The organism is Prevotella lacticifex, assembly GCF_019973375.1.
Lineage (GTDB): Bacteria > Bacteroidota > Bacteroidia > Bacteroidales > Bacteroidaceae > Prevotella > Prevotella lacticifex.
In genome coordinates this window covers 692056-1614801 of the sequence record NZ_BPTV01000001.1, presented here as the reverse complement: position 1 = coordinate 1614801, position 922746 = coordinate 692056, and the positions used below count along the sequence as shown (strand labels likewise).

Sequence of the window (922746 nt, the reverse complement as noted above, 5' to 3'; positions counted from 1 at the left end):
GCCAGAATCCGGTCTTGGCATCAAAGCGGAAACTGCGGAATCCGGTAGTGGTGCAAACTTCATCAACAGTGCGGCCACCGATGACAAGCTCTGTCTTGACGGTGTAGACATAAGGATTGGCTATCGACCACAGATGCGGCCGACTGACATGCAGCTTCAGTGTTGCGTTGCTACCCTCTTTCGTTGCCACGACACGCTGCGAGGCATCGAGGACGGTGCTACGCAGGAGAGGGCGCAGCGAAGAGCCACTCTCATCAGTGTATTTGGCATTGACGACAACGTCGCCCTTGGCGTTGGTCACTACCTGTACACCCCAATGATCGAAGTGCAGCGTGGATGTTGTCGTCAGCCATACATGACGGTAGATGCCGCAACCGCTGTACCACCGCGAGTTAGGCTGATCGCTGTTGTCGACTTTCACTGCAATGACATTGTCGCCGACTTTCAGCTCGGGGGTGATATCGTATTGGAATGAACTGTATCCGTATGGCCGGTGCCCTACCTCCTTGCCGTTGACATAGACGGTTGAGTTCATGTAGACGCCATCGAAGGCGAGCCAATACTTTTTGGTTTTCAGCGTAGAAGCCTCTTCCTCGCTGATAGTCAGATGCTTTCTGTACCATCCGATACCTCCGGGCAGTGCACCGCCACCGGCTCCCGAGGGATTGCCATCTCGAAAATCGCCCTCTATGGCCCAGTCGTGGGGAAGATTAAGGTGGCGCCACGATGCGTCATTGTAGTCGGGTGATGCCATCGACGGCTTGTCGCCGAGGATAAATAGCCATCCCGCATCGAACAGCTGGCGCTGGCGCGCTGTGGCTGTCAGCACAGGGATTAGCAGCAGAAGTGTGAATAATATTTTCTTCATGATTGACATTAACTTTAAAATTCCTGTCCATTGCTTAAAGCTAACGGACAGGAATTGTCAGTAATATAAGGTGGATTTTAACTTTATATTTTATTTATGAAAGATTCGGGCTTACAACTTTACAACAAGCTTCTTACCCTTATACGCCACGGTCTTACCCTTTGCTGAATCGGGATTGAGAGTGGCGTCAACGGTCTGCGGTGTGCGGAGAACGATATTGAACTTACGGTTCTTCAGCATTCCGGAGAAATGGCCCTGACGCTGCCCAATGGTGAGACTGTGCGATGCATCGTCGTACTTGAAGGTTATCGTCGAGTAAAGTCCCTTCTCATAGTTGTAGTTGGTATTCTCATCCTCGTAGAGAGTGAAAGAACCGTCTTTTCCTGCGTAGACGTAGACGGTGATGGGATCAGCAGGTTTCTCGTCGCTCCATTCCATCTCTGGTCCGAAGAGGAGAATGCTGCCCTCAGGTACGAACACGGGAATGCGGTCGTAGGGAGCATCGACATCGATTGTCTGTCCGCCGCCATAGTATTTGTTGGTGTAGAGGTCGTACCATCCCTTCTGCTGCGGCAGATAGACGGAACGATGCCGTTCACCGTATTTCATTACAGGACAGGCCATAAGAGCCGGACCGAACATAAACTGGTCCTTGATGTCATATACCTTGCTGTCGCCGTTGAAGTCCATGACAAGTGCGCGCATTGGAGTGTAGTCGTCGAAGTGGACTGCTCCGGCCATGCTGTAGAGATAAGGCATGAGACGGTAGCGCAGCTTATCGTAGTAGACGATGGCTTTGTAAGCCGGATGATCCTCGGGGGCGATATTCCATACCTCACGCAGAGGCCACTGGCCGTGGGTGCGGTACAAGGGGACAAAAGCTCCGAACTCATTCCACCGTGCCTGCAGCTCGCGCCACTCCTTGAGGTCGGCATTCTCCTTGCCGGTGTTGTCGTACTCCTGCTGTCCCTTGACATAGCGGTTCTCGACACAGAATCCACCGATATCCATACCCCAGAAAGGTATTCCCGACATTGAATAGCTGAGACCGGCAGTGAGCTGAGCCCTCATGTCCTCCCATCGAGTGCCGATGTCGCCGCTCCAGCTTGCAGTGCTGTAGCACTGTTCGCCGGCGAATCCGCTGCGGGTGAGCAGGAACACGCGTTGGTTAGGATTCACTGAGCGCTGACCATTATATATGGCGTCGGCATTGACAATGCTGTAAGCGTTGAAATACTCCGTAGCCGAGCCAAGATCCGTAGCGCCACAGAGTGCTTTGCGGTACCACATCGGGGTGCAGTCGCGAACGTTTGGCTCTGAGGCATCCATCCACCATGCGTCGATTCCGTAGTGATATTTCGAGTATAGATTTTCGTCCATCTGCTTCCAGAACATCTTCCGCGCTCCAGCGCTGTAGGCATCGTAGAATGAGCCCATAAAGCCGAGCCAGTCGTAGATAGAGTCTTTCACAGCCTGATGGTAAATCCATCCGTTGGCATCGAGGGCTTTGTAGTTGTCGGTTGAACAGTAGAACTTCGGCCAAACAGAGATCATGAATCTTCCGTGCATACTGTGGACGCTGTCGAGCATAACCTGTGGATTGGGATAACGGCTCTGCTCAAACTGATGGCTGCCCCATGAATCAAGTTTCCAGTAGTTCCAGTCCTGAACTATATTGTCGACGGGTATGTGCTTGTCGCGGAAGTGCTTGAGCGTCGACTCTATCTCCTCCGATGATTTATAACGCTCGCGACTCTGCCAGAAGCCAAGTGTCCACCGAGGCATAACCTGAGCCTTACCAGTGAGAGTGCGGTAACCGGAGATTACCTGGTCGAGATTGTCGCCGGCAATGAAGTAGTAGTCCATATCCTTGGCCATCTCGCTCCAGATGCAAAGGCGGTTCTGCTCAGCCTGTGAGCGCGGTGTAGCCACCCGCAGTCCGCAGTAGCTTACGTCGCCATCGGGATACCAGTCGATGAGAAGATGGTGGCGCATGCCCTTATCAAGAGCATACTCGAATTTGTGGGAGTTTGGATTCCATGCTGTTCGCCAACGCTCGGGCACTACTTCCTCACCGTCGATGAACACGCGGGTGTAGCCGGCATAGTAGAGGAGGAAGTGATAGAGATTCGCTTCTGGTGCCTCGATGAATCCTTCGTATGTGACATGGGCTCCGTTGAGTTTGAATCCTTTTGGCAGATTTGCAACACCCACGTCAGTGAGTCCGCGTGCTGCAATGTCGGGGAGCGCAAACTCATAGTAAATGCTGTCCTCAGCCCGCGTTATCGTGTTGCCGTCGCGGTCGGTGTAAGTGCCCGTGAGAGCCCCGGGATTACCGTCCTTGTCGTAGAGCTTGAAAGCTCTGTTGAGCTGAAGATAATCATTGGGATTACCGAAGCGGCAGTAGCTGTAGCTGTCCCACAGAACACCATAGTTTTTGTTCGACAATACGAACGGCACCGCAATCTTTGTGTTGTACTGGAAGAGGTCCTCGTTGCGACCTTTCATGTTGAGTTCCTCACTCTGATGCTGTCCGAGGCCGAAGAAAGCCTCGTCGTCGGGACTCTCAAATGTTGCCGTCCATGTCCATCCATGTCTCTGTTCGTCGGTGAGGCGGCTGTCGGCTCCTATCTCACGATTCGGCACAGTGTAGGGTTTGAACTCCTTTCCCTTGCCTCCGCCGACTTCATCGAGAAGAGTCTTGCCGTTGCGGTCGAAGAAACAGACATGGCCTGTAGAGGCATCAACCACAGCCTTGACATCGGGTGTGGCTACGGTTACAGATGAGCCATTCTCCGTAACCTTGAAATTATTATAGTCTGGCTGCGGAAGAATGATAAGGCTGTTCTTCTGGGGGAATGACGTGGTTGCTGTGGCCTCTACACGTATTATCTTGCTGTTGACGACTTGGAGCTTTACAAGACGGGCTCCGGTTGCCGTCGGCGATTTTACGGGTATGGTAATAGTGTTGCTTGTAACCGTGTAGTCGGCTGCTTGAGTTGTCAGCGCCAACATCAGGAAGACTCCTGTCAGAAGTTTTCGTATTCTATTCATTATTTGTAAAGTTATTTATTTAGTAAGAATTGATTCTTCATTTTTTGAGCTTGTATTCTCTCTGTCTATACTCTTTGGAACTATCGACTGTGAAAATTGAATAGCTGGTTGAATCGATGCCCGTATATCCTTAAATAAGACTTAGCAAGACTGAATATTCTCGATTTCGTATTGTATCATTTTATTGCAGTGCAAAGTTATAAAAAACAAAAACGATTCTCAAGTTTTTGGTGAAATATTATCGGTGCAATTTGTTTCGGTTATGAGTATCATCGGTTAACGGAATAGCATATTATGGTGTTCAGTCACGATTTGTTTTCAATCTGTTCACGATTTTTTACCCTATGAACATTTTGCTCTGTGCTTTTCTGATATTGGATTGTTCAATTTACATCTTAGCATACGGCCCCATGCGGTGTAGAATTCTTCATTCAATTGAATAAAGTTCAACGACCGCATGGGGCTGTACTGTTATATTGTCAGGAAACTTCATAGCCTTGAAGACTCTGAAGTATCATTATGTGTCATTCCGTTTACTTCTTGTATTGCGACGGCATAACGCCATACATTTCCTTAAAGTACTTCGAGAAATATCGTGGATTGTTGAATCCCACTCGATAAGCCACCTCACTGATTGACAACTGGCTCTCACGGAGGAGTTGCTCTGCACGGCGCAGGCGGATCTCTCTTATGAACTCTGTCGGTGTACTTCCTGTCACCGGCAGCAACCGCTTATAAAGCTGTACACGACTCATTCCCAAGGCTTTGGCCATACTCTCTACGTTGAGAGTAGTGTCGGAAATATTGTCGTCGACATACTTCGTAGCGTCGTTGACGAGTTGCTTGTCGAGCGATGTTATCTCGATGTGTTTCAGCTTTGGCTCGAGCTTATCCTGCTGTTTGTCGGGCACTGCATTGTGCCACTTCAGCAGATTATGAATACTCATATAGAGCATCTCGAGGTTGAACGGCTTCGTGACGTAGTCGTCGGCGCCATTGGCGAGACCCTCTATCTGATGTTCCTGAGCCAGTCGGGCTGTGAGCATGATGAACGGGATGTCGGCCGTACGCTTGTTGCCCTTTACCGCTTTACAGAGCTCATTACCGTCCATCACCGGCATCATAACGTCGCTTATTATAAGGTCGGGCTTATGCTCGGATATTCTGTCGAGAGCCTGACGGCCGTTTTCAGCAGTCAAGACATTGAAATGCTGGCTGAGCTCATTGGAGAAGAAGTCGAGGAAGTCGGTGCTGTCGTCGACGATTAGCACTGTCTGCTTCTTCTTTCCGTCCTTCTCGTTGCTCTCAACACTCTCGTTATCATCGCTTTCCTGCTGCTTGTCATCAACGGTGTCGCTGATTCCGGAGGTTTCTTTTTTGCTTTCGTCTTTCTGCTCTACCCTATCCTTTTGAGCGTCAGATTCATTCTTAGGCTCGTGGGTATCTGCAACAGAAGAATTGTCGACGAACGCATCCTTGATGTCAACCTTGAGTTTGTCGGCAGCATCGGCATCGTTGGCTTGCAGCGACGGGTCGTGGCGCACGGGGATTGTCACGGTGAATACAGCACCTCCACCCTTATTATCGGCAACGGTGATGTCGCCGCCATGAAGAACGGCAAAGTCGTGGGCAATGCTCAGTCCCACACCGGAGCCTCCATAAGGATTCTTATTGCTGCCCATGTAGAAACGCTCAAAGATGTGCTTCTTGTCTTCGTCGCGGATTCCAGTACCATTATCAGCTACGACAATCTCCATCATTGCCTTATCAGAGGCATTAGTATTGTTTCTGAGGTTTACGGCCACAGTTATTCTTCCACCGTCGGGTGTGAACTTCATGGCGTTGGAGAGCAAGTTGTCGACAATCTTCCGAATCTTGTCGGCATCGAAAGCCATTATCAGCGAAGAAATGTTGGAGCGGAACTCGATGCTGGTGTCCTTACCTCCGAGAGCCTTGAAGTTTGCCACAATATGGCTGATGTACACTACGAAGTCACCCGAGACGAGATTCAACTGTTCCTTGTCCTTCTCAATTTTTCTGAAATCGAGAATCTGCCCCACCATCTGGAGCAGCCGTTCGGCGTTTCGTAAGATGAGTTCCAAGGTCTTGTGCTTCTCCGGTTCATTCTCTTTCTTTATCAGAGCCTGAAGCGGCGAGATAATGAGCATTAGCGGGGTTCGCAGTTCGTGGCTGACATTGGTGAAGAAGTTCAGCTTCATCTCCTCCATCTCCTTAATTCTGTCGACTTCCCGTTTCGACTGCTCTAATTTATATCTTGCCAATTGTCGGCGGATGATAATCTTCCGACCCTGATAAATTACGAATGCTAAGATTATCAGATAGATAAGGATAGCCCATGTAGAAAGATATGGTGGCGGCAGAATTGTAATATTTAGCGAACTGATGTCCTTACCCACTGTTCCGTTACGGTCGACGACTCTCACGTTAAGAGTGTAGTGTCCGGCCGGGAGACTTGTGAACGTCAGCGAGCTCTGGTCCTCCTGAGTCAGCAGCCACTTATCAGAGAACCCGTCAAGACGGTACAAGAATCTTGCTTTCTGCGGCAGGCTCACCTCACTCGATGCAAGCAGAATTGTGAAGTCTTTCTCTTTCGACGTAAGCTCCAGTTCGCGGATTTCATTGATATCCTTGTCTATGACCACATGCCCGTCATATTCCTCGCCAACCTGTATCGGATGGTCGAAGAGCACTATTCCGGCGAAGAGAGCTTTGGCAGTGTTAGCCACACGCTGCCGTGGCTGCGGTGGAATGATGTTCAGTCCGTCCTGACCACCGACAACCATATTGCCATCACGGAGGAGTTTTATTGACCGCTGATTGAAAACGCGATCCTGCAGTCCGTCAATACTGCTGTATGACGTAACAAAGTAGCCCCACGTTCCATCTTTTTCCTTACTGACGGTTATTCTCGCCAATGAGCGTTCGTTGGTCACCCATATATTGTGTTCTCTGTTTTCGCCAATGGCACATATAACATTGTCGGTAGAGCCGCCGTTGGTGTTCAATAGCGTCATTTGGTCGGTAGAAGGGTCATAGGCCGCAAGCCCCGACATTGTAGCGCACCAGATGATGCCACGCGAGTCTTGATAAACTTGATTTATCAGCTTGGAAGGGAATGCTATTCCTGCGCGGTTGCCCTTGATATTGTCAAACTTTCCCGTTTTTAAATTGAGCATCGACAGACCTTCGGAGTTGGATACCAACAAACGGCCGTCCTTGCCCATAGCCAGAGAACTGACATAGTCGGATATCAATCCTGAGTTCTTCGAGTCGTAGGTCGTAAATTGTTCTGTTGCAGGATCGAGAATCTGGACTCCCGCCCCCAATGTTCCTACAGCTATTCGTCCGTCGGGAAGTTGGAGCAACGACCATACACTGTTGTTTGCCAATCCGGACCCATCATCAGCTTTATACACTTTCCATGCTCCGCTGACGTAATGAGCCATACCACCGTTCCACGTTCCGAACCACAATGAGCCATCGCGGGCCGTCAAGGAGCTCACCACAGTGTTGGAGCCCAGTCCCGACTCTGCCATATCGATGGTTCTTGAGGCCCCACTATTGATGTCGTAGGTTATTATACCGCTGTCGTTAGTACCACACCACAACAGTCCATTGGCATCTTGTGTGATGGTACAGATATCACCGAGCAGTATTGTTGAGAATTTCTGCTGTCGTGGTGAGTAGTAGGCTAATCCGTTCTTGTAGGTTCCAACCCACAAGCCGTCGAACTCATCGACATACAGGGATTGGATAGTGTTGTCGGGGATAGAGAGGAAATCAGTCGGACTGTACAGGTATTGTTTTGCTATTCTCCTTTGGTGGTTGAACATGAACAAGCCTTTATGGTCGGAACCTAACCACATGTTGCCAAGATTGTCGCTTGCAATCGTCCTGACAACGAAGTCTCCCTCTATCGGCAATTTGTACCCCAACTTCTCAAAGAACTCGCTTGCTGACGTAAACCACTGATTGCCAGCTCCGTAGTAAACGAAAGTCCTATTGTTTTGGATGACCCACAGATTCCCCCTGTCGTCGACCTCAGTCTTATAGTTTTCCTTTGCGGAAGTCCTATGTTTCATAATGAAGTCGGTCTGGCGGGTGATTCTCATTCTGTTGGCATCAATCTCAACCATATATCCGTCGGAGTAGTTGACATAGACATTGTTTCCGGACCGCGTAATGTACGTCGTTTCGCCTCGATGCAGATTCTTTCCGAAAGCGAGGAAATGCTTTGCACCATTCTTAAAATCAATCTTGTACAAGCCTTGGTCGAGGATTGACAACCACAGATTCTTGTCCTTGTCAATAAAAATATAACTAACCTGCCCCTTGATACCAAAATTGTTGATATACTCATTGATGTCAGAGCTGAACGTTTGTGTCATATTGTCGAAGACACAATACCCCTTTGCGGTTTTTACGAGCAGTCGGCCTAAACCATCCTCTTGAATAATCTCCACAGAATTGTCAGGCAGCGATGCGCTGTTCTTGTCGTCGTGGAGGAAAGTTGTGAAGCGATAGCCATCAAAGCGGCTCATTCCACATTGTGTTGCCAGCCAGATGAATCCCCGCGAGTCGCGCATAATACAGTTTGTCTGCGCGCTAATGAGATCCATTTCGGCCGGTACCCGCCGGAATGTGGCCTCCTGAGCATTGCCGACGAGGATAAATAAAAACAGTATTATAGTGCTAAGTATAGTCTTCTTTCTTTCGCTCTCCATAGACAACGGAAAAGATTAGTGTTAGTTATTTTACTTTGCAAAAGTACTAACAACTAATCTATTTTCCAAATTTTAGTCCAAAAAAATGTTATTAACTTGTAAAGATAATAATTCTTTATTTCTTCTCAAGTTTGTTATGCTTTCAGCATCAGGCTGGCCCACTGGCCCTTTGTCCTTCTGCCCACCTCTGTGAGCTTCAGTTCCTGAGCCTTTTCCAGCAACTGGGGGATGTCCTCCTCATAGAATCCGCTAATTATCAGTGTTGTATCGGCACCCATAATATCGCGCATATCCGGCATATCTGCTAAGAGAATGTTGCGGTTGATGTTGGCAAGAACAATATCGAAGACTCCACAGACGTGCGACAGAACCCTCTTGTCGCCCTCAAGGACCTCCATCTCCACGCCGTTGATTTCGGCATTATGCATGGCGTTGCGCACGCTCCAGTCGTCGATATCGTAGCCCACGACATGCGCAGCTCCAAGTTTCTTTGCCGCAATACCCAATATTCCCGTACCGCATCCGCAGTCGAGAACGCTCTTGCCCTTGATTTCGGTGGCCATAAGATTTTCGACCATCATCTGCGTCGTCTCGTGAGTGCCGGTGCCAAAAGCCTGCTTAGCGTCGATGGCTATGCGCAGCGACGGCATGGAGGGGTCGGCATTGATTCTGTCAGCATCCTTGGCATTGTATATGACACATTTGTCAGCTATTATGATTGGCTCGAAACCGTTGTCCTCCCATGTGGCATTCCAATCCTCGTCGCTCGTCTCAGCCAAGCTGTAAGTGACGCTGACGCCTTCGATGGGAAACTCCGACAGCGACTTGTCAAGGGCTGTGCGGTCGAAATCCTCAGTCTTGACATAACCGCAAAGGACTTCACCCGAATCGTCGAACGACTCAAATCCAGCTTCTCCTGCAAGAGCCGCCACAATGTCGCGAGCGACCGGAGTGTCCGGATTTATGTTGAATTTTACCTCGTAATATCTCATAATAAGTTAAAATTTAAGTGCAAAATTATAAAAAATAGGGGAAATCCTACCATACATTAGGGAATTTCCTTAATTTTGTACAGAAAGTGGCAGTATTTTTGCATCGTGGGATTGGGAGAAGGCTTCCATCCACGAAAGAAGAAATTAAAAAACAACATAAAGATACGGAAACAAGTTATGAAAAGGTTGGTTCTTTTAGCAGTCCTCTTCAGCGCCATGCCATTGGCAACGATGGCTCAGGACGATCTCTACTTCACTCCCTCGAAGAGTAAGGCCGAGAAGCAGGCGCAGGCTCAGGAGCGCAAGTGCGACGAACGCCCTACGTACTACTGCGGCAGCAACCGCAACGTCGATGAATACAACCGCCGCGGCAAGTTGAGCAGTTACTATCAGAAGATTGGCTCCGACTCGCTCGGCAACGACATCATCCAGTTTCATGCCGGCAACGGTGAGTATCCCGACTCTGTGGCTCTCGACACTATCTATCCCGGTTCGGAGCGCTACTACTCTTATGGCGGCAGCGACGACGACTTTGCCTACAGCCGCAGAATGAACAGATTCGACAACGACTACGGCTGGTACGACCCGTACTTCTACGACGATCTGGCCTGGGACTATCCTTATTATTACTATGGACGTGGCTACTATCCCTACTGGCGCAGTGGCTGGGGCTATCCCTACTACGGCTGGGGTTGGGGCGGCTACTACGGCTTAGGCTGGGGCGGCTATTACGGATGGGCTGATCCATGGTACTGGGATGGCTGGGGCTATCCTTACTATGGCTGGGGCTGGGGCCCGGGCTATGCATGGCGCGGAGGCCACACCGGCACCTACGGCCACAGCTTTGACCGTGGAAGCAACAATAACGGCGGAGTGGTCAGCGGCAACCGTCAGTTTGGTCACTTTGGCAATGGCTCACGGTCGTGGGGCAACAGCAGAGCCACATCGACGACAAGCGGCTCTTGGGGCAACAGCACCGTACAGCGCGAGAACGGCGGATGGCGCGGCTCACAGCAGTACAACCCATCGAACAGAAGCTACAACGACAACCGTTCCTATACACCATCCTACAAAAACACTACACGCAGCGTAAGCTCCCCGTCCAGTTTCGGCGGCAGCCGCAGTTTCGGCGGTAGCGGTCACAGCTTCGGTGGCGGTGGCGGATTCAGTGGCGGCGGCCGCAGCTTCGGCGGCGGTGGCGGTGGTCACTTCGGTGGCGGACGCCGATAAAACGTCGGTTCTTTCAACGCGATTAACTCATCATATATCTATCAACGCTATTTATCAATACGAATTATGAAAGCAAAATATATAATGTTGGCTGCTGCGATGGTCGCCCTTCCAGCAGCTGCACAGGAGACTTATGAGAATGCCAAGCTCGCTGGCACCGACCTCAACGGTACTGCACGCTACGTTGGAATGGGCGGTGCCATGGAGGCTCTCGGTGCCGATCTTTCGACTATCAGCACGAACCCGGCAGGTATCGGACTCTATCGCCACAGCGCTGCTGCCGTCAGCGGCGGACTGGTGACACAGGGCAGTGTGCCAGGCTATACCAACGGCGACAAGACCCACGCCAGTTTCGACCAGGGCGGATTCGTCTACTCAATGCGCGGACGCAACAACTCGTTCCTCAATCTGGCTTTCAACTACAGCAAGAGCCGGAACTTCGATTTCATCCTTGGTTCTGCCGGACGACTTAACAATGCGTCGAGCAACAAACTGACATATCAGAAGTGGCGTAACGGTGCCTTCGACAACGGCGACGGTGCCTACAGCCAGGTCGACCATCTCAACGCCAACTACTTCAATATGAAGAAGGATTCGGCCAATTATCCCGCTACCGACTATATGCTGTCGCGTGAGCACACAGGATATATCGGCAACTACGATTTCAACATCAGCGGAAACATACAGGACCGCGTCTACCTCGGAGTAACTTTCGGAATTAAGGACGTGCACTATACACATGACGGATGGTACAACGAGACCCTCAACACCTACCCCATCTACTACACTGATCACCGCCATATCTACGGAACGGGATTCGATGTTACCGCCGGTGTCATTGTCCGCCCAATAGAAACCTCGCCATTCCGCTTCGGTATCTATGTGAAAACACCTACGTGGTACGACCTCACAACTGAGAACTACAGTACCATAGGTGACGGAAAGAACCAGTATGCTGTCAACGACAATGACCCTAACGAGTCGTACGACTACAAGATTACCACTCCATGGAAGTTCGGATTTTCGTTAGGTCACACCGTGGGCAACTATCTCGCCCTCGGCGCTACTTACGAGTATGCCGACTACAGCTCAATGAAGACCCGCATCAACGATGGTGTCGATTACTACTGGGACGAGTGGGGCTATTATGACGGCGTGGAGACAAGTCATAAGGACGCCGAGATGAACCGTCACACATCGCAGACCCTCAAGGGTGTAAGCACATTGAAGCTCGGTGCTGAGGTGAAGCCAGTCAAGGACTTTGCCATCCGTTTCGGCTACAACTATGTCAGTCCGATGTACGAGAAGTCGGGTGTAAAGGGATTCCTTCAGAATGGCAACCCAGTCTATTCTAACGGCATCTACTACAGTTCAACAGCCGACTACACCAACTGGAAGGCTACAAACCGCTTTACCTTTGGTTTAGGCTATAACGTACAGAAGTGGAACTTCGACCTCGCTTATCAGTACAGCTGTCAGAAGGGTGACTTCTATCCTTTCGCCAGCTACATTGAGAATACGGCAACAGCAAGTCCGGAGGATAATATCCCCACATCGTGCGAGGTTAAGAACAACCGCTCGCAGCTCTTGCTTACCATCGGTTATAACTTTTAGATTCTCTTCGTAAGCAGGATTGAATCTTTCAGAGCATAATTATAGCCTTGTCTTCACATGCTGAGGACAAGGCTTTTTGTTTGTCCATCATCAGCTACTGGGCAACTGCCAAACAGCATCGATGACTAATTTTTCCTCTTTCTCTCAACTTCTGACGCAGCTTATAAGCCTTTAGCATGAGGCTGAACATCGTATAAAAGTTGTAAGGAAAATTCAGAATATAAGGTCAAATAAATCATCCCGCTTACTCATTGATAATCAACGCGTTGCAAAAACATATCATTTGGCATTCCAAAACAGCCCGTTTCGGCTTGCAAAACGAACCGTTTCAGAGTGCGAAACGGCCCGTTTGGGAAGCCCAAACGATATGTATTGTTTCGGTGTAAAGTATTTTGATTCAATCAGGGTGTATTTTCCTTGTCAGCAATTGACTGCAAGAAGGACCTACATCTTAACCTTTATTTTTCCCTCTTTCTCCGGTATGATGCCATGACGATAAGCATAGAGTAGTTGTTCGAGGTCGGTAATCTGTCGCCGAATCTCTATGCCCTTGTCGGTATCGGCCACTCGCAGCCGCCGCTGATTGAACTCGACAATCTGCGTAGTGCCCTTAATGTCGGTACCATTCCTTATGGCCTCCTCCGCACTTGTGAACGGCTCATGCTGGACAAGCTGGAATCCGCGACTGTGATATATCAGTGTGTAACCGGCGATTCCAGTGTCCTTATGGTACGCCCTTGAAAATCCGCCATCGATGACCATGAGCTTTCCGTTGGCTTTAATGGGGTTCTCGCCCTTCACAGCCCTCACTGGCACGTGTCCGTTGATGATGTGGCGGTTAGAGCCTGTCATGCCGAAAGCATCCATGATGCTGTCGACGATTTTCGGATCGTCTCGCAAGACAAAGTAATTGCCCTTCTTTTCCTCATGAGTAGCCTTATCCTCAATGAAGTAACGCTCGAATGTCGCCATCTTGCTCTTGTCGAACAATGGTGAATCGGGACCGCACCAAAGGTAGAGGAAGTAGTCGCGGGCATATTCCTGCTCCATCTTCTGACTGTCGTTCTGAAACGCAGTCCTTATGATCATTCCGGTATGATGCATCAGCTCCTGACCCTTGTATTTTCTTCCTGGAAAAATCTCGACTTCCTTCAGTGTTCCGTCGGCATTGAGAGGAATTGAGGCATGGAAGAGAAGATTGTTGTTCGTAATCTTGTACATGCATCCATGCGTCAGCAGAGCCCGCACATGCATGTGCAATTTGTCGCTGACGCGGAATGAATGATTAAGCTTGTCCATGACAATCTTTTCCTGCTCAGTGAGTTCAAGAGGACATTCCGGGTTGACAGTAGGAAAATGGCATGACCGCATCTTATATAATTTCCCGTCGATATAGCACGTACCGGCCTTATAGTCAATGGCTTTCAGCAGACATCTGTCGGTCATTTTCCACTGCGGATGTTTCTCGAACAACTGAGCCTCCACCTTAAACTGGATGACGCTGATGGCCTTATGCATCTGTGCGTTAAGCCGGAGCTGCTTTTCGGTGAGACCATTCTCATGGGCATTTTTGGGTATGAACTCAGTGCAAGGATCGCCCTTGTAGGCCTCCATTGCGAAAGTTGCGAGTGGAATAAGGTTGATGCCATATCCATCCTCGAGTGTAGCCATATTGCCATATCGCAGTGCTATCCGGATGACATTGCAAATACAAGCATCGTTTCCGGCGGCAGCGCCCATCCACAGCACATCGTGATTGCCCCACTGAATGTCCCAGCTGTGGTAGCGGCAGAGAGTGTCCATAACGACGTGGGCTCCGGGACCACGGTCGTAAACATCGCCAAGAATATGCAGTTGGTCGATAATCAGTCGCTGAATGACATTGCATATAGCAATAATAAAGTCGTCGGCGCAGCCCGTAGTGATAATGGTCTTGATGATGGCACTGACGTAATCCGACTTATCCTTGTCGTCGGTACGCTCGTGGAGCAGCTCCTGAATGATATATGAGAAGTCGTCGGGAAGATTCTTCCTGACTTTAGAGCGTGTGTACTTGCTCGATACATCGCGGCAGACAAGCACCAGATGGTGAATGGAAATGTTATACCAGTCGTTGATATCGGGCTCATCGGCTTTGACAATCTCGAGTTTCTGCTCGGGATAGTAAATAAGGGTGCACAGCTCCCTCTTCTCGGCCTCACGCAGGGTATTGCCAAAAAGCTCATTAACCTTACGCTTGATGTTTCCCGAAGCGTTCTTCAGCACATGCTGAAAAGCCTCATACTCACCATGGATATCAGCAAGAAAATGCTCCGTTCCCTTTGGCAGATTGAGTATTGCCTGGAGGTTTATAATCTCGGTACTGGCCTCGGCAATTGTAGGGAATGAGGTGGAAAGCAATTGAAGATAGCGAATGTCTTTGTCAAATTTGTTCATAGTGTCTTAGTTTTTAAGCAGTAGTTGTTATCGGTAACGTAGTCAGGTAGAGAAGATTCTACTCTCTATCTTTCGCGTTGTGCGGTCGTTTACGGGTCCATCGGGTTGGAATCCTTCTTCAAGGTACACCTTATCAGCGAGCACCTGCAACATTCTACGCAGGAATTTTCTCATTTTCAATTCTTTTGTTATCGTGACAAGGCGGTCCTCATCGTAATCGAGATACTTTATAACTTCGTATAAATCAGCAAGATGGCGTACGCTCATCTGTCCGTTACGCAGCAGAGTGCGCGCATTGACGAGCATTATCGTTATCTGCCGGAGCTCCTCACTGTCGCCGTCGATGGTGTTATTTATCTTCTTCTCCGAAGGTCGGCTACCGCTGTTGAGCTTTTTGTCGGGAAGAAGTCCTTTAACTTTCGTTTTCTCCACGGGATAACGCCAGATTTTTGAAGTGTCGATAGAAGGAATTTCTATCTGCATTTTCTGTGCACCGGCACTGATGATTCCACGTATGTCCTCATCGTCGCCAAAGAGAAGAATGCGTCGCCACTGTTCGGGTCGCAGATTGCGCAAGGTAAGGATGCGCTCGCTGTCGAGCAGAGGCATCGTCTCGTCGTGGGCCATACCTACATGAATCAATGAGCTGACAGCCTCTTTCTCGCTGTCGCTCATCAACTTACGATAGCGGCTGTCGATAACTTTCGCGTAGATTTTCAGTAGCAGTGAGCATTGCGTATCAAGTGTAACGCTATTGTCGAGAACTGACGACTGAGCTACGTCAATACGCTTCTGCCATCCCAAAGCAAGGAGTTCATTCTTTTCTTCGTCGGAAACGGCTATTAAAGCCTCAGCATGCTGCACCATCCACTTCTGATAATGGATTGTTTCAACCTTCTTGCGCAGTTTCTGCTCGTGGCGCATACTGTAGATGCCAAGTTCGAACTGCGGTGACAGAACAACGGCATAGCCCTGCTTTTGGACTGAAAGCATGAGTTTATAAGCATTATAGTCCCATGCTCCATGAATATGAATGATGTCGGGATGGTGCTCGTCAAGCATCTTCCTGACATCATCCTTACGTGTGGCTACATACACTTCAGCCTTAGTCTGAAGTCCGGCTACGACGGCTCGAAGACAATCGCTCATCAAGTCATTGTCTTTTAATTCATGTATGTAGTTAAGTATTTTCATTTCAATCAAATTTTATGGCTGATAAAATCATTCTTGTCAGCATGCATATATCTCACCTTATACGACAGCCACGAGAGCCCCAGTCCAATCTCATAGGCTACAGTTTTCCAAGCCGGAATATCAGTCATCCACGCCTTCATAGCCCTCGAAGCTACGGCGGTCCTGATAATCAATGTTATCACGAGTGCCAGGGCAGCGGCTGCAACGAGGATTAGCCGGTTCGTCATGAAACCGAATATAGCACAGCCGATGATGGCTATATAGTTGATATACAATGCTATCTGGTCAATGATTATCGGCAGACGGTGGCGGGCAGAGCCAGTCAGATGACGCCGGTTCTCGATATAAAACAGATGTTTGTTTCTCCACTCCTTGTCGGTTGGCTCCTGCTCTGTCATCCAGCCAGTCTCGGGGTCGGCCTCAAGGGCCACAGCCATTGGCTGAGCGTATTTATTGGCCATGAAGTCGTACTCTCCACGTAAGTATTTCAGATTCCCGCGGAATCCCTCTTCCCTTACGAAATCGCTCTTACGGAAAGCCAGACAAGTGCTGTTGCAGCGGTAAGTACGTCCCCTCTGCGTCTCCCTCATAAGGTAGAAATCGGTCACAAGCCGTTCGAATTGGCGAAAGTCGGATGTTTCCTCAGCGTAGCGCGAATATCCGATAACCAGTCTGTTGCCCTCATTGCAGTGAGCGGCCATTGCCTTCAGCCACTGACCGGAGTCGGGACGCGAGGTGATGTCGGTCATGATAACCCACTCTGTCTGAGCCGCTTTGACGCCAATGGTAATAGCTAATTTCTTCCGGCTCATATATCGTGAGCTGTCGGGTATATATGTCGTATATAGATGAGGGTCAGAGCTGTAACGTTTCAGTACGTCCTCATCATCGGAATCGCTTTTCCAAGCCACAACAATAACCTTGAAATTTCCCGGATAGTCCTGGCTTAAAAATGCCGGCAGATTCTCCTCGAGCTCACGTGCATTGTCGTGGGGAGTGATGATTATGCTGATGTCTGGGTATCTGTCATGCTCCGAACCGTTGTCCTGCTCGTCCTCAGATGCATCATCAGAAGCATAGGGAACCGACGGCCGGCGCACGAAGATGTTTATCCACGGCGTTAAAAGCGCCAGAAAGAGCACAACACCTCCAATGATAAGAGATAGATTGTCAAATGTAATCATTACTCGTTCTCAACAAGATCCTCCGTAATATAGCCCTCAGGCAGTTTCCTACAATTATACTGGCTTGCCATAATCTCGCCATAAGCACCGGCAGAGCGTATTGCCAACAGGTCGCCGCGATGGGTTTTGTTGATGTCGATAGCCTTCGCAAAAACATCACTCGACTCACATATTGGTCCTACGACATCATATGTCGACAGCGGCTCGTCACTGGTGATATTTTCTATTTTGTGATAAGCCTGATAGAGTGCCGGCCGGATGAGATCGGACATTCCTGCATCAACAATAGCGAACTGCTTGGCTGTTCCCTGCTTTACGTACAGACACCGGGTAATGAGAGAGCCCATCTGTCCGACAACGGAGCGTCCGAGCTCGAAATGCAGCTTCTGTCCGGGACGTAGTTTCAGATGTCGCGCATAAGTGCTGAAGTAAGCTTCAAAATCCGGTATCGGCATGCGGTTAGGATGCTGATAGTCAATGCCAAGACCACCACCGACATTGATATTCTCCACTTTGATGTGTTTCTTATCCAATTCATCGAGGATATTGTTAATCCGATTGCACAGAGCGGAGAAGTCTCCCATATCAAGGATTTGCGACCCTATATGGAAATGGAGACCAACGAACTTGATATTCTCCATGCGCGCTGCCTCTGCAATAGCCGGTTCCATATCTCGCATGGCAATGCCGAACTTATTTTCGGCAAGTCCCGTGGTTATTTTCGCGTTTGTATGGGCTCCGACATCTGGATTGATTCGGAAGCACACTCGTGCCACTTTTCCCTTCTTTGCCGCAAGCTCGTTGATAACCTCGAGCTCGGCCACACTCTCCACGTTAAAGCAGAAGATGTTCTTATCAAGTCCAAGGTTTATCTCCCAATCAGCTTTTCCGACTCCGGCATAGACGATTTTCTTTGGTGAGAATCCTGTTTCGAGACATCTTTGAATCTCCCCGCCACTAACGCAGTCAGCACCCAAACCGGACTGACTGATTATTTTCAGCACCTTTGGATTGGCATTGGCTTTAATGGCATAATGAACATAGAAGTCATTATACTTGCCAGTCTCTGAGTTAATGGCACTTAACGTCTGCCGCAGCAAGTCGGTGTCATAATAATAAAAAGGTGTCCTGACCTTTTCAAACTTCTCTACCGGGAATTTACCTTTCATTTTTTTGTTATCCTCTTATATCCCAGACGACAGTTTGCCGTCTGGGATTCTTTTGCTTATTTATTATTATTGAAGAGAGTGTCGCTCAAGCTCTGAAGCGTACGCTTCTTGTCGGCCTCACGAATGAGGAATGAGATATTGTAGTTGCTGCCTCCATAAGAAATCATCCGTACGGGAATATCCTTTAAAGCATCGGCTGCAAGAGTCTCAAAGCCGATATTGCTCCAGTCGAGGTCGCCGACAACACAGATTATGCACATGTCGACATCGACGGTAACGGTACCATATTTCTTGAGCTCGTCAACAATGTCGTCAAGGTGGCTGTCGTCGTCGATGGTCATCGAAACACCAACCTCGCTTGTGGCAATCATGTCGATGGATGTCTGATAACTCTCAAAAATTTCAAAAACCTTGCGTAAGAATCCGCTTGCACCGAGCATACGACTTGACTTTATCTTGATAGCCGTGATATTATCCTTGGCAGCGACGGCCTTGATTTTTCCTCTGACGAGCACGTTATCGATGATTGTGCCATCGGCCTCAGGGTCCATAGTATTCTTTAAACGAACGGGAATCCCCGCATATTTAGCTGGTTGCACACAGGTAGGATGTAGAATCTTGGCACCAAAATAGGCCAACTCTGATGCCTCCTCGAAGTTGAGCTGATGAACAGCCTCCGTCTTGTCGACCACACGGGGATCGTTGTTGTGCATACCGTCAATGTCAGTCCATATCTGAATTTCGTCAGCTCCGATGGCTGCACCTACAAGCGATGCCGTATAATCACTTCCACCACGCTGCAGATTGTCGACCTCACCATAAGCGTTGCGGCATACAAAGCCCTGAGTGATATATATTTGATAACCTTTGTTCTCATCAAGAATCTTCTCAAGTTTCTCCTTGATATACTGGGTGTCGGGCTCAGCGTTCTTGTCTGTGCGCATAAAGTCGAGAGCGTTGAGCAGTATAGCCTTTATTCCGTTCTCAAGAAGGTAGTTAGTCACCATATTGGTACTCATAACCTCACCCTGAGCAACGATACTCTTAGCCTCAAACGAAGTAAAGAGATCCTTGGTAAAACTCCTTAGGTAGTCGAATTCCTCAAGCAGAAACTGACGAGTGCGCTCTTTATATTCGTCTGTAGAGAAGAGCTCCTCAACATGTTTCATGTATTTCTTCTCAAGGTTGTTGATAACTTCATTCGCACCTTCAGGATTTTTCTTGTACAGATAATCACTGATTTCAATCAATGAGTTTGTTGTACCGCTCATTGCCGACAGCACCACGAACGTAGGCTCACCCGACTTTGTGATGAGGTCGGCTACATTCTTCATTCTCTGAGGAGTACCAACCGAGGTACCTCCAAACTTCATTACCTTCATAATTATGATGACTTTGTTTTTTATTCTACAATAGTATTTATTTTTCCTCCTCAACGATTTCTCCTACGGCAATGTCGGCATTATCATCGACATCCGTGTCGTTGGAAGAATCTTCATCGACGAAATCAATAGCCTCTGCATTCGTGTCAGCAACGGGATTAGTACCCGCAGGACGAGTTGAGAAATACTCGTCCGTGACATTTGTAAACGTTCCTTTCTGGCATCTGTAAACGATTCCGGGGAACTTACTGAGCAGATGAATGTTATGCGTCGACATGATGACAGCGGCACCCGTCTCACACTGGTTGCGCAACAGCTCCACAATGCGTGTGGCTGTATCGGGATCAAGATTACCGGTAGGCTCATCAGCGATAATGATTTTGGGCTTGTTGAGTATAGCCCTTGCTATCGCAATACGCTGCTGCTCACCACCCGAGAGCTCATGAGGCATCTTATCGCGTTTGTCGGCCATTCCCACCTCATTAAGAACCTGGTCGATTCGGGCATCAATAGCTTCGCGATCAGTCCATCCCGTGGCACGAAGAACAAACCGGAGATTACGGTATACGGTCCTGTCATGCAGGAGTTGGAAGTCCTGAAAGATGATACCCATCTGCCTGCGCAAAGCCGGCACATCCTTACGCTTGATGTCGACGACGCTCTGTCCGAGGACCTCCGCCTTATCAACATCATCCTTGTCAACATCCAGTTCACAGTACATAGTCTTCAACAGGGAGCTTTTTCCGGATCCCACCTTTCCTATGAGGTAAATGAAGTCACCTTTATCAGCTTGTATGTTGACATCCTTGAGGATGAGTTTATCCTCTTGGTAGACATTTACATTTTTATAATCAATAAGCATTTTTCTTACTTTCGTTTATAAGTTCCGTTGTATTTGGCAATTCGTCTGTCCTTATCCCAATCAGGATTATGACGTTTCATGAGTTCCATAGCCACATCATTGATTGACAGTCCCTTATCGGCTAAAAGCACTAAGAGATGATAAATCATGTCGGAAGCCTCATAAACGAGGCTCTCCTCTGAGCCGCTAACGGCCTCAATGACTGTCTCAAGAGCTTCCTCACCAACTTTTTGTGCTATGCGTTTGGTTCCTTTCTTAAACAGAGCCGTTGTATAGCTGCCCTCGGGCATTTCTTCCTTACGCTTATCTATAAACTCCTGAAGTTCAGCGAGAAAGCTTATAGGCTCATAGATATTTTCCTCGCCCCAACATGTATCAGTACCCTTATGACAGACGGGACCAACAGGATTTACACGCAACAGCAGTGTATCGTTGTCGCAGTCTATTTTTGCACTTACGAGATTCAGGAAGTTTCCCGATGTCTCACCTTTCGTCCACAGACATTTGCGAGTGCGACTCCAGAAAGTGACTTTTCCCGTCTCTATTGTTTTATCATAGGCTTCCTTGTTCATAAATCCAAGCATGAGAACATTCTTTGTCCTCGCATCTTGAACTATCGCAGGCACAAGTCCGCCCATTTTTTCGAAGTTAATATCCATTGTCAATTAATTCTGTGTCCCACCACCTGCGGCCTCGACCCTCGTAGGAATCATCATTCCAAGGAAGTGGTTCGGTTAAATATTATATCCTTACGTTGATACCCTCCTCACTGAGATATTTCTTTAAATCAGGGATTGCAATCTCTCCAAAGTGGAATACGCTCGCAGCGAGAGCAGCATCAGCTTTTCCCTTCAAGAACGCATCGCGGAAGTGCTCCTTCTGCCCTGCTCCACCGCTGGCAATTATCGGAATTGCAACTTCGTCGGACAATTTAGCAAGAGCGTCGTTGGCAAATCCATTCTTTACCCCGTCGTGGTCCATTGACGTAAAGAGGATTTCGCCGGCACCGCGGTCGGCAACCTCCTTTGCCCAATCAAAGAGCCCACGTTCGGTGCGTTCCCGTCCGCCTTTAATATAGCAATGCCATCCGTCAGCATCATTGCGGGCATCAATGGCGCAGACGCAGACTTGTGATCCATATTCCGATGCTATCTCATTGATAAGATGAGGATTACGCAGTGCCGCTGAATTAACACTTATCTTGTCAGCTCCTGCATCAAGCAACCGCTTTACATCGTCGAGCTCATTGATTCCGCCACCGACGGTGAAAGGGATATCTATTTCGCGGGCCACTCTCTCCACCATATCTGTGAATGTTTTGCGGCCTTCAAAGCTTGCGGTGATATCAAGGAATACAAGCTCATCGGCTCCGGAATCAGAGTATGCCTTTCCGAGCTCCACGGGATCGCCTGCGCTTCGCAGGTCGACGAAGTTTACGCCTTTCACCGTTTCGCCATTTTTTACGTCAAGACACGGTATGATTCGTTTTGCGAGTCCGCGACTATTATCGAAGCCCATCAAACTCCGGCACTTCTCTGCCGACACTTTACCCTCATACCAGGCCTTACCTACAACTGTCGAGGGAATACCTTCGCGGTCCAACTCAACGATATCTTCAGTCGACGAAACACCACCCGAAGCAATGATATTCAGATGAGGATATTCGTCGACAATACGTTTATAGAGAGCTACGGCTGGTCCCTGCATAGTACCGTCCTTGCTGATATCGGTGCACAAGACGTTCCTAACTCCAGCATCGACATACTTCTTCAAAAACGGCAGCAGTTCCTCGCTCGAATCCTCTTTCCATCCGTTGATGCTTACACGTCCGTCGCGAACGTCAGCACCGAGGATAATCTTCTCTGCACCATAGCGATGGAGCCATTCGATGAAAAGTTCCGGATTTGTTACCGCGATGCTGCCTACAGTAACCATAGCGGCACCAGCGGCAAAAGCCTTTTTGATGTCGTCATCACTTTTTATTCCACCGCCGAAATCGACTTTAAGCCCTGTAGCATCCGTAATACGCTTGAGCACATCGTCGTTGACAATATGCTTCGACTTTGCGCCATCAAGATCGACGACATGCAGACGGCGGAATCCCTGAGCCTCAAACTCCCGCGCCTGAGCCACAGGGTCATCGTTGTACACCGTTTTCTGTCCGTAGTCGCCTTTGGTGAGTCTCACACACTTGCCACCGATAAGATCTATAGCTGGTATAATGTCAATCATAGCTCCAAGAAGTTTTTAAGAATGTGCTCACCCACTTTACCGCTCTTTTCAGGGTGGAATTGCGTAGCCCAAAAATTATTCATGTGCAATGCCGCAGAATAGGGCAAGATATAATCGGCCTGGGCTATTGTCCACTTGCAGAGGGGAACGTAATAGCTATGAACAAAATAGACGTAAGGCCGTGACGATGAAGTCTGATTTTCCCCGTCAAGTCCGTTGAACAGCGGACAGCCTTTGCTGCCATTGATTTCCTGCCATCCCATTGCCGGTACCTTATCCTCGTGGCGTGAGGGTTCAAACTTTCTCACGTCGGCAGGGATAATTCCAAGACAGTCGGTGTCGCCCTCCTCAGAGTGGCGGCAGAGCAGCTGCTGACCGATGCATATACCGAGAACGGGCTGAGTAAGGTTCTTAATGACCTCATCAAGATGATGCTCACGGAGATAGTCCATCGCCGTCCTGGCCTCACCCTGTCCGGGAAAAAGAACTTTATCGGCTCTACGCAGTTCATCGGCATCATCGGTCAATACCGGGTCGACGCCAAGACGGCGAAGAGCATTCACCACCGAGCGGATATTTCCCGCATTATATCGTATTATAGCTACGCTCATTTAATTCAATGGTTTTACGCTTTCCAACAGCGTATATTGCGTTTATGAGAAAATTATTGTCTTGTTATTATAAGTCAAAATCTTCCTCTCGATATGTTTTTTTACGGCCCTTGAGAGGACTATCTTCTCCAAATCCTTGCCCTTGAGCACAAGACTTGTAGGAGTATCCTTATGCGACACCCTCATAACGTCCTGTTCGATGATTGGCCCTGCATCCAACTCCGCTGTAACATAGTGGCTGGTAGCACCTATAATCTTTACTCCACGCTCCCATGCCTGATGATATGGGCGTGCGCCGACGAAAGCCGGCAGGAAAGAGTGATGAATATTAATAATGTGGTGAGGATAAGCCGCAATCATCGCATCGCTGATTATCTGCATGTAACGCGCAAGGACTATGAACGTTATCTTCTTCTCCTTGAGCAGCTTCATCTCGGCCTCCTCAACCTCTGCTTTATTCGAATGATCCTTCTTTATGGACCATACGTAGTATGGAATGCCAAACTGATCGGCAACATAACGCAAGTCCTCATGATTGCTGACGATACACGGAATATCGACATTCCACTCTCCCGCCTTCCATCGTGCGAGGAGATCATAGAGACAATGGCTCATCTTACTGACGAAGATAGCCATACGCGGACGTACATCGCTGAAATAGAGATGGAAAGTCATCTCATAGCGCTGTCCGTAGAGAGTGTGCAGATAGTCCTCAATCTTATCTCGCGGAATCAGGAAGTTCTCCAGTTCCCATTCAATTCGCATAAAGAACATGCCATCCTCACGGTCAACATACTGATCGAGATAGACGATGTTTCCATTATTGTCGGTGATGAACTTTGTCAGCTCCGAGATGATTCCCAACTGGTCTGGACAGTGCAGGAGTAATATCGCTGTTGGTTTCATTTTTTCTATTGCCATAGTTTGGAGTGCAAAATTACGAAATTTCTTCTAATTAGTAATATATTAATGAATGAATCTGATAAATTTATTATCATTATAGCCGTTTCACTTCTTTGACCCCCTTTATCATGCGAAGTTTCTTCATCAACGCGCTCAGTCGTGACGTATCCTCAAGTAGAACGACAAGATTACCCGAGAACAGTCCGTCGTTACTGTCGATGTTTATCGAGCGCATGATGATTTTCTCCTCTTTGGATATCACATTGGTTATATTGCTGACGATTCCTATATCGTCATTACCGATAACGCGGAGCGTAATGGCATACTGGCTCTCGCCCTTTCCGCTCCACCGGGCTTTGACAATACGGTATCCGTAGCGCTTTCTGAGCTCCGGAGCATTGGGGCAGTCAGTGCGATGAATTTTGATACCTCCGCTAACGGTGACGAACCCGAATATCGGGTCGCCATAAATAGGATGACAGCAGTTGGCCAGCGAGTAGTCGATACCCTTGAGATTCTTGTCGATGACCAAAACATCCTCCGAGCGTGCTTTCTCCTCGTCAGGGTTCTCGTATTCAAAGTTTTGCGCGCTCTCTGCCGATTTGTTATCGTTGAGGCTGTGGTCATGGTCGTACTCAGCCTGATACTGCTCAATGATGTTGCCGATGTCGAGTTTCTCCTCACCCACATTCTGATAGAATTCGCTGGCCTCCTTGAATCCAAGGTGCTTGATGAGATGGGCCATTACGCCCTCGTCGAATTCAATCTTGCGGTTCTTCAGCCGACGCTCAATCATTTCGCGGCCATAGTTGCCGTTCTTGACCTGCATCTCCTTCAGCGCGAGTCTTATCTTCGATTTCGCCCTTGAACTCTTGACTATTTTCAGCCATTCAATCTTTGGCTGCTGCCTTGCCGACGTTACGATTTCAACGCTGTCGCCGCTGTTGAGTTGTGTCCGCAGACTGACATTCTTGCCATTAATCTTTCCACCCACACAGCTATTGCCAATCTTGGAGTGTATTTGATAAGCGAAATCGAGCACCGTGGCTCCTTTTGGGAACTTGAGCAGGTCACCTTTAGGAGTGAACACATATATTTCCTTATCGTAGAGGTCACTCTTGAACTGGTCCATAACCTCCAAATCGTTGCCCGCCTCCAATGCCGACCGAATGCTGGCCAACCAGTCGTCGAGACCGCCCTCGGCCTTTATGCCCTTATATCTCCAGTGGGCAGCGAGTCCGTGCTCAGCGATTTCATCCATACGCTCGGTACGGATTTGCACCTCAACCCATTTATTTTCAGGTCCGAGCACGGTTATATGCAGACTCTCATAGCCATTCGATTTAGGCACCGAAAGCCAGTCGCGCAGTCGCTTAGGATTAGGCTGATACATGTCGGTAATAATGGAGTAGACCTGCCAGCATTGCATCTTCTCTTTCTCCTGTGGCGAGTCGAGGATAATTCTGATGGCAAAGAGGTCGTAGATGCCATTGAATCCACAATGCTGTTTCTTCATCTTCTGCCATATAGAGTGTATGCTCTTCGTACGGCCCTTGATGTGGAATTTCAATCCGGCAGCCTCAAGTTTTGCTTTAACCGGACCAATGAATCTGTCGATATAAGCATCACGTGCACGCTTCGTGGCGTTCAAGTCTTCCTTAATCTCATAATAAGCATCATGCTCGAGATACTTCAAGCTAAGGTCCTCGAGCTCACTCTTCAGCTGATAGAGTCCAAGTTTGTGAGCCAAAGGGGCATAGAGATAGCTTGCCTCCTCCGACACCTCATGACGAGCCTCCTCATTCGGGGTGTCCCGAATCTGCCGCATGAGATTGACTCGGTCGGCAATCATTATCAGGATGACGCGCATGTCCTCGGCGAAACTCAGCAACAGATTGCGGAAGTTCTCGCTTTCAATCTTTGGATTCTTCTTATACAGTTCCTGAATCTTCACAAGACCATGAATGATATTGCGCACACCACTGCCAAAGTCGGTCTCCACATCATCCAGTGAGATGCAAGAGCACGATACGGGGTCGTAGAGCATTATGGCCATCACGCCATCGCGCCGCAAACCGATGTCCTCAATGGCTATCTTAGCCGTTTGAAGAGCATTGACAACAGGGTTCAACCCAAACGCGTCACGCATGAGTTTTCCACTGTTGACAGCATCGGTCAGCGAGCGGCGCAGCTTCAAAATATCATCCTCTTGGACAGTGCCCTTGAGCTTCTCACGGAGCTCTGAAGTCAGTGCTTCAGCGGCTTCTTTCTCTTGTTCAGTAAATATCAGCTTCTCCTCCATTGGCAAACGAATAACTTTTATGCTACAAAGTTATAAATTTTTTCTTATTTATGGCATAATTTTTTGGCATTTTGAATATTTTGACGTACTTTTGCTGAATAAATAGTAAAACCTAATACATTTTCTTATGCTATCAGAAAAAGACAGAGAGTTGATTGCCTGGAAAGGCATATCAGAGGAAAAGCTCAATGAAGAATTCGAACAGTTCAAGACCGGATTCCCATTCCTGAAACTTGAGGCAGCAGCCAGTGCCGGTAAAGGAATCTATGTGCCCACCGATGAGGAGCGCGACAGCTACATAAAGACGTGGCAGGAGTATAAAGCCGCAGGCCATCGCATTGTGAAGTTTGTTCCTGCCAGCGGTGCCGCCAGCCGCATGTTCAAGAATATGTTCGCTTTTCTTAACGGCGACCACGACGAGCCACAGACTGACTTCGAGAAGGAATTCTTCGCAGGTATCAAGAAGTTTGCCTTCCACAAGGAGCTCTGCGACAAGTGCAAGCAGAACAACGGCAAGAGCCTTAAAGAGATGCTTGAGGCCGGTCAGTACAAAGCTATCGTGGCAAACATGCTTAACGGCGAGGGACTCAACTACGGTCAGCTGCCGAAGGGACTTCTTCTCTTCCACAGCTACCCCGACGGTCCGCGCACTCCTATGGAGGAGCATCTCGTCGAAGCGGCTCTCTACGCAAGCTCCAACGGTGAGGCTCATGTCCACTTCACCGTCAGCCATGAGCACATGGACCTCTTCAAGAAGAAAGTGGCCGAGAAAGTAGCGAAATACGAGAAGGAGTTCGGGGTTAAATACGATATCACGTTCTCTGAGCAGAAACCGAGTACCGACACCGTAGCTGTCAATCCCGACAATACTCCTTTCCGCAACGCCGACGGCACACTGCTCTTCCGTCCGGGTGGTCACGGCGCACTCATCGAGAACCTCAACGAGATTGATGCCGATGTAGTGTTCATAAAGAATATTGACAATGTCGTCCCCGACCGTCTGAAAGCTGACACCGTCACCTACAAGCAGTTGATTGCCGGAGTCCTCGTAAGCTTACAGACGAAGATTTTCAATTATCTTCGCATTCTCGACAGCGGCGAATATAACCACGAGCGCTTGGAGGAGATTATCCGCTTCGTTCAGCACGACCTCTGCTGCCGCAAGCCTGACATCAAGGATCTTGAGGATGCCGACCTCGTCATTTATCTGAGGAAGAAACTCAACCGCCCAATACGCGTATGCGGAATGGTAAAGAACGTTGGTGAGCCCGGTGGCGGCCCGTTCCTCACTTATAATCAGGATGGTACCATCAGTCTGCAAATTCTCGAGTCGAGTCAGATTGACCAGAATAACGAGGAATACGTGAAGATGTTCAAGCAGGGCACCCACTTCAATCCCGTCGACCTCGTCTGCGCCACAAAGGACTATAAAGGTAAAGCCTTCAACCTCCCCGATTACGTCGACAAGAAGACCGGATTCATCTCGTCGAAGAGTAAGAACGGCCGTGAGCTGAAAGCCCTCGAGTTGCCGGGACTGTGGAATGGAGCGATGAGCGACTGGAACACGGTGTTCGTCGAAGTACCACTGTCGACATTCAACCCCGTGAAGACCGTCAACGACTTGCTCCGCGACCAGCATCAATAAGTCTGGCGCCGACGGCGTAACTATTACAAGCGAATTCTCCCTCGCTAAAGATTGACTTTAGTCCGACTGCAATCAGCAAGATTCTGTCAGCAACGGCAGATGATGAAAGCAACAAGACGAAAGCCATTATCAATCCTTGGCGAGGGATTTTTGTGCCCTTTCGTCAGCATCATTCTTTTTTTCATGACTATAGGGAGGTGGATCACGAAATGACAACAGCAGTCCGGCGACCATCGGAGCGAATGAGCCTGAGCGTTTGAAAGTGAGGAACGAGAATAAGGAGAGAGACTAAAGAAAAGGGAGAATTGAAGAGAGAGGAAAGTAAAAATAATTCAAACAGAAGTCCGATTGAGTGCATCCGTGTTATCAACTGATTGTCAGCGACTTACAGAACCGGCCATTTTGTGTTCTAAAACGGTCCGTTTTGCAACGCGAAACGGTCCATTTCAGACGATGAAACAGCCCGTTTTGCACGCTCAAATGGACGCTATGATAATGCTGTAAAGATTTTTGGCATCAGACTCTGCAATCTTAGCATCAACAACTCTACAATTTTAGCATCTGAAATTGCTATCTTAGCATCACACCCCGCAATCCTTACATCAAAACTCTACAACCGAAAACAGCCGCCCTCCAAAAGGAAGACGGCTGCAAGTTGTATTGTTGTTATCGGCCCGACAGAATGTTGTCAGCACCGATTAACATGCGGTATTACTTCAGCTCAGCGAAGTACTTGATTGTACGAACCATCTGAGAAGTGTAAGAGTTCTCATTGTCGTACCAAGAAACGACCTGAACCTCGTAAGTATCCTCATCGAGCTTCACAACCATTGTCTGTGTAGCGTCGAAGAGTGAGCCGTAACGCATGCCGAGGATATCGCTCGAAACAATCTCCTCATCGTTGTAACCGAAGCTCTCGTTAGCCTCAGCCTTCATAGCAGCGTTGACGCTGTCGACAGTAACGTCCTTACCCTTAACAACAGCGTAGAGCAGAGTTGTAGAGCCATCTGGCACCGGTACGCGCTGAGCAGCACCGATGAGCTTGCCGTTGAGCTCAGGGAGAACGAGGCCGATAGCCTTAGCAGCACCTGAAGAAGCAGGAGTGATGTTGCAAGCACCTGCGCGGCTACGACGGAGGTTACCCTTACGCTGTGGGCCGTCGAGAATCATCTGGTCGCCAGTGTAAGCGTGGATGGTCTGCATGATACCAGCCTGGATTGGGTACTTGTCGTTAAGAGCCTTTGCCATAGGAGCAAGGCAGTTTGTTGTGCAAGAAGCTGCGCTGATGATCTGGTCGTCCTTTGTCAGGGTCTCGTTGTTAACGTTGAAGACGATGGTCTTCAGGTCGTTGCCTGCAGGTGCAGAGATAACAACCTTCTTAGCGCCGGCCTTGATGTGAGCCATGCTCTTCTCCTTAGATGTGTAGAAGCCTGTGCACTCGAGAACGACATCGATGTTGAGAGCGCCCCAAGGCAGGTTAGCTGCGTCCTTCTCCTTGTAGATGGTAATCTTCTTGCCATCAACAGCGACGTAACCAGCAGCCTCTTTACCGTTCTCCTCGAAAGGAGTATCGTCGAATGTAACAGTGTGAACTGGCTTCTCGCCGATAATGCCCTGATAACCACCGTGAGTAGTATCATACTTCAGGAGCTGAGCGAGCATCTTAGGACTTGTCAGGTCGTTGATAGCGACTACCTCATAACCAGGAGCTGCGAACATCTGACGGAATGCGAGACGACCGATACGGCCGAAACCATTAATAGCTACTTTAACATTTGCCATTTTAATTGCTTTTATTTTAAAGTTGTTAGAAAAATATTATTTCCTTCGACTATTTTGGGGCATTAACAAAGATTTTATTCTTTTCGAGCGCAAAGATACAAATTTATTCTTAATTTTGCAACCGATTAGACTATTAAACAATATTAAAAAAGGTATAGCAACACGAAACTAAAATCGAAATGCTATTCCTATATTGCAAAGGATGCACTAAGCGCGACAGACAATGCAACAACATATAAATAATAATAAGTATTATGGGAAAATTCTTAACTGAGTTCAAAGAGTTCGCCGTTAAGGGCAATGCCATCGACATGGCTGTAGGTGTAATCATTGGAGGTGCTTTCGGCAAGATTGTATCATCGCTTGTCGACGATATCATCATGCCGCCAATAGGATGGCTCATTGGAGGCGTGAACTTCTCCGACCTTAAAGTCACCCTCCCGGCCGAAAAGATTGCCGAAGGAATACAGATGAAGTCGGCCACAATCAACTACGGCAACTTCATCCAGACGCTCATCGACTTCCTGGTCATAGCCCTCTGCATCTTCCTGATGATTAAGGCCATCAACAAGATTCTGCGCAAACCGGAGCCGGAGCCCAAGAAGGAGGCACCTGCCGAGCCTACACCGACCGAGAAGCTGCTCACCGAGATTCGCGACGAACTGAAAAAGAAATAACACGACAAAATGGACTTGAACTTCAAGAGCGTGCTGCTCGCTATCTTCACATTTCTCATTATAGGGCTCTGCCATCCGCTGGTCATCAAAACCGAATATTACTTCGGTACACGACCGTGGTGGATATGGCTCATCTGTGGTCTGGCGGCTGTCGTAGGAGCCCTCTTCGTTGCCGACGACTTCATATCCACGCTGTTGGCTGTCTTCGGTGCCTCACTGCTCTGGGGCATCGGAGAGCTCTTCTCACAGAAGAAACGGGTGGAAAGAGGATGGTTTCCCATGAACCCCAAACGAAAGAACGAGTATCGGCCGTCAGCTGAAAGCACCGACAGCCACAGCGATGAAAAGGAGGAACGATGAAGACAACCCTAATCCTTGTGGGCAAGACCAACGGCAAACTCTTCAACGAGGGTATCGACGACTATGCCAAGCGCATTGGCCACTATACTCCCTTCGCCGTCAAAGTGCTTCCAGAGCTCAAGTCGACAAAATCGCTAAGCGAGAGCCAGCAGAAGGACAAGGAAGGGAAGATGATTCTCAAGACCATCTCCCCTTCCGACTTCGTGGTGCTCCTCGACGAACACGGAACTGAATACCGAAGCATGGAGTTTGCAAAATGGGTAGAGAAACGGCGCAATAGTGGCCGCGACCTCGTTTTCGTCATCGGAGGACCCTACGGTTTCTCACCCGATGTCTACAACCGCGCCGACGCACTCATCTCGTTGTCGCGGATGACATTCTCCCATCAGATGGTCCGGCTGATCTTCGTCGAGCAGCTCTACCGCGCCTGCACTATTATAAAAGGTGAACCCTATCACCACGAATAATCTCTTGTAGAACCACGAATAATCTCTTGTAGAAACGAGGAACGTTAATGCACACAGAAGAGGACAACTATAGATTTCTTACCGAGGAGCCCGTCGACAAGGTTGTCGTGGCGATGGCTGTACCCACAATAATATCCATGCTCGTGACAAGCATATATAATATTGTGGACACATTCTTCGTCGGACAAATCGACACCCAGTCGACGGCTGCCGTAGGCATCGTCTTCTCGATAATGTTTATAGCTCAGGCCTTTGGATTCTTCTTCGGCCATGGATCGGGCAACTACATCTCCCGCGAGCTCGGTGCCAAGCGGCATCAGAATGCCGTCGTCATGGCCTCCAACGGTTTCTTTCTTTCGTTCTTCTTCGGATTGATTTTCCTCGTTGTCTGCGAGTTGCTGCTTCGGCGGCTGTCGTTATGGCTGGGTAGCACCCCGACGATACTGCCCTACACCGAGCGCTACATGGGCATAGTGCTCCTCGGATCACCATTTCTCACCTCATCGCTGACCCTCAACAACCAGATGCGTCTACAGGGCAACGCCCGTCTTGCCATGGTCGGCATTGTGTCGGGAGCTGTCCTCAACTGTCTCCTCGACCCACTGCTCATCTTCGGTTTCGATATGGGGGTGGCAGGAGCCGCGTGGGCTACGGTCATCGGTCAGGTGGTATCATTCATCATCCTCATAGCCATGACCCACCGACCGGAAAATATCACCATCAGCTGGAGCAACTTTCACCCGTCGTGGCTGACGATTAAAGAAATATTCTACGGGGGCAGTCCGTCGCTGAGCCGCCAGGGCCTTGGCTGCATAGCCACGATAGCCCTGAACATTGCTGCCGGAGCCTTCGGCGACGCTGCAATAGCTGCAATGTCGATAGTTAACAGAATAACGATGTTCGTCATGTCGGCCGTAGTGGGACTGGGACAAGGGTTCCAGCCCCTCTGCGGCTTCTGTTATGGTGCCCGTCTCTATCCACGAATGAGGACCGCTTATTGGTTCACCGTCAAGACGGGCACCTTTTTTCTGATAATCGTCGGTGCCGTGGGGATAATCTTTTCCGACAGCATCATCCTCATCTTCCGCGACGATCCCGATGTGGTGAGGATTGGATCAGCGGCTCTCGTGTGGCAGCTCTGCACCTATCCGCTCAACGCCTTCAGCATGACGAGCAATATGATGACACAAGTGTGCCGCAAGCCCTGGCGAGCCAATATCCTCGCAGCCTCACGCCGTGGATTGTTCTTCATTCCGCTGATTATCGTTCTCCCGCACTGGTTCGGCCTCACGGGGGTGGAAATGTGCCAGAGCTGCAGTGATGTGCTGTCGTTCTTCCTAACCGTTCCAATCATGGCCTACACCTTCCGGCAGATTAAGGAAGAGGGCAGATAGTTGCCCTCAACAGCGGAACGGGTACCCTCTACTCCACCCCACGCTGAAAACAAAAGGATAATAAATCACATTAAACAACACCTAAAACATCATACAAACCGTTGATACTTAGACGCTTGCAGCACACATCCACCGTAGAGGCGGGGTTTATCCCCACCCTACCGGCTGCGGACGAGATGCAAAACATATATCAAGCAGCTGCGAGGATGAGGATGAACCGTTCAATATGTGTGAAATCCCAAATATACACCCCGCAGTTGCGAGGACGGGGATAGACCCCGCCCCTACGGCGGATAGGTGTAACTCATTAATTATCAATGTATTATAGCGCAGCTGCGAAGAACTCTCAGCCATTCATCAGAACGGCAGACCGACGGCGAAGTGGAACGTGAAGTCGCGGCCGAGGTCAGGATGAATGATGGCATAATGCTCTTTGTTATTCTCGTAAGCCGGGTTGATAGCTTTCATTCCCATATCGAAGCGCAGGATGAAATAATCGAAGTTCAGCCTCAGACCGAGACCATAGGCCAATGCTATCTGCTTATAGAAATTCTTAAACTTAAACTGGCCACCGGGCTGATCAGCGTAAGCGCGCAGGGTCCAGATGTTTCCCGCGTCGATGAATGCAGCTCCGTCGAACTTCCAGAACAGATGCGACCGCATCTCAGCATTGAGGTCGAGTTTCATGTCACCGGTTTGGTTTATGAAGTCGATACGTCCGTCGTGGCCCCGGAAAGTTCCCGGTCCCAACTCTCTTACGCTCCATCCCCTCACCGAGTTAGCTCCACCGGCAAAGTATCGTTTCTCGAAGGGAAGCACCGAGCTGTTGCCGTAAGGCCACGCTATTCCAAAGTCGGTGTGCAACACGAGTTGAGTTTCGGGAGCGAGAGGAATGTGGTGAGTATAGTCGAAATCGAACTTCATATATTCGGCATAAGCGATATTGAAGAGCTGGTAGTGGCCCTGGGCATCGCGGCTGAACGACAATGGTTTCGAGAGCAAGCGCAGTATGTTGCCGGCCGTTTCAACGTTGGCTCTCAGCGCGTTACGCGCATTGCTGTACGACAATCCGAAACCCACCTTCATAATGAAGAGGTCCTCGTAGTTGTAGCGCAGAATGGCATTGCGGTTCGATACGCTGTCGAGATAGTCGTGCTTGAACGTCGGACTTATCCACGGCATATAGACGTAGTTGAGGTCGAGGAGGTCGAGGTTGTAGTTTATGTCATGCTTATGGTCGCTCCACCGGTATTTCCACGCCGACGAGAACACTCGCCGATGGAATTCGGGGCGGTTCTGCAAGTCCCATGACACAGCTATTTCCGATGTTGCCGTACTGCGGTAGCGTAGTCGGTCGGAAAGGAACGGAGCCACAAATCGTGGGAACTGCAGCGACCCTGTGACACTGTACTCCTCATAATCGTGGGCATCGTAGCCGTCGAGTTTCGATATAGCCTCAAAAGCGGCCCGCAGCTGCAAACTGAACAGCTCGGAGCCACGGAAGATGTTCCGGTTCTGATATGTCAGCGACGCTGCCGCACCGAAGTCGCCGGAGGTGTTGGTGCCCTCGGGCTGAAAGGAGATGGTATTGGGTTTCTGGTTGAAAATCTGAATATTACAGTCGAGGAGATTGCTGTCGGGATGCTCGGCAAAGTCGATATTCGTGTACCTCACAGCTCCCAACCGACCAAAGTTGTTGTAAGTGCGCTTGAGGGCGGAGGAGCTGAAATAGCTGCCCTCGCTGATGGCCGAGCTGTTGGCGAGCACCGACCGCCGCAGGTGCAGACCGGTGCTGTCGCCGGCAACGAATCTCACGGCACCTATCCTATAGCGCGGATGGCTGACGGCACTGTCGTCGGATGTCTTACGGTATTTCATCAGATGGAGGGTCACGTCGACATCATGGGAGCCACGGGCACTGTCGGCCGAGAACTGTATGAAGTCCTTATGGAAGTGATAATAGCCCGAATCGTTGAGGATTGCCGTGAGCCGCGTGCGCTCCTTGTCGAGGTCGGCAACGGTAAACTGGCGGGGCGCAAAATTCTTCGTGATGAACGGCCGCAGAACCCGCTCCACACCGCTGTCCTGGATGTCGTAGCTGAAATGGCGGATGAGAAACGGATCACCGGGATGAAGCGTATAGACGGCATCTATACGGCGCTTGCGCTTCTTCTTCACCTCAAAGCCGACACTCGCATTCATATAGCCCATATTCTGCATGGCCGTGCGCAGGTCCTCGCAGGAGAGCCGCGCCTGAGCCGAGTCGAAAAGCACAGGCTGCTCACCGATGCGCTGCAGTGTGCGGTTGATCCACTTCGTAGTGTCCTTGCCCGAAAGCGAATAGGTTCCAAGAGGAATCTTAAAGAGCGAGAACCAGCGCGAATTCGACTTCTGACGGATGTAGGGAGCCAGCTGGGCAGCATCAAAGCCGGGTCTGTCCGATTTCATTACCACCTTGTCGAGCATATATCTGTTGTCGGGGATAAACTTACTTGCCGAACATGCCGTAATCAGCATGACTACGACGACGGCAAAAAGAAAATGAACAACTACTCTTTTATTATCCCTAAACATAAATTTTCGCTAAATTTTCGGCAAAGATACAAAAAACTTATGACCTCATGGCTTTTGTTGATACTTTTTTGTATTTTTGCAATGTGATTTCAAAAAACAGAATAAAACTCATCAAGTCGCTGGCTACAAAGAAAGGCCGGCTGAAGACGGGGCTCTTCGTTGCTGAGGGGCCTAAAGTCGTTGACGATCTGCAAGCGGCGGGGTTCACCGCCGACGAGATTATCGACGATGATGCCGACGTGCGCCAAGTAAGTTTCTTGCAGCATCCACAAGGTGTAGTGGGCATCTTCCGATTTCCTAACTATGTGGCTGAGGAAGATACAGAGTGTGCTCCCGTCGTCGACAGCAGTAAGCTCTCGCTGGCCCTTGACGGCGTTCAGGACCCCGGCAACGTGGGCACCATCATCCGCATTGCCGACTGGTTCGGTATTGAGGACATTTACTGCTCCCACACGACTGCCGACTGCTGGAGCCCTAAGGTTATTCAGGCCACCATGGGCAGCATAGCCCGCGTGAGGGTGCACTACACCGACCTGCCGGAGCTGCTCAGGGCTCTCCCCAAGGGATTCCCCGTCTACGGCACATCGCTCGGCGGCAACGACATTTACTCTACGGATCTCGCTGCCGCCGGACTCATCGTTATGGGCAACGAGGGCAACGGCATATCGGCGGAGGTCATGAGTATCGTCAACAAGCCACTGCTCATACCCAACTATCCGCAGGGACGCACAACAGCCGACTCACTCAACGTGGCAATAGCAACAGCGATAGTATGCGCTGAATTCAGACGAAGAAATTAATATGGATCAGATATATAAATACCGCAGTTTCTCTGCAAGTCTGGCATCGGGATACAAACTCTTCCGGGCCAACATTCGTACAATACTTATCGGATCATGGATAGAGGCACTGGTCTTCGGAGTCATCCTCGGACTGACCCTTGTGGCCTTCTACTTCCATTATCTTCCGGCCGAAATTGCTGCCATCGCGGCTCTCGTGGTAGCCTCGATATTCTGGAACGGCCGACTGTTCCAGCTCATCGACGGCGGAAAACCGAAGGAAAAGCTATGGCGCGCCACCAAGGCCATGATGTGGGCTATACCATTCTTCGTCGTTCCGCTGATATGCATCCCATGTATCAACGTGGCTATGGAGACGATGCTCGAGGAACAGCCGAGACCCGTCAAAGCCCTGCTCACGGGTTTCAAGCACTGGGGCTACCTCTTCTCCACCCTGCTCATGAGCTGCATTATCATGGTGGCTCTATCGCTCGTCCTCTGTATACCTCTTTATATATGCGTCTACGGTATCATCTGCGACCATTTAGGGGTCAGCGGAGGTGACCCCTCAGGACTACCGGCACTGTTCCCGCTCATACTCTTCTTCGTCGGCGCACTGACGGGATTCTTCTTCCTCTTCGCACAGCTGTGGCAGACTTACGCCCTGGCCTATGCCCATGGAGCCATCCTCACACGCGACAACATCCAGCAGCAACGGAAACGGGAAAACACAAACAACGAAATCAAAGCAACAAAAAATGAATAAGATAAAGGTATTGTTCATCGACCGCGACGGAACCATCGTCGAAGAGCCCGACGACGAGCAGGTCGACTCATTCGGAAAGTTGAAATTCGTCGACGGAGTGTTCCGAAACCTCGGATTCATACGTAAGAAACTCGACTTCAAATTCGTCATGGTCAGCAACCAGGACGGGCTCGGTACCGACGCCTTTCCCGAGGAAACCTTCTGGCCGGTCCACAACTTCATCCTTCAGACTCTGCGCGGCGAGGGCATCACCTTCGACGACCAGCTCATCGACAACCATTTCCCCGCCGACAACTCGCCAATGCGCAAGCCCGGCATCGGAATGTTAGAGAAAGAATACATCGGCAACGAGAAGTACGACCTCGCCGACAGCTTTGTCATCGGCGACAGGGAGAGTGACGCACAGCTTGCAAGGAATATCGGGTGCAAGGCCCTCATCCTCGGCAAGGACGGAATGACATGGGACAAGATTGCCGAGATCCTCTTTGCCGGAGAAAGGGTTGCTGAGGTTAAGCGGACAACGAAAGAAACCGACATCTATATCCGGCTGAACCTCGACGGTTCGGGAAAATGCGATATCGACACGGGACTCGGATTCTTCGACCACATGCTCGAGCAGATTGGCAAACATGGTATGATGGACCTCACCATCCACACCAAAGGCGACCTCAACGTCGACGAGCACCACACTATCGAGGATACGGCCATCGCCCTCGGCGAGTGTATTGGCAAGGCCTTAGGCGATAAGCGCGGCATAGAGCGTTACGGGTTCTGTCTGCCCATGGACGACTGTCTATGCCAGGTGGCCCTCGATTTCGGCGGACGCCCATGGCTTGTTTGGGATGCCGATTTCCACCGCGAGAAGATTGGCGACATGCCCACGGAGATGTTCCTACATTTCTTCAAGAGTCTCAGCGATGCCGCACGAATGAACCTGAATATCAAAGCCGAGGGCACCAACGAGCATCATAAGATAGAGGGAATATTCAAGGCTCTCGCACGAGCCCTAAAGATGGCTGTCAGGCGCGATATCTATCACTTCGAGCTGCCCTCCACCAAAGGCCTGCTCTGAGCGAGGCATGGGGGAGCCCCCAAGCCTCCGCGGGTTGCTGTAGGGGCAATAGTTTTCTATAGCTCTTATAGCTCCTATAGCGTCTATAGTTCCTATAGCGTCTATAGTTCCTATAGCGTCTATAGCTCCTATAGCGTCTATAGCTCCAATAGCGTCTATAGCTCCGATAGCGTCTATAGCTCCTATAGCTCCTATAGCGTCTATAGCTCCGATAGCGTCTATAGCTCCGATAGCGTCTATAGCTCCTATAGCTCCTATAGCGTCTATAGCTCCGATAGCGTCTATAGCTCCGATAGCGTCTATAGCTCCTATAGAATAATCTTTGCATTCAGTTTTGGCAGGTGGGGACTGCCGAAATATATGATTGTCGTAGCGGCGGCGACCGCCCGGAGGAAATGGGATATTTGCGAGGATTCTTTCTGTCGGCAAAGGTAGCAAACAAAAACGCCGATTCCAAATTTCCGCCCTTTATTGCCGTTAAAATCTGTTAACAACAAGCCGTAACCCTCATTTTCCTGAATTTATGGTTTGCGAGGGGCGTAATTATTATTCGTTCACTGTATATATATCGTTTGGCAGGAGTGTCTCCTAACTGCTCATTGCTCATTACTCACTGCTCATTGCTCACTGCTCATTACTCACTGCTCATTACTCACTGCTCATTACTCATTGCTCATTACTCATTGCTCACTGCTCATTGCTCATGCGCCACACCGCCACACCGCCACATAAGGCCGGTTCTGACATTCGGCGAGGAAAGGACAGAAAATGAGACTATAGAGTAAAAATATATTATATTATTATATATTATTATATTATTTATATTATTAATAATCAACATTTTATATCTGCTATAACAATGGTATATTATTTTTACTTTTTTACACTTCACCGACATCGGATAGGTATAAACGTGGCGGTGTGGCGGTGTGGCGGTGTGGCGGTGCGACGCAATGAGTAATGAGCAATGAGTAATGAGCAGTGAGGTAGCGGTGTAGCGGATGAGGGGAGGAAAAGGGCGGGGAGTTGGAGGGTTCGGAAAAGGTTGTATATTTGCAAGTCGAAAATAAGAATGCTGATGAAAACAGAAATAGCGAAAACTCCTAACTCCTAAACTCCCCCTTGCTCACTTCTAATTGCTCACTGCTCACTGCTAATTGCTAATTGCTCATTGCTTTGCTCATTGCTCATGCGCTACACCGCTACACCGCTACACCGCTACATAAGGCCGATACAGACATGCGACGAGGAAAACACAGAAAATGAGACTATAGAGTAAAAATATATTATAATACTATATATTATATTATTATTTAATTTATTAAATATTAGCATTTTATGTTATTTGTTTGTTTATCTTCTTTTTTTACAAATACGCTTATTCCGACATGTGATAGCTATAAATGTAGCGGTGTAGCGGTGTAGCGGTGCAACGCAATGAGCAATGAGCAGTGAGCAATGAGCAGTGAGGTAGCGGTGTAGCGGATGAGGGGAGGAAAAGAAAAGGGCGGGGAGTTGGTGAGTTCGAAAAAGGTTGTATATTTGCAAGTCGAAAATAAGAATGCTGATGAAAACAGAAATAGCGAAAACCCCTAACTCCCCCCCCTACTTGCTCATTGCTCACTGCTAATTGCTCATTGCTCATGCGCTACACCGCTACACCGCTACATAAGGCCGGTTCTGACATGCGGCTTGGAAAATGGCAAAAGCCACTAACCATCCCTAATTTCTCTGCAAACCGCTGATAATAAGACATCTGCAGCACACATCCAACGTAGGGGTGGGGTTTATCCCCACCCTCGCTGCTGCGGGGTATTTGCTTTGTATCTTGTCCGCTGTTGGTAGGGCTGGGATAAACCGAAGCTGCTGAAAAAGTCCGGCAACTCTCCCAATTTGTGTGCTCTATGTTATATTTATGCAATTATGGCCTCAAAATAATCCCTGAAAAATTTGGCTATGTGACTGAAAATTAGTATCTTTACAACGTATTAAGATGACTTGAATATGCTGTCACGACAAACCAAACTCCAATTGAGTTCTTATAGCACAATTTACGATGTTGTTGTGCCAAAAACTCATAAGCTCAGAATTCTGAAAGATAAAATTGACTTCAATTTTGTCCGTGAAGAGGTGGAAAAGAAATACAATGTCAAAATGGGGCGGGCTGCTGAAGACCCTGTCAGAATGTTCAAATATTTGTTCCTGAAATGCCTGTACGGCATGTCGGACAGAGGTTTGATAGAACGTTGTATGTCTGACATGGCATTCAAATATTTCCTTGACCTCGCTCCTGAAGATCCTGTAATAGACCCCAGCCTGCTGAGTGTCTTCCGTCGCCAGCGTCTGGCCGACTCGAATCTGCTTGATTTCCTGATTACCAAGAGTGTTGCGCTGGCTGTTGACCTTGGTGTAATAAAATCCCGCACCCTGATTGTGGACGCCACGCACACGTGCTCGACCTACAATCCATTTGCGCCCGTCGAGATTCTCCAGCTTCGAAGCAGGAAGCTCAGAGCAAGCATATATGACAACACTAAAGAGCCTGACACATACCGGAAAATGTTTCCGGAGAAGCCGTCGGGCAAGAATCTTGAGGCTGAAATGGCGTACAGCCGCGAACTTATATCCATTATTCGGGAAAAGAAAATCATGAGCGACATACCCATTGTCGTAGAGAACGTTAATCTTCTTGAGGAGACGATAGAGGACATCGAGGACCACTTTACGACATCGGTAAAGGATAATGATGCCCGTGTCGGTCATAAATCAGAAGATTCTTTCTTCGGCTACAAGACTGAAATTATGACTACCCCGGAGTTGATAATCACGGCGGCCAATATAACTACCGGTGAGAAGGCTGATGGAAAAGAGCTGCGCACCCTTGTGCAAAAGAGCAAGAACAATCTGGGCGCAACCGAAGAAGACAAGAAGGTGGATGACGTGCTCGGCGACGGGGCCTATGGAGGAGACAACAATCTGAAACTTGCCAAGGAAGAGAAATTCACCCTTTATGCAAGGCCGAATCCTATGCTGTACAAAAGCAATGAGAATAAGGATGACGGTTTTGAACTCAACAAGGACGCTGGAATGTACACTTGTCCTGCCGGGCATTTAGCAGTGGGCAAGTCAATAATCAGATATAAGAAAAAAAGTAAGGGCAATGACAGACTACAGTTCAGGTTTGACCCCGATAAGTGCGAATGCTGCAAGCTCAAAGACAAATGCCTCAAGCAAGGCTCAAAGACGCGATACTACTCCATTCCGATAAAGACCCCAGAACAGGAAGAGCAAATGAAGTTCTGCAAGACCCCGGAATTTAGAGAACGAATAAAGGAGCGATTTAAGGTAGAACAAGTAAACGCGATACTAAAGAACGTATACGGCTATCGCAAGACTCTATCATATGGCATCTATAGTATGAAAATACAGGGTGCCATGACCATCTTTGCGTATAATTTAATGCGAATTTTGAAATTAACGCGAAAAAATGGCTAACGGGAGCCATTTTAGTCTTTCTTTCTTATAGACAGCCACAGAGGCTCTATAAGCCCCGTAACACAGTTAATTTTTCATTAGTCGAAAGCCAAAACTTGTACAAAAATGGCATGGCGTCAGGGCTGTATGGGCAGTATGAATATGCAATGCGAATTGAATTTATATAGCACATTTCTGAAAAAGGTACTTTTTCAGCAGCTTCGGATAAACCCAGCCCCTACAGAGTGCAGCAATGCAGCATACATCCAAGTAGGGGTGGGGTTTATCCCCACCCTCGCTGCTGCGGGGCATTTGCTTTGTATCTTATCCGCTGTTGGTAGGACGGGGATAAACCCCACCCTCGCTGCTGCGGGGCATTTGCTATGAATGCTCTGTAAGCACATGTCGATGAAGAAGATAAGATGGGGTTGCAAATCACCACCCAGTTTGGGAAAAAATACCGTCGCGTTTCACGACGGAATTCAAGAAAACCCAAACAAGACCATCATCAACGAGTCGGGTCTCTACTCCCTCGTCCTCTCCTCGAAGCTCCCTTCTGCAAAGCAGTTCAAGCGTTGGGTCACCGCCGAGGTGCTGCTCTCCATCCGCCGCCACGGGGCTTATGCCACGGCACCGACCTTGGAGCGCATCATCGCACAACCGAAGTTTGGCCTCGCACATAATCTATTAACTCAAAAATAAAAAAAATGAACAACGAATTGATAAATTTTCATCACGAGATGTTCGGTGATATCCGGGCAATAGAAAAAGACGGGGAACCGTGGTTCGTGGGAAAAGATGTGGCAGTGGCACTCGGATATGCAAACACAAGAAAGGCTATTGCAGACCATGTAGATGACGAAGACAAGGGGGTAACGAAATGTGACACCCCTGGCGGAGAGCAAAACGCAACCATCATCAACGAGTCGGGCCTTTACTCCCTCGTCATCTCCTCGAAGCTCCCTTCTGCCAAGAAGTTCAAGCACTGGGTCACCGCCGAGGTGCTGCCCTCCATCCGCCGCCACGGCGCCTATGCCACGGCACCGACGATAGAGAAGATCATCGCATCACCGGAGTTCGGCATCGCACTGCTCCTAACGTTCCAAAACGGAACCTTTGGAAGCCAGGACATAAGACAGAAGGGAGAAAATAGCAGGAAATACAAGAAGACTAAAGAGCAACCGTCGCAGTGTCGCACCGTCGCACCGTCGCATTTATAGGTATCGGAACCTTCTCTAACTCCCTTCCCCACTATAGGAATAATAGGAGCCTATAGGAAACAATGCGGTTCTAAATAGGAAATAATAGGGACCTATAGGAAATCAGAGGAGTCGATAGGCAGCCAAAGTACCCAATAGGAAATCATAGGGCTGAGGGTGAGATTCAAGGATTAAATGGCCAAAAGAAGGGTCGAAATAGTCTGTTTGGAGGCCGGGAACAAAGATTTTTTACTCAAAAACGAAAAAAAATCGAAATATTTTTTGCTGGTTACCAAAAAAAGCGTACCTTTGCACCCGCAATCAAGAAATGAGCGCCCTTAGCTCAGCTGGTAGAGCAACTGACTCTTAATCAGTGGGTCTAGGGTTCGAGTCCCTAAGGGCGCACAAATCGAAACAAAAATGATTGCAAGCGCCCTTAGCTCAGCTGGTAGAGCAACTGACTCTTAATCAGTGGGTCTAGGGTTCGAGTCCCTAAGGGCGCACAAAAGAGGAGCAACGATTGTTGTTCCTCTTTTTTGTTATACAATCCACAGTAGGCTTTATTTCAGACTGCGGCATCTCGGGGTGGTTGTTCCTCTTTTTTTGTTATACAAGCCACGATACGCTTTATTCTGAGTAGCATGTCGGGGTGGTTGTTACTCCTTTTTGTTATACAATCCACAAAGAGATTCCGATGATTTTTTGCTTTGTATCGTCAGATTCAGACAATTTTCCCAAATATATTTCGGCATTTTCTTGTTGCTTTTTCCAAAAATTTTTATTACCTTTGCAGTATTGATATAACAAAAAATTTTAATAAAAAAATGAGAAAGATAAAGTTCTTGTTGGCTTTGGTCTTAACCATGACCTTGTTCAGTTGCGGCACCACATCGACAGTACCAATCACCGGCCGTAAGCACAGCCTGTCGGTCAGCGACAGTCAGGTTCTTGCACTCTCCAACCAAGAGTACACTAAATATATGTCGACGGCAAAGCTCTCCACCAATGCCACTCAGACGGCTATGGTCAAGCGCGTGGGTCAGCGGCTGGCTAACGCCGTAGATAACTACCTGAAGAATAACGGCTATGCCAACGAGGTCAACAACTTCCAGTGGGAGTTCAACCTTGTGCAGAACGATGAGGTCAACGCCTTCTGCATGCCCGGCGGAAAGATTGTCGTCTACACCGGCCTCCTTCCTGTGACGAAGAACGAAACAGCCCTGGCTATCGTTCTCGGCCACGAGATTGCCCACGCTGTAGCCAAGCACAGTGCCGAGCAGATGAGCAAGCAGTATCGTCAGCAGGTAGCCACCAGCATCGGCGGTGCAGTGCTCAACCAGGTCAGCGCAGGAGCCGGCGATGTGGCATCGAATATTGCATCTACGGCCTTCTCCTTTGCCAACGCCAAGCACAGCCGCGCCAACGAGAGCGAGGCCGACCACATGGGGCTTATCTTCGCAGCCATGGCAGGTTACGACCCCAATGAGGCAGTGACTTTCTGGACACGCATGGCCAACGCCAACTCCGGCACTCAGCAGGCAGGTCTGCAGTCGTGGCTCAGCGACCACCCGTCGGACGAGAAACGCGTCAGAGACATCAAGGGATGGCTGCCCGAGGCTCTGAAATACTATCATCCATCAACGACGAAAACAACAACAAGAACGACGACCACAAAGACGGGCAAAGGCAAGACTAAGAGACGCCGGTAACCGTCAGGAGGGGCGAAAGTTCTTTACATCACCAAAACTACCAATAAATCCTAATTCCTATGCTATCCTACTTCGCAGACAATATGTGGCAGGCATGGCTCATCGTGAGCATAGTCTGTCTGATCCTTGAGCTCACCAACGGCGATTTCTTTATATTCTGTTTCGCCGTTGGCGGACTTGGAGGAATGATAACATCGTGGATCATCGACAGCACCATGTGGCAGGTAATCATCTTCGCGGCAGTATCAGTGCTGAGCCTCTTCTTCGTCCGTCCGGTCATGCTCAAATACTTCCACAAGAAGGACCACGACCGCAAGAGCAACTATGAGGCCCTCATAGGAAGGGTCGGCACCGTCACCGATGCCATTCCTGCCGACGGCTACGGATACGTCAAGATTGACGGTGACAGCTGGAAAGCCCATACCGACAACGGGCAGCAGGCCGCCGTGGGCGAGAAGGTTGAAGTACTCGAAATGAACAGCATAATATTAACCGTTAAAAAGATTTGATTATGGAACTCAGCATTGGAGCAATCGTACTGATTGTCATCGTCGTCCTTGCCATCGTATTGGTCAAGAAGACACTTGTCATCATCCCTCAGAGCGAGACAAAAATTATAGAGCGTCTCGGCCGTTACTACGCTACCCTGAAGCCTGGTATAAACATTATTATACCGTTCATCGACCGCGCCAAGGACATCGTGGCCCTGAAGAACGGCCGCTACACTTATACAAATACCATTGACCTGCGCGAGCAGGTGTACGACTTCGACCGGCAGAATGTCATCACCAAGGATAATATTCAGATGCAGATCAACGCCCTACTCTACTTCCAGATTGTCGATCCGTTCAAGGCTGTATACGAAATCAACAACCTGCCCAACGCCATCGAGAAACTGACCCAGACAACGTTGCGAAACATCATCGGTGAGATGGAGCTCGACCAGACCCTCACCTCCCGCGACACCATCAACACCAAGCTGCGCGGTGTTCTCGACGATGCCACCAACAAGTGGGGTATCAAGGTGAACCGAGTGGAGCTGCAGGACATCACGCCGCCGGCAAGCGTTCTCCAGGCCATGGAGAAACAGATGCAGGCCGAGCGCGACAAGCGTGCCACAATCCTCACCAGCGAGGGCGAGAAGCAGTCGCAGATACTACAGTCGGAAGGTGAGAAAGCAGCGAAAATCAACCGCGCCGAGGCCGAGAAGCAGCAGGCCATACTCATTGCCGAGGGTGAGGCCACAGCCCGCATCCGCAAGGCCGAGGCCGAGGCTCAGGCCATCGAGAAGATTACGGCTGCCGTAGGCAAGAGCACGAACCCGGCCAACTATCTTCTTGCGCAGAACTACATCAAGATGCTTCAGGAAGTGGCAAGCGGCGACAAGTCGAAGACCGTATTCCTGCCCTACGAGGCCTCAGGACTCATGGGCAGTCTCGGAGGCATCAAAGAACTCTTCAAGGCTCAGTAGCCAACTATAACGATAAACGAAGAATGCTGCCGACGACAAAGGCAGCGCTAACAATTAAGAAATGGAAATAGCAATATTCTGCGGTGCGAGGCCGAACTTCATCAAAGTGGCACCCGTCATCCGACAAATAACCAATTTGCAGAAACGGGGTGAGGCACTCACCTATACGCTCATCTATGCCGGTGCCGAGGACGACCCTACTCTCGAGGGCACCATCTTCGACGACCTCGACATTCAGCGTCCTGCCGTCTATCTGTCAGTGACTTGTCAGAACCTCAATGAACTCACCGGCCAGGTGATGGCAAAGTTTGAGGCCTATCTGCAGAACCACCACACCGATGCCGTCATCGTCGTCGACGACCTTGCCTCGACAATGGCCGCTGCCATCGTCACGAAGAAGCAGGGCATTCTCCTGGCGCATATCGCCGCCGGCACGAGATCGTTCGACATCAAGATGCCAAAGGAGATAAACCGTCTTGTCATTGACGGACTCTCCGATCTGCTCTTCACCGCCGGAATAAGCAACAACTCCATTGCCAACCGCGAGGGGGCAGAACTGTCGAAAGTCTACTGCGTTGGCAATATCCTCACCGACAATCTGCGCCACTGTCATAACGCCATTGAGGCTGCGGGAGCGGTGACAAGCAGGGATGTGCTCGAACCATTGGGACTTACGACCCACGACGGCAACGAAAACTGCACAAAACCACGCTACATCGTCTTCACGCTTAACCGAAAGGCCCTGCTCGCCGACAGAGACAATCTCTTAGCCATGCTAACGGGAATGCTGAAGGCCTGCGGCGACACACCAGTCATAGCACCACTGCGTAATCCGGCCGTAGAGACAATAACGTCGATCGGACTGCACCGCGGTCTTGACCTCCACAACTTCCATATCATCAACCCGTTGGGCTATCTGCCCTTCTCCTATCTCACCAAGCATGCCCTCGGCATTATCACCGACAGCGGTAATGTGGCTGAGGAAGCAACGTTCAACCAGGTGCCTTGCATCACGCTGAACAGCTACACCGAGCACATCGAGACGGTGAAGGTAGGAACCAATGTTCTCGTAGGCGAGGATGCAGACAAACTTGCCGAGGCCACACGGAAGATGGTCAGCGGCCAGTGGAAGCAGAGTGCTATTCCCGAGCGGTGGGACGGTCGCGTGGCTGAACGCATCGTCCAGACTGTCGTTGACACCGCCGAGAAATACTATCACAAGTGATTCCTTAGCTGCAAAACGTAGATTCTATTTATCACTTACTGATTATAATATCGGCAGAACGATGCGGTATCACACTGCCAATAAGTCATTAAAGCCCGACAAAATGTCACGTACGTTTTGCCGGGCATATTTTTTGACTCTTAGAGGGCAGAAATAACAAATTAAAGGAGGAAAAGATTATGACATTTGACAAGTTTACAATTAAAGCCCAGGAAGCAGTACAGAGCGCCATAAACAACGCTCAGCGCAATGGTCAGCAAGCCATTGAGCCAGTACACGTCCTCGCCGGTGTCATGGACAAGGGCAAGGATGTTACCAACTATGTATTCCAAAAGCTTGGCATCAACAGCCAAATTATCGACAGAGCCATCGACAACGAAATAAAGCATCTGCCTAAGGTCAGCGGTGGAGAGCCCTATCTCTCAAGCGATACCAACAAGGTGATGCAGAAGACCCTTGACATCTCACAGCGTTTCGGCGACGAGTTTGTATCCATCGAGCCCATGCTCCTCGCCCTGCTCACTGTCAACAGTCCGGCAGCAAGGATTCTGAAGGATGCCGGATGCACCGAGAAAGAGATGACCATGGCCATTCAGGAGCTGCGTCAGGGGCAGAAAGTTCAGACCCAAAGCGGCGACGAGAATTACAATGCCCTGTCGAAATTCGCTACGAACCTCGTCGAGAGGGCACGCGGCGGTAAGCTCGACCCGGTCATCGGCCGCGATGAGGAGATAAGACGTGTGCTGCAGATTCTGTCGCGGCGCACGAAGAACAACCCTATCCTCATCGGTGAGCCAGGTGTGGGTAAGACAGCTATCGTGGAAGGACTCGCCGAGAGAATCGTCCGCGGCGATGTGCCGGAGAATTTGAAGAACAAGCAACTTTACTCACTCGATATGGGAGCACTGCTCGCAGGAGCCAAATATAAGGGTGAGTTTGAGGAGCGGTTGAAGTCAGTAATAAAAGAGGTGACGAAATCCGATGGCGAGATAATCCTCTTCATCGATGAGATTCACACTCTCGTCGGTGCCGGAGGCGGTCAGGGGGCCATGGACGCTGCCAACATTCTCAAACCGGCACTGGCCCGCGGTGAGCTGCGTGCCATAGGAGCTACAACGCTCGAAGAGTATCAGAAATACTTCGAGAAAGACAAGGCCCTGGAGCGCAGGTTCCAGACGGTGATGGTCGACGAGCCGAGTGAACTCGACGCTATCTCCATCCTCCGTGGACTGAAGGAGCGCTACGAGAACCACCACAAGGTGAGAATACAGGATGATGCGTGCATTGCTGCCGTGAAACTCTCGGAGCGGTATATCTCCGACCGTTATCTCCCCGACAAGGCCATTGACCTCATGGACGAGGCGGCGGCAAAGCTCAGAATGGAGCGCGACTCGGTGCCGGAGGAGCTCGATGAGATTACCCGTCGGCTGAAGCAGCTCGAGATTGAGCGTGAGGCCATCAAACGTGAGAACGACACCGAGAAGATAGCACAGCTCGACAAGGATATTGCCGAACTCAAGGACAAGGAGCACTCCTACAGAGCAAAGTGGGAAAGCGAGAAAGCTCTTGTAAACAAGATTCAGCAGGACAAGCAGCAGATTCAGAACCTGAAGTATGAGGCTGAGCGCGCTGAGCGTGAGGGCAACTACGAGCGGGTTGCTGAGATTCGCTACTCGAAGCTGAAGGAACTCGACGACGATATTAAGAAAATCCAAGAGCAACTGAAGTCGACGCAAGGCGGTGCGGCAATGGTCCGCGAGGAAGTGACTGCCGACGACATCGCTGAGGTTGTCAGCCGCTGGACAGGTATACCGGTGACGAAGATGATGAAGAGCGAGAGGGAGAAACTTCTCCATCTTGAGGATGAGCTCCACAAGCGGGTCATCGGTCAGGACGAGGCCATCAACGCCGTGGCCGACGCTGTGCGCCGCAGCCGTGCCGGACTGCAGGATCCTAACCGCCCGATAGCATCATTCCTCTTCCTCGGCACTACCGGTACCGGTAAGACGGAGCTGGCCAAGACTTTGGCCGACTACCTCTTCAACGACGAGTCGATGATGACGCGTATCGACATGAGCGAGTATCAGGAGAAGTTCAGTGTCTCACGGCTTATTGGAGCGCCTCCAGGGTACGTCGGCTACGATGAGGGCGGACAGCTCACCGAGGCCGTAAGGCGCAAACCATACTCGGTAGTGCTCTTCGATGAGATTGAAAAGGCCCACCCCGACGTGTTCAACATCCTGCTGCAAGTACTCGACGACGGACGGCTGACCGACAACAAGGGTCGGACGGTGAACTTCAAGAATACTATCATCATCATGACGTCGAATCTCGGTAGCCAGTACATACAGCAGCAGTTCGAGAAAATCAACGACAGCAACCGCCAGAAGGTTGTCGACGATACTAAGGCTTACGTCATGGAGATGCTGAAGAAGACTATCCGTCCGGAGTTCCTCAACCGTATCGACGAGACGATAATGTTCCTGCCGCTGACGAAGAAGCAGATTGGAGGAGTCGTGGAGCTGCAGCTTGGCCGCGTCAAGAAGATGCTTGAGCCGCAGGGATTCGAACTGAAGTGGACACCGCAGGCCGTCGACTTCCTCTCCGATGTGGGCTACGATCCCGAGTTCGGTGCACGGCCGGTGAAGAGAGCAATACAGAAATACGTACTCAACGATCTCTCGAAAGCTATCCTCGCCGAGAAAGTCAACCGCGACAAGCCAATCATTGTCGACTGCTTCGGCGACGGACTGGTATTCCGCAACAAGTAAGAGCCAACCATCAGAGTAATGGTTTTATCATAAGTATTAGCCTTCCAAGGATTCCCTCGGAAGGCTTTTTTTATTTAAAATTTCTTGTATAATCAAATTAATTCCCACAATATCGCCATTCATTTTCAAATTCTTATTACCTTTGCCAATAAATTACGATTCACTAATAAAAGATTAACGACGAAAATGAAGAAAATTATTATGCTTTCGCTGGCCATTATGCTGGCACTGACAGTATCGGCACAAAGCGACTATACATATCTTGACGCTGTAAAGGCCCTCACCGAAACCGGTTCGCTGAAGACTCTCGGCGAAAAGGGCTATCAGATGAGGAAAGAGGCTCAGGGCACTACCCACGAGCTCTTCTTCACGAAAGGGAATATGTATCTTGGCGAAGACTTCGAGTGGCACGGAAAGGACAACAACAGCTCGCTGGTGAGAGTTTCCTATCTCGAAAACCAGCTCAAGAGCATCGACATTATCTACACCAACTCACAGAGCATCTCAACATCAGCCGACGAGTTGACTTACACTAAGCCGACACCGGCAGGTGAGGATACTGTGGGCACAAACAAAGTGTTCAAGTTCACCACCGACCAGCTCTATGTCACCCTCGAGATTCCCGAGGACCACTCTACGGCCACCTTTCATATAGAAAAGCGGTAATTAAGACTAACAAAGAAAATCCATCGTACGATGAGCGACAACAATAACGATCCTAAACTAAGCAAAGGACTGAGGATATTCATCGTTGTAGGAACGATAATCATTGTCCTCTTCAGCGCTTTCTACTACACGAGCCACAGCGGAGGCTCCGAGTACACGCGCACAGAAATAGAGCCCGACTCTAATCTTGCTGACAAGGAGCTCGTAGTCAAGCAGGACACCCTGCGCCGTGACACTGCTGCTGCCGACTCGGCCAACAAGGAAGAGGAGGAGCAGGCCAAGAAGCTGTACAACAGCATCAGAGGCAACGTAAGGCACCACAGCCACAACGTGGATAATACTGAGGAAGAGACCGACGATGGCAGTGCCGCCGACGCATCGGCCGACGCAGGCTCGCAGACTGACGCCGACAAGGCCACCGCAGCTCCCGCAAGTCCAAAACAAGAGCCATCGGCAAAATCGCCGAAAGTAGAAAACATTGAATAGCAGACGAAAAACGATGCAAGCTGAAAACCACGATTTCGACAAGATGATAAAGCCTGTGGCGGTATTCAAATCGCCCTACGGCTCCAAATTCGGTATTCCGCGGCAGAGTGGACTGACGGAGGCGGTAACGGGGCGCATCGTATTTCTACCACCATACAACGACCCCAATGCCATCCGCGGCATTGCCGATTTCGATTATTTGTGGCTGATATGGGGATTCTCGGCTAACGAGCCACAGCCATCAGCAACCCGTGAGGCCGACAACAACAATGAAACTGCAAAGGCCTCGACCGACGAAACCGACAGCCGCAATCTGCACCTCACGGTGCGTCCGCCACGTCTCGGCGGCAATGAGCGGGTGGGCGTTTTCGCTTCGCGCTCACCGTTCCGTCCCAATGGCCTCGGACTGTCGTCGGTGAGAATCCTCGGCGAGGACAATGGCGAGATTATCGTTGCCGGAGCCGATCTCATGAATGGCACACCCATCTACGACATCAAGCCCTACCTACCCTATGTCGACGCTCATCCCGATGCCAAAGCCGGATTCACCGATAAGAGAAAATGGGCCACATTAGAAGTGTCAATCCCCGATGATATCAGCGAGAAACTCACTGACAAACAGACTCGTGAGCTCCAGCAGATTCTGTCGCTCGACCCCCGTCCGCACTACCACCACGACAGCAACCGAATTTACGGCATGACCTATGCCGGCCATAACGTGAGATTCAAGGTTGAGGGCAATTTACTTACAATCGTCGAGATTATATAACATTTCTTTCGGTTTTGTTATCTTTTTGTTGTACCTTTGCGAACAAAACAAAGCAAAAAGAAATGGACAATAAAGAACAACAAAACATTGAGCTTCCTGAGAATGCCTTTCGCGAACTAAAGGAAGGTGAGGAGTACACCCCAATCATGAAACCCGACAGAGATTATCCTCAGGTCACGACGTGGTCGGTGACATGGGGACTGCTCATGGCCGTGCTCTTCTCGGCAGCAGCAGCTTATCTCGGTCTGAAAGTGGGACAGGTTTTCGAAGCCGCCATCCCCATAGCCATCATCGCCATCGGTCTCTCGCAGGCCACTAAGCGCAAGAATGCTCTCGGCGAGAATGTTATCATCCAGAGTATCGGTGCATGTTCGGGAGCCGTCGTTGCCGGTGGCATCTTCGTCATGCCGGCAATATATATGCTCGATTTACAGGCCGACTTCTTTAAGATTTTCCTCGCTGCAGCCCTCGGCGGTGTACTCGGAATACTCTTTCTGATTCCCTTCCGGAAGTACTTTGTCAAGGATATGCACGGAAAATATCCTTTCCCTGAGGCCACAGCCACAACGCAAGTGCTGGTATCGGGAGAGAAAGGCGGAAGTCAGGCCAAGCCCCTGCTTATGGCCGGACTTATCGGTGGTCTCTACGATTTCGTAGTCGCTACCTTCGGATGGTGGAATGAGAACGTGACCAGCCGAATGATTGGATTCGGCGAGACTATCGCTGACAAGGCGAAACTCGTTTTCAAAGTCAACACCGGAGCGGCAGTGCTCGGACTCGGATATATCGTCGGACTGAAATATGCCGCAATCATCTGCGCAGGATCCATCTTCGTGTGGTGGATAGTAGTGCCGCTAATGGCCATTATCTTCCCCGATACGGTCATGAATCAATGGGACCCCACCATCACCACCACTGTAGGCTCCATGAGTCCGGAGGACATCTTCTCCAATTATGGCCGCAGCCTCGGCATTGGAGCAATAGCCATGGCCGGAATCATCGGCATCGTCAAGAGCTGGGGAATCATCAAGAGTGCCGTGGGTCTTGCTGCCCGTGAGATGAAAGGCAAGGGAGCCGGCAGCGAGGAGATTATCCGCACACAACGCGACATCTCGTTCAAGGTCATTGCCATAGGCTCCGTCGCTACCCTGCTCATCACCTACGCTTTCTTCTTCTTCGGAGTAATGAACTTCAATCTTCTCCACGCCACGGTAGCCATCATCCTTGTGGCTGTCATCGCCTTTCTCTTCACTACCGTAGCAGCCAACGCCATTGCTATCGTAGGCAGCAACCCGGTGTCGGGAATGACGCTGATGACACTGATTCTTGCGTCGGTAGTGATGGTGGCCGTAGGATTGAAGGGTAACGCCGGCATGTTGGCGGCTTTGCTCATGGGTGGTGTCGTATGCACAGCACTCTCCATGGCAGGCTCGTTCATCACCGACTTGAAGATTGGTTATTGGCTCGGCACTACGCCAAAGAAACAGGAGACCTTCAAATTCGTGGGTACTATCGTCAGCGCAGCTACCGTTGCCGGTGTGATGATGCTGCTCAACGAGACCTATGGTTTTAAGGGTGATGCTCTTGCGGCTCCTCAGGCTCACGCTATGGCAGCTGTCATCTCACCGCTGATGAGCGGTCAGGGTGCACCATGGATATTATATGGTATCGGAGCCCTCATTGCTCTTATCCTCGATCGTTGCAAAGTACCGGCATTGGCGTTTGCATTGGGTATGTTCATTCCAATACAGCTGAACATTCCACTCATTGTCGGTGGAGCTGTCAACTGGTATGTGGGTAGTCGGTCGAAGGATGCAGCAGCTAACAAGGCTCGCGTCGACAAAGGTACTCTCCTTGCAAGCGGATTCATCGCTGGAGGTGCGCTCATGGGCGTTGTCTCAGCTTTGCTGAAGTTCGGAGGCGTCGACTTCGATTACAGTGCTTGGTGGGCTAACCACGCTTCGGAACTCCTATCGCTCGTGGCTTACATCGCTCTGATTCTCTACTTCGTTATCGCTACAAAACCCTCGAAGAAAGATTAAACAAGCAATTTCTATAGTTTCTTCATATCGACAGGAAATCGCGAGATAATCAGAGTAAGAGAACAAACATCGAGACTCTTTCGTTTAGGTTTTCTGTCGATACAGAGATTAATCTATAGCAAGGCTATTTCTCAAGCTTACCTGTAGCTTGGAAAGGAACAACACAACGCCAGACCGATATTGAAATATATTTACACCAATCAATTATATATCATTTTGGCTTCCAAAACGGTCCATTTCAGCTCGCGAAATGGACCGTTTTACGTTCTAAAACGGACCATTTTACAACGCAAAATGGCATATATTAGTAATGCGTTGATATTCAATATTATACGGAGAGAAGGCGATGAATAATAAAATATGAATTATTATTACCCCTATTCTCTTATCGTACCTTGCTTCTATCGAATATTTTAATTAAAGAAACCTCCATTTGAGACACTATACACCAAGCATAGCAACTAGCTCTTCTATATATTAAAGAAACCTCCATTTGAGACACTATACACCAAGCATAGCAACTAGCTCTTCTATATATTTAAGCATGGTTGCCGTACCCCATTTACCACCATCTTTGGTTCTCACCTTCTTGTATTTTGAAAGGTATCTGAATATAGCCTTGTAAGAATATTTCTTGCTTAGCCCCAGCTTGACAAACTCATTTTTAACCCTTGTCGTTATGACGACGGAGAGAAAATTAATCAGTTCGGTGGCATATACGCTGTAGTCGGAATGCACGTTTACCGTGTCACGGTCAACGATATTCTTGTATAGCCAGAACAGAGTCTCCACAGACCATCGCTGGGAATAGGCTAAATAGACGGTTAATGGGTCAAGGTCAGCTTTTGACTTGAAGACAATCAGACCGAATAAACCTTTCCTCTCGACATAGCTTTCTGCCTTGAAGTTATCTTTCTTGTTGGCATTCTGCACATATCCAATCTCCTGTTCGGAGGCTGCCTTCGGGTCGCGGAAAGAGTAGAGGAACTTGCCGTTTGACATTTTTTGCTTTTTGTATAGAATCGTTCCGTCCTTATAGTCTTTCAATGGCATTGTCGGCTCATCCATCTTGTAATTCTTTATGAACGCCGAATTCTGCTTCAACGGTATCAGGTATGCCAGTCCTTCCATCTTGTCGACTTTCTCAAAAAGCTTGTCGTTGTAGAAACCCTTGTCGAATACCATCAGACCATTCTTAATCTCATACTCCGCTACAAAGTCGTCTATCGCCGTCTGATCCAGCATGTTGCCTGCGTAAGGCTTTGCCGCTATGGGCTCACGCGTCAATGGGTTGAAAGCATACAGCAAGCTGATATCTTTGGAGCCTTTCTTCGCTCCCTTGCGCGAGAACTCCGACAGACTCCCCGTCTTGGCATTGTAGTCCTTGAGCATGCCATCGATAACCATGTCACCGCCGGTAAAGGTGTTCACCCTATTGCGCATGAACTCACAGATAAGGGAGTACGCCTTGCCTATCTTCACAAGAAACCCGGACACTGCCGTCTCAGACAAATGCACTCCCGGATACATCTCTGATGCAAATGAGCAGAGGTACTGTATCTGCAAGTCACGGTTCATGATGCCTCCATATGAAGCACGGAGCAAGGCAATGACATAGAGGCGCTTTGCATCGTCGAGATTCCAAACCTTGGCGAGTTCTTGAAGAAGTCCACTGCCGTACTTGTCACAGAGAGCCACCTCTCCATAATCTTTAATATCCACTTGATTTTTCTTGCGCATATATGAGCCCTCGACAAACTTGCCGTTTACAATTTCTCCTACCGTTCCTTGGTCTACGGGGATAGGCTTCCCGTTAATTCTTTTGCTCGTCCTTTTTATGACGACAAAACGACTGCCTCTCTGTCGGACTATCGTACTTTTGGGGCGGGCGACTGACTTTATCTCTTCTGGAATAGCCATAAATATGTATAGTATCTATATAATTAAAAGAACTATACAAAGGTACAAATAAATGGCCATATCTGCAAGAAATTACCAATAATATTGGCAAAAATAATTATGCAGAGACTAAAACAAGGGGAAGTTTAAACGGGCTTTCTACGAAAGAAAGCCCTTGCTAAGCCAGAAACGGCAAAGCAAGGGCCAAATTGTATAGTGTCTCAAATGGAGGTTTCTTTATTTAATGAAAGAACCGTAGAGTAAACATAAAAAAAATGCTCTCATAACTGAATATGAAAGCATTTTTTATGTTCAAATGAAGAAGCGTCAACTCAAATCACTACTCAAGACCGGTGTATCTTTAGAGTTCCCCTATATCAATCGAATACCACTAAAACTTATACTTGAAATCAACTCCAATCTGGAACGGATTACCCCTCTGTGCAAAGGTATACTTATTACCGGTGGCTGAGCTCTGAACGGCAAAAGTATTGAACTTTGTATCAGTAAGATTCTTTATCCACACGTTGATACCCAAGGGACCGAAATCGCCTGCGGCATGTACACCGACGACAGCATAGAAACGCTGCTTGATGTCGTTAGCCTCTGTCCACCAGGTCTGTCCCTGACAAGAGAGATTGGCACCGAAAGTTACGCTCCGCAGTGCCCAACGGCATGAAGGCTGCAAGAGTGCGGCCGGATCCACATCGACTTTATAATCAGCCGCGGCAGCGAGAGTATGCTGAGGAACGAAAGGCACATGCTTATTCTTATAGTCGACGACCTCACCCGTAGATGTCGAGTCGCGATATTTGTCAAATTCAGCACTCGTGAAACTATAAGAGAGTGTATAGTTCAGATGGTCAGAGGCAGCGGCTCCGCGGAGAGTCATCTCCATACCGGTACTATGACTTCTTCCGGCGTTTGTCATGATTCGTCCGAACCCGTAGTTGCCGGCCATCACCGACAATTGCTGATTACGGATCTGCATATAGAAAGTTGCCACATCGAGGTGAATCAGTCCGTTGAATAGATTCAGATGAGTACCAATCTCATAGTTCCAGCTCGTCTCCGGCTTGTATTGAATTGTCTTGGCTATACGGTCGTAGTCGGCAGCGTCATGATCAATAGTGACATTGCCTCGGGCGGTCTTCGCTTGCGAGTTTATCTCACTCTGGAGAATGTCGGAAAACATCTGGAAATTATATCCTCCGGCGCGATAGCCTTTCGACCACACAGCGTAAATATTGCTTCCGTTGTCGAGTTTGTATGTCAGCGCTGCCTTAGGCAGGAACTGACGGTAGCTGTCTTTACGGCTGTTGTTCAGCATGGAGCTGATAACTGACGATGCTTTTATGCCCATGACCTCAGCACTGGTCGACACTGACGAAGACGTAAGATAATCAATCTTCACGTGAGAGAAATCATAGCGGGCACCGAGCGTGAGGGTGAACTTCGGAGTGATATTGATGTTGCTCTCGTGATAAATACCGAGGTCAGCAGTCGGTGTATGGAAGAGTCCCGGCACATAGCCCATATCCATATTTATCACAGCAGGAATAGGAATTGCCGACTGCATTCGGCGCGATACCATTGTGTTCATGTCGGGGTCGAAATATACGTTTGCATCGGTTCTTAGCCATTGATAAGAAGCAAAAGCGCCGAAAGTCCAATGCCAGAAGCTGTTGTTTCGGCTTTTCACCGACAGCTCCTCTGACACAGAGTTTTCAAGCTGACGCTGAGTCATGTGCATGTAGTCGGCTGGCAGATAATCGATATCCATGAGCATGTCATCATGCAGAAACTGCCATGTGGTCATAGAATTGAACACAAATCCACGACCATCATACTTAACACCGAGACCAGTATTGAGCAAGTTTCGGCGGTATGTGCTCTGTCTGTTCTGCGACGGATGCTGAGTGCCGGCTTTGCGACCATAGAGCTCCGATGTTATCGGTGCTGAGGTTACTTCCTCTTTCGTCAGCAGACGACCATAGGGAAATCCATTTTGATTGACGTACTGGTAGTCGGCCATGAGATCGACTGACCACCCTGCTGCCGGGCGCCATGAGCTATGACCGCGGAATCCAAATTCGTTGAATTCGTCAGCCCTGTCACCGTTATAGTCATTGCGGAAGAATCCATTCTGTCCGTCGTAGAATCCAGCTAACGAGAAAGCAAACTTATCACTCAGCCGACGAAAATGGCTTACTTCAGCCTTACGCCAAAAAGCTGAGCCAACTGAGAGATCAACATAGGTGCCCTGATAGTTGAATGGGTTACGTGTAAACATACGCACAAGCCCTCCCTCTGTATTCATGCCATATAGAGAGCCTTGCGGTCCACGCAACACATCTATACGCTCAAGACCGTATGTATGGAAGTTGAGAGCGCTCTTACTCAATAATGGCATTCCATCGACGTAAACTCCCACCGCCGGCGAATTGACGCGCGAACCAATACCACGGATATACATCGACGAAGTATATCGCGAACCGTAATCGGGCATCGTAAAGGCGGGGACATAAGCAGAAAGCTGACGGAGATCCTGGGAGTTATAGTTCTGGATAGACAACGCTGAAATCGACGAGCTGCTCAGTGGTTGCTGACGCAGACGTAAGTTTTCCTTGGGCTGGTCGACGACCACAACCTCGTCAATATCATACACTCTTGAGGAGTCGGCGGGCGACGACAGACTCTCATTATCACCCAACACATCGGCGGGTACTTTTGCTCTTGTGGTGCTGCAACCCGGAAGGGGAGCACCAGCGGCCGTGAGAACGGCTAAGAGCACTAGGGTTCTCTGATTCATGTCTTTTCTGATGTTTTTTATTCCTAATGCGTTGCAAAGGTACAAATATTGTTATGAAATACAATACTAATGATTATCGAATTTTGCAATACGGGATATTATTAGTACCTTTGCGTCTTAAAATGAGAAGAAAATGATATCAATAGACCATTTAACCGTTGAGTTTGGAGCCAAGCCACTTTTCAGCGATGTCTCTTTCGTTGTCAACGACCACGACCGCATTGCTCTCGTAGGTAAAAATGGCGCCGGAAAGTCGACAATGCTCAAACTGCTTTGCGGCATCCAGAAGCCTACAAGCGGCAGCATCTCTGTTCCCACCGACTTCACTATTGGCTATCTGCCGCAGGTGATGAAGATTGCTGACGAGACAACTGTCAGAGAAGAAGCACGCAAGGCTTTCGCAAGCACCATTGCCATGCAGGACCGTCTGAAGAAGATGGAGAAGGAGATGGCCGAGCGCACCGACTACGAGAGTGATGACTACAATGCCCTCGTGGAGCGGTTCACTGAAGAGCACGAGCGGTATATGCTTCTCGGCGGCGACAACTACGAAGCCGAGATGGAGCGAACACTGACAGGACTCGGTTTTGAACGCAGCGACTTCGACCGTCCGACAAAGGAATTCTCCGGCGGATGGAGAATGAGAATTGAATTGGCGAAGATTCTCCTTGGCAACCCAGACGTATTGCTCCTCGACGAGCCCACCAACCACCTCGACATTGAGTCAATACAATGGCTGGAGCAATATCTTCAGAATTTTCAGAAAGCCGTTGTTCTCGTGAGCCACGACAGGGCTTTCATCAATAATGTCACCAACAGAACCCTGGAGATAACTTGCGGCCACATCGAGGACTATAAGGTGAAATATGATCAGTACATCGTCCTGCGCAAGGAGCGTCGTGAACAGCAGCTGAGGGCTTATGCCAACCAACAGAAAGAGATTGCCGACACAAAAGCATTCATTGAGCGTTTCCGCTATCAGGCCACGAAAGCTGTACAAGTGCAGCAAAGGATACGACAACTGGAGAAGATTGTGCCAATAGAAGTCGATGAAGTCGACAACAAGGTGATGCACCTGAAGTTTCCTCCTTGTCTGAGGTCGGGCGACTATCCGGTCATTTGTGAGAACGTACGCAAAGACTACGGACAGCACACGGTGTTCAGCGATGTCACGATGACAATAAAAAGGGGCGAAAAGGTGGCCTTTGTCGGAAAGAACGGCGAGGGTAAATCGACACTCGTGAAATGTATCATGGGTGAGATACCATTCACCGGGAAGTTGAAAGTGGGCCATAATGTTCAGATTGGATATTTCGCTCAAAATCAGGCGCAGCTCCTCGACGAGAATATGACGATATTTGAGACCATCGACAGTGTGGCTACCGGAGAGATGCGACTGAAAATCAATGACTTGCTCGGAGCATTCCTCTTCGGTGGTGAAACATCGGAGAAGAAAGTTAAAGTGCTGTCGGGAGGAGAGCGAAGCCGTCTGGCAATGATTCGGCTGTTGCTTGAGCCTGTCAACTTGCTTATCCTCGATGAGCCCACCAATCATCTCGACATGCAGTCGAAGGATGTTCTCAAGGAAGCCATAAAAGCATTTGACGGTACAGCTATCATCGTCAGCCACGACCGCGATTTCCTCGACGGACTTGTATCGAAAGTCTATGAGTTTGGAGGTGGGCACGTCACCGAGCATATCGGCGGCATCTACGACTATCTGAGAGCCCACAACGCCGAGACTATCGATGAGGCCATCCGACGCCAGACAGAGCAAAAGCCGGTTGAGAAAAGTTCTATCGCAGCATCTGCCGACACCGGTGCTACTGCCAAGCGCAGCAATGGAGCTCAGGACTACGAGGCTCACAAGGCTCAGCAAAAGAAAATCAGAAAAGCTCAAAAGGCTGTCGACGACTGTGAGAAGCGAATAGCAAAGATGGAATCGAGGGTTAAGGAACTCGACATGATGTTCAACGAGCCTGAGAATGCGAGCAACGTAGGACTCATAACTGAGTATACCGAACTCAAAAGGGCTCTCGACAAAGAAAACGACTACTGGCTCCAGCTCTCCGAAGAGCTTGAGAATTTAAAGGCCTCATAACGATTGCCAAGTCATAAAGATAGCAGTCATAAACTGATTATATAACTATATCAAACTTATAACTTATGAACATGAAAAGAATCATTCCCCTACTGATGATTGCAGCTGCACCTGTCATGGGTATGGCGCAGAACGCTTCGGGGCTTTTCGACAAGAACTTTGAGAAGGATGTACGTCCGCAAGACGACTTCTACAAGTTCGCTACCGGAGGATGGCAGAAGCTCAATCCGTTGCCGGCAGCCTACAGTCGATTCGGCAGTTTCGACCAACTGCAAGAGGACAACAACAAACGTATCAACAGCATTCTCGATCAGCTGAAGAAGAAAAATTATCCTAAAGGCTCATTGGAGCAGAAGCTTTCCGACTTTTACAAGCTCGCCCTTGATGTCGAAAGACGCGACAAGGAAGGAATAGCACCGGTAAAGCCGCTCCTCGACAAGATTGAGGCAGCCAAGACCATTGACGACCTGCGCCTCATCCAGCGCCAGACAGCACCTAACAACTACGGAGTACCATATTGGTATGGTTTCGGCGCCGACGAGAAAAACGTCACTATGAATATCGTCAACCTCGGACAAGGTGGACTGAGCCTCGGACAGCGCGACTACTATGTCAACACTGATTCAGCTACAGTGGCCATCCGCGATGCATTCAAGAAGCATATCGTAAGGATGTTCAAGCTCTATGGATTCAACGACGCACAGGCTAACGCCAAGGCCAATGACATTTTCCGCCTCGAAACATCATTGGCACTTATCTCAAAGTCAAACACTGAGCTACGCGATCCACAGGCCAACTATAACAAGATGACGCTGAAAGAGTTTGAGACAAAATATCCTAACCTCAACTTCGAGGCTCTTGCCAACGCCGAGGGCATAGACTCACGCTATATCCAGGACATCGTCGTCGGTCAGCCAAAGTTCTTCGAGGGTCTCAACGCCATTGAAGGATTGCAGACTGCCGATGAGCTGAAAGCTGAAATGGAATGGGATGTCATCATGTCGTCGGCATCTTACCTTACCGATGAAATCCGTGAGGCCAATTTCGACTTCTTCGGCAAGACAATCTCAGGACGCAAAGAGGACTTCCCCCTCTGGAAGAGAGCAACCAACCAGGTTGAGGGTCAGATGGGTGAGGCTTTAGGCCGCATCTACTGCAAGCGCTACTTCCCCGAGAGCTCCAAGAAAATCATGGAGCAACTTGTTAAGAATCTTCAGGTGTCGTTAGGCCAGCGCATTGATGCCCAGGACTGGATGAGCGCAGAGACGAAAGCCAACGCCCATAAGAAACTCGATAAGTTCTACGTCAAAGTCGGTTATCCAAACAAATGGAAAGACTATTCTGCTCTGACCATCGACCCGTCGAAGTCATTCTTCGATAATGTTGAAGCTTGCAGAAAATTCCAGAACGACTATGAGATTGAGCACAAAGCCGGCAAACACGTTGATAAAGACGAGTGGCTCATGACCCCACAGACTGTCAACGCTTACTACAATCCTACAACCAACGAAATCTGTTTCCCAGCAGGAATACTGCAATATCCTTTCTTCGACCCCAAGGCTGACGAGGCATTCAACTATGGAGCCATCGGCGTTGTTATTGGCCACGAGATGACTCATGGATTCGACGACCAGGGAAGGCAGTATGATGCCGATGGCAATCTTAAGGACTGGTGGACAGCCGCTGACGCTAAGGGATTCGAGAAACGCGCTAAACTATATGCCGATTTCTTCGACAGTATCGAGGTGTTGCCGGGCCTTCACGCCAACGGTAAGTTCACCCTCGGTGAGAACCTTGCTGATCACGGAGGACTGCAGGTATCATTCAATGCCTATAAGAACGCTACTAAAGGCAAGAAACTCAAGGATTGGGACGGATTCACTCCCGACCAGCGTTTCTTCCTTGCCTATGCCGGTGTGTGGGCATCAAACATCACCAAGCAGGAGATAAGAAGCCGTGTCAACCGCGATCCGCACTCCCTCGGTGAGTGGCGCGTCAACGGTGCATTGCCTCATATTGACGCATGGTACAAGGCTTTCAATGTTAAGCCCACCGACAAGATGTATATTCCAGAGGACAAGCGCCTGCAACTCTGGTAATAAATAATTTATAAACTAACATCAACCTCCTCCCTCTCACATTAAGCGAGGGGGAGGAGGATTTTAGGAGGAATTAATAATGCCATTACGACTGCCACATCAACTCCCGGCTATAAACATCCTCAAGCGGGAGAACATCTTCGTCATGGATGAGGACCGCGCCCACAAGCAGGACATACGCCCGCTGCGCATTGTCATCCTCAATCTTATGCCACTGAAGATTACAACGGAAACCGACCTCATAAGACTGTTGTCGAACACTCCGCTGCAGATTGACATCATGTTTATGAAGCTCAAGAGCCATACTCCTAAGAACACTCCCATCGAGCATATGATGATGTTCTATAAGGACTTCGACGAGATAGCCCGCGAGAACTACGATGGAATGATAGTTACAGGAGCACCGGTAGAGACAATGGCTTTCGAAGATGTAGAGTACTGGAACGAAATAGTCAAGATTTTCGACTGGGCCAGAACTCACGTTCAGTCGACGCTCTATATCTGTTGGGCCGCTCAAGCTGCGCTGTATCATTTTTACGGCATTCCAAAGTATCTCCTCGACAGAAAGATGTTTGGCATATTCCCCACCCGACCGTTGCGGCCCAAACTCCCCATCTTCCGCGGTTTCGACAATGTTTTCTACATGCCACAGAGCCGTCACAGTGAGGTGAGGTCCCACGACATTAAGAAAGTCAAGGAACTGTCCATCATTGCTGAATCGCCTGAGAGCGGTGTGTCGATGGTTATGGCACGGGGAGGCAGAGAGTTCTTCATCACCGGCCATCTCGAATATGCCCCCGAAACTCTCGACAAGGAGTATAAGCGCGACGCAGGCATACGCGACGATGTCGGAATACCACTGCACTACTATGTTGATGACGACCCAAAGAAGGGATTCCACATCTTTTGGCGCGCCCACGCTAATCTACTTTTCCAAAATTGGATAAACTATTACGTCTATCAGAAGACACCATACGACTTGAGCAAGATAAAGTAATCATATTATGCATACTCTCGAACTATTAGCTCCCGCCAGGGACCTTGAATGTGGCATCGCTGCCGTCGACAGCGGTGCCGATGCCGTTTATATCGGTGCATCGCACTTTGGCGCAAGAGCAGCTGCCGGAAACTCCATCGATGATATAAGGACTCTGTGCGATTACGCCCACAAATTCGGTGTCAAAGTCCACGTTACGGTCAACACAATCATCTATGACAACGAACTCGAAAAGACGATGTCGCTCATAAGAGAATTGGAAAAGGCCGGTGTCGACGCTTTTCTCGTTCAGGATATGGGTCTCCTTAGCCGCATACGGCAGGAAGGCATTGCCGTCAGCTTACATGCCAGCACGCAATGTGACTCACGGACAGCAGAGAAAGTTAAGTGGCTGAGCTCCAAAGGCTTCGACCGCGTAGTGTTGGCACGTGAGCTGTCGGCTGAAGAGATAGCGGCCATCCACAAAGCCGTTCCCGACACCGAGCTTGAAGTTTTCGTCCATGGAGCACTGTGTGTAAGCTATTCGGGAGTATGCTATGCCTCACAGTATTGTTTCGGACGGTCTGCCAACCGTGGCGAGTGCGCACAGTTCTGCCGGTTGAAATTCGACCTCAAAGACTCCGATGGCCGGACTATAGAGCATCAGCGGCATCTTCTGTCGCTCAAGGACATGTGCCAGATCGACAATATCGAGGCTCTCTGTAAGGCCGGTGCCACAGCCTTCAAGATTGAGGGACGACTCAAGGATGCAAGCTACGTAAAGAACGTTGTGGCGGCCTACAGTCAACGGCTCAACGAAATAGTCGAGAACCACCCTTCAGAATATGTGCGTGAGTCATATGGAAGAGTGACTTACAAATTCACCCCCGATCTCAAGAAAACCTTCAACCGCGGATACACCACATATTTCCTCAACGGACGTCAACCCGATATCTTCTCTCCCGATACCCCAAAAGCCTTGGGCGAGTTTGTCGGTCACGTCAAGGAGATTCGGCACGACTCGTTCAACGTAGCCGGTACTGCCACTTTCGCCAATGGCGACGGCCTGTGCTTCATCAACGAAGAGCATGAGCTTGAGGGATTTAGAGTAAACAGAGCTGTGGGAAACAGACTCTATCCTTTCAAGATGCCCCACGGACTGAAAGCTGGAATGGCACTCTACCGCAATAACGATCAAAACTTCGAGCATGCCATCAGCGGAAAGTCATCAGAGAGAAAAATTCCCGTAGAGATGACTTTCAGCACTACCGACAATGGGTTCTCACTGACAATAAGCAGATGTCTGCACAATGTAAAGACTTCTGACAAGCCAAACAGCGTCGAGGCAACGGCAGAAGTGGAGTTCGAGCACCAAGAGGCAAAAAAGCCACAGCACGACAATATCATCCGTCAGCTGTCCAAACTCGGCACAACAGTCTTTCAAGCCAAGGAGATTAAAGTCAGCAATGGTGCTGACACTTTCTTCATTCCGAGCAGCGTTCTCTCCGATCTAAGGAGAATGGCTGTAGAGAAATTCGATGAAGCATTCACCGATGCTGTGAACGAAAAGGACATCGTCATAACCGCCAAGAGCTCTGCCGGACACGAGAAAGTATGGCAACGGGAATACAATGATTTCCCCTACCTATACAATATCTCCAATAAAGCCGCAGTGAAGTTTTATGAGGAGGAAGGTATCGGCACCGTAAGACCCGCCCTTGAGCTCAAATCCGCCACACGCCCCCTTATCATGCAGTGCCGCCACTGTCTTCGCTACAGCCTCGGATTCTGCGTACGTCGTGGCGGGAAGCATCCTTCATGGCATGAGCCACTGTTCCTGCAACTCGCCGACGGACGCAGGTTCCGTCTCGAATTCAAATGCGATGAGTGTCAGATGAATATCTACGCAGAATAGTACAAGGCCCATAGCGTTGACAAAGTTACGAAAATCTGTCAATTAACGACAGAAAAATCACTGCCACTAAAGCATTTGGATATAATCAGAAGCCAACATATATAACCCTTTAAACGATAGCCACATGAGGAAATTAGCAATACTAATGATGATGTCATTCCTTCTGCTGACAATAACCGGCTGCTACAACCGGCGGACACCAAGCCGTTTTCAGCTGAAGGACTCCACCCGCCTCACCGATTCCATGACCCAGGCCAAGTTCGACTCTTTATCGATGGACCAGAAGGATTCGGCCGACTTCGCAATAAAGCACCACTACAGTGTTGGTTTCAACTTCATCATCCGTGGCGATTCTATAGACCTCATCAAGCAACAGCCGGAGGAGGTCGTGAGCAATATGACGGTCGACTCATTCGCTGTAAAGAAGGGGGCGCGAGTAGCTGTCACCGATATTCACATGCTGAAGTCAGATTCTGTCGACTCGGTATGGATTCAACTTGTCACCGACCAATATGAGTTAGGATGGATCCACGAGTCGAAACTGTTGAAGAATGTAGACCCCGACGACCCTATTTCGCAGTTTATTTCGACATTCTCCAACCGCCATTTGATTTTCTTTCTTATTATAATCTCCTTCATTGCCGTGGGTTACATAATCCGAAAGCTCATGCGCAGGAAATCACATATCGTTCATTTCAACGATATCAACTCCTTCTACCCCACCCTTCTCGCACTCATAGTGGCATCGAGTGCAACATTCTACGCCACAATTCAGAACTTTACCCCCGACACATGGAGGGCTTTCTATTTCCATCCCACACTCAATCCCTTCTCTCAGCCGTGGTCGATAGCCATCTTCCTCATCTCAGTATGGGCAATGCTCATAGTGGGCCTCGCCACTATCGACGACACACGCCATCAGCTGAAGTTTGATGATGCGTTCTGGTATCTCTGCGGATTAGGAGCTGTGTGCGCCGTCGACTATATCGTTTTTTCTATTTCTACACTGTATTTCATCGGTTATCCGCTCCTTATAGCATACTTCTGGTTCGCTTTAAGAAGCTATTTCCGCAACAGCCGCAACGTTTATATCTGCGGCAATTGTGGAGCGCGTCTGCACCGTAAGGGCCGGTGCCCACATTGTGGTGCGATGAACGAATAGAAGACAAGGCTGATTCGATACTATGGACTGACTGTATTAACCTCCTCATCCATCTCTAATAAGAATGCGTTTCCATGCCCTCGTACTTACTTATGACCTGATATTATGTCATTATTCCGCCGAAGATACCTTCGTGAGTCGTTGAAGATATGTTCGTGAGCCATTGAAGATATTTTCGTGGGTCGTTAAAGGTATGTTCGTAAGCCATTGAAGATATGTTCTACATGAAGAAGATTTCCAAGGCATAAAATTGTGAATAGCGCATAAAATTCTGAATTTTCAATTAATTTGTAGCGATAATCTTCTAAGACTCGTTTTTCTTTGGCCTTCCTCTTTTTCTACCTACCTTTTTCGACTTGTATCCCGGTTCACACCCGGCTGGGATGTCAAGCCCAAAAGCCTTCGCAATCTCTACCTGCTTCCCGACAAAAGGTGTTATCTTGGTGGTATGCCCCTGTCGCTCGATACATCTTATGTTCCTCATCTCGTCAAGCATGTCCAGTGAAGAGGCGAACATGCTGTGAAGGCCTGTCGTCTTCCAGATGTGTCTAATATATGATCCTATGACTAATCCGACGAACAAGATGAACAGCCTGCCGGTCTTACCGTCCTCGCTCCAATTTCTTTGTCTGTCAGAGCACATCTCCGTCTTCATCTGCTGGAAGTACTTTTCCTGCTCGTCTCTCAATTTGTAGTGAGCCAGAGCTTGCGGTGCCGTCAGATCCAGTCCGAGCGTTACAATGGCGACAAACCCTAACAGTCTGAGTGAGTCGTTGTGCTTCTTCTCGTTCTTCTCAAAAGATATGACGTGTCTTTTCTTGTCCAGTTTTACGTCAAACATGCAGAAGTCTTTCTTCAGGGTCTCGTCGTCTGGTGCTTCTTCCTTGCCTTCAAGCATCTTCTGAAGACAGCTTCTCTGCCCTTCGACTTTCATGTCTATGTTGATTTGCCCCTCACTTCTCCACGAAGGATTGAAGAACAGGTTCAGGCGCATCTTGCTTGCTGCCTTTTCGGACTTGCCATTTCCATGTACCTTGTAGTCAATGTCATACTGCTTGTAATACAGCTTGCTGTCAAGGTCTATCTCCATTCCGTCCGGACGGACATTGAAGTCTCCAAGGCTGTCTATTTTGTCGCTGATAAACTTGTGGCCGGTCTTCATGCACATTATAGCGGGCTGGCCATGAAGGATGTTGTCCTCAAGGATTTGCACTGTCCCATAGCCCCTGTCCGTTATCATTACGTAATTCATAAAACCGGCACAGCGAAGGTCAGACTGGATGACACCCATTGTGCGTGAGTCAGGAATGTTACCGGGAAAAGACATGTAATAGATGGGCATGTGGTTGCTGAGAGTATAGACTACAACTTCATTCGTCTGCGCCAGGGCAATGTTCTCCTTGTTGTGCCCCCAGCGTATGTCGGCCAGGCTGCTTCCGTAAGCAGACCTGCTTGTGGAGTCAACAGCACAGAGTTCCATCTTTCCAATTTTTTCCGAACGAAGACGTAGCAGGGCCTGGCGGTCTTTCTCGGTGATTGACTGCGTAAGACGGGTGATGTCTCCCGGAGACATTTCGCGCGCGGACGGAGTCTTGGTGTATCTCTGCCAGCGAGCGAGCCTGCTGTATAAGAATAGCTGGAAATATAGGGGAACATGACAAGTGTCATGATGTCATCCACTTTCTCCTTGTTTCCCTCTAACACCTTCTCCAGATCCTCGCGTATCTTGGTCTTCTCCGCAACTCTTTCCATAAGCCACACGTCGCCATACAGACGGTTCGGCGCATCTCCATTGTGGGTAGGCCTCCCTGCTTTCCTCGTGCTTGGCAAAGAGTCCAGTTCACTCAAATCCCATCCCTGTGGGAATAACAATTGCTTTCGCTCGGCAGGAGGCATGCAAAGATATGCCTTACCTGGAATGAACTTCAAGCTTTCGGTCACTGTGCCTAAATGAATGCTTTTGTTCATACGCTTACCTGTTGCCTTGTTCGTTACACGTGGGCGTAGTGTTGCATATCTATATCCGTTATTGATGTGAAGCGTCACCTTGTGAGCAGTCTCATCGCTTATAGGTCTTGCCATTATACTATATCATTGATTACCGCTACAAATGTAACAATAATAAGTGAAATGGCAAAACATAACAAACTAAATATTTACTGATTTATAGATAATTAGCTTTAGAGTGGGTATTATCGCTACAAATTAATCGAAAATTCAGACATAAAATAAAGCGGGCGGAATTATTACCACGACGGCGTTATCAGGTCTTTCTAAAAACGCTTGTGAGCAGATTCAGGAGGTGCAGAGTATTTTATGCGCTCTGCGCAATATTACGTGATAGCGATTTTCGTAACGGACAGGCATTGCCCCCCTGTAGAGGGGGGCTGAAGTGATGGGGAGCCAAAGTCTGTACGTGACTATTTTCCAATAAACTTATAATTCATCCTGGGTGACGCATTGACGAAGTCAGGAGAAATATAGAGTCCTATCTTCACTATTTCTGCTACAGTTTATTGTTATTTCGCTGCAAAGTTACAAAATATTTTTCCCGAATCCAAATTTTCACAGGGTAGAAAGGAGGGTAGAAAGGAGGGTAGAAAGGAGGGTAGTAAGACAAGCATATTTTGCCAGATTATCTGTAAAGGTGTCTAAACACCTGTGAATATGGCAGATAGCTTACACTTAATGAAGCGACAGACAAACTTATTGAGTGCATCATAGCGTGTGTTCAATGCAGGGATATATCAAAAGGAGCCATCCGACATTAGCGAATGGCTCCTTTTATATTCTCCCGGTCATGGTGGAATCAAGACACAAGACCGGTGTCGGTTTTCTCTTAGAGCCGCGACGCAGTACGAATCGCTCGTTGCATTACGGCCCAGCGAGAATTATGATTTTTCTTGTATCACGCCCAGAATTAGTCAAGCCACTTGACGTAGCAGAAGTCCTGACGGTGAGGCAGTTCCTTGTTCTGCGGGAACATACGTACAGCATACTTGTACGGACCGGCCTCGACAGCCTCGAAGTCAAGTTTGAAGGTGTAGTTATTGCCCTCTTCCTTAACCATCTTGAACGGATAGACGTGATGAATCTTCTGTTCCTTGTTAGGATCGTTGTCGAGAGTGACCAGTTCAAGGCCTACTGCGTTCTGCAGTCCCTGCTCGTCGATGACGTATGTCAGTTCAGCCTTCTCGCCGGTAGCAAGGTCGTTAAGTGCCGAAACGTCTTCGCTTACCACACGAATATTGTCCCAACGCTCAGCGACAGTCTCCTTCCAGAGAGCAATTTCCTTAGCCAGACGGTTTCCGTTGGCCTGCAGACGCTTAGAGCGCTTAGCCTCCTTATTGTAGAACTTGTCATAATAGTCGTCGAGCTGGCGCTTCATGGTGTAGTGAGGCGCAATCTTTGCTATAGAGTTCTTGATGACGCGAATCCACTCCTCCGAGTAAGTCTTGCCACGTGTAGTGCGGTAGTAGAGAGGAATGATATCGTTCTCGAGCAAGCTATAGATAGTGGCAGCATCGAGCTGGTCCTGATAAGCCTGATTCTGATAGGTACGCTCCTGAGGCAGAGCCCATCCGGCCCCCTCACGGTAACCCTCAACCCACCATCCGTCAAGGACTGAGAGGTTGACAACACCGTTCATCTCGGCCTTCTCACCAGATGTTCCGCTGGCCTCGAGAGGACGTGTCGGGGTGTTCATCCAGATATCAACACCCGAAACGAGGCGACGGGCCAGACGCATATCGTAGTCCTCAAGGAAGATAATCTTACCGAGGAACTGCGGCATACGGCTAATCTCGAAGATTCTCTTGATGAGTCCCTGACCGGCACCGTCGGCAGGATGAGCCTTACCCGAGAAGAAGAACAGTACTGGATGCTCAGGGTCGTTGACAATCTTTTCGAGACGGTCGAGGTCGGTGAACAGCAGATGAGCGCGCTTGTAAGTAGCAAAACGACGGCAGAAACCAATCATCAGCGCGTTAGGATTGATGCGCTCGAGAATGCTCACTACCTTTGCGGGGTCGCCCTGGTTGCGGAGCCACTGCGTCGAGAACTTATCACGGATGTACTTCACGAGCTTCTTCTTCAGGGCCATACGTGTCTCCCAGATTTCCTTATCGGGTACATCGTATATAGCGTGCCAAATCTTCTCGTTGCTCTGATCCGACATGAAAGTCGGGTCGAAGTACTTATCGTAGAGATGACGCCACTCCGTAGCGCACCATGTCGGGAAGTGCACACCATTGGTGACGTAGCCCACATGGTTTTCCTCAGGATAGTAGCCCTTCCACAGAGGAGCGAACATCTTCTGGCTGACCCATCCGTGGAGCTTACTGACACCGTTAACCTCCTGACACGTATTGCATGCGAACGTACTCATGCAGAAACGCTCTCCGTGGTCATCGGGGTTGGTACGGCCCATACCGATGAACTCATCCCAAGTGATGCCGAGCTTTGCCGGATAGCCGCCCATGTACTTGCCGAAGAGCTGCTCGTCGAAATAGTCGTGGCCGGCAGGAACCGGTGTGTGGACAGTATATAGCGAGCTTGCACGTACGAGCTCCATAGCCTGATTGAAAGTAAGACCATCGTCATCGATATAATCGCACAGACGCTGCAGATTGCAGAGTGCTGCATGACCCTCATTGCAGTGATAGAGATCTTTTTTTATACCGAGTTTCTTCAGAGTGAGGATACCGCCGATACCGAGCAGAATCTCCTGCTTCAGACGGTTCTCCCAGTCACCGCCATAGAGTGAGTGGGTGATTGGCTTATCGAACTCTGAGTTCATATCATTGTCAGTATCAAGCAGATACAGTTTAACACGGCCAACGTTAACACGCCAAACAAGAGCGTGAACCTGATAGTTCTGATAAGGCACGTCGACGACAACCTGATTGCCGTCCTTGTCGAGTTCCTTGACGATAGGAAGTGAGTTGAAGTTCTGAGCCTCATACTTCGCTATCTGCTGGCCATCCATCGAGAGACTCTGCTTGAAGTAGCCATAACGATAGAGAAAACCGATGCCGCACATATCGACATTAGAGTCGGAAGCCTCTTTGAGGTAGTCACCGGCAAGCATGCCAAGACCACCGGAGTAAATCTTCAGAACCTGATTGATACCATACTCCATAGAGAAGTAAGCGACTGAAGGACGGGTCTTATCGGCCTCAACGCTCATGTACTCCTTGAAACGGTTGTACACATCGTTGACTTTCTTCATGATGACCTTATCCTTGACAATGGCTTCCTTGCGGTTATAGCTCAGGCGCTCAAGAAGGAGAACCGGATTGTGGCCCACTTCCTCATAGAGTTTCTCATCGAGACTCTTGAACATGTTGCGGGCGTCATAATTCCATGCCCACCACATGTTGTGTGCTAATTCGTCCAGACACTCCAACTGCTTTGGAACGCTCGACTTGACGTTTACCTCTTTCCACTGAGGTTCATTCGAATAATCTGACTTAATCTTCATAACTGTTATCTGTTAGTTATCAATTATCTGAATAATTAGTTTGAAATATTAGTTGTTCGAATTAGTATCATCGTGAGTATCAGGCCTGTTGCGCGGCCTTAGCCTTTACGCTTTCCATACGCTTCATAGCCTTACGGAGAGCAAAGTCGTAAGCCTCTTCATAGTAACGGAAGAACTTCGACCACAGAGCTTTCTTCGCCAGGGTTCCTGCCTTCTTGCGGCACATATCCTCCTGCTTCTTATCGAAGGTGGAATAGCGCAGCACAACATCGCGGATATTGTCGGCCACCTCATTATAATTGCTGTCAGTACGGTGCACAACCTCGGCACCATCCTCTATCTTGCTGTACTCACCGGTGCCTTTCTCCTTGTTGGCCCACAGACCAAAGCCTGCAAGGTCGGTAGTGATGCACGGCACCTTGAAAGCCACAGCCTCTAACGGCGTGTAACCCCATGGCTCATAATAACTTGGGTAGATACAGAGATCGTTGCCGAGGATAATATCGTAGTATGGTTTATCAAAGATACCGTCGTCGCCGATAAGATAGCACGGCACGAAGATGACTTTCACCTTGCTGTCCTTTCCGTTGTCCATACCGAGCCAGCGCATCATGCCGAGCACGCGGTCGTCGCCCTCGTTATACAGTTCGTGGGTGATAACCGGATTAGGCAGGGCTTCAGTATAAGGTGTATCAAAGACGAGACGGTCCTGGAGGTCCTTGCGCGGACCCTTGACCCATCCCGGCACGGCAATGAAAGCCACAACGTTTCTTTTCAGTTTGTCCGACAGTCGCAGACGGTTCATGGCATCGATAAACACATCTATACCCTTATTGCGGAACTCGTAACGGCCACTTGTAGAAATGATTAAAGTATCGTCACCAAACTGGCTGCCTGTCAGAGCATTGGCAACATCAAGCAAAGCCTTTCTCGCAGCCTTTCTCTTAGCGGTGAACGCACGGCCCTTAGGAACGAAATCGTCCTCAAAGCCATTAGGAAGAACAACATCGACGGGTTTGTCGAGCAGCTCCTTGCACTCACGGGCGGTAATATCGCTGACGGTCGTGAAGCAGTCGACATACTTTGCCGTCTGTTTCTCCACGCTGTGCTTGCTTTGCATATTGAGCTCGCAGGCCATCTGGTCGCCATTATATGCACTGAGATAATCGTAGAGTGGTTTGTTGTTGCCGGCTATGCTGCGGCCGATGCCCGTAGCGTGGGTGGTGAAGATAGTCCCAATCTGGGGCAACACTTTCTGGATATACAGTGCGGCAACGGCCGTCTGCCACTCGTTGACGTGGAAGACTACCTTCTTTCCGGCCGGGATATTGGCATTGTAGAAACTCTCCACCACCTTACCGGCTGCGTAGGAGAACATCAGGCTGTCGTCGTAGTCGCCATAGGCATGTAGGCTGTCGACCTGAAAATCTTCCCACAACTGGCCATAGATACGGTCCTTATCAGCAAAGAAAGGATGATAGTCGACAAGGATGGCAATGGGCTCACCGGGAACGGTCCAACGGCCAATCTTCACCTTCAGACCCTCGCCGGCAACCTTCGACCGCCACTGAGGAAAAAGCGAATTGTCCTCCTTAAAGAACGGACACACTTTCTCGCCCCAGCAATCCGGGCCAATAAAAATCACATGATCTTTTATCTTATCCTGAAGTGTCTTCGCTCTCGTGGAGAGGACCGCATAGATTCCTCCTACCTTATTACATACCTCCCAACTTGTTTCAAAAACATAATCGGGAAACAACTTGTTCTTATCCATAAGCACATTATATCGGTGCAAAGTTAACATAAATTTTGTAAAAACCAAACATCAACCCGTTAATTTTGTCTTTATGGCTAAAATAAATTGAGCTAAATTGCTACCTTTGCCCTAAAAAAGACCGATATGAGAACAAAACTATTTCTTATAACCATTCTTGGAATGCTCTGTCTGACTGCCAATGCTGCCGTCAAGGACTCCACAACTTTCAAGGGGAGAATCGACAACGATGAATATCAGGTATACATCGTCATGGATTTCTACAAGAAGAATATCGTCTGCCCGCGCCAGGAGGTCTTCGGTGAGAATCCGGGATACTTCGGAGCTAAGCGCGATACGAGGAAATGGATTATCGAGGATGCTGACGTGAACAAGAATACGGCCAAACTCGTGATTATAAACGACTACGGCAGCGAGGACCTCGATGCAAAGTTAACCTACAACGGCGACGGCACCTACACGCTCGAGAGGCTGTCGGGGAGTGTCATAAAAATCGTCGTCAATCGCGAATGGGTAAAAATTCCTAAGAAGTTGGTATTCAAGCGGAAAGAGTAATAGGCTAAAGTAATCATTCATATACGGCCGACGACTTACTCAGATGACGTTTGTCACGACTTCGAAGAGTTACTACGGAGAACCGTAAACTCAGGAGTAATAATCAGAAAAATATTTACACGAAAACAATATGTATCATTTGGCCTTGCGAAACGGGCCGTTTGGCGTTCTAAAACGGGCCGTTTGAGGCTCCCAAAAGGGCCGTTTTAGAACGCCAAATGATATGTATTTCAAACTCACTGAGTATCAACACTTTGCAAAGACGGCAAAAAGCTATGTAAGATTTGAATAATCTTTACATGCAGAAAGCTCAACCTTTCCGTCCGCACTGGAATATTTTACGGGTGTAGTAGAAGTCGATGATACACACAACGAGTATCGCTGCATAAATAATTGCTATCTTCATGGGAACGTACTGAGCCACAGCCGCATCGACATATAGCAGCACCAGCATCACCAACATATTCGTCCAGGCTATCACAAGGTCGATATACGGACGGGCCTGGAGTTCGTTCTTCACTCTGAAAGGGAGGTTAACGGCATGATGGCGCTCGCTGACAACCATGAGGATATACACCAATAAGCTCAAGCCCGCAAGCACAAGGATGAGCCAAGTCTGGCCGTAGGCGGTCATCTGCCCCACAGAGCTCCAATGAGCCGGGATGGCAATCTTGTCGGTGAAGAAATAAAAGACACACGAGACAACAATATTTGCCAATACAAACAGAAAAGCAAGGATATCAAGTAGTTTTTTCATTACATTTTCATTTTATTTGATGCAAAGATAATCAAAATCCGAAAAAATTAGTATCTTTGCACCAAATAATTTTAGAAAAATATGAAACAAAAACTTAGTCTTGCACTCATTCTGCTCCTTATTTGCCTTCAGGCCACTCCTCAAGAGCTCCTCCGTCATCCTTGGCAGGGCCGCCGCGTAGCCTATTTTGGAGATTCCATCACCGATCCGAGGAATAAAGCATCGAAGAAGAAATACTGGAGTTTCCTGCAGGACTGGCTCGGCATAACACCGTATGTATATGCCATCAGCGGCCGACAGTGGAACGACATTCCCCGGCAGGCCGACAAACTGCAAGCTGAGCATGGCGACGACTTCGACGCGATACTGATTTTCATCGGCACTAACGATTATAACGCAGGGGTGCCAGTAGGACAATGGTACACCGAGAGCGACGAACAGGTGGTCGCGGCTGTACATGGGCCTAAGGCTACCGTGACAAGAAAGAAGCGCACACTGATATACTCCGACAGCACTTACTGCGGGAGGATAAACAAAGCCATGGCTTTGCTGAAGAAACGGTGGCCATCGAAGCAGATTGTTCTGCTCACACCGATACACCGGGGCTACTTCTACGGCAACGAAAAGAACATTCAGCCGTCGGAAGAATATCAGAACTGCATCGGCGAATACTTCCAGACCTATGTCGATAAAGTGAAGGAAGCCGGCAACATCTGGGCCGTTCCGGTACTCGATGTCAACTCGACAAGCGGACTGTATCCACTCTTCGACGAGTCGGCAATAAACTATCACACTCTCGAAACCGACCGCCTGCACCCCAACGACAAGGGTCACGAGCGTCTCGCAAGAACGCTGGAATACCAGCTGCTGACTCTTCCGTGTGCGCTGTAAAATTTGACATTACGACAACAACAGTGTCGTAAACGTCAGATAATAGCCGATAATTAAGAAATATAAAGGATTGCACAACTGCAATATCTTGTACGTTATGCAGAAAAGTTATACCTTTGCAACGATAATAATAGAAACGACAAAACTGATGAGAAGAACATTTGCCCTTGCCGTGGCTTTCATGGCAATCATCCAGGTACAGGCCCAGCGCACTCTTTCGCTCCAGGAATGTCGCAACATGGCATTGGATAACAATAAGCAGATACAGATTTCGAAACTGCAGACCGCCGTTGCGCACAATATTCATCAAGCAGCCAAAACTAAATATCTGCCTCACGTCGACGGTGTGGGCGGCTATCAGCATTTCACAAAGGAAATATCCCTGCTCAACAACAGCCAGAAATCGACCCTTAGCAGTTTGGGAACGGCAGCCACGGGAAGTCTGACAGGACAGATGGCCGACATCATTACCAACCTTGTCGGACAGGGACTGCTGTCGCAGGAGGCTGCCGCGAGACTCGGACAGCAGATAAGCGGTATGGCATCACCGATAGCCACTGCCGGTAATAATATAGGTAAGGACGTCATTGATGCTTTCCACACCAACACACGTAATGTGTACACAGGAAGCATCGTCGTCACCCAACCGATATATATGGGAGGAGCCATCACTGCGGCCAACCGCATGGCACAGATCGGCGAGGACCTCGCTGCCAACGATGTGGAAGCGCGCCGGCAGAACGTTCTGTACACTGTCGACAATGCTTATTGGCTGGTGGTGTCATTGCGCAATAAACAGAAAACGGCAAAAGAGTTTCTCAGCCTTGTCAAGAAACTCGACGACGATGTGGCAAAGATGGTCAAAGCCGGTGTGGCTACAAAAGCCGACAAACTCAGAGTGGATGTCAGCGTCAACACAACGGAAATGACTATCAGCCAGCTAAGTAGCGGAATAAGCGTGGCAAAGATGGCTCTATGCGAGCTCTGTGGACTGCCCCTGAAGAGCGACATTACACTCGTAGACGAGGGCGACCGCGGAATAACGACAAGTTACGACAACATCGAAACCACCGACACAGCCTACTTGGCACGCCCGGAGCTGAGAATGATCCGCAATACCATTGACCTGAGCAAGCAGGCGACGAAGCTTGTGCGTTCAATATATATGCCGCATGTGGCACTGACAGGTGGATTCACCGAGATGAACCCCAACCTCTTCAATGGTTTCCGGAACAGATTCTCGGGTGTTTGGAACGTTGGAGTGGTTCTGCAAGTGCCGATATGGAACTGGGGAGAAGGGAAATACAAGGTCAGAGCATCGAAAGAAGTGACAAAAATCACTGAGCTTCAGCTGGCCGATGCCCGTGATAAGATTCACCTTCAGGTGGAACAGTCGCTGTTTCAGGTTCACGACGCTGAGACAAGACTGGCTACGGCTCGCAAGAATATGGCCAGTGCCGAAGAAAATCTTCGCTGTGCCAACATCGGATTCAAGGAAGGCGTGATGACCGTCACCGACGTTATGAACGCTCAGACGGCATGGCAGACAGCAGAGGGGCAGAAGACCGACGCTGAAATTGCAGTAAAAATTGCGCAAGCCGCTTACCAAAAGGCAATTGGAAGATATTGACATGACGAGGCGACCGGACAAAACATAGGAAAAAAGAATAACTCTCCAATATTATTATCATTATGAGTGCTAAAACTCAACACAACAACATACTCCTGGCAGTAGCAGGTTTCACCATGGTAGTGGCCATTGTGGGCATTATAGGTTATTTCACCCTCGACCGTCCACAGGAGACGATACAAGGAGAAATGGAAGCCGACGAATATCGGGTTTCAAGCAAACTGCCATCTCGTGTCGTCAAAATTTTCGTCAAGGAGGGCGACTACGTCCATGTGGGCGATACACTGGCCATCCTGGAGAGTCCCGAGGTCAGTGCTCAGGAGAAGGTTGCAGAAGCTGCGGCAGGAGCAACCGATGCCATAAGCGACCTTACCGAGGCACCTACACGCAGGGAAGCCGTTGAGTCGGCTTATCAAGTGTATCAGCAGGCCATAGCTGCCGCCGACATAGCCCAGAAAACCTATCTGCGTACAGAACGGCTCTATACCGAGGGAGTGACCACGGCGCAGCGCCGCGACGAGGCAAAAGCTTCGTACGATGCTGCCCAGGCAGCTGTCAAAACGACAAAAGCCCAATGGGAACTGGCAAAGAGTGGAGCTCGAGAGGAGGAAAAAAGAGCAGCGAAAAAGAACGCCGAAGCCGCAAGACAAGCTGTCGACGTGGTCTCGTCGCTGGTGAAAGAGAACGTGCAGATAGCCACACAGGAAGGTGAGGTCAGCGAAATCTATCCGAAAGTGGGAGAACTCGTAGGTATGGGCTCGCCGATAATGACAATATCTATCGTCAATGACATGTGGGGAACGTTCAATATTCGGGAGGACCAACTGAAAGGAAAGAAAATCGGCGACGTATTCACAGCTTTCATCCCTGCACTGAACATGGACGTAAAAGTAAAGATTTATTATATCAAGGACGAGGGAACATACGCCGTATGGAAAGCAACAAAGACCGCAGGGCAGTATGACCTGAAGACGTTTGAGGTGAAAGTGAGACCGTTGGAGCACGTCGACGGACTGCGCCCGGGAATGTCGTTGATTGTAAAATAATCTTTGTGATAAGAAAAATATTCTATATTGCAAGACGGGAATGCGGTATATTGGCACATAACCCAATATACTTATTCTGTATGATAGGCGGTCCTTTAATCGTGATTCTGTTTTTTACGTCGCTGATGGACAATGGACAGCCCACCGATATGCCATGTGGTATCGTCGACCTCGACAACACCTCGACGACAAGGGCAATGACGAGAAAACTCGATGCCTTCGAGATGACGAAGGTAACAGCCTATTACAACAGCGTCGACGAAGCCCGGGAGGCCATCCAGCGGGGCGATATTTATGCGTTTCTATACTTCCCCAAAGGAACGACCGATAAGATTCTCGCTAACCGTCAGCCCACAATATCGTTTTACTATAACGGTGTTGTGATGCTTGCGGGAAATATGATGTATAAGGATCTTACCACTGTGACCACATTGGGATCGGCGGCGGTAGGTGCGGCTAAATTGTCGGCTCTCGGAAAAACACCCGTGGAGATAAAAGCCTTTCTGCAGCCGGTGTCGGTAAACCTGCACATGATTGGCAATCCATGGGCAAACTATAATGTCTATCTGAGCACAATAATGATTCCGGGAATACTGTTTCTATTTTACTTCCTTATTACAGCCTACAGCATTGGAACGGAACTGAAATTCAACCGCGCCCATGAGTGGATGAGAATGGCCGACAACAACATCTTTGTAGCCATTGCCGGCAAGACAATTCCACAGTTTATGGTGTTCTTCACCGTATTTATGTGTTTCTCATGGTACATATATGGCTATCTGGGATTCCCGCATCCAGGTGGCATCGGGAAGATAGTGCTCCTTGCATTGCTCACAGTATTAGCAGCACAGGGATTCGGAATTTTTGCCTTCGGGCTCATGCCGAGTCTGCGAATGTCAATGAGTATATGCTCCTTGTGGGGAGTTGTGGGATTCTCCGCGGCCGGAGCCACCTACCCTGTATTCGCTATGGACTCGATGATTGAAGCCATCGCCCAGCTCATTCCGCTCCGACATTATTATATGATATACCAAATATGCATCTTCAACGGTTATCCGCTGTCGGATGCATGGCCCAACATTGCCGCATTGATAATCTTCGCTGCACTGCCACTGCTAACGCTGTGGAATGTCAAGAAGGCAATGCTTAATTACGTTTATATCCCCTAAGCCATGAGAAACGAAAAAGGATTATTCGCGCAGATAGCACAAGGCATAAGCGATATGTGCTATATATGGTGGTTGGAAATGAAGAACACCATCAAGGATGAGGGTGTGCTGATATTCTTCATCCTCGTTCCCCTCGGCTATCCCCTACTCTATTCTTGGATTTACAACAACGAAGTGGTGAGGGATGTGCCGGTGGCAATAGTGGACATGAGCCACAGTCAGGAAAGCCGGAAATTTATACGCGAGTTTGATGCCTCACCCGACACTCACGCAGCCTACTATTGTAACAACCTGGAGGATGCCAAGAATCTTGTGGGAAAGCAGGCTGTGCATGGCGTTTTGTACTTTCCGTCCGATTTTCAGAAGCAGATTGCACGCGGAGGACAGGCAAAAGTTGATGTCTATTGCGACATGAGCCTGATGCTTACTTACAAGGCTATATTCCAATCTGCACAGGCTATAGCCTTGAATATGAGTTCCGAAATTCAAAAACCGAAGTCGGGAGGATTCACGAATAGAGACGATGAGCTCAACACGGAGCCTATCCATATAGAGAGAATCCAGATGTTCAATTCCACTGGCGGCTACGGCAATGCGCTGTTACCGGGTGTGCTGATTCTCATTCTCCAGCAGACGCTATTATTGGGAATAGGACTCGCGGCTGGAACTGCACGCGAAAACAACAGATACAAGGACCTTGTGCCGATAAGCAAGCACTACAATGGTATCTTCAGAATAGTACTCGGAAAGTCGATGTGCTACTTCATGATTTACTGTGTTATGGCTGCTTATATCACCCTCTGTGTGCCGAGGTTCTTCCATTTCACATCCTTGGTACATGCGTCGAGCCTTGTTTGCCTCATGATACCCTATCTTCTGTCATGCATTTTCTTCGGTATGACGATATCATGTGTCGTCAGATACCGTGAGAATGTACTGCTGTTGGTGGTATTTACGTCGGTTCCATTCCTCTTTATGTCGGGAATCTCATGGCCGGCAAGCAATATCCCTGCTTTCTGGAAGGCCGTTGGGAGCCTCATTCCATCAACATTCGGAATCAAAGGATTCCTGAAAATCAGCAGCATGGGAGCCACAATACAAGACATGGCGGAAGAATACAAGGCACTGTGGATTCAGACCGTATGCTATTTCTTCACTGCTTGCATGGTTTACAGGGCACAAATAATAGCAGCCCGGAAACACGCTATAGAGCGGCTCGAGCTGCTGAAGAAGAAATTCGGCGCGGAATAATCTTGCCGGTTAATGACTGTTGTTCACCTGAACGATTTTCGTCTTGCCGTGTTCTTTATTCCGTCTGTTCACAACGGTAACAACTGATTGAGCAAGACTGATGAAAGCCTGACCCGTTATGGAGTCGGGATTAGTGGCGGCAGGTGCTCCGTTGTCGCCACTCTCGCAGATACTCTGCACAATAGGAATCTGCGCAAGCAATGGAACGCCCATCTTCTTGGCAAGATTCTTACAGCCGTCCTTTCCAAAGATATAATACTTGTTGTTAGGAAGTTCCGCCGGAGTAAAGTAAGCCATATTCTCTATCAAGCCGAGAACCGGCACATTGACCTTGTCGTTGGTATACATATCAATACCTTTCACAGCATCTGCAAGAGCCACTTTCTGCGGAGTGCTCACGATAACAGCCCCAGTGATGGAAATAGTCTGGAGTAGTGTAAGGTGGATATCGCTTGTCCCAGGAGGCGTATCGAGGATAAAATAGTCCAAATCGCCCCAGTCAGCATCGCCGATAAGCTGTTTTAGGGCAGCAGTCGCCATACCACCGCGCCACAGAGTGGCCACATCAGGATTGACGAAGAAACCGATACTCAGGAGTTTAACTCCATATTTCTCGATTGGTTCGATAAGCTGACGGTCTTCTTTCTCCACTGCGCAAGGGCGGGCATCCTCTACTCCGAACATCTTTGGCATCGAAGGACCGAAAATATCGGTATCGAGCAGTCCTACTTTGTATCCAAGTTTTGCAAGGGCAATGGCGAGATTGGCTGATACTGTCGACTTACCGACACCGCCCTTTCCAGAACTTACAGCAATAATATTCTTCACCCCGGGAAGAAGATTGCCCACTTCTGGGCGTGGAGCACTCTTGAATTCAGGGGTGATAGTCACTTCCACGTCCTTCGAAACGGAATAATGAATCTGAGCCTCAGCCGCCTTTAGAGTCGACTTAAGGAACGGATCGGTGTCGCGGGGAAAGATAATAGAGAAACTAACCTTCATTCCGTCAATACGAATATTATCGGCCAGCATTCCGCTTTCAACGATATTCTTCTTCGTACCGGGATAAATCACCTGCCGTAGGGCATCGGTGATAAGTTTTGGATATAATGTCATACTTGATTTCCGCTTTTTAAAGAAATTCATAAATATTATTTTGATTGCTGTGCAAAGATAATATAATCCCGTGGAACGACAAAGAGAAAAACCAATTACTTGACAAATATCAAGCCACTTGACATTAGGCAACAAAAGAATGCTTAAAGACATTAACACGGGGAAAAGCTTGTTAACGCCAAAGAATGGCTGTACTTTTGCAGCGTAAAAACATTAGTACGGAGGTAAAAAGATGGAAATATTTGAGATTGCAGCTATTGCAACGATTGCATTCGGTGTCATAACAACACTGGGTCTATTTATAGGAACAAAGTAGAAAGCAAGAAGTTTGAGAGATTATAGTTAGAGAGAAAGTATAGAAACAGGTTAACTTGAAAGCCCTCCACTCCAGAAGAGTGAGGGGCTTTTTCTTTGTTGCAAGCTGAAACATGCATCCCGCTAAGCTCAATTTATGGAAAGCTATCCTCATAAATGGCTATCAATAAAGGCTCAACTTGCATTTTATATGTTCAGGAAAGATACTATTGATACATAAGCTATGACATACTGATAGTGCAATCCATGGCTTACCGATTCGTTAACCGGCACACCATGGACTATCAGGAAGTGCGTAATAAAGCTATAAACCGTACGCCTCGCCTTTAAAATCAAAGGTTCAGCCAGTTGCGCATAATGGTCTTTCCCTCAGGAGTCAACACGCTCTCAGGATGGAACTGTATTCCCCTGATATCAAAGTCTTTATGCCGCAAGCCCATAATTTCCCCATCATCACTCTCAGCCGTTATCTCAAGACAATCGGGAAAACCATCTTTTGACACCACCCACGAATGATAACGCCCCACGACAATACGTCGTGGAAGTCCATTGAATATCGGATCGTTGCCCAGAAGCTTTATCGGTGTAGCTACACCATGAAAGACTTGTGAGAGATTATCGAGCTTTGCGCCGAAAACTTCGCCTATAGCCTGATGCCCAAGACACACGCCGAGCATTGGCTTTCGTCCGGCATACGTTTTTATGACATCAAGAAGGAGCCCTGCCTCAGAAGGGATTCCTGGACCGGGACTAAGGATTATCTTGTCGTACGGCTCCAGTTCACTCAGTTGAAACTGGTCGTTGCGCTTAACATCGACGTCAGCACCAAGTTCCTTTACAAGGTGAACGAGATTGTACGTAAACGAATCGTAATTGTCGATTACAACTAACTTCATATCTTTTCCGCTATTTTTATTGCCTTAACGAGGGCACCAAGCTTGTTATTGCTCTCCTCCAATTCGTACTCGTCGTTGCTCTTTGCCACGACACCTGAGCCTGCCTGGAACCACAACTCACCGTTTCGGCTGATGAAAGTCCTTATAACAATTGCCTGATTGAGGTCGCCATTAAGTCCGATGAATCCGATGCAGCCACCATAGGCACCGCGATTATGAGGCTCCAACTCTGAAATTATCTGCATGGCACGTACTTTCGGAGCCCCAGAGAGGGTACCGGCAGGGAACGTATCGATAAATTCCTTAATATGGTCAGCGCCTTCGTTGAGCTCACCACTGACCCTACTGACGAGGTGAATGACATGACTGTAGAACTGCATATCCTTGTAGAAGTCGACCTTTACGTTGTGACAATTGCGGCTCAGGTCGTTTCTTGCAAGATCAACGAGCATGACATGCTCTGCATTTTCTTTTGGATCATTACGCAAGAATTCTGCGTTCTTTTTGTCTTGTTCAGGGTTTCCAGTCCGTTTCGTGGTACCAGCAATCGGGTCTATGAACGCTTTGTTGCCCACGATACGATTGTGAGTCTCAGGACTGGAGCCGAAAATGCGGAATCCCCCAAAGTCGAAATAGAACAGATAAGGACTCGGATTAATCGACCTAAGAGCTCTATAAAGCTTGAAATCATCGCCCTCATACTTCTGCACAAATCGCCGCGAGATGACAATCTGAAAGACATCGCCACGCAAACAATGCTTCACGCACCGCCGGATATTGGCTTTATGCTCCTCATCGGTAAGGGTCGATGTAGCCTCACCAACGGGATGGAAGTCATAAGGTTTCACATTAGTGCGCAGAGACGCCTTCTGGAGAGCAGCAAGATCGTCGTCGGAGCCAAGGGTAATATATTCCATCACATTATTAAAATGGTCGAAGACGATGATGTCCTTATACATTATATATAATATATCGGGTGCATCATTTTTCTGCATCGTAGTGTCCTTGACGGGAATATCCTCGAAATAGCGCACTGCATTAAACGAAGTATAGCCATACACACCGTAGAATTCGGAGCCTTGCCCTTCCACCTTGAATTTGCTGAGAAATTCGTTAAGTGCTGCTGCCACAACCTCCTTGGCATTTCCTTTGACCGAAGAATCAATTTTCTTGCTTTCGGTAGAACCATCCGGATAGACCGATTTAACCTCTCCATGCGATACGGCAATATGAGCAATGGGATGTATTCCTATGAAACTTCGGGAGTTGTCAGTGCCATGATAGTCAGAACTTTCCATGAGCATACTCTGAGGATAGAGGTCGCGCAGGGTCATATAGATTCCCACCGGCGTATACAAATCGGCGAGAATCTTTCTCGATTTCGTTGTATAGTTAAAAGTTCCCATATTCCTTAGCCATATTCTTGTTTTTCAGATAAGTCTCAACATCCTTGTCGCCTCGGCCGCTGACCGTCAGCACTACGACGTCCTCAGGCTTGAACGTCAGCTTTTTCAGAGCCGCAACAGCATGCGCACTCTCAATAGCAGGGACGATACCTTCCATTCGTGTCAGCTCATATCCTGCATAGATGGCCTCATCATCGTTGACGGCGAGCACAGTCTCACGGCCTTTTTCATGCAGATCGGCATGCATAGGACCTATGCCCGGATAGTCGAGACCAGCCGAAATGGTGAATGCTTCCTTTATCTGACCGTCGTCTGTCTGCATGACCAGTGACCTTGCACCATGGATAATGCCCTCCGTTCCGCAGTGGATGGTGGCAGCGGTGAAATCGGTGTCGATGCCATGTCCGCCGGCCTCAGCGAGCACAATCTTCACTCTGTCGTCGTCAATATAGTGATATATTGTTCCGGCAGCGTTGGAACCGCCTCCTACACAGGCGATTAGATAATCTGGGTAGTCGCGTCCTATCTTCTCTTTCAGCTGCCATTTAATCTCTTTCGATATGACGCTCTGCATCTTAGCCACGATATCAGGATAAGGATGCGGTCCCATTGTCGAGCCAACCATATAATATGTGTCGCGCGGATGGCAGCACCAGTCGCGTATAGCCTCCGAGCAAGCGTCGCTGAGCGTCATATTTCCCGTTGTCACAGGGTGGACTTTGGCTCCCAACATACGCATACGCTCAACATTGGTATGCTGGCGCTCCACGTCCGTCTTACCCATAAAAATCTCACACTCGATGTTCATCAGTGCACAGACCGTGGCTGTCGCCACACCATGTTGTCCTGCCCCGGTCTCGGCAATGATTCGGGTCTTGCCCATACGCTTGGCTAAGAGCACCTGACCAATGCAGTTATTAATCTTATGAGCACCCGTATGATTGAGGTCCTCCCGTTTCAGATAAAGCTGACAACCATACTTCTCGCTCATGCGCTTAGCATAATAGAGCGGTGACGGACGCCCAACATAATCTTTAAGCAGCGACTCGTACTCATCCTGAAAGTCCTTACTCTCAATGATAGGCTTATAAGCCTCCTGCAAGTCGTGGACCACCTTATATAATATTTCCGGCACATAAGCGCCGCCATAATGTCCGAAGAAACCTTTCTCGTCTACTGTATATTTCATAATCTTTTACTTCTTTAGTGCATCAAAGAGCTCGTCTAAGGCCTTATCGGGGTCCTTAGTCTCGTTGAGCAGTGTAACGAACTTTGAGCCAATGATAGCTCCGGCTGCATTGGCCTGTGCCGACTCAAGAGTCTGTTTGTTGGATATTCCGAAACCAATCATTCGCGGATTGCGCAGATTCATGGCATTAATACGGTTGAAATAAGCCACCTTAGCATCGTCAAAGCTCCGTTGCGCTCCCGTGATGGCTGCCGACGAGACCATGTAGATGAATCCATCGGTGTAGTCGTCGATAAAGCGTATGCGGTCAGCCGACGTCTCGGGAGTTATCATCATGATTACCCTCACATCGTATTTATCTGCTATCGGCTTCACCACCTTGATATAATCCTCGAACGGAAGGTCGGGAATTATCGTCCCGCTGACACCGCTCTCCACACAACTTTTGAAGAAATTTTCCATGCCGTAGTGCATCACCGGATTCAGATAGCCCATGATTATCAACGGAATATGGACCTCATCCTTGATAGCTTTAAGCTGCTCGAACAGCAGTTTCAGCGTCATTCCGTTTTTCAATGCCACCGTTCCGGCACTCTGAATGACCGGACCATCAGCGAGAGGATCGCTGAACGGCATTCCCACCTCGACCATTGCTATACCCCTGCGCTCCATAGCCTTGATAACACTGCCCGTACCCTCAAGCGTAGGACAGCCAGCACAGAAGTAGAGCGACAGCAGTTTAGCGTCGTGGCGGTTCTTAAACAGTTCGTTTATCTTATTCATATAGACAATATTTTATTACAAACAATAAACCGAATCATGCTCTGACCTCATTGATAAAGGCCCGTAGAAGATTCTCGTCCTTCACCGCCGGAGCCGACTCAAACTTCGAATTAAGATCTATCCCGATACACCGTGGATGGCTGAAAGTTTTAACCCGCTGAGCATCAGCTGGTCCGATGCCACCGCTAAGGAGAAAAGGAGTTTCGCCATCATAGGCATCGAGCACCGTCCAATCGAACATTTTGCCGCTGCCGCCTTTCATAGGCGTGGACGTATCGAACAGGAAATAATCGACGCAACCCTCATATTCCTTGTATTTAGCCACATCGTCGCTATCCGAAACGCTTATAGCCTTCATGATTTTTACGCCCGGACGAATGTCGGGGTCGAGCGTCCTGCGCAGATTGTCAATCATCACCGGACTCTCACTGCCATGGAGCTGGACAATGTCAAGATTGTAGTTATAAACCCTTGTGATGATATTCTGCGGCATATCATCGACGAAGACCCCTACCCTTTTTATTCTTCCTTCAGATTTTCCGGCCGATCCGGCCTTGCCGAATGACGGATAATCGGGTATGATTCCCGCTTTTGAGTTCGTCTGACTGACATATCGCGGACTCTTAGGGTAGAAAATAAGTCCCATCCAGTCGATACCGAGGGCGGCAATGCTACGGATATTCTCTGGTTCGCGCATGCCGCACACCTTTATTATCATGTTCTTATCCATAGTCTCTATGCTTTCTCAAGTTCACTGATGAAACCGGCGAGAGCCTCACCGGGGTTACTCTCCTTCATGAAACATTCACCCATGAGAAATCCGTTAAACCCATGCCGGCGCAGTTCCTTTACCGTTGCCGGACTGGATATGCCGCTCTCGCTGACCTTCACCCCCTCCTTCGGCAGCCTTTCGGCAAGTGCGAAAGAGTTGTTGACATCGGTGATGAACGTTCCCAAGTTCCGGTTGTTGATACCATACATGTCGGGCTCGAGCTCAGCATAGTCGAGTTCCTTCTCGGAGTGCATCTCGAGGAGAACCTCCAAGCCAAGCTCATGGGCTGCGGCGAGCAGCCTCCGGCACTCGTCGACCGTCAGTTCGGCGGCGATAAGCAGTACGGCAGAGGCCCCACAATGGCGCGCCTGAAGGAGCTGATACTCATCGATGACGAAGTTCTTATATAATATAGGTATAGTCACCCCCGTCGCCCGAGCATCCTGGACGAACTCATCGTAACCGCCAAAGTACTGACTATCAGTGAGAATACTGAGAGCCGTGGCTCCACTGTCTTGATAGCTCTTGGGTACAATCGAGGCTTTGGCATCCTTATGAATCCACCCTTTCGACGGACTCTTGCGCTTAAACTCACTGATAATGCCGGTGCTACTGTCGGCCAGTGCTGCCTTCATCGACGGCACAGGAGTGTCGAGCAAAGGAGCCGTAAGCTCATAAAGCCGCCGCATACTGAGCATCGATTTCCACTCCTCAAGTTCCCTGCGCTTGTGAGCAACGATTTCTTCAAGTATATCCATATTCCGAGTTAACGTTTCATGAGTTAAAAACTACGAGTTGAGTTCGACGAACTTCTTGAATGTCGCCAGAGCTCTTCCGCTGTCGATGCTCTCGCGTGCAATGTCTATACACTCGCTGACGTCCTTCTGTCCCTTCTCCAGAACCTGAATGCCGAAGGCTGCATTGGCAAGAACGATATTCTTCTGGGCCGGTAAAGCCTTGTTCGCCAGCACATTATCGAATATCTGCTTGGCCTCATCCTCGGTGGCACCACCGACGACTTCCTCCGGTTTGGCGTAATCGAATCCAAGGTCGGACGGTTTGAAAACCTTCTCATAGTTGTTTGTCGTGACCTTGAAGTCGTCGGTGAGCGAAATCTCATCATATCCGTCAACACTGTTCACGATACCGTAGTCGATGCCAAGGCGCTGGTAAACCTGGTTGTAGAGGCGCATCTGGTCGAGGGTGGCCGTACCGAGCAGCTGACACTGCGGCTTCGAAGGGTTGATTATAGGGCCGAGAAGATTGAAGAATGTGGGGAAAGGAAGTGCCTTACGTATCGGACCCACGAACTTCATAGCCTTGGCGAAGAGCTGGGCGTGGAGGTAGACGATGCCGCACTCGTCGAGACAACGGTTCAACTTGTCAATATCGTCGGTGAATTTAACTCCATGATTGGCAATGACATTCGACGCGCCGCTGACCGATGTAGCGGCATAATTGCCATGTTTGGCTACTTTATATCCTGCTCCTGCTATGACGAAACATGACGTTGTAGAGATGTTGAACGTATTTTTGCGGTCACCGCCAGTGCCGACGACATCAATATATCTGTCGGCAGCCAAGGGTACCGACAACCCCGTCTCAAGAATTCCATCGCGGAAACCTAACAGTTCGTCAACCGTTATACCGCGCATCTGGATAGCTGTGAGCAATGCAGAAATCTCCGCATCGTTGAGCTCCGACTTGGTAATGCCAATAAGAATCTCCTTTGTCTGCTCGCGTGTCAGCTCCTCATGATTCAACAACTGATTGAAAATCCCGTTTACATTCATAGCAATAAAGTGTTAGTTTGTATTTCTTAATGAAAAGAGGCTCGCCGTGATCTACGACGAGCCTCTTACTTTTGTTCCTTGTTATCTTCGAAATAACCGCAAGGCTGCGCATCTCACGAATTGTAAATCCTTGAGCGACGCCACCACCATGCTGTGTTATTAGAAATAATCATTGTCTTTACTTGTTTTTGTTTACAAGTGCAAAGATACGACAATTAAATGACTTTCCAAAACTTTTTGGCTAAAATTTCAAACAAATCATTATTTTTCTTCAATTTAAACGTGAATTCTTACATAGTATATAAATAATGTATAGGCACAACGCAGAAACTTCGTATCAACATTGCAACATCAACATCGAAATGCAACATCATTCGAGAGCCAAATGGATAATGCCCCATAATAACTTCATAAAAGGGGTGGAAAGAACGCCAAGGAACTGAATCAGGATGTAAAAATAATTCAGACAGCAGATACTTAAGAGCCATCCGTGCTACTTTCTGATTCTCAACGACTTACAGAAACATATCATTTGGCGTTGCGAAACAGGCCGTTTTAGCTCCTCAAACGGGCCGTTTCAGCGTGCAAAACGGGCCGTTTCGCAACGCCAAACGATACATATTGGAATGCTGTAAAAGTATTTCAAATAATTGATTCTATCCTCGCCAACATTCGGAACATCTCGCGCGGCTGTTTAATGACGCTCATTTCTCGTCCCCAAAAGTCAAGCAAGCGACAACCGAAAGCGAAAAAACTAAGAGACGGAAAGTAAGAGGAAAACAGAAAAAAGAACTTGTGAAAATTATGGTCTCATATATAATATTATCGAGAAGCCTGCGTTTAAATAACAGAAACAATTAAAAAAGACAACAATGTATAATTCAAAAGCTTAACGCCTATGATTCATAATTTTACTAACGAAGACTTTAATCCATCAGAGAGGACACTGAATCTCATCCGCCAGATAGCTTACACCTATCGCACAGTGGAGATAAATGGAAGAAAAGAGGCTTACTGCCTTAACTAACGCTTTATGAAACAGATAATCGTATCGCCATCACTGCTTGGCGGTAATCCGCTGAACATCGAGAAAGAAGTTGAGATGATCAACGACAGCGATGCCGACTGGCTTCACATCGACATCATGGACGGAGTTTTCGTCCCCAACATCACAATAGGATTCCCAGTACTCCAGCGGCTGAAGTCGATATGCAAGAAACCGCTCGACGTGCACCTGATGATCGTGGAACCCGACAAGTGGATCAACCTCTTAGCCGATGCAGGCGCAATGATGATGAATGTGCACTACGAGGCGTGCACCCATCTGCACCGCACCATACAACAAATACATCAGGCTGGGATGAAAGCTGCCGTCACCCTCAATCCGGCCACACCCGTCGGGGTACTTGAAGACATAATCTGCGATGTCGACATGGTGCTCCTCATGAGCGTAAACCCGGGATTCGGCGGACAGAAGTTCATCGAGAACACATACAAGAAAATAGACCGGTTGCGCAAGTTGATTAAGGAGAGCGGCAGCAATGCCCTCATCGAAATCGACGGAGGAGTAAACGGCGAGACTGCACCCAAGCTTGCGGCCCGTGGTGCCGACGTGCTGGTATCGGGGTCCTACGTCTTCAAAGCCGACGACCCGAAGGCCACCATAGCCTGGCTAAAAAGCCAGCTGTAGCTGAACACCATGTTCCTTGGCCATGCGGCGAAGGTTAAGAATGGCATACCGCATGCGCCCAAGGCTCGTATTGATGCTCACACCGGTGGTCTCGGCAATCTCCTTAAAGGACATCTCCTGATAGAACCGCATGAAAACGACTTCGCGCTGAGTGGCGGGAAGACAGTTCATCATGCGCTTAACATCGGCGAGAACCTGCCTGTTGACGTAGTGACTTTCAATGCTGCTGAGCGTAACATCGGCACCACCGATATTCGACAGGTCGTTCTCCTTAGGAGCTTCCACCACCTTGTCGTTGCGCTGGCTGCGGTACCAGTCCATTATCTCGTTGTGGGCAATACGCATAACCCACGCGCTGAACTTTCCGTTAGGCGCGTAGCGGTGCTGCTGCAGTTGCGTAATGACCTTTACGAAAGTGTCCTGAAACACATCGTTGGCCACGTCGCGATTGCGCACAACAAACAGGATGTACATAAAAACCTTACGCTGATTATTGCTTAACAGCATATCGAAAGCCCTGTTGTTACCTTCTATATAAGATACGGCCAACTCTTCGTCGGTCATCTCATTAAGATTCTTCATTCCTTAAAGTTTTAATTTATTTTTAAGTAATGTTGCTCCGATAGGCAGTTCCGTTTTGTTATACTATTTTTTGTTAAGCGACTGCAAATATAAGAACATTTCCACTTTTATGCAAGTTTTTAACAGAAAAAGTAAAGACTCTTACCTTTCAACGCAACTTTTTTTGTACTTTTGCATGTATGAAAGTTTGTATAGCCGAAAAACCAAGCGTAGGAAGAGACATTGCCAGAATATTAGGAGCAACCACCGACCACCGTTCATATATGGAGGGCAACGGTTATCAGGTGACGTGGACGTTCGGTCATCTGTGTGAGCTGAAAGAGCCTGGCGATTATTGTGAGAATTGGAAGCACTGGTCGCTGGCCGCGCTGCCGATGATTCCACCGCGTTTCGGCATTAAGCTTATCGACGACAAGAGGATAAAGGAACAGTTCAACGTCATAAAAAAGCTCTACGACAATGCTGACGAGATAATCAACTGTGGTGATGCCGGCCAGGAGGGTGAGCTCATCCAGCGGTGGGTGATGCAGAAAGCCAACGTCAAGTGTCCCGTCCGCAGGCTCTGGATATCGTCAATGACCGATGAGGCCATTCGCGATGGATTCGCACATCTCAGGGAGCAGTCCGACTATGAGAGTCTCTACCTTGCCGGGGTAAGCCGCGCCATTGGCGACTGGATTCTCGGAATGAACGCCACGAGACTCTACACGCTCAAATACGGCCGCAATCATCAGGTACTGTCCATAGGACGCGTGCAGACTCCGACACTGGCTCTTATCGTGCAGAGACAGAAGGAGATAGACAACTTCAAGCCGGAGCCCTACTGGGTGCTGTCGACAGTATACCGCGACACGCTTTTCACCGCCACATCGGGAAAGTTTACAAACAAGGAGGATGGCGAAAAAGCTTTCGCGCTCATTGACGGAAAGCCGTTCACGATAACGAGTGTTGTCAAAAAAAACAACACTGAGCAACCGCGGCAGCTCTATGACCTCACGTCGCTGCAGGTCGACTGCAACAGGAAATTCGGCTATTCGGCTGAGATGACCCTCAATACGGTTCAAACTCTTTACGAAAGAAAATTCACGACATATCCCCGTGTCGACACACAGTATCTCAGCGACGACATATACCCCAAGTGTCCCGACATTATGAACGGACTGTTTATGACGTCTTTTGCCAACAACAGGCCGTATGCAGAGCTCATTCGGCCCCTCGGAGGTAAGAAACTGAAAAAAACGAAACGGGTGTTCGACACTTCAAAAGTCACCGACCACCACGCCATAATCCCAACCGGTGTGCCGCCACGAGGTCTCACCGACGTTGAGCTTAACGTGTTCAATCTCATTGCGTTACGCTTTATTTCGGTTTTCTATCCCGACTGCAAGTTCGCTACGACAACGGTCATCGGTTCAGTGCAGCCCGACGACAGAAAGCCCATCGACTTTAAGGCTACAGGAAAAGAGATTCTCGACCCGGGATGGCACGTGGTTTACGGCATGTACGATGTCAGCCCAACTGACAACGACACAAAGGCCGACAACGACACGAGGAGCCTACCCCACTTTGAGAAAGGTGAATCGGGTCCGCACAAGCCCACGCTCACCGAGAAGATGACAACACAGCCAAAACATTACACCGAGGCTTCGCTGCTCCGGGCAATGGAGACAGCCGGAAAATTCGTTGAGGATGAGGAGCTTAGGGCTGCTCTGAAGGAGAATGGTATAGGAAGACCGTCGTCGCGGGCCGGTATAATCGAGACTCTGTTCAAACGGCATTATATCAGACGGAAGAGGAAAAGCTTAGAAGCCACCGAGACGGGTATCGCGCTGATAGACACTATAAAGGAGAAACTGCTCACATCGGCCGAGCTCACCGGTATATGGGAGAAGAAATTGCGCGATATTGAGCATCACAAATACGACCCGGCAATGTTCGTCAACGAACTGAAAAAGCAGATTGAGAATATCGTCAAAGATGTGCTCACCGACTCGTCAAACAAATATATAGAATAATGTGGACGAAACAATAACGGAGCGAAATCTGCGTTATGGAAATATGGAACTGAAATCAATAATTCAACATAGACATAGCACTGATGGTGGCAGGCCGAATGTGGGATGGATTCTCGTCGTTATCCTTCTCCTCGGCTTTGTTTCCTGCGGTGCAGACCGAAACATCAAGAAGGGCGACAAATATCTCTCTCTTGGCGAATACCACGATGCAGCCGAACAGTATAAGCAGGCCTACCGGCGCATTCCGCCAAAGGAGCGCAAGGCCCGCGGTCAAGTCAGCAAGAAAATTGCCCTTGCCAACGACTACATCAACTCGTCGGCAAAGGCCATCGCTGCCTACCGCAACGTCATAAGGTATCATCAGGACAGCCCGGAAACGCACTTGAAACTTGCCGAAAACCTCATGAAACAAGGGCAATACGGCGATGCGGCAAAGGAATATCAGATTGTTCTCGACTCCCTTCCCGGCAATAAGGCCGCAAAGGAAGGCCTTTTAGCGGCCAGTGAGGCACCGGCTGAGAAGAAAAATGCGTCGAAATACATCGTCAAGAAGATGGATGTGTTCAATTCAAGGCGCTCCGACTACTCGCCAATGCTTTTCGGCGACCAGTACGATCAGCTCTATTTCACGTCTACACGCAATGAGGCCCAGGGCGATGAACTAAGTGGAATAACGGGTGTGAAACCCGGCGACATATTCTATAGCGAAAAGGATGATAAAGGCCACTGGGGGCGTCCGCAGACTATCGAGTCGGGACTGAACACCGAATTCGACGAGGGCACACCGGCATTCTCACCCGACGGCCGCGAGATGTACATCACTCAGTGCACCACCGACCCCTCCTATCCCCGCTATGCGAAGATAGCTGTCAGCAACAGGGCCGATGCTTCATGGGGAAAAGCCACGCCGCTCGAAATCAGCCGCGACACTTTGTCCAGTTTTGCCCACCCGGCAATAAGCCCCGACGGCAACTGGCTCTACTTCGTAAGCGACATGCCGGGAGGTAAAGGCGGACTCGACATCTGGCGAGTAAGACTGATTGGAGGCACGACAGGAGGAGTTGAGAACCTCGGAGAGCCGATAAACACGCCCGGTGACGAGGAATTTCCAACGTTCCGCCCTAATGGCGACCTATATTTTTCGAGCAACGGACACGGAGGACTCGGCGGTCTCGACATCTTCATCGCTAAGGTCGGGAAAGACCATAAGTTCCATCTTGAGCATCCGGGGTATCCGCTCAACTCGCAAGGCGACGATTTCGGATGTACTTTCGAGGGTCCCCACAATCGTGGATTCTTCTCAAGCAACAGAGGCGACGCACGCGGATGGGACCATATCTACAGTTTCGAACTGCCCGAGATAGTCCAAACCGTGAAAGGATGGGTCTATGAGATGGAGGGATATGAACTGCCTGCTGCTCAGGTATATATGGTCGGTGACGACGGTACGAACCTTAAACTCAGCGTAAAGGGTGACGGAAGCTTTGAACAGGTAATAAAACCAGGTGTCGACTACATCATGCTCGCGTCGTGCAAGGGATATCTAAACCACAAGGAAGAACTGAAAGTCGACTCAGTAAGCGAAAGTAAGGAATACACACTACAGTTCCCGTTGGCAAGCATAAGGGTGCCGGTGATGATCGATAATATATTCTACGATTTTGACAAAGCAACCCTGCGGCCTGAATCGAAGAAGGCTCTCGACGAACTGGTTAAACTGCTCAACGACAATCCGAACGTAACTATTGAGCTCAGCGCGCACTGCGACTACAAGGGTCCGGCCGAATACAACAAGAAACTCTCGCAGGAACGCGCCAACAATGTCGTTGCCTACCTGACGGAACACGGAATAGCCAAGGACAGGCTAACTCCTGTTGGATATGGAAAGGAGAAGCCAAAAACAGTGAGAAAGAAACTCACCGAGAAGTATCCATGGCTTAAAGAAAATGATGTTCTCACTGAGGATTTCATAAAGAAACTGGATAAAGACAAGCAGGAAATATGCAACCAGCTCAACAGACGGACGGAGTTTATCGTTCTGCGAACTACCTACGGAATGTTCGACGAGAAGGGTAATCTGAAGAATCCGCCAAAACCGAAACCCCAAGAGGAGAAAAGCAGCGACGACAACACTTATGACATTGAGATAAACTAATGATAATGATGCAGTTGCCAAAAGAATTTGAAGAAACGACAAAGGCTCTCATGGGTGAGGAGTTGTACGATACCCTGCTCAGAGGGCTTGGCAGCGAGCCACCGGTGAGCATTCGTCTTAACCCGTTTAAGCCGTCGGCCGATTTATTCAAGGGCTACGGCGACGCGGAGAAATGTATCAGCATGAAACCAGTGCCGTGGGCAAAGGACGGATACTACCTTAGCGAACGGCCTTCGTTCACACTCGATCCGCTGTTTCATGCCGGTGCCTACTATGTGCAGGAAGCATCGTCAATGTTCGTCGATTTCATTATCCGACAGCTGATTACGTCGCCCGTAACGATGCTTGACTTATGCGCGGCACCCGGAGGAAAGACGATATGCGCCCGGACAGCTCTGCCCGAAGGCAGCATTCTGTATTCTAATGAGCCCAACAGAACAAGGGCTAATATCCTTGCAGAGAACGTTATTAAATTCGGACATCCCGATATTGTGGTAACAAACAACTACGCAAAGGATTACAGTAAGGCCGGAATCAATTTCGATGTCATTCTCACTGACGTACCATGCTCCGGAGAAGGGATGTTCAGAAAAGACCCAAACGCGATAAACGAATGGTCGCCCGACAATGTTGAGGCGTGCTGGCGTCTGCAGCGATCCATAGTCGAGGACATATGGCCTTGCCTTAAACCTGGCGGAATTCTGATATATTCGACATGCACTTTCAACGCTAAGGAGGATGAGGACAACGTACAATGGATTGTCGATAACTTAGGCGCAGAGCCAATTACAATCAAGAATATTGACGAAAAGTGGAATATCACCAGTGCACTGAAAGGCTCGTTGCCTGTTTATAGGTTCATTCCAGGAAGAACAACAGGTGAAGGACTGTTCATTGCTGTACTAAGAAAAAATGACGACTCTGCGCAGACAGTGCAGCGGAAAAGAAAGCCAGAACAGATATTGCACATACTTTCCCACGGCATCAACAGTCCGACGATAAAAGGCAAAAAGACAATTCCCGACATATCATTGGCCTTATCAGCCGACCAAGAGGCTAACAACTATCCGAGCGTTGAGGTCGATTACAATACGGCAATAAATTACCTGCGCCGGGAAGCTATTGTACTGCCATCCGAAACGCCAAGGGGAATTGTTACAATCAAATATAAAGGACTCGGATTAGGTTTCGCCAACAATCTCGGCAACAGAGCTAACAACCTCTATCCGCAGGAATGGAGGATAAAAACTACACATGTGAAAAAATGAAACAATACTTACAACTTCTCGATCACATTCTTACTGATGGAGTAAAAAAGGACGACAGAACCGGAACGGGAACAATCAGCGTTTTCGGATATCAGATGCGCTTCAACCTTCAGGATGGATTCCCGCTCCTGACAACGAAGAAATTGCATCTAAAATCGATAATCTACGAATTGCTGTGGTTTCTTCGCGGTGACACAAATATCAAGTACCTCAACGACCATGGGGTAAGTATATGGGACGAATGGGCCGATGAAAATGGTGAGCTCGGTCCCATCTACGGACAGCAATGGCGCGCCTGGAAGGATTATAAGGGCGGAACCATTGACCAAATACAGAATGCGGTGGACTTGATAAAGAACCATCCGGAGTCACGCCGAATCGTCGTCAACGCATGGAATGTAGCCGACTTGCCAAACATGGCGTTATCGCCATGCCATTGTCTGTTCCAATTCTATGTGGCAAACGGAAAATTATCCTTACAACTTTATCAGCGTTCGGCCGATTCTTTCCTTGGTGTTCCGTTCAACATTGCTGAGTATGCCCTACTGACAATGATGATGGCGCAGGTGACAGGACTCGAACCTGGAGAGTTCATACATACAACTGGTGACACGCATCTGTATCTCAACCACATAGAGCAGGCCAGGCTGCAACTGAGCAGAAAGCCCCGTAAGTTGCCCAAAATGATAATAAACCACGACGTGAAAAATATCCTTGACTTCAAGTACGAGGACTTCAAGCTTGTCGACTACCACCCCTGGCCGCACATTGCAGGGGCTGTGAGTGTGTAATTTCTATTGGTTAACAGGTAATTACTTATTCTTATGAGATTAAATATAATTGCAGCCGTGGCAAGCAACAATGCCATCGGATATAAGAACAGACTGCTTTATCACATCAAAGCCGACATGGCAAGATTCCGGCAACTGACTCTTAATCATACCGTTATAATGGGACGACGCACGTTTGAGTCTTTACCGGGAGGCCCCTTGGAGGGACGCCGAAACATAGTCCTTAGCAACAGCGTCACTGCATTGCCCGGATGTGAGGTATATTCGTCGCTCGACAAGGCATTAGATAGTTGCAACGGAGAGACAGATGTATTCGTCATTGGCGGTGAAAGCCTCTACAAGGAATCGTTGCCAAAGGCCGACCGACTGTTCATGACTGAGATTGAGTCGGTCCCAGAAGAGGCTGACGCTTTCTTCCCCGACTATTCAAAAGGATGGAAGGTCGTAAATAAGGAAAGCCATGAGACTCAAAAGACTCACCGCAAGTACACTTTCGTCGATTACGAACGTAACGGGGAGTAAGCCAAAAATTGGTTAACCAGCAAGAAGTCAGCCACTTATACACTTCAAAACGTCAAGGCGCATATATAAAACTGACATTCGCTAAAAATAAATAATCCCTTATACATTGCATTGTAGCACAATGAATAAGGGATTATTTGTATTAGGCGGTTAGATAACTATAAGTTTCCTTTATAGAATATTATCACATCGACAAACAACATTGTCTCCATTATTCTTCAGATCAACACTGTTGAGAATCTGGAGACGACGATATTATGTCAATTAATCTTCCTTTTCGTCGAGTGCAGAATCAATAATCGGCAGAGGTCGATCGATGACTGCATTGAACGAAATAATCGTTTCACTACGGCTTAAGCCCAGAGGCTGAAGCTTGTCATGAATGATATTAAGAAGATGATGGTTATTAATGGCGTAAATCTTGATAAACAAGTCATAGCCGCCAGTGGTGTAATGAGCCTCAACGACTTCCGGAATCTTCTTCAATGCCTCTACAACATCGTCGAAATCTTCAGGGTTCTTGAGATAAAGACCCACGTAGGCACATGTTTCATAGCCTATCTTCTCAGGGTCAATAACAAACTGTGACCCCTTCAGTATACCCAGATTTGTGAGCTTCTGAATACGTTGATGAATTGCAGCGCCACTGACGTTGCAAGCTCTTGCTACCTCTAAGAAAGGTATTCTTGCATCCTCTGAAATGAGATGAAGAATCTTCTTGTCTAATTTGTCTAAACTTCTATGTGACATTTGAAATGATTTAGTTTTTGTGCAAAATTACAATAAACATTCCGAATTAACAAGAAAATTCTGAAATTTTATTGTAATCTGAAAGAAAAAGATTATTTTTTAATGTTTTACTTGTGCTCTGAGGTCGCTGAATAATTAATTTTTAGTATATTTGCGTTGCGCAAAGCTTGTTTTATGTCAGTAATTATACCCATTTTTGTTTGCCGATCTGCCTTTATCGAAGCCTCAAGATTATCCTTGTCTTCATCTGATGCACTCTTACGGACATGCTTCATGTAGCCCTCAATATCCTTTACATTCACAAGTTTATCGTTCAACTGCACTACCGATTCACTTCCTTCGCTCGGATCCATCGGCTTACCGACATATATATATGTAGTAGCAGAGCGATGTGTAAGCTTGGTTAACTCAGTGCCAGCCGGCACCTTATACTTTACCAACACATTAGCCTTGCGCATGTGTGTGACTATCATAAAGAAGAAGAGGACTGAAAATATCAAGTCAGGAAGAGAGCTTGTATTCAATCCCGGGACCTTATGACTATGATGACGATACATACTCATTGCTGATTGTCTACTTCTATATATGTTTCCGAAATACGTTGCGGCACTGCCTTTATTATTGTTTCTTTCTGAGCCTCACTCAGTTGCTCATAGGACTCTCCATAAGCCTGCACTGCCTTTTCGTTGCGAATGGAGTTATATGCAGCCACAAGTTCGTTCTGAACGTGGAAATATGAATCGTAGGAAGCATTCCTTTCAGTTTTCAGTTGGATAACATGCTCCTTTCCTCCCCTCTCAATCACATGTTCAGCACTGTCCTTCAACGCCGTTATCTCCATAGGATGACCATTGCAGAATAGTCTGCCGGCATCGTCGATGCGCAGACGGAGAGTCTTATCGTTAGCCACATTAGTCGGCGTATTCTCCGATTTTTTATCTATAGGCGGCAACTCCCGAGTTATGCCCTTGTCTGCATCCATTGATGTTGTAACGAGAAAGAAAATCAGAAGCATAAAAGAAATATCAGCTGTCGAAGTTGTATTGAGCCCCGGCACCTTATATTCGAACTTCCGCCTAAACATTGATCCGAACATCATTATTCCTCCTATATTTTATTTATTATTCCTTCTGATATAACGAGTGTATCCAAAGATGACAGCCGCCACAGCCACTACAATCATGACTATTGAGGTTTGGACGAACATATCAGTTAGTTTCAGCGATACGACATCACTGAACTGGTGCCCGTTTATCGTCATTGAATCAGTGGAACCGAACACGAATGTCAGCAAAAGCATGGCGAACGTGAATCCGAACGTAATCATTGATATCTTCGCCGCAGGCACACCATTGACATTTTTATCGCTTGAATCGCGTTTGCGGAGTCCGGCTATCACTGCTAAAAAACCTATTATAGCCGCAACGACGAGGAGGGCAATCATCAAAATCAATAGTGCGTCGGTAAGCAAAGGAGCATTAAAGCTCGGTTCCTCGACCGAAGGCATATTGTAGCCTACGAGAAAAAACAGTGCGAAAACTACCACTGCTATTCCCACAATGATATACAGCACCGTCTGAGATATTCTCTCCGTCGACCACAAATGAAAGTTTTCATGCATTCTCATCATCAGAATCCTTTACTGTCAACTTATACTTTGCGACAGAATCGAGCAGCGTTATTGCGCTTTCTTCCATCTGGGCCGTGATATGCTCAATCTTCGACAGGATGTAATTATAGAAAATCTGGAGGATAAGGGCTACTATAATACCAAAGATAGTAGTTATAAGAGCCACCTTCATACCAGCAGCCACGATAGTAGGACTGATGTCGCCAGCAGCCTGTATCTGGTCGAAAGCCATAACCATACCAATCACCGTGCCCAAGAAGCCGAGCGAAGGAGCCATAGCTATGAACAGCGTTATCCAGGAACAGCCCTTCTCCAGGTTTGCCGACTGTACCGAGCCATAGCTAACCACCGACCTCTCTATATTGTCGAGAGTCTCGTGTATACGAATCAATCCCTGTAAACAAATCGAAGCAACAGGGCCGCGTGTATTGCGGCACAGTTCCTTTGCCCCCTCAATATCCTTGGATGAAATCTTAGCATCGAGCTTTTCCATGAACTTCTTAGCATTAATTTCCGACAGGCTGAGATATATTATCCGTTCAATACAGAAAGCGAGACCGATGACCAGGGCAAGGGCTACGAGCGACATAAAGCCCGCGTTACCCTCAATAAACTTCGTTTTAATCGATTTGTAAACCCCTACATTCTCCTGTTCTCCAGGATTTGCCACTGGCTTATCCTCATCTGTAGCACCATCCTGAGCTGCATTCTGAAGCATATCTTCCGACATAGTGTCGGTCGCATCGTCATCACTGCCTTGAGCCTCAGCCGCTTTGTCAGCTTTCTCCTCAGCATCCGAAGCCGCTTTGTCAGCCTCTTCCGTCGCCTTGTCCTCAGGTTTGGCTTTAGGCTGCTGCATCTGAACCTCTTGAACATTCGATTGTGATGTTGGTTTTTCGACTGCCGACACCGGCATCAGTACCAACGCCGCCAATGTCAGGGACACAACAAATTTTTTCATAACTGCCTTTTCCATACAGTTTAAATTCATCTTCAAAACAAAAGTGAACTTCCGTCATATTCTGGAAATTCACTTTCAAACATTCTTTAATCAGCGGAAAGAACGGGATTCGAACCCGTGAAACGCTTTAGGCGTTTACACGCTTTCCAGGCGTGCCTCTTCAACCACTCGAGCATCTTTCCATTCGGTGTTCACCGAGCAATTGTCATATCATTGATTTCGGACTGCAAAATTATTGAATTAATCTCACAAAAGTGGATTTTCCGAATTATTTTAAAGTTCTTTAGCATTAAACCTCTCTTAAGGACGGTATTTTCTATATTAATTTCACGTTCAGCCAAGAATTCATACGCCAAAGACGCGTTTTACGTTGAGGTTAGTCTGATGGGCAACATCGTCCACCCCCACCCCATAACTCTCTGCAAGCTGCTTTAGGACCTCAACGACGAAACTGCTCTCGTTGCGCTGTCCGCGATGCGGAACGGGTGCCATATAAGGACAATCGGTCTCGAGCACTATCCGGTCTAATGGCACACACGCCGGTAGATCCTCCCGCAGGTGCGAACTTTTGAACGTAAGGACACCGCCAATGCCGAGAACGAAATTGTCGTATTCGAGATACCGTTCAGCCTCTTTCTGATTTCCGGTGAAACAATGGAACACTCCACCAGGCAGCTCATCCTTATACGGTTTCATCATGCTGAGCAGCTCGTTCTGCGCTTTCCTACAATGAATCATCAGCGGCAGCCGTGTTTCCATCGACCATTCCATCTGCCTCTCGAACGCATCGAGCTGTTGCCTCTCATGTTCTCGAGTCCAATAGAAGTCCAAACCGACCTCACCAACAGCAATATAGCTACTGTCGGACACCAGTTCTGCATGCATCTTAGCAAGAACATCGAGATAATCATCATCGACTTCTTCCGGCTGCAATCCCATCATCGGGTAGAGATAGCCAGGATACCGCCGACACAGAGCCGGCACACTATCGAGGCTTTTGGCGTTGATAGCCGGAATGAAAATCTTTCCAATTCCCTGGCTCTTAGCCCTTTCGATGACTTCATCAATGTCGGAGACGAATTCCTCGCCGTCAAGATGAGCGTGAGTGTCTACGATATTTTCCATCCTACTTTCTCCTGTGCATCATATTCTCGGTGTAAGTCTCCAGTTCATGCTTCTTGTCGGCCCTAACCTTAACAGCCTCAAGGAATTTCCGGCTTTGCTCAAAGTAGAAGTTGATCTTCTTCTCGGCCAGTTTGTCCACCCCGATCTTGGTATATAGCTCTGTGACAGCGGCAATCTTCTCCTCCGGAACGGGATTCTCGGCTGTTATCCAATGCCACAGATCCTTCTTCTGTTCCTCATTGGCGAGGTTGAAAGCGTTGATGAGCATGTACGTCTTCTTGTTCGAGAGGATGTCGCCTCCGATGGCTTTGCCGAAAACCTTCGAGTCGCCATAAACATCGAGATAGTCGTCCTGAAGCTGAAAAGCCAGTCCCACTTGCTCAGCAAACCGGTAAAGATTGTCGGCATCCTCATCAGGAGCATCAGCGAGAATGGCACCTATCTTGGCGGCACAAGCGAGGAGAACGCTTGTCTTCAGCCTTATCATCTCTAAATATTCATCCTCAGTGACATCGGAGCGCGTTTCGAATTCCATGTCATATTGCTGTCCCTCACCAATCTGCAGGGCCGTTTCGGTGAAGAGTTCCAATACTGGTTTCAGTTTGTCGGGACGGCATTGCATCATCCTATCATACGATAATACTAACATTGAATCGCCCGAGAGAATGGCCACATTAGGATTCCACTTCTCATGTACCGTGGCATGTCCCCTTCGCAGAGGGGCGTTATCCATAAGGTCGTCGTGCAGAAGCGTATAGTTATGGTATGTCTCAAGAGCGCACGCCGCCGGCAGAATACTGTCGACATCGTCCTTGAAAAGATTATATGCAAGAAGCATCAGCGTCGGACGGATGCGCTTTCCGCCCAACGACAATACATATTTAATAGGTTCATACAGACTCGCCGGTTTCCTGTCGTAAGGGATATTGGCAAGATAGTCGTTAATCTTTTCAAGAATATCAGAAGCTGTGAACATAATATTATAGTTTGAATAGGAATGGCAATTCTACATACGTCTTACACGGCACATCGTTCTCGATGCCCGGTTTCCACTTTCCCATGGTCTTCATCAGCCGCATGACCTCACCCGATAGTATTCCGTCGGCTTTTCCCACGACATGAATATTGCTCACCGAACCATCGGGATTGACATTGAATCCCACGAGAACATTACCCTCAATGTTACGTTGGCGTGCGGCCTGAGGATATTGCAGGTTCTTGTCCACCCACATTGCGAAGTCAGCCCATCCCCCCGGTGGTACGGGAGTATCCGATACTGTCCGCTCGCCCTGATTGAGTTGCTCAAGCGGAATAGGGTCGACGGGAGGGTCGATTTTCACCTCCGGTTTCTTCTTCTCGTCAATGGGCCTGTCGTCGTTGGGATGCTCAAACTGCTGATTATCACTGACTACGACCTTATCGAGGGTAGGATTAGGGGCCACGGTAGGCGGTGTTTTCTTTGGTACGGCATCGAAATCCACCTTCTTCGGGATTTTCACCGTCCGTTCCTTTTCCACCTTGTCGGCAGCCGGTGCCTGATCAATATTCTTCATCAAATCGTCGAGCAGATGGTCGTCGACATCCTCCTTGTCGGGCATGCCGAAATTCATCTCCACAACGGTAAAGGCCACCGACAGGGCCACGATGAGTCCTAACAGGAAACCCGTCGGTCTCTTGTTGTCAATGTTTGCCTTATTTGATTTCTTTATCTCCACTGTTCACAATAGACACCCGTTTTTTACGTTGTAAGACATGCAACAGGTGACAATATTCAATTTTATTTGCACTCACTTTAAAAATGCAAGGCAAAAGTAATACAGATATTTGGAAAAATAAGTAACTTTGTCGATAAATTAAAATTCATTAAATGAAAAAAGTTGTTTTCACTCTCTTGTTAACCATTTTTGCCCTTTACGGCAGGGGTCAGGAGAGTCAGACAGGATATAATTTTCTCCGTTTGCCGGTAAGCGCCCATGCCGCCGCCCTCGGTGGCGACAACATTACCATCATCGACGACGACCCCTCGTTAGGGTTCTCAAATCCTGCCCTGGCGGCATCGGTCAGCGATATGACCATCGGCGTGAACTATATGAACTACATGAGCGGAGTCAACGTCGGCAGCGCATCGTTCAATAAGGTCGTCAACGACAAGCTGACGTGGGCCGTGGGAGCCGAATATATAAACTACGGATCGATGAAGGAGGTCGACGAGAACGGCGTGCAGACCGGCACTTTCTCGGCTAACGACATTGCCGTGAGCGGCACCCTGACTTATCTGCTGCTCAAAAATGTTGTCGGCGGAATAACTCCCAAATTCATCTATTCGGCACTTGGGTCATACAACTCCATGGCCATTGGTGTCGACCTTGGTCTGAACTGGTATGAGCCCGACCACGACTGGTCAGTGTCATTGGTGGCAAAGAATCTCGGCGGACAGCTGAAGGCCTACGACGACAAATACGAGAAGATGCCCATCGACGTCCAGGCCGGAGTGAGCAAGCGCCTCGGCTCGTCACCGTTGCGCTTGTCGTTGACCCTCGTCGACCTCACCCACTACAACTACCGCTTTGCCAACCACATCGACTTAGGTCTCGACGTGCTTCTGTCCGACAACATCTGGATAGGCGGAGGATACAATTTCCGCCGGGTCGACGAGATGAAGATTGAGGGCGACGACGGCGACGAGAGCTCCCACATGGCTGGCCTCAGTCTGGGATTCGGCATTAATCTCGACCGATTCAAGCTCAGTCTCGCTTACGGCAAATACCACGTGAGCAGCGGTAGCCTGCTACTTAATTTCGCTTATACACTTTAATATTATATATGAAACCAATTATTATCGCCATAGACGGGTATTTTTGAAAGGCTCGATTTTGACGCTATTTGCATCAGCTTCAATTAGTTACGACAGAACACCCGTATAAGCAGTACACATAAAACTATTGTCGGATTGTTGTCCAGTTGCCATTTTTCCATATCACCTATTGTCGAAAAGTTGTCGGAAGATGAACCTGCGAATTGTCATATTGCCAGCCAAGGTTTTGGCTGATGGAACTCACAAGATACGAATTGCTATCTCCCACAAGGGGCAGACTCGCTACTTCGTAACTCGCTTCATTGTTCCCGGTCCCGAATATCTGCATGACGGTCAGGTCGTAGGTCTCAACAACGCTTCGTATATCAACCAGCAGCTGAGAATAAGAATGTCAAAGATCTACGCAATCTGCGACCGAGCTACGGATATAGAGTACTACACCTGCTCGCAACTCGTCCAGTACATCGAGGACGCAGAAAGCAACGCTGGACCGAAGAGCATACATGATATTGGTGAACGCTTCCTTACGACTCGTAAGACCGCCTACAAGGAAGGAACCCTTCGTCTCTACCGTGATGCCATCGCTTATTTTGAAATGTTCTTTGGCTCTGACTACCTCCTTCAGTTGCTCACCTCCGATGGGCTGCATCGCTTTGAACAATACCTCAAGAATAATAGAGGGTTGTCTCAGACTACCATATCTATCAAGATGAGGAACATTCACACGGTCATCAACTATGCCAGGAGACAGAAGTTCGTGGAGTTTGATATTGACCCGTACTCCGACTATGAGGATCCTGCGCCTACAAAAAGGGAATGTGCCATTACTCTTGAAGAGCTTCGGGCCATCCGTGATGTTGATTTGTCAAAGGAAAGGGCTCCCATGTTAAGCGTTTCTCGAGACCTCTTCATGCTCTCTTTTTATCTCTGTGGTATGAACCTTCGTGACCTCGTTGAACAGGATTTCCGCAATAACCATGTTAGCTTCCTGCGAATAAAGACAGAGTCAAGGAGGAAGTTCCCAACCAAGACTGAGTTTACAATCCAGCCGGAGGCAAGGGAACTGCTTGAACGTCTTACTCAGAGTGGAAAGATTTTTATTCATCATAAGCGTTCTTACGGTGCCCTCTCTCGCATACTCCATGACAACCTGCCTCGTTTAGCCAAGAAGTGCGGAATAGATACCTATTTAATATATTATTCTGCACGCAAGACTTTCTCACAACTGGCAAACCAATTGTTCATCAAAGACAGTGTAATCGAGTATTGCATTGGTGATACCGTCACTCAGTCTCGCAAAGTCATCGGTTACTATATTCATGTCACACCGAGGATGGCGGATCTTGCCATCAGGAAAGTCTTTGATGCAGTTGCCAGTGATAAATCCCTTGAATGTCTCCAGGAAGAAGCATTGGGTGGAGTAACAGAGCCGCCAAAGACCGATGAGGAACTGCAATAATGCGTGATTGTTTCGATGGAGTCACTTGTCAGCCCTCAACAGCATAATCCATGTTTTTGATTTCTTCACCCAATCGCCCTGCAGCCTTCAATACATCGTCTGCCGACATCTTACCAGCTTCGCGCAACTGTTCCGCTTTGCACGCAGCACTCGGCTCAAACTCGTCACAGCCACCAACGTCTCTGCTCGCCTTACGGTTTCCGTTGGGTATATCACACCACAGAACCGAACACACGTCACTAACGGCTTTCTCTCGCAAGTGAGAGCAATCACCGCATCGAGGTCTTTGTTCCTTTGCTTCCATTCAATCACGCTTACAGTTAATGTCTCCACTAATAGTGTGAACGTCACCACCCACATTGCCACAAGTAACATCACCGCTTGTAGTGTTGATGTTGTATGCGGACTGGCACTCCACGTCACCGCTTGTAGTGTTGATGTTCTGCACATCGCCCACTACCTTGATGTCACCCATCTGGGTGCGCAGGCTGTTCACGTTGCCGTGTATCTCGATGCTCACCACGTTCTCGGGCTTGTATTCGCCACCGATAGTGTCCCAATCGACAACCTTACCGTCCACATACCACTTGCCGCCCTTCTTTTCTATGCGGTTGCCTCGTAGTGTGTGACGCTCTTCACCTCTGCGTATAGTCACTGTCGCATTGTTAGTGATGAGGAAATTGTCATGATCGCCATACACCTGCGACATCGTAGTGCGACAGCCGTGCATCGTACCACATACATTCTCCAGCACCTCACCATGCTCTGACTGTTCCTTGATGTACTCATCTAAGGTTTTTCCGTTGATAATAATGCTCATAGTCTATTCCTCATTTTTCTTGTTCTAACAAATTCTCAAATGTCGGTTGCTCAATGGGTGCCCAATAAGGGAACCGCTGCTGTGTACTGCACCGTCCGCCTACTCGCATCGAGAGGTAGCGGAAGTCGGTAGTCCACCATCCGCGCTTGGTATAGCTGCCATCGGAGTATTTTACTACCTGTGGCAGACAACCGTTACCCGGAAATGCCAGCACATAGTCGCTCGTTCCGTCACCATTCTTTATATCAGGAAGAGTCTTGTCAGTATAGTTCCATTTCCATTTTGCCATAGGTCAATCCTCATGCTTTGGTACAACCTTAATGATTCCCTGTCGAAAGAGTTTCTTCATAAACGACTTTCGATTGAGTGCCGTACGATACACGCAGCCCTCTTCGACATTTACTTGGCGAGGTCTTCCCATATCGGTTATTTCGCCTGTCTTCATGTTCAAGCAAAAGAGCGATTGCCCCGGCTGTAGCTTGATTCTGCCTAAATGTTTCTGCTCTGCCATAGTTCCTATTATTTTTTGTTGTGATACATATTGATTTTGATGTGATAAAACGGCTTGCCGAATATGAAAAACCGCTTGCTCCAGTCAATACTGCTCACAATATTGTGAGCCTCTATCATATAGCCGTGCTCTATCTTGAAGTAGAGCCAGTTGCGCTCCACGCAGTTAAAAAGCCGTTGCAAACGCTCACGTCCGATGTGCATCCTTTGCATCAGTTCTTTGTATGAAATGCCTGTGAATGCCTTGTGCCTGTCTTCACGCTGATAGGTAATGCACGTCTTGAAGAACTCTAAGCATAATGGCTCCTTGATGCGTTCGTGCTCGATAAAGCGGTATTCCATATCATTCGTTTAATTTATTAAATTCGTGGTCTTATCAGCCCCACTCCGTGCGACCTGGGCGCAAGTGAAGAATTTGCTACCGCCACATGATCGATGCAGCGGTAGCGATGGGCGATTAGCCCTGCGCGGTGTTCTCCAACTTGATGCGCTCGTCGAGCACTTCCACATACTCGGTCATCAGTTTGTACTGACGTTCCATGAGTACTTTCTTGTTGTCGGGCAGACCATTGAAGATAGTCGATGAGAAGAACTTGTTGAGCTTCTCGGCCTTGTCGTTCAACTCCTCGCGCTCGTTCACCATTCGGGCGATGTACGAATCAGCGGTCTGAGTCAGTCGCCAATCGTCAGCCATGATGTCCTCCCATGTCGGGATGTAGTACGTGGCGCGAGCTGGTGTCTTTTCGTCATCCTTGAACTCGATGATGAGCACTTGATGATGGTACTCAATCTCGCCACTGCCTACGGTCGAAATCTTAGGCTTCACGATGTCCTGTACTGAGGTCATCTTCGGCACGATGTCCTTAGCGATACGCTGAGGAATCTGCATCATGATTTCCTTGTTACCTGTCACGTCCCATGCAATGCGCTGGGCTGTGCCTCCGTTCTTCAGGCACTCGATAACTTGTGCAAATTTTGCCATGTTACTTGATGTTTTTTATGAGTTAATAATATGAGGGACTTGCACCCTCGTTGATAAATTCTTGAGAATGAAGAGTGAAGAATTTTGCTACTGCTCGAACCTTAGCGTGATGATACTGTCATTCAATTCGTAGATTTTCATATACAACTTGATGTTCTCGTCTGATAGCGAGTCGGTCTTGTGTCGCCAGTATTCGATGAACCTTTGCGAATCGTCAATGTATCGCTTCATCTTTACGAGTGTGACACCTTGGAAGATGACGAGTACGAACAGCACAACGACTGCGGCAAGTGCCACGGCATTGATTGCGGTGCCTTTGTCCGGCATCATTCTGTACTTCGGTCCCATAGTCAATCCTCCTTAATTAGCGTTTCCAATTCTTCGGCACTCACCATACGGACGTAAATGCCTGCAATCTCGGTGTACCGGTAGCAGTTGCCGTTCTCTTCAACCAGCAGATTCCACTCAGGGCAGCAGCCTGGCTTTAATGGTGGGTGCTTAATGATTTCCTTAATAGTTACAACATTGCTGAAGATGTCAACCACCTTCTGCCCGACCTCGAACAAGAAAGGCTTCTCGTCCATTGCCTTAATGCTGTGATCTTTGTTCCACTTGTCTCTCGCAATAACGGCACTACCGTCTTCGCGTAAGTTGATAGTAAATTCTTGCATATTTTTCTTTTTCTTATAATTATCTGGAGTCATTTACGGCTCATCTTTTATTGTCAGTTCCGATTCGTCAAATAGCCACGAACCTTCCAACTCTTCTATGAACACTTCGACCCTTATCCTACCATCCTTATCCTTTGACGATTTCCACACTTTGCCCTCGTGACCGTCCGTGTTGTCATTGTCGCTGTGGACTATCACCCAGTCGCCAGGCTTGAACTTCCAGTCAGGCTCCGTGTAACCCATTTCACCAGCTTGCTTCACCCATTCCTCGTAAGTGATATTGTCGAAGCGGACATCATCCACCACGCGGTCAAACGGCTTGATGAAGTGCGGGTCTTGCAGATTGCGACGTGCTTCTTCTCTCGCCCTCTCCGCACATAGTTCAATATACTCTTCCTCGCTGTAGTTGTAGTGCGTCACGGCATCCACACTTGACGAGAACCGGCACAGCAGGCCGTTTGGCTGTCTTGCAATATATGCTCCCATCGTCAGTCCTCATTTGGCTTAATGATTCCACAAACCTATAATCAGGCACTTCTTGTTCTTGGTCTTGCCGAGCAACTCCGAAAGGCTATTAGCCCAGCAACTTGTTTCAAACCTAAACCTACGCCAGTTAAAATAAACAAACTGACAATTCCCTTTTTCGTCAAATCTTACAATTTTCATAATCTTAAAGTTTTTATAATTGATGTAATTCAGAAAAACTCTTCCAGCCTGCTTCGGTGAACTCTCGTGTATAGACTTCACCACGGGGCTTCAGTGGTTTCCACGCAGGGTCGCAGAACAGGCGGTAGTGGAACACGCCACACTGTCGGCCAACCTCCGAGTAAGGTCCCTCGCACCATAGCCAACGCCGGTCATCGCCAAAGAGTTGCTTGATTACATACTCCAGGCGTGAGCGTTTCATGCCACCGGGGAAGGATATGGAGAGGTGATAGCACCGTTCGTAGTCTGGGTTCTTCCACCATCCTGACGTGTGGTAGCCGACGTCGCGAGTGAAGATGACGATGCACTCAAATCGTTCGAGCCACCAGCGGCACTGCTCCAAGTAAGGATCGTCGGGGTTGAGCCCGTCGAACGTGCCGTGCTGTGCCGTCTTCCAGATGCGCGGAAACGTCTCGCCGTTGGTGGCGTTCATGGGGATTGTCTTCATATTTGCCATATTTAGTCCTCCTTATCTTTTGTCGGCACATTCATTCCAGCGACGAGCAATCTCTTCGCCCAACTTCCGGGCATCTTCCATTGTTGCCTTGAAGTCCTTATACAATCCGCTGTCGAAAAGTTTAATCTTGGCAAACGGAATGTTCCAGCCACAGTCCTCTTCCTTGAAGCAGAGTTCTACCGTACCATGATTGTCACTGGCAATGACCAGCATCCTGTTTGTCTTGGTATTAAAGCTACCTTCGACAAATTTGAATTTAGGTGTAATATCCATTTCTCGTTACATTTTTCGTTAGTATTTCTTCACTGTTGCCTCAAAATCGCTCAGAGCAATCTCGCCACGATTAAGCTGTGTGAGAAGGTTGCGACCGTAAGCCACCCCCTCGTTATATATGCGGTTTCGCTCTTCGTTGACTTCGGCTTCGAGTTGTTTCTTATATTCTCCTTTTTCCTTGCATAGCTGCCAGCAGAAGTCCATGATTTTCTCCGTCAGTACCTTTGCAGCATCATAAGTAACCTTCGGCAATACAAAGTCGTGATGACCCGTCAGCGGCTCCATCTGCCCGAAATACTCACTATTCCAGTCTGCATAACGGCTGTCGAACTGTGAGAATGTCTCCAGTAGCCCCTTCAAAGCCCACTCAATCTCCTTGATGGGCACCTTGTACCAAGTGATGTGCGCCATAGTCAAGTCGTCCATGCGGTAGAAATTTCTCTCCAGTCCACGTTCCTTGACTATTGTCGCACCGATTTCCAACGCTTTCTTACAGTCTTCGCAAAGATGATTTTTTGAACTGCGTGCCTTTTGCGTCCCAGGTGTTTTACATCCCGGACACGGTTCTGGTCCTTCGTAAAATCTGCTCATATCTTTTTTCCTGTCGTTTATTTCGTTATCATTGGTTGCGAGAGTCTGAATGCTCCCTAATGTACTCCTCAATGTATTCCTTGCACAATTCTGCACGTGGAAAACCTAAATCTCCAAAAACTTGTGCTTCGGAGAACTTATGCGTCTCTCTCTTGTAAGTCAGACAGCATGAGCCTGCATCGTCATGGGCGTAAAAAGTCATACGAGGGCTTCCGAAATGCAGATCGAGTTCTATCTTGGGCACAGGAGACTTTTCATTCCTGTCCTCTTCAAACTGAGGATAAATGTACTTGAAGTACTGGTAACTTAACCGTTTCTGATAACCGTTATCTCTTGCGTACATCAGGGCAGCGGCTACGTTCCCCCAGAAATTGTCCTTATCGGCAAATCTTTTCTCCTGTGCTACTAAGATATACCCATTCTCTCGCGCTATCTTCTCGGCTGCGTAGAGCATCGCCTTGCATAGTAATTCCATTGCTTTTTCCTTTTTATGATTAAACAGTTTCCGTTTCGCACACTTCCTTAATGCGCTTCTTGACCATAGAGCGGATTTCCGTGTACACCTGCAGTTCTCCACAACGTCTTGCCATTGCAATCTCTGCCTGCTTAACTTCTTCATCGTCTTTGGCAAATGCTGAACCGACCTCCAGAGCCTTGATCCTTTTCTTCGTGTCTCTGATGGCCTTATCGAAGCCCTTGACACTTGGCACTCCCTCATAAACAGCCAGGAGCTTGTCAAAAGCCTCTTTCAACTCTCTGTAGCGACCTTCCTTTATCGCATCGTATTCTTTAGTGCTGAGCATGATAATTGAGTGTTTTTTGTAGAGCTTGCAGACGGGCGATACCCATCGCAAACTCCTCATCAGTATCTTTGAATGTAACATACACATCTTCATTGTCAGTCTTGACTTCTGCAATACCCAGCTCGTCGGTTTCCTCTTCGCTAATGGCTTCACAGAAATAATATTCTGCCGTGAACATGATGTCGTTTATCTTGACCTTAACTTCACCGTCGTAGCAAAAACGGCTACTGTTCTTTTCCTCGTTCTGGTGGACCTTTACAATCTCCTCACAGATGACGAGTAACTCACTTGAATTAAGACTTATCTGCATGACTATTTCTCCTTTCCATAAATTAGTTCGTGAAACTGGAGCAATATCTCCGTACTGATTTGGGCTGATGAAACGAAAGCATTGGCTCCTTTGCCTTTGCAGCGTTCATCATGCCAGCCGAATGATACTGATGAGTTGCTGAAGAACTCTATGCTTAACTGGATAATGTCTCTCCAGCCACCATCAAAGTAGAAACGAGGACACTCTGTTTCCGTAAACTTGATCTTCATGTTCTTCCGCTTTTGGACAGCCATGTAAATGTCACTAAGGATTTCCTTGCGGATGGATTTAACCTGCTCTTTAAGTTTTGATGTAGTTGCCATGATGTTCGGAGTTTTAAGTGATAACTTATTTATCTTATTTGCTACCACAAAGGTACGACAATTTTATCAAATATGCAAACTTTTGGGCAATTATTTTTATCAAATATGCAACTTTTTTTAGACTGGTGGATAATGGTTGTGGTACAAAAAGGAGGTGAACTCACATGAATGAGCCACCTCCAAAGATTAGCAAATAAGAACTCCTCTAAACATCGGAGCCTTGGGGTCACTCCCTTTTCGGGAGTTTATCATAGAGCGGAGGGAGAACTGGCTCCCTCCGTCTTGGGTTTATTCTGCTGAGGGAGCTTCATCTGTCTGCTCATCAGACGGGACTTCTTCGGTGGCTTCTTCTGCCTCTGTGGGTTCCTCTGTTGCAGGAGCTTCGCTTACCTCTTCCTCTGCAGGAGCGGCAACCGTGTTCTCGTCTGGTGCATCGGCAGGTTCTTCTTCGGCTGGAGTTTCCTCCTCGACAGGTTCTTCAACCTTGACACCCTTGAGTTCATCGATGCGAGCCTTGCAAGCCTTACGCTGCTTGTCGTACTTCTCAGCCACCGACTTCTCCAGCTCTTCCACATTACCCATCTGGTCATCGCAGAGGGCAATGAGCATGCCGGCAAGGTCGTGTGAATAGCATACCGACTTCTCTGACAGATACTGCTTCATGAACTCGCGCTTGATCGCATTGCGGTGCTCCTCAATCTTCTTGGCGCATTCCTTGTATGCGCTCTCGTTATTCGCCCACTCGATGCCGATGCTCTTCTTGAACTCATACGACAGGCGCTTCATGATGATTGCGTGGAAGAGTTTCTGCTCTTCTGGACCGAGAGGGGTGTTCATCGTGGAGTACGATGACTCAGCGAGCAGCTTGCGCTTTTCCTCGATGAGTTCGTCATGCTCCTGCTCATCACACTTGAGCATCTGGTCTTTCCACTTGGTTATCTGCTCTTTCTTGGAGAGAGACTCGCGTGCATCCTCATTCTCCTTTGGAGCCGAGAATGTCCACTTGAACTCACCACTCAGTTTGCCGTCAAAGCAAACCTCAAAGACTTTCTCGACCAGTCCGTCTTCCACGTTGGAGTCAAAGATAGCCTTGGCATGGCGATAAGCCTGCATACGCTTTTCATAGCATTCCTTGTCAGAGAACTTGCTCTCGTCTGGCTCAATCGGCTCAAAGACATACTTGCGGTCGTCTGCATTGATGAGTTTGAGACCTGCGGCACCTGCTGCGGTTATCCACTTCTCGTTGTTCTTGCCTTGATATACAAGGGTCAGCCCGGACTCCTTGGCGGTACGGAGAATATGCTCCAGAGTCTTTTGTCCGAAACATGCCGAGTCCATACAACGTGGACGGTCAACGTCCTTGAATGAGTCCGGCTTGTTCTTTGTGTTGAGCGGACAACCCTCGCAGCCACGACCACAACTGAATGAGCAATCCTTGATGTCAAACTTGGCTGTATCGAGGAACTGCATGACGTGTTCGTCAATCATGTCGTGGAGGATTTCCATCTTCAGTATCTTCTGAGTCCAGCGTGCAATACAAGCTGGCGAGAAGCACTCTTCGTAGAGTTTCTTCTGCTGCTCTACGGTCAGCTTGCAGATGTCCAGGAGGTGAACGAGATAAAGGGTTCCGTCTCGCATGAGCTGGACAAACTCGTCAATGATATTGTTCAACTGGATGCGACCTGTCACGAATGAGGTGGACTTGCCGAGCATCTTTGCCATGTCAGCGACACTCATCGTTCCGTCGTTGTACAGCTTGGAGAGGGCTGCTGCCTCCTCGATGGGGTCAACGTCCTTGCGCTGGAGATTTTCTATAATCATCGCTGCAAAAGCCTGCTTGTCATCGAGGTCCTTGATGATACACTGGATTTCCGATGCACCATTGAGAAGTGTGGCACGGAAGCGACGCTCGCCACATACAATCTCATACTTGGTGTCGCTTCCTTTCGGACGCTTGCGGATGGTGATGGGCTGGACGAGTCCGTGCTCCTTGATGTTCTGTGCCAACTCTGCCAGAGACTCCTGGTCAAAGGTTTTACGTGGGTTGAGTTCGCTCGGACAAATGTCCGCTACTGGAATGTTCTTAACCGTGATGTTCTTCGGTTCTTTGTTCTTTGTTTGCATAATCTTAACTTTTAGAATGTGAATAATGTTAGGTGGTTAATCGAGCCATGAGAGGGTTTGTGGCTTTTCTTGCTTGCGCCAACTGTTGAACACATAGTCGTTGATGAAGTTCTCGTAGGAATACGTCTGGGTATAGCCCTCACCCTCACGTTCCGTGTCAATGTCACCTTCCTCATACTGCATCGGCATGATGATACATTTGAGCTTTGTTCCGATAAGAACTGAGCAACGGTTTGGCTCACTGTTGTAGAACTTTATCTTGTGAGGATCGCCTGCTACGAGCAATACGTTACACAGACGCATGAGTGTGCGGACGTTATAGCCGACTCCGTTGATGACCACGCGGTCATTCTCATTGGCGTTCTCCTGTCTAATCTGCCACTGGCACGCATCACGCAACTGCTTGATGTCGATGTTCAGCTTCTTGCCGTAATTCTCTTCACTTGGGAAAACAGCATCAACGTTAGGATAGCGACCCTCTATAACGGTACCGTCCTGGTGAACCGTCTTTCCGTCCAGTTCCGGCTTACCCTCGCCATAGATGACGAGCACTTTTCCATCGGTGGCATAACACCTTTCACTCTCGAAGTGAACTCCGTCCGGTAATGAACGGAGTTCGTCCTTGGCACAAATGTTTGTGAACAAGGCTTGGATAACTTTTTTGTCCATTTTTGTTTAGAAATAAAATTGTGAAAAAATAATTTAAGATAAATGGTTGTAAAAATCAGCATAGCCCATAGCTTGCTCTTCTTCCTGTTCCCAGCACCACTTATAGAAATCGTAGTGCTCAATCGTTTCGGTGATGTAACCCAACCTTACCGTCAGTTCCTCAAATTTCCTCTCTGCTGCATCGAGAGCAGAAAGTGTGCGTTTGCAAGGATTGCCGTTGTACTTGTTCTCACATTCAACGATGACATTCTTTGCCTCTACAATTTGCTTCTTTAAGCGTGTAGCAATTCCTTTGAAAGTTCCGAGACTCTTCATAATGTTTGGAGTTTTAAGTGATAACTTATTTATCTTATTTGCTACCACAAAGGTACGACAATTTTATCAAATATGCAAACTTTTAGGCAATTATTTTTATCAAATATGCAACTTTTTTCATTGATAGACAATGAGTTACGGACATAAAGAAGCCCCATGCACGTCTGCTGCGAGCATGGGGCTAAAACCTCAGAAGATTTGTTTATTCAGTTTGCTTACGGACGAGCCGCTCGATATTTCGTAAACACCCAATATGCGAGAATCGCCATCAGGATGACGAGAGCAACACCATACAGAATGTACGCGTAGTATAATGGCTGCTTGGTTTCAGTCTTGGTGATCTCTCGCCTTGTTTTACTTTGGGTTACTTGGTTAGCAGACTCTTCCTTGGTGGCAGAGATATTTTGCTTCGTCGTCGTTTCTTGTGCTTTCTTACTACCCTTGCGCTTGGCTTCTGTGATTTGGGTCTGGCGCAGTACCGGTGACTTGCCTGTGCTGTCAGCCTTCGCTGTGTCGTACTCCGTGATAATAGTCACGGTGAACACCTCCGTGCTGTCGTCCTCATTGGTTTTCGTCTCGGTGGTAGTCTGAATATCGACCTGCACATTACTGGTCTGCACAAGCGAATCCTTTTTCTCCTCCTCAACAACCGTTTTTGAACTCCGGCATGAAGCAAGAAGGAGTGCGACAGTAAAGAACGCGAGACAATAGATAGTCATCTTTTTCATACCAGTTTCTCCTTTCTTGCTCTTTGCAGATAAAGTGTTCGACGCTCCAGTCCGTTATATCCACCATTCACCCTCTTGGTCACTGCACGCACATCATCCTTGTCGGCAAGTGCAAGGCAGCCGCTCTTCCAGAAGAACCAGCAAGCGGTCATTACTGCAAGACGGGGTTCAGCAACCTTTTCCGGGTGAGCCAGGACATCAATATCCTCCTTCAGAGTGGTTCTGATATAATCGTTGAACTTTCGGTAGTTAGCAGTCCCTGTGAGCTGTATCAGCCCACGACCTTTGTATTTCTGCCCATCACCGTCTGCTGCCGGAGTGTTACCAAGTGCAACTGCAAGTCGTCCCGTATCGTAAGCCTTGCCGCTTGCGATCTCCGTGTTATATCTAAGCTCCCCACTCTCAAGAGCCACCTGGGCAATGAAGTGTTGGCACCTCAGCTGGGTGTTAATACCGAAGCGAGGCATAAGTTCGTTCAAGTATGGCAGGTACTTGTCGATATTCGATGATAAGGCATTGGGCATTATCCTTTTTAGTTGCTCTCCAGTCATAGTGATGGAATTTATTTAGTACGTAAGATTATTCAATCGTATTTACCTCTCCTGTCTTCGCGTCAACAGCAACGAAGCCAGTACCCACTTGACCGAAGATGAACTGCGGATTTCTTTGCCATGGTCCCAAAGGATTTCGCAGGGTCACTACTTTAGAGTGGGGTTTGACGATGTTCGCTTCATTGAGTTTCGTAATGGCATCCTTGAGAGTAAGTGCTGTAGGTAATTTAATGGGCACACATTCAAGCCAGTAGTCGTTCAGTTTCTCAACAACGGCATCTTGCCCATCCCTCATTATGGTAATTACTAAGGGTTCTGCGTAGCTTTGGAATACCGTCTTAACCTCTACGACATTCAGCTCTGTGGCTGCATCTACATAGCCATCAAGTAAGACTTGGGCTTCATAGAACACAGGACTCTCGCTGTTGGCGAAAGCGTACTCTGCATCGAGAGTAAGCACCTTCTCGAAGTCGTAGCCTGTTGTGGGAGACCCTACATCGGCAATGCTGGTTTCTGTTTCATTCCCAGGGCTTGCTCCGTTGGTTGTCTTGTTTTTACAAGCAACCATTGTTACGATGGCAATCATCATGATGCACATCATTGATAAGATTTTCTTCATGTCTTTTTTGTTTTTAATTGGTTAATAATTTGATTATTTCAGGTTCAGTGCCTGTTTGATTGTGTCCACCGCATCGAGACGCTCCCATGTGAACTCGTCTTTCTTTGCTTCACGACCGAAATGTCCGTATGCTGCAGTGGGTTCGTACTTCACATGCTTCAAATCGAGATTGCGAATGATAGCATAAGGTCTGAGGTCAAACACCGTTGCCACCATAGAAGCCAGCTCGGCATCAGTGAAAGGAGTGTGGTTGGTTCCGTAGGTCTCTACGTTCACGCTCGTCGGCTCTGCGACACCAATGGCGTACGACAACTGAATGAGCATCTGGTCAGCTACTCCGGCTGCTACCATGTTCTTGGCAATATAGCGAGCCATGTATGCTGCAGAACGGTCAACCTTTGAAGGGTCTTTTCCACTGAAGGCACCTCCACCGTGAGCACCCTTGCCACCATAGGTGTCAACGATAATCTTACGACCAGTCAGACCAGTGTCTCCGTGAGGACCTCCGATAACGAACTTTCCTGTCGGATTGACAAGCAACTTCGTGTTCTCATCGAAGAGAGCCACAAGAGCATCGTCTGCGATGGCTTCCTTGACACGCTGCAGGACGATATACTCCACGTCATACTCAATCTGGTTGTGCATCATTTCGTCAACCTCTTCCTGCGACTCCGCGCCTTCTGACTTATAGAACTCGTCATGCTGCGTGCTGACAACGATTGTATCAATGTGAACAGGCTTGCCGTTCTCATCGTACTCCACTGTCACTTGGCTCTTGGCATCAGGACGGAGGTATTTCATCTGCTTGCCTTCCTTGCGGACTGCTTTCAGCTCCAGGAGTATGAGATTGGCAAGATACAAAGGCAGAGGCATGTAGTTCTCTGTCTCGTTGGTGGCATAGCCAAACATCATGCCTTGGTCTCCGGCACCCTGCTTCTCCTCGTCTGCACGAACGACTCCACGGTTGATGTCTGCGCTCTGCTCATGGAGAAGATTGATAATACCACAGCAAGTGCCGTCAAACATATACTCCGGCTTGTCATAACCGATGCGCTTGATCGTCTTACGTGCAACTTCCGGAACGTCCACGCTTGCGCTGGAACGCACCTCTCCTGCTATTACTACCTGGCCAGTGGTCACAAGCGTCTCACACGCTACCTTTGACTCTGGGTCTTTTGCAAGGTAAGCGTCAAGCACTGCGTCCGAAATCTGGTCGGCAACTTTGTCGGGGTGTCCTTCTGACACAGCTTCCGACGTAAAGTAAATGTGCTTTTTGTTCATTTGAATATTGATTTATTGATTTGATATTTTCCCTTTGAACAATTCCAAGATGGCCTTCCACAAATCGTGAAGGGCATCCGTGAAGTCTGTCTTTGGTCGTCCGTCTATCACTGCGAGATTTTCCAATATGCTGATGAAGTACTCAATCACGAAATAGATGAGTATAAACAGACGCACGATGTCAAAGAACGTTGCTCCGATACTATTGATCCAACCATCACGCGATTCACATTCAAGGGTGAATGAGTTTGCTATATAGACCAAAATCATCCATATCGCCACCTTGATAACGCATCTGCTGAAGCGGAAGCTCTCGAACTTTTTCCCGAGCTTCTTACTGGCTTGGATTCCAGTCACTGTCTCTGTGATTACTGCAACAAACATGGCAAGCACAATTACCGGACCCAAACCGAGATATTTGCTTGTAAATGCGAGAATACTGCTGATTAATATAGATGGCATTTGGAGATTATATTTGAAAGACGGGCATAATGACAGACAGAAGTCCTTTATGCTCGCGTAGTCGTAGCTGTGAAGGAATTTCGTGATAAACTGTATGAGTACGTTCATTGTTCGTATTCTTTTTATTGCAAATGTACTGAGTAAATCTCTTTTTACTAAAAAAAAGAGAGCCGACATAGTGAACGATGAAGTTCAGCAATGCCGCCTCTCAATTTCCTTATTACAGGCTAAGACTGTTACTTCCTATCAGATGTTCCAGAGTGTCCGAAGCCACCTCCCCTGTCCTTGCAAGAAAGCTCATCCACCACTTTGAAGTGAGGACGCAAGACACGATAGAATGTCAGTTGGGCTATGCGCGTTCCTGCTTTGATGACAAACCCCCGATCATCATTCTTCACAATGACACCAATATCACCCTTATAGCCCGGGTCTATCTTTCCGTTGATAACGTCAGCATTATAACGAAGCACACCGCTTTCGGTAATTCTCCAGGGGATGAACCCCCACTTCAAAACCCAGCGATGGCGAGTACCGAGTCCCTCCATTCCCTTTGCCGAGAAACCGCTGCGAGGCTCTACCTTGCCCTCCACACAACGAGGGAGGTTTAGTGAAACGTGTGTTGGTACTATCGTGCGTGAATGTGGCGCTACATACGTGTTCTCAGGAACATACAAATCATAACCGATAGAGGTTTTGTCTGCAGGCTTCGGGTGTGTGCATGAACCTAACTCCTTCAGTTCTATTTCTGGCATCCAGTCGAATGGATTGCGAATCTCCGTCTTGGAGATTATTTTTTCGTTCTTTCTTCCCATTTTGGACCTTCTTGATATTCTTTGATTAGACTTTCTGTTTTTTCTTCCATCAGAGAGCCGATACTCTCTTCAAGCTGCTTGATGTATCGCGACCTGCGACCACAGGAGCATAACGCTCCGTTTTTTCTCGATGTGGCAATCTCTTTACATACCGCCATGCAAAAAGCACACTCTGACTTCTTGATGAAAGACTTTTTGTATTCCTCAAGTGTCTTGACGAGTAACTGCATCCGGAACTCTTCACGTTCCTGGTAATTCCTGTCCAACTCCTGCAGGCGAGACAGGACGTTCTTGTTGTCCTCGATACGCTTTACACGATAAAGCTCTGCCCATCGGTTGGTAAGAGAGGTGATAAGACGAAGCACTTTCTCTTTGCCTATAAACGGCAACCATTTCGTCTTGTTGAGTTCCGCTGTAACGACTTCCGTATCACGGCTGAATAAACTGTAATCTTCCATATGATATAATTTAAGTTCCCTAAATGACTTTAGTCACCGTCCGGCTTGGGGAGCCTTCTGGTGACCTTTTTATCGCCTGTATGGCGACCTGTACTCTGTATGAATGATGCTTACGGATTGTAGTAACGAGACCCTTTCTGAACACCGTAGTAATTCCACCTTCCGTTAATCTTCTTGGCATAGAGAATATTCTTACGCTGTACTCCACTTGTGCCACGCTTCCACCCGATGTGAATCCACGAAGCCACAAAGTTGATCGGCTGCTCAATGATTATCTGATCGAAGTTGTGGGTTTTGCTCCACTCCATGACTATTCGCTGGAGTGCTTTCATGTTACCGTCCACAGGTTTAATGTCGGCAGCGTAGCCATACATGTGTGAAGAGGTCGCTGCACCTCCAACCAACTTGTTTAGCTGCTTGTTCCTGTACGCACTTGATACTTTGATGCCCTTCCCGTATGCGTCACGGATAGGCTGGAGCATGTTCTCTACAAGCTCTTTCAGATGTGCAAGACTTGCGGCATCAGGAGTGTTGTCAATCCCTGCCGCTGTTGCATGTTCACTGCGGATAAGTTCCTCCAGTAAGGGCTCTTTCATTTAAGCCGACATAGAAGACAATATGTCACAATGTAATCCGTTTAAATGAATGTGACGATAGGCACAAACGCCCGAAGGCGGTTTCTCAACCGCCAGGCTCTTAATACCTTTTGTCATATATTTTTATTTTTGAAGAGGGGGTTTATGGTATTTGTGCGATTAGTGCACTTTGTGCCCCCTCTTCTTTTTACACTGCAAAGATACAAAATAATTAGCTAATAACCAAACAATTACGCACTTTTATCATCTCGGATGCAACTTTTTCTTCCCTATAAGGGATTAAGAGTTTGGCGGTTGAAAAACCGCATTTGCTGAGCCGAGATTTGTTAAATTTTATCCACTCAGTACCAGATTATCGTAGGATGAACAAAGGCAACTGTAAACACAAGTTGTCCGACATGCTTCTGCTGGTTATTTTGGCCAGGGCATGCGGCTGCGAGACTCGCAAGGACATTGTGGCCTTTGGAACGATCCATTTGAGCTACTTGCAAGACCACCTCGGCATTCTTGCTAAGGGATGTCCGTCCGAGCCCACACTTTGCAGGATGGAAGGTGGAATCGACGACATTACTTTGGCCTCTTTGGTTTCGACATTATCACGAAAATACGTGTCGGAGCATGATGGAGCAAACAGACGGCACATTGCAATTGACGGCAAGTTCATGCTGGGTACGAAAATTGGCGACGGACGCTCTCCTGATGTTGTGACTGCTTTCAGCGTGACCGACCGGTTGCCGCTTGACACTGAAATGTGTGAGGTGAAAAGCAATGAGATAAAGGCTGTGCCCAAAATCATAGAGCGGGCTGACTACATGAATGGATGCGTTATAACTGCGGATGCCATGTCGTGCCAAAGTTCTATCATCAAAGGCATCGTCGGGAAGGGAGCTGACTATCTTATTGCGCTGAAAGCCAACCAGAAAGCAGCAAGATGGTCGGTAGAGGACGCTGTGCCTACGCTGCATCCTAACGACGAATGGAAGACGGAGTGGGAACTTGCCCACGGGAGGCTGTACCAACGCCGATGCCGTGTATATTCAGACATATCCGGTATCAAGGTGCTTGAAAAATTCCTCAATGTCAAGGCTGTGATTGCCATAGACACGCATACGATTGAAAAGAAAAGCGGAACGGAACAAAAACAGACGAGGTACTATATAACCAGTTTGGAAGAAAGGGCACAGACTTTGGATCGAATCAGCCGCATGCACTGGGGAATCGAGAACAATCTCCATTGGACGCTGGATGCAAGAATGCGCCAGGACCGCACAAAGAGAAAAGAAACAAAGTCGGCCAGAAACTTGGACTCGATCCAGAAGCTTGTTTATATCATCTACACCATAGCCTCCAAAAAGCACCTGCCAGAGACCATCAGAAAGAGGAAAGAACTCTTTAAAGTCAAGTTCTCAGCCATTGCATCTTACGCCAAGAACAGCTTGGCCTATGCTATTTCTCTTCTCAGTCTGTAGAGGTCGTTAATTTTGAGGGATATATAATAAGCCCTAAGCTACATCCAGCTTGGGTAGGGGATACTTTATCCATTGGTCATCAGACCTTTACTACAAATAGCATTTCTGCGGTAAAGCGGAGACTGAGCAACAATCATGCCATGTCAGTCTAAATTTAAATGAAAGAACCGTATTCCTCCAGTGTGAAATTCTTTGAGATTTTAGTTGCCATGTCTCTTTCTTTTGTAATAACGTACTTTCACCCACCACTCAACAATGTCGATGGTGTAAAACCAGCCGACAAAGATGGCGAAGATGAACATCTGCGATACCTTCGGTCTGCAGTCTCTCTTTTTCCAGACCGTACTATACCTCCAAAGCATGATGCCGAATGACACCATGCTTCCGAGTAAATGGATTTTGACTGCAAAGACAATGAGGTCCAGGAGCCAATCGGTTAGTAGATTCATTTGCCCTTCTGGTTCTTTAAGATGTAAGTTTTCTTGTTTTCCTTATAGACCGCCTTTATAAGACACCACGCACAAGCCACAAGGCAGAGTTCCAAGAATAAGCCCATGCCGCGTGTGCCGTTGATGAAGTGAGCCACTGTCATAGAGGAAACGCACCCAAAAATAATTACTGCAATGATTGCACTTGCGATGTCTTCAGTGAAGAAGATTGTGATGTTCTTTTTCATGAGAGGTTGCTTTTTTGATTACTTATTTATCTTATTTGCTACTGCAAAGATACGACAATTTTATCAAATGTGCAAACTTTTGGGCAATTATTTTTATCATTTATGCAAATTTTTCCAGCAGGCTTGATTTGGTGTGCCGAACCTAAAGCAAGCAGAATACCAACAGGTCTATGATACAAGCCATTTCCAGCCAGAACTTATAGTGCCTGCCGGCGCTTTTGACAAGCCAGAACACACAGGGCACCCAGCCAAGCAGCAACAGAGGAGCATTTAAGGCTATCATAATCTGGCTGCAGATACCGAAGAACAAGGCTCCTGCAATATGGACCTTCTCGTTGCAATCCTTACCAAGTGGAGCAGCTCCCACGAACAGTACTCCGGCTATGGAAAGGAAAGCAAGAAACTTCGTGTTCTCGGAGCAGTGGTCTATCATCTGAGCGATATTCAGAAAGCCCACCGAGTACATCACCAACGTAAAACACACTTCGTGTGGCAGCTTGAAAACTGTTTGCGATATGCTTTCCGGTATGCCGTACTTCTTGATATACCAACCGAGATACAGACCCATGATGATCGTGGCTATAAGCGTTGCAATCATTCCTCGTCCTCCTTCATTAAAGCATCATAATCCACTGAGTCTTTCTCAGCCCACCCTTCGTTGAGCGTCTGGTTGACGTAGGCTATTGCCTTCGTGAAGAAATCCGTGAACTCGTCCATGCCTTCAAAGGTATGGTACACCGGCTTGCCTTCTGCATCCTCACCGAGCTTGAACTTGACAGGAAGCGTGGCACCCTGCGTCTGCACTGCAAGGTCATATGCCGCTTTGAAGTTGAACTGGTTTTCCGAAGAAAGATAGACGTTCTTGCCGTTCCAAGAAAAACCCTTCAGGATCCTCTCGTCTGTAAGAGCGTTAACAGTGTCTTCGATGTCCGTTTTCAGTTCCTCGACTGTCGGCAAGTTGCGATACCTTCTGCGCCAGTTGTAGCCATTCTCTCCATCCTCACCATAGCCAAAGATGAGTTCGTACTTGTTGCGCCCTATCTTGTAGAGCCCGTCCTGTCGTGCTGTAGCACCATAGATTTTCTCTAATTTCATATTCGTATTTATTTAAGTGAATATATATCGAACCTTCCCGTTTCCGTAGCTCTCACTCTTGATGACGGTGCCGAACGGAATCTTGTGCATTTCACTCAGTCGTCTTAGGAAATACAACTGCTGCTTGTCTGCAGTGAAATACTTGGCTGGAGTCCCATTGTCATACTTAAATGACACCAGGGTACGCTTGCCGTTAGCAGTATCTACGTTCTCTTCAAAATCCGTGATGCTGATGTGCATGTTTGTCAACTGGTGCAACTTTATCGTCTCACCAGCAAACCGCTTTTTTCCATCATCTGCCACATACTGCAGCCCGAAGTCTTTGAACTCTTCCATGTCTTTTCCTGTTAGCGTTCTATATAAATGTTTACAATCACCCCACTTCGCCATGCCCTTGAATGAACCGATAATTTTCTGCCTGCGCTTACGGCTCTTTATTCGGGCAAGTTTCCGTGCGGCTTTCTGTTTAGTTCTCTTTCTTAATCTCGAATGGTCGCCATAGTCGATATACCCAAGGAAATCATTTCCCTCTGTCGTAGGCTTTACAGCCTCACTGGGCTTTATCTCCAGTCCAAGACTCTCTATCTCTTCATGGATGATGTCTCGGATATGCCAAAGCCACTTCTTCGTTGCACCATACACGCGTATGTCATCACAGTAGATATAAAGGTAGCGAACACCCTCTTTCTCCTTTAGCCTGTGACCCATCTTTGACAGGAGCATATTGCCGAAGCACTGCGATGAGCGCAATCCGATGGAAAGTCCTTTCGGCATGAGCCTTATAAAACTCTCCAGCATCGGCAGCACCACTGGGTCTTTGATATAGCCCTTCAATATTTCAAACGTCAGGTCTTGATCTACGCTCTCATAGAACTTTCTGATGTCGCACATATAGAAGTACTTCGTTCCCTCTCGGTCATGGCGCACGTCCGTCCGCATCTTACGGTATAGTCTGTGCATGCCACGTCCTTTGATGCTTGCAGCAGAAGTCTTGATGATAGTCGGGTAGATATACTTCTCCACCACTCTCATCACGGCATTGCAACCTATTCTGTCTGTCACACTGGGCGACTGTATCAACCTACGCTTAGGTCCGTCTTGTACCCAGAACTGTTCGTAATGAGTGATCCGAAAGGTGCCGGAGCCTATCTTGGCAGTCAGCCGTGATATGATACCCTCTCTTTGTGCCTCATAGTGCTCACGACGCTCTTTCGACTCAAGGCCACCTACAACCTCATCAAAGGCATCGTCCATGTTTCGCCTATCGATGATTTGCGGTAATATATGACCGTATCTTTTACTCATTCTGAATAATCCTTCATTCCGCAACCGTTAAGACTTTCAGCCAATTTCTTGTTTACTCACCTATCATAGGTTGCACCTTTGGTTTTTCCGCTTTCCAATTCTTTCCATTTCTTTGCAGACTGGAGAGAAATTGCTGTTGCCGAGGCTCGGACTTGTCAGCCATTGTCATTGCCTGTCACGCAAGCATACACCATAGAGCTGATTAACTTGTTTGCGAGACGCGCACCGTTGTTCGTATTCGAGTTCGAAGAAGCGTTGTTCGCGTTCGCATAAACGCAACCGCCATTCGCATTCGCATTGTTGTTCGCACGACCAACCACGCGCCATGAGGAAGTCCTCTACCTTTTTTCATCCTCACACTTGGGGACGTTTTTTGGCTCGGGGGCAGGGGGCTTTTTTTCTTTCCCCCTGCCCAACGTGCCACGTTTTGCGCTGCTTACTGCAGCTCCGGGTCTATTTCGCTTTCGTTTGCGAATCTTCCGCTGAAGGCGAGACGCGCACCGTCGCTCGCATACGAGAACGAAGAAGCGCGGAGCGCGCTCGCATAAACGCAACCGCCACTCGCACCCGCATTGCTGACCGCACGACCAACCACGCGCCCACCAGTGGCTGTATAGTAATTACCTGCTGCATAACAGGTATTCCACCTGCTACTGTCAGAGTTACAACTGCTCGCAATGATGTCGCAGTGACGACCATGCTTCAGACGGGCGATACAAACACCCGAATTAGTAATACCCTGCACAGTGCGCTCCGTATTGGTATGTGGGTCATAGATATGCCATACAGCATTGACCGTACCCGACTGCGGACGTTTGTTTCTTCTCCATTCGAGGAAGCTGCTGATGTTCACACCGACGTAGTCCATGAACTCCCAGTTACAAGCCACCCATGCCTCAAGCTTCCAGATCTTGTTCATTCCGGAAGTGGTATCATGGCTACCATAACTGTCAAGTTGGCCAGTGGTATAGCCTGCGGAAACACCCATACCGTGTTTCGCCTGGTCGTCTCGGTCGCCTATCCAGCACTTCGAGAGGATAGCAATGGTCTTGTTCTGGTCGTAGCTGACATCATGATAACCCTCTCCACGCAGATAACAGAGATTATAGAAGTCCTGTCCAGTGTAGTTCAAGGCTCCAACTGGCTGATTGGTCGGCATTCCGTCGGCATCGTAGGTCCATTCCGATGATGTGGTGCTCGTTCCAGTGCCTCGCTTTGTCACCTTGCCGGAAAGCGAACGGATGAAGCCGAGGTCATCTATACTTGCGCCATAGATACCTATCACCTCAGAGTAGTGCTTCTCCCAGCCCGGCTCAATAGCCTCAATATCGCTACTGTCAACGGCAAAGACAGGATGACCCTCATCAGACAGCGCACGGATGCAAGTGAAGTATATCCACTTGGCACCAGTCGGCACGTCTCTGTAGATATAGTCACCATTCTCGTTCTTGAAGTCCAGCGGACATGCCGTTGTTCCTGTTATCGAGAGAGCATCTTTCTGTAGAACCTTTCCATCACTATCAACGAAGATGCTGCCGTAGGTGGCATTATTCAGACCGATGTAACGAACCTGCTTCATTCCCTCGACATCGAGACGATACACGGCACACGATGACAGAATGGCAATATGCGTCTCATCGGAGAAAGTATCGCCCACGTTTATGCTGCCAATGGGTATTCCCGAAGCATCAGCATAAAGGAGCTCAGACAAGACACCCTCCTTCTTCTGCGTCCATGTGGCTTCCGGCTCAGTGACAAAGGCAGACAAAAGTGTGTGCTTCTCCTGTCTCTTGAAGTCGTTGATACCTTTGTAGTAGAAGTTAGGAATGTAGATGAAACAGTCATAGCCTTCACCAAGAGCATCGGTATTGTCAAAAGCGGAACCGTCTGGGAACTGCTTATAGTTTTCCTCTGACAATTTGGTGAGTGTCATGGCTTTTGTCACCTTGTCGAACTGACCTTTCACAGGAACACTCTTGGCGCGTATCTTGAGGATATGGCCGCTTGGCACGTACTCGTTATTATAATCATAACCAGTCTGGTTATCCAAGTTCGTGATGTTCTCTGTGTCGCTTTCGAGGTCATACTCCTTGTAATCGCTATACAATGAGTTGCTGACGGTCAGAAGTGGGAAGTAAGCCCGTATCGTTGCAAGCTCGCTGTCCTCTATCAACGTGTTCAGAATCCACTTTCCGCTAAGACCATCGCAGCCAGTAGTGAGGTCTGAAGAGAATCCTCTTGCTCCGCTGGCAATCAACGCACGCAGAATAGCCACGTCGCCAGTTACCTTCTTCTCCTCCAGCGATATTTCGCTGATGCTGCCGTTTGCAGAGACAATATCAGACAGCAATTGTACGGCATCCAGTTTCGGACAACCTGCCACCTGTACACGTGTCACGTTTGCCAAGCCCTCTATTGTCAATCCACCATTAGGATAGCCGATATTGGGGAGGTTGACAAAGATAAGGTCCGTCATGGTTGCAGGAAGAGAGATTGTCTGCAACGGTGACGATTGTGCAGGAGTGAACGTGCGAAGCTGACTGCCGCTTGCAAGCACTTTCTTCAATCGAGGACAACCGCTTGCGTTCAGCGTCATAATTCGTGTACTTCTTATGTCTATCTCCTCCAGGAATGGCATCTGTCCGAGGCTCAATGCTGACAAAATATCATCAGTATAAGCAGGAGTGTAGCTTGCGCCACCGATGATCAGTTTCCTTAACAGGGTGCAGTCGGCAATCATCCAGTTTGAGTTCTTCGGAGTACAGCCGCTCAAATCAAGTTCGCTCAGCTTGTCTGCACCAAAGATGTAAATCAGCTTACCACCGACACCGGTTGCTGCTTCCGTGAAGGTGTGGCTCTCGCCTGCTTGCAGATAGCACGAATACTTTGCGCTGCTGGTGCTATCAACACCCATACCGAAGTAACCGTCCTGTGCTGCCGTAATCTTAACCGTAATCGGTCCCATCACACGCGCCTGGAAGAAGTGCTTGAACAGGTCACCTGTCTGGAAGTAACCGTCACGATATGCGAAACGCTTGCGTTGGAAAGCTGGCAGACTCTCAAGACGCAATCCGTGCAATGCCGGATAGTGATTGTCTGCCGCAGTAGCCGTTTCGATATACTTACGCTCTCCATCAAAACTGCTCACCACCTTTGGCCACTTCAAGATGCGGTATGTCATCCAGTAGCGATAGCAACCGTCAGCACTGAAAATCTCCAGTCCTGCATTGGTCTTTGTATTTCGCATAGCTGCTGCCGTATCATGGAGAGTGAGCTGCGTGCCGGCATTGTCAATCCAGACACCCTTCCCCTGCTCAAAGAGCGCATAAGTCTGCTGGAACATCACACCGTCCCACCCTTGATATAGATGGCTTGAACGTGCGTCCATGTCCCAAGGAATGGTCAGGTAACAGTCATTGTCTGCTTCGTCAACGCTATCACCGTCATACCAGTGGTTGAAGTAAAAACGCATGCTGCCATCAGTCTCCTTATAGACTGCTTTCATCATATTCTTGGCTCGCTGGTCAACAGTAGCCTTATAGTCGGATCCTACGATGTAGCAGTTTGTGGAATACGGATTGTAATACTTGTGCATTTCGTGCTGCCACTTCAACAGACGGTTAGCCTTAGTTCCTGCTACAGTGTTTCCATCAAGGGTTATCGTAGTGCTGGCACCAGCACCGTTGAAGATTTTCTCGCTGCCATCGGGGTTCAGTGCGGCATTCTCCTCTTGATTGTCGGTGAGGTTCTGATTACACTGCTGACAGAACAACAGCTCACGGAACAACTGGTAAGGTACTTTCTTGCCCTGTGCATACAAGTCGTTCAAGTCATCATCATCCGGATAACGGCTCTCGTAATATGTTGACCAGATAGGCACATCGCCATCGTCGGTATGCAGCGTTTCAAGCATGTCATCAACGCTGTTCACACCCTGCTGCCAACAGAACTCCTGGTACTGTCGGTACTCGTAGCACTCAACTGGGTTAAGCACCCTTCCGACAATCACCCACTTCCCGGTGCTGCTGTCGTATGTCATGCTGCCCGTAGTATCGCGCCATACACCACCTGTGTACTTGTAGTACTTATTATCGGTGCTGCGATAGACTGTTGCCCAGTCGTAACCGTTTACATCGTCTGCAGCAATCTCAGCGCCTGTCTTATCAACCTCCTCGAACTCTGCTACGGCATCGGTCTCTGTCATGGCACCTGTTCCGTCATTCTCTATGAAGCGCGTTTCTGGACCACAGAACTCACTTATCATGTAAAGAGTACCAGGAATAAGTGTTGCGGAACCAGCCAGCACCGTAGCCTTGTAATCATCGATGTTAGTTCCTCGCGGTGTAACAATCTCTTTGAAATCGCCATAGTTCACACAGCCTTTGTTGTAGCCGGGCACATCCTCAAAGCCGAAAAAATGGGGATTGCCCTTGTCGGCATTGAAGTTAGCCTTGCTGTGGAAATAAGCGTTCTCAGGAAGTGTTGCTGCCTCAGAGCCTTTGTCTTGACCGATACGGTAGTCAGTACGGAACAACGCGCAGGTAATACCATCAATTGAGGTGTGCAGCTCCTCGCTACTGTCAGTGTTGAATATCTGTGCAGGTGTCATGTAGTTTCTGCCCAAAGCAATCTGCACATCGTTCATTTGCTCCATCAGCGCACAGTTGTTGGCACCTGCACTGTCAGAATAGTCCACCTTGATAGTAATGGTGTTGATAGGGGTGCTGCCGTCCTTGATGCGGATCTTCTTCTTTGAAGCCAGTCGTACTGCATCGTCATACTTTGCAAGAATGGTCTCATCACCATTGTACATGCGGCTCACCTCCTCGCGTGTATGCAACATGACAATACGCTTGGCTTTCTTCGCCTTGCCTTTCTTGTTCTTGATGGCATAAGCAAGGGTCGAAGTTCCTTGGTTGGTCACAGGAATAGCCTCTATCTTACAGTCTGCCCAAGGACGGTCGGGGAAGTAAAGATACCAGTCCATTATGACGGTAGTCTTTTTATCCTTGATATTCTCGATATAGTCTGGATAATATATCTCGCTATCGCTTACTGCAGAGCCATCTTTGCTCAAGTTAGCGTCTGAAGTTCTTGTCTCGACACAAACCATCACACCACGGTCAATCAGTCGCTGCATATCGGGACGCGGTTTTGTGGTACCCTCAGCCGTTACGTCTATCATAACACGGTTCTGCTCATACTCTTTAAGCATAGCCTGCGTGTCCGTGAGGTTCACGATATAGTTGTTGAACGCTTGAATGAAGTCATAGTAAGTGTTCCAACGGACAATCTCGTACAGATACAGGTCTGCATCAGTACCGTCAAAGTGAATGAAGTCGTCGAAGTTCGGGAAAGCACTGGACGTATCGATAGGAACACAAGCGGCCATGTCACCATTCTGGAACACCTTGCAGAGCATGACACCACTGTATGGTGCTCTTGACTGCGGCTCTATCACGATGTCAAAGCGATATACCACGTCATCGAGATACGATGTGGCAGCGGTAGTGAATACAGAAGCCAATGCCTCGTCAGTATCACCGTTTGTAGTGACGATGAACTTCTCACCAGTAAGCACGAAGCCGAGACGCTCACCCATACAACGGATGATGCGAGCCTTGCGGTCTGCAATATTCTTAACCTTGAAGGTCATAGAGAGAGCCAAACCGTTTGTAGGAATTGACGTACTCTTGAATGGCTGGTCGTTAAATACGGCTTTCACATTCTCTGCCACACGCAACGACATGCGACCACCGCTCTGCTCTGTTCCAAACGTGTCAGGTACAAAGCCGTTGGTTGAATAGTTTGAACCGATTACCTCCAGTTCCAATTCTGTCCCGTCAGTTGCCGTTGTCTTGATCGTCTTATCGGTGTCGGTATTGCTGCGCCCTGCAAGACTGATTTTGTAGAATGCTCCCTCGGTCTCTGCGATGTCGAGCAAGGAACCGTTCACCTGCACTTCTCTCGTCTCTGGCAGCGAAACCAACCCACACACAGCATCGAATACCAGCGTGTCACCGTTGTTGTAGCCAACAATACGCTTCTCGATAGTGTAGTATCTGTTGCGATACATTGCACTTTCGGAAATGGTCTCACTGACTCCTGTTGTCTCGTCAGTTATCTTGACCTGCACGGTAGTCGGGTTGGTGCTGCGCTGATAGCAGGCAAGGTCTATCTGCAGCGTCTCAAACAGCTTCACCTCACCGTCCGTGTCATCACTCCAACGAGCGACAACAATAGGTTTGTCGTAGTCCGCAACGTCCTCACGCTGCTCAATCACCATGACTGCGGTATGCAGGATATTACCCCTTGTGCCACTGGCAACATCGGTACCCTGTATGCGGATAGGATATGCGCCATGCCCCATGCCTGTCGGGTCGATGCTGACATTGTGAGGATAGGTATCTGTAATGACTATCTCCTGCAGTGTTTCCCACGCATTGTTCTTATATATCTCAATCTTGGTGCGTATGCCTCGATCGGAAGCGTTGTTCGGGAAACGGTACATGGGGATGGACGTTCTCGGACCACCAACCTGTAATGATGTCTCTCGCGTGTAGTTGAGCGTCTGAACGCTAACACACGTCACATCGATAGCGACCATGCTAAGATTCTTAGTTGCTGTGTTGCCACCATCATCAGTGATGATTGCCTGCAGAGGTATTTCTCCGGCACTCTGTCCAAGATTGCTCAGGTCAAACTCGAAGGAATAGTCGGACATCGTAGCACTCGAAGCCTTACGAGGATTGAAGCTGGCAACCGTGTTCTTTGTGGTGCGATTGACGAATACGACACTGGTGATAGTGTTAGATGTTTCTTGGCTACCTGCCTTCGTTACAGACATGATAGCTGCTTTCACGAGGAATGAACCTCCAGCCTTTCCGTAGAACGGATTGTCTCTGAAAGCCACGGCAATGGTCGTACCGCTACCGCCACCGCTGCCGGAACCGACGGGGAACTGTATCTCATCACCTACATCTTCGCCTCCTGCATTGACGAGTTTCAGCTTCACGACTCCCTTTGTTTCTGTATCGACGCTGATACCTGCAGGGGTATGAGTGTATGCGCCACCAGTAGAGAGTGCGTCTGTGCCACCCTCTTCTGGCTCATCTGACGTCTCGACCTCTGAGCCACCGCCAAAATCTTTCCAAAGCCCGACTTCTCCAAAGCCGCTTATCTCACCTTGGAACTGTTTGGTCTCCATCACGTTCTCAGCCGTGCGATAACTGATGACAAGTCCTTTCTTGGCATAAGTGACACCAGTTTCCTGCTGATAGGCTACCAGGCGAGCGACTGCAGTCTCTAAGGTATAGAACTCTCCAGCCACTGGCGCACCGATGAGTCCGTCTATCACGATGTACGATTCACTGCCTGCTGCCAACGAACCGAAATCCTTCCACGACTCTGTGTTGAACCAGTTTATTTCATTCACTGTCTTACCAATAAACTGGTATGTTTTCCAGATACCGGCACCTATCTCAAATGAAATGATAAGACCTCCGACGGCTTTCTTTGCGTTCCATGCGGCATGTACTGCACTGATGCCTGTATTCTCAGTATCGCAAAGCACGTAGAAGCCGCTGATGGGGACTTCGTTTGTCGCGTTGAATATGCTGCCGATAGAAGAACCACCGACCTGCTTCAGTCCTTCCGTCGCGTCATACATAAACAGATTGTTATTCAGGATATACTGCTTCTCACTGTATGGACTGTTGGTTTGAGGCTGCATCCACTCGTCCATTGTGTTCCATGAATTATAGTATTTGCCATCACGTTTCACAACGAACTGCTCATGCTGTTCCGAGTAATACACCTCCGAAGGAATCACATTCGTTACGCCCACTTGCTGGAAGGTAATATCACCCTGTACGATACCGCCAAAGCGGATCGAGTGATGCTCCCTATTGCTATCTTCCACCGCCTTACCACGACCACCGTCAAAGGCTGTGCCTGCCACCTCTCCTATTTCCAGAGAAGAGCCTACGGCTGAGAGTTCCTCTCCGTCATATTTGTACACTTTGTTTCCGCAAATGAAGAGCGCTTCATCATAAACTTCGACATCTTTCTTTACCCATCCTACCGCAGCACCCGGACGCGGTCTTTTATACTCCCAATTTTCGAACTGGTTTTCTTCTGTAAAATAATACAGTCCAGGTGTTGGATTTTCTACGTCTACAGGTGATTCATAGATACCTTGTAGGGTGTAAGTATATTTTGTGGCTTCTAATGTCTCTACTCTCCCGGTTAGATTCTGGATGTACTCCGGCTCCAGCTCTTCCGGCAAAGGCTTACAACTTGTTCTTGTGGTCCCGTCAGCCAAAACTTGAAAGACCACGATACTGTCGATAGGCGCATCGTCTGCTCCGTCGCGTCTGCTCCATGCTACATAATTAACCCCTCCACAAGTTATATTCTGAATGATTAAGTATTTGTCGTCGTCCAACTGTCTTTCGGCAAAGGCTTCAGACGTCTCAATAATTGCGTTATTGTTAGCAAACGCAGGGAACGCATATACAACAGCCTTGCCAACTTTGGCTTCCAGGTTATTAAGCCCACCTCCTACATTTTGAGCCGTTGTCATTGCATTTGCGCCTGCCTGCCTTGCTGCTTCAATCAAATTCTTGAGGGAAGTCAGTAGAGCAGGAGTGAAAACACCTGCAGTAGATTCATTTGCTGACGGAATAGCAAATGTGCATTGCACAACGCTCTCGTTCCCTTTCCCAATGCTCAGATTAACATTGACAACGGATGCTGTCGGATTCGTCGATGGTGTGACGCTGACCATCGATACGTTCTGTAATTCTTTTACGGCACTAACAAGCAGGTTCCAGTTTGAATAAGAGAGAATGCCTTGCTCTGTTGCTCCTTCATTTGCCACTTTACCGCCAATGGCATCGATATTTATTAAGCTCATTTTATATATTGTTTTTTCAGTTAAACTCCTATTTTGCGTATTGTGACACCTCCGACTGCAAGTTTGGTCTTACCTACCACCTTGATAAGACCGACTTCCCTGCAAAATGCAACGCACTCCTGCAAATAAGCATTAGCTACTTCCATTGCGTTATTGTAGGCATCGGACCTCTCCCTTGATGATATTCTGCTGGAGTAGTCATCATTCTTTATGACAGAACCAAATCTCGTTGATTCAATGTCGCCAGACATAAGATTTTGGGCAAAAACGAAATAAGAGAGCGCAACGCGAAGCCCCATGAAACCATGTATCTTTTCTCTCTTATCTCTGTAATTACCACCGCTGAGCAACAACGTAATGTTATTGTCTTGCTCTTCGCTGAGTATTCTGTAAAACAATTCATCACCGATGATGGGCTTTATATGTAATTGCTCAGCTTCGGTGATGAACGCAGTCAGTTTCTCATCGGCTACCTTGCCGATAGGACGACCGAGCGTCCTCACTTCTTCTGGTTTCAGTATATGCTCCATTACTTTTCGTTTGATTGATAGACGAGAGGTTGTATCTCATAGTCATCTGATGGGTTAGCTTTCTCTTTCCAATGCTCAAAGATGCGCTTTAAAGCACGGCTGATCGCGCGTCTTGGGCTGCTGGTGTATGAGCTGTAGAACTTGAATGCTTCGGACATGATTTCGGTTGAAAACCCAAGTGAGCCCTCGATGATACGATAGAACACTTCCTGCCCGAAAGCGATATAAATGCTCTTGGTCACACTCTCCTCCGTCATAGAAAACTTCTTGTCGAAGTTCTGTGCCTCAAAGCGTGTGAACTCTGGCTTGTCCTCGTCCTGTTCCACCGTCACGTCCATGATTGCGCAAGCATTCTCATCACCCTGGAAGATGTCGAGACTCTCACTGATACTGGACGCATTACTTTTTTCATCCAACGCATTCCCGTTCTCGTCGATACCGAGCGACGTTCCCTTCTTGTGGACGAGCATACCTGCTACGAGGAAGTTGTTCCTTACGTTACGATACTTCACGTTGTCAAGACCCTCATCGGTAGAGAGATTGGTGACAACCTTATCGTAGATAGGTCTTGGGTACTCCCACTTTCCGTCCATAGAGAACCAAAGGATTTGTCCACGGTAACTCTCGATACCTCCACTCTTGATTATCTGTGCCTGCACAACCTCTCTGCGTGGGTTGAAGGTGTAGATTTTCTTCGTGTTCTCTCGCGTTACCTGTATGTACTTTCCCTTGCGACTCTTATGACCGGTCCAGTCAGGGTGGTAGTTTATGAATACGACACTGCCATCGTCTGTTTCCTCCTCCAAACGGCACGCTTCAAAGGGGATATGGCTAAGCTCGACAATCTCTCCCAAAATATTATAGTTCACATGAAGGGCGAAACCATGATGCATCGCCATGTCATGAGCAATAAGTCGGAAGATGTCGTCAACCGTTTCACCGGCTCGATTGCAGACGTATTCTGAAAACTCGGTATTATTCAACCCGTTGCCCTCAATGAATGTCTGATAACGCTCACAACAAGCACCTCCAGTGTGAGAACTCTGAATGAGGTTACGCATCCTCTGCGGATAAAGATTGTCCTTTCCGTAGAGCTGGATATTCAACGAACTGCTGTACCCAACGTAAACGCGCTTCTGTGACTTCTTTATGTTATTGATATTCATGAGTGCAACGGGTTAATATTGAAGATTACTCTGCTGCTTTAGCGGCAGGCTTTTTCTTAGGAGCAGCAGCTTTCAGCTCCTCCAGTTCTTTCTTCAGAGCCTCTTTCTCTGCGTTAGCAGTCTCGAGGTCTGCCTTCAATGTCTCGATCTCGATAGCAAGTGCGCCATCGTCAGAACCACCGTCACCTTCGGAACCTGCTGCCTCCAGCTTCGTCTGGGCATCAGCGAGTGCAGCCTTGGTTTCCTCCAGTTCTGCCTTCGTAGCGTTCAACTCCTCCGTGAGCTTGTTCACGCTCTCAAAAGCCTGCTTACGGTCTTCGTCAGCCTTCTGGTAGGCTGCGGCAAGTCCCTCGATGTCTTGGGGAGTGGGAGCCTCGCCATTCTTACGTGCTTCCACGCGGAGAGCGTAATCTGCAGGATAGCTCAGGAAGTCGTCAATGGCTTTAGGGAACTCTGCAAGGTGCGCCTCGGCAACCTCGTCTGGAATGTTTGCGTTCGCATAGAACTTGTTCGTACCCTTGGGGTGAATAACAATACCTGCCTTGAGTACATAGTTGGGTTTCTTAGGCATATTTCCTGTTTTTTTAAGATGTGAATAAATTTCCAAATAAGCGTCACGATAGCAATCACTACAACCGCTTCTACGAACCTTCTTACTGAGTAAGTTGGAGTAGAGTCTTTCTATATAAGCCCTGTCGGAAGTTGAGAAGCCGCTGTCAAAACGGCTCCTCATTTCCTTTAGGTTACTCATTATTTCAGCGTAGTCCTGCATCGTTTATTCGCCTGCTTGTACTGAACCTGTTTCAAGAGACTGGATAGCGGCGCGAGTTGCAGCCACAGTCTCACTGAAGAAGAATATTCCACTCTTAGGAGCGTTCTCCTCAATAAGTGTAACTGCCCAGCCGCCATCGGTGTCCTCGCTGTACTTGTCGTTGGTAATCTCGGATGCCGTGAGACCCTGCTCGAGTCCGTAGATCTCGAAGGTGTTCTTGTCATCCGCACCCTTGTACTTGTTCTCGAAGATGAAAACAAATCTGCCGTTGGCAAGCTGGTCGATGACTTTCGATGAAACGTCAGGACCAGAGTCAAGAACTACGATAGACGCTGTCTTGTTGAATTTGTTGCGATATGTGCCAGCAACCATTGCGGTCTGCGTTCCGGTGAACGGAGTCTTACCTGGTACATGTACACGGTAGGCACGTCCACTGCGCAGCGCAAGCTGTGACACAATATTGCCAGTCTGCGTCAAAGAGTCGAAGTCAATCTCATCGTAGTTGATAAGCCAACCTGTATTCTTCAAACCACTCACCTGTGGCTTATCGCACAGACCTGCTATGTCTTTCGCGAGTTTGAAATCACATGTTTCTGCCATATCATTACAATTTTATAAGATGAATAAAATGGGGTAGCCACCCCTTTGATTAGATGGCTACCTGTACGAGTTCGTCTTCACCGATGATGGTACCGAGGTTAGACTCAGCAAAGATGAAGTTGTCACGCTTGCGGTCGTCGAACTTCACGGTAAGAGAGGCAAGGCGCTGCTTGTCTGACGTACCTACGAAGAGGTTGCTCGGAGAGCAGAGCACTGCACGGTGAGGGCAGTTCAGCGTTGTACCGTTGTCCTCGAACTTGCGGATGAGACGGTCCCAGATGTCGAGAACGACAATCTTATGACCATCATACTCAGAAAGACCGAAGCCGGCACTTACGTACTCGAACGGCATTGTGGTCTTACCGTACTTGTCAACCACGTCATTACGCAGAGCCTTGAACAGAGAGCTGGTCATGAGGACTGCGTGATCCTTGTAGTCGAAAATACGAGAGTCAGCATCAGAGAGGAGGTCGTCAACGATACCGATGGCAACACCGCTGGTACGGATTGCAGTCTTCTGCTTTGCCTTGGTGTTCTCGGCATTTGCTGCGATAGCAGTCTGCTGTCCTGCGTTGCCTGCGATGATTGCCTGGAGCTTCTTCCAGAAACCGTCACAAGACTTGAGAAGGTTGGGGTTGATGGTGTCCGTGATTACACCGCCACCAGTGGTATCGACACCTGCATTGGTGCAGTTCTTTGCCGTCTTGTCACCGAACCAAGCGAGGCGCCAGAACATTTCGGTGATAGCCTTCTGGAGCAGGGGCTGGAGAACCTTATCGAAGTAAGGAGTGTTGGTGATGTCTGCAGCCTCGGTGCCTGTGTTCATGCCATACTTGGCAAGGGTGTTCTCCAGGTCCTCATAGCAGATGGTCTTAGGGATGCGCCACTTGCCGAGGTCCCAAGTCTTCTCGATGCCAGTAATCTGGATGCTTGAGTACGTAGGATCGCAGCCACCGCCAGGAATACCGACATCACCCATGCTATCGAGATAGCCGAGCTTCTTGCCGTGCTCCACACCAGTGAGCATTGTAACGACACTTTCAAAGTCGGGGTCGTTGAAGATAGAGGTGAACAAAAGTTCACTAAGGTCGCGAATCGCGCCATTATCGACTGTAAACTGTTCGAAGTTCATAATTATACTTTTTTAATGTTTGTTACTTGTTGATTACTACTGAGCCTTAGCCTTACGCTTAGCCTCATTCTTCTCACGCTGCTCACGGAGAGCCTTCTGGGCACGTGTCTCGCCCTGCTCGCCTTCGCCACCGCCTGCATGTTCTACGAACTTGCGGTTTGATGTCGTGAAGGTGCTTGACATACCCTTGAGGTTTTCGAGCCATGCCTTGCCACCAGCCTTAGCCACGATGTCGAGGATTTCGGTTTCCTCCTCGGTCTTAACCTTTGACTGCAAGTCTGCCTTCTCTGTTTCCAGCGCAGTCTTGTCAGCCTCCAGCTGAGCCTTGTCGTTAGCCAGAGCTTCCTTCTCGGACGTGAGAGTGTTCACCTTTTCGGTGAGGTCTTCTACCTGCTGGGTCAGTTCGTCCACCTTAGCCTTGAGGCCTTCAGCGTCTTCGCCATCGCCATCACCGTTTCCGTCACCATCACCGTCGCCTTCGCCGGCAGGAGTGATAGACTCAATGATTTCGTCAGCGATTACAATGGTGGTACCATCCTCCAGAACGTATGTTCCGTTGGGATAAGCCTTGTCGCCTACCTGGGGGTCACCATCCTCTCGTTCTACGGTAAACTCTGTACCGTCAGCAGCGGTAATCTTCTGATCGAGAACCTTCACGTCCTCAATCTTGGCGATACCAGCCATTGAGAGCAGCTTCTTAAAGAGGCGGTTCTCAATCTTGATCTGTTCTTTTGCCATTTTCTTTGATTTAGATGAATTTGATTTCCTGTCTGTGTTCGGAGCGAGAGTTGATGCGATAAAGCCAAGTTCTGCCGCACGAGACATATCAACATACTTATCCTCGTTCATAAGAGCCTGCAACTCGTTACGGTCGGCTCCAGTACGCTCGACGTAAAGGTTGAGTATCTTATTCTGCTCCTCGATGAGCGATATTTCCTGCGCAGTGAGCTTTGCCTTGAGCTTCTTGATCTCATCTGCCGTGAGTCTGTCTGTTGCCCAAAGGTCAAGCCAAGCAACTGCCGGATTGTGGATGCACATTCTTGCGTTCTCGAAGCCGAATCTCCGTTCCTTCGGAGCGGCAAGAAGTATGATTGTTGCCATTGAAGAGCACTCGCCCTCAATGGTTGCAGAAATCGTCTTGCCGGAATTACGCAGAGCGTCATAGATAGCCCATCCTTCAATGCAGTCTCCGCCAGGACAGTGAATCCGGATGTCTATCTCGTTGTCGCCCTCCTCCATGGAGTCAAGGAACTCTGGAATGTCTTTGTAGCAGACACCGTCCGTGCCATACCAGTCCTGCAGAAAGACCTTATCTTCCTCGTTGACAATTTCGTTGTAGATTCTTAGTTTCGCCATTCTTCTTTTTACGTTTTGGTCAATACCCCACAGCAGAAATGGGGAAAATGTTAATTTCTTGCACAAAGGTACGTTATTTATAATCGCGCAAGAGAGAAACCTCTCAAAACATGGTGAACGTCTCCGTTCAGTCGTGGCTATGAATTTTCCTTGAAAATAAAAGGCATAACCCGAAGATTATGCCTTGATAAATAAGAATCTTATAAAAATACACTAAACACTATGATTTCTACTCTTTCCTGTCTTTTTGCTGCTCCAGGGCTTTGAATATAGCCTTATAAAGCGCATTTTGGCTCACGGTGGGCAAGTCTGCGATGTTAAAGTCGCCTCCTACGTCATAATGGTTGCCTACAACACGGATTTCTCCATAGGATGCGTAAGCATAGTCGAGATTCGCCGTGCGCTCACCATATTTCTCATGACAATCGTCAAAAAGCGGGACAACCACGCTTGTTTCTTCAAAATCAAGACCATCTTCCATTTTTTCAAGAGCCTCCAGCACTTCATCCTCCCTCGATGGCTTATTCTTGTCAATTAGCTCGTCCGGCTTGAAGAAAAATGCGAGTTTAACATCAAAACCTTCGACAGTTATCTCGCAAACAGTAGAGCGGTTGTCATCATCGTCATTTTCCAGCTGCTCCAACTCTTTCTTTATCTCTTCGGCAGTCCTTACGTCCTTCTTGCCGTACACATTGCGGATATGGGCAATATTTGAGCCAAAATCGTAGTCAACAACGAATAATGAGCCATGCTTCCAGAACGTTTTCCTGTTTCCGAAGTCATCACACGTGTAACACACATCGTCAGCGAAATCTTCCAGTATATTCTTGTTGTCTATCGGGGCAATCTGCCAACCTTCATATTTACTTTGTTCCATAGTCCTTTCTTTGTTATGATTTGTTATTCCTCCCTAATACTTGTTCACCACTAAGCCCTTACTGCTCATTGAGAGACTGTAGCCAGCCTTTGACAGTTCGTCTATCACCTTGCCGTTGCTCTCTTGGATGAGTATGTCGTATGTGTTAGAATAGTTGTCCTTTACCGGCACGATAAACTGAGCTTTGCAGTTGTTGCTGGTGGCGATGAGCATTACCGCCTTCACGAAGTCCTCCACGCTCATGTTTAGATGCATGCCGTGACACACACCATTGACATGAGTATTGATAATCTCGCAAACCATTGCGCCAAGTGCGCTGTTGTCTTTCATTTTATCCATAGTTGATGTTGCTATTTATCGTTTCTTGTTTATCCAGGGATTGGTACCATTCTCGATACCCTCCATGATCTTTTTGTCAATATACTGAAGCATGCTGCTTCCCTGCTTCTGCGAGTATTGCTTGTATAGTTCCTCGTCTGAAATCACAAGGATTGACATCTGCTGGTTCCTTTGGATTGCTCCGTTCCAGTCCACACCGCTCATCCATGAGATTACAGGCTGCTTGATGTTAAGGATGTTGTAGTTCAACACAGACTCTGGTCTGTCAAAGCCAAACCATTCATTCACTGTCCTTACGGGCGAGCTTCGGTACATGAACTTCTTTGTCGGTCCCTCGCCTACGCTCTCACCGATGACAAAGTTCACATCTATGTATGATGAAGCATCAATCCCGAGTGCTTGGAAATATTCTCTTACTTTCATATTCAATCCTCCAGTTTGAAAAGATAGATGATACACAATCCGCCATTCTCGTTGTCCGTCTCGTCGGTCGCGATGGAGTAAACCTCTGCTTCTTCACGCTGGATCATGCGCTCCATGTCCTCGCGGTTCACCGTGTCTCCATACAGATAGACGTACTTACCTTCTGGCACCTGCTCGGCAGGCTGATAGCCAAAGAAAGACTCGAAATCAAACTCATTGTCCACCTCTATGATGTCCATGCCCTCAGTATTCTGGTGGTTCTCTACAATCCACTTCAACATTGCGATAGCTTTCATAGTCTGTCCTCCTTGGTTATTTGTTCATCATGTCAGCAGGGAAAGAATTGAAGAAGTCAACCTGTGGCAGACCTGTCTTCTCGTGCTTGTTGTCGAAGTCCACTTTCAGTACGCAGTACTCCTGGTACTCAGGCATCCACTTGCATACGAAAACGGCTTCCGGCATGCGGTCATTTGTCCAGATGTTCATCTTCTTACCCTCGCCATTGTAGCCAGTGCCATCCCATCCGGTCATCGTAATCTCGACTTTCTTTGAAGTCTCTTTGAAGTTCTGAATCTGTCTCATTGTGTTTAGAGTTTTAAGTGATAACTTATTTATCTTATTTGCTACTGCAAAGATACGACAATTTTATCAAATATGCAAACTTTTGAGCAATTATTTTTATCAAATATGCAAACTTTTTTCACTGATAGACAATGAGTTAAACAGTTAAGCCACCTCGATCTTCACAGACAGAGGTGGCAGTGCAAATGATAAATAGTCACTCGGAAACTCCAAGCAACAGGAGGTAGTCAGTCAACAACCTCCATTTCGTGGATGCAGAAAACCTCATCCACTTTTTCATCGGAGAGCATGGTGTCCCAGCCATTGAAGTCGGTACCGAGGTGCCGATTGACATAGTCCATTACCTCCTTCCTACCGTTGATATATTCTGTTTCTTCGTCTGATGTCACTATAATCTCATCAGGGAAGTATGTGTGCGTTGAGTCGTTGGTCTCGTATATATTGAAGCCCAGTTCCTCCGTGACGTAGTACATTTCCAATCCGAACTTTTCTGCAAGTTTCTGGAAAACCTCGTTGCAAGCGTTCCAGGCTGTGTCAGTATAAAAGTGCAGCTCTCCTTCCTTCACGTCCTTACTGCTGAAATCCCATTCACCACGACAATATATATCCCTCCAGTCCTTGCCGAGTACATCTTGTACAATGTACCCAATCCAGCGAGGTTCGAGCGGCACTCTTGTCCTCTTGGTGTCTTTGAGCTTCTGGAGTACGGAACGTAATTCGTTTACCTTATCCTTATCCCCGACAAGGATGTAAGATGTAGAACACAGGTTTGCCATATCACATTATCCTTTCGTACTTGGTTACCGGCTGATGGTTCATGTCGTAAACATAGACATTATCGTAGCCATTCGTCTGCGCCCACCGCAAAGCTGTTTGCGTAAGGCTATCCGCAGGACCGATTTGAATTATCTGGCAGTCTCGATTGAATGCGCCAGGACGTGCAGTGAAGTAGTAACTTGTCTTTGCCATGTCACTATTGGTTTTCGTATTTGTTCAGTCGCTTGATGGAGTCAAGTGTTTCCTTTCCCCAAATGCGGACGATGATACGTGCAGGTTCAAGGTCTCCGTCCCAGCTGATGAAACTCTCATGGTTGTTGTATTCGTAGAGGTACACTTCATAAGGGTCGCATTTCTTGCGCTTCTCCTCTCTGATTGCCTCCATGTCTTCAGTGAACTTCTTCAAGCCCTCCTTCGTGCCACAGAGTCCACCTCCGTAGTGGAACACTTCCTTGTCCTCCAGTCCGAGCTCTTTTCGCTTTTCCTTCACACCCTCGTCATTGAAGGCGAAGAATATCTCCGGGTTATTGTACTCATACTCCTTTTGGCAGAGTTCTTTATATGTGTCTATTGTCTGAGCATCCTTGATGACAAGATAGCCATCACGCTCCCAGTCTCTTGTATATGATACCATAGTAATTGAATTTAGATGTTAGTTGAATGCCTTGGCTTGTTCCGATATTCCCTTGAGCCACTTCTCGTAGCCCTCAAAGTCCTCAACGCTTCTTCGGTGGGTGAACGCACTGCGGTACTTTTCATCCTGCCTGTGTATATCTATCTCTTCGTCCACATCAAAGGCTTCATAGATAGACTCCAGTTCGTCCTTCCACCAGTCGGGATCGTCCATATCCCTGTCACGTCCGTCAATGAGGTGTATCATGTCAACACCCCCGTCAGTCCATTGCTCCATTTCGATGCCGATGCACTTGCCACCTTCCTCGCTACGGCTGTGACCTATATTGTTCTCGTCCAGGAATGCCTCGCATCGCTGGAGAATAATCTCTTGCTTTTCCATGTTATTCGTAGTTTTCGTAATACCAGTCCGTGTCCTCACCATGCTTCTTCATCATGATGTTATGGGTGATGCGCTCCTGCTCGTCCTCGTCAGCATCGGAGAACTTTTCACGCACCCACTCGCGCAGGCTTGCACGCTTCATTTCAAGCGTTATGATAGGTCGGTTGACCTTCTGCACCGGGCAGACCTTGAAGATAGCCACATCGAGAATGTTGTCATATCTTGAGTCCCACACGACTTTCAGCACATCGTAGAGGTCGTTGAAGTTCAGTCCGTCAATGTATGCGTAGATAGCATCGAGGAGCATTGTCTGGTCAATCCTCACGAAACGAGGGTTGGCAAACTCCATCTTCTCGCCAGTCCATATTGACACGCTGTAAGAACGACCATAGGCATTGTTGTGCTCGTATGCCTTGATGACGTGACCAGCACCTTGGTACTTGCGACCACCCTTCACCACACAAGGAATGCCGTACTCCTCAACGTTCAGTTTCACCCACCATGGTTCCGTGAAGCTGGCAGGTGTTGCCTCGCCCTTGAGGTATTCACGGATGGCAGTGGCACAACGTTTCTTGACATCGTCACTTGCACCATGGATGCTTGGGTAGTCATAGTGGAAATCTCCACAGTAGCCTCTGGTAGTCCACTGACCGAAAGCCAGCTTGTTCGTGCTTGGGTTGAAGTAGAGGAAGTTGGTGTCGGAGTCATCGTAGTAGTTATGGTCGCGCTCTATGATAAGGTAGAGTCCGAGTCCTTCCTGTCGGAGGTCAGGACGCTCCAGTTGCACCTTGCTAAAGGTGCGCACCGGAAATAGGTCAAACTGGCTCATGTCACTCTGCTGTTACGATGTACGGTTCAATCTGCTCCTTGAAGAGTTCGTGAGTCCTGCTAACCATGCGGTCAAGACTCTCCTTGTCCAACTCGTCAAGCCATGCCTCACATTCTCTGGTGGTGTAACCCTCGGTGCGCTGGAGACGGAGGAACAAGCGTCCTCGGTGCTCCGGAATGGTTGTGCAATCGGCAAGGGAGTAAATGCCCCATTCCTTGCCATCGTAGTTAACGACTCCAGCGATGCAAAATACAAACTTCTCATTCTTGAGCCTCGCCTTTGCGTAGCGAGTGAGAATTTCTAATGACTGTGCTTTTGTTCTCATATGCAACGATATTATTTTTGATTATCCAACTTGGCTTCAATGCGTTCAAGCAATTCAACTAACTTCTCGACTCCAGTAGAAAGTCTCTTGACGCTTCTTGCGAAGTCCTGCTCTTCTCTTGTGAATGGCGAGTTCATGTCTGTTCAATTAAAGCTGGTTGATAACATCTTCTGTAGTTCCCTGGCTGAGCCACCAGCCTTCTCCGAGGTCATTGTTTGCTCCGTACTCCTCCATGAGGTCGTAGATCTGTTCGTCAAGCTCCTCGTCAACGTCAGCGAGTTCCATGTTCTGTGAACCGAGAATGGCTTCCACCTCTCTTACGCGCTTCATGTCAACATTCCCTCTGACATATTCCACTGCCAGCTCGAAGTCCGTTGCATCGAGGAAGATGTGCTCGTTTTGCCATTCTGCTTCCTCTCGCTCGTCATCAAACTCCTTGTCGATGAGGGTGAGCATCAACTGCGGAATCTCTTCGTCAAGTTGTGATGACTCCATTTTCATGTAGCGGTTGAAGATACTTGCGTAGGTGTCAAGACGTACCTCGCGCTTGATGTTCTTAACTTCCTCTTCTGAGAGGTTGTACTTCTTTGCGATGTTCTTTAAAGTTGTCATAATGTTTGGAGTTTTAAGTGATAACTTATTTATCTTATTTGCTACCACAAAGGTACGACAATTTTATCAAATATGCAAACTTTTGGGCAATTATTTTTATCAAATATGCAACTTTTTTTCGTTGATAGACAAAGAGTTAAGGGTTGCCAATCCTCGTGGAAAGACAACCCTTTCTGTGACATTGAATGCTCGCCTGGACTTACTTGGCGGCTCTGAGTTCTTCGTATGACACATCTACCACCCTCGATGCTGAGTAGTAGGAGTTGATGGTAAGCTGTCGCTGCCATGCCATATTGGAGGGCGACCATCGGAAGCCGTTGCTTTTGAGCTTGCTGATAGTCTCCCTGTCTGGCTTGCCATCAAAGATGATTTGCAGGCGGTCAGCAGCGAAGTTCTTGACGATGGTGTAGCCATCTTTCTTTATCTCCACATTCTCGCGTCCGGCAAGTGCCTCCGTCCTTGCAATCTTCTTTTCGCAGAGTTCCTGTAACTGCCAGAACTTGTGACGTGATGTGAAGAGCGGCTTCTTCAGCTTCTCGTTCCATTCTTTGATGCGCTCAACATACCGATCGAGCAGTGCCTTATCGCCATTCTTGGCAAGAGTCTCTGCTTTGCCGTAAAGAGAATTGACAAACAAGGCACGGTGATAGGGCGCGTTATTCTCATCGATTTCCTTGATGTTCTTCGCTGTCTCGTCTAACCCGGCACACACTGTCGCCCAGCGCTCTTCGATACGCTGTTCCTCCGGCTTCTCCCTCTCGATGGCACGCTCAATAGCCTTGATGCGCTTTTCTCGCCATTCTGCGAAGTCGCTGCAGGCTTTATGATAGGAGTTGTTTGCCTTCTCGTTCCTTCTGACGTTGAAGTTCGCAGGACCTGTTACGAAAGAGCTTGCAATCCGGCTTTCCTTTGACAAGATGTCTGCCACCCATTGCTGGAACTTGGTACAATACTCATCCTGGTATTCGGCTGGTATCTTCTCCATGTCAGAGTTGAGCTCATCCTCATAGCCGTGAATCTCCACTCTGGCGGCACGTTCCGGGTCGTGTGAGGACCACTGGTGGGCATTGATTGCGGCTTTATAGAGGTCTGCGAGGTGACGCTTGCCGTTGAACTCTACGACCTCATACTGTTTCATGATGGCGGTTGCATCCACATTGATCTTCACGACCTCTCCTGTGGACTCGTTGGTGAGGACGTGGTAAACATTGTCATACAAGCCGGCACCACGCTCTTTGTAGCCTCTTGGCTCGAACTTGTAAATGACTTCCGGCACGACTGTCTCTCGTACCTTGACTGCTCTGTTGCAGTTGAAACTTGTTAGAATTTCCATGATTATTACATTTTAGTATTTCAGTGCTTTCTTGTTCTCTATTTCTACCTCATCGCCATCCTCATCGTAGGCGACAATCTCCGTTATCTCAGCATCGTCAAACTCGTAGTATGAGAAATACTCTATGTTTGGCGGTGGCACTTCTGTATGAACCATTCGCTCCTCATGCAACGTAGCCCATAGCGTGAATGTGATGAAAAGCAATATGCTTCCCACTTCAATCTCTATCTCATGACCAGTGGAGTACTCATCGTCGAGGTCGTAGTTCTCAATCGTGTCATTGATTTGCTCGATGGTTTCTTTGGAAAGTATCATATCTTATTTGCTTTTAGAAAGAGGGGGAGACCACTTGCGAAGCCTCCCCCGATGCCGGCTCGCAGTTTTAGTTAAATCATGGCAGCTATTGAGCGAGCGAGCATTTGTTAGTAAATATGAACGAATGCGTGTGGGTAACCTCCCGACTCACGGGCTCCTACCCAGAAGTTAAGGTGACGACCTCTGCAGAAGTCCACTACCTCCTCCATGTGGTAGATAGAACCGCTTGTGTTCATTGCCCCAGGAACTACCTCGATGCCCGAGGCTCCGTTTCCACCGTCCACGACGTTAACTTCACATGAGCATTCCTCAGTGGTGTCACCGATGTAGCTCTTCAAATCTTTGGCGAAAGTGGTCGCCTGTTCCGAATTTAATTTTGCCATAGTTATATTGGTTTGAGTTATAACCTATCAAGGTTAGTTGTCAATACTCAAAGGAGCGATGCTACTGTGAAAGAACGGAATGCCTTACGCTCCAGATCGAAGTAACGGATGCAGCTTGCAGGACTTGCATAGCCAGTTCCCTTGAAATCGTACTGGTACATGTTGTTGGCAAGCGTGCCGACTGCTTGGCGAATCTCTCCGTTGGTCTTTTTGAAAACGAACTTCACGACACCGAGAGCCATCTTTGCTTTCAGCTTGTAAGCCTTCCATGCCTTTGCGAGAGCTTCTGCCAAGTCCTTTGCCTGCTTGCTCTTGAGAACCTGCCAAGCGGCTTTCATTACCATACTCTTGTTAATTCTCACGTTGTTCTTTGATGTTGTAGTTGCCATAATGTTTGGAGTTTTAAGTGATAACTTATTTATCTTATTTGCTACCACAAAGGTACGACAATTTTATCAAATATGCAAACTTTTGGGCAATTATTTTTATCAAATATGCAACTTTTTTCGGCTGATAGACAAGAGGTTACATAAAAAAGGAGTGACTGCCGAACAACCACTCCTCATGCGCGAGAATTAACCTACCAGCTTGAAGTCAACAACCCAGCAAAGCGGGTCTGCTTCCCATTCCTTGTTTCCGTGAATGGCACGATACAAAGCCTCAAACGTCTCTGCGTGCGTCTGACAGGTGTTAAGGCTGAAGCCGTCATGCCACCAACCTGTACACTCCGCTCCCTTGAACACCTCTGCGAGTGGGAGACAACCTTCTGCCTTCGCGTCCTCCTCCGTCACATGGCTGAGGTACTTGACGCGCACGTTTGTAATCTCTACCCTGTATCGCATGAGCTCTGCAGGAGCAAAGACCTTATTCGCCCACCCTTTGCTCTTCTGCAATTCATTTGCCGACTGGATGAGCAACTGCGTTTCCTTTCGGTCACATATCTTATCGTCAATGGCGCTCTCATGCCTCCAGATTACTTCCAAAGGCTGCGCCACGGCATACACCTCACCGACTTGGAACGGAGAGTGCTTCTCTATAAAGAAGTCCGGTACCAGTATTTCACCGCTGTCTGTGTCTAAGCTTAACTTGCGCTTCAACACGTCAAGTGCTTTGACAGCAACGTTGCTGAGGGGTTTCCGTAACTGGGTCTTACGACCGTCTATAACATTGTGAGTCTGTTTGTACTCATCGTTGAAATAAAGCTTCTTAATCTTCATGGGTCTTTTCTTTTGGTTCTTGAAATTTGTAAAGGCATTTAGGGCATAGCACCCATGCGTTCTGTGGATGCACCTCACGGCATCGACTATGACACTCCGGGCACTCCATTGTCTTGTCACACACCAGCATCAGGATAAGCCATACGACACAGCAGGCTATCGCAATCGCTATGAGATACTCTCCGATAAGACGTTTCTTACAACTACTCATGACGACCTCCTTCCTCCCACGGTTGCACAAGACTCCAGTCAGATGGCACGGAGTTACTCCAGGAGTCACAATACTCGTTACCGACTATCTCACGGACGCTCTGTTTCCAGTACACAGCAGTCCCGTCACGGACGAAGATGTGCATGCGATATACGAGATCCATGACCTGCTCCTTGGTGAACTTGACACCCATTTTGCTGACCAGTCCAACCTTGAACATGTCACAGACAGGGTAAGCCTTGCGAGCGGCTAAGATAGCCTTGTCTATGCCGATGACAGGCTCCACGCTGGCAAATGTAGGGAAACCGTATTCCTTCAACTTTCCCATTGCCTTGATGCGCTCTGCCGTGTTGTTTATACAGAAACTCTCCATTGAGTCCATACCGGTTATGGTAAAGCCGATGGCGATATGCCTTGCGTAAGGAATGAGTGGGCGAATCGTTGCTTCATCATACACCCAGTCAGAACACTTTGTGAGAATCTGTACGTTCACTCTGTTCCGCAGGGCTTCCATAACACACCTCATGGTGAGTGCCTTGTTCTGTGGAAGCATAGGGTCACTGACAAATGAGAAGAACAAGGACTCTGTTGGTTTCATCATCGGCTTTATAAGCTTCAGTTCCTTGCAAAATATAGAGAAAGCTGTTTTCTCATCCTTCAGGGCCTTCTTAATAGACACCTCTTCTGCACCGAGGATTCCAGCTGTCATACTGTGGCGGTTGTAACAATAATCGCACCTGTTTGTGCATCCGTTGAACAGGTTGCATGCCCAGTGGCAATATTCGTAGGCTGCTCCAGACGGCTCATAGATAGCCTTGCCCTTCCACTTCTTTTCCGTGTCCTCTGGCTTCATCTTTCACCTCCTTTCACTCCTTTCTGTACAAGCAAATCGTTCAATCTGCGTGACACCCACTCCACGTTGTGAATGAGTTGATCCACGTCAGAAAGGGCATCGTGCGTCTTCCAGCCCTCACGTTTTGGTATCAGCGAATAGGGGTCTTCTGTACCAGGAGCGATAAAGCGCGTGATGGTATCGAGGATGAATGTTCTGGAGTCTCGCACATTGCTGTACTTCCACGGCAGCGTCTTTTCTTCCCTGTCGTTATTGACACAGACGAAAGCGTTACGGAGTATTGGAATGTCAAAGTCCGTCCCCTGGCACCAAATGATAACCTCGTCGGCATCGTTCGCAAGCTTTATATCCTCGATGAAGATGGAAAGTTGCGAGAGTGCACTCTTGATTTTCTCTGTGTTGTCAAACTGCTTCTTGACTTCTTCTGGCTTCTTGCTCCACCATTCCACGGTGCCAGGATCGAAGTCCATGCCGAACATGGCGCATGACGTTGCGTCTATGGCTACATGAAAGCCTTTCTCCTCTCCTTCGACACAACCACCATTGGGGTCGAATGCCCTTGCTGCAATACCGATGATTGCTGCAGTTGAACGCTTTGAGAGTGTCTCGATGTCAACTGCAATATTGATTTGTTTCTTCATAATTTGAATATATTTATAAGTCCCATGATTATCCGTAGATGCTGCAAATGAAGTCCTTGTTGGCTTCATATACTCGACGTATATCTTCCGCAGTGGTTTCGGGATAGGCATCCTGCACGTAGTCCAATATCTTCACCACATCATTCTCCCTCCAAAGATAGTACATTTCCTCTGAAAGAAGAAGATGGTTTATCAACTCGGACTGAGTGAAATGCTGCTTCAACTGCTCGCCATTCCATATGCTCTGTGAGCGGAGGGACACAAAAGTCTTGTGCTTTTTAACAAAATCTTGCCGTTCCCTTTCACTGTCCGATGTGTTAAACCTTCTGAGAACCTCTTCAAGAAGTCTCTTGAAGTTCTCTTCAGTGGCAGAGAAATGCCAATCGAAGTCTATTACCTGCCTTTTCCGGTCCTTACTGAGCTTTACTGTGGGATTGTAACCTCCCCAACACTGTCCGTCCTTATCGGTAACATACGTGTTGAGACCCCAATACTCTGGCATAAACTCCTCAGTCTTTCCGCTCTTATACCAACACCAGGGAAGATCGTATGTTCCTTTTCCGAAGTTGGAGCAGTAGCCCACATCGACAATGAGAGTCTCACCCTTCGCATTTGGCTTGTACTCACCATTTTCTTTGTAATGGTAGAACGCGATAGTCTCCACCGTTCTCTCCACCTCAAATCCAAGCTGCCGTGCTATTTCGTCAACTCTTTTCGCAAGTTCTTCTAATTTGTTCATGATTGCAGAGTCTTTTGGTTAAATACAATTCTGTGACTGGATTTGGTCATGCCATCTTTTTGGCAGCTTCACACCTTTTACCATCAGGAGTATTCCGATGTTGTCAAGAATATAGAGCGAGAAACGTCCGGCACAATGAGTCACGAATAGTTCAGACTCTCCACGATAGTTTTTCAGCCCTATTTCCTTGAGCAAAGGAGCATATGAAGTGTAGCCAGGTCCAGGGCTGTTCTTTTCTTTGAAAGAAACAAGCGAGAACACAGCTTTATCATACTTTGATGCGGAGTCGATGATGATTAACAAGGTCTTCTCTTTTACTGCCTTGAATAACTCTTTGAGTAATTCGTTAAACCTTTCTTTTTCCATGATTTATCGTTTCGTTATTTAATGATTATACCTTCCCGGCAGACCGCTCTCGAAGCTGACATGCTTAGTGCCAGACTTGTTCTCCCTGCCTGCGCTCCAGTGGAATGCTGTGCGGCTGATGCCGGAGAGCCATTCCTTACGACCCAGTATGCGGATGGCTTCGTCTCGGTCAATATTGCCCTGCTTGTCACCCTTGCGGCTGTATAACTCGTAAGTGCAGACGTTGGCTTCAATCTCTATCTGCTCAAGTTCATTGCTGGGATAGCCCCATTCTAACAACTGGCGCTTGTCTCCTGCTGACAGACGGAACTCACGGGGAGCCTTACGTAACTTCTCCCATTCCTCAGCTTCACGCTTCTCGCGGATGATACCTTCAAGTTGCTGCTTATACTTTACCTCCTTGCCATCGTAACGTAGCACAGAACACCAGTTATCGATACTCCAGTCAAACTTGTCACCGTCAAGCCCTTGCTCCACATATCTTTCTTGAATATGCTCAAAGACTTTTCCGATAATAAGATTGCCGAACATCTGATAGTCCTGCTTGTCATGGCAAACGTCAAGTGCATCATACACTTCGCTCTGATCCATGTCGATGTCAAACTCCGTGAAGAGCTTATCGATGTAGTCATCATTAAACACAAGGCAGTTACAAATGAACTCCATTGTCTGATTGTTTCTTGTAGCCATTGTCATTCCTCCTGTTTCGTTAAATTGGAATCCCCGATGTGCCTAAGTAGCAATCACAGGTCACTTTGTTCTCATTCAGCCAGCGAGCAATGTCCTCGCGTGCCTGCTCTTCGGTGTCGCGAGTCATAAAGAAGTGTGGGTAGATACCAATGCTGTACTTACCCCTCATATTGGGAAACTCGAATGTCCCCACCTGCTTGCCTCCATAGTGGACGCTCCCGTACCTGTATGGCGAATTGCCTACTTTCTCACTGTTGGTGAAAATGACAGTGTCGCTTGCTTTCATGACCGCACCCTCCTTTCTTCGTCCTCAGCCTTTTCTCTCTGACGCTCTTGGGACCAGCTCACCGTATCGCCAACATCAATAGCCTTTCCGTTCTCATAGGTGCAGTCTTGACGATGAAGCCACATGGGAATAATGGCAAATGGAGTGAAGAAAAAGAAGTAGCCACCCCACCACCAGCCATAGGCGAAGTTAATGCTGAAAATCTTAATTGGCAAATACTTTTTCATTGTTGTTCCTTTCTTTTTACAGACCAAGACCCATCCTCTTCGATAATGAGAGTGTCGCCCTCATGCAGCTCTGTGTAATCCATTACTTCCATTGTAGGGTACAGAAGATACACATACTCATCATTCTCGCCCTTATGACAAGAGAAGATGCAAGGCAACTTCATTATGTCTGACACATGGCGGTCAATTATTATTTGCTGTTTCATATCTCTTTCTTGGTATTTACGCTTCATTAAAGAACTTCACAACGTCTCTCCAGGTACCACTCACAATAGGTTTTTGGAAGTCATTCTCTCGTCCATAAACCTCTGCTTTTCCAGTGAAACCGGAGCGAGGAATAATAGTATAGACCGTATTACCGCTTTCCAAATCCGCTATGCGAAAGTCGTCGAATAACGGACCTGCGAGAGGACAGTTATTCTTGAACCAGACATACTGTTTCTCGATGTCTATCTTCTTGCTCTTTGCTATCTGCTTGAGTTTGGTACCGAGCTTCTGGGTCTTGCCTGCCAAAGAAGAGTCACGGCAGAACCAGTCGTACCAACCTGCCAAACACTGTATATGACGTGCAGGGCTATTATATTCGCCCTTGTCGAAATTCTCAATCCATGTCTTTATGCTGACTTCCATATTCTTCCGCTTTTAAGGTTGGACTTCGATGTTCATTTCTCTCCGTTCTGGTCCTCAGAAAGTGACTCTGGACACTTTATGTAAAGGATTTCATAGTAGCCCCCCTTGACACTGTGACCGATGAGAGCCTTGATTTCAAAGCTTTCCTCTTTCCAGGCTGAAACCAGCTCGTCAAACTCTGCCGATGTCTCTCTCGTATGAGTGCCCATCTTGCGTACACCCCAGTAGAACCAGTCGTCGCAGTCATTATCCAGTTTGTCCACTCGCTCTAAATCGAGAACGATGTCCTTCTGGAATCCCGTCATTACATTGAGAGCCTGTACGAGCATTTCCTGCTTGAGCTCCGTTGCTTTTGTGAATTGCTTTTTCATTGTTCGGAGTTTTAAGTGATAACTTATTTATCTTATTTGCTACTGCAAAGATACGACAAATTTATCAAATATGCAAACTTTTGAGCAATTATTTTTATCAAATATGCAATTTATTTTCGTTAGTTGCGACAAGAAAGGCGCACCCTCGACCATTAGGTGGGATGCGCCACACATGCAGATTGGCCGGCGCTTGCTGTGACTAATCTTCTGGAGAGTGTGTTTCTCCTTCTGGAATAGAGTCCACTCGTTCCTGTGCCGTAGCAAAGAAGTTGTCGTCACGCTCGATACCGACATACACGCGACCGAGTCTCTTGGCTGCTACTGCCGTTGTTCCGGAGCCGAGAAACGGATCGAGTACTGCATCACCCTTCTTTGTCGTGAGTCTGATAAGACGCTCGAAGATTTCCGTCGGCTTCTGCGTAGGATGCTTCTTCTTCGTTACCACACGGCTATGAAAGACACGGTTATAGAGTTCATTCTCCTCCAGCTTATTGAGAGCCGTACCGTTGTCATATATGCGGATGATGAACTCCACGTTCTGCGAGAAACGGCTCTTGCTGATGATGTTCAACGGCTTCTCCCAGAGAAGAATGGCGAACTTGTAGCCATGACGCTCTGCCCATGCAATATACGCAGTCAACTGCGCTTCGGCACAGAAGATAAAAGCGTTCATCTTCTTCATCAGGCGAGGTATCTGGTCCATGAAGGCATTGATTTCCTTCTCGCCAAACTGTACTGCAATACGGCAGAGGTCTGAGTCATAGTCATAGAGGCCGGACTTTGCTACAAGCCTTTTGGATCCTTCCTTATACATCTTCCTGCAGTTGGACTTGGTGAAGTTATAAGGAGGGTCGGTAATCATCACGGAGAAACTGTAAGCAGGGAGGTTGCAGAGAATGTCCTCGTTCTCCGCATGATAGAGGACACTCTCTGTTATCTTGTTGTAATACTTCATACCTTTATCCTTTCTCCGAAGCGTCTGACAATTTTATATACGCCACGCTCGGTAATGTTGTACTTGCCACTGAGATAGTAAACGATGTAAGCCACCTTGTGTTTCTTCGACTTCATCTTACGGAACTCCTCGACCATAGGGATGTACTGGATATCCTTCGTGTCGATGTTGTTGTCACGGAGCAACTGGAAGAGCTGCTCATTCATTTTTAGGATTTCGTATCTTGTCATATAATTTAAAGTGTATCGAGGTTTTCTATCATTGATATGCGCTCCTGCGTCTCTGTTATCTCTACCACAGACACTACAGGTTTAATTTCTTGTGCCGCCTGGGTGAATGAGTCTGTCAGGGATTCTGCGTTCTCTACACGCTCATACGCACCAGTCGTGTTGATGGGAACACCAGCACCGATTGCGTTCATTACACGGAGCAACGGTTCAAACATGTCGGTAGCTTTGGCGGTCATCACAAATTCCCCATTGGATAGGTTGGCAGGAACGGAGTCGCTTGTTCCTGTTCCGGGACCGTGCACCTTACCACCTTCTGCAAAGTTTGCCGACTTCACCGTACTGATAGCTGTGGCAATATTGGCAAGGACTGTCGCAACTGTCGTTGCAATAGCAGCCATATTTGCAGGGAACGGAAGGGCTGATGCTGATGCGATACCAGCAGACAAAGCCTTACCTGTGTCAACAGTAATCTGGAAGAGCGTTATCATCTTGCTCATTATGGCAAACTCCTTGTTGTCCTCTCCAAGGACATCGAGCAAACCAGAGAGAGACTTGGTAACACCCCCCATAGACTTTGCGTAAGCCTGTTCGTTCTTGAGCGATGCTTGGTTAAAGTTAGCCTTTGCATCTGCAACTGCCTTCTTTCCAGCAATAATACGAGCGTTGTACTGTGCCTCCGTCTCGGTTTCAAGCTGCCCTTGCTCCATGATGAAAGCGAGTCTTTGCTCCGCCATTTCCTGCTGGATTTGCAGCTTCTGCATTTCAAACTCCGTGACTACATCAAGTCCGAGTTCGTTGATGGATTGTTGGTAGGTCTGCTCATAGTCAGAACCCTCCACAATCTTATTCATCTTCTCTGTGTTGGCAATCTCCAACTGAGCAATCTCATTCTGCAGTTGTAACATCTGCTCATCGAGAACGGCTTGATCGTGCGCCCTGCGGAGTTCATCCTCTTTCATGAAGTGTTGCTCCTGCATATTAAGGCGACGCTCAGCATAGTCCTCGTTGATACGTGTTATCTCCGACTGAGCATACTCCACAGCCTCACGAGCCTTTGTCAACTGCTCTTCTGTTGCTGTGCCAGATGCCATCAGTTCATCCAATGCTGCCTGTCGGAACATGAGCGCTGTAGCTGCTCCTCTCTGCGCTGCCTCTTCTTCCTGTTTGAGAGAAATGAGGTCAATCTTCAGTTTCTCATCTGCCTGCTGAAGTTTGATATTTAATTCCTCTTCACTTCCCTTACGGACGAGAGCAAGACGCGAGTCAAGGAGCTTTTGCTGCTCCTCTATTCGTTTCTTCAAGTTCTCATCCTCCAACTTGGAAAGCTCATCCTGGAGCTTCATTTCCTTAGCGGTGATGAGTTGACGGATAGCATCCTTAGAACCCTCTGTGAGCGTCTTGTCGGTCTCCAACTTCGCCTTTAGCTTGTTTATTTCTCCACTATACTGTGCATCAAGCATAGCCCTTCTCTTCTCGATGGATTCGCCAAGGAGATCAAGCATGGCTTTCTCTGCCTCTGCAACCAGTTTCGCCTCCTCTTCTGCAGCTTTGGCACGCTGACGGTCTGCACGGCTTACAGCACTGTTGCCACCTCCATGGGAACCTTTACCACCAGAACCTCCAGAAGTGCCTCCTCCGTCCTCTTGCGCTTGTAAATCCTCAATCGTTGGAGTCGTACCACCTCCTCCCGTATCTGCAGGAGCATTTGCCATCTTTGGAGTAGTTTCCGGCTTTGGTATGGTAATATGAGCTATCTTGGCACCGCTGATGGTGTTGTTTATGCCATCTACGATATTCTGACCTACGGCAGAACCAAAGTTCTTCAAGTCTCCGTAAGCCTCTTTGATAGTTGCACCAAAGTTACTGGTTATCTTTCCAAAACCAGCCTTTATGTCGTCCCATGACAAAGTGACAATACCCTTGATAATATCACCCATGCCGGAAAGAGCACGTCCTACTGATTTTACACCGTCAATGATAAGGTTGAAGATAAGCTTCACACCCTCCCAGAGATTCTTGAACTGGAGAGCAATCATCTGTACCGCCCCTCTTACCACAAGGCTCTCATTGTACAAATCAATGAAGTAGTTGATGGCATTGACAACACCCTTCACGATTGCGTTCCATGCTGATGAGCACCATGAGGCGAAAGTGCCGAAGATTCCCTTTCCTTCCTTCATCTTCGAGAAGAGCTTCATCAGCAACTCAAAGGCAAGTGAGAGAATAGCCGTTACGATAAAGCCCTTGAATGCTGTTTTGGCGGTTGCGACGAAGCCTGTTACACCCATCTTTGCCACTGCGAATGCTTGAGTCCAACCATTGCCAGTCTCCAGTGCTGCTGCACGTTCCCAAAGGGTAATCTCCTGTGTCTTTGCCTTATGTGTCAGCTTCTCCTGGTTGGCAAGTTCACGCTTCTTGGCTACAAGCTGTACTTCTATCCGCTCACGCTCTGCTGCCGATGCAGACTCCAACTGTGTCGTCAACGATGCTATCTGCTTCCGAAGAGCAATCTCGTTATTCAGGCTGACTTGCACTTGTTGAGTAGCTGCTTGCGCGTTGGTTACGGCAGAGTCCTTGATCTGTGTAAAAGCGGACATTGCTCCACTGATGAGCTTCGCGAAAGATATTCCACCAATGACACTCATAATTAAGGTACCTACCTCCGAGAGGTGTTCACGGAGCCAGTTGACAAGGCTGCGGAGTGCTTCAAGCGGTCCGACGAGTGCATCCGAGTTGCTGTCATAAATAGAGAGCAAGAATGCTTCCCACGCGGACTCCAACCCCTTCACGCTCTGTGATACGGTACTCATAGACACCTCGAACATATCCCCTGTCGTTCCCTGTGCCTCACCGAGTCCGGCAAGCTTGGTCTGGAGTGCATCAACATTGTTCAGCAAAGCCATCGCCTGCGGAGATACTCGACGACCGAAGATGTCTGCAAGCTCATTCGCAGAGTTAGCGGACTGCATGATACCAGAGTCACGCAACTTCTCCAGCGTCTTGGTAAGACCGTCTGCCTTCATCGTCTGCTGGTTGATCTCGAGACCATACTTCTCGAATACCGCCTGCTGCTTTGCTGTGGAAGTGGCGAGACCGAGCATCACCATACGGAGGGCGCTACCAGCATCCGCTCCCTTGATACCTACATCTGCAAGCACACCGAGAGAAGCGTTGACTTCTTCGATAGGCTGACCGAGTGCCGCACCAAATGGAGCTGCGTTTTTCAGTGCTTCTGCCAACTGAGTAACGTTGGTAGCGGAGTGGGAGGCTGTCCATGAAAGAGAGTCACTGACCTGTGCCATACCTGCAACACCGAGGTTAAAGCCATTTGAGACATTGGTCATAATGTCTGCCGCCTCTGCCAAACCTATGGTGTTAGCTTGGGCGAACTGGAGTGTCGGAGCCAAAGCATTGGTCGCCTGTGCCGCATTGAGACCGTTACGTGTCAGGTTTTCCAACGCACCTGCCGCCTCTGATGCAGTATAGGCAGTCGTGGCACCGAGCCTCTTTGCCTCCTCTGTCATCATTGCCATATCCTCTGCAGAGCCTTGGGTTACGGCACGGACACGCGCCATTCCGTCATTGAAGTCTCTACCCACCTGGAGTATCTTCTGCCCGAACATAAGAAGCCCTCCACCTGTAATCATACTCGTTATCGTACGACCTATCTCAGCAAAACGGTCACGAATACCTGTGATTGCTGCCGTTACTGAGGTTGGGTAGTTGCCGACATTGCGATAGAAACGAAGCGTCTCCTGTTCAGCGTTCTTGAGTTCCGTGGTAATCTCTACGATGTGATTCTTCAGCTCCTTACCCTTTGCACTCTCACGCTCCGACCTTGACATGGCATCATACTGTGCCGTGGCATTGGAGAGGGCGGCTCGCAGTTGTTTGAGAGAGCCTTCCTCCTCCTTTGTCACCCTAATCTGGTTCTGCACCTGGCGATTGAGGGTGTTGATGGAGTCGGTCTGCTGCTTCATGAACACCTTTGCCGCCTCAGACTGCTTGTTGTACTCCTCTTGGGTAATCTTACCGTCTTTGAGGTCCTGCTTCAAGGCTTTGAGCTGGTTCTTTGCCTCGTCGATAGCGGTACGATATTTTGCCATGGCGTTCACCGCATCCTGGTACTTGACCTGTATATCGACAATCTTTACTTTTGTGTCTTGATTTGCCATAGTTGTATTATCTTATCTGCTTTTGTTAGAACTGATGGAACGGACGGACGTAATGCGAGTCACTCCTATAGCTTTCCCAAATAGGCTTTTGAATTACGCCATCTTGGGTTTTGTATATCGATATGTAATATGCCCGTATTTCGTCGCTAACCGATGATAACCAGTAATTTGACTCCACAAGGCTGTCACCACCTACTGCTGAGAGAAGTGCTTCTATTTCTTCCAGATAGTTCTTAACCATCTGCCACTCTGCTCTTGATCCAAGGAATCCCTTTTCTCCATTGGGGAACGTGTACTCGTTTGCATATCCGGCAGCACTGTACGGCGGATTAGTGAAATATCCATCTGACGTCGTTACTGCAGCCATAATCTTCCGCGTGTTCTCAAGACCTCCGAACCCGTCTGTCAATCCATCGATTGTAACATTTCTGCCACCCCATCTGCATCTTGACGACATGTCATGCAGGGCAATAACCAGACGATGTGTTCCGTCAGAAACAGCAATTCCGTTAGCATCCGTCATAAGTTTCCCGGATTCATACCATTCCTCTTCATCATAGAGGTTGTATTCCTTGTCTATGATAAGAGCATGTGCTTCATCAAGTTTTGTAAAGTCAACAACGGTCTCTCCGATAGCCGTGACATTTCTGGTCACTGTTTCCATAAGCCCGTTGAGCCTTGCTCTCACAGTGATTGTCGCAACCTCATCGATAATTGCATTCTCCACATACACCTCAATTTCTGAATTAGATATGAGACGCACCTTGACGTCCGAGTTGTTTGATGTGACAGACACATCGCTTATCGTCACCCCGGATGGAGAGTAAACAAGACTGTATCTTGCAGAGCCGCTTCCGTTCACCACTTGGAAAGTGTCTGGACCTTGTATGACGAAAGAGCCTCGCACTACAGGGGCTGAAAGTATTGTCAATTCTGCAAACGGACGCACCAGTTTACCATACGTTTTATTATTACTTTCTACAGTATTGTCTGAACCGAAATGGTAATACCATGCTGTTTCTGTGGTACGCTGCGTTGATGTCCAACGGTCTTCCTGCCCCATCGTAAATCGATTTATTACACTACCCTCTATGACTTTCATAAGAGTATCGATTCGTGAACTGAAGCGGTAATAAATATTCCATTCGCCTGCAGCTCCGAGGTAGCCAGCCTTTCCACTTGGGAAATTCTCGGTTTTCCTCGCATACCTTGCTGCTACGGCATTGGAGTCTTGGTTTATAATTGCGTCCGTGTTGGCTTTTCCGTTATAATCGGTGAGAGCATCACTTACAGAAGTCGTTGTCACTATGCCAGTGACTGCCAAAGACGAGCTACCCCATGCGCGTGAACCACAGTCATTCTTTGCTACAACGAAACGATGTGTCCCGTCTGAAACCGCGATACCGTCAGCATCCGCATTCTCGATGCCAGACTTCCTCCACTCTTCTGCAGTGTAGAACATGCCGTTGCGGTCAACGATGAGAACCCCCTGCTGGTCCAGAATGTCAGTTGACCAAACATTCCGGAACTCAGCAGTAACCTCGAATGTCTTGCTTAATTGTATGCCGGCACGTTCACAAACAACCGTTATGGTAGCGGTCTCATTCTGCGTTATACTTGAAGCAGAGAGCGTGAACTGTCTTGATGATGTGTTTACCGACACTGCTATCAAAGGATTTGACGAGGCGACAGAAATAAGCTTGTCTTGTGTTGTTGGATTGGGATATACATATGCACCGAACACTTTTGAACCACTGCCGTTATTTGCAACGAAACTCAAATCTCCAGGAACGTAGATATATGGTTGCATGAGAGCTATAAGTTTCTGCTTTGTGAATGTTGTCCCGTCGGCAAGTGTGACTTCCACTTGAACGGTGACATCTGACTCTTCTTCAGGAAGCCTTGTCGCGCGTATTACAAAGCCTTCAAGACTTTGAGACACTACCTCAATGGCAGCTTCATTGGTGTTTATAGCTGTAACGGTGACACTTGACGCTTTGATGTCTGCATATGACGGAAGATAATTCAATGTGTAGGCATAATCTTTCGTATCTGAGATTGAAGCGTTTCCGATTATATTAACATCGTTAACTTTGATAGTCGCATCTTCGTCATGTGTTTGTCCGTATGGTGAGTCAATGACGCTCTGGTTTATCGCTGTCACAAACCATATTACCCTTCTGTGTACTCTCAGCAAAACTGTTCCATCTTCGTCTGTTAAGACACACTCGTACTTGATAATATGGCTCCCACCAAATTCGCTTCTGTAGAGCGTCTTGGTCGTTGTAGAAGGTACTCTCTCATCATCCCAATACACACGAACTTTCGTGCTAAGTGAAACGTTCGATTGTAGAATACCATTCTTATACTTCAGCACTTTATACGGAATAGAATCATACGCACCCACCCTTAACGTGTAGGAGTCTCCTTTAAGACGCTCTCCTTCATAAGGACGAGCCCAGATGGGCGCCTCGAGACCAATATTGCAGTTTCCGTCATAAGCGCCCATACCTAAGCTTGAGTAGATGGCTGTCTGGTTGGACGTATAATCACGTACAAGGTCAACATGAAGTGAGCCAATGCTACTGCAAGTGATTACGGTCCTGTTTCCTTCCGCATCATATCCTTCCATTGCGCCCCTACTGGCTACGATTATTGGGGAAGTCCACCTGCGAGTTTCCACTACTTCGTCAAACTGATTGCGGATAGGGATGACTATTTCTACCTTGTGCCAGACAATGTCAGCTTTGTCGATCGTCACATAGTCAGTCTTGTTACCATTTATGTCTTTAGACACACAATCGCTCCAGTCCTTTCCATCGAAGTACACGGAAGCTTCTGCTTTGATGAAATCCTTATCTGCGTCTGTGTCAATATCGTAATATGTGAAACGGTATCTTCCGTTAGCAGTACAATACACGTACAACGATTTGTCTCCCTCGCCAGCAATAGCATAGATTCCGTCTTCACCAAAGTCTATGGTACCATTCGTAACCTCCTCCCACGCGCTGTTTTCCGTACGCTTTATATAAACTTTATAGGCAGTACTGTTGAAGTTGTGCCTTACTGTGACAGAACCTGTTGAGAGCATTTCTACACTGTACGACTCGTCTAAACCACCAATACTGCTGTCCACTCTCGGAAGCTTGATTAGTTCTACGGTTGACACTCCTTCTTTGTCTCTTTGAATGGATGAAACGGCAAAATATGCGTTGTACTTACTGAGGTAAACAGGCATCGACTCATCAAAGTCACGAAGGTCAAACTCATTGAGCAGGAACTTTTCTTTCACCAACTGATAGTCGCTGAGCATCGCTTTGAGATAACCGAAGAGGTCTTGCATCAGTTCCTCGTTGTCAAACGGAGAAAAGATGTTCATGCGCTTGTGCATCAACGTAATGTCAGAGTTCTGCGGTCTATGGACTCTTGTGTCCTCGTATTTAGGCTCGTAGGTGCGAAATACCATGTAACCATAAATGGCAGATACACGGCTCTCAAGTGTATTGTCGCCCTCCCATACCTTACAGGTGTTTCCCACCTTGACAAGAGGATAGCGGAGGTTTTGGATAAAGGCTGGAGCAAATGGAGACTTGTAAACAGAAGCCTCTTCTTTTAGCGTGTCGTCGTCTATCTCTATATTGCCATATCCGTCGCTATACTGGTCAAAGTCCTCCAATATCTCCTCCTCGGTCTTGCCTCGGTTGCTTTTGCTCATTTCAAAGTAGTTGTTCTTTGAATACTTGGTGTTATGGAACTTCGCAGACTTTGCAGGATCCATGTCAGCAGACAGCAGCTTGCCCGACCAGTCAAGTACAATGTTGTCGTTCACCCTGTCACGCAACTGATTATAGTACATGGCTGTTATCGTCTCTCCGTCACGTTCCACTCTTGGCATGGCACCGTTCATGTAGAACACGGCTTTCATGAAGTCAAAGCATGAAATCTCAGGAAGGCTTTCTGTTATCTTAATTTTGGTAGGGAAAACACTAACGTCAACATCAGGGGATATGTCTGTTATGACAAGATTATCAATAACGAAGTCTCCTTCATGCAGATTTAGCTTCTCTACAGTGTCGGTGTTCCCGTCCTCATCAGTAACACTTACCTCTATAGTGTGGTCTTCTGGAAAGTATGGCAGGAAAACATAGCCTTTGAAGTCTTCGTCATCATTGGCATCCACCTCTATTTTACGAACATCATACTCACTGCCAAATTCAAAGTGACAGATGTATGAGTCTGTCGCAGCATCGTACCTCGGCACGTCAATAGACTGGAAGCCTGCAGCAGAGCTGATACTCTTCTCAGTAACAGGCTCAATCTCAAATTCCTCATCGAATCTTCCATATTCAGAAATCTCGCCTTCCTCTCTATCCTTGCGCGTTACGTTTACAGCCGCGATACATATCCATTTGTAGCTTCCAATGCTTACACGTCCTGCAGTTACTGCGCTCTTAGCGATACGAAGGTCACATGACCCTTTTATGGAAAATGCCTGTCTCGTATAGATTCCAATCACACCGACATTCTTTCCGGACTCTGGACCTTGATCGTTGCTATAGGCATGCCAACTTGTGTTATTTTCAATACACCGTGCACTATACTGGTCACCCCACTTTGACTGAGGTGTTGTTCCGAGAGAATCAACGATATGCTCTACCATTGTGTAGGTTCGTGTTCCCCAACGCGCTGGTTGAAAATTCATGCCGATTCTTCTATCAACCTCTGCTTTTCCACCTTTCTTTGCGTTGAAGAACCACAATCCCGAATTATGCTGGAAAGCATAGAGCGGTTTAATGTAGTCATTTCCTCTGAACTCGCTGAGAACAGGAATACCCACCGCAAGCAATGTCGGTGCTTGATAAGCAGCAATAAGCTGTGCTGACACGAGTGGTGACAACGAGGTATATGTGCCTTCTATTACCTGGTAGAATATCGCATACAAAGGGCTGCTCGACGAACCATTGCCATACTCTGCCATACTCCATTTCTCCGTGGCAATAAGGTATTTGTAAAGCATGTCATGCGTCCCGGTACTGAAAATGCCACGAACAGAAAACTTTGCGTTATTGGTCTGGCTGTTGACAAGCGGAATAACTCCGTTGGAAACGAAGTCATCATACACTCTCCTGTTGTAGTAATTCGGATTGTTGAGATAACGTCTCGGCTTCATGCCCATGCCGCTCGCTATAAGCTTTCCAATATCAAACTTGACACCGTAAGTGTCGTTAATCATCTGGATTATCTTATAGACTGGCACACAGGGCTTCGGCGGTGTGTTTGTCATGTGTGGTACTCCGGCATCGTAGTCAGGATAAACCACCTTGTCAAGATTCGACGTATTAGAATCGACACCACCGTACTGCTCGTTACCTCCCCATACTATTGAGCCAAGCGATGGCAACTCATGAAGCTTACTTCCCTCACTCTTCAGAGTTTCAAAAGCCTCCAACACCCTCCATGTCATGACACAAGAGAATGAATCGGTCATTTCGCTGATATAGAGTCTTGCGTTAGGGCACAAGTCTATTCCATTAACCAGAAACTCCGCACGGAAGTACTTCTTCATCATCGTGTTCTCGTGACGAATATCATCAGCCAAATCCAATACTCGCCTGTTGTTGGCTGTCATCGGCAGCTTGAACGTGTACGAATACGAACACGTCAGCTTTGAAATATCGTTGAAGAGGTTAGACACCCACTTCAATGTGATGCCGGAAGGAGAAAGCAAGTCGAGCTGCTCTCTGCTCTGGTCTGTTATGATATATAATTCTTCCTTGTTCATCCTACAATGTTTGGCTGATGTTATCTGGCATTTGAATGTTTATCTCATAGTCCGAGAGAAGAGTGTTCGGGTCTGTCTTATACGTTCCGTCCACAATACCGACAGGAAGCCATAATTCGGTGCCGGCCTTATTCTTGCCGAGGTATAAGTCCACCATCGGAGCACTGACAATGGTTTTCACATATTCCAGCACGTCTTTCGGGAGATTTACGGCACAGCACTTACGAGTCTCTGTGTTTGCCCTGTCGATGGAACGCTCCAGTCCTCCGAAGTTAACTCCGCTAAACGAACGCTCCACCTGTACCGCATTACTTGATGCCTTCGTCTTTATCGCAGACTCGCCCTCCACAAAGAGATAGAACTGCATGAGTCCATAGCGGTCAATCCAACGGAGATACAAGCCATCCTTGTCGTCGCTGATGCGAAGATTGACTGTTTCATTCACCACCTTGGTAGTATCTGGAAACGGGAAGTTGAAAGCCATGTTGAAGATTCCGCTTGTCACCTTCTCCAGACAAATATTGTACTTCGCCCAGCGTATTGCGTCAGGGAACGTCACTGCAGGGTTGAGTTCAAAGATACCCTCTGTACCAGCATTGCCCATTGTGGCCTTCTCAAGCTGCTTGGTATTCCTGTTCCAGCGGACTATCTCACCACCATACTCAAACTCGATGTCATCACGGGCGCTGCCTGCCGTGTCATTGTAGTCAGAGCTTGAACCGTAGATGCCATGCGCCTGCCATGAATTGTAAGACTCTCCTGTTGAACTCGTAACTGTTGCAGGTCTTACCAGGAACTCTTCTTCGTTGCCCGGTATTACTACTCGTGCTGCACTCCTGCGACGTCCAGATTCTACGCTTATTTCACCATCCACGGCATAAATCACACCATGAGTGGTGTTGAGAACGATAACAGGATTGGATGCGTCAAAATCCTTGCTCTGTGATTCAAAGGATGGGAGTTCCCCTTCTACTACGTGGTCGATATGGCAGCGATAGAGTCTCTGCTCCCCTGCTTCTGGATCCACATGGTCGCACTCGAATGAAGATAGTTCACCAGGCTCTGCACGGAACATGGAAACATAGAACGGAAAGTTTCGGAACCATACCACGTTGCGGACATGACTATGATCCTTGCCGTTGGAAATGAACGCTCCATATTTTCCGAACTGTTCTCCCATCTGAATGCCACCCCAGACTGCGATGCACGATATTTGAGTCATGAGCATGTCCACCTCTCCATCTGTGAGCCTCACTGTAACAACGGCTGTGCGATGATGCTCAACGTCGTCAATGAGTAGCTGAAGCACTTTGGAGATAAATACCTTCGCCTTTCCCTTGTAGAGATTGACATAGACATCATATGACTTGGACGCGGTTGAAATAGTCACCGTTATTTGTCCGTTAAGAGTCTCGTCATCCATACTGATGATGAGATAGTTCGGATTGAACGTAAAACACCAAAGGTCAGGGTACTCCAATACTCCTGTCCTTGTCGTCTCATTTACCGTGTATGAAATATCTATTGAGCGCATAGTTAATCGTTTTGTTCTTCGTCAAGTTCTATATCCTGGAGTTTATCCACTTCCATCTCAAAGATACCAGCCGTTTCTTTTGAAAGCAGTTCCAGCTCCTTCTCCATGAGTTCAGAATAAATATCATTGTACCCTTTATCTCGGTAGAGTTTCGTTCCCTTTGTCATGATTGAGTGGGCTATCGCACCACTGAGTCTCGCCAACCCCTGTTCGGGTGTTCCGTTCTTGGGAGCCATTTGCTGATAAGAGATACCCTTGGCAATGACCCAACTCCTTATGGTGTCATAGAAGCCCATTGGTATCTTTCCCGGACCGCGACCGTGTTCAAGATAGAGGATAGCGTTGTCGCCTTCCAAAGTTCCACCCATGTCCGTAGCCCTTACCAACAATGACTGGACAGTGTGACCGCTCGCATTGCGACCATACTGAGTCATGCGAGCTGCGATGCCATCCTTGATAGCATTGAGGTGGGCGATTACTATGTTTCGGACTCTGGTTTCCATGCGCTAACCATTTTCTTCCTCGCTTCCCGGCTCTTCCTCACTCGGCACCTCTTCCTCGGGATCTTCATCCTCTGTCCGATACTCTGTTTCGCAGATAAAGACACCTTCCTCCTCCACCAGTGGCGGTGTGATAACAATGCCAGTCACGTTCTGGTCAAAGTAGTCGTAGAGAACACGATACGGCAACCGTCCTTCAATCTGCTCGAACAACTCACTGTCGTTGACCGCCTTGATGAACCGGATGCAGAGACGCTTCATCTGCTCGATGATGTTGTCATTCTCTTCACCCTCAAAGTCGAACTCCGTAGAAGCAACAAAGGCTATCTGGCTCTGCGGATAGTCCTTCACGCTTGAGTTGTGAAAATCCAACTCTCCCGACGGTGGAAGTACATAGATGATAGTTGGACCGTCTATATGGTCAATCTTCTCGTTTGCCTGCGACCAGTTCATAAAAAGGTAATTGACACCTTCCATATTCTGGACGATGTCTCTTATCTTTTTCTCTACTGTTCCGTACTGTGGTGTTATCGGGTTGCTCATCTTTTCTTCGACTTACTGTTGTTCATGTACTGCTTGTGAAGCCTTCTTTCAAACTCAGACTGCATATTGTCGTTCTTCATGCACTGATAGATACGCACCCATGCCACGTCGCGGACATCATTCTGGTTGGGAATCCCCATGCGCCTCGCATACCAGTCGAGGACTCCGAACGAGCCGAAATCCAGTTCACGTATGCCGGCAGCTTCTTCCTCCTTTGAATAAGTCTGCTTGATACTTGTGAAAAGCTTGTTAATCTTCTCCAGTTCCTTCGTGACAAAGGCAAGGAAGCCAAAGACATCATTAACGTCAGCCTTCATCAACTCATGCGGCTCGATACTGAGAAGAATCTTGCAGCAAGCGGAAATTGGCTCGTCTGATGACGCTGCTGTTCTCAAATCATCCAGAGTGCCATACGAAAGAGCGTTGAGATTTTCGGGTGTTTCCCTGCCACATAGCTTCGCTGGACGTGGCTGGCTTTGAAGCCTTTCTACAAGGTTTTTCTGCACCCTTTCCTCACAATAGGGGAAGAGCGTTACGAAGTCTTTATAACTGCAGACCTCGCCTTTCAGGCGCTTTTTCGTTTTGCTTGGCTTCTTCATATGGCAAAGTTACGGCATTTTTCGGTGATGAAATATCTTATTTGCTTGTATGACAGTGAACGCAACCGTTCACTAAAAAGTGCCATTATAGTACTTTGGCACCATGCGACAGGTCGGCAGACGCAGGGATATTAAACCCCACGTCTTGCCGCTATCTTGGCTTCGCGCTCCTCCTCCTGCTTCTCCATGAACTCAGACTGGAAACGGAAGTTTCTCTTGGGCACGAGCGCAAGGTGAAGATACCCTATCAGCTTCTCCAACTGATCGTATTTGAGTCCTCGCTGACCATTGAGATATGATGAGAGACTCGTCGCTACGATGCCGCACTCTGTTGCTACCTTGTTGACACGGAGATTCTGCTCTCCGATTGCCAGTTTAATCTTTTCTCTGAACATATTACTTGCTTTTATATGTGAATGATTAAATGTATCTTATCCAGGACCACATCTTACGTGTACTCAGATACTCCTTGTTCCTCTCGTTGCCGTAAGCCTCTCTCTCGAAAGAGACATTCCTGTATGCCTTTCTGACATTGAAGCGGTAGAACGGTATGCGCACCAGCCACTCCAAGACATACCACAGGTAGAAGAACACCCCGAGCATTTCAAGGCACTGCCTTCCGTGAATAGCCTCGTGGTTATAGTCCTTCTCCTCCAACCCATGCTTGAGGTCATTCCTCACGAAGAGAATGCCGAAGAGGAACATCGCCTTGAAGCCTTTGAATGGTACAAGACTATTCAGTACGACCTTCATGGTTAGCCCTCCTTCTTCTCGAGTGTGAGACCGAGATACATGCAGACCTTTTCCAAGTCCTCATATGGCAGCGTCCTGCGACCGTTGAGGTAGGCAGAGAAGTTCTGCTCCTTGATGTTAATATCAGTGCAGACGGCTCTGCTCTTGATTCCCAACTCCTTCATGCGAAGGAAAATCTTTTCGCGAATTGTGATAATCATATTATTTGTTATTTATTGGTGTTAATCTTCTTCTTTCCTTACTTTGACTGTTGCCTGCGCTCCGGCTGTCGGCTTTGACCTGCGGAAGTACATCGACATCATCAGCGCATCCATGTAGTCAGGCGAGTGTCCGAGGATAGCTTTCATAATCTCTTTCTTTATGATACCCTTCTTGGTTACATCGTTGTCAATCTCTGCCTGCTTGAGCGCTCCCAGCTCGTCTTGTATTCTCTCTCTCTGCTCGTCTGTGCAGACAATGCGTATCTTCCTGTTGTTGATCATTTCTGCCAGCTTGAAGTAGCACTCTGCACGGAGGTTGGTATACCTTGCCTTATCCATCGGTGGTGAGCCTCCATGGAACTCTTTTATGCCGTTGAGGTAAGACTCAAGGAACGAACCTACACCGTCCGCATCGACAATGGTCAGCGACCTCGGTATCTTATCCTCTATCATCAGATTCTTCAAGGTGGTCTCTACCTCCTTGCCTGGCGAGTATTCCTCATCGACCTTGATGTAAGCCACATTGCCAATCCATGAGATACAGACGAAACGGTCATGACCCTTGCCGGCAATATCGGCTGCACACGACCTTCCACCGACTGGCTTGATATGCTCGTTGTGGAACAGGTCACTGATGGCATCGAAGTCACAGAGCGTTGCCGGGTCGTCGTCGTACTCGAAGTTTCCGAAGTATAGACGCTGGACCGTAATACGGTCTGCACGGAGCAAGTTGTCAATGTACGCTTGGTCTATATGCGGATTGTCCACAGGTAACGACTTGATGAACCTGCGATAATTCTTCAGCGTGCCATTCTTGGCTGGTTTGACAAAGTCATTGTATATCCAGTTTCGCTTCGGGTTACAGGTGTACAGGGCTTTAGGAACTGTGTGCCATGTTGAACCGTCAGCACGTTTTCCGTTCAGCACGGAGAAACGACCCTTCAATACCGATATTGCCTTCTCACATACTTGCTGCGCCTCGTCAATGAACAGATCCGTGATACCGAGCGAACCGAGACGGTCAAACTCAGGGTCTTTCGGGAGGAATTTCAGGTCACGGAAGTATATCACGCTTCCATTGCTGAATGTCGCAGTCAGTCGGGTGGCATTGTAGTCAACAGCCGATGTGTAGTGCAACAGAGACAGTACTTCAAAGAACGTTACGATGGTGGTATCTTTCAGTTTTACGGACTCCTCACGGCAGACCAACCCAACCGAGCCTGGCATGTTGATGCGTCTGAGCACCTGCCAGAGACAACCCAAGAAAGTCTTTCCACCACGGGCACCACCACCGTAAAGAACCTCTGATACCTCCTCGTTCTCTTCCGAGAGATATTCAAGGGCCAGTGCCTGTTTGTCAAAGACTTCAACGGTGACTTCCATATTCCTTTCGTTGGGACTGTTAAATTCGTTAAATTATTGTCTGCTTCCTTTCTCATACCGAACACCTTGTGTATTAGACATTTAGGGCGCATTGAGCAGCTCTGCCATCTTGTTTACCATCTGCTCTCTCGTATCGTTCACCGCCCCCGTTATGATGGAGGACTGCGAACGCTCCTTCTGGATTAGGTCATACATTCTTTCATCAAATGTGTCGCGCCCCAGGAGATAAACACAGGTGACAGCGTTCTTTTGTCCATTTCGGTGTGCCCTGCACTCGCACTGGTCGCAATCTGCGGCAGTCCATGGCATTTCCACAAAGAGGACATCGGACGCTGCAGTCAGCGTTATACCTACACCGCCACTTTGTATATTGACGATGATAACCTTGCAAGTCGGATCGTTCTGGAAGCGGTCAACACTCTTCTGCTTTGCCTCTGGAGAGTCTGAGCCTGTGACGGTGACGGAGTCGGGGAAGGCTTCTTTGAGCTTCGCTGCAATGTTCTTGTGCGCAGTGAACACGATTACCTTCTTCTCTGCGGACATGTAGTCGTTGATAATGTTCTTGGCTTCTGATATTTTCCCTTCTGCTGCTATTTGTCTGAGCACTCCGATTTTGACGATGGCTTCATTCATCATCGCATTTTTGAGCTTCTCCTCCGTTGTCTCCTTGTACTTCTTCAAGTATTTGGCGAGGTTGCGCTCTGCAGCGTCATATTCTTTTCGGTTCGTGAGTTCGCAAGAGTAGTATTGACGTACCTTTTCTGGCAGTTCCTTCAGTACGAGTGTCTTTTCCCTGCGGAAATAGCATGTGCGCCAGAGGAGAGAGTTGAGCATACCCAATTCCTCGTTGGTTACGGATGAAGTGCAGAAGCGGTTGGCAAACCTTCCGGCTCCTCCGAAATCATCTATCCGTCCCATTATCTTGAGCTGCTGGACGAGGTCTTTCACTCTGGTCACGACAGGTGTTCCAGTGAGCATAAAGACGTACTCTTTCCCTTTGCATATTGCTTCGAGGTATTTGGCATAATGGCAAGAGGAGTTCTTTACCCTGTGGCTTTCGTCTATGACCACGGCTTTGAACATTGCTGCCCTTCTGTCAACGACAAGGTTCTTTACGGACACCCTGTTTCCTTTGACTTTACGGATAAAGAACTTCTTCACGCTCTCGTAATTAGTGATGAACACGTTGCACGTTCCTGTGACGAACATCTGCTGCCAACTGTCCTTGTTGGAGTTGTCGAGAATGACCGCGTTCTTTCCGATGAACTTCATAAACTCTCTCTTCCACGTCATTTTCATGGCTGCTGGGCAGACAACAAGACAGGGGTAAGCACGGGCGATACTGATGGCTGCGATACTTTGAAGAGTCTTTCCGAGACCCATATCGTCACCATTGAACGTGCGCTTGTGTTCTATCATGTACTGAATGCCTTTCTTCTGGTATTCGTACGGTTCCAGTTTCAGTTTGTAGTCAGCGGTGAGGTCCGGCATGTTGTCAGCCCACACATTCACGTCTTCGAGAGAGTCCTGGTATATCACGTCACGGACCACACCACGCTCTTTCAGATATATGCCAAGGTGACGAACATACATAGCATCAGTAAGGGCTACGTCCCAGCAACGGTCTGTCGCGTTATATGCGGCAGACGGTATCTTGCGGATGAAGCGAAGCACTGCAGGACTGTTGTCGGACATTATCTTGTAGTGCTTTGATGTTTTACTGATGTAGATATTATTCGTCATTCCTCGTTATCGTTCGGTTTCTTTTTCGGTGTGCATATCACATTGATCTGCGTTGGCAGAGGGTTCTCGATATTGATGTCATGCTTCTCGCCAAAGCCCTCGTCTCGACCGAGTGTTGAAAGGAGGTATCTGAGCATGTTCGAGTCCGGTTTTTCTTCCCAGCCGACCATCTGTTGTGTCGCCTTGTCTATCTTTGGCACTCCCATAGCGACCGCATAGGCGACATCGAGACACTTGTCAAAAACACGCTTCCTCTCGTCCTGCAAGGCTTGCGCAAATGCCTCGTCTTGCTTCGTCCAGCCCCATATGGTTTGACGGGTAACCCCAATCAGCTTTGCAGCATTCGTGAGGTTCCCGCCGGATTTTCTAAGAAGTTGTACAAATTCGTCTAATGTTGGTCTCATTCTTTTTTTGTTAGAAAAACGTCAACTGGCGGTAGGCTTGCTGCGCCCCTTGTTTCGCGATGTAATTCGCAAACCACCAGTTTCGGCATGTGTTATATAATTTATTCCTTGCTTGCGGCAGTCCCCAGTCAATGGACGTGTTGTCTATCTGGATTTGCCTGGCATTGACGATGTGGCACTGGATGAACTCGTTATCGATGATGATTTCCGAGCCGACACTGCGAACAAACGCAAGATGAAGATTCTTTTCCCACCTCCAGTATTCGTCAACTCCACAGAGATAATACCATTTCGACTCTTCCAGCGTCAGATTACGCAATTCCCTCATATATCCTCTGACCCTTTTGTCGTTGTGCCCGAGAAGGGATTTCATGCAGTGCTGATTGAGGTCAACACCATACACATATCGGAGCCAGAGGATTTTGTACACTCCCTTTAATCTCGCATACTTAATTTCTACCATTTTGTTTTGCAGCTTTTTACATGATTAAAAATTTATCCTTTTTATGCAAAGATACGACTTTTTTATCAAATATGCAACATTTTGGGCAATTATTTTTTATCTTATTTGCAAGCATATCAAGGAGTTACACAAGGTTATACAGTTCCTTAACTTCGTCCTGTCTGTTGTAGGTTTGATTATGCGGAAGCTTGAGGTTGAACTCATAATCCACCGCTTTGGCATACTCTGCGTTCGAGAACTCTCTTGTCTTGTAAGCACCGATGAAGAAGTAGCCACTGCTCTTCTTGCGGACGAAAACATCAAAGCCCATTCGCTCAATGATACGGTCCACATCTGAGTCAGTCAGGAACTTCTGGAAAAACCACTGCCCCTGCTTCATGATTGCAGTCAGACCATTCTCGTCAAAGAAGTTGATGCTCATCATCGGAGTCGTGTTCCTGTTGGCTTCCGTCTGCTGCTTCATGTAGTCGAGATTGCGACCGCTGATGAATATCTTTCCACCCATCTTCGTGAAGAGATTGAGGCACATTAGAACGGCATCCTCTGCCTCCTGGGTATTCACGGAGTTAATGACTGCATCGCATATAACGTAGTCAAATTTCCCGTTTGCCTTTACGAAGGAAATGAAGTCGTTTATCATTTCGTGTCCTCTCTCTACCGATATTCCCACCGTGTTATGGTTGAAGAACTCAAGACCGAGAGCATTGCGGAAACCCAGTTGCTTGCGCAGCTTGGTGATATACTGCCCCTTTCCGCAACCGAAGTCGAATACCTTCACAACCTTCTTGTCCTCCTCCATGAGGTGCGGCACCACTATTTCATACAGGCAAGACCACGGAAGCACCTTCAGCCTTGGCGGTTGAGCCAGTCCTTGAACGAAGTCGCCACGCTCAATGTGATCGTAGTTGAACACACCGTAGTCCTGTGTGAAGTAATAGTCGAAGATTGGACGCTTGCTCTCCTCCAGGAAGCAACAGTGAATGCTCATGCCAGTGAGCTTTGCCGCCTTCAGGTAGTTATTACCAAACACGCACTCGTTACCGATAACGACGGCACACAGCGCATTTCCGTACTGCACCATCAACTGGCACATGTCTTTCACTACCGTAGCCTTTGAGTCTTTGATGTCGAAGTCATCAGCCGGCACATCGTCATAGAATCCCGGCTCACGCACATTGAGGCACATACTGTGAACCGTAGGCTCAAACTCTATGCCGTTATGCACTTGATTGAAACGTATCTCTGATTCTATATCGATACCCGACACGAAGTAGCATGGAGCCTTCTCAAGTCCGATTGACATAGCAGCTTTCGTTCGCTGGTGCCCTGCCACTATTGTCATATTATCCCTATTGACAATAATAGGCAAAACAAACCCCAGCGCTTTGAGACTGCCCTTCAGCTCGTGAAAGGCAGACTCGCTGATGCGCCTTGGGTTATAGTCGGCAGGCTTGATGTCCTTGAACTTGACGTACTCCATATTCTTACTTTCCTGTTAGTCCGAAGAGTTCTTTTACCTCCTCATGTCTGTTATAAGACTGGTTGTTAGGCAACTTGAGATTGAACTCGTAGTCCACAGCAGCAGCATACTCTTCATCGGAGAGTTCTTTTGTCTTGAAGGCACCGAAGCCCCAGTAACCGCTCTTGTGGTACCGCATGAAGGTCTTGAAACCGTACTTCTCAAGAATCTTGTCCACATTCTCCTGCGTAAGGAATTTCTGGAAGAACCACTGTCCCTCGCGCATGATGGCAGTCAAGCCGTTCTCGTCGAAGAATTTCACCGTGATATAGTCAGAGGAATTGCGCTTCAAGTTAAGCTCTCTCTTGGCAAACTCCATTGAACGACCAGATGCGTAGATACGACCGCCCATCTTGGTAAACAGATTGAGGCAAGCGAATACTGCATCTTCCGCTTCCTGCGTGTTCACGGAGTTGACAACGGCATCACAGATGGTCACGTCAAACTTTCCGTTAGCCTTCACGGTGGCGATGAAGTTGTTGATCATTTCATGCCCCTTCTCAATGGAGATACCTTTGGTGTTGTGATTGAAGAACTCCAGACCAATGGCATTCTTGAAGTTGAGAACCTTACGGAGCTTGGTAATGAACATAGCCTTACCACAACCGAAGTCGAGGATATGAACCTTCTTTCGGTCAACCTCGTCGCTTGTCAGATAAGGTACGATTTCCCGATAGAGCACAGACCAGTCTATTCCTCCGTGACGTGGCGGCTGGGCAAGACCCTGCACGAAGTCCTCGCGCTCGATATGCTCATAGTTGAACACACCATAGTCCTGCTTGAAATAGTAGTCGAACATCTGGCGGTAACTCTCATCGAGGAAGTACGCATGAATGTTGTGACCAGTCGCTTTCGCAGCCTGTAGATAGTTGTTGCCGAAAACGACCTCATTGCCGATACAGATTGCACAGAGAGCGTCACCATAGCGGACCATGAGCTGACACATATCCTTTACTACAGATGCAACAGAGTCACGAATATCGAAGTCTTCAACAGGAATGTCATCATAGAACTTTCCAGTTTCTCTCGGCTTCAAACAGATACTGTGTTCCGCAGGTTCCATTTCCACACCGTTATGGATCTGGTTGAACATGATTTCCGACTCGATGTCTATTCCGGAAACGAAATAGGCAGGAGCCTCTTCCAAACCGACTGCAGTTGCAGCCTTCGTTCTCTGGTGGCCGGCAACGATAGTCATATTGTCCTTGTTGACGATTATGGGCAAGATGAATCCAAGTGTCTTGAGACTGCCCTGGAGTTCCTTGTACGCTGTCTCGGAAATACGACGGGGGTTGTAAGCCGCAGGCTTAATGTCTTTGAATTTTACAATTTCCATATCTCTTTTGTTTATATTGGTAACTCTTCACTCGGGTCTTGTGCTATGGTCACATTCATTACATGAACCCCCTTCTTCTCCAGCAGGGACTTCACGAAGCCGTAGTTGACACCCATCATATCGATGTAGTCATTGTAAGCCTTGACGAGAATGTCATACTCCTCCTTGGTTACCGCGCATCCGTTCTTGCCGAATGTGAGCATGTCAATCTTCTTTGGAGTCGATCCTTTGATTTTGGTCGTTACCGTATCATCATCGTCAGGGTTATAGAACAGCCCCTCATCCATTCCGAAGTTAATGAGGTTCACATCATCGTAGATATGAAGCAGGACATCGTAGTCAAAGTCACCGTACTCCTGGTTGTCCTTAATGATGAGCTCTTTCTCTTCGTCCTCAGTCATTTCGGCAACCGACACTTCAACTTCCGGGTTCTCTGTCCAGTTCTTCCAATACTCCAGAACATTCTCACGCTCCGTTTCTGTCATATTGGTCCACTTCTCGTTCTCCTGCAGCACAACCATCCAATCAAGGGGAGTCGTATTTACAATCTCCTTGAGAATTGCCGTGCGCTGGTTGCCTGCAAGCACCACGTTGTCCTTATTGACGATGATGTCACGTATTGTCAGCATCTTTGGGAAAAGCATCACGCTCTGCTGGAGCCTGCGTTTCTGCTCGATGCGTATCTTTCTTGGGTTAATCGGATTGATTACCAGTTCTTCAACTTTTATTTTCATAGCCTGGTGATATTAAGAAAGTAAATATGAGAGGAAACCATCACCATTGCCATCATGAGCTTCGAGGTATTCTGCAAACACCTTGCAAAGAGCCTCGAACTCTGCGTTGGTCATCTGGCACTCCACATAGCCACACTTGAAATGCTCAGGGAACTTCTTCGTAAGATCGAGTTCCTTGTCATTCATCTTATCGTCATAGTCGTAGAGGTTCCACGCTACCGAGCCGGTAAAGTCGCTTATGGACTCACGGTCAAAGTTATGCTTCAGAACATCTACATCATCTTCGCCATAGTGGAGATTGTCCTTGATTAAAAATTCATGCTCCTCGTCGTCCGTGAAGTCCTCTGCCCTACGAATAGGAACGACTGGTTCCTCCTTGAATTTGCTCCAGTAGTCACGCAGTCGCTCCTTTTCTTCGTTTGGCATGAGTCGATACTTCTTTTGGTTGAACATATAGTCCTCGATTTCGTCATCATCCATGTCCATGATCTTTTGCAGCATGGCAAGGCGCATGTTTCCACCAAGAACCGTGTTCTCCTTGTTGACGACAATCGGACGCACCTCAAGCATCTTGGGAAAAACCAAGATACTCTCTATCAATTTTCCTTCCATGAACTCACTCGCTGTGCGAGGATTCTCAGGGTTGATAGAGAGTGTACGAATGTCTAACTTTTCGCTCATTTTGTCTATTATTTTTATTTTTGTTATGGGATATTCCTTAATATTTACGCACAAAGGTAGTCAATTATCGTGATTTCTACAAGTTTTGATAAGTTTTGCTTAGTATTTTGATAACTTTTTTGCAAATTCGCAGTTTATTTCGCGACAAAAACGTATTTTTGCAGAATGATAATTACAAACTTGGGTAATTAACATTTTTGTTTTTGTTGGGTCGCAAGACCTATCGGGCAAGGTGTTTGGTTGCTTTAGGTGAGTTATTATCTTATTTGCTTTGAACCCTACCACCCGTGAGGGCAGTAGGGTTCTTTGAGTGCAGCCGATGTGTTACTGTGCAGCGTCCTCGGAGCGAGGCTTGAAGTAGAAGTCTGCCCACTCTTCCGCGAACTGACGTCCTGCGTATTCCGCGCTTTTGCGCGTTTTGAAGGCGAGACGCGCACCGTTGTTCGTACTCGAGTACGAAGAAGCGTAGTTCGCGCTCGCACAAACGCAACCGCCATCCGCATACGCATTGTAGTACGCACGACCAACCACGCGCTGTCTGTCTTCTTCTGACATCGCGTCTATTTCTTCCTGGGTGTACAAATAGAACCACGGATAATACCGATACTCATCAGTTGTAAACCTTGGGAACTGGTCAAGTGTGGTTTCTGACAGACCGTTAATAGCTGCTACGATAACACGAAGCTTCATGTAAGCAACAACATCAGCCCCGAGCAACGACATCGTTCTCTCATCGATGGGGAAAGTCATACCTGTTGCCTGGACTGCATCCTCGAAGGTGCGAATGACCTCATAAGGTTCACAAGGCTCAAACTCCTTCTCCTTCTCATTCCAGCGTCTGCCGGACTTAGCCAACTCACGAAGCAGGTTTTGCTTTTCTGTCTCTGTGGCTTGTCTAAGGGTATCAGCGTTCCAACACTCCTCCTCTTCCTCCAGTATTCCGTCATCGTCAATGTGAGCATGACAAACAATCTTGTCACTCTCACTATTGTACCAACCTGCGAAGATACCGATAAATGGCGCACTTGTCGTATCGTCCTCGAAAGCGACAAAATCGCCCTCTTTAGGTTCGTACTTCAACGTGACATCATACTCTTTCATCAGCTCTCCCAATTTCTTGGAGAACTCTTCTGCCCGACTTTCGGGTACGTTAAGCTTAATTTCTTTCATGTTTTTTTCTTTTTTAATTGGTTATTGAATTGCTTAAAAAGTTCTTCGCCTTTGTCGCCATATATAGCAATCATGGCTTGCAGCTTTTCCTTGTCGAGACACTTCCGACAATATGGGTGGCTTGGAATGTCCGGGTCTATGACAGGCCAGAAAGCCACGGCTTGCTTGCCACATTTGCAGCACTTGCACTCAGATGCCTTCATTCTATTTCACTAATTCAAAATCGTACGCTAACACCCACGGGTTTTCATGAGCAAACGCTGTCGGTTGCCTGTGCGCCAGTTTGGCAAACAGTACAATGAGAGCTGTCTTCGGGTCATTGGCAGCAAACTCTCCCGGCTTTTGCTCTGCCCAGGCATTCTGCAGACTTTCCTCGAAGATGGGCAGCGTCCATAAATCATGATCCTTGTACCGCTGTGGACCGAAATCGTCTATGTCCTGCTTGAGGTATTGTCGCCAGTTGACATGTATGATGCCCTCCTTGCGGCAGTCCTCTTCGCTGATGTCCTGCAGACGTTCAACCTTGATGCCAGTGATACGTATTTGATGTGGCATGAGGTCGGCACTTACGAACATTTTGTTGCTATACCCAGGGTGCTCGTCCCAGTGGACAAATCCACTTTTCGACTTCTTGCTCGGGAGCCAGTCCGGAATGAGTTCTGGATTGGTGTTATGGACCTGCAGATAACTTTGCGCTATTGCCACCACTTCGCCAACTTTATACTTAGCGTTCATCTGAATGAGCGCTGGCTCCATCGCCTTGACTTTCTGTTTGAACTTAGGCTTCTGCATTTCCTCCTCGATGGCCTCTGGGGACAAGGAGTCAACTCTGAACCCCTCAGCTAATGCGGCAATATCGTCTTGGAGCGACTTAGACGACCGACGCGTCATCGTCTTTTGCTTCGCCAGCACTGCATCAGTCAGTCCAAAGAAGTCGTTAAACATTATCTTTTCCATCGTTGCCGGATTTAATATTTACCACACACTTTGTCATAGATGGCATGGCAAAGTTCGATGTCGTAACTTGCATCGTGCAGCTTCTCAGAATCGATGGTAACACCGAGGGCTTCTGCTACGGTTGCCTGCTTGAAGTCCTGCATAGATGCCCTCTTCTCTGCGAGAGCAGCAGTCGCCAGCACCATACAGTCGAAGCTGTTGCTCCAGAAGTATGAGCCGAAGTACTTGTTTCCGTTATCCATGAACCACTGGCGCAGGAACTGGTTGTCGAAATGGGCATTGTTGTAGCCCACAAGAAAGAACTTGTCCGTCTTGTTGTATTTGCTCACATACTTGTCAAGCATGGCCACAAACTTGGAGTACACCTCTCTCATCGGTGGATAGGCTTTCAACTGCTCCTCCGTGACCTTTCCTATCTCCAGTGCGGTAGCGTCATACTCCGCACCCTCTTTAGGACAAACCTTGAAATCAAACACTTCCTTGACGTTACCATTAACGATAACCTTACCGCTAATCTGGTGGACACCATTCTTCCTGATGTCGGTACCAGTGGTTTCCAAATCAAATAATACTAACTTCATAATTTCTTGTTTTGTGGATGAATATTGATACTGTTACTTACTTTCTATTGTGGAAGCCTATTCCCCGTCCGAGCTTGCGGAGATATGAAATGCGATGCGCGACGTTAGAATAAGGACGTCCGAGTTCCTTGCCTATCTGAGTGCAAGTCATACCTTCGTTGTACATTTCAATAAGTCTGCTGTCCTCTTCCGGTGACCATCTGTAACGGTAACCAAGCCCAGCCTTGTGAAGATGATATTTAATTGCAGACACAGAACACCCGATGTATTCCGAAATCTCCCTCATAGAGCATCCTTCGGAACGCATACGGAAGAGGTCGGTCTTTTCTTCCTCTGTGAGCTGTATTATAACCATCGGCTTCTCCATGTGTAGTGTCAGTCTATCGTTTCAAAGGTGTAAACATAGACCGGTGGGTTTTTCTGCCACACATTGCGGATATTCTTTTCCGTCTGGCTGATGAAAAAGGCGAAAGCCTCTCTGCCTGTAGGAAATGAGCAACGTGCGCCAGTGCGCTTGTCCTCAACGTAAAACTTATGGCTTGACTGAGACTCATCAAAGCCTATACCCTCTGCAAGACACTCTTCCTCTGTAATGTCTTGGAGCCTCTGGCTCTTGATGGACAGAATGCGTATGTGGTGCGGCATAAGATATGGTTTGACAAGGAACTTGTCTTTGCTGCCTGCCCGATGCAGGTCTATGTCCTTGCCTTCAACCTCCTTAATGAAGGCTTGGTATTCCGTGGAGTCCTTGCCTTTCTTCTCGTAATATTTCTTCACGTCAGCATAGGATTGTCCTATTGCCACGATTTCACCGACACGGTATGTGGACTGTGTCTCGTAGTCAACTACTGTCGTTCCGTCCTCCAGATGGTATCGAGCAGATCCTTTTGTCTTGGGCAGCGGTGTGTAGCGCACGACCCGACTTCCGAAGTCCTTGAAACGGATGATGCGTCTCAGCATGGTTTTCGTTCCTGCGATGGCGGCATCCTCCATTCCGTAATTCTTGTTGAATAATATCTTGTTCATAATTAAAACGGTTTATACTCCTTGATTACTTTCGTAACGTAGCACATAGTGTTACTTGCCATGAAAAGGGGTGCTCTCTCCCAGAAATCAGTATATGGCACCGCATTGGGATTGAGGATGCTGTCACTCAATATCCGGAACGAGATAAACGGCTTGTTGCACTTGTGGCAGACCTGCGCGATAGCACAAGACTCCATATCTACTGCAAGCGTATCGGGGTGGTCGTTCACGATGTAGGTCATGTGTTCTTTTTTGTCAACGAACTGGTCTCCTGTACTGATTGTGCCAAAGACAGCTCCTTTTGACTCCATGTCCTGCGCTATCTTGTAGAGTCCCTCATCTGCAGAGAAGAAAGGCTCTTCTCCTTGAACCTGCCCTTTCTTGACCTCTTGACCACAGTAAACATCATGGTATTGGTAATACTTCCCAACGATTATCGTTCCCGTCACAGCATTTGCGGATGAGCCTCCTGCAACACCACTGCTGATGATGCAATCGACACCCAGTTCAATAAGCGTCATAGCACCAATGGCACCGTTGACTTTCCCTATTCCACACTGCATGAGGATTACTTCGTCTGTTTCTGTCGGCTGCAAGTGCATATAGCGGCACCCGTTCCGCTCCATTAAGTAACGCTGCTCGATATGCTCTGATAGCCAGGATTGGGAAATGATGGAAAATTCCTTATCCATTGCTACGATAACTCCTATCTTCATACTGGACCTCCTTTCTTGAAATTTTGATTATTCATATTATTGATTTATTTTGTTGATTTGACAGGTGCTTTTCGTAATTAGCGCGAGCTAACTCTACGCTCCTCGTTGCATAGCAATAAGCGCAGTTGTGAACGCAAGTGTCATAAATTCCTATATCAACACTCTTTGCACAACCGCACAAGTTCCTTTGCCCACTGTTCCCCATCAGGTAACGTGCTACCTCTTCATCGTTGTCCGTGAGCCTCAATATCAGTTCTGGGTCAACACACCTGTTATGCTCGATACCATACTTTGAGAGGTCTATTCTCTCTGAACATGTTGCCACCCTTACACCAGCTTCCCTTCCAAACTTCCCAAGCAGCTCACCGATAGTCTCCATTTCGTAGTCATGAAACTCTCGTACTTCTATCGCCTTGCGCTCTAAGTTTAGTTTCACCTTTTGATAATCGAGGTCTGCAAAGCTGAATACCATTTTCTCAGTGTAGTTACAAACCTTGTTCGCCACCTCCAGGACTCTGCGCATGAGGTAAGCACAACGCATGCCATTCGCCAAAATCAAGGGGTCATAACGAAAGATGACTTTTTCCTTTCCGATTCTCTCAGAGAGTAACTGGAAGTCACGGATCCTTTCTTCTACGCATTTGAGTTCCGGCTCCAGCCCTGTGTCATCGTAATTGTTGAGCGTGTACTGGAAATAATACTTGATACCCATATCGTCGAGCCTCTTGAGGTGCTTGAGCATCGGTACTGGGTTCTTCGTCCAGAACACTATACACTTTGCTTTTGTCAGATCTACGTGTACCGGCTTCTGACTAAACGGGTTCGGGTATTCACAGAAGCCAGCCTCCATGCGAGACATAAACCAGTCAGCATAGAAAGCCGGAATATCTGTTCTGCGACTTGCCGATATTACAAGTGGAGCTGTCATAATTCAATTTACTGATATTAGTATTTTATTGGCATTCGTCTTTCCTTGCCAGGGGGTGCTCATGCTGCCTCCTTTAGTTTTACCGATGTCATGCCGTTGTTCTTTATCTCGTAACTCTTTTCGAGTGCCGACAAGAGACTCTTGATGGTTCTCGGGTTCGTTGGAATTTTGTGGTCCCACGAATTTCCCACTTCTAAGGTGTACGAAAAATACTTCGTAAGCTCTTCCAGCGTTCCGCTCACTTCTCTTTCGTCGCTTGGACGGTTGTAGAAGAAATGACGTGTAACTACCAGTGTGTACTGCTTCTTTGATGTTGTTGCCATAATGTTCAGAGTTTTAAGTGATAACTTATTTATCTTATTTGCTACTGCAAAGATACGACAATTTTATCAAATATGCAAACTTTCGGGCAATTATTTTTATCAAATATGCAAATTATTTCACTGCTATGATACCACAGAAATTGAGGTAGCGCCAGAAGGTGTCTATCTTACGAAAGCCAGCGACCTCCAATAACGACTCGTTCATCTTGATGGTGAGTGGAACGAGCGTGCCAGCAAGAGCCTTACGCTTGGCTTTTATCTGCTTCTCCGTGTAAGCGTTCTCGCGCTTGATTTCGTAATACTCCTTGACCATCACTTCGTCGATAGTGTGCGAATGCCCGATAACCTTTTCTACGAGGAACAAGGCTCCGCCCTTATTCAGCGAGTTGTAGATGCTGGAGATAATCTTCTGACGGTATTCAATAGGAACGAACTGAAGAGTTAGACAGGATATGATTACCGAGCAACAGCAAATGGGACACCCCTCAGTAATGTCCCAATACCTTACATCTACATTCCTTCTTCCCCTGTAGAACTCCTTGCACTTCGTCAGCATCGGCTCGCTAATGTCGATAAGCGTAAAATCCGTCTTTTGCGCTTCGTCACACTCTATGAGTCTCTTTGATGAAAGACCTGTAGAACAGCCTATGTCGAGGACGTTGGAATATGGAGTAACGAAATTCCTTGCCATGCGAAACATTAAATCTCGCATGTTATCATAGTCAGGGATAGAACGTGAGAGCATGTCAGAAAAGACTTCCGACACTTCCTCATTGAACTCCCACGAATTATGTTGTATCACTTCATCTTTTCCCATATAGATTAGGGTGGGCTACATCTTCAATATTGGGTTAATGGTCACCCACAGAGTTTCGTGTGGCTTGATGTTCGGGAACCATTCTTTGGGTATCTGACACACTTCTTTGCACTGGTCGTTGTCTGCAATCCACAGCGTACCGTCATAGTTGCGACCAATGAGAACCTTACGAGGCTCTCCCTTCTCCGACACTCCAACATGGATAAGGTTCTGCGTGCCAATGAAAGAAGAGAAAGATGATGGCTCTCCCGGCTTCCAGCCTTGACGAATACCCATGTAGTTGTAGAAATCAACGTCAAAGCGGTCAGAGTCGTGCCAAAATTCCTTGCCGCCCCCCTCCATCAACTCCCTCATTACATGGAAGAGCTGGTTCTCCGCTTCGATAATCCTATTTACCTTGTGCTTGATTTCTCCATAAACAAGATTACCTCTATCGAGGAGCAACTCTATTTCTGCCATGATACGGTTACTTTGAGCACGCAAGAGGAATATCATTGAAACAAGGTTGTTGAGTCGCTCCAGGGATCCATCTTGCTGAAAGTCGTCAACAGCCTTCTTCATGCTGCCTCTTTTCTCTTTTTGAGCTTGCACTTTGTGCGCCTGGACTACCTTCCTCGCCACTTGTAAGGCTTGGTCGTGCTTGAGCTTGATGACCTTCTTCTTGCCATCCTTGCCGTTCTTTTTGTCTTTTAGATTGAATGCCATGATGCTAAATCTTTATCGGGTTAGAATTGAGAGTCTTTAAGTTGAGGAAAACTCCATGATTCTCGATGGAACCACTGAATAATTTCCAGAAGATATTACAGCCAAGCTGGGCTATGGTAGAGTTGATGAACAAGTCCTGCTTTCGTAGTGCCTCTGCCAATGAACATGACGGACCGCTATCCTCATCCTTGACTTTGGTGAGGTCAAACATTTCGTCCACGCATTTGAGCTTGTTTGTCGCCTCCTTATTGCTCTTCTTTGGCTGCTCTATCTTGCTGATCGTGCCGAGTACCACTTGACCTGTATCTGTAGTATTTCCGAAGTCGAGCCAGTAATACGGCTTTGTCATGTCGTGGTCGCCACTCGTCTTTGGCTTAATGTTTTTACGGAGAAACTTACCTATCTCAATCCTTGCCTTGACATTATCGACGCAGGTAATGGTTACGTTTGCCGTGGTGCAATCTTTATAAGGGTAGTTCTCTCTTATCGCATCCCAATCAAAGCCGAAGAAACGGTTGATACGGTTGGCGAGCACCATTGCTTTGTTGAGTCCCACTTCTGAAGCTGAAAATAATTGCCTGCCGAGATTTGATTTTGTCACGATGTCTCCGTCAATGACGTTCACATGGAGACCGGGGTGTCCTAACTGCTTCAGCGCACAACTGATACGTGCAAGGGAGGTCAGCACTTGACAACCTGTGCCACCGGCTCCGATTACATTCACCTCTACTGGATGATAAGGATTGAGGAGATATTTCTCCGTGTAGTGTATTTTACTCATTTGAATAAGTCTTGAAGTTTCTTCTTTGCAGGCTTCAGCATATCACTGGGGAATGCTTTGCCATTTAATATACAATCTTTGGTTATTGTGGCGAGATTACCGAGACATGGGTTGTCACCGAGAATGTGCGAAAATTCGGACTGCCAAAACATTTTCTCCCAGTACCCGATAATGTTCTCAAAGGTTCTCTCTTCAGGAAATACCACCTTTGAATTACCGAGGCATACCGACTCTTCGCTCGTGTTCATGAAAGGAGCAAAGAACAACTGGCTCTTTGGCTTGCTCCCCTTATACGCATACACGCTCAACGTCTTGCCCCTTACCACATAAACAAGCCCTGGGACTTTCATCCTTCCGTTTGGAATATCGAGGCTGTCAGTGAAGTAAAGCATTCGCTCTTCCGGCTTCCTGTACCAAACAAGCCTTTCGTTTCCAAGGCGAGTATCACAGTATAACACGTTGTCAGGCACTGCACCATAGAGACTGCTGTCTAACTGTTTGTTCGCCTGTGATATTGCACTGAACAGTTTCACCATTGTCTTTTGCTTCAGTGGCTTGCCTGCTCCTAAGATGCCGTTTTGGTTTATTCTGTGCTGTTCCAGGTAGTATGATGTACTATTTGAATAATGACCATCTGCTCTGTACGCTACTATGGCGCAAAACGGTTCGTACACCTGGTTAAGAATCTCTGTAATTTTACTCATGATAATAATTCGTCTATGAACTTTGAATGAACATTAGCCCATCTTTCAGGGAAAGTCTCGCCCATCCTTTCCTCAATGTTTTCACTGTCAATGAATGAGAATGAATACATATTCCCGACTTCCATATTATTTGCGTCTGCGTTGAACATATCTACCATGTTCTGACAGATTGGATCGTCCGTGTCGTAAACAAAGAAGAATAATCTGCTGAAATCCATAAGCTCTGAACTTGCATCTTCTTCTGAGGCGAAATCGTCACCAAACTCATTCCTTATCATGGCAAGATGGAAGTCACTGAGCCAATTCTCGTCGCATAGTTCCACAAGCTGCTCTATAATATCGAGGAGCCTTGGATTGTGGTATTTCTCTTTCCTGTACTGAGCTATCATGTCGGTCAGCTTGCGAGAAATAGGACCCTCGCCATCCATTTCGCCCTGCTCGATGCACTCTATTTCGTTGAATAACTCGTTGATGTCTCCTGCAATGTAACTTTCAACCCATTTCTTGTATTCTTCGTCCCAGAACTCAGCCTGTTCGTCAAATCTCAGATTGCCCTCCTCGTCTGTCTCGCCCCAGCCATATTCACACACACCGAGAATGTACTGCATGTCGTAGTTATCCTTTGGATATGTGTAAACGTCCTTTCGGTGCAGCATGGCAAACGTGGTCAGAAGCAGTTTCCTCGTCTTTTCATCTACCGATTCAAGTTTTCCGATAGGCAATGACCAAACGGTGTATTCCGGGAAGTCTTTGTGTAACCTGTAAACGACAAATTTGAGGGGAGAGTCATCACCCGACACTCGCACGCACTCAGCGCACCAGCCTTCGGGCAGATGCTCCTTTAGGAATTTGAAGAGGTTGTTAACGTCACATAAGTAGTTTCCTGTTACTTCTGGTAAGGAGTCTTGGACGTTATATTTCTTGCAGAAAACCTCGACTTCTCCTCTAAGCCTTGCGATGTCGTTCTCTGGGCTACCAAAAGCAACGGCAGCTTCATTAGCAGCTATACGATACCCGGGTATGCTCTCAAAATGTGCATTTAGAAAATTATGGCGCACATTTCTTCGGGCTGGATGCGTTTCTCCTCTGAGCTTCGCTCTGATAGAGATTCCGTGAGTATTCGTCCTATTTGCTGATGAAACTGCCATTGCTCTTTCTCTTTTTGCTGTTTCCTGTCCATTAGCCTTTGGTTCCTACTGTGGTCTTGAACGTGTAAACGGCTTCCTCGCCCTCAATGACTGGACCGTGTACGTTACTTGTTGTCAGCTCCGGGTACTGGTTGGAATAAAAACCCATAACCTGCTCTGGAGTCATATCCGGGTTGGGGTCTGCGAGGGTGATGTTGCCGTGCTTGAAAACTCTCTTATAGGTTGATACTTGAAGTGCCATAATGCTTGTTTTTTAGGTTATTCGTTGTCTTCGTCATCACTCTCCTGGGTCTCTGCCTTTGCTGGCTCTGGACTCTTTGCGTCAATCTTGACGTTCTTACCGTCAGACTTGTCGTCCATGTCACCGAACAATCCGCCTGCCCCCTGTTCCGTTGCTTTCTTGATAAGCTCGTCAGCCTTGGCTTTGCCTCCAGCTACCTTGTCTGCATACTGGAGTGCGTTCTTTGCGCAGGTGATAGCATCCTTGAACTTGCTTTCCTTTAAGTTCTGGTCTGCAAGTTCCATCCACTTGGAGAAATTGGTGGAGTTCTTTTTTGCCTCCTCCTTGGTTTTCTTCTCCATTTCAGAAGCCTCCTTGGCGGCTTTTTGTGCTTCCTCAAAGGACTTGATGTCAGCAAACATGCCATTGGTCTTTGCAACCGGCTGGAGAATGGCTTCGATAAAGCCCTCATCGAGTTCCTCTGCGGTTCCGTTGATGTTAAGAGGAACAATCTTGCTCTTGGCTGCGTCCTTAACGAGTTTGTTACCAGGCAGGACTCCTACTGTCATGCCGTTCTCTGTCTTGGCGATGTTGATTGTGAGAGTACAACCCTCGCCCATAATTTCGGAAAGTTTCTTGAAAAGTTCCATTTGCTAAATAAATTAAATAATGAATAACTATGAATGATGTTCTCTTTGGTCAATCCATAATGAGTCCGTATTTCTTGGGTAGATGCTTTATCTCTTTTGGGAGAACCTTTGACTTTTCAAAGCTTGCGCACTGCCTAATGCCGTTAGCCACTTCCCTCGTATGTTTCGCTTCACAGTCTGCTATGATTGGATCCTTTCCCCACTGGAGTAATTGACAATTTGCGCAGAACATACATGAAGCCGGTTCTTCGGGACTCTGAATTATTTTCCTCTTTGCTGGAGCCATGTTATACTTTGTATTCGTTAGGAATATTGCCCTTTGCATAAATCGAATACCCACAGCCTTCATGATAGCTCAACAGAATACTGCAACCGTTTGCTACAAAAGGTGCTATAGCCTCTGCCAACCAGTCTTTTCCTACACACTCCATCTGGAGGTCTTCTGCTGTAAATTCATCGTACTTTACCATGATGTTCAGAGTTTTAAGTGATAACTTATTTATCTTATTTGCTACCACAAAGGTACGACAATTTTATCAAATATGCAAACTTTTGGGCAATTATTTTTATCAAATATGCAACTTTTTTTCGACTGGTGGTGATTGCTTTTCAGCTTGCTCCAGTTTAGAGAGAGTTGGGTACTCTCCACTTTCCTTGCGCCTAAGAAATTCCTCGTAAGTGATAGCGTTCTTACGGCTTTCCTCCCATTCCTTCTCCCTGCGCTGTCGCTCCACTTCCTCCATGTGCCTGGCTATGTCTTGACGTTTGTCCTTTAAGAATAAATCAAGAGACCCAAGAATCTCGGCAGGGTCGATGGAACCGTAGAATTTACCATACTTTGCTGAGCGAAGTCTGGAGCAGAAGAGAATGAACTCCATCAACGTCAGGGTGGGGTGCTCATTGATGATTTGACTACACAGTGACTTCGACTGCCACTCATTCATCTTCTCCCTTGCACCGCAGAACATGCTTACGGCTATCAAATGCCCTTGCATCCAGACAACCGCCATATCCTGTATCTCCTCCCCAGTACGCTGGTCGATATGAGCAGGAAAGGCTTCTGACAGAACACCCAACTGTGGCGAGTCAACTTCGCTGCACCGATCAACTGTCGGGAATGCTGCGATGGCCTTGTCCTGTAGCGAAATATCGTATGCTCCTATTATGACAGAGGGCGCATGCTTACGAAGTTCCGCTGCCTCCTTGCTCACCTCGATAATAGAGTTCGTCCGCTTTTGCAATGTCATTGAGGAGACCTGCTGCTTGATTAGCAAGGATAGCGGTTGAGGTTTGCTGGCTCTTTTTAATTCTTGAGACATGATTATTCTTGTTTTTTATTTCGGAAACTATTTCATTGTACTGCCCATCAATCTTGTTGACGGAAAAATTATTCATCAGCCACGCTTTGTTTATCATCCGGAGGAAAATATCAAGCGCTTTGAGTAGATCATCATCTTCGCACGGTAACGGCTGTGCCCTGTTGGTTCTGCCGAAGGTGATTTTCTGGAGCAGCCTCTTCATTGCTACGGCATCCTTGGCTTGCCAGTAATAGTCGGCATCATACAATTCGTGATAGTATGTTTCAAACACCTCCCTTGCCTTCGTGATTAGAGACTTCTCTTTTGCCTTGCGTTCCTCAGCTTTCTTCCTGCGCTCTTCAGCTTTCCTTTCCTTCTCTGAATCTTTGCCGGGGAGAGGTAAGGCGGTTCCGACAAAGTCGGGAGCGCAACTCCGCGTTAGCGGTTTCTTTTCTTTTATCTTTTCTTTAGTAATAGGGGGTGTGGGGGAAAGAGAAGTTTCTTTTCTGTTTTCTGTTCTTTGCTCTTCCTCAGTTTGCGTGGAGTTTGCGTGTGGATTGCGTGCAAAGTGGTCGTAACATTCTGATTTACCGTCATTTACTTGCGTGTAAGTTGCGTGTAAGTTGCGTGTATTATCATCTGTTTGCGTGCTGTTTGCGTGCTGTTTGCGTGTTACAACATCGTAACCATCTATATGACAGATAGTTATTTGCGTACTTCTTGCGTGCTGTTCAAGTGTAATTAACTCACGTTTAGAAAGTTGCTGAAGGAAGTAGAACGCTGCATCGGGAGTTGCTTTGAACAAGCTACCGAACTTTGCACGACTCATTTCCACTACTCCGGCATCATCGACTGACGCGAGCAGCTGGAGGAACCAGGTGATACGTTTCGGCTCCTCTGCAAACCATGGGTCTGCAATCGTTTCGTATAGTAGTCCAAAGTCTCTCATACTATCGTGTGAGGTATCTTCTTATCTCAATGGCAAATTCATCGACAGACTTACATACGACATACTTACTGCCGTACTTCTCCACGTTAGCCTGCCATGCCTTCTGTTCTGGACGCTGATAGCAATGAGGACGCTTCATTTCTATATACAGAGCACCGAAGCCGTGCATCGGGATTGAAAGGCAAAGGTCCGCAACTCCTTTTACGACACCTTCACGCTTTGTCCTTGCTCCCATACCACCAAGTCGGATGCCTTCGTTGGCGATATGGAACAACATTCCTTCCTCAGCCAGTTGTGGGTAGTTCCTCTTGAACCAACGAATACATGCTTGCTGAATGTCTGACTCGTAAGGCGCTTGTTCAGCAGCCTGTTTGACCACTCTCGCAGGAACGCTCCTCACGTCCTTGCCATTCTTGATGGCTTCGAGCAATCTTCTGTTGAATGTATCTCTTTTATTTGGCATTATGTAAAATACGTATTTGTAAGTTGTTTTTGATATCCACCGACAACTCCGCTGATGAAGTATTCGCCTGGCTTATTCATCTGAAGTTTCAGATCGTCCACCTTTCCGAAGCGCTTGAGATTGTCTCCGAGGTCAACAATCCAGCCATCCTTCCCTTCAAACGGTCGGATAGCACGACCGACAATCTGGTACCACATGGCTAAAGACATCGTGGGACGCGCCATAACAACGGTATCAAGCTCCGGATAATCGAAACCTGTAGTCAGGACACCAACATTGGCGAGAACCTTAATCCTGCCTTCCTTGAAGTCAGTGATTATCTTCTCACGCTCTTTCTTCTTTGTGGCACCTGTGACCACAGCAACACCTTCCACTTCCTTAGCCAGTTGCTCGCTCTCTTCGATGAACTGTGTGAATACAAGTATGCCCTTGCGAGGCTTCCCGTCCTTCGGTCGCAATAAACGCTGGACAATATTTGACAGTTGGTTAGCGAGTCCACAGCGAGCAAACTCTTCTGACAATGACTGCTCGTCGTAGTCCCTGCCTGTGGAGTTTCGCTTTACTCTCCTTGTATCTATCATTGACAGGTCAAAGTACCTAAGCCTGGCAAGGAACCCTTGCTGCAGAAGGCTTTGTATGCTGACCTCGTATAGAACGTCATGGAATATTCTCGGACGTGTGCGAGTGAGAAATTTCAATATACAAGCATTGGTAAGTGTCACACCCGGCATGGGGTGAAACTCATCAATAAAATAGTCTTCGGTCTTAAAGGAGCCGTTAGGCATGAAACCTTTTTCTGCCGTTGTTATGCCCTGCGCATTATACAGACGATATGGGGTTGCGGTAAGCCCCAATACCTTTCGCTTAACCTTCTTGATGAATGTTGCATATTGCCCCTCCACAGGGTTCACACCATGGCACTCATCAATAATTATCGCCTGGAAGTGGTCGAAGTCATCTATATGCGCCATGATGGAGCCTATAGTGGCAAATGTGACCTCGCTGATTTCTTTCTTGTTGAAGGAGGCTGAATAGATAGAACAGTTCTCCATACCATAGCTTCGATACTTTGCATAGTTCTGCTCCAAAATCTCTTTGCTTGGCTGTAGGACGAGGACACTTTGTTTTAGCCTACTGGCGATGTCAGCCACAATAAGTGACTTACCGGCACCAGTAGGTAGAACGAGGATGCCGTTGCGCTCGCTCTTCTTGTTGCAGAAGAATCTTACAGCGGCATCACTCGCTTGGATTTGATATGGTCGTAATTTATATTGCATGAATTACTCTACACCATTCTTCGATAGCGGACCATAGATGATAACGATGTCTGGAACGGCTTTCTGGAGCCTCTCCACCTCTGCTTTGAGAAGATTGTCTGTCGTATTCTCGACAACGTCAAGAGCATCGGGAGAGAACAACTGCAGATAGCAGTCTGCACCTTGAATGTAGTGGTCAACCTCCACCTCGATAAGGCGCTTCTCCTCTCCCTTGAAGATAGGAATATTCACCTTGAAAGATGTGGGCAGGTTGCTTGTCACCTCCTGCTCATAAGCGACTTTCATGCTGCCGTTGCGGTCCTGCTCCTTGGCGAGCTTTGACTGGACATTGGCACTGAACTTCTTCAGCTTGGCGACGAGTTCCGTGGCAACCTTGCTCTCCTCAAAGAAAGCACGATGCAGACGAACGAACTGTCCGAGCTTTGAAGGCTCCCAGCCATCATTGTCGTTGATACGGAAGTCTTTGTAAACCTCTGACATTTCTGCCTTGCCGACAATAGTGCGCTTGTTGCGAGCATCAGTCTCGTTGACAACCAGACCGATTGAAAGTTTCTCACGGTCAACAATCGCATAGATTGCCTTGCTGTCCAGCTCGCTTGCACGTTTCTCAAGCCAGTTGGCAGGCGCATCGATTGTTCCACTGAGGTTGCACTTCAATGGTTCCTTCTCTGGCAGGGGATCGACGGCCTTTGCAGCCTCGCCCTTGCGAACAATTACTTCGATAGGTTTCTCACCTGTGTAGTTCTCAATGTTTACGGTAACTACTTTTTCATCTTCCATAATAGAAAAAATTAAATTGTTAAGTTATGGGTTAATTATTTGTCGTCTGTGCCAGTCTTTCGACTTTCAGCACGTAAACCTCTGAAGATTGTAGGAGCGTTAAGCTCTGAGGGGAGTGCCTTACGCTGGTTGACGCATGTACCATCCTCGTCATAGAATCCGGTCACACGCTCATCCTGGTCTACTATCTTGTATAGTTTGCCACGTACGTTCTCACCACCTTGGCGAATGTTTGACAAGAGCGTGTTCATCTGCTTCGTGATGGGGTCTTTCCTTTCCTTGAACTCGGCTCGAACCTCATCCTCTTCGGCTTTGATGTTTGCCATTTCAATGGAAAGTTTGACATACTCTTCACGCTTCTCGACAAGCTCACTGTTGTCATAAGGGCGAAGATACATTTCTTCGGTCACTTCGTCTGCCTGTGCATCGAGCATTTCAATGCGCTCCGCTGGAGTCAGGTCTTGAAATAGTTGTAAATCCATGATTAAAAATTTTACTTGTTTTGAAACTCTAATACGAAATCGTTATAAATGTCTTTATCTTCTGGGCTCGGCAGAACTATGTTCCATTCTACCAGTGCTTCCGCTTGTATCTGATTAAGGAGGTGTGTCAGGGCTTGCGAACTGAGGTGCCTTATGCTTCTCTGCTCTGGCGGCAAGAATAACTGCAAGAAGTAGTCGTGCCATTTAACCCTTGATTCCCCTGTCTCATACTCCAGCAGAGTCATCCACATCCAAAAGAGTTTGTTTTGCGGTATTGACGCAGTATAGTCCTTCTTTACGATGTAGATATTGTATTTGCCCTCTGGGAGCTTTTCCACGGTTTCTACGAGGGAGCGGCTCAGCACCGTCCCTTCGTAGCCGTTTTTCACAAGCGTCAGTTTTTCCATTAGAATGGTAAGTCATCGTCAGAACTTGTTACTACTTCTGCTGGCGGTGCTTCTACCGTTGCAGCCTGGTTACTACTTGGAATTGCCACTGGGTGGAGATTCCCGAGATAAATCTTGTTGCGCAAATCAAGGTCAGCCTGCGAGTGGGTATTGATATACTCCTTGCTCGTTGATGGCTTCATGTAGTGCGTGTTTCCGTATTGGTCTTTCTCTCGAGACTCATAAATCTCGATACCGAGGCTGAACTTGCGGTCAACATACCTGTTGCCCTGCCGGTCCGTTTTTTCTTCGACCTTTACGTAGATGTCGTTGTCCTCGATGGGGATAACTACACACTTCTTGTTGCACGACTGACCCTTGATAGTCATGATACCCACATTCGTGAGTTTTGCGAGGTTCAGCGAACCTACCAACTTCTCGTCTGTCATTTGTATCTGTCGTTAAATGAATGAAATACTTTTGTGTCTGTAATGACATCACGGTTATGCTCAATGAACTGGATGAAACGCTCACACACGTCTCTAAGTTTCGGAACGTCTCGCTCTTCATCGTACACATAGGTTTCCGTGAAAGTCTCCTTGAAGTTCGTCACATTGTACTCAAAATGGTTTATGTCCATACCCATGCAGTGCAGACAGTAAGGGTACACTATATGCTGCCAGTGTTCTCTGAAGTTTCCTGCATGGTAGTTCTTTGTGGTCTTAATATCGTGACAAGCAAAGGGAAGAAGCTCATCAGCATAGCCGTAGAGGTCAATTTTGCCGAAGTGAGTATCAAGAGTCCCGATTACGAACACCTGTGGCAACGCTCCTTCATAATACTCCACGAACTCATCTGTTATGTCCTTGAAATAGGTAAAAGTCTGCGCTTCCTTGATTTCCGGCTGCTCTTCTCCCTCTTTATGGTTGGCGAGGGCTTCCTCACGCTCCTTTTTCTTCGGGTCAAAGACAACTTCATACGCTTCACGTTCCACAACAGGATCCGTCTTTCTTCTTCCCTTTATCTGGAGGGTAACAACACGGAAAGTGATATTCTCACTCTCCATGTCGTTTTCCTCAAGCCTTTTTGCTAACGGCTTCTTGATTAAGGCATCAACCAGCTCATTGAAAGCGGTACCCATGTCTGCTGCCTCACTGGAGAACGGCACACGGTTTATTTTGTTTATGAGGTCGGTGTACATCTTGTCACACCACTCATCAACCGTCATGCTGGGGTTCTCCGATGTGAAATACTTGTAGTAAGTCTTTTCCGCATCGAGATATGACTGAAATCCGTCAAGAAGCGTAGCGTAAGCAGAATAATGCTTATCCTGCGTTCTCTGCTGGCTGTTCTGCATTGTCAGTTCCTCCATTCTTCGGTTCTTCTTTAGAAGCCTTTGCTTTGGCTGGCTTCGCTTTGCCCTCAGCTTCGGCAGGTGCCTCGGCTGCTTCTTTCTTCTCTTCTGCAGGAACAGAATAGGACTTCGTGGCATTGTCATACTTGTAGCCCAACTCCGTAACGCGAGCGATGAACTTGTTGCGAGCAACTGCCTTGGAATTGCCGATGTGGTTGTAGCTCTCTACCTTTTTTATATATAAAGTAGCATCTTCAGGAGTCTTGATAGCGTTGATGTCATTTTCAATCTCCGCTACAAGCTTCTTGTATGCCTCACCCTCGACAGAACGCTCTTTGAGGCGGTCGATGTAACGCTTGAATACCTCCTTCTCCAGGAAGTTGTTTTCTACAACAATCTCACGTCTCTCGTTCTTCAAGTAAGGAACGTCCATGCTTGCAGGGAGGTTGCAAGTGTTCTTGCCCTCTGACATGGCACAAGGATCGAAAGTGATGGTTCTGCGGTTGCCCTCTGCTACAAGATAACCGACAAGGTCCAGTTCCGTTGCCAGAGCATCGTAGTTGGAACCACCGAACAGAGGAACGTAACGCATATCGTCTCCGTTCTTCTCTGATGTGCGATGAGCAACGAAAATGACGTGCTTCTTCTTGGAGTTGATGAGCTTCAGCAACGAAGTGAACTCCACTTTACGCACTCCGTAGCCCTCCAGTGTGAGAGAGCCGTTTCTCTTGCCCAGACGCGGATTGCTGGCAATGAGATACTCAGACATGCAGTCGAGCATCTTACCTCCAGTGTCGATTACCAGAGTTTCGTAATCTGACAAGTCCTCGTTATTGAGAAGATTGAGAATGTCAGCATAATTCTCTACCTGTACGGTATCTTTGATGAGTTCATAGTCAACTCGGTTGATACCGTTGTCAAAGTCAATAAGAAGTGGCTTCGGGGCACTGAGTGCCAAAGTTGTTTTACCAGAACCCGGCTGGCCGTACACCAGCATCTTGATACGAACATTCACATTCAGTTCGTTTGGCTTTTTAATAAGTCCCATAACTTAATAAAATTAGATGTTAATAAATTGTGAAAATGATTATATATCATCGTATATTTGATGATTTCTGCATTGTTGGAATTTTGATAGTGAGTTGAGCCTCATTTTGCTCGTTTTCTGCTCGTATTTTCCTTGTTTCTCGTGCATCAGTTTGAATTTTTAAGGAAGTTTAACACTACCCACCATGGGCTTTACATTCGCAAGTACTTCAACGGCATTTATCTGCCATTGGGAGTTCGGAGCTCCTGCAGGCTTGAAGCCGTGAACCTTTTCCTCGTCCATGAGACGGACAAGGCGCTTCTCACCACCGACAATCTGCTTTGCCATTGCCCAGGAGAAGAACCTGCCCTCCATACGACTCAGAATAGAGTTGTACTTCTGTACGATGACCATTGTATTTAGCTCGTTAACCATTGTCTGCTCTCCTTGTTACAAATTCAACCCTTGCCCTCCTTGATATGCGGCAGAACTCCACCTTGTCAAATATCATGAGGTGGAAAAGCACCAGAATACACATTACTGCAGCAAGACCTTGCTTGCGAAGTTCCTTGATGTCCCAGTCCTTATCATTCTTCCGTGCAACCATGTAGAGTACAAGCTCATGTGTTGTTGAAATGCCGAGTTTTGCATGAATGTGTTTTTTGTGGGTCCGAATTGTCCATACCGGCTTGCCAAGTTGGTCTGCTACTTCTTTGTCTGTAAGACCGTGACAATATTTTTCCGCTATGACCAGTTCAGTCTCACTCAACCTATCCATTACCTCGTCCTCCGCACGTTAACTTCAAACTTGTCATAGTCAACTGTGATGGTGGCGCACCATCCGATGCGTATCTGCTCCATCTTTAGCCGGCTTACAACAGCCTTGACCGAACCATGACGTTCTATTGGAAAACTTGCTACTTGCCCTACTTCTAATTCGCGAATAGTGTTCGTCAGAGGCGTACCGTTACTCTTCTCCATACGGACCTCCTTTCATCGGGCGATTAGCACTCTCCATGACAGGAGAAGTGCTAATTGGGGTTTTGTGGAAATTTGTCATTCCTACCATAGTTTGTTACTTTTAGGTATATATCTTATTTGCTCAAGTTGGAAAAATTAACTACCTTTGCGGTGTTATTATTATTATTTCCACTGCAAAGATACGATAAATTTATCAAATACACAAATAAATGAGGTAGAAAATTATCAAAGTTGCAATTTTTTCCGTCAGTCGTGGAAACACGATGACTTTTAGTTACTAACATATAAAATAAGGTTAAAATGAAAGAAAGCGAAAAAGCAGAGAAGAACGTGAACGCAAGAGAAATCATTGCGAACGTCCTCAAAGAACTCGGGATGAATGCTCCCTCGTTCTCAATGGCAACTGGTATTGCCTACCAGCGTATTTTTGACCTCCAGAGAGGTAGAACCAAGAAGTTCAACCCTGGAGTGGTGAACATGATCTGCGCTGCGTTCCCCACTATCAACAAGGCTTACCTCTACACTGGGGAAGGACCTGTCTTTACGACGGACAAGCCACATGAGCTCGACAGCACTATCGGGGCTAACACGTCTGCAGATGAGATTGCCAAAATGCTCAACAAGGTACTTGACCTCTCTAAGCAAGTCACAGACAAGGATAAGGCTGTGGAAGAAAAGATGCAGAAGCTACTTGCTAAGGAGCGTGAACTCATGGAAAAGGAACTGGAACTTGCCAAGCGCGAAATTGAGCTTGACAGAAAGATTGCTGCACTTGGTTTCAAAAAAGACTAACTGACACCTTATATAATATAGTATCTAACAAGTTATTTGTGTACACATGAAAGAATTGGTAAGAAAATGCTGTTGCGACTGGAGAGAAGGCAAGTGTCGGCTCTCCAGCGCACTTGAAGGGTGGGGCTGCAAGCTCCTTACCTGTATGCCGGACAAAATGCCTAAGTCTGACCGAGACAAGGCGAGGCTCTTTGCCAGTGTATATCAGTATGCGGAAAAGGTAGGTGTTCTGGAATGCCCATACTATGATGAGCACACTATCGACCGCACCCTTGATGACCCCAAACAGTTGTCGGCAATGATACATTTAGAGTGCCCCACACAAACCGAATTATTGTCGGATTTTATAACAAGAGTTTGAAACTATACTGAAACCCAATAAGTTAGAAAGACATGAAAAAGATTACTATAGCTATTGACGGATTTTCGAGTTGCGGAAAGAGCACTATGGCCAAGGACCTGGCGCGTTCCGTTGGTTACATCTATGTAGACACCGGAGCCATGTACCGTGCCGTAACGCTCTATGCCATGCGCCACAACATGTTCAACACCGACGGCACCGTAAAGGTCGACGACTTAGAGAAGGCTATGGCCGACATACACATCTCCTTCGAGCTCAACGGCAAGACCGGCCGCAACGACACCTTCCTCAACGGAGAGGATGTCGAGGACGACATCCGCAGTATGGCCGTGGCAGGCCATGTGAGCCCCATAGCAGCAGTACCCTTTGTCCGCAAGGCCATGGTGGTCCAGCAACAGGCAATGGGGACGAAGAAAGGAATCGTCATGGACGGCAGGGACATCGGCACAACAGTATTCCCCGAAGCAGAGCTGAAAATCTTCGTAACGGCGTCGCCGATGGTACGAGCTGAGCGCCGTTATGCTGAGCTTAAGGGCAAAGGCTTGAAAGTAAATTTCAACGACATCCTGAAAAACGTGGAGGAGCGCGACTACATCGACACCCACCGCGAGGTATCGCCTCTGCGCAAGGCCGACGACGCGATAGAGCTCGACAACAGCAATATGACCATTGAGGAACAGCGCGAGTGGCTCCTCGAAAAATTCAGATTAGCAACAAACCAACATGAATAGACTATTCCTTATCGTAGCCCTTGCCCTCACGACGCTTGCGGCAAGAGCTCAGGATTTCAACAAGTTCTTTGCCGATTCCACGCTCCGAATCGATTATATCTTCTCTGGCAACAGCACCGAACAGCACATTGCCGTCGACGAATTGTCGCGCATTCCACGATGGTACGGCAAGCGGCAACGGCTCGGTGAGGTGCCCGTGGAGGGCAACGGACAGATAACCGTCCGCGACCATCACAGCCACGAGGTCATCTACCGCAACTCCTTCTCCACCCTCTTTCAGGAATGGCTCACCTATCCGGAGGCTAAGACACAGACAAAATCGTTCGAGAACGTATTCCTCGTACCGTTCCCTAAGGACACTGTCGACATTACCATCGACCTGCGCAACAACCGCCGACAGGTGACAACGAGCCTCACCCACACCGTAGTGCCCGGCGACATACTCATCAGGCGCATCGGTGAGAAGGGCGTAACGCCCTACATCACCCTCCAGCAGGCCCGCGACACCACCCACTGCATACACATTGCCTACATAGCCGAAGGGTATACCGAGCAGGAGATGCCGCAGTTCATTGCCGACTGCGACACGGCCATGAACGCGCTCTTTGCCCACGAACCCTTCAAGAGCCTGCGCGACCGGTTCAACATCATTGCCGTAGAGGCACCGTCGCACGACAGCGGCACGTCGATACCGTCGCAAGGAATATGGAAGAACACAGCACTGCACTCCAATTTCGACACATTCTACTCGGAGCGCTACCTGACGACGCTCCATCTGAAGGATCTTCACAACTGGCTGGCGGGCACACCATACGAGCACATCATCGTCCTTGTCAACACGGACCAGTATGGCGGCGGGGGGATATACAACTCCTACAACCTCTCGATGACTCACCACAGGGCCTTCAAGCCCGTCGTAGTACATGAGTTCGGCCACTCTTTCGCCGGTCTCGGCGACGAATATGCTTACGACGTGGAGCAGATTCCAATGTACCCTCACGACGTTGAACCATGGGAACCTAACCTCACCACGCTTGTCGACTTCCACAACAAATGGGAGAACCTCATCGAGAAAGGCACCAAACTGCCCACACCGGAGCCCAAGGACCTCGACACTCCGAAGGCCAATATGAAGAAGTGGAAGGTGGGAGCCTACGAGCCCGCAGGATATTCCATGCATGGGGTGTACCGCGGATTCCCCGATTGCCGTATGCGCACAAACCAGAATCCGGTGTTCTGTCCAGTCTGTCGGCAGGCCATAACGAGGATGATTGACTTCTATACGGTACCGGCGAAGTAAGCGCAACAGCAAAACAAAGACATTACAACGCAGAAATGACAACAGCGGCTGAAGCCAATGACATGGTTTCAGCCGCTGTTTTTTGCTCCTTCCCGTCTGCGTCAAGCTCCATACAACCGATGATTATTAGTAAAAACTTTTCATACAATATTTCCAATCATACCATCTTTGTAATTAACTGACACTCAACCGCTTCACAATACATTAAAGAAACCTCCATTTGAGACACTATACAATTTGGCCCTTGCTTTGCCGTTTCTGGCTTAGCAAGGGCTTTCTTTCGTAGAAAGCCCGTTTAAACTTCCCCTTGTTTTAGTCTCTGCATAATTATTTTTGCCAATATTATTGGTAATTTCTTGCAGATATGGCCATTTATTTGTACCTTTGTATAGTTCTTTTAATTATATAGATACTATACATATTTATGGCTATTCCAGAAGAGATAAAGTCAGTCGCCCGCCCCAAAAGTACGATAGTCCGACAGAGAGGCAGTCGTTTTGTCGTCATAAAGAGGACGAGCAAAAGAATTAACGGGAAGCCTGTCCCCGTAGACCAAGGAACGGTAGGAGAAATTGTAAACGGCAAGTTTGTCGAGGGCTCATATATGCGCAAGAAAAATCAAGTGGATATTAAAGATTATGGAGAGGTGGCTCTCTGTGACAAGTACGGCAGTGGACTTCTTCAAGAACTCGCCAAGGTTTGGAATCTCGACGATGCAAAGCGCCTCTATGTCATTGCCTTGCTCCGTGCTTCATATGGAGGCATCATGAACCGTGACTTGCAGATACAGTACCTCTGCTCATTTGCATCAGAGATGTATCCGGGAGTGCATTTGTCTGAGACGGCAGTGTCCGGGTTTCTTGTGAAGATAGGCAAGGCGTACTCCCTTATCTGTGAGTTCATGCGCAATAGGGTGAACACCTTTACCGGCGGTGACATGGTTATCGATGGCATGCTCAAGGACTACAATGCCAAGACGGGGAGCCTCTCGGAGTTTTCGCGCAAGGGGGCTAAGAAGGGCTCCAAGGACATCAGCCTGCTGTATGCCTTCAACCCATTGACGCGTGAGCCCATAGCGGCAAAGCCTTACGCAGGCAACATGCTGGATCAGACGGCGATAGACGACTTTGTAGCGGAGTATGAGATTAAGAATGGTCTGATGGTATTCGACAAGGGTTTCTACAACGACAAGCTTTTTGAGAAAGTCGACAAGATGGAAGGACTGGCATACCTGATACCGTTGAAGCAGAATTCGGCGTTCATAAAGAATTACAAGATGGATGAGCCGACAATGCCATTGAAAGACTATAAGGACGGAACGATTCTATACAAAAAGCAAAAAATGTCAAACGGCAAGTTCCGGCCCAAGGGGGATTGTCCGTGGCAGGCGGATGCCGCTGCCTAACCAAAGAACTTGATATGATAGCGTGCTAAAACTATTTTTTTTGCTTACCTTTGCGGTCATGGAACAAGAAAAGATAGACTTCTACAAAGGTTTAGCGATATATATCCTCCCCGAGGGCGTGACTAACTACTTTGACGTGGTGGACTTCAACGAGCAGCCAGCCAAAGATCACGGGAAGCTTTACAAGACCGAGCTTCACATATATCTTGATGAGAAGGACAATCGTCCAGAGGGCTTTGATGGCGTCAAGTCAAACGGCTTCGGTGAAGAGAGGATGATATACGACTTCCCTGTTCGCAACCGTAAGACGATACTTCATGTGCGTCGTCGGCGCTGGCTTACAGCTGATGGTAAGAGTGTCTCATTTCCTCTGGAAGAGGCAGCGAAGATAGTCTGCGAAGGTACGTCATACTCCAAGGAGCTGGCGCTTTTTTTAAAGAGAGCGGATGGACAATGAGCCAGTGACGGCCAAGAGCCTGAGCTGGACTTACATGATCCAGGGCAACACTTTTGCGCGTGCCTACAAGGATACTTTGAGCGATTTTCCCACTTGGGTTAAGAAAGAGAATGTCGATGATGGAATACTTATCGCCAAGAACCTCGGCCCGAGGCTCGGTATTGACGAGTCTGAGTTCGGGCATGAGGTGTACACGATTCTCCACAACAAGGATGCGCATGGCAAGAAGGGCGCCATCGTTGCTATTGTCAAGGGCACCGACCCCGAGACAGTTGCCAAAGCCCTGAGAAAGATGCCGCAAAAGGATCGGGAAGCGGTAGGGCTGGTCTCCATGGACCTGAGCGACAGCATGCGCTCTATCGTGAGAATGGCCTTCCCTAATGCCATGGTGGTACGCGACTGCTTCCATGTCATGAAACGAGGTGGTGAAGGGATCGAGGAACTGCGCATGAAATACAAGCGGGAAGCTGTCAAGGATGTAAACCGCCAGAAGGCAGAGTTCAAGAAACACCTGGAACAACTCGCCAAGCAACGCAAGTACTATCGTAACAGCAGGAAAAAGCAAGGTAAGAAGCGATGCAAGGGTAAGCGCCGAGGCCGCAAGCCAATGCGGCTGAATACAAGGTTTGAGCCCAAGAGGCTGAGCAATGGAGAGACCTTGGTAGAAGCTCTGACCCGGTGCAAGAAGCAACTGGGCAGAAGCTATGGCGACTGGAGCATAAACCAGAAGAAGAGGGCAAGAATTCTGTTCCGGCTCTTCCCGAAACTGAAGGAGGCGTATTGGCTGATAAACGATCTCAGAGCAATCTTCCGTACGAAGTCTAACACCAAGGCAACTGCGAAGAAAGCGCTTGAAGGATGGTACAAGAAGGTCACCAAATCTACCCTTAGAGAGATCAAATCCGTAAAACAGTCTATCCAGCACTACGAGGACGAGATACTCAATTACTTTATCAACAGAGACACTAATGCTTCTGCAGAATCGCTCAACTCCAAGATGAAAGCCTTTAGGTCATGCCTGAAGGGAATAAGGGATATACCCTTCTTTTTCTATAGATGTGTTACTGTCTTTGGTTAGGCAGCGGCATCTGCCCGCCACGGACAATCCCCCTTGGGCCCAAGTTCCTCTACTCTTTCCGCGACCCGAAGGCAGCCTCCGAACAGGAGATTGGATATGTGCAGAATGCCAACAAGAAAGATAACTTCAAGGCAGAAAGCTATGTCGAGAGGAAAGGTTTATTCGGTCTGATTGTCTTCAAGTCAAAAGCTGATCTTGACCCATTGACCGTCTATTTGGCTTACTCACAGCGATGGTCTGTGGAGACTCTGTTCTGGCTATACAAGAATATTGTTGACCGTGACACGGTAAACGTGCATTCCGACTACAGCGTATATGCCACCGAACTGATTAATTTTCTCTCCGTCGTCATAACGACAAGGGTTAAGAATGAGTTTGTCAAGCTGGGACTAAACAAGAAATATTCTTACAAGGCTATATTCAGATACCTTTCAAAATACAAGAAGGTGAGAACCAAAGATGGTGGGAAATGGGGTACGGCAACCATGCTTAAATATATAGAAGAGTTAGTGGCTATGCTTGGTGTATAGTGTCTCAAATGGAGATTTCTTTAATACATATCATTTTGCGTTGCGAAACAGGCCGTTTCGCGTTCCAAAACGGCCCGTTTCGCAAGCCAAAACAGGCCGTTTGAGAAGCCCAAACGATAGGTATTGGAATGATGTAAATATAATTCATAATATTAAGTGATTACAACCTTCATTACAATTGCACCGAAAGCCAACGACAGAATACGCTGAAATGTACAAGCATAGCAATGTTTAACGGTCTCAACATCACTTTACTTACATGTGATTCTTGATAGAAAGTGGAGTCTAATGTTTCCGCCCGAAATTGAATCCGACATAGAAGTTCAGATTTCCGAAGACCGTATTTACCGAGAACCGCGGCTTATTGTAATTGAAAGCGTTGAAGGTTGAGCTGATACCGGCATACCACTTAGTATTATTATAGACCAGCGCGAAGCGGCCAATGCCGTCAAGGCCCATGTTATGGAAGGAGAATCCGCTTCGGGTGGCCACCGACTCGTCCTCGTTACTGTACGAATGCTTGTAGGCAATGGCTACCGACAACGATGCCGAGAGGAGGAAGTTGCGGGCGAAGACCCAGTTGTAGGCATAACCGCCCGACAGCGACACGTCGATATATTTCACCCTGACCCCGTTGTACGCTGAGTCGGTGGGTAGCGTGTACGAACCGGCTGGCATGCGCTCTTCGATGAGACTACGCAGCTGTCGCCAGTCTATCGACACGGTATGGTCGGTATATGCGATGCCGATGAGCGGCGAGCCGACGCTCCGTCGCTGTACGGTGCTCTGGCTGAACGCTGCCGGATAGGAGAACTTATGATGATTGAGGATGTAGTAGAAGTTGACGCCTTTCACGCTGGAGCGGAATCCATTGAACGGTGCGCGGCGCAACGGCTTGGTGTCAACGCCCTTACCGAGCCTGAGATTCCTGATTTTATAGTCGTCGCCCGACTTCCGGTAGTACAGGTCTATGCCGAAAAGATTGGTGTAGAGACTCACGTCGAGTTCCTGCCGTTGGCTGTTTTTATGCGAGAAATCGATGTGGTTGATGTCGAAAGTATAGCCAAGGAATATCCATCTCCACCCGAAATACGGACCGAGCTTATAGTTTGGCTCCGGCGAGAAGATGGCGCTGTAGTCGCGATTATCGGTTATGCGATAGGTTTCAAACGTATTAGTATTCTGCAACATAAAGGCATAGTCGTAGTGTTGCGGCTCAATATAGTTGGTATCAATACGGCAGAAACGTTCCAGAAAGCTCACCACCTCGTGACCTATAGGGATATTGAGTGGTGCCACGCCAGCGTCGTAACACGCTGGCCGGGGGAAGAGGCGGACGTTGTGCATGGCCAGAGAGTCTATTTCCTCATCGGAATAAAATGAAGAATCGACGACCGTTGTGTCGGCATACGCGCTGACCGCCGGCACTGGAGTAAGCTGGCGGCAGGCTGCTGAGATGTCGACAACGACCAACAATAGTATTATGATTAATACGGTTCTCTTCAACTCGGGTTTCTGTAATAGTCTCTCTATTATATAATTAGGTAGGTTTAAATCTTTCCAAGAATACGGTCCATAACCCAGTTAGTGGGTGTGGCGCTGATGCTTGTAGTCGTACAGTTGCCCGTTCCCTGGAGAGTCTCAACGACACTCTTTATCAACGGCAGTTGAACATAGGATGGATTCTCGACGGATATCTCATGAACGCCATCGCTGAGATAAAGATGTATTGGCTGATAGTCGAACACCGAGAAACTCACTTTCCCCTTGTCGCCGACGACCTCTATGCGGTCTTCCTTTGCGCTCTCATGGGCGGTGAAGCACCAGCTGCCGCAACCATTGAGGCCGCTCTCGAACTGGAATACTGCGTTGACGGTGTCCTCAACCTCATAAAGGTGGGCGCGGTTGCCACAATAGCCATGGGCACGGGTAATGACTCCGAAGATGTCCTGGAGTATATCTATCTGGTGAGGAGCAAGATCGTAGAAGTATCCGCCACCCGAAATATTGGCCTGAAGGCGCCATGGTAGCTCCTTACCCTGACTGTAGTCGAGGTCGCGGGGCGGACAGGCGAACCTCAGCTGAACGGTGAGAATCTTTCCTATGACTCCATTGTGGATAATATCCTTAACACGCTTGAAGTAAGGCAGATAACGACGATAGTAGGCTACAAAACAAGGCACACCGGTCTGCTCGCTGACGCGATTGATGCGAACGCAGTCCTCGTAATTGGCAGCAAGGGGTTTCTCCACATACACCGGTTTGCCGGCGCGCATAGCCATAATGGCATAGGTGACATGAGCCACGGGAGGAGTGGCTATATAGACAGCGTTGACATCAGGATCGTCGATGAGAGCCTGACCGTCGGTATACCAGTGTGGAATGTTATGTTTCACCGCATAAGTGCGGGCCTTCAGCTCGTGGCGGCTCATGACGGCAACGACATGTGAGCCCGGTACCACATTGAAAGCCGGACCCGATTTTTTCTCCGTCACCTCACCGCAACCGATGAATCCCCATCCTATCTTCTTTATATATTCTGCCATGATACGATTACATTTTTTCGCAAAGTTACAAAAAAATAAAGGGCGAGCAAACAGACTGGAGTTTTTTTTGTACCTTTGCATAAAATAAATGTAAAGATAAAGCCTCAAGACACATATATGATTATCAATAAATCAGAATTCGTCATATCAGCACCGTCTGTGGAGCGCTGTCCCGACGACAACAAGCCCGAATATGCTTTCATCGGCAGGTCGAACGTCGGCAAGTCGAGTCTCATCAACATGCTGTGCCAGCACAAAGGGCTCGCAAAGACCTCTGCAACACCGGGCAAGACCCTGCTAATCAACCACTTCCTGATAAACGACGAATGGTACATCGTCGACCTCCCAGGCTATGGCTATGCACGGTCTAAGACTACGCAGAGCAAGCTCCAGATCATGAATACCGGATATATTCTGAAGCGGCAGCAACTGTGCTGTCTGTTCGTTCTCATCGACATACGGCACGAGCAGAAGGATATCGACCGCCGGTTTGTCGACTGGCTCGGCGAAAATGGCATTCCGTTTGCCATCGTTTTCACAAAGGCCGACAAGCTGACACAGTCGAGGGCATTCTCGAACGCGACAAAATGGATGAACACTCTCAAGGACACATGGGAGAACCTGCCGCCGTTCTTCATTACAAGTGCTGCCAACAGGAAGGGCCGAGAGGAACTTCTGAACTATATAGAGGAAATAAACAACAACGTGAAAGAACAGGAGCAAGAATAACATGCCGCAACAAATTCCTTACTTAGACGTACAGAACCTCACGAAATCGTTCGGAGCTCAGGTTCTGTTCCGGGACATCTCTTTCTCCATAGCGGAAGGACAGAAAGTGGGGCTTATAGCCAAAAACGGCACTGGAAAGTCGACGCTACTGTCCGTTCTCACCGGAAAGGAGGGCCACGACTCAGGAGAAATCATATACCGCAACGACCTTAAAGTGGGCTATCTGGAGCAGGAGCCGACGTTCGACCCTGCCGAGAGTGTGCTCGACGCATGCTTCAACCACCACGGCGACCCTGAGCGTGTACTGAAAGCCAAACAGATTCTCACGCAACTGCATATCAGCGACTTCGATCAGCCGATGGGGCAGCTCAGCGGTGGACAGCAGAAACGCGTGGCGCTGGCCAACGTGCTGATAACGGAGCCCGACTTTATAATCCTCGACGAGCCAACAAACCATCTCGACCTGAAGATGATTGAATGGCTTGAGAATTTCCTCAACCGAGGCAACAGAACCCTGCTAATGGTCACACACGACAGATATTTTCTTGACAATGTGTGCAATGTTATTGTCGAACTCGACGATAAGACCATATATACTTATCACGGAAACTTCTCCTACTATCTCGAAAAACGACAGGAACGCATCGACAACAAAAGGGCTGAGCTGGCCAGGGTGAACAACCTTTACCGCAAAGAGCTCGAATGGATGCGACGGATGCCGCAGGCAAGGGGCCATAAGGCCAGATTCAGGGAGGACGCTTTCTACGAGCTCGAGGTCAGGGCCAAACAACGAATCGAGGACCGGCAGATGCAGCTGAAGTCGAGCAACGTATATATTGGCTCCAAAATCTTCGAGTGCCAGTATGTCAGCAAGGCATTCGAAACGCGGAGACCGGACGGCAAAGAGGACAAAAAAATCATACTGAAGGACTTCTACTATAATTTTGCCAGATTCGAAAAGATGGGAATCATCGGCAACAATGGAACGGGAAAGTCGACATTCATCAAGATGCTATTGGGCATCGTGCCTCCAGACAGCGGCAAATTTGACATTGGAGAAACAGTCCGATTCGGATATTTCTCACAGGACGGACTCAAATTCAGGCCCGACCAGAAGGTCATTGATGTCATTACCGACATTGCCGACTACATCGATTTGGGCGGAGGAAGACACATGACGGCATCGCAGTTCCTCAACTATTTTCTCTTCAGCAGGGAAGAACAGTACAACTTCGTCAGCAAACTGTCGGGCGGACAAAGGCGGAAATTGTACCTCTGTACGGTACTGATGAAAAATCCAAACTTTCTCGTTCTCGACGAGCCTACCAACGATCTTGACATTCAAACGCTGCAGGTACTCGAGGAATATCTGCAGAATTTCCCGGGATGTGTAATCGTAGTGAGCCACGACCGCTACTTTATGGATAAGGTGGTCGACCATCTGCTCGTATTCAAAGGCGAAGGAGTAGTGAAAGATTTCCCTGGCAATTATACGCAGTACAGGGAATATGAGAAACTGCAGAGTAAGGAAAGTACTCAGAAATCCCAAGGGAAGAAGGCCGAAACCGACAACGAGAAGAAGAAAGACTATCATCACGACACGCGTAAGCGCATGACCTTTAAGGAGAAACGAGAGTTTGAACAGCTCAGCAAGGACATCAAAGTGCTCGAAGAAGAACAGAAAAAACTGGAGGAAGAGCTGTGCTCGGGCAATCTGTCGGTCGACGATTTAACGGAAAAAAGCAAACGTCTGCCAAAAATAAAAGACGAACTCGACGAGAAAGAAATGAGATGGTTGGAGCTCTCCGAACTGGAATAAGTACACGGCAATACTTAAATAACCCAAAAACTGGCAAACTCAATATCAAAAAACTCCATAAATCACAACTTTTTTGTACCTTTGCACAGTTTTATGAAGAATAATACAATATCTTAACAATATGAGCATACAAACAGAAAAGATTAAGGAACTCATCGCGAAGCGGGAGCAAGCACGCCTCGGCGGCGGTGAGAAGGCCATAGACAAGCAGCACAGTCGCGGCAAGTACACGGCGCGAGAGCGTATCGACATGCTTGTCGACAAAGACAGCTTTGAGGAATACGACATGTTCAAACTCCACCGGTGCCACAACTTCGGTATGGAGAAGAAGCAGTTCCTCGGCGACGGTGTCGTTGCAGGATCGGCAACCATCGATGGCCGCTTGGTATATGTTTATGCACAGGACTTTACTGTCAACGGCGGTTCACTGTCAGAAACAATGGCCCAGAAGATTTGTAAAGTCATGGATATGGCAATGCGCAACGGTGCACCGGTAATCTGCATGAACGACTCCGGCGGCGCGCGCATCCAGGAAGGTATATCAGCTCTTGCTGGATACGGCGAGATCTTTGAGCGCAATATTCTCGCTTCGGGCGTGGTGCCGCAGATTTCGGCCATCATGGGTCCGTGCGCAGGAGGTGCCGTTTACTCACCGGCCCTGACCGACTTCATAATCATGACTGAAGGAACAAGCTATATGTTCCTTACAGGACCAAAGGTGGTAAAGACCGTTACTGGTGAGGAAATCGACGCTGAGCACCTCGGTGGTGCTTCTGTTCACGCCTCAAAGAGCGGTGTGACAAGTTTCACGGCGAAGACAGAGGAAGAGTGCATGCAGATGATAAAGACTCTCCTGAGCTACATTCCTTCTAACAATATGGAGGAGGCTCCGCGTGTAGAGTGCACCGATCCTATCAACCGCATGGAGGATTCGCTCAACGAGATTATCCCCGACGACCCCAACCAGGCTTATGATATGTACAAAGTGATTACCGCTATCACCGATAACGGCGATTTCTTCGAGGTTCAGCCTAAGTTCGCAAAGAACATTATCACTGGATTCGCGCACTTCAACGGACAGAGCGTCGGCATCGTCGCCAACCAGCCTTCGGCCTATGCCGGTGTGCTCGACGTCAACGCAAGCCGTAAGGGAGCCCGTTTCGTCCGCTTCTGCGACGCTTTCAACATTCCAATTGTATCACTCGTCGACGTACCAGGATTCCTTCCGGGAACAGGTCAGGAGTACAACGCTGTCATCCTCCACGGTGCGCAGTTGCTCTATGCTTACGGTGAGGCTACCGTTCCAAAGATAACCATCACTCTGAGAAAGAGTTACGGAGGTTCACACATCGTCATGGGATGCAAGCAACTTAGGGCTGACCTCAACTTCGCATGGCCATCATCCGAGATTGCCGTGATGGGCGCATCAGGAGCCGTAGCCATTCTCTGCGGTAAAGAGGCTAAGAAAATCAAGACTGAAGGCGGCGATGTCAAGGAGTTCCTGGCTGAGAAGGAGGACGAATACACAAAGACTTTCGCCAATCCTTATCAGGCAGCGCAGTTCGGATATATCGATGATGTCATCGAGCCACGCAACACGCGTTTCCGTATCTGCCGTGGACTGGCTCAGTTAGCACACAAGAAACAGACGCTTCCTGCAAAGAAACACGGTTGCATGCCAATGTAATAAGGTCTCATGTCCGGCTTTTAAGCGACAGAGATTTAACTGCATAATAAATCAGACAATGGAGAATAAAGATAAAAATATTCTTGCAGCCATCGCAATGGCTCTCTACGAGTACGAGGGAAACAACGTCCACGACCCGGAGCCAGGCGTCATTACAATCAAACCAAAGAGCACGCTGTGGAATGCCAAGTTCCTCATCATGACACCAAAACCATAAAACAAAATGAAAGAATTCAAATATACAATCGACGGTAAAGAATATAAAGTCGAGATCGAAGGCATCAGCGAGGACTATGTTGCTGACGTTAAGGTCAATGGGGAGGAGTTCAAGGTTCAGATGGAAAAGCCTGAAGAGCCGAAGAAGAAGGTCACTCTCAATAAGCCTGTGGCTAAACCCGCTGCCGATGAGGCTGAGGATGCTCCGGCTAACAGCAACGCCAACGCTGCCAATGCCGTTAAGGCACCGCTGCCTGGCACTATCACTTCTATTGAAGTAAGTGTCGGACAGGAGGTTAAAGCCGGCGACACACTCGTCGTGCTCGAGGCAATGAAGATGGCCAACAACATCGAAGCCGACAAAGACGGTAAGGTGACGGCTATCTGCGTTAAAAATGGACAGAGCGTTATGGAGGACGATCCGCTCGTAGTAGTAGAATAAAAAAGGAAAACTACATAATAGAATCAGCCGCTCATTCAGCTTAAAATGAGCGGCTGATTTGTTTTTTCTGCCCGCATTGACAAAATACATGTGCAATACGACTCTTTCATTTTAATTCTTTGACAGACACGGCATAATAATTGCGCCCCTACTCTTCCGACGAGCTCAACCTGTAGTAAAATTCTGATAACTAATAACCCAAGCGCTACCTAACCAAGGAAAATGTAGCCTAAGATTATTTGTACTACCCTAAGATTAAAGCTTTCTCGACGAATTCCTTGGGCGAAGAGGTTAATCAATAGCATAGGGTTTTCACTATCACCTTTGTAATTCGGAAAGGACAACTCAACAACAAACCAATATCGAAATATCTTTACACCATTCCCAAACATTTCATTTCGGCTTCCCAAACGGGCCGTTTCAGCTTGCGAAACGGACCGTTTGGCGTCCTAAAACGGACCGTTTTAGAACGCAAAATGGCATGTATTAGTAACCCATTGAAAATCAATGCCGTACAAAGACAGTTCAACGGATGAAATAATATGAATTATTTTAACAACTCGTTACTGGTATTCGCTTGTTGCTCCATGACCCTACTAAATAATATAGACAAATAAGAAGGACCATAGCATCAACAACCCATTATGCAGTAAGCATCTACCTGAGGCCATCAAAGCAACAATCATGCAATGTCAGTCAGGATTAAATGAAAGGGCCGCAACATGCGCAACAGATAAATTCTACAAGAAATACTGCATAAGAATGGCATCGTGATAATCCTTGCCAATGCGGAGCCACTGTGAGAGAACGGCCGTCTTGCTGAATCCGACGGACGAAAAAAGGCGGTTGGAACCGACATTGTTTGAGTCGACAAACACGTATAACTGATGGAGATTCAAGGTCTTAAGTGCATAACCGAGAAGCTCTTTCACTGCTGCCGTGGCATAACCTCTCCGCCGAAACCTCCGCATAACAACGACTCCGACTTCAGCACGCTGATGACGTGGATCGAAATTCATCATGTCGATGATGCCGACATCCTCGCCTTCCGCATTCTCAATCATCAAGCGCAATTGTTTGTCAGTGTAAATGTCATTAGTACTGTCGGCAATATAATTATGGAGGGTATACCGACTATACGGAACATTAGTGCAACCTGCATCCCACAAAGTTGTATCGTTCTCTATCCGGTAGAGAATATCGAGGTCCTCGGGCTCCAAAGCCCTGAGTTTTACTATCGGAATGATGTTATCAGACATGTCGGTAAATCTCATCTGTGGTTATTATCGTACGCGACTTGCGGTTGTAAGTACCTATAAAAAGATTAGGAAGCGGATGACTCTCAAAAATATGAAGTATCTGTTCGTAGCTGTAGGAGTCGGTATCGTACACTATCTGATATTTCTTTTGAGGGTCAAATGATTCCAATTCTGACAGATGACCGTCGGGATTGGATTCATAATTGCACACTATATATCTTCCTACGAGTCCCTTCTGACGTGCAATACGGCGGCACTGGTCGACAGCTGTGCGGTCACCGAGAAACAAAAACTCAGGAAACATTTTCGAGGCTGAATGAAACAGACCGAATGCCTTACGCAAACCATGATTCAACATTCCCGTCAAGGCGATAAAAGCCTTACCGTAAATGGCAATCTTTATGGGCAGACTCAAGAATAATGACAAATGTCCATAATGCTTGCGGAGGAATATCAGCATTGCATCGTAAAATACATGAACGTACCGGAACGAACTTTTCTGAGTACTCTCCCCCTTATAGTGGAGTATGCTGCAAGGAATATACCAATTCGTAAAGCCACCTTTCAAGATACGATAGCTAAGGTCTATATCCTCACCATACATGAAAAAATCCTCGTCCAAGAGCCCGACTTTGTCAAGAGCGGAGCGACGAAGCATGCAGAAAGCCCCACTAACAATCTCTATTTCAGCCGGTTTGTCCCATGGCAGGCCACCCATATAATAATGACCGAGCCGACGGTGGGTCGGGAAACGCGAACAGAGACCTGTCATCTTGTAGAAAGACGTAAGCGGGTCGGGAACGCCGCGACGGCTCTCCATAGCCTTCTCACCATCTACTTGCAGCATTTTTACACCACAGGCACCGGCATTAGGATGCTCATCCATGAAATCAACGCATTTTCGTATCGTCGACTCAGCAACGAAAGTATCTGGGTTCAAAAGTAGAACATAATCGCTCTCGCTGTCGCGAATACCAATATTATTAGCCCGGGCAAAACCTAAATTGTGGTTGCTTGACACGAAATTTACTTGAGAGAAACGTCTCTCAAGATACGCGACAGAACCATCGCGAGAGTGATTGTCAATGACATACACCTCTGAATCAATGCCTTGCAGGGCCCGGTTGAGACTGTTGAGGCATTGCTCAAGATAGTACTTGACGTTATAGCTGACTATGACAACAGTTAATTTCTTCACTTTTAGATATTTATCGAGTGGTTGTGGAGCCTTCGGAGGCATCATCCGGACGAGTTGAAGGGTCGGTTTCCGTTTCATGAAGGCACCGTCGCATGGTGGGATAGACCATAAACAGACACAACGCACAGATTATCGAGAGGTAGAAAAACCTAACATTCAACCCAAAAACATAATAAAAAAGCATGCACAACGACATAGGAACGCACAACATCAAAATTCTAATCGTACCATAGACCAGCAAGTTTTTAGCTATCGGCTTGTCTTTGTCAGTGATGGAACTGTGCACCCTATTCAACTTAAAGAGATAAAGCGAGAACGGAATGAAAGCCAACACGGCGATAACCATTACCATTCCAGCCATCATCTGGAAGTTCTTGTCGTTGGAGAAGGCCCCGGGACTAAGCAACTCAGTTTCAAACAATATAATCACGAGGACAGTTACGGCAACAAAAAACCACAACTCTCCCATGAGAATGTCACGAACCCTACGTATTGAAAATACCATAACTCCCCAGAATTATTTATCTATTGCAGTACGATTGATTATTGCACGGCCCAAGGTTACCTCGTCGGTATACTCCAATTCGTCGCCGACGCTGATGCCACGGGCTATAACACTTATCCTGACCCCAGTATGTTTAAGTTTCCGCGAGATGTAAAAATTCGTAGTATCGCCCTCCATCGTACTGGCAAGTGCAAGGATAATCTCATCAATACCGCCCTGCTCTACCCGCTGGACCAACGAGTCGATCTCAATGTCAGATGGTCCTATGCCGTCAATTGGAGAGATAATTCCCCCAAGAACGTGATAAAGACCATGATACTGCTGTGTATTCTCAATGGCCATAACATCCTGAACATTCTCTACCACACATACCGTAGAACGATCGCGCGAATGGTCCTGACAGATAGGACAGACGGGAGTGTCACTGATATTGTGGCACACGCTGCAATATTTTACTTCGTGGCGCAGTTTCGAAATGGCATTGGTGAAATCATCAACTTCGGAAACGGGCTGCCGGAGGATATGAAGAGCAAGGCGGAGAGCTGTTTTCTTGCCTACGCCCGGCAGTCCTGCGAGTTCATCGACAGCCTTCCCAAGCAATTCTGACGGATATTCCTGCATGTTAAGATAAGTTGTAAGATATCCTATTTGCCAAACAAATAGAGGCCGATTCCAATCTTCAGACCGACTGTCGAATACTTACTCCGCTTGAACGACTGGTCATAATACACTGCCGGCTCAATGGTTACAGTACGGTTAACGAAGAAGGCATAGCCTATTTCCACACCAGGCATGATATCATTATAGTCGTGGCTGGCATGAACAAACTTGGCGTTGGCACCGAGGTAGAGACCATTCTGAGTAATGTAGTAGCGGCCACCGGCACCTATTTTGTACTCATCGGGAACAACATCATCGCCATTATGCTTGAAACTGGCACTTCCCAACAGCATCAAGTTGTCCATAGGGAGATATCCTACCATACCATCGACACCGAGATTAAGCTTGTCGTTGCCATTATAATGAAGGTCTATGCCAGAGAGCGATGCCCCAACATAAACTTTATCAGCCTCAAACTGCGCATTGGCTGTAACAGTCATAAAGAGCGCAAACATTAAAAACACAATCTTTTTCATCTTAGATATCTTTAGTAAAATTATTATTTGGAGATAATCTTAGTGCCTCGAAGCGGTACGATTCTTACGGAACCAAACTGCAAACCAGACTATTGAGACTATAATACTTGCCAAGCCGAACGCATAACCGTAATGTCGAGGAATCCAACTGCCAAAAGCCTGCTCACTGACAAGCAGGAAGGTAAAGCACACTGTCGTCATAAAGACAGCCGGCAACAGCGAAACCCAGTATGGCTTTCCCTTACGGACAAGGTACACTGTTATCGTCCACAAGGTGAAAACAGCCAACGACTGATTGCTCCATCCGAACCAGTTCCATATCGTATTGAACCCGTTGGGGTCGTCAATCTGCCAGATTAGCATGAGAATAGCCACCAAGAACATCGGGATAGCGATGTACAAGCGTTTGCGTATGCTCTTCTGGCTAAGGCCTAATGCTGCTGCGATAATGAGACGGGCACTGCGGAATGCTGTATCTCCGCTGGTAATAGGTGCTGCCACAACCCCAAAAACAGCAAGGATGCCGCCAAAGATGTCAAGCCAGCCGACGCAAACATATTCCACTACCTTTGGTGCTGAGAAGAACTGTACAAGAGTTTGTCCGTCAGGCTTATCGAATTGACTGAGGAAAGTGTTGACAATATTAGGGTCGACGACACTACGCCACCCGCCATAATAGAAGAAATACATTGATACAGAGGCCCATGTGATGGCCACAATTCCTTCAGTGATCATACTGCCATAGAACACCTGACGTCCTGATTTCTCACTTTTCATACAACGGGCCATAAGAGGACTCTGGGTGCCATGGAAACCACTGATAGCTCCGCAGGCAATGGTGAGGAACAGACACGGGAACAGCGGGTTACGCTTAAAGTAAGCAATAGTACCCAGGAGCTTCTCCGACTCATGCGAGGATGTATAGTTGCTCAAATCGGTCCAGACCTCAGGAAGCTGTGGCATTTTGAAGAAGAGACATGCGAGCAGGGCCACTGCCATGAACAAAAGAGCGAAAGCGAAAACCGGATAAATCTTTCCGATAATCTTATCTATAGGCAACATTGTTGCCAAAACGTAATATACAAAGATAATAATAATCCAGGCTGTCTTCGACAGACAGAAGTCTCCGAGGATTAAAGCTGGCGAAAGGACGAACACTACGCCAACCATCATCAGCAGAATCACTGAGAAGAAAAGCATAACCTTGCGCGTTCCGTCACCAAGATATATGCCAACGAGTTCCGGAAGGTTGGCTCCTCCATGGCGCACAGAGAGCATTCCGGAGAAATAATCGTGCACCGCTCCGGCAAAAATACAACCGAAGATTATCCACAAATAGGCCGCAGGACCATACCAAGCACCCATGATAGCACCAAAAATAGGGCCTGTTCCCGCAATGTTGAGGAACTGAATCATGAACACTTTCCATGTTGGCATAACGATATAGTCAACACCATCAGCCATCGAAACAGCCGGAGTCGGCCTGTCGTCAGGCTGAAAGACATGCTCAACGAACTTACCATAAAGGAAGTAGCCCACTATTAGGGCCAGAAGCGCAATCGTTAATGATAACATCTATTATTGTAGTATGTTTTTAATTACTATAAAAATTTGCACAAAGGTAATTAATATATTTGAAACAACCAAGAAGAATCGTTACCTTTGCAGAAAATTATGAACACTAAAGACATCACAATAAAAGCGATGGCGGTAGCCATTTCACTTTTCTGCAATATCAGTATCAATATTGCGGCAGCACAATCGCTGCCAGGACTTTCATTGCCGCCGACCGACAAACACGAGGTAAGGGCGGTGTGGCTGACGACTCTTAAAAACCTCGACTGGCCAAAAACGCTTGCAAAAGACAACATTTCGATGGCCAAACAGAAAGAAGATCTGCGCCAAATACTCGACAAGTACCGGCAGGCCAATATAAACACAGTGCTTTTTCAGACCGTTGTCAGAGCCACAACCGTCTATCCGTCGTCCATAGAGCCGTGGGACGCATGTATGACTGGGCGCCAAGGAGGGCATCCTGGTTACGATCCCCTTGCTTTCGCAATAGAGGAATGCCACAAACGCGGCATGGAGATACAAGCATGGATAGCAACGCTGCCCGTAGGACCATACGATGGCAATGCCGCCAAGCGCCTGCGCCGACTGGGATATAAGATGTTCAAACTTGAAGGCGATGCCTTTCTCGATCCATCTTCGCCAAAGACGGGTGACTTAGTAGCATCACTTGCAAGAGAGATTACGACCCACTACGACATCGACGGTATACATTTAGACTATATACGCTATCCCGAGATGCTCCCGGTGCCAAAGAACGAAAGCATATCACAATGGCGCCGAAACAACATAACGGAGATAGTCAGAAAAGTGCATGATGCCGTCAAGGACGAAAAGCCATGGGTAAAGATAAGTTGCTCACCTATAGGTAAATACTCCGATCTTTCCCGCTACTCATCAAACAACTGGAATGCCCGCGACAGAGTGTCGCAGGATGCACAGCTGTGGCTTCGGACCGGCATTATGGACCAAATCTATCCGATGATTTATTTCCGCGGCAACAACTTCTATCCTTTCGCTGCCGACTGGGCTGAAAACAGCCACGGCCGGACCGTAGTGGCCGGACTGGGAACATATTTTCTCAATAGCAGGGAAGGCGGAAAATACGGATGGACCATCGACGACATAAGAAGTGAGATGACAGCGGCACGCTGGCTTGGTATAGGAACAGCTCATTTCCGGTCGGCTTTCTTCACTTCCAATGAACAAGGCATTTACAATTTCGCATCGCTCTGTTTTGCTCCCTACCCCGCTCTCGTCCCGCCAATGAAATGGGAGTGCAGCGATAAACCTTCAAAGCCATTAGGGTTAACCATTGTCGGCGACCGATTGACAATTTCCGACGATAGGAATGTCGGCCGAAGCATATCTTACAATCTCTACGCCAGCGACTTATGGCCAGTTGATACTGAATCACCAGAGAATCTATTCCTATGCAATATACGTTCAAAGGAAGTCAAATTGCCAACCAATACACTCTGGCGACCGCGGTTTTTCGCCGTAACCGCTACAGACAGATATGGCAATGAAAGCGCGCCAATACAGAGTTGGACAGCACCCAAGCCCGCAAAAGGTCAGTTGGTCTGCGACAACAGCTATGTAGTACTTAGTAAATCGATGACTGACGACATCAAAAAAGGGGGATACGACCTTGTCATTTCGAATGCCGAAGGACAGAATATCATGAGGAAAAAAATCCTCTACACCGAAAAAGATGGAAAAATTGACGTCAGAAACCTTCCCGACGGCATTTATTTCGTTCGCCTTTCAAGGAACGAGATTAAGCGCAAGACAGAAAACACACATCCCGGATTCTTTATCATAAGACGATAACGAATCCGGGATTCAATATTTATAAATCTTTACTGTTTGAGCTTAAATGAAGTCTCTATAGACGTAATATCTGCCGAGAAAGCCTTGTCAATCTTCAACCGTTGCTCCACCTGTGAACAACTATGTATCACAGTACTGTGGTCACGCCCTCCAACAAGCTTACCGATACGGCTTGCGGGCATCTTAGTATACTTCTGAGCGAGGTACATACTAACCTGACGTGCAACGACATAGTCGCGTTTACGGCTACGGCTGTTGATGTTATCTGTGGTCACATTGAAGTGCTTGCCCACCTTATCAAGAATATCATCAATTGTAAGGGGCTCGTCATCCACCTTCACTGCCCGCTTTATGACCCTCTCAGCAAGACGCATGTCGATATTGCTGTTGTAGACAACACTATACGCGAGAAGCGAATTGACGACGCCCTCCAAATCACGTACGCTGCCATTAGCGGTCTCCGCGATGAACTGGACGACATCATCGGGGATGTGAAGTCCGTCGCGCTTAATCTTACTATGAAGGATATCAACGCACAACTGGACGTTCGGTTTCTCCAAAGGTGCAATAAGTCCACACGAGAAACGTGTAAGTAGCCGTTCGTTCATTCCCTGAAGATCAACTGGCGGACGGTCGGAAACGAGGATAATACGCCGGTTGTTCTTAAAGAGATGGTTGAAGATATGGAAGAAAGTATCCTGAGTCTTCGTGGCGGTCATCCATTCCTGAATATCATCGACAATGAGAACGTCGATGGTCTGGTAGAAATTGATGAAGTCATTAGTCGTATTCTGCAGCACGCTGTTGGTATACTGAACCTGGAACAGCCGCGCCGAGATATATAGAACCCTCTTCTGCGGATACCGTTTCTTTATAGCCACGCCAATGGCATTGACAAGATGGGTCTTTCCGCAGCCCGAAGGCCCATAGATAAACATCGGGTTAAACTGCGTATTATTAGGGTGTTCCGAGATATAAAGTCCTATACTTCTCGGCAGTTTATTGCTTTCGCCCTCAATAAAGTTATTGAAAGTCTGATGGATATTGAGCTGAGGGTCAATATCATTATCAACGGCATCGAGGACCGTAGGACTCTGATTGCCCCTCGACGTAGGCCTTTTGCTCTTCGCCTGATTGCGAATATCATCGGCTGGATCAGCCTCAACGACCTGCGTGAGGTTGTTGGTCTTATCAGTAACGACACGATAAGAGAGTTTAACCCCTTCGCCGTAGATACGGGTAAGGACCTTACAAAGGAGATCAATGAAGTTTTCCTCCAGATACTCATACACAAAAGGTGATGGTACCTGAACTAACACCGCTTTGTTCTTTTCGTCGTACGACTCGAAGACAATGGGCTTAAACCATGTGTTGAACTGCTGCCCTGTAACATTCTCCTTAATCAAAAGGAGGCACTGCTGCCAGAGCTCAGCTGGCTTTACTTTCATTGACACTAATTATTGTGAAGTTTAACTTACCTATGATTTGATTCAGCAGACTATTACATCACTGAAAAGCGAATGCAAAGATAATAAACTTTTTTCACATCTCTATAAATACCTCTTCTATACCGTCCAATCCAGAATACCGCTAATTGCCACATAAATAGGCAATTAAGCTATTGGTACTGGAAATAGTTGCAAAATCGCATTTGCAAATATGCAATACTCTGAATTTCAGAACGTTAGATGCGATTCTTCCCGAATTGCCGCCGATTGGTGAAACATCACGCTTAAGGTTATAAAGTAGCTGAAATACAATTCAGTTACAAAACCTTTTTAAAGCGTGAAACTTCAATATCCAAATTTAGACTATATTTAAATAAGTCGCATTACTTATCTTTTTTCCCGAACAACGAGAAGTGAACGTATCTCTTCGGGTGCGCTTTCAGGTTGGTGACCAGTGAGTCAGCGTCGCTGAGAGTTCGGTTAAGATTATGATAGAGCGACGGATCGTTCATGAGAAGTCCCAGCGAACCCTTGTCGCTGTTGAGCTTGTTAGTGAGCTGCTCCATATTGTCGAGAGTTTTGTCCACCCGCATCATGGTTCCGCTGACATCGATATCGCTGACCTTTCGGTTGACATTGGCTAACAGGCCATTAGCGTTTCCAATCATTCCGTTGACGTTCCCCATCGTTGCCCGTGCGCCCGTCAGCAAGCCATTAGCATTATTTGCAAGCCCCGGTACCTCCTTGTTGAGACTGGCCAGCAACGTGTTCAGCTCGCGGGTCGAAGTTGTCAAATCCGACGAAATCTTATTTGCGTTATGAAGAGTCGACGCCAGTGCAGGATCAGCCAAAAGCGTATTCACACTCGTCAGTATAGAATCAATCTTAGGAACGAGGGCCTTAATCGTGGGAATGGCACCCTTTATGGCATCGGCAGCACCACCACTAAGTTGCCCGTCAATAGTACCTCCGGGCTCAACAAATCCGTTCCGCACATCGCCGAGCTGAAGATCGACCTTCACATTGCCCATGAGGTCGGAACTGATAACGGCAACGGTACCCTTGGGCACCCGCATATCCTTGGCAATATCGGCATTAACGGTGATAGAGCCGGGATGGTCGTAGTCGTAGTCTATCGACTTGATGATACCAACCTTATAGCCATTGGCATAGATAGGATTCGACACCGACAGCCCGCTGACGTTGCTGAACCGGATTTTGTATAGGTGCTCCGAAGAGAAAAGGTCGAGTCCCTTGAGGAACTGCATACCGAAGAACAGCACAACGATGCCGACTATTGCCACGAGAGCTATCTTTACTTCGGGTGTAAATATCTTCTTCATAATTATTTCTTTCTTTGTTTACTTTTGCTTTTCTTAAATTCCTTGATTGCCAATGAGAGGTCGTATGGCTTGCCGTCCTTGAAAGCGACGATATAAGCCTGTGGGAAATCACTCTTCAGACTGTCGCGCAGGGCTATGATGGCATTGAAATCGGTGGCCGAGCCAATAGTATATTTAATAAGGTGACTACCCGCATCCGAGTAGGAGCCTACATCCTTATGGCCTTTGAACATAGGGTCGGTGGACTGCATCTTTCTACCCACTGCGAAAATCTGAACCTTAAAAACCGTGGGCTCCGTTTGCGTCGGCAACCTTTTTATTATCCTCTTTCACGCTGGCAGCTACCAATTTAGCTTGCTTAACGGCTGATAGTTTCACCTCTTTCTTACTGACGGACTCCGGCTTTGCCTTAATTCCACGGGCCGAGGGCTTATCTATCACAGCAACAGATTTCTTATCGGCCACCGCAACCTTCTCCTTAGTCGGTTCGGAATTTCTGCTTTTAGAAGCAATTTGAGCCAGACGGTTGTCACTATTCTTTACCACAGCGACTTTTGCAGTCTTCTTCACCGTCACAGGACTATCGGTTTTAGCTGCCCGCAGCGTATCTTTGGCTGCAACGTTCTTGGCTGCAACCACCGAATCGGCCCCCTTATCGGGAGCGCTGTCGGCTGCGCGCACAACAGCCTTACTGCCAATATTCGGTTTGCCGTGATACTTGTCTTTATATTGCAGGAAAGCCTTGTAGATGCCGTATGCCATCCGGTTCACACCATCATCGGTATTGAGGAACTGTTCTTCATCCTCCGTGGTGATGAACCCGAGCTCAATAAGGCAACTCGGCATACTCGTCTCACGCAGCACAAGGAATCCGGCCTGGTGGACGCCCATATTCACGCGGTCAGCCTCATTGCAGACACTGGTTTCGATGAGCTTCGCAAGTTCGACACTGCGGCGCATAAACGCACTCTGCATGAACTCGAACATGATGTAGCTCTCGCTCGATTTCGGGTCAAAACCCTGATAGGTTTGCTTATAATTGTCCTCCTCCTCAATTACCGAGTTTTCGCGCATTGCGACGTCGAGATTATCCTTAGCGCGGTGCATACCGAGAGTATAGACTTCGAATCCACGCGCTATACGTCCATTGGGCAGTGCGTTTGTATGTACCGAAATGAACAAATCGGCATTGTTGCGGTTTGCTATATTGGCACGTTCCTTGAGCGGAATAAAGACATCGGTCTTACGGGTGTATATCACCTTCACGTCGCTGCAGTTCTGCTCCACATACTGACCGAAAGCGAGAGCCACCTTGAGGTTGATATCTTTCTCGAGCGACACAGCCCCCTTGGCACCCGTATCATGACCTCCGTGACCAGCATCTATGACGAGTGTAAACCCATTGGCACTGAGGCAAATGGATAAGCACAGGACGAGGAACAATGATGTCAGAACGGCTCTATTACGCATACATTATTATTAATTGGTTGCAAAGGTAATGATTAAATGCGAGAAAACCGAAGACTACTCTCCGGTTTTTGGATTTATTAAGTGTATTTCGATTATGGCACCGGCACCGTCAATGCCCATCGGCGGGTTCTCTTTGGTTATTCGCATGTCGATACTCGTTATGAGCGGAAAGTCGGACAGCAGTCGGCCGACAATCTTTCCGGCAAGTCTTTCGAGCAGATTTACCGGCTCAGCCACCTCCTCACGCACCGCCGTGTACACCTCGGCATAGTTGAGGGTGTCGGCTACGTCATCGCTTTTCATCGCCCGGCTGAATGGATAGCCAATCTTTAAGTCGACAAGGATATCATTGCCGACGATCTTTTCCAAATCGAGCACTCCTACCGGAGCATGGAAACGCAGACCCTTGAGACAGACAAACGTCGTACTATTCATACTTCTTCAGCGCGCGCTCTACACCGTTCTTCCACGTATTGATGCTCTCGTCCTTCAGCTGCAGGGAACTTACGAGCTTGATGACATGACTGATTGGCATGCCATAACGCAGAACGCCAGAGATGAGTTTGGCGTAGTTCCAATACTCGGGGTTGAATTTCTCGTTAAGTCCCTCTACCGTAGTCTTATAGCCGCGTTTGTTCTCGAACTGGAAATCGTAGCGGTGGGTACCGTCCTCGTTCGTCTGCTTGATAATCTTTCCCTTGGTGACGCTCTTAGGAAGGAGAATTCCCTCATCGTCGTCCTGCAATCCGGTAAATATCTCATAAGGATAGCCATCGAGGAGACCTACAAACGCCACCCACTTGTCCTTGTTGTTCTGAAACCGTACCACATCGCACTCAAGTTCGCGGGGCCGGTCCTCAACAATCTGCTGACGGATATTTAATGGTGAATAGTCGAGCGACTGAAGAACGCCAAATATCTCATCGGATGTTAGAGGAGCCCCCTTCTCTTCGCCTTTATGCGCAAGGCTGTCGGCAACGCGACGGTTCATGTCTGCTACTGAGGACATATCACAAGTATTGTTTTCCTTCATTTGTCTTTTTTTTGTAATTATTATGCTGCGAAATTACAAATTGTTTTCCAAAACAGAAAACTTTTTCGTAACTTTGTACCACAAAATTGAAAAAAAAGATGAAATCACTTGATGAACGAAAGAGCATAAGGAAATATTCCGGTAAAGCTGTAAGCAATGAAATACTCTACAGTCTGCTGCGGCAGGCTGAGCGCACCCCGACTATGGGCAACCTTCAACTCTATTCTGTTGTGGTCACCCGCAACGCGGAGATGAAAGCCGCTCTGGCCCCTGCACATTTCGGTCAGCCGATGGTAGAGGGTGCTCCGGTAGTGCTGACCTTTTGTGCCGACTTCCGCAGAACTACACTGTGGGCGGAGAACAGAAAGGCTCACCCAGGCTATGACAACTTCCTGAGTTTCATGAATGCAGCTACCGACACACTGCTCTACTGCCAGACATTCACCATTTTAGCTGAAGAAGCCGGATTAGGCACTTGCTTCTTAGGCACAACAGTGTACAACCCGACAAAGGTTATTGACATTCTGAAGTTGCCGAAACTGGTGATGCCCGTAGCTACTATAACCCTCGGCTGGCCCGATGAGGACCCGGCGCAGAGCGACCGCCTGCCTCTCGACAGCATCGTCCATGAGGAAACGTATCATGACTACAGTGCTGCCGACATCGACAAGTATTACAGCGAGAAGGAGACACTGCCCGAAAACAAGCATTTCGTGGAGATAAACCATAAGGAAACCTTAGCGCAAATCTTCACCGACATACGCTACACAAAGAAAGACAACGAGGCAATGTCGGCAGGACTCATTGAGGCACTGAAGCAACAGGGATTTTTATAAAACCTTATACGGCTGCGGGCACCGATTGAGGGTGCCCGTCGGCCTACCCTATTTTTGGCTTGTCATACTCGCGGGAGGAAGCTTTTCACTATCTTGCAACGTAGCATGGCGATGGAATTATGGCTGATCATGCCGCATAATCAAATGGTTGAGGAGAACCAAGCACTCCAGACAATGACATGTATCTCATTTATTGAGGAGACAACGCCAGTCTTATAATATGTCAAATAAATTCAAACTACGTACTTGATTACACCCTCTCGCTAAGTCTTTGATTCTCTACAACTTTGCAATACCTATCGTTTAGCGTTCTAAAACGGGCCGTTTTGCATCGCCAAACGGCCCATTTCGCAAGGCGAAACGGCCCGTTTTAGAAGTTCATTTGATATGTTTTATTTTGGTGTAAGGATTTTTCAGATTTGAGAGAACGTCCGGACAGAAACTAAAACGGGCAGAGAACGAATTGCTCCCTGCCCTTATAAGAGTCGCACTGACGATGTGATGAAAAGTCCGAGTTACAAAAATTGTAGGAGTTCCCAGTCGTTGTAATCCACCGGCCTTGCGGCTTAGTCGCGGAGATGCGATTTATGTGGCCCGCCATTAACATGGAAACCATCCCGGTTTTTCCTAATTATTTGATGACTATCCCGATCGAATCAGTACGACTTGTGGTGTCATCCTTTCATCTGCAAAGGTACGCTATTCTTTTTTATCCGCCAAATAAAAAGCCAATTATTTATAGTCCTTCGGCGTGAAGTTCTCGTCGAGAAGGATTTTTTCGGGATTCGAGGCCGAGCGGTAAGTATAGTGGAATCCGAAACCTGCATCCTTAAACGCCTTCGACTTAGTGTCGCTGCGTAGGTCGTTGAGCAAGGCGGCACGCATTTCCTTACGGTGTTTGGCTATGATAGCAGCGTTGTCAATCTCGCCGTGGAGCTTATAATAATAATGTACGGTCCGGGTCGATGGCTCAAAGGTGGCGCTGTCGACGTTCTCATTATTCACCACAGGTGTCGGACAGTTCTTACGGGTGTACTCGGCCATCTCCTTTGCAGCACGGTCCTCAAGGCTTTGCTGACAGGAAGCAAAGAGGGCAAAAACGCTCAGAATGATTAAAAAATTCTTCATATATCTTTTTTCTTGCAAAGTTAATCATTTTTTGCTGAAAAAACCGTCCGCAACTACCTCCAATCTCAATTCTTTTTATTAAATTTGCAGAAAATTTCCAATTGGTAAACTTTAGCAACAACTAAGTTACAGCAGTAGAGAAAGCAAAACTTAAGAACTCAGAATCGATGGACCATATAAGAAACTTTTGTATCATAGCACATATCGACCATGGCAAGAGCACCCTCGCCGACCGGTTGCTGGAATATACAAAGACCATTCAGATTACCGAAGGACAGATGCTTGACGACATGGACCTGGAGCGTGAGCGAGGTATCACGATTAAAAGCCATGCCATACAGATGGAGTATACGTCGGACAACACCAAGTATATCCTCAATCTCATCGACACACCGGGACATGTCGACTTCTCATACGAGGTGTCCAGGAGTATTGCCGCCTGCGAGGGAGCATTACTCGTAGTCGATGCGACACAAGGTGTTCAGGCTCAGACCATTAGCAATCTGTATATGGCTATCGACCATGATCTGGAGATCATACCGGTAATCAACAAGATTGACATGCCGAACGCAATGCCCGACGAGGTGGAGGACGAGATTGTCGACCTCATAGGCTGCGACAGCTCAGAGATAATCCGCGCCAGCGCAAAGACCGGTGAGGGCATTCCCGAGATTCTCGAGGCCATAGTGAAACGCATTCCGGAACCTAAGGGCGACCCGAAAGCACCGCTCCAGGCTCTCATCTTCGACTCTATATTCAACTCCTTCAGAGGCATCATCACTCTGTGCAAGGTCGTCAATGGCAGCATAAGCAAAGGCGACAAGGTGAAGTTCGTCCAAACGGGACAGGAATATACTGCCGACGAGGTGGGAGTATTGAAGATGGACATGATACCTTGCCCCAAATTAGGAACTGGCGAGGTGGGATATATCATAAGCGGAATAAAGGATGCCACTGAGGTAAAGGTCGGCGACACGATAACTCACGTCGATACGCCATGCAAGGAGGCCATCGAGGGATTCCAGGAAGTGAAGCCAATGGTCTTTGCCGGAGTCTACCCTATCGACCCCAACGACTACGAGAATCTAAGAACAAGTCTCGAAAAGCTGCAGCTCAACGACGCGTCGCTGACCTTCCAGCCCGAGAGCTCGCAGGCTTTGGGATTCGGTTTCCGTTGCGGATTCCTCGGACTGCTGCACATGGAAATCGTTCAGGAGAGGCTCGACAGGGAGTTCAATATGGATGTCATTACAACAGTGCCGAACGTGTCGTACAAAGTCTACGACAAGCATGGCAACTGTAAAGAGGTGCACAACCCTTCAGGACTGCCCGATGTAACGGCCATCGACCACATAGAGGAGCCTTATATCCGCGCAAGTATAATCACGTCGAGCCGATTCATCGGACCGATAATGAAACTGTGTCTCGATAAACGCGGTGAACTCGTAAGCCAAAACTACGTCAGCGGTGACCGTCTGGAACTGATATTCCTGATGCCGTTGGGCGAGATTGTCATCGATTTCTACGACAAACTGAAGAGCATTTCAAAGGGATATGCATCGTTCGATTATCACATCGACAGTTTCCGGCCGTCGAAACTCGCTAAGCTCGACATTCTGCTCAATGGAGAGCCCGTCGATGCCCTGTCGACACTGACTCATGAGAGCAATGCCGTGGCATTAGGAAGGCGGATGTGCGAGAAACTGAAGGAACTTATCCCGCGGCAGCAGTTCGACATAGCCATACAGGCAGCCATAGGAGCCAAGATTGTTGCCAGGGAAACCGTAAAGCAGGTGAGAAAGGATGTGACTGCCAAATGCTACGGCGGCGACATCTCGAGAAAGCGAAAGCTGCTCGAAAAACAGAAACGCGGAAAGAAACGGATGAAGCAGATCGGAAACGTCCAAGTGCCACAGAAGGCTTTCCTCGCGGTGTTGAAACTTGATTAAAAGACCACACACGATACAACGTGACCTAAATTCTTAAACTTCAAGGAGAAATACTGACAAAAATGAAAGAACCCCAAATTGACAAAAGAGACGTGGCCAGGGAACTGGCCAGGAAGTATAGTACAATGACACACGATGAATTGGACATCCTTGAGGGCATTCTCGTCCCTATGAAGTTTGCCAAGGGTGAGATGATTCTCAAGGAGGGCGAAGTGTGCAAGTATATATACTATATAGAGCATGGACTGACAAGACAGTTCTACTTCAAGAACGGCAAGGAGCTGACGGAGCATCTCGGTGTCGACCACACCATCTTCATGTGCATCGAAAGCCTGTTCAAGGAGGAGCCGACTCATCTGCAAGTGCAGGCCATTGAGCCTACTCTCGCCTTTGGACTGCCGAAAATCAAATTGGAAGAGGTGGCATTGCATAATGTGAATATACAGATTCTATACCGTAAAATCCTCGAGGAGAGCCTCATCATCAGCCAGATTCATGCCGACCTCTTGCGCTTCGAGTCGGCTCAGAGCAGATATAAACGGATGTGCAAAATGTCACCGCAGGTGGTTCTTAGAGCACCACTGGTGTACATAGCAAGCTATTTGCAGATGACTCCTGAGACCTTGAGCCGCGTACGAAGCTCCACTTTGCTCGACGACTAACTTCATTCTCACATCAAAAAGCCCCCAACACATCAGGCACTGCTGTCGGCTTTGAAATGCGATAACGGTAATTCTCTACTGCGAAAATATATTTGCTGTTAGCAGAAAACAAAAAATGGACTTGCCCGAATAAGGAAAGTCCATTTTTTGTTTTATCGCTGTGAGTATGCTTAGGCGTATAGATAGCGCTTTATACTGCGCTTAGGTGTCTTGGCAAATTCCTCCTCCTGAATTCTTATCTCCGACACTCTGCTGTACGAAGGAATAAGTCCGTTAAGCTGCTGGAGGTCCTGCTCCATTATCTTCTCAACATCGGAATGATTCAATCCTATCGACTTAGCCTCGTCAAAATCAGGATGCACAAGGGCAACGAGTTTATTTCCCTCCTGGATAACTAAGCACTCGTTGACAAGAGGAAGCGAGTTGAGCTTGTCCTCAATCTCCTCCGGATAGATATTCTGACCATTTGATCCAAGAAGAAGATTCTTTGAACGTCCCTTGATAAACACGTTTCCATCGCTGTCCATAAGTCCAAGGTCGCCGGTATGGAACCATCCGTCCTTGTCGATAGATGCTTCGGTGGCTTCAGGATTCTTGTAGTAGCCAAGGAGTACGTTCGGACCTTTCGTCAATATTTCGCCCGGAATGGTCTCAGGATCCTCACTGTCGATCTTTACTTGCTGGTGATAAGCTGCCCGACCGCATGAGCCCTCAGCAAAATCGTGCCAGTCGCTATAGCAGATAATGGGCGCACACTCCGTAGCACCGTAGCCTACGGTGAACGGGAATCCTATCTGTTTGAGGAAGTGCTCAACCTCACCATTGAGAGCCGCGCCACCAATAATGACTTCATAAAGATTGCCTCCAAAGGCCTGCAGGACCTGCTCGCAAATCTTTTCACGCACTTTCTTGTTGATAACCGGCATATTGAGAAGCACACGCATGCGGTTGTTTTGAATCTTCGGGAACACTTTCTTGCGGATAATCTTCTCTATCACAAGTGGAACCGATATCATTATCACCGGCTTTACGTCGGCAAGAGCCTGAGAAATGATTGCCGGTGACGGCACACGGGTAAGGTAAAATACGTGCATTCCGATGAGGAACTCGAACAAGAATTCGAAAGCCATGCCATACATGTGGGCCATTGGCAGAATGCTGATGACATTATCACCGGCCTTGAGCGTCTTACCGAGAACGTGCATAGCAAAATCAGCGTTGCTCCACATAGCCCGGTAAGGTATCATAACACCCTTAGAGTGACCCGTTGTGCCGCTCGTATAGTTGATAAGTGCCAGCTCATCAGGACTTTCCTCACGATAATAGTGAACATGTTCTTGCCGAAAATACTTAGGATACTTCTGTCCAAACATCTCATTAAGGTGCTCCCGGGCGAAGGTAAGCTTCTCGGTACGCGATACAACGAGCGAATAATCAGGCAGATAGATTATTCCTTCCAGATTAGGCATCTTCGTTGCGTCAATCTGAGTAGACACTACATCACCGACAAAGAGTATCTTTGCATCAGAGTGATTGACAATGTTATGAATCTGCTCAGGCAGAAACTCATGCAAAATAGGTACAGCCACCGCACCATAAGTGAGGGTCGCAAGGAAAGCAGCAGCCCACATTGCTGAATTGCGGCCACAGAGAGCAATCTTATCGCCCTTGCGAACGCCACTGGCCTCGAACATAATGTGTAGCTTCTCTATCTTCCGTGCTACGTCATGATACTGAAGCGTCTTTCCCTTATAGTCGGTCAAAGCGTCACGATCCCAATGATCGATAATGCTTTTCTCGATCAATGAGTTAAAACTCGGAATTGTATTCATTGCACATCTTTTCAAATTTTGTGCAAAGATACAACATTATTGACACAAATCAAAACTTTTTGTGCAAAATATTATATGCCATCACACTGCATCCTGGTATAGATACCGTTTTATACTCTTTTTCGGAGTTTTTGCGAATTCCTCCGGGTGTATTGTGACGGAAGTTATCTTACAGAATGCAGGGAGAGTCTTGTTGAGTTCTATTCTGTTCTGCTCCATAATCTCACGGATGTCATTATCGTTAAGACCGAGGGAGCGTGCGGTGTCCATATCGGGATGAATGAGCCCTATAAGCTTATCGCCACGCTGGATTATAAGGCTCTCGTTGACCATCGTCATGGAGTTCAGCTTATACTCGATCTCCTCCGGATAGACATTCTGACCGTTGGCTCCGAGGAGCATATTCTTTATTCTGCCCTTGATAAACAGATGTCCGTCAGAGCTCATTGTGCCGAGATCACCGGTATGAAACCACCCTTCATCGTCGAGAACGGCCTTTGTAGCCTCCGGGTTCTTAAAGTATCCGGTCATGACATTGCTGCCCCTGGTGATTATTTCACCCGGAATATTCTCGGGATCCGGACTTACCACCTTCACCTCCATATTGACTACTGGCGTTCCGCAAGACCCGTTTACGAAGTCGCGGTAGTCGCTGTACGTAATCATAGGGCCAGTCTCAGTTGTGCCATAGCCCATAGTAATGGGGAACCCGATGCTTGTAAGGAAATGCTCAATGTCTGGATTGAGTCCGGCACCGCCAACAAGAATCTCAAAAAGGTTACCACCGAAGATGTCCATCACATCCTGCCGCACCCTATCCTTAACTTTCCTGTTGACTATTGGCATATTCATCAGCAGATGCATCGGCTGACTTTGAATTTTCGGAAATATATTCTTGCGAATGATTTTCTCTATTACCATCGGCACAGCCACTACTACTGCCGGCTTAATCTGGGCACAAGCCTCAGCAATTATGCTTGGACTCGGCAGTCGGGTAAGGAAGAATATATGGTTGCCGAAGATAAACTCCGACAGGAATTCGCACGTCAGTCCATACATATGTGCCATCGGCAACATGCTCAGAACGTTGCTGCCATTCTTCACATTCGGTTTCAGTGCCTCAAAAGCCCACTGCATGTTGCTTGTCATAACGCGGTAGGACAACATCACTCCCTTCGAGAATCCGGTTGTTCCGCTTGTATAATTGATCATGCAGAGGTCGTCAGGACTGTCCTTAAAGTAAGAGACATGCTCCTGATGGAAATACTTAGGATACTTATGACCATAGAGCGCATTAAGGTTTTCGCGTGCGAAAGTAAGATCTTCCGACCGCGACAGTACCAGCGAGAGGTCAGGAATGTAGATAATTCCCTCAAGATTAGGCATTTCGTCGGCATTAATCTGCGTTGCGACCACGTCACCGACAAACAGCAACTTGGCATCGGAGTGGTTCACAATATTATATATCTGCTCCGGCGCAAACTCATGTTGTATTGGCACTGCTATGGCTCCATAAGTCAGAGTGGCCAGAAAAGCCGCAGCCCACATAGCCGAATTACGTCCGCAAAGGGCTATCTTATCGCCTTTCCGGATGCCGCTGTGCTCGAAGATGATATGAATCTTCTCTATCTTGCGCGCCACGTCGTGGAATTGTAAGGTCGCTCCCTTGTAGTCAGTAAGAGAGTCTTTGTCCCAATTATCCTTTATCGCTTGCTCTATTAATGAGTTGAAACTCGTCGGTAATTCCATATTTATTGCACAAAATGTGATATTTCGTGCAAAGATATGACTTTATTTCCTATTTACCAAAACTTTGAAGAAGTTTTTATTCTCACATCCCCTACTTTTGTGCAAATAGGACAGACGAGTCGAACAAAAGCTACTCATAGTGCATGCTCTTTGCCGGATGAATATGGGAAATGAGATAGCTCGGTATGATAAGAACCGCTACACATATTAATAATGTGGCGACGTTAAGGGCAACGACTATCGGCCAGTTTACTTCAACGGGCACAGTGCTGACGTAGTAGGTCTGGGGATCAAGCTTAACAAGTCCCGTATACCTCTGAAGCGCAATGATTCCGAGTCCTATAAGGTTTCCGATAATCAGTCCGCGGCCTATAATAAATGTGGCAAACCATAGGAACAGATGCCGGATAGTCTTGTTGCGCGCTCCCAAAGCCTTGAGCACGCCAATCATCTGGGTTCTCTCGAGAATGATGATGAGCAGGCCCGATATCATTGTCACGGCCGCTACAGCAACCATAAGTCCGAGGATTATCCACACGTTGAGGTCCATCAAGTCGAGCCAGGAGAATATTTGCGGATTCATATCCTGCACTGTCATCGACGAATAAGTATTGCCATACTTGTCAGTCGTCCTGTTCACACGGCTTTCGACCGTAGCCTCCACCTGGTTTAGTTGTCCGAAATCGTTCACTTCGAGTTCCGCTCCGGTGGCGAGTCCGTCCTGCCATCCGTTGAGTTTCACGCAGGTATGTAAATCGGTGAAGCACATTGTCTCATCAAACCGCTGCAAATTGGTCTCATAGATACCACTGATGGTGAACCTCCTTGTGCGCACTCCTTGTCCATTAATGAAGTAAGCAAAGATCCTATCTCCTGCCTTAACCTTCAGTTTATCAGCCATTTGCCGGGAGATGACGATAAGATTCTGACTCTTCGAGTCGGAAAATTTCGGTAGTTTCCCCTCAACCATATTCTGTTGCAAGAATGATTCGTCATATTCCGGGCCTACACCTTTGAGCATCACCCCAAGGAAGTCGTTGTCGGTTTTCAGTATTCCCTGCTTCATAGCGTACCGGCTGACATGGCGCACTCCCTGCAACTTACTCAGGACATTCATCATCGAGTCGTCCATCTGTATGGAGTATTGGTCATTAGTCTGTAGCGTCAGGAAGTTGGCTACGGTTATATTGCCCCCGAAACCCACTACCTTATCCCTTATGGAGTGCTTGAAACCGAGCACGACACTTACCGACACAATCATCACGGCAAGGCCGATGGCCACGCCTATTGTAGCGATAGTGATAGCCGGTTTCGACACCTTGCGGCGGTTGTCGGTACTGCCATAAATACGCTTAGCTATGAATAAAGGGAAATTCATGTCGATTTTGCTTTGCTGTGAGGATTAAACGGTCATTCGTCGTCAACGCGACCCGGATACTGTTCCAGCGCTTTCTTCAGAACGACTAATGCCCTCTGCAGGTCCTCCTTCTTCAGAACGTAGGCTATGCGCACCTGGTTCTTTCCTGCTCCAGGCGTAGTATAGAATCCGGATGCCGGTGCCATCATGACGGTCTCGCCCTCATAATTGAAGTCGGCGAGGCACCAGCGGCAGAATTTCTCACTGTCGTCGACCGGCAATTTTGCCACAGTATAGAACGCTCCCATCGGTATCGGTGAATAAACACCCGGAATACGGTTCAGTCCGTCGATGAGAGTCTTTCGCCTTTCGACATATTCGTCGTACACGTCACGATAATATTCCTCCGGCGCATCGAGCGAAGCCTCTGCCACAATCTGTCCAAGCAGAGGTGGAGAGAGCCGGGCCTGACAGAATTTCATTACCGCCTGTCTAATCTCCGGATTGCGGGTGATGAGAGCTCCGACGCGGATGCCGCACTCGCTGTATCGTTTTGATACTGAGTCGATAAGCACGGCATTATCCTCCAGACCCTCAAGATTCAAGACACTGATATATGGTGAGCCCGTATAGATGTACTCGCGGTACACCTCATCAGAAAAAAGATACAAGTCGTACTTCCTCACCAGGTCACGAATCTGGTTCATCTCCCTCCGGGTATACAAGTATCCGGTAGGGTTATTCGGGTTGCAGATCATGATGGCGCGGGTTTTCTCGTTGATGAGTTTCTCAAACTGCTCCACCCTCGGAAGCGCAAAACCCTCCTCAATGCTTGTTGCAATGGTCCGGATCTTTGCCCCAGCCGATATTGCAAAAGCCATGTAGTTGGCATAAGCCGGTTCCGGCACGATAATCTCGTCGCCAGGATTGAGACATGCCATGAAAGCAAAGAGCACAGCCTCCGAGCCTCCCGTCGTGATGATAATATCATCGGGAGTTATATTGATGTTGAACTTCTTATAATAAGGTATAAGCTTCTCACGGTAGCTCTGGAAGCCTTGACTCGGCGAATACTCGAGAATGCTCCGGTCGATGTTCTTCAAAGCATCGAGCCCACACTGCGGTGTCGGCAGGTCGGGCTGCCCAATATTCAAATGGTACACCTTGATGCCTCTCTTCTTCGCGTCGTTTGCGAGCGGCGCAAGTTTCCTAATTGGCGACTGAGGCATCTCAAGCCCACGTACTGAAATTTCTGGCATATTACTTAATCTTTTCTTCTGAATTGCAAAGGTACAGAATTTTTTATTATCTTTGCACACTGAAAAGATAAAAAATACTCAAAAGAAAAGAAATATGAGAACAAGAACAGCTCAATGGTACGAGACTCGCGTCCGCTACGACAAGACAATGGAGGACGGACAACAAAAGAAAGTCACAGAACTCTACGTCGTTGACGCACTCAGTTTCGGTGAGGCTGAGGAAAGAATCACGCGCGAAATGAGCCATTATATCAGTGGTGAGTTTGAGGTAAAAGCCATCACCCCAACGCCTTACGGTGAGATTTTCTTCAGCGATTACGACAAAGACGACCGCTGGTATAAGGCCAAGCTGTCGTTCATAACCATCGACGAGAAGACCGAGAAGGAAAAACGCACAGCCGTAAACTACCTCGTCCAGGCCGGAACAGTGCAGTCGGCAGTGAAGAATATTGAGGAGGTGATGAACGGCACCAGCATCGACTATGTCATTGCGGCCATCAACGAGACAAAGGTTATGGATGTCTTTGAGCATTCGGCTCAGACAACAAAGGAGGTCTAATCTACCCTCGTATTACCCCACACAACCGGGAAACTTGTAAAAGAAAGGCAAAAACAAGATGAATAATACATATAATAATCCTGACAGCAATCCCGAATCCCAGCCCTCAGAGGCCTTAGCGAAGGTTGCTGATAATCTGCGTAAAGTTCAAGCCAACATCCCGCAGGGTGTTCAACTTGTTGCCATCAGTAAGTTTCATCCTAACGAATACATTCAGGCAGCCTACGACGCGGGACAGCGTGTCTTCGGCGAGAGCCACGAGCAGGAATTGGCAAAGAAAGTCACATCGCTGCCAAAAGATATCAAATGGCACTTCATCGGACATCTGCAAACCAACAAAGTGAAGTACATCGCCCCATACATATCCATGATTGAGGCCGTCGACAGCTTGAAACTTCTAAAGGAAATCAACAAGCAGGCTGCCAAAAACGACCGCGTCATCAACGTACTTCTCGAACTGCACATTGCCGAGGAGGAGACAAAATACGGTCTGACGCTCGACGCCTGCCGCGAATTGTTGAAGGCCGGCGAGTGGCGCGAGATGAAGAACGTGCAGATATGCGGACTCATGATGATGGCATCGAATGTCGACGACGAGGCTCAGATAAGAAAGGAGATGACCACTGCTGCCGACTTCTTCGATGAGGTTAAGGCGACATATTTCCCCGACGCACCACAGTTCTGCGAGCGTTCGTGGGGAATGTCGCACGATTACAAGATTGCGGTCCAGTGCCGCAGCACAATGGTACGCGTCGGCACAGCCATTTTCGGGCCCCGAGTCTACTGATACTTTCTGCCCGACAACAGTTGGACTGTAGCTATCCCCCACCCTCTTCCGTCGCTTACATAACAACGGAGAAGTGCAAGGAGAATTGGCGAAATATATTTACAGTATTCCAATATATGCCATTTGGCGTTGCAAAACGGTCCATTTCGCACTCCGAAATGGACCGTTTCGCGTTCTAAAATGGACCGTTTCGCAACGCCAAACGATAGATTTCGCTAACCCATTATTATCCAGCAAGTTACAAGTGTGATAACAATCGAATTAAAATCTGAATAATCTTTACATAAAATTCTTTATGAATCCTACCGTTTTCAGTTTCTGACAAAGCTAAGAACAAGACCATAACATTGTCGATGAGCAACGAAGTGATATGTCCTACAAAACGGAAAAGCGAGCCATCAGCATACTTACATTGATACTGGAATCGCTATTTACCGCTCTCGAAGAGTTGAAACAACCAAGAAATCCCATTCAATGTAAATATTCTGATGGCCCGCCTATAATGTAACGGCAAAGACCGTCGACAGTGCTTACAGCACAATCTTCTTGCCGTTGATGATGTATATGCCCTTAGGCAGACGTGTCTTGTCCGTTCCCATCAGCATTCCGTTGAGGCTGAAAATACGGTCTGTAGCCTTATCTTTCACCATAACGGAGTTGATAGCCGAAGGAATCTTCTTGCCGAGATAATCGAACGACACAAGGGTACCGTCCTCTTTGATATTCAGTATCGGCCGGTCGAGAGCATCGCCGCTGTACATCGTGAACGAGGCAATAGAACTGACGTTCGATGTTCCGGGATATGTGTCGCCGGCCATATCGGCATAGTAGTTGTCGGGAGTGCTGTCGTCGGCATAGTCGGCAATGGCTCCAAGCTTTCCATCAGCAGGAATGCAGACGATGCGCGGACGGGAGCCATTATTGGGATTGTCAGCGAAGTTGACGTCGTCGGATGCATAGCTCACTCTGTAGACAAGCAGCCCGTGGCCGGGAAGATAGTAGTTCCAGCCTTTGTTCTGAATATTCTGTAGATAAATAGCCTCGTTCTTGACCGATGGATTGACAATCTTGCACGAGCGGGCTGAGTCACCCTTCGAGTCGATAGTCCTGAGCACGACATGGGCTGTGTCCGTGAGGGTATCGACATTCATCCATCCCATCACCTCGCGCTCCCACGATGTATAGGCCGTAGGGAAGCGGCCGCTGTGCACATACTCGCCGCCGTCCATCAAATCCCAAAACTCCATACCGAAGTTATCCTTATTATATCCCGGTGCTCCACTCGTAGCGTAGATGTCGGGAAGGCCCATGGTGTGGGAGAACTCATGACAGAACAGTCCGATTCCGTTGATAAGCTTGTTCTTACTCGTCTCGCGACCATTGAGTTCGTTATTTACACCGTAGCGATAGACTTTCTTTCCGTCGAAGGTTCCGAAATCGGAATATCCCGATTTAGGCCATATATCATCGGTGCTGTTGCCGGCCTCACTCTCCGAGTGTCCGGCATAGATGACGTAAACGAGGTCGACATAACCGTCGCCGTTGCTGTCGTACTGGCTGAAGTCGACACTGTCGTTGACAGCAGAGCAAGCATCAGGGATGAGACGGGACATATTGTCGTTGCCTGCACCATAATAGCGCAGCGGATGCGACAGTTTCACGGGGCCTACAACATCGAACTGAGGGGTGAACTGGCCGAAACTCATATCCTTGAAGTAGCCCTTAACACCCTTGGCGTTGCGGTTCTCGCCGTGTCCGCGGTCGACGATGTTACCTGTTTCATTATTTAGATAGTCGTTGAAACTGGCCTTCGGGTCAGGAAGAGTGAATGTTGTGTCGGTAAATTCGACAAGGATGACGAGTGCCTTTGGCGAACCCATGTGAGGAAAGAGGGTACTGTCGTCGCGTATTTTCATCTTCCTTGTCACACCGTTAGTCCATTCAGTCACAGGCAGTTCACCGGATTGACCTAACAGTTTGCTTGAATACTTGGCAAACTTAGCCTTGTCCTGGAGGAGCATCATATTTGTCTCCTCCGTACCGCGCATCGCCGGACCATGGGCCAACAAGCTCGAAGCGGCAAGACTGCCGTCGGCCTTGACCTGAGCAACGTAGTATCCGTTGCCACGTTTCACAAGCAGCATACCGTCGGTGGTGGTATACCAACTGATGTTCTCATCGCCTTGGAGCAGTACCGTGAGCATCGTGCCGTCGGGTTGCGGTACGACGGCAGGCAGCGAATTGGCCTTTGAGGCAAATGAGCTCGTAGCCACCAAAGCGAAAATCAATAAAAACAGAATCTTCTTCATATTTTCTTAAAATAGTATTGTCCTTTATGTTGCGTTCTGTGTCCGTAGTCAATGGCTTTCTTCGGACAGTGGTGATAGCATGCAAAACAGGTCAGACATTCTCCATTGTGAATCCAAGTGGGAAACTCGCGGCTGCCGTCGGCGACCATCCTGACATCCCCGACGGGGCACACTTTCTCACACTTTCCACAACTGATGCAACGTTTACGGTCGACATGAAAGGGCCGGTCAGTGATGAGATAGCGAACAAAAAAGGCTCCGACGGGACCCGAGAAAAATCCAGGCATAGGACCTTTGACAATCTCGGAGAGCCCCTTTCTGCGTGCGACTATTGCTTTAATAAATTCTTCTAAGTCGTTGGCTGCCTTAACTTTCTTCTCTTTCTCACGCTCTTTGGTATCAACATCCATGAAAGGAAGGCCGACGTAGCTCTCAGGCATTATGAGCGAGAAACACGAATCGATGCTCAAGCCCTTCGGCAACAGTGCCGCCGACAGATAATCCATGGCTTTGCCAATGCTGTCGCCGGCAGTTACAAGAGCGTAACAATAGTGGCCATCGGCTGTGATGTCGAGTTTTTTGATGAATTTCAATATCAACAGAGGAGGACGCCAACCGTGAATCGGGAAGATGAATCCTATCCGCTCGTCAGACGAAAGGTCGAAATGGCAGTCGCCACCAATAGCGTCGGCAATGCTGATGAGCCGTTCTCCCGTAGCGGCTGCAACTCTCTCGGCGGCCCAACGGGTATTACCAGTGCCTGAAAAATAGAATATCATTGATTCCCGAATATTTATTTAAGTGTCTGATACTTATCTGATTACTTCTCCACGGTGACCTCCACGGGATGCTCTATGTCGCGGCGCCAAGCCTTCAGGAAACTGAACCAGTCCTTCGAATTATGGTAACCGAAGGTCTCATCGTCACTCGAGTAGGTCAACTTATAGCTCAAATCGGTGCCATTGGTGCCAATGACAAATGGATAATTGTCGGCGTCGGCAGGCAGTTCACGCCGGAGGACGCTGTCGGGGATGTAGATTCCCATGCCGACGGCCTCCTGTTTCTTGTCGATAGTGTCCTTAGCTCCGGCGGGCCAGTCCTTGCCCCATAATCCGCGGAGGCCGTGTTTGTCGGTGAATTCCACCGAATTCTTCACGTTGATGAGTCCCGTCGAAAGGCCGACGGCAGCTGCGGGATGAGAGAAGTGGACGTCAACATCCATGTCGCGGTGCCCTGCCCAAAGGGTATAACGGATGCGCATGTTCATCCTTATCTTACTGCCGAGGGGTTTCCAACCGCGGTCTACAACCTCAACAATGGTCCTGGCGGGTCCGTAGCTGATAATACGCTGGTCGCGGTTGAGAACATCCGAAATCATCAAGGGTTTGGAACCGTCCCAGCCACGCAGTGCTCCAAGGCCGAAGGTATTGCCAACCCAAAGGATGTCGTCGCCGTAGCCGGCGGCTTTCTGAGCCTTGTCGGTATAGAACTGAGTTTCCTTCAGTTCCAGCCCTTTGTGGTACTTGCCATAGAGATCGATAGTCTGTCGCTCATCAAAGTATATGCGCATGGCTATCAGCTCGTTCTCGAATGCAACACCGTGGTGGTGAGGCAGATGATAAGGATCGTAGCAGTCCTTGTTCAAACTGAGCTCCTGGAGATAGTAATTATGCTTGTTCTTAGCTTTAACCTTTGGATTGCGGAGAACGATTTCGGCGAATGTACGCGGTGTGTATTGCGTTGTCTGCTCCTCATCAGTAAGGGTTACAGTGAAGCGCTGGGTGGCTTTCTTGTCAATGTCCGTCGTGAATGCCAACTCATCCATCCATCCGTCCTGATCGAGGTCGTCGAGCTGTGAGGGAATCTCCTTTCCATTGAGCATCACGCGGACACTCTGCCATGCCGCATCCTTGGGCACACGGACAGCCACGGGGGCATCCGTTTTCTGCACATTGTATGGATTATGCACCACCACCGTGAACGTGGTCTCCTTAGCCATCATCGACATTGCCATTGCCGACAATGCAAATATCATTATTTTACGTTTAAGCATTTTACCTTGAAATTGTCTAATTATGAGGACAAAGATACAAATATTTTCACTATTTTAAGGTTAATCACGTTTTTTGAACAATTAAATTTAACTTTTTTAGCAAAACATTTGGCTTTTAAAATTAATTTAAGTACTTTTGCAAGCGGAAGACCATATTATGCAGATATACTCGTGAAGAAAATATATTTCTTAATTATCATAGTGCTCGCCCTGTGCTTCAGTTGTCAGATGAAGTTCCAGGCCGATGAGGATGCCGATACGCCGCTCGTCAAAGTTGAGCGCTACGACAGACTCGAATACCGATACCTCACAACGGCGGACTACTCGGCGCTTCAGGAGATGAACACCGAGTATCCCATGGAGACCCGTACGCTTCTTGAGGACGTGCTGCAATTGGGTGAGGCTACCGACCCCGACATAAATAATAAGTTTATCAATTTCTATCAAGACCCACGTTTACAGAGTCTTATGACGGACGCTGAGACTCAGTATGCCAATATGGACTCGCTCAATGCTCAGTTCAATATGGCGTTCGCCTACTTGAAGAAAGTACTTCCAGAGCTCAAGATTCCACGCGTCTATGCACAACTTTCGGCATTGGACCAGAGCGTAATCGTAGGCGATCAGACCATAGGCATCTCGCTCGACAAATATCTCGGAGCCAATTATCCGCTCTATAAGACATACTATTCGGCCGAACAGCGGAAGGTTATGACCCATGAATACATCGTTCCCGACTGTATCGTGTTCTATCTCATGAGTCAATATCCGCTGAAAGGATTCGAGTCGAGATCGCAGACCGACCGCGACATGCATGTGGCTCGTGTACAATGGGTTGCAAACCGTGCCATAGGGCGGAAAGTTTTCTCATCCGACAACATCGATCTCGTTAATCATTACATGAAGAAAAATCCCAAAACGAGTATCGACGACTTACTGCGGATGAACAATTTCTCACCACTCCTCGGCAAATAAGTCACCTTGGCTATATCCATTCTCCCGCATATAATTATTTAGAAGGTCCGTGAATTCATGGTTCTTCAGTCCCCAACGTGGTGCTATAAGCAGTTCCTTAGGACTCTGACTGACAAAGCGTTCGAGCACAAGTGACGGCCGCAGACGACGGATATAGCCACTCACGAGACGGATATACTCCTCAACGGTGTAGAGATGGAATGGATTCTCCGCATACATACGGGCCAGACGAGTACCGCGAATCACCTGTAGCTGATGAATTTTTAGTATATCGAGGGGCATAGAGGAGATAATCTCAGCCTGCCGCAGACTTTCGTCAGCATCCTCACCGGGAAGTCCAAGGATGATATGTCCGCCGGTAATAATCCTCCGCTCATGCGTCCGCTCCACAGCACTACGGCTGCACGCGAAGTCGTGACCACGGTTAATAAGGTGCAGGGTGGTGTCGTTTACGGTCTCAAGGCCATACTCCACAATGACAAATGTATGCCGATTGAGTTCCGCAAGATAGTCAAGCAGATCATCATCGACGCAGTCAGGGCGGGTACCAATAACTATTCCGACGACACCATCAACGCTCAGAGCCTCATCGTAGAGAGCCTTCAAATGGTCAAGAGAGTCATAAGTATTCGTAAAAGCCTGGAAATAAGCTAAGTAACGCATATCTGGATACTTACGGGCAAAGAACGCTTTACCCCTGACTAACTGCTCCGTGACCGACAGACGGCTGTCACAATAAGATGGATTGAAGGTATCGTTATTGCAGTATATGCACCCGCCATGGCCTATTTTTCCATCACGGTTCGGACACGTAAAACCCGCGTCAACCGACAGTTTCTGCACTCGGAAAGGAAACTGTCGGCGTATCCAATGGCCGAAATCGTTGTATAATTGTCTCATTTTCTTTGCAAAGATACTAATTTTTATTACTTTTGCATGCATAAATCAACAAGATAATGAAAAGAATATTACTTATGTGCGCAGCATTACTATCAGCATCGTTGCTTCATGCTGGCGATACCATTACGCTGAAATCGTTCACTGATGGCGATTTCGCTGCCAAACGCATTCAGGGAATGCGCCCTTTGGAGGGGTCAGACGAGTATGCACAAATCTCAGCCGACGGGGGAAAAGTCGTTGCTTTCTCCTTCCGCACCGGCAAACAAGTGCGGACCCTGTTTGATGTCAAGGACACTAAAGGAGAGACTATCAAGAGTTTCGACGATTATGAGATTACTGCTGACGGCAAGCACATGCTCATTCAGACAAACTACAAGCGCATATACCGGCGCTCGTTCACTGCCGATTTCTACATATATAATATAGAAGACAAGTCCTTGCGCAAGCTGTCGGAGGGCGGTTCCGAGCAGATTCCCACTTTCTCGCCGGACGGAAAGAAGATTGCATTCGTCAGAAAGAACAACATCTTCATCACCGACGGAAAGGAGGAGAAGCAGATTACTACCGATGGAAAGTTCAACGAGATCATCAACGGACTGCCAGATTGGGTCAACGAAGAGGAATTTTCCTTCAACAACGCCCTTGCTTGGGGTGCCGACTCGAAGACTCTCAGTTGGATAAAATACGACGAGAACAAGGTTAAGAGCTACTCGCTGCAGATGTTCAAGGGTTCACATCCGTCGTTGGACGACAACGCCGAGTATCCTGGACTATACAGCTACAAGTATCCTAAGGCCGGACAAGAAAACTCGAAGGTATCGGCATGGTGCTACAACCTTACCACAGGACAAACAGCTCGCTACGCTCTCCCACTCGACTCCGACGGCTATATTCCGCGCATCCGCCCCACTAACGACGCCTCGCGCATAGCTATCTACACCATGAACCGCCATCAGAACGACTTGAAGATTTACGCTGCAAGTCCGCTGACGGGCGTCTGCAAGCTCCTTGTAGAGGATACGAATGCTAAATATGTCAAGGAAGAGGCTATGGAAGGAATCATCGTTGGAAAAAAATACATCCTTCTGCCTTCAGATAGAGACGGTATCATGAGCCTCTATCTCCACGATTTCAATGGCAAAATGATAAAGAAGCTGCCTTCAAAGAGGGAGATTACAGATGTCTATGGCTACGATGAGAAGACGGGAGAAGCCTTTGTACAGACCGTCGGCGCTACGCCCATGGACCGTGCCGTAGCCATCATAAGTCCTAAAGGAGAGCGCTATATCACCGGACTTGAGGGATGGAACACAGCCCAGTTCTCCGGCGACCACCGTTACTTCCTGAATTCGTGGAGTGATGCCAACAATCCTTACGTCTACACTGTCAAGGACAACACCGGACGTACCATCCGCGACGTGCTCAACAACGACTCTCTCGTTAACAAGCTGAAGGATTACGACTTACGGCCAAAATCGTTCTTCAAGTTCACAACGTCCGAAGGAGTCGAACTGAACGGATGGATGATAAAGCCCTCCAATTTCGACCCGAAAAAGAAATACCCCGTTGTGATGTTCCAATACAGTGGTCCCGGCAACCAGCAGGTCGTCAACAGCTGGGGCATCGGCTCCATGGGCAACGGCGGAATGTTCGATTACTACTTCGCGCAGCACGGTTACATCGTTGTCTGTGTTGACGGACGAGGAACCGGAGGCCGTGGTGCCGACTTCGAGAAATGCACATATCTGAAGATCGGCGACCTCGAATCGAAAGACCAAGTGGAAGCTGCACTGTGGCTGGGCCGGCAGAGTTACGTCGATTCCACGCGCATTGGCATCTGGGGATGGAGCTTCGGCGGATTCAACACGCTCATGAGTATGAGTGAGGGCCGCCCGGTGTTTAAAGCCGGAGTGGCCGTAGCACCACCGACAAACTGGAAATATTATGACACAATATATACCGAGCGGTACATGAGAACGCCAAACGAGAACCCTGATGGCTACGCCATTAACCCCATCAACCGCGTCGGAGCCCTTCACGGAAAGTTACTTATCTGCCACGGTGTCGCCGACGATAACGTACATCCGCAGAACACTTTCGAATACGCCGAGGCCTTAGTGCAGGCCGACAAGGACTTCAAAGAGAACCTCTACACCAACAGAAACCACAGCATCTACGGCGGGAACACCCGCAATCACCTTCTGAGACAGGTTTCGGAGTGGTTCTTTGAGAATCTGTAGGAACGCTGATTAGAAGAGACTGAGAATCGAAAATTGTTGACAAAGACTCCGACAAGCATCGGTTAAAGCCTCGTTTAAGAAGAAATCTAACTACAGAACATACAGGAAAATCAACGTGCGAAATACCCGTTGCAGTACGTGGGATTCAGCAGTTTGAATTGCTTTAGAGCATAACACAGCTGAACACCACCACTTACTGCAACGGGTATTTTCGTTTCGGGCAGTTTATCGGATGCCGACATCCGCGCACCAAGGCCAAGCTCAGAGCCGCCTCACCATTCCGTTCTCTGCCGTTATCATCCCGGCAGAACGCGCTTTTCCGAAGAGGAAGAACAATTCCTTGCGCGAGCAGTTGACTTTCAGCTGAAGATCGTGGAGGAACTTAGTCTGGCTCATCTCCTCTGACCCAGACTCAGCGAAAACTTTCGATATAGCGTCAGCTACCTGAGTCTCGTGGAAGACATACTTATGTTTGTGGTGCTTGCTGAACGATGCTACTACAATAAGCAAGACCACAATGACTGCGATAATAATAGTCGTGGTGTTCATAGGTTGTAACAAATAAGGGTTTTCAATATATTTTCGGCCACAAATATACAATTAAAAAATCATTTCTACAACTTTTTTCCGTGATTTTTCATAAATTTGTTATTATGATACTTCAAAAGGAAAAACACAATCCAATACAAGCACTCGATTAGTCCGCATAATACAAACGCCAAGCCCCGGACCGACAGCGATACAAGAGTCCGAATCTTGGCGTTTATAAGTCACTATTTTATTATTCGATTACATATAAAAATTACCCTGACAACCGATGTCACGCATTGTTCTTGTTCTTTATATGTTCCTCATACTCAGCCAATTCACGGTCACCGAAGTGAGCCAGTCCATAGTGCTCATCATGCTGACTGAGGTCGAGTCCCACCTTCTCACTCTCGATACTCACTCGCATCGGGATGAACTTATCGATGAGCCAATAGCCGAAGTAGCTCATTCCGAAGGTGTAGACGAATACTATGACGATGGCGAGAAGATGGAAGAGGAATACGACAAAGCCATCCCATGTTCCGGCGATGAGTCCTTCGCGGATGAAGATTCCCGTCATGACGGTACCGACGATACCACCCGTTCCGTGAGTCGGGAACACATCGAGTGCATCGTCAATACGACTGTGCGACCGCCAATAGACTGCTATGTTGCAGATTATGGCTATCACGAAAGCTATAAAAATCGTTTGTCCGACGGTAACGTATCCTGCCGAAGGCGTACAAGCCACAAGACCGACGACACATCCTACGGCAGCGCCCATTGCCGACGGCTTTCGTCCGCGTAGACAGTCGAAGAAAATCCATGTCATCATCGCCGTTGCCGATGCAGTGGTAGTATTGAGAAAGGCTTTAACAGCCTGACCATCAGCGTGCAGAGAACTTCCGGCATTGAATCCGAACCAACCGAGCCAGAGCATGGCAGCACCGAGGAGCACGAACGGAATGTTCGCTGGTTCCTCGTTCTTCGTTGATGTCCGTCTGCGGCCGAGGAATATAGCACCAGCCAAAGCGGCAATACCCGACGATGCATGAACGACGATACCACCGGCAAAATCGACCACTCCCCACTTCAGGAACAGTCCGTCTGGGTGCCAAGTCATGTGGGCTAACGGACAGTAGATGAACACAAAGAAGAAAATCATGAAGAACAAATAAGCTGAGAACCGTACGCGCTCAGCAAACGACCCCGTAATCAGTGAAGGCGTGATGATGGCAAACTTCATCTGGAACAGAGCGAAGAGAGCCAACGGAATCGTCGCTCCACCGAGGATTTTTCCCGTAGGAGTGATGTATGTAGCGGCACCGACATGATTGAACATCAGAAAGCTTGTAGGATCGCCGATGACTCCGCCAATATCGTCACCGAACGCAAGACTGAAGCCGAATGCCACCCACAGCACGGTGATAATGCCCATGGCGATGAAACTCTGGAGCATCGTCGAGATAACATTGCGCGCTCCCACCATTCCCCCGTAGAAGAACGACAATCCCGGAGTCATCATCAAGACAAAGATTGTAGCAGTAATCATCCATGCGACATCGGCCTTGTCGATTTTGGAGAAATCGCATTCGAATGTTGGTTCAGGGGCAAACAATCCGGCAATGGTTATTATGACCATCAAGGACATGAGAATAATCCATTTCTTTTTGATTTTAAGTTTCATTTGTATTCCTTTTTTGGTGTTTATATTTATCTTTTGTTCCCTAATTAGGTGCAAAGGTAGCAATAATTAATTAAGCAACACACATAATTTGATATTTTGTTATTTAAATCACAATAAATTAACATTATGTAAGATAACAAGAGCTTATATATTACTATATGCGATATTTAAAGAATGTTTTATAACGTTTTAAAAGTTCAATTACATTTTTACTATTGTATTATTACCATAAGACGAAAACAAGAAAGCCACAAAAAGAGATTCACGATTCTGTGCCATTGAATCATTGGACGAACCCGACGCGACTGATTATTCGATATTTTAGCTCATGATTCAACTACTTCTGCTACTATGAATCTTGCGAATTCAAAATCGAGTGCTAATAGAAAATCAAGCCATGGAAAGCGAGATGACTGGCGATGCGAGGCAATAATATTTGTAAGAATATTTCGGAATAGACAAAGGAAAGATACGATTGTGCAATCATCTCATAATCAAGTAGATACAAGAACATGCCATTTTGCATTCTGAAACGGACCGTTTCAGCGTGCAAAACGGACCGTTTCAGGACGCAAAACGGTCCATATTAGAATGCAAAACGGCACTAATCAGAATGGTGTTAATATTTTTCGCAATCGGGAAATATTTATGAGGCTAATGGCAAACAATTGCTAAGATTATCAAGAGTGGGCATTACAGCAGAGTTGATACCGCATTATACCACAACTCCCGCGTACATTATATATAATGACAGCGGCCACCCACTCATATCGAGGGATGGCCGCTGTAGATATTAACGGCGGACAGCAGTGCGCAATTTGCTATCGGTGCGCACTACTTCCGATATTGTTTCTTGAGTCGGATCTTTGGAACTTTAAGCGGTTCGCCGGGTTTCATCTCGTCGACTCCATTCAGCACCTGGAAGTAAACAACCATATCCTTACCAAGAGTCTTGTTGCTATACGATTGCATCGTCTGTCCCGGCTTCAACCTGACGACCTTTTCGACACCAATAATCTCATAAGCGCCGAACCTCAGACGTCTGTCAGCATTCATCTTAGCTATCTCCGGCGATACATCATCATCCTTGGCAGACGTTTTCTCGTCGTCGCTCTCCTTCTTCTTATCCTCTACGGGCGCTACCGGAGCTGCCACAGTATCCTTCTTCTCCACTGTATCCTTAGGTGCCGGAGCAGTTGCCGCAGTATCCGGTTGGGCCACAACTTTCTTCACTTGCTTAACTTGCGGCTTACTGCTGACCACTGGTTGCGGCTGCATAAGATAGCGTCCGGCCAAGAAACCGGCAACTAATCCAACGACAAGGAGTACCACTGACAGAATGAGATTGCGGTTGCAACGGCGGCGGCACGCCGACATCTGCTCGTCGAAATACTCCCGCGAGACTATCGGCTGATCATCGCCATCATCCTCTTTTTCAGTGCGGGAATTATCATGCGTCTCGTCCGTGCTCTTCTCTTCCACGCTATCGTTGTTGTGAGCCGTATGTTCAAGAGTATCAGTCGGTTCCGGAGTATCATCCGGAATGTAGGAGTCAAGGACCTGCGTAGTAGCATCATCTTCCTTAACTCTATCCTCCGAATGGTTCAAAGCATTGTCAGCTTCTCTTACGACCTCATTATTCTGATCTACAACGGCTGCCGGCGGAGTGCCAACAGGATTAACTTGTTCGTTATCAGAGGCTGGCTTACTGTCAGCAGCAGTATTATCTTGCTTACTGTCAGCAGCTTGCGGTGCATCGTTAGATGGTTCATCATCAACTGTTTCAGCTGTAACATCGATTATCTCCGACTGTCCCACCTCATTTGTAACCGGCACCTCCTTCTTCTCTTCCGACTCAACATCATCGCCAGAACGCTCATCAACGCTTTCCTCCTCATCGACATCATCGAGAGAATCGGAATCCGCCTCACTGTCATTGTCCACGGCAGCGGTATTGCGTTCCTCCGACGCTGACGCTGCATCGACACTGTCGAAGTTAACACCATCATTGACAACGACGGTCGTAAACTGCGCAAAGGGCTTGTTGACCAAGTCCTTCATCGTCGCATCGGGAGTGAACGACACCTTGTCGTGACCCTCAATCACAACGCGGTTGCCGGTGTTCACATCGACGCTCTCACGTGCTTTGACGGTGGTCACCTTGAACGTGCCGAGACCACGGACCTTCACCTGGCGGTCATCGCGGAGTCCGTCGGTGATAGTGGCGAAGAACGCCGTGACCATGTCGTTGGCTTCCTTCTTCCCTATCTTCTGTTTGCGGGCCAATATTGCAGCCAAGTCGCCAATAGAATTCTTTGCCATCAGTCCTCACCTCCTTTCTTAAAGTGACCACGAACTGCCGACGACGGCTTGAAACCGAGCACGAGCTTTGGAGGAATGAGCATTCGCTTGCCAGTGGTGGGGTTAACCATCACGCGCTCCTTATGCTTCTTAACCTCAAAAACGCCGAAAGCGGGAATCTGAACGGTCTCGCCATCCTCAAACTGACGTCCCATAGCGTTTATTATTGTATCGGCAACATGCTGAGTATCAGTCATCGGGAGGTCCAAGGCTGCCGACAACTTAGTTATAAAGTCCTTGTTGTTCATTTTCGTGTAGTATTTGTCGTTGCAAACAAATCGTAGTCATCACTTCCGGTTATGAGCACATCGTAGAAGTTTCCTACGATCAGCCGGCGCTCATTAGCCGGAATCAGCACTTCGGGGTCGACTTCGGGCGAACAGAATTCGGTACGGGCAACATAGTAATCGCCCTCCCTGCGGTCGACAATCACCTTCATCGTGGTGCCCACTTTGGCTGCCTCCACATCGGCACTTATCTCCTCCTGCAAGGCCATCAGCCGGTCGAGACGCTCCTGCTTGACCTCTGCCGGAACGTCGTCGGCATAATGCTCGGCGCTGTAAGTGCCTTCCTCCTCGGAGTAAGCGAAGGCTCCCATACGCTCGAAGCGCTCCTCACGGACAAAGTCCATGAGCTCCTCGAAGTCCTCATCGGTCTCACCGGGGAATCCCACCATAAGCGTTGTGCGGATGTTGATGCCCGGCACACGCTCGCGGATTGTGTGGATGAGGGCTATGGTCTCCTCCTTCGTCACATGACGGTGCATGAGCTGTAGCATGTGGTCGCTGATGTGCTGGAGCGCAATGTCGAGATACTTACATACATTAGGCTTCTCGCGCATGACATCGAGCAACTCCAACGGGAACTGATTAGGATAGGCATAGTGCAGACGTATCCACTCAACGCCTTCAATATCAGCCATTTGCGATATAAGTTCGGCAATCTTTGTCTTACCGTAAATATCAACACCATAATAAGTCAGCTCCTGCTCTATGACCTGAAACTCCTTTACACCTTGCGCCACGAGGTCGCGCACCTCAGCCAAGACATCCTCCATCGGACGACTATGGTGCTTTCCGGTTATCAAAGGTATGGCACAATAAGCACAATGACGGTCGCAGCCCTCGGCAATCTTTATGTAGGCATAATGCTTAGGGGTCGTCTGCAAGCGGCTGGAACGCTGCGAGGCTATCGAGCTGTCGACGGCAATATTGCTTCTTATGGGGCCAAGATCGCTCAGCAGTTGGTTATAATCGAACTTTCCATAGAACTTGTCGACTTCGGGAATCTCCTTCTCCAACTCATCGCGATAGCGCTGCGACAGACAGCCCATGACGTACAGCTTCTGGAGGCGGCCCCGTTTCTTGCGCTCTACGAATTCCAATATAGTGTTGATGCTCTCCTCTTTAGCGCTCTCGATGAATCCGCAGGTATTGATAACCGCAATCTCGCCCTGAGGCCTTTTAGGGTCATGGACGCAGTCGTAGCCCTCATCGGCAAACTTGCGCATCAATTTCTCGGAGTCGACGAGATTCTTCGAGCATCCCATCGTAATAAAATCAATACGATTCTTCTTCATAAAAAATCATCTCCCACACTTTTCCGTCATAACGACTGCTGTGTGGTCCTTCATTATTGCTGTTTGAATAATGAGTCTACAAACTCGTTTCTATTAAAGAGCTGCAAATCCTCCATACCCTCGCCAAGGCCGATATACTTCACCGGAACCTTCAGCTGGTCGCTGATGCCTATCACCACACCACCCTTGGCTGTGCCGTCGAGCTTGGTGATGGCTAAGGATGAAATTTGAGTCACGGCAGCAAACTGCTTTGCCTGTTCAAAAGCGTTCTGTCCTGTGCTGCCATCGAGAACGAGCAGAACCTCGTCGGGCGCTGTGGGGACGACCTTCTTCATGACATCCTTAATCTTTTTCAGCTCGTTCATAAGCCCCACCTTGTTATGAAGACGTCCGGCGGTATCAATCAGAACAACGTCGGCGTCATTGGCTTTGGCACTCTGGAGGGTGTCGAAGGCCACGCTGGCAGGGTCGGAGCCCATCTGCTGCTTCACCACAGGAACCCCTACGCGGTCGCCCCATATCTGAATCTGCTCCACAGCAGCGGCACGGAAGGTGTCGGCAGCACCGAGATAGACTTTCTTCCCGGCTTTCTTAAACTGATAAGCAAGTTTTCCGATGGTCGTGGTCTTGCCGACGCCGTTGACTCCTACAACGAGGATGACGTATGGCTTATGGTCGGAAGGAAGATCCCAGTTGGATGTGTCGCCGCTGTTGTTCTCCGTCAGCAGGTCGGCAATGGTACTCCGGAGGATACCGTTGAGCTCGGATGTCGATACATACTTGTCGCGGGCTACACGCTCCTGGATGCGGTCGATAATCTTTATCGTTGTGTCGACACCGACATCAGAGGTTATGAGAACCTCCTCAAGATTGTCAAGGACATCGTCGTCGACCTTCGATTTGCCGGCGACGGCGCGGGCAAGCTTCGAAAAAACACTCTGCTTGGTTTTCTCAAGACCCTTATCGAGAGTCTCCTTCTTTTTTTTGTTGAATAGTCCAAATAATCCCATATACGTATATTTTGCTGCAAAGATACTAAATATAAGCGAGAAAAAACCATGAAGTAACAAAAAAAGGTTGCAGTCCACATGGATTGCAACCTTTTATGATATAGTCTGTTATGTCTATTCTTACTTAAAGAAGTCCTTTACAGCCTCGTTAGGAACCATCTGCTCATCGAAGATGTAGGCACCGGTCTTTGGGCTCTTGACCATCTTTATAACCTTTGAATATGCGCGACCATCCGTAGAACCTTCATGGAGGGTAGCGACCGCTTTCTTTGCCATATTACTTTAAGTTTATTGTTCTTGATTACTTAATCTCCTTGTGGAGAGTCATCTTCTTGAGGATAGGATTGTACTTCATGAGCTCAAGACGCTCAGGAGTATTCTTACGATTCTTAGTGGTTACGTAACGGCTTGTGCCAGGCAGACCACTGTTCTTCATCTCGGTGCACTCGAGAATGACCTGAACTCTGTTTCCCTTTGCTTTCTTTGCCATGATTATTAATCTCCTATAACTTTAATATCCTTCCAATCTATATAGCCCTTCTGAACAGCCTGCTTCAGAGCAGCGTCAAGGCCAATCTTGTTGATCAGACGCAGACCTGCTGCGCTAATCTTCAAGCTAATCCAGCAACCTTCCTCTACATAGTAGAATTTCTTGCTGAAGAGGTTAACGTCAAAGCTGCGCTTTGTGTGATGCTTTGAGTGAGACACATTGCAACCTAACTGTGCCTTCTTACCTGTGATTTGACAAATCTTAGACATTTCTATCTTTCGTTTTGTGATTCGTTAATTGATACCTATTCCAAACAGGGTGCAAAGTTACTAAAATTCAACGAATTGGCAAAGAACGACCAAAGCAAATATTGGATTTTAAGTTTTATTAAGAATCACAATCTTCTACTGCGAATCGGCTCCGGTGCTCCTGTAAACGATTACAGTAAAAATCCGATGAAAAATTTTTCCGTTGTAAAATATTGTATTAACTTTGCATTTGCAAACTACAGATAGCAAATCGTTACTGAATATATGAGCGAAAAGATAAAACATAGCGGTGTCGTCGAATCGGTCGACGGCGATTGTATGAAGGTGCGCATCGTGCAGGCATCGGCATGTGCCGACTGTAAGGCTGCATCGTTCTGCACCGCAGCCGAGAAAAAGGAGAAGATTGTCGACATTTTCGACAAGTCGTCCATCGGCAGTCATAAGCCCGGCGACATGGTGACAGTGGCGACGAGCGGTGCCACCGGCCGGAAGGCAGTGATGATAGGATTCGTTTTCCCCCTCGTCATCCTCGTTTTAGTATTGGCCGTAACTTATTCGCTGACTCACTCGGAGCCGAAAGCAGCACTCATCAGCATAGCCTCACTCATCCCCTATTACCTTATTATATATACGCTGAGAAAGCACCTGCGTGACAAGTTCACGTTCTACATTGAGAATTAACTCACAAGCACCTGATAACAAATCAACTTTCCCAAGAATCATTTACCGATATAAACTTAAAACCAAAATATTATGAATTTTATTCTTAGTGCAGTACTCGTTCTCGGAGCCATCGGTCTGATAGCCGCTGTCGTGCTCTACGCATGCTCCAAGAAGTTTGCTGTTTATGAAGATCCGCGCATTGGACAAGTTCAGGAGGTTCTTCCTGGTGCCAACTGTGGCGGATGCGGATTCGCCGGATGTGCCGACATGGCCGGTGCATTGGTCAAGGCCTGCGACGGCGGTTCGCTCGAAGGATTGCTCTGTCCCGTCGGAGGGCAGGCCGTTATGGACCAGGTGGCCGATCTCCTCGGCATGGCCGCGGCCAACAGCGAGCCCCTTGTGGCTGTCGTGAGGTGCTATGGCACATGCGAGCTGCGGCCCCGCGTGGCCGAGTACGACGGTCTCATGACTTGCTCGGCCGTAAACGCCACAGGACGTGGCGAGACCGGCTGCGGCTACGGATGTCTCGGTTGCGGCGACTGCGTAAGTGCCTGCAACTTCGATGCCATCAAGATGAACCCAGAGACTGGGCTGCCCGAGGTCGATGAGGACAAGTGCACATCGTGCGGTGCCTGCGTCAAAGCGTGCCCGCGCCACATCATCGAACTGCGCAAGAAAGGCCCGAAGAACCGCCGCGTATACGTGCGCTGCGTGAACAAGGACAAGGGTGCCGTGGCGCGCAAGAACTGTAAGGTGGCTTGCATAGGCTGCGGCAAGTGCGAAAAAGTCTGCAAGTTCGACGCCATCACCATCGAGAACAATCTTTCTTACATCGATCCTAACAAGTGCCGTCTGTGCACAAAGTGCGTCGACGAGTGCCCGACGGGAGCCATCGTAAAGGTCAACTTCCCCGTCCGCAAGCCGAAACCGGCTCCTGCTGCTGAGGAAGCAAAGCCTGCAACAGCCACAGCCACAGCGCAGACGACTGCCAAGGAAGAGCCAAAGACCGTCAATTCCAACGATAAAGAGGAGGCAAAAGCATGAAACTTCATACATTTAGAATAGGTGGCGTCCATCCCGACGACCACAAGCTGACAGCCGAGATACCGACAAAGAAGGCTGAACTGCCAAAGAAAGCGATATTCCCGCTGAGTCAGCACATCGGAGCGCCAGCGAAACCCGTCGTCAAACGTGGCGACAAGGTAAAGGTAGGAACACTCATTGCCGAGGCCGGCGGATTCGTCAGTGCCCCGATTTTCAGTTCCGTCAGCGGAACAGTAGAGAAAATCGACAATGTCATCGATGCCACGGGCTATCTAAAGCCTGCGATAATCGTTAACGTCGATGGCGACGAATGGGAGGAGAGCATCGACCGCTCCGACAAGCTCGAAACCGTCGAGAGCCACCCCGAGCTGACCCCCGAGGAAATTATCAGCCGCGTGAAGAATGCCGGTGTCACAGGTATGGGCGGTGCTGGATTCCCTACATTCATCAAGCTCACTCCCCCACCGACGACCAAAGCCGAGTGCGTTATCATCAACGGTGTGGAGTGTGAGCCGTATATCACAGCCGATTACCGCCTGATGCTCGAGCATACCGACGAGATTATCCAGGGCCTTTACCTCCTGATGAAAGCCGTAAAGGTGGAGAAAGGATACATCGGAATAGAGGACAACAAGCCGAAGGCAATAGAAATCTTCGAGCAGAAGACTGCCGGCGACCCTCGCATCGAGATTGTTCCCCTGAAGAAGAAATACCCGCAAGGCGGTGAGAAACAGCTCGTCGACGCTGTCATCAACCGTCAGGTGCCGGCACCACCGGCCATCCCGGTCAACGTCGGTGCCATTGTCCAGAACGTCGGAACAGCCTTCGCCGTCTATCAGGCCGTAATGAAGAACAAGCCTCTCTTTGAGCGCTACACCACCGTCACAGGTCTCCAGGTCAAGAACCCCGGCAACTTCCTTGTGCGCATGGGTACCACCTTCGGCCAGCTCATCGACTACTGCGGCGGTCTGCCCGAGGGCGACAACAAGGTGCTTGCGGGCGGTCCGATGATGGGAAAATCAGTGGCGAGCCTCGACGTTCCGGTATGCAAAGGCACAAACTCCATCACCGTCCTTACGGGAGCCGACGCTCACCGCAAGAAAGTGCAGAACTGCATACGCTGCGGCAAGTGCGTATCGGCATGTCCTATGGGACTGGAACCCTATCTGCTGGCTACCCTGTCAGCAGCCCAGGAGTGGGAACGCCTTGAGAGTGAGGACGTAACGAGCTGCATCTCGTGTGGCTCATGCCAGTTCACATGTCCTGCCCACCGTCCGCTGCTCGACAATATCACGTTCGGCAAGGGCCACGTCATGGGCATCATCAAAGCGCGTATAGCTAAAGCCAAGGCCGAGGCCGCCAAAGCTAAGGCATAAACAACAAAGTCAATAATTTATAATACAGAATATTCCAATGGGAAAACTTGTAGTTTCTCTTTCACCACACGCACACGGCACCGACACCGTCGAGCGCAATATGTTCGGTGTAGTCATAGCACTAATCCCCGCTCTTCTCGTGTCGTTCCTTTACTTCGGACTCGGCTCTGTGGTCGTTTGTCTGACAAGTGTGGCAGCCTGCATGTTCTTTGAGTGGGCTATATCAAAATACATGTTGAGTCAGGAGCCGTCGCTCACCGATGGTTCAGCCATCGTCACCGGTTTGCTTCTCGGCATGAACCTTCCGTCTAATCTTCCGCTGTGGATCATCATCATCGGTGCTCTGGTAGCTATCGGTGTGGGCAAGATGTCGTTCGGAGGCCTCGGCCACAACCCGTTCAACCCCGCTCTGGTAGGCCGCTGCTTCCTCTTGGTGTCGTTCCCGGCTCAGATGACCAGCTGGCCTCTCATCGGTCAGCTCGGCAAATACTCAGATGCCGTGACCGGTGCCACTCCGCTGTCGATCATGAAGACAGCCATCAAGACCAACGATCCATCGGTACTCAACAGCGTTCCTGACGCTCTCCATCTGCTCCTCGGCAATAACCCAACGGGTGGCGCCGGCACAATCGGTGAGGTCTGTGCCCTGGCTCTGATTCTCGGCCTCTGCTTCATGCTCTGGCGCAAGATCATCACCTGGCACATCCCCGTAGCCATCATCGCCACAGTGTTCGTATTCTCCGGGCTCCTCCACCTCGCCAATCCCGTCTATGCCAATCCGCTGACGGTCATTCTCTCGGGCGGACTGATGCTTGGAGCAATCTTCATGGCCACCGACTACGTCACCAGCCCGATGACCCACAAGGGACAGATAATCTATGGCGTATGCATAGGTTTCCTCACCGTCGTCATCCGTAACTGGGGCTCCTACCCCGAGGGAATGTCGTTTGCCATTCTCATTATGAACGGATTCACCCCTCTCATCAATTATTATGTCAAGCCAAAGCGCTTCGGTGAAGTACCGGCTAAAAAATAAAGGAGGAAGATAAAAATGGAGAAATTAAAACCAACACTAAAGAATATGACCCTCGTGCTCGTAGGTGTCGCTGTGGTGGTAGGCTTTATCCTGGCTTACGTCAACCACGTCACCGAGGGACCTATAGCCGAAAAGGCAAAAGCCACTCTGGCACAAGGCATCAAGGATGTCATGAAGGTTGACGGCATCCAGGTAACGAAAGAGGACACCGTCAAGACCAATGTCGACGGCAAGGACCTCACATACATTGTCCACGAAACCTCTGACAAGAGCGGCAAACCCGTAGGAGCAGCCGTGGAGAGCACTACCACCGGTTTCGGCGGCGACCTGAAGGTTCTCGTGGGTTTCGACCACGACGGCAAGATCACAGGCTACACAATTCTCGAGTCGTCGGAGACGCCGGGACTCGGTGCCAAAGCCGAGAAATGGTTCCAGAGCACTGCCGACGGCGGCAAGGGCGGCAAGAGCTGCGTCATCGGACTGAGCCCGAAAGACGGTGAGCTGAAAGTCAGCAAGGATGGCGGACAAGTCGATGCCATCACCGCATCAACCATTACAAGCCGCGCCTTCCTCAAAGCTATCAACGAGGCCTATGCCGCTTACTGCAAGCAGAATACCGACGGCACATCAGGAGCCTCAAAACAAGAAAACAAGAAAGGATAAGAACAATGAGCAACTATAAGATTTTCATCAACGGACTCATCAAGGAGAACCCGACGTTCGTTCTCTTCCTCGGTATGTGTCCTACACTGGCAACGACGACGAGTGCCATCAACGGTCTCTCAATGGGTCTTGCAACCATGGCGGTGCTCATATGCACCAACTTCGTTATCTCATGCATCCGCAAACTCGTTCCCGACATGGTGCATATCCCCGTTTACATCGTGGTTATCGCAGGATTCGTCACCGTGCTGCAGATGTTCATGTCGGCTTATGCCCCCGATTCCATCAACAAGGCCTTGGGAATCTACATTCCGCTTATCGTCGTGAACTGTATTATCCTCGGCAGAGCAGAGTCGTTCGCATGTAAGAACACACCCGTTGCCAGTGCCTTCGACGGACTCGGCATCGGACTCGGGTTCGCTCTCGCCCTGACGCTCCTCGGCTGCGTAAGGGAGTTCTTAGGAGCTGGATCGATCTTCGGTATCCACATCCTGCCCGAAGTCACCAACGTTCTGCTCTTCGTCCTGCCGCCGGGAGCATTCCTCACCTTAGGATATCTTGTGGCCATCTTCAACAAGGTGCGCGGCAACGACAAATAATCAAGGGCAAAAAGCCTTTCAATAACGAACATTTTTTAATTAAGACATCATGGAATATTTACTGATATTCATATCCGCGATATTCGTCAACAATATCGTCCTTTCCCAGTTCCTCGGCATCTGTCCGTTCCTGGGAGTGAGCAAGAAAATCAGCACATCGTTGGGTATGGGAGCTGCCGTCACTTTCGTGCTGACGCTGTCGACAATCGTCACCTACCTCGTACAGGTGTTCGTCCTCAATCCCTTCCACCTCGAATATCTGCAAACGTTGGCGTTCATCCTCGTCATCGCGGCCCTCGTTCAGATGGTTGAGATCATTCTCAAGAAAGTATCGCCGGCTCTCTATCAGGCCCTCGGAATCTTCCTTCCCCTCATCACAACCAACTGTGCCGTCCTCGGTGTGGCCATCCTCGTCATCCAGCGCGACTACAACCTCTTGGAGAGTGTCGTCTATGCGTTCTCAACGGCCCTCGGCTTTGCCGTGGCACTGGTCATCTTCGCAGGAATCCGCGAGCAGCTCGCCCTTGTCAACATCCCCAAGGGAATGCGCGGCATGCCGATAGTGCTCATCACCGCCTCGCTGCTCGCCCTCGCATTCATGGGCTTCAGCGGCCTGCAGACCGGTCTCGGAACTCTCTTCGGTGTCAACTGATAAGCTCTGACATCAGACAACCACCGAAAACATAATATTCAAAACACGCAGGGGCGATTCCTTTTTTGGGTCGCCCCTGCAATCGTTTATTGCAGCACCCTTATCGCTCCCTATGGTGCCCCAATGCTCCCCTATCAGCCCCTATCGCCACCTATTTCTTCCTATGAGCTCCCTATCGTGGTCTATCGCCCACTATCGACTCCTATAGCTGCCTACTTTTCCTATGCCCCTATCGTGGCCTATCCTTCCTATCGGCTCCTATGAGCTACCTATCGTAGCCTAACCTTCCTATCAGCACCTATGAACCCCCTTAACGCCGACTCCACAAAGTTAATACATGTTTTTCTCTCCACCATATTTCCACCTTTTATTGCCGTTAAAATCCGTTAACAGCAGCCCGAAATCATCATTTTCCTCTTTATTGCCCTTATAACAGCTGCCAGTCATGCGGTTATCCTATTGCTGCCTATAATTTCCTATGGTTTCCTATCGAGTCCTATGGTTCCCTATCGAGTTCTGTGGTTTCCTATAGCCAGCCTATCGAGTCCTATGGCTCCCTATAGTTTCCTATGGTTTACTATCGAGTCCTATGGCTCCCTATAGCCCGCCTATCGAGCCCTATGGCTCCCTATAGTTTCCTATGGTTTACTATCGAGTCCTATGGTTTCCTATGGCTCCCTATAGCCCGCCTATCGAGCCCTATGGCTCCCTATAGTTTCCTATGATTTCCTATAGGGCGGGGGTTATCCCCGTCCTACCAACAGCGGACAAGATACAAAGCAAATACCCCGCAGCAGCGAGGGTGGGGATAAACCCTACCACTACGGGGATGTATGCTGAAAGAGTCTTATTATCAGTGATTTACATGAGAAATCTGACTCGTTGATCAACGTCGTGTTATTCTTGTAGTTAGAACCACTACCCTGAATCAGGGTGATGGTTTTGTGTTCCGCCAAGTTGTCGCAATTTGCGACTTCCTTATCTTCTCCATCTACATGCTTGTTAAGCGCATCTCTGTAATTGGTATATCCTAATGCTACAGCCACAGTCTACGCGGATGAATGCTGCAAGCATCTAAGCATCAATAGATTACGTGCGATGCCAAACTCCGGATGCGCGATGTGATGTGCTTCATGGTGGCAGTCGTGGCGTAGGCACTGTGGCATCGGATGGTGGGCAACGCCTCGGCGGTTACCCAACGCTTGAACTGCTTTGCCTGCGGCAGCTTAGAGGAGAGGACGAGGGAGTAGAGGCCCGACTCGTTGATGATGGTCACATCCTGCACTCCTCCAAGGGGGTCACGTTTCGTTGCCCCCTTGTCTTCTTCATCTACATGGTCAGCGATAGCCTTTCTTGAATTTGCATATCCTAATGCCGTTGCCACGTCCTTTCCCACGAACCACGGCTCGCCGTCTCTTTCGATAGCCCGGATATCTCCGAACATCTCCCCCAAACGCCACACCGCCACACCGCCACATTTATAGCTATCGCATGTCTGCAAAAATCAGAAATATAAAATAAGAAGAAATAATAGATAATGATATAAACTATTGATTATTAATTATATATACTATATTATAATATATAATAATATAATAGTCTCATTTTGGCCGAATTTCCCGTCGCATGTCAGAATCGGCCTTATGCGACGGTGCGGCGGTGTGGCGGAAGCTGTGAATAATGAGCAGTGAGCAGTGAGCAATGAGCAGTGAGCAATGGGCAATGAGCAATGGGCAATGAGCAGTGAGCAATGAGCAGTGAGCAATGGACACATCCACCCTGCCCAGATAATATGCTAAAGTTTCCCACTTGGAGAACCCCTTTATAAAAAGGCTTTCCCAAAGGGTATGCGCATCTTTAACTTTTCAAAAAACTTTTTATGAGCAGTAGAATATTGCATTATCGGACTTCTCCTTTTAAGGTCATTTGCCCTTTCACATTTATTAAGCACTTGTTAAACTACTTTGTTTATGGGCATCCTGCTATTTGAACTTTTCAGAAACCCCTTGTTTATGGGCATTTTGAACAAGTGGGAAACTTTAGTAATATGTTTGCATCGAGCGAATAACTTTTTCGCCCCGCGCAAACAACAAAGATGGGAAAATGATGTTTATCGGCAGCTGTTAACAGATTTTAACGGCAATAAAGGGCGAAAATTTGGAATCGGAGTTTTTGTTTGCTACCTTTGCCGACAGAATAAGCCCCCTGCTAAAAACTCCCTTCCCCTCCGGGCGGTCCCCCCACCGCTACGACAATCATATACCCCCCGGCAGCAACGCTGACAACCAAGCCCAGCCGCGATGGCCATGGCAACAAGCTATCTATAGATTCTATAGCTCCTATAGCTCTCTATAGCTTTCATAGCTTCTATAGCTCCTATAGCCAATATAGCTCCTATAGCATCTATAGCTTTTAAAGCTCCTATAGCTCCTATAGCTTTATAGCTTCTATGGCACCCTATTGCCAGCCTCGCTCCACAAAAATCTTTGCCCGGCAGCGGTCGCATTTAACAAAGGTTTATAATTTGTGAAACGGACGTTAAAGTCGTAATGATTTTAAACAAAGCGTTTTGGAATTCGGATTTTAATACCTAACTTTGTAACCAAACAATAATTCTGACTAACATGAAACAGACTATTTTGGTAACGGGTGGCACAGGCTTTATCGGCAGCCACACATCAGTGGAACTTATCGAGGCAGGATACAAAGTCGTCATCGTCGACGATCTGAGCAACTCGAAGATTGAAGTGCTCGACGGCATAGAGAAGATTACGGGTGTCCGTCCGGCATTCGAGAAAATCGACCTGCGCGACAAGAACGCCACTGAGCAGCTGTTCAAGAAGTACCCCGATATCGACGGAATCATCCACTTCGCAGCATCAAAGGCCGTGGGCGAGAGCGTCCAGAAGCCTCTGCTCTACTACCGCAACAACATAGTCTCGCTCATCAATCTCCTTGAGCTCATGCCGAAATACGATGTCAAGGGCATCATCTTCTCGTCGTCGTGCACCGTCTACGGCCAGCCGAAACCCGAGAACCTCCCCGTCACCGAGGATGCCCCTCATCAGAAGGCCACATCGCCTTACGGCAACACAAAGGAAATCAACGAGCAGATAATATACGACTACATCCACAGCGGAGCGCCCATCAAGAGCATCATTCTCCGCTACTTCAACCCTATCGGCGCACACTCCTCAGCCCTCATCGGTGAGCTACCAAACGGAGTGCCAAACAACCTCATTCCTTACGTCACGCAGACGGCAATGGGAATCCGCAAGCAGCTGACAATATTCGGCAACGACTACAACACTCCCGACGGCACCTGCATCCGCGACTATATCTACGTCGTCGACCTGGCCAAAGCCCACGTGGCTGCCATGGCCCGCGTTCTCGACAAGGACACAGAGCCAATAGAATACTTCAACATCGGCACCGGCAAGGGCAACTCGACATTAGAGATTGTCGAGACGTTCGAAAAGGCCACCGGAGTGAAACTCAACTGGAAGTACGGCCCACGCCGTGAGGGTGACATCGAGAAGATTTGGGGCGACTGCACCAAGGCCAACAAGGTGCTCGGCTGGAAGGCTGAGACACCACTCGACGACGTGCTCCGCTCTGCATGGAAATGGCAACAGAAGCTCCGCGAAGACGGAGTAATGTAAAGAGAAAATATGACCCACTCACCATGGGTGGGCTTTTTTTGTGTTTGTGTTGTTGTTACCCTTCGATGTGAATCGGAGGGTAATTTTTTAACCAATAGGCATTCGTCATTTATCAACTGGTATTTACCATTTATCAAAAAGGCAAAATATGACTACATTATATATCAAGAACATGGTCTGCAACCGCTGTAAGGCTGCCGTCAGCGACACACTGCAGAAAGCCGGACTCCACGCCGTATCAGTGGAGCTCGGTGAGGTGAAGATAGAGGAGGACAACATCGACGGCACCAAGCGCGACGAGCTGCGGCAGACATTGGAGTCGTTGGGGTTCGAGCTGATTGACGACAAGCGCCACCAGACCATCGACAAGATTAAGAGTACGATTATAAACCTCGTCCACTACAACGACAACCAGTCGCCGCTGAACCTCAGCGAGATTCTCACCGAGGAGCTGCATCAGGACTACAGCGCCCTGAGCAAGCTCTTTCCCGAAGTGGAGGGGAAGACCATCGAGCGCTACTACATTGAGCAGAGGATAGAGCGGGTGAAGGAGCTTATACGCTACGACGAGCTGTCGCTGACGCAGATAGCCATGAAGATGAACTACTCGTCGACAGCTTATCTCTCCAGCCAGTTCAAGAGCGTCACCGGCATGACTCCCACCCAGTTTAAGAATCTGAAGGAGAACACCCGCCGGCCGCTCGACGAAATTTAGTCGCACGGCGCACTACTCCATGAGCCACACGAAGCCCTTGGCCGTGCGCACGCCATTGTCGGTGAAGTGATTGCCGGGATTCCAAACCATTGTCGAGACTACGCCCTGATTGTCGAGAATAGTCTTTTGAACGGCTATGGCATCGGCAACGGTGGCCATGAGCTTGTTCTTGCTGTGCGACTCCTTGTCGCCAAGACTGAGATAGACTTTCGGTGTGTGGCAAGAATGGCTGCGCGAGAAGTCGAGCCAGTCCTTATACCACACTGACGGTGAGGCTGCTACGATGCCATCGAGGTTCTCAGAGTTATAAGCTGCCCACAACGCGAAGAGTCCCGCAAGCGAATATCCGCCCAAGAAGACCGCCGCAGGGCTAAGGTCGGCTACGGGCAGTCCGCAGCTGCCGTTTCGGATGCCGTCAACAATTTTCTCGATGAAGTGCAGGGTTGTCTCCGCACCGCTGCCGAAGGGAATCTTTCCGAACACCGGTGGCGAAGGCCATGGTGTGAGCTCGTCGTTCCACCGCTTAATCTTCACGGCGACAAGAACAAAAGGCTTAGTGGCGTTAGTCTCAATATACTCTACTTCGGAGGGCATCTCCTCAAGGTCGTGCGAATCGACCGGCTGCACGAGCAGGACCTCAGCGCCCGGCTCCACGAAGAAAAGCACCTCGCGGCCGTCGATAGTTGAAGATAATGTTTTATGTCTCATAGAAAATAGTTCTTCTGTTTTATAGGAATCTGATACACAGCGACCATCAGATTCTATTCGTCCTAATAGTCCATCCTCCTTACTCTATCGGGAAGTTATTTGCAAAGTTACAACAAAAACTGCAACGTGCCAAAGACTTCTCAGCGTCTTTTTTTGACACCATCGATTTAGCCAGTCCATAAAGGAATTGGCGCACGAAAAAAGTTATAACTCACATCGAAAATTCCGTAACACAAGAATGAAGAAGAATGACTACCTTTGCAACCGAAAACAAGAACAAACAAAAAACATAAGACAATGGAAAAGACATTTACAGTTACAGGAATGAAATGTGAGCACTGCGAGGCTCGTGTTGAGAACGTTATCAAGGGTGTAGAGGGCGTCAGCAACGCCAAGGCCGACCACACATCTAACAGTGTGACAGTCGATTACGACGACAACAAGGTCAGCCCCTCACAACTCAAGGACGCTGTCGACACTCTCGGCCGCTATAATATGGACATTTAATTCAGCACCCGAAAGGGCATACATTTTCAAGGAGGAATTAACAATGAAGAAAACAATACCCGTCATAGGAATGGCCTGCGCCTCATGCTCAGCCAACGTTGAGCGCAAGCTGAACTCCCTCGACGGCATCAACAACGCAAGCGTCTCGCTGGCCGGCCGCACAGCCCTCGTCGACTACGACCCGCAGCAGATAACTCTCGACACGATGAAGAAAGAGATCAACGACATCGGTTACGACCTCATCATCGACGAGAATGTCTCGGCCAGCGAGGTGCAGAAACGCGAGTACACCCGTTTGAAACGCGCCACACTGCTGAGTTGGGCACTGTCAGTATTTGGCATGGCTGTCAACATGCACTGGATAAACGTCGGCGGCACATCGCTGACCAACCAGGTGGCGCTGCTCATAGCTCTGGCCAACATGTTCTTCTGCGGACAGTCGTTCTACGTCAGCGCCGTAAAGCAGATTACCCATAAAGCCGCCAACATGGACACTCTCGTGGCACTGTCGACGAGTATCGCGTTCATTTTCAGCACTTACAACACGTTCTGGGGCGATCCCACGCTGACGTATTTCGACTCTTGTGGAATGATTATCACCTTCGTTCTTACAGGCCGGCTGCTCGAGGACAAGGCCAAGGACGGAACGGCAACGAGCATAAGGCAACTCATGGGAATGGCCCCTAAGACTGCCCATCTCGTCGATGAGGACGGCAACGTGCAGGAGGTGCCCATCAAGACCATCGAGGTGGGCGACGTACTTGAGGTCCGCCCCGGTGAGAAGGTGCCCGTCGACGGTGAGGTTCTCACTGCCGAGAGCTTCATGACTCCCGATGCAGCCTATGTCGACGAGAGCATGATCACGGGAGAACCGACACCAGCCGAGAAGAAGAAGGGCTCGAAGGTCCTCGCGGGAACCATCCCCAGCCAGGGCAAATTCAGGATGCGTGCCCGTCAGATTGGTGAGAATACGGCACTGGCCCACATCATCAAGATGGTGCAGGAGGCCGAGGGCTCTAAAGCACCGGTGCAGCGCATCGTCGACAAGGCCGCTCTGGTCTTTGTTCCCGCTGTGGGCATCATCGCAGCCATGACGTTTGCGGCATGGATGATTGCCGGTGGACGCGAGATGCTACCTCAGGCCATAATCTCCGCTGTGACGGTATTGGTCATCGCATGTCCGTGCGCCATGGGACTGGCTACGCCAACGGCTCTGATGGTGGGCATCGGCAAGGCTGCCGAGAAGCATGTGCTGATAAAGGACGCCACAGCCCTGGAGCGGCTGAGAAAGGTCGACGTGCTCGTCACCGACAAGACCGGCACCCTCACCATTCCAAACAAGAATGTCGACTTCACGAAGGCTGACAACCTGCCATTGGAGGCCCGCGAGAGCCTCAAGCCCAACTGCCGCGAGGCTATGGACAGTCTGCAGGAGATGGGAATAGACGTATGGATGATGAGCGGCGACAAGGAGAAGGCCGCAAAATACTGGGCAGAGAAGGCCGGAATAAAGCATTACAAGGCAAAGTGCGTCCCTGCCGACAAGGAGGAGATTGTGCGGAAGCTGAAAGCCGAGGGAAAGACCGTAGCCATGATCGGCGACGGCATCAACGACACTCAGGCCCTGGCCCTGGCCGATGTGAGCATAGCCATCGGCACCGGCACCGACGTAGCCATGGACGTGGCTCAGGTGACGCTCATGACCGACAACCTCAACGCACTGCCACAGTCGGTGAGCCTCAGCAAGAAGACAGTGAGGATGATATGGGAGAACCTCTTCTGGGCTTTCATCTACAACATCGTCTGCATCCCGATAGCAGCCGGAGTGCTGTATCTCTTCTTCGAGAATCCGCCGATAGTCCTCACGCCGATGTGGGGCAGCGCCCTCATGGCAATGTCGTCGGTCAGCGTTGTGCTGAATTCTTTGCGTCTGAAACTGATAAAGTAACGCTGAATTCAGATTACGTAAAAAACTGATAATCAGATACTAAAGCGAATATAATCAAGATAACGCTTGAGTATATAGAAAGTAATTTATACGAAAAATCCCTGTCAGCTGATGGCAGGGATTTTTCTGTTTTATGATAAGCATCGAGACGAATCTATGGTTGTGGCACGGGATAGTCGTAGCGTGAGTAGTTGTAGCCCCGGTTGCGGTTGGGCATGTGGTCGTACTCAAACTGGATTGTGATGGAGTTCTGCCCGTGTTTGCCCCACTGATAATTGACTCCGCCACCAACACGATCCATAAAGCGGCTGTTCCACGGTGCCATGGCTGTGCCGGCATAGCCGAAGTCGTCCCATCCGCTGTAGTAGCCGTAGGGATTGTAGAATCCTCCGTAAGGACTATAGTAGCCGCTGTAGGCAGGTCCGAAGTTATTGCTGTTGAAAGCTTTCTGCACAAAGGCATAAGCGCTCCAGTGCTCATCAAACTGATAGCCGAAGAGGGCCGAGAATCCCGCCGTAGTGTAGTTGTCGCCACGGTACTGCATGTTGTTGAAGTATCCGCCGACAGCCAATGTTGCTTTCTTCGACAGATTCGTCACGTACATCAGGCTCACGTCCTGCGTCAGACCACCGTGTGTGCCGTAGCCGTGGCCTCCTGAGGTGACGAAAGCCGACGCGCTGAGATTCACATTCAGTCCCTTATGCAGTGCCCAGCGGTTCCACCCCCATCCTCCCCAGTAGGGATAGTAATAGCTTGTAGTGGGGGTTACGACCTGTCCATTCTCGTCGACAGCAGGAAGACTGTAGTCGATCTGCTGCTGTTGTTGCCGGTCCTCCTCCATCTGCCGCGCATACTCTTTTTCTTCCTCCGATGCCTCACGCGGTCCCTGGAGTCGGGATGGTTCTATAGGTTGTACGCCACGCGACAGTCCTGTGCTGTCCTGAGCATAGGATAAAGCCGGGAGAGCCAGCATCGCAATGGCAAAAATATATAGTTTTCTCATCGTTATCATTATTGTTGCAAAAGTAAAGAGTTGTCACGTTATGACCAAAAGAGAGACCAATGTTTTAGTGTTTTTTAGATTTTATGCTTTGATATTTATCTTTTGTGCGCATGATAAGCGGTGGATCGGTTGAGAAAGCGAACACCGTAGTGGAGCTGAACGTCTGACCGGGACGCAGCAGTGTGGACGGAAAAGATGGCTTATGTGGTGAGTCGGAGAAGTGGAGGGTCTCGAGGCACACTGCAGACCGTCGTTTGTAAACAATGCCATTCTTTCCCACTTGGTTCCCTTTGAGTCCGTTGCCGGTATATATCTGTATGGCTGGTTCGGTGGTATAAACGGTGAGTACCCGTCCGCTCTGGGCATCGTAGAGGATGGCTGCGGGACTGTCGAGGCTCCCCACGTGGCGCAAGGCGAAAGCATGGTCGTAGCCGCCGGTGACAGCCAACTGGGCATCATCGTCATTGATGCGCTCACCGATAGCGTGTGGGTGGCGGAAATCGAAGGGTGTGTGACTGACATCCATAAGCTCTCCGGTGACATTCTTATTCTTGTCGTAAGCAGCAATAGCCTTGCTGTCAACCCACAGCATCTGCTGCTCTATGCTGCGCTGAGGATTGCCGGAGATATTGAAGAATGAATGGTTGGCTAAGTTCAGCACCGTCGGCTTTGTTGTCGTAGCCTTGAAACTCACGCTCAGAGCACCGTCGTCGCGCAGGGCATAGGTGAGAGTGGTGGTGAGCTCACCGGGGAATCCGTTCTCACCGTCGGGTGAGACGTATCGCAGCACAAGACAATGGCGGTTGTAGCTGACGACATCCCATACGCGGTTGGCAAATCCGGGCTTTCCTCCGTGCGAGATAACGCCCTTACCGCTGTCCTGCAGTTTGTATTCCTTACCGTCGATAGTCACCGAGGGCCCCGTAATCCGACCAATATATCGGCCGACGGTGGCACCGAAGTTCTGACCCTTGGTGTGATAGTCCATGACATTGTCATATCCCAAGACGACATCCTCCATGCGCCCGTTCCAGTTGGGTTCCATCAGCGAAACAAGGCGCGCGCCGTAATTGGTTATGCAAGCCTCTACGCCCTTACCATTGGAGAGAACATAAAGAGCCGTCGGTTTCCCGTCAATGACAGCGTCGAACCTTGAAGGGTCAAGGCCCGACAGCGTGCGCTCCTGAGCCGTGGCTACAAGGCTCATCGTTGCCGCCACCATGAAGAAGGCAGCCCGAAGTAGATTGTAGATAAACTTCATCGTAAGTAGTTATTTTTCGCAAAGTTAGCACAATAGTACGAAATTGCAAAATAAAAACAGCATTTATTTTGATGTATCGTTTGTTTACACTATCTTTGCACTACAATCAATCAACGAACCGATGAACATCTTTAAAAAGCTCTTCAGTGGAGCCGCAAATGAAATAGAGGACAAGAAGAACGAACTCGAGGAGAAGAAGTCCGAGAGCAAAGAGAAGGATTTCGACATACTGAAATACGACGGGCTGCGTGCTCTCCGCACCGGCCAGTACGACTATGCCATAAAGTGCTTCCGCCACGCCCTGGACATCAAGGACGATCTTGAGGTTCACGATTATCTGTCGCAGGCGCTTATCCGCAACAACGAGCTTTTGGCAGCATACAAGGAGTTAGAGGTGCTCACTAAGGCCGAACCCGACAATCAGGACATTCTGATTAGAATGGCACAAGTGGCCTTCATGAATGAGGATTATGATGCCATGGGGGAGAACTGCAAGAAGGCACTCGAGATTAACAAGACTAACCCGCTGGTGTATGTCCTCTACGCCCGCGCCTACCGTGGCAGCGGCGACTATGTCAACGCCCTGGCAATGGTCAATGAGGCCATCAAACTCGACGCCGATTATATTGAGGCCCACGAGCTCAGAGGCAGCATCCTGCTCGATATGAACGATACCGACGGCGCTGACAACGATGCCCAGTGGCTCCTTGAGAATACTAACGACGACGAGGATGTTTATCTCTTCAAGGCCAGAGTGGAACGGGCAAAGGAAAACTACAAGGAGGCTATACACTATTATAATAAGGTGACGGAGGTGAATCCTTTCCGTATAGAAGCCTTCAGAGAACGTGGTGCCGTGAAACTCGCTACGGGCGACAAGGAAGGGGCTGACGAAGACGGGCGAAAGCTACTCGAACTCAACCCGAATGAGAAATAACATCGATTCTTTGAAAAAACATTGCGATTCGTTTGTCAGAAAGAAAAAAAAGTTATACTTTTGCAGTCGTAAACAAAGAAAATAATAAATGAATAAGTCTTACGCATCTTTTTACTACTTCTATTTTTACTTTACAAGAAATTGTGAAGCGGGAAGTTGCGTGTAGATTTCAACTTATGAATTAGTAAACAGAAAACATAACGAAACGGTCCCGCCCTAATGATAGAGCTGGACCGTTTTTCATTTCAAGATATGAAGAGAATAGCAATACAAGGAGAGTTGGGGAGTTTCCACGACATAGCCGCACATGAATATTTCAAGGGAGAGCAGTTGCAGATAATCTGCTGCGAGACTTTTGAGGACGTATTCCATAGTGTCGACAACGACCCGACGGTTATAGCCATGATGGCAATAGAAAACACTATTGCGGGCAGTCTGCTCCACAACTACGAGCTGCTGAGGATGTCGGGGACAACAGTCGTCGGTGAGCATAAACTCCACATCCAGCATTGCATCTGCTGTCTGCCCGACGATGACTGGGACACGGTCAATGAGGTCCACTCCCACCCTGTCGCTCTCATGCAGTGCAGAAATTTCCTTACGGCCCACTCTTCGCTGAAAGCTGTCGAAGCCGAAGATACAGCCGGAGCAGCACAGTATATTGCTGAGCATCAGCTGCACGGACAAGCAGCAATATGCAGTTCGGCAGCAGCGAAAATGTATGGGATGAAAATTCTCGAGGACAGTATCGAGGACAACAAGCACAACTTCACGAGGTTTCTCGTGGCCTGCAACCCGCAGAAAGCATCGTTCGTCAGGAGACTCGAGGAGTCGGACAAAGCCAGTCTCGTCTTTTCATTGCCGCATCAGGAGGGAAGTTTGAGCAAGATTCTTACGATTCTCTCGTTCTACGATATCAATCTGACGAAGATTCAGAGTCTGCCGATAATCGGTCACGAATGGGAATACCTCTTTTATGTTGACGTGACATACGACAACCTGACACGATACCGGCAGTCGATAGACGCGATAACCCCACTTGTAAAAGGCATAAAGATTCTTGGAGAATATAAAGAAGCAAAATAATATGAAACCAGCAGAAAGAATTAACGAGATACAGGAATACTACTTCTCACGGAAGTTGAAGGAAGTGGCCAAGTTGAATGCTGAGGGTCAGGACATTATCAGCCTTGCCATTGGAAGTCCTGACATGCCACCATCGGAGCAGACAGTGAACAAACTCTGCGAAGTGGCCCACGACCCTAATGCCCATGGTTATCAGCCCACTGCGGGACTCCCCGAGCTGCGACAGGCCATGGCGGCGTTCTATAAGCGCACTTACGGTGTCGACGTTGACTGGAAGACGGAGCTGCAGCCGATAATCGGTTCCAAGGAGGGAATAATGTACGTCACTCTCGCTTTCTGCAACCCCGGCGACGAAGTTCTCATCCCCGACCCCGGATATCCCACTTACACTGCGATAAACAAGATTTTCGGTACCAAGATTCGCTACTACGACCTCAAGGAGGACAACGGGTGGCAACCCGACTTCGAAACTCTCGAGAAGATGGACCTCAGTCGGGTGAAGGTTATGTGGACCAACTACCCCAATATGCCGACGGGAGGAAACGCGCGGATGGAGACTTTCGAGAGGCTCGTCGACTTCGCCAAACGGCACGACATCGTGGTGGTAAACGACAATCCTTACTCGCTGATTCTCAACGAGCATCCTATGAGCATTCTGCAAGTGCCGGGAGCGAAGGATCACTGCATAGAGTTCAACTCGATGTCGAAGAGCCACAATATGCCCGGATGGCGAGTGGCGATGATGATTAGCAACCCCACATACATCTCCTGGATGTTCAAGGTGCAGAGCAACATCGAGAACGGCACCTTCCGTGGAATACAGTTAGCAGCGGCAGAGGCTTACAACACTAACACTCCGGAATGGTACCACAAGAACAATATTGAGAACTACGGACGGCGGCGCGTCATAGCCGAGAAAATAATGGATGTGCTCGGCTGCCACTACGACCCAAAGCAAGTGGGAATGTTCCTTTGGGGAAGAATCCCCGACAGCTACGATGATGTAGAACAGCTGACAGAAAAAGTCCTGCACGAGGCACGAGTATTCATCACTCCGGGATTTATCTTCGGCAAAAACGGACGGCGCTACATCCGCATCTCACTCTGCGCCAAGGACGAAAAGATGAAGACGGCCCTTGAGCGCATCAAGAAAGTGTTTGGATAAAGGCGGCTGCAAACGTAACTTTTTGTATCAGACGACAACATTTAAAGACTATATAAAAGCTGATTTTAACTCAGACGACAACATTAGGAAGATCACGAAAAGCTGATTTTATCCCAGACAACAACATTAAATTAGACAATATAAAAACTGACAGATATGGAATTAGATCTTGAACCATTGAACCTCCCCAGCGACAACGAACGCCCTTCATGTGTCATAGCCGGACCATGCTCAGCAGAGACCGAAGAGCAAGTGCTCACCACAGCCAAGCAGCTTGCTGCAAAAGGCTGCCACATGTTCCGCGCAGGAATATGGAAGCCACGGACGAAACCAGGAGGCTTCGAGGGCAACGGCGAGAAAGCGCTGCCATGGATGAAGGAAGTTAAAGAGGAGACCGGAATGCTCACTGCAACGGAAGTGGCAACACCGGAGCATGTGGAGTTGGCTCTGAAGTATGGTATCGATATACTGTGGATTGGAGCCCGCACAACGGCAAACCCCTTTGCGATGCAAGCGTTAGCCGACAGTCTCAAGGGTGTCGACGTGCCGGTGCTGATAAAGAACCCCGTCAACCCCGACCTTGAGCTGTGGATTGGCGGTATGGAGAGAATCAACAGGGCCGGAGTGAAGCGATTAGGTGCCATTCACCGCGGATTCTCAAGTGTCGACAAGAAGATTTACCGCAACCTGCCTATGTGGCAGATTCCAATAGAGTTGCACCGGCGAATACCCAACCTGCCAATAATATGCGACCCAAGTCATATCGGCGGACGCCGCGATCTCATTGCGCCACTCTGTCAGCAGGCAATGGACCTTGGTTTCGACGGACTGATCGTCGAGAGCCATTGCGACCCCGACGAGGCCTGGAGCGATGCAAAGCAGCAGGTGACCCCCGACGTACTCGACTACATACTGTCGTTGCTCGTTATCCGCGATGAGCACACGACAACGGAAGGAATCAGGCAACTGAGGAGTCAGATTGATGATGTCGACAACGAGCTCATGAACCTTCTCGCAAAACGAATGAGAATCTGCCGGGAGATAGGAGTCTACAAGAAAGAGCACAATATGACCGTTCTCCAGGCCACACGATACAACGAGATTCTCGAGAAACGTGGAGCCCAGGGCAGTCTCATCGGCATAGCACCGGAATGTATTGCCCACATCTTTGAGCTCATACACGAGGAGTCAGTACGTCAACAGCTTGAAATCGTAAACCAGTAATATGAGAATATTGATTATGGGAGCAGGAAAGATGGGGTCATTCTTCATCGACCTGCTCAGTTTCGACCACGAAGTCGGAGTATACGAGAAAGACCCTAAGCGTCTTCGCTTCACATACAACTGCCAACGTTTCCAGACACTGGACGAGATAAGGGATTTCAAGCCGGAGTTGGTTATCAATGCTGTAACGGTAAAATACACTATCCCGGCTTTTGAGGAGATACTGCCCTGTCTGCCAAAGGATTGCATCATATCAGACATCAGCTCGGTGAAGACCGGACTGAAGTCGTGGTACGACAAGAGTGGATTCAGATATGTGTCGACCCACCCGATGTTCGGACCTACGTTTGCCAATCTGAATCAACTCAATGAGGAGAACGCTATCATCATCACCGAGGGCGATTATATGGGCAGAATCTTCTTCAAGGACCTGTATTCGAAACTCGGACTGAACATATACGAGTACACTTTTGAGGAGCACGACAAGACGGTTGCTTACTCTTTAAGTATTCCTTTCGTATCGACATTCGTCTTTGCAGCCGTGATGAAACATCAGGATGCTCCGGGAACGACTTTCAAGCGCCACATGCAGATAGCCAAGGGTGTGCTAAACGAGGATGATTATCTGCTGCAGGAGATTCTCTTCAACCCCTATACCCACGACCAAGTGGCTCAGATTCGCACCGAACTGAAGGAGCTCCTCGACATCATCGACAACAAGGATGCCGCACGGATGAAAGCTTATCTGACAAAGATAAGAAACAACGTCCGGCAAGATATCGAGATAAAACGGCAGTAGAAAGAATGCTGCCACTACTATAAGCGAATATTGAAATATATTTACACTTCTCCAATACGTCCTTTTTTGGCTTTCAAAACGGTCCGTTTCAGCTTGCGAAACGGACCGTTTTGCGTCCTAAAACGGACCGTTTTACAACGCAAAATGATATATATTAGTAAACGATTGATAATCAATATGGTACAAAGACAACACAAGACGTAAGACAGAATGAATTATTCTTACATCTTGTTGCCGGTATTCCCCTATAGTTCCTTAATTCTCACATAATAATGCTGGCTAATGAAAGAACCGTTGCCACATGCAACTGGGACCTGGAATCTTATGTTTGAACTGACGACTAAAAAGACAGTTGACTGACCGCAGCAGCTATTCTCTATGGAACTGACGACTGAAAACGGCAGTTGACAGACCGCAGACGCTATTTTCTGCGGAACAGACGGCCGAAGAAGGAGCGGTGCTTGACAGTATCCCCTTCTTTCTTTTTATCATCATTGCCATCGCCCATATCAACATGGTTGATGGTAGTGACACTGACCTTAGGAACATCATCACCCTCAATGATACCTATCTGCGCCCATTGGGCTGCAAGAGTCTCACAGTCGGAGATGGCAGTATCCAAATCAACATCATAGACACGAAGGATAAGCTCGGCCATATCCTCCACCGTAAAGCTGTCCATCTGCTGTAGTTTGGTCCACAGATAAGCCGACGACTCGTTCATGCTTATGATATAACTGAAGTCGATATTCTCCTCACCCTCAGCAACAATCAAGTCCTGACCACAAACATTGCGCAAGTTAAATCCTTGTTTAGTCTTCATATTTTATTTTCTCTTATTTCGTAAATCATAAACGCGGCGGTAGATAGCAAGCAGATACCTCCGGACAGGATAAAGCCGCATCCATATCCAGGAGTACACTTTCCACTTCATAGCATCGGTGCGGTCGAGCTTTGACCGTCCCTTACGATAGAAGCCTACCACAGCACCGTAAACGCACTTCATCTTGCAGTGCTCACAACCGAGATTGCCGTCGCCACGAAGAGTGACATTTTCGCCGTCGATAGCTATTATCCTGTGAAGGACAAAGACGCCGGGACCCACTTCGGCAAGAACCGGATCGCCCACCTTTGGGTTTACAGCCTTGGTCAGCAATGCCTTGTCACGTTCATTCTCGAGGAACGGACGCATGGAATATCCCTTGAGGTTTATAGTCACCGTATGGCCATCGTTGAGCATACGCACCACCTCGGGAAGAAACTCTGCATTGCTTAAGACAACTTGATTCTTCACTCTACCATTCATCGTACTATAGCTTTATAGCATGCCTCTGCCGACTCTTTGTCGGGCAGACAGTGCAAAATGTAGATACCTGTCGTTTCAATAATGCGCGTTACTGTATCGCAGATAGAACTGTAAATATCTGAATCCCACTTCATTGACGAGCAACTCGGCAGTACACTGGCAAAGGCCTCTATCGGCGACAGAGCCTCCACAAAGTTCTTATCGGCACGGTCGATGCGGGTAATAGCCCCTAACGGGGCCTCCACATTGCGGTAGCAGGGAGTCTTTCCACTCCATGGGCATCCGAAGATTATGGGCTTTCCGTCGATGATACGCACTATGGGGTTATCGTCGTTCATGATGTCACACCCCGGAATGTACCTCATCCAGTTACTCACCTGCGTGCTCTTTCCGGTCCCGCTCTTGGCAATGAAAGCGTAGCCCTTACCCTTGCATCTCACGAGAGAGGCATGCAGAAGGAGTGTCTGACGCCTCGCGCCGGCAAAAGCCAGGACGAGCATCAGCGCACTGTTAAGGCCGAAACGGCGCATCTCCGGTGTTCCGTTCAGCGCACACCGACAATTCACGAAGTCCTTATCGGTGATGAGCAGACAGCAGTCGGCACCCTCTATATCCTTGATAATATACTGATAGCCGCCATCCTCGAGTTTGTCGACAATGGTATCGCCGTTGCCGGTGTCGAAACGGCGTATGCGATGACGCTGATCCTTGGGTACGGGGCGCACCGCGTCGTCAACATCGAGACTGAACAGCTTGTCATCAGCGGGAACAGAAGTTCTGAACGGCTCGAAAGAACCAATCAGCCGGGAGTCGTTGATGGGAGAATCGGCAAAAGTAATGCTGACCCCGAACCGTGCGATGATATAGTTATTTGCCTGCATCAGTCATGGGTTTATCGGGGCGTCCGTTCATATCGCCATCGGGCTTTGGTCCCTTGGGTCCACGGTGTTTGCGGGGCTTCTTTGCCTCTTCCTCCGCCGTCTGACTGTCGACATATACTGTGCCCTCCTCGGGCGACACCGTCTCAAACTTGAAATCACTTTCTGCAAGTGTGACTACATCAAAGTCTTTCTTCGACTTCACCGTATATTTCTCCTTCAAGTTCTGGAATTTCTTCTCAATCTTTTTTCTGTCGACGTCATAGATGGTCACACAGGTGCGGTGCAACTGTCCGCGGTTTTCGAAATAATTCCGCAGCTGATAGGAATACTGCTCCCTGGCAACGAGGAAATGGGTTCTGTCGTTGGCGATATAAGCCTGCACCTCCTCTATCGGCGTGAAGTAGACGATGGAATCATTGAATGACGCCGAGAAACCGAACATATATACGGTCTGCTTCCTGCTGCCCTTAGCCGAGACCGAGAGTACAGCAAGAAACATTACTGACAATAGTATACCCCTTAAAAATCGCATAATCTTTCTTTTCGTATTGTAATATTGTTATTTATCCTAAAAAGGACTTGAGTAGTTCATTCTTCGTCTTGTGCCTCAGCCTGCGTATGGCCTTTTCCTTTATCTGGCGGACGCGCTCGCGCGTCAATCCGTACTTTTCGGCTATCTCCTCAAGGGTAAGCTCCGGCTGCCCCAGTCCGAAATAAGCCTCTATCACAGCGCGTTCCCTATCGCTTAAATGCATCAGCACCCTCGACACTTCCTCGCGCAGACTCTCCTGAATAAGCGGTCTGTCGGTGTCGGGAATATTACCGTTCGGCAAGACATCGAGCAGCGATCCGCCATCATCGTCGGCAAAGGGCGCGTCGACGGATACATGCCGCGAGTGGGATTTCATCGCCCTTTCGACTTTTTCCTCCGGTAGATTGACATCACTGGCAAGCTCTTCGGCACTGGGTCTGCGCTCATAGACCTGCTCAAACTTGTTAGCAGCACGGTTGACCTTATTAACCGACCCCACTTGGTTGAGCGGGAGCCTGACCAAACGGCTCTGCTCGGCAATGGCCTGAAGGATGCTCTGACGTATCCACCAGACGGCGTAGGATATGAACTTGAATCCCCGCGTCTCGTCGAAGCGCTGAGCAGCCTTTATCAGCCCGAGGTTGCCCTCATTGATAAGGTCGGGCAGACTCAGACCCTGATTCTGATATTGTTTGGCTACAGAGACCACAAAACGAAGATTGGCACGTGTAAGCTCCTCAAGAGCACTGCTGTCACCCTGCTTTATGCGCTGGGCCAAGGCCACTTCCTCGTCAGTGGAGATCATACGCTCATGACCAATCTCCTGTAAGTATTTTTCGAGAGAGGCACTCTCCCGATTCGTTATAGATTTAGTAATTTTAAGTTGTCTCATTGTCAGGTAGGCTTTATTACTGCAAATGTACAAACATTTTCCGATGTGAGCAAAAATATTTCATTAAAATGGCAAATTAAACGTGAAATACGGCTTTCCCCACATAATTATTGTTAAAAGATAAACCCCACGTTCACATTGATAAATAATAATTACTACTTTTGCATACGAAAACCGAAGAGTGTTATTTAGTTTTCACTATTAAGAGATTCTAAGGTAAGAGAATACATGTAACCATATTAGGTAAAGAAGAAAAAATAAACACATTAATAAAAGGTATGAAGAAAAACATTTTCCTAATTATCGCTGTTGCCATTGCAGTGGTTCTTACGAGCTGTGGTGGTGGCAAGCCACAGCTGCCTACGAGTAACGAATATCCTACGATTACAATCGGAGCTTCCAACGCGCAGCTCAACACCACCTACCCTGCCACAATCAAAGGTATTCAGGATGTGCAGGTTCGTCCGAAGGTTTCAGGATTCATCACGAAACTCAATGTTCACGAGGGCCAGTACGTCCGTGCCGGTCAGGTGCTCTTTGTCATCGATAACGAGACTTATCAGGCCGCTGTCCGTCAGGCTCAGGCCGGTGTCAACTCAGCCATGGCTCAGGTTCAGACTGCTGAGGCCGGTGTACGGTCGGCATCTGCTCAGTGCAGCACAGCCCGTCTGACTTACACCAACAGCAAGCAGCTGTATAATAATAAAGTCATCGGAAGCTATGAGCTTCAGACAGCCCGCAACTCCTATGAGACCGCCGAAGCCTCACTCAACTCAGCCCGCACTCAGGTGGAGGCTGCGCGTGCCGCAGTGAAACAGGCTCAGGCTGCCCTGGCAACAGCCAAGGAGAACCTCAGCTTCTGCTATGTCAAGAGTCCGGCCAGCGGTTACGTGGGCAGTCTGCCGTACAAGGTGGGTGCTCTCGTGAGCCCCTCATCGGCCGACCCCGTGACTACCATCTCCGACAACAACACCGTGGAGGTGTACTTCTCCATGACCGAGAGCGACATTCTAAAGCTCGCACGTACCGACGGCAATATCCAGAACGCTCTCCGCGACTTCCCATCAGTACAGCTGATGCTTGCCGACGGTTCCATCTACGATCATGAGGGTACCGTCGTAAAGGCCAGCGGACTCATCGACCCCACAACGGGAACAGTGAGCGTCATTGCACGCTTCTCCAATCCTAACCATCTGCTCAAGAGCGGTGGATCAGGGTCTATCGTCGTCGCACAGAACAACAATAATGCTATCGTCATACCTCAGAATGCAACTATTCAGGTTCAGGACAAGATTTTCGTCTACAAGGTTGACGGAAACAACAAAGTCCATTACACTGAGATTCAGGTCAATCCGCAGAACGACGGAAAGAACTATATCGTCACAGGCGGTCTGAAGATGGGCGACAAGATTGTCTCTCAGGGACTTTCCTCACTCACTGACGGTGCTGCTATCAAGGCCGTCACCGAGAGCCAGTACAATGAAGACATCAAGAAGGCAGAGAAACTTGGTGAGAAGCAGAGCACTGCCGGTGGATTCCTTGATGCCATGACCGGAAAGGACGACGATAAATAAATCAAACTTAAAGTAGAATTTTTATGTCATTTACTAATTTTATAAAGAGGCCGGTACTCTCCACGGTCGTTTCCATATTCTTCGTGCTCCTGGGTACGATTGGATTGGTGAGCCTGCCTATTGAGCAGTATCCGGACATTGCACCGCCAACCATCATGGTGTCGACGACATACACCGGAGCTGACGCTCAGACCGTTCTGAATTCTGTCATCACACCGCTTGAGGAAAGCATCAACGGTGTTGAGAACATGACTTATATGACCTCTACGGCCACAAACTCCGGTATGGCCATGATTACCGTGTACTTCAAGCAGGGCTCCAACCCTGATATGGCTGCCGTCAACGTCCAGAACCGTGTGTCGCAGGCCCAGGCTCTGCTCCCGGCCGAGGTAACACGAGTTGGTGTAACGGTGTCGAAGCGACAGACATCAAACGTCATCATGTACTCCCTGACCACTGATGACGGCCGATACGACGGTAAATTCCTTACCAACTACAACAACATCAACATCGTGCCGATGATCAAGCGTATCAGCGGTGTCGGTGACGTGCAGACGCCATCAACATCCGACTACTCCATGCGTATATGGCTCGACCCGGCAAAGATGAAGACTTACGGCCTTGTTCCTTCCGACATCTCACAGGCTCTTGCCGAGCAGAACATCGAGGCTGCCCCGGGTTCATTCGGTGAGAACTCAGATATGAGCTACGAGTACGTCATGCGCTACAAAGGCCGTCTGAAGACTCCGGAGGAATACGGTAATATTATTATCTCGAGCAACCTCAACGGTCAGACACTCCATCTGCGCGATGTGGCAAAGATTGAGCAGGGGCAGCTGATGTACAACGTGTTCCTGAAGAACAACGGCAAACCGGCAGTCATGGGTATGGTCCAGCAGATTGCAGGATCTAACGCCACAAACATCGCCACCGACGTGAAAGCAGCCCTCGCCGAGGCACAGAAGAGCATGCCTCCGGGGATGAAGTACACCATTGAGCAGGATGTCACGGAGTTCCTCTTCGCGTCTATTGCCGAGGTGGTCAGAACGCTTATCATCACCCTGCTGCTCGTATTCCTGGTAGTTTACATCTTCCTGCAGGACTTCCGTTCGACACTCATCCCTATGATTGCCGTACCGGTGGCACTCATCGGAACATTCTTCTTCCTTTGGGTCTTCGGATTCTCGGTGAACCTTCTGACGCTGTCGGCCCTGTTGTTGGCTATCGCCATCGTCGTCGATGATGCCATCGTCGTCGTCGAGGCTGTACACGCCAAACTCGACCAGGGCTACAAGAGTGCCCTCACAGCATCCATCGATGCCATGAACGAAATTTCCGGTGCCATCATCTCCATTACCCTTGTGATGTCGGCTGTGTTCGTGCCGGTGTCGTTCATGAGCGGAACATCAGGAACATTCTACCGCGAGTTCGGTATCACGATGGCCGTGTCAATCGTCATCTCGGCTGTCAACGCACTGACGCTTTCGCCGGCCCTCTGCGCCATCTTCCTTAAACCTCACAGCGAGGATGAAGTGGAGAAGAAGAAGAGTTTCATCGACCGCTTCCACGAAGGATTCAACGTTCAGTATAACAAAATTCAGAACAAGTACCGCAAGGGCGTTGAGAACGTCATCAACCGCCCAGCCATTCCTGCCATTGCAGTGGTCGTAGGTATCATTGCACTCGCAGTCCTCATGTCGACAACGAAGACAGGACTCGTCCCTGACGAGGATACCGGTACGCTGTTTACAACCGTCTCGCTGCCTCCTGGCACATCTCAGGAGGAGACGCAGAAGGTTACCGACAAGATTGATGCCATGTTGGCCTCCAACCCTTACATCGAGCGAAGGGAGCAGATTGTGGGTTACAACTTCATTGCCGGACAGGGCTCCGACCAAGCTACGTTCATCATCAAGCTGAAACCGTTTGCCGAGCGTGAGTACGGATTCTTCGACCGACTGAAGAGTGTATTCACGGGTGCAGGAATAGCCGGACTCTTCATCGACCCGACAACATCAACATCGGTCCTCGGAATGATTTACAAGCAGACATCAACCATCAAGGGTGCGCAGATCTTGGCGTTCGCTCCGCCAATGGTGCCGGGATTCTCGGCTACCAACGGACTGACATTCTCGCTCCAGGACAAGACCGGTGGCGACCTTAACAAGTTCTTCAGCATTACTCAGGACTACCTGAAAGCACTCAACGCACGTCCGGAGATTGCCACCGCCATGACGTCATACAACCCTAACTATCCGCAGTATATGGTCGACGTCGATGTAGCCAAGTCGAAACAGGCCGGCACATCACCAGCGGCAATCCTCTCGGCTCTGCAGGGATACTACGGTGGTCTCTATGCCAGCAACTACAATGCTTACGGCAAGCTCTTCCGTGTAATGATTCAGGGCACCGTGGCCAGCCGTATGAACGAAAACGGGCTGAACAACATCTATGTCAGAACTTCCAACGGCATGTCGCCGGTGAGCGAGTTCGTCACCCTGCGCCGTGTCTACGGACCGTCCAACATCGCACGCTTCAACCTCTTCACGTCAATAACCGTCAACGCCACACCGGCCGACGGATACTCATCGGGTGAGGCCATCAAGGCCGTTGAGGAGGTCGCAAAAGAGAAGCTGCCCACAGGATACGGCTACGACTTCTCGGGTCTGACGCGTTCGGAGCAGGAGTCGAGCAACTCCACAGCACTCATCTTCATACTCTGTATGGTATTCGTATACCTTATCCTCAGTGCACAGTATGAGAGCTATCTGCTGCCGTTCGCAGTAATCCTGTCACTGCCGTTCGGACTTTCGGGAGCATTCCTCTTTACCGATATCTTCGGCCACTCTAACGACATCTACATGCAGATATCGCTCATCATGCTCATCGGACTGCTGTCGAAGAACGCCATCCTTATCGTGCAGTACGCCCTTGAGCGCCGTAATATGGGTATGGCCATAAAGTATGCGGCAATCCTCGGTTCGGCTGCACGTCTGCGAGCCATCCTCATGACATCACTCGCAATGGTCATCGGACTGCTGCCGCTGATGTTCGCATCGGGCGTAGGACGCAACGGTAACCAGACCCTCGGTGCAGCTGCCGTAGGAGGTATGCTCATCGGTACTCTCTGCCAGATATTCGTGGTGCCGGCACTCTTTGCCTTCTTCCAGCACATTCAGGAGAAGATTCGCCCGATGAAGTTCGACGACGAGGAGAACGACATCCAGCGCGAGCTTGCCCAGTACCTTCCGAAGGCCAAGGCACTCTTTGACAAAACCTCTGAAAAGAAATAAAGGAGATTTAACAACATGAAGAAAAACTCAATCATCATAGCTCTCGCAGTGCTCACACTGAGCAGCTGCGGAAGCGTAAAGAAGTGGAGCGACTCGCTCTACGGCAAGTATGAGCGCCCCGACAGCATCGTCACCGAGGGTATCGTGCGCGATCCTGTCAACGACAATGCCACACTTGAAGGCAACGGCGACTTCGGCAATCTTCCATGGAAGGAGGTATTCACCGACCCGCAGCTGCAAGCACTCATCGAGAAGGCACTGAACAACAACAACAACCTTCTCAACGCCGTGCTCAATGTCGACATGGCCGAGGCACAGCTGAAATCGGCTAAGCTCTCCTTCCTGCCGACAGTAGCCATCTCACCGCAGGGAACGCTCACTCACTTCGGCACGCACTCGGAAACCAGCAAAGCCTACACCCTGCCGGTAGTGGCCAGCTGGAATGTCGACTTGTGGGGAAACATCAAGGCTCAGAAGCGGGCAGCGCAGGCTGCACTGCTCCAGAGCCAGGATTATCAGACAGCTGTCAAGACGCAGCTTATATGTAATGTGGCCAACCTCTACTACACTCTTCTGAGCCTCGACAGGCAAATGGAGATTGTAGAGAACATGCAGGACCTCACCAAGGACACCTGGAACATGATGAAACTCCAGATGGAATACGGTTCAGCACGGGCTACAAGCGTACAGAGCGCGGAGGCAGCCTACTACAGCGTGCTCACCCAGAGCAACACGCTCAAGCAGTCGATTCGCGAGACAGAGAACTCGCTGAGCCTGCTCATCGGTGAGCCAGCACAGGCCATAGCACGCGGGAAGCTCGACAACCAGACACTGCCGACGAATTTCTCCGGCGGGGTCGGTGCCAGCATCCTCAGCAACCGTCCTGACGTACATGCCAACGAGATGGCGCTCGCCTCCTGCTTCTATGGCATAGAGAGTGCCCGCTCACGGTTCTATCCATCGCTGACAATCACCGGTACCGGCGGATGGAGCAACAGCAACGGTCTCGTCAATCCAGGCAAACTGCTGCTCAGTGCCGTTGGAAGCCTCGTACAGCCCATATTCCAGCAGGGCAAACTGAAGGCCGGTCTCCGCGTAGCTAAGGACCAGTACCAGCAGGCACTGAATACATGGCAGCAGAGCGTACTCGCCGCAGGATCGGAAGTAAGCAATGCACTGGTGGCCTACAACACCGCCGATGCCAACGACAAACTTGAGCGCAAGCAGATAGAGGTGCTCAAGAAGAACGTCGAGCAGACGCAGATGTTGTACAAGCAAAGCTCAAGCACGTATCTTGAGGTCATCACCGCTGAGCAGAATCTCCTCAACGCCCAGATCTCACAAGTCCAGGACCAGTTCGCCAAAATGCAATCGGTGGTCAACCTCTACTATGCTCTTGGCGGAGGAAGAAATTAACAATATAAGGAAACAGTTATGGCAAATGATATAAGTCCAAAAGCATACGTCTCCCCTAACGCGAAGATAGGAGACGGCACAAAGGTTTTCCCGTTCGCCTATATCGAGGACGACGTGGTTATCGGCGACAACTGCCTGATATTCCCGTTCGTCAGTATCCTCGACGGCACACGGATGGGCAACGGCAACAAAATTCATCAGGGAACGGTCATCGGCGCCATTCCGCAGGACTTTGAGTTCTGCGGTGAGGCAAGTGAGTGCATCCTCGGCAACGACAATGTCATCCGCGAAAACGTGGTCATCAACCGAGCCACACACACCGGGGGACAGACCGTCGTCGGCAACGGCAACTTCCTCATGGAGGGTGTGCACATTTCCCACGACACGAAGGTGGCCGACAAGTGTGTCTTCGGATACGGAACGAAAATTGCCGGCGACTGCGAGATAGGCAACCACGCCATCTTCTCGTCGGGAGTCATTGAGAACGCCAACACGCGTGTCGGAGAGTGCGCACTGTTGCAGGCTGGAGCCACATTCTCAAAAGACATTCCTCCATACGTCATCATTGGAGGCAGTCCACTGAAGTATTGCGGTATAAACTCTATCCTCGGGAAGATTCTCGGTACCGACGATAAGGTTCTCAAGCACATCGCCAATGCCTACCGACTGGTGTTCCACGGACAGACATCCGTCTTCGACGCGAGCCTGCAGATAAAGCAGCAGGTACCCGACGGCCCGCAGATCCGGAATATCGTCGACTTCCTTACATCAACGAAGGCCGGCATCGTAACAAAGATATCCTAATAGAATATTGTATCGAAACGGACGACAGCACTGCCCGCCACTTTTCTCTCTCTTCAGCAGAGGGAACAGCGGGGACAGTGGTGTTGTCCGTTTTGTTTTTTCCTTATCCCAAGCAACGGATTAGTACTTCTTGATAATAGCGAAGAGCAACTGAACGATGCATAAAGGCATCCGGGCAGAGATTCTGCTAAAGCCCGGATAGAATCCTCTACAGCCAACTTTAACTGTAAAAATAATTCAAATTATAATCTTAGTCGCACCGCATCCGTTAGTCACTGAGTATCAACGGCTTACAAATAGGTATCGTTTTGCGTTGCGAAACGGTCCATTTCGCAGTCCAAAACGGACCGTTTCAGAGCCTAAAACGGACCATTTTAGAAGGCGAAACGGTATGTTTTGGAATGGTGTAAAAATATTTCCTCGATATTTCTTCTTCAACAACGGATTTCAATGCGCCCGTTATCTCGAATTATTCTCTTTCGTGTGAGGATTCCGACCAGTGTCTGTGCTCCGAGGATTGTCAACGCCCAGTTGTATGGATAGTGAAACCTTATTTCGATGGGGAAAAGACATGTGCCAACGGTACCTAAGAACATTACAAACAAGAGGATTGTTCCACCGACAAAATTCCACTGCTGAAACAGGCTGCCTGAACCACGTACGAGCGCATTTGGTTTATTCTTCAATATAGACTTTGCCATCTTCACCGTCCCGAAAATGAAAAGCAAGAAGATGAAATACCACACAGCACTATAGCATATCTCCTTGAGGCGCATCTTCAGCAGAGTCTTCTCAGCTCCAGGCTGATGAATGGCATATTGAAAGTAGACGTTGCTCGTTAGTCCTGGGAGGTAGTAAAAATCGGCACCCCAAAGTTTTACGCACCGACGTACATAGGCCCACAGAAACTGCGACGGGTGATTACGGAGCCACCTAAGGCTCATTTCTTTATACATGGAGTCGCGCTCCGCAAAGGTGTATTTATCCCACGACGGAATGTAAGCGTAGCCTCCAGGCTCATAAACGGGTGAATCACCAGTAGATACAGGATCAACAGAATCGGCAACTTTAACGAAATTGTGCCATCCGGTCATAGGTCCGTTGAGGTACACACCCGTCTGCGTCTTGTAGAAGAATCCAATCCCCATCAGCACAATGACATAAGGCAGCAGAACTGAGGCCACACGTGCCGTTGCCTTCTTCACGCTCAGCTTTCGTGCGGCTGTGGTATCATCGCCGAGAAACGCCGACCACACGAGCAGTGCCAATGCCGGGACAACAAAAGCAAGTTCGACAGCCCTCACCGTGTGGGCAACAGCAAAGATTACCCCAGAAAGAGCAAGCAACGCAAAGGACTTAACGGGATGCATTTTCCGCCCGGGTCGTCTCTTAGCCACGTAAACACAAACCGTGAAACCACTCAAAGCCAAGAAGAGGTATGGTATTTCGGTAACCAACTGTATGGGTGGAAAGATGTTCGTGGTGGTCAGACAAAACAATATCATAGCAACGGATGCAGTCATGGAACCGAAAAAACTTTTCGCCACATAGTACATCTCACATGCTATGGCAACATTCATTGCCATATTGATAAACTGTATCCACCCTATCTTACCGAGACAAAGATGAACCAGCTGGATGTAATTGGTATAGCCAACAGCCGTTATATAGTCCTGGTAGAGGTCTATACGAGATGGATATAGAGTCCTGTTATTCCAGTTGTTGAAGGCATTGCGTATAAAGCGCTGGGCATCAATGCACTGCGGTTCGTCGTGGAAGATTGCCCATACAACGAGCATTGCCATCACCCAAAGGCAGAAGACTACTCTGCTTGCTATCCTGAGATTCATGGTTATTCCGTGATATGTTTATCAATATGATGCCGTACACGGTATGCCAAGGGCAATGACGCGGTCGCGGATGGTGTCGAGTTCCTCGTGCGAGGCCTTACGAAGGTCGTGGTCGGGAGTCTCGCGGTCAATGGTATAGACCATCACCTCTTGCGGCGCAATATACTTCACGGCGTCGAGCCATGGTTTCACATACTTCTCGTCGACATTCGACACGTCGATAGTCGTCGGAGTGCCGTCACCGGAGCGGCGGACGAAGGTGCCCTTCATGAACATTGTCTGGATGATGGCGTGGCCGTTGAATGACCGGATGCCCTCGATGATTTTCCTTACGTCGTAAGCCGGTGACGTGGGGCGGTCGACATTCGAGATGTATTCGGCATCTACGGTATCGAGTTTCAGAATGTTATTGTCGACTTTCATCAGCGCATCGTGAACCGCCGGGCGGTCAATGAAGGTAGAATTGCTCAGCACCGACACCTTGGCATCGGGGCAGTATTTGTCGCGAAGGGAGACAGTGTCGTCGATGATTCCGGCAAAATCAGGATGTCCTGTGGGCTCTCCGTTGCCCGCAAAGGTCAGGACATCGGGATGAACGCCCTGCGTATGCATCTCCTTGAGCTTCGCCTCGAGACCGGCTGCAACCTCCTCACGTGTGGGACGCCGGTGCTTAGGGCGGAAATCCTCATTGAAACCGCACTCGCAGTAGATGCAGTTGAACGTGCAGACCTTGCCATCCGATGGCATGAGATTGATTCCAAGCGAGATGCCGAGTCGGCGGCTGTGGATGGGACCGAATATCGGTGACGGATAAATAACTGTGCTCATTTCGTTTCCTTTCTATACTTTCTGTTTGTGCCGCGAGCTGAAAGCTATCGCTTTCTTCGCCCTCAGCTCATGCAAAAGTATGAAAAAGTTATTATACAGCAGCCGTTATGATGCAGAATTTTCTATTAACTGCAAATAAAACCTAATTTATTTTGTTCTTCTTTTGAAATGACTTACCTTTGCATGAAATTTGGCTAATTATACCCGAATAATGAATAAGAAACGAAAGAAAGCCGGCAAAAGCAGGCACGGACTTCAGGTAGCAACACTGTGTATCAGCACCGCCATGGTGCTCATACTCCTTGGCATGGTCGTGCTTACGGTCTTCACCGGTGTCAACCTGTCATCCTACGTAAAGGAAAATCTTACCGTCACAATGGTTCTCAGTCCGGACATGTCGGACCAGGAGGCTCAACGGCTCTCACAACTCGTTGAGCAACAGCCTTATATAACCAAGACAAACTTCATAAGCAAGGAGGATGCCCTCAAGGAAGGAACCAAGGAATTGGGTGCCGACCCGTCGGAGTTTGCCGGTGAGAACCCTTTCACGGCCGAGATAGAGATACAGCTCAAGGCCAACTATGCCAACAACGACTCGATAAAGAATATCGCCGCTCAGCTGAAGACGTATGACGGGGTGACCGACATCGACTACAAGCAGGACCTCATAGCCACGGTCAACAACACGCTGGGGAAGATAGGACTCATACTGATAATCCTCGCCGCACTGCTGACGATAGTCTCTTTCTCGCTGATTAACAACTCCGTACGGCTCAGCGTCTATTCGCGCCGGTTCTCTATCCACACCATGAAACTCGTGGGTGCATCGTGGGGATTCATCCGCAGACCGTTCCTCAAGAGGTCGGTGGCCCTCGGACTGCTGTCGGCATTCATCGCCCTCGTCGTCCTCGGCATCGGCATGTACGCCCTGACAAAATACGAGCCCGACATCACGACGATTATCGACTGGAAGGTGATGGTCATTACGGGATGCATAGTAGTGGTATTCGGTGTGGTCATAACACTGATATGCACATTCCTCAGTGTCAACAAGTTCCTCAACATGAAGGCCGGTGACTTGTATAAGATATAGGAAAAGTAAAAATATTTCGACATCGTAATAGAAACAATTAATATACAATGGAAAATAATTCTAAAAAGAACCAAGAGCCGGTAGCTGTTACCGACAAGAAGAATCTCGCTTTCGGCAAGTTGAACTTTATCCTGTTGGCAGCAGGTGTTGTCGTGGTGTTGCTGGGTTTCTTCCTCATGGCCGGCGGAGAGTCGACGAACCGGGTCTTCGACCCCAGCATCTTCAGTGCCATGCACATCAAGGTTGCTCCGGTAGTTACCCTTATCGGATTTGTGTCAATAATCTTCGCAATCATCATCAAGCCAAAAGATAAATAATGGACTTAATCCAAACCATCATCATTGCTATCGTCGAGGGGCTGACGGAGTTTCTTCCGGTATCGTCGACGGGGCACATGATCATCACTCAGAATCTTCTCGGTGTTCAGCAGGGCGACCCGTTCGTCCATGCGTTCACCTTCATCATCCAGTTCGGAGCCATTCTCTCCGTTGTCTGCCTGTACTGGAAGCACTTCTTCCAGATGCGCAATGAGCAGGAATTTCAGGACAAGATGCAGTTCTACTGGCGCCTTATCATCGGTGTCCTGCCCGCCGTCGTCATCGGACTGGCTGCCAAAAAGAGCGGACTGCTCGACTGGCTGCTCGACAGTGTGCTCGTCGTGGCTATCATGCTCGTAGTAGGCGGCATCTTCATGCTCTTCTGCGACCGAATCTTCAACAAGGGTTCTGAATATAATAAGGTAACCGTTAAGCGGGCGTTCATCATCGGCTGCTGGCAGTGTCTGTCGGTAATCCCCGGCACAAGCCGCAGTATGGCGACAATCGTCGGTGGCATGCAGCAGAAGCTGACAAGAAAGAATGCCGCTGAATTCTCGTTCTTCCTCGCTGTGCCGACAATGGCCGGCGCTACCCTCCTCGACCTCCTCGACATGTTCAAGGAAGGAACAAGTTGGGCCACAAGCAATAACATAATGCTGCTCATCGTCGGATGCGTCATCGCGTTCGTCGTGGCTATGCTGGCTATGAAGTGGTTCGTTGGATTCCTTACGAAATACGGATTCAAGTTCTTCGGATGGTACCGTATTGTCATCGGAGCTATCATTCTGATTCTTCTGCTCACCGGCCATTCGCTGTCGATGGTAGATTAAATCACCGCATAATCAGAGCAGATGAACTTCAAGGAAGGAGTACTCATACCGATCGACAAGCCCTATGGACTGACGAGTTTCAAGGCACTGGCCCATATCCGTTATCTCTGCACCCAGGCCAACGGATCAAAGGTAAAAATGGGGCATGCGGGAACACTCGACCCATTAGCAACAGGAGTACTGATTTTGGTCACCGGGAAGATGACAAAGCAGATAGAAACGCTCCAGACGCATACAAAGGAGTACACGGCGACCCTGCAACTCGGTGCGACGACCGACAGCTACGATATGGAGCACGAAGTCAACGCCACCTATCCCACTGAGCACATCACAAGGGAAAGGCTTTTGGAGGCTATAAACCAGTTCATTGGCGACATCGACCAGGTACCGCCGACATACAGCGCGGTAAAGGTCAACGGCGAGAGGGCTTTCAACTACCGCCGCAATGGTGAGGATGTGAAACTGAAACCCAAGCACATCCATATCGACGATATTGAGCTGACGGATTTCGACCCCGAAAAGATGCAGGCTTCAATACGGGTGGTATGTGGAAAAGGAACCTACATCAGAGCACTCGCACGGGACATTGGAAGAGCCCTCGACAGTGGTGCCTATCTCACTGCCCTCAGACGGACAAGAGTGGGAGACATACGCGTTGAGGACTGCATAAACTACGACCACTTCGAAGAGTGGCTTAACAAACAAAAGTTCTTAGAATAATATATGAAGTTATCACAATTCAATTTTAATCTGCCGGATGATGCTATTGCACTCTATCCGCATGTATCCGAAAGAACTATCAAGCGCAGTGACGGAACCACACAGACGTTCCAGGTCACGAGGCGCGATGAGGCACGCATGATGGTCATTCACCGCAAGTCGCAAACTATCGACCTCTACAACAAGGATGTCAAGGGTGAGCCGACGGAGGACGACTACATCAAATTCAAGGATGTAAGCAAATACTTCGACGATGGCGATGTGATGGTCTTCAACGACACAAAGGTTTTCCCTGCCCGTCTGTACGGAACAAAGGAGAAAACAGATGCTAAAATCGAGGTCTTCCTCCTCAGAGAGCTTAATGCCGAGATGAGGCTGTGGGACGTTCTCGTTGAACCGGCACGAAAGATTCGAATTGGCAACAAGCTCTTCTTCGACGATACGGGCACGATGGTGGCTGAGGTCATCGACAATACCACCAGCCGCGGACGTACGCTGCGGTTCCTCTACGATTGTCCGCACGACGAATTCAAGCGCGAGCTCTACGCTCTTGGTCAGGCGCCGCTGCCACACTATATTATTGACCATACTCACGAGGAGACGGTTTCGGCACCGACGCCCAATGATCCTAACGCCACGAAGACGGTGGCCGTTCAAGACCGTCCATATCGTGAGGAGGATATGGACGATTTTCAGACCGTTTTCGCAAAGGAAGAGGGTGCTGTCACGGCACCGGCAACAGGCCTGCACTTCTCCCGCGAGATGATGAAGATGCTCGAAATTAAGGGTATCAACACCGCATTCATCACTCTGCACTGTGGTCTGGGCAACTTCAACCAGATTGAAGTCGAGGACCTCACAAAGCATAAGATGGAATCGGAGCAGATGTTCATCAACAAGGAGGCTTGCGACACCGTCAACAAGGCCAAATTGGCCGGTAAGCGCATCTGCGTCGTCGGTACGAGTGTGGCAAAAGCTACGGAAACCGCTGTCGGCACCGATAACCTTCTGAAGGAATATGAGGGATGGACAAATAAGTTCATCTTCCCTCCTTACGAGTTCGGACTTGCCAACGCTATGCTCGCAAACTTCTATCATCCCGAATCGACTCTGATGATGTCGGCATGCGCTTTCGGTGGATACGATATCACCATGAAAGCTTACGAGCTTGCACTGAAGAACGGCTATAAGTTCGGATGTTTCGGCGATGGTATGCTGATTCTTGACGATTAAAAGAAAACAATGCCCATCACTGGCACCACGTAGTGCCGGTGGTGGGATAATTATTTGTCTTAAATATCAGATAACAGGAAAAACATCGAACGTCTTGGTCGATGTTTTGACAACATTAGTAAGTCTTTCATGCCAGAAAAATTGCACAAAGTCTATCTTAGTCTCGGAACGAATCTCGGCGACAAAGAGGACAATCTCAACGAAGCAATAAAAAAAATAGGACAGATGGTGGGCGATGTCGTCCGCCAATCTTCATTTTTGGAGACAGAGCCCTGGGGCTTTGAGAGTGACAACAGGTTCCTCAATGCGTGCATCCTTGTACTGACCGACCTTTCGGCTCACGAGCTGTTGGAGATGACGCAAGCCATTGAACAAGAGATGGGTAGGAAGGAAAAGAGCCATAACGGCATCTATCATGACCGGCTGATAGATATAGACATTCTCCTCTACGACGATATAACATTGGACGAGCCGGACTTGAAGATTCCCCACCCCCACATGAAAGAACGCGACTTCGTGATGAAACCTCTAATGGAAATTCTCCCTACAAAGGACGGTCGTGAATCGAAAAAGGATAAAAAGTGAATCCTCCAGGAGAATGATGATGCCACTGCCAATGTGCGAATAGCCGTAATCCGACTCACGGCAAGCATCCAAAACTATAAAAGAAAAATCCCTATCATAATACAAGAATGTATATGACAGGGAATTTTTATTTAAGACTGCGTTTGTAGCCCATCACCAGGGCTCTCCCTTCTTTCGGCACAACGGCCTGAGGAAGAATTACTTACGCAGACCAAGAGCCTTAACGATAGCACGATAGCGCTCGATATCCTGATCGTAAAGGTAGTCGAGAAGACGACGACGCTTTGCAACGAGCTTTGTCAGCGAACGTGTTGTGACGAAATCCTTGTGGTTTGCCTTCACATGCTCGGTGAGGTGCTTGATACGATAAGTGAACAGTGCGATCTGGCTCTCAGCAGAACCAGTGTCGGCAGCATTCTTCTGAACGCCATACTGGCTGAAGATCTCTGCCTTCTTTTCTTTGCTTAAATACATTTTGTTGATTAATTTGAATTGTGCATTTACATCCTTCCACCGCTAAGCCGCCATTAATCACAACGGTTCACAATGTTGAATGCATCGGATTTTCCGAAATGCGGTGCAAAGGTAGTTACTTTCCTGTTAATAAACAAAGAAAAACATGATTTATTTTGTATTTGTGGTTAAATTGATGTACCTTTGCACCGAAAATTTTCTCGACAGCTATTTTTTAAGGTATAAAGATGCAAAATATTCGTAACGTAGCAGTTATTGCTCACGTCGACCACGGAAAAACAACACTGGTCGACAAGATGATGATGGCCAGCAACTCTTTCCGTGACGGAAAGGATGAAAGCGGCGAGGTTCTCGACTCCAACGACTTGGAGCGCGAGCGAGGAATAACCATTCTCTCGAAAAACGTTGCCATCAACTGGAAGGGGACGAAAATAAATATTCTGGACACCCCTGGACACTCGGACTTCGGTGGAGAGGTAGAGCGCGTGCTTAACATGGCCGACGGCTGTCTTCTCCTCGTGGATGCTTTCGAGGGTCCGATGCCTCAGACACGTTTCGTGCTTCAGAAAGCTTTACAGCTTGGTCTGAAGCCTATAGTCGTTGTAAACAAGGTTGACAAACCAAACTGTCGCCCTGAGGAAGTCTACGAGATGGTATTCGACCTGATGTGCGATCTCGATGCCACCGAGGAGCAGCTCGACTTCAAAGTCGTCTATGGCTCAGCAAAACAAGGATGGATGGGCCCCGACTGGCAGCATCCTACCGACAATATCGACTATCTTCTCGATCTGATATTAAGTGAGATTCCGGCGCCGAAGATGATTGAGGGCACACCCCAGATGCTCATCACATCGCTCGACTACTCGAGCTATACCGGTCGTATTGCAGTTGGACGCGTACACCGCGGAACCCTCAAGGACGCAATGAACATTACCATCTGCCACCGCGACGGCACCATGGAGAAGACAAAGATTAAGGAGCTTCACACTTTCCAGGGCATTACCCACGTGAGAGTTCCGGAGGTCAGCAGCGGCGACATCTGTGCCGTCATCGGTCTTGAGAACTTCGAGATCGGTGACACCATCGCCGACTTCGAGAATCCGGAGGCTCTTCCTCCTATCGCCGTCGACGAGCCGACAATGAGTATGTTGTTCACTATCAACGACTCACCGTTCTTCGGCCGTGAGGGTAAGTTCTGCACATCACGCCACATCTCGGAGCGTCTGCAGAAAGAATTGGAAAAGAACCTCGCCCTGCGCGTAAAGCCGGTTGAGGGCTCTATGGATAAATGGATTGTCAGTGGCCGTGGCGTTCTCCATCTGTCAGTGCTCATCGAGACCATGCGCCGTGAGGGTTACGAGCTGCAGGTTGGTCAGCCACAGGTAATTATCAAGGAGATTGACGGTCAGAAGTGCGAGCCTATCGAGGAGCTGACAATTAATGTTCCTGAGGAGTTCTCAAGCAAGATGATCGATATGGTTACCCGCCGCAAGGGTGAGATGACAGCTATGGACAACGAGGGCGACCGCGTGAACATCACTTTCGACATCCCGTCGCGTGGTATTATCGGTCTGCGCACCAATGTACTGACAGCATCTCAGGGTGAGGCTATTATGGCTCACCGCTTCAAGGAGTACCAGCCGTGGAAGGGCGACATCACCCGCCGCGTCAATGGTTCAATGATAGCATTGGAGAACGGTACCGCTTATGCTTATGCTCTCGATAAGCTTCAGGACAGAGGAAAGTTCTTCATCGATCCGGGAGAGGAAGTCTATGGCGGTGAAGTTGTTGGTGAGCACGTTCACGACAACGACCTCGTCATCAACGTTACTAAGGCCAAGCAGCTCACCAACGTCCGTGCCTCAGGTTCCGACGAGAAGGCTAAGGTGGCCCCGAAGGTTCAGATGAGCCTTGAGGAGTGCATGGAGTACATCAAAGCCGATGAGTATGTAGAGGTTACACCGAAGAGCATCCGCATGCGCAAGATTATCCTCGACCATCTCGAGCGAAAGAGAGCCAACAAGGAATAATCCGTTCGCTGCTTCTTGCAGAGAAGAATAGATATTAAAAATCCCACCAGACGAACCACGATTTGGGAAGTCTGATGGGATTTTTCCGTATATATAATAATGTAAAGGGCGGGGTTGACAGCTGATGGCCGGATCGTTACGATACCTCTACACTGTCAACATGACCACATTATTTCCTGACTTTATCACCTTTTAATAGAAATCAAATTTATATTCTGATCATCAGCATATTATGATTTATCTATGATGATTTTGGCTGAAACAATGGCAGTTTCAAGCCCTCCATAAACGAAGATTTCATTCTACGAATAATCAACGTTTTAATAAACAATCATAACTTGAGCCTAAAACCAAAAAACTTGCGATTTATAACTTGCAACCAAAACCAATAAAACCCTTTGTGTCAGTGCCAAGGGCTTTGTCCCTTTGCCCTCAGACCCCTAATGGCAGATCCTCCTACGTCGGATCTTGACGCTGACACAAAGAAAAACCTTGAAAACAGACTATCACGATGCATTTTGCGGCATCAGCGGTTTTGCCGGTTTTTCCTTGTGGTTGCAAGCCTGAGGTACGAAAGCTGTTTCTTCTTCGTCGCCGGCTTGCCGAAGCTTGCTTCGGAGCAAGTCGGCGACGAAGAAGAAACAATGGGCACAGCCCTTGCAAACGCAAGTGGTTTTATTTGGTTTTTGTCAGAAAAGAGTCCGTATCCCCGCCCTCCTACTTATGAATATCAATCGCATCAGACATGCACTATAATTTTGGGTGATGCATTGACGAACTCAGGAGCTAACATGCCCACATTATTTTACTTATAGCTCTACAGCAGCAAACCACGTATAATCGACTGACACATAAGCTATAACGGACGAAAGTACGGTCGACTAAAGACGCAGCAGCCGCTGTCGGGACAATCATCAAGCCGGATAGTTCAAGTTCTTCTCAGTGATGTTCTCCAGCACCTCGGTGAGGAATTTCTTTGCCTCCCACTTAGCCATCGGCAGATCGTGGAGTAGATAATTGCCGCAGTCGGCTGGCGCAGCACCTGGAATGTCGCCCTCGAAATCAGCGATGAACCGGAAGGTTCTCTTCATCAGTTCAACGATGTCGGCCGAATCATAATCTCCTCTGAGCAGCAGGTAATTACCTGTCAAACAACCCATTGGTCCCCAATACAAGATGCGGTCCTTCCACTCATCGTCGTTCCTAAGATAAGTGGCGGCTAAGTGCTCTATCGTGTGCAGGGCTCCCGGATGGAGCACAGGCTCACGGTTCGGTTCTTTCATACGGATGTCGAAAGTCGTAACTACCTCACCCCCGACTTCATCCTTACGGCTGACATAAATGCCACGTAGCAACTTCGTGTGATTAATTGTAAATGATGGTATTTTCTTCATTTCTTCAATGTAAAGATATTGTCTGTAAGATACTATGTCAATGATAATCAGAGTATTGCGTCGACGAGCCGCTGTGTTACCTCAAAGCTGTCGTTGGCAATACGGTCCCAGAAATCGAAATACTGACTGGCCTTTGTGTCCTTCAGCGGCACATCGCTGATAACACGGAACGAGACGAACGGCACATTATACTTATAGCAAGTCTGAGCTATCGAACAGCTCTCCATATCGACGGCCTTTGCATCAGGAAACTTCTCGAGAATTGAACGCATCTTATCCTTGCTGTCGACGAACCACTCTCCCGAGACCGTCAGACCGCTCACTATCCTATGTTTCGTACCGTCGTCGGCCGTCGTCGCGCCTAAATCGCTGATAGCGCAAGCCTTAGCGACGAGTTCCTCGGGTGCCTTATACCGCGCCGGCATACCCATGATCTGCCCATACTCGCAGTTGTCACCACAATAAGCATCATGATATGTGCACTCGCTTGCAACGACGACATCCATCACATTCAGACTGGTGTCGGCGCCACCGGCACATCCGCTCGAAATGATGAGGTCGGGACGCGAGTCACGAATCATCTCCACGGCACCGACAGCCGAGTTCACTTTTCCTATGCCACACTTCTGGAGGACAATGTCTTCGCGTCCGCGGAACAGCCGTTCGAGCTGCGCAAATTCCTTGTCCATTGCCACTATAATTCCTATTTTCATTACTCCGTACTTTTTTTCGTTCGCAAAGATAGTAAAAAATGGCGTAAAGAATACTTTTCTCAATACTTTTTATTACTTTTGCAAGCAATTATAGAGAAACTATAGATAAACAAACTAATGAATACATTGAAGAAATGTCTGCCCGACATTGCGGCAGTTATCTTTTTTATTTTAATCTCAGTGGCCTATTTCTTCGTGCCCATGACGCGCGGAGAAGTTCTCTACCAGGGTGACAACACCGCCGGCGCCGGCCTCAACAAGGATGTCGACGACCACTATGCCAAGACCGGCGACGTGTCGCACTGGACAAACACCGCATTCAGCGGTATGCCGACGTATCAGATGCGGTCGTCGTACAAGAGCACGAACATCCTCAACCAGTTTGTGCAGGCCTATCATCTGTGGCTGCCGCAGTACGTCTGGTATCTCTTCGCCTACCTCATCGGATTCTACATTCTCCTTCGCGCCTTCGACTTCCGTCAGATGTTGGCAGCGTTAGGCTCCGTGATATGGGCTTTCTCGTCCTATTTCTTAATAATCATCGCAGCCGGTCACTTCTGGAAAGTGATGGCTCTGGCCTATCTCCCGCCGATGATTGCGGGTATAGTGCTGGCCTACAAGGGTAAGTATCTGTGGGGACTGATTGTGACGACAATCTTTGCCGCCTTCGAAATCAACGCCAACCACGTGCAGATGACCTACTACTATCTGTTCGTAATCTTCTTTATGGTCCTCGCTTTCTTAGCTGTAGCCATAAAGAACAAGACCCTCCCGCAATTTGCCAAGGCCACTGTGGTTTGCCTCATAGCCGCCGCATTGGGAATAGCCATCAACAGTACGAACCTCTACCACACATGGCAGTACCAGAAAGAGTCGATGCGCGGAAAGAGTGAGCTGGCCAGCAAGACCGACCCCTCGAATCAGACAAGCTCCGGCCTCGACCGCGACTACATCACCCAATGGAGCTATGGCATCGGCGAGACATGGACTCTGCTCATTCCTAACGCCAAGGGCGGTGCCTCCGAGCCGATGATCAACAACAAGATTGTACAGGAGAAAGGCGATCCTCAGTATGAGCAGCTCTATCAGCAGATAGGCCAGTACTGGGGCGAGCAGCCGGGAACGAGCGGTCCCGTCTACGTAGGAGCATTCGTACTGTTCCTGTTCATCTTGGGACTGTTTATCGTCAAGGGACCGATGAAGTGGGCTCTGTTGGCAGCCACCATCCTGTCGATACTCCTCTCGTGGGGTAAGAACCTCATGGGACTGACCAATTTTTTCATCGACTACATGCCCATGTACGCCAAGTTCCGTACCGTGGCCAGTATCCTCGTCATCGCCGAGTTCACCATTCCGCTCCTCGCGATGATGACACTGAAGAAGATTGTCGACGAACCCGACTATCTCAAGACCCACATGAAGTTCTTCTGGATAAGTCTCGGCTGCACCGCCGGTATCGCATTGATATTCTGGCTCATGCCGGGTGTGTTCTTCGACTTCATCTCGTCGGCCGAGAACCAGGCTCTCGCAGCTATCCCCGCCGACCAGCTGGCTCCTATAAAGTCGAACCTTATCGGCCTTCGTGAGGACATCTTCCGTGCCGACTGCATCAGGACCATCATCATTATTCTCATCGGTGTAGTCCTCACTCTACTCTACAGGACTAAGAAAATCGACGCCAAGGTGTTTGTAGGAACGGTTATAGCCCTCTGTCTCTTCGACATGTGGCAGGTCGACAAACGCTATCTCAACGACGGAATGTTCGAGCCTAAGGATCAGGTCGACCAGCCGATAGCCAAGACTCCGGCCGACGACGAGATTCTCAAGGACAAGAGCCTCGACTACCGCGTGCTGAACATGACCACGAATACGTTCAACGAGAACAACACTTCGTACTATCATAACAGCATCGGTGGCTACCATCCGGCTAAGCTGCGCCGCTATCAGGAGCTCATCGACCACTACATCATGCCCGAGATGCAGAACATGAACAAGGTGCTCTCGCCCGAGAACCTCAGCCAGCGTGCCGACAACATGATGCAGGTGACCGACAAGAGCAATGCCATGCCGGCACTGAACATGCTCAACACCAAGTACCTCATCGTAGGACCGCAGAACCAGCAGCCCATAGCCATCGAGAACAAGAGTGCCATGGGTAGCGCTTGGTTTGTCAATAAGGTCGATTATGTCGACAACGCCAACGCCGAAATCGACGGCATCGGAAAGATAGACCTCCACCACGAGGCCGTTGCCGACAAGAAGTTTGAGGCTGCCCTGGGCCAGAGTGCCGTCAACGACTCCACAGCCAAGGTGACGCTCACAGCGTATTCGCCCGACAATCTGAAGTATGATTGCAGCTCGAAGAATGGAGGTGTCATCGTCTTCTCCGAGATTTACTACCCCGAGTGGACAGCCACCGTCGACGGACAGCCCGCCGAGATTGGCCGTGTGAACTATGTTCTGCGAGCCATCAACGTCAAGCCGGGCAACCACAAGATTGTCCTCGACTTCCATCCAAAGTCGATCACGACCACCGAAACCATCTCCTACATCGCTTCAGCACTGCTACTGATAGCCATCTTAGTGATACTCTTCATCGAGTTTAAGGAGAGAAAGAAGAAGGCTGTTGCCGAGGCATAAGCCATCAGTAACGGAAGAAGAACAAAAGAGTGAGGCCGCTGCCGCCATTATCAATACTTAATGGCGGTGGTTCTCCCCCACTCCATCACAGCAAACGCGGACTTCTGTAATAGCGAAATATCTTTACAGCAATCCAATACATATCATTTTAGCATCTAAAACGGCCCATTTCAGCTTGCGAAATGGACCGTTTCGCATCCTAAAACGGCCCGTTTCGCAATGCAAAACAGGCCGTTTTGTAATCGATTGATAAACAACCAGTTACAAGGACGAATTCTTTCATCGTCCACTATGAATAATATTAACCCAAGTTTGACGCTCTAATGTTTTTTTTCAGAATTTTTTCCAGTGTTTATAGGGGTTTGCGTGGTCAAACTGCTCAAAATCGCAATGTAGAACACAGCAATGTCGTAGGGATTGCTTATCTTTGCGGCATGAATTTTACGTCCCAAATACGTTACAACCCACAGACGTGTAAAGACGAGAAGTATTACCGTCTGAAGGAGTCCTATCGCGATGCCAGCGGTAGGGTATGTACTTTGATATTGCTCAATGTCGGGTTTATACATGACCTATCCCCAGAGCAGATAAGAGATGTTGCGCGTGGACTGACGTATCTGTACAATCACCAGAAGGATGTCCAACTTTGGGATGAGAAACTGCAAGGTTACTCGGAAGTGGTTCGTGACAGAGTGCATGCGTACTGGGCCAGACTTGTCGAGGAGGAAAAACTTGATATTGTGGGCAACGCCTACGAGAGAAGCAAGTCCAAGGCCAGGAAACGGATAGATGTTGACACTATGAGGCATACAGACGCAAGGGAAGTCGGCTGCGAATGGCTATGCCTGCAAACGATTCGTAAACTTGGTCTGGATACATTTCTCCGTTCTTTGGGATGGTCTGAGGACAAGGTGAAGGTCACTTTGGCCCATCTTATTACGAGGGCGGCCTATACTCCGTCCGAATTAAAGTCAATATCCATTATAAAAGAGAACTCTGCAGTGTGCGAACTCCTTGACCTTCCTATGGCCAAAATAACTCCAAGGAGGATATATCGAGTTGCCGATGACCTTTATTCCATAAAGGATAAGCTTGAGAAGTATCTTTGCCACAAGACCGACGACCTCTTCAAACCGACCAACCGCATTATGCTCTTCGATCTCACCAACTTTTATTTTGAGGGACGCAAGACCGGCAGCAAGAAGGCTGCCTTTGGCCGTTCAAAGGAGAAACGCAGCGACTGCAAGCTGCTTGTCCTCGCGCTATGCATCAATACTGACGGCTTCATACGTTACAGTGCGGTACTGGAAGGCAATACCGCCGATCCAAAGTCACTTCCCAACATGGTGGACGAGCTTATTGCTGAGAATCCGGCCAAATGTCCCGATAACGAGGGAGTGCTTGTAGTCATTGACGCAGGTATCTCAACTGAAGATAACCTCAAGACTATAAGGGACAAAGGATACAACTATCTTTGTGTATCCCGCAAAGCTCTTACCGAATACACCACCCCCGAGAATGCTCCCAAAGTCACAGTTTGCGATTGCTTGAAGCGCGAGATAACGCTTCAACGCGTAACAACGGCCAAGAATGACGACTGTTACCTCAAAATAGACTCTCCTGCAAAAGCGTTGAAGGAAGAATCCATGAACCGCAAATTCCGTGAGCGTTTTGAGGAAGGGTTGAAAAAAATCAGAAAGAGTACCCAATCAAAACACGGGATAAAAAACTACGGCAAGGTACAAAACAGGATCGGTGCCCTGCAAGGAAAATATCCCTCTATAAGCCGATATTACAATATAAAAGTTGAGGATGACGGACACGACAAAGTCGCTTCTATGACATGGGAGGTCAACATCCCGGACAAGGTGGAATACGGAACATACTTCCTCAGAACCAATGTGAAGAAATTAGATGAGGAAACGACCTGGAACTACTATAATCTTATACGTGAAATAGAATGCTCCAACCGGCAGCTCAAAACCGACCTCAGCCTCAGGCCCATATACCACCAGACTGACAATAGGGCAGACGCACACCTTTTCTTAGGGCTGCTGGCTTACTGGATAGTAAACACCGTGCGCCATCAGATGAAGGTTGCCCGGCGAAAGCAAGGCAAGGATGAGCATGGGCGGGAGCGTTCGACACCGTACTGGTCGGAGATCATGCGGATCATGAAGACTCAAAAAGCAGTTACTACCACAGCAGTAAATGCGCTTGGAGAGGCTGTCGAGACCAGACTGTGCAGTGTGCCTACAGATAGTGCAGCTGAAATCTACGAGTTGTTGAAAATCAGTAAAGTGCCATTTAAAAAAATAAAAATCTGTAGAACACAGTAGGACTTTTTAAAAACACTAAATTGCTGATACAGAACAACTAAGCAAAATACGATGTCAAAGTTGGGTTAACAAATTATATTCATAGCTTTCTTTCATCATCTTGTCAGACTGATTATACACTCCCGCGCTATTGGCCGCCCACACCAACCGACTCACCCCATAGATTTCAGTTGTCCCGTCGATGGATTTATAGCCATCCGGCACGCGTCGGCGAGGATTTTGTCGTGGTCGAAAGCTAATGGCGGGAGGCTGTCGAGCGGGAACCAGCGCGCGTCGTGGGCATCGTCGCCACCGCAGACATCACCGGCATCATCGACAATGGCCATATAAGCCACCGTGATTACCCTGCCACGAGGGTCGCGGTCGACCCGGTCGTAGGCACCGAGCTGACGGATAGCACCGACGTCGAGCCCAGTCTCCTCACGAAGTTCGCGGCGGGCGGCCTCAGCAGTGGTCTCGTCCATATTCATAAATCCTCCGGGGAAAGCCCAGCACCCTTTGTATGGTTCGTTGCCGCGCTCTACAAGCAATACCCGGATACCATCATCGGCGTGTGCAAAAACTATGCAGTCGGCCGTCAGAGCAGGCCGCGGATATTCGTAACTGTACATATCAGAGTCGTTTGATTATTCTGCACGGATTGCCGGCAGCAAGCACATTGTCGGGAATATCGTGGGTGACGACCGACCCGGCACCTATCGTCACATTGTTGCCGATGGTCACTCCGGGCACCACCGTCACGTTGCCGCCAATCCAGACGTTATTGCCCACATGGATAGGACGCGCATACTCCAGACCCTTGTTTCGATCTTCGACGTTCAGCGGGTGACCGGCGGTGTAGAAAGAGCAGCTTGGAGCAATGAAAACATTGTCGCCAAAGGTGACCTCAGCCTCGTCGAGGATGACGCAATAGGCATTGCAGAAGAAGTTGTTGCCTACCTTAATATTATATCCATAGTCGCAGAAGAACGGACTGACCACCGTGAACCCCTTCCCCGTCTTGCCGAAGAGATTGCGCAGTCGGCGGAAACGCTCCTCGCGGTTGTTGGGAGCTATCTGGTTAATCTCGAAACACTCCTGCTCACAACGGTGCAGGTCGGCGAGCACCTCAGGGTCGTGATTGGCATCGTAAAGCATGCCGGCCTGTTGTTTTTCTTTTTCTGTCATAATCAAATTTTGAAATTACTTTATTCGCTGACGGATGCAAAGATACAAATAAAAAATCAGCCGGAATGTCAAAAGACAATGATTTTCTTTTGCAGTGTCGGAGGTTTGAGCTACCTTTGTCGATGATATGGAATTCAGAACGATAGTAGACATACCACGGCCGGAGTTCGAGATACGTCCTATGGAGCCGATGCTCTTCGTAGGGTCGTGTTTCGCCGACAATATCGGCAAGCGTTTCAGCGACGAACATTTCGATACCGTCGTCAATCCTTTCGGCGTAATGTACAATCCCGCCAGCATCCTCCACACCGTCGACCGGTTGCTTGCAGGCGAGCGTCCGGAAGGTGACGACAAGGGCGAATTCGTCCCATCGACGGCCATTATCACCCTTGGCACCAACCACGTATATATCGAGAATGCCACGGGCGAGATTGTTGACAACTGCCGGAAGCGCCCGCAGAGGCTCTTCACCGAGCGGGTGCTGACCATCGACGAGTGCTACGGCTACCTGCGCAAGGCCGTCGAAGGACTACGGACAATAAACAGCGACATGAATATCGTGGTCACCGTCAGTCCGATACGCTACCGGAAATACGGCTACCACGGCAGCCAGCTGTCGAAGTCGGTACTGCTCATGGCCGCCGACCGCCTCGTCAGCGACTGCGGTGTGTACTATTTTCCGGCCTACGAGATTGTCAACGACGAGCTCCGCGACTACAGATTCTACAACGCCGACATGCTCCACCCGTCGGCGGTGGCCGTAGAATACATCTGGGAGAGATTCGTAGGTGTGGCTTTCTCGGACGAGGCAAAGCATTTTCTCGATGAATGGAAACCGATAAAAGAGGCCCTCGGACACCGTCCATTTAACCCAGAGTCGGCTGAATATAAAGCGTTTATGACACGGACACGGCAGCGCATCGAGGATATAAACAAGAAATACAGAAGGAAATAAACCGATGAATACAGAAGAGACACTACTCACCCTGCACGGCATCAAGCCTACGGCCAACCGCATAGTCATAGCCAAGGCCCTGAAAGCGGAGCGGCAACCGATGTCAATGGTGGAACTGGAACGGCAGATAAGGACCATCGACAAGTCGGGAATCTTCCGCACGCTGATGCTCTTCAAGGCCCACCACCTCGTCCACGCCATTGAGGACGGCGACGGAATGGTGAAATATGAACTCTGCACGAGCCATAATCCCGACAAGGACGAGGACATGCACGTCCACTTCTACTGCGAGGAGTGTCACCGTACGTTCTGTCTCTACGGCACGCCCATACCATCAGTCGACATTCCGAGCGGGTTCGAGATGGAAAGCATCAACTACATGATAAAAGGACTGTGCCCCGACTGTGCCCGGAAGAGAGCCCTACGGCAGTCGACAAAGGCATAGCCTGTGCACTTTTAAGGATACGAAGAGTCCTTGAAATGACTTGCTGCAGACTGCGGAATGCATTATAAGACGCTAAAAGAATTAAAATTCATTCTATTTTTTTGATTTCTCGCTCGTTTGAACTACCTTTGCATTCAAATAATAAATCATTGCAATGAACTATACTATCGAAAAAGTAACCACCCTTATCGGAGCCCGTCGGTTCGGCAATGCTGAGGCCAGCATCGGATTCCTGTTAACCGACTCTCGCTCACTGTGTTTCCCCGAGGAGACTCTTTTCTTCGCCCTGAAGTCAGAACGCAACGACGGTCATAAATACATCGACGACCTCTACCGCCGTGGAGTACGCAACTTCGTAGTGGAGCAGCTTCCCGAAAAATGGGAGGAAAGATATCCCAACTCAAACTTCCTGAAGGTTGTGGGAACGCTCGAGGCCCTGCAGCGCCTCGCCGAGCGCCACCGCGACGAGTTCGATATTCCAGTTGTCGGAATCACGGGCTCTAACGGCAAGACCATGGTTAAGGAGTGGCTATACCAGCTTCTCTCTCCGTCAATGGTCGTCACGCGGTCGCCGCGAAGCTACAACTCGCAGGTGGGAGTGCCGCTGAGCGTGTGGCTCATGAACGAGCAGACGCAGGTGGGTGTGTTCGAAGCCGGAATCTCACAGCCGGGAGAGATGCAGGCCCTGCGCGATATCATTCAACCGACTATCGGCATCCTGACAAATCTCGGGTCGGCACACCAGGAGAATTTCCCGTCGATGGCCGCAAAATGCAAGGAGAAACTGACTCTCTTCCACGACACTCAGGCCGTCGTCTACTGTCAGGACGATGAGCTCGTCAACCGCTGTATGTCGGAATTCGCTTATCACGGCGAGCAGTTGGCATGGTCGGTGAAGAACAACAAAGCCGCTTTCTTCGTAAAATTAATTGAGAAGAAAGACGTAACTACCACTGTAACATACGTTTACAACGGAAAGACCGAGGGTAGCTACTCTATTCCGTTCATTGATGAGGCAAGCGTCACAAATTCTATCGTCAGTGCCATTGCCGCTCTCTATCTCGGCATCACCACCGAACAGTTGGCCGAAAGGATGGCTAAACTTGAGCCGGTGGCCATGCGCCTCGAGGTGAAAGAGGGACAGCACGGGTGCACACTGATAAACGACTCGTACAATTCGGATATCAACTCGCTCGACATAGCCCTCGACTTCATGAGCCGACGCCCCGACCACAAGGGCCGTAAGCGCACGCTCATCCTCAGCGACATATACCAGAGCGGGCTCACCGACGAGAAACTATATCACGAAGTCGACGATTTGTGCGTACAGCGCGGAATAAAGAAGTTTATCGGAATCGGCGAACATCTACAGAATAACGCCGCGCAATTCGACAATATCGACGAAAAAAGCTTCTTCAAGAGCGTCGACGAGTTCATCCATAGTCCGGAATTCGGTGCCCTCAGCAATGAGGTAATCCTTCTGAAAGGCGCAAGGACATTCGGTTTCGACCGTCTAACGGAGCTTCTCGTACAGAAAGTCCACGAGACGGTTCTCGAAGTGAACTTAGGTGCCGTCGTCAAGAACCTCAACTGGTACCGCTCTTTCATGAAACCGACAACAAAGCTCGTGTGCATGATCAAGGCCGATGCCTACGGTGCCGGAGCCGTTGAGATAGCCAAGACGCTCCAGGACCATCGTGTCGACTACCTCGCTGTGGCTGTGGCCGATGAGGGCGTGACGCTCCGACGCAACGGCATAACGTCGAACATCATGATTATGAACCCTGAAATGTCGGCTTTCAAGACGATGTTCGACTACGATCTTGAACCGGAAGTCTACTCTTTCCGACTGCTCGATGCTCTCGTCGCTGCCGCACGGAAAGAGGGCATAACAGGATTCCCCGTACATATCAAGCTCGACACCGGCATGCACCGTCTGGGATTCGACCCCGAAAAGGATATCGACGAGCTCATCGACCGACTGAAACATCAGAATGCCATCATACCGCGCTCGGTATTCAGCCACTTCGTTGGCTCCGACAGCGACGATTTCGACGACTTCTCGGCCAAGCAGTTTGCACTATTCGACAACGCAAGCAAGAAATTGCAGAGTGCGTTCAAGCACAAGATTCTGCGTCATATCGACAATTCGGCGGGCATAGAGCATTTCCCTGAGAGACAATTGGATATGTGTCGGCTCGGACTCGGACTCTACGGCATTGACAGCCGGAACAACCACATTATTAATAATGTATCGACCCTGCGCACCACTATCCTCCAAATGCGCAACGTTCCTAAGGGCGATACAGTGGGATACAGCCGTAAAGGAAAGATTGATCACGACAGCGTAATCGCTGCAATACCAATAGGTTACGCCGACGGACTCAACCGTCACCTCGGCAACCGCCACTGCTACTGCCTCGTCAACGGACAGAAGGCTGAGTATGTGGGCAATATCTGCATGGACGTAGCAATGATCGACGTTACGGGAATCGACTGTAAGGAAGGTGATTCCGTCGAAATCTTCGGCGACGACCTCCCCGTGACAGTGCTCAGCGATGCTCTTGATACGATACCTTATGAGGTACTCACAACTATTTCCAACCGCGTAAAGAGGGTTTACTTCCAAGACTGACGCGCGCCGTTGACTGTTGGATGTCAGAGCAAGGAATAATTAAAGAACAGATGCATTATTTGTTTCTGTTCTTTAAAAAATCTTATTCTGACGTTCAACATTCAACTTTTTTTATTATCTTTGCAACCAGATTATCGAAATCAAACTAAACCTGCTTAAAACGAATCAAAAGGTAACATTTAATGGAACAAGTATTTAGTTACATCATCAGTTTCGGAGCCTCAGTGATGATGCCTATCATCTTCACAATCATAGGATTGTGCATTGGCATGAACTTTGGTAAGGCACTGAAGTCGGGACTCTTCGTGGGTGTCGGTTTCGTAGGACTCGGAATTGTGACAGCCCTCCTTACAGACAACTTCCAGACTCCTCTGAAATCTATTGAGGACATTTTCAACCTCAACCTCAGCGTCTTCGACATGGGATGGCCGGCAGCTGCCAGCGTGGCTTACAACACTGCTGTGGGCGCACTGATAATCCCCGTTTGTCTGGGCATCAACTTCCTGATGCTCATCACTAAGACAACGCGAACAGTCAATATCGACCTTTGGAACTACTGGCACTTCGCTTTCATCGGGGCCGTGGTTTACTTTCTGACCGGTGAGAACCTCGCTTGGGGCTATTTCGCTGCCATCATCTGCTACATCTTCACTCTGGTGATGGCCGATATGACCGCCGACAAGTTTCAGAATTTCTACAGCCTACCGGGAATATCCATTCCACAGCCATTCTGCCAGAGCTTTGTGCCGTTCACATTGTGCATAAACTGGGTTCTCGACAAGATTCCGGGATTCAACAAACTCGACATCGATGCCGACGGACTGAAAAAGAAATTCGGAGTGCTCGGTGAGCCTATAGTCCTCGGTGTAATCGTAGGAGCCATCATTGCGGCTGTTGCCCACGTCAGCGATTTCTCCAATTTCGACGCTTTCATGGCTAAATTGCATGAGACACAGCCCGCTGCAACAACCACCGACGGCGTAATGAAAATAGCAAAGGATATTCTCTTCCTCGGTGTCACAATGGGTGCAGTCATGGAACTTATCCCTCGAATCACAAAACTGTTCATCGACGGACTGATGCCTATATCAGATAAGACTAAGGAACTGGTAGACAAGAAGTTCCACGGCAAGAAAGTTCATATCGGTATGAGCCCGGCACTGGTCATCGGCCATTCCACATCGCTTGTTTGCACCCTGCTGCTGATACCTACATACATAGTGGTTTCTGTCGTACTGCCCGGCAACCAATTCCTGCCTTTGGCGTCGCTGGCCGGACTGTTCTATCTCTTCCCGATGATGCTGCCGTATACAAAAGGCAATGTCATCAAGACTTTCATCATCGGACTCGTGGCCCTTATCGTAGGATTGTGGTTCATCACCGATATGGCTCCCGACTTCACGAGTGCGGCAAACAGGGTCTATGAGCTCACAAAGGACAAGGCATCGCATGTGCCCGACGGATTCATGGCCGGAAGCATGGACTTTGCATCATCACTCATAGGATACTGCATATATGCGGCTGTGAAATACATTAAGTGGATTGGAGCTGGCATTCTTGTGGTCATTACCGCTGCAATGATGTACCTCAACCACCGCGAAATTGTTAAGGACGAACAAAAAACGAAATAATTATGAGAAAGAAAATATTTTTTATAGCAGCATTGTTCATGGCTACAATAGCCGGAAACGCTCAATGCAACTTCAAAGGTTACGAGGTAAAAGCTGAAAACGCTTACACATATTATAATGTACGGTGGGCCACGGGCCCCGAGGACGCAAAACATTATACTACCGACCGTCTGCGCAAGGAGTATCTCATCGAGAAGGTATTCGCTCCCGGTGAGGTCAACTGGACATACACCATGTACGACCGTTTCCTAATTGGTGGTGCCGAACCAACGGCAACACCCTTGAAACTGACATCGATAGCACCGCTGTATGTCGACGAAAGCAAGGGCACAAGCGGACGTAACCTCCTCGATAACAGGGAACTCGGAATCATCAATATCGGTGGTGAGGGAACGGTAACCGTAGACGGAAAGACATACTCTCTCGGTTTTCAGGATGCACTTTACATCGGTCGCGGAGCAAAAGAGATAACCGTAGCAAGTAAGAATGCGGCTGAACCAGCCAAATTCTACCTCAATTCTGCATGCGCGCAGACTACATATCCTACTAAAAAGGTAACCATGAAGGAGGCCAACAACATCAAGGCCGGAAAGATGGAAGAAAGCAACGACCGCGTTATCCATCAGATGATTATCGACGGTGTGGCCGGTGTGCGCACATGCCAGCTACAGATGGGAATCACAGAATTGAAGCCGGGATCGGTCTGGAACACTATGCCTGCCCACACACACCTGCGCCGTATGGAGGCATATATGTACTACAAGGTTCCGAAAGGCCAGAAAATTCTGCACGTCATGGGCGAGCCACAAGAGACACGGCCTATATGGATGAACAACGAACAGGCTGTCATCTCTCCGCAATGGTCAATCCACTGTGCAGCAGGAACAAGCAACTATACCTTCATCTGGGGTATGGCGGGCGAGAATCTCGTATACACCGACATGCAGGTGGTACCAATACCAGAACTGAAATAAACACTTAAAAAACTGATAAACTAACAAACAAAGAATGTCTACTATTAAAACTGCAAAAATGTCGAACTTCCGGTGGGTGATATGCGCTCTGCTGTTCATCGCAACAACAGTCAACTATCTCGACCGGCAGGTTCTTTCGCTAACATGGAAAGACTTTATCTCTCCTGAATTCCACTGGACTGATAACGATTATGGAACAATAACAGGATGGTTCTCCATCTTCTACGCCATCGCAAACCTCTTTGCGGGTAAGTTCATCGACTGGATGGGCACGAAGAAAGGCTACCTTATTGCCATCGGCGTGTGGTCGACAGGCGCTGTGCTGCACGCTTGCTGTGGCGAGGTGGCAATGTGGATTGAGGGCTATCCCAACATCGAGGCTCTCCGCCTCGTACAGGCCGGAAGCGACGCAGCCGTGGCAATATCGACCGTAAGCGTCTACCTGTTCCTCTCATGCCGACTCATCCTTGCCGTTGGTGAGGCCGGAAACTTCCCTGCTGCCATAAAGGTGACTGCAGAGTACTTCCCAAAGAAGGACCGCGCTTTCGCTACTTCTATCTTCAATAGCGGTGCATCGATAGGTGCATTGGCTGCTCCGGCAACAATCCCATTGATAGCACGTGCCTTAGGATGGGAAATGGCTTTCGTCATCATCGGTGTGCTTGGTTACATCTGGATGGGATTCTGGGTACTGCTCTACGACAAACCAGCAAAGAACAAGCACGTAAATGAGGCCGAGCTCGCATATATCGAGCAGGACGACAAAGAGGCCGATCCAAAGGAAGAAGCTGAGAAAGAGGATTCTGAACAGCCTACCATCGGATTCCTGAAGTGCTTCACATTCCGTCAGACGTGGTCGTTCATAACAGGAAAGTTCCTTACCGACGGCGTTTGGTGGTTCTTCCTCTTCTGGGCTCCGGCATATTTCTCCGACCAGTACGGTTACGCCTCCGACTCACCTCAGGCTATTGCGCTCATCTTTACACTTTATGCTATAGTGACGGTACTGAGCATCTTCGGTGGCTATCTGCCAACTTATTTCGTCGATAAACTCGGTATGAACCCTTATCTCGGACGCATGAGAGCTATGCTTATCTTCGCTTGCTTCCCACTCCTTGGTCTGCTCGCGCAGCCAATGGGACAGATAAGTCCTTGGTGGCCAGCAATTATCATCGGTCTGCTCGGTGCAGGTCATCAGGCTTGGTCGGCCAATCTGTACAGCACTATCGGTGATATGTTCCCAAAATCGACCATCGCTACAATCACTGGAATAGGAGCAATGGCAGGAGGTGTGGGTTCCTTCCTCATCAACAAGGGCTCAGGACTGCTCTTCACCTATGCCGAAAATAAGGGCGATGCCTTCTCTTTCATGGGTTTCGACGGCAAGCCTGCCGGATACATGATTGTCTTCTGTATCTGCGCTGTGGCCTATCTCATAGGCTGGTGCATAATGAAGATGCTCGTTCCGAAGTACAAACCTATCGTTGTTGAATAAGAAAAACCCGCCCGCGAGGGTCGGCCAACAAGAATATACAAAATATTTTGGAGTGGATTCTTTCGGAGTCCACTCTTTTTTTATATCTTTGCCGAATAATAAAATGCAATTATGGAGACACTACTTTTTCTTCTCATCGGCATTGCAATAGGTGCCTTGGTCGTTTTTCTGACAATGAATAACAAAATCAACAAAACAGGAAAAGACTATGAGGCCAATATCAGTAAGCAACAAGCTCAATTCCAGGCTGAAAAAGCAGCACTGCAACAGAAAATCACTGTGGCACAGACACTTTTGGAGTCGGAGCGTAAGGCCGCAACAGAGAAGTTGAACGCCGAGAGAGACCATGCCGAGTCGCTGCGACAAGAGCAGCAACGGCAATACGACGCATCTGCAAAAGCTGTGCGCCAGGAGGTACTGAACATAGCGACAAAAATGCTGAGCGAATCGAAGCAGCAACTGACTTCTGAGAACAAAGAGAAGATTGACGCTCTGCTCTCCCCTCTTAAAGATCAGATAGAATCGTTCAACAAGAACATCACTGCGTCAACGAAAGAGGGTACCGCCAACAAGACAGAGATAAAAACGGTCTTCGAGGATGCTATAAAAAAGATTCATGACGAGCAGGAACAGACAGTTAAGAACATGCGCGAGATGCAGGATATGGCTGTGCGCGAGCTGAAAGAGCAGACCGAAAAAATCGGCAACGACGCTCAAGCACTTAGCAAAGCGCTCAAAGGCGACTCGAAAACGCAGGGCGACTGGGGAGAAATGATTCTTGAAAAAACGCTCGATGACTGTGGTCTGGAAAAGAATAAACAGTATTTCTTGCAGCAAAATTTCAAGGGCAACGACGGCAACAACTACCGTCCGGATGCCATCGTGGAGTTTCCTAACGGTGAACGCGCGGTCATCGACTCAAAAGTTTCGCTTACAGCATATCACGAGGCATTGCAAGCCCAAGACGAGAGCGAAGGCGAAAAACTGATGAAAGAGCATGTAAAATCGGTGAAAAAGCACATCGACGAACTCTCTGCCGTCAATTATGACAAGATTGTTCCAGGATGCATCGGCTATGTTCTGATGTTCATACCTTACGAGAGCGGATACGCGGCAGCATTGAAGACGGAACCGGGCATACTGCAATATGCATACCGAAAGCACATCATCGTTCTGAGTCCGTCTAATCTGCTGATGGCTTTACAGTTGACTCACACCATGTGGCAGAACTACAGAATGAACAAAAACGTGGAAGAAATACTGCGGCAGTCAAATGAATTGTACGACAAATTCTGCACTTTCGCCAATGTTTACGCAAGCATCGGCACCGATATTGAGCGCCTTCACAATGATTACGAGAAAAGCCGGGGACAGCTGAACAGCGGCAAAGGAAACATTATCAGGCGGTTGGACAACCTGAAAACTCTCGGAATAAACCCTAAAAAGGAGATTCCCGACAGCCTTCAGGGGTGAGTAAATACTACCACACGGCTACGACTCAATCTTTAAAATTATGACTTACATAACATAATTGCTCTTTTTGCTACCTTGGAACATCGTTACATCCAACGTCCAACAGAGACAGTCACCAATCCCTAATGCTTACGACTATAGTTCTTACATTAGCCAGCATTATTATATAGAGGCATGGAGCAATAAGATAATATCGGTAACGTGTTGTAAAAATAATTCACATCAGGCCGTTCTTCACACCAACTTTGTACGATGTTGACTATCAACAGGTTACTAATACATATCATTTTGCGTTGCAAAACGGCCCGTTTTAGGATGCCAAACGGACCGTTTCGCAAGCTGAAATGGACCGTTTTGCAAGCAGAAATGATACATATTGGAATGGTGTAAATATATTTCAGCAATGGATTGTCGTAGTGCTGTTCATTTAGAACAGTAAGAACTGCTAAGAAGAAACATTTTCTACAGATGAATCTCAGCACCCATAGGAAACTTTAAACCTCATAGAGAAAGAGGATTTTACTGCTCTCCAGCGCGCTTCATCGACCAAATTTGTCCCACTACTCCCAATAACACGCAGCCCAGTGCTGACAGCAAAAGCAAATTACTATTGCACTTAAAGAAATAGTCGACGGCAAAAAGAACGACACCGACAACAATAAGAATGATACCAATATAATCGAGAATCTGTTTCATAACTTATAGTAAATCGGCGGCAAAGATAATGGAAACAACGCAAATAAAGACGAGTAAATCTATAAATTTTGTTAAAACAGAAAAGTCTATAAGCTATGACATACCGTTAACTCACAAAAAATGAGTACCTTTGCACCGCGTTTTTGAAAAGCGCAAGAAATAAATTATTAATTACAATCAAAAGTAGTATGAATCAATACGAAACCGTTTTCATTTTGACTCCCGTTTTGTCTGATGTTCAGGCAAAGGAAACGGTCGCTAAATTCAAGAAACTGCTCACCGACAATGGTGCTGAGATCTTGAACGAAGAGGCTTGGGGTCTGAAGAAGTTGGCTTACAACATCCAGAAGAAGTCTTCAGGCTTCTACAATCTGTTGGAGTTCAAGGCAGAACCATCAGTTGTTAACACTCTCGAGACAGGATTCCGTCGTGACGAGAGAGTAATTCGTTTCATCACCGTCAAGCTCGACAAGTACGCAGCTCAGTATGCTGAGAAGCGTCGTAACAAGCTTGCAAGCAAAAAGGAGGCATAATCATGGCTGAGCAGAAAAAGAGTGAAATCCGTTATCTTACCGCTCCTTCTATCGACACACGCAAGAAGAAGTACTGTCGTTTCAAGAAGAGTGGAATAAAGTACATCGACTACAAGGACCCTGAGTTCCTGAAGAAATTCCTCAACGAGCAGGGCAAGATTCTTCCTCGTCGCATCACCGGAACATCGCTGAAGTATCAGCGTCGTGTTGCACAGGCTGTAAAGCGCGCACGCCAGATTGCACTGCTTCCATACGTAACCGACATGATGAAGTAATTTAAAGAGGAGGCAAGAATTATGGAAATTATACTGAAAGAAGATATCATCGGTCTCGGATACAAGAACGAGATTGTCAATGTTAAGAACGGTTATGGCCGCAACTATCTGATTCCTACCGGCAAAGGCATCATCGCTTCTGCATCGGCAAAGAAGCAGTTAGCTGAGGACATGAAGCAGCAGGCCGCAAAGATAGCAGCAGCTAAGGCTGAGGCTGAGAAGAGAGCTGCCCAGCTTGAGGGTGTTGAGCTCGTCATCCCGGCAAAGGTTTCGGCTACTGGTGTCACCTACGGATCAGTCAACGCTAACATCGTTGCTGAGGAGCTGCAGAAGAAAGGCATTGAGATTGACCGCAAGATCATCACAATGCACGACATCAAGAAGGTTGGTACATTCGAGGCTACCGTTCACTTCTTCAAGGATGTTGAGGTTAAGCTCCCTGTAACAGTCGTTGCAGAGGACGAGCCAAAGCAGCCTGCTGAGGAAGAGGAGGCAACAGAAGAGGCAACAGCCGAGGCTGCTCCAGCAGAGGAGACAGCTGAAGAGGAGAACGCAACCGCAGAGGAAGAGGCTCCTGCAGAGGCATAATCATTCTTTGGCGCAATAGCAGCCAAATGAAAAGAGAATACAAATAATAATCCCGGTCGCTCTAAAATGAGTTTGACCGGGATTTTTTTTTGCAAAGTTAAACAGTAATACGAAAATCGTTTTGCAATGTGTTCAATTTGTTGTATCTTTGCAAAATAGAAACAAAGCAAATTTCAAAAAAGAATTAATATGAAAGCATTCGTTTTCCCAGGACAGGGATCACAGTTCGTAGGTATGGGTAAAGACCTGTACGACAATAATCCGTTAGCAAAAGAACTCTTCGACAAGGCTGATGAAGTTCTTGGCTTCAAGATTACCGACATCATGTTCGCAGGCACCGATGAGCAGCTCAAGGAAACCAAGGTAACCCAGCCGGCAGTCTTCCTTCACAGCGTAATCTCAGCACTTTGCCTCGGCGATGAGTTCAAACCCGATATGGCTGCAGGCCATTCGCTCGGCGAGTTCTCAGCACTGGTTGCTGCCGGAGCAATCAATTTCGAGGATGGCTTAAAACTTGTTGCTGCCCGTGCAAATGCCATGCAGCGCGCTTGCGAAAAGAATCCCGGAACAATGGCTGCAATCATCGGACTCCCTGATGAGACCATAGAGAAGATCTGCAAGGAGATTTCGGACAATGGCGAAGTCGTCGTTCCGGCCAACTACAACTGCCCGGGGCAGCTGGTAATCTCCGGTTCGAAGGAAGGCATCAAGACAGCCTGCGAAAAACTCACTGAGGCAGGTGCCAAGCGAGCTCTGCCTCTGGCCGTAGGAGGTGCATTCCACTCACCGTTCATGCAGTTGGCAAAGGACGAACTTCAGAAGGCTATCGAGGCTACCGACTTCCACGAGCCTAAGTGCCCTGTCTATCAGAACGTTGACGCTAAGCCACACACCGATCCAGCCGAAATCAAATCCAATCTCATCGCGCAGCTTACATCAAGCGTGCGCTGGACAAAGAGCGTACAGAACATGATTGCCGATGGTGCCGACGAATTCGTAGAGTGCGGTCCTGGCCACGCTCTTCAGGGAATGATTCGCCGCATAGACCGTTCTGTCAACGCTCACGGAATTCAATAAGAATTGATTTCTTTACGTGAAAACAAAGATTATCATATATCAGATCTTCACACGTCTGTTCGGCAACCGCAAGACCACCCGTAAGGAATGGGGCACACTTGCGGAGAACGGCGTGGGGAAGATGAACGACATCCAGAGTGCCCAACTGCGCCAAATGCGTCGGTTGGGCATCACCCACGTATGGTACACCGGAATAATCCGGCATGCCACTGACACCGACTACACCCAGTTCGGCATTCCAAGCCAGAATCCGCAGGTTGTCAAGGGAATAGCAGGCTCGCCCTATGCCATCGTCGACTATTATGATGTAGACCCCGACCTGGCCGTTTCAGTCCCCGACAGGATGTCGGAGTTTGAGGCGCTCGTTGCCAGAACACACGATGCCGGACTAAAGGTCATCATCGATTTCGTGCCGAATCACGTAGCACGTCAATACCACAGCATCTGTAAACCAGCTGATATTGAGGACCTTGGCGAGAGCGACGACACCGGGAAACACTTCGACCCACAGAACAACTTCTACTATTGCCCGGGCGAAACGCTTGACACAAGCGGATTCAATAGCCAACATCCGACTGTCGGAGCCCAGCAACAATATTTTGAGAGACCGGCAAAATGCACCGGCAACGACCGTTTCGACAGCCATCCACAGCAGAACGACTGGTACGAGACAGTGAAGCTGAACTACGGCATCGATTACACCGATGCGGGCGGACGCAGCTATCACTACGACCCAACTCCCAATACATGGAAGAAGATGACCGAAATTCTCCTCTTCTGGGCCGGCAAGGGCATTGACGGATTCAGATGCGATATGGCGGAGATGGTGCCGCATGAATTTTGGGAATATGCCACAAATATCGTCAAGCAGATATACCCCAACATCATCTTCATAGGCGAAGTTTACGACACCAACCAGTATAAGACCTACGTAGCCAGCGGTTTCGACTACCTATATGATAAGGTAGGAATGTACGACTGCCTGCGTGCCGTCACCTGCCATCAGCGTCCTGCATCATCAATAACGCACGAATGGCAGCTCACCGACGACATTGGGAGTCACATGCTCTACTTCCTTGAGAATCATGACGAACAGCGTCTTGCCTCCGACTTCTTTGCCGGCAACGGCATGAAAGGCATTCCTGCACTGATAGTGGCTACAATGCTCAAGAGCAATCCTATGATGGTATATGCCGGACAGGAATTCGGTGAGAGGGCCATGGACAAAGAAGGATTCTCCGGCCGCGACGGACGGACAACCATTTTCGACTATTGGACCGTCGAAAGTCTTTATCATGGCTATTGGAATCGAGGGGGAATGACGCCCACAGAGCACCGTCTCGAAGAGAAATATGCCAAAATTCTGAGTCTTGCAAATAAGGAAAAAGCCATTTCGGAGGGCCAGACATTCGACCTTATGTATGTCAACGGCTCCAGCGAGATATTCTCTCCCCAGACCGAATATGCTTTTATGCGCAAGTACCACAACGAAGTTCTCTTCATTGTGGTGAATTTCGCTGATTCTGAAGCCCATAGCGAAGTAAGGATTCCGGTTCACGCCTTCGACTTCCTCCATCTACCTGAAAAGCAGGTCGAGGCCATCGACCTTCTCAGCGGCGAGACCCAGCGATTCGATTTGAAGAAGGACGGTTCTCTGCCCGTCGATGTATCAGCTTACAGCGGACGAATTTATAAATTCAATATTATGAACGACAATCAGTATGTGCTCAACACCCACAACAAGGATGAATTCCCTCCGGCCCACACAGCGGAGCATCTTCTTAACCAACTGATGATAAGGATGTTCGGATGTCAGCGAAGTAACAACGCACATATCGAACGAAAGAAGAGTAAAATTTCCTACATCGTCGATCATAAGCCAAGCCGTAAGGAAGAGAAGATGATTGAGGACGAAATGAACAGGCTCATTCAGCTCGACATGCCAGTAACTTATGAGTTTGTCGACAGGAATCACATTCCTGAAGGAGTGTCGCTTAGTAAGCTCCCCGACGACGCAAGTGAGACTATAAGACTTGTGCGTATAGGCGATTACGATGTCTGTCCGTGTCTCGGAAAGCATGTGCGTTCGACATCACAGATAGGCCGTTTCGTTCTCCTCGGTACCAACTGGGATGAGCAGACCCACAATTTCAGAATCAGATTCAAGGTGATACAATAGCTGCTAAAGACGAAGAAAACCACAAAAAAGCTTTCTTTCCTCCAGCTGAAATATCATTCCGACAACAGCATTAAGAAGAAAAGCCTCCGCGAACACATAAATTTCGCGGAGGCTTTTTATTTATTTCTTTCCGTCGGTTTCTTCCTTCATATCAATGAAATTTCCGTCCTTATCGTAGAATTCATACTGCAACATAGCGAGTTTCTGCGACGGAACGATATGCAAGCCGAAACCATATTTAAGCTTCCACTTGTATTTCAGAGAGATAAGTCCCTGATTGATGAAAGCAGCCACATAAGGATGAACGTGCAAATAGAACTTCTTCACACCAATCTTATTAACCAGTCGGTCAATCTTCCTTTCGAGCTGATCAGTAAACAAGATACTTGCCTTTATCTTGCCCGTACCGAGGCATGTCGGACATTCCTCATCGACATTGACATCCATGACCGGCCGCACCCTCTGGCGCGTAATCTGCATTAATCCGAACTTACTCAGCGGCAGAATATTATGACGAGCACGGTCCTTCTGCATATCCTTGCACATACGCTCATAGAGCAGTTGGCGGTTTTCGGCGAGTCCCATATCAATAAAGTCGACGACAATAATTCCTCCCATATCACGCAGCCTCAACTGTCTTGCAAGTTCGTCGGCAGCACCAAGATTAGTGTCAAGAGCGTTCTGCTCCTGTTCTTTCTCTTTGGTCCTGTTGCCGCTGTTGACATCGACGACGTGCATAGCCTCGGTATGCTCAATGATGAGATAGCATCCGTGACCATAGTTGACAGTAGTTCCGAAACCGGATTTTATCTGCTTTGTGACATCAAAATTGTCGAAAATTGGGACCTTCCCGTTATACTTTTTCACTATCTCCGCCTTATCAGGAGCGATAAGCGAGACATAGTGTTTCACCGCAGCGTAGACCTCATCGTCGTTAACAAAAATGTTCTTATACGATGGATTGAAGAGGTCGCGAATCATCGCGACGGCCCTTCCCGTTTCCTCAAATACGAGCTGTGGTCTGTTTTGCGTTTTCTGTACCTTCGTGATGGCATCATTCCATCTGTTGAGAAGGACTTTCATTTCGGCGTCGAGCTCAGCAACTCGCTTTCCCTCGGCCACCGTTCTGACGATAACGCCGAAGTTTTTCGGCTTTATGCTCCTCACGAGCTGCTTCAGCCTTGCTCTCTCCTCCCCGCTTTTAATCTTTGAAGAAACGTTTACTTTGTCGCTGAAAGGGATTAAAACCAAATACCTTCCTGCAAACGATATTTCGCCCGTCAGTCTTGGTCCTTTAGTGGAGATAGGCTCCTTGACAATCTGGACCAACACCTCCTGACCTACCTGGAGCGTATTCTGAATGCTGCCGTCCTTCTTCAGGTCCGGCAACCGTGTAGCTTTACTGAACGGGTAAAGACGCTTTCTGTCGCTCTGTACTTGCTTGAGGTATTTCGAATAGGAATCGAATTGACTTCCCAGATCAAGATAATGAAGAAAGGCGTCGCGCTCATAACCCACATCTACAAAGCAAGCATTAAGGCCCGGCATAAGCTTTTTGACCTTCGCTATGTAGATGTTGCCAACAGAGAAACTCGCATCGCGCGGCTCGTTCTGGTATTCTACCAGCCGTTTATCCTCGAGCAGAGCGATGGAAATGTTCTTCGGTTGTGCATCTATAATTATTTCACTTGTCATCTTTCTTGTCTTAAATAAAAAAAATGGAGCTTGTCACCGCACTCCCAGGGATAAAGGAGCTTCAAGCGAAGACACGCCCCATTGGCCTGAACAAACTTGGCTCTTGGCCTCTCGCGGGGCCTTACTTGCTCTTATGTCTGTTCTTTCTTAATCTCTTTTTACGCTTGTGCGTAGCCATCTTGTGTCCCTTTTTCTTTCTTCCGTTTGGCATTGCTTTAATGTTTTTTAAATTATTGTTATACTGTTTGAATTAATTGCTACTGGATTTCCATCCCCGTCAGACCCTTGGGTCTTACTTCTTCATCTCCTCAATGAAGACCTTTGCCGGCTTGAAAGCTGGGAAGTCGTGTGCCGGAATGGTAATCGTAGTGTTCTTCGAGATATTGCGAGCCGTCTTGGCAGCGCGATGCTTGATGATGAAACTACCGAATCCACGCAGGTAAACATTTTCCTTACCATCGAGAAGAGCGTTCTTGATACTATCCATGAAGCCTTCAACAACGGCTGTGACATCCTTCTTTGAAATACCAGTACTTGAGGAAATCTCGTTTATGATATCTGCTTTTGTCATTTTCTTGTATTACGTTTAATTATCCTTATTGTTTAACGGACTGCAAAATTACTAATAATCAACGAAATACGAAAATATATTTTGTTTTTTTTGCCATTTATTTTGTCTAATCCCGCTTTTACACTAACTTTGCGGGCGATTACAACCATGCTGACAGTATGAAAATTGTTATAGGAATAGACGTAGGAATATCTACAACGAAGATTGTCGGAATACGCGACGGCAAAGTCATCAAGCCCCTGCGCATCAAGGCTACCGACCCGGTGACATCGCTCTATGGAGCCTTTGGTAAGTATCTGTACGACAACAAGATTGCCCTCGGCGACGTTGAGCACGTGATGATTACGGGTGTCGGTGCGGCATATATCGACAAGCCCGTCTATGGTCTGCCGACATCGAGAGCCGAGGAATTCATTGCCGACGGTCTCGGAGCACAATACGAGAGCCGCCTTAACGACATGATTGTCGTATCGATGGGCACCGGCACCTCGCTCGTCCGCTGCAAGGGTAAGGACATCCACCACATCGGAGGCATAGGCATCGGCGGCGGCACGCTGAGCGGTCTGGCCCGTCTGCTACTGAAGACTGACGACGTAAAACAGATTACATCATTGGCTCTCCAGGGCCACATCTCTCATATAAACCTCCTCATCGGGGACATCTCCGCCAAGCCGCTGCCCGGCCTTCCCATGGATGCCACAGCCTCACTCTTTGCCAACGCACAAGCCAATGCGCCCCGCGAGGACATCGCCATAGGCCTTATATATATGGTATTACAGGCCGTAGGCTCAGCAGCCATACTCAGTGCCAACGGCAGCGACATACGCGACTTCGTCCTCATCGGCAATCTGACGTTACTGCCACAGTGCAAATATGTGTTCCCGATGATGGAAAAAGTGTACGACGTACATTTTATAATACCAAAGTACAGTGAGTTCTGCACTGCCATCGGTGCCGCCTTAAGTTACAAAAAAGAATAAAAAGAAAAGTGGTACAGTTTTTGTAAGTAGGAAAGGCAGAAATAATAGGTTATCAACATGAGGCAGTTAAAGATTTCAAAAAGTATAACAAGCCGTAACAGTGAGTCGCTCGACAAATATCTCGTAGAGATTGGACGCATACCGATGGTCTCGCTCGACGAAGAGATAGAGCTTGCCCAGAAAATCCGCAAGGGCGGACCCGAAGGTGAGCGTGCCAAGGACCGTCTTGTGGCCGCCAATCTCCGTTTTGTCGTCTCTGTGGCAAAGCAATACCAGCATCAGGGACTCTCGCTGACGGATCTTATCGACGAGGGGAACATCGGACTGGTGAAGGCAGCCGAGAAATTTGATGAGACAAGAGGATTCAAATTCATCTCCTACGCCGTTTGGTGGATACGCCAGAGCATTCTCCAGGCCATAGCCGAGCAGAGCCGCATGGTGCGTCTGCCGCTGAATCAGGTTAGTGCCCTGGCAAAGATAAACACCGAAATCTCGAAGTTCGAGCAGACAAACCAGCGCAAGCCGTCGGCCGACGAGATAGCAGCCATGACGAACCTCGACCAGGAGAAAATCCAGCAGACGATACGCGCCGACCATCACCACATGAGCATCGATGCACCATTCTCCGAGGACGACGACAACTCCATGGCCGACCTTCTGTCGTCGGGCGATGACTCACGAACCGACAAGACCGTCGACCATGAGTCGATGGCTACCGACCTCGACGCCGTAATGGAGAAGGTACTGAAACCGCGCGAGATGCAGATTGTGAAGGAGTGTTTCGGCATCGAGACGCAGGAGAAAGGCCTCGAAGAGATTGGTGCCGAGATGGGTCTCACCCGCGAAAGAGTAAGACAGATACGCGAGAAAAGCATCGAAAAACTACGCGAAAGCGGTTATGCCAAGATTCTGATGAAATATCTTGGATAACCAGAACAACTCATTAAAACATCAGAATTATCGTGGAATACAAGATTACCTGTCCCAACTGTGGATATAAATACCGTTTCACGGCGACCGGCGGTCAGTCGCTCATTGCGACATGCCCTAACTGCGGACAGCGCATGAAGGTCAACCTGCCGACAGCCAACGGTCAGGAGCAGACCGCGACACCGCAGGACAACGGCGCTGGCAACGCCAACGGCTATGCCAACAGCGTTCCATGCAACGGTCAGGACAACCCTAAAAACGAGAAGAAAGGAAAGAGCCGGCAGACAAAGATAATTCTGTTAGCCCTGATTCTCGGCATCGTTGTCGGCATCGTGGGATGGTTCGCATGGCAGCAGCACGAGAAAAACAGTGCCGAGGCCCAGCTCGAAGAGAAAGAGGCCCGCAAGGCTCACATGGACTCGCTCATGGCGTTGAGAAACCAGCAGGAAGCCGAGGAGCAGCAGTATGAGCAGGAGCAGGACAAGAAAAAGCAGGTCACCGACTTCCTCAACAACTTCTATACGGTGTGGTTCACCGGCGGCGACATGTCAGAATTCTCCAACAACCTCTCAGAGCAGTGCTACGAGAAGTTGCAGACATCACTCGACGAGGAGAGCGACAGTACCGGATCGGACATCGACTGGACTCCCATCTGCCCTACATTGGGCAACGCGAAGGAAGGATCGAGAGCCTCAGGAGCCGTGAAGATAAGCGTCGTGAGATACGAGGACAACTGGTACCGCGTGACCTTCACTAACGATGAGGCAACGGAATCGAGGCAGATTGAGGCCTTCCCGCAGAACGGAAAAGTAATAATTAACGACTACCGGTAACGGCTGCACAGCCCTGGCGGCCATAAACACGTCAGACGTTTAATGGTCGGTCAGCCAAAATACACATTACATTATTATATTATGCAATACAAGACAACGTGTAACAACTGCAAGCAAGAATATATCGTCGACGGTGAACCCGGACAGACCATCCGCGCCAAATGTCCCTACTGCGGCGCATTAGCCAATGTCGTCACTCCCGCCGACGACTACACATCGGTACAGAGCGGCTACAACTATTCGCCTGTGGACAGCCAGAAAGTCAACGGCAGCTACACTAACAACGCCGTTTACAGAAACAGAAAGAGGAAAAGCGAGCGTCCGCTTTTCCTCCGTGTAACCATTTGGTTTCTTATAACAGTTACTATTCTGTTCATCCTCATGACGATACTATATATCGTCTTCACCGGGATGAGCAAGTAACGCTCTAAAAGTTCTCGGCCTTCAGCTCGAAGAAGCTCTGCGGGTGGTTGCAAACCGGGCACATCTTCGGAGCCTTCGGACCTACAACAACGTGTCCGCAGTTGCGGCATACCCAGATGCTGTCGCCGTCGCGGCTGAAGACGATAGCGTCCTCAATGTTCTTCAGGAGCTTGCGGTAGCGCTCCTCATGAAGCTTCTCGATAGCACGTACGCCACGGAACTTTGCGGCGATCTCCTTGAAGCCTTCCTCCTCAGCCTCCTTGGCCATGCGGTCGTACATGTCGGTCCACTCGTAGTTCTCGCCCTCGGCAGCTTCCTTGAGGTTCGACATGGTGTCCTTGATCTCGCCGCCCTCAAGATACTTGAACCACAGCTTAGCGTGTTCCTTCTCGTTGTTGGCCGTCTCCTCGAAGATAGCAGCTATCTGCTCGTAGCCGTCCTTGCGAGCCTTGCTTGCGAAGTAGGTGTACTTGTTACGTGCCTGGCTCTCACCTGCGAAAGCCTCCATGAGGTTCTTCTCTGTCTTTGTTCCTTTTAATTCCTTCATAATGTGTGTTGATCTTTAATTAGTTTGACTTTTTTGTTTCTGATGCAAAGATACAACAAAGGATTTTAATGACCAAATTTTTATTTGTAAAAATTACAATTATTGCATTGTTTAGACTTATTCTAAAGCATTCCAGTGTTTTCCTGTTCGCCTAAATACATTATACCATATTATATATAAAGTCTCTGGGCATTCCCAAATCAAACTTATGTGAAATTCGTGCCGACCAATACTCTACTCTACATAGATGCCGCTAAAAAGAAACGGAGGCTAAGATTCGATATCGGAAGATAAATAACGCCCTACTCCACCGGCGCGAAAACAATGTTGGCAGTGTTGAATTATTTGTAAATTTAATTCAAAACACAACATCATTCTTCTCATTCTTGTATATGATTGATATTCAAACAATTACCAATACATACCAAACAGCATTGCAAAACGGTCCATTTCGCAACGCAAAACGGCCCGTTTCGCAAGCCGAAATGGACCGTTTTGCATGCTCAAATGGCATGTATTGGAATGCTGTAAATATATTTCAAACCAAATAAAGGGCTGGAGACAGCAATCAGTTGCTACACCGTCACCTCCCCGGCAATATCCCTCGACATGTAGTTTCGTATCATGTGGGGATCGGAATAGAGCGACTGCAGGAGCATGAGCTTAGTCACTGCAGCCTCAACGGTGATGTCGTGACCACTGAGCACACCAGCTTCCTTGAGCTGATAGCCGGTGTCGTAGCGGCTCATCTCTACATTGCCCGTCACACACTGGCTGACGTTGACAACGGTAATGCCACGGTAGGTGGCCTCCTTAACGAGCCGCAGGAGCCACGGCAGCTGCGGAGCGTTACCGCTGCCGTAGGTTCTGATGACAATGCTGCGGAGCTCACGGGCCTCAATTACATGCCGGAAGATATTCTCCTGGATACCGGGGAAGAGCGAGAAGACAAAGACATTCGGGTCCAAACCGTAATGAGGCACCACCGTCCGCCGGTAGTCGGGCTCCATGATGTGGTGGTCGTGGAAGACGAAGTTGACACCCGCGTCGCACAGATGCGGATAGTTGAACGTCTCGAAGGCATCAAAGCCGTCGGCATTCTGCTTGGTTGAGCGGTTGCCGCGAAGGAGTTTTCCGTTGAAGAAGATACATACCTCCGGAACCATCGGGCGTCCGTCGTCCTTGTGAGCAATGGCGAGCTCGAGACTCGACATAAGGTTTTCCTTACCGTCGGTACGCAGCTGACCGATAGGAAGTTGCGATCCTGTGAGGATAACCGGTTTAGTGAGGTTCTCCAGCATGAATGACAGAGCGGAGGCTGTGTATGCCATTGTGTCAGTGCCGTGCAGAACTACGAACCCATCATAATTGTCATAGTCGCTGACAATGATGCGCACGAGCTGCGCCCACAGCCGAGGGTTCATGTCGGAAGAGTCGATAATAGGATTAAACTGGTAGGTGTCGACCGAGGCCGGCAGGAGACTTACCTCGGGAATACGCTCCAAAAGGAGCTTGAAATCGAAAGGCTCAAGGGCCCCAGTACGCGGGTTCCGGCCCATGCCTATTGTGCCACCTGTATATATCAGCAACACCTTGCCCGTTCGCTTAAATGTGTAATCGTTCATAACATCCGTCAACGTTTGCGTTAATTCAAGTGCAAATATAGTTAAAAAGGCGGAGCTATCAAAAATAAATGAGTAAATTTGCAGAAAATTAAGAACAAGCTATAAAACAAATTAACATCCAATACTAAGCTATTATGAAAAAATTCATGGATGAGAACTTCCTGCTCGACACCGAGACAGCCCAGTATCTCTATCACAATCACGCGGCTAAGATGCCAATCATCGACTATCACTGTCACCTCATTCCACAGATGGTTGCTGAGGACCACAAGTTCAAGAGCATCACCGAGCTATGGCTTGGCGGCGACCACTACAAGTGGCGCGCGATGAGAACGAACGGTGTGGAGGAGAAATACTGCACCGGCACTGACACTACCGACTGGGAGAAGTTCGAGAAGTGGGCCGAGACAGTGCCCTACACATTCCGTAACCCACTTTACCACTGGACACACCTTGAGCTCAAAACAGCCTTCGGCATAACAAAGCTCTTAGGCCCTGACACGGCAAAGGAAATCTACGATGAGTGCAACGAGAAGCTGAAACTTCCTGAGTTCAGTGCACGCGGACTGATGCGCCACTACAATGTGGAGTGCGTCTGCACTACCGACGACCCTATCGACGACCTCCACTGGCACAAGGTTTACCGCGAGACAAAGAGCGACAGCGACCCACTGATGATTCCGGCTTGGCGTCCTGACAAGGCCATGAACATCGAGAAGCCCGACTACGCTGAGTACATCAAGAGGCTCGGAGAGGTTGCCGGTGTGACAATCAACAAGTTCGACGATATGATCGACGCTATCCAGAAGCGCCACGACTTCTTCTCCGAGAACGGAGGCCGTCTGGCCGACCACGGAATCGAGGAGTTCTACGACGACCCATACACCGACTCTCAGATTGAGACCATCTTCGAGAAGGCTATGCGCGGACAGCAGCTGTCAGTAGCTGAAGTACGCCAGTACAAGCACGCATTCCTCAAGATATGCGCCGAAATGGACTATGAGGCCGACTGGACACAGCAGTACCACTATGGTGCAATACGCGACAACAACAGCATTATGTACAAACAGCTTGGTCCCGACACAGGTTTCGACTCTATCGGTGAGTTCAATACGGCCAAGGCCATGAGCCACTTCCTCGACGAACTCAATTCGGAGCACAAACTCACACGTACAATCCTGTACTGCCTCAACCCCTGCGCCAACGAGGTAATCGCCACAATGCTCGGTAACTTCCAGGACGGCTCAGAGCCAGGAAAGATTCAGTTCGGTTCAGGATGGTGGTTCAACGACCAGCTCGACGGCATGACAAAGCAGATGAACGCACTCTCAACGCTCGGACTGCTCTCACGCTTCGTCGGCATGCTCACCGACAGCCGCTCGTTCCTGAGCTACCCGCGCCACGAGTACTTCCGTCGTCTGCTCTGCAATCTGCTTGGCAACGACGTCGAGGCCGGTAAGCTCCCCAACGACCGCAAGGCTCTCGGACGTATGGTCGAGGACATCTCGTACAACAACGCACGCCGATACTTCAAGTTCTATTAAGTCGATAGCATGGCATCGGCCGGCACCGCAATGGCCTGCTATAGAGCAGTATTAACGGCCGAAGCCATTTCATGTTCCATTATTAAATAGGTATAATTCCCATCAATGCCGCATTGTTCGGCCGTTGATGGGAATTATTTTTCACGTTTTCTCTTGTCTTTCTCAAAAATAACTTGTACCTTTGTGCCAAATAACCACATTGCGCAAAAATAACAATGAAAAAACTCCTATTTAGTTTTATCGCTTGCGCCGTAATACTTATGATGACAGGTTGCGGCTCGAGTAAGAATGTACCTTATTTCAAGAACATCGACTCCATTAGCCTTGCCGCTTCACGTGGTCTCTACGATGCCCACATCATGCCGAAGGACGAGCTGACAATCACTGTGCTAACCGTCGATCCAAAGGCCAGTCTGCCGTTCAACCTCGCAGTGCAGCCGGCAATCGGAGGCAGCGGTCAGATTTCGACCGGAGGAGGTTCTCTTCAGGGCTATCTCGTCGACAACGACGGATTCATCAACTTCCCAATCATCGGCAAGATTCACGTTGCCGGACTGACAAAGACCGAATGTGAGGATCTCATCAAGAGCAAGGTACAGCCCTACTTGGCAAAGAGCGAGAATCCTATCGTCACCGTAACGATGGCCAGCTACCGCATCACCGTCCTCGGTGAGGTCAACAGCCCGAGGGTCGTTCCGGTGTCGGGCGAGAAAATGAGCATTCTTGAGGCACTGGCACAAGCCGGCGACCTGTCGATATACGGACGACGCGACAATGTGCTCCTGCTCCGTGAGGATGCTACCGGCCAGAAGCACCAGTACCGCATCAACCTCAACGACGCCAATCTCATCAACTCACCATATTACTATCTGCAGCAGAATGATGTAATCTACGTCCAGCCTAACAACGTCAAGGCAGGAAACTCCGGCATCGGCAGCTCGACGACCATCTGGTTCTCGTTCATCAGCATTGCCACATCAATTGCATCACTGCTCGTCAACGTTCTTAGAAAGTAATACTGTATCTGCCGCCGTTTGGCGGCAGACTATTCAGATAAAGGATAATACACATATAGGGGAATATAATCATAATGGACAAAAACATTCATGAAGATTGTGGAGTAGCCCTCATCCGCCTGCTCAAGCCGCTGGAATACTATCAGCAGAAGTATGGCACCTGGATGTGGGCTCTCAACAAGCTCTACCTCATGATGGAGAAAGAGCATAACCGTGGTCAGGAAGGTGCCGGCATAGCAGCTGTAAAGCTCGAGTCGGAACCTGGTCACGAGTATATGTTCCGTGAGCGCGCGGAAGGAAAGGATGCCATCACTGAGATTTTCGGCAACGTACGCCGCGAATTTACCGAATATACTAAGGATCAGGTAAGAGACGTTACATTCGCAAAGCAGAACCTGCCGTTTGCCGGCGAGTTATATATGGGCCACCTTCGGTACTCCACTACCGGAAAGCGTGGCCTTTCTTATGTGCACCCGTTCCTGCGGCGCAACAACTGGAGGGCAAAAAATCTGTGTCTCTGCGGCAACTTCAATATGACAAACGTCGAGGAGGTATTCGAGAAACTGACCCAGCAAGGTATGCACCCGCGCATTTACAGCGATACGTACATCCTTCTCGAGCTCATGGGGCACCGCCTCGACCGTGAGGTGGAGCGCAACTTCGTTACCGCACAGAAAAAAGGACTCACCAAGACGGACATAACCAAGTACATCGAGGATAACGTGAAAATGAGCAACGTCCTCAAGACGACAATGACTAACTTCGATGGTGGATACGTTATCTGTGGTCTGACAGGCAGCGGAGAAATGTTCTCGGTGCGCGATCCATGGGGAATACGACCGGCTTACTATTACAAGAACGACGAAATTATGGTCTTGGCAAGTGAGCGACCAGTGCTGCAGACGACCTTCGACCTTGAGTGCGACGATATTGTAGAACTGAATCCTGGTGAGGCAATTATCGTCAACAAGAGCGGAGAGGTTACAGTAAAGCAGATTATTGAGCCGAGAAATCAGGCTGCATGCTCATTCGAGAGAATCTATTTCTCACGAGGCTCCGACAGAGATATATACCAGGAACGGAAAAAACTGGGTGAGCAACTGACCCAACCCATCCTCAAAACTATCGACAACGATCTGGAGCACACCGTTTTCTCCTACATCCCGAATACGGCTGAGGTGGCTTACTATGGTATGCTCGACGGATTCAAAATCTATTTGAACGAGGAGAAAATCCGCCAGATTCAGAATCTCGACCATAAACCGACAGCCGATGAGCTGAGAGAGATTCTACATCAGTTCGTCAGGTCGGAGAAAGTGGCGTGGAAAGACATAAAACTGCGCACTTTCATCACCGAGGGCGATGCCAGAAACGACCTTGCAAGCCACGTATACGATGTCACTTACGAGTGTCTGGAGCCGTATAAGGACAACCTGGTAATCATCGACGACTCCATAGTCCGCGGAACAACACTCAAAGAAAGTATCCTGAGAATCCTCGACAGATTACACCCAAAGAAGATTGTGGTCGTATCGAGCGCACCGCAGATAAGATATCCCGACTACTACGGTATCGACATGCCAAGGCTCGAGGAGTTCTGCGTCTTCCGGGCTACCATCGAACTCATCAAGGAAAGGGGCATGCTCAACCTCATCAACGAGACATATCATAAATGTAAGCAGGAGGTTGAAAAGCCAAGAGGTGAGGTAATTACGAACCAGGTGCAGGAAATTTACAGACCGTTCAGCGTCGAAGAGATCAACAACAAGATTGTCGAGATGCTTAGACCAGAAGGTATGAAAACACCAGTAGACATTGTGTATCAGAGCATTGAGGGATTGCACAAGGCTATTCCCGAGCACCGGGGCGACTGGTATTTCACCGGCGACTATCCCACACAAGGCGGTATGCGACTCGTCAACCAGGCTTTCGTCAACTATGTTGAGAGGGTCTTCCAGAAGGAGGCAAAGTTCTGATAATGCCGCAGACTGAATAATAAAAAAAAAGAAAATAGAATTGGAGATGAGCTTTGGGACGTGAAACGCTATGGCGACACTCCTATGGCTCATTATCCATACATTAACAATAAATTCATGAGGAACGTAACATTAGTTTTAAGCGACGGAACAAAATTCCACGGCAAGAGCTTTGGCTACGAAAAGCCAGTTGCCGGAGAGGTCGTGTTCAACACTGCAATGATGGGATATCCGGAAAGTCTCACTGACCCTTCTTACGCAGGACAATTGCTCACAATGACTTTCCCGCTCGTAGGCAACTATGGAGTACCGCCATTCACCATCGAAAAGAACGGCCTTCCCACATTCATGGAGAGTGACAAGATATATGCTTCGGCAATAATCGTCTCCGACTACAGCGAGAAATACAGCCATTGGAATGCTGTGGAGAGCCTTGCCGACTGGCTCAAGCGCGAGCACGTCCCCGGAATAACTGGCATCGACACACGTGAACTGACCAAGGTGCTCAGGGAACACGGTGTAATGATGGGAAAAATCCTCTTCGACGACGAACCCGACAATATCCCGGAAGCCGACTACGAGGGCGTGAACTTTGTCGACCAGGTATCCTGCAAGGAGATAATAAGATACAACGAGGGTGCCGGAAAGAAAGTCGTTCTGGTCGACTGCGGTGTAAAAGCCAATATAATACGTTGCCTCATAAACCGTGGCGTGGAGGTAATACGCGTGCCATGGAATTACGATTATACGTCGATGGACGTCGACGGACTCTTCCTTGCCAATGGTCCAGGCGATCCTGACACTTGCTCCGACGCTGTGGAAATAATCAGAAAGTACATGAGTCAGTCCACAAAACCAATCTGTGGAATATGCATGGGCAACCAGCTCCTTGGCAAAGCAGCCGGTGCCACAATATATAAGCTGAAGTACGGACACCGTTCTCACAACCAGCCGGTGCGTCTCGTGGGAACCGAAAAATGCTATATCACATCGCAGAACCACGGATACGCCGTCGACAGCAAGACTCTTGGTAACGACTGGCAGGAGCTTTTCGTAAATATGAACGACGGATCGAACGAGGGCATACGCCACAAAACGAATCCTTGGTTCTCATCGCAATTCCACCCGGAGGCCTGCTCAGGACCAGTCGATACAGAATTCATGTTCGACAAGTTTGTTGAAACACTTAAATAAACCATTCCCTTCAATATTTCAAAAATAGACAGATGAAAGACGAAAAAATAAAGAAAGTCCTGCTCTTAGGTTCAGGAGCACTGAAGATTGGTGAAGCCGGTGAGTTCGACTACTCTGGCTCACAGGCCTTGAAAGCATTGAAAGAGGAAGGTGTCGAGACTGTTCTCATAAATCCGAATATTGCCACCGTGCAGACATCGGAGGGCGTTGCCGATCAGATTTATTTCCTTCCCGTACAGCCGTTCTTTGTTGAGAAGGTCATTGCCAAGGAGCATCCCGACGGCATTTTGCTCAGTTTCGGCGGACAGACAGCACTAAACTGCGGTGTCGAACTGGAGCGCAAGGGAATCCTTGAAAAGTACAACGTACGCGTTTTGGGAACACCGGTGTCTGCAATCATGAACACCGAGGACCGCGAGCTCTTCGTTGAGCGACTCGACGAAATCGATGTAAAGACCATAAAGAGCGAGGCTTGCGAGAATATCGAGCAGGCTCGGAAGGCCGCAAAGGACGTTGGCTACCCTGTTATCGTCCGCGCAGCATACGCTTTGGGCGGTCTGGGATCGGGATTTGCCGACAACGAGGAAGAACTTAACAAGATTTGCGAGAAAGCTTTCTCCTTCTCGCCACAGGTTTTGGTTGAGAAGAGCCTTAAAGGTTGGAAGGAAATCGAGTACGAGGTGGTTCGCGACAAATACGACAACTGCATTACCGTATGTAATATGGAGAACTTTGACCCTCTCGGCATACACACCGGAGAGAGCATTGTCATCGCTCCGTCGCAGACATTGTCAAACTCTGAATATCACAAACTGCGCGCACTGTCGATAAAAATTGTCCGTCATATAGGAATTATCGGTGAATGTAACGTTCAATATGCGTTCGACCCGCAGAGCGAGGACTACCGCGTTATCGAAGTCAACGCACGTTTGAGCCGCTCGTCAGCCCTTGCAAGTAAGGCCACTGGTTATCCTCTTGCTTTCGTCGCAGCCAAATTAGGTATGGGTTATGGCCTTTTCGAGCTGAAAAACTCCGTAACGAAGACCACATCAGCATTCTTCGAGCCGGCTCTCGACTACGTTGTTTGTAAGATTCCGCGCTGGGATTTGTCTAAATTCCGCGGTGTCGACAAGGAACTCGGTTCGTCCATGAAGTCGGTTGGAGAGGTAATGGCCATCGGCCGTAACTTCGAGGAAGCCATTCAGAAGGGTCTGAGAATGATAGGCCAGGGAATGCATGGTTTCGTTGAGAACAAGGAACTTGAAATCGAAAACATCGACGAGGCGCTGCGCGAGCCTACCGACAAGCGTGTTTTTGTCATCTCGAAGGCCATGCACAAGGACTATACCGTCGATCAGATTCATGATTTGACAAAGATTGACCGTTGGTTCCTCTACAAGCTCAAGCACATTATCGACATCGACGAGCGTCTGAAAAAGTGCAATATCAACACTCTTGACAAGGAATTGCTCCGTGAGGCAAAAGTATATGGTTTCACCGACTTCCAGATTGCGCGCGCCGTCGGTCTTGAGGACGAGTACCACAATATGCATAAGGCCCTTCTCGTAGTCCGCAACCTACGCAAGAGCTATGGCATTCTGCCTGTTGTGAAGCAGATTGATACCCTTGCTGCTGAGTATCCGGCCCAGACCAACTATCTGTACGTCACTTACTCGGGTGTGAAGAGCGACATCAGCTTCTCCAACGACAAGCGAAACGTCATCGTATTGGGCTCAGGAGCATACCGAATCGGTAGTTCCGTTGAGTTCGACTGGTGCGGAGTACAGGCCCTTAACACCATCCGGAAACAGGGATACAGAAGTATCATGATAAACTATAACCCCGAAACGGTGTCGACGGACTACGATATGTGCGACCGACTCTATTTCGATGAACTGACATTTGAGCGTGTCATGGATATCATCGACATGGAAAATCCGTACGGAGTTATTGTTTCGACGGGCGGACAGATACCTAACAACCTCGCTATGTACCTCGATGCCGAGAACGTTCCTATCCTCGGCACAGCAGCCAAGGACATCGATAATGCCGAGGACCGTGCTAAATTCTCTGCCATGCTTACCCGCAACCACATCAATCAGCCTGAGTGGAGTGCCCTGACGAGTATGGCCGACATCGACAAATTTATCGAGCGGGTCGGATTCCCGGTTCTTGTCCGTCCGAGCTACGTACTCTCCGGAGCAGCCATGAACGTCTGCTCGAACGAAGATGAGCTCCGCCGCTTCCTCCAGCTTGCAGCCAATGTCAGTGAGGATCACCCTGTTGTGGTCAGCAAATTCATCGAGCATGCCAAGGAAATCGAGTTCGACGCTGTTGCCAACAAGGGCGAAGTGTTAGCTTATGCCATTTCGGAGCATATCGAGTTTGCCGGTGTTCACTCCGGCGATGCCACGATTCAGTTCCCGCCGCAGAAGCTTTACGTCGAGACAGTACGCCGTATCAAGCGCGTATCCCGTCAGATAGCCAAGGACTTAAACATCTCTGGACCGTTCAACATCCAGTATATGGCGCGCGATAACGACATCCTCGTCATCGAGTGCAACCTCCGTGCCAGCCGCTCGTTCCCATTCGTGAGCAAGGTTCTCAAGCTCAACCTCATTGATTTGGCCACGAAGGTGATGCTTGGCGTTCCCGTGGAGAAACCGAGTAAGAACCTCTTCGACCTCGACTACGTCGGTATCAAGGCCAGCCAGTTCTCGTTCAACCGTCTGCAGAAGGCCGATCCGGTGCTTGGTGTCGACATGAGTTCAACGGGAGAGGTAGGCTGCCTGGGCGAGGATACCAACGACGCACTGCTGAAAGCCATGCTCTCCGTTGGTCAGCGTATACCTAAGAAGAATATCCTCCTGTCCACCGGCGGTGCCAAGGAGAAAGCCGAAACCCTCGACGCAGCCAAGATGTTGCTCAAGCACGGCTACAAACTCTATGCCACAGTCGGCACGAGCAAGTATCTCACCGAGAACGGTGTCGAGAACACTCTCGTCTACTGGCCAAGCGATGAAGGCAAAGAACCTCAGGCACTTACGATGCTTCACAACAAGCAAATCGACCTGGTGGTGAACATCCCGAAGGATCTTACGGCCCATGAGCTGTCGAACGGATACAAGATTCGACGTGCAGCCATCGACCTGAACATCCCGCTGATTACGAACAGCCGTCTGGCTACAGCGTTCATCAATGCGTTCTGCAGCGTTTCTCCCGACGAGATTGAGATAAAAGCTTGGGGAGAATACTAATTTTCGATAACGTAAAAGAGAGATGCCGGGTATCCATACATATTAATACAGTGTGTGCGCCACCCGGCATTTTTCATCTTCCATTAAATTAATTGAATAGGAATGTTTTCAGGAATAGTAGAAGAAATGGCTACAGTAGTGGCCATCAAGCACGACAGAGAGAATATCGATCTCACGCTAAAGTGCTCATTTACAAGCGAATTGAAGATTGACCAGAGCATCTCTCACAATGGAGTTTGCCTCACTGTTGTCAACATCGACGGCGACACCTACACCGTTACGGCGATGAAGGAGACCCTCGACCGCAGTAACCTCGGTCTGCTCCACGTTGGCGACCACGTCAATATCGAGAGGTCGATGCTGATGAACGGCCGCCTCGACGGCCACATCGTCCAGGGCCATGTCGACGAAACGGCCAAATGCATCCGCAAGGAGGATGCTGACGGAAGTACATACTTCACGTTCGAATACAAGCTTGACAGGGACATGGCGCGCCGCGGCTATTTCACCGTAGACAAGGGCTCGGTGACCGTCAACGGCGTTTCGCTAACTGTCATTGCACCAACCGATAACACGTTTACCGTAGCCATAATCCCCTATACGCACGATAATACGAACTTCGGCGATATAGAAATTGGCACAACAGTAAACATCGAGTTCGACATTCTCGGCAAATACATTGCCCGTCTGCGCCATTTTGAGGGAGAATAAGATTTTTACTCAAGTAACAGACGAAGGGCAGAAACACAATTACGCCACTATTGTGAACCTCGGCAAAACTGCTGGACACAATAGTGGCGTTATTTTTTCGTAATCTTATAAGGTTCATGATGTGCTACGGTCTGCCCTATGCAAAGTCGAGCAACTGCTCCGGCCGCTCTATCAGCGTGGTCGCTCCGTGAGCAAGGAGGAAGTCACGGTCGCGGAATCCCCATAAAACACTGATACAAGGCACTCCCACGTTATGCGCAGTATCGATGTCGACATCGCTGTCACCGATATATACCGTTCCCTCTTTGCCGACACCCAATTGGCGCATAGCCTCCAGAACGGTATCGGGAGCCGGTTTCTTCCGGATATTCTCCCGCTCACCGATAGCCACCTCAATAGTATCGGGGAAGAAATGCCGTGCAAGTTCCTGCGTGGCAGCATAGAACTTATTGCTGACGATAGCTAACTTCTTGCCACGCCGCTTCAGCTCAGCAAGTACCTCGGGAATACCATCATAAGGTTTCGTCGTGTCCAGACTATGCTCCAGATAGTGCTTGCGGAACGTAGCATAAGTCTCGTCGAAATCGGGATTATTGAGTCCATCGGGGATGGCCCGTTCCATAAGTTTCTTTACACCATTCCCCACGAACCGCCGCACATCGTCGACCGAGTGCTCTGGCATGCCCGCTGAGCGCAGTGCATAATTGGTACTTGCTGCCAAATCGTTGATAGTGTTGAGCAGGGTACCATCCAAATCGAAAATAAAGTTATCCATAATACAATCAAGCCCTGAAACTTCGGGTTATCATCGTTTTTATTTTATTGTTGAATTGATCAGCGTTAATAAGCTCATCAACAGTTGGTTTCATCCTATATTTCCACTTGTTGAACGCATCGTAGGGCGCGTTAATACGTAGGGAGAACACATCTTCATTACTAAAATTATAGTCCATGGCCATCCAGTCCTGTATGCTCATCATGCAAAGCATTGAAGGACAGTACAGATGGCGGGCCACAATCTCCTCGGCAATCATCGGCGGCAGATGGCGCGGAGCCCGTCCATCCTTCTGCAACAAAGTGTTCCAGAATCGTTGTGTCCGCTCCATATTCTCCTCCCACCATAGTCGCAACGGGGCCATATCGTGAGTTGTGGGCACAGCGACGCTGCAGTAAGGGTACGACTCAAGATGGGCAAACTCGTCACCACGCTGTTTCGGCATCGACTGGACCTCCAACGACAGCATGCGCATCTGCTCAAGAACACCCTGAACACAAGCCGGCATCAGCCCCAAATCCTCAGCACAGACAAGCATTTTCGTATCGCCGAAGACCGCATTCAGTTTCTTGCGGGCCATTGACTCCCAATAGCTGTTGTGCCGTTCAAAATAAAAGTCGTTGTACAGCCTCACGAACGCCTCCTTGTCGTCATGGCTAAGAACCTTATACACAGGTTCATCGAACACTCCGAACCGCGGATAGTACATCCCCTTTCTGTAAGGATCCTTGACGAAAAGGACGTTGGCACACAGATGCATAAGCCCGTCACGAATCCACTGACTGTTCTCGTCGTTGCGTCCGTCGAAGTGCTGTTTTATCTTCTTCTGGGTGTCGTATTCCGGCTTTAGTGTATAGAGATGATAAGCCTCCGCATTGAGGAAATTCCCCCTAACGTAGTCGGCATGGATACCAAAGAACTGACTGACGACGGCATCATTGATGAACGGCAACGTACAGATGTCCTTATGGAAATCAAATCCGTAGCCTCTGATGTCTTTCTCGGTAAAGGGCAGCGACGGTGAGAAATGCCCCAATACCGTCCACACATTCTGTTCGGGAATCTCCCATGTCCGGAAGAACGACACCACATGGTCAACGCGCACTGCATCGAAGTATAAATTCATATGTCCGAGCACATCTTTGAGATACTCAGCCACCTGCCGCCCGTCGTCAGGATACCAGTCGAAAGGCGGCATTCCCCAGTCCTGACCGTGCGGCTCACTCGCCGACGGCGGATTGCCAAGCCGCATATTGAGGTGGAAAAGTTCGGGATGCTGCCATGTCACGGCACTGTCGCGATACAGTCCTACGGGCAGGTCACCGCAAAGGGCTATTCCCTTACTATGTGCATAATCGGCAACGGCAACAAACTGGACGTGAAGATGATACTGGACGTAGCAGGTGAAGTCGAAAACATCACGAAACTGCTTGTCAGCGCGGTAGGCCTCAGTCAGTTTTTGCTCGTCGTATATCGAAAATTCGCACCAGTCGGAGGTTCTCGCCGTATTAAAACGTTCACGAAGGGCGCAGAAACAGGCATACGGAAAGAGCCAGAACCTGTTATCGTTCATGAACTTTTTAAGCTCATCCGTAGCCATTTCGTCCCTACCCTTCTGCCTGAAAGCAGCATATATATACCGCAGTTTCAACCTGTCAACAGCCTCATAATCAGAGTATTCGAGGGCATTGAGTTCTCGCCGCTGCCGGTTGAATGCCGTCATCCCGGCCTCATCAGTTTCCAGCCCCAACTGCCCAATGTCGAGATAGTGAGGATGGAGCGCGTGAAGCGAAATGCAATTATAGGGATGGGAGTCCGACCACGTGTGCGTTGTGGTGGTATCGAACAAAGGCAGAAGTTGGATTACGCGCATGCCGGTAACCGCGGCATAATCGACGAAGCGGTGCAAATCGCCGAAATCGCCTACGCCAAACGACTTCTCGGTACGCAAGGAGAACAGCGGAACGACTACACCGGCGGCCTTCCACGTGCGTTCTCTCACTCGCAGATTCTCGCCGCTGAGCACCAATACCTGCCCGTCGCGAAGTTGAGTACTGTCGGCATGGCGGTTATCACCCTCCTCCCATTTTATTATTCTGTTCTCACTCTCGTCGACAACAACATACTTATATTCAACAGCTTCCCTGACATTGTCGACATTAAGTGAGAAAGTCCACTCGTCCTCACCCGACGGATACATCTTCAGAAACATCATTGGATTCCATGACCCCAATGAGGGATGACTGCCAATAACGGCGAGAGCCTGTCCCTTCGCCAATTGGGGGGCCAGGACGCGGAAGATTATGGTACGGCGGAACAGCGGCATACTGCCACTGACGTCGCCCTCATGGGCCTCACGCCTGTCGCACACCCGGCACAAGTCGGACATCAGATGGCTCTGAAGGGGAATGTCGCGCCACTGGTCGGGGAAGATAAAGTCCATAGCCGAATGGAATCTGAACCGACGCGGCACACGGTTCCACTCCCTGCGCAAAACCCTACCATCGGAGTCCTCAAGCTGATAGACATACTCAAAGGACACTATCACGTGCTTGCGGCTGTCGAGAGCTGAAGTCTCGAAGGTCCACAACTGCCCGTCGGCCGTCGACATACAGAAGTCGTAGTCGCGACGCCGGCCATCATTATAGTGATAGGTAATGGCGACATGCATGCTCTGCCCCCACTCAGTAGAGTAATGAACACTGAACTTTAATAACATACATGCAAAGTTAGTATAAAAAGGAGACAACCCAAAATAAAAGATGTGAAAAATCGTAATGAGAAAAACAAAATCCATAATCTTTATTGTACCTTTGCAAACGAAATTTCAAAAAAGAATAAAAATAAACATTACAAGGAGAGAAATGACTAAAAGACATTCGAAGAACGGGCACCGGAAAAGCCTGCTCACTTCATTGTGCGTTGTAGTTCTGATTCTCATGGCTGTCGTCTGGGCACTGTTTTTCCATGCCATGTCGAAAGGCGGCGACCGCTACATCTACATCTCACCCACCGACAATATCGACTCGGTATACGCAAAGCTCCGTCCTATATCCAACGCCACCTCGTTCGCTGGATTCCGTATCCTTGCCAGCGTCACCGGTTATGCCGGCCACATCCGCTCAGGACGATACGCCGTCGACAATACCGGAGCCCTGTTCACGTTCCGCAACTTCAAGAACGGCCATCAGGCCAGCGTCCACCTCACCGTCCCCTCGATGCATCTCGTGAGCGACCTCGGTGATGTTTTCGCCAAGAAGATGAAGTTCACGAAGAAGGAATTCATGGCTGCCGCCACCGACTCGCTCTTCCTCGACTCGCTCGGTTACAAGCCGTCGAACATCATTGCGGTATTCGTGCCGAACACGTACGACTTCTACTGGGACATCTCACCACGCGAATTCATCCGCAAGATGGCCAAGAATTACGACCAGTTCTGGACTCCTGCCCGCCGACAGAAGGCCGAGGCCGACAGCCTCAAGCCCATGCAGGTGATGATTATAGCCAGCATGATAAGCGAGGAGACGAACAACAAGAAGGAGAAACCAATCATTGCAGGCATCTACATCAACCGTCTGCGCATAAATATGCCGCTACAGTCGTGTCCTACAGTGAAGTATGCTCTCAAGCGGTTCGACCTTGAGCGCATCTACACATGGATGACGCAGATCGACAATCCGTACAACACGTACAACCGCTACGGTCTGCCTCCAGGGCCAATACGCAACCCGAATCCCGAGGATATCGACGCCGTACTCAACTTCGTGCACCACGACTACCTCTATATGTGCGCAAGTGCAAAATTCGACGGTACTCACCACTTCTCAAAGACTTATGAGGAGCAGAAGGCATACTCGAAGGAATACGACAGCGAGTTGAACAAAAGAAATATTAAATAATCCGGAATCGCCGATTCCGACGCCCATTACGGCGCGACCGCAATGAGCAAACCATAAAAGAGGCCGTGCCGTTATATCAATGCAATCCATACATTTGAGAGGATTGATGATATAACGGCACGGCCTCTTCGACTTTATACCATGACGCAAAGGCGTAAAGATGAACAGAAATATGAGGCAAAACTACGTCATGAAATAAGCAAGATTAAACCTATAAGACATCAGAAATAACAATTTCTACTGCTCGTTTTACGGTTCATCATTATATAATTATCCAATTTCTTGGAACCAAAACCGAAGGCCAAACAACATGTTCAGCGATCCGGAGAGGTCATTATAAACAGTAAAAATATTTCATAATAACCAACGAAGGAATCCATCCGTGTAACTATCTTATATTCAAGTACATAGCAATATAGCCCGTTTTGCGTTCCAAAACGGCCCGTTTTGCAAGCCGAAACGGCCCGTTTCAGGACGCGAAACGGTCCATTTCAGAGTGCCAAACGGTATATACTGAAATGGTGTTAAGATTTTTCAGAAACAAAAGACCGTCTTGATGGCAGTATTCTAACGATTCTACATCATTTGCAATCAACCTCAGCAGGCGGAAAATACGGATGAATCTGCGGCCGAAAACAATCCAAAACAGATTATATCGGCAGCGGAAATCCATCCTAATCCCTGCACCCGGACACAAAAAAACTTTTGCCGCGGGGTAACACCGTTACCTGCGCAGCAAAAGTTTTCCGCATATTGGGGACTACCCCAAAGGGCTTGTTACGGTTCCGTGGGCTCGCGAGCGGAACTAATTCCATCCGGCTACCAGTAGTACCGAAACGTTATTCAGCCTCCGGCACAATGAGCTTATAGCCCTTGCCGTGGATATTGATGATTTCTATCTGGTCATCAGCTTTAAGATGCTTACGGAGCTTAGTGATGTACACATCCATCGAACGGGCATTGAAGTAGTTGTCGTCTATCCAGATAGTCTTCAGGGCATAGTCGCGCTGGAGAATCTCGTTGGCATGACTGCAGAGGAGACCCAAGAGCTCATTCTCTTTCGTCGTGAGCTTCGTTGTCTTTGTCGGATCGCCGTCGAGGGTGAGCAACTGCTTCTGAGTGTCGAACGTGAAGCGGCCGATATGATAGAGTGTGCTCTCCTTGTTCTTCTTTCCGCGTACGCGACGCAGTATAGCCTCAATGCGGAGAACGAGTTCCTCCATCGAGAACGGCTTCGTGATGTAGTCGTCGGCGCCAATCTTGAAACCTTCGAGGATATCGTCCTTCAGGGTCTTGGCTGTCAGGAAGATAATTGGAATCTCCGAGTTAGCCTGACGAATCTCCTGAGCGAGAGTGAAACCATCCTTCTTTGGCATCATCACGTCGAGTACACATATATCGAACTTACTTCTGAGGAAAGCCTTGTATCCAGCCTCACCGTCAGGACAGAGCTCAGCCTGATAGCCCTTAGCCTGGAGATACTCGCGAAGGAGCATTCCGAGGTTCTCATCGTCCTCACACAACAGAATCTTGATTGTTTCTTCCATAATCGTTGTATTTTAATCGTTAATATTTATTCTTTTACTGTTGTTGTTCTTTTTTCGTCTCTGCTTATGCCATACCGTCCTGGGTGAACGGCAGGCGGATGGTGAACGTAGTGCCCTCGCCGTAGGTACTCTCCACCTTGATGTCGCCCTCGTGCAAGTCGACCATCTTCTTGACGTAGGCCAGGCCAAGTCCGAAACCCTTGACATCGTGGCGGTTACCGGTGTGAACGCGATAGAACTTCTCGAAGATTTTCTTCTGGTCGTCCTTCTTTATGCCTATACCCGTGTCGCGAATACTAAGGCATACGTTGCTACCCTCGTTCCACGTCTTGAGGTAAATGTCAAGCGGCTTGTCGGGTTTAGCATACTTCACAGCATTGTCCATGAGGTTGAAGATGACGTTCTGGAAGTGCATCTCGTCGACATATATGGTAGAATCGACGGCCCCAATGTCGGTATAGACCTTTCCGCCTTTGTGCCCCACACGGAGGGTGAAACTGTTGGCTATCGTCTCAACCATCTCGTTGAGGTCGACATGTTTCTTCTTCAGAACGGCAGTCTTCTGGTCGTACATGCTCATCTGGAGCACTTTCTCGACGAGGAACCTCAGTCGCTTGCTCTCGTCGAGGACTATTCCGCACAGATGGTCGAGCATCGAAGGCGTCTTCTGTATGCTCTTGTCGTTCATCATCTGGGCCGCCAACGAGATGCTCGCTATCGGGGTTTTCAGCTCGTGGGTCATATTATTGACGAAGTCGTTCTTTATTTCGGAGTACTTTTTCTGCCTGAACACCACGACAATGGTAAAGACGAAGGTAACAAGAAGGACGAGGGTAAAGATGACCGACGGTATCATGAACCTCACACTGGAGAAGATGTAGCTGTTCATGTCGGGGAAGTACACCTTTATCACACCCATCTTCGACTGCGGGTCGTTTCTGAAGAGCACCTGAGTGTACGACTTCTCGTCGACATCCTCCTCGTCGGCATTCGCGGGCCAGTCGGAACAGCGGTACACTTCGCGGCCGTCTTGGGTGGTAACAACGAAGTGGTAGTTGATGCTCTGGCCGACATTGATACCATTGTTCAGCAGCTCGGCACGCAGGTCCTGGTCGAGGAGCTTGAAGTTGATACGCTCTTTCAGCGGCTTGTTGGAGGCTGAGTAGAGGATGTTGTAGACCACCTCGTTGACCATTCCTTTCTGATAGACAAACCGATTGCGAATCATCTGCTGCATATTCTTCTTAGCCGACGAAATCGTCGAACTGTCGTTGCGCAGAATCATCGCCTTGGGAATCTGCGAAGGCTTAACGAGAGAGGTCTTCTGCTCGAACGTTGACGTGGCCGGGTTGCTCTTGCCACTCTTGCGGTCGGTAGAATCCTTGCCAACGTAATTCTCCAAATATCGAAGAGTCTCGTTGAGTTCAAGGTTGCGAGAGGCCTGGTAGAGAGCACGATTGACCGACTCGTCGAACTGCTCCTTCTTCATGTCTGCCATCTCTTCTATATAGTTGAGCTGCAGAAAGAGAAGGGCAAGGAACGAGAGCCCCATGATGACTGCCACTGTCCAAATCGTTTTCTTCTTCATTGTTATTTACTATTATGTTGCAAATTTACTTTAAATATTAATTAGTTAACAAGCAAAGGTTAATTATTTTGGCTGTATTAGATGTTTTTAACACTGTTCGTAGAGTTAATTAATTATTATCAATCAGTGATGATTAAATTAATCAAACATCGTATAGATATGAACAAAACAAGAGCCGAAGACGATAACATTATTGTCTGCCAGCCATTTATTGAAGCTAATGTTATGGTTTTGTTTCGTAAAATAGCGGGTATAATCTTACTGTTTCTTCTTCAACTAATTCAAGAACTTGGCCTTTCAATCCCTATATACCTATATATAATAGCCCAGCTAACACGATTCCGCACCGCGAGGGGCATAAAGGAATGAAAAAAGCGACCCCTTTCGATGTTTTGAAAGAGATCGCTTTATAATATAAAACGTAAGTTCTATGAAGTTAATTTCGGTCGTAGATAAATCCAATTGGCAGACTAAAAGCTCTGCAATTCGATTCGACTCACGACAAAAGCTGTCGGAAATAGCCTCTAAAGCCTTCGGGGTTATCGCATTGTCGCCGTCAAATGACAGTGCAAAACACTAACAATAAGACTATTACAGTTCCTCTTCCTTATCCTTGACTGTCTCGTTAAGGAAGTCGAGGAAGAGGCGCATGGCCTTGTTTGTGGCAATGGCAAGATTGATGTCGCGGCCAAAGTCCTCGGTCAGCTTGAAGGTGCGGATGTCGTCCTTGCTGCCATATCCAATCCAGATTGTTCCCACAGGAATCTCCTTGGAGCCGCCGCCGGGTCCTGCTATGCCAGTAGCCGAAATGGCAAAGTCGACATCCAACGCATTTAGAGCGCCAACAACCATCTCGCGGGCAACCTCCTCGCATACCGCCGTCTGCTCTTCGAGCACGTCGTGATTAACGCCAAGGAGTTTCTCCTTAATCTCGTTGGTGTAAGAAACTATTCCGCCCTTGAAGTAATTGCTTGCTCCTGGAATGGAGATTATAGACTCGGCAATTCTGCCACCGGTGCAACTCTCTGCTGTTCCGACGGTTAGCCCCGAGGCATAGAGTATATCTCCAATCTGTCTTGATATTATTTTGCTTTCGAATTCCATTATTACTGTTATTGAAAATTATTTGAAGGTAACCTTCGAGAAGGCCGGCAAGTCGATGGAAGCAAAGTCGTGGTCACGGTACTTGAAGGTTCCCACGCATGCAATCATTGCGGCATTGTCGGTTGTAAAACTGAATTTCGGAATGTAAATCGTCCACCCGAACCGCTTGGCATGGTCGCGGAAGGCATCACGCAGAACTGAGTTGGCACTCACTCCGCCAGCCACCGCAACATGTTTAATACCAGTCTGTTTGACGGCCATACGCAGTTTCTTCATCAGAATGTCGACGATGGTATATTCGAGCGACGCGGCCAGGTCCTCCTTATGATGCTCAACGAAATCGGGTTCTTCCTTTACCCACTTCTGCAAGCTATAGAGGAACGATGTCTTCAGTCCCGAAAACGAGTAGTCGAGACCCGGTATGTGGGGTTCGGAGAATTTGAATGCCTTTGGATTGCCATTCTTTCCGAGTCGGTCGATGATTGGTCCGCCGGGATAGCCGAGTCCCATTACCTTTGAGCATTTGTCGATAGCCTCTCCTGCTGCATCGTCGATGGTCTGACCAAGCACCTGCATATCGTTGTAGGCATTGACCTTGACAATCTGGCTGTTGCCACCGGAGACGAGGAGACAGATAAAGGGGAATGGCGGCATGTGGTTGTCGTCGTCGCTCTCCTTGATGAAATGCGCCATGACATGTCCCTGCAGATGATTGACATCGATGAGTGGAATATCGAGCGAACGGGCAAATCCCTTTGCGAAACTTGTACCTACGAGGAGCGAGCCCATAAGTCCCGGACCGCGCGTAAAGGCCACAGCCGATATCTGTTCCTTAGTTATTCCGGCCCGCTTAATGGCCTGATCGACAACCGGAACGACATTCTGCTGATGAGCACGCGACGCAAGTTCGGGCACCACACCACCGTAAGCCTTGTGCACTTCCTGCGAGGCTGTGACATTGCTCAGAATCACCTGATTCTTTAATACGGCAGCCGACGTATCATCGCATGACGACTCAATACCTAATATATATATGTCTTCCATAGCTTATTCAGATAGAATCTCAACGCCGTTCTCGGTCATAAGGAACGTATGTTCCCACTGCGCCGACGGCTTTTCGTCGCCAGAGATAACCTCCCAACCATAAGGGTCGTCGGCATCAATGAACACTTTCCATGTTCCCATGTTTATCATTGGCTCTATAGTGAACACCATTCCCGGTACGAGAACCATACCCTGGCCCTTGTGTCCGTAGTGAAGAATATCGGGTTCCTCATGCATTGCCAGTCCCACACCGTGGCCGCAGAGGTCGCGAACGACACCGTAGCCGTATTTCTCGGCGTGTTTCTGTATTGCATGACCGATGTCGCCGATAGTGCAATAGGGCACTGCGGCAGCGGCACCGAGGTCGAGACATTCCTTTGTCACCCTGACGAGCTGCTCTTTTTCGGGCGTCGAGTGGCCACCGATTATAAACATTCGGCTGGCATCACCATAATAGCCGTTGACGTCCAAGGTCATGTCAACATTGACGATATCGCCTTCCTTGAGCACGTCCTCGGTCTTTGGAATACCGTGGCACACCACCTCGTTGATGCTGGTGCATACGCTCTTGGGGAATCCCTCGTAGTTAAGACATGACGGATGAGCGTTATGATCCTTGCAGTACTGCATGCAGATATCGTCAATCTCCTGGGTATTCATCCCGGGATGGATGGCTTCAGCCACCGCATCGAGACATCCCGTATTGACCTTTCCTGCAATACGTATGCCCTCAATCTGCTCAGGGGTTTTCACCATCTCGCGTGTTGGCACGAGTTTTCCCCTGCTTTCAAGATCCATTATCTTTAAGTCCATTTCTGTTGGTGCCTGACCTCTGAGGCAGTGCCAACGTCTTTTCTTTTTGAACATATCCTTTTGTTTTTACAATGTGCAAAAGTACATATTTTTTTTCAACTTATACATATTGTCGGAGCGATATTTACTGCCGACGGGGCATATAATCATTAAACGGCGGTTTTTCTTATTTGCCGTCAAAGAAATTAGGCTTATGCTTCCGCGCCTCGTCAATCGACATTATCTTTTCCTGCTTTTCCTGATACTCACTGCGCATCTTGGCATACTGACTGTCGAGTTCCGACTTCAGATTTTTATCCTTACGCATTATTCGTCCGGCTATCAATGGCTCCTGAGCCGCATCCTTAACCCAGAAGACGGGGCCGTCATAGACCGGTGCAATCTTCAGAGCCACGTGCAGATTCGATGTTGTCGCGCCTCCCACCATAAGCGGAATGTCGAGTCCGGCCTTCCTTAGTTCCTTGGCAACGTTAACCATTTCGTCGAGCGAAGGGGTAATAAGGCCGCTAAGTCCAATCATATCAACATGTTCTTCTTTAGCCTTTCTGACAATCTGGTCGGCAGGAACCATCACTCCCATGTCCATAACCTCATAGTTATTGCAGGCCATCACCACGCCGACAATATTCTTACCGATGTCGTGGACGTCGCCCTTGACAGTGGCTAACAGAATCTTTCCCGCGCTCACAGAGCCCGTTTTCTTCTCTGCTTCCATATATGGCTTGAGTATTTCCACCGCCATTTTCATCGTTCTGGCAGTCTTAACGACCTGTGGCAGGAACATTTTTCCGGCTCCGAACAGCTCACCGACCTCATTCATACCATCCATAAGGGGCCCCTGAATGATGTCGACGGCATGCGGATATTTCTCTAAAGCCTCATGGATATCGGCATCGAGATAGTCGGTCAGACCCCTTCTCAACTCATATTTAAGCCTTGTCTCAACTCCCTCACGTCGCCATGCATCGTCGGAGCCTCCGCTTTTCGAGTTTTTCTGCCCCACCCCGGCAGCCTTTTCAGCAGCTTTCTGCTCCGCAATTTTAGAGGCAAGCTCTATCAATCTCTCCTGAGGGCTCTCCGATTCTCCGGGAGTATGGCGGTTGAGAACGACATCCTCAATTATTTTAAGGTGCTCGGCGGGAATATCATCGTAGGTTATTTTCGTTGCCGGATTGACGATTCCGAAGTCCATTCCGTTCTGAATGGCATGATAGAGGAACACCGCGTGCATGGCCTCACGGATGTAGTTGTTACCCCGGAAGGAGAACGAGAGGTTTGAAACGCCTCCACTGACGTGGGCTCCTTTAAGGTTTTGGCGAATCCACCGGGTAGCACGGATGAAATCGACAGCATAGTTGTCGTGCTCAGGAATACCCGTCGCTATTGACAGGATATTAGGGTCGAAGATGATATCGTAAGGTTTCATGCCCACTTTCTCGGTAAGAATGCGATACGCTCTCTCCGCAATCTCAATCTTCCGCTCGTAAGTTGTGGCCTGACCATGTTCGTCAAAGCACATCACAACGACCGCCGCACCATATCGCATGATGTCGCGTGCATGGCTAATGAACTCATCCTCACCGTTTTTCAGCGATATCGAGTTGACAATACCCTTTCCCTGGATACATTTCAGGCCCGCCGTTATCACATCCCACTTTGAGGAATCGATCATTATCGGGACCCTCGCAATATCAGGTTCGCCCGACACCATGCGCAAGAACCGCACCATTTCAGCCTTGGCATCGAGCAGTCCGTCATCCATATTGACATCAATGACGAGTGCTCCATCGTCGACTTGCTTTCTTGCTATGGACAAAGCCTCATCGTATTTCTTCTCGTTGATAAGCCGAAGGAACTTCCGGCTGCCTGCCACATTGCACCTTTCGCCCACATTATTGAACGTAGCCACCTGCTCCGAGGCTGAATCGACAACCTCATGGAGTTCCAATCCCGACAGGAGCATGTGGTCATAAGGTTTCGCAACGGCATGCGGTTTCTTCCCTTCTGCAAGTTCTGCGAAGCGCGCTATGAACTCATCAGTCGTTCCGCAGCATCCTCCTACGATATTGACGAGTCCTTCGTCGATGAATTCAGCTATCTCCGGAGCCATCGAATCAGCCGTCTCATCATAAAGGCCGAGTTCGTTCGGCAGTCCAGCATTGGGGTAAACGCTGATATAATAAGGTGCTTTCTCACCTAATTCTTTAACATACGGCTTCAGCTGCAAGGCCCCGAAAGAGCAGTTCAGCCCCACGGAAAAAATGGGATATGACGATATTGATGCCAAGAAGGCCTCCAAAGTCTGTCCCGACAGCGTCCGTCCTGCGAGGTCATTGACTGATACAGAGACCATTATCGGCAAGTCGGTGCCATGCCGACGGTTCTCGCTCATGGCCGCATCGATGGCCGCCTTGGCGTTGAGAGTATCGAAAATGGTTTCTATAAGGATAGCATCGGCACCCCCCACAATCAGTCCGTCGATCTGCTCGCAGTAGTCGTTGAAAAGCTCATCGTAAGTCAAATCCCTCTTTGCGGGGTCGCTGACATCAGGACTTATCGACAGTGTCCGGTTCGTAGGTCCCACCGATCCGGCCACGAAGCGGGGCTTTTCGGGTGTGGAAAACTCGTCGGCACACTGCCGCGCGAGCCTTGCCCCTTCGAGAGCCATCTCGTGTGCATAGTCCTGAAGATGATAGTCGGACTGCGAAATCCGCTGCGACGAGAACGTGTTCGTCTCTATAATGTCGGCCCCGGCCTTCAGATAGCGGCGGTGAATGTCGGCAATGGTCTGAGGATGAGTGATATTGAGCATGTCGTTATTGCCCTTATATGTCACCATCTTCAGCAGAGGCAGACTGCCACGGAAGTCGTCCTCTGACAGTCCATACGACTGTATCATCGTTCCGAGTGCCCCGTCGAGAATCAGGATCCGGCTGCGTATAGCTTCTCTTATGTTCATATTGATTCTTCTTTTATTGCGTTACAAAGATAGTGGTTTTTTCTTAAACGAACGAAGAAAACACTGTTATGATGTGCCAAAACGTAGAAAAGACACATCCTTTTGACGTTTATTTTCATTCATCGGGCCTCATTAGGTCGGCCATTATCATATCGCTGACGAAAATTCCCTCCCTTGTCAGAGCCAACCGGTGGCCGTCTGTCCACATCTCGCCGGCCCCAATATATTTCTCCGCGCTCCCGACAATGTATTTGCGGAACTCCTCCGGCATCTCATCGAGATTGATTCCCTCACGAGTCCTAAGGGCCGTCATCACCATATCGTCGTAATGAGTGCGCTCATCGATAGTTTCCGATTCTGAAGGCCGTACTCCGCTCATTATCAGACGGATATACTCCGTCATACTGCTGACGTTCCACGACCTCTGCTTCCCCGAATAGGAGTGGGCTGAGGCACCGAGTCCGATGTAAGGAACGTCATGCCAATAGGAAGAATTGTGGCGCGAGCGACGGTCGGGCAGAGCAAAATTGGATATCTCGTAATGGTCATAGCCCGCCGCTTCCATCCTGTCGCAGAGCACATTATACATCATCCGGTATGTCTCATCGTCAATCTCGCTTACCTCCCCTTTCGCGAGCATACGGTAAAGCAGCGTACCTTCCTCATACTGAAGGCTATAGGCCGACAGATGCTCGGGTCGCAAAGCAAGAGCACAGCTAATGTCATCCGTCCATTCGGCGACCGTCTCACCGGGAAATCCGAACATAAGATCGATCGAGATATTGTCGATTCCTACAGCCCTGAGCCGTCTCACGGCCCTGGCCACCTGCGCGGAATCATGACGGCGGCGGAGAAAACGCAGTCGTACGTCGGAGAAAGTCTGCGCTCCCATCGACACTCTGTTCACTGGGGTCTGACTCAATGCCCTGCAGAAATCGTCGGTAATATCCTCCGGATTACACTCCATGGTAATCTCCATTTTACCCCAATCAGGAGAGAAAACATCATCGATACCGTCGAAGATGCTGCGTATATTCGATGCCGACAGCTGACTTGGCGTACCACCACCAATATAAACCGTCGCCAGACCGTCCGCGCCCTCGTCTTTCCGCATCGCCATCTCACGGCAGAGAGCCCGCACGTAATCGTCCTGTAGCTCCCGCCGCGTCGTCGAGTAGAACCCGCAGTAGATGCAGCGGCTCTCGCAGAAGGGAATGTGTATATAAAGTCCGGTCACTTTCTTGATGTGTTCGTTTATTTATAATGTGTAATGCCCACAAGTTTATAATCGCAAAGGCAAAAGTACTAATAAGAATTAAATTATCAGCTATTTTGTAGAAATAAATTTGGCAGTATTGATTTTTTATAGTAATTTTATCGGCGAAATACGGATTTCGGTCCGTATAACGATCTATGAATTGAATTAACTAACAACTTAAGTCCACATCGCGTATGAGAGTATATCAGACTAACGAGATTAAGAACATTGCGCTGGTTGGCAGTGCGGGTAGCGGCAAGACCACGCTTGCCGAGAGTATGCTTTTTGAAGCCGGTGTTATTAAGCGCCGTGGCTCAGTAGAAGCTAAGAACACCGTGAGCGACTACTTCCCCGTAGAGCAGGAATACGGCTACTCCGTCTTTCCGACCGTCTTCCATGCTGAATGGAACAATAAGAAGCTAAACGTCATCGACTGTCCGGGTTCCGACGATTTCGTCGGCGGAACGATAACGGCCCTCAACGTCACCGACACCGCCGTGGTCGTCATCAACGGCCAGTACGGCCCTGAGGTGGGCACACAGAACGCTTTCCGCTATACCGAGAAACTCGGCAAACCGGTCATCTTCCTTGTCAACCAACTGGATTCCGACAAGTGCGACTTCGACAACATCATCAACTCGATGAAGGAAATCTACGGTCCTAAATGTGTCCAGATACAGTATCCTGTGACCACCGGTCCCGACTTCCACGAGATTATTGATGTGCTGATAATGAAGAAGTTGTCGTGGAGCAGTGAGGGCGGAGCACCTAAACGTGAGGAGATTCCGGCCGAAGAGATGGACAAAGCCATGGAGCTCCATGCCGCGCTTGTAGAGGCCGCTGCCGAGAACGACGAAGGCCTGATGGAGAAATTCTTCGAGGAGGAGACCCTCACTGAGGACGAGCTCCGCCAGGGCATCCGTCAGGGTCTTGTCACCCGCTCCATCCTTCCCGTCTTCTGTGTCGACGCCCTCAAGGATATGGGTGTACAGCGCCTTATGGAATTCCTCGGCAACGTGGTGCCTTTCGTCAGCGATATGCCGAAAGTGCACAACACACGTGGTGAGGAAGTCGAGCCCGACAGCAATGGTCCGGAGAGCCTCTACTTCTTCAAGACCGGTATGGAGCCGCACATCGGCGAGGTGAGCTACTTCAAGGTGATGTCGGGAACGGTAAAATCGGGCGACGACCTCACCAATGCCGACCGCGGCTCGAAGGAGCGCATAGGCCAGATTTACGCTTGCGCAGGAGCCAGCCGCATACCCGTCGACCAGCTCAACGCCGGCGATATAGGCTGCACAGTGAAGCTGAAGGATGTCAAGACCGGCAACACCCTTAACGGCAAGGGTACCGACCAGCGTTTCGACTTCATAAAATATCCTAACTCAAAATACTCGCGTGCCATCAAAGCGAAGAACTCCGCCGACACCGAGAAGCTCATGGCTGCCCTGCTGAAGATGCGCCAGGAAGACCCCACATGGGTTGTGGAGCAGAGCAAGGAGCTGAAGCAGACCATCGTCCACGGTCAGGGAGAGTTCCATCTGCGTACGCTGAAGTGGCGTTTGGAGAACAACGAGAAGATTGCCGTGGAGTTTGAGGAGCCGAAGATTCCGTACCGCGAGACTATCACTAAGCAGTCGCGCGCTACATACCGCCACAAGAAGCAGTCGGGAGGTGCCGGACAGTTTGGTGAGGTGGCACTCATCGTGGAGCCTTATGCCGAGGGAATGCCCGACCCGACAGTTTACAAGTTCGGTGGACAGGAGTTCAAGATGAACATCAAAGGCAAGGAGGAGCGCGACCTGCCATGGGGCGGTAAGCTCGTATTTATCAACTCCGTAGTCGGTGGAGCCATCGACCTAAGATTCATGCCGGCAATACTCAAGGGAGTCATGGACTGCATGGAGAGCGGTCCGCTGACGGGCAGCTATGCCCGCGACGTGAGAGTTGTCGTCTACGATGGTAAGATGCACCCCGTCGACTCCAACGAGTTGTCGTTCACGTTGGCTGCACGCCATGCTTTCTCGGAGGCATTCAAGAACGCAGGCCCGAAGATCCTGGAGCCTATCTACGACCTCGAAGTCTTCGTTCCCGCCGACTTCATGGGCGACGTCATGAGCGATCTGCAGAGCCGCAGGGCCATGATTATGGGCATGGACACTGAGGCCGGCTATCAGAAGCTACAGGCTAAGATTCCTCTCAAGGAGCTGTCGAACTACTCGGTGGCACTGAGCAGTCTGACCGGCGGACGCGCATCGTTCACCGCTAAGTTCGCTTCTTACGAGCTCGTGCCTAACGACCTGCAGCAGAAACTTATCGCTGAGCACGAGAAAGAGACTGCTGAGGACGAATAAGACACGACGTAGTAAAGCTGAAATTATAGTCTCATAACATATTAATGCCAATCCCCGGCAAGCTGTGAAGCCGACCGGGGATTTTTTTTGCTCCTAATAATATCGCATCAATGCCAAATCGAGCCGCACAATGGTGCCGTTGCCAATGTATTCTGTGGCATAGCGGGCCACCATCTACGGCTAAATGGAGAGAAGAACGGATGCAGGCACCGGAGGAAAGAGACGGGAGGATGGAATTGAAAAATCCTTACAGCATTATCAGACCTACCGTTTGGCATTGCGAAACGGCCTGTTTCATCGTCTAAAACGGACCGTTTGGCGTTGCGAAACGGACCGTTTTGGAACGCCAAACGGCATGTATTTGTAAGCAGTTAAGAATCAGCAAGTTACAGAAGCGATAATAATGCCATTATATTTTGAATTATTTTTACTAATTCTGCGTTCTGTCCGACTATCTAAAAAGGACTCTTCGACTATAAACGAACTGTTTACCGATATATCTGTTGGCATGTCATTGCACTATCAGTCGGCAACATTGTGAGTCGAATATTTGGTATTAAGCAGTCTGATTCGCTTATCTCCTTGCAACAATTCAGCGGTCACAGCTGTCGACAGGGCTCCTGAGAACCCGTCCAAGGGTGTAGCCCGTAGTCTCAGCAGCGGCCTTGAGTTCCGGCCGAAAGTACCATGCCACGCTCCCTACGAAGTTCAGCGGCAGGTCCTTGCGCCCGTAAGCATCGATATTCCGGTGGATAAAGGCTACGAAACTCTCCTCGACCATCGCACTGAGTTCGGGATATTCGGCCTTGTGCCGACCTAAGAACTTCGCTATTCGCGCAAGATAGCGGTTGGCCAACGGCTGCCGGTAGACATTATTTATAACGTCGGCATAGGTCTGATTCGTCTCCTGAAGGTAGAGGTCGCGCACGGCCGGACTTATCCATCCCTTGAAGATGCCGTTGAGAAACGTGCGGCCGAGCACTGCCCCCGACCCCTCATCACCAAGAATATAACCGAGCGGCGGTGTGTTGGCCGTGATGCGGTGGCCATCGTAGAGGCAGCTGTTGGCCCCGGTGCCAAGGATGCACGCTATGCCCTCGCCGTCGCCACACAGGGCATGGGCGGCACCAAGGAGGTCGCTGCCCACAAAGACGTTGGTGCAGCCGAGGACATCGGCGAGCAACGACTTCATGGCTGGTATCTTATCGGTCGTGCAGCCGGTGCCATAGAACCGCACGCTGTCGACTGAACAGCCGGCAAGAGCAGGAAGAAGTTCCTCCCGCAGAACGCGCGCGATACCCGCTCCATCCATGTGAAAGGGGTTAAGTCCCTGGGTCTGAATGTGTTTCGCGGTCTCACCGTCGTCGTTTATCAAGGCCCAATCGGTCTTTGTGCTACCGCTGTCGGCTACTAAAATCATCTTTTCTCGTTCGTTTTAAGTTTCGTTTTCAGCTGAATAATCGGCATTTGGATGCAAAAGTAATAAAAAAGAACGGCCAAGAGAACTGTTTACCTCTATTTTTTAGTACCTTTGTATCGTCAAAAGAATATAATATGAATAAAAGGATTCTCTTCATACTCCTGCTCATCGCAGCTTTCGTCCTCCCTGCCAATGCCGTTCTGAAGGAGGACAGCCTTGCCAATTCGTTAGCTGTGCTGCGCCATGAGCTCATCTCCTATCACGTGCAACAGAACAAGCTGCTGTCGAACTCGAAGGCCATGAGTCAGGAAGTCTTTGAGACCATGCGCAACATCATGGAGCGAAGCAGCCAGAATGCCATCATGCTGTATTCGCAGCAGACCGACAATATCTTCGAGCTGACTTACGCCTGTCATGAGGCAAAGGCGCAGTATGAGGAATTCCGCAAGAAGACGCTGCCCTTCAAAGAGTACATCGCCAACAGCAACTTGGAGATTTCGCGCTACGACTCGCTCGTCAACGCGTTGTCGACGATGCCGGTTTTCATCCTCAACGACCGCGCAAAAGTCGACCGCAACGTCTGTCTGACGCTCGCGGTGAATATCCGCCGCATGCTCATCGACAACAACGAGGACATGAAGGAGTACGTCATGTACTATCAGTTTACGGAGAAACGACTGAGCACTCTGAACAGCTATGCCGACAGCCAGTATGAGTTTATCCAGCAGAGCATATTCAGTGGGGGTAGCCCTAACTACTATTCCATTCTCCGGAACCTCAAAGCCTATCTCACAAGGATGAGCATATCGCTGTCGCAGCAGTACAACCCCGACAACAAGGTTATGTCGCAATGGGACGTAAGATGGATTATCTGGCTGTTCGTGGCCATAGCCATGTACGCGCTCTTGGCCGTAGCTGTCAACCTGTTCAGCATCCGGTTCGTCGTCACACGGCTTATGAGGCGCGACAGGTTCAAGGACTCCAACAAATGGTTCCTTGAGAAACGGTCATATATTATCCTCGCCGGTTCGATTATCACATTCGGAGTGATAATGGCAATATTCAAGACCGGCATGTTGACAAGCTCCAACTTTGTCAAGATGTCGGCCAGCATGCTCCTCGAACTGTCGTGGCTCGGAGCGGCGATCGTCATCTCCATTCTCCTCAGGGTGTCCGGAATAGCCATCAAATACACCTACCGCGTCTACTCACCGATTATCGCCGTGGCGTTCGTAGTGTTCGCTTTCCGCATCGTTCTCATTCCAACCGTCATCCTCAACCTATTCTTCCCACCAATACTGATTCTCACAACCGCATGGCAGTTCCATGTGGGACGGAAATACCACACGCATCTGTTGCGTTCCGACATGATTCTCAGTACGGCCACACTGACTGTACTCATAGCATCATTCATTGCCTCCGTAACGGGCTATACGCTCTTAGCCGTACAGCTGATAATATGGTGGCTGATGATGCTGACGTGCATTCTGACCATTGCCTGCATAAAGAAATGGCTGTCGGTATACCGCGTAAAGCACGATATCATGAACCAGCCCGTGACCAAGGCATGGTGGTTCCGGCTTATATATTTCGTGCTTATACCGTCGCTGTCGGTATACTCTTTCATCATAGCCATATACTGGGCCGCGTCAGTTTTCAACCTCAACGACACCATCTGGAAGATATTCTCGACCTACTTCATAGACACTAAGAATTTCCGTCTGAGCATTTTCGCCATCGTTCAAGTAATAATTCTGACGTTTGCCTTTAACTATCTGAACTACACGCTGAAAGACCTCATCCGTCTGTACCTGCAACAGAAGGACGCATCGACGGCCATAAGCCGAAGCGTAATGATTATCAAGGTGCAGCAAGTCATAGTCTGGGGCGCATGGCTGCTCATAGCCTTAGCCATCTTCCACGTCAGCAACACGTGGCTCGTCGTTGTTTCGGGTGGTCTGTCGACAGGTATCGGATTCGCTATGAAGGACATCCTGGAGAATATCTACTACGGAATATCGCTGATGGCAGGACGAATAAAGGTCGGCGACTACATCATCTGCGATGGCATCAGGGGTAAGGTGTCGTCGATAAGCTATACGTCGACGATGCTCGAAGGCATTGACGGATCGGTCATTGCCTTCACTAACTCACAACTTTTCACAAAAAACTATAAGAATCTTACAAAGAATCACGGCCTCGAGCTCGACGTTCTTGAGGTGGGTGTAGCCTACGGTACGAACATACAGCAGTGTCAAAAGCTCCTCATCGACGCTATAACGAAACTCGACTGCATTGACCACAGACGTGGGGTAAAGGTCGTTTTGAAGAGTTTCGACGACAACTGTGTCACACTGAAAATTCTCGTCTGGGTGAACGTGCTGACACAGTACGGCGACGACGGAAAGATAATGGAATGCATTTACAAAACCCTCAATGACAATAACATTGAGATTCCATTCCCGCAGCGCGATGTTCACATCATCAATTCCAACGAAAATAATACAACGATAAATAAGTAAAATAGCGATGAAAAATTTTTGTTTCTCAAACTTTTTTCGTACTTTCGCATCATAGAACAATTTATAACTAAGAATAATTCATAAGATAATGGACATTCAAGGAAGGATTATCGCCGTTGTACCGGCACGTAGTGGTGTTTCTCAGCGCACAGGAAATCCATGGACATCTCAGGACTTCGTCATCGAAACCCATGATCAATATCCCCGCAAATGCTGTTTCTCAGTATTTGGCGAGGACCGTATCAAACAATTCAACATTAATGTCGGCGACGAGCTTATGGTAAGTTTCGACATCGATGCGCATGAGTATCAGGGCCGTTGGTACAACAGCATACGCGCTTACGCCGTTCAGCGTGTTGACCCGGCAGCAGCCCAGGCTGGCACTCCGGCTCCGGCAGCAGCACCGCAACCAGCTCCGGCAGCAGCGCCTCAGGCACAGCCGACGCAGCAGACTCAGGCTCCGTTCCCACCAGCCGACAACGCCGGCGACAGCACTGACGACCTGCCATTCTAAACGGAAGAACAAAAAAGGCTATAAAAAAAGCACACGGGCTGTACGCTTGTGTGCTTTTTTTATAGCCATTAACTTAGTCTTCAAGTTCTCATGCCGCAACCGTGGAGTGCATTATCTGCGGAAATAAGGCGCATTCATGTCCAATGTGTCGCACGAAAACTGCCAGCAACGGACACAACGGCATGGTCATTGGACCAGAATCTCACTTAATGTGGGATGGATATGTATGATATCGTGCAACTGCCGGAGGGTTATTTCCTTGTTCATCAGGGCCGAAACCTCCTGAATAAGGTCAGCGGCATGAGCGCCATAGCCATGGCATGAGATGACACGATCGGCGGTATCGGTGATAATCTTCATCATTCCTTCGGTCTCACCAATGGCAAGAGCCTTTCCGTTAGCACGGTAGAAACTCTTGTGAACGGCATATTCCACGCCCTTCTCCTTTAACTCACTCTCCGCCGGACCGACGCAAGCAGCCTCAGGATAGGTGAAGATTGCGGAAGGCATGATGTCGAAACGGATATCGTCATGCTCGCCGATGATGTGGTTAACGGCTCTCCTACCCTGCCATTCGGCGGCATGAGCGAGCATGGAACGGCCGTTGACATCGCCGACAGCATATACTCCGGCAACGTTGGTAAGCATATTGTCGTCGACCGTTATGCCCTTTCTGTCATACGAGATGCCGGCTTTCTCCAGTGCCAGACCATCGGTATTGGCAGCGCGTCCGGTGGCTATGAGCACGACGTCGGCACCAAGGTCATCGACATTGCCGACGCTGTACTTCATGTGAAACTTCACCCCGCGTTTCTCCAACGATTTCCTCAGCCGGCGCGCAATGTCCTTGTCTATGGCTGGGAGACACTCGGGAAGGAATTCATACACATCAACTTTACTGCCGAAAGTGTTGAAAGCAGAGGCAAATTCCATTCCTATGACTCCGGCACCGACAATGGCAAGCGTCGGCGGAACGCTCTCTATATCAAGCAGTTCGGTCGATGTTACGACTTTAGTCTTAGCCGATTGCATGCCTTCGACGGCAAACGGTGGCAACTTTGTGTGCGAACCAGTGGCAATAATGATATTATCAGCGGTGAAAAGCTCATCTCCGACTTTTATCGTATGAGCATCGACAAACTCGGCGGAGCCCTCAACGAGTGTGATATTCGGCTGAGAGAGAAGGGTTCGGATGCCGCCCCGCAACTGCTCAATAACCTCATTCTTACGCTGTTGGATACGTGAGAAGTCGACAAGACGCCTGCAGTCGCTGTCCAAAAGTGGGTTGCGGAGCATGTCGGCATCATGGGCAAGGCATTTCGTTGGAATACAACCATGATTAAGACAGACACCTCCAACAACGTTCTTCTCTACCACCACCGTCCTTAGACCCTTCGAAGCGGCATAGCCTGCGGCCACGTAGCCGCCCGGACCCGCACCTATTATAATAAGATCACTGTTCATAGCAATATGGAAAGTAAATCACTAATAATTAAGAATTTAGGACTATCAGGAGCTCAGTCACTCCGCAGCGAGCTGCCGGAAAGTGAGCACCGGATGCTTGGCAGCCTCTACATCGTCGACACGCGAGATTGGAGTGGTATGAGGAGCGCCCTTTACGATTTCGGGATTTTCGCGGGCCTCTTTCGCAATATTATGCATGACCTCGATAAATCCGTCAAGGGTCTCCTTGCTCTCATTCTCGGTAGGCTCTATCATCATGGCTTCATGGAAAAGCAACGGAAAGTAAATAGTTGGAGCATGATAGCCATAATCGAGCAGACGCTTGGCCACATCCATGGTAGTAACGCCGGTCGACTTGTCCTTGAGGCCATTGAAAACGAATTCGTGCTTGCATAGTCCGTGTATCGGAAGCTCGTAATCGTCCTTCAACGACTCCTTTATGTAATTGGCATTGAGGACCGACAAAGGGCCGACCATCTTAATATTCTCTTTTCCTAAGGAGAGGATATAGCTCAGGGCACGCACAATAACGAGGAAATTTCCTAAGAAAGGTCCTACATGATTGTTCTCAACGGTGTAACTGTCTGTACGTTCGGGCTGTTCGATATCGAACTTATCACCGTTCTTTACCACATGAGGCTTAGGCAGGAATGGCTCGAGGCCCTCTCTGACGCCCACCGGACCGGAGCCGGGACCGCCACCGCCATGGGGCGTAGAGAATGTCTTGTGAAGATTTAGGTGCATGACATCAAATCCCATATCAGCTGGACGGGCCACGCCAAGCATCGGATTGAGATTGGCACCATCATAATACATCAGTCCGCCGGCATCGTGAACAAGTTTCGTGATGGCCGGAATGTCACGCTCGAAAAGTCCGAGGGTGTTGGGATTGGTCATCATCATTGCCGCAATATCGTCAGGATGGTCAGCAATAATCTGCTTCAGGTCGTCGAAATCGACAAGACCGTCGGCCGTACTCTTCACTTCCAAGACCTCACAACCGCAGACTGCCGCCGACGCAGGGTTGGTTCCATGGGCCGAATCGGGTATGATAACCTTATTGCGACGGCTGTCGCCACGGGTCTCATGGTAGCTACGGATAATCATCAGACCCGTAAGCTCACCGTGAGCACCGGCACACGGATTCAGCGTGAAGTCGGCCATGCCCGTCAGTGCGCTCAGGGCACGCTGCAGATCGTATTCCACCTGCAATGCTCCCTGGACCGTTGACAACGGTTGCAGGGGGTGGATATTGTTGAAAGCCGACAGGGCGGCCATCTCCTCATTAATAGGAGGGTTGTACTTCATAGTGCAGGACCCGAGGGGATAGAATCCGTTGTCGACGCCAAAGTTATTCTCACTCAGATTAGTATAGTGGCGAACGACCGTCATCTCATCGCATTCCGGGAGCGCAGCATCCTCGGCACGCCTCATGGCTGAGGGGAGTTCATGACTGCCAAACTCATCTTTGGGCAGCGAATAGGCACGGCGACCAGGATGAGAAAGCTCAAATATCAGTTTGCCGTATAGTTTGTTATTCATAAATAATCCGCTTTTTCTCTTGAATAATTACCTTATACTTACGATAAAAAATTAGAGTAAAGCCGCCAGTTCGTCGGCCTCATCCTTGGTCCGTTGCTCCGTAACGGCAATGAGCAGACCACTCCGCCCCACTTTCACTCCGGGCACAAAGCCTTTCTCGACGGCACGGTCGTAGAATTCGTCCCTTCCGTCTATATCGACAAGGAACTCGTTAAAGAACGGTTTGTCGTACACAAGCCGAGCTTTTCCGGTGGCTATAAACTTATCACAAAGGTAATGGGCACCGTCGTAAGATATCGTTGCGGCTTCCTTAAGACCCTCCTTGCCCATAAGCGACATGTAAATCGTTACGTACAAAGCCATTAGCGACTCATTGGAACAGATATTCGACGTAGCCTTCTGACGCCGGATATGCTGTTCGCGGGCTTGAAGGGTGAGCACAAAGACACGTTGTCCATTGCCATCATGAGTCTTTCCGACAATGCGGCCGGGGAGTTTTCTCATCAGTTTCTCGGTCGAGCACATATATCCTGCCGTAGGTCCACCAAACGACATCGGTACTCCAAGACTCTGGACATCGCCAACAGCGAGGTCGGCGCCCCACTCTCCAGGGGTCTTCAGCAATGCCAAATCAGCGGCAATACTGTTGACAACAAACAATGCTTTCTTAGAATGGCACGCATCAGCATAACCGGTAAAATCCTCGATAATACCATAGTAATCAGGCTGTTGCACTATAACTCCGGCAATATCGCCTTTGTCCACTCTCACCTTGAGGTCCTCAGCCGATGTTGTCATGGAGTTGAACTCTTCGAGTCTGACTCCATGGAAATGGGCATAAGTGCGCATAACATCGACCGTCTTGGGGTCCAGTGATGAACTGTAGAGCACTGTATCGGCCTTCCGCGAATTGTTGAAAGCCAACAGCATGGCCTCGGCGGTTGCCGTGGCACCATCGTACATCGATGCATTGGAGATGTCCATACCCGTCAACTCAGCCATCATCGACTGATACTCAAATATATAGTGCAACGTCCCTTGCGATATTTCGGCCTGATAGGGGGTGTAGGAAGTGAGGAATTCCGACCGTTCTATGAGCTGAGGAATAGCCGAAGGAGCATAATGGTCGTAGATACCGGCTCCTGCGAAGCACACAAGTTGCCGGTTCTTCCGTCCGAGACGACCGAAGAAACGGCGCACTTCCACCTCGCTCATCGCCGACGGCAAGTCGTAATCGCCCTTGTACAGGACTTCGCGGGGCAGTTCAGCATAGAGGTCTTCAAGGGATTCGGCTCCAACCTTTGCCAACATGCCGGCAATGTCCTCAGGGGTATGAGGAAAATATTTGTACATAATGTTGAAAAGGAATGAATGGTTATTTACTGTTGGTTGTTGCAGAACTCCTCGTAAGCCTTGGCATCCATGAGGTCGTCGAGCTGCGAAGGATCCGACAATTCAACCTTGATGATCCAGTTGGCGAAGGCATCCTGATTGACGAGCTCTGGCTTATCTTCCAGGGCTTCATTCACCTCTACGACCTTGCCGCTGACCGGACTGTTGAGGTCACTGGCAGCTTTGACGCTCTCGACAGCACCAAACTCCTCACCGGCTTCAACCTCATCATCGACATCCGGCATATCAACATAAACCACATTACCGAGTGCGTTCTGAGCGTAATCGGTTATTCCGATAGTTCCTACATTACCATCGACTTTCACATACTCATGGCTCTCTGTATAGTAGAGGCCCTCAATAACTTTAGCCATAATACATTATTTTTTGTCCGGCCATTATTCAGACGCGCCAAAAGCTTACTGGGGAATGGCCCGGACTGTTGTTTTATATTCTGTTGTTAACTTATATCTTCCTTTAACTGAGACAGTTACCAATTGTCAGTCTTTCTTATACTGATTATCCGTCTGTCTTAATCGATTATCAGTCTTTCTTGTAATGTGTGTCCACGAAACGCTTTTTGACTATCGTTCCTGGGAAAGTCTTTTTCCGAATCTGTATTTCTACACGGTCACCGAGCTTCAGCGAGCTGTCGACGAGAGCCACAGCGCAACTCTTGTCGGCCGAAATAAGCCGGTATCCGGTCGTTACCTCACCAACCTCCTTACCGTCGCGGAGGACTTTATAGCCGTGCCGGGGCACAGCATGGTCGTCGAGCTGAATTCCCCGCAGCCGTTTTGCCACACCCTCCGTTTTCTGTTTCAGCAGAGCTTCACGGCCAATGAACTCCGGTTTGTCGAAATCGACGAAATGGCCCAGTCCGGCCATTATTGGAGATATATCCTTCGACAGCTCATCGCCATAGAGAGGCAATCCCACTTCGAACCGGAGGGTATCGCGGCAGCCGAGGCCACAAGGCTTCACCCCAGCTCTCATCAGGCGGTCCCAGGCATCGCGGATGTACTCCTTATCACCATACACCTCGAAACCGTCCTCCCCAGTGTAACCGGTACGGGACACAATGACGCTGTCGTCGAAACGCAATACTTCTTTGCACTGGTAGAATTTCAAGTCGGAAACTGGCAGATGGAGCACCTCCGTAACCGTTTTCTCAGCCTCAGGGCCTTGAATTGCAAGCTGATTCCACCAGTCACTCTTGTAGCAAACGACAACATCGAACTTCTCGGCCTGTTTGTGTACCCATTCACTGTCCTTGTCGACATTGGCCGCATTGACGGTCATGAAATAGCGGTTCGGCTCAAGCATGTCGACACATGTATCGTCGACGGTGCCTCCATCCTCATAGCACATCATGCCATACATGACGTCTCCAGGCTTCATTTTCGTCACGTCATTGGTGAAAATATGGTTTACAAACCTTGGAGCATCATGTCCGCTGATGATTATCTCACCCATGTGGCTGACATCGAATACACCGACGTGCTCGCGCACTGCCTTGTGCTCATCAATAATATTTGTGTACTGGATAGGCATGTCGAAACCGCCAAAAGGCTGAATCAGAGCTCCGAGAGCGACATGCTTGTCATATAAGCAAGTTCGTTTATTCATATTCTATGAAAATTAAGTATTTTGGTTTTCGGTTAAATACAAGTCAAATCGGTTCAGTGGTTTGGGTTTTTGCCAAAGATCCATTCAGGTTTTAGGTATTCTTTCTCCAATTCCTCAATCTCATTTATCTGCTCTGGCGTAAGCGTCACCGCCTTGTCAGTGAGATTATTACGGAAGAAAGCGCGCACTTCAGGAAAGGTCATCGTGGTGAAGTCCTTGAAGAGGCATATCCGTTGCCTTACGCTTTGCACCCCATGCTTTATAAGCTTTTCATCGGAGGGGGTTATCGAGGCAACCATATTCTCCATATTCGTATCGTAGAGGAAGGTGCCGTGGACGATACTCCGGCCGACGGTTCTGCCGCCTAAGGTCGTGGTTAGATGATAGAAGGCATTTCCGCTGACTTTTCTGTCGCCAATCATAATATCGTTATGCTCGGTCCAGGAGGCCCCAATGCCCATCTTTTTTATCACGCCGACTATCATTTTCATATAATGCTCGAACGTTGTCTGAGCCTCATCAGCAGTAGTGATGTAAGCAAGCATAACGTTCGACATATCGGCATATACACATCCCCCACCACTCTTCCGTCGGTAGAACTGTATTCCGTGTTGCCGGCAATAGTCGAGGTTCACCTCAGAATAGATGTCCTGGTTACGGCCGAAGATGACGCTCGGCTCCACCTGCCACATGAAGAAGCACTCAGGTTCGTCCATGTGGCGGGCAACCCATTCCTCCATAGCGAGATAGAAACTAAGTCGCCGGACTCTATTTTCATTAAGGTCTATATATATCATAAGAAAAATGTCAAATAAGCAAGATAGTCTTAGTAATTGCAAAGATAAGGAATAATTATTTAGATTCAAAATTTTTTGCCAATTACTTTTGTTCCTTTTTTCCTTTACCTTCAATTTATTGGCTATCAACCACTGCTATAGAGCTACTTTTTAAATTGAGAAAAGGTATTCTCTGCTATATGCAAAGAATACCTTTCTGCTATACAAATGTATTACTTATCTTGACATTAAGAAACTCTTGAACTCAGCAAAGTCCTTACTCATTGGAATCGACTGCTTTGTTCCGCGCATGAAAGCCGCCAAGCGTTCCGGTATTTCGATGTCGGCGCCGATTATAGCGTCAACCTTCTCCTTGAATTTAGCGGGGTGCGCCGTCTCGCAGAATACTCCCACCTCACCCGGCTGGAGCTGCCCGCGCAGAGCGCGATAGCCGCAAGCACCATGAGGATCAAGCACATAGCCGGTTCGGTTATAGCATTCCCTCATCGTATCACGGATATCATCATCAGTATATGTGGCACCGGAGATATCCGCCTTTATGTCCTCCCAAGATCCGTTGTAAAGGTCAAGGATGCGCGCGAAATTCGATGGATCACCCACATCCATAGCGTTTGCGAGTGTCTGCTTCGAGGGCTTAGGCTCATATTTGCCCGTCTGGAGATACTTATAGAATATATCGTTGGCATTATTTGCTGCGATGAAACGCTTTATTGGCAGTCCCATGCGCATACCGAAGAGTCCGGCCGTAATATTTCCGAAGTTTCCCGACGGCGTACACATAACCATATTCGACTTTCCATCAGCGATTTTCAATACCCCACACTGCTTGAGTCGGGCGTAAGCATTGAAGTAATAGAAGGCCTGAGGGAGAAATCTGGCCACATTGATACTGTTCGCCGATGTCAGCCGCATGTGGGCATTGAGTTCCTCATCCATGAAAGCATTCTTCACAAGTGCTTGACAATCATCGAAAACGCCGTCGACCTCAATAGCTGTAATATTCTTTCCGAGGGTTGTGAACTGGCTCTCCTGAATCTTCGACACCTTTCCCTTAGGATAGAGAACGTAGACATTGATGCCGTCGACACCAAGGAATCCGTTGGCCACTGCCGACCCCGTATCGCCCGATGTGGCTACAAGCACATTGATGGGAGCCGCCTTTCCGTCCTCAGCTGAAGCCGGAACAACGAAATACTGCAACAGCCGGGCCATGAAACGGGCACCTACATCCTTGAAAGCCAAGGTCGGACCATGGAACAGCTCAAGCGAATAGATATTCTCGTCAATCTTATGTACGGGAACATCGAAGGCCAACGTGTCGTAGACAATCTTCCGCAGAGCCTCGCCCTCCACATCGTCGCCGAAGAAAGCATCGGCAACGTTGCGTGCTATCTCGCGAAACGACAGACCGTCGATATGGTCAAAAAACGCCTGCGGCAACTTGTTTATCTTCTCGGGCATGTAAAGACCGCGGTCCTCAGCGAGACCTTTCACTACGGCTTTCTCTAACGTTGCCATCGGTGCCCGTTTATTAGTCGAATAGTATAGCATATTATATTATTTCCACCGAGCCACGAAAGCGGAAAGCATTACCCCCGCCATCGCCGTACGGAATGTTATTTTTTGATGTTAATGACTACTGCCGACAGCCGCCTTTACGGCTGTCGACAACGAATGATACTGTCAGAGCGACATAAACTTATCCATGAACTCGTTGAGTCGGAGCATACCATAACTACCTGATACACAACTCTCCTCGTCATAAAGAGTAACAGAGTCGGGCTCTATACCGGGGTACCAGAACAAGAACGGCACCGGTTCCTTGACGTGAGTACGTATCTCCACGGGCGTTGGATGATCGGGGAGAACGGCTATGGCCACCGGTTCGTCCCATGTTTTCACCTCATTATATATAGGTTCCACCACCCGATGGTCGAGATATTCGATAGCCCGAATCTTCAAGTCGAGGTCGCCGTCATGTCCGGCCTCATCGGTAGCCTCAAAATGCAGAAACACAAAATCCTGATTATACAGCTGCGTCAGCGCCGCCTGTACCTTTCCCTCATAGTTTGTGTTGGCAAGACCCGTGGCCCGTGGCACCTTTATCACGTCGAGACCGGCATAGTGGCCGATACCCCGGATGAGGTCGACAGCCGAAATGACACTACCGGAGTGCACATCGGGATACAACTCCTTGAGAGTCTGCATCGACGGACGGTAGCCCCCACTCCACGGCCAGATGGAGTTGGCAGGGTCCTGGCCCTCCTTCACACGGCGCACATTGAACGGATGTGTAGCCAAAAGTTCCTGACTTTTCCGTATGAGGTCATTCAGCAGATCGGCTGTCTGCTCGGCAGTGAGCTCGGCTTTATGTGAGTCCTTCGACTCATCATAACCGGTTTCCGGCTTCACGAGCAGCGGTTCCCACGGCTCATTGGGATGGTCGTGAGGCCCTACGCAGACGATATGTTTGTTTCCACCCTTGATGATAAGCAGGTGGCGGTACTGTATTCCGGGTATGAAATGCACACGGTCGTTGCCGAGTTGCTCATCGAGAAACTCGATAAGCTCAGTTCCCTCTGCCGTCGACAGATGGCCGCCGTGGTGATTTTTAATCTTTCCGTCGGCGATAGTGATGATATTGCAGCGTATGGCAAGGTCGTCGGGACGCATCTCATAGCCTATCGAGGCGGCCTCGAGAGGACCGCGGCCCTCATAGACCTTATTGAGGTCGTAGCCGAGGATGGCCGTATTGGCAACCTCCGAACCCGGCGCAAAGCCGTCAGGGACCGTTACGAGACGTCCTGTCCGTCCGCGCCGCGCAAGCATATCCATATATGGAACGTCGGCAAACTGCAACGGAGTCTTTCCTCCGAGGCGTTCAATGGCATGGTCAGCCATGCCGTCACCTAATATAATAATGTGTTTCATAATCTTAGAAATCAAATATTAGCAATACTCATGATGTTAGCAAAAACTCCTGCGGCCGTCACCGACGCACCGGCTCCGTAGCCTTGGATGAGCATCGGATATTCCTTATAGCGCTCGGTGGTGAGCATGACGATATTATTGGAGCCCTCAAGATTATAGAAAGGATGGCTCGGGCCGACCGTTTTCAAGGCTACACTCGTTCTTCCTGCGTCCATTGTAGCGACGAAACGCCATTTCTTATTCTCCCGGGCTATTTCCTGCCGGCGCCGCTCAAAGTCGGCATCGAGGTCGGGAAGTTTCTTCCAGAAGTCGTCGACGGAGCCCTCGAAATATTCATCCGGCACGAAGAGATGTTTCTCTACATCAGCCTGTTCCACACGATATCCGGCCTCACGGGTGAGGATGACGAGTTTGCGGATGACGTCGACACCGCTGAGGTCGATACGTGGGTCGGGCTCGGAATAACCTTCCTTCTTTGCCCTGCGCACGGTCTCGGAGAACGGCACGTCGGCGCTGATTTCGTTGAAGATGAAGTTCAGCGTTCCCGAAAGGACGGCCTCGATATGCAGAATCTTGTCACCGGAGTTGCGAAGGTCGTTGATTGTTCCGATGATTGGCAGTCCGGCTCCGACATTTGTCTCGAAAAGGAATTTCACGCCTCGGGCTATGGCAGTGCGTTTCAGCCTCAGATAGCTCTCATAGTCGCTGGAAGCTGCAATCTTATTGGCCGCCACGACCGAAATATTATGCTCGAGGAAAACCTGATACAGGGCTGCGATGTCCTTCGATGCCGTACAGTCGACAAACACACTGTTGAAGATGTTCATGCCGATGACGCTGTCGCGTAGCTTCGACGGGTCGCTGGGCTCACTGTTTTTCAGTTCCTCGCGGTATTTCGAGAGGTCGATGCCGTCGCGGTTGAAGATGGCGTTGTGCGACGAGGCAATGCCTACGACTTTCAGCTTGAGATGTGAGCGTTGCGCGAGGTCGGCATACTGGCTGCGAATCTGGTCGAGGAGTTTCCCGCCAACCGTTCCCACACCGCATACGAAGAGGTTAAGAACCTTATACTCAGAGAGGAAGAACGAGTCGTGGAGAACGTTGAGGGCTTTCCGCAACGACTTCCCGTCGACGACAAACGATATATTTGTCTCACTGGCACCCTGCGCACAGGCAATGACACTGATACCGCTGCGGCCCAGGGTTCCGAAGAGTTTTCCGGCTATTCCGGCCGCATGCTTCATATTCTCGCCCACGATAGCGATGGTGGCCAGTCCGCTCTCGGCATGCATGGGGAACATCCGGCCATCTTCAATCTCGGCTTTGAATTCCTCGTTGAGCACGGCGACGGCAGCCTTGGCATCGGCATCGCGGACACCGATGGAGGTAGAATTCTCCGATGAGGCCTGCGAGACGAGGAAGACGCTGATGCCATTATCGGCGAGCGAGGTGAAGATGCGGCGGTTGACACCCACGACACCGACCATCGACAGACCGGTAACAGTGATGAGCGTTGTGCCGCTGATCGACGATATGCCCTTGATGGGCTTGCGGTCGTCGTCAATTTTCTGCTTGATAATGGTTCCGCGCCCGTTGGGATTGAAGGTGTTCTTCACCTTAATAGGGATATTCCTTACGCAGACGGGATAGATGGTTGGAGGATAGATGACCTTTGCACCGAAATTGCAGAGCTCCATAGCCTCGGTATAGCTGAGCTCGTTGATGGTGTATGCCGTCGAGATGACATGCGGATCGGCGGTCATGAATCCGTCGACATCAGTCCAAATCTCCAATACTTCGGCATTAAGGGCCGCGGCAATGATTGACGCTGTGTAGTCGCTGCCGCCACGACCGAGGTTCGTAATCTCGTCGGTGGCACTGTCGCGGGCAATAAATCCGCCCATAACACTGATGCGCGGCATCTCGGCAAAGGCACTACGCACGAGCCGCATGGTGAGGTCGGAGTCGAGACTGCGGCGTCCGTGGATGTCGTGAGTCTTGATAAAATCACGCGAATCGAACCACTTCGCGCCACGGATGAGTGTAGCAACGATATTCGAACTGAGGCGCTCGCCATAGGATACAATGGCATCCTGAGTCTTATGGCTGAGGTCATGGACGAGAAAAACGCCACGGTAAAGCGACTGGAGCTGCTCGAAGAGGGCGTCGACCTTGGCGAAAAGGGCCTCACGGTCGGCAGTGTCGGTGATGATGGTGTCAATCATCTGGTGATGGCGGTCGACCATTTCCTTGAACTGGTCTTTCCATCTCTCGTCGCCGCTCTCTGCCAACCGCGATGTGGCAAGCAGCTTGTCGGTGATGCCGCCAAGGGCGCTGACGACGACTACAATCTCCTGATGTTTGGCTTCCCGCTCGACAATGCTCTTCAAGCTGAGAATGGACTTTACGGAACCAACGGATGTTCCGCCGAATTTCAATACTTTCATTATGTTCTTATATAAATGTTACTATTCGGCACCCCTCTTACAAGGAGGGAAATGCTAAACTTGAGAGCAAAAGTACGAAGATTTATAACAACAGCCAACTATTTCACAAGAAAATTGATTAATTTTGCAGAGAAATACTAATGACAGGTTATGACCAACGAATATCAACTAAGGGTTCTGCCCGAAAATGCATACTGCGAGGAGGCCATAAAGGCATACCTCGCCAAGGAGGAAGGTCTCGACATACGGACGATTAATGCCGTGCGTGTGCTGAAGAAGAGTATCGATGCCCGTCAGCGCACGATATACGTCAACCTCAAGGTGCGCGCCTACGTCAACGAATATCCACAGGACGAGCAGTACGAGCACACGGAATATCAGAATGTGGAAGGACGCCCGCAGGTAGTGGTCGTCGGCGAGGGTCCTGCCGGCCTCTTTGCCGCCCTGAAGCTTATAGAGCTCGGACTGCGGCCGGTGATAATAGAAAGAGGTAAGAACGTCCACGACCGCAAGCGCGACATGGCGCTGATAACAAAGAACCAGAAGGTCGACCCTGAGTCGAACTACTGTTTCGGTGAGGGCGGTGCCGGTGCGTTCTCCGACGGCAAGCTCTACACGCGGAGCAAGAAGCGGGGCAACGTCAACAAGATTCTCAATGTGTTCTGTCAGCATGGGGCCCAGACCTCCATTCTCTACGAGGCTCATCCGCACATCGGCACCGACAAACTGCCACGGGTTATCGAGAACATGCGCGACACGGTGATAAAATGTGGCGGTGAGGTACACTTCGAGACTAAAATGACATCACTATTAATAAAAGGTGACACCGTCGAGGGCGTCGAGGCCGTCCGCTCCACAGGCGAGCAGCTGACAATCAAGGGACCGGTAATCTTAGCCACGGGCCACTCGGCGCGCGATGTCTACCGCTATCTTGCCAATGCCAAGGTGGAGATAAAGCCCAAGGGCATTGCCGTTGGCGTACGGCTGGAGCATCCCGCCGCCCTCATCGACCAGATACAATACCACAACCGCAACGGCAAAGGGAAGTATCTGCCGACGGCCGAATACTCGATGGTGACGCAGGTCGACGGCCGTGGTGTCTACTCTTTCTGCATGTGTCCGGGAGGATTCGTCATTCCGGCGGCCACGGGACCCGAGCAGATTGTGACCAACGGAATGAGTCCTGCCAACCGCGGGACGAAATGGAGCAACTCAGGAATGGTTGTCGAGATTCGTCCCGAGGACGTCAGCGGTGAGGGCGAGTGCAAGGTCGACGGCGTAAACGATACGACGGCAACTGCCGAGACTGCGAACAGCGACCTGGCCGTGATGCGATTCCAGGAGGCTCTCGAGCGTATGACATGGATACAGGGCAACCGCCGGCAGACGGCTCCGGCCCAGCGCATGACCGACTTCGTCAACAACCGGCTCAGTTACGACCTCCCGAAGTCGAGCTATGCCCCGGGACTGATATCGAGTCCGCTCCACTTCTGGATGCCGCAGTTCATATCGAAACGGCTACAGGAGGCTTTCAAGGTCTTCGGCAAGCACCACCACGGGTTCCTCACCAACGAGGCTGTGCTCATAGCCAGTGAGACGCGCACGAGCTCACCGGTAAGAGTGCTGCGCAACAGCGACAACCTGATGCACGTCCGCGTCCGGGGGCTCTTCCCTTGCGGTGAGGGTGCCGGATACGCAGGAGGCATCGTGTCGGCAGGAATCGACGGCGAACGATGCGCTGAGATGTGCGCCGAGTACTTGGAGAGCTTGTAACGACGATTAGTGAGAAAATTTGTGTGGACCCAAAATACGGGTTACGACGAATCACACCATTGGAAATCAGCGTGTTAGGCAGACGTATCCCGCAACATGGACGATTCATATATGATTGCCGCGGAAATCACTTACCCGTTTCCTCCAGATTGTATGCTGATTGCGAAAAATATTAACAGCAATGCAATATGTACCGTTTGGCGTTCCGAAACGGCCCGTTTCGCACGCTGAAACGGTCCGTTTTAGACGCTGAAATGGACCGTTTTAGAACGCGAAATGGCATGTATCTCCATCTGATTGATTATTAGATAGTTACAGATGCGGTTTATTTTTCGTCGTAGTGTGAAATATTCTTACAACTATTCCCAGTCAAACATCATCCTCGTGAGCTCGCAATAATTGCGATGGACGATTCCCGACGCAGTACATCCTCGTCTTCGTCCGATTGCGAAATAGCCCCACAGCAGGAACGGAAATAAAAAAATGTGGACCGCATGGCCCACATTTTTTTATTTGTTTATCCTAAGATGTGCATCTTTCCAACCATGTAAAGGACTACATATCCTAATACCATGGTAATCATTCCAACGATTATTCCCATCTTCAGCATACTTTTCTGGTCGACGAGACCGGTCGAGTAAGCGATGGCATTAGGCGGTGTCGAGATAGGAAGACACATGGCTGCCGATGCCGAGAGGGCGATACCGAGGAGGATTGTCGACGTTCCGCCGACAGGGTCGAGGCTGGCTCCCATACCATTGCAGACGACGGCGAGGATTGGAACCAGCAGTGCTGCTGTGGCGGTGTTCGATATGAAGTTGCTGAGGAAGTAGCATATCAGTCCCGATACAATCATGATCACTATCGGACTCCAACTGCCAAACGGTATGCTGGCAATGGCGGCATTGGCAAGGCCGGAGCCGTTCATGCCCAGACCGAGGGCGAATCCGCCGGCAACCATCCAGATGACGCTCCAGTTTATCTGCTGAAGGTCCTTGGCAGTGATTACTCCTGTGACAGCGAAGATGGCAATAGGGATAAGGGCAACGGTATTGGCGTCGACACCGGTGACCTTGTCGAGGAGCCACATGATGATCGTGACGGCAAAGGTTATGCACACCACCCACATGCGCCAGCCACGATGCACGTCGCCCTCAATGGTCAGTTCGATGGTCTTCTGCGAGAAAGGATAGAACTTCTTCAGCAGGAACCAGCTTATCAGGAGGAGGACGATGACGAGCGGGAACATGAACGACATCCACTGTCCGAAACCTATTCCCATGTGGAGCTCAGGACCGTTAAGGGCCTGGAGAGCGATGGCGTTAGGCGGAGTGCCTATAGGTGTGGCCATACCACCGATATTGGCGGCCACCGGAATGCTCAGGGTGAGGGCCACACGGCCTTTTCCGCTGGCCGGAAGGGCTGCAAAGACAGGGGTGAGGAAGGTCAGCATCATTGCGGCAGTGGCCGTATTGCTGACGAACATCGAGAAGGCTCCGGTGATAAGCAGGAAACCGAGAAGGACGTTTTCGCTCTTCTTACCGAATGGTTTTATGAGGTTCTTGGCCAAGAGGACATCGAGTCCCGACTTCGTAGCGGCAATGGCGAGGATGAATCCGCCGAGGAAGAGGATGATGATTGGATTGGCGAAAGTGGCCATAATATCCGATGACTTCAGCTCTGCACCGAAATCGGCACCCTTGAGGGTGGCTCTGTTGGTGTAGACACCGCTCTTGTCGCTGGCCGCACTCCATATTGCGGCATCCTTTTGCAAACTGTTGAGGTCGCGGTCGGAAACCTTCGTGAAGTCCCACTGGCGCACGACCTTGTCGCCGTCCTTAATCTGTATCTTCTTCAGATTGATAAGACCGCCCTTGTTGAGGAACGTCACCTCGGCATCCTTAGTGACGACAGCGTTGATAACGGCAAGGGAGTCGGAACGCGAACCCTCCTTGACGTTGGCGTTAGTGAGCGTAAGGAAGGCTTTGTCCTCATTATCAGGCACATAGGTGGTAGCTATCACCTCTCCCTTATGGAGCGAATCAATACGGAAGGCCACGTCGTTACCACGGAGAGTTAGCTGCTGGCCCTTCTCGTCGATGATTATCTTGTTCTCGCCAATGATTCCCGACGTAAACTTCAAGCCCTTGGTGAACTCCAGTTCCGTGCCGTTGGCCGAGATGGCAGCACCACCGCCCTTAAACATCGAGAGGCTGTTGTTGCTGATAGTCAGACACATAATGGTGATGATGGCTATCGAGGTAGCCCATGAGGGAATGGCCTCCGTGAGCCACGAGAGCGTGGCAAAGACAAAGATAGCGATGACTCGTTGCTGAATGACCGTGAGGCCAGCAATACCGAATGAATCCTGGGGCAGATTCCAAATGATGGCAGTTATCACGATGATAACCGCAAACTCGATAAACTTCTTCAGCGAGAATCTATCGCTCAATTTAGTTTGGTTCTCTTCCATATCAAGTTTTTAGTTAAATTATTAATAGTATAAGGCGTTGCGCCATACTGCTTTCGGCTTCAAAAGTAACAAAATTAATGATAACGGGCAAAGGAAACAACAGTTTTTTGTAACTTTGCACTCAAATTTTCGATATATGGACAGAATTTCATATCTTTTATTAGCCATAACGGTATTATTCCTGTCGGCATGCCGCAACGCAGGAGGCAATTCTCCGGCCGGCGATTCCGACTCTACATTCCGTTATGCCAAGCACATAAGGATGGAGCACCACGACCATTATACCGTCGTGACGTTGGCCGATCCGTGGAAATCAGGACGGACGCTGCATACCTATATTCTTGTCAGCCACACCGATTCGGCACGCACGGCGGGCCGACTGCCAAAGGGCACAACGGTCTATATTCCGCTGCGGCGGGCCGCGGTCTTCACGGCTGCCCACGCCAATCTCATTGAGATGCTGCATTCAGGAGGAGCCATAGCCGCCGTCGCCGATGCCGAGTATATGCATATCCCTGACATTCAGCGGCGGCTCAGCCACGGCAGCGGCAGCCTGAAGGACGACGGCATCGTTGATGTGGGCAATTCGATGCGTCCGGATGTGGAGAAGATTATCGGTTTACGGGCCGACGCGGTGTTCCTGTCGCCATTCGAGAACAGCGGCGGCTACGGCAAGTTAGAGAACATTAACATCCCCATCATCGAGTGTGCCGACTACATGGAGGACGGTGCCCTGGGGCGGGCCGAATGGATGAAGTTCTACGGGATGCTCTTCGGACGGGAGAGTGAGGCCGACAGCCTGTTCCATGTTGTCGAGGAGAACTATCTAAAACTGAAGGAAGAGGCTTCCCACGCCAAACGGTCGCTGTCGCTGCTCCCCGACCGCAAGACGGGCTCGGTGTGGTATGTGCCTGGCGGACAGAGCAGTGTTGGACTGCTCTACAAGGATGCCGGAGGCCGTTATGCGCTCAGCAGCGACAACCATACGGGGAGTCTGCCACTGTCTTTCGAGACGGTGCTGAGCAAGATGGGCAACGCCGATATATGGATTATGAGCTACAACGGCACTATGGACCGCAAGAATCTGATGGCCGAATATTCCGGCTATGCGGTTCTGAAGCCTTTCAAGACGGGGAATATCTATGGTTGTCCTGTCGATAAAGTACCTTATTTTGAGGAGGTTAGCTGGCGGCCTGACTGGCTGCTCGGTGACCTCATACAGTTGTTGCATCCCGACTTGAACAAAGGCAAGCTGAGATACTACCGGAAAATATAGTCATCGACAAAGGGAAAAGGAGATTTCTACTAAGGAATAGCCCTCGAACAGAATTAAAAGATGGGACGGAAAACAACATTATATAATAATAAGGTGGAGGCAGCGCCGGGCGAAGTGCGACCTCGGGGCATTGCCGTCGTGCTGTGGATTCTGCTCGGTCTGCTGTCGGTTGTCCTTTTTGCGCTCAATATCTACGTCGGTTCAGTCGATATTCCGCTGCGAAATATTATTGAAATCGTCCTCGGGCCGGATGGTGACAGCGGCAACAGCACATGGCGGTATATCATCGTAGAAGGGCGGTTGCCACAGGCTTTGACAGCCGCGCTGTGTGGGGCGGCATTAGCTGTGACCGGTCTTATGCTCCAAACGGTGTTCCGCAATCCACTCGCCGGACCCGATGTGTTCGGCATAAACAGCGGTGCCGCACTCGGGGTGGCCATAGTCATGTTGGCTATGGGGGGCAGTCTGTCGGCATGGACTTACTCTTTCTCGGGCTTCATTGCCATCCTTTTAGCCGCATTCATAGGGGCGATGGCTGTCACGGGACTCATTTTTCTGTTCTCAACAATAGTGAGGAGCAACACCATACTGCTTATAATTGGTATTATGGTGGGCTATGTGGCATCGTCGGCGATAGAACTTCTTAATTTTTTCTCTACCGAGGAGGGCGTAAAGAGCTACACCGTCTGGGGCATGGGCGATTTTGGCGGTGTCACGAACGATGCCATGCCGGCATTCGCTGTGGTCGTCGTGGTGGGACTGTTTTTGTCAATTCTGCTCATAAAACCCCTCAATGCACTGTTGCTTGGCGAGGAATATGCCGAGAGCATGGGCATAAATACGAGGCTGACACGCAATTGCCTGCTGCTCATAACCGGACTGCTGACGGCCATGACAACGGCCTTTTGCGGACCGATATCGTTCATCGGACTGGCCACGCCACACATAGCACGGCTCATTTTAGGCTCCGACAACCACCGGCGACTGCTGCCCGCAACGATATTCTGTGGGGCGATAATAGCCCTTCTGTGCAATATTCTGTGCCATCTGCCGGCCAATGGAGGGTTGATACCCATCAATGCGGTGACACCTCTCGTAGGAGCACCGGTGATAATATATGTTCTCTTGGGTCACAGACGGTAAAAGGAAAAACATAAAACAGAGCCCGCCGAATGACAATCCGGTTGTAGTAAAATTCACTTGGAACACACTTAATCAGCTGAGGCGAGCCGTCGATTTTCTAAGGAGATCAGAATGGGATTATCATTCGCATTTCACGCTATAGCCGACAATCCACGGAAGAAAAATGAGAAAGTCCCAAAAAACAAATGATTTTCTTTTGTCTTTCCACTCATTTGCACTACCTTTGCCCCCGATTTAAATAAAGTACTAAGTTGTTATGGTAAAAATCACATTTCCGGATGGCTCAGTTCGTGAATACGAGCAGGGCGTAACCGGGTTACAAATCGCCGAGAGCATCTCGCCGGCTCTCGCTCGCAACGTTGTATGTTGCGGTGTCAATGGTGAGACTGTAGAGCTTAACCGCCCAATAAATGAAGACTCTTCCATTGAACTTTACAAGTTTGAGGATGAGGAAGGAAAGCATACCTTCTGGCACACATCGGCCCATCTGTTGGCTGAAGCTCTTCAGGAACTTTACCCTGGCATCCAGTTCGGCTTCGGACCGGCTGTGGAAAACGGATTCTTCTATGACGTTATGCCGCCAAAGGGTACCGTAATCAGCGAGAATGACTTCCCGAAGATTGAGGCAAAGATGAAGGAACTTGCCAAGAAAAACGAGCCCGTCGTACGCCGCGAGGTATCTAAAGCCGACGCTATCAAGGAGTTCGAGGCCATGGGACAGGGCTACAAAGTGGAGCACATCTCACAGGATTTGAAAGACGGAACGATCACTACATACACTCAGGGCAACTTCACCGACCTCTGCGCCGGTCCTCACCTGTTGTCGACAGGTGACATCAAGGCCATCAAGATAACAAGTGTCGCAGGTGCTTTCTGGCGTGGCGATGCCAAGCGTGAGCAGATGACACGTATCTACGGAATCACGTTCCCGAAGAAGAAGATGCTCGACGAGTATCTTGTCATGCTCGAGGAGGCCAAGAAGCGCGACCACAGAAAGATCGGAAAGGAAATGGAACTCTTCATGTTCTCCGAGCGTGTGGGTAAGGGTCTGCCTATCTGGCTGCCGAAAGGCACTCAGCTTCGCCTGCGCCTTCAGGAACTTCTCCGCCGTGTTCTGAAACCTTATAACTATCAGGAGGTTATCACACCGGGTATCGGATCGAAGAACCTGTATGTCACCTCTGGTCACTACGCTCACTACGGTAAGGACTCTTTCCAGCCCATCCACACGCCGGAGGAGGACGAGGAGTATATGCTCAAACCGATGAACTGCCCTCACCACTGCGAGGTTTATGCCCGCAAGCCACGGTCATACAAGGATCTCCCACTGCGTATCTCTGAGTTCGGAACAGTGTTCCGCTACGAGAAGAGCGGTGAGCTTCACGGACTTACACGTGTGCGCACATTCACTCAGGACGATGCTCATATCTTCGTACGCCCAGACCAGGTGAAGGCTGAATTCGAGAATGTTATCGATATTATTCAGAAAGTCTTCAAGATATTCGGTTTCAGCAACTACGAGGCACAGATATCTCTCCGCGATCCTAAGGACACCGAGAAGTATATCGGTTCTGACGAGATCTGGGATGAGAGCGAGAACGCCATCCGTGAGGCCTGCCGCGAGAAGGGTCTGAAGACTCACGAGGTTGAGGGCGAGGCTGCTTTCTACGGTCCTAAGCTCGACTTCATGGTCAAGGACGCTATCGGACGCCGCTGGCAGCTCGGTACTATCCAGGTCGACTACAATCTGCCAGAGCGCTTCCACCTCGAATATACTGCTGAGGACAACTCGAAGAAGACTCCGGTGATGATTCACCGTGCACCGTTCGGCTCTCTCGAACGCTTCACAGCAGTGCTCATCGAGCACACTGCCGGTCACTTCCCATTGTGGCTCACTCCCGACCAGGTGGCTATCCTGCCTATCTCGGAGAAGTACAACAACTACGCAGAGCAGGTTAAAAAGTTCTTCGATAAGAACGACGTCCGCAGCTATATCGACGACCGCAACGAGAAGATTGGCCGTAAGATTCGCGACAATGAGCTGAAGCGCGTGCCATACATGGTCATCGTCGGTGAGAAAGAAGCTGCCGAAGGCCTCGTCAGCATGCGTGAGCAGGGCGGCGGCGAGCAGAGCACCATGTCAATGGCCGACTTCTGCAAGAAAGTCAACGACAAGGTAGAGGAGCAGCTGAAGGTCGTCGATGAGTAATCGACCAGCCATAGCCGTCTGACTGAAAGTCAGCAATATATATAACGTTCAGGCAATATTTTTCCCCCAAATCATGACATCGGAGGGGAGTATTGCCTGAATTTGTATTCAATAAGGCTCTCCATCAAAATTTAATTAACAATGGCCCAAAAATAGAAAGGAAAAAATTTGTTCAATTACTTGAAAATTAGTAACTTTGCACCCGATTCTAAAAAAGAGGCTGAAGAGCCTTGACCAAAATTGAACTTAAATTAATTGAATGAGAGGTAATAAAGACGATTTAAAGTACAAGTACCGCGTTAACGAGCACATCCGTGCCAAAGAGGTACGTGTGGTAAGCGATAATGGCTCAGAAGTCATGCCAACGCGCAAAGCACTGGATATGGCACGCCGCGAGGAAGTGGACCTTGTGGAGATTTCACCTAATGCCCAGCCACCTGTTTGCCGTCTCATCGACTATTCAAAGTTCCTTTATCAGCAGAAGCGTCGCCAGAAGGAGATGAAGCAGAAGCAGGTCAAGCAGGAGGTCAAGGAGATTCGGTTCGGACCGCAGACCGACGAGCACGACTATCAGTTCAAGCTCAAGCATGCCGAGGAATTCCTCAAAGAGGGTAACAAGGTGCGCGCTTACGTATTCTTCCGCGGCCGTAGCATCCTGTTCAAGGAGCAAGGAGAGGTTCTCCTTCTTCGTTTTGCCAACGACCTCGAGGAGCTCGGAAAGGTTGAGCAGATGCCTAAGCTCGAAGGAAAGAAGATGTTCCTCTACCTCGCTCCAAAGAAAGCCGGGGTGCAGAAAAAGAGCCAGCAGAAGCGCGACCGTGAGATTCAGGAGGCTGAAGCTAAGGAAGCCGAGAAGAAAGCAAAAGAAGAGCAGGCCGAGAAATCCGGTCTCTTTGCCAACGCTAAAGGCGGTGCCGACGCTCTGAAGAAGCTGAGTCAGGAATAACTCAAGGGGCTGTAAAGCTGCACTTACGAGTCTATAAAGCTCTGACGAAGAGTCCGCAGCAATCAGCCAAAGAGCAAATAACACTCAGATAACGAGCAATTAACGCTCAGAGCAAGAGCCAATAACGCTCATATAACGACCCCAAACGCTCCGCTGCTGAAGAAAAAAGAAACTGTGTGGTACCGTCCTGGTATATACGTTGCCACCTTTTATTATAATAAAATTTTAAAACAAAGTAAAAATGCCAAAGTTGAAGACAAACTCCGGTGCAAAGAAGAGATTCACATTCACCGGTACTGGTAAGATCAAGCGTCATCACGCTTACCACAGTCACATTCTGACTAAGAAGACAAAGAAGCAGAAGAGAAATCTCGATCATCAGACAATCGTTGATCGTTGCAACCTGAAGCAGGTGCGCGACTTGCTGAATCTGCGCTAATTCACTTATCAGTAGAACAATTAAAAGAAGGAAAAAACTATGCCAAGATCAGTAAATCATGTTGCTTCAAAAGCAAAGAGAACAAGAATTCTGAAGAAGACGAAGGGTTACTATGGTGCCCGCAAGAACGTCTGGACAGTAGCAAAGAACACCTACGAGAAGGGTCTCACCTATGCATACCGTGACCGCCGCAACAAGAAGCGCAACTTCCGCGCTCTTTGGATTCAGCGTATCAACGCAGCAGCACGCCTCTACGATATGAGCTACAGCCAGCTCATGGGTGCTCTCCACAAGAATGGCATCGAGATTAACCGCAAGGTTCTTGCTGACCTCGCAGTCAACAATGCAGATGCTTTCAAGGCTATCGTCGAGAAGGTAAAGTAAAAACATTGGATAGAGGAAATGATTCTCCTCTCTTCCGTTAGTCATAAATCCCCTGCCAGAAGCAATTTCGGCAGGGGATTTTCTTTTGTCTAACCCACTAAAATGAACTTCTTGTGGCCAGTCAGCTGCAATCTTATCTGCCCAAAGAGACAACCTTATATCTCTATAAAGTCATCTTATCCTCTTGAATTGTCACAATGGATAATAAAGTCCACCCATCAGAGGCTCAGCAGCAGACCATCAGCATCGCAGTCCGATGCCGACCGTCTGCAGGAGCATATCTTTTATAGAACTTCTTTCAACGGAGTGTAAGGCAGGTTCCACACCCTTGCCACGGCCTCGAAGGTTACTTTGCCTCCTACCATGTTCACGCCCTTGGCCAGAGCCGGGTCATCGGTCACAGCCTTTTTCCATCCCTTATCGGCCAACGCGACAGCATAAGACAGCGTTGCATTAGTCAGGGCAGTCGTAGACGTATTAGGCACGGCTCCCGGAATATTGGCAACGGCATAGTGTACGATACCATCGATGGTATAAACCGGGTCGGAATGGGTTGTAGGATGCGATGTCTCGAAGCATCCTCCCTGGTCGATAGCAACGTCGACGAGTACCGTTCCGGGTTCCATGAGGCTTAACATATCCTTCGTTATCAACTTTGGGGTCTTGTCGCCGGGAACGAGCACGGAGCCTATAACGACATCAACCGTAGACAGTTCGTTCTTGATGCTGTGCACCGACGAATACAGCGTGTGCACATTGGCAGGGAGCTCGATAGCCAACTGACGCAGACGCGGGATGGAAATATCAGTAATCGTGACATCAGCACCCATGCCGGCAGCTATGCGAGCGGCTGCCTCACCGACGGTACCTCCACCAAGCACGAGCACCTTTGCAGGCTTCACTCCCGGTACACCGGCCATAAGTTTACCCTTACCGCCCTTGGTTTTCTGCAGATAATAAGCTCCATTCTGAGCCGCCATGCGTCCGGCAACCTCACTCATTGGAGCGAGTAGCGGTAGACTGCGGTCAGCTTTCTGCACCGTTTCGTAGGCAATGCATATAGCACCACTCTTCAACATGGCATCCGTCAGCGGGCGATCGCAGGCAAAATGAAAGTAGGTGAACACCACTTGTCCCTCGCGTATGAGCGCATATTCGGGCTCAATGGGCTCCTTAACCTTCACTATCATGTCGCTCTTGGCATAAACATCCTCGATTGCAGGCAGGATTTCGGCACCGGCCTTGACATAGAGCTCATCAGCGAAACCACTGCCCTCGCCTGCCGTATGCTGAACATAGACGGTGTGACCGTGGCTAACCAGTTCGTGAACTCCTGCCGGAGTCATTCCAACGCGGTTCTCATTGTTCTTGATTTCTTTTGGAATTCCTATTTTCATAGCTTCAAGTCTTTAAGGATTTAGTTATTCGCCTCAAAGTTACGGAAATCTTGGAACAAAACAAAAAAAATTGATTCTTTTTTACGGCGCAACTGAAAAAAGTCCGCACAGGGTAAATCCATAGGCAACATACGACCACAAGAGTCACGTCCTGCAAATGACTTTCTTTCCGCGCTGTGTACGTTTATAACGCCAACGCTCTAAAGATCCATGTTTAAGTCGATTGTTATTTCGGGTGCAAAGGTACAAAATATTTTTCCCGAATCCAAATTTCAGCAGGGTAGAAAGGGGGATAGAAAGGTGGGTAGAAAACTGACTTACGGCTGATTCCGTACGAAAACTATCCATTTTAACCCGAAATACGGACTAAAATCCGACACCCGACCACTGCATTCAACCATTGAGATAATCGCTGTTCCCAATGGTTGTCAGCGGTCAGGTGCCGGATTTTACTTGCTTAGAATGACGGGATTACGTCATTCACATTAACACATTTTATCTCGCGCGAGGCTCCATTCGACCTTCATCAGAACTCTGATGTGAAGTGGAACTTGATATGCTCAAAATCCTGTTGAGCCATTTGCAGCATATATCCCGAATCGGCGAGGAAAACATCACGCCCCTCAGTATCCTTTGCCATATACTGATACTTACGCTTCTTGAAGTCATCGAGTTCGGCGGCATCGTCAGCCTCAATCCAGCAAGCCTTATAAAGATGTACGGGTTCCCAGCGGCATTTAGCGTTATACTCGTGCTCAAGGCGATACTGGATGACCTCAAACTGCAGCTGCCCGACTGTTCCTACTATCTTGCGGTTGTTGAACTGGTTGACGAAGAGCTGCGCAACACCCTCATTCATAAGCTGTTCGAGGCCCTTCTGGAACTGCTTCGACTTCATCGGGTCATCATTTTCGATATACTTGAACAACTCCGGCGAGAACGAAGGCAGACCGCGGAAGTGCAGGTCCTCGCCCTCCGTAAGCGTATCACCAATCTTGAAGATGCCATTATCGGGCAGTCCGACGATGTCACCGGGATAAGCCTCATCGACAGTACTCTTACGTTGAGCCATAAACTGCGTCGGCGACGAGAACCGTACCGTTTTCCCGAGTCTCACATGCAGGTAAGGAGTATTGCGGACGAACTTTCCCGAGCAGACCTTACAGAATGCTATACAGGACCGGTGGTTCGGGTCGATATTGGCTGTAATCTTGAAGATGAATCCCGTGAATTTCGGTTCTGTGGGCACCACCTCACGTTCCTCAGCCTTCGTAGGTCGTGGACTGGGTGCGATCTCAACGAAACAGTTGAGCAGTTCCTGCACGCCGAAGTTATTCAATGCCGAACCGAAGAACACCGGAGCGACCTCAGCACTGCGGTATTCGTCGACATTGAACTCCGGATAGACGCCATCGACGAGCTCAAGGTCGTCGCGGAGCTTCTGCGCATCGTCCTCACCGATATGCTTGTCGAGGTCGGACGAGTCGACATCCACCTCAACTTTCTCCGTAACCCTCTGCTTATCAGGGGTGAAGAGGTTGAGCTGATGCTCATAGATATTGTACACGCCCTTGAAGTGGAAACCCTGGTTTATAGGCCACGACAGCGGCCGCACGTGGATTTTCAGTTCCTTCTCAAGTTCATCGAGGAGGTCGAAGGGGTCACGTCCCTCACGGTCCATCTTGTTGATGAATATTATCACCGGTGTATTCCGCATGCGGCACACCTCCATGAGTTTCCGTGTCTGGGCCTCAACACCCTTTGCCGAGTCGACGACGATAATCGCCGAGTCGACGGCTGTCAGCGTTCTATAGGTATCCTCCGCAAAGTCCTGGTGACCAGGAGTATCGAGGATATTTACCTTATACGGCTCACCACTCTGACCGTCGGGCAGATAGTCGAACTCCATGACCGATGTCGAAACCGAGATACCACGCTGTTTCTCGATGTCCATCCAGTCGGACGTCGCTGTCTTTCTAATCTTATTGTTCTTCACGGCTCCCGCCACCTGAATCTGTCCGCCGAAGAGCAGGAACTTCTCCGTGAGGGTAGTCTTACCTGCGTCAGGGTGAGAGATGATGGCAAAGGTGCGCCGTCTTGAAATTTCTTTCTCGTTCATAGTCCTCTTTCTGTCAAGTCCGACCACTCGAGGGCCGGACTGCCATGTTGGATGGGGATTCTTTTCCTTATATAATAATGTATAGTCTGTTGTTAAAAATCGGTAGGCCTATTGACTGCAAAAGCCAAGAGCTTATTTTGCCTCCTGCTCTTTCAGCGTAGCCACGACCTTCCTCACGGAGTCTTCCCAGTAAGGAATCTTTACGCCAAAGGTCTCCTTAATCTTTGTTTTGTCGAGCACGCTGTATGCCGGACGCTTCACCGGTGACGGGAACTCGTCGCTGTGGCACGGCTCAATGTCGCAAGCCGTATTGCCGGCGAGCTCTGCAATCTTCTTTGTGAAGTCATACCACGAGCACACGCCCTCGTTGGAGAAGTGGTAGATACCGTCGTTGCCCTCGAATTTTCTATTCTCCACAATGTCGAAAATGACATCAGCGAGGTCACCGGCGTACGTCGGTGTGCCCGTCTGGTCGAAGACAACCTTCAGCTGCGCCTTAGTGGCTGTCAGCGAGAGCATTGTCTTTACGAAGTTATGGCCGAATTCAGAGTATAGCCATGCGGTGCGGATGATGATATAATGGCAGCCCACAGCCTGAATCTTCTGTTCGCCGTGGAGCTTTGTCAGACCGTAAACGCCTGTGGGAGTGCCCTTTTGGTCCTCGCGGCAAGGAGTATTATAGGGGTCGCCGCCGAACACATAGTCGGTGGAGATGTGTATGAGCAGTCCGCCAACCTCTTTCATCACTTTAGCGAGATTCTCCGGAGCAGTGGCGTTGAGGGTCTCCACGATGTCGCCGGCAGTCTCAGCCTTGTCGACATTTGTCCATGCGGCACAGTTGATGATGCACCGTATGTCGTTGTCTTTCACCTCTTTACGAATAGCATCGATATCGGTGATATCAAGCTTTTGGTATCCGTCACACACATCAGTAAAGATGTATTCGTCCTTACTGTTCTTCGAAACAATCTGCATTTCGTTGCCAAGCTGTCCGTTGGCACCAGTTACTAATATCTTCATAATCAATCGTCAAATTGCAATTTTCCTTCTTTATCCTGTTGATAATAGTCCGACAGCATTCCCACGAACGTTGTCATCTCCTTCACGGCATGCTCTGTTTCGGGCGAGATAGGCTTCTTCTGAAGTCGCAGAATCATTATTCCGTAGAGAACGTCGAAACACGTTTCTATCTCGCTCTCGTTGGCATCAGCCTCCACGAGGGGAGTCTCCGTCGACCCCTCCTCCTTGAATTTTTCCTCGGCACGCTTGTTCTTGCTCCTCACCTCGACGATGAACGGCAGCACCTTATAGTATTCGGCACTGTAGAACGGGAACCGGTTGGAGGCCAACAGCCTCTTATGCAGGTCGATGAGGTCGTCCATAATGACCTCGTTAATCTGCAGATGGCCCTGCTCGCGCTTGCCCTCGGCGTTCATCATCCTGATGAGATTGCCATACCAGTCGGTTTCGTCGGCCTTCTGTTCAGCGGTATAATCGAAACGGCTGATGTAGTTCTTCTCTATCGCCGGCAACGAACATCCGAAAGCGCGGATAATGTCCTCCACCTGCCACATATAGAGCAGGTACTCGGCGATGCTTTTTTCTCTTATTTTCTTTGCTACAAACATTTTTTCTCCTTAATTGTCCCGACCTAAGCGTCAGCGCCTTTAGTGGCCGCTGCTTATCGGAAATAAATAGATGTTGAAAATGGTTCCTATCAGCGTTATCAGGCTGAAGAGAATGACGAGCGACCCAATTATGCGGTTGATAATGACCACACCCTGGAGGTCCCACTTCGCCCTAATCTTATCGACGAGCCACGTCAGCCCGTACCACCAGAGCACAGCACCGCCAATGATGCTCGCAAAGCCCACGCACATGGCCAACGGATGATTGGGCACCACAAAGTTGAACATGCTAAACAGGGCCATGAAGAGGAGCACGATGAGCGGATTGCTGAAGGTGATGAGGAATCCCGTCCAGCAGTTGTACCACAGCGAGCCGGTGCTCTTCTGCCCTCCCTTATGCGCGTTGCGGAGCGGATTGTTGAGAAAGCTGTAGAGTCCGAAGACCAGCAGCATCACTCCTCCGGCCAGCTGGAAGTAGAATTTATACACGGGATTATTGATGAAGTCGAGCACAAAGCTCAGGCCGATACCCGTTATCAGAGCGTATATAAAATCGCTGACAGCAGCCCCAACCCCCGTGACGAACCCATACCAGCGCCCTTTCTTCTGCGTGCGCTGCACACAGAGGATGCCCACAGGTCCCATAGGAGCCGATGCTGCCATACCAATAATCATTCCCTTGATAATCAGTTCAAGGATATCAACAGGGAAATATGACTGAAACAACGTATTCATTATCAGGTGCAAAATTGCAAAAAATATGCGAATTAAGCAAATTTACCGTGTAAAAGTTTGTTAGGTCAATTAAAATTAATATCTTTGCCCAAACATTTACCAACTAAACAAATTTCATCAGATGGAAGAACAGCAGCCAAAGCCGTTTGTAGTCGGCTTAGATTTAGGAGGAACCAACTCCGTATTTGGAATCGTCAATCAACGTGGTGAGATTCTTGCCACAAGTTCCATAAAAACACAAGCTTACAAGAATGTCGACGACTTCGTCAAGGCAGGAGTGGAGTGTCTGCTCCCGATTATCGAGGAAGCGGGCGGCATCAAGCAGATTAAGGCCATGGGTATTGGCGCCCCTAACGCCAATTACTACAAGGGCACCGTCGAGTACGCACCAAACCTGTCGTGGGCTCACGAGACCGTCGTCCCACTGGCACAGATGTTCAGCGACAAGCTCGGCATACCCGTCGGCATCACCAACGACGCCAACGCAGCTGCCATCGGCGAGATGCAGTATGGTGCCGCGCGCGGAATGAAGAACTTCGTCATGCTCACCTTGGGCACCGGCGTAGGCTCCGGCATCGTCATCAACGGACAGCTCGTCTACGGTTGTGACGGATTTGCAGGCGAACTCGGCCACGTGACAATGGTACGCGAGAACGGACGCACATGCGGCTGCGGTCGCACAGGATGCCTCGAGGCTTACTGCTCGGCTACCGGTGTGGCACGTACGGCAAGGGAATATCTCACCGTCAGCACAGAGGATAGCCTGCTGCGCAAGCTCGACCCAGAGAAGATAACATCGCTCGACGTGAGCATTGCAGCCTCGAAGGGTGACGCACTTGCTAAGCGCGTATACGAATTCACCGGAAAGATGCTCGGCGATGCCTGCGCCGACTTCGCCGCTTTCTGCTCACCGGAGGCTTTCATCTTCTTCGGCGGACTGACAAAGGCCGGCGACCTCATCATGAAACCTATCGAGGAGGAGTACAACAAGCACGTGCTGAACATCTTCCGCGGCAAGGCAAAGTTCCTCGTCAGCACCCTCGACGATGCCGGAGCTGCCGTTCTCGGAGCATCAGCAATAGGATGGGACTTGTAAAATTATTTCAAATTAACGACAGAGTTAGACCACTGCTGTAACTCATTGCTGCTCAGCAGCTTACTAAAAGGGTACCTTTCGCATTGCAAAACGGTACCTTTTACGTTGCCAAACGGGCCGTTTCGCGATGCAAAACAGTCCGTTTGGCAACGTCATTTGATATGTATGGGAATGCTGTAAATATTTATCGCAATAATCGGTACGGCATCAGGCTCGCAGCCAGAGTCTGTCCCCCATCCTCACATCATTACCCCCGCGATGTACAACAAAGGCCATAGCAAGGCCAACAACCGCCAACGGCTAATAGCCGGGGTTCCGTTGACGGTATAAAAAAATAAAACACGATTTTCTTTGTAATTCCACTTATTTGCTGTAACTTTGTTGGCTAAGATATGAAACAAAGTGAAGATATACAGAAAGCTGTAGAATGCATGCGAAAGGGCGGAGTCATTCTCTACCCTACCGATACCGTATGGGGAATAGGCTGCGACGCCACTAACGCCGAGGCCGTAGCCCGCGTTTACAAGATTAAGCACCGCGACGACTCAAAGGCTCTCATCTGCCTCGTCGACTCCGACGCGCGACTGCAACGCTACGTAAGGAACATCCCCAATGTGGCATGGGACCTCATCGACGCCGTCGACAAACCGACAACCATTATCCTCGACAACGCCGTGAACCTGGCCCATAACCTCATTGCCGACGACGGGAGCATAGGCATGCGAATAACCAACGAGCCGTTCTCGCACGAGCTGTGTTTCAGATTCCAGAAGCCCGTGGTGTCGACAAGTGCCAATATCAGCGGCAATCCGGCAGCACAAAACTTCTGTGACATAGACCCGGAATTGCTCTCGGCCGTCGACTATGTCTGTGAGAGCCGTCGCAACGAGCATAAGCCACACAAGCCGTCGAGCATCATCAAGCTCAGCGAGAAAGGAGAAGTAACCGTCATCAGGAAATGATTGCAGCAGCAACAAGCAGCAGGACAGACGCTACCGATGAAGAGCGCTCGACGCTCGACAGGATTATCGAATGGCGCACGAAGCACATCAGCGACAACCAGTTTGTGTTGTTGCTTTCGTTCGTCGTGGGCATTTTGGCGGCTTTCGCGGCCTACATCCTCCACTGGCTCATCAGTCAGATTCAAACCCTTCTCGTGTCGGGATTCTCAGTCACCAGCTCCAACTGGCTCTTCCTCGTCTTCCCGGTCATAGGCATCTGGCTGACAACGCTATTTATAAAATATGTAGTCAAGGACAATATCTCGCACGGTATCACACGTGTGCTCTACGCCATCTCGACAAACCGAAGCCGACTGAAGCCCCACAACTGCTGGTCGTCGGTCATAGCGTCTGCCATAACCATAGGTTTCGGTGGATCGGTGGGTGCCGAGGCTCCAATAGTACTCACTGGGTCAGCCATCGGCTCACGCTTAGGACAGATCTTCAACCTCGACAACAAGACGCTCATGCTGCTCGTGGGATGTGGTGCCACGGCGGCCATAGCCGGAATATTCAAGGCGCCGATAGCCGGACTCGTATTCACCCTTGAGGTGCTGATGCTCGATATGACGATGGCATCGCTGCTACCGATAATGATTTCGTCGGTCACGGCAGCATGTTTCTCCTACCTCTTCACGGGGGCGTCGCCAATGTTCAATTTCCACATGGCCGACGTATGGGAACTCGACCGCATACCGGCGGTCATCCTGCTCGGCATCTTCTGCGGATTCCTCTCGCTCTACTTCATGAGGGTAATGACGTGGTGCGAGAGCGGATACGGAAAACTCGCCCGTCACCCTTATGCCAAATTGGCCGTGGGCGGCGTCGCCCTGTCGTCGCTGATATTCTTCTTCCCGTCGCTCTACGGAGAGGGATACAATGCCCTGAGGGTGTTCATCGAGGGTACAACGACAGCCGACTGGGATACGGTGATGAACGGATCAATGTTCGCCGGCAACGATAATCTGCTACTGCTCTACGTGGGAATGGTGATGCTCACGAAGGTATTCGCAACGAGTTCGACAAACGGGGCCGGCGGTTGCGGCGGAACATTCGCACCGTCACTGTTCATCGGCGGTTTCGGAGGATTCTTCTTCGCACGCTTTTGGAACATGTACCACCTCGGGGTCTACATTCCCGAACGCAACTTCACCCTCTACGGCATGGCGGCGGTGATGGCAGCCGTGATGCATGCACCGCTGACAGGCATCTTCCTCATTGCTGAGCTCACGGGAGGCTACTCGCTGTTCATACCGCTGATCATTGTGGCCATCTCGGCTTATCTCACGATATCCATCTTCGAACAGCACAGCATATACGCTATCCGACTGGCAAGGGAGGGAAAACTCATTACCCACCACACCGACCGTTCGGTGCTCACGCTGATGAACCTCGACGACCTCATCGACAAGGACTATACCGCCGTACAGCCCGATATGGAGATGGGCGACCTCGTTCATGCCATCAGCCGCAGCCGCACATCGTATATTCCGGTGCTCGACGATGCCGGACATCTGCTCGGCGAGATTGACATCACGAAAATACGCCACGTCATCTTCAGGACGGAGCTTTACCACCGGTTCCGCGTGTCGCAGCTAATGACGAAGCCGGCGGCCGTACTCCACGAGAGCGACGATGCCAACAGTGTGATGAAGAGGTTCGATGCCACCGGAGCGCAGATGCTCCCGGTGCTCGATGCCGACGACTGTCTGAAAGGATATATCACCAGGACGCATGTCTATGGCACTTACCGTCAGATAGTTGCCGATATGAGTGAGGAATAACATTATAACTTCAAGACCGTTCCGCCGCACCATAAGGGAATAAAAAATGGCCGGCGGCGACAAACAATTATGGACAAGAAAGATTTAAGAATAATTTTCATGGGCACTCCCGAGTTTGCAGTGGAGTCGCTGAGAACTCTCGTTGAGACCGGATATAACGTTGTGGCTGTCGTGACACAACCCGACAAACCCGTAGGGCGCCATCAAGACCGGTTGCAGCCGTCAGCAGTAAAGGAGTATGCGCTGTCGAAAGGTCTGCCGGTGCTGCAACCGGTGAAGATGAAGGACCCGGCATTCGTCGAGACGCTGAGGTCGTACAATGCTGATTTGCAGGTCGTTGTAGCTTTCCGCATGCTGCCCGAGGTAGTGTGGGCCATGCCCCGCTATGGCACTTTCAACGTTCATGCAGCACTGCTGCCGCAGTATCGTGGTGCAGCACCTATCAACTGGGCTGTTATCAACGGTGAGACGATGACAGGAGTGACGACATTCTTCCTCGACAAGGACATCGATACAGGACGGATTATCCTTCAGAAGGAATTCCCGATTCCCGACGATGCCGATGTGGAATACGTCTACGACGGACTGATGAAGCTCGGCGCAGAGGCCGCCAAGGAGACCATCGATAAGCTGATAGCCGGCGACGGACACATCGACAGCAAGGCTCAAGTGGTAGACGCTGATACTGAACTGCATACAGCCCCAAAGATTTTCAAGGACACTTGCAGGATTGACTGGAGCAGGAATGGCAAGAGCATCTACGACTTCGTGCGCGGACTGAGCCCCTATCCAGGTGCCTGGACCGAGATGAAGGCCACCGACGGCGGTAAGGACTATACAGTAAAAATTTTCAAAACGGTAAAAACCGACAAACCGTCAAACGGAGAGCCGGGAACGATAGTCGTCGTGAAAAATCATCTTCTTGTCAACACCGCCAACAATCTGTTAGAGATAACGCTGTTGCAGCTGTCTGGGAAAAAACGTATGGAGACCTCTGCCTTCCTCAATGGTTTCCACGCCATCGAAAACTATCGTTTCGAATAGATAGCCGAAGCAACGATTATTCATTGTCAGCAGGAAATAATGGCTTCCACACCAACGAAAACTATCACATCGAATAGATAACCGAAGCAACGATTATTCATTATTAGCAGTAAAAAATAGAATCGTGGTACTGGCGTAATAGAAACCATCCGAGATTAACGTGCAATTAATCTTATGTATAATGTGGTCAAAGATGGTCTCTTACCCTACCCAACCGTACCCTGCAAACAAATCATTAACGCATACCAGTGGATTGATGACAGCCTACCCTACCTAATATTCTATCCAAGCCACTGATTCTAAGACGTTTGCAGCACTCCGCCGCCGCTTCCTAGGTTTCTGACCAAAGGAAATCTCGATTATTTTTCGTTTTTAACTAAATTTATTGTAATGTTGATTTTTTATTTACATTTATAGTGCTGCCTCAAGTGAAGGTTCCGTCTTCAATACAGGCTCCACCGTTTTGAGTTTTCTCAGTAATTCATGATTGTATTCATAGTCGCAGTCGTTTTTTACAAGTGAGTATGTTATGTGCAGGAGTTTGTTTATTACGTTGTTGAGGACAATGCTGTACGGCTTGCCTTTCTTTTCCAGTCTGTCGGCGTAGGCCTTTATCTCTCGGTTGTAGATAATCGCACTTCTGGCAGCCATTCTGAGGTTGTTCTTTATCATCTTACAGCATACGTTCTTGCTTGGATCCTTCTTGTGGACAGAGGTGCCGGATTCGTCATAGAACGTATGAGCGCCTGCGTAACAGGACATCTTGTTGGGTGTGGTTATCTTCTTGAAATTCGACGAGTATGCGATAATGCAAGCTGCATTGACCAGGCCGAGTCCATTTATGGAAGTCATGTGCAGGTAGTTTCTCTTCAAGTCCTCGTCAGAGTTGATAATGCGCTCGATTTCCTGGTTACACTTTTCGATTATCTCGTCGAGTGTCTTTATCTCGGATTCAGACATTTTGTTTATTACGCGTTCTGTCTGCGATTTGCCAAGTACTGTGGTGAACTTCTTTTCCGACAGCCTTGTCTTTGCCTCTTTTCGGCGTTCTACCATTGTGGCGCGGTAATTCACTATTTCCTTCAGTTCCATGATAACCGTTGGATCGGGCGAAAAAAGGACAAGCTTGTCCTGATGTTTGGCCGCATACTCTGATATGTTCCTCGAGTCGGCCTTGTCGTTCTTCCCGCGTCTGAACCCGGAGGAACGGTGTATCTGCAAAGCACTCTCGCGCCATACGTTCTGGCCTTTGTCGTGAAGATACATACAGATCTGCCTGTCGTATCCACCGGTAGTCTCCATGCAGAACAGTCCGTCTTCCGACAGCTTGCCGTTGCATTGCTTGCACAACTTCTTTGCCCATGAGACAAGAGCTCTGAAGCCTGACGGGCAGTTTTCGAACTGTCTGTAACCAACCTCGTTCAACGAATCTATCGATTCGACGAAAATTGCAGTCGCATCAAAAGTTTTTTTGGCAATGTCTATGCCAATACAGAATTTCTTCATAACTTTGTCTTTTAATGAAGTAAGTAACGAGTTGACCGAGAAGTTGTCCCGACTAATACTTTATTTAGGCTTCGAGCCTAACTTCCTACTTGGTCTCTGCAGCTTCAATCCGGAGGGTCTATAACGGCGATTAGGCTCGAAGTCTAGTAGGGGGTATAGATTATCCCTCCGGTGGTCAACTTTTCCTTACAACAACAAAGGTAAAAATTAACCATGAAACTAAAGGCATAAACCTTTAAAATATTCACACTGCAAAGATAAAGTAGGGGCGGGGTTAATCCCCGTCCTACCAGCAGCGGACAAGACACAAAACAAATATTCTGTGCCTCGAAGACGCACAATAGCACGGAGTGCGCAAAAGCAAATATGTTTCTGCGCGTTCCGCTATTCAACCTCTTCGAGGCTGGTCGTGAATTCTCGCGTCCACGGTCTACCCCAGACTGGGTCGCTGCACTCCCTTAGTCTGGGGCTTTTGAGAATTAAGCCCCGTCGGGGCTTTGCGTTGGCTGAGTAAAATCGCGGTATACAGGGATGATAACACCTCAACAAATTCAAGTTGCCGGGGCTTTGCGTTGGCTAAGTAAAAATCACGGCATCAGCTGTTTTTCCGGTTTTCCTTGCCGTGATGCAAGTCTGAGGAACGAAGGCTGTTTCTTCCCGGTGCCGACTTGCCGAAGCTTGCTTCGAAGCAAGTCGGCACCGGGAAGAAACATAGGGCGCAGCCCTTGCATCACGGCAAGGGTAAAACACCCTGTGAATAATTCACACAGATTTCACAGATTGCCACAGATAAATTTTAAAATAAATCCGTGTAATCTGTGAAATCCGTGCGAATAAAATCTGTAGAACACAGTAGGACTTTATTAAAACACTAAATTGCTGATACAGAACAACTAAGCAAAACACGATGTCAAAGTTGGGTTAAATGAAAAATCCGTACACTGCTGAAGAACAATATCTCTGTTGTCAGCGAATATATCTTCAATGGCTCACGAATATATCTTCAGCGGAATAAGGACATAATATCGGGTCATAAGTAAGTACGAGGGCAGGGAAAAGCCCATTCTCTTCGGGGGAAAAAATCAAACCCTTGCGCTTGCAATCGCAAGTAAAACCGGCAAAACCGCTGATGACTATTCCCGCGGTGTATTAACTTCCGATGCATCAGCCTTTTTTCAAGGTTTTTCAACTTCACTGGCTCCATGAACCATTATAGTCACAGTCCCACCCTCTTTTCTATACCCCTTTCTACCCTGCTAAAATTTGGATTTGGCAAAGATATTTTGTATCTTTGCACCGAAAGAACAATAAGCTAAAACCGGACTCCATCTCTTTGTCTGGTAATCCTGATTGTCAGCGTATATCAATTATTACAGTAAACAAGGATGTAAGATGATACTCCAAAACGCTGATTACCCCACCACTGGCATCGGATGGAATCTATAGCACATAAATCGGTGGATACCCACTTCAAACAGACTATAGCGCCACTGGAAGTTGCATCACGTTCTGATGTATTAAAGTAGGAAAGACATGACATATCCGACGTTATTTCTTGCATGTAGATGCAGAAATAGACCTATGAATTTAATTACAACCGATATATAGCTGGTTATCAACCAATTAAAAGAAGTAAACAAACTGAAGAAATAGACCTTATATATTTGCTGCATTGACAACAAATGCGTAACTTTGCCAAAATTTACGATGCAATGAACAACAAAATTATTATAATCTTATCTGTGCTGACCGCATTTCTCGTTACAGGCTGCAAGGAAACACACAACAGAGCTATTGACTTGGCCTATCATCTAACGGCAACAGCACCGGATAGTGCCTTGTCGGTACTTAATGGAGTTGACCAAGCAAAACTTGGTAAAGCCGAAATGGCGCGGTATGCCCTTGTCTACACAATCGCACAGGACAAGAGCGGACAGGATGTTGACAACGACTCTTTGTTAAGAACTGCCTACACCTATTATAATAATAGAGAGCAAGATTCGCTCTATTCCAAGTGTGAGTACTATATGGGTAAATACTACATGCTAAATGACAGCACAGAGCAGGCGAATGACTGCTTGCAGAAAGCTGCTGATGTTGCTGAAAAGCAGGGCGACAAGTACACCCAATGCCTTGCCTTGGAGAAATTATCAAAAGTCTTAGGTAATTCAAATCCGCGAGCAGCAGTATTAGTGGCACGGAAAGCTGATAGAATATATTCCGGTTTGCCTAATGCTACTAATATAAACAAAGCGTATTTCAGGTTACAAGTAACCGATGCATTGTTACTCGCCGACAGTTTGGATTTGACGGAAGAGGAGTGTGTTGCAGCAATAAAGCTGACAAAACTGACAGGGGATTCTATCTGCATTTCTGACGCTTATCAAGACATGGCTTCTATTTTGAGTCAAAAAAAAGATTATAAAGGATCTTTGTGGTGCTCACGTCAGTCGTGTGAATTAAGCAATAATAATGATGTATCTAAATTATTAAATTTAGCATGGGCTTATTTAGATGCAGATTCGTTAGAAAGATGCAAAGTCTTTATGAACAAGATTAAAGTTGATAAGCCTAACGACCTATACATTTATTATTATATACGACATTTGGCTGCAACAAAGGAGCACGATTATTCCAATGCTGTTTCATTTGCGGACTCAGCATATCACTATATAGAAGAGATGTATGGTAATGAGCTTAACGATAAGGAAAAGTACTATACTTCCTTGGTTACTGCTCAATACGAAAAAGGCATCAGCGAAGAAAAAGCAAATCTGCTAATATGGGTTATAGGTTTGATATTTCTTTCAGCAATAGTCGTTGTAATTTTTATTGTTTATGCCTTTCGGCAGTATAAACTTAAAGCTAAAAGAAAAATTAAATACGAGAAAGAGAGGCATGAAATGGAGGAGAAAACGCACGAGGAGGAATTGCGCCATAAAGAAATTCAGCTTTCAACCATGCGCAGCTACCTGCTTAAAAAAATCAATATAGCAAAAAGGATAGAGGAAATACGTGGAAACAAAAAGGACGTTGTTGTGCTGACAGAGGAGGACTGGGAGGAAATCAGAATGTTTGTTGATAATGTCGAAGGCAATTTCATCTCAAGATTAAGGGAACGATTCCCTAACTTAAGTGATGACGATGTGAAGTTCATGATTCTTCTTCGCCTCAAAATGTCATCCAAGGCTATGGGATTGATTTACAATATCAGCGAAAAGTCAATCCGTCAGAAGCTTTTCGTGTATAAGTCAAAAGTTGGTTTGGAAGGAGGAAACAGCCCATCACTTAGGTCTTTTATTGAAGCTTTTTGATGCCCAAAAATGAAGAAATAGACATCGAGAATAGAGGTATTTTTGATAATATTCTGAATATAAACACTTTATGCAAACATCTATAACGGAAGAAATAGACATGAACAATTTTGATGCATCGAAAAAACTTCCTAATTTTGCAATCGGAAACTTTAAAAGACTTACATTATGAAGCAAATTATTTCATTATTGTTGATGTTGCTTATTTCCCCCTAGTCAAGCCTCTACTATTAACGTCAAAAGGGCTGGAACAATGCATCAAGGTGGTGCACGCATACCATCAGCCACTCAAGTAGTAGCTGACTATGATAATGGCGTTATCACAATTGACGTCTCACGTTACACTGGAACCGTTCAATTGTACGTTTACGACGCGAACAATACAGTCGTGGACTGTGCAGTCGCCACAATCTCAGGGAGTGGTACCGTCACCATGAATATAGGCGACATACCACAAGGCACGTACAGGCTCTGCATAGTGTTAGACAATGCCACATATAGTGGAGATCTGGTAATTTGACATGAGTCAAAGCACAAGTGTTAGATAGAACAAGAACAAGCAACTCATAAAGTAGCTGATATGGATTTATACAAATACAAATTCACAAATTGTTCTGAGATTTGCTGGCAGATTGTAAAAACATACAAGCTTTCTATCAGTAAAGAGACCATCTGCAAACAATTTGTAAAGCATCCTTATCCAGATTCCATTTTAGCCATTACAGACATACTAGGGAAATTCAATGTAATAGTCAATTCTTATTCAATCCAAAAAATAGAAGATTTGCATACCTACACAAAGCCATTCATTGTTCTGGTTTATGTAGATTCAAATTACTATTTTAGCATTGTCTGGTCGTTCTCACAATATACGGTTGCTTGGTTCAACCCTATTAATCACAAGAAAGAAAGAATTTCATTTGACCACTTCGCTAAAATATTTGGGGGTATTGCGACCTCTATTGATACAGACAACTATGTAGGAGAAAACAGTTCGAAAGCCAAAAGATGCAAGTTCCTCGTCAAGAGGTTTGTAGAGCTCATACCTTTCTCTGTATTAGCTATAACTATCGGCTTATCACTATTCGATGTACTAACACCGAATGCATCAATTTATGAAACTCTGTATATTTTAGGATTAGGAGCAGGATGCGTGATTTGTGCAATGCTCGTAGATTTTGAGGCAAATGACCACAAGTCATCTCTTGTTGAGAGATTGTGCCCCGTTGGAAAACATTTGAATTGTACTTCTGTTCTAAAATCGCATGGTAGTACGCTCTACGGTGTCAGTTGGGCTTCTATTGGATTTGCATACTTTGCAAGCTCCTTTATTATCTTGACATGTCTGGGCAGTGATTCGCTAAGTTACATCCATACTGCATCATTTTTAAACCTAATATCCTTGCCCTTTATAATATACTCACTTTATTATCAAATCAAAATTGCCAAGCAATTGTGTATTATGTGCTTGTCAATTATGTCAATTTTAGTGTACATATTTGTGGTGTCCGTTTATGGAGGCTTTCTATCTTCGTATCCACATATCACAACAAAGAGCTTAGTTCTATTTGTTACTATAGGCTTAATCATGTTATGGGCAAGTAATATGTATATAGCTTTGTGTGGTAGAAGTATGGAACTTAATTCGTTATATCCTTACTTTAATAGGCTAAGATATGATAGCAGTGTATTTCAAGCTTTATTAAATAATCAGCCGTTAATAGAAAGGATTCCTGAAGAAATGAGCATCAATATTGGAAATCCTTGTGGAAAAGTAAAGATTTTAAAAGTCTGCGATCCATTTTGTAGCGCATGCTCGAAGTCTCATCTTAGGATGGAGAAATTATTTGAAAATCCCGAAGTATTCATGCAAGTGATTTTCTGTGTAAACCGCAACGATAGTGATGCTAAGAAAAACATCATTAAGTTATTTTTTGCACTTAAAGAGCATTATGGTAATACATTTTTGAAACAAGTTCTACATGAATGGTATAGTCTTAAAAAGAAAGACTATGAAATTTTCAAAAGAAAGTATGACATAGATGATGCTTCAATAAGTAAACAAGGCGACAAAATAACATGGATGGAGAAAAAGACAAAGGAATTAAAAATCCTATACACACCGACTTTCTATATTGGCAGACATCATTTGCCAGATGATTTCTATTCTGAAGAAGACTTTAGTGTGTTAATGAAGAGCCTTATAAAAATGTAGATTGCTAGCAAATCATATGTTATTAATTAAAATTCAGTTTTATGAAAAAAAACATTTCGTTTAAATGGGAAGGCGGAAGCTCGCTGACCCGAGAGCAACTGAAGCATGTCGTTGGCGGCTCAGGATCTGGTTGCTCGTATGAAGGCCAATACTGTACTTGGCATGGAAAGAGTGGAAGATGTCAATATCTTCCATTTTCAGGCGGTTTAGTCTGTTGGTGCGGTTAATGTTCAAGAAAAACTTTAAAGACTAACAATAGTGTCTCTTATAGCTTATTACTATATAGAGACACTTTTACAATAAAATATATGAATCGTATCGCATTATTTATCATTCTGGTTTTTATTTGCAGCGTAAACGCTTACGCTGACAATATAAATCATAACGTGCATGGTCGCGTTGCAGACAACATAACCGGTGAGCCTGTACCCGCAAAAGTATTCTTGATGAATACTGACAGCACTGTAATTGCCTGTATCGATGCTACTGTCGAGGACGTTCCTTACCAGGGTCAGATAGCTACGTATGAATTCAAAGACATTAACCTGAGAAAAGGAAAATACATTGTCAAGGCATCCATGTTAGGCTATAAAGACGCTTATGAAAATATCACCTTACAAAGTCAGCGTCAGTCCGTTCTCATGGTAAAGCCTCTTCTGATGGAGCATGATTTCCATGAGCTGCAAGAAGTTACCGTAAAGGCGACGAAGATAAAAATGGTGATGCGCGGTGATACCATTGTTTATAACGCCGATGCCTTCAACCTGGCAGAAGGCAGCATGCTCGATGCACTCGTTGCTCGTCTGCCGGGAGCACAGTTGACACGTGACGGTCAGATATTTGTCAACGGCCGACTCGTTAAGAGCTTGCTTGTCAACGGCCGGGATTTCTTCAGCGGTAATCCGAAGATGGCACTGGAGAACCTGCCGTCCTATACTGTCAGCAGGATAAAGGTCTATGACCGTGAGGGGCAAAACTCTCGCCTCATGCAAAGGGATATGGGCGACAAGAGTCTGGTGATGGACGTTAAACTGAAAAAGGAATACTACTCCACATTCTTTGGCAACGTTGAGGCAGGAATGGGTACCAATGGGCGTTTCGCGTTGAAAGGCTTTGGTATGAAGTCGTCGCGCAAAGAGATGTTGTTTGCTTTTACTAATATCAACAACCTTAGTGACAATCAGAAAGCCGACATGACAGGCCGATGGACACCACAGGATACTCCTAATGGCTTGGTGACGAACCGCTCGGCCAATTTCAGCTATGCGAGATTCTTCGACAGCAATATGGACAAGTGGCTAACCACACAAAACACCATATCGCATGACGACGGCGACCTTCAAACACGCAAAAACATTGAGACCTTCTTACCCGGAAGCAATTTCATAAGGCAATCGCAGAGTGGAACAGAGTCTAAGACAACGATCTTTGACAGCCAAAACGCCCTGCGGTACGGTGAGAGCGGCAAATATTCTACAATGACCAATGTTGACTTCCACTATAAGCGTGATAATAAATACGCGAACGCATTCTCGGCCAGCTACGACTCAACAGCCTTATTGAACGAGCTCATTGAGCTAGGTATGGACAAAAGCGAGAACTATCATCTGAAACTGGCCAACAACAGTTCATTAAAGTACATTACCGACATGCTGCATTCCGATTTCAACATGGAGTATGACAAGCTGCATGGCAGCAGTTTCTCGCTCTACGACCTTAAATACGTGGATGCAAGCCAGACCCGCGACTTCCGCAATAGATATCTGGCAAATGACAGCAGACACTGGGATGTAAAGGAGGGTGTTGCTTACGACTGGAACTGGCCGGGATGGAGCCTGCGGCCGCAGTATCAGTACGAATATAAATACAACAAAACCAACAACGCCCTATACAGACTTGACAAGCTCGAGAATTTCGACAGTACGCGCTACGACCTTCTTCCGTCGTCGCGGGCGGCCTTGATGAAAGTGTTAGATGCCAATAACAGCTATTACTACACGGAATACCAGAACCATCATCGGCTGATGCTGGAATGGGAAATCAATGGTGCCACTGGCCACAATAAGATGAACATAGAATACGGCTACATCCGATTTCCCCTCCGATTGGTCAGCAAGAACCTCTATTACACACGCATGTGGCGGCACGATGTGTCGGAACGTGAGGTGTTCTTTGAACCGGAGGCCTTCTTCACCGGCGGGAATTCGGTAAGGTGGGAGCTGAGTGCCGGCATAAAATCGGAGATTCCCGATTTGGTCAAGAAGGTTGACTACCTTGACGACTCCGACCCTTTGTATCTCATATCCGGCAACCCCGAATTGAAAAACATTCATCGCTATCAGGCTTCGTTCCTATTGCGCCATGAGGGAAACGGACAGCGAATGTGGAATGCCTCTGTAAAATACGGCAAGACCGACAACGATATTGCTTATGCTACTCTATACGACATGCGTACGGGTGTCTCTACCATAAAGCCTGTCAGCGTCAACGGCAACTGGCGAATGGAAGGACAGACGGGATTTACTCTGCCGTTGGACAGCGCGCGCCGTTGGACTCTGGACAACAGCCTGTCCGTTCGATATAATCATAATGTCGATATGACTAATACAGAAGAAAACGCAAGTAGTCTGCGCAGCATAGTTAATAACTGGCAAATGGGAGACGAAGTAAAACTGAACTTCCGCCCTAACGACCGCATTGAATTTGCACTCCATGCCAGCGGAACATATTACTACATCAACAGCCAACGGAGTGACTTCAAAAATATCCATGCCGGCGATTATCAGGTTGGACTTACAACGGATCTTCAGCTCCCTTGGAAGATCGCCTTTGGGTCAGATATCACATTATATGCCCGGCGGGGCTACTACGACAGCATGATGAATACCACGGATTGGGTGTGGAATGCCCATTTGAGCCGCAGTTTCATGAAGGGCGCACTCGTCGCAAAGCTTACAGGTTTCGACCTGTTGCATCAATTGAGCAGCACCCGTTATGAGATGAACGCCCAAGGCCGCACAGAGGTTTGGTACAATAGCCTGCCCCGATATATCATGCTTTCACTTGCCTGGAAGTTCAATGTCAGCCCAAAACGGAAATAACATACGAGTCTGCTTTAAAAAGCCTTCAATGTAATAATCAATACTTGATTTTGCAAAAACTTTTTAAAGTAGACTCACATATTAAACAAAAAAGATGAAAATAATACAGACATTTTGGAGTAAGCCTCTTTTCCATTCCAATCAAAATGTATGTCAGAATCGGTATCAAGGAGGCTGGCTTAACTATCGCTACTTTTTACTCTCTATGGCGTATAGCTGTCTGACCATATCCCGATATTATCCTCATTTGGAATTATACACTGATACATTCGGTAAATCTCTTTTTAAAGACATTCTTCAGCTCCCTTACTATAGATACCATACAATTCTCGATGACTTGTCAGAGGTTGATGAAGCATTTTGGGCATTCGCTAAAGTCAAAACATATTCTGTTCAGAATGAGCCATTTTTGCATGTTGACAATGATGTTTTTATTTGGCACCCGTTCCCCCAGAATATAATTAGTGCCGATGTGGCCTGTCAAAGTATAGAGAATATAGACGAGTTTTCTTTGACAGACTACCATCTTGCATTGGATTACATAAGAAAGAATGTAAATTCAGTGCCTGATATCATTCGTGACAGCAGATGTAATATTGCTTATAATATGGGTGTGTTTGGAGGCAACGACATAAATTTTATTCAGCAATACAGCAAGCAAGCAGTAACCTGCTTTAATAGTATGTATGATGCCATTTTGCATTCTGGAAATTTGAAAGGCAAATTTAATGTCGTATTCGAACAACTCTTATTGAAGGAATTTGCCCAGAATTATCAAGAGAAGGTTTCTTTTCTGGTGCCCAATAGTGAAATTGATGAAATTCTGAAATTCAGCACTATTGAAACAGCGCAATATGAGAGCAAGTATACACATTGTATTGGCCAATTAAAAAAAGTTACATATATTTGTGAACAAATTGAGTTTAGAATGAAGTATGATTTTCCTTCATACTACAAACGCATTATGTCGTATCTGGACTCTGAGCAGAATGTGTTTGAGGAAAACACAAAATCCATGGCGGATTATCTCAATTTCTGTAAAATATATTCAAAAATTAATCATGCTGTGGATATTAACGATATAATGACCAATTATGAGTTTATACTTAATAATGATTGTTGGATAGAGGAAAAAGATGGTGGGCATTATCTAAATACACCTAAAGAGAAAAGCAAATTGACGGACTGGCGTTTGTTGCTTACATATTTTGAGCGGAAGACTACAGGAATGAATGTATGCAAAATAATATCCAATGAAAAAGATACTATCAATTTATCATTTTATGAGATTGTTACTGACGTTTTCTACCTCATCATGGAAAGTCTTTATATTACGAAATGTTTAACCGTTGCATAAAGATTTTTTATTGCCGTCTACAGATATCAATCTAAAAATGTTGAAAAAGAGATTCCGTGTTATACGACAATTTGACTCAATGGACTGCGGTGCTGCATGTCTTGCAATGATATGTGATTATTATGGGAAACAATATAAGTTAGATTACATACGTGACTTATGCTCTGTTTCGAACGAGGGCGTGTCCATGTATGGGATTAGTATGGCAGCTGGCAAAATTGGGTTTTGGTCGAAAGGCGTTCAACTAACGATGACTGAGCTTTGCCAGAATGATTTGTTGCCTTGTATAGTTTATTGGAATCAAAATCACTTTGTTGTATTATATAAAGTAAAGAAAACATCAATAGGATTTGTCTATTACATTGCTAATCCTGCAACTGGATTAAGAGTAAAGTACAAAGAAAGCGAGTTCGGTAGATCTTTTCTCAATTCTGTTAACAAATTTGGTGATGAGACAGGAATCGTCTTGTTCTTATCCCCTACAAAGGACTTTTATAGTGAGAGTGAAGAAGAAAAAAAAGATATTAGAGCAAACAACAATCAAAAGAAAGCCCTTTATCTCTATTCATACTTGAATCCATACAAGCGTCATTTTTTGGCGCAGGGGGATTTTTCCGTGGATGCCCCCTGCACTCGCCTAACCAAATATCGTGAAACAGCGGAACATGAAGAAGGGAAGGTCACTGACCCCATGCACCTGAGCACGCAGTCCCTTAATCTTTGAGTTGAGCGACTCGGCTGGCGCATTCGTTGACCTGTTGTTGAAGAAGTTTAGCACATACTCCTCTTTGGCCTTGATGGTGTCACGTACTGATATGATTTCCCGAATGCGGGTTCTTCCGACATTCTTGTACCACTTATGGAGCGCTTTCTTTGCACTCTTCCTGTCCTTTTTCTTGCTGAAGATGTTGCGCAGGGCGCAGAGCAGACCGTATGCAGCCTTCATCTTTGGCTCAATCTCAAAGAGCAGGCGCATTTCCTCCTTCTGGAAGTCAGTCCAGTCATTGTGGTTTTTCGTCAGCGGGTATCTTACGTGCGTCAGCAAGTCGGCTTTGGTCTCTCCATTGCTGAGTTTCTTCGGCTCAAACTTTTCATTCTTCCGCTTGCGCGGCCTGCCGAGGCGTTTGCCGTTCTTGCTCTTCTTGACCTCATGGGTCTCGGCGTACCTGTCCCTTGCCTTGGCCCGCTTCTCTTGCTGCTTTCTGAACTCCCGCTCCTCTCTCTTGACCTCGGTCGTGTTGGTGCGCTTGAGCTTCATGCGCATCGCATCAAGTCCCCTGGTCGTATAAAGCTGGATGACATGGAAATGGTCTATAACTATCTCTGCCTGTGGGAAGGACTTCTTGACAATGCCCATCATGCTGTCGGAGAAGTCCATCGACACCTCCTTGACTTTATTTCGGCTCTCTTCTTGTATCTCGTCAAAATGCTTCGTCACGTCAGCAACGGTCGTGCCCTTGACTGCAGCTATGAGTGTTCCCTTCTTGCAGTGTCCGTCCCTGTTGGAGAGGAACGTGATCAGGTCATGGTGAAGCATCGTCTCGTCTATGCACAGTCGCTCGCCCATGTTCTTCTCTTGAAGCACCCACTCACCGGCATGCTCCTTCTGGTCCCAGTCCGTAAAGCCACTCAGATGCTCCTTGTAGGCACGCCCGAGGTACTTCCCGTCAGTCCGGAAGAAGCGCCCCACGCATTGGGCCGTCACTGGGAAGGCATCCAACCATTTTTTTTAAGAAATCCGCAAACTCTACAGAGTAGCAGGTTCCCTCTGCCACAAGAGGCAGGGTTTCAAGGACGACGTTGTGACCGTCTCCGTCCAACCAACGACGGCGACGGACATGCAGCAGAACTTTATGCTCGCGTTGTGGGAAGTCATTGAACAAGCGAGGCTCCGTGAAACCGTTGGGCTGAAGGTCATGCCAGACCTTGTCACGCAGGTCGCGCTCGTCAAGGTAGATGTGAAGAATACGGATGACGGTGCCTGTTTCGTCCTTCTCGTTAGTAACTTCTTCGTCGATCTTAGTGATCTCGAAGTAATCAAGGATGCCATCGGGCAGCATGTAACGGACTAATGTTGAGTAGTCGAATGTCGATAGTTTCTTTGCCATGCTGCAAAGGTAACATAGTTTCCCGACATCAGCAACGCTGTTTCACTATATTTTAGTTAGGCGAGTGCAGGGACATCCACGGAAAAATCCCCCTGCGCCACTATAATTTGAATTTTGGAAAGTCAAATCTTAAGATGGATGCCGACTTTATGCATACAGGGTATGACACCAACAATGATGTTAACGAACAGGCGAAAGCAAACGACGACAGGCATCTCTCTACCATCAATTCGGTCCGGAATACACTTTTCGCTTTTAAAATGTCCTTGTCTGCACCTCTGTTGGGTGGAAAATATTATATAGGCACAGAGGACACGTACACTAAGAGAAAAGACATTTATGAGGAGGCTCTCGGATACGTACCTACTGCCAATGGAAGATTTCAACAGACATCATTGGCATTCTTCACGGGCTATACATACGACTTTGACTTCCTCAGTTTATCGGCAAGTATGAGATATGAGAATGTGAACTATACCTACAAGGATGCTACGAAAACCCACAAGGTGTTCAACAACTTCTTCCCTTCTTTCAGTGTCGATGCCTCCATCGGCCAGGTTGGACTGAACCTCTCATACACTTCCAAGATAGCACGTCCATCCTACAGACAGCTGAGCAATGATATACAGTATGCAAGTATGTATTCACTAAATACAGGCAACCCCTTATTGGAGAATACTACAATCAATGATTTGTCGTTAATTATGTACTGGAACTTCATACAATTCGTGCTCGATTACTCTACAAGACATCATGACATCATATATTATTCATATCCAATGTCTGGCAATCCGTATGTATTGATGACAACATACAAGAACATTCCTCATGTGAGTGTCCTTGCTCCTACATTGGTGGTCAGTCCGCAAATAGGTATATGGAATCCAGAAATCACTATAGGACTCATAAAACAATGGATAAAACGAACAGAATATTTCACGGGCAATTTCGAAAAACCAATATGGGCCTTTGAAATATCAAACAATTTCAAGACAGCCAATGGATGGCTTGCTGTTATTGATTTCAACTGCCAGACAAAGGGAAACAGCCAGAATACTTATTTCTACAAGAACGTCTATGACTTGAGTCTAAATGTCTCAAAGTCTTTATGCAAAGACAAAGTGAATATAAAATTCTCTGTTGATGATATATTGAATCACAACAACGACGCATCGACGTTGTATTGTCCCAATGTTAAGTTGTCAGAATCCAATCGATATTACGGGCGTTGCGCCACTGTCACTATCCGATACACGTTAAATCGACAAGAATCCAAGTATAAAGGCACTGGAGCCGGAAGTGGAGAGATGAACAGACTATAGATATTGGACAAAAACTCCCTGCTAATAATTCACACAGATTTCACAGATTGCCACAGATAAATTTTGTCCAACAAATCCGTGAAATCCGTGAAATCCGTGTGAATAAATTATCACTTGCTGACGACGGGCAGTCCCTGCTGCTCCATCTCCAGACTGGCCCAGATGAACGGGCCCACACCCTTACCGTCATTATCGCGGACTGGCTCACTCATATAGTAGTCGAAACTACCGTCGCGGCGCTTATTAACCTTATTCTCAGGCACATAAGGAGGGTTATAGCCCGGACCGAGACCGCTGACCTCACAGCAATGGGTGAGCGAAATGGTCTTATCGGGATTTACCTTTATGAAGTTACGGATAATTCCGTTATAGCCTTTCACACCCGCATCGCGGAAACTCTCGTCGAGATAGCCAAGGCGATAGCCCTTGAGCAAGCAATAGGTGAACATGCTGCTGGCCGAAGCCTCGAGATAGTTGCGCGGACTATTGACATCGAGAACGTCGTACCATAGTCCCGTAGCCTTGTCCTGGTGCTTCACGACAGCCGCCATAGCCTTACGGAACACATCGATGACCTCGCTGCGACGGGCATAGTTGGACGGCAGGGCATCGAGAACCTCGATCATCGCCATCGTGTACCATCCCATAGCGCGTGCCCATGTGTGCTGACTGCGACCCGTAGCGGGGTCAGCCCAAAACTGCTTGTGGGTCTCGTCCCAAGCATGTTTCCACAAGCCCGTGGCAGGATCGTAAGTGCGTTTGTCGGTCTTGACAATCTGGTCGACGGCATCGTCCCAGTATTTCTTGGCCTTCTTGTAGCCCTTGAATTCGGGAGCGGCCTTGACATAGAACGGAAGTCCCATGAAGATTCCGTCGAGCCACACCTGATTAGCATAGATAGCCTTATGCCAGAATACGCCTTCCTTGGTTCGTGGCTGCTTCTCCAACTGCTTGAAGAGGGTTTTCATGCCCTTGAGAATGCCGGGTTGCTTATAAAGATCGTACAGATTGATGAGGAAATGACCGGTACGGCAGTTGTCGAGGTTGAACTCATCGTACTTGTAGCCGGTCATATTACCGTCAGCCGAAATCATCTTGTCGGGATAGTCCTTGCAGTACTGAAGCAGGGCCTGGTCGTTATAGGCACGGTAGGTGTCGAGAATAGGCTCCAGCTCAGTGCCGACGGTGTAGCTCCACCGTGGCTTTTTGGCAAAGTCGAGGAGATAAGAATTCGGTGTGCGGGTCATCTCGGAATGAGCCATCCACTGCGAATAATGTTTGTAAGGCGGATCGAGGAGAACCGTGGAGCCGTTGACGACGAGATTACTGAAGTAGAGATTGTGGCTCTTTCCCGTGCGCTTGACAGCTTGTTTCTCCACACCGTCAAACTTACAGTTATCAACATGAATGTCGTAAATCTCATCTGCATCGTCAAGACCGTTGACAAGCACCCCATACTGGCTCTTCTTGCAGGTGACATTGCTCATATAAACATTTCTCACCGTGGGGATGTGGCCGCGCTCTGCCTGCTCGTTAGGCTCATACGCGAGGTTGATGCGCATCACAGCCTCACGGCACTGGCCGACGGTAATATTGCGGACATAGATATTCTCGGTGACACCTCCGCGGCAGGTATTGGTCTTGATGCGGAGCACGCGGTCGAGATTCGGCGAGTCCATCTCACAGTTCTCAGCAAAGACATTCTTCACTCCACCGGAGATTTCGGAACCTATGACGACGCCGCCGTGGCCGTCCTCCATCTTACAGTTGCGGATAATGATGTTCTCGCTTGGTATATTCCACTTCAAGCCGTCCTTGTTGCGGCCGCTCTTGATGGCTATACAGTCGTCGCCGGTGTGGAAAGTACAGTCCTCGATGATAACGTCGTGACAGCTCTCAGGGTCGCAGCCGTCGCCGTTAGGGCCCTCATTCCATATTTTTACGCCCTTGACGAGGATATTCTTACTAAGGAGCGGATGGATAACCCAGAACGGCGAGTTGAGCAGGGTGACATTTTTGATGGCAATATTCTCACACTCATAGAGATTGATAAGCTGCGGGCGCATGCCCTTGTCCTTCATATTGCGCTTCTCGATGTCGAGACCGGCCTCCGAATACTTAAAGAGCAGCGGACGGCCAATCTTCTGGCTCTCCTCCAAAGATGGTGTCCAGCCGAAACGTTCCTTTCCACACCATTTCCACCATGTTTCATTCGAGCCGCCGCCGTCGATGGTACCCTCACCCGTTATGGCAATATCCTTCTGCTGGTAAGCGTAGATGCAGGGGCTGAGATTCATGCAGTCCATACCCTCCCAGCGCGTTTTCACGACGGGATAGAGCTGCTTATCGAAGACGAAGAGGAGCTTGGCATCCTTCTGAACCTCAAGGTTTACATGGCTCTTGAGGAGGATGGCACCGGTATTATATGTTCCGGCGGGAACAACGACCTTGCCACCGCCCCGCTTGGAGCACTCGGCGATGGCTTTATTGATGGCTTTCTGGTTCGTAGCGGCGGTAGCCTTGGGCGATGCTCCGTACTTCGTAATGTCGTAGGTCTTGTCGACGAACGTAGGTTCCTTTACATTCTGCTCTATCTGCTTATAGAGTGCATCGTTCCATCCGTTATCGGCAAAAGCGAACAATGGCATGGCAAGCAACAAGAGCAAAATCTGCTTGAAGTTTACAATCATAGTTTATTTGTTTGTTTCAGATAATTAGTATTGATGACAAAGTTACAACTTTATTTTTTATAATGTTCTATTTTTAGTTTTTTTTATTGATTTTCCTAAAATAATAATGTGTGCGCCAACAATGTTAAACAATGAAAATTATCGCCGAGAAATTTGTTTATTACGTCTGAAAGCAATATATTTGCGATGTTTTTTAGTCGATTTAGAGATTTTTTCTAAATCATCCCTCGAGGTTGGCAGCTTCCTGCGCCAACCTCTTTTTTGTCTCTATCCCTCAGTTCAGCGTTCGGCAGAGTCATACGATGAAAGAAATTTCAGGGTGCAAACAACAAAAATTATTGACCGCAAGGCTTTGCCGTTCAAAATAAAATATGTAACTTTGGGGCTGACAGAGACCAGTTGTGAATATCACACATAAGCTGTCAGCCCACGCACCGGACGAAAAACGAATGCAATCTGACGGTGACAGACTCAGAATACAGACCCGATGAGGCCGCACCGAGGCTGAAAGGCCGAAACACAACTACAGAAGACATGGCAATGCGACATAGAGCTGTAAAGATATTTTTGGCCATCATGCTCCACATTATCTATTGCGACATGGCAGTGGCTGGTGGGTGTGAACGTGACACGGCAATCGTCCATCAACACAACGGGGACGACAGAACCGTATTATGCTGCGGTGAAATGAATGACCTAAGCCGTTGCGACACCATCATTCGGTCCGTTGGAAGCCAAGGATACTGCGGAGCGGCAGAAAATGAGGACTACTCCAAGAGCGTTCTTATCATCTTCTACGAGGACGCTACCGCCAAGAAACGGCTGAGGAGGGCCTTAAGGAAGATGCACTGCGAGACAATCTACGAATACCATAATTTCAACGCCATGGCAGTGAGGATTCCGGATGGCTCCGAAATCATGGCTGTTGCCGACAGAATAAGGAAGATTCGTGGTGTGCTCACGGTGGAACGCGACAGGATTATGCACCTCGACTGAGAGAAAAAACAACAACAAAAATTAAAAATATGAGAACAAAAATCTTGACATTGGCATTCGCTGCACTGATGACTACATCGTGCGCGGCCCAGAGCGTCAAGCTGCCGGCACCATCAAAGGCATGCAAGACGACGCTGATGGAGGCACTGACGAACCGCCACTCCACAAGGGAGTTTGCCGACAGAGATATTCCCGACGATGTGCTGTCTACCGTTCTATGGTCGGCATGCGGCATAAACCGTCCCAGCGAGGGAAAGATTACGGCTCCATCGGCCCTCAACGCACAGGACATCATCGTCTTCGTGATTCGCAAGGACGGTGCCTACCGCTACGACCCTAAGGACAACACGCTCACGAAAGTCAGCAGCAAGGACTTGCGCAAAGATGTTGCCGGACCGCAGAAGTTTGCTGCCACAGCACCGGTATCGCTTGTCTTAGTCAGCGACAACAGCAAGTTCCCGGAGCGCATGCCGGCTCAAGCAAAGACGCGCATGGGTGTCGTCGATGCCGGATACGTGTCGGAGAATATCTGTCTCGCTTGCAGTGCACTCGGACTGAGCACCGTTCCGCGGATGACGATGAAGTCGGACGTGCTGAAAACGGAGCTCGGTCTCGACGACAACTACGACTTTATTATCAACAACCAAATAGGATATCCAAAGAAATAAGTATGAAAAAGATACTGATGATGGTTGCCGCCATGATGCTGACGGCAGCAAGCTATGGACAGAACGGCAATACCTTCTGGCTCGGAGCCGATATCAGCGGAACGACGGAGCTGGAGGCCCAAGGTGCTAAACTCTATAACGCCAAGGGAGAGATTCGCGAAAATACGGCTCTGATGCATGAGCTGGGGCTCAACGCCGTCCGGCTGCGTGTGTGGTTGAATCCACGTGGCGGATGGTCGGGAGCTCAGGACGTGCTTGAGATGGCCAAAAGGGCCAGATACTACGGTATGGCTGTGATGGTCGATTTCCACTACAGCGACTGGTGGGCGGACCCCGGCAAGCAGACAATTCCGGGGCAATGGCAGTATCTTGCTTTCGGTGAGATGAAACAGAAGCTGTGGGAACATACCCACGACGTGCTTAAACTACTGAAGGACAACTGCATTGACGTCAAGTGGGTGCAGGTGGGCAACGAGACTACTCACGGCTTTCTGTGGCCCACAGCGCGCGCCGAGGAGAACATGGAGAACTACGCCACGCTGACGGAGACCGGCTATCAGGCTGTGAAGAGCGTCTACCCCGACGCGAAAGTGATTGTACATCTCGACGGAGGGTGCGACCAGAAACGCTACGACTTCATCTTCGACGGACTGAAAAAGTACGGAGCCCACTGGGATATGATTGGACTGAGTGTCTATCCCTACTGGGACGTAGATGCCAAACTGGAGAAGAACTGGCAGGGAACGGTCCGCGACTTCGCCGCTAACATACGGCACCTGTACGAGAAATACGGCAGCGAGTGCATGGTTGTGGAGACCGGTGCTGAAGTAAAGAAGCCCGACGAGGGCAAGAAAATCATGTCGGCGGTCATCAACGCAGCCATGAACGACTGCGGCGGTCACTGCCACGGCGTATTCTACTGGGCTCCGGAACTCGAGGGGCAGTATCCTTTAGGAGCGTTCCAGAACCACAGGCCGACGGCAATAATGGATGCCTTCACCGAGGCTGCGGCCAAGATGAAACAATAGAATGCGGCAAATATGATTACCCTATGGTCACGTCGGCCGTTTTGATGGGACCGTAGGGTAATCACGGCCTGCCGTTATTTGTATCCAATTTACTCCCGGTCACAATCCAAGACTATAAACGCAATAATCTATAAACGCATTTCCATGAATATGACAAAGACATTTGGCAGCTTAATGGCATTGCTCATGATGGTCATTCTCACAACGATTCCGGCAGGTTGTGAGAAAGGTGATGCTTTCGACCCAGGCAATAGCGATGACAAGGAGAACACCACCAAGCCCGGAAATGACGAAGGAAACGGAAACAAGTCGACGGACGATGACGGCGAAAACAATGGCAACCAGGAGCCTGACAGTTACTTCCTCAGCGTCGAGGAGTTTATTAACTGCGGTGTGGGCGAATACAAGAAGGTAGAGGGATACATCGTCGGCGACTGCACAAAGTCGTTCAAGTATGCTGAGTTCAAGCCCCCATTCACGCATGAGCAGGCTCTGCTCATTGCCGACAGTATCGACGAGACCGACAAGAGCCACATTGTAGCAATACAACTTCCAAGCGGCAACAAACGGGAGTCCCTCAATCTCGTCAGTCATCCCAACTTCTTGCACCGGAAGATAATCTTCATCGGACGCCGCGACAAGTATCTCGGCATGGCCGGAATGAAGGATTTGCAAGCCTACGTGATGGAATAACATGTGTAAAAGTATTTCATAGCACGCACATTTTTATAGCGACCCTACTACCTTCTGATTATCAACGACTTACAATTTATGCCTTTTTGCGTTGCGAAACGGACCGTTTCAGACTGCAAAACGGACCGTTTCAGACGATGAAACAGTCCGTTTCGCAAGCCAAAACGACAGGTATTGAAATGCTGTAAACATATTTCGCAAATTTGGAACAGATGTATGGATGATGGGGAAAAGCTATTACAGTATCTGCAATAGGAAGGGAAGAGTGCTAAGAATGGAGGAATACAACCGCGACAAACATGACATTGCATGCTCAGTTACCATCAATGACGGTTCCGGACAGTAAGGGTCTGTGTCTGATTATCTTGGATTTAAGGAGTGAGACTATGGGGGAAGCAGAAGATAATGTATGACGACGAAGGGCCCGAAGTTTCCCTTCGTGATATATCGGGGTAAAGGAAACAAAAAAGAGCAATGGTTTCTGATGGTGGAATAGCCATCGAGAAAGCACTGCTCATATAGCATTATCAATAAGAATTGACAAGACGGATAACCTCGCCGACCTCTTCATCGGTCATGGTTTGGTTGCAAGGCAGCGACAACTCTCTCGCGTGGATATACTCCGTGATGGGATATGTACGGTTGTTCCATTCGCTGTAGGCCCCTTGCTTGTGGGGAGGAATAGGATAATGAACCATTGTGCCGATACCATTACGGCGAAGATATTGCTGAAGGTCATCCCTGCTGTCGCACAGAACGGGGAAGATGTGCCACACATCATCGCCTAAGGCATAAATATCCTGAGCCTTGTGGAGTCCATCGGCACCCGGAATTGTCACCTTAGGATTGTCGAGTTCATCGATATATCGCTCGGCTATCTGCTTGCGGCGGGCGTTGCCGGTATCGAGATACTTCAACTTCACATCGAGAACGGCAGCCTGAATCTCGTCAATACGGCTGTTCACACCTTTCATCGGGAAGACATATTTCTTGTTGGAGCCATAGTTTCCGAGGGCTCGGACGGTGGACGCAAGTGCCTCATCATCAGTGGTGACAGCTCCGGCATCGCCAAGGGCACCGAGATTCTTGCCGGGATAAAAGCTGTGGGCGGCGGCATGACCCAACGATCCTGTGTGCTGGGCACCGAAGAGTGAGGGTTGGAGGGTGTACTGACAGCCATGGGCCTGGGCGTTATCCTCTATCAGCTTCAGGTGATACTTCGTGCACAGACTCTGAATCTTCTCCGAATACGCACAGCGGCCATAAAGATGGACAATGAGGATGGCGCGGGTGCGGTCGGTGATCGACTCCTCGATGCGTGCGTCGTCAATCTCCAGAGTGTCAAGACGTGGCTCCACGAGAACGGGTTTGAGACCGTTGGCCGAGATTGAGAGTATTGAGGCTATATATGTGTTGGCCGGAACAATGACCTCATCGCCGTCGCTCATGCATCCGAGTTCCTTATAAGCGCGGAATATCAGCGACAAAGCATCGAGACCGTTGCCGCAGCCGATGCAATAGTCGGTGCCGATGTACTGGGCATAGTCATGCTCAAAGCGTTTCGTGGCCTCCCCTTGCAGGTACCACCCGCCATTGACTACGCCAAGAACAGCATCATCAATCTCCTGCTGATGCTGCTCCGTAACCTTCTTTAAAGATAAATATTCCATAGTGATCCTTACGTTCTTAAACGAAAAAACAACCCACCTGACGCCGTCAGACGTCCCAAGAATACCAGTCGTAACACACGCCGCGGCCTCCGAAGCCTTCCTTCTGGAAGATCAACTTGCTGTTGAGCTGATGACCGTCGCCATCAGAGCTCTTGCCAAAATCGAAATATTTTGCATGCGGGTAACGGATCTTATCGCTGTAATAATCATTGATAAGATAATCGAAGAGCATATCGAGGGCACCCGAGGCTTTCCCTTCGGGCGATGCAGAAATATACTGTGTGTGTATGACTTGTGGGGTTTCAAAAATCAAGGTGCCACCGACAGGCTTTCCATCGCTGTCGGAAGCCATGAAAAGACGGATATTGTCGGGGAACCGCGACTTCAGCAGTTCGAGTTCAGAGAGTGAATGAACCGGTCGGGCCTGATACTTATTCTCAAGGTTGTTGTCCAAGATAGTCCAGAAATCGGAGAGGTCGGAGCTTTCAGCCACTTGCAGCCCCAAGCGCTTAGCCTTGCGGATTCCGCTCTTTCGCGACTCAATGAACCTTATCCTATCGTCCATAACGATTGTGGAGGAGATATGCCGCACCATAAGACTGGCACCACAGACGTTCGTCAACGCATACAGATCTTCCTCGGCGGGAAGGCGATGGTAAATCCAGGGCATGGCCTTGTAGACAACATGACGGATGGAACAGGAACGCAGAAACTCATTGATAGTCTGGAAGATAGCACATACATCATCGGTCGTTGCTTTCTTGTCGGTTATCAGTCCGCCATAGGTAAGGCCCTGATGCGACCAGAGCGTATCACCGTTCACATTGGCCGGCAGCACCGCACAGATGTGGCCCTTGTGCAGGACGACAAGGGAGAAGTCGGAAAAACGGTCGTGATGATAGTCCATATAATTGCGGTCGAAGAGAAAAGTGCCCTGCTTCGAACCTGCCACAAACCGGTTCCACTCCTCAGCCATATCACTGGAGTATCGCTTTACTTCGAACATGCAATATATTTAAGATAGTCCTGATAATCACGGATATAGTCATCCTCATCGAAAGGGTCCTCGGCCAAGACAAGACAAACGGCTCCCGAGGAGAAATCATCAAGGGTACGCCACACGTCTGTGTTCACGAGCAGACCCTGGTAAGGATGGTTGAGCATAAAGGTCCGTTGCGCCTGACCATTGGTAAGGGTAACGGTGAAACTACCACTCACGGCCACAATGAACTCACGGCAGTGCTTATGGGCATGTCCGCCACGGCATTCTCCACTCGGCACATCGTAGACCCAGTAAGCCCGCGACATGCTGAACGGAACGTCCTTCAACTGCTCGGCCACCGTAAGATTGCCACGGGGGTCGACCATTTTCGGAAGATTGATAATACGTCCTAAATTATCTTGCATCAAAGTTTATACTTATCTAATATAGTATTCGCGCCGAAATGCAACGGATGCGCCACGACTCCTATGTTGCTTTCCGGCACCACAATAACGAAATGATTGTCCGTCGGCAATGCGATTACATTGTCTCATCTATGACATTCCAGCCATAACCGACGAGAAATCAATGGGTTGCGGACATCATTCCTACTAACAGAAGATTCCCACGACGGAGACATACAATGCCAATGGAGACGAATTTCACCTGAAAATCCGGCTCCATCAGCATGAAAATTAGTCCCCGTCGGAGCACTCATCTGAGCCTCTCGAAGAAGCGATTACTTCTTCATGTAAGGGTCGGTGCCAAGGACCGTCTTGGCAAGCCGTTTCGTCTTATCGCGCAGAGCGTTGATGTCGGAGCCTATTTCGTCGTAACAAACGACAACACCCATACGGCGGCCCACATGAGCAACGGGCTTTCCGAAGATGCGAACCCGGGCATGGTCCTCCGAGCAAACATCCTTGAGGTTGTAATCGAGCGGCTCATTGCTCTCGACGGGCGACAGGACGACAGCCGAAGCACCGTAATGCTCAAGATGGATGGCAGGAATCGGCAGTCCCATAACGGCACGGAAATGGAGCTCAAACTCGCTGAGATTAGTGCAGTGCGAGAGCGTCACCATTCCGGTGTCGTGTGGACGCGGACTCAGTTCGGAGAAGATAACCTCACCCTTCTTGGTCAGGAAGAACTCAACACCCCAGATGCCATATCCCGTGAGGGCCTTAGTAACCTTCTCGGCCATATCCTCAGCGGTTCTCAACTGCTCGTCACCGATGGCATAAGGCATCCAGCTCTCGCGATAGTCGCCGCCTTTCTGCACGTGACCGATAGGCGGACAGAAGATTGTCGGGGCATCCTTCTGAGTGACAGTGAGAAGAGTGAACTCCGAATCGAAGTCGATAAACTCCTCAATGATAACCTCTTTGACGTCGCCGCGGCCATTCTCCATAGCGTCCTTATAGGCAGCCTGCAGCTCATCATCGTTATGAACGTAGCTCTGTCCGTGACCGCTCGAGCTCATCAGGGGCTTCACCACGCAAGGGAATCCAATCTCGTCGGCAGCCTTCTTAAACTCGTCGAAGGTCTTGGCATAGAAGTATTTAGCTGTCCGCAGACCAAGTTCCTTAGCGGCCAAATCACGTATTGCGCGCCGGTTCATGGTGTAGTTGACGGCGCGGGCCGATGGAACGACCTGTATGCCGCGCTTCTCGAAGTCGATAAGGCGCTCCGTGCGGATAGCCTCTATCTCCGGGATGATGATGTCAGGTTTATGTCTGTTCACGGCCTGCTCGAGGGCATTACCGTCGAGCATGTCGATAACCTCACGCTCGTCAGCCACCTGCATTGCCGGCGCATCATCGTAGTGATCGCAGGCAATGACGTACTGGCCTGCGCGTTTGGCTGCAATGGTAAACTCCTTACCGAGTTCACCTGAACCCAATAATAATATCTTCTTCATTATTGACTTATCAAAGACCTTCCCAAAGAGGGAAATAGTTTGTTAATTATTTTATTCGGATAGCTTTCAACTTCGTCAATGGCTTTATCTGTTGCCATTCGGGCGATACAGCAATTTTCCTCAGACAGGCTTCTATGCCCTGCTGCATTATCTCCGGCGACACCTTGTAGCGGTGAGCAAGGTCGTCGAGCCGGTGGGGCTCCTGACCGAAGAGGCCGTAATATTCCTCAAGAATCTGTGCATCAGTAGAGTAGAGCATATTAATGATTTGGCGAGTATAGCCCGTGAGGCGCTCGCCAAACCGTTTCTCATCCTTCCCCATACTGATAAGGAAATCCTGCAACTCTTTAGACAAATCGTCCATCGTATTGCTAAATCAGTTCACGTTATGCGTTGGGAATCTCACGTCCGTGACGGTCCTTACCATACATTATGTCATAATATTTCTGATAGTCTCCCGACGTGACCTCCTCAATCCACTTCTGGTTTTCAAGGTTCCACTTGATGGTCTTTACTATTCCATCAGCGAATTTGGTCTCAGGATACCATCCGAGCTCGTTCTTAATCTTGGTAGGATCGATAGCATAGCGCTGGTCATGGCCGAGGCGGTCGGCAACATGAGTGATGAGGTCGTCGTTGATCCAGGAGATGTCGATATCGCCATTGGCATCGCGGACCTGCTTCTTCAGCACCTTGCGGAGGTCCTTGTCCTTCTCCATCATGTCGTGGATAGTCTTGATGGTGAGTTTTACGATGTCGATATTACGCATCTCGTTGTGGCCTCCGACGTTATAGACCTCTCCGGCGCGACCGTTGCGGACAACCATGTCAATGGCCTTGCAGTGGTCCTCGACGTACAGCCAGTCGCGGACATTGGTTCCCTCGCCGTAGACTGGGAGTTTCTTTCCCTCAAGGATATTGTTGATAATCAACGGGATAAGCTTCTCGGGGAAGTGGTATGGGCCGTAGTTATTGGAGCAGCGGGTGATGCTCACCGGCATGTGATAGGTGTCGCGGTAAGCCTGAACGAAGAGGTCGGCACTCGTCTTGCTGGCCGAATACGGGCTGTGGGGGCATACAGGAGTTGTCTCCGTGAAGTAGCCTTCGGCACCGAGCGATCCATAGACCTCGTCGGTCGACACCTGATGATACCGCTTTCCCTCTTTCCATGTAGGATAGCCGTTGGCATCCTTACCTGTAACCCAAGCGCGGCGGGCAGCGTCAAGAAGGTTCTGAGTGCCAAGGATATTGACGCTGAGGAAGAGCTGCGGGTCCTCAATAGAGCGGTCGACATGGCTCTCGGCAGCGAAGTTGACAACATAGTCGATGTCGTTTTCGGCGAAGAGCTTGTCAGCCAACTGACGGTCGCGGATATCTCCCTTGACGAAGAAGCAGCGCTTGTTGTCGATATCGTCCTTGATGGTACCAAGGTTTCCGGCGTATGTGAGTGCGTCGAGAACGATAATCTTGATGTCCTCATCCTTGTACTTCTTATACAACAGATACTTGATGAAATTCGAGCCAATGAATCCGGCGGCTCCAGTAACTAAATACGTCTTCATATTATATGTTTTATATTAATATTTACAAAACTGATTTGTTCTCACCTAATGTAACAACGTCACAATCAGTGAATTTATTGCCCTCAATTGTAAGTCTTACTAAAGTTCTTTCCTTTTGCCATCCCATAAGTCCAGCGGCTCCGGGGTTGATGTGAAGGAGGTTCAGCGTCTTGTCGTACTTCACTTTCAGGATATGCGAGTGGCCGGCAATGAAGAGTTGTGGCGGGTTGGCGTAAATCATTTTCACCACCGACCGGTCGTAATTTCCGGGATACCCGCCGATATGCTTTATCATTACGTCGACATCCTCACACTTGAATCTGAGGACTTCGGGATAACGGGCCCGCAGGTCGTAGCCGTCGCAGTTGCCGTAGACAGCACGGAACAGCGGTGCCATGGCCTCAAATTTGTCAGCCACCTCCACCGAACCGATGTCGCCGGCATGCCAAATCTCGTCACACTCAGCGAAATACTTCTCATATTTCGGGTCCCAGTAGCCGTGAGTGTCGCTGACTATTCCTATTCTTTTCATTCCATCCTAAACCATTTGCGCACGAAGAGCGCGATGAACTTCTCGGTCTCCTCAATGCCGAGATGGCTGCTGTCGATGCAGAGGTCATAGCTTGAGGAGTCGCCCCACTTCTTTCCCGTATAGTAGTTGTAGTAGTTGGAGCGTTCGCTCTCGCCCTTGCTGATGAGCTTACGGGCCTCAGCACGGGTACAACCATGCCGCTGGCAGACCTGCTTGATGCGGTAATCCATTGACGCAGTGACAAATATGTTCACCACATTCTTGCGGTCGCGGAGAACATAGTCGGCCGTCCGACCAACGAAAACGCAGCTACCCTCGTCGGCAGCCTTCAGTATGGCATCGCTCTGGAACTTGTAGAGGCTCTCGTCGGAGAAGCTGCTCTTGTAGAAATTCGTCTCGCCGAAGAGTGGCACATGCATGTGGAACCGCGTGCGGAAGAACCCCTTATGCTCGTCGTTCTGCTCGAAGAACTTCTCCGAGAATCCACTTTCCTTTGCGGCCAAGTTCAGGAGCTCCTTGTCGTAGAACTTGCAGTTGAACTCTTCGGCCAGCATCTTGGCTATGATATGCCCGCCACTGCCTATCTGCCGGCCTATGTTAATAATTATCTTGTCCATTGGTTTCTTGAGTTACCGTGTTATTAAGTTCTTTCTTGAACCTTCTCATATATAATGTCATGACAAAGAATGCGATAACGGCCGCAGAAGCATCCGAAGCCGGGAGCGCATACCAGATGCCATCCAGTCCGAAGAAACAAGGCAGGATGCCGAGCAGCGGAACGAGAATCAGCAGTTGTCGGCTCAGACTGAGGAAGATACTCACCTTCACCTTGCCGATGCACTGGAAGAAGTTCGTCACCACCATCTGGAATCCGATTAACGGGAAAGCAACCATATTGAACTTTGTTGCCACCACCGCCATTCTTGTCAGCTCGCTGTCGGTAGTGAATATCCGGGCCACGAGGTGCGGGAGAAATTCTGCTACAACCCATCCCGTAGTCATGATGCATGTAGCCACGATAATCGACAGGTTCAGTACCCTCATCAGCCGATCCAACTGTCGGCTGCCGTAGTTATAACCGGCTATCGGCTGCATGCCCTGGTTGACACCCATGACGAACATCACAAAAATCGTTGCCACCGAGTTTGCTATTCCATAGCCGCCAACAGCCATGTCGCCGCCATATCTGACCAACTGATTATTGACGAAAATCACCACGAGACATTGGCAGAGATTCATCAGGAACGGCGATATGCCCACACCGATAATCATCTTCACCAACTGGCTCTTCAGCTTGTAGATGCCACGTTTCAAATGCAGCAGTTGCTTTTTGTCGCTGAGCAACGACATTTGATAGCACAGTGCCATCATCTGAGATGCTATCGTGGCGAAAGCCGCACCTCTGATGCCCCAATGCCACCAAAGGATAAACACCGTGTCGAGGATGATATTCATCACGACGGTGAAGATGGTGGCCATCATTGCCTGCCGCGGTTTTGAGGCAGCACGCAGCACAGCATTCATACCGAAATACATGTGCGAGAACACGTTTCCGGCAAGAATAATCTGCATAAAGTCGCGGGCGTAGGGCAGCGTGGTGTCGCTGGCACCGAAGAACCGGAGGATTGGGTCAAGGAAGATGAGGCATACGACCGAGAAAGCCACTCCTATTATCAGATTCAAGGTTACAGTATTGCCGAGTACATTCTCTGCTGTGGCATAGTCCTTCTGTCCGAGTTTTACGCTGATAGCCGTCGACGCGCCCACGCCAACGGCAGCTCCGAAGGCACCGGCAAGATTCATGAACGGGAAAGTGATGGTCAGACCGGCAATAGCCTCAGCACCAACCTTTTGACCGATGAACATCCGGTCGATGATATTATACAGCGACGCCGCCGTCATAGCTATAATGGCAGGAAGAGCATATTGCCAGAGCAGTTTGCCCACAGGCTTTGTACCTAATTCCAGAGTCGCTTTCTTATTGTCCATTCCGATAAGTTATTATCCGATATATAATACACATATATAATATGTGGCGCAAAGTTACTAATTTTTTTCGTGTTTTCAAAGCATATACACTTCTATTAACCCAAATTTATGGCGATACGGTTATCCATTCATATAAGCTGTAAGATAAATTCAACCTCAACCGCATGCCATCCGGCATTCTATCCGCAATAACAGATACAAGCTGACAACCAAAATGACTAATCTGACAAAGACCACGTCCGGTCATTATCATGTCGGTTTCAGCTGATTGCAATTGCACTGCAAAGTTACAAAATATTTTTCCCAATTCCAAATCTTAGGGGTATAGTTTGTGGTATAGTTTGTGGTATAGATTGCGGTATAGACCTGTGTTTTCTATCTCTCTCCGACTCCATCCGCATTGACACAGACTCTTTTGCTGCCGTTCTATACTGCAACCCTGATGAGCCAGACGTTCAAAACAAGATCTATGTACAATGTGCGGATATGCATGCCGAAACCGCAACGGACATCCCAAGAATTATTTCCTCACGTCATTTTTGCTGTTAAAAAGCAAGGAATTCATTTTAAAGTATTACCTTTGCACGCAAAACCACAATTTATAAAAATGAGAAAACTATTTCTTCTGCTTCTGTTCTCGGTAGTAGGGCTCGCAGCCATAGCCTTCGACAGGCGCTATTCTGTAGAGATTATTCCCAATCCCTACGGCAAGAGCTACATATATCGCGTTGTCCTCAAGGACAAAGCCGGTACCCCCTACTCCATTACATCGCCGGAGAAATTTCTCTCGCTGAAGTCGGTCGAACGCCGTCGCCGTCAGGGCATCGCCATCGATTCAACCGACCTTCCCGTCTCGCCCGACTACATCCATGCCATCGACAAGCGCGGGCTGAGCGTAGTGGGCAAGAGCAAATGGAACAACACTCTGCTCGTCAAAGGCCCTAACCGTCAGGAGCTTGAGCGACTGAGGCTGTTGCCATTTGTCAAATCAGTTCTAAAAGTATGGGAATCGAAAGACTCCATATCCAAGCCCGAGGGCCGTGACGAGGTAGTGTCAAAATTCGGGAGCTGGGGCACGGTGAGCAATATGCCCTACGGCGAAGGCCAGAAACAGATAGAGGCCATCAACGGCATACCGCTTCATGATGCCGGATTCCGCGGAAAGGGCATGACGATAGCCGTTCTCGATGCGGGCTACATGAATGTCGACAAGATAAAGGCGTTCAGCAACGCCAACATCATCGGAACGCAGAATTTTGTAGCCGTCTCGCCCACAACGGTTTACAAGCAGATGGACCATGGTACGAAGGTGCTCTCGACAATGGCCATGAACCAGCCGAACATCTTTGTAGGCACAGCCCCCGAGGCCAGCTACCTCCTGCTCCGCTCAGAGGACTACTCGTCGGAGAATATCGTTGAGGAAGACTACTGGGCCGAGGCAGCCGAATATGCCGACAGCATCGGTGCCGACATCATCAGCTCGTCGCTCGGCTACCACCATTTCGACGACTCGCTCGTCAACCATCATTATTGGGAGCAGGACGGCCACACGGCCCTCATCTCGCGCACAGCATCGATGTTAGCCGACAAGGGCATCGTATGCGTCAACAGCGCCGGCAACGACGGTATGGGTTCCTGGAAGCGCATCAACTTCCCCGCCGACGCCGACAATATCCTCACCGTGGGGGCAATGACATACCAGGGGCTGAACTCGCCCTTCTCGTCGGTAGGCCCCACCGCCGACGGAAGAGTAAAGCCCGACGTCATGGCCATTGGCAGTTCGACATCGGTTGTCAGCGGCAACGGCACCATACAGCATAACAACGGCACATCGTTCTCATGCCCCTGCATTGCCGGGATGGTGGCATGCTTGTGGCAGGCTCTGCCCGACAAGACCGCAAAGGAGATTATCGACATCGTGCGAAAGGCCGGAAACAACGTCGACCACCCCGACAATATATATGGATATGGCATTCCCGACTTCTGGAAAGCATATCAGATTGGCCTTAAAGCGATACCCTCCGGAAACAGCAGAACTACTTGTACCACAGAGGATAAGGAGCATCAGTGCAACGTTCACCGTCAAAATCAGTAGCCCATGCCACAAGCCCTGTCACTATACGAGCTGAACTCTCTCGTCCGTGAGACCATCGAGACCACCCTCAGGGGCGAATATTGGGTTGAGGCCGAGCTCTCGGAATACCGCGAGAACCGCGGTCACTGCTACATGGAGCTCATCCAGAAGGACGACAATTCGGCCATGCTCCTGGCACGGGCGGCAGCAAAATGCTGGCGGAGCACATGGCAGACCATCAAGCCTTACTTTATCCGCGTCACCGGTCAGGAGCTCCACGCCGGCATGAAGGTCATGCTGAAAGTCTACCCTCAGTTTCACGAGCAGTATGGTTTCTCATGGATTGTGACCGACATCAATCCGGAATTCACCCTCGGCGACATGGCACGCAAACGGCAGGAGATTATCCGGCAGTTGAAGGAGGAAGGAGTCTTCGACCTCCAGAAGGACCTCCGCATACCGATGTTCGCCCAGCGCATAGCCGTCATCTCGTCGGCCACCGCAGCCGGTTACGGCGACTTCTGCAACCAGCTGGCCGACAACAGTTTGCACCTTATTTTCCACACCGAGCTCTTCGCCTCCACCATGCAGGGCGAGCACGTCGAAGAGAGCGTCATCGCGGCCCTGAACAAGATCAACGACCGTGCCGACGATTTCGACGTCGTGGTCATCATCCGGGGCGGAGGAGGCACCTCCGACTTCAGCGGTTTCGACACCCTTGCCCTCGCCGAGAACGTTGCCAACTTTCCGTTGCCCATCATCACCGGTATCGGCCACGACCGCGACGAGTGCATTCTCGACATGGTATCGAACACGAGGGTGAAAACGCCAACGGCAGCGGCAGCCTTTCTCGTCGACAACCTGGCCGCCACCTACGATGCCGTAGCCGATGCCGAGAAGCGCATAGCGAGGTGCGTCAGCCACAGCCTCGACGTCGAGCACATGCGTCTCGACCGCCTCGTAAAGCAGATTCCACTACTCTTCTCCACCGTCAGGGCCAAGGAGGAGATGCGGCTCCAGCGCGCCAACATCTCGATATGCTCGGCCGCCACCTCTACCATCAAGGCCCGTGGCATGGAACTCGCCACATTAGACCGCAATCTGAGCAACATTACGGCCCACACGATGGAGACCCGCCACAACCGCCTCAAGCAATTAGAGCTGCAGCTGCGTGCCCTCGACCCGGCGCGGATGCTGAAATACGGCTACAGCATAACGCGCATCAACGGCAAAGCAGTCTACGACGCAGCCACCCTGAAGGCCGGCGACACGATAGAAACAACCTTGAGAACAGGAACTATAAAATCAACAGTAAAATGAAACAGACCGAAAACTTCAAATACGAGAAAGCAATCGCTGAGCTCGAGGAGATAACCGAGAGGATGGAAAGCGGAAAAATGGACATCGACTCAATGGCGTCGGAGCTGAAAAGAGCCCAGACACTGATAAAACTGTGCAAGGACAAGCTAACGAAAACCGACGAGGAAATACAGAAGATTCTCAATTCCGACAAATAATTATTGAACATTCGTAGATTTTATAGCCATAATGTTGCAGAATACATGAAAGTTTTGTACTTTTGCAACTAACTATAAAGGAAGCATAGATTCAAAACATTATAATTATGAAAGATTTAGATTGGGCTAACTTGTCTTTCGGTTACATGAAGACCGATTACAACGTGCGTTGTTACTATCGTGACGGAAAATGGGGCGAGATTGAGGTCTGCTCCGACGAGTACATCAACCTGCACATGGCAGCCACATGCCTGCACTATGGTCAGGAGGCCTTCGAGGGTCTGAAGGCCTACCGCTGTCCCGACGGCAAGGTCCGTATTTTCCGCGTCAAGGACAATGCCGCTCGCCTGCAGAGCACCTGCGACGGTATCGTAATGCCTAAGGTTCCTACAGAGATGTTTGAGGAGATGGTGAAGAAGGTCGTGCGCCTCAACCAGGATTATATCCCTACCTACGAGAGCGGTGCCACACTTTACATCCGTCCGCTGCTGATAGGTATCTCGGCACAGGTAGGCGTACACCCGTCGAAGGACTATCTCTTCATGATCTTCGTAACTCCTGTCGGCCCATACTTCAAGGGCGGTTTCCAGAGCAACAAGTATGCCATCATCCGCGACTACGACCGCGCAGCACCTCTCGGCACCGGCATATACAAGGTCGGCGGCAACTATGCGGCATCCCTCAAGGCTCACACCATCGCCGCCTCTAAGGGCTATGGCTCAGAGTTCTATCTCGACTCCAAGGAGAAGAAATATGTCGACGAGTGTGGCGCAGCCAACTTCTTCGGCATCAAGAACAACACTTATATAACCCCGAAGTCGACAAGTATCCTGCCGTCAATCACCAACAAGAGTCTTATGCAGATTGCTGAGGACCTCGGACTGACCGTTGAGCGCCGTCCCGTTCCCGTCGACGAGCTGCCTACATTCGAGGAGGCCGGAGCCTGCGGCACTGCTGCCGTCATCTCACCAATTTCAGAACTCGACGACCTCGACACCGGTGTTAAGTACAAGTTTGGCGACAAGCCCGGACCATGGTCGACAAAGCTGTACAACACTCTCCGCGGTATCCAGTACGGTACCATAGAGGATAAGCACGGATGGACAACGGTCGTCATCGACTAAAGCCGGTCATGAGACTACATAAACCATAACAGAAAAAGGCCTCAGCACCCCCAAAACGACACATCAGTGCATTCGGGCGCAAGGCCTTTTTCGTTGGTTAACTATCTGATAGAAACCTACTTAGAACAAAATACCAACAACTTAATACAACGACAAAAATGAGAACCATTTCGGAGTACAAGGACATGGCCTTGGAATCGCTTAACAACAACTGGGGACAGGGTGCCCTCGTAACTTTCGTCTACATCCTTACTTATTGTGGAATAATCTTTGCAATTGGGTTTTTCGTCGGTGTTTTTCCTTCCGGCAGCGAAGCATCCAGGGAAGCGCTGTCAAACACCATAGTGAATGTTGCAGGCCTTAGCCTGTTGCCGCTCGAATTCGGATTAGCGGCCAACTTCCTCAATCTGTCGCGCGGAAAGGGTCTGAGCATCAGCCAGCTCTTCGATGGATTCAACGATTACAAGCGAATTTTCACTACATTGCTTCTCGTACAAATCTACACGGTGCTGTGGGCCTTGCTGCTCTTTATCCCCGGCGTAGTCAAGAGCTATTCTTACTGCATGACACCATTCGTCCTCAAGGACAATCCTACGATGAAGAACAACGAGGCTATAGAGCTGAGTATGAAGCTGATGAAGGGTCATAAGATGCAGCTCTTCCTCCTCGATCTCAGCATGATAGGATGGGCACTGCTCTGCATGCTAACCCTTGGACTGGGCGTTCTGCTCCTCCAGCCCTATAATACCACGGCTCACGCAGCCTTCTACCGCGACCTGATTAACGACTATGACGATGCCGACGGCAATGAGAGCTTTGGAGCCGGACCCGACTTTGAGGAGGTGCAATAGTCAGTTCCGGAAGAGTTAATCAATACTAAAATATCAAGCGGAGGTTGCACAACTTCCGCTTTTTCGTTTACTTTGCACCACAATTTAACAATAGCATGACATATAAGGAGATGAGAACAAGCAGATTTGGACTCGCCGCAGGTGCCATGCCAACATACGAAAACAACAAGAAAGCTACACCAAAAGCATAATATGAGCAAGGGAAAACTACAGAAATTCGCCGAGATGGAGACATTTAAGAATGTCTTCCAGTATCCATTTTCAGTCATCAGCGAGGTGCCGTTCGACATGAAAGGCCACTGGCGCGAGGAATATTTCCACAACTCCAACCCCATAATTCTCGAGTTGGGCTGCGGAAAAGGCGAATACACCGTCGGCCTTGCGCGCATCTATCCCAATATCAACTTCATTGGCGTCGACATCAAGGGGGCCCGCATCTATACTGGAGCAAAGCAGGCCTTAGAGGAGAACCTCACCAATGTAGCGTTCCTGCGAACAAGTATCGAAATCATCGACCGCTTCTTCGGACCAGACGAGGTGGAGGAAATATGGCTCACTTTCTCCGATCCGCAGATGAAGAATGTCCACAAGCGGCTCACCTCCACATTCTTCATGAACCGCTACCGCCACTTCCTCATCGACAACGGACTCGTGCATCTGAAGACCGACTCCAACTTCCTCTTCACCTATACTAAGTATATGGTCGAGAAGAACCACCTGCCAGTGCTGCTATGTACCGAGGACCTCTATCACACCAATGGTCTCGACGACCGCACACGTGAGATTCTCGGTATCCACACCTACTACGAGAATCAATGGATAGAGCGGGGTCTGAACATAAAATACATGAAGTTTGAACTCCCCCACACAGGCGAACTCGTGGAGCCGGATGTTGAGATAGAGCTCGACAACTACCGCAGCTATAAGCGCGTAAAGCGCAGCAGCCTCGACAAAGCCAAGTGATTTTCCTGCCGTCAGCAAGAACAGAAACATGCTCATTGGTAACATTGGCGTTAGTGGGATATCAGAAGTCATTTTATTGGGTATCGGAAGCAGAAAACAACTCTGTCAGGACTACCAGCACAACAAGGTCAAAAGAGAGCATAAGAAAAAAAGACAAAAAAGTAAGCGAAAAATTTGGTCATTCCAAACAAAAAGAGTACCTTTGCATCCGCAAATAAACCGATGAACATCGGGCACGGTGCGTTGTCCGAACGGTTAGGTAACGGTCTGCAAAACCGTTCAAGGCGGTTCGACTCCGCCACGCACCTCTAAGAAGGTTGGTAAACGATTGTTTATCAACCTTTTTTCATTTCCCTTGACTACATTGATTTGAAGTTCACTGAATACAACCAGCGGGTTCTTATTGCTACAGAAAGCCCCGACAGGGCTGTCAGTCGAAGGGTATGAGAGCAACGGCAATCTGTGACCATAAGATAAGGATAAGCCATTAACTTATGCAGAGGCCGATTGCTACCGCTAAAGTGGCGGACATGTAAGGTTAGGTACCGTGAGCATCAAGCGAGCGGTAGCGGCTATCTGCAACCGACTAACAATATCTATTACCAAAATTCTTAGGCTACAGCGCACCCTATGGCTTTACCAAATAGGAGAAACGAAGTGTAAGAATAATTCAGACTAATAGTAATTTTGAATCGTTTCTCTATCGCACTAACATTCAGCAACTTACAAATACATGCCGTTTTGCGTTGCGAAACGGTCCGTTTCAGGACGCAAAACGGTCCATTTCGCAGGCTGAAATGGACCGTTTCGCAAGCCGAAATGGCATGTATTGGAATGCTGTAAAGAAATTTCGGATTTATTATTCTCCTCCAGTAGCATTTTTGGAGTACTGCGTCCGGAGTGGAGCCCGCACCGTGACGACAACAGAACGCAGCCTCATCGGGAGGCCACGGACTGAGGTACACGCAAGAGTGCGAACGGCTTTTCTGTGCGAAACAGAGGGAAGTCGTGATGACGATCAGACCGGGGCATCTTTAGGATTATCCTCGAAGATATCCTCTGCCGATGCCTGTTCGTCCTCATCGAACCACTTGGCAAGCTTCGAGTGAGCCTTCTGCTTGACATCGTCGCTGACATCGCCCCACACTTTGTGGACGACATACATCAGCACAGCGAGGTCGTCGCCGAGTCCGGCAATGGGAATAGCATCGGGAACAACATCGAGCGGACTGATGAGATAGCCCAAGGCACCAATAATCAGAGCCTTATCCTTCACCGGCACCTTGTCGCTCTGAAGCGTATAGTAGAGAATCATGGCCACATAGACCAACTTGGCGCCGGAGCGCTTTGCTATTCGGGAAATCTTGTCGACGAATCCCTCGCTCGAATATTTATCCCCGTACTTTAAGAAATCAGGTAGTTCCATACATCTTTTATAATAGAAACAAAAAAGGATATCTGCTCCCGCAAGCCGTCACTCGTCGAAGGCTAACACCTTCTCGACATAGTCGCGCGCGCCGGGATTGCTTGAGTTCAGACGGTTGAGCCGCATGTTTATGATGGCTTTCTGTATTCCGAGGTAGAGCAGAAAGAGGCCCACACCGATGGCCACGGCCACGATGATGCTCCATCCGCCCCATGGCAGATCCTCCTCGGGGAATGCCGACATGACGATGACCGGCAGCGCAATGAGGAAACCGGCAATGGTGTAACGGCTGCGCTCCGTGCCCTTGCTGTCGAGGATGGCCTGACGGTCGAAGAGATAGTCGTCGATGTCGTCCTTTACCAACTGAAACTCCTCAAGCAGAGGAAAACCAGCCTCACCCTCATGGTCGCGGATGAGCCTCTCGACCTTATGCTGGAAGTCGTTAGTGTTCTCCGCAATCATATCCTGATTCTGGAGTTTGAACATGTAATCACTCATAAGTTATAAACCCTTCCATTAAAAAGCTGATAATAAAAAAAACGAAAGCAGAGCCCCTATAAGCCGGGTTCCGTTCCGCAAGAGCCTCTCGGCAAGTGCGGTGCCTGCCATTTATCTACTCCGTAGGTCGCCCCACGGCTCCAGCATTCTACCCTCCATCGTGAGCCCTAAGCTCTCGGACGGGCAGCCCTCGACCGATGGTATACATGAACTTGCAGCCCCCAGATTGCACAGCCAGACGATCGCCCGTCTGCTGGTGGTCTCTTACACCACCTTCTCACCCTTACCTCGCCGAAGCAAGGCGGTTGTTTTCTTCTGCGTTTCCTACCGTCGCCGGCAGCTTCTATTTTCGGAAGTGGAGTGCCCTGTGCTGCCCGGACTTTCCTCTCGCATCAACGTGTGACGCCAGCGGCAGAGCCGGGACACTGCTTTCAAACTACAAAGTTAATACAAAGGTGACGAAAAAACAAAAAAGTATTGAAAGTTTTTGAGTTTTTAAGGATTGGGGCTACTTCGCGCCCGCATGCTGATAATTGATAAAAAGGAATTATTGGCAGACTGAAGGATTGGCTGACGGACTGTCGGAAGGAACATTCAGAGCTCGCAAACGGATGCCGTAACCTCAAGGTTCGGGTGGATAGCCGGGAGGAAAGAAAACAAGAAAATAAACCGAAAAGCGAGTACGTGACCGGGAACGGCTGGTATCAGAATGTTGAAAGAAGTCAGTTTGAACGAATGTAAAAAAATATCGGCAAGCAATTAAGAGCGTTTAAAATGTTAAATCGGATTGTTAAAAGGGAATAAATAGAACAGACAAATTGTCAGATTTACATTTTTTGCGCTTATATTTGCACCACGTTTTAAGTTGAAGGGCGCTGAGGCGCATCACATTAAACAAAAAGTGGAATAATAAATAATAAGATAAAAGATATTAATCATGAGCAATTTATCAAAGTATGTTATGGGAGGTGCTTGCGCCATAGCGCTGACTCTCTCTTCGGCTACGGCAATTAAAGTGTTTGCGGCCCAGCCACAGGTGGCCGAAGCCGGTCAGCCTGTCGATCTCACTTATGCCGCCGAGAAGGCTATTCCGGCTGTTGTACATATTAAATATGTGCAGAACTCAAAGACAAAGACCATCGACGTGCAGGACGATCCCTTCGGCGACTTCTTCGATCCGTTCGGATTCTTCGGCAGTCCTGAACAGGGCCAGGGCGGAACACGCAAGCAGCGCGTCCAGACTCCTAAGCGTGAGGCTACGGGCTCGGGCGTGATAATATCGAGCGACGGATATATCGTCACCAACAACCACGTGGTGGAGGGTGCCGACGAGCTCACCGTCACGCTCAACGACAACCGCGAATTCTCGGCACGCATCATTGGAACTGACAAGCAGACCGACCTGGCGCTGATAAAAGTCGACGCCAAGAACCTGCCGACACTGCCAATAGGAAACTCCGACAACCTGAAGGTCGGCGAGTGGGTCATCGCTGTGGGCAACCCATACAACCTCAACTCCACCGTCACTGCTGGTATCGTCAGCGCTAAGGCACGCGGTCTCGGAGCCACACCTAACGGTATCGAGAGCTTCATCCAGACCGATGCCGCCATCAACCCGGGAAACTCGGGTGGTGCACTGGTCAATACGAAAGGTGAACTCGTGGGTATCAACGCCATGCTCTACTCGCAGACGGGCTCATACAGCGGCTATGGATTCGCCATTCCTACCAGTATCATGACGAAGGTGGTCGATGATATAAAGAAGTATGGCAGCGTTCAGCGTGTAATGCTCGGTGTTTCGGGTAATGATGTTATCAACTACATCAACTCGCAAAAGGACAACGGCAAGGATGTAGACCTCGGAACTAACGAGGGAGTCTACATCGCTTCTGTCGATCCCGACGGCAACGGTGCTGAGGCCGGACTGCAGAAGGGTGATGTCATCACTCAGCTCGACGGAAAGAAGATTGAGAAGATGTCGGAGCTCCAGGCTGCCATCAACGCGAAACGTCCGGGCGACAAGGCTACAATCACTTATCTGCGCAACAAGAAGCCGATAACAAAGACTATTGTGCTGAAGAACGCTCAGGGAACGACAAAGGTTATAGAGCAAGCCGACATCGATGTGCTCGGCGGTCAGTTCCGTCCTATCACCGAGGCTCAGAAGAAACAGCTCAACATCAGCTATGGTCTTGAGGTTCTGAAGGTTAACAACGGTGCGCTGAAGGATGCCGGCATCAACCGCGGATTCATCATCCAGAAGGTCAACGACGAGAATGTCAACAGCATCGACGAACTCCAGAAACTCGTCAAGAGTGCCTCGACAAGTAAGGAACCGGTGCTCTACATCTCGGGCATCTATCCTTCAGGAAAGAAAGCTTACTTCGCTGTGCCTCTGTCGGAGTAGGATGAGATAAACGAAACAATATAATCGAGAAAAGGCTCTGTGCGGAATGGAATCCGCGCAGAGCCTTTTTCGTTTTTGAATATTAATGTAACTATCTGATAATCAGGAGTAATTTATTCCGTTATTAAGTTCTTCCGAAACGATTATCCGGACATTTGAAATCCCCTGTTAGGGCAGTTGAAATTCTCATTTTCTAGCATCTGTAATCGTCAGTAAGGGCACCGAAACCGGCAAAAGGCTAAACGAGGCCGCACTCCTTAGCCTTAGCCATGAGCAGATTCATGAGGGGCTCGCGCTCGTTGGGGACCTTGTTGTCGAGTACTGCGTCCTTGAGAGTCTGCTTGAGCTGACCCACAACGGGTGAGGGTTTGAGGTGAAACATCTCCATAATCTCATTGCCGTCGATGCAGGGCTGAAGGAGCCGCTTGTAGTCTTTCTCCTTGAGGTCGGTGAGTTTCTCGCGGACAACACGGAAATTCTCGAGGAAACGTTTCTTCCTCACCTCGTTCTTGCTCGTAATATCGGCCTCGCAGAGGGTCATGAGGTCATCAATGTCATCGCCGGCATCATTCATAAGCCTGCGCACGGCTGAGTCGGTGACCTCGTCGTCGGCAATGGCTATGGGCCGCATGTGGAGATTCACAAGTTTCTGAACGTATTTCATCTTGGCGTCCATCGGCAGTTTCATCCGTCGGAAGATACCTGGAATCATTTTCGCGCCGATGATATTGTGGTTGTGGAAGGTCCAGCCGATGGCCGGGTCCCAACGCTTGCTCTTGGTCTTGCCGATGTCGTGGAAGAGTGCTGCCCACCGCAGCCACACGTTAGGCCCGCTGTCGTGACCGTTCCCGTCGGAGGCTATGGATTTTTCCTGAGCCTTGCAGACGTTGTCGAGGACTTCAAGTGTGTGGTAGAAATTGTTCTTATGGGCCCGTCCGTTGCGGGTCTCAACGATGTCGAGAGCCGTCAGCTCGGGGATGATACGTTGCAGAAGGCCAGAGCGCTGTAGGTCGACAAAGCCCTTGCTGGGGCGTCGGCAGAGCATAATCTTGTTCAGCTCGTCGACGATGCGCTCACCGCTGACGATGCCGATGCGGTCGGCATTGCGCTCAATAGCGTCGAAGGTCTCGTCCTCAATGAAGAAGTTCAGCTGAGTGGCGAAACGGATGCAGCGCATCATACGCAGAGGGTCGTCGTCGAAGGTAATGTCTGGATCGAGAGGGGTACGGATGATTCCGTCCCACAAATCGCCGACACCGTCGAAGGGATCGACAAGTTCGCCGAAGCGGTCCTTATTCAGGCACACGGCTAATGCGTTGATAGTGAAGTCGCGACGGTTCTGGTCGTCCTCCAAGGTGCCATCCTCGACAACGGGTTTGCGGCTGTCGTGGCTGTAGCTCTCCTTTCGGGCACCGACAAACTCCACTTCGTGGTTATGGTATTTCACCTGAGCTGTGCCGAAATTGCGGAATACCGACAGGTGGGCTTTCTTTCCTAAAGCTTTCTTTAGCTCTGATGCCACCTGAATGCCACTGCCCACAACGACAACGTCGATGTCGTTGGATGGACGTTCAAGGAACAGGTCGCGGACGTAACCGCCTACTACATAGCACTCAAGACCGAGCTTGTCGGCCGATGCTGAAATAAGATGGAAAATATCTTTATCGAGGAGTTGCGCCAGCTGGGCGTCGGATAGGTCTCTCATATTCGTTTTTTGTTTTGGAGTGCAAAGGTAATGCTAAATTCAAAGATAACAAAGAAAAAAGTCCTTTATTAAGCAAACCATTGGCGGATATGACAGCAAGAAGGTATAAGAAAGGAGTCTTGATTCGGCTATTCCGGACAATTTCTCGGTTTTCCACGTCCGAAATACATCTGTTGAGGACCACTATTTCGGCTTTTTTCTTTGTCAATCCAACTAATTTCTGTATTTTTGCAACTGATTGAGATATTCTCTTCAAAAGCGTGGAACAACCACCTCATAGGGAGATGATTACGTGCTTCAAAGGAAGAGCGGATTTGCGCAAAGAGAAATACAGAACTTAAAGAAATGTCACTAAATACAGAAAAGACCGAGAAAGAATTCAAACGGGCTATGACGGAATGTCGGACAGTTTTCGCAGGGAAGCTGAAAGACTATGGGGCTTCGTGGAGAATAATGCGCCCCACGACGCTCACCGACCAGCTTTTCATCAAAGCCAAGAACATACGCAGCTACGAGATAACCCGGAAAAGCCTCGTCGGCGACACGATGAAGTCCGATTTCATGGCTCTGGTCAACTATGGCATCGTCGGGCTAATACAGCTCGACCGCGGATTTGCCGACCATGTCGATATGGAACCGGACGAGGCCATGAAGCTCTACGACGGCTATGCGACAGAGACTTACGACCTTATGCTGCGCAAAAACCACGACTACGGAGAGGCGTGGCGCGATATGAGGGTAAGCAGCTACACCGACTTGATTCTCACAAAGATAGAACGGATAAAGGAAATAGAGGACAATGATGGCAAAACGACGGTCAGCGAGGGTATAGCATCCAACTACATGGATATTATCAACTACTCCGTCTTCGGGGTCATCAGGCTCAGCGACGACAGCACCGCTGCAATTTCAGATGCAAAGAAATAATATGTCGATGACGAAAAAGACATCTGGAATACTTTCAGCGTTGGGAGTCTTGGGAGTTGGCGTGTGCCGGCTGCTCTTGGGGGCGACGTTCGTGTTCTCAGGTTACGTCAAGGCCATCGACCCATTAGGCACACAATATAAGATTGACGACTATCTCGGAGCCGTCGGACTGGAAGGAGTGCTGCCCGGCTACGTCACTCTCGCTGCATCAGTGCTGTTGGCTGCCCTGGAGTTCTCGCTCGGAATATTCATGCTGCTGGCCATTAGGCGGCGGCAAGTGTCGCGGATCATCCTCATATTCATGAGCTTAATGACGCTCATCACGGTGTGGCTGGCTGTCGGCAACCCCATTCCGGACTGCGGTTGCTTCGGCGACGCGATACATCTGACCAACTGGCAGACACTGGGAAAGAACATCGTCTTGCTCGCTGCCGCTGCGGTGGTGGCACGGTGGCCACTGAAAATGGTGAGGTTCATATCACGGCCGAACCAGTGGATAGCCATCAACTACACCATACTGTTCATAATAATCAGCTCATTATGGAGTCTGTACCATCTGCCGCAGTTCGATTTTCGTCCCTATCACGTCGGCGTGAACATAAAGAAAGACATGGAGATTCCGCCCGGAGCTAAGCAGCCTAAGTTCAAGACGACATATATTCTTGAGAAGAATGGGGTAAGAAAGGAATTCGACGAGAACAACTATCCGTTCAACGATACCGCGTGGGTGCTTAAAGATCCCGACAAGGACGTGAAAACTGTGGAGATAGAGAAAGGCTACGAGCCCCCCATCCACGACTTCTCGATAACGGATGCCGCAACAGGAGAGGACATCACGCAGAATGTTATTACCGCCAAGGGATACACATTCCTGCTCATCGCCCCCTACCTCGAGAAGGCCGACGACTCCAATTTCGGCGATATAGACCAGATTTACGAGTATGCGGAAGAGAATGGTTACCACTTTTATGGGATCACGGCCAGCGACGGGGAGGGCATAAACCACTGGCGCGATATTACCGGGGCTGAGTATCCGTTCTATATCACCGACGGAACGACGCTCCAGACCATCATCAGAAGTAACCCGGGAATGCTCCTTCTGAAGGACGGAACGATAATAAGAAAATGGAGCCATAACGACTTACCATCAGCCGACCAGATCAACGGACGTCTCGAAAAGCTCGAAATTGGGCATCCCGACAACGACACAACACCCAAGAAGGCTGCACGAATCGTCGTCTGGTTTATCCTTCCGTTGGCATTGCTGATTATTGCCGACAGGTTGTGGGCTTGGACAAAATGGGTAAAGGAAAAGGAAACATCTAACAAATTATATCAACTAATTAACAAAAAGAAAATGAGAAAGAAAATTGTAGCAGGCAACTGGAAAATGAACATGAACCTGCAGGACGGAGTGGCTTTGGCCAAAGAGATTAACGAGACACTGAAAGCAGACAAGCCAAACTGCGGTGTTATCATCTGCACACCATTCATCCACCTCGCAAGTGTTGCACAGGTGCTCGACCAGAATGTCGTAGCCCTCGGAGCAGAAAACTGCGCCGACAAGGAGAAAGGTGCTTACACTGGTGAGGTCAGTGCTGAGATGGTAAAGTCGACAGGTGCACAGTATGTCATCCTCGGCCACTCTGAGCGTCGTCAGTACTACCACGAGACTGCCGAAATCCTTAAGGACAAGGTGCAGCTCGCTCTGAAGAACGGTCTGAAAGTAATCTTCTGCTGCGGCGAAACTCTCGAGGAGCGCGAGGCCAACAAGCAGAACGAGGTCGTAAAGGCTGAGCTCGACGGAAGCGTCTTCAACCTCAGTGCTGAGGAATGGAAGAACATCGTTCTCGCCTACGAGCCCATCTGGGCCATCGGAACCGGCAAGACCGCTACTGCTGACCAGGCCGAGGAGATGCTCGCTTACATCCGTTCTATCGTTGCCGACAAGTACGGCAAGGAGGCTGCCGACGACACCACAATCCTCTATGGTGGCAGCTGCAAGCCCGGAAATGCACCGGAGCTCTTCGCAAAACCCGACATCGACGGTGGTCTGATTGGTGGAGCTTCACTGAAAGCTGCCGACTTCAAGGGCATCATCGACGCATGGAAGAAGTAAGATTACTTTAGTCTTTCAAAAAAAATCACACGTGGGGTGTGCCGGAAGCGAACATCACTTCATCACGGGCGCACCCCCCGTTTATTCCATTATATGAGATTATTCCTTATAACATTAGCTTTCATGCTGCTGGCTCTGGCACCCTGCAATGCGCAATCGGTAGGACATGGTGCCGATATCGACGCACAGATAAACAACAAGCCGGCTGCAAAGCAGACACCAAAGAAGACCAAAAAGCCTGCGACTGAGTCCAGACCGACAGTGCCGGAGCCACCGGAAGCACCGGCGAATCCTACCGGAGGCAGACGCATGAAGATGGTTCTCAGGAAGATAAAGGTAAGGAAGAAAACTCCCGAAGAACTTGCTGAGACCAAGACAAAGGTCACTACCGGCATACACCACGAGAAAGGATTCCGCATCCAGGTCTATTCCGGAGGAAACACACGCGTGGCAAGACAAGAAGCCGAAAGGGCCGGACAGCGCGTAAAGTCGGTGCTGCCGTCACAACCCGTTTACGTACACTTCTACAGTCCACGGTGGAGTTGCAGGGTAGGAAACTTCCGGACGTATAACTCCGCCCTCGGGGCTCTGCGACAGATAAGAAAGGTAGGCTACAAGGGTGCCATCATTATACGTTCCACTATAACCGTGAGGGATGTGGAATACGTTGACGACGAAGATATATTCTAAAAAAACAACAATGAATCCAGAAACAGAATTCCGCGAGGGACTTGACGAACTTGCGAAACACTACAAAAGCATTCTCTCGCTGTTGGGTGAGAATCCAGACCGAGAAGGACTACAGAAAACCCCCATGCGGGTGGCGAAAGCCATGCAGATACTTACCCGTGGCTATACTCAGGACCCGAGAAAGGTGCTTACCGATGCCCTCTTTGAGGAGAAATACAACCAGATGGTCATTGTCAAGGACATCGACTTCTTCTCTATGTGCGAACACCACATGCTGCCATTCTACGGAAAAGTGCATGTGGCTTACATTCCGAACGGTTTCATAACCGGACTGAGCAAGATAGCACGTGTCGTCGACATCTTCTCGCACCGGCTGCAAGTGCAGGAGCGTCTCACCGAGCAGATAATGGAATGCATCAACGACACGCTGAAGCCTCAGGGCGTCATGGTAGTCATTGAGGCCAAACACATGTGCATGCAGATGCGCGGTGTGGAAAAGCAAAACTCCATCACGACGACAAGTGCATACAGCGGCGTATTCGAGTCGCTGAAAACCAGAAACGAATTCATGAACCTTCTCAGAGGCGAGAGCAAACGCATCTGAGGGGTAGTAACATGAAGGCAAAACACCCCGACTATAATATCATTCCGAAAAAAGACATAGATCATGAAGTTTATATCTTGGAACGTCAACGGACTCAGGGCCGTAGTGAAAAAAGGATTCGAGGACACCTTCACCAGCCTCGATGCCGACTTCTTCTGTCTTCAGGAGACGAAGATGCAGGAGGGCCAACTCGACCTCAGTTTCCCCGGCTACGAGTCATACTGGAACTATGCCGACCGCAAAGGCTACTCCGGCACGGCCATATTCACCAAACATCACCCACTGTCGGTAACCAACGGCATAGGCATCGACGAGCACGACCACGAAGGCCGCGTTATCACCCTCGAGATGGAAGATTTTTATCTCGTTTGCGTATATACGCCAAACTCACAGAACGCTGAAGAGAAAGGCGGTCTGCCCCGCCGTCTTGACTACCGCATGCAGTGGGAAACCGATTTCCAGTCCTACCTCCACTCCCTCGACAAGAAGAAACCTGTCATTGTATGTGGCGACATGAACGTTGCCCACGAGGAGATAGACATCAAGAATCCGTCAAGCAACCACAAGAACGCCGGATTCACCGATGCCGAGCGTGAGAAGATGACCCAGTTGCTTGACAACGGGTTCACCGACACGTTCCGGAAGCTCTATCCTGAGCAGGTGACCTACAGCTGGTGGTCGTACCGTTTCCATGCCCGCGAGAAGAATGCAGGCTGGCGCATCGACTACTTCCTCATCAGCGACCGACTCGCCGACCGCCTCACCGATGCCAAGATTCTCACCGATGTCATGGGCAGCGACCACTGTCCTGTCGAACTCGATTTGAGATAGCAGCTGATGCAGGAGCGGCTGAAGATATGGGCGATTTTAGTGCTGACGCTGGTAGCGGCAATTATCTATGCCGTCAGCGGCAGCAATGAGCTCACGGTCAATGGATTCAAGTTTAAGAAGCTGGACCTCAGTCAGCTGATGCACGACACTACGGCGGTTGCCGACACCCCCGACCGCGACAACGGAGCATCCCGTGTCGACACCACCCGACAGACCGTTCTCTTCTTCGGCGACTCCATGACGAGCGGACTCTTCTACCGTCTTGACGAATACTGTCAGGCCAACGGCCATAAGTTGTACAGCATAACATGGTTCAGCGCCACGACACAGTCGTTCGCCGAGAGTAATCTGCTCGACACATACATCCAACGATACCATCCCACATTCTTCATAATATGCCTTGGCAGCAACGAGCTCTTCGTCCGCGACCTCGCCGACCGAAAGCAGTACATCTCGGCCATTCTCCGCAAAATAGGACAAAAGCCCTACGTATGGATAAGTCCACCAAACTGGAAGAAGGACACCGGCATGGACTCTACAATCCTTGCCGCCGTAGGCCGTAAGCGGTTCTTCGACTCGTCAGCTCTCACCCTTGAGCGGAGCAACGACCACATCCACCCCACCGTCAGCGCGTCGTACTCATGGATGGACCGCGTGGCCCAGTGGATGGGAACAGCCGGAGAAACATCACACCCCATCGTCATGCGCCGCCCGCAGAAGAAATACCGCCATACGTTCACCGATTATTACCAGACCACCTTCAGCGCATTCACCGGCACCGACAATCCCGAACGCCACCGCCGGTATTTTAAGTGAATACACGCTCACGGCTGACATGAAGCCGGATTCTAATCCGGTCACATCATTACATCCACGTTCTGACGTTTCTGCCATCACATTTGGAACTAAAAATATAGAGAAGATTGTTGCCCGACTACGAAAAAATATTGCGATTGCTGATACAGCCCGAGAAGGACTGGTCATTCGTCTCGCTGTCTTTTTTCGCAGCCTTCGTCATCTTCTACATTATATATATAGCTCTCGGCAGAACACACCGGCGACTAATCCTCACCTATGTCACCATCTTCAGCCTGTTCTTTGCATGGAAAGCCAACGGCCCGCTGATGGTTCTTCTCCCGGCCACGGCCATTTTCTCCTGGTGGTCGACACGGCAGATGATGCATTCCGACCGCTTCCGCCGTCTGTGGCTGACGGTAATCATCATCGTCGACCTTGCTCCGCTCCTCTACTTCAAATATACCAATTTTTTCATCTCCACGATCAACAGCATCGTACATTCCAACTTTGCCCCACTCGACCTGCTGCTTCCCGTCGGAATATCATTCTACACTTTCCAGGCTATCAGCTATAGCATCGACGTATACAAGTGGAAATTCACAAGTGAGACTCCCCTACCCGAATATCTCTTCTATCTCACCTTCTTCCCGCTGCTTATGGCCGGTCCCATCACAAGGGCCGAAGTGCTCATACCACAGTTGCGCCACCGCCTGCCGACAGCCACAACCGGGAAAGCCAACCCTTCGATAGGACTCTGCCTGATTATCGTCGGACTGATAAAGAAAGCCGTTATCGCCGACTACATAGCACAGTTCAACACATGGGTTTTCGACGACCCGACGGCCTACACCGGCATCGAGAACCTCATGGCCGCCATCGGATTCACTCTTCAGATCTTCTGCGATTTCTCCGGTTATAGCGACATGGCCATCGGTCTGGCGGCACTGATGGGTATAGAGTTGCGCGACAACTTCAACTTCCCGTATCAGAGCCTCAACCCCACTGAGTTCTGGCGCCGCTGGCACATAGCCCTGTCGACATGGTTCCGCGATTACTTCTACATACCCCTTGGCGGCAACCGCAAAGGCCTTGCACGTACGTGCCTCAACGGTTTCCTCACGATGCTCCTTGCAGGTCTGTGGCACGGAGCATCATGGATGTTCGTTGTCTGGGGAGCAATACACGGAACGGCCCTCGCAGCCCACAAAGTCGGCAAACGGCTGTTCCTCGACAGAATCCCGAACACGCTTTTCGTAAGAATAATATGCTGGACGCTGATGTTCACATTCATCTGCATATCGTGGATATTCTTCCGCGCCGACAGTCTCCCTACTGCTATAACAATGATTTCAAGGATGTTTACCGATCTCAACATCCACGATCTCATAGCTTTCGCCATAGCCCGACCACTATGGCTGCTCATCGTTGCCCTCGGCCTGGAGCTACACAGCATCCGCCACGACGACTACAACTGGCTGAAGAACCGCTTTGCGGCCCTGCCATGGTACGTAAAGTTTGTGATATTCGCTGCTACAGTACAGTTAGTCATCAACTTCAGCAGCCTCAATGTGCAGCCATTCATCTACACTCAATTTTAAGATACGGCCCTTAGCCCATCTAAAGGAACTTCAATGTTTAGGTTATTGCCAGTGTCTTGCAGTCGAGGTTTAGCCAGACAGTAAGGGCTCTTTCATTTAAGCCGACATAGAAGACAATATGTCACAATGTAATCCGTTTAAATGAATGTGACGATAGGCACAAACGCCCGAAGGCGGTTTCTCAACCGCCAGGCTCTTAATACCTTTTGTCATATATTTTTATTTTTGAAGAGGGGGTTTATGGTATTTGTGCGATTAGTGCACTTTGTGCCCCCTCTTCTTTTTACACTGCAAAGATACAAAATAATTAGCTAATAACCAAACAATTACGCACTTTTATCATCTCGGATGCAACTTTTTCTTCCCTATAAGGGATTAAGAGTTTGGCGGTTGAAAAACCGCATTTGCTGAGCCGAGATTTGTTAAATTTTATCCACTCAGTACCAGATTATCGTAGGATGAACAAAGGCAACTGTAAACACAAGTTGTCCGACATGCTTCTGCTGGTTATTTTGGCCAGGGCATGCGGCTGCGAGACTCGCAAGGACATTGTGGCCTTTGGAACGATCCATTTGAGCTACTTGCAAGACCACCTCGGCATTCTTGCTAAGGGATGTCCGTCCGAGCCCACACTTTGCAGGATGGAAGGTGGAATCGACGACATTACTTTGGCCTCTTTGGTTTCGACATTATCACGAAAATACGTGTCGGAGCATGATGGAGCAAACAGACGGCACATTGCAATTGACGGCAAGTTCATGCTGGGTACGAAAATTGGCGACGGACGCTCTCCTGATGTTGTGACTGCTTTCAGCGTGACCGACCGGTTGCCGCTTGACACTGAAATGTGTGAGGTGAAAAGCAATGAGATAAAGGCTGTGCCCAAAATCATAGAGCGGGCTGACTACATGAATGGATGCGTTATAACTGCGGATGCCATGTCGTGCCAAAGTTCTATCATCAAAGGCATCGTCGGGAAGGGAGCTGACTATCTTATTGCGCTGAAAGCCAACCAGAAAGCAGCAAGATGGTCGGTAGAGGACGCTGTGCCTACGCTGCATCCTAACGACGAATGGAAGACGGAGTGGGAACTTGCCCACGGGAGGCTGTACCAACGCCGATGCCGTGTATATTCAGACATATCCGGTATCAAGGCGCTTGAAAAATTCCTCAATGTCAAGGCTGTGATTGCCATAGACACGCATACGATTGAAAAGAAAAGCGGAACGGAACAAAAACAGACGAGGTACTATATAACCAGTTTGGAAGAAAGGGCACAGACTTTGGATCGAATCAGCCGCATGCACTGGGGAATCGAGAACAATCTCCATTGGACGCTGGATGCAAGAATGCGCCAGGACCGCACAAAGAGAAAAGAAACAAAGTCGGCCAGAAACTTGGACTCGATCCAGAAGCTTGTTTATATCATCTACACCATAGCCTCCAAAAAGCACCTGCCAGAGACCATCAGAAAGAGGAAAGAACTCTTTAAAGTCAAGTTCTCAGCCATTGCATCTTACGCCAAGAACAGCTTGGCCTATGCTATTTCTCTTCTCAGTCTGTAGAGGTCGTTAATTTTGAGGGATATATAATAAGCCCTAAGCTACATCCAGCTTGGGTAGGGGATACTTTATCCATTGGTCATCAGACCTTTACTACAAATAGCATTTCTGCGGTAAAGCGGAGACTGAGCAACAATCATGCCATGTCAGTCTAAATTTAAATGAAAGAACCGTAGCCAGACAGTTACAAAGTTGAGGTTTATTGATTAATTCTATGGGTGCAAAGATTAATCAATAGCATGCTGCTTTATCAATCATCCATATAGCTCTGGAAAGGTCAACGCAACAACAAACCGATATTGAATTATTTTTACACCTTTTCCAAACATACCATTTCGGCTTGCGAAACGGCCCATTTCAGCCTGCGAAACGGACCGTTTTGCATCCTAAAACGGACAGTTTTAGAACGCAAAATGGCATGTATTGGTAAGCCATTGATAATCAACGCCGTACAAAGGCGGAACAAAACACAGAGCAATATGATTTATTTTTACATTCTGTTGCCAGTATTCAATTATCTATCCCGACTTATCAGTAATAATGTTGACTACCGTAAGAACTATAAATTCTTCTCTTTTCCCTTGCCACCGACAAGACATAAAAAAATCCCCAGGAGTGACTCCGCCGAGTGTCCTGGGGAAGAAAGATTTACTTGAGGTTTATAATCATTACTGCATTATTGAAATTCGAAAGTGTGTACTGGCATTAGTAAGGTACAAAGGTTGAACTTTTACATCAGCAGATGAGCATACTCTTTCACAGAGACCTTCTCCATCTGTCCGTTCGAATGGGTGACCATGAGGTAGTTGTGAACGAGATCACCATTATCATACTGAGCCACCACCACGCTACCGTCGCGGAGCAACAGTGTGAGATACCCCTGGCGCTTGCCATTCTTATAGTTGCACTGCCACTTCTGCTTTCCGTTAGGATAGTAAGTGACAACGAGTCCGTCAAGGACCGTATTCTTATCATTGCACAAGTCAACGAAGTTGTAGCCACCCTCCATACGGAGATTACCATTGAGGTAATAGTCCTGGAACACGCTACGTTCCTTGCCGTTGAAGCTCTCCTTAGCGAAGAGACGATAGTACTCGGCATTCTCACGACTTGCGACCTTCGCGAGCTGACCGTTATAGTAGACTGTGTCCTGCGACACAACGGTTGTAGTTACATTCTTACGTGCGAAGCCACAAACTGAAATCATTGACATAACAGCGATTAAAAGTAACTTCTTCATATCATTTAAGTTTTAAATTGTTAGTTAAGTCCTTGTTTCTTGTTTTCTGAGTGCAAATTTAGCGCATAAATATCGAACCGCCAAAGGTTTTAACACTATTTTATAATAAAATTTTGCCCACTTTTGGTTACTAATCTATTGCACTGCTTACAGTTTGAAACTATAACTTTTTGGGGCTTAAAGTTACATTTTGACACTTCACTTTACAAATAATCCCTATATAACGGCTATAATATGTCATTATGTCAGATAATTCCCGAAAACACATATCTAATTGTACCATTAAGCCACAGCAAACTCAAACTTAGTGAAAAACTATAAGATTAATTTTGTAAACAAAACAGAATCTGCTTACGAATTGTTACTTAAGCGGAAATAAATGGGCAAAGTCATGCGTGTGCGCACATTGACTCCATTGCGCTCCCCGGGCCTCAGTTTCGGCATAAGTCTTACCACTCTGACGGCCTCACGGTCGAGTCCGGGCGACAGCGGTTCAACGACGGTGACGTCGCTGAGCGAGCCGTCGGCCTCAACGACAAACGACAGAGTGACACGTCCCTGGTGTTTCAGGGCCATATCGACGGCAGGGTAAGTGATATTCGATTTGATAAACGCTATGAGCGAGTCCTGACCGCCAGGAAACAACGGGGCGGCATTAATATTATAAACTATGGAATCGCCAGCCAATGATGCGTCGAAATTGGCCGGTGCTAACACACTCTCTTTCTTTTTCGGTTTCGATTTTGTCTTACCCTCGAGCCACTTGACAAAGCCATGCTTCAACAACCCGAGCTGATAGAGATTGTTCAGCGACACCGTAGCGAAATCGTCGTGGTCGTAAGGGCCGCCAAGGTTTATCAGCGCGACATTGCCCATGACGGCAAAGTCGGCGGGAAGAGTCGTGAGGTCAATCATCTGACGGTCCTCGGCATCACAGTACGCCCCCTGATCGAGAAGGGCCTCAAAAGCCACACGAGTATTCTCATCGACGTACTCGTTGAAGACATCATCGAGATTCAAGACCTTATCGTTGGCAATATCGTAAGTGATGAATTTCTTCAGCTCCGCTTTCTGCACGCCGTCCTGCCCCACTTCCTGCCGTTTCAGATAGAATGAGGCATAGCGGCCGTTCTCCTGCCACAGCCGCTCAAGCTTGACGTAGACGTAGTGACGGACAACAGAGTCAGGCATGTGGTTGATTCTCATGCCCAAGGAGGCATGGAACTCGCGCCATCCGTTCTCCATCGTCGTGGCCGACACGCCGAGCAGCTCCTTGCACAGCACCTTCTGCAGTGCGGGCATGCCATTGCCGTCGAGAGATGCGGGCCATTCAACATCGATATTCGTAACCGTCACATCATTGCCGCTGCGATAGAGGTTGTTTTCCGTAACATATTTCACTATGCTGTTGCGGCCCTGGGCCATAGCGGCAAAACAACTGCATGCCATCAGAACGATAACGGCGAGGAGCCTGTTTCTCATCACTTTCATCGGTTTTTAGTTTTTTCCTGACTGTAAGAATCTACTGCACGCGTTTGAGGGCGATACCCCTCAGGTCGACATAGCCATTATAGCTGATCATATCGCGGTAGCGCGTGTTGACACTGATGTATGCCCGTCCGTTGTCGAAAACCTGAATCTGGAAGTCATAGCCCTCCTGCACGGTGTGGCAGCGGATTTTAACAATCCACATATTATCTTTCGGATGCTCAACGGAGTAGCTGTCCATACGTGTTATGAAATGCATGCCCATGGCCGAACCGTAAGGAACGTTATACCCGCGTCCGAAGTATGGCAGCACCGAGCCGATGGAGTCGCGGTGCACCTCCAATGCCCAGTCGTTATCCCTGAGATGCAGTGTCGGACCGCTAATGGGGTTCATCTCGTCGACGAGGATGCGGAAATCACGGTTTTCCACCTTGCTCCGGACTGTATTGCGTATGACCTTAGCACTCTCCTCCTTCGACAGGGGTCTGCCATCGGTACCGATAACGGCATCATAAGATGTTGTACATCCGGCAAGCGTAATTGCTGCCACGATCAACAAAAATAATTTTCTCATTATCTTTCCTCCTAAACCTTATTTATATAATAACGCCACGGCCGTCATTCTATCTCCTCGACGGTAGGCTTATCCATCTTTTCAACCTTTGGAGCGTCCGTTTTCTTCTCCGCAGCCGGGCCGGTAGGCGATGTTGTCTCGGTCTTGGCATCCTCGTCACCGATAGCGTTCTTGATGTCTTCATCCGATGCCGCCTCAGCCACAGGCTTTTTCTTCTCGTGCTCAATGGGTTTGGCACCACCATCATCATCGTTGGCATCATCGGCGGGTTTGGCCGTTTTGTCGGCAGGCCACAGATAATCGCCTACGATATCGAAGGTGTCGAGAGTGGCCTTGCGTGCGGCTTCCTCCTCGCTCTCGTCATCGGTGAGGTCCTTGGTAGAGCTGCGCCGGATAAACACATTATATATTACACCCAGGATGACGAGCAGGGCAAGCCCTATAAGCATCTTGTACAACAGTGTGTGGCGAAAGCCCTTATGTTCAGGGTCTATCTTATCGCGAATCAGATCAGAAATCTTAGTCATAATTTTAAAATTATTATTGCAAAGATAGTTCAAAGCACAGAAAGCGCAAAATAAAGAACCTTATTTTTGTTTAAATAAATGCTAATCCGCCCCTTTATCCTTAATTCTGATTAAACCGTTGGCTATTATGGCCGTTACGCCGCCGGTGGTAATGCCCGATGAGAAGATATTGTGGATTATCGGAGGCATCTTGGCGAGAATTCCGGGCACGAGCTCAACGCTCATTCCCATGGCAAAGCTGATAGCTAATACAAGAACTGCCTTCCGGTCGATATTTGTCGCTGCGATAATGCGTATTCCCGATGCGGCAACAGTACCGAACATCAGCAGTGTAGCACCACCGAGCACACAGTCGGGGATGAGCGAGAAGAGCTGTCCCACCACCGGGAAGAGTCCGAGCAGGAAAAGGGCTCCGGCAATGAAGTATCCCACATAGCGGCTTGCCACCCCTGTGAGCTGTATCATTCCATTGTTCTGCGCGAAGATGGAGTTCGGGAAACTGTTGAAGACGGCCGCCAAGAACGAGTTGAATCCGTCGGCGAGGATACCGCCCTGAGCCCGTTTCATGAATACCGGTCCCTCGACAGGCTGTCCGGAGATAAGCGAATTGGCGGTAATATCGCCGTAAGCCTCAACAGCAGTGACAAGATAGATGAGTCCGAGACTGATGATGCTGCCGGCATCGAAGCGCAATCCATACTTGAACGGTACAGGGACATTGATGGCTCCGGCACCTTTCAGTTCCGAGAAATCAATCATTCCCAAGAGCCATGCAGCGAAACATCCCACTACAAGGCCGATGACTATACTCCCCATCCGCAGATAGCGGTTTGACGAACGGTTGAAAAAGATGATGCATACAAGAACGAGGAGCGCCAGTCCCAAATACTCTAACGACCCGAAAGTGCCGTTGTCGATGGCTGTCTGGCCCCCGCCACAGCTGTTTATGCCTGCCTTGATAAGGCACAGACCAATAAGTGTCACGACGATACCCGAAACCAGAGGTGTGATAATCTTCCTGGCGTAAGGCAGCAGACGGCTGACGGCCATCTCGACGACGGATGCCACCATGCAGGCGCCGAAGATATAACTAAGACCTAAGGAGGTGTTCATCTTTCCTCCTGCCACCCCCAACATTCCGGCTGCGATGATAGGACTGATGAACGAGAACGACGTTCCCTGGATGCAGAGCAGCCCCGCTCCCACGGGCCCTATGCGCCGGCACTGCACGAAAGTAGCCAGACCGGAAACGAAGAGCGACATCGAGACAAGAAATCCCGTCGTAGTCAAATCGAATTTCAGGGCCGAGCTGATGATAAGAGGTGGTGTTATGATAGCCACAAAGATAGCTAACAGATGCTGGAGAGCGGCAAAAACGGTCTCGCGCAGCGGTGGCCGGTCGTAAAGACCATAGATAAGGTCAGACCGTTGCTGCTCCTGTGCTTTAACTTCCGATACTGCCATCACTCGCGAATCTTTATCTGACAGTTGTCGAGACTGTCGATGATAGCCAAGCTCTCACAGCGGATGCCCTCTTTCTCGATGACCTCACGACCGTGCTGGAAAGCCTTCTCAATAATGAATCCCATGCCCACGAGCTCGGCTCCGGCCTGCCGGCACAAGTCGATGATGCCCTTGGCAGCGTTGCCGTAAGCCAGAAAGTCGTCGACGAAGAGCACCTTGTCGTTGGGGGTGAGGTAGTCCTTCGATATTACCACATGATACTCCCTCTGCTTTGTGAACGAAAAAAATACGGGTCGACAGCATATTGTCCATCGTCGAGGGTTTCTTCTTCTTGGCGAAAACCACCGGAAGGTCGAGCAGAAAGCCCATCATGATAGCCGGAGCAATACCGCTGGCCTCAATGGTGATAATCTTGTTGATTTCGGTAGAAGCATACCGACGGATAAACTCTACGGCTATGGCTTTCATCAGATTAGGATCCATCTGATGGTTGATAAACTTGTCAACTTTCAGGATGCCACCCTCGTAGCACTTGCCGTCCTTTAAGATTCGGTCTCGGAGAATTTTCATTTTCGTAAGATTTTGATATGCAAAGGTACTGCTATTTTGGCTAATTACAAAATTAATGGGCGTTTTTCGGTTATCGGGCAACGGCTTTACAATCAACAGCATTGGTACGGTTGAAAAAATATACTAATGATGTTAAGTACATTATAGTATCTTCTAAAGATTATGAGGTGAGCATCATACGAGCAGAAAAATAAGGTAATCTACAGAAGAAATGCTTTGGACGAAATGAATTAATCAACACTTTTTGAGTAAATTCCAACAAAAAGCATTACCTTTGCGGTCGTTTGCCGTAAAACCGGCAATAAATTTTATGTACAAACCACAATTCAACACGTGCAGTGTTCTGAAGTTCAAGCATTTCGCCAACAAGCCCTATGCTTTGTTCTCAGTCATCGGCAAGGTTGTCATCATTGGTGTTCTGAATGTTGCTACGCTCCAGACAGCGACAGCAGCCGACCCGATGACCACCAACCGCGAACCCGCCGACACGACTGACACAAAGATGGTTAGCCTCCAGGGCGTGAATGTAGTAGGAACGCGAGCACCGCTGACGCAGAGTCAGCAAGCAAGAATGGTAACTGTACTGAGCCGCGAGGAGATACAGGCGGCTCCTGTACAAAGTGTTAACGATTTACTAAAGTATGTCGCTGGTATCGACGTCAGACAGAAAGGGCCTCTCGGCGCCCTCACCGATGTCAGCATCCGTGGCGGCAACTCCGAGCAGATTACCGTTCTGCTCAACGGCATCAACATCTGCGACCCACAGACCGGCCACAACACCTTCGACATACCCGTCGACATGAACGACATCGAGCGGGTGGAGGTCATCGAGGGACCGGCAGCAAGGGTCTACGGCACATCGTCGTTGCTCGGAGCCATCAACATCGTGACGAAAGCCCCTAAGCAGACCAGTCTCACGGCACACGCCGAGGGCGGCAGCTACGGATATCTCTCGGCCGGCATCAGGGGGAACATCGCCAGCGGACGATGGAACAACCAGCTGTCAGCAACGACAACACGCAGCGACGGATACCTGCGCAACAGCAAGGGCGGACTCAATGCCGACTACAACACCGTAAAGAGCTTCTACCAAGGATCTTACAGTGACCCGACGGTCGACGTGCGGTGGCATGCCGGACTGAGCGCGAAGAATTTCGGGTCGAACACTTTCTACAGTGCCAAATACGACAATCAGTTTGAGCACACCTTCAAGAGCTATACTGCCATTCAGGCCGAGAGCAAGCAGGGCGCGTTCCATCTGAAACCGGCAATATACTGGAATCACATCTACGACCGCTTCGAGCTCTTCCGCGGCGAGCCGGGCAAGTATCCTTTCAACTATCACCGCACCGACGTATGGGGGCTGAACCTCAACGCCTACTTCGACTGGACGCTCGGAAGGACAGCCTTCGGAGCTGAGGTGCGCAACGAGGACCTCGTAAGCGGAAACCTCGGTGAACCGCTCGACAATCCCAAGCACATCCACGGCACTGGGCGGATGTACAACCACGGACTGAACCGGACGAATATCCAGCTTTTCCTCGAGCATAACATCATTCTGAAACGGCTGACGGTATCGCCGGGCATCACGGCCGTGAAGAATACCCAGGCCAACATGAACATGGAGGTCTATCCGAGCATCGACGCCAGCTACCGCATCGGCGACAACTGGAAGATCTTTGCGTCGTACAACACCTCCCTGCGCATGCCGTCGTTCACCGAGCTCTACTACTCGGTGGGAGGCCATAAGGCCGACAGCCATCTGCTGCCGGAGAAACTCTATGCCGTGGAGGGCGGCGTCCACTATCTCAGCAACGGCGTGAAGGCAAAAGCCAGTGTCTTCTACAACCACCATAAGAATCTCATCGACTGGATAAACGACGGTACCCTCGACGATAATGGTGCCGCACTGTGGAAGAGCGTGAACTTCGGCGAGATTAATGCCGTGGGAGCCGACGCTCAGGTAGAGTTCGACTTCCGCAGTCTCCTCCCCGCACAGCGGTTTCTGAAGAGTCTGAGTCTGTCGTACAGCTATCTCAATCAGGATGAAAAGGAGCACGAAGGAATCATCAGCCAGTACTCGCTCGAATATCTGAAAAACAAGTTCGTAGCCAAGACTCAGTTCAATGTCTTCCGTAATCTCAACCTCGGCATCAACTTCCGCATGCAGCACCGCATGGGCAGCTATCTCGACACAGCCAACAACCGGCACACCTACGGCACTTATTGCCTAGTCGACTCACGGCTGTCGTGGGACGAGACGAGATGGAACGCTTTCGTCGAGGCCAACAACCTCCTGTCGCGACAGTATGTCGACTACGGCAATGTCAGGCAGCCGGGATTCTGGCTCATAGCCGGAGTGGCCATAAACATCCGCTAATTTAACCCTAAAATTTCCAAACAACGACCAAATCCAAGCCAGCGGCAGTCTCTGTCGCTGGCTTTTTCGTCCGCTACAGCCCTGTCTCTTAGTGCTGACGGAATGCGGCGGCTGAGCTTCCATCTTACTTTCTCCTGAATTTAATCATGTAAAAAATAATTCAAACCCGCATCCATTTCGCACCATCCTCATGGCCGTCTGATTATCAACAACTTACAATCCATATCATTTTGCATTGCGAAACTGCCCCGTTTCAGAACGCGAAATGATCGGTTTATTTTGCAGACATGCGATAGCTATAAATGTAGCGGTGTAGCGGTGTAGCGGATGAGCAAAGCAATGAGCAATGAGCAATGAGCAGTGAGCAATGAGTAATGAGCAAAGCAATGAGCAATTAGCAGTGAGCAGTGAGCAGTGAGCATAGAGCAGCCCCGTCCGCTGTTGGTAGGACTACTTTATACACACAAATTTTTAACTCTTTATTTATCTATCATTGCCTCAGACCGTTAGAAACAAGCCGAAAAAAATAATCGGCGAAAAACTTGCATTTGGCTTAAAAATTTTGTATCTTTGGATGTGCAATTCATGAAGAACACAAGATATCAATTATAAATTCGCGTAGAAGTAGTGGGCTGTTCATGAAGATATATTCGAACAATGAATTGCCGTGAATTGATTATGCATTATTTGCGGCATGGGCCAAAAAAGCTTGCAAAAAAGCTTACAAAAAAAACTAACGAAAAAACGGCAACCGGACGATACCGATTACCGTTTTCAGTCGGGATGACTGGACTCGAACCAGCGACCACTGGTCCCCCAGACCAGCATTCTAAACCTACTGAACTACATCCCGTTTTGGTTTTGCGAGTGCAAAGGTAATAAAACGTGGTGAAATCACCAAATTTTAATTGCCTTTTTTACTTTTTTTGGACTATTAAACGATATCAACTTGGGAAATAGCAACAAAATCACTACTTTTGCAAAAAGAAAATGCAATGCCACGATGAGATATCTCTACATAATTTGTCTGGTTCTCGCGGCAGTATCTTTTTCCGGCTGCGGAAAGGAAGATATTGTCGTCACGGAGACGAAGGACATTACCAACCAGGACGATGACGATACGAAAGAATCGGTCGACAGCAACTACACCTACAAGTTGCCGGTAGTATTCCATGTGCTCTACACTACCTACAACGACTCGGTGAGGGCGCTGGCAGCCTACCTGCCCGTCGTACTCGGATACGTCAACGAGCTCTATCGTGGCAATATCTACGGGTGGCACGGTACCTACAGCGAGAACATAAACATCGACCTGCAGCCGGCAACGACCGACGAGGAAGGCCACAGGCTCGACACACCGGGGGTGGTCTTTGAGAAGTGGTACGGCAAATTCCCCATTGAGGCCAGCTCGTTCATGTCGTCGAAAAACAAGCAATACATCTGGGAGCCAAACGAATACGTCAACGTCGTGGTCTTTCCGTTCGAGCAGAAAACGTCCGGAAGCATCATCCTCGGTATCAGTCACATGCCATATACGCTCAACGACAGCACGGAACTCGAAGGACTCGAGCCCACAAACAAACGGTACCTAACGAAGAAGAACATACGGTTCCCGTATTGTCTTGCCATCAACAGCGACTACGCACACAGCATGTCGACGCGTTATACCGACACCGACTCGACGGGAAGGCGCACCTATGGGCGGAAAGGATACTTATATACGACCTCCGACATCGTCGCTACCCTCGCCCATGAGCTCGGTCACTACCTCGGACTACACCATGTCTTCACCGAGGAGAAGAAGTCGGGAAAGGACAGCAGCGGATGGACGGAGGTGGACGACTGCTACGACTCCGACTTCTGCGACGACACACCATCATATAACAAGGTGGCCTACGACGACTCGCTGCACACGGCAAAAAAGGACGCGAACATACAGAAGTACATGAAACGGCAGTCGTGCGACGGCAGAGAGTATGACTCCTACAACATTATGGACTACTCGCTGGGCTATGCTTTCCAGCTCACCGCCGACCAGAAGATGCGTATAAGACATGTGCTCTATTATAGTCCGCTCATCCCCGGTCCGAAACTGAACCACGTAAACACCATAACTACAAGGTCGGCAGAGTCCGACAGTATTATCAACCTACCAATAGTAACATCAGAATAAAAATGAGATACAAGATTACGGCCCCGAGCCACATCGACACGACAATAAACCTCCCGGCATCGAAGAGCATCAGCAACCGGGCACTCATCCTCCACGCTCTCGGCAAGGGCAGCGTGGTTCCCGACAATCTGTCGGACTGCGACGACACAAAGGTCATCATCAACGCACTGAAGACCATGCCGCCCGTTATCGACATCAAGGCGGCGGGAACAGCCATGAGGTTCATGACAGCTTACCTCAGCGTGACGCCCGGCGAGCACGTCATTACCGGCACCAACCGCATGAAGCACCGCCCCATACGGGTGCTCGTCGATGCCCTGCGTAAGCTCGGTGCGCAGATAGAATATACAGAGGAAGAGGGTTTCCCGCCGCTGCGAATCACCGGCGACACCCTCGATGGTGGCATGTTAGAGATTCCCGGCGACGTGAGCAGCCAGTACATATCGGCCTTGCTGATGATTGGACCGGCAATGAAAAACGGACTGAAGCTGCGGCTGACGGGAAATATCGTCAGCAGACCGTACATCGACCTGACACTCCACGTCATGCACGAGTTCGGCATCAGCGTAGAATGGACCGATGTCGACATGATTAGCGTCAGCCATCAGGAGATCGGCGAGCGCAGATACACTATCGAGAACGACTGGAGCGCTTCGTCGTACTGGTATGAGATTCTCGCCATGATAAACGACGACGAGTCGAGGGTGACGCTGCCAGGGCTGAAGGACGCCTCGCGGCAGGGCGACTCGGCGGTACGCTATCTCTTCAGCATGCTCGGAGTGAAGACGGCTTTCAGGACCAGCAACGAGGTGGTGCTGACGCGCCACATGCGCTCCCTGCCCCGTCTCGACTACGATTTCATCAACCAGCCCGACCTCGCGCAGACGCTTGTAGTGACATGTGCCACACTCGGCATACCGTTCCACTTTACCGGACTCGGCAACCTGCGGATAAAGGAGACCGACCGCATAGAGGCCATGAAGACGGAAATGCGAAAACTCGGGTATGTTCTCGACGACTCAGTGGAAACCGAACTGTCGTGGAACGGCGAACGATGTGAGGCCGAGAAGAATCCCGTCATCGACACCTACGAGGACCACCGCATGGCCATGGCCTTCGCACCGACAGCCATCCTTTTAGGAGAGATAAGAATAAACAACCCGGAAGTGGTGACAAAGTCATATCCGGGCTATTGGGACGACCTGCGGAAGGCAGGATTCACCATCGAGGAGATATAGTATGAACATAATAGTTATCAGCATTTTAGCCATCGTTGCCCTCGGCGTTGTCGTTATGATAGGAACGAGAATCTTCGACAGCAAGGGCACCGATGAGCCTATCGTCGTCCCGGCATCCGACTGTTCATCGTGCGACGGCACCAACGCTAAGTGCGAGCAGGTGTGCCAGATGGAGGCTGCAACGAAACCGGCCGAATACTACGACGACGAGGAACTGGATGCTTTCCGTGGCCGACAGTCGGATGAATACAATGACGAGGAGGCGGCGATGTTCGCCGAGGTGCTTGAGACACTGCGCCCCGACGAGGTCAGACCGTGGAGCCGGAGCCTCTTAGTCCGCGGTATCAACATGCCCGACCAGATAAAAGACGAGTTCATAGCCCTGGCTGAAGGGTAGATGCGAGGCAGCCGGAGACGGCGAACAAAACCGAAAGAACACAATAAAACCAAGGAAAAAGAGTTGATAATAGTGTGACGCCACAAAAACACTTACATATCATTCTGCTCTTTGCCGCCATAACGCTCATGGCGGTAACGGGATGCTCGACCCAGAAAAACACATCGGGGTCGCGATTCTGGCATGCCTTCAATGCAAGGTACAACACATATTTTAATGGCGCACAGGCATATATCGACGGATCGTTAGAGAAGGAACGCGGCAACAAGGATAACTTCACCGAGATTCTGCCGCTGTACACCGTCGGCAACAAGAGCAGCCGGGAACTTGGCAAGGCCAACTACGACCGTGCCATCGAGAAAGCCGAGAAGGCAATAGCACGCCACAGCATAAAGAAACGGCCGGAATGGACCAAGAACCGGAAAAAGACGGCACGCGACATCGAATGGCTGAACAGGCGCGAATACAATCCTTTTCTGTGGAAAGCATGGATGCTCATGGGAAGGTCGCAGTTTCATGAGGGTTCGTTTGACGAGGCAGCGGCTACTTTCGCATACATGAGCCGACTCTATCAGACGCAGCCTGCAATATATGGCAAGGCAAGGGCGTGGCTCGCAAAGTGCTATATCGAGCAGGATTGGGTTTACGATGCAGAAGATGTCATAAGGAACATGCAGCGCGACTCCATCGACTGGCACGCAAGAAAGGAGTGGGACTATACCCTCGCCGACTACTATCTGCACACGAAAGACTACTCCAAGGCCATTCCTTACCTGCGGAAGGTCATCAAGCACGAGATGCGACGTAAGCAGCGTGCCCGCGAGTGGTATCTCATGGGGCAGATTCAGGCTGCCGTAGGAAACAGGAACGAGGCTTACAAGGCTTTCAAGAAGGTTATTAGTCAGAACCCGCCCTATGAGCTGGAGTTCAACGCCCGTATATCCATGACGGAGGTGATGGCTAAAGGCCACTCCAAGCAGATGATCGGCCGGCTGAAACGCATGGCAAGGTCGGACAACAACAAGGAATATCTCGACCAAGTGTACTACGCCATGGGTAACATCTATCTCGCCGACAAGGACACGACAATGGCCATCGACGCCTATGAACAGGGCAACAAGAAGGCCACGCGCAGCGGCATAGAGAAAGGTGTGCTGTTGCTGCATCTCGGTGATCTGTACTGGGCAAAAGAGAAATTCGGCGACGCAAGGCGCTGTTACGGTGAGGCCATAGGACTACTCGACAAGGACCGCGACGACTATGATCAGCTGTCGAAACGGTCGAAAATCCTTGACGAACTCGCACCGTATACTGATGCCGTGCAGTTGCAGGACTCGTTGCAGCATTTAGCCAAGTGTCCGGAGGCTGAGCGCAATGCAGCCATCGACCGAGTCATAACGGCATTGAAGAAGAAAGAGAAAGAGGAAAAATTAGCGCAGGCTGAGCAGGAAGCGGCTCAGGCTCAGACTGGTGACAACGGTATAGGAACAAACAGGACACAGAAAAATAATAAAACAAACACCACGACACAGCAGAACGCTACGTGGTACTTCTATAACCCCATGGCGGTGAATCAGGGTAAGACGACATTCCAGAGACTGTGGGGTAAACGCGAGAACGTCGACAACTGGCAACGGGCAAACAAGACCGTCGTAGGCAATATCGGCGACATCAACAACCAGCAGGACGAGGAGCTCACCAGCGAGCAGCGCGACTCCATAGCAAAAGCCGAGGCCCTGCAAGACTCGCTCGACCAGCGTATGGACAGTGCACAGAACGATCCGCACAAGAGGGAGTATTACCTCGCTCAGATACCGTTCACAGAGGAGCAGATAAATGCCAGCAACAAGATACTTGAGGACGGTCTGCACCACACCGGCGTCATTTTCAAGGACAAACTCGACAATCTCAGACTGGCCGAGAAAGCCCTCCGCCGACTGGCTGACAACTACCACGACTATGAGCATATGGATGATGTGTTCTATCATCTATACCTATTATATATGCGTAAGGGCGAACCGGACATTGCCAACAACTACATCGACAGTCTGAAGAACAGATTCCCCGAGAGTCAGTGGACAACATTGCTCACCGACCCGAACTTCCAGGAGAACTCAAAGTTCGGCGTGCATCTCGAAGATTCTATATATGCAGCCACATACGAGGCCTTCAAGGCCGACAGATACAACGAGGTGGCCGGCAACGTGCAGATATCGACAACGCGATTCCCGCTCGGAGCAAACCGCGACAAGTTCCTCTTCATAGGTGGACTGAGTAAGCTCAACAGCGGTAATGCCGAGGAATGCGTCAAGGACATGAAAGAAATAGTGGAGAAATTCCCACAGAGCCGCATCAGTGAGATGGCAGGAATGATTGTCAACGGCGTTAAGGCCGGACGACGGCTTCGAGGGGGTAAATTCGACCTTGGCGACGTATGGAACAGACGGACTGACGTACTCAACGACAGCGACTCCATACGCAATGTGCAGTTCTCGAATGAACGGAATGTCGACTTCCATGTGATGCTCGTCTATAACCCCGACTCGCTGAACGAGAACAAGTTACTCTTCGAGATGGCGAAGTTCAACTTCACACATTTCGTTGTAAGGAATTTCGATATTGAGATTGTCGACGATGCGGGTCTGCATCGCATGCAGCTCAGCGGATTCCGCAGTTTCGACGAGGCCATACAGTATGCCCGTGAGCTCGGAAGGACAAAGAGCGTGCTGCAACAGATGAACAAAAACACGCGTATAATAGTTATCAGCGACAAGAATCTGCAAATTCTTGGTGTACAGTTGAGCTATAACGACTATGAGAAATTCTACGAAAAGAACTTCTCGCCAATACAGGTGACAAAACGCTATCTGCTCTCCGAACCTGCCGAGATAGCCACCCCGAGGGAGCGCGACCTGAAAGAGGAGATAGAAAGTAAGGCTCCGACGATGGAGGATATCAACGACGAGCAGCAGAAGGAGGAGCAGGCAGAGGACGGTTTCACCGTACCGATAGAGGAGCCGACACCGGCTGTCGACAGCACGAAGACAAAACAGACGGTTACGGGCGATGCGTTCACACTGCCCGACAACATAAATTCTCCGTCCGATTCGACGAAGGTTGCACCCGCTGAGAACGGTGCTGCCGACAACGAGTTCACAATTCCGGACGAGAAAGTGACGCAACAAGGTCAGAACGACAACAGTTTCACCCTCCCAGCCGACAATGACAACAGCACGAATCAGCCGGAGAAGGATGTGAAAACCATAGAGCCGAAGAAAGAAGAAGATAAAGTCACAACAGAAAACAATGCCTCAACAGCCATAAAGACAGATGCCGAGAAGCCGACGGAGAACAAGAAACAGACTGCTACAACGGAACTGGAGAAAGCAGCTGAGAACAAGCAGACTGTGAAAGCAGAGGCCGGAAAGACGGTCGAGAACAAGAAACAGGCTCAGACGACGGAGCCGGAGAAACCGGTCAACGACGAGCCGACGATAATCTTCGATGATGACGATTCGATACCACCGACAAACAACAATAAAAAGCCGACGGACGACAGCATAGAAGATGAATACTACGATCTCGACGGCTTTTAAGCACGGTTTTTAACGACAAAGAAAAGGAAAGGAAACAATAATGAGCAACGGATTATTACTTTGGGTCGATGATGAGATAGAACTGCTGAATGCACACATCATCTTCCTTGAGAAGAAAGGATATGAGGTCGTCACCGTCAGCAACGGCCCCGACGCCATCGACCAATGTCGGCAACAGACTTTCGATCTCGTGTTGCTCGACGAACAGATGCCGGGACTGTCGGGACTGGAAACACTGCAACAGATAAAAGAGATTCAGCCCGCCACACCAGTGGTGATGGTCACCAAGAGTGAGGAGGAGAACATCATGGACCAGGCAATAGGCTCGAAAATTGCCGACTATCTGATAAAACCGGTCAATCCAAACCAGATTCTGCTTACGCTAAAGAAGAATATCCACCGGCGGGAGATAGTTACTGAGGTGACGCAGACAAGCTATCAGCAGCAATATCAGCAACTGGCGATGGAGATTGGCGACTGCCGCACGTTCGACGACTGGAAAGATGTGTACAAGAAACTCGTAAGGTGGGAGCTCGAGCTCTCAAGCGCCGACAGCAACATGACAGAGATGCTGAACATGCAGAAGGAGGAGGCCAACAACGGTTTCGGGAAATTCATTGCTAAGAACTACCTCGGATGGATAAAGAACAACGAAGGCAGGCCGCTGATATCACCGGAGATATTCAAAAGAAAGGTATTCCCGGAGATAGACAAGGGAAATAAGGTGTTCCTCATCGTCGTCGATAACTTCAGATATGACCAGTGGCGGATACTGTCGCAGGAAATTGGCGATATGTTCGACATCGATGAGGATCTGTATTTGTCTATTCTTCCCACTGCAACTCAATATGCCAGAAACGCCATCTTCAGCGGTCTCATGCCACTGCAGATATCAAAAATGTACCCCGACCTCTGGGTTGATGAGGATGAGGAGGAAGGAAAGAATCTTAACGAAGGACCGCTTATCGGCACTCAAATAGAGAGATACAGGCGCCACGACAAGTATTCATACCATAAAATCAATGAGTCGTCGGCTGGCGAAAAACTGCTGAAGGAATTTAACAACCTCCATCAGAATGACTTGAACGTGGTTGTTATCAACTTCATCGACATGCTGTCACATGCCAGAACGGAAATGAAAATGGTAAGGGAACTGGCCAACAACGAGAGCGCCTATAGAAGCATAACGCTCAGTTGGTTCCGCCATTCGGTATTGTCCGACCTCTTCCGACTGCTCGCACAGAGCGACTATGAGGTTATAATCACTACCGACCACGGTTCGATACGGGCCACACAACCTCTGAAGATTATCGGTGACAGAAACACAAACACTAACCTCAGGTACAAGTTGGGAAAGAATCTCAGCTACAACGCCAAGGATGTGTTCGCCATTCACAATCCGGCTGAGGCTCAACTGCCGTCGCCAAACATCTCGACAAGTTATGTATTCGCGATGGGAGATTCGTTCTTCGCATACCCGAACAACTATAACTACTATGTCAGCTACTACAAAGACACTTTCCAGCATGGCGGAATCTCAATGGAGGAAATGATTATTCCACTGATAACGATGAAGGGAAGAAAGCGGTAATTCCACTGAGGCAACAGCATAATTATCAATAGTTTAGGAGTCAACATCGTTCACAATGCTTCCTAATTTTGATAACTGAACACTTCATAATGGAGCAAAATAGAAACTAATTTTGAAGTCAACAATATAGCAAAACGGACTATGAAAATTGAAATAAAGGACCTCGACCACATTCACGAGGCAGCAAAGGAATTCATTAAGAACATGGGCAAAGGAAACGTCTTTGCCTTCTATGGAGAGATGGGAGCCGGAAAGACAACATTCATCAAGGCTCTCTGTGAGGAACTTGGCGTTGAGGACGTGATAACATCACCTACTTTCGCCATTGTCAACGAATACACCGACCGCAACGGTGAGCCGATATATCACTTCGACTTCTACAGGATAAAGAAGCTCGACGAGGTGTACGACATGGGGTATGAGGACTATATCGACAGCGGGAACCTCTGCCTCATGGAGTGGCCGGAACTAATTGAGGACATTCTGCCGGAAGATGCGACGAAAGTAACGATTAAAGTAAACGACGATAAGACGCGGACAATAGAGTTTTAAATGCTTCGCCGACCGTGTGGATGCTTACGACAACGTAGTTTCATTATCGGAAAGTCAGCATAATAGCCTCATTGCATAAACTCCATCAGAAGAAATTTAACTCCCGGACGATACAGAAAAGGGCATGGCAAACGCTTTCGTTCACCATGCCCTTTACTATTCCAAGTTATTACAGGAGAGCCTTGAACTTCTCGTCGAGAACGTCCTTTGGCGCTGCGCCAACGAACTTATCCACGAGCTCGCCGTTCTTGAAGAACAGGATTGTCGGGATGCTGCGGATTCCGAACTGGACAGGGATGTCATCGTTCTCGTCCACGTTGCACTTACCTACCACAATCTTGCCATCATAGTCGTTGGCCAGTTCCGAAATGATAGGACTTACCATGCGGCAAGGACCACACCATGTAGCCCAGAAGTCAACTACCAATGGCTGATCGCCATTCTTATAACTCTCGAAGTTCTCGTTTGTGATTACAACTTCCATTTTAATTCTTTCTTTAAGGGTTATACAATTATATTATTGCTATTCTTTTCGTACAAATACCGTGCCATTCACTTTTCCGCTCCTACAGATGTCACTCGCCAATTACGGATGGACAGTATGACGATATCCTATGAACCACCATCTGAATTCAGCGATTGGAGGATTCTGTAAGGACAAGGCCATCAGCCAAAACCGACTGCCGTAGCGTCAGGACAAGGCCGAACCGTCGGCAGCATTGACTGTCAGAGCACGTCGGAGGCGGCGTCAATTTATCTTATACTCCATAGCATCGTTGCTCTGCAAGTACGTGATGAGTTTATTATCGACATTCACTGACTTTTTGGCACAATGCAGGAGCACGTCGCCATCGTCACTTCGCAGTCTGAAATACAGCTGCGTAGAGCCCGGACTGTCGCTCAGGATCTCCTCCAAATCGTTTACCATTGTCGGCTCAAACTTCTTCGTGTCGATAGAGATTGTCAGTTTCTCCAACCGCTTCGACTTGACATCGTAGAGCTGTTCGACATTCTGGATGTTAATATTATAAACCTTAGCATCACGGAATCTGGGCACGCACTTGGCGGTAATGAACACAGAGTAGTCCTTCTTCAGCATTCCGTTCCACCGCGACCAGTCGTTGCCGAAGATTCCAATCTCACCTGACGAGTCGAAATCCTCAATAGTAACGAAGCCGAACGGCTTGCCCGTCTTCTGCGAGAAGCGCTCCGTAACATTTGTTACTATTCCGCCGAATGTCAGTTCTTCCCGTTTGGCAAGTTCCTCCTTGTCGGAGTCACGTCCTATCTCCCTGCACCGTGTGTTGCACATGTTCTCAAGGATAATACGGTATTCATCGAGTGGATGGGCCGAAAGGTATATTCCGACGAGGTTGCGCTCCTTATTGAGCTTCTCTATGACCGGCCATTTCTCAGCCTTAGGAGGTATCGGATGCTTTATTTCCACATCCTCACCACCGAAGAGCGAGTTCATCTGTTCCTGTTTCTCATGCTGGAACTCCTGTCCATAATGCACAAGAGTGTCAAGGAAATTCCCGCCTTTGCCATTATCGCCGAAGTACTGTTCGCGCTGAAGACCCAGACTGTCGAAACCTCCGCTGTAAGCAAGACTCTCAAAGGCCTTACGGTTGACGCGTGTGAAATCGATTCGTTGTGCGAAATCGTAGATATCCTTGAACGGACCGTTCTTCTCGCGTTCCTCAACGATAGCATCGGCAGCGGCACCGCCCATTCCCGAGATGGCAGCCATACCGAAGCGAATCTCGCCTTTCTTATTCACTGCAAAAGAGCTGCGGCTCTCGTTGACATCTGGTCCTAACGTTGCAATGCCCATAGCCTTACACTCTTCCATCAGCTTCGATATTTCCGTTTTCTGGTCGAAACGCCTTGTCATCAGTGCAGCCATATATTCAGCCGGGTAGTGAGCCTTCAGATATGCCGTCTGGTATGCCACCCACGAATAGCATGTGGCGTGCGACTTATTGAAGGCGTAACTGGCGAATTTCTCCCAGTCGCTCCATATCTTCTCAAGGATATTTGGGTCGTAGCCGTTTGCCGTTCCCTGCTTGATGAATTTAGGCTTCATCGCGTCGACAATGGCCTTTTTCTTCTTACCCATAGCCTTACGAAGAGCATCGCTCTCACCACGGGTGAAGCTTGCAAGCTGACGGCTCAGGAGCATCACCTGCTCCTGATAGACAGTGATTCCGTAGGTATCCTTGAGGTATTTCTCCATGCAAGGAATATCATATTTTATCGGTTCCAGACCATTCTTTCGGCGGATAAACGACGGGATATAATCCATAGGTCCCGGCCGGTAGAGGGCGTTCATAGCTATAAGATCCTCAAAGACAGTCGGTTTCAGTTCCCTAAGATTCTTCTGCATTCCCGCCGACTCAAACTGGAACGTACCAATCGTTCTTCCTTCCTGATACAGTTTGTATGTCAGATCATCGTCAATAGGAATATTGTCGAGGTCAACTTCGTCGCCCGTAGTCTCCTTGATAACCTTCACGGCCTCCTTCAACTCCGACAGAGTTTTCAGTCCGAGGAAGTCCATCTTGATAAGTCCTGTCGACTCAATAACGTGTCCGTCATACTGAGTGACATTACACTTCATCCCGGGGAAGTCAGGGTCGTCGGCAGTACTCACTGGCACCCAGTCACTTATCGGGTCACGGCAGATGATGAATCCACAGGCATGAATACCCGTACCGCGGATTGTTCCCTCGAGCATCTTGGCATATTTGATAGTATTGCTCTCCCTGGAATCCATGCTCACCTCAGCGTCCTGCAATGCCGGTGTACACTTTATGGCGTTGGCAAGGTTCATCTTCATACCATCGGGCAGTCTGTCGGGAATGGCCTTACAGAGACTGTTGGAAATATCGAGCGGCAGACCCTCCACTCTCGCCACGTCCTTTATGGAGTTCTTTGTGGCCATTGTCGAATAGGTAATGATATGGGCACAGTTGTCCCATCCATACTTATCCATCACCCATCGCAGCACTTTTCCACGTCCGTCGTCATCAAAGTCGGTATCAATATCCGGCAGGTTGACACGGTCAGGGTTGAGGAAACGCTCAAACAGCAGGTCATATTTCAGTGGGTCGATCTTCGTTATTCCCAAGCAATAAGCCACTACGGAACCGGCAGCAGAACCACGTCCAGGTCCCACCATCACGCCGAGCTCGTTGCGGGCAGCATTGATAAAGTCCTGAACGATAAGGAAGTAGCCTGGGAAACCCATCGTCTTCATCACGTGAAGCTCAAAGTTGATGTGCTCTTTCACGTTGTCCGACAGCGGATCGCCATACCGCTTCTTTGCTCCCTCATACGCAAGATGACTCAGATATTCGGCCTCAAACTTAATGCGGTAGACCTTATCCCATCCTCCGAGCGACTCTATTTTCTTCATTCCCTCCTCTTCGGGAAGGGTATTCTCACCATTCTCGTCGGACGAGAATTCCTTCAGCAGTTCCTCCTTTGTATATTTTTTCCTTATATCTTCCTCAGTACCAAACGATTCCGGAATCGGGAAGAACGGCATAATAGGTCCATGATCGATGCTGTAGAACTCCACTTTGTCGAGCACCTCCAGCGTATTCGTTAAGGCCTCAGGGATATCCGCGAACACCTCGTTCATCTCTTCCCTCGTCTTAAACCACTCCTGCTTCGTGTATCGCATGCGGTTCGGATCGTTAAGGTCCTTTCCTGTGGCCAGACAGAGCAGGTGGTCATGGGCCTCGGCAGTCTCCTTATCCTCAAAATGGCAGTCGTTGGTGCAGACGAGTTTTATGCCATATTCCTTGGCGAAACGGATAAGCACCTCATTTGCTTTCTGTTGCAGGGGGAACGTCTCCCTGTTGGCAATGAGATTCGGGTCCTTCACCTCATGGCGCTGGAGCTCAAGATAATAATCATCGCCAAACAAGTTATGATACCACTGGCAGGCCTCACGAGCACCGTCGATGTCGCCTTTCAGGACTTTCGACGGCACCTCACCGGCAATACACGCCGAGAGCACAATCAGTCCCTCGTGGTACTTCTCCAGTTCGGAACGGTCGGTACGGGGCTTATAATAGTAGCCCTTCACCCATGCATGGCTGACGAGTTTGATAAGATTTTTGTAACCCTTATAGTTCTTTGCCAATACAATAAGGTGGTAGCCGCCGTTGTCGCCGTGTTCCTTAACCTTATCGAGCATGCTGTGATGGGCAACGTACATCTCGCAGCCATAGATGGGCTTGAAAGGCTCAAGTCCCTCTTTCTTTCTGTCCTTATTTATCTTAGCGCAATAATCGGCAAACTCCTTTATGCCGAACATCACTCCGTGGTCGGTGATAGCCATACCCCTCATGCCATTCTTGACAGCCTTGTCGACAAGATGGGTAACCTTCGACTGTCCGTCAAGAATAGAATAATGAGTATGACAATGCAGATGTACGAAATCTTCCATAATTCAATTCAATTGGAGTGCTAAGGTACTGCAAAATACCGACACTGCCAAAAGAATAAATCAAAAATTTGTCATCCCGAAAAAATTTTGTACCTTTGCATCGCTGAATTGGCAGAGAGCCAAAATATCGATTAACCAAAAGAAAATCCACCATCATGGTAAAAAGAATAAAGAAACTCAAAAAGATAAGATTCCATAGCGAAGGCCGCGACCAGCTCTTCTATGGTGCCATACTCATCGTGCTCATCGCGTTGCTTCTCTGGTTTGGTTTCTCCACCAAGATTCCGTTCATCATTTTCCTCATTGTCTTCGGATCAGTTTACGGAGTTGTAGTCAATTTCTACCGCTGTCCGATACGCTATTTCCCCTCCGAGGACACCGACAAGCTCGTCGTGGCTCCCGCCGACGGTAAGATTGTCGTCATTGAGGAGGTCGACGAGAACGAGTATTTCCACGACAAACGCCTGATGATCTCTATCTTCATGAGCATCACCAATGTCCATGCCAACTGGTTTCCCGTTGACGGCAAGGTGAAATTTGTGCGTCATTTCGACGGCAACTACCACCGCGCATGGCTTCCCAAGGCCAGTGAGGAGAACGAGCACGCCGACGTGATGCTCACTACCGACGGCGGTGTCGACATCCTCTGTCGGCAGATTGCAGGAGCCGTAGCACGCCGTATCGTCACCTACGCCAAGGAAGGCGAGGAGTGCTTCATTGACGAGCATTTAGGATTTATCAAACTTGGAAGCCGTGTCGACGTATTCCTCCCTGTCGGCTCAGAGGTCTGCGTAAAAATGGGACAGCCCACGACCGGTGACCAAACGGTAATAGCCAAGTTGAAATGATAAAAAAGAATATACCAAACTCGATAACGTGCTGCAACCTCATCTCCGGTTGCATAGCCACATATTTTGCATTCTGCAACGATCTCACCATGGCTCTGACATGGATAATAATCGGTGCGGTCTTCGACTTCTTCGATGGAATGAGTGCCCGCGCCCTCCACGTCAGTTCACCGATAGGCAAGGAGCTCGATTCTCTGGCTGACGACGTCACCTTTGGCGTGGCTCCATCGACGATGATTTTCTCCGAGTTGGGCGTTATGAACTATCCGTCAGCTGTCGAGGGACTGCGCACGATACTGCCTTTCGTGGCCTACATCATGGCGGCATTCTCGGCATTGCGCCTGGCGAAGTTCAATCTCGACACACGTCAGGCAATGGGATTCATCGGACTGCCAACGCCTGCCAACGCACTCTTCTGGGGTGGACTGCTCATCGGCATGCAGCCGGTAATCGAAACACGGGAGTGGGCTATGCCCATTGTCGTCATCGGTGTATTCTTCAGCAGTTGGCTGCTTATCAGCGAGTTACCGATGTTCGCCTTGAAGTTCAAGCATTGGGGATGGCAGGGCAACCAGCTGCGCTACTCCTTTGTAGCCACGGCAGCGGCAATATTCATCATTGCCATCATCGCCCACGGATGGAAAGGATTCCTTGAGGCCTGGGCACCGGTCATTGCGCTATACCTCATAATCTGCGTCATAGCCCAGCTGAACGGCAAAAAGGCCCAAAAAGAAGGATAACGGCTTAAAATTACGAAACGAGATAAGAAAAGGCTTAAACGCTTGTGTACTACAGACAGCCCACAAACGTTTAAGCCTTTTCCCGTTTATCGGTATTAATTGTGTACCAGCGTTCCTATCTCCTCACCGTCGATAACCTTCTTTAGGTTGCCTACAACATCCATATTGAAGACATAGATGGGCAGGTTATTGTCCTGACACATGCATATAGCCGTGAGATCCATAACCTTCAGACCGCGCTCCAAGACTTCATTATAAGTTATCTCAGTGAACTTCTTGGCCGTCGGATCCTTCTCAGGGTCAGCGGTATAGACACCATCGACGCGCGTGCCCTTGAGCATAACGTCGGCCTCAATCTCTATTCCGCGCAGACTTGAGCCGGTATCAGTAGTGAAATAAGGATTTCCCGTGCCTGCTGAGAAGATACAGATATATCCGTTCTGCATTGCCTCCACAGCCTTCCACTTATTGTAGAACTCACCGATAGGCTCCATTCTTATGGCCGTCATGACCTTTGTCTTTACGCCAATGGCACCAAGGGCCGAACTGAGTGCGAGCGAGTTGATGACCGTTGCGCACATACCCATCTGGTCGCCTTTGACGCGATCGAAGCCTTTCTGACTGCCACTGAGACCACGGAAGATGTTTCCGCCGCCAATAACGATACCAATCTCCACGCCCATGTCGTGGATTTCCTTAATCTGACGGGCATAGTCGCCCAACCGTTCCGGATCGATACCGAAACTCTGTTTTCCCATCAAGCTCTCGCCGGAGAGTTTCAGGAGGATTCTTTTGAATCTTGCCATAATTCTAAATTCAAAAACGATTCACAGCCTAAGGGACACTGACTATCAGTATATTACATGCCCGCGGCGGTGCCGTCAGCACCTCAGGCATGCCCGTTGGCAGCTGAATCTATATACATTATTACTGTTATTATAATCCAATCCGACACTTCGTTCCGCCACACGCTATATATATAATATGTGTAAGCGTCACTCCGCAGCAGCGTCACCGTCGTCAGACAAGAAGCTGACCTCCTTGAACTTGTACGACCGCATGACACCTTCCTTGTCACGCAGAATCAGTGTGCCGTCATCCTCGACCTCCACGACGGCGGCCACCAGCTCGCCATCCTTGTCACGGTAGCGGTGGAAACCGTGCGAACGGTACAGACCGGAGTGGTAAATCTCTGATATAGCAGCATATTCGCCATTCTCTATGGCCGAATAATACTTTCTGAAGGCAGCCAAAATCTTGTCGAGAACCTCCCCGACCTTAACCTCATGACCGAGAATCTGCTTCATCGAAACGGGATTAGGGGCATCGCTGACGAACCGCTCCTGATTGACGTTGATACCCGTTCCGAAGACACAGTCCTTCACATGGCCGCCGCCGAGCCTCGTCTCTATCAGCGTTCCGCTAATCTTTTTGTCCTTCCAGTAGATGTCGTTGGGCCACTTCATCGTCACATCGTCCTTTCCGAGATATTCGCCGAGGACCTCCCACACGGCGAGAGCCCCGGCCTCCGACAGCAGAAACTGACGCATGACGGGGACCATCACAGGATGGACGAGGATGGAGAACGTAAGATTCTTGCCCGCCTCACTCTCCCAGTGGTTCGTGCCCTGACCGCGTCCGGCCGTCTGGTCATCAGCCATGACAACTGTCATAGCCTCACCGGCAGCCGGCTTGTAAGCCATGAGATAATTGTTCGTACTGTCGACAGTCGGCAGATGGATAATCTTCTCAGTTTCATCCTTCGACGAGAAGATTCCTGACAATTTGTTGATAATAGGTTTTATATTCATTGTCTATTAGCTTATGAATCAATAACATACCAGCATCCACGCATCACCAACTCACTACGAAATCACACGAAAGGCAGGAAAGCATTCTCCACATGTCTCACCTCGTAGTGCTCCGGAGTGCCCACGACGGTCACGATGTCGAATCTCACCTCCACATCAATATGATAGGTCTTCACAAAGGCGTTGGCGGCTATCGACAGCGACCTTATTTTCTGTGGCGATACGGCCTTGTCGGCATCGTTATATTTCTCGTCACGGCGCGTCTTGACCTCTGCTATGACGCAGAGCCCATCGTCGTCGGTGGCCACGATGTCGAGATCACGGTGGCCGTAGTGCCAGTCACGGGCCAGCACCCGCAGTCCTTTCTGCTCAAGGTATGCGGCAGCGGCATCCTCACCCCATCGTCCTAAGTCGTTATGTAAAGCCATAATTTAGAGTCGTATAGAAGGTTACGAAGGTCAGCATGGTGAATCAGGCGATTCACTGCCCCCGCTATTCATCCCACAAAGTTACTAAAACGCTACAGCTTTTCCAAATAATTTCTGTACTTTTGCAATAAAAAGAAAGAAAAAAATATGAGTACAGAAGAGCAGGAGAAGAAGGATGAGTTCTTCATGAGCCGCGCTTTGCAGGAGGCTGAGGCGGCATACGAGGAGGGCGAGATACCGATTGGGGCCGTTGTGGTATGCCGTGGCAGGATTATAGCCCGTGCGCACAACATGACTGAGACCCTCCACGATGTCACGGCCCACGCTGAGATGCAGGCCATAACGATGGCTGCCAACAGTCTCGGCGGCAAATACCTTACCGACTGCACCCTCTACGTCACCGTCGAGCCGTGCCCGATGTGCGCCGGAGCCTTAGGCTGGTCGCAGATGGCCCGCGTTGTCTACGGAGCGCCCGACATCAAGCGTGGTTACCGCACCTTCGCGCCGTTGGTGCTCCATCCAAAGACAAAGGTCACGGCAGGCGTCCTTGCTGACGATTGCCGTGACCTTATGTTGCGGTTTTTCAAGGAGCGGCGGTAGGGTTTTTCTGCCCCACTCCGCCTCCGAATATCATTATTTCACTACTACCTTTCGGCCGTTCTGAATATATACACCTTTCGGTAAACCGTTTAGCGATGTCCCGAGATACTGGCCTCCGAGAGTGAAGATACGGTTGTCAGCATTTCTCTCACTGTTGGTAGCCACTGTAGTGATGCCATTAGTAGCTTTTATCATCCGGTAAACTTGCATGTCGCCCTGGTCAGAAGTATATGTTGTAAAATATGTCTCAGGATTGGCATATCCGAGGTAGCGTTTGTATGTCCCGACAAATTTCACCGATGCTTTACCGTCAGAGAATGTCAGTGCAGAGAGAGCGTTTGTCGTATTCTTCGACAATGCCAGTCCTAAACTTGTCGCACTAAGGTAGCCTTTATCGCAATGGAATCCGAGATTGCCGCTCTTTGACGATTTCAACACACCAAACACAAGAACGTCGGCATTCCCATAGGCTTTCGAGCCATCGACATCAATGTTAGCTACTGACATAAAATTGCCCTGCTGCGACAGTCCGATAGCTGCGTTGTTTGCCTCATTAACAAAGATTACGCTGTCGCCTGATGAAATCTGCGACAGGTCAGTCACTTTTTCAAATGTCCGGCCATCGCTTGCAATCGTCGAAGGGTTCAGTGTTCCATCCTTGAAGCTGAAGGTTATCGTCCCATCGTTATGCTTTACAACTTTGTAGAATGGGAAATTGGAATACTTTGTCCCGTTATAAAGATTCACCGATTCCAAATAGTTCACGCCATTTCCGAAGAGGTGAGCAGAATTACCGTATGAAGACTCCGTAGATACACTTCCGATCTTGCTTCCGTCGGCAGTTACTACCATCGACCGTTTTCTCAATTGGTTATTGTTGACGGTATTTCCCCACCATGCCGACGAACCATATGTTATATGTGTCAGCAACAGTCCGGAGCCGAGTTGCGACGAGTACCAAGTGTCAGGCTGGCGATTCTCTAAAATGAAATACTCATTATTGTTCAGAGGATTGCGAAACATCACAGCGTATGCAGCATCGTTGTTCTTTGGATTCTCAAGGGTCACTGACTGTGCATCCTGCAGTTCTTTAATGTCCAACCATCCCATGAAACTTCTCTCGTATGCTGTATAGCCTACCGGCGCATAACTTTCACCGTTGTACTCCCCACCGTCCATAACGGACCAGTAGCCGTAGGGTGAGTCGTTCGAATAGCTGTAGTCGGTGACATACCAGTCGGGAAGTCCTAAGGCGTGACTGAACTCGTGGCAGAAAACGCCGATTCCCATAATATTGTTTTCGTTATACATTTCGTTGCCTACGAAATATGAACCGAATGTATGGCCGCCGATATTACCATAATAAGAGCCTAAGTCCAATTCGTGAGGCCAGATGGTATTCTCGTCACCGCCCGTAGCCTCACCTAATCCGGCATACATGATAGTCACGTTAGGAATAGTCCCGTCAACCTCATACGCGCTGAAATCTACACCTTGCTCTGTTGCCGCAGCTATAGCATCCTTCACCATCTGGAATGCACGCACGTCACCGGCACCACGGTTACTGCCCGACGAGCTGTTGGCACCATAATAGGCATAGGGATGGCCGAGGGTGACCTTAGCCACAACATCGAATGTCGGTACGAAATGTCCCATGCTCGAGGCCTTGAAATAGTCTTTCACTGAACCGACCTCGTAAGCATTGTCCTCATGATAACCTTCTTCGTTGAAATAACGTGAGATTTTCTCCACTGTATGGTCGGCCTTAAAAGCCTGATCCTGAAAGGCGACCATGATTACAGGAATGGTAATGTTACCGTTGCTCGGCACGGCACCACCCGAATTAGTACCGAACTTGCCGAGACCGTCGCTCGTCGAGGCGTTGCCGGCGCGTTTCACAAGACGGCGCACGAGGGTGGCATCGGCCGACAGCAACGGCTGCAGGGCATCGTCGGTGGGACGCAAGGTAATAGTTGATACGAAAGCGGTCTCCTCTGCCGTGCGATCGGCGAGGTTATGAACGGCCATCGACGAGGCCGTCAGCTCACCGTTGGCGTTGAGCTGGGCATAGCACAAACGGCCGTTGGCATCACGCACAACAACCTTATCATCCTCAGTAGTGTAGAAAGCAAGGTGACCGTCGCCATTCTTATATAGCATTACCACCGATCCGTCGTTCTGCTTGACAGGAAAGAGCTTATGCATCGGACGGACAGCACCTGCCGTCAGGGCTGAAGCTAACAGCAAGGCCGATAAAAATAATTTCTTCATTGATAATTCATGAATTTGTGATTAACTTCGCAAAGTTAGTACAATTAATACACATATCAAAATAATGGATGCTAAAACTTCAAAGCAGTAATATTAAAGAAAATGAAACAATGGGCAGGGATATAAGAGAAAGCACATCGCAGTACGACGATGAGCATTGCAACGGCATCGGACTTCAACGTCAATCCGACATAGGAGCGGGTCTACGTGCCTGCCATAAGGCTCACAAGGGCCACGAGTGTGATGAATTGTGGCACCGCCCCGACGCAGGGGCGAGGTTAATCCCCGCCAGAAGACCACGAGATATAACAAAGTGCTGCACTTATCCGACGTAGGGGCGAGGTTTATCCCCGCCCTAAGACCACAAACACAAAATTATACTTGCAGCTGCGAGGGCGGGGATAAACCCCGCCACTACAGTGGATGTGTGCCGCAACATGTAACTATAATGCCACACATCATTATATATCACTAATTTGTCCGCTGCTGACAAGGAGGGATTTATCTGTACTCCCCATATCGACATACAGGACACGGATGACCGCAACGAATAATACAATATGCCACACAAATATGGAATTTGTTACATTCTGAAATGTTAAATTAATTCAGAAAGCACGCGATTCAGTCACACGTCTGTTATAATCTGATTTTCAGCACATTACAATTCATACCTTTTCGCGTTGCGAAACGGCCTGTTTTAGACTGTGAAACGGACCGTTTCAGAGTGCGAAATGGACCGTTTCAGAAGCCAAAATGATAGGTATTGAAATGCTGTAAAGATATTTCACAATGCAGAACAGCATTTCAAAGGTTGGGAAAATTGGTTATTTGAGATTGCTGCCCTCAAACTTCTTTATAGCCTCTACCCATTCCGGCCATATCTCTACCGACTGGTTCTTCACAAGATCGAAGGTGACAATGATTGATCGGCCGATGCACTTCACCTCACCGGTCTTTGAGTCGACGAGGCGCTGAACGAACACAAAGCTCTTCTTGCCTAAGTGGGTGACAGCCGACTGCACCTCGATATTGTTGTCGGAGGTGTACACCTGAGCCAAGAAATCGGCATCAATATGCGCCGTTACCGTCACGTGACGCTGGTCGCAAGGAACGCCAAGGCGAGTGAAATAGTCCATCTTGGCTGTATCATAATACTGGAAATAAATCGAATTGTTGATATGTCCGAACTGGTCAGCATCGAAAAACCTCAACTGAAGTGGAAACTTATGATGAAAATCGACGTCGGAATACAACTCAACGCCTTTGCTGCTATTCTTATCCATTGGTAAAATTATCCTATACAATTTATCGTTGCAAAATTACAAAAAATCTTGCACACAGAGAAGAAAAAACAGATTCTTTACCCTTACACGAAAATAGATAAGATATATCAAGGTAGCAGAAAACCGAATTACCATTTGCAGAGTATGATTAAACAGTGTATAGAGCCATGCAATACCAACGAACAAGCAGCACAATGCGGTTACAGGGGTGGCCCTTGTGACCACCCGGTTGGTCGTCAGACCGTATCGTTGCATTATATACGGAAGAACCATAACCCAACCTAACAACCCGCGTAAACAGCTTATGCTAAGAAGCTTGCAGCAATCTAACATCGCTTATGCTAAGAAGCTTGCAGCAATCTAAAGTAGGGGTGGGGTTTATCCCCACCCTCGATGCTGCGGAGTATCTACCTTAATTCTCGTCCGTTGCTGGTAGGGCTGGGATAAACCCAGCCCCAACGGTGGATGCGTGCAGCACATTAATAATCAGCGTGTTGCCAACGTAATCATTTCATCACAAAAACATTACCAATGTGATCTCTTTGCAGGGCATTGATAGGCAGGGTTAGGGGCTATCCACGGGCAAAAGTTATTAAGTCAGGAAATACTAAAGTCAATTGCAAACGGTACCTATATAACCGAACGAAGGCCGCGACCCTCAACGGGTGGCGGCCTTCTAAGTTTTAAATAAATAAAACTTGAGTGTATCTAAAGTAATTTAATCTTCTTACTTCTGAATGAACTTCTTGCCGTTAGAGATAACGACACCCTTATAAGCCTTGCTTACCTGCTGGCCGGCGAGGTTATATGTACGGAAGTCAGCCTTGTTACCAACATTCTCAACAGAAGCAGAGCTGATACCGTCAGCGACGGTAGCGTCGCCCTGGAGCAGATAGATAGGATCAGAGACAGCGCCCTTGTCGGAAACGACATAAACGGTAGCTGCACGTTTTGTTGTGCCCTCCGGCAATGCCTGGGCGTTGAAAGTCAACACGTAAAGTTTTGCTTCATCATCGAGGACAGTTACGTTGACATTTGAAACCCAGTCTGGAAGATCCTTGATATCATAGTTCGCAGACTCATCAGCATTGAAGAATGGGAGGACAGTCTCGACGAGCGCACCTGGCAGACCGTTGGCATTTTTATCATCGAAAACTGATGCCGTAGCGCCGTCGGTAAGATTGGTCTTACCGTCATTAGAGATTCTAACAACGTTATATTTCAGATTTGCATCCTCAAATTTGAACAGACCACCTGGATTTTCAGGAGCCTTTGCACCATCATACATTGCGTTGAGAGCAATCTTGGCTGCAAGACGGGAAGAGAAAGTGAAGGCGTTGTGATAATGAGTGCCATCAGATGTCTTAACACTGATATAACCATTCTGAACGTTAGCATCAGCATCATCATTCAAGCGAAGACCATCGATACCATAGCTGACACCGTCTTTGTCAAGACCATCAACAACGATAGCGAACTGTGTGTTTGCAGGAATGATGAACGGCTCTGTCGTCTCAGTACCGAATTCATCAACTGTCTTCTTTGAGAAAACGAGATGACCTGTATAAGTAACAATATCACCTCCATTATCAGCTGTCTGGAAATCGAGAGCATCAGAAGCAGTGGCAGTCAGAGTGTCTAACACATTATCAAGGTCTGCATCAAAAGATGTAGGATCTTTTGCGTTCGGAGTCACACCACATACATAAGCAGTAAGAGTAGCACCCTTTGTAAGAGGACCAGCTGCGACTGAGGTACGACCCTCAGTAACAATGTTCTCTACATACAGAGGAGCCGTTGTCTTGCCCATGTACTGCTCAATAGCGTAAGAAGTATATGTCTTACCCTTTTCTTCAACTGAGCCGGAACCGAACAGATAATGTGAGTCCAGGAATCCGAAAGCAGCACCATTTGTATATGTTGTACCATTGTAAATAAACGAACCATGGTCATCACAAGCATACAGAAGAGCTGTTGAATCAGGACCCATAACACCCCAATGCAAAGGAGAGCTAATCTCAGTCAATTGAGCTTTTAGAGCATCAGAGAGACGAGAATCGTTATTATCCAGCAACTTAGTATAGATATTGTTGGAACCGAGACAGAAAGAGTCAGTGCCCTGAATCAAGGTTGGGCCATAAAACATTCCCTCACCATAAGGAGCCTGGAAGTTGTAATTATCTGAGGCTGAGACTGGTGTGCCTTGACGAGACCAAGAACCAGTACCAGCTTTAGCGAAAGTAGTTGGAGTGTTGAAAGGCACAACGAGTTTTGAGAGATAATAGCCCGAGCCTTCGAGACTATAGCCCTCATAGAAGCCGCCCTCCGGTGTAGTGAAGTACAGACCGGTAGATGCAGAGTGATTAACCTTCGGTGCCTTGTTAGAGACACGGACAACCTGGAATCTTTCATTCAGACGTGGGAGTGAAGCTTGCTTAGCCTGCGAGCTCAAAACACTTGTCTGAGAAAATCCTGTAGCTGCAACAAAAAGTGCAGACATTGCAAGTAATGTTCTTTTCATTTCCTCAATGTTTTATTAATGAATAATTGAATTTTTATCTTATGTCCGCCGGAGATTTTTTCCATCTCCGACGGACAGATTATTATTATTTCATGCCAAAGATAATCCAGTTATTGGCATCCGCCTTAGAAGTAAGACGAATATTCGTAAGATTGAAATTGGTATCTCCTCCCTTGATGGAATAATCGGAAGAACAAAGCAAATCAATCATCTGCTGGATTGACGGAACACGGTTCAGAATCTTCTGAGCTGCATCATCACAACCGGTATATTCAAACTTCACCGAACCGTCGGAATTCTCGGTCTTTGTAAGATTATAATCAACATAACGTGCCGGAACACGACCGGAATAGTCGATACTCAGTTTTATCGCGCCATTATCATTTCTCAACGATAATGAACGAATATAGTAATTCTTGTTTACAGCCTTGAACTCATTGGATATCTGATTAAAGATAGTTAAATAGCTGTCAGACATTAACGTGCTCAAATCTTCATTAGCCGATACTGTAACCGCCCAACGGTGGGCAGACGTGCCAAGATAAGAGTTGAAGAATGATATAGCGTCGTTACCAGAGATGTAAACATCCTTGTTGTCGACACTCACGAACTCATCAGAGTCACGACTGTAACGAAACTCCTGCACTGACAATCCATTATATGTAGCCTTGTCACGGAATCGCAGATAATAGTCCTGGCCGCGCTTAGTAATAAGGAACGGGTTAAACTTTCCTGTTGTAATAGCGTCAGCACCATCAAGGTAGATGCTTGGCAGACCGTCGTCAGCACCATCAAAACGATACAGAGAGTCGGCAGCATGGAGGAGGTTATATGTCGGATAGTTGGCTGGGAACATCTTCGACATAAAACCCTTTACATCAGTTAGATATGACTCATAGTCGACACCCTCCTCAACAGGGGTGAGAAGGTTATACGTTCCGCGCTTCTTACCCTTCAGCATCATGTAAGATGCATCCTCGGGAGCATCGACGATGATGAACTCAAAGTCGCCGCCAATACCTGTACCGGTCTCATCGTTAGGGTTGTCGCTTGTACCGGTCTGAGGCACATCGTCAGGATCGGAGAACTTATGGAGAGCCTCGTTGTGGGTATCGAACGAGAGAACAGGGCCGTCGTCGGTAATAACGTCCCATGATGAGCTGTCGCTGAGATAGACATTATTCGTAAGTACGTTATTCATCGATACATCCACCTGATGATTCTTATGGAAACGCATCAGCACAAGATAGCCGTTGCCATAAGGAGCCTCGTCCTTGGTTGTCGGATAGAGCTGCATGGCCCATCCGTTGGGCTGAGCCGTCAGACGGGATGAATAGAGATCGGAAGCCTCATTGAGTCGCTCGGCAGCACTCTGGGAGAAGAGGTCGTCCTCATCACCAGCACAGGAAGCGAAAGCAAAGGCTGCAAGCGCTACGGCAAATATAGAAAATATCTTTTTCATTATACTTCGTGTTTATTTATGAGGTTTTACTTCTGAATCAAGCTGTTAAAGCGGTAAACCTGCTGGCGCAGTTCGTCGATAAGCGTGGTGCCGTCGGACTGAGCATAAGTGAGCTTGTTGACGACATTTCCAAACCTGTCGTAGACGAAAGAGCCGTCGGCATTGGTGACGTAGGTGCGGGTCTGAACTTCCTTACGCAGCCCATCGAGCGACAGATTATAGTGCTCTTTAAGGTAACTGCGTACGAACTCAACCTTCTGAAGGATAACGTCCTTACCGTTGATACCACTATTGTGGGTGTAATTCAGCTTCCAATCAGCTGTAGGAATAGGCAGTCCGTTAGCATCACGTGCAATCTGCTTACGGTAGATATTGTACTTTCCGCTTGTGGTAGTCTTCAGATATCCCATAACCTCCTGTGCGCTAACGCCGTGAACGCGAAGATTATAGTAGATAGAATCACGCTCCTTATTCTTACCGGAGAAGTAATAGATAGTATCCTTCTTGCCGTTGCCGTTGTCGACGTACTTCACATTAGGCTGGGCATTATTATAGTTTCTAAGACTATCGTTATAATCGGAAGACTTACCGAGCTCATACGACTCCCAATCGTAAGAGGCGGTGTTCAGGAGATTATGCCAAGAAACAGTGTCACGGGTGATGTAGTTGGCCATTGTCTCAGCCCAGTCCTCAGTTGTAGACGATGAAGCGTAACTCGATGTGAAACCGGAACCTGCCGAGAGAGAGTCGGGACGGTCGCTCCAACCGGCTGCATCGTAGTGGCCCTGCGAGAGGGTGTTGAAAGCTGTCGGGTGGATATAGGTCTGGTCGAGAATGTGAGCAAACTCATGATGCATGGTCTTGAAGAAGTACTCATTCATCATTGCTATATCGTTTAAATCGAGGTTGTTAACATTATAGAAGTTGATCTTCACACCGCTGCTGGCATCACCGAGCACCTCTGTACCCTGAGAGGGGTTGTAGTTTTTCGAACCTGTGAGCTGAATGATACGCGGAGAGTATGACTTCAGGAACTCCTGACCGCCGGAAACCTTATTGTAGACATCGTACCAGAGATACTTTGTCAGCACAGCCAAGTCGACACTCTTGTCATAGCGTGCCGGAGTAAGGTTTTTTGTCATGTCGGTACCCTTATCATCGTAGCGGTAGACGAACTTTACGTTGTAAGGCTCAAGATATTCCGCCTTGATGAACGAGTCGAGAGGGAATGTCGACTGAGTCCTGTCGAGGTTGTCCTGCGACGGGTCGGTATTGAATATGCTTGCGCCAAGGTCGTCGTCAGAGCAGGAAACAGTGAATCCTGCCGTGAAGACAACAATGAAAGCTGCAAGCAGTATGTTTAAATGATTCTTCATATCTATAGTGATCAATTAAATCCTTAAACTTATAAAACTTACTTCTTCGAAACGAACTTTGTACGGTCGAAGGTGAGATGGGAAGGGCTCTTTCATTTAAGCCGACATAGAAGACAATATGTCACAATGTAATCCGTTTAAATGAATGTGACGATAGGCACAAACGCCCGAAGGCGGTTTCTCAACCGCCAGGCTCTTAATACCTTTTGTCATATATTTTTATTTTTGAAGAGGGGGTTTATGGTATTTGTGCGATTAGTGCACTTTGTGCCCCCTCTTCTTTTTACACTGCAAAGATACAAAATAATTAGCTAATAACCAAACAATTACGCACTTTTATCATCTCGGATGCAACTTTTTCTTCCCTATAAGGGATTAAGAGTTTGGCGGTTGAAAAACCGCATTTGCTGAGCCGAGATTTGTTAAATTTTATCCACTCAGTACCAGATTATCGTAGGATGAACAAAGGCAACTGTAAACACAAGTTGTCCGACATGCTTCTGCTGGTTATTTTGGCCAGGGCATGCGGCTGCGAGACTCGCAAGGACATTGTGGCCTTTGGAACGATCCATTTGAGCTACTTGCAAGACCACCTCGGCATTCTTGCTAAGGGATGTCCGTCCGAGCCCACACTTTGCAGGATGGAAGGTGGAATCGACGACATTACTTTGGCCTCTTTGGTTTCGACATTATCACGAAAATACGTGTCGGAGCATGATGGAGCAAACAGACGGCACATTGCAATTGACGGCAAGTTCATGCTGGGTACGAAAATTGGCGACGGACGCTCTCCTGATGTTGTGACTGCTTTCAGCGTGACCGACCGGTTGCCGCTTGACACTGAAATGTGTGAGGTGAAAAGCAATGAGATAAAGGCTGTGCCCAAAATCATAGAGCGGGCTGACTACATGAATGGATGCGTTATAACTGCGGATGCCATGTCGTGCCAAAGTTCTATCATCAAAGGCATCGTCGGGAAGGGAGCTGACTATCTTATTGCGCTGAAAGCCAACCAGAAAGCAGCAAGATGGTCGGTAGAGGACGCTGTGCCTACGCTGCATCCTAACGACGAATGGAAGACGGAGTGGGAACTTGCCCACGGGAGGCTGTACCAACGCCGATGCCGTGTATATTCAGACATATCCGGTATCAAGGCGCTTGAAAAATTCCTCAATGTCAAGGCTGTGATTGCCATAGACACGCATACGATTGAAAAGAAAAGCGGAACGGAACAAAAACAGACGAGGTACTATATAACCAGTTTGGAAGAAAGGGCACAGACTTTGGATCGAATCAGCCGCATGCACTGGGGAATCGAGAACAATCTCCATTGGACGCTGGATGCAAGAATGCGCCAGGACCGCACAAAGAGAAAAGAAACAAAGTCGGCCAGAAACTTGGACTCGATCCAGAAGCTTGTTTATATCATCTACACCATAGCCTCCAAAAAGCACCTGCCAGAGACCATCAGAAAGAGGAAAGAACTCTTTAAAGTCAAGTTCTCAGCCATTGCATCTTACGCCAAGAACAGCTTGGCCTATGCTATTTCTCTTCTCAGTCTGTAGAGGTCGTTAATTTTGAGGGATATATAATAAGCCCTAAGCTACATCCAGCTTGGGTAGGGGATACTTTATCCATTGGTCATCAGACCTTTACTACAAATAGCATTTCTGCGGTAAAGCGGAGACTGAGCAACAATCATGCCATGTCAGTCTAAATTTAAATGAAAGAACCGTATGAGATGGGTGGTTATAGGAGCCATCTTCTGACGCTCCTCGCCCACAGCCCCGTTGACGACGACACCGTTGGAATCGCGGTTCGACTGCATTCCAGACTGCAGGCTCTCCCATGGCACCTCGATATTGAGTTTCGGTGACAGAGCATCAACCTTGATTACATCAGCGTTGACGCCAACCTTATGGGTTACAGAGAGTCCCCAGCGCTTGATGTCGAGAAGGCGCATACCCTCGAACATATTCTCGAAACGACGAAAATCGTTAAGACAGTTCATATAAGGCACAGCTGCTGCGGGGATGTTAATACCCATAGCCTGAGCGCAAGACCAGTCCTTGAGGATAGCTGTATTGTCAGTACTCTTTCCACCATAATAGCTGAGAATAATAGCCTTAGTGAGGTAACGGCCGTGGCCGGTAGCGATATAAGCGGCCTTATCGGCTGCTGTGAAGCTGTTCAGACCGTCATTCCAATAAGCCATGAGGTCGTTGGCAGCGGCATCGTAGCGGCCAAGCATGATCTCAGCCTCGGCACGCTCGAGAAGGAGCTCAGAACCGGTGAAGGCGCGATAAATGACTTTCGGATAGCCAATGCCGGCAATTTTATTAGTGTACTGGAATTTCTCGTAAATCTTTGAAGAGAAGAAACCGTAGTCACTGCTACTTCTTGAGAATACCATACCACCTACAATGGCCTGAACAGGAGCAATATAGCCGCTCTTAAGAGGCAGGTCGGAGTGCATCATGTAAACCTGACGCGCAGCCTCACCGGCACAAGAGTAACGATAACCGAAGGCGCGACGTGTGAGCAGCGAACCAGTAGGAATAAGCATGAGATTGTTGTTCAGCGATGGGTTTTGCCATTGTGTGCAGTAGTCATCAGCTGAAGAACAGTTGGCAAAGACAGAATAATCCATCGTCATGCGCTGAACAGAAGCGCTGTCGGTACCGAGAACAGCATTGGCATGCTCGATAACTTTCTCATAGTCATGCTTGAAGAGATAGAAACGGGCTGCAAAAGCATGCGCGGCATTGACGTTGAAGTGATACTTAGGAGCTACAGTGTAGTTCAGATCCGAGATGTCAGCGAGTCCTGCAACGAGGTCCTTCTCAATCTTTGCGTAAGTATCGTAGACGTTACTGCGGTCGTACTGCTTGTTGACAACATTCTCAGTCTCAGTAACATAAGGCACACCGATATCGTTCTTCGAAGCCTCGCCACGATATGCTGTAGAGAAATAGTTCACAAGCATGAAGTGGTCGTAAGCACGAAGAAGCTCAGCCTCACCACGGGCAGCACGCAACTGCTCCGAGGTAGAATGCTTAGCTGTCAACTTTTGGATAGCGTCGAGGGCGAAGTTACAGTAGGCGATGGAGTTATAATAGCTGCCCCAGAGCATACCCGGAGAGTCGTAGCTCGAAAAAGTAGCCTGCGTAGCGGGCTCAAACTTCCACGACTGGTTGTCCTCAAGAGAATACTGAGCGTAGTTATAATGAGCTAAAATCTGCTTATCGTTAGGATTTGACGGCAGATGCGGTGCCTGGTTGTCGATGAGATTATCGCTGTAAATCTCACCGAGCCATGACGGGTTGCAGTCGGGATAAGCCGAATTGAGGAGCTGGACAACCTTTGTAGGGTTGTCAATCTCGACACGCTCATCGGGATTGTGGTCGAGGAAGCTGTCGGAACATGACGACAGTCCCAGCATTGCGACCGCAGAAAGACATATATAATGTGTTATTTTCATTATTGTCAAACTTTATAATATTACTTAAATTCTGATTAGAGACCGAGACGGAGAGTGAACGTGAACTGCTTAGACAGCGGTGACGACACACCACCGGCGTTTACGAACTCCGGATCCTGGCCATTGAGCTTGTCATCAGCGTAGATAAGGAACAAGTTGGTGGCATCGAGCTTCAGCGAGAGGTTCGAGAGGCGCAGCTTGTTGACAAACGACTTATTGAAGTCGTAGGTCAGCGAAATATCCTTCATACGGATGAATCCACCGTCGGCGATACGTGCTGAAGAGTAGTTGTAAGCGCTGTATGCATAGCCGAGCGTACGGTCGTTGTAGTACTGGCGTACAGAAGCGATGGCCGGAATGGTAGTGATATTCTCATCACCCGGCATCACCCAACGGTTCTTGAACTCCTTAGGCATTGCGGTCATATCGGAGTAGCTTGCCGAGAACACAGGGTCGAGGCGGAGCTTGTTGCCGAAGCTGTAGGTGATGAACACGTTCAAACGCCAGTTCTTCCAACGCAGAGTATTGTTCAGACCACCGGTGTAGACTGGCTCGGCACTGCCCTCATACTTGAGGAAGCCAAGTTTCTCATACTCCTGGAAGTTGATATCAGTTGTTGTCAGCTCACCTTTCTCGTTGATAAACTGCGGAATGCCCTCGTCGTTAAGGCCTACAAAAGGAATTGAGAACAAAGAGCGGTGAGGATAACCCACGCGGATGTTCGATCCAGAGTTGTACACGAGGTTGATGACGTTAGCCTGCGAGAGGAGGCTTGTGATCTTTGTGTGAGCGTAAGAGAATGTCAGGTCGGTGTTCCAATCCCAGTCCTTGGCCATGATATTGTGCGTAGAAAGGGTGAACTCAACACCGTTAGACTTCATCTTTGCGTCGTTAGCGTACTTGCGAATCTCACCTCCGGCACCAGTGGTATTGATGTAACCCATCAGGTCGTAGTTGTTACGCCAGTAGATATCGGTAACGAGATTGATGCGGTTTGAGAGGAATCCGAGGTCGAAACCGAGGTTGAACTCCTTCTTTTTCTCGTAAGTAAGCTCCGAGTTACCGAGCTTAGAGAGACCGATACCCGTCTCCTGCTGTGCTCCCTGCGGGCGCCAGATAAGAGTAGAGCTGAAGATTGGGCTTGCGTTAGAGGCAGCCACCTGGTCACCGGTGAGCGAGTAGCTCATACGGAGTGTAGCGTGCGACAGCCAGTTATGGTGCTCAGCCGACCACTTCTTGAACCATTCCTCCTCGTGTGCGTTCCACGATGCAGATACGTTACCTGTTGGCAGCCAACGAGATGAGCGGTTGTGGCCCATGTTGTTGTTACCATCGTAACGGCCGGTGAGGTTAACGGTGTAACGGCCTTTGTAAGAATAAGATGCCGTAGCGAAGTAAGCCAGACGGCGGGTCCAGCTGTAAGAGAAGCTGTTCAGAGTTGTTCCTTCCTCCTGAGCCTGCTTATAGAACTTAGGAGTGATGGTCTGAAGACGTCCGTTGTTATAGTCGACACCGTACACAGAGTTCATACGTGCATCGTAGTCGGCACGGTTAGCCTCCATACCTACCATGGCATTGAAGATGTGAGTATCGTTCCAAATATGGTTGTACGAAACAGTTCCACGGAAGTCGAGCTGCTTAACCGAGTTTTCGTTCATCACGTTGATACCGCCAACCGGCATCACCGATATTGGCAGAGAGTTAGGCACATCAGGATCGGTGTAGAGGAACGAGTTGTTGTACATCACGCTTGGGTTGTCGACACCGGCGCGATAAGCCTCAGCCTGGTTAGAGTTGTTCAGCACAACGTGCTCACGTGTAGCCTTATAAGTACGGTATGAACCGAGGAGGTAAACCTCCACGCCTTCGATAGGTTTCCACGACAGGTCGCCCTGGAACTTCATATCGTTGGTCTGAACCTTGATATAGTTGTTGTTGAGCTCGTCGAAGATGTTGAACGGAGCGTAGTTACGAGTGTACATTGCGTTCGGATCGAGCGTACGCGATGTATTCAGAGAGTAGCTGAACGGGTTGATATCGAAGTCACGGCTTACCGTTCCCGATACCGGGTCGACATTCTGGTTCAGAGTACCCGGAGCGTTCTGGTCACGGTGGCTGGCGTTAGCGCGCAAGGTGATATTCAGCCACTTACTGAGTTTGTAACCAGCGGTGATGTTAGCAGTGTAGCGCTCGACCTTAGAGTCCTTATACCATCCCGGGTCGTTGAGAGCAGACAGCGATGCGTACATATTGGCCTTGTCGGTACCGGTAGAAACGCTCACCGAGTGGTTCTGCATAACATTATTATTAAAGAGGAGGTCGAACCAGTCGGTATTACGGAACTCAGCCTGCTGGAGGTATGAGTTCATAGCCGACTGCGTATAAGGCAGTCCGAACTGTCCATTCGACTTGTTGTATGTATCAATGAGTTTGTACATCTGACCATAAAGACCTGATGTAGAGCTATTTACCAAGCTTGCCATCTCAAGCCATCCCTTAGCGGCCATCTCTTTGTAGATACCCATCTGCTCCTGCGAGTTGGAGATGTTGTAGTTGTTATAGCTTGGCTTCATACGGTAAGTGAACTCACCGGTATAGTTGATTGAGCTGTGTCCGGCACGACCGCGCTTTGTTGTGACGACGACGACACCGGCCATGGCGCGTGCACCATATATAGATGTAGCAGAACCATCTTTCAGGACCTGGAAGCTCTCGATATCATCGGCGTTAAGTCCGGCGATAGCATTGGAAATCAGCGTAGTAGCATCACCCGATGAGAGGTCATCGGCACTGACGTTGACGGCATCCTCAAGGATGACACCGTCGACGACCCACAGCGGGCTTGAAGATCCATAAATAGAAGTAGCACCGCGGACGCGGATTTTTGGAGCTGTACCGAATGTCGACGAGACATTCTCGACGCTCACACCAGCCACACGTCCTTCGAGCGAACGTGACACATCGGCGACACCATCGAGACGGGCCTTGTTGGCATCGATCTTCGTGGTTGCTCCTGTGAAGAGTCGCTTATCCATCTTCTGGATACCCGTAACGACAACCTCACCGAGCTGATGCGACTGGTCATCAGGCGAGAGGGTGATCTTCATATTCGCGCCACCCTTTAATTTCTGCGATTTCATGCCGATGTAACTTACTGTTATCGACGGACTGGGTTTTGGAGATGTGAATTCAAAATGACCGTCAATGTCAGTTACAGAACCCGTGCTGGTTCCGTCGATGATAACAGAAGCACCGATAATAGGCTGGTTATCCTCTGACGAAATTACGGTTCCGGAGATGGTGGTCTGAGCCATAGCGAGCCCCATAAACAAGAACAGGCAGGTCAAGACCATGCTTAGTCGTTTTACCATAGACCTCAAATGTTATTATATTTATTAAATTACTTTCGATAAGAATCTCAATACAGACTGCAAAATTACAACTTTTTTATTCAATCGACAACAATTTAACTAAAAATTTATTGCGATTGAATAAAAAAGTTATTTTTATGTGGACGAAAAAGACATTTTCCATACGATGTGTGCAATCATGGCATGAAAGGAACAGAAAACGGCGTGATTTTATCCCGGGATAAAATCACGCCGCCACTTTTGGTGCTATATATAATAATGTATAGGCGAAGGATTATTTCACCTGTACGACGAGGTACTTGCTTGTGCTCCAGAAGCTGTCAGGATCGCTGATGCGCAGGACATACTGTCCGTTGGTATCCTTGCTGAGGGTGTAGCTTCCCGACGGATGCGCTGTAAGAATTTTTGCGCTCTTCGAGTAGAGCTTAATCTCCTTGTCGACGCGAATGTCAATCTTTGTGAAGTAGTTGCGGTTGAATCCCTCGCGGAGCACCTTTCCGCCATTGAGGATATTGTTCTGCTTGAGCTCCTTCTTAGTACCGAAGACATACCATGCCGTGTTAAGTTGCTTGTCCTGCTGGCTGATGGTCTGGGCCTTCTGAGTGTTGTCGGTCTGCAGCTGCTGTTTCTCGTTAGTGAGCTTTTCCTTATCGGTGCTGAGGTTCTTGACGCTTGTATTCAGACTTGCCACATCGCTGTTAAGCCCGTTGATGGTCTCGTCGAGCTCAGCAATATGGATGTTCTTAGCCTGAAGTTCAGCACGGAGCTTCTTAAGGTCGTTGTCCTTCTGGATGAGCTGAGCCTGAAGGTTCTCGATGGTCTTGCGCATCTGGTCACCCTTAAAGCCCGTCTCGCGGAGCTGCTCCTGAAGTTTGGCTATGAGCTCGCGGTTCTCCTTCATGCGCTGGGCAATGAACTGCACCTGCTGCTTGATGACGGTGGCCTTATCGGTACCCTCACTGTTCTTGGCGATGGAGACACGGTTCTCGGCGGCGTTAATCTCATCGAAACCCTGCTGGATATCGTTGAGCGTACCCATCATATCGTTAATCTCATTATCACGCGCCTCGATGACAGAACGGAGCGAGTCGTTCTGTATGTCAGCGGGATTCATCTTCTTCTGTCCTGAGTTACAGCCGGCGAGTGTCATCACGGCGCAGACTGCTAAAAGAACTACTTTTTTCATATTTATCAGTTTTTTATTTGTTTTCCAATCCGGCAACGACCACAACGAACTCTCCCCGTGGCGGTGTGGCCTGAAAGTGGGTAATAACTTCACTAATGGTACCACGGACGCTCTCCTCGTGCACTTTCGAGATCTCCCGGCAGCAGCTTACGCGCCGGTCGGGACCGAAGACGTCCTTCATCTGTTCAAGGAGTTTCACGACTCTGTAGGGCGACTCGTAGAAAATCATCGTGCGCTGCTCGTCCTTCAAGGCCTCGAGCCTCGACATCCGGCCTTTCTTCTGCGGGAGGAAGCCCTCGAAGCAGAACCTGTCGCAAGGCAGTCCGCTCGACACCAATGCCGGCACGAAAGCGGTGGCACCGGGAAGAGTCTGCACCGTCACACCGGCAGCGATAGCCTCACGGGCCAGAAAGAACCCCGGATCGCTGATGCCGGGAGTGCCTGCGTCGCTGATAAGGGCAACATTCTCGCCACCCTTTAACCTCTCGACGATACCCGCCGACGTGCCATGTTCGTTGAACTTGTGGTGCGACATCAGATGGTTGTGAATGTCGAAATGCTTCAGAAGGATACCCGACGTGCGGGTATCCTCGCAGAGCACGAGGTCGGCTTCGCGAAGAATCCGGATGGCACGCAGAGTCATATCCTCCATGTTGCCCACCGGGGTCGGAACAAGATATAATATACCCATATCAGTGCACAAAGATAGTCGAAAGATATGTAACTACAAAACTTATTAGGTTTTTTTGACGTTTTTGCTACGGAAAGACCGTAAACAAAGGGAAATAATATGAAATCTTTCATACGGAAAGGACAAAAATGCATACACCGGCGCACTCGATATTTCCCGTGGACCGATATGTTCATAATTGGTTAGATAGGTCCATAACTCAAGGAAAATAGTCATGGTCAGCTTCTCTTTTCCGTTTGAAAATGCAAAAGCGATAATGGCAGCATAAAGATTTATATTTCCTCTCACTATGATTCCACGGAAAATATCCCCACCCCAAACAGCCTTGGCAATTGCCTCCCTTTGATGCAGCGGTATATGTAAAGACCTTTTATTTCCGCAACGTAGGCAATTGGCCTTTTGTCGCTGCAAGGGGTGTGGCAATTGCCCACCCGCGGTATGCGCCGGGCGGATGAGCATCATCGGTTCAGCGTCGTACATATAAACTTTTATATAAAACAGTTGTCCAAATACTTGCACATATAAAATTAATTATGTACCTTTGTAGTGTGATTAAGGAACAACATTATTAACATTAAAATCAAAGCAATGGACAAAGAAGAAATTGAGCGACTCATTGCTCGCAAGAAAAAAGAGATTAAGCAGCTGTTAGAGCTCAAAGAACTGCTAAAGTCAGAGCACATCGAGAGACAGATAGACATGAGACTTGACGACCTCTCTAAGCTCTACAAAGAAGTAAAGAAACGCAAGTAACAACCGAACCCTCCGACACATAGGAGGAGGGGCTTCAAAAAAGGATAAAACTATGGAAGAGTATCAGACAAAACTTAAAGAGTTCGAGGCACTGTTAGGCAAGGACGACGAGGCAAGCACCAAACAGCGCGCTGAGATAGTTGAATGGCTCAAGGACAATGGTGGTGAGGACGCAAGGAAAGCAGCTGAAGAACTTGTCATGCGTCACCTGCATGAGACCGATAAGATGGTTAATACTATCCGCCAGCAGTTAGGCGAGAAGTACGAGCTGCTGCCCATCTCCTACATTGCCCGCCACTACTTTGGCAAGAGTGCTGCATGGCTGCATCAGCGTATCAACGGCTATCGTGTACGCGGTAAGGTTTACACTCTGAACGAGGAACAGAAGAAGATTTTCAACGATGCCTGCCAAGACATCGCTAAACAGATTGGCTCATTCCATTATGCTTGATCGATAATGGTTTCTTAATCACACCAAGCCTCGGCACTGAGCCGTGCCGGGGCTTTTCCATTCAATAATCGAGTAGGAGGTAAACACTAATCATAGGTGCTTATCTCCTACTTTCGTGTTTACCGCCTCTCACACCACCGTACGTGCGGTTCCTCTTTTGGGTAACCATTTGGCATATTCGTCAGGAAGACAGATATATCCCGCTTTTCGCAGGCCATATTTGACGCTGTTGTGTGCATTATCGGTGAGGGGCAGATGTTTGCCGCTGACTTCTTTCAGATTCCATCTCGCGATGGACACCCTTGTCTCTCTGGCTGGACAGTTCCCACTACTAAGGTCTGCTCGGGACTTGCACCCGTTAGCCGATATACATGCCAGTCAAACCCAAAAAAAGATTCGGTCTGACGACCGACTCGTTGTTTTCAGACGGCCACAAGGGCCGCACCCTGCAACCGAACTGTGCCGCTATAATGCCACAATAACACATGCCTAAACCTCGGAATCTGCGAGAGACCATTATGCCTCGAAAAGACCGGCGCAACGATGATACAATATTGAAATATATTTACACCATTCCAAAACATACCATTTGGGCTTGCCAAACGGTCCATTTCAGTTTGCCAAATGGTCCGTTTCGCGTCCTAAAACGGACCGTTTCGCAACGCCAAATGATATATATTGGTAATCTATTGAAAATCAATGCTTTACAAAGCCAAGACAAAACGCGATACATTATGAATTACTTTTACATTCTGTTGTAAGTATTCTGTATCGCTTTACGCCATCCATATTGTGCCCATAACCACATTCGCTGCTTGCAATAGATTCATCGTTTGGTGTCGCTACGCAGGCCGACAGCCTCGCCACGAACTGAATAATTAGGCCGTGAAGAAGAAATTTTACCGGAATAATGGGAGATTCTTAATAAAAAGCTATATTTTTGCAATTAAATAAGAATGTAACAAGAAAGGACATCAATAATTAATGTAATAATAACGGCTACGACGGACGATGAGATTGCACGCCAATAGGAGTATAATATAATAATGTGTATTCCTACAGGCACCACCGTAAGAATCAAGAGGGAACCATACAGCCGAGGCTGTTGCCCTGGCCCACAACATTATGAGTTAATCCATCGCTCTGAAAGAAAGCAGTTTCCGTATGAAAAAAGAAGAAAGCATACATGGTGAGCGCCGCGGACGCGGACGTATAGAGGTTATTTGTGGAAGTATGTTCTCCGGCAAGACGGAGGAACTCATCCGCCGTATGAAGCGTGCCGAGTTTGCGCGGCAGCGGGTGGAGATTTACAAGCCTTTGGTCGACACGCGCTACAGCAAGGACGATGTTGTCAGCCACGACCATAATGTGATACCGTCGACACCTGTCGATTCCTCGGCCGAGATACTCCTTCTCAGCGGCGATATCGACGTTGTGGGCATCGACGAGGCACAGTTTTTCGACAATGGCCTTGCCGACGTATGCAACGAGCTCGCCAACCGCGGTGTGCGCGTCATCGTCGCCGGTCTCGACATGGACTATCTCGGCAAGCCCTTCGGACCCATACCCTATCTGCTCGCCATCGCCGACGAGGTGACGAAGGTCCACGCCATCTGCGTGCGCTGCGGATCCCTGGCATATATCAGCCACCGACTCGTCCACAACGACAAGCGGGTGCTCCTCGGTGAGAAACAGGAGTATGAGCCGCTGTGCCGGGAATGCTACAACAAGGCCGTTGCCGCCGAGAAGGCCAACGATACCTCTGCTGCGGTCACCGCCGCACCTTCAGCCGCCAAATAATCATCAAGGAAAGGATAAGAATATGGAAGACAACAACAAGAAAACTACCATCGCCCCCCGCGCAGCGAGCGGTTCCAACAGTGGGCCGACGCCCATAACCTTCGACCGTTTCATCCGCTGGGCACTGACGGCATTAGGCATCGCCGCCGTTTTCCTTGTCATCAACTACCTCAGCAGTGTTCTGCTGCCGTTTTTCATTGCGTGGCTCTTCGCCTATCTTCTCTATCCCGTAGTGAAATTCGTGCAGTACCGCCTCCATGTGCCGTCGCGGCCGCTGTCGATAATCGTCACGCTCATCTTCGTTTTAGCCATCATCAGCGGCATAGTCTACCTTATCATTCCACCGATGATTGAGCAGTTCGACCGTTTCACCGTTGTCCTCACGCGCTATCTTCACGAGACCACCCATACAAACAATATCACCCGGATGATAAAGGACTGGGCTCTGGCCAACCAATGGCAGATAGAGCACTTCCTGAAGAGCCCCGACTTCACCAACGCGCTGAAGACCGCGATGCCGAAGGTGTTCTCCGTTCTCGGCCAGACAGCGAGCATCGTCCTCTCCATCATAGCCTCCTGCATCACATTATTATACATGTTCTTCATCCTTATGGACTACGAGTATCTCACCGACAACTGGATTCGCATCTTCCCGAAGAAGAACCGTCCGTTCTGGCATGAGCTCGCAGGGGATGTCGAAAAGGCACTGAACAGCTACATACGCGGTCAGGGCACAGTGGCCTTCATCATGGCAGTGCTCTTCTGCATAGGGTTCACGATAATCGGATTCCCCATGGCTATCGGCCTCGGCATCCTCATCGGCATCCTCGACATGGTGCCATATCTCCACACCTTCGCCCTCATCCCGACGGCATTCCTCGCCGCTCTGAAGGCCGCTGATACCGGACAGAACTTCTGGATAATCCTCGGTTCGGCAGTATTGGTGTTTATCGTCGTGCAGATAATCATCGACATGGTAGTCACACCGAAGGTCATGGGAAAGGCCATGGGACTTAACCCCGCCATTCTCCTCCTGTCGCTGTCGGTATGGGGAGCCTTGCTCGGATTCATCGGACTCATCATCGCCCTCCCGCTGACAACAATCATCATTGCCTACTGGAAACGTTACGTGACGAAAGAGGAAAAGGAGGAACCCGCAACAGTGGCGGGAAAGGGTAAATCCTGACAACACTGGCTATCAAGGGGGGGCCGCAACCGAAGGACAAGCAACAAAGCCATCATGAATTTAGACCAAAACCAACGTAACCGAGCCCACGAATAAATGATGGTCGTTCGCAGGAGCGGGTAGCATGACTTGCTGCCATCTAAGAAATCAAGGATTCGGTCTTACGACCGATCGTACGGTCATAAAGGCCGCCCCTGCAAAGAAATCATTAACACAAACCCGTGGATTGATGACAGCCCCTACCCTACGTGATATTCTATTCAAGCTACTGATTCTAAGACGTTTGCAGCACTCTACCACCGTAGCGGTGGGGTTTATCCCCATCCTACCAGCTGCGGGGTAGCTACCTTAATTCTTATCCGATGCTGCGAGGACGGGGATAAACCCCGCCCCTTCTATGTTGCAAACCAAATAATTGACTTTTATTTATTTTTCTTTAACTCTGATTATCAGCATTTTAGCATTTGTTGTACTTTCGTATAGGGACACGAAGCCTTGGATAGTGACTTCTGTCCTATCAAGAGAACGCCCAAAGAACGGTTGTCATCAGGCGTAAGATTCATTAAAAAATCCCATCAAACCAACTTCTATCAGTGATACCCATTCGGGTTCACGGTTTACTGCTCAATTAATGACAGGAAAAGCGCCACAAACTACGAGAAAAGTGCAGTCATTAGCTCACCAAGGGGCGGGTAGCAGTCGCTTATATCGAAAGTGTTTTCTAGGATTTCCTTTATGATGTAACCTATTGGCATTCCTTGTAATCTTCGCCGTACTTGAACACGTGCCATAACCTGGTGGCAAGTTTTCTGGCTACGCGTATTACGGCCTGGTTCTTCTTCATGCGCTGACAGTACTTGCCGAAAGCTGAGGCCATTTCCCGGTCATAGCGTATGGTGGTCCATGTACTTTCAACGATCATTCTTCTTATCTTTTGGTTTCCACGGGGCGTTATCTCGCCAGCATTCTCGTTCTCGCCAGAATCATCCATGGTAGGAACGAGTCCGAGATAGCTTATGAATCTCCTCAATCCCGTAAAACGGTCTGGCGTAACGGCTTCCGTAAGGATAGTCATCGCCGTTATCATCCCTATGCCGGGAATAGCTATAAGGCGGTTGTAGGCCTCGGCGTAGGCCTCGCTCTTCGTCAGGATCCTTATCTCCCTGTTGGCCCGGAGAAGCAGCTTTCTATAGTACTCAAGCTCTTCAATCATCATATCAAGGGCAATCCTTTTGCCTGATAGAAGAGTGACTTCCTCCCTAAGCCATTTGATGAAGGCCCGTGTCCAGTGGGAGCGATAAGCGGCGAACGGTTCCGGGTATGAGACGCCGTTGGTATACAGCAGGTGTTTTATGCGGCACTTGACACGGCAGATGTCCTTCATTATCGTCTGTCTGGTCCGCATCAGTTCCCTGTCTCCGAGCTTATCCTTAGGCGGAAGGTAAACGGCTTTCAATTCGCCATTGCTTAACGAACGTGCGAGCTTGGCAGAATCCACCGCGTCCGTCTTCGACAGCCGTTCCTTCTGCGATGTCGGCACATCGGCGGCGTGAGTTATGATGCAGTCAACGCCAAGATCACGAAGCTCGTAGCAGCTTGAGTAACCGCTGAATCCTGACTCGTAGACAGCGTGGTAAATACCTCCTGGGTAATTTTTCTTCAAGTGCTCGAAGAGTGCCTTCGGACTCGCCGGCTGCGTGAAAGTCTTCTTGTAATTGCTGTCTTTCAGCAAAATGGTTACCGACCAAGTCTTTAAATGTACGTCAATTCCTACGTAAATGTTTTGTCCTTTGAAGGAAATTTTGTTACTTTGCAATTTCATAGGGTGATACCGTTTTAATTATTGTTATTTTTTATTTATCTCTGCAAAGATACGATAATTATTCGGTTAGCCCTACTTTTTTTGCAGAATTAACGTCTCAGAATGTGAAGTCTCAAGGAAAAGGAGTAATCTCAAAACCATGAAAAACACAGAAGCCGAAGCAGCATGTTCTGATGCACGTGAGGGCGTTAGCCGATGCAAACATAGTAACTACGGCGGATGCGTGCAACGCATTAATTATCAATGCGTTGTCAACGTGATCATTTCATCACAAACACATTATCAACGTAATCCCTTTGCAGGGTGTAGAAAGGCAGGGTTAGGGCCGTCCACCGTCAACGGGCATCTTATTCATCAAGAGACAAAAAGGGCGTGAGATTCGTGTTGCCCGTGCAAGAAGAAGAAGAAGAAGAAGTCTTTTCCTCACACGAGAAACACGAAACCACGATATTCGGATGGGCAGAATACACAATACACGACTCTGTGTCAAGCATTTGGATAAGAAACGACCGTGCCTCCCGCAGGGCTCGCGAAGAGTATGAGGGAGGCTATCCGGCAGGGCAAAGGCTGGAAATGGATTATTTAGCCATCACCTCATTGACGAGTTCCTTACCGTCGAGGAAGTCCTTGCAGTTCTGCAGCGTCGTCGTGGCGATATTCTGCAGGGCCTCACGAGTGAAGAAGGCCTGATGGGAGGTAACGATGACGTTTGGCATCATCAGCAGGAGAGCCAGATGGTCGTCGTTGATCATGCGGTCGGAATGGTCCTCATAGAAGAATTTCGCTTCCTCCTCGTATACGTCGAGGCCCGCCGAGCCCACCTTGTGTGAGCGCAGTCCTTGGATAAGGTCCTCAGTACGAATGAGTTTTCCGCGGCCGGTGTTGATGATCATCACTCCCGGTTTCATCATGTCGATGGCATCCTTGTCGATCATGTGGAGCGTTTCGTGGGTGAGCGGACAGTGCAGTGAGATGACATCGCTGTTGGCATAGAGTTCCGGCAGGTCGACCATCTTGACGCCATTCTCCTTAGCCCATTTCATGTCGGGGAACTTATCGTAGGCCAGGATGTTCATGCCGAAGCCTTTCAGGATGTTTACGAGCACCTTGGCAATACGGCCCATACCCACGATACCGGCAGTCTTGCCATACATGTCGAAGCCGAGGAGACCCGAGAGGCGGAAGTTTCCCTCACGTGTGCGCTGCGTTGAGCGGTACACCTTGCGGTTGAGCGAGAGCATGAGGGTGACGGCATACTCGGCGACGGCATGGGGCGAATAGGCCGGCACACGGACAACGCGCAGCTTGCCCTTGGCCTCCGGAAGGTCGACATTGTTGAATCCGGCGCAGCGCAGGGCCACAAGCTTGACACCATTCTTCACCAGGGCATCGATGACCTGGGCACTGATCTCATCGTTGACGAACACACAGACAATTTCCTTGCCCTTCGTCAGTTCGATGGAGTTCATCGACAGACGCTCCTTATAATAATGTATGTCGAAACCAAAGTCCTTGTTCCACATCTCAAACGAGTCACGATCGTAGCTGTGAGCATCGAAGAAAGCTATTTTTGTCATAGTCATAAGTATTTATGGTATTTTCTTTGCAAAGATAGGACAATTAATGCCAACTACAAAACAATTACGGCATTTTATTTGGCCGAAAAGGCTCATTGTACTATCTTTGCGGTAGAAAAATAAAATAACCAAGATATGAGAAATCTACTGTCAATCCTCTTTTTAATGTTTTCACTATCATTATCAGCCCAGAAGTTCGTCGGCATCAAGGACGGACATTTTGTCCGCGACGGCAAACCATACTATTATGTAGGCACCAACCTGTGGTACGGAGCCATCCTCGGCAGTGAGGGACAGGGCGGCAACCGTGAGCGGCTGTGCCGTGAGCTCGACACGCTGAAGGCCATCGGCATCGACAACCTCCGCATCCTCGTAGGCTCCGACGGTCAGCGGGGCGTAAAGACGAAGGTAGAGCCCACACTGCATGTGAAGCCGGGGGTATACAACGACACCATCCTCGCCGGCCTCGACTATCTCCTGGCCGAGATGGGTAAGCGCCACATGGTGGCCGTGCTCTACCTGAACAACTCTTGGGAGTGGTCGGGAGGCTACGGACAGTATCTCGAATGGGCCGGTGCCGGCAAGGCTCCACGCCCCAACGAGGACGGCTATCCGGCATTCATGAACTTTGTGGCGCAGTATGCCGACAATGCCAAGGCCCACAAACTCTTCTACCACTACGTGCGCGACATCATCAGCCGCACCAACCGCTACACCGGTGTGAAGTATGTCGACGACCCGGCAATAATGTCGTGGCAGATAGGCAACGAGCCGCGGGCCTTCGACAAGGCCAAACTTCCGGCCTTCGAGAAATGGCTCGGCGAGGCCAGCGCCCTCATCCGGTCGCTCGACAAGAACCATCTCATCAGCATAGGATCCGAAGGAGCATGGGGCTGCGAGGGCGATTACGACTGCTACGAGCATATCTGCGCCGACAAGAACATCGACTACTGCAACGTCCACTTATGGCCTTACAACTGGGGATGGGCAAAGAAGGACTCGCTCATCGAGAATCTGCCGCGAAGCTGTGCCAACACCAAAGACTATATAGACCGTCACCTCGCCATCTGCGAGAAGATCGGCAAGCCCCTCGTCATGGAGGAGTTCGGCTATCCGCGCGACGGTTTCTCCTTCTCGCCGGCATCAACAACGACGGGCCGCGACGGCTATTATAAATATGTATTCTCGCTCGTTGCCGACAACGCCGCCAAAGGCGGGAAGTTCGCAGGCTGCAACTTCTGGGGCTGGGGCGGACTGGCCAAGCCGCGGCATGAGCAGTGGCAGGTGGGCGACGACTACACAGGCGATCCGGCACAGGAGCAGCAGGGACTCAACAGCGTGTTCGCATCCGACAGCTCCACCCTTGCCGTCGTCAAGCAGCAAGTTAAACGTATGGCCAAACTCACAAAATAAGGCTGAAACGTGAATAATTTGTTGCAGGAAAGTGTACAAAATGTTAACATAAAAACAAAGTACCGAAAATAGTCAAGAAAGTATTATGCAATAATAAAATTAAGTGTTAACTTTGTCAACGTAAATACAAAAGCCTGATAACAAGACGAAATCAATAAACATTAATTTAAAACCAACTATCTATGAAGAAAATCTTTACTTTAGCTATTGCTGCGCTTGCAGCACTCGGCGTCAACGCACAGACGGTAGAAACAATGGATCTCGGCTTTGATACCTATCCATGGAACTATTCTGTAGTACCAGGAACTGATTTACTCCTAACTTTCACTAGTCAATGGGGTGAGATAGGACTCATCGGTTCGTCAAACGCAATCAATCCGGCAGATTACAAAGGATATAAAATTGAATACGAAGCTTTCCCTGAGACAGCAAGTGCAACGGACGGTTTATCCACGCCAACATAGCAGACAAACAGTATAACGACTTTGCCACAGACGCCACTGTCATGGAGCAGGACTTCAATGATGACGTAAAGGCACTCGCAAGTATTACGAAGTTCAACATCCAGAGCAAGACCGCAAATACTAAAATCCACATCAAGAGTTTCACTCTGGTCAAGACCGACGGTACAGAAGAGGCCGTAACAAAGGCAGCAGCAGGCGGATGGGGATATGCATCTCCGGTGCCGACAGCCTACGCCGACGTAACTTACACAGGACAGTATGGTGGCATCCAGATAGTAAATGCTGACGGAACAGCCCCTGTTTACAGTCATGAAACCGACAAGGACAAGACCTACAACTACACCATCGAGCTTAACGAGCCCCTCGCTGCTCCTATCACCGTGGAGTTGGATGATGCAACAGCCGGATTCGCATACTTCAATTTTGAGGCCGGAGCCAAGAAATTAGAGTTCACCGTCAGTGATGCCACCGCCGTTCAAACCGCAGAGGATGGAACTACCACACCTAAGGATGTTGCAAAGATCTTCCTTAAATCAATGTCTGAGAGCGGCTATCCTTTCACTGTCAGCGTTAAGGGCATTACACGTACTTTAAGCGGCACTGCAGGCATAGAAAACATCAACTCAAATGCTAAGGTCGACGCTAATGCTCCTATGTACAACCTCGCAGGACAGCGCGTAAACAAGAGTTACAAGGGCGTTGTCATCCAGAACGGACGGAAGTTCATGAATAATAAATAACGTAGGTAATTCATAATTGGTAAGCAGAAAGGGATGGCAGAACACGGGTTTGTCGTCCCTTCTTTTAATATTCAATAAGAGAGGGAATCCTGAATCCGAGCAAGTAAAGAATGAGAATCGGTACTAAAATGTCCGGAAAAAGACTTTAAGTTGTTGATGACAAGAAGAATTCTGACAAAATCTGATATTGGCACCCATCATACAACCATTCCTACGAAACAGCATTGTGAAACGATACGTTTAAACGCTAAAACAGACATCTTTGATAATAAGAAACATACCGTTTCATAACGCAAGATGGCATGCTACTCAACGCATTGTCGTTCAACACATAACAACAGTGAGATAGGAATTTGGCTCGATTATGAAAGATATTGATGTTTTTCGTCTACTTATGATTCCATCAACAGATTCAACGAAGACTGCCGACAAGATTGAGCAAAAAAGAATCAGTGCTACATCAAAATAGTATCTAAATTAGACATATAAATACTACTTATTTAACCAAAAAAACATTAACTTTGCACCGGAAATCAATCCTATACGCTGTAGATGATGAGGCAGCGGACGACAGAACCAATGGAAATACCCTATTAAGTAATAATTCATAAATTTAGACCTAATATCACCGAATGAAAAAAGTATTGCTTATCCTTCTGGCTGTCATGACGGCAGCACAGATGTATGCTCAAAAGACCCTGACGGGAACCATCACCGATGGCGACACTCAGGAGCCTATCATTGGAGCATCAGTACAAGTCACAGGAACGAGCAGCGGCGGAGTGTCCGATTTGGACGGACATTTCTCCATTGTCATCCCTGAGGGCAGGAAGACCGTAACCATTTCTTACGTTGGTTACAAGTCACAAACCATCAACATCGTGGGCAAGTCCAGCATCAACATCATGCTGCAGCCGTCGGCCAGCGACCTCGACGAGGTGGTCGTTGTAGGTTACGGAACGATGAAGCGTTCCGACCTCACCGGTTCTGTTGCCTCCATCGACGAGAAAGCTATTAAAGAAGGTGTGAACACCTCGCTGGAGCAGTCGATGCAGGGACGTATCGCCGGTGTGCAGGTGATGCAGAACTCAGGAGCTCCGGGCGGCGGTATCTCGGTGCAGATCCGTGGTATCAGCTCGCTCAACGGATCGGAGCCGCTCTACGTCATCGACGGTATTGCACAGAGCGGAAGCTCAAACGGCAACAGCAGTGCATTGGCAAGCATCAACCCTTCCGACATTACGAGCATTGAGGTCCTCAAGGACGCATCGGCAACGGCTATCTACGGCTCGCGTGCATCTAACGGTGTGGTGCTCATCACCACCAAGCACGGTGCCAAAGGCAAGCCGAAAATCCAGTATGAGGGTTACCTCGGATGGCAGCAGATGCCTAAGTATCTTGATGTCATGAACCTCCACCAGTATGCCGACTTCTACAACGAGCGCGCGGCTATCCAGGGATGGGGTCAGCGAGAGGACTACGCACATCCCGAGCTACTTACTAACGGTACCGATTGGCAGCGCGAACTCTTCAGCACGGCCTTCATGCACAACCACAGCGTGAACATCAGCGGCGGTACCGACGACATGAATTACAGCATCAGCGCCGGATACCTCAACCAGGACGGTGTGGCTCTCGGTTCGGGATTCGACCGTATGAGCATCCGTTCAAACTTCGATACAAAGGTAACAAAATGGCTGCAGGTAGGCACCAATCTCTACTATGCCAACACAAAGCAGCTCAATACATTCTCAACAGGTAGCGTTATCGCTACGGCCCTCGACCAGTTCCCCGATGTAGCACCAAGGAATCCCGACGGCACTTACGCCATGCCGCAGACAAACAGCATGTCGACCTACTATACCAACCCTATCTTCGAGGCCAACATGCGTGAGAATAAGGACAATAACTACAGCGTCGACTACAATGTATTCGCAAATCTGACGCCCCTCAAGGGCCTCAGCATCCGCATCGAATACGGTGGTAACCGGGGCTGGCTGAACAACTACTTCTTCCAGCCGGGCTACACCTATGGCACCACTGTCGTCACATCGCAGTCGACGAGAACGAAGAATATGAGTAAGTACACCTCATTCAAGCAGTACGCCACATACGACTTCGACCCCTGCAAGAACAACCACATGCAGGTAATGTTCGGTCATGAGGCACAGTGGGGTAACTGGGAATCGCTCGCAGGAACACGCTATAACTACATCAGCGACGCTATTCACTCGCTGAACCCCGGTGACCCAAAGACAGCCACAAACAGTGGCGACGACGGTACGCAATGGTCGATTGAGTCGTACTTCGGCCGTCTGAACTACAATCTCCTCGACCGATACCTCCTCACCACAACGCTGCGTGCCGACGGTTCGTCGAGTTTCGGTAAGAACAACCGCTGGGGATGGTTCCCGTCAGTGGCCCTCGCTTGGCGCATCAGCCAGGAGAAATTCCTCAAGAACGTGAAGTGGATCAACAACATGAAACTGCGTTTAGGATGGGGTCTCGTCGGTAACCAGAGCGTAGGCTCCTATGCTTACGGTTCGACCATGGCCAACACAGCAACAGCATGGGGCCCAGGTTACTATCCAGCACAGTTCCCTAACGCCAACCTCAAGTGGGAGAGCACAAGAGCTTGGAACGTAGGTCTCGACCTGGCTATACTCAAGAACCGTCTCGAGTTCATCGTCGACTGGTACTATAAGGACACCCGCGACCTCCTCATGCAGGCTATGCTCCCGTCGTATGTCATCAACAACGACTACATGGGAATGACCGCTCCGTGGGTGAACCGTGGAGCCATCCGCAACACCGGTATCGAGTTCACTGCCAACTCAGTGAATATTGCCAACAAGGACTGGGAGTGGCGCACAAATGCCACTCTGTCGTTCAACCGCAACAAGCTCACGAAGCTCAACAGCGACGGTGCTACAATAACCGGAACGATTGGCACCGACACATATACAATGTCGGAGGTAGGCGGTCCTGTAGGCCGATTCTACGGCTACAACGTCATCGGAATGTTCACCAATGAAGCCGACTTCTATCAGAAGAACAAGCAGGGTGAGTTCCTCCTCGATGCCAACGGCAACCGAGTGCCTGTGGCCCGTCCTGCCGACGAGACAACAGGAAAGATGTACGACATAGCTGCCAACGGCATCTGGGTCGGCGACTATATCTTCGAGGATGTCAACAAGGACGGAAAAATCACATCGGCCGACCGTAAATATATCGGCGACCCGAACCCGGACTTCACCTTCGGACTCAACAACACACTCAGATGGAAGAACTTCGAACTGACATTATTCTTCAACGGTTCCGTCGGTGGCGACATCTACAACCTCGTACGTCAGCAACACACTAACACTCAGCGTTATAGCAACCTGATGGCATACGTATCCGACTATGCGCGTGTGGCACTCATCGACCCCAATGGATCACCTACCGACATATCAAATGTCTACGTCACTAACCCGACAACAGCAAGGGTACAGCGCATCAGCTCAGCAGGCTCGTCGATGAACGATAACAACCGTGTCAGCAACCGCTTCGTCGAGGACGGCTCTTATCTGCGGCTGAAGACAATCTCGCTGGCCTGGAATCTGCCTAAGAGCTGGCTCGCACCGCTGAAACTCGACTGGGTACAGGTGTACGGAAACATCCAGAACCTCTTCACTATCTGCGGCTACGACGGCTACGACCCCGAAATCGGAGCACAGGGACAGAACATTCTGCTGCAGGGCATCGATAACTACCGCTACCCGTCGCAGCGCATCTATACTTTTGGACTGAAGGTAAAGTTTTAGCCACAATACAACACTAAAGGACATAACAAAATGAAAAAATATAATATTTATCTCCTCTCGGCACTCGCTGGCCTCACTCTGCTGACGACAAGCTGCAGTGACGACTTCCTCGACAAGAAGCCGACGGGACAGTATACGACCGAGACATACTATTCGTCCGACGATGCCGTAAGGAAAAGTACGGAGCCACTGTACAACCGTGCGTGGTTCAACTTCAACCGCCGTGCCCTCATCGGAATGGGTTCTTACCGCGCCAACGACGCCTGGAACCCGTATGTAAGCTCCGAGTTCGCACTATTCCAAGTTACAGGACTTACCTCCGACCTCAGTCTGGCGTGGTCGGCACTCTACAATGTAGTGACGATGAGTAATGCTACACTGAAGAATATCCAGGACTACTGCTCCAGCGATGTCAGCGAGAGCGTGAAGAACGCCGGTATGGGCGAGTGCTATCTCATGCGCGGATGGGCTTATTTCTATCTGCTCAGAGGATGGGGCCCGAACATTCTTTTTGAGAATAACCAGAAGATGATCGACAATCCTGTACAGCCGCTGAATACCGAAGCCGACGTACTGAAATTCATCGTACGCGATTTCGAAAAGGCTGAAGAGCTGCTGCCGGAGAATGGCACCGACCATCATCCGTCGAAATATGCTGCCAAGGCAGCCCTGGCAAAGGCCCTTCTGGCCCAGAGCGGATGGGATGCCAGCGCACGCGGCGACCATAACCGCGACCAGGCTACGCTGAACCGAGTCGTTAAGCTCTGCGATGAGGTCATAAACTGCGGACAGTACCATCTGCTGCCCGACTATGCCGACCTCTTCAAGGCTAAGAATAACGATAACGACGAGACAATTCTCGCCATGAGATGGGCCGACCCAAGCACACACGAGTGGGGCGCTATGAACGCTACATACTCCGACCTCGCTTTCCCGGAGGTGACATCCGACGTGAACGTATGGGGAGGCAACCTCTGCGCAACGCCCGACATGATTGACATCTACAATCAGGATCCGGCCGACACGATTCGCCGTAACGCTACTTTCTTCACTCCGAACAGCTACTACGACTATCTGCACAAGTCGGAGGGCGGTTATACCTACAAGCACAACTGGATGCAGGTCAAGAAAGGAGTGCTCGGAAACAAAGCTGACGTGGCTCCGGCAGGACTCGAGCAGATGGCTTCACCATTGAATACTTACATCCAGCGCCTTGCCGACGTTTACCTCATGAAGGCCGAGGCTCTCTTAGGCAACGACGAGAAGACAACGAACCCTGAGGCTCTCGCAGCCATCAACGCTGTCAGGGAGCGCGCAGGTGTAAAACCTTACACTGAGCTTGACTTCCCGAAACTTGTCCGTGAGCGTCAGATAGAATTCTGCATGGAATACTCCAACTGGTGGGATATGGTGACATGGTACAGATGGAAGCCGCAGACAATGCTCGACTTCTTCAACAACAAGCAGCACAGAGGGGCTCAGCTACGCGAAGGCGATGTCATCAAGAATGCCGACGGAACCCTCAGCTACCGCGCCATTCCTTACGGACAGAACGTATGGTATATCACCAACCCACAAACGCAGAACGTCTACTGGAATGACTTCCTCGCAAAATCCGAAACCGACAACACTCCTGTGGCAGGACGTGGTACTAAGGTTCCGTACACTTACGACTTCAATACGCTCTGCACGGAGTATGAGACCGGATACCAGACAATACAGCTCAACGACGGCAATATCTTCATGCCGTACCCCGAGAGCGATGTCATCCAGAACCCATATCTGAATAAAGATCCACAGCCGTACGACTTTGGAGATAAATAACCGACAACCAAACATTGACAAAAGATGAAAAATTATAAATCAAACATAATGAGTCTGATGGCTATGCTGCTCATCGCGGTATTGTCATTCTCGTTCGCTGCCTGCAGCGATGACGACTCCGACGGAGGAGGCACACCGGAAATCACCGGCGTGAAGATTCTTTCCTCCGACACCGTCAACTACAGCTACGACAAGACCTACACCAAGGCCGGAGCAGGAACGATGATTGCCATCATGGGTAAGAATCTCGGCACCGCACTCCATGTCTATATCAACGACCAGGAGGTGACCATCAACCCGACGATGAATACCGACCACAGCATCATCGTCACCATACCTACTGAGGCTAAGGGCTTTAAGCTTTCAGCCTTCGACAGCAACATCCCTGACGAGATAAAGGTAGAGACAACTCACGGAACGGCTACTTACGCTTTCAAGGTAACGGCTCCGGGACCGCAGTTGCAACGCATCGAGGCCAAATACCCACGCTCGGCTGGTGACACGCTGAAACTGCACGGACTGAATCTCGTCGATGTAGAGAAGATATTCATCACTGACGTACAGGCTGCCGCACTCGATACCACAACTTTCGACCCGGATAATGTGCCGGGCAACCATACTGATGTGACCGATTTCTTCAGCATCTCGCAGGACCATCGCTATAATGCTGCTACTCAGAGCTATACGACATACTCTTTAGAGGGCGCTATCATGCCGGCAAACGCTCCCGACAGCGGTGCGCTCGTTATCCAGTGCGCTGCCGGAACAACCTACATGCCATACTACCGCGTACCGGGCAAGCCGGTGGTTCTCAGCGTATCGAACGATATGCCGCAGATTGGCGAGACGCTCGTTATCACAGGACGTGAGTTCATACAGGTATCTTCGATAAGCTACGGCGACGTAACGCTCACACCGGACGAGTTCACCGTATCGGCATCACAGGACAGCATCTTCGTTCCGTTCACCAAGCAGCCGTCGGGCAATGTCTCGACGCTTACCGTGACAACACCTGGAGGACAGGCTAATGTGGAGAGATTCTACGACCGTTCGACTATCCTCACAACATTCGACAACGACGATGCCACCGACGAAGGCTGGTCGCCAAATGCCAAGTATGTCGATGTCGGCAACGCCGACGGAAAATATGCTAATATATTCGTCGACAAAGAATACCAGCAGTGGTGGGGTACGATGATCTTCTTCAAGAAGGACTGGAACGGCAATAACTTCACGCTCTCCGACAATATCCCGGCCAACGCAAGTGCCGACGACATCTACTTCGCATTCAATGTCTACGACTCAAGCGACTATAACAATGGTACATTCTGGGGATTCCTGCGCTACACGCTCTGGCCGAACAGCGCAGCAGGACAGGAAGGCTCACCTGCCGACTACCAGTATGACAACTTCGGATGGGCCGACTATAACGCTGGAGTAGGCGAATTCCCCGACGGACCGATGCTTCAGGATTTCAACGGACAGTATCATAAGAACCAGTGGTACAGAGCTATCGTGCCTATAAAGAAGTTCCCGGCATACGCTAAGCTCGCTACTTACGGTGATGTAAAGAACGCAGGAGTAAGCATCTTCCGCATTCAGGACATCAACCAGGCTACGGCTGCCGGACATATCGATGCGCGCATTGATAACGTGAGAATAGTCTACATTCCGAAATAAAGAAAATAAGGAAGTAAACAGATTAAAAGATTGTCAACAATGAAAACAAGAAAAATATTCGGACTGATGTTCATTGCCCTTGCAGCCATCTTCACGAGCTGCTCGGACAACGACTCAGTGGTGGCAGCCACAGGACTGGATGTCACCAAAGACAACGAGTCCGTCACACAACTCGACTTCAACCAGGCAGAGACTCAGGTCATGCTCGGAGTGAACACTAACGGGGAATGGACGGCAACAGTGCCCGAGGCCGACACGGCATGGCTGAAAATCACGCCACACGCCGGCCCGGGATGGGAATACGCTGACTCTACAGCCACCAATACAAACAACTACATAAAGGTGACGGTAACGGGAAACGACAGTGAGCAGCGCTCATCGGCTATCACCGTGACAGCAGGAAAATACTCTAAGGTGATAACCGTGAACCAAAAAGGCATTGCACGCGATCCGGGCGACAGCTTCATGTCGGCTTGGCAGCTGCGCGACAGCCTCCACATGGGATACAATCTCGGTAATACACTCGAGAGTAACCCATCAGGAAGCTGGTGGGATCCGTCGACAAAGACCGTCAGCGACTGGGAGACAGCATGGGGACAGCCCGTCACCACGCAGGCAATGATTGACTCTATCGTCGCCAAAGGGTTCAATATCATACGTGTACCGGTAACATGGGGACCACACCTCGATGCCAACAACAATATCGACGAGGCATGGATGAACCGTGTTGAGGAAGTCGTAAACTACGTTCTCAAGGACAATGCCTACTGTATCATCAACGTCATGCACGATACCGGTGCCAGTGGAGCATGGCTCTATGCCGACATGGACAAATATCCGGAGCAGACAGTTAAGTACCAGGCTATTTGGCGGCAGATTGCCAATAGGTTCAAGGACTACGGCGACCACCTTATCTTCGAGAGTTTCAACGAGATTCTTGACAAGAACTACAGCTGGTCGGCTCCGGCTCCGGGCAGCGATGCCTACACAGCTATCAACAAGCTGCAGCAGGACTTCGTCAACACAGTGCGCGCTACGGGCGGAAACAACGAGTACCGCAACCTCGCCATAACCACTTATGCGGCTACAGGCAACAAGAACAACTCTAACAACGGTGACCCATTGGCTGAGCTACAGTTGCCGACAGATGTGCATCCAAGTCATATCTACTTGACAATACACAGCTACGACCCGTATAACTTCTGTAACTACAACGCAGGAAAGAACGCCGACGGCAAGGAATATGACTACAACATCTACGTCTGGGACAGCCAGTGCGAGGAGGATGTCTCGACAGTCATAAACAGAGTCGATGCAAGGGCAACACAGCTCGGAATTCCATATATCTTCGGCGAGTTCGGAGCTATCGACGACAAGAAGAGCATGGATGAGCGCGTGAAGTACGCTAATTACGTGGCTTCGCAGTTCAAGGCTCACCACACCACCGGACTGTGGTGGATGGGACTCTTCGACCGCAACACCATGACATGGACAGAGCCGCGTATCGTCAACGCGCTGAAGACATCGTTCGGATTCTGAACAGCAGAATGAGCACCACTCGAAAGTACTCAAAATTCACTTTCGATGACTAATATTAACGGAAGGACTCCACAAAAGGAGTCCTTCTTTCATATTTGCCAAATTAGACAAACTATTGGTCAATAAAGTATTATGGATAAAAATAAATTTATAGTAACTTTGCAAAGTAGAAAAATAGCTTAAACCAATAAATAAACCGAAGAAAAAACATGAGACGTTTAGTTATACTTCTGATGGCCCTGACGATGCTGTTGCCGCTGTCCGCACAGATCATGGGCAACAACATCGTCGTCACCATCACTCCTGACCACAAGGACTGGAACTACAAAGCCGGCGAAACAGCCAACTTCGAGATCAACGTGCTGAAATCGGGAACCCTTCTCGACAACGCGAAAGTCGACATTGAGGCTGGCCCCGTGATGTATCCTGACGCTAAGAAAAGTGTCACGCTGAAAGAAGGCTCTATAAAATGGAGCGGAAAGATGACTACGCCTGGTTTTTACCGTATTACAGCCACGGCACACGTTGGCGGAAAAGACTATCGAGGGCTGTGTACGGCAGCATTCTCTCCAGAGAAGTTGCAGCCGTATTGCAAGGAGCCTAAGGACTTCGACGAGTTTTGGAGCAAAGCCCTCAACGAGGCACGAAAAAACGACCTCAACCCCACCCGACGTCTGTTGCCTGAGCGCTGTACAAAGGACGAGAACGTTTACGAAGTGAGCTACATCAACGACAATGCCAACTCAAGAATGTACGGAATCCTGTCCGTACCCGTAAAGCCAGGCAAATACCCGGCTCTGCTGCGGGTACCGGGAGCCGGCGTGCGTCCATACAGCGGCGACACATACACTGCTCCGGGCAAGTGCATAGTGTTGGAGATTGGCATCCATGGTATTCCTGTGACCATGCAGCAGAGCATTTACGACGATCTTCGCAACGCTGCATTGAATAATTACTGGGATGTAAACCTCGCCGAGCCCAACAAGAACTACTATAAGAGAGTAGTCACAGGGGCCGTACGTGGTGTCGATTTCATTGCATCGCTGCCCGAATGGGACGGAAAGGCCATTGGAGTGACAGGGTCGAGTCAGGGAGGATTCCTTTCATTGGCTACTGCTGCCCTCGATAAGCGTATCACATTCCTTGGAGTCGTCCATGACGCCATGTGCGATTTCGAGGCCGAAATGCACAACGTAGGAGGAGGATGGCCACACTACTTCTACTGGGATGTGAAGAATGGAACTAACAAAGAACTCTTGAACATGAAAGTTGAGGGAGCAAGATACTACGACGGTGTGAACTTCGCACGCCGCGTAACGCAGCCCGGCTGGTACAGTTTCGGCTACAACGATGAGGTGGTGCCGCCAACATCGTCTTATTCTACATATAATATTATAAAGGCACCAAAGACTCTCTCTGTTTATCAGATGACCGGACACTACTGGTATCAGGAGCAGTGGGACGAATGGCAGAACTTCATCCGCAAGCAGATGGGTATAGAATAGACTCTGATCACGGCTGAAAGAATCTGGTCAAAATACGCCACTTAAAACAAAGATTTACAGAGAACAATATATAACCGCTACAGTACAATAAAACAGAACAGATGAAAAATGTATTGAAGATATTACTGTTTGCAGCCGGCATTCTATGTTCCGGCACTGCAACGGCTGCGCAAACTCCGGCCCAGAAGCTGATGAAGCGCATGATGAAACTGCAGAAGAGAGGCATCATGGTTGGCCACCAGGACGACCCAATGTACGGTTCCACATGGAGCTGGGACGAAAACAGGAGTGACGTCCTTGAAGTAACCGGTGATTATCCTGCTGTAATGGGATTCGACCTCGGCGAACTTGAGCTCGGCAACGACAAAAATCTCGACAAGGTACCTTTCGACCGTCTGCGCAGGGAGGCTATCGCTCAGTACCAGCGTGGAGGAATAGTGACCATCAGCTGGCACCCACACAATCCCGTTACAAGCCAGAATGCATGGGACCCATCGGGAGAACCAGTGAAGAAAATCCTCGAAGGAGGAGATGTGCGCGACAAATTCATGGGATGGCTGAAGACAGTAGCGACATTCCTTAAGACCCTCAAGACACCCGACGGCAAGCAGATTCCAATAGTTTTCCGCCCCTGGCACGAGATGAACGGAGGCTGGTTCTGGTGGGGAAAGAACAGCTGCACACCCGAGGAATACAAGCAATTCTTCAAGCTTACCCACGAAACATTCGACCGCGAAGGGCTGAAAGACTATCTCGTATGGGCATGGTCGCCAAACCTTGACGGAACAAGCGACACTAAAGAAAAGTTCATGGAGTGCTATCCCGGCGACGACTTGGTAGATTTGGTAGGTATCGACATCTACGAGTTTGACAACAGCGACAGTAACTATATAGCCAACACTAAGGCCGAATTGAAGATAATGACGGAATGTGCAAGGCAGCAAAAAAAGCTTGCAGCCTTCACCGAGACAGGCTGCAGGGGTATAAACCACAAAAGCGACTGGTTCATGCAGACACTGTATCCCGTTCTACAGCAGTTCAGCGGACAACTCAGTTACGTCCTCTTCTGGCGCAACGACTTCGTCAACCCCGACCAGGAGGCTTACTTGCCGAATAAGGGATCAAATGCCGCACCTGACTTCAAGAAATTCGAAGAGCAGAAAGACATACTGTTCCTCAAAGACATTAAGAAAACAAAATAAAAAAATAAAACAGACAAAAATAGAACCTATGACAAACTTTCAAGACAAAGTGAAGGCTTTGAGAGCACACCACGAGGAGCTTCTCAGCCGCAAGAATGTTGCCGAGGAATGGGGCAACGGTATCTACACCCGTTATAAGAACCCTATTCTGACAGCCGAGCACACACCATTGGAATGGCGTTACGACTTCAACGAGAACGACAACCCATATCTCGAGCAGCGTATAATGATGAATGCCACACTCAACAGCGGTGCCATCAAGTTCAACGGCAAATACGTTCTCGTCGTCCGTGTGGAGGGTGCCGACCGCAAGAGCTTCTTCGCTGTGGCCGAGAGTCCTAACGGCATCGACAACTTTCGTTTCTGGCCGGAGCCTATCACAATGCCCGAGGATACCATTCCAGCAACAAATATCTACGACATGCGCCTGACACAGCATGAGGACGGATGGATTTACGGCGTTTTCTGCGCTGAGCGTCACGACGACAGCCAGCCCGGTGACCTGTCGGCGGCTACTGCAACAGCCGCTATCGCCCGCACGCACGACCTCATCCACTGGGACCGTCTGCCCGACCTGAAGACAAAGAGCCAACAGCGCAACGTCGTTCTCCACCCAGAGTTCGTCGACGGCAAGTATGCTTTCTACACACGTCCGCAGGACGGATTCATCGACGCAGGCTCAGGCGGTGGCATCGGCTGGGCTCTTGTCGACGATATCACTCACGCCGAGATTAAGGAAGAGAAAATTATCAACTCCCGTCACTACCACACCATCATGGAGGTTAAGAACGGCGAGGGTCCACACCCGATAAAAACTCCTAAGGGATGGCTCCATCTGGCCCACGGTGTCCGTGGCTGCGCCAGCGGTCTGCGCTATGTTCTCTACATGTACATGACAGCTCTCGACGACCCAACGAAGGTTATCGCACAGCCGGGAGGCTACTTCCTTGTGCCACAGGGCGGTGAGTACATCGGCGACGTGATGAACGTTGTCTTCGCCAACGGATGGATTGCCGACCCCGACGGAAAGGTATTCATCTATTATGCATCGTCCGACACCCGCATGCACGTAGCTACTTCCACCATCGACAAGCTCGTCGACTACTGCATGAATACTCCTCAGGACGGTTTCGCTACCGGAAAGAGCGTCGAGACCATCAAAAAGCTCATCGAGAAAAACAAACATCTATAAACGACCATGGCTACAATAACAGAGAAAATAGGCTATGCCCTTGGCGATGCAGCAGCGGGCGGAATAACGTGGAAGATAATGTCGATAGCCTTCCCGTTGTTCTTCACTAACATCTTCGGACTGAGTTTCGCCGATGCCGCCACGCTGATGCTGATAGCCAGGCTCTTCGATGTCGTCACCGACCCGATAATGGGATCGCTCGCCGACCGCATGCAATCGAGATGGGGAACATATCGCCCGTTCCTGATTTTCGGAGCTCTGCCGTTCGGATTGGTCTTTGCCCTGCTCCTGCAGACGCCCGACTTCGACGCGACCGGTAAGCGCATATACGCTTACACCATGTATCTGCTGATGATGGCTATATACACCCTGGTCAACGTTCCATACGGTTCGCTGTTGGGAGTGATGACCGACGACGACAATGAGAAAAACCAGTTCTCGTCTTTCCGAATGGTAGGAGCCTACGCAATGGGCTTTATCACCCTGATGATATTCCCTTACCTCCAGAAACTCGTCGGCGGCTCAAGTCAGCATCAGTACTCCATGCTCGGCATAATCTTCGGAGTGGTAGCCGCCGTGCTCACCCTTGCCTGCGGACTTATGACGAAAGAGCGTCTGAAACCAAAGAGAGCAGAGAAATACTCGGGAAAACAGTTCGTGGACCTTGTGAAAAATGTGCCATGGCTGTACCTTACCGGAACAAGCATCTGCACCAACTTCTTCAACGGATTCAGATATGCGGCAGCCGGATACATGTTCACCTACTGCCTTAACGGCGACATCACCATTGGCAAACTGATCATAAACTACACTGTTTTCATGACTTTCGGTGAGCTTACATGCATGGTTTTCGGCGGACTGTCGCCTTGGTTCACAAAGATGATTGGCAGTAAGAAAAAGACATTCATGTTTGCAGCCGTCATCTGCCTTCTGTTCTCTGTCCTGTTCTTCTTCATACCTATGAAGGCATCATGGATATGGGTGATGATAGCAGTGGTCGTGCTGACGTCCATGGGTATCGGCATTTACTCGCCGTTGCTATGGTCGATGTATTCCGACGTGGCCGATTACGCTACCGAAAAGAACGGAACATCATCAACGGGACTGATTTTCTCTTCCGGAACAATGGCCCAGAAACTTGGCACAGCCATATCGGGAGCCCTCGTAGCACTATTCCTCGGACTCGCCGGCGCGAGCATGACCACCGACAAGATGGGCAACTCGATTGTCGATCCCAGTTCCATCACCCCCTCGGTGTTGAAAATGATATGGTCGCTTTTCTCTATCATACCGGCAGTAATCTGTGTGATTATGCTGCTTTTGCTTTACAAATATCCAATAAAGAAATAGTCAATACTTACGATAATGGAAGAATTGAAAAAGCAATTCCGCAAATGTCTGGAGACCAATATCCTGAATTATTGGATTGACAAGGTCACCGACAACGAGCATGGCGGCTACTACGGCCGTGTCGACGGGCACGACACAGTGCATCCGGAAGCCGAGAAAGGTGCCATTCTCAACGCCCGCATCCTTTGGGCATTCTCAGCCGCCTACCGCGTGCTGAGGAAGCCGGAATATCTAAAAGCTGCCGAGCGCGCCCGAGATTACATCTTCGACCACTTCATCGACAAGGAATACGGTGGCGTTTTCTGGAGTGTCGACTACAAGGGACAGCCCTTGGATACAAAGAAGCAGACTTACGCCATCGGCTTCACCATCTACGGCATGAGCGAATTTGCCCGTGCCACCGGCGACCGCCGTGCTTTCGACTGTGCCGTAAAACTGTTTCACGACATTGAGCGCAACGCTTTCGACAAGAAGAACAACGGTTACATTGAGGCCCTGACACGCGACTGGCAGCCCATCGGCGACATGCGCCTTAGCGATAAGGACGAGAACGGGTCGCGCACGATGAACACCCATCTGCACATCATCGAACCTTACACCAACCTCCTGCGCGTTCTGAAGGGCGACCACGGCGAGCAGCTTGTCCTGACCGACGAGGAGAATACCACCCTCCGCGCCGAGGTAGAGCACGCTACACGCAATCTCCTCGACATCTTCACGGATAAAATTCTCAATAAGGAGACCTGTCACCTCGACCTCTTCTTCAACGACGAATGGCAGGGCAAACGCAATATCCAGTCGTTCGGCCACGACATCGAGGCCAGTTGGCTGCTCCACGAGACGGCCTTAGTGCTCGGCGACAAAGCCACACTGAGCAGGATAGAGCCCATCGTGAGGTATATTGCCGCCGCTGCCGACGAAGGACTGCAGAAAGACGGCAGCACCATATACGAGAAATGGCTCGACGACGGCCGCGAAGACCGACAGAGGCAATGGTGGGTGATGTGCGAAAGCGTCATCGGACATGCCAACCTCTATGAGCACTTCGGAAGCGCGCAAGCCCTCGGAAAGTGCATCCGTGCATGGGAATACATAAAGAAGTATCTCATTGACGAGGAGAACGGCGAGTGGCACTGGGCCCGTCTCGACGACGGAACACTCAATCTCGACGACGACAAAGCGGGATTCTGGAAGTGCCCTTATCACAATAGCCGAATGTGCCTCGAGATTATGGAACGGAACATATAGTTTCGTTTTTGTAATCACTAAAACAAAAAAAAATCTGCCATAATTTCTTTTTTTTCTCAGAATATAGTACTTTTGCAAAATAAAATAACTATATACTGAGGAAAAAAGAGATTATGGCAGATCGCATTTTACATGAGATAACGCCCCTGATGGGTAAGGATGCCCTCTATATTGCTGACCGTAGAAAGAAGGAATTCGTCTATCCCATACACAACCATGAGGTTTACGAACTAAACTTCGTGGAGAATGCAGCCGGAGTGAGGAGGATTGTTGGCGATTCGTCAGAGATCATCGGCAACTACGACCTTGTGCTCATCACGTCGCCCGAATTAGAACACGTGTGGGAACAGAACACCTGCACATCCACAGACATCCGGGAGATAACGATACAATTCCAGTTCGGCCTCGACGAATGCGACAGTCTGTTCCGCAAAACGCCGTTCCTAAGTATATACAACCTTCTGAAGGAGGCTCAGAACGGCATTGCTTTCCCGTTGCCGACCATCATGAAAGTGTATAATCTCATAACGACCATCAGCCAGATTGAGGACCGTTTCGAGACCATTATGCAGTTTCTGCGCATCCTGCACATCCTCTCCGTTGAGGAAGGAGCCCATGCCCTGGCCACCAGCGCCTACGCCAAGGTGGAGATTCAGGACGACAGCCGCCGCGTGCTGAAGGTGAAAAATTACATCAACGAGAACTATATGTACGAGATAAAGCTTGAAACTCTCGCTGACATCGCCAACATGAGCCAGAGTGCTTTCAGCCGTTTCTTCAAGTTGCATACGGGAAGAACCCTGTCGGAATATATCATTGAGACACGGTTGGGCTATGCCACCCGAATGCTGCTCGACACTCAGGAAAGCATCGCCAACATCTCGTTCAACTGCGGATATAACAATCTGAGCAACTTCAACCGCATCTTCAAGCGGAAGAAAGGGTGCTCGCCATCAGAATTCAGAGACAAATACAGAAAGAAAAAAATAGTAATTTGAGTCATGATTAAGTTTCAGCCACTGCTAAAGCAGACTATTTGGGGCGGTGATAAGATCATCCCCTTCAAACATTTAGACAGCCATCTCGAGCAAGTCGGCGAGAGTTGGGAAATCTCCGGAGTGAAGGATAACGAGACCGTCATCAGCAACGGTGAGTACGCCGGAATGAAACTCAACGACTTAGTAGCCGAGTTGAAGGAGAAGCTCGTGGGAAAAGAGAACTACAAACGCTTCGGCAACGTATTCCCTCTGCTCATCAAGTTCATCGACGCACGCAAACAGCTCTCCATACAGGTACACCCCGACGACGACACCGCACACCGCTTAGGCTACCCCATGGGTAAGACCGAGATGTGGTATATCATGCCTTCCGACCCCGACGCGAAGCTTCGCAGCGGTCTGAAGAAGAAGATTACGCCCGAAGAATACAAGGAGATGGTTGCCAACGACACCATCACCGATGCCATTGCCGAGTATCCCGTGAAAGAGGGCGACTGCTTCTTCCTCCCTGCAGGACGCATCCACAGCATCGGCGCAGGCTGTTTCCTGGCCGAAATCCAGCAGACCAGCGACGTCACCTTCCGCATCTACGACTTCAAGAGAAAGGACAAGAACGGCAACTACCGTCAGCTGCACGTCAAGGAGGCCGCCGAGAGCATCGACTACACAGTCCACGACGACTACCGCCAGCACTACGACAAGAAGGCCAACGCACCGATGGTGCTCGTCGAGAGCAAGTTCTTCACCACCACCCTCTACGACCTCACCGAGCCGATGGACCTCGACTACAGCGACCTCGACTCGTTCGTCATACTCATCGGCGTAGGAGGTGAAGGCGTCGTGACCGACTCCGAGGGCAACAAGACAACTCTCAACGCCGGTGAGACTATCCTCGTATCGGCTACAGAGAAGGGATTGCGCGTAGAAGGAACAGTAAAGTTCCTCGAGTCGTACGTCTAAATAATGCAACAAACGATTATGCCCGCAAAGGCATAAAGCAATTGCAGAACAATGAACTTAAAGAAAATACTATTCATTACAATTGTCTGTCTCACAGCTATATCCGCTATGGGACAGACAAAATTCGACGCCAAGGAGATAAACGCAACAGCAGAGGCTTTCAATGGTGCAAAGGCGAACACAAAGCGATGGGCCGAGAACATCGTCAAGCAGGGGCATCTCGATAAAGATAGCAACATCTGCTACACGTTTAACATTCCCGCCAGCGACTCGTTGTATATCGCGTCGATATACGACTGCATAAGGATGTTCGCCGACCAACGGCGCACTGAGCGGCAGATTGACTACTCAGCATCGTCGGCAGAGCACGTAGTGATAAAAACGGTAGCACCGAAAATCCTCTACAGCGACGGCAATATGGCTTTCGCAATGTCGATAGACGCCTACGGAAGCATGACTATCGACATCATGCCGTGTAAGCTTGTGGTGACTATGAAGGTAAACAAGTATGTCAACACAGCACCCTTCGGACAGAAAGTAGAGCCATCGTATGGAGCTATATGGCTGCCTGTGAAAGGTGTAGCACCACTGACCGACAACGGCAACAACAAGGTTTGGAGCAAGGCGTTCATCAATGCCAACGCCGACTGCATCAACCTCGCGAACACGTTCGTCAGCATACTGAACACCAACTATATCCGACCTGAATATTATTAGACAAAGACATAAAGTCGGAATCGACTACAAAGCCACACTGCTGACGACATTCAACTTTGCAACAGCAACATAGAAGAAGAACGATCATCGCCATCCCAATCAATGGAGTGGCAATGATCGTTTTTTTGTTATTGTCAAAACGCTCAATGTACCGGACGTTTTGCCTTTTTTATTACCTCACAGTACATCAACCCACAACCTCATTCTAATCCCAGGATCCGTGTGGACTTCACGGCATCAGCGGTTTAGCAGGTTTTACTTGCGATTGCAAGCCTGAGGAACGAAGGCACAATGGGCACAGCCCATTGCAAGCGCAAGAGGTTTTATACGGTTTTTGTCAGAAAAGAATAAGTGCCAAACCATCGTACGTATGGATATCAATCGCATCAGCCATGTACTATAATTTGGAGTGACGCATTGACGAAGTCAGGTGCGAAAAATCTTAACAGCATTCCAATACAGGCCGTTTCGCGTTCCCAAACGGCCCGTTTCGCATCCTGAAACGAACCGTTTTAGAGTCCGAAACGGACCGTTTTAGAACGCAAAATGGCATGTATGAGTACCCGCTTGAATATCAAGGAGTTACAAAGCTGGTTCATTTTACTCTTTATTGCGAAATATTCTTACGCCTACTGCCAATCCACTCACTCTGCAAAAGGCATCATCGCCCATCGTCACCGGGACGCAAATGTACTGTACTCCGATGGGATGGACGACTTGAGGACAACGGTATGATATTAAAACGAAGGCGATGTGACATGCCTTTCCGATTCAAGACGGAACAAGCACTATGCCGACGACTAATTCCAAATCGTCAGTTCTGCATGCGCCATACTTACGCCCAATTCCTCCGAACGGCGCGAGGGTGCAGCCCCACCCACACTTACGACATACTTGCCGGCAAGGAGCACCGAAGAACCATCGTCCTGAACAGTCATAAAACGGTCTATGGGTACGTCAATCCAGACCCTCTTGCTCTCACCAGACTGAACCGCCTCACGCTCGAAAGCCACCAACTGGGATAGCGGAGCAGTGGATCCGGCACCGGGAACTGAGACATACACCTGTACCGTCTCGTTAACTGTCGCCTCACCTTCGTTCTTCAGTTCGACCTCAACCACTACATCGTCGCCCTTGCGCACGGCCGTGGCACCTCTATAAACCACCCGGCCATAGCTGAGACCATAGCCGAAAGGATAGAAGATATTGTCGGTCATGTACTTATAAGTCCTGCCCATCATCGAGTAATCATCGAACGACGGCAGTTTGTCGACATCAGTAGGGAACGTCACCGGCAGCCGTCCGGAGAAGTCGGCATCGCCGAAGAGCAGGTCGGCAAGGGCCTGTCCGCCCTCCTGACCGGGATACCACGCCATGACGACGGCATCTGCCAGCTCACTGATCTCCCGCATATCGATGGGTCCTCCGCCGGTGAGTACGACGATAACCTTTCCTCGCTTACGGCCACAGATATCGCGCAGATAATCCATCTGGCTGTCGGGCAGTGTGAGCGTGAGCCTGTCACCACTCGATACGGAGTCGATGGCCTCGCCCTCTTCGCCTTCGAGATTTCCGCAGTTGCCCATAACGACGATTACGGCATCGGCCATCGCGGCCTCATCGAGGGCATAGTTGATAGTGTTTGTCGTCGGTGCCGACTCCATGACGCCGGGTCGGAAGTTGAGAGCAGTGCCCGCGCTGACCTTAGAGGCAATGCCTTGGAGATACGTCGTGTAGTGACGGCCAATGCCATAGTAGTTGCCCATCATCCAGAAGGCGTCGCTCGCCCCAGGACCTGTGACGTAGAGTGTGTGGATATTCTTGTCGAGCGGGAGCGCACCGTCGTTCTTCAGCAGCACCATACTCTCGCGGGCTGTCTCGACGGCGAGCCGCTGGTGGTCGTCGCTGCATATCTCGCTCTGGGGAATATTGTTATATGGGCAGTCGTCGTCGGGCAGAAGGATTCCGAGTTTCAAGCGCGTCAGGAGAGGATAGAAGAGGGCTTCGTCGATGTCCGACTCCTTGACGTATCCTTTCGCTATGGCCTCGCCAAGGTGCCGGTAGGCATTTCCGCATTCAAGATTGGCCCCGGCGTGCAGGGCTATGGCGTCGCCCTCGGCCTCGCTGTCGGCAAGGTGATGGCCGGAAGTGATGTCGGCGATGGCCCCGTCGTCGGAGGTGATATGGCCTTTGAACCCCCACTCTTTCCTCAGGATATCTGTCAGGAGAAGTCGGCTCGCCGAGCAGCTCTCACCATACAGGCGGTTATAGGCGCTCATGACGGCCTCGACATGGCCGTCGCGGACAAGCATACGGAACGCCGGGAGGTAAGTCTCCCACAGATCGTGGCGCGAGGGGTGCACGTCGGCCTCATGGCGTGTGGCCTCCGGACCGGAGTGGACAGCGAAGTGCTTGGCGGTGGCAGCGGCTTTAAGATATGTAGGGTCGTCGCCCTGGAGACCGCGGACGAACGCTGTGCCCATCACACCGGAGAGGAACGGGTCCTCGCCGTAGGTTTCCATTCCCCTGCCCCACCGCGGATCGCGGAAGATATTAACGTTCGGCGACCAGTAGGTGAGGCCGGTGAAGCGTGCGTAGTTGCCGTTACGCCGTGCTATGGCATACTTGGCACGTCCCTCCGTGGCAATGGCGTCGGCCATCTTCTCTATTAGTGAGGGGTTGAAGCAAGCCGCAAGGCCTATCGGCTCGGGAAAGACCGTAGCCACACCGGAGCGCGCCACGCCGTGGAGGGCCTCGTTCCAGTAGTCGTAGGGAGGAATGCCGAGACGTGGAATACCGGGAGTGGCGTTCATCAGCTGCGACACTTTCTCCTCACGTGTCATCATGGCTATAAGCTCACGGGCCTTACGGGCGAAGTCTTTAGAACCGCCGACCGTATTTTTCGATTTCGTTGTATTTTCCATAAACTAAGGATTTTAGCATCAAAGAAAAGGGCTGCACCCCTGCTGATTTCTCAACATTGGTACAGCCGAAGATATCTAATTGTCCGAATGATGATTACTTATTTCTGTAAGCCGGATTCTGGAAAGCCATCTTCTGGTCCTCCGGCATGCTCATAGCGTCGAGCTGCGACTGTGGTATCGGGCGCAGATAGTCGTTCTTTGTTATCGTACGCGTAATTACCTGAGGAGTGTGGTCGCCTGCACCGTAACCGGCAATGGTATAGGTGTGTGCTCTCTCGGCCCACTTCTGTGTGCGCACGAGGTCGGTCCAGCGGTAGCCTTCGCCGAAGAACTCGCGCTCACGCTCATCGAGGATGTAGTCGATTGTGATGGTCTGCGGTGTGGCAGCAACCATCTCAGCACTGTGGTCGACGTTCTTCACCCTGTCGCGGTTGTTGTCGTAGGTCCACACACCGGCACGGGCCCTGATGACATTGATGAGGTTGCGGGCCTCAGTGTTCATATTCAGTTTCACGGCAGCCTCAGCAGCAATGAAGTAGAGTTCCGAGAATTTCAGCACCGGGTAAGGACGCGGGCTGTCGCCGTTAGGACGGCCGAGACCATTGCCGTTGTCGGTGCGGTAGATACCGTTCTTCCAGAGGTTCAGATACTTATAGCGGCTGATAGCCGATGGTCCTACCACCCAGTCGGCACGTCCCGGCAGCCATCCGGCACCGACATTACTCTGTCCGGCACCGCCGTTGTCGCTGCTCGAAGGATAGGTGATGCCCTCATCGCTGTCGACAAACGTCAGGATAGAGTCGCCGGCATGGACAGGCAGCATATTGGCGTTGTAGGCCACAAGCGGCTGACCGTTCTCGCTGTTGGCTCCCGACTTGTCCCAGTTGCCGCGGAACTGATAAGCGAATGTGCCATCAAAACGCGAGTCGACGGTCTTGTTCGTGAAGGCCACCTTCATAACTTCCTGAGGTGTAGCCATTTCTTTCCAAGGACGGTCCTTGCCCTGGACGGCCTCACGCTGTACGGAGCGGAACTTTGTCCATGTCGTTGGCGACGAGGAAGACTCAAGGAACGTGTAGTCCCAACGGCACATCCAACGTGCGAAGTTGCCCGGAGCATTACCGTTGGCCCAGTCGAAGTTGGTGCCGCCGTCGTAGTAGTTGCTGCTCTCGGTATGGTCGGCATAAAGCACAATCTCGGAGTTTCGGTCGTTGCTGCCTACGTTTACGAGGTAGAACGACTTCTGGAGCTTGAACGGACCAGGATTGTTAATGGCCTCTGTAGCAATGTTGTAGGCCTGCTGATAGTACCATGTGGCATCATGACCGTCAGGATCTGTGCGTGCACATTCGGGGTAGGTAGGGATGTCGTTGGGGTTCTCAAGCCACCATCCGTAGGTGAGATAGGCCTTCGACAGGAGCAGACGGGCAGCCGTCTTGGTCAGTCCACCGGTGATGCGGGGGTTGTCGGGCAGGTTGTTGAGAGCCTCGAGGAGGTCGGGGAAGATAGCCTTGGTATATACTTCCGGGACCGTATTACGTGTCGAAATGCGTGTGGCATTGGTGTTGAACTTTAGCTCGCCCGAGCCAAGATCGAGAGGAACGCCGCCGAAAGTCTGGACAAGCCAGAAGTAATCGTGGGCTCTGAAGAAGTGGGCCTCGGCCAAGAGCGACTCGCTGACGCCGGCTTCGGAACCGTTCTCTATAACTCCGTTGGCTGTGTTGATGTCGGAGAAAGCATTGTTCCACAGCACATCAGCACGGCAGTTGGTGGCATCGAGGACTCCGTTGCCCGACATGTCGATAGGCTTATCGTTACCGTTGCCGCCATGGCCGAAGGTATATTCGTCAGTACCTGTTTCGTTGGCAATGAGCCAGTAGCCATTGCCCCAGAGGTTACGAAGGTTGGCGTACAGGGAGGTTACTCCGCCCTCAACACCCTTCTCGGTCTTAAAGTAGCCTGGGGTGAAGGTCTCGCGGTTGACCTCATCGAGAACATTGTTGCAACTGCTGAACATAAGTCCGGCAGCCAATGCTCCAAGAATTATTTTGTTTGTATGTATCTTTTTCATTGTTAGTGCAAGTTAGAAGGTGAGATTTAATCCGAACAGCCAGTTGCGAGTAGACGGAGTGTTGTATCCGACGACAAGCAGACGGGACTTGTAGAACGAGTTAACAGCCTGGTTTTCATTACCGTAGGAGTTTGTTTCAGGGTCCATCTTCGACTCATCGTGATACGGCGAGAAGAGTACGAATGGGTTCTGGACGGTGAAGTAGACACGAGCCTTGGTCATACCGAGCTTCTTGATGAACTTCTCATCGAAGTTGTAGCCCAGTGTGATGGTGCGTACTTTGAGATATGAAGCACTGAAATATCCGAGCGAGTTACCATATTTAGGGTTGTTGCTGCTCTCGACGCCACCTGGTTTTGGATAGTCGTTGGTAGGATTGTCCTCTGTCCAGTAGTTCACTTTGATGTTGTTGCGGCGTCCGGTGAGCATGTTCAGGTATCCCTGTGAGCCGTAGATGGTGGATATGAGGGTGCCACCGTGCTTGAACGAACCCACGACGCTAAGGTCGATATTCTTCCAAGCCACACGGGTGTTGAATCCGCCTTCCCAGTCAGGATCGACCTTCATTATCTGACGGTCGGCAGCACTGTACTGACGGGTAGGTGTCACTCCGTCGGCCTCATAAGTTCCGTTATACTTAATCTTTATCATTCCGGCATTGCCACCCGGTTCGGCCACCTGGCGGATAGCTTCTTCGTCGCTCTGCCAGATACCAATCTTCTGGTAGTCGTATATGACATTGATAGGATGGCCCTTGAACCACCAGTTGGCCTCATCGGTACCGTCGGCCGTTGCCAGCTCGGTAATCTCGTTATGGTTAGTGTAGAAGTTCAGACCGGCTTCCCATGACCATCCATTAAGGTTCTCGATGATTTTTCCGTTGAGCGAGAGCTCGAATCCGTAGTTCTTTGTCTTACCGATGTTTGCCATATAACTCGACACACCGCCTGTTGCAGGCAAGTTGACGCTCATCAGCAGGTCGTTGGTATTCGTGATGTAGTATTCGGCTGTTCCTGAGAGGCGTCCGTTCCAGAGGCTGAAGTCAAGACCGAAGTTCCAAGTCTTGGAATATTCCCATCCGAGTTCGGAGTTCGGGAGAGTCGAAACGTAATAGCCTGTAGCATAGGTTGTTCCGAAGTTATAAGGACGGGTAGACAGAGTACCAAGGGTCTGGTATGGGTTCACACTCTGGTTAGAGGTTTCACCGTATCCGACTCTGAGTTTCAGGTTGTCAATCCACTTCACCGACTGCATGAATTTCTCTCTGGAGATGTTCCAACCCAAAGAGACAGCAGGATATGTGTGCCAGCGATGACCCTCGGCAAGGCGTGAGGAACCGTCGGAACGGAAAGCCACACTTGCCATGTAACGGTCGTCGTAGTTGTACATTACACGTCCCATGTAGGAGACGAGTCCTGCCTTATAGTATGCCTGAGCACCCGGATCGACGGTGATGTTGGCGGCCTGTCCCATATTATAGAACTGGAAAGCATCGTTAGGGATGTCCAGACCGGAGATATACCGCTGCCGGAAGGTCGTCTGCTCAGCCGAGTAGAGGGCTACAGCGTTGATGGTGTGCTTGCCCCACGTGTGGTCGTAGGTAAGCATATGCTCTATGGCCCAGTTAGTTGTGTTCTGAGTACGGTCGGTAGCATGCGACTTTGAGTTATCCGTATTTGAGAATACGCCCTGACCGACATAGTTGCCGTAGTCGCTGTTGCGGTAGTTAAGGCCGAGGTTCATACGGTATTTGAGGCCGTCGACCCATGGGAACTTGAATTCGCCGTAGAAGTTATTATAGGTACCGAAAGCCTTGGTCTGGTCCTTGAAGCTGCTGCCGAGGTCCTCGAGCGACTTCTTTGTGTAAACCCACTGGTCGTCGTTGGCCATGCTGACGCGCGCCTTCATCGTTCCGTCAGCGTTGTACGGGTTGGCTATTGGCGTCATACTCAGCGTGTTATATATGCTGATGTCGGCTCCGTTGGTCACACTGTAGTTGGTGTTCGTGCTGACACCGACCTTGAACCACTTGCCGAGCTCCTGGTCGATAGCGGCATGCATTGAGTAGCGGTTGAAGTTCTGCAATGGGATTACGGACTCATCGCGATAGTAAGCCAGGCCGAAGTTATAGCTGCCCGTCTTGCTGCCACCGCTGACACCGACGTCCTGGTTCGTCGTCATGCCCGTACGGAAGAGCTTGTCCTGCCAGTCGATATCCACAGCGCCTTCCTCACCATAAGGTTTCTCGTCGGCACCATACTGGAATTTGTTGGCATAGTTGCGAAGTTTGGTAAACTCCTCGGCGTTCATCATCGGGTAACGGTGGAAAAGGGTTTTGAAGCCGACGTAGCCGTTATATGTTACTGTAGGACGCTGTTCGGTATAACCTTTATACGTTGTAATAATGATGACACCATTGGCACCACGGCTACCATAGATGGCTGTGGCTGAAGCATCCTTGAGGATGTCCATCGACTTGATATTGTTCGGGTCGATATCATTCAGAGAGCCGGCAAAAGGAATACCGTCGAGGACGATAAGCGGGTCGTTACTGGCTGTAAGAGAGCGTGTTCCACGAATACGGATCTGCATCGACGCACCCGGTTTTGACGACGACTGGGCCATCTCCACACCGGCGATACGGCCTTGAAGGGCCTGGCTGACATCGGAACCAGGGACCTCACGCAGCAGATCGCCTTTGACGTTAGCCACAGAACCCGTGACGGCCTCACGCCGCTGGGTACCGTAACCGATGACGACAACGTCGTTAAGGTTTGTGCCTTCCTCAGCGAGACTGACATTAATCTCATTCTTTTGGCCGACAACAACTTCTTTAGTGACGTGACCGACATACGAGATTACAAGCGTCGCACCTGGTTTAACGTTTAATTCGAAGTTTCCATCAAGGTCCGTAACGGTACCGTTCTGGGTACCTTTTTCGATGACTGTGGCTCCAATCAGGGTTCCTGTGGGGTCGCTGACTGTTCCCTTTACTTTCTTCGTGGTCTGCTGTTGAACGGATTCCATGTTCTCCACTGATGAGGCAAAGATGCCTGGCGAGTAGAGCACTCCTCCTGATACCAACAGTCCGGCCATCAAGGTCGTTTTACTTAATCGTAGGTTCATAGTCTTGGTAATTAAGTTGGATAAGTGGTTTATTAATTATTATAGTATTTTATTTATCATTGAATACGCGGCGCGACAAGCTTTACTATCTGTTCGAAATGTTTCACCAGTCAGGCTTAGTATTGGTATGATTCGTTTGTTGATATGTTAGTTATTATTGAGTCTGTCGTTAGGCAGACAACAACCTTGCGGTTTAGTTACAATTGCAAAGTTACATCAACTCATTGAAACAACGCAACAAACAGTGTTTCATATTCGTTTGATTTTGTCTCATTAATTTAACTTACTTAATAACAGCGTATTACGGATGTCATGAAACAAACAAAAACTGCATTCAAACCTTTTTCCAATGGCATTCAAAAGAGCCGCTGCTGGTTTTTCCAACAACGGCTCAATGAAAATCAACCTATTTAAACCCAAAAACAGGGACCTAAATCCAGGAGATTTTGATGATTTTTACTAATCTTTCGCTATATATTCCAGGAATTCCGGCAACCGATTTCCGAGTGCCCAGCACACAGTTTTCAGGGTTTCGCTGCCCCCATTCTGGAATATCACGATTTCGTTCTGTTCATTATCGATTTACTGTCCTACCGTCGGCGACACATTCTGGCGCTCGTAATAGGCTTTATAATCGTCGCCGCCATATTTCAGTCCGAGGTCCTCGCCGGCTATTCCGTCGCAAACACCCTTGTAAGCCCACTTGCGCAGATAGTTGGAATCAAAGATGTTTGGAGCATCATCAGGAATCCAGTATACATGCTCATCGGCATTGTCAGAGAGTCCCCAGATGGTTATACCACTCTGCTGAGCCTGAGGCACATTCTCCTTATAGGACTCAAAAATCATCTTATAGCAGTCGCTCTGACACTTATACTGCGCTGCCGACGGACTGCTTGTTCCTAATGCCACGTCAAGTTCGGTGACTCGCACCAGTTTTCCGGTGGCAGCAAGTGTCTGGAACATCTTGTCGACACGGCCCTTCAGTACCTTAATTATTGAATCATTGGTCGTTACATCGTCGGTGGCAGCATGAAGATCGAAGTGCACCTGACTTCCAATGCCGTCAACAATAGGTGAACCGTTGTCGGAATCAATTTTCTTCACGAAATTGATAAGAGCATCGAGTTTACCCGGACTGACCTCAAGATTATAGTCGTTGACAAAGAGTTTGGTCTCTGCTGGCAGATATTTACGTGCATACTGGAATGCTTTGACGGCATAATCCTTGACGTAATAGCCCCAGTAGAACCGATTTCCGCCCCAGTTGAGGTTCAGACCGTCGGTTGTCGACTCCACAGGTGCACTGTCGTAAGTTCTGTTTCCATCATCATCGGTATCGCTACCACCGAACGTTCCGGCATCAACGCCTCTGACCTTGTTGCTTCCGTCGGCAATAGGCTCATTGATAACATCATAGCCATAGGGCACGATGCCTTTCTCCTTCAGATGGTCGGCGCATCCCTTTATCCATGCATCCATGGCACCGAGCAGTGCTGTCCGCTTTTCCTCCGGCGACTTCAGGGTATACGTTATCGTAGTAGCCCTGCGCGGAGAGTGGCTGCTCCGCCTGACGAATCGGAACTGCTTGGCATTGGCATCGAGGCTCTGGTCCTTGGCAACGCCAAACTTTATATCATCGATATAGTAAGTTCCGGCCACCTTGCCGAAGTTGAACATGATACGGTTCACGTCGTCGTAGCCGGGTTTGAACTTCTTTTCGCACAGATACCAGTCCGTTCCCGGAGTGAATGAGGCATAACCGCCCTGCGATCCATAGGTCGAACCGTTCTGATATTGGAACTGAATCTCGCCGGCGGAGGAGCTGCTCTTCACGTAGAACTGAATCATATAGACCTTCGACGGGTCGAGATAAGAGTCAAAAGTGTATGCGCACTGGGCGTTCCACATATTTGCATCCTTGTTGTTTGTAAGCACAAGGCCGTAAGAGCCATTACGTCCGACACCCTCTTTCACCTCTGCTGTAGGAGCATTTGCCTTGTCGCCCCATGAGCTCCAGCCGCCTTTCGTACCGCCCTCAAAATCAGAGGCATCGCCGGAAAGGATGTTCTCCATCGGATCTTCTTTCTTCACACCGAGCTCAACGTCATCAATCCAATATTCGGCATTGACCGAGCCGAAGTTGAAGCACAGCCGGTTCATATCGTCGCTTGTCGGAGTTATCTCATATTCGTACGTTGCCCAATCGGTGCCAATATTGAAATCATGGTATCCCTGACCGGAGTAAGTCTTGCTGTTCTGAAGGCAATTCTGAATAAGACCAGAGGCCGTGGAGCACTTTGCCTTAAACCTCAGGGTGTACTTAACTCCCTCAGTAAGAGCAGGATCGAGGTCCTGACAGAACTGCGAGTCCCATTTGTTTCCTTCCTTAGTATTGGTCAGATGAGCCACACCGGTGTGGCCGTCCTTCTCTTCCTGCCACTCTCTCGACGAGCCAGCTCCCCATCCGCTCCATCCGGAGAGGTCGGAATCGAACGTTCCGTTCTTCAGTACCGAAGCGATGTCACCATCCGTCTTCACAACCATTGTCGGAGCGATAAGCGATTTCAGGTATGTCTGGGCCTGCTGCTGATACCAGATGAAGTTATGGCCGTAGAGTCTGACATCCTGAGGCATATTGGCAAGCATGGCATCGACCGTTGTCCAGTTCATGTTTCCGCTGTTGCCGACAATAGCATCCATCTTCAGCGCATTTCCGGGAGTAAACATCTGGAAATTCTCATCAGCGAGAGTCTTATACGCAGTGGCCTTCTGTGCCGACTCGTTATACATCGACGCGCTAAGTCCCAGTCCCACAAGCATATTCGGTGTGTACTGAGCCGCGTAAGTTTTCACCGGCTCATAGTTGGCAAGCACCTCCTTTATGGCCAATGGGATGTCGGCAGTAGTAACCTCACCCTGTCCGGCAGGTCGTCCCCACTCCATTATCTGGTCGTCGCAACTGGCTAAGAGCATTGCTGAAGCCACGACTGGCAATATTATTTTATCTATTTTCATAGCTTTGAGTCTTTTACTTTTGATTTCAAGGTTTTATTACCTTTTCATTATTTTCCCTTAATAGTCCGACACCGTAACGCTTGTACACGGAACAACGCGGAAGTTATCGAGGTATATTCGCGAGGTGAAATTAGCGGCAGGATAAGAAATACTCTCATCATATTCAATGTCGGAATTGACAAGCAGGAAGATGAAATTACGGTAACTTCCACTGTTTCTGTCGTCAATAACATTCTTAAATGTATACTCATTATCCTTGTCGGTGTAGCGTCCGAACTTCGAAAGTGGCACAGTGACTGTTGTCCAGCGGCCTCCAGTAGTGAAACTATTGGCTGCCCCAGTCTCGGTGTCCATCCACGGAACCCACACATAAGCCTGGGTCATGTAATCCTTATTATATTTCGTTCCGCCCGAACCATAACCATAGTTCGACAGATTATTCTGCAACGAAATCTCCAATTGGCCCGTTGCCATCCACGGATCCGGCACATAAACGTCGAACTGCAACGCTACAGAGTCGACCGGTGTCGAGCCGGGTATAAACTGAGTCATTCTGTTCCAATCATCGTTGGCATAGTCGTTACCCGTTGAAGCCCAAAGACTTGAGTTAGCCCCAGCCTTTATACCGCCACCGTCCAAGACGCTTTGCGGCACGAGCTCGACGACCTTTCCGCGTCCAGAACCCAACGGATCGTCGACGAGATCGTCATACTTGTACGTAGCGCTCCAACTGCCAAGGTCGGCAGAATTCTCAAAATCAAGCACCATACAATTGCGGTTATTGAAGTAAGCCGGGGTCACGGCAGTACCATTTGCGCCCTCACTTGTTATCGAACCGCTCTGAGTAACACCTGCCGGCATCGTGAACGAATACCACTCTCCGTCAGGATCACTGGTTATTCCGTCGGTCACCTCAACCCCTCCAGGCAGCATAAGATGCGTCGTTTCCTGAAGGTTAGCACCACGGACGATGACAGTTTCACCTGCTGACGGCAGCGTATTATCGACGCCCGACACTGTTGGTGCCGATGCTCTGATAACGAATTTATATGTGTACGACCCGTTATCCTTTACGAGCGTGATAGTATTTCGCACTGAAGCGTCGGCCTTGTCGACGGGCGTTTTCGTGTTCAGAGTCACCCAAACATCGTTGTCAGTCATCAAAGCATTGTTAAAATATGTATCATATCCGTTGATATATATCTTCTTCAGACCCGTAAATCCCGAGCCCTCAATACGTATGAGCTGACCGAGACGTGCGAACGTCACTTCACGATCGGTTACGGAGTCCTTAGCCTGTGCATCCTCAAGGAACACCTTGTTGACGACTATCGACGCCGAACCATTGTCGTCATCGTCGCTGCACGACGTTACTAACGGCAGCGTCGCCAGCAGAGCCAGCGGAATCAATCCGCCGATCCATACCCTTACCTTATATAATAATGTAGCCATAAATATTTCATTTTTATTCTCCTGCCTGTACATACCAGCCGGAATGTTTATAACTATTTAAAAAGATTCTGCTCGTCAACCTCCCTTTCGCCGAACTCATAAGGCACTGTGGCGATATTTCCGTTGGCATCCGGTTTGAGGTTTGGATTCTTTGTCTGGTCCGCATCAGCCATCGGCAGAACGAGATCGGCAGCCGTTGCAAGGTCGACATCGGGTCCGGGAGCCGTATAACTGTCACTGAGCTTATAGCTATGCGTACTTGCCTCGTAGTAGGAAGCATTGCGGTTCTGGTTGTTAAGATAGTTTACTACCTCCTGCTGATGGCTGTATGCCCGTCTTATGAGCTGATACCAGTAGAGCCCCTCGAATGCAAATTCCATTCTGAACTCATGCCGCAGGTCCTCATACGTGACCACATTTTTCACCGGCATGTGCGCTCTTTTTCTGACAGCATTGAAATATTCAAGTGCAGTAGGGTCGGTAGTCTGGTCGTCGCTGCCCATAGCAGCATCGACATAGTTGAGATATACCTCCGCCAAACGCAGCATATAAGTATTTATACCCGAGTTGTTTGGTTCAGAGAATCCATTGACTTTCTTCGTTCCAATCACATATTTCTTCACGTTAGCACCCTGATTTCCAGCACTTTCCGTTACTCCATAGACGTAAGGATCAGACGGATCTGTACTCAGTTCAGGATACGACTCGCCATAGGAAGCCACGCTGTTGTGCCTCCGCACCTTATCGTCGACTTTTTCGCCAAGAGTCTTGTCGTCGTAATTCGAGAACTCCTCAAAAAGGTCATAAGAGCAATAAGTGGCACCGCCCCATGCGTTCTGGTCAGCAACCATCGTCGACCAGGCCAGGAATCGCGTCATGCTCTGCCCTGCTCCACCCACGCCGGAGCCCGGCATAAACTGCAACTGGAACAGAGCCTCGTCGTTATTGTCGATTGTCGAGGCCCCAAAGAGGTCGGCATAGTTATTCAGTAGCGATTTTCCGCTTTCCTTTATAACCTTCTCAGCAGCCTTCTTTGCGAGGTCGAGATAGTAAGGATTGCGTTGCCCGCTGTTGAAATTGGTCTGGATATTCGAGCCATTGTACTGTCCTTCAGTGGTTATCCCCGCCATCGACAGATACATTCTCGACAGCATTCCGTAGGCCGAGTACTTCGTCACCCTTCCGGCACCCTTCTGTGATGCAGGCAGATGCGCCGCAGCATATTCCAGGTCGCGGATGGCATATTCCATTACATCCGTCCTCGGATTGGCTTTCACCACGTAGTTATTAACCAAATCAGCGGTATTCTCATAGATAATGCCACATCCCCACAGTGATGCTATATACCAGTAAGCCGTGCCCCGCATGAAACGGGCCTCGGCCACAGCCTCCACCTTAGCCTCATCGCTGACATTGTCCGACGAATAGTTAGAGATGTTGTTTATCGTATTGTTGCTCTGAGCCACCACACTGTAGAGGGCTCCCCAAGCCTCGGTAAGTCCCTGAGAGAGTGGAGTCTCCGTGAAATTGGTATAAGGATAAATATAGTTTGAATACTGTGCCGTGATATTATTGGCGCGTCCGTCGCCCATACCATAGTAGAACTTATCATTGAAGTCGTACCACACATAGCTGTACAGGGGCCAAACCGCTTTCTGTACGGCCTCATCGCTGTCGAAGAACGTCGTCTGCGAAAGCTGATGCGAGTTGTTCTGGTCGAGGAAGTCGTCGGCACACGAGCAGAGGGTGAGCCCGGCAACAGCCATGGCACCCAGTGTATATAATAATCTTGATTTCATAGCGCTGTTGTTTTAGAAGGACACATTGATGCCGAAAGTATAAATTCGCGGTGAAGGATAGCGGTTGTAGTCGATGCCGTTCTTCAGAGCGTCGCCCCAGAGAGAGCCCACCTCAGGATCATATCCGTCGTATTTGGTTATGGTGAAGAGGTTTTGGATATTCATATACAGCTTGACATTCGACAGGAAGATATGCTCTATCCACTTCTTTGGGAAGGTATAGCTGAGCGATACGTTCTGCAAGCGCAGATAAGAGCCGTCCTCCACGAAAGCGTCGCTGACCCTGTTGTTGCCGTTGGAATAGCTCTCGGTGTACAGTCGGGGCATGGTTGTCGACGATGCGTTGGAAACATAGTAGTTGCGGTAGTCGTCGGGACCGTTCGGGTCGATTTTCTCCACCTTCGCATAGTTGAGCACCGACGTGAGCAGATTGCTTGTTGCTCCCGTCACCTCGAGGCGTCTGCGGTTGTAGTTGAGAACCTTATTGCCCACCGAACCGGTGAACTGCAGGCTCAGATCCCATCCTTTCCACGAGAATGTGTTTCCGAATCCGAACGTAAATTTCGGTTCCGGGTTTCCTATGAATGTCTGGTCGTTATTGTCGATAACGCCATCGCCGTTGAGGTCGGCAAAGCGATAGTCGCCGAGCCACGTTCCGCTCTTTCCGATGTAGCATCCCGTAGGCAGTGCCACTGGTTTCACGTTGCCGTTGGCATCCTTATAATAGAAGTCCTCCGGCTTGTCGAAACGTCCTATTACCTTGTATCCCCAGAACTGTCCAATGGGCTGTCCTACAACTGTATTGGTGACGGTAGCCGTTTCCGACCCCACCTGGAATGTCCGCGGTAGCGTTCCCGTCTCGGTGTCGAGCGACAATACCTTGTTGCGGTTCAGTGAGAAAACGATGTTACTTGTCCACTGGAACTGCTTCGACTGAATGTTTATAGTGTTGATAGTGAACTCGATACCCGTGTTGCGCAGGCTTCCTACATTACCCCAAGGGTTGGCAGCCACACCATATCCTGAGCCCGAGCCCGAGCCGAGGAATGCCGGAAGGTCGAGGCGCATGAGCAGGTCGTTGGTTTTCTTATAGTACCAATCGAATACCACATCAACACGGCTGTTGAACATACTGAGGTCAAAACCGATGTTCCACGACTTCGTTGTCTCCCATTTAAGGTCGGGATTGGCATTATTTCCGTTGAGCACACCCACGCCCCAAGGAGTGTTGTATGTTGTCAGCAGAGCCATATATGCCCAGTTTTCGACGTTCTGGTTACCGGTCTCACCCCATCCCAAACGCAGTTTGAGGTTGTTGATCCATTTCACGTTGTCCATGAATTTCTCACTGCTCACGCGCCAAGCCAAGGCTGCTGATGGGAACCAGCCCCATCGGTTGCCGTCGGCGAAATTGCTTGAACCGTCGCGGCGTAGGGTGAATGTGGCCAGATAGCGGTCGTCATAGCAGTAGTATGCGCGTCCGAAATACGAGAACAGCGAGTTGTTGTCCTGATATCCCACCGGAGTAGAGTTGTCGTTGCTGCCCGCCGATGGGTCCGTGGCACTGTTGGATGGGAATCCCGTGGCACTAACTACCTGAGTCTCATAGTGGTTATGGCTCATTTCCTGACCCACCATAGCATTGATGGCGTGCCGTCCGAAGGTGTTGGCATAAGTAAAGATGTTCCGCCACGACCAATATTTGGTATTCGTTGCCGTCCATCGGCTGGTTCGTGTATCACTTGTCTTGATACCGAACCTGTAATCAGGCATATAATAATAGTACTTATTATTATTGTAGTCGGCCGACAGTTCGGTACGGAATGTCAGTCCCTTGATTATTGTAGCCTCAAGATAGGTATTGGCTCTGAAGTTAAACTTCTTGTTGTAATTTTGCGTTATCTCGGCCAGTGCCACGGGGTTATCGGGCATCCACTGGTCGTCGGGGCCGTCGAAAGATCCGTCGGCGGAGCGTACAGCCACTGAAGGCTGCGAGAGCAGAGCCGTAAGGATGATATTTCCGGCATTGGAGTGGGTCTCCTGCCGGCTGTCGGCAAGTGAGAAATTGAATCCGCCCTTAAGCCATTTCTTTATCTGCGCGTCGGTATTGCCACGGAGAGTCTGACGCTTGAAGCCAGAGCCGAGGGCTATACCGTCCTGGTTGAGGTATCCGCCGCTGAGGGCATAGGTAATCTTGTCGCTGCCACCGGTGACCGATACGTTGTGGCTGGTCATCAGCGCATGACTGAAAAGTTCATCCTGCCAGTCGGTACCTTTGGCCAGAAGATCGGGGCGCACATAGCTGCTGTTAGCCGATTTTATCTGCGCGTCGGCAATATCGTTGTAGTGACGGGCATACTGCTGGAGGTCCATCACGTCGAGTTTCTTAGGCATTGTCTGCCATCCCACGTAGCCGTCGTAGGTCACGGTGGTCTCTCCAGCCTTACCGCGCTTAGTGGTAATCATGATGACACCATTGGAGGCACGCGAGCCGTAGATGGCTGTCGCCGATGCATCCTTTAGGATATCCATGCTGACGATATCGCTTGGGTTGATTTCCGACAGCGGATTGGAATTACCGTCGTCGCCCGCTGACGAGTCGATGATGACACCGTCGATGACGAAGATAGGCTGCGAGGTGGCGTTGAGCGAGTTAGTTCCGCGGATACGGATTGTCGAGGAGCCTCCAGGAGTACCCGTATTGGCCTGCACCTGCACACCGGCGGCGCGTCCGGCCAGCACCTGGTCGATGCTCGTCGAGACCGATTTCTCTATGGCCTGGTCGCCGACAGAGGTGACCGCACCGGTGAGATCGGAGCGCTTCATCGTTCCGTAACCCACAACGACGACCTCCTGGAGCGATTTAGGATCCTCCTTCATGACGACATCGAGCTTAGTCTTGCTACCCGCCGAGACCTTCTGGTCGAGGTAGCCGACATACGAGAAAGCGATTACGGACGATGATTTCACATTGCTTACTGTAAAGTTTCCGTCAAGGTCGGAGACCGTGACGGGCTTTCCGTCGAGCGACACCGTGACGCCGACCATAGGCTCGCCACCAATGTCCCTCACCGTGCCGGAGACTGTCTTCTGGGCAAATGAGACCATACAGAAGAGGCCCAGCAACAGAGCTAAGGTTGCTCTCTTGACTTGTTGAATCATAAGTTGTTCTTTTTAGTTATTTTATTGTTCTGTTTCCCGCCGGAAGAAATTGTTGAGTTTTACTCGTTTGCAAATATACAAAATGTCTTAAAAACATCTATATAAATTTGTATCATTTGCGTTCAAATATGTCTCTACATGATACAAGATAACAAATCATACTCAATAAGGATACAATTTAACATGCAGAATCTTATAGTCGCCGACGGCAATGCGTGCATGACGTCCCTGATGGTCCTGGTCGCCATTCTCCCGTCTGATGTATTCTATATGTCCATTGTCGTCAATTTTTACCTCATCGACATAACCAATTCCGAGGCGACGACCCTTAAACTTCTGAGCAGCTGATGATTTCGGTCCCGTCTGTCCGGCGAGAGCGAATCCGTCCTCACCCGTCTTGACACTCTCGGCCTGCTGCCGTTCCTCCTTAGTCTGGAAGACAACGACAACCCCGCGGCCCGCAATGAGATACTCATCGGGTGCTACGCGCAACACGTAAGCACCGCCTTCGGGCCACGTCGAGCCGTCGGTGGCACGCGGATCCCACGGAAGGGTGAAATAATGACGGCAGGTGAGCACATTGTCGCCGTCGACAATAACCCGTTCCTTGTCGTCCTGGGCGAAGAGCAAGCCCCACGACGTAAGGTTCTTCGATGCATTGGCTTGGATGTAACGGAAGAGACTGCCCATGAGTCCGTAAGCTTTTGTGACATTTTCCGCCAGAGATGCCTGTGCCTCATCGATGGCAAAGGGGCCGAAGCCGATGGCATTGTGCTCACCGAAGGTATAGAGACCGCGCACACCGGAGTTCTCACACATACGCGACTCAGGGATGAAGAGGGTGTTGTTGGCCGTAGCGTATTGCGCTGTCCAGCCCTTATAGCCAGTGTCATAGATGTCCGGAGCACAAAGGTCGATATGCGGGGCCACCGCTTTCCATATAGGGAAGAGATGAGCCAATGGACCTGCCGACGGATACTCGCCAGGCTTGCGGCCTCTGCTGTTCATAGCCGCGTTGACATAGAACGGTATGTCAAGGATTTTCTTTCCCGCTACGGCCATCTGCTCCACGTACCGGGCATAGTAGTAAGCTTGGAAAGCCTCATCGACAAACCGCTGGTCAGCCTTGTCGACGTTGAGTTTGTCGAGCCACTTGCGCCATTCACCCTGCGCAAAGGCTTTCTCGGCCAACGGCGAATGGTCGCGGGCACTTTCGAGCATTCCTATCTCGTTCTCTACCTGCATCATGACGACGGTATGTTCCCTACCGTCAACATCGGCAATATGACGGAGCAAGGTGGTGAAAGCCTTCCTGTCGGCATCGAGGACATTAGCCGAGAAGGCCGAAGCTATCTCCAACGGCTTGCCGGCCGCGGTCATAGCACGTGGGAATCGCCTCGTATCCTTCTTCAGCCACAGCGGCGCATAGCAGCTCATGGAGTTCTTCCACGCACCGAACCACAGGAAGACGACTTTCAGATTGTTCCGCCGTGCCACATTGATAGTCTCGTCGATAAGCGAGAAATCGAACTGACCCTCAGCGGGTTCCGTAAGGTCCCACTGTGCCGGCACGAGCACTGTATTGAGTCCTTCGCGGCTCATGCGTGGCAGAACGCTATCGATATCGGCCTTGCACGTTGCCGCCGAATTACTCAGTTCGCCCGCAAGCATAATCATCGGACGGCCATTGACAGCGATACAGCGGCTTGGGCCGTGGCCCGTAATGCGCACCTGAGCGGCCGAAGGCAGCACAACGAAGGCCGTCAGGACCATAAAGGCAAGTAAGGAAAATAGTTTTTTCATAAGTCAGGATAAATGGTTTCAGGTTGGAATTGTCGGTATTTTTTCTTGTTCATTCTCTCGTGGCCACTGGTGCCACTGTACCTTCTCCTTCGGCCGGCAGGGGCATGCGGCTGAACTGATGGAAGTAGTCGAGACAGACGTCCTTCCACTCCTGAGCGTTGCCGAGTTGTATCGTCAGCAGACTGTCGACCTCATTCCACCGGTCTTCGTCGCAGTCGTCGACGAATATCGAGCGCATGAGTTTCCACGTCATCAGTGTTGTCTCTACAGCTTTCACTCCCCGTGTATAGCGGGCGCAGAGATTGTCCCACAGGGTCTTACCATTCTTCATCCTATAGTTCCATGCCACGTGGTGGAACCATAGCAGATACTGCTCCGGACAAGTCGAGAGGTTGTCGTAGAGCGATCGGTAGGGCTCACGATACTGCCCCACGGCACCAGTGCCCTTGGAACTGCGGTCGAAGCCAACACCGAGCGAGTCGGCCTTGTGATAGTAGACGGGGCACCACTCGATGGGATATTCGGCCTTGAAACCGTCGGGTTCCGGACCATAATGATGGTCGAACTTAAAGATGTGATGAAGGCCCAAAGGCATCATATAGTCGACGCACATCTCGCGCGAACGCTCCATTACGGATGTCATAGAATCGTAGAAGTAGCGGTTGGAGCTCTCCTCGAAGGTCATCTTCAGCCACTCATGGGCAATGGCCTTCGACGTCAGCGAGGGGTCCCAGGCCAGTCGTCCGAAGGCATACCAGTTGGCCTGCGAGAACGGATGACCACACCAGTTGGCATCGTTGCCCACATTGCTCACACCGGCCACGCCCCTGAGGCTGTCGGCACTGACGAAGGAGAAGAATTCTTTCCACATCGGGGCGAGATAGACAAGATGCTTCGACTGTCCGGTATACTCCTGCGTAACCTGGAATTCAACCCACTGCGCGGTCTTCTTCATATTGTCGAAGATTGGAGCGTAGGGCTCTCGCGGCTGAAAGTCGAGCGGACCATTCTTGCTCTGGAGGATGACATTATCGCGAAATTTGCCGTCGAGGTCCTTAAACTCGGAAACGGCCTGCATGACACGGTCCTCACCCTTGTGGCGGGAGCCGTAAACGAAGCTGCGCCACATCACTATTCCACCGTAAGGGTGCAGGGCATCGGCAAGCATGTTGGCACCATCGGCATGGGTGCGGCCGTAGTCGAAGGGACCGGGCTGTCCCTCGGAATTGGCCTTGACGAGGAAACCGCCAAAGTCGGGAATCAATGCGTAAATCTCCTTAGCCTTGGCTTTCCACCACGCTTTGACACCACTGTCGAGGGGATCGGCCGTCGACGTGGCACCAAGGGCCATCGGCGAGGCGAAATTGATGGCCAGATAGACCCTCACACCGTATGGGCGCATGATGTCGGCTATGGCCTTCACCGTGTCGAGATATTCGGTTGTGAGGACCTTCGGACTGGCGTTGACATTGTCGAGCACAGCTCCGTTGATGCCTACCGAGGCGTTGAGACGGGCATACTCCTCAATGCGGGTTCTCCACTGCTGCCGTTTGAGTCCTGTGTGCCAGAAAATGCTCTTCCCGGCATATCCGCGTTCGATGCTGCCGTCGAGGTTATCCCAGTGGTTGAGGATACGATACTTGAACTTCGGCGACGCTGCGGCATCGTGCATCTTGCCGCAGCATTTCTGCCGCATAAGCTCGTAGGAGGCATAGAGCAGGGCTATGTCGCTGCCGCCACGGACGGAGGTGCCTTTGACTGTATAGCCTTCGGACGGCAATGAGCTGTCGACGGCAAAATCGTAGCCATTAGCGCGCCAGTAGCCCTGCACCTGACTGGCTGTCATGTCGAGGAAATCGCCCATCCAGGCGCTGTGGCCGTTGTCGGCCGACGACGTGACAACGACGAGAGCTGTCACAAGGAGAAAGAGGATTCTTTTCATATCAGTAAGAAAGATTTTTCGTCTGTAATGGTTTAATCTATATTATGGTCACGAGGACCAGTGTAAGTTTTTTTCGCACTTTTATTCAACTCAAACAGTGCCAAAACCGAGCTTGTAACTCGCTGATTATCAGCAGCTCCGCAAAACGGCCTTTTTGGCGTTGCGAAACAGACCGTTTCATCGTGCGAAATGGACCGTTTTGCAACGCGAAACGGCCTTTATTGCAAGCCCGTTTGGTCGGTCCCATCAGCGGTGTCAGTATTTTTCGCAGTCGCGCCCGTATGTTTCTCGCTGTATTCCGTAGGCGTTACACCGTAGTGTTTCTTAAACACGGTGGAGAAGTGGGCCTGGTTGTTGAACCCGACAGCGAAGGCCACCTGCGTGATATTGATGTTGCCCTCGGCAATGAGCCGCGCAGCCTGCTCGAGACGGAGGTTGCGGATGAACTCGCCGGCGGAGATTCCGGTCATCTCTTTCATCTTACGGTGGAGCTGGGCACGGCTGATACCCACGTCACGGGTGAGGACCTCGACGTTGAAGTCGGGCTCGGAGATGTGCTTGTTGACGACATTCATGATGCGTTCCATGAGCACGTCGTCGTTGCCGCGGACGGCCACATTCTCCACTTTGTCCTTCTGTTCCTGCGCACCAGAGTACTTTCCGCGGAGGCGGCGAACGTTGCCGACGAGGTTGTCGATAAGCACGTGGAGCTCGTCCATGTCGAAAGGCTTGGACAGATAGGCGTCGGCACCGCGCTTCAGGCCCTCGAGTTTATCGGCGGCATCAGCTTTTGAGGTCAGGAGGATGACGGGAATGTCGCTGATATTGCTGTTGTTCTTGATCTTCTTCAGCAACGTGATACCGTCCATCTCGGGCATCTTAACGTCGGAGATGACCACATCGTAGGTGTCGGTGAGGAGTTTCTTCAGTGCGTCCTTGCCGTTCGGACTGTAGTCGAAGCGGTACCAGTGCGACAGTTCGTTATTGATGTATAGGGCAATCTCACGGTCGTCGTCGACAACAAGGATGCGGTAGTTCTTGCTTGCCGAGGCGGTGCTGCGCACGGCGGGCACGAGGTCGTCGGCGGTGACAATCTCCTCTGGCTTGAGATGGGCGTTGCCGAGGGGAATGGCGACGGTGAACACCGCTCCGTGCGCCACGTCGTGGCGGTTGGCGGCGGTAATGGTGCCACCATGCATGCGCACGATATTGCGGCAGAGGTTGAGGCCGATGCCGGTGCCCTCGATGTGGAGACCGGGAGTTTCGGCACCACGGAAGAAGCGGTCGAAGACCTTTCCGACAATCTCGTCCTTCAGTCCGATGCCGGTATCCATAACATCGAGGTGGAAATTGGTGCCGTCGCTGTCGACAACAACGTCGATAGTGCCGCCGTCGAAGGTGTACTTCACGGCATTGGACAGTAGGTTAGACACCACCTTATCGAAGTTTATCCGGTCGACCCAGGCATGAATCTCATTGGTGTTGGCCACAAAGCGCAACTGGATATTGCGCTCCTCGACGACGGTGCGGAAGAGATTGCAGATATTAGCCACGAAGGCCACCATCTCAGTATCCTGACACTGGAGGCGCATCTGGTTCTTGTCGATTTTCCGTTCGTCGAGAATCTGGTTGACAAGGATGAGCAGCCGGTTGGCGTTATGGTCGATGGTGCTGATGTATTTCTGACTCTCCTCGTCGTCGGCAAGACGGGCCTTGAGGCGGTTGAGGGGTCCGACGATGAGCGTCAGCGGCGATTTGATGTCGTGGGTGGCATCAATGAGGAACCGCATTTTCGACTCCTCGAGCTCAGTTCTCTTGCGACGTGAATAGGAGTAGAATACGAACACGACAATTCCGGCAGCTATAAGGATGTAGATAATGATGGCTAAGGGCGACAGATACCATGGAGGACTGACGCTGATAGTGATGGTGCGCACCTTGTCGGAGCACACTCCGCTCTCATAGGCCCGTACGTCGATGACATACTTTCCGGGCTGGAGCTTGACGAACGGAATGGAGTTATTGCCCTCGTCGTTGAGCTGCCACTCGCCACCATTGATGCGATACTGGAAGCTTACGTCGCCGGGGTTCTTGTAGTTCAGGAGGGAGAACTGAAGGGTGAAGGTATTCTCGGAGTAAGGAATGGTGAAATTGTCTGACAGACAGTCTATCGGCTTGCCGTCGACGATGAATGCCGTGAGGTAAACTTTGCCGAGGTGCATGCGGCGGTGGCGCACGTTGTCGGGGTAGAAAGTGGTTATTCCGTCGCCGGTACCGAAGGCTATGCGGTCGTCGGCATCGTGGAGCACGGCGCCCTGGGCATACTCGCTCGACATCAGTCCGTTGCCGATGATATGACCGAGGAACTGACGGTGACGGCGGTCATACTGCCAAATGCCCATCGTCGTGCTTATCCACAGGTCGCCGGAGCGGTCGATGGCGATACCGCAAATCTGCTTGCCACGAAGAACATCGGCTCCCGGGAAGGCCACAACGCGACGCTCAGAGCGCTGAAAAACGTAGAGGCCGTTATCCGTTCCGATAAGTATGTCGCCGTTATTGTCCTCGCAGAGGTAGTTGGTCTGTACGTCGTGGAGGAAATACTGCTTTCCGAAGGTGTCGAAAGCCATAGTCTTTGGGTTCATGCAGGCGACGCCGTTCGATGTTCCTATCCACAGCAGTCCGGTGTGATCGACGGTCATCGACCTCACCCAGTCGTTGCACAGGTAGCCGTGGGGGCCACGCTGGGTCATATTGAAGATGCGGGTCTGACCCGTATTAGTGTCGTAGACGTAGAGTCCCTTGCTGTAGACGGAGACGAAAAGGGTGCCACGGCCGTCGTCGGCCATGCAGTATGTGCCGTCGCTCGAGTAGCTCAGCCTCCTCTGTGCGGCACCGGTGGCAATGTCGTAGCTGTAAAGGCCGTTGCCGCTGCCGACCCAGTAGTGGCCCTGTCCGTCGCGGTAGATGATGCCGGTACCATTGGGCGAAGGCAGATGAGCGGTGATTTTCCCGTCGGCATTAAACTGGAAGACACCGCTGTTCTGCACGGTGCACCACATGGTGCCGTTGTCGCCGCGGGCCAGCGACGATACGCTGCTGCCTATGGAATAGTTCTGTCGGGAGAAACTCCAGCTCGAAAACGACGACGATTCGTCGTTGGCGAGATAGAGGCCCTTGCGGTAGCAGCCTACCCACAGGTTGTCGTCCTTGTCGAACATGAGGTCCTTGGCATACGATGTGGTGAGGTCGAAACCGTCGGCAGTGGGCTGCGAGTAGGGAACGAAGGTGTCACGACCAGCCGGGGCCACGAGAACGCCGTTCTCTGAGGTACCGATAAATAGGTTGCCACGCTTGTCGAAGGTGGCTGCATTGATGGTCACATGACCTTTATAGCCGCCAAGGTCGTAGTCGGCAGGACTAATCTTGTCGGTGGAATAGTCGTAGACGACAAAGCCTTCCATACAGACAAGGAGCAGACGGCCGTCGCGACGGGGAAGGAAAGCCACCGGAGCACCGACGGGTGAGTTATAGTCGTGGGCCACCATGCGGTGTCCGCTGCGCGCAAAACGGGTGAACAGACTGACATGGCTGCTCTGCCAGAGGTTGCCGCGGCCATCATCATAGATATGTGTGAAGAAGTCGTCGGAGTCGCGACGGGAATATTCCTGCTCATGAACGACCCTGTCCGTACCGTGCTTCACGGCATAGAGACCGTAGCCTGCCGACCCGATGAGGATATCGCCCTGCCGGTTCTCGAAGAGGGAATAGACGCGGGGGTGGCGGCCGTCGGGGAAAGGATAACGCACAAAGTCGTTGCCGTGATAGTCGTAGCGCATCAATCCCTTCGCACTGCCTATCCACAGCCGGCCGCTGTGGTCGACAAGGAAGTCGGTGATGGTGTTGTCGGTGATGCTGCGCTCGTCGGAGCTATTATATAAATAGGTGGAAAAATTGTATCCGTCGAACTTGTTCAGACCATATTCGGTACCTACCCAGATGTAGCCGTAACGGTCCTGGGCAACACAATTGATGAGTGAGCTCGACAATTTGCCGGACGTGAAGATATGACCGCTACCTGCAAAAGCAAGCAACGCTGACACTACCAGGAGCGGTAGCAGATTGATCGGTTTCAAATAGGTTTTCAACATTACAGCGACAAAATTAGCGTATTTCTTCAAATTGCCAAAATTAAATCAAAGAAAAACAAATTGAAACGACCCTCTTTTGGCCCTATGAGACAAATAGAAACGACTCTGGCACGAATACTACGCTGAGTATAACGCTATTTTACTAACTTTGCAAGCAACTAAAGACTAAATTTGAAATGAGAAAAATTATCCTTTCAATACTCATCATGGTATCGGCAATGGCCGGTGCGCAGACGACATGCAACATGGGTTGGACTACAACATGGGGCACTTCGCCGGAATTTACCGGACAGGGCGACATGCCGAAGAGCACGTTGGCGGGAAAGACAATCCGCGAGGTTATCCGCCCGTCGATTGGCGGAGACACAATCCGACTGCGGTTGTCAAATTTCCACAGCACTGAACCGGTCGAAATAAAGCAGATTTACATAGCCTGGTCGGTCGACACGGTAGTGAAAGACGCAAAGATGGGGAAGATAATTACCGACAACGGCAGTACACCTTATATATATAAGGACCATGCGGCTTTCCTGACTTTCGCCGGTCAACGCCACGTAACGATAGCCGCGGGAGCCAACGTCACGTCGGATGCCATTCCTTTCCGTGTCAGACCGATGAGGAATCTGGCCATAACAATAACCTACGGAGGGATGGTTCCGGAGCACGCCACGTCGCACCGGGGGTCGCGGACGACAACGTATATCGCTGCGGAAGAGGCCGGACCAGCCGATTCTTTAGTCGTCGTCGAGAAGACGGACCATTGGTACAACATCCTTTCGCTGGACGTCAGAAGCTGTCGGCAGGCCGTGGCCGTACTCGGAAACAGCATCACCGACGGACGCGGAACGACGACAAACGCACAGAACAGGTGGACCGACATGATGGCAACAGCACTGGCCGGAAAGCAGGGAAATTGCTGCGGGAATCATAACGTCTGCGAGAACAGGCCAAGACATTGCGCTAACGAAACGGCAAAATGCACCTCAGACAAACCGGCTGAATGCGGAAAAGGACCAAAAAATGGCGGCATCGGACCGACAGATGGCGTCATCGAACCGGAATATGGCGTAATCAACCTCGGCATTGGGGGCAACTGCGTGTTGGAAGGGGGCATCAGCGACCCGCTGCTGAAACGTTATCGCGATGAGATGGCGTTCCACTCGGGAATAAAGAAGCTGATTATATTCGAAGGAACGAACGATATAGGAACGAGCAAGCTATCGCCCGACAGTCTCGCTGAGCGGTTGGCCGAAGCTTACCGGCAGATAACCGACTATGCAAGGGCAAAGGGCATAGAGGTGTACGTGGCTACCATCACTCCTACAAAGGGCAACGCATGGTTCTCCAAGAACCACGAGAAGGCACGCCAACGCATAAACAGTTGGATAAGAAAGACTTACCGCAATACCCTTATCGACTTCGACAAACTCGTCAGAGACCCCAAGGACCCGGAAAAGTTAAAGGATGAATACTCCGAAGACTGGCTTCACCTCAACGCCGAAGGCTATCGGGTCATGGGAGAATATGCTGCCGGAATCATCCGACGATAGACACCGGAGACCGAAACTCGCTCTACTGAGTAACCGTCGCATACTACAGAATAAAATAAAGAATGACTTAACTATACTTGAACAATGGCTCAAACTAACGAACAACATGGTTTCTACCATCTCAACTGGCTACAGCGCATAGGTTTCGGGGCTGGCGATCTGGCTCAGAATCTGATTTATCAAACCATAGCGATGTACCTGCTCCTTTTCTACACCAATGTCTTCGGCATCGACCCGAAGGCAGCTGCATTCATGTTCCTCATCGTCCGCCTCGTCGACGTGCTCTGGGATCCTGTCGTGGGGACATTTGTCGACAAGCACGAACCGAGGTGGGGAAAGTACCGGTCGTACCTCATCCTCGGCGGCATTCCACTGTCGGGATTTGCCATCTTGTGTTTCTGGAACGGCTTTTCGGGGTCGCTGCTCTACGCTTATCTGACGTACGTGGGCATGTCGATGTGCTACACGCTCGTCAATGTGCCCTACGGAGCACTGAACTCCAGTCTGACCCGCGACACCAACGAGATTACCGTGCTCACCTCAGTGCGCATGTTCATGGCCAACTGCGGTGGTTTAGCGGTCTCATTAGGTATCCCAATCCTCGTCGCGGCACTCTCGCCCGACGGGAAAATGAATACCAAGGAGGATGCCAACGCATGGTTTATAACGATGGCAATATACGCTGTGGTGGGACTGGCCCTGCTGTTGTTCTGTTTCTCTCAGACTGAGGAGCGCGTCGTGATGGACAAGAGTCAGACAGCGAACGTGAAGGTCAGCGACCTTTGGGAGGAGTTCGTAAGGAACAAACCGCTCAGAATCTTAGCGTTCTTCTTTATCACTGCCTTCGCGATGATGGCCGTCGGCAACTCGGCAGGAAGCTATTACATGATCTACAACGTCCACGGCTCTACCAACGACATGGCCATTTTCATGGGTCTCGGCTCCGTACCGGCATTCATTTTCATGCCGCTCGTACCAGCGATAAAGCGTAAAATAGGCAAGCAACAGATGTTCTACGTATTCCTGTCCGTGGCTATCGTGGGTATGGCTATACTCTATATCGTCTCCATAGTGCCCGCTCTGAGGTCGCAGCTCTGGCTCGTCTACGCTGCACAATTCATCAAGTCGACGGGTGTCATCGTGGCTACAGGATATATGTGGGCTCTCGTTCCGGAGGTTATCTCCTACGCCGAATACACCACGAATCGCCGTATTTCGGGTATCGTTAATGCCCTCACAGGCATCTTCTACAAGGCCGGGATGGCACTCGGAGGCGTAGTTCCCGGACTGGTCCTGAGCTTCGTCCACTTCGATAAGGACAACGCCGTGGAGCAGTCGCCATTAGCACAGCAGGGAATATTGTGGCTCGTATGCGTCATTCCGGCTCTGCTGCTTATCCTGGCAATGTTCATCATATCGAAATATGAACTGACCGACGAGGTTATCGACAACATAAATAAGGAGATAGAACAAAGAAACAAGAAAAAATAAACGATGAAAAAGTTATCATTATTAGTTATTATAGGCTTCGTGCTGTTGTCAATACCGGCAACAGCACAGAAGCCGACATTGAAATCGGAGTTAGGAAAATACTTCCTCGTGGGATGTGCCATGAATACCAGTCAGATTGACGGACAGGAGCCTAAGGCCGTGGAGGTGGTGAAGGGAAACTTCAACTGCATCGTGGCCGAGAACTGCATGAAACCCGAGAATATCGAACCGGAAGAGGGAAAGTTCAACTGGGAGGATGCCGACAAGCTCGTGAAATTCGCTGAAGACAACGGGCTGAAGGTCACAGGTCACGTCCTTGTATGGCACAGTCAGACAGCCCCGTGGATGTTTAAGAACAAATATGGCGAGCTGCCGAACCGTGAGGAGATGATAAAACGTATGCGCGACTACATCCACACCGTCGTTGGGCGATACAAGGGAAGAGTCTTAGGATGGGACGTAGCCAACGAATGCATCCTCGACGACGGCTCATGGAGACAGTCACCGTGGTACCGGGCCATCGGACCCGACTATATCAAGCTCGCATTCCAGTTTGCTCATGAGGCCGATCCCGGCGCTGAGCTCTACTACAACGACTATTCGATGAGTCAGCCGAGGAAAGTTCAGGCCGTCGTCCGACTCGTGAAGGAGCTGAAGGAGGCCGGATGCCGCATCGACGCCGTCGGCATGCAGAGTCACAATGGTGTCGACTATCCCAATCTCACGGACTATGAGAACTCCATGAAGGCCCTCATCGCCGCCGGAGTGAAGATAAACATATCGGAACTCGACCTGAACATGCTGCCGAATCCAAAGTCGTTCGGAGGTGCTGACATCAATCAGAAGTATGCCAACGACCCGAAAATGAACCCATATCCTAAGAAACTGACAAAAGAGGCCGCCACGACGTTCACCCGGCGGTACCTCGATTTCTTCAAATTATACTACAAATACCGCCACAATATCGAGCGTGTCTGCACATGGGGTGTCGGCGACGGCGACAGCTGGCTGAACGACTGGCCGATAAAAGGACGCACAAACTACGGACTGCTCTTCGACCGCAAGTTCCAGCCGAAACCCGTAGTGAAGGACATTATCAAGCTCTTCGCAGATGAAGAAAAATAATATTGACATCAAAAACGATACAAAAATCACAGCTATGAAGGCAAGATATTTATTCGATAAGGATTATATGGCCGACCCGTCGGCACACGTTTTCAACGGGAAAGTGTATGTCTACCCCTCCCACGACTGGGATTCCGGCGCGGCGTTCGACGACGACGGCGGTCATTTCGAGATGAAAGACTATCACGTTCTGTCCATCGACGGCGACCCGATGACCGGCACCGTCACCGACCACGGGGTTATTCTCGACCTCAAGGAGATACCATGGGCCGGAAGACAGATGTGGGACAACGACGTGGTTGAGAAGGACGGGAAGTACTATCTCATCTTCTCATGCAAGGACAAGAATGATGTTTTCCACCTCGGTGTGGCCGTCGCCGACCGTCCCGAGGGCCCTTTCCGTCCGCAGCCCGACCCCATCCGCGGTTCCTACTCCATCGACCCGGCGGTATTCAAGGACGACGACGGAAAGGTGTATGTCTACTTCGGCGGCATCTGGGGCGGTCAACTGCAATGGTACAAGGACAATAAGGCCCTGAAAAACGAGTACCTGCCAAGCGGAAAAGAGAACCCGCTGCCGAGCAGAGTGGCAAGGCTCACCGACGACTGCCTGCAGTTCGACGAGGAGCCAAAGGCCGTGATTATCGTCGACGAGGATGGCAACATTCTTCCCGCCGACAGTCCCTACCGCTTCTTCGAGGCCAGCTGGATGCACAAATACAACGGGAAATACTACTTCAGCTATTCCACCGGCGACTCACATCTGCTCTGCTATGCCGTCGGCGACAACCCTTACGGCCCGTTTGTGTATAAGGGCGTTATCCTCGAACCGGTCGTAGGCTGGACCACCCACCACTCCATCGTCGAGTATAACGGCCGGTGGTATCTCTTCCATCACGACTGCGTGCCGTCGGAGGGGGTCACATGGCTGAGGAGTCTGAAGGTGATGCCACTGGAATATGACGCCAAGGGAAACATCATCACAATGAAAAGCGAGAACGACTAAAACCGTTCAGAATGAAGGAAATGAAAGCCGTACTGATTATTCAGCGCGGCTTTTATGTTAATAAAATATTAATCTCTTCGCTTACATAAAAAAAATAATTATCTTTGCATCATACTTCCCGATTAGCGCCAAGTTGCTGTTGCCGTCGATTACGATTGCAGTGAGCATGGCAAAAAGGGAAAGGAAAAGAGTAAAAAACTAATAAACATAACGCACTCAACTATTTACAGAATATAATTATGGATAAAAACACATTGCTCCAATTAGAGTCACTTAGAGAGTCTCTGCACACATCACTTGAGAAACTCCGCAATCTGCGTTTCGAGAATGGCGACCTCACCGAGATTTCGGCCGACACGATAATAAACGAAATCAACATCCTGCGCAAGCGCTTCGACGAGATTGAGACTGAGTTAAAGAAGTAAGCTATGGACGCTATTGACATGTTGCTCCACAGAAGGAGCTGCCGTCAGTTCACCGATAAGCAGATTTCTGATGCCGACCTGACGACTGTGGTCGACTGCGGGCTTGCAGCGCCGACGGGCATGAACCGGCAATCGACAAAGATTGTGATCGTTCAGGAGCCAGAGAAGATTAAGCTGTTGTCGAAACTGAACGCGACGATAATGAATACCGACAGCGATCCGTTCTACGGAGCGCCGACGGTGTGCCTCATTCTCACTCCCAAGGTGGCCGACTACAATGCCGATTCGATGAGTCTGAACCCGATGAAAGACGGTTCGCTCGTCATCGGAGCCATGCAGAACGCCGCCTATGCACTCGGTCTTGGTTCCTGCTGGATAAACCGCTGCAAGGAGATGCTCCTGCTTCCCGAAGGCCAGAAGATTCTCAAAGAGTTAGGATTGGAGGATTACGAAGGAGTAGGATGCGTCGCTCTCGGCAAACCCAAGCATCAGGCAAGCGGCAAGAAGATTAAGCCCGGAAGGGTTATCAGATGGTAATAGCACCGAGAAGGACAAGCTAATAATACCGTCGGCCGTGGCAAGCGCGGTTGCTAATATGGCTTTTTGTGCTTAAAATGAGGCACAAACGTGGCACAACAGTACTGCCGAGGGATGCGCTTTTCTATTGGAAAGGTGCGCCACGGCAATTGCGCGGCAGCTTTATCGGTAGATAATCGGACGGTAATTTCAGAAACAAGAGGGCCGTGAAACAAGGCGAATGCGCTATGACATTCATCCTGTTTCACGGCCTTAATAGTATATTCCGACCGTTGAGTCAGCATCTTCAGGCAAGAATAATATATTGCAAATGCCTGAATAGTAAAGCCGAATGGTCCTTTCTGCAGCATAGGACTTAGCTTCTTTCTTGCCCATACAGATACGTCAAATCGAAGATTAGCATATAACTGCTCTCGAGGAATATCGTCGCAGCATAGGTGATAAAGCTATAAAGTCAGGCGATGAAACACTTATCGGAATGTAAAAGTATTTCAAACTGCATACATTTCGATAGCGCCTTTGCTACTATCTGATATTCAACGACTTACAACACATGCCATTTTACGTTGCGAAATAGGCCGTTTTAGACTGCGAAACGGACCGTTTTAGACGCTGAAACAGGCCGTTTCGCAAGCCAAAACGATAGGTTTTGAAATGGTGTAAAGATAATTCAAAATTCACAAACAGATACCGTGGAAAAAAGAAAAGACCGTGAGACAAGGTGAACGCACTGTTACATTCATCTTGTTTCACGGCCTCAATGACATATTCCAACCGTTACATCAATATTTCCCGGCGATAATCAGATTCCGATACCGACAGAACGCAGTGCCGGGAACTGGTTTTCGGAGTCATTGTCTTATCAAGTTCCTACCCGCATCGATACGGAGGAAGATGAAGAGGAGAATCGTAAAGCCCCACAGCGACGAGCCTCCGTAACTGAAGAACGGCAGAGGTATTCCGATGACAGGAGTCAAGCCCAATACCATTCCAACATTTATGAATACGTGGAACAGGAAGACTCCCGCCACACAATAGCCGTACACTCGTCCGAACTTGAAAGGTTGTCGTTCCGACATATACATCAATCGCAGTATCAGGGCAAGGAAGAGCAGCAATACTGCCGCCGAGCCGAGGAATCCTTCCTCCTCACCGACGGTGCAGAAAATGAAGTCGGTGTCCTGCTCAGGGACGAATTTCAACTTTGTCTGAGTGCCATTGAGGAAGCCCTTTCCACGCAGACCGCCGGAGCCAATGGCTATCTCGCTCTGGTGAACGTTATACCCCGCACCGGCAGGATCGTCGTCGAGACCGAGCAGGACGTTGATACGCACGCGCTGGTGGGGCTCCAAGACGTCGTTAAGAACGAAGTCGGCGGAATAGAAGAACATGATGCTTCCGACGGCAAACAGACCGATGTATAGGTAGTTTATGAACCGCGTGCTCAGTCCCTGGTATATGAGGAAACCGATAAGACCGGCACACATTATCAGCTGTACCCACACAATATCGAACGGAATGACAAACTCGGAGAAGAGAAGGAATCCAAGGGTTATGCCAAACGAATAGGTAAGGATAATCCGCGTCATGCGCTTGTCCTTCACATACGACCATATCATTCCCGAGGTGAATATCTGAACGAGCAGCAGGACGACAAATTTTCCGACGGAGGTGGGGGTGTCCCACAGCATGACATTCTCGTACTTGATACCCACAACGAAGTATATGACCATCGCGACAGCCGTAAACAGGACGCTGCCAGGCATTCCCTCGCGGTAGAACATCAGTGCGAATGAAAGGTATACAAGGGCCGAACCGGTTTCGCGCTGACCGACAATGCATATCATCGGCAGGAGAACGATGAGAGCGGCTGAACCGAAATCCTTCCAGCGATGGATGTCAAAGCCGTAAGTCGACATCAGTTTGGCCTCGGCCAACGCAGTAGCAAACTTCGCGAACTCGGCCGGCTGAAGGCGCAAAGGACCTAAGACCAGCCACGACCGCGAGCCTTTGATCTCGTGGGGATTGAATATAGTGAGGAACAACAACAGCAGGAGAGCCCCGTAAATGACATAAGAGAAGGTGTCGAAGAAACGGTCATCCATCATCAGAATAATGAATCCCAACACAATCGACGTACCAATCCATATTATCTGCATGCCGGAGCGCGTCGACAAACTGAATATCTCGGTGTCGCCATAGGTATAGCTGGCACCGCAAACACTCATCCATCCTAATACCAACAGGGCAATATAAATGCCTATCGTCCACCAGTCGAGCGACTGGAGGATTCCCTGCTGGTCATCTTTTCGTGTACTTGGCGACATCTTTATTCTCGATCTTTTTCAGAATCCCGTTTGGGCTTATGCTCACGCTCCGTCTCCACCTTCGGTTCATTATCCTCGATGACAGCCGGATCGTTGAGCGGTTTGCCCTGTTTTTCTTCCTTTTTCTTTTGTTCTTCTTTAGCTTTCTGCTCGTCGGCGGCGGCACGTTCCTTAGCCAATTTATCCTCCTCGGCCTTGCGTATTGAGTCCTTCACGGCCATCACACGCTTGATGGAATCAACACGAAGGGAGTCGGCATGGGTCATAGGACGGTCGAAACCGTAGTCGATATGGCGGTGCTGCATGGTAACGGCCATGATGGAGTCGTTGCGAGTGAGCTTTCCGTTGACGTACTGCTCTATCATCAGTGAACCGATAGGGACACCGTAGACAGCTCCGAAGCCACCGTTCTCAACATAGACGCAGATGGCAATCTTCGGAGTATCGACAGGGGCGAAACCCATGAATACCGAATGGTCGCGGCCGCGGTTCTGCGCTGTTCCCGTCTTTCCGGCAAGCTGATAGCCGGGATGGACGGCACCATGGCTCGTTCCGCCGGCAACAGAAGCTTTCATTCCCTCGATGACCCACTGGTAAGCGGCACGCGAGCCCTTGGTGTAGTGCCGCTGGTGAAACTTTGCAGGCAGCGGTTTGCCGCCGACGGTACTGACGACGTGAGGCGTGATATAGTAACCGCGGTTGGCTATCGTCGCTCCGAGATTGGCTATCTGGAGCGGTGTGAGGTTCACCTCGCCCTGTCCGATTGAAATACTAATGACTGAGAGTGCGTTCCACTTGCCGAAAGCATTGTCGTAGAAAGCGGAGTTTGGTATCATTCCACGTTTCTCGCCCGGTATGTCGATGCCAAGCTTATAGCCGAAGCCCATGCTCACCATGTAGTCGCGCCACACATCGAGCGCCTTTTCCACATTCCCGTACTTAGGATTTGTAAGCATATAGTACAATCCCCAGCAGAAGAAACCGTTACACGAGGTTCCCAAAGCAGGGACAACGCTAAGCGGCGACGGATGGAAATGGCATCCTACGTGCAGACCTTTGAAGTAGAATCCGCCATGACACGGATAGAGCGAGTGGATAGGATCGGTGGTGTGCTCGGTGAGATAGGTCACGGCCTGACCCGTCTTGAACGTTGAGCCGGGCGGGTATTGTCCCATTATGGCCCTGTTCAGCAACGGTTTAGCCGGGTCGATGGCCATCATGTGCTGGTTCTTTCCACGCATACGGCCAATCATCGAGCGGGGGTCATAGGTCGGCGACGACACCATGCACAGCACTTCGCCCGTCTTTGGCTCAATTGCGACGATGGCACCGAGCTTGCCTTCCATCAGTTTCTCGCCCAAGGCCTGGAGCTTTGCGTCGAGGCCGAGCTTCAAATCCTTACCCGGGACAGGCTTCTGGTCGTATTCACCGTTCTGGTAGTGGCCTTTGATACGTCCGTGGGCATCACGAAGCATTATCTGTACGCCTTTGACACCACGCAGGTCCTTCTCGTAGGCTTTCTCTATTCCCTGCTTTCCTATATAGTCGCCGGGCTGATAATAGTTATCATCCTCGATATCGCTTTGCGACACCTCGGCAAGGTCGCCGAGCACATGCGCTGCAATAGGCATATTATACTGCCGGACGCTACGGCGCTGAATATAGAATCCGGGAAAACGGAACATCTTCTCCTGAAAGGCGCTGAACTGTGTATCGCTTATCTGCCGGAGAAACAGCTGCTGCGTAAAACGGCTGTAACCGGGATTCTTGTTCCGGTCCTTGATGTCGTTCATACGCTGGACGAAATACTGCTTCGTGATGTTCAGAGCACGGCAGAAATCAGTCGTGTCTATCCTGTTCTCAGCCTCGTTCATCACAACCATAATGTCGTAAGCCGGCTGGTTATACACCAACAGCTTGCCGTTGCGGTCAGTAATGTTTCCACGCGACGGGAATTCAATCTTCTTCAGAAAAGCATTTGAGTCGGCGCTCTTCCTATAGTCGTCGCTCATAATCTGCAAGGTGAAGAGCCTGACAAGATAAATGACAATGATGCCGACAGCTATACCGCTAAGAACAAGGCGCCGTTTTTCGAGATGGAAATCTTTCATGCCGACCTCCTTACATTCTCTATAACCAAGATGAGAAGATAAGTCAACAGCGTACTGCCACCAACACATTCAAGCCAGTACACGATGTTGAAAAAACTGAACATCTCCAGCGTATAGAACACCACGCAGAAGATAAGCACACACAGGAATGAATAATAGCAGAAAGGAACTGCATGAAGCGTCTTTATCCCAGGTTGCATATCCTCGGCGGAGTCGCGAGAGATGAACGGACGTAACAGATATGGCTGTATGAAAGCCATAACTGTCAGCGAACCGCACGTAACTCCCGGCGTATTAGAGAATATGTCTATCAGCAAGCCGAGAGCAAATCCCCACAGCAGCAACGCCCAACGGGGGTAGTTGCGCTGGAAGATGATTATGAAGTAGATGTACAGCAACGGTGTCGCCACCCCGAACAGATGCACGTGATTAAGCACAAGAACCTGTACGAGAGTGAGCACAAGAAGCCATAGAATTTTCTTTAGTGTATCTACGTTCATTAACAGATAATCCTTATCATTTAATAAGGGAAGTGCTAAGTCTTCCCTTTAGTTTCCCGAACCGTCAACCTTTTCCTTTATCGAGTCCTGGGCTGTCTTGAGCAAGTTGAGCCGCTCCTTGACTGAGGAGTCATCTATGACGCAAACGTCACGCAGATTACCAAAATCAGTCGACAGCTTTATCATCAGCCGATAGCTGAGCCCGTCGTCAGAGTTGAACACATGGAGAATTTCGCCTACCATCACGCCCGGAGGGAACACCGATGAGTATCCGCTCGTCACGATTTTCCCATGAAGGCGGAAGTGGGCATGCCTCGGAACGTCGTCGAGATAGGCAATATCCGACGGGCCGCCCTTCCAGTGCAGATAGCCGAAATAGCCTGTACCGTCAATAGCACAGCTGATGTTCGACTCAGTATTCAGCACCGGTATGACAACCGAATAGTGCTTCGACACGAGATAGACGATACCCACGACACCATTGCCGCAGGCCACTCCCATGTCCTGCCGTATCCCGTCAGCAGACCCTTTGTCTATAGTGACGAAATTCTGAGGCTTGTTCACGGAGTTGTCGACGACCTTGGCCGGGATTAGCCGGAACCCCTCAAGCATGGCAAGCTGGCCTTTATGAATAAAGTCCTTGCCCACCGTCTTGTCGTAGACGCGTGCTTGCAGCTGGCTGACCTGATGCTCAAGATAGAGGTTGCGCTGCGTCAGCTCTTTGTTTATCTTCGTCAAACTGAAGAAAGCGCCTACGTCCGACTTCATCTCAAAAACCCATCCGGCAACGTCGTTGGCTGACGAGAACCACACGCTGCCCTGATAGTTATTGTACTTGAAGAGCAGGACAAAGCTCAATATCTCTAACAGGACGAAGACAAACCAATGCTTGAATCGTGCTAAAAACTCTGCTAAGTTGCGCATTTAAGTTCTCTTCCCTCTTCGATTTTATCTCATCAAGAATGAGAACTTGTCGATATTCTTCAGAGCTATGCCTGCACCCTTTGCCACACTGTGGAGCGGATCCTCAGCGATATGGAACGGGATATTGATCTTGTCGGACAGACGCTTGTCGAGACCACGCAGCAAAGCACCGCCACCAGTGAGGTAAATGCCGTTCTTGACGATGTCGGCATAAAGCTCAGGAGGTGTATTCTCGAGTGCTGAAAGCACAGCATTCTCAATCTTTGCAACCGTCTTGTCGAGACAATGGGCAATCTCCTGATAGCATACCGGCACTTCCATTGGCAGGGCAGTGATGCGGTTAGGGCCGTGGACGATATAGTCGTCAGGGGCTTCGTTGCCAAGGTCAGTGAGAGCAGAACCCACATGGAGCTTGATTCGCTCGGCCATACGCTCCGAAACCTTAACATTATGCTGACGGCTCATATACTCCTGAATGTCAGCAGTAAGGTCGTCACCGGCCACACGTATAGAGTTGTTGCTTACGATACCGCCTAATGAGATGACAGCAATCTCGGTAGAGCCACCACCTATGTCGACAATCATGTTTCCTTCCGGGGCCTCCACGTCGATGCCTATACCCAAAGCAGCGGCCATCGGCTCAAAGATAAGATAAACGTCACGTCCGTCGGCGTGCTCGGCAGAGTCGCGGACGGCACGCAGTTCCACCTCCGTACTTCCCGAAGGTACGCCAATCACCATTCGCAGCGAGGGCGAGAAGAAGTGACGTCCGGTGTGAACCATCTTGATGAGTCCACGCATCATCTGCTCACAAGCTGTGAAATCGGCGATGACTCCATCGCGCAGCGGACGGATGGTACGGATATTCTCGTGGGTCTTCTCGTACATCATCTTTGCCTCGGCGCCCACTGCTATCATCTTGTCGGTACGGCGGTCGAGCGCCACTACCGAAGGCTCGTCAACAACAATCTGGTCATCACTGATAATGATTGTGTTGGCTGTTCCCAGGTCCATTGCAATTTCCTGGATGAATGAAAAAAAAGACATATGTCGTTATAGTTTATATATGAATGCTATGGAGTTAAGACTACTTTGCGAACCATTCGTGGATGGCAGTATCGTAATGGCTGCTGACACCGAAAGCGCGCTCTGCGAAGAGTTTACGGTCCTCGATATCGGTCTGAGCACCGTTCTTCTTCAACAGTTCCAACAGCACAGGATATTCAGCCTTACTCGGGATAATGACCACATCCTTGAAGTTCTTCGCTCCGGCGCGGATAAGTGATATTCCGCCTATATCTATCTTCTCGATTATCTCTTGTTCTGAAGCCCCGCTGGCAACAGTCTGCTCGAAGGGGTAAAGGTCGACTATGACAAGGTCGATAGCCGGGATATCATACTGCTCCATCTGCTTCTGGTCGTCAGCATTGTCACGGCGTGCAAGAATGCCACCGAATATTTTAGGATGGAGAGTCTTCACGCGGCCACCGAGAATACTCGGGTATGTGGTCACGTCCTCAACCTTTTCGCAGTCGTAGCCCAGCGATTCGATAAACTTCTGTGTACCCCCAGTGCTAAGGAGTTTAACACCTTCCTTGCTCAGACGTGCGAGGATATCCTCCAGTCCATCCTTATGATAGACAGATATGAGCGCAGTCTTGATTTTCTTTGTACAAGCCATTTGTTATATATGTAAGTTGTCCTTTTACCTTTAAGACTGCAAAAATACAAAGTTTTATCTGATTTTACAAGATAAAACCTCGAAATTTCTAAAATCTAATTTCTTTTTAACTTGAATCAACGTTCCCGACAAGTCAGCATCCGCAATTGTATTACGACATCGGAACCTGTATCCGACTGTCGCAGAGACACTTTTCTGCTATTATCGGTCTATCTCACGAGTCCGTTCTTGCCTATTGTCAGGACGCTTGCCTTGAGTTTATGGTTGACGTGATCGAATATGATATTCGGATTAAGAGTCCGCCCGTTGAACCTCACCTCAAAGTGCAGATGTTCCGTCGTCGCCCTTCCCGTGCGGCCCGTAAGGCCAATCACCTGTCCGGCCTTGACTTTCTGCCCCACTCTGACGTAGTTTCGCGACTGATGACTGTAGCATGTCGAGAATCCATAGGCATGCTTTATGACAATGTAATTGCCGTAGCCGAAGTATGGCCCTGACTGGACGACAACCCCGTCGAAGGCCGCCAGGACCTTATCGTTGGGCCGAGTCTTGATGTCGACACCCGAATGTGGCCGCTTTCCCCGACCGCCGTAAGGACTGATAACATGGGCTCCGGCGAGTGGATACGACCAATGTTCACTCTCAATACCCTTTAAATCAAGCTGAAAGGTCTTGTTGTCGGCTAACAGACCAGTCACAGCATCGTCAGGGTCGAGCGACCTGATTTTCTTCTTGCTGTCAACCACCGCCACATTAACATAGTTTTTCTCCTTTCTGAACTCTACCGTCTGTGGCCGCAGTCGATGACTTGCGATATCGATGATAGTCGTAGGATTTATCCATCTGCCGTCGACAAGCAATGCAAAAAGGCAATACGTCCTTCCGCCGTCGCGCCCGACGATGGCCACTTTCTGCCCTGCGGCTACTCGCTGTCCCACTTTCACGAGGTTCTGATCGTTGTGAGCGTAAACCGTCTCGAGGCCGTTGTCGTGGCGAACGACCACTACATTACCATACTGTGCCAGACGCCGCGACATGCGGACGGTGCCCGGGAACATCGACAGGACGATATCACCGGGTTGCGTGGAAATTTCAAGGGCCTGGTTGGCCATCAGTTTTGCCTTTCCGACAGGCAAAGGAAAGGAGTAGGCCGTCGAAGGCAAAGCCTTGAAGTCAATCTCGAATTTGTCCGATTTATCGAAAAGACCCGGTGTCTTCACACTGATTTGTTGTTGTTCAACGGCCGAGAATGCCGTCTGTGCGGCCATATCGAATGTAGCCAAGAAGAGAGCCGAGACAAGTAAGATGTAATGTGGAATTAATTTCATAACTCATTTAGTTTCACAACTTTCGCTTGCAAAGATACAAAATTTAATTATTAATTTCTTGTATATACCGACTTTTTATTAACTTTGTACCGAATAATTGTCACTGGACCGACATCTTGAACAATAATTCATTCCGTCAGAATCACGTCCGGACCCTATTGTTTACGGTCATCGGCATGTTTCTCTGGCTGCTCACCGGTCCTTTTGTCAGTTCATGACTACAGAAAAGATAATAAAGCTACACGATGGCAGAAAAGACTATAAAGAAAATCGTCCTCACCGGTGGTCCCTGTGCCGGTAAGACAACAGCGCTCGTGAAGATCATTGAGCACTTTACGAGCCGCGGTTACAAGGTGTTCACCATTCCGGAGGTCCCCACCCTCTTCATCCAGGCGGGCATGGACTATCTCACGCCGAACAAGAATCTCTTCTACGAGGGCGAGAAAGCCACTCTCGAGATACAGCTTGCCCTTGAGGACAAGTTCATGAAGATGGCCCAGCAATGCGACGAGCCGGCAGTAATCATCTGTGACCGCGGGGCCATGGACATCTCAGCCTACATGGATCCGGCCACATGGGAGCAGATAACGCGGTCCGTAGGCACATCGACCGACGAGCTCCGCGAGCACCGCTACGACGCTGTTCTCCACCTCGTTTCTGCCGCCGACGGAGCCGAGAAGTACTATACCACAACGAACACTCCCAAGCGCTACGAGGGCATAGAGCAGGCCCGCATCCTCGACAAGCGCGTCATCGACGCCTGGACCGGTCATCCCCACCTGCGGGTAATCAACAACCACGAGAACTTCGACAATAAACTCAAGCGCGTAATAAAGGAAATTTCGAATGTCTTAGGACTCCCCCAGCCCATCGAGCACGAGAAAAAATACATTGTCGAGGTCGTCGGCGAAATCCGCAACCCCATCGACAGCGACATTGTCCAGACCTACCTCGTGGCCGACCCCGGCGTGGAGGCGCGTCTGCGCCAGCGTTGTTGGAAGGGGCAGAACGTATATGTGCTCACAACACGCAAGCGCAACACCAATAACGAGCAGATAGAGATAGAGCGGCAAATAACGGAAAACGTCTACGACTCGCTCCTCCAGCAGGCCGACCCCTACCGCCAGACGGTTCACAAGCACCGCCGCAGCTTCATCTGGAAAGGACAATATTTCGAGCTTGACGAGTTTCTGTCGCCCCAGCCGGGGCTGATGATATTGGAGACAAAAGGCGTCGAAGACACCGAAACCGTCAACTTCCCGCCATTTATTAAGGTCGTTGAGGACATCACTGGCAAGACGGAGTTCTACAACTACAACATCGCACTGAAGAAATAGCGTCCCCACCTATTTATATATAAGACCGTGCCGCAGTTAGGATTATCCCTACTGCGGCACTTCTCGTTTATTGTCTGTTCATCAGTTGCAGGCCCACTTGCATCAGCCCCGGCATAACCTCCTGGTTCATACCGTGCGTCACCGACACTACGACGGAATCGTTCTCGCCCACCTTCAGGCGTCCAAAACGATAGCTGAAGTCGTCGCAGCTGACACCGCTACGCCCTACCATGCGCCCGGCATCGTCGTAGACGGGACATTTCTCCCTCTTGTGAATCTCACGGAACGACAGACTGTCCTTGCCGGCAGCCGTCTTATGCTTAGTGTAAACAGTGCAGTCGACATCGAAACCGAGCTCTTTGTAAGGATAGTCGGACGTGGCCCGGAACCCCACACAAAGGTCATACTCACCGGCCGGCAACCGTCCGACGTTGAAGTCGAGGGTATCGGCGCGGTTCCATCCCTTTACGTCGACCGACCGGTAACGGTCATAGACGTACCCGATGTTACAGCCGACGAGCATGAAACCCGCGAGCATCAGTGCCATGAAAGAAAAAATCGCTTTCCTTCTCATCATTCTTCAGGGCCGTTCCCCGTCTTAGCCGCCGGTTTGGGGGCGTTCTTTTTCGTATCAGCCTTGTCGGCCTGACGACCTCTTCCGGCCGCCTTACCGTTCTGTTTGCCGTTGGGCTTACCGCCGTTGTCAGCCGGTTTTGCGTTCTGGCCTTTCTCGGCCGTCTTGCGCTGCTTCTTTTTCTTCCGCTTCTTCGTCTTGTCGAAACGGGCGATATCGTCGTTGGCAAGAATGTCAACAGGCTTCTCCGGCTTTTTCACATTGCCGTCGCTTTGCAGCGACAACGGCTTTTCGCCACGCTTGTTCATCTCGATAATCTCACGGGCACGGGCCGCGCTGATCATCTCGAGGTTGGCGGCGAGCTTCTTATCGGTAGAATATGTACACAGGCCACTGAGGATATCAACCTTAAAGAGGTGATACTCACCGTCTTGCGTCTCAAGAACGATCTCCTTGCTCGGCAGTTCTTTGCGTGCCTCGATATATTCGTCGACCTCGTAGTTCAGACAGCATTTAAGCTTAGCGCACATGCCTGCTAATTTTGTCGGGTTCAGCGAGAGGTCCTGGATGCGCGCCGATGTCGTCGAAACGGTAGAGAAATTCTTCATCCATGTGGCGCAGCACAACTCGCGGCCGCAAGGTCCCGTTCCGCCGATGCGTCCGGCCTCCTGCCGCGCACCTATCTGCTTCATCTCTATCCTCACGTGGAAAGCAGCGGCAAGATCCTTGATGAGCTGCCGGAAGTCGACACGCTCGTCAGCGATATAGTAGAATATTGCCTTGTTGCCGTCGCCCTGGAATTCCACATCACCAATCTTCATGTCGAGGCCGAGTCCCTTGGCTATCTTCCGGCTCTCAATCATCGTGGCGTGCTCACGGGCCTTAGCCTCACGGTATTTGTCCATGTCCACAGGCTTGGCCTTACGGTATATGCGCTTGATGTCGTCAGCACTCTTGAGATTGGCCTTTCTAATCTGCAACAAGACAAGCCGTCCCGTGAGCGTCACCACACCGATGTCATGACCGGGATTGGCCTCCACAGCCACATAATCACCTTTCGCCAGAGGCAAATGATTGACGTTATGATAGTATCCTTTGCGCGTATTCTTGAACTGAACCTCCACAAGGTCAGTGCTTTCCGCGTTGCCCGGCACGTCGGCGAGCCAGTCGTAAGTGTTGAGCTGATGGTCCTGACGGCCACAAGCGCAGCTGCACAACCCACGGTCGCATCCGTGCCAGAGTTTATAATTCATATTATTGTAGTCCATAAAGCTTTATCGTAATAACGTGCAAAAATACAAAAAATTCGGCAGAATCTCAAATCTACGACGAGAAAAAACCAAATTACCGACAATTAACCACGCTACATATCACCCTCCAGCCCCCTTTCCAACTCATCACCTACCTCATCTTCCCCCGTCATTGCGCACCCTCCTCCCCCTCCGCTGGAACCGTAATAACGGCAGGTATCATCCCAATGTCCTTATACCATGATGCCATCCGATTACCACCCGTCACCAAATTTATCCCTTAATCATCCCATTATTCCTTATTGAAACAACAGCGAAATCGTGCAATAAAATCAGAATCCAAATGTAAAAGTATTTCAGTCCGAACGTATTCTGATATCGCCTTTGTTACCATCTGATTATCAACAACTTACAAATCATGCCATTTTGCGTTGCGAAACAGGCCGTTTTAGACTGCGAAACGGACCGTTTCAGACGCTGAAACAGGCCGTTTCGCAAGCCCGAACGATACATATTGAAACGCTGTAAATATATTTCGCACCTTCAGATCAATTTCCAGCCAGTTTTCTGAGCACCACCATCCCTCACCCGCCTTATATCTTCCCCACCCCTCCTTTGCACAAAAAATCCCCTTCGCGCCACCGCACAACGACGTGTCCGGTGCCACGAAGGGGACTGACCATTATCATCACGAGGCCCGCAGGCCTGACATTACATTTCTCTAAGCCGCTTCTTCACCTCGCCGACGGCCTTGACCCAGTTGGTGTCGAGGGAGAACTGGGTGAGGAAGTCCTCACGGTTGTAGTAGGCTAAGACGAGTTGACGGTCGGGATCGTTATAGAGAGGATTGTTGATGCTCACCTCACGGAAGAGCCTCAGCACGCGTGCTTTATCCTTCTGGCCCTTAGCCCTCGAATACTCCTTGTTGAAAATATTGACATAGTCGTACATGAAGTAAGCCATAGAGTCGAGCTGACTGTTGAGAGCAGCAATTTCCTCTGGTTTAAGAGCTTTCGTCGTATCGGCAATCTCCGACAGAGTGCGGTTGCTGAGGTAGTTGACAGCATCGGCACGGAAGCTCGCCGCCTTTCTCTCGGGCATGGGAGCGCCGGGGTCGTTGGCCGTTTTCATGGCACTGTTGTAAATCTGCTGGAACACTCTCGGCTGCGTTTCCTGGGCCATTCCGGTGGCAGCAATGGCGAGCATGAGCAGGATGACGATTGTATGTTTCATCTGTAAATCTGTTGTTAGCTATGTAAATATTGTGCCGGACGGAGCAAATAAGCCTCCGACGGCAGTAGAATTCATTCCTTTTCGGTTTAATCGTGGCGTACGAGACGAATCTCGTGGTCGATGCACGATGGATATTCCTCCCGGTAGTGCGACACCATTATGAGGGTCTTGTTGCGCCGCCGGCAGAACGTATCAATAACATCCTTGACGAGCCGCCGGTTGAAGTTGTCGAGGCCATGGAGCGGTTCGTCGAGGACTATCAGCTCAGGGTCCTTCACGAAAGCCCTCGCCAACAGTGTCAGGCGCTGCTCACCACTCGAGAGTTCGAGGAAAGAGCTCGTCTCTTTGCCCTCAAGTCCGAACACATCCATCCAGAACTTACACCTGTCGATGTCGTCGCCGGTGGGTTTGACGTATAGTCCGACGGAATCTTTCAGTCCGCTTGCCACCACGTTAATTGCCGGCATATTGCGGTTGTAGGCCCTGTGCATCTCAGGCGAGACGTAGCCTATGTGCTTCTTTATGTCCCAGATGCTCTCCCCCGACCCGCGTTTCCGTCCGAAGAGGGTTATATCGCAGGCGTAGGATTGCGGGTTGTCGGCACAGACGAGGCTCAGGAGCGTCGATTTTCCGGCACCGTTCTGACCGCTCAGGGCCCAGTGCTCACCGTTGTGCACCGTCCAGTCGAGGGCCTTCAAGATTGTACGTTTGCCGTAGACGATGCTCACCCGATTCAGGCGCACCACCTCGTCGACGTTGTAATCACCTGTGGTATAGGGCATTGCCACTATCGCCCGAGCCTTGGCATCATCGAGAATATGTGGCGGAACGGGAGTCCGCGTGTCGCGGTATTCCTGTAATGTCATCTTCTTTCCAACCCTCATATCCTTTACTTCCACCACATGAGTGATGAAATCGGGAATATCGTCGGTCTTCGAGAGTATGAGAATTATTTGCAGACTGCGCTCGTGGGCCAGCGCGGTGAGCAGAGTCTTGAGCTGATCACGCGTTCCGGCGTCGAGACCGATGAACGGATTGTCCATTATCAGCACCCTCGGGTCGCTGAAGAGTGCCGTTGCCACCTTCACCTTCCGCAGTTCACCGCTCGAGAGGAGGATGACATATTTGTCGAGCAACTTCTGCATTCCGAAGAGATTATAGATGTGCTGTTGCAGTTTTCTGCGCTCGGGAGTGTCGTCGCCGGCAAGTTTGAAAGCCTCTTCGAGCTTGTCGCCGGCTGTCGGCGTGGTGCCGTCGATTTCCATCTGGTTCCACCTCTGCTGCAGATAGTAAGTCTTGTCGTTGTCGCCGCCGTAGGTATCGCGGAACGTTATGTACCGTATATTCTCGCTGACCATGGTCTTCGTGCTTGGCGAAAAGTCATATTCGGGGTCGCGCATGAGCAGCGGATGCCTGCCGACGATGATATCCGCGAGCATCGACTTGCCACCGCCGTTGGGTCCCACGATGGCTATGTGCTCGCCGTCGAGACTCTCAAAATTGACAGGCTCTGCCATGCGCCATTTCGGCATACGGCATACGCCATCGCGAATTCTTATTATGAACCTTTTGCTTTCAGTCTCATTATCAGACTCTTGCAGCGGTTTTTTTGCCGTTGTCCCGTTGTTTACCGTTGTGTTGTCCATATAGCGTTATTGTTATTTTTACCACTATGCCACGGCCGCAGTCCACAATCCATGTGTTGAGGTGGCGGCTACGAGTGAACCTTATCCTTATTTTTCAGAGCGAAATCCTTCCAGCTGCCGTAGTGTCTGCCCGTGGCCACGGGCTGTCCCGACTGCAGGAAGTGGCAGTAGGCGGCCGCGAGGGCATCGGTGGAGTCGAGGAAGTGAGGCCGTTGGTCGTCGCGCAGGTGCAGCAGCCGTTGCAACATTGCCGCCACCTGCTCCTTCGAAGCCTGTCCGTTGCCCGTGATGGCCATCTTTATCTTTAGCGGCGCATATTCATGAATGGGCACTCCGTGGTGTATGGCCGCCGCTATGGCCACCCCCTGAGCCCTTCCGAGCTTGAGCATCGACTGGACATTCTTGCCGAAGAACGGTGCCTCAATGGCCATTTCGTCGGGGAGATACTCGTCGATAATGCCCGTCACGCGGTCGAAAATCTTCCCCAACCGGAGGTAGACATCACGTTCCTTGCGCATGTCGATGACCCCCATGACAACCAACTCAGCCTTGTTGCCGTTCACCTTCAGCACGCCGTATCCCATCACATTGGTGCCCGGATCGATGCCCAATATTATTTTCTCGTTATTCTTGTAATCCATTCTGTTACAGACCACTACTCACTTTCGAGACCCTACAATCCATTCTGTTACAGGCCATTACCCTATTTCCTTTGTGTCCGCAAGCATCAGCGGTCCATGTATGGATTGTTAGCCAATTCTGCTCCGATAGTAGTGGCATCGCCATGGCCAGGGAGCACTGTCGTATCGTCGGGAAGCTGAGCCAGTTCCCGCAGGCTGTTTATCATCATGAACATCGAGCCACCGTCGAAATCGGTTCGACCGATACTGTTGCGGAAAAGGGTGTCGCCGGTGAAAGCTACCTTCTCCTCAGCACAGTAGAATGTAGTGCCGCCGGGCGAATGACCCGGTGTGGCTATCGTGGCAAACTTATGGTCGCCGAAGGTGATAACTTCCTCATTAGTAAAGAAATGGCCTATTGGCGGAAAATCGTAGTCGACGACAACATTGAACATTTTTTCGGCCTGACCTTTGAGGTCGTTCATGAACCCCTCGTCGCCACTGCCGCATTCCACTTTCAGCCCGAACTCGTCGGCGATGGTATTATTGCCGAAGTTATGATCGACATGACCGTGAGTAGCAAGCAAGTGCTTGGGTGTGAGATGGTTACTGCGGATATAGTCGACGACGGCCCGACGCTCCTCCTCATAGTATGCACCACAGTCGATGATGACACACTCGCCGGTGGAATCGCTGACCACATAGCAGTTCTCACGAATCATATTGCAAACGAATCTCTGTATTTTCAGCATCTCGGTATATATATAATGTATTTCTCGTTGAACCAGTCCTCACTGAACCACTGGCTTATCTCTTCAGTCTCAGCGATATGGCTGAAAGGCTTAATCTCGTCTTTTATGTCACCGCCCTTGAGCACAATAACCCCGTTTTCTATGGCGTTGACACTCTTCGCGCCAATGTTTTTCCTGACAATCTTCATCAAATCGGGCAGAGGCATGACGGCTCTCGAAACTATGAAGTCATATTTTCCTTTCTCCTCCTCACCGCGCAGATGGACAGCCTCAACGTTCTTCAATCCCAAAGCCGTAGCGACCTCCGTGGCGACACGAATTTTCTTGCCCGTACCATCGATGAGACGGAACGACACCTCGGGGAACATGATGGCGAGGGGAATGCCCGGAAAACCGCCGCCGGTGCCAAAATCGAGTACCCGTGTGCCGGGTTTGAAGCTGATGAACTTTGCTATTGCCAATGAGTGCAGCACGTGATGAACGTACAGATTGTCGATATCCTTGCGCGAGATGACGTTAATCTTCGAGTTCCAGTCGCGGTAGAGGGCATCGAGCATGGCTATCTGACGGCGTTGCTCAGCAGTAAGCAGAGGAAAATATTTCAGTATTTCTTCCATGTATTTCTTGTTCTTGGCCCGTGGGCCTACTGTTAATAAAACAACTCTGAGCGCAAAGTTACGAAGAAAATTCGTAACTTTGCAGCGCAAATAGTAATAAATTAAGGTAAAAAGATGAAAGCTGCTTTATTCGACCTCGATGGGGTCGTCTTCGATACTGAGCCTCAGTACACTATCTTCTGGGGCGGAATATTCCGTGAGTACAACCCCGGCAACGACGGATTAGAGGAGAAAATCAAGGGTTCGACACTCGTTGAAATCTATGAAAAGTATTTCGCCGACCGTCCCGATGTTCAGGAGTCTATCACGCAGAGGCTCAACGACTTCGAGACTCACATGCAGTTCAACTACGTCCCATGTTTCGTCGACTATGTTCTTCAGCTGCGGGCTGCGGGCGTAAAGACTGCCATCGTGACGAGTTCCAATCGCGACAAGATGAACGCTCTGTACCGGCAGCGTCCTGAAGTGAAGGATTATTTCGACGCAATCCTCACCAGCGAGGACTTCCGCGAGAGCAAGCCGTCGCCCGACTGCTACCTCACTGCCGCCGCCCGCTTTGGGTTTGCCGCCACCGAATGTACCGTCTTTGAGGACAGTTTCAACGGTCTGAAAGCCGGACGCGCCAGCGGAGCCTATGTCATAGGGCTCGCCACGACGAACAGTGCCGACGCTATCGCACCCTACTGCGATCGCGTCATTGCCGACTACAAACCGCTCCTGAAGAAGGGCTGAAACGCTTTTGTGCACGAACTTTACTCAATGTGTAAATAAATGTGTACCTTTGCACCCGAAAAAACAACATAAAATGGCTTATTTAAGTACTGATAAAAAGAAGATTACAGTAAACACCCTATTGCAGATGAAGGCCAACGGCGAGAAGATTGCCCAGCTCACGGCCTACGACTACACTACCGCCAAACTCTTCGACGAGGCCGGAATCGACTCCATTCACGTGGGCGATTCGGGCTCAAATGTTGTTGCCGGCAATGCCGACACACTCCCGATTACCGTCGACGAGATGATTTTTATGGCCCGTGGCGTGGCTCGTGCCTGCAATCATGCGTTCGTCGTGTGCGACATGCCGTTCGGTTCCTATCAGGTAAGCCGTGAGGAAGGTGTGCGCAACGCCGTCAAAATAATGAAGGAGACAGGCGTAGACGCCCTGAAACTCGAGGGTGGTATTGAAATTCTCGATACCGTCAAAGCCATTATCGCGGCCGGTATTCCCGTCGAAGGCCACCTCGGACTGACCCCGCAGAGCATACATAAGTTGGGCGGCTACGGGCTGCGCGCCAAGGAAGAAGCCGAGGCCGAGAAGCTCCTTGCCGACGCCAAGGCCCTCGACGAGGCAGGATGTTTCGGTATCACGCTGGAAAAAGTACCGGCACAATTGGCCAAAACGGTCACCGAGAGCATACACGGCATCACGATTGGAATAGGTGCCGGACCCTACACCGACGGTCAGGTGCTCGTCTACACCGATGCTTTCGGAATGACCGAAGGCTTCAAGCCGAAATTCCAACGCCACTTTGCCGAATTGGGGCAGGGCTTCAAGGATGCCGTCAGTGCCTACTGCAAGGCCGTGAAGACTGTCGACTTCCCAAATGAAAGCGAGAGTTACTAATTCTCAATAAATACTCATTCGTTATGGACACACAGAACACACCAATACATATCCGCTTGTGGCATCGCGACTTCTGGTTCCTCGTCTTTGCCAATTTTCTGCTGTCGACGATTGTCTACATGCAGTTGGCAACACTTGAGCGCCTGCTCGTCACATCAACAGGTATTGGCCTCTCTTCTCTTGCCCAAGGAACGATATTGGGGGTCTACGGTCTCGGAATATTCCTCTTAGGCCCTTACTGCCATTATCTCGTCCAGCGCTACCGCCGGAAACGGGTGTGCCAGACAGCCGTTGCCGGCATGGCGCTCATCAGTTTGCTGCTCCATTTCGTCACTGCCGGCATGAAGGGCTATGCACTCTACGTCACCGGACTTGTCGGAATGTTCTGGTTCGGAGCTTTCTTCGGCCTGGCCCAGATGATACTCTCCAGCACACTGATTATCGACATCACCGAATCGGCCCAGCGCACCGAGGCCAACTACGTGTCGGCATGGTTCCGCCGTTTCGCCATCGCCGCCGGCCCGTTGGCGGCCATCGTCTTCCCTACCGGCACGATAGCCGCTGAACTCAGCATGTATGCCTACGTTGCCGTATTGATACTCATCGGTCTGGCGAAAATTCCGTTCAAAACCCCTGACGAGGACAACCGCGTATTCTGTCTCGACCGATTCATCATGTCGCAGGGCTTCGTCCTCACCATCACCCTTCTGCCCGTCACCATCATCCTTGGAATGTCGGCCGCGTTAGCTATCCACAACCCGATATTCTTCTCGCAGCTCGCCCTCGGACTCCTCCTCGCGCTTATTGCCGAGAAATTTGTCTTCGTCAACGCCGACCTCCAGAGCGAGTTTATAAGCGGATCGCTGCTCATCATCGCGGCCCTTCTGCTCTATCTGACACGCAGCGGAATGCCCGTGGTGGAGCATCTCGCACCCTGTCTCATCGGCATGGGCACAGGACTCGTAGGCAGTCGCATCCTGCTGTTCTTCATCAAGCTTGCTCATCACTGTCAGCGGGGAACGGCACAGAGTTCCTTCTTCCTCTCGTGGGAATTGGGAATAGCCATCGGGCTGTGCCTCGGACTGTGGCTTTCCGACTACAAGACCATTGATACCGTGGGACTAATCCTGGCCATAGCGACTATGATCGTGTACCATTTCTTCACCCATCCATGGTATATGGCCCACAAAAGCCGTTGATTCCGAACTCTTTAAAGAGAAGTATCCCGAATGTCGAAAGACGAAAAAAATATTCCTCGGTGAACGATAACAACTACTAAAACTATAAACTAATTAAATCGATGAACAAGAAAATTCTCAGTCTGCTCTTCCTTCTGCTCCCCCTGACGGCAGCAGCACAACAGTTCACTGCCGTCTACCCACGTTCAGAAGTGAAAGCAGCCACTAAATGGGCCCGCCACAACGCCCCTTGGTCGAAAGGCTTCACGAAGGGCAGTCCGGGCGTTGTCAACATGGCGGAGTTCCGCAACCAGTATGCCAAAGACAGCACCCAGTGGAACGCTCTCTTCCGCTGGCTGCAAACCACTGACCTCCAAGCGCTTCCAAAGGGCAAGCACCCCATTCCCGGTACGTCGCTGACAGCCTCCGTTCAGGACGATGTCAACCGTCCGCTCGCCGAACGCGGGTCAGAGAGTCACCGCAAGAAAGTCGACTTCCAGTTTGTCGTCAGCGGCACAGAGGGCTTTGCACTCCTCGACCACGACGCCTCCACCAAGCCCAACTGCGCCTACGACGAGAAGAAGGATGTCATCCACTACGATTACGATGCCTCGAAAGCATGGGTATTCGCAACGAAAGCCCCACACTTCAACATCTTCTTCCCCGGCGACTGGCATGTGGCTAAAGTGCTGACTAAGAAGAAGGACCAGCACTTCAGGGTGATTGTAGTGAAGATGAAGTATATGGATTAAAAGTGCTACAGGCTGCCGCCGGAAACCGACGCGCCGACACCGCAGACTTACAAACCGTAAACAGCAACACAACGGGCGACTCCTCACTGGAGCCGCCCGTCTGTTTTTGGGAGGAACCGGGACACGACCCGACAATTCAGTTGCAAATGCTGTCATGGAGGATTAACCTCCCGACAAACAATTCAAAGCTATCCAAAACAATCTCTACTTACCTCACAAAAAAGTGTACCTATCTACGTTCTGAACTTGAGTGCCCGTAGTCCCGATTCCTTTAGGGTGCAAAATTATGAATTATTATTCAATCCGTATTGACATCTATTGCCCAATATTTTACCATTTCTCTCATTTTTTCACTTCTTCATGCGCTCTTTCCACAGTGCCGTCATATCCTCGAGAGTCTTGCCCTTGGTCTCCGGCACCAGCTTACCGACAAAGACAGCGGCCACAAAGCAGATAATGCCATAGAGCCCATAGGTGAACCAATGGCCGAAGTCGTCGCCCTTTGTCAGGTGCATGTTAAACATCGGAACGAACGACGACGAAACGATGAAATTGAAAATCCACTGGAAGGCAACGGCAATGGCCGTGGCAGTGCCGCGGATGGTGTTGGGGAAGAGTTCAGCCATATACACCCAGCAGATTGGTCCCCACGAGAACATGAAGCTTGCCGAGTAGACCATCAGTGCAACCATCGTCACAATGTTCAGCGAGCTGTTGCCGAAGGTGAGGGCGACGACAAAGGCTCCTATACCCATACCGATGGAGCCGCTGATCAGCAGTGGCTTACGGCCAATCTTCTCGACGGTGAACACGGCCACGAGGGTGAATGTAATATTGATGACTCCCATTATAACGGTCTGCATCATCGGGTTGCCCATGCCCATATCGGCAAAGATTCGCGGAGCATAGTAGAGCACGGCGTTGATGCCGACAGCCTGCTGGAAGACGGAGAGCATGATGCCGACGAAGACACACATGAATCCGTAGGTGAAGAGTTTCTCGGTCTTTGTGGTCAGCGTGGCCTTGATATCGGCGATAATCTCCTGAGCCTTAGAGAATCCGTTGATGCGCGAGAGCACCGACATGGCCTTCGTATCGCGTCCCGTCATGACGAGATAGCGCGGCGACTCAGGCACAAAGCAGATGAGCAGCGTGAAGAGTCCTGCCGGCACACACTCCGACCCGAACATGTATCTCCACCCCGTGCTGATGCTCCAAGGGTCGCTGCCGGGCATGACCTGTGAGAATCCCTGTCCCACCGACTCGATGATAGGATTGGTATGGTCGCCGAGAATCATGAAATTGACAAAGTAAACGACGAGCTGACCGAAGATGATGGCAAACTGGTTGAACGACACCAGCATACCGCGGATATTGCTTGGCGATATCTCACCGATGTACATTGGGCAGAGCGCCGATGCCATGCCCACACCTATTCCACCGAGAACACGGTAGAGATTGAAGACGATGAGCAGGTTCCACGACGGTTTGCCGTAGGGAAGAAGGCCGAACGTCTCAGGTTCCATGCTGCCCCATGCCGAGATAAAGAAGCAAACACCGGCAAAAATCAGCGACTTCTTACGGCCAAGCCTGCCGGCGAAAAATCCCGACAGGGCTGATCCGATGATGCAGCCGATGAGAGCCGACGACGACGTGAAGCCGTGCATGAAATCGGAATACTTGAAGTCGGGAGCTCCGAGGAAGAAAGCCTGAAGGCCTTTCTCAGCACCCGAGATGACGGCGGTGTCGTAACCGAAGAGCAGACCGCCGAGAACGGCAACCATGACGATGCTCGCAAGATAGCCGCGGCTGCCGTTCTCACTGTGATTGATTTTGTCCATTATTATGTTTAGTTTTTAGTTGAATATTTCTTTGATTTCGTATTTCTAACACTATATAACGTCAGAATAATCAGTTTATTGCCATATTTTATGGATAAAGCAATATTTTTTCATAAGTTTTTTGTACTTTTGTGCCATAATCAACCAAGGTTTATATGAACATAAAGCAGATACTGCAGGACAACACCGGCCGCCATTTCTCCTTTGAGGTGCTGCCGCCGCTGAAGGGCAACGGCACCGGCGCGCTGTTCCGCTCCATAGATAAGTTGAAGGACTTCTCTCCGCTCTTCATCAATATCACCACCCACCACAGCGAGTTCGTCTACCACGAGCGTGAGGACGGACTCTTGGAGAGGCAGAACGTAAGGCGCCGCCCGGGCACCATAGGCGTGGCCGCCGCCATCCAGCAGCGTTATGGCATTCCCGTCTGCCCACATGTCATCTGTTCCGGGGCCACCGCCGACCGCATAGAGTATGAGCTCATCGACTTGCAGATACTCGGCATCGAGAATATCATGCTCCTCCGTGGCGATAAAGCGCGCGAGGACCGACAGTTCACGCCTACTCCAGGAGGCTACGCCCACACCACAGACCTCATCCGTCAGGTCAACAAGTTCAACGAGGGATATTTCGTCGACGGCACACCCATCAAGCACCCGGGCACACCGTTCCACTATGGTGTAGCGGCTTATCCCGAAAAACACGACGAGGCTCCGAACATAGAGCAGGACATCAAGTACCTGAAAATGAAGCAGGACCTCGGAGCCGAATATGCTGTCACGCAGCTTTTCTACGACAATACGAAGTATTTCGACTTCATAAGCAAAGCCCGCGAGATGGGTGTCACCATACCCATAATCCCCGGTATAAAGCCTTTTGCAAAGCTGTCGCAACTCACCGTCGTTCCAAAGACATTCCATTGCGACATTCCCGAGGAGCTCGCCGGGCTGGCCCGCCACTGCACCACCGATGAGGAAGCGAAGGCGTTAGGTGTGGAATGGGCCGTCAGACAGGTGCGCGACCTGTACAGCCATGGTGTCAACAATGTTCATTTCTATACTGTCTCGGCCGTCGACAGCGTGCGCGAGATTGTCAGCCGACTATTAAACGAATGACTTTCGATAACGTTATAGGACAACAGGAGGCCAAGGAGCGCCTCCGGAAACTCGTCGAGGAGAACCGCGTGCCCCACGCCATGCTCTTCACCGGACCGCGTGGAGCAGGAAAGTTGGCGCTCGCCATAGCCTTTGCAAGCTACCTGCTCAACCCCAAGGACAACCCCAACTATGCCAACGCCAAGGCGATGCTCGACAACTACGAGCATCCCGACCTGCACTTCACCTATCCGACGATAAAGCTGCCGTCGATGTCGACCGACTATAAGCCCGTCAGCGACGACTTCGCCCACGAGTGGCACAGCCTGATAACGAAGTCGCCGTATATCACTGCGGCACAATGGATTGCCGAGATTGGCGACGACAAGAAGCGTGCCATCATCACCGCCGGCGAGAGTGAGGCTCTCATCCACAAGCTGTCGATAAAATCGAGTCAGGGACGATACAAGGTATCGATAATCTGGCTGCCGGAGCTGATGAACCTCGAATGTGCCAACAAAATCCTAAAGCTCCTCGAAGAACCGCCTCAGGGAACGGTGTTCCTCATGGTCAGCGAGGAGCCGGAAAAGCTCCTCGAGACTATCCGCAGCCGCACCCAGCGTTTCGATGTCAAGCGCATTGCCGACGAAGATATATGCAAGGCACTCATCGAGCAGCGCGGACTGTCGGACGACGATGCCCACCGCATAAGCCGCATAGCGCACGGAAGCTGGAACGAGGCTCTACAGACAATCGATGCCGGCAACGAGGAGCGGCAGTTCCTCGACCTCTTCGAGACGCTCATGCGACTCTGTTACATGCGCAAGGTTAAGGACCTGAAACGGTGGGCGGAGGCTTGCAGCGCTCTCGGACGCGACAAACAGCGCCGTATGATAGCCTACTTCCAAAGGCAGATAAGGGAGAACTTCATATACAACTTCCACAATCCTGAGCTCAATTATCAGACTCAGCAGGAGGCGGGATTCTCCCGGAACTTCGCCCGCTTCATCAATGAGGCCAATGTCATAGGCATCAACGACCTGTTCCAGCGTGCCTACCGCGACATAGGACAGAACGCCAACGCGAAGATAGTCTTCTACGATATCGCTCTGAAGATGATTGTACTGCTGCTGTCGAAGTAGGTTTCATATTGTCAAATCTTTTCGTAGTACAGTCCAATTTTATTCGTCTCTGTAACAACTTGATACTCAACGACTCTCCAATACATGCCGTTTTGCGTTCCAAAACCGCCTGTTTTAGGACGCAAAAGGGACCGTTTCAGCTTGCGAAACGGTCCCTTTTGCATTGTCATTTGATAGGTATTATATTCGTGTAAAAGTTTTTCTGAATTTTAAACGCCAGTGTGGCGAAAAGTCGTTTGAGGTCGATGGGGATGAGAAACAGACAATAAAATTGTCCATTTGAAATATTATTACTGCCTTGCCGGGCTGTCGCAAGAAATCTGATAGGACGACTGAATTCAGCATTAATAATGCTATATGCGTTGGGAATCAACGATATATTCAGTTGAGGCCGCATACTCAGTCGGATTGCGCAAGAGAGACTGAAGAGACATGAGGACGACCCGATAGCAATAAATTCACATAAAATTACACATTTCGAACATGAATCACTGAGTTACTTTCCCGATTCAATTTTGCGGTATCATCAAAAATTTGATAAAAAAGCCTACAAAAAGTTTGTCAAGAACAAATTTTTATGTATCTTTGCATTAGTTATCCTGAAAGCAATCTTTTTACCTTAAAAATCGGACTAATACCTATTGAATATAAAAGCGGCAACCGTGAAGGTTCCCGCTTTTTGTGTTTCTATATCCCAAGTCGATTGAAAGCACCGTCATCCCCCTCCTGAAACAGAAAATAAAAACGACAAAGGCACGGCAGCAATGGCTGTTATTGCCATACTGTCGTGCCTTTGTCATATCCGGAAATGGGCCCTAAGCGAATGACAGATTGTCAGAGTCGGGCTGTTTATCCACCTTTATCGTGTCGCCGGCGGTAATCTCACCGGAGAGAATCCGCTCGCAGACACCATCCTCGATGTACGTCTGGATGGCCCGTTTCAGCGGGCGGGCACCAAACTGGACATCGTATCCTTTCGTAGCGACAAACTCCTTGGCAGCGTCCGAAACCTCAAGCTTATAGCCAAGGTCACCGATACGCTTGTAGAGTCCGCTGAGCTCGATATTCACAATCTTCTTGATAGCCTCAAGGTCGAGCTGGTCGAAGGTGATAATCTCGTCGAGGCGGTTGAGGAACTCCGGCGCAAACTGGCGGCTAAGACTCTTCTGGATGATGCTGCGCGCATACTCCTTGTCCTTCATCGAGGTCGAGATGCCATTGGCGTTGCCGGCGGTGAAACCTACACCACGGCCGAACTCCTTGAGCTGACGCGTTCCCGCATTCGAGGTCATTATTATCACCGTGTTGCGGAAGTCGACCAGACGGCCGTTGCCATCGGTAAGGCGGCCCTCGTCGAGAACCTGCAGGAGCAGGTTGAAAACGTTGCCATGAGCCTTTTCAATCTCGTCGAGGAGAACGATGGAGTAAGGATGACGGCGCACCTGCTCGGTGAGCTGACCGCCCTCCTCGTAGCCTACGTATCCTGGAGGTGCTCCGATGAGCCGTGAGGTGTTGAAACTCTCGGTGTACTCGCTCATGTCTATGCGGATGAGAGCATCGGCAGAACCGAACATATACTCGGCCAATTTCTTGGCCAAATAGGTCTTTCCGACACCGGTAGGCCCAAGGAACATGAACGCGCCAATGGGATGGTTGGGGTCGCGCAGGCCTACACGGTTGCGCTGGATGGCCTTAACCATCTTGTCGATGGCACCGTCCTGAGCCACAACATCCTTCTTGAGGTTCGCCGCCATGTCGCGCAGACGGATACCTTCCGACTCCTGCATGCGCTGAACGGGTACGCCGGTCATCATCGAGACGACGTCGGCGACGTTGTCGGCGGTAATGGCCGTGCGTTCGGAACTCTCGCCACGCTCCCACTTCAGCTGCATGGAAGCAAGCTGATTCTCGAGTTCAACCTGACGGTCGCGGTAGCTTGCGGCAAGCTCGAAGTTCTGATGCGACACCGCAGCTACCTTCTTCGCCTTGACGCTCTCAAGTTCCTTCTCGGCATCGACAACCTCCTGTGGCACCTCGTCGTGCTGCAGATGAACACGGGAGCCTACCTCGTCGAGGGCATCGATGGCCTTGTCGGGGAAGAAACGATCGGTGATGTAGCGGTCGGTGAGCTTCACACAGGCCTCGAGAGCCTCATCGGTGTAGCTCACGTGGTGGTGATCCTCGTAGCGTCCCTTGATATTCTGAAGTATCTGAAGGGTCTCGTCGGCTGTCGTAGGCTCCACAAGGACCTTCTGGAAACGGCGTTCCAAGGCTCCGTCCTTCTCTATCGAGTTTCGGTATTCGTCAAGGGTGGTTGCTCCGATGCACTGTATAGTGCCACGGGCCAGGGCCGGTTTCAGGATGTTTGCGGCATCCATGGAGCCCGGTGTGCTTCCGGCACCGATGATGGTGTGTATCTCGTCGATGAAGATAATGACGTCGGGATTCTTCTCCAACTCCTGAATCAGACCGCGGATGCGCTCCTCAAACTGACCGCGATATTTCGTTCCAGCCACGATACCGGTCATGTCGAGACTGACGACACGCTTGTTGAACAGTGCCGGACTGGTGCTGTGCTTGACGATAAGCTGTGCGAGGCCTTCAACGATGGCACTCTTTCCCACTCCCGGCTCACCTATTAATATAGGGTTGTTCTTCTTCCGGCGACCGAGAATCTCACAGACGCGCTGAATCTCGTTATGCCGTCCGACAACCGGGTCGAGCTTATTCTCGGCTGCGGCCTGCGTGAGGTCGGTGCTGAAATTATCGAGTATTGGTGTCTTCGACTTCCCGCCGCTCTGACGGCGCGCCGTTGTCGTAGTGCCGTCCTGACGGCTCTGCTGGCCCTGCGACGACTGCGACGACATCAGCGGGTCGTCGTCTTCCTCCTCATCGGGCATTTCCAGACCATCAACGGGATTGTTGGCCTTCTTCTGCAGGGCTGCCGAAGCCAACTCGTAAGTGACATCGTTGTCCTCAAGCACTACTTTTGCCCCATTGTCGATATTGTCGTGAAGGATGGCAAGGAACAGATGCGGCACGTCGACCGTCTGCGAACGCTGCAGACGGGCCTCAAGAACAGCCAAGCGAAGGATGTTGTTGGCCTGGTCGTTGAGCACCATATCGGTGGTGACAAGCATGCGACCCTTGTTAGCCTCGCGTACCCGCTCCTCCAACTCGTGCTTGATATTATCAAGATTAAGGTGAAGTCGGGCGAAAAGGTCCATTACCGGGCCGCTTTTCTCCCGTAGTATACCTAAGAGAAGATGCTCCGGTCCGACGTACGGACTTGACAGCCTTTCAGCTTCCTCTTTGCTGAAAGAGAGTACTTCAGAGACCTTAGGTGAAAACTGATTAATCATAAATAATCCTCCTAATAAATCATTGTTACTAATTAAAGCGCATTGCGCCGTGGTTTCAAAGTATTAGCAAATGGTGTGCCAAAGTACCGAAATGAGAGGCAAAATCACAATGCCTCGTCATCAGGTTTACGTATTGAGGGGTGTCGAGAGGCATGCGGGGCATGGCGTTTTTTCTTCAGCCATGCCTGCTTGCGTAGTTCATAATCAGCGCGTTGGCGCTCAAGATAGTTGTCTGCCATAAGCGGTAGCGGCTCATCGTGCCGCCCATTATTACATATTCTAATGTTTAAAGCTGCTGTAAACGACTGTAATCTTCAGAGCATCAGGGTTGTCGGTGCCACCGAGCAGCCGTGTTGACGACAGCGACATATCGCTCGAGAGATTCACTAACGTCGTGGCATTGCTCGAAGTCTTTGTGGTCTCGAGGGTTACCGGAACGAGAACGACCTTATTCCACTTCTCCGATGTGTTTCCGGCCATACGGTTACGGTACATGGCGTTGACCATTCCGGAGATATTTCCGAAGAGATAGCTGTTCGTTTTCGTCGAATATGTAGCTATGTATGACGTCTTGTAATCGGGCAACTGATGATTTGCGAAGAAGCTGTAGAGGCTGTCGGCGGGTATCATCAGCACTGTCGACGGCAGACTCAGCGAGTAAGCCGACGAATTCTGGTTGACAATGCGTGGGATATTGAGCCGCGCAGTGTTCACGGTGTCATTTTCGTGACCACTCATAATCTCGGCTACAGGAAGCGAAACCTCCGTATAGAGGCCTTCCGGGGTCTTGAGGTAAGTGCAGGAGTTGTCAGCTGCCAACTCCTTCAGCTTGTCGCGGTCGGTCGAGAAGGTCGTAGTCTGGAGCACTTCCTCCGTTCCGGCGAACGAGGAGCTTGCCACTATCGTAGAGTCGGTGGTGACATTGTAGCGGAAATAGTAAAATATGAGGGGCGTGTTTATATACGCCATGCTCCCTATTCCGCCGGTATTCTCGAAGTAGAAGCCGGGAATGACGTCGTGGATGAACTTATAGTTGGAGCTGAACAGCTCGGGATGGGCGTAGAATGTGCGCATAATGTATGTGCCATAGTTATTGTATGTCACGCCATCCTTGGTGTAAGGCTTATTGAGTTTTATCCTGATATTCTTGACATAGTTCTTCACCGACCGCGCCGAATCGCTCACCGTCATATCAGCTAAGGTGTAGGTGCGGTCCTGGCGGAGTCCGTTGGCACTAATCTTCCCGGCCTTCAGAGGGTCGTAGTTGGTAGAGTAGTTGACGCCTTCCTCCATCGGTGAGTCCATGAGATAGGCCCGCATCTTCATCTGCGCGAGCGAATCGCCATAATAATTGTCGAAAGTGAGTTCCAGTTCGCACGAGTCGGCAATGACATTCCCATTGGCGTCGCGACTGACAATCTGACTCTCGTCGGGCAGCTTGTACCCCTCTAAGGTGTGGAACTGCGTCATAAATCCAGCCTTGACGACATCGCCGGTCTCCGGATCCTTGATACGGCCGAGGTAACCGGTGGTGTTTCGGGCCATGATGGAGTCGGCAAGGATGGTGCGCGAGGTGACACTGAACGTGTCGGCCACAACGTTTATCCTGTCGCTCAAGGGCGTCAGTGACGAACCTATATTATCGGTAGTATCGTCGCAGGCGGTGAACAGCAGTGCCAGAGCCGCAACGAAGAGTATTAGCTGCTTTGATTTCATTATGTACTATTTGTCTGAGTTTAAAAGCATCTCATAGAAGTCCTTGTAAGCCGGAGCGTAGTTGTCGGAGTCGGGATGAACGAGCACCGGCTTGTTCTCGGCGTTGGCGTAGTCGATGAGCTGCTGCTTGACGTTTGGACCGGTCTTCACAATACCGTCGGAATAGTCGATGGCGAGCTTGCCGAGTTCATAGAAGTCGAATTTATCACCGTATTTCTCAAGCATTGAGGCGTTGGCATCGCGGAACTCCAGGCATTTCTTGAACTTACTGCCGAAGTCGCCACGGGGCTGGTCGCTGAACATTGAGGTGACGATGCGTGAGTTTGCAAACTGCGGCTCGTCCTTATAGGCTGTGCGGACGTAGAACGGCACGACAGCACTCATCCAGCCCTGACAGTGGATAATATCAGGAGCCCAACGCAGTTTTTTCACCGTCTCGAGCACACCGCGTGCAAAGAAGATGGCACGCTCACCATTGTCGGGATAGTCATTGCCCATCTCGTCCTGCGTCATCTTACGCTTCTGGAAATAGTCCTCATTATCAATGAAATACACCTGGATGCGAGTCTGCTGGATGGAAGCCACCTTGATAATCAGCGGATGGTCGGTATCGTCGATGATAACGTTGATACCTGAAAGACGGATAACCTCATGGAGCTGACCACGTCTCTCGTTGATGTTTCCCCATTTTGGCATGAACGACCTGATTTCATATCCCGCACCCTGCATGGCTGTTGGCAGATCATAGCCAAAGGTCGACATCTCCGACTCTGGTACGTATGGTTTAATTTCCTGATTGATAAACAATACTTTCTTTCCCATTTCTGTATCCGTATAAATACTTCTTCATTATGGCCAAAATATCTAACAAAGACGCGGCCAATAGTCTTTAACTTATTATTCAACGTGCAAAGTTACGAAAAATTTCCCATATTATTTGTCTTTCTCATAAAAATATTGTTACTTTGCACCGGAAATTACAAATTGGCAATGAAAGTATTCGAAAAGATTGTTGATCTTCAGAACGAACTCTTTCTTGTTCGCAAAGAAGGCAAGTCAGTCGGTTTGGTTCCTACGATGGGTGCCCTGCATGAGGGTCACGCCTCGCTCATCCGCCGCAGTGTAAAGGAAAACGACGTAACAGTAGTATCAGTATTCTTGAATCCAACCCAGTTCAACGACAAGGGCGACCTGGAGCGCTATCCGCGCAACCTCAAGGCCGACTGCAAGCTCGTTGAGGGCTGCGGGGCACAGTATGTGTTTGCTCCGTCGGTGCAGGAGATGTATCCGGAACCTGACACCCGTCAGTTCGAGTTTCCTCCTCAGTCGACGGTGATGGAGGGAGCTAAGCGGCCGGGCCACTTCAACGGCGTGTGCCAGGTTGTCAGCCGGCTGTTCTACATCGTACGGCCGAACAGAGCCTACTTCGGGGAGAAGGACTGGCAACAGATAGCTGTAGTGAAGCGCCTCGTCGACTATATCGGCATGGGCAAGACTCTCGAGATTGTTGAGTGCCCTATCGTCCGTGAGAACGACGGACTGGCTATGAGCTCGCGCAACAGCCTGCTGACAAAGGAGGAGCGTGCCATAGCTCCAAACATATACCGCGTACTGAAGGAGAGCGTGGAATACGCCAAGAGCCACACCGTGGAGGAGACTCACGACAAGGTGGTCGCCGACATCAATGCCGTAGACGGACTGGAAGTGGAATATTTCGAGATTGTCGACGGCAACACCCTCCTCGACGTGAAGAGCTGGGACGACAGCGACTATGTAGTAGGGTGCATCACCGTTTACTGCGGCAAGACTCCTATAAGACTCATTGACCATATTAAATATAAGGCCTGATATGCAAATAGAAGTACTGAAATCGAAGCTCCACTGTGTGACAGTGACCGAGGCGAACCTCAACTACATGGGCAGCATAACCATCGACGAGGATCTCATGGATGCCGCAGGGCTCATCGCCGGCGAGAAAGTACAGATCGTCGACAACAACAACGGCGAGCGCCTCGAGACGTATATTATAAAAGGTGAACGCGGTTCAGGCTGTATCTGCCTCAACGGAGCCGCGGCCAGAAAGGTTCAGGTGGGTGATACGGTCATCATCATAGCCTACGCCATCATGGACTTTGAGGAAGCAAAGAACTACAAGCCCATAGTGGTGTTCCCAAAAGCCGGAAACAAATTATAACCCGGCAGCCAAACGAATTGCAATAATACCCTCCTGCGATTATGGATGCTATCACACCATATTCCGGGAGGGTAAAAAGATTCTCATACCTTTTTAATAATATGACTTACAGCAAACCGAAATGTGTCGGCAGAATCGCAGCTTTCTTAGCGATATGCCTTGCGGGCTCACTCTTGGTATCAGCACCATTCTTAGTCCTTCTTTTCAATGGCAACAGTAATACATTCCTTGCCAAATCGGCACCCGACCTCATGGCTTTAGCCTGCTCCGCATTCCTGTTAGTAGCTTTAGCCGTAGAGAACAGGATAGAGAAACTCGATTTGTGGACCTTCAGACAGTCCGGGATTCAGACGAAAACGATTCTCATTTCCATTCTCTTAGGCCTGCTTTGGCAACTATCCATTTATCTTATTTGTCAGCTGAGCGACGCTGCATATCCACATCCCAATACCGTAAGTATCTCCTCGTTGCTCATTTCCATCCTCTCAACAGGATTGTTAGTCCCATTCACCGAAGAAATGCTCTTCAGGAAATGGCTCGTCAGCATGATGGAGAGGGGAAGTTTCAAACCTGCTGCCATCATTATATTAAGTTCGGTGCTGTTCTTCTGTATGCATCTCGGAGACTCGTTTTTTAGAGTCGACACCCTTATCTTCGCGGTACCATTATGCTATATCTACATCAAGTACCACGATATAAGATATTGCGTCATCGCTCATGCCGTCTGCAATTTAGCCGGAATAGCCTTCCCTCTCCTCGCCCATTGATCATTCTATCAACGTCGGAACCACGATAACATGAGCCACACCGATACCGCTTACTCGAGCAGAGTAATAAACTCTCAACATATTGGAGACTTCTTGGCATTCCACAGCAAGTGTCTCTTCGGTTAAGGAGAGGCACTTTTTGCGTTGCAACGGATATGTTTCATGGGATTTGTTATTTCGTTGCAAAGTTATAAAATATTTTTCCCGATTCCACATTTCAGAGGGGCAGAAAGGAGTATAGAATGAGGTATAGAAATGGGAGCAGGACTCTGATTATGAATTCTGCCAGGCTAACCATGTATAAACTAATGTCCCCTGACTTCGTCACTTCTTTGGTTGGATGAATTGTCAATATTGATTATCAATTAGTTATGGGCCAATTTTAGCAATTGATGGTGACGCATTGTTGAATCCAGGAGTATAAGTTGATACCAAAACCAATAAAACCCTTTGTGTCAGTGCCAAGGACTTTGACCCTTTGGCACTGACACAAAGAAAAACCTTCAAAACAGGCTGGCGGTGAGTTAGAAATTAGAAATTTGTAGTTAAGAAATCAATAGTTAGGAAAATCACCGCGCCAGCATGTTTTGTGTGTTTTACTTGCGATTGCAAGCCTGAGGCACGAAGGCTGTTTCTTCTCCGCCGCCGGCTTGCCGAAGCTTGCTTCGGAGCAAGCCGGCGGCGGAGAAGAAACAAAGGGCACAGCCCTTGCATCGCAGCAAGAGGTTTTATTTGGTTTTTGTCAGGAGAGAATGTGCATCCCCCTCGTACTTACTTATGAACATCAATCGTATCTGCCCTGCGCAATAGGGTGACGCATTGACGAAGTCAAGAAATATTTTTCCCGATTCCAAATTTCAGAGGGGTAGAAAGGGGTATAGAATGAGGTATAGAAAGAGGAGCAGGACTCTGATTATGCATTCTGCCAGGTTCACCATGTATAAACTAATGTCCCCATAATGACAGACCGATGGAATGGACATTAAGAATTCACAAACTAAAGCTATCTATTGCGCAATTTTTTACCTGCGAACTGACGAAATAGACTCACAAAAATAATAATAATCTATATATAATTGATTATCAACGAGATAACAATAATGCACAAACTGAAGAAATAGACCTTATATATTTGCTGCATTGGCAATTAATGCGTAACTTTGCCAAAATTTACAATGCAATGAACAACAAAATTATCATAATCTTATCTGTGCTGACCGCATTTCTCGTTACAGGCTGCAAGGAAACGCACAACAAAGCTATTGACATAGCATACCAACTAACGGCAACAGCACCGGATAGTGCCTTGTCGGTACTTAATGGAGTTGACCAGGCAAAACTTGGTAAAGCCGAAATGGCGCGGTATGCCCTTGTCTACACAATCGCACAGGACAAGAGCGGACAGGATGTTGACAACGACTCTTTGTTAAGAACTGCCTACACCTATTATAATAATAGAGAGCAAGATTCGCTCTATTCCAAGTGTGAGTACTATATGGGTAAATACTACATGCTAAATGACAGCACAGAGCAGGCGAATGACTGCTTGCAGAAAGCGGCGCAGTTTAATTCTTCCGTGTTTGGAGCATGGCTCCGTTAGCCGAATATGGTGCATAGACGGTACATGAAGAACGGGATGTCAGCCACTCCGTGCAGTTGAGCCTTAAAGCCTTTAATCTTGGAGTTGAATGATTCAGCCGAAGCGTTTGTATGCCGGTTTATAAAATAGTTGAGGACTTCTTCCTCCTTTGCCTTGATGCAGTCTCTGGCAGATTTGATTTCACGGATGGTACAATCGGCAACTTCCTTATACCAACTGTGCAGTTCCCCCTTAGCCTGCCCCTTTGTGATATTCTTCTGGAAGATGCTTCTTATCTTACATATTAGAGAGTAGCCCTCCCTGAGCTTCTCATAGTTGTCGAACAATATCTTTGCCCTTGTCTTCTGATTCTTGCCCCATTTCTCTCCAGACTTGTATAGTATGGTTCTTGCCCTTGTCAACAGCTCGACCCTCGTGTCGCCGTTGGAGAATGTCTGCGGTTTGAACTTCCGTTTGCGGATGCGCTTCCTTCCGCGCTTCTTGCCCTTGACGTTCTTGCTTGCCTTGTGGCTGGCATACCACTCCCTGTTGTACTTACGCTTCCTTGCCTTCTCGTCCTCACGCTGGTTGTGCTCTGCGGCCTCCTTCTTGGTCTTGGTTACGGCAAGGCGCTTGAACCTGAGCCGCATCTCGTCGAGTGCCTCACAAAGGCGTTGTACGATATGGAAACAGTCAATGACTATTGTGGCATTGGGGAAGCAGGTCTTTACGATACTGTACATTGAATCGCTGAAGTCCATCGTAACCTCCCTGACCTTCTCACGCTCCTCCTTGGGGATTTTTAGCAGGATTGCGCTGACCGTCTCAGCCTTCGTACCCTTTACCGAGGCTATAAGCGTCTTCTTCATGCCGTGGCCAGCCTTGCTGGTCAGGAACACATAGACCTCGCCGCAAATCTGAGTCTCGTCAATACTGCAATACTCGCTCAGATTCCCCGCCAGCAGCATCCAGTCAACGGCATGGTCTTTCTGCTCCCAGTCATTAAAACCGCTCAGGCTTTCCTTGTAGTACCTCCCAAGCGTACTTGGCTTTAGGTGGTAGTACTTCCCTACGGAACTGAACGTAACGGGATTGTTATCGAGGATCGTCTTTTAAAAAAACACCGAACTCTACAGAGAGTTCCGTGCCGTCCGACTTCAACGGATAATGGTTAAGGATTATACTCCTACCGTCAGCATCCTTGTAACGCCTGCGGCGGACATGGAGTATCACCTTGCGGTCGCGAATCGGATAATCCTTGATTGTCGTAGGCTCGGTAAAGCCGTTTGGAACAAGGCCAAGTGTCTCTCCCTCACGGTTGTCACGCTCATCTAGATATATGTGAAGTATGGTGCTGAAGAATCCGTCAAACTTCTTAGTACCGTCATTGGCTTCTTCTTCTATTCTCACTATATCAAACCAGTCCAACATACCATTGGGAAGGAAAAAACTGGCAAAAAACTCATACTTATTTGGAACTTCTTTATGCTTCATGATGCAAAGGTACAAAACTAATAGAGAAAATGTACCGTCTATGCACCATATTCTGGCTGGCGGAGCCATGCTCCAAACACGGAAGAATTAAACTGCGCCCAGAAAGCTGCTGATGTTGCTGAAAAGCAGGGCGACAAGTACACCCAATGCCTTGCCTTGGAGAAATTATCAAAAGTCTTAGGTAATTCAAATCCGCGAGCAGTAGTATTAGTGGCACGGAAAGCTGATAGAATATATTCCGGTTTGCCTAATGCTACTAATATAAACAAAGCGTATTTCAGGTTACAAGTAACCGATGCATTGTTACTCGCCGACAGTTTGGATTTGGCGGAAGAGGAGTGTGTTGCAGCAATAAAGCTGACAAAACTGACAGGGGATTCTATCTGCATTTCTGACGCTTATCAAGACATGGCTTCTATTTTGAGTCAAAAAAAAGATTATAAAGGATCTTTGTGGTGCTCACGTCAGTCGTGTGAATTAAGCAATAATAATGATGTATCTAAATTATTAAATTTAGCATGGGCTTATTTAGATGCAGATTCGTTAGAAAGATGCAAAGTCTTTATGAACAAGATTAAAGTTGATAAGCCTAACGACCTATACATTTATTATTATATACGACATTTGGCTGCAACAAAGGAGCACGATTATTCCAATGCTGTTTCATTTGCGGACTCAGCATATCACTATATAGAAGAGATGTATGGTAATGAGCTTAACGATAAGGAAAAGTACTATACTTCCTTGGTTACTGCTCAATACGAAAAGGGCATCAGCGAAGAAAAAGCAAATCTGCTAATATGGGTTATTGGTTTGATAGTTCTTTCAGCAATAGTCGTTGTAATTTTTATTGTTTATGCCTTTCGGCAGTATAAACTTAAAGCTAAAAGAAAAATTAAATACGAGAAAGAGAGGCATGAAATGGAGGAGAAAACGCACGAGGAGGAATTGCGCCATAAAGAAATTCAGCTTTCAACCATGCGCAGCTACCTGCTTAAAAAAATCAATATAGCAAAAAGGATAGAGGAAATACGTGGAAACAAAAAGGACGTTGTTGTGCTGACAGAGGAGGACTGGGAGGAAATCAGAATGTTTGTTGATAATGTCGAAGGCAATTTCATCTCAAGATTAAGGGAACGATTCCCTAACTTAAGTGATGACGATGTGAAGTTCATGATTCTTCTTCGCCTCAAAATGTCATCCAAGGCTATGGGATTGATTTACAATATCAGCGAAAAGTCAATCCGTCAGAAGCTTTTCGTGTATAAGTCAAAAGTTGGTTTGGAAGGAGGAAACAGCCCATCACTGAGGTCTTTTATTGAAGCTTTTTGATGCCCAAAAATGAAGAAATAGACATCGAGAATAGAGGTATTTTTGATAATATTCTGAATATAAACACTTTATGCAAACATCTATAACGGAAGAAATAGACATAAACATTTTTGATGCATCGAAAAAACTTCCTAATTTTGCAATCGGAAACTTTAAAAGACTTACATTATGAAGCAAATTATTTCATTATTGTTGATGTTGCTTATTTTATCCCCTAGTCAAGCCTCTACTATTAACGTCAAAAGGGCTGGAACAATGCATCAAGGTGGTGCACGCATACCATCAGCCACTCAGGTAGTAGCTGACTATGATAATGGCGTTATCACAATTGACGTCTCACGTTACACTGGAACCGTTCAATTGTACGTTTACGACGCTAACAATACTATCGTGAACTATGCAATCGCCACAATCTCAGGAAGTGGTACCGTCACCATGAATATAGGCGACACGCCACAAGGCACGTACAGACTCTGCATAGTGTTAGACAATGCCACATATAGTGGAGATTTAATAATCTGACAAGAGCCAAAGGGCAAATGTTAAATTAGGCGATTACTTACAACATAGGAAACAATTGATAAGTATCGCTACAGATAACTAATTATGGAAATATAAGGATAATACAAAACGGTATCGACACCCGTAACCGAACTATAACTAAAAATTATTAACAGATGAAAGAAAAGTACAGAATCGAAACGATTAAAAAAGCCGAGATGCTGGACGGCTATGTGATGTCGCTGCCACTGAAGTACAACACGAAGATAGGACGTGACGGCATGGGACTGAGCCAAGGGCAGCTTCAGCGCATCCTCATCGCCCGTGCTGTGTACAAGAATCCCGGCTACATTTTCCTCGACGAGGCTACAAACTCACTTGATGCCAACAACGAACGGGCCATCGTGGAGAACCTCGACACGTTCTATCGTGGCAAGACCGTCGTCATCGTCGCCCACCACCTGAGCACGGTCAGGAATGCCGACCAGATTGTCGTCATCGACCACGGTATGGTCGTCGAGACGGGCAACCACGAGACGCTGACAGCAAAACGTGGTGCATACTACAATCTTGTCAAGAATCAGTTAGAGTTGATGGTGTCGCATTTCTCATGGAGGAATGCCAGAGATTCCAGCATCCCGTCAAAGGTTAATGTTCTCATGGTAGTGTCTTCGCCTTCATTGTTGTCCCGGCGAAATGAGTCCATGTCGCCAGGCAATGGACGCTGAACATCTCACGAAGGACAGATGGTTGCACTACCGGACAATATTCAATGCCAGTTACGGATAAGCCAAACGTTTTGGAGGGACTGTCGTTTGTAATCCCCAATGGGGGTAAGGGGGCATTATGCTCGCATATCAGCCAACACATGGTAAAAAGCCTGTCCGAACAAGAGAAATCGCATTCTTGGCGGTTTTAACCACAACGCTCTGAGACTTTTAGTAGGGTTGCGGATTTGAGGTTTATGTAACACAATTTTAATATTTCTGCAAATACGCTGTAATTTTATACAGTACCTTTGCAACGTCATATTCCTTATATACTGTGAGGATTGATAAGAACATAATAGATGAAACAATAAAAAATAATTATACAATGAATAATAAGGTGATTCTAACGATGGCCTTGTGCCTATCTGTAATCACCCCGACGATGGCACAGAGTATCACTGGGAAAGTAGTGGATGACAAGGGCGAGCCTCTGGCTTTTGCCAATGTCGTACTTTTGAGCAGACTAGACTCCGCTTTCGTCAAGGGAACGGTGAGTGCAGAGGATGGACGCTTCTTCATCGACTCTTCCTGCAATGGTGGAATAATCAAGGTGACATCCGTGGGTTATAAGCCCACCTGCAAGGATTGCATTGGCGAGAATGTGGGTGTCATCACAATGGAAGAGGACAGCAAGATGCTCGGCGAAGTGGTGGTGAAATCATCACGCCCTGTTACCGCCATCAAGGGCAATGCCCTGGTGACAACCGTCGCTAATACCCAACTTTCTCATGCTGGCACTGCAAATGATGTGCTGAGACAAGTGCCAATGGTTACAGGAAGAGACGGCAACTTTGAGGTATTCGGCAAGGGTACGCCACTTATCTATATCAATGGGCGTGTAGTACAAGACAAAAATGAACTTGTGCAACTCAACTCGCAAGACATTAAGAACGTAGAGGTTATCACCAATCCTGGCGCCAAATACGATGCTTCTGTAAAATCTGTCATTCGTATCCGTACCAAGCCATCACAAGGTGAAGGCTTGGGTGGAACCCTTCGTGCCCAAAATGGCTTCCGACACTATTTTTCGAGCATGGAGCAAGTAAACTTGAAATACCGCATAGGAGGTTTGGAAGTATTCACCAACCTGAATTATTATGGAGGAAAATTCTATAGCCATGGAGTCACGGATATGGAAACGAGAGCCTCTACCAATTGGCTTCAAAACATAGAAAGCATTGGCCGAATGAGAAACAATGAGTTCTTCGGTAAGTTTGGATTGTCTTGGATGCTCAACGAACATCATTCCATCGGCGCTTATTATGTGAATGGTGCGGGATTACAAAAGGAAACTCCCGATTACCAATCCACTTCATATGCTAATGGAACTCTAAGGGATATGGTTTCCACCGTAGGATTCAACAGGACACATGCTGTGCCTAAGCATCATGCCAACATCTATTACTATGGAGAAGTGGGCAAACTTGGCATTGATTTTAACATGGACTACATGTGGAGAAAGAGGCGCAAAACTTCTAATCTGTCAGAGACAAACATAAACAGTGAGGACGATGTGGTTACATCCAATGGTGTCGGACACTCACGAATGTTTGCCGAGAAACTGGTATTCAGCCATCCTCTGTGGAATGGACAACTTGAGATGGGTAATGAATACACCGTTTCACAGACATTGAATGATTTCAACATCAACATGGCTACTATCGGAAATAGCAACACCAAGAGCGACGAGAAGAACATTGCTGGTTTTCTCTCAATTGGTCAGCAGTTCGGAAAGGTTGCCATAGAGGCAGGACTTCGTTACGAGCATGTCAACTTCAAATACACAGAAAATGGCCAACTCAAGGAAGACCAAAACAAGACTTACAACAACGTGTTTCCTTCTTTGTCTATTTCTACAGAGATTGGAAAAACGCAATTATCATTGAGCTACACAAGCAAGACACAACGTCCATCATACGATGACCTTGATGGAACAGTCGGTTATGTCAATCGCTTGACCTTGGAAAGTGGCAATCCTTATCTATCCCCTATGAAGATTCATTCTGTGGAGTTGATGGGTGCATGGAAGCAATTCTTTGCCAAAATTGCCTACGAGCATAGAAAGGATGCCTTCATCCAAACTACGAAATCTTATGGAGAGGACGGAGAGGTGAAGCTGCTCACAAAGGAGAACACTCCAAAGATAGAAGAGTTGCAAGCTTTCGTTGGTGCACAATTTAAGGTTGGAATTTGGGAGCCTAAGGTAAATGCTGGCATCGTTAAACAGTGGTTTACAGGAGTGTTTATGGGGGAGTGTAAATCTTTCGGCAATCCTTTGGGTATAGTACAGTTCCAGAATGCTATCCATCTGCCTGGTGACATTTGGATGAACATCGACATGGAATGGAACAGCCGTGGTAACAAGGACAATATGAAGCTCGGTTCTTCCTCGTACCTCAATGCCAAACTTTACAAAGCCTTCTGTAGAGACCATTTCTCCGTGTCGCTTGAAGCTGATGACATTTTCAACAAGAGCGATCGTAATGTAACATTCTACAACAAGGATGTGAAGCTTTGGCAAAATATGACGAGCGATAGCCGTGCCTTACTCTTGACATTGCAGTATAACTTCAATACTTCAAGAAACCGATACAAAGGAAAAGGTGCAGGTAATGAGGAAATAAGCAGATTCGAAAGATAAAAAGAGGTATCCGAAAATCTTTAAAAGAGTAGGAATATGATGTAATTTTTATACATTATGGAAACAAACAATTTGCTGAAGCTCTCAGAAAAAATGGGGCTTCGTGGATTAGAGGATGAGTGCATTGTCCTTGATGATGAACGTGCTGATGACATTTATGGCGGCAAGTTTGTCTGCTTTGGCGGTTACAACAACTGTTCATTTGGCAATTGTGCCTAAAATGGTACATTAGTATGTTTTTGAGTGTTGGCCTTTTGTGTCTGGTTTGACATAAAAAGTCAACTCTCGTTTTTACAAACGAATAGAAATGAATTACATATTATCAAAATACACCTTTGCTGTTTCTAAACGCACTTCTAGTGGTCAGGAAATTTGTTTGCTGTTTTCTGGACGAACAGGCAAAAACATTTTAGTCTCTAAAAAAGTTTTTTCTATAGTTGAGAATGGAAAATTTACCACTCTTCAGCCAAAAGTATTGGAAATTTTAATATCAGAGAAAGTTCTTGTTCCAAGTACAGAAGATGAATTAGATGAAATCAACAAGGAAAATAAAGTGCAATTATCAAAAAAATCCACTGATCGATTGTATGTGTCAATCCAACCAACAGCCGCTTGTCAACTTGCTTGCGACTATTGCGGACAAACTCATTCTCGCAAGTTTTTAACGGATAGCTTGATAGAGCAAATAGTTTGTCGAATCAAGCAAAAAATATCCCTAAAAGATACAAAGTCGTTAGAGATAGGATGGTTTGGTGGTGAGCCATTGATGGCTTTTTCCAAGATGAAAAAGTTAAATGAACAATTGAAAGATATTGCAATTAGTCGTAACCTAAAATATACAGGACATATAACAACTAATGGTTACGCATTGTCTCCTTCTATATACAAAATACTGAAGGAAGAATTCAATGTGTATCGTATAGAAATTACTCTTGATGGTAGCAAGGAATTTCATGACAAAAGAAGAGTAACGACAAGCGGAATTGGTTCTTTCGATATAATCTTCAACAATTTAAAGGCTATCACTCAATCCCCTTTCTATGATAAAAATACATGTGTGATTAGCATTAGATGCAATGTAGATGAAAGAAATATTGAAGGGGTTATGCCTTTGTTGGAAATGCTATATAAGCATAATATGCAGGATAAGATTATTTTCTATACAAGCCCTGTTGTCTCATGGTCTAACAATGGAGCAGGTAGTATGCTAGGACATAAATTGTTAGGAAAGTTGTCTTCAAAACATATAGACTATATGATAAATCATAATTTCAAGGTTACAATTCTTCCGAAAAGAGTTGCTCCTTACCAATGTATAGGAACAGACAATGATGCAGAAATGTATGATGCTGATGGAAATATTCTGGATTGTTCAGAGACCTCTTATTCCGAGTATTATAAGTCTAAAGGTTTCGTTTTGGGAAATGTAGAACAAAAAATAATAGTTCCGAATAAGCGTAGTTGTTTGCATGATGTTCCTCAAATGTTACTTGAAAAACGAGTACATCCTTGCAACAAATGTAAGTTTTACCCTCTTTGCGGAGGTCTATGTCCACTTGGCTTATTGGAAAAAGAACCACGATGTCCTTCTTTCATATACAATATTGAAGATCGGATATATTTGGATTATATATCAAAAATAAAGAAATAAAAAGATGAATATTATTCAATCATTTTTCAACAAACGTATAACACCCCAAAATTTAAATTATAGAGGGGGCTACTTATCTTCATTTGTATTTTGGTTATCAATTGCATATAGTTGTTTACTTCTCAAGCGTAATAACCCTACATTACGCTTGTTGTTTTATGGTAATGAAACAATTGTTCACATCTTGAAAGATTTGTTTAAGTTGCCATATGACAAATATTATATTTGTGATTACAACGGTGATTACAATGAATGGTTTTATTGTTGGCCCAAGATTTTAACTTATCAAAGACAAAAAGAGCCATTTTTACATATAGATTCCGATATTTTTATGTGGACTCCAATACCTGAAGCTTTATTGAAAGCTCCATTGGTGGCTCAACATAAAGAAAGAGACTCTAACTTTTATAGAGAAGTATTCAATGAAATAAAAAAGGATAATATCCAACTGCCACAGTACATAATGCAACATTGTATTGGGGACAAATATATATCCTCATTTAATGCAGGGATTATTGGTGGAAATGACCTATTGTTCTTGCAGCGATATATTAATAATATTATAAATTTTGTTTCAAAGAATAAAGGTAATTTAGATAAAGCTTCTCGCAAATTTTTATACAATGTAGTTTTTGAACAATGGCTATATTATGGAATGACCACTTTTGAGCATAAAGAGGTGTGTACATACTATAAAAAAGTAATTACTGATTTTGACATGCAAGATGCTACTGTTCCGACACAAACTGTTTCTGGAACACCTTTGAAATATATGCATGTTATGGAATACAAAGATAATATTCGTTGCAATAGGTTTATTGTTTATAATATGTTAAATGATTTTCCTAAGGAATACAAGCAAATTCTTACAGCTTGTGCCGAGATAGGAATAGATTGCCCAATATTTAGTAGTGACTTGGTATCAAAGAAATCTTTAAGATTGGAAAAGCTAAAAATTTTAACAAACTTAACGAAGTTGGAATCTGAGGAATTAAATGCATACGAAACTTTAAAGGAAAACTACAAGAATATTTTTCTAAAAAACAGAAAAGAGCTTATCAAGATACAGCAACACCAAATACAAATGATAAAAATGCTTCAAAATTCGTTAATATCTGATGAGCATAAAATAGAAATGAAATTGTCTCATACTTTAAAGTTTATTGAATGCAAAGAATCCCTGCTTGATTTACTTGTATTTAAGTCTAAGCATTATAAACAATCCAAATGCATTCTATGGGTTTACAACCCTATATTGAACAAAGTAGATGAGTTTGTTTGGTCTTATAAGAAAGTGCAATTTCTTAAAGAACTTCTTAGAGAAGAAAATGCAAACTTACTTCTGCTTCAAGCATATGGTAAAGCATTAGAAAAAGATTCTGATTTAAACACTTTTATAAGACAATGCGTTTTTGACGGAATTATAAATATTGAAAGAAAATGAAAATAGTCCAGACATATTATAGTTATGCTGATAACAAAAATCCGATTTATGATACTGCAGGTTTTCTTACTGCTGACATGAATTGGAAGAGCATGGCTTTAAGCTGCCTTCTTCTCAAAAAACATTACGGAAGCGTCACCTTATATTGCAACGGTAGTGTAAAAGAGATTGTAAGCAAATTGAAAATTCCTTATGATGAGATGGTTGTGATTCCAGATTTTATGCAAGAGTACAAAGGATGTAACCTTTGGGCTTTGCCTAAGATATATACATATTCTCAACAAAAAACTCCCTTTTTGCATGTTGATTGTGATTGGTTTATGTTCGATAGACTCTCAACACAAATAGAGAAGTCTGATGTCATAGGACAAAATATAGAGTACGACGACCAATATTATAACAAAAGAACATTTGAAAAAATGTTGAGCTATGGTTGTGAATTTCCTTTATGGATAAAAGACATTGCAGAGTCTAGTTCTATTCTTAGAGTTATAAACGCAGGAGTTTTAGGAGGACAAGACATCTCTTTCATCCAAGAGTATGTTGAGCTTATAAAGAAATTTATACATGCCAATGTTGATACATTGCGAAAAATCAATGACGGATTTGTCAATTCTATCTATGAGCAATTGTTTTTGTACTTTCTTTCCCAAAAACATAGGAAAGAAATAGGTCTCTGCACTGTTGGCGACAAACTTAGTACAAAATTCGATTGGCTTCCTATGGATTTTTCATGTTCTCCAAAGACAGGTTACATGCATATGCTTGCAGGAATTAAACGACAGTTCAGATCATATGTGTTTGTTTCGCAATACTTGCATTACATAAATCCGACAGTAAGTAATCATATTACAAAATACTGTTATGAACACAATATCTCACCATTGATAAATTTTCCAGAGCTTGGAATTTTCTTAGAGAAGAGTAAGTCTATGCAACAACTAGCAAAGGAAAATAACAATGAATCTAAAGTCCATGAAATATCAACCGCTTATGATGAGATTAATATAAAATTATCAAAGGATATACTTGAAATATTTCAGGAACAAAGTAAATGCAAAGACTTATTATGGAGCAATATTTCTCTTTTGGAGAAAAAGGTAATGATTAATCCAAAGTGTAAAATCATAAGTATTTCACATGAAGATATAATTCGCAATGTACTCCATCTAGATGATAATATTTTAAGAAAAGTTACGAATATAAAAGACCTCGCTGTTGTCATAACACCAGATGCAACATTGGGACAGCCCCAAAAGCTCTTATTAGCAGGTGTCAAAATGCAAATTATAGGGTATTTGCAAAATGTAAAAAATGCAACCTTTAAAGAAATTAAAAACTGCTTAGAGGTAAAGCAACAAGGTGAAGGCATAAGCAAAAAACTATATGAGAAAGATGTAGATAAGGTATTTCGCTCACTTGTTTACAGTAATATTTTAGTTTTTTCATAGACATAGTAAGAATAAAAAAAATTGATGAATAAATTTAAGGTAGAACGACAACATGATAGTATGCAATGTGGCATAGCATGTTTACAAATGATATGTAACTATTATGGCAAAGAGTATTCCCTTGATTCCTTGTCAAAAATATGTTTTGCTACAACGGAAGGAGTTTCTATGCTTGGAATCAGCGAAACTGCTACAAGTTTGGGCTTTCATGTAGTAAATGTTAAGTGTACAGTTAAAACTTTAACAGAGGTCTCTCTACCAAGTATCCTTCATTGGAATCAAAATCATTTTGTAGTCTTATATAGAGTAAAAAATGAGAAGAAGTTCTACATTGCCGACCCAGGAAAAGAATTGCTGACTTATAGTCTTGAAGAGTTCAAAAAACATTGGATTAGTACAAACTCTAATGGACAGGACAAAGGCATAGCTATGTTTTTGGAAACTACTCCCACCTTTTTTACCCATAAGATGGAAGACAATAAGAAAATCAGCGAGAAGAGATCTTTTCACTTTCTTTTTGGGTATGTGAAGAAATACCGTAAGTATTTCGGACAAGTCATCTTGGGCTTGATAGTCGGAAGTCTTTCGCAGCTTGTCCTTCCATTCCTTACCCAATCCATTGTGGATGTCGGCATCAAGAACCAAGACATAGGTTTCGTCTGGCTTATCTTGTTTGGGCAATTGATGCTTACCATCAGTCGCACCGCTATCGACTTTATCCGCAGATGGCTGTTGCTGCATATCTCCCTGCGCATCAACATCTCTCTAGTAAGCGACTTCTTCATCAAACTCTTGAAGTTGCCGATGTCTTTCTTTGACACAAAACTAATGGGCGACTTGATGCAAAGAATGAATGATCATAGCCGAGTGAACAACTTCCTTACACAGCAGACGCTCAACATCACCTTTGCCATGCTTACTTTCGTGGTGTTCTCGGTGGTTTTGTTCTTCTACAATAAGTTGGTGTTTGCTATCTTCTTGTTGGGAAGCATCCTCTATGGTGTATGGATGGCCTTATTCTTGAAGCGAAGGAAGTTGCTTGATTACGAATTGTTTGAGCAACAAGCCATCAACAACAACAAGACTTATGAGTTTATAACAACCATACAAGAGAGCAAGTTGCAGGATTGTGAGCAGCGTAGACGATGGGAATGGGAGGACACACAAGCTGAGCTATTCGGCGTACAGATGAAGTCGCTCAAACTGCAACAGACACTGGAGGCAGGAAGCATCTTCATCAACGAGGTGAAGAACATCATCATCACGGTAGTAGCTGCAACCGCTGTGATTCATGGGCAAATGACACTTGGTATGATGCTTGCCGTGCAATACATTATCGGGCAACTCAATTCGCCTGTAGAGCAACTGATGAACTTCTTCTATTCCCTGCAGGACGTAAGAATCAGCTTGGAGCGCATCAACGAGATTCACCGCGCTGAGGACGAGAATGGGAAGAATGGCCTCAGAACCTCGCTAACCGACAACAACAAGGGCATCGACATCGAGCACATTATGTTCAAGTACGACCCTCACGCTTTGCGCAAGACCTTGGACGACGTGACGATACACATCCCCAAGGGAAAGGTGACGGCCATCGTCGGAGCCTCGGGCAGCGGCAAGACGACGCTCGTCAAGCTTATGCTCGGCTATTATCCCGTCTTGGAGGGTCAAGTCAATATCGGTGGCACGGACATCAACACGCTCAACAAGAAATGGTGGCGTCGCCAGTGCGGTGTTGTCATGCAGGATGGTGTTATCTTCTCGGAGAGCATAGCAAGAAATATTGCCGTTGACGACGGCGACATCGACAAGGAACGTTTATTGAAGGCTGCACGGATAGCGTGCATCCACGACTATGTAATGTCACTGCCGTTAAAGTACAATACAAAGATAGGCCGTGACGGCGTGGGACTGAGCCAGGGACAGCGGCAGCGCATCCTCATCGCCCGTGCGGTGTACAAGAATCCCGACTACATCTTCCTCGACGAAGCCACCAACTCGCTCGATGCCAACAACGAGCGGGCCATCGTGGAGAACCTCGACACGTTCTATCGTGGCAAGACCGTCGTCATTGTCGCCCACCGCCTGAGCACGGTCAGGAATGCCGACCAGATTGTCGTCATCGACCATGGAAAGGTCGTCGAAACGGGCAATCATGAGACTCTGACAGCAAAGCGTGGAGCGTACTATAACCTTGTTAAGAACCAGTTGGAGTTAGGTAACTGATCTATAGAGCGTCCGCTTAATTTCGATTGATGAACAATGGCAATTGACACCGACAAAGCAAAAAAAACTTTTTAGACATGGACAACAAGAATGAATCAGAAAATATAGAACTGCGGAGTGAGAAAGTTCGCCACATCATCGGGCAGGTGCCTCCAGCCCTTGTGCGGACCGGTACGTTGGTCATTACGCTTGTCGTCATCGCCCTTGCCGTCGCCTTCTACACCATCCGCTACCCCATCACGATAGAGGCGCAGGGAAAGGTAACGAGCAAAGACTCGGTTGAGTTCCTTGTCCCTTACAAATACCTTTATCTCTTTGATGAGCCGCACACGGCATGCATCACCCTTGAAGGACAGGACGAAGATACCGCACCAATCGTGTGCCCCATCACCAGCCACAGCGAAAATCTTCTCATCGTAGACGGGAACCATTATTTTACCGCCAAGACCTCCATCCGCTCTAACGGCAAAAAGGTACAGCCAGGCCTGAAGGCCTCAGCTAAAATCACTATCAGTGACAAGACTCTGTGGCAGCAGGTCTTCAGGAAATAGTCTCCTCTTGCAGATTTGTGCTCAAAAAGTTGCTACCCATGTCAACAGACCATAGCACAGTTGGAGGTTGCCCCACGTTCTGATGTATTAAAGTAGGAAAGACATGACATATCCGACGTTATTTCTGGCATGTAGACGCAGAAATAGACCTATGAATTTAATTACAACCGATATATTGCTGGTTATCAGCCAATTAACAAAAGTACGCAAACTAAAGAAATAGACCTTATATATTTGCTGCATTGGTAATTAATGCGTAACTTTGCCAAAATTTACGATGCAATGAACAACAAAGTTATTATAATCTTATTTTTGCTGGCCGCGTTTCTCGTTACAGGCTGCAAGGAGACGCACAACAGAGCTATTGATTTAGCTTACCGATTGACAGCCACGGCACCTGACAGTGCTTTGTCCGTACTTAATGGAGTTGACCAAGCAAAACTTAGTAAAGCCGAAATGGCGCGATATGCCCTCGTCTACACAATCGCACAGGACAAGAGCGGGCTTGATGTTGACAACGACTCACTGTTAAGGACTGCCTACACCTATTATAATAATAGAGAGCAAGACTCGCTCTATGCCAAATGCGAGTACTACATGGGCAAATACTACATGCTCAACGATAGCACAGAGTTGGCTTTGGGCTGTTTACAAAAGGCTGCAAATGTCTCAAAACAGCACAGGGACAAATACACACAATGCATGGCACTGGAGAAATACTCCCGTGTTATAAGGCAGACAGACCCGCAAAGGGCTGTAAAAGTAGCAGGCATTGCTGAAAATATCTACAATAAACTTCCTGGCGCATCAAAATATAATACCATTTACCTCAAACTAAATGCCAGCATGGCATTGCTACTCGCTGGTAATGCAGCAAGTGCAGCGACCAAATGCAATGAAGCTTTCATTATTGCCAGCGAGCTGAAAGACTCAGACATCCTTTCTGATGTTTATCAAGACATGGCTGCTATTGAAAAGCAGCGCAAAGATTTCACAATGGCTTTACGTTATTCTAAAGCCTCTTATTCTACATGTTCAAAATTCGACATTTCGAAAGCATTGAACCTTGCTACTGCTTATCTTGATGCAGATTCCTTATCGTCTTGCAAGAAAATACTTAACTCTATCCATCCAGATAATGCGGAATATAAATATATAGATTTCAACATTAGGCACTTGGCTTCCATCAAAGCGCACGATTATGATGTGGCATACAACAACGCCGACTCGGCATACTACTACCTGGAGCAGATGTATGACAATCAGCTGGATAGCAAACAAGAATATTATAATTCCTTAGTGAAGACAAAGTATGAGAAGGGCGTCGCTAAGGGTGAAGCGCGATTGTTGTCATGGCTTATTGTAGTCACGTCTTTGTTTGCCCTTACAATAATTTTGTTTATTCTGCATTCTTACCGACAATATAAGTCAACCGCCAAAGACAAGCTAAAAGCAGAGCAAGAAAAATTGCTACAAGAAGAAAGAATACATAATGAGGAACTGCATCATAAGGAAATTCAGCTTTCAACCATGCGCAGCTTTATCCTCAGAAGGATAGATACTGCTCAAAAGATTCAAGAACTGAGGGGCAACAAGACCGACACTGTGCCGCTAACAGAAGAGGATTGGGAAGAGATAAGACTGTTTGTTGATGGTGTAGAAAGCAACTTTGTGTCCAGACTACATAGCACATTCCCCGACCTAAGCGATGATGACATTCGTCTTATGATGCTTCTCCGCCTTAAAATGCCCACAAAGGCATTGGCTTTGATATATGGGATTAGCGAAAAATCGATCAAGCAAAAGTTGTTTGTCTATAAAGCTAAAGTAGGAATTAGCGGTGAAAAGGTGTCTTTGCGTACGTTCATCGAAGCCTTTTAAAGTCTCTAACATTGCAGAAATAGACCTGGTATTTGGTGATGAAAAGACAAGAACCTAATATACAACATGTTACAATTATGGCAAAATTAAAGAAATAGACCTCGTTTATTTGCAAGGCATCTCTAAAGTACCTAACTTTGCAACCGAAAACATAAAACGATTTGATATGAAGAAATTGCTTATACTATTATTAGTATTCGTCACATTTATACCAAGCTATGCTTTTGGTATTGATATCCGAAAGGAGGGGACGACTCATCATGGAGGTATGCGCATGCCGTCTATAACACGTGTATCTGCTGACTATGAGAATGGGCTTATAACTGTAGATGTGAAAGGGTACACTGGTGGTATACAAGTTCTCGTTAGTGATTCCCAAGGCAATATTGTGAGTTCCACCATGTCTTCTATAACAAATAGTGGTGTGGTATCATTGGATTTAGGAGCTCTTGCAGAAGGGGACTATACCCTTTACATAGTTTTGGGCAATACCACATATAGTGGGGAATTTACATTATAAGAGTATAATAGAGGCCAATATTATAATCCAGACCACACTGTTCAAAGGCGCTATACCGAATTGCGTTAATTGGAGGTATTAACTAATAAAGATACTGATTATGGAACACATAGATTCTGTACTAAGTTCTATCACCCCACTCACCGAAGATGACATGGGAAATTTAAACGGGGGTTTTGCCTCATGCAAACTCCCTGGTCATACCCATAGACCGATCGTCGTAAATAAAAACTATTTTCAATGTGGATGCAATAATTATTGCCGCTGATTAAGATTAGGTATTGCCATCTGCTAAAAGATGACAATACCTTTTCTGTCTAAAGTTAAACTTATGAAACTAAGCTTATATAATATAATAATACCCTATAAAAAGTATTTAATACTGTATAATACTTTATGGGACAGTGTAGTCATGTGCTTTAGAAGTGACATGACCAAATGGGGTATTGATGATAAATTACATCTTTCTCTAAGTAACATTGATCACAGATTAGTCAACACTCTAAAAGAAAATAAAATTATTCTTGATGACGATATTAATGAAAGAAATATGGTCAAGAATATCCTCGAAGAAACTAACAATGTGAATGATGTGTTAGAATTCACAATAATACCATCATTAGCTTGTAACTTTTCGTGTTGGTATTGTTACGAAAATCACAACAACAAAGAACATATTTCTCAACCAGAAATAAAGCATATAGTTTTGGCACTTGAGAAGATAATAAAAAACAAGCCAGAAATAACAACATTCAAAATTTCATTTTTTGGCGGCGAGCCTTTGTTGTTCTTCAAAAGTGTCGTTGTCCCATTGATCGAAGATATTAAAAAGGACCCTTTATTAGATACTTTGACCATCAAAGTAGGTTTTACGACAAATGGTTATCTTATCTCAAACAAGTTCATTAAATACTTTACTGAAAATCCCATATTGGAAGCTATACAGGTTACACTTGATGGCAACAAAGAACGCCATAATAAAGTTAGATTTTCATTTAAAGGAGACAACTCATATAAGAAGATTACAAATAACATAATAGATTGTTTAAAGCACAAGATAAATATCGTTTTAAGACTAAATATCTCGGAAGATACGAAATTAGATATTGCAAAGTTATTGCATGAATTTGTTAATATCGAAGAAGCCAAACAATACTTGCATATCTCCATACAAAAAGTATGGCAATCGGATTATAGCGTCTATGACACTATTGACAAATTGTTAGCAGAATCAAGATCTTTAGGATTTGACAGCGCATCATACTTCACATATCCTTCATCTATCTGGTCTACCTGTTATGCTGACAAGGCCAATAACATGGTTATAAACCCTAACGGCAAGGTCTTCAAATGTACTGCAAGGAATTTTAGCCCAGTTCAAGAGGAAGGACACATAGCGGAAAATGGTGATATACGATGGAATGCCATACATGAAAAAAGGATTCATTTATCACCGATAAACGACAAGGAATGCATTAATTGTAACATATTTCCAATTTGCGCAGGGGGTTGTAGTCAGAAAGTACTTGAGGATAAAATTGGCAAACATTGCAACCTAAATAAAAACGAGAAATTAAGAATTGATTATGCAAGAAGAGTGCTATTTGAGAAAATAGAACAGGAGAAAATAGAAATTAAGTGATGATCAATAAGAAACAAATTATATCTACATTCATTTTAATTCTTGGAAGTCTTCAACTTATGTCACAAACGACAATAAGAGGAGACGTCACAGACAACTCCGGCAAGCCACTGCCTTACGCCATCATTGCATACAATATGCAGAACGACAGTTCCGAATCCAAGTTCGCAGAGGCTGACAGCACAGGCAAATTCTACTTGACGGTCAGAACCATGCCTATCATTGTTCACGTATCATACCTTTCTTACGCAACAAGTACTGTCGTCTGCAAAGACAATAAAGACCTTCATATATCGCTTATTCCTGACAGTCTTACCCTCGATGAAGTGGTTGTCAAAGGACAAAGGCCAAAATTGAAACTTACCGAAGGTGGCATACAAGTGAATGTGACAGGAACGGCGCTGGAGAAGTTGGGCAACGCGGAGGATGTCCTGCTGCACATGCCAATGATCAGAAAGAAAGGGGACGAAATAGATGTATTCGGCAAAGGAGCTCCTACAATATACATAAATGGTATTGAGATGCGCAGTGACAAAGAGCTACAGCAGTTGAAATCGACTGATATAAAGGATATTAATCTCGTTCTTAACCCTGGCTCGCAATATGATGCTACGTCAACATCGGTTATCCTGATAAATACTATAAGGAAAAAAGATCCCGGATTGAGCGTGGATATCAGCGGGGCATACGGAAAAGGACGGAAACACAAGGACAAAGCCGAAATGGAGGCCAATGTCAATTATACTTTCAACAACTTGAACTTGTTTGGCTCAATGTGGGTTAACAACGAGGGGGCGCTTCAAGATGCGGACATAATACAAAAGGCCAACAGTAATAATTCAGCGTATACAGAATCGATCTTCATGAACAACCGGAACAGAAACCGTAACGGTCATATTATGGCGGGGTTCAATTATATGGGTGATTCGTCAAATGGGGGAATGAAATACTATCTCTACGTCCCTATGCGCAACAGCATTTCATCAATGTTCAACAACGACATAACCGTAGAGAATACTGATTATGACCAACTCATGAACCTTACTGAAGGTCGGACACATCCAAAGGTGGGACACAGAGTAAGCTCTTACTATAATTTGAATTTTGGAAAGTCAAATCTTAAAATGGATGCTGACTTTATGCATACAGGGTATGACACCAGCAATGATATTAAAGAACAGTCGAAAGCGAACAGCGACAGACATCTCACTACCACAAATTCGGTCCGGAATACTCTCTTCGCTTTTAAAATGTCTTTATCTGTACCAATATTGGGTGGAAAATATAATATTGGCACAGAGGACACGTACACTAAGAGAAAAGATATTTATGAGGAGAAACTCGGCTACGTACCTACTGCCAATGGAAGATTCCGGCAGACATCATTGGCATTCTTCACAGGATACACATACGACTTTGATTTTCTAAGTTTGTCGGCAAGTATAAGATATGAGAATGTGAACTATACTTATGAGGATGCTGCGAAGACTCACAAAGTGTTCAACAACTTCTTCCCTTCAATCAGTGTCGATGCCTCCATCGGCCAAGTCGGCCTGAACCTTTCGTACACTTCCAAGATTGCACGCCCATCCTACAGACAACTGAGCAATGATGTCCAGTATGCAAGTATGTATTCATTAATGACTGGCAACCCCTTATTAGAAAATACAACAATCGATGATTTGTCGTTAATTATGGGTTGGAACTTTATACAATTCGTGCTCGATTACTCTTCAAGACATCATGACATCATATATTACTCATATCCTATGTCTGGCAATCAATATGTATTGATGACAACATACAAGAACATTCCTCGTGTGAGTGTCCTTGCTCCAACATTAGTGGTCAGTCCGCAAATAGGTATATGGAATCCGGAAATCACTATAGGACTCATGAAACAATGGCTAAAACGAACGGAATATCTCACGGGCAAATTCGAGAAACCAATATGGAACTTTGAATTATCCAACAATTTCAAGACAAGTAGTGGATGGCTTGCCGTTATCGATTTCAACTGCCAGACAAAGGGAAACAGCCAAAATGCTTATATCAACAAGAACGTCTATGACTTGAGCCTAAATTTCTCAAAGTCATTATGCAAAGACAAAGTGAATATTAAATTCGCTGTTGATGATATATTGAATCACAACAACGACGCTTCAACGTTGTATTGTCCCAATGTTAAGTTGTCAGAATCCAATCGATATTTCGGACGTTGCGCCACTGTCACTATCCGATACACGTTCAATCGGCAAGAATCCAAGTATAAAGGTACTGGAGCCGGAAGTGGAGAAATGAACAGACTATAACACAGTATGATTACATGGAGTGCGGCATTACAAAAAGTTGTATTTAGGCTACAAAAATTGGATGAAACTTGCGACTCTTTCTTCTGTCATTCAATATCTTTGAAAATACAAATTACAACTTTGACTCGGACACAAAAAGTTGAGACACGGAGGGGGCAGGGCGGATAAAAATACTAACAACAGTATACTTAAATAAAATGCAATGCCATACAGGCACATAAGAAAAGTGGAGAAATTTCCTATAGTTATCCAACACGATGCCATGCAGTGCGGAATAGCCTGTATGCAGATGGTGTGTAAATTTTATGGCAGAGAATATTCGCAGGAATATCTGTCTGAGCTATGCCATGCCACGGTCGAGGGAGTTTCACTCCTTGCCATCAATGAAACCATGGGGTCACTGGGCTTTCATACCGTTTGTGCACGTGCTGCGGTGGAAACGTTGGAAAAAGTTCCTCTGCCATGCATCCTCCATTGGAATCAGAATCACTTCGTGGTATTGTACGAGGTAAGGAAAGGTCGCAAATTCCATATCGCCGACCCGGGGAAAGGACTGATAACGTACAACCGCGAGGAGTTCACCAGTCACTGGATTAGCACGCAGTCGGACGGTGAAGAAAAGGGGATAGCGATGTTTTTGGAGCCCACACCAGCTTTCTATTCCCGTAAGGACAGCAAAGAAGAAAGAAAAGACAAGAATCCACGGTCGTTCCGCTTTCTCTTCGGCTATGTGAAAAAGTACAAGCGATATTTCGGACAAATAGTGCTTGGGCTTATCGTGGGCAGTTTGTTGCAGCTCGTCCTGCCGTTCCTCACGCAGTCCATCGTCGACGTAGGCATCAAAAACCAGAACCTTGGGTTCATCTGGCTGATACTGCTCGGTCAGCTGATGCTCACCTTCAGCCGCACGGCCATCGACTTCATCCGCCGGTGGCTGTTGCTGCATATCTCCATGCGGATAAATATCTCGCTGGTGAGCGACTTCTTCATCAAGCTGCTGAAACTGCCAATGTCGTTCTTCGACACTAAGCTCATGGGCGACCTCATGCAGAGGATGAACGACCACAGCCGCGTGAACAACTTCCTCACCAACCAGGCACTGAGCGTCACCTTCGCCATGCTCACCTTTGTGGTTTTCACGGTGGTGCTGCTGTTATACAACAAGCTCATTTTTGCCATCTTCCTTGCAGGGAGTCTGCTCTATGGTCTGTGGATGACGCTTTTTCTGCGCCGCCGCAAAGTGTTGGACTATGAGCTCTTCGAGCAACAAGCCATCAACAACAACAAGACCTACGAGTTTATCACGTCCATGCAGGAAATCAAGCTTCAGGACTGTGAGCAGCGCCGTCGTTGGGAATGGGAGGACACGCAGGTAGACCTCTTCAACGTGCAGATGAAGTCACTGAAGCTGCAACAGACACAGGAGGCCGGCAGTATCCTCATCAACGAGGTGAAGAACATCGTCATCACCGTTGTGGCAGCCGCTGCCGTCATCCATGGACAGATGACGCTCGGCATGATGCTTGCCGTGCAGTATATCATCGGACAGCTAAACTCACCTGTAGAGCAACTGATGAATTTCTTCTACTCCCTGCAGGACGTAAGAATCAGCCTGGAGCGCATCAATGAGATTCACCGCGCTGAGGACGAGAATGGGAAGAATGGCCTCAGAACCTCGCTAACCGACAACAACAAGGGCATCGACATCGAGCACATCATGTTCAAGTACGACCCTCACGCCTTGCGCAAGACCTTGGACGACGTGACGATACGCATCCCCAATGGGAAAGTGACGGCCATCGTTGGTGCCTCGGGCAGCGGCAAGACGACACTCGTCAAGCTTATGCTCGGCTATTATCCTGTATTAGAGGGGCATATAAACATCGGTGGCACGGACATCAATACGCTAAACAAGAAATGGTGGCGCCGCCAGTGCGGTGTTGTTATGCAGGACGGTGTCATCTTCTCTGAGTCTATAGCAAGAAATATCGCCGTTGACGACGGCAACATCGACAAGGAACGTTTATTGAAGGCTGCACGGATAGCGTGCATCCACGACTATGTAATGTCACTGCCGTTAAAGTACAATACAAAGATAGGCCGTGACGGCGTGGGGCTGAGCCAGGGGCAGCGTCAGCGCATACTCATCGCCCGTGCGGTGTACAAGAATCCCGATTATATCTTCCTTGACGAGGCCACCAACTCGCTCGATGCCAACAATGAGCGGGCCATCGTGGAGAACCTCGACACGTTCTACCGTGGCAAGACCGTCGTCATCGTCGCCCACCGCCTGAGCACGGTAAGGAATGCCGACCAGATTGTCGTCATCGACCACGGGAAAATTGTCGAGACGGGCAACCACGAGACGCTGACGGCAAAGCGCGGAGCGTACTATAACCTTGTTAAGAACCAGTTGGAGTTAGGGAACTGACGAAAGTCATCTGCTATCGCTTAGCAGAAGAGCAAACGAAAAAAGATACAACCAACCGCAACAAGACTTTGAAATATGGACAGCAACAAGAATGACATAGACAACATAGAACTGCGGAGCGAGAAGGTGCGCCACATCATCGGGCAGGTGCCTCCAGCCCTTGTGCGCACCGGCACGATGGTCATTACGCTTGTCGTCATCGCCCTTGCCGTCGCCTTCTACACCATCCGCTACCCCATCACGATAGAGGCGCAGGGTAAGGTAATGCGCAACGAGTCGGTAGAGCTCCTTGTTCCTTACAAATACCTCTATCTCTTTGATGAGCCGCGCATGGCACGCCTCACCCTTGAAGGACAGGACAATGATGCCGCACCCGTCGTGTGTCCCATCACCAGCCACAGCGAAAATCTTCTCATCGTAGACGGGAACCATTATTTTACCGCCAAGACCTCCATCCGCTCTAACGGCAAAAAGGTACAGCCAGGCCTGAAGGCCTCAGCTAAAATCACTATCAGTGACAAGACTCTGTGGCAGCAGGTCTTCAGGAAATAGTCTCCTCTTGCAGATTTGTGCTCAAAAAGTTGCTACCCATGTCAACAGACCATAGCACAGTTGGAGGTTGCCCCACGTTCTGATGTATTAAAGTAGGAAAGACATGACATATCCGACGTTATTTCTGGCATGTAGACGCAGAAATAGACCTATGAATTTAATTACAACCGATATATTGCTGGTTATCAGCCAATTAACAAAAGTACGCAAACTAAAGAAATAGACCTTATATATTTGCTGCATTGGTAATTAATGCGTAACTTTGCCAAAATTTACAATGCAATGAACAACAAAATTATTATAATCTTATCTGTGCTGACCACATTTCTCGTTACAGGCTGCAAGGAAACACACAACAAAGCTATTGACTTGGCCTATCATCTAACGGCAACAGCACCGGATAGTGCTTTGTCTGTACTTAATGGAGTTGACCAAGCAAAACTTGGTAAAGCCGAAATGGCGCGGTATGCCCTTGTCTACACAATCGCACAGGACAAGAGCGGACAGGATGTTGACAACGACTCTTTGTTAAGAACTGCCTACACCTATTATAATAATAGAGAGCAAGATTCGCTCTATTCCAAGTGTGAGTACTATATGGGTAAATACTACATGCTAAATGACAGCACAGAGCAGGCGAATGACTGCTTGCAGAAAGCTGCTGATGTTGCTGAAAAGCAGGGCGACAAGTACACCCAATGCCTTGCCTTGGAGAAATTATCAAAAGTCTTAGGTAATTCAAATCCGCGAGCAGCAGTATTAGTGGCACGGAAAGCTGATAGAATATATTCCGGTTTGCCTAATGCTACTAATATAAACAAAGCGTATTTCAGGTTACAAGTAACCGATGCATTGTTACTCGCCGACAGTTTGGATTTGGCGGAAGAGGAGTGTGTTGCAGCAATAAAGCTGACAAAACTGACAGGGGATTCTATCTGCATTTCTGACGCTTATCAAGACATGGCTTCTATTTTGAGTCAAAAAAAAGATTATAAAGGATCTTTGTGGTGCTCACGTCAGTCGTGTGAATTAAGCAATAATAATGATGTATCTAAATTATTAAATTTAGCATGGGCTTATTTAGATGCAGATTCGTTAGAAAGATGCAAAGTCTTTATGAACAAGATTAAAGTTGATAAGCCTAACGACCTATACATTTATTATTATATACGACATTTGGCTGCAACAAAGGAGCACGATTATTCCAATGCTGTTTCATTTGCGGACTCAGCATATCACTATATAGAAGAGATGTATGGTAATGAGCTTAACGATAAGGAAAAGTACTATACTTCCTTGGTTACTGCTCAATACGAAAAAGGCATCAGCGAAGAAAAAGCAAATCTGCTAATATGGGTTATAGGTTTGATATTTCTTTCAGCAATAGTCGTTGTAATTTTTATTGTTTATGCCTTTCGGCAGTATAAACTTAAAGCTAAAAGAAAAATTAAATACGAGAAAGAGAGGCATGAAATGGAGGAGAAAACGCACGAGGAGGAATTGCGCCATAAAGAAATTCAGCTTTCAACCATGCGCAGCTACCTGCTTAAAAAAATCAATATAGCAAAAAGGATAGAGGAAATACGTGGAAACAAAAAGGACGTTGTTGTGCTGACAGAGGAGGACTGGGAGGAAATCAGAATGTTTGTTGATAATGTCGAAGGCAATTTCATCTTAAGATTAAGGGAACGATTCCCTAACTTAAGTGATGACGATGTGAAGTTCATGATTCTTATCCGCCTTAAAATGTCATCCAAGGCAATGGGATTGATTTACAATATCAGCGAAAAGTCAATCCGTCAGAAGCTTTTCGTGTATAAGACAAAAGTTGGTTTGGAAGGAGAAAACAGCCCATCACTGAGGTCTTTTATTGAAGCTTTTTGATGCCCAAAAATGAAGAAATAGACATCGAGAATAGAGGTGTTTTTGATAATATTCTGAATATAAACACTTTATGCAAATATCTATAACGGAAGAAATAGACATGAACAATTTTGATGCATCGAAAAAACTTCCTAATTTTGCAATCGGAAACTTTAAAAGACTTACATTATGAAGCAAATTATTTCATTATTGTTGATGTTGCTTATTTTATCCCCTAGTCAAGCCTCTACTATTAACGTCAAAAGGGCTGGAACAATGCATCAAGGTGGTGCACGCATACCATCAGCCACTCAGGTAGTAGCTGACTATGATAATGGCGTTATCACAATTGACGTCTCACGTTACACTGGAACTATTCAATTGTACGTTTACGACGCTAACAATACTGTCGTGGGCTATGCAGTCGACACAATCTCAGGCAGTGGTACCGTCACAATGAATATAGGCGACACGCCACAAGGCACGTACAGACTCTGCATAGTATTAGACAATGCCACATATAGTGGAGACTTCTCAATATAATTATAGGATTATAATGTAGGTTCACTTTTGTTCAGAGAATTTCTGGCTATTGGCTATAAAATATGCATAACGTTGGGAAAAGATATGTTCTAACAGCAATTTTGTCAATCTGTATTAAGACTTTAGCTATGATGGGACAAAACAATAATATTACTGGCATCGTCATGAATGACAGGGGAAAACCCATGACAGATTTGAACATATTCCTGACTCCCATTAATGACGAGACAAACGTGCTTGCGTATTCATTAACTGACAAACATGGACATTTTAGTATCAGCATCACAAATAACTCTGACAGCCTTTCTCTTAGGGTGACAGGCATTAATATAAAGCCATATAACAAGAGTATTCGGAACAATAGTGAATTTCATAAAATCACGGTTGTTGAAGAATCCCAACTCCTTAAAGAAGTAAAGGTAACAGCAAGTAAACTATACGCTAACAAAGACACATTAAACTACAACGTACAATCCTTCTTGCGCCCTGAGGATTTCGCTTTGGCTGATGTCCTAAAGAGAATGCCGGGAGTCACTGTCAATGATGCCGGAGTAATATCATACATGGGTAAGGACATAAGTAAGCTGAAAATAGAAGGCATTGATTTGATGAAAGACCATTATGGTTTGGCATCCAATAATCTTGACCCTAAGAATATTGCCACAGTACAAATCATCCCTAATGACCAGGACGTGAAAGCTCTAAAAGGTCTACAGCCAGAGGACAGGGCTTCTATCAATATAAAGTTAAAGAAAGGGGCAATGGGCGTATTCAACATAATCTCCACAATAGGTGGTGGGCATGAAAGTCGAACATCAAACCAGGGACGAAGATTTCTGTTCGATGAACAACTGCTTGCTATGTACTTCAGTCGAACGATGCAGTTGTTTACAAACTATGAAGGTAACAACGACGGCCATGACATATCACAGGAATTGCACACTAAAAGTATTGGTAACCAGACTTACACTCCACAAATAACAGGAATTTATCCAGTACAGACGAACTCACTGAAAAAGAAGAACTATTATTTCAATAATTCACATACCATCACATATAACCAAATACTGAGAACAGCATCCAACAGCGAGATTGGGCTGAATGCAGCATATTGGACTGACAGGAACAACATTTCGAGCCAACAGCATACCATGCATCTGCTTCCAGATAACGGCGAGAACAGTTTTCAGGAATACCAGTATTTCAAAGGTCATCAGAGCATGTTATATGGCGACTTATCGTATATAAGCAATAAGGATTTGAATTATAACAAAGAGCTGCTGTCTTTTAACTACAATCGGAACAAGACTTTCGGCACTACAGTCAATAACAAAGAAATCGGCCAAAAGGCAACTTACGAGAACTATCGTTTGTCAAATGATTTTCAGTGGGTTAAAAGGAACTCCAAATATCAGGGCGTGCAGTTACACTCAAAGATAAATTTGGAGAGAAGCCCGCAAAATCTCTTCGCTGACACAAATCTGTTTCCGGAAGACATACAAGCCACCAACATATTTCAAACGGTTCGCCGTACCAACATAACCTTCAATAATGATATGCAATGGCTGTCTGCGTTTACAATAAAGGGAGTTCGGTTTCATCCTGAGATAATGGCGAACTATCAAGAGGACGGAATACGGAGCGACTTGACGGCCTTTGTAAATAATCTATCTATGAAACAGTATGTATTTGGTGGCGGTTTAAACGGGAGTTACATTCTTCCGAAAATCAAGGTCTATTTCTATCTGCCAATAGAATATCATAACAGCAAGCTTACAGAAAGGCGATATAAAGATGATATGCATTATGCAAATACGATATTTGATCCAAACGCAGAGGTGATATACAATCCTAATACATCCAATCAATTTCGTCTGAAGTGGAGTAAAGAGCATAGCAGTCCACAAATAGATCAACTCTACACAAACCCTATTCTGTTATCGTACAGAGAGTTAACGGCATACGATGGCTCCCGGTTATATGAAGGCTATAGCCGCAATCTGTTGATGGAATGGAACTACAGGGATATCTTGGGCATGCGCTTTATTGGCATTACGGCGAATATTGGAAATGAAAAGCCACATGTCTTGTATGGGAGCTATTTTCAGGACAATACCGAGAGGATAATGAGTGTACAATCCAATGAGAAGGGGCACAACGCATCCGTAACAGGCAGGTTTAGCAAGGGTTTCGCACTTTGGAATATGAAGTTGGAATGTAATGGAGCATACTACTACAAAGACTACCCTCTTCTGTTACAAAAAGAAGTAGAGCGTGATATCACAAACACTATGTTCTGGGGCATGAACCTATATGCCACTCCATGCGCTCATTTCACGCTTGAATGGCAAGGGCAGTGGAGACAATACTGGTCAAAGATGTCAGAAGGGCCGAAATTACCTATGGTAAGACAGATCAGCAATGACATTAGTATCAAGTGCTCATTGCCATATAAAATACTGCTCAATCCGACGTTTCACCATTATTATAACAGCTTAAACTATGGTGACCGCACATTCTGGTTATCAGACCTTAATATGAGCATGACGGTGGGGCATGTACTGCTGCTATTAGTCTGCGAAAACTTGTTCAACGAACGGCAATATATCAATACGACGAACGGCAACCTCACCAGAGAACAAACCTCTTTTCCTCTACGGGGACGGTCCGTACTGCTGAAAGCAAGGATAAAGATACTATGATTTCTCGCGAGATATAAAGTTTAATAATTAAAATTTACGTCTATGAGCTTAAAAATCACAGAACTTACAAAATCAGTTCTTTCAAGGAGAGAACTGAGTAGCGTTAGAGGAGGCGAAACTGCAAGCTATTGCACTTGCGGATGCAAAGGGAACTCCAACACCATTGACAATGGCTGTGCTAACTCAGCACATGGATTATATTCTCCAGGTGGAGGCAGTATATTCCTCAAAGATGTGGTCGTAATCGCTAAACGTTAATCATCTCTTAGCACGTGCTATACCAATAGCAATAACCAACTAATACCACAGACGGACTGTTCGGCAATCCGTTTGTGGTGAACTGTACTTTGTTAATGAATATGAATTATAGGACTATTATATTAGCATTCTTAGTCTGCACATTAACTTGCAATGCGCAATTGCCTTCATGCAGTCAGATATTAACAAAAGGGAATGTCGTTGACACTGCAAGGTTTGTCATTACATACGACATGAGATTTACAAGTATAGAAAACGATACACTGCACTCAGATGATCGTAAGGTTCTGGTAGGAGACAGAATGTCAGTGGATTACAGTCAAACAACTTACTATTATGATTCTATAGGTACAGACATGTACGTTCATGGAGCAGAGAACGTTCCAATGTGCCAAGATTTTGTCTTCCCCTATGAGATCTTCAACCATTACACCGACAAGACCAATCGTATCTATTACAGGATGTTCATGGATACGGGAATCCTAAGATATGACGAGGAAATACAACCACAAGAATGGAAACCAGTCCCCAACGAACATAAAATTATTATGGGGCACACATGCAACAAAGCTACCACAGTGTATAAGGGAAGATCATACGTGGCATGGTACACACTGGATATTCCCATCCCACTTGGTCCGTTTAAATTTCAAGGATTGCCGGGATTAATCCTCGCCATATCAGACTCCGAGGGCAAATACGCATGGAGAGCTACCGGGCTGGAAAGGACAAAGCGCCCCATAGTTGAATATAGGTACAGCAATGTTATACCATGCAGCCGTAAAAAGGCAAGGGCAACCATTTCGAAAATGTTCAAAGCCCCATTTGCACATATTAACTCCATGGGGCAACAAGTGTTCATTATGGGGACTGACGGCGGTGTGCGGCAAGCTTCGCCTCAATATGATGAGCATAGCATGAATGTGTTTTTTTTAGAAAAAGAATAAATGGAATACATAACTGGCAACGACATAAAACATTTCCTTGCAAATACTCCTCAAATAACTTTTGAAATAACGGAGTGTTGTAATTTGGCATGCACTTATTGTGGATATGGTCCTTTATATAACAACAAAGATCCGAGAAAGAACCGTAATCTTTCGGAAGAGACTGGCATATTATTCATAAACTACATGGTCAACCTATGGGAGAAGGGATTTTTGGATATTACAAATGACACTATATATGTTAGCTTTTATGGCGGAGAACCATTGCTCAATATGAATTTTATTAGACATATCGTCAACTATATTCGTTCAAAATTCGAAAAGTTTAAAAAACATATTTTTTTCTCCCTTACGACAAATGCATTGTTACTGAATAAGTATATGGATTATTTTCAAAAGCAGAAATTCCATTTGCTTATCAGTCTTGACGGTGACAGACTTGGGTCGTCATATCGGGTATATCCAAATGGCAATTGCGCATTTGACGAAATAATTAAAAATGTATCCACTCTTAAACAGACGTACCCTGAGTATTTCAAGCAATACGTTGAATTTAACTCAGTTTTAAACAACAGAAATTCAGTGGATAGTATTACTAAGTTCATCTTAGACATGTTTGGGAAGAAACCCAGCATAAGCGAAATAAATTCAATAGGTATAAAAAGCAATAAACGCGCAAGTTTCAATGCTATGTACCAAAGCAAGAACAAATCCTTTGAGCGGCCATTCAAATATGCTAATTTCTTAGAAGACCCTCGATTTGATGAGGTCGCCAGATATATACAGATGAGATCAGATTATTTCTATCTCGATTATAACGAACTTATTTTCGGTAAAGCAAATAGGAAACGAATACCGACAGGGACATGCCTCCCCTTTACTAAGAAAACTTTTGTCTCTGTATTAGGCAAGATTATGCCATGTGAACGAATAGGTTATAATTATTCGTTAGGAAAGATATCAGATGATGGCATTGAATTAGATTTTGATGACATCTCAAATAAGTATAATGTTGCTTTAACTCGTGCCGAAAAAATATGCAGGCATTGTATGGACAGAAAATCATGCCTATGTTGTTTATTTAATTCTGGTATATTAAGTGATTGTGCTGTCGGATGTAATTACTTTGTTGATAATAAGGCGTATGAAGAACGACGTGCCCAAATGCTTTCTTTTTTCAGGGAGTATCCCGAGGCGTATGATTACATTATGAAAAATTATGAAACAGTCTGAATTACATTGGATTGCCTTGAGCCCTAATGTGTTTGTGGACTATACGGAAGGTAAAATCTTGCTCTATAATACAAGAAACTATAAATGCATTACGTCCACAGACACTCGTCTCATTAATCTAATAAGAGAATTTTATAGGCCAGAGAACTTAGGAGTATTATCATTAGACGAATTTGAGAAGATGACGTCTAATGATGTACGCGTTGCTAATAATATGAATATGTTTGTATCCGTAAAGAATTCAACCAAACCATTGAATTTTTTACCGATATTGAATTTGCAACATGACCTAACAAAGAATATGTCAGGAGGGTTGAAAGAAATTAAGGGAAAACTCTCGCTATTGTCAAGTTTATTCATACAAATAAATTATGGTTATGCTGACTCTAAGGTTTCTTTTTATAGGAATCTGACCTCTAAACAATATGCAACACCTTGTTTTTCAGAAGAGAAAACCACATTAAGAGTGGACTTTGTGGAGCAGATCTTAAAAGAAGCATGCCTTTCAAGTATTCATAATGTACATATTATTATTGGTTCTCCAATGATAAATATAATGGAATATATCAGAATATTTGAACGCTATAATTTTCAGTATTACCTCCACATTTACTCAGATATTGTCTATGAATTTCTATCGCATATCTCAGATTACTCATCAGTTTCAAAGATTAATTTTGTTGTTTTCTGCGACAGATATTCTAATCCAAATATCGCACAAAGATTGATAAAAGAATCGAAAGATTGTGGAAATTTTGAATTTATTAATCTAATAGATGAAGTCGACAGATTACTGAGTTGTTCGTCATCTGCTATGAAGATGCTACCAGTGTGGACTGAAAATAATTTTGACTTCTTTTGGCGCAGGGGGATTTTTCCGTGGATGTCCCTGCACTCGCCTAACTAAAATATAGTGAAACAGCGTTGCTGATGTCGGGAAACTATGTTACCTTTGCAGCATGGCAAAGAAACTATCGACATTCGACTACTCAACATTAGTCCGTTACATGCTGCCCGATGGCATCCTTGATTACTTCGAGATCACTAAGATCGACGAAGAAGTTACTAACGAGAAGGACGAAACAGGCACCGTCATCCGTATTCTTCACATCTACCTTGACGAGCGCGACCTGCGTGACAAGGTCTGGCATGACCTTCAGCCCAACGGTTTCACGGAGCCTCGCTTGTTCAATGACTTCCCACAACGCGAGCATAAAGTTCTGCTGCATGTCCGTCGCCGTCGTTGGTTGGACGGAGACGGTCACAACGTCGTCCTTGAAACCCTGCCTCTTGTGGCAGAGGGAACCTGCTACTCTGTAGAGTTTGCGGATTTCTTAAAAAAAATGGTTGGATGCCTTCCCAGTGACGGCCCAATGCGTGGGGCGCTTCTTCCGGACTGACGGGAAGTACCTCGGGCGTGCCTACAAGGAGCATCTGAGTGGCTTTACGGACTGGGACCAGAAGGAGCATGCCGGTGAGTGGGTGCTTCAAGAGAAGAACATGGGCGAGCGACTGTGCATAGACGAGACGATGCTTCACCATGACCTGATCACGTTCCTCTCCAACAGGGACGGACACTGCAAGAAGGGAACACTCATAGCTGCAGTCAAGGGCACGACCGTTGCTGACGTGACGAAGCATTTTGACGAGATACAAGAAGAGAGCCGAAATAAAGTCAAGGAGGTGTCGATGGACTTCTCCGACAGCATGATGGGCATTGTCAAGAAGTCCTTCCCACAGGCAGAGATAGTTATAGACCATTTCCATGTCATCCAGCTTTATACGACCAGGGGACTTGATGCGATGCGCATGAAGCTCAAGCGCACCAACACGACCGAGGTCAAGAGAGAGGAGCGGGAGTTCAGAAAGCAGCAAGAGAAGCGGGCCAAGGCAAGGGACAGGTACGCCGAGACCCATGAGGTCAAGAAGAGCAAGAACGGCAAACGCCTCGGCAGGCCGCGCAAGCGGAAGAATGAAAAGTTTGAGCCGAAGAAACTCAGCAATGGAGAGACCAAAGCCGACTTGCTGACGCACGTAAGATACCCGCTGACGAAAAACCACAATGACTGGACTGACTTCCAGAAGGAGGAAATGCGCCTGCTCTTTGAGATTGAGCCAAAGATGAAGGCTGCATACGGTCTGCTCTGCGCCCTGCGCAACATCTTCAGCAAGAAAAAGGACAGGAAGAGTGCAAAGAAAGCGCTCCATAAGTGGTACAAGAATGTCGGAAGAACCCGCATTCGGGAAATCATATCAGTACGTGACACCATCAAGGCCAAAGAGGAGTATGTGCTAAACTTCTTCAACAACAGGTCAACGAATGCGCCAGCCGAGTCGCTCAACTCAAAGATTAAGGGACTGCGTGCTCAGGTGCATGGGGTCAGTGACCTTCCCTTCTTCATGTTCCGCTGTTTCACGATATTTGGTTAGGCGAGTGCAGGGGCATCCACGGAAAAATCCCCCTGCGCCCTTCTTTTTAAAAGAAGTATTCATAGGGATTGAGGACATTGAGGCATCTGAGTTGACTTTGTCTGATTTATTTTGTAATCAGAAGCTAAACCGTAATTTCTTCGGAATTTTACAAATCAATCCAGACGAAACAATTGCGGCATTTCTGGACGGAAAAAATACAAGATATTCTGGGACTAACATTCTGAATCAAGCTGTAGTATCAGAACTAATCAACAATACGAGATGGAGGGTTACACGAAACATGACAAGTTGTAGAACATGTCCGTATAAATACTTATGTCCACCTGTTACAGCTTTAGAGTTGAACTTTAAATTGGATAAAATATGCAAATTATGAGAAGAAAAGCTTTGTTGTTATGCACCCTAATCGCATGTCTTTCTTGCATTGCCCAAACGGGCAATTTGACAAAAGACATGAGCTATATTTTCAATAATAATATACCACTTCAAGGGAGAGTACTGCAAACTCCCGTGTCAAGTGATATTCGATTAGTCAATCAGATGGTTATTGACCATGACATGCTATACACCTCATTTTCAAAGAGGTCAAATAGCTCTCATGATTTTCTTTTCAGTTTTAAGATTGACACGATTGGCAATCGTCTGTCCCTACCAAAAGAATACTTCAAGAACAAAGGAAACTACTATCAGATTTATTATCCACGCCTTTTTTACGGGAATAACGATTCTCTTCGTGTCGTTGATTATACTGGTGGAAACATCTACAGCATAATGGAGAATGGCAAAGGCAAATTGTCGAAGGATTACCTGGTGGCATCCTCGCGCATAAGAATTCCATTTCCATTAACCTACTATTCAGCGGATGTGTATTATTTAGAACCACATAAATATTTGTTCATTGGAAGAAAAGCGGACGGGCCATACGAAGTGCTCACCGCAAGACGGTTCAAGGACAGTCTTGAAATAAAAGAGGTTAGACCGCTCTTTGTTGAAAAATCACATAGTATTTGGGATATAAACCAAGGAAGTCTTGTGTATAATCCTACTCTGAGACGATGTTGCTATTCGTATTGGATGTTCCCAGTAATACAACTATTCGATACAGACAAACCCAACGAAGTAGTTACTTTGGAATTCCAAGACAAGCAAAAAACTCCCAAGATCAATATTGGCGCAGATATATGGGATAGGAACATCACCTATTTTTACAAGATGGTGGCAAGCAAGAAATATATCTATGCTTTATATCATGGAGAGAAATACCAGTATGCAATGAGAAAATCGCAAACAGGGCACTTTTTCTCCTACATTGTCAAAATGGACTGGAATGGGAATGTAGTCAATACATTTAAAGTTAACAAATACCTCCAATGCATAGGCGTTGACAACGAGGATAGATTCTTGATCGCATTTGACGGCAACAACTTTTTATATTTCACTCATCCATAAAATAATATTATGGCAAAGGAGCTGGAACAAAAAAATGAACCGGCGGAAATGGAACCCAGGATTATCCTGCTATTACATACCAACGTATTGCATGGAGTGTGGCATTGCATGTCCGATTTTTGGGGAAACACTAAAATAAGTGAATAACATCGCAAGAAAGAGATAAAATTTTATTAAATTTGCATTCAATTAACATCATTCACTAATTATTGACCACGCACGAACAGTGGTACAGATTGAGATTGAAACAAGATAAGAGATGAATATAAACAGAATAAAGGAAAATATATGAGGAAACTACTCTGCTTATTGTTGCTTATTACATCTATCGTATGCTACGGACAGTCGAACGATTCTATAGTCACAATACGCGGACAGGTAGTCGACAGAACGGGTGCCAGTCTGCCATACGTAAATATTTCGGTCAAAGGGAATCATGCGACAAACGGAAACGAATTACAGAGTAAAAATAATGGACTCTTCTCCTTTCATGTCAAGAAATCAGATGAAGGACATTGCAGTGCGGCATTCTCATATATTGGCTTTAAGACTAAGACGGTGGCACTGCATCCGGTGAAAGACATCAACTTAGGCTGTATTGTCCTTGACGAGGACACAATGGAACTGGAGGGCGTAGAAGTTAAAGGAAATCTTGTCTTTCATGACAAGGAGAAATCATCCTACCTGCCGTCCGTAAGACAGAAGAAGACGGCTTACAATGCCTTCGGTCTGCTCTACAACCTTATGATTCCGGAACTGAAGATTGACAGAAGAACCAAAAGCATAAGGACGCAGGACGATAGGAACGTCGCCCAGTGTATTAACGGCCATGAAGCCACACCGCTGGAAATCAAATCGTTACGGGCCAGAGATATTATCCGTATCGACTATTATCCTAAAGCTACGGGAAAATTCGCCAACTACGATGCGGTAGTTGATTATATCGTCAAGGTGGTTGACGAAGGAGGCTATATCAATGCTACAGGCAGTATGTCATTTTTGACACCAGCAGAGGGTCTGGATGTCAACGTGAAGTATCATAAAAAGAATTGGGATTTATATTCATATGTCGGCGCAAACTATGCCGATAATAATAAATATCACCTGGACGGTCAGGAGGATGTGGAAACCCAACAGCTCAATTTCACGAAATTGACATCCACGGACCACTATAAGAATAAGGCCAACAACCAGTACGTGGCACTGCAAGGAATTTATCAGGACGATAAGAACTATCTGAACATCGTCGGTGGTCTTTCGCGTACAAATAATTATAAACAGGATGAGTTTAACAGAACCGTCTATATGCTTACGCCGGGCACATACGAGAAAAGGGACTCGTCGGTCAGACCATCAAGGGGTCTGATGCCCTATGCGCAATTGACCTACGAGGTGAACCTGCCGAAAAAGGTATACTTATTGTTTTATGGCACCTATTCGTTCATCCATAACAATTACGACCGCAGATACCACGAGTCGGATTCCGACCCTATAATAAATAATGCCAAGGAGGACGGGCATCTTTCGCAGCTGTACGTCAGGGGAACAAAGAAGTTCGGCAATTATGGGGATCTTACCGTTGGCTATATCCTTAGAAATGACAGATACAAAGATGATTACAGCGGGTCGGTCGACTACTCACGAAAGTATATGTCGACTTCACATCTGGTGTGGGCGCGCTTAGGCAGTGCCGTGGGCAAGAAGATTTACGCTCAGTTAAAAGCCTCTTTAAAGTTTATCCATACATCTATCAACGAGTACAGGGATAACCAAACGACATTCAGCCCGGAACTGTATCTCGGATACAATATAGATAATACCACACGCCTGACGCTGGAAAATAACATAGGCTATCTGGTGCCCAATAATGCTTTGAGAAGTGAATTTGAGCAGAAAATCAGCAACTACGAGATTTTGCGTGGCAATGTCGACTTGAAGAACTATATATACTATAATCCGGTTCTGACGCTATCGAAGAATTTCAATATAATAAATATGAGTGCTTCGGTCGGATCCATGATTTACAGCCACTCCGTCCAGGACGTATATTTCGGTGAGGGCGACAAACTTGTCCACACGTTTAAGAAGGGTGACAGATATGTGCAGTCGAAGGCAGAGATAGCTATGACCGGTTATCTGCTGAACAGGAGTTTGCAGATAATGGGAACGCTCTCTTATCTGGCCATGAACACTAATGATGACTTCCGGAAATCGATAAATAACTGGACTTATGGTTTTAATGCAATGTACATGATTGGGAATTTCTCGGTTTCATCATTCTTTATGTCGAGGATAAAGTCGTCTGATGTGATGTCATCACTATACGCCGAGAACCCGGCAACCTACGGACTGTCAATGTCTTACAACAAGGGGAACTGGTATCTGAGCCTTGACTATAACAATCCGTTCAGAAGAAACCCGTTGTCGCGCGGCTACTTAAACAGCAACTGCTACAAAAAGAGCATGAAGCTGCGCGACTCTTCCTTCTGTCAGTCAATATCGTTGAAAGTGAACTATAACTTTGATTTCGGACACAAGAAGGTTGAGCACAATGAGGTGAGGGTGGATAAGAATATTAGCAACAGTATACTTAAATAAATTGCAATGCCATTATGGCTCATAAAGCAATAGTGGAGAAAATTCCGATAGTCATCCAGCACGATGCCATGCAGTGCGGAATAGCCTGTATGCAGATGGCGTGTAAATTTTATGGCAGAGAATATTCGCAGGAATATCTTTCTGAGCTATGCCATGCCACGGTCGAGGGAGTTTCACTCCTTGCCATCAATGAAACCATGGGGTCACTGGGCTTTCATACCGTTTGTGCACGTGCTGCGGTGGAAACATTGGAAAAAGTTCCTCTGCCATGCATCCTCCATTGGAACCAAAACCACTTCGTGGTATTGTACGAGGTAAGGAAAGGTCGCAAATTCCATATCGCCGACCCGGGGAAAGGACTGATAACGTACAACCGCGAGGAGTTCACCAGTCACTGGATTAGCACGCAGTCGGACGGTGAAGAAAAGGGGATAGCGATGTTTTTGGAGCCCACACCAGCTTTCTATTCCCGTAAGGACAGCAAAGAAGAAAGAAAAGACAAGAATCCACGGTCGTTCCGCTTTCTCTTCGGCTATGTGAAAAAGTACAAGCGATATTTCGGACAAATAGTGCTTGGGCTTATCGTGGGCAGTTTGTTGCAGCTCGTCCTGCCGTTCCTCACCCAGTCCATCGTCGACGTAGGCATCAAAAACCAAAACATCGGCTTCATCTGGCTGATACTGCTCGGCCAGCTGATGCTTACCTTCAGCCGTACGGCCATCGACTTCATCCGCCGGTGGCTGTTGCTGCATATCTCCATGCGGATAAATATCTCGCTGGTGAGCGACTTCTTCATCAAACTGCTGAAACTGCCGATGTCGTTCTTCGACACCAAGCTCATGGGCGATCTCATGCAGCGGATGAACGACCACAGCCGCGTGAACAACTTCCTCACCAGTCAGGCACTGAGCGTCACTTTCGCCATGCTCACCTTCATTGTGTTCACGGTGGTGTTGCTGTTATATAACAAGCTCATTTTTGTCATCTTCCTTGCTGGCAGTCTGCTCTACGGCCTTTGGATGACGCTTTTCCTACGCCGCCGCAAAGTGTTGGACTATGAGCTCTTCGAGCAACAAGCCATCAACAACAACAAGACCTACGAGTTTATCACGTCCATGCAGGAGATCAAACTCCAGGACTGTGAGCAGCGACGTCGGTGGGAATGGGAGGACACGCAGGTTGACCTCTTCAACGTGCAGATGAAGTCACTGAAACTGCAGCAGACGCAGGAGGCCGGCAGTATCCTCATCAACGAGGTGAAGAACATCGTCATCACTGTCGTGGCTGCCGCAGCCGTCATCCACGGGCAGATGACGCTCGGCATGATGCTTGCCGTGCAGTATATCATCGGACAGCTCAACTCTCCCGTGGAGCAGCTCATGAACTTCTTCTACTCCCTGCAGGACGTAAGAATAAGCCTGGAACGCATCAATGAGATTCACCGCGCCGAGGACGAGAACGGGAAGGACGGCCTCAGGACTTCGCTGGTCGATGACGGCAAGGGCATCGACATCGAAAATATCATGTTCAAATATGACCCTCACGCTTTGCGCAAGACATTGGACGGCGTAACTATCCATATTCCTAAGGGAAAGGTGACGGCCATCGTCGGTGCCTCGGGCAGCGGCAAGACCACGCTCGTCAAGCTCATGCTTGGCTATTATCCTGTATTAGAGGGACATATAAACATCGGCGGCACGGACATCAATACGCTCAACAAGAAATGGTGGCGCCGCCAGTGCGGCGTGGTCATGCAGGACGGTGTCATCTTCTCTGAGTCTATAGCAAGAAATATCGCTGTTGACGACGGCGACATCGACAAGGACCGGTTGCTGAAAGCCGCACGGATAGCGTGCATCCACGACTATGTGATGTCATTGCCACTGAAGTACAACACGAAGATAGGACGTGACGGTGTGGGACTGAGCCAGGGTCAGCGGCAGCGCATCCTCATCGCCCGTGCTGTCTACAAGAATCCCGACTATATCTTCCTCGACGAGGCCACCAACTCGCTCGATGCCAACAACGAGCGGGCTATCGTGGAGAACCTCGACACGTTCTACCGTGGCAAGACCGTCGTCATCGTCGCCCACCGCCTGAGCACGGTCAGGAATGCCGACCAGATTGTCGTAATCGACCACGGGAAAGTTGTCGAGACGGGCAATCACGAGACGCTGACGGCAAAGCGCGGAGCGTATTATAACCTCGTGAAGAACCAGTTGGAGTTGGGTAACTGATATATAGACCGTCCGCTTAATTTCGATTAATAACAATCGCAATTGATGCCAACAAATCAAAAAAGACTTTTTAGACATGGACAACAAGAATGAATCAGAAAATATAGAACTGCGGAGCGAGAAGGTACGCCACATCATCGGGCAGGTGCCTCCAGCCCTTGTGCGCACCGGCACGATGGTCATTACGCTTGTCGTCATCGCCCTTGCCGTCGCTTTCTACACCATTCGCTATCCCATCACGATAGAGGCGCAGGGTAAGGTAATGCGCAACGAGTCGGTAGAGCTCCTTGTTCCTTACGAATACCTCTATCTCTTTGATGAGCCGCGCATGGCACGCCTCACCCTTGAAGGACAGGACAATGATGCCGCACCCGTCGTGTGTCCCATCACCAGCCACAGCGAAAATCTTCTCATCGTAGACGGGAACCATTATTTTACCGCCAAGACCTCCATCCGCTCTAACGGCAAAAAGGTACAGCCAGGCCTGAAGGCCTCAGCTAAAATCACTATCAGTGACAAGACTCTGTGGCAGCAGGTCCATGCCGCTGCGCGGACGTGAGACCATCGTTTATCTAAAATGTAATCTGTAGGAAATGGACGTTCACAAAATCTTTCAGCTGATACAGGGCTAAATGCCCGTTAAGGACGAGATGCCCTCATATTGGCCTGAGAAAACGGGTGGTCAACATGGAGGTCGACAGGTTCGGGCAATGGAACTAAGCCCTAATAATCAGCAATATGGATGGAGAATTGGCGAGTAAAGACTGTCTGGTCGTCAGTTTCCTTGGGCTGTAGGTGGCGGACAAAACTCAGGTACAGGAGCCATTCGGTTGCGACCGAGCAAAGTCGGCATTTAAAAAAAAATAATAAATCAAAGAAAAATAGACACTAATTACTTGCATAGTATAAGAAAATAATTAACTTTGCAAACGAATACGTCATCTGTAGAAAGACGAAGAAACTGCTAACGCCATTATTAGTGCAGCAACAGCTGCCGGCCCTGCTGGTTTCTGCCGCGGTAGCGACTACTACAGATGTAGCATAAAAACTCAAAAGCTTATGAAGATTATTGTAAACGGAGGATTCGAAAGAAAGAAGGCTGAAGTGGTGATAGCCAAAAACGGTCAGGAGATTATCACCCTCCCTAAGGACGCGTACGGCTGCGACGTGGATGCTGAGGAAGGCGACACGATAGACGTAAAGCTGAAGTACACCTACAGGTCGGTGTTGCCGCTTGCCACATTCGCCTACCGAAAAGGGAACGATACTTACTACGTCCACCCATCGGCAATGTACAGTAAATGGATGAACGCCACGTACAAAATTCTGCCTTTCCTGTGCATCATCTTATATGCCATACAACCACTAATACAGTCGGAAGGCTACAAATGGGCCTGCATCGGAATGCTTGTTCTGACAGTAGTATCTTTTCTTGGTCTCCAGTATAGTCGGACGTCACCTAATGTGCAGGGGAAGCTTTTCAAGTTGGATGTCTTATAAGATACGGGCAACCATCTTTCCAATGCTTAACCAGCACCACATCTTGTTGGTAACGCCGTTTCCGGACAGCCACAAGACACCCGTCAATGAGTTTGCCGTGGAGGCAGAATCATACCCGGCAAGCCCATTCGCAGCTGTTTTCATGTCCGATGGGGATGAGTATCGGAATGTAAAAGTATTTCAGCAGACGACCATTCCGATAGTTCCATTGTAGCCGTCTGATTACCAACGACTTACAAAAGATGCCATTTTGCGTTGCAAAACAGCCCATTTTAGACTGCGAAACGGCCCGTTTCAGGCGATGGAACAGGCCGTTTTGCAAGCCAAAACGGTAGGTTTGGAAATCATGTAAAGATATTTCACACACAAAGTCTTCTGACAAAAACCAAATAAAACCACTTGCGATTGCAAGGGCTTCGTCCATTTTTTCTTCTCCGTCGCCGACTTGCTCCGAAGCAAGCTTCGGCAAGCCGACGACTTAGAAGAAACAGCCTTCGTGCCTCAGGCTTGCAATCGCAAAAAAACCGCCAAAACCGTTGATGCCGCAAAATTCACACAATCGCGATAGCCTGTTTTGAAGGTTTTCCTTTGTGTCAGGGCCAAGATCCGACGGAGGAGGATCTGACATTTGCGGGGTGAGGCGGTGAGAGGCCAGGCCTCTCACAAACACTCAAACCACAAATGGCAAAGGGCGAAAGCCCTTGGCGCTGACAACAGGGTTTTATTGGTTTTGGTCGCAAGTTATCAATCGCAAGATTATTGGTTTTGGTCGCAAGTTATGATTGTTTATTTAATCGTGTTATTCATGTAACTATTCAAATCACTGATTCTTAGTCACTTGCAGCACTCAGCCGCCGTTGGGGCGGGGTTTATCCCCGTCCTACCAACAGCGGACAAGATACAAAGCAAATATCACGCAGCTGCGAGGACGGGGATAAACCCCGCCCCTACGGCGGATGAATGCAACGCATTAATTATCAACGTGTTACCGACGTGTTCATTTCATCACAAACACAATGTCAACGTAATCCATTTGCAGGGTGCGCATCGTCAAGGTTAGAGACCGTCAACCGTCAACGAGAATGAAACGATGATTGTTTGCAGGAGCGAATAGGAGCGACTATACATATATATAATAGTAGAGGCGGCAATCTACCGACCGTCGCCTCTAACAGGAAGAAAAATCTAATATGAGTGGGTGGTGATGGATTCGAACCACCGAAGCAAGAAGCAGCAGATTTACAGTCTGCCCCATTTGGCCACTCTGGAAACCACCCTTGGCGAAACACCCAAGCGAACCTCATTGATAAGCCCGACTTCGGATTTGCGGGTGCAAAGGTAATGCTTTTCTACAACATGACCAAAACAATTACGAACTTTTTTTGTACAAAATTTCAATCCGTAAGTTTCGGCCTCCGAAAACCACCTTATAGTTAAGGACTATAACCTATATAAAACTTTCAATTTGTTAATTTGTGATAAAAAGAAGAATAAAGAAAGCATATACCTACCTCAGAATGAAAGAAAAATCGTACTTTTGCATTCAATTCGATAGGAAATTAACTTCATTATATATTAATTGCAAAGAAATATGGGAAATGGATTGTATAATCCCGCGTATGAGCATGACGCGTGCGGCGTTGGCATGGTGGTCAACATTCATGGCAACAAGAGCCATGAGTTAGTCGACAACGCGCTGAAGGTTCTTGAGAACCTCCGCCATCGCGGTGCAGAGGGAGCAGACGGTAAGACTGGCGACGGTGCCGGCATACTGCTGCAGATTCCTCATGAGTTCATATTGCTTCAGGGCATTCCTGTGCCGGAGAAAGGCAAGTACGGCACCGGACTTGTATTCTTGCCGAAGGACGAAAAGCGGCAGCAGGAGATTCTGTCGATAATGATTGAGGAGATAGAGCGTGAGGGCCTTTCGCTGACCCATCTGCGCAGTGTTCCCACCAATCCCGACTGTCTCGGCGAGGCTGCACTGTCGACAGAGCCCGACATTAAGCAAGTTTTCATCACAGGAGTCACCGACGATAAGGTTCCTGTTTTCGAACGCACATTATATATAATAAGGAAGAAGATTGAACGGCGGGTGCACGACAAGGACTTCTACATCTGCTCACTGTCGAGCAAGAGCATCGTCTACAAGGGAATGCTCTCCAGCCTGCAGCTGCGCCAGTACTACCCCGACCTGACGAACAACTACTTCACGTCGGGTCTGGCTATCGTCCACAGCCGTTTCTCGACAAACACGTTCCCGACATGGAGTCTGGCACAGCCTTTCCGCATGCTGGCCCACAACGGTGAGATTAACACCATCCGTGGTAACCGCGGATGGATGAAGGCCCGCGAGTCGGTGCTCTCGTCGGAGGCCCTCGGCGACATCCGTAAGATTTCGCCTATCGTCCAGCCCGACATGTCGGACTCGGCAAGTCTCGACAACGTCTTCGAGTTCTTCGTCATGAGCGGACTGTCGCTGCCCCAGGCCATGGCAATCATGATTCCGGAGAGCTTCAACGACAAGAATCCTATCTCCGAGGACCTCAAGGCTTTCTACGAGTATCATTCCATCCTCATGGAGCCATGGGACGGCCCTGCCGCCCTGCTCTTCTCCGACGGCCGTTATGCCGGCGGAATGCTCGACCGTAACGGTCTGCGCCCGGCACGATACACGATCACGAAGAACGATACGATGGTCGTGGCATCGGAGGTGGGAGTCATGGACTTCGATCCTACGGAGATAGCCGAGAAGGGACGTCTGCAACCAGGAAAGATTCTGCTCGTCGACACCCAGGAAGGAAAAATCTACTACGACGGCGAAATCAAGGACCGTCTGGCCCACGAGCATCCTTACCGCCAGTGGCTGTCGACGAACCGCATACAGTTGGAGAAACTGAAATCGGGCCGTAAAGTCGACAACAGCGTCGACCACCTGCTGCGCAAGGAGGTGGGATTCGGTTTCGGCGAGGAGGATATCGCCGACACCATCATTCCTATGGCCATCAAGGGTCAGGAGCCGACAGCATCAATGGGTAACGACACACCGTTGGCCGTACTCTCCGACCGTCCACAGATATTCTTCAACTACTTCCGTCAGCAGTTCGCCCAGGTGACGAACCCTGCCATCGACTCCATAAGAGAGAACCTCGTCATGAGCCTTGCCGAATACATCGGACGCGTGGGAACGGGCATCCTCAACCCCAACGAGAGCAACTGCAAGATGGTCCGTCTGCCCCACCCCATCCTGACGAACACCCAGCTCGACATTCTGTGCAACATCAGATATAAGGGATTCAATACCATCAAGTTGCCTATCGTCTTCGAGACAAAACTTGGCGAGGAAGGCCTCCACGAGGCTCTCGAGAACCTTTGTCACGAAGCCGAGCACAGCGTCGACGAGGGCTACAACTACATCATCCTCACCGACCGTGCCGTCGACGAGGCCCATGCGGCCATTCCGTCACTGCTCGCCGTGAGTGCCGTCCACCACTATCTCATCTCCGTAGGTAAGCGTGTGCAGACAGCCCTGATAGTAGAGTCGGGAGAGATTCGTGAGGTGATGCACGCCGCTCTGCTCTTAGGCTATGGTGCATCGGCACTGTGCCCGTACATGACCTACGCCATCCTCGACGACCTCGTCAAGAAGGGCAAGATTCAGGAAAACTACGCTACCGCCGAGGCCAACTATATCAACGCCCTGAAGAAGGGTCTGTTCAAGATTATGGCCAAAATGGGAATCTCTACGATACGCTCTTACCGTGGTGCGAAGATTTTCGAGGCCATAGGACTGTCGGAAGGTCTGCTGAAGACCTACTTCGGCACCGACACGTCGACAATTGGTGGTATCGGCTTGAAGACTATTGCCCGCGACGCCATCAAACTGCACGACGCCGCATACAATATTGAAAAGGAGGAGAAGGAGAGCGGCCATAAGCTGATGTTCCTCCCTGCCTTAGGACAGTTCCACTGGCGCCGCGACGGCATCAAGCACGCGTGGAACCCGGAGACCATCGCCACCCTGCAGCTAGCTACCCGCAAGGGCGACTACAATCTCTTCAAGAAATACACGGCTATGGCCGACGAGAAGGATGAGCCGATATTCATCCGCGACTTCCTCGACTTCAAGCGTAACCCCATAGATATCAACGAGGTAGAGAGCGAGGAGAGCATCGTCAAGCACTTCGTTACTGGTGCCATGTCGTTCGGAGCACTGTCGGCTGAGGCCCATGAGGCCCTGGCTCTGGCAATGAACTACCTCGGAGCCCGTTCCAACACCGGTGAGGGCGGCGAGGACAGCGAACGCTACTACACCAAGCAGGACGGTATCAGCCTGTCGAGCAAGACAAAGCAGGTGGCATCAGGACGTTTCGGTGTGACGACGGAGTATCTCGTCAACGCCGAAGAGATACAGATTAAGGTGGCCCAAGGCGCAAAGCCGGGTGAGGGCGGTCAGCTGCCCGGATTCAAGGTCAACGAAATTATCGCCAAGACCCGCCACTCCATCCCCGGAATATCACTGATCTCGCCTCCGCCTCACCACGACATCTACTCCATCGAGGACCTGAAACAGCTTATCTTCGACCTGAAGAATGTCAACCCGCGCGCCGCTATCAGCGTGAAACTCGTTGCCGAGAGCGGTGTGGGAACAATCGCTGCCGGTGTCGTAAAGGCCAAGGCCGACCTCATCGTTATCTCCGGTGCTGAGGGCGGAACGGGCGCAAGTCCGGCATCGTCGATGCGTTTTGCGGGCATATCGCCTGAGATTGGTATCGCCGAGACACAACAGACACTGGTCAAGAACGGTCTCCGATCGCTCGTCCGTCTGCAGGTCGACGGTCAGCTGAAGACCGGCCGCGACGTCATCATGATGGCTCTGCTCGGTGCTGAGGAGTTCGGGTTCGGTACCGCAGCCCTGATAACCCTCGGTTGTGTGATGATGCGTAAGTGCTCAGCCAATACCTGCCCTATGGGTGTGGCTACGCAGGATCCGAAGCTCAGAGCCCATTTCCGTGGCGATTACCACTACGTCATCAATTTCTTTATGTTCCTCGCACGCGAGGTCAGGGAGTATCTGGCACAGATGGGATTCCGCAAGTTAAACGACATTATCGGCCATACGGAACTCTTAAAGCGCAAAGCACTGCCCGACGACACTGCAAAACGCTGGGACAAGGCAACGATAGACAAGTGGAACTCGCTCGACTTCAGCAACTTGCTGCATCAGGAGAGTGGCGACTCGTCGAACTTCTGCACGAAGACGCAGGACCACGAGCTCAATGGAATTCTCGACGAACAGATTATCAAGGCATCGGCAAATGCCATCCAGCAGGGTGGCGAAATCGACCTCGACTACACCATACGCAACACGAACCGCGCTGTGGGAACGATGCTCTCGGGTTACCTCGAGAAGCGGCGTTCGGAGGAACGGCAGAAGAAGATGGACGCCGAAGCAGCCGGAAAGCCTTACTCGGCACCGCGCGAGGCATCTATCAACGTGAAATTCAAGGGCTCAGCAGGACAGAGCTTCGGTGCATTCCTCGTCAAAGGAGTGGACTTCAAGCTCGAAGGCGACACCAACGACTACTTCGCAAAGGGGCTGTCGGGAGGCCGTGTTTCGATTCTCCCGCCTATACGTTCCAACTTCGCTGCCGAGGATAATATCATTGCCGGAAACACCGGACTCTACGGTGCTACGAGCGGTGAGCTCTATGTCAACGGAAAGGTCGGCGAGCGATTCGCCGTGAGAAACTCCGGCGCCATAGCCGTTGTCGAGGGTGCCGGCGACCACTGCTGCGAATATATGACAGGAGGACGGGTCGTAGTGCTCGGTGAGACAGGACGAAACTTCGCCGCCGGAATGTCGGGTGGTGTGGCATACGTCTGGGACCGCAAGCACAACTTCGACTACTTCTGCAATATGGACATGGTCGAAATAAACCTCGTTGAGGAGGCCAGCTACCGCAAGGAGCTGCACGAGCTCATCAGACAACACTATCTCTATACAGGCTCAAAACTCGCCCGCACGATGCTCGACGACTGGAACCGCTACGTCGAAGACTTCATCCAGGTCGTTCCTATCGAGTACAAACGTGTGCTGCAGGAAGAGCAGGTGCGCAAGCTCCAGCAGAAGATTGCTGACATGCAGAGAGATTATTAGTTTCACAATTCTACATTATTTGACATGGGTAATCCAAAAGCATTTCTAACTATAGAACGCAAGGAGGCCGGCTACCGGCCTATACACGACCGCATCCACGACTTCGGCGAAGTGGAGCAGACGCTGAACCAGAACGATCGCCGAGTACAGGCAAGCCGGTGTATGGATTGCGGTGTACCATTCTGCCACTGGGCCTGTCCGTTGGGCAACAAGCCGCCAGAGTGGAACGACGCACTGTATAAGGGTGACTGGCAGTTAGCTTACGAGCTGCTGCACTCCACTAACGACTTCCCGGAGTTCACCGGAAGAATCTGCCCGGGCCTCTGCGAGAAAGCCTGCGTACTGAACCTCATGGAGCACGAGCCCACAACGAACCGCGAGGACGAGGCTGCCATCTGCGAATACGCATGGGAGGAAGGATATATTAAGGTAGAGAAGCCGGAGCGCAACGAACACAGCGTGGCTGTAGTAGGAGCGGGACCGGCAGGTCTCGTGGCTGCTAACCGCCTGAACCACAAGGGCTACAAGGTGACCGTCTACGACGCGAGGGAGAACGCCGGAGGACTTCTGCGCTATGGTATTCCAAACTTCAAACTCAACAAGGAGGTCATCGACAGACGGATGGAGCAGCTGAAAGCTGAGGGCATAGATTTCCAGTTCGGCACTCACGTGGTGAGCGACAAGAAAAATGTGGCTCCGATACAGAACGATCCGACGCTCGGAAAAGACAAGATTGTCAGCTTCGATGAACTGTCGAAGAAGTACGACGCCGTTATTGTATGCACCGGAACACCTGAGGCCCGCGACCTGAAGATTCCGGGACGCGACCTCGACGGTGTCTACTTCGCCCTGGAAATGCTCTCACAGCAGAACCGCGTGCTCGCCGGTGAGGATATTCCTAAGGACCAGCTCGTCAACGCCAAGGGCAAGGATGTGCTCGTCATCGGTGGCGGCGATACGGGTTCCGACTGCATAGGAACGGCGCACCGCCAGGGCTCAAAGAGCGTGACACAGATTGAAATCATGCCAAAGCCACCGGTGGGTCCCGACGATCCTAACAATCCTTGGCCTACATGGCCACGGACGCTGAAGACAACGTCGAGCCACGAAGAGGGCTGCATACGCCGATGGAACATCAACTCGCTGGAGTTCATAGGCAAGAACGGAAAGCTCACGGGCGTGAAAGTACAGCCCATCGACTGGAAACCGAACCCAGAGGGTGGTCGTCCGATAATGGTGGAAGCCGGTGAGCCAGAGATTATCAAGGCTCAGATGGTGCTCCTCGCCATGGGATTCCTGCGGCCGAAGCAGCCGGAATTCCCTGAGAACGTGTTCGTTGCAGGTGATGCCGCCAACGGCGCAAGCCTCGTAGTAAGGGCTATGGCCAGCGGCCGCGACGCCGCCGAGAAAGTCGACAGCTACGTTACAAGTAAGAAATAGTAATTTCCTATCATTACGTTTGGGCATTCCATGTCGTGTCGTTTGAGATACGCTGGAATGCCTTTTTTTCTGTTCAAATGGGCTCCACACACACTACTAACTTCATCACTTTTCGATAAAAAATAATTTTCTAATCTGATTATCAGCTCATTATGGTTTATCTATAATGATATAGGATGACGCTTTAGCAGTGTACCCCCTTGAACGAAGAAAGGATTACATTGGCAACATATTGATAATAAATGTGTTGCATGCATCCACGTAGGGATGGGGTTTATCCCCATACTACTGCCAAACAGGGGGGGCTCGCGCAAAGCCGCAAAGAACGCAAAGCCAGGAAATGGCATCTTGTTCCAACAAAAATCGGTAAAAACCCTTGCCGCGATGCAAGATGAAACCGAGAAGAAAGTTCGAAACCGAGAAGACAAAAAACGGTAAAAACCATTGCCGTGATGCAAGGGCTGCGCCCTGTGTTTCTTCCCGATGCCGCTTGCTCCGAAGCAAGCTTCGGCAAGTCGGCACCGGGAAGAAACAGCCTTCGTTCCTCAGGCTTGCATCACGGCAAGGAAAACCGGAAAAACAGCTGACGCCTTGAGAGATACAACTGCATAAGATCATACCTATAGCACATATTACGTAAATTGTATTCTTCGACTTGGTGAGATATCCTCATTATCGTCTTTTTCTCAGCCAACGCAAAGCCCCGACGGGGCTTAATAATCAATAACCCCAGACTAAGGGATCGCAGCGACCGCAGTCTGGGGTAGACCGTGTACGCGAGAAATCCACGACCAGCCTCGAAGAGGTTGAATAGCGGGACGCGCAGAAGACACATGCACTTTTGCGCACTCCGTGCTATTGTGCGTCTTCGAGGAACTGAATGATTGTTCCTGCGCATTCCATCTTCCCCGGACTGCCCACGCACCCTGCAAAGGGATAACGTTGATAATGTGTTTGTGACGAAATGATCACGTTAACAACATGTTAGTTATCAATGTGTTACACCTATCCACGTAGGGGCTGGGGCTATCCCAGCCTTAGCTGCTGAGGACGAGAAATAACGAAAATACCCCGCAGCAGCTAAGGTGGGGACAAGCCCCACCCTTACTTTAGACCCATTGCTCCTTGGGGAGCATAAGCCTGGCCATGATTTTCTTTTCCCTTTTACGTTTGAAAATGCCAAAGCGATAATGGCAGTATAAAGATTTATATTTCCACTCACTATAATTCCACGGGAATATCCAGTGCGCCATAAACGATGGTAGTTCGCAGAGTGCAGATAGGCAGTGTTAGGAGCAGTCCGCCGTCAACGGGCATGGAGCGATGGTCATTTGCAAGGACGGATAGGCAGGGTTAAGAGCCGTTCTGTCGGCCGTAAGACCGAACACTCTATCGCGTTAGCCTGTTTTGAAGGTTTTTCTTTGTGTCAGCGCCAAGATCCGACGGAGGAGGATCTGTCATTTGGGGGTTGAGGGCAGTGAGAGGCCCAGCCTCTCACAAGCCATCAAACCACAAATGGCAAAGGGCCAAAGCCCTTGGCGCTGACACAAATGGTTTTTATTGGTTTTGGTCTTAATTTATGATTGCCTATTCAACCATTCTTCGTTCAATGTGGGTTTCACTACCAATGCGTAACCCAAAATCATCATAGACAAACTATAATGAGCTGATAACCAGAATAGAAATTTATGTTTTAATGAGAAGTGATGAAGTTAGTCTTCCTTCTACCCCTCTTTCTACCCTCCTTTCTATACCCCTGGAATTTGGAATCAGGAAAAATATTTTGTACCTTTGCACCGAAATTAAAATTGGTTTCACCCGACATGACTATGACGGAACTTTATATCCCAGTTACGTCACTTCGGGTTAGCAGCGTATATCTATTGCAGAAAAGAATGCCAAAAAGCATACCGACGGGCCCGGATTCTTTTTACAATTGATTCCGAGAAAATATCCGTTGCACACTTTTTTCTTTAAAAAGGCTCAATAACTCGTCATCATGTCACCAAAATTAAAAATTTTCCATTAACTTTGCACGCCATATTAAGTGACTACAATGAAGAAAGCTATAAATATATGTATTGCCGTGGCTATGTCGGTCATGGCCATCTCGCTAACCAACTGTAAGGGAGAGAAAACGAAGACAGCCGTTGCTCCGCAGAAGGAGACTATAGAAATAGACACCGCACTGAGGTCGAAGCTCCAGAAATTTGCCACGAAACCACGTTGCAAAGGAGCCTTCGGACTGTACGTCTATGACCTCACCGCAGGGAAAGAGGTCTTCGGCGACCAGGAGCATCAGCCGCAGCCGTCGGCATCATGCATGAAATTGCTCAGCGGAATGACAGCACTGCACATGCTCGGCACCGGCTATGAGTATCATTCGGGGGTATATATCAACGGCAAGACTGAAGGCGACACCCTGAGAGGCGATATCGGATTCAAAGGCGATCTCGACCCACAGCTGACGGCCGAGGAGGTGCGCGACATGGCACACATACTGAAGATGAAAAGAGGGCTCAAGACTTTCACAGGCAAATTCTACATCGACATACTGATGACGGAACAGATTCAGCCGGAAGAGCACTGGTTCCCATACGACCTGACGCTGTCGAAGTTCAGCATCCTGTACCGCGGTAAGGACTTCATGGAACGCACGCTGAAGAATGCTTTCCGCCAGGAAGGAATAAAATTCAACGACGACCAGATAGTCTTTGCGCCACTGCCAAAGACGAGCCACTGCGTATTCCGGTTGAACCGCAATATAAATATGGTGATACGGAGGATGTGGAAGAACAGTGCCAACACCCAAGCCACATCGCTGCTCTACACTATGGGCCATCATGCCAATCCTAAGACTGCCGATATGGCGGGCACAGGAATAGCATGTATGAAGCAATTCATGAGCAACGAACTGAAGTCGAAGGAGAAAGGCATCGTCGTTCACGACGGTTGCGGGCTGTGCGTTCACAACCAGCTGACACCGTATTTCCTGTGCGAAATTCTGCGTTACGGCTACGAGCACAAGCAATATTACGATTTCCTCCAGCGATTCCTTGCTATATCGGGGCAGGACGGAACATTGCGCCGATGGCCGACAGAGATGAAAGGGAAGGTGCACGCCAAGACCGGAACGCTCTCCCACCCTTACGGAATAAGCTCGCTGGCAGGGTATGCCAAAGCTGCCAACGGTCATACACTTTGTTTCGCTCTGATGGACTCGAACATGTCGGTGCTCGACGCGCATGTACTGCAAAAGGACCTGTGCGAGATTCTTACCGGAGACGAATAAAACGAGATGTGAGGGGAAAGAGATTACGCCGGAATTAATAAAAAAACAAAAAAAGACGTGAACTCTGATATTTTTATGTACTTTTGCATTCTGAATGCACTATGCTTCGGATTAAGAAATTAGACATATTCATTGCCAAGCAGTTTGGACTGCTCTTTGCCGGTACTTTCTTCATCAGTCTCTTCGTTCTGATGATGCAGTTCCTATGGAAATACGTCGATGACCTCATCGGCAAGGGACTGTCGATGGAGGTATTGGCCCAGTTCTTCTGGTATATGGCGCTGATGCTCATCCCACAGGCTCTGCCTTTGGCTATACTGTTGGCATCGCTGATGACATTCGGTAATCTCGGCGAGAGCAGTGAGCTGACGGCAATAAAGGCATCGGGAGTATCGCTGATACAGTCGTTCCGACCGCTGATAGTCATCGTACTGCTTATCACCGGAGCATCTTTCTACTTCGAAAACAACATTGGTCCTAATTCGCAGATGCATCTCGCACAGCTGATGCTGTCGATGAAGGAGAAAAGTCCGGAACTCGAGATTCCTGAAGGCATCTTCTACGATGGCATCCCGCAGACTAATATATATGTAGAGAAGAAGAATGTGAATACGGGAAAACTCTACAACATCATGGTCTACCGTCAGACGGAAAGCTATGAGGATCAGGCTATTATCCTCGCCGACTCAGGAATGCTCCAGTCGACAGCCGACAAGAAGCACCTGCAAATGACGATGTGGAACGGAGAATGGTATGAGAACATGCGCAACAACAATATGGTTGAAAGCGCCAACGTGCCCTACCGACGGGAATCGTTCACAAGCAAAAGGATAATTATCGACTTCGACGGCGATTTCAACCTCACCGACGCATCGGTGTTCGGCAACGACGCACGAACAAAGAGTCTCTCAAAAATCCATACCGACCTCGACTCGCTGAACCATACGTACGACAGCATTGGCGACTCGTACTACAAAGCTGCGGCAAGTCTATACTATCCAACACCGAAACTGACGAAGCAGAGTGCCGCCAACGTAAAGAAACTTGGTCCGACAATAAATATTGACACGCTCTACGACCACCTCACTCCCGACAATAAGAAGCTCGTCGTGGAGCAGGCTCTGCAGCAAGTCAATATGGAGACGGGCGACCTCGAGTTCAAGAGTATGGTGACAAGCGACGGCGACAAGATTATCCGTCAGCACAAGATAGAGATTATCAATAAGTTCACCATTGCCCTGTCGTGTCTTATCTTCTTCTTTATCGGCGCACCTCTCGGAGCTATCATCCGTAAAGGTGGATTAGGAGTGCCAATAATCACGTCGGTGGCTGTATTCATAGTTTACTATATTCTCGACAACACAGGCTACCGCATGGCACGTCAGGGAGCATGGACAATATGGTTCGGAAAGGGACTGTCGCCGGCGGTGCTCATACCTACGGCAATATTCATAACATATAAGGCCAATAACGACTCGGCGGTGTTCAACCTCGACGCATATAAGGATTTGTTCCGGCGGATGTTCGGTTTGCGCATAAAACGTGCAACGATTGCCAGCAAGGAGGTTATCATCACTGATCCCGACTATACTGGCGACGCTGAAATCCTTCAGCAGATGAACACCCGTATCGAACAGTACGAGACAGTCCACAACCTCAAGTCGCCGCCAAATGTGATAAAGGCTTTCTTCAAGTACAAGCCCGACCACGAGATAGAGCAGCTCAGCGAGGACCTCGAGAAAGTCATCAACGACTTGGGCAACACCCGCGACAGATTTATTCTGAGCTACATCAACCGGTACCCGGTATTGGCCGTGAAAGCTCATACACGTCCGTTCGAAAGCAAATGGAAAAACATTGCCGCTGCGATAATAATCCCGGCAGGAATATTCTTCTATTGCCGCATGTGGAGATTCCGCATCCGCCTCGACCGCGACCTGCGCGTCATATATAAGACTAACAATGACGTCATAACAAGAATTAGAACGAAAGGAAAATAATAATGGCAGATTTCAAACTCAGTAGCATCGAAGATGCAATCAAAGATTTCAGAGAAGGAAAATTCGTCATCGTTGTCGATGATGAGGACCGTGAAAATGAGGGCGACCTCATAATGGCAGCTGAGAAAATAACTCCCGAAAAGGTAAACTTCATGTTGAAGAATGCCCGTGGAGTGCTCTGCGTGCCAATAACACTGTCAAGAGCCGATGAGCTCGAGCTACCCCATCAGGTGGACGAGAACACCTCGATGCTCGGCACTCCTTTCACTATCACCGTCGACAAACTTGAAGGATGCACCACAGGAGTGTCGGCTCACGACCGCGCTGAAACGATTAAGGCTCTCGCCGACCCTAAGAGCACACCGAAAACCTTCGGCCGCCCAGGACATATCAACCCTCTCTACGCTCAGGACAACGGTGTGCTGCGCCGCTCGGGCCACACAGAAGCCGCTGTCGACCTGTGCAAACTCGCTGGTATGTACCCCGCCGGTGTACTTATGGAGATTATGAACGACGACGGCACAATGGCACGGATGCCGCAACTGCAGGAAAAAGCCAAGGAATGGGGACTGCACATCATATCCATTGCCGACATCATCAAATACCGGCTGCAAAGAGAATCAAGCATAGAGGTGGGCGAAGAGGTCTCACTGCCAACAATTTACGGCAACTTCAAGCTCATCCCCTTCCGCCAGACAAGCAATGGCCTTGAGCACATGGCACTCATAAAAGGCGAATGGGACCCCGAGGAGCCGGTACTCGTACGCGTCCACTCGTCATGCGCCACAGGCGACATCCTTGGAAGCAAGCGCTGCGACTGCGGCGAGCAGCTCCATAAAGCTATGCAGATGATCGAGAAAGAAGGAAAAGGCGTGCTCATTTACATGCAGCAGGAAGGACGTGGAATTGGTCTGATGAACAAGATAGCAGCATACAAACTGCAACAGGAAGAAGGCCTCGACACCGTCGACGCCAACGTCCACCTGGGATTCAAACCCGATGAGCGCGACTACGGATGCGGTGCACAGATGCTCCGCCATTTAGGCGTTCACAAAATGAGACTGATGACCAACAACCCTACAAAGAGGGTAGGTCTGGAGGCCTACGGACTGGAGATTGTTGAGAACGTACCTATAGAGGTTTCGCCCAACCAATACGATTACAGATACCTCAGAACGAAGAAGGAACGTATGGGGCATGAACTGAAGAAAGTTTAAATTCATAAAATAATAACACAAAACTGACGTTTATAACAAAAAAATCAGTAACTTTGCGTTATATTTAAATGCACTTGGCATATACTAAACGCTAAAACGAGATAAAATGATACAATTATCAGATCGATTGAACCGACTTGCACCATCTGCCACACTTGCAATGTCGCAGAAAAGTAACGAAATGAAGGCGCAAGGTATCGACGTTATTAACATGAGCGTCGGTGAACCAGACTACATGACTCCTGATTTCATCAAGGAAGCCGGTAAGAAAGCCATCGACGACAACTACTCGAAGTACTCACCGGTTCCTGGTTATCTCGACTTGCGTGAGGCCATATCGGCAAAACTGAAGAAGGAGAACGGTCTCGAGTATGGACCGAAGGAGATTATCGTAGGCACCGGTGGAAAGCAGGGGGTATGCAATACCTTTATGGCACTGGTAAACCCTGGCGATGAGGTTATTATCCCGGCTCCTTACTGGGTCAGCTACCCGCAGATGGCAAAGCTGGCAGGTGGAACACCGGTAGTGATACGCGCCGGCATAGACCAAAACTTCAAGATTACTCCCGAGCAATTGGAGAAGGCTATTACGCCAAAGACAAAGATCCTCGTAATCTGCTCGCCGAGCAACCCGACAGGCAGCGTGTATACTCAGGAAGAGCTCAACGCACTCGCAGAGGTCATCCTCAAGCACGAGGATATCTATGTTCTCTCCGACGAGATATACGAACATATTAATTATGTAGGCTTCAAGGCCAGCATCGCTAAGGCCCCCGGCATGCGTGAGCGCACAATCATCTGCAATGGTGTCAGTAAGGCCTACGCCATGACTGGATGGCGGCTCGGATGGGTAGCAGCCCCCGAAGCGATAGTCAAGGGCATCAACAAGTTGCAGGGACAGTACACCAGCGGCACGAGTGATGTCAGTCAGCGTGCAGCCCTGGCAGCGTATACCGGTGACCAGCAGTGCGTTGAGGACATGAGAAAGGGATTTGAGCGCCGCCGCGATCTTATCGTCAGCCTCGCAAAGGAGATTCCCGGATTCGAGGTTAACATCCCCGACGGAGCTTTCTACCTCTTCCCACGCATCAACAGCTACTTCGGTAAGACCGATGGCAAGCGGACAATCAACAACTCTACCGACTTCGCAATGTACCTGCTTGAGGTAGGGCACGTGGCTACTGTCGGTGGAGATGCTTTCGGCGAGCCCGACGGATTCCGCATGAGCTACGCCACAAGCGACGACAACATCCGCGAGGCACTACGTCGAATCAAGGAAGCTCTGGCAAAACTGCATTGAGTGGAAACAAATAAAAAAGTCAGTACAATAAAACAACAAAAGACAACATTGATTGACTAAAAAAGTATCAACGACAAGAATCTTAACAGAAAATTAAACAGTTAAAAGTCCTTAAAAGGCTACTTTCTTCAGGTTTAATTGTTATCTTTGCGTCGTTTATACAAAGGGAAAGGCTAACAACCGGACTCTAAAAGCGTGCAATTATCTTCTAATCAGATAAATATCACAACTTAAATTATTTATAACTAAAATTTTAATTACAAAAAAATTATGGCAACTACACAGCAAAAGAAAGTAGCCCCCAAGAAAAGCTCTGAGGGCTTCACTGGTGTTAGAAACGCATTCTGGATTATCGTTGTATGCTTCGTTATCGCAGTATGCTTCTTCAAGTTCTTCCTTGGCATGCCTGACCACTTCGTCAACGGCGATCCTACAGGCGCAGTAAAGGATTCAAACATCTGGGGAACAATCTACAAAGGTGGCGTCGTTGTGCCTCTGATCCACACACTGTTGCTCACCGTCATCGCTCTGTCTATCGAGCGTATCCTCGCTCTCCGTACCGCTTTCGGTAAGGGTGCTCTGCCTAAGTTCACAGCAAACATCAAGGACGCACTGAAGGCTAACGACTTCGACAAGGCTTTCAAGCTCTGCAACCAGCAGAAGGGTTCTGTAGCTAACGTCGTGCTCGCTTCGCTGAACGCTTACAAGGACATGGAGTCTGGCGCTAACGCAGCTCTGAAGAAGTCACAGAAGGTCGCAAAGATCCAGCAGGCTCACGAGGAGGCAACACAGCTCGAGATGCCTACTCTGACCATGAACCTCCCAATCATCGCAACAATCGTCACACTGGGTACACTTACCGGACTTCTCGGAACCGTTACCGGTATGATTCGTTCATTCGCAGCTCTGGCTGCCGGCGGTGGTGGTGACTCTCTGGCACTGTCTACTGGTATTTCTGAGGCACTTATCAACACAGCATTCGGTATCGCTACTTCTTGGTGCGCAGTTGTATCTTACAACTACTTCACCAACAAGATTGATAAGTTGACATACGCCCTCGACGAGGTTGGTTACACTATTGCTCAGACATACGAAGCTAACCACGCAGACGAGGCTTAATTTTTGCTAACCCTTTAAAATTTTATCGCTATGGGTAAAGTAAAAATTAAGAAGAGTGACGTCTGGATAGACATGACACCTATGTCCGATGTCATGGTCCTTCTGCTGACGTTCTTCATGCTGACATCTACTTTCGTAAAGCAGGAGCCAGTGAAGGTCGTCACACCGGGATCGGTATCGGAGCTGAAAGTGCCTGACAAGGACGTCTTGACAATTCTTGTCGACAAGTCCGGCAAGATATTCATGAGTATGGACAAGACATCTGACCTGGAGGCTACCCTCAGCACGGTGACAAGCAACAACAACGTCACCCTGTCACAGGCTCAGATAAAGAAGTTCAAGAATGACCCTATGTTCGGCGTTCCTGTAAAGGACCTCTCGAGCTATCTGAATCTCCCGCAGAGTCAGATGTCAGAGAAGATCAAGACATACGGCATTCCTACTGACTCCATCAACGGCGGAATGAGTGAGTTCCAGCAGTGGGTAGACGCTGCCCGTCAGTGCAACGACCAGATTAAGATCTGCATCAAGGCTGACCAGAACACTCCGTATTCAACCGTGAAGAAAGTCATGAGCGAACTTCAGAACATGGATGAGAACCGTTACAATTTGATCACTTCATACAAGAAGCAGGAGGACTAAAGCATGCCAAAGAGTAATAGTAAGCAAAAGAAAATGAATGTCCGCGTCGACTTCACGCCGATGGTGGATATGATGATGCTTCTTATCACCTTCTTCATGCTCTGTACCTCTCTGGCTAAGCCACAGAGCTTACAGCTGACCATGCCAAGTAACGATAAGAACATCCAACAGCAGAATCAGAACGAATCGAAGGCATCTCAGTCTGTTACTGTGTATGTCTGCGCAGACAACAAGATCTTCTACGGTGAGGGTGTGCCAAGATACAACGACCCGAACTGGCTCAAGGCTACCACCTGGGGCAAGGACGGCATCCGCAAGGCACTCCGCTATCACAAGGTTGACGATGGCACAATGCCTGTTGACGAAATCATGCAGGCAGCTGCAAAGCTCGCTGCTGACCGTCAGGCCAATCCAACAAAATGGAATGACTCAACCTACAACGCTAAGATGGACGAGATCAAGGAAGGTTACACCAACGGCAAGGCTGGTAACAGGCTGGCTACACTGACAGTGGTCATCAAGCCTACCGACGGCGCATCTTACAAGAACCTCATCGACATTCTCGACGAAATTCAGATTTGCAGCATTGGAACTTACGTTATCGACCAGCTCAAGCCAGAAGAGGCAGCAATGCTTGCCAAGAGAGGTGCGAAGTAAGGAGACAGCGTAAAAACAATTAAAACGAAAGAAAATGGCAAAAATAGATCTTTATTCACCCCAATGGGTGGAGATGATATTCGAAGGCCGAAACAAGGAGTACGGTGCATACCAGCTCCGTAAAGGTATCGGCAAGCGAAATATCTGGGCCATCATCATCATGCTCGTTGCTGCAGTAATCATTGGTTCTATCATCGGAATCAATCAGATTGTCGAGGCACAGAAAGCACATGAGGCATATCTCGCTGAGATGCGTGCCTCTAAGCTCGCTGAGGAGCAGGCTAAGAAAGAAGCCCAGAAGAAGAAAGACGAACCGAAGCCAAAGGTAGAGGAGATCAAGCAGGAGCAGGTGCCTGAGGTCCGTAAGACCGTCCAGTTCACAGCCCCTGTCATCAAGCCTGATGAGCAGGTGAAGAACCAGATCGACCTCACCCAGATTAAGAAGGCTATGGACGAAGGCGCCGCAGCTGGTGGCCAGACTCAGGAAGGTTCAACGGAACGTACTAACATCGACTCGAAGATTACACAGACCGAGCTTCCACCTCCACCACCACCACAGCAGGTAGAGGAGAAGAAGGTTGAGCAGGTCGTCGAGAGCAAGCCTCTGACCATTGCAGAGAAGATGCCTTCATTCAAGGGCAATGTCAATGCATGGCTGGCTCAGAACATCCAGTACCCGGCAGTAGCTGCTGAGAATGGTGTTCAGGGTAAGGTTATTGTTCGCTTCGTCGTCGGCAAGGACGGTTCCGTAAGCCAGGCATCAGTAGTACGTAGCGTTGACCCGTCACTCGACCGTGAGGCTCTCCGCGCCGTCAACTCAATGCCAAGATGGAACCCAGGTATGAACAACGGACAGCCAGCAGCTGTTTGGTTCACTCTGCCTGTGACCTTCAAGCTTCAGTAAATATTTCTCAATTATGAAAAGACCGATATTCTACATATTAGTAGGATTAGTACTCACCTCTGTGCTCTTCACCTCCTGCGAGGAGAAGAAGCACAAAGGGGGTAGAACAGATACGCCGACGTCAGGGGTGATGGCTTTCGCCTCTGACGAAAGCTTTTCTCCTATCATCGAAGAAGAGCGCGAGATGTTCCAGGACATGTATCCCGAGGCAAAGTTGAAACCCATCTACACCAACGAATACGATGAGGTTGACATGCTTATGCGCGGAAAGATATTCCTTGCCATCACATCACGCGACTTCACACCGAAACAGTTGAAGTATCTTCAGGACAACAATTTCCAACCCACCGCCATCAAGCTTGCATACGACGCGTTGGCACTGATTGTCAATAAGAACAACAACGACACCTGCATTTCCGTCAAGGATGTAAAGCGGATACTCAGTGGTGAGGTAACGGATTGGAGTCAGATTTATCCTGGTTCGCGCCGGGGAAAGATAAAGATTGTGTTCGACAATCCTAAGTCAAGCACAGTAAAGTTCTGCGAGGATTCAATTCTTGGCGGACATGGCATAAGCAATGTCAACGCATCAGCCGTAAAGACAAGTCAGGGTGTCATCGACTTCGTTGAGAAGACACCAAACGCCATCGGCGTCATCGGCTCTAACTGGCTCAACGACAAGCGCGACACTACGAACTGCACATTCAAGAAGAATATTCACGTGATGTCGGTAAGCAAGATGGATAAGGCAACCGAAATGAACAGTTGGAAACCTTACCAGGCCTACATCTTCAACGGAAGATACCCGTTCATCCGTACAATATATGCACTCATCAACGACCCTATCAACGGACTCCCATGGAGTTTTGCCCATTTCATTCAAGGGCCTAAGGGTCAGCTCATCATCTTCCGGTCAAGCTTATTACCCTACAGTGCCGACGTTCAGATGAGGGAGATAGAGGTTAAGACCGAGTAAACTATTAAACGCACCAAATAACAGAACCATAGAAGTTCATACTGACAAACTTATTGTTTAACTTGTTCAACAACAAAGAATTATGAAAGCTATCAAATATCTCATCTCAGGTGTGCTTGCAATGGCATTGGCAGCACCCTCAATGGCGCAGGACGTCAACTACCAGACAGCTCTGGAGCCCGTCTCCAAGGCCATTGTAGCCAAGTCGGCAGATGCTGCTGAACTGGCAAAGAAGTATCAAAAGGAGTTCAAGAAGAATCCGGAGGCTCTCGTAGCCTTAGGAAAGGTTTACTTCGGCGAAAAGAGATACGACGATGCTAAAGCCATCGCCCAGGCTCTCACCGACAACAAGAAGTTCGCCAACTGCGGCGACGCATGGATTCTCCTTGGCGATATCGCTGTGGCAGAGGCAGAGAACGGCGACGCCGGACCTGCAGCAGCAATGTACGAGACCGCCATCAGCGTAGACCCGAAGAACAAGACTGCCTACGAGCGTTACTTCACCGTGAACCGCACAGCAGCTCCTGAGGAGGCTATCCGCAAACTGGAGGAGTACAAGAAGATTGACCCATCGTACCAAATAGAGGCAAAGGTGGCCGACATGTACTACAAGCAGAATACCATTGGCGGTATGAAGGATGCCGTCGAGTGGTATAAGAAAGGCGACGCCAACAACTACGACGAGACAAACTTCACTCAGTGGGCTAACGCCAACTATATTCTCCGCAACTACGACGATGCAGTGAATGTGGCTAAGCGCGGTCTCGCAAAGTTCAACAACAGCGTCTATCTCTCTCGTGCCGCACTCTATGCAGCAGCTGAGAAGGGTGACTTCCAGAATGCTCTCGAATATGGAAAGGACATGTTCAAGGACAACAAGGACTCACTGGCACTCGACTATTATTACTATGGCATCTCACAGCTTGGCGTCAAGGACTACCAGAATGCTGTGACAAGTCTCAACAAGGCATTGGAAATTAATCCTAAGGACCTTCGTCCAATGGGCAAACTCAGTCAGGCTTACCTCGGACTGGGTCAGGAGGACAAGGCTCTTGATTACAGCCAGAAGTACCTCGAGCAGGCTACATCAGTAGGCTACGACGACTACAACAACCTCTCGGAGATATACAAGAAGAAAGGCGATGCCGCTAAGGGCACTCAGCAGAATGACTTCTACAACAAGGCTATGGACGTTTGGGAGATTATGGCAAAGAAGTCACCGGCTATCGCTGACTACGCTTACTTCCAGGAGGCTCAGATTGCACAGGACAAGCTGAAAGACCAAGCCAAGGTTCGTGAGCTGAACCAGAAGATCATCAGCACCGACGAGGCCATCACCAACCTTTCGAGCACCAACAAGCAGTTGCTCACTTACGCTTACATCAACGAGGCTATCAACTACAACAACGCCAACGAGATTGACAAAGCAAAGGAACTTGCACAGAAGGTGCTTGCCATCGATCCTAACAACGAGACAGCTAAGAAGATTCTCGCTGTAGGAACAGAGGAAGGTAAGACAGAATAATCATTATCATACCGTATGTTCAAGGCGGCAAGAGCTTAGACTCTTGTCGCCTTTTTTTGTGTCTTGTCGATTCCCCCCAATGCCGAAATAAAGACAAACAGCTGAATCCGTACATGGATGGAAGCAGGCAATAGAATTCTGACCATCACTAATGACATCATTCAGAAACAGCAAAACGACGATGCTACCTACCCTATCCCAACCACTAACGAACCTACCCGGACGATGAATTCGTAGAACAAAGACTGCGAAAAATCTTTACTCATTTCCATAACAGCCCATTTCGCACTGCGAAACGGTCCATTTCATCGTGCGAAACGGTCCGTTTGACACTGCAAAACAGTCCATTTTAGAACGTCAAATGACCACGTTTGTAATGCGCTGATTCCCAACAGATTAATCGAGTAAAACTTCAAGGCTACTATTATGAATAATATTTACATTTGTCATAATACGATAGTGGATACCAATATAAGCACATACGATTAGTGATGCTATAGCTGACGTTGCGAGAATGCGAGCATAAGTAATAGCAAATACAAACATAAGTGAGTGTAGTCACAAACATAAGTCAGGGGGCCTACGAACATAAGTGAGTGCAGCCACGAACATAGGTAAAGGAAAGCACAAACATTGGTAGAAGCAGGATTGTGCTTATGCCGAAGCAGCAGCAAGCAAAAGGAAGTTCATGGAACTGCCCCATGAACCACAGGCACAAAAAAAAAGAGGTTCCGAAGAACCTCTTAACTCTTTACAAGTAATCCTATATGTGATTACTCCGGAAGGCTGATAGCCTCTTGCGGGCAAACACTAGCGCAAGTACCGCACTCTGTGCAAGCGTCCGGGTCAATAGAATACTTCTCACCCTCGGAGATTGCTCCTACCGGGCACTCATCGATACATGTACCGCAAGCGACACAGTCATCACCAATTACGTAAGCCATAATCTTATCCTTTATAAATTTAATAATGTTTTAGTATGTACTATCCTTGGTTGTAGTTACCTACTTTTGTACACTGCAAAGGTACTAATTCCATCTTAAATACTCGGATTTATAACGGGAAAATTTTGGAATTTAAATATATTTAGACAATATCGAAATAAACGAGCCGACAACCTCCGTGCACTAAGAACCACAAACGCGACGACAGCAGCAACAAAACGATGTGGGAATACAATAAAACGAAAATCGCGACGTTACCATAATAATGAAATACCGAATAATCATCATATTCTCATTGATACTGTTGTCGGGGGCACTGCGAGCCCAAGACCAGAAAGTGCAGAACCGTCCATACACCGACTTGCGCAGTTTGCACTTCGGTGTACTTGTCGGAACGCACCTCCAGGACCTCGAATTCGTCAACCGCGGGCCACAGACTATCACGTCGGCCGACGGCACACAGGTGGAACAGACCATCGTCACCGATCAGGACCGCTGGGACAACGGATTCACTGTAGGTGTACTTGCTGAGCTCCGCCTGAACACATACTTCCAGTTCCGTGTGGCACCGGCCATGTATTTCGGCACCCGCCATATCATGTTCCATAACCTCACACAACTCGACAACAACGGGAACCCAACAGAGAAAACGCAGGAGCTGAAGACGGCATACATCTCTTCAGCCCTCGACATCATCGCCGCCGCACCGCGAATGAACAACCACCGGCCATACGTCTTGGTGGGTATCAACCCGATGATAAACCTGTCGGGGAAGAACGACGACATCGTCAAACTCAAGAGTTACGACACATACCTGGAGTTTGGTGTGGGTTGCGACTTCTACCTACCCTTCTTCAAGTTACGTCCGGAGCTGAAGTTCATGTATGGACTGACCAACTGCCTCGACACTAAGCACGTCAATCAGATGCGCAACGGTGAGCTCATCCCGTACACCAACTCCGTAACCGAGGCTCATTCAAAGATTATCGCCCTCACATTCCATTTCGAATAGACCCAAAGAACAATACGAGAGCGTTGGAATACGCTCAGTAGCAGTATTTTCGGGCAACGGGAGAGGCAGAAAAACAGAAGAACGTTAAAAACCAAAAAATATGAGACGAATATCAAAGGAGTTTCATTATTTTTTCGTAACTTTGCACCGCTTTTCGGCGTAACCGCTGGCCGTGGAAGAGTCACTGTGCCATGTTGCGTTGGGACGACAAACAACAAATAATCAAAAAACAATGGATTTAATTAAAGTTGCTGAGGAAGCATTTGCAACCGGCAAGCAGTTCCCTGAGTTCAAAGCAGGTGATACTATCACTGTCGCTTACAAAATTGTCGAGGGTAACAAGGAGCGTATCCAGCTCTATCGTGGTGTAGTCATCAAGATCTCTGGTGAGGGTACAAAGAAGCGTTTCACTGTCCGCAAGATGTCGGGCACCGTTGGCGTTGAGCGTATCTTCCCTATCGAGTCGCCGAACATCGACTCTATCGAGGTCAACAAGCGTGGTAAAGTTCGTCGCGCTAAGCTCTACTACCTGCGCAACCTCACTGGTAAGGCTGCCCGCATCCGCGAGAAGAAGACCATTACCACCGAGAAGAAGTAATAATCCACTTCAAGAAAATAAAAAGAGGCTACTGATTCGATCAGAGCCTCTTTTTATTTTTATAGCCATCAAGAAAGAAACAGCAGAATATATCACGCTCATGATGTGGCTGCGGTGTTTCACAAGCAACTGTCAAATATCAGGTACAGCTTACGAACAAACCGCAACTTCGGGCGAATGCAACGAAAAAAGGCTGGACTCCGACACGGAATTCAGCCTAATTTATTATGACACAAGTGATTGGAGCATAACGAACGATTGCTCCAAAAGAATAGCCTGCCGGCAATCACTCTCCCCAGAAAGCACGCTGCAGTTCCTCCCAGTTTTGGAATCCAGCAAGGATGGAGAGCCTGTCGAGAGTCTTGCGCTTGGGCTTCTCTATCGACTTGAGTTTCATGGCATGCAACAACCTGTGCAGCGACGATGCCGCAAGGTTGATGTGATACTTCTCCATAAGCTTCTCGGAGACCTTCTCGAAGTCGACCTCTATCTCCTCCTTCAGTAAGGAGTGGCGGCGACCGAGTTCAACAATAAGGAATCGTAAATCTCTCTTCATAACATACTTAGTACTAAACACATGCAAAATTACACAATTTTACGCTTAGTAGAACATTCAAAGTCAACTTTTTCTTGCATTATTTTGATATTTCGTTCCTTTGTGTTAATTTTGCAATTACAATTACATATACCACATAAGTTATATGAAAGAATTAGCACTAAAGTACGGATGTAATCCGAACCAAAAGCCCTCAAGAGTATATATGGAAGAGGGCGAACTCCCATTCGAAGTACTCAACGGTCGTCCAGGCTACATCAACCTCCTCGACGCCCTGAACAGCTGGCAGTTAGTAAAGGAACTGAAGGCAGCCACATCGCTGCCCGCCGCAGCATCGTTCAAGCATGTCAGTCCGGCAGGAGCCGCTGTAGGCCTTCCGCTTAGCGATACACTGAAGAAGATATACTTCGTCGACGATATCGACTTCGAGCTCACTCCCCTCGCCAATGCCTATGCCCGTGCCCGCGGTGCCGACCGCATGTGCTCTTTCGGCGACTTCTGCGCTCTAAGCGATAAGGTCGACGTGGCCACAGCGAAGCTCATCAAGCGCGAGGTCAGCGACGGTATCATCGCTCCCGACTACGACCCCGAGGCCCTCGAGATTCTGAAGGCAAAGAAGAAAGGCAACTACTGCATCATAAAGATTGACCCGGAATATCGCCCGAACCCCATCGAGCACAAGCAGGTATTCGGCGTAACATTCGAGCAGGGCCGCAACGAGGTTGACCTCAGCGATCCTAAGTTGTTCGAGAACGTGCCTACAAAGAATAAGGAATTCACTCCGGAGGCTCTCCGCGACCTGAAGATTGCGCTCATCACACTCAAATACACGCAGAGCAACTCGGTTTGTTACGTTAAGGACGGACAGGCCATTGGTATCGGAGCCGGACAGCAGAGCCGTATCCACTGCACACGATTGGCCGGTGAGAAAGCCGACGAGTGGTGGCTTCGACAGAGTCCGAAGGTGCTGAACCTGCCGTTCAAGGAGGGTATCCGCCGTGCCGACCGCGACAATGCCATCAACGTCTACCTCTCTGAGGACGAGCACGACGATGTACTGCGCGACGGTGCATGGCAGAACCTCTTCACAAGACAGCCGGAAGTGTTCACACGCGAGGAGGAAAAAGAATGGATAGCAAAGAACAAGAACGTTTGTCTGGGCAGCGATGCCTTCTTCCCCTTCGGCGACAACATTGAGCGCGCTCACCGCAGCGGTGTCGAATATGTGGCACAGGCAGGAGGCAGCATCCGCGACGATAATGTCATTGCCACGTGCGATAAGTATGGCATTGTCATGGCAATGACCGGAGTAAGACTCTTCCACCACTAATAGAATAATCAGCAATGGACGATTTCCAGAACATCATTGAGAACGGAATAAACTTCAAGGGTGCTCCCAAGGAGAAGACCGACGGCAACAAGGTAAAGACGAAGGCGAAAAAGAAGAAATATATCACCGGGGCACATGGCTCCGGCAGCGCCAAGCAGAAAGCCAAATACCGCCAGCAACGGGCTAACCGCAAGTCGCAGCACCGCTCAAAGTAGTCGTTTTTCCGGTAATTGCAATGAACAAATAAGCCGTATGCCAGTTTTCGAAAGAGAACCGGCACACGGCTTTTTGTTTATATGACATACTCTCACAGATTGATGGCAAGACGTGTCATCCCGCCCTACTGCAACCAATATCGGCCAACTCACGGCTGATAACGGGGCAAAGCAGCACTTTTCACGAAAAAAACTAAATATTAGACAAATAAAAATGCAATTATTAAAAATATGTTGCATAGCACAAAAAATATTGAAGTAAAAATTTGCACACGTCCAAAAAACTCCCTATCTTTGCAAGTGTTATCCTGAATACAATCTTTTTACCTTAAAAGGCTAATACCTATTGAGATTGAGTGCCTAGCGCTGTGAAGCGGGAGGCATTTTTTTTGCACTTTTCAAAACATGGGACTTACCCAATAATAAAACGAAGATTGATTTATGCAACGATATTTCATACATCTCAGTTACGACGGAGCCAACTATCACGGTTGGCAGATACAGCCCAACGGCAATACCGTTGAGGAGACCATCGAGAGGGCGCTCACCACCCTACTCCGCCAGCCCATCGACATCACCGGTGCCGGACGTACCGACACGGGGGTGAACGCAAGTATGATGGTGGCCCACTTCGATGCCGACGAGCACACGGTCGCCGACTGCAAGCAGTTGGCCTACAGGCTCAACCGCATGCTCCCGCGCGACATTGCCATCCACGGCATATCGCCAGTCGGCAGCGATATGCACGCACGTTTCTCCGCAATATCGCGCACATACCATTATTATATACACACAACTAAGAACCCGTTCCTCGGCCGATACTCATGGGAGGTGCACTATCCGCTCGACTTCCAGCTGATGAACGAGGCCGCGCAGATGCTCGTCGGCGAGCGCGACTTTAAATGTTTCTGTAAGGCCGGGGCCGACGTGAAGACAACGATATGCAATGTCACCGATGCCCACTTCGAGCGAATCGACGGAAACTTCGCCGAGGACCGTGGCGACCGCCATCTGTTTGTCATCACGGCAAACCGCTTCCTGCGCAATATGGTGCGAGCAGTGGTAGGAACACTCGTCGACGTGGGGCGCGGAAGGATAACGCTCGACGACTTCCAGCGCATCTTAGAGACTGGATCACGAAGCGATGCCGGCGAGAGCGTACCCGGGTATGCACTGTTCCTCTCTGACATCAAATATTGACAACAACTCTATAACGGGGGAAAACAGTGTTACCGACAGTTGTTCCTCCACAACATAAGATATTGAATGACAGCCCATAAACGGCAACAAGGATATTGTCCGCTGTTGTTCCTCCATAACAAGAATATAAAATTACAACCGGATTAAAAGATAATACAGACTATGTGGTTGATATTAGCATTTCTCTCAGCAACGCTGTTGGGATTCTACGACTCATTCAAGAAGAAAGCTTTGCAGGATAACGCCGTGGCAACGGTACTCTTCCTCAATACGCTTTTCTCCACATTGATTTTCGCCCCGTTCATAATCATCTCATACTCATCGGCTTATCTCGACGGCACCATATTCCATGTGGCCAGCGGCGGATGGGAAGTTCACAAATGGATAATCCTAAAGAGCATTATCGTCCTCTCGTCGTGGACATTCGGGTACCTCGGAATGAAACACGTTCCGCTGACCATCTACGGGCCTATCAACGCCACACGCCCGGTGCTCGTGCTCCTTGGCGCCATCCTCGTCTATGGCGAACAGCTCAACGCATGGCAGTGGACAGGTGTACTCTTAGCCGTGGCCTCATTCTTCATGCTGTCGAGAAGCAGCCGCAAAGAAGGCATATCCTTCCGCCACAACCGATGGATATGGTTCATAGTCCTTGGTGCCGTGCTCGGTGCGGTAAGCGGACTTTACGACAAGTACCTCATGAATCCACAGGGACTGGGACTCGACAGAATGATCGTACAGAGCTGGTACAACTTCTATCAGATGATAATGATGGGCATCGTCCTTGCTGTCATACATCATAACGACAGCAATGCCAACGGCGGAAAGAAGAAAAACTTCTTCCGTGCCATCGTCGACGGACTGCACAGCAACGGTCTGACGACAATAATCATGATATCGGTATTCCTCAGTGCCGCCGATTTCGTGTATTTCTACGCACTCTCTCTGCCCGGCGCAATGATATCTATCGTATCGATGGTCAGACGAGGCAGCGTGGTGGTTAGTTTCCTCTTCGGTGCTGCTTTCTTCCACGAGAAGAATCTGAAGTCGAAAGCCGTCGACCTTGCACTGGTCCTCTTGGGAATGATATTCCTCTGGATAGGAGGCAAATAAGAATTCAACTGGGATATTTCTTCGGCGCGAAGAAATTCAAAATGAAATATAACGCCAACAACGACGCGTAGATGGCTATCACCTGAGTCTTCGACCAGCTGATGTCATCGACGCTCGCACCCGGCAAGGAGGCTATCCAATGAAGGATTTTGTTCATCTCCTGAACAATGCCGATGAGGATTCCGGCAAGAAAAGAGGATACAGTCGGCGAGAGAAACGTTACAACAACGGCTATTGTCCCGTACAGAACTACGACGGCAAAGGGTATGACCACGAGATTGGTGAGAATGAAATAGCACGAGAAACGGCCGAAATAATAAGCCACTAACGGTACCGTACCAAGCTGAGCCGCCAGCGACACCGCTATCATGCCCCACAATTTATAGAGCCATTTCTTCCATCTTGCCATAAATAAACGCTGCCGACAGAGCATTGGAAGGAAAAGAGCTATGCCCAACACTGCCATGAACGACATCTGAAAACCGATATCGTACAAGCTGAGAGGATTCATAACGAGAATCACGAAGGCAGCAAGCGACAACGAGTTGAGCAGGATATTGTTTCGGTTGAGGATTGTCACAAGGGCTATTACCGACAGCATCACCGCTGACCGCACCACCGACGCGGGCATTCCCACGAGCACCACATACGCCCATACAGCACTCATAATAATCAATTGTGACAGCCACCGTCGGCTGAAAGATAGCGCCAGCAGTGTCAGAATGCCATAGATGATTCCTAAATGGAGCCCCGACAATGCCAACACATGCGACGCACCGGAGATTGAATAGTCGTCCTTCAGTTCGCGCGACAATGCCGATTTGTCGCCAAGAGTCATGGCGGCAAGGACAGCATAGTTCTGTCCGTCAGCACCATAATCATGATAACGTGAGAGAATCGACTGCCGCAGCTTGCGCGCCTGGATTACGACGCGGTCGGCATAGGAAAGCCGGGTGAGGTCGACAACGTCCTTCTTCCAGTCGCTGTAGTATATGAACGTCTCGGCCTTGAAACCATGTTCCTTGAGCCAGAGGGCATAATCAAATGTAGAATGATAGAAATTCCGCGGTTCCTCAAGCACTGACGAGGCACTGATGCCATCGCCAACATGAAGCCTTTGCCACCGGTTGTCGACGGTATCGCGGAGGATCGACGCCCTCACCTTGACCGTACGGTCAGAGGCGAGAACCAACAAGTCGGTCTGAACAACCTTGCCGTGGACGGAAGGCTCTGTCAGCAGCACTGCCTGATAGTCGACATTGTCGGTAGGAAGTTTTATGTTCATCCTTGATAATGAACGACTTATAAGTATAGAGCCAAGAAAAAAGAAAGAAAGTAGAAGCGCTATCGACTGTCCTACAGGATGCCGCCGCAACAATAAAGCTACGACAACAGAAACTAATAATGAAGCTATCCAAAGGATTACGGGCACTGATGTGCCAACCACCCGGCCGATTATTATGCCTAAAATCAACATTATCGTGACCCTAAGCATAGGATACAGTTGGAGTCGGCGGTTGGTTGTGAACATCTGTCAGTGCATAAAGATACCCGTGTACATCGTGCCGAATCCCGTCTTCAGTCTTCTGGCCGAGAAATAATCATCCTGATTGTCATAGGTATCGATACCGCTGAGACTGATATTCTCGTCGTTGAGACCGGCACTGATAAGCTGCAGACGGTTGCATTGCGGAAGATCGATATGCCATTTCTCCGATGGTCCGTCTGCCAAAGCATTCATCACCGGCATCTTACGGGCTATAGACGGCATATCGAAAGCTGCATCGGCAAAAGCGTCATAGACCTCCTGCCCCACCTCGAAGTTCTTCATTGTTATTCCGGGACCTATTATCGCATGGATATCCTGTGGATTGGAGCCGAAATTCTCGGTCATAAAGGCGACCGTTTTCTCCGCTATTCTCTTCACCGTTCCCCGCCATCCGGCATGAGCCGCACCTATCGCGTTCTGCACTGGGTCGAAAAAGAGGACAGGAATGCAGTCGGCCGTGAACACACCGATACATGTCCGCCGCCGGTTTGTCACGACTCCATCAATCCCCTCCAGCCATTTCTCACGCTCATCACGGTCCATAATGAAGTAGCTGTCGTCGATATTGCGCAGAACAGTCTCATGCACCTGATGCTGTCGGACAATGCTTCCGGCATCCAGCCCTATCTCGTCAGCAACGGCCCGGAGGTTCTTTTCCACTGCAATAGGGTCATCGCCACGATGCGGATTGATGTTCAGCGAGGCAAAATTGTCCTTACTGTATCCGCCGTGGCGGGTCGTAGTGAACGCAGTCACCGCCGGCGACATATTATAATAATGTAGAACAGCCGTCATTATAGCAGTCAATCGTCAGTATATTCGAAGTCGTCGAGCTCCTCCGACTCCTCGTTCTCTGTGTCGTCGGCAAGATTCTCATCCTCGTGTTCGTCGATAAGTTCCTCCCGGAAGGTATTCATATCCTTATCACGGTGAACAAGGGTGTCCTCCGACGTGATTTCCTGAAGTTTGTTACTCTCCGAGTTCAACTCCCTCCACAGCACGTCCTTCAGTTCATCAATGCCCTGTCCTGTCACCGCCGAGATGAAAACGACCGGCAGATCGGTAGGCAGAGTCTCGCTAAGCATGTCGATAAGCTCATCGTCGAGGAGGTCGCACTTGGTTATAGCCAATACCCTGTGCTTATCGATAAGCTCCGGATTGAACTTCTTCAGCTCGCCGAGGAGCACTTCATAGTCGTGCTTTATATCATCGGTATCGCCCGGAACCATAAACAGCAACAGCGAGTTGCGCTCGATATGCCGCAGGAAACGCAGTCCGAGACCCTTACCCTCGCTGGCTCCCTCGATGATTCCAGGGATATCGGCCATAACAAAACTCTGACCGTCGCGGTAGGGAACGATACCCAACGACGGCTCCATTGTCGTGAAAGGATAGTTGGCTATCTTCGGTTTCGCACTCGACAAAGCCGACAGGAGGGTCGATTTTCCGGCATTGGGAAATCCCACAAGTCCCACGTCAGCAAGCAGTTTCAACTCCAGGATGATTGTCATCTCCTGCATCGGCTCCCCCGGCTGCGCAAACCGTGGAGCCTGGTTCGTCGACGTACGGAACTGGAAGTTACCCAGTCCGCCACGTCCGCCTTTGAGAAGCATCACCACCTGACCGTCGTAAGTGACATCGCAGACATACTTTCCCGTCTCGGCATTATATACCACCGTACCGCAGGGAACGTCGATATACACATCCTTACCGTCGGTACCATGACACTTGTCACGGCCGCCGTTGCCGCCGTTTTCGGCGAAGATATGCCGTTGAAACTTCAGATGGAGCAATGTCCAGTAGTTATGGTTACCACGCAGATACACGTTACCGCCACGTCCGCCGTCACCACCGTCAGGACCGCCGTTAGGGTTGTACTTGACGTGGCGCAGATGCATGGAGCCACGGCCGCCCTTTCCTGAGCGGCACATTATCTTTACGTAGTCGACAAAATTACTTTCGGCCATATTTGGATTTTATGTGATGATGTTTAATCGTTTCGTATAATCAGTCGTCAAGACTGTCGATAATCTCGCAGATACGCGAGAAAATCTCATCGACAGTTCCGAGACCCTCCACATGATGGTGGATACCCTCCTTGTCATACCAGTCGATGAGCGGTGCTGTCTGCTCATGGTATACGTTGAGGCGCTTCTGGATGGTCTCCTCGTTGTCGTCGGAGCGTCCGCTGATCTTTCCGCGGTTTACGAGCCGTTTGACGAGTTCGTCCTCAGGAACCGACAGCTCTATCATGGCAGCGACCTTATGTCCGCGCTTGTCGAGCATAGCTTTCAAAGCCTCAGCCTGCTTGATGGTGCGTGGGAAACCGTCGAAGATTACTCCGTTATGGTCTTTTCCGTAGCTGTCGTAGACCGACGCAAGGATATCAACCATCAGATCGTCGGGAATAAGTTTTCCGTCGTCGATGTATTTCTTTGCCGTTACACCGAGTTCTGTGCCCTTCTTTATCTGGTCGCGCAGCACATCGCCAGTCGAAATATGGCCCAGACCATACTTCTCAATCATTTTTTCACTCTGAGTGCCCTTGCCGGCACCGGGGGCACCGAAGATGATAATGTTCTTCATCGTTATATATTCGTTTTAATAGATTTCACAAAAAGCATCAGTCCTCCACCACGGTATATATATCCCGCAGGTTTCTGCCGAGCTGGTCGTAGTCGAGACCGTAGCCCACAATGAAGTCGTTAGGGATCTCCATGGCGCAATATTCGATGTTCAGGGGCACCGTGAGCTTCTCGGGCTTGACGAGCAGTGTGCAGATATGCAGTGACGCAGGCTCATATTCCTTGAGCATTCCCAGCATATTCTTCATCGTAACACCCGTGTCCACGATATCCTCCACGATGATAACATCGCGTCCTTTCAGGTCGGTATTCACACCGATGAGTTTCCGAACCTTGCCCGTAGAGCTTGTACCCTCATACGAAGCCATCTTTACGAACGATATCTCACACTCGATATTGAGATATCGCATCAGGTCGGCTGCGAACACGAACGATCCGTTGAGCACCGACAAAAGTACCGGCACGCGGCCCTGGAAGTCACTGTTGATTCGGTCGGCTACGGCCTTCACACGTTTTTGAATCTCCGCTTCAGGAATCGAAGTTTCAAAAGTCTTGTCCTTAATTGTAACTCTGCTCATTATATAGTAGATAGAAATTTAGGCACAAAATTACTAAAAAGTTATGAAAAAAGGAATTTTCTCCAAACAATTTTGTGCTCATTGTTTCTGAAATATATAATCTTTTATTAACTTTGCGGTTGATATGAAGATTTTAACCAGTGCTCACATTCACGAGCTTGACAAATATACGATTCAGCACGAGCCTATAAAGTCGATAGACCTTATGGAGCGCGCAGCTAAAGCTATCACCGAGGCCATCATGCGTCGGTGGACTACTCACACGCCCATAGTAACGTTTGCCGGTCCGGGCAATAATGGTGGCGATGCCCTTGCGGTATCGCGTATGCTTGCCGACCAGGGCTACAGCGTCAGAGTTTACCTGTTCAACATCACGGGTAAACTCAGCGACGACTGTTCCACCAACCGCCAGCGCATCATCGACGACAAGCGGATAAAATCGTTTATGGAGGTGACGACGAAGTTCGACATCCCCGAACTCGACGCTACGTCGCTGATTATCGACGGACTTTTCGGCTCAGGTGTCAACAAACCCCTTGCGGGCGGTTTCGCGGCCTTGGTGAAATACATCAACCAATGCCCCGCCAAGGTGGTAAGTATCGACATGCCGTCGGGACTGATGACTGAGGACAACTCCTACAATGTACGGGCAAACATCATCCGCGCCGATTACACTCTTACGCTCCACAGCAAGAAGTTATCCATGTATCTTGCTGACTGCCAGGAATATCTCGGCAAGGTTCAGGTTCTCGACATCAGGCTGAGCCAGGAGTATATGCGCGACGTTGATGCAACATACAGCATCCTCGAGGAGAAGGACATCCGTCCGCGGCTCCTTCCCCGCAACGATTTCGCTCATAAAGGATCTATGGGCAATGCCCTGATCATTGCCGGAAGCTACGGCATGTCGGGTGCCGCCATTCTGTCAGCGAGAGCCTGTCTGAGGGCCGGAGCCGGAAAGGTCACCGTCCATACTCCCCGCAAGAACTACGACATCATGCAGACGAGCGTTCCCGAGGCGGTCCTTCACATGGACCACGAGGAGACCTACTTCTCCGAATCCGTCGACAGTGATGACTTTGATGCCGTTGCCATCGGTCCCGGACTTGGCCAGCAGGAGAACTCCGCTATCGCCTTCATCACTCAGATGAAGCGCGCCCAGTGCCCCGTTGTTGTCGATGCCGATGCCATAAACATCCTTGCCAACCACCGCGCGTGGATTAGTCAGATGCCGAAAGGTACCATTCTGACCCCACATCCCAAGGAATTCGACCGTCTGGCGTCCTCGCCGAGCAACGGCAGCTACGAACGTCTGCACCGTGCTCAGGAGCTTGCCGAGACGATGCATTCCTACATTATATTAAAAGGCCACTATTCAGCCCTTTGTATGCCCGACGGACACATCGTCTTCAATCCCACCGGCAACAGCGGAATGGCCACAGCAGGTTGCGGCGATGTCCTCACAGGCATTATCACGGCACTCTTAGCACGTGGCTACCACCGCGCCGACGCTTGTCTTGTGGGTATGTATCTCCACGGACTTGCCGGCGACCTCGCTGCCAAGGAGTTAGGGAAAGAAAGTCTTATAGCCAGCGACATCATCGACTATCTGCCAAAGGCCTTCCTCAAGCTGTCGGAATAATCCGGCAGCCGTTGACGCTTAGGATACCTTCTGCTAATCAGCTGCAGGAGGTATCCAGCCATTTCGGTGTCTCATCCGGCATCCCTGTTCGCAATTATAGACAAACGCTGATTGCCAAAATGGCTAAACTTAGATATAAAGTCAAGTCATTGAGATTTGGGCTGGATTGTTTTCCGACTGCAAAATTACATAATATTTTTCCTCGAATCCGAGTTTCAGTGAGGTATAGAAAGGGGTATAGAACTACGGCTCTTCCATTTAATCCCTTTAGCAGACACGGCATAATAATTGCGCACCCACTCTTCCGATAAGTTCCACCTATAGTATAACCCTGTTAACCGTCAAATCAAGCACCACCTAACAAAGGTAAATGTAGCATAGAATCTCTTATATATCCGCAAAATTAAAGGTCGCTTAGTGAATTCTACGGGTGCGGAGATTAATCAACAGCAGAGTACTTTCTCTATCATACTTACAGCCCGGAAAGGACAACGCAACAGCAAACAATATCGAAATATCTTTACACCATTCCAAAACATACCATTTCGGCTTGCAAAACGGACCGTTTCAGCTTGCGAAACGGACCGTTTTGCATCCTAAAACGGACCGTTTTAGAACACAAAATGGCATGTATTAGTAATCCACTGATAATCAACGTCGTACAAAGACTGCGCAGCAAACGGCATACTGTGAATTATTTTTACATTATGTTACTTGTATTATATCATCCAGACCATTGCCAACAAAAGCATTTGTCAGAGGCAATCAAAGATTAACCATGCCATGGCGGTCAAGAACTAAATGAAAGAGCCGTACTTCAGACACAGACAATAAGATATAAACTTGAAATAGAATAATTGCTGACAAGGCACACAACTTACATTGCCGACAAGCTGTACTTACCGAATGCACAAGCAAAGTCAATTTTGAAGTCTACCCTTCCACATCCAAGCAGAGATACTGAAGAAAACCAAGAAATATAATAGTATCATTGCCATAAGGCAATGATTTCGAGGTAATTAACAAAAAGGAAGAACCAAGTGGCTCTTCCTTTTTTGTTTATGTACATTTAATGCGAAAGTTCTATATTCTGCGTATTACCGTTGACTCCATAGAATTTGAAAACCAACGGCTTGTCTTTCGGGAACTGGTTCAAGTCGACCGAAGCCTTTTTACTTCGGTGCAGACCCGTCGAGAGGAGCACCTTTCCGGTCTCATCACACACCTCCACCCTGTCGAGGGGTGAAGCGGCCTCAGCCTGCAACACGTAGTTGGCGTCGATTTCGGCAGTCGGAATCAGTGTCTCGTTGCTCGCAGCGTTTCTTATCGTATCGACAGAAACGGCCACAGCACCCTTTCCGGCAGCAGCATCCTCAGGAAGATCAGCCCCGAGGTCGTAGACCCCGGCACCCGTACCCTTGTAATTGTCGGGTACACGCGGCTTTCTCACCTGCGCACTGCGCTGCTTAGGTTTGCCAGTTCTGTGCCTACTCTGGGCCTGGGCACCAGTGCATACCAGTGCCAAGGCCAGAAATATAGATACCCGCTTGATGCTCATTAGTCGAGATTAGCAAGTTTATTCTCACTTCCAAGCACGTCAGTAATCTTGTGCTTGTACATCTCTGTCATGTAAGCGCGTGCCACCTTACCGTAGCCACGTGGGTCGAAGACCTCAGGATGGAGGGCGAGAGTCTCACGCACACCTGCTGTGTAAGCCAGACGAGAGTCAGAGTCGATATTGATCTTGCATACAGCACTCTTGGCAGCCTCACGAAGCTGCTCCTCAGGAATACCGATAGCGTCAGGCAGATTGCCACCGTACTTGTTGATGATGTCGACATACTTCTGAGGAACAGAAGAAGAACCGTGGAGAACGATTGGGAATCCAGGGAGTTTCTTCTCTACCTCGTGCAGGACGTCGAAAGCCAATGGAGGAGGTACCAGACGGCCAGTCTTCGGGTCGCGTGTGCACTGCTCTGGCTTGAACTTGTATGCGCCGTGGCTTGTGCCGATAGAAATAGCAAGAGAATCGCAGCCTGAACGCTGTGAGAACTCGATAACTTCCTCTGGACGAGTGTAGTGCGACTCCTCCGAAGCAACCTCATCCTCAACGCCGGCGAGCACACCGAGCTCAGCCTCAACGGTGACATCGTACTTGTGAGCGTACTCCACGCACTGCTTTGTCAGAGCGATGTTCTCCTCGAACGGCTTCGACGAAGCGTCAATCATCACTGATGAGAAGCCCATATCGACACAGCTCTTTACGAGCTCGAAAGAATCTCCGTGGTCGAGGTGCAGAACAATCTCAGGATGGTTGCATCCCAACGACTTTGCATACTCCACGGCACCCTCTGCCATGTAACGCAGCAGGATTGGGTTTGCATAGTTACGTGCGCCCTTGGAAACCTGCAGGATTACCGGCGACTTCAGTTCTGACGATGCAGTTATGATAGCCTGGAGCTGCTCAAGGTTGTTGAAGTTGAATGCCGGGATAGCATAGCCACCGCTGACGGCTCTTTTGAACATCTCACGGGTGTTGACGAGTCCTAATTTCTTGTAATCTACCATAGTTTATTTATTATTTTAATGAATAGTTAATTCTTGGTTTTAACAACTGCAAATATACAACATTCATCAGACAAGAGCAAGGCAGAACTATTAATTGATGTAATAGAAACGTTAAAATATTTAATTTTTCATTCGATTCAACCGTCCTTCTTGTTTTTTGTCAAATGGAGTTTGCAAAAGGGCACGGCCCTATTTCTTCTTCTCCGCCGGTTCAATGCCTTTCCATATCAACGAAGCGAGGGCTCCGCCGATGAGCGGTGCGATGATGAAGATCCACAGATTCGACAGTGCCGTTCCACCCTGGAAGAGTGCCGGACCTATCGAGCGGGCCGGATTCACTGATGTTCCCGTAAAGCGGATGCAGGCCAGGTGTACGAGCACGAGGGCCAGACCGATAGCCAGACCTGCAAAGTTGTTCGTTGCACCGTTGGTCTTCGATGTTGCCCCGAGGACCACCAGGACGAACACACACGTAAATATAGCCTCGGCGAGGAATCCTGCCAAAGGCGTAATGCCCGTCTGCAGGTCGTTGGCACCCGTCCCCACGGGACCGCCTTCACCGGTACTGCTGACGATGACATAGAGCAGCAGGGCACCGATGATGCCTCCTACAATCTGCCCTATCCAATAGCCTACGGCGTCTTTTGTACTCATTTTTCCACTCAGCAGCACACCCAACGTTATAGCCGGATTAATGTGGCATCCTGAGATTCCGCCTATGGTATAAGCCATAGCCACTACCGACAAACCGAAAGCAAGAGCTGTTCCCACCATTCCCGGCACGTTACTCGGGTTGCAGTCGAGGGCCACAGCCGCTCCGCATCCCATCAGCGTCAGCACCATTGTACCGACCATTTCAGCTAAATACTTTTTCATGATTTATTGTTTATTGATTAATGTCGAATGATTTTACAGTTACTGTACCGTCGTTTCCGTTGCAGTACATTCCTATGGTGACTCCCGTAAATCCACCAGCGACCTCAGTAGAGAGCAGCGGGCAGTCAACCTGACCTATATACTTCCATTCCAGCGGCTTAGCGGCACCGTCGCCGACATAGAATTTATACAGCAGTCCATCGCTTACCACCCTCAGCATCACCCTCGGCGATGCCATTGCGACCTCGCCAAGCACCGTATCGACCGATTTCAACCGCAGTCGCAGACTCGCTTTGAAAGCCTTTCCCGATTTCACGATGCACAGGTCGGCATGACCGCTGTTTATCTGATACACCGTCAGTCCGGCCCGTGCGCTGCCTATTTTACCGCAGTCCATCTCCACAGTATAAGTGCACGACGGTGCTGTCTGGCGCAGTCCTATCCACGTTGTGGGCTCCGTGCCGTCGATTGTTGCCACCGATGCTTTCAGTTTCAAGCCCTTGTCGGTGAGCGCGTAAGCACCATCGACAGGCTGACCGAGATGAATCCACTCCGGGCCGAATTCCTTTGTCCTCGTGAAATCGTACGTCCTGCCGCACTCTCCTGCGCAGTCGGCCGTTTTCGCCACGCAGTTCGCGTTACCCATAGTGCATTCCTTCGGACAACCCTCCATATCGGTGGCAGGCAGCAACGCCGTCCGCATGACCGTATCGATGGCCTCACCACCGTAGACCGTGGGCCATTCGCCCTCGTTCCACGTCACCGGAGCCAGGCAGGTCTCACGGCCGAGATGATGATAAGCACCGCTAAAATTACGGTAAGCGAGGAAAACGACCCACCAGTTGCCGGCCGCGTCCTGGACAAAATCGCCATGACCAGTACCCTGAATCTGCTTATTCTCACCCTTATGATTGCAGTTTGTCATGATTGGATTACGCGGACAAGCCTCATAAGGGCCATAGATATTGCGGGAACGGGCAATGGTGAGCCCATGAGCCAGCTCCGTACCGCCTTCCGAAATGAGAAGATAGTAGTAGCCGTCTTTCTTATATATATGTGGTCCCTCGGGGTATCGTCCTCCAGTTCCGTCCCATATAGCCTTACTTGGCGTCAGCTGTCGGCCGCTTTTCGGGTCTATCTGGCACAGCGTGATATGTCCGTCGGGGTTAGAAACCATCCAGCAGGTATCGCCCTCAAACATCAGACTGGGGTCGATACCCTGCTGCTGGAGCCACACCGGTTCACTCCACGGGCCGCGGGGATCGGTGGCCGTGACGAGAAAATTGCCGCCGTTACCCACATTGGTGGTAATCATGTAGAACGTACCCTTATGATAGCGAATTGTAGGGGCATAGATGCCGAGCCACGATGTGGCGTCTTTCAGCGGCAGCTGACTTTTCCTTGTGAGCACATTGCCAATCTGCTCCCAGTGCACGAGGTCACGGCTGTGGAAAATAGGCACGCCGGGGAAATACTGGAACGAGGAGTTGACAACATAGTAGTCATCCCCGACGCGCACACACGACGGGTCGGGATGGAATCCGGCAATGACCGGATTGTGATACTCACGCTCCGACTGTGCCCACGCAACAATAGCGAAGAACAGCAGACAGACTGAAAGCATTACCTTTTTCATAAACTGATTGCTTGGTTTTATCTAACGGTTTAGTTGTCAGCGCAAAGATAATACTTTCATTTCTAATCTGCAAATAGAATTTAATATTTTTTAATTACATGAGCCATAACGGCCCATTTAATGGATAATAATGACATTTATATGCTGAAAATCAACACCTTCCATCAGAACCAGAAACCAAACGAGAGCATGTGGAACTTCATTCCGTGGTCGGCCTTAATCATGTTTGCCGGACTGTACTTAAAGTAGAATCCTAACCATTCGGTCCTTATGCAGGCCATAATGTCGACAGTGAACGGCCGGACATAGACGTTTTTCATCTTCTCCTTGACGTCGCGGCCATCGTCTTTCCACTTACTGACGATGCTGCTGTAGGTATTGAAGTTGAACACCGGACCCACCGACCATCCGCAACCGTGCGAATAATAATTGTACATCAACGGGAAACTGAGACTGAACACCGTCAGTTTCGACTCCTTAGGCCTCACCCCGTCAGCATAGTTGCCGAAAGTCAGTTCTCCGTTGGCTTTCAGGAACTTATTGGCCCGTGTCAGTCCTATCGTCCGCCAGTCGAGACCGAGCCCCAACGAGAACGAATGCTTTCCAGCCTTCCATGGCGAGTAGTTGGCATTCAGGGGCATAAACATTAATTCAGCCGACTTTCCGGCCTGCACCTCCGCCGGTCGTGGCAGTCCCGGTGCCGACAGGAAGCCCGCAAAGAGGTTCATCGTTATCTGGAAGGTCCAGTTCTTGGTGGCATCATCCTTATGCCGCGGCATACCGAACCGGAAGGAGAAGTCGTTAGAGTTTATCCCCGACTCGCTTACATAATTGCTGTCGGTGAGCTCTATCTTGCTCTGATACGTGAACTTAGGATTCCCCTCCTTGCCCTCAACCCTTATGGCCTGGAGCGAGTCGTTGGTGACGACGGTCACCACATCGGGTTTTCTGACAACGATGGTGTCGCAGGGATTCATCTCCGCCCATGCCGACAGCGACGCCGACAGAACGCACAATAGGAACAGAAATTTCTTCATGATGTCTATTTTTATATGTTATTTTATCATTTTTCTCAGCTCGTCGATACTTGCCACCCGTCCTTCCATATATACGAGTGTCACCTGGGCGTTACGCTTCCCCGAGTAAAGGAAGCAGAGATAGCGGTGCAGTCCGCCCCGCCCGGGCATACTGAGAATGAGCGAGTGCTCCTGACCGTGGTCACGGCGCTCACTGCCCGTGGCTCCGCGGGCATCCTCCATGACGAGGCGCGTGACCCTCGCCAACACTCCTGCGTTGGCCGTGAACCGCACACTGTGGTAGAATGTCAGCCCGTACTTGCTGATGGCACGTCCCTGGACCCTCACCTCCACCATATTGTCCTTTGGCACCACGCCACCCGTAAAGACTGCGTTGCTGTGGAGTCCCGTCTGCGCTACGGCCATCAACGGCAGGATGAGGGCCACGACGGCAGCCATCAACCGTGTTCTGAGGCGTCGGTTGAGGTTTTCCACCGTCCCGCTAATGACGTAGAGTATTGTTTTCATTACCATATCTATACATCTTTTATTATTTATCACCTGTCATTTTCCGTTGCCGCCTCACATCAGCACGTCCTTCAGCTGGGCGTCGACGGTGGGCTGGTCGCCATTGTCAATCTCCTTGAGGGTGGCGTTCATCTCCTTCATCACCACCTTCTCGTTCGTCACCTTACGCCCGTAGACGTAGGCCTCGCAGTAGTTCTGGCTGCGGTAGATGCCCATGGCGGCCACCACGAGGACGATGATGACGGCCGCAGCGGCAGCTATGCGGTGCCATTCCTGATGCCGCCGCTCCATGGCGACGACCTTTGTCGGTGACTCTTCCGCCCTCTCGTCCACAGTATCACGGAGCAGTCCGAAGGCCAAGAAGTAGTCCTTCCACTCCGCGAGGTCGTCATCGGCGTCGCCAGAAGCGAAATAGCTGTACAGAGCCGACTCCTCGTCCGTCGTCGTCGAGCCGTCCATAAACTTTTTTATCAGTTTTTCTGCTTGTTCTTTATCCATCTTCATCATCGTTTCATTTCCTCCATCATCATTTTTCGCAGGGCCTGGCGACCTCTGCTGAGGCACTTCCTCACCGCCACCTCGCTCATTCCCGTCATCGCGGCGATATCGGCCATCTCCTCACCGCCGATGTGGCGGAGACGTATGACAAGCTGCTGCATCGGTGTCAGCCGGTCTATGAGCCTCATCATCAGGTCTATACGCATATCGTCGGTGGGCACCTCAGCAGCATCATGGCCCTCGAGAGCCACGTTGTGGTGCGACCGTCTGAGCATCGTCACACTCACATTGCGGACAAGGGTGAAAGCCAAGGCGTCGACGGGACGGTGCAGGTCGGCGCGCAGCTCCCACAATCTGACGACGACATCCTGGGCCACGTCGGCGGCATCATCATCCTGCACATACCGGCGCGCCATCGCTTTCAGCCGTGGCAAGAGCCGTTCGGCCTCTGATTGAAACTCGATGTCAGTCATTCCTTTTTCGTGTTGCTCATCAGTATTACGCTGCAATGGCCGTTTTGTGACAGTCCAAGGCTAATTTTCTTTCAAAATATTTTTCAGCAGGAACGTAGCGTTCTGATTTCTCGCCACACCGGGCGTAATCTTATAAGAATATGTGACGTCGGTGCCCAAGGCTATCTCGAAGCAGTAGTTATGGAACCTCTCGGGCTGTTCTTCAGCCATAGCTGAGAGCTTCAGGTCGTGAGTGGCAATGACACCGGTGACATTCTTCCCGGCCACATATTCGAGGAACATCCGCGAGCCGGAGAGTTTATCCTCCGAGTTCGTTCCCTTCAGTATCTCGTCGAGGATTATCAAATGACCGCCCGATGTCCCGTTTCCGTTCTTTCCGCTGCCGTCATTGGCCCCGTCCTCCTTCAGCGAGTCGATAATCTGGCGCAGGCGCAGCAGCTCGGCGTTGAAGTATGAGATGCCGTGGGTGAGGTCATCGGTGGTGCGCATCGACGTGAACAAGCTGAACCTACTCACCGTCAACTTATTAGCAAATACCGGCATACCGTTCATTGCCAACACGTAGTTGACGCCGAGACTGCGTAGAAAGGTACTCTTTCCGGCCATATTCGCGCCGGTAACGATGTAGAAATTGCGGTCGGCGATACTGAAATCGTTGCGCACGGCACCACTGCCGAGGAACGGATGGAACAGTCCGCGGGCCTCATAGACCACCTTGTCGGAGTCGACGACAACGGCATCGCTGACGATTGCGGCCTCGTTATAACGGAAAGTGGCCATGGAGACGAGCATGTCGAACTCGCTGACAGTACGTATCCACACGTCGAAATCGTCGGAATGGCGCTGCTGCCACTTGGCAAAGTCGCCGACAATGCGCATATCCCACGCAAAGAGCATGTCGAAGATGATGAGTCCGAGGATATTTCCACGGCTTTCGAGTTTCTGAAGGATGTCGTCGAGCTGCCGCAGCGACTCCCCCGCTCCGGCCACACGACCGCGGAGGTCGGCAAGGACGGGCTCATCACTGTCGAGATTCTCCACTATCCGCACGAGTTCCACATACACTCCGAGCTGCTTGACGAGTCCGCCGATGGTGTCGGTCATCGTTTTCATACTCCTCGAACACAGATAGTATACGGCGAAGAAGTTGACAAGGCACCACCATGTCATCTCCATAAGGTGCTCTTGCGTAAAAATGCAGGCCACAAGGGCGCAGATGAAGACCACCGTATACACCCTTACCGCCACCCCGACGGCCTTGCTCCGTGCCCACCGTGGCAGCCGCACGTCATGCATGGCGGCGAAAGCCTTGCCTACGGCGGCGGTATCGGCACGGCGACGCTGTCCCCACCGTTTGAAGTCAGTGAGCAGTTGGACATTGTCCGACAGCCTCCGTATGGCCTCACGGCGACCGTCGTGGAAACAGTCGGAGAGGCTCAGCGCGGCCGCCAAGGCATCGGCACCACCCGTCGTCACCGTCCTGCACACACGCTGGTAGAGTCCCCCGTGGCCGAAGATGTCGAGGTCGAAGGTGAAAGGATGCCGGGCATCGGCATAACGGCTGCCGTCGTCGAAATCGTCGAAGATGCCCTGCTTGTAGCGTAGTTCCTTCTCGCACACCGCAGCGACATCCTCCAAGCGACTGATTTCACGGTCGTTACGGGCATCGGCACGCCTCGTCAGCACGTAGCCCGCCACGAGCAGGAGACCGGCAACGGCCGTGGCGGTCTGCGCGATGCCGCTGGCATAGAGGGCAATGGCACCGATGAAGAGGATGAAAGTCAGTATCTCACCGGCCACAAAGAGGCGGCCACGGGATCGGAGAGCCGACAACCGCCGTTTGCAGCTGTCGGAAGTCTGTTCGTAAAATGTCATAAGCCAAAATAATTTTTAGTCACAAAGGTAACATATTTTTTGCCATTCCCGACTATTTTGTCTACATTTGCAAAATATTAACTAACAAAAATAACAACAGTCATAACAACAATGAAATCCAAACTCTTCGCAACAATCCTTGCCATCGCCCTCGCCACCGGCATCAAAGCCGGTCCTACGATTCCCGTCAGCGGCCATGTCATCAATGCCGACGACCCCGGCATACAGTACGTCGGACGTGTCGACTTCACCAATCCCCAACGTCCGGCATTCAACTTCCCCGGCACGGAAATCCGCGCCAACTTCGAGGGCACATCACTGAAGATGATTGCCCGCCCCATGAGCGGCTACTTCATGGTGAGCATCGACAGCTGTGAGGCCTTCAAGGTGAGCCTCAACTGTCCGGCCGACTCGGTGGTAACACTCGCCACGGCCCTCCGCGACGGCCGCCACAGCGTGAGGATAGCATACGCCATGGAAGGTCTCGACACGCATCCGGAATTCTGGGGCTTCGTCCTCGACAACGAGTGCGACATCCTCCGGCCCACAGCACTCCCCGACCGCCGCATCGAGTTCATCGGCAACAGCATAACCTGCGCCTACGGTGTGGAGAGTACGGAGAAGACAGCACCCTTCGAGTATGCCACCGAGAACCACTTCTACAGCTACGCCAGCCGCGTCAGCGATGCCCTCGGTGCCATCCACACGTCGATATCGCGCAGTGGCATCGGTGTCTACCGCAATTATGGCGACGTGCGCACGGGCAGCCGCGACTGCATGCCGCAGGAGTTCCGCAACACGCTCTTCGCCGACAGCACCCGCCACTGGGACTACAGCCGCTGGCAGCCCGACGTGGTGTGCATCAACCTCGGCACCAACGACTTCTCGACCGACAACTACGACGCTTCCCTCTACGAGCAGGCCTACCGCAAGTTTCTTGCCCAGGTGCGTGGCGTCTACCCCAAGGCGAAGATCATTCTCCTCTCCGGTCCGATGCTCGGTGAGAAGGAGAACAGCATCGAGAAGGCCGTCCTCGACAAGCTACAGAAGGAAAGTCGCAAGCACGGCGACAAGAATGTCTATCGCTTCGACTTCACACCCCAGACCGGCGACCTCGGCTATGGCGCAAGCTACCACCCCAGCTACCGCCAGCAACAGAAGATGGCCGACGAGCTGACACCCTTCATCAGTTCGCTGACGGGATGGCAGCAGAATGTAGGAAAGTAAATATTTTTTGCCAATTTTCACGTCTCAGAATTTCAATGAAATAGAATCAGCAAGACGGAAAATATCGGACAAAAATGCCGTAAAAACGCTTTCAAATTGCAATAAGGTCCGTTTCGCATTGCAATAAGGTCCGTTTCGCAACGCAGTTTGGTCCTTTTCGCAACGCAGAAAGGTAGCTTTTGCCACCACAAAACCTACCTTTCTGTGTTGTTTTTGGTCTAAGCAAGATGTCAATAAAAAAGAACTTCCTGATTATCAACGTATTAGCAAAACTCTCAAAAATCACGTATTTGACCACTAATTCATCGTCCGTCAACTTCAAGCGATTCTCCGACGATGAATTGTAAAGATAGATTACGCATATTCAATCACGGATTAGAGTCCACAATCATCGCCCGTCGGTTTCAAGCGATTGTCCCGAGATGACTTGTAAAGATAGAACACGCAGATTCACTGCAAATTGTCGTCTCACTGATTTAACATTCACTCTTTCAAACAACTCAACAGCACAACAAGCACACCGTCTGGTCTACAATAGGCATATGTACTTGGTCATTTGACGGAATTCTACTTGGCAATTTGACGGAAATCCACTTGGCAATTTGACGGAAATTTACTTGGTTATTTGACGGTTCACACCCTAATGCACTTAGGTCATTTTCTCTGCCAACTGAAAGCCCCGACGGGGCTTAATCCTCATTAACCCCAGACTAAGGGAGCGCAGCGACCGCAGTCTGGGGTAGTAAACGACAAAATAAATCCAAGACCAGCCTCGAAGAGGTTGAATAGCGGTACGCGCATAATCATCACTGCATCAGAGCTTTGCGCACAACGTGCTATTGTGCGTCTTCGAGGCACTGAATGTATAGCGGTCTGCATCTTTCTTCCCCGGACTGCACTCGCTATCGCTCGCTTAGTCCGGGGTTACCGACGATTCAGCCCCGTCGGGGCTGGCAGTGGCAGAGAGGAAAATTCCCTCGCAAAGCCGCAAAGACCGCAAAGGACACGCCAAGGAACAAAAAGATTCTTTCGCGGAAACTTTGCGGTCTTTGCGGCTTTGCGAGAGAGATTATAAGCTGCACCTAACCACTTGCAGGGGCGGGTAGGCAGGGTTAGGGGCCGTCCGGTCGGTCGTAAGACCGAATATCTGTATCTCCCTTTTGGCAAACGAATGGCCACTTTATTACATGTTGCGGCTTGCGTGGTAGGATTAGGGGTCGTCAGAAAAAAAGATATTCGGTCGCAAGACCGAAAATCTGCATCTCCCTTTTGGCAAACGAATAGCCACATTATTATATGTCGCGGCTTGCGAACAAACAGATTAGGGGTCATCCAAAAAAGCAGAGATTCGGTCTTGCGACCGACCGGACGGCTATAAAGACAGACCCATGAAACCTCACTGTGCCGCTTGTCAGCTATTGGATCTGCGTAATCTGCGAGAGAGAAAATTGCAAGAATATCAGAGTGAGAGAATTCGCAGATGCTCTATGCTATTTTTTACCATCCGTCAACATTTTTGGCTCGACTGTATCTTTCATTGTCTCAGACCGTTAGAAACAAGCAGAAAAAATAATCGGCGGAAAACTTGCATTCGGCTTAAAAATTTTGTATCTTTGCATTAAGAAATCGTGAAGAACACAAAATATCAATTATAAATTCGGATGAACTCGCGGGCAGCACATAGAGGTTTCTGTAAACATCTAACCGTGTCGAAAGACGTGTGCAAACATAAGCAAAGGGTCTTTGATTAGCGCCTATAAGCAAAACAGATGTTGCAGAACATCTTTCGATGGCAAAAAGTTAGAAATACTCACTTTAAAGTAAAAAATCCAATAAACGCTTGGAGATTTAACTCAAAAAGTATATCTTTGTAGCGTTATGATGATATAAGCCGAAACTTGGACTGAGGCTCAGTCGGCATTGGCTTATGGCTGAGCGCGCTCTGGAGATTTTGCAATAATACCCACAGAAAGAAAGAAGTAACAAATTACTGACAACAGCTACTGGCGGCTTTAGCTTTTTACGCCTTAGCATAAATTAGTACAACTATATGAAGAAACAACTAACTACTACTATGGCCTTGATTGCCATACCCTTAGCGGTGTTGGCAGACAGTGGACAGACCGTCTCTGTCAACGGCACTACTGTGAACAAGACCGTGAAGGAGATAACCTTCAGCGGCACTGACGTGGCACTATCCTTTACTGACGGCACTACGCAGACGGCTGACATGTCAACCGTGAACATCGCTTTCGGTACTGCGACAGGTATCAAAGCTGTTAGCAAAGATGCGCAACACCCTGCCGACGACCGCATCTATTCGATCTCAGGTCAGTATATGGGCAAGGACAAGAACAAGCTTCCTAAGGGCATCTATATCATTAACGGTAAAAAGGAAATAAAGAAATAAGAAGGAACAGATGATGAAAAGACTCAATACGTTGTTACTGCTGTTCGCCATCCTGTTGCTCCCTAACTGGGCATGGGCAGACGCTTCCTGGAACTTTACTTCCACGCCATCAACAGACGAGGCTGCCCTGAAGGCTGACGGAACCAATTGGACTTACACGACAAAGAACAACCGCTATGCCAACAGCAAGGCCATTGCCGACGCACAACTCACTGCCAACGGCCAGACGTTGACTGTAACATCAGGACTCTATTTTACGGCTACCGCAAAAGACGCAATCCGTATTGACGTGAACAAGCGGTTAGGTCTGAACGGCGCGGGCATTATGGTGCGCATACCGAATCTCACTGCCGGAGCTACGGTAAAGGTGAACTTCGGCTCGTCGTCGAAAGGCACAGAACGATCGTTGAAGCTGACCAACCTCAGCGAAACGACTTTCTCAAGCAGCTCTAACACTGGAGAAGACTTTTCGGCCACGGTGACCGCCGACGGCGACGTGACGATAACCACTATCGGAAGCGTATACCTCTTCTCTATCACGGTGACGGAGAATGGCGGCACTGCTATTGGCACGAAAGCCGACATCGCTGACCATGCCGTGGCCTTTGACAGTCAGACAAATCAGGCGCTGATAACCAACAGCAACGGCAGTCTGAAATACTACAATACCGCTGACATTGCCAAGATTGCCATTGACGAAGACACGCTGTATGTTCGCGGCTCAGACTGGCAGGACATCTACTATACGCCAAAGAACGTGACATTCGCCAAAGCTTCGGGTAGCAACACTAATGGGAACGTAAATAACGAGGACGGCAAGGTGGAGATCACCGAGGCGAAGGGCTGGCTGGAGTCGGCGTACGTGAAATTTAAGAGGTTTGGCGGTTACACGCTCTATCACGTATATATAAAAGGTGGAAACTTCGCATCCTACACACGCATCGACTCCATGCTCGTGCGCAGCTATGGCGAGACCTATCGTGCTGACATGGTGGGGCTCAGGGCCGGAAGCTACGACATGAAGGTGGTGCCGGTGAGCAAAGGCAAGGAGATAGAGGCTAACGCCAACGAGGCTACGGCCATGGCGGTGCAGAACTACGACCGTTCGGGCTTTGCCCATCTCAACAACAAGGGCGTTGGCGCATATAACGACAACGGAACGCTGAAATCCGACGCACGCATCATCTACGTCACGGCACAGACAGCCAAGACCGTGACCTGCGATGTCAAGACAGGATCCAAGGCCACTAACGTCACTACGTGTACAGGATTGCAGTCCATCATCAACGCTTACCAGAAAGGATATGAGACGCGGCCCCTCGACGTGCGTTTCATTGGACTGGTGGAGAAAGATGACCTCGACGCTATCTCCTCTTCCTCTGAGGGTTTGCAGATCAAGGGTAAGAATGCCTACAGCAATCTCTATATCACCTTGGAAGGCATTGGCGACGATGCAACATTGCGCGGTTTCGGTTTGCTGGTGAGAAATGCGGCCAATGTGGAACTGCGCAACTTCGCCATCATGCGCTGTATGGACGACTGCGTGTCGTTAGATACAGACAACAAATTCATTTGGGTACATCACCTCGACTTCTTCTATGGACAGAAAGGAAGCGACGCCGATCAGGCGAAAGGCGACGGAACCACGGACATCAAAGACGACTCACAATATATCACCGTAGCTTACAATCACTATTTCGACAGTGGTAAGTCGTCGCTCTGCGGCATGAAGAGTGAGGCAGGACCGAATTATATCGACTATCATCACAACTGGTTTGACCACAGCGACTCGCGCCATCCTCGTGTGCGTACGATGAGTGTGCACGTATGGAACAACTATTACGACGGATGCGCAAAGTATGGTGTGGGTGCCACGACGGGATCGAGTGTCTTTGTGGAAAGAAACTACTTCCGCGCCACGAAGGACCCCATGCTCATCTCTCAGCAGGGTACGGATGCAAAGGGCAACGGCACCTTCTCTGGCGAGACGGGCGGAATGATCAAGAGCTATGGTAATGTCTATGCTGACAAAGGCACAAGCTCAAACTACACACCAATCACGCAGAATGAAAGCGCAACGAGTTTCGACTGCTACGAGGTGGCATCGCGCGACGAGCAGGTGCCCGGAAGTGTGAAGACGCTCGTGGGCGGCACGACATATAACAATTTCGATACCAACAGCTCACTGATGTACACTTACAATCCCGATGCAGCCACTCAGGTGCCTGCTGTGGTCACGGGATGGACGGGAGCAGGCCGTCTGGGCAAAGGCGACTTCAAGTGGACATTCACTTCTTCCGACGACAGCTCGTACGCCATCAACGCAGCTCTCTCTGAGGCGATAGACAAGTATCAAAGCAAGATGGTCGGCATCTCGGCAGAGTAGCCCCTTAGATGTCCGAAGTCGCCATATAAAATGCAGGTGCATTGCAGCCTGCATCACTGACGCTGCTGATAAACACGTTGGAAGGGTGCACAATAGTAGGGTTGAGCCTCAGCAACAAACGGGCACAACGAATCTGCGTAATCTGCGAGAGAGAGAAATTCCCAAGAACATCAGTATGAGGAATTATTCTCTCAGATTACGCAGAATGCGCAGATTCATTAGACTATCAGTGATATCAGCGTCAGGCCTCCGCATCATCCGTCATGACCACGCCCTCTTGTTTCTTTCCGTCCATCATGATTTTCAGCGGATGGGGGAATCTGACGTGGCGCACATGGTCGGTTTCCTCAACGGCAGGCAGTGCATCGAGGACCTCACGGCGGTAGACGCCCTCGTGACGGTAGGCATCGATGGTGAAATAGCCCACACCGAAGGACGTGAGGTTCTGGAAGAAGTGGGTACCCTGACTCGGGTCCACACGGTAGTTCTTCAGACCCTCCTCGACGATGAGCCGCGCTGCCGAGATGTGCGGCCACTTCACAGGAATGCCTAACCACGGGTCGCTGCTTCCCCAGCGGCCGGGACCAATGAGCACGTAGCCAGTGCCGCTGTCGAGGAATTTCCTGTTGATCTTCTCTATCTCCATGGCTATCTGCGGATTGTCGGAAGCGCTGAAGTTGTCGCCGGTCTTGACATATACGACATCGCTCACACCTTCCTCAATGCCCTGACCGAGACTCATGTGGGAGCGCAGCAGACAGTCGCTGTCGGGAATTTCGCGGAGATTGACATCGAGTTCCTGGTTGTCATCGACGATAGGACGTATCTGCAGAAGGTAGAAATCGCCGGTGCGGTCGGCGTTGAGATTACATGCAAACTCTATCTCCACGGGGCGCCGCATGGCCCCGGCACCGTACTTCATCGACAGCCGGAGAATCTCGGGCAGCGGGAACACGCCCTGCTGGAGCACACCGCAGAAGGATATTATCTTTCGTCCACCCTCATAGATACCGTCGTAGATACTCTGATCGTCAGGCAGATAGGTCGACGCAAGATAGTTAAGAGCATTGTCGGCAAGGGCATCCTTAACTTTGAGTTTGAGGATATTGAATCCATCGTCGGGCCGGAAATCCTCACCCACACGTTTCATATCGAGGGCATAGAAGCTCGTCTGCGTCTGGCGCAGGGCCAGCTCAGTCTCGCTCATCTGCATGACATGGTCGGGATGGTAAGGACATACTCTCAGCGTCTGTCCTCCATCGACGATGTACTTGCCCAGTCCCACGGCCAAAGAGGCCACACCTTCGTCGGCTTTCTCGTCACCGATGGGATAGTAGTTCACCGAGCGCAGCACACCGGAGATATTGGGGTAGAACCTGTCGCCATACTGCTTGCCGACGACCTGCTGAAGAATGACGGCCATCTTCTCCTGGTCGATGACGTTGCTCGTGGCCGTCATATACGCTTTCGAGTCCCTGAAGAACACCGAGGCGTAAACACCCTTGATGGCACAAGCCAACATCCGCAGCATCTCGTACTTGTCGTTGAGCCGTGGAATCATATAGGTGTTGTAGATTCCGGCAAAGGGCTGATAGTGAGAATCTTCCAAGAGCGACGACGACCGTATGGCAATAGGACTCTGCGTGGCGTCGAAGAAAGCGAAGAAGTCGCCAATCAGGGAATCGGGCAACTGTGCCTTGAGGAAGGCGGCAAGGATATCCTCATCGCTTGCATCGCTGAGCGCAATCTGGTAGAGGTTGTTCTGCTCCATGAAGTTGTCGAAGATGTCGGTGCAGAGGACTACGGTCTTGGGAATCTGCACCGTGGCTCCGGGCAGGTTGCTGAACTCAGGGTGCATCTTGATGACATTGTCGAGGAAGGCCAGACCACGTCCCTTACCACCGAGGGAGCCGTCGCCGATGCGCGCAAAATGGGCGTACTTGTCGAATTTCTTCTTATCAAAGACGGCCACGACACCCTGGTTTTTCATCCAACGGTACTTGACGATGGCATCGAAGATTATCTGCCTGTGCATGTCGACATCGTGGAGCTTGTGCCACGTGACATCCTTCAGGAACCGCGACACGGGGAAGATGGCACGGGCGGCGAGCCAGCGGCTGACGTGGTTGCGGCTGACATGGTAGAGCATCGAGTCGTTAGGAATCTTGAAGATATTGTCCTGGAGCTCCTTCAGACTGTGGATACGGAGCACCTCCTCGTGGGTTTTCGGGTCACGGAAGATGAAATCGCCGAAGCCCATGTGCTCTTCAAGAATTTTCTTCAGGTCGACACTGATTTTCTTCGAGTTCTTGTCGACGAAGAGAAAGTGATTGGCCTCAGCCTGACGACGGTTCTCGCTCTCTGAGCTCTCCATGATCAGCGGTACGTACTCATCCTCTTTCCTTATGGCTTTCAGCAGCTTAAGACCGGCCTGCGGGTCCTTGTCCTCCGAGCGGCGGTCACCGACGGCATAGGGTTCGTTAGCTGCAACGTTGTGGATAGGGAACCGCACATCACTGATAACGCCGAGACAGTTGTCCTTATACTTCTCATACATCGCCCAAGCCTCCTCGTAGGTGCGGGCCAGCACCACCTTTGGACGACCCCGCATACGCATCGTGGCGGCATGGCGGTTCAGGGCCTCGGTCGAGAAATTCTTACTCTGTTTAAGGATATAGTTGTAGAGGTTAGGCAGGATACTGGAATAGAATCTAATGGAGTCCTCGACGAGAATAATCATCTGCACCCCACCCTCACGTAGGTCGTGCTCGAGATTCATGCGGTCCTCGATGAGCTTGATTATCGAGAGGATAAGGTTGGTGTTGCCAAGCCAGCAAAAGACATAGTCGAAAATGCTGAGGTCCTCGTCCTGAATACGGCGCGTGATACCGTGGCTGAAAGGTGTGAGGACGACGCAATGGATGTCGGGAAATTTCATCTTCACTGCCCGCGCCACGTCGAAGGCATCGTTGTCGGCATTACCCGGCATACAGATGACAAGGTCGATGTCGACGGTGGCAAGCACCTTCTCAGCCTCCTCAATGGTGCTCACCTGCGTAAACGTCGGCGGATAGCGCAGTCCGAGTTCCATATACTCGTTGTAGATTTTCTCCTCCACGCGCCCGTCGTCCTCAAGCATGAAGGCATCATAGGGGTTGGCAACGATGAGCACATTGTATATCCGGCGCATCATAAGGTTGACAAACGATACGTCCTTGAGTATGAATTTATTCCATTCGGCAGGTATCTGTTCCATAGTGCAATAGATTTTTCAACGTTATTTGTCATTCGCCGGCATAGTCGTCGGCAACAGTTTTGCAGTGAGGTAGCAACTCGGCATAGCGGTAACAGCACTCGCGGTGGTCGTTGATAATGCCTATGGCCTGCAAATGGCTGTAGACGATGACCGAGCCCACATACTTGAATCCGCGCTTGCGGAGGTCGGCGGCAACGCGGTCGGAGAGGGCGTTGCGCGTTATCCACCGTTGCTGATGCGACGGATAGACGACCGACTTGCCGCCGGTGAAACCCCATATATAACGGTCGAAGGAGCCGAACTCCTTCTGTACGGCAGTGAAGGCACGGGCGTTAGTGACCATGGCGTGGATTTTCCGTGGCGAACGGATCATATTCTCCGTAGCGGCTATACGCTCCTCGTCAGCGGTCGTGAAAGCGGCGACAGCGGCAGCGTCGAAGCCGGCAAAGCACTCGCGAAAGACCTCCCTACGCCGGAGCATCATCAACCACGACAAACCGCACGACATCGACTCCATGAGCAGGTACATGAAATGGTCACGGTCGTCGTGGACGGGAGTGCCCCATTCGTTGTCGTGATAGGGAATATACAGCAGATCTGAGGGGAAACCGGGACAGCGCAACGGACTCTGCATGTGGCGCATGGCATGGCCGCCCCATGTGGTCTCACCAACGACTCTGAAACCGACACGCTCATAAAGGCGCTGAGCCCACGGGTGGGTGTGGTCGACGAGCAGTCCGAGGGGCTCGTGACGCTCGTATTTGACGGCAGCGGCAGCGGCGAGCAGACGGGTGGCGATGCCGTGGTGCCGGTATTCGGCCTTCACGCAGAGCGAGTCGACATAGTATTCGCCGGGGCCGGTCTCGTCGTCCATCTGCGAGAAGTCGCGACCGAGGTATTCGGCGGCAGCCTCGATGAACCGGCGGCGCAGACGATGGAGGCCACGACCGTCGTAGCAGACAATGGCACCGGCGATATCGGAACCAGCCATGGCTACGAGAGTGTTGCGGTAGCTATACTGACTGTCGTCCATAGCGACGAGGGCTGTCATCATGCGGTGGAAGTCGTCGAGGGTGTGGTCCGGTCCGGCGAAATTACGGCAGCAGTCGTAGTCCATAGCCTCCATGATTAGCGAGGCCACAGCGGCAGCCTGCTCGCGGCGAGCCGGTACTATATCTATTTTGATATTCTTTGCCATACTGTTGATTCTCAAACGATTAGAAACATTAATAAGCTGTTATTCCCACCTCAACACAGCACCGTTGCGGCGCGCGGGGTCGGGGCCTTTATAGTCCATAGAGTAAGGGCTGCCCGTCGTCGGACTCTTGCCGATATACAGGTGGTTGCGCATGCTGAGGAGCATGAACTCGTGGTTGAGATAGTCCTGATACATAAACACTTCGGCCTTCGCCGAGTCGGTGGTCATACGCACATCGCCGGGAATGCCCATACCGCTGCACATGACATAACGGCCGTCCTCACACTGGAGTGAGACCTGTCCCCCACCCCTGTCAATAAGGCGGAAATGGGTGAGCGGACTGTTGTCGTCGGGGGCTGAATCGTAGAGCACACCGTGTTTCGTGGCAATGGCAGGACGCCCCGTGGCGAGGTTGATGATGCGGAAGGTGCGGCCGTAAGGGATGTCGGCGGAGCGGTCAGCCATAGGCTCGTCGACGGTGAAGTTGTCGAAGAGGGCGTAGCCGCCATTATGGCCTTTGTGGTTGAAAGCAAACAGCGAGGCCCGCGAGCCCTGAAAGGTGCAGAGCTGATAGCTCAGACGCATCTCGCGGCCGTAGTCGGTGAAGGTGCGGCCGTCGAGGGAATAGGCGTAGTGGGCGCGGTCGTGGTCGTAATCGCCTACGAGACGGAGCCATAGCCGTCCCTTGGTGAGGGTGACGGGGGTATCGAGGGTATCGTTGTCGACCTGCTGGAAACAGCGGAGAATGGTTTTACTGCCGTCCCTGACAATGCCTATCCATAAGCACGGCACGTTGATATTGCCGAGTCCGGCCACATCACCGTCCTTAAGATGTGAGGCATCGAGTACTACGGTGACAGTCGACCGCGGACCTATAACGCGCTGGGTCAGGGTATTACGGGCCCACATCAGCTGCGGGGCGGGCATGGTGTTGAGTTTCAGTTTTCCGCCAGTAAGACTCCACATGCGGTCATCGGGATTATGATTCCACTGCCAGATGCGGCCAAGGGTCTTGCCGTTGAAGTCGTCGCTGCGCTGATAGGGGGCATGAGGCGTGACGGAGGCGGCGATCGTCGACGCGGCTACATGGGGTTTCAGCCATGTACGGGGAGCACGTCCGAGGTTGCCGGGAAGACCTATCATCGGCCAGCCATCGGTCCAGGTGATAGGCATCAGGTCGACGGTGCGGCCTATGGAGTGGAAGTCCTGCATGAAGAGTGCCCACCACTGACCGTCGGGAGTAGAGACGATACCGCCCTGATGGGCATTGGAACAAGCCGTAGCGTTACTGTCGACGGGCGGAATGACGAATTTTGAGCCGTCAGCAACGATACGTCCTTTCCACTGCGTCAGAGGGGCGGCATGATAGCCGTAGGTCTCGTCGGCGGTGATGGTAACGGTTTCGTAAGGTCCCCAGATGCTCCGCGAACGGCTGCAAAGGGTGCGTCCGTTGGGCTTGTAGTCGGTGGAGATAATATAATACATACCATTAATCTTATAGATATGGTGGCCCTCACCGACACCGCTGCCCTCAGGAATGACGACACGCTCGGTAGAGTCGATTGGAGCGGAGAGGTCGGACTTCAGTTCGGTGCACTTCACCGAGCCATAGCCGTGAATGGCATACACCTTGCCGTCGTCGTCGAAGAGCACGCCGAGGTCGTAGATATTGCCTTTCATATTGATGTGCTTCCACGGCCCGCGGGCATCGTCGGCTACAAACACTTGGAGGCCCTTGCCGTTGACATTGGTGAAGACGTAGAACTTGCCGTTATGATACCTTATACAAGGGGCCCAGATGCCCTGCCCATATACCTCACGGCCATCCTTCAAGGAGAAGGCAGGGTCGGCAAAGTCGAAGCGGTCGAAACAGTAGCTCCACTGTTCCCAGTTGACGAGATCGCGGGAGTGGAGGATATTTACGCCGGGAACGGTGTGCATGGTGGTACCGGCGAGATAGTAGTCGTCGCCGACACGCAGGATATCGGGGTCGGAAAATTCATCATAGAAAAGGGGATTGGTAAAGGTGCCGTTGCCGTTGTCGGCGGTCCATGAGCGAGTCTGAGCCACGGCGGCGGTCCAAGCTGCCAGACAGATGACGGCAGAGGCGATAAGTCGGTTTAATTTCATTTTCTCAATTGGTTTTCGAAGTTTGTTTCACAGGTTGAAAGAATTTGCTTGTAAAAGTACTGCTTTTTTGCGAAATAACCAAGAAGAAAGCCGCATAATACTCGACAGTCATACAGTTTGGGGTATAGTTCATGGCATACAACTGAAAATTCTCGTCAAAACCTTTGACATCGGATTTAAAAGTCGTATCTTTGCACCGGTTATGCTCATCCTTACAACTATCATCATTTATTTTGCTGTTCTGCTCTTCATCAGCCGTCTGGCCGGAAGAAGGTCGGACAACGAGACTTTCTACAGGGCCGGCCGACAGTCGAAATGGTACATGGTGGCCTTCGGGATGGTGGGGGCAAGTATCTCCGGGATAACATTCGTCAGCGTACCGGGAATGACACTGCACACCGATATGACGTATCTGCAAATGTGCATAGGGTTCATTTTCGGATATTTTATCATCGGACTTGTCCTGCTGCCTACATACTATAAGCTGAATCTCACGACGATATACTCTTACCTGCGTCTGCGCCTCGGTGTCCGGTCGTACAAGACGGGGGCGTCATTCTTCCTCGTATCGAAGATGACGGGGGCAGCGGTGAGATTCTATGTCGTCTGCATAATCCTACAGAAATTTGTCTTCGACGGTTTCGGCATCCCGTTCCCCCTCACCGTCGTCGTGATGGTGGCGGCGATATGGCTGTACACCAAGCGCAGCGGGATAAAAGCCCTCGTGTGGACCGATACCTTCCAGACATTCTGCATGTTGGCGGCACTCGTGATGATTATATACAATGTGATGGGACAACTCGGCATGACGACGGGTGAGGCCATCAAGGCCATAGCCGCTGATGAGCACAGCCGCATTTTCGTCTTCGACGACTGGATATCGAAACAGAACTTCTGGAAGCAGTTCATCAGCGGAATATTCGTTGCCGTGGTGATGACTGGTCTCGATCAGGACATGATGCAGAAGAACCTCACATGCAAGTCGTTGCGCGACGCGCAGAAGGATGTGTGCTCATACGGATTCGCTTTTGTGCCCGTAAACCTACTGTTCCTCGCCCTCGGCATCCTGCTGACAATGCTTGCCGCCCGCTCAGGAATGGCTCTGCCGGCACAGGGCGACGACCTCCTGCCGATGTTCGCGGCATCAGGAAGGTTGGGCAGCGGTGTTGTGGTGTTGTTTACCATCGGTATCGTAGCGGCGGCATTCTCATCGGCCGACTCGGCTCTGACAGCCCTGACGACAAGTTTCTGCATCGACATCATTGGCCGGCAGGACGATGAGCGACTGCGGAAGCGGGCTCATGCTGGCATCGCCGTGCTGTTCATAGTATTCATCCTCGTGTTCAAGGCTCTCAACAGCACAAGTGTTATCGACGCGATATATATTCTCTGTTCTTACACCTACGGGCCTCTACTCGGCCTCTTTGCCTTCGGACTGACAACGAAGTGGAAAACCGACGACCGCCGGGTGCCGTTCATCTGCATCGCCTCACCACTGCTGTGCTTCCTCCTCGACAATATCGTTGCCTCCACGACCGGTTATAAGTTCGGCTACGAGCTGCTTCTGCTCAATGGCCTGTTGACCTTCGCTGGCCTCACGGCATGCAGATTGCACCGATAAGGCAGATTACGGCCTCAGGCGCTATTAAGGCTGCAAAGAAATGTGGATGCCATTTTCCAAAAGGAGCAGTATCTATAATGCACCAAATATCTTCCACTGATTAGTGATTTTCAGATATTCGCAAGTCGAGAAAGGACTCTATTCCCACACCTAACAGCTCTCTACCTTCCGGCTATTTGCCTTTATTGATGATATATATTCCTGCTGTGGCCAGCGTTCCGGCAAGGACATACTTCCAGTAGAATGTCTCATGGAGACAGAGACAGGAGCTGATGGCCCCGACAACGGGTATCAGCGAGTTGTAGATGGCCACCTTGCCAATGGGATTGCAGGTGAGCAGCTTGTTGTAGAGCGTGAAACCTAAGGTGCTGATGCAGATAAGCAGGAAGAGCCAGAGAAGTCCCAAGGGCGAGACACGGGGCAGGGTACCGCCGAAGATGAGTCCGCACACAACGAGGACTGCACCACCGATGGCCAAACTGTAGCCCGTTCCGACAAAAACATTCAGCCGATGGCCGAGACCGCGGATCAGCAGCGATGCCGTAGCACCACAAAGGGCATTAAGGATAATCATACCGTCGCCGAGCCAGGTGAACTGTCCGCTGTCGGCACCGCCTAAGTTCAGCGACAGTATTCCGGCAAAGCCGACAACACAGCCGACGGCCTTCCGCAGTGTCATACGGTCGCTCTTGAAGAAGGCACAGGCCATGATAACCACGGAGAATACGCTCAGCGAATTGAGGATGGCAGCCCTGGAACCTTCACTATGCGACAGACCAATATAGAAAAAGGTATAGTGGAGGGTGGTGTTGACAAGGCAAAAGAGAAGAATATACCACCAGTCGGTACAACGTCTGACATGGAAGTCCTTATGCGTTGACAGCGCCATGACCAACACCAATAAGCCGGCGATGGTAAACCGGATGCCGGCAAAGAGCATCTTACTGCCTGTCATCACGGGTGTTATCCCAAACTCGGCATAGCCCAACTTAATAAGGGGATAGGCAAATCCCCACGCTATGGCGGCCGTGAGGGCAAACGCAGCAACCCACAACGGGCGCTGGAAGATGGATGATTTATTCTCTGACTTCATATTTCAGCCGACAAAGGTAAGCATTATTACCGACATCACATCATTAGAGAGGCGGAAAAGACTTTTTTCTTTTGCGCTGCCGGTTATTTATTGTAATTTTGCCGATGAATTCCGGTCATGAAAGGACATTAGAATGAGAAAAACCACACGTCCGGATACCGTCGGAAGCAAATTCCTCCAAATACAAACAGAAAAAATCATCTCAGCCATGCCACTATCGTTACTTCCTTCCCTTATGATGGCCATCCTCTTAGTTGGCTATACTCCGGGACCCGCCAACCTCTTCTCCCTCCACTGTGCCATGCGCAATGGGGTAAGGAAGGCTTTCGCCATGTGGTTAGGACTGTTGGCGGGATTCACCATCGCCGCCGTGACGGCAGCCCTCATCACCCACTGGATAGGAACGATGATGGGCCGTTATGTCGTCATTCTCAAATACATAGGTTGCGCTTACATCTTCTATCTTGCATGGCAGATATTCCGCAGCTCGGGCACGGCTGCCGGTACGGACAAGACATGCACGTTCCTTTCGGGAATCATCGTCCAGCTCACTAATGCCAAGATTATCCTCTTCGACCTTATGGCCTATACAACGTTTGTGCTGCCCTACTCCACCCGTCTCACCGACCTGCTCGTCGTTGCCGTCCTTCTCGAGATTGCGGGACCCGGTGCCAACCTCGTCTATCTGCTTGCAGGCAGCAAGCTGCACAGCCTCTTCACTGCCCATCCACGGTTCCTCGACCGCACCATGGCTCTGTTGCTCGCCGCCTGTGCGGTGTATATTCTGTTGGCGTAGGAGCAGAATATGGACTATAGCACAACCGTAATGTTTGTTCGCCTGTTCTAAAAGCTCATACCGCAACAGCCTCATTATTAGATTCTTGACAATCTCAGTACGAGCATAAAAGATGGCGCAGTTTAATTCTTCCGTGTTTGGAGCATGGCTCCGTTAGCCGAATATGGTGCATAGACGGTACATGAAGAACGGGATGTCAGCCACTCCGTGCAGTTGAGCCTTAAAGCCTTTAATCTTGGAGTTGAATGATTCAGCCGAAGCGTTTGTATGCCGGTTTATAAAATAGTTGAGGACTTCTTCCTCCTTTGCCTTGATGCAGTCTCTGGCAGATTTGATTTCACGGATGGTACAATCGGCAACTTCCTTATACCAACTGTGCAGTTCCCCCTTAGCCTGCCCCTTTGTGATATTCTTCTGGAAGATGCTTCTTATCTTACATATTAGAGAGTAGCCCTCCCTGAGCTTCTCATAGTTGTCGAACAATATCTTTGCCCTTGTCTTCTGATTCTTGCCCCATTTCTCTCCAGACTTGTATAGTATGGTTCTTGCCCTTGTCAACAGCTCGACCCTCGTGTCGCCGTTGGAGAATGTCTGCGGTTTGAACTTCCGTTTGCGGATGCGCTTCCTTCCGCGCTTCTTGCCCTTGACGTTCTTGCTTGCCTTGTGGCTGGCATACCACTCCCTGTTGTACTTACGCTTCCTTGCCTTCTCGTCCTCACGCTGGTTGTGCTCTGCGGCCTCCTTCTTGGTCTTGGTTACGGCAAGGCGCTTGAACCTGAGCCGCATCTCGTCGAGTGCCTCACAAAGGCGTTGTACGATATGGAAACAGTCAATGACTATTGTGGCATTGGGGAAGCAGGTCTTTACGATACTGTACATTGAATCGCTGAAGTCCATCGTAACCTCCCTGACCTTCTCACGCTCCTCCTTGGGGATTTTTAGCAGGATTGCGCTGACCGTCTCAGCCTTCGTACCCTTTACCGAGGCTATAAGCGTCTTCTTCATGCCGTGGCCAGCCTTGCTGGTCAGGAACACATAGACCTCGCCGCAAATCTGAGTCTCGTCAATACTGCAATACTCGCTCAGATTCCCCGCCAGCAGCATCCAGTCAACGGCATGGTCTTTCTGCTCCCAGTCATTAAAACCGCTCAGGCTTTCCTTGTAGTACCTCCCAAGCGTACTTGGCTTTAGGTGGTAGTACTTCCCTACGGAACTGAACGTAACGGGATTGTTGTCGAGGATCGTCTTTTAAAAAAACACCGAACTCTACAGAGAGTTCCGTGCCGTCCGACTTCAACGGATAATGGTTAAGGATTATACTCCTACCGTCAGCATCCTTGTAACGCCTGCGGCGGACATGGAGTATCACCTTGCGGTCGCGAATCGGATAATCCTTGATTGTCGTAGGCTCGGTAAAGCCGTTTGGAACAAGGCCAAGTGTCTCTCCCTCACGGTTGTCACGCTCATCTAGATATATGTGAAGTATGGTGCTGAAGAATCCGTCAAACTTCTTAGTACCGTCATTGGCTTCTTCTTCTATTCTCACTATATCAAACCAGTCCAACATACCATTGGGAAGGAAAAAACTGGCAAAAAACTCATACTTATTTGGAACTTCTTTATGCTTCATGATGCAAAGGTACAAAACTAATAGAGAAAATGTACCGTCTATGCACCATATTCTGGCTGGCGGAGCCATGCTCCAAACACGGAAGAATTAAACTGCGCCGGGCTCTCACAACCCGAAACGTCCGTGGCGACTACACCGGATTCACCCGTACGGTAAGCAGAGCAAGGCAGTTCGGCCTTACGGCCACATTGCAGCTCGGCAAGATGAAAGGGCAGGTCAAACAAGCTGACAGGACAATCGAAAACAACGATGTCGTTGGCGGTGCCGCTCCATCAATCCAACAAAAGAAGTTGGGCAAATAAGAGAAGAGGAGATAAGGGAAATCGGTATAGCGGATATTGAATCATTGATGAAGAAGCAACATCCAGCGGCTGCCAGTCGTCCCAATGGTTAAGAAGTCCGGATGTATCAGTCTTAGAATCAGCAACATACATATAGCCCGCATTCTATACCTCTTTCTACCCCTCTTTCTATACTCCTGGAATTTGGTTTCGGGAAGAATATTTTGTAACTTTGCAACGAAATAAAAATCTGATTAAGCCTACATCGTTAATACTGAATACCAGCTATCAGTATACATCAATCTTTCATCAGAAGGGGCATAAGCTCCGGACTTCATCAGTGTATGATTTAGCATTAAACCGAAAGAATTCCGAACGGGGCGCTGACTATATGAATTTGGATAATCGGTGCGTTAAAAAGTCACCGTTACCGTTGTGGGGCCTTCAGGACAGCTGTCGAAATGTACGGTGGCTCCGATAATTCCGGCAAAGCGGCGCACGACGGCCAGACCGAGGCCGAAGCCCTTAACCTGCTGATGGCCAGCGGAGATGGAACGATAGAACTTGTCGAAGACCTTATCGCACTCCTCTGCCGGTATGCCTCGGCCGGTATTGGAGAAGACAATGAGCGTGTGGCCGTCCTGACGACGGGCCGAGAGGCGTATCTCGCCACCCTCGTCACAGTATTTCGTGGCATTGGAGATGAGGTTACTAACTATGATGCCCAAGGCGTTGCGGTCGGTGTGGAGGGTTATATCCTCGGGGGCGATGTTCATCTCGATATGTATGCCGCGACGGATAATCTGATTGGAATAGGCACTGCAGGTCTCGCTGAGAAGTTCACGTATGCCAACATCGGTGGGACGCAACTGAAAATGAGAACTGTCGGCACGCGTGAGCATGAGCATGTTATCGACCATACGGTTCATATTGTCCACCACGCCAATGTTCTCCTTGATTTTCCTCTCATATTCCTCCTGCGTCCGTGGTTTGCGGATGAGCACTTCCAGCGAGCCTTTGATGACGGCCAGCGGCGTACGCAGTTCGTGAGAGGCGTAGCTGGTGAACTGCCGCTCACGGGTCAAGGCTTCCTGCAAGGGTTTGATGCTCTGGAGAGCCACATCACGCGCTATAAAATATAGACAAGCGAAGATGACGATTGAAAACAAGATCTGCATAGCCAACAATCCTATCAGCCAGGTTGTTGGATGCTCTATCCAACCTGTGGCAAGCAGGTGAAACACATACAGGCATAAGCCCAAAGACAGCACACATGGTATGATTGCGCATAACCCGCCTTGCACTATAATTTTGCGTGCAATGGCATCTTGTAAGGCCTCTTGCTTCTTTTGGTCTAAATCGTTGGTCATTATCTTCTATATTTGAGTAGAATTATCTGTCGGTGGCAATAAATCCCACGCCACGGATGGTTTTGATATAGCCGTTGGACTTCATTCCAAGTTTCTTGCGCAGGGCATTCATAAACACATCTATGACACCTGTATCATACTGGAAGTCTATGCCCCACACGTCCTTGATGATGTCATCGCGCGAGCAGACACGGTCCTTATGGCGGATGAAATAAGTGAGCAGGTCGAACTCACGGCCTGTAAGCTGCACCTCCTTGTCGTGGGCCTGCACCTGATGAGTGGTGAGGTTGACGACGATTTCGCCTAACCGCAGGATGTCGTCGTGCTGCCGATTACGGAAGTGAATCTTGATGCGCTCAACGAGTTCCTCAAACGAGAACGGCTTCTTGATATAGTCGTTGGCTCCCGTGCGCAGTCCTTTGATGGTATCCTCCACACCGTCCTTGGCGGTAAGGAAGAGTACGGGAGTGACCTCATCGGTCTCACGGATGCGGCGGCAGACCTCTATGCCGTCCATCGTGGGCAGCATCCAGTCGAGGAGCACCAGGTCGGGATGCCACTCGGCGAAGTCGTGCAGGGCATCATAGCCGTCGGTGGCCACAAGCGTTTCATAGCCTTCATCGGCCAGCCCTTCCTGAAGAAAGGTGTAGATGCCGGGCTCATCCTCTACGATAAGGATCTTTGTCATAGTTTACTTGCAATAGATGTGGTCGATAACAATATTGAATATATATCCGGGATAGACCTTTCGTATAGCCTGGAGGAGTTGGTACTGATATGCGTTGTCGTCATGAACAGTGTCGTCGGGCACCACATCAAAGGTTATCGTGCGCTTCTCTTCAAGATAGAAATAGCCATGTACCTGCTCGATGTGGGGATAGCTTTTGAGAAAGGCCATCACACCCTTTTGCAGTTCACTCTCCTTGCCATGGTCGCAAACAGCATAGATACCCACCGTGACGATGATGTGGTACTTGTCGTAGAGCAGTTTGGTGATGGAACGGGTGAGACCATGAATACGGTTGGCCGTCATCGTTTCGGGCACGCTGACGTGGAGCGAGCCGATTATGGCATTTGGACCGTAGTAGTTGAGGATAATGTCGTAGACACCGAGAACGCCTGCAAACTGCTTCACATCGTTCTTGATGTTGACCATCATCTCCTTCGAGATGCTCTCGCCGAGCAGCTGGCCTACAGGTGCTCCAATCATCTCTATGCCAGCCTTAATGATGACGAGCGAGATGATGGAGCCAAGAATACCGTCAAGGTTAACCCCTGTAAGAAGCATGATACCGGCGGAGACGAGCGTGGAGAGTGTCACCACGGCATCGAAAGTGGCATCAGCACCGCTGGCCTCCAAGGCGTTGCTCTGTAACTGGCGGCCCTGCTTCTTCACATACCAGCCAAGGACCAGCTTCACCACGATGGCCACGATGATAATCGTCAGCGTGACAGCGGTGTAGGAAGGATTGGTGGGGTTGAAAATCTTCTTTACACTCTCCACCAAAGAGAGAATACCCGTAGAGAGGACGATAACCGAAATGATGATGGCACTGAAATATTCCACACGACCGTAACCAAAAGGATGATCGCGGTCGGCGGGTTTCTCTGAGAGTTTTGTGCCGACAATGGTAATGACCGACGAGAGTGCGTCGCTGAGATTGTTGACCGCATCCATGATTATGGCCACCGACCCCGCTATCCACCCTGCCACGGCTTTAAAAGAGGCAAGGAAGAGATTGGCAGCGATGCCGACGACACTCGTACGGATAATTTGTTGATTTCTACTCATTTTGCATTATTCTTTCAAGTACCTCACGCCAGAGAAGAGACGAGAAGCCAGATATTCAGAACTGTGACTATAACCGCTAAACCATAGAGGAACACTGTATTCCACGGTTTGTTGACATATTTTCCCATGACACGCTTCGATGAGGTGAGGCTCACCTGCAGGAAAACGGTGAAGGGCAGTTGCAGGCTCAGCACCATCTGCGAGATGATAAGACCCTGGAACGGATTGCCGATGAAGAAGATTATCAGCAGAGCTACACCCAACGACAGTACCACGCCGACGGCTGAGTGGGGGTCCTTGGCATTGTACGACTCGCCGAAAAGTCCCGAGAAGATACTTCCGGCGGCCATACCACTGGTAATGGTGCTGGAGATACCGGCTAAGAGCAGCGCCAAAGCAAAGATATTGGAGGCGTTGCTGCCCAAGAGCGGTGCGAGCATAGTATTGGCCTGCGCCAGATCGTCGACTTGCTCACCATGAGTATAGAACGTGGAGGCGGCCAAGAGAATCATGGCGGAGTTGATGGCCCAGCCGACGAGCATGGAGAAGAGCGTATCGGCGAACTCATATTTGAGGGCATGGCGGATGCGCTCATCGCCCTCAAGATTGATCTCACGGCTCTGTATCACCTCGGAATGAAGAAAGAGATTATGAGGCATGACCACGGCACCGAGGACGCTCATCACTATAAGGAGGGAGCCTTGTGGCACTGAGGGCACTACGGCAGCTCGGGCAGCCTCGCCCCAGTCGATATGGACTAAGAAGAGCTCATAGATGAACGACAGTCCAATAATGGAGACAAAGCCGATGACCGCCCGTTCTATCTTCTTATAAGAGTTGGTAAAGAGCAGAATGAGTACGGCGATGGTCACTAACAGCGCACCCACGGGTATGGAGATACCGAAGAGCATCTGCAAGGCTATGGCACCACCAAGAATCTCGGCCAACGATGTGGAGATACTGGCAAGGACAGCACTCAGCACTATAGGGCGTCCCACCCATCGGGGTGTGTACTTCACAGCAGCCTCACTCAAGCAGAGTCCGGTGACGATACCCAAGTGAGCCACATTGTGCTGAAGGGCAATGAGCATGACGGTCGACAGGGTCACCACCCACAGCAGGGCATAACCGTATTCCGACCCTGCGGCAAAGTTGCTGGCCCAGTTGCCAGGATCGATAAAGCCGACGGTGACAAGGAGTCCAGGACCGATATATTTGAAGATGTCGAGAGCACCCAGCACATGTGGATGTTGCTTGTTTCCTAATTCCTTTAGTATGTTCATGACTAACCGTTGATTTAGCAATTTATAATAACAAATGCAAAAGTACGATAGTTTTTCGTAAAACCTTTCCTCAGAAGCAAGAAAATAAGAGGAGTGCACAAAAAGTCCACCCCTCCCCGTTCAAAATCTCAATTACGGCACCCTTACAGTGCCTCATATTTATATAAGTGTCATTGTAGGTTGAGACCCTCCACAAATTCTTTAAGGTTCATAAGATCCTCGTCATTGGGGTGGCCGCGATGCAAGAGAGAAAAAGAGCCACGGCAATGGAACTCGCGTTCATCAACTCTGATGCCATGGCCTTCTAACAGCCGTCGCACCTGAGGATATGACGATGGCAGCAAAGCCGCAGAACTGAAGCAGATAACATTCTTCACTTTCGATCCGTCGAGCGAACGTATAAACTCCTTCATCCGCTCATCAATGCCGGCATAGTAGACGGCACTTCCGAGAAAGAGGGTATCGACGGGCTCTGAAATGGGATATGTTATATCCTTAGCCTCCACGCCGGTAACCGCAGACACCACGTCGGCCATTCTCTTCATATGGCCCGTCTTGCTGAAATATCGGATAGCAATGCTCATAGCTCTTACAGTTGCTCGGCAACCTGCCGCTCCACATCGGCCATATCATGGGTAGGCTCAAAGCGTGCAACCACCTCACCCTTACGGTTAATGAGGAACTTGGTGAAATTCCACTTGATGTCGCTGTTCTCGCGCCATCCCGGGCACTTCTCGTCGAACATATTCTCCAAAACAGGAGTCAGCTCGTTATCAGCATCGAAGCCCTCAAAGCCTTTCTGAGCCTTGAGCCACTGGAAAAGCGGCAGGGCGTTCTCGCCGTTGACCTCAGACTTCTTGAACTGCGGGAAGTCAGCACCGAACTTCATCTGGCAGAACTTCGTGATTTCCTCATCGCTGCCCGGAGCCTGATGACCAAACTGGTCGCAGGGGAAGTCGAGGATTTCGAAGCCGCTGTCCTTATGCCGACGATACATTGTCTCAAGTTCTTCGTACTGAGGAGTGAATCCGCATCCCGTAGCAGTATTGACAACCAAGAGCACATTGCCTTTAAACTGCGAAAGGTTAACCTTGTTGCCCTTCTTATCTAACACACAAAAATCATAAACCGTTTCCATAACAACCTTTTTACCTTTTTTTGACTATTGCCTTAATGTCTCTATCATAAACGAACATGAGAGGTGATGTCGGTGAAGTGTCTTATCACGTCTTTCACCTCTCATGATCCCTGTCACCCCTCCGGTAGGGTGTCAGCTGTATCCTTGTAAATCCTTACATCTGCTTGACAAGCCAGTTCTGCTCGCCGATCATCTGAGCCATCTCAAGCTGTTCCTGGCTCCAGTAGAGGTCTTCCTCCTCGTCAGCGAGGTAAGCTTTCAGCAGGTCGTAGGTGGTAGGATCGCCGCAGACATTTGCCACGCAGCCGTAGAGCATATCCACGCCCTTCTCCTGGATGGCGAGGTCGGCCTCGACATAGTCGAGAGGAGCCTTAACAATCTCACGGCACTTGCGGTCCTCAACCTTCACATCACCGCCGAGGTCGAGGATGCGGGCCATGAACTTCTCAACCCATTCCATCTCTTCCTTATAGTGGCCGGTGTATTTCTCGCCCAACTTCGTGAATCCGAGAGACTCGAAATACTTGCCCTGTGCGAGGTGCACGAAAGCACCGTTTGACAACTCTGTTGTGAGGAACTGTAAAGCCTCGATTGATTTCTGCTTATCCATAATTCATTATGTTTTAAATGTTTATATTCGTTGTTTTCTTTTGACGATGCAAAGGTACGGACTTTAAAACCGAAGATGCTTAAGATTAACTTAACTGTTTCTTAAGATTTTCTTAAGGCCTTCCGTCGCTTACCACATCTGGCTGAGTAACATCAGCGGACCGCACGTCGTAGTCGGGAAAGCATAGATGTAATGTGCAAACTGCTCACGGGTCATCTTGTTGAAGATGACAAGCGACAGGACATCTATCCAGGCACCAGCGTCAGAACCCACGGCTGCGGCACCGACAAGCAGATTACTCTCCTTGTCGAAGATGAATGCCAGTTTTGCAGTAGCCTCATTATGGGTGTTGAAGAGGAAAAACTGGCCGTAAGGAACATCCGCAACACGATACTTATTGTTCTTTCGTGCTTCATCAAGACCGACTCCCACTTGAGCAATACGCGGGAAGGTGAATACAAGATTAGGCACAGCAGGATAGCAGATAGGCTTATCGGTCTTGCCTAAAAGCAAATCGGCGATATACTGACTCTCAAAGAGAGCCGTAGGCGTGAGCTTGGGGATGCGCTTGTCGATGGCATCTCCCGTAGCGAAGATATTCTTCACCGCAGTGCGCAGATGGTCGTCGACCTTAATACCCCGTGGTCCCGCCTCTATGCCCAAAGCCTCAAGGCCCAAGTTCTCATAGTTGACAGGACGGCCTGTAGCCTCCAAGACGTAATCGGCCTCTACTTCAAGACCGCTTTTGGCCTTCACCATCAGCCCGGTAGCAGTCTTCTCGATGGCACATACATCCTCACAATATTTAAATCGCGCACCTTTCTTCTCCATCAAGGCCACCACTTCGTCGACATATTCTCTCGGATATGCTTTCAGGGCGTGGTCGCCATGGTCAATTATTGTCACTTCGCGTCCCATATCAACAGCCATTGAGGCAAACTCCATGGAGATGATGCCGGCGCCAATGAATACAATGCGTTTTGGCATCTGCTCAATGCTCAGCATGTCCCTACTGCCGTGAATATATTCCTTGCCGGGTATATCGAGCTTATTGTCGCGCTGACCTGGTCCGAGGACAATGTATTCAGCCGTATACTCCTTGCCGTCAACGACCACGGTATGAGCGTCTTTCAGTTTTCCGTGGCCATGGATGCATGCACAGCCGCTCTCCTCCATCAGAGCCTTCGTCACCGGCTTATAAGCTTCGATATATGGAATTTTATACTGCATGAGTTTCTCCCAGTTCACCTGTGGCACCTTGTCGAAGATGCCCAAACTGAGATAGTTCTCCATGGCCGTTGTAAGCTCAAACGGGCCGTCCAAGAGGATTTTGGCATTACAGCCATAGTTAGTGCAGGTGCCCATCCACAGGTCGCGCTCAATGGCAGCAACCCGCTTGCCAGCTTTGGCTAAGACCCGCGCGGCTAAGTCACATCCATGACCACAGCCCACGAAAATAGCGTAAAAATCGTAATTTGACATTCTTGTGTTTTTATCTTGTTCTTATGCCGTTGTTAATAATACTCAGAACGTACACGTATCACTATGGCCGGCGAGATCGGAGATTGTGGCCGTAGCATCCGTAACCCGCAGCATGATAAAGTTTTGGTTGCGTTCTCCTGCCGCATCCTTTAGCGACGGCATCTTTGCAGCCATAGCATCCTTGAGCTCCTGCCGTGGGTCCTCAACGAGCTTACAGGTCATACGCAGCTGCTTACCCTTGAAGGCTGCAATCTCTGCCTTGGGGTTTGCCCGCAGCTGGTCGATTGCGGCAGTATGGTTGAAGGCCATGATATAGAGCTGACCCTCAAAAAGCAAAGAAGTGCCATAGGCTCTTACATGAGGTTGGTCGCCATCAACTGTAGCCAGGAAATAGACCCCAGCTTTATCCATGAAATCATAAACTTGTTTTACTGCTTCCATTCTTCTGAATTTTAAGTTATTACATTGCGCAAAGGTAGTCAATATTTCTTGCTTTTCCCTTAAGATTGCCTTAACTGTTCCTTAAGATTTCCTTAGGACCAGATAAACACCTATCTATGAGACTATTGAATTATTTCCTCATACTCCGCCAGCCGCAACTGATAGGCAGCAACAGCCTCTACCCATTCGTCACGACTCTGCTGATATTGTCTCTGAGCCTCAAGCAGGTCGGTCATCTTGCCCGTTCCGGCATGATAGAACTGCTGGTTGAGGCGCAGGTTCTCACTACTCTGCTCTATACTTTTCTTTGCTATAAGAGCCTTACGGTAGGCCACGGAGACATCGTCCCAGCCTTTCTCCACCTTGACAGCGAGAAGTTGCTGCTTATCAGCGAGTTGCTCACGTGCCTCCTGCTCTTCTATTTTCCGCCGCTTGACGGCATGATTACCGCCCCACCAATCGGAAATAGGAATGGACACTGTTGCGAAAACCATACCGAAGGTATTGTTCTTGTGCACTAAGCGTGCATAGTCGTAACCCACTCCGACAGCCACAGAAGGCATATTCCGCCCCACTTCCAACTTGCGGTTGAGTACCGCGGCCTGCTGATTCTGTTATCCAGACTTCCCATGCGGAAGCTCACCAGTCCTCCCACGTTTATCTTGCTGATATCCTCTTCGGGCACGCTGACCCTCACTTTCACGCGGTCAATATTAACCAAAGTCGCCACTGGCAGACCGGGGGCAATATTCTGCCCAACTTCGGCCGTATTCTTCGAGATATAGCCACCGAAAGGAGCCAGGAGACGGGTGTCATTCTTGCCTTTGCGTGCGATAGTCTCAGCAGCGCGTGTCTGGCGCACAAGAGCACGGGCCTGGCTAAGCTTGGTTTCAACATCAACCCACTGGATGTCGGGCAACGACCCGCTGTCGCGGAGCTTTTTCATCCTGCGATAGGCATCCTCGGCCTGGCTCAGGGCATCTTCGATCTGTTCCGTCGTGGCATGGGCGGCAAGCAGGGCATTGTCGGTGGCGGTGGCATCAACGGTACCTATCAACTGGCCACGGCTCACAGCCTGACCCTCGATGACATTCAACCGTTGGATGGTACCTGCCGACGAGAAACTGAGAGCCACCGCATTAGTGCCCTCAACGGTGCCGGCATAGCTGTTACCGGCAGTGGCCGAGGCCTCGTCAACAGTGGTGGTCGTGACGCTGAGAGGGGCTTCGGCTACCGGCGCTTTATCCTCTTTGCAGCAAGTCAACAGCAGTCCTGTCATAACTCAATAAAAAACATAAGTTTCGGTTCATTTTCATGTTCTTTCGTTCGTTAGTCTAATCCAAAATGCGGGTGCAAAGTAACCATCTTTTCATAACTTATTAGTGTCCTAAAATACGCATGAAATGCTCCTGCAAATCCAAATAAGCCTAAACGAACATTCATTAAGCCAATATGAGCATCGCAATGCCAGAAAAAATGCTCACCTTTGCAGTCGAAATAGAACAAAACAATGATGAAGAATATGACAGAGAACACCAACGACCGGCCTCAGCATGCCGAAGGACTATACTACAAGCACAATAACGAACCTGTAGAAGTGGACTACTCCGACGACGACATCATTATCGTAGACAACATACGCGACATTGTTGCAGCCGAGCCCATGCGCATAAACATGAACGGCATCTTCGTATGCTTCAACGGCACTATACAAGTGGACGTCAACGGACAGCAGCACACCTACCACAAGAACCAGCTCGTGATGTTCCCACCCAACACTACACTTGAGAACCACCTCTTCAGCGTCGACTTCGAATGTAAGGCCATCATGATGAGCAACCGCATCATACAGCGGTTCATCCGACCATATATAGATGTATGGAACCACATAGTGTACGTGAAGAAAATATTGGAACGCGGGCTGACCGAAAAAGACATGGAATTCACACGTAAAGTGTACGACGTTGTCCGTTTTTGTCTCGATTACGGCTCTGACGCCTATAAGAAGGAAGTAGTGTATTCGTTCATCCAAGGAGCTCTCATGGGACTTTGCGGTATGATTCTGCACGATGATGACTATGAGGGCGTCAAAGCGGAGAAGGCATCCAACGGCAACCTTTTCACACGTTTTCTCGACCTGCTTCAAAACAGCAAAGTGAAGCACCGTTCGGTGGCCCACTATGCCAGCCAGCTCTTTGTCACACCTAAATACTTGAGTCTGGTCTGCAAGCAGCATTCCAGCAAGACGGCCCTGCAGTGGATAGAGGAATACACCGTTGCCGACATCGACTACTATCTTCGCTCCACCGATTATTCGATAAAAGAGATCGCCAACATCCTCGGCTTCCCCAACCCGTCGTTCTTCGGCAAATATGTCAAGCAGCAACTCGGCTGCACTCCTTTGGAATACCGCAACAGAAAGGAATGACTCTCACTCCATACCGACAGAAGCCACCATGAGGAACTACTGTCAATGTACACTGCCCTGCTGAAGAATGAAGCAAGCGGCCAGGCCAACGTGAAGATGTATCCACGTATTGCCGCCTCAATGGAATGCATGCAGAAGCTGGACGGCGGAATGCAAGCGGCCCACAAGCTCGCGGTATTCTTCAGAGAGGAATATCGGAGGCTCTCATCGATGATGGCCGCAATAAGCAGATTCTGATATAGGCACGGCCCCGCACAAGTGCGCAGTCTAAATTATTACAACCAAACGGGTATGACGAAGAATGTAAGAATATTTCGCATTTGTCCGCAAAAAGATTCGTACGTGCAACCGCTTAATAATCAAACGGTTAACAGGATATGCCATTTGGCGTTCCAAAACGGTCCATTTCGCATTGCAAAACAGGTCGAATGAGGATGCCAAACGGTCCGTTTGGGAACGCCAAACGATACATATCTGAACGGTGTTAATATTTTTCGCAGTCCAAGGATGGTCTTGAGGACTCTTCCCGACTATGCCATTCGAAGGTGGAACAGACGAAACCATGTGCCAACGCCTTCGCCGGAAGTAGCAGACAACACTCGCCGACTCTCTGCAATTCAAGAACCGGCAAGTTGTTCTGCATCTATCGTGAATCGCAGGAAGACTACTTATTCCGGGAGTTGCAGCATGACATCATCAGGAAGCAATATATTGCAGTCGGCAACGGACAAGGGTTGCTCACGAAGGAACAATACATACACCACTTTCTTGCCCTTAGCAAATGGTGCCTTACTTACTTTCGTCCTCAACTTATCAAGAAGTCTGTCGGCATAGTCGGCACCGGTCCACTTACATTCGCCGACGAGAATAGTGTGGCTGTCATTCTGATCCTCCGCTACCACATCAAGCTCCAGGTTCTCATTCCCTACAGGAGTCTTCCTGCCCTCCTCATAAACAGGGACCTTGCCCCACCACCGGCTTGCCACTTTCCATGTGTGGCCGAAAAGGTTATTACCAGAAACGGCTATCTGGCACAACCGTTCCCAAGTGCCTCCAACATGGTCGTGAAACGACTGCTCAAGCATTTTCTTTACTATACCGGTGCGGCCCATGGCTATAGTCGACTTATAGGGCTCGACAAACTTATAGTAGAAGGCCATAAACGGGTCGTCGATATAATAGAGTGTCTTCTTTGTCTTCTTCTCACTCTCGCCGAAGGGCACTTCCTTGCGGATAAACGCCATCTCTGTCAGGTTCTTGATAGGCTTGGACAACTCGGCTGTACTCTTGCCAACAGCATTGGCAATGTCGGAGTATCTGTGCCGTCCACTGCCTATGGCCGTCATAATTGACGAGTAGGGAGCTATGTCGGGCGAGTCGTCGCGGAAGAGTCGAGAGGGCTCATTATACATCACTCCATGCTCATTAAGGACAAGACTATCCAAGGCTTCCTCAAAAGAGCCATATCTCTCACGTTGCGCCCAATATTGAGGCACACCTCCCCAAACGCTATACTCTTCTATTGCGCTCTTTGAGTCCACCGCCATAGCCTTATGCCAGTGCGGCAGTCGGATAGGCTTTAGACAGAATTCCTCGTCGGCCCTCCCGTATAAAGGTTCTGAACCACGTATCAGACTCTGCATCATGCGCTGCGACGAACCACAGATGACAATATTGCAGCGAAGCCCATCGCCATCAACAACACGTCTGTCGACAATCCTTTGCAATGTGGATGGCAAGGAAGAGTCCTCATAAACCATATACGGAAATTCGTCAAGGACAAGTGTAGCATTCTTTTCGCATCGGTGGTTGAAGGCTAAGATAATGTCTTCCCAACTTGGATACAACGGTCGGTCAAACCCATCATATACCATAGCAATTGCCTTCGACAGCATATTGATTTGTGTTGCTGTCTCGCTCTGACTGGCCTCATAGTAAACATCATTGACGTTCAGCACTTTGCGAATAAGCGTCGACTTGCCTAATCGCCGGCGACCATAAAGCACCACAAATGTAGATGCATCGGACGATAAAGATGCTATAAGCCTCCGTTGCTCATTGTTCCTGTCGATAAATTCCATCATTCCTCCCGTTTTTAGGAATTACTTATTTCGAAATAACTAACTGCAAAATTAGTAATTTAAAAACAATCAACCAAGAAATCTTATGACTTTTTCCTCGCATGTGGTGGCGACCAATATATTACTAAAGTTTCCCACTTGGAGAACCCCTTTATAAAAAGGCTTTCCCAAAGGGTATGCGCATCTTTAACTTTTCAAAAAACTTTTTATGAGCAGTAGAATATTGCATTATCGGACTTCTCCTTTTAAGGTCATTTGCCCTTTCACATTTATTAAGCACTTGTTAAACTACTTTGTTTATGGGCATCCTGCTATTTGAACTTTTCAGAAACCCCTTGTTTATGGGCATTTTGAACAAGTGGGAAACTTTAGTTAGTAATAATGTTATTACTAATATATCTATTCCCATTTATTATATACTACTATTCCACTATCTTCCTATCAATTGATTATAAGTACCAGTTCTATCTGTTAACGCAAACAATAAATTTCTTTTCATTTTTTGGACTAAACATTTGCTAGTTTGGAAAATAATGTTTTACTTTGCGATTGAATAGCTGACCTTTTAAAGGTTTGCTTTTCAAGACATAGATGGAATTAGGTCTTTTAGGTACGAGCATATTAGCTCAATTGCCTATGACTTAAGAAGAGCGTTTGACTCATTATCTAGTGCTTGAATCTGGAAAATTCATTTAAAACGGATAATAGGCAAATTTGCTCACGCATGGGATTATTGTATCCTTATCAGGATTCGGTATACCTCACTGCGTGGGCTTTTGCAATTACCACGTTTTAAAGGTATTCCAGAACCCAAGCACTGTGGTAAAGCAAAAGTGCCACGCTTTTTTATTCCCTATTAATATTACAAATAACTAAAGACTGTTGAAGTTATGACGGATATAGACCACAAACAGCACATTGAAAATGTTATACAACGTACATTTCATGTTGTTCAAGCACTCTTCGATAAAGAAAGTCATAAACTCTCTACCCAAAACGTGGGGAGTAGAATATTTTTTCCTTATAAAAGAAATGGGGAAATGAGAATAAGTGAGCAAGAATTAAGATTTATCTTCGTGGAGCAACTGAACAAAGAAATTCTTGATTCTAAATGGGATGTCTATTATTCTGTTGAGACTCCCACTATGAGACAATATAGTTTCTCTAATGAAGAAAATCCTATGGAGAATGAAAAGGAAGGACGTTCTGGTAATTTCGATCTTGTCATTTATGATTCCGACTTAAAGCGTATCGCTCTTATCGAGTTTAAGTCAAATAATCCCGAGGCAAAGGACTATGCCAAAGATTTTGTGAAACTTGAGAATCCAAAGGAAGCAGGAGATCTTCGTTACTTTATTCAGATGGTTAAGAATTGTGCCCTTGTTCTAATTGCTTTTGTAATTGGTTGGCAGTCCTCAAAGATGTCGACCTACAAGGCAAATGTAACTGCCGACTCGTCAGCAAACTATACAAATGATTATGAAGATAGTAGTGCTGATAGCACTGCGGATACAGTTGCAAGTTATATGTATACTGACAACGAATTGGATAATAGCTCGTCTGATAATCAAGTAAATGACTTTGTTGGGGAATACCAATTAACAAGTTCAGACACTATGGATTATTATAGGCTATTTATTAATCAGGATAATACTGCAAGGATAATAAAGAAATATTATGACCTTATTTTTTATTACAGAAAAGATGGTAAAGTAAAACATGTCAATGTTAGCCATTCTTATGGGTTCGGTTGGTGGAGTATGCACCATATAACTTCCAAAAGAGAGTACAAGAATAAATACAAAGAGATTTGGAATTTCGGCCCAAGGGGGATTGTCCGTGGCGGACGGATGCCGCTGCCTAACCAAAGAACTTGATATGATAGCGTGCTAAAACTATTTTTTTTGCTTACCTTTGCGGTCATGGAACAAGAAAAGATAGACTTCTACAAAGGTTTAGCGATATATATCCTCCCCGAGGGCGTGACTAACTACTTTGACGTGGTGGACTTCAACGAGCAGCCAGCCAAAGATCACGGGAAGCTTTACAAGACCGAGCTTCACATATATCTTGATGAGAAGGACAATCGTCCAGAGGGCTTTGATGGCGTCAAGTCAAACGGCTTCGGTGAAGAGAGGATGATATACGACTTCCCTGTTCGCAACCGCAAGACGATACTTCATGTGCGTCGTCGGCGCTGGCTTACAGCTGATGGTAAGAGTGTCTCATTTCCTCTGGAAGAGGCAGCGAAGATAGTCTGCGAAGGTACGTCATACTCCAAGGAGCTGGCGCTTTTTTTAAAGAGAGCGGATGGACAATGAGCCAGTGACGGCCAAGAGCCTGAGCTGGACTTACATGATCCAGGGCAACACTTTTGCGCGTGCCTACAAGGATACTTTGAGCGATTTTCCCACTTGGGTTAAGAAAGAGAATGTCGATGATGGAATACTTATCGCCAAGAACCTCGGCCCGAGGCTCGGTATTGACGAGTCTGAGTTCGGGCATGAGGTGTACACGATTCTCCACAACAAGGATGCGCATGGCAAGAAGGGCGCCATCGTTGCTATTGTCAAGGGCACCGACCCCGAGACAGTTGCCAAAGCCCTGAGAAAGATGCCGCAAAAGGATCGGGAAGCGGTAGGGCTGGTCTCCATGGACCTGAGCGACAGCATGCGCTCTATCGTGAGAATGGCCTTCCCTAATGCCATGGTGGTACGCGACTGCTTCCATGTCATGAAACGAGGTGGTGAAGGGATCGAGGAACTGCGCATGAAATACAAGCGGGAAGCTGTCAAGGATGTAAACCGCCAGAAGGCAGAGTTCAAGAAACACCTGGAACAACTCGCCAAGCAACGCAAGTACTATCGTAACAGCAGGAAAAAGCAAGGTAAGAAGCGATGCAAGGGTAAGCGCCGAGGCCGCAAGCCAATGCGGCTGAATACAAGGTTTGAGCCCAAGAGGCTGAGCAATGGAGAGACCTTGGTAGAAGCTCTGACCCGGTGCAAGAAGCAACTGGGCAGATGCTATGGCGACTGGAGCATAAACCAGAAGAAGAGGGCAAGAATTCTGTTCCGGCTTTTCCCGAAACTGAAGGAGGCGTATTGGCTGATAAACGATCTCAGAGCAATCTTCCGTACGAAGTCTAACACCAAGGCGACTGCGAAGAAAGCGCTTGAAGGATGGTACAAGAAGGTCACCAAATCTACCCTTAGAGAAATCAAATCCGTAAAACAGTCTATCCAGCACTACGAGGACGAGATACTCAATTACTTTATCAACAGAGACACTAATGCTTCTGCAGAATCGCTCAACTCCAAGATGAAAGCCTTCAGGTCATGCCTGAAGGGGATAAGGGATATACCCTTCTTTTTCTATAGATGTATTACCGTCTTTGGTTAGGCAGCGGCATCCGCCCGCCACGGACAATCCCCCTTGGGCCGGAATTTCTCTCAAGACTACGAACCTCCAGCAATTAAGATTGAATTGACTCAATGTGATACTTACGATAGAATTGCTTATAGTTGGGAAGAATATGTAGATGATAATTTAGGACCTTACATCAAGCTAAAATCAAGTACCTCAGGTCTTTTTGAGAATGAAAAGTTCTTATATAAGAACAGACTTTATAATTCTTATAACGCAATGCAGGCAAAAGACGAGTTTCATAGTACAAGATTAACTAGAATTAGATAAAGATTTTGAGAACTATACACAAAAAGAAACATGGTGTAATTTACATCGGATTACATCCCTTTTCTTATGTTATTATGTTACTATGTCTTTAAACCTTACTCTGTCACATGCTTTCTGCAAAAAGCATATTAATGGCATTTTTGCTTTCTGCATAAAGCAAATTGAGATTGTCAATAGAAAAAAAACGGGATGCAACCCACATGGATTACTTCCCGTTTATTATGTTATTTTGTTACTCTGTCCTTACTTCACCTCCTCGAAGTCAGCATCCTGAATGTTGTCGTCGGAACTGCCGTTAGAAGAAGAGTTCTGCGAACCGGCACCGGCATTGGCACCACCCTGAGGACCGGCCTGAGGACCAGCCTGCTGACCACCGGCAGCGCCGTACATCTGAGCCGATGCGGCCTGTACGGCATTGTTGAGGTTGGCGATAGCCTGGTCGATGGCAGCGACATCGGCAGCCTTGTGGGCATCCTTCAGCTTGTTGAGGGCATCCTCGATAGCCGGTTTCTTGTCGGCCGGAATCTTGTCGCCGTTATCCTTGAGGAAGTTCTCGGTGGTGAAGATCATCGAGTCGGCCTGGTTGAGCTTGTCAACCTTGTCGCGCTCAGCCTTATCAGCGGCAGCATTCTGCTCTGCCTCAGCCTTCATACGCTTGATTTCGTCCTCGCTCAGACCGCTTGAAGCCTCGATGCGGATGCTCTGCTCCTTGCCCGTAGCCTTATCCTTAGCGCTGACGTTGAGGATACCGTTGGCATCGATATCGAATGTAACCTCAATCTGTGGAACGCCACGGCGTGCGGGAGCGATACCGGTAAGGTTAAACTGGCCAATCGACTTGTTCTGTGCGGCCATCGGGCGCTCACCCTGCAGAACGTGGATGGTAACCTCTGTCTGGTTGTCGGCAGCCGTCGAGAACACCTCACTCTTCTTGCAAGGAATGGTAGTATTGGCATCGATGAGTTTTGTCATCACACCACCCATGGTCTCGATACCGAGTGTCAGCGGAGTGACATCGAGCAGGACGATATCGCCCACACCGGCTTCCTTGTTCAGCACTGCGCCCTGGATGGCAGCACCCATAGCCACAACCTCATCGGGGTTGACGCCCTTCGAAGGCTCCTTACCGAAGTAGTTCTTCACGAGCTGCTGCACGGCAGGAATACGGCTTGAGCCACCTACGAGGATAACCTCATCAATCTGCGACTTGTCGAGCTTAGCGTCGCGCATAGCGTTCTGGCACGGTACGAGGCAAGCCTGGATAAGCTCGTGAGCGAGCTGCTCAAACTGAGCGCGGGTGAGAGTCTTCACCAAGTGCTTTGGTGTACCTCCTACAGCGGTGATATAAGGCAGGTTGATCTCTGTTGTTGTCGAGCTTGAGAGCTCAATCTTTGCCTTCTCGGCAGCCTCCTTGAGGCGCTGCATAGCCATCGGGTCGGTAGAGAGGTCGATACCGTTCTCGTCCTTGAATCCCTTTACGAGCCAGTCGATGATTACCTGGTCGAAGTCATCACCACCGAGGTGTGTATCACCATTGGTCGAGAGCACCTCGAATACGCCGCCGCCGAAGTTCAGGATCGAGATATCGAACGTACCACCACCGAGGTCGAACACCGCGATGTTCATATCCTTATTGGCTTTGTCGACACCATAGGCGAGAGCTGCTGCCGTAGGCTCGTTGACGATACGGCGGACGTTGAGTCCGGCGATGGTACCAGCCTCCTTAGTGGCCTGACGCTGAGAGTCGGAGAAGTAAGCCGGAACGGTGATGACAGCGTCGGTCACCTCCTGTCCGAGGAAGTCCTCAGCAGTTTTCTTCATCTTCTGCAGGATCATTGCTGATATTTCCTGCGGAGTATATTTTCTGTCGGCAATCTGCACCTTTGGATATCCATTGTCGTTGACGACTGTGTACGGCACCCGCTCGGCCTCCTTACGACTCTGGTCGTAGGTCTCACCCATGAACCGCTTGATGGAGTAGACGGTGTTCTTCGGGTTGGTGATAGCCTGGCGCTTTGCCGGGTCACCAATCTTGCGCTCGCCGCCCTCGACGAATCCCACCACTGACGGTGTGGTGCGTTTGCCTTCTGAGTTAGCGATAACTGTAGGTTCGTTGCCCTCGAAAACGGCAACACAACTGTTGGTTGTTCCTAAGTCAATTCCAATAATCTTTCCCATAATAGTATATTTTTTATTTTTATTTTTCGTTATTAATATGTTGGTGGACTTTCTTGTCCGCCGGATATTAAACAAACATTATGCCAAACGGCATTTCCGCCGTGGCAGCCGGGAGAGATTGACAAGTCACTGTGCCATTATGTCAGCCACAAAAAGACGGGCGATGATCCGTTTCCCTGCTATTGAGGGGAATCGACTCATCGCCCGCCACATTATTATATATAGTAACTGTTACCAGATGTGTGCTCTCTTATTTTTCGGCACGAACATCTTATCACCTTTCTTCACGTTGAAAGCCTTATACCATGCGTCGATCTGCGGCAGTGCAGCGTTAACGCGAGCCATGTTTGGCGAGTGAACATCGACGGTGCACAGATACTTCACCACCTCAGGTGTGGCGTTGCTGGCCCACACGCGTGCCCAAGCGAGGAAGAACCGCTGTTCGGGAGTGAATCCGTTAACAGTTGTCAGAGCATGGCTCTTCATGTCGTTCTGGAGGGCAGTGAATGCGATATTCAGTCCGCCATTATCGCCGATATTCTCACCGAGGGTCTGCTTACCGTTGATTTTCACCCCCGGCAGAACCTCAAAGTTGGAGAAGTAGTCGGCGAGCACATTTGTCCTGGCGTCGAAGTTCTTCTTGTCCTGAGCCGTCCACCAGTCGTGCTGATTGCCGTACTTGTCGAACTGAGCGCCCTGGTCGTCGAAGCCGTGGCTCATCTCGTGGCCGATGACACCGCCGATGGCACCGTAGTTGACAGCATCGTCGGCGTTGGGGTCGAAGAACGGTGGCTGAAGGATGGCTGCGGGGAAGCAAATCTCGTTTGTCGACGGATTATAATATGCGTTGATGGTCTGCGGAGTCATCCCCCACTCCATCTTGTCGACCTTCTTGTTCACCTTCTCGGCAATCACCTTGTCGACAGCCCATCGCGATATGCGCTTCATATTCTCGTAGAGGCTCAGCGAGTCGTCGACCTGCAGTCCGCTGTAGTCCTTCCACTTATCGGGATAACCGATTTTTATTATGAAGTTCTGTAGCTTGTCCTTAGCCTGTGCCTTCGTTGCCTGACTCATCCACGTAGCCTGGTCGATGCGCTGGGCGAGGGCTGTCTGGAGATTATGCACGAGGTCGAGCATCTTCTTCTTTGAGCTCTCGGGGAAGTACTTCTCGACATACAGCTTACCGATAGCCTCACCGAGACTGCCGCTTACGAGGCTCACGGCTCTCTTCCACCGCGGACGGTCCTGCTTGACACCACTGAGGGCTGCGTCGAGCTCGAACTCCACCTTGCGGAAGTCGTCGCTCAGACGTCCCGTAGCACCACTTATGACCTTTGCCTCAGCATACGTCTTGAGGTCGTCGAGCGGGGTGTTGGCAAGGATTTTCTCGACCTCGTGGATTGGTTCTGGCTCAGCCACATCGATGGTGTCGATGGCCGGCAGACCACTGGCTAAGAGCACGTTACCCCAGTCGATGCCGGGGAACTGGTCGACGAGGTCGGTGTATGTCATCTTGTGATAGTTGGCATCGATGTCGCGCAGTTTCACCTCATCGTAGCTTGCCTTTGCTATCTGGGTTTCAATGTCGATGACTTTCTGCATTTTGCTCTTGGCCGTAGCCTCATCATTGCCCACGAGCATGAAGAGCTTCGTAAGATAAGTCTTGTAAGCCTCGAGCACCTTCTTGTTGTCGGGGTTGTCAGAAGTGTAGTAGTCGCGCGTGCCGAGACCTAATCCTCCCTGTCCGATGTTTACGAGGTTCCATGCCGAATTGCGCTGGTCGGCGTCGATGCCTATGCCGTACATCATCGTGTTCTCGCCGTTGCGGTCGAGGGCTGCGGTGACAATCTGATACTCGCGCGGAGTCTTTATGGCAGCGATGCGGTCGAGGGTCGGTTTCAGCGGAGCCCATCCCTCCCGGTTCAGTCGCACGCTGTCCATCATCAGCTTATAGAGCGAGCCAATCTTCTGACCCAGAGAGCCTTTCTGCTGCGGGCTGTTGGCATATTGCAGGATAAGGTCCTGAATGCGCTTCTGGTTGAGTTCGTAGAGGTCGACGAACGCACCGTTCTCCGAATGTTCAGCGTCCAGGGGGTGACTCTTTAGCCAACCGCCGGCAGCATAGTGATAGAAGTCGTCGCCGGGACGCACTGATGTGTCGAGATTGCTTGGGTCGATACCCGACACCGGGGTCTGGGCGAAAGCGCCGGTAAAGGCCATGGCCAGACCCAACAATAAGATTTTTCTTTTCATTATATTACAGTATTGTTATCATCTCGCATAAAACATTGCAAAGGTACACAGATTAACGGAAACAGCCAAAGGATTGCGCGATTTGATTCATTAGTATTTTCTCATTATTCGCGACCGGCAAAAGCAGGCTGACAATCACTTACCCGGTGAGGCAGAAACCGATGTGCAGAGTCAAGCAGCCCGCCACGACCAATGGTCTGAAACCGTTAGCAGAGCCCACAAGATGATCCCAAGAGTGCGAAAAATCTTAACACCATTCTCATACATACCGTTTCGCGTTCTCAAACGGCCCGTTTCGCATTGCAAAACGGCCTGTTTTAGCTTGCGAAATGGGCCGTTTTAGAACGCCAAATGGCATGTATTTCTATCCGTCTGGTTATGAACGAGTTACAGAGCCGGTCATTTCTGTCGTTTAATACGAAATATCTTTACAATAATCTCCATCCTTTTCCCCTATTAAATCCTTGACGATGACATCATGCAGCCGCCATCCACCCGTCAGCTTCAGCCTCAAGCGCCATCGTGTCAGAGCGAGGCATCCACACCCCGCGGCATCTGCCAAAGTGACAGAGCACCCGCTCGTCCCCTTCCCTCGTCCGCCATCTCATGGTTTATCCACGTAGCGTTCGGCGAATTACAATTCGCCGCGCTCCTTCCCGCCCCTCACCCCGCCTTCCAACCTCCTTTACTCCCCGCCGCGAGCCCGTTCGCTGAGCACTACAACATTTTCGTTGAATGTTTTTGGCCGTTAAATTTATATTGCCTACTTTTGCCGTCACAATCCAACATTATATAAGCTCAGCAATGTCGAGAAAGAACATCATAACGTTTCTGCGCAAGCACACCGAGGCCCTCATCTATGCTTTCTGCTGGCTGATGATCTTCGTCATTCCCTTCGTGATGATGTACCTGCGCACACGCAACAGCACCGACGAGCCCTTCCAGTGGGACGAGCTCACGAGGGTGTGGACTGCCGAGGGCGCCTTCCTCGCCATATTCATCATCCACAACTGCTTTCTCGCCCCGCTCATCATCTACAAGAACCGGCGCAAGCTATACTTCGGCCTCGTCACCATCATCGTCGTCGCTTTCGGCATCTACCAGTTCAACGCCCGACCGCCACGGCCGCATCACTTCCATAAGGACCGCAAAGAGATGGTCGACGGCAGTCAGCCGCGTCCCTTGCCGCCTCCGGGCCGTCACCATCGCCCATTCTTTGTCGACCAAGTCGACTTCGTCAGCGTCATCATTCTCGTCCTGATGTTCGGCATGAACCTCAGCGTGAAACTGCTCTTCAAGCAGAACGAGAACGAGAAGAAACTCCAGAGGCTCATGAACGAGAACCTGAACCAGCAACTGGAATATCTGAAATTTCAGATAAACCCGCACTTCTTCATGAACACCCTCAACAATATCCACGCGCTGGTCGACATCGATCCCGAGGAGGCCAAGGAGAGTATAATCGAGTTGTCGAAGCTCATGCGCTACGTTCTCTACGACGGCAACCGTCCATTGACGAGTTTGAGGAAGGAGTGTAACTTCATCGACAACTACATAGAGCTCATGCGGTTGCGCTATTCCGACAAGGTCGACATAAAGACCGACCGCGACGACAATTTGCCCGATGCCCTCATAGCTCCGCTCATTACCATCACCTACGTCGAGAACGCCTTCAAGCATGGGGTGAGCTATCAGCACCGGAGCTTCATCCACATCACGACGCATGTTGACCACGGGCGGTTGCTGTTCACCTGCGAGAACTCGAAGCACAAGGAGAGCACCGAGGAGCACGGCGGTGTAGGGCTGGCCAACACGCGCAAGCGTCTCGACCTCATCTACGGCAACGACTACACGCTCGACATCAACGACAGAGAAGATACATATTTTGTAAGGCTCGACATTCCGCTGAGGTTTGCGGCCGACGAACCAAAAGGATAAAATCATGATAAGAGTATTGGCTATCGACGATGAGCCACTGGCCCTGAGGCAGTTGGCGACATACATAAAGAAAGTGGAATTTCTTGAGCTTGCCGGCGAGTGCCAGAGTGCTCCGGAAGCAAAGGAGATTATGGACCGCGAGCCCATCGACGCGCTGTTCATCGACATCAATATGCCCGACGTCAACGGCATGGACTTCGTCAAGAGTCTCGACGTACCGCCGCTGGTTGTCTTCACGACGGCCTACAGCGACTATGCCGTCGACGGCTACAAGGTCAACGCCGTAGACTATCTGCTCAAACCGTTCTCGATGGCCGATTTCCGGCGCGCGGCGGCGAAGGTAAAAGAACAATACGACCTGCGCCATAACGAGCCGATAGTGTTGCAGGTCGACAGCGACGACTCCATTTTCTTCAAGACCGAGCACAGGATAGTACGCATAAAAATCGATGATATAAGATTCATCGAGGGCATGAGCGAATACTTGAAGATTCACACCGACGGCCGACAGAAGCCCGTCATCGTCCTGCTGAGTATGAAAAAGCTCGAGGACCGGCTGCCGAAATCGAAGTTCATGCGTGTCCACAGGTCGTTCATCATCAACCTTTCGAAGATTCAGGAGGTGATAAAAAACCGCGTCATCATGGACGAGGACACGAATATTCCTGTCGGCGACCTCTACAAGGATGCGTTCAACAGCTATATAGATTCAAAATTCATGGGAAAGTAAAGGATTCTTTCCTTCAAAAAAACGAAATAAAAACAATGATGAAAAAGAATGTTTTGGCAGTAGCCGCAGCGGCAATCATTGCCTCGGGAGTAGCCTTGGCGTCGGCCAACGACAATAATGTCATGCGCCGTCAAGGAAATACTTACATCGTCAACACCACCACCCTGTGCGGTCAGCGGGGCTATCGCAGCACCACACCGTTGGAGGTTTATATCCAGGGCAACAAGGTCGTGAAGGTTGTGGCCCTCAAAAACGCGGAGACACCGCAGATTTTCAGCAAGGTGGCCCGTCAGCTCCTTCCGCAGATGGCCGGTAAGAGCCTCAAGAAGGCTGCCGCGGTCGATGCTGTGTCGGGAGCAACAATGTCGTCTCGAGCCGTCAAAGCTAATGTGGCGGCAGCAGTAGCATACTACAAGAAGCACAAATAGAACCGGGAATCACCTGCAATAGAGCTTCAACGGTGATCTAAATTTCACTTTTTCAGACAGTTACAAAAACGGTCAGCGACAACAGAGCAGTGGCCGCGAGGGGCGTTACCGGTGGCTGACGGAGGGTAAAAGCGTCACCATAAAATGGAATAGCCACCGTTTCCTACAGTGTGGAAGAATCTCCACTAAACAGGAAACGGTGGCTATAATATTGATAAATAATTCGTTTCGCCGGCGTAAGAGGTTCTTCTCCTTGCCGTAAATGGTAGCTCCAATTACTTCACGTCGCCAACCTTAATCAGATATTCGGCTATCTGGACAGCGTTCAGAGCTGCACCCTTGCGAATCTGATCGCCGGTGAGCCACAGCGTATTGCTATTGTCGTCGGCAAGGTCCTTGCGGATGCGGCCCACGAAGACATCGTCCTTTCCGGCCGAATCGAGCGGCATCGGGTAGACATAGTTCTGAGGATCGTCGACAAGCGTCACTCCGGGAGCGGCTTTCAGGGCCTCACGAATCTCCTCAACGCTCAGCGGACGCTCGGTTTCGAACCATACGCTCTCGGAGTGTGACCGCAACGACGACACACGAACGCAGGTAGCACTCGTCCGGACGTCGGAGTGCATAATCTTGCGGGTCTCGTTGTACATCTTCATCTCCTCCTTGGTGTAGTCGTTGGGGGTCATCTTGTCAATCTGAGGAATGACATTATATGCCAACTGATGGGGGAACTTGTTGATTGTGCTGACCTTTCCGTCCTCAACCATCTCCTTATACTGCTGCTCCAGTTCCTTCATTGCAGCTGCTCCGGCACCGCTCGCGCTCTGATAGCTCGACACGTGAATCTTCTTGATATGGCTGAGCTTGTCGATAGGATTCAGCACCACAACCATCATTATCGTTGTGCAGTTAGGATTGGCAATAATGCCGCGGGGACGCTTGAGGGCATCCTCGGGGTTGATTTCCGGAACGACCAATGGCACGTCGTCGTCCATACGGAACTGCGAACTGTTGTCGATCATCACGGCACCATACTTTGTTATCGTCTCAGCGAACTCGGCCGACGTGCCGCCACCGGCACTGGTGAAGGCTATATCGACACCCTTGAAGTCGTCGTTGTGCTGAAGTTCCTTAACAGTATATTCCTTTCCCTTAAAAGAATATTTCCGTCCGGCCGACCTCTTCGAGCCGAACAGCAACAGGTCATCGATAGGGAAATCTCTCTGGGCGAGAATGCGCAGGAACTCCTGACCTACGGCACCGCTTGCACCAACAATAGCTACTCTCATAATCTAATCCTTTTATTATATTTTGCAGTAAATACGTTTGCAAAATTAGATATTTCATTTGAAAACGCAAAATTTCAGCGGTCATTATGTCAGCAAAGCACTATTTTTTCGTAACTTTGCATGTTATAAAGCAGAAAACATATCCGTCACATGCCCGACTGGTCACTATATTTCCCCATAACCGACCCGACGCTGATCTTCTTCGTCGTGCTCCTGATTATCCTTTTTTCGCCGATAGTCATGGGCCGGCTGCGCATTCCGCACCTCATAGGACTGGTCCTCGCCGGAATAGTGGTGGGAAAATACGGCCTGAACATCCTCAAGCGCGACGACTCCTTTGAGCTCTTCGGCCGTGTGGGGCTCTTCTACATCATGTTTTTAGCCGGACTGGAGATGGATCTCGAGGGTCTGAAGAAGAACAGAATGCGGGTCGGCATCTTCGGTCTGCTCACGTTCTCGCTGCCGATGGTGCTTACCGTGTGGGCATCGTTGTCGATTCTCCATCTGAGCATGCAGGCATCGATGCTCATCGGCTGTATGATGGCCTCCAACACTCTCATCGCCTACCCCATCGTGGGGCGCTATGGCCTGCAGCGGTCGACGGCTTCGACGCTCAGTGTGGGCTCGTCAATGATTTCGCTCTTCTTGGCGCTCGTCGTCTTGGCGGCCATCGTCAACTCTGCTCAGGGCACGTCGAGTTGGGCGTTCTGGCTGTTGTTCGTAGCTAAGATAGTGGTTTTCTGCGCCTTCATGCTCGTCGTCATTCCCAGGTTCACCCGTTGGTTCCTCAGGAAGTACTCCGACGCGGTTATGCAGTTCACCTACGTCATCGCCATTCTCTTCCTCAGCGCGGCTCTCTCCGACTTTATCGGCCTTGAGGGAATATTCGGAGCATTCTTCGCCGGACTGGTCATGAACCGCTTCATACCGAAAGTATCGCCGCTGATGAACCGCATCGAGTTCACGGGCAATGCCATTTTTATCCCCTATTTTCTCATCGGTGTCGGCATGCTCATCAATATCCGGCTGCTCTTCCACGGCAGCACCATTCTCACCATCATGCTCTGCCTGGTGATTTTCGGCACCCTCGGCAAGGCTTTAGCAGCCTACGCCACAACATCATTCTTCAGGATGCCGCGGCTGTGGGGCGACCTCATGTTCGGACTTACCTCAGCCCACGCCGCCGGAGCCATAGCCATGGTCATGGTGGGCATAGGATTAGAGGTGTCGCCGGGCCATACGCTCCTCGACAATGAGGTTCTCAACGGTGTCGTTCTGATGATTCTCTTCACGTGCATCATCTCGTCGGTCATCACGGAAAATGCGGCACGAAAATTGCGGCTGCACGAAAAGGAGAATCCGACACCGCGAAACGAGGGCGACGACGAGAAGATTCTCGTGGCCGTGAAGTACCCCGAATATGCCGACAGCCTCATCACTCTCGCCACGCTCATGCGCGACAGCAGGCTGAACCGGGGCCTCATAGCCCTCAATGTTGTCTACGACGACATCAACGCATCGAAGAACCAGGAGGACGGACGCCGCCTTATGGAGCATATAAAGCATACGTGCAGTGCCGCCGACGTGCCCGTTCAGACGCAGGTCCGCATAGCAACGAACATCGCCAACGGCATAAAACACGCTTTCCGCGAGTTCCAGGCCAGTGAGATAATAATGGGTTTGCACTTCCATCCCGAGGTGTCGAAAGGATTCTGGGGACAGTTCACGCAGAGCCTCTACAACGGTTTGAACCGGCAAATCATCATTGCCCGCATCATGCAACCGCTCAACACCGTCCGCAAGATAGTCGTGGCCGTACCGTCGAGAGCTGAATTTGAGCCGGGCTTTAACCGCTGGCTCGAGCGCATGGCCCGCATGTCGCGCAACCTCGACTGCCGCATAGAGTTCCACGGCCGTGACAAATCGCTGGCGCTAATCCACGAGTTCATCACCAACCGCCATCCGAATGTACGGGCCGAATATGTCGAGATGAAGCACTGGAACGAACTTCCCGAACTGGCCGCAAACATCAAAAGCGACCACATTTTCGTAGTCGTGACGGCACGAAAGGGCACCATTTCGTTCAAGACAGCCCTCGAAAACCTGCCACATGAGATTGACCAGTACTTCAGCGGAAGGAGCATAATGATCATTTATCCCGACCAGTACGGCGAGTCGTCAGAACTCATGACCTTCGCCGAACCGCAGCATACGGAGGAGAGATCGGCCTACGACTGGCTCCGAGACAAACTGAGAAAGAAACAGAAAACACTAATTTAGCAACGATTGTTATATACTATATGATTGACGTACAGAATATTACCAAGAGCTTTGGCTCCCTGCAGGTGCTGAAAGGCATCAGTCTCCACATCGACAAGGGCGAGGTGGTGAGCATAGTAGGACCGTCAGGAGCCGGCAAGACGACTCTTCTGCAGATAATCGGCACCCTCGACAAGCCCGACAGCGGCAGCATCGTCGTTGACGGAGTGGACGTCGGCTCCTTGTCGACAAACAAACTGAGCGATTTCCGCAACACCCACGTTGGATTCGTATTCCAGTTTCACCAGCTGCTACCCGAGTTCACAGCCATCGAGAATATCATGATTCCGGCCTTCATCGCGGGGAAAAAGACATCGGAAGCACGGGAACGTGCCACGGAGCTCCTTGATTTTATGGGACTTGCCGACCGTGCCAACCACAAGCCCAACGAGCTTTCGGGAGGCGAGAAGCAGCGTGTGGCCGTAGCAAGAGCCCTGGTCAACAATCCGGCAGTGATCCTTGCTGACGAGCCGTCGGGCTCACTCGACTCGAAAAACAAAGCCGAGCTCCACCAGCTTTTCTTCGACCTGCGCGACAAATTCGGCCAGACCTTCGTCATCGTCACCCACGATGAGAATCTCGCGGCTATCACTGACCGCACCATTCATCTTAAAGACGGACAGATTATCGACCCGCAAGACGCAGCGGCAGAAACAAGCGTATAGCCCACGACCGACTTTCCAGATGATCAATTCGGCGCATGCCATCACGGCTTTTGGTTGAATCCGAATAATAAATCGGCCGGTCCCATCAAACCACATTGCTGATTTCACCGCGTTATTGGGCTGATTTCATCGTCCCATCTGGCTGATTTCATTATCCCTCAAAGACATTTTTAACATCCCACAGAATATTATGGCGAGAATAGAATTAGGAAAATACAACAAGCTTAGGGTCGTCAAGAAAGCTTACAAGCACACCGGTGCCCGCATTGGCGACAAGGAAGAGTTCGGACTTTATCTCGACGGAGGCGACGACGGTGAGATTCTGATGCCGGAAAAGTATGTGCCCGAAGGTACGGAAATTGGCGACGAAGTCACGGCCTTCGTTTATCTCGACCAGGACGAGCGCCCCGTGGCCACCACCGAAAAGGCTTTCGCACAGGCCAGCGAGTTCGCCTACTTGGAGTGTGCATGGGTAAACCAGTACGGAGCCTTCCTCGACTGGGGAGTGACGAAGAACCTCTTCTGCCCCTTCCGCGAGCAGAAACGCAAGATGGAAGTCGGCGAGATGTACATCGTTTATATATATGTCGACGAAGAGAGCTACCGACTTGTGGCCTCGGCGAAGATTGACAAATTCCTCGGAAATATCGCCGATGCCGACCCGAAAGTTTACCATCACGGTTCGAAAGTCGACCTTCTCGTATGGCAGAAGACCGACCTCGGCTTTAAAGTCATCATCGACAACAAATACGACGGCCTCATCTACGACGACCAGATATTCAAATATGTCCACAGCGGCGACCGCATGGACGGATATATCGATGTCATCCGCACCGACGGAAAAATCGACTGCACGCTACAACCCACGGGAATAAGGCAGACAGAGGATTTCGCCAAGGTGCTCCTCGACTACCTCAAGAGCCACAATGGGGTCTGCAATATGGGCGACAAGACCGATGCTGAGGACATCAAGCACGAGTTCCACGTCTCGAAGAAAGTCTTCAAGCGTGCCATCGGCGACCTCTACAAGCGCAGGCTCATAACCGTCGAGCCCACGAGGATAGCCCTTGCAACGACAGGAGCCAGCCACGACGGCAGCTCACGTGCAGGCAAATGACGGTATCAGACAATATTCAGGATAACACTATCAACAGCAAGAAAGGACAGCAAACATAATGCAGAACCAGTTTTCGAGAACACAACTACTTCTTGGCAAGCCCGCCATCGACACTCTGAACGGGTCGCGGGTGGCCGTTTTCGGCGTAGGAGGCGTAGGAGGCTACGTCGTCGAGGTGCTCGCCCGCAGCGGTGTGGGAGCCATAGACATCATCGATGACGACCGCGTCTGCCTGACAAATGTCAACCGACAGATTCTCGCCACCATCTCTACCGTCGGCAAACATAAGGTCGACGTGGCCGAAGCGCGCATCCACGACATCAATCCGAGATGCATCGTGAGGAAATATCAGACCTTCTATCTCCCCGAAAAGGCCGATATGTTCGACTTCAACGACTACGATTATGTTGTCGACTGTATCGACACCGTGACGGCCAAACTCGACATTATCCAGCGTTGCCACCGCCTCGGCATACCTATCATCTCCTGCCTTGGCGCCGCCTACAAGCTCGACGCCACGAAATTTGAGGTCACCGACCTCTTCAAGACGAAGATGGACCCCTTGGCCAAGGTTCTCCGAAAGAAGCTCCGCAAGACTGATGTCGACCACCTGAAGGTGGTGTACAGCCCCGAGGAGCCCTTGGAGAGCATCGACCAGCCGGAAATTTCCTGCCGGTTCCACTGCATCTGCCCCAACAAGGACATGCGGAAATGTACCGACCGCCACACCATACCGTCGTCGAACGCATGGGTGCCCGCCACGGCCGGACTCATCTGCGGCGGTGAGGTCGTCAAGGACTTGATAGCGCGGGCCGACACCATGCGCATCGATCTGAACACCGACCCCGACAATGAGCCCGCCCGCATAGCCAAAGAGCGTGCCACAAAGATGCTTGACGAGTCGAAACGGCTGCGCGAGGAGGCACGCCGACAACGCGCTGAGCAGGAGCAGATTAAAGAGAAAGACGCATCTTGAGAGGCAGATGGTCGCTGAAACCGCCAAGATAGCGTGGTCCGAGAAAGAAACGGTGGGGTTTCACCCCGCCGTATTTTTTATCCTCTTCAAGGAGAAACGGCTCGTCGACGATACGGCATCCTACGACGTGGGGCGCGAGACTGCTGCTGACGATTATCTGGTCGAGACTCCCCCACTCGCCATGATAGCGGTAGGTGCCCTTGGCACCATGCGTTCCCACGGCCCCCGCCGACACGTTGACGAGTCCGTGGGAGCAGATAAACTCGACGGCACGGCTCGTGGAATAGTCGTTGAAGTCGCCGAGGACGATGATATGTGCCTCCGGCGACAACCGCCGCACCGAGTCGACAGCCTCACACAGCCGCTCAGCCACGGCCATGCGGTAGGCTCGAGTCTGCAATTCGCCACCCGAGCGGCTCGGCGCATGGACAACGAAGAAATGGAGAGTATCGCCGGTGATAATCCGTCCCGACACATAGAGGATATCTCTCGTAGGGCGCATATCCTTCAGAGGGCGCACACGGAAGGAATTGCTGCTGATGAAACCGAAGGAAAACGGGGAGAAGAGAAGGGCCACATCGATGCCACGGATGTCGGGCGAAGAGGTCATAACATAGTCATACCGGGCTTTCCTCAGCACCGACCGCTTGGTGAGATCGCGCAGGACGGTATCGTTCTCGACCTCACAGAGTGCCACCACATCGGGCAGTGACCATCCACCGGAGTCGCTACCGCAGGCTATAATCTCCTGTCCGATTTTGTTTAGTTTCTCCCAGTAGCGGTAGCTCGTCCACCTATGGCTCGACGAGGGCAGAAATTCATAATCGTCCTTATTGGCGTCATGCACCGTGTCGAAGAGGTTCTCCGTGTTCAATTCCACCACGGAAAACTCCGTCTGGGCACCCGCACTAATGGTGGTGAGGGCGAGCAGGATTATCGTCAGCCAGCGCATCATAATCTCCTGTCCTACTTTTTATTATCATCCTCGAAGCGAACCACAATCTTCTTGTAGCCATGCTGTGAGAAGATCCGGCGCACTTCAGCCTCAGCTTTGCCGCGTGCCTCGGGAATATTCTCCCTGCCACGGCGAATCATGGCGGCCTTAGCCTTCCTCACGAGGGCAGCCCTCACCGTCGGCTTGTTAATGAAGTCCATATCGTCGCGTCCCTCGTAGACCTTCACGTTGCGCTCATCGAGGAATCTGTCGTCGAGAAGTTTCACCGGCGGGAGCACCACGCTAACAGCGGTATCGCCGGCGATGGTCACCCAGCCGGGGCGCGCCTCAGCAACATCGATGCCATAATGCAGGGTGCCGTGATAGGCCACACTGATTCGGTCGGACGAGAAGAGCCCACGGTCGACGGTGTCCACGACCTCGTCCATCTCCACGGTGAGAAACGCCCACTGGCCTATGGCACGTATGGAATCGAGATTGACGGGGGTCGGTGTGACCACAACTTCGGTCTGATGCCCCGCCGTCACACTCTTGGCAGCATGACACATACATAATACAGCCACCACAACGATCAGGCATACAACCACGACAGCAGCGAGTTTGATTTTTCCGTACGTTTTCATTTTGCCTTTATCCTTTCATTAGCCGACGCACGCCATCACCGCGGCGGTCAGTATTTAATGTTTCCTAAAGCCTTGTCGGCATCGACCGTGAGCCGTCCGGCATCCATACCACTGCGGTAGCGCAGATTCACCTTCTTAAATCCGGCACCGAGGAGTGCCGCGGCAATGGTCTTATTGGCATTATCGCGGGCGTTAGCTACAATCTTATCGCGGCTGATACGGCCTATCTCGCCCCACACATTGCCGACAGCCACGGTCACATGACGGTTGATAAACTCCTGCGATTTGGCACTGGCGAAAATCTGGGAGTCGTAAACCTCGGAGCTGTGGTCAATCTCGCAGCTTGTCATTTCAATCACCGGATCGGGGAGGACAATGGTCACCGACGAGTCGAGCCCGACGGTTATGTCGTCGTCGCCAATCTTCTCCATATCGAGATACGCCTTGAAGGTGACGGTGAGGGGAATCTCGATATGCGATTTCGACCACGGCCGCGTCCACTTCAGCGTGCCCATGAGAGTGGTGATAGAGTCCTTCTCTGTCGTCGACAAGACTATCTTCTTGTGGGCCGTCTGCTCAGCCGAGTAGAGACGCGACTGCTGGCGCACGAGGTTGACAATCTCGCCTTTGGCCATCATCCGGTCCTCGGCAGCGGCCTCATTGGACGGAGCCGTTTTCGGAGTTGATGACGACGGTGCTAACAGGAAGTACAACAGCACTCCCACGACGATGATAACTACAGCGGCAATTCTATTTTTCATACGGCAAAGGTAGTTTATTTTAACCGCAAAATCAAGGCATTGGGCGGATTTTTAAGCATTAATCTTTTTTATCTTTGCCATTACATTGATTTTCAGTACCTTTGCAGTCAGTTTCCGCTATCGGGGAAACGATATATTATGACGAAAGAGAAAGAAAAACAATACGTTGCCGGCGGTTCCGAAGCGGTGAAAAACCGCCATGAAGTCGACATGCTCCATGGCCCGCTGCTCAGCAAGATTCTTCTGTTTGCCATGCCGTTTGCGCTGAGCGGTGTTCTCGAACAGCTTTTCAACTCCGTCGACGTAATGGTCGTCGGTCGCTATGCCAGTTCTGAGGCCATGGCTGCCGTCGGTGCCAACACCTTCCTCATCAACCTCTGTATCAACCTGTTCATAGGCATGTCGGTAGGTGCCAACGTGATTATCTCGAATCATATAGGGCAGCACGACAACCGGGCCATCCGCAATGCCGTGAGCACGACGATGGTTCTCTCGGCCGTCAGCGGTCTGCTGCTCCTCGTCATCGGCCTTGTCATCGCCCCCATAGTGCTGCGCGCCATGGGCACGCCCCGCAATGTCATCGGTGATGCCGTCACCTACCTGCGCATCTGGTTCATCGGGGCTCCGTTCTTCATGGTCTACAATTTCGGGGCATCGGTGCTCCGCAGCAAGGGCGACACGCGCCGTCCGCTGTACATCCTGATTATTGCCGGAGTCATCAACGCTGTAGTAGCCCTGACGACGGTGGTCGTCGGCAAGATGGGGGTTGTAGGTGTGGGCATAGCTAACGATGTGGCCTACGCCTTCTCGGCCGCCGCTGTCGTCACCCTGCTCCGCCGTGAGCAAGGACCTTTCCGCCTCGACTACCGCCATCTGCGCATCTACGGGGTGGAGCTGCGGCGCATCCTCCAGATTGGCATTCCAGCCGGAATCCAGGGAATGGTGTTCTCGCTGAGCAATGTCTTTGTCCAGTCGGCCATCAACAGCTACGGGTCGGCGGCAATGGCCGGAGCCTCAGCGTCACAGATTTTCGATGCCTACTGTTACTTCCTTCTCAACGCCTTCAGCGGTGCCTGCGTGACGTTCATGGGGCAAAACTATGGCGCCGGCAACGTGGAACGGTGCAAGCGCATATTCCGCATCTGTCTTGTTTGCGGGGCTCTGTTCACCCTTGCGGGCAATATGACACTGTTCATCGGCGAAGATCAGTTTCTCACTTTCTTCACCACCGACCCAGCAGTGGCCCACTACGCTAAGATACGCATTGCCATCACCATGACAACCCAGTGGATAGCGGCATTCTATGAGATTCCAGCGTCGGCCATGCGCGGTCTGGGCCACTCGCTGGAGCCGGCACTGATGACAGTCTTCGGCACGTGTGTCTTCCGCCTCGTATGGATATTCGCTATCCATCCTCTGTGGCCGGGCTTCAACCATCTGATGATTATCTATCCGGCTTCGTGGCTTCTGACCGATTTCATCGTCTTCACCGCATACATCATCGTCAGCCGTCGGGCTTTCAAGTTCGTGAGCGAATAATGCGCCGTAGAACCCGCCCGGATGTTGCTAAAGAACGCTTCATAATTGCGAAAAATATTAACACAAATCCCATACGGGCCGTTTCGCGTCCTGAAACAGGCCGTTTCGCGTCCTAAAACGGGCCGTTTTAGCGTCTAAAATGGACTGTTTCAGAACGCAAAATGGCATCTATTGCCAACTGCTTGATACAGAGCGAATTACTCGTTTAATTTTTCTTACTATATAGAATGAAACATTTTTACATTTAGAAGGCCCCTTGTTCATATCTCAAAAGCATAGAGCGGAACCAAGGAACGATAGGGCAAACGACCCGGCACTATGCAAAAAATGTACGGGAATGGCATTTGAGACAATATTCAAATGTCGAATGAAGCGGTGAAAAGTATCTCCCTCGGACGGAGAATGTTCAGCTGATGGATTTGTTGGTTGATAGTATAATAATGTTGTTTATACGTATCCGTGCCGAGAACATTATTCATGGCGACACTCAGCTCGTAGGTCTTACGCCGGTAAGCCACAGAGAGGTCCATGAAGTAGTTTGTCGATGTGGCGTCGTTGTTGCCATGATACAGCTCGTGCGACCACTCCACCTGCCACTTGCCGGGCATAAGATACACGTTCAGACGGTGGACGAACGATACTAACGTTGGGGAGTCGAGACTGCGGTCGACGCGGTTTATCTGTCGCGACGCACCCACATTGCTGTTGGCATCGAACGACAACCATGTGGCAGGTTGCAGGCTGAACGACAGCGTGGCACTGCTGGACTTCAGCGTGAACGGAGTCACCACATCGGACAACAGCAGGTTGTAGCGCTCCTCGGTGTAGTGGCCCTGCAGGCTTACGTTCAGCCGACACCAGTGAACCGACTCCGACAGTTGCAACATCGACATAAGAAAATGCGATACGGAGCGGCGGTCAGTGGGTCGGGTGGTATAGAACCCGTGGTCGTAGGTGGCACGATAGAGGATATTGCCGCTGTTTCCGGCCCATGACGTCATGGCCGTGGCAAAGAAACCGCTACTGATATTGCGGTAGTTGAGGATGCCCGTAAAGGAGTTTCCATGGCTGTTGTCGAGATAGCCGAGGCCCTGGGTGACGCTTATATAATTGGTAAACAGCGTAGTACCGGTCATATCGCGCAGCGACAGCGGCTGCCAGCCATAGTTGTAGCTAAGGCTCAGGTCCCAGTCAACGCCAAAAGTCAGCTTAGCCGAGACCTCAGGAGTGAACAGAACGTTCGTTTTGTCCTCGCGGCCCAGACTCCTCCAGAGCCACGACAGCGGCAGCCGCGCCGACAGGTCGAGCCAGTCGTTCTTGTAGCTTGTCGTCACCCGCCCCGTCAGCCACGACTCGGCATAGCGGTCGTTTGCGGTGTCGAGGGGGTTACGGGTGCTCAGCCACTGTCGGTTGCCATTCGTTTCAAGGTCGTAGGTGACGTTCACAGCACCAATCCTTTGTCCTATCCATGTTGTAGCCTTCCACCTCAGCGTCTGCAAGTCGAGACTTTCCCAACTGCCGTCATGGAGAAGCAGATGTCCCGGCAGGTCGTTATAGGCCGCATAACCAGAGAGGGAGAGACTGCGCTTATCGGTAAACCGGTGTATCCAGCTGAAATCATCAGAGATATAACGCTTGCGAGGTTTCACGTTCTCCCTGACGATATTGCCGTTGAGAATGCTCTGCCCCGTACTGCGGTTCCAGTCGACGTATCCGCTGAGATTATTTATGAGATAGGTCTTATCGGCATTGAGCTGATAGTGAAGTTCGCCACTGAGCGAGCTTTCATGGCTGTGGGCTGTCACGTCCTCGGCAATCGTTGCACCACCGTCTACGTCGTTGTACACCGTTGTCGTGGTCTGCTGCTGTCGGCTTCGGTCCAGGGCTCCGCTCAATTGCAGCCTTATCTCGCTGTCCTTGCCGGTCTTGAAGAGCCAGTTTGAGGCTAAGAGCGATGAGGTGTTGAAAGTTGTGCGTTGGGGTTGCAGGTCGGGCAGGGTGAGGTTTATATTGTGGAGAAATCCCACCTCGTCGGGAGCAGAGATACCTAAAATCTGATTGACATTAATCTCGTGAAGGATGTCTTTACCCGTATTGTTGAACTTATATATCGATATGCTCTGGAGCTTATGCGCAAAGCGCATTGCCGTCAGCCGCGCATCGCCGAGCCAGTGTCCCGGTTTCTGTAATGATGAGCCGGTGCCGGCCTCCACCGTCCCCTGCCACACCTCCTTGGCATCGTCGGCAAGGACAATATTCAGGGCGGCCTGGTCGGAGAATGACCTGCCGCGGAGCATCTTTATCGGTTCGTGGTTGTTGAGAACCTGAACTTTTTTTACCTTTCCGGCATTGATATTCTCGGTGGCCTGCGAATATTTATTGCCGAGAAGGTCCATACCTTCAATGTAGAATTTGTTGATGCGCTTACCGCCTACCGAGATGGAGCCGTCGCTGCCGACACTTATCCCCGGCATCTTCTTCAGCACATCCTCGAGGGTTCTGTCCTGCTTCTGCTTGAACATCCCCACATAGTAGTCGATTGTGTCGCCCATCTGCCGCATCTTAGGGGCCACGACCTTCACCTCCTTAATCTTGAACGACTTTTCCGTCAGCACGGTTTTCTGTCCCTGCACAAAACCTTCGAGAGGAATGGTGTCGCGTTCGAACCCCATACACACGAACGTCAGCCATTTACCCGTCTTGCCGGAAGGGGTAACGACAGTGTATCGGCCGTCACGGCCGCTGCGGGCGAAGGTCAGTGTACGGTGGTTTCCATCGAGCATGATCACCGACGCGTTGCCTACGGGCGAACTGTTGCTGCCCACAACCTGACCGTGATAATCCTGAGCATGGAGTGCCCCGGAAACGGACAGGAGAAGAAATGTCAGTAATATCCTAAAATCCATAATTCGTTTCCCCCTTCACTTTATTCATCCAAAGACTCATCAAAAACGAGTCTTGACTGTTAATAAAACTCCCTCAGACAAGGAGTATACGACTTCTCATTCTTCCACAGGCCTGGTGAATGAGGAATATTTTGCACCCGCATTATATATTCCATCTGGTTAGACCAATAATCCCTCAATTCATTCTCGAATTTCTTTGGAGTCGTATCGACGAATTTATGTTTTTCTACCACTATTGGCTCATGGCTTTCATTAATACCGATACAGGTGAAACTGAAGATGCCCTCACTCTCCGAAGCTTTCATTATCAGTCCCGGAAGGCCTTTGAACTTCCAGGGACCATCGGATATTGGTATCTCCGTGGTGTACCACACTGTCCAATGCCGCCCGTGGAGGTCGAGAGTCGCCTTATTGCAAGGCAGCGAGAGGATGGTTGTATCGCCATCGACAAGTTTCCAACTGTCAGAAGGAAACGTCTCAGTATAGCGGAACCATTGGCCCTGATTAATCTTTTCCATATATACAAGGCTGTCATTATGCTGACTCTTCAATATCATGTAGGAATTTCCCATCCACGGAGTTTTGTCATCATAATGAAGTAAACGTGTCTCGGGCGAAGGATAGAGCCGTTTCATTGAGTCGACATAGTTATTAAGCAACTTTCTCTGATAGCTATAATAAAAAGAATAGTTGTTACCAATCTCTAACACCTCCTTGTCCTTGAAATCAGGATCCCCTTCTGTCTTCTCTTTATAGCCCACCGAATACCACACTGTATATTTTGAGGAATCTACGACCTGCGAGGAAGCCCAAAGAGGCAGCAGTAGCATTATTATTAATATTCTGATTCTCATAGTAAAACGTAAATAAATTAAGAAAAACCGCAGGCAAGCAAAAGACCATCAGCTTCTCTTTTCAGTTACTTTACAAGTTGCGCCGAGTCCGCTTTGGAACGATAATCAGTTCTACCATCTCCATCCGTTCTGACGGTTTTGCACCAAGAAAGGAGACTTCCTTGAAGAATCGCTCGCAGTTAACCGTGCTGTGGAGTTTATCCCAAATATTAGCAGTCAACCAATATCCATGCTAACAGCTGCAAAATTACATATTTATTTTAATCTATCCAAATAAATTAACATTTAAAATTATATACCAACGAACTTATTCTGTTTAAAAGTATTTACCATCTGATTCCAAAACTGTCTAAACCCATTATATAATATTAATGCTGATAGAGACCATGGTTCTCTCAGGTTCCTATGCATTGGAGTCAATACGCACGCAAAGGATATAAAACTGTAAGGCGGCAATACTGTTTACACCCTGTACACGGTACTCGGATATGAATTGAATCATACTATTAATAGAACTCTATCAAACAAGGAGTGTACGACTTCTCGTTCTTCCACAAGCCCGGAGTATGTGGGATCTTGCTCTGGCGGAACACATATTCTGTCTGTCCCCGACGGAATTTTTTCAGTTCATCCTCAAACCTCTTTGGATTCGTGTTATAGGCCCGTTTACTCTCAAATTCAATGGGTTTCGTAATTTTATCAATACCGACACAGTTGAAACTGAAGATGCCCTCACTCTCTGAAGCTTTCATTATCAGTCCTGGCAGACCTTTGAGCTTCCAGGGGCCATCGGATATTGGCATCTCCGTGGTGTACCACACCGTCCAGTGCCGTCCATGGAGATCGAGCGAAGCTTTATTGCAAGGCATTGAAAGGATAGTGGTATCTCCTTCGGCAAGCCGCCAATCATTAACCGGGAAACCTTGCTCATACTTAAAATGCCGTTTCCAGATCGAATTAAAGTACGTCAAACTGTCATTAAAAAGACATTTGTATATTTTGTAATCACGAGAAAGACTATTAGTAGCATTCGCCGCCGAAGTAATGACGGAAATAATGTCCTCATTTGGATTTGCCTTACAAATGGAGTCCATATAATCATTATACAACTTATTATCCCAACTATAATAACAGGTGTACTTATTCCCTATTTCAAGCACCTCTCTTGAAGTTGTTAACGCAACATCCTCAACGCCGTTGTTATATTTTGCCTCGTACCACACAGCAACTTTTGCCGTATCTATGGTCTGACCATAAGCAAGCAACGGAACAAGTAATAACAAGAGCAACAGCTTCTTCATATAAGTAAGTTCAAACGTAAAAGGGAATCACCTTAAAATGACACCTTTTACGTTTAAGCAAAGATAATTGTTAGATTACTTCCGCACCATCCTACAGTTCCTCTATTTCCTTGACTGTAAGTCCCGTAGTATCAGCAATCTGGCCATTTGAGAGGCCAATTTCCTTGAGTTTCTTCGCCATCCTCATTTTCTCATCTCTCGCACCCTCGGCACGACCCTCAGCACGACCCTCGGCACGACCCTCAGCACGACCCTCGGCACGACCCTCAGCACGACCCTCAGCACGGCCCTCAGCACGACCCTCAGCGAAGCCATGTTTTCTGGCACTATTGAAGTATGTCTTTTCCGTACGGACAATGTCCCAAAACTTCTCATACCCCTCCAACTGAGCAGGGGAATAGGAGGATTCCTCAAGAATATCGCAGGCTTTCTTAACCTCCGGATTATCAAGGAGTTCCTTAGGTACCTCACGTGCGTCACCCATTTCAGTCAGATAGCGAAGCCACAGCACCTGCATCTTCCTCTCCGAAAAATTATGAGGTTTGAACTTGGGCAGTTCGACAAAGACAAGATGTAGTCCCTCTATCACTCTGTCGGAATGTTCTACATTAACGATATCATAATGATGATAATACTCTTTCAGTTCCGGTTCGAACACATCATTGACTAAGTTGAGCGAGTACACAGGCTGAAGAAGGTCATAATTTTCCCTCTTGTCCAACTGTCTGACGTATGCTTTGGAGGCATTAAAAAGAACCCTTTGCTTAAATTCCTCCGACCATATCATCTGCATCTCAACAAGGAATTGGCGCCCACGCTGATCCTTACATCGCACGTCAACAATGCTGTTTTTCTTCAAAGGATTGTCGGGAACGAGCTCCGTAGGAATGTATTCTACACTCTCAACTCTATTATCGTCATCAAAGGGAAGGAGAGCATTAAGGAAACTAATTACTAAGTCGGGGTGCTCTCCGAATACTTTCTTGAAAGTTAAATCAGCTCTTGGATCCAGGTATCTCATATCTTCCTATTTTTTAGACGAACAACACTTACAACTGCAAATATACGAAAAACAATTCAAAACGCAAATTCTTCAGCCACTTTTTGCATGCAAATTTCAAGAAACACAATCTTTTTGCGTTCAACAACGATAATATTTGTCCAAAGATTATCGTTTCATCATTTTTTTTATTACCTTTGCATTCGCTTTACGCATTGCGCCCGTGGCGGAACTGGTAGACGCGCTAGACTTAGGATCTAGTTGCTATGCAGTGCAGGTTCGAGTCCTGTCGGGCGCACAATTTAGCAGGCCAAATGACTATTTTTCAGTCGTTTGGCTTTTTACTTTGAACAAAAATCCACGTAAAAATTCCCATGTTTGCTTTACAAACGACATTTCCCGTATCTTCAAGCATAAGAAAAGACAACTATCCATCACGGATTCTATGGAGCGAATTGCAAGGTGGCACCTATCGGGGCGCGAGCCTCCATCGAAGAGCTTAGTCGAGTTCGACGGTACGTCGTACAAAGAAATAATAAAAAACCGCATCGCCAGACAACGAAGGTTATTATTCGTTTGTCCGGCGATGCGGTAAGAAGAGCGGCGAAGGGCGGATTTAAGGCCGATAAGCCTTACGTTAAATCGGCCGACGGCATACTGCTGAGCCTCAAGGCACAGCCCAACAGCCGGTCATTTCTGCAAATGCGCAGAACTGACGACAGTCTACTGCGCCTCAAGATAGAGCACGCGTGACGACCAGTCGGTTTTCTTTCCCCATTCCACCTCATTAGTATATGGCACATCGAGGCCCGTCTCCATGAGGAATTTGCCAGTATAGACCTTACCCTCACAGTCGAGAGGATTGAGGTCAATACGGTCGAGCTCACGCACCTTATACATTCTGGTGGGGTCGAGGCCGGCCATACGCACGCGAGGCAGATGCTGATTGTAGAAATTGGCGGTCTTCCACCAGTACCAAACGGCCTTGTCCTTACTGTCCGACACGTACATCATTGAGGCCAGGCCTTTGTGGTCGAAAGGCGACACCAGTCGGTAGATATTTCCAAGCTGTACCACCGGACGAATCTCCTTATACTCCGCGATGGCTTTCTTGCACAAAGCCTTTTCCTCGTCGGTCATATTTTTCGGTTGGATTTCCATGCCGAGGCGTCCTGCCATAGCCACATCAATACGGAATTTCAACGATGTTGTACGGAACACCGTATGGTTTGGCGTTGCCGAAATATGGCATGCCATCGCCATTGCGGGGAAGAAATAGGATGTTCCCCACTGCATATAGATGCGCTGAAGGGCATCGGTGTTGTCGCTTACCCAGAATTCGTCGAAGTAAGGCAGCAGTCCCCAGTTGGCCCTTCCGCCTCCACTTGCGCAGAGCTGTATCGTCACGTCGGGATATTTCTTACGGATGCGTTTCAATGTTTTCTCCAGTCCACGATGGTAGTCGATATACAGATAGCTCTGGTCGTCCATCGACAGATACTGGCTGCCGGCACTTTGTATCGGCATGTTAGCGTCCCACTTGATGTAAGCTATCTCAGGATATTTTGAGAGCAGGTTGTCGATGATGCTGAAGGCATAGTCCTGCACCTTAGGATTGCTCATATCGAGGACGAGTTGGGTGCCTCCGCGACCGCAGCTAATCTCTCTCCGCGGTGCCTTGATAACCCATTCGGGATGCTTCTCGTAGAGTTCACTTGCCGTGTTGGTAGCCTCGGGCTCCACCCAGATGCCGAATTTTATTCCGTGGCTCTTGGCATCGTTGATGAGATTCTCTATACCGTTGGGCAGTTTCCGTTTGTCGACGACCCAGTCGCCGAGTGCCGCATTATCGGTATTGCGCTGATACTTACCGCCGAACCACCCGTCGTCCATGACGAACAGCTCACCGCCCATAGCGGCGATATCGCCCATCATCTGGTTCATATTCTCCTCGTTGATGTTGAAGTATACGCCCTCCCACGAGTTCAGGAGTATGCGGCGCAGGTCGTTGCCATGTGCCAGACGGTACTCGCGTCCCCACTTATGGAAGTTGCGCGACGCTCCCGACAGTCCCTCGTCGGAGAAGGTGAGCGCAAGCGGTGGCGTGGTGAACGTCTCGCCCTTTTTCAGATGATAGAAACTGTTGTCGGCGTTGATTCCGGCAATAAAGCGATGATATTCCGAGTCGTCGGTGACAACCTTCAGTTCGTAGTTGCCGCCATAGCACAGTGCGGCCCCTATCACCTGACCGCTGTTTTCCTGAGCCTTTCCGTTGAGCGAGAACATCACCTCAGCGTGCGAAGTATGCGAGTTGCGCGTGCCGTCGGTATTCTTTATCACCTTCTCACCGGCTGTCAGCGGCTCCTCGTCGACCTGCCCTTCGTTAGCCCACGAGCCATAGAGCGAGCTCATCCACACGTCGCCACGGCGGATGGGCAGTGTGGCCGAGTAGAAATCGGTGAGCGTGACGGTGCCTTTCTCGCCGTTGGTGATATCAGTCCACGTCTCAATCATGTCGACATCATTATATGCCTTGTAATGGATGTCAACGGTAAGGGCATACTGCGGGTCCTTGGTGTGGATAGTGGTGACGGTCGAATTGCCGTCGGATGTCACGTCGTAGCCTGTGGCAAGGAGCTCGGTTGTCATATTCCCGTCGGAATGGCGGCATGCAAAAGCGGCCTCAGCCGCCGGCGCTGGTCCGTAAGGAAGATAAATCTCGTTCCTCGAAAAACCTGCGGCCGGTTTCAGGTTGGCCATATCTGAAGCTGACAATTTTGCTCCATAATACACGAACATCGGGCGTTGGCCATTGGTGACGTCGACGACAAGGGTATTGCCCGGCGTCTCAATGGCTACGTTTTTTGCCCCTGCCGTCACTGCCATCGACAGCAATGCGGTAATGAAAAGCGTGGCTTTCTTCATAAGTTTATATTGTATCTTTTGGTTATAAGTTTCAGTATGGTGCAAAGTTAGTAAAATTTCATCAGACCATTATGCACTTTCTTGGCTTATTATAGTACAATTTCAGCAATCACATCCCCAATTCTGCCTTCCACCGGCAACTGAATCATAATCCCCTCTTCAGCCATCGGATTTGCAGCTTAATACATTAACAATCACGATTCCCTATAAATAAAATTGATAATATCATTGCGTAATAGCAGAAAAAGTTCTAATTCTGCGTTTGATGTTTAAGAAGAAACAAATTCGGTGCATTGGATATTTCCCGTGGGCCGATATGTTCACTTTACAATCCCCCTGCTTTCGTCATTGGGACACCCAAGTTCCAAGATTGGTGACTATATCGACCCACTCATATATTTTGCGGGTTTAGGGCGGGGATAAACCCCGCCCTAAACCTCTTGTCTGTAATATTCTCACACAGAGATCTCTACCCGCGACGCACTGGATATTTTCCGTGGAATCATAGTGAGAGGAAATATAAATCTTTCTGCTGCCATTATCGCTTTGGCATTTTCAAACGGAAAAGAGAAAAGAAAATCATGGTCATGCTTATGCTCCCCAAGGAGCAATGGGTCTAAAGCTATGGGGTAGTCTTGCGAGCAAGCTCGCCGCCTACCACATAGCTTTAGCCCCACACCTTTGGTGTCAAGCCTGCCCATGACGAAAATCGCTAACGCGTAAAATTGCGGCGCAGGGGGATTTTTCCGTGGATGCCCCTGCACTCGCCTAACCAAATATCGTGAAACAGCGGAACATGAAGAAGGGAAGGTCACTGACCCCATGCACCTGAGCACGCAGTCCCTTAATCTTTGAGTTGAGCGACTCGGCTGGCGCATTCGTTGACCTGTTGTTGAAGAAGTTTAGCACATACTCCTCTTTGGCCTTGATGGTGTCACGTACTGATATGATTTCCCGAATGCGGGTTCTTCCGACATTCTTGTACCACTTATGGAGCGCTTTCTTTGCACTCTTCCTGTCCTTTTTCTTGCTGAAGATGTTGCGCAGGGCGCAGAGCAGACCGTATGCAGCCTTCATCTTTGGCTCAATCTCAAAGAGCAGGCGCATTTCCTCCTTCTGGAAGTCAGTCCAGTCATTGTGGTTTTTCGTCAGCGGGTATCTTACGTGCGTCAGCAAGTCGGCTTTGGTCTCTCCATTGCTGAGTTTCTTCGGCTCAAACTTTTCATTCTTCCGCTTGCGCGGCCTGCCGAGGCGTTTGCCGTTCTTGCTCTTCTTGACCTCATGGGTCTCGGCGTACCTGTCCCTTGCCTTGGCCCGCTTCTCTTGCTGCTTTCTGAACTCCCGCTCCTCTCTCTTGACCTCGGTCGTGTTGGTGCGCTTGAGCTTCATGCGCATCGCATCAAGTCCCCTGGTCGTATAAAGCTGGATGACATGGAAATGGTCTATAACTATCTCTGCCTGTGGGAAGGACTTCTTGACAATGCCCATCATGCTGTCGGAGAAGTCCATCGACACCTCCTTGACTTTATTTCGGCTCTCTTCTTGTATCTCGTCAAAATGCTTCGTCACGTCAGCAACGGTCGTGCCCTTGACTGCAGCTATGAGTGTTCCCTTCTTGCAGTGTCCGTCCCTGTTGGAGAGGAACGTGATCAGGTCATGGTGAAGCATCGTCTCGTCTATGCACAGTCGCTCGCCCATGTTCTTCTCTTGAAGCACCCACTCACCGGCATGCTCCTTCTGGTCCCAGTCCGTAAAGCCACTCAGATGCTCCTTGTAGGCACGCCCGAGGTACTTCCCGTCAGTCCGGAAGAAGCGCCCCACGCATTGGGCCGTCACTGGGAAGGCATCCAACCATTTTTTTTAAGAAATCCGCAAACTCTACAGAGTAGCAGGTTCCCTCTGCCACAAGAGGCAGGGTTTCAAGGACGACGTTGTGACCGTCTCCGTCCAACCAACGACGGCGACGGACATGCAGCAGAACTTTATGCTCGCGTTGTGGGAAGTCATTGAACAAGCGAGGCTCCGTGAAACCGTTGGGCTGAAGGTCATGCCAGACCTTGTCACGCAGGTCGCGCTCGTCAAGGTAGATGTGAAGAATACGGATGACGGTGCCTGTTTCGTCCTTCTCGTTAGTAACTTCTTCGTCGATCTTAGTGATCTCGAAGTAATCAAGGATGCCATCGGGCAGCATGTAACGGACTAATGTTGAGTAGTCGAATGTCGATAGTTTCTTTGCCATGCTGCAAAGGTAACATAGTTTCCCGACATCAGCAACGCTGTTTCACTATATTTTAGTTAGGCGAGTGCAGGGACATCCACGGAAAAATCCCCCTGCGCCAAAATTGCCCCTTGGGCATAAAATCCTGCAGCCGAAAGATAGTCCATAGCGTCTTGAAAGTCTGATATGCTGCTTGTGTTCTGTTGGGCGGCATAATATTTTATGCGCTTATGCGCAATTTTATGCCAAGGCAATTTTCGTCATAGGCTGGCTTTAACCCCGTCAGGGGGTGCTCCATCGGGAGCTTAAGCCTGCCTATGACTATTTTCCTTGAGTTATGGACCTCTCTTACCAATTATGAACATATCGTAATTTCTTAACAAGTGTAGAAGGCCCCAAGTGGTTTCCGGCACTTTTTGTTTACTCCCAACCTAGCAACGGGCATAAAACGGAATGCGTGAGCCGACTCCGTCATCAGCCATTATACAAGCGAAAATATGTAAGAATAATTCATTCAATAGTACAAATCGGATCATCCTTGTAATCAACTAATAATCAAGCGGATAACAATACATGCCATTTGGCGTTCTAAAACGGCCTGTTTTAGGACGCAAAACGGCCCGAATCAGAGTGCGAAACGGCCCGTTTTAGAACGCCAAACGGTAGATATTATAACGCTGTCAGTATTTTTCACGAATAAGAGTTATTTCTGATGCCCCAACCAAAGGCAAAAGATTGTTGATGGATATAGCGTCAATGACAGAAGAAAGATATGACTTGGAGAATATAAAGAATATAGAATAAAGCTTTGTTTTTTTGTGCAATTCGCATATTTGAACTACCTTTGCATGAAAAAGGGCATTAAAATATCTATGGATATTCTGGAAGAGAATTTCAAACTGCATTACCGTCCACTTTGCATGTATGCGACATCAATGCTCGGTACTACAGACAATGTTGAAGACATCGTCTTGGATTGCTTTGTCAAATTGTGGGATGTATTAAAGGTTAAACACATTGACAACATAAAAAACTACCTTTATAAATCTGTCAGGAATGCGTGCTATGATGCAAGAAACTATTCTTCTATATCGGAACTGGATATCGATAGTGCCGAAAACATCACACAAACAGAGGTAGAGGATAATTCCGAACTGGCAGCTCGTCTATGGACGGCGATAGACTCACTGCCTGAGCGATGCAAGAAAATTTTCCTAATGAGTAAGCTGGAAGACAAATCATATTTGGAAATAGCAGAAGAGCTGGGAGTCTCTGTAAAGACTGTGGAGGCACAAGTGACTAAAGCCTATAAAAGACTACGTACCAAGGCAAAAGATATATATTATTTTGTCCTTTCATTTTTTTATTAAATAATGTAAGGGTATTCCGCCATTTTTCAGTCTTATATAAAAACGACGAGAATGAAGGAACAAGGGAATTTATGGGAAAATATTCTTGACTTTGTAGTCAAGCATTATAAGGAGGATACATTCGATACGCAAAAGGCCTTTAAGAAATTCCAGCAATTATCCGACTACGGGAACTATGCAAGGCAAAGAACTTTAAGATTGTATAAGGCTGTTGGTATCGCTGCCAGTATCTTATTGATTCTTGGAATAGGATTATTATGGAATAAAGGGCATGAAACTGAACTTACATCGTTCTCAACCGTTGACAGCACACAAACCTGGGCTCTTGCAGACGGTACGGAACTTACTTTGGCTCCTCATTCTAAGGTTACATATAATATTGAGCACTACAGGAGTCAGAGAGAACTAAACCTTGAAGGCCGGGCATACTTCATGGTCAAGCACGACCCGAACCATCCGTTCACGGTAAACACACATTATGGCTCAGTTGAAGATTTAGGTACTTCATTTCAAGTATCAACATGCCTTGGACGCAGAACGAGTGTCTTGGTTACAGAAGGCAGTGTGAAATTTTTTATCCATGATAGCAAGGATGGTGTTATTCTTACAAGGGGCATGAAAGGAACTATTCAGGCAGGAACTGAACACCCTATTGTATCATATGGGGATATAAACGAAACTGCATGGGCAACTGGCATCTTTAAGTTTAACAACACACCAATATCACAAGCCTTACAAACTGTATCTAAATGTTATCAAGTCGACCTCTCTGCAAGTGATACAACGAGATCTATTTCCGGTACTTTTAAGGCCGACAACATAGACGAGGTTATAGACATATTGGAGACTACTCTTAATATTACAATTTATAGGAGAGGCGAGAGAAAATGAAGACTTTATTATTATTGATTGGGCTGTTCTTCTGCTCTCTGTCTTATGGTCAGACTATTCGTCAGGAAATGAACAAGATAGAAAGAAAGAACAAGGTTTTCTTTGTCTATGACTCAAGATTTAACTTAAATGTTCCATATAACGGAAAACGTCTTGAAACTATGCCACTTTACAAGGCTCTTGACTTATTGTTCCGTGATTCAGATTATGCGTGGACTCAGAAAGGCTCGACCATTATACTTATGAGGAAAAAGCGTAGAATAGGCAAAAGTCCAATCAACAGGAAGCCTGTTGTTAAGCCTATAAAGAAAGTCCCCAAGCGTTATGCAATAAGTGGGTATATACGTGACAATAACAGAGAGCCACTGATAAATGTCAACGTATATGATGTTGACTCAAAGGTAGGCACACTTTCCAATGCTAACGGAGCTTTCAGTCTTGTCCTTGATGAAGGGCACCATCGGCTCCGGTTTTCCAGTCTTGGTTATAAGGAAGTATTGAGGGATATTAATGTTCAAGGCAACAAGTTGATTAATATCGGTTTGAAGGAAGATAGCGCATATATTGATGAAGTTATCGTAACGGGTGACCTCAATTCTCCTTTGCTTGCTTCTCAAACCGGAAAAAGGACTTTTACCGCAAAAGATTTCAATACCGAATTCTCACTGCTTAGCAGCCCTGATGTTGTCAAGACTCTGCAACGTGTTTCTGGAGTAGCTTCTGGAATTGAACTTGCCTCCGGTTTGTTTGTACATGGCGGTAATAGCGATGAGAACCTTTTCCTTCTCGATGGTACGCCTCTCTATCAGATGAACCACTCTTTAGGTCTGTTCTCGTCATTCAATACTGATATTATCAAGAACGTAGAATTTTACAAGAGCGGTTTCCCTGCAAAATACAACGGTCGGTTGTCATCTATTACCGATATTCGGACTAAGGATGGCGACATGCGTCACATCCATGGTACGTTTTCTTTGGGACTTTTAGATGGACGGTTCTCTATTGAAGGACCTATAATAAAGGATAAGACTTCATTCGTATTCAGCCTACGCAGAAGTTGGATGGATGTATTTCTAAAACCATATTTTTCAATCGCAAGAAGGCATAGTCATGAGAATGACTTCCATTCGTTCAACTACCTGTTTTATGATATGAATGCCAAAATCACGTATCATTTAAATGATAGGAGCAACTCATATATCAGTTTCTATTCCGGGCTTGACCATTATACGATAAAGGATGATGGCAATTGGGACGGCAATTCTGAAAACGAGAGGAATAAGTTCAAATGGGGAAGTACCAATGTTGCTATAGGACGGAACGAGCAATTGACTGGCAAACTATTTTCAACCATTGAAGCTGTTTATACCCACAACCATTCCGGAACTGAATACTTTGATGACAATTATGATCTGTCGGACAATAAGTCTCCATTACGCACATGCCTTAACGTCCAGCACAACCATTCAAGTATTGATGATATAGGCTTAAAGGCAGATTTTGAGTTTCACCCGACCAACATGCAAAAGATTTTGTTCGGCGGAAGTTATATATTCCACTTCTTCAAGCCACAGACAAAGCAGCAAGCCTACTATTATAACAATGGTGAAGAAAAAAACGATTCCTCCGAACTGGAAAGCCATGACTTTCAGCGTTCACAGGAAATAGGTCTTTATGTGGAAAATGATTTTTCCATATCGGAATGTTGGAGTACTGATATTGGATTAAGCTATACTTCCTTTTCTACCAGAGGCAAGATATATCATCGTCTTGATCCACGATTTTCAACAAAATTTCAGTTGAGAAATAATCTTTCGTTGAAAGGCTCTTTTACTATGACTACGCAATATCTTCATAGGATAGCTTCCACGTCATTGGACATGCCGACGGATTATTGGGTGCCAACTACAAGGAATTTCCAACCTGGAAGGTCATGGCAACTGGCAGCTGGTTTATATTATCACCCCCGGAAAGAACTACTTCTGACATTAGAGGGCTTTTACAAAAGGTCAAGTCATCTTCTGGAATACCGTCATTGGATGGGAATGCAACCACCGGCCTCTCGCTGGGATAAGGATGTAGCTGATGGCAAGGGACGCTCTTATGGTCTGGAATTTGACGGTAGTTACCATAGTGGGAAAGTTATCACCAATTTGGCTTATACACTATCTTGGACTTTTCGCAACTACGAAGAACTGGGAACTGGCTGGTATAGGGACAAATTCGATAATAGGCATAAGATTAATGTAGACTGCCGTTATACTTTCTCTTCGTGCTTTTCCATGTATGCCGCGTGGACCTTTCATTCAGGCAACAGAATAACTCTGCCCGACAGGTATATATTCTCGCCTCCTTTTGGCGGGCTGAACAATGACAATGATATCCTAAAGTTCTACAGCAAGCCAAACAATGTGGCCTTGCCTGCTTATCACAGAATTGATGTAGGAGTCGATTTCAAACATAAAACAAGTCGGGGAAATGAAAGTATATGGAATATCAGCATCTATAATGCTTATTGCCATCTTAATACTATGTATGTGAAGGTTCGCGAGAATGATAATGGAACATTTTCTGCAAAAAGCAGGGGATATATCCCGATTATTCCGTCGGTTAGTTATACTCTAAAATTCTGAATGTAATGAGAAGATATATTTTCTTACTTTTTATATCAACCTTGATTTTGTCTGGGTGTCAGGACGAGATGAGTCTAAATAAATTGTCTAAAGAGAACTGTCTCGTAGTATATTGTTTACCAACGACAAGCGACACGACAAGAATATACGTTTCATGTTCAATACCCGTCACTGGAGAATCTGAGAATCTTGAAAGTGTAAAAATAAGCAGCTATGTCAATGGGCATGCACAAAAAGTTACTTTTAATGGCGAAGTGGGTTCAGGAAGCAGGAAACGACTTGAATACTACTTTGTTAAAGGTCTGCGAATTGGGGATAAAGTTGGAGTCCATGCCGAAGCTGAAAATATCACACCAGTAAATGCAGAGACGGTTATTCCTGACAGTGCCTTGTGTCTTAGCTTACACATGAATTCTTTATACAGCTATGGCGAACCGTATGACCAGATTGTGCTGAAAGTTAAAAATCTGAATTTTCGATTAATTTGTAGCGATAATACCCACTCTAAAGCTAATTATCTATAAATCAGTAAATATTTAGTTTGTTATGTTTTGCCATTTCACTTATTATTGTTACATTTGTAGCGGTAATCAATGATATAGTATAATGGCAAGACCTATAAGCGATGAGACTGCTCACAAGGTGACGCTTCACATCAATAACGGATATAGATATGCAACACTACGCCCACGTGTAACGAACAAGGCAACAGGTAAGCGTATGAACAAAAGCATTCATTTAGGCACAGTGACCGAAAGCTTGAAGTTCATTCCAGGTAAGGCATATCTTTGCATGCCTCCTGCCGAGCGAAAGCAATTGTTATTCCCACAGGGATGGGATTTGAGTGAACTGGACTCTTTGCCAAGCACGAGGAAAGCAGGGAGGCCTACCCACAATGGAGATGCGCCGAACCGTCTGTATGGCGACGTGTGGCTTATGGAAAGAGTTGCGGAGAAGACCAAGATACGCGAGGATCTGGAGAAGGTGTTAGAGGGAAACAAGGAGAAAGTGGATGACATCATGACACTTGTCATGTTCCCCTATATTTCCAGCTATTCTTATAGTATAGCAGACTCGCTCGCTGGCAGAGATACACCAAGACTCCGTCCGCACGCGAAATGTCGCCAGGAGACATCACCCGTCTTACGCAGTCAATCACCGAGAAAGACCGCCAGGCCCTGCTACGTCTTCGTTCGGAAAAAATTGGAAAGATGGAACTCTGTGCTGTTGACTCCACAAGCAGGTCTGCTTACGGAAGCAGCCTGGCCGACATACGCTGGGGGCACAACAAGGAGAACATTGCCCTGGCGCAGACGAATGAAGTTGTAGTCTATACTCTCAGCAACCACATGCCCATCTATTACATGTCTTTTCCCGGTAACATTCCTGACTCACGCACAATGGGTGTCATCCAGTCTGACCTTCGCTGTGCCGGTTTTATGAATTACGTAATGATAACGGACAGGGGCTATGGGACAGTGCAAATCCTTGAGGACAACATCCTTCATGGCCAGCCCGCTATAATGTGCATGAAGACCGGCCACAAGTTTATCAGCGACAAAATAGACAGCCTTGGAGACTTCAATGTCCGTCCGGACGGAATGGAGATAGACCTTGACAGCAAGCTGTATTACAAGCAGTATGACATTGACTACAAGGTACATGGAAATGGCAAGTCCGAAAAGGCAGCAAGCAAGATGCGCCTGAACCTGTTCTTCAATCCTTCGTGGAGAAGTGAGGGGCAAATCAACATAGACATGAAAGTCGAAGGGCAGAGAAGCTGTCTTCAGAAGATGCTTGAAGGCAAGGAAGAAGCACCAGACGACGAGACCCTGAAGAAAGACTTCTGCATGTTTGACGTAAAACTGGACAAGAAAAGACACGTCATATCTTTTGAGAAGAACGAGAAGAAGCACAACGACTCACTCAGACTGTTAGGGTTTGTCGCCATTGTAACGCTCGGACTGGATCTGACGGCACCGCAAGCTCTGGCTCACTACAAATTGAGAGACGAGCAGGAAAAGTACTTCCAGCAGATGAAGACGGAGATGTGCTCTGACAGACAAAGAAATTGGAGCGAGGACGGTAAGACCGGCAGGCTGTTCATCTTGTTCGTCGGATTAGTCATAGGATCATATATTAGACACATCTGGAAGACGACAGGCCTTCACAGCATGTTCGCCTCTTCACTGGACATGCTTGACGAGATGAGGAACATAAGATGTATCGAGCGACAGGGGCATACCACCAAGATAACACCTTTTGTCGGGAAGCAGGTAGAGATTGCGAAGGCTTTTGGGCTTGACATCCCAGCCGGGTGTGAACCGGGATACAAGTCGAAAAAGGTAGGTAGAAAAAGAGGAAGGCCAAAGAAAAACGAGTCTTAGAAGATTATCGCTACAAATTAATTGAAAATTCAGATTAAAAACACTCCTGGTATTACTGATTATTTCGGAGTCAGAGTAGTTGGATTGGCAAACACATATGATGGTGATCGCGACACGGTTTATCAACATAGCGAAGTTGAGGAGATTAAAACAAGCACTGAACCGGTTCTGAACAATTACACGTTGGGCGACCTGCAATTTGATGAATCAAATACTTATTGGGGTAACTTGTACATTTTTGATAACAGTTCTTTTCTCAAAGATTGTGACTACACTTTACATTTAAATGTACGATCCAGTGGGTACATAAGCGCATATAGAGTAGAACTTTACCATCTGACACAAGAGTTCTATAAATTCTTCAAGAGTTTGAATGAAAGTCAAAACAACAAAATAGGGAACTATGGAATGTCCTTCGTGCTGCCAAGTTATACTAATTTCACCAACGGCGCAGGTGTATTGGGAGGTAGGCTGTCAAAAATTTAGTCAGTTTTTATACTCATAATTGCTTTTGATTTACAAGGATTTATTCTTAACTTATATAAACATATTTCATAGTATATATTAACTTTAATAATTTGCATAAGTCATTGAATATTAGTACCTTTACATAGAAAATATAACAATGTAAAGTAAAATATTATGACAAAAGAAAGTGCAAAAATAAAGAGACTGGAAGCATTACTCGCTAAGAAGAACGAGAAGGAAAAGGCAGCATCGGCTAAGATTAAAAAATTAGAAGCTTCAATTATGGCTAAAGACAAGAGTAGTAAAAAATGGAAAGACAAGTACAAGGAGTTGAAGAAGGAGAGCAAGGCCAAGGATACAGAGCTCAAAAAAAAACGTCGTTTGAGTCTGAACACGACGGAGGAATTGTTCGACTTGCTTTCACGCCAGTTAAAGGACACTCATTCTGGGCGGAAGTGATAGCTTTGGCCGTGTGCATGTACATCCGCATGGGATGCGGATTTCGTTCAATCGTCAACGGATTGGAGTTATTCAATGACTTTCTCGGCGGTGCCCTCGGTGTAATACCATCACACCAGACAATTGAGAATTGGCTGCTCAAGGCTGGTATCGTAGAGTATCTTGACTCATGTAATAAGTTCAGAGGGAAGGAATACTCTATCATTATAGACGAGAGTATCACCGTCGGAAGTCAGAAGTTGCTGGTTATTCTCGCAGCTCCAGCACAGCACGAGGGCAAGACATTGAAGCATGGGGATGTCGAGGTGCTGGCAATGGCTGTATCGTCATCATGGAAAGCCGGAGACGTAGAAAGGGAGATAATAAAACTGAAGGACAAAATCGGAAAGACTCCAAAATATATTGTCAGCGACAACGGGCATAATCTCAGGAAGGGAGCAGAGTTAGCTGATGTCCCGCGCCATCGAGACATCAGTCACACGATTGGTCTTATTCTTGAGGACGAATACAAGGAAAGAACTGATTTCAAGGAATTTATGGATATAATGAACAAGAAGAGATTGTCATATCAGCTTACCGCTAACGCATATCTGCTCCCGCCAAAGTTACGGACCATATCGAGGTTCATGAATATGTCAAAGTGGGTGGAATGGGCTTGGGCCATACTCCAAGTCTATGACGATCTTGGCGAAAGCCAGAAGGCTGCCTATACGTTTGTGCTTGACTATAAGGAGCTAGTTACAGAGCTCTACCATGTAATGGAAACAGTTGACGTTGTATTCACGAAAGTAAAGAAAGAAGGTCTTTCGCATACCTCTGCAAAGTACTGCAAGGATTACATCTGGATCAATCTGTTGCGGAAGGACGAAATAGCAGAAGGATGCAAAAGAGTCGGTCGTGCCATAAGGCGTTACATAAATGAAGAGTGCGCCCTTCTTAAATCAAAGGACGAATGCCACAACATCACGTCGGATATCATAGAATCAACTTTCGGCGTTTATAAAAGCATACAGCCGAAAAACAAACACTGTGGGATAACGCCCATAGTTCTGGCCTTGCCTCTGTACGGAAAAGTTACGGACAGCAAAAAGAGAAGAAAGATTGACTTCAAGGAGAAAATGGAATGCGTGAGAATGGCTGATATAAAGGATTGGAAAGAAATGACTCTGCTTGACAATTGGCAAGTAAGGAGAATGTTGGACCTCAAAAGTAAGAAACGAAAAACGGCTTAAATTTTTGACAGCCTAATTGGGAGGGTATAATGTTAAAAGCACCATTTGGATTGAAAAAAAATAAACTCTGAGTAAGGGTTTCCAGTAATTTTACCGTCATTAAAGTAAATCATAAAAATAAAAGAAATGAAAAAGTATTTGGTTTTTACAACATTAACTATGTTCATAGCCGTTCTCTTCATTGCCTGCAGCAAGGATTCTGACGATTCCGACCGCTACCCACAACTTAACAAGGAGTCTTTCTCCCTGTCCTCGCTGCTCCCCGACACCCTGTATTCTGTCAACAAGAAGGACTACACTCTTGAAAGGATGGTCATTCTTTCAAGGACTGACAATTCCACATTGGGAGAATTAAAATTCTCATCCAATCCGGTTGACATTGTAGTTGGTGGCAACAAAATAGGCTCTGTCTCTTACCACAACGGAAAGGTTTCTGCAATAGACATCCCTGACCTTTGCAGCATCACCCTCATTGGTGATATTTTAAACAAGAAATGTGCCTATAAAATTCAAGCATATGCCAAAGCTTCTTCTTCTCCTTATTATATTATCATCTTCGCCATGGACGGAGCTCCGGTTGGTATCACGATAAAATAATCTTAGGACTTCGTTGATTTAAGTTTATCTATTATTCGAGATTATAAGTAAAATATGAAAACGTTAAAGACATTGTTGTTTATATTCATTGCTTCTATATCCATTATGTCATGTGATAACGATGAGACAACGGATTGAGTGTAAGTAAGTCGGATATAACTAAAGTTATATCTGATATAGCTATTGAATTTGTACAAGGAATTACTGAAACTGACGACCTTGCTTCAAGGGCCGTAAACACTACAACTATTGATAACATTACGAAAGTTCCACTAACACAAGTATCTAATCTGCAATTGACACGTAGTACATCTGATAATTATGTTGCAGATACTGTAGTGGCAGCTTCATTATCTAACAGAAAAGGGACTGTTATTCTAATTAAGGATAATATAGACATTCTTCCAATAGCATATTTCAAGAAGGAAAATGACGTTAATATTGAAGAAGTCCTCACCGATACGACCTCTGACTTGTCTTTCCTGTTACAATCTACTATAGACGATGCTGTTTCAGACAAAGTACTAAAGTCTGCCACAAGTCAAAATAATAATATTATTGAGCATTTGACACCAAAGTGTAAGGTGTCTTGGCACCAACGCTCACCATACAATAGATACTGCTTTACAAGCGATGGAAAGCAAGCTGTTGCGGGATGTGTTGCAATTGCAGGCGCACAGGCTCTGTCTGTACTTCAGCCAAAAATGAGCATGATTAGTTCATGGGATGAAGCCACAAAGCAATATCCAACAAATAAGGCTATAGACGAAATAGCAAGACTGGTAAATTATATTGGGAAGCAAACAGGAATGAAATATGGAGTTAATGCTTCAGGAACAAAGGCTGACAAACTGGTAAGCTTATTTTCTGTATATGGAATTAACAACTATGGAGGCTCAAATATAATCAATGTGCTAAAGACAAATCATGGCATAAGGGCTCTTTCATTTAAGCCGACATAGAAGACAATATGTCACAATGTAATCCGTTTAAATGAATGTGACGATAGGCACAAACGCCCGAAGGCGGTTTCTCAACCGCCAGGCTCTTAATACCTTTTGTCATATATTTTTATTTTTGAAGAGGGGGTTTATGGTATTTGTGCGATTAGTGCACTTTGTGCCCCCTCTTCTTTTTACACTGCAAAGATACAAAATAATTAGCTAATAACCAAACAATTACGCACTTTTATCATCTCGGATGCAACTTTTTCTTCCCTATAAGGGATTAAGAGTTTGGCGGTTGAAAAACCGCATTTGCTGAGCCGAGATTTGTTAAATTTTATCCACTCAGTACCAGATTATCGTAGGATGAACAAAGGCAACTGTAAACACAAGTTGTCCGACATGCTTCTGCTGGTTATTTTGGCCAGGGCATGCGGCTGCGAGACTCGCAAGGACATTGTGGCCTTTGGAACGATCCATTTGAGCTACTTGCAAGACCACCTCGGCATTCTTGCTAAGGGATGTCCGTCCGAGCCCACACTTTGCAGGATGGAAGGTGGAATCGACGACATTACTTTGGCCTCTTTGGTTTCGACATTATCACGAAAATACGTGTCGGAGCATGATGGAGCAAACAGACGGCACATTGCAATTGACGGCAAGTTCATGCTGGGTACGAAAATTGGCGACGGACGCTCTCCTGATGTTGTGACTGCTTTCAGCGTGACCGACCGGTTGCCGCTTGACACTGAAATGTGTGAGGTGAAAAGCAATGAGATAAAGGCTGTGCCCAAAATCATAGAGCGGGCTGACTACATGAATGGATGCGTTATAACTGCGGATGCCATGTCGTGCCAAAGTTCTATCATCAAAGGCATCGTCGGGAAGGGAGCTGACTATCTTATTGCGCTGAAAGCCAACCAGAAAGCAGCAAGATGGTCGGTAGAGGACGCTGTGCCTACGCTGCATCCTAACGACGAATGGAAGACGGAGTGGGAACTTGCCCACGGGAGGCTGTACCAACGCCGATGCCGTGTATATTCAGACATATCCGGTATCAAGGCGCTTGAAAAATTCCTCAATGTCAAGGCTGTGATTGCCATAGACACGCATACGATTGAAAAGAAAAGCGGAACGGAACAAAAACAGACGAGGTACTATATAACCAGTTTGGAAGAAAGGGCACAGACTTTGGATCGAATCAGCCGCATGCACTGGGGAATCGAGAACAATCTCCATTGGACGCTGGATGCAAGAATGCGCCAGGACCGCACAAAGAGAAAAGAAACAAAGTCGGCCAGAAACTTGGACTCGATCCAGAAGCTTGTTTATATCATCTACACCATAGCCTCCAAAAAGCACCTGCCAGAGACCATCAGAAAGAGGAAAGAACTCTTTAAAGTCAAGTTCTCAGCCATTGCATCTTACGCCAAGAACAGCTTGGCCTATGCTATTTCTCTTCTCAGTCTGTAGAGGTCGTTAATTTTGAGGGATATATAATAAGCCCTAAGCTACATCCAGCTTGGGTAGGGGATACTTTATCCATTGGTCATCAGACCTTTACTACAAATAGCATTTCTGCGGTAAAGCGGAGACTGAGCAACAATCATGCCATGTCAGTCTAAATTTAAATGAAAGAACCGTATCATGGCATTGTAGTTATATCAGGCTATAGGGCCAAACATGGTTGGGGACCTTGGAAGCATTATGTTGATGGTCATGCGTTTATCGCAGATGGATATATTAAATACAAAAGACAAAATGATCCTTATTACCTACACCTTAACTATGGATGGGGTAATTATTATAACAAAGATGTGTACCTTCTTAGTTCCCAAGGTAGATGGGTTGAGGACGAAGCTCGTCAGGCATATGGGATAATTTACCCGCACAAAATGAAATTCTTTTCATACACATATCCTATTGAGAAAAATTGGTAGATTATTATTTATACTATTAACTCACGCAATTACATTTTCCATTCCGTGAGAATCTGATTGTGTGAGTTGTCACATTTGTTATAGCTTATACTGGCTGACGTTATTGCCTTGACCAACAAGCTCGCGGAGGAATTCCTCACGGCTGCGGTGACGGACATTTGGGTTCTCGCCACAGGTGGAGCCGGCAGCGATGTTCAGTGAACAAAGGATGCGCCCTGTGTTTCTTCCCGGTGCCTACTTGCTTCGAAGCAAGCTTCGGCAAGTCGGCACCGGGAAGAAACAGCCTTCATTCCTCAGGCTTGCATCACGGCAAGGAAAACCAGGAAAACCGCTGACGCCGCGAGATTGGATACACCTGCATAGGATCATACTCAAAGCACATATTTCGCAAATTGTATTAATCAACTTGGCGAAGTATCCTTGTTATCGTATTTTCTCAGCCAACGCAAAGCCCCGACGACTTGAAATTTGTGACGTGTTCACCATCCCTGAAGACCGCGATTTTTACTCTGCCAACGCAAAGCCCCGTCGGGGCTGGCAGTGGCAAAGAAATTTAAGGCCGCTAACCCTGCCTATCTGCAACTTTCAAAGCATCACGTTGGCAATGTGTTTGTGATGAAATAATTATGTTGGCAACACTCTGATAATTAGCATGTTGCTGCATTCATCCACCGTAAGGGTGGGATTATCCCCACCATAGCAGCTACGGTGTATAGTTTTCATCTCGCCCGCTGTTGGTAGAATGGGGATGAGCCCCATCCCTACGCGGCAGAGTGCTGCAAGTGCTTTAGTATCAGTGGTTTTGTTGGTTTTATTTGCGATTGCAAACGCAAGAGGTTTTATTCGTTTTTTCTTCAGACGAGAATGCGCTTTCCTGACATCGCACTTACTTATGACCCGATATTATCTCCTTATCCCGCTGAAGATACCTTCGTAAGCCGTTGAAGATATATTCGTGAGCCAATGAAGATATTTTCGTGCATAGCATACAACATATATATTGTAAAGCACAAATACCTCCTTCTTGCGGAAAGGTTGTATTCGGCCCTGACGAATTGGAGCCAGAGTTTAATACGCCAAGCGATATTCCTGTTTATGTGCCAAAAGGCACGGCAGATTTATATCGCAATGCCGTCGGTTGGAATTACTTCACCAACTTCATCGAGACAGATGACTTCCCGACATCAGTTAAATCGACGTTAGCCACGAGCAGCATTGAAGTTTACGGACACAATGGCACTTAGGTCATTAAGAGTCAAGGCACCACAGCAAGTTATGCAATTTACTCCATCTGCGGGAAGTTGATAAACAATGGAGCCACAGAGCACGGACAAAGCCAAATATCATTGCCTCATGGAATATATATGGTCAAGTCAGGACGCAAAATGTATAAAATAATCGGCGCAGGGGGATTTTTCCGTGGATGCCCCCTGCACTCGCCTAACCAAATATCGTGAAACAGCGGAACATGAAGAAGGGAAGGTCACTGACCCCATGCACCTGAGCACGCAGTCCCTTAATCTTTGAGTTGAGCGACTCGGCTGGCGCATTCGTTGACCTGTTGTTGAAGAAGTTTAGCACATACTCCTCTTTGGCCTTGATGGTGTCACGTACTGATATGATTTCCCGAATGCGGGTTCTTCCGACATTCTTGTACCACTTATGGAGCGCTTTCTTTGCACTCTTCCTGTCCTTTTTCTTGCTGAAGATGTTGCGCAGGGCGCAGAGCAGACCGTATGCAGCCTTCATCTTTGGCTCAATCTCAAAGAGCAGGCGCATTTCCTCCTTCTGGAAGTCAGTCCAGTCATTGTGGTTTTTCGTCAGCGGGTATCTTACGTGCGTCAGCAAGTCGGCTTTGGTCTCTCCATTGCTGAGTTTCTTCGGCTCAAACTTTTCATTCTTCCGCTTGCGCGGCCTGCCGAGGCGTTTGCCGTTCTTGCTCTTCTTGACCTCATGGGTCTCGGCGTACCTGTCCCTTGCCTTGGCCCGCTTCTCTTGCTGCTTTCTGAACTCCCGCTCCTCTCTCTTGACCTCGGTCGTGTTGGTGCGCTTGAGCTTCATGCGCATCGCATCAAGTCCCCTGGTCGTATAAAGCTGGATGACATGGAAATGGTCTATAACTATCTCTGCCTGTGGGAAGGACTTCTTGACAATGCCCATCATGCTGTCGGAGAAGTCCATCGACACCTCCTTGACTTTATTTCGGCTCTCTTCTTGTATCTCGTCAAAATGCTTCGTCACGTCAGCAACGGTCGTGCCCTTGACTGCAGCTATGAGTGTTCCCTTCTTGCAGTGTCCGTCCCTGTTGGAGAGGAACGTGATCAGGTCATGGTGAAGCATCGTCTCGTCTATGCACAGTCGCTCGCCCATGTTCTTCTCTTGAAGCACCCACTCACCGGCATGCTCCTTCTGGTCCCAGTCCGTAAAGCCACTCAGATGCTCCTTGTAGGCACGCCCGAGGTACTTCCCGTCAGTCCGGAAGAAGCGCCCCACGCATTGGGCCGTCACTGGGAAGGCATCCAACCATTTTTTTTAAGAAATCCGCAAACTCTACAGAGTAGCAGGTTCCCTCTGCCACAAGAGGCAGGGTTTCAAGGACGACGTTGTGACCGTCTCCGTCCAACCAACGACGGCGACGGACATGCAGCAGAACTTTATGCTCGCGTTGTGGGAAGTCATTGAACAAGCGAGGCTCCGTGAAACCGTTGGGCTGAAGGTCATGCCAGACCTTGTCACGCAGGTCGCGCTCGTCAAGGTAGATGTGAAGAATACGGATGACGGTGCCTGTTTCGTCCTTCTCGTTAGTAACTTCTTCGTCGATCTTAGTGATCTCGAAGTAATCAAGGATGCCATCGGGCAGCATGTAACGGACTAATGTTGAGTAGTCGAATGTCGATAGTTTCTTTGCCATGCTGCAAAGGTAACATAGTTTCCCGACATCAGCAACGCTGTTTCACTATATTTTAGTTAGGCGAGTGCAGGGACATCCACGGAAAAATCCCCCTGCGCCAAATAATCTTGTAGCTTCGGTAACATGCTGAACCACTGCTCAAAGATTGCATGGAATGGCGAGAAATGACATCTGAACTGAGCTTCGATGTTTAGATTTCATAAATATAATAGTACCGGAATATCCTCATCGGAGGCTCTCGGCGGATTCTTCTCAGCATGACTTTTGCATTGCGGAGGTCGCTCAGTAAGGTCGTTGTTGGGGCAACACGGCCCATTGTCAGGGTCGTTCAGCACGCGTTGACAGCCGGTTTGATCCGCCACGCAAGAGTCCGCCACCGCCTGGGCGCGAACGAAGGAAGACCATAAGACATGCGAAGCGGAATTGCGGAATGGATGGCCGACGACGATACGGGCAAGAAAAAGGGCACAGAAGGAGTCGTTTCCTTCCATGCCCTTTTGCTGTTTATTCATCATCGGGGAACAGTTCTAACTGCCCTGTTATCTCATCGATCACCTGCCGTTGCGATTTTCCGGCATCGGGATCGAGGTTCTCTGCGGAATCGTTGGCGGTGCCGTCGGAACCGCCGGAGGCATCGTCGTCGCCGTTGTCCTGCTCCTCGGGGAAGCGTGTTGGCTCCAGCTCCTCAATCTTCTCCACCGCATAAGTGGTGATGCGCTTGCCTTTGGCCTTGAAGCCCTTTACTCCCACGAACTGCTCGCAGTCGATTTCCTCGTTGCCACGGGCCGCATCGGCTCCGCCATAGACGACATTGATGCGGGGATAGACCTGGTCGGTGAGGAGGATAAGGCGTGAGTTGGGATTGTCGCCGACAAAGCTCTGATGCTTCTTGCTCTCCTCCATATAGAAACGCTTGAGGTAGGGGTAGTTCTGATTGTCGGCATCGTAGACGACAGCCGTCCAGACTTTTTTCGAGTCGAACTTCTCTATCCGCAGGATATCGCCGTCGTAATGGTTGTTGGAGTCGAAGTTGGTGAAGTAATATTCACCGTTCTTCAGGACAACGAGAATCTCATCGTCGTCGAAGAACTCACCAAGGAGCTCACCATGACTGTCGAAGTTGATGCGCTTCACATCGGGATCGAACCACACCTTGCGGCCACCGAGGGTGGAATGGCCGTGACTCTTGAGCGAGATGCGGTGGATGCCCTCGCGCGTGAGGAGGTTGCCCTGGGCGGCACGGCCCTTGATTTTTATCGTCGAGAAGTCCTTCTCCATGAAGATGTTCTGCTTTTTCTTCTTAGGATTGGGATTGAGGGTGACCTTGATAACCTCAGCCTCACCATTGGGATTCGCCGTGAAGTACATAACCTTCGATCCGGGGGTACCGAGGGTGAGGTCGTATTCGCGGTCGCGGGTTATAGACGTGATGTTGAAACGCTTTATGTAGTAAGGGCCGGTCTTGCCGTCGCGGTACACTACATTATATATAGTGCGCTTGTCGCCCTTCTTGAACACCTGCACGTGGAGGATGTTCTTGCCCACGAACACCTTGTCCTGAATCTTGATAACCTTGTATTTTCCATCGCGGAAGAAAACCACGACATCGTCGAGGTCGGAGCAGTTCTGCACGAATTCGGCCTTCTTCAGACCGTAGCCGATGAATCCCTCCTTGCGGTCGACGTATAGTTTCTCGTTCTTCTCGGCAACCTTCGCGGCGATAATCGTGTCGAAACTCTTTATCTCGGTGCGGCGGGGATGGTCCTTGCCGTACTTCTTCTGGAGAAACTGGAACCACTCTATCGTCACACGCGTCATCTCGCTGAGGTCCTTGTCGATACCGGCAATCTCGTCCTTGATACGCGCGATGAGCTCTTCGTTCTTGTCCTTGTTGAACTTTGCGATGCGTTGCATCTTGATTTCCAGCAGCCGCAGGATGTCCTCCTTGCGCACCTCGCGAATCATCGAGGGGTAGAACGGAGTGAGACACTTGTCGATATATGCGCAGAGCTCGTCGGTATTAGTGGCGTTCTCGAAGGGTTTGCCTTTATATATTCGCTCCTCAATGAATATCTGTTCCAACGAGGCGTAGAACAACTGCTCCTGGAGCTCACCCCGACGGATTTCGAGTTCGCGGCGGAGCAGGCCCTTTGTGCGGTCTACGCTGTGGCGGAGGACATCGCTGACAGTAAGGAACTGTGGCTTGTTATCCTCAATGACACAGCAGTTTGGGGCAATATTTATCTCGCAGTCGGTGAACGCGTAAAGGGCGTCAATGGTCTTGTCGGAGCTTACGCCGGGGGCGAGGTGCAGCTGAATCTCCACCTCGCGGGCAGTCATGTCCTCGACCTTGCGAATCTTCAGTTTGCCTTTCTCCACGGCCTTCGTTATGCTCTCCTGGAGGGAGCTTGCCGTCTTGGTGAAAGGAATCTCACGGATGACGAGGGTTTTGTTGTCGAGTTTCTCTATCTTGGCGCGCACCTTCAGCGTTCCTCCGCGCTGACCGTCGTTATATCTCGACACGTCGATGCTGCCGCCCGTGGGGAAATCGGGGTAGAGATGGAACTCCTCGCCACGCAGATAGCTGATGGCTGCCTCACAAATTTCATTGATATTATGGGGCAGGATGCGGGAAGAGAGGCCTACGGCAATGCCGTTGGCACCCTGGGCAAGAAGCAGAGGGAATTTCACAGGCAGCGTGATAGGCTCCTTGTTACGGCCGTCGTACGACAGCTGCCACTCTGTTGTCTTGGGGTTGAAGACGGTGTCCAGGGCGAATTTCGACAGACGGGCCTCGATATAACGGGGTGCGGCTGCCGAGTCGCCGGTGAGAATGTTGCCCCAGTTACCCTGAGTATCGATGAGCAAATCCTTCTGGCCCATCTGCACCAGAGCATCGCCGATGGAGGCATCGCCGTGAGGGTGATACTGCATGGTGTGTCCCACGATATTCGCCACCTTATTATACCGGCCGTCGTCCATCTGCTTCATAGAGTGGAGGATACGGCGCTGAACAGGTTTCAGACCATCCTCGATATGTGGAACAGCACGCTCGAGAATAACATAGCTCGCATAATCGAGGAACCAGTTCTTATACATGCCCGACAAATGGTGGACGGCCGAAGCATCGAAACGGTCGACCGGCTTGTAGTCGGAATGCTCATCGACGGCGAGATCATCACCGTCGGTGCCAGTTTCGTCCTGCTGGCGGGAGAGATTCTCGTCCTTCTTGTCTTTATCTTTGTCCTTTATATCGTCCATAATGGATTATTTCAACTGTAATTGAGATTTTATAACTTCTTGCAAAGATAGGAAAAATAATTCTAAAGAGCAAGTTTTAACGACTTTAAGTTAAGTTTTATCATGCTGTTTTGGTCGGTTCAATAAAATAACGTATCTTTGCAAACCAAATAATTAATAACAATTTCAATTATAATGGCACACGAAGAAGATGTATTCAAGAAGATTGTAAGCCACTGTAAGGAATATGGCTTTGTCTTCCCAAGTTCGGAAATTTATCCTGAGGGCCTCGCCGCTGTCTACGACTACGGACCAAACGGTGTAGAGCTCAAGAACAACATAAAGAAATACTGGTGGGATTCTATGGTCCTGCTCCACAATAATATCGTCGGTATCGACGCAGCCATCTTCATGAACCCTACCGTATGGAAGGCCAGCGGCCACGTCGACGCATTCAACGACCCTCTCATCGACAACCGCGACTCGAAGAAGCGCTACCGCGCCGACAACCTCATCGAGGACCAGATTGCGAAATACGAAGAGAAAATTGAAAAGGAAGTGAAGAAAGCCGCCAAGAAATATGGTGATGCTTTCGACGAGGCTGAGTTCCGTTCGACCAACAAACGCGTGCTCGAACATCAGAAAAAGCGCGACGACCTCCACGCCCGCTACACGGCAGCAATGCAGGGCCCGGACCTCGAGGAGCTGAAACAGATTATCCTCGACGAGGGTATCGTAGACCCAATTTCGGGAACGAAGAACTGGACTGATGTCCGTCAGTTCAACCTTATGTTCTCAACCGAGATGGGTTCGACGGCCGACACGACAAAGAAAATTTACCTCCGCCCTGAGACGGCACAGGGTATATTTGTCAACTTCCTGAACGTTCAGCGCACGACCCGCAACAAACTGCCGTTCGGTATCGCTCAGATCGGTAAGGCTTTCCGTAACGAGATCGTCGCCCGGCAGTTCGTTTTCCGTATGCGCGAGTTCGAACAGATGGAGATGCAGTTCTTCTGCCAGCCGGGAACGGAGATGAAATGGTTCGAATATTGGAAGAAACATCGTCTGCAGTGGCACGAGGCATTAGGCATGGGCGACGAAAACTATCGCTTCCACGACCACGAGAAACTCGCTCACTACGCCAACGCAGCCACGGATATCGAGTTCAAGATGCCGTTCGGATTCAAGGAAGTCGAGGGTATTCACTCCCGCACGAACTTCGACCTGTCGCAGCACGAGAAATATTCGGGCACAAAGATGCGCTACTTCGACCCAGAGACCAACGAGAGCTACGTCCCGTACGACGTCGAGACGTCCATCGGCGTAGACCGTATGTTCCTCTCGGTCATGTGCCACAGCTACGAGGAGGAGAAATTGGAGAACGGCTCAACACGCGTTGTGCTCCATCTGCCTGAGCCGTTGGCTCCAATCAAATGCGCCGTGCTGCCGCTTGTCAACAAGGACGGACTGCCAGAGAAGGCCAAGGAAATACAGGACGAGCTGAAATTCCACTTCACAACACATATCGAGGCCAAGGATTCCATCGGCAAGCGCTACCGCCGTCAGGATGCCATCGGCACTCCGTTCTGTGTCACCGTCGACGGCGACACACTGAAAGACAATACCGTCACCCTGCGTTTCCGCGACAGCATGAAGCAGGAGCGCGTTCCTATCGAGAACCTCCGGGGCATCATCGAGGACCGCGTGTCAATCACTTCGTTACTGAAGAAACTGGACATTTAAACTATTCCGACTTTGAAAACCATACGAAAATACATACCAGCCCGCAACCCGTCGGTTGTCAAGACATTGGCGGCTATGCTGATGTTAGCGGCAGCCATGGTCATAGTATCATGCTCCGAGAACGACGATACCGTCAATGAATGGGAAAACTGGCAGGAGAAAAACGATACGTACTGGACAAATATCTACCAGCAGGCACAGCAGAAGATTGCTGCCGGCGACACCACCTGGAAGATAATTCCATGCTGGACGATGACAGGACAAAACGCTACCGACTCCACCAGAACACCAACTCTTGACCCTACCGACTATATTGTGGTCCACGTAGAGAATAAGGGCGAAGGAACCACATCGCCGTTGTATACCGACAGTGTGCGAATCCACTATTTAGGAAGGATGATTCCATCGCCGACATTCTCGTCAGGCTACGTCTTCGATGCCAGCTACGACTACAACGAGCCGTATAATCTCTTGACAATGAGACCATATACGGCATCGCCAAACGCTTTCATCGAAGGTTTCACAACGGCATTGCTGAATATGCACAAGGGCGACCGCTGGCAGGTGTACATCCCGTACGCGCTGGCCTATGGCAGTTCAACACCTACGTCGAGCTCAAGTTCAAGCAACGGGGTCACCTATTCGTCAAGCACTTCGACAACTTACGGCATCCAACCGTACTCCGACTTGATCTTCGACATCACGCTTGTCGACTTCTACAAGCCCGGCGAAAAGGTTCCAGTAGCTTACTCTAAAAAGAGCGCGTGGTAGTTTCTGGATAAGAAGGTAGCTTACGCTAAGAAGAGCGCGAGGTAGCTTACGGGAAGAAAATAGCTTACAAGAAGCGCAACGAGTATAGTTCCTGGACAAGAAAGTAGCTTACACGAAGAAAAAACGTATGGTAGCGTTCAGGTAGAACGATATTGGAAAGTCAATACATTCATTATATAAGAGGTCGCCTCACAAGAGGCGGCCTCTTTTTAGTTAAATTGCCTTTTCAAGTCAAAATAATATAAAGATTATCACCTTCAAAGTCTCAAATTAACCCCGTGTGCGCACACAACAACTTGATTTATATCAAATTTACTATACGATAATACAAAAAAGAAGTCAAAACATTTTGCCGTGTGCGCACACAGCAGTACCTTTGCAGTATCAAAAGACAAGAAGAAGTTTGAGAGAACTTAATACGAGGAAGCTTTACAGTGGTAGAACTAATAACTCGAGAATATACTTGAAGATACAAAACAGACACTTATTAGAATAGAAACATAGATTCGAAGTTTTAGTTAGTTAAGTTGTGAAAGGAAGCACTAAGGTATAAACCGAATTAAGGTAACAAGAAGGATTGCAAAGGATGACTCAAGCCGTGAGGTTTCAAGCATTTAGGTTTAAAATAGTATTTAGTTAGTTTGAAGTTTAGTTAGGTTGAGGAAGGCATTCGACTGCGAGTCGGATGCCTTTCTTTTTTATTCCTTTGTCGCCAAAGAGATGAAACTCTTGGAGACGGACTGGCGTCGGATGCCCTTATTTTTTTATTCCTTTAATGCCAAAGAGATGTAGCTTTTGGAAGCGGACTGGCATCGGATACCTTTCTTTTTTATTCCTTTATCGCCAAAGAAATGAAGCCATTGCAAACGAATAAGAGGCGCATGTATCCATTATCTCATTTATCTTTGCCGGCAAAATGCAGCTACAGACGGTGTGCCAAAGTCGGGGGCCGTCTTTTTTTATCCCATCTTCTTCCTCATCCCCACTTTTTTCATTAACTTTGCAGCGATTTTGAAGATGGTATTAAGCAAATCGTCAAGTGATGCGTTACTGAGCAAGATTCGTGATGGGCTTGCAATGACAGGCAGTGAGAAACTCAATCTCATTGTCGCTTTGTCAATGCCGTCTATTTTAGCGCAGATAACATCGGTGCTGATGTTCTATATCGACGCATCGATGGTGGGCTCACTCGGAGCCGAGGCCTCAGCAAGCATAGGCATCGTGGAGCCAGCCACGTGGCTCTTTGGCTCGTTAGTGTCGGCATGTTCCATGGGATTCTATGTTCAGGCTGCCCACTTCATAGGAGCCAAGGACTTTGCTCAGGCACGCCGCGTGATGCAGCACGGCTACATCTTCGGACTTGCCGTGGCCCTTATCCTCATGACCGTCGGTATTGTTATCGCCTCGCCCCTACCCCGTTTGCTCGGTGGCGGTGCCGATATTCAGGGCGACGCCACGACGTATTTCCTTATACTTTCTATGGCGGCACCAATCCATCTAATAGAAAACCTTTCATCGCAGATGCTGAAAGTGTCGGGCGATATGCGCCATCCGAGTGTCATTGCGGTTGCGATGTGCTTTGCTGACGTCTTTTTCAACTTCCTGTTTATATTCCCCACCCGCGAAATAACGCTGTTAGCACTCCACATCAAGGTATTCGGATTCGGACTTGGTGTCGCCGGTGCAGCCATAGGCACGTTGTTGGCATATCTTTTTGCGTGCGTCCCGTTACTCTATTATGCGGTATTCAAGAGCAAGATATTGGCCTGGCGACTGAGCAAAGGACCTTTCCGTTGGAATGCAGAGTATATCACCAGTGCCGTAAAATTAGGTGCACCGATGGCCCTGCAGTATCTTCTGATGAACGGAGCCCAGATAGTCTCAACGATGATTGTGGCTCCTCTCGGCAACTTTGCCATAGCCGCCAACTCCTTCGCCGTGACAGCAGAGAGTCTCTGCTATATGCCCGGATACGGCATTGGCGACGCAGCCACGACACTCGTAGGACAGAGCGTCGGAGCCCGGAGAAAAGATCTCTGCAAGAGTTTTGCCCATATGACCGTGATTCTCGGTATGATTGTCATGGCGTTCATGGGACTTCTGATGTACATTTTCGCCCCGGAGATGATTGGAATACTCAGTCCCGTACCCGAGATTCGCGCCCTCGGCACTCAGGTTCTGCGCATCGAGGCCTTCGCCGAGCCTTTCTTTGCCGCTTCGATAGTAGCCTACAGCGTATGCATAGGAGCCGGCGACACGGCTGTGCCGTCCTTTATAAACCTCGGTTCCATGTGGTTTGTACGCCTCACGCTTGCCGCCGCGCTCGCTCCAGTCTATGGTCTGCCGGGCGTATGGTTTGCCATGGCTACCGAACTCACCGTCCGTGGTATTCTCTTCCTCATCCGATTACTCCGCGGCAAGTGGATGAGAAAGATTGAAGACCCTATAAAAACAACCGAGTAATACTCCTTTTCTTCATTTTATAGCCCCGTAATGCCGCAGGGCATTGGCTATGCCGTTATCGTCGACATGCGTTGTCACGTAGTCGGCAGCAGCCTTCACATCATCAGCAGCGTTACCCATGGCAACACCTATCCCCGCCGCTTTTAGTATTGAGATGTCATTTCCGCCGTCGCCGAAAGCCATACACTCACTGACATCAAGTCCCTCGGCCTCAGCCATCATACGGAGAGCATGTCCCTTGTCAGCCCCACGGACAGTGATATCGGTAAAATTAGGATTCCACCTTGCCGAAACCGAATGCGGCATCTGTCCCATGACTTTCTTCTCCGCACTGATGTTGAAAAAAGGAGTGAGCTGCAATATCGGTTGTCCCTTTAAATCGCTGACGGGCTTCGAAGGGTCTATACAGCTGACTCCAAGACCTTTGACAAAGACATCGTTAAAGACATCATGATAATTATATATGGCGAGATCACGCTTACCGCAGACGAGTACCGTATAATCATTGCGCCGGGCATCGTCAATCATCGCCTTGACATCCTCGTCGGGAATGGCATCACAATTGACTTCCCGCTCTCCGACGAACGAGTAAGCCCCATTGAAGGTGATATAGCCGTCGACGAGATCCTTTATCTGACCAATATTGTTGACTATAGCGATTGGCCTTCCTGTCGAAATATACACCTTACCGCCCCTATTGTGGAACTCCGTCAAGGCATCAACCGTCGACTGTGGAATACGGTGGGTGGTGAAACTGACTAATGTGCCGTCGATATCCAAGAATACTGCGCGAATCATGATTGTCCGAAATGATAACTGTATTAACAAGAAAAATCCGGAAGAACATCCATCTCTTCCCATGTCCCCCACTCAATACGAGAGACACCATATTAGCGAAAGTACTCCCCCGCCATACAATCTGCGGGAGAGTACTTCTTTAATTATATGTCAATGTGGCCTCTTTCAAAGGCACACCTCCACGACGACAGTCTTAGAACTCGGCATTCTTAGGAGTGCGCGGGAACGGAATGACGTCGCGGATATTCTGCATACCGGTCACGAAGAGGATGAGACGCTCAAAACCGAGTCCGAAACCTGCATGCGGACAAGAACCATACTTACGTGTGTCGAGATACCATGAGTAGGTACTTTCCTTCATGTGGCGCTTCTCAATCTCGTCGAGAAGCTTCTCGTAACTCTCCTCACGAACCGATCCGCCGATGATTTCGCCAATGCGCGGGAAGAGCACATCTGTTCCCTGCATCGTCTTTCCGTCGGGATTCTTCTTCATGTAGAAGGCCTTAATCTCACTCGGATAGTCTGTCATGATAACCGGCTTCTTGAAGTGCTGCTCAACGAGATAACGCTCGTGCTCACTGTTGAGGTCCATACCCCAGCCCGTGACAGGATTCTCAAACTTATGTCCGTCCTTTACAGCCTGCTCAAGAATCTTGATTCCCTCGGTGTAAGGCAGTCTGACGAAACTCTCTTTCACCACAGAATGAAGCGTATCGAGGAGCGTCTTGTCAATCATCTTGTTGAGGAACTCAAGATCGTCCATACAGTTGTCGAGAGCCCACTGCACACAGTACTTGATGAAATCCTCCTCGAGGTCCATGAGCTCGTCCTTGTCCATGAACGCAATTTCCGGCTCAATCATCCAGAACTCAGCTAAATGGCGCGGAGTATTGGAGTTTTCGGCGCGGAATGTCGGTCCGAAGGTATAGATAGCTCCAAGCGCCGTAGCACCAAGCTCACCCTCGAGCTGTCCCGAGACGGTCAGATTTGTTTTCTTTCCGAAGAAATCCTTCGAGTAGTCCACCTGTCCTTCCTTTGCCACCCGGTCGAGATCGAGTGTTGTCACCTGGAACATCTCACCGGCACCCTCAGCGTCGCTGGCGGTGATAAGTGGCGTATTGAAGTAGTAGAACCCGTGGTCATGGAAGTACTTGTGGATGGCGATAGCCATATTATGCCGGATGCGGAACACAGCACCGAAAGTATTGGTACGCAGACGCATGTGAGCGAACTGGCGCATATACTCGAAGCTCTGACCCTTCTTCTGCATCGGATAATCGTTAGGGCAGAGACCGTAGATAACAATCTTCTTGGCTTGAACCTCAACGGTCTGACCCTTGCCCTGGCTTTCGACGAGGGTACCCTCCACACCGATACATGCACCGGTGGTGATACTCTTCAGCTCCTCGGCATCTACGGCCGACGGATCGACGACCACCTGCAGATTCTTTATCGTAGAGCCATCGTTGAGGGCGATGAAGTCGACAGCCTTACTGCTGCGGTGCGACCGCGCCCATCCTTTTACTACTATCTCTTTTCCATAGTCGGTACTCTTTAGGGCATCGACGACTTTTGTACGTTTCATTTGTCTGTTTGTGTTTTACTTATTCAAAAGCGCCCATGCGCAGCATCTCCACTTCCTTCTCGGTGAGGAAACGCCAGTCGCCACGGCGGACATTCTTCTTTGTCAGACCGGCGAACTGCACACGGTCGAGTTTAACTACGCGATAGCCGAGGCTCTCGAAGATACGGCGCACGATACGGTTCTTGCCGCTGTGAATCTCGATACCCACCTGCTTCTGGTCCTCAGGATCAGGATAGTCGATGGCATCAGCCTTGATGACACCGTCCTCGAGCTCGATACCGTCCGAAATCTTCTGCAAGTCGTTGGCCGACACCGGCTTATCGAGGAACACATGATACACCTTCTTCTTGAGGAATTTTGGGTGAGTGAGTTTCGAAGCGAGGTCGCCGTCGTTGGTGAGAAGCAGTACGCCGGTAGTATTTCTGTCGAGACGTCCCACAGGATAGATACGTTCCGGACAAGCATCCTTAACGAGGTCCATCACCGTCTTGCGGTTCTGCGGGTCATCACTGGTAGTGACGTAGTCCTTAGGCTTGTTCAGCAGCACGTAGACCTTCTTCTCTATTGTCACCGGCTGGTCGTGGAAGAGCACCTTATCGGAGCGCAGTACCTTTGTTCCGAGTTCTGTAACCACCTCGTCGTTCACCTTCACTGCACCTGCCTGGATGAACTCGTCGGCCTCGCGGCGCGAGCAGACACCGGCGTTGGCGAGGAACTTGTTCAGACGGATTGGCTCGTTCGGGTCGATGTTATCCTCTTTATATTCGATGCGCTTCTTCATCGAATATTTTGCGTTCGGGTCGTAGTCAGCGGTATGACGACGGTAGCCGCCACCCTGACCGTAACCGCCACGGTTGCTCTGATAGCCACCACGGTTGCTCTGGTAGCCTCCGCGACCGCCCTGATAGCCGCCACGGTTCTGGTATCCACGGCTCTGATATGTATTCTGGCGTGGCTGATAGTCGCCACGGCTCTGATAGCCACCCTGACGCGGCTGGTATCCGCCACGGCTCTGATAGCTGTTCTCTGCTGCCTCACCGTTCTCAGGATTGACCTGATTATTATCATAATTACGATGATAGCCACCGCCACGGTTGCTCTGGTAGCCACCACGACCACCCTGATAACCGCCACGGCTCTGGTAGCCGCCACGATTGCTCTGATATCCGCCACGGTTACTTTGGTATCCGCCACGGTTGCTCTGGTAGCCGCCACGGTTGCTCTGGTAGCCGCCACGACTCTGATAGCCGCCACGACTCTGATAGCCACCCTGACGTTCACGGCTGCCCTCGTTGCTGCTCTGCAGTCCGGCACCGAAGCCCTCAGGACGGAATCCGCCCTCAGTCGGCTTGCGTCCTGTGCTCTGATGATCGGAGCTGTAGGCGCGTGGAATGCGGATGCGCTGGCGCTTAGGACGGCCCGCAGGACTGTCTTGATGGAAACTGCTCGATTGTCCGGCTGAATAACCCTCACGGTTAGTGTCTTTCGTTTCTGAAGACAAACCCTCTTTGTTCTCTAAATCTTCTGCCATAATAGTACTTCTTAATTAATACTCCAGCCTCACGGCTGTCAGAATGTTAATAGTTAAAATATAATATTATTAAATACCTGTATAGTTATGCGGTGTGACAGCCATCATCTCGGCCTTTACCTCATCGCTGACATCAAGAGTCTTGATGAAGTCGTGGATAGTCTTCTCGGTAATGGCACTGTTCGTACGTGTCAGTCCCTTCAGCGTCTCATAGGCATGAGGATACTCCTCACGGCGCAGGATGGTCTGCAGAGCCTCAGCGACGACGGCCCATGTGTTGTCGAGGTCCTCGTCGATTTTCTCCTTATTTAATATAAGCTTGCGCAGGCCCTTGAGCGTGCTCTGTATGGCAATGATGCTGTGGCCGAGAGGCACACCGATGTTGCGGAGCACCGTCGAGTCGGTCAGGTCGCGCTGCAGACGGCTCACGGGGAGCTTGGCGGCGAGGAACTGTAGAATGGCGTTGGAGAGTCCGAGGTTACCCTCGCTGTTCTCGTAGTCGATGGGGTTCACCTTGTGGGGCATGGCACTCGACCCTACCTCACCGGCCTTAATCTTCTGCTTGAAGTATTCCATCGAGATATACATCCAAAAATCGCGGTCGAGGTCGATGATGATCGTGTTGATACGGCGGATGGCATCAAATATGCTGCCTAAGTGGTCGTAGTTGCTTATCTGCGTCGTCCACTGCTCGCGCTCCAGCCCTAACTTCTCGCTGACGAACTTGTCGCCGAATTTTCTCCAGTCGTAGTCAGGATATGCCACATGATGGGCGTTGTAGTTGCCCGTAGCACCACCGAACTTAGCAGTGAAGTGGCATGCCTTCAGCGACTTCAGCTGTTCCGTGAGGCGGTAGACGTACACCTCAATCTCCTTGCCCAGACGTGTCGGCGATGCCGGTTGTCCGTGTGTTTTGGCGAGCATGGCCACGTCCTTCCACTCCTCAGCATAGGTCTGCAGCTGTCCGATGAGCTCCTCCACGGCGGGATAATAAACATCGGTAAGCGCGTCCTTAATCATCAGTGGGAAACTGGTGTTATTGATATCCTGCGATGTCAGACCGAAGTGGACGAACTCCTTGTATCGGTCGAGACCGCCAATCTTGTCAAACTCCTCCTTGATGAAGTATTCCACGGCCTTTACGTCGTGGTTGGTGGTTTTCTCGATTTCCTTCACGCGTGCCGCATCCTTTTCGTCAAGGTTGCGGTAGATGTCGCGAAGACGCTCGAAAAGACTATGGTCGAAACCTTTCAGTTGAGGCAACGGCAGTTCGCAGAGCGAGATAAAATACTCTATCTCCACGCGCACGCGATACCTGATAAGTGCATACTCCGAAAAGTAATCGGCCAGTTTCTCTGTTTTTCCTCTGTACCGGCCATCAATAGGCGAGATGGCTGTTAGTGTGTCAAGACTCATGATGCTTTCTCTTGCTAATACGTATTAATATGGTGCAAAATTAATGATTTTCTTTGAAAAGCCAAACGAATTCTTCGTAAAATTCTTACATTAAAATATAATAAGACTAAAAATAAAATATGTTGCGGTAAATGTAATAGTTTGTAAGCTGAATACGACTGTTAAATATAAATATCAAAATTCCCCGCAATCCCGAAGGACCACGGGGAAAACACCCCAGTGGGCGTTGACGGATTCGAACCGCCGACCCTCTGCTTGTAAGGCAGATGCTCTAAACCAACTGAGCTAAACGCCCTGCTTTTCGTAAGCGGTTGCAAAGGTACTAACTTTTTTCTCGGTTTCCAAATATTTTGCCGACTTTTTTCTAAAAAATTTTATTCCACCACGAAATCAACCCACTGCGACGAAGTGGAATCCGGGCGCTACCACGACATGATATTATCTGTTAATCAAGCAGATAGGCGAATTAGAGAACGCACAATCCCTATAAGGGCTACCGTGCAACTAAAAATCGGATTAGCTTTTGGAGGCCCTGCCACAGCAGCCTTCCAGTTCCCATTCCAAAGCAATATTTCCTTGCCCACAATGGTCTGAACTACGCTATGACATCCTCAACACTGGCCGAAAAGAAGTCAGAAAGGCTTATCCCGTTCGTACCAATGACCAACGAACGCTCCGGATGGAAATGCTCCACAAAATTAGGCAGTCCGCTGTTCATACCCCGTTTACCACTTTTAACTTCCAGTGCGGTTATATGCCCGCGGCATTTTCAAACGGAAAAAGGGAAAAGAAAATCATGGTCATGCTTATGCTCCCCAAGGAGCAATGGGTCTAAAGCTAAGGGATAGCCTTGCGAGCAAGCTCGATTGTGCGAAATATCTTGACAGCATTTTAATACATGCCATTTCGGCTTGCGAAACAGACCGTTTCGCAAGATGAAACAGGCCGTTTGAGGCTCTAAAACGGACCGTTTTGCAACGCAAAACGGCCTGTTTCATAAGTCATTGATAATCAAGGCGAAAGAAAGGTGGTACAGAACCACCTTTCGATTGAAATACTTTTACAATATAAAAGCGCTACCAGCAGGTTTCAGCGGGTTCTCTTACACTTGCAATTAACCGCTACTCCGAAGTTGAATCGCTCGTTGGCCAGACTAAGCGATAATGACAGTATAAAGATTTATATTTCCACTCTCTATGATTCCACGGAAAATATCCAGTGCCACCTTAGTGGATTCTTATTGACGTTGTGGCAGAAACCGACTGGTAGCCGATAAAAACAGATGGTCAGCCCTTATTGCAACAGCCACCATCATGACAGCCGCAGCCATCACCGCCATCGTCGCTATGGCAGTCACCATGACAACCGCAGCCATCACCGCCATCGCCACCATGGCAGTCGCCATGACAGCCGCAGCCATCACCGTCATCACCGCTATGGCAGCCGCCACCACCGCAGTGGCCGCAGTGGTGGGCTTGCTGCTGATCGAGGAACTGCTGGATTTCGTCGTCTGTAGCGTCGCGGTCGGTCTCCACCGTGCCCTTGAAACTAACGGTGAAACCAGCCAACGGATGATTGAGGTCAACCACCACGTCAGTATCAGTAATCCTGGTCACACGACCAAAAATCATCTTACCATCGGCGTCATTCAACGGAATATAGGCGTCGACATGTATTAAAGTGGAATCGAGAACGCCATCGCGCAAGAACTGTTGCTTATCGAGGGCCATCACACCCTCCGCGTCATACTCGCCATAAGCCTCCGAAGGACTGAGCGTGAAGTCGAACGAACCGTCATCGGCATGCTTCAAGATGCCATTCTCGAAGCCCTCAAGCACCATGCCGATACCGCTATAGAATGTCAGCGGTTTGAAACCGTCAGTCTTTTCAACCAATTTTGTAACTCCGTCTTTCGTTGTATACATCTTATAGTTCACCCGCAGGAACCTGTGATTTTTCTTGTCCATAAATACCTATCGTTGTTTATATTTGCGTGCAAAGTTAGGAAAAATCTGCCAATAAGTCCTCGTTTTCCACCACAAAAAGGGCAGAAGATAGCGAACTACCAGCCCCGACGGGGCTTTGCATTGACAGAAGAAAATGTACAACATGGCAGCAAGATGGGGATACCCCATGGCAGCCGAATGCGCCAACATATTAATTGTCAAAGTGTTGCAGAGTGCTATCCCATGCTGAGGACCGCGGGTTATTTTCTGTTTACCAGGAAGTCGGCCTCGACGATGCGTAGCGTTACCTTCCCGTTAGCTGCGGCCAGCCGGTCGAGTTCGCCAGCCTTACCGCCCGCAAGCTCGGCAGTGTCGCCGAGTTCTGTCTTGTCGGTGGTAGGGCCGAGCATCCGGATTCTTATCTTGTTGGAATTCAGAGGCTTACCGATTTTTATGTGCACATAGCCGAGCGAGGGCTCCGTGACACCCTCCCATACCTTCTGTCCACCTTCGTAGACAGCGAGGGGATAACGCTTTGAGCGCCAGCCGGTGAGTTTCAGCGTAATCTCGTCGACAGGAGCCTTCTCGGCGAGGGTATATTCTATCCATGCGTTCTCACGAGTGCCGTCGCTCTGCCACTCCGTCAATTCATTGTCGTCAAACGACTTAGCGGCATCACTGCTGTTCGATCCTGCCACGACGGCTACAGCGGCAATCTCCGTCTTGACATCCTCGTAGGACGGTCCAGCAGGTGTCTCACCACGTACGAGACTGACGGGCAGAAGCATATCGGCAGCATAACGGGGTACGTCGACGGCCTCGGTAGTGAGGGTGACGGCAGACGACGGCAGACTATCGGCGCGGGCGGCGAGCGTCATCGCCCCGGCGGTGGTGGTACTCCTGACGAGCACACGGTTGACACCGCACTCCACGGGCAGCGACGTGGCACGGATGTAGTTGTCGGACGGGTTCTCGCTGTCGCCGGCATCGAGGAGTCCATTGGCCTTGCGGGCGGCACGGTCGGCGGCGGAAGGCGCGGAGGCAGCATGGGACTGTGACGGTCGGACGGCAATACCGCCCAACCACTCGCCGTTGCCGTCAAGACTGAAGTGTATCATCCTGTTGTCGAGCGGACAGCGACGGCCGGCTTTGTCGACGACCTCAACCTGAACGAGAGCCATATCGGCACCATCGGCCTTGAAGCCGAGCGGATTCTGAATGGTCGTAAGTCGCAGATGGTCAGGGGCTCCGGCCGTTTCGATAGCGTAGCGGCTAACCTCCCTGCCGTTATGATAGCTCACGGCCTCGATGGTTCCGGGCTCATATCTAATGCTGTCGAAGGTGAACAGGAAGGTGTCGGAGCGCCGGGGGCGTCCCTGATCCTTGCCATTGACGGTGAGGCTGACGCTGTCGGCCGTCGAAACGACATATACGGGTTTGACCGTTCCTGCGGGATAGTTCCAGTGACCTATTATATATGTGTGGCTCTTTTCGGGGTTCACCCATCCGTCCCACATCACCTGATGGGCGAAAAAACCGTCCTTTGGTATGCGCATCGCGTCGACAACACCACTGGTGCGGTAGTTCAACTCGCCACGGTGGTGCGTGTTGGTGTCGGAGAAGACTATTTTCACACCTCCGGAGCTCACCCGCGATCCCGTTCCGGGCCGTTCCTGCCAGTATTCGTTCCACCGGCGTACGAGCTCGCAGGCCATAGCGTCACGGTTATGGTTATATTCCAGGGCCGGCTTGCCACGGTAGAGGGGGCCGTCGCCTTCCTTATGATAGGGATAACTATATGAGTCCCAGTACTTTCGGAGTCCCTCGTCGCGACAGTATTCCATCGACCACATGGGGCGTTTACGGCTTTTGTTGATATACAACATCTCGCCACCATATTCAGCCTCGTCGACATCAAGCATCTCACGACTGCCGATGGCGCGTCCGCCGTAGGGGTCGTACTCGTCGCGGACAGCCTTCAATTCTATCATGTGCTGACGCGAGATGGCTTTGTTGCCACCCTCGTAGAAGAGTATGCTGGGGTTGTTGCGGTTGTAGATGATGGCATCACGCATGAGCATCACGCGCTGCTCCCACCGCCGTCCGTCGACATCCTTCTCGGCATCACCGGCGGGCATAGCCTCGGGCAGTCCCATGCGGTCACAGCTCTCGATGTCCTGTTTCGACGGTGTGACGTGCATCCATCGCACCATATTACCTCCCGAAGCCACCTGGAGGCCGTTGCTGTAGTCGGAGAGCCACGCCGGCACGTCGATACCTACGCCTGGCCACTCGTTGGAGGAGCGCTGAGCATAGCCGTGGACCATCATCACACGGTCGTTGAGCCATATCTTTCCGTCGCCGAAACGGGTCTTGCGGAAGCCTGTACGGACGGAATTAGCATCGACAGTGGTGCCGTCGTCAGCCTGAAGGAGGGTCTTCACGGTGTAGAGATAGCCATAGCCCCACGACCAGAAGTGGACTCCGGCGAGGCGGCCGCTGACCTTCACGGTGCGTGTCTGACCGGGCTGAAGAGTGCAGCGATCACCAGTGAAAGAGCCTATCTGACGGCCATCGGCATCCATAACCTTACAGACGAAGGTGAAGGAGCGCGGCCGTCGGTCGTCGTTGCGCACCTGCGACTCTGCATTAACGGTGACGGCCCGACCGGCAATATCGTAGTCGGTGCCATAGATATAGGTTCCGGTGGTCTGGAGCGACGAATAGAGGGGTAGGGTCTGATAGAGAAGGCCGGTGACGTGCAGCCACACGTTCTTGGGTATTCCACCATAGTTGGCGTTGAAATTCTTGTCGTTCCACTGGTAGCGCTGTCCGGTGGCACGCTCGCGGTAGTCCCAGCTGTTGTCGGTGCGGACGGCTATGACGTTAGAGCCTTTACGGATATATGGCGTGAGGTCGAAACCACTGGCCATAACGCCATTCTCGGAGATGCCCAGCTTATGGCCGTTGAGCCAGAAGTCGGCTCCGAAACGGACGCCCTCAAACTCGATGAAGAATTTTCGTCGCTTTATATCGCTGACGGTGAAGTGCTTACGGTACCAGACGACGGTGTCGGTGAGGTTCTCGATGCTCACGCGGAAAGCCTCATCTTCGTTGAAAGCGCGTGGCAGGGTCACTGGTTTCCAGCTTGCGTCGTTGTAGGCCGCACCTTCGCCATCGGTCACATCACCGACGTGCATGAGCCACCCGCCATTGAAGTTCAGCCGCTCGCGGTCGGCCGAAAACGCTAAAAGTGGGATGAAAGCCAGAAGCGTTAGTAGATAAAATTTCCTCATAATTTGATTTGTTTTGAAGTGTCAGACGTTTTGAAAGTCTGTGATTCGTTTTAGGATTAGTCTGAATTGATTCTTCAGATTACGTTGCAAAAATACAAAAAGAGTGCCAAAAATACAAATAAATCCCCACCCTATTACACAAAATGTTTTATGTATGAAAAAAGAGGACAAGAACAAGAGGTTTGTGATAAAACGAGCACGCTGGCAACACATTGATAATTAATGCGTTGCACACATCCACCAGTAGGGGTGGGGGTTATCCCCACCCTACCAGCTGCGGACTATATACAAAACAAATATAACGCAGCTGCGAGGGCGGGGATAAACCCCGCCCCAACGGCGCCGAGTGCTGCAAACATCTTAGAATCAGTGGTTTGAATAGAATATCAGGTAGTGTACGCAAGTGGTTTTATTTGTTTTCCCTGAAGAGAGCCTGCATCACCGCCTTTGATTTGTATTTTTCCTGAAGAGAGTCTACATCCCCGCCCTCTTACTTATGAACATCAATCGCATCAGCTATGCGCTATAATTTGCGGTGGCGCATTGACGAAGTCAGGAGAGTGCGCGTTTATCCTTACCACAGGAATTTTTGCACAAACCGCTGTTCAACCTCTTCGAGGCTGGTCGTGATTGTTTCGTGCGGCGTTTCTACCCCAAACTGCGGTCGCTGGCTACTGAGAATTAAGCCCCGTCGGGGCTTTCCTGTAGTACCAAGAAACCACGGAATATATGCAGCAAGTCAATAAGCCTCTCATTGTCAACGACATACATATAGCCACCATTCTATACCCCTTTCTATACCCCTAAAATTTGGATTCGGGGAAAAAATTATGTACCTTTGCAGCGAAATAAAAAACCAACATTATTACGACAGCCCGTATATCTCCGGTGAGCAATTCCGATTATCAGTACACATTATTATATATGCAAATCTCTTTTCCTCTAACCCAAGGGAAAAATCCCTTGAAACCTAATTACAAGGGAAACGAAATCACGATTGCGCTTTTCAAAGATTGGGAGTAGATATTCATAAATAAGTAGGATGGCGGAGATGCGCATTCTCTTCTGACAAAAACAAAATAAAACCCCTTGCGCTTGCAATGGCAGCACCAAGATCCGACGGAGGAGGATACGACAGGGACTAAGCCCTTGGTGCTAACACAAAGGGACTTATAGGTTTTGGTCCCAATTTATGATTGTTGATTTAACCGTAGATTATCCGTAGAACGAAATTGAGGCCCAACGCGTAGTGCAGAGATGCGAAAAGGGCATCTCCCCGACATGAGGAAATGCCCTTCAGCATATAGACTATGAAAGTCTGGATAGAATATTAGTCGATAATCTGAACCGTAGCACGGCGGTTGAATGAAATCGGCGAGAGCTGCTCAACACCACCGAGGCCCTTGACAGAGATATTCTCGGCAGGGATACCCATCTTCACGAGTTCTGCCTTGACAGTCTCAGCACGGCTGACAGACAGCTTGTGGTTGATCTCCTTAGTACCGGTAGCACTGTCGGCATAACCAGTGACGAGGATCTTGCGGTTGTTCTCCTTAGCATACTTAGCCAGAGCGCGGACGTTGACAAGGTCCTTCTGCGATGCAACGTTGGTCTTGTTAAGCTCGAAGAATACAGATACCGGAGTAGAGATAAGCTCCTTGATAGACTTCGTAACGGTCTCGGTCTTAGGCTGTGTTCTCAGCTGGTTGCGGAGATTAGAGTTCTCATTCTCAGCATCACGCAGCTTAGCGTTAAGAGCGTCGATAGCAGCCTGATGCTCTGCATTGATAGCATCGACATCCGGAGTGACATTCCAAGAAGTCTTACCAAGGCTGTAGGTCAGACCCAACTCGCCATAGACATTATTATCGTGCGAGATCCATCCACGACCGGTTCCTGAGCCAGAGCCATCGATGTCGCCCTCAATACGGTTCCAACCGAACTCGAGGTTGATTGCGATGTTCTTCGACACTCGGAACTCATTCAGGATACCTGCGCGGAGATACATGCCATAGAAGTCTGTCGACATACAACGGCCGATACCAGCTCCTACGAACGGAACGAGGTTGTAGAAACGCTTAGGATTGTAACCGACGACCATATTGCTGACGTTGAAGAGAGCGTCGCCGTTGATCAGCCAGTACTTGTTGCCCTTCTTGTGAGTGCCCTGCAAGTGTGAATCATCGTCAACGCGGCGGCCCCAGATACCCTGACCCTTAACACGGAGTCCGAGACCAGGAGTGAACCACTTACCTACAGCTACTGCTATGCCGGGAACACCACGGAAACTCTTGAATGGGTTCCGTGTAAGATTCTGACCGTGCTCCTGGTCGGAGTACCATACGTTCCAGTCAACACCACCCTGAACAAACCAGTTGTTCCAGAAAGAGTTAGTTGCTACACTACTCTTGTTGGCAATAACACTGTTGGTCTGAGCAAACGATGTTGCAGAGACGCCTACAAATGCCAAAGCAATCAATAAATTTTTCATAACCTATTAAAAATGAATATTTATATTCTAATAATACTGAGTTTAATCACCAATTCCTTAGACTGCGGACAAAGGTAGCAATAATTTCTTTAATTTTCATCTTTTTTAATGAAAAAATTGGTTACAAATGTGATTTTTTCAACAAATTGAACAAATATCATTACCTTGAAAGCCACTGTCCTGCAAATTTTTATGGTGCAAAAGTAGAAAGAAATAGTCAAGGGTACAAATAATATTAAGGGGAAAATAAGGTCCGTGAACAAAACATACACAACAAATTAACAAATTGTTACCATGAGCTTGCCGCGGTTTCATGATGTACAAGATAGCAGAAGAGTTTACGGAGTGACACAAACAGTATTCGGCAAGGTGGAGGAACGGAGAAACGGGCAAAAAAGGTAGGCACAAAAAAACTCTTGGGAACGCCCAGAGCTTACGCTGTGGACTATCCCAAGAGTCTGTCAATATCCTGTTGGCCAAAAATGGCGAGTATTCGCTTGCCGTCGGGAGTATAATTCACGTTGCCGCAGGCGAAAAGGCTGTTGATGATATTCTCCATCTCGTCGTTACTGAGCACCTGACCCTGCGGGATGGCGGCATTGCGCGCGAGGCTGAGGGCCAACGAACGGTTAATGTCGTCGACCACCGACGACTCATGACCGACGGCGGAGTCGACCATTGCAGTAACGAGTTTTACGACATCAATGCCCTCAAGACCGGCGGGGACGGCATTAACGGCATAGCTGTTGTCGCCCATATCGGTCAACTCGAAGCCGAGGTTCGTAATCTCGGGTAGTACGCGCTGCAGGGTAACAGCCTCTGATGGTGAGAAATGGACGACCTCGGGGAATAGCTCCTTCTGCGGCATACGGTGCTTGTCACGGAGCTGTCCGAGATAGCGTTCATAGAGTATTCGCACATGGGCGCGGTGCTGGTCGATAATCATCAGGCCCGATTTCACGGCAGTCATAATGTATGTGCCCTTATACTGATAGTGGGCCGGCGACTTCTCGGCAATGATGTCGTTGGCGGCTGTCGACTCTTCCTCTGCCGGGAATAAAGAGTTCTCCTTTCCCGTCTCGCGCCTCAGCCCCTCATAAAGGCTCTCCCAGTTGCGCGGTGCCGAGGTTTGCATCTGCGGCATCTCGACGGCATTGTTCTTGAACGGGTTGTAAGACTTATCGTAATTAACTTTAGGGGCAGAGGCTGTGGCCGAAGGGTTGAACACGGGGATGTCGGGGCGTCCCTCGGTATCGAAGTCTATTGTCGGCACCTCGCTGAACTTTCCGACGGCATCCTTGACGGCAGCAGCAAGAATCTGCCACACAGCCTGCTCGTTCTCGAATTTTATCTCCGTCTTAGTTGGATGGATGTTCACATCGATATTCTCAGGAGCCACATCGAAATAGATAAAATATGGCACCTGGTCGCCTGTGGATATCAGACGTTCAAAGGCCGACTGTACAGCCTTATTGAAATAAGGATGCTTCATGAACCGCCCGTTGACGAAGAAGAACTGGCGCACTCCCCGCTTTTTTGCCGACTCCGGTTTGCCGACAAATCCAGAGACATTGCACAGCGTTGTCTGGACCCCGAGAGGAATTATCTCCTGGTCGATTTTCTTGCCGAAGACATCTGCAATACGCTTATGGACGTTGCTCGCAGGGAGATTGAACACCTCAACACCGTTGCTACGGAGGGTGAAGGAGATATCAGGATATACCAGCACAATCCGCTGGAAAGCGGTTATGATATTATTCAGTTCCGTGGTATTCGATTTCAGAAACTTCCGGCGTGCGGGGACGTTGAAAAAGAGATTCTCAACAAGGAAATTGCTGCCTACGGGACACGAGCACGGTTCTTGTCCTGTCACCCTGCTTGCCGAGATAGACAAATGGGTTCCAATATCATCGTTGGCCTGACGCGTGCGCAGTTCCACCTGTGCCACAGCGGCTATCGACGGCAAGGCCTCACCACGGAAGCCCATAGTGTGGAGCGTGAACAGGTCGTCGGCCTTACGAATCTTCGAGGTGGCATGACGCTCAAAGGCCAGACGGGCATCAGTTTCCGACATACCCTTGCCATCGTCGATGACCTGAATAGCTGTACGGCCGGCATCAGTGACAAGGACATCGATATGGTGTGCACCGGCATCAACGGCGTTCTCGACCAGTTCCTTAATCACCGACGCAGGTCGCTGGATGACCTCGCCGGCGGCAATCTGGTTAGCTACGCTGTCCGGTAAAAGTTGTATTACGTCACTCATTGTCTACTTACTTAAATAAATCCAGAAAAGAAGGAGCACCAGGATGATGACTATCACAGCACCAGTATTGTTAATCAGTGCATTACGCTTAATCATTCCTCGACGCTGGCGTTTCTCCCTCACATCATTGGTAAAGACTCCACGGAGGCTTTCACGACGGGACTCAGGAGTGCTATCAAGGCCAAGTTCCTTGCGGGCCCGTCTCTCAATGTTCTTAACCCTGTCGGTATGCTCATCGTAGAATATCGGCTGGTGATGGAACCTACGCGGTTTGGGCTGGCTGAAGAAACTCATGGCCGCACCTCCTCGACCGACGGATGGCCCACAGGTGTGGCAGGATATACTATCTGCCGTCGTGTGCCGCTACTGGTCACCACCGTGGCAGTGTTGCCGGCGTTACCGTTCCGGCCGTTATGCCCTTTCCCGCCGACATACTGCAATGGCGGCGGAGGAATGCGAACCTGACGCTGCTGCGACTTATCGCCCTTACTGGCATGGCGGAAAATATCATGTTTGTCGAGCGGACGGATATAATCGTACCATGCAAAGCCCCGCAACTTGAGTTTGTCGGCGGGAATCTGGTTCATAGGATACAGCGTGCCGCTCGATTTCGGCATCCAAATCTTCTGTAGTTTTCTGTCCGGAGACATAAACGCACGCATGGTGTCGGTCTCTGTGTAGTTGAGTCCAATCAGCGAGCTGTCCTTATCGTCAACGGGATAGAATACTACGAGTACATTACCGAAGGCCTCACTGCAGCGTATTTTGCCGTCAACGAAATAGCCATATATCCTCTTCGATGAAATCTGATTGTAATGCTCGCCGTCGGGCATCTGCTCTATCGACATTGCGTTACCCATGACATGGGCCTCCCTTATAGTGGAGTCGTTCATGAAACAGCGGATGGAATCGCCGACGAGCTGCCGTTGTCCGGTCCAGACTATCGGGTCCTGATACATGGTCATGGTGGAGTCGCCGGTAAATCCGACCAACAGCCCGCAGACGGCCTGCACGTCGCTGCGAAAGGCCCTAACGTTGCCAATGCCGTAAAAGGTTCTTACTGTATCCTTTTCCATCCGGAGTGTGTCGCCCGAGAAAGCACCGATAACGGGCTTGTCGACAACCTTACCCCTCATCTTCAGCGTATCGGCATGGACGAAAAGGGTGTCGCCATTGGCACTCTGTGAGAAATCCTTGACGATGGCATGACCATAGGCGATGGCATGTAGCTCGGTATAATGTACATAATCTCCAAGGAAAGCATTTTTCTTCAGATGATCAATATAGTCGACATGGCCTTTTCCATACCCCTCTTTGGTCTGGGCATTATAGCTCAGGTAGTCGCCCTTGATGGTGCGCTGTGCAGGTCGGTCAACGATAACCGAATGACCGTCACCCTCGAAGGCCACAACCTCGTTACGGGGTTTTCCGTTCTTATACACATTTGCTGTACGGAATTTAACGTTATCACCCGTAATCGTGCGGCCGCCCTGCTTATCGACGACTTTCACATGACCATGCCCCTCGCCTCGTCCGGTAGAACGGTCGTAAGTCATATTGTCGCCTTCAATATCCCGTTCGTGCGATGTCACGGTTGAATGGCCGTGAGTTGTAAATCCATGAGATATTCCATCGAAATCGGCATTATCAGTATGGACGACCTCTCCGGCGGCAGTACGTATAACCGATTTACCTTGGACATGTCCCTTTTTGGTCTGGGTATTATAGTTGAGCGATGGTGTCGTAACCGTATATTCAGGGCTGTGCAAAACAACTCTATGGCCTGTGAAATGAGCATCGTGCGTCTTTGTGTTGTAGTCGCCTTGCTCCGATGTGACCGTGGCACCATTGCCCGACAGCCGGCCATTGCCATAATAATTAGCGGTATGCGATTCCACATTATATATAAGGCTATCACAATGGAGCGAATTGCCTGGCTGAGTCATGACGACATGCTTAGAAGCGGTGAAAATCTTGGACAGGCTGTTATAGCTGGCACGCACCGACGACAAGCTGACATTGCCTGTGCCACGGTGCATCTTCACATGCCCCATCGCATCGAAAGTATTCGAAATCTGGTTGAAGAAGGCACTGTCACAAGAAAGAGTGTTGTCCTCGAAGCGAAACCGGACATTGCCCTTGGCAATCTGCACACCGGGACGAGTAGCCTGATCGAATTTCAAGTCGTCGGCATGATCAAGATATACCCACTCGGCTTTCTTCTTAGTCTTTCCCTTACCACTGCCTTGAGCATCGGACTGTTGGGGTAGTCCAATGACAAACAAGCATAGAACCACAATGTAAATGATTCTATGCCAGTTCGTTATCGTCTTATGACTATTATTGATCATTGGTCTTTCACCCATCCTTCATATTGGAACTTACAATTCTTGTACTCCGGAAGCATCCTTACATAGGTATCTTTAATCTTCTTCTCAACCCACTGTTGCAGAGTGTCTTCCTTCCGCTTGGCAAGAACGATATTCTTCATATCCTGGAAATCCTCAGCTATGGTAGCGCGATGCTCGTCAACACGGCTTTTGAGCTTACATATCAGGCACACCACCTTACCACGTTCACTGACCATCTGGAACGCTCTTGACACCTCACCGACTTTCATTGTGTCGACGACCTTAGCGATTTCAGAAGGCAGGTCCTTCATGTGGAATCTCGATGTGCGCTCCGTCTGTGTGGAGTTGGCAAGGAGTCCGTTGTTGTTCTTTGTATCCTTATCATCCGAGAGATAGCCAACAGCATCCTCGAAAGTGAACTTTCCGGCCCTGATGTCATTGCCGATAGAGTCGAGACGACTCTCCGCTTTGTCTATTGCAGGCTGACCGATACGCGGTTTCAGAAGGATATGCCGGCAGTTGATGCGGTCACCACGGCGGTCGATGAGTTGAATGATATGGTAGCCGAATTCCGACTCAACTATCTTCGACACCTTCTTAGGGTCCGTCAGATTGAAGGCCGCAGCCGCGAAAGCCGGGTCAAGCATTCCACGGCCGGTATATCCAATCTCACCGCCCTGACGCGCAGACCCTGTATCCTCAGAATAAAGACTTGCCAACGTTGCAAACGAAATCTCACCTTTATTAATACGGTCGGTAAATTCGCGCAACTCATTCTTAATTCTATTCACCTCCTCGGGAGTAGGCTTAGGTGTCTGAGTAAGAATCTCCACCTCTACGGTCGTAGGAATTTTCGGCAGACTGTCGGCAGGCATGTTCTTGAAATAGCTGCGGACTTCGGCCGGTGACACAGAAATATCTTCCACGAGTTTCTGTCGCATTTTCTGAACGAGCATACTATTCTTATACTCATCATGAAGTTCCTGACGCATCTGGGAAATCGTCTCGTGGCGATACTGCTCAAGGCGTTCTTTTGAACCGCCGGCCATCTGTATGAAATAATTCATCTGCTGATCGACACCCTGGGTTATCTCCGATTCCGACACCTCGATACTGTCGAGTGCGGCCTGATGCAAGAAGAGCTTCTGAACAGCAATCTGCTCCGGTATTGTGCAGTCGGCATTGTCACCGAAGTCATGGCCCTCAGCCGAGCCCTGCAGGCGTGTAGCCTCGATGTCCGACATAAGAATAGGCTCATCGCCTACTACCCACACCACCTCATCGACGATGCTCCCACGTGTCGGCTCCGACAGTTCAGTACCAAGGTCAGCAGGATTGGCAACAGCTGTTGTATCAGCAGCACCCTTCTGTACGGCTGTATCGGCAGTGCCATAAAGCGGACGCATCATACCGGTAACACCGCCCGTCGATGCTGCATTGCCGACAATCGCCATCGCAGAGACGACTGATAATACGGCTATAAGGCTTGTCTTGTATATTTTGTTCATTCTTAATGGTTGTTTACCGTGGCAACGACCTTATCGTCAATGCTGACGGCATATTTCTTATGAAGGCTGTCGACCCATTTCTTCTCGAGTTCATCCTGATAATCAGAGACCACCTGACCGCGGACGTCGCCGAGTTCCTTAGGAGCCGAGAGTTTCTTTCCATAGACGGCATCAATGGGATAGTCTTTCAGTTTGGCAACCTTAGCTCCTTGCTTCTTGAACACCACGCTGTCGACAAGGCTATTATCACCCTCTTTGAAGATGCCTTTCTCCACACGTATGCGGATCGTCTTGCCGCTGTTAAACTTCTGACGGAGAGCCTCAGCCCAATCACTGAATGGCAATGATTTCACGCAGTCGGCAACAGCCTTGACATCAGCGGCATCCTTAACGTGATAAGCAATACCTCTAAATCGGGGTCCGTCCCATTTATATTGTTTCTTATGGGCCTTGAAGAATTTCTCCAAACCGCCCTCATCTTTGTTTGCCTTGTTCCACACCACGCTGTCGCTGATGGCAAAGAGAAGGAGTCCATCGTGATATTCACGAATAAGATTCTTCAGATTAGAGTCCTTTGCCGACATCTCAGCAGCACGCTTGTCATAAACTGCATCAGCTGTGGTCTTTTCTTCCTTGGCTATCTTCTCGACATTCTCCTGAGCAAGCACCGACCGATACTGGCGCTGTTCGAGGAACTTAGTGATGTTAACCCTCAGGGAGTCGTATGGCGGCACCTGTGACCTTTTATCCATACGGATGATATGATAACCAAAAGGCGAGAGGAAAGGCTTCGAAATTTCGCCGTCCTTCAACGTATAGGCAACGTTCTCAAACTCCTTAACCATATTACCTGGACCGTAAGGGCCACCGAGACTACCTCCGCGGCTTGCCGAGCCCGGATCTTCCGAGTATTTCTTTGCAAGGGTACTGAAGTCGCCACCCTTTTTCAGCACAGTATAGATTGAATCTATACGCGTCTTGACGGAGTCCTTACCTGCTGCCGAAGCGTTCTGTGGCACACGGAGGAAGATATGAGAGCAAGAGTAAAGTCCCCTCGGACCTATCGACGCCTTCATATCGTCATAATATTTCTTTACAGCCTTCTCCATGTCGGAGTCGGTGACAAACGACGGCCGTATCTGCTGGTCACGATACTTGCGGAACTCATCCTTGAAGGCAGTGATAGTATCAAGATGGGCATCAAGCGCGGCCTGTACCTTCAACTTATAATCAACGAACAAAGGAACGTACTCTTTTACCGTCTTCTTGTCGATAACGCCTGCAGAATTGTTCTTATTGTAAGAGTATTCAAACTCAGAGCGCAACACCGGCTTTCCGGCGATAGTCATTATTACAGGATCCGTCGATGACTGTGCTGAAACGTTAATACCTACAGCCAGAAGACACACCCCAAAAAGATATTTTAAATTCATTTCGATTCTATATCCTTATAATATAAGAAGTTTCACAATGTTCGTCAAGTTAGCAAAGCAATCCCTCCTGACTTCGGGAGGGACGCTTGCAGCAATTTTTTTATTCTATTCTGGACGCGAATAGTTTGGAGCCTCACTCGTGATGGTAATATCATGAGGATGGCTTTCGAGCACGCCGGCATTGGTAATACGGGTGAACTTAGCATCGTGCAGACGAACAATATCACCTGCACCGACATATCCCATACCCGAGCGCAGGCCGCCGATGAGCTGGTACAGCACTTCCTGGACCGTTCCCTTGTATGGTACACGTCCGGCAATGCCTTCCGGCACAAGTTTCTTGGCATCCTTGATATCGTTCTGGAAGTAGCGGTCACGCGAACCGTTCTTTTGTTCCATAGCCTCCAGCGATCCCATACCACGATATGTCTTGAACTTACGTCCGTTGAAGATGATTGTCTCGCCGGGGCTCTCCTCTGTTCCTGCCACGAGCGAACCAATCATGACACAGTCGCCGCCGGCTGCAAGAGCCTTTACGATATCGCCAGAATAGCGAAGACCACCGTCAGCGATAAGAGGAACGCCTGTCCCTTTGAGAGCACTATACACATCGTATACTGCCGACAGCTGTGGCACGCCCACACCGGCAACAACACGTGTAGTACAAATAGAGCCCGGGCCTATTCCCACCTTCACGGCATCAGCACCGTTATCGACGAGGAACTTCGCTGCGGCACCTGTAGCGACATTTCCTACCACTACATCAATGTTCGGGAATGCAGCCTTCACATCATGGAGTTTGCCGATGACACCCTTTGAGTGACCATGGGCAGTATCAATGACGATAGCGTCGACGCCTGCGTCGACAAGAGCCTGTGCACGATCAAGAGTATCGACCGTCACACCGACACCGGCGGCGACACGCAGACGGCCCTTATCGTCTTTGCAGGCCATTGGCTTATCCTTAGCCTTTGTGATGTCCTTGTATGTTATAAGACCGACAAGCTTATTGTCCTTGTCGACGACGGGGAGTTTCTCAATCTTATGCTCCTGAAGAATCTTTGCAGCTGCGCCGAGATCAGTCTGCTGATGTGTTGTCACAAGATTCTCCTTGGTCATCACCTCATCGATGGCCTTGTCCATACGGGCCTCAAAACGGAGGTCACGGTTAGTGACGATGCCTACAAGATGATTGTCATCGTCGACGACAGGAATTCCACCAATGTGATATTCCGACATCATCTTCAGCGCGTCGCCAACAGTTTTACCCTTCTTGATAGTAACAGGGTCGTAGATCATTCCGTTCTCGGCACGCTTGACGATAGCAACTTGCCGAGCCTGCTCGTCGATAGACATATTCTTATGAATAACGCCGATACCTCCCTCACGAGCCATAGCGATAGCCATTGAAGCCTCAGTGACCGTATCCATAGCCGCCGATACAAATGGCACATTCAGACTGATGTGGCGCGAGAAACGGGTTTTCAACTCTACCTCTTTGGGCAGTACCTCTGAGTAAGCAGGGATCAAAAGGACGTCGTCGAAAGTAAGGCCGTCCAATACAATTTTATCTGCAACAAATGATGACATAGATGTGATTTGAAAATTTATTGCGTGCAAATTTACCAATATTTTTCGAGATAGACAGCACTTTCCAACCTATTTCTGACATTGTTAAATGTATTTAACGTGAGAAGCGGCATCTCATGTATTAAGGTATAGGAAATATTCCTGTCAAATACCGACATATCCCACAGCCTCAAAGCCGTTTCCATTAATCCCTACGGGGTTGGTGGTATAGAGTCATGGAGCGTTGACCGCAACCTTTTATCAGCAGCGTCGTGACCATTCCTCGGCATCGGTTTTCGGATCAATTTTCCAATTATCAACCACATTTTCCAAAGGTCTTATCCTTACGACATTTGTATGAGTCAAGACAAGGAGTATTTCACTCAGTTACGTGATTGTGATCATGATAGAATCACTTTCCGCCTCCGACTTCCTCTATCCTTATTGCGTCATAGCCCTTAATCTGCACCACGATGGGATGGAGCTGGGTGCCGTGGAGCATCGACTGGAGTTTCTTGTCGGCCGCGTAAATTTTGATTTGATCCACAGCCTCCGACCACTGCCGCTTGGCATCAGCATCGGTAGCATCGGCCTTAAGGTATTTAAGCTCAAGGATGTAGCTATGCTTCACCATCGGGTATACGGCATAGTTGGGCAGGAGGAAAAAGTCGCAGTATCCGTGCGAGAATTCCATCTCCGGCGCAATAAGATAATAATTCGTCAGCGTAAGGTAAGCGTTCATGAATCCCTGCAGATTGCGCTCACCCTCAATGAGTTGCCGTATGGCTGTCGTATCGTGGTAGGCCCTACAGATATATTTTATGAGTGGCTGCCAGTCGCCGTCAAGAGCAGCACGACTGAAATAAAGGCTTAGCTCAGTGGTATTTACGCACGATATAGACTGGTATTCGTCCAACAGATAATGATAGTACTGCAACCGCACGTTGTTGTTGGGGATAGTGAGCTTTAGCAGTTCGCCTTCCACACCGCCGATGGTCAGCATACCGTAATAGTACAGCAGACTGAGGAAATTGCCGAACTCCATCATCCGCTCTGCCGGGAAATGGCTGACTATCTGCCCGTAAACATAACCTTGCTCGGCGATGTCATGAACGACATTCAACCGTTCTCCCTCCAAAGTATCGATTTCTATCAACCGCTTCAACTTGCCATAATCCGTCATCGTATTCGGGTCGACAAGTTCCTTGGGTCGACTACCCAAACCGATAAGATTGTTCATATAGTAGCACACCATGTCGCTGTTGAACATACTGGGCTCCTTGCCGAAACTCTCTTCGGCAAAGCAGTAGTTGTCGTACCACGGCTTAATGTCGTCGATTATGCTATCCTCAGTAACGTCTTCTTTGATAGCCCCGGCATCCTTATAATACCGTATCATCTGCCGGACTTCGTCCTCCGAGAAACCGAGCATCTGGTTGAATCGCGGATCCATGGTGATATTCAGCGCGATATTGTAGCCGCTGGTCAGGTCGTCGAGGGTTATGGGCGACACCCCGAGCATGATGATGCGGTCGAACATCGGCTTGAAAAGCTTAAAGACATCACGATAAAAGCCAGTACCATGGGTGAGGGCATGGTAAGCATCGTGACCTTTGATATTCAGGACGTTATTCGTAAAGTTATCGTACTCGTCAACAACAAGATAAAGAGGGCAGCCGGCGGTATGCGCGGCTACATTGATATAATTGAGTTTTTGCTCCCCATGCTGCAGCCGTCTCACCTCCTCAACGAAACCATCGGGATAGAATCTCGCATATTTCCGCGCGAAACTGTCACAGCGCATGCTAAGATAGAAATCGAAATTCTCCTGCAGACGCTCCACATCACTGCCCACCAAGGAGAAGTCCAGATGCATAACCTGGTACTTGTTCCTATTCTCCGTCGGATGGTCGGCAACGTACAGTCCACGGAACAGCTCCTCAAAGCCGGATTTCTCGTTAACATCATAATAAGCCTCAAGCATATTGAGGAAAAGACTCTTGCCGAAACGGCGCGGACGGACAAGAAACAGGAAGTTGCCTGCCTGCTCCATCTTCTCGAAATACATGGTCTTGTCGACCAGGTATTTGTTCTCACTCCGCACCTGCTTGAAATTGGAGATGCCGTAAGGTATTAGTTTAAAAACCGTGCCCATAACGATTCGCTATCTTACATGCAAAGATACAAAATTTTTAAGGCGATTGCAAGTTTTTGGGCAGGAAAAACAAACCCGGCTTTCAATTTTTATTCAACAAAGGCCGAACTGATATTTCCCGAAATTACTTTCCGCCTCCGACTTCCTCTATCCTTATTGCGTCATAGCCTTTTATCTGCACAACGATGGGATGAAGCTGAGTGCCGTGGAGCATCGACTGGAGCTTCTTGTCGGCCGCATAGCTCGTGATTTGTTCCACAGCCTCCGACCACTGCCGCTTGGCATCAGCATCGGTAGCATCGGCCTTAAGGTATTTAAGCTCAAGGATGTAGCTGTGCTTCACCATCGGGTATACGGTATAGTTGGGCAGGAGGAAAAAGTCGCAGTATCCGTGCGAGAACTCCATCTCCGGCGCAATAAGATAATAATTCGTCAGCGTAAGGTAAGCGTTCATGAATCCCTGCAGATTGCGCTCACCCTCAATGAGTTGCCGTATGGCTGTCGTATCGTGGTAGGCCCTACAGATATATTTTATGAGTGGCTGCCAATCGCCGTGAAGAGCAGCACGACTGAAATAAAGGCTTAGCTCAGTGGTATTTACGCACGATATAGACTGGTATTCGTCCAACAGATAATGATAGTACTGCAACCGCACGTTGTTGTTGGGGATAGTGAGCTTTAGCAGTTCGCCTTCCACACCGCCGATGGTCAGCATACCGTAATAGTACAGCAGACTGAGGAAATTGCCGAACTCCATCATCCGCTCTGCCGGGAAATGGCTGACTATCTGCCCGTAAACATAACCTTGCTCGGCGATGTCATGAACGACATTCAACCGTTCTCCCTCCAAAGTATCGATTTCTATCAACCGCTTCAACTTGCCATAATCCGTCATCGTATTCGGGTCGACAAGTTCCTTGGGTCGACTACCCAAACCGATAAGATTGTTCATATAGTAGCACACCATGTCGCTGTTGAACATACTGGGCTCCTTGCCGAAACTCTCTTCGGCAAAGCAGTAGTTATCGTACCACGGCTTAATGTCGTCGATTATGCTATCCTCAGTAACGTCTTCCTTGATGGCCCCGGCATCCTTATAATACCGTATCATCTGCCGGACATCGTCCTCCGAGAAGCCGAGCATCTGGTTGAATCGCGGATCCATGGTGATATTCAGCGCGATATTGTAGCCGCTGGTCAGGTCGTCGAGGGTTATGGGCGACACCCCGAGCATGATGATGCGGTCGAACATCGGCTTGAAAAGCTTAAAGACATCACGATAAAAGCCAGTACCATGGGTGAGGGCATGGTAAGCATCGTGACCTTTGATATTCAGGACGTTATTCGTAAAGTTATCGTACTCGTCAACAACAAGATAAAGAGGGCAGCCGGCGGTATGCGCGGCTACATTGATATAATTGAGTTTTTGCTCCCCATGCTGCAGCCGTCTCACCTCCTCAACGAAACCATCGGGATAGAATCTCGCATATCTCCGCGCGAAACTGTCACAGCGCATGCTAAGATAGAAATCGAAATTCTCCTGCAGACGCTCCACGTCACTGCCCACCAAGGAGAAGTCCAGGTGCATAACCTGGTACTTGTTCCTATTCTCCGTCGGATGGTCGGCAACGTACAGCCCACTGAACAGATCCTCAAAGCCGTACTTCTCGTTAACATCGTAATAAGCCTCAAGCATATTGAGGAAAAGACTCTTGCCGAAACGGCGCGGACGGACAAGAAACAGGAAGTTGCCTGCCTGCTCCATCTTCTCGAAATACATGGTCTTGTCGACCAGGTATTTGTTCTCACTCCGCACCTGCTTGAAATTGGAGATGCCGTAAGGTATTAGTTTATAATCCGTGCCCATAACGATTCGCTATCTTACATGCAAAGATACAAAATTTTTAAGGCGATTGCAAGTTTTTGGACAGGAAAAACAAACCAGGCTTACATTTTTTATTCAACAAAGGTCAAACTGATATTTCCCGAAATTACTTTCCGCCTCCGACTTCTTCTATCCTTATTGCGTCATAGCCTTTTATCTGCACAACGATGGGATGAAGCTGGGTGCCGTGGAGCATCGACTGGAGCTTCTTGTCGGCCGCATAGCTCGTGATTTGTTCCACAGCCTCCGACCACTGCCGCTTGGCATCAGCATCGGTAGCATCGGCCTTAAGGTATTTAAGCTCAAGGATGTAGCTGTGCTTCACCATCGGATATACGGCATAGTTGGGCAGGAGGAAAAAGTCGCAGTATCCGTGCGAGAATTCCATCTCCGGCGCAATAAGATAATAATTCGTCAGCGTAAGGTAAGCGTTCATGAATCCCTGCAGATTGCGCTCACCCTCAATGAGTTGCCGTATGGCTGTCGTATCGTGGTAGGCCCTACAGATATATTTTATGAGTGGCTGCCAATCGCCGTCGAGAGCTGCCATATCAAAAGCATCATCCAACTCAGAGACATCAATGGAGTGAATGGAACTGTATTCGTCCAGCAGATACTGATAGTACTGCAACCGCACGTTGTTGTTGGGGATGATGAGTTTGAGGCGATCTCCCACCGTTCCGCCAATGGTAAGCATGCCATAGTAATACAGCAGACTGACAAAGTTGCCGAACTCCATCATCCGCTCTGCCGGGAAATGCGAAACCAAGCGAGCCTTAATAAATCCCTTCTCAGCAATGTCGTGAATGACCTCAATGCGCTTGCCCTCAGACTTATCGATCTTGATAAGCCGTTTCAGTTTGCCATAGTCAGTCATCGTATTCGGGTCGACAAGCTCCTTGGGGCGACTACCCAACCCAACAAGGTTGTTCATATAATAACATACCATGTCGCTGTTGAACATACTGGGCTCCTTGCCGAAACTCTCTTCGGCAAAGCAGTAGTTGTCGTACCACGGCTTAATATCGCCGATTATGCTATCCTCAGTAACGTCTTCTTTGATAGCCCCGGCATCCTTATAATACCGTATCATCTGCCGGACTTCGTCCTCCGAGAAGCCGAGCATCTGGTTGAATCGCGGATCCATGGTGATATTCAGCGCGATATTGTAGCCGCTGGTCAGGTCGTCAAGGGTTATGGGCGACACCCCGAGCATGATGATGCGGTCGAACATACCCTTAAAGAGCTTAAAGACATCACGATAGAAGCCCGTGCCATGGGTAAGGGCATGGTAAGCGTCGTGGCCTTTGATGTTCAAGACGTTATTCGTAAAGTTATCATACTCATCAACAATGAGATAGAGCTTTGAACCTGCACTCCGGGCCACATCGTTAATAAAGTTAAGCCTTTGTTCCCCACCCTTTATCTGCCTTATCTCATCCACGATATTACCGGGATAGAACGCCGCGTATGCTTTGGCAAAACTTTCGCAGCGCAAACTTAGATAGCAGTCGAAGTTGTATTGCAGGCGATCCACATCACTTCCTACGCGTGAGAAGTCCAGGTGCATAACCTGGTACTTGTTCCTATTCTCCGTCGGATGGTCGGCAACGTACAGTCCACGGAACAGCTCCTCAAAACCGTTCTTCTCGTTAACGTCGTAATACGCCTCAAGCATATTGAGGAAAAGGCTCTTGCCGAAACGGCGCGGACGGACAAGAAACAGGAAGTTGCCTGCCTGCTCCATGTTCTCGAAGTACATGGTCTTGTCGACCAGGTATTTGTTCTCACTCCGCACCTGCTTGAAATTGGAGATGCCGTAAGGTATTAGTTTAAAATCCGTGCCCATAACGATTCGCTATCTTACATGCAAAGATACAAATTTTTTAAGGCGATTGCAAGTTTTTGAGCAAGGAAAATCGCGATGCGGAATATTTTTAACAAAACATTATTCTATCGTTATGAGTCTGTCCATCTTCATCACACCGTTTGTCTTAACGAAGTGCACTTTCTTTGCACCTTTAAAGCCCATATCGACAAAGTCATAGCGGTACCACATATCACCTAAAGGAGTGATTGACAGGATTTTCGTCGGACCGTCACCATCCTGCGCGCCAGAGCGGAAGTCCCAAATAGCATAGCCAAAGCCATCGTAGTCGTAATCGGATGCCAACTTGTTAAGCAGACGTGGAGCACAATACTTTTTTAGGTTTACGTCAGCGCCGTTTGTCGCAGCTCCAAATAGCTTTCGTATTATTTTTTTCGCCTCTGCATTATCCTCTTTTTCAGCTTTCTCCTTAGCAGCCGCCTTGGCTATAGAGTCCTGCTGACGGGCTTTGAGAGCAGCCGCCTCAGCTTCCGCCTTCGCTATAGAATCAGCATTCTCCTGCTTAACGCTGACACTATCCTTATCCGCTTGAGCTTTTTCTTTACCCGACGGGCCACAAGCCGCAAGACTGCACACCGTCAAGATGATTGCATAAATTACCAGTCGTCTCATAGCTGTAAATTTTAGTTAGTTGTACGTTCTTAGTCATGAATTACTCATGTCGAGGATAGACCATTAGTTCCAATCATCGGTTGCAAAGATAATACCTTTCTGTGAGATTTGACTATTTCAAATTATTTCTTTCTGAAAGAATATCTCCGAGATATCTTCTTTCTCTACCCTTAGCCTCAACCATAATCCATTAAATTTCAGTCATCCCTATCTCCACCATATTCTCCTTGTAGAACTATCATTAACATTATTAGTTTTAAGAATCGGAATAGCCGTAAAGTCAACCTGAAGAAAAAGTATGCGCGTTCAGACTCAATGATAACAGTCATTTCTCGCCACCCGTCCGACCATCCAAAACACACGAAATATCTTTACACCATTTCAATACATACCATTTTGGCTTGCGAAACGGTCCGTTTCATCGTCTAAAACGGTCCGTTTCGCAGTCTAAAACGGCCTGTTTCGCAAAGCAAAAAGGCATAAATTGCAAAGCGTTGACAATCAGACTATTGCAAAGGTGAATCTAAAATGGCAGTAAGATGAAATACTTTTACATTCAAATGTGAATTTTATTGTTCATTCATCGGTCCCAGAATAACCAAAAAATCGGCCGTGGAAACAATTAAGGCGGCCCCATCTTATTCACTAATAAGATGAAACCGCCGGATTATATTAAAGTTTAGTCATCATGTTGCGTGCGAAAGAAAATATTATGTAGTAAGGTTAACACACAGGCTTTAGAATCAAAGAAGTCCTTACAGAATACCCATCTGTATTAAGAGCCGCTCTTGCGGAAGAATTGAGAGACTCATCGAAACTGGTTCCCGCTCTTTTCTGCACGTCTTTTTTAGGAGGGCACACGTCAGGTCCTCACAGTTATATACCGTTCTTCGGCAATCCCTGTATGACTCGTAAAAGTAAGATAGGATTACGCGTCAGCTGTAACCTAATAAGACTTTCGTGAGTCTATATAGAAGATTGTTACGGTTGCAAAGATAATAGCTTTCCGCGAGACTTGACTATTTCAAATTATTTCTTTTTGAAAGAAATTTTCATTTCCTTCCGAAATATTCAGTATCTTTGCACGTAGATAGCACTTGCGACCGCAAAGAAGCAGGAAGACAGAGCACACCGCAGGTATAATAGAGGAGAAGAAAACAAAAAGGATGAGACTATTTAAACGAAAGCCCAAAGACATAAACAGACTGAAGGAGGACGTCGAGAAGGCCCTTGGATGCTCGATAGGCACACCGAAGGACTTCCAGCGGTTCCGCAATGCCATCTACTCACGGCTGAACATCATCATCGGACTGTCGACGCTCATGCGACTGTGGGGATACGTCAACGAGGAAGGACATCCGAGAAAGGGGACCCTCGACACCCTCGCCCAATATTTGGGCTACCGCGACTGGACCGACTACAGCCACATGGCTTTGGAAGACGCCGAGTCGGACAGCTCACAGATTATGAGCCACGGCATCAGCGTCCCCGACCAGCTCACCGAAGGTGACCGCCTGCGGCTGCGGTGGCTTCCCGACAGGATTTGCGACATAGAGTATCTCGGTGGCATCGACTTCAGTATCGTGGCCGCCACGAACACCCATCTGCATGTCGGCGACAGGTTCAAATGCAACTTTATTATAGAGGACGAGCCGATGTACCTCAGCAATCTACAGCGTGAGGGACTGGCTCCAATGAATTATATCTGTGGAAAGAAAGCCGGCGTAAGGTACGAATTACTGCCGAAAGACGAGAATAATGAGGAGTGAGCACATCAGTGTTCACTAACGAAAGGACATTATTCGTAGGAATTTATTACCTTTTTAGACGTATCATAAAGGGGCAAGCAACCTCCTGACATGCTCACCTCGAAGCTAAAAGCACAATCAATAGAACACAAAATGACGGAAGCGGTTCCATGGATAGGCCTCATAGCTCTTGTGGCTATCCCTGGGAGCGTGGATGACAACGGTGGCGAAATGATTGGCATCGAACACATCATCAACATTGGCAGGCCAAAATTGATTGCCGATGACGGGCGCTTGACTGCCACGGATATATATGTCGGTAAGGTTTGGGCACTGTTTGAAAGCCCCTTTCATCAAGTGAGCGCCACCCGGAATGATTACCGAACGCAGATTACCGTCGCCACGGAAAGCGTTGAAGGTAATCTCCTCCACCTTATATATAAAGCCATCGTAGTTTACCACATCGGGCACCTCAACGGTAGAATCCGACTTATTGGCAAGGCGCGCCGTGGCTTTTCCCCCACCCCACGACTCATAAATGATATTCGAATACTGAAACCGCGCCACGACATCGTAATAAGGACGCGGATTGGCCAGACGGTCCCAAGCAAACAGACCACCGACGATAACGACTACGGCCAGACACAACGATACCGCAACAGTGGCCATACGCCTACGGCGGCGAATGTTAGGGACCACGTCGCTGACATGAGCCAGACGGCTGTCGAGAGGTCGGAGCATCCTGCGCACTACACCGCCCCACGGCCATCCGAGCCTCATCTCACGGAGGATGACTCCGAGGCTGTATACGTCGTTGCGCTCATCGGTGACGGAGAGGTGGCGCTGCTCGGGCGAAATATATCCTTCGGTGCCCGCCGACTGTTTGAAAATGGTGAAGCTGTCGGTGTCGGCAAGACCGAAATCGATAAGTTTCACCTGACAACCGTTACGGGTAATCATGATATTTGAAGGTTTTAGATCGCGGTGGACAACTTGAAGAGAGTGGACATACTCCACGGCACGGATAATCTGGAGAGCAATCTGCCGACGGCTGCAGCGGTCGGACTTCCACGGAAACGACTCCGGCGACTCGCCGTCAAGCCACTGGCTGAGGGTCAGTCCGTCGACCCACTCCATGACGATGCACGTGCCATAAGGCTCGATACCGCAGAAATCAAAGACTTTCACAACGCAGGGGTTGTGAAACATCGAGAGGATGTCGTACTCCTTTCTGAGCAGAGCGAGATATTCCGGACTGTCTTCATACTGTTTCTGCAGCGATTTGACGACATACCACTGACCGTTGCGGCGGGCGCGCCACAGGATGCAGTATGATCCGTCGGCAATCTTCTCAAAGTCGGTGTAACTACTTGACGTAGCACTGTAGTCGCTGACAGTGAAGCTGGAGTATGGAGTATCTTCTCTCATAATATCATTGGCCGGCACACGGACCAGACCAAGGTCGTTGAAAACAATCGGCAAATAAGATTATAGCATACTGAATACCAACACGTTGGGCAGGCATCAGTTAGCCATCTCCGACATAAACTTGATGCGGACGAGACGTATCTCCTCCTCGGTATAATCCTCGTCGAGCTCGTCGTAGGCCTTATCGAGGCTGTCGGTGTCCGATTCCATGAAATATTGGTATATGTCGTCTATCTGATCCTCGTCATAAACATCCTCAAGGAAGTAATCGATATTAATCTTCGTACCGCTGTAGACAATCTCATCGAGCTTGTCGAGGAGTTCGTCGAAGTCGAGACCCTCAGCCACGGCAATGTCGTCGAGAGGTATCTTACGGTCGATATTGCTTATAATCTTCAGTTTTTTGTTTTTGTTCGACACCGTGCGCACGCGCAGTTCCTCGGTCGGCACGATGTTATTCTCCTCACAGTACTTCTTTATAAGGTCGCAGAACGGCTGACCGTAGCGTTTGGCCTTTCCCACGCCGACGCCCTGAATCTTCTGAAGATCAGTGAGATTGGTGGGATACATCGTGGCCATCTGGTCGAGCGACAGGTCCTGGAAGATGACATAAGCGGGCAGCTTCTTCTTCTGGGCTATCTCGCGCCGGAGGTTGACAAGCATCTTCTTCAGCGGCAAGTCGAGAGCCGACGTAGCCCCGTCGCCTTCCTCCTCATAGTCGTCCTTGAAGACTGTGTCCATGACTATGGGGAACGACGTAGGATTGTCAAGGTATTTCTTTCCGGCTGCGGTGAGTTTCAGGATGCCGTAGTTCTCGACATCCTTACGCAGATAACCGGCAAGAAGAGCCTGACGTATGACCGGATTCCAAATAGCCACATCCATATCGCTGCCCTCGGCAAACTCCTCAAGCTCGTCGTGGTGGTGGTCGCGGATGTCATCGGTGGCAAAGCCCTTGACGAAGTTGACCACATATTCCTGGTGGAAGTTCTCCTTCAAGGCCTTAACGGCACTGAGGACGATGACGAGAGCGTCCTTACCCTCAATCTTTTTCTTCGGGTTGCGGCAGTTGTCGCACATTCCACAGTTGTCCTTAGGGTATTCCTCACCGAAATAATGGAGCAGCATCTTGCGGCGGCACACCGACGACTCAGCATAGGCCTGGGTTTCCTGCAACAACTGACGGCCTATCTCTTGCTCGGCTACCGGCTTGTTCTCCATGAACTTTTCAAGTTTTTTCAAGTCCTTCTGCGAGTAGAAGGCTATACAGTCGCCCTCCTGACCGTCGCGTCCGGCACGGCCCGTCTCCTGGTAGTAGCCTTCAAGGCTCTTAGGGATGTCGTAATGGATGACAAACCGCACATCGGGCTTGTCGATACCCATACCGAAAGCGATGGTCGCCACAATGATATCAATGCGTTCCTGAAGGAAATCGTCCTGGGTGTGCGACCGCACTTCGGCGTCGAGACCGGCATGGTAGGCAGCAGCCTTAATATCGTTGGCACGAAGAATCTCGGCTAATTCCTCAACTTTCTTGCGCGAAAGGCAGTAGATAATGCCGCTCTTGCCAGGATTCTCCTTTATATACTTGACGATATCCTTGTCGATATTTTTAGTCTTGGGGCGTACCTCATAGTAGAGGTTCGGACGGTTGAAAGAGCTCTTGAACTGCACTGCGTCCTCAATGCCGAGACTGCGGAGGATGTCGGTGCGCACCTTGTCGGTGGCCGTCGCCGTCAGGGCGATAATCGGTGCCCGTCCTATCTGGTCGACCGACTCCCTTATCTTGCGGTATTCGGGGCGGAAATCGTGACCCCACTCCGAGATGCAATGGGCCTCATCAATGGCATAGAAACTGATTTTCACATTCTTGAAGTAGTCGACGTTCTCCTGCTTGTTGAGCGACTCAGGAGCCACATACAGCAGTTTGGTCTTGCCCGACGAGATATCGGCCTTCACCTGGTCGATTTCCGACTTCTTCAGCGACGAGTTTAGATAGTGAGCCACACCGTCCTCCTCGCTGATGCCGTTGATAACATCAACCTGGTTCTTCATCAACGCGATAAGGGGCGACACAACGATGGCCAGACCGTCCATGAGCAACGACGGCAGCTGATAGCAAAGACTCTTGCCGCCACCGGTAGGCATAAGAACAAAAACGTCGTGACCGCCCATGAGATTGCGGATAATAGACTCCTGATCGCCTTTGAAATTGTCAAAGCCGAATATTCTTTTCAGTTCCTTTTTAAGATTGTCAGTGTTCGTCATTGATTGTGTGAAATTGTAAAGGTACCGCCGTAACGGCAAAACCGCAAGTAGACTGTATTGTGTTGAAAGACGCGTAACCGCGTAACATGTAATAATGAGAGGCGGAAGTTGTTTGCGGACTCCTTCCGCCTCCCATCGTTCATGGCCTATGCCGACTCCAGCCGGCGCAGATGCGACTTCTCGAACTGCTGGCGGGCATAGTCGGCAGTAACCTCGAAAGTGCGCTTGCGCGACGATGGAATCTCGAACATAGCGTCGCTCATGATATTCTCGACGATGGAGCGCAGACCGCGGGCACCGAGTTTGAACTCTATTGCCTTATCGACGATGAAGTCGAGGGCATCATCGGTGAACGTCAGTTTAACCTTGTCCATCTCGAAGAGCTTCTCATACTGGCGGATGATGGAATTCTTCGGCTCAACGAGGATACGGCGCAGAGCCTCGCGGTCGAGGGGCCGCAGATAGGTGAGCACCGGCAGACGGCCTATAATCTCGGGGATGAGCCCGAACGACTTCAAGTCCTGCGGGGTAATATACTGCATGAGGTCGGCCTTATCGATCTTCGCCGTATTCTGGACGGAGTTAAAGCCCACCACGTGGGTATTCAGACGCTGGGCAATTTTCTGCTCAATACCGTCGAAAGCTCCACCGCAGATGAAGAGGATATTGTGGGTATCGACATGGATATATTCCTGGTCGGGGTGCTTACGACCACCCTGAGGCGGAACGTTAACCATCGTTCCCTCAAGGAGTTTCAGCAGTCCCTGCTGCACGCCCTCACCACTGACATCACGGGTAATACTCGGATTGTCGCCTTTACGGGCAATCTTGTCGATCTCGTCGATGAAGACAATGCCCTTCTCGGCTGCCTGGAGGTCGTAGTTGGCTACCTGAAGCAGACGCGAAAGAATGCTCTCAACATCCTCGCCCACATAGCCAGCCTCGGTGAAGACAGTAGCGTCGACGATGGTGAAAGGCACATCGAGCAATTTGGCAATGGTACGCGCCAGGAGAGTCTTACCAGTTCCGGTCGAACCAACCATAATGATATTGCTCTTCTCTATCTCCACGCCATTATCGTCCTTTGGCTGCTGCAGACGCTTATAGTGGTTGTAGACGGCCACAGAGAGTGTGCGCTTGGCCTCATCCTGTCCAATGACATACTGGTCGAGATACTCTTTTATCTCTTTTGGCTTTGGCACTTTTGTAGGTGCCGCGTTCTTCTTGGCGTCTTTCTGGACGGCATCGTACACACCGGCCTGCTGGGCTATCTGCCATGCCTGGCGCAGACAGTCCTCACAGATATTGCCATTGATGCCTGTGATGAGAAGCCGGACCTGATCCTCCGCTCTTCCACAAAAATTACATTTCTTCGGCATTGATATTCTTCCTCCTTTTGGTTTACTTTGTTTCAGTGTTTGCAGGAGCCGCCGACTTTGGATCGCGCTTGAGCACCTGGTCGATCATGCCATACTCCTTGGCCTCTTCAGCCGTCATCCAGTAGTTACGGTCGCTGTCCTTCCACACCTTGTCGTAGCTCTGATGGGAGTGGCTGGCGATGATAGTATAGAGTTCTTTTTTGAACTTCTGAATCTCACGGGCCTCAATCTCGATATCCGAAGCCTGACCCTGCACGCCGCCAAGGGGCTGATGGATCATCACACGGCTGTGGGGCAGAGCCGACCGCTTGCCCTCCTGACCGCTGACGAGGAGCACGGCGGCCATTGACGCTGCCATGCCGGTGCAGATAGTAGCCACATCGGACGAGATGAACTGCATAGTGTCGTAGATGCCGAGACCGGCTGTGACACTGCCCCCAGGGCTGTTGATATAGATAGATATGTCCTTACCGCTGTCGACGGAGTCGAGGTACAGCAGCTGGGCCTGAAGAGTGTTGGCTGCATAGTCGTCAATCTCCGACCCGAGGAAGATGATGCGGTCCATCATCAGGCGCGAGTAAACGTCCATCTGAGTGACGTTCAGCTGGCGTTCCTCGAGGATGTATGGGTTCATGTACTGCTGCTGGGCCTTTAGGGTCTCGTCGAGGACGAGGCCGTTGATTCCCAGTTTCTGTGTAGCGAATTTTCTGAAATCGTTCATTTGCCTTTCCTTTCTGTTGGGTTGTTAAACACGAAAAAGAGGCTATCGAGTATCCTCTTATCGGTGTCTATTATGCAAAGTGTGTGCCAAAATTATTGGCCTTATTGCATAACTCAACACAAAGATAAGAAAAAAACTCGATAACCTCTATATAAAAAGGATATTTTTTCGAAAAATTATTTGTTTCCTTCCTCAAGCATCTTGTTGAAGTCGTCGAGGGAGATCTCCTTGTGGTCGAGTTTGACGACATCCTTCAGTGCTGCGGTGAGCTTGGTGTCGAGGGCGCGGTCAGCCATCTGCTGTACTGTTTCAGGCTTCTTGAGCAGCTCTTCGGCATACTTAGCGACATACTCATCAGGAATATTTGTCATGCCATACTGAGCGAACTGCATGCGAGCCATCTCAGCAGCTGCTTCCTTGATGTCAGGAGTATCGACCTTAATCTTCTGAGCCTCAGCCAACTGGTTCTTAGCCAGATCCCATGTCAGAGTCTCGAGACTGCCGGCATAGTTGTTGTCGATGAACTTCTTCTTGTCCTCTTCAGTCTTGAGGTTCTTCGAGTTGTTTGCAAGAAGGATACGCTTGAGGAGCTCGTCAGGGTACTGCACCTTACCAATCTTCTTGAGCACGTGAGCACGGACGTCCTGAAGGAACTTAAAGTCGGAATCGCCCTTGAGCTGCTCAGCAAGGCCCTTAGCGATGGCCTCACGGAAGCCCTTCTCGTCCTTGATGCCGCTGTCCTTGCCGTAGATGCCTTCCCAGAGCTCAGCGTTGACCTCGTGCTTGACGAAACGCGACACCTCTGTCACCTGGAAAGTGAAGTCACCCTTGTGCTCACCAACCTTGTCGCGGTCGCACTTCAGGAGGGCAGCGATGCTGGTATCCTTACCCTTGTAGGCTGCTGTCGGGTTGAAAGTGATGATATCGCCCGGCTTTGCGTTAGCAAACTTTTCCTTCTCCGCCTCGTCGTCGAAGTAAACAGGCATCAGCGACTCGTCGCTCAGGGTGATACCACCCTCGAGAGTGTTGCCGTTAGCGTCAAGCTCGCGGAGGTCGCCCTTCAGCACGTCGCGCTGCTCAGGATCGTAAACATCGGCCTTGGCATAGCTGCCGGCACGGCTTGCGAACATGTCAACCTGCTTGTCGATAAGGTCGTCGTCGACCTTGATATCATAGTATGCCACCTTGTCGCGGCCTGAGAGCTTAGCTTCGAACTCCGGTGCGACAGCAATGTCGAACTGGAATGTATAAGGTGCTGCCTTCTCGAGGTCGACAGGCGCCTGACCCTCGTGAGGCAGGGGCTGACCAAGCATATTGATCTTGTTGTCGGTGATATACTTGTCAAGATTCTCACCGAGGAGCTTGTTGATGACATCAACCTTGACCTGAGTGCCAAACTGACGCTTAATCATGCCCATAGGCACCTGTCCGGGACGGAATCCTGGGACGTTAGCACGCTTGCGATAGTCTTTGAGTGTCTTCTCGACATCATCCTTGAAGTCGTTCTCTTCGACGGTAATGGTCAGAAGGCCATTGACCTTGTCGGGATTTTCGAATGAAATTTGCATTTCTGGATTATTCTTTATTTATGTTTATTATTTTCAAAAAAATTACTTAGTAGAATCCGAGGGGCATTGCAAGATACGCCCAATCGAGCCGCAAAGTTACTCAAAATTTGCGTAACAACCTAAGATATAAGGAGAAAATTTATTTTTTTAACCCTCGTCCTCAGCCTTCTGTTGAGCCCGGCGACGCTCGTCGAGGAGCTGGAAGTCCTTCTTCTGGAGCACGAAGTCGGATCCGAGATACTTCTCGCGCACGGTCTTGTTGGCGGCAAGTTCCTCTGGAGTGCCCTTGAAGAGTATGCGACCCTCAAAGAGGAGGTAAGCGCGGTCGGTGATATTCAGGGTTTCGTGGACATTATGGTCGGTGATGAGAATGCCGATATTGCGGAACTTCAGCTGCCAGACGATATGCTGGATGTCCTCCACAGCGATAGGGTCGACACCGGCAAACGGCTCGTCGAGCATGATGAACTTTGGGTCGATGGCCAGACAGCGCGCTATCTCCGTACGGCGGCGCTCACCACCCGACAGGCGGTCGCCCTTGTTCTTGCGGACTTTCTCCAGGCGAAACTCCTTGATGAGGCTCTCCATCTTGTCGATACGCTGCTGGCGGTTAAGTTTCGTCATTTCCAGGACCGACATGATATTGTCCTCGACGCTCATCTTGCGGAATACGCTCGCCTCCTGGGGCAGATAGCCGATACCTACCCTCGCCCGCTTATAGACAGGGAACTTCGTTATCTCGGTGTCGTTGATGAAGACGTGACCGTCGTTGGGCACGATAAGGCCGGTGGTCATATAGAAACTCGTCGTCTTACCGGCTCCGTTAGGACCGAGAAGGCCCACAATCTCGCCTTGACGCACATTGATGCTCACACCGTTGACGACGGTGCGCTTGCCATAACGCTTAACAAGGCCCTCGGTGCGCAGAATACTATGCTGGACACCGGCAGCAGAGTCGTCAGCGGCCGGCTGGCCCTCACGGGGTGCGACATCCTCAAGGGGATGCACCACTACATTGTCTTTTTCGCTCATAATCGTTTCTTTGTGGTGCAAAATTAGCAAAATTAACTTTAATATCAGCCAACTTTTGAAAAACTATTTGGTTATATGCAGTTTTTTATAGGATTTTGCGTAATTTTGCAAACTGTTAAATAACAATACGACAGCATGCTAATATTCAAATGGCTGACAACATTCGGCAAATACCTGCAGCTCATGGGCAGGACATTCTCACGCCCGGAGCGGATGAGAATGTTCGGCAAGAAATACATTAAGGAGATGTCGCAGCTCGGAGTCGACTCCATAGGCATCGTCCTGCTGATATCGTTCTTCATTGGAGCGGTAATTTGCATACAGATAAAACTGAACATCCAGAGTCCGTGGATGCCGCATTGGGTGTCGGGATACGTCACGAGAGAGATAATGCTCTTAGAGTTCTCCAGTTCCATCATGTGCCTCATCCTTTCGGGAAAAGTAGGATCGAACATTGCCTCCGAGCTCGGCACGATGCGCGTCACCCAACAGATTGATGCTCTGGAGATTATGGGAGTCAACTCGGCAAGTTATCTCATCCTGCCAAAGATTGCGGGACTGATGACCATCATGCCGTTCCTTGTCATCTTCTCCAGTGCCACGGGCATTTTGGGAGCCTACGCTACATCATTCCTGGCCCACATCATCAGCGTCGAGGACCTCACTGCCGGCATCCAGCACGACTTCAATCCGTGGTTCATGTATATGAGCATCATAAAGAGCCTCTTCTTCGCGTTCATCATCGCAAGCGTTTCGTCGTTCATGGGCTACACCGTCAAGGGCGGCTCAGTAGAGGTGGGCAAGGCCTCCACCGATGCTGTGGTATGCTCCAGCGTTCTGATTCTGTTCTCCGATGTATTCCTAACACAACTATTATCATAATGATTGAAGCAAAACACATATATAAGAGTTTCGACGACAAAGAGGTGCTCCACGATATCAGCACCGTCTTCGAGGACGGAAAGACCAATCTCATCATCGGACAGAGCGGAGCGGGAAAGACCGTGCTCATGCGGACACTCGTGGGACTGCTCACGCCAACTAAGGGCGATGTGCTCTACGATGGCCGCAACTTCTACGGCATGTCGAAAAAGGAGCAGATAATGATGCGCCGCGAGATGGGAATGATCTTCCAGGGAGCGGCCCTGTTCGACTCACTGACGGTATTGGAGAACGTAAGGTTCCCACTCGATATGTTCTCGAATATGACCTACCGCGAGCGCAACACAAGAGCGATGGAATGCCTCGAAAGGGTCAACTTGAAAGGTGCCGAGAGCAAATACCCCGGTGAGATTTCGGGCGGTATGCAGAAACGTGTGGCCATAGCCCGCGCCGTCGTCATGAACCCGAAGTATCTCTTCTGCGACGAGCCGAACTCCGGCCTCGACCCAAAGACATCACTCGTTATCGACGATCTGCTCTCGGGAATAACAAAAGAGTACAACACAACGACAATAATAAATACCCACGACATGAATTCGGTCATGGGCATCGGCGAGAATATCATCTTCATTGCCGACGGGCGAAAGGAATGGCAGGGCAATAAGGACACTGTCATCTCGTCGCACAACAAGAAGCTCAACGACCTCGTATTCGCCTCCGACCTGTTCAAGAAGGTTAAGGAGGTGGAACTTGAGGGTGAGCGTAAGGAGTAGCACGTGAATCGCTGGCGAGAACAGGGAATAGATCAAGACTCCACACCCCAAGTCTTACCAGACTGAGCCAACACGTTGGCACAGCGATTCCCGAACTCAAACGTCCGAGTTATGGCAATGGAGGAACGCAAACAAGTTCTTTCATGGTCCTAAAGCAGTCATTTAGGGTTGCTAAACAATATCTTTACAAATAGCCATGACGGCATTGGCTTTCAGCACATCCAAAGCACCTTAAAATCGGGAGCCATCCCCCGACTCCGGTGCAAAACAATATAATATCGCGGAAATATTAATCATTCATTATACATGTCGAAATTAAAGATTTTCTTCACTAAAGCCATTTCTCTGCTTACCCCCCCATTAAGAATGAGCTACCTTTCCTCGTTCTGTTCTTCCTGCTAATATCCTTGTCTCCAATAAAATTCCTCATCGGAGGATTGTCTTCAGCCGGAGCCATGGACACCATTGTTTACACCCACCTCTGTCGTGCCATGGCAATAAGCTATCTATTCACATGTATAGTGTACTATTCCCACAAGAAATGGGTGAAGGTATTATTTTTAGCAATAGGCTGCATGCTATTCGGATTGAACATTTTCTTATGGTTAGTATTTCACAAGATAATCTCTCCGCAGATAATAACCCTAATAGGAGAGACCAATTATACAGAAGCTTCCGAATTCTTATCTACGTTCCTACTACGTGGCAAAGGATTAATATCACTTTTTATCCTTGCCATCACCATTTCCATGATCATATATATTGAGAAGAAGAAGAATTTTTTACAAATTAAAAACGCCATATGTTTTAGCATATTATCTGCAATAATCTTGTTATCATCCGCCGTCGGATTCTATCACTTCAACGTTTATTACCAGATTTTCAAAAGTAAGACCGTTGATGATTGTCAGATAGGAGACATTTTCCCCTTTGACGCTCTGACAGCAACCATATATTCATTAAATGCCATTAGAACTACAAATAACGAAATGAACTATGCCATAAAGGTTGCTGAAGCTGAAAAAGGGGGCTCTATTACTGAGAAAGATTCTCTTCACATTATATTAATAATTGGCGAATCGTACATCAAGAGCCACTCTCAAGTTTATGGTTATGGTCTACCTACTACGCCCAATCTCAAACTGGAGGAAGATAACGGAAATCTTTTTGTATTCAACAATGTCGTTTCACCATTTAATGGTACTTCTCCGGTATTAAAGAATTTATTCTGCTGCAATTCTATTGCAGAAGGAGAAAAATGGTACAAATCGCCATTCTTTCCCACATGCTTCAAGCGATCCGGATACACTATCAACTATTGGGACAACCAAAGGGTAACGAAATCTCAAGGAACATGGGACTTCTCTATGAACTCATTTCTCTTTGACAAGAGACTATGCCAAATCTCTTATAGCGAAGCTGCCCCGGAAGGTTTCCCGTATGACGACCAACTTATCTCCGACTTTGAAAGAAGCGGAAAGAAAAAGGATGGCAAATATGTCTTTGACATTTTCCACCTCTGGGGTCAGCATGTAGATGCCTCAGAACGTTATCCCCATGGTCAATTCTCTCGTTTCTCGGCCAAGGACATACGCAACAATGAGCCTTATATGACCGAGAGCAAAAAGCAGGACATTGCCAATTACGACAACGCCACATACTATAACGACTACGTCATTAACCACATTATCAATCTCTACCGCAACGAGAACACAGTGGTGGTTTATTTCTCCGACCATGGCGAGGAGATATACGACTACCGCGACTCCAAAGGCCGTGTGGAGGCTGCTACGGGACAAGAAAAGAACTGGCTGAAATATCAGTTTGAAGTGCCGTTCGTCATCTGGTGCTCCGACAAATACAAGGCTCTGCATCCCGATATCGTCCGCCGCATCAAGGCATCGCTCAACCGCCCGTTCATGACCGACAATACCTGTCACCTGCTCTTCGACCTCGCTGGGCTCAAGACCATCTACTACCGGGCGGAGCGCGACCTCATCAGTCCAAAGTTCAAGCCGTCAAAGCGTATCGTCAACAACAATACCGACTTCGATGCCGTGATGAGGAAATAACCGCTGGCAGCAGGCCGTAGCCCGTGACGTTTCGATGCCGTGATGAGCAAATAACCACAGGCATAGGGCTCTATCATTCAGATTTTTAATGACATGGCATGATGGTTACATTGGTTGCCTCCGGCGGATGCTCATTACATGCCATGGTGCAGATGCTATGGTTCTTTTCATTTAGAAGAGTCATGGAACAACAAGAGATACCGGCAACAAGATGTTAAAATAATTCATATTATTCCATCTTTTGCATCGTCTTTGTACCGCATTGATTATCAGCGGGTTATTAATACATGCCATTTTGCGTTCTAAAACGGCCCGTTTTAGGACGCAAAACGGCCCGTTTCGCAAGCTGAAACGGGCCGTTTGGGAAGCCCAAATGGCATGTTTGGGAATGGTGTAAAGATATTTCAGTATCGGATTATTGATGAGTTGTCCTTTCCGGGCTGTAAGGTAATCTGTGACGCTACGATTATTCGATAAATCTGAATCTAAAAAAAATAAGGATGACCTCCCGATGATTATTCACCGAAAAGTCATCCTTTTTTGTTTTGTATCACCGACAAAGGCGATTACTTCATATACCACACGCCCTTGCGCTTGATCATTGGCACAAGAACTTCCTCACTCGTGTTATCGCCAAACGCCAGCTGGAGATAGACAGCGGCAAGGGTAGTGTCGTTCTTCATCACGTCGGCACGACTGACCTTCACCGTCTTGATGCCCTTGTGCAGACTGTCCTGTTCGCCGGCAAACGTCGTAGCGTTCTTCTCGAGCAGAGCACGATACGACTTAGGTATCGGTTTCGAGAAGTATGTGCCGTCGACGAAAGCCTTGATGTTGCCATGCTGGAGGTAGCTGTAGTACTGGGCAGCAGCTTTCCCGGCTATCTCCCCCTCATGAGAGACCGGCTTGCTCTTTCCGCATCCGGCCAAAGCAAGGACGACAACGAACGATAGCAATATCTTACGCATACTAATAATCTTCTGACTGCCAATCATTTCTGACGGATGAAGACGTTGATGGGACAGCCGTGGAGCGACCAGTTCTCACGAATTTTGTTCTCAAGGAAACGGCGGTACTGCTCCTTGATATACTGCGGCAGGTTGGCATAGAACACAAACGACGGTATCTGTGTGTTCGGCAGCTGCGAGCAGTATTTTATCTTTATGAACTTTCCCTTTACCGACTGTGGCGGTGTAGCCTCGATGATCGGCAGCATGACGGAGTTGAGTTTCGTCGTTCCGATATGCATCTTGCGGTTGAGATATACCTGCTTGGCGGTCTCGAGAACCTTAAAGATGCGCTGCTTGGTTATCGCCGATGCAAAGATAATCGGGAAGTCGGTAAATGGTGCCATACGGTTGTAGATGGCATTCTTGAACGTATCGATGGCTTTCTGGCTCTTGTCCTGAACAAGGTCCCACTTATTCACGACGACGACAAGACTCTTGTTGTTCTTCTGTATAAGCTGGAAGATATTCATGTCCTGAGCCTCTATACCGCGGGTGGCATCAATCATGAGTATGCACACGTCGCTGTTCTCAATGGCGCGGATGGAACGCATGACACTGTAGAACTCCAGGTCCTCGGTGACCTTGTTCTTACGGCGGATACCGGCGGTATCGACGAGATAGAAGTCGAATCCGAATTTCGTATAACGGGTGTAGATACTGTCGCGGGTTGTGCCAGCAATCTCAGTGACGATGTTGCGGTCCTCGCCAATAAAGGCGTTGATGATGCTCGACTTACCGGCATTAGGACGGCCTACGACAGCAAAGCGGGGAATGTCCTCCTCGAGGCTTTCCTCCGGAATATCCTTGAGTTTAGTGAGGATAAGGTCGAGCAGGTCGCCGGTGCCTCCGCCCGTAGCAGCGCTGATGCACTGTGGATCGCCAAGGCCGAGACCATAGAACTCGGCTGCGCTGTAGCTCTCGCCGCTGTTGTCAACTTTGTTTGCCACGAGGATAACGGGAAGCTTTGTGCGGCGCAGAATCTTTGCCACGTCCTCGTCCCAGTCGGTGATGCCCGTCTCGTTGTCGACGAGGAAAAGGATAAGGTCGGCCTCGTCGGTGGCCACACGCACCTGCTGGCGGATGGCATCCTCAAAGATATCGTCCGACTTTACTACCCATCCGCCGGTATCGACGACTGAGAATTCACGGCCGTTCCATGAGCACTTGCCATACTGACGGTCGCGGGTGGTACCCGCGGTATCGCTGACAATGGCACGGCGGCTCTGTGTCAGACGATTGAAAAGTGTAGACTTGCCCACATTAGGACGGCCTACAATAGCTACTAAATTTGCCATTTGTTTGATTTCTGAAGTTTAACATTCTTCGGCCCTCCATGACGGAGAGTATGCTCTGCATACAGTTAGAGCCAAATTATTTATCACGTTTCTTGTTTGTGAGCCGGCAGCTACTCGGGATCGTAACCGAAGTTGCGCAGCTCACGCTGGTTGTTGCGCCAGTCCTTGTCGACTTTTACGAAGGTCTCGAGGAATATCTTCTTGCCGAAGAACAGTTCGAGGCTCTTCCGCGCCTCCATCGACACCTTCTTCAGTGCCTGTCCCTGATGTCCGATGATGATTCCCTTCTGGGAGTCGCGCTCGACATAGATGACAGCGTTGATATGTATGACACTCTCGTTCTCCTTGAACCTTTCGACGACGACCTCAACCGAATAAGGTATCTCCTTGTCATAATAGCGCAGTATCTTCTCACGGATAATCTCCGAGACGAAGAACTTCGCCGGTTTGTCGGTGAGCTGGTCCTTGTCGAAATATGCCGGATTCTCAGGCAGAAGTTCCTTTATGCGCTTCATCAGGATGTCAACACCGAACTTATTCGAGGCCGAGATGGGAAGGATCTCCGCATTGGGCAACAGCGCATGCCACTTCTCGACGAGGGCACCAAGGCGTTTGTTGGCATCACTGCCCGTGAGTTCGTCAATCTTGTTGATAAGCAGAATGACCGGTATGGTCATCTTACTGACACGGTCGAGAAAATCCTTGTTCTTCTCGGGATTCTCTACAACATCGGTAACATAAAGGAGGACGTCAGCATCGGCAAGCGCACTTTCAGAGAACTGAAGCATCATCTCCTGCATCTTGTAGTTAGGCTTGAGAACGCCGGGAGTGTCGGAGAATACTATCTGGCAGTCAGCCTCATTGACGATACCCATGATACGATGGCGCGTGGTCTGGGCCTTGAACGTGGCAATGGAAATCTTCTCGCCGACGAGTTGATTCATCAGCGTACTCTTACCGACATTCGGATTGCCTACTATATTTACAAATCCTGCTTTGAACATTGTTTTAAAAACAAAAAACGCATCTCTCCATATAATACCGAAAGATGCGTTTTTAATTAATTATCGTAAGAGAGTGTATTCATTATTTGGCCCCTGCCACCTTGTCGCCGTCGTAAGCCCATTTGTAGAATGAAGCTCCATGGACGAAACCGGCACCGAACGCTGTGAAGATGATGTTGTCGCCCTTCTTCAGACGCGACTCATTATCCCATATTGCCAATGGAATGGTAGCAGCACTCGTGTTGCCGTAGTGGTCAATATTGATGAGGACCTTGTCAAGAGGAAGCTCCGCACGCTTGGCTACAGCCTCAATAATGCGTCTGTTTGCCTCGTGAGGAATAACCCAGTCGATATTCTCAGCACTGAGATTGTTGCGCTTCATGATCTCCATCACATCGTTGCTCATATAAGTAACAGCATAGCGGAAGACCGTTCTACCCTCCTGATAGAGGAAGTGCAGACGGTGGTCGACCGTGAAATGTGATGGCGGGCACACTGATCCGCCGGCTTTCATGTGAAGGAACGGCAGACCGCTTCCGTCGGTGCGGAGATAAGAGTCCTGCACACCGATGTTCTGCTCCTCGGTAGCCTCTACGAGTACAGCTCCGGCTCCGTCGCCAAAGAGCACGCACGTAGCGCGGTCAGTATAGTCGACGAGCGATGACATCTTATCAGCTCCTATAACAATGATCTTCTTGTAACGGCCACTCTGAATCATCGACGCGGCAACGTCGAGGGTATAGAGGAATCCGCAGCAAGCAGCCTCAAAGTCGAAAGCGAAAGCGTTCTTCAAGCCAAGTTTACCTACAACGATACTTGCCGTTGAAGGGAACTTGTAGTCCGGCGTAGTGGTTGTGACAATAAGCGCATCAATGGTATCCGGATCAACGCCCGTCTTCTGTATCAGTTGCTTCGCTGCCTTGCGCGCCATATAACTGGTGCCCAAGCCTTCCTCGGTGAGGATGCGACGCTCCTTGATGCCGACACGGGTTGTTATCCATTCATCACTGGTATCGACCATACGCGACAACTCCTCGTTGGTGAGGATATAGTCGGGAACATAACCGCCGATACCCGTGATTATGGCATTGATTTTACCCATTGCACTGTGAATTATTCAGCTGTCTCCTTGACGATAGCGACCTTTCCACGATAGTAGCCGCATGTCGGACATACTGTGTGATAAACGTAGTAAGCGCCGCAGTTAGGGCATACTGCCAGTGTAGGTGCTACTGCCTTATCATGAGTTCTTCTTTTAAGTGTACGAGTCTTTGACTGTCTTCTTTTAGGATGTGCCATTGTTTCTTTAAATTTTTAATTTTTAATCGTCAATCTTTAAATTACTGAGGGCTGCCCAGCGTGGGTCCACCGATGGCTTGCTATCCTCACCGCTTCGGGCGGCAGAGTGCTCTTCAAGAGCCCGTATCATGGCAGGGTCGCATTTTCCAGGTGCATGCACATGCCTGATAGGAATCGCAAGGTCGATGAACTCATAGATGAACCACGCAACATCGAGTATTCCTTCGTCCTCGGCCACCGTCACGAGGTCGTCATCTTCTGAGTATTCCCTACCGAACTTGGCATTGAGACGCTGCTCAAACTCTATCGGTTGCTCCATGTCCTCAAGGCAACGGTCGCAAGGTACGATGACCATGCCATTACCTCTGAAAGCCAGGGAGAAAAAGTCGCCGTCGGTGCGTACAATGTCAATATCGACATGTACCTTTCCCTTCGACACTTCCGGAGCCTCGACAGCATCAAAGAAACTGTCGTCAAGGTCAAAAGACAGGCTTGTAAGTCCGTCATTAAGACCATTTAAATCCAACTTCAAGGTTTCCAAGTCCATAATCGGGTTGCAAAGTTACAAATTATTTCTGATAATCAGCAACTTAAAATCAAAAAAAATATTATTTTCACTTTTCAACGTCGGACGCGCCGTCGTCACAAGCTTTTCTTCAGCTCTATACGGAACGTCGTTCCATGTGTGGAGCCATCGCCGCGGTCGACCTCAGAGCTCTTGACGAATATCTTTCCTTTATGATACTCCTCCACAATCCGCTTGGCGAGACTGAGTCCCAGTCCCCACCCTCGTTTCTTCGTGGTGAACCCTGGGCGGAACACGTTACCGACGTCTTTCTTCCTTATTCCCTTGCCAGTATCGCTGACCTCCACGATAGCCTTATCAGCAGTCTCCTCTACATGAAGAGTGATCATTCCAGGTCCACCGCCCATAGCGTCGACGGCATTCTTCGAGAGATTCTCTATCACCCATTCAAAAAGTGAGGCATTGAGTTTTACTATAATGTCATGATCAGGAAAATCCTTCACCATCTTGACCTTCTTCGATGTCCGGCGGTCCATATAATCGATGACATGGTCCATGACATCGTTCAGACTTGACGGCACCGGCTCGGGCAGAGAGCCAATCTTCGAGAACCTGTCAGCGATAAGCTGCAGTCGTTTAACATCCTTGTCCATCTCCGGAATAAGCGTATCATCAGGATAACTCTCCTTCAAAATTTCTATCCAAGCCATAAGGGAGGATATCGGGGTTCCAAGCTGATGGGCTGTTTCCTTAGACAGTCCCACCCAAACTTTGTTCTGTTCGGCCTTCTTTGAAGTCAACAGCGCGAAGATAGCCACTACGACGAAGAGCATAACAACTCCTAATTGAACGAAAGGATAGATAGCAAGACGCTTCAACATAAGCGAGTCGTCGTATACAACATCTATATAGTCGCTACTCTTCGATGGGTCAGTCACCCTTGTAGAAGTCGTATCACCACTATCAGCGGAGGAATCGCCCACATCAGAAGTAGCAACGTCGACATCGGATGATGTATCATTCTGGTCAAGACTGATTCTAATCACCCTGCCCGACGCTTTCAACCGTTTTCCTATCTCCTCTGCTGCCTTCAGACTGTCAGCATAATTCTTCTCATTAATGTCGAGATTACGGAACTCAGTAACATTGGAGTTGCGGTCCATCACTATAACAGGGATGGTATTGTTCTCATTAAGAACTTTCAGCACAAGCGAGAGGTCTGTATTCTCATCAGCATTATTAAGACTCCGCATAGCTTGCGCCCACACTTCCATCTTGTTCCGTTCCTCATTCTCAAGGTCCTTAGTGAGAGCATGCGACACGACAAGCGAGGCGACGGCTATAATCACCGCTGCTAACACAAGCAATATCTTAACCTGTCTGATTCTGTCTGTCCACTGCATACGCAATAATAACGTATCCAATAAGAATTTATTATTGCTATGCCCTGACAAATCTATCCTCTCCTAATTTTTCTATCGTTTCTTATAGTTCCTATTGCTCCTATAGTTCCTATAGTCACTATAGCTTCTATAGCTCCTATAGCTTCCTATGATTGCCTATAGCTCCCTATAAATTCCTATCCCCTCCTATAACAACCAAAAAAGAAGCCCCGAGTGCATTGCTGCTCTCAGGGCTTCCTGGAAAAAAGGCGGCTTCCTACTCTCCCGCATTGCATTGCAGTACCATCGGCGTAAGTGGGCTTAACTTCTCTGTTCGGAATGGGAAGAGGTGGGACCCCACCACAATAACCACCTGACAATATTTTTCGACCGCCTTAACGCTTATACTTAGCGACAGGCGTATGGGTGACACATCTAACAAGCGAAACCGTTAGACAACTCAAAGTATGACCTTATGACTGAAAGTTTCGGGCAATTAGTAGCGCTCGGCTTTGACGTCACCGTCTTTACACCTGCGCCCTATCAACGTCCTCGTCTCGGACGACCCTATAAAGGAGTTCTAATCTCGCGGATGGCTTCGCGCTTAGATGCTTTCAGCGCTTATCCTAAACCAGACTCAGATACCCGGCGGTGCACCTGGCGGCACAACCGGTAGACCGGAGGTCTGTCCGTCACGGTCCTCTCGTACTAGTGACGGCACCACTCAAAACTCCTGCGCCCACGATAGATAGAGACCGAACTGTCTCACGACGTTCTGAACCCAGCTCGCGTGCCACTTTAATTGGCGAACAGCCAAACCCTTGGGACCTTCTCCAGCCCCAGGATGTGACGAGCCGACATCGAGGTGCCAAACCACCCCGTCGATATGAGCTCTTGGGGGGGATCAGCCTGTTATCCCCGGAGTACCTTTTATCCTTTGAGCGACGGAGTTTCCATACACGTCCGCCGGATCACTATGCCCCAGTTTCCTGCCTGCTCGGGATGTCTCCCTCCCAGTCAAGCGCCCTTATGCCATTGCACTCTTTGAGGCCGGTTACCAATCGGCCCGAGGGCACCTTTGGAAGCCTCCGTTACACTTTTGGAGGCGACCACCCCAGTCAAACTACCCGCCAAGCAGTGTCCGCACTCACAGCGCGTTAGACCTCAGACAGCCAAAGGGCCGTATTTCAAGGATGGCTCCAAAACCACTGGCGTGGCTCCTTCATAGCCTCCGGCCTATCCTACACATCGGATGACCAAGGTCAGTGCTAAGCTGTAGTAAAGGTTCACGGGGTCTTTTCGTCCCATCGCGGGTAATCGGCATCTTCACCGATACTACAATTTCACTGAGCTCATGGTTGAGACAGCGTCCGGATCATTACACCATTCGTGCAGGTCGGAACTTACCCGACAAGGAATTTCGCTACCTTAGGACCGTTATAGTTACGGCCGCCGTTTACCGGGGCTTCAATTCAATGCTTCGTCCGTGCGGAGTGACATCTCCTCTTAACCTTCCGGCACCGGGCAGGTGTCAGGCTGTATACTTCATCTTTCGAGTTCGCACAGCCCTGTGTTTTTGTTAAACAGTTGCCTGGACCTATTCTCTGCGCCTCATATTGCTATGAGGACCCTTTATCCCGAAGTTACAGGGTCAGTTTGCCTAGTTCCTTAACCATGAATCTCTCAACGCCTCAGTATGTTCTACCCGACCACGTGTGTCCGTTTGCGGTACGGGTTGCGGCCAGATATGCTTAGCGGATTTTCCCGGCGGTCTGATTACCCGTGCTGTCAGGGACTTCCGGAGAAGTCCCCGTACTTTCGGCGTTCAGCTCGGAAAGTGGATTTGCCTGCTTCCCTCATTGCCTACGGCCTTCAACGCACAAATCCGTATGTGCGCGACGGTGTCACTACCGCGTCTCCACATCGCTCCGGCCGCAAGTCACGGAATATTAACCGTGTCTGCCATCTGCCTCACCGTTCGGCTTAGCATTAGGTCCCGACTGACCCCGGGCTGATTGGCATCGCCCGGGAAACCTCGGTCTTGCGGCGAGGGGGATTCTCACCCCCTTTATCGTTACTTATACCTACATTTGCTTTTCCATATCCTCCAGGATAAATCGCTTACACCATTCGACGGATATGGAATGCTCCCCTACCGATACTTTTATTGTTTACTATCCCGCGTCTTCGGCAACTGCCTTATACCCGATTATTATCCATGCCCGGACTCTCGACTAGTGAGCTGTTACGCACTCTTTGAATGAATGGCTGCTTCCAAGCCAACATCCTAGCTGTCACTGAGGCCAGACTTCGTTAGACTAACTCAGGCAGTATTCCGGGGCCTTAGACGGCGGTCAGGATTCTTCTCCTCTCGGGGACGGACCTTAGCACCCGCCCCCTTACTGCACCGATGCTGAGCGCAAGCATTCGGAGTTCGTCAGGACTTGACAGGCGGTGAAGCCCTCGCGTCCTATCGGTCGCTCTACCTCTCGCGCTTATCTCGGCACGCTGCACCTAAATGCATTTCGGGGAGTACGAGCTATCTCCAAGTTTGATTGGCCTTTCACTCCTACACTCACCTCATCGAGAAGCTTTTCAACGCTTATTCGTGCGGACCTCCATCCGGTGTTACCCGGACTTCATCCTGGGCAAGTGTAGATCACTTGGTTTCGCGTCTGCCCCATCCGACTCTTGCGCCCTCTTCAGGCTCGCCTTCACTGCGGCTAGGTGTCTTAGACACTTAACCTTGCCGGACATGGCAACTCGTAGGTTCATTATGCAAAAGGCACGCCGTCACATATTATCTATGCTCCGACCGCTTGTAGGCACATGGTTTCAGGAACTCTTTCACTCTCCTGCTCGGAGTGCTTTTCACCTTTCCCTCACGGTACTCGTTCACTATCGGTCTCACGCCAGTATTTAGCCTTGCCGGATGGTCCCGGCGGATTCGCGCAGGATTTCTCGTGCCCCGCGTTACTCAGGATACTGATAGGCCGCCGTCGGTTTCGCATAAGGGGCTCTCACCCGCTCTGGCCGGACTTTCCAGACCGTTCCGCTCACCTCTGACGTACCACAGCTCAGTCCTACAACCCCGGGGGAGCGTTGCCACCCTCCCGGTTTAGGCTCTTCCCCGGTCGCTCGCCACTACTGGGGGAATCATTAATTTATTTTCTTTTCCTCCTGGTACTAAGATGTTTCAGTTCCCAGGGTTAGCTTCGGCAACCAGTGTTGCCGATGAGCGGTCTTCTACCGCCCGGGTTGTCCCATTCGGAAATCCGCGGGTCAAAGGCTATTTGCGCCTCACCGCAGCTTATCGCAGCTTATCACGTCCTTCATCGCCTGCGTGAGCCAAGGCATCCACCATGCGCCCTTAATTACTTTCTTGTCGCTTTCATCTGTCATCCTCGAAAGAATAACAGAGTGAATGTAGCTCATACTTTCAGCTGTCTTGTCTATAGAAGTCATTTCCATAAAGTCCCGGTTATTAAAACCGACAACCTTGGAACGATTTCCACAGAAATGAACATTGTTGATTGTTCTTTCTACAGTTTCGCTTGTATCAATATGTCAAAGATCTTCTGAGAACATCAAATCTCATTGCCGAGATTTTTATGATTCCCAACGTGGAATTTTTATGATTGGCTCCTTGCGTCGCCTATCCTAAAATTCTCACTAACGTGGAGAATTTTTAGTGATTGGCTCCTTGCGTCGCCTATCCTAAAATTCTCACTAACGTGGAGAATAACGGATTCGAACCGTTGACCCCCTGCTTGCAAAGCAGGTGCTCTAGCCAGCTGAGCTAATCCCCCGTAACCTAGGTCCGTATCATAACTGTCATCTTCCGACATATAAAAATATGTATACGGCCTTGGTATCTCAAAGGAGAAATTCGGATGTAGTCCCAGGCAGACTTGAACTGCCGACCTCCACATTATCAGTGTGGCGCTCTAACCAACTGAGCTATAGGACTGTTGTTCTACGACTCCGGGATGGCTCTGTCCAAGACCTGGGCATCAACAAAAAGCCCGGCTTCCTCTTTCTCGCTAATATCATAAAAAAGACAGAGGGTGAGAGGTACAAGAAGCAAGACCGGTTGCCTTAACTTATAAGATAACGTCTGTCGGACCAAACATAACGCTCCTCTCCAGAAAGGAGGTGTTCCAGCCGCACCTTCCGGTACGGCTACCTTGTTACGACTTAGCCCCAATTACCAGTTTTGCCCTAGGCCGTCCCTTGCGGTCACGGACTTCAGGCACCCCCGGCTTTCATGGCTTGACGGGCGGTGTGTACAAGGCCCGGGAACGTATTCACCGCGCCATGGCTGATGCGCGATTACTAGCGAATCCAGCTTCGTGGGGTCGGGTTGCAGACCCCAGTCCGAACTGTGGGGGGATTTAAGGATTTGGGCAAGCTTGCGCGCACCCCGCTCTCTGTGCCCCCCATTGTAACACGTGTGTAGCCCCGGACGTAAGGGCCGTGCTGATTTGACGTCATCCCCACCTTCCTCACACCTTGCGGTGGCAGTGTCTCCAGAGTGCCCAGCTTGACCTGATGGCAACTGAAGAGAGGGGTTGCGCTCGTTATGGCACTTAAGCCGACACCTCACGGCACGAGCTGACGACAACCATGCAGCACCTTCACTGAGGCCCCGAAGGGCATCACCATCTCTGGATCTTTCCTCAGCAATTCAAGCCCGGGTAAGGTTCCTCGCGTATCATCGAATTAAACCACATGTTCCTCCGCTTGTGCGGGCCCCCGTCAATTCCTTTGAGTTTCACCGTTGCCGGCGTACTCCCCAGGTGGGATGCTTAACGTTTTCACTTGGCCGCTTACGTTAGACGCAAACAGCGGGCATCCATCGTTTACCGCGCGGACTACCAGGGTATCTAATCCTGTTCGATACCCGCGCTTTCGAGCTTAAGCGTCAGTAACGCTCCCGTCAGCTGCCTTCGCAATCGGAGTTCTTCGTCATATCTAAGCATTTCACCGCTACACGACAAATTCCGCCAACGTTGCGCGCACTCAAGACCGTCAGTTCGCGCTGCAAGTCAGGCGTTGAGCGCCTACATTTCACAACACGCTTGACAGCCGGCCTGTGCTCCCTTTAAACCCAATAAATCCGGATAACGCCCGGACCTTCCGTATTACCGCGGCTGCTGGCACGGAATTAGCCGGTCCTTATTCGCGGGGTACCTGCAATGAATGACACGTCACTCACTTTATCCCCCCGTAAAAGCGGTTTACAACCCATAGGGCCTTCGTCCCGCACGCTACTTGGCTGGTTCAGGCTCTCGCCCATTGACCAATATTCCTCACTGCTGCCTCCCGTAGGAGTTTGGACCGTGTCTCAGTTCCAATGTGGGGGACCTTCCTCTCAGAACCCCTACTGATCGCGGGCTTGGTGGGCCGTTACCCCGCCAACAACCTAATCAGACGCATCCCCATCGCAAAGCGGTGAACCTTTACTGCAATTCTGATGTCATCATCACAGCACATAGGGCATTAATCTTACTTTCGCAAGGCTGTGCCCTACTTTGCGGCAGGTTGGATACGCGTTACTCACCCATTCGCCGGTCGTCGCCCAGCAAAAGCAAGCTTTCGCTGTCGTTACCCCTCGACTTGCATGTGTTAAGCCTGTAGCTAGCGTTCATCCTGAGCCAGGATCAAACTCTCCATTGTATAATATCTTTATAGACCCGAAGGCCTACATTAGTCTGTCCGAGTCAGGAACGTTCGTTTTATTGAGATCCGATAACCTGTTATCTTTTTCAACTCATCCCGCTCACTATATATAATAATGTATAGGACTCAGCCCGTGCACCATATAAATAATGTATAGGACAGAAATTGAACGGCTCGTTTCTTTTCTTGTACTACTCTCTGTCTCTTATGTAATCCTTTCAAAGAACTCTTTCTTTTTTTGGCGGCCCGTCCTCTTCCGAGTTGGCTGCCCGGCTTCCGTTGCGTCTCAAAAACTAAGTGTTATTGATTGTTTCCCGAAAAGCGAGTGCAAAGGTAGGGGTTTATTTTCATTCCCGCAAATGTTTTGAGAATTATTTTTCATATTTCTGTAATAGTTGATATATATCAAGTACGATGCCGATACGATTGAATTGAAGAATCGCCGAAGATTATTTGGCAGTAAGTATGAATTTCAGTACCTTTGCACGTGATATACCAACTAAATACATTATATATAGCATTATGGACATTGACTCAGGAACGCGGCAGGCATGGGATTTTGTAGAGCACACCGGAAAGAGCATCTTTCTCACCGGAAAGGCGGGAACGGGTAAGACCACATTTCTGCGGGCACTGAAGGCACACAGCCACAAGCGCATGGTAGTTGTGGCGCCAACGGGTGTGGCCGCCATCAATGCCGGGGGTGTTACCATCCACTCGTTTTTCCAGCTGCCCCTGTCGCCTTATCTTCCCAATACCACCTTCGACAACCGTTTCAGCTATAGTAAGGAGAAGAGGAAGATAATGCGCACCATCGACATGCTTGTCATCGATGAGATATCAATGGTGAGAAGTGATGTTCTCGATGCTGTCGATAATGTCCTCCGCCGATTCCGCGAACACGACAAGCCTTTCGGCGGCGTACAGTTGGTAATGATTGGTGACCTCCACCAGTTGACTCCCGTCACGCGTCCAGACGAGGAGGCCCTTCTGAAACAATACTACGATACGCCTTACTTTTTCGGGTCGCACGCCCTGAAGAATGTCGACTACGTCACCATAGAGCTGAAACACGTATACCGTCAGCAGGACGAGGACTTCCTGAAGATTCTCAACGATGTACGCGACGGTCATGTCACCACCGACGACCTCAACGCGCTTGACTCCCGCTACAATCCGACATTCCGCCCTAACGCCGACGACGGCTATATCCGACTGACAACCCACAACCGCAAGGCCGACGACTATAACCGACGTGAGCTTCAGGCACTTACGACGAAGATGTACACCTTCGATGCCCAGATAGAAAAAGACTTTCCCGAGTATGACTACCCCACCGACTACCGGCTGACGCTGAGAACAGGTGCACAGGTGATGTTCTTGAAGAACGACCCGAAAGGGCGTTACTACAACGGTCGCATCGGCCGCGTGACCTATGTCGACGAGAAGATGATTCTCGTTCTTTGTCCCGGTGACGAAAAAGCCATAGAGGTAGAGCGTGAGACCTGGGAGAACACGAAATACAAACTCAACGAAGAGAGCAAACAGATTGAGAGTGAGGTTGTTGGCAGTTTCGTCCAGTATCCTCTCCGTCTGGCATGGGCTATCACCATCCACAAGAGCCAGGGCCTCACCTTCGACCACGCCATCATCGACGCCCAGATGTCGTTTGCCTCCGGACAGGTATATGTAGCACTGAGCCGCTGCAAAACCCTCGCTGGAATGGTGCTCGCATCCCCCATCAATGCATCGGCTATTATCAACGACGACCGTGTGACCGACTACGTTGCGGCCCAAGACGCAGCCGCCCAGAAGAGCATAGAGCGACTGCCCCAGCTGAAAGAGGAATACTACCGTCACCTGCTTGTAGAGTTGTTCAGTTTCCGTCCACTGACAATCGCCGAGTCGGGCCTCGACCGTGTGATGCAGGAATTTTTCTACGGCAAGACAGCCCTCGCCGCCCTCCACCACTCCGCCCTCCTCGACATGCAGACGAAGATCGTGCCTGTTGCCGAGAAGTGGACAACCATGATCGGCACCATGACCGCCGAGCAAGTGCACGCCACCGACTTCCTCGACCGCGTAAAACGCAGTGCCGCTTACTTTGCCGGACAGCTCACCGATATCTTCGAGGACCTCTTGCGGCGCACCGGACTGTTGGAGGTTAACAATAAGGTTGCCAAGAAACGCCTCGACAACGCTTACGGCGACGTACACGACATGTGGCTCTCGAAACGCATCCTGCTCGACGACATCGCCCGCAATGGGTTCACGCCCCAGGATTATCTGAAGATGAAGCAAGAAGCCATCCTCTCGGCGATGAGCGAGAACGAACCGTCGAAAAAGTCACGCGGCAGTGCCACCCGCAGCCGTCAGAACACCGCCACGGCGACCGTCAAAGGCGATAACAAGCCCAAGCCCGACACCAAGCGGGCATCCTTCGACCTCTACAAGCAGGGCAAGACCATCAACGAAATAGCCACCGAGCGCAACCTCAAACCCCAGACCATCTTCAGCCATCTCGCGTTCTATGCCCTCCGTGGCGAGATACCTATGGAGACTCTTCTTCCGACGGCCCACCGTACGATGATAGAGAAAGTCATTGCCAAGACGGGCACCGACGACGGCACGAAAGCCATCAAGAGTCTTTGTCCGCCGGAAATCAGCTACGAGGAGATACGGCTGGTGATAACGCTGATGAAAGGCAGCAAAAGTCAGGCATGACAATGATGACACGCAGAATACTATACATTATTATTATAATAGCACTGTCGATGACCCTCACCGCCGGAGCCCAGAAGAGCGACAACATACACCGCTACAATACGAAGGAGATTACCCTCGGGAGGAGAGATTTTGTCGATACAATTCAGATTGAGTTCGTAGGCAATCAGATTTACATTCCCGTATACATCAACGGCAGGCGTCACCTCTTCAATCTCGACACGGGCTCATCGCAGGGTGTGGCCTACATCGGTACCGACACCGGATATGGACAACCCCTCGGCGGCATCAACTCACGTGATGCCAACGGACTGACCGACACTATCCCCGTCGTCGAATTTCCCGAGCTGCGGTTAGGGTCAGCGGATGGTGTATCGGTGAGGGGATACAAGGCCAGTCTGCTCCGCCGCAACGGGCGTCACTATATCTACGACGGTATCATCGGTTTCGACATCTTCAACAAAGGCCTGCAAGCCAAAATCGATGTCAGACGCAAGCAACTCGTCATCACCGACCGAAAGAACTTCTTCGACAACGGCACGGGCTACGCCATGAAGTACAAGCTCAAGCGGTGGACCCCATACCTCAGTATCAATACGTGGCTCGACTACAAGGAGCCCGTGCTCTTCGACATGGGCAGCACCGACCTCTTCGTCGTCAACAAGGCCCACTTCGACAGTGAGCGGAAGAAAGACCCGCGCGTGCCGAGTCTTGTCGAGGAGACAGCCTACGGTCAGAACGCCTTAGGCAGCTATGGTGCCGAGAAGCGCGACCTCATCTTCTATCTGAAATTCCCAACCCTAAGCTGGGGCAAATTTACCTTCCGCGATGTCCACTCCTTCACCACCCAGGGCGACTCGAAGATTGGGGCGTCGATTCTGAACTACGGAACATTCGTCATCAACCCGAGAAAAAAGCAGATAATTTTCAGCCCTTATGGTGGCGGTAACAGTGCGGAAGTGAACAATCATGTCGATGACATAAGCTATATGGAGGACAACGGCCACACCATCGTGGCATCGTTGCGCCATACAAGCGACTACTATAAATACGGATTCCGCGAGGGCGATGTGGTCATCTCCGTCGACGGCATACCGGTGAGCGGTCTGGCCGACCTCACCCTTCGCCGGTTGCAAGACGGCAAGACTCACAAGTTCATCCTCCGCGACCTGCGTGGCTTCGACAAGGAGATAGACATCCAGGCGACCCGCTGACCACAGACAACGCTATCCAAAAGAATGTGATAATTATGCGATTGATATTCCCGACCTCATCACTTTTCAATAAACATAAATTTCTATTCTGATTATCAGCACATTATGGTTTATCTATGATGATTTGGGGTGACGCATTGGCAGTGTTCTTCCACCCCTTGAACAAAGAACGGTTGATTAGACAATCATAAATTAAGACCAAAACCAATAAAACCCTGTTGTCAGCGCCAAGGGCTTTCGCCCTTTGCCATTTGGGGTTTGAGAGCTTGTGAGAGGCTGGGCCTCTCACCGCCCTCAAGCCCCAAATGGCAGATCCTCCTCCGTCGGATCTTGGCGCCGACACAAAGGAAAACCTTCAAAAAAGACTAACGCGACAGAGATTCGGTCTGTCGACCGAGCGGACGGCCTCGAGAGCCGCCTCTGCAAACGACCATCGTTCATGTCCGAAGATTGCGAACGGTCACAAAGGCCGTCTCTGCATAGGTATTATATTGTCAATCCATTGATAACCAATGTATTGCACGCATCCGCCGTAGGGGCGGGGTTTATCCCCGTCCTACCAACTGCAGGCAAGAATTAAGGTAGATACCCCGCAGCGACGGACGAGATTTAAAGTAAATACCCCGTAGCTGCGAGGGTGGGGATAAACCCCACCCCTATTGCGGTTGAGTGCTGTAAGCACCTTAATATCAGTGGATTGCCGGATTTACTTGCGATTGCAAGCCTGAGACACGGGGAAGGAACAATGGGCACAGCCCATTGTAAGCGCAAGGGGTTTTATTCGTTTTTCTTCAGAAGAGAATAAGCCTTTTCCCTACCTTCGTACTTACTTATGACCCGATATATAATCTCCTTATTCCGCTGAAGATACTTTCGTGTGCCATTGAAGATACCTTCGTGAGCCATTTAAGATATATTCGTGGGCCGTTGAAGATATGTTCACTGACGGCAGAGACATTGTTCTTCGGCAGTGCACGGATCTTTCATTTTCCGAAGCAAGCTTCGGCAAGCCGATACGGGAAGAAAAGCCCTCGTTCGTCAGGCTTGCAATCGCAAGAAAGACTCCGAAAACAAGCTGGCTCCGAGATAATTGTTACACTCTTTGCATGATGTGAACCACATTGACAATGTATTGATAATAAAGGTGTTGCCCACATCCGCTGAATAAGTGGCGAGGTGCAACACCTATCACCAATAGGAATGAGGTTTATCCCCATCCTCTGCCAATATCAAGTGGCGAAGAAGCGAAATGATGCCCTACGCCGCGCAAGTTAAGCCGTGATGCCGTTAGCAGCCAGACAGTTTATTGCCGGATTGGCGTACATCGTAAGCATGCGGTTGCGGAGGAAAGCCTCATCCTTGTTTGGCAGATCAATCTTCCCGAGTTGTGCACCGAGATAAGAGTCGAAGGCAGCCTTGTCCTCATCGGTGTAGCTGCCGGTATGGTCGGCGCCAAGGAGTTCGTCGAGAGCTATGAAGTTGTTGGGATAGAGCCGGTAGTTCTTGTGAATCTCCGAATCTATATGCTTTGCCACCGTCTCGAATAGAACGCCTTTTGATGTTTTCGGATCAAGTGTGTCGAGATAGCCATCGATGCACGGCGCACAGTGATAATGCACCGAGCCCTTATAGCCGAAGATGCCTGTGCGCATGCTTGTTACGTCGTCCATCGGTCCCTTGTGGAAGTCGGGATTGTCGCGCCGCTGCTGCATCTCCTTGGCTTTCAGGAAGTCGCAGGGGTCATACTCGTACGATATAGCCAGGGGAACGATATGCAGAGCTTTCAGTCTGTCAACGACAGAGCCCTCGCCTCCCATGGCCATCATCTGCAGGATGCTCTTCTGAGTTCGGTCGTTGGAGTCCTTCGCCCTACCCTCTCGCTGTGCTATCCAGATGTTGTCGTGCTTCTGACTGATGGCATAGTGCATATAATCTGAAAGCCGTTTGCTGGCGAGGAGTAGTTGGCGCATGGGCAGGTCGCGCTCGACGATGAAGCTCTTGTTCAATCGGACGACATCCTTTATCCACGGATACTTGAGGAGATTGTCACCAATGGCAATCTCGCACGTTGTCGTGAACTTATTATCGACGAGTAGCACATCGAGGAGTGCCGAGTCGAGCACGATGTCGCGGTGGTTGCTGACAAAGGTGTAGTTGGCCTTAGTGTCGAGAGCTTTTGCGTCCATATCGAAGCCCTTGCTGGCCTTCGCCATGATGCCCTTGACGAGCGAGTAGACGAAGGCGAGCTGAAAGTCGAGAAGGGTCTTACAGCCCCGCGCTTTTTGGCGGATAGCCTCGACGGGCGTTCCGGGGAATACGGCGGGCAGAATCTGCAAGAACTGCTTGTCGGCAAGCAGACGGTCGACGACTTGAGGAATCTCACTGTCCTCAAAGGGGCGGATGGAACTGAACTCATCCTTCCCATCACTGTGTCCTGTCGGGATAGCGGTCCCGGCATGGATTTTCTCGTTATCAGCAACCATAGACATTATTATATAATAAATGTAAATTAGAACTGGTTCTCCACGACGTCGCTGAGGACATCCTTGATGTCGAGTCCGGCAGCCTTCACCTGCTGCGGAATGAAGCTTGTAGCCGTCATTCCAGGTGTGGTGTTTATCTCGAGCATGTTCACCTTGTCCTTACCTTCAGCATCCTTCGTTATGATATAGTCGATGCGGATGATGCCGTTGGCGTGGAGGATATCATAAATGCGGCTTGTGGTCTCAGCCACTGTCTTTGCCGTTTCGGGTGCGAGACGTGCCGGGGTAATCTCGGTTACGTTGCCGTTGTACTTGGCATCGTAGTCGAAGAACTCATCTTTCGTGACGACCTCCGTAGCCGGCAGGACCACGGTCTTATCCTTAGTCTTGTATATTCCCTGCGATATCTCGGTTCCCTCAAGATACGACTCAATCATAACCTCGGAGCCCTCCATGAACGCTACGCGCAGGGCGGGAGCGAGCTGGTCGGTGTTCTTCACCTTACTGACACCGAAGCTGCTGCCGTCGGCGGCTGGTTTGACGAATACGGGCATACCAAGGCGCTTCTCAATCTCCTTCTCGTCGTACTTCTCGCCACGGCGCAGAAGAATACTGTCGGCGACATTGATGCCGAAGCCACGGAGATAGTTGTTGAGAACATACTTGTCGAAAGTCATTGCTTCGATGAGCACACCACTCGTTGAGTAAGGCAGATGGATGAGGTCGAAGTATCCCTGAATAGGGCCGTTCTCGCCTGGCTGTCCGTGGATAGTGATATATGCATAGTCGAACATCACGACCTTACCCTCCTTATTAATGAAGGAGAAGTCGTTACGGTCGATAGGTGCCGTCGTGCCGTCCTGGAAATCGACGTGCCAGTCCTGTCCCTTGATGTCGACGATGTAGATGTCGTACTTCTCCTTATCGAAGAAGGAGTAAAGTCCCTGAGCTGAGCGCAGCGACACATCGTGTTCGGAAGAGTCGCCGCCACAGACGATGGCAATTGTTCTCTTTAAATTTTTCATAATTCAAAACTACTGTTTATAATTAGCTGTTCTTATGTTTTCTATTCTTTAATCCGTCATACGAGCTTTGCCGCCGAGCCGTTGACGAAGTTTCGCCACTTGTCGATGAGCATGCTCATATCGTCGGGGAGGTCGCTCGTGAAGTCCATCTGCTTGCCCGTCACGGGATGGACGAAGCCGAGGGTTTTAGCGTGGAGGGCCTGCCGCGGGCAGATATTGAAGCAGTTCTGTACGAAAGCCTTATAACTGCTGCTACGCTGTCCGCGCAGAATCTCGGTACCCCCGTAGCGCTCGTCGCCGAAGAGCGGATGGCCTATGTGCTTCATGTGGGCACGTATCTGATGTGTCCGTCCTGTCTCGAGGATGCATTCCACGAGGGTGACATATCCGAAGCGCTCGAGCACCTTGTAGTGAGTCACCGCCGTCTTACCGATTCCCGAGTTGGGAGCGAACACCTTCATGCGCAGCCTGTCGTGGGGATCGCGGGCTATATTGCCCTCGATGCGGCCCTCATCCTCAGTGAAATTTCCCCACACGAGGGCGTTATAACTGCGGTGGGTGGTCTTGTTGAAGAACTGAAGGCCGAGTCCGGTCTTCGCCCGTGGTGTCTTTGCCACGACAAGCAGACCACTGGTGTCCTTGTCAATGCGGTGGACGAGTCCCACCTCCGGGTCGTTAGGGTCGAACGATTTCATGTTCCGCAGGTGCCACGCCACGGCGTTGATGAGCGTACCGTGGAAGTTTCCCGCACCGGGATGAACTACGAGTCCCGCCGGTTTGTTGACGACCATCAGACTGTCGTCCTCATAGACGATGTCGAGGGGTATGTCCTCAGCGGTGATAGAGTTATCGTGGCGCGGACGGTCGAGCATGAGAGTGATGACATCATTGGGCCGCACCTTATAGCTGCTCTTCACCGGCCGGTCGTTGACATGTATGAATCCGGCATCGGCAGCCTTCTGGATGCGGTTGCGGCTGGAGTGCTGCATGCGCACGAAGAGATACTTGTCGATGCGCTCCGGCTCCTGACCCTTGTCGACGACGAGCCGGAAGTGCTCGTAGAGCTGCTGCTCCTCGTCGTCGATGGTATCGTCGTCGGCAGCGATAGTGCCTGCGTCGGCAGTGCCGTCGAGCATCGTCTCGTCGATATTTTCTATGTCCAAATCCTGTCTATTCACTTTTTTCTCCACCTTGTTCCTCGGGTTCGGTAGCCTCATCGAGGGGCCGTTCCTCGATAGCATCGGGCACGTCCTGGTCCTCGGGCACTACCTCCCACTTATATTCATACTCGTAATCGTCCTCGTCGTTGGCCGACTTGTCATCCTCCGGCACGTCAACGCCGTCGAACTCATCCTGGTCGATGAGCGTGGTGTCGGCATAATTGCGCGTTCCGTCGCCAACCTGAATGACGAGGATAGCGTCGCGCGGTATGCGGTCGCCGGTATGTACCGGTTTGCCGTTGACGAGAATGCCGTAAACCCAGTCGCGTTCTCCGGGACGATAGACAGGGTCACCAACCTTGAATCCCATTGACAGGAGTTTAGCCTGGGCCTCGCGGTAGGAGCTGTTGTCGATAAGGTCGGGGAGGACGAGCGACGGTGCCGTAGCGGCATTGATGGTAACGTATACGACATGCGTCGACTTAATTCTCTTTCCCGGTACCGGCGACTGCTCGAGAATGCAGTCGGGGGGCAGTTCCTTGACATATCCCGTGTCGCTGACCTCAATGGTCAGCCCCACCTTGTCGGCCATATCGCAAGCGTCATCGTACTGCTTATGTACGAAATTGGGAACGACAATCGACTCGCCATGATGGGTGTATAGGTCTATGCCGTACTTCAGGCCGACGCAAAGGAGCGCCAGCACTAAAAACATCGCATAGATATTGCCCCACAGGTATGTGCTGAATATTTTACTGACTTTGTTTCCCATCTTATATAGATTTGCGGTTCAAAGGTACTGCAAATGAGCGGAATGACAAAGAAAAAACCTATTTTTCTGCTTTTCCGGACCCTCTTCTGCTGTCAGCAGCACCGTTATGCCTCCTCAGAGCCACCCGTCAGGCTGTCTACGGAGGGCCACAACCGATACAGGAATGAAAGGTGCTGGCCTCTTGTAGAAACGCTAAACGGAAGATATCGGTTCGACTTGATTGTTATTTCAGTGCAAAGTTACAAAATATTTCTCCCTAATCCAAATTTCAGGGGTATAGAAAGAGGGGTAGAAGTTCTACCGGATAGCCCTGCATGCAATCGGAAGGAAATCTAAGCCGATGGGAGAAAGAGAGCTAATGTGTTAGCGGAAAAGCGGAAAAGCGGAAAGAGATAAAAACCGAAAACGGAAAGAGACAAGGCCACGCCCTGCACCTTTCCGTTTTCAAATAAAATCAACGCCCCCAATGGAGCATGAATTTACTTACCGTGATGTTCGTCAGAAACTGTCAACTTCTTGCGACCCTTAGCGCGACGCGCAGCTAACACGCGGCGGCCGTCCTTTGTTGCCATTCTCTCACGGAAGCCGTGCTTGTTGACGCGACGGCGGTTGTGTGGCTGAAATGTTCTCTTCATTGTTTTATTTCTATTTTATTGTTATTGTGCTATTTACATGCAACGACACACCTTCATCTGCCGTTACGGGCTGCAAAATTACATAAACTTTTGGAAATAACCAAAGAATAAGTGATTTTTAGTCGGAATATTTAGGTTTTTTTCCAAAAATAGTGTACCTTTGCACCCGCAAATAGAGAATAGAACAAATAATATATACTATCACATTATGATTAACTCACAGGAAATCAAGATTGGAACATGCATCCGCATGGACGGTGGCATCTGGAAGTGCATCGACTTCCAGCACCGCAAGCCGGGCAAGGGTAACACCGTTATGAACACCAAACTGAAGAACGTTGCTGACGGTCGCGTACTCGACCGCACATTCCAGGTTGGCTTCAAGCTCGACGACGTGCGTGTGGAGCATCGTCCTTATCAGTATCTCTACGAGGACGCTACAGGCTGCATCTTCATGAATCAGGAGACTTTCGAGCAGATTCCTATCGCCCGCGACATGATCACCGGCGGCGAATTCATGAAAGAAGGCGATGTCGTTGACGTTCAGACCGATACTCAGACCGGCGACATCCTCTCAGCCGAGATGCCCGACAAGACGAACCTGAAGGTCACTCACAGCGAGCCGGGCGTAAAGGGCAACACTGCTACCAACGCCACCAAGCCTGCAACACTGGAGACCGGCGCTGAGGTCCGCGTTCCGCTGTTCATCAACGAGGGCGAGACTATCACCGTCAAGACTTCTGACGGCAGCTATGTAGGCCGCGTCAACGAGAAGTAAGAGGATACTGATTCTTCCGGAACAAAGAAAGGTAAACAGGTAAAGGCCGTGACGATAAGCCACAACGATGTCTTACCTCTTTACCTTTTTTTTATTGTATTATGGCCGGACGACGGCCTACCACTGCACCTTTGTCTATGAAATATTCCATCATTGTACCAGTCTATAACCGCCCCGACGAAGTCGATGAGCTCCTCGACAGCCTCACACGACAGACGGAGACCGACTTCGAAGTGCTGATAGTCGAAGACGGCTCGTCGGTTCCGTGTAAGTCGGTGTGCGACAAATATGCCACGAAACTCAACATCCACTATTATAATAAGGAGAACAGCGGTCCCGGACAGAGCCGCAACTATGGTGCCGAGCGCGCCGTAGGCGACTATCTGCTTATTCTCGACTCCGATGTAGTAGTGCCCGAAGGCTATCTCGCCGCCATCACCCAGGAGCTCGATGCCGAGCCCGCCGATGCCTTCGGAGGTCCCGACAAGGCCCATTCCTCATTCACCCCTACACAGAAAGCCATCTCCTACTCGATGACGAGTTTCTTCACCACTGGTGGAATACGGGGCGGAAAGAAGAAGCTCGACAAGTTCTACCCCCGCTCTTTCAACATGGGCATACGGCGGGAGGTATACAAGCAGTTGGGCGGATTCTCGAAGATGCGTTTCGGCGAGGACATCGACTTCTCCATCCGTATCTTCAAAGCCGGCTGCCGATGCCGACTTTTCCCCGGCGCATGGGTTTACCACAAGCGGCGCACCGACTTCCGGAAGTTCTGGAGGCAGGTGTACAACAGTGGCATAGCCCGCATAAACCTCTACAAGAAATACCCTGAGAGCCTGAAGGTTGTCCACCTCCTGCCTATGGTCTTTACTATAGGAGTAATTGCATTGCTTCTTGTCTTCATTCTAGGTCTGGGCTATCTTGACATCTTCGGAACGCTGATACCTGATGGCGAACTAAACACGACAGGACTGATTCTTTGCATAATTGGACTTGCTCCGCTACTTCTCTACAGCCTCATCATCTGCATTGACTCGACCATAAAGAATCACAGCCTGCACATCGGATTGCTCAGCGTCCGTGCGGCCTTCACCCAGCTCATGGGCTACGGCTGCGGATTCCTCTCGGCATGGTGGAAGCGGTGCGTATGCGGTAAGGGAGAGTTCGAAGCCTACAAGAAGAACTTCTATAAGTAACCGACGGGAGCCTCGGCCGACGACTCACCGGGAACCGTACGCGACAGCAGCCGACGGCGATACGACCTTGAAAATCATCGGTTTACGGTCTATCTCTGGCGGAATCAATATACTAACAAAGTAGAATCAGACGACAATGAACATCAACGAATGGTCCATCGACGACAGACCGCGCGAGAAACTGGAGCGTCTCGGAGCCCAGGCGCTTAGCAACGCCGAACTGCTTGCAATCCTCATCGGCTCCGGATCGACGCGACAGAGTGCCGTCGACCTTATGAAAGATGTGCTGCGCGACTGCAACAACAACCTCAACACGTTAGGAAAGATGTCCATCCACGACCTGGAGCAGTACCACGGCATGGGTCCCGCAAAGGCCATCACCATCCTTGCGGCCTGCGAACTTGGCAAGCGGCGGTCCGCCGAGGCTGCCGAGAAGCGCCAGGACTTAGGCTCGGCAACCGCCGTCTACAACTATATGCATCCGCGGATGCAGGACCTTGACGTTGAGGAAGCGTGGATTCTGCTCATGAACCAGAACTTCAAACTCATCAAGGCCGTACGCATCAGTCATGGCGGCATAACCGAAACGGCCGTCGACGTGCGGGTGATAATGAAAGAAGCACTGATGGTCAATGCCACGGTCATGGCCCTATGCCACAACCATCCGAGCGGAAACAACACCCCGAGCCGTCTTGACGACAAGCTCACCGAGCGGATAAGGAAAGCATGCGACATCATGCGCATATATTTTCTCGACCACGTAATCGTCTGTGACGGTGCCTACTACAGCTACCGCGAGAAAGGACGACTATAAAATAATTCCCCACGCACTTGGCCGGATGAAAAAAATAATGTATATTTGCGGTCAAAAGAGGAAACATTAATGACGCAAGAAGAAAAAACTCAGATAGCGGAGCGCATCGTCGACGTGTTGAAGACCGTTTACGACCCGGAGATTCCGGTGAATATCTACGACCTTGGCATGATTTACAAGATTGAGGTCAACGACGACGGCACCGTCGATATGGACATGACGTTCACTGCTCCGAGCTGTCCTGCGGCCGACTTCATCCTTGAGGACGTCCGCACGAAGGTGGAGAGCGTGAAGGGAGTGAAGAGCGCCAACGTCAATCTCGTCTTCGAACCGGCATGGGACCAGAGTATGATGTCGGACGAGGCGAAAGTGGAGTTAGGATTCGAGTAGTAGTCCGGCAGTCCGTCTGTCGGCAAAGAAACTGATAACCAATGGGCAGGAACGTATATTTTCTCAGCGACGCGCACTTGGGTTCGTTAGCCATCGAGCACCGGCGGACCCAGGAGAGACGGCTGGTGCGGTTTCTCGACTCCATAAAGGACAAGGCCGCCGCCATCTATCTTCTCGGCGATATGTTCGACTTCTGGGACGAGTACCGGTATGTTGTGCCCAAAGGGTTCACCCGTTTCTTGGGCAAGTTGTCGGAGCTCACCGACATGGGCATCGAGGTTCACTTCTTCACCGGCAACCACGACATCTGGACCTACGGCTACCTTGAGGAGGAATGCGGGCTCATCGTACACCACAAGCCCATCACGACAGAGATTTACGACAAGGTGTTCTACCTTGCCCACGGCGACGGATTAGGCGATCCCAGCCGCTCTTTCAAAGTGCTGCGGGCACTGTTCCACAGTCGCATCTGTCAGAAAATGCTCAACTTTGTGCACCCATGGTGGGGCATGAAGCTCGGCCTCAACTGGGCCAAGCACAGCCGGTTGAAGCGTGCCGACGGCAAGGAGGCCCCCTACCAGGGCGAGGATAAGGAATATCTCGTGCGCTACACGAAAGAGTATATGAATACTCACCCGAACATCGACTACTACATCTATGGTCACCGCCATATAGAACTCGACCTCAGCCTGCCGCGCACCGAAGGCCATACAGCCAGAATGCTGATACTCGGCGATTGGATATGGCAGTTCACATACGCGGTTTTCGATGGTGAGCACATGTTTCTCGAGGAGTATGTCGAAGGTGAGAGCAAACCGTAACCGACGACTCAAAAACACGAGAAGAGAACAAAAACGAACGAAAAAATTGCAATCTCCTCCGATTTACTGATTAAAACAGCCTGTTCGTTGAAAGAATTTGCCAGGGATGGTAAAACATAGTACCTTTGCATCAGAAAAGAACAAGAATAGGACAGAACAGGTTTAAAGATAGTATTTAGGTTAAGATGCATTAAAACACATTTGGTAGTCTGCCTCATAAAGGTAGAAGTTATTTCATCTCAGAATTATTAAAACTCAGGTTTGTAGATTAAGTTTAGTCAACCAAGGAACTTTGTCGTGAGATAAGGTTCCCTTTTTCATTTGTCTACGATCCTGCTCTTTCTCCGCTCAGCTCTATCTTCAATTAGCCTCATGCCCATTAACGACCATCTTTCAATATGTTGAATCAAGTAATGGCATAGAGATTAGAATGTAAAACTATTTCAAGCATAAGACATTCCAGAGCTATCTGTATTACCGTCTGATTATCAATGATTTACGAAGCAGGTCATATTGCATTGCGAAACTTACCGATTCAGGAGATGAAACAGACCGTTTCGCAAGTCAAAATGGCACATACGGGAATGCTGTAAAAATATTTCAGATTTGGTTGTGGTTCACTTCACGACTTTCCTTCCGTCGACGATATACAATCCTTTGGGCAATGACGAAATATCGGTGCCCACGAGCCTCCCGTCAATGGAATAGATTCCGTGGCGGTCGTCAGCCTGTGTTGAAGTGGAAGATGTCCCGGCATCGGCAGCAGCATTGATGTCGTGGATACCGGCAGCGAGGCGTTCGAGAACCTTGTGCATACCCGCCTCAGCATCTATCTGACCATAGCCGTAGTAGTTGTTGGGATATTGCAGTGTACTGTCCGTGCGGTTGCTTGTTGCGGCAATGATATCACGGCAGTCGTCGGGCGACAGCGTAGGATCAGCCTGGAGCCACAGGGCGATGACTCCCGCCACTACCGGCGAGGCCATCGATGTTCCGCTGTTCGAGTTCCAGGCGTATGTGCGTCCGTTATACGTAAAGCGGCGCACATCGTAGACGGCACAGTCGGTGGCCGTCGGGTTGTTCTCCTCATAGAAACTGCTGTACGACGAGATGACATTCTGCCCCGGTGCCATGACATCGGGCTTCATGCGGCCATCGAAGGTCGGTCCCACCGACGATGCCGGATGACGCAGTCCGTCAGTCTTATCGCTCGGACCGGGGTATATAACCTGTCCGAGGTAATTGGTAATGTGATTCCGGTAGCCCGTCATACCGACGCAAATAACGCTCGGCGCACTCCCCGGCGAGTTCACGGAGCAGAAGTTCTCGCCCTCGTCAGGACCACTGCCATCGGTATGCAGGAACGCTCCTACGACCGGGAACATCTCGACATCGGTGTCGCCGGTCAACTGCAATGTCAGTCGACGGCCTCCATCGGCAGGAGAGAGTGATGTGTCGCGGTTTATACGCCAGTCGCAGATGATGTCCGATGGGTCGAAACACGACCTGTAAGCGGTAGCCACAATGGTGTTTACCGCATCAGCCGAGACAATGGAATCGGTGTAGGTGGAGTCCTTTGAGGCCAAAATCGCCGCTAAAGGAATGTCGACGCGCGCCGTATCGCCATTGCGTGAGAGCATCGCCGAAAATACGAAGCCGGACCGTGAGCGTGTTGTCACGTAGGAATAATCGCTTCCGGGATAGCACACCACGACTTTCGAAGGTTCCGATGGGTTCTTGTGGACGCGTGTGATTTTTCCTCCGCTGTTTCCCGCCGAGGCCACGATGATATGTCCCGGTCCGGTTATCGAGTCGAGCATCTCATAGTACAGTTGGTCGTCGCCCCGGAAATCCATTCCCGAACCCTCGCTGAAATTGATGACGCAAGGCTTGCCCACGCTGTCGGCATAGTCGAAGATGTACTTAAAGCCCAATGCATCGGTGGCATAGGTGTATTTATAATAATCCTTCTTGTCAATGAGACCGGCATCGTCGGAGGTGGCATTACACACCATACAGATGTCAGCATCGTAGGCGATACCACGGTATGGCGACACCACTCCCCCACCCTCAGCACCACTTCCGGCAGCTATTCCGGCGATGTGGGTGCCGTGAGTCTGCGCAAGACCGTCGCGCGGATGCTGCACCCTGAGCAGTTCAGCCTCACCTTTATAGTCGCGGCCGACGGGCAGAGAGGAGTCTAAGGTATCGTCGGAGAGCTGGTCCCACATCGCTTTTATACGGTATTCCGACATGTCCGGCGACCAGAACGTGGGATGGGTGAGGTCGAAGCCGATATCCTCAACGCCGACGACGACTCCCCGTCCGGTATATCCCTGAGGCAGTCCGAGGCCCTCGCTGACCGGCAGAGCGTTGACGACGACAGCCGTAGTGTCCATCAACGCTGTGGCCCGCCGTCCTGCCTCAATCCTCACTACCCTGTCATCGAGCGACAACGGGGCTATGGCGGTGAGCGGAATGCAGGCAACGCAGAGGCTACCATAGCGGCAGAGAATGCGGCAGCCGTGGCTGTCGAGCACGTGGGTGTCGGCATCCGCAAGTTTGACGAAGGCCGTCAGCACGGGTCCTCCGCCTCCAGCGGCATGACGCACCGGAGGTATCTCGAGTGCATCCCGGCATGCCTCCCGCACCAACGGCGACATCTTGTTGTAGTCGGGACGCTGGGCCGGGACCGCCAAGGGCAGCAACAGGAGGAGCAGGAGGAGCAGGAGGCGATGCGGATATCTCATATCGGAATGTTATTGAAGTTCGGCGTACACTTTGAAGTCCTCGTTGTCGCCCATCATCAGGCGGTTGATTTCCTCCTCAGTGACAAGGTTGAAGTCACCCACGACGTTGTTCTTCATAGCCGAGGCGGCCAACGAGAACTCGAGACAGTGCTGGTTGTCGTCGCCCCAATGGGTGTAGGCATGGAGGTAAGCGGCGATAAACGCGTCGCCGACACCCATCGGGTCGATGACCGGATTGATGTCATAGATGCGTGTATGGTATAGTTTGCCGTCGGCATAGATGAATCCCGTAAGCGTGTGGTGGTTAGAGCTAATCTGGTTGCGGGCCGCCATGACGAACTTCTTACAGTGAGGATACATCACGGCCAGCTTGCGGAAATAGTTCTCAAAGGCCTTGAGGTCAATCTCGTAATTCTCATCTGTGGCCTTGAAAGGTATCCGGGGCATACCCGATATCTTCTCGTATTCGCCCTGGTCGCCAAAGATTATGTCGGCCAACTGGCAGAGGTCGGGCAGCACATCCTCGGCGCGCACACCGTAGTTCCACAGATTTTTCCGGTAGTTGATGTCGAAACTGACGAGCACATGCTTGCGTCTTGCGGCGTGGATGCCGGCATAAGTAGTCCAGAAAGCACTGTTGCTGACACCCGTCGAGATGCCGGAGGTGTGGAAGATTCCGGCTCCGTCGAGGATGTTTTCCCAGTCGACCATCTGCGGTTCGATGGAGTAGAAAGCCGAGTCGGAACGGTCGTAGACGACACTGGAGTTGCGCATGGCCGCCGCTTCCTCAAAATAGTAGGTGCCAAGGCGTTTTCCTCCCCTTACGACATGGTCGGTACTGACATTATATTCGTTAAGGCGCAGGCAGGCGTTGCGGCCGACGGGATTGTCGGGAACACGCGTAATATATTCCACATTGTCGCCGAGCGTAGCTAAAGACACAGACACATTAGCCTCCGAACCACCGTAATTCTCTCTGTAGGCGTGTCCCTGACAGAGGCGGTAGCGGTTTGGGCGCGAGAAGCGGAGCATGATTTCTCCGAACGTTACAATTTTATCATTCATCTTAGTAATAGTTTGTTTTGTATTGGCAAAGATAACGTAAATGAGCGAGACAGCAAAGGAAAAGATTGAAAATCGTTATAAATATTGGTCCGAAACAGCAAATTGTTAAGAAGAAAGGCACACCCGTGGAACAGAGTCTGTACCCCAAGTGTGCCTCGTCTTTTTCGTCCGAAAGGTGTATTGCGTTACCTTCGGTTACTTTTTCAGTCCCTCAACGAGTTCCTTTGTATCGCGGGCGATGACGATTTCCTCATCGGTAGGAACGACCCATACGTCAACCTTCGAGTCGGGAGCCGAGATCTTGGTCTCTGTTCCGTGCACTGTCTTGTTGAGTTCCTTGTCGAGTTTCACTCCTAAGTAGTCGAGACCGTCGGTAGCGCCCTCACGCATGCTTGCCTGATTCTCACCGACACCGGCTGTGAAGACGATGACATCGACACCGTTGAGCACGGCAGCGTAAGAGCCGATGTACTTCTTGATGCGGTAGTTGTACATTGTCTCGGCCAGTCTTGCCATCTTGTTGCCGTCCTTGGCAGCCTGCTCCACGTCGCGCATATCCGATGATACGCCGGAGATACCGAGCACACCGCTCTGCTTGTTGAGGTAGTCGGCCATCTCCTGCGGCTGCATGTGGAGTTTCTCCATGATGTATGTGACAGCCGACGGGTCGATATCTCCAGAGCGTGAGCCCATCATGACACCGGCCAGAGGAGTGAGTCCCATTGACGTGTCGACGACCTTGCCGTCCTTGATGGCAGCTAACGAGGCGCCGTTACCAATATGGCAAGTGATAATCTTCAGGTCCTTGATGTCCTTACCCTCCAGTTCGGCCACACGGTGAGAGACATAGCGATGGCTCGTTCCGTGGAAACCGTAGCGGCGCACGTGGTACTTGGTGTACAACTCATAAGGTACAGCATAGAGATAAGCGTAGTCGGGCATGGTGCTGTGGAACGCATTATCGAATACTGTCACCTGAGGCTTGTCGGGCAACAGGTTATCGACGGCGCGGATACCAGCTAAATGGCCCTTGTTGTGGACAGGTGCGAGGTCGATAAGGCTTTCGATTCCCTTCTCCACCTCAGGCGTAACGATGCAGCTCTTGTTGAAGATGTCGCCGCCCTGCACTATGCGGTGGCCTACAGCATCAATCTCGTCGAGGCGTTTGATGGCACCGATCTCAGGGTCGGTAAGGCACTCGAAGACGAGCTGCACGCCCTCCTTATGAGTTGGCAGGTCGCGCATAATCTTCTTCTTTGAGCCATCGGGGAGTTTCACGCTGATGAACGCATTGTCGATACCGATACGCTCAACACCGCCTTGGGCCAGGACGCTCTCGTCGTCCATGTTGTACAACTTGTATTTGATGGAACTACTACCGCAGTTCAGAACCAGAATTTTCATTTCGTTTTGTGTATATCTGTTTGCAAATCGTTATTTACCACATTGAGCTGGCGGCCGCGATGTTTTCGTCTCATGCAAGAACGATTCAGCGACCGACGGCTCATCATGCTTTTAAGCCTTCTTGGCGTCCTGAGCCTGGCACTCGGTGATAGCCACCATATAGTAGATATCGTCGACAGAGCAGCCGCGGCTGAGGTCGTTGACAGGACGTGCTATACCCTGCAGGATAGGACCGATGGCCACTGCACCGCCCAAGCGCTGCACGAGCTTGTAGCCGATGTTTCCCACCTCGAGGTTCGGAGCGATGAGCACGTTGGCATGTCCGGCGATGTCGCTGCCTGGAGCTTTCTTCTCGGCAACAGCCGGAACGAGGGCTGCATCGGCCTGGAGCTCACCGTCGACCTTCAGGTCAGGATACTTCTCCTTAGCCAGTTTTGTAGCGTCAACGACCTTGTCGATGATGTAAACGCTCTTGCCGGTAGCCTTGTCCTTGGCATCCTTGGCAGAGCCCTTGGTCGAGAAGCTCATCATTGCCACACGCGGCTCAGCAAAACCTGCCACGCTGTGGGCTGTCTGGGCTGTGGTGTAAGCAATCTGAGCGAGCTGGTCAGCAGTAGGATTAGGAGTAACTGCCACATCACCGAGGACAACAACGCCGTCCTCACCAAACTGTTTCTGATTGGTAATGAGGAGCATAGCACCGCTGACACAGGTAATGCCCGGAGCGCACTTGATAATCTGCAGGGCTGGACGGAGGGTGTCGCCGGTTGTCGAGAGGGCACCTGAAATCTGTCCGTCAGCATCGCCAGTCTTGATAATCATGCATCCAAGATAAAGGTTGTTCTTAGTTACGAGCTCACGGGCCTGATCGACAGTCATTCCCTTTTTCTTACGCAGCTCAGCGAGGAGCTCAGCATACTCCTCAGTCTTTGGATTGTTCAGCGGGTCGACAATAGTAGCCTTGTCGATGTTCTTCAGTCCCCACTGTTCAGCGAGCTTGTGGATATTGTCGGGGTTGCCGATGAGGATGAGGTTTGCGAGGTCATCACCTAAAACCTTGTCGGCTGCCTTCAGAGTGCGCTCCTCTTCTGCCTCAGGGAGCACGATGCGCTGCTTGTCAGCCTTAGCACGCGCTACAATTTGCTGTAATAAATCCATGTTAAGTCTTAAATGTTATATTGTTGATTTGTTATTTCCAGTTTGCAAAATTAGCAAAATTAATCCACAATACTATCATTAAACGGATAATATTTCTTAAATAGAAAGACATCGTTTACGTAACGGCTACACAGTGACGAACAGCCATAGCGAAACAGCTATCATCACACAGGCCACGACGCGCTGATAAGGTTTCTTGTTGACATGGCTGACGAGGCGAAGGGCGATGAAATTGCCTAACATCATGGCGCAGCCGATGAAGAATCCGTTGAGGAAGATGTGCATGTTCATAAGGTCGAACTTACCATAGGTCACCGCCTTTACGATGTGCATGGCGGCCGCCGCGGTGGCTTCGCTGACGATATATGCTACCGGCGAGAGTCCGAGGGTGAGGAAAACGGCACTGCTCAAGGGCCCTGAAATGCCCAACAGACCATTGATAAATCCCGTCAGCCCGCCACCGACGAGCATCGTCTTACGGCCTGCCGGAAGATGAATCTTACCCCTGACCTTCATCACCGAGAACACTATCAGACACACACAGCACACGCGTCATGATGGTCTTGTCGACAACGGAGAACCCGAAGGCACCGAGGGCTGTCAGGGGCAGTGCCGGCACGAGGAACCAAGCCACCTGCCGCCAGTGAATCTGCCGCCAGCCCATCGCCGCCCGCGACAGGTTGCTCATCATCTGGGCTATCGTCGACACGGGTACGGCAATCTCGACACCATAGAAATATGTTATGACCGGCAGCAGAATCATACCGCCGCCGAAGCCCACCGAGCCGGAAAGCGTTCCGGCAACGAGACCGACAAGGGTCAGAATAAAGTACATTTCCATTATTTGAATTATCTAAATCTTATACAAAAATACTACATCACTGCATAAAACAGCAATTGTTCGTATTAAATATCAATCCGATTCTGAACAGAAATTGTATTGTATCGGAATCATCATATTCCCGTCGAAACCGGCCTACACCTTTGAAATCGAGAACAAAAATGTATAATATGAGAACATTCGCCCTATTCGCATGTATAATAATAGGTACATGCTGACAACCAAGAGAGCCAAACAGCGACCAAAAATCCGATCACAGCCATGTTGGTTTAGGCCTTATTGCTATTTCGTTGCAAAGTTACAAAATATTTTTCCCGAATCCAAATTTCAGCAGGGTAGAAAGGGGTATAGAAAGGAGGGTAGACTTCAGTCGGGGCCTACGCGCATCGCCCTAACTGCTTTTCAGCACCGGTTGACAGCGCACTCTCAACGAGGTGGTTCACCTGTACACCTATCTTATATATAGGCATGTACGTACTGAGGAACAGCAATGATATCCAGACAGTTACACCATCGACATCTCGCGGGTGAGGATACTCTCCAACTGCTCTGCCGAGAGGCGCAGCTGAAATTCGCCTTTCACGGCGACGCTGATGCGACCGGTCTCCTCACTGACGACGATGGCCACGGCATCACTGTCCTGCGATATTCCCATGGCTGCGCGGTGACGCAGACCCAACTCCTTCGGTATGTCGGTTTTATGGCTCACGGGGAGGATACATCCCGCGGCACGGATGCGCTTGTTCGATATTACCATGGCACCGTCGTGGAGCGGTGAGTTCTTGAAGAAGATATTCTCTATCAGCCGCTGGTTGATTTTCGCGTCAATGACGTCGCCGGTATCGACGATATCGTCGAGGGGCGTCGACCGCTCTATGACGATAAGGGCGCCCACCTTGCCACGCGCCATATTCATGCAAGCCATGACTATCGGCATTATCGATTCCTTGTCGGCCTCCTGCTCCGTCGACCCGCGGAACCAGCGGATGAGGTTCTTGGCCTTCTGATGGGCTCCGAGGTTATAAAGGAAATGGCGGATTTCCTCCTGAAAGAGGACGATAAGGCCGATGACACCCACCGAGACGAGCTTGTCGAGGATACTGCCGAGAAGTTTCATCTCGAGCACCTGACTGACGAAAAGCCACACAAGCACGAAAACGAGGATGCCGTAGAAGACGTTGAGCGACCGGCTCTCGCGCATCAGACGGTATATATAGAATAACATCAGTGCCACCGACACGATGTCAATGATATCCTTTATGCCAAACTCGAAAAACATCTTCTATTTATAACAGTTTACTAACTTTACCACTTCTACAGCCTCCCTGACATCATGGACACGAAGAATAGAAGCTCCGTTAATCAATGCCAGTGTGTCCACGACCGTTGTTCCGTTGAGAGCCTCATCAGCACTGGTGCCGAGGGTCTTCCATATCAGGCGCTTACGCGACAATCCGGCAAGGATGGGGAGTCCGAAGACGGTCAGCTTCTGCTGTTCGCGGAGGATGTCGAAGTTAGCCTGCATCGTCTTGCCGAATCCGTAACCGGGGTCGAGGATGATGTCCTTGACACCGAGGTCGCAGAGCTGCTGCACCTCCCGACTGAACCCCATGACCATATCGTGGAGATTGCCCTGCACCGACATGAGTATATAGGGCACCTTCAGCTGTCCCATCATGCGGAAAATGGCGGGGTAATTCTTGAACTTCTCGTCGCCTAAGACGTCGTATTTTTCCTCCAACGGCTTGTCGACGATACCCGTGATACCACCTTCCGACACGTCGTTGATGATGTCGGCACCATACTCCTCAACAACCATCTTAGCCACATCCGGACGATAAGTGTCGACCGAGACCACCGCGTCGGGCTGCTCACGGCGCACTATCGGCAAGGCGAACCTCAGCCGCCGCATCTCTTCCTCCTCGCTAACCTCCTGAGCACCAGGACGTGTCGAGAATGCGCCGACATCAATTATGCCACCGCCCTCACTGATAATCTGGTTCGCACGGTCGGCAATCTCAGCCTCTGTCTGTTTCCTGCTGCCGGCAAAAAAGCTGTCGGGAGTGCAGTTCAATATACCCATCACGACGGGTGTCGCAAGCGACAGCAACCGCCCATGAACATTTATAGTGTACGACTCTTCTGTATTCATAATTGCAAAGTTACCACAAAAAACCGACTTACCGACGGAATTAATGATTTTTATTGCTAAAAGATGGTGGTCCCTGACTAACTTTCACACCCCTACACTATTTCTTTACTCCTACAATACTTGATTTTGCGGAGTACGAATTGTCGAAGTCAAATTCTCTATCCGTCTTTTTACCATAACTGAAAGTGTATGTCAGATTAACAGCAAACGTACGCCCTGTTGCAAGAATGTTTCTCGAAGAACTATAATTATTCGAATTAATCCTATCCCAACTTTTACTTTTATCGTTTAGAATGTTTTCTGCTGTAAATTCGAGAAACATATTACCATTTCCATACGTAAATTGTGCATTGACGCGACCCTGTTTCCACGTTTTTTCCATTCCTGCCATATCAACATCTTTGTATGGTCCATCATACCACACCTTAATACGACAATTGCCTATAGTGTAATCCGCATCTGCAGAAAAAGACAGATAGTTGAAATTTGTCGCATATTCTCCTCTTGTCTTTGTATAATACCATTCCGGCGTGGCACTGATTGAAAGATCATCATTAAACAAATCAAGTGAAATTTCATAATTTGCCCGCAGATGATCAACAGGCATCGCGTTAGTATAAGCCACGGCAATTCCTCCGTAATCATTGCTCTGACTCATATATAATGGAACTATGCTATTGGTTGTTCTTGTATATCCTAAGCCGAAATTCATAGACAACCAGTCCTTTGGCAACCAAGTCGTATAAAGATAATTATCCAAGGAAGTCAGATTCTTCAATGTTGGGTTTCCTTCAGCCCATATTAGTTCAGACTGCTTAATTATCACATCTGATGATTGATCGGCTCCTGGTCCTTCTGAGTAGAATTGCGAATTGAAGCCACATGACAATTTCTTGTCTGGATTCCAATAGGCTGACGCATTGACCGTAGGCCGAAAGAAACAATCACTACGTTCATTCCCTACTTTCCAATATGAAAGATAGCCACCAGGTGCAAGAGACAATTGGAGATTGTAACTGGGTTGCCAAAATGCCTTAACATTGAATTTGCTCTCCCCACGTCTTTGATTTGCATGAGCTAATGATGTACCACTATATTGTGAAGAATACCAGTCCATTGCCGTTGAAAGAGTCATAGCAAAAGTCCAGTTCTTTGATGCAAGATAATAGGGGTTAACCACCGCCTTAACTGAGTTTACATTCTCTGTAGTATGGTTATAAAATTCTTCTTTGCCTCCTAAAACTGTTAATTGACGACGCATGATTTCGTGAAAATGCATATGACCAATGTCCAGTCGCTGACCATTTATTAGAGAATGATGCATAGTATTCACCCGAAATTTGTGGTGTAACACTTCTATCTTTACTGGTTCCGTAAGCTGATGGAGAAGCAAATACCGCTGGCGTCCATGTATTTATACTATTACTACCACTTCCAGGATTACTCTTCCAATTAAGAGCTAATGTATGTGTGGCACGGAATCGTTCCGTCTGATACCTTGCGTTTACTACTGAAGAAAAAGCATCTTCCTTACTCCAGCTATGTTCATCTGTAATCCTGTTAATATTATCATAATGGACATTGTTGTAAAATAAGTTTGAGTAGGTTTCTGAACCTGACGTATTTGTTCGGTGGTCACGAAAAAAATTACCATTTAACAAGACTCCATACGTCATTTTTTTGTAAACGGCTTTAGACGATACACTATTATTACCGAAGTCGGGTATCTTTTGATAGAGGTTAATTTTAGTTACACCTCCCAGAATATACTTTGTAGTTACAAGATTTACAGCAGCTCTCGCACCTTCAAAAGCAGGATCAGAAGAATCCTCGAAATATTCCACTCTGCGCACTTCCTTAGGCCAGAATGTAGACAAATCGACATTGTTAGCCTTTACACCATTAATAAATATAGTAATATCTTCACCATTCCGTCCTTTTAGAGCCCCATTGACCTTCCTAATAACAGGAAGATGCATATTCTTTAGCAAACTTTCCGGACTGTTTGACAGATTTTTCTCGTGGCGGGTCGGAACAAAAACAATCTTATTACCATCAACCCATGATCTCGAATTTCTTACCACAACTTCGTCTAACCGCTGTACTTTTATACTGTCATCAGCTATAAGATGCAAAGAACAAAAGACAAAAACCAATATTAAAACAAATCTACAACGAAATCGTGCCATAAAGTCTATAAGTTAAGGATATAATGCTCAAAGATATCTAATACAATATTGTCTTTATCATAAGAATTATAGTTGAAAGCACAACCATTAATATCTAATGTCTCATAAGCTTTTTGCTTACAACCGCCCCCACATATTGGTGCTAGTCTACATGTCCAGCAAATTCCTTTTGAAAACTTAATCGAGTTTCGAAGTTCAACGACATCTTTCCTATAATCTATTACTCCTATACTATTTAGACGACCAATAGAATTTTCTTTTACAAAATCCCTTGCTGTACATCCATAAACCATTCCATCATAATTAATTAAGACATAATTCCTCTTGTCAGCATAGCATGAACAACTTACATCATGAAGAATATAATTATCCAAGACTACAAACCCTTTTTTCTTGAATAATAAACGAATCGACTTGACCCTCATATTTATTTCATCGAATTTGTTCATTGAATCTTGCCAGACCCTTTGAAAATCAAATCTAATAAATTCTTTGTAATGTTTTGGTAAATCTTCAAAACTACATAATATTCTACTTAAACTTCCAAAATTTTGAACAGTATAATTTATTCTATTGCTGTCCCGGTAAAACCCAGATTCCGTGATTTTAGCTCTCGGAAACCCAGTAAATACGGCACATGATACTCATTTCTGAAAAGTAACCCCTATAGGTCATCAAAGAGGCTTAATTGTATATATTTCTGATTGTAAGCCAAAGCCTGCTTTCGCTGGGCCTCCTTGAGATCACGCCAAGCACGTAAGGGGTCTACGACCATGGCTACAATGTCAATATAGGAGAACATTGTAAGCCGGATAGCGCATACGAGATTGGAAAACGACATCTTATCTTTTGCCTTTCTGGAGATAACCCTTGTCAAGAGATAAGCTATCATAACCGACCAAATCTGTATTTCTATGGCATTAACGCTGTCTCCCAGGAAATACTTCAAGGGGAAGTTCTGCTTGAGACGTTTAAACAGACACTCTATAGCCCAACGCCGTCTATATATTTCACCGATTTCACTTGCTGACAAACTGAAATTATTGGTAATGAACGCAATAGTCCCTTTCTTATCATCGGTTTTCTTTACGACGCGTCTGAGAACTAACGTTCCCGTCTCAGTTTGTTTCACTGTAGGACGTTTCTTTGGCTTCCTGCCTCGTCTGTGTTTCATTTCCCCCTCGGTCAGCTCTCTTTCCGTAGTATGACGATAGACGACTGATATTTTCTGGTCGGATACAATGTCATCATCGCTACTTCATGCTATATTCTCTATCACAGTAAAGCTCATTTTGTCCTTTTGTCTGGTGACAAAGAAGATGTCATGGTCTGTGAATTGCTTCCACATCCAGTAATCTACATAACCCATGTCAAACGCAGTGAATGATCCAGATGGGAGCGACAAGATACTGCTCATTCTACTGTGATCGTGTATGGCAGCGGCGGAGTAATCTACAAAAGACGGAAGCACACATGAGACCTCTAACAGCGTATGAGCCTTTATTCCGCCCTTTTTCTTGCTATTTTTAGGAGTCCGTCCAACACCCTTAAGTATCTGAGAGAAAAGGCTTATCGTGGTCGAGTCAAGGATGTATAACCCCTTCTGAAGAGCCTTGGAGGACTTGCTGTCCGATAAAAAGGACGAATATCGCTCGTATAGGGCCTTGTAAACATCACCAAAAAACTGGCTTGTCCGCTTCTTGTTTGCGTCAGACAGAGTGCTGCGTCTCACCAAATAGGAGATGCCCAGGTGATTCAGGCGGGTTACGTTGGCCTCAAAACCCTCTACAACTTGCCTGATAGACTTGGCACCGCTCAATGCCGCATATATCATCACTACAAGATGCGTAAAGGCATCGAAGCTCTTCACGTACCTGTTGACTTTTGTAGTTGTGGCTAACTCGTTCACTTTATCTCGGTTTATCAACTTTATTATCTGACTTAGTACTGGATGTCCGGAAAAATTAATATCTTTGCTCATGGTTACCATCGTTTTTGTTTAGCAACACAAAGATAGTAACTTTGGGGAAGAATCCAGCGGGATTTATTCCCCTTTTTTCAGCTTTTGATTTTTTTGTTTACCGGACAACAATAATTTTGCGTATAATTTATGGAAGATTTTTGTTTCCTTGAAATAATTTATCTACCTTTGTAGAAATAAAATAAGAGAATGGAAAATCATGTCTTAAATAGAATCAAGGTCGTTTTGTGTGAGAAGAACAAAACCGCCAAATGGTTAGCCAAGGAGTTAGGTAAAGACCCAACGACAATAAGTAAGTGGTGTACAAACCAATCTCAGCCTTCTATCGAAATTTTAATAAAAATTTCTGAGCTTCTTAATGTTGACTACACTGAACTTATAAGGGTTGAAGGAAAATAAAATGAGTCAGAATTATAATGTAATAGATCTTTTTTGTGGATGTGGAGGTCTTTCACTAGGCTTTGAGAATGCAGGATACAATATTCTGTTAGGAATTGACATGTGGGAAGATGCCTTGGTAACTTATAGACACAATCACAAAAACGGCAAGACTCTTTGCGCAGACCTTTCAAAGCTTTCGCCAGAAAAAGTCGAACAACAGATAGCTAGCCAAAGAGTTGATGTTATTATTGGAGGTCCTCCTTGCCAAGGATTTTCAATAGCCGGCAAGCGCATTGTCGATGATGAACGCAACCGCTTGTATAAGGCGTTTGTAAGAATGGTCTCATACTTCAAACCAAAAGCATTTGTTTTGGAGAATGTACCAAACATCCTCTCTATTGGAGGTGGCGTAGTTCGTGATTCCATCGTAAACGATTTTACGGAGTTAGGTTATAAAGTGACTTACAAGGTACTCCTTGCGTCCGATTATGGTGTTCCTCAAAACCGTAGAAGAGCGATTTTTGTGGGTATGCTTAATGAGAAGACCTTCGAATTTCCTGCTCCCACCGTAAGTACTCCGGTCACTTGCAAAGAGGCTATTTCTGATTTGCCGGAGAACAGCATTGAAGATGGAGGTGATTATCCATGTCCACCTCTAAGTGATTATCAAGCACTTATGAGAAAAGGATGTGACAAGGTCTATAATCATGAGATAACAAATCATGATGAAAGAACAAAGCAAATTATCGCAATGGTGCCTGATGGAGGCAATTACAAAGATTTACCTCTAGAACTTCAGCAAACAAGAAAGGTACATATCGCATGGACACGTATGAATAGCAATAAGCCAAGTATGACGATAGACACTGGCCATTTTCATCATTTCCATTACAAGTACAATCGTGTACCTTCCGCTCGAGAAAGCGCAAGACTGCAATCGTTTCCTGATTCATTTGTATTTATTGGAAATAAAACAAGCAAATTGAAACAAATCGGGAATGCAGTTCCACCTCTGTTAGCACAGGTAATAGCAACGGCATTAAAAAAACAGTTAAAATAAAAGAATATGTATAATCCAACACACCAATATAGGTGCACCATAATACGTGGTAAAAGCCAAACAGATATGGAAGATCTTCTTCCATTGTATGCGAACATGGTGCACAAATATTGCCCTTGTGAAGAAGATCAATTTAAGAAATCATGCTGCAAGGTGTTATCAAAAGCATTATTCGAAACGGAAGCTTTTGATCTGCTCCCTGAGAACAATCAAAAGACAGTTTTGAATCACCTTACAGAAATAGCAGGAACGTTACTAGGACTTTACTATCCATATTATGATTATGTGACAGAAAAGACCTATATTAACGAGTCCGATTCTTGTAAGTACCTCATAGAGAATGATGATTATCCGACATTCTTCAAGAATCTATGTCTGAACTTTCAGTTCCCAAATGGTGCCAAATGGTTTCAGTATATTCAAGATGACATACGGAACCATGTACACATTAAGCCTTTCTGCTATGTAGTTGAGCTTCTATATTATGCGCAGAGTCAGCCCGAGAAGGAATTGTTAACCAAGCAGGAAATTGGTTACTATGTGCTTAACAATCTCGATGTGCTACAAGGGCGAATACCTTGCAGTGTCGTTTATGACCAGATTATGTCAGATCGCAGGAATAAAGTCAAGCGAGAAAAACTGTCTGGCTCAAGAGACTGGCAACATATCAAAGAGCAATTTAATCTGTTGGAATTAGCTAATGTCGTAGAGACTGATAAAACATATATTTGGCTAAACAAAGAAGAGACGGAAACTGTTGCTTGTTTCATCAAGCATAAGGATGACTTTATCTTCGACCCATATAAGTACAGTTTGAAAACGATCGCGGAGCAAAAAATCTATCTTGAGGATTGGAAAACTGCTTATGGGAAGTTTAATCGTGAGCTTCTAAATGTTCATACAAAATTCAGAGATGATATTATAATAGTAGGCAGGGAAGATCAAAAGGCTCATTCCGGAGCGACAAAATCGTCCGTTGATCTTGGAGATGAAGGTGAAGCATTAGTATTCCGTATAGAGCAAGAACGAGTACGCAACTATAGAGAGCGTCTTGTTAATAAGGTTCTATTGCTGGGAAAGACCAAAGGCTTGGGATATGACATCTCTTCTATCGAGGCGGATGAAAATCCTAATCGGCCTGAATTTGCAAGATATATAGAGGTAAAGGCTACAAAACGCGTAACAGAGCCATCTTTTGATTCTCCAACTTGGATGGATTCTATAAACATCACTGCAAAAGAGTGGGTAGCAGCAGAACAATATGGTGATTATTATAACATATATAGGGTCTATTTTACAAAGACCAAGACGTTTGTTGTGAGAATTCAAAACCCATATAAGAAAGCGGAAGAGGGGCAGATAGAAGTCTATCCTACCATTTATCAAATGAATTTTGATGCTTCTGTAATTGAAAAAAGATATGCCGAATAAACATATGAATGTTGCGTCCTTGTTTTGTGGGTGTGGTGGCTCTGATCTTGGAATGGTCGGCGGTTTTGAGTATTTGGGGGAAAAATACGAAAAATTGCCGTTTGAAATCGTCTATGCTGCAGATTTTGACAAATGGGCAGTAGAGACATATAATAAAAATTTCAAGCATAAAGCCGTGTGCGCAGATGTGACCCAGGTGGATTTTGAAAAGACTCCTGATGTTGACATAATGATTGGAGGATTTCCCTGCCAGTCTTTTAGTACAGTGAATCCCACAAAGGATACAAACGATGACCGGGCAAACCTTTACAAACAGATAGTACGCTTCTTGCAGATTAAACAACCCAAATATTTTATATGTGAAAATGTCAAGGGGTTGATGACTTTGCAAGGTGGGAGCATAGTCAATAAAATTATAGGAGAATTTTGCCAGTGTGGTTACAGAGTGCAGTTCAGACTTCTAAAGGCTGTAGAATTTGGCATTCCGCAACGAAGAGAACGTGTCATCATTGTGGGCATTCGCAATGACTTAGTTTACAATTATGAGTTTCCGACACCCATTTGTACTGAGGAGAATGGGACACCGCTTAGTGCAGTTATAGACAAACTGGCTATTGATGACAAAAAATATTATTTCTCACAGAAAGCTGTTGAAGGAGTCAAGAAGGCCAAAAAGAACATGAAGAGAGGGCTTTGGCAAGACTTGTCAAAACCTTGTCTGACCATAACTGCGCATTTGGCTAAAACAAGTATGAATTCAAGAGACCCCATCCTTCTTGTAGATCCTGATAAAGAATTGTATCGACGCTTTACTCCTCGTGAAGCCGCAAGGATTCAGTCATTTCCGGATAATTTTTTGCTGAATGATTCTGAGCCGAAATCATACAAGCAAATAGGAAATGCTGTACCTCCAGTCTTTATGTGGTATGTTGCTAAGCAATTAGAGAAGGCAATAGTCGCACAAGGAGAACTTAGCGAAGCTGATATAAAGGATTTCATGGATAAGAATCCTGAAAGTTCTTTTTGCCCAGTAAAGGAAAAAAAGCATACCCAGAGGTATAAACAATTAGATTTGTTCGAGCTTTTCGATATGTATAAAGATAGTGAAATCGTTAACAATTCCGTTGTTGAGGAGCCATTTAATGATACATACGGCAAAGCTTCATATGAGCATGAAAATGCAGTTTTAAACAAAAATGTTCTTATATCTTTGGTTAAGAATGATAATGTTGATCAATACAGCAACCATAGTGCGAAAATCTATTATACAGGGAGAAGATTCCCTGCTACAATCGCACTTAACAAGTTGTATTATTTTATGCCATATATAAAAGGAAAGGGCATTAAGGATCTATACCTCATAAAAGTGGCTCGGCTTGGAAATAGGAAAGAGGGTCAAATGGGAGAAAATCCGAATGATATACGATTGGTATTTGAGATTGAGTTTGTAAAGCCTTTGTACTCTGATTATCAAATGATAGATTTAGAGATATGGCATACTTTTACCGACACAACCATTATAGATTTGGATCGGAAACTCAAGCATATAGACATGAAACATGTCGGATAATTTAACCACATTGCAACGACACAAGAACATGGCTGCTATCCACTCCAAGGGTACGAAGCCAGAAGTTCTTGTGCGTAAATACCTTTGGAAAAATGGGTTTCGATACCGTCTTAATAGTTCACGGTTGCCGGGCCATCCTGATATTGTGCTCCGCAAATATCGAACCTGCATCTTTATAAATGGATGCTTCTGGCACGGTCATAATGATTGCAAGTATTTCAGACTTCCAAAATCAAACGTAGAGTTTTGGAGGCAGAAGATAAAGCGCAATGTTGAACGTGATAAGGAAGAACAGCAACTACTTGCAAAAATGGGCTGGCATTGTATCACTATTTGGGAATGTAAATTAAAGCCAAGAGAACGCGATAAGACCTTGGAGTCTTTGACCTACACTCTAAATCACATTTACCTTCAAGACCATACGGTAAAATATGAAAGGCCAGAAGTGGAAAACGATACTTCTATTGCAGCTGAACCAAATGAGTTCTATAATAAGCAAGTCTTCACTAACAATAAAGAGTAAAAGTTAATGTGTAATAATTGTAAAGATAAGGAGTTCTCTGTCGGAGAAGTTTCCAAAAGAATAGAATCTGCACTAACTGTAGAAACGGATTCGAGTACATTACAGCGAATAATGAATTTGTGCTATTCACGGTTGTATGTTCTTGGGCCTTTATTTCCTGATATTAAAGAAATTTGTGATTGCCTATTCTTAACCCAAGTTTGACGCTCTAATGTTTTTTTTCAGAATTTTTTCCAGTGTTTATAGGGGTTTGCGTGGTCAAACTGCTCAAAATCGCAATGTAGAACACAGCAATGTCGTAGGGATTGCTTATCTTTGCGGCATGAATTTTACGTCCCAAATACGTTACAACCCACAGACGTGTAAAGACGAGAAGTATTACCGTCTGAAGGAGTCCTATCGCGATGCCAGCGGTAGGGTATGTACTTTGATATTGCTCAATGTCGGGTTTATACATGACCTATCCCCAGAGCAGATAAGAGATGTTGCGCGTGGACTGACGTATCTGTACAATCACCAGAAGGATGTCCAACTTTGGGATGAGAAACTGCAAGGTTACTCGGAAGTGGTTCGTGACAGAGTGCATGCGTACTGGGCCAGACTTGTCGAGGAGGAAAAACTTGATATTGTGGGCAACGCCTACGAGAGAAGCAAGTCCAAGGCCAGGAAACGGATAGATGTTGACACTATGAGGCATACAGACGCAAGGGAAGTCGGCTGCGAATGGCTATGCCTGCAAACGATTCGTAAACTTGGTCTGGATACATTTCTCCGTTCTTTGGGATGGTCTGAGGACAAGGTGAAGGTCACTTTGGCCCATCTTATTACGAGGGCGGCCTATACTCCGTCCGAATTAAAGTCAATATCCATTATAAAAGAGAACTCTGCAGTGTGCGAACTCCTTGACCTTCCTATGGCCAAAATAACTCCAAGGAGGATATATCGAGTTGCCGATGACCTTTATTCCATAAAGGATAAGCTTGAGAAGTATCTTTGCCACAAGACCGACGACCTCTTCAAACCGACCAACCGCATTATGCTCTTCGATCTCACCAACTTTTATTTTGAGGGACGCAAGACCGGCAGCAAGAAGGCTGCCTTTGGCCGTTCAAAGGAGAAACGCAGCGACTGCAAGCTGCTTGTCCTCGCGCTATGCATCAATACTGACGGCTTCATACGTTACAGTGCGGTACTGGAAGGCAATACCGCCGATCCAAAGTCACTTCCCAACATGGTGGACGAGCTTATTGCTGAGAATCCGGCCAAATGTCCCGATAACGAGGGAGTGCTTGTAGTCATTGACGCAGGTATCTCAACTGAAGATAACCTCAAGACTATAAGGGACAAAGGATACAACTATCTTTGTGTATCCCGCAAAGCTCTTACCGAATACACCACCCCCGAGAATGCTCCCAAAGTCACAGTTTGCGATTGCTTGAAGCGCGAGATAACGCTTCAACGCGTAACAACGGCCAAGAATGACGACTGTTACCTCAAAATAGACTCTCCTGCAAAAGCGTTGAAGGAAGAATCCATGAACCGCAAATTCCGTGAGCGTTTTGAGGAAGGGTTGAAAAAAATCAGAAAGAGTACCCAATCAAAACACGGGATAAAAAACTACGGCAAGGTACAAAACAGGATCGGTGCCCTGCAAGGAAAATATCCCTCTATAAGCCGATATTACAATATAAAAGTTGAGGATGACGGACACGACAAAGTCGCTTCTATGACATGGGAGGTCAACATCCCGGACAAGGTGGAATACGGAACATACTTCCTCAGAACCAATGTGAAGAAATTAGATGAGGAAACGACCTGGAACTACTATAATCTTATACGTGAAATAGAATGCTCCAACCGGCAGCTCAAAACCGACCTCAGCCTCAGGCCCATATACCACCAGACTGACAATAGGGCAGACGCACACCTTTTCTTAGGGCTGCTGGCTTACTGGATAGTAAACACCGTGCGCCATCAGATGAAGGTTGCCCGGCGAAAGCAAGGCAAGGATGAGCATGGGCGGGAGCGTTCGACACCGTACTGGTCGGAGATCATGCGGATCATGAAGACTCAAAAAGCAGTTACTACCACAGCAGTAAATGCGCTTGGAGAGGCTGTCGAGACCAGACTGTGCAGTGTGCCTACAGATAGTGCAGCTGAAATCTACGAGTTGTTGAAAATCAGTAAAGTGCCATTTAAAAAAATAAAAATCTGTAGAACACAGTAGGACTTTTTAAAAACACTAAATTGCTGATACAGAACAACTAAGCAAAATACGATGTCAAAGTTGGGTTAAAGAAATATATGGCAGCAATGACTCTAACCAATTTTCTGTTCGAGTCTATGATAAAACTAACTTTAGTTTTCAAAGAAGGAGGAGGTAGGACGTTAGACGATGGTTACCAGTTTGAAGACATTCATAAAGATGGATTAGATAAGTACACGAAACTCGGAAGTTACAAAATCTTGGACAAAAATATTAAGACTCTCAAGGATATTAAGGAATAGAACCATCAATGAAGAACTCGCTGCCTGAAAAATGGCAGATTTCATTCGTACAGGTCGAAAGAATTCAGCCCACAAGGGCGAGTATTACGGACGCGCAGTCGACGAGGGAACCGTCACCGAGTACGACCTCGCCAAGGCTATCGAGGCTAAGTGTACCATTCACCGCGCCGACGTTGTAGCCGTCATCATCGCCCTCATCGACGAGATGACCCGCGCCCTCCAGTCGTCACAGCGCGTGAAGCTCAGCGGATTCGGAACCTTCAAGATGGGTATGTCGACCCGTCCGGCAAAGACCATTGAGAAGTTCACCGCCGACAACATCCGCAAGCTCCGCGTCCTCTTCCAGCCTGAGACTAAGGTTGCTCAAGACGGCTCCCGGACCCGCACCATGATCACCGGTGCCCGCGTCAAGGAGTGGGGCGGCTCCGCGTCCGGCGAGCCAGCCACCGGCAGCTCCGGCAGCGGCTCAGGCAGCACCTCTTCCGGCGGCCAGTCAGGCACCACAGGCGACGGTGAGGGTGGACGCGAGGGCGTCTAATTCATTAGGGGCGGCGGTTCCCGAACCGCTGCCTCTCCCGAAGAATAGGAATTACTTATTCCTACAAGTTCACCCATCTCAATCAACTATTTCTAATGTACGGATTTCGACGAGCAAATTGCCGACTGCACACTCTGCCTTAGGCACATGGTGCTGACATTGGGACAGCGGTTCAACCAGTATAACACCATTACCAAAAAGGGAAAAAATCGTGACTTAGGCATGTCTGAATTGTTTGGTTCGTGATATTCGTGCAAAAGAAATCTCCATCGTCTTCTGCACAAACAACACAAAAAGTACGATTAGGCATATTTGCATATGGCAGAGAAGGCTGAATCGTGCACTGAAGCAACCGGCAATCACAAACTTTGATTGCGAAATATCCACATTCATAGCATGACCAAATACAAAAAATATGGCTAAAAACTTGCATTCGGGGGAAAAATTTATTATCTTTGCATTGAATTAAGACTCACTAAGACCATCCATGAAAGCCACAGGAACCAAGTTCACTTTTGATTAATCTCTTCACAAGAGGGATAATAATACGGGCAAAAGTAGCAGAAAGGACAACAACAAATACCATGAAGAAGACAGCTAACAATTCCCAACCAGAAAAAGCTGTTTCAGATGTAAACAACAATACGTTTGCCTTTCTAAAGCAAAGACTCCCAAAAAGAAAATCAGCGGCTTAAAGATTTCTCCAAGTCACTGATTTTTAGAGCGGACCAGCTATGGCTACGACATTGGTACTTCAGTTCGTTAGCCAAGTAATCGAATTTTAGTAATTTTTCATCCAACGGGAACAGTCACCTAATCAGAGCGGAGCGTCGCGACGATCAGCGGTCACGCTTCAATGAGAAGCTCTCGGCATCGAGTTTCATTGCACGCTCCACGTCGGCAGCATCGAAGGGCAGCGGGGCCCGACCGAGTTCGGGGACGTTGAAGCTCTTTAGGTTGTCGTCGTAGAATTCGGGATCGGCCTGTGGCAGTACGAAAGGCTTATGTGCCACCCCTTTGCTGTCGACATAGCAGAAGTAGGGCTTTCCATATTGTCCGTCGTCGCGTTTCGAGGCGAAGACAAACCACCGGCTGTTCGACGACCATGAGTGATAAGTGTCGCTCTTGTTGCTGTTTACGATGCCGAGCGAGTCGACCCGCCCGGTCGTAAGGTCCATCATCCGCAGGTCGCTCTCCTGATGCCAGATGGGGAAGGTGCCATAGTCGGCGACGGTGTAGAGAAGATAGCGGCCGTCGGGGGATATTTTCGGATGACAGACCGACAGCTTTTGTCTTCCGTCAGCATTCCTGTCGGCATTGACGAGGGTATCGACTTTATCGCCAATCGTTCCCTTTGCCTCATCGAAGGGGATGCGGAGGAGGCTGTATTGTAAGCCGCGGAGATTCTTAGAATACAGCCCCCGCTTATCGGCCGAGCAGTAGTAGATGAATTTTCCGTCGGGCGAGAATGTCGGGAACGTTTCCAACTTCGTGGTGTCGGCGAGCTGAGGGTCGAGGATGATGGTATGAGTCTTGAGATCGGCAACATATACATCGCTCTTGGTGTCGTACACCTCCAGCCGCTTGTCGGGACGCGCATGGAAGGCCGGAATGATGATATTGGTGGAGAAGACAACATAGCGCCCCGACGGCGAGAAACCATAATAGACGCTCGACGAGACCATCGAGTCGGTGGGTGTCGACGCCTTGAGGTTCAGTTTGCGCATGTGGCCATGGTCGTTGAGGATTGCTCCCCCACCCTTTCCTCTGACATACATCATCGAGAGCTGCGGGTCGCGGTTGGAGAATCCATGACAGTTCATGCACCGGTTCTCCTGGAGATGCCAGTCGGCAAGGGGTTTGGTATCGAAATTCGTTATGTTCCGCTGCTGAATCTGGAGGTGGTTCCACACCTCGTAGTCGGGTTCTATGAGACGGTAGGTGAGTATCGGGTCGATGGTGTCGGCGGCAACAGTCAACCGGAAAGTCTTGTAGGCTGTCCACTGACCGTCATTCTCGGCAAAAACCTTGACCGTCAAGTCCTTGCCGGCATTTCTCTCCATAATCTCATGCCACTGACCGTCATCGAAGACAACCTTACGGCCGTCGGCAGCTACGACCGTCTCGCCGTTGATGCTGACGCTGACCGCCTGGACATCGCCACGGAGCATGAAGTTGAGCGGTGCGATATTACGTGGTATTGTCACGTCGGTATAGTCGGGATATATTGGTGGCAGGGTATCCTTCTCCACCGCGTTCTCGACGTGTGGCGAGCAGGCCGCAAGGAGGATAAGGATGGTCAGGGCGACGACACCTTTTATATAATATAGAACATTCTTGTTCATCATTCTTCGATAGTTGATTGTCTGTTAATAATTTTAATTTCCCCGAAGGGCTGGAACTATTTGACCTCTGGAGCCTTGTGGGTGTCGAACCAATACCAATAGGTATCGCTGAAGGCACTGTTGCCCCTCATTGCGTTGTAGTCGGAGAACCGCTTGATGAGTTCCGGCATCTTGATGTATTTCTCCCACGTGGTCTGGCTGGCCCCCGTTCCGGCGAGCCATATCATCAGTGCCTCCTGGTAGACGGGGAAGATCCGCCCCACGCCGTTGCGCATGCAGTAGCGGTCGTAGTCGCGCTTGAAGTTGGCTATATCCTTCAGCATCAGGTCACTACAGAGAATATAGTCGAGGGCTACGGTGTTACGCGGATTGCTGTCGAGGAGTTCCATCATTATCACGTGGGCATTGTCGCTTGTGCGAAGGGTATCCTTGCGGTTCACCATCGCCTTTTTAGCGGCATAAACGGGATTATGCGGAGCCGCAAGAGCCCACGAATGGTAGACGGCGGTCTTGTCGAGCAACCGCAGATACTTGTCGGCAGCCTTCGTGTCACCGCTGACGATATTGACCTCGGCGAGCCGCTTAATCATCCCCACATTGCGGTTGTCGGGCGAAAAGACAAGAGCCTGGAGGGCCGCACGCTCGGCGAAGGTGGCATCGCCAAGGGCCCAGTAGAGTTCATTGATGCGTTTCAGGGTGAGCAGCGGTGTCGAGGGGCCGATCTTCTCGAAGGTTCCAAGGTAGTTGTCGGGATATTTCAATATCACGTTTGGCAGATTACCACGCTGGGCCTGCACGAGATTGTAGAAGAAGAGCTGTCCTTCGGTCGGCGACGGTGTGGCCTCGACCATTGCCGTCACCTTGTCCCAGTTGCCGAGACGGTATTCGGCAGCCGCGCCGAAGTCGGTTTCGAGGTCGAATTCCGGTTTTACAATCTTCCCCATGCCCGGCCATGAGTACATATCGCCGGCATCGAGCCAGTAGAAGCGCTTTGTGGCGGGGACGGCAAGGAGCATCACGAAGATGGACACAAGGGCTATGGCAGCACCCGTCCGCCGCCGCCCGCTGGCCTCAAGAATCAGCAGGCACACGGCACAGACCATCCATCCGTAGCCGAAAAGCACGAAGCTGAGGGGCATGGGCAGGAGCAAGAGAGCATAGCGGCAGATGCTGTTGCCGATATGGCGCGATAGCAGTGCAGCACCACAGAAGAGCAGCAGGGAGAAGAGCACCGACAGCACCGATGACAGCAGGTAGCTGTAGTGCCACGTAAAGGCAAATAGGAGTGTGGCTACGAGCAGGCCGGCAAGCCACGTAGCCCGTCGCATTCCGGCCGCACTGAGGCTCCATCGCACCGCGAGGCCGGTGATGGTGACGGCAAGGGAGAGGATGACAGGACCCGCAAAGCGGTAGTAATAATACTGCGTGAGCCAGTCGCCGACGAGCCTCGACAAGCCCGCGGGTTTGTCGAAATAATGGCGGAGGTACTCGCCAGTCTGGAGGAAAAGCTGATTCTGTTCCTGATAATAGAAGTGATAGGGGTACAGAAACTGATAGAAACAGAAGATGATAACGGCAAAAAGCAAGGTGCATACCGCTATTATCGGACGGTGCCATGCACCGACGGAGGTGGCTGAAAGCATAGCCTTATGGGGTTTAAACGATCCAACGTTCATTTTTCCAAAGTATTGACAGACTGTATAATTTAGTATAATAGGTTACAAAGAGCATTGGATGACAGCTATATCGTGGCCGTACATTCCATCTCGATGAGCCACTCCGGACGGCAGACTTTCGCGGCTACGATGATGAAAGGCTTGTCGGGGAACCGTGCTTTCATATACCCGTCGACGAGATTATAGTCGCTTGGGTCACGGAGATAAATGACAAAATAGTTGACATTGTCCAGACTGGCACCACCATCGCTGAGCAGGGCGTCGATATTCTCGAGCAGACGGCGCGTCTGGAGGCCCACATCACCAATGTGGACTACCCGTCCGCGACTGTCGATACTCGCTGTTCCGGAGATGAGGAAGAGGTTCTCGCCGCCGTGGCTGATGCGCGTCCCGCGCTCGAAGGCCACACCGTATTCGTGGGTGGGGTTCAGATGGTCGAGGGCTTCGAGGTATTTCTTGTCGTTCTCGGCAATCGTCGGGAGTGTCAGGAAGTCGATGGCCACAAGTGCATGGCGCACAGCTGTATGGCCGCCGATGCCGGTGGAGGCGACATAGTTGGTGTCGGCAGTGAGCCCATAGCGGTCAAAGATGTCGTTGCGGGCTCTCACCACACCGGCATAGTTGACATCGATGCCGGCAACGTAAATCCATGTGCGCACAAGATTGGTGTTCATCGTCAGACCGCTATCTTTTATACTGTCAAGATATTTGCCAAACAGCAGCATCGTCTGCTGGTAGCTGTCGAGGCCCACAGCCTCATCCTCGGTGAGCCGCAGACTCTGGAAGATGAAATCGTCGGGGCCGTCGGTGGTCCTTGTCAGGACGCTGATCTTGCTCCCGTCGGCAGGTGGCTGACCGACAATGGAGACAGCCTTTCCCGCAAAATGGTTGCGGTAAAGGCTGCTTTCCATCAGGTCGTGGTATTGGTTCTGAGCGTCGCTGAGGAAAATTTTGGCATATTGCAGATGCCGTCCCGCTTGCTCCTCGTCGCGGAGATAACCGGTCAGGGCTGCATCGAGCTCATCTGTACGCCGTTTAAATGTCTCTCTACTTTCAGGTTTAAATATTTTATATCGGTTCATTCAGTAAGGTAAGGTTTAAGATACTTGCCGTTCTATAAACTTTCAAGAATGCGTTTTATCACTACTTCCGCCGATATCTCCCTATTGGCAGCCTCCGGGATGACAAGACTGTGGTCGCTCTCGATGACATCGTCGGTAACGATCAGTCCGCGGCGCACCGGCAGACAATGCATGAAATAGCCGTCGTTGGTCCAGCTCATGTGCTCGGCATCAATGGTCCAGCTCATATCCTTCGACAGAATTTTTCCGTAGTCGGACGCATTCTCCACTCCAGGACAGCTCCAGTTCTTGGCATATACGAAGTCGGCACCTTCGAGAGCCTTCTTCTGATCGTACTCCACGCGGGCTGAACCCACAAATTTCGGGTCGAGCTCATAGCCGTGGGGCTGCGTGATGACGAAGTCGACATCAGCGGCGTTCATCCACTGAGCAAACGAGTTTGGCACGGCCTGCGGTAGGGCACGGCAGTGGGGAGCCCACGTCAGCACCACCTTCGGACGGGAGTTCTTCTTATGTTCCTCGATGGTTATGAGGTCGGCAAAGGCCTGAAGGGGATGGACGGTAGCCGTTTCCATAGCGAAGACGGGACGGCCGGAGTACTTAACGAACTGATTGACAATCGTTTCGGCATAGTCGTACTCACGGTCGGAGAGTCCGGCAAAAGAGCGCACGCCGATAACATCGCAGTAGCAGCCCATCACGGGGATAGCCTCGAGGAGATGTTCGCTCTTGTCGCCGTCCATGATAACGCCGCGCTCGGTCTCAAGTTTCCACGCTCCCGCATTGACATCCAGGACAATGACATTCATGCCGAGGTTCATAGCGGCCTTCTGGGTCGACAGACGGGTGCGCAGGGAGTTGTTGAAGAAAATCATCAACAGGGTCTTGTTCTTGCCTAACCCCTGGAATCCAAAACGGTTTGCTTTCACTTCCTTGGCTTCACTCAATGCCTTATTGAGGTCGCCAATGTCTTCTACATTAAAGAATGTCCTCATATTTTCCTTTATTATTTTATATCCGTGACTGCACGTAACTACTTACGTATCTGTCCATTGCCTTCGATAAGCCATTTGTACGTTGTCATCTCCTCAAGAGCCATAGGACCACGGGCACCGAGTTTCTGGGTACTGATACCTATCTCTGCTCCGAGCCCAAACTGGGCACCGTCGGTGAAACTCGTCGGTGCATTGACATACACACAAGCGGCATCGACCATATCCTCAAAGTGGCGGGCTGCGGCCTTGTCCTCCGTAACGATGCTCTCGCTGTGGCCGCTGCCGTACTTGTCGATATGGGCTATGGCCTCATCGACGGTTCCGACGGTGCGCACGCCCATCTGCATACTGAGCCATTCGGTCCCCCAGACGTTGTCATCGGCAACTTTCTCGAGCAGCGATTCGGGATAGGAGCCGCTGAGAGCCTCGAAGGCTTCGGCATCGGCATGGAGGCGGACGCCTTTCGCTGCCAACGGCGCAACGAGCTGCGGGAGGTCGGCAAGACGCTTGCGGTTGACGAGAAGGCAGTCGAGAGCATTGCAGACGGTGGGGCGGCGCGTCTTGGCATTGTCGACGATGCGCTGTCCCTTGGCCATATCGCCGCTCTCGTCGAAATAGCAGTGGACGACACCGGCACCAGTCTCTATCACCGGAACCTTGGCTGTATCGCGCACAAACGAGATAAGCCGTTTGCTGCCACGGGGAATGCACAGGTCGACATAGCCGACAGCGGTCAGCAGTTCGCCCGTGGCCTCATGGGTAGCGGGGAGGAGTTCAACCACGGAGGGGTCGACGTTATACCGGCGGAGTACCTCATGGATGAGCTCAACCTCAGCGCGATTGGTGCCGTCGGCTTCCTTTCCGCCTTTCAAAATAGCCGCATTGCCACTCTTGAAACAGAGCGAGAACACGTCGAAAGTGACGTTCGGACGGGCCTCAAAAATCATTCCTATGACACCAAACGGCACACTCACCCGACGCAGATGGAGGCCGTTGTCGAGCGTTCTGTCCTTCAGTATGCGGCCGAGCGGCGACGGCAATGTGGCGACATGGCGCATGTCGGCGGCAATAGCGTCGAGACGGTCGGGAGTTAGGAGCAGACGATCGTAGAAAGCATAGTCCTTACCGGCTTTTTCGAGGTCGGCAGCATTAGCCTTGAGGATAGTATCCTTACCGGCAACGATGGCATCGGCAACGGCATTGAGGATGTCGTTACGAACGGTATCGGACACAAGGGCAAGCGTTTTCGACGCTGCCTTGACCTTTTTGAATGTATTTGTTAGCGTCATTGGATTCCTTTTGTATTCTGTAAAAGATATTGACTACCTAGTAAAGCGTCAGGGACGCAGTGCCACAGTGTCAACGGCTATTCCATATATAGATAATCGTAGTGGACGAGAGGACGGATATCGTGGACTCCGATATTCTTCCGGGCCTCATCGGACGAATAAGCGCTGCGGCCGATGGCGATGGTATTGCCCGACGGATCGGCGATATTGATGATGTCGCCCTCCTCAAAATCACCGTCAACGGCTGTCACGCCGACGAGCAGCAGCGATGTGGCCTTTTCGCTCTCTAAGGCCGCACAGGCCTTGGCATTGACGTGGACGACACCCTTGGCGAAGCTCTCGCTATGGGCAATCCACTTCTTCACCTGTGTCGTAGGATTCGGATTCGGCCGGAATTCGGTATGCAGGGTCTGCTGCGGACGTTCCACCAACTCTACAAGAATATTGTCGGTATTGCCGTTAGCGATAATAACCTTTATGCCTTCATCGGCAACCTTCCGTGCGATATTGGCCTTGGTAATCATTCCGCCACGCCCGAAATGGCTCTTGCTCGTCTGGATATACTCGCTGAGATCGCGGTCGTAGTTGACCATCGGGATTATGCGCGTATTGCGGTCGGAAGGATTTCCGTTATAAATTCCGTCCACGTTGGTGAGGATAATGAGGGCGTCGGCGGCCATCATCGATGCCACGAGACCGGCCAACTCATCATTATCGGTGAACATCAGCTCGGTGATGCTCGTCGTATCGTTCTCATTTACAATAGGTATCACCCCGTTCTCAAGCATGACGTTCATACAAGCGCGCTGGTTGAGGTACTCGCCACGGGTGGAGAAGCTCTCTTTCATCGTCAGCACCTGACCGATATGAACGTCATACTCGCGGAAGAGGTCGTAGTAAAGGCCGATGAGCTTCACCTGACCGAGAGCCGAATAGAGCTGCCGTTGCGACACGCTGTCGAGTTTATGGTCAATTCTCAACTCATCACGTCCGGCAGCCATTGAACCCGACGATACAAGTATTACCTCATAGCCGTGCCCACGCAACCATACGAGCTGGTCGACAATTGCCGACATTCGGGTGATATCAAGTTTGCCATCGGCACGTGTCAGGACATTGCTGCCCACCTTTACTACTATTCGTTTCATTTCTTCCTTACATTGTTCATCCCCGGGAGGGGAAGCTGTTAGATTATTTTTTACTGTCTTTCTCTCTTATCTCCACACGGCGGATCTTTCCGGATATGGTCTTCGGCAGTTCATCGACAAACTCTATACGGCGCGGATACTTGTAAGGGGCCGTCTCGTGCTTGACGTGATTCTGCAACTCCTTGACAAGCGCATCGCCGGCCTTGTCCTTATATTCCTTAGCCAGAACGACGGTGGCCTTGACAACCATTCCTCTTACGGGGTCGGGAACGCCGGTCACAGCGCACTCCACGACGGCCGGATGGGTCATCAGCGCGCTCTCGACTTCGAACGGACCTATACGGTAGCCAGAGCTCTTGATGACATCATCGGCACGGCCCACAAACCAGTAGTAACCGTCCTCATCGCGCCATGCAAGGTCGCCGGTGTGATAGAGGCCGTCGTGCCATGCCTTCTTTGTCAGTTCCTCGTCGCGATAATAGCCCTTGAACAGGCCTATGGCCTTTCCGTTGCGGGTGTCGATACATATCTCTCCTTTTTCTCCGTCCTCACATTCCGTACCGTCGGCCTTAACCAGCCGTATGCAGTACTGAGGGTTCGGCTTGCCCATACTTCCCGGCTTTGGCTCTATCCACGGGAAGGTGCCGAGGGTCATCGTGGTCTCTGTCTGGCCGAAACCCTCATGCATCTTCAGTCCTGTGAGCTCATAGAACTTCTCATAGACGGCAGGCTCGAGGGCCTCACCGGCTGTGGTACAGTACTTTAGCGCGCTGAGGTCATACTTCGAGAAGTCCTCCTGAATCATGAAACGGTATATCGTTGGAGGCGCGCAGAACGATGTGACGTGATATTTCTCCATCACCCGCATAATCTTCTCGGCCGTAAACTTCTCGTGATCGAAGACGAAAACTGTTGCTCCGGCGAACCACTGCCCGTAGAGTTTGCCCCAAACGGCCTTGCCCCAACCAGTGTCGGCAACTGTAAGATGGATGCTGTTCTCGTCCAGATTGTGCCAGAACACGCCCGTGGTGAGGTGTCCGAGGGCATAAAGGAAGTCGTGGGCGACCATCTTCGGCTCTCCGCTGGTACCGCTGGTGAAGTACATCAGCATGGTATCGCCGTTCTCGTTGACGAAGTCGGGGCGATGGAATGCCGGTGCCTTAGGCCACTCCTCATGCCAGTCGTGGAAGCCCTCGGGAATAGGATGCTTGCCGACCTGCGCCATGGAATTGACCGCTACGAGAACTTTCACCGTAGGACTATCGGGCATAGCATTCGCAATCTGCGTGGTGACATACTCGTCGTTGGCACAGATAATGGCCTTGACTGAAGCCCGCTGATTACGGTATTCAATATCTTTCGCTGTGAGCATGTGGGTTGCGGGTATGGCTACGGCACCAATCTTGCACAACGCCATCATCGACAGCCACCACTGATAGTGGCGCTTGAGGATGAGCATCACCTTGTCGCCCTTGCCGATGCCGAGGCTGAGGAAGTAGGCTGCGGTGCGGTCGGTTTGCTCCTTGAACTGCCGGAAGGTCGTCTTCACCTCCTCACCACGCTCGCTGGTCCACAGCAGGCACTCTTTATCGGGCTGTTCCTCGGCCCACACGTCCATGACGTCATAGGCGAAATTGAAATTCTCGGGAACGATGAAATGCAGGTTATTCTTGAAATCCTCCTCTGAAGAGAAATGAGTCTGTGTTAAGAATCTTTCTATCATGATGTATTTTATTGATAGTCAGTTGCTAATGTTCGATGAAGGTTCACTAAAAGATTATTGCCAAAAACGTCACTGTCTTGCCGTCGAGCGCCCGCATGCAGTGGGGCTGTGTGGAATCGAAGATAATGCTGTCGCCTTTGTCGAGGGTTAGAACCTTACTGCCGATGGTCAGTTCCATACGTCCGCCGAGCACCATATCGAACTCCTGGCCCGGGTGCGAGTTCTTCTGCAGGAACGTATCATCGGGTTTGGGGTCCACCTTCACGATGAACGGATCGGCCTTGCGACCACGGAATCCGCTGGCAAGACTCTGATACTGATATGCCTTACGGCGCTCCACGCTCAGCCCCTTACCACGACGGGTAAGGAAATAGCTGCTCATATGGGGCTCCTCACCGAACATCAGAGCATCGAGCTCTACATTGTAAGCCTTGGCTATCTTTTGAAGGGTACTGACCGAGAGCTCCGTCTCGCCAGCCTCCATCAACTCATACTTCTCTTTAGTCACGCCGCCGGCCTTAGCCACCTCATCTGTCGTGAGGTCGAGCGACTCACGAAGACCTCTCAAGCGGTCACCGATTTGTTTTATTGCTTCTTCCATAAGTATTCGTATAAATTACCGCAAAAGTACAACATTTTCGTGAGAAAGTACTGAAAAACATCCTTTTTCACGTTAGTTTAACGAATAGATATGTCTGGGAATGAAACCGACGGTGCAAAGTCGAGTGAGCTGCATCCGTCATGACGACCCAAGCCAGTGGCCACAGCTGCTTGCCGGACACCAGCCGCAAACTGCTCAGGACAAAGTTTCTACGGTCGCCACGAAGACGGAAACGCAGTCATGCCCGCTGAAGATTTCCTTTAAAGACCTGCTTTCAGGCCGCGGATTACTGCCGACGTGAAGCCGGCATGCTCCATCTCGTTGAGTCCCTTGATGGTCACGCCGCCCGGCGTGGTCACCTGATCGATGGCAGCCTCGGGATGCTGTCCTGTAGTCTGGAGGAGCTCCACGGCGCCACGGACGGTCTGGAGCACGATTTTCTCGGCATCGGCGGCCTTGAAGCCCATCTCCACACCGCCTTCGACGGAGGCGCGGACGTAGCGCATGGCATAAGCGATACCACAGCTGGCAAGCGTTGTGCCCGCTGCGAGAAGGCGTTCCTCGGTGACGATGCTGCCGCCAAGCTCGTCGAAGACGGCCTTTACGGTTGCCGTCTGACTGTCGGAGGCACCCACGGGAACAATGAATGTCATCGACTGCTTCTCGGCAATGGCGATATTCGGGATGACGAGGAAGAACGGGAGTACGCCCGCACCGTCGTCGAGCCATCCGCTGATCTGTTCCGATTTCACTCCTGCCGCCACGACGACAAGCATTTGTTTTTTATAGTCGAGCACAGGCTTAATCTCCTCAATGACCCGTTGTACTATCCATGGTTTCACGACCACGGCCACAATGTCGGAGCCCTGAGCCGCAATGGCGTTGTCGGTGGTCACACTCGCGCCCTGCTCAGCATAACGGACGAGTTTAGCCTCAGTGGGGTCGGCGACGGTGATGTCGCCGACAAGAATTGTATCACTCTTCAGCAGACCCTCGACGAACGCGCCGCCCATGGCCCCTGCTCCTATAACTGATATTTTCATTATCTTTCCTTTATTTTATTTTCCGGCAGCGGCCACCCCGCGAATGTTCCACGAATGGCCGTTGCCGGTTATGCTATTATCACGAATTTCGGTCCACAGCAACATCAGAATCAACAGGATTCCGGTTCTGCCGGGAATGTGGCGAACACCTTATGGAGCCGGTACAGGAAGTCGTCGACATCCGATTTCGTCAGTATTAACGGCGGAAGGATGCGCAGAACATTAGTGCCGGCACCCCCGGTGAAACAATGCTGGTCGTAGATGAGCTTCTTTCTGACCTCACTCTGGGGGATGTCCATCTCCACACCGACCATCAGTCCGCGGCCGCGTACATCCTTGATATGCTGTTCTTTAGCCTGCATCTTCTTCAACTCGCTGATAAGATAGCTGCCCACGACATCGGCATTCTCGACGAGATGCTCCTTCTCGATGACATCAAGAACAGCGAGGGCGGCAGTACAAGCAAGGTGGTTCCCGCCAAACGTCGTGCCGAGACGCCCATAGACGGGCTTGAACTCCGGCGAGATGAGCACACCGGCCATAGGGAATCCGTTGCCGATACCCTTTGCCACGGTAATCAGGTCGGGACGGATGCCGAGCCACTGGTGGGCGAAGAAGCGTCCGCTACGGCCATAACCGCACTGTATCTCGTCGCAGATGAGCACGGTGCCATATTTCTTGCAGGCGGCAGCCAAGCCCTGCGCAAATTCAGCATCGACGACATTGCAGCCGCCGACACCTTGTATACACTCTAAGATACAGGCACATACATCGCCTTTAGCCAGCTCTTTCTCCCAGGCGCTAAGGTCGTTGATGGGAAGAAAAGTCACATGATTATTGGCGTTAATGGGTGCTACAATCTTGGGATTATCAGTCACCTCGACAGCCAACGAAGTGCGGCCGTGGAACGACTTGTCGATGGCAAGGACGCGCTTGCGGCCGTTCTGGAACGAGGCGAGTTTGAGGGCATTCTCATTAGCCTCAGCCCCGGAGTTAATAAGAAACAGCTGATAGTCGTCGTAACCGCTGACCTTGCCAAGGCGTTCGGCAAGTTCAACCTGCAGTTTATTGATGACCGAATTGCTGTAAAAGCCAAGATTATTGAGCTGCCGTGTCAGCATGCTGACATAATGGGGATGGCAGTGGCCGATACTGATGACGGCATGACCACCGTAGAGGTCAAGATATTCCTGACCGTTCTCGTCCCAGACCTTGCAGCCTTTGCCCTTGACGATGTTTACATTATAAAGTGGATATACGTCGAATGTTTTCATATCTTAGAATGCTGAAGCTTTAAGTCTCAATCCATCTCTCTCGTCGAGTCCGAACATAAGGTTCATATTCTGAACCGCCTGTCCCACAGCGCCTTTGAGTAGATTGTCGATACATGAAGTGATAAAAAGTTTTCCGTAGATCTTCTCGCAGTGAACGAGGGCCTTATTGGTATTTACGACCTGCTTGAGGTCGAGGGCCTTGTCGACATAGTGGGTAAACGCCGCATCGCGATAGAAGTTGCGGTAGCCGTCGATGATGGCAGCCTCATCGGCATCGGTATGGACGACGGCAGTGGCGAAGATGCCACGTGGGAAGTCGCCACGGTAAGGGATGAAGTCTATCTTAGCGTCGAACGAGCCCTGCACCTGCTCTATGCTCTGCCGGATCTCGGTGAGGTGCTGGTGCGTAAACACTTTATAGACACTCATATTGTTGTCGCGCCACGCAAAATGCTTTGTCGGTCCGGGTTTCACCCCGGCTCCCGTGGCACCGGTGATGGCATTGACGGCCACGTCGCTGTCGAGGAGATGCATGGCGGCGGCGGGCAAGAGAGCCAGCTGGATGCAGGTGGCGAAGCAGCCGGGATTGGCTATGTGGCGCGCATGACGGATAGCCTCCCTATTGATTTCGGGAAGACCATAAACAAAGTCATGGGCTTCGGCGGTAGGTGTAGGAGTGCTGACGACCTCCTTCGGTTTCCAGCGGAAGTCCTGGGCAAGGTCGATAATCCTGACACTATCGGGAATGGCATGCTCTTTCATGAATGCCTCGCTCTTGCCATGACCGAAACAGAAGAACACTACATCGACGTCGTCGAACGGCATCGCCGACGTGAACTTCAAGTCGGTATCGCCATAGAGCCCTTCGTGCACATCGGTGATGTAATTGCCGGCGTTGCTCTCCGAATTGGCGAAGACCAGTTTCACATCGGGATGATTGACCAACAGCCTTATCAGTTCACCGCCAGTATATCCGGCAGCTCCTAATATTCCTACTCTTACCATAACAATGTATCTTTTCCTATGTGAATATTACAGCCACCGATGCCGCCGTCAGCCTATAGTGCTACAGCGGAGCATCGGTCCTGGCTGATGGAATGTGTTATCTTTTCTCGTCGGGGTGAGTACCGTAATAAACTTTCAGCGGCGTACTGAGAATCTTTATGAATCCCTTGGCATCGTCGGCTGTCCATCCGTGCTGCATCTCACCATACTCGCCGAGTTTCGACTTTGTAAGGTCATCATCAGAATCCACGCCGACAGTCTCGAAGCCATAAGGACGCAGTTTCAGGATTGCCGTGCCGTTGACATGTCGCTGCGAGCTTGTCAGAAAGGCTTCCATATCGGGCATCACCGGCTCGAGATACTCACTCTCGTGGAGGAACATTCCGTACCAGTTGCCTATCTGGTCCTTCCAGTACTGCTGCCACTTGCTCAGCGTCGACTTCTCCAATAGCCTGTGAGCCTCTATAATCAGTTTTGGTGCGGCAGCCTCAAAGCCCACACGGCCCTTGATGCCGATAATGGTGTCGCCGACATTGCAGTCGCGACCGATGGCATAGCTGGCGCCAATCTCCTCAATGGCCTGGATGGCCTTGACCTTATCGTCGAAGTGCTCGCCGTTGACGGCATCAATCTCGCCGTGCTTGAAGGTTATCGTCAGACGGGCCTCAGGCTCCTTGGCAGTGACATGCTTCAGGTAAGCCTCCTCGGGCAGTCCTTGGGTGGGGTCGAGGAGCTCACCGCCACAGATGGACGTTCCCCACAGCCCCACATTATATGAATATTTCAGCTTTGTGAAGTCAGCATAGAACCCATGCTCGTTGAGGTAGTCGACCTCCTCCTTACGGCTCAGGGCCTTGTCGCGGGTCATGGTGATAATCTCCTTTCCCGGTGCCAGCACCTGGAAAGTCATATCGAAACGTATCTGGTCGTTGCCCGCACCAGTGCTGCCATGGGCAATGGCATCAGCCCCAATCTCATTGGCATAGCGCGCTATGGCTATGGCCTGGAAGATGCGTTCCGACGAGACGGAGATGGGATAGCAGTTATTGCGCAGGACATTGCCGAAGATCATGAACTTCAGCGACTTCTCGTAGTATTCCTGAGTGACGTCGAGGGTAACATATTCCTTGGCACCGAGCTTATAGGCGTTGGCCTCATTCTGCTTCAACTGCTCAGCGCTGAAGCCTCCGGTATTTGCCGATGCGGCATACACCTCCCAGCCTTCCTGACTGAGTTTCATCACCGTATAACTTGTATCAAGACCGCCACTGTAGGCGACAACTACTTTCTTTGCCATAATGAAAATCGTTTTCTGTTCGTTTAGTCCCATGCGATTGTCCTTCTCAAGAGGTCGCCGTGCTGACGCTGACCACTACGATGGGCTGGAAATTTCGCAGGGACGAGCGAACAAGGTTTATAAATATATAATGGTTGGGAGATTAATTTACTTTATGCCGTCGATCTTCTTGATTCTCTCGAGGACCTCCTTGCTGAGTTTTGCCGGGAGATGTTCCTCGGGATCGTAGAGCATCGCCGTACAAATGCAGTAGCGGCGGTTGGTGCGGTGGAGGACATCGACATTGATACAGCCCTCGCAGCCGCGCCAGAACGACTCGTCGTCGGTGAGATCATTGAACGTCACGGGGTGATAACCCAACTGTGTGTTCATCTTCATCACCGCCGAGCCCGATGTCAGCGAGAATATCTTTGCCTGCGGCCATCGCACACGGGCAAGGGTGAAAGTCAGGTTCTTGATGCGCTTCGACAGTCCCAGACCGCGGTAGTCGGGATGAACTATCAGTCCTGACGTCGTCACGTAATGCTTGTTGCCCCACGTCTCAATGTAGCTGAACCCGGCAAACTTATCGCCGTCAAGGGCAATGACGGCCTTTGCCTCACGCATCTTCGTGGCAAGATACTCATGGGTACGCTTGGCTATACCCGTGCCGCGCACCTTGGCAGCATCGGAGATAGTCTTCAAAATTGTGTCGACATACTTCTCGTGCGAAGCGTCGGCAACTTTCACCTCTATATTATCTTTCATAGTTGTCTATGTCTGGAATAATGTAACTCAACTCATCGATGACGTCGTCGTAATCGGCTCCCTCCTTAACGACGATGAAAATGGTATCATCGCCGGCAATAGTGCCCAACACATCGGGCACATCACTGTTGTCGATATTGTATGCAATGCTGCTCGCATAGCCCGGACGCGTACGTATAACACCCATATTTCCGGAGAAATTTATGGACAGGAAACCGCTGACAAGCTGCATATCGCTCGCCCGGCGCGGAGTCTTCACCCTTCGGTACATAGTCTCGTTGGGCAGAACATATACATACTTGCCATTCATCGACGCAGCCTTAGCCACCTTCAGTTGCTTCAAATCGCGGCTGAGAGTAGCCTGCGTGAGATAATAGCCTTCTCGCGAAAGGGCATTGAGGAGTTCGTTCTGCGAGCCAAGTTCCTGACTCGAGATTATCATCTTCAACGCCTCCAATCTGTTTGTCTTTGCCTTTGTCATAGGATATTTATCCGTTTTCGTTTGCAAAGATATACAATTTTCAGCGCACAAACAAGAAAAATGCAAGAATTCGCAAACGAATTCTTGCATTTTCCTTATATCAGCATATTCTTACAAAGAATATACAATAATTATCCTCAATATTGTTTTAGCCTGTTATATATGCATTAAATTGCATTAATCATCTCTTCCACCGAATATACGGAGCAGATAGAGGAACAGGTTAATGAAGTCGAGATAAAGATTCAGAGCTCCCAAGAGGGCAATCTTCTGCGCTCCCTCGCCGGCATCGGGGGCCATGGCGAGCATCCGCTTAATCTGCTGGGCATCCCAAGCCGTGAGTCCCACGAAGATCAGCACTCCCACATAGCTTACGATGAGGTCGAGGGTATTGCTCTGAACGAAGAAGTTCACGACCGAAGCGATAATCAGTCCGATAAGCGCCATGAAGAGAATACCGCCGAGTTTTGTCAGGTCGCGCTTCGTTGTCGAGCCTATAAGGGCCATCGCGCCAAACGTTCCGGCGGTGATGAAGAAGACCTCGGTGATTGCCGTCTGCGTGTAAACCATAAAGATGAAGGACAGCAGGGCTCCGTTCAGAACCGAATAGACGACAAACCATGTCGTTGCCGATACCAGCGACAAGCGGTTGATGCGTCCGGAGATGACAAAGACGATAGCAAACTCGGCTATCACCATTCCCCAGAAGACAAGTCGGTTGGCAAAAATCATCTGCATCAGTCCCGGCGACGACGCTACCATATATGATGTGAGCCCGGTAATAACCAGAGCCAAGGCCATCCAGCCGTAGACTTTTCGCATCAGCGCAGGAAAGGCGACCTGCATTTCGAGGCCGCGTTCCTTCTCGTCGACCACTCTTGTAAAATCGTTGTAATCCATAATTCTATCTAATTAATTGAAAGTTTATTAGCTTACAAAAATATGATATTTATTCTGCTCCGCCAACTTATTTATTGGTCATTAGCATTTTTAACTCTCATTAACCGCCTACGGATTCTTCTTTCGTCAGCCCACATTATATTATAGAGAGGGCCGGGACGACAGGAGGATACCGGTAAACAGTATGTAAAGATAATTCACAAGGTTCAGTGCTTTGGATTGTCTTTGTATCCTGCTGACAGTCAACAGGTTGCCAATACATGCCGTTTTGCATTGCGAAACGGTACTTATTAGAACGCAAAACGGTCCATTTCGCAAGCCGAAATGGACCGTTTTAGAAGCCGAAATGATATGTTTCGGAACGATGTAAATATATTTCAATGTTTGACTACCGCAGCGTTGCTCTTTCCGAGCCACAAGGATGAGAGCCAAAATACGCTGTACGCGTTAATCTCTGCACCCTCATGATTCAGCAGGAAGGCTTTATCACGGGCAGTATGCGAGATGTTGGAAGGAGCATCCGTGGCACCGCCCGGCGACAGCCACAGCGGCTGCGGCTCTCAACGGACCTTCGTCGCTGTTCTGTTGTCGCTGTTTATCTGCCGTCCCATCTCCCTTTCGTCAAGTTTGACAGGCTTCGTCGTGAAGTCGGGAGTATTGTACGAGTCGAGAAGTTTATCGTAATAGTCTAACGGATTCTCCTGCGGCAGGAGGAACGGCTTACTGACATTGCCCTTATCATCGACGGATGCGAGGTAGAGTCGCGTGTACAGCCCATCGCAGCGACGGCTGGTGAACACGAACCAATGGGAATTAGCCGACCAGTTGTGCCACGAGTCGGTATTGTCGCTGTTGGCGGCCGTCATCGGCTGTGCCTTTCCCGTCCGCAAGTCGAGGAGCCAGTTGTCGGCTTCCTTGTGCCAGATGGGGAAACAGCCATAGTCGCTCATGGTGAACATAAGGTAGCGTCCGTCATAGGAGGGACGCGGGTGGGTGGCACTCTTCCCCATCTTGCGGGCGTTGAAAATGGTATCAACACGTGTGCCGAAAGAGCCATTGTCGGGGTTGAAGGCAATCTCACAGATATTGTATTTTATATCCTTATAATTGCTGGGGATAGGCTCTGCCGTAGACGAGCAGAAATAGAGTGTCCGTCCGTCGGGCGAGAAAGCCGGATAAGTCTCGTAGTGATCCTTCGTCATCAGCAGCGAATCGAGAATCAGCTGATGCGTCGACGGCTCATAAACAAAGACATCTGAGCTCTGGTCGAAGACCTCTATCCGTTCCGACCTCACGGAATGGAAACTCTGATGGGTGTTGTTTGTCGAGTAAGCGCAGTATTTCCCCGAAGGATGCCAGTAAGGATACACCATTGAGCCGTGGATGGAATCGTTCTTGGCTTTGAGGAGTTCCTCCTTGCCGTCGCGGTGAACGACCGTAGCACCATGCTCGCCCCGGACGTGGAAGGTGTACTGGTCGGGATTGGTGCGGTTGGGAGTGTGGCAGTTGACGCAGGCACCCGGAGCAGCGAGATTGTCGAAGATGGGGGTCTCGTCGAATGTCGACAGGTCGCGCTGGTATATCCCCATGTGGCCGTAGACCTCATAACCGGGAGCTATCCGACGGTATGTCAGACCCCAGTCGCCGATGGCGTAAGGGCTGACGGTCATCGTAAAGTCCTTATACTGAGTCCACTTGCCATCCTTCTCCACGCATACGGTGAATGTCAGCGTACCGCCCTTGTTCTGCCGGGTGAGCGAATGCCAGTCGTCGAGGTCGAACTTTGCATAGTCGCCGTTGGAGTGGACCTCGCCGCCCTTCGACCCTTTCACCGTCACGTCGACACAGTCGCAATCGTCGCCGGTAACGTTGAAGTTCATCGGAGCAATACCGTCGGGGATGGTAACGCCGGAGTAGTCGGGGAAGATGGCCGGCAGTTTGTCGACCTTCGTCACATTTTCCGGTTTCTCGGTACACGAGGCGAGCATCATTGCCGCCATCATATAGACATATATCTTCTTCATATCAATAAACTTCCTTTGATTCTTTCTTTGTTCCTTTGGCTTTCCGCTTGTTTATGAGCATATAGTTCCAGAAGGTGTTGCTCAACGGCGGTGTCGAGAGAACGGGGTCCTCGCGGTTCGACATATAGGCCTGAATGAACTGCACCATCAGCTGCTGCCACTGCGGTTCGATACTGTAAGGCATACCATCGAAACTGCCGTGGCGCTGGGTCCAGTCGAAGACAAGTGCCTGCTGGATAGCGTAAGGGATATGGTCGGTGTAGCCGGCAAAGCGGCCTATAGGATAATACTCCATAAACTTGGTCATATCGCGCTGCACAAGCTCGTAAGCCATAAGGTACTCATAGGCATTACGGTTCTGATAGCAGTGGGTATAGACGAGTCCGAGCATCTGGTCCATCTCAGTATCGGAGAAGAGATAATCTTTTGAAACACGGAACTTACGCAGTCGTCCGTAGACGGGATCGGCGTTAATCTTCTTCTCGTTGCCGAGCATCGCAAGGCGTTCGTCGGCCCAACGCGAATAGAACAGCGAGTGGCTGAGTTCATGGAGGAGCTTGCGAGCCACCGAATAATTTCCGTTTATAATCTCACAAGATATGATTTGCTGACATAGGCGACCGCTGCGGCGGAAGTTAGGAATGGCCTGCTGGGCCTCGAAGAAATAGCGTTCGGCATCGTTGACCATACCGAGTGTATAGAATATCTCACCCGTAGAGATCGGTGAGAGCATATCGCGGGTGAACGTAGGGAAAAGACCCTCACCACCATTCTGATAGAATTCGAAAAGACGGTCGCAGAGTTGTCCCTTCTGACTGAGCGCAAAATTGACGCACGACACTTCAAGTGGTGTCGTGGGCTGCTTCTTTTCCGCCTTTTCTATAATCTTGCCCCAGGCATGCATCCTGACAAGATAGTCGTAGTCGATAATTTCGTTGGCAATGGTGCGGAAGCTGAAGAACACGAGGGCGCAGCCGCCTGCCACAACGGAAATTATCTGTATGGGTATGGCAATCTTGGCTTTTGCCGCCGGCAGCAGACGCAGCAGGAACGGGAAAACAGCCACGAGCGTCATCATCGCGACCTGAGGCCATGGGATATATGCCGGAAAACGGTAGTAGTTGAGACCGCCGAAGAGACGATAGAGTGGCTCGGGCCGGAACTGTGCCACAACGAGGACCGTTGCCACAGCGTATATGGCAGTGCCGATGGCTATCCACGGCGACAGCCGGCGCGACTTATTAGCTAAAACATATATAAAGATGTAGGCCGCAAGGACGAGCATGACAGGACCAAGGAGCCAATAGCTGAGTGGCAGAACGACGACAATAAAGGCCACCCTGACAACAGAATTCGCCCCGCAAGCAACTTTCTGCCATAGAAGCATGAGCAGCTGGACGAGGACGAGGGCCACAAGGAACGACGGCATCACATTGGCATCGCACATATAGGCCAACATCAGTATCGTCGGGACGAAACTCAACGGATACCATACATCGGCTGCCTCCTCACCCTTCGCTATCCGCCACGTAAGGCGCTGGAAGACAAAGAACAACAGCGCGAGGAGTAGAGCACCAACAACAAAAATGTAGTTCCACTGTGTGATGAACTCCGCAATATAATCGGCCAGTCCGCCGGGCACCGCCAAACGCTCCCTGAAGTAGTCGGCAGTGAAGAGGAAGAGCTGATACTGCTCATGATAGCTCAGCAGACTCACCGCCGGCAAAGCCCAGAACACGGCCACAGCGATGGCGAAGACCACTGAGACTACAATTTTCCAATATCGTTGAATGTATTTCATAAAACAAGTCTTTATTTCCTATCAATATTACGAGACTACTTTCTGACAGTCACCTGAGTGCGTTTTCCTTCGAGGATATCGCGTGCCACCTGATGCATATTGAGATTGACCTTCGTCAGCGCGAAGTCAGGAACGTTATATGCCTTAAACTGGGCATGGTAGTATTTCCACGGATTCTGCTGCGGCAGAAGGAACGGCTTTGTCGCCCTACCCTTGTCGTCGACCGACGAGAGATAAAGCCGTGTGTGCACGCCGTCCTCCCGTTTCGACGAGAACACGAACCAGTGGCTGTCGGCACTCCAGTTGTGGTAGCTTTCAGTCTGTTGGCTGTTGCATTCCGTCAGAGGCCAGGCGCGGTGCGTCCGCAGGTCCATCATCCACAGGTCGGCATCGCGCTGGGCTATAGGGAAGTTGCTCCTCGAAGCCACGGTGTACATCAGCCACCGTCCGTCATAGCTCGGACGGACAAGGATGTAGCTGCGGTTGTCACGTCGGCCGTTGAGGAGGGTGTCCACCTTGGTGCCGAAAGTGCCGGTGGCGGCATCGAAAGGTATCGAACAGATAGAGCATTTTACCTTTTCATATTCTCCCGGCAGGTTCAACTTCGGTGACGAACTGTAGAACAGCGATTTACCGTCGGCCGAGAAAGCAGGGAATATCTCTTGATTGCTGTCGTTGAGTTGTGGGGCAAGGATGACCTGGTTCGTCTCGGTGTCGAGCACAAATATATTGCTGAAGGTATGATAAACCTCGAGGTTTTCGTTCTTTCCGGTGAAGAAATTCTGCCATACGGCATTCGACGCATAAGCTACATAACGGCCGGAGGGGTGCCACGAGGCATAGCTGCCGGCCGACTTCACGGGTCCCGTTTTCGTGTTCAGCCACACCGCCTTACCGTTCTTGTAGACAAGGGTGCCACCGTTCTCCCCTCGTATCTGCGACGTAAACTCCTTAGGATCAGTCCTGTTAGGGGTGTGGCAGTTCATACAGCGTCCCGGCACAGCCTTCTCCGTGAGGATGGGATATTCATTAAAGTCGGCCAACGAACGCTGGTAGATGCCGATATCGCCACCCACCTCGTAGCCGGGATCGATGAGACGGTAGGTCAGTCCCCACGCATCGAGACGGTAAGGACTGACAAAGATATTGAACGGACGGTATTGTGTCCAGCCGTCGCCGCGCTTCACCGACACGGTAACCGTCAGCCGTCCGCCTTTATTTCGTTCCGTTAGCGCATGCCACTCGTCAACATCGAAGTCGGCATAGTCGCCGGCGGCGGTAATCTCACCCCCCTTGCTGCCTTTCACCTTAGCATAAACCTCGTCGACGTCATTGCCGACGGCGTTGAAATTCAGAGGTGCAATGCCCGACGGTATCGTAACATCCTTATAATCGGGATAGATGGCCGGCAATTCCGTCGACACCACGGCACCGTTGGGACTGTCGGAGCATGACACCAACAGCATTGTCAGAAAGAATATGATATATAGTTTTCTCATTACCATCACTGTTTATCATTTACTCCATTACTCATTACTCTTGTCTTGACATATCCGGCATATACCGACCCAGGGGCCGTTCCATGACTTTGGATACACCGGACGGCATCCTGGTATCCGGCAGGCAACTGCACATATCCACGCTGCTGCATCACCCAGCCCACATAATTCATAAAGTCACGGATATTTACGTTCAAGAGCAACTGGGCCATATAGTAGTCCATGGCCATCTTGTTATCATTGTTGTTGACGACAAGGAGTCCGAGGAGTTTATCCATCTGACCATAGTCGTACATATAATTCTTCTTGTAACGCACGCGCCGCAGGTAGCCCCACTCAGGATTGGCGTTGATCTTTACTTCGTCGTAAAGACACTGCTCGGCCTCCTCAGCCCATGAGCGATAAAAGAGCGACTGCTTCAGCACATCGAGATACTTCTTCGCTACCTTATACTGTCCGTTGAGGATAAAGCATTCAGCTATGCGCTTCATGCATCGTCCGCTCTTCCGTCCATTGAGTATAGACTCCTGAATATCATACATATACCGTTTTGCGGAATTTATCATTCCAAGATGATAGAAGGCTTCCGCCGACGGAAGATTTGAAAAGTTGTCTCGTACCGACGGCATGATGAGTGCCGACGGCCCGTCCTGATAGAACTCAAACTGCCTGTCGGCCAACTGTCCGGTCATGGCAAGGGCGAGATTGACGGCATTCGACGAGTATGTTGTCCTGACCTGATACTTCTCTGCACGGTCGATAACATCCTGCCAATGGCCCTCGCGGACAAGCCAGTCCTGCATCAGAAGTTCATATCTGTCCTTAGGATACCAACATTCAATGCATATCACGGCCGCCACGGCAACAATAAGGCAAGCGCAAGCCGCAACCCATGCCCGGTCCAGCCAACCCATAAGATTATTCTGTCTGCCGAGAAGGGCCAGAAGAACGACCACCACAGGAACTATCCACAGTGTGCCGGGAGTATCAAGAACAAGGGGAATGCGGTAGTAGTTGATACCGAGAAGTACTTCTTTCAAAGGGTATTCGTCGAGGATAAAGGCATAAGCCATCAGTTCGACAGCAAGGAGCCACAATATCGTCCACCATTCCTTTCGCCAGTCGCCAACGATACGCAGCAAGACGTACAGCACCGTCATGGGACCCGCAAGCCAGTAGAGCAATGGCACAATGACAATATCGCCCCACCAACTGATACGTCTCAAGCCTAAAGTCGCTGCAAGGACCATTGCCAACGCTACCTCATACGACAGCAGGACGTTCTCGTTGCCCATCACGCCCGTAAGAAGTACGACGGGAAGCAAAGACAAGATGAGCAGCGTCCACGTTTCTGATGCGTGATGGCTAACAACGGCAAGCGTCAATCTCTGCACTGCAACGCCGAGGAACGCAAGGGCCAGTGCTCCGAGCCAGGGAAGATGGTAAAACTGGACGATGAACTCGCTAATCCAGTCGGCCAGTCCCCCCGCCACAGCAAAACGGCTGAAGAAGTAATCAGTCGAGAACAGGAACAACTGGTTCTCCTCCTGGTAGTTAAGTGCTTGAGGATAGCCGACAAACCAGAAAAGGAATAAGGCCACAAGCACCGCAAGTGCCATGAGCAGACTGCTGTATCGGTTGATGAACGATTTAATGGTCATTGTTTTTCACCTGTGATACGTTTCAGAAAATCCTTGAAAACACCCGCCGGCTGACGGCTGCGGAAAGCCTTGTTGAACGAAAGATAGTCTTTCTGCATAGCCTTCAACTTATTTGTGGCACTGTCGGACGGATGCCGGTCGTTCTGGTATCTCAATTTGTTGTAAGCGACATTGCGACGGATAATCTGGTCTTTCCACGCTTGCAGGGAATCGTTCTGAGGCGTTCCGGCAGTGGTACTGTTCGGGCCAATAGTGACATTGACATCGCCGGGCTCAGTGACAACGAGTAGCTCCTGCACATTATCACGGTAATGGTAGTCGAGGCGTATGACTTCCATACCGGTAGAGTCCTTAGTAAACTCAAACTTCCCGTCCTTAATAACCGTCGAATCGACATGGGCAGCATCCTGCACACCATCAACGGGAACAAGAAATACTTTTATCCCCTCCTTGCTCTTGTCTGGCACTATGCCGTGGATGCGGCACTCAGCAGAACGGCTGGATGAAGAGCAACCAAAGAACATAAAAAGGCAGCAAGCCAATATTGAATACATGTAGAAATTTCTCATTTAATCAGTAGCTTATCAATTTAGTTCGTATCTAACTACAAAATTACAATTTTTTTGATACAAATGCAAGACTATCGGCAACTATTTTCGCATCTATTCACCAACTGTACTTGCTAAATATACATCAACAAAAAAGCGGGCAAGAAAATCCCGGACCTGCAAGTAACAAGTCCGGGAAATTCTATGATGATGTTATTTCATCATTTCTTCTTGAAGGCCCACCATGTAGCCTCAGACCACGAACCAGTACCCGGCTCTGCGAAGACGAGCTTCATCTTCGAATCATCAATCTGCATGATTTCGAACGAAGTCGGTTCCTTTCCATTGCCGTTAATCTTGAACGGGAACAGAATTGATCCGGCAGAGGTTTTCAGATCGCCCTTCTTCCAATCGTCAGCGGTAGACATATCAAAGCTGAACGTACCCTTACGGATTTCCTTACCCGTAGCGTCGTAGCACTTTATCTGCTTACCGGCAATCGACCATACCATGTATGCATTGGGGTCTTCCTCTCCTGGTTGACGGTTGCCGACAGAATGCGCTGTCTGACCGCTGAGGTCAGCAGGAGCGCAAGCCCACCAGATACCATTACCATCATTGACGAACGAAGCGTTATCTCCGGCCTTGTAGCCCATGTTACCCCACGCGCCGCCATCGGCACGCCAGCCAGTATCCCATGTCCATGTCTTTGACGACATGTCGGTGAAAAACTTCCACTCCGGAGCAACATTAAGATACTGATTGATAGTCACAGACTTCTTTACCGATGTTGTCGTTCCATCGAAGTTGGCACGCTCGATAGTCCATGTCTGGTCGTTAGCGCCTCCTGGACTGACTTCAAAGTATCCGCCCGTTCCCTGATAGACAAGAGCACCGGTCTCGTCGGTAACTTTCACGTATCCGGCACCACCTGTGCTAAGCGTAACGCAGTTGGAGTTAGCCGGATCCTGGGTAATAGTAATTTGCGAGGCCATCTGCTCACTGGAAATTGCGGCAGGTGCGCTCTTGTCATCCTCCGAAGGATCACAAGCAGTGAAAAGCAACACAGCTAATGGCAGGGCCAAATATATCTTTTTCATATTCTTACAGCTTAATTAAGTTACTTGTTGATTATTACTTCCAACCCTGATACTCAGACTCTGCAGTTGTCCAGCCTTCGTTCTGAACAACAGTACCTATAGACACCTGATCTTCCGGCATCTTCTGGAATCCAGCTGTAGCATTATAGCGTGCTGCATAACCACCATTGTGCGGAGTGTTAGTATCTTCCTGACCACAGTAGTAAATCTTCTGGCCATTCTGTTTCTGAAGAGCAGCAGCAGCAATATGCCACCTTCTAAGGTCATTCCAACGTATTCCCTCACAAGCGAGCTCCCAACGGCGCTCGTTCTGAAGAGCTGTCAGAGAGTAAGAGCCGATAGGAGGAAGACCTGCACGCTCACGGACGTGGTTGATACCTGCAACATCTTCTTTCAACTCGCTCTGCATGAGCAGGACATCAGCGAAGCGGATGAGAACGAGATCATGGATGCTGCCAAGCTGCATATTCTCCACACCGGACACGTCCCAGTTTCCCGGATACATCACATTCTCAAATGTGCAAGAATATCCGCCTTTTACGTCAGCATTCTTCGCAGTGATTGGAGCCCACTTCTTTGCGTAGTAATCAGTTTCCTGAACGAAGTCAGCCCATCCGCCACGCGTATAGTCAGGCATTTCATCCTTGTCGTTGACATCAGCAACGGTAGCCTTCAGACGCATATCGTTAGGCTCAGTAGCCTTCCAGTCGTTAACGAGGTTTGGAGCTACAGGACCAGCGCCCCATCCCTGGCCGAACGGGAATGTCTTAGAGTAGTCCTGACCACCACGGACACCGAAGTGCAATGCATAGCCGTTAGCATATCCGATAGTAGTGCTCCACGACGCGAACTTATTGAACTTGATAGCGAACATCGACTCCGGATTGTTGTCAACGCCCTTGTTGAGGTCATCCTCTACCCACTTAATACCAGGCTTTGCCTTGTAGCCGACAATAGAATCGGTAACTCCATCATGTGCTTTACCCATTACAGGCTCGTTGGTGTACGGATAATCAGGAGCTGTGCAACGGTTGGTGTAAGCCCACAGGTTACGGAAGTCCGACACAAGAGAGTATCCAGAGTTGTCCACACAGTCATCGATATAGCCGATAACATCCTGCTTAGTAAGCGTAGTGCCGTCAGGCAGGTCGCAAGAAGTCAGCGGATTGTATGTAGTACTCGTTTCATCGGCAATAGTAGTGCCATTGCAGAAGAAGCCAGAGTAGAACAGCCATGCGCGGCCGAGCATAGCCTCAGCGGTGTACTTATCGACATGTCCATCCGATCTGCGCTTTGCAGGCATATCACGTGATGCATCGCGAAGGTCCATAAGGATCTGTTTCCATACATCCAGGATATCACCCTGCTTTATGTCCTGGCCGCCCGGTTCTACGCGAAGTGGCACATTACCGTACATCGAAGACAGCTCATAATAGTAGAACGCACGCAAGAATTTTGCCTCGCCGAGAGTCTGGGCTTTCTTCTCATCACTGAGCACACTGCTGCCCTGCAACGACTGTATAAGGGTGTTTGCGCGGCTTATTCCCTCATAACGCTGTACATAGAAGTCGTTGGTCATGTTTGCATTGTAGCTGCAAAGGAGATCCTCGGCCTGCATCAACTTATCGTTGACACCACCGCCTCCAAGGTCATCGTCGCTGGCCAGCTGCGCATAGTACAAGAATGATTCCTGAGGATTGGCATTTACAGCATTCAGATTCTGATAAATACCAGCCAGAGCAGCATCGGCATCAGCTTCTGAGGCCGGGAAGTTTCCCGAAGCAATCTCACCATAGTTCTCCACGTCGTTGATGCCGCAGGAAGCAAGGCTGAAAGCTGTAATGGCCGTAGCTGCTAATAAATATATCTTTTTCATTGTAGTGTCAGATTTTAGAATTTAACATTTACACCGAACATATAAGTACGAGGCTGAGGATAGTTACCTACATCAACGCCCGTTACCCAAGGCTCAGCAGAGTTAAGAGCCATACCGTTCTCAGGATCCATGCCCTTATAACCGGTGATGGTAAAGAGGTTCTGTGCTGCAAAGTACAGACGGAGCTGCTGGAAAGGACTGCTCTTCCAAATCTTGGTAAAGTCGTAGCCTACTGTAAGGTTCTGCAGACGGAAGTAACTTGCGTCCTCAACGTATATGTCAGATATTTGCTGCCAGTTAGGACCGGAGTTCATACGCGAGAGCAAAGGATACTTGTTTGAAGTGCCCTCACCGTTCCAATAGCTGTACACCTCAGTGGTATAGTTCTCATATTCACCGTCAGTGAACTTACGGTATGAGCGTGCAACCTGCTGTCCGAAAGCGCCATAACCAGTTACAGAAATATCGAATCCCTTCCATGATGCACCGAGGTTGATGCCCATTGTCACATCCGGATGCGGATTACCGAGGTCGGTCTTATCATCAGAATTGATGACGCCATCACCATTTGTATCGACGAACTTCAGATCACCGGGCTTGATTGAAGTGCCCTGCAGTGAGTTCTCGGCCTTGCCGCCGCAGTTCTTGTCGAGGTAAGCCTGAACATCAGCAGCGTTCTGCATAACGCCTTCAGTCTTGTAGCCATAGAAGTAACCTATTGGATGACCTTTCTGGAAACGGGCCATATAGCCGGTATTCTGAGCCAACAGGTCCTTACCGCCCTCATTATAATCTTTTGAAGAGTTGACCTTTGTCACCTCGTTATGGTTATAAGCGAGGTTCCATCCAACATTGTACTGGAAGTCATCACCAATGCGGTCATTCCATGAGAGTGCAATTTCGAAACCCTTATTCTCAACGGTTCCGGCATTTGCCTTCATTGTGCTCTTTCCCGTCGTTGGATCGACAGGCACATCAACGAGCAGGTCCTTAGTCTTCTTGTTATACAAGTCGAAGGTGAATCCCAAACGGCTGCGGAGGAATCGTGCATCGATACCGAGGTCGAACTGCTCTGAAGTCTCCCATGTCAGGTCGTTGTTGGCCAGACGGCTAATCGACACACCGTTAGTGTAACCATCCTTGTTGCTGTCGAATGAATAGTGAGCATAATCGTCATAAGCGAAAGTAGCCTGCCACTCGAAGTTGTTAATCGACACATTACCATTCTGACCCCATCCGGCGCGCAGTTTCAAGTAGTCCATCCAGTTGTGAACGCTCTCCATCCACTTTTCTGAAGAAATTACCCAGCCTGCACTGAACGATGGGAAGTAGCCCCAGCGGTGGCCAGGAGCAAACTTAGAGTTGCCGTCGGCACGCATGATTGCCGTGAACATATACTTCTCGTCGTAGTTATAGTTGATACGGCCGAAGTACGACATGCTGCGGATATCGTCATAAGGTTGACCTGATACCGTTGCGGCATTGTTATTCTTCATATATGTCATGTAAGCATGACTGAGGTCACCGAATACCGAGTTACTTGCGGTGGCGTTCAGTGAGAATCCCATGTCAGGCTTGCTCTGGCCATATTCTGTACCGAAGAGTACATCAAAATTGTGCTTCTTGACATCAAACTTATAGTTCAATGTATTAGTTGTACTCCATCCCCATCCCAGACCTACTTGGTTGGTGGCTCTGTCCTGAGTACGGAAGCCATCAGCGTTAGTCATATTAGCTGTATATACAGGGAGATAAGCACGCCAAGACCAAGAGCTGTGGTTATAGTTGAGTTGCCCGCGGTATGTAAGACCCTTGATAGGCTGAATCTCAACATAGCCGATAGCATTCAAATTGTAGTTGACGCTCTTGTTATTTGCGCTCTGACTGTTAACCATCTGATAGATAGGATTCAGAGTGTAAGAGTTGTAATTCTGCCATCCTTCTGTTCCTGAAGCCTGAATATCATCCCAGTCGAAGTAGTTACCCTCGGCATCATAGATAGGCACACAAGGATTAGCACGCAACATCGTTGACAGAACGTTGCTGTACTGGTTACCAATCTGGATACCCTGATTCTGCTTATGAGCGAAGTAGACATTCTCACCGACTTTCAACACGTCAAAGCCCTTATCACTTCTAATAGCGACATGCTCCGAGTTGATACGGAAGGTGAAACGGCGGTAATCAGACTTTGCTACCTTACCGAACACACCGTCCTGATACTGATAACCAGTACCGATGCTGAACTTAGAGCGGTCGGAACCGCCTGTGATATTTATTGCGTGACTTGTAGTTACAGCATTCTTGTTACGAATGGCATCCACCCAGTTAGTACCCTTATTGGTACCATTATTGTAAGCCTCAAGAAGGTCAGCGTCAATATACTTCGACCAATCATAAAGATCGGCACCACTGTTGAAACGAACAGTATTCATGACATCCATGTACTGCTTTGCATTCAACAGCTGAGGAAGACGATAGACATTCTGCCATCCCACATTTCCATCATAAGAAATCTGGATCTTTCCAGCCTGACCCTGCTTAGTAGTTACGAGAATGACACCATTAGCTGCAGCCGAACCATAGATGGCACTCGATGCTGCATCCTTCAGGACGTCAATACGCTCAATGTCGGCAGGGTTAAGGTTATTGATGTCGCCGGCCACACCGTCTATAATATAAAGAGGTGAGGAGTTGAGGTTTGAGCCTACACCACGGATGGAGACCTTGAAGCCGTCACCAGGCTGACCGGAAGCGGCCTGAATGTTAACACCAGGAGTCTGGCTCTGAAGAGCGCCAAGCACCTGAGTGGTGTTCAATTTCTGAACGTCGTCACCCTTAACCTCCACAGTGGCACCGGTGACGAGTTTCTTCTTCTGGACACCGTAACCGACGACGACGACATCCTCAAGGGACTTCTCGTCGGTCGACAGGGTGACATTAATGTTCGACTGCTCGCCGACGACAATCTCACGTGTCTTGTAGCCCACGTAAGAGATTACCAGTGTGGCTCCCTTAGGAACATTAACCTCAAAATTACCATCGAGGTCGGTAATGGCACCATTCTTAGGATTTCCCTTCTCGACGACACTTGCGCCGATAATAGGACCATCGGCGTCAACGACGTGACCCGTCACCTTCTTCGACTGCTGCACAGCCTGAACAGTTTGATTGGGCGAAGCTGCGAAAGCGTTAGGAGCGTAAGCGCCTCCCATTGCAAGGCATGCACCCATCATCAAAGCCGTTTTTCTGAATTTTAGATCCATACTTGATAGGTTTAAGTTATAAGATGTGTTTAATTATTATGTTGATTCTGTCAGATAACGTTTGCAAATTTAATTGATTTTTAATTAAAACGTTTGCACTATTTTGACCAAGGTTAGTACTTTTTTAGTTTTTTAACCATCAAAAGAATTGTAAGAAACAAATCATTACCTTCCCGGCAACAAATTAACCCTATGGGTGTAAGATGTACAACGTTGATTGATAAAATAAACAGCAAATTATTTCATTGTTTTTCCTATTTACATTACCTTTGCAATCACCAATCAAACACGACAGAAATGATTTCATTTGAAAGCGACTACAACAACGGTGCGCATCCTAAGGTGCTTGACGCACTACTGCGCACTAACGACGAGCAGACTCTAAGTTACGGATACGACCGGTTTAGCAGTGAGGCAAAGGAGAAAATCCGCCAGGCCTGCGACTCCCCTGATGCCCAGATATGGTTTCTCGCCGGCGGCACCCAGACCAATGCGACAGTCATCGACTCCATACTCCACACCTATGAAGGGGTGGTATGCGTGTCGACAGGACATATCGCCACCCACGAGGCCGGAGCCGTGGAGTTCACCGAGCATAAGGTAATCACTATCCCGGAGAAGAACGGCAAGATGGACGCTGACGTCTTAGATATGTTTATGGACGAGTTCCTTCACGATGGGAACGCCGACCACAGCGTCTATCCGGGCATGGTATACATAACGTTCCCCACAGAGCTCGGCACACTATACACAGCCAAGGAATTAGATAATATATATAATGTATGCCGGAAGTACGACCTTCCCCTGTATGTCGACGGAGCACGCTTAGGCTATGGCATTACTGCCGACGGCAACGACATCACCCTACCCTACCTCGCCAAGCACTGCGACGTATTTTATATCGGTGGCACAAAAGTCGGCGCACTCTGTGGCGAGGCCGTCGTCTTCACCCATGGCAACGCTCACCCTCATTTCTTCTCCATCACCAAGCAGCATGGAGCGCTTATGGCAAAGGGCCGGCTTATCGGTGTGCAATTCGATGCGCTCTTCACCGACAACCTATATTTCGACATCTCGCGCCACGCCGTAGAAATGGCTATGCGCATGAAGGACATCTTCAGCCGGAAAGGGTACCCGTTCTTCGTCGACTCGCCGACAAACCAGCAGTTCGTCATCCTTGAGAACAAGGAGGTGGAACGGTTGTCAAAGAACTTCATCTTCACCCGTTGGGGTAAGTACGACGAGAGCCACACTACGGTGCGTTTCGTCACATCGTGGGCAACTAAAGACAGCGAGATAGACGCTTTGGAGAAAGTGGTCTTATCTAACGAATAAGCAACCACAATTCCATCCTCTTTCATCCGGTTTATCATCATCTGCGAAATCTGTGTAGCAATCGTTTTCTTACGCAGATTTCGCAGATTCATTTTGGCCACTGACATTCAATAAGGGCCATTTGCATGTTGCGGCCCTTGGTTGCCGTCCGCAAGCAATGGATTTAGTCGGTTTTTATTTCACTGCAAAGGTACACAATATTTTTCCCGAATCCAAATTTCAGGGGGATAGAAAGAGGGATAGAAAGGGGGATAGATAGAGGGATAGACGGTAACCGCTCGTGTTCAGCAACTCAGAACCGGCATATTCAGACGACATAATAAAAAGAAGTGCCCGACAATAGAATTGCCAAGCACTTCAATTGGTGCGGGTAGCGGTGATAATATTATCATCCTATCCATGTGCAAAGTTAGAAAATATAATCTGAAAAAGGTGTCAAGAAAGGCGAAATTTCTTACTATCCATTGCTCCGCTCAAGCCAATGTAAGCTGATTATTACAATCTTACAAAGATGGGAAAGGTAAAAAGATTTACGCTATATGTTACGCTCCACTCCTTGTTTATCGACCTGACTCTAATAGCCAAGAGAACTATTACATAAGAAAGAAAGGTATCAGCCAGCGAGTTATGGAGATTCCCTACTCCCTACGTCCGTAACGTATTCTGGTGAATCCCTTTCCAATGCAAAGGTACATCGAAATTTGGAGAAGTCTGTAAAAAGATGAAGATTTCTTTAATCGATATAGTCAGTAATTTCAACTAATCTTTTTGTACGAGAAAGTCTTTAAACTGTGGATTTCTCAGATACCACGCGGAAGCGAATGAGCAGACAGGCATTACTTTCAGTCCCTTGCTGATGGCATAGTCGTTGGCGGCACTGACAAGCACACCGCCAATGCCCATACCTTTCTTGAAGGCATAGGTGTGGTCAATACTCATGACATTCCCGTCAAAAGAGAATTCCAGTCGGCCAACAAGTTCCTCACCATAAAAGGCAAGCACCTTGCCACCAGTATTCGTTGTCTCAATCTTTGTCTCCATATCGTGCACAAAGGTACGATTTTTCTTCGACAATTCTGTTGTGTAGCGTTGCATAACATTATTATACAGGGTAACCATCCTATTTATGCCGTCTTTTATATTCAGTGCCGTAAAACCCACAAGTCTTTAGCTTGTGGGATGTAAGGCACTATCCTTGATTTCTAATATATTCTCTTATAGTGTTCGGGTTGGCCTCGCCTATTGAGCAGACGAAATAACCGTCAGACCATAACGTTTTCTCTTTCCAGAAATATTGTCTCAACATATTACCATATAGCTGCCATGCAAAGACTGTGCTTTCTTGTTTCAGCTTCCTAACCATCGATGTTACAGACAACTTTGGAGGGTAACTAATGAGAAAGTGTACGTGGTCTTTGTCGGTTTCCATGATGCCAATATCAAAATCCGAATTGTCGGCAATAGACCGCAATACAGCTTTGATGTCATTATCAAATTTTCCTATAAGTATCTTTCTCCTGTATTTGATGCAGAAAATCAGGTGACACTTTAGGTAATACTTGTGTCTGTTCTTGCTAATATAATTTTCTTTCATGCCACAAATATAGTTAAATGTTTGATAGTTAACAAAATAAGTTGTAACTTTGTGAACGACATGAGAAAGATTAATAGGACATATAAGTTCCGATTGTATCCTAACAAGGAGCAAGCCATTTTGCTGGCAAAGCATTTCGGCTGCACCCGCTTTGTGTACAATTACTTTCTCAATCAACGTAAGGAGCAGTATAGGCTCACGGGCAAGAGTGATAACTATTATGCCCAAGCCAGAACGCTTACCGCAATGAAGAAGCAGGAAGCGACCGCATGGCTCAAAGAAGTAAACTCTCAAACCTTGCAGTTCGCCATCCGTAGTCTTGAGGTAGCCTATACTAATTTCTTTCAGAAGCGAGCTAAATTTCCAGCCTTCAAATCCAAGCACTCCAAGAACAGTTTCACCGTTCCTCAATTCGCTTCTATTGTGGACGGAAGGCTTTTCATACCCAAATTCAAAGAGGGCATCAAGTGCCGTGTACACCGTGAGATAAAAGGCGAAATCGGCAAGGTGGCTATTTCCAAAACACCGAGCGGAAAATATTTCGTTTCCGTATTCACAGAAGAAGCATACGCCACTCCGCTTGAAAAGACAGGTAGGGCTGTCGGCATAGACATGGGGCTGAAGGACTTGCTTGTCACTTCCGAAGGAGAGATATTCAAGAATAACCGATACACAAGAAAATACGAGAGAAAACTTGCAAGGGCGCAGCATCACCTTTCCCGAAAGAATAAAGGCAGCAGAGGGTTTGAAAACCAAAGACTCAAAGTTGCCAGACTTCACGAAAAGATCGCGAACTGCCGTGCCGACTATCTGCAAAAGTGTTCTCATTCTCTTATCCAAAGATACGATACCATTTGCATTGAGGACTTGAACGTTAAGGGTATGGAGAAGAATCATCACCTCGCCAAGTCCATCACCGATGCAAGCTGGGGAAGCTTCGTTGCCATGCTCACCTATAAGGCAGAATGGAACGGCAAGAATGTGGTGAAGATAGACAGATTCTTCCCATCCTCGCAGACTTGTAATGTCTGTGGGTATGTCAACAAAGAGACGAAAAACCTGTCCGTCCGCGAGTGGGAATGTCCTATTTGTCATACTCATCATAATCGTGATGTAAATGCTGCTATTAATATTCTTCGTATCGGATTAAACCAAACATCGGCAGGAACTGTCGATTACACGGGTGGAGAGAAAGTAAGCACCAACCTTTTGGAAGGCCGTTTCTCTGTGAAACCCGAAGCCCATGAGTCTTTAGCTCATGGGTAGTTCACATGAGCCATGTTTTTCCGACCTTTGTCGAAAAAATCACGGCTTTATGTTTAAACTTAACGAAAGTAACCACTTCCTAATTTCCAGCCGCCTACAGACATGCGTGTCGGTGTATTTTAACTGGCAGTATGAACTTTGCGTGACTGGTGGAGCAGCCCTTTGCCGAACTTGTCGCACAGCGTCACCTCACCATTATCCTTCATATCCAAGGCTTTTCTTTCTTGTATATGACTTCTCTACAAACTCTCCGTTCACAATCTCACCGACGGTCCCCAAGTCTACAGGTATAGGTTTTCCATTATGTTCTTTTTTTCCAGGTCCGCCCATGTACCGTGGAGTACCAATCCACCGATTGTGTAGTAAGCCGGCACACATTCACGATGGGCAGCACACATCCGCCGTAGGGACGTACCGGCAGCGGGCAGGGGAAACAGGTAAGAGCATGATATGCGGAAACCACTATGCAACGTCCATTCCCCGCCTATCGGCAACACGAAGGTAATGTTGATTAATACCACAATTGCTACACAGAACGGGGGCGCGCGTAACTTCACAAATGCGAGATTTTGATAAAAAGACCTTGATTTTTGATTCAAATCAATTTCCCTATTGCACGATTAGTCATTTGTTTGTATTTTTGCCGACGCTAAGCAATGAAGTAAACGGTCTGCTAAACAAATAGAAAGCTAACTGGACCCATACGAATACAAAAGATACGCAAAACCTAATTTTTACCAACATCAGTAATTATGAAATTAAATCATTACTTAAAAACAGGACTTGCTACCTTAGCAGCGCTTTTGTGCGTTGGGGGGGCAATGCCTATGCCGAGAGCACAGTTGTCTATGGCCGCGCGCTAACAGCTGATGCTGCCAACAACATCTCAGCCTGGTCGAACGACGACGTTAAAGCAAAAGGCACTGCAAAAAACGTTTGGATCGGTACAATGACCATTGACCCTGCCCATGGTCTATATGGCACCGGTAACGGCAGTCGCAGCGGTGTCCTCACATTCGATCACACAGCAAACAGCATCCAAACTTTCGACCTTGTCTATGACAATCTTGTAAACGCTCAATCCGCTGGCAATTATGGATACATGAAGATTGGCAGCGACATAGAGATTAAATCAGACCAGATTAATCAAAATGGCGAGGTTATTATCAATGGAACTTCTTACCCTATATCCAACTGTAACAAGAAAAACATTAACCGCGGTGGTGACTTATGGACAATTCACATAGAAATCAACACAGCCTCTAACACACTGAATGCGCTCACTTTAACGGGCAATGTTGGAGGCACAAAAGCAGCAAGTTTCACTCTTAGTGAGCCGACAGCCCTCAGTGCATCTGCTACATTTGACAAAGTGGAAGTAGGCGCATATCGTGCTAAATACAAAGTATTTGTTGCTTTACAATCAATAAAGATTACCGAAGAGGCACAAGCCGTCACCACCGTTCCATACACAATCAACTACACCAACGGCGGCAACACTCTGAAGACCGTCACCGGTAATAATATTATAGGCGCAACGGTATCTGCCGAGAAAGCCATTGACGTCGACGGAACGAAGTATATTCTTGAAAGCACGGAGGTACCATCGATGACCATCAAAGCCACCGACAATATCCTCAACGTGCCTGTCCGCAAGCCGTACACAGCCACCCTCAACGTTACGAAGAACATTAACGGCACTGCAACGACGACATCAACGACGCTAACCGAGACCGACGACCACGAGGCTGTCTGGTCATACGCTTTCCCAATCTACGCCAAGGGCAGCGACGGAGTGTACTACAAGACCGACGCAACAACGTTCGGCGAGTCGGGAACATTCACCGACGGCGAGACCATCGACAAGACCGTCGAATACAACACTGCCGACAACGACATCGTTTTCTTCAACGAAGGCGAGGCAAACGAGTCCAACAACATAGTCAATTACAATTACTCCAACGGTTACGACGGCCACGTAAAAGGCCAGAACGCCCGCAACCGCGGTATCTCTGTCGGCACCTTAGAGGCTGGAAGATACAGTTTCGATGTCGTATTCACAGGTGTTCATGGTCGCAGCTTAGGTCTCCGCCACGCATCCGACGACCCTATAGTATCCATTCAGTCTACAAAGAAAGGTGAGAGCAGCACCGAGTTCACCCTCGACAGCTCTACGTCCGATTTGTTCATTAACGGTGCGAACGATCAAAAAGATGCAAAGAAGACCAATCAGTCAGAGGATTTCGACTATGTCGTCATTAAACGAGTAAACAATGTTAGCGCAGAGGTTGACGCAACATCCAGCCTCACCTCTTTCTGCAGCACATCGACAGTGACTGTCCCTGAAGATGTCATCATCTATATTGCCACAGCCAACGACGCCAACACCGTGACCCTCAACAGAGTGGACACCAAGGTCATTCCTGCCAACACCGGTGTCATCCTCTACAGCGCAGTTACAGGTGCCAAGACCCTCACCGTCGGAGGTACTGCCGACGCATCCCTCTACGCAAGCAATATCTTCAAGGCAGCCACAAGCGCTGTCACCGCCGGCGACAACACCTATGCTCTCATCAAAGGCCAGCAGAGCTTCGCAAAGGTTGCCGAAGGTGTCACTATCCCGGCAGGAAAGGCCTATCTCGAGGCAACAGCAAACGGCAAGCTGAACATCTCCTTCGGTGGAGCCACAACAGGCATCAGCAGCATCAGCAGCGAGGCCACAGCCGACAGCAATGCGCCGATGTACAACCTTGCAGGACAGCGTGTTAACAGCAGCTACAAGGGAGTGGTCATCAAGAACGGGCGGAAGTTCATCAACAAATAACCGGCAATTTAATCCATAAAACAATAACAAATAAAACGAACAAAATCATGAAGAAATATATCAAACCAGCCATACGCATTAAGGCCATCGCCGAAGACTGCTCAATTCTCGCAGCCAGCGGAATAGTAGGACAAGATAAAGCCACCATAACTTTCAGCAGTGAGAACATCGTAAACCCGGAAGGCATTGGTGCCAAGCACAACATCTGGGACCCCGAAGATACTGAGGAGCAAGAGTAATATCATTCATTGGCACGGTGCCAACGAATGACAGCCCTATACATTATTATATAGAAGCCCATTGGTCATGATGGCCAATGGGCTTATTTTTGTCTGCAAGTCTTGTTTTATAGAAGTTATAGTACGCTATAGGAAACATTAAGACCAATAGCAAAGCGAGAAAAAGCCCCGCCACATTTATGGCGGGGCTTTCTATGCGTTATTTTTATTTATCCTCTGTAAAGCTGCTCTGGGCAGGATATCCCTTCGTCCACTTAAAGATGAAATCGCCACCTGAATACAATTTTGAACCATCACTGACAAAGAAAGTCAGTTCAAGAACACCATTGTTGTTGGTGAATGAGCAATTATCAGGATAATTGTCTGAATCGTAGTACATATAGTCAAGTCCCTGATTTTTGCTGGAGCCGGCGAAGAAATCAAATAATCCATTGTCGAACCCTACATTACCCTTTGCGTCCATGGTGAACTGCAGGTTGGGGGTCACACCGAGCATCTTCTTCAGCGGCTGTACCAGACGATAGATTTCCGTTCTTTCAGCATGCTCCACGGCTACCGTGCCTGAGTCGCCGGTGAATGTATTCTCGATGAACATACCGCTGCCTGCTGAAGTCCAGTTATAGTCACGCAATACCGTCACACGGAGAGTATCGACACCATATTTGCTCTTCTGGTCTGAAGGCAGTGCGATATCAACAGTCTGCGACTCACCGATCTGCAAAGAGAATGGGATGTCAACCTCTTTGCTTGTCTGACCTGCTGCGAAACTGACTGTCGATGGAACCTGAAAGGCATCGTTGTCACCCGAAAGATTGAATGTCTGTTCAGTTGTCGAGTCCATACGTCCTACATTAATCTTCAGCACCTGCTGGTCATCAGGACCGTAAGTCACATTAGTCGAACTGGCATAGAGATAAGCCCCATTGTCGGCGGTTCCCGGAGTGAAATCCTCATCGTCGGCAGCACAACCGGCCAAGGCTACTACAGCGAGAGCAGCCATGAGCATGGGCGTGAATTTTCTGAATATATTTTTCATTGTCGTAAATTCTAATTAAAAATAATGATTACTCATCCGGAACAGCTGTAGGCACTGAGCCCGGTGTGTTCTGTTCGGCCGATGTAATCTGCTTGTTGTACTCATACTCACTCTCCGGTATCTGGAACAGCAGAATAGGATCACCTGCCGGGATATTGAACACGTCATTAGTATCATATCCGCCTCCACGACGGTCGATGCCCGTATTCAGACGCAGATTGTCGAGGTAAGAGAATCCCTCGCCCCAGAGTTCTATGCGCCTCTGCAGATATACAGCTTTCTGAACGTCGGCTGCCGATGTTGCAGAGAGGGTAAACTCAGGATCACGATATGTTCTGACGAAAGAGGTCAGAGTAGCAGCACCGGCAGCAGGGTCACCGGCCATAGCCTGAGCCTCAGCCTTTATCAGATACATCTCCTCAACACGCATGAGAGGAATGTCGGAAGAGTTGGTAGACGTGCCGACAGATCCCTTATAAGGTGCGTACTTCACCTGCGTGTACGGCAGCAGTCCGTTAGACGTAGCATAGTTCTGCTGCTCAGCGGTCAGCGTTGCGCCGACGCCGTTGCCATTGAGGAACCAGTTCTTTCGTGCATCAGTAGCAGATATCTTGTCATAGAGTTTCAGGTTGATTCTCTTACTGACAACTCCACCTGTACCTGACACGTAGCCATAGCTGAGCGAGCCCATCATCGACGGGAAGTTACAGATACCGGTTGTGACCGCACGGTCGGTCTCAGAGGTCTTGATGCCCCACAGCCAGTCGTTCTCACTCATGCTGTTGAAAGAAGGCACACTTGCCTCAGCTACCGATTTCGGTGTAGCGCCTCCGTTTTGAATAGCGTAGTCGGCATCCTTCTCTGCCTCACTCCATTTGTTCATCACGAGATAGACACGTGCACGTAATCCATGAGCGACAGCCGAGCTGACATATCTCTTGTCGGGGCGTGCCACTCCGTTGCTCTCACTCTTATCAAGGGCATCGATAGCGCGGTCGAGGTCGGAGAGGATCTGATCGTAGGTCTGCTTCAGTGTTCCGCGTGGGCAACCAGCCGTAGCCACATCATTAGAATTCTTCTCCGTGATGATTGGCACACCTGAGACTGATGCCGGGTCAACCTGGCTGTATGTCTTCTGATAGAGCTGTGCAAGGGTGAAATAATCGAATGCACGGACGGCGAGAGCCTGACCGAGGTCATATTGCAGCGTTGCGTCGGTTGTTGCCGAATCAACGGTTGCCGTCACAGCATTACAAGTATAAATCTGGTTGTATAACGTGCTCCATATCTCACGTGTATCAGCCGATGTGCTTCTGTTGTCGGTATAAGAGAGAGCCTGACGGAACCAGTTATATCCCACATTATGACATACCATGTCAGTGCCACGGCTGTCGAGAATCATCATGATAGCAGGATAACCGAAATCGTTCTGCTGATTATCATCCTCAGACCAAATAGCAGAATACTGATAGAAATTGGATGTTATTGCCGATACAGCCGCCGACAGACGTTCCGGATTCTGCTCTACGGCAGTAGACTTCTGGTCGGAGGTGACGACATCACCTAAAGGCTCAGTGTCAAGGCAGCTCGAAAAGGCCACCACCGAAAGTCCCATTAATATATATTTCGTTATTTTCATATTGTTATTGTCATTATATGATTAGAAAGTCAACTTCAGACCGCCGGTGATAGAGCGGCGGGATGTGTAGAAGCTTGTTGACGCGCTAACTATTCCCAAGCGTGGGTCGAGTCCCTGGCGTGCAGAGAACAAAGCCACGTTGTCAGCAGCGAAGTACAGTCTCAGTCCCTCGATTCCGATCTTTGCTGTAAATGTCTTAGGCAGAGTGTAGCCCAAGGTGATATTGTCTATTGAGAAATAATCCGAGCTGATGAGGAATCTGTCGCTGGTAGAGTTGGCATAGTTGTCCACGGCATCGGCGCGCGGTACGTCGGTGTTGGTGTTCGTAGGTGTCCACGACTTCAGGATATCCTTGTGCCAGTTCCGTCCGGCAGTGAAACCGTTGCCAGTGTCCATAAGTGTCTGGTATCCGGAGTCGAAGATATCACCGCCAAGCTGGAAGCTTGTCTGTATGGAGAAGTCGAAGCCTTTCCATTCAAGAGAAGTGCCAAAACCACCGAACATGTCAGGCAACAGTGATTTTGTGGAGCGGCGCGCATAGTTGTATGCGTTTGTCCAGTCGGTTGTCGACTCATAGATGTAATTGCCGTTCTCGTCCTTCACCGGCTGCTTCTTGTCGTCGACTTTCACTCCGGTATAGAGAGCCTCACCGGTCTTCGGGTCAACGCCCTCATAGTGCACGAGGTAGAGGTTGTAAATGCTCTGTCCCTCCTTGTATATGCGGCTGCCGTTGATGTACTGTCCGTTTTCATAATCGCTTGAGAGCTTATAGATATTGTTCTTCTGGAATGTCATATTGAGCGATGCATCCCACTTGAAGTCCTTTGTACGGATGATGCCGTAGTTGGCCTCGAACTCAAGTCCGTAGTTCTGCACCGTTCCCATGTTGACAGGTATAGAACTGTAACCGTTGCTCGCAGCCACATGCTTGTAGTCGAGCAGGTTGCTGGTAGCACGGAAGTAATAGTCGAGAGAACCGGTCAGGCGTCCCTTCCAGAAGCTGTAGTCAACACCGAAGTCCAGTGCGTTTGTCTTTTCCCATTTCAAGTCAGGATTACCCTTGTATGCCAGAGCGCCGTCGGAGAATACACCGTCAGCACCGGTCATTTTATACATATCCTCGTATGCGTAGAATGAATAATAATTAGCGCTTGAGGCATGGTTGTCGTTACCCGTCTGTCCGAACGACCCACGAATCTTCAGCAGGTCTATCCAGTCGACATCTCTCAGCCAACTTTCCTTCTTCATGTTCCATCCGAGTCCGAGAGAGAAGAAGTTACCCCAGCGGTTATCCTTTGAGAACGCCGATGTACCGTCGCGGCGATAGCCTAAATTGACGAAGTAACGCTCATCCCAGTTATATGTTCCGTTGAAGAAGAAGCCGGCAGTGTTGTATTCATGAGCAAGACCCGAACCGCGGCGCTGGTCGATGGTGTTGCCCACAGTGTAGTCGCCCATCTTGTACAGGTTCTGACCGTCGGCATAGAACTCTTCTAACTTGTAGCGATAGCCTTCGAAACCTGCTGTGAGGTTGAGGTTATTCTTTCCGAAAGAGTTATTGTAGTTGAGCAGGTACTGGTGTGTCAGTGCGCTCTGATGCAGTTCCATCTGCATGTTCTCACCGCCATAGCTTGCCGTCTGTCCATACTTCGGGTTAGTTGAGGAATGCAGACGTGTATTGTCGACATGCAGTCCGAGACGTGCCGTCACTGAGAATCCGTGAGTAAGGTCAGCCTTTGCGAACCAGTTTCCGTCGACGATATCCATAAGATATTCGTTTGTATTATACTGCAGGTCGCTCAGAGGGTTAGACATCGACATGAAGTTACGGGTGTTGCCAGCCACGGCTCCGTCGCCGTAGTCGTAAATCTTCTTTCCTGTCGTTGAGTCAAACAAAATATTGCCCTGTGCGTCGCGTACGAATATAGGATAGATAGGCGCAATGTTGTTGGCAATATAGAATGCGTTCATTGACGAAGAGGCATCATCAGATGTCTGGTCGTCAGGCGAATAGCTGTTAGTGTGGGTGAAGGCGACATTACTGCCGATAGTCAGCCACTTCCGGGCTTTATACTCTACATTGGTACGCGTGTTGTAGCGCTTGAAGCCTGAGCCCTTGATGGTACCGTCGTCGTCGAGGTAGCCGAATGAAGCGTAGTAGTTGAGCTTGTCGGAGGCGCCACTGACGTTGATGTTATATTCCTGACGGAAAGTTGTCTTGAACGTCTGGTCCTCCCAGTCGTCAGGGATGTAGTAGTTCTTTCCGTCGCTGTATCCGAGTGTTGCCAGCGGGTTGAGCTTTCCGTCGCGTCCGATGAGCATCTGTCCCTGCGGAAGGGTATAGATCTGGTAACCCGTCTGCGCAGTGAGGTTCTTGTTGGCTAACTGCCATGCAGCGTCAGCGCTCATGTGGTTGTTGAGAGTATATCCGTTGTAGAGGGTCTCGTAGAGCTTCTCATAGTAAGTACCGGGTTTGCCGATAACGTCATAGTTCGGCACCTCGCGGCTGTTGGCACCCCACTTGGCGTCGACAGTGATACGGGCTTTTCCCTGCTGTCCCTGCTTAGTGGTAATCATCACGACACCGTTGGCACCTCTTGAACCGTACAGTGATGTAGAGACGGCGTCCTTCAGGACTGTCATCTTGGCAATATCATTAGGGTTCAGCGCACTCAGATCACCGTCGTAAGGCACACCGTCGACGACATACAGCGGTGATGTCACACCGTTGATGGAGCTGATACCACGTATGCGAATTGTAGCGCTCGTTCCCGGCTGGCCGTTAGTCTGATAGCTCTGCACACCAGCCATGGTACCGGTAAGAACCTGGGAGACGTTAGATGTAAGACGATTCTCAATCTTGTCGGCCTTGATTTCAGATGCGGCACCGGTGTATGCCGATTTCTTTGCTGTTCCATAAGCCACAACCATCACCTCGTCGAGGTTCTGCTGGTTCGACTTCAGCACGACCTTCATGTTCTGACGTGCCTGAAGGGTCTGTGACTCCATACCGATATACGACACCGTAACCTTGTTGCCGCCACCCTGCGGTATGGTGAATTCAAAATTACCGTCGACATCAGTAACGGCGCCGACATTCGTGCCGACGACGACAACAGATGCGCCGATGACAGGCTCACCGTCGGCACTGCTCGTAACATTACCTGAGACGTGAGTCTGTGCAAACGTCCCCCCCACCAAGAGGAAGATGCCTGCTAAAAGCATTGTTAACCTTTTTACCATAGATACTTAATTTATTTGAATTATTTTCTTTCTCTTTCGTGCTATCCTACTTATACACACTGTTGGCAAGAGTTATTCCGTCATTGCCCATCTGATTAAATACTAACGTCTGTTCTGCAATCAATCTGTTATTATTTTTAAACCTTTTCACAAAGGAAACATACAACTGTAAGAAAAACGCAATAATTGTTATAAACAGGTGCAAAGTTATTAACTTAAATTCAATTAACCAAAAGTTTTATGTTATTTATATTCACTTTTCTTATTAAACGTTTCAAAAAGGAACACATAGTAACATTTTTCGAACGAAATGTGGCGCTGAAAAGAAAAAAGCTATAAAAACTTTAGAAACTATAGATGCTATAGTAACTATAGAAACTATAGGAGCAATAGAATCTATAGAAACTATAGCAGCTATAGCTCCTGCCACTTGAAAGAGTAAAAAACAAGGCCCTTCGGCATTGCAATAAATCACTAATTGCGTTGCCGAAGGGCCTTTTCTATGTGGTGCCGTTCTGACGGCGGTCAGGTGGGCTGTTACTTGACCATTGTCTTCACGGTTGTTCCGTCGCTCATCTTGAGGATTGTCACACCGCGGTGATTCGCGCCAACACGCTGACCCTGAAGATTATAGCGAGCTACGACCGTTGCCCTGTCCGATGCTGTGGCAGCGGAAATGCCGTCGGAAATGTCCTCACTGACCTTCACGCTGTTGACGAGGAGCTCATAGAACGGACCGGAATAGTAGTTGTCCTGGTCGTTGATGTCCGTACTCGTGCGCAGACCAACGTAGAGTGCCGTGTCGGTTGTATTAGTGAATGTGAACGTAGCCTCCGACTTATCCGTTCCGGCCTGTCCGATGAGCCTAAAATCGGCAGGATTGTTCACGGCAGCAGCGTAGACATTCATCTTCAGCGTGTCCTGAGTAGAGGTCAGGGCGTAGTCGACATCGACTGTCACCTTTGCGCCGGGAGCCACTCTGAGTTTAGGCGTTACGAGCATTCCCTCAAAGTAGTTGTACGATCCCGTTTCCTCATCGCGGCTTACCACCATCGCTGTGCCGTCAACGTGCCAGTGAGTGAAGTTGTAGCTGTTGGCATGATAGATGGTCCACGACGTGCTGTCGTTGGCGAAATCGCTCTCGAACGGCAGACTGCGGCCCTCGCTTACGGGCTCGATGTTTATGGCGTCGATATGCGTCTCCGAGCTGTTGCCATCGCTAAAGTCGTGGAAGCCAAGATAGTAGAGGCCATCCTCAGCTATGTCGACAACCTTCGTGACCTTGGCATAAGCCGGACCGTAGATGTCGGTGCTGTCGGTACGGAAGATTTCGGTGGTCATAGCCTCCGGTGTGCGTGCCGTTCCCATCTTTGCCTCGAACTTCTGAGTGTAGTCGGGACCCGAGAAATAAGTTCTTCCACGGTAGAAGAACGAAATCTCATATTTACCCTTCTTCAGTTCTACGGCATCGGAATAAGCCCAGTCATCGGATGGCTCCTGATTCCAGCCACGCACATGCGACAGTGCGGCAGTGTTGCCGTCGTAGTCGAACCAGTAGCTGTTGTCGATTGTCCAGCCGCTTGTGCCGTTTGCCGGCAGATACCATTGTCTGTTGCGGGCGGCATCGCCGAAACCGTAGTTATAAGGTGTCGTCTGGGCCTTCCAGTGCTCTACGGTGCTGCCCATGATAAGGTCGTTCTGACTGTCGTCGCCGACAGGAGTGGCAATCAGTCCGATGAGATAATAAGTGGTGTCGGCCGAGAGGTCGGCCTCCTTATTGAATGTGTAGTAGACGGTGTCGCCGGGGAGGACGGTAGCGGTTACGGTCTCCTCGGCGGTCTGCGTAAACTCGTTCTCAGTGACGTCGGTGCCGTTGACCGTTGCGGGGTTGATGAAGTATTTCACCTTGATGTCCTTTTGTGGCGTGACGCCGTGGTTGATATACGATATCGTCACTTTCGACTTTCCGAGGTCGTATCCCGACTGCTTGTCAAGGCTTACATTATTTATACAGAGGTCCTCACCGTCATCGACTTTGAAGTGGCTGATTATCGAGGCATCGTTGCTTCCTGTCAGTGCGAACGCAAAATACCAGTCGCCCTCAGGCAGATTGCTGAGCAGGTGGTATCCGTTGAGCCATCCGCTGTTTGTGATGTCGCTGTCGAAGAGCACCTCTTTCATGGTGCTGACATCGGTTGTGCGACCGGCAAGGAGTTTCAGATGTGACGATCCCGACCGCGTGTAACCACTGTAGTAGAAACTTACACGGTGAGTACCTTTCGTCAAGTAGATTGCCGGCGAGATGAGATAATCGTCGAGTGAGGTCTGATAGTTGCCGAAAACGGCAGCCCCAGTGCCATCGCCGAGCTGGCTGAAGGTGAACACGTTACCGTCGTTATTGCCGTCGATGACCGACCACAGGTCGTTGTCGTCAGCATCGTCGAAATCGGTGGAGTATGGCATGGTCTTAGCCGCATAGAAGCTTATGGCCTTCTGCAGCGTGTCGTTGGCGCTGTTGCCGTCACTGTCGGTGTGGCACCACACCTTCAGGTTCATATCGTCGGCAGTAGTGTTCTGGACGAAACCCTCGCTGAACGTGTAGTTGGCGGTTGTTCCGGCGGCGATGGTGCCTTGATAGTCCTCTTCAACGCTCTTACCGCCAAAGCTGTATCCCACCGTCGGGTTCACGATATCGAACGGCGAGTTGTTGGCTAAGGCCACCGTCACATTCACGACTGAGTCGCTTGCGGCTATCTTATCGGTGAACGGCGATTTTATTTCTTTCACGGCAAGGTCAGGAACAGCCTTTACGAAGTTGATATTATTGAAGGCAAACGTTCCGTAGCTGTTCCATTCGCCTTTGAGTTTGGCCGCAAAACTGACTCTTGACGGTCCTGACGGCTTGAAGGAGAAGAACGCCGGCTTGAAGTCCTGCGAGTTTTCACTGAGAGTTGTGACTACGGTGTCGACCTTATATCCGTCGTCGATGTAGGCGCTAAGCTCCACTGGTGCTCCCGAGGCCATGTAGTCGAAGGAGCATGTCACACCATCGTTGGCCGGGAAGTCTATAGGCTTTGTGCTCAGAGAGCCCATCCAGTTGGTGGCTTTTCCTGACATATAGAAAGCCTTGGCGTCGTCGCTCCAGTTCCATCCCATTCCCCAGAACGACTCATATTCATAGTCGGTCTGGGCCGTAGCCTCGTTCCACGTGAACGGGAACGGCTTCAGTTCCGGCATGTTCACCGTCACCGTTGTCGTGTCGTTGGCCGCATTCTCGTCGCCGGCGGCCTTCACGTAGGCTGTCAGCGTCGACGTCGTACCATAATCAAGGGTTACCGTGTTTTTCAGTGTCACCGTCGGTGTAGGCCATGTGTCGGCAGGAATGTCCTGATCGACATTCTCCTCAAACTGCAGGACCCCATCCTTCATCACCCCCACCTTAAAGTGGCTGATGGCTGTTGTGCCATTGTTGGTCACGCCCAAGACTATCTTCGGCGTGCGGATCGGGCTGCCCGCTGATGTCGGCGACTGGAAGTAGTTGACTTGCAAGTCGGTTGTCGCCGTCTGCGCCACGGCATTGGCCGTAGCCGTGAGAGCTATGGCGGCGGTGCAGATGAGCTTTAAAAGTAATTTGTTCCTCATAAAGATTGTTGGATATATTTATAATAATGCAATAATTCGATGCAAAATTACAAAAATATCCGAACAATCTGTTATATTCTTACAATAATTTCGGCAGTTCGAAGAGTTTTATTCCGTTGCTGCCCTTGATGAGTATGTAATGTCCCTGAGGCTGCTGACGGCTGATTTCGGCCTTCACCTCGTCGACGGTGTCGAACTTGCGGAAGTCGGTGCGCGTCTTTGCGAACTCCGGTCCTACGAGCCATACATTATTTATATTATACTCCTTAAGTTTGTCGACAACCTTCTGGTGCTCCTCATCGCTGTATTCGCCGAGCTCGCGCATATCGCCGAGGATTGCCATCTTGGCTGGAACATCCATCAGCCGGAAGTTGTCGAGGGCAGCAGCCATCGACGACGGATTGGCGTTGTAGGCATCGACGATGAGGTGGTTATGCTCCGTCACCGTCAACTCACTGCGGTCGTTGCTCGGTGTGTAGTTCTCGATGGCGTGCGAGCACTGCTCAGGCGTAACCCCGAAGTGCAGACCTATCGTTATGGCAGCCAATGCGTTGTCGATATTGTATGCTCCCACCAACTTTGTGTGGAGCTCCGTGCCTTGCGGCTCAGCTGCGGCATCATCGGCATCGCTGCTGATATGCCATGTGAAGTTGAGGAAGGGATCGCACTTCGTCACGCTTCCTGTGACGCTGCCCTCACCATCGCGGCCGTAGGTCTCAATCCTCGGCATCTCCCTCCGGCTGGCCATTTCGACGAGGTCGGCATTGCTCTCGTTGAGGAAGATCAGTCCGCCGGTGGCCTTAATAAAGTCGTAGAGCTCACCTTTCGTGCGCTTCACACCGTCGAAGGAGCCGAATCCTTGCAGATGGGCGCGTCCGACATTGGTAATCATTCCGCAGGTCGGCTCCACATATTCTATAAGCTTCTTTATGTCGCCGGGATGAGAGGCACCCATCTCCACGACGGCAATCTCGTGCTCTGGGCGCAGACGGAGCAGTGTCTTTGGCACACCGACATCGTTGTTGAAGTTTCCCTCGGTGTGCATGACGTTGAATTTCTCGGCGAGGACGGCGGAGATGAGCTCCTTCGTTGTGGTCTTGCCGTTGGTGCCGGTGATGCCAATGACGGGAATGTTGAACTGGCGGCGGTGCTCGCGGGCCAGCTCCTTGAAGGCCACAAGGGTATCGTCGACAAGGATATAGCGGCTATCGCCGTCGACAGCATATTCCTTCTCGTCGACAACGGCGTAGCTGCAGCCTTTCTCCAAGGCCATGGCAGCAAACTTGTTGCCGTCGAACGACGCACCTTTCAGGGCGATGAAGATACTGCCCTCGGGACAGTCGCGGCTGTCGGTGGTCACTACCGGATGCTTTTTGTAGATTTCGTATAAATCCTTTGCTTCCATGTGTTTATGCGTTCTGATGGATTCTGTAATGTGTTATATTCTAACGCAAAGTTCGGAATATTTCCGTTATATACCAAATTTTATACATCTTTTGTTGAAAGAAAATGCTGTGGCAGCCCAAATCGAACGCATCTACGGTTGGAAGAAGATGCCGCGACAGCGCCAATCCCATGCCTCTCCGATTGGAAGAAAACGCTCTGGTTATGGCGAAATTTCTTTACAGCATTCCAATACATACCGTTTGGCGTTCTGAAACGGGCTGTTTCATCGTCCGAAACGGACCGTTTTGCAGCCTGAAACGGACCGTTTCGCAAAGCAAAACGGCATGTTTTCGTAAGCCGTTAGCTATCAACGGGTTGCAGCTGAGGTCTTTTCGATGGATGCGTTTGAATTATTTTGACAGCAAGGATGGTGCTATGGCCCCTATAGCGACTATAGATTCTATAGCTTTTAGAAACCGCTATAGCTACTATAGTTACTATAGCTTCTATAGATTTCTATAGCTTCTATAGCCTCTATAGTTTCTATAGCCGCTATAGATTCTATAGACCTCTATACCCCATAGACGGGGGGGGCTTACTCCTGCGAGCCGATGTCCTCGATGAGATTCTCAAAAATTTCCTTCAAGCCATACTGCGGTTGCCAGCCGAGTTTACGGAGCTTGGCCGACGACAGGCGGAGCTTCGTGGGCGGAGCGTAGCCGAAATCGTTGGAAAGGTCGACACGCACATTGATGGACGGGGCGAAATTGGCCTTCAGATAGTCGGCCATGCCCCGGGCAGAGATATATGTGTCCTCGTTGGCCACGTTATATGCCTCGCCATCAGCACCTTTCATGAGGATATACAGCAGGGCGCTGATGCTGTCGGTGGTATAGCAGTAGGGACGGGCGGAGTCGCCCTTGGTGTGGAGGACGATGTCCTCACCGTTGGCCGCGAGGCGGGCAAACTGCGCGATGATGCGGTTGTCGTTGTGGGCGATGCCGGCACCGGTGGTCTGTGTCAGCCTTGCTATCCGCGCATGCACACCATATTCCTTGGCGTAGGCGGCACAGAGATTCTCCACAGCGCGCTTAGCCATGGGATAGCTGCTGCGGACGCTCAGCGGATCGAGATAGCCCTGAACATCCTCCGTTACCGGGGTGCCGTCGTCGAGGATGGTGCCATAGACCTCAAGCGACGAGAGATAGACGAAGCCCCGGACCCCACACGACCGTGAATAGTCAAGGAGGGCCTTTGTGCCGTTGAAGATGATGTCGATGGTTTCGACTGGACTGTCGACGAAGAACTTGCTGGCTGTCGGGGCGGCACAGTGCACGACATAGTCGACAGGGCCGAGACTGGTGTAGTCGTAGGTCGTGATGTCGCACTCGAAGAAGTCGACACCGGGGTGGCTGTGGCCGAACATCGCTATTGCTTTCTCGATGTTTCGGACCGGAGCAAAGATGTGTATATCCTCGTTCAAGGCTGTCAGACAGCGTATTAGCGTGGAGCCGATGAGTCCCGTGGCACCGGTGATGAGGAACGACGCGCCACGGAGGTCGCCTTTAAGGGGGAAGGTAGCGGTGAAGGTATTGATGTTTCTTGCTAAGACTTTATCCATTTCGATTTATGAATTCTCTAAAATCCGAATATCTGCTGGTTCTCGTGCACCTGAATCATGGCACGGAAGATGAAGAAATCGGTGGGCGTTGTAATCTTGATATTCTCCATAGGACCGATTATCGTGTTCATACGATAGCCGTAATGGCTCATCATCGTGCAGCTGTCGATGAAGTTCTGCTGGCCCTGGGCCATAGCCTTGCGGTCGACATCGAGGATGTCGCGGAGGCGGAAAGTCTGCGGGGCGCGGGCTATCAGCGAGTTGTTGCGGTCGGGAATCTCCAGTGAACCGTCGTCCTGGCGGACGACAAAGGTCTCCGTTGCCGGCACGCAGGTGATGCAGTTGCCTTTCTCTCGCGCCGTGACAATATTGTCGGTGATAGTCTCCTCGGTAATCAGCGGGCGCACACCGTCGTGGATGAGTACGATGGCATCGTCGCCGCCTTTCTGCTGAGCGTACTTCTCGGCAGCGCAAAGGCCGTTGTAGATACTCTCCTGACCGCTGTTGCCACCGGGCACAATGTCGACGACCTTGTTGATTTCGAACTTCCGGAGCATCTTCTTCAGGAACGGAATCCAACTCTCGAGGCACGCCACGACGATGCCGTCGATGTCGGGATGATTGTCGAAGAGCTCGAGGGTGTAGACGATTATCGGTTTGCCGTTGAGTTCAAGAAACTGCTTCGGCCGCGATTTCGTGTGCATACGCTGGCCTGTTCCGCCGGCAAAGATTACAGCTATATTCATGTTTCTATCTTATATCCAATGGGTTATATCACAATTATAGATTGACTTGTAGTGGCGGAGCTCGTAAGCGTAAATCCTGATGTCGGTGCCTTTCTCCTTATATATAGTCAGGATGCGGCTGACATCACGGATCATCCGCCACTGACGGACGGTCAGACTGCCGTTCAGCCGCTTGGTTATGGCGTCGAGAATATCCTGGCGGTCGGCATCGAAACGGGTGTGAAGGAAGCGGTAGAGCTTCGACTTGCGCTTTGTCCTCAGTCCCGTGACGCTCGTCTCTAACCGCCGGTAGTTCAGGATGCTACGGGCGCTGTAGTTTATTCCGCCACAGAAGCAGGCCAGAGCCGCAAACCACGTGTCGTGGTAGCGCATCTCCCCGGGTATCGGCAAGGCCACGTCGACGAAGCTGCGGCGCATAATCATCGCCGCCCCCTGGTAGGTATTGCGGAAAAGGATGATGGACCGGAACTTGGCCATATCATCGGACGGGACTCCATCGAACGACTCCTGATACTTCAATGTGGTGCCGAGGGGCTTGTCGTCGGCATCGATGAACGTCGAATTGGCGCAGGCCATGGCCTTGTCGCCGATGGTCGCGAGGAGCACTTCGAGATGGTCGGGGGTCCAGATATCGTCGCAGTCGCTGAGGGCTATGTACTCGCCGGTGCAGAGGGAGATGGCTTTCTGGAAGTTGTCCTTGAACCCGAGATTCGCCGTGTTGCGGCTGATGCGGATACGACGGTCACCGGCAGCAAGCTCCTGCATGAGCTGCCAGGAGCCGTCGGTGGAGCAGTCGTCGGTCATGACGAGCTCGAAGTCGGACACGGTCTGACGGAGTATCGACTCTACTTGCTTGCGCAGATATTTCTCACCGTTATAAACGGCCATTGCTATAGATACCAGTGGCATAACTTATAGGAATTCGATGTCAATCTTATGGCGGTCGCGCTTGTCCTTCGGCGGGAGGTTCATATAGTCGTGGTAGGCCACGCGGCACATGCGGTCGGGGTCGGCAGGACCCTCGAAGGTCTTGCCCTCGAAGACGATGTCCTTATGGGGGACGAGAGCCTCACGCGGCAGTTGCTCATAGAACCACGCTCCATAGGAGTGCATGCAATTGTCGCGGTTGCCGAAGATACGGCCAATGATGCGGAAAACGGGGAAGACGGCGTAGTGGAGGACGTCGTAACCGGCCTGCGCCAGCCACGGGTGGACACCGGCGAAGAGCATATTGACATTGACCGACAGCTTGGCGGCAAAGCGCTGCAACCACGGAATCATATAGCCCTCGTAGGGAAAGATGTCGACATGAAGGCCCTGGAACTTCATGGCCTCGGCAGTACGGCGGTCGTGACTGTCGGCAGCATCGTGGCTGACCTCCCGGCTCTTGAGGTCGCGGAGGACGGCCCACTCCTTGTAGAAGCCCTTGTCGGTCTCGTTGTCCTGGAGGACATACTGCGGATGGGGATGGTCCTTGAGATAGCGGCAGAGGCGGTGGAAGTCCTTATAGTCGACAACGAAGTCGATATCGTCGTCCCATGGGATGAACCCGCCGTGGCGCAAGGCTCCAATAACGTTTCCGCCGTCGATACGGCACGGCACTCCAATCTTCTTTGCCGTCGTCTGAAGGTAGACGGCCATGTCGAGAAGCCGCAACTGGGCTTTCCGCAAGTTTGACCCCTCAGGATTGTACTCTCTCCTCAGGTCGTCGTCGGTTTCTCCTGTATTGTATGTCTTCATGTGTGCAAAAGTAGTGATAATTTTTGTGTATTCAAACAAAATGCAGTATTTTTGCATGCATTTAACCTGATATGCAGAAGGAAAGTTTAAAAGAAAAGACTGCGAAAGGATTGTTCTGGGGAGCCATCAACAGTGGTTCCACACAGTTGTTGAATATCATTTTCGGCATATTCCTGGCCCGCCTGCTGACCCCTGGCGACTACGGAATCGTGGGTATGATAAGCATATTCACGGCCATTGCGTGTGCCCTTCAGGACAGCGGCTTCAGCAATGCCTTAGTGAATATCAAGGACATAAAGGACGATGACTATAATGCGGTGTTCTGGTTCAACATCATTGTCAGCTCGCTCATCTATGTCATTCTCTTCTTCTGCGCCCCGCTCATAGCCTGGTATTTCCATCAGGACTGTCTCGTGGAGCTGTCAAGATTTGTGTTCCTCGCCTTCTTTATCTCCTCCTTCGGCATTGCGCAGAGCGCTTATCTCATACGCAACATGAAGAATAAGGAGAAGGCCATCATAGCCATGGTGTCGATGATAGGATCCGGGCTGGTGGGCGTAGTACTGGCTTTCCTCGGTTTCCGCTACTGGAGTCTGGCCTGGCAGCAGGTATTGTTCATAACCATCACGAACATAGGCCGTTACCACTACAGCCAGTGGCGCCCAAGCTGGAGAATAAATCTCCGGCCCATCCGCGGGATGTTCAGCTTCAGCTATAAGATTCTCATCACCACGATTGTCAATACCGTCAGCCAGAACATCTTGAGTTTCATCTTCGGGCACCTCTTCAAGCCGCAGGTGGTGGGTAATTTCACCCAGGCGAACAAATGGAACAACAACGCCAGCGGATTCATCTCAGGGACGATAGCGCAGGTGGCGCAACCCGTGTTGGCCTCTATCCGCGACGACGGCGACAGGGAGAAGCGCGTGTTCCGCAAGATGCTGAGGTTCACGGCGTTTCTCTCGTTTCCCGCAATGTTCGGACTGGCGATGGTGGGCCACGAGTTCATCGTCACACTCATCTCCGACCGGTGGGCCGACAGTGTGCTGTGGCTTCAGATTCTGTGCATAGGAGGAGCTTTCGCGCCCATTATGGGTCTGTATCACAATATGAGCCTGAGCGCCGGACGGTCAGATATCTTCATGTGGTGCTCTATAGCTCAGGTCGTTATCCAGATTATCATCGTTCTGACCACGCACATCTGGGGCATCGACGTGATGGTCACGTCGTACACGGTGTTCAACGTTCTGTGGCTGATAGTATGGCAGCACTATGCCTACAAGATGATTGGGGTGACGATGGGCGAAGTATGCCGCGACATAGCACCGTCGATGATCGTGGCGATAGTGGTGATGGCAGTGGTTTACGCCGTCACCCTGCCGCTCGTGAACCATAATGTCGTCATCCTGCTCGTGAGGATTCTGTTGGCTACAGCGCTCTACGCCGTTGTCATGAAAGCAGCCCATGTGGAGATGATGGACGAGTGTTTGAAGTTCGTAAGAAAGAAAATCAAGAAATGAATCCTATAGCCCAAAGAATAATTCTGTCGGCATCGACGGTGAGATTGCTGCCGCATATAGCCTTCTACCTGCTCCGGCGGCGTACCATCGACGCCGACCTGATGAAGGTTCAGGACCATAAGGCCACCGTCCGCAACCTCATCAAGGCGATGACAAGGGAGCGCACGTTCCGCAACCTCTTCTATTACCGGCTTGGCGACTATCGCTCAGTATTCATAAAATGGCTTTGCCCACCGGAGCGGACATTAAATATATGGTGCCCGAGGATAGGAGCGGGGGCCCACCTTGAGCACAGCTATGCCACCTATCTCAATGCCGAGGCGATAGGCCGCGACTTCTATTGTCTGCAACTCGTAACCGTCGGCAATGGCAAAGGAGGGCGCCCCACTATCGGCGATAATGTGAAAATCATGACCGGAGCAACCGTCTTCGGCGGCATCCACATAGGAAACAACGTCACCGTCGGAGCTCATTCTGTCGTAATGCACGATATTCCAGACGGTTGGACGGTAGCCGGAGCACCGGCGAAACGCATCCACTGAGCTGCCAAAGGGGCATAAAGGCCACGTCATCAATAGTCCGCCGGAAGACTTAGGCAAGTCGCAGCATCAACAGAGATGCTGCCCTACCCTCCTTTCTACCCCTCTTTCTATACCCCTGGAATTTGGATTCGGGGAAAATATTTTGTAACTTTGCACCGAAATAACAAAAAAACTCATACTAACACATACCACGACTGAACGCAATATCGTGTTCTGTCGTTTTGGTTGTCAGCATAAATCCGTTATATAAAGATACCGAACTACATACCGCCGGGCGCGGATTTCTCTTGTCATTGAGGCGCGGGGAATACCCGTAGCTCTCAGATTTCGGCTCCGTCGAGCAGGGCAATGTATTTGCCTATGGCATCCTCAATTTCGGAAATGAGGATAAACTCGTCGGCAGAATGTGACCGTGACGACTCGCCGGGACCGAGCTTGAACGACGGAAACGGCATCAGGGCCTGGTCGGAGAGTGTCGGCGAGCCGTAGGGAGTCATGCCCATAGCCACACAACGCCTTACTAACGGATGGCCGGAATCGATATGCGACGACTGTAGGCGGAAGCTGTGGGCCTCGACGTCGCTCTTGACGTTGTGCCGGATGATGTCGAAAACTTCATGATTGGTGTAAAGTTCATTCGTGCGGACGTCGACGAGCATACGGCATTCGTCGGGGATGACATTATGCTGAGTGCCGGCGTTTATCACGGTCACGGTCATCTTCACGGGACCAAGGTACTGGCTGACACGCTGGAACTTGTAGTCGCGCACCCATTCGATGTCGGGCAGAGCCTCGTAAATGGCATTAACACCCTCGTTGCGGGCCGCATGCCCCGACTTGCCGCGGGCTGTCATGTCGAGGACCATCAGTCCTTTTTCGGCTATGGCAGGCTGCATTCCCGTGGGCTCGCCGACAATCGCCACATCGATATGGGGAAGGTCGGGGAGCACGAGACTGATGCCGTTCTTTCCCGAGACCTCCTCTTCGGCCGACGCGAGATAGACGAGGTTATAGCTGCGACAGACCGTGGAAGCCCAGCGGAAGGTCTGGAGCAGCGAGCAGAGGCCTCCGCCGCAGTCGTTGGAACCTAACCCGTAGAGTCGCCCGTCGACGATATCGGGCGAGAAAGGGTCACGTGTCCAGGAGCTTACCGGCTTCACGGTGTCGATATGGGCGTTGAGGAGTATCGTCGGACGGGCAGGGTCGTAGTCGGGAGCCACCGCCCACACATTATTGCCACGACGATGGCAGTCGAAGCCATAGCCTTTAATACGGTGCTCCATGATGTCGGCGGCAGCACACTCGTCACGACTCACCGACGGGGTGGCAATGAGTTCGCGAAGCATGGCAACAGCCTCATCAGCATATTCAGATGTTTCCATAGGGTCACTTTACTTAATTATTTCGCTTTCCACGACAAAGGTAGTTATTTGCCGGTTGTGAAACAAATAATCAGTTCTTTATTTTGTGTTGTCAGTCATTTTCATTACTTTTGCAAAAAATACTATCGCAATATGCAGACTCAGTGTCATCTTTCTGTTCTCATCCATGAACAGGCCAAGAAATACGGTGCCCGTCCGGCCCTCACCTTCCGCAGCTTCGGTTCGTTGCAGTGGAAGAGCGTGTCGTGGAATCAGTTCTCACTAAGGGTGAAACAGGTGTCGAACGCCTTGCTGAACCTCGGGTTGAAGCCCCAGGACCGTATAGCGGTATTCTCGCAGAACTGCGTTCAATATCTCTACACCGACTTCGGGGCTTACGGCGTACGAGTGGTGAGTATCCCGTTCTATGCCACCAGCTCCGAACAGCAGATACAGTTTATGGTCCAGGACGGCGGTGTGAGGATAATCTTCGTCGGCGAGCAGGAGCAGTACGACAAGGCTCACCGCATCTTCGCGCTTTGTCCGACACTCGAGCGCATCGTTGTCTTCGACCCGAGTGTGCGCATCAGCACCCACGATCCTAACGCTCTGTACTTCAGCGACTTCATAAAGCTCGGCGAGGATCTGCCTCGTCAGCCGGAGGTGGAGAAGCTGTGGAGCGAGGCCTCGATGGACGATCTCTGCAATATCCTCTACACCAGTGGCACAACGGGTGAGAGCAAGGGTGTGATGCTGTCGTATTCGCAGTATGATGCCGCACTGAAAGCCAACGACAAGTGTGTGCCCGTGGGCGAGAGCGACAGAGTTATCGACTTCCTGCCGTTCACGCATATCTTCGAACGCGGATGGGCTTATCTCGCATTGTCGGAGGGAGCACAGCTCATCATAAATACCTACCCTAAGGAGATTCAGCAGAGCATGCGCGAGACTCATCCGACATCGATGTCGGCGGTGCCACGGTTCTGGGAGAAAGTGTATATTGCCGTGAAGGAGAAGATGGACAAGTCGAATGCCATCGAGAAAGCTCTCTTCAACCATGCACTATCCGTGGGGCGGAAGTACAATATTGAATATCTGAGCCGGGGCAAGCGTCCGCCACTGCCCCTGCGCCTCGAATATGCCGCCCTCAACAAGAGTGTGCTCAGCCTCGTGCGCAAACAGCTCGGTCTGGAAAAGCCGAATATATTCCCGACAGCGGGAGCCACGGTGTCGCCGGAGGTCGAGGAGTTCATCCACAGCATTGGCATTGGCATGATTGTGGGCTACGGACTGACGGAGAGTCTGGCCACCGTCAGCTGCGATGTCAAGGGAATGCCATACACCATCGGCTCCGTGGGACGTCCGCTGAGTGGCGTTGAGATAAAGATTTCGGACGACCACGAGATTCTTCTCAAGGGCCCGACAATCACGAAAGGCTATTATCACCGCGACGCACTGAACAAGCAGGTGTTCACCGAAGATGGATATTTCCACACCGGTGATGCCGGATACATCAAGGATGGGGAGCTTTACTTGCAGGAACGCATCAAGGATCTCTTCAAGACATCGAACGGAAAATATATCGCTCCGCAGTCGTTGGAGGCGCGGTTGCTCGTCGACAGATACATAGACCAGATAGCCGTAATCGCCGACAAGCGGAAATTCGTCAGCGCGCTCATCGTACCGGAGTTCCGAGCACTTGAGGAATATGCACGCGAGAATGGTATTCCGTTCACAACACGTGAGGACCTCTGCTCCAACAAGAAGATTCACGACATGATAATGGAGCGTGTCAACACCCTCCAGCAGCAACTCGCCAGCTACGAGCAGATAAAGCGATTCACACTAATCGCCCACCACTTCTCGATGGAAAACGGTGAGCTGACAAACACCTTGAAACTGAAACGGAACGTCATAAACAAGAATTTCAAGGATGTTATTGACAAAATGTACGAAGAATAAAAACGACTGAAAGAATCGTTTCGCCTTTATTGAATTATGATTACATCAGACCAACTGAAAGACGTCTTGGAGCGCGCCGACGCGCTCAAGCGTTATCTTGATATCGACAAAAGGAAAGTGGAACTCGAAGAGGAGCAGCTCCGCACCCAGGACCCGCACTTCTGGGACGACCCCAAGGCCGCCCAGGTACAGATGAAGAAGGTCAAGGGCATAGAGAAATGGATAAAAGGCTACGAGAATGTACGTACCCTTGCCGACGAACTGCAACTTGCTTTCGACTATTATAAAGAGGATCTCGTCAGCGAAGAGGAGGTTGACACCGACTACGACAAGGCTATCAAAGCCATCGAGGACCTCGAACTGAAGAATATGCTGCGCAAGGAGGAGGACTCCATGGACGCGGTGATGAAGATAAACTCCGGTGCCGGCGGTACCGAAGCCCAAGATTGGGCCCAGATGCTCATGCGTATGTACACACGGTGGGCTGAGACTCAAGGATATAAGGTAACGGTAACCGATATGCAGCCGGGCGAGGAAGTGGGCATCAAGAGTGTCACGATGACCATCGAGGGCGGCGAATATGCCTACGGATTCCTCAAAAGCGAGAACGGTGTGCACCGTCTTGTACGCGTAAGCCCATACAACGCCCAGGGAAAACGGATGACGAGCTTCGCGTCGGTGTTCGTAACGCCACTCGTCGACGATACTATCGAGGTGTATGTCGACCCGGCAAAAGTCAGCTGGGACACATTCCGGTCATCCGGCGCAGGAGGTCAGAACGTCAACAAGGTGGAGTCGGGAGTGCGTCTGCGCTACCAGTATGAGGACCCCGATACCGGTGAGAAGGAGGAAATCCTCATTGAGAACACCGAGACTCGTGACCAACCTAAAAACCGCGCCAAGGCTATGCTCCTCCTGAAGAGCCAACTCTACGACCGCGCACTGAAGAAGAAGCAGGCTGAGCAGGCAAAAATTGAAGCGGGAAAGAAAAAGATTGAATGGGGCAGTCAGATTCGCTCTTATGTCTTCGACGACCGCCGCGTAAAGGATCATCGCACCGGATACCAGACAACGGACGTTGATGCGGTGATGAACGGAAAAATCGACGGATTCATCAAGGCTTATCTGATGGAATTCCATGAGTCGTAGCGCTGACGGATTTGAACAGCAGTTCTGCGGCTCAGCAACGATGCGGTGGCAAGCAAAAGCCACTGCATTAGTACATTAGAGCCGAAACGTCGGTGCACTAAAACATCAGCGCTGACACATTAAAATATATATATCAATCAATTAAACCTGTCCCTGTCCGGCATTCATACGGATGTCGGACGGTCGGGGCTCCCAAAGGGGCTATCCAACAAGGGATAATAAAACTATACTACTATGAGTGACAAGAGTAAATTACGTCGTAAGGAACACGACGAGAAACAAGAAAAGCAAGCAAGGAACATCGTAAACTGGATTTTCGGAATCCTCGTCGCATTAGGTATCATATTCCTCATTTGCACAACAATAATGCAATCATGAGTGGAATGGAGATAGAGCGGAAGTTTCTGGTCCACAAAACTATGGACTGGAAACGCCAGGCCACGTCGTGCAGTCACATCCGTCAGGGCTACTTCGCAGCAGTCAACACCGTCCGTGTGCGTATCCGCGATGCCAAAGCCTACCTGACAATCAAAGGGCCATCGACGAATAATGGTCTGTCGCGCTACGAGTTTGAGAAGGAGATAACCCTCGATGAGGCCAACCACCTGCTACAGCTCTGTGAGCCAGGCATCATCGACAAGCACCGCTACCTCGTACCCGTAGGATCACACACCTTTGAGGTCGACGAGTTTCACGGCGATAACGAGGGACTTGTAATGGCTGAAGTTGAGCTCGGCAACGAATCGGAGACCTTCGAAAAGCCAGATTTCATCGGAATGGAGGTCACCGGCGACCGCAGGTTCTACAATTCTCACATGAGGCAAAATCCCTTCAAGCTATGGCGAAATAGCCTTCCCGAAGAGTACCGCTAAGGCGGACGGCCACGGGAAGGCCTTTCTTTATCTGCATTCGAAACCATAGAAACTATAGAAGCTATAGAAGCTATAGGAACTATAGGAGCTATAGAATCTATAGAAACTATAGCATCTATAGAGACTATAGCATCTATAGAGACTATAGCATCTATAGGGACTATAGCATCTATAAAGCCTCTATAGTCCCAAGCACCTTCATGGCTCGCTGCCCGCAGCCATCACTTTCTCACCTTCAATAGAACACAACCGATGAGAAGGGCAACGGTGGAGCCAATGGCATCGGCGAGGAAGTCAAACCAGTCGCCGTTGCGCACACCGTCGGTGCAGGTGGCTTGAACAATCTCTACAAGACCACCCATGACAACAGGCAGGAGCCACTCCCACAACAACAGTTGGCGTGGAAGAGGCTTCTTCCCTACTCTTTTCTGAGCCATGAAAAACTCGTGACCAATGATCGAACTGAGCAGAAAATAAAGGGCAATGTGAGTCCACTTGTCGATTAGATGGACATTATCGAGTGGTGTTTCGGGGATGGGAATGAGACAAATAACCCATATAAATACCGTAAACAGAAGAGATAGTGGATAATTTCGTATAAAATTGCGCATGATAAATTAAGTTTGCTTTCAAATCTTATGCAAAAGTAGAAAATATTTTATAATTTTGCAGTGTCTTTAATGAAAAAAAATTATGGCGCAAACAGAAAGAGCAAGTTTCGGAAGCAAAATAGGAATGGTTCTCGCTACGGCCGGAGGAGCCGTAGGATTAGGTAATGTATGGCGTTTTCCCTATATGACGGGCGAGAACGGTGGTGCAGCGTTCATCATCGTTTACATTGGATGCGTCTTCCTGTTGGGAATACCCTGTATGATTAATGAGTTCATCATCGGACGCCATGCGGCATCAAACACCGCGCGTGCCTACTCCAAGCTCTCCGGTGGCAAGGCCTGGAAATGGGTTGGAATGCTCGGAGTGCTCACCGGATTTCTCATCACCGGCTACTACGCCGTGGTGTCGGGATGGTGCTTGGAGTACGTAATTGCCTCACTGACAGGGCAGCTCCACGGATCACCCGACTACTTCAAGGCTTTCTTCTCCGACTTCGAGACAAATCCTTGGGAACCGATGGTATGTACATTGGCAATCCTTCTCATCACCCACTTTGTCATCATCCACGGTGTCAGAAACGGCATTGAGCGTGCATCAAAGATAATGATGCCCACACTATTCATCCTCCTTCTTGTCATCGTCGTGGCAAGCTGCATGCTCCCAGGTGCCACGGAAGGCATCCGTTTTCTCTTCAAGCCCGACTTTTCCAAGGTCGACAGCGGGGTCTTCCTCGGTGCTCTCGGACAGAGCTTCTACTCGCTGAGCATCGCCATGGGCTGCATCTGCACCTACGCCTCCTACTATACGCGCCAGACGAATCTCGTCAATACAGCCGCACAGACATGTACCATCGACACCGTCGTGGCCATCCTCGCCGGACTGATGATCTTCCCAGCGGCTTTCTCCATCGGCGTCAACCCCGACAGCGGTCCATCGCTGATATTCATCACCCTGCCGAACGTATTCGAGAAAGCCTTCGCCGGAGCCCCGATATTGGGATTCGTCATCTCCTTCGCCTTCTACGCTCTCCTCGCCATGGCTGCTCTGACATCGCTTATCTCCCTCCACGAGGTGAGTACGGCATTCTTTCAGGAGGAACTGCATATCAGCCGCAAGAGTGCCGCTACGATAGTAACAGCCTCAGCGGTCGTCATCGGTTTCTTCTGCTCCATGTCGTTGGGTCAGTGGAGTTTCCTCGAGATTGGCGGTAAGGAGCTGTTCGATATCTTCGACTTCGTCACAGGGCAGATTTTCCTTCCCGTCGGCGGTTTCCTAACGTGCATTTTCGTCGGCTGGTTCATCCCCAAGAAAATCATTAAAGATGAGTTCACAAACTGGGGAACCCTCAAGGGACGGCTCTTCGGAGTCTATTTCTTCCTCGTCCGCATAGTATGTCCGCTGTGCATACTTGCGATATTCCTTCACCAATTCGGTCTGATATAATAATGGAAACAAGGGCAAACTTCGGAAAGATAGGCGTTATCCTCGCCACGGCAGGCAGTGCCGTCGGCCTTGGAAATATCTGGCGCTTCCCGTTTATGGCGGGTCAGAACGGTGGTGCGGCGTTCATCGCCGTCTACATTGTGTGCGTTCTTCTGTTAGGAATCCCCGGAATGATTGCCGAATTCATCGTCGGGCGCCACGGTGCATCCAATGCCGCGCGCGCCTATAAGTCGTTTCATAAGGGCAGGGCATGGGGAGCCGTGGGTGTGCTCGGTGTCATCACGTCGACAATCATCCTCGGTTTCTATGCCGTTGTGGCCGGATGGTGCCTCCAGTACTTCTTCGCCTCTCTCTTCGGAATGGTCGGCGGCGATGCCAATAGCGTCAAGGACTATTTCGTCAGGTTCACTTCCAACCCCATAAAACCGGCACTGTGGGCTCTTGCCTTTGTCGTGATGACCCATTTCGTCATAACCCAAGGTGTGCGCCAGGGCATAGAGAAAGTCTCAAATATCCTCATGCCTACGCTTTTTGTCCTCCTAATCGTCATCGTCATAGCGTCGTGTTCACTGCCCGGTGCATCGAAAGGAATAGAATTTCTCTTCCACCCCGACTTCTCGAAACTAACCCACGACGTATTCCTCGACGCCCTCGGACAAGCCTTTTTCTCCCTCAGCCTCGGCACAGCCTGCCTCTGTACTTATGCCTCATACTTCAGTCGCCGCACCAATCTCAGCGTGTCGGCATGCCAGATAGCACTCCTCGACACGGGAATAGCCATCCTCGCGGGACTGATGATCTTCCCCGCGGCATTCTCCGTAGGAGTGAACCCCGACAGCGGTCCGTCGCTGATATTCATCACCCTGCCTACAGTTTTTGACAAGGCATTTGCCTTTCTCCCCTTCCTCGGCCATGTGGTGGCAGTGCTTTTCTACGCTCTCCTGGTGCTTGCGGCCCTCACCTCGACAATCTCGATGCACGAGATAGGCACAGCTTTCTTCCGTGAGGAGCTCCACACCTCCCGCCGCGGTGCCGCCTGCATCGTCACGGTGACAGCATGCATCATAGCCATCGTGTGCTCACTGTCGTGCGGAGCCGTCAACGGTCTGACACTGATGGGAAAGAGCATTATGGACTTCTGCGATTTCTTCACGGCACAAATCCTCCTTCCCCTCGGTTCCCTGCTAACATGTTTCTTCGTAGGATGGGTGGTACCACAGACGATTGTCCATCGCGAGTTCACTAACTGGGACACGGTGAGCGGACGTTTTTACGGCATCTGGCTGTTCTTCGTGCGGTTCGTATGCCCCGTATGCATCGTGATGATCTTCCTCCATCAGTTCGGAGTAGTATAGCGTAACTACCGGAGCAAAATCCGGTTGACAACATAAAGTCCTTCCCTCGGCTCCTATATATAATGTAGACATGGACCGATGGAAGAACCGGGGGAGTCATAAAAAATACGATGAGACGTCAATAGCAGAATAATATAAACTTCAATCCGACTAAATACTAATCTATATGCGAATACGGGACTTTTTCTATCTACAGAAATCCGACAGAGTAGTATTCCTGTTCTTCCTTTGTCTCGTGGCCCTTGCCGCGTCGATATTCTTCTTTGTCGGCGGACTGGAGAAGCGCACTGCCGTCGCCTCTGCCGACAGTCTGGCCTTTAAGCGCGACTCCTCGCGGCGTTCCGCCCGTTATCCTTACATGTCCCCACGACCTTACCGCACCGACGACGGGCGTCAGGCCGAGCTCTTCGCCTTCGACCCCAACACCGCCGACAGCACGCAGCTGCTGCGCCTCGGGCTCTCGCCGTGGCAGGTGCGCAATATCTACCGCTATCGTGCCAAGGGCGGTGTGTACCGCAGTCCCGAGGATTTCGCCCGCGTCTACGGTCTCACCCGCAAGCAGTATATGGACATGCGGCCCTACATACAGATTTCCGACGACTACGCTCCGGCGGCCAACTACGTCCGCCCGCGGCCCGTCTTCAGTCCCAACAACGACCACCACGAATACAGCCGCGACACCGTTCTATTCCCCATGAAGCTGAAAGCCGGACAGACCATCGACCTCGCCACCGCCGACACTACACAGCTGAAGAAGATTCCGGGTATCGGCACGTGGTGGGCCCGGCGCATCGTAGGCTACGGGACGCGCCTTGGCGGTTATGTCAGCGTGGCACAACTGAAAGAGATCGACGACTTCCCCGTAGAGACGCTACCCTACTTCCGAATCGGCAACGCCCACCCGACAAAACTTAATATCAACACACTCACCATCAATCAGTTGCGCCGTCACCCATACATCAACTTCTATCAGGCCCGCGAGATTTGCGACTACCGACGGCTGAAGGGCCGCATCACCGACCTCAGCCAGCTGTCGCTACTAAAAGATTTCCCGGCGGAAGAGATTGAACGCCTGCGGCCTTACGTAACATTTTAGGCCGAATATCAACCGAAGGAGCCCGGCATAATACCGGGCTCCAATCTCATTCTGTCCTCGCGGGCTGTCTTCCAATCAGCTTTTCAAATTCCCTTAGTCTGGTCTAAAGCGCTGTATTTCAGTCGGCTTTCGACTACTTATATTTCCTTTTCCATTACAAAAACAAGTCCAAATCACTGTATTTCAGTCAGCTTTCGACAGCAGTTCCTTGGCCATAGCCTTGAAAGCGTCACCGATATACTGGTCCTTCGACTCATCAGCCATAGCATTCAACTGACTGGCAATGAACTTCTTAGCCGGAGTATTAATCACATTATAGTAGTTCGAGCACATATCGTTGGCCTTGTTCAGTACAGCCACCATGAGGTTCATTATCATCAGCTGTCCCGTCTGCTCGTCGCCCTTACACTTTTTGTAGTCCTTGTAGGAACTGCACAACGACGAATAGAAAATGTGGAGGTTGTTGAACTGATTGACAAAGTCGGTACTGTTCTTTATTTTTTTCTTCAACTGGATATTGTCAAGTTCGTTCTGGAGTTTCTTCATCTCCGACTGTAGCGTTGGCAGGGGATAGTCGGAGTATTTCTTTCCGTCGATATATATGCCCTTGTCGTCGATGGAGATACCCGGTCCATACACATCTCCGCTCCCGTCGACAGCCCATTCACCATCGCGGTCGGCATAGTCGGAATATCGTGTACCATTGATATACACCCCTTTATCGTCGATGGAGATGCCCGGTCCGTAGAGACTTCCGTTGCTCTTGTCGATAATCCACGTGCCTTTCCGGCCTTTACTATTGTATCCGTAGGTCATAGTTCTATGGCTACTCATCCGTGGATCCTTGCCGTAATATCTGTCCACACTGCCGAGCAGACTGTCGTTACGCACATACCACACCAGCGCGTAGGCGTAACGCATCGTCGAGTCCTTGCAGTCGCGTATAAACTGGATATTGTAGTTGCGGTCAGGCCACGAGCCGAAACTCGTCTGCTGCCTGTTGCCCTCACCCCATGCGATGTTCATCTGGCTGTTGTCGTTCGCTCCAGCCCTTTTGACGAACGACGAGTAGGCCTTTGCACTCCAGTCGAACAGCGTAGAATTGTAATCGCTGATGAGCTTACTCTTCTTTGCCGGAAACGCAAAACTCACCTCTGTCCTACTCCATCCGGGGTAGTTCTCCTTTGTCTGCGATACAATATTGCCGCCGGTGTAGAGCGAGGCGACGAGACGGTCGTACGCCTGGCCAATATCCTCCAAGGGCTTTTGGCCGTAAGCGGCGATGGCTGTCAGCGCGACAGCCGCAGTTATCAATGCTCTTATTGTCCTCATTGTTTCGTCCTCCTAATATTTATTGTTAATATGTATCATCGTCATAATATTGTGTCATGGTGCCGTCCTCAATAGCACTCGTTATGAGCTGCTCGTTGATAGCCGACTGCATATCGTTTATCAGCAGTGTGCGCGTGATATCGCAGTCCATAAGTGTCAGGGCCGCATCGACAAATTTCTCCGATTCCTCCGTCACATGGTACGAGCTGTTGGCTTTCTCCATAGCCTCAGCCAACGCCACAGCCTCCTCCGACTGTTCGGCCGTGCGATCCGCGTAGAGAGGAGAAGGCGGCACAGGCTCGAACCTCACCCGGCGCGTCCTGTGCCCGGTCTTCTTCTCATGGTTGTATATTTGAGAATCTATGGTATCATTATCCATCGGAACCGCCTGTGTAGCCGTGTCGGCATGCTCGGGGGTAACGGCGCGGGGAGCCTTCTTGAACGTCGCAATGGCTATGGGAGCCGATGCCTCATCGCCGGCGGGATGCTGCCAACGGCTCAACCCGAAGAGTCCGACACCGACAGCGAGCGCCACCGACGCTGCCACAGCCACAATACGCAACAATCTGATGTTGCGTCGCTTAGGCATCGGCATACCATCGTCGAACCATCCGAACATCGTCCGATAGTCGGCAAGGTCACCATCAACATCCGGATGGCTGCGGAACCACTTGCTGATGTAGCGTTCCTCGTCCACGGTGGTCATACCATCCATGAACTTCCGAAGCAGCTGACGTATATCCTTTGTCATTATATAATCCGTTTTTTATCCGTTTCACGTTGAGCATCGCCCGAGGTCCTTCCTCCTGCGGTGTTTTTTCTTATCATATCAGGCCCCTCATCCTGTCTCTTTGTATCTTCTCCAAGAGCTTATGGCGGGCCCGCGAGAGGAGTGTGGCCACCGATTGAGGCGTTATTCCGAGTATTGCCGCTATCTCGCCGTTGCTTTTCTGCTCCACCTGGCGGAGGTGCAAAATCTCGTATTCCTTTGATGGCAGTCGGCTGAGCTGCCGCTGTAGCCACGCGTCGTTGGCCTGGTCCTCAATGGCTGTCAACGGGGTATGACCCGAAGTTTCACTAATCTCGACATCGGCGGTCGTGACAACAGTCTGTCGGCGTCGCCTCAGAAGATCGATGGCCGTATGGGCCGCAATGACCGAAGCCAGTCCCGCGGCATGGTCGGCGGAGACAATCTTTGACCGCAGAGCCCACAGCCTGAGCATCGTATCCTGGGCGATGTCCTCGGCCTCGTCGGTGTCGAGCGGATAGCAGCGGCCCCGTCGAAGGGCCTGCTCCCGCAATGCCGTTGCTATGTCGATAAACTCTTTGTCGGTCATTGTCTCTGTTTTCTATCTGTAAAACGGATTAATCCCGAAAACATAAACACAATTAACATTCATTAACCATAAGTCACGAATGCGAATTGAGTCGGAATAGACTGCTATCAATATCATGACGAGATATAAATCCAACTTACGAGAATCTCGCAAGCGTAAGCCTTAAGCCTCCGAATGAACACTTTAGCGCGACAAACGCATATCTTTGCCATGCCGTTAAAACCAATTTCCGATTACGAACGAGACAGAATCTGCGGTGCACTGGATATTTTCAGTGAAATCATAGTGAGTGGAAATATTCTTCACAGAGCAAAAAGAAAAGATAGGAAGGCCATAAAAAGCAAAAGAGACAAGCCGCATACCAGCCTGTCTCCTTGAGTAAGTCGGGATTACTGGACTCGAACCAGCGACCCCTACGTCCCGAACGTAGTACGCTACCAACTGCGCTAAATCCCGATCTTTTTTTGTTTTGCGGGTGCAAAGATACAAATAAAAAACGGAACAGAATAATTTTTTCGGTTAAAATTATTGTCCGTCCGCTTAAAAGTCTGATTTCATCGTGGCGCAAAGCAGGAAAGAGCCCAATTGATTTCCAGTTAATCCATTGCAACCGCGGCTTCGTGGTCGTCCGTCGTCCCTGCAGATAAGTAGCAATGTGTGTTTGCGGGACGCAGCCCTTGCGGCCGTCAGTAGCCGACAAAGAAAGACGAATTTAACGTCATAAATCATTGATACAGAATCGCTTGCAGCACACTACCACCGTAGGGACGGGGTTTATCCCCGTCCTACCAACAGCGGGCGAGATGCAAAACAAATATAACGTAGCTACGAGGGTAGGGATAAGCCCTACCCCTACTGTGGCAAGGTGCTGCACAGACAGCCGAAGAGACGCAGTACCGACGGACGAAATGCATAGCAAACAAATGCATAAAGGTACATAAACTGTCTACTTATCAGCGTATTGGTGGTATTATTACTTGTAAAAATCTTTCGCTTCTATACACAAACAAAGTCACCCTCGTAACCACCTCATTATCAGTCACATCGAAATACATGCCATTTGGCGTTCTAAAAAGGTCCATTTCATCGTGCGAAACGGACCGTTTTGCGTCCTCAAACGGACCGTTTCAGAAGGCCAAACGGTACATATCGGAAGGCTGTAAATATTTTTCGGAATAATGAAAGCAAATCAGAGAGAATGAGAATCGATGCATCAACCTTCGCCAAACGCATTCAATCGACTGCATATTTCCTCTCCAATCCTCCGTCGGGAGAGATCTATCCCCACCCTACTGCCACAAAGACAGATTGAAGAAAATACACGCAGCTGCCATGACGCGGAGCAAACCACATTACTTATCGTACGGTTGGAAAATGATTTTGCGATGCCACGGATCGAAGGCGATGACGGCTTTATGGAATATTTCCTCGCCAACGGAAGTTGTACCGCTTGGATCGTCCGTGATGACAGCATCGTCCACCTTGAACGACTTGATGGCAAATTCACATTTGTAGGCCTTGACTCTTCGCTTATGAATAGCCGTATCGAATAAGGGCGCATTGTCTTCAATACTATCATCGAAGGCCTTACAAGCTTTGAACTCTTTGTCGGCTTTCTCCCACTTGTCAAGGACACTTGTCCGTATGGTGCAGAAATGGCTGGCGCCAGAATCTAATGCCGTCTTCGTGCGGTGACGTTTACCCACCTTAATTGAGAAAGAAGGCAACACATCGCACTTTTTGTAACTCACCCTAAGTCCTGTTGTTCGCTTTGCCCACTTGTGATCGTTCGATACAATCATGATACCCTTCCGCAAATCGACCTTGACAAAATAGTTGAGTCCTCTTCTTATTAATGGACAAAAGCCCATTAAGCCGTCACCGATATTTAATAAGGCAGCTCTTAATGTACTGTCAGAGGGTAATGGTGCATACGAAACGATCAAAGAATCACATTGCGAGCCAAATTCTACAAGCATATTACCCTCTTCCAATGCCTTGGTATGATTTTTTACATCAACACCGTCAGAAATCCATTTCGTTTTAAATGGCTTTTTATCCCCATACAGCGCAATGCCTTCTGCCCCCGTGTCGAATGCAAGTTGCTTACGCTCATGGTTTATGGTTACAGGCATCAGAATATGCCCGTACCGCTCAACTATTGGTATTGTATCGGTAAAAACATGATTGTCGTCTGCCTCTGCGACTGTAAAATTGAGGACAAAGACAGCAAGAAACAGCCTAATCTTAAAGCCGAGGGAGCTGACTACTTTAGGGCTAAAGAACTTCATGACGGTAAAACGCAATAAAAATATATTGAAATAACGATGGCTGTAACAATTTATTATCATCAAATTACACTTTTTAGCCAAGTACCATCCGTCGGAAAACCGAAACAAATGGGACATAAACAATATCGCCACGAGACAAGGCAAGAGCTCACTGATTCCATCTTATGCCGGCTGACCTCATTTGAAGTTGAACGCACTGTAGTATGCCGAGAAGGCCGGAAAGAAGAAGCCACGCACAAAGCCCAACAATCCCTTGGCCTTTGAGGCGGGATAATAGATGCTCTTGCGGTTGCGCATACAGAAGAAGCACAGACGGAGGTAGGCGGCAAAGGAGTGGCGGAGGAGCAGAGCCACAAGACGGTGCTGCAAAACGACGCCACCGTCGGTTGCCGACAGGGTATTGTCGAAGACATAGCGGCAATGGCTCATGAACTTTGGCTCTTCCTGCAACTGGCGGAAGAAACGGAAGCCATGGAGGTAAGGTGCAACGGAGGAGGTCGTTGTCGTCAGCGCCATCGTCCTGTGGGTCACACTGCTGTCGTGGGACCGGTGAAAGAGGAGCACGTCGCCAATCCTGACGATGCCATTGTTCCAGTCGGCATGAAGAGTGAGATTCCAGTCGTAGTTGAGACTGCCCTCCCAGTTCTTAGGATTCTTCATGAAACTGCTTGGTCCGAAAATGGAATGTCCGAGCAGACAGCGGAATACGTGGGTTGCCGGCCGCACGTCGTTGCTCTCGTCCTCCACCACGGCAGTTGCCTGGGTTGCGCCACGACATATTGCCGACGTGCAGATGTCGTGGGTGCCGATGACCTCCATCTGGCGGGCTATTTTCTCAGGAAACCACACGTCGTCCTGGTCGCTGATGGCAACAAAATCGCCCGTAGCACGCATGCAGGCTGTCTGGAAATTGAGGTTGAAACCCAAATTGCGTTGGTTCTCAAAGACCTTCACATTAGGGTAGCGGCGGGCATAATCCTCGGCAATAGCGAGGGTGGAGTCGGTGGAGCAATCGTCCTGAATGACAAGCTCATAGACCGGATACGACTGGCCGAGAATGGAATCTATCTGCTCGCGGATGTATTTCTCGCCGTTGTATGTCGCCATGACAACGGAGACTGTGGGATTTTTGTTCATCTTACTCAAAGACCATGTAACAGTAATAAGCGTAATATAGGGGGAAGAAGAACCCATGAAAGGCACCCATAAGGCCCTGTGCCTTCCGTGGCGGGTTGTAAATATCCTTGCGGTTCCTCATGCACAGGATGCAGAGCCTCAGCAGTCCTGTCAGCGACTGGCTCATGAGCAGTTCGGCAAAGCGGTGCTGAGTGCGGATATCGCTGTCGCTGCTGTCGGCGGTGTTCTCCTGGATGAACCGGCAGTGGCTGATGAATTTAGGCATGCGCTGCATCCTGCGCAGACATCCGAGGCCATGGATGTAGGCTGCCGTGAGCGATTTTCCATGGGCCCGCGACTCCTGGGCGATGACCGTATAGCTCTTTTCGTGGGAGCGGTGGAAGACTAATGGCTCGTTGACTTTCGTCATTCCGTTGCCCCAGTCGGCATGGAGGGTCAGACTCCAGTCGTAGATGAAGGTGCCACGCCAGTTGGATTCACACTGGAGGAAGCCTCTCTTGGCGAGGATGGTATGACCGAGGATGTCGCGAAAGACATGAGTTTTGACACGGATGTCGTCGCTGTAGGGGTCGGGGGTCATATCTTCTGTCGTCGTACCACGGCAGACGAGCGACGTACAGATGTCGTAATCGCCGATGGCAGCCACCTGCCGCTCAATCTTCTGCGGGAACCACACGTCGTCCTGGTCGCTGATGGCTATGAGGTCGCCCGTAGCCCGCATCACGGCGGTACGGAAATTCTCGTTGAAACCGAGGTTGTGATCGTTGACGAAGAAATGGATATGGGGGAACCGCGACTCATACTCACGGCAGATGGAGGCCGTGGAGTCGGTGGAGCAGTCGTCCTGGATGATAAGCTCACAGATTGGGTACGACTGGTTCAGAATAGAATCAATCTGCTCGCGGATATATTTCTCGCCGTTGTATGTCGCCATGACAACGGAAACTGTCGGTTGGCTCTTTCCCATTAAATCATTATTTTCATAAACAAGCAGCGCAATGCCCTGCAAACGCTGACGGCCGAAGAAAGGATTCGGCACCGGACGGCTGCGCAGCTATCGGCATATTGCTGCCGGAGAATGAACCGGACATGCCACTGTCAACATTTTGCGAGGCAAAGGTATACATTATTTATAATCCCACCAAGGTTTTGATTCATTTTCATGCGCTTACGGTATCGACGCGAACTGGGGAAGGGTAAAAGATGTACTATCCTCTCCCTTCACGAAGAGGATAATACATTTATAATCTGGCGATTTTCGGATGTGGGCGACGGGGTCGGCCACGTAAGAGAGGATCACTCCCCCACCTCAACAGTTCTAACATCAGCATCGGCAGGCAGCAGGGGTAGAAGTTTGGGAATGAAGTTGTTACGAGCTACGAAGAAGATGTCCTTACCGTCGGCAATAGCTGTCATAAGCAACTGACGAAAGCCTTGACCGGCAATCTCTATGCGCCCAATCTCGTCAATCCATACCTCCTTTGCCTCCGGATGCTCATTGTAGTACTGCAGGGCTTTGTCGAAGGCCGACTTATGTACGAAGTAGCTGCAGCTGTGCATCATTCCACCGGTAAGGTCCTTCACGGCCAATTGCTCCTTCGAGGCTGTTTCCATTTCGACGTCAGGGTCCTTCTCGAAGAAAGGGAGAGTCTCGTCCTTGGGGTAGAGAACGAGGTCGTAGGCGCAGACTTTTCCGTCGGGACCGTGTTTCTTCAGCGAGAAGAAACAGAGCCCGTCGCCATGTTCGCGGTATTCCTTGATGAAGCGGGTCGACTTACCGGCACCGCGCGTTCCTGTGAAAATAGTTATCTTCATAGTATGAATGTCTTTATTATTCTATTTTTCAAGCGGTTACAAATCGAACGAGACACTGGCGTACCACGTCCTGCCGCGCATGGGGTATCCCTCTGAATACTCGTAGATTTTGTCAGCTAAATTGAGCACTCCTACCTTTATATCAGTCTTCCATAGTTTACGGGCTATACTGGCATCGATGGTGGCGAAGCCCCCAGTCGACGTACTGCCGTCGGAAGAGGAATAGGCCCGGCCCTGAGCCTGAAGGCGTCCCTGCAGACGGAGTTGCCAAACGGGACGCAACTCAAGGAAGGCGGTGAACTTATTGCGCGGGCTGTAGAGAAATTTCAGGTCGTGGTTGTCCATATTCTTCTGGTCGATGAAACTGTAGTTGGCATTGGCCGTCAGCCAGGAAATATCGTAGCCTGCACCAAGTTCGAAGCCACGGTACTGCGCTTTGCCCCGGTTCTGGAGCTGATAGATTTTCGGATCGCTATCGTCAACGCCCGTAACCTCCTGGATAATGTCATTGATGAAGTTGTAGAACGCACCGGCATGCCACCGCAGATTCTGCCAATGGCCCTCATAGGCGGCATCGATATTGACGGATTTCTCTGTTCCCAAGTCAGGATTGGGGATGGCCTTGCCGAGTTTATAGGAATACCTGTCCTTCATACGGGCAAAGAGCGAGGAGCGGCTGACGGTGAACCGGAAGTGATGGAGTGCCGACGGATGATAATCGATGGCCGCAAGAGCATTGACATTGCCGTCATGGGTGTTGGGCATCTCGGTCAGTCCGCGCTTGGCGTTGTACTCCTCAATCTTATAACCCTGCCGTGCAAACCAGCCGACAGAGGCCGTTGCCGACAGCTGGGGGCTCAGACGGGCCTCATCCTCAACGGCGAAGGAGTAGATGCCTTCGCTGATATGGGCCACCGGCTCGCCGACGTTATGCGATCGGTGGACATCAAATTTATAGTTTGCGCCGAACTTTAGGTCGTTGCGGTCCGTCGTCGCCCAAACGAGGTTGGCATTGGCTCCGAGGGCATAATCGTTGTAGATACTCGTCCACCCCTGCTTGCCCTTCTGAGTGGAATAAGTGAAATCGTCGTAGGAATCAAGGGTATTGTCGAAGGTATCGTACCACAGCCGGCTCTTCAGCGTCAGTGCCGGTGCCAATTTCGTTGTAGAGTGGAAGTAGATTTCGTCCTTTTTCCATTCAGGACTGATGCGGAACTGCGCCCGGCCGTTGCTTCCCAAGTACGGGGGGACATGTTTCTTGGCGTTGATATGGGTGTAGCCGACTACATATTCGTCCGTAGCGTTAGGCGAATAGCCCACTTTCGCACTGATGTCGAAGTCGCGCGACCGTGAGTTCAGGCGCTTGTGGCCGTCAAGATAGGGGGAGTCGGTGGGATAGCTGTGGGGCAGCCGGAAGTTCGCGATGTTGGCATAGCTCACGTCTACCTGCCCGAACCAGTGGTTCCATCGTCCGCCAAGGTTTAAATTACTGTGCCAGAGGGTGTTGACATCGAAGTGCATCTCGAATGGTTTCTGTGGCTGTCGGGTGACAAGATTGACCGACGGGCCAAGGGTGTTGCCTCCCAAGAGCAGCGAACTGGCTGATTTGCTGACGTCAATACGGCTGAGCATGCCCGCCGGAAGCCGGTAGAGGTCGACGGTGCCGTCGTAAGGAGCCGTCATCGGCACTCCGTCGATATATATTGGCACGTCGGCACTGCTGATGCCGCGAAGCATAAAGCCGGCCTCGCTGCGCCCGCCGGTCTCCTGAACGATGAGTCCCGGCACCCAATTGAGGGCCTCGGAGACGCGCTGAATGTCGGACGACTTCATAAAATCGGCATTGACCTGATTGTCCTTAAAGGTCTTCTGACGGTCGAAAACCATCACTTCGCCTAAATGGAACACATGGGTCGTGTCGGTTGGCGGCTGAAAAGTAAGGGGTAACGCTGCAACAACAGCAGATAATAACAACATAATTCAGTATATGTTTGAGTTTGTTTTTCTTTTAGTTATGATACATCTGCCACACAATCAGTTAAATACCGCACCTTCACCCCGACCGCACCGGAAATCGAAGATGCGGCCGCCGCGCTGGGTTCCATGCGAAAACTTGTTTCCACACAGAGCCCGAAAGCGCGCTGGACGGTGTCATCAAACCCTATTTTCGGGGTATAAAGAAGTCGATAATGTATATCACGGGTATTGCAACCATGTGCATCAGCTTCGTGAACGGGAAGATAATTACGAGCAGGAAGCCAAGGAGAATGTGAATCTTATGCGGCAGGGATGCGTCAGCAATGTAGTCGGAGGCCCCAGGGAGGAACGTGAACAGGCCCTGCGCCCATCTGTCGAGATTCATGTAATGGTCGAGGTCGCTGTTGATTGTCTCCACTGTGCCCATCAGTCCGGTGACTATCTGGAGGAAGATGATTACGACGAAGAGATAATCGCCGAAGTTGCTGTTAGCCACCACGTTACGGTTGGTGAACCGCCGGAGGGTGAGCATGCTGATACCTGCGAGGGTAATGAGTCCGGCTCCACTGCCCATGACGATAGCCAACTGCCGTTTCTGTTCATTGGTTATCAGCCAGTCGTAGGACCATTCGGGAGCAAGCAGACCGAAAATGTGTCCGAAAAACACCAGGATAATACCCACATGGAAAAGGTTGCTGCCCCACTTCAGCAGACTGTCATTGCTAAGGAACTGCGAGGAATAGGCCTGAACGGTATTCCCCTGTGCCGCAATGCGGTAGGTAACTCCGCAGATGAACAGAGTTCCGGCTATATAAGGCAGGTATTGGAAAAGAAATGTGTGCATGACGTTTTGTTTTATTCTTCTTTCAAGATAGCTATGAGCGGCTCGTAAGGATGCTGCTCCTTAGCGAAGCACTCGTCCATTTTCGTGATTACGCCGCGTATGTCGGCCATCGCCGACCGAGCCTGTTCCACGCTGTCCATATTGGCAACATACTGCAAATACATCGGCAGATAGTCGGGCAACTCATCTTCGGCGGGCATCAGACCGGCTTTGAGATACTCTTCCTTCAGGTCGACCATGGCCTGACCACGGTCGCGGCTCGTGCCATAAACCATGTCGAAGAGATAAAGATTGGTCTTTGAGGAAGTATCGAAGACGTCGCTGTAGGCCGCCTGCCAACTACGCACATCGGGGAATGACGACACATAGCTGAGGAAGGTTTCGACCTTGGCTAACGACTTGACACTGAGAATCTTCTCATCACGTAGCGCCGGCATTATCTCGCTACGGCTCTCCCACAGCTCTACAGAGGGATAGTCGAGCAGAAGCGAAAGTATATTGTATGTCTTTATCATAATCTCCGTCTCCGTTTATATGCCGCCAAAGATGTTATGCCGCTTGCAGCCTTCGACGAAATTTTCCTCCTCATCGTCAAATCCGAGGCCTGTACGCTCATCGAAGTGGTGACTGCCCTGTTGTTTCGGGTCGGTGGGAATAACGAACCGGTCGTTGTAGTCGGCAATGGCTAAAAGCCGATACATATCGTCATATTGAGCGGCGGTGAGCCCAATAGCCTCAGGGACAGATGGTTGGTCATCGCCGTCGACAGTCTTCCGCCGCATATATTCACGCAGGGCCACAAGCTTTGCCAGTGCCTCACGGATGGGCTGCGGGTCGCCGGCCGTCAGCAGATTAGCGAAATACTGAGCCGGAATGCGCATCTCATCGACCTTGGCAAAGTAGTCCATCTCCCCGGCGGCAGCATCGGCAGGGCCTTTCTGCTCCTCAGCTGCCACCTCTTCGACCTTCGGGCTCATAGCCGGAACGTACCAGACCATAGGCAGCGTGCGGTATTCGGGGTGCAGAGGGAACGCTATGGCCCACTCTTTCATAAGCTTATAGACCGGACTCTTCTGTGCGGCCATAATGTAGTTATGGCTTATTCCCTGCCGTTCGGCCTCAACAACGACCTCCGGGTCGTTGGGATCGAGAATCATTTCGCGTTGGCAACGGACCAAATCACGCTCGTCGGCGGCCGCATACTCGTCGATTTTCTCGCTGTCGTAGAGTATAACACCGAGATAACGCATGCGCCCTACACACGTCTCACTGCACACCGTGGGCTGTCCGTCCTCAATACGGGGATAGCAGAAAACGCATTTCTCGCTCTTCATCCGCTTGTAGTTGAAGTAAATCTTCTTGTACGGACAGGCCGATATACACTGGCGCCAGCCGCGGCAGCGGTCCTGATTGATAAGAACCACGCCGTCCTTGCGCTTGTAGATAGCCCCCGACGAACAACTCGGGATGCAGGCCGGATGCAGACAGTGCTCGCAGAGGCGCGGAACGTAGAGCATAAATGTCCGCTCAAACTCGGCAAAGCCTTGTGTGTCAATATCATGAAGATTCGGATCACTCTTTCGCTGGTCGAAAGTCCCGGCGAGATCATCCTCCCAGTTCGGTCCATCCTGAACCTTATCCATTTGCTTACCGGTAATCATCGAGAAAGGCCGCGCCGACGGTGGTGTCTTCATCCGGCGCTTTCCTTTCAGCGAGGAGAAATCGAAGGTGAAGGGCTCGTAATAGTCC

The 922746-nt window shown here is 49.2% G+C and carries 759 protein-coding genes, 11 tRNA genes, 3 rRNA genes, 1 other RNA gene and 6 pseudogenes (2 of these 780 cut by a window edge); 320 read left to right on the top strand and 460 right to left on the bottom strand.

Going from position 1 to position 922746, the window contains the following annotated elements:
• The 4 genes from LDN30_RS06340 to prmA all read right to left on the bottom strand — a co-directional run.
• Positions 1-868: the 5' portion of a glycoside hydrolase family 2 TIM barrel-domain containing protein gene (locus LDN30_RS06340; RefSeq protein ID WP_223929028.1), read on the bottom strand. Its footprint begins 1688 nt before the window's first position; only the first 868 of its 2556 coding nucleotides appear in the window; the start codon lies at positions 866-868; its stop codon lies off the left edge, out of view.
• A gap of 111 nt (positions 869-979) precedes the next feature.
• Positions 980-3922, bottom strand: a complete 2943-nt coding sequence (locus tag LDN30_RS06335; protein WP_223929027.1) for a TIM-barrel domain-containing protein — start codon at positions 3920-3922, stop codon at positions 980-982.
• A 533-nt stretch (positions 3923-4455) separates the two neighbouring features.
• Entirely contained in the window at positions 4456-8667 is a 4212-nt protein-coding gene (locus tag LDN30_RS06330; protein ID WP_223929026.1) for an ATP-binding protein, read from the bottom strand.
• Positions 8668-8801: 134 nt separating this feature from the next.
• Entirely contained in the window at positions 8802-9659 is an 858-nt protein-coding gene (prmA, locus tag LDN30_RS06325) for a 50S ribosomal protein L11 methyltransferase (protein ID WP_223929025.1), read from the bottom strand.
• Positions 9660-9836: 177 nt separating this feature from the next.
• Here prmA and LDN30_RS06320 point away from each other — a divergent pair, with 177 nt between their 5' ends.
• Both LDN30_RS06320 and LDN30_RS06315 read left to right on the top strand, forming a co-directional pair.
• The gene (locus LDN30_RS06320) at positions 9837-10889 is read left to right on the top strand and encodes a hypothetical protein (protein ID WP_223929024.1); all 1053 of its coding nucleotides are present in this window, start codon (positions 9837-9839) and stop codon (positions 10887-10889) included.
• Positions 10890-10955: 66 nt separating this feature from the next.
• Entirely contained in the window at positions 10956-12503 is a 1548-nt protein-coding gene (locus tag LDN30_RS06315) for a PorV/PorQ family protein (RefSeq protein WP_223929023.1), read from the top strand.
• 444 nt (positions 12504-12947) lie between these two features.
• Here LDN30_RS06315 and LDN30_RS06310 read toward each other — a convergent pair whose 3' ends face one another.
• From LDN30_RS06310 to LDN30_RS06255, 12 genes and pseudogenes are all read right to left on the bottom strand, one after another.
• Positions 12948-14939 carry a fructose-1,6-bisphosphatase gene (locus LDN30_RS06310; protein ID WP_223929022.1) on the bottom strand — a complete coding sequence of 664 codons (1992 nt, stop codon included), beginning with the start codon at positions 14937-14939 and terminating at the stop codon, positions 12948-12950.
• 42 nt (positions 14940-14981) lie between these two features.
• Positions 14982-16133: a glycosyltransferase gene (locus tag LDN30_RS06305; RefSeq protein WP_223929021.1), complete on the bottom strand. Its 1152-nt coding sequence runs from the start codon at positions 16131-16133 to the stop codon at positions 14982-14984.
• Between the two features lie 5 nt (positions 16134-16138).
• Positions 16139-17317: a glycosyltransferase gene (locus LDN30_RS06300; RefSeq protein WP_223929020.1), complete on the bottom strand. Its 1179-nt coding sequence runs from the start codon at positions 17315-17317 to the stop codon at positions 16139-16141.
• The gene (lysA, locus tag LDN30_RS06295; RefSeq protein WP_223925912.1) at positions 17317-18486 is read right to left on the bottom strand and encodes a diaminopimelate decarboxylase; all 1170 of its coding nucleotides are present in this window, start codon (positions 18484-18486) and stop codon (positions 17317-17319) included. Before lysA ends, LDN30_RS06300 begins: the two co-directional genes overlap by 1 nt.
• Positions 18487-18542: 56 nt before the next feature.
• Positions 18543-19868: an aspartate kinase gene (locus tag LDN30_RS06290; protein WP_223925911.1), complete on the bottom strand. Its 1326-nt coding sequence runs from the start codon at positions 19866-19868 to the stop codon at positions 18543-18545.
• Between the two features lie 37 nt (positions 19869-19905).
• Positions 19906-20730 carry a cell division ATP-binding protein FtsE gene (locus LDN30_RS06285; RefSeq protein ID WP_223929019.1) on the bottom strand — a complete coding sequence of 275 codons (825 nt, stop codon included), beginning with the start codon at positions 20728-20730 and terminating at the stop codon, positions 19906-19908.
• A 5-nt stretch (positions 20731-20735) separates the two neighbouring features.
• The gene (gene hisIE, locus LDN30_RS06280) at positions 20736-21389 is read right to left on the bottom strand and encodes a bifunctional phosphoribosyl-AMP cyclohydrolase/phosphoribosyl-ATP diphosphatase HisIE (protein WP_223929018.1); all 654 of its coding nucleotides are present in this window, start codon (positions 21387-21389) and stop codon (positions 20736-20738) included.
• Between the two features lie 82 nt (positions 21390-21471).
• A complete protein-coding gene (hisF, locus tag LDN30_RS06275; RefSeq protein WP_223929434.1) occupies positions 21472-22248 on the bottom strand; it encodes an imidazole glycerol phosphate synthase subunit HisF in 777 nt (258 codons plus the stop codon).
• Positions 22249-22275: 27 nt separating this feature from the next.
• Positions 22276-22962 (bottom strand): annotated as a pseudogene (gene hisA, locus LDN30_RS06270) (1-(5-phosphoribosyl)-5-[(5-phosphoribosylamino)methylideneamino]imidazole-4-carboxamide isomerase); the annotation flags it as partial.
• On the bottom strand, positions 22959-23573 hold the full coding sequence (gene hisH, locus LDN30_RS06265) for an imidazole glycerol phosphate synthase subunit HisH (protein ID WP_223929017.1): 615 nt from the start codon (positions 23571-23573) through the stop codon (positions 22959-22961). The gene hisH and the pseudogene hisA, both read right to left, overlap by 4 nt.
• Before the next feature lie 42 nt (positions 23574-23615).
• The gene (gene purU, locus LDN30_RS06260; RefSeq protein ID WP_223926936.1) at positions 23616-24479 is read right to left on the bottom strand and encodes a formyltetrahydrofolate deformylase; all 864 of its coding nucleotides are present in this window, start codon (positions 24477-24479) and stop codon (positions 23616-23618) included.
• Between the two features lie 91 nt (positions 24480-24570).
• Positions 24571-26778 carry a RelA/SpoT family protein gene (locus LDN30_RS06255; protein ID WP_223925907.1) on the bottom strand — a complete coding sequence of 736 codons (2208 nt, stop codon included), beginning with the start codon at positions 26776-26778 and terminating at the stop codon, positions 24571-24573.
• A 127-nt stretch (positions 26779-26905) separates the two neighbouring features.
• On the opposite strand from LDN30_RS06255, the gene LDN30_RS06250 reads away from it, so the two are divergent.
• The gene (locus LDN30_RS06250) at positions 26906-28423 is read left to right on the top strand and encodes a DUF4301 family protein (protein WP_223929016.1); all 1518 of its coding nucleotides are present in this window, start codon (positions 26906-26908) and stop codon (positions 28421-28423) included.
• A 711-nt stretch (positions 28424-29134) separates the two neighbouring features.
• On the opposite strand, the gene gap is transcribed toward LDN30_RS06250, so the two are convergent.
• Positions 29135-30205, bottom strand: coding sequence for a type I glyceraldehyde-3-phosphate dehydrogenase (gene gap / locus LDN30_RS06245; protein ID WP_223925904.1), 1071 nt, complete (start codon positions 30203-30205; stop codon positions 29135-29137).
• 254 nt (positions 30206-30459) lie between these two features.
• Between gap and mscL the strand changes: the two genes are divergently transcribed.
• Genes mscL through LDN30_RS06225 form a run of 4 tightly spaced genes read left to right on the top strand, consistent with a single transcriptional unit; the run spans position 30460 to position 33103 of the window.
• A complete protein-coding gene (mscL, locus tag LDN30_RS06240; protein ID WP_223925903.1) occupies positions 30460-30882 on the top strand; it encodes a large-conductance mechanosensitive channel protein MscL in 423 nt (140 codons plus the stop codon).
• A gap of 9 nt (positions 30883-30891) precedes the next feature.
• Positions 30892-31242 (top strand): DUF4491 family protein, encoded by a 351-nt coding sequence (locus LDN30_RS06235; RefSeq protein ID WP_223925902.1) that lies wholly within the window; start codon positions 30892-30894, stop codon positions 31240-31242.
• Complete coding sequence (rlmH, locus tag LDN30_RS06230; RefSeq protein ID WP_223925901.1) at positions 31239-31709, top strand: 23S rRNA (pseudouridine(1915)-N(3))-methyltransferase RlmH; 471 nt, start codon at positions 31239-31241, stop codon at positions 31707-31709. Before LDN30_RS06235 ends, rlmH begins: the two co-directional genes overlap by 4 nt.
• Positions 31710-31756: 47 nt before the next feature.
• Entirely contained in the window at positions 31757-33103 is a 1347-nt protein-coding gene (locus LDN30_RS06225; protein WP_223929015.1) for an MATE family efflux transporter, read from the top strand.
• 357 nt (positions 33104-33460) lie between these two features.
• On the opposite strand, the gene tamL is transcribed toward LDN30_RS06225, so the two are convergent.
• The gene (gene tamL / locus LDN30_RS06220; RefSeq protein ID WP_223929014.1) at positions 33461-35677 is read right to left on the bottom strand and encodes a translocation and assembly module lipoprotein TamL; all 2217 of its coding nucleotides are present in this window, start codon (positions 35675-35677) and stop codon (positions 33461-33463) included.
• A gap of 83 nt (positions 35678-35760) precedes the next feature.
• Between tamL and LDN30_RS06215 the strand changes: the two genes are divergently transcribed.
• The 3 genes from LDN30_RS06215 to hisB are packed head-to-tail and all read left to right on the top strand — an operon-like array spanning position 35761 to position 38294.
• Positions 35761-36477: an RNA methyltransferase gene (locus LDN30_RS06215; RefSeq protein ID WP_223925899.1), complete on the top strand. Its 717-nt coding sequence runs from the start codon at positions 35761-35763 to the stop codon at positions 36475-36477.
• A gap of 1 nt (position 36478) precedes the next feature.
• Positions 36479-37222, top strand: coding sequence for a hypothetical protein (locus LDN30_RS06210; protein ID WP_223929013.1), 744 nt, complete (start codon positions 36479-36481; stop codon positions 37220-37222).
• Entirely contained in the window at positions 37215-38294 is a 1080-nt protein-coding gene (gene hisB, locus LDN30_RS06205) for a bifunctional histidinol-phosphatase/imidazoleglycerol-phosphate dehydratase HisB (RefSeq protein WP_223929012.1), read from the top strand. Before LDN30_RS06210 ends, hisB begins: the two co-directional genes overlap by 8 nt.
• Here hisB and LDN30_RS06200 read toward each other — a convergent pair.
• The gene (locus LDN30_RS06200; RefSeq protein WP_223929011.1) at positions 38229-38723 is read right to left on the bottom strand and encodes a hypothetical protein; all 495 of its coding nucleotides are present in this window, start codon (positions 38721-38723) and stop codon (positions 38229-38231) included. The genes hisB and LDN30_RS06200 overlap by 66 nt on opposite strands.
• Before the next feature lie 1575 nt (positions 38724-40298).
• Here LDN30_RS06200 and LDN30_RS06195 point away from each other — a divergent pair.
• The 14 genes from LDN30_RS06195 to LDN30_RS06130 all read left to right on the top strand — a co-directional run bounded on the left by LDN30_RS06195 (position 40299) and on the right by LDN30_RS06130 (position 54106).
• Positions 40299-41789: an IS1182 family transposase gene (locus LDN30_RS06195; protein ID WP_223929010.1), complete on the top strand. Its 1491-nt coding sequence runs from the start codon at positions 40299-40301 to the stop codon at positions 41787-41789.
• 426 nt (positions 41790-42215) lie between these two features.
• Positions 42216-42470 (top strand): BRO-N domain-containing protein, encoded by a 255-nt coding sequence (locus LDN30_RS06190; RefSeq protein WP_223929009.1) that lies wholly within the window; start codon positions 42216-42218, stop codon positions 42468-42470.
• Between the two features lie 5 nt (positions 42471-42475).
• Positions 42476-42988, top strand: a complete 513-nt coding sequence (locus LDN30_RS16585) for a BRO-N domain-containing protein (protein WP_223925895.1) — start codon at positions 42476-42478, stop codon at positions 42986-42988.
• Positions 42989-43299: 311 nt separating this feature from the next.
• Positions 43300-43372, top strand: a tRNA-Lys gene (locus tag LDN30_RS06180).
• 25 nt (positions 43373-43397) lie between these two features.
• Positions 43398-43470: transfer RNA gene (locus tag LDN30_RS06175), tRNA-Lys, on the top strand.
• 321 nt (positions 43471-43791) lie between these two features.
• Positions 43792-44676 (top strand): M48 family metallopeptidase, encoded by an 885-nt coding sequence (locus tag LDN30_RS06170; RefSeq protein ID WP_223929008.1) that lies wholly within the window; start codon positions 43792-43794, stop codon positions 44674-44676.
• A 59-nt stretch (positions 44677-44735) separates the two neighbouring features.
• On the top strand, positions 44736-45185 hold the full coding sequence (locus tag LDN30_RS06165; protein WP_223925893.1) for an NfeD family protein: 450 nt from the start codon (positions 44736-44738) through the stop codon (positions 45183-45185).
• 2 nt (positions 45186-45187) lie between these two features.
• Positions 45188-46147 carry an SPFH domain-containing protein gene (locus tag LDN30_RS06160; protein ID WP_223929007.1) on the top strand — a complete coding sequence of 320 codons (960 nt, stop codon included), beginning with the start codon at positions 45188-45190 and terminating at the stop codon, positions 46145-46147.
• Between the two features lie 61 nt (positions 46148-46208).
• Entirely contained in the window at positions 46209-47372 is a 1164-nt protein-coding gene (locus tag LDN30_RS06155; RefSeq protein ID WP_223929006.1) for a UDP-N-acetyl glucosamine 2-epimerase, read from the top strand.
• A gap of 179 nt (positions 47373-47551) precedes the next feature.
• Positions 47552-50143: an ATP-dependent chaperone ClpB gene (clpB, locus tag LDN30_RS06150; protein WP_223925890.1), complete on the top strand. Its 2592-nt coding sequence runs from the start codon at positions 47552-47554 to the stop codon at positions 50141-50143.
• 186 nt (positions 50144-50329) lie between these two features.
• A complete protein-coding gene (locus LDN30_RS06145) occupies positions 50330-50809 on the top strand; it encodes a hypothetical protein (RefSeq protein WP_223925889.1) in 480 nt (159 codons plus the stop codon).
• A gap of 30 nt (positions 50810-50839) precedes the next feature.
• Positions 50840-51295 (top strand): zinc ribbon domain-containing protein, encoded by a 456-nt coding sequence (locus LDN30_RS06140; protein WP_223925888.1) that lies wholly within the window; start codon positions 50840-50842, stop codon positions 51293-51295.
• Between the two features lie 13 nt (positions 51296-51308).
• Positions 51309-52064: a tRNA (N6-threonylcarbamoyladenosine(37)-N6)-methyltransferase gene (locus tag LDN30_RS06135; RefSeq protein WP_223925887.1), complete on the top strand. Its 756-nt coding sequence runs from the start codon at positions 51309-51311 to the stop codon at positions 52062-52064.
• Between the two features lie 62 nt (positions 52065-52126).
• Entirely contained in the window at positions 52127-54106 is a 1980-nt protein-coding gene (locus LDN30_RS06130) for an OPT family oligopeptide transporter (protein WP_223929005.1), read from the top strand.
• A gap of 501 nt (positions 54107-54607) precedes the next feature.
• On the opposite strand, the gene LDN30_RS06125 is transcribed toward LDN30_RS06130, so the two are convergent.
• Together LDN30_RS06125 and LDN30_RS06120 are read right to left on the bottom strand one after the other, a co-directional pair.
• Positions 54608-56026, bottom strand: a complete 1419-nt coding sequence (locus LDN30_RS06125) for a transposase (protein ID WP_223929004.1) — start codon at positions 56024-56026, stop codon at positions 54608-54610.
• A gap of 370 nt (positions 56027-56396) precedes the next feature.
• Positions 56397-58817: a TonB-dependent receptor gene (locus tag LDN30_RS06120; protein WP_223929003.1), complete on the bottom strand. Its 2421-nt coding sequence runs from the start codon at positions 58815-58817 to the stop codon at positions 56397-56399.
• Between the two features lie 133 nt (positions 58818-58950).
• On the opposite strand from LDN30_RS06120, the gene LDN30_RS06115 reads away from it, so the two are divergent.
• The 5 genes from LDN30_RS06115 (at position 58951) to LDN30_RS06095 (ending at position 67070) form a co-directional block, all read left to right on the top strand.
• Positions 58951-60918, top strand: a complete 1968-nt coding sequence (locus tag LDN30_RS06115) for an ABC-F family ATP-binding cassette domain-containing protein (protein ID WP_223925884.1) — start codon at positions 58951-58953, stop codon at positions 60916-60918.
• 65 nt (positions 60919-60983) lie between these two features.
• The gene (locus LDN30_RS06110; protein ID WP_223925883.1) at positions 60984-63017 is read left to right on the top strand and encodes a M13 family metallopeptidase; all 2034 of its coding nucleotides are present in this window, start codon (positions 60984-60986) and stop codon (positions 63015-63017) included.
• 79 nt (positions 63018-63096) lie between these two features.
• Entirely contained in the window at positions 63097-64014 is a 918-nt protein-coding gene (gene metA / locus LDN30_RS06105; RefSeq protein WP_223925882.1) for a homoserine O-acetyltransferase MetA, read from the top strand.
• Between the two features lie 7 nt (positions 64015-64021).
• On the top strand, positions 64022-65908 hold the full coding sequence (locus LDN30_RS06100; RefSeq protein ID WP_223929002.1) for a peptidase U32 family protein: 1887 nt from the start codon (positions 64022-64024) through the stop codon (positions 65906-65908).
• A gap of 124 nt (positions 65909-66032) precedes the next feature.
• Positions 66033-67070, top strand: coding sequence for a zinc ribbon domain-containing protein (locus LDN30_RS06095; protein ID WP_223925880.1), 1038 nt, complete (start codon positions 66033-66035; stop codon positions 67068-67070).
• A gap of 304 nt (positions 67071-67374) precedes the next feature.
• Here LDN30_RS06095 and LDN30_RS06090 read toward each other — a convergent pair whose 3' ends face one another.
• From LDN30_RS06090 to LDN30_RS06080, 3 genes are all read right to left on the bottom strand, one after another.
• Positions 67375-68643 carry an IS1634 family transposase gene (locus tag LDN30_RS06090; protein ID WP_223928712.1) on the bottom strand — a complete coding sequence of 423 codons (1269 nt, stop codon included), beginning with the start codon at positions 68641-68643 and terminating at the stop codon, positions 67375-67377.
• A 1347-nt stretch (positions 68644-69990) separates the two neighbouring features.
• On the bottom strand, positions 69991-72552 hold the full coding sequence (gene glgP / locus LDN30_RS06085; RefSeq protein WP_223925879.1) for an alpha-glucan family phosphorylase: 2562 nt from the start codon (positions 72550-72552) through the stop codon (positions 69991-69993).
• A gap of 79 nt (positions 72553-72631) precedes the next feature.
• Complete coding sequence (locus LDN30_RS06080; RefSeq protein WP_223925878.1) at positions 72632-74326, bottom strand: glycogen/starch synthase; 1695 nt, start codon at positions 74324-74326, stop codon at positions 72632-72634.
• A gap of 126 nt (positions 74327-74452) precedes the next feature.
• On the opposite strand from LDN30_RS06080, the gene LDN30_RS06075 reads away from it, so the two are divergent.
• Positions 74453-74881, top strand: coding sequence for a hypothetical protein (locus LDN30_RS06075; RefSeq protein ID WP_373316501.1), 429 nt, complete (start codon positions 74453-74455; stop codon positions 74879-74881).
• A gap of 310 nt (positions 74882-75191) precedes the next feature.
• Here LDN30_RS06075 and LDN30_RS06070 read toward each other — a convergent pair whose 3' ends face one another.
• Positions 75192-75638, bottom strand: coding sequence for a hypothetical protein (locus LDN30_RS06070; RefSeq protein ID WP_223929001.1), 447 nt, complete (start codon positions 75636-75638; stop codon positions 75192-75194).
• 81 nt (positions 75639-75719) lie between these two features.
• On the opposite strand from LDN30_RS06070, the gene LDN30_RS06065 reads away from it, so the two are divergent.
• The 5 genes from LDN30_RS06065 (at position 75720) to LDN30_RS06045 (ending at position 81625) form a co-directional block, all read left to right on the top strand.
• Positions 75720-76529: an SGNH/GDSL hydrolase family protein gene (locus tag LDN30_RS06065; RefSeq protein WP_223929000.1), complete on the top strand. Its 810-nt coding sequence runs from the start codon at positions 75720-75722 to the stop codon at positions 76527-76529.
• Positions 76530-76677: 148 nt separating this feature from the next.
• A complete protein-coding gene (locus LDN30_RS06060) occupies positions 76678-78159 on the top strand; it encodes a TolC family protein (RefSeq protein ID WP_223928999.1) in 1482 nt (493 codons plus the stop codon).
• 62 nt (positions 78160-78221) lie between these two features.
• Positions 78222-79205, top strand: coding sequence for an HlyD family secretion protein (locus tag LDN30_RS06055; RefSeq protein ID WP_223928998.1), 984 nt, complete (start codon positions 78222-78224; stop codon positions 79203-79205).
• Positions 79205-80374 (top strand): ABC transporter permease, encoded by a 1170-nt coding sequence (locus LDN30_RS06050; protein ID WP_373316535.1) that lies wholly within the window; start codon positions 79205-79207, stop codon positions 80372-80374. Before LDN30_RS06055 ends, LDN30_RS06050 begins: the two co-directional genes overlap by 1 nt.
• A gap of 3 nt (positions 80375-80377) precedes the next feature.
• Positions 80378-81625: an ABC transporter permease gene (locus LDN30_RS06045; RefSeq protein WP_223925871.1), complete on the top strand. Its 1248-nt coding sequence runs from the start codon at positions 80378-80380 to the stop codon at positions 81623-81625.
• A gap of 9 nt (positions 81626-81634) precedes the next feature.
• On the opposite strand, the gene LDN30_RS06040 is transcribed toward LDN30_RS06045, so the two are convergent.
• From LDN30_RS06040 to trpD, 8 genes are all read right to left on the bottom strand, one after another.
• Positions 81635-82741 (bottom strand): Mrp/NBP35 family ATP-binding protein, encoded by a 1107-nt coding sequence (locus LDN30_RS06040; protein ID WP_223925870.1) that lies wholly within the window; start codon positions 82739-82741, stop codon positions 81635-81637.
• Positions 82742-83388: 647 nt separating this feature from the next.
• The gene (locus LDN30_RS06035; RefSeq protein WP_223925869.1) at positions 83389-83952 is read right to left on the bottom strand and encodes an anthranilate synthase component II; all 564 of its coding nucleotides are present in this window, start codon (positions 83950-83952) and stop codon (positions 83389-83391) included.
• Positions 83949-85358 carry an anthranilate synthase component I family protein gene (locus LDN30_RS06030; RefSeq protein ID WP_223925868.1) on the bottom strand — a complete coding sequence of 470 codons (1410 nt, stop codon included), beginning with the start codon at positions 85356-85358 and terminating at the stop codon, positions 83949-83951. Before LDN30_RS06030 ends, LDN30_RS06035 begins: the two co-directional genes overlap by 4 nt.
• The gene (gene trpB / locus LDN30_RS06025; RefSeq protein ID WP_306421506.1) at positions 85345-86547 is read right to left on the bottom strand and encodes a tryptophan synthase subunit beta; all 1203 of its coding nucleotides are present in this window, start codon (positions 86545-86547) and stop codon (positions 85345-85347) included. The genes LDN30_RS06030 and trpB overlap by 14 nt, the downstream gene beginning before the upstream one ends.
• A 6-nt stretch (positions 86548-86553) precedes the next feature.
• The gene (gene trpA, locus LDN30_RS06020) at positions 86554-87330 is read right to left on the bottom strand and encodes a tryptophan synthase subunit alpha (protein WP_223925867.1); all 777 of its coding nucleotides are present in this window, start codon (positions 87328-87330) and stop codon (positions 86554-86556) included.
• A 34-nt stretch (positions 87331-87364) separates the two neighbouring features.
• Positions 87365-88048, bottom strand: a complete 684-nt coding sequence (locus LDN30_RS06015; RefSeq protein ID WP_223926933.1) for a phosphoribosylanthranilate isomerase — start codon at positions 88046-88048, stop codon at positions 87365-87367.
• A 17-nt stretch (positions 88049-88065) separates the two neighbouring features.
• Positions 88066-88860: an indole-3-glycerol phosphate synthase TrpC gene (gene trpC / locus LDN30_RS06010; RefSeq protein ID WP_223925866.1), complete on the bottom strand. Its 795-nt coding sequence runs from the start codon at positions 88858-88860 to the stop codon at positions 88066-88068.
• Positions 88861-88890: 30 nt separating this feature from the next.
• A complete protein-coding gene (gene trpD / locus LDN30_RS06005) occupies positions 88891-89895 on the bottom strand; it encodes an anthranilate phosphoribosyltransferase (RefSeq protein ID WP_223925865.1) in 1005 nt (334 codons plus the stop codon).
• Positions 89896-90793: 898 nt separating this feature from the next.
• Between trpD and LDN30_RS16385 the strand changes: the two genes are divergently transcribed.
• Together LDN30_RS16385 and rpe are read left to right on the top strand one after the other, a co-directional pair.
• Positions 90794-90922: a hypothetical protein gene (locus LDN30_RS16385; protein ID WP_262901592.1), complete on the top strand. Its 129-nt coding sequence runs from the start codon at positions 90794-90796 to the stop codon at positions 90920-90922.
• 6 nt (positions 90923-90928) lie between these two features.
• On the top strand, positions 90929-91585 hold the full coding sequence (gene rpe / locus LDN30_RS06000) for a ribulose-phosphate 3-epimerase (protein ID WP_223925864.1): 657 nt from the start codon (positions 90929-90931) through the stop codon (positions 91583-91585).
• Here the strand turns inward: rpe and LDN30_RS05995 are convergent.
• Positions 91568-92167, bottom strand: a complete 600-nt coding sequence (locus tag LDN30_RS05995; RefSeq protein ID WP_223925863.1) for an RNA polymerase sigma factor — start codon at positions 92165-92167, stop codon at positions 91568-91570. The genes rpe and LDN30_RS05995 overlap by 18 nt on opposite strands.
• Before the next feature lie 179 nt (positions 92168-92346).
• Between LDN30_RS05995 and LDN30_RS05990 the strand changes: the two genes are divergently transcribed.
• Genes LDN30_RS05990 through LDN30_RS05970 form a run of 5 tightly spaced genes read left to right on the top strand, consistent with a single transcriptional unit; the run spans position 92347 to position 98918 of the window.
• Positions 92347-94182 (top strand): DNA topoisomerase 3, encoded by a 1836-nt coding sequence (locus LDN30_RS05990; RefSeq protein WP_223925862.1) that lies wholly within the window; start codon positions 92347-92349, stop codon positions 94180-94182.
• Positions 94183-94225: 43 nt separating this feature from the next.
• Positions 94226-96337 carry a PorE family type IX secretion system protein gene (porE, locus tag LDN30_RS05985; RefSeq protein ID WP_223925861.1) on the top strand — a complete coding sequence of 704 codons (2112 nt, stop codon included), beginning with the start codon at positions 94226-94228 and terminating at the stop codon, positions 96335-96337.
• Between the two features lie 8 nt (positions 96338-96345).
• Entirely contained in the window at positions 96346-97605 is a 1260-nt protein-coding gene (locus tag LDN30_RS05980) for a methyltransferase RsmF C-terminal domain-like protein (RefSeq protein WP_223929432.1), read from the top strand.
• Positions 97602-98396 carry a thymidylate synthase gene (locus tag LDN30_RS05975; protein ID WP_223925860.1) on the top strand — a complete coding sequence of 265 codons (795 nt, stop codon included), beginning with the start codon at positions 97602-97604 and terminating at the stop codon, positions 98394-98396. Before LDN30_RS05980 ends, LDN30_RS05975 begins: the two co-directional genes overlap by 4 nt.
• A 33-nt stretch (positions 98397-98429) precedes the next feature.
• Complete coding sequence (locus LDN30_RS05970) at positions 98430-98918, top strand: dihydrofolate reductase (RefSeq protein WP_223928997.1); 489 nt, start codon at positions 98430-98432, stop codon at positions 98916-98918.
• A 264-nt stretch (positions 98919-99182) separates the two neighbouring features.
• Here LDN30_RS05970 and LDN30_RS05965 read toward each other — a convergent pair whose 3' ends face one another.
• The 9 genes from LDN30_RS05965 to LDN30_RS05925 all read right to left on the bottom strand — a co-directional run bounded on the left by LDN30_RS05965 (position 99183) and on the right by LDN30_RS05925 (position 105099).
• On the bottom strand, positions 99183-99668 hold the full coding sequence (locus tag LDN30_RS05965) for an Lrp/AsnC family transcriptional regulator (RefSeq protein WP_223925858.1): 486 nt from the start codon (positions 99666-99668) through the stop codon (positions 99183-99185).
• 107 nt (positions 99669-99775) lie between these two features.
• The gene (locus tag LDN30_RS05960; protein WP_306421515.1) at positions 99776-100225 is read right to left on the bottom strand and encodes an ExbD/TolR family protein; all 450 of its coding nucleotides are present in this window, start codon (positions 100223-100225) and stop codon (positions 99776-99778) included.
• A gap of 2 nt (positions 100226-100227) precedes the next feature.
• Positions 100228-100752, bottom strand: a complete 525-nt coding sequence (locus tag LDN30_RS05955; RefSeq protein WP_223928996.1) for an ExbD/TolR family protein — start codon at positions 100750-100752, stop codon at positions 100228-100230.
• A gap of 30 nt (positions 100753-100782) precedes the next feature.
• Complete coding sequence (locus LDN30_RS05950) at positions 100783-101289, bottom strand: hypothetical protein (protein ID WP_223928995.1); 507 nt, start codon at positions 101287-101289, stop codon at positions 100783-100785.
• Positions 101282-102157 carry a MotA/TolQ/ExbB proton channel family protein gene (locus LDN30_RS05945; protein WP_223929431.1) on the bottom strand — a complete coding sequence of 292 codons (876 nt, stop codon included), beginning with the start codon at positions 102155-102157 and terminating at the stop codon, positions 101282-101284. The genes LDN30_RS05950 and LDN30_RS05945 overlap by 8 nt, the downstream gene beginning before the upstream one ends.
• Before the next feature lie 196 nt (positions 102158-102353).
• Positions 102354-102441, bottom strand: a tRNA-Ser gene (locus LDN30_RS05940).
• 163 nt (positions 102442-102604) lie between these two features.
• The gene (locus tag LDN30_RS05935; protein ID WP_223928994.1) at positions 102605-103384 is read right to left on the bottom strand and encodes a TatD family hydrolase; all 780 of its coding nucleotides are present in this window, start codon (positions 103382-103384) and stop codon (positions 102605-102607) included.
• Between the two features lies 1 nt (position 103385).
• On the bottom strand, positions 103386-104360 hold the full coding sequence (locus LDN30_RS05930; RefSeq protein WP_223928993.1) for a polyprenyl synthetase family protein: 975 nt from the start codon (positions 104358-104360) through the stop codon (positions 103386-103388).
• 4 nt (positions 104361-104364) lie between these two features.
• A complete protein-coding gene (locus LDN30_RS05925) occupies positions 104365-105099 on the bottom strand; it encodes an energy transducer TonB (RefSeq protein ID WP_223925853.1) in 735 nt (244 codons plus the stop codon).
• 152 nt (positions 105100-105251) lie between these two features.
• On the opposite strand from LDN30_RS05925, the gene porQ reads away from it, so the two are divergent.
• Both porQ and LDN30_RS05915 read left to right on the top strand, forming a co-directional pair.
• Entirely contained in the window at positions 105252-106199 is a 948-nt protein-coding gene (gene porQ, locus LDN30_RS05920) for a type IX secretion system protein PorQ (RefSeq protein ID WP_223925852.1), read from the top strand.
• A 190-nt stretch (positions 106200-106389) separates the two neighbouring features.
• Entirely contained in the window at positions 106390-107658 is a 1269-nt protein-coding gene (locus tag LDN30_RS05915; protein ID WP_223928992.1) for a site-specific integrase, read from the top strand.
• 304 nt (positions 107659-107962) lie between these two features.
• Here the strand turns inward: LDN30_RS05915 and LDN30_RS05910 are convergent, their stop codons facing one another.
• From LDN30_RS05910 to LDN30_RS05790, 25 genes are all read right to left on the bottom strand, one after another.
• A complete protein-coding gene (locus tag LDN30_RS05910; RefSeq protein WP_223928991.1) occupies positions 107963-108478 on the bottom strand; it encodes a DUF4097 family beta strand repeat-containing protein in 516 nt (171 codons plus the stop codon).
• Between the two features lie 10 nt (positions 108479-108488).
• A complete protein-coding gene (locus tag LDN30_RS05905; protein WP_223928990.1) occupies positions 108489-108767 on the bottom strand; it encodes a hypothetical protein in 279 nt (92 codons plus the stop codon).
• Between the two features lie 230 nt (positions 108768-108997).
• Positions 108998-109330, bottom strand: a complete 333-nt coding sequence (locus LDN30_RS05900) for a hypothetical protein (RefSeq protein WP_223928989.1) — start codon at positions 109328-109330, stop codon at positions 108998-109000.
• A 115-nt stretch (positions 109331-109445) separates the two neighbouring features.
• Positions 109446-109970, bottom strand: a complete 525-nt coding sequence (locus LDN30_RS05895) for a Thoeris anti-defense Tad2 family protein (RefSeq protein WP_223928988.1) — start codon at positions 109968-109970, stop codon at positions 109446-109448.
• A gap of 87 nt (positions 109971-110057) precedes the next feature.
• Positions 110058-110318, bottom strand: a complete 261-nt coding sequence (locus LDN30_RS05890; RefSeq protein ID WP_223928987.1) for a hypothetical protein — start codon at positions 110316-110318, stop codon at positions 110058-110060.
• Between the two features lie 2 nt (positions 110319-110320).
• Positions 110321-110674 (bottom strand): hypothetical protein, encoded by a 354-nt coding sequence (locus LDN30_RS05885; RefSeq protein WP_223928986.1) that lies wholly within the window; start codon positions 110672-110674, stop codon positions 110321-110323.
• The gene (locus LDN30_RS05880) at positions 110675-111127 is read right to left on the bottom strand and encodes a hypothetical protein (RefSeq protein WP_223928985.1); all 453 of its coding nucleotides are present in this window, start codon (positions 111125-111127) and stop codon (positions 110675-110677) included.
• 193 nt (positions 111128-111320) lie between these two features.
• Positions 111321-111803, bottom strand: coding sequence for a hypothetical protein (locus LDN30_RS05875; protein ID WP_223928984.1), 483 nt, complete (start codon positions 111801-111803; stop codon positions 111321-111323).
• A 12-nt stretch (positions 111804-111815) separates the two neighbouring features.
• Positions 111816-112076 (bottom strand): hypothetical protein, encoded by a 261-nt coding sequence (locus LDN30_RS05870; RefSeq protein ID WP_223928983.1) that lies wholly within the window; start codon positions 112074-112076, stop codon positions 111816-111818.
• 18 nt (positions 112077-112094) lie between these two features.
• Positions 112095-112667, bottom strand: coding sequence for a hypothetical protein (locus tag LDN30_RS05865; protein WP_223928982.1), 573 nt, complete (start codon positions 112665-112667; stop codon positions 112095-112097).
• 28 nt (positions 112668-112695) lie between these two features.
• The gene (locus LDN30_RS05860) at positions 112696-113142 is read right to left on the bottom strand and encodes a hypothetical protein (protein ID WP_223928981.1); all 447 of its coding nucleotides are present in this window, start codon (positions 113140-113142) and stop codon (positions 112696-112698) included.
• Between the two features lie 19 nt (positions 113143-113161).
• Positions 113162-113470 carry a hypothetical protein gene (locus tag LDN30_RS05855; protein ID WP_223928980.1) on the bottom strand — a complete coding sequence of 103 codons (309 nt, stop codon included), beginning with the start codon at positions 113468-113470 and terminating at the stop codon, positions 113162-113164.
• Positions 113457-113780 carry a hypothetical protein gene (locus tag LDN30_RS05850; RefSeq protein WP_223928979.1) on the bottom strand — a complete coding sequence of 108 codons (324 nt, stop codon included), beginning with the start codon at positions 113778-113780 and terminating at the stop codon, positions 113457-113459. The genes LDN30_RS05855 and LDN30_RS05850 overlap by 14 nt, the downstream gene beginning before the upstream one ends.
• Before the next feature lie 2 nt (positions 113781-113782).
• Positions 113783-114103 (bottom strand): hypothetical protein, encoded by a 321-nt coding sequence (locus tag LDN30_RS05845; protein ID WP_223928978.1) that lies wholly within the window; start codon positions 114101-114103, stop codon positions 113783-113785.
• Positions 114104-114391: 288 nt separating this feature from the next.
• Positions 114392-116227 (bottom strand): ParB/RepB/Spo0J family partition protein, encoded by a 1836-nt coding sequence (locus tag LDN30_RS05840; RefSeq protein WP_223928977.1) that lies wholly within the window; start codon positions 116225-116227, stop codon positions 114392-114394.
• 36 nt (positions 116228-116263) lie between these two features.
• The gene (locus LDN30_RS05835; RefSeq protein WP_223928976.1) at positions 116264-116896 is read right to left on the bottom strand and encodes a hypothetical protein; all 633 of its coding nucleotides are present in this window, start codon (positions 116894-116896) and stop codon (positions 116264-116266) included.
• A 33-nt stretch (positions 116897-116929) separates the two neighbouring features.
• Positions 116930-117211, bottom strand: a complete 282-nt coding sequence (locus tag LDN30_RS05830; RefSeq protein ID WP_223928975.1) for a hypothetical protein — start codon at positions 117209-117211, stop codon at positions 116930-116932.
• 215 nt (positions 117212-117426) lie between these two features.
• Positions 117427-117939, bottom strand: coding sequence for a hypothetical protein (locus tag LDN30_RS05825; RefSeq protein WP_223928974.1), 513 nt, complete (start codon positions 117937-117939; stop codon positions 117427-117429).
• Positions 117936-118490: a glycoside hydrolase family 19 protein gene (locus LDN30_RS05820; protein ID WP_223928973.1), complete on the bottom strand. Its 555-nt coding sequence runs from the start codon at positions 118488-118490 to the stop codon at positions 117936-117938. Before LDN30_RS05820 ends, LDN30_RS05825 begins: the two co-directional genes overlap by 4 nt.
• A gap of 28 nt (positions 118491-118518) precedes the next feature.
• Positions 118519-119109: a hypothetical protein gene (locus tag LDN30_RS05815; RefSeq protein WP_223928972.1), complete on the bottom strand. Its 591-nt coding sequence runs from the start codon at positions 119107-119109 to the stop codon at positions 118519-118521.
• A gap of 33 nt (positions 119110-119142) precedes the next feature.
• The gene (gene metK / locus LDN30_RS05810; protein WP_223928971.1) at positions 119143-120390 is read right to left on the bottom strand and encodes a methionine adenosyltransferase; all 1248 of its coding nucleotides are present in this window, start codon (positions 120388-120390) and stop codon (positions 119143-119145) included.
• A gap of 12 nt (positions 120391-120402) precedes the next feature.
• Positions 120403-120960: a phage holin family protein gene (locus LDN30_RS05805; RefSeq protein WP_223928970.1), complete on the bottom strand. Its 558-nt coding sequence runs from the start codon at positions 120958-120960 to the stop codon at positions 120403-120405.
• 128 nt (positions 120961-121088) lie between these two features.
• Positions 121089-121664 carry a dUTP diphosphatase gene (locus tag LDN30_RS05800; RefSeq protein WP_223928969.1) on the bottom strand — a complete coding sequence of 192 codons (576 nt, stop codon included), beginning with the start codon at positions 121662-121664 and terminating at the stop codon, positions 121089-121091.
• Complete coding sequence (locus LDN30_RS05795; protein ID WP_223928968.1) at positions 121640-122122, bottom strand: hypothetical protein; 483 nt, start codon at positions 122120-122122, stop codon at positions 121640-121642. Before LDN30_RS05795 ends, LDN30_RS05800 begins: the two co-directional genes overlap by 25 nt.
• A 110-nt stretch (positions 122123-122232) precedes the next feature.
• A complete protein-coding gene (locus LDN30_RS05790) occupies positions 122233-122718 on the bottom strand; it encodes a D-Ala-D-Ala carboxypeptidase family metallohydrolase (protein WP_223928967.1) in 486 nt (161 codons plus the stop codon).
• A gap of 287 nt (positions 122719-123005) precedes the next feature.
• Between LDN30_RS05790 and LDN30_RS05785 the strand changes: the two genes are divergently transcribed.
• Positions 123006-124187: an ISAs1 family transposase gene (locus LDN30_RS05785; protein WP_306421505.1), complete on the top strand. Its 1182-nt coding sequence runs from the start codon at positions 123006-123008 to the stop codon at positions 124185-124187.
• 445 nt (positions 124188-124632) lie between these two features.
• Here LDN30_RS05785 and LDN30_RS05780 read toward each other — a convergent pair whose 3' ends face one another.
• The 85 genes from LDN30_RS05780 to LDN30_RS05360 form a co-directional block, all read right to left on the bottom strand.
• Positions 124633-124863 carry a hypothetical protein gene (locus tag LDN30_RS05780; protein ID WP_223928965.1) on the bottom strand — a complete coding sequence of 77 codons (231 nt, stop codon included), beginning with the start codon at positions 124861-124863 and terminating at the stop codon, positions 124633-124635.
• Between the two features lie 142 nt (positions 124864-125005).
• On the bottom strand, positions 125006-125461 hold the full coding sequence (locus LDN30_RS05775; RefSeq protein ID WP_223928964.1) for a hypothetical protein: 456 nt from the start codon (positions 125459-125461) through the stop codon (positions 125006-125008).
• Positions 125458-125958, bottom strand: a complete 501-nt coding sequence (locus LDN30_RS05770) for a hypothetical protein (protein WP_223928963.1) — start codon at positions 125956-125958, stop codon at positions 125458-125460. Before LDN30_RS05770 ends, LDN30_RS05775 begins: the two co-directional genes overlap by 4 nt.
• 12 nt (positions 125959-125970) lie before the next feature.
• The gene (locus LDN30_RS05765; protein WP_223928962.1) at positions 125971-127263 is read right to left on the bottom strand and encodes an RNA-directed DNA polymerase; all 1293 of its coding nucleotides are present in this window, start codon (positions 127261-127263) and stop codon (positions 125971-125973) included.
• Between the two features lie 436 nt (positions 127264-127699).
• Positions 127700-136180: a leucine-rich repeat domain-containing protein gene (locus tag LDN30_RS05760; RefSeq protein ID WP_223928961.1), complete on the bottom strand. Its 8481-nt coding sequence runs from the start codon at positions 136178-136180 to the stop codon at positions 127700-127702.
• A gap of 20 nt (positions 136181-136200) precedes the next feature.
• Positions 136201-136710, bottom strand: coding sequence for a DUF6712 family protein (locus LDN30_RS05755; RefSeq protein WP_223928960.1), 510 nt, complete (start codon positions 136708-136710; stop codon positions 136201-136203).
• Complete coding sequence (locus LDN30_RS05750) at positions 136710-137876, bottom strand: hypothetical protein (protein WP_223928959.1); 1167 nt, start codon at positions 137874-137876, stop codon at positions 136710-136712. Before LDN30_RS05750 ends, LDN30_RS05755 begins: the two co-directional genes overlap by 1 nt.
• Before the next feature lie 25 nt (positions 137877-137901).
• Positions 137902-138447, bottom strand: coding sequence for a hypothetical protein (locus tag LDN30_RS05745; RefSeq protein WP_223928958.1), 546 nt, complete (start codon positions 138445-138447; stop codon positions 137902-137904).
• A 204-nt stretch (positions 138448-138651) separates the two neighbouring features.
• Positions 138652-139248, bottom strand: coding sequence for a hypothetical protein (locus LDN30_RS05740; protein ID WP_223928957.1), 597 nt, complete (start codon positions 139246-139248; stop codon positions 138652-138654).
• 49 nt (positions 139249-139297) lie between these two features.
• Positions 139298-140380 carry a hypothetical protein gene (locus tag LDN30_RS05735; protein ID WP_223928956.1) on the bottom strand — a complete coding sequence of 361 codons (1083 nt, stop codon included), beginning with the start codon at positions 140378-140380 and terminating at the stop codon, positions 139298-139300.
• Positions 140381-140416: 36 nt separating this feature from the next.
• Positions 140417-141736 carry an ATP-dependent Clp protease proteolytic subunit gene (locus tag LDN30_RS05730; RefSeq protein ID WP_223928955.1) on the bottom strand — a complete coding sequence of 440 codons (1320 nt, stop codon included), beginning with the start codon at positions 141734-141736 and terminating at the stop codon, positions 140417-140419.
• Between the two features lie 229 nt (positions 141737-141965).
• The gene (locus LDN30_RS05725) at positions 141966-142613 is read right to left on the bottom strand and encodes a hypothetical protein (RefSeq protein WP_223928954.1); all 648 of its coding nucleotides are present in this window, start codon (positions 142611-142613) and stop codon (positions 141966-141968) included.
• Positions 142614-142646: 33 nt separating this feature from the next.
• A complete protein-coding gene (locus tag LDN30_RS05720; protein ID WP_223928953.1) occupies positions 142647-142952 on the bottom strand; it encodes a hypothetical protein in 306 nt (101 codons plus the stop codon).
• Between the two features lie 15 nt (positions 142953-142967).
• Entirely contained in the window at positions 142968-143375 is a 408-nt protein-coding gene (locus tag LDN30_RS05715; RefSeq protein WP_223928952.1) for a hypothetical protein, read from the bottom strand.
• 2 nt (positions 143376-143377) lie between these two features.
• Positions 143378-143671 (bottom strand): hypothetical protein, encoded by a 294-nt coding sequence (locus LDN30_RS05710; protein ID WP_223928951.1) that lies wholly within the window; start codon positions 143669-143671, stop codon positions 143378-143380.
• A 16-nt stretch (positions 143672-143687) separates the two neighbouring features.
• Complete coding sequence (locus LDN30_RS05705) at positions 143688-143957, bottom strand: hypothetical protein (RefSeq protein ID WP_223928950.1); 270 nt, start codon at positions 143955-143957, stop codon at positions 143688-143690.
• 227 nt (positions 143958-144184) lie between these two features.
• Positions 144185-144733, bottom strand: coding sequence for a DUF1281 family ferredoxin-like fold protein (locus tag LDN30_RS05700; RefSeq protein ID WP_223928949.1), 549 nt, complete (start codon positions 144731-144733; stop codon positions 144185-144187).
• 1 nt (position 144734) lies between these two features.
• Entirely contained in the window at positions 144735-144926 is a 192-nt protein-coding gene (locus tag LDN30_RS05695) for a hypothetical protein (RefSeq protein ID WP_223928948.1), read from the bottom strand.
• A 4-nt stretch (positions 144927-144930) separates the two neighbouring features.
• Positions 144931-145368 (bottom strand): DUF7659 family protein, encoded by a 438-nt coding sequence (locus tag LDN30_RS05690; protein ID WP_223928947.1) that lies wholly within the window; start codon positions 145366-145368, stop codon positions 144931-144933.
• Positions 145369-145386: 18 nt separating this feature from the next.
• Entirely contained in the window at positions 145387-145749 is a 363-nt protein-coding gene (locus tag LDN30_RS05685; protein ID WP_223928946.1) for a hypothetical protein, read from the bottom strand.
• Between the two features lies 1 nt (position 145750).
• On the bottom strand, positions 145751-146578 hold the full coding sequence (locus tag LDN30_RS05680) for a hypothetical protein (protein WP_223928945.1): 828 nt from the start codon (positions 146576-146578) through the stop codon (positions 145751-145753).
• Position 146579: 1 nt separating this feature from the next.
• Positions 146580-146903, bottom strand: a complete 324-nt coding sequence (locus LDN30_RS05675; protein WP_223928944.1) for a hypothetical protein — start codon at positions 146901-146903, stop codon at positions 146580-146582.
• A gap of 147 nt (positions 146904-147050) precedes the next feature.
• Positions 147051-147515, bottom strand: a complete 465-nt coding sequence (locus LDN30_RS05670; protein ID WP_223928943.1) for a hypothetical protein — start codon at positions 147513-147515, stop codon at positions 147051-147053.
• 199 nt (positions 147516-147714) lie between these two features.
• Positions 147715-148848, bottom strand: coding sequence for a hypothetical protein (locus LDN30_RS05665; protein WP_223928942.1), 1134 nt, complete (start codon positions 148846-148848; stop codon positions 147715-147717).
• 12 nt (positions 148849-148860) lie between these two features.
• Positions 148861-149163: a hypothetical protein gene (locus tag LDN30_RS05660; RefSeq protein WP_223928941.1), complete on the bottom strand. Its 303-nt coding sequence runs from the start codon at positions 149161-149163 to the stop codon at positions 148861-148863.
• Positions 149164-149270: 107 nt separating this feature from the next.
• Positions 149271-149546, bottom strand: coding sequence for a hypothetical protein (locus tag LDN30_RS05655; RefSeq protein ID WP_223928940.1), 276 nt, complete (start codon positions 149544-149546; stop codon positions 149271-149273).
• Positions 149547-149593: 47 nt separating this feature from the next.
• Positions 149594-149935: an SH3 beta-barrel fold-containing protein gene (locus tag LDN30_RS05650; protein ID WP_223928939.1), complete on the bottom strand. Its 342-nt coding sequence runs from the start codon at positions 149933-149935 to the stop codon at positions 149594-149596.
• Positions 149936-150121: 186 nt separating this feature from the next.
• Positions 150122-150763: a hypothetical protein gene (locus LDN30_RS05645; RefSeq protein ID WP_223928938.1), complete on the bottom strand. Its 642-nt coding sequence runs from the start codon at positions 150761-150763 to the stop codon at positions 150122-150124.
• Positions 150764-150966: 203 nt separating this feature from the next.
• Positions 150967-151827, bottom strand: coding sequence for a radical SAM protein (locus tag LDN30_RS05640; RefSeq protein ID WP_223928937.1), 861 nt, complete (start codon positions 151825-151827; stop codon positions 150967-150969).
• On the bottom strand, positions 151824-152468 hold the full coding sequence (locus LDN30_RS05635) for a 3'-5' exonuclease (protein ID WP_223928936.1): 645 nt from the start codon (positions 152466-152468) through the stop codon (positions 151824-151826). The genes LDN30_RS05640 and LDN30_RS05635 overlap by 4 nt, the downstream gene beginning before the upstream one ends.
• A gap of 28 nt (positions 152469-152496) precedes the next feature.
• On the bottom strand, positions 152497-153207 hold the full coding sequence (locus tag LDN30_RS05630) for a hypothetical protein (protein ID WP_223928935.1): 711 nt from the start codon (positions 153205-153207) through the stop codon (positions 152497-152499).
• 18 nt (positions 153208-153225) lie between these two features.
• The gene (locus LDN30_RS05625) at positions 153226-153573 is read right to left on the bottom strand and encodes a hypothetical protein (protein ID WP_223928934.1); all 348 of its coding nucleotides are present in this window, start codon (positions 153571-153573) and stop codon (positions 153226-153228) included.
• An 18-nt stretch (positions 153574-153591) separates the two neighbouring features.
• Positions 153592-154263, bottom strand: coding sequence for a hypothetical protein (locus LDN30_RS05620; RefSeq protein ID WP_223928933.1), 672 nt, complete (start codon positions 154261-154263; stop codon positions 153592-153594).
• Between the two features lie 19 nt (positions 154264-154282).
• Complete coding sequence (locus LDN30_RS05615; protein WP_223928932.1) at positions 154283-154549, bottom strand: hypothetical protein; 267 nt, start codon at positions 154547-154549, stop codon at positions 154283-154285.
• Entirely contained in the window at positions 154546-154776 is a 231-nt protein-coding gene (locus LDN30_RS05610) for a hypothetical protein (RefSeq protein WP_223928931.1), read from the bottom strand. The genes LDN30_RS05615 and LDN30_RS05610 overlap by 4 nt, the downstream gene beginning before the upstream one ends.
• 222 nt (positions 154777-154998) lie before the next feature.
• The gene (locus LDN30_RS05605) at positions 154999-155406 is read right to left on the bottom strand and encodes a hypothetical protein (protein ID WP_223928930.1); all 408 of its coding nucleotides are present in this window, start codon (positions 155404-155406) and stop codon (positions 154999-155001) included.
• A 32-nt stretch (positions 155407-155438) separates the two neighbouring features.
• The gene (locus LDN30_RS05600; RefSeq protein WP_223928929.1) at positions 155439-155777 is read right to left on the bottom strand and encodes a hypothetical protein; all 339 of its coding nucleotides are present in this window, start codon (positions 155775-155777) and stop codon (positions 155439-155441) included.
• A 199-nt stretch (positions 155778-155976) separates the two neighbouring features.
• Positions 155977-156732 carry a DNA-methyltransferase gene (locus tag LDN30_RS05595; RefSeq protein ID WP_223928928.1) on the bottom strand — a complete coding sequence of 252 codons (756 nt, stop codon included), beginning with the start codon at positions 156730-156732 and terminating at the stop codon, positions 155977-155979.
• Positions 156729-156962, bottom strand: a complete 234-nt coding sequence (locus LDN30_RS05590; RefSeq protein WP_223928927.1) for a hypothetical protein — start codon at positions 156960-156962, stop codon at positions 156729-156731. The genes LDN30_RS05595 and LDN30_RS05590 overlap by 4 nt, the downstream gene beginning before the upstream one ends.
• Positions 156963-156967: 5 nt before the next feature.
• A complete protein-coding gene (locus LDN30_RS05585) occupies positions 156968-161137 on the bottom strand; it encodes a phage tail tape measure protein (protein WP_223928926.1) in 4170 nt (1389 codons plus the stop codon).
• Positions 161138-161162: 25 nt separating this feature from the next.
• On the bottom strand, positions 161163-166919 hold the full coding sequence (locus LDN30_RS05580; protein ID WP_223928925.1) for a hypothetical protein: 5757 nt from the start codon (positions 166917-166919) through the stop codon (positions 161163-161165).
• Between the two features lies 1 nt (position 166920).
• The gene (locus tag LDN30_RS05575; RefSeq protein WP_223928924.1) at positions 166921-168453 is read right to left on the bottom strand and encodes a hypothetical protein; all 1533 of its coding nucleotides are present in this window, start codon (positions 168451-168453) and stop codon (positions 166921-166923) included.
• 2 nt (positions 168454-168455) lie between these two features.
• Positions 168456-168956 carry a hypothetical protein gene (locus tag LDN30_RS05570; protein ID WP_223928923.1) on the bottom strand — a complete coding sequence of 167 codons (501 nt, stop codon included), beginning with the start codon at positions 168954-168956 and terminating at the stop codon, positions 168456-168458.
• A gap of 3 nt (positions 168957-168959) precedes the next feature.
• Entirely contained in the window at positions 168960-169496 is a 537-nt protein-coding gene (locus LDN30_RS05565; RefSeq protein WP_223928922.1) for a hypothetical protein, read from the bottom strand.
• The gene (locus LDN30_RS05560; RefSeq protein WP_223928921.1) at positions 169493-170095 is read right to left on the bottom strand and encodes a hypothetical protein; all 603 of its coding nucleotides are present in this window, start codon (positions 170093-170095) and stop codon (positions 169493-169495) included. The genes LDN30_RS05565 and LDN30_RS05560 overlap by 4 nt, the downstream gene beginning before the upstream one ends.
• 131 nt (positions 170096-170226) lie before the next feature.
• Positions 170227-170490, bottom strand: coding sequence for a helix-turn-helix domain-containing protein (locus LDN30_RS05555; RefSeq protein WP_223928920.1), 264 nt, complete (start codon positions 170488-170490; stop codon positions 170227-170229).
• 25 nt (positions 170491-170515) lie between these two features.
• Positions 170516-170848: a hypothetical protein gene (locus LDN30_RS05550; protein ID WP_223928919.1), complete on the bottom strand. Its 333-nt coding sequence runs from the start codon at positions 170846-170848 to the stop codon at positions 170516-170518.
• Positions 170849-170850: 2 nt separating this feature from the next.
• Positions 170851-171048 carry a helix-turn-helix domain-containing protein gene (locus tag LDN30_RS05545; RefSeq protein WP_223928918.1) on the bottom strand — a complete coding sequence of 66 codons (198 nt, stop codon included), beginning with the start codon at positions 171046-171048 and terminating at the stop codon, positions 170851-170853.
• A 21-nt stretch (positions 171049-171069) separates the two neighbouring features.
• Positions 171070-172431, bottom strand: coding sequence for a phage terminase large subunit (locus LDN30_RS05540; RefSeq protein WP_223928917.1), 1362 nt, complete (start codon positions 172429-172431; stop codon positions 171070-171072).
• Between the two features lie 81 nt (positions 172432-172512).
• The gene (locus tag LDN30_RS05535; RefSeq protein WP_223928916.1) at positions 172513-174174 is read right to left on the bottom strand and encodes a DEAD/DEAH box helicase; all 1662 of its coding nucleotides are present in this window, start codon (positions 174172-174174) and stop codon (positions 172513-172515) included.
• On the bottom strand, positions 174171-174578 hold the full coding sequence (locus LDN30_RS05530; protein WP_223928915.1) for a helix-turn-helix domain-containing protein: 408 nt from the start codon (positions 174576-174578) through the stop codon (positions 174171-174173). Before LDN30_RS05530 ends, LDN30_RS05535 begins: the two co-directional genes overlap by 4 nt.
• A gap of 10 nt (positions 174579-174588) precedes the next feature.
• Entirely contained in the window at positions 174589-175041 is a 453-nt protein-coding gene (locus tag LDN30_RS05525; RefSeq protein WP_223928914.1) for a hypothetical protein, read from the bottom strand.
• 124 nt (positions 175042-175165) lie between these two features.
• Entirely contained in the window at positions 175166-176521 is a 1356-nt protein-coding gene (locus tag LDN30_RS05520) for a ParB N-terminal domain-containing protein (RefSeq protein ID WP_223928913.1), read from the bottom strand.
• 4 nt (positions 176522-176525) lie between these two features.
• Positions 176526-177896 carry a ParB N-terminal domain-containing protein gene (locus tag LDN30_RS05515; protein WP_223928912.1) on the bottom strand — a complete coding sequence of 457 codons (1371 nt, stop codon included), beginning with the start codon at positions 177894-177896 and terminating at the stop codon, positions 176526-176528.
• An 11-nt stretch (positions 177897-177907) separates the two neighbouring features.
• A complete protein-coding gene (locus tag LDN30_RS05510) occupies positions 177908-178630 on the bottom strand; it encodes a ParB N-terminal domain-containing protein (RefSeq protein ID WP_223928911.1) in 723 nt (240 codons plus the stop codon).
• Positions 178631-178642: 12 nt separating this feature from the next.
• Positions 178643-179311 carry a ParB N-terminal domain-containing protein gene (locus LDN30_RS05505; RefSeq protein WP_223928910.1) on the bottom strand — a complete coding sequence of 223 codons (669 nt, stop codon included), beginning with the start codon at positions 179309-179311 and terminating at the stop codon, positions 178643-178645.
• Positions 179312-179635: 324 nt separating this feature from the next.
• Positions 179636-180391 (bottom strand): hypothetical protein, encoded by a 756-nt coding sequence (locus LDN30_RS05500; protein ID WP_223928909.1) that lies wholly within the window; start codon positions 180389-180391, stop codon positions 179636-179638.
• A gap of 294 nt (positions 180392-180685) precedes the next feature.
• On the bottom strand, positions 180686-181438 hold the full coding sequence (locus tag LDN30_RS05495; RefSeq protein ID WP_223928908.1) for a hypothetical protein: 753 nt from the start codon (positions 181436-181438) through the stop codon (positions 180686-180688).
• An 11-nt stretch (positions 181439-181449) separates the two neighbouring features.
• Positions 181450-182019: a 3'-5' exonuclease family protein gene (locus LDN30_RS05490; RefSeq protein ID WP_223928907.1), complete on the bottom strand. Its 570-nt coding sequence runs from the start codon at positions 182017-182019 to the stop codon at positions 181450-181452.
• A 37-nt stretch (positions 182020-182056) separates the two neighbouring features.
• Positions 182057-182386 (bottom strand): helix-turn-helix domain-containing protein, encoded by a 330-nt coding sequence (locus LDN30_RS05485; RefSeq protein WP_223928906.1) that lies wholly within the window; start codon positions 182384-182386, stop codon positions 182057-182059.
• An 8-nt stretch (positions 182387-182394) separates the two neighbouring features.
• Positions 182395-183045 (bottom strand): hypothetical protein, encoded by a 651-nt coding sequence (locus tag LDN30_RS05480; RefSeq protein WP_223928905.1) that lies wholly within the window; start codon positions 183043-183045, stop codon positions 182395-182397.
• 2 nt (positions 183046-183047) lie between these two features.
• Positions 183048-183761, bottom strand: coding sequence for a 5'-methylthioadenosine/S-adenosylhomocysteine nucleosidase (gene mtnN / locus LDN30_RS05475; protein ID WP_223928904.1), 714 nt, complete (start codon positions 183759-183761; stop codon positions 183048-183050).
• A gap of 31 nt (positions 183762-183792) precedes the next feature.
• Positions 183793-184689, bottom strand: a complete 897-nt coding sequence (locus LDN30_RS05470; RefSeq protein WP_223928903.1) for a DUF1848 domain-containing protein — start codon at positions 184687-184689, stop codon at positions 183793-183795.
• A gap of 59 nt (positions 184690-184748) precedes the next feature.
• The gene (locus tag LDN30_RS05465) at positions 184749-185012 is read right to left on the bottom strand and encodes a hypothetical protein (protein ID WP_223928902.1); all 264 of its coding nucleotides are present in this window, start codon (positions 185010-185012) and stop codon (positions 184749-184751) included.
• A 112-nt stretch (positions 185013-185124) separates the two neighbouring features.
• Positions 185125-185829: a methyltransferase domain-containing protein gene (locus LDN30_RS05460; protein WP_223928901.1), complete on the bottom strand. Its 705-nt coding sequence runs from the start codon at positions 185827-185829 to the stop codon at positions 185125-185127.
• A gap of 15 nt (positions 185830-185844) precedes the next feature.
• Positions 185845-186534 carry a hypothetical protein gene (locus tag LDN30_RS05455; protein WP_223928900.1) on the bottom strand — a complete coding sequence of 230 codons (690 nt, stop codon included), beginning with the start codon at positions 186532-186534 and terminating at the stop codon, positions 185845-185847.
• Between the two features lie 4 nt (positions 186535-186538).
• Positions 186539-187315: a PRTRC system ThiF family protein gene (locus tag LDN30_RS05450; protein WP_223928899.1), complete on the bottom strand. Its 777-nt coding sequence runs from the start codon at positions 187313-187315 to the stop codon at positions 186539-186541.
• On the bottom strand, positions 187312-188019 hold the full coding sequence (locus tag LDN30_RS05445) for a prokaryotic E2 ligase family D protein (protein WP_223928898.1): 708 nt from the start codon (positions 188017-188019) through the stop codon (positions 187312-187314). The genes LDN30_RS05450 and LDN30_RS05445 overlap by 4 nt, the downstream gene beginning before the upstream one ends.
• Positions 188016-189167, bottom strand: a complete 1152-nt coding sequence (locus tag LDN30_RS05440) for a hypothetical protein (RefSeq protein ID WP_223928897.1) — start codon at positions 189165-189167, stop codon at positions 188016-188018. Before LDN30_RS05440 ends, LDN30_RS05445 begins: the two co-directional genes overlap by 4 nt.
• 31 nt (positions 189168-189198) lie before the next feature.
• Complete coding sequence (locus LDN30_RS05435; RefSeq protein WP_223928896.1) at positions 189199-189408, bottom strand: PRTRC system protein C; 210 nt, start codon at positions 189406-189408, stop codon at positions 189199-189201.
• Between the two features lie 17 nt (positions 189409-189425).
• The gene (locus LDN30_RS05430) at positions 189426-190037 is read right to left on the bottom strand and encodes a PRTRC system protein E (RefSeq protein ID WP_223928895.1); all 612 of its coding nucleotides are present in this window, start codon (positions 190035-190037) and stop codon (positions 189426-189428) included.
• Positions 190038-190324: 287 nt separating this feature from the next.
• Positions 190325-190507 carry a hypothetical protein gene (locus LDN30_RS05425; protein WP_223928894.1) on the bottom strand — a complete coding sequence of 61 codons (183 nt, stop codon included), beginning with the start codon at positions 190505-190507 and terminating at the stop codon, positions 190325-190327.
• A 99-nt stretch (positions 190508-190606) separates the two neighbouring features.
• Positions 190607-191248, bottom strand: coding sequence for a DUF6633 family protein (locus LDN30_RS05420; protein WP_223928893.1), 642 nt, complete (start codon positions 191246-191248; stop codon positions 190607-190609).
• The gene (locus tag LDN30_RS05415) at positions 191220-192284 is read right to left on the bottom strand and encodes a hypothetical protein (RefSeq protein WP_223928892.1); all 1065 of its coding nucleotides are present in this window, start codon (positions 192282-192284) and stop codon (positions 191220-191222) included. The genes LDN30_RS05420 and LDN30_RS05415 overlap by 29 nt, the downstream gene beginning before the upstream one ends.
• Position 192285: 1 nt before the next feature.
• Positions 192286-192747, bottom strand: coding sequence for a VRR-NUC domain-containing protein (locus LDN30_RS05410; protein ID WP_223928891.1), 462 nt, complete (start codon positions 192745-192747; stop codon positions 192286-192288).
• The gene (locus LDN30_RS05405; RefSeq protein WP_223928890.1) at positions 192747-194024 is read right to left on the bottom strand and encodes a DEAD/DEAH box helicase; all 1278 of its coding nucleotides are present in this window, start codon (positions 194022-194024) and stop codon (positions 192747-192749) included. The genes LDN30_RS05410 and LDN30_RS05405 overlap by 1 nt, the downstream gene beginning before the upstream one ends.
• A 3-nt stretch (positions 194025-194027) precedes the next feature.
• A complete protein-coding gene (locus LDN30_RS05400) occupies positions 194028-194804 on the bottom strand; it encodes a hypothetical protein (RefSeq protein WP_223928889.1) in 777 nt (258 codons plus the stop codon).
• 35 nt (positions 194805-194839) lie between these two features.
• A complete protein-coding gene (locus tag LDN30_RS05395; RefSeq protein ID WP_223928888.1) occupies positions 194840-195286 on the bottom strand; it encodes a hypothetical protein in 447 nt (148 codons plus the stop codon).
• Positions 195287-195297: 11 nt separating this feature from the next.
• Positions 195298-195693, bottom strand: coding sequence for a hypothetical protein (locus LDN30_RS05390; RefSeq protein ID WP_223928887.1), 396 nt, complete (start codon positions 195691-195693; stop codon positions 195298-195300).
• On the bottom strand, positions 195693-196121 hold the full coding sequence (locus LDN30_RS05385) for a hypothetical protein (protein WP_223928886.1): 429 nt from the start codon (positions 196119-196121) through the stop codon (positions 195693-195695). Before LDN30_RS05385 ends, LDN30_RS05390 begins: the two co-directional genes overlap by 1 nt.
• A complete protein-coding gene (locus LDN30_RS05380) occupies positions 196118-197044 on the bottom strand; it encodes an HNH endonuclease (RefSeq protein WP_223928885.1) in 927 nt (308 codons plus the stop codon). The genes LDN30_RS05385 and LDN30_RS05380 overlap by 4 nt, the downstream gene beginning before the upstream one ends.
• Positions 196998-198074, bottom strand: a complete 1077-nt coding sequence (locus LDN30_RS05375; protein ID WP_223928884.1) for an ATP-binding protein — start codon at positions 198072-198074, stop codon at positions 196998-197000. Before LDN30_RS05375 ends, LDN30_RS05380 begins: the two co-directional genes overlap by 47 nt.
• A 159-nt stretch (positions 198075-198233) precedes the next feature.
• Positions 198234-198488: a hypothetical protein gene (locus tag LDN30_RS05370; protein ID WP_223928883.1), complete on the bottom strand. Its 255-nt coding sequence runs from the start codon at positions 198486-198488 to the stop codon at positions 198234-198236.
• Complete coding sequence (locus LDN30_RS05365) at positions 198481-198831, bottom strand: helix-turn-helix transcriptional regulator (RefSeq protein WP_223928882.1); 351 nt, start codon at positions 198829-198831, stop codon at positions 198481-198483. Before LDN30_RS05365 ends, LDN30_RS05370 begins: the two co-directional genes overlap by 8 nt.
• A complete protein-coding gene (locus LDN30_RS05360; RefSeq protein WP_223928881.1) occupies positions 198831-199034 on the bottom strand; it encodes a hypothetical protein in 204 nt (67 codons plus the stop codon). Before LDN30_RS05360 ends, LDN30_RS05365 begins: the two co-directional genes overlap by 1 nt.
• A gap of 300 nt (positions 199035-199334) precedes the next feature.
• Between LDN30_RS05360 and LDN30_RS05355 the strand changes: the two genes are divergently transcribed.
• The 7 genes from LDN30_RS05355 (at position 199335) to LDN30_RS05325 (ending at position 205688) form a co-directional block, all read left to right on the top strand.
• Positions 199335-199826, top strand: coding sequence for a hypothetical protein (locus LDN30_RS05355; protein ID WP_223928880.1), 492 nt, complete (start codon positions 199335-199337; stop codon positions 199824-199826).
• A gap of 393 nt (positions 199827-200219) precedes the next feature.
• Positions 200220-200918: a (d)CMP kinase gene (gene cmk / locus LDN30_RS05350; protein WP_223928879.1), complete on the top strand. Its 699-nt coding sequence runs from the start codon at positions 200220-200222 to the stop codon at positions 200916-200918.
• A complete protein-coding gene (locus tag LDN30_RS05345) occupies positions 200911-202218 on the top strand; it encodes a M64 family metallopeptidase (RefSeq protein WP_223928878.1) in 1308 nt (435 codons plus the stop codon). Before cmk ends, LDN30_RS05345 begins: the two co-directional genes overlap by 8 nt.
• Positions 202219-202642: 424 nt before the next feature.
• Positions 202643-203623 (top strand): transposase, encoded by a 981-nt coding sequence (locus tag LDN30_RS05340; RefSeq protein WP_223928877.1) that lies wholly within the window; start codon positions 202643-202645, stop codon positions 203621-203623.
• 58 nt (positions 203624-203681) lie between these two features.
• Complete coding sequence (locus tag LDN30_RS05335) at positions 203682-204080, top strand: ISAon1 family transposase N-terminal region protein (protein ID WP_223926852.1); 399 nt, start codon at positions 203682-203684, stop codon at positions 204078-204080.
• Positions 204070-205158 carry a transposase gene (locus tag LDN30_RS05330; protein ID WP_223927145.1) on the top strand — a complete coding sequence of 363 codons (1089 nt, stop codon included), beginning with the start codon at positions 204070-204072 and terminating at the stop codon, positions 205156-205158. Before LDN30_RS05335 ends, LDN30_RS05330 begins: the two co-directional genes overlap by 11 nt.
• Positions 205137-205688, top strand: coding sequence for a hypothetical protein (locus LDN30_RS05325; protein ID WP_223928876.1), 552 nt, complete (start codon positions 205137-205139; stop codon positions 205686-205688). Before LDN30_RS05330 ends, LDN30_RS05325 begins: the two co-directional genes overlap by 22 nt.
• Positions 205689-205973: 285 nt before the next feature.
• Here the strand turns inward: LDN30_RS05325 and LDN30_RS05320 are convergent, their stop codons facing one another.
• Together LDN30_RS05320 and LDN30_RS05315 are read right to left on the bottom strand one after the other, a co-directional pair.
• Complete coding sequence (locus LDN30_RS05320) at positions 205974-207194, bottom strand: DUF4421 domain-containing protein (RefSeq protein ID WP_223928875.1); 1221 nt, start codon at positions 207192-207194, stop codon at positions 205974-205976.
• Positions 207195-207238: 44 nt separating this feature from the next.
• Entirely contained in the window at positions 207239-208222 is a 984-nt protein-coding gene (locus tag LDN30_RS05315) for a Gfo/Idh/MocA family protein (protein WP_223926929.1), read from the bottom strand.
• 129 nt (positions 208223-208351) lie between these two features.
• On the opposite strand from LDN30_RS05315, the gene yihA reads away from it, so the two are divergent.
• The 5 genes from yihA to LDN30_RS05285 all read left to right on the top strand — a co-directional run bounded on the left by yihA (position 208352) and on the right by LDN30_RS05285 (position 213127).
• Positions 208352-208963 (top strand): ribosome biogenesis GTP-binding protein YihA/YsxC, encoded by a 612-nt coding sequence (gene yihA / locus LDN30_RS05310; RefSeq protein WP_223928874.1) that lies wholly within the window; start codon positions 208352-208354, stop codon positions 208961-208963.
• A gap of 1 nt (position 208964) precedes the next feature.
• A complete protein-coding gene (locus LDN30_RS05305) occupies positions 208965-210782 on the top strand; it encodes an ABC-F family ATP-binding cassette domain-containing protein (RefSeq protein ID WP_223928873.1) in 1818 nt (605 codons plus the stop codon).
• 121 nt (positions 210783-210903) lie between these two features.
• Positions 210904-212469, top strand: coding sequence for an acyl-CoA carboxylase subunit beta (locus LDN30_RS05300; protein ID WP_241427220.1), 1566 nt, complete (start codon positions 210904-210906; stop codon positions 212467-212469).
• A gap of 58 nt (positions 212470-212527) precedes the next feature.
• On the top strand, positions 212528-212686 hold the full coding sequence (locus LDN30_RS05290) for a hypothetical protein (RefSeq protein WP_223925846.1): 159 nt from the start codon (positions 212528-212530) through the stop codon (positions 212684-212686).
• Positions 212687-212692: 6 nt separating this feature from the next.
• Entirely contained in the window at positions 212693-213127 is a 435-nt protein-coding gene (locus tag LDN30_RS05285; protein WP_223925845.1) for a biotin/lipoyl-containing protein, read from the top strand.
• 740 nt (positions 213128-213867) lie between these two features.
• On the opposite strand, the gene LDN30_RS05280 is transcribed toward LDN30_RS05285, so the two are convergent.
• The 5 genes from LDN30_RS05280 to LDN30_RS05260 form a co-directional block, all read right to left on the bottom strand.
• Complete coding sequence (locus LDN30_RS05280; RefSeq protein WP_223925844.1) at positions 213868-214401, bottom strand: GNAT family N-acetyltransferase; 534 nt, start codon at positions 214399-214401, stop codon at positions 213868-213870.
• Positions 214379-215584 carry a glycosyltransferase family 2 protein gene (locus LDN30_RS05275; protein ID WP_373316504.1) on the bottom strand — a complete coding sequence of 402 codons (1206 nt, stop codon included), beginning with the start codon at positions 215582-215584 and terminating at the stop codon, positions 214379-214381. Before LDN30_RS05275 ends, LDN30_RS05280 begins: the two co-directional genes overlap by 23 nt.
• A 517-nt stretch (positions 215585-216101) precedes the next feature.
• On the bottom strand, positions 216102-216710 hold the full coding sequence (gene recR / locus LDN30_RS05270; protein WP_223925843.1) for a recombination mediator RecR: 609 nt from the start codon (positions 216708-216710) through the stop codon (positions 216102-216104).
• Positions 216711-216733: 23 nt separating this feature from the next.
• Entirely contained in the window at positions 216734-217225 is a 492-nt protein-coding gene (locus LDN30_RS05265; protein ID WP_223928872.1) for a hypothetical protein, read from the bottom strand.
• Between the two features lie 39 nt (positions 217226-217264).
• Positions 217265-218800, bottom strand: coding sequence for a carbon starvation CstA family protein (locus LDN30_RS05260; RefSeq protein ID WP_223928871.1), 1536 nt, complete (start codon positions 218798-218800; stop codon positions 217265-217267).
• A gap of 99 nt (positions 218801-218899) precedes the next feature.
• Here LDN30_RS05260 and LDN30_RS05255 point away from each other — a divergent pair, with 99 nt between their 5' ends.
• Positions 218900-220630 carry a family 10 glycosylhydrolase gene (locus tag LDN30_RS05255; protein WP_223928870.1) on the top strand — a complete coding sequence of 577 codons (1731 nt, stop codon included), beginning with the start codon at positions 218900-218902 and terminating at the stop codon, positions 220628-220630.
• Between the two features lie 29 nt (positions 220631-220659).
• On the opposite strand, the gene dnaA is transcribed toward LDN30_RS05255, so the two are convergent.
• From dnaA to LDN30_RS05225, 6 genes and pseudogenes are all read right to left on the bottom strand, one after another.
• A complete protein-coding gene (gene dnaA, locus LDN30_RS05250; protein ID WP_223925839.1) occupies positions 220660-222078 on the bottom strand; it encodes a chromosomal replication initiator protein DnaA in 1419 nt (472 codons plus the stop codon).
• A 383-nt stretch (positions 222079-222461) separates the two neighbouring features.
• Complete coding sequence (locus LDN30_RS05245) at positions 222462-223421, bottom strand: MlaD family protein (protein ID WP_223928869.1); 960 nt, start codon at positions 223419-223421, stop codon at positions 222462-222464.
• 2 nt (positions 223422-223423) lie between these two features.
• A complete protein-coding gene (locus tag LDN30_RS05240) occupies positions 223424-223684 on the bottom strand; it encodes a hypothetical protein (protein WP_223928868.1) in 261 nt (86 codons plus the stop codon).
• A gap of 16 nt (positions 223685-223700) precedes the next feature.
• Positions 223701-224891, bottom strand: a complete 1191-nt coding sequence (locus tag LDN30_RS05235) for an N-acetylmuramoyl-L-alanine amidase family protein (RefSeq protein ID WP_223928867.1) — start codon at positions 224889-224891, stop codon at positions 223701-223703.
• Positions 224892-224945: 54 nt separating this feature from the next.
• Positions 224946-225326: a dihydroneopterin aldolase gene (gene folB, locus LDN30_RS05230; protein ID WP_223925836.1), complete on the bottom strand. Its 381-nt coding sequence runs from the start codon at positions 225324-225326 to the stop codon at positions 224946-224948.
• Positions 225325-225759: pseudogene (locus LDN30_RS05225) on the bottom strand (adenosylcobalamin-dependent ribonucleoside-diphosphate reductase); the annotation flags it as partial. The gene folB and the pseudogene LDN30_RS05225, both read right to left, overlap by 2 nt.
• Positions 225760-226022: 263 nt before the next feature.
• Between LDN30_RS05225 and LDN30_RS05220 the strand changes: the two are divergent.
• Positions 226023-226760: a nitroreductase family protein gene (locus tag LDN30_RS05220; RefSeq protein WP_223925835.1), complete on the top strand. Its 738-nt coding sequence runs from the start codon at positions 226023-226025 to the stop codon at positions 226758-226760.
• A 732-nt stretch (positions 226761-227492) separates the two neighbouring features.
• Here LDN30_RS05220 and LDN30_RS05215 read toward each other — a convergent pair.
• Positions 227493-227888 (bottom strand): DUF8479 domain-containing protein, encoded by a 396-nt coding sequence (locus tag LDN30_RS05215; RefSeq protein WP_223925834.1) that lies wholly within the window; start codon positions 227886-227888, stop codon positions 227493-227495.
• Between the two features lie 167 nt (positions 227889-228055).
• On the opposite strand from LDN30_RS05215, the gene lepA reads away from it, so the two are divergent.
• Together lepA and LDN30_RS05205 are read left to right on the top strand one after the other, a co-directional pair.
• The gene (gene lepA, locus LDN30_RS05210) at positions 228056-229837 is read left to right on the top strand and encodes a translation elongation factor 4 (RefSeq protein WP_223928866.1); all 1782 of its coding nucleotides are present in this window, start codon (positions 228056-228058) and stop codon (positions 229835-229837) included.
• 62 nt (positions 229838-229899) lie between these two features.
• Complete coding sequence (locus tag LDN30_RS05205; RefSeq protein WP_223925832.1) at positions 229900-230499, top strand: Crp/Fnr family transcriptional regulator; 600 nt, start codon at positions 229900-229902, stop codon at positions 230497-230499.
• 170 nt (positions 230500-230669) lie between these two features.
• Here the strand turns inward: LDN30_RS05205 and LDN30_RS05200 are convergent, their stop codons facing one another.
• The 4 genes from LDN30_RS05200 to LDN30_RS05185 form a co-directional block, all read right to left on the bottom strand.
• Entirely contained in the window at positions 230670-232331 is a 1662-nt protein-coding gene (locus LDN30_RS05200; protein WP_223928865.1) for an AMP-binding protein, read from the bottom strand.
• 81 nt (positions 232332-232412) lie between these two features.
• Positions 232413-234080, bottom strand: a complete 1668-nt coding sequence (locus LDN30_RS05195) for an AMP-binding protein (RefSeq protein ID WP_223928864.1) — start codon at positions 234078-234080, stop codon at positions 232413-232415.
• Positions 234081-234210: 130 nt separating this feature from the next.
• Positions 234211-235458: an ABC transporter permease gene (locus LDN30_RS05190; protein ID WP_223925829.1), complete on the bottom strand. Its 1248-nt coding sequence runs from the start codon at positions 235456-235458 to the stop codon at positions 234211-234213.
• Between the two features lie 32 nt (positions 235459-235490).
• Positions 235491-236696: a pyridoxal phosphate-dependent aminotransferase gene (locus LDN30_RS05185; protein ID WP_223925828.1), complete on the bottom strand. Its 1206-nt coding sequence runs from the start codon at positions 236694-236696 to the stop codon at positions 235491-235493.
• Between the two features lie 94 nt (positions 236697-236790).
• Between LDN30_RS05185 and LDN30_RS05180 the strand changes: the two genes are divergently transcribed.
• Both LDN30_RS05180 and LDN30_RS05175 read left to right on the top strand, forming a co-directional pair.
• The gene (locus tag LDN30_RS05180; RefSeq protein WP_223925827.1) at positions 236791-237255 is read left to right on the top strand and encodes a DUF4494 domain-containing protein; all 465 of its coding nucleotides are present in this window, start codon (positions 236791-236793) and stop codon (positions 237253-237255) included.
• Positions 237256-237313: 58 nt separating this feature from the next.
• Positions 237314-238042: a YggS family pyridoxal phosphate-dependent enzyme gene (locus LDN30_RS05175; RefSeq protein WP_223925826.1), complete on the top strand. Its 729-nt coding sequence runs from the start codon at positions 237314-237316 to the stop codon at positions 238040-238042.
• A 530-nt stretch (positions 238043-238572) separates the two neighbouring features.
• Here LDN30_RS05175 and LDN30_RS05170 read toward each other — a convergent pair.
• Genes LDN30_RS05170 through LDN30_RS05160 form a run of 3 tightly spaced genes read right to left on the bottom strand, consistent with a single transcriptional unit; the run spans position 238573 to position 242386 of the window.
• Positions 238573-240351: a M6 family metalloprotease domain-containing protein gene (locus LDN30_RS05170; protein WP_223928863.1), complete on the bottom strand. Its 1779-nt coding sequence runs from the start codon at positions 240349-240351 to the stop codon at positions 238573-238575.
• The gene (locus tag LDN30_RS05165; protein WP_223925824.1) at positions 240348-241130 is read right to left on the bottom strand and encodes an EFR1 family ferrodoxin; all 783 of its coding nucleotides are present in this window, start codon (positions 241128-241130) and stop codon (positions 240348-240350) included. Before LDN30_RS05165 ends, LDN30_RS05170 begins: the two co-directional genes overlap by 4 nt.
• A gap of 41 nt (positions 241131-241171) precedes the next feature.
• A complete protein-coding gene (locus LDN30_RS05160) occupies positions 241172-242386 on the bottom strand; it encodes a DUF4861 domain-containing protein (RefSeq protein WP_223925823.1) in 1215 nt (404 codons plus the stop codon).
• A 189-nt stretch (positions 242387-242575) separates the two neighbouring features.
• On the opposite strand from LDN30_RS05160, the gene LDN30_RS05155 reads away from it, so the two are divergent.
• Positions 242576-243379 carry a gliding motility protein GldB-related protein gene (locus LDN30_RS05155; RefSeq protein WP_223925822.1) on the top strand — a complete coding sequence of 268 codons (804 nt, stop codon included), beginning with the start codon at positions 242576-242578 and terminating at the stop codon, positions 243377-243379.
• Here the strand turns inward: LDN30_RS05155 and mnmL are convergent.
• On the bottom strand, positions 243359-244279 hold the full coding sequence (mnmL, locus tag LDN30_RS05150; protein ID WP_223925821.1) for a tRNA modification radical SAM protein MnmL/YtqA: 921 nt from the start codon (positions 244277-244279) through the stop codon (positions 243359-243361). The genes LDN30_RS05155 and mnmL overlap by 21 nt on opposite strands.
• A 56-nt stretch (positions 244280-244335) precedes the next feature.
• On the opposite strand from mnmL, the gene LDN30_RS05145 reads away from it, so the two are divergent.
• Complete coding sequence (locus LDN30_RS05145) at positions 244336-246519, top strand: S9 family peptidase (protein ID WP_223925820.1); 2184 nt, start codon at positions 244336-244338, stop codon at positions 246517-246519.
• Positions 246520-246780: 261 nt separating this feature from the next.
• On the opposite strand, the gene LDN30_RS05140 is transcribed toward LDN30_RS05145, so the two are convergent.
• The 9 genes from LDN30_RS05140 to rpmB all read right to left on the bottom strand — a co-directional run bounded on the left by LDN30_RS05140 (position 246781) and on the right by rpmB (position 254443).
• Positions 246781-247068 carry a hypothetical protein gene (locus LDN30_RS05140; RefSeq protein WP_223928862.1) on the bottom strand — a complete coding sequence of 96 codons (288 nt, stop codon included), beginning with the start codon at positions 247066-247068 and terminating at the stop codon, positions 246781-246783.
• Positions 247069-247339: 271 nt separating this feature from the next.
• The gene (locus LDN30_RS05135) at positions 247340-248734 is read right to left on the bottom strand and encodes an ammonium transporter (RefSeq protein WP_223925818.1); all 1395 of its coding nucleotides are present in this window, start codon (positions 248732-248734) and stop codon (positions 247340-247342) included.
• Positions 248735-249568: 834 nt separating this feature from the next.
• The gene (locus tag LDN30_RS05130; protein WP_223925817.1) at positions 249569-251056 is read right to left on the bottom strand and encodes an HU family DNA-binding protein; all 1488 of its coding nucleotides are present in this window, start codon (positions 251054-251056) and stop codon (positions 249569-249571) included.
• Positions 251056-251343, bottom strand: coding sequence for an HU family DNA-binding protein (locus tag LDN30_RS05125; protein WP_223925816.1), 288 nt, complete (start codon positions 251341-251343; stop codon positions 251056-251058). The genes LDN30_RS05130 and LDN30_RS05125 overlap by 1 nt, the downstream gene beginning before the upstream one ends.
• Complete coding sequence (rimO, locus tag LDN30_RS05120; RefSeq protein WP_223928861.1) at positions 251340-252674, bottom strand: 30S ribosomal protein S12 methylthiotransferase RimO; 1335 nt, start codon at positions 252672-252674, stop codon at positions 251340-251342. Before rimO ends, LDN30_RS05125 begins: the two co-directional genes overlap by 4 nt.
• Before the next feature lie 53 nt (positions 252675-252727).
• A complete protein-coding gene (gene ftsY, locus LDN30_RS05115) occupies positions 252728-253684 on the bottom strand; it encodes a signal recognition particle-docking protein FtsY (RefSeq protein ID WP_223928860.1) in 957 nt (318 codons plus the stop codon).
• Positions 253685-253804: 120 nt separating this feature from the next.
• A complete protein-coding gene (locus LDN30_RS05110; RefSeq protein WP_223925813.1) occupies positions 253805-253960 on the bottom strand; it encodes a DUF4295 domain-containing protein in 156 nt (51 codons plus the stop codon).
• Between the two features lie 25 nt (positions 253961-253985).
• On the bottom strand, positions 253986-254174 hold the full coding sequence (gene rpmG / locus LDN30_RS05105) for a 50S ribosomal protein L33 (RefSeq protein ID WP_004340645.1): 189 nt from the start codon (positions 254172-254174) through the stop codon (positions 253986-253988).
• 5 nt (positions 254175-254179) lie between these two features.
• Positions 254180-254443: a 50S ribosomal protein L28 gene (rpmB, locus tag LDN30_RS05100; protein ID WP_223925812.1), complete on the bottom strand. Its 264-nt coding sequence runs from the start codon at positions 254441-254443 to the stop codon at positions 254180-254182.
• A gap of 264 nt (positions 254444-254707) precedes the next feature.
• Between rpmB and LDN30_RS05095 the strand changes: the two genes are divergently transcribed.
• From LDN30_RS05095 to rsxA, 7 genes are all read left to right on the top strand, one after another.
• Entirely contained in the window at positions 254708-255124 is a 417-nt protein-coding gene (locus tag LDN30_RS05095) for a SoxR reducing system RseC family protein (RefSeq protein WP_223928859.1), read from the top strand.
• Between the two features lie 72 nt (positions 255125-255196).
• On the top strand, positions 255197-256150 hold the full coding sequence (locus tag LDN30_RS05090; RefSeq protein WP_223928858.1) for a Fe-S cluster domain-containing protein: 954 nt from the start codon (positions 255197-255199) through the stop codon (positions 256148-256150).
• Positions 256147-257526, top strand: coding sequence for an electron transport complex subunit RsxC (gene rsxC, locus LDN30_RS05085; protein ID WP_223928857.1), 1380 nt, complete (start codon positions 256147-256149; stop codon positions 257524-257526). The genes LDN30_RS05090 and rsxC overlap by 4 nt, the downstream gene beginning before the upstream one ends.
• A gap of 37 nt (positions 257527-257563) precedes the next feature.
• Positions 257564-258562 (top strand): RnfABCDGE type electron transport complex subunit D, encoded by a 999-nt coding sequence (locus LDN30_RS05080; RefSeq protein ID WP_223925808.1) that lies wholly within the window; start codon positions 257564-257566, stop codon positions 258560-258562.
• 15 nt (positions 258563-258577) lie between these two features.
• A complete protein-coding gene (locus tag LDN30_RS05075) occupies positions 258578-259225 on the top strand; it encodes an RnfABCDGE type electron transport complex subunit G (RefSeq protein WP_223925807.1) in 648 nt (215 codons plus the stop codon).
• 5 nt (positions 259226-259230) lie between these two features.
• Complete coding sequence (gene rsxE, locus LDN30_RS05070; protein WP_223925806.1) at positions 259231-259824, top strand: electron transport complex subunit RsxE; 594 nt, start codon at positions 259231-259233, stop codon at positions 259822-259824.
• Positions 259825-259873: 49 nt separating this feature from the next.
• The gene (gene rsxA / locus LDN30_RS05065) at positions 259874-260476 is read left to right on the top strand and encodes an electron transport complex subunit RsxA (protein ID WP_223925805.1); all 603 of its coding nucleotides are present in this window, start codon (positions 259874-259876) and stop codon (positions 260474-260476) included.
• Between the two features lie 821 nt (positions 260477-261297).
• Here rsxA and LDN30_RS05060 read toward each other — a convergent pair.
• Positions 261298-261522 carry a BRO-N domain-containing protein gene (locus LDN30_RS05060; protein ID WP_223928856.1) on the bottom strand — a complete coding sequence of 75 codons (225 nt, stop codon included), beginning with the start codon at positions 261520-261522 and terminating at the stop codon, positions 261298-261300.
• Between the two features lie 35 nt (positions 261523-261557).
• The gene (locus LDN30_RS05055; RefSeq protein ID WP_223928855.1) at positions 261558-261977 is read right to left on the bottom strand and encodes a BRO-N domain-containing protein; all 420 of its coding nucleotides are present in this window, start codon (positions 261975-261977) and stop codon (positions 261558-261560) included.
• Between the two features lie 1123 nt (positions 261978-263100).
• Here LDN30_RS05055 and galE point away from each other — a divergent pair.
• Positions 263101-264138 (top strand): UDP-glucose 4-epimerase GalE, encoded by a 1038-nt coding sequence (gene galE, locus LDN30_RS05050; protein ID WP_223928854.1) that lies wholly within the window; start codon positions 263101-263103, stop codon positions 264136-264138.
• A 148-nt stretch (positions 264139-264286) separates the two neighbouring features.
• Entirely contained in the window at positions 264287-264853 is a 567-nt protein-coding gene (locus LDN30_RS05045) for an AraC family transcriptional regulator (protein WP_223928853.1), read from the top strand.
• Positions 264854-264865: 12 nt separating this feature from the next.
• Here the strand turns inward: LDN30_RS05045 and LDN30_RS05040 are convergent, their stop codons facing one another.
• Entirely contained in the window at positions 264866-265561 is a 696-nt protein-coding gene (locus LDN30_RS05040; RefSeq protein WP_223928852.1) for an alpha/beta hydrolase, read from the bottom strand.
• 297 nt (positions 265562-265858) lie between these two features.
• Here LDN30_RS05040 and LDN30_RS05035 point away from each other — a divergent pair, with 297 nt between their 5' ends.
• Both LDN30_RS05035 and LDN30_RS05030 read left to right on the top strand, forming a co-directional pair.
• Positions 265859-266068 carry a heavy-metal-associated domain-containing protein gene (locus LDN30_RS05035; protein WP_223928851.1) on the top strand — a complete coding sequence of 70 codons (210 nt, stop codon included), beginning with the start codon at positions 265859-265861 and terminating at the stop codon, positions 266066-266068.
• A 43-nt stretch (positions 266069-266111) separates the two neighbouring features.
• Positions 266112-268016 carry a heavy metal translocating P-type ATPase gene (locus LDN30_RS05030; RefSeq protein ID WP_223928850.1) on the top strand — a complete coding sequence of 635 codons (1905 nt, stop codon included), beginning with the start codon at positions 266112-266114 and terminating at the stop codon, positions 268014-268016.
• A gap of 154 nt (positions 268017-268170) precedes the next feature.
• Here the strand turns inward: LDN30_RS05030 and LDN30_RS05025 are convergent, their stop codons facing one another.
• Entirely contained in the window at positions 268171-269019 is an 849-nt protein-coding gene (locus LDN30_RS05025) for a hypothetical protein (protein ID WP_223928849.1), read from the bottom strand.
• A gap of 64 nt (positions 269020-269083) precedes the next feature.
• Positions 269084-270280, bottom strand: coding sequence for an aldose epimerase family protein (locus LDN30_RS05020; RefSeq protein WP_223928848.1), 1197 nt, complete (start codon positions 270278-270280; stop codon positions 269084-269086).
• Between the two features lie 121 nt (positions 270281-270401).
• Between LDN30_RS05020 and LDN30_RS05015 the strand changes: the two genes are divergently transcribed.
• The 5 genes from LDN30_RS05015 to LDN30_RS04995 all read left to right on the top strand — a co-directional run bounded on the left by LDN30_RS05015 (position 270402) and on the right by LDN30_RS04995 (position 275491).
• Positions 270402-271217, top strand: coding sequence for a tetratricopeptide repeat protein (locus tag LDN30_RS05015; protein ID WP_223928847.1), 816 nt, complete (start codon positions 270402-270404; stop codon positions 271215-271217).
• Positions 271218-271469: 252 nt separating this feature from the next.
• Positions 271470-272303 carry a prephenate dehydratase gene (locus LDN30_RS05010; RefSeq protein ID WP_223925793.1) on the top strand — a complete coding sequence of 278 codons (834 nt, stop codon included), beginning with the start codon at positions 271470-271472 and terminating at the stop codon, positions 272301-272303.
• A gap of 1 nt (position 272304) precedes the next feature.
• Positions 272305-273468, top strand: coding sequence for a pyridoxal phosphate-dependent aminotransferase (locus LDN30_RS05005; RefSeq protein WP_223925792.1), 1164 nt, complete (start codon positions 272305-272307; stop codon positions 273466-273468).
• A 156-nt stretch (positions 273469-273624) separates the two neighbouring features.
• Positions 273625-274692, top strand: coding sequence for a bifunctional 3-deoxy-7-phosphoheptulonate synthase/chorismate mutase type II (locus LDN30_RS05000; RefSeq protein WP_223925791.1), 1068 nt, complete (start codon positions 273625-273627; stop codon positions 274690-274692).
• 1 nt (position 274693) lies between these two features.
• Complete coding sequence (locus LDN30_RS04995; RefSeq protein WP_223928846.1) at positions 274694-275491, top strand: prephenate dehydrogenase; 798 nt, start codon at positions 274694-274696, stop codon at positions 275489-275491.
• 421 nt (positions 275492-275912) lie between these two features.
• Here LDN30_RS04995 and LDN30_RS04990 read toward each other — a convergent pair whose 3' ends face one another.
• The 5 genes from LDN30_RS04990 to LDN30_RS04970 all read right to left on the bottom strand — a co-directional run bounded on the left by LDN30_RS04990 (position 275913) and on the right by LDN30_RS04970 (position 279102).
• Complete coding sequence (locus LDN30_RS04990; RefSeq protein ID WP_223928845.1) at positions 275913-276314, bottom strand: PqqD family protein; 402 nt, start codon at positions 276312-276314, stop codon at positions 275913-275915.
• Between the two features lie 3 nt (positions 276315-276317).
• A complete protein-coding gene (locus LDN30_RS04985) occupies positions 276318-276731 on the bottom strand; it encodes a S24/S26 family peptidase (protein ID WP_373316537.1) in 414 nt (137 codons plus the stop codon).
• 62 nt (positions 276732-276793) lie between these two features.
• The gene (locus tag LDN30_RS04980) at positions 276794-277678 is read right to left on the bottom strand and encodes a hypothetical protein (protein ID WP_223925787.1); all 885 of its coding nucleotides are present in this window, start codon (positions 277676-277678) and stop codon (positions 276794-276796) included.
• On the bottom strand, positions 277665-278177 hold the full coding sequence (locus LDN30_RS04975; RefSeq protein ID WP_223925786.1) for a hypothetical protein: 513 nt from the start codon (positions 278175-278177) through the stop codon (positions 277665-277667). Before LDN30_RS04975 ends, LDN30_RS04980 begins: the two co-directional genes overlap by 14 nt.
• Positions 278178-278241: 64 nt before the next feature.
• Positions 278242-279102: a sigma-70 family RNA polymerase sigma factor gene (locus tag LDN30_RS04970; protein ID WP_223925785.1), complete on the bottom strand. Its 861-nt coding sequence runs from the start codon at positions 279100-279102 to the stop codon at positions 278242-278244.
• A 278-nt stretch (positions 279103-279380) separates the two neighbouring features.
• Between LDN30_RS04970 and LDN30_RS04965 the strand changes: the two genes are divergently transcribed.
• From LDN30_RS04965 to lpxA, 4 genes are read left to right on the top strand one after another with little or no spacing between them, the layout of a single operon-like run.
• Positions 279381-280676: an efflux RND transporter periplasmic adaptor subunit gene (locus LDN30_RS04965; RefSeq protein ID WP_223928844.1), complete on the top strand. Its 1296-nt coding sequence runs from the start codon at positions 279381-279383 to the stop codon at positions 280674-280676.
• A 23-nt stretch (positions 280677-280699) separates the two neighbouring features.
• The gene (locus tag LDN30_RS04960; protein WP_223925783.1) at positions 280700-283969 is read left to right on the top strand and encodes an efflux RND transporter permease subunit; all 3270 of its coding nucleotides are present in this window, start codon (positions 280700-280702) and stop codon (positions 283967-283969) included.
• Positions 283970-283984: 15 nt separating this feature from the next.
• Positions 283985-285385 carry a TolC family protein gene (locus tag LDN30_RS04955; protein ID WP_223925782.1) on the top strand — a complete coding sequence of 467 codons (1401 nt, stop codon included), beginning with the start codon at positions 283985-283987 and terminating at the stop codon, positions 285383-285385.
• Between the two features lie 18 nt (positions 285386-285403).
• Positions 285404-286189: an acyl-ACP--UDP-N-acetylglucosamine O-acyltransferase gene (lpxA, locus tag LDN30_RS04950; protein WP_223928843.1), complete on the top strand. Its 786-nt coding sequence runs from the start codon at positions 285404-285406 to the stop codon at positions 286187-286189.
• 434 nt (positions 286190-286623) lie between these two features.
• Here the strand turns inward: lpxA and LDN30_RS04945 are convergent, their stop codons facing one another.
• Positions 286624-288039, bottom strand: coding sequence for a hypothetical protein (locus LDN30_RS04945; protein ID WP_223925780.1), 1416 nt, complete (start codon positions 288037-288039; stop codon positions 286624-286626).
• 21 nt (positions 288040-288060) lie between these two features.
• Complete coding sequence (locus tag LDN30_RS04940; protein ID WP_223925779.1) at positions 288061-288867, bottom strand: radical SAM protein; 807 nt, start codon at positions 288865-288867, stop codon at positions 288061-288063.
• A gap of 211 nt (positions 288868-289078) precedes the next feature.
• Between LDN30_RS04940 and LDN30_RS04935 the strand changes: the two genes are divergently transcribed.
• The 6 genes from LDN30_RS04935 to folK all read left to right on the top strand — a co-directional run bounded on the left by LDN30_RS04935 (position 289079) and on the right by folK (position 293645).
• The gene (locus tag LDN30_RS04935) at positions 289079-289960 is read left to right on the top strand and encodes a cell division protein FtsX (protein WP_223925778.1); all 882 of its coding nucleotides are present in this window, start codon (positions 289079-289081) and stop codon (positions 289958-289960) included.
• A 47-nt stretch (positions 289961-290007) separates the two neighbouring features.
• A complete protein-coding gene (locus LDN30_RS04930; protein ID WP_223925777.1) occupies positions 290008-290277 on the top strand; it encodes a DUF3098 domain-containing protein in 270 nt (89 codons plus the stop codon).
• Positions 290277-291107 (top strand): undecaprenyl-diphosphate phosphatase, encoded by an 831-nt coding sequence (locus LDN30_RS04925; protein WP_223925776.1) that lies wholly within the window; start codon positions 290277-290279, stop codon positions 291105-291107. The genes LDN30_RS04930 and LDN30_RS04925 overlap by 1 nt, the downstream gene beginning before the upstream one ends.
• Before the next feature lie 21 nt (positions 291108-291128).
• A complete protein-coding gene (truB, locus tag LDN30_RS04920) occupies positions 291129-291827 on the top strand; it encodes a tRNA pseudouridine(55) synthase TruB (protein ID WP_223928842.1) in 699 nt (232 codons plus the stop codon).
• Between the two features lie 3 nt (positions 291828-291830).
• A complete protein-coding gene (locus tag LDN30_RS04915; RefSeq protein WP_223925774.1) occupies positions 291831-293060 on the top strand; it encodes an S-adenosylmethionine:tRNA ribosyltransferase-isomerase in 1230 nt (409 codons plus the stop codon).
• 129 nt (positions 293061-293189) lie between these two features.
• Positions 293190-293645 (top strand): 2-amino-4-hydroxy-6-hydroxymethyldihydropteridine diphosphokinase, encoded by a 456-nt coding sequence (gene folK / locus LDN30_RS04910; RefSeq protein ID WP_223928841.1) that lies wholly within the window; start codon positions 293190-293192, stop codon positions 293643-293645.
• Between the two features lie 198 nt (positions 293646-293843).
• Here folK and rpsO read toward each other — a convergent pair whose 3' ends face one another.
• Positions 293844-294119, bottom strand: coding sequence for a 30S ribosomal protein S15 (gene rpsO, locus LDN30_RS04905; RefSeq protein WP_223925772.1), 276 nt, complete (start codon positions 294117-294119; stop codon positions 293844-293846).
• Positions 294120-294346: 227 nt separating this feature from the next.
• On the opposite strand from rpsO, the gene typA reads away from it, so the two are divergent.
• Positions 294347-296149: a translational GTPase TypA gene (gene typA, locus LDN30_RS04900; RefSeq protein ID WP_223925771.1), complete on the top strand. Its 1803-nt coding sequence runs from the start codon at positions 294347-294349 to the stop codon at positions 296147-296149.
• Positions 296150-297063: 914 nt separating this feature from the next.
• On the opposite strand, the gene LDN30_RS04895 is transcribed toward typA, so the two are convergent.
• Both LDN30_RS04895 and mtnN (LDN30_RS04890) read right to left on the bottom strand, forming a co-directional pair.
• On the bottom strand, positions 297064-297543 hold the full coding sequence (locus tag LDN30_RS04895; RefSeq protein WP_223925769.1) for an S-ribosylhomocysteine lyase: 480 nt from the start codon (positions 297541-297543) through the stop codon (positions 297064-297066).
• 47 nt (positions 297544-297590) lie between these two features.
• A complete protein-coding gene (gene mtnN, locus LDN30_RS04890; protein WP_223928840.1) occupies positions 297591-298256 on the bottom strand; it encodes a 5'-methylthioadenosine/S-adenosylhomocysteine nucleosidase in 666 nt (221 codons plus the stop codon).
• Between the two features lie 117 nt (positions 298257-298373).
• Between mtnN (LDN30_RS04890) and LDN30_RS04885 the strand changes: the two genes are divergently transcribed.
• Both LDN30_RS04885 and LDN30_RS04880 read left to right on the top strand, forming a co-directional pair.
• The gene (locus tag LDN30_RS04885) at positions 298374-300896 is read left to right on the top strand and encodes a YfhO family protein (RefSeq protein ID WP_223928839.1); all 2523 of its coding nucleotides are present in this window, start codon (positions 298374-298376) and stop codon (positions 300894-300896) included.
• A 434-nt stretch (positions 300897-301330) separates the two neighbouring features.
• Positions 301331-303235 carry an IS1634 family transposase gene (locus LDN30_RS04880; RefSeq protein ID WP_223925324.1) on the top strand — a complete coding sequence of 635 codons (1905 nt, stop codon included), beginning with the start codon at positions 301331-301333 and terminating at the stop codon, positions 303233-303235.
• 152 nt (positions 303236-303387) lie between these two features.
• Here the strand turns inward: LDN30_RS04880 and LDN30_RS04875 are convergent, their stop codons facing one another.
• Positions 303388-303846, bottom strand: a complete 459-nt coding sequence (locus LDN30_RS04875) for an NUDIX domain-containing protein (protein WP_223928838.1) — start codon at positions 303844-303846, stop codon at positions 303388-303390.
• 1 nt (position 303847) lies between these two features.
• Positions 303848-304402, bottom strand: a complete 555-nt coding sequence (locus tag LDN30_RS04870) for a sugar O-acetyltransferase (RefSeq protein ID WP_223928837.1) — start codon at positions 304400-304402, stop codon at positions 303848-303850.
• A gap of 127 nt (positions 304403-304529) precedes the next feature.
• Here LDN30_RS04870 and LDN30_RS04865 point away from each other — a divergent pair, with 127 nt between their 5' ends.
• The 7 genes from LDN30_RS04865 to LDN30_RS04835 all read left to right on the top strand — a co-directional run bounded on the left by LDN30_RS04865 (position 304530) and on the right by LDN30_RS04835 (position 314010).
• A complete protein-coding gene (locus LDN30_RS04865; protein WP_223928836.1) occupies positions 304530-305357 on the top strand; it encodes a GSCFA domain-containing protein in 828 nt (275 codons plus the stop codon).
• A 4-nt stretch (positions 305358-305361) separates the two neighbouring features.
• Complete coding sequence (locus LDN30_RS04860; RefSeq protein ID WP_223928835.1) at positions 305362-305802, top strand: Fur family transcriptional regulator; 441 nt, start codon at positions 305362-305364, stop codon at positions 305800-305802.
• A gap of 154 nt (positions 305803-305956) precedes the next feature.
• A complete protein-coding gene (locus LDN30_RS04855) occupies positions 305957-308437 on the top strand; it encodes a bifunctional UDP-N-acetylmuramoyl-tripeptide:D-alanyl-D-alanine ligase/alanine racemase (RefSeq protein ID WP_223928834.1) in 2481 nt (826 codons plus the stop codon).
• Between the two features lie 182 nt (positions 308438-308619).
• Positions 308620-310068: a PTS galactitol transporter subunit IIC gene (locus LDN30_RS04850; protein WP_223928833.1), complete on the top strand. Its 1449-nt coding sequence runs from the start codon at positions 308620-308622 to the stop codon at positions 310066-310068.
• Positions 310069-310070: 2 nt separating this feature from the next.
• The gene (gene kduI / locus LDN30_RS04845; RefSeq protein ID WP_223928832.1) at positions 310071-311042 is read left to right on the top strand and encodes a 5-dehydro-4-deoxy-D-glucuronate isomerase; all 972 of its coding nucleotides are present in this window, start codon (positions 310071-310073) and stop codon (positions 311040-311042) included.
• 34 nt (positions 311043-311076) lie between these two features.
• Positions 311077-312537 carry an MFS transporter gene (locus LDN30_RS04840; RefSeq protein WP_223925759.1) on the top strand — a complete coding sequence of 487 codons (1461 nt, stop codon included), beginning with the start codon at positions 311077-311079 and terminating at the stop codon, positions 312535-312537.
• Positions 312538-312648: 111 nt separating this feature from the next.
• Entirely contained in the window at positions 312649-314010 is a 1362-nt protein-coding gene (locus LDN30_RS04835) for a DNA recombination protein RmuC (protein ID WP_223928831.1), read from the top strand.
• Positions 314011-314529: 519 nt separating this feature from the next.
• Here LDN30_RS04835 and LDN30_RS04830 read toward each other — a convergent pair.
• Entirely contained in the window at positions 314530-314706 is a 177-nt protein-coding gene (locus LDN30_RS04830; RefSeq protein ID WP_223925757.1) for a hypothetical protein, read from the bottom strand.
• A gap of 188 nt (positions 314707-314894) precedes the next feature.
• Here LDN30_RS04830 and rpsF point away from each other — a divergent pair, with 188 nt between their 5' ends.
• From rpsF to LDN30_RS04805, 5 genes are all read left to right on the top strand, one after another.
• A complete protein-coding gene (gene rpsF / locus LDN30_RS04825) occupies positions 314895-315239 on the top strand; it encodes a 30S ribosomal protein S6 (protein WP_223925756.1) in 345 nt (114 codons plus the stop codon).
• Positions 315240-315241: 2 nt separating this feature from the next.
• Entirely contained in the window at positions 315242-315514 is a 273-nt protein-coding gene (gene rpsR, locus LDN30_RS04820; protein ID WP_223925755.1) for a 30S ribosomal protein S18, read from the top strand.
• A 21-nt stretch (positions 315515-315535) separates the two neighbouring features.
• Positions 315536-316102, top strand: a complete 567-nt coding sequence (gene rplI, locus LDN30_RS04815; RefSeq protein WP_223925754.1) for a 50S ribosomal protein L9 — start codon at positions 315536-315538, stop codon at positions 316100-316102.
• A 189-nt stretch (positions 316103-316291) separates the two neighbouring features.
• A complete protein-coding gene (fabD, locus tag LDN30_RS04810; protein ID WP_223925753.1) occupies positions 316292-317179 on the top strand; it encodes an ACP S-malonyltransferase in 888 nt (295 codons plus the stop codon).
• 16 nt (positions 317180-317195) lie between these two features.
• Entirely contained in the window at positions 317196-319358 is a 2163-nt protein-coding gene (locus LDN30_RS04805; RefSeq protein WP_223925752.1) for an alpha-amylase family glycosyl hydrolase, read from the top strand.
• A gap of 120 nt (positions 319359-319478) precedes the next feature.
• Here the strand turns inward: LDN30_RS04805 and LDN30_RS04800 are convergent, their stop codons facing one another.
• Both LDN30_RS04800 and LDN30_RS04795 read right to left on the bottom strand, forming a co-directional pair.
• Positions 319479-321053, bottom strand: coding sequence for an Rne/Rng family ribonuclease (locus LDN30_RS04800; RefSeq protein ID WP_223925751.1), 1575 nt, complete (start codon positions 321051-321053; stop codon positions 319479-319481).
• 292 nt (positions 321054-321345) lie between these two features.
• Positions 321346-321624 (bottom strand): HU family DNA-binding protein, encoded by a 279-nt coding sequence (locus LDN30_RS04795; RefSeq protein WP_223925750.1) that lies wholly within the window; start codon positions 321622-321624, stop codon positions 321346-321348.
• 158 nt (positions 321625-321782) lie between these two features.
• Here LDN30_RS04795 and coaW point away from each other — a divergent pair, with 158 nt between their 5' ends.
• The 4 genes from coaW to LDN30_RS04775 all read left to right on the top strand — a co-directional run bounded on the left by coaW (position 321783) and on the right by LDN30_RS04775 (position 324790).
• On the top strand, positions 321783-322604 hold the full coding sequence (gene coaW / locus LDN30_RS04790; RefSeq protein ID WP_223925749.1) for a type II pantothenate kinase: 822 nt from the start codon (positions 321783-321785) through the stop codon (positions 322602-322604).
• A 57-nt stretch (positions 322605-322661) separates the two neighbouring features.
• Complete coding sequence (locus LDN30_RS04785; protein WP_223925748.1) at positions 322662-323534, top strand: sigma-70 family RNA polymerase sigma factor; 873 nt, start codon at positions 322662-322664, stop codon at positions 323532-323534.
• A 32-nt stretch (positions 323535-323566) separates the two neighbouring features.
• Entirely contained in the window at positions 323567-324367 is an 801-nt protein-coding gene (locus LDN30_RS04780) for a zinc ribbon domain-containing protein (protein WP_223925747.1), read from the top strand.
• Positions 324368-324448: 81 nt separating this feature from the next.
• Positions 324449-324790: a hypothetical protein gene (locus LDN30_RS04775; RefSeq protein WP_223925746.1), complete on the top strand. Its 342-nt coding sequence runs from the start codon at positions 324449-324451 to the stop codon at positions 324788-324790.
• A 4-nt stretch (positions 324791-324794) separates the two neighbouring features.
• On the opposite strand, the gene rbr is transcribed toward LDN30_RS04775, so the two are convergent.
• Complete coding sequence (gene rbr / locus LDN30_RS04770; protein ID WP_223925745.1) at positions 324795-325337, bottom strand: rubrerythrin; 543 nt, start codon at positions 325335-325337, stop codon at positions 324795-324797.
• A gap of 575 nt (positions 325338-325912) precedes the next feature.
• The gene (locus LDN30_RS04765) at positions 325913-326962 is read right to left on the bottom strand and encodes an asparaginase (protein ID WP_223925744.1); all 1050 of its coding nucleotides are present in this window, start codon (positions 326960-326962) and stop codon (positions 325913-325915) included.
• 134 nt (positions 326963-327096) lie between these two features.
• Between LDN30_RS04765 and uxaC the strand changes: the two genes are divergently transcribed.
• The 6 genes from uxaC to LDN30_RS04735 all read left to right on the top strand — a co-directional run bounded on the left by uxaC (position 327097) and on the right by LDN30_RS04735 (position 336660).
• A complete protein-coding gene (gene uxaC / locus LDN30_RS04760) occupies positions 327097-328506 on the top strand; it encodes a glucuronate isomerase (RefSeq protein WP_223925743.1) in 1410 nt (469 codons plus the stop codon).
• 215 nt (positions 328507-328721) lie between these two features.
• The gene (locus tag LDN30_RS04755; protein ID WP_223925742.1) at positions 328722-329522 is read left to right on the top strand and encodes a polysaccharide biosynthesis/export family protein; all 801 of its coding nucleotides are present in this window, start codon (positions 328722-328724) and stop codon (positions 329520-329522) included.
• Positions 329523-329596: 74 nt separating this feature from the next.
• The gene (locus LDN30_RS04750) at positions 329597-331498 is read left to right on the top strand and encodes an amidophosphoribosyltransferase (RefSeq protein WP_223925741.1); all 1902 of its coding nucleotides are present in this window, start codon (positions 329597-329599) and stop codon (positions 331496-331498) included.
• A 117-nt stretch (positions 331499-331615) separates the two neighbouring features.
• Complete coding sequence (gene carA / locus LDN30_RS04745; protein ID WP_223928830.1) at positions 331616-332692, top strand: glutamine-hydrolyzing carbamoyl-phosphate synthase small subunit; 1077 nt, start codon at positions 331616-331618, stop codon at positions 332690-332692.
• A 32-nt stretch (positions 332693-332724) separates the two neighbouring features.
• Positions 332725-335949 carry a carbamoyl-phosphate synthase (glutamine-hydrolyzing) large subunit gene (carB, locus tag LDN30_RS04740; protein WP_223925740.1) on the top strand — a complete coding sequence of 1075 codons (3225 nt, stop codon included), beginning with the start codon at positions 332725-332727 and terminating at the stop codon, positions 335947-335949.
• Between the two features lie 102 nt (positions 335950-336051).
• Positions 336052-336660 (top strand): riboflavin synthase, encoded by a 609-nt coding sequence (locus LDN30_RS04735; RefSeq protein WP_223925739.1) that lies wholly within the window; start codon positions 336052-336054, stop codon positions 336658-336660.
• Between the two features lie 136 nt (positions 336661-336796).
• On the opposite strand, the gene LDN30_RS04730 is transcribed toward LDN30_RS04735, so the two are convergent.
• Complete coding sequence (locus LDN30_RS04730) at positions 336797-337435, bottom strand: HAD family hydrolase (protein WP_223925738.1); 639 nt, start codon at positions 337433-337435, stop codon at positions 336797-336799.
• Between the two features lie 7 nt (positions 337436-337442).
• On the bottom strand, positions 337443-340154 hold the full coding sequence (locus tag LDN30_RS04725) for a 4-alpha-glucanotransferase (RefSeq protein ID WP_223925737.1): 2712 nt from the start codon (positions 340152-340154) through the stop codon (positions 337443-337445).
• Positions 340155-340299: 145 nt separating this feature from the next.
• Here LDN30_RS04725 and mltG point away from each other — a divergent pair, with 145 nt between their 5' ends.
• The gene (gene mltG, locus LDN30_RS04720; protein WP_223925736.1) at positions 340300-341334 is read left to right on the top strand and encodes an endolytic transglycosylase MltG; all 1035 of its coding nucleotides are present in this window, start codon (positions 340300-340302) and stop codon (positions 341332-341334) included.
• Positions 341335-342173: 839 nt separating this feature from the next.
• Here the strand turns inward: mltG and rprY are convergent.
• The 7 genes from rprY to hemW form a co-directional block, all read right to left on the bottom strand.
• Complete coding sequence (gene rprY / locus LDN30_RS04715) at positions 342174-342881, bottom strand: response regulator transcription factor RprY (protein ID WP_223925735.1); 708 nt, start codon at positions 342879-342881, stop codon at positions 342174-342176.
• A 64-nt stretch (positions 342882-342945) separates the two neighbouring features.
• On the bottom strand, positions 342946-344469 hold the full coding sequence (locus tag LDN30_RS04710; protein ID WP_223925734.1) for a sensor histidine kinase: 1524 nt from the start codon (positions 344467-344469) through the stop codon (positions 342946-342948).
• 591 nt (positions 344470-345060) lie between these two features.
• Positions 345061-345573, bottom strand: a complete 513-nt coding sequence (locus LDN30_RS04705) for a CinA family protein (protein WP_223928829.1) — start codon at positions 345571-345573, stop codon at positions 345061-345063.
• An 18-nt stretch (positions 345574-345591) separates the two neighbouring features.
• Entirely contained in the window at positions 345592-346617 is a 1026-nt protein-coding gene (tsaD, locus tag LDN30_RS04700; RefSeq protein WP_223928828.1) for a tRNA (adenosine(37)-N6)-threonylcarbamoyltransferase complex transferase subunit TsaD, read from the bottom strand.
• Positions 346618-346620: 3 nt separating this feature from the next.
• Positions 346621-347484 carry a type I methionyl aminopeptidase gene (gene map, locus LDN30_RS04695; protein WP_223925731.1) on the bottom strand — a complete coding sequence of 288 codons (864 nt, stop codon included), beginning with the start codon at positions 347482-347484 and terminating at the stop codon, positions 346621-346623.
• 112 nt (positions 347485-347596) lie between these two features.
• Positions 347597-350389, bottom strand: coding sequence for a methionine synthase (gene metH / locus LDN30_RS04690; protein ID WP_223928827.1), 2793 nt, complete (start codon positions 350387-350389; stop codon positions 347597-347599).
• Between the two features lie 115 nt (positions 350390-350504).
• Positions 350505-351626 (bottom strand): radical SAM family heme chaperone HemW, encoded by a 1122-nt coding sequence (gene hemW / locus LDN30_RS04685; protein ID WP_223928826.1) that lies wholly within the window; start codon positions 351624-351626, stop codon positions 350505-350507.
• A gap of 215 nt (positions 351627-351841) precedes the next feature.
• Here hemW and fusA2 point away from each other — a divergent pair, with 215 nt between their 5' ends.
• The gene (gene fusA2, locus LDN30_RS04680; protein ID WP_223928825.1) at positions 351842-354001 is read left to right on the top strand and encodes an elongation factor G2; all 2160 of its coding nucleotides are present in this window, start codon (positions 351842-351844) and stop codon (positions 353999-354001) included.
• 592 nt (positions 354002-354593) lie between these two features.
• Here fusA2 and LDN30_RS04675 read toward each other — a convergent pair.
• The gene (locus LDN30_RS04675) at positions 354594-355421 is read right to left on the bottom strand and encodes an ATPase (RefSeq protein WP_223928824.1); all 828 of its coding nucleotides are present in this window, start codon (positions 355419-355421) and stop codon (positions 354594-354596) included.
• 134 nt (positions 355422-355555) lie between these two features.
• Here LDN30_RS04675 and LDN30_RS04670 point away from each other — a divergent pair, with 134 nt between their 5' ends.
• Together LDN30_RS04670 and LDN30_RS04665 are read left to right on the top strand one after the other, a co-directional pair.
• On the top strand, positions 355556-357943 hold the full coding sequence (locus LDN30_RS04670; protein ID WP_223925726.1) for a mechanosensitive ion channel family protein: 2388 nt from the start codon (positions 355556-355558) through the stop codon (positions 357941-357943).
• An 88-nt stretch (positions 357944-358031) separates the two neighbouring features.
• Positions 358032-358457: a DUF3127 domain-containing protein gene (locus tag LDN30_RS04665; protein WP_223925725.1), complete on the top strand. Its 426-nt coding sequence runs from the start codon at positions 358032-358034 to the stop codon at positions 358455-358457.
• 186 nt (positions 358458-358643) lie between these two features.
• On the opposite strand, the gene lpdA is transcribed toward LDN30_RS04665, so the two are convergent.
• From lpdA to thrA, 9 genes are all read right to left on the bottom strand, one after another.
• On the bottom strand, positions 358644-359921 hold the full coding sequence (lpdA, locus tag LDN30_RS04660; protein WP_223925724.1) for a dihydrolipoyl dehydrogenase: 1278 nt from the start codon (positions 359919-359921) through the stop codon (positions 358644-358646).
• Positions 359922-359978: 57 nt separating this feature from the next.
• Positions 359979-361463: an aminomethyl-transferring glycine dehydrogenase subunit GcvPB gene (gcvPB, locus tag LDN30_RS04655; protein WP_223925723.1), complete on the bottom strand. Its 1485-nt coding sequence runs from the start codon at positions 361461-361463 to the stop codon at positions 359979-359981.
• 51 nt (positions 361464-361514) lie between these two features.
• Positions 361515-362819, bottom strand: coding sequence for an aminomethyl-transferring glycine dehydrogenase subunit GcvPA (gene gcvPA, locus LDN30_RS04650; RefSeq protein WP_223926925.1), 1305 nt, complete (start codon positions 362817-362819; stop codon positions 361515-361517).
• A 23-nt stretch (positions 362820-362842) separates the two neighbouring features.
• Positions 362843-363229, bottom strand: a complete 387-nt coding sequence (gcvH, locus tag LDN30_RS04645; protein ID WP_223925722.1) for a glycine cleavage system protein GcvH — start codon at positions 363227-363229, stop codon at positions 362843-362845.
• A 169-nt stretch (positions 363230-363398) separates the two neighbouring features.
• The gene (gene gcvT, locus LDN30_RS04640) at positions 363399-364484 is read right to left on the bottom strand and encodes a glycine cleavage system aminomethyltransferase GcvT (protein WP_223925721.1); all 1086 of its coding nucleotides are present in this window, start codon (positions 364482-364484) and stop codon (positions 363399-363401) included.
• A 53-nt stretch (positions 364485-364537) separates the two neighbouring features.
• Positions 364538-365281: a lipoate--protein ligase family protein gene (locus tag LDN30_RS04635; RefSeq protein WP_223928823.1), complete on the bottom strand. Its 744-nt coding sequence runs from the start codon at positions 365279-365281 to the stop codon at positions 364538-364540.
• 216 nt (positions 365282-365497) lie between these two features.
• Positions 365498-366832 (bottom strand): threonine synthase, encoded by a 1335-nt coding sequence (thrC, locus tag LDN30_RS04630; protein ID WP_223928822.1) that lies wholly within the window; start codon positions 366830-366832, stop codon positions 365498-365500.
• 132 nt (positions 366833-366964) lie between these two features.
• Positions 366965-368212 (bottom strand): cofactor-independent phosphoglycerate mutase, encoded by a 1248-nt coding sequence (locus tag LDN30_RS04625; protein WP_223928821.1) that lies wholly within the window; start codon positions 368210-368212, stop codon positions 366965-366967.
• A gap of 11 nt (positions 368213-368223) precedes the next feature.
• Entirely contained in the window at positions 368224-370659 is a 2436-nt protein-coding gene (gene thrA / locus LDN30_RS04620) for a bifunctional aspartate kinase/homoserine dehydrogenase I (RefSeq protein WP_223928820.1), read from the bottom strand.
• A 150-nt stretch (positions 370660-370809) separates the two neighbouring features.
• Between thrA and LDN30_RS04615 the strand changes: the two genes are divergently transcribed.
• Positions 370810-372432: an NAD(P)/FAD-dependent oxidoreductase gene (locus LDN30_RS04615; protein ID WP_223928819.1), complete on the top strand. Its 1623-nt coding sequence runs from the start codon at positions 370810-370812 to the stop codon at positions 372430-372432.
• Between the two features lie 517 nt (positions 372433-372949).
• Here the strand turns inward: LDN30_RS04615 and LDN30_RS04610 are convergent.
• Both LDN30_RS04610 and LDN30_RS04605 read right to left on the bottom strand, forming a co-directional pair.
• Positions 372950-374134 (bottom strand): annotated as a pseudogene (locus LDN30_RS04610) (SLC13 family permease); the annotation flags it as partial.
• Positions 374135-374656: 522 nt separating this feature from the next.
• Positions 374657-374905 (bottom strand): annotated as a pseudogene (locus tag LDN30_RS04605) (dihydroorotate dehydrogenase); the annotation flags it as partial.
• 136 nt (positions 374906-375041) lie between these two features.
• Here LDN30_RS04605 and LDN30_RS04600 point away from each other — a divergent pair.
• From LDN30_RS04600 to rplT, 6 genes are all read left to right on the top strand, one after another.
• Positions 375042-376181, top strand: a complete 1140-nt coding sequence (locus tag LDN30_RS04600; protein WP_223928818.1) for an ABC transporter substrate-binding protein — start codon at positions 375042-375044, stop codon at positions 376179-376181.
• A 60-nt stretch (positions 376182-376241) separates the two neighbouring features.
• Positions 376242-377324: an iron chelate uptake ABC transporter family permease subunit gene (locus LDN30_RS04595; RefSeq protein ID WP_223928817.1), complete on the top strand. Its 1083-nt coding sequence runs from the start codon at positions 376242-376244 to the stop codon at positions 377322-377324.
• Between the two features lie 256 nt (positions 377325-377580).
• The gene (thrS, locus tag LDN30_RS04590) at positions 377581-379533 is read left to right on the top strand and encodes a threonine--tRNA ligase (protein ID WP_223928816.1); all 1953 of its coding nucleotides are present in this window, start codon (positions 377581-377583) and stop codon (positions 379531-379533) included.
• Between the two features lie 259 nt (positions 379534-379792).
• On the top strand, positions 379793-380479 hold the full coding sequence (infC, locus tag LDN30_RS04585) for a translation initiation factor IF-3 (protein WP_223928815.1): 687 nt from the start codon (positions 379793-379795) through the stop codon (positions 380477-380479).
• Positions 380480-380720: 241 nt separating this feature from the next.
• On the top strand, positions 380721-380918 hold the full coding sequence (rpmI, locus tag LDN30_RS04580) for a 50S ribosomal protein L35 (RefSeq protein WP_223928814.1): 198 nt from the start codon (positions 380721-380723) through the stop codon (positions 380916-380918).
• Positions 380919-380957: 39 nt separating this feature from the next.
• A complete protein-coding gene (rplT, locus tag LDN30_RS04575) occupies positions 380958-381302 on the top strand; it encodes a 50S ribosomal protein L20 (protein ID WP_223925710.1) in 345 nt (114 codons plus the stop codon).
• Between the two features lie 284 nt (positions 381303-381586).
• On the opposite strand, the gene ald is transcribed toward rplT, so the two are convergent.
• The 5 genes from ald to LDN30_RS04550 form a co-directional block, all read right to left on the bottom strand.
• Positions 381587-382699, bottom strand: coding sequence for an alanine dehydrogenase (gene ald / locus LDN30_RS04570; protein ID WP_223928813.1), 1113 nt, complete (start codon positions 382697-382699; stop codon positions 381587-381589).
• 526 nt (positions 382700-383225) lie between these two features.
• Positions 383226-384818: a peptide chain release factor 3 gene (locus LDN30_RS04565; RefSeq protein ID WP_223925708.1), complete on the bottom strand. Its 1593-nt coding sequence runs from the start codon at positions 384816-384818 to the stop codon at positions 383226-383228.
• A gap of 132 nt (positions 384819-384950) precedes the next feature.
• Positions 384951-385838: a dTDP-4-dehydrorhamnose reductase gene (gene rfbD / locus LDN30_RS04560; RefSeq protein ID WP_223928812.1), complete on the bottom strand. Its 888-nt coding sequence runs from the start codon at positions 385836-385838 to the stop codon at positions 384951-384953.
• Between the two features lie 2 nt (positions 385839-385840).
• Positions 385841-386446 (bottom strand): DUF4924 family protein, encoded by a 606-nt coding sequence (locus tag LDN30_RS04555; protein ID WP_223928811.1) that lies wholly within the window; start codon positions 386444-386446, stop codon positions 385841-385843.
• Positions 386447-386485: 39 nt separating this feature from the next.
• The gene (locus LDN30_RS04550) at positions 386486-387181 is read right to left on the bottom strand and encodes a LysE family translocator (RefSeq protein WP_223925705.1); all 696 of its coding nucleotides are present in this window, start codon (positions 387179-387181) and stop codon (positions 386486-386488) included.
• Positions 387182-387302: 121 nt separating this feature from the next.
• Here LDN30_RS04550 and LDN30_RS04545 point away from each other — a divergent pair, with 121 nt between their 5' ends.
• The 4 genes from LDN30_RS04545 (at position 387303) to fmt (ending at position 392106) form a co-directional block, all read left to right on the top strand.
• A complete protein-coding gene (locus LDN30_RS04545) occupies positions 387303-388277 on the top strand; it encodes an ROK family protein (RefSeq protein ID WP_223925704.1) in 975 nt (324 codons plus the stop codon).
• A gap of 392 nt (positions 388278-388669) precedes the next feature.
• Positions 388670-389239, top strand: coding sequence for an L-threonylcarbamoyladenylate synthase (locus LDN30_RS04540; protein ID WP_223925703.1), 570 nt, complete (start codon positions 388670-388672; stop codon positions 389237-389239).
• Positions 389236-391062, top strand: a complete 1827-nt coding sequence (locus tag LDN30_RS04535) for a chloride channel protein (RefSeq protein ID WP_223928810.1) — start codon at positions 389236-389238, stop codon at positions 391060-391062. Before LDN30_RS04540 ends, LDN30_RS04535 begins: the two co-directional genes overlap by 4 nt.
• A gap of 69 nt (positions 391063-391131) precedes the next feature.
• The gene (gene fmt, locus LDN30_RS04530; RefSeq protein WP_223928809.1) at positions 391132-392106 is read left to right on the top strand and encodes a methionyl-tRNA formyltransferase; all 975 of its coding nucleotides are present in this window, start codon (positions 391132-391134) and stop codon (positions 392104-392106) included.
• Positions 392107-392517: 411 nt separating this feature from the next.
• On the opposite strand, the gene LDN30_RS04525 is transcribed toward fmt, so the two are convergent.
• Positions 392518-393612 (bottom strand): IS110 family transposase, encoded by a 1095-nt coding sequence (locus LDN30_RS04525; RefSeq protein ID WP_223928808.1) that lies wholly within the window; start codon positions 393610-393612, stop codon positions 392518-392520.
• A gap of 1712 nt (positions 393613-395324) precedes the next feature.
• On the opposite strand from LDN30_RS04525, the gene LDN30_RS04520 reads away from it, so the two are divergent.
• The 6 genes from LDN30_RS04520 (at position 395325) to LDN30_RS04495 (ending at position 404323) form a co-directional block, all read left to right on the top strand.
• Positions 395325-396926 (top strand): hypothetical protein, encoded by a 1602-nt coding sequence (locus tag LDN30_RS04520; RefSeq protein ID WP_223928807.1) that lies wholly within the window; start codon positions 395325-395327, stop codon positions 396924-396926.
• 253 nt (positions 396927-397179) lie between these two features.
• Complete coding sequence (locus tag LDN30_RS16510; RefSeq protein WP_223925696.1) at positions 397180-397446, top strand: T9SS type A sorting domain-containing protein; 267 nt, start codon at positions 397180-397182, stop codon at positions 397444-397446.
• Positions 397447-397506: 60 nt separating this feature from the next.
• The gene (locus tag LDN30_RS04510; protein WP_223925695.1) at positions 397507-399141 is read left to right on the top strand and encodes a vitamin K epoxide reductase family protein; all 1635 of its coding nucleotides are present in this window, start codon (positions 397507-397509) and stop codon (positions 399139-399141) included.
• A gap of 446 nt (positions 399142-399587) precedes the next feature.
• Positions 399588-402242, top strand: a complete 2655-nt coding sequence (locus tag LDN30_RS04505; RefSeq protein WP_223928806.1) for a peptidase associated domain and porin domain-containing protein — start codon at positions 399588-399590, stop codon at positions 402240-402242.
• A gap of 94 nt (positions 402243-402336) precedes the next feature.
• Positions 402337-403599 carry a DUF6734 family protein gene (locus LDN30_RS04500; protein WP_223925693.1) on the top strand — a complete coding sequence of 421 codons (1263 nt, stop codon included), beginning with the start codon at positions 402337-402339 and terminating at the stop codon, positions 403597-403599.
• A gap of 37 nt (positions 403600-403636) precedes the next feature.
• A complete protein-coding gene (locus LDN30_RS04495; RefSeq protein ID WP_223928805.1) occupies positions 403637-404323 on the top strand; it encodes a cysteine peptidase family C39 domain-containing protein in 687 nt (228 codons plus the stop codon).
• Here the strand turns inward: LDN30_RS04495 and LDN30_RS04490 are convergent.
• Both LDN30_RS04490 and LDN30_RS04485 read right to left on the bottom strand, forming a co-directional pair.
• Positions 404237-405289 carry a transposase gene (locus LDN30_RS04490; RefSeq protein ID WP_223925205.1) on the bottom strand — a complete coding sequence of 351 codons (1053 nt, stop codon included), beginning with the start codon at positions 405287-405289 and terminating at the stop codon, positions 404237-404239. The genes LDN30_RS04495 and LDN30_RS04490 overlap by 87 nt on opposite strands.
• The gene (locus LDN30_RS04485; protein WP_223925203.1) at positions 405267-405707 is read right to left on the bottom strand and encodes an ISAon1 family transposase N-terminal region protein; all 441 of its coding nucleotides are present in this window, start codon (positions 405705-405707) and stop codon (positions 405267-405269) included. Before LDN30_RS04485 ends, LDN30_RS04490 begins: the two co-directional genes overlap by 23 nt.
• Positions 405708-405814: 107 nt before the next feature.
• On the opposite strand from LDN30_RS04485, the gene LDN30_RS04480 reads away from it, so the two are divergent.
• Positions 405815-407029 carry an outer membrane beta-barrel family protein gene (locus LDN30_RS04480; RefSeq protein ID WP_223928804.1) on the top strand — a complete coding sequence of 405 codons (1215 nt, stop codon included), beginning with the start codon at positions 405815-405817 and terminating at the stop codon, positions 407027-407029.
• 110 nt (positions 407030-407139) lie between these two features.
• On the opposite strand, the gene LDN30_RS04475 is transcribed toward LDN30_RS04480, so the two are convergent.
• The gene (locus tag LDN30_RS04475; RefSeq protein ID WP_223925688.1) at positions 407140-409719 is read right to left on the bottom strand and encodes a glycoside hydrolase family 88 protein; all 2580 of its coding nucleotides are present in this window, start codon (positions 409717-409719) and stop codon (positions 407140-407142) included.
• 687 nt (positions 409720-410406) lie between these two features.
• On the opposite strand from LDN30_RS04475, the gene LDN30_RS04470 reads away from it, so the two are divergent.
• The 4 genes from LDN30_RS04470 (at position 410407) to LDN30_RS04455 (ending at position 413104) form a co-directional block, all read left to right on the top strand.
• A complete protein-coding gene (locus tag LDN30_RS04470; protein ID WP_223925687.1) occupies positions 410407-410715 on the top strand; it encodes a hypothetical protein in 309 nt (102 codons plus the stop codon).
• A gap of 29 nt (positions 410716-410744) precedes the next feature.
• On the top strand, positions 410745-411383 hold the full coding sequence (locus LDN30_RS04465; protein WP_223925686.1) for a nitroreductase family protein: 639 nt from the start codon (positions 410745-410747) through the stop codon (positions 411381-411383).
• Positions 411384-411385: 2 nt separating this feature from the next.
• The gene (locus LDN30_RS04460; RefSeq protein WP_223925685.1) at positions 411386-412411 is read left to right on the top strand and encodes a glycosyl hydrolase 53 family protein; all 1026 of its coding nucleotides are present in this window, start codon (positions 411386-411388) and stop codon (positions 412409-412411) included.
• Positions 412412-412561: 150 nt separating this feature from the next.
• On the top strand, positions 412562-413104 hold the full coding sequence (locus LDN30_RS04455; RefSeq protein ID WP_223925684.1) for a DUF6359 domain-containing protein: 543 nt from the start codon (positions 412562-412564) through the stop codon (positions 413102-413104).
• A gap of 527 nt (positions 413105-413631) precedes the next feature.
• Here LDN30_RS04455 and LDN30_RS04450 read toward each other — a convergent pair.
• The 9 genes from LDN30_RS04450 to LDN30_RS04410 all read right to left on the bottom strand — a co-directional run bounded on the left by LDN30_RS04450 (position 413632) and on the right by LDN30_RS04410 (position 421760).
• Positions 413632-414774 carry a DegT/DnrJ/EryC1/StrS family aminotransferase gene (locus tag LDN30_RS04450; RefSeq protein WP_223925683.1) on the bottom strand — a complete coding sequence of 381 codons (1143 nt, stop codon included), beginning with the start codon at positions 414772-414774 and terminating at the stop codon, positions 413632-413634.
• Between the two features lie 46 nt (positions 414775-414820).
• Positions 414821-415780, bottom strand: a complete 960-nt coding sequence (locus tag LDN30_RS04445; RefSeq protein WP_223925682.1) for a GNAT family N-acetyltransferase — start codon at positions 415778-415780, stop codon at positions 414821-414823.
• Positions 415768-416181, bottom strand: coding sequence for a sugar 3,4-ketoisomerase (locus LDN30_RS04440; RefSeq protein WP_223925681.1), 414 nt, complete (start codon positions 416179-416181; stop codon positions 415768-415770). The genes LDN30_RS04445 and LDN30_RS04440 overlap by 13 nt, the downstream gene beginning before the upstream one ends.
• 314 nt (positions 416182-416495) lie before the next feature.
• The gene (gene purT, locus LDN30_RS04435; RefSeq protein WP_223925680.1) at positions 416496-417677 is read right to left on the bottom strand and encodes a formate-dependent phosphoribosylglycinamide formyltransferase; all 1182 of its coding nucleotides are present in this window, start codon (positions 417675-417677) and stop codon (positions 416496-416498) included.
• 46 nt (positions 417678-417723) lie between these two features.
• Positions 417724-418041 (bottom strand): sigma-70 family RNA polymerase sigma factor, encoded by a 318-nt coding sequence (locus tag LDN30_RS04430; RefSeq protein WP_223925679.1) that lies wholly within the window; start codon positions 418039-418041, stop codon positions 417724-417726.
• A gap of 22 nt (positions 418042-418063) precedes the next feature.
• Positions 418064-419239 (bottom strand): dTDP-glucose 4,6-dehydratase, encoded by a 1176-nt coding sequence (rfbB, locus tag LDN30_RS04425; RefSeq protein WP_223925678.1) that lies wholly within the window; start codon positions 419237-419239, stop codon positions 418064-418066.
• 22 nt (positions 419240-419261) lie between these two features.
• On the bottom strand, positions 419262-419771 hold the full coding sequence (locus LDN30_RS04420) for a metallophosphoesterase family protein (RefSeq protein ID WP_223928803.1): 510 nt from the start codon (positions 419769-419771) through the stop codon (positions 419262-419264).
• On the bottom strand, positions 419768-420388 hold the full coding sequence (locus tag LDN30_RS04415; protein ID WP_223928802.1) for a cytidylate kinase-like family protein: 621 nt from the start codon (positions 420386-420388) through the stop codon (positions 419768-419770). The genes LDN30_RS04420 and LDN30_RS04415 overlap by 4 nt, the downstream gene beginning before the upstream one ends.
• Entirely contained in the window at positions 420369-421760 is a 1392-nt protein-coding gene (locus LDN30_RS04410) for an MATE family efflux transporter (RefSeq protein ID WP_223928801.1), read from the bottom strand. Before LDN30_RS04410 ends, LDN30_RS04415 begins: the two co-directional genes overlap by 20 nt.
• 607 nt (positions 421761-422367) lie before the next feature.
• Here LDN30_RS04410 and LDN30_RS04405 point away from each other — a divergent pair.
• From LDN30_RS04405 to LDN30_RS04375, 7 genes are all read left to right on the top strand, one after another.
• Complete coding sequence (locus LDN30_RS04405; RefSeq protein ID WP_223928800.1) at positions 422368-423855, top strand: S8 family peptidase; 1488 nt, start codon at positions 422368-422370, stop codon at positions 423853-423855.
• 3 nt (positions 423856-423858) lie between these two features.
• Positions 423859-425154: an exodeoxyribonuclease VII large subunit gene (xseA, locus tag LDN30_RS04400; RefSeq protein WP_223928799.1), complete on the top strand. Its 1296-nt coding sequence runs from the start codon at positions 423859-423861 to the stop codon at positions 425152-425154.
• The gene (gene xseB / locus LDN30_RS04395) at positions 425151-425351 is read left to right on the top strand and encodes an exodeoxyribonuclease VII small subunit (protein ID WP_223925672.1); all 201 of its coding nucleotides are present in this window, start codon (positions 425151-425153) and stop codon (positions 425349-425351) included. The genes xseA and xseB overlap by 4 nt, the downstream gene beginning before the upstream one ends.
• Before the next feature lie 107 nt (positions 425352-425458).
• A complete protein-coding gene (locus tag LDN30_RS04390; protein ID WP_223928798.1) occupies positions 425459-426475 on the top strand; it encodes a branched-chain amino acid aminotransferase in 1017 nt (338 codons plus the stop codon).
• A gap of 158 nt (positions 426476-426633) precedes the next feature.
• The gene (locus LDN30_RS04385; RefSeq protein WP_223928797.1) at positions 426634-427326 is read left to right on the top strand and encodes a DUF975 family protein; all 693 of its coding nucleotides are present in this window, start codon (positions 426634-426636) and stop codon (positions 427324-427326) included.
• Between the two features lie 192 nt (positions 427327-427518).
• The gene (gene trmB / locus LDN30_RS04380; protein WP_223928796.1) at positions 427519-428289 is read left to right on the top strand and encodes a tRNA (guanosine(46)-N7)-methyltransferase TrmB; all 771 of its coding nucleotides are present in this window, start codon (positions 427519-427521) and stop codon (positions 428287-428289) included.
• 237 nt (positions 428290-428526) lie between these two features.
• Positions 428527-428597 (top strand) — tRNA-Cys (locus LDN30_RS04375).
• A gap of 710 nt (positions 428598-429307) precedes the next feature.
• On the opposite strand, the gene LDN30_RS04370 is transcribed toward LDN30_RS04375, so the two are convergent.
• From LDN30_RS04370 to rnpB, 3 genes are all read right to left on the bottom strand, one after another.
• Positions 429308-429715 carry a YkvA family protein gene (locus LDN30_RS04370; RefSeq protein ID WP_223925669.1) on the bottom strand — a complete coding sequence of 136 codons (408 nt, stop codon included), beginning with the start codon at positions 429713-429715 and terminating at the stop codon, positions 429308-429310.
• Positions 429716-429763: 48 nt separating this feature from the next.
• Positions 429764-430213 carry a hypothetical protein gene (locus tag LDN30_RS04365; RefSeq protein WP_223928795.1) on the bottom strand — a complete coding sequence of 150 codons (450 nt, stop codon included), beginning with the start codon at positions 430211-430213 and terminating at the stop codon, positions 429764-429766.
• Between the two features lie 43 nt (positions 430214-430256).
• Positions 430257-430642: RNase P RNA component class A (rnpB, locus tag LDN30_RS04360), an RNA gene on the bottom strand.
• A gap of 508 nt (positions 430643-431150) precedes the next feature.
• On the opposite strand from rnpB, the gene LDN30_RS04355 reads away from it, so the two are divergent.
• Complete coding sequence (locus LDN30_RS04355; RefSeq protein WP_223928794.1) at positions 431151-432620, top strand: Do family serine endopeptidase; 1470 nt, start codon at positions 431151-431153, stop codon at positions 432618-432620.
• Between the two features lie 238 nt (positions 432621-432858).
• On the opposite strand, the gene LDN30_RS04350 is transcribed toward LDN30_RS04355, so the two are convergent.
• Positions 432859-434325, bottom strand: coding sequence for a CCA tRNA nucleotidyltransferase (locus tag LDN30_RS04350; RefSeq protein WP_223925666.1), 1467 nt, complete (start codon positions 434323-434325; stop codon positions 432859-432861).
• A gap of 345 nt (positions 434326-434670) precedes the next feature.
• Between LDN30_RS04350 and LDN30_RS04345 the strand changes: the two genes are divergently transcribed.
• The 8 genes from LDN30_RS04345 (at position 434671) to LDN30_RS04310 (ending at position 443457) form a co-directional block, all read left to right on the top strand.
• Entirely contained in the window at positions 434671-435252 is a 582-nt protein-coding gene (locus LDN30_RS04345; protein WP_223928793.1) for a DUF1599 domain-containing protein, read from the top strand.
• Positions 435253-435259: 7 nt separating this feature from the next.
• A complete protein-coding gene (locus LDN30_RS04340; protein WP_223929430.1) occupies positions 435260-437371 on the top strand; it encodes a BT_3928 family protein in 2112 nt (703 codons plus the stop codon).
• A 93-nt stretch (positions 437372-437464) separates the two neighbouring features.
• Entirely contained in the window at positions 437465-438061 is a 597-nt protein-coding gene (locus LDN30_RS04335; protein WP_223928792.1) for an SPOR domain-containing protein, read from the top strand.
• A gap of 10 nt (positions 438062-438071) precedes the next feature.
• Positions 438072-438665, top strand: a complete 594-nt coding sequence (folE, locus tag LDN30_RS04330; RefSeq protein WP_223925662.1) for a GTP cyclohydrolase I FolE — start codon at positions 438072-438074, stop codon at positions 438663-438665.
• Between the two features lie 63 nt (positions 438666-438728).
• On the top strand, positions 438729-439496 hold the full coding sequence (locus tag LDN30_RS04325) for an exodeoxyribonuclease III (RefSeq protein WP_223928791.1): 768 nt from the start codon (positions 438729-438731) through the stop codon (positions 439494-439496).
• A gap of 6 nt (positions 439497-439502) precedes the next feature.
• Positions 439503-440312 (top strand): SGNH/GDSL hydrolase family protein, encoded by an 810-nt coding sequence (locus LDN30_RS04320; RefSeq protein WP_223928790.1) that lies wholly within the window; start codon positions 439503-439505, stop codon positions 440310-440312.
• Between the two features lie 128 nt (positions 440313-440440).
• On the top strand, positions 440441-441892 hold the full coding sequence (locus tag LDN30_RS04315) for an MBOAT family O-acyltransferase (protein WP_373316539.1): 1452 nt from the start codon (positions 440441-440443) through the stop codon (positions 441890-441892).
• Between the two features lie 383 nt (positions 441893-442275).
• Complete coding sequence (locus LDN30_RS04310; protein WP_306421494.1) at positions 442276-443457, top strand: ISAs1 family transposase; 1182 nt, start codon at positions 442276-442278, stop codon at positions 443455-443457.
• A 727-nt stretch (positions 443458-444184) separates the two neighbouring features.
• Here LDN30_RS04310 and LDN30_RS04305 read toward each other — a convergent pair.
• The 6 genes and pseudogenes from LDN30_RS04305 to xpt form a co-directional block, all read right to left on the bottom strand.
• Entirely contained in the window at positions 444185-444694 is a 510-nt protein-coding gene (locus LDN30_RS04305; protein ID WP_223928789.1) for a toxin-antitoxin system YwqK family antitoxin, read from the bottom strand.
• 351 nt (positions 444695-445045) lie between these two features.
• On the bottom strand, positions 445046-446176 hold the full coding sequence (locus LDN30_RS04300) for an energy transducer TonB (RefSeq protein ID WP_223928788.1): 1131 nt from the start codon (positions 446174-446176) through the stop codon (positions 445046-445048).
• A 40-nt stretch (positions 446177-446216) separates the two neighbouring features.
• Entirely contained in the window at positions 446217-446756 is a 540-nt protein-coding gene (locus tag LDN30_RS04295; RefSeq protein WP_223928787.1) for a DUF4251 domain-containing protein, read from the bottom strand.
• A gap of 44 nt (positions 446757-446800) precedes the next feature.
• Positions 446801-447283, bottom strand: a complete 483-nt coding sequence (locus tag LDN30_RS04290) for a hypothetical protein (protein ID WP_223925655.1) — start codon at positions 447281-447283, stop codon at positions 446801-446803.
• An 81-nt stretch (positions 447284-447364) separates the two neighbouring features.
• The gene (locus LDN30_RS04285; protein ID WP_223928786.1) at positions 447365-448747 is read right to left on the bottom strand and encodes a nucleobase:cation symporter-2 family protein; all 1383 of its coding nucleotides are present in this window, start codon (positions 448745-448747) and stop codon (positions 447365-447367) included.
• A pseudogene (gene xpt, locus LDN30_RS04280) lies at positions 448747-449317 on the bottom strand (xanthine phosphoribosyltransferase). Before xpt ends, LDN30_RS04285 begins: the two are co-directional and overlap by 1 nt.
• A gap of 310 nt (positions 449318-449627) precedes the next feature.
• Here xpt and LDN30_RS04275 point away from each other — a divergent pair.
• Entirely contained in the window at positions 449628-451697 is a 2070-nt protein-coding gene (locus tag LDN30_RS04275; protein ID WP_223928785.1) for a TonB-dependent receptor plug domain-containing protein, read from the top strand.
• Between the two features lie 778 nt (positions 451698-452475).
• Here LDN30_RS04275 and LDN30_RS04270 read toward each other — a convergent pair.
• Positions 452476-452550, bottom strand: a tRNA-Pro gene (locus tag LDN30_RS04270).
• A 150-nt stretch (positions 452551-452700) separates the two neighbouring features.
• Between LDN30_RS04270 and LDN30_RS04265 the strand changes: the two genes are divergently transcribed.
• From LDN30_RS04265 to tsaE, 6 genes are all read left to right on the top strand, one after another.
• Entirely contained in the window at positions 452701-453870 is a 1170-nt protein-coding gene (locus tag LDN30_RS04265; protein WP_223928784.1) for a zinc-dependent metalloproteinase lipoprotein, read from the top strand.
• Between the two features lie 2 nt (positions 453871-453872).
• Entirely contained in the window at positions 453873-455108 is a 1236-nt protein-coding gene (locus LDN30_RS04260) for a 3-phosphoshikimate 1-carboxyvinyltransferase (protein ID WP_223925650.1), read from the top strand.
• 1 nt (position 455109) lies between these two features.
• Positions 455110-455505: a hypothetical protein gene (locus LDN30_RS04255; RefSeq protein ID WP_223925649.1), complete on the top strand. Its 396-nt coding sequence runs from the start codon at positions 455110-455112 to the stop codon at positions 455503-455505.
• A gap of 128 nt (positions 455506-455633) precedes the next feature.
• Entirely contained in the window at positions 455634-459101 is a 3468-nt protein-coding gene (gene porW / locus LDN30_RS04250) for a type IX secretion system periplasmic lipoprotein PorW/SprE (protein WP_223926923.1), read from the top strand.
• A 40-nt stretch (positions 459102-459141) separates the two neighbouring features.
• Positions 459142-460692, top strand: a complete 1551-nt coding sequence (gene porX / locus LDN30_RS04245; protein WP_223925648.1) for a T9SS response regulator signal transducer PorX — start codon at positions 459142-459144, stop codon at positions 460690-460692.
• A gap of 141 nt (positions 460693-460833) precedes the next feature.
• Complete coding sequence (gene tsaE, locus LDN30_RS04240; protein WP_223925647.1) at positions 460834-461244, top strand: tRNA (adenosine(37)-N6)-threonylcarbamoyltransferase complex ATPase subunit type 1 TsaE; 411 nt, start codon at positions 460834-460836, stop codon at positions 461242-461244.
• A gap of 169 nt (positions 461245-461413) precedes the next feature.
• Here tsaE and trxA read toward each other — a convergent pair whose 3' ends face one another.
• Positions 461414-461728 carry a thioredoxin gene (trxA, locus tag LDN30_RS04235; protein ID WP_223925646.1) on the bottom strand — a complete coding sequence of 105 codons (315 nt, stop codon included), beginning with the start codon at positions 461726-461728 and terminating at the stop codon, positions 461414-461416.
• A gap of 264 nt (positions 461729-461992) precedes the next feature.
• Positions 461993-465703 carry a DNA polymerase III subunit alpha gene (gene dnaE / locus LDN30_RS04230; RefSeq protein WP_223925645.1) on the bottom strand — a complete coding sequence of 1237 codons (3711 nt, stop codon included), beginning with the start codon at positions 465701-465703 and terminating at the stop codon, positions 461993-461995.
• Positions 465704-465858: 155 nt separating this feature from the next.
• Between dnaE and LDN30_RS04225 the strand changes: the two genes are divergently transcribed.
• Both LDN30_RS04225 and LDN30_RS04220 read left to right on the top strand, forming a co-directional pair.
• Positions 465859-466551 carry a phosphatidylserine decarboxylase family protein gene (locus LDN30_RS04225; protein ID WP_223925644.1) on the top strand — a complete coding sequence of 231 codons (693 nt, stop codon included), beginning with the start codon at positions 465859-465861 and terminating at the stop codon, positions 466549-466551.
• Positions 466548-467291 carry a CDP-alcohol phosphatidyltransferase family protein gene (locus LDN30_RS04220; protein ID WP_223925643.1) on the top strand — a complete coding sequence of 248 codons (744 nt, stop codon included), beginning with the start codon at positions 466548-466550 and terminating at the stop codon, positions 467289-467291. The genes LDN30_RS04225 and LDN30_RS04220 overlap by 4 nt, the downstream gene beginning before the upstream one ends.
• A gap of 95 nt (positions 467292-467386) precedes the next feature.
• On the opposite strand, the gene pyrH is transcribed toward LDN30_RS04220, so the two are convergent.
• The 3 genes from pyrH to LDN30_RS04205 all read right to left on the bottom strand — a co-directional run bounded on the left by pyrH (position 467387) and on the right by LDN30_RS04205 (position 469530).
• Positions 467387-468097, bottom strand: coding sequence for a UMP kinase (gene pyrH / locus LDN30_RS04215; protein ID WP_223925642.1), 711 nt, complete (start codon positions 468095-468097; stop codon positions 467387-467389).
• 189 nt (positions 468098-468286) lie between these two features.
• Positions 468287-469102, bottom strand: coding sequence for a biotin--[acetyl-CoA-carboxylase] ligase (locus LDN30_RS04210; RefSeq protein ID WP_223925641.1), 816 nt, complete (start codon positions 469100-469102; stop codon positions 468287-468289).
• Between the two features lie 62 nt (positions 469103-469164).
• Positions 469165-469530, bottom strand: a complete 366-nt coding sequence (locus LDN30_RS04205; RefSeq protein ID WP_223925640.1) for a YraN family protein — start codon at positions 469528-469530, stop codon at positions 469165-469167.
• A 147-nt stretch (positions 469531-469677) separates the two neighbouring features.
• Between LDN30_RS04205 and LDN30_RS04200 the strand changes: the two genes are divergently transcribed.
• Complete coding sequence (locus LDN30_RS04200) at positions 469678-470130, top strand: nucleoside deaminase (protein ID WP_223925639.1); 453 nt, start codon at positions 469678-469680, stop codon at positions 470128-470130.
• Between the two features lie 33 nt (positions 470131-470163).
• Here the strand turns inward: LDN30_RS04200 and LDN30_RS04195 are convergent, their stop codons facing one another.
• The 5 genes from LDN30_RS04195 to LDN30_RS04175 form a co-directional block, all read right to left on the bottom strand.
• A complete protein-coding gene (locus tag LDN30_RS04195; protein ID WP_223925638.1) occupies positions 470164-472401 on the bottom strand; it encodes a M6 family metalloprotease domain-containing protein in 2238 nt (745 codons plus the stop codon).
• Positions 472402-473228: 827 nt separating this feature from the next.
• Positions 473229-473687, bottom strand: coding sequence for an acyl-CoA thioesterase (locus tag LDN30_RS04190; RefSeq protein WP_223925637.1), 459 nt, complete (start codon positions 473685-473687; stop codon positions 473229-473231).
• A gap of 727 nt (positions 473688-474414) precedes the next feature.
• Positions 474415-476208, bottom strand: coding sequence for a hypothetical protein (locus tag LDN30_RS04185; protein ID WP_223928783.1), 1794 nt, complete (start codon positions 476206-476208; stop codon positions 474415-474417).
• A gap of 85 nt (positions 476209-476293) precedes the next feature.
• Positions 476294-477670, bottom strand: a complete 1377-nt coding sequence (locus tag LDN30_RS04180) for a DUF4302 domain-containing protein (protein ID WP_223928782.1) — start codon at positions 477668-477670, stop codon at positions 476294-476296.
• 26 nt (positions 477671-477696) lie between these two features.
• Positions 477697-479046 (bottom strand): substrate import-associated zinc metallohydrolase lipoprotein, encoded by a 1350-nt coding sequence (locus LDN30_RS04175; protein ID WP_223928781.1) that lies wholly within the window; start codon positions 479044-479046, stop codon positions 477697-477699.
• Positions 479047-479429: 383 nt separating this feature from the next.
• On the opposite strand from LDN30_RS04175, the gene LDN30_RS04170 reads away from it, so the two are divergent.
• Complete coding sequence (locus LDN30_RS04170) at positions 479430-480611, top strand: ISAs1 family transposase (protein WP_306421494.1); 1182 nt, start codon at positions 479430-479432, stop codon at positions 480609-480611.
• A gap of 143 nt (positions 480612-480754) precedes the next feature.
• Here LDN30_RS04170 and LDN30_RS04165 read toward each other — a convergent pair whose 3' ends face one another.
• The 5 genes from LDN30_RS04165 to LDN30_RS04145 all read right to left on the bottom strand — a co-directional run bounded on the left by LDN30_RS04165 (position 480755) and on the right by LDN30_RS04145 (position 488255).
• The gene (locus LDN30_RS04165) at positions 480755-482527 is read right to left on the bottom strand and encodes a RagB/SusD family nutrient uptake outer membrane protein (protein ID WP_223928780.1); all 1773 of its coding nucleotides are present in this window, start codon (positions 482525-482527) and stop codon (positions 480755-480757) included.
• Between the two features lie 35 nt (positions 482528-482562).
• Positions 482563-485898: a SusC/RagA family TonB-linked outer membrane protein gene (locus LDN30_RS04160; protein WP_223928779.1), complete on the bottom strand. Its 3336-nt coding sequence runs from the start codon at positions 485896-485898 to the stop codon at positions 482563-482565.
• A 274-nt stretch (positions 485899-486172) separates the two neighbouring features.
• Positions 486173-487084 carry a Cbp1 family collagen-binding glycoprotein adhesin gene (locus tag LDN30_RS04155; RefSeq protein WP_223928778.1) on the bottom strand — a complete coding sequence of 304 codons (912 nt, stop codon included), beginning with the start codon at positions 487082-487084 and terminating at the stop codon, positions 486173-486175.
• 13 nt (positions 487085-487097) lie between these two features.
• Entirely contained in the window at positions 487098-487775 is a 678-nt protein-coding gene (gene rsmI, locus LDN30_RS04150) for a 16S rRNA (cytidine(1402)-2'-O)-methyltransferase (RefSeq protein ID WP_223928777.1), read from the bottom strand.
• A 45-nt stretch (positions 487776-487820) separates the two neighbouring features.
• Positions 487821-488255 (bottom strand): hypothetical protein, encoded by a 435-nt coding sequence (locus tag LDN30_RS04145; RefSeq protein WP_223928776.1) that lies wholly within the window; start codon positions 488253-488255, stop codon positions 487821-487823.
• Positions 488256-488363: 108 nt separating this feature from the next.
• Between LDN30_RS04145 and LDN30_RS04140 the strand changes: the two genes are divergently transcribed.
• The 4 genes from LDN30_RS04140 to LDN30_RS04125 all read left to right on the top strand — a co-directional run bounded on the left by LDN30_RS04140 (position 488364) and on the right by LDN30_RS04125 (position 491965).
• Positions 488364-488528: a hypothetical protein gene (locus LDN30_RS04140; protein ID WP_223925629.1), complete on the top strand. Its 165-nt coding sequence runs from the start codon at positions 488364-488366 to the stop codon at positions 488526-488528.
• A gap of 52 nt (positions 488529-488580) precedes the next feature.
• Complete coding sequence (locus LDN30_RS04135; protein WP_223925628.1) at positions 488581-488979, top strand: DUF5053 domain-containing protein; 399 nt, start codon at positions 488581-488583, stop codon at positions 488977-488979.
• A gap of 1164 nt (positions 488980-490143) precedes the next feature.
• Complete coding sequence (locus tag LDN30_RS04130; protein ID WP_223925624.1) at positions 490144-490779, top strand: thymidine kinase; 636 nt, start codon at positions 490144-490146, stop codon at positions 490777-490779.
• Positions 490780-490801: 22 nt separating this feature from the next.
• Positions 490802-491965 (top strand): AI-2E family transporter, encoded by a 1164-nt coding sequence (locus tag LDN30_RS04125; protein ID WP_223925623.1) that lies wholly within the window; start codon positions 490802-490804, stop codon positions 491963-491965.
• A gap of 745 nt (positions 491966-492710) precedes the next feature.
• Here the strand turns inward: LDN30_RS04125 and LDN30_RS04120 are convergent.
• Both LDN30_RS04120 and LDN30_RS04115 read right to left on the bottom strand, forming a co-directional pair.
• On the bottom strand, positions 492711-493787 hold the full coding sequence (locus LDN30_RS04120; RefSeq protein ID WP_223926469.1) for an IS110 family RNA-guided transposase: 1077 nt from the start codon (positions 493785-493787) through the stop codon (positions 492711-492713).
• 578 nt (positions 493788-494365) lie between these two features.
• On the bottom strand, positions 494366-495364 hold the full coding sequence (locus LDN30_RS04115) for a 2-hydroxyacid dehydrogenase (RefSeq protein ID WP_223925622.1): 999 nt from the start codon (positions 495362-495364) through the stop codon (positions 494366-494368).
• 135 nt (positions 495365-495499) lie between these two features.
• Here LDN30_RS04115 and LDN30_RS04110 point away from each other — a divergent pair, with 135 nt between their 5' ends.
• The 15 genes from LDN30_RS04110 (at position 495500) to LDN30_RS04040 (ending at position 516002) form a co-directional block, all read left to right on the top strand.
• Positions 495500-496777 carry a glycoside hydrolase 5 family protein gene (locus LDN30_RS04110; protein WP_223925621.1) on the top strand — a complete coding sequence of 426 codons (1278 nt, stop codon included), beginning with the start codon at positions 495500-495502 and terminating at the stop codon, positions 496775-496777.
• 182 nt (positions 496778-496959) lie between these two features.
• A complete protein-coding gene (locus LDN30_RS04105; RefSeq protein WP_223925620.1) occupies positions 496960-497241 on the top strand; it encodes a hypothetical protein in 282 nt (93 codons plus the stop codon).
• 41 nt (positions 497242-497282) lie between these two features.
• Positions 497283-497981, top strand: a complete 699-nt coding sequence (locus LDN30_RS04100; RefSeq protein WP_223925619.1) for a hypothetical protein — start codon at positions 497283-497285, stop codon at positions 497979-497981.
• Positions 497982-498613: 632 nt separating this feature from the next.
• Complete coding sequence (locus LDN30_RS04095; RefSeq protein ID WP_223925618.1) at positions 498614-501787, top strand: SusC/RagA family TonB-linked outer membrane protein; 3174 nt, start codon at positions 498614-498616, stop codon at positions 501785-501787.
• A gap of 30 nt (positions 501788-501817) precedes the next feature.
• Complete coding sequence (locus tag LDN30_RS04090; RefSeq protein ID WP_223925617.1) at positions 501818-503611, top strand: RagB/SusD family nutrient uptake outer membrane protein; 1794 nt, start codon at positions 501818-501820, stop codon at positions 503609-503611.
• Positions 503612-503635: 24 nt separating this feature from the next.
• Positions 503636-505291: an IPT/TIG domain-containing protein gene (locus LDN30_RS04085; protein ID WP_223925616.1), complete on the top strand. Its 1656-nt coding sequence runs from the start codon at positions 503636-503638 to the stop codon at positions 505289-505291.
• A gap of 39 nt (positions 505292-505330) precedes the next feature.
• A complete protein-coding gene (locus LDN30_RS04080; RefSeq protein ID WP_223925615.1) occupies positions 505331-506830 on the top strand; it encodes a cellulase family glycosylhydrolase in 1500 nt (499 codons plus the stop codon).
• Between the two features lie 209 nt (positions 506831-507039).
• Positions 507040-508335 (top strand): acetylxylan esterase, encoded by a 1296-nt coding sequence (locus LDN30_RS04075; protein ID WP_223925614.1) that lies wholly within the window; start codon positions 507040-507042, stop codon positions 508333-508335.
• A 101-nt stretch (positions 508336-508436) separates the two neighbouring features.
• A complete protein-coding gene (locus LDN30_RS04070; protein WP_223925613.1) occupies positions 508437-509537 on the top strand; it encodes a glycoside hydrolase family 26 protein in 1101 nt (366 codons plus the stop codon).
• Between the two features lie 28 nt (positions 509538-509565).
• Complete coding sequence (locus LDN30_RS04065) at positions 509566-510729, top strand: glycoside hydrolase family 130 protein (RefSeq protein ID WP_223925612.1); 1164 nt, start codon at positions 509566-509568, stop codon at positions 510727-510729.
• A 6-nt stretch (positions 510730-510735) separates the two neighbouring features.
• On the top strand, positions 510736-512079 hold the full coding sequence (locus tag LDN30_RS04060; RefSeq protein ID WP_223925611.1) for an MFS transporter: 1344 nt from the start codon (positions 510736-510738) through the stop codon (positions 512077-512079).
• Positions 512080-512094: 15 nt separating this feature from the next.
• Positions 512095-513327 carry an AGE family epimerase/isomerase gene (locus LDN30_RS04055; protein ID WP_223925610.1) on the top strand — a complete coding sequence of 411 codons (1233 nt, stop codon included), beginning with the start codon at positions 512095-512097 and terminating at the stop codon, positions 513325-513327.
• Between the two features lie 113 nt (positions 513328-513440).
• Complete coding sequence (locus tag LDN30_RS04050) at positions 513441-514325, top strand: helix-turn-helix domain-containing protein (RefSeq protein ID WP_223925609.1); 885 nt, start codon at positions 513441-513443, stop codon at positions 514323-514325.
• A 3-nt stretch (positions 514326-514328) separates the two neighbouring features.
• Positions 514329-515285 carry a type I phosphomannose isomerase catalytic subunit gene (locus LDN30_RS04045; RefSeq protein ID WP_223925608.1) on the top strand — a complete coding sequence of 319 codons (957 nt, stop codon included), beginning with the start codon at positions 514329-514331 and terminating at the stop codon, positions 515283-515285.
• A 108-nt stretch (positions 515286-515393) separates the two neighbouring features.
• The gene (locus LDN30_RS04040; protein ID WP_223925607.1) at positions 515394-516002 is read left to right on the top strand and encodes a hypothetical protein; all 609 of its coding nucleotides are present in this window, start codon (positions 515394-515396) and stop codon (positions 516000-516002) included.
• An 800-nt stretch (positions 516003-516802) separates the two neighbouring features.
• On the opposite strand, the gene LDN30_RS04035 is transcribed toward LDN30_RS04040, so the two are convergent.
• The 10 genes from LDN30_RS04035 to LDN30_RS03990 form a co-directional block, all read right to left on the bottom strand.
• Entirely contained in the window at positions 516803-518926 is a 2124-nt protein-coding gene (locus LDN30_RS04035) for a glycoside hydrolase family 3 C-terminal domain-containing protein (protein ID WP_223925606.1), read from the bottom strand.
• Between the two features lie 94 nt (positions 518927-519020).
• On the bottom strand, positions 519021-520997 hold the full coding sequence (locus LDN30_RS04030) for a RagB/SusD family nutrient uptake outer membrane protein (RefSeq protein ID WP_223928775.1): 1977 nt from the start codon (positions 520995-520997) through the stop codon (positions 519021-519023).
• A 12-nt stretch (positions 520998-521009) separates the two neighbouring features.
• Positions 521010-524123 carry a SusC/RagA family TonB-linked outer membrane protein gene (locus LDN30_RS04025; RefSeq protein ID WP_223925604.1) on the bottom strand — a complete coding sequence of 1038 codons (3114 nt, stop codon included), beginning with the start codon at positions 524121-524123 and terminating at the stop codon, positions 521010-521012.
• Between the two features lie 582 nt (positions 524124-524705).
• Positions 524706-527141: an endo-1,4-beta-xylanase gene (locus LDN30_RS04020; RefSeq protein ID WP_223928774.1), complete on the bottom strand. Its 2436-nt coding sequence runs from the start codon at positions 527139-527141 to the stop codon at positions 524706-524708.
• Between the two features lie 57 nt (positions 527142-527198).
• Positions 527199-528593: a glycan-binding surface protein gene (locus LDN30_RS04015; protein WP_223928773.1), complete on the bottom strand. Its 1395-nt coding sequence runs from the start codon at positions 528591-528593 to the stop codon at positions 527199-527201.
• Between the two features lie 53 nt (positions 528594-528646).
• A complete protein-coding gene (locus LDN30_RS04010) occupies positions 528647-530392 on the bottom strand; it encodes a RagB/SusD family nutrient uptake outer membrane protein (RefSeq protein WP_223928772.1) in 1746 nt (581 codons plus the stop codon).
• Positions 530393-530404: 12 nt separating this feature from the next.
• Complete coding sequence (locus tag LDN30_RS04005; protein WP_223928771.1) at positions 530405-533554, bottom strand: SusC/RagA family TonB-linked outer membrane protein; 3150 nt, start codon at positions 533552-533554, stop codon at positions 530405-530407.
• 162 nt (positions 533555-533716) lie between these two features.
• Complete coding sequence (locus LDN30_RS04000) at positions 533717-535357, bottom strand: DUF5597 domain-containing protein (RefSeq protein WP_223928770.1); 1641 nt, start codon at positions 535355-535357, stop codon at positions 533717-533719.
• A gap of 49 nt (positions 535358-535406) precedes the next feature.
• Positions 535407-537299 (bottom strand): alpha-glucuronidase, encoded by a 1893-nt coding sequence (locus LDN30_RS03995; RefSeq protein WP_223928769.1) that lies wholly within the window; start codon positions 537297-537299, stop codon positions 535407-535409.
• A 218-nt stretch (positions 537300-537517) separates the two neighbouring features.
• On the bottom strand, positions 537518-541435 hold the full coding sequence (locus LDN30_RS03990; RefSeq protein WP_223928768.1) for a two-component regulator propeller domain-containing protein: 3918 nt from the start codon (positions 541433-541435) through the stop codon (positions 537518-537520).
• Between the two features lie 191 nt (positions 541436-541626).
• Here LDN30_RS03990 and LDN30_RS03985 point away from each other — a divergent pair, with 191 nt between their 5' ends.
• The 6 genes from LDN30_RS03985 (at position 541627) to LDN30_RS03960 (ending at position 547584) form a co-directional block, all read left to right on the top strand.
• Positions 541627-543000 (top strand): GDSL-type esterase/lipase family protein, encoded by a 1374-nt coding sequence (locus tag LDN30_RS03985; RefSeq protein WP_223928767.1) that lies wholly within the window; start codon positions 541627-541629, stop codon positions 542998-543000.
• A gap of 84 nt (positions 543001-543084) precedes the next feature.
• Positions 543085-544491 (top strand): MFS transporter, encoded by a 1407-nt coding sequence (locus LDN30_RS03980; protein ID WP_223925595.1) that lies wholly within the window; start codon positions 543085-543087, stop codon positions 544489-544491.
• A gap of 3 nt (positions 544492-544494) precedes the next feature.
• Entirely contained in the window at positions 544495-545616 is a 1122-nt protein-coding gene (locus LDN30_RS03975; RefSeq protein ID WP_223928766.1) for an endo-1,4-beta-xylanase, read from the top strand.
• Positions 545617-545650: 34 nt separating this feature from the next.
• On the top strand, positions 545651-546622 hold the full coding sequence (locus LDN30_RS03970; protein WP_223925593.1) for a glycoside hydrolase family 43 protein: 972 nt from the start codon (positions 545651-545653) through the stop codon (positions 546620-546622).
• A 239-nt stretch (positions 546623-546861) separates the two neighbouring features.
• Positions 546862-547047: a hypothetical protein gene (locus tag LDN30_RS03965; RefSeq protein WP_223925592.1), complete on the top strand. Its 186-nt coding sequence runs from the start codon at positions 546862-546864 to the stop codon at positions 547045-547047.
• 3 nt (positions 547048-547050) lie between these two features.
• Entirely contained in the window at positions 547051-547584 is a 534-nt protein-coding gene (locus LDN30_RS03960) for a nitroreductase family protein (RefSeq protein ID WP_223928765.1), read from the top strand.
• Between the two features lie 851 nt (positions 547585-548435).
• Here LDN30_RS03960 and rodA read toward each other — a convergent pair.
• The 7 genes from rodA to LDN30_RS03925 all read right to left on the bottom strand — a co-directional run bounded on the left by rodA (position 548436) and on the right by LDN30_RS03925 (position 556455).
• On the bottom strand, positions 548436-549911 hold the full coding sequence (gene rodA / locus LDN30_RS03955) for a rod shape-determining protein RodA (RefSeq protein ID WP_223925590.1): 1476 nt from the start codon (positions 549909-549911) through the stop codon (positions 548436-548438).
• Positions 549912-549913: 2 nt separating this feature from the next.
• Positions 549914-552022 (bottom strand): penicillin-binding transpeptidase domain-containing protein, encoded by a 2109-nt coding sequence (locus LDN30_RS03950; protein WP_223928764.1) that lies wholly within the window; start codon positions 552020-552022, stop codon positions 549914-549916.
• Positions 552019-552522, bottom strand: coding sequence for a rod shape-determining protein MreD (gene mreD, locus LDN30_RS03945; RefSeq protein WP_223925587.1), 504 nt, complete (start codon positions 552520-552522; stop codon positions 552019-552021). The genes LDN30_RS03950 and mreD overlap by 4 nt, the downstream gene beginning before the upstream one ends.
• Before the next feature lie 48 nt (positions 552523-552570).
• Positions 552571-553446, bottom strand: coding sequence for a rod shape-determining protein MreC (gene mreC, locus LDN30_RS03940; protein ID WP_223925585.1), 876 nt, complete (start codon positions 553444-553446; stop codon positions 552571-552573).
• Between the two features lie 24 nt (positions 553447-553470).
• Positions 553471-554493: a rod shape-determining protein gene (locus tag LDN30_RS03935; RefSeq protein WP_223925583.1), complete on the bottom strand. Its 1023-nt coding sequence runs from the start codon at positions 554491-554493 to the stop codon at positions 553471-553473.
• A 40-nt stretch (positions 554494-554533) separates the two neighbouring features.
• Positions 554534-555127: an IMP cyclohydrolase gene (locus LDN30_RS03930; protein ID WP_223925581.1), complete on the bottom strand. Its 594-nt coding sequence runs from the start codon at positions 555125-555127 to the stop codon at positions 554534-554536.
• Positions 555128-555336: 209 nt separating this feature from the next.
• Positions 555337-556455 (bottom strand): M23 family metallopeptidase, encoded by a 1119-nt coding sequence (locus LDN30_RS03925; protein WP_223928763.1) that lies wholly within the window; start codon positions 556453-556455, stop codon positions 555337-555339.
• A gap of 245 nt (positions 556456-556700) precedes the next feature.
• On the opposite strand from LDN30_RS03925, the gene LDN30_RS03920 reads away from it, so the two are divergent.
• Positions 556701-557792: an AAA family ATPase gene (locus LDN30_RS03920; RefSeq protein WP_223928762.1), complete on the top strand. Its 1092-nt coding sequence runs from the start codon at positions 556701-556703 to the stop codon at positions 557790-557792.
• A gap of 67 nt (positions 557793-557859) precedes the next feature.
• Here LDN30_RS03920 and LDN30_RS03915 read toward each other — a convergent pair whose 3' ends face one another.
• The 7 genes from LDN30_RS03915 to rsmG form a co-directional block, all read right to left on the bottom strand.
• The gene (locus LDN30_RS03915) at positions 557860-558369 is read right to left on the bottom strand and encodes a gliding motility lipoprotein GldH family protein (protein ID WP_223928761.1); all 510 of its coding nucleotides are present in this window, start codon (positions 558367-558369) and stop codon (positions 557860-557862) included.
• Complete coding sequence (locus LDN30_RS03910; RefSeq protein ID WP_223928760.1) at positions 558366-559634, bottom strand: PSP1 domain-containing protein; 1269 nt, start codon at positions 559632-559634, stop codon at positions 558366-558368. The genes LDN30_RS03915 and LDN30_RS03910 overlap by 4 nt, the downstream gene beginning before the upstream one ends.
• A gap of 693 nt (positions 559635-560327) precedes the next feature.
• Entirely contained in the window at positions 560328-560849 is a 522-nt protein-coding gene (locus LDN30_RS03905) for a hypothetical protein (protein WP_223925571.1), read from the bottom strand.
• An 86-nt stretch (positions 560850-560935) separates the two neighbouring features.
• The gene (locus LDN30_RS03900; RefSeq protein ID WP_223929429.1) at positions 560936-562381 is read right to left on the bottom strand and encodes an ATP-binding cassette domain-containing protein; all 1446 of its coding nucleotides are present in this window, start codon (positions 562379-562381) and stop codon (positions 560936-560938) included.
• A 182-nt stretch (positions 562382-562563) separates the two neighbouring features.
• The gene (gene ruvC, locus LDN30_RS03895) at positions 562564-563136 is read right to left on the bottom strand and encodes a crossover junction endodeoxyribonuclease RuvC (protein ID WP_223925569.1); all 573 of its coding nucleotides are present in this window, start codon (positions 563134-563136) and stop codon (positions 562564-562566) included.
• Between the two features lie 86 nt (positions 563137-563222).
• Positions 563223-563867: an MBL fold metallo-hydrolase gene (locus tag LDN30_RS03890; protein WP_223925567.1), complete on the bottom strand. Its 645-nt coding sequence runs from the start codon at positions 563865-563867 to the stop codon at positions 563223-563225.
• Positions 563861-564484 carry a 16S rRNA (guanine(527)-N(7))-methyltransferase RsmG gene (gene rsmG / locus LDN30_RS03885; RefSeq protein ID WP_223925565.1) on the bottom strand — a complete coding sequence of 208 codons (624 nt, stop codon included), beginning with the start codon at positions 564482-564484 and terminating at the stop codon, positions 563861-563863. The genes LDN30_RS03890 and rsmG overlap by 7 nt, the downstream gene beginning before the upstream one ends.
• Before the next feature lie 114 nt (positions 564485-564598).
• On the opposite strand from rsmG, the gene LDN30_RS03880 reads away from it, so the two are divergent.
• The 4 genes from LDN30_RS03880 (at position 564599) to LDN30_RS03865 (ending at position 568038) form a co-directional block, all read left to right on the top strand.
• Positions 564599-565216 carry an HAD family hydrolase gene (locus tag LDN30_RS03880; protein WP_223925563.1) on the top strand — a complete coding sequence of 206 codons (618 nt, stop codon included), beginning with the start codon at positions 564599-564601 and terminating at the stop codon, positions 565214-565216.
• Positions 565217-565289: 73 nt separating this feature from the next.
• On the top strand, positions 565290-566108 hold the full coding sequence (gene panB, locus LDN30_RS03875) for a 3-methyl-2-oxobutanoate hydroxymethyltransferase (protein WP_223925561.1): 819 nt from the start codon (positions 565290-565292) through the stop codon (positions 566106-566108).
• Positions 566109-566131: 23 nt separating this feature from the next.
• The gene (locus tag LDN30_RS03870) at positions 566132-567307 is read left to right on the top strand and encodes an MFS transporter (RefSeq protein WP_223928759.1); all 1176 of its coding nucleotides are present in this window, start codon (positions 566132-566134) and stop codon (positions 567305-567307) included.
• A 101-nt stretch (positions 567308-567408) separates the two neighbouring features.
• Entirely contained in the window at positions 567409-568038 is a 630-nt protein-coding gene (locus LDN30_RS03865) for a NanQ anomerase/TabA/YiaL family protein (RefSeq protein ID WP_223925557.1), read from the top strand.
• Positions 568039-568388: 350 nt separating this feature from the next.
• On the opposite strand, the gene xylE is transcribed toward LDN30_RS03865, so the two are convergent.
• Positions 568389-569879, bottom strand: a complete 1491-nt coding sequence (gene xylE / locus LDN30_RS03860; protein ID WP_373316506.1) for a D-xylose transporter XylE — start codon at positions 569877-569879, stop codon at positions 568389-568391.
• Positions 569880-570034: 155 nt separating this feature from the next.
• Here xylE and LDN30_RS03855 point away from each other — a divergent pair, with 155 nt between their 5' ends.
• Both LDN30_RS03855 and LDN30_RS03850 read left to right on the top strand, forming a co-directional pair.
• Positions 570035-570994, top strand: coding sequence for a methylenetetrahydrofolate reductase (locus tag LDN30_RS03855; RefSeq protein ID WP_223925554.1), 960 nt, complete (start codon positions 570035-570037; stop codon positions 570992-570994).
• On the top strand, positions 570991-572115 hold the full coding sequence (locus LDN30_RS03850; RefSeq protein ID WP_223925552.1) for a DNA polymerase III subunit: 1125 nt from the start codon (positions 570991-570993) through the stop codon (positions 572113-572115). Before LDN30_RS03855 ends, LDN30_RS03850 begins: the two co-directional genes overlap by 4 nt.
• An 815-nt stretch (positions 572116-572930) precedes the next feature.
• Here LDN30_RS03850 and LDN30_RS03845 read toward each other — a convergent pair.
• From LDN30_RS03845 to LDN30_RS03830, 4 genes are all read right to left on the bottom strand, one after another.
• Positions 572931-575477, bottom strand: a complete 2547-nt coding sequence (locus tag LDN30_RS03845; RefSeq protein WP_223925550.1) for an ATP-dependent Clp protease ATP-binding subunit — start codon at positions 575475-575477, stop codon at positions 572931-572933.
• Positions 575478-575581: 104 nt separating this feature from the next.
• A complete protein-coding gene (locus tag LDN30_RS03840) occupies positions 575582-575716 on the bottom strand; it encodes a dehydrogenase (RefSeq protein WP_223925549.1) in 135 nt (44 codons plus the stop codon).
• A 40-nt stretch (positions 575717-575756) separates the two neighbouring features.
• Positions 575757-577193, bottom strand: a complete 1437-nt coding sequence (locus LDN30_RS03835) for a DUF4270 domain-containing protein (RefSeq protein ID WP_223925547.1) — start codon at positions 577191-577193, stop codon at positions 575757-575759.
• Between the two features lie 6 nt (positions 577194-577199).
• Positions 577200-578015 carry a glycogen/starch synthase gene (locus LDN30_RS03830; RefSeq protein WP_223925545.1) on the bottom strand — a complete coding sequence of 272 codons (816 nt, stop codon included), beginning with the start codon at positions 578013-578015 and terminating at the stop codon, positions 577200-577202.
• A 168-nt stretch (positions 578016-578183) separates the two neighbouring features.
• Here LDN30_RS03830 and panC point away from each other — a divergent pair, with 168 nt between their 5' ends.
• From panC to LDN30_RS03810, 4 genes are all read left to right on the top strand, one after another.
• Complete coding sequence (gene panC, locus LDN30_RS03825) at positions 578184-579041, top strand: pantoate--beta-alanine ligase (RefSeq protein WP_223925543.1); 858 nt, start codon at positions 578184-578186, stop codon at positions 579039-579041.
• A gap of 1 nt (position 579042) precedes the next feature.
• Positions 579043-579387, top strand: coding sequence for an aspartate 1-decarboxylase (gene panD, locus LDN30_RS03820; RefSeq protein ID WP_223925541.1), 345 nt, complete (start codon positions 579043-579045; stop codon positions 579385-579387).
• Positions 579388-579488: 101 nt separating this feature from the next.
• Positions 579489-580154 carry a CPBP family intramembrane glutamic endopeptidase gene (locus LDN30_RS03815; protein WP_223925539.1) on the top strand — a complete coding sequence of 222 codons (666 nt, stop codon included), beginning with the start codon at positions 579489-579491 and terminating at the stop codon, positions 580152-580154.
• 1180 nt (positions 580155-581334) lie between these two features.
• Positions 581335-581754, top strand: coding sequence for a hypothetical protein (locus tag LDN30_RS03810; RefSeq protein WP_223925537.1), 420 nt, complete (start codon positions 581335-581337; stop codon positions 581752-581754).
• Here the strand turns inward: LDN30_RS03810 and LDN30_RS03805 are convergent.
• The 3 genes from LDN30_RS03805 to LDN30_RS03795 form a co-directional block, all read right to left on the bottom strand.
• Positions 581751-582701, bottom strand: a complete 951-nt coding sequence (locus LDN30_RS03805; protein ID WP_223925535.1) for a transposase — start codon at positions 582699-582701, stop codon at positions 581751-581753. The genes LDN30_RS03810 and LDN30_RS03805 overlap by 4 nt on opposite strands.
• 127 nt (positions 582702-582828) lie before the next feature.
• The gene (locus LDN30_RS03800; RefSeq protein WP_223927344.1) at positions 582829-583227 is read right to left on the bottom strand and encodes an ISAon1 family transposase N-terminal region protein; all 399 of its coding nucleotides are present in this window, start codon (positions 583225-583227) and stop codon (positions 582829-582831) included.
• Between the two features lie 38 nt (positions 583228-583265).
• Positions 583266-583616 (bottom strand): hypothetical protein, encoded by a 351-nt coding sequence (locus LDN30_RS03795; RefSeq protein WP_223928758.1) that lies wholly within the window; start codon positions 583614-583616, stop codon positions 583266-583268.
• 175 nt (positions 583617-583791) lie between these two features.
• On the opposite strand from LDN30_RS03795, the gene LDN30_RS03790 reads away from it, so the two are divergent.
• The 30 genes and pseudogenes from LDN30_RS03790 (at position 583792) to LDN30_RS03645 (ending at position 622895) form a co-directional block, all read left to right on the top strand.
• Complete coding sequence (locus tag LDN30_RS03790) at positions 583792-584559, top strand: hypothetical protein (protein ID WP_223928757.1); 768 nt, start codon at positions 583792-583794, stop codon at positions 584557-584559.
• A gap of 168 nt (positions 584560-584727) precedes the next feature.
• Positions 584728-585081 (top strand): DUF3244 domain-containing protein, encoded by a 354-nt coding sequence (locus LDN30_RS03785; RefSeq protein WP_223925529.1) that lies wholly within the window; start codon positions 584728-584730, stop codon positions 585079-585081.
• Between the two features lie 206 nt (positions 585082-585287).
• Positions 585288-585653, top strand: a pseudogene (locus tag LDN30_RS03780) (ATP-binding cassette domain-containing protein); the annotation flags it as partial.
• Between the two features lie 502 nt (positions 585654-586155).
• Positions 586156-588471: a TonB-dependent receptor domain-containing protein gene (locus LDN30_RS03775; RefSeq protein WP_223925527.1), complete on the top strand. Its 2316-nt coding sequence runs from the start codon at positions 586156-586158 to the stop codon at positions 588469-588471.
• A 57-nt stretch (positions 588472-588528) separates the two neighbouring features.
• Entirely contained in the window at positions 588529-588690 is a 162-nt protein-coding gene (locus tag LDN30_RS03770; protein ID WP_223925525.1) for a hypothetical protein, read from the top strand.
• An 88-nt stretch (positions 588691-588778) separates the two neighbouring features.
• Positions 588779-590122, top strand: a complete 1344-nt coding sequence (locus tag LDN30_RS03765; RefSeq protein WP_223925523.1) for a radical SAM/SPASM domain-containing protein — start codon at positions 588779-588781, stop codon at positions 590120-590122.
• A 4-nt stretch (positions 590123-590126) separates the two neighbouring features.
• The gene (locus tag LDN30_RS03760; protein WP_223925521.1) at positions 590127-591566 is read left to right on the top strand and encodes a DUF6734 family protein; all 1440 of its coding nucleotides are present in this window, start codon (positions 590127-590129) and stop codon (positions 591564-591566) included.
• Positions 591563-593017, top strand: coding sequence for a DUF6734 family protein (locus tag LDN30_RS03755; RefSeq protein WP_223925519.1), 1455 nt, complete (start codon positions 591563-591565; stop codon positions 593015-593017). Before LDN30_RS03760 ends, LDN30_RS03755 begins: the two co-directional genes overlap by 4 nt.
• 24 nt (positions 593018-593041) lie before the next feature.
• Complete coding sequence (locus tag LDN30_RS03750; protein WP_223925517.1) at positions 593042-595243, top strand: peptidase domain-containing ABC transporter; 2202 nt, start codon at positions 593042-593044, stop codon at positions 595241-595243.
• Positions 595244-595320: 77 nt separating this feature from the next.
• Positions 595321-595794: a hypothetical protein gene (locus tag LDN30_RS03745; protein WP_223925515.1), complete on the top strand. Its 474-nt coding sequence runs from the start codon at positions 595321-595323 to the stop codon at positions 595792-595794.
• Positions 595795-596076: 282 nt separating this feature from the next.
• Positions 596077-597675 carry a hypothetical protein gene (locus tag LDN30_RS03740; RefSeq protein ID WP_223925513.1) on the top strand — a complete coding sequence of 533 codons (1599 nt, stop codon included), beginning with the start codon at positions 596077-596079 and terminating at the stop codon, positions 597673-597675.
• A gap of 166 nt (positions 597676-597841) precedes the next feature.
• Positions 597842-598195, top strand: coding sequence for a DUF3244 domain-containing protein (locus LDN30_RS03735; RefSeq protein ID WP_223925511.1), 354 nt, complete (start codon positions 597842-597844; stop codon positions 598193-598195).
• 331 nt (positions 598196-598526) lie between these two features.
• Positions 598527-599837: a radical SAM/SPASM domain-containing protein gene (locus LDN30_RS03730; RefSeq protein ID WP_223928756.1), complete on the top strand. Its 1311-nt coding sequence runs from the start codon at positions 598527-598529 to the stop codon at positions 599835-599837.
• Positions 599837-602149 carry an outer membrane beta-barrel protein gene (locus tag LDN30_RS03725; protein WP_223925507.1) on the top strand — a complete coding sequence of 771 codons (2313 nt, stop codon included), beginning with the start codon at positions 599837-599839 and terminating at the stop codon, positions 602147-602149. Before LDN30_RS03730 ends, LDN30_RS03725 begins: the two co-directional genes overlap by 1 nt.
• Before the next feature lie 202 nt (positions 602150-602351).
• Complete coding sequence (locus LDN30_RS03720; protein WP_223925505.1) at positions 602352-604580, top strand: peptidase domain-containing ABC transporter; 2229 nt, start codon at positions 602352-602354, stop codon at positions 604578-604580.
• Between the two features lie 75 nt (positions 604581-604655).
• On the top strand, positions 604656-605132 hold the full coding sequence (locus LDN30_RS03715) for a hypothetical protein (protein ID WP_223925503.1): 477 nt from the start codon (positions 604656-604658) through the stop codon (positions 605130-605132).
• Between the two features lie 282 nt (positions 605133-605414).
• The gene (locus tag LDN30_RS03710) at positions 605415-607016 is read left to right on the top strand and encodes a hypothetical protein (RefSeq protein WP_223928755.1); all 1602 of its coding nucleotides are present in this window, start codon (positions 605415-605417) and stop codon (positions 607014-607016) included.
• 255 nt (positions 607017-607271) lie between these two features.
• Positions 607272-607538 (top strand): DUF3244 domain-containing protein, encoded by a 267-nt coding sequence (locus LDN30_RS03705; protein ID WP_223928754.1) that lies wholly within the window; start codon positions 607272-607274, stop codon positions 607536-607538.
• 128 nt (positions 607539-607666) lie between these two features.
• Entirely contained in the window at positions 607667-610240 is a 2574-nt protein-coding gene (locus LDN30_RS03700; protein WP_223928753.1) for a TonB-dependent receptor, read from the top strand.
• 42 nt (positions 610241-610282) lie between these two features.
• Positions 610283-610498, top strand: a complete 216-nt coding sequence (locus LDN30_RS16505) for a TIGR04149 family rSAM-modified RiPP (protein ID WP_223925497.1) — start codon at positions 610283-610285, stop codon at positions 610496-610498.
• Between the two features lie 95 nt (positions 610499-610593).
• Entirely contained in the window at positions 610594-611445 is an 852-nt protein-coding gene (locus tag LDN30_RS03690) for a GLPGLI family protein (protein ID WP_306421503.1), read from the top strand.
• Complete coding sequence (locus LDN30_RS03685; RefSeq protein ID WP_223928751.1) at positions 611446-612678, top strand: radical SAM peptide maturase; 1233 nt, start codon at positions 611446-611448, stop codon at positions 612676-612678. It abuts the gene before it with no gap.
• The gene (locus LDN30_RS03680; protein ID WP_223928750.1) at positions 612665-613585 is read left to right on the top strand and encodes a hypothetical protein; all 921 of its coding nucleotides are present in this window, start codon (positions 612665-612667) and stop codon (positions 613583-613585) included. The genes LDN30_RS03685 and LDN30_RS03680 overlap by 14 nt, the downstream gene beginning before the upstream one ends.
• Positions 613586-613637: 52 nt before the next feature.
• Positions 613638-614078, top strand: coding sequence for an ISAon1 family transposase N-terminal region protein (locus tag LDN30_RS03675; protein ID WP_223925203.1), 441 nt, complete (start codon positions 613638-613640; stop codon positions 614076-614078).
• Positions 614056-615108: a transposase gene (locus LDN30_RS03670; RefSeq protein WP_223925205.1), complete on the top strand. Its 1053-nt coding sequence runs from the start codon at positions 614056-614058 to the stop codon at positions 615106-615108. Before LDN30_RS03675 ends, LDN30_RS03670 begins: the two co-directional genes overlap by 23 nt.
• A gap of 456 nt (positions 615109-615564) precedes the next feature.
• Positions 615565-616560 (top strand): TolB-like 6-bladed beta-propeller domain-containing protein, encoded by a 996-nt coding sequence (locus LDN30_RS03665; protein ID WP_223928749.1) that lies wholly within the window; start codon positions 615565-615567, stop codon positions 616558-616560.
• A gap of 288 nt (positions 616561-616848) precedes the next feature.
• On the top strand, positions 616849-619158 hold the full coding sequence (locus LDN30_RS03660) for a peptidase associated domain and porin domain-containing protein (RefSeq protein WP_223928748.1): 2310 nt from the start codon (positions 616849-616851) through the stop codon (positions 619156-619158).
• A 14-nt stretch (positions 619159-619172) separates the two neighbouring features.
• Positions 619173-621395 (top strand): peptidase domain-containing ABC transporter, encoded by a 2223-nt coding sequence (locus LDN30_RS03655; RefSeq protein WP_223928747.1) that lies wholly within the window; start codon positions 619173-619175, stop codon positions 621393-621395.
• Positions 621396-621471: 76 nt separating this feature from the next.
• Positions 621472-621954 carry a hypothetical protein gene (locus LDN30_RS03650; RefSeq protein ID WP_223928746.1) on the top strand — a complete coding sequence of 161 codons (483 nt, stop codon included), beginning with the start codon at positions 621472-621474 and terminating at the stop codon, positions 621952-621954.
• A gap of 500 nt (positions 621955-622454) precedes the next feature.
• Positions 622455-622895, top strand: coding sequence for a hypothetical protein (locus tag LDN30_RS03645; protein ID WP_223928745.1), 441 nt, complete (start codon positions 622455-622457; stop codon positions 622893-622895).
• A gap of 109 nt (positions 622896-623004) precedes the next feature.
• Here LDN30_RS03645 and LDN30_RS03640 read toward each other — a convergent pair whose 3' ends face one another.
• The gene (locus tag LDN30_RS03640; protein WP_223928744.1) at positions 623005-623319 is read right to left on the bottom strand and encodes a hypothetical protein; all 315 of its coding nucleotides are present in this window, start codon (positions 623317-623319) and stop codon (positions 623005-623007) included.
• Positions 623320-624090: 771 nt separating this feature from the next.
• Positions 624091-624172, bottom strand: a tRNA-Tyr gene (locus LDN30_RS03635).
• Between the two features lie 314 nt (positions 624173-624486).
• Here LDN30_RS03635 and gltB point away from each other — a divergent pair.
• From gltB to LDN30_RS03575, 12 genes are all read left to right on the top strand, one after another.
• Entirely contained in the window at positions 624487-629055 is a 4569-nt protein-coding gene (gene gltB, locus LDN30_RS03630; protein ID WP_223925489.1) for a glutamate synthase large subunit, read from the top strand.
• Positions 629056-629079: 24 nt separating this feature from the next.
• Entirely contained in the window at positions 629080-630495 is a 1416-nt protein-coding gene (locus tag LDN30_RS03625) for a glutamate synthase subunit beta (RefSeq protein ID WP_223925487.1), read from the top strand.
• A gap of 2056 nt (positions 630496-632551) precedes the next feature.
• On the top strand, positions 632552-633787 hold the full coding sequence (locus LDN30_RS03620) for a D-alanyl-D-alanine carboxypeptidase (RefSeq protein ID WP_223925485.1): 1236 nt from the start codon (positions 632552-632554) through the stop codon (positions 633785-633787).
• A 101-nt stretch (positions 633788-633888) separates the two neighbouring features.
• Positions 633889-635787 carry an LptF/LptG family permease gene (locus LDN30_RS03615; RefSeq protein ID WP_223928743.1) on the top strand — a complete coding sequence of 633 codons (1899 nt, stop codon included), beginning with the start codon at positions 633889-633891 and terminating at the stop codon, positions 635785-635787.
• Positions 635788-635789: 2 nt separating this feature from the next.
• Entirely contained in the window at positions 635790-637004 is a 1215-nt protein-coding gene (locus tag LDN30_RS03610; protein ID WP_223925481.1) for a bifunctional 3,4-dihydroxy-2-butanone-4-phosphate synthase/GTP cyclohydrolase II, read from the top strand.
• Positions 637005-637110: 106 nt separating this feature from the next.
• Positions 637111-638304 carry a pyridoxal phosphate-dependent aminotransferase gene (locus LDN30_RS03605; RefSeq protein ID WP_223928742.1) on the top strand — a complete coding sequence of 398 codons (1194 nt, stop codon included), beginning with the start codon at positions 637111-637113 and terminating at the stop codon, positions 638302-638304.
• 270 nt (positions 638305-638574) lie between these two features.
• Positions 638575-639423, top strand: a complete 849-nt coding sequence (locus LDN30_RS03600; protein WP_223925477.1) for a MotA/TolQ/ExbB proton channel family protein — start codon at positions 638575-638577, stop codon at positions 639421-639423.
• A 30-nt stretch (positions 639424-639453) separates the two neighbouring features.
• Positions 639454-640065, top strand: coding sequence for an ExbD/TolR family protein (locus tag LDN30_RS03595; protein ID WP_223928741.1), 612 nt, complete (start codon positions 639454-639456; stop codon positions 640063-640065).
• A gap of 3 nt (positions 640066-640068) precedes the next feature.
• Complete coding sequence (locus tag LDN30_RS03590; RefSeq protein ID WP_223925473.1) at positions 640069-640722, top strand: ExbD/TolR family protein; 654 nt, start codon at positions 640069-640071, stop codon at positions 640720-640722.
• Between the two features lie 34 nt (positions 640723-640756).
• Positions 640757-641626, top strand: coding sequence for an energy transducer TonB (locus tag LDN30_RS03585; RefSeq protein ID WP_223925471.1), 870 nt, complete (start codon positions 640757-640759; stop codon positions 641624-641626).
• A 13-nt stretch (positions 641627-641639) separates the two neighbouring features.
• The gene (locus LDN30_RS03580; protein ID WP_223925469.1) at positions 641640-642602 is read left to right on the top strand and encodes a PstS family phosphate ABC transporter substrate-binding protein; all 963 of its coding nucleotides are present in this window, start codon (positions 641640-641642) and stop codon (positions 642600-642602) included.
• Between the two features lie 82 nt (positions 642603-642684).
• Positions 642685-644127, top strand: coding sequence for a tetratricopeptide repeat protein (locus LDN30_RS03575; RefSeq protein WP_223928740.1), 1443 nt, complete (start codon positions 642685-642687; stop codon positions 644125-644127).
• A 773-nt stretch (positions 644128-644900) separates the two neighbouring features.
• On the opposite strand, the gene fdxA is transcribed toward LDN30_RS03575, so the two are convergent.
• Positions 644901-645071 (bottom strand): 4Fe-4S ferredoxin, encoded by a 171-nt coding sequence (gene fdxA / locus LDN30_RS03570; protein ID WP_223925465.1) that lies wholly within the window; start codon positions 645069-645071, stop codon positions 644901-644903.
• Positions 645072-645336: 265 nt separating this feature from the next.
• Between fdxA and porT the strand changes: the two genes are divergently transcribed.
• Both porT and rplS read left to right on the top strand, forming a co-directional pair.
• Positions 645337-646083: a type IX secretion/gliding motility protein PorT/SprT gene (gene porT / locus LDN30_RS03565; RefSeq protein WP_223925464.1), complete on the top strand. Its 747-nt coding sequence runs from the start codon at positions 645337-645339 to the stop codon at positions 646081-646083.
• Positions 646084-646315: 232 nt separating this feature from the next.
• Positions 646316-646681, top strand: coding sequence for a 50S ribosomal protein L19 (gene rplS / locus LDN30_RS03560; RefSeq protein WP_223925462.1), 366 nt, complete (start codon positions 646316-646318; stop codon positions 646679-646681).
• 286 nt (positions 646682-646967) lie between these two features.
• Here the strand turns inward: rplS and LDN30_RS03555 are convergent, their stop codons facing one another.
• Positions 646968-647237, bottom strand: a complete 270-nt coding sequence (locus LDN30_RS03555) for a hypothetical protein (protein WP_223925460.1) — start codon at positions 647235-647237, stop codon at positions 646968-646970.
• Between the two features lie 136 nt (positions 647238-647373).
• On the opposite strand from LDN30_RS03555, the gene LDN30_RS03550 reads away from it, so the two are divergent.
• The 4 genes from LDN30_RS03550 (at position 647374) to LDN30_RS03535 (ending at position 651095) form a co-directional block, all read left to right on the top strand.
• The gene (locus LDN30_RS03550) at positions 647374-648567 is read left to right on the top strand and encodes a phosphoribosylaminoimidazolecarboxamide formyltransferase (protein WP_262901600.1); all 1194 of its coding nucleotides are present in this window, start codon (positions 647374-647376) and stop codon (positions 648565-648567) included.
• A 14-nt stretch (positions 648568-648581) separates the two neighbouring features.
• The gene (locus LDN30_RS03545; RefSeq protein WP_223925456.1) at positions 648582-648782 is read left to right on the top strand and encodes a hypothetical protein; all 201 of its coding nucleotides are present in this window, start codon (positions 648582-648584) and stop codon (positions 648780-648782) included.
• Positions 648783-649223: 441 nt separating this feature from the next.
• Complete coding sequence (truA, locus tag LDN30_RS03540; RefSeq protein ID WP_223928739.1) at positions 649224-649982, top strand: tRNA pseudouridine(38-40) synthase TruA; 759 nt, start codon at positions 649224-649226, stop codon at positions 649980-649982.
• A 162-nt stretch (positions 649983-650144) separates the two neighbouring features.
• Complete coding sequence (locus tag LDN30_RS03535; protein WP_223925452.1) at positions 650145-651095, top strand: DMT family transporter; 951 nt, start codon at positions 650145-650147, stop codon at positions 651093-651095.
• A gap of 4 nt (positions 651096-651099) precedes the next feature.
• Here the strand turns inward: LDN30_RS03535 and LDN30_RS03530 are convergent, their stop codons facing one another.
• Genes LDN30_RS03530 through hpt form a run of 5 tightly spaced genes read right to left on the bottom strand, consistent with a single transcriptional unit; the run spans position 651100 to position 655807 of the window.
• The gene (locus LDN30_RS03530; RefSeq protein ID WP_223928738.1) at positions 651100-652572 is read right to left on the bottom strand and encodes a ComEC/Rec2 family competence protein; all 1473 of its coding nucleotides are present in this window, start codon (positions 652570-652572) and stop codon (positions 651100-651102) included.
• Between the two features lie 57 nt (positions 652573-652629).
• Entirely contained in the window at positions 652630-653442 is an 813-nt protein-coding gene (gene pgeF, locus LDN30_RS03525; protein WP_223929428.1) for a peptidoglycan editing factor PgeF, read from the bottom strand.
• A 5-nt stretch (positions 653443-653447) separates the two neighbouring features.
• Positions 653448-654611 (bottom strand): GTPase ObgE, encoded by a 1164-nt coding sequence (gene obgE / locus LDN30_RS03520; RefSeq protein ID WP_223925450.1) that lies wholly within the window; start codon positions 654609-654611, stop codon positions 653448-653450.
• Positions 654612-654651: 40 nt separating this feature from the next.
• Positions 654652-655230 (bottom strand): adenylate kinase, encoded by a 579-nt coding sequence (locus LDN30_RS03515; protein ID WP_223925448.1) that lies wholly within the window; start codon positions 655228-655230, stop codon positions 654652-654654.
• Between the two features lie 37 nt (positions 655231-655267).
• Complete coding sequence (hpt, locus tag LDN30_RS03510; protein WP_223925446.1) at positions 655268-655807, bottom strand: hypoxanthine phosphoribosyltransferase; 540 nt, start codon at positions 655805-655807, stop codon at positions 655268-655270.
• Between the two features lie 124 nt (positions 655808-655931).
• On the opposite strand from hpt, the gene LDN30_RS03505 reads away from it, so the two are divergent.
• A complete protein-coding gene (locus LDN30_RS03505) occupies positions 655932-657449 on the top strand; it encodes an NAD(P)H-hydrate dehydratase (RefSeq protein ID WP_223925444.1) in 1518 nt (505 codons plus the stop codon).
• A 1069-nt stretch (positions 657450-658518) separates the two neighbouring features.
• Here the strand turns inward: LDN30_RS03505 and LDN30_RS03500 are convergent.
• The 9 genes from LDN30_RS03500 to LDN30_RS03460 form a co-directional block, all read right to left on the bottom strand.
• Positions 658519-659007, bottom strand: a complete 489-nt coding sequence (locus LDN30_RS03500; RefSeq protein WP_223928737.1) for a hypothetical protein — start codon at positions 659005-659007, stop codon at positions 658519-658521.
• Positions 659007-660017, bottom strand: coding sequence for a class II fructose-bisphosphate aldolase (locus LDN30_RS03495; protein WP_223925440.1), 1011 nt, complete (start codon positions 660015-660017; stop codon positions 659007-659009). The genes LDN30_RS03500 and LDN30_RS03495 overlap by 1 nt, the downstream gene beginning before the upstream one ends.
• A gap of 189 nt (positions 660018-660206) precedes the next feature.
• Positions 660207-660893, bottom strand: a complete 687-nt coding sequence (locus tag LDN30_RS03490; RefSeq protein ID WP_223925438.1) for an MIP family channel protein — start codon at positions 660891-660893, stop codon at positions 660207-660209.
• Positions 660894-660903: 10 nt separating this feature from the next.
• The gene (locus tag LDN30_RS03485; RefSeq protein ID WP_223925436.1) at positions 660904-662529 is read right to left on the bottom strand and encodes a glycoside hydrolase family 43 protein; all 1626 of its coding nucleotides are present in this window, start codon (positions 662527-662529) and stop codon (positions 660904-660906) included.
• A 164-nt stretch (positions 662530-662693) separates the two neighbouring features.
• Positions 662694-663566 (bottom strand): hypothetical protein, encoded by an 873-nt coding sequence (locus tag LDN30_RS03480; protein WP_223925434.1) that lies wholly within the window; start codon positions 663564-663566, stop codon positions 662694-662696.
• 18 nt (positions 663567-663584) lie between these two features.
• Positions 663585-664073 carry a DUF6108 family protein gene (locus tag LDN30_RS03475; protein ID WP_223925432.1) on the bottom strand — a complete coding sequence of 163 codons (489 nt, stop codon included), beginning with the start codon at positions 664071-664073 and terminating at the stop codon, positions 663585-663587.
• A 54-nt stretch (positions 664074-664127) separates the two neighbouring features.
• Entirely contained in the window at positions 664128-664571 is a 444-nt protein-coding gene (locus tag LDN30_RS03470; protein WP_223925430.1) for a PG0215 family putative anti-sigma factor, read from the bottom strand.
• 5 nt (positions 664572-664576) lie between these two features.
• Entirely contained in the window at positions 664577-665044 is a 468-nt protein-coding gene (locus LDN30_RS03465) for an RNA polymerase sigma factor (protein ID WP_223925428.1), read from the bottom strand.
• A gap of 60 nt (positions 665045-665104) precedes the next feature.
• Complete coding sequence (locus tag LDN30_RS03460; protein ID WP_223928736.1) at positions 665105-666919, bottom strand: MutS-related protein; 1815 nt, start codon at positions 666917-666919, stop codon at positions 665105-665107.
• Between the two features lie 111 nt (positions 666920-667030).
• Between LDN30_RS03460 and LDN30_RS03455 the strand changes: the two genes are divergently transcribed.
• The 3 genes from LDN30_RS03455 (at position 667031) to LDN30_RS03445 (ending at position 672942) form a co-directional block, all read left to right on the top strand.
• Positions 667031-668146 (top strand): SGNH/GDSL hydrolase family protein, encoded by a 1116-nt coding sequence (locus tag LDN30_RS03455; RefSeq protein WP_223925424.1) that lies wholly within the window; start codon positions 667031-667033, stop codon positions 668144-668146.
• A 2050-nt stretch (positions 668147-670196) separates the two neighbouring features.
• The gene (locus LDN30_RS03450; RefSeq protein WP_223928735.1) at positions 670197-670556 is read left to right on the top strand and encodes a subtilase; all 360 of its coding nucleotides are present in this window, start codon (positions 670197-670199) and stop codon (positions 670554-670556) included.
• Positions 670557-670566: 10 nt separating this feature from the next.
• Entirely contained in the window at positions 670567-672942 is a 2376-nt protein-coding gene (locus LDN30_RS03445) for a pectate lyase family protein (protein ID WP_306421502.1), read from the top strand.
• A 241-nt stretch (positions 672943-673183) separates the two neighbouring features.
• On the opposite strand, the gene LDN30_RS03440 is transcribed toward LDN30_RS03445, so the two are convergent.
• From LDN30_RS03440 to LDN30_RS03425, 3 genes are read right to left on the bottom strand one after another with little or no spacing between them, the layout of a single operon-like run.
• Complete coding sequence (locus LDN30_RS03440; protein ID WP_223925420.1) at positions 673184-676198, bottom strand: PEP/pyruvate-binding domain-containing protein; 3015 nt, start codon at positions 676196-676198, stop codon at positions 673184-673186.
• A gap of 28 nt (positions 676199-676226) precedes the next feature.
• Positions 676227-677396 carry a GNAT family N-acetyltransferase gene (locus tag LDN30_RS16500; RefSeq protein ID WP_373316508.1) on the bottom strand — a complete coding sequence of 390 codons (1170 nt, stop codon included), beginning with the start codon at positions 677394-677396 and terminating at the stop codon, positions 676227-676229.
• Between the two features lie 39 nt (positions 677397-677435).
• Positions 677436-679526, bottom strand: coding sequence for a glycoside hydrolase family 43 protein (locus LDN30_RS03425; protein WP_223925418.1), 2091 nt, complete (start codon positions 679524-679526; stop codon positions 677436-677438).
• 202 nt (positions 679527-679728) lie between these two features.
• On the opposite strand from LDN30_RS03425, the gene LDN30_RS03420 reads away from it, so the two are divergent.
• Complete coding sequence (locus tag LDN30_RS03420; protein WP_223926915.1) at positions 679729-681147, top strand: sodium:solute symporter; 1419 nt, start codon at positions 679729-679731, stop codon at positions 681145-681147.
• Positions 681148-681319: 172 nt separating this feature from the next.
• On the opposite strand, the gene LDN30_RS03415 is transcribed toward LDN30_RS03420, so the two are convergent.
• A complete protein-coding gene (locus LDN30_RS03415) occupies positions 681320-682240 on the bottom strand; it encodes a DMT family transporter (protein WP_223925416.1) in 921 nt (306 codons plus the stop codon).
• Positions 682241-682373: 133 nt separating this feature from the next.
• Here LDN30_RS03415 and LDN30_RS03410 point away from each other — a divergent pair, with 133 nt between their 5' ends.
• Entirely contained in the window at positions 682374-683036 is a 663-nt protein-coding gene (locus tag LDN30_RS03410; RefSeq protein ID WP_223925414.1) for a LysE family translocator, read from the top strand.
• A gap of 153 nt (positions 683037-683189) precedes the next feature.
• On the opposite strand, the gene LDN30_RS03405 is transcribed toward LDN30_RS03410, so the two are convergent.
• The gene (locus LDN30_RS03405) at positions 683190-684140 is read right to left on the bottom strand and encodes a transposase (protein ID WP_223925535.1); all 951 of its coding nucleotides are present in this window, start codon (positions 684138-684140) and stop codon (positions 683190-683192) included.
• Positions 684141-684174: 34 nt separating this feature from the next.
• The gene (locus tag LDN30_RS03400) at positions 684175-684603 is read right to left on the bottom strand and encodes an ISAon1 family transposase N-terminal region protein (protein WP_223928734.1); all 429 of its coding nucleotides are present in this window, start codon (positions 684601-684603) and stop codon (positions 684175-684177) included.
• A 92-nt stretch (positions 684604-684695) separates the two neighbouring features.
• Between LDN30_RS03400 and LDN30_RS03395 the strand changes: the two genes are divergently transcribed.
• Positions 684696-684968, top strand: coding sequence for a hypothetical protein (locus LDN30_RS03395; protein ID WP_223928733.1), 273 nt, complete (start codon positions 684696-684698; stop codon positions 684966-684968).
• A gap of 392 nt (positions 684969-685360) precedes the next feature.
• Here the strand turns inward: LDN30_RS03395 and LDN30_RS03390 are convergent, their stop codons facing one another.
• From LDN30_RS03390 to LDN30_RS03340, 11 genes are all read right to left on the bottom strand, one after another.
• Complete coding sequence (locus LDN30_RS03390; RefSeq protein ID WP_223925400.1) at positions 685361-686125, bottom strand: sensor histidine kinase; 765 nt, start codon at positions 686123-686125, stop codon at positions 685361-685363.
• A gap of 214 nt (positions 686126-686339) precedes the next feature.
• Positions 686340-687005, bottom strand: coding sequence for a response regulator transcription factor (locus LDN30_RS03385; protein ID WP_223925398.1), 666 nt, complete (start codon positions 687003-687005; stop codon positions 686340-686342).
• Between the two features lie 3 nt (positions 687006-687008).
• On the bottom strand, positions 687009-688109 hold the full coding sequence (locus LDN30_RS03380; RefSeq protein WP_223925396.1) for a cation diffusion facilitator family transporter: 1101 nt from the start codon (positions 688107-688109) through the stop codon (positions 687009-687011).
• A gap of 23 nt (positions 688110-688132) precedes the next feature.
• Positions 688133-689392 carry an Nramp family divalent metal transporter gene (locus LDN30_RS03375; RefSeq protein ID WP_223925394.1) on the bottom strand — a complete coding sequence of 420 codons (1260 nt, stop codon included), beginning with the start codon at positions 689390-689392 and terminating at the stop codon, positions 688133-688135.
• Between the two features lie 170 nt (positions 689393-689562).
• Entirely contained in the window at positions 689563-689976 is a 414-nt protein-coding gene (locus LDN30_RS03370) for an NADPH-dependent FMN reductase family protein (protein WP_223925392.1), read from the bottom strand.
• Between the two features lie 5 nt (positions 689977-689981).
• Entirely contained in the window at positions 689982-690530 is a 549-nt protein-coding gene (locus LDN30_RS03365; protein ID WP_223925390.1) for a glutathione peroxidase, read from the bottom strand.
• 154 nt (positions 690531-690684) lie between these two features.
• Positions 690685-691140 (bottom strand): ferritin-like domain-containing protein, encoded by a 456-nt coding sequence (locus LDN30_RS03360; RefSeq protein WP_223925388.1) that lies wholly within the window; start codon positions 691138-691140, stop codon positions 690685-690687.
• Between the two features lie 129 nt (positions 691141-691269).
• Positions 691270-692622, bottom strand: coding sequence for a dihydrolipoyl dehydrogenase family protein (locus tag LDN30_RS03355; RefSeq protein WP_223928732.1), 1353 nt, complete (start codon positions 692620-692622; stop codon positions 691270-691272).
• A gap of 42 nt (positions 692623-692664) precedes the next feature.
• Positions 692665-693063, bottom strand: a complete 399-nt coding sequence (locus LDN30_RS03350) for a pyridoxamine 5'-phosphate oxidase family protein (RefSeq protein WP_223925379.1) — start codon at positions 693061-693063, stop codon at positions 692665-692667.
• A gap of 122 nt (positions 693064-693185) precedes the next feature.
• Complete coding sequence (locus LDN30_RS03345) at positions 693186-693626, bottom strand: TolC family protein (protein WP_241427240.1); 441 nt, start codon at positions 693624-693626, stop codon at positions 693186-693188.
• Positions 693581-694342 carry an efflux RND transporter periplasmic adaptor subunit gene (locus tag LDN30_RS03340; RefSeq protein WP_223928730.1) on the bottom strand — a complete coding sequence of 254 codons (762 nt, stop codon included), beginning with the start codon at positions 694340-694342 and terminating at the stop codon, positions 693581-693583. Before LDN30_RS03340 ends, LDN30_RS03345 begins: the two co-directional genes overlap by 46 nt.
• 231 nt (positions 694343-694573) lie before the next feature.
• Between LDN30_RS03340 and LDN30_RS03335 the strand changes: the two genes are divergently transcribed.
• The gene (locus LDN30_RS03335) at positions 694574-695491 is read left to right on the top strand and encodes a helix-turn-helix domain-containing protein (protein ID WP_223928729.1); all 918 of its coding nucleotides are present in this window, start codon (positions 694574-694576) and stop codon (positions 695489-695491) included.
• Between the two features lie 45 nt (positions 695492-695536).
• Entirely contained in the window at positions 695537-695728 is a 192-nt protein-coding gene (locus tag LDN30_RS03330) for a hypothetical protein (RefSeq protein ID WP_223928728.1), read from the top strand.
• A 431-nt stretch (positions 695729-696159) separates the two neighbouring features.
• Here LDN30_RS03330 and LDN30_RS03325 read toward each other — a convergent pair whose 3' ends face one another.
• A complete protein-coding gene (locus tag LDN30_RS03325) occupies positions 696160-697575 on the bottom strand; it encodes an ATP-binding protein (protein WP_223928727.1) in 1416 nt (471 codons plus the stop codon).
• Between the two features lie 887 nt (positions 697576-698462).
• On the opposite strand from LDN30_RS03325, the gene LDN30_RS03320 reads away from it, so the two are divergent.
• Genes LDN30_RS03320 through LDN30_RS03310 form a run of 3 tightly spaced genes read left to right on the top strand, consistent with a single transcriptional unit; the run spans position 698463 to position 700971 of the window.
• The gene (locus LDN30_RS03320) at positions 698463-699449 is read left to right on the top strand and encodes a hypothetical protein (protein WP_223928726.1); all 987 of its coding nucleotides are present in this window, start codon (positions 698463-698465) and stop codon (positions 699447-699449) included.
• Between the two features lie 45 nt (positions 699450-699494).
• A complete protein-coding gene (locus LDN30_RS03315; protein WP_223926852.1) occupies positions 699495-699893 on the top strand; it encodes an ISAon1 family transposase N-terminal region protein in 399 nt (132 codons plus the stop codon).
• A complete protein-coding gene (locus LDN30_RS03310; protein WP_223928430.1) occupies positions 699883-700971 on the top strand; it encodes a transposase in 1089 nt (362 codons plus the stop codon). The genes LDN30_RS03315 and LDN30_RS03310 overlap by 11 nt, the downstream gene beginning before the upstream one ends.
• Positions 700972-701508: 537 nt before the next feature.
• Here the strand turns inward: LDN30_RS03310 and dnaK are convergent.
• Positions 701509-703443, bottom strand: coding sequence for a molecular chaperone DnaK (dnaK, locus tag LDN30_RS03305; protein ID WP_223928725.1), 1935 nt, complete (start codon positions 703441-703443; stop codon positions 701509-701511).
• 231 nt (positions 703444-703674) lie between these two features.
• The gene (locus LDN30_RS03300; protein ID WP_223928724.1) at positions 703675-705699 is read right to left on the bottom strand and encodes a M13 family metallopeptidase; all 2025 of its coding nucleotides are present in this window, start codon (positions 705697-705699) and stop codon (positions 703675-703677) included.
• Positions 705700-706503: 804 nt separating this feature from the next.
• Here LDN30_RS03300 and LDN30_RS03295 point away from each other — a divergent pair.
• From LDN30_RS03295 to LDN30_RS03285, 3 genes are read left to right on the top strand one after another with little or no spacing between them, the layout of a single operon-like run.
• Positions 706504-707637, top strand: a complete 1134-nt coding sequence (locus LDN30_RS03295; protein ID WP_223928723.1) for a sensor histidine kinase — start codon at positions 706504-706506, stop codon at positions 707635-707637.
• Positions 707638-707641: 4 nt separating this feature from the next.
• Positions 707642-708367: a LytR/AlgR family response regulator transcription factor gene (locus LDN30_RS03290; RefSeq protein WP_223928722.1), complete on the top strand. Its 726-nt coding sequence runs from the start codon at positions 707642-707644 to the stop codon at positions 708365-708367.
• A 35-nt stretch (positions 708368-708402) separates the two neighbouring features.
• Positions 708403-708795 carry an FMN-binding protein gene (locus LDN30_RS03285; RefSeq protein WP_306421501.1) on the top strand — a complete coding sequence of 131 codons (393 nt, stop codon included), beginning with the start codon at positions 708403-708405 and terminating at the stop codon, positions 708793-708795.
• Between the two features lie 275 nt (positions 708796-709070).
• On the opposite strand, the gene LDN30_RS03280 is transcribed toward LDN30_RS03285, so the two are convergent.
• Positions 709071-710084: an aspartate-semialdehyde dehydrogenase gene (locus LDN30_RS03280; protein WP_223928721.1), complete on the bottom strand. Its 1014-nt coding sequence runs from the start codon at positions 710082-710084 to the stop codon at positions 709071-709073.
• A gap of 150 nt (positions 710085-710234) precedes the next feature.
• Here LDN30_RS03280 and LDN30_RS03275 point away from each other — a divergent pair, with 150 nt between their 5' ends.
• The 4 genes from LDN30_RS03275 to LDN30_RS03260 all read left to right on the top strand — a co-directional run bounded on the left by LDN30_RS03275 (position 710235) and on the right by LDN30_RS03260 (position 715161).
• The gene (locus tag LDN30_RS03275) at positions 710235-712364 is read left to right on the top strand and encodes a cation:proton antiporter (RefSeq protein ID WP_223925358.1); all 2130 of its coding nucleotides are present in this window, start codon (positions 710235-710237) and stop codon (positions 712362-712364) included.
• 20 nt (positions 712365-712384) lie between these two features.
• Positions 712385-713068, top strand: a complete 684-nt coding sequence (locus LDN30_RS03270) for an ABC transporter ATP-binding protein (RefSeq protein WP_223925356.1) — start codon at positions 712385-712387, stop codon at positions 713066-713068.
• 190 nt (positions 713069-713258) lie between these two features.
• The gene (locus tag LDN30_RS03265) at positions 713259-714185 is read left to right on the top strand and encodes a CvfB family protein (protein ID WP_223925355.1); all 927 of its coding nucleotides are present in this window, start codon (positions 713259-713261) and stop codon (positions 714183-714185) included.
• 58 nt (positions 714186-714243) lie between these two features.
• Complete coding sequence (locus LDN30_RS03260; RefSeq protein WP_223925353.1) at positions 714244-715161, top strand: tRNA threonylcarbamoyladenosine dehydratase; 918 nt, start codon at positions 714244-714246, stop codon at positions 715159-715161.
• Here LDN30_RS03260 and LDN30_RS03255 read toward each other — a convergent pair.
• The 3 genes from LDN30_RS03255 to LDN30_RS03245 are packed head-to-tail and all read right to left on the bottom strand — an operon-like array spanning position 715139 to position 717500.
• Positions 715139-716116 (bottom strand): endonuclease/exonuclease/phosphatase family protein, encoded by a 978-nt coding sequence (locus tag LDN30_RS03255; protein WP_444544209.1) that lies wholly within the window; start codon positions 716114-716116, stop codon positions 715139-715141. The genes LDN30_RS03260 and LDN30_RS03255 overlap by 23 nt on opposite strands.
• 11 nt (positions 716117-716127) lie before the next feature.
• On the bottom strand, positions 716128-716739 hold the full coding sequence (locus LDN30_RS03250) for a DUF4230 domain-containing protein (protein WP_223925352.1): 612 nt from the start codon (positions 716737-716739) through the stop codon (positions 716128-716130).
• A gap of 47 nt (positions 716740-716786) precedes the next feature.
• Entirely contained in the window at positions 716787-717500 is a 714-nt protein-coding gene (locus tag LDN30_RS03245) for a DUF4230 domain-containing protein (RefSeq protein ID WP_223925350.1), read from the bottom strand.
• 138 nt (positions 717501-717638) lie between these two features.
• Between LDN30_RS03245 and LDN30_RS03240 the strand changes: the two genes are divergently transcribed.
• Positions 717639-719039 carry an MATE family efflux transporter gene (locus LDN30_RS03240; RefSeq protein WP_223925348.1) on the top strand — a complete coding sequence of 467 codons (1401 nt, stop codon included), beginning with the start codon at positions 717639-717641 and terminating at the stop codon, positions 719037-719039.
• 356 nt (positions 719040-719395) lie between these two features.
• On the opposite strand, the gene LDN30_RS03235 is transcribed toward LDN30_RS03240, so the two are convergent.
• The 4 genes from LDN30_RS03235 to LDN30_RS03220 all read right to left on the bottom strand — a co-directional run bounded on the left by LDN30_RS03235 (position 719396) and on the right by LDN30_RS03220 (position 725121).
• Positions 719396-721945 (bottom strand): hypothetical protein, encoded by a 2550-nt coding sequence (locus tag LDN30_RS03235; protein WP_223928720.1) that lies wholly within the window; start codon positions 721943-721945, stop codon positions 719396-719398.
• A 59-nt stretch (positions 721946-722004) separates the two neighbouring features.
• Positions 722005-722799 carry a GLPGLI family protein gene (locus LDN30_RS03230; RefSeq protein ID WP_223928719.1) on the bottom strand — a complete coding sequence of 265 codons (795 nt, stop codon included), beginning with the start codon at positions 722797-722799 and terminating at the stop codon, positions 722005-722007.
• Positions 722800-723305: 506 nt separating this feature from the next.
• On the bottom strand, positions 723306-724100 hold the full coding sequence (locus LDN30_RS03225; RefSeq protein ID WP_223928718.1) for a GLPGLI family protein: 795 nt from the start codon (positions 724098-724100) through the stop codon (positions 723306-723308).
• A 91-nt stretch (positions 724101-724191) separates the two neighbouring features.
• The gene (locus LDN30_RS03220) at positions 724192-725121 is read right to left on the bottom strand and encodes an Rpn family recombination-promoting nuclease/putative transposase (protein WP_223928717.1); all 930 of its coding nucleotides are present in this window, start codon (positions 725119-725121) and stop codon (positions 724192-724194) included.
• A gap of 196 nt (positions 725122-725317) precedes the next feature.
• Here LDN30_RS03220 and LDN30_RS03215 point away from each other — a divergent pair.
• Positions 725318-725398: transfer RNA gene (locus tag LDN30_RS03215), tRNA-Leu, on the top strand.
• 425 nt (positions 725399-725823) lie between these two features.
• Here LDN30_RS03215 and LDN30_RS03210 read toward each other — a convergent pair.
• The 3 genes from LDN30_RS03210 to LDN30_RS03200 form a co-directional block, all read right to left on the bottom strand.
• Entirely contained in the window at positions 725824-728025 is a 2202-nt protein-coding gene (locus LDN30_RS03210; protein WP_223928716.1) for an alpha-galactosidase, read from the bottom strand.
• Between the two features lie 768 nt (positions 728026-728793).
• Positions 728794-729846, bottom strand: coding sequence for a transposase (locus LDN30_RS03205; RefSeq protein ID WP_223925205.1), 1053 nt, complete (start codon positions 729844-729846; stop codon positions 728794-728796).
• Positions 729824-730264: an ISAon1 family transposase N-terminal region protein gene (locus LDN30_RS03200; protein ID WP_223925203.1), complete on the bottom strand. Its 441-nt coding sequence runs from the start codon at positions 730262-730264 to the stop codon at positions 729824-729826. The genes LDN30_RS03205 and LDN30_RS03200 overlap by 23 nt, the downstream gene beginning before the upstream one ends.
• 827 nt (positions 730265-731091) lie before the next feature.
• Here LDN30_RS03200 and LDN30_RS03195 point away from each other — a divergent pair.
• From LDN30_RS03195 to LDN30_RS03135, 13 genes are all read left to right on the top strand, one after another.
• Positions 731092-731613, top strand: a complete 522-nt coding sequence (locus LDN30_RS03195; protein ID WP_223925332.1) for an RNA polymerase sigma-70 factor — start codon at positions 731092-731094, stop codon at positions 731611-731613.
• 51 nt (positions 731614-731664) lie between these two features.
• Positions 731665-732504: a FecR family protein gene (locus tag LDN30_RS03190; RefSeq protein WP_223928715.1), complete on the top strand. Its 840-nt coding sequence runs from the start codon at positions 731665-731667 to the stop codon at positions 732502-732504.
• Positions 732501-735137: a TonB-dependent receptor gene (locus LDN30_RS03185; protein ID WP_223928714.1), complete on the top strand. Its 2637-nt coding sequence runs from the start codon at positions 732501-732503 to the stop codon at positions 735135-735137. Before LDN30_RS03190 ends, LDN30_RS03185 begins: the two co-directional genes overlap by 4 nt.
• Positions 735138-735142: 5 nt before the next feature.
• On the top strand, positions 735143-735661 hold the full coding sequence (locus LDN30_RS03180; protein ID WP_223928713.1) for a DUF4249 family protein: 519 nt from the start codon (positions 735143-735145) through the stop codon (positions 735659-735661).
• Positions 735662-736255: 594 nt separating this feature from the next.
• Entirely contained in the window at positions 736256-737524 is a 1269-nt protein-coding gene (locus tag LDN30_RS03175; protein ID WP_223928712.1) for an IS1634 family transposase, read from the top strand.
• A gap of 21 nt (positions 737525-737545) precedes the next feature.
• Entirely contained in the window at positions 737546-738010 is a 465-nt protein-coding gene (locus LDN30_RS16495; RefSeq protein WP_223928711.1) for a DUF4249 family protein, read from the top strand.
• 156 nt (positions 738011-738166) lie between these two features.
• Positions 738167-738451: a hypothetical protein gene (locus tag LDN30_RS03165; RefSeq protein ID WP_223925384.1), complete on the top strand. Its 285-nt coding sequence runs from the start codon at positions 738167-738169 to the stop codon at positions 738449-738451.
• A 29-nt stretch (positions 738452-738480) separates the two neighbouring features.
• A complete protein-coding gene (locus LDN30_RS03160; RefSeq protein WP_223927116.1) occupies positions 738481-739683 on the top strand; it encodes a hypothetical protein in 1203 nt (400 codons plus the stop codon).
• A gap of 126 nt (positions 739684-739809) precedes the next feature.
• On the top strand, positions 739810-740280 hold the full coding sequence (locus LDN30_RS03155; protein ID WP_223925321.1) for a hypothetical protein: 471 nt from the start codon (positions 739810-739812) through the stop codon (positions 740278-740280).
• Positions 740281-740414: 134 nt separating this feature from the next.
• Positions 740415-741242 carry a cysteine peptidase family C39 domain-containing protein gene (locus LDN30_RS03150; RefSeq protein WP_223925319.1) on the top strand — a complete coding sequence of 276 codons (828 nt, stop codon included), beginning with the start codon at positions 740415-740417 and terminating at the stop codon, positions 741240-741242.
• Positions 741243-741515: 273 nt separating this feature from the next.
• Positions 741516-742697 carry an ISAs1 family transposase gene (locus tag LDN30_RS03145; RefSeq protein WP_306421494.1) on the top strand — a complete coding sequence of 394 codons (1182 nt, stop codon included), beginning with the start codon at positions 741516-741518 and terminating at the stop codon, positions 742695-742697.
• Positions 742698-742855: 158 nt separating this feature from the next.
• The gene (locus LDN30_RS03140) at positions 742856-743164 is read left to right on the top strand and encodes a C10 family peptidase (protein WP_223925315.1); all 309 of its coding nucleotides are present in this window, start codon (positions 742856-742858) and stop codon (positions 743162-743164) included.
• 1055 nt (positions 743165-744219) lie between these two features.
• On the top strand, positions 744220-744408 hold the full coding sequence (locus LDN30_RS03135) for a hypothetical protein (protein WP_223928710.1): 189 nt from the start codon (positions 744220-744222) through the stop codon (positions 744406-744408).
• 196 nt (positions 744409-744604) lie between these two features.
• Here LDN30_RS03135 and LDN30_RS03130 read toward each other — a convergent pair whose 3' ends face one another.
• The 3 genes from LDN30_RS03130 to LDN30_RS03120 all read right to left on the bottom strand — a co-directional run bounded on the left by LDN30_RS03130 (position 744605) and on the right by LDN30_RS03120 (position 749336).
• Entirely contained in the window at positions 744605-745657 is a 1053-nt protein-coding gene (locus tag LDN30_RS03130; RefSeq protein ID WP_223925205.1) for a transposase, read from the bottom strand.
• Positions 745635-746075, bottom strand: a complete 441-nt coding sequence (locus tag LDN30_RS03125; RefSeq protein WP_223925203.1) for an ISAon1 family transposase N-terminal region protein — start codon at positions 746073-746075, stop codon at positions 745635-745637. Before LDN30_RS03125 ends, LDN30_RS03130 begins: the two co-directional genes overlap by 23 nt.
• 504 nt (positions 746076-746579) lie before the next feature.
• Complete coding sequence (locus LDN30_RS03120; RefSeq protein WP_373316515.1) at positions 746580-749336, bottom strand: DNA gyrase/topoisomerase IV subunit A; 2757 nt, start codon at positions 749334-749336, stop codon at positions 746580-746582.
• A 174-nt stretch (positions 749337-749510) separates the two neighbouring features.
• Between LDN30_RS03120 and LDN30_RS03115 the strand changes: the two genes are divergently transcribed.
• The 3 genes from LDN30_RS03115 to LDN30_RS03105 all read left to right on the top strand — a co-directional run bounded on the left by LDN30_RS03115 (position 749511) and on the right by LDN30_RS03105 (position 754295).
• Positions 749511-751061 (top strand): glycine--tRNA ligase, encoded by a 1551-nt coding sequence (locus LDN30_RS03115; RefSeq protein ID WP_223925308.1) that lies wholly within the window; start codon positions 749511-749513, stop codon positions 751059-751061.
• Between the two features lie 12 nt (positions 751062-751073).
• On the top strand, positions 751074-751832 hold the full coding sequence (bamJ, locus tag LDN30_RS03110; protein ID WP_223925306.1) for a BamJ family beta-barrel-assembly machinery protein: 759 nt from the start codon (positions 751074-751076) through the stop codon (positions 751830-751832).
• 1017 nt (positions 751833-752849) lie between these two features.
• Positions 752850-754295: an MATE family efflux transporter gene (locus LDN30_RS03105; RefSeq protein ID WP_223928709.1), complete on the top strand. Its 1446-nt coding sequence runs from the start codon at positions 752850-752852 to the stop codon at positions 754293-754295.
• Between the two features lie 12 nt (positions 754296-754307).
• Here LDN30_RS03105 and LDN30_RS03100 read toward each other — a convergent pair whose 3' ends face one another.
• The 19 genes from LDN30_RS03100 to LDN30_RS03015 all read right to left on the bottom strand — a co-directional run bounded on the left by LDN30_RS03100 (position 754308) and on the right by LDN30_RS03015 (position 783025).
• A complete protein-coding gene (locus tag LDN30_RS03100; protein WP_223929424.1) occupies positions 754308-755096 on the bottom strand; it encodes a Cof-type HAD-IIB family hydrolase in 789 nt (262 codons plus the stop codon).
• A gap of 190 nt (positions 755097-755286) precedes the next feature.
• Positions 755287-756678 carry an asparagine--tRNA ligase gene (gene asnS / locus LDN30_RS03095; RefSeq protein WP_223928708.1) on the bottom strand — a complete coding sequence of 464 codons (1392 nt, stop codon included), beginning with the start codon at positions 756676-756678 and terminating at the stop codon, positions 755287-755289.
• A 19-nt stretch (positions 756679-756697) separates the two neighbouring features.
• Entirely contained in the window at positions 756698-758209 is a 1512-nt protein-coding gene (locus tag LDN30_RS03090) for a pseudouridine synthase (protein ID WP_223928707.1), read from the bottom strand.
• Positions 758210-758278: 69 nt separating this feature from the next.
• Positions 758279-759625 (bottom strand): adenylosuccinate lyase, encoded by a 1347-nt coding sequence (purB, locus tag LDN30_RS03085; RefSeq protein WP_223925298.1) that lies wholly within the window; start codon positions 759623-759625, stop codon positions 758279-758281.
• Between the two features lie 220 nt (positions 759626-759845).
• Positions 759846-759920 (bottom strand) — tRNA-Val (locus tag LDN30_RS03080).
• Positions 759921-760220: 300 nt separating this feature from the next.
• The gene (locus LDN30_RS16380) at positions 760221-760343 is read right to left on the bottom strand and encodes a hypothetical protein (protein ID WP_262901942.1); all 123 of its coding nucleotides are present in this window, start codon (positions 760341-760343) and stop codon (positions 760221-760223) included.
• 568 nt (positions 760344-760911) lie between these two features.
• Positions 760912-761592 (bottom strand): FKBP-type peptidyl-prolyl cis-trans isomerase, encoded by a 681-nt coding sequence (locus LDN30_RS03075; protein WP_223925296.1) that lies wholly within the window; start codon positions 761590-761592, stop codon positions 760912-760914.
• Positions 761593-761831: 239 nt separating this feature from the next.
• The gene (locus tag LDN30_RS03070; RefSeq protein WP_223928706.1) at positions 761832-764867 is read right to left on the bottom strand and encodes a glycoside hydrolase family 2 protein; all 3036 of its coding nucleotides are present in this window, start codon (positions 764865-764867) and stop codon (positions 761832-761834) included.
• Between the two features lie 1330 nt (positions 764868-766197).
• Positions 766198-767358 carry an OmpA family protein gene (locus LDN30_RS03065; protein ID WP_223928705.1) on the bottom strand — a complete coding sequence of 387 codons (1161 nt, stop codon included), beginning with the start codon at positions 767356-767358 and terminating at the stop codon, positions 766198-766200.
• 445 nt (positions 767359-767803) lie between these two features.
• Entirely contained in the window at positions 767804-769624 is a 1821-nt protein-coding gene (gene mutL, locus LDN30_RS03060; protein WP_223928704.1) for a DNA mismatch repair endonuclease MutL, read from the bottom strand.
• A 3-nt stretch (positions 769625-769627) separates the two neighbouring features.
• On the bottom strand, positions 769628-769918 hold the full coding sequence (locus LDN30_RS03055; RefSeq protein ID WP_223928703.1) for a hypothetical protein: 291 nt from the start codon (positions 769916-769918) through the stop codon (positions 769628-769630).
• Positions 769915-771975, bottom strand: a complete 2061-nt coding sequence (locus LDN30_RS03050; protein WP_223928702.1) for an OstA-like protein — start codon at positions 771973-771975, stop codon at positions 769915-769917. Before LDN30_RS03050 ends, LDN30_RS03055 begins: the two co-directional genes overlap by 4 nt.
• Positions 771972-773483 (bottom strand): peptidylprolyl isomerase, encoded by a 1512-nt coding sequence (locus LDN30_RS03045; RefSeq protein WP_223928701.1) that lies wholly within the window; start codon positions 773481-773483, stop codon positions 771972-771974. Before LDN30_RS03045 ends, LDN30_RS03050 begins: the two co-directional genes overlap by 4 nt.
• A gap of 2 nt (positions 773484-773485) precedes the next feature.
• Complete coding sequence (locus LDN30_RS03040; RefSeq protein ID WP_223925283.1) at positions 773486-774916, bottom strand: foldase protein PrsA; 1431 nt, start codon at positions 774914-774916, stop codon at positions 773486-773488.
• Between the two features lie 105 nt (positions 774917-775021).
• Positions 775022-776506: an IMP dehydrogenase gene (gene guaB, locus LDN30_RS03035; RefSeq protein WP_223925281.1), complete on the bottom strand. Its 1485-nt coding sequence runs from the start codon at positions 776504-776506 to the stop codon at positions 775022-775024.
• 391 nt (positions 776507-776897) lie between these two features.
• Complete coding sequence (locus LDN30_RS03030; RefSeq protein ID WP_223928700.1) at positions 776898-778640, bottom strand: PD-(D/E)XK nuclease domain-containing ATP-binding protein; 1743 nt, start codon at positions 778638-778640, stop codon at positions 776898-776900.
• 124 nt (positions 778641-778764) lie between these two features.
• Positions 778765-780507: a PD-(D/E)XK nuclease domain-containing ATP-binding protein gene (locus LDN30_RS03025; protein WP_223928699.1), complete on the bottom strand. Its 1743-nt coding sequence runs from the start codon at positions 780505-780507 to the stop codon at positions 778765-778767.
• A 124-nt stretch (positions 780508-780631) separates the two neighbouring features.
• Positions 780632-782374 carry a PD-(D/E)XK nuclease domain-containing ATP-binding protein gene (locus tag LDN30_RS03020; protein WP_223928698.1) on the bottom strand — a complete coding sequence of 581 codons (1743 nt, stop codon included), beginning with the start codon at positions 782372-782374 and terminating at the stop codon, positions 780632-780634.
• 99 nt (positions 782375-782473) lie between these two features.
• A complete protein-coding gene (locus tag LDN30_RS03015) occupies positions 782474-783025 on the bottom strand; it encodes a hypothetical protein (RefSeq protein ID WP_223925273.1) in 552 nt (183 codons plus the stop codon).
• A 1166-nt stretch (positions 783026-784191) separates the two neighbouring features.
• Here LDN30_RS03015 and LDN30_RS03010 point away from each other — a divergent pair.
• Positions 784192-784794 carry a hypothetical protein gene (locus LDN30_RS03010; RefSeq protein ID WP_223928697.1) on the top strand — a complete coding sequence of 201 codons (603 nt, stop codon included), beginning with the start codon at positions 784192-784194 and terminating at the stop codon, positions 784792-784794.
• A gap of 117 nt (positions 784795-784911) precedes the next feature.
• Here the strand turns inward: LDN30_RS03010 and LDN30_RS03005 are convergent, their stop codons facing one another.
• The 6 genes from LDN30_RS03005 to lptB all read right to left on the bottom strand — a co-directional run bounded on the left by LDN30_RS03005 (position 784912) and on the right by lptB (position 793169).
• The gene (locus tag LDN30_RS03005) at positions 784912-786201 is read right to left on the bottom strand and encodes a serine/threonine protein kinase (protein ID WP_223928696.1); all 1290 of its coding nucleotides are present in this window, start codon (positions 786199-786201) and stop codon (positions 784912-784914) included.
• A 96-nt stretch (positions 786202-786297) separates the two neighbouring features.
• The gene (recQ, locus tag LDN30_RS03000; RefSeq protein ID WP_223925267.1) at positions 786298-788469 is read right to left on the bottom strand and encodes a DNA helicase RecQ; all 2172 of its coding nucleotides are present in this window, start codon (positions 788467-788469) and stop codon (positions 786298-786300) included.
• 146 nt (positions 788470-788615) lie between these two features.
• Complete coding sequence (gene clpX / locus LDN30_RS02995) at positions 788616-789848, bottom strand: ATP-dependent Clp protease ATP-binding subunit ClpX (RefSeq protein ID WP_223928695.1); 1233 nt, start codon at positions 789846-789848, stop codon at positions 788616-788618.
• Between the two features lie 22 nt (positions 789849-789870).
• A complete protein-coding gene (gene clpP / locus LDN30_RS02990; RefSeq protein WP_223925263.1) occupies positions 789871-790569 on the bottom strand; it encodes an ATP-dependent Clp endopeptidase proteolytic subunit ClpP in 699 nt (232 codons plus the stop codon).
• Positions 790570-790745: 176 nt separating this feature from the next.
• Positions 790746-792137, bottom strand: coding sequence for a trigger factor (gene tig / locus LDN30_RS02985; protein ID WP_223928694.1), 1392 nt, complete (start codon positions 792135-792137; stop codon positions 790746-790748).
• 147 nt (positions 792138-792284) lie between these two features.
• A complete protein-coding gene (lptB, locus tag LDN30_RS02980; RefSeq protein ID WP_223928693.1) occupies positions 792285-793169 on the bottom strand; it encodes an LPS export ABC transporter ATP-binding protein in 885 nt (294 codons plus the stop codon).
• A gap of 135 nt (positions 793170-793304) precedes the next feature.
• On the opposite strand from lptB, the gene LDN30_RS02975 reads away from it, so the two are divergent.
• The 3 genes from LDN30_RS02975 (at position 793305) to LDN30_RS02965 (ending at position 796896) form a co-directional block, all read left to right on the top strand.
• Positions 793305-794051, top strand: a complete 747-nt coding sequence (locus LDN30_RS02975) for an MlaE family ABC transporter permease (protein ID WP_223928692.1) — start codon at positions 793305-793307, stop codon at positions 794049-794051.
• On the top strand, positions 794051-794824 hold the full coding sequence (locus LDN30_RS02970; RefSeq protein WP_223928691.1) for an ABC transporter ATP-binding protein: 774 nt from the start codon (positions 794051-794053) through the stop codon (positions 794822-794824). Before LDN30_RS02975 ends, LDN30_RS02970 begins: the two co-directional genes overlap by 1 nt.
• A 455-nt stretch (positions 794825-795279) precedes the next feature.
• Positions 795280-796896, top strand: coding sequence for a phosphoethanolamine transferase (locus LDN30_RS02965; protein ID WP_306421514.1), 1617 nt, complete (start codon positions 795280-795282; stop codon positions 796894-796896).
• A 566-nt stretch (positions 796897-797462) separates the two neighbouring features.
• Here the strand turns inward: LDN30_RS02965 and LDN30_RS02960 are convergent.
• The 12 genes from LDN30_RS02960 to LDN30_RS02905 form a co-directional block, all read right to left on the bottom strand.
• Positions 797463-797864 (bottom strand): hypothetical protein, encoded by a 402-nt coding sequence (locus tag LDN30_RS02960; RefSeq protein WP_223928689.1) that lies wholly within the window; start codon positions 797862-797864, stop codon positions 797463-797465.
• A 23-nt stretch (positions 797865-797887) separates the two neighbouring features.
• Positions 797888-799201: a ribosome biogenesis GTPase Der gene (gene der, locus LDN30_RS02955; protein WP_223925249.1), complete on the bottom strand. Its 1314-nt coding sequence runs from the start codon at positions 799199-799201 to the stop codon at positions 797888-797890.
• A 110-nt stretch (positions 799202-799311) separates the two neighbouring features.
• Complete coding sequence (era, locus tag LDN30_RS02950) at positions 799312-800205, bottom strand: GTPase Era (protein ID WP_223928688.1); 894 nt, start codon at positions 800203-800205, stop codon at positions 799312-799314.
• 82 nt (positions 800206-800287) lie between these two features.
• On the bottom strand, positions 800288-801307 hold the full coding sequence (locus tag LDN30_RS02945; RefSeq protein ID WP_223925245.1) for a beta-ketoacyl-ACP synthase III: 1020 nt from the start codon (positions 801305-801307) through the stop codon (positions 800288-800290).
• Positions 801308-801318: 11 nt separating this feature from the next.
• Positions 801319-801504, bottom strand: coding sequence for a 50S ribosomal protein L32 (rpmF, locus tag LDN30_RS02940; protein ID WP_021991536.1), 186 nt, complete (start codon positions 801502-801504; stop codon positions 801319-801321).
• A 22-nt stretch (positions 801505-801526) separates the two neighbouring features.
• A complete protein-coding gene (locus LDN30_RS02935; RefSeq protein WP_223925242.1) occupies positions 801527-802051 on the bottom strand; it encodes a YceD family protein in 525 nt (174 codons plus the stop codon).
• Positions 802052-802146: 95 nt separating this feature from the next.
• On the bottom strand, positions 802147-803433 hold the full coding sequence (locus LDN30_RS02930) for a sensor histidine kinase (RefSeq protein WP_223928687.1): 1287 nt from the start codon (positions 803431-803433) through the stop codon (positions 802147-802149).
• A gap of 243 nt (positions 803434-803676) precedes the next feature.
• Positions 803677-803789, bottom strand: a 5S ribosomal RNA gene (rrf, locus tag LDN30_RS02925).
• Positions 803790-803889: 100 nt separating this feature from the next.
• Positions 803890-806796 (bottom strand): 23S ribosomal RNA (locus LDN30_RS02920).
• A gap of 351 nt (positions 806797-807147) precedes the next feature.
• Positions 807148-807221, bottom strand: a tRNA-Ala gene (locus tag LDN30_RS02915).
• Between the two features lie 87 nt (positions 807222-807308).
• A tRNA-Ile gene (locus LDN30_RS02910) sits at positions 807309-807382 on the bottom strand.
• A 178-nt stretch (positions 807383-807560) separates the two neighbouring features.
• Positions 807561-809091, bottom strand: a 16S ribosomal RNA gene (locus tag LDN30_RS02905).
• Together the 16S, 23S and 5S rRNA genes with 2 tRNA genes alongside form the textbook arrangement of a ribosomal RNA operon.
• 525 nt (positions 809092-809616) lie before the next feature.
• Between LDN30_RS02905 and LDN30_RS02900 the strand changes: the two genes are divergently transcribed.
• Positions 809617-811818 (top strand): helix-turn-helix domain-containing protein, encoded by a 2202-nt coding sequence (locus tag LDN30_RS02900; protein ID WP_223928686.1) that lies wholly within the window; start codon positions 809617-809619, stop codon positions 811816-811818.
• A gap of 2 nt (positions 811819-811820) precedes the next feature.
• A complete protein-coding gene (locus LDN30_RS02895; RefSeq protein ID WP_223928685.1) occupies positions 811821-813032 on the top strand; it encodes an aspartyl protease in 1212 nt (403 codons plus the stop codon).
• Between the two features lie 1271 nt (positions 813033-814303).
• Here LDN30_RS02895 and LDN30_RS02890 read toward each other — a convergent pair.
• From LDN30_RS02890 to rpmH, 5 genes are all read right to left on the bottom strand, one after another.
• On the bottom strand, positions 814304-815515 hold the full coding sequence (locus tag LDN30_RS02890; protein ID WP_223928684.1) for a 1-acyl-sn-glycerol-3-phosphate acyltransferase: 1212 nt from the start codon (positions 815513-815515) through the stop codon (positions 814304-814306).
• Between the two features lie 26 nt (positions 815516-815541).
• Positions 815542-816540: a D-alanine--D-alanine ligase gene (locus tag LDN30_RS02885; protein WP_223925233.1), complete on the bottom strand. Its 999-nt coding sequence runs from the start codon at positions 816538-816540 to the stop codon at positions 815542-815544.
• 56 nt (positions 816541-816596) lie between these two features.
• On the bottom strand, positions 816597-817676 hold the full coding sequence (locus LDN30_RS02880; protein ID WP_223929423.1) for an RluA family pseudouridine synthase: 1080 nt from the start codon (positions 817674-817676) through the stop codon (positions 816597-816599).
• A 34-nt stretch (positions 817677-817710) separates the two neighbouring features.
• Positions 817711-818472: a PASTA domain-containing protein gene (locus LDN30_RS02875; RefSeq protein WP_223928683.1), complete on the bottom strand. Its 762-nt coding sequence runs from the start codon at positions 818470-818472 to the stop codon at positions 817711-817713.
• A 479-nt stretch (positions 818473-818951) separates the two neighbouring features.
• On the bottom strand, positions 818952-819107 hold the full coding sequence (gene rpmH / locus LDN30_RS02870) for a 50S ribosomal protein L34 (protein WP_004354441.1): 156 nt from the start codon (positions 819105-819107) through the stop codon (positions 818952-818954).
• Between the two features lie 208 nt (positions 819108-819315).
• On the opposite strand from rpmH, the gene efp reads away from it, so the two are divergent.
• The 5 genes from efp to LDN30_RS02845 all read left to right on the top strand — a co-directional run bounded on the left by efp (position 819316) and on the right by LDN30_RS02845 (position 823109).
• Complete coding sequence (efp, locus tag LDN30_RS02865; RefSeq protein WP_223925229.1) at positions 819316-819885, top strand: elongation factor P; 570 nt, start codon at positions 819316-819318, stop codon at positions 819883-819885.
• A 137-nt stretch (positions 819886-820022) separates the two neighbouring features.
• Complete coding sequence (locus LDN30_RS02860) at positions 820023-821084, top strand: glycosyltransferase family 2 protein (protein ID WP_223929422.1); 1062 nt, start codon at positions 820023-820025, stop codon at positions 821082-821084.
• A 136-nt stretch (positions 821085-821220) separates the two neighbouring features.
• The gene (gene radC / locus LDN30_RS02855; protein ID WP_223925225.1) at positions 821221-821898 is read left to right on the top strand and encodes a RadC family protein; all 678 of its coding nucleotides are present in this window, start codon (positions 821221-821223) and stop codon (positions 821896-821898) included.
• A gap of 69 nt (positions 821899-821967) precedes the next feature.
• Entirely contained in the window at positions 821968-822288 is a 321-nt protein-coding gene (locus LDN30_RS02850; protein ID WP_223925223.1) for a metal-sulfur cluster assembly factor, read from the top strand.
• Positions 822289-822329: 41 nt separating this feature from the next.
• Positions 822330-823109, top strand: a complete 780-nt coding sequence (locus tag LDN30_RS02845) for a UDP-2,3-diacylglucosamine diphosphatase (protein WP_223928682.1) — start codon at positions 822330-822332, stop codon at positions 823107-823109.
• Between the two features lie 617 nt (positions 823110-823726).
• Here LDN30_RS02845 and LDN30_RS02840 read toward each other — a convergent pair.
• The 13 genes from LDN30_RS02840 to LDN30_RS02785 form a co-directional block, all read right to left on the bottom strand.
• On the bottom strand, positions 823727-825859 hold the full coding sequence (locus LDN30_RS02840) for a S8 family serine peptidase (RefSeq protein WP_223928681.1): 2133 nt from the start codon (positions 825857-825859) through the stop codon (positions 823727-823729).
• Positions 825860-825868: 9 nt separating this feature from the next.
• Positions 825869-826924 (bottom strand): sugar kinase, encoded by a 1056-nt coding sequence (locus LDN30_RS02835; RefSeq protein ID WP_223928680.1) that lies wholly within the window; start codon positions 826922-826924, stop codon positions 825869-825871.
• 195 nt (positions 826925-827119) lie between these two features.
• Positions 827120-828328 (bottom strand): acetate/propionate family kinase, encoded by a 1209-nt coding sequence (locus LDN30_RS02830; protein WP_223925216.1) that lies wholly within the window; start codon positions 828326-828328, stop codon positions 827120-827122.
• A gap of 111 nt (positions 828329-828439) precedes the next feature.
• Positions 828440-829486, bottom strand: coding sequence for a phosphate acetyltransferase (gene pta / locus LDN30_RS02825; RefSeq protein ID WP_223925214.1), 1047 nt, complete (start codon positions 829484-829486; stop codon positions 828440-828442).
• 126 nt (positions 829487-829612) lie between these two features.
• Positions 829613-830002 (bottom strand): TSUP family transporter, encoded by a 390-nt coding sequence (locus LDN30_RS16375; RefSeq protein ID WP_262902399.1) that lies wholly within the window; start codon positions 830000-830002, stop codon positions 829613-829615.
• Positions 829986-830321, bottom strand: a complete 336-nt coding sequence (locus LDN30_RS16370) for a sulfite exporter TauE/SafE family protein (RefSeq protein WP_262901940.1) — start codon at positions 830319-830321, stop codon at positions 829986-829988. Before LDN30_RS16370 ends, LDN30_RS16375 begins: the two co-directional genes overlap by 17 nt.
• Before the next feature lie 511 nt (positions 830322-830832).
• Positions 830833-831606 carry a diadenylate cyclase CdaA gene (gene cdaA, locus LDN30_RS02815; protein WP_223928679.1) on the bottom strand — a complete coding sequence of 258 codons (774 nt, stop codon included), beginning with the start codon at positions 831604-831606 and terminating at the stop codon, positions 830833-830835.
• Positions 831607-831609: 3 nt separating this feature from the next.
• Complete coding sequence (gene folP / locus LDN30_RS02810; protein WP_223928678.1) at positions 831610-832479, bottom strand: dihydropteroate synthase; 870 nt, start codon at positions 832477-832479, stop codon at positions 831610-831612.
• 97 nt (positions 832480-832576) lie between these two features.
• Complete coding sequence (locus LDN30_RS02805; protein WP_223928677.1) at positions 832577-833740, bottom strand: hypothetical protein; 1164 nt, start codon at positions 833738-833740, stop codon at positions 832577-832579.
• Positions 833694-834668, bottom strand: coding sequence for a hypothetical protein (locus tag LDN30_RS02800; RefSeq protein WP_223928676.1), 975 nt, complete (start codon positions 834666-834668; stop codon positions 833694-833696). The genes LDN30_RS02805 and LDN30_RS02800 overlap by 47 nt, the downstream gene beginning before the upstream one ends.
• Before the next feature lie 5 nt (positions 834669-834673).
• A complete protein-coding gene (locus LDN30_RS02795) occupies positions 834674-835117 on the bottom strand; it encodes an SPASM domain-containing protein (protein WP_223925197.1) in 444 nt (147 codons plus the stop codon).
• 215 nt (positions 835118-835332) lie between these two features.
• Positions 835333-835842: a transposase gene (locus LDN30_RS02790; RefSeq protein ID WP_223925195.1), complete on the bottom strand. Its 510-nt coding sequence runs from the start codon at positions 835840-835842 to the stop codon at positions 835333-835335.
• Between the two features lie 84 nt (positions 835843-835926).
• Positions 835927-836649, bottom strand: a complete 723-nt coding sequence (locus LDN30_RS02785; protein ID WP_223925192.1) for a DUF4372 domain-containing protein — start codon at positions 836647-836649, stop codon at positions 835927-835929.
• Positions 836650-836838: 189 nt separating this feature from the next.
• Here LDN30_RS02785 and LDN30_RS02780 point away from each other — a divergent pair, with 189 nt between their 5' ends.
• From LDN30_RS02780 to LDN30_RS02750, 7 genes are all read left to right on the top strand, one after another.
• Positions 836839-837048 (top strand): helix-turn-helix transcriptional regulator, encoded by a 210-nt coding sequence (locus LDN30_RS02780; protein WP_223925190.1) that lies wholly within the window; start codon positions 836839-836841, stop codon positions 837046-837048.
• A gap of 1 nt (position 837049) precedes the next feature.
• Positions 837050-838090, top strand: a complete 1041-nt coding sequence (locus LDN30_RS02775) for a DNA cytosine methyltransferase (RefSeq protein WP_223925188.1) — start codon at positions 837050-837052, stop codon at positions 838088-838090.
• 6 nt (positions 838091-838096) lie between these two features.
• Positions 838097-839521: a protein NO VEIN domain-containing protein gene (locus LDN30_RS02770; RefSeq protein WP_223925186.1), complete on the top strand. Its 1425-nt coding sequence runs from the start codon at positions 838097-838099 to the stop codon at positions 839519-839521.
• Positions 839511-841091 (top strand): DNA cytosine methyltransferase, encoded by a 1581-nt coding sequence (locus tag LDN30_RS02765; RefSeq protein WP_223925184.1) that lies wholly within the window; start codon positions 839511-839513, stop codon positions 841089-841091. Before LDN30_RS02770 ends, LDN30_RS02765 begins: the two co-directional genes overlap by 11 nt.
• Positions 841092-841119: 28 nt before the next feature.
• Positions 841120-841614, top strand: a complete 495-nt coding sequence (locus tag LDN30_RS02760; protein ID WP_241864652.1) for a very short patch repair endonuclease — start codon at positions 841120-841122, stop codon at positions 841612-841614.
• A gap of 322 nt (positions 841615-841936) precedes the next feature.
• Positions 841937-843841 (top strand): IS1634 family transposase, encoded by a 1905-nt coding sequence (locus LDN30_RS02755; RefSeq protein ID WP_223925324.1) that lies wholly within the window; start codon positions 841937-841939, stop codon positions 843839-843841.
• Positions 843842-844153: 312 nt separating this feature from the next.
• Complete coding sequence (locus tag LDN30_RS02750; RefSeq protein ID WP_223925178.1) at positions 844154-844660, top strand: HU family DNA-binding protein; 507 nt, start codon at positions 844154-844156, stop codon at positions 844658-844660.
• Positions 844661-845499: 839 nt separating this feature from the next.
• Here LDN30_RS02750 and LDN30_RS02745 read toward each other — a convergent pair.
• The 23 genes from LDN30_RS02745 to LDN30_RS02635 form a co-directional block, all read right to left on the bottom strand.
• On the bottom strand, positions 845500-847008 hold the full coding sequence (locus LDN30_RS02745; RefSeq protein ID WP_223928675.1) for a TolB family protein: 1509 nt from the start codon (positions 847006-847008) through the stop codon (positions 845500-845502).
• A gap of 53 nt (positions 847009-847061) precedes the next feature.
• Positions 847062-848681, bottom strand: a complete 1620-nt coding sequence (locus LDN30_RS02740; RefSeq protein WP_223928674.1) for a DUF6057 family protein — start codon at positions 848679-848681, stop codon at positions 847062-847064.
• A 65-nt stretch (positions 848682-848746) separates the two neighbouring features.
• Complete coding sequence (locus LDN30_RS02735; RefSeq protein ID WP_223928673.1) at positions 848747-849763, bottom strand: Rid family hydrolase; 1017 nt, start codon at positions 849761-849763, stop codon at positions 848747-848749.
• Between the two features lie 32 nt (positions 849764-849795).
• The gene (locus LDN30_RS02730) at positions 849796-850758 is read right to left on the bottom strand and encodes a Rossmann-fold NAD(P)-binding domain-containing protein (protein WP_223928672.1); all 963 of its coding nucleotides are present in this window, start codon (positions 850756-850758) and stop codon (positions 849796-849798) included.
• 38 nt (positions 850759-850796) lie between these two features.
• Positions 850797-852047, bottom strand: a complete 1251-nt coding sequence (locus LDN30_RS02725; protein WP_223925169.1) for a glutamate-5-semialdehyde dehydrogenase — start codon at positions 852045-852047, stop codon at positions 850797-850799.
• Positions 852048-852124: 77 nt separating this feature from the next.
• Entirely contained in the window at positions 852125-853195 is a 1071-nt protein-coding gene (proB, locus tag LDN30_RS02720) for a glutamate 5-kinase (protein WP_223925167.1), read from the bottom strand.
• A 43-nt stretch (positions 853196-853238) separates the two neighbouring features.
• Positions 853239-854918, bottom strand: a complete 1680-nt coding sequence (locus LDN30_RS02715) for an AMP-binding protein (protein WP_223925165.1) — start codon at positions 854916-854918, stop codon at positions 853239-853241.
• 46 nt (positions 854919-854964) lie between these two features.
• On the bottom strand, positions 854965-855519 hold the full coding sequence (locus tag LDN30_RS02710) for a helix-turn-helix domain-containing protein (RefSeq protein WP_223925163.1): 555 nt from the start codon (positions 855517-855519) through the stop codon (positions 854965-854967).
• 260 nt (positions 855520-855779) lie between these two features.
• A complete protein-coding gene (locus tag LDN30_RS02705; RefSeq protein ID WP_223925161.1) occupies positions 855780-856562 on the bottom strand; it encodes a pyrroline-5-carboxylate reductase family protein in 783 nt (260 codons plus the stop codon).
• Positions 856563-856672: 110 nt separating this feature from the next.
• The gene (locus tag LDN30_RS02700; protein WP_223925159.1) at positions 856673-857836 is read right to left on the bottom strand and encodes an aspartate aminotransferase family protein; all 1164 of its coding nucleotides are present in this window, start codon (positions 857834-857836) and stop codon (positions 856673-856675) included.
• 3 nt (positions 857837-857839) lie between these two features.
• The gene (gene argC, locus LDN30_RS02695; RefSeq protein ID WP_223928671.1) at positions 857840-858841 is read right to left on the bottom strand and encodes an N-acetyl-gamma-glutamyl-phosphate reductase; all 1002 of its coding nucleotides are present in this window, start codon (positions 858839-858841) and stop codon (positions 857840-857842) included.
• A 97-nt stretch (positions 858842-858938) separates the two neighbouring features.
• Complete coding sequence (locus LDN30_RS02690; RefSeq protein ID WP_223928670.1) at positions 858939-860138, bottom strand: argininosuccinate synthase; 1200 nt, start codon at positions 860136-860138, stop codon at positions 858939-858941.
• A gap of 147 nt (positions 860139-860285) precedes the next feature.
• The gene (locus LDN30_RS02685; RefSeq protein ID WP_223928669.1) at positions 860286-860885 is read right to left on the bottom strand and encodes a GNAT family N-acetyltransferase; all 600 of its coding nucleotides are present in this window, start codon (positions 860883-860885) and stop codon (positions 860286-860288) included.
• Positions 860875-861366 (bottom strand): arginine repressor, encoded by a 492-nt coding sequence (gene argR / locus LDN30_RS02680; RefSeq protein ID WP_223925151.1) that lies wholly within the window; start codon positions 861364-861366, stop codon positions 860875-860877. Before argR ends, LDN30_RS02685 begins: the two co-directional genes overlap by 11 nt.
• 177 nt (positions 861367-861543) lie before the next feature.
• Entirely contained in the window at positions 861544-862266 is a 723-nt protein-coding gene (locus tag LDN30_RS02675) for a Bax inhibitor-1/YccA family protein (RefSeq protein ID WP_223925149.1), read from the bottom strand.
• 560 nt (positions 862267-862826) lie between these two features.
• Positions 862827-864290 (bottom strand): TolB family protein, encoded by a 1464-nt coding sequence (locus LDN30_RS02670; RefSeq protein WP_223928668.1) that lies wholly within the window; start codon positions 864288-864290, stop codon positions 862827-862829.
• A 1-nt stretch (position 864291) separates the two neighbouring features.
• A complete protein-coding gene (locus LDN30_RS02665; RefSeq protein WP_223928667.1) occupies positions 864292-866091 on the bottom strand; it encodes a DUF6057 family protein in 1800 nt (599 codons plus the stop codon).
• Between the two features lie 35 nt (positions 866092-866126).
• Complete coding sequence (locus tag LDN30_RS02660) at positions 866127-867590, bottom strand: TolB family protein (RefSeq protein ID WP_223928666.1); 1464 nt, start codon at positions 867588-867590, stop codon at positions 866127-866129.
• 5 nt (positions 867591-867595) lie between these two features.
• On the bottom strand, positions 867596-869251 hold the full coding sequence (locus LDN30_RS02655; RefSeq protein WP_223925141.1) for a DUF6057 family protein: 1656 nt from the start codon (positions 869249-869251) through the stop codon (positions 867596-867598).
• A complete protein-coding gene (locus LDN30_RS02650; RefSeq protein ID WP_223928665.1) occupies positions 869248-869820 on the bottom strand; it encodes a DUF4369 domain-containing protein in 573 nt (190 codons plus the stop codon). The genes LDN30_RS02655 and LDN30_RS02650 overlap by 4 nt, the downstream gene beginning before the upstream one ends.
• A 200-nt stretch (positions 869821-870020) precedes the next feature.
• A complete protein-coding gene (locus tag LDN30_RS02645; RefSeq protein ID WP_223925140.1) occupies positions 870021-870899 on the bottom strand; it encodes a hypothetical protein in 879 nt (292 codons plus the stop codon).
• 34 nt (positions 870900-870933) lie between these two features.
• Entirely contained in the window at positions 870934-872775 is a 1842-nt protein-coding gene (locus LDN30_RS02640; protein WP_223925138.1) for a RagB/SusD family nutrient uptake outer membrane protein, read from the bottom strand.
• A gap of 14 nt (positions 872776-872789) precedes the next feature.
• Positions 872790-876041: a SusC/RagA family TonB-linked outer membrane protein gene (locus LDN30_RS02635; protein WP_223928664.1), complete on the bottom strand. Its 3252-nt coding sequence runs from the start codon at positions 876039-876041 to the stop codon at positions 872790-872792.
• Positions 876042-876338: 297 nt separating this feature from the next.
• Between LDN30_RS02635 and LDN30_RS02630 the strand changes: the two genes are divergently transcribed.
• Positions 876339-877376 carry a threonine aldolase family protein gene (locus tag LDN30_RS02630; protein WP_223925134.1) on the top strand — a complete coding sequence of 346 codons (1038 nt, stop codon included), beginning with the start codon at positions 876339-876341 and terminating at the stop codon, positions 877374-877376.
• 759 nt (positions 877377-878135) lie between these two features.
• Here LDN30_RS02630 and LDN30_RS02625 read toward each other — a convergent pair.
• The gene (locus LDN30_RS02625) at positions 878136-878417 is read right to left on the bottom strand and encodes a GNAT family N-acetyltransferase (RefSeq protein ID WP_223928663.1); all 282 of its coding nucleotides are present in this window, start codon (positions 878415-878417) and stop codon (positions 878136-878138) included.
• Positions 878418-878565: 148 nt separating this feature from the next.
• A complete protein-coding gene (gene tnpA / locus LDN30_RS02620; protein WP_223925128.1) occupies positions 878566-878970 on the bottom strand; it encodes an IS200/IS605 family transposase in 405 nt (134 codons plus the stop codon).
• A gap of 60 nt (positions 878971-879030) precedes the next feature.
• On the opposite strand from tnpA, the gene tnpB reads away from it, so the two are divergent.
• From tnpB to LDN30_RS02605, 3 genes are all read left to right on the top strand, one after another.
• On the top strand, positions 879031-880236 hold the full coding sequence (gene tnpB / locus LDN30_RS02615) for an IS200/IS605 family element RNA-guided endonuclease TnpB (RefSeq protein WP_223925126.1): 1206 nt from the start codon (positions 879031-879033) through the stop codon (positions 880234-880236).
• A 949-nt stretch (positions 880237-881185) separates the two neighbouring features.
• Positions 881186-883060, top strand: coding sequence for a hypothetical protein (locus LDN30_RS02610; RefSeq protein WP_223928662.1), 1875 nt, complete (start codon positions 881186-881188; stop codon positions 883058-883060).
• 47 nt (positions 883061-883107) lie between these two features.
• Positions 883108-883299 carry a hypothetical protein gene (locus LDN30_RS02605; RefSeq protein WP_223925122.1) on the top strand — a complete coding sequence of 64 codons (192 nt, stop codon included), beginning with the start codon at positions 883108-883110 and terminating at the stop codon, positions 883297-883299.
• Positions 883300-883504: 205 nt separating this feature from the next.
• On the opposite strand, the gene LDN30_RS02600 is transcribed toward LDN30_RS02605, so the two are convergent.
• From LDN30_RS02600 to LDN30_RS02560, 9 genes are all read right to left on the bottom strand, one after another.
• Positions 883505-884335, bottom strand: a complete 831-nt coding sequence (locus tag LDN30_RS02600; RefSeq protein ID WP_223928661.1) for a hypothetical protein — start codon at positions 884333-884335, stop codon at positions 883505-883507.
• Between the two features lie 28 nt (positions 884336-884363).
• Entirely contained in the window at positions 884364-885974 is a 1611-nt protein-coding gene (locus tag LDN30_RS02595; protein ID WP_223928660.1) for a RagB/SusD family nutrient uptake outer membrane protein, read from the bottom strand.
• A gap of 21 nt (positions 885975-885995) precedes the next feature.
• Positions 885996-889217 (bottom strand): SusC/RagA family TonB-linked outer membrane protein, encoded by a 3222-nt coding sequence (locus tag LDN30_RS02590; protein WP_223928659.1) that lies wholly within the window; start codon positions 889215-889217, stop codon positions 885996-885998.
• Between the two features lie 537 nt (positions 889218-889754).
• The gene (locus tag LDN30_RS02585) at positions 889755-892859 is read right to left on the bottom strand and encodes a hypothetical protein (RefSeq protein WP_223925114.1); all 3105 of its coding nucleotides are present in this window, start codon (positions 892857-892859) and stop codon (positions 889755-889757) included.
• Positions 892860-892938: 79 nt separating this feature from the next.
• The gene (locus tag LDN30_RS02580) at positions 892939-894264 is read right to left on the bottom strand and encodes a UDP-N-acetylmuramoyl-tripeptide--D-alanyl-D-alanine ligase (protein WP_223925112.1); all 1326 of its coding nucleotides are present in this window, start codon (positions 894262-894264) and stop codon (positions 892939-892941) included.
• A gap of 576 nt (positions 894265-894840) precedes the next feature.
• On the bottom strand, positions 894841-895866 hold the full coding sequence (locus tag LDN30_RS02575) for an NAD-dependent epimerase/dehydratase family protein (RefSeq protein ID WP_223925110.1): 1026 nt from the start codon (positions 895864-895866) through the stop codon (positions 894841-894843).
• A gap of 17 nt (positions 895867-895883) precedes the next feature.
• Positions 895884-896612: an IspD/TarI family cytidylyltransferase gene (locus LDN30_RS02570; protein WP_223925109.1), complete on the bottom strand. Its 729-nt coding sequence runs from the start codon at positions 896610-896612 to the stop codon at positions 895884-895886.
• Positions 896613-896621: 9 nt separating this feature from the next.
• A complete protein-coding gene (locus LDN30_RS02565; RefSeq protein ID WP_223925107.1) occupies positions 896622-897521 on the bottom strand; it encodes a glycosyltransferase in 900 nt (299 codons plus the stop codon).
• Between the two features lie 3 nt (positions 897522-897524).
• On the bottom strand, positions 897525-898352 hold the full coding sequence (locus LDN30_RS02560; protein WP_223925105.1) for a LicD family protein: 828 nt from the start codon (positions 898350-898352) through the stop codon (positions 897525-897527).
• Between the two features lie 71 nt (positions 898353-898423).
• On the opposite strand from LDN30_RS02560, the gene LDN30_RS02555 reads away from it, so the two are divergent.
• On the top strand, positions 898424-899872 hold the full coding sequence (locus tag LDN30_RS02555; protein ID WP_223925103.1) for a lipopolysaccharide biosynthesis protein: 1449 nt from the start codon (positions 898424-898426) through the stop codon (positions 899870-899872).
• Positions 899869-900414 carry an LbetaH domain-containing protein gene (locus LDN30_RS02550; protein ID WP_223928658.1) on the top strand — a complete coding sequence of 182 codons (546 nt, stop codon included), beginning with the start codon at positions 899869-899871 and terminating at the stop codon, positions 900412-900414. Before LDN30_RS02555 ends, LDN30_RS02550 begins: the two co-directional genes overlap by 4 nt.
• A 320-nt stretch (positions 900415-900734) precedes the next feature.
• Here LDN30_RS02550 and LDN30_RS02545 read toward each other — a convergent pair whose 3' ends face one another.
• Positions 900735-901796: a M20 family metallo-hydrolase gene (locus LDN30_RS02545; RefSeq protein ID WP_223928657.1), complete on the bottom strand. Its 1062-nt coding sequence runs from the start codon at positions 901794-901796 to the stop codon at positions 900735-900737.
• Between the two features lie 132 nt (positions 901797-901928).
• Here LDN30_RS02545 and LDN30_RS02540 point away from each other — a divergent pair, with 132 nt between their 5' ends.
• The 3 genes from LDN30_RS02540 to LDN30_RS02530 all read left to right on the top strand — a co-directional run bounded on the left by LDN30_RS02540 (position 901929) and on the right by LDN30_RS02530 (position 905758).
• A complete protein-coding gene (locus LDN30_RS02540; RefSeq protein ID WP_223925097.1) occupies positions 901929-903737 on the top strand; it encodes an AMP-dependent synthetase/ligase in 1809 nt (602 codons plus the stop codon).
• Between the two features lie 36 nt (positions 903738-903773).
• Entirely contained in the window at positions 903774-904886 is a 1113-nt protein-coding gene (gene prfB / locus LDN30_RS02535) for a peptide chain release factor 2 (RefSeq protein WP_223928656.1), read from the top strand.
• 374 nt (positions 904887-905260) lie between these two features.
• Positions 905261-905758, top strand: a complete 498-nt coding sequence (locus tag LDN30_RS02530; protein ID WP_223928655.1) for a CYTH domain-containing protein — start codon at positions 905261-905263, stop codon at positions 905756-905758.
• 221 nt (positions 905759-905979) lie between these two features.
• On the opposite strand, the gene LDN30_RS02525 is transcribed toward LDN30_RS02530, so the two are convergent.
• Positions 905980-906369, bottom strand: a complete 390-nt coding sequence (locus LDN30_RS02525) for a VanZ family protein (RefSeq protein ID WP_223928654.1) — start codon at positions 906367-906369, stop codon at positions 905980-905982.
• 82 nt (positions 906370-906451) lie between these two features.
• Between LDN30_RS02525 and LDN30_RS02520 the strand changes: the two genes are divergently transcribed.
• From LDN30_RS02520 to LDN30_RS02510, 3 genes are all read left to right on the top strand, one after another.
• On the top strand, positions 906452-907813 hold the full coding sequence (locus tag LDN30_RS02520; protein ID WP_223928653.1) for a sodium-dependent transporter: 1362 nt from the start codon (positions 906452-906454) through the stop codon (positions 907811-907813).
• Positions 907814-907815: 2 nt separating this feature from the next.
• Entirely contained in the window at positions 907816-909168 is a 1353-nt protein-coding gene (locus tag LDN30_RS02515; RefSeq protein WP_223928652.1) for a sodium-dependent transporter, read from the top strand.
• 166 nt (positions 909169-909334) lie between these two features.
• Entirely contained in the window at positions 909335-910264 is a 930-nt protein-coding gene (locus LDN30_RS02510; protein WP_223928651.1) for a ComEA family DNA-binding protein, read from the top strand.
• Positions 910265-910447: 183 nt separating this feature from the next.
• Here the strand turns inward: LDN30_RS02510 and LDN30_RS02505 are convergent, their stop codons facing one another.
• From LDN30_RS02505 to narH, 12 genes are all read right to left on the bottom strand, one after another.
• Positions 910448-911596 carry a hypothetical protein gene (locus tag LDN30_RS02505; protein ID WP_223928650.1) on the bottom strand — a complete coding sequence of 383 codons (1149 nt, stop codon included), beginning with the start codon at positions 911594-911596 and terminating at the stop codon, positions 910448-910450.
• Positions 911597-911621: 25 nt separating this feature from the next.
• The gene (locus tag LDN30_RS02500; RefSeq protein ID WP_223928649.1) at positions 911622-912347 is read right to left on the bottom strand and encodes a PG0215 family putative anti-sigma factor; all 726 of its coding nucleotides are present in this window, start codon (positions 912345-912347) and stop codon (positions 911622-911624) included.
• Positions 912348-912420: 73 nt separating this feature from the next.
• The gene (locus LDN30_RS02495) at positions 912421-912933 is read right to left on the bottom strand and encodes an RNA polymerase sigma factor (protein ID WP_223928648.1); all 513 of its coding nucleotides are present in this window, start codon (positions 912931-912933) and stop codon (positions 912421-912423) included.
• A 383-nt stretch (positions 912934-913316) separates the two neighbouring features.
• Positions 913317-913389 (bottom strand) — tRNA-Pro (locus tag LDN30_RS02490).
• An 896-nt stretch (positions 913390-914285) separates the two neighbouring features.
• Complete coding sequence (locus LDN30_RS02485; RefSeq protein WP_223928647.1) at positions 914286-915224, bottom strand: hypothetical protein; 939 nt, start codon at positions 915222-915224, stop codon at positions 914286-914288.
• A 177-nt stretch (positions 915225-915401) separates the two neighbouring features.
• Positions 915402-916361, bottom strand: coding sequence for a glycosyltransferase (locus LDN30_RS02480; protein WP_223928646.1), 960 nt, complete (start codon positions 916359-916361; stop codon positions 915402-915404).
• A gap of 1 nt (position 916362) precedes the next feature.
• Entirely contained in the window at positions 916363-917328 is a 966-nt protein-coding gene (locus LDN30_RS02475) for a glycosyltransferase (RefSeq protein ID WP_223928645.1), read from the bottom strand.
• A gap of 329 nt (positions 917329-917657) precedes the next feature.
• Positions 917658-918176 carry a hypothetical protein gene (locus tag LDN30_RS02470; protein ID WP_223928644.1) on the bottom strand — a complete coding sequence of 173 codons (519 nt, stop codon included), beginning with the start codon at positions 918174-918176 and terminating at the stop codon, positions 917658-917660.
• A 36-nt stretch (positions 918177-918212) separates the two neighbouring features.
• Entirely contained in the window at positions 918213-920153 is a 1941-nt protein-coding gene (locus tag LDN30_RS02465) for a TonB-dependent receptor plug domain-containing protein (protein ID WP_223928643.1), read from the bottom strand.
• A 184-nt stretch (positions 920154-920337) separates the two neighbouring features.
• Positions 920338-920997: a respiratory nitrate reductase subunit gamma gene (gene narI, locus LDN30_RS02460; RefSeq protein WP_223928642.1), complete on the bottom strand. Its 660-nt coding sequence runs from the start codon at positions 920995-920997 to the stop codon at positions 920338-920340.
• 11 nt (positions 920998-921008) lie between these two features.
• Complete coding sequence (gene narJ / locus LDN30_RS02455; protein ID WP_223928641.1) at positions 921009-921512, bottom strand: nitrate reductase molybdenum cofactor assembly chaperone; 504 nt, start codon at positions 921510-921512, stop codon at positions 921009-921011.
• A gap of 15 nt (positions 921513-921527) precedes the next feature.
• On the bottom strand, positions 921528-922746 hold the 3' portion of the coding sequence (narH, locus tag LDN30_RS02450; protein ID WP_223928640.1) for a nitrate reductase subunit beta. The gene runs 293 nt beyond the window's last position; 1219 of the gene's 1512 nt are visible here — the last part of the coding sequence; its start codon lies beyond the right edge, outside the window; it ends in the stop codon at positions 921528-921530.

Coding starts and splice junctions, on each gene's coding strand:
- LDN30_RS05175 (WP_223925826.1), top strand. CDS start 237,314: ATGAATAATACATATAATAATCCTGACAGCAATCCCGAATCCCAGCCC.
- LDN30_RS04390 (WP_223928798.1), top strand. CDS start 425,459: ATGAAAGATTTAGATTGGGCTAACTTGTCTTTCGGTTACATGAAGACC.
- LDN30_RS05725 (WP_223928954.1), bottom strand. CDS start 142,613: ATGGAACAAAGTAAATATGAAGGTTGGCAGATTGCCCCGATAGACAAC.
- LDN30_RS06315 (WP_223929023.1), top strand. CDS start 10,956: ATGAAAGCAAAATATATAATGTTGGCTGCTGCGATGGTCGCCCTTCCA.
- LDN30_RS04955 (WP_223925782.1), top strand. CDS start 283,985: ATGAAGAAAAACTCAATCATCATAGCTCTCGCAGTGCTCACACTGAGC.
- LDN30_RS03495 (WP_223925440.1), bottom strand. CDS start 660,017: ATGGTAGATTACAAGAAATTAGGACTCGTCAACACCCGTGAGATGTTC.
- LDN30_RS03030 (WP_223928700.1), bottom strand. CDS start 778,640: ATGGGCACGGTTTTTAAACTAATACCTTACGGCATCTCCAATTTCAAG.
- LDN30_RS04155 (WP_223928778.1), bottom strand. CDS start 487,084: ATGAAAAAAGTAGTTCTTTTAGCAGTCTGCGCCGTGATGACACTCGCC.
- LDN30_RS04265 (WP_223928784.1), top strand. CDS start 452,701: ATGAGATATCTCTACATAATTTGTCTGGTTCTCGCGGCAGTATCTTTT.
- cmk (WP_223928879.1), top strand. CDS start 200,220: ATGAAAAAGATTACTATAGCTATTGACGGATTTTCGAGTTGCGGAAAG.
- LDN30_RS05635 (WP_223928936.1), bottom strand. CDS start 152,468: ATGAAGAAACAAATCAATATTGCAGTTGACATCGAGACACTCTCAAAG.
- LDN30_RS06110 (WP_223925883.1), top strand. CDS start 60,984: ATGAACATGAAAAGAATCATTCCCCTACTGATGATTGCAGCTGCACCT.
- LDN30_RS04190 (WP_223925637.1), bottom strand. CDS start 473,687: ATGGATAAGAATAGCAGCAAAGGCGTTGAGTTGTATTCCGACGTCGAT.
- hisF (WP_223929434.1), bottom strand. CDS start 22,248: ATGGGCTTCGATAATAGTCGCGGACTCGCAAAACGAATCATACCGTGT.
- LDN30_RS05615 (WP_223928932.1), bottom strand. CDS start 154,549: ATGAAAGCAAGCGACACTGTCATTTTCACCAACAGTGAGAAAGTAGGC.
- LDN30_RS04870 (WP_223928837.1), bottom strand. CDS start 304,402: ATGACAGAAAAAGAAAAACAACAGGCCGGCATGCTTTACGATGCCAAT.
- LDN30_RS05075 (WP_223925807.1), top strand. CDS start 258,578: ATGGAGAAATTAAAACCAACACTAAAGAATATGACCCTCGTGCTCGTA.
- LDN30_RS03585 (WP_223925471.1), top strand. CDS start 640,757: ATGGCAAAAATAGATCTTTATTCACCCCAATGGGTGGAGATGATATTC.
- LDN30_RS05695 (WP_223928948.1), bottom strand. CDS start 144,926: ATGGCAAAGACAAGTTACTACTTCACTGCACGTCCTGGCGCATTCAAT.
- LDN30_RS03715 (WP_223925503.1), top strand. CDS start 604,656: ATGGACAGCAACAAGAATGACATAGACAACATAGAACTGCGGAGCGAG.
- panD (WP_223925541.1), top strand. CDS start 579,043: ATGCAAATAGAAGTACTGAAATCGAAGCTCCACTGTGTGACAGTGACC.
- LDN30_RS04460 (WP_223925685.1), top strand. CDS start 411,386: ATGAAAAAGATACTGATGATGGTTGCCGCCATGATGCTGACGGCAGCA.
- LDN30_RS03930 (WP_223925581.1), bottom strand. CDS start 555,127: ATGGCTTGTACAAAGAAAATCAAGACTGCGCTCATATCTGTCTATCAT.
- LDN30_RS04505 (WP_223928806.1), top strand. CDS start 399,588: ATGAATACTGACAGCACTGTAATTGCCTGTATCGATGCTACTGTCGAG.
- LDN30_RS06195 (WP_223929010.1), top strand. CDS start 40,299: ATGCTGTCACGACAAACCAAACTCCAATTGAGTTCTTATAGCACAATT.
- LDN30_RS04415 (WP_223928802.1), bottom strand. CDS start 420,388: ATGGACAAGATAATTATTAACATAGGCCGGCAGATAGGCAGTGGCGGG.
- LDN30_RS04325 (WP_223928791.1), top strand. CDS start 438,729: ATGAAGTTTATATCTTGGAACGTCAACGGACTCAGGGCCGTAGTGAAA.
- LDN30_RS04940 (WP_223925779.1), bottom strand. CDS start 288,867: ATGAGCACAGTTATTTATCCGTCACCGATATTCGGTCCCATCCACAGC.
- LDN30_RS02970 (WP_223928691.1), top strand. CDS start 794,051: ATGATTGAAGCAAAACACATATATAAGAGTTTCGACGACAAAGAGGTG.
- LDN30_RS03840 (WP_223925549.1), bottom strand. CDS start 575,716: ATGGCAGACAACTATCTTGAGCGCCAACGCGCTGATTATGAACTACGC.
- infC (WP_223928815.1), top strand. CDS start 379,793: ATGAGAGGTAATAAAGACGATTTAAAGTACAAGTACCGCGTTAACGAG.
- LDN30_RS03175 (WP_223928712.1), top strand. CDS start 736,256: ATGTCGCCAGGAGACATCACCCGTCTTACGCAGTCAATCACCGAGAAA.
- LDN30_RS03410 (WP_223925414.1), top strand. CDS start 682,374: ATGAGAAAAACCACACGTCCGGATACCGTCGGAAGCAAATTCCTCCAA.
- LDN30_RS02885 (WP_223925233.1), bottom strand. CDS start 816,540: ATGAAAAATTTAAAGAGAACAATTGCCATCGTCTGTGGCGGCGACTCT.
- fusA2 (WP_223928825.1), top strand. CDS start 351,842: ATGAGAGTATATCAGACTAACGAGATTAAGAACATTGCGCTGGTTGGC.
- LDN30_RS05490 (WP_223928907.1), bottom strand. CDS start 182,019: ATGAAGTTAGTATTATTTGATTTGGAAACCACTGGTACCGACATCAGG.
- LDN30_RS05465 (WP_223928902.1), bottom strand. CDS start 185,012: ATGGCAACAACATCAAAGAAGCAGTACACACTGGTAGTTACACGTCAT.
- LDN30_RS05460 (WP_223928901.1), bottom strand. CDS start 185,829: ATGGGAAAAGATGAAGTGATACAACATAATTCGTGGGAGTTCAATGAG.
- LDN30_RS04285 (WP_223928786.1), bottom strand. CDS start 448,747: ATGGCAGTATCGGAAGTTAAAGCACAGGAGCAGCAACGGTCTGACCTT.
- LDN30_RS05625 (WP_223928934.1), bottom strand. CDS start 153,573: ATGGAAAAAGAAAGGTTTAACGAATTACTCAAAGAGTTATTCAAGGCA.
- LDN30_RS03425 (WP_223925418.1), bottom strand. CDS start 679,526: ATGAAATTAAACCGACTTATCGCCTCTGCCGTCATCTGTCTGGCAGCT.
- dnaE (WP_223925645.1), bottom strand. CDS start 465,703: ATGGAAGATTTCGTACATCTGCATTGTCATACTCATTATTCTATTCTT.
- LDN30_RS03610 (WP_223925481.1), top strand. CDS start 635,790: ATGGCAGATTTCAAACTCAGTAGCATCGAAGATGCAATCAAAGATTTC.
- era (WP_223928688.1), bottom strand. CDS start 800,205: ATGTTCAAAGCAGGATTTGTAAATATAGTAGGCAATCCGAATGTCGGT.
- LDN30_RS04960 (WP_223925783.1), top strand. CDS start 280,700: ATGTCATTTACTAATTTTATAAAGAGGCCGGTACTCTCCACGGTCGTT.
- LDN30_RS02725 (WP_223925169.1), bottom strand. CDS start 852,047: ATGACGCTAACAAATACATTCAAAAAGGTCAAGGCAGCGTCGAAAACG.
- LDN30_RS04355 (WP_223928794.1), top strand. CDS start 431,151: ATGAGCAATTTATCAAAGTATGTTATGGGAGGTGCTTGCGCCATAGCG.
- mreD (WP_223925587.1), bottom strand. CDS start 552,522: ATGAACGTAGATACACTAAAGAAAATTCTATGGCTTCTTGTGCTCACT.
- LDN30_RS03405 (WP_223925535.1), bottom strand. CDS start 684,140: ATGCTGCTGGCGGGGAATCTGAGCGAGTATTGCAGTATTGACGAGACT.
- LDN30_RS02505 (WP_223928650.1), bottom strand. CDS start 911,596: ATGAGGACAATAAGAGCATTGATAACTGCGGCTGTCGCGCTGACAGCC.
- LDN30_RS03125 (WP_223925203.1), bottom strand. CDS start 746,075: ATGGCAAAGAAACTATCGACATTCGACTACTCAACATTAGTCCGTTAC.
- cdaA (WP_223928679.1), bottom strand. CDS start 831,606: ATGTTTTTCGAGTTTGGCATAAAGGATATCATTGACATCGTGTCGGTG.
- hisB (WP_223929012.1), top strand. CDS start 37,215: ATGAATAAGATAAAGGTATTGTTCATCGACCGCGACGGAACCATCGTC.
- LDN30_RS03455 (WP_223925424.1), top strand. CDS start 667,031: ATGAAATCCAAACTCTTCGCAACAATCCTTGCCATCGCCCTCGCCACC.
- LDN30_RS03390 (WP_223925400.1), bottom strand. CDS start 686,125: ATGCAGATCTTGTTTTCAATCGTCATCTTCGCTTGTCTATATTTTATA.
- LDN30_RS03905 (WP_223925571.1), bottom strand. CDS start 560,849: ATGAAACATACAATCGTCATCCTGCTCATGCTCGCCATTGCTGCCACC.
- LDN30_RS03890 (WP_223925567.1), bottom strand. CDS start 563,867: ATGCTGAAAATACAGAGATTCGTTTGCAATATGATTCGTGAGAACTGC.
- clpB (WP_223925890.1), top strand. CDS start 47,552: ATGACATTTGACAAGTTTACAATTAAAGCCCAGGAAGCAGTACAGAGC.
- porX (WP_223925648.1), top strand. CDS start 459,142: ATGAGCAACGGATTATTACTTTGGGTCGATGATGAGATAGAACTGCTG.
- LDN30_RS04510 (WP_223925695.1), top strand. CDS start 397,507: ATGGATTTATACAAATACAAATTCACAAATTGTTCTGAGATTTGCTGG.
- LDN30_RS05915 (WP_223928992.1), top strand. CDS start 106,390: ATGAACCTGCGAATTGTCATATTGCCAGCCAAGGTTTTGGCTGATGGA.
- LDN30_RS05200 (WP_223928865.1), bottom strand. CDS start 232,331: ATGAATACAATTCCGAGTTTTAACTCATTGATCGAGAAAAGCATTATC.
- LDN30_RS05285 (WP_223925845.1), top strand. CDS start 212,693: ATGAAAGAATTCAAATATACAATCGACGGTAAAGAATATAAAGTCGAG.
- LDN30_RS06095 (WP_223925880.1), top strand. CDS start 66,033: ATGAGGAAATTAGCAATACTAATGATGATGTCATTCCTTCTGCTGACA.
- LDN30_RS03260 (WP_223925353.1), top strand. CDS start 714,244: ATGCAGAACCAGTTTTCGAGAACACAACTACTTCTTGGCAAGCCCGCC.
- LDN30_RS04930 (WP_223925777.1), top strand. CDS start 290,008: ATGGAAAATAATTCTAAAAAGAACCAAGAGCCGGTAGCTGTTACCGAC.
- LDN30_RS02765 (WP_223925184.1), top strand. CDS start 839,511: ATGCCGAATAAACATATGAATGTTGCGTCCTTGTTTTGTGGGTGTGGT.
- LDN30_RS04835 (WP_223928831.1), top strand. CDS start 312,649: ATGGAGACACTACTTTTTCTTCTCATCGGCATTGCAATAGGTGCCTTG.
- LDN30_RS04670 (WP_223925726.1), top strand. CDS start 355,556: ATGAATAAAAGGATTCTCTTCATACTCCTGCTCATCGCAGCTTTCGTC.
- LDN30_RS04160 (WP_223928779.1), bottom strand. CDS start 485,898: ATGGTAAAACGACTAAGCATGGTCTTGACCTGCCTGTTCTTGTTTATG.
- LDN30_RS02550 (WP_223928658.1), top strand. CDS start 899,869: ATGAATCCTATAGCCCAAAGAATAATTCTGTCGGCATCGACGGTGAGA.
- porQ (WP_223925852.1), top strand. CDS start 105,252: ATGAAAAAAGTTGTTTTCACTCTCTTGTTAACCATTTTTGCCCTTTAC.
- LDN30_RS03460 (WP_223928736.1), bottom strand. CDS start 666,919: ATGACATTTTACGAACAGACTTCCGACAGCTGCAAACGGCGGTTGTCG.
- LDN30_RS05170 (WP_223928863.1), bottom strand. CDS start 240,351: ATGAAGAAGATTCTGTTTTTATTGATTTTCGCTTTGGTGGCTACGAGC.
- LDN30_RS02690 (WP_223928670.1), bottom strand. CDS start 860,138: ATGGCAAAGAAAGTAGTTGTCGCCTACAGTGGCGGTCTTGATACAAGT.
- LDN30_RS04060 (WP_223925611.1), top strand. CDS start 510,736: ATGGCTACAATAACAGAGAAAATAGGCTATGCCCTTGGCGATGCAGCA.
- LDN30_RS03090 (WP_223928707.1), bottom strand. CDS start 758,209: ATGGCAGAAGATTTAGAGAACAAAGAGGGTTTGTCTTCAGAAACGAAA.
- LDN30_RS03230 (WP_223928719.1), bottom strand. CDS start 722,799: ATGAGAATCAGAATATTAATAATAATGCTACTGCTGCCTCTTTGGGCT.
- LDN30_RS05780 (WP_223928965.1), bottom strand. CDS start 124,863: ATGAAAAAGAACATCACAATCTTCTTCACTGAAGACATCGCAAGTGCA.
- LDN30_RS06290 (WP_223925911.1), bottom strand. CDS start 19,868: ATGAAGGTAATGAAGTTTGGAGGTACCTCGGTTGGTACTCCTCAGAGA.
- LDN30_RS05910 (WP_223928991.1), bottom strand. CDS start 108,478: ATGAGCATTATTATCAACGGAAAAACCTTAGATGAGTACATCAAGGAA.
- LDN30_RS05650 (WP_223928939.1), bottom strand. CDS start 149,935: ATGGCAACTACAACATCAAAGAACAACGTGAGAATTAACAAGAGTATG.
- LDN30_RS05835 (WP_223928976.1), bottom strand. CDS start 116,896: ATGGACAAAAAAGTTATCCAAGCCTTGTTCACAAACATTTGTGCCAAG.
- LDN30_RS06070 (WP_223929001.1), bottom strand. CDS start 75,638: ATGAAAAAACTACTTGATATCCTTGCTTTTCTGTTTGTATTGGCAAAT.
- LDN30_RS05870 (WP_223928983.1), bottom strand. CDS start 112,076: ATGGATATTACACCTAAATTCAAATTTGTCGAAGGTAGCTTTAATACC.
- LDN30_RS03985 (WP_223928767.1), top strand. CDS start 541,627: ATGAGAAAAATTATCCTTTCAATACTCATCATGGTATCGGCAATGGCC.
- LDN30_RS04165 (WP_223928780.1), bottom strand. CDS start 482,527: ATGAAAATAACACATTATATATGTCTTTCTGCGGTCGCAATGCTGGGA.
- ruvC (WP_223925569.1), bottom strand. CDS start 563,136: ATGGATTACAAGAATAACGAGAAAATAATATTGGGCATCGATCCGGGC.
- LDN30_RS03690 (WP_306421503.1), top strand. CDS start 610,594: ATGAATATGAATTATAGGACTATTATATTAGCATTCTTAGTCTGCACA.
- LDN30_RS02630 (WP_223925134.1), top strand. CDS start 876,339: ATGATTTCATTTGAAAGCGACTACAACAACGGTGCGCATCCTAAGGTG.
- LDN30_RS04710 (WP_223925734.1), bottom strand. CDS start 344,469: ATGAAGAAGAAAACGATTTGGACAGTGGCAGTCATCATGGGGCTCTCG.
- LDN30_RS04145 (WP_223928776.1), bottom strand. CDS start 488,255: ATGTACGACGCTGAACCGATGATGCTCATCCGCCCGGCGCATACCGCG.
- LDN30_RS03605 (WP_223928742.1), top strand. CDS start 637,111: ATGATACAATTATCAGATCGATTGAACCGACTTGCACCATCTGCCACA.
- LDN30_RS05535 (WP_223928916.1), bottom strand. CDS start 174,174: ATGACGAATAATATCTACATCAGTAAAACATCAAAGCACTACAAGATA.
- LDN30_RS03380 (WP_223925396.1), bottom strand. CDS start 688,109: ATGAGTAGAAATCAACAAATTATCCGTACGAGTGTCGTCGGCATCGCT.
- LDN30_RS05550 (WP_223928919.1), bottom strand. CDS start 170,848: ATGAAGGTCGTACTGAATAGTCTTGTACCATTCAAAGGCTTCAAGGCG.
- LDN30_RS05990 (WP_223925862.1), top strand. CDS start 92,347: ATGAAAGTTTGTATAGCCGAAAAACCAAGCGTAGGAAGAGACATTGCC.
- narJ (WP_223928641.1), bottom strand. CDS start 921,512: ATGATAAAGACATACAATATACTTTCGCTTCTGCTCGACTATCCCTCT.
- LDN30_RS02935 (WP_223925242.1), bottom strand. CDS start 802,051: ATGGACTTGGAAACCTTGAAGTTGGATTTAAATGGTCTTAATGACGGA.
- LDN30_RS02650 (WP_223928665.1), bottom strand. CDS start 869,820: ATGAGAAATTTCTACATGTATTCAATATTGGCTTGCTGCCTTTTTATG.
- LDN30_RS04885 (WP_223928839.1), top strand. CDS start 298,374: ATGAATACATTGAAGAAATGTCTGCCCGACATTGCGGCAGTTATCTTT.
- LDN30_RS03950 (WP_223928764.1), bottom strand. CDS start 552,022: ATGAAAGATTTCCATCTCGAAAAACGGCGCCTTGTTCTTAGCGGTATA.
- LDN30_RS05970 (WP_223928997.1), top strand. CDS start 98,430: ATGAGATTAAATATAATTGCAGCCGTGGCAAGCAACAATGCCATCGGA.
- LDN30_RS03870 (WP_223928759.1), top strand. CDS start 566,132: ATGGACACACAGAACACACCAATACATATCCGCTTGTGGCATCGCGAC.
- LDN30_RS04535 (WP_223928810.1), top strand. CDS start 389,236: ATGATTGCAGCAGCAACAAGCAGCAGGACAGACGCTACCGATGAAGAG.
- LDN30_RS03255 (WP_444544209.1), bottom strand. CDS start 716,116: ATGATGCGCTGGCTGACGATAATCCTGCTCGCCCTCACCACCATTAGT.
- thrC (WP_223928822.1), bottom strand. CDS start 366,832: ATGCTATACTATTCGACTAATAAACGGGCACCGATGGCAACGTTAGAG.
- LDN30_RS03935 (WP_223925583.1), bottom strand. CDS start 554,493: ATGTCTTTTTTTTCATTCATCCAGGAAATTGCAATGGACCTGGGAACA.
- LDN30_RS05765 (WP_223928962.1), bottom strand. CDS start 127,263: ATGAGTAAAAGATACGGTCATATATTACCGCAAATCATCGATAGGCGA.
- rpmH (WP_004354441.1), bottom strand. CDS start 819,107: ATGAAGAGAACATTTCAGCCACACAACCGCCGTCGCGTCAACAAGCAC.
- LDN30_RS03805 (WP_223925535.1), bottom strand. CDS start 582,701: ATGCTGCTGGCGGGGAATCTGAGCGAGTATTGCAGTATTGACGAGACT.
- LDN30_RS03785 (WP_223925529.1), top strand. CDS start 584,728: ATGAAGCAAATTATTTCATTATTGTTGATGTTGCTTATTTTATCCCCT.
- LDN30_RS05435 (WP_223928896.1), bottom strand. CDS start 189,408: ATGGCACTTCAAGTATCAACCTATAAGAGAGTTTTCAAGCACGGCAAC.
- LDN30_RS02470 (WP_223928644.1), bottom strand. CDS start 918,176: ATGAAGATAACTATTTTCACAGGAACGCGCGGTGCCGGTAAGTCGACC.
- LDN30_RS05455 (WP_223928900.1), bottom strand. CDS start 186,534: ATGGCATTCAATCTAAAAGACAAAAAGAACGGCAAGGATGGCAAGAAG.
- LDN30_RS04040 (WP_223925607.1), top strand. CDS start 515,394: ATGGGACAGACAAAATTCGACGCCAAGGAGATAAACGCAACAGCAGAG.
- LDN30_RS03480 (WP_223925434.1), bottom strand. CDS start 663,566: ATGAAGAAATTTCTGTTCCTATTGTGCGTTCTGTCGGCGTCGCTGTCG.
- LDN30_RS06045 (WP_223925871.1), top strand. CDS start 80,378: ATGAGAAACGAAAAAGGATTATTCGCGCAGATAGCACAAGGCATAAGC.
- LDN30_RS04975 (WP_223925786.1), bottom strand. CDS start 278,177: ATGTTTCTTGCTGTACTCTCGGTCTCGGCTAAGGGCAGCAGGAAGCAG.
- xseA (WP_223928799.1), top strand. CDS start 423,859: ATGCCACAAGCCCTGTCACTATACGAGCTGAACTCTCTCGTCCGTGAG.
- LDN30_RS05675 (WP_223928944.1), bottom strand. CDS start 146,903: ATGAGAACAAAAGCACAGTCATTAGAAATTCTCACTCGCTACGCAAAG.
- rplT (WP_223925710.1), top strand. CDS start 380,958: ATGCCAAGATCAGTAAATCATGTTGCTTCAAAAGCAAAGAGAACAAGA.
- LDN30_RS04485 (WP_223925203.1), bottom strand. CDS start 405,707: ATGGCAAAGAAACTATCGACATTCGACTACTCAACATTAGTCCGTTAC.
- LDN30_RS05750 (WP_223928959.1), bottom strand. CDS start 137,876: ATGAATATCAATAACATAAAGAAGTCACAGAAGCGCGTTTACGTTGGG.
- rpsR (WP_223925755.1), top strand. CDS start 315,242: ATGGCTGAGCAGAAAAAGAGTGAAATCCGTTATCTTACCGCTCCTTCT.
- LDN30_RS02475 (WP_223928645.1), bottom strand. CDS start 917,328: ATGGGAAAGAGCCAACCGACAGTTTCCGTTGTCATGGCGACATACAAC.
- LDN30_RS04555 (WP_223928811.1), bottom strand. CDS start 386,446: ATGTTTGTAGCAAAGAAAATAAGAGAAAAAAGCATCGCCGAGTACCTG.
- LDN30_RS05880 (WP_223928985.1), bottom strand. CDS start 111,127: ATGGGAGCATATATTGCAAGACAGCCAAACGGCCTGCTGTGCCGGTTC.
- LDN30_RS04090 (WP_223925617.1), top strand. CDS start 501,818: ATGAAAAAATATAATATTTATCTCCTCTCGGCACTCGCTGGCCTCACT.
- metA (WP_223925882.1), top strand. CDS start 63,097: ATGCCATTACGACTGCCACATCAACTCCCGGCTATAAACATCCTCAAG.
- LDN30_RS05800 (WP_223928969.1), bottom strand. CDS start 121,664: ATGGGAAGAAAGAACGAAAAAATAATCTCCAAGACGGAGATTCGCAAT.
- LDN30_RS04320 (WP_223928790.1), top strand. CDS start 439,503: ATGCAGGAGCGGCTGAAGATATGGGCGATTTTAGTGCTGACGCTGGTA.
- LDN30_RS04545 (WP_223925704.1), top strand. CDS start 387,303: ATGGAAGAACAGCAGCCAAAGCCGTTTGTAGTCGGCTTAGATTTAGGA.
- LDN30_RS05090 (WP_223928858.1), top strand. CDS start 255,197: ATGAATTTTATTCTTAGTGCAGTACTCGTTCTCGGAGCCATCGGTCTG.
- LDN30_RS04010 (WP_223928772.1), bottom strand. CDS start 530,392: ATGAAATCAAGATTATTATATACACTGGGTGCCATGGCTGTTGCCGGG.
- LDN30_RS05080 (WP_223925808.1), top strand. CDS start 257,564: ATGGGAAAACTTGTAGTTTCTCTTTCACCACACGCACACGGCACCGAC.
- LDN30_RS04880 (WP_223925324.1), top strand. CDS start 301,331: ATGAATTTTACGTCCCAAATACGTTACAACCCACAGACGTGTAAAGAC.
- map (WP_223925731.1), bottom strand. CDS start 347,484: ATGTTCAAAAAGAAAAGACGTTGGCACTGCCTCAGAGGTCAGGCACCA.
- LDN30_RS05195 (WP_223928864.1), bottom strand. CDS start 234,080: ATGGAATTACCGACGAGTTTCAACTCATTAATAGAGCAAGCGATAAAG.
- LDN30_RS05025 (WP_223928849.1), bottom strand. CDS start 269,019: ATGAGAAAACTATATATTTTTGCCATTGCGATGCTGGCTCTCCCGGCT.
- truB (WP_223928842.1), top strand. CDS start 291,129: ATGAACTTCAAGGAAGGAGTACTCATACCGATCGACAAGCCCTATGGA.
- LDN30_RS04855 (WP_223928834.1), top strand. CDS start 305,957: ATGAACTATACTATCGAAAAAGTAACCACCCTTATCGGAGCCCGTCGG.
- LDN30_RS06310 (WP_223929022.1), bottom strand. CDS start 14,939: ATGAACAAATTTGACAAAGACATTCGCTATCTTCAATTGCTTTCCACC.
- LDN30_RS02975 (WP_223928692.1), top strand. CDS start 793,305: ATGCTAATATTCAAATGGCTGACAACATTCGGCAAATACCTGCAGCTC.
- LDN30_RS04075 (WP_223925614.1), top strand. CDS start 507,040: ATGAGACGTTTAGTTATACTTCTGATGGCCCTGACGATGCTGTTGCCG.
- LDN30_RS03345 (WP_241427240.1), bottom strand. CDS start 693,626: ATGCCTTCTGTGGCTGTCGGAGTGGGTTACGACTATGCACGCTTAGTG.
- LDN30_RS04340 (WP_223929430.1), top strand. CDS start 435,260: ATGACGAAAAAGACATCTGGAATACTTTCAGCGTTGGGAGTCTTGGGA.
- porE (WP_223925861.1), top strand. CDS start 94,226: ATGGAACTGAAATCAATAATTCAACATAGACATAGCACTGATGGTGGC.
- LDN30_RS04440 (WP_223925681.1), bottom strand. CDS start 416,181: ATGCAAGATAATTTAGGACGTATTATCAATCTTCCGAAAATGGTCGAC.
- porW (WP_223926923.1), top strand. CDS start 455,634: ATGGCGGTAACGGGATGCTCGACCCAGAAAAACACATCGGGGTCGCGA.
- LDN30_RS05400 (WP_223928889.1), bottom strand. CDS start 194,804: ATGGAAGATGAAAAAGTAGTTACCGTAAACATTGAGAACTACACAGGT.
- LDN30_RS05110 (WP_223925813.1), bottom strand. CDS start 253,960: ATGGCAAAGAAAGCGGTCGCTACCCTCCATGAAGGTTCTACGGATGGT.
- LDN30_RS03395 (WP_223928733.1), top strand. CDS start 684,696: ATGTACCGTCTATGCACCATATTCTGGCTGGCGGAGCCATGCTCCAAA.
- mnmL (WP_223925821.1), bottom strand. CDS start 244,279: ATGAGACAATTATACAACGATTTCGGCCATTGGATACGCCGACAGTTT.
- LDN30_RS02625 (WP_223928663.1), bottom strand. CDS start 878,417: ATGGAGACAAAGATTGAGACAACGAATACTGGTGGCAAGGTGCTTGCC.
- LDN30_RS04210 (WP_223925641.1), bottom strand. CDS start 469,102: ATGAATATAAAACCTATTATCAACAAATTGTCAGGAATCTTCTCGTCG.
- LDN30_RS04995 (WP_223928846.1), top strand. CDS start 274,694: ATGAGAATATTGATTATGGGAGCAGGAAAGATGGGGTCATTCTTCATC.
- LDN30_RS03295 (WP_223928723.1), top strand. CDS start 706,504: ATGTCGAGAAAGAACATCATAACGTTTCTGCGCAAGCACACCGAGGCC.
- LDN30_RS03280 (WP_223928721.1), bottom strand. CDS start 710,084: ATGAGAGTAGCTATTGTTGGTGCAAGCGGTGCCGTAGGTCAGGAGTTC.
- fdxA (WP_223925465.1), bottom strand. CDS start 645,071: ATGGCTTACGTAATTGGTGATGACTGTGTCGCTTGCGGTACATGTATC.
- LDN30_RS05450 (WP_223928899.1), bottom strand. CDS start 187,315: ATGAGTAAAATACACTACACGGAGAAATATCTCCTCAATCCTTATCAT.
- LDN30_RS03590 (WP_223925473.1), top strand. CDS start 640,069: ATGCCAAAGAGTAATAGTAAGCAAAAGAAAATGAATGTCCGCGTCGAC.
- LDN30_RS05005 (WP_223925792.1), top strand. CDS start 272,305: ATGAAACCAGCAGAAAGAATTAACGAGATACAGGAATACTACTTCTCA.
- LDN30_RS02525 (WP_223928654.1), bottom strand. CDS start 906,369: ATGCGCAATTTTATACGAAATTATCCACTATCTCTTCTGTTTACGGTA.
- LDN30_RS02775 (WP_223925188.1), top strand. CDS start 837,050: ATGAGTCAGAATTATAATGTAATAGATCTTTTTTGTGGATGTGGAGGT.
- LDN30_RS03120 (WP_373316515.1), bottom strand. CDS start 749,336: ATGGACGATATAAAGGACAAAGATAAAGACAAGAAGGACGAGAATCTC.
- LDN30_RS06135 (WP_223925887.1), top strand. CDS start 51,309: ATGCAAGCTGAAAACCACGATTTCGACAAGATGATAAAGCCTGTGGCG.
- folB (WP_223925836.1), bottom strand. CDS start 225,326: ATGAATAGTACGACGTTTGTCTGTCTCAAGGGTCTGCGTTTCCATGCT.
- LDN30_RS04020 (WP_223928774.1), bottom strand. CDS start 527,141: ATGAAAATAGATAAAATAATATTGCCAGTCGTGGCTTCAGCAATGCTC.
- LDN30_RS03325 (WP_223928727.1), bottom strand. CDS start 697,575: ATGATGGAATTTATCGACAGGAACAATGAGCAACGGAGGCTTATAGCA.
- LDN30_RS03365 (WP_223925390.1), bottom strand. CDS start 690,530: ATGGAAACGGTTTATGATTTTTGTGTGTTAGATAAGAAGGGCAACAAG.
- LDN30_RS03500 (WP_223928737.1), bottom strand. CDS start 659,007: ATGAGCATCAAGCGGGTATCTATATTTCTGGCCTTGGCACTGGTATGC.
- LDN30_RS03015 (WP_223925273.1), bottom strand. CDS start 783,025: ATGAGACGACTGGTAATTTATGCAATCATCTTGACGGTGTGCAGTCTT.
- LDN30_RS05260 (WP_223928871.1), bottom strand. CDS start 218,800: ATGTTATCATTAACGATTGCGCTTCTGGCCCTAATAGTGGGCTACTTC.
- LDN30_RS02875 (WP_223928683.1), bottom strand. CDS start 818,472: ATGGGAAACAAAGTCAGTAAAATATTCAGCACATACCTGTGGGGCAAT.
- LDN30_RS04705 (WP_223928829.1), bottom strand. CDS start 345,573: ATGGAATTCGAAAGCAAAATAATATCAAGACAGATTGGAGATATACTC.
- LDN30_RS05405 (WP_223928890.1), bottom strand. CDS start 194,024: ATGCAATATAAATTACGACCATATCAAATCCAAGCGAGTGATGCCGCT.
- LDN30_RS02830 (WP_223925216.1), bottom strand. CDS start 828,328: ATGAAAATTCTGGTTCTGAACTGCGGTAGTAGTTCCATCAAATACAAG.
- LDN30_RS04735 (WP_223925739.1), top strand. CDS start 336,052: ATGTTTTCAGGAATAGTAGAAGAAATGGCTACAGTAGTGGCCATCAAG.
- LDN30_RS03045 (WP_223928701.1), bottom strand. CDS start 773,483: ATGAACAAAATATACAAGACAAGCCTTATAGCCGTATTATCAGTCGTC.
- LDN30_RS04600 (WP_223928818.1), top strand. CDS start 375,042: ATGGACAGAATTTCATATCTTTTATTAGCCATAACGGTATTATTCCTG.
- LDN30_RS04120 (WP_223926469.1), bottom strand. CDS start 493,787: ATGAAATTGCAAAGTAACAAAATTTCCTTCAAAGGACAAAACATTTAC.
- LDN30_RS04205 (WP_223925640.1), bottom strand. CDS start 469,530: ATGGCTTTACATAACGACTTAGGACGATGGGGTGAGGATGCCGCTGCC.
- LDN30_RS05790 (WP_223928967.1), bottom strand. CDS start 122,718: ATGAAAGAGCCCTTACTGGAGGAACTTATCCGCAGTGAACATGCAACA.
- ftsY (WP_223928860.1), bottom strand. CDS start 253,684: ATGGGATTATTTGGACTATTCAACAAAAAAAAGAAGGAGACTCTCGAT.
- LDN30_RS05900 (WP_223928989.1), bottom strand. CDS start 109,330: ATGGAATACCGCTTTATCGAGCACGAACGCATCAAGGAGCCATTATGC.
- thrA (WP_223928820.1), bottom strand. CDS start 370,659: ATGAAAGTATTGAAATTCGGCGGAACATCCGTTGGTTCCGTAAAGTCC.
- LDN30_RS03235 (WP_223928720.1), bottom strand. CDS start 721,945: ATGGATTTTAGGATATTACTGACATTTCTTCTCCTGTCCGTTTCCGGG.
- LDN30_RS16505 (WP_223925497.1), top strand. CDS start 610,283: ATGAGCTTAAAAATCACAGAACTTACAAAATCAGTTCTTTCAAGGAGA.
- LDN30_RS05545 (WP_223928918.1), bottom strand. CDS start 171,048: ATGATTATCACAATTCGCGAAAAGATTTTCCTTCGCATGAAGGAGTTG.
- LDN30_RS02515 (WP_223928652.1), top strand. CDS start 907,816: ATGGAAACAAGGGCAAACTTCGGAAAGATAGGCGTTATCCTCGCCACG.
- LDN30_RS05255 (WP_223928870.1), top strand. CDS start 218,900: ATGAACACTAAAGACATCACAATAAAAGCGATGGCGGTAGCCATTTCA.
- LDN30_RS03600 (WP_223925477.1), top strand. CDS start 638,575: ATGGCAACTACACAGCAAAAGAAAGTAGCCCCCAAGAAAAGCTCTGAG.
- LDN30_RS04255 (WP_223925649.1), top strand. CDS start 455,110: ATGAACATAATAGTTATCAGCATTTTAGCCATCGTTGCCCTCGGCGTT.
- rsmI (WP_223928777.1), bottom strand. CDS start 487,775: ATGGGTATATTATATCTTGTTCCGACCCCGGTGGGCAACATGGAGGAT.
- LDN30_RS04305 (WP_223928789.1), bottom strand. CDS start 444,694: ATGAAGAAGTTACTTTTAATCGCTGTTATGTCAATGATTTCAGTTTGT.
- LDN30_RS04830 (WP_223925757.1), bottom strand. CDS start 314,706: ATGAAACAGATTCTCGATTATATTGGTATCATTCTTATTGTTGTCGGT.
- LDN30_RS05775 (WP_223928964.1), bottom strand. CDS start 125,461: ATGATTGCAACGCTTATAGCCACGATCATCATGGGTCTGTATCTCGGT.
- LDN30_RS02780 (WP_223925190.1), top strand. CDS start 836,839: ATGGAAAATCATGTCTTAAATAGAATCAAGGTCGTTTTGTGTGAGAAG.
- trpA (WP_223925867.1), bottom strand. CDS start 87,330: ATGAATAAGATAAACGAACTGTTTAAGAACCGCCACGACGCTAAACTG.
- LDN30_RS06285 (WP_223929019.1), bottom strand. CDS start 20,730: ATGCTTATTGATTATAAAAATGTAAATGTCTACCAAGAGGATAAACTC.
- LDN30_RS05630 (WP_223928935.1), bottom strand. CDS start 153,207: ATGAACAAATTAGAAGAACTTGCGAAAAGAGTTGACGAAATAGCACGG.
- rlmH (WP_223925901.1), top strand. CDS start 31,239: ATGAAGACAACCCTAATCCTTGTGGGCAAGACCAACGGCAAACTCTTC.
- LDN30_RS05895 (WP_223928988.1), bottom strand. CDS start 109,970: ATGGCAAAATTTGCACAAGTTATCGAGTGCCTGAAGAACGGAGGCACA.
- LDN30_RS03660 (WP_223928748.1), top strand. CDS start 616,849: ATGAGGAAACTACTCTGCTTATTGTTGCTTATTACATCTATCGTATGC.
- LDN30_RS04980 (WP_223925787.1), bottom strand. CDS start 277,678: ATGCAGGCAAATAACTATATCATCGCACGGTTCGGGGTCAGCATTACT.
- LDN30_RS03250 (WP_223925352.1), bottom strand. CDS start 716,739: ATGAAAACGTACGGAAAAATCAAACTCGCTGCTGTCGTGGTTGTATGC.
- LDN30_RS05000 (WP_223925791.1), top strand. CDS start 273,625: ATGGAATTAGATCTTGAACCATTGAACCTCCCCAGCGACAACGAACGC.
- LDN30_RS02500 (WP_223928649.1), bottom strand. CDS start 912,347: ATGACAAAGGATATACGTCAGCTGCTTCGGAAGTTCATGGATGGTATG.
- LDN30_RS04615 (WP_223928819.1), top strand. CDS start 370,810: ATGACCAACGAATATCAACTAAGGGTTCTGCCCGAAAATGCATACTGC.
- LDN30_RS04420 (WP_223928803.1), bottom strand. CDS start 419,771: ATGAAAAGAATAGGAATAGTCAGCGACACTCACGGCTACTGGGACCCG.
- folK (WP_223928841.1), top strand. CDS start 293,190: ATGCCAGAAAAATTGCACAAAGTCTATCTTAGTCTCGGAACGAATCTC.
- LDN30_RS03925 (WP_223928763.1), bottom strand. CDS start 556,455: ATGAAATTAATTCCACATTACATCTTACTTGTCTCGGCTCTCTTCTTG.
- LDN30_RS03005 (WP_223928696.1), bottom strand. CDS start 786,201: ATGAGAGAAGATACTCCATACTCCAGCTTCACTGTCAGCGACTACAGT.
- LDN30_RS05660 (WP_223928941.1), bottom strand. CDS start 149,163: ATGATACTTTCCAAAGAAACCATCGAGCAAATCAATGACACGATTGAG.
- purT (WP_223925680.1), bottom strand. CDS start 417,677: ATGAAGAAGATATTATTATTGGGTTCAGGTGAACTCGGTAAGGAGTTT.
- guaB (WP_223925281.1), bottom strand. CDS start 776,506: ATGTCATCATTTGTTGCAGATAAAATTGTATTGGACGGCCTTACTTTC.
- LDN30_RS02670 (WP_223928668.1), bottom strand. CDS start 864,290: ATGAAGAAGATATATGTCTATATGATGGCGGCAATGATGCTCGCCTCG.
- ald (WP_223928813.1), bottom strand. CDS start 382,699: ATGAAAATAGGAATTCCAAAAGAAATCAAGAACAATGAGAACCGCGTT.
- LDN30_RS03180 (WP_223928713.1), top strand. CDS start 735,143: ATGAGAAGATATATTTTCTTACTTTTTATATCAACCTTGATTTTGTCT.
- glgP (WP_223925879.1), bottom strand. CDS start 72,552: ATGAAGATTAAGTCAGATTATTCGAATGAACCTCAGTGGAAAGAGGTA.
- LDN30_RS05795 (WP_223928968.1), bottom strand. CDS start 122,122: ATGGAAGATTACAGTTTATTCAGCCGTGATACGGAAGTCGTTACAGCG.
- LDN30_RS03020 (WP_223928698.1), bottom strand. CDS start 782,374: ATGGGCACGGATTTTAAACTAATACCTTACGGCATCTCCAATTTCAAG.
- LDN30_RS03830 (WP_223925545.1), bottom strand. CDS start 578,015: ATGGGAAAGAAAGTATTGTTTATCAATCAGGAAATTAAACCATACGTA.
- folP (WP_223928678.1), bottom strand. CDS start 832,479: ATGAATACAGAAGAGTCGTACACTATAAATGTTCATGGGCGGTTGCTG.
- clpX (WP_223928695.1), bottom strand. CDS start 789,848: ATGCCGAAGAAATGTAATTTTTGTGGAAGAGCGGAGGATCAGGTCCGG.
- LDN30_RS02495 (WP_223928648.1), bottom strand. CDS start 912,933: ATGACCGACAAAGAGTTTATCGACATAGCAACGGCATTGCGGGAGCAG.
- LDN30_RS02465 (WP_223928643.1), bottom strand. CDS start 920,153: ATGTTGTTATTATCTGCTGTTGTTGCAGCGTTACCCCTTACTTTTCAG.
- LDN30_RS02945 (WP_223925245.1), bottom strand. CDS start 801,307: ATGGGTAAAATCAATGCCATAATCACGGGTATCGGCGGTTATGTTCCC.
- tsaD (WP_223928828.1), bottom strand. CDS start 346,617: ATGGAAGACATATATATATTAGGTATTGAGTCGTCATGCGATGATACG.
- LDN30_RS03385 (WP_223925398.1), bottom strand. CDS start 687,005: ATGACAAAGATCCTTATCGTAGAGGATGAGCCCGGCATCTACACCTTT.
- LDN30_RS03245 (WP_223925350.1), bottom strand. CDS start 717,500: ATGAAAAATAGAATTGCCGCTGTAGTTATCATCGTCGTGGGAGTGCTG.
- LDN30_RS04385 (WP_223928797.1), top strand. CDS start 426,634: ATGAGAACCATTTCGGAGTACAAGGACATGGCCTTGGAATCGCTTAAC.
- LDN30_RS05890 (WP_223928987.1), bottom strand. CDS start 110,318: ATGGGACCGAAGTACAGAATGATGCCGGACAAAGGCACCGCAATCAAT.
- LDN30_RS05575 (WP_223928924.1), bottom strand. CDS start 168,453: ATGCGCTCAATAGATATTTCATACACGGTAAATGAGACGACAAGGACA.
- LDN30_RS02835 (WP_223928680.1), bottom strand. CDS start 826,924: ATGAATGATAAAATTGTAACGTTCGGAGAAATCATGCTCCGCTTCTCG.
- LDN30_RS05560 (WP_223928921.1), bottom strand. CDS start 170,095: ATGAAGAAGCCAAGCAAAACGAAAAAGCGCCTGAAAGGCGAGGTCTGC.
- LDN30_RS05760 (WP_223928961.1), bottom strand. CDS start 136,180: ATGAGCTTAATAAATATCGATGCCATTGGCGGTAAAGTGGCAAATGAA.
- LDN30_RS05670 (WP_223928943.1), bottom strand. CDS start 147,515: ATGACAACTTTAAAGAACATCGCAAAGAAGTACAACCTCTCAGAAGAG.
- LDN30_RS05220 (WP_223925835.1), top strand. CDS start 226,023: ATGAAATCACTTGATGAACGAAAGAGCATAAGGAAATATTCCGGTAAA.
- LDN30_RS04915 (WP_223925774.1), top strand. CDS start 291,831: ATGAAGTTATCACAATTCAATTTTAATCTGCCGGATGATGCTATTGCA.
- LDN30_RS03760 (WP_223925521.1), top strand. CDS start 590,127: ATGAATATTATTCAATCATTTTTCAACAAACGTATAACACCCCAAAAT.
- LDN30_RS05745 (WP_223928958.1), bottom strand. CDS start 138,447: ATGCCTAAGAAACCCAACTATGTACTCAAGGCAGGTATTGTTATTCAC.
- dnaK (WP_223928725.1), bottom strand. CDS start 703,443: ATGGGAAAGATTATTGGAATTGACTTAGGAACAACCAACAGTTGTGTT.
- LDN30_RS05410 (WP_223928891.1), bottom strand. CDS start 192,747: ATGCCAAATAAAAGAGATACATTCAACAGAAGATTGCTCGAAGCCATC.
- metK (WP_223928971.1), bottom strand. CDS start 120,390: ATGAACAAAAAGCACATTTACTTTACGTCGGAAGCTGTGTCAGAAGGA.
- LDN30_RS05860 (WP_223928981.1), bottom strand. CDS start 113,142: ATGGAATTACTATGCAAGGCGATGCTCTACGCAGCCGAGAAGATAGCG.
- clpP (WP_223925263.1), bottom strand. CDS start 790,569: ATGAACGATTTCAGAAAATTCGCTACACAGAAACTGGGAATCAACGGC.
- LDN30_RS04625 (WP_223928821.1), bottom strand. CDS start 368,212: ATGAAACACATTATTATATTAGGTGACGGCATGGCTGACCATGCCATT.
- LDN30_RS03725 (WP_223925507.1), top strand. CDS start 599,837: ATGATCAATAAGAAACAAATTATATCTACATTCATTTTAATTCTTGGA.
- LDN30_RS05160 (WP_223925823.1), bottom strand. CDS start 242,386: ATGATATTTGCATTGTCGGCAATGGCAATGTCGATGATGGCTAAGGAG.
- LDN30_RS03490 (WP_223925438.1), bottom strand. CDS start 660,893: ATGAAAAAGTATTTAGCTGAAATGGTCGGTACAATGGTGCTGACGCTG.
- LDN30_RS06035 (WP_223925869.1), bottom strand. CDS start 83,952: ATGAAGTTAGTTGTAATCGACAATTACGATTCGTTTACGTACAATCTC.
- LDN30_RS05935 (WP_223928994.1), bottom strand. CDS start 103,384: ATGGAAAATATCGTAGACACTCACGCTCATCTTGACGGCGAGGAATTC.
- LDN30_RS05390 (WP_223928887.1), bottom strand. CDS start 195,693: ATGGAAAAACTGACGCTTGTGAAAAACGGCTACGAAGGGACGGTGCTG.
- LDN30_RS04055 (WP_223925610.1), top strand. CDS start 512,095: ATGGAAGAATTGAAAAAGCAATTCCGCAAATGTCTGGAGACCAATATC.
- LDN30_RS05570 (WP_223928923.1), bottom strand. CDS start 168,956: ATGGAAACCAGAGTCCGAAACATAGTAATCGCCCACCTCAATGCTATC.
- LDN30_RS05510 (WP_223928911.1), bottom strand. CDS start 178,630: ATGAAAATAAAAGTTGAAGAACTGGTAATCAATCCGATTAACCCAAGA.
- LDN30_RS05960 (WP_306421515.1), bottom strand. CDS start 100,225: ATGTATCGTCATCATAGTCATAAGGTCCCGGGATTGAATACAAGCTCT.
- LDN30_RS03320 (WP_223928726.1), top strand. CDS start 698,463: ATGACGGATATAGACCACAAACAGCACATTGAAAATGTTATACAACGT.
- LDN30_RS02585 (WP_223925114.1), bottom strand. CDS start 892,859: ATGAGGAACAAATTACTTTTAAAGCTCATCTGCACCGCCGCCATAGCT.
- LDN30_RS02590 (WP_223928659.1), bottom strand. CDS start 889,217: ATGGTAAAAAGGTTAACAATGCTTTTAGCAGGCATCTTCCTCTTGGTG.
- LDN30_RS06090 (WP_223928712.1), bottom strand. CDS start 68,643: ATGTCTCCGGGAGACATCACCCGTCTTACGCAGTCAATCACCGAGAAA.
- LDN30_RS05595 (WP_223928928.1), bottom strand. CDS start 156,732: ATGAAGTATTACAACAAGATAACAGAGAGTGTCCTCTATCATGCGGAG.
- LDN30_RS05485 (WP_223928906.1), bottom strand. CDS start 182,386: ATGGAGAAGCCGATGGTTATAATACAGCTCACAGAGGAAGAAAAGACC.
- LDN30_RS04135 (WP_223925628.1), top strand. CDS start 488,581: ATGGAAGAGTATCAGACAAAACTTAAAGAGTTCGAGGCACTGTTAGGC.
- LDN30_RS04005 (WP_223928771.1), bottom strand. CDS start 533,554: ATGATTCAACAAGTCAAGAGAGCAACCTTAGCTCTGTTGCTGGGCCTC.
- hpt (WP_223925446.1), bottom strand. CDS start 655,807: ATGAGCAGAGTTACAATTAAGGACAAGACTTTTGAAACTTCGATTCCT.
- LDN30_RS03010 (WP_223928697.1), top strand. CDS start 784,192: ATGAGACTATTTAAACGAAAGCCCAAAGACATAAACAGACTGAAGGAG.
- LDN30_RS02895 (WP_223928685.1), top strand. CDS start 811,821: ATGATGACACGCAGAATACTATACATTATTATTATAATAGCACTGTCG.
- LDN30_RS03450 (WP_223928735.1), top strand. CDS start 670,197: ATGAAGAAACAACTAACTACTACTATGGCCTTGATTGCCATACCCTTA.
- mreC (WP_223925585.1), bottom strand. CDS start 553,446: ATGCGCAACTTAGCAGAGTTTTTAGCACGATTCAAGCATTGGTTTGTC.
- tamL (WP_223929014.1), bottom strand. CDS start 35,677: ATGTTTAGGGATAATAAAAGAGTAGTTGTTCATTTTCTTTTTGCCGTC.
- LDN30_RS04225 (WP_223925644.1), top strand. CDS start 465,859: ATGGTAAAAAGAATAAAGAAACTCAAAAAGATAAGATTCCATAGCGAA.
- LDN30_RS02745 (WP_223928675.1), bottom strand. CDS start 847,008: ATGATGAACAAGAATGTTCTATATTATATAAAAGGTGTCGTCGCCCTG.
- LDN30_RS16510 (WP_223925696.1), top strand. CDS start 397,180: ATGCATCAAGGTGGTGCACGCATACCATCAGCCACTCAAGTAGTAGCT.
- LDN30_RS04860 (WP_223928835.1), top strand. CDS start 305,362: ATGAATACAGAAGAGACACTACTCACCCTGCACGGCATCAAGCCTACG.
- LDN30_RS06235 (WP_223925902.1), top strand. CDS start 30,892: ATGGACTTGAACTTCAAGAGCGTGCTGCTCGCTATCTTCACATTTCTC.
- LDN30_RS03185 (WP_223928714.1), top strand. CDS start 732,501: ATGAAGACTTTATTATTATTGATTGGGCTGTTCTTCTGCTCTCTGTCT.
- LDN30_RS03900 (WP_223929429.1), bottom strand. CDS start 562,381: ATGCCGAAATGGCGCATGGCAGAGCCTGTCAATTTTGAGAGTCTCGAC.
- LDN30_RS04765 (WP_223925744.1), bottom strand. CDS start 326,962: ATGAACGATTACACATTTAAGCGAACGGGCAAGGTGTTGCTGATATAT.
- LDN30_RS02790 (WP_223925195.1), bottom strand. CDS start 835,842: ATGAAACACAGACGAGGCAGGAAGCCAAAGAAACGTCCTACAGTGAAA.
- rsxC (WP_223928857.1), top strand. CDS start 256,147: ATGAAACTTCATACATTTAGAATAGGTGGCGTCCATCCCGACGACCAC.
- LDN30_RS02480 (WP_223928646.1), bottom strand. CDS start 916,361: ATGAACAAAAATCCCACAGTCTCCGTTGTCATGGCGACATACAACGGC.
- LDN30_RS05395 (WP_223928888.1), bottom strand. CDS start 195,286: ATGGATTTACAACTATTTCAAGACCTGACTCCAGCGGAGCGCATTGAA.
- LDN30_RS05505 (WP_223928910.1), bottom strand. CDS start 179,311: ATGAGCGAAAAGTTAGACATTCGTACACTCTCTATCAACCCTGAGAAT.
- LDN30_RS04070 (WP_223925613.1), top strand. CDS start 508,437: ATGAAAAATGTATTGAAGATATTACTGTTTGCAGCCGGCATTCTATGT.
- LDN30_RS03530 (WP_223928738.1), bottom strand. CDS start 652,572: ATGTTGATTTTAGGCATAATAATCGGCCGGGTGGTTGGCACATCAGTG.
- LDN30_RS03105 (WP_223928709.1), top strand. CDS start 752,850: ATGGTATTAAGCAAATCGTCAAGTGATGCGTTACTGAGCAAGATTCGT.
- fmt (WP_223928809.1), top strand. CDS start 391,132: ATGGACAAGAAAGATTTAAGAATAATTTTCATGGGCACTCCCGAGTTT.
- LDN30_RS05930 (WP_223928993.1), bottom strand. CDS start 104,360: ATGTTCACAGCTTCTGATATTCTTGAAAAGATTAACGACTATCTTGCC.
- LDN30_RS03270 (WP_223925356.1), top strand. CDS start 712,385: ATGATTGACGTACAGAATATTACCAAGAGCTTTGGCTCCCTGCAGGTG.
- LDN30_RS03720 (WP_223925505.1), top strand. CDS start 602,352: ATGCCATACAGGCACATAAGAAAAGTGGAGAAATTTCCTATAGTTATC.
- LDN30_RS02705 (WP_223925161.1), bottom strand. CDS start 856,562: ATGAAAATATCAGTTATAGGAGCAGGGGCCATGGGCGGCGCGTTCGTC.
- LDN30_RS02530 (WP_223928655.1), top strand. CDS start 905,261: ATGAGTGGAATGGAGATAGAGCGGAAGTTTCTGGTCCACAAAACTATG.
- LDN30_RS03555 (WP_223925460.1), bottom strand. CDS start 647,237: ATGAAGAGAGATTTACGATTCCTTATTGTTGAACTCGGTCGCCGCCAC.
- LDN30_RS05030 (WP_223928850.1), top strand. CDS start 266,112: ATGAAGAAAACAATACCCGTCATAGGAATGGCCTGCGCCTCATGCTCA.
- LDN30_RS02710 (WP_223925163.1), bottom strand. CDS start 855,519: ATGGAAGAAGCAATAAAACAAATCGGTGACCGCTTGAGAGGTCTTCGT.
- LDN30_RS04475 (WP_223925688.1), bottom strand. CDS start 409,719: ATGATTGTAAACTTCAAGCAGATTTTGCTCTTGTTGCTTGCCATGCCA.
- LDN30_RS04985 (WP_373316537.1), bottom strand. CDS start 276,731: ATGCTCAACGATGGCCATACGGTGACTATAAACCTCAAGGGATATTCC.
- LDN30_RS03915 (WP_223928761.1), bottom strand. CDS start 558,369: ATGATGAGAAGGAAAGCGATTTTTTCTTTCATGGCACTGATGCTCGCG.
- rpsF (WP_223925756.1), top strand. CDS start 314,895: ATGAATCAATACGAAACCGTTTTCATTTTGACTCCCGTTTTGTCTGAT.
- LDN30_RS05975 (WP_223925860.1), top strand. CDS start 97,602: ATGAAACAATACTTACAACTTCTCGATCACATTCTTACTGATGGAGTA.
- LDN30_RS03795 (WP_223928758.1), bottom strand. CDS start 583,616: ATGCAGATAGAATCCCCTGTCAGTTTTGTCAGCTTTATTGCTGCAACA.
- LDN30_RS03160 (WP_223927116.1), top strand. CDS start 738,481: ATGGGATGCGGATTTCGTTCAATCGTCAACGGATTGGAGTTATTCAAT.
- LDN30_RS03055 (WP_223928703.1), bottom strand. CDS start 769,918: ATGAGTTTCTTCAGCCAGCCCAAACCGCGTAGGTTCCATCACCAGCCG.
- LDN30_RS06125 (WP_223929004.1), bottom strand. CDS start 56,026: ATGGCTATTCCAGAAGAGATAAAGTCAGTCGCCCGCCCCAAAAGTACG.
- LDN30_RS04990 (WP_223928845.1), bottom strand. CDS start 276,314: ATGAAGACTAAACAAGGATTTAACTTGCGCAATGTTTGTGGTCAGGAC.
- LDN30_RS03880 (WP_223925563.1), top strand. CDS start 564,599: ATGAAAGCTGCTTTATTCGACCTCGATGGGGTCGTCTTCGATACTGAG.
- LDN30_RS05015 (WP_223928847.1), top strand. CDS start 270,402: ATGAACATCTTTAAAAAGCTCTTCAGTGGAGCCGCAAATGAAATAGAG.
- LDN30_RS05245 (WP_223928869.1), bottom strand. CDS start 223,421: ATGAAGAAGATATTTACACCCGAAGTAAAGATAGCTCTCGTGGCAATA.
- rfbB (WP_223925678.1), bottom strand. CDS start 419,239: ATGAAGACGTATTTAGTTACTGGAGCCGCCGGATTCATTGGCTCGAAT.
- LDN30_RS03810 (WP_223925537.1), top strand. CDS start 581,335: ATGAACAACAAAATTATCATAATCTTATCTGTGCTGACCGCATTTCTC.
- truA (WP_223928739.1), top strand. CDS start 649,224: ATGCAACGATATTTCATACATCTCAGTTACGACGGAGCCAACTATCAC.
- LDN30_RS06160 (WP_223929007.1), top strand. CDS start 45,188: ATGGAACTCAGCATTGGAGCAATCGTACTGATTGTCATCGTCGTCCTT.
- LDN30_RS04945 (WP_223925780.1), bottom strand. CDS start 288,039: ATGAATCTCAGGATAGCAAGCAGAGTAGTCTTCTGCCTTTGGGTGATG.
- gcvH (WP_223925722.1), bottom strand. CDS start 363,229: ATGGCTAAAGTTATTGAGGGCCTCTACTATACAGAGAGCCATGAGTAT.
- LDN30_RS02640 (WP_223925138.1), bottom strand. CDS start 872,775: ATGAAAAAGATATATTTATTAGCAGCTACGGCCATTACAGCTTTCAGC.
- LDN30_RS03910 (WP_223928760.1), bottom strand. CDS start 559,634: ATGGACTACAATAATATGAATTATAAACTCTGGCACGGATGCGACCGT.
- LDN30_RS02965 (WP_306421514.1), top strand. CDS start 795,280: ATGGACACCATTGTTTACACCCACCTCTGTCGTGCCATGGCAATAAGC.
- LDN30_RS06330 (WP_223929026.1), bottom strand. CDS start 8,667: ATGGAGAGCGAAAGAAAGAAGACTATACTTAGCACTATAATACTGTTT.
- LDN30_RS03740 (WP_223925513.1), top strand. CDS start 596,077: ATGAACAACAAAGTTATTATAATCTTATTTTTGCTGGCCGCGTTTCTC.
- LDN30_RS03575 (WP_223928740.1), top strand. CDS start 642,685: ATGAAAGCTATCAAATATCTCATCTCAGGTGTGCTTGCAATGGCATTG.
- LDN30_RS03420 (WP_223926915.1), top strand. CDS start 679,729: ATGCTCATCCTTACAACTATCATCATTTATTTTGCTGTTCTGCTCTTC.
- LDN30_RS02635 (WP_223928664.1), bottom strand. CDS start 876,041: ATGGATCTAAAATTCAGAAAAACGGCTTTGATGATGGGTGCATGCCTT.
- LDN30_RS03815 (WP_223925539.1), top strand. CDS start 579,489: ATGACTTACAGCAAACCGAAATGTGTCGGCAGAATCGCAGCTTTCTTA.
- LDN30_RS05740 (WP_223928957.1), bottom strand. CDS start 139,248: ATGGCAGAAACATGTGATTTCAAACTCGCGAAAGACATAGCAGGTCTG.
- LDN30_RS06250 (WP_223929016.1), top strand. CDS start 26,906: ATGCTATCAGAAAAAGACAGAGAGTTGATTGCCTGGAAAGGCATATCA.
- obgE (WP_223925450.1), bottom strand. CDS start 654,611: ATGGCCGAAAGTAATTTTGTCGACTACGTAAAGATAATGTGCCGCTCA.
- LDN30_RS03645 (WP_223928745.1), top strand. CDS start 622,455: ATGAAGATTATTGTAAACGGAGGATTCGAAAGAAAGAAGGCTGAAGTG.
- LDN30_RS05715 (WP_223928952.1), bottom strand. CDS start 143,375: ATGAAAGTAAGAGAATATTTCCAAGCACTCGGGATTGATGCTTCATCA.
- LDN30_RS05580 (WP_223928925.1), bottom strand. CDS start 166,919: ATGAACAAGGAAGAATTATATATCATAACAGACCAGAGCAGAGAGCAG.
- LDN30_RS06065 (WP_223929000.1), top strand. CDS start 75,720: ATGAAACAAAAACTTAGTCTTGCACTCATTCTGCTCCTTATTTGCCTT.
- LDN30_RS05735 (WP_223928956.1), bottom strand. CDS start 140,380: ATGAACTTCGAACAGTTTACAGTCGATAATGGCGCGATTCGCGACCTT.
- LDN30_RS02850 (WP_223925223.1), top strand. CDS start 821,968: ATGACGCAAGAAGAAAAAACTCAGATAGCGGAGCGCATCGTCGACGTG.
- LDN30_RS05355 (WP_223928880.1), top strand. CDS start 199,335: ATGAAAGAAAGCGAAAAAGCAGAGAAGAACGTGAACGCAAGAGAAATC.
- LDN30_RS03675 (WP_223925203.1), top strand. CDS start 613,638: ATGGCAAAGAAACTATCGACATTCGACTACTCAACATTAGTCCGTTAC.
- LDN30_RS03865 (WP_223925557.1), top strand. CDS start 567,409: ATGAACAAGAAAATTCTCAGTCTGCTCTTCCTTCTGCTCCCCCTGACG.
- LDN30_RS04140 (WP_223925629.1), top strand. CDS start 488,364: ATGGACAAAGAAGAAATTGAGCGACTCATTGCTCGCAAGAAAAAAGAG.
- prfB (WP_223928656.1), top strand. CDS start 903,774: ATGATTACATCAGACCAACTGAAAGACGTCTTGGAGCGCGCCGACGCG.
- LDN30_RS03195 (WP_223925332.1), top strand. CDS start 731,092: ATGAAAAAGGGCATTAAAATATCTATGGATATTCTGGAAGAGAATTTC.
- LDN30_RS05035 (WP_223928851.1), top strand. CDS start 265,859: ATGGAAAAGACATTTACAGTTACAGGAATGAAATGTGAGCACTGCGAG.
- LDN30_RS05375 (WP_223928884.1), bottom strand. CDS start 198,074: ATGGGACTTATTAAAAAGCCAAACGAACTGAATGTGAATGTTCGTATC.
- rpmF (WP_021991536.1), bottom strand. CDS start 801,504: ATGGCACATCCTAAAAGAAGACAGTCAAAGACTCGTACACTTAAAAGA.
- LDN30_RS04050 (WP_223925609.1), top strand. CDS start 513,441: ATGGCAGATCGCATTTTACATGAGATAACGCCCCTGATGGGTAAGGAT.
- LDN30_RS03310 (WP_223928430.1), top strand. CDS start 699,883: ATGGACAATGAGCCAGTGACGGCCAAGAGCCTGAGCTGGACTTACATG.
- LDN30_RS03960 (WP_223928765.1), top strand. CDS start 547,051: ATGGACGCTATTGACATGTTGCTCCACAGAAGGAGCTGCCGTCAGTTC.
- LDN30_RS04085 (WP_223925616.1), top strand. CDS start 503,636: ATGAAAAATTATAAATCAAACATAATGAGTCTGATGGCTATGCTGCTC.
- der (WP_223925249.1), bottom strand. CDS start 799,201: ATGGCAAATTTAGTAGCTATTGTAGGCCGTCCTAATGTGGGCAAGTCT.
- LDN30_RS03680 (WP_223928750.1), top strand. CDS start 612,665: ATGAAACAGTCTGAATTACATTGGATTGCCTTGAGCCCTAATGTGTTT.
- LDN30_RS04300 (WP_223928788.1), bottom strand. CDS start 446,176: ATGAGAAACAGGCTCCTCGCCGTTATCGTTCTGATGGCATGCAGTTGT.
- LDN30_RS03445 (WP_306421502.1), top strand. CDS start 670,567: ATGATGAAAAGACTCAATACGTTGTTACTGCTGTTCGCCATCCTGTTG.
- panB (WP_223925561.1), top strand. CDS start 565,290: ATGGCTTATTTAAGTACTGATAAAAAGAAGATTACAGTAAACACCCTA.
- LDN30_RS04410 (WP_223928801.1), bottom strand. CDS start 421,760: ATGGACAATAAGAAAGCGACTCTGGAATTAGGTACAAAGCCTGTGGGC.
- rpsO (WP_223925772.1), bottom strand. CDS start 294,119: ATGTATTTAAGCAAAGAAAAGAAGGCAGAGATCTTCAGCCAGTATGGC.
- LDN30_RS04675 (WP_223928824.1), bottom strand. CDS start 355,421: ATGATTTTAGTAGCCGACAGCGGTAGCACAAAGACCGATTGGGCCTTG.
- LDN30_RS03290 (WP_223928722.1), top strand. CDS start 707,642: ATGATAAGAGTATTGGCTATCGACGATGAGCCACTGGCCCTGAGGCAG.
- LDN30_RS03040 (WP_223925283.1), bottom strand. CDS start 774,916: ATGAATTTAAAATATCTTTTTGGGGTGTGTCTTCTGGCTGTAGGTATT.
- LDN30_RS04000 (WP_223928770.1), bottom strand. CDS start 535,357: ATGAAAAAACTATTTTCCTTACTTGCCTTTATGGTCCTGACGGCCTTC.
- LDN30_RS05805 (WP_223928970.1), bottom strand. CDS start 120,960: ATGAACGTACTCATACAGTTTATCACGAAATTCCTTCACAGCTACGAC.
- LDN30_RS05640 (WP_223928937.1), bottom strand. CDS start 151,827: ATGAAGCCAGAGGACACGGAAAAGAAGTGGAAGGGCAAGGCTATCTAT.
- LDN30_RS03300 (WP_223928724.1), bottom strand. CDS start 705,699: ATGAAAAGAAAAATCTTATTGTTGGGTCTGGCCATGGCCTTTACCGGC.
- LDN30_RS05905 (WP_223928990.1), bottom strand. CDS start 108,767: ATGGCAAAATGGAAATGGAACTATACTGACAAGACTCTTCCTGATATA.
- LDN30_RS06335 (WP_223929027.1), bottom strand. CDS start 3,922: ATGAATAGAATACGAAAACTTCTGACAGGAGTCTTCCTGATGTTGGCG.
- LDN30_RS04455 (WP_223925684.1), top strand. CDS start 412,562: ATGACAAAGACATTTGGCAGCTTAATGGCATTGCTCATGATGGTCATT.
- LDN30_RS16370 (WP_262901940.1), bottom strand. CDS start 830,321: ATGTACTTTATTCTGACCCTTGTCGGTCTCGTTGCCGGAACGCTTTCC.
- LDN30_RS04045 (WP_223925608.1), top strand. CDS start 514,329: ATGATTAAGTTTCAGCCACTGCTAAAGCAGACTATTTGGGGCGGTGAT.
- tnpB (WP_223925126.1), top strand. CDS start 879,031: ATGAGAAAGATTAATAGGACATATAAGTTCCGATTGTATCCTAACAAG.
- LDN30_RS03615 (WP_223928743.1), top strand. CDS start 633,889: ATGCTTCGGATTAAGAAATTAGACATATTCATTGCCAAGCAGTTTGGA.
- LDN30_RS03340 (WP_223928730.1), bottom strand. CDS start 694,342: ATGACAGGACTGCTGTTGACTTGCTGCAAAGAGGATAAAGCGCCGGTA.
- LDN30_RS05655 (WP_223928940.1), bottom strand. CDS start 149,546: ATGGCAAAATTAAATTCGGAACAGGCGACCACTTTCGCCAAAGATTTG.
- LDN30_RS03850 (WP_223925552.1), top strand. CDS start 570,991: ATGACTTTCGATAACGTTATAGGACAACAGGAGGCCAAGGAGCGCCTC.
- LDN30_RS05370 (WP_223928883.1), bottom strand. CDS start 198,488: ATGGTTAACGAGCTAAATACAATGGTCATCGTACAGAAGTACAACTCT.
- LDN30_RS02565 (WP_223925107.1), bottom strand. CDS start 897,521: ATGCCACTGGTATCTATAGCAATGGCCGTTTATAACGGTGAGAAATAT.
- LDN30_RS05830 (WP_223928975.1), bottom strand. CDS start 117,211: ATGAAGAGTCTCGGAACTTTCAAAGGAATTGCTACACGCTTAAAGAAG.
- LDN30_RS03210 (WP_223928716.1), bottom strand. CDS start 728,025: ATGAAGAAAGCCACGCTTTTCATTACCGCATTGCTGTCGATGGCAGTG.
- LDN30_RS02560 (WP_223925105.1), bottom strand. CDS start 898,352: ATGAAGACATACAATACAGGAGAAACCGACGACGACCTGAGGAGAGAG.
- LDN30_RS04775 (WP_223925746.1), top strand. CDS start 324,449: ATGCAATACAAGACAACGTGTAACAACTGCAAGCAAGAATATATCGTC.
- LDN30_RS03240 (WP_223925348.1), top strand. CDS start 717,639: ATGACGAAAGAGAAAGAAAAACAATACGTTGCCGGCGGTTCCGAAGCG.
- LDN30_RS06305 (WP_223929021.1), bottom strand. CDS start 16,133: ATGAAAATACTTAACTACATACATGAATTAAAAGACAATGACTTGATG.
- LDN30_RS04730 (WP_223925738.1), bottom strand. CDS start 337,435: ATGGATAACTTTATTTTCGATTTGGATGGTACCCTGCTCAACACTATC.
- LDN30_RS05130 (WP_223925817.1), bottom strand. CDS start 251,056: ATGGCAAAGAATTCTATTGGCGACTTGGCTGCAATATTGGCCCGCAAA.
- LDN30_RS03200 (WP_223925203.1), bottom strand. CDS start 730,264: ATGGCAAAGAAACTATCGACATTCGACTACTCAACATTAGTCCGTTAC.
- LDN30_RS04080 (WP_223925615.1), top strand. CDS start 505,331: ATGAAAACAAGAAAAATATTCGGACTGATGTTCATTGCCCTTGCAGCC.
- LDN30_RS04750 (WP_223925741.1), top strand. CDS start 329,597: ATGGACAAAAACATTCATGAAGATTGTGGAGTAGCCCTCATCCGCCTG.
- LDN30_RS04520 (WP_223928807.1), top strand. CDS start 395,325: ATGAACAACAAAATTATTATAATCTTATCTGTGCTGACCGCATTTCTC.
- LDN30_RS05020 (WP_223928848.1), bottom strand. CDS start 270,280: ATGAAGTTTATCTACAATCTACTTCGGGCTGCCTTCTTCATGGTGGCG.
- LDN30_RS02580 (WP_223925112.1), bottom strand. CDS start 894,264: ATGGAAGCAAAGGATTTATACGAAATCTACAAAAAGCATCCGGTAGTG.
- LDN30_RS04365 (WP_223928795.1), bottom strand. CDS start 430,213: ATGAGTGATTACATGTTCAAACTCCAGAATCAGGATATGATTGCGGAG.
- LDN30_RS03415 (WP_223925416.1), bottom strand. CDS start 682,240: ATGAAGTCAGAGAATAAATCATCCATCTTCCAGCGCCCGTTGTGGGTT.
- LDN30_RS05010 (WP_223925793.1), top strand. CDS start 271,470: ATGAAGAGAATAGCAATACAAGGAGAGTTGGGGAGTTTCCACGACATA.
- LDN30_RS03285 (WP_306421501.1), top strand. CDS start 708,403: ATGATGAAAAAGAATGTTTTGGCAGTAGCCGCAGCGGCAATCATTGCC.
- LDN30_RS03355 (WP_223928732.1), bottom strand. CDS start 692,622: ATGTCAAATTACGATTTTTACGCTATTTTCGTGGGCTGTGGTCATGGA.
- LDN30_RS03070 (WP_223928706.1), bottom strand. CDS start 764,867: ATGAGGAAATTTTATCTACTAACGCTTCTGGCTTTCATCCCACTTTTA.
- tnpA (WP_223925128.1), bottom strand. CDS start 878,970: ATGAAAGAAAATTATATTAGCAAGAACAGACACAAGTATTACCTAAAG.
- LDN30_RS05885 (WP_223928986.1), bottom strand. CDS start 110,674: ATGACTCCAGATAATTATAAGAAAAAGAAAAATATGCAAGAATTTACT.
- trpD (WP_223925865.1), bottom strand. CDS start 89,895: ATGAATGTAAACGGGATTTTCAATCAGTTGTTGAATCATGAGGAGCTG.
- hisH (WP_223929017.1), bottom strand. CDS start 23,573: ATGAGCGTAGCTATAATACGATATAATGCGGGAAATATCCGCTCGGTG.
- LDN30_RS04755 (WP_223925742.1), top strand. CDS start 328,722: ATGAAAAAACTCCTATTTAGTTTTATCGCTTGCGCCGTAATACTTATG.
- typA (WP_223925771.1), top strand. CDS start 294,347: ATGCAAAATATTCGTAACGTAGCAGTTATTGCTCACGTCGACCACGGA.
- LDN30_RS06300 (WP_223929020.1), bottom strand. CDS start 17,317: ATGATTACATTTGACAATCTATCTCTTATCATTGGAGGTGTTGTGCTC.
- pta (WP_223925214.1), bottom strand. CDS start 829,486: ATGGATTTATTACAGCAAATTGTAGCGCGTGCTAAGGCTGACAAGCAG.
- LDN30_RS05950 (WP_223928995.1), bottom strand. CDS start 101,289: ATGCATGAAAACTTTCATTTGTGGTCGACGGAGAGAATATCTCAGACG.
- LDN30_RS03650 (WP_223928746.1), top strand. CDS start 621,472: ATGGACAACAAGAATGAATCAGAAAATATAGAACTGCGGAGCGAGAAG.
- rimO (WP_223928861.1), bottom strand. CDS start 252,674: ATGAAGAAGAATCGTATTGATTTTATTACGATGGGATGCTCGAAGAAT.
- LDN30_RS02960 (WP_223928689.1), bottom strand. CDS start 797,864: ATGCGTAAGATATTGCTATCGTTCGTTGTCGTCCTTGCTTTGGCCGGA.
- LDN30_RS03975 (WP_223928766.1), top strand. CDS start 544,495: ATGAAAAAGTTATCATTATTAGTTATTATAGGCTTCGTGCTGTTGTCA.
- rpe (WP_223925864.1), top strand. CDS start 90,929: ATGAAACAGATAATCGTATCGCCATCACTGCTTGGCGGTAATCCGCTG.
- LDN30_RS03855 (WP_223925554.1), top strand. CDS start 570,035: ATGAACATAAAGCAGATACTGCAGGACAACACCGGCCGCCATTTCTCC.
- LDN30_RS02750 (WP_223925178.1), top strand. CDS start 844,154: ATGGCAGATTTCATTCGTACAGGTCGAAAGAATTCAGCCCACAAGGGC.
- LDN30_RS03685 (WP_223928751.1), top strand. CDS start 611,446: ATGGAATACATAACTGGCAACGACATAAAACATTTCCTTGCAAATACT.
- rpmI (WP_223928814.1), top strand. CDS start 380,721: ATGCCAAAGTTGAAGACAAACTCCGGTGCAAAGAAGAGATTCACATTC.
- LDN30_RS05965 (WP_223925858.1), bottom strand. CDS start 99,668: ATGTCACATAGAAGTTTAGACAAATTAGACAAGAAGATTCTTCATCTC.
- LDN30_RS05415 (WP_223928892.1), bottom strand. CDS start 192,284: ATGAGAGACTTTGGACTACTATACGAAACGATTGCAGACCCATGGTTT.
- LDN30_RS03705 (WP_223928754.1), top strand. CDS start 607,272: ATGCATCAAGGTGGTGCACGCATACCATCAGCCACTCAGGTAGTAGCT.
- LDN30_RS05645 (WP_223928938.1), bottom strand. CDS start 150,763: ATGAAGATTAAGAAGCTTTATTTCAACGATGAGTACAAACAGACTCAC.
- rpmB (WP_223925812.1), bottom strand. CDS start 254,443: ATGTCTAAGATTTGTCAAATCACAGGTAAGAAGGCACAGTTAGGTTGC.
- LDN30_RS05190 (WP_223925829.1), bottom strand. CDS start 235,458: ATGAATTTCCCTTTATTCATAGCTAAGCGTATTTATGGCAGTACCGAC.
- efp (WP_223925229.1), top strand. CDS start 819,316: ATGATTAACTCACAGGAAATCAAGATTGGAACATGCATCCGCATGGAC.
- LDN30_RS05265 (WP_223928872.1), bottom strand. CDS start 217,225: ATGAAAAAGATTGTGTTTTTAATGTTTGCGCTCTTTATGACTGTTACA.
- LDN30_RS05665 (WP_223928942.1), bottom strand. CDS start 148,848: ATGGAAATTCTAACAAGTTTCAACTGCAACAGAGCAGTCAAGGTACGA.
- LDN30_RS05705 (WP_223928950.1), bottom strand. CDS start 143,957: ATGAGACAGATTCAGAACTTCAAAGAGACTTCAAAGAAAGTCGAGATT.
- LDN30_RS02700 (WP_223925159.1), bottom strand. CDS start 857,836: ATGAAAACATTCGACGTATATCCACTTTATAATGTAAACATCGTCAAG.
- LDN30_RS02845 (WP_223928682.1), top strand. CDS start 822,330: ATGGGCAGGAACGTATATTTTCTCAGCGACGCGCACTTGGGTTCGTTA.
- LDN30_RS03350 (WP_223925379.1), bottom strand. CDS start 693,063: ATGGAAGCAGTAAAACAAGTTTATGATTTCATGGATAAAGCTGGGGTC.
- LDN30_RS04065 (WP_223925612.1), top strand. CDS start 509,566: ATGACAAACTTTCAAGACAAAGTGAAGGCTTTGAGAGCACACCACGAG.
- LDN30_RS04345 (WP_223928793.1), top strand. CDS start 434,671: ATGTCACTAAATACAGAAAAGACCGAGAAAGAATTCAAACGGGCTATG.
- LDN30_RS03440 (WP_223925420.1), bottom strand. CDS start 676,198: ATGGAACAGATACCTGCCGAATGGAATAAATTCATACTCAAGGACGTA.
- LDN30_RS04130 (WP_223925624.1), top strand. CDS start 490,144: ATGAAAAAAGAAGAAAGCATACATGGTGAGCGCCGCGGACGCGGACGT.
- LDN30_RS03970 (WP_223925593.1), top strand. CDS start 545,651: ATGAAGGCAAGATATTTATTCGATAAGGATTATATGGCCGACCCGTCG.
- LDN30_RS03375 (WP_223925394.1), bottom strand. CDS start 689,392: ATGAACATACTAAAGGAATTAGGAAACAAGCAACATCCACATGTGCTG.
- LDN30_RS03370 (WP_223925392.1), bottom strand. CDS start 689,976: ATGAGCATTGCTATCCGATATTTCAGCAAGACGGGCCATATGAAGAGA.
- LDN30_RS03465 (WP_223925428.1), bottom strand. CDS start 665,044: ATGACTGACATCGAGTTTCAATCAGAGGCCGAACGGCTCTTGCCACGG.
- LDN30_RS05235 (WP_223928867.1), bottom strand. CDS start 224,891: ATGCGTAATAGAGCCGTTCTGACATCATTGTTCCTCGTCCTGTGCTTA.
- LDN30_RS02770 (WP_223925186.1), top strand. CDS start 838,097: ATGTATAATCCAACACACCAATATAGGTGCACCATAATACGTGGTAAA.
- LDN30_RS05385 (WP_223928886.1), bottom strand. CDS start 196,121: ATGACAGACGAGAAGTTGGTAGGTTCGCTGAACCTCGCAAAACTCACG.
- LDN30_RS03790 (WP_223928757.1), top strand. CDS start 583,792: ATGAACAAGATTAAAGTTGATAAGCCTAACGACCTATACATTTATTAT.
- LDN30_RS05330 (WP_223927145.1), top strand. CDS start 204,070: ATGGACAATGAGCCAGTGACGGCCAAGAGCCTGAGCTGGACTTACATG.
- LDN30_RS03225 (WP_223928718.1), bottom strand. CDS start 724,100: ATGAAGAAGCTGTTGCTCTTGTTATTACTTGTTCCGTTGCTTGCTTAT.
- LDN30_RS05690 (WP_223928947.1), bottom strand. CDS start 145,368: ATGGTATCATATACAAGAGACTGGGAGCGTGATGGCTATCTTGTCATC.
- LDN30_RS05520 (WP_223928913.1), bottom strand. CDS start 176,521: ATGGAGTACGTCAAGTTCAAGGACATCAAGCCTGCCGACTATAACCCA.
- LDN30_RS02900 (WP_223928686.1), top strand. CDS start 809,617: ATGGACATTGACTCAGGAACGCGGCAGGCATGGGATTTTGTAGAGCAC.
- rodA (WP_223925590.1), bottom strand. CDS start 549,911: ATGTCGCCAAGTACACGAAAAGATGACCAGCAGGGAATCCTCCAGTCG.
- rfbD (WP_223928812.1), bottom strand. CDS start 385,838: ATGAAGATATTAGTAACTGGTGCCAACGGACAGCTTGGCAACGAAATG.
- LDN30_RS03265 (WP_223925355.1), top strand. CDS start 713,259: ATGGCGAGAATAGAATTAGGAAAATACAACAAGCTTAGGGTCGTCAAG.
- argR (WP_223925151.1), bottom strand. CDS start 861,366: ATGACAAAGGCAAAGACAAACAGATTGGAGGCGTTGAAGATGATAATC.
- trpC (WP_223925866.1), bottom strand. CDS start 88,860: ATGGATATACTTGAAGAAATCGTTGCTCACAAGCGCAGGGAACTTGAG.
- LDN30_RS06210 (WP_223929013.1), top strand. CDS start 36,479: ATGGATCAGATATATAAATACCGCAGTTTCTCTGCAAGTCTGGCATCG.
- LDN30_RS04500 (WP_223925693.1), top strand. CDS start 402,337: ATGAAAATAATACAGACATTTTGGAGTAAGCCTCTTTTCCATTCCAAT.
- LDN30_RS06320 (WP_223929024.1), top strand. CDS start 9,837: ATGAAAAGGTTGGTTCTTTTAGCAGTCCTCTTCAGCGCCATGCCATTG.
- LDN30_RS03485 (WP_223925436.1), bottom strand. CDS start 662,529: ATGAAAAAGGTAATGCTTTCAGTCTGTCTGCTGTTCTTCGCTATTGTT.
- LDN30_RS02840 (WP_223928681.1), bottom strand. CDS start 825,859: ATGAGATATCCGCATCGCCTCCTGCTCCTCCTGCTCCTCCTGTTGCTG.
- LDN30_RS06115 (WP_223925884.1), top strand. CDS start 58,951: ATGATATCAATAGACCATTTAACCGTTGAGTTTGGAGCCAAGCCACTT.
- LDN30_RS03625 (WP_223925487.1), top strand. CDS start 629,080: ATGGGTAATCCAAAAGCATTTCTAACTATAGAACGCAAGGAGGCCGGC.
- LDN30_RS04725 (WP_223925737.1), bottom strand. CDS start 340,154: ATGTTATTAAAGTTCAGTGTTCATTACTCTACTGAGTGGGGGCAGAGC.
- LDN30_RS16500 (WP_373316508.1), bottom strand. CDS start 677,396: ATGGCAAAGAATATCAAAATAGATATAGTACCGGCTCGCCGCGAGCAG.
- LDN30_RS05855 (WP_223928980.1), bottom strand. CDS start 113,470: ATGCTCAGCACTAAAGAATACGATGCGATAAAGGAAGGTCGCTACAGA.
- LDN30_RS02805 (WP_223928677.1), bottom strand. CDS start 833,740: ATGCGTCGTCAATTAACAGTTTTAGGAGGCAAAGAAGAATTTTATAAC.
- LDN30_RS03755 (WP_223925519.1), top strand. CDS start 591,563: ATGAAAATAGTCCAGACATATTATAGTTATGCTGATAACAAAAATCCG.
- trmB (WP_223928796.1), top strand. CDS start 427,519: ATGAGCAAGGGAAAACTACAGAAATTCGCCGAGATGGAGACATTTAAG.
- LDN30_RS04405 (WP_223928800.1), top strand. CDS start 422,368: ATGAGAAAACTATTTCTTCTGCTTCTGTTCTCGGTAGTAGGGCTCGCA.
- LDN30_RS03770 (WP_223925525.1), top strand. CDS start 588,529: ATGGAAACAAACAATTTGCTGAAGCTCTCAGAAAAAATGGGGCTTCGT.
- LDN30_RS04430 (WP_223925679.1), bottom strand. CDS start 418,041: ATGGACGATTTGTCTAAAGAGTTGCAGGATTTCCTTATCAGTATGGGG.
- lysA (WP_223925912.1), bottom strand. CDS start 18,486: ATGAAAGGTAAATTCCCGGTAGAGAAGTTTGAAAAGGTCAGGACACCT.
- folE (WP_223925662.1), top strand. CDS start 438,072: ATGAATCCAGAAACAGAATTCCGCGAGGGACTTGACGAACTTGCGAAA.
- LDN30_RS04495 (WP_223928805.1), top strand. CDS start 403,637: ATGTTGAAAAAGAGATTCCGTGTTATACGACAATTTGACTCAATGGAC.
- rplS (WP_223925462.1), top strand. CDS start 646,316: ATGGATTTAATTAAAGTTGCTGAGGAAGCATTTGCAACCGGCAAGCAG.
- LDN30_RS16585 (WP_223925895.1), top strand. CDS start 42,476: ATGAACAACGAATTGATAAATTTTCATCACGAGATGTTCGGTGATATC.
- carB (WP_223925740.1), top strand. CDS start 332,725: ATGAAAGACGAAAAAATAAAGAAAGTCCTGCTCTTAGGTTCAGGAGCA.
- LDN30_RS06060 (WP_223928999.1), top strand. CDS start 76,678: ATGAGAAGAACATTTGCCCTTGCCGTGGCTTTCATGGCAATCATCCAG.
- LDN30_RS05600 (WP_223928929.1), bottom strand. CDS start 155,777: ATGAAAAAGCAATTCACAAAAGCAACGGAGCTCAAGCAGGAAATGCTC.
- LDN30_RS05430 (WP_223928895.1), bottom strand. CDS start 190,037: ATGGAACTTTTCAAGAAACTTTCCGAAATTATGGGCGAGGGTTGTACT.
- LDN30_RS04115 (WP_223925622.1), bottom strand. CDS start 495,364: ATGACAAAAATAGCTTTCTTCGATGCTCACAGCTACGATCGTGACTCG.
- LDN30_RS05300 (WP_241427220.1), top strand. CDS start 210,904: ATGAGCATACAAACAGAAAAGATTAAGGAACTCATCGCGAAGCGGGAG.
- yihA (WP_223928874.1), top strand. CDS start 208,352: ATGATTATCAATAAATCAGAATTCGTCATATCAGCACCGTCTGTGGAG.
- LDN30_RS05180 (WP_223925827.1), top strand. CDS start 236,791: ATGAGAACAAGAACAGCTCAATGGTACGAGACTCGCGTCCGCTACGAC.
- LDN30_RS04785 (WP_223925748.1), top strand. CDS start 322,662: ATGAGGCAGTTAAAGATTTCAAAAAGTATAACAAGCCGTAACAGTGAG.
- LDN30_RS03735 (WP_223925511.1), top strand. CDS start 597,842: ATGAAGAAATTGCTTATACTATTATTAGTATTCGTCACATTTATACCA.
- LDN30_RS06255 (WP_223925907.1), bottom strand. CDS start 26,778: ATGGAGGAGAAGCTGATATTTACTGAACAAGAGAAAGAAGCCGCTGAA.
- LDN30_RS05470 (WP_223928903.1), bottom strand. CDS start 184,689: ATGACAGCTCCACTTGTAATATCGGCAAGTCGCAGAACAGATATTCCG.
- LDN30_RS02730 (WP_223928672.1), bottom strand. CDS start 850,758: ATGAGGACATTCTTTAATGTAGAAGACATTGGCGACCTCAATAAGGCA.
- LDN30_RS04800 (WP_223925751.1), bottom strand. CDS start 321,053: ATGACAAGTGAAATAATTATAGATGCACAACCGAAGAACATTTCCATC.
- porT (WP_223925464.1), top strand. CDS start 645,337: ATGAAATACCGAATAATCATCATATTCTCATTGATACTGTTGTCGGGG.
- LDN30_RS05380 (WP_223928885.1), bottom strand. CDS start 197,044: ATGGAGGAACTGACAATGCAGAACAGCCAGCAGAGAACGCAGGATAAG.
- LDN30_RS05875 (WP_223928984.1), bottom strand. CDS start 111,803: ATGGCAAATATGAAGACAATCCCCATGAACGCCACCAACGGCGAGACG.
- LDN30_RS04180 (WP_223928782.1), bottom strand. CDS start 477,670: ATGAAAAAGATATTTTCTATATTTGCCGTAGCGCTTGCAGCCTTTGCT.
- LDN30_RS03665 (WP_223928749.1), top strand. CDS start 615,565: ATGAGCTATATTTTCAATAATAATATACCACTTCAAGGGAGAGTACTG.
- LDN30_RS04895 (WP_223925769.1), bottom strand. CDS start 297,543: ATGAAGAAAATACCATCATTTACAATTAATCACACGAAGTTGCTACGT.
- LDN30_RS06075 (WP_373316501.1), top strand. CDS start 74,453: ATGAGAACAAAACTATTTCTTATAACCATTCTTGGAATGCTCTGTCTG.
- tig (WP_223928694.1), bottom strand. CDS start 792,137: ATGCAAATTTCATTCGAAAATCCCGACAAGGTCAATGGCCTTCTGACC.
- lptB (WP_223928693.1), bottom strand. CDS start 793,169: ATGAGCGAAAAAGACAATGTAGTGGTGCATCCCCTTGAGGATGTCGCA.
- recR (WP_223925843.1), bottom strand. CDS start 216,710: ATGCAGGAATATCCGTCAGAATTGCTTGGGAAGGCTGTCGATGAACTC.
- LDN30_RS02555 (WP_223925103.1), top strand. CDS start 898,424: ATGCAGAAGGAAAGTTTAAAAGAAAAGACTGCGAAAGGATTGTTCTGG.
- LDN30_RS02740 (WP_223928674.1), bottom strand. CDS start 848,681: ATGAACGTTGGATCGTTTAAACCCCATAAGGCTATGCTTTCAGCCACC.
- LDN30_RS06170 (WP_223929008.1), top strand. CDS start 43,792: ATGAGAAAGATAAAGTTCTTGTTGGCTTTGGTCTTAACCATGACCTTG.
- LDN30_RS04565 (WP_223925708.1), bottom strand. CDS start 384,818: ATGAACGAGAAAGAAATTTCAAGACGGCGCACCTTTGCCATCATCTCT.
- LDN30_RS04875 (WP_223928838.1), bottom strand. CDS start 303,846: ATGTACAGTTACGAATATCCGCGGCCTGCTCTGACGGCCGACTGCATA.
- LDN30_RS04125 (WP_223925623.1), top strand. CDS start 490,802: ATGGAAGACAACAACAAGAAAACTACCATCGCCCCCCGCGCAGCGAGC.
- LDN30_RS04795 (WP_223925750.1), bottom strand. CDS start 321,624: ATGACAAAAGCAGATATCATAAACGAGATTTCCTCAAGTACTGGTATT.
- LDN30_RS04465 (WP_223925686.1), top strand. CDS start 410,745: ATGAGAACAAAAATCTTGACATTGGCATTCGCTGCACTGATGACTACA.
- LDN30_RS02860 (WP_223929422.1), top strand. CDS start 820,023: ATGAAATATTCCATCATTGTACCAGTCTATAACCGCCCCGACGAAGTC.
- LDN30_RS04275 (WP_223928785.1), top strand. CDS start 449,628: ATGTACAAACCACAATTCAACACGTGCAGTGTTCTGAAGTTCAAGCAT.
- rsmG (WP_223925565.1), bottom strand. CDS start 564,484: ATGGAAGAAATACTGAAATATTTTCCTCTGCTTACTGCTGAGCAACGC.
- LDN30_RS05525 (WP_223928914.1), bottom strand. CDS start 175,041: ATGGTAGAAATTAAGTATGCGAGATTAAAGGGAGTGTACAAAATCCTC.
- LDN30_RS05770 (WP_223928963.1), bottom strand. CDS start 125,958: ATGAAATTAGAGAAAATCTATGGTGCTACAGCACGACAGGACGGGCTC.
- LDN30_RS05045 (WP_223928853.1), top strand. CDS start 264,287: ATGACTACATTATATATCAAGAACATGGTCTGCAACCGCTGTAAGGCT.
- LDN30_RS03315 (WP_223926852.1), top strand. CDS start 699,495: ATGGAACAAGAAAAGATAGACTTCTACAAAGGTTTAGCGATATATATC.
- LDN30_RS04865 (WP_223928836.1), top strand. CDS start 304,530: ATGGAATTCAGAACGATAGTAGACATACCACGGCCGGAGTTCGAGATA.
- LDN30_RS05365 (WP_223928882.1), bottom strand. CDS start 198,831: ATGGATAGGTTGAGTGAGACTGAACTGGTCATAGCGGAAAAATATTGT.
- rpmG (WP_004340645.1), bottom strand. CDS start 254,174: ATGGCAAAGAAAGCAAAGGGAAACAGAGTTCAGGTCATTCTCGAGTGC.
- LDN30_RS05145 (WP_223925820.1), top strand. CDS start 244,336: ATGAAAAGAATATTACTTATGTGCGCAGCATTACTATCAGCATCGTTG.
- thrS (WP_223928816.1), top strand. CDS start 377,581: ATGGTAAAAATCACATTTCCGGATGGCTCAGTTCGTGAATACGAGCAG.
- LDN30_RS05335 (WP_223926852.1), top strand. CDS start 203,682: ATGGAACAAGAAAAGATAGACTTCTACAAAGGTTTAGCGATATATATC.
- mscL (WP_223925903.1), top strand. CDS start 30,460: ATGGGAAAATTCTTAACTGAGTTCAAAGAGTTCGCCGTTAAGGGCAAT.
- LDN30_RS06225 (WP_223929015.1), top strand. CDS start 31,757: ATGCACACAGAAGAGGACAACTATAGATTTCTTACCGAGGAGCCCGTC.
- LDN30_RS03515 (WP_223925448.1), bottom strand. CDS start 655,230: ATGAAGAACATTATCATCTTCGGTGCCCCCGGTGCCGGCAAGGGCACT.
- LDN30_RS04195 (WP_223925638.1), bottom strand. CDS start 472,401: ATGAAGAAATTATTTTTATCGGCCTTGCTGTTAGCTTCAGCCCTGACG.
- LDN30_RS03545 (WP_223925456.1), top strand. CDS start 648,582: ATGGACGATTTCCAGAACATCATTGAGAACGGAATAAACTTCAAGGGT.
- LDN30_RS05720 (WP_223928953.1), bottom strand. CDS start 142,952: ATGGATAAAATGAAAGACAACAGCGCACTTGGCGCAATGGTTTGCGAG.
- LDN30_RS05865 (WP_223928982.1), bottom strand. CDS start 112,667: ATGAGCAGATTTTACGAAGGACCAGAACCGTGTCCGGGATGTAAAACA.
- LDN30_RS04935 (WP_223925778.1), top strand. CDS start 289,079: ATGAATAAGAAACGAAAGAAAGCCGGCAAAAGCAGGCACGGACTTCAG.
- LDN30_RS02655 (WP_223925141.1), bottom strand. CDS start 869,251: ATGACCATTAAATCGTTCATCAACCGATACAGCAGTCTGCTCATGGCA.
- LDN30_RS02880 (WP_223929423.1), bottom strand. CDS start 817,676: ATGCTCGACGGCACTGCCGACGCAGGCACTATCGCTGCCGACGACGAT.
- LDN30_RS03745 (WP_223925515.1), top strand. CDS start 595,321: ATGGACAACAAGAATGAATCAGAAAATATAGAACTGCGGAGTGAGAAA.
- LDN30_RS02660 (WP_223928666.1), bottom strand. CDS start 867,590: ATGAGAAAACTATATATCATATTCTTTCTGACAATGCTGTTGGTGTCA.
- LDN30_RS04335 (WP_223928792.1), top strand. CDS start 437,465: ATGAGATTATTCCTTATAACATTAGCTTTCATGCTGCTGGCTCTGGCA.
- LDN30_RS05340 (WP_223928877.1), top strand. CDS start 202,643: ATGGCTATTCCAGAAGAGATAAAGTCAGTCGCCCGCCCCAAAAGTACG.
- LDN30_RS03400 (WP_223928734.1), bottom strand. CDS start 684,603: ATGTTGGACTGGTTTGATATAGTGAGAATAGAAGAAGAAGCCAATGAC.
- LDN30_RS06055 (WP_223928998.1), top strand. CDS start 78,222: ATGAGTGCTAAAACTCAACACAACAACATACTCCTGGCAGTAGCAGGT.
- LDN30_RS05700 (WP_223928949.1), bottom strand. CDS start 144,733: ATGGCAAACCTGTGTTCTACATCTTACATCCTTGTCGGGGATAAGGAT.
- LDN30_RS05605 (WP_223928930.1), bottom strand. CDS start 155,406: ATGGAAGTCAGCATAAAGACATGGATTGAGAATTTCGACAAGGGCGAA.
- gap (WP_223925904.1), bottom strand. CDS start 30,205: ATGGCAAATGTTAAAGTAGCTATTAATGGTTTCGGCCGTATCGGTCGT.
- LDN30_RS05820 (WP_223928973.1), bottom strand. CDS start 118,490: ATGACTGGAGAGCAACTAAAAAGGATAATGCCCAATGCCTTATCATCG.
- LDN30_RS04100 (WP_223925619.1), top strand. CDS start 497,283: ATGGAGCAGGACTTCAATGATGACGTAAAGGCACTCGCAAGTATTACG.
- LDN30_RS03595 (WP_223928741.1), top strand. CDS start 639,454: ATGGGTAAAGTAAAAATTAAGAAGAGTGACGTCTGGATAGACATGACA.
- panC (WP_223925543.1), top strand. CDS start 578,184: ATGAAAGTATTCGAAAAGATTGTTGATCTTCAGAACGAACTCTTTCTT.
- asnS (WP_223928708.1), bottom strand. CDS start 756,678: ATGAAACGTACAAAAGTCGTCGATGCCCTAAAGAGTACCGACTATGGA.
- LDN30_RS06040 (WP_223925870.1), bottom strand. CDS start 82,741: ATGACATTATATCCAAAACTTATCACCGATGCCCTACGGCAGGTGATT.
- LDN30_RS05755 (WP_223928960.1), bottom strand. CDS start 136,710: ATGGAGCATATACTGAAACCAGAAGAAGTGAGGACGCTCGGTCGTCCT.
- LDN30_RS05305 (WP_223928873.1), top strand. CDS start 208,965: ATGCCGCAACAAATTCCTTACTTAGACGTACAGAACCTCACGAAATCG.
- LDN30_RS05215 (WP_223925834.1), bottom strand. CDS start 227,888: ATGAAGAATTTTTTAATCATTCTGAGCGTTTTTGCCCTCTTTGCTTCC.
- LDN30_RS05980 (WP_223929432.1), top strand. CDS start 96,346: ATGCAGTTGCCAAAAGAATTTGAAGAAACGACAAAGGCTCTCATGGGT.
- rprY (WP_223925735.1), bottom strand. CDS start 342,881: ATGGAAGAAACAATCAAGATTCTGTTGTGTGAGGACGATGAGAACCTC.
- LDN30_RS06015 (WP_223926933.1), bottom strand. CDS start 88,048: ATGATAATAAAGGTGTGCGGCATGCGCGAACCAGAGAATATCCGTAGC.
- gltB (WP_223925489.1), top strand. CDS start 624,487: ATGGGAAATGGATTGTATAATCCCGCGTATGAGCATGACGCGTGCGGC.
- gcvT (WP_223925721.1), bottom strand. CDS start 364,484: ATGAATAAACGAACTTGCTTATATGACAAGCATGTCGCTCTCGGAGCT.
- LDN30_RS05425 (WP_223928894.1), bottom strand. CDS start 190,507: ATGGTAAAGTACGATGAATTTACAGCAGAAGACCTCCAGATGGAGTGT.
- rplI (WP_223925754.1), top strand. CDS start 315,536: ATGGAAATTATACTGAAAGAAGATATCATCGGTCTCGGATACAAGAAC.
- LDN30_RS05125 (WP_223925816.1), bottom strand. CDS start 251,343: ATGAACAACAAGGACTTTATAACTAAGTTGTCGGCAGCCTTGGACCTC.
- LDN30_RS02930 (WP_223928687.1), bottom strand. CDS start 803,433: ATGCAGTGGACAGACAGAATCAGACAGGTTAAGATATTGCTTGTGTTA.
- purB (WP_223925298.1), bottom strand. CDS start 759,625: ATGAGTCTTGACACACTAACAGCCATCTCGCCTATTGATGGCCGGTAC.
- LDN30_RS05565 (WP_223928922.1), bottom strand. CDS start 169,496: ATGAGCAACCCGATAACACCACAGTACGGAACAGTAGAGAAAAAGATA.
- LDN30_RS03505 (WP_223925444.1), top strand. CDS start 655,932: ATGAAGATTTTAACCAGTGCTCACATTCACGAGCTTGACAAATATACG.
- LDN30_RS04840 (WP_223925759.1), top strand. CDS start 311,077: ATGTCTACTATTAAAACTGCAAAAATGTCGAACTTCCGGTGGGTGATA.
- LDN30_RS04260 (WP_223925650.1), top strand. CDS start 453,873: ATGAGATACAAGATTACGGCCCCGAGCCACATCGACACGACAATAAAC.
- LDN30_RS04350 (WP_223925666.1), bottom strand. CDS start 434,325: ATGAGAGACCTATCCGACGCCCAGCTGGCGCAACTCCTCGATAAAGAT.
- LDN30_RS02600 (WP_223928661.1), bottom strand. CDS start 884,335: ATGAAAAATATATTCAGAAAATTCACGCCCATGCTCATGGCTGCTCTC.
- argC (WP_223928671.1), bottom strand. CDS start 858,841: ATGGTAAGAGTAGGAATATTAGGAGCTGCCGGATATACTGGCGGTGAA.
- LDN30_RS03580 (WP_223925469.1), top strand. CDS start 641,640: ATGAAAAGACCGATATTCTACATATTAGTAGGATTAGTACTCACCTCT.
- LDN30_RS04635 (WP_223928823.1), bottom strand. CDS start 365,281: ATGATATATATAGACCTTAATGAAAATAGAGTCCGGCGACTTAGTTTC.
- LDN30_RS02570 (WP_223925109.1), bottom strand. CDS start 896,612: ATGAATATAGCTGTAATCTTTGCCGGCGGAACAGGCCAGCGTATGCAC.
- LDN30_RS03845 (WP_223925550.1), bottom strand. CDS start 575,477: ATGATTAATCAGTTTTCACCTAAGGTCTCTGAAGTACTCTCTTTCAGC.
- LDN30_RS05620 (WP_223928933.1), bottom strand. CDS start 154,263: ATGGCTACAAGAAACAATCAGACAATGGAGTTCATTTGTAACTGCCTT.
- LDN30_RS02540 (WP_223925097.1), top strand. CDS start 901,929: ATGCAGACTCAGTGTCATCTTTCTGTTCTCATCCATGAACAGGCCAAG.
- gcvPB (WP_223925723.1), bottom strand. CDS start 361,463: ATGAATAACAAACTATACGGCAAACTGATATTTGAGCTTTCTCATCCT.
- LDN30_RS04595 (WP_223928817.1), top strand. CDS start 376,242: ATGGGACGGAAAACAACATTATATAATAATAAGGTGGAGGCAGCGCCG.
- LDN30_RS05710 (WP_223928951.1), bottom strand. CDS start 143,671: ATGAAAGCTATCGCAATGTTGAAGTGGATTGTAGAGAACCACCAGAAT.
- LDN30_RS05945 (WP_223929431.1), bottom strand. CDS start 102,157: ATGCAGCAGCCTAAAGCCAAACCTGAGGACAAGGCGACGGAAGAGGCT.
- LDN30_RS06165 (WP_223925893.1), top strand. CDS start 44,736: ATGCTATCCTACTTCGCAGACAATATGTGGCAGGCATGGCTCATCGTG.
- LDN30_RS03075 (WP_223925296.1), bottom strand. CDS start 761,592: ATGGACAAGAAAAATCACAGGTTCCTGCGGGTGAACTATAAGATGTAT.
- LDN30_RS05135 (WP_223925818.1), bottom strand. CDS start 248,734: ATGAAACTTAAAATCAAAAAGAAATGGATTATTCTCATGTCCTTGATG.
- rsxE (WP_223925806.1), top strand. CDS start 259,231: ATGAGCAACTATAAGATTTTCATCAACGGACTCATCAAGGAGAACCCG.
- LDN30_RS02545 (WP_223928657.1), bottom strand. CDS start 901,796: ATGGAAACATCTGAATATGCTGATGAGGCTGTTGCCATGCTTCGCGAA.
- LDN30_RS05185 (WP_223925828.1), bottom strand. CDS start 236,696: ATGCCAGAAATTTCAGTACGTGGGCTTGAGATGCCTCAGTCGCCAATT.
- LDN30_RS05495 (WP_223928908.1), bottom strand. CDS start 181,438: ATGGAAAAGATAATGTTTAACGACTTCTTTGGACTGACTGATGCAGTG.
- LDN30_RS02715 (WP_223925165.1), bottom strand. CDS start 854,918: ATGATAGAAAGATTCTTAACACAGACTCATTTCTCTTCAGAGGAGGAT.
- LDN30_RS04200 (WP_223925639.1), top strand. CDS start 469,678: ATGAGTACAGAAGAGCAGGAGAAGAAGGATGAGTTCTTCATGAGCCGC.
- LDN30_RS03995 (WP_223928769.1), bottom strand. CDS start 537,299: ATGAAAAGAATCCTCTTTCTCCTTGTGACAGCTCTCGTCGTTGTCACG.
- LDN30_RS04925 (WP_223925776.1), top strand. CDS start 290,277: ATGGACTTAATCCAAACCATCATCATTGCTATCGTCGAGGGGCTGACG.
- LDN30_RS05325 (WP_223928876.1), top strand. CDS start 205,137: ATGTGTTACTGTCTTTGGTTAGGCAGCGGCATCTGCCCGCCACGGACA.
- LDN30_RS03655 (WP_223928747.1), top strand. CDS start 619,173: ATGGCTCATAAAGCAATAGTGGAGAAAATTCCGATAGTCATCCAGCAC.
- LDN30_RS02800 (WP_223928676.1), bottom strand. CDS start 834,668: ATGGCACGATTTCGTTGTAGATTTGTTTTAATATTGGTTTTTGTCTTT.
- LDN30_RS03140 (WP_223925315.1), top strand. CDS start 742,856: ATGAAAGAACCGTATCATGGCATTGTAGTTATATCAGGCTATAGGGCC.
- LDN30_RS02665 (WP_223928667.1), bottom strand. CDS start 866,091: ATGAAATACATTCAACGATATTGGAAAATTGTAGTCTCAGTGGTCTTC.
- LDN30_RS03155 (WP_223925321.1), top strand. CDS start 739,810: ATGAAAAAGTATTTGGTTTTTACAACATTAACTATGTTCATAGCCGTT.
- LDN30_RS05840 (WP_223928977.1), bottom strand. CDS start 116,227: ATGCAAACAAAGAACAAAGAACCGAAGAACATCACGGTTAAGAACATT.
- LDN30_RS02610 (WP_223928662.1), top strand. CDS start 881,186: ATGACCATTGACCCTGCCCATGGTCTATATGGCACCGGTAACGGCAGT.
- LDN30_RS04030 (WP_223928775.1), bottom strand. CDS start 520,997: ATGAAAAAGATACATACAAACAAAATAATTCTTGGAGCATTGGCTGCC.
- LDN30_RS04015 (WP_223928773.1), bottom strand. CDS start 528,593: ATGGCTACATTATTATATAAGGTAAGGGTATGGATCGGCGGATTGATT.
- LDN30_RS06130 (WP_223929005.1), top strand. CDS start 52,127: ATGGACAATAAAGAACAACAAAACATTGAGCTTCCTGAGAATGCCTTT.
- LDN30_RS03800 (WP_223927344.1), bottom strand. CDS start 583,227: ATGAAGCATAAAGAAGTTCCAAATAAGTATGAGTTTTTTGCCAGTTTT.
- LDN30_RS05730 (WP_223928955.1), bottom strand. CDS start 141,736: ATGGCGAAACTAAGAATCTACAACGAAATTGTCAACGAGGAAGATAAG.
- LDN30_RS02785 (WP_223925192.1), bottom strand. CDS start 836,649: ATGAGCAAAGATATTAATTTTTCCGGACATCCAGTACTAAGTCAGATA.
- LDN30_RS05360 (WP_223928881.1), bottom strand. CDS start 199,034: ATGGAGAAGAGTAACGGTACGCCTCTGACGAACACTATTCGCGAATTA.
- LDN30_RS05685 (WP_223928946.1), bottom strand. CDS start 145,749: ATGGAAAAGCAAGAGATTATTCTCCAGCGATGCGAGGCATTCCTGGAC.
- LDN30_RS05280 (WP_223925844.1), bottom strand. CDS start 214,401: ATGAGATTTACCGACATGTCTGATAACATCATTCCGATAGTAAAACTC.
- LDN30_RS03980 (WP_223925595.1), top strand. CDS start 543,085: ATGGCTCAAACTAACGAACAACATGGTTTCTACCATCTCAACTGGCTA.
- LDN30_RS02675 (WP_223925149.1), bottom strand. CDS start 862,266: ATGGATTACAACGATTTTACAAGAGTGGTCGACGAGAAGGAACGCGGC.
- rsxA (WP_223925805.1), top strand. CDS start 259,874: ATGGAATATTTACTGATATTCATATCCGCGATATTCGTCAACAATATC.
- LDN30_RS03535 (WP_223925452.1), top strand. CDS start 650,145: ATGTGGTTGATATTAGCATTTCTCTCAGCAACGCTGTTGGGATTCTAC.
- LDN30_RS05095 (WP_223928859.1), top strand. CDS start 254,708: ATGAGCGAAAAGATAAAACATAGCGGTGTCGTCGAATCGGTCGACGGC.
- LDN30_RS03470 (WP_223925430.1), bottom strand. CDS start 664,571: ATGGATAAAGAACAAGCAGAAAAACTGATAAAAAAGTTTATGGACGGC.
- LDN30_RS05290 (WP_223925846.1), top strand. CDS start 212,528: ATGGAGAATAAAGATAAAAATATTCTTGCAGCCATCGCAATGGCTCTC.
- kduI (WP_223928832.1), top strand. CDS start 310,071: ATGAGAAAGAAAATATTTTTTATAGCAGCATTGTTCATGGCTACAATA.
- LDN30_RS02645 (WP_223925140.1), bottom strand. CDS start 870,899: ATGAAAAAGATATATTTGGCCCTGCCATTAGCTGTGTTGCTTTTCACT.
- LDN30_RS03050 (WP_223928702.1), bottom strand. CDS start 771,975: ATGATCAATAATAGTCATAAGACGATAACGAACTGGCATAGAATCATT.
- LDN30_RS05205 (WP_223925832.1), top strand. CDS start 229,900: ATGAAAGAACCCCAAATTGACAAAAGAGACGTGGCCAGGGAACTGGCC.
- LDN30_RS03700 (WP_223928753.1), top strand. CDS start 607,667: ATGATGGGACAAAACAATAATATTACTGGCATCGTCATGAATGACAGG.
- LDN30_RS05540 (WP_223928917.1), bottom strand. CDS start 172,431: ATGGAAGTCACCGTTGAAGTCTTTGACAAACAGGCACTGGCCCTTGAA.
- LDN30_RS05815 (WP_223928972.1), bottom strand. CDS start 119,109: ATGAAGAAAATCTTATCAATGATGTGCATCATGATGATTGCCATCGTA.
- trxA (WP_223925646.1), bottom strand. CDS start 461,728: ATGGAAGTTGTAATCACAAACGAGAACTTCGAGAGTTATAAGAATGGC.
- uxaC (WP_223925743.1), top strand. CDS start 327,097: ATGAAAAAATTCATGGATGAGAACTTCCTGCTCGACACCGAGACAGCC.
- LDN30_RS06155 (WP_223929006.1), top strand. CDS start 46,209: ATGGAAATAGCAATATTCTGCGGTGCGAGGCCGAACTTCATCAAAGTG.
- LDN30_RS04470 (WP_223925687.1), top strand. CDS start 410,407: ATGAATGACCTAAGCCGTTGCGACACCATCATTCGGTCCGTTGGAAGC.
- lpdA (WP_223925724.1), bottom strand. CDS start 359,921: ATGAACAGTGATCTTATTATAATAGGTGCGGGTCCGGGCGGCTACGTG.
- LDN30_RS02685 (WP_223928669.1), bottom strand. CDS start 860,885: ATGAAAGATAATATAGAGGTGAAAGTTGCCGACGCTTCGCACGAGAAG.
- LDN30_RS02595 (WP_223928660.1), bottom strand. CDS start 885,974: ATGAAAATAACGAAATATATATTAATGGGACTTTCGGTGGTGGCCTTT.
- LDN30_RS03640 (WP_223928744.1), bottom strand. CDS start 623,319: ATGGACGAAGCCCTTGCAATCGCAAGTGGTTTTATTTGGTTTTTGTCA.
- LDN30_RS06030 (WP_223925868.1), bottom strand. CDS start 85,358: ATGGGAACTTTTAACTATACAACGAAATCGAGAAAGATTCTCGCCGAT.
- LDN30_RS05040 (WP_223928852.1), bottom strand. CDS start 265,561: ATGAGACATAAAACATTATCTTCAACTATCGACGGCCGCGAGGTGCTT.
- mltG (WP_223925736.1), top strand. CDS start 340,300: ATGACTAAAAGACATTCGAAGAACGGGCACCGGAAAAGCCTGCTCACT.
- hisIE (WP_223929018.1), bottom strand. CDS start 21,389: ATGGATATTAACTTCGAAAAAATGGGCGGACTTGTGCCTGCGATAGTT.
- LDN30_RS05680 (WP_223928945.1), bottom strand. CDS start 146,578: ATGAGCCAGTTTGACCTATTTCCGGTGCGCACCTTTAGCAAGGTGCAA.
- LDN30_RS02510 (WP_223928651.1), top strand. CDS start 909,335: ATGCGAATACGGGACTTTTTCTATCTACAGAAATCCGACAGAGTAGTA.
- proB (WP_223925167.1), bottom strand. CDS start 853,195: ATGAAACGAATAGTAGTAAAGGTGGGCAGCAATGTCCTGACACGTGCC.
- LDN30_RS04110 (WP_223925621.1), top strand. CDS start 495,500: ATGAGAAATCTACTGTCAATCCTCTTTTTAATGTTTTCACTATCATTA.
- LDN30_RS05515 (WP_223928912.1), bottom strand. CDS start 177,896: ATGGAAATTGTAAAATTCAAAGACATTAAGCCTGCGGCTTACAACCCC.
- LDN30_RS05995 (WP_223925863.1), bottom strand. CDS start 92,167: ATGAAGAATCTTAATGAGATGACCGACGAAGAGTTGGCCGTATCTTAT.
- mtnN (WP_223928840.1), bottom strand. CDS start 298,256: ATGAAAATAGGAATTATAGTGGCAATGGACAAGGAATTTGCGCAGCTC.
- LDN30_RS05610 (WP_223928931.1), bottom strand. CDS start 154,776: ATGAAAAAGTATTTGCCAATTAAGATTTTCAGCATTAACTTCGCCTAT.
- LDN30_RS03965 (WP_223925592.1), top strand. CDS start 546,862: ATGGATAAAAACACATTGCTCCAATTAGAGTCACTTAGAGAGTCTCTG.
- LDN30_RS03330 (WP_223928728.1), top strand. CDS start 695,537: ATGTACACTGCCCTGCTGAAGAATGAAGCAAGCGGCCAGGCCAACGTG.
- LDN30_RS06080 (WP_223925878.1), bottom strand. CDS start 74,326: ATGGATAAGAACAAGTTGTTTCCCGATTATGTTTTTGAAACAAGTTGG.
- coaW (WP_223925749.1), top strand. CDS start 321,783: ATGAAAATTGTTATAGGAATAGACGTAGGAATATCTACAACGAAGATT.
- LDN30_RS04220 (WP_223925643.1), top strand. CDS start 466,548: ATGATAAAAAAGAATATACCAAACTCGATAACGTGCTGCAACCTCATC.
- LDN30_RS02735 (WP_223928673.1), bottom strand. CDS start 849,763: ATGAACCGATATAAAATATTTAAACCTGAAAGTAGAGAGACATTTAAA.
- LDN30_RS04450 (WP_223925683.1), bottom strand. CDS start 414,774: ATGGAATATTTATCTTTAAAGAAGGTTACGGAGCAGCATCAGCAGGAG.
- LDN30_RS03025 (WP_223928699.1), bottom strand. CDS start 780,507: ATGGGCACGGATTATAAACTAATACCTTACGGCATCTCCAATTTCAAG.
- LDN30_RS02575 (WP_223925110.1), bottom strand. CDS start 895,866: ATGGATAAAGTCTTAGCAAGAAACATCAATACCTTCACCGCTACCTTC.
- xseB (WP_223925672.1), top strand. CDS start 425,151: ATGAAACAGACCGAAAACTTCAAATACGAGAAAGCAATCGCTGAGCTC.
- LDN30_RS04445 (WP_223925682.1), bottom strand. CDS start 415,780: ATGTTCGAAGTAAAGCGATACTCCAGTGATATGGCTGAGGAGTGGAAC.
- rbr (WP_223925745.1), bottom strand. CDS start 325,337: ATGAAGGAATTAAAAGGAACAAAGACAGAGAAGAACCTCATGGAGGCT.
- LDN30_RS06120 (WP_223929003.1), bottom strand. CDS start 58,817: ATGAATCAGAGAACCCTAGTGCTCTTAGCCGTTCTCACGGCCGCTGGT.
- LDN30_RS05850 (WP_223928979.1), bottom strand. CDS start 113,780: ATGCAGATAAGTCTTAATTCAAGTGAGTTACTCGTCATCTGTGAGGAG.
- LDN30_RS05825 (WP_223928974.1), bottom strand. CDS start 117,939: ATGAAAAAGATGACTATCTATTGTCTCGCGTTCTTTACTGTCGCACTC.
- LDN30_RS02755 (WP_223925324.1), top strand. CDS start 841,937: ATGAATTTTACGTCCCAAATACGTTACAACCCACAGACGTGTAAAGAC.
- LDN30_RS06140 (WP_223925888.1), top strand. CDS start 50,840: ATGAGCGACAACAATAACGATCCTAAACTAAGCAAAGGACTGAGGATA.
- xylE (WP_373316506.1), bottom strand. CDS start 569,879: ATGGACAAAATCAATCACAGTGAGAACGGCAGCCGCGGCTATCTTGCG.
- LDN30_RS03335 (WP_223928729.1), top strand. CDS start 694,574: ATGATGAAGAATATGACAGAGAACACCAACGACCGGCCTCAGCATGCC.
- LDN30_RS04175 (WP_223928781.1), bottom strand. CDS start 479,046: ATGAAGAATCATTTAAACATACTGCTTGCAGCTTTCATTGTTGTCTTC.
- LDN30_RS03190 (WP_223928715.1), top strand. CDS start 731,665: ATGAAGGAACAAGGGAATTTATGGGAAAATATTCTTGACTTTGTAGTC.
- LDN30_RS04035 (WP_223925606.1), bottom strand. CDS start 518,926: ATGGAAAATACAACGAAATCGAAAAATACGGTCGGCGGTTCTAAAGAC.
- mtnN (WP_223928904.1), bottom strand. CDS start 183,761: ATGAAGATAGGAGTTATCGTAGCAATGGATAAGGAATTTTCCATCATT.
- lpxA (WP_223928843.1), top strand. CDS start 285,404: ATGGCAAATGATATAAGTCCAAAAGCATACGTCTCCCCTAACGCGAAG.
- LDN30_RS02605 (WP_223925122.1), top strand. CDS start 883,108: ATGAAGAAATATATCAAACCAGCCATACGCATTAAGGCCATCGCCGAA.
- LDN30_RS03115 (WP_223925308.1), top strand. CDS start 749,511: ATGGCACACGAAGAAGATGTATTCAAGAAGATTGTAAGCCACTGTAAG.
- metH (WP_223928827.1), bottom strand. CDS start 350,389: ATGAACATAAGAGAAGCTATACGCAGCCGGATCCTGATTCTCGACGGG.
- LDN30_RS06100 (WP_223929002.1), top strand. CDS start 64,022: ATGCATACTCTCGAACTATTAGCTCCCGCCAGGGACCTTGAATGTGGC.
- LDN30_RS16375 (WP_262902399.1), bottom strand. CDS start 830,002: ATGAAGGTCAGGGGTAAGATTCATCTTCCGGCAGGCCGTAAGACGATG.
- LDN30_RS03920 (WP_223928762.1), top strand. CDS start 556,701: ATGGCAGAAAAGACTATAAAGAAAATCGTCCTCACCGGTGGTCCCTGT.
- LDN30_RS04295 (WP_223928787.1), bottom strand. CDS start 446,756: ATGAGAAAATTATTTTTGTTGATCGTGGCAGCAATTACGCTTGCCGGA.
- LDN30_RS02890 (WP_223928684.1), bottom strand. CDS start 815,515: ATGGTTGCTGATAACGAGAAAATCCATGCCGGGACCGCTATCCCGACA.
- LDN30_RS02520 (WP_223928653.1), top strand. CDS start 906,452: ATGGCGCAAACAGAAAGAGCAAGTTTCGGAAGCAAAATAGGAATGGTT.
- LDN30_RS03220 (WP_223928717.1), bottom strand. CDS start 725,121: ATGAGATACCTGGATCCAAGAGCTGATTTAACTTTCAAGAAAGTATTC.
- mutL (WP_223928704.1), bottom strand. CDS start 769,624: ATGAGTGACGTAATACAACTTTTACCGGACAGCGTAGCTAACCAGATT.
- LDN30_RS05440 (WP_223928897.1), bottom strand. CDS start 189,167: ATGGCAGTTTCATCAGCAAATAGGACGAATACTCACGGAATCTCTATC.
- LDN30_RS04850 (WP_223928833.1), top strand. CDS start 308,620: ATGGAACAAGTATTTAGTTACATCATCAGTTTCGGAGCCTCAGTGATG.
- LDN30_RS03165 (WP_223925384.1), top strand. CDS start 738,167: ATGACAAAAGAAAGTGCAAAAATAAAGAGACTGGAAGCATTACTCGCT.
- LDN30_RS03275 (WP_223925358.1), top strand. CDS start 710,235: ATGCCCGACTGGTCACTATATTTCCCCATAACCGACCCGACGCTGATC.
- LDN30_RS06145 (WP_223925889.1), top strand. CDS start 50,330: ATGAAGAAAATTATTATGCTTTCGCTGGCCATTATGCTGGCACTGACA.
- LDN30_RS05845 (WP_223928978.1), bottom strand. CDS start 114,103: ATGGCAACTACATCAAAACTTAAAGAGCAGGTTAAATCCATCCGCAAG.
- LDN30_RS04525 (WP_223928808.1), bottom strand. CDS start 393,612: ATGAAGAAATTCTGTATTGGCATAGACATTGCCAAAAAAACTTTTGAT.
- LDN30_RS03620 (WP_223925485.1), top strand. CDS start 632,552: ATGAAGAAAGCTATAAATATATGTATTGCCGTGGCTATGTCGGTCATG.
- LDN30_RS05345 (WP_223928878.1), top strand. CDS start 200,911: ATGAATAGACTATTCCTTATCGTAGCCCTTGCCCTCACGACGCTTGCG.
- LDN30_RS04665 (WP_223925725.1), top strand. CDS start 358,032: ATGGACATTCAAGGAAGGATTATCGCCGTTGTACCGGCACGTAGTGGT.
- LDN30_RS04290 (WP_223925655.1), bottom strand. CDS start 447,283: ATGACTAAGATTTCTGATCTGATTCGCGATAAGATAGACCCTGAACAT.
- dnaA (WP_223925839.1), bottom strand. CDS start 222,078: ATGAAAGTAAAGCCAGCTGAGCTCTGGCAGCAGTGCCTCCTTTTGATT.
- LDN30_RS05140 (WP_223928862.1), bottom strand. CDS start 247,068: ATGAACACCACGACTATTATTATCGCAGTCATTGTGGTCTTGCTTATT.
- LDN30_RS04965 (WP_223928844.1), top strand. CDS start 279,381: ATGAAGAAAAACATTTTCCTAATTATCGCTGTTGCCATTGCAGTGGTT.
- LDN30_RS03765 (WP_223925523.1), top strand. CDS start 588,779: ATGAATTACATATTATCAAAATACACCTTTGCTGTTTCTAAACGCACT.
- LDN30_RS04105 (WP_223925620.1), top strand. CDS start 496,960: ATGAAGAAAATCTTTACTTTAGCTATTGCTGCGCTTGCAGCACTCGGC.
- LDN30_RS02795 (WP_223925197.1), bottom strand. CDS start 835,117: ATGAACAAATTCGATGAAATAAATATGAGGGTCAAGTCGATTCGTTTA.
- LDN30_RS03360 (WP_223925388.1), bottom strand. CDS start 691,140: ATGGATAAGCAGAAATCAATCGAGGCTTTACAGTTCCTCACAACAGAG.
- purU (WP_223926936.1), bottom strand. CDS start 24,479: ATGAAACCAACAGCGATATTACTCCTGCACTGTCCAGACCAGTTGGGA.
- LDN30_RS05445 (WP_223928898.1), bottom strand. CDS start 188,019: ATGAGTAAAATTACAGAGATTCTTAACCAGGTGTACGAACCGTTTTGC.
- LDN30_RS04970 (WP_223925785.1), bottom strand. CDS start 279,102: ATGAGACAACTTAAAATTACTAAATCTATAACGAATCGGGAGAGTGCC.
- tsaE (WP_223925647.1), top strand. CDS start 460,834: ATGAAAATTGAAATAAAGGACCTCGACCACATTCACGAGGCAGCAAAG.
- LDN30_RS04550 (WP_223925705.1), bottom strand. CDS start 387,181: ATGAATACGTTGTTTCAGTCATATTTCCCTGTTGATATCCTTGAACTG.
- LDN30_RS03750 (WP_223925517.1), top strand. CDS start 593,042: ATGAATAAATTTAAGGTAGAACGACAACATGATAGTATGCAATGTGGC.
- LDN30_RS04370 (WP_223925669.1), bottom strand. CDS start 429,715: ATGGAACTACCTGATTTCTTAAAGTACGGGGATAAATATTCGAGCGAG.
- pyrH (WP_223925642.1), bottom strand. CDS start 468,097: ATGGCAAGATTCAAAAGAATCCTCCTGAAACTCTCCGGCGAGAGCTTG.
- recQ (WP_223925267.1), bottom strand. CDS start 788,469: ATGACGAACACTGACAATCTTAAAAAGGAACTGAAAAGAATATTCGGC.
- LDN30_RS05480 (WP_223928905.1), bottom strand. CDS start 183,045: ATGAACAAGATATTATTCAACAAGAATTACGGAATGGAGGATGCCGCC.
- LDN30_RS16380 (WP_262901942.1), bottom strand. CDS start 760,343: ATGAACAGCGGACTGCCTAATTTTGTGGAGCATTTCCATCCGGAGCGT.
- carA (WP_223928830.1), top strand. CDS start 331,616: ATGAGGAACGTAACATTAGTTTTAAGCGACGGAACAAAATTCCACGGC.
- LDN30_RS03065 (WP_223928705.1), bottom strand. CDS start 767,358: ATGAAAAATTTATTGATTGCTTTGGCATTTGTAGGCGTCTCTGCAACA.
- LDN30_RS05555 (WP_223928920.1), bottom strand. CDS start 170,490: ATGTTCAGAGAAAAGATTAAACTGGCAATCGGAGAGCAGAATCTCCGT.
- LDN30_RS02485 (WP_223928647.1), bottom strand. CDS start 915,224: ATGAAGTTCTTTAGCCCTAAAGTAGTCAGCTCCCTCGGCTTTAAGATT.
- radC (WP_223925225.1), top strand. CDS start 821,221: ATGAACATCAACGAATGGTCCATCGACGACAGACCGCGCGAGAAACTG.
- LDN30_RS03775 (WP_223925527.1), top strand. CDS start 586,156: ATGAATAATAAGGTGATTCTAACGATGGCCTTGTGCCTATCTGTAATC.
- LDN30_RS05530 (WP_223928915.1), bottom strand. CDS start 174,578: ATGAGACCAACATTAGACGAATTTGTACAACTTCTTAGAAAATCCGGC.
- LDN30_RS02760 (WP_241864652.1), top strand. CDS start 841,120: ATGGCTGCTATCCACTCCAAGGGTACGAAGCCAGAAGTTCTTGTGCGT.
- LDN30_RS16385 (WP_262901592.1), top strand. CDS start 90,794: ATGATTCATAATTTTACTAACGAAGACTTTAATCCATCAGAGAGGACA.
- lepA (WP_223928866.1), top strand. CDS start 228,056: ATGGACCATATAAGAAACTTTTGTATCATAGCACATATCGACCATGGC.
- prmA (WP_223929025.1), bottom strand. CDS start 9,659: ATGAGATATTACGAGGTAAAATTCAACATAAATCCGGACACTCCGGTC.
- LDN30_RS04025 (WP_223925604.1), bottom strand. CDS start 524,123: ATGAACCTACGATTAAGTAAAACGACCTTGATGGCCGGACTGTTGGTA.
- LDN30_RS03475 (WP_223925432.1), bottom strand. CDS start 664,073: ATGAAAACAATACTCTACGTCATTAGCGGGACGGTGGAAAACCTCAAC.
- galE (WP_223928854.1), top strand. CDS start 263,101: ATGAAACAGACTATTTTGGTAACGGGTGGCACAGGCTTTATCGGCAGC.
- LDN30_RS04185 (WP_223928783.1), bottom strand. CDS start 476,208: ATGAAAAGAACATTACTTGCAATGTCTGCACTTTTTGTTGCAGCTACA.
- LDN30_RS05955 (WP_223928996.1), bottom strand. CDS start 100,752: ATGTTTAGGCGGAAGTTCGAATATAAGGTGCCGGGGCTCAATACAACT.
- LDN30_RS03730 (WP_223928756.1), top strand. CDS start 598,527: ATGAAACTAAGCTTATATAATATAATAATACCCTATAAAAAGTATTTA.
- LDN30_RS05165 (WP_223925824.1), bottom strand. CDS start 241,130: ATGATATTCTATTTTTCAGGCACTGGTAATACCCGTTGGGCCGCCGAG.
- LDN30_RS05585 (WP_223928926.1), bottom strand. CDS start 161,137: ATGGCAAATCAAGACACAAAAGTAAAGATTGTCGATATACAGGTCAAG.
- narI (WP_223928642.1), bottom strand. CDS start 920,997: ATGCACACATTTCTTTTCCAATACCTGCCTTATATAGCCGGAACTCTG.
- LDN30_RS03710 (WP_223928755.1), top strand. CDS start 605,415: ATGAACAACAAAATTATTATAATCTTATCTGTGCTGACCACATTTCTC.
- LDN30_RS03835 (WP_223925547.1), bottom strand. CDS start 577,193: ATGAAATCAAAGCAGCTAATACTCTTCGTTGCGGCTCTGGCACTGCTG.
- trpB (WP_306421506.1), bottom strand. CDS start 86,547: ATGAAATATACAGTAGACGAGAAAGGTTTCTTCGGACATTATGGCGGC.
- LDN30_RS05590 (WP_223928927.1), bottom strand. CDS start 156,962: ATGACAAGATACGAAATCCTAAAAATGAATGAGCAGCTCTTCCAGTTG.
- LDN30_RS04095 (WP_223925618.1), top strand. CDS start 498,614: ATGAAAAAAGTATTGCTTATCCTTCTGGCTGTCATGACGGCAGCACAG.
- fabD (WP_223925753.1), top strand. CDS start 316,292: ATGAAAGCATTCGTTTTCCCAGGACAGGGATCACAGTTCGTAGGTATG.
- LDN30_RS04540 (WP_223925703.1), top strand. CDS start 388,670: ATGAAACAAAGTGAAGATATACAGAAAGCTGTAGAATGCATGCGAAAG.